This is a genomic window from Chryseobacterium sp. W4I1 (assembly GCF_030816115.1).
In the GTDB taxonomy this organism is placed as follows: domain Bacteria; phylum Bacteroidota; class Bacteroidia; order Flavobacteriales; family Weeksellaceae; genus Chryseobacterium.
Genome location: NZ_JAUSXQ010000001.1, coordinates 173,015 through 1,095,760, shown reverse-complemented (window position 1 = coordinate 1,095,760; position 922,746 = coordinate 173,015). Strand labels below are relative to the sequence as shown.

The 922,746-nt window shown below is 37.0% G+C and carries 792 protein-coding genes, 18 tRNA genes, 19 pseudogenes and 2 riboswitches (2 of these 831 only partly in view); of the genes and pseudogenes, 331 read left to right on the top strand and 498 right to left on the bottom strand.

The window, feature by feature from the left end; genetic code table 11:
- The 14 genes from QF044_RS05015 to QF044_RS04950 form a co-directional block, all read right to left on the bottom strand.
- Positions 1–425, bottom strand: the beginning of a protein-coding gene (locus tag QF044_RS05015; protein ID WP_307264406.1) for an alpha-hydroxy acid oxidase. Its footprint begins 727 nt before the window's first position; the window shows 425 of its 1,152 coding nt (coding positions 1–425); the start codon lies at positions 423–425; its stop codon lies beyond the left edge, outside the window.
- A gap of 3 nt (positions 426–428) precedes the next feature.
- Positions 429–1,817: an FGGY-family carbohydrate kinase gene (locus tag QF044_RS05010; RefSeq protein ID WP_307264403.1), complete on the bottom strand. Its 1,389-nt coding sequence runs from the start codon at positions 1,815–1,817 to the stop codon at positions 429–431.
- 438 nt (positions 1,818–2,255) lie between these two features.
- Entirely contained in the window at positions 2,256–3,536 is a 1,281-nt protein-coding gene (locus QF044_RS05005; protein WP_307264401.1) for a sugar isomerase, read from the bottom strand.
- Positions 3,537–3,719: 183 nt separating this feature from the next.
- Positions 3,720–5,822 (bottom strand): bifunctional aldolase/short-chain dehydrogenase, encoded by a 2,103-nt coding sequence (locus tag QF044_RS05000; protein WP_307264398.1) that lies wholly within the window; start codon positions 5,820–5,822, stop codon positions 3,720–3,722.
- Positions 5,823–6,084: 262 nt separating this feature from the next.
- Positions 6,085–8,163 carry a RagB/SusD family nutrient uptake outer membrane protein gene (locus QF044_RS04995; RefSeq protein WP_307264397.1) on the bottom strand — a complete coding sequence of 693 codons (2,079 nt, stop codon included), beginning with the start codon at positions 8,161–8,163 and terminating at the stop codon, positions 6,085–6,087.
- 13 nt (positions 8,164–8,176) lie between these two features.
- A complete protein-coding gene (locus QF044_RS04990; protein ID WP_307264394.1) occupies positions 8,177–9,205 on the bottom strand; it encodes a hypothetical protein in 1,029 nt (342 codons plus the stop codon).
- A gap of 16 nt (positions 9,206–9,221) precedes the next feature.
- Positions 9,222–11,216 (bottom strand): SusC/RagA family TonB-linked outer membrane protein, encoded by a 1,995-nt coding sequence (locus QF044_RS04985; protein ID WP_307264391.1) that lies wholly within the window; start codon positions 11,214–11,216, stop codon positions 9,222–9,224.
- 334 nt (positions 11,217–11,550) lie between these two features.
- On the bottom strand, positions 11,551–12,639 hold the full coding sequence (rhaT, locus tag QF044_RS04980; protein ID WP_307264388.1) for an L-rhamnose/proton symporter RhaT: 1,089 nt from the start codon (positions 12,637–12,639) through the stop codon (positions 11,551–11,553).
- Positions 12,640–12,961: 322 nt separating this feature from the next.
- The gene (locus QF044_RS04975) at positions 12,962–14,125 is read right to left on the bottom strand and encodes a glycoside hydrolase family 88 protein (protein ID WP_307264386.1); all 1,164 of its coding nucleotides are present in this window, start codon (positions 14,123–14,125) and stop codon (positions 12,962–12,964) included.
- 68 nt (positions 14,126–14,193) lie between these two features.
- Positions 14,194–16,068: a rhamnogalacturonan lyase gene (locus QF044_RS04970; protein WP_307264383.1), complete on the bottom strand. Its 1,875-nt coding sequence runs from the start codon at positions 16,066–16,068 to the stop codon at positions 14,194–14,196.
- A gap of 280 nt (positions 16,069–16,348) precedes the next feature.
- Positions 16,349–17,167, bottom strand: a complete 819-nt coding sequence (locus QF044_RS04965) for a DUF4350 domain-containing protein (RefSeq protein WP_307264381.1) — start codon at positions 17,165–17,167, stop codon at positions 16,349–16,351.
- An 11-nt stretch (positions 17,168–17,178) separates the two neighbouring features.
- Positions 17,179–19,956, bottom strand: a complete 2,778-nt coding sequence (locus tag QF044_RS04960) for a glycosyl hydrolase (RefSeq protein ID WP_307264378.1) — start codon at positions 19,954–19,956, stop codon at positions 17,179–17,181.
- 108 nt (positions 19,957–20,064) lie between these two features.
- On the bottom strand, positions 20,065–21,387 hold the full coding sequence (locus QF044_RS04955; protein ID WP_307264376.1) for a rhamnogalacturonan acetylesterase: 1,323 nt from the start codon (positions 21,385–21,387) through the stop codon (positions 20,065–20,067).
- 9 nt (positions 21,388–21,396) lie between these two features.
- On the bottom strand, positions 21,397–22,767 hold the full coding sequence (locus QF044_RS04950) for a glycoside hydrolase family 28 protein (protein ID WP_307264373.1): 1,371 nt from the start codon (positions 22,765–22,767) through the stop codon (positions 21,397–21,399).
- Between the two features lie 752 nt (positions 22,768–23,519).
- Between QF044_RS04950 and QF044_RS04945 the strand changes: the two genes are divergently transcribed.
- Positions 23,520–24,548: a LacI family DNA-binding transcriptional regulator gene (locus QF044_RS04945; protein ID WP_307264371.1), complete on the top strand. Its 1,029-nt coding sequence runs from the start codon at positions 23,520–23,522 to the stop codon at positions 24,546–24,548.
- A gap of 487 nt (positions 24,549–25,035) precedes the next feature.
- Here QF044_RS04945 and QF044_RS04940 read toward each other — a convergent pair whose 3' ends face one another.
- The 8 genes from QF044_RS04940 to kduI all read right to left on the bottom strand — a co-directional run bounded on the left by QF044_RS04940 (position 25,036) and on the right by kduI (position 35,119).
- Positions 25,036–26,649, bottom strand: a complete 1,614-nt coding sequence (locus QF044_RS04940; RefSeq protein ID WP_307271942.1) for a UxaA family hydrolase — start codon at positions 26,647–26,649, stop codon at positions 25,036–25,038.
- Between the two features lie 6 nt (positions 26,650–26,655).
- Positions 26,656–28,119 carry a tagaturonate reductase gene (locus QF044_RS04935; RefSeq protein ID WP_307264368.1) on the bottom strand — a complete coding sequence of 488 codons (1,464 nt, stop codon included), beginning with the start codon at positions 28,117–28,119 and terminating at the stop codon, positions 26,656–26,658.
- A gap of 183 nt (positions 28,120–28,302) precedes the next feature.
- Complete coding sequence (locus QF044_RS04930) at positions 28,303–29,832, bottom strand: MFS transporter (protein ID WP_307264365.1); 1,530 nt, start codon at positions 29,830–29,832, stop codon at positions 28,303–28,305.
- 15 nt (positions 29,833–29,847) lie between these two features.
- Entirely contained in the window at positions 29,848–30,513 is a 666-nt protein-coding gene (locus tag QF044_RS04925) for a bifunctional 4-hydroxy-2-oxoglutarate aldolase/2-dehydro-3-deoxy-phosphogluconate aldolase (protein WP_307264362.1), read from the bottom strand.
- A 165-nt stretch (positions 30,514–30,678) separates the two neighbouring features.
- Positions 30,679–31,686, bottom strand: coding sequence for a sugar kinase (locus QF044_RS04920; protein WP_307264359.1), 1,008 nt, complete (start codon positions 31,684–31,686; stop codon positions 30,679–30,681).
- Between the two features lie 389 nt (positions 31,687–32,075).
- Positions 32,076–33,473, bottom strand: a complete 1,398-nt coding sequence (uxaC, locus tag QF044_RS04915) for a glucuronate isomerase (RefSeq protein ID WP_307264356.1) — start codon at positions 33,471–33,473, stop codon at positions 32,076–32,078.
- Between the two features lie 18 nt (positions 33,474–33,491).
- Positions 33,492–34,274, bottom strand: a complete 783-nt coding sequence (locus QF044_RS04910) for a gluconate 5-dehydrogenase (protein ID WP_307264355.1) — start codon at positions 34,272–34,274, stop codon at positions 33,492–33,494.
- Between the two features lie 8 nt (positions 34,275–34,282).
- Positions 34,283–35,119 (bottom strand): 5-dehydro-4-deoxy-D-glucuronate isomerase, encoded by an 837-nt coding sequence (gene kduI / locus QF044_RS04905; RefSeq protein WP_307264352.1) that lies wholly within the window; start codon positions 35,117–35,119, stop codon positions 34,283–34,285.
- 883 nt (positions 35,120–36,002) lie between these two features.
- Between kduI and QF044_RS04900 the strand changes: the two genes are divergently transcribed.
- The 15 genes from QF044_RS04900 (at position 36,003) to QF044_RS04830 (ending at position 57,582) form a co-directional block, all read left to right on the top strand.
- Positions 36,003–39,023 carry a TonB-dependent receptor gene (locus QF044_RS04900; RefSeq protein ID WP_307264349.1) on the top strand — a complete coding sequence of 1,007 codons (3,021 nt, stop codon included), beginning with the start codon at positions 36,003–36,005 and terminating at the stop codon, positions 39,021–39,023.
- A 12-nt stretch (positions 39,024–39,035) separates the two neighbouring features.
- Complete coding sequence (locus QF044_RS04895) at positions 39,036–40,850, top strand: RagB/SusD family nutrient uptake outer membrane protein (protein ID WP_307264346.1); 1,815 nt, start codon at positions 39,036–39,038, stop codon at positions 40,848–40,850.
- An 83-nt stretch (positions 40,851–40,933) separates the two neighbouring features.
- A complete protein-coding gene (locus QF044_RS04890; protein ID WP_307264343.1) occupies positions 40,934–41,956 on the top strand; it encodes a pectinesterase family protein in 1,023 nt (340 codons plus the stop codon).
- Positions 41,957–41,996: 40 nt separating this feature from the next.
- A complete protein-coding gene (locus QF044_RS04885) occupies positions 41,997–43,409 on the top strand; it encodes a polysaccharide lyase family 1 protein (protein ID WP_307264341.1) in 1,413 nt (470 codons plus the stop codon).
- 59 nt (positions 43,410–43,468) lie between these two features.
- On the top strand, positions 43,469–44,725 hold the full coding sequence (locus QF044_RS04880; protein ID WP_307264339.1) for a glycoside hydrolase family 105 protein: 1,257 nt from the start codon (positions 43,469–43,471) through the stop codon (positions 44,723–44,725).
- A 131-nt stretch (positions 44,726–44,856) separates the two neighbouring features.
- The gene (locus QF044_RS04875; RefSeq protein WP_307264336.1) at positions 44,857–46,500 is read left to right on the top strand and encodes a glycoside hydrolase 43 family protein; all 1,644 of its coding nucleotides are present in this window, start codon (positions 44,857–44,859) and stop codon (positions 46,498–46,500) included.
- 125 nt (positions 46,501–46,625) lie between these two features.
- Positions 46,626–47,471, top strand: coding sequence for a rhamnogalacturonan acetylesterase (locus QF044_RS04870; protein ID WP_307264333.1), 846 nt, complete (start codon positions 46,626–46,628; stop codon positions 47,469–47,471).
- 1 nt (position 47,472) lies between these two features.
- Positions 47,473–49,140: a glycoside hydrolase family 28 protein gene (locus QF044_RS04865; protein WP_307264331.1), complete on the top strand. Its 1,668-nt coding sequence runs from the start codon at positions 47,473–47,475 to the stop codon at positions 49,138–49,140.
- 15 nt (positions 49,141–49,155) lie between these two features.
- Positions 49,156–50,076 (top strand): alpha/beta hydrolase, encoded by a 921-nt coding sequence (locus tag QF044_RS04860; RefSeq protein WP_307264328.1) that lies wholly within the window; start codon positions 49,156–49,158, stop codon positions 50,074–50,076.
- A 185-nt stretch (positions 50,077–50,261) separates the two neighbouring features.
- Positions 50,262–51,230 carry a pectinesterase family protein gene (locus tag QF044_RS04855; RefSeq protein ID WP_307264325.1) on the top strand — a complete coding sequence of 323 codons (969 nt, stop codon included), beginning with the start codon at positions 50,262–50,264 and terminating at the stop codon, positions 51,228–51,230.
- Positions 51,231–51,492: 262 nt separating this feature from the next.
- Entirely contained in the window at positions 51,493–52,227 is a 735-nt protein-coding gene (locus QF044_RS04850) for a rhamnogalacturonan acetylesterase (RefSeq protein WP_307264321.1), read from the top strand.
- A gap of 138 nt (positions 52,228–52,365) precedes the next feature.
- A complete protein-coding gene (locus tag QF044_RS04845; protein WP_307264319.1) occupies positions 52,366–52,707 on the top strand; it encodes a cupin domain-containing protein in 342 nt (113 codons plus the stop codon).
- Positions 52,708–52,805: 98 nt separating this feature from the next.
- Positions 52,806–53,708 carry an alpha/beta hydrolase gene (locus QF044_RS04840; protein WP_307264317.1) on the top strand — a complete coding sequence of 301 codons (903 nt, stop codon included), beginning with the start codon at positions 52,806–52,808 and terminating at the stop codon, positions 53,706–53,708.
- A gap of 29 nt (positions 53,709–53,737) precedes the next feature.
- Positions 53,738–56,212 carry a glycoside hydrolase family 95 protein gene (locus QF044_RS04835; protein WP_307264313.1) on the top strand — a complete coding sequence of 825 codons (2,475 nt, stop codon included), beginning with the start codon at positions 53,738–53,740 and terminating at the stop codon, positions 56,210–56,212.
- Between the two features lie 251 nt (positions 56,213–56,463).
- Entirely contained in the window at positions 56,464–57,582 is a 1,119-nt protein-coding gene (locus QF044_RS04830; protein WP_307264310.1) for a polysaccharide lyase family 1 protein, read from the top strand.
- A 505-nt stretch (positions 57,583–58,087) separates the two neighbouring features.
- Here QF044_RS04830 and pelA read toward each other — a convergent pair.
- The 4 genes from pelA to QF044_RS04810 all read right to left on the bottom strand — a co-directional run bounded on the left by pelA (position 58,088) and on the right by QF044_RS04810 (position 63,487).
- Positions 58,088–58,693, bottom strand: a complete 606-nt coding sequence (pelA, locus tag QF044_RS04825) for a pectate lyase (RefSeq protein WP_307264306.1) — start codon at positions 58,691–58,693, stop codon at positions 58,088–58,090.
- A gap of 7 nt (positions 58,694–58,700) precedes the next feature.
- Positions 58,701–59,111, bottom strand: a complete 411-nt coding sequence (locus tag QF044_RS04820; protein WP_307264303.1) for a pectate lyase — start codon at positions 59,109–59,111, stop codon at positions 58,701–58,703.
- Positions 59,112–59,118: 7 nt separating this feature from the next.
- Complete coding sequence (locus QF044_RS04815; RefSeq protein ID WP_307264301.1) at positions 59,119–60,300, bottom strand: DUF4861 domain-containing protein; 1,182 nt, start codon at positions 60,298–60,300, stop codon at positions 59,119–59,121.
- 181 nt (positions 60,301–60,481) lie between these two features.
- Entirely contained in the window at positions 60,482–63,487 is a 3,006-nt protein-coding gene (locus QF044_RS04810; protein WP_307264298.1) for a LamG-like jellyroll fold domain-containing protein, read from the bottom strand.
- A 397-nt stretch (positions 63,488–63,884) separates the two neighbouring features.
- On the opposite strand from QF044_RS04810, the gene QF044_RS04805 reads away from it, so the two are divergent.
- Together QF044_RS04805 and QF044_RS04800 are read left to right on the top strand one after the other, a co-directional pair.
- A complete protein-coding gene (locus QF044_RS04805) occupies positions 63,885–64,253 on the top strand; it encodes a hypothetical protein (protein ID WP_307264295.1) in 369 nt (122 codons plus the stop codon).
- Positions 64,254–64,383: 130 nt separating this feature from the next.
- A complete protein-coding gene (locus QF044_RS04800; RefSeq protein WP_307264293.1) occupies positions 64,384–64,797 on the top strand; it encodes a hypothetical protein in 414 nt (137 codons plus the stop codon).
- A gap of 706 nt (positions 64,798–65,503) precedes the next feature.
- Here the strand turns inward: QF044_RS04800 and QF044_RS04795 are convergent.
- The 11 genes from QF044_RS04795 to QF044_RS04745 all read right to left on the bottom strand — a co-directional run bounded on the left by QF044_RS04795 (position 65,504) and on the right by QF044_RS04745 (position 77,528).
- Entirely contained in the window at positions 65,504–66,298 is a 795-nt protein-coding gene (locus QF044_RS04795) for a YwqG family protein (RefSeq protein WP_307264291.1), read from the bottom strand.
- A 515-nt stretch (positions 66,299–66,813) separates the two neighbouring features.
- Positions 66,814–67,263 (bottom strand): GNAT family N-acetyltransferase, encoded by a 450-nt coding sequence (locus QF044_RS04790; RefSeq protein ID WP_307264289.1) that lies wholly within the window; start codon positions 67,261–67,263, stop codon positions 66,814–66,816.
- 41 nt (positions 67,264–67,304) lie between these two features.
- On the bottom strand, positions 67,305–68,255 hold the full coding sequence (locus tag QF044_RS04785) for a heavy metal-binding domain-containing protein (RefSeq protein ID WP_307264288.1): 951 nt from the start codon (positions 68,253–68,255) through the stop codon (positions 67,305–67,307).
- 9 nt (positions 68,256–68,264) lie between these two features.
- Complete coding sequence (locus tag QF044_RS04780) at positions 68,265–68,483, bottom strand: heavy-metal-associated domain-containing protein (protein ID WP_307264285.1); 219 nt, start codon at positions 68,481–68,483, stop codon at positions 68,265–68,267.
- Between the two features lie 140 nt (positions 68,484–68,623).
- A complete protein-coding gene (locus QF044_RS04775) occupies positions 68,624–69,190 on the bottom strand; it encodes a DUF2652 domain-containing protein (RefSeq protein ID WP_307264283.1) in 567 nt (188 codons plus the stop codon).
- Positions 69,191–69,215: 25 nt separating this feature from the next.
- Entirely contained in the window at positions 69,216–70,631 is a 1,416-nt protein-coding gene (locus QF044_RS04770) for an MFS transporter (protein WP_307264281.1), read from the bottom strand.
- Between the two features lie 33 nt (positions 70,632–70,664).
- A complete protein-coding gene (locus QF044_RS04765) occupies positions 70,665–72,014 on the bottom strand; it encodes a TolC family protein (protein WP_307264278.1) in 1,350 nt (449 codons plus the stop codon).
- Positions 72,015–72,038: 24 nt separating this feature from the next.
- The gene (locus QF044_RS04760; RefSeq protein WP_307264276.1) at positions 72,039–75,143 is read right to left on the bottom strand and encodes an efflux RND transporter permease subunit; all 3,105 of its coding nucleotides are present in this window, start codon (positions 75,141–75,143) and stop codon (positions 72,039–72,041) included.
- Positions 75,144–75,164: 21 nt separating this feature from the next.
- Positions 75,165–76,235, bottom strand: coding sequence for an efflux RND transporter periplasmic adaptor subunit (locus tag QF044_RS04755; RefSeq protein ID WP_307264273.1), 1,071 nt, complete (start codon positions 76,233–76,235; stop codon positions 75,165–75,167).
- A 296-nt stretch (positions 76,236–76,531) separates the two neighbouring features.
- Positions 76,532–77,101, bottom strand: coding sequence for an AraC family transcriptional regulator (locus QF044_RS04750; RefSeq protein WP_307264270.1), 570 nt, complete (start codon positions 77,099–77,101; stop codon positions 76,532–76,534).
- A gap of 178 nt (positions 77,102–77,279) precedes the next feature.
- On the bottom strand, positions 77,280–77,528 hold the full coding sequence (locus QF044_RS04745; protein WP_307264265.1) for a heavy-metal-associated domain-containing protein: 249 nt from the start codon (positions 77,526–77,528) through the stop codon (positions 77,280–77,282).
- 237 nt (positions 77,529–77,765) lie between these two features.
- Between QF044_RS04745 and QF044_RS04740 the strand changes: the two genes are divergently transcribed.
- The 3 genes from QF044_RS04740 (at position 77,766) to QF044_RS04730 (ending at position 79,228) form a co-directional block, all read left to right on the top strand.
- The gene (locus QF044_RS04740) at positions 77,766–77,990 is read left to right on the top strand and encodes a DUF2798 domain-containing protein (RefSeq protein WP_307264263.1); all 225 of its coding nucleotides are present in this window, start codon (positions 77,766–77,768) and stop codon (positions 77,988–77,990) included.
- Positions 77,991–78,036: 46 nt separating this feature from the next.
- Positions 78,037–78,606 carry a Crp/Fnr family transcriptional regulator gene (locus QF044_RS04735; protein ID WP_307264262.1) on the top strand — a complete coding sequence of 190 codons (570 nt, stop codon included), beginning with the start codon at positions 78,037–78,039 and terminating at the stop codon, positions 78,604–78,606.
- A 166-nt stretch (positions 78,607–78,772) separates the two neighbouring features.
- Positions 78,773–79,228, top strand: coding sequence for a hypothetical protein (locus tag QF044_RS04730; RefSeq protein WP_307264259.1), 456 nt, complete (start codon positions 78,773–78,775; stop codon positions 79,226–79,228).
- A 52-nt stretch (positions 79,229–79,280) separates the two neighbouring features.
- Here QF044_RS04730 and QF044_RS04725 read toward each other — a convergent pair.
- The 8 genes and pseudogenes from QF044_RS04725 to holA form a co-directional block, all read right to left on the bottom strand.
- Positions 79,281–80,508 (bottom strand): annotated as a pseudogene (locus QF044_RS04725) (IS3 family transposase).
- A 176-nt stretch (positions 80,509–80,684) separates the two neighbouring features.
- Positions 80,685–83,102 (bottom strand): heavy metal translocating P-type ATPase, encoded by a 2,418-nt coding sequence (locus QF044_RS04720; protein ID WP_307264257.1) that lies wholly within the window; start codon positions 83,100–83,102, stop codon positions 80,685–80,687.
- 88 nt (positions 83,103–83,190) lie between these two features.
- Positions 83,191–83,709, bottom strand: a complete 519-nt coding sequence (locus QF044_RS04715) for an AraC family transcriptional regulator (protein WP_307264254.1) — start codon at positions 83,707–83,709, stop codon at positions 83,191–83,193.
- Between the two features lie 335 nt (positions 83,710–84,044).
- Positions 84,045–84,486: pseudogene (locus tag QF044_RS04710) on the bottom strand (site-specific integrase); the annotation flags it as partial.
- Between the two features lie 286 nt (positions 84,487–84,772).
- Positions 84,773–84,857: transfer RNA gene (locus tag QF044_RS04705), tRNA-Ser, on the bottom strand.
- Between the two features lie 125 nt (positions 84,858–84,982).
- On the bottom strand, positions 84,983–85,210 hold the full coding sequence (locus QF044_RS04700) for a glyceraldehyde-3-phosphate dehydrogenase (RefSeq protein ID WP_307264252.1): 228 nt from the start codon (positions 85,208–85,210) through the stop codon (positions 84,983–84,985).
- A 270-nt stretch (positions 85,211–85,480) separates the two neighbouring features.
- Positions 85,481–86,422, bottom strand: coding sequence for a thioredoxin-disulfide reductase (gene trxB / locus QF044_RS04695; RefSeq protein WP_307264250.1), 942 nt, complete (start codon positions 86,420–86,422; stop codon positions 85,481–85,483).
- 246 nt (positions 86,423–86,668) lie between these two features.
- The gene (gene holA / locus QF044_RS04690) at positions 86,669–87,706 is read right to left on the bottom strand and encodes a DNA polymerase III subunit delta (RefSeq protein ID WP_307264247.1); all 1,038 of its coding nucleotides are present in this window, start codon (positions 87,704–87,706) and stop codon (positions 86,669–86,671) included.
- A gap of 8 nt (positions 87,707–87,714) precedes the next feature.
- Here holA and QF044_RS04685 point away from each other — a divergent pair, with 8 nt between their 5' ends.
- The 3 genes from QF044_RS04685 to QF044_RS04675 all read left to right on the top strand — a co-directional run bounded on the left by QF044_RS04685 (position 87,715) and on the right by QF044_RS04675 (position 89,884).
- Entirely contained in the window at positions 87,715–88,146 is a 432-nt protein-coding gene (locus QF044_RS04685; protein WP_307264244.1) for a type I restriction enzyme HsdR N-terminal domain-containing protein, read from the top strand.
- 203 nt (positions 88,147–88,349) lie between these two features.
- Positions 88,350–88,961, top strand: a complete 612-nt coding sequence (locus tag QF044_RS04680) for an HAD family phosphatase (RefSeq protein WP_307264242.1) — start codon at positions 88,350–88,352, stop codon at positions 88,959–88,961.
- Positions 88,962–89,140: 179 nt separating this feature from the next.
- Positions 89,141–89,884 carry a dienelactone hydrolase family protein gene (locus QF044_RS04675; protein ID WP_307264239.1) on the top strand — a complete coding sequence of 248 codons (744 nt, stop codon included), beginning with the start codon at positions 89,141–89,143 and terminating at the stop codon, positions 89,882–89,884.
- A gap of 137 nt (positions 89,885–90,021) precedes the next feature.
- Here the strand turns inward: QF044_RS04675 and QF044_RS04670 are convergent, their stop codons facing one another.
- The 7 genes from QF044_RS04670 to QF044_RS04640 form a co-directional block, all read right to left on the bottom strand.
- Positions 90,022–90,399, bottom strand: coding sequence for a PEGA domain-containing protein (locus tag QF044_RS04670; protein ID WP_307264237.1), 378 nt, complete (start codon positions 90,397–90,399; stop codon positions 90,022–90,024).
- Positions 90,400–90,479: 80 nt separating this feature from the next.
- On the bottom strand, positions 90,480–90,713 hold the full coding sequence (locus tag QF044_RS04665) for a hypothetical protein (RefSeq protein WP_307264235.1): 234 nt from the start codon (positions 90,711–90,713) through the stop codon (positions 90,480–90,482).
- A 14-nt stretch (positions 90,714–90,727) separates the two neighbouring features.
- Complete coding sequence (locus QF044_RS04660; RefSeq protein WP_307264233.1) at positions 90,728–91,087, bottom strand: cupin domain-containing protein; 360 nt, start codon at positions 91,085–91,087, stop codon at positions 90,728–90,730.
- Entirely contained in the window at positions 91,074–91,610 is a 537-nt protein-coding gene (locus QF044_RS04655; RefSeq protein WP_307264230.1) for a GNAT family N-acetyltransferase, read from the bottom strand. The genes QF044_RS04660 and QF044_RS04655 overlap by 14 nt, the downstream gene beginning before the upstream one ends.
- 2 nt (positions 91,611–91,612) lie before the next feature.
- Positions 91,613–92,218, bottom strand: a complete 606-nt coding sequence (locus tag QF044_RS04650) for a DUF2911 domain-containing protein (RefSeq protein WP_307264227.1) — start codon at positions 92,216–92,218, stop codon at positions 91,613–91,615.
- 221 nt (positions 92,219–92,439) lie between these two features.
- A complete protein-coding gene (locus QF044_RS04645; protein WP_307264225.1) occupies positions 92,440–92,988 on the bottom strand; it encodes a DinB family protein in 549 nt (182 codons plus the stop codon).
- A gap of 54 nt (positions 92,989–93,042) precedes the next feature.
- Positions 93,043–93,561 (bottom strand): Crp/Fnr family transcriptional regulator, encoded by a 519-nt coding sequence (locus QF044_RS04640; protein ID WP_307264223.1) that lies wholly within the window; start codon positions 93,559–93,561, stop codon positions 93,043–93,045.
- A 76-nt stretch (positions 93,562–93,637) separates the two neighbouring features.
- Here QF044_RS04640 and QF044_RS04635 point away from each other — a divergent pair, with 76 nt between their 5' ends.
- On the top strand, positions 93,638–94,492 hold the full coding sequence (locus tag QF044_RS04635) for a hypothetical protein (protein WP_307264221.1): 855 nt from the start codon (positions 93,638–93,640) through the stop codon (positions 94,490–94,492).
- A 54-nt stretch (positions 94,493–94,546) separates the two neighbouring features.
- Here the strand turns inward: QF044_RS04635 and QF044_RS04630 are convergent, their stop codons facing one another.
- The 8 genes from QF044_RS04630 to QF044_RS04595 form a co-directional block, all read right to left on the bottom strand.
- Positions 94,547–95,590: a bifunctional transcriptional activator/DNA repair enzyme AdaA gene (locus QF044_RS04630; protein WP_307264219.1), complete on the bottom strand. Its 1,044-nt coding sequence runs from the start codon at positions 95,588–95,590 to the stop codon at positions 94,547–94,549.
- On the bottom strand, positions 95,590–96,366 hold the full coding sequence (locus QF044_RS04625; RefSeq protein WP_307264217.1) for an isocitrate lyase/phosphoenolpyruvate mutase family protein: 777 nt from the start codon (positions 96,364–96,366) through the stop codon (positions 95,590–95,592). The genes QF044_RS04630 and QF044_RS04625 overlap by 1 nt, the downstream gene beginning before the upstream one ends.
- Positions 96,367–96,430: 64 nt before the next feature.
- Entirely contained in the window at positions 96,431–96,901 is a 471-nt protein-coding gene (locus QF044_RS04620; protein ID WP_307264214.1) for a DUF1203 domain-containing protein, read from the bottom strand.
- A 230-nt stretch (positions 96,902–97,131) separates the two neighbouring features.
- On the bottom strand, positions 97,132–97,671 hold the full coding sequence (locus QF044_RS21565; protein ID WP_373462678.1) for a rhomboid family intramembrane serine protease: 540 nt from the start codon (positions 97,669–97,671) through the stop codon (positions 97,132–97,134).
- 1,163 nt (positions 97,672–98,834) lie between these two features.
- Entirely contained in the window at positions 98,835–102,014 is a 3,180-nt protein-coding gene (gene carB, locus QF044_RS04610) for a carbamoyl-phosphate synthase large subunit (protein WP_307264208.1), read from the bottom strand.
- A gap of 45 nt (positions 102,015–102,059) precedes the next feature.
- Positions 102,060–102,422: a four helix bundle protein gene (locus QF044_RS04605; RefSeq protein ID WP_306845838.1), complete on the bottom strand. Its 363-nt coding sequence runs from the start codon at positions 102,420–102,422 to the stop codon at positions 102,060–102,062.
- Between the two features lie 10 nt (positions 102,423–102,432).
- Complete coding sequence (locus tag QF044_RS04600; RefSeq protein ID WP_307264205.1) at positions 102,433–103,515, bottom strand: carbamoyl phosphate synthase small subunit; 1,083 nt, start codon at positions 103,513–103,515, stop codon at positions 102,433–102,435.
- Positions 103,516–103,622: 107 nt separating this feature from the next.
- Positions 103,623–104,519 carry an aspartate carbamoyltransferase catalytic subunit gene (locus QF044_RS04595; RefSeq protein WP_307264202.1) on the bottom strand — a complete coding sequence of 299 codons (897 nt, stop codon included), beginning with the start codon at positions 104,517–104,519 and terminating at the stop codon, positions 103,623–103,625.
- 242 nt (positions 104,520–104,761) lie between these two features.
- Between QF044_RS04595 and QF044_RS04590 the strand changes: the two genes are divergently transcribed.
- Entirely contained in the window at positions 104,762–105,223 is a 462-nt protein-coding gene (locus QF044_RS04590) for an Lrp/AsnC family transcriptional regulator (protein WP_307264200.1), read from the top strand.
- 140 nt (positions 105,224–105,363) lie between these two features.
- On the opposite strand, the gene argH is transcribed toward QF044_RS04590, so the two are convergent.
- The 8 genes and pseudogenes from argH to QF044_RS04550 all read right to left on the bottom strand — a co-directional run bounded on the left by argH (position 105,364) and on the right by QF044_RS04550 (position 114,112).
- A complete protein-coding gene (gene argH, locus QF044_RS04585) occupies positions 105,364–106,668 on the bottom strand; it encodes an argininosuccinate lyase (RefSeq protein ID WP_307264197.1) in 1,305 nt (434 codons plus the stop codon).
- Positions 106,669–106,940: 272 nt separating this feature from the next.
- Positions 106,941–108,023 (bottom strand): M20 family metallo-hydrolase, encoded by a 1,083-nt coding sequence (locus QF044_RS04580; protein ID WP_307264194.1) that lies wholly within the window; start codon positions 108,021–108,023, stop codon positions 106,941–106,943.
- Positions 107,998–108,792: an acetylglutamate kinase gene (gene argB, locus QF044_RS04575; RefSeq protein ID WP_307264191.1), complete on the bottom strand. Its 795-nt coding sequence runs from the start codon at positions 108,790–108,792 to the stop codon at positions 107,998–108,000. The genes QF044_RS04580 and argB overlap by 26 nt, the downstream gene beginning before the upstream one ends.
- A gap of 72 nt (positions 108,793–108,864) precedes the next feature.
- Positions 108,865–109,825 (bottom strand): annotated as a pseudogene (locus QF044_RS04570) (acetylornithine carbamoyltransferase).
- Between the two features lie 46 nt (positions 109,826–109,871).
- The gene (locus QF044_RS04565; RefSeq protein WP_307264189.1) at positions 109,872–111,011 is read right to left on the bottom strand and encodes an aspartate aminotransferase family protein; all 1,140 of its coding nucleotides are present in this window, start codon (positions 111,009–111,011) and stop codon (positions 109,872–109,874) included.
- A gap of 307 nt (positions 111,012–111,318) precedes the next feature.
- Positions 111,319–112,281 (bottom strand): N-acetyl-gamma-glutamyl-phosphate reductase, encoded by a 963-nt coding sequence (gene argC, locus QF044_RS04560; protein ID WP_307264186.1) that lies wholly within the window; start codon positions 112,279–112,281, stop codon positions 111,319–111,321.
- A 63-nt stretch (positions 112,282–112,344) separates the two neighbouring features.
- Positions 112,345–113,538, bottom strand: a complete 1,194-nt coding sequence (gene argG / locus QF044_RS04555) for an argininosuccinate synthase (RefSeq protein ID WP_307264184.1) — start codon at positions 113,536–113,538, stop codon at positions 112,345–112,347.
- A complete protein-coding gene (locus QF044_RS04550; protein ID WP_307264181.1) occupies positions 113,507–114,112 on the bottom strand; it encodes a GNAT family N-acetyltransferase in 606 nt (201 codons plus the stop codon). Before QF044_RS04550 ends, argG begins: the two co-directional genes overlap by 32 nt.
- 159 nt (positions 114,113–114,271) lie before the next feature.
- Here QF044_RS04550 and QF044_RS04545 point away from each other — a divergent pair, with 159 nt between their 5' ends.
- From QF044_RS04545 to nhaA, 13 genes are all read left to right on the top strand, one after another.
- Positions 114,272–114,688 (top strand): helix-turn-helix domain-containing protein, encoded by a 417-nt coding sequence (locus QF044_RS04545; RefSeq protein ID WP_307264179.1) that lies wholly within the window; start codon positions 114,272–114,274, stop codon positions 114,686–114,688.
- A gap of 329 nt (positions 114,689–115,017) precedes the next feature.
- Positions 115,018–116,397, top strand: a complete 1,380-nt coding sequence (locus QF044_RS04540; RefSeq protein ID WP_307264177.1) for a porin — start codon at positions 115,018–115,020, stop codon at positions 116,395–116,397.
- Between the two features lie 50 nt (positions 116,398–116,447).
- On the top strand, positions 116,448–118,028 hold the full coding sequence (locus tag QF044_RS04535) for an MFS transporter (protein ID WP_307264175.1): 1,581 nt from the start codon (positions 116,448–116,450) through the stop codon (positions 118,026–118,028).
- Between the two features lie 44 nt (positions 118,029–118,072).
- On the top strand, positions 118,073–118,300 hold the full coding sequence (locus QF044_RS04530; RefSeq protein WP_111957580.1) for a DUF6814 family protein: 228 nt from the start codon (positions 118,073–118,075) through the stop codon (positions 118,298–118,300).
- Positions 118,301–118,405: 105 nt separating this feature from the next.
- Positions 118,406–118,864 (top strand): GNAT family N-acetyltransferase, encoded by a 459-nt coding sequence (locus QF044_RS04525; protein WP_307264170.1) that lies wholly within the window; start codon positions 118,406–118,408, stop codon positions 118,862–118,864.
- A gap of 2 nt (positions 118,865–118,866) precedes the next feature.
- The gene (locus QF044_RS04520) at positions 118,867–119,061 is read left to right on the top strand and encodes a hypothetical protein (RefSeq protein ID WP_307264169.1); all 195 of its coding nucleotides are present in this window, start codon (positions 118,867–118,869) and stop codon (positions 119,059–119,061) included.
- Positions 119,054–121,750 carry an ATP-binding protein gene (locus QF044_RS04515; protein WP_307271939.1) on the top strand — a complete coding sequence of 899 codons (2,697 nt, stop codon included), beginning with the start codon at positions 119,054–119,056 and terminating at the stop codon, positions 121,748–121,750. Before QF044_RS04520 ends, QF044_RS04515 begins: the two co-directional genes overlap by 8 nt.
- Before the next feature lie 6 nt (positions 121,751–121,756).
- Positions 121,757–122,119: a response regulator transcription factor gene (locus QF044_RS04510; RefSeq protein ID WP_307264166.1), complete on the top strand. Its 363-nt coding sequence runs from the start codon at positions 121,757–121,759 to the stop codon at positions 122,117–122,119.
- Between the two features lie 256 nt (positions 122,120–122,375).
- Positions 122,376–124,262 (top strand): AMP-binding protein, encoded by a 1,887-nt coding sequence (locus tag QF044_RS04505; RefSeq protein WP_307264164.1) that lies wholly within the window; start codon positions 122,376–122,378, stop codon positions 124,260–124,262.
- A gap of 29 nt (positions 124,263–124,291) precedes the next feature.
- A complete protein-coding gene (gene acs, locus QF044_RS04500; protein ID WP_307271938.1) occupies positions 124,292–126,229 on the top strand; it encodes an acetate--CoA ligase in 1,938 nt (645 codons plus the stop codon).
- 199 nt (positions 126,230–126,428) lie between these two features.
- A complete protein-coding gene (locus tag QF044_RS04495) occupies positions 126,429–126,794 on the top strand; it encodes a hypothetical protein (RefSeq protein WP_307264162.1) in 366 nt (121 codons plus the stop codon).
- A gap of 111 nt (positions 126,795–126,905) precedes the next feature.
- Positions 126,906–129,116, top strand: a complete 2,211-nt coding sequence (locus QF044_RS04490; RefSeq protein WP_307264159.1) for a bifunctional (p)ppGpp synthetase/guanosine-3',5'-bis(diphosphate) 3'-pyrophosphohydrolase — start codon at positions 126,906–126,908, stop codon at positions 129,114–129,116.
- Between the two features lie 2 nt (positions 129,117–129,118).
- Positions 129,119–130,297: a Na+/H+ antiporter NhaA gene (nhaA, locus tag QF044_RS04485; protein ID WP_307264157.1), complete on the top strand. Its 1,179-nt coding sequence runs from the start codon at positions 129,119–129,121 to the stop codon at positions 130,295–130,297.
- Here nhaA and QF044_RS04480 read toward each other — a convergent pair.
- Positions 130,294–131,307, bottom strand: a complete 1,014-nt coding sequence (locus QF044_RS04480) for a YihY/virulence factor BrkB family protein (RefSeq protein ID WP_307264154.1) — start codon at positions 131,305–131,307, stop codon at positions 130,294–130,296. The genes nhaA and QF044_RS04480 overlap by 4 nt on opposite strands.
- A gap of 316 nt (positions 131,308–131,623) precedes the next feature.
- On the opposite strand from QF044_RS04480, the gene QF044_RS04475 reads away from it, so the two are divergent.
- Positions 131,624–132,097: a 23S rRNA (pseudouridine(1915)-N(3))-methyltransferase RlmH gene (locus tag QF044_RS04475; protein ID WP_307264153.1), complete on the top strand. Its 474-nt coding sequence runs from the start codon at positions 131,624–131,626 to the stop codon at positions 132,095–132,097.
- Between the two features lie 23 nt (positions 132,098–132,120).
- On the opposite strand, the gene QF044_RS04470 is transcribed toward QF044_RS04475, so the two are convergent.
- From QF044_RS04470 to QF044_RS04450, 5 genes are all read right to left on the bottom strand, one after another.
- Positions 132,121–132,588, bottom strand: coding sequence for a tRNA (cytidine(34)-2'-O)-methyltransferase (locus tag QF044_RS04470; protein WP_307264151.1), 468 nt, complete (start codon positions 132,586–132,588; stop codon positions 132,121–132,123).
- A 156-nt stretch (positions 132,589–132,744) separates the two neighbouring features.
- Entirely contained in the window at positions 132,745–133,071 is a 327-nt protein-coding gene (locus QF044_RS04465; RefSeq protein ID WP_307264148.1) for a tetratricopeptide repeat protein, read from the bottom strand.
- 131 nt (positions 133,072–133,202) lie between these two features.
- A complete protein-coding gene (locus tag QF044_RS04460) occupies positions 133,203–133,562 on the bottom strand; it encodes a tetratricopeptide repeat protein (protein ID WP_307264145.1) in 360 nt (119 codons plus the stop codon).
- The gene (locus tag QF044_RS04455; protein ID WP_307264143.1) at positions 133,559–134,125 is read right to left on the bottom strand and encodes a phosphatase PAP2 family protein; all 567 of its coding nucleotides are present in this window, start codon (positions 134,123–134,125) and stop codon (positions 133,559–133,561) included. The genes QF044_RS04460 and QF044_RS04455 overlap by 4 nt, the downstream gene beginning before the upstream one ends.
- A 3-nt stretch (positions 134,126–134,128) precedes the next feature.
- Positions 134,129–134,467, bottom strand: coding sequence for a twin-arginine translocase TatA/TatE family subunit (locus tag QF044_RS04450; protein WP_307264141.1), 339 nt, complete (start codon positions 134,465–134,467; stop codon positions 134,129–134,131).
- 286 nt (positions 134,468–134,753) lie between these two features.
- Between QF044_RS04450 and QF044_RS04445 the strand changes: the two genes are divergently transcribed.
- Positions 134,754–135,698 (top strand): hypothetical protein, encoded by a 945-nt coding sequence (locus QF044_RS04445; RefSeq protein ID WP_307264138.1) that lies wholly within the window; start codon positions 134,754–134,756, stop codon positions 135,696–135,698.
- A 107-nt stretch (positions 135,699–135,805) separates the two neighbouring features.
- On the opposite strand, the gene QF044_RS04440 is transcribed toward QF044_RS04445, so the two are convergent.
- The 6 genes and pseudogenes from QF044_RS04440 to secD all read right to left on the bottom strand — a co-directional run bounded on the left by QF044_RS04440 (position 135,806) and on the right by secD (position 143,261).
- Complete coding sequence (locus QF044_RS04440; RefSeq protein WP_307264136.1) at positions 135,806–136,609, bottom strand: arylamine N-acetyltransferase; 804 nt, start codon at positions 136,607–136,609, stop codon at positions 135,806–135,808.
- Between the two features lie 15 nt (positions 136,610–136,624).
- On the bottom strand, positions 136,625–137,074 hold the full coding sequence (locus QF044_RS04435) for a DoxX family protein (RefSeq protein WP_307264134.1): 450 nt from the start codon (positions 137,072–137,074) through the stop codon (positions 136,625–136,627).
- 43 nt (positions 137,075–137,117) lie between these two features.
- Positions 137,118–137,774, bottom strand: coding sequence for a hypothetical protein (locus QF044_RS04430; protein ID WP_307264131.1), 657 nt, complete (start codon positions 137,772–137,774; stop codon positions 137,118–137,120).
- Between the two features lie 75 nt (positions 137,775–137,849).
- Positions 137,850–138,749 (bottom strand): AraC family transcriptional regulator, encoded by a 900-nt coding sequence (locus QF044_RS04425; protein ID WP_307264129.1) that lies wholly within the window; start codon positions 138,747–138,749, stop codon positions 137,850–137,852.
- 35 nt (positions 138,750–138,784) lie between these two features.
- Positions 138,785–140,020: a TCR/Tet family MFS transporter gene (locus tag QF044_RS04420; protein WP_307264127.1), complete on the bottom strand. Its 1,236-nt coding sequence runs from the start codon at positions 140,018–140,020 to the stop codon at positions 138,785–138,787.
- 329 nt (positions 140,021–140,349) lie between these two features.
- Positions 140,350–143,261 (bottom strand): annotated as a pseudogene (gene secD / locus QF044_RS04415) (protein translocase subunit SecD).
- Positions 143,262–143,479: 218 nt separating this feature from the next.
- Here secD and QF044_RS04410 point away from each other — a divergent pair.
- Entirely contained in the window at positions 143,480–144,754 is a 1,275-nt protein-coding gene (locus QF044_RS04410; RefSeq protein ID WP_307264125.1) for a sorbosone dehydrogenase family protein, read from the top strand.
- Positions 144,755–144,931: 177 nt separating this feature from the next.
- On the opposite strand, the gene hemN is transcribed toward QF044_RS04410, so the two are convergent.
- From hemN to QF044_RS04395, 3 genes are all read right to left on the bottom strand, one after another.
- A complete protein-coding gene (gene hemN / locus QF044_RS04405; protein ID WP_307264122.1) occupies positions 144,932–146,290 on the bottom strand; it encodes an oxygen-independent coproporphyrinogen III oxidase in 1,359 nt (452 codons plus the stop codon).
- Positions 146,291–146,500: 210 nt separating this feature from the next.
- On the bottom strand, positions 146,501–147,514 hold the full coding sequence (locus QF044_RS04400; RefSeq protein WP_307264119.1) for a glycosyl hydrolase: 1,014 nt from the start codon (positions 147,512–147,514) through the stop codon (positions 146,501–146,503).
- A 54-nt stretch (positions 147,515–147,568) separates the two neighbouring features.
- Positions 147,569–149,113, bottom strand: coding sequence for an APC family permease (locus QF044_RS04395; RefSeq protein WP_307264117.1), 1,545 nt, complete (start codon positions 149,111–149,113; stop codon positions 147,569–147,571).
- Positions 149,114–149,280: 167 nt separating this feature from the next.
- Here QF044_RS04395 and pnuC point away from each other — a divergent pair, with 167 nt between their 5' ends.
- The 5 genes from pnuC to QF044_RS04370 all read left to right on the top strand — a co-directional run bounded on the left by pnuC (position 149,281) and on the right by QF044_RS04370 (position 155,327).
- On the top strand, positions 149,281–149,958 hold the full coding sequence (gene pnuC / locus QF044_RS04390; protein WP_307264115.1) for a nicotinamide riboside transporter PnuC: 678 nt from the start codon (positions 149,281–149,283) through the stop codon (positions 149,956–149,958).
- On the top strand, positions 149,955–150,662 hold the full coding sequence (locus QF044_RS04385) for a hypothetical protein (protein WP_307264112.1): 708 nt from the start codon (positions 149,955–149,957) through the stop codon (positions 150,660–150,662). Before pnuC ends, QF044_RS04385 begins: the two co-directional genes overlap by 4 nt.
- Before the next feature lie 92 nt (positions 150,663–150,754).
- Positions 150,755–151,522, top strand: a complete 768-nt coding sequence (dapF, locus tag QF044_RS04380; RefSeq protein ID WP_307264109.1) for a diaminopimelate epimerase — start codon at positions 150,755–150,757, stop codon at positions 151,520–151,522.
- Positions 151,523–151,552: 30 nt separating this feature from the next.
- On the top strand, positions 151,553–152,578 hold the full coding sequence (gene mltG, locus QF044_RS04375; protein ID WP_307264106.1) for an endolytic transglycosylase MltG: 1,026 nt from the start codon (positions 151,553–151,555) through the stop codon (positions 152,576–152,578).
- A gap of 169 nt (positions 152,579–152,747) precedes the next feature.
- Complete coding sequence (locus tag QF044_RS04370) at positions 152,748–155,327, top strand: TonB-dependent receptor domain-containing protein (protein WP_307264102.1); 2,580 nt, start codon at positions 152,748–152,750, stop codon at positions 155,325–155,327.
- Between the two features lie 38 nt (positions 155,328–155,365).
- Here the strand turns inward: QF044_RS04370 and QF044_RS04365 are convergent, their stop codons facing one another.
- The 4 genes and pseudogenes from QF044_RS04365 to QF044_RS04350 all read right to left on the bottom strand — a co-directional run bounded on the left by QF044_RS04365 (position 155,366) and on the right by QF044_RS04350 (position 158,494).
- Complete coding sequence (locus QF044_RS04365; protein ID WP_307264099.1) at positions 155,366–155,818, bottom strand: adenylyltransferase/cytidyltransferase family protein; 453 nt, start codon at positions 155,816–155,818, stop codon at positions 155,366–155,368.
- 97 nt (positions 155,819–155,915) lie between these two features.
- Positions 155,916–156,936, bottom strand: a pseudogene (gene galE / locus QF044_RS04360) (UDP-glucose 4-epimerase GalE).
- A gap of 15 nt (positions 156,937–156,951) precedes the next feature.
- Positions 156,952–157,362, bottom strand: a complete 411-nt coding sequence (locus tag QF044_RS04355) for a hypothetical protein (RefSeq protein WP_307264097.1) — start codon at positions 157,360–157,362, stop codon at positions 156,952–156,954.
- Between the two features lie 6 nt (positions 157,363–157,368).
- Positions 157,369–158,494 (bottom strand): annotated as a pseudogene (locus tag QF044_RS04350) (DegT/DnrJ/EryC1/StrS family aminotransferase).
- Positions 158,495–158,580: 86 nt separating this feature from the next.
- On the opposite strand from QF044_RS04350, the gene QF044_RS04345 reads away from it, so the two are divergent.
- Positions 158,581–160,185: a S8/S53 family peptidase gene (locus tag QF044_RS04345; RefSeq protein ID WP_307264095.1), complete on the top strand. Its 1,605-nt coding sequence runs from the start codon at positions 158,581–158,583 to the stop codon at positions 160,183–160,185.
- 85 nt (positions 160,186–160,270) lie between these two features.
- Here QF044_RS04345 and QF044_RS04340 read toward each other — a convergent pair whose 3' ends face one another.
- Positions 160,271–162,805 (bottom strand): phosphoenolpyruvate carboxylase, encoded by a 2,535-nt coding sequence (locus QF044_RS04340; RefSeq protein WP_307264092.1) that lies wholly within the window; start codon positions 162,803–162,805, stop codon positions 160,271–160,273.
- A gap of 130 nt (positions 162,806–162,935) precedes the next feature.
- Here QF044_RS04340 and QF044_RS04335 point away from each other — a divergent pair, with 130 nt between their 5' ends.
- The 6 genes from QF044_RS04335 (at position 162,936) to QF044_RS04310 (ending at position 167,641) form a co-directional block, all read left to right on the top strand.
- The gene (locus QF044_RS04335) at positions 162,936–163,700 is read left to right on the top strand and encodes a hypothetical protein (RefSeq protein WP_307264089.1); all 765 of its coding nucleotides are present in this window, start codon (positions 162,936–162,938) and stop codon (positions 163,698–163,700) included.
- A gap of 101 nt (positions 163,701–163,801) precedes the next feature.
- A complete protein-coding gene (locus QF044_RS04330) occupies positions 163,802–164,206 on the top strand; it encodes a hypothetical protein (RefSeq protein ID WP_307264087.1) in 405 nt (134 codons plus the stop codon).
- A 33-nt stretch (positions 164,207–164,239) separates the two neighbouring features.
- The gene (locus tag QF044_RS04325) at positions 164,240–164,860 is read left to right on the top strand and encodes a hypothetical protein (protein ID WP_307264086.1); all 621 of its coding nucleotides are present in this window, start codon (positions 164,240–164,242) and stop codon (positions 164,858–164,860) included.
- Between the two features lie 149 nt (positions 164,861–165,009).
- Positions 165,010–166,173 carry an iron-containing alcohol dehydrogenase gene (locus QF044_RS04320; protein WP_307264085.1) on the top strand — a complete coding sequence of 388 codons (1,164 nt, stop codon included), beginning with the start codon at positions 165,010–165,012 and terminating at the stop codon, positions 166,171–166,173.
- Positions 166,174–166,430: 257 nt separating this feature from the next.
- Positions 166,431–166,898 carry a lipocalin family protein gene (locus QF044_RS04315; RefSeq protein ID WP_307264082.1) on the top strand — a complete coding sequence of 156 codons (468 nt, stop codon included), beginning with the start codon at positions 166,431–166,433 and terminating at the stop codon, positions 166,896–166,898.
- A gap of 86 nt (positions 166,899–166,984) precedes the next feature.
- Positions 166,985–167,641 (top strand): GDSL-type esterase/lipase family protein, encoded by a 657-nt coding sequence (locus tag QF044_RS04310; protein WP_307264079.1) that lies wholly within the window; start codon positions 166,985–166,987, stop codon positions 167,639–167,641.
- A gap of 52 nt (positions 167,642–167,693) precedes the next feature.
- Here the strand turns inward: QF044_RS04310 and QF044_RS04305 are convergent, their stop codons facing one another.
- From QF044_RS04305 to QF044_RS04290, 4 genes are all read right to left on the bottom strand, one after another.
- Complete coding sequence (locus QF044_RS04305; RefSeq protein ID WP_307264078.1) at positions 167,694–169,046, bottom strand: DEAD/DEAH box helicase; 1,353 nt, start codon at positions 169,044–169,046, stop codon at positions 167,694–167,696.
- Positions 169,047–169,201: 155 nt separating this feature from the next.
- Positions 169,202–169,711, bottom strand: a complete 510-nt coding sequence (locus tag QF044_RS04300) for a hypothetical protein (protein WP_307264075.1) — start codon at positions 169,709–169,711, stop codon at positions 169,202–169,204.
- A 67-nt stretch (positions 169,712–169,778) separates the two neighbouring features.
- Positions 169,779–171,428 carry an AarF/ABC1/UbiB kinase family protein gene (locus QF044_RS04295; RefSeq protein ID WP_307264072.1) on the bottom strand — a complete coding sequence of 550 codons (1,650 nt, stop codon included), beginning with the start codon at positions 171,426–171,428 and terminating at the stop codon, positions 169,779–169,781.
- 165 nt (positions 171,429–171,593) lie between these two features.
- Entirely contained in the window at positions 171,594–171,797 is a 204-nt protein-coding gene (locus QF044_RS04290) for a cold-shock protein (protein ID WP_307264070.1), read from the bottom strand.
- A gap of 158 nt (positions 171,798–171,955) precedes the next feature.
- Between QF044_RS04290 and QF044_RS04285 the strand changes: the two genes are divergently transcribed.
- Complete coding sequence (locus tag QF044_RS04285) at positions 171,956–172,114, top strand: hypothetical protein (RefSeq protein ID WP_307264068.1); 159 nt, start codon at positions 171,956–171,958, stop codon at positions 172,112–172,114.
- Positions 172,115–172,224: 110 nt separating this feature from the next.
- On the opposite strand, the gene QF044_RS04280 is transcribed toward QF044_RS04285, so the two are convergent.
- From QF044_RS04280 to QF044_RS04240, 9 genes are all read right to left on the bottom strand, one after another.
- On the bottom strand, positions 172,225–173,733 hold the full coding sequence (locus QF044_RS04280; RefSeq protein WP_307264066.1) for a carbon-nitrogen hydrolase family protein: 1,509 nt from the start codon (positions 173,731–173,733) through the stop codon (positions 172,225–172,227).
- 526 nt (positions 173,734–174,259) lie between these two features.
- Positions 174,260–175,789, bottom strand: coding sequence for a glutamine-hydrolyzing GMP synthase (gene guaA, locus QF044_RS04275; RefSeq protein WP_307264064.1), 1,530 nt, complete (start codon positions 175,787–175,789; stop codon positions 174,260–174,262).
- Between the two features lie 155 nt (positions 175,790–175,944).
- Entirely contained in the window at positions 175,945–177,183 is a 1,239-nt protein-coding gene (gene purD / locus QF044_RS04270) for a phosphoribosylamine--glycine ligase (RefSeq protein ID WP_307264062.1), read from the bottom strand.
- An 87-nt stretch (positions 177,184–177,270) separates the two neighbouring features.
- Positions 177,271–178,788 (bottom strand): bifunctional phosphoribosylaminoimidazolecarboxamide formyltransferase/IMP cyclohydrolase, encoded by a 1,518-nt coding sequence (gene purH / locus QF044_RS04265; RefSeq protein WP_307264059.1) that lies wholly within the window; start codon positions 178,786–178,788, stop codon positions 177,271–177,273.
- Between the two features lie 185 nt (positions 178,789–178,973).
- Positions 178,974–179,537, bottom strand: a complete 564-nt coding sequence (purN, locus tag QF044_RS04260; protein WP_307264057.1) for a phosphoribosylglycinamide formyltransferase — start codon at positions 179,535–179,537, stop codon at positions 178,974–178,976.
- Positions 179,538–179,613: 76 nt separating this feature from the next.
- Positions 179,614–180,606 carry a phosphoribosylformylglycinamidine cyclo-ligase gene (purM, locus tag QF044_RS04255; protein WP_307264054.1) on the bottom strand — a complete coding sequence of 331 codons (993 nt, stop codon included), beginning with the start codon at positions 180,604–180,606 and terminating at the stop codon, positions 179,614–179,616.
- 308 nt (positions 180,607–180,914) lie between these two features.
- On the bottom strand, positions 180,915–181,466 hold the full coding sequence (locus QF044_RS04250) for an NADPH-dependent FMN reductase (RefSeq protein WP_307264051.1): 552 nt from the start codon (positions 181,464–181,466) through the stop codon (positions 180,915–180,917).
- Between the two features lie 37 nt (positions 181,467–181,503).
- Entirely contained in the window at positions 181,504–182,232 is a 729-nt protein-coding gene (locus QF044_RS04245; RefSeq protein WP_307264048.1) for a pirin family protein, read from the bottom strand.
- A 240-nt stretch (positions 182,233–182,472) separates the two neighbouring features.
- A complete protein-coding gene (locus tag QF044_RS04240; RefSeq protein ID WP_307264046.1) occupies positions 182,473–182,853 on the bottom strand; it encodes a helix-turn-helix domain-containing protein in 381 nt (126 codons plus the stop codon).
- Between the two features lie 91 nt (positions 182,854–182,944).
- On the opposite strand from QF044_RS04240, the gene QF044_RS04235 reads away from it, so the two are divergent.
- Positions 182,945–183,544 carry an FMN-dependent NADH-azoreductase gene (locus tag QF044_RS04235; RefSeq protein ID WP_307264044.1) on the top strand — a complete coding sequence of 200 codons (600 nt, stop codon included), beginning with the start codon at positions 182,945–182,947 and terminating at the stop codon, positions 183,542–183,544.
- 231 nt (positions 183,545–183,775) lie between these two features.
- Here the strand turns inward: QF044_RS04235 and QF044_RS04230 are convergent, their stop codons facing one another.
- From QF044_RS04230 to QF044_RS04190, 9 genes are all read right to left on the bottom strand, one after another.
- Positions 183,776–184,942 carry a sugar MFS transporter gene (locus QF044_RS04230; protein ID WP_307264041.1) on the bottom strand — a complete coding sequence of 389 codons (1,167 nt, stop codon included), beginning with the start codon at positions 184,940–184,942 and terminating at the stop codon, positions 183,776–183,778.
- A complete protein-coding gene (locus tag QF044_RS04225) occupies positions 184,939–186,471 on the bottom strand; it encodes an FAD-dependent oxidoreductase (RefSeq protein ID WP_307264039.1) in 1,533 nt (510 codons plus the stop codon). The genes QF044_RS04230 and QF044_RS04225 overlap by 4 nt, the downstream gene beginning before the upstream one ends.
- A 465-nt stretch (positions 186,472–186,936) precedes the next feature.
- Positions 186,937–188,340 (bottom strand): MFS transporter, encoded by a 1,404-nt coding sequence (locus QF044_RS04220; RefSeq protein WP_307264038.1) that lies wholly within the window; start codon positions 188,338–188,340, stop codon positions 186,937–186,939.
- The gene (locus QF044_RS04215) at positions 188,341–188,838 is read right to left on the bottom strand and encodes a nuclear transport factor 2 family protein (protein WP_307264036.1); all 498 of its coding nucleotides are present in this window, start codon (positions 188,836–188,838) and stop codon (positions 188,341–188,343) included. It abuts the gene before it with no gap.
- Between the two features lie 40 nt (positions 188,839–188,878).
- Positions 188,879–190,732: a glycoside hydrolase family 13 protein gene (locus QF044_RS04210; RefSeq protein WP_307264034.1), complete on the bottom strand. Its 1,854-nt coding sequence runs from the start codon at positions 190,730–190,732 to the stop codon at positions 188,879–188,881.
- A 125-nt stretch (positions 190,733–190,857) separates the two neighbouring features.
- Positions 190,858–193,014 (bottom strand): glycoside hydrolase family 97 protein, encoded by a 2,157-nt coding sequence (locus tag QF044_RS04205; protein WP_307264032.1) that lies wholly within the window; start codon positions 193,012–193,014, stop codon positions 190,858–190,860.
- Positions 193,015–193,089: 75 nt separating this feature from the next.
- The gene (locus QF044_RS04200; protein WP_307264029.1) at positions 193,090–194,208 is read right to left on the bottom strand and encodes a SusE domain-containing protein; all 1,119 of its coding nucleotides are present in this window, start codon (positions 194,206–194,208) and stop codon (positions 193,090–193,092) included.
- Positions 194,209–194,224: 16 nt separating this feature from the next.
- Positions 194,225–195,805, bottom strand: coding sequence for a RagB/SusD family nutrient uptake outer membrane protein (locus tag QF044_RS04195; protein ID WP_307264026.1), 1,581 nt, complete (start codon positions 195,803–195,805; stop codon positions 194,225–194,227).
- A gap of 5 nt (positions 195,806–195,810) precedes the next feature.
- Complete coding sequence (locus QF044_RS04190; RefSeq protein ID WP_307264023.1) at positions 195,811–198,579, bottom strand: SusC/RagA family TonB-linked outer membrane protein; 2,769 nt, start codon at positions 198,577–198,579, stop codon at positions 195,811–195,813.
- 327 nt (positions 198,580–198,906) lie between these two features.
- Here QF044_RS04190 and metG point away from each other — a divergent pair, with 327 nt between their 5' ends.
- Complete coding sequence (gene metG / locus QF044_RS04185; protein ID WP_307264021.1) at positions 198,907–200,943, top strand: methionine--tRNA ligase; 2,037 nt, start codon at positions 198,907–198,909, stop codon at positions 200,941–200,943.
- Between the two features lie 207 nt (positions 200,944–201,150).
- On the opposite strand, the gene QF044_RS04180 is transcribed toward metG, so the two are convergent.
- The 7 genes from QF044_RS04180 to QF044_RS04150 all read right to left on the bottom strand — a co-directional run bounded on the left by QF044_RS04180 (position 201,151) and on the right by QF044_RS04150 (position 209,127).
- Positions 201,151–201,855, bottom strand: a complete 705-nt coding sequence (locus tag QF044_RS04180) for a bifunctional 2-polyprenyl-6-hydroxyphenol methylase/3-demethylubiquinol 3-O-methyltransferase UbiG (protein ID WP_307264019.1) — start codon at positions 201,853–201,855, stop codon at positions 201,151–201,153.
- Positions 201,856–202,111: 256 nt separating this feature from the next.
- The gene (locus QF044_RS04175; RefSeq protein WP_307264016.1) at positions 202,112–202,924 is read right to left on the bottom strand and encodes a siderophore-interacting protein; all 813 of its coding nucleotides are present in this window, start codon (positions 202,922–202,924) and stop codon (positions 202,112–202,114) included.
- 123 nt (positions 202,925–203,047) lie between these two features.
- Positions 203,048–204,640 carry an MFS transporter gene (locus QF044_RS04170; protein WP_307264013.1) on the bottom strand — a complete coding sequence of 531 codons (1,593 nt, stop codon included), beginning with the start codon at positions 204,638–204,640 and terminating at the stop codon, positions 203,048–203,050.
- Positions 204,640–205,752 carry an HlyD family secretion protein gene (locus tag QF044_RS04165; protein ID WP_307264010.1) on the bottom strand — a complete coding sequence of 371 codons (1,113 nt, stop codon included), beginning with the start codon at positions 205,750–205,752 and terminating at the stop codon, positions 204,640–204,642. The genes QF044_RS04170 and QF044_RS04165 overlap by 1 nt, the downstream gene beginning before the upstream one ends.
- A 24-nt stretch (positions 205,753–205,776) precedes the next feature.
- Complete coding sequence (locus tag QF044_RS04160; RefSeq protein WP_307264007.1) at positions 205,777–207,087, bottom strand: TolC family protein; 1,311 nt, start codon at positions 207,085–207,087, stop codon at positions 205,777–205,779.
- Positions 207,088–207,175: 88 nt separating this feature from the next.
- Positions 207,176–208,021, bottom strand: a complete 846-nt coding sequence (locus tag QF044_RS04155; RefSeq protein ID WP_307264004.1) for an AraC family transcriptional regulator — start codon at positions 208,019–208,021, stop codon at positions 207,176–207,178.
- A gap of 38 nt (positions 208,022–208,059) precedes the next feature.
- Positions 208,060–209,127, bottom strand: coding sequence for a DUF2891 domain-containing protein (locus QF044_RS04150; RefSeq protein WP_307264001.1), 1,068 nt, complete (start codon positions 209,125–209,127; stop codon positions 208,060–208,062).
- Between the two features lie 151 nt (positions 209,128–209,278).
- On the opposite strand from QF044_RS04150, the gene QF044_RS04145 reads away from it, so the two are divergent.
- Positions 209,279–210,184 (top strand): DUF4349 domain-containing protein, encoded by a 906-nt coding sequence (locus tag QF044_RS04145; RefSeq protein WP_307263998.1) that lies wholly within the window; start codon positions 209,279–209,281, stop codon positions 210,182–210,184.
- 67 nt (positions 210,185–210,251) lie between these two features.
- On the opposite strand, the gene QF044_RS04140 is transcribed toward QF044_RS04145, so the two are convergent.
- The 4 genes from QF044_RS04140 to dnaA all read right to left on the bottom strand — a co-directional run bounded on the left by QF044_RS04140 (position 210,252) and on the right by dnaA (position 213,624).
- The gene (locus QF044_RS04140) at positions 210,252–210,629 is read right to left on the bottom strand and encodes a hypothetical protein (RefSeq protein ID WP_073334938.1); all 378 of its coding nucleotides are present in this window, start codon (positions 210,627–210,629) and stop codon (positions 210,252–210,254) included.
- Between the two features lie 247 nt (positions 210,630–210,876).
- Entirely contained in the window at positions 210,877–211,575 is a 699-nt protein-coding gene (locus QF044_RS04135; RefSeq protein ID WP_307263992.1) for an SAM-dependent methyltransferase, read from the bottom strand.
- Between the two features lie 29 nt (positions 211,576–211,604).
- Positions 211,605–212,066 carry a low molecular weight protein-tyrosine-phosphatase gene (locus tag QF044_RS04130; RefSeq protein ID WP_307263989.1) on the bottom strand — a complete coding sequence of 154 codons (462 nt, stop codon included), beginning with the start codon at positions 212,064–212,066 and terminating at the stop codon, positions 211,605–211,607.
- Positions 212,067–212,169: 103 nt separating this feature from the next.
- Positions 212,170–213,624 (bottom strand): chromosomal replication initiator protein DnaA, encoded by a 1,455-nt coding sequence (gene dnaA / locus QF044_RS04125; protein ID WP_307263988.1) that lies wholly within the window; start codon positions 213,622–213,624, stop codon positions 212,170–212,172.
- 136 nt (positions 213,625–213,760) lie between these two features.
- Here dnaA and QF044_RS04120 point away from each other — a divergent pair, with 136 nt between their 5' ends.
- From QF044_RS04120 to QF044_RS04100, 5 genes are all read left to right on the top strand, one after another.
- Positions 213,761–214,171, top strand: coding sequence for a thioesterase family protein (locus QF044_RS04120; protein ID WP_307263985.1), 411 nt, complete (start codon positions 213,761–213,763; stop codon positions 214,169–214,171).
- Positions 214,172–214,340: 169 nt separating this feature from the next.
- Positions 214,341–215,189, top strand: coding sequence for a prephenate dehydratase (pheA, locus tag QF044_RS04115; protein WP_307263983.1), 849 nt, complete (start codon positions 214,341–214,343; stop codon positions 215,187–215,189).
- Between the two features lie 376 nt (positions 215,190–215,565).
- The gene (locus QF044_RS04110; protein WP_307263981.1) at positions 215,566–216,270 is read left to right on the top strand and encodes a hypothetical protein; all 705 of its coding nucleotides are present in this window, start codon (positions 215,566–215,568) and stop codon (positions 216,268–216,270) included.
- Between the two features lie 105 nt (positions 216,271–216,375).
- Complete coding sequence (locus QF044_RS04105; RefSeq protein ID WP_307263980.1) at positions 216,376–218,586, top strand: DUF2339 domain-containing protein; 2,211 nt, start codon at positions 216,376–216,378, stop codon at positions 218,584–218,586.
- A gap of 198 nt (positions 218,587–218,784) precedes the next feature.
- Positions 218,785–219,225, top strand: coding sequence for a hypothetical protein (locus QF044_RS04100; RefSeq protein WP_307263977.1), 441 nt, complete (start codon positions 218,785–218,787; stop codon positions 219,223–219,225).
- A 166-nt stretch (positions 219,226–219,391) separates the two neighbouring features.
- Here QF044_RS04100 and QF044_RS04095 read toward each other — a convergent pair whose 3' ends face one another.
- Positions 219,392–219,766 (bottom strand): hypothetical protein, encoded by a 375-nt coding sequence (locus QF044_RS04095; RefSeq protein ID WP_307263976.1) that lies wholly within the window; start codon positions 219,764–219,766, stop codon positions 219,392–219,394.
- A 154-nt stretch (positions 219,767–219,920) separates the two neighbouring features.
- Between QF044_RS04095 and QF044_RS04090 the strand changes: the two genes are divergently transcribed.
- From QF044_RS04090 to QF044_RS04080, 3 genes are all read left to right on the top strand, one after another.
- A complete protein-coding gene (locus QF044_RS04090; protein WP_307263973.1) occupies positions 219,921–220,673 on the top strand; it encodes an SDR family oxidoreductase in 753 nt (250 codons plus the stop codon).
- Between the two features lie 101 nt (positions 220,674–220,774).
- Positions 220,775–221,785, top strand: coding sequence for a bestrophin family protein (locus QF044_RS04085; protein ID WP_307263970.1), 1,011 nt, complete (start codon positions 220,775–220,777; stop codon positions 221,783–221,785).
- A gap of 11 nt (positions 221,786–221,796) precedes the next feature.
- On the top strand, positions 221,797–222,462 hold the full coding sequence (locus QF044_RS04080) for a succinate dehydrogenase cytochrome b subunit (protein WP_307263967.1): 666 nt from the start codon (positions 221,797–221,799) through the stop codon (positions 222,460–222,462).
- A gap of 37 nt (positions 222,463–222,499) precedes the next feature.
- Here the strand turns inward: QF044_RS04080 and QF044_RS04075 are convergent, their stop codons facing one another.
- A complete protein-coding gene (locus QF044_RS04075) occupies positions 222,500–223,777 on the bottom strand; it encodes a replication-associated recombination protein A (protein ID WP_307263963.1) in 1,278 nt (425 codons plus the stop codon).
- A gap of 100 nt (positions 223,778–223,877) precedes the next feature.
- On the opposite strand from QF044_RS04075, the gene yidD reads away from it, so the two are divergent.
- The gene (yidD, locus tag QF044_RS04070; protein WP_307263961.1) at positions 223,878–224,120 is read left to right on the top strand and encodes a membrane protein insertion efficiency factor YidD; all 243 of its coding nucleotides are present in this window, start codon (positions 223,878–223,880) and stop codon (positions 224,118–224,120) included.
- Between the two features lie 431 nt (positions 224,121–224,551).
- Positions 224,552–225,418, top strand: a complete 867-nt coding sequence (gene lgt / locus QF044_RS04065) for a prolipoprotein diacylglyceryl transferase (protein ID WP_373462677.1) — start codon at positions 224,552–224,554, stop codon at positions 225,416–225,418.
- 78 nt (positions 225,419–225,496) lie between these two features.
- Here lgt (QF044_RS04065) and QF044_RS04060 read toward each other — a convergent pair whose 3' ends face one another.
- A complete protein-coding gene (locus QF044_RS04060) occupies positions 225,497–227,014 on the bottom strand; it encodes an NAD(P)H-hydrate dehydratase (RefSeq protein ID WP_307263958.1) in 1,518 nt (505 codons plus the stop codon).
- Between the two features lie 245 nt (positions 227,015–227,259).
- Between QF044_RS04060 and mscL the strand changes: the two genes are divergently transcribed.
- A complete protein-coding gene (gene mscL / locus QF044_RS04055; RefSeq protein ID WP_259836287.1) occupies positions 227,260–227,640 on the top strand; it encodes a large conductance mechanosensitive channel protein MscL in 381 nt (126 codons plus the stop codon).
- Positions 227,641–227,687: 47 nt separating this feature from the next.
- On the opposite strand, the gene QF044_RS04050 is transcribed toward mscL, so the two are convergent.
- The 3 genes from QF044_RS04050 to QF044_RS04040 form a co-directional block, all read right to left on the bottom strand.
- Positions 227,688–228,647, bottom strand: coding sequence for a D-2-hydroxyacid dehydrogenase (locus QF044_RS04050; protein WP_307263954.1), 960 nt, complete (start codon positions 228,645–228,647; stop codon positions 227,688–227,690).
- 98 nt (positions 228,648–228,745) lie between these two features.
- Positions 228,746–229,150 carry a phosphoheptose isomerase gene (locus tag QF044_RS04045; RefSeq protein ID WP_307263952.1) on the bottom strand — a complete coding sequence of 135 codons (405 nt, stop codon included), beginning with the start codon at positions 229,148–229,150 and terminating at the stop codon, positions 228,746–228,748.
- A 203-nt stretch (positions 229,151–229,353) separates the two neighbouring features.
- Positions 229,354–229,770, bottom strand: coding sequence for a carboxymuconolactone decarboxylase family protein (locus tag QF044_RS04040; protein WP_307263949.1), 417 nt, complete (start codon positions 229,768–229,770; stop codon positions 229,354–229,356).
- A gap of 111 nt (positions 229,771–229,881) precedes the next feature.
- On the opposite strand from QF044_RS04040, the gene QF044_RS04035 reads away from it, so the two are divergent.
- The 4 genes from QF044_RS04035 (at position 229,882) to gcvT (ending at position 232,891) form a co-directional block, all read left to right on the top strand.
- Positions 229,882–230,727, top strand: a complete 846-nt coding sequence (locus tag QF044_RS04035; protein ID WP_307263948.1) for an AraC family transcriptional regulator — start codon at positions 229,882–229,884, stop codon at positions 230,725–230,727.
- Positions 230,728–230,821: 94 nt separating this feature from the next.
- Complete coding sequence (idi, locus tag QF044_RS04030; protein ID WP_307263945.1) at positions 230,822–231,331, top strand: isopentenyl-diphosphate Delta-isomerase; 510 nt, start codon at positions 230,822–230,824, stop codon at positions 231,329–231,331.
- Positions 231,332–231,334: 3 nt separating this feature from the next.
- A complete protein-coding gene (locus tag QF044_RS04025) occupies positions 231,335–231,805 on the top strand; it encodes a hypothetical protein (RefSeq protein WP_307263942.1) in 471 nt (156 codons plus the stop codon).
- Between the two features lie 9 nt (positions 231,806–231,814).
- On the top strand, positions 231,815–232,891 hold the full coding sequence (gcvT, locus tag QF044_RS04020; RefSeq protein ID WP_307263939.1) for a glycine cleavage system aminomethyltransferase GcvT: 1,077 nt from the start codon (positions 231,815–231,817) through the stop codon (positions 232,889–232,891).
- Between the two features lie 57 nt (positions 232,892–232,948).
- On the opposite strand, the gene QF044_RS04015 is transcribed toward gcvT, so the two are convergent.
- From QF044_RS04015 to QF044_RS04005, 3 genes are all read right to left on the bottom strand, one after another.
- On the bottom strand, positions 232,949–233,137 hold the full coding sequence (locus QF044_RS04015; RefSeq protein ID WP_307263936.1) for a hypothetical protein: 189 nt from the start codon (positions 233,135–233,137) through the stop codon (positions 232,949–232,951).
- 95 nt (positions 233,138–233,232) lie between these two features.
- Complete coding sequence (locus QF044_RS04010) at positions 233,233–233,571, bottom strand: hypothetical protein (protein ID WP_307263933.1); 339 nt, start codon at positions 233,569–233,571, stop codon at positions 233,233–233,235.
- On the bottom strand, positions 233,568–233,924 hold the full coding sequence (locus tag QF044_RS04005; protein WP_307263930.1) for an arsenate reductase family protein: 357 nt from the start codon (positions 233,922–233,924) through the stop codon (positions 233,568–233,570). The genes QF044_RS04010 and QF044_RS04005 overlap by 4 nt, the downstream gene beginning before the upstream one ends.
- A 120-nt stretch (positions 233,925–234,044) precedes the next feature.
- Here QF044_RS04005 and QF044_RS04000 point away from each other — a divergent pair, with 120 nt between their 5' ends.
- The 3 genes from QF044_RS04000 (at position 234,045) to QF044_RS03990 (ending at position 237,000) form a co-directional block, all read left to right on the top strand.
- Positions 234,045–234,515: an acyl-CoA thioesterase gene (locus QF044_RS04000; RefSeq protein ID WP_307263927.1), complete on the top strand. Its 471-nt coding sequence runs from the start codon at positions 234,045–234,047 to the stop codon at positions 234,513–234,515.
- Positions 234,516–234,572: 57 nt separating this feature from the next.
- Positions 234,573–234,640, top strand: a riboswitch (Fluoride riboswitch).
- Between the two features lie 31 nt (positions 234,641–234,671).
- Positions 234,672–235,976, top strand: a complete 1,305-nt coding sequence (locus QF044_RS03995; protein WP_307263926.1) for a voltage-gated chloride channel family protein — start codon at positions 234,672–234,674, stop codon at positions 235,974–235,976.
- Between the two features lie 145 nt (positions 235,977–236,121).
- Positions 236,122–237,000 carry a LysR family transcriptional regulator gene (locus QF044_RS03990; RefSeq protein ID WP_307263923.1) on the top strand — a complete coding sequence of 293 codons (879 nt, stop codon included), beginning with the start codon at positions 236,122–236,124 and terminating at the stop codon, positions 236,998–237,000.
- 203 nt (positions 237,001–237,203) lie between these two features.
- On the opposite strand, the gene QF044_RS03985 is transcribed toward QF044_RS03990, so the two are convergent.
- From QF044_RS03985 to QF044_RS03950, 8 genes are all read right to left on the bottom strand, one after another.
- Positions 237,204–238,016, bottom strand: coding sequence for a GLPGLI family protein (locus tag QF044_RS03985; RefSeq protein WP_307263920.1), 813 nt, complete (start codon positions 238,014–238,016; stop codon positions 237,204–237,206).
- 4 nt (positions 238,017–238,020) lie between these two features.
- Entirely contained in the window at positions 238,021–238,638 is a 618-nt protein-coding gene (locus QF044_RS03980; protein ID WP_307263917.1) for a thioredoxin domain-containing protein, read from the bottom strand.
- Positions 238,639–238,681: 43 nt separating this feature from the next.
- Positions 238,682–239,536: a vitamin K epoxide reductase family protein gene (locus tag QF044_RS03975; protein WP_307263914.1), complete on the bottom strand. Its 855-nt coding sequence runs from the start codon at positions 239,534–239,536 to the stop codon at positions 238,682–238,684.
- A 16-nt stretch (positions 239,537–239,552) separates the two neighbouring features.
- Positions 239,553–240,152: a hypothetical protein gene (locus tag QF044_RS03970; RefSeq protein WP_307263912.1), complete on the bottom strand. Its 600-nt coding sequence runs from the start codon at positions 240,150–240,152 to the stop codon at positions 239,553–239,555.
- A gap of 7 nt (positions 240,153–240,159) precedes the next feature.
- On the bottom strand, positions 240,160–241,158 hold the full coding sequence (locus tag QF044_RS03965; protein WP_307263909.1) for a hypothetical protein: 999 nt from the start codon (positions 241,156–241,158) through the stop codon (positions 240,160–240,162).
- Positions 241,133–241,333: a hypothetical protein gene (locus QF044_RS03960; protein ID WP_307263907.1), complete on the bottom strand. Its 201-nt coding sequence runs from the start codon at positions 241,331–241,333 to the stop codon at positions 241,133–241,135. The genes QF044_RS03965 and QF044_RS03960 overlap by 26 nt, the downstream gene beginning before the upstream one ends.
- Positions 241,330–242,295 (bottom strand): grasp-with-spasm system ATP-grasp peptide maturase, encoded by a 966-nt coding sequence (gene gwsG, locus QF044_RS03955; RefSeq protein WP_307263905.1) that lies wholly within the window; start codon positions 242,293–242,295, stop codon positions 241,330–241,332. The genes QF044_RS03960 and gwsG (QF044_RS03955) overlap by 4 nt, the downstream gene beginning before the upstream one ends.
- 80 nt (positions 242,296–242,375) lie before the next feature.
- The gene (locus QF044_RS03950; protein ID WP_307263903.1) at positions 242,376–242,564 is read right to left on the bottom strand and encodes a hypothetical protein; all 189 of its coding nucleotides are present in this window, start codon (positions 242,562–242,564) and stop codon (positions 242,376–242,378) included.
- 440 nt (positions 242,565–243,004) lie between these two features.
- Here QF044_RS03950 and QF044_RS03945 point away from each other — a divergent pair, with 440 nt between their 5' ends.
- A complete protein-coding gene (locus QF044_RS03945; protein WP_307263902.1) occupies positions 243,005–243,940 on the top strand; it encodes a YeiH family protein in 936 nt (311 codons plus the stop codon).
- 785 nt (positions 243,941–244,725) lie between these two features.
- On the opposite strand, the gene QF044_RS03940 is transcribed toward QF044_RS03945, so the two are convergent.
- From QF044_RS03940 to QF044_RS03905, 8 genes are all read right to left on the bottom strand, one after another.
- Positions 244,726–244,911: a hypothetical protein gene (locus tag QF044_RS03940; protein WP_307263900.1), complete on the bottom strand. Its 186-nt coding sequence runs from the start codon at positions 244,909–244,911 to the stop codon at positions 244,726–244,728.
- A gap of 144 nt (positions 244,912–245,055) precedes the next feature.
- Positions 245,056–246,297 carry an MFS transporter gene (locus QF044_RS03935; RefSeq protein ID WP_307263896.1) on the bottom strand — a complete coding sequence of 414 codons (1,242 nt, stop codon included), beginning with the start codon at positions 246,295–246,297 and terminating at the stop codon, positions 245,056–245,058.
- A 73-nt stretch (positions 246,298–246,370) separates the two neighbouring features.
- Positions 246,371–247,939 (bottom strand): ribonuclease Y, encoded by a 1,569-nt coding sequence (gene rny, locus QF044_RS03930; protein WP_307263894.1) that lies wholly within the window; start codon positions 247,937–247,939, stop codon positions 246,371–246,373.
- A 229-nt stretch (positions 247,940–248,168) separates the two neighbouring features.
- Positions 248,169–248,456, bottom strand: a complete 288-nt coding sequence (locus tag QF044_RS03925) for a cell division protein ZapA (RefSeq protein ID WP_184160709.1) — start codon at positions 248,454–248,456, stop codon at positions 248,169–248,171.
- Entirely contained in the window at positions 248,456–248,758 is a 303-nt protein-coding gene (locus QF044_RS03920) for a hypothetical protein (RefSeq protein WP_307263890.1), read from the bottom strand. Before QF044_RS03920 ends, QF044_RS03925 begins: the two co-directional genes overlap by 1 nt.
- Positions 248,759–248,897: 139 nt before the next feature.
- Positions 248,898–249,680, bottom strand: coding sequence for a porin family protein (locus QF044_RS03915; protein ID WP_307263888.1), 783 nt, complete (start codon positions 249,678–249,680; stop codon positions 248,898–248,900).
- A 3-nt stretch (positions 249,681–249,683) separates the two neighbouring features.
- Entirely contained in the window at positions 249,684–250,415 is a 732-nt protein-coding gene (ubiE, locus tag QF044_RS03910; RefSeq protein ID WP_307263885.1) for a bifunctional demethylmenaquinone methyltransferase/2-methoxy-6-polyprenyl-1,4-benzoquinol methylase UbiE, read from the bottom strand.
- A 4-nt stretch (positions 250,416–250,419) separates the two neighbouring features.
- Positions 250,420–250,989, bottom strand: a complete 570-nt coding sequence (locus tag QF044_RS03905; protein WP_307263883.1) for a hypothetical protein — start codon at positions 250,987–250,989, stop codon at positions 250,420–250,422.
- Positions 250,990–251,089: 100 nt separating this feature from the next.
- On the opposite strand from QF044_RS03905, the gene QF044_RS03900 reads away from it, so the two are divergent.
- Together QF044_RS03900 and QF044_RS03895 are read left to right on the top strand one after the other, a co-directional pair.
- Positions 251,090–252,157, top strand: a complete 1,068-nt coding sequence (locus tag QF044_RS03900) for a 3-oxoacyl-ACP synthase III family protein (RefSeq protein WP_307263878.1) — start codon at positions 251,090–251,092, stop codon at positions 252,155–252,157.
- Between the two features lie 66 nt (positions 252,158–252,223).
- Positions 252,224–253,429: a metallophosphoesterase gene (locus tag QF044_RS03895; protein ID WP_307263875.1), complete on the top strand. Its 1,206-nt coding sequence runs from the start codon at positions 252,224–252,226 to the stop codon at positions 253,427–253,429.
- A gap of 272 nt (positions 253,430–253,701) precedes the next feature.
- Here QF044_RS03895 and QF044_RS03890 read toward each other — a convergent pair whose 3' ends face one another.
- From QF044_RS03890 to QF044_RS03880, 3 genes are all read right to left on the bottom strand, one after another.
- A complete protein-coding gene (locus tag QF044_RS03890) occupies positions 253,702–254,454 on the bottom strand; it encodes a polysaccharide deacetylase family protein (RefSeq protein ID WP_307263873.1) in 753 nt (250 codons plus the stop codon).
- A gap of 85 nt (positions 254,455–254,539) precedes the next feature.
- Positions 254,540–255,505: an NAD-dependent epimerase/dehydratase family protein gene (locus QF044_RS03885; protein ID WP_307263870.1), complete on the bottom strand. Its 966-nt coding sequence runs from the start codon at positions 255,503–255,505 to the stop codon at positions 254,540–254,542.
- Positions 255,506–255,610: 105 nt separating this feature from the next.
- A complete protein-coding gene (locus tag QF044_RS03880; protein WP_307263868.1) occupies positions 255,611–258,517 on the bottom strand; it encodes a TonB-dependent siderophore receptor in 2,907 nt (968 codons plus the stop codon).
- 248 nt (positions 258,518–258,765) lie between these two features.
- On the opposite strand from QF044_RS03880, the pseudogene ggt reads away from it, so the two are divergent.
- Together ggt and QF044_RS03870 are read left to right on the top strand one after the other, a co-directional pair.
- Positions 258,766–260,455, top strand: a pseudogene (gene ggt, locus QF044_RS03875) (gamma-glutamyltransferase).
- 238 nt (positions 260,456–260,693) lie between these two features.
- Positions 260,694–261,974: a dicarboxylate/amino acid:cation symporter gene (locus tag QF044_RS03870; protein ID WP_307263866.1), complete on the top strand. Its 1,281-nt coding sequence runs from the start codon at positions 260,694–260,696 to the stop codon at positions 261,972–261,974.
- A 39-nt stretch (positions 261,975–262,013) separates the two neighbouring features.
- Here QF044_RS03870 and QF044_RS03865 read toward each other — a convergent pair whose 3' ends face one another.
- From QF044_RS03865 to gyrB, 6 genes are all read right to left on the bottom strand, one after another.
- Complete coding sequence (locus tag QF044_RS03865) at positions 262,014–262,865, bottom strand: diacylglycerol kinase family protein (protein WP_307271932.1); 852 nt, start codon at positions 262,863–262,865, stop codon at positions 262,014–262,016.
- Between the two features lie 43 nt (positions 262,866–262,908).
- Entirely contained in the window at positions 262,909–263,733 is an 825-nt protein-coding gene (locus QF044_RS03860) for an RsiV family protein (protein WP_307263864.1), read from the bottom strand.
- 95 nt (positions 263,734–263,828) lie between these two features.
- Complete coding sequence (locus QF044_RS03855) at positions 263,829–265,766, bottom strand: transglutaminase-like domain-containing protein (protein WP_307263862.1); 1,938 nt, start codon at positions 265,764–265,766, stop codon at positions 263,829–263,831.
- Positions 265,767–265,775: 9 nt separating this feature from the next.
- Entirely contained in the window at positions 265,776–267,668 is a 1,893-nt protein-coding gene (locus QF044_RS03850) for a DUF3857 domain-containing protein (protein ID WP_307263860.1), read from the bottom strand.
- Positions 267,669–267,899: 231 nt separating this feature from the next.
- On the bottom strand, positions 267,900–268,325 hold the full coding sequence (locus tag QF044_RS03845; RefSeq protein WP_307263857.1) for a DUF5684 domain-containing protein: 426 nt from the start codon (positions 268,323–268,325) through the stop codon (positions 267,900–267,902).
- A gap of 83 nt (positions 268,326–268,408) precedes the next feature.
- Positions 268,409–270,343, bottom strand: a complete 1,935-nt coding sequence (gene gyrB / locus QF044_RS03840) for a DNA topoisomerase (ATP-hydrolyzing) subunit B (RefSeq protein WP_307263855.1) — start codon at positions 270,341–270,343, stop codon at positions 268,409–268,411.
- A 230-nt stretch (positions 270,344–270,573) separates the two neighbouring features.
- On the opposite strand from gyrB, the gene QF044_RS03835 reads away from it, so the two are divergent.
- The 3 genes from QF044_RS03835 to QF044_RS03825 are packed head-to-tail and all read left to right on the top strand — an operon-like array spanning position 270,574 to position 273,440.
- Complete coding sequence (locus tag QF044_RS03835) at positions 270,574–271,917, top strand: cytochrome ubiquinol oxidase subunit I (protein ID WP_307263853.1); 1,344 nt, start codon at positions 270,574–270,576, stop codon at positions 271,915–271,917.
- Positions 271,914–272,918 (top strand): cytochrome d ubiquinol oxidase subunit II, encoded by a 1,005-nt coding sequence (locus QF044_RS03830; RefSeq protein WP_307263850.1) that lies wholly within the window; start codon positions 271,914–271,916, stop codon positions 272,916–272,918. Before QF044_RS03835 ends, QF044_RS03830 begins: the two co-directional genes overlap by 4 nt.
- Before the next feature lie 6 nt (positions 272,919–272,924).
- Positions 272,925–273,440: a ClbS/DfsB family four-helix bundle protein gene (locus QF044_RS03825; RefSeq protein WP_307263847.1), complete on the top strand. Its 516-nt coding sequence runs from the start codon at positions 272,925–272,927 to the stop codon at positions 273,438–273,440.
- A 45-nt stretch (positions 273,441–273,485) separates the two neighbouring features.
- Here QF044_RS03825 and QF044_RS03820 read toward each other — a convergent pair whose 3' ends face one another.
- The 5 genes from QF044_RS03820 to QF044_RS03800 all read right to left on the bottom strand — a co-directional run bounded on the left by QF044_RS03820 (position 273,486) and on the right by QF044_RS03800 (position 278,347).
- On the bottom strand, positions 273,486–274,820 hold the full coding sequence (locus QF044_RS03820; RefSeq protein WP_307263844.1) for a T9SS type A sorting domain-containing protein: 1,335 nt from the start codon (positions 274,818–274,820) through the stop codon (positions 273,486–273,488).
- A 77-nt stretch (positions 274,821–274,897) separates the two neighbouring features.
- On the bottom strand, positions 274,898–276,595 hold the full coding sequence (lysS, locus tag QF044_RS03815; RefSeq protein ID WP_307263842.1) for a lysine--tRNA ligase: 1,698 nt from the start codon (positions 276,593–276,595) through the stop codon (positions 274,898–274,900).
- A gap of 221 nt (positions 276,596–276,816) precedes the next feature.
- The gene (gene rlmF / locus QF044_RS03810) at positions 276,817–277,743 is read right to left on the bottom strand and encodes a 23S rRNA (adenine(1618)-N(6))-methyltransferase RlmF (RefSeq protein WP_307271929.1); all 927 of its coding nucleotides are present in this window, start codon (positions 277,741–277,743) and stop codon (positions 276,817–276,819) included.
- A 2-nt stretch (positions 277,744–277,745) separates the two neighbouring features.
- Positions 277,746–278,120: a c-type cytochrome gene (locus QF044_RS03805; RefSeq protein ID WP_307263840.1), complete on the bottom strand. Its 375-nt coding sequence runs from the start codon at positions 278,118–278,120 to the stop codon at positions 277,746–277,748.
- Complete coding sequence (locus QF044_RS03800; protein ID WP_307263838.1) at positions 278,120–278,347, bottom strand: hypothetical protein; 228 nt, start codon at positions 278,345–278,347, stop codon at positions 278,120–278,122. Before QF044_RS03800 ends, QF044_RS03805 begins: the two co-directional genes overlap by 1 nt.
- Positions 278,348–278,486: 139 nt before the next feature.
- On the opposite strand from QF044_RS03800, the gene QF044_RS03795 reads away from it, so the two are divergent.
- The 14 genes and pseudogenes from QF044_RS03795 to QF044_RS03730 all read left to right on the top strand — a co-directional run bounded on the left by QF044_RS03795 (position 278,487) and on the right by QF044_RS03730 (position 290,731).
- On the top strand, positions 278,487–279,131 hold the full coding sequence (locus tag QF044_RS03795; protein WP_307263836.1) for a hypothetical protein: 645 nt from the start codon (positions 278,487–278,489) through the stop codon (positions 279,129–279,131).
- Between the two features lie 252 nt (positions 279,132–279,383).
- Positions 279,384–280,808, top strand: coding sequence for an anthranilate synthase component I family protein (locus QF044_RS03790; protein ID WP_307263833.1), 1,425 nt, complete (start codon positions 279,384–279,386; stop codon positions 280,806–280,808).
- Between the two features lie 52 nt (positions 280,809–280,860).
- The gene (locus QF044_RS03785) at positions 280,861–281,469 is read left to right on the top strand and encodes an aminodeoxychorismate/anthranilate synthase component II (RefSeq protein ID WP_307263831.1); all 609 of its coding nucleotides are present in this window, start codon (positions 280,861–280,863) and stop codon (positions 281,467–281,469) included.
- A gap of 32 nt (positions 281,470–281,501) precedes the next feature.
- A complete protein-coding gene (gene trpD / locus QF044_RS03780; RefSeq protein WP_307263829.1) occupies positions 281,502–282,491 on the top strand; it encodes an anthranilate phosphoribosyltransferase in 990 nt (329 codons plus the stop codon).
- Between the two features lie 54 nt (positions 282,492–282,545).
- A complete protein-coding gene (gene trpC, locus QF044_RS03775) occupies positions 282,546–283,325 on the top strand; it encodes an indole-3-glycerol phosphate synthase TrpC (RefSeq protein WP_307263827.1) in 780 nt (259 codons plus the stop codon).
- A 10-nt stretch (positions 283,326–283,335) separates the two neighbouring features.
- Complete coding sequence (locus QF044_RS03770; RefSeq protein ID WP_307263825.1) at positions 283,336–283,995, top strand: phosphoribosylanthranilate isomerase; 660 nt, start codon at positions 283,336–283,338, stop codon at positions 283,993–283,995.
- A 29-nt stretch (positions 283,996–284,024) separates the two neighbouring features.
- A complete protein-coding gene (locus QF044_RS03765; RefSeq protein WP_307263823.1) occupies positions 284,025–284,543 on the top strand; it encodes a hypothetical protein in 519 nt (172 codons plus the stop codon).
- Positions 284,533–285,093: a hypothetical protein gene (locus QF044_RS03760; RefSeq protein ID WP_307263822.1), complete on the top strand. Its 561-nt coding sequence runs from the start codon at positions 284,533–284,535 to the stop codon at positions 285,091–285,093. Before QF044_RS03765 ends, QF044_RS03760 begins: the two co-directional genes overlap by 11 nt.
- Positions 285,083–286,265 (top strand): annotated as a pseudogene (gene trpB / locus QF044_RS03755) (tryptophan synthase subunit beta). Before QF044_RS03760 ends, trpB begins: the two are co-directional and overlap by 11 nt.
- A 98-nt stretch (positions 286,266–286,363) precedes the next feature.
- On the top strand, positions 286,364–287,098 hold the full coding sequence (gene trpA / locus QF044_RS03750) for a tryptophan synthase subunit alpha (protein ID WP_307263820.1): 735 nt from the start codon (positions 286,364–286,366) through the stop codon (positions 287,096–287,098).
- A 64-nt stretch (positions 287,099–287,162) separates the two neighbouring features.
- Positions 287,163–287,891, top strand: a complete 729-nt coding sequence (gene lipB, locus QF044_RS03745) for a lipoyl(octanoyl) transferase LipB (RefSeq protein WP_307263818.1) — start codon at positions 287,163–287,165, stop codon at positions 287,889–287,891.
- A gap of 177 nt (positions 287,892–288,068) precedes the next feature.
- Complete coding sequence (locus QF044_RS03740) at positions 288,069–289,118, top strand: serine hydrolase (protein ID WP_307263816.1); 1,050 nt, start codon at positions 288,069–288,071, stop codon at positions 289,116–289,118.
- 280 nt (positions 289,119–289,398) lie between these two features.
- Positions 289,399–290,352, top strand: coding sequence for a protein-glutamine glutaminase (locus QF044_RS03735; RefSeq protein ID WP_307263814.1), 954 nt, complete (start codon positions 289,399–289,401; stop codon positions 290,350–290,352).
- Positions 290,353–290,452: 100 nt separating this feature from the next.
- The gene (locus QF044_RS03730) at positions 290,453–290,731 is read left to right on the top strand and encodes a hypothetical protein (RefSeq protein WP_307263812.1); all 279 of its coding nucleotides are present in this window, start codon (positions 290,453–290,455) and stop codon (positions 290,729–290,731) included.
- A 102-nt stretch (positions 290,732–290,833) separates the two neighbouring features.
- Here the strand turns inward: QF044_RS03730 and QF044_RS03725 are convergent, their stop codons facing one another.
- Positions 290,834–291,586: an SDR family oxidoreductase gene (locus QF044_RS03725; protein WP_307263809.1), complete on the bottom strand. Its 753-nt coding sequence runs from the start codon at positions 291,584–291,586 to the stop codon at positions 290,834–290,836.
- 233 nt (positions 291,587–291,819) lie between these two features.
- Between QF044_RS03725 and QF044_RS03720 the strand changes: the two genes are divergently transcribed.
- The 5 genes from QF044_RS03720 to QF044_RS03700 all read left to right on the top strand — a co-directional run bounded on the left by QF044_RS03720 (position 291,820) and on the right by QF044_RS03700 (position 295,175).
- On the top strand, positions 291,820–292,452 hold the full coding sequence (locus QF044_RS03720) for an NAD(P)H-dependent oxidoreductase (protein WP_307263806.1): 633 nt from the start codon (positions 291,820–291,822) through the stop codon (positions 292,450–292,452).
- 29 nt (positions 292,453–292,481) lie between these two features.
- Positions 292,482–292,916: a MarR family winged helix-turn-helix transcriptional regulator gene (locus QF044_RS03715; RefSeq protein ID WP_307263804.1), complete on the top strand. Its 435-nt coding sequence runs from the start codon at positions 292,482–292,484 to the stop codon at positions 292,914–292,916.
- The gene (locus QF044_RS03710) at positions 292,917–293,339 is read left to right on the top strand and encodes an organic hydroperoxide resistance protein (protein ID WP_307263801.1); all 423 of its coding nucleotides are present in this window, start codon (positions 292,917–292,919) and stop codon (positions 293,337–293,339) included.
- A 199-nt stretch (positions 293,340–293,538) separates the two neighbouring features.
- Entirely contained in the window at positions 293,539–294,219 is a 681-nt protein-coding gene (locus QF044_RS03705; protein WP_307263799.1) for a hypothetical protein, read from the top strand.
- 233 nt (positions 294,220–294,452) lie between these two features.
- On the top strand, positions 294,453–295,175 hold the full coding sequence (locus QF044_RS03700; protein WP_307263798.1) for an NERD domain-containing protein: 723 nt from the start codon (positions 294,453–294,455) through the stop codon (positions 295,173–295,175).
- A gap of 60 nt (positions 295,176–295,235) precedes the next feature.
- Here QF044_RS03700 and QF044_RS03695 read toward each other — a convergent pair whose 3' ends face one another.
- The 10 genes from QF044_RS03695 to QF044_RS03650 all read right to left on the bottom strand — a co-directional run bounded on the left by QF044_RS03695 (position 295,236) and on the right by QF044_RS03650 (position 304,720).
- The gene (locus tag QF044_RS03695) at positions 295,236–295,865 is read right to left on the bottom strand and encodes a peptide deformylase (RefSeq protein WP_307263796.1); all 630 of its coding nucleotides are present in this window, start codon (positions 295,863–295,865) and stop codon (positions 295,236–295,238) included.
- Between the two features lie 113 nt (positions 295,866–295,978).
- Positions 295,979–296,221 (bottom strand): hypothetical protein, encoded by a 243-nt coding sequence (locus QF044_RS03690; protein WP_307263793.1) that lies wholly within the window; start codon positions 296,219–296,221, stop codon positions 295,979–295,981.
- Positions 296,214–296,852, bottom strand: a complete 639-nt coding sequence (locus tag QF044_RS03685; RefSeq protein WP_307263790.1) for a ChaN family lipoprotein — start codon at positions 296,850–296,852, stop codon at positions 296,214–296,216. Before QF044_RS03685 ends, QF044_RS03690 begins: the two co-directional genes overlap by 8 nt.
- A gap of 238 nt (positions 296,853–297,090) precedes the next feature.
- Positions 297,091–298,119 (bottom strand): hemin-degrading factor, encoded by a 1,029-nt coding sequence (locus QF044_RS03680; RefSeq protein WP_307263788.1) that lies wholly within the window; start codon positions 298,117–298,119, stop codon positions 297,091–297,093.
- 4 nt (positions 298,120–298,123) lie between these two features.
- Positions 298,124–298,774: a class I SAM-dependent methyltransferase gene (locus QF044_RS03675; RefSeq protein ID WP_307263786.1), complete on the bottom strand. Its 651-nt coding sequence runs from the start codon at positions 298,772–298,774 to the stop codon at positions 298,124–298,126.
- A gap of 2 nt (positions 298,775–298,776) precedes the next feature.
- Positions 298,777–299,550 (bottom strand): heme ABC transporter ATP-binding protein, encoded by a 774-nt coding sequence (locus QF044_RS03670; RefSeq protein WP_307263784.1) that lies wholly within the window; start codon positions 299,548–299,550, stop codon positions 298,777–298,779.
- On the bottom strand, positions 299,550–300,590 hold the full coding sequence (locus QF044_RS03665) for an iron ABC transporter permease (protein WP_307263782.1): 1,041 nt from the start codon (positions 300,588–300,590) through the stop codon (positions 299,550–299,552). The genes QF044_RS03670 and QF044_RS03665 overlap by 1 nt, the downstream gene beginning before the upstream one ends.
- Positions 300,574–301,452, bottom strand: coding sequence for a hemin ABC transporter substrate-binding protein (locus tag QF044_RS03660; RefSeq protein ID WP_307263780.1), 879 nt, complete (start codon positions 301,450–301,452; stop codon positions 300,574–300,576). Before QF044_RS03660 ends, QF044_RS03665 begins: the two co-directional genes overlap by 17 nt.
- Positions 301,453–301,473: 21 nt before the next feature.
- Positions 301,474–302,601 carry an HmuY family protein gene (locus QF044_RS03655; RefSeq protein ID WP_307263777.1) on the bottom strand — a complete coding sequence of 376 codons (1,128 nt, stop codon included), beginning with the start codon at positions 302,599–302,601 and terminating at the stop codon, positions 301,474–301,476.
- A gap of 13 nt (positions 302,602–302,614) precedes the next feature.
- Positions 302,615–304,720, bottom strand: a complete 2,106-nt coding sequence (locus tag QF044_RS03650) for a TonB-dependent siderophore receptor (protein ID WP_307263775.1) — start codon at positions 304,718–304,720, stop codon at positions 302,615–302,617.
- A 93-nt stretch (positions 304,721–304,813) separates the two neighbouring features.
- Here QF044_RS03650 and QF044_RS03645 point away from each other — a divergent pair, with 93 nt between their 5' ends.
- Positions 304,814–305,632: a T9SS-dependent choice-of-anchor J family protein gene (locus QF044_RS03645; RefSeq protein WP_307263773.1), complete on the top strand. Its 819-nt coding sequence runs from the start codon at positions 304,814–304,816 to the stop codon at positions 305,630–305,632.
- A gap of 193 nt (positions 305,633–305,825) precedes the next feature.
- Entirely contained in the window at positions 305,826–307,118 is a 1,293-nt protein-coding gene (locus QF044_RS03640) for a T9SS type A sorting domain-containing protein (RefSeq protein ID WP_307263772.1), read from the top strand.
- 144 nt (positions 307,119–307,262) lie between these two features.
- Here QF044_RS03640 and QF044_RS03635 read toward each other — a convergent pair whose 3' ends face one another.
- From QF044_RS03635 to QF044_RS03625, 3 genes are all read right to left on the bottom strand, one after another.
- Positions 307,263–307,553 carry a putative quinol monooxygenase gene (locus QF044_RS03635; protein WP_307263769.1) on the bottom strand — a complete coding sequence of 97 codons (291 nt, stop codon included), beginning with the start codon at positions 307,551–307,553 and terminating at the stop codon, positions 307,263–307,265.
- 88 nt (positions 307,554–307,641) lie between these two features.
- Entirely contained in the window at positions 307,642–308,529 is an 888-nt protein-coding gene (locus QF044_RS03630; RefSeq protein WP_307263766.1) for a sulfite exporter TauE/SafE family protein, read from the bottom strand.
- Between the two features lie 195 nt (positions 308,530–308,724).
- A complete protein-coding gene (locus QF044_RS03625; RefSeq protein WP_307263763.1) occupies positions 308,725–309,132 on the bottom strand; it encodes an Rrf2 family transcriptional regulator in 408 nt (135 codons plus the stop codon).
- Positions 309,133–309,251: 119 nt separating this feature from the next.
- On the opposite strand from QF044_RS03625, the gene QF044_RS03620 reads away from it, so the two are divergent.
- From QF044_RS03620 to QF044_RS03590, 7 genes are all read left to right on the top strand, one after another.
- On the top strand, positions 309,252–309,680 hold the full coding sequence (locus QF044_RS03620) for a DUF4268 domain-containing protein (RefSeq protein WP_307263760.1): 429 nt from the start codon (positions 309,252–309,254) through the stop codon (positions 309,678–309,680).
- Positions 309,681–310,266: 586 nt separating this feature from the next.
- A complete protein-coding gene (locus QF044_RS03615) occupies positions 310,267–310,908 on the top strand; it encodes a hypothetical protein (RefSeq protein WP_307263757.1) in 642 nt (213 codons plus the stop codon).
- A 152-nt stretch (positions 310,909–311,060) separates the two neighbouring features.
- Positions 311,061–311,879, top strand: a complete 819-nt coding sequence (locus QF044_RS03610) for a DUF2314 domain-containing protein (protein ID WP_307263754.1) — start codon at positions 311,061–311,063, stop codon at positions 311,877–311,879.
- A gap of 134 nt (positions 311,880–312,013) precedes the next feature.
- Positions 312,014–312,853, top strand: coding sequence for an SDR family NAD(P)-dependent oxidoreductase (locus tag QF044_RS03605; protein ID WP_307263751.1), 840 nt, complete (start codon positions 312,014–312,016; stop codon positions 312,851–312,853).
- A 202-nt stretch (positions 312,854–313,055) separates the two neighbouring features.
- Positions 313,056–313,970 carry an AraC family transcriptional regulator gene (locus tag QF044_RS03600; RefSeq protein WP_307263748.1) on the top strand — a complete coding sequence of 305 codons (915 nt, stop codon included), beginning with the start codon at positions 313,056–313,058 and terminating at the stop codon, positions 313,968–313,970.
- A gap of 80 nt (positions 313,971–314,050) precedes the next feature.
- Positions 314,051–314,626 (top strand): Crp/Fnr family transcriptional regulator, encoded by a 576-nt coding sequence (locus QF044_RS03595; protein ID WP_307263746.1) that lies wholly within the window; start codon positions 314,051–314,053, stop codon positions 314,624–314,626.
- A 228-nt stretch (positions 314,627–314,854) separates the two neighbouring features.
- A complete protein-coding gene (locus QF044_RS03590; RefSeq protein WP_307263743.1) occupies positions 314,855–315,592 on the top strand; it encodes an SDR family NAD(P)-dependent oxidoreductase in 738 nt (245 codons plus the stop codon).
- A gap of 173 nt (positions 315,593–315,765) precedes the next feature.
- Here QF044_RS03590 and gldG read toward each other — a convergent pair whose 3' ends face one another.
- The 5 genes from gldG to kbl form a co-directional block, all read right to left on the bottom strand.
- A complete protein-coding gene (gene gldG, locus QF044_RS03585) occupies positions 315,766–317,436 on the bottom strand; it encodes a gliding motility-associated ABC transporter substrate-binding protein GldG (protein WP_307263741.1) in 1,671 nt (556 codons plus the stop codon).
- A gap of 4 nt (positions 317,437–317,440) precedes the next feature.
- Positions 317,441–318,169 (bottom strand): ABC transporter permease, encoded by a 729-nt coding sequence (locus QF044_RS03580; RefSeq protein ID WP_307263739.1) that lies wholly within the window; start codon positions 318,167–318,169, stop codon positions 317,441–317,443.
- 80 nt (positions 318,170–318,249) lie between these two features.
- On the bottom strand, positions 318,250–318,801 hold the full coding sequence (locus QF044_RS03575) for a CopD family protein (protein ID WP_307263737.1): 552 nt from the start codon (positions 318,799–318,801) through the stop codon (positions 318,250–318,252).
- Positions 318,802–318,814: 13 nt separating this feature from the next.
- Positions 318,815–319,336, bottom strand: coding sequence for a hypothetical protein (locus QF044_RS03570; protein WP_307263735.1), 522 nt, complete (start codon positions 319,334–319,336; stop codon positions 318,815–318,817).
- Between the two features lie 31 nt (positions 319,337–319,367).
- Positions 319,368–320,564 (bottom strand): glycine C-acetyltransferase, encoded by a 1,197-nt coding sequence (gene kbl, locus QF044_RS03565; RefSeq protein WP_307263733.1) that lies wholly within the window; start codon positions 320,562–320,564, stop codon positions 319,368–319,370.
- Positions 320,565–320,726: 162 nt separating this feature from the next.
- Here kbl and QF044_RS03560 point away from each other — a divergent pair, with 162 nt between their 5' ends.
- On the top strand, positions 320,727–321,605 hold the full coding sequence (locus tag QF044_RS03560) for a cupin-like domain-containing protein (RefSeq protein ID WP_307263731.1): 879 nt from the start codon (positions 320,727–320,729) through the stop codon (positions 321,603–321,605).
- 170 nt (positions 321,606–321,775) lie between these two features.
- Here the strand turns inward: QF044_RS03560 and QF044_RS03555 are convergent, their stop codons facing one another.
- The 15 genes from QF044_RS03555 to QF044_RS03485 form a co-directional block, all read right to left on the bottom strand.
- Complete coding sequence (locus tag QF044_RS03555) at positions 321,776–323,701, bottom strand: M1 family aminopeptidase (RefSeq protein WP_307263728.1); 1,926 nt, start codon at positions 323,699–323,701, stop codon at positions 321,776–321,778.
- 253 nt (positions 323,702–323,954) lie between these two features.
- Positions 323,955–325,880 carry a M1 family aminopeptidase gene (locus QF044_RS03550; protein ID WP_307263725.1) on the bottom strand — a complete coding sequence of 642 codons (1,926 nt, stop codon included), beginning with the start codon at positions 325,878–325,880 and terminating at the stop codon, positions 323,955–323,957.
- An 88-nt stretch (positions 325,881–325,968) separates the two neighbouring features.
- Entirely contained in the window at positions 325,969–327,438 is a 1,470-nt protein-coding gene (dacB, locus tag QF044_RS03545) for a D-alanyl-D-alanine carboxypeptidase/D-alanyl-D-alanine-endopeptidase (protein WP_307263722.1), read from the bottom strand.
- Positions 327,439–327,598: 160 nt separating this feature from the next.
- On the bottom strand, positions 327,599–330,046 hold the full coding sequence (gene priA / locus QF044_RS03540; protein WP_307263720.1) for a primosomal protein N': 2,448 nt from the start codon (positions 330,044–330,046) through the stop codon (positions 327,599–327,601).
- Positions 330,047–330,606: 560 nt separating this feature from the next.
- Positions 330,607–331,515 (bottom strand): AEC family transporter, encoded by a 909-nt coding sequence (locus tag QF044_RS03535; protein ID WP_307263717.1) that lies wholly within the window; start codon positions 331,513–331,515, stop codon positions 330,607–330,609.
- 77 nt (positions 331,516–331,592) lie between these two features.
- Positions 331,593–334,076 carry a glycoside hydrolase family 2 protein gene (locus QF044_RS03530; RefSeq protein WP_307263714.1) on the bottom strand — a complete coding sequence of 828 codons (2,484 nt, stop codon included), beginning with the start codon at positions 334,074–334,076 and terminating at the stop codon, positions 331,593–331,595.
- Entirely contained in the window at positions 334,069–334,455 is a 387-nt protein-coding gene (locus QF044_RS03525) for a GxxExxY protein (RefSeq protein ID WP_307263712.1), read from the bottom strand. Before QF044_RS03525 ends, QF044_RS03530 begins: the two co-directional genes overlap by 8 nt.
- A gap of 357 nt (positions 334,456–334,812) precedes the next feature.
- Entirely contained in the window at positions 334,813–335,475 is a 663-nt protein-coding gene (locus QF044_RS03520) for a copper homeostasis protein CutC (RefSeq protein WP_307263710.1), read from the bottom strand.
- A 175-nt stretch (positions 335,476–335,650) separates the two neighbouring features.
- Entirely contained in the window at positions 335,651–336,643 is a 993-nt protein-coding gene (locus tag QF044_RS03515; protein WP_307263707.1) for an isoaspartyl peptidase/L-asparaginase family protein, read from the bottom strand.
- Positions 336,644–336,742: 99 nt separating this feature from the next.
- Entirely contained in the window at positions 336,743–337,231 is a 489-nt protein-coding gene (locus QF044_RS03510; protein WP_307263704.1) for a YeeE/YedE family protein, read from the bottom strand.
- A 25-nt stretch (positions 337,232–337,256) separates the two neighbouring features.
- Complete coding sequence (locus QF044_RS03505) at positions 337,257–337,820, bottom strand: YeeE/YedE family protein (protein WP_307263701.1); 564 nt, start codon at positions 337,818–337,820, stop codon at positions 337,257–337,259.
- Positions 337,821–337,836: 16 nt separating this feature from the next.
- A complete protein-coding gene (locus QF044_RS03500; protein WP_307263699.1) occupies positions 337,837–339,249 on the bottom strand; it encodes a rhodanese-like domain-containing protein in 1,413 nt (470 codons plus the stop codon).
- 80 nt (positions 339,250–339,329) lie between these two features.
- A complete protein-coding gene (locus QF044_RS03495; RefSeq protein ID WP_307263697.1) occupies positions 339,330–340,121 on the bottom strand; it encodes a sulfite exporter TauE/SafE family protein in 792 nt (263 codons plus the stop codon).
- A 186-nt stretch (positions 340,122–340,307) separates the two neighbouring features.
- Positions 340,308–340,931 (bottom strand): Crp/Fnr family transcriptional regulator, encoded by a 624-nt coding sequence (locus QF044_RS03490; protein WP_307263695.1) that lies wholly within the window; start codon positions 340,929–340,931, stop codon positions 340,308–340,310.
- Positions 340,932–340,951: 20 nt separating this feature from the next.
- Complete coding sequence (locus QF044_RS03485) at positions 340,952–343,219, bottom strand: family 20 glycosylhydrolase (protein ID WP_307263692.1); 2,268 nt, start codon at positions 343,217–343,219, stop codon at positions 340,952–340,954.
- Positions 343,220–343,321: 102 nt separating this feature from the next.
- Between QF044_RS03485 and QF044_RS03480 the strand changes: the two genes are divergently transcribed.
- Positions 343,322–344,137, top strand: a complete 816-nt coding sequence (locus tag QF044_RS03480) for a DUF4197 domain-containing protein (protein ID WP_307263690.1) — start codon at positions 343,322–343,324, stop codon at positions 344,135–344,137.
- A gap of 611 nt (positions 344,138–344,748) precedes the next feature.
- Here QF044_RS03480 and QF044_RS03475 read toward each other — a convergent pair.
- The 3 genes from QF044_RS03475 to QF044_RS03465 all read right to left on the bottom strand — a co-directional run bounded on the left by QF044_RS03475 (position 344,749) and on the right by QF044_RS03465 (position 346,790).
- The gene (locus tag QF044_RS03475) at positions 344,749–345,591 is read right to left on the bottom strand and encodes an IS3 family transposase (protein WP_307263688.1); all 843 of its coding nucleotides are present in this window, start codon (positions 345,589–345,591) and stop codon (positions 344,749–344,751) included.
- 23 nt (positions 345,592–345,614) lie between these two features.
- Positions 345,615–346,049: a helix-turn-helix domain-containing protein gene (locus QF044_RS03470; RefSeq protein ID WP_307263687.1), complete on the bottom strand. Its 435-nt coding sequence runs from the start codon at positions 346,047–346,049 to the stop codon at positions 345,615–345,617.
- Positions 346,050–346,136: 87 nt separating this feature from the next.
- A complete protein-coding gene (locus tag QF044_RS03465; protein WP_307263685.1) occupies positions 346,137–346,790 on the bottom strand; it encodes a CoA transferase subunit B in 654 nt (217 codons plus the stop codon).
- Between the two features lie 267 nt (positions 346,791–347,057).
- Between QF044_RS03465 and QF044_RS03460 the strand changes: the two genes are divergently transcribed.
- Entirely contained in the window at positions 347,058–348,860 is a 1,803-nt protein-coding gene (locus QF044_RS03460) for an ABC transporter ATP-binding protein (protein WP_307263682.1), read from the top strand.
- 68 nt (positions 348,861–348,928) lie between these two features.
- Here QF044_RS03460 and QF044_RS03455 read toward each other — a convergent pair whose 3' ends face one another.
- Positions 348,929–349,630, bottom strand: coding sequence for a CoA transferase subunit A (locus tag QF044_RS03455; RefSeq protein ID WP_307263680.1), 702 nt, complete (start codon positions 349,628–349,630; stop codon positions 348,929–348,931).
- A gap of 548 nt (positions 349,631–350,178) precedes the next feature.
- Here QF044_RS03455 and QF044_RS03450 point away from each other — a divergent pair.
- Positions 350,179–351,702, top strand: a complete 1,524-nt coding sequence (locus QF044_RS03450) for a membrane-binding protein (RefSeq protein ID WP_307263678.1) — start codon at positions 350,179–350,181, stop codon at positions 351,700–351,702.
- A gap of 71 nt (positions 351,703–351,773) precedes the next feature.
- On the opposite strand, the gene QF044_RS03445 is transcribed toward QF044_RS03450, so the two are convergent.
- Complete coding sequence (locus tag QF044_RS03445) at positions 351,774–354,512, bottom strand: fibronectin type III domain-containing protein (protein ID WP_307263676.1); 2,739 nt, start codon at positions 354,510–354,512, stop codon at positions 351,774–351,776.
- A 292-nt stretch (positions 354,513–354,804) separates the two neighbouring features.
- Between QF044_RS03445 and rplS the strand changes: the two genes are divergently transcribed.
- On the top strand, positions 354,805–355,161 hold the full coding sequence (gene rplS / locus QF044_RS03440) for a 50S ribosomal protein L19 (RefSeq protein WP_034704964.1): 357 nt from the start codon (positions 354,805–354,807) through the stop codon (positions 355,159–355,161).
- Positions 355,162–355,263: 102 nt separating this feature from the next.
- On the opposite strand, the gene QF044_RS03435 is transcribed toward rplS, so the two are convergent.
- The 7 genes from QF044_RS03435 to QF044_RS03405 all read right to left on the bottom strand — a co-directional run bounded on the left by QF044_RS03435 (position 355,264) and on the right by QF044_RS03405 (position 368,369).
- Entirely contained in the window at positions 355,264–356,256 is a 993-nt protein-coding gene (locus QF044_RS03435; RefSeq protein ID WP_307263674.1) for an alpha/beta fold hydrolase, read from the bottom strand.
- Between the two features lie 88 nt (positions 356,257–356,344).
- Entirely contained in the window at positions 356,345–357,325 is a 981-nt protein-coding gene (locus QF044_RS03430) for a DMT family transporter (RefSeq protein ID WP_307263673.1), read from the bottom strand.
- A 130-nt stretch (positions 357,326–357,455) separates the two neighbouring features.
- Positions 357,456–360,059 (bottom strand): T9SS-dependent M36 family metallopeptidase, encoded by a 2,604-nt coding sequence (locus tag QF044_RS03425; RefSeq protein ID WP_307263671.1) that lies wholly within the window; start codon positions 360,057–360,059, stop codon positions 357,456–357,458.
- Positions 360,060–360,330: 271 nt separating this feature from the next.
- Complete coding sequence (locus QF044_RS03420; protein WP_307263667.1) at positions 360,331–361,758, bottom strand: T9SS type A sorting domain-containing protein; 1,428 nt, start codon at positions 361,756–361,758, stop codon at positions 360,331–360,333.
- 208 nt (positions 361,759–361,966) lie between these two features.
- Complete coding sequence (rpsA, locus tag QF044_RS03415) at positions 361,967–363,763, bottom strand: 30S ribosomal protein S1 (RefSeq protein ID WP_307263664.1); 1,797 nt, start codon at positions 363,761–363,763, stop codon at positions 361,967–361,969.
- A gap of 161 nt (positions 363,764–363,924) precedes the next feature.
- Positions 363,925–366,477, bottom strand: a complete 2,553-nt coding sequence (locus QF044_RS03410) for a DEAD/DEAH box helicase family protein (RefSeq protein ID WP_307263661.1) — start codon at positions 366,475–366,477, stop codon at positions 363,925–363,927.
- Between the two features lie 2 nt (positions 366,478–366,479).
- Complete coding sequence (locus QF044_RS03405; RefSeq protein WP_307263658.1) at positions 366,480–368,369, bottom strand: site-specific DNA-methyltransferase; 1,890 nt, start codon at positions 368,367–368,369, stop codon at positions 366,480–366,482.
- A gap of 106 nt (positions 368,370–368,475) precedes the next feature.
- On the opposite strand from QF044_RS03405, the gene QF044_RS03400 reads away from it, so the two are divergent.
- Positions 368,476–369,783 carry a DEAD/DEAH box helicase gene (locus QF044_RS03400; RefSeq protein WP_307263655.1) on the top strand — a complete coding sequence of 436 codons (1,308 nt, stop codon included), beginning with the start codon at positions 368,476–368,478 and terminating at the stop codon, positions 369,781–369,783.
- Positions 369,784–369,865: 82 nt separating this feature from the next.
- Here the strand turns inward: QF044_RS03400 and QF044_RS03395 are convergent, their stop codons facing one another.
- Positions 369,866–370,759 (bottom strand): SMP-30/gluconolactonase/LRE family protein, encoded by an 894-nt coding sequence (locus QF044_RS03395; RefSeq protein ID WP_307263653.1) that lies wholly within the window; start codon positions 370,757–370,759, stop codon positions 369,866–369,868.
- A 266-nt stretch (positions 370,760–371,025) separates the two neighbouring features.
- Between QF044_RS03395 and ccoG the strand changes: the two genes are divergently transcribed.
- Entirely contained in the window at positions 371,026–372,468 is a 1,443-nt protein-coding gene (gene ccoG / locus QF044_RS03390) for a cytochrome c oxidase accessory protein CcoG (protein WP_307263650.1), read from the top strand.
- Positions 372,469–372,577: 109 nt separating this feature from the next.
- On the opposite strand, the gene QF044_RS03385 is transcribed toward ccoG, so the two are convergent.
- Positions 372,578–373,459, bottom strand: coding sequence for a helix-turn-helix transcriptional regulator (locus QF044_RS03385; protein WP_307263648.1), 882 nt, complete (start codon positions 373,457–373,459; stop codon positions 372,578–372,580).
- Positions 373,460–373,729: 270 nt separating this feature from the next.
- Here QF044_RS03385 and QF044_RS03380 point away from each other — a divergent pair, with 270 nt between their 5' ends.
- Entirely contained in the window at positions 373,730–374,074 is a 345-nt protein-coding gene (locus tag QF044_RS03380; protein WP_307263645.1) for a MerR family transcriptional regulator, read from the top strand.
- A gap of 196 nt (positions 374,075–374,270) precedes the next feature.
- The gene (locus QF044_RS03375; protein ID WP_307263643.1) at positions 374,271–375,545 is read left to right on the top strand and encodes a helix-hairpin-helix domain-containing protein; all 1,275 of its coding nucleotides are present in this window, start codon (positions 374,271–374,273) and stop codon (positions 375,543–375,545) included.
- Positions 375,546–375,619: 74 nt separating this feature from the next.
- On the opposite strand, the gene QF044_RS03370 is transcribed toward QF044_RS03375, so the two are convergent.
- The 7 genes from QF044_RS03370 to QF044_RS03340 all read right to left on the bottom strand — a co-directional run bounded on the left by QF044_RS03370 (position 375,620) and on the right by QF044_RS03340 (position 381,117).
- Positions 375,620–376,843, bottom strand: a complete 1,224-nt coding sequence (locus tag QF044_RS03370) for a hypothetical protein (RefSeq protein WP_307263640.1) — start codon at positions 376,841–376,843, stop codon at positions 375,620–375,622.
- A gap of 231 nt (positions 376,844–377,074) precedes the next feature.
- Positions 377,075–377,797 (bottom strand): 23S rRNA pseudouridine(2604) synthase RluF, encoded by a 723-nt coding sequence (rluF, locus tag QF044_RS03365; RefSeq protein WP_307263637.1) that lies wholly within the window; start codon positions 377,795–377,797, stop codon positions 377,075–377,077.
- A gap of 60 nt (positions 377,798–377,857) precedes the next feature.
- On the bottom strand, positions 377,858–378,556 hold the full coding sequence (gene truB / locus QF044_RS03360) for a tRNA pseudouridine(55) synthase TruB (protein WP_307263635.1): 699 nt from the start codon (positions 378,554–378,556) through the stop codon (positions 377,858–377,860).
- Positions 378,556–379,005, bottom strand: coding sequence for a hypothetical protein (locus QF044_RS03355; protein WP_307263633.1), 450 nt, complete (start codon positions 379,003–379,005; stop codon positions 378,556–378,558). Before QF044_RS03355 ends, truB begins: the two co-directional genes overlap by 1 nt.
- A gap of 4 nt (positions 379,006–379,009) precedes the next feature.
- A complete protein-coding gene (locus QF044_RS03350; protein ID WP_307263630.1) occupies positions 379,010–379,828 on the bottom strand; it encodes an undecaprenyl-diphosphate phosphatase in 819 nt (272 codons plus the stop codon).
- Between the two features lie 90 nt (positions 379,829–379,918).
- A complete protein-coding gene (locus tag QF044_RS03345; RefSeq protein WP_307263628.1) occupies positions 379,919–380,215 on the bottom strand; it encodes a DUF3098 domain-containing protein in 297 nt (98 codons plus the stop codon).
- A gap of 2 nt (positions 380,216–380,217) precedes the next feature.
- The gene (locus QF044_RS03340; protein ID WP_307263625.1) at positions 380,218–381,117 is read right to left on the bottom strand and encodes an ABC transporter permease; all 900 of its coding nucleotides are present in this window, start codon (positions 381,115–381,117) and stop codon (positions 380,218–380,220) included.
- Positions 381,118–381,208: 91 nt separating this feature from the next.
- Here QF044_RS03340 and rsmA point away from each other — a divergent pair, with 91 nt between their 5' ends.
- Positions 381,209–381,979 (top strand): 16S rRNA (adenine(1518)-N(6)/adenine(1519)-N(6))-dimethyltransferase RsmA, encoded by a 771-nt coding sequence (gene rsmA, locus QF044_RS03335; protein ID WP_307263623.1) that lies wholly within the window; start codon positions 381,209–381,211, stop codon positions 381,977–381,979.
- A gap of 70 nt (positions 381,980–382,049) precedes the next feature.
- Here rsmA and QF044_RS03330 read toward each other — a convergent pair whose 3' ends face one another.
- The 8 genes from QF044_RS03330 to QF044_RS03295 all read right to left on the bottom strand — a co-directional run bounded on the left by QF044_RS03330 (position 382,050) and on the right by QF044_RS03295 (position 394,692).
- On the bottom strand, positions 382,050–384,416 hold the full coding sequence (locus QF044_RS03330) for a choice-of-anchor L domain-containing protein (protein ID WP_307263620.1): 2,367 nt from the start codon (positions 384,414–384,416) through the stop codon (positions 382,050–382,052).
- A gap of 116 nt (positions 384,417–384,532) precedes the next feature.
- Positions 384,533–388,132 (bottom strand): choice-of-anchor L domain-containing protein, encoded by a 3,600-nt coding sequence (locus QF044_RS03325; RefSeq protein ID WP_307263618.1) that lies wholly within the window; start codon positions 388,130–388,132, stop codon positions 384,533–384,535.
- A gap of 172 nt (positions 388,133–388,304) precedes the next feature.
- A complete protein-coding gene (locus QF044_RS03320) occupies positions 388,305–390,662 on the bottom strand; it encodes a choice-of-anchor L domain-containing protein (protein WP_307263615.1) in 2,358 nt (785 codons plus the stop codon).
- A 203-nt stretch (positions 390,663–390,865) separates the two neighbouring features.
- Positions 390,866–391,399, bottom strand: coding sequence for a DUF1003 domain-containing protein (locus tag QF044_RS03315; RefSeq protein ID WP_307263613.1), 534 nt, complete (start codon positions 391,397–391,399; stop codon positions 390,866–390,868).
- Between the two features lie 13 nt (positions 391,400–391,412).
- The gene (locus tag QF044_RS03310; RefSeq protein ID WP_307263611.1) at positions 391,413–392,183 is read right to left on the bottom strand and encodes a TIGR02757 family protein; all 771 of its coding nucleotides are present in this window, start codon (positions 392,181–392,183) and stop codon (positions 391,413–391,415) included.
- Positions 392,184–392,190: 7 nt separating this feature from the next.
- Positions 392,191–393,105 carry a ribonuclease Z gene (locus QF044_RS03305; protein WP_307263609.1) on the bottom strand — a complete coding sequence of 305 codons (915 nt, stop codon included), beginning with the start codon at positions 393,103–393,105 and terminating at the stop codon, positions 392,191–392,193.
- Between the two features lie 106 nt (positions 393,106–393,211).
- The gene (gene rdgB, locus QF044_RS03300; protein WP_373462587.1) at positions 393,212–393,799 is read right to left on the bottom strand and encodes an RdgB/HAM1 family non-canonical purine NTP pyrophosphatase; all 588 of its coding nucleotides are present in this window, start codon (positions 393,797–393,799) and stop codon (positions 393,212–393,214) included.
- Between the two features lie 62 nt (positions 393,800–393,861).
- Complete coding sequence (locus QF044_RS03295; protein WP_307263607.1) at positions 393,862–394,692, bottom strand: CPBP family intramembrane glutamic endopeptidase; 831 nt, start codon at positions 394,690–394,692, stop codon at positions 393,862–393,864.
- A 108-nt stretch (positions 394,693–394,800) separates the two neighbouring features.
- Here QF044_RS03295 and QF044_RS03290 point away from each other — a divergent pair, with 108 nt between their 5' ends.
- The 3 genes from QF044_RS03290 to QF044_RS03280 all read left to right on the top strand — a co-directional run bounded on the left by QF044_RS03290 (position 394,801) and on the right by QF044_RS03280 (position 397,892).
- Positions 394,801–395,493: a hypothetical protein gene (locus QF044_RS03290; protein ID WP_307263606.1), complete on the top strand. Its 693-nt coding sequence runs from the start codon at positions 394,801–394,803 to the stop codon at positions 395,491–395,493.
- Positions 395,494–395,503: 10 nt separating this feature from the next.
- On the top strand, positions 395,504–396,106 hold the full coding sequence (locus QF044_RS03285) for a hypothetical protein (protein WP_307263604.1): 603 nt from the start codon (positions 395,504–395,506) through the stop codon (positions 396,104–396,106).
- A 190-nt stretch (positions 396,107–396,296) separates the two neighbouring features.
- Positions 396,297–397,892, top strand: a complete 1,596-nt coding sequence (locus tag QF044_RS03280) for a peptide chain release factor 3 (RefSeq protein ID WP_307263601.1) — start codon at positions 396,297–396,299, stop codon at positions 397,890–397,892.
- 62 nt (positions 397,893–397,954) lie between these two features.
- On the opposite strand, the gene QF044_RS03275 is transcribed toward QF044_RS03280, so the two are convergent.
- Positions 397,955–400,258: a reprolysin-like metallopeptidase gene (locus QF044_RS03275; RefSeq protein ID WP_307263600.1), complete on the bottom strand. Its 2,304-nt coding sequence runs from the start codon at positions 400,256–400,258 to the stop codon at positions 397,955–397,957.
- Between the two features lie 378 nt (positions 400,259–400,636).
- Between QF044_RS03275 and QF044_RS03270 the strand changes: the two genes are divergently transcribed.
- On the top strand, positions 400,637–401,587 hold the full coding sequence (locus tag QF044_RS03270; protein ID WP_307263597.1) for a DUF4349 domain-containing protein: 951 nt from the start codon (positions 400,637–400,639) through the stop codon (positions 401,585–401,587).
- 251 nt (positions 401,588–401,838) lie between these two features.
- On the opposite strand, the gene QF044_RS03265 is transcribed toward QF044_RS03270, so the two are convergent.
- Both QF044_RS03265 and QF044_RS03260 read right to left on the bottom strand, forming a co-directional pair.
- Complete coding sequence (locus QF044_RS03265) at positions 401,839–402,204, bottom strand: hypothetical protein (protein ID WP_307263594.1); 366 nt, start codon at positions 402,202–402,204, stop codon at positions 401,839–401,841.
- Positions 402,205–402,226: 22 nt separating this feature from the next.
- On the bottom strand, positions 402,227–403,366 hold the full coding sequence (locus QF044_RS03260) for an acyl-CoA dehydrogenase (RefSeq protein WP_307263592.1): 1,140 nt from the start codon (positions 403,364–403,366) through the stop codon (positions 402,227–402,229).
- A gap of 242 nt (positions 403,367–403,608) precedes the next feature.
- Here QF044_RS03260 and QF044_RS03255 point away from each other — a divergent pair, with 242 nt between their 5' ends.
- The gene (locus QF044_RS03255) at positions 403,609–405,387 is read left to right on the top strand and encodes a long-chain fatty acid--CoA ligase (protein WP_307263589.1); all 1,779 of its coding nucleotides are present in this window, start codon (positions 403,609–403,611) and stop codon (positions 405,385–405,387) included.
- Between the two features lie 193 nt (positions 405,388–405,580).
- Here QF044_RS03255 and QF044_RS03250 read toward each other — a convergent pair whose 3' ends face one another.
- Both QF044_RS03250 and QF044_RS03245 read right to left on the bottom strand, forming a co-directional pair.
- Positions 405,581–406,357 (bottom strand): zinc ribbon domain-containing protein, encoded by a 777-nt coding sequence (locus tag QF044_RS03250; protein ID WP_307263586.1) that lies wholly within the window; start codon positions 406,355–406,357, stop codon positions 405,581–405,583.
- A gap of 3 nt (positions 406,358–406,360) precedes the next feature.
- Entirely contained in the window at positions 406,361–407,458 is a 1,098-nt protein-coding gene (locus QF044_RS03245) for a Nif3-like dinuclear metal center hexameric protein (protein ID WP_307263583.1), read from the bottom strand.
- A 61-nt stretch (positions 407,459–407,519) separates the two neighbouring features.
- On the opposite strand from QF044_RS03245, the gene QF044_RS03240 reads away from it, so the two are divergent.
- On the top strand, positions 407,520–408,347 hold the full coding sequence (locus QF044_RS03240; RefSeq protein WP_307263580.1) for an ion transporter: 828 nt from the start codon (positions 407,520–407,522) through the stop codon (positions 408,345–408,347).
- 284 nt (positions 408,348–408,631) lie between these two features.
- Here QF044_RS03240 and QF044_RS03235 read toward each other — a convergent pair whose 3' ends face one another.
- From QF044_RS03235 to dnaE, 3 genes and pseudogenes are all read right to left on the bottom strand, one after another.
- Complete coding sequence (locus tag QF044_RS03235; protein WP_307263578.1) at positions 408,632–410,209, bottom strand: GEVED domain-containing protein; 1,578 nt, start codon at positions 410,207–410,209, stop codon at positions 408,632–408,634.
- Positions 410,210–410,440: 231 nt separating this feature from the next.
- Positions 410,441–413,272: a T9SS type A sorting domain-containing protein gene (locus tag QF044_RS03230; RefSeq protein ID WP_307263576.1), complete on the bottom strand. Its 2,832-nt coding sequence runs from the start codon at positions 413,270–413,272 to the stop codon at positions 410,441–410,443.
- A 358-nt stretch (positions 413,273–413,630) separates the two neighbouring features.
- A pseudogene (gene dnaE / locus QF044_RS03225) lies at positions 413,631–418,299 on the bottom strand (DNA polymerase III subunit alpha).
- Positions 418,300–418,585: 286 nt separating this feature from the next.
- Here dnaE and QF044_RS03220 point away from each other — a divergent pair.
- The 3 genes from QF044_RS03220 to QF044_RS03210 all read left to right on the top strand — a co-directional run bounded on the left by QF044_RS03220 (position 418,586) and on the right by QF044_RS03210 (position 424,010).
- A complete protein-coding gene (locus QF044_RS03220) occupies positions 418,586–420,700 on the top strand; it encodes a S8 family peptidase (protein WP_307263573.1) in 2,115 nt (704 codons plus the stop codon).
- A 75-nt stretch (positions 420,701–420,775) separates the two neighbouring features.
- Positions 420,776–422,848 (top strand): thiamine pyrophosphate-dependent enzyme, encoded by a 2,073-nt coding sequence (locus QF044_RS03215; protein WP_307263570.1) that lies wholly within the window; start codon positions 420,776–420,778, stop codon positions 422,846–422,848.
- Between the two features lie 127 nt (positions 422,849–422,975).
- Positions 422,976–424,010 carry a bestrophin family protein gene (locus QF044_RS03210; RefSeq protein WP_307263568.1) on the top strand — a complete coding sequence of 345 codons (1,035 nt, stop codon included), beginning with the start codon at positions 422,976–422,978 and terminating at the stop codon, positions 424,008–424,010.
- Between the two features lies 1 nt (position 424,011).
- Here QF044_RS03210 and QF044_RS03205 read toward each other — a convergent pair whose 3' ends face one another.
- Positions 424,012–424,470, bottom strand: coding sequence for an Lrp/AsnC family transcriptional regulator (locus tag QF044_RS03205; RefSeq protein ID WP_307263566.1), 459 nt, complete (start codon positions 424,468–424,470; stop codon positions 424,012–424,014).
- A gap of 157 nt (positions 424,471–424,627) precedes the next feature.
- On the opposite strand from QF044_RS03205, the gene QF044_RS03200 reads away from it, so the two are divergent.
- Positions 424,628–425,854 (top strand): aminotransferase class I/II-fold pyridoxal phosphate-dependent enzyme, encoded by a 1,227-nt coding sequence (locus QF044_RS03200; protein WP_307263564.1) that lies wholly within the window; start codon positions 424,628–424,630, stop codon positions 425,852–425,854.
- A 223-nt stretch (positions 425,855–426,077) separates the two neighbouring features.
- Here the strand turns inward: QF044_RS03200 and QF044_RS03195 are convergent, their stop codons facing one another.
- Entirely contained in the window at positions 426,078–427,082 is a 1,005-nt protein-coding gene (locus QF044_RS03195; protein ID WP_307263562.1) for a glycosyltransferase family 2 protein, read from the bottom strand.
- A 194-nt stretch (positions 427,083–427,276) separates the two neighbouring features.
- Between QF044_RS03195 and QF044_RS03190 the strand changes: the two genes are divergently transcribed.
- Positions 427,277–428,290, top strand: coding sequence for an SDR family NAD(P)-dependent oxidoreductase (locus QF044_RS03190; RefSeq protein ID WP_307263559.1), 1,014 nt, complete (start codon positions 427,277–427,279; stop codon positions 428,288–428,290).
- A gap of 36 nt (positions 428,291–428,326) precedes the next feature.
- On the top strand, positions 428,327–429,133 hold the full coding sequence (locus QF044_RS03185) for a helix-turn-helix domain-containing protein (RefSeq protein ID WP_307263557.1): 807 nt from the start codon (positions 428,327–428,329) through the stop codon (positions 429,131–429,133).
- A 279-nt stretch (positions 429,134–429,412) separates the two neighbouring features.
- Here QF044_RS03185 and QF044_RS03180 read toward each other — a convergent pair whose 3' ends face one another.
- On the bottom strand, positions 429,413–430,576 hold the full coding sequence (locus QF044_RS03180) for a class I SAM-dependent RNA methyltransferase (RefSeq protein WP_307263555.1): 1,164 nt from the start codon (positions 430,574–430,576) through the stop codon (positions 429,413–429,415).
- A gap of 135 nt (positions 430,577–430,711) precedes the next feature.
- Here QF044_RS03180 and QF044_RS03175 point away from each other — a divergent pair, with 135 nt between their 5' ends.
- Entirely contained in the window at positions 430,712–431,440 is a 729-nt protein-coding gene (locus QF044_RS03175; RefSeq protein WP_307263552.1) for a class I SAM-dependent methyltransferase, read from the top strand.
- Positions 431,437–432,162 (top strand): ZIP family metal transporter, encoded by a 726-nt coding sequence (locus QF044_RS03170; RefSeq protein ID WP_373462586.1) that lies wholly within the window; start codon positions 431,437–431,439, stop codon positions 432,160–432,162. Before QF044_RS03175 ends, QF044_RS03170 begins: the two co-directional genes overlap by 4 nt.
- 130 nt (positions 432,163–432,292) lie before the next feature.
- On the opposite strand, the gene QF044_RS03165 is transcribed toward QF044_RS03170, so the two are convergent.
- Entirely contained in the window at positions 432,293–433,696 is a 1,404-nt protein-coding gene (locus QF044_RS03165) for an OmpP1/FadL family transporter (RefSeq protein ID WP_307263550.1), read from the bottom strand.
- Between the two features lie 30 nt (positions 433,697–433,726).
- On the bottom strand, positions 433,727–434,791 hold the full coding sequence (locus QF044_RS03160; protein WP_307263548.1) for a prolyl-tRNA synthetase: 1,065 nt from the start codon (positions 434,789–434,791) through the stop codon (positions 433,727–433,729).
- Between the two features lie 144 nt (positions 434,792–434,935).
- Between QF044_RS03160 and proS the strand changes: the two genes are divergently transcribed.
- The 5 genes from proS to dnaJ all read left to right on the top strand — a co-directional run bounded on the left by proS (position 434,936) and on the right by dnaJ (position 441,476).
- On the top strand, positions 434,936–436,411 hold the full coding sequence (proS, locus tag QF044_RS03155; protein ID WP_307263546.1) for a proline--tRNA ligase: 1,476 nt from the start codon (positions 434,936–434,938) through the stop codon (positions 436,409–436,411).
- A 117-nt stretch (positions 436,412–436,528) separates the two neighbouring features.
- A complete protein-coding gene (locus QF044_RS03150; RefSeq protein WP_307263544.1) occupies positions 436,529–437,836 on the top strand; it encodes an OmpA family protein in 1,308 nt (435 codons plus the stop codon).
- A 111-nt stretch (positions 437,837–437,947) separates the two neighbouring features.
- Positions 437,948–439,279 (top strand): Nramp family divalent metal transporter, encoded by a 1,332-nt coding sequence (locus QF044_RS03145; protein WP_307263542.1) that lies wholly within the window; start codon positions 437,948–437,950, stop codon positions 439,277–439,279.
- A gap of 459 nt (positions 439,280–439,738) precedes the next feature.
- The gene (locus tag QF044_RS03140) at positions 439,739–440,275 is read left to right on the top strand and encodes a nucleotide exchange factor GrpE (protein ID WP_373462585.1); all 537 of its coding nucleotides are present in this window, start codon (positions 439,739–439,741) and stop codon (positions 440,273–440,275) included.
- A gap of 79 nt (positions 440,276–440,354) precedes the next feature.
- Positions 440,355–441,476 (top strand): molecular chaperone DnaJ, encoded by a 1,122-nt coding sequence (gene dnaJ, locus QF044_RS03135; RefSeq protein ID WP_307263539.1) that lies wholly within the window; start codon positions 440,355–440,357, stop codon positions 441,474–441,476.
- A 106-nt stretch (positions 441,477–441,582) separates the two neighbouring features.
- Here dnaJ and QF044_RS03130 read toward each other — a convergent pair whose 3' ends face one another.
- Positions 441,583–442,482, bottom strand: coding sequence for a DUF808 domain-containing protein (locus tag QF044_RS03130; RefSeq protein ID WP_307263537.1), 900 nt, complete (start codon positions 442,480–442,482; stop codon positions 441,583–441,585).
- 161 nt (positions 442,483–442,643) lie between these two features.
- On the opposite strand from QF044_RS03130, the gene QF044_RS03125 reads away from it, so the two are divergent.
- Positions 442,644–444,035 carry a serine hydrolase gene (locus tag QF044_RS03125; RefSeq protein ID WP_307263535.1) on the top strand — a complete coding sequence of 464 codons (1,392 nt, stop codon included), beginning with the start codon at positions 442,644–442,646 and terminating at the stop codon, positions 444,033–444,035.
- Between the two features lie 147 nt (positions 444,036–444,182).
- Positions 444,183–445,052 carry an alpha/beta hydrolase gene (locus QF044_RS03120; RefSeq protein WP_307263533.1) on the top strand — a complete coding sequence of 290 codons (870 nt, stop codon included), beginning with the start codon at positions 444,183–444,185 and terminating at the stop codon, positions 445,050–445,052.
- Between the two features lie 41 nt (positions 445,053–445,093).
- Here QF044_RS03120 and QF044_RS03115 read toward each other — a convergent pair whose 3' ends face one another.
- From QF044_RS03115 to QF044_RS03090, 6 genes are all read right to left on the bottom strand, one after another.
- Entirely contained in the window at positions 445,094–445,789 is a 696-nt protein-coding gene (locus tag QF044_RS03115) for a DedA family protein (protein ID WP_307263530.1), read from the bottom strand.
- Between the two features lie 87 nt (positions 445,790–445,876).
- Positions 445,877–446,989, bottom strand: a complete 1,113-nt coding sequence (prfB, locus tag QF044_RS03110; RefSeq protein ID WP_307263527.1) for a peptide chain release factor 2 — start codon at positions 446,987–446,989, stop codon at positions 445,877–445,879.
- A 114-nt stretch (positions 446,990–447,103) separates the two neighbouring features.
- Positions 447,104–447,586 (bottom strand): hypothetical protein, encoded by a 483-nt coding sequence (locus QF044_RS03105; protein WP_307263524.1) that lies wholly within the window; start codon positions 447,584–447,586, stop codon positions 447,104–447,106.
- Between the two features lie 15 nt (positions 447,587–447,601).
- A complete protein-coding gene (locus QF044_RS03100) occupies positions 447,602–448,708 on the bottom strand; it encodes an FAD-binding oxidoreductase (RefSeq protein WP_307263523.1) in 1,107 nt (368 codons plus the stop codon).
- A gap of 221 nt (positions 448,709–448,929) precedes the next feature.
- Entirely contained in the window at positions 448,930–450,291 is a 1,362-nt protein-coding gene (locus QF044_RS03095; protein ID WP_307263520.1) for an AAA family ATPase, read from the bottom strand.
- Between the two features lie 118 nt (positions 450,292–450,409).
- Positions 450,410–451,372 (bottom strand): alpha/beta fold hydrolase, encoded by a 963-nt coding sequence (locus QF044_RS03090; RefSeq protein ID WP_307263518.1) that lies wholly within the window; start codon positions 451,370–451,372, stop codon positions 450,410–450,412.
- 201 nt (positions 451,373–451,573) lie between these two features.
- On the opposite strand from QF044_RS03090, the gene QF044_RS03085 reads away from it, so the two are divergent.
- From QF044_RS03085 to QF044_RS03070, 4 genes are all read left to right on the top strand, one after another.
- A complete protein-coding gene (locus QF044_RS03085) occupies positions 451,574–452,485 on the top strand; it encodes an ABC transporter ATP-binding protein (RefSeq protein WP_307263515.1) in 912 nt (303 codons plus the stop codon).
- Positions 452,478–453,323, top strand: a complete 846-nt coding sequence (locus tag QF044_RS03080; protein WP_307263512.1) for an ABC transporter permease — start codon at positions 452,478–452,480, stop codon at positions 453,321–453,323. The genes QF044_RS03085 and QF044_RS03080 overlap by 8 nt, the downstream gene beginning before the upstream one ends.
- Before the next feature lie 182 nt (positions 453,324–453,505).
- The gene (locus QF044_RS03075) at positions 453,506–454,150 is read left to right on the top strand and encodes a hypothetical protein (protein WP_307263510.1); all 645 of its coding nucleotides are present in this window, start codon (positions 453,506–453,508) and stop codon (positions 454,148–454,150) included.
- Positions 454,147–454,782, top strand: a complete 636-nt coding sequence (locus tag QF044_RS03070; RefSeq protein ID WP_307263508.1) for a hypothetical protein — start codon at positions 454,147–454,149, stop codon at positions 454,780–454,782. Before QF044_RS03075 ends, QF044_RS03070 begins: the two co-directional genes overlap by 4 nt.
- A gap of 42 nt (positions 454,783–454,824) precedes the next feature.
- Here QF044_RS03070 and msrB (QF044_RS03065) read toward each other — a convergent pair whose 3' ends face one another.
- The 4 genes from msrB (QF044_RS03065) to QF044_RS03050 all read right to left on the bottom strand — a co-directional run bounded on the left by msrB (QF044_RS03065) (position 454,825) and on the right by QF044_RS03050 (position 457,298).
- Complete coding sequence (gene msrB, locus QF044_RS03065; RefSeq protein ID WP_373462584.1) at positions 454,825–455,916, bottom strand: peptide-methionine (R)-S-oxide reductase MsrB; 1,092 nt, start codon at positions 455,914–455,916, stop codon at positions 454,825–454,827.
- Between the two features lie 10 nt (positions 455,917–455,926).
- Positions 455,927–456,379, bottom strand: coding sequence for a DUF417 family protein (locus QF044_RS03060; RefSeq protein ID WP_307263506.1), 453 nt, complete (start codon positions 456,377–456,379; stop codon positions 455,927–455,929).
- 79 nt (positions 456,380–456,458) lie between these two features.
- Complete coding sequence (locus tag QF044_RS03055; RefSeq protein ID WP_307263503.1) at positions 456,459–456,731, bottom strand: hypothetical protein; 273 nt, start codon at positions 456,729–456,731, stop codon at positions 456,459–456,461.
- Between the two features lie 15 nt (positions 456,732–456,746).
- A complete protein-coding gene (locus tag QF044_RS03050) occupies positions 456,747–457,298 on the bottom strand; it encodes a sigma-70 family RNA polymerase sigma factor (protein ID WP_307263501.1) in 552 nt (183 codons plus the stop codon).
- A gap of 301 nt (positions 457,299–457,599) precedes the next feature.
- Here QF044_RS03050 and alaS point away from each other — a divergent pair.
- The 4 genes and pseudogenes from alaS to QF044_RS03030 all read left to right on the top strand — a co-directional run bounded on the left by alaS (position 457,600) and on the right by QF044_RS03030 (position 464,585).
- Positions 457,600–460,204, top strand: a pseudogene (alaS, locus tag QF044_RS03045) (alanine--tRNA ligase).
- Between the two features lie 155 nt (positions 460,205–460,359).
- Entirely contained in the window at positions 460,360–462,765 is a 2,406-nt protein-coding gene (locus tag QF044_RS03040; RefSeq protein WP_307263498.1) for a hypothetical protein, read from the top strand.
- 104 nt (positions 462,766–462,869) lie between these two features.
- Entirely contained in the window at positions 462,870–463,106 is a 237-nt protein-coding gene (locus tag QF044_RS03035; protein ID WP_307263495.1) for a hypothetical protein, read from the top strand.
- Positions 463,107–463,115: 9 nt separating this feature from the next.
- Positions 463,116–464,585, top strand: a complete 1,470-nt coding sequence (locus QF044_RS03030) for a M20/M25/M40 family metallo-hydrolase (RefSeq protein ID WP_307263491.1) — start codon at positions 463,116–463,118, stop codon at positions 464,583–464,585.
- 1,188 nt (positions 464,586–465,773) lie between these two features.
- Here QF044_RS03030 and ilvA read toward each other — a convergent pair.
- From ilvA to folP, 7 genes and pseudogenes are all read right to left on the bottom strand, one after another.
- Positions 465,774–467,036 carry a threonine ammonia-lyase IlvA gene (gene ilvA / locus QF044_RS03025; protein ID WP_307263489.1) on the bottom strand — a complete coding sequence of 421 codons (1,263 nt, stop codon included), beginning with the start codon at positions 467,034–467,036 and terminating at the stop codon, positions 465,774–465,776.
- A gap of 10 nt (positions 467,037–467,046) precedes the next feature.
- Complete coding sequence (ilvC, locus tag QF044_RS03020) at positions 467,047–468,093, bottom strand: ketol-acid reductoisomerase (RefSeq protein WP_307263488.1); 1,047 nt, start codon at positions 468,091–468,093, stop codon at positions 467,047–467,049.
- A 50-nt stretch (positions 468,094–468,143) separates the two neighbouring features.
- Positions 468,144–468,425 (bottom strand): ACT domain-containing protein, encoded by a 282-nt coding sequence (locus QF044_RS03015; protein ID WP_307263486.1) that lies wholly within the window; start codon positions 468,423–468,425, stop codon positions 468,144–468,146.
- A gap of 17 nt (positions 468,426–468,442) precedes the next feature.
- Positions 468,443–470,168 (bottom strand): annotated as a pseudogene (gene ilvB, locus QF044_RS03010) (biosynthetic-type acetolactate synthase large subunit).
- A gap of 9 nt (positions 470,169–470,177) precedes the next feature.
- Positions 470,178–471,857: a dihydroxy-acid dehydratase gene (ilvD, locus tag QF044_RS03005; protein WP_307263484.1), complete on the bottom strand. Its 1,680-nt coding sequence runs from the start codon at positions 471,855–471,857 to the stop codon at positions 470,178–470,180.
- Between the two features lie 212 nt (positions 471,858–472,069).
- Positions 472,070–472,942: a branched-chain-amino-acid transaminase gene (gene ilvE, locus QF044_RS03000; RefSeq protein ID WP_307263483.1), complete on the bottom strand. Its 873-nt coding sequence runs from the start codon at positions 472,940–472,942 to the stop codon at positions 472,070–472,072.
- Between the two features lie 337 nt (positions 472,943–473,279).
- On the bottom strand, positions 473,280–474,059 hold the full coding sequence (gene folP, locus QF044_RS02995) for a dihydropteroate synthase (RefSeq protein WP_307271912.1): 780 nt from the start codon (positions 474,057–474,059) through the stop codon (positions 473,280–473,282).
- Between the two features lie 441 nt (positions 474,060–474,500).
- On the opposite strand from folP, the gene QF044_RS02990 reads away from it, so the two are divergent.
- From QF044_RS02990 to tpiA, 6 genes are all read left to right on the top strand, one after another.
- Positions 474,501–475,064, top strand: coding sequence for a DUF1599 domain-containing protein (locus QF044_RS02990; protein WP_307263480.1), 564 nt, complete (start codon positions 474,501–474,503; stop codon positions 475,062–475,064).
- 6 nt (positions 475,065–475,070) lie between these two features.
- Positions 475,071–476,180 carry a BT_3928 family protein gene (locus tag QF044_RS02985; RefSeq protein WP_307263477.1) on the top strand — a complete coding sequence of 370 codons (1,110 nt, stop codon included), beginning with the start codon at positions 475,071–475,073 and terminating at the stop codon, positions 476,178–476,180.
- A gap of 200 nt (positions 476,181–476,380) precedes the next feature.
- Complete coding sequence (locus QF044_RS02980) at positions 476,381–476,731, top strand: TerB family tellurite resistance protein (RefSeq protein ID WP_307263475.1); 351 nt, start codon at positions 476,381–476,383, stop codon at positions 476,729–476,731.
- 28 nt (positions 476,732–476,759) lie between these two features.
- Positions 476,760–478,886 carry a S9 family peptidase gene (locus QF044_RS02975; protein ID WP_307263472.1) on the top strand — a complete coding sequence of 709 codons (2,127 nt, stop codon included), beginning with the start codon at positions 476,760–476,762 and terminating at the stop codon, positions 478,884–478,886.
- A 40-nt stretch (positions 478,887–478,926) separates the two neighbouring features.
- Positions 478,927–479,304, top strand: a complete 378-nt coding sequence (locus tag QF044_RS02970; protein WP_307263470.1) for a GxxExxY protein — start codon at positions 478,927–478,929, stop codon at positions 479,302–479,304.
- Between the two features lie 68 nt (positions 479,305–479,372).
- Positions 479,373–480,134, top strand: coding sequence for a triose-phosphate isomerase (gene tpiA, locus QF044_RS02965; RefSeq protein WP_307263467.1), 762 nt, complete (start codon positions 479,373–479,375; stop codon positions 480,132–480,134).
- A 90-nt stretch (positions 480,135–480,224) separates the two neighbouring features.
- Here the strand turns inward: tpiA and QF044_RS02960 are convergent, their stop codons facing one another.
- From QF044_RS02960 to dnaG, 3 genes are all read right to left on the bottom strand, one after another.
- Positions 480,225–481,487: an esterase-like activity of phytase family protein gene (locus tag QF044_RS02960; RefSeq protein ID WP_307263465.1), complete on the bottom strand. Its 1,263-nt coding sequence runs from the start codon at positions 481,485–481,487 to the stop codon at positions 480,225–480,227.
- 224 nt (positions 481,488–481,711) lie between these two features.
- Positions 481,712–482,398, bottom strand: coding sequence for an ATP-dependent Clp endopeptidase proteolytic subunit ClpP (gene clpP, locus QF044_RS02955; protein ID WP_307263462.1), 687 nt, complete (start codon positions 482,396–482,398; stop codon positions 481,712–481,714).
- Between the two features lie 118 nt (positions 482,399–482,516).
- A complete protein-coding gene (dnaG, locus tag QF044_RS02950; RefSeq protein ID WP_307263460.1) occupies positions 482,517–484,499 on the bottom strand; it encodes a DNA primase in 1,983 nt (660 codons plus the stop codon).
- Positions 484,500–484,718: 219 nt separating this feature from the next.
- Here dnaG and tsaE point away from each other — a divergent pair, with 219 nt between their 5' ends.
- From tsaE to QF044_RS02895, 11 genes are all read left to right on the top strand, one after another.
- Positions 484,719–485,126 (top strand): tRNA (adenosine(37)-N6)-threonylcarbamoyltransferase complex ATPase subunit type 1 TsaE, encoded by a 408-nt coding sequence (gene tsaE / locus QF044_RS02945; RefSeq protein WP_307263458.1) that lies wholly within the window; start codon positions 484,719–484,721, stop codon positions 485,124–485,126.
- A 69-nt stretch (positions 485,127–485,195) separates the two neighbouring features.
- Positions 485,196–486,389 carry an alanine dehydrogenase gene (locus tag QF044_RS02940; protein WP_307263455.1) on the top strand — a complete coding sequence of 398 codons (1,194 nt, stop codon included), beginning with the start codon at positions 485,196–485,198 and terminating at the stop codon, positions 486,387–486,389.
- Positions 486,389–486,760 (top strand): hypothetical protein, encoded by a 372-nt coding sequence (locus tag QF044_RS02935; RefSeq protein WP_307263452.1) that lies wholly within the window; start codon positions 486,389–486,391, stop codon positions 486,758–486,760. Before QF044_RS02940 ends, QF044_RS02935 begins: the two co-directional genes overlap by 1 nt.
- 225 nt (positions 486,761–486,985) lie before the next feature.
- On the top strand, positions 486,986–487,756 hold the full coding sequence (locus QF044_RS02930) for a histidine kinase (protein ID WP_307263449.1): 771 nt from the start codon (positions 486,986–486,988) through the stop codon (positions 487,754–487,756).
- The gene (locus QF044_RS02925; protein ID WP_307263446.1) at positions 487,734–488,444 is read left to right on the top strand and encodes a LytTR family DNA-binding domain-containing protein; all 711 of its coding nucleotides are present in this window, start codon (positions 487,734–487,736) and stop codon (positions 488,442–488,444) included. Before QF044_RS02930 ends, QF044_RS02925 begins: the two co-directional genes overlap by 23 nt.
- Positions 488,445–488,551: 107 nt before the next feature.
- The gene (locus QF044_RS02920; protein ID WP_307263443.1) at positions 488,552–488,704 is read left to right on the top strand and encodes a hypothetical protein; all 153 of its coding nucleotides are present in this window, start codon (positions 488,552–488,554) and stop codon (positions 488,702–488,704) included.
- A 152-nt stretch (positions 488,705–488,856) separates the two neighbouring features.
- Positions 488,857–491,139, top strand: coding sequence for a cation:proton antiporter (locus QF044_RS02915; protein ID WP_307271911.1), 2,283 nt, complete (start codon positions 488,857–488,859; stop codon positions 491,137–491,139).
- 200 nt (positions 491,140–491,339) lie between these two features.
- Complete coding sequence (locus QF044_RS02910; protein ID WP_307263440.1) at positions 491,340–492,182, top strand: prephenate dehydrogenase; 843 nt, start codon at positions 491,340–491,342, stop codon at positions 492,180–492,182.
- Positions 492,183–492,352: 170 nt separating this feature from the next.
- On the top strand, positions 492,353–492,625 hold the full coding sequence (locus QF044_RS02905) for a DUF2089 family protein (RefSeq protein WP_307263438.1): 273 nt from the start codon (positions 492,353–492,355) through the stop codon (positions 492,623–492,625).
- Positions 492,626–492,634: 9 nt separating this feature from the next.
- Positions 492,635–493,216 (top strand): YIP1 family protein, encoded by a 582-nt coding sequence (locus QF044_RS02900; protein WP_307263436.1) that lies wholly within the window; start codon positions 492,635–492,637, stop codon positions 493,214–493,216.
- Positions 493,217–493,221: 5 nt separating this feature from the next.
- Entirely contained in the window at positions 493,222–494,856 is a 1,635-nt protein-coding gene (locus QF044_RS02895; protein ID WP_307263433.1) for a serine hydrolase, read from the top strand.
- 185 nt (positions 494,857–495,041) lie between these two features.
- On the opposite strand, the gene QF044_RS02890 is transcribed toward QF044_RS02895, so the two are convergent.
- Positions 495,042–496,460: an L-serine ammonia-lyase gene (locus tag QF044_RS02890; protein WP_307263431.1), complete on the bottom strand. Its 1,419-nt coding sequence runs from the start codon at positions 496,458–496,460 to the stop codon at positions 495,042–495,044.
- A gap of 220 nt (positions 496,461–496,680) precedes the next feature.
- Between QF044_RS02890 and QF044_RS02885 the strand changes: the two genes are divergently transcribed.
- Complete coding sequence (locus QF044_RS02885) at positions 496,681–497,259, top strand: Crp/Fnr family transcriptional regulator (RefSeq protein WP_307263428.1); 579 nt, start codon at positions 496,681–496,683, stop codon at positions 497,257–497,259.
- A gap of 60 nt (positions 497,260–497,319) precedes the next feature.
- The gene (locus QF044_RS02880; protein ID WP_307263425.1) at positions 497,320–497,943 is read left to right on the top strand and encodes an FMN-dependent NADH-azoreductase; all 624 of its coding nucleotides are present in this window, start codon (positions 497,320–497,322) and stop codon (positions 497,941–497,943) included.
- Between the two features lie 18 nt (positions 497,944–497,961).
- Here QF044_RS02880 and QF044_RS02875 read toward each other — a convergent pair whose 3' ends face one another.
- From QF044_RS02875 to QF044_RS02850, 6 genes are all read right to left on the bottom strand, one after another.
- Positions 497,962–499,308: an ammonium transporter gene (locus tag QF044_RS02875; protein WP_307263422.1), complete on the bottom strand. Its 1,347-nt coding sequence runs from the start codon at positions 499,306–499,308 to the stop codon at positions 497,962–497,964.
- Between the two features lie 107 nt (positions 499,309–499,415).
- Positions 499,416–500,057: an alpha/beta hydrolase gene (locus tag QF044_RS02870; protein ID WP_307263420.1), complete on the bottom strand. Its 642-nt coding sequence runs from the start codon at positions 500,055–500,057 to the stop codon at positions 499,416–499,418.
- 179 nt (positions 500,058–500,236) lie between these two features.
- Positions 500,237–500,866 (bottom strand): YceI family protein, encoded by a 630-nt coding sequence (locus QF044_RS02865; RefSeq protein ID WP_307263418.1) that lies wholly within the window; start codon positions 500,864–500,866, stop codon positions 500,237–500,239.
- A 78-nt stretch (positions 500,867–500,944) separates the two neighbouring features.
- Complete coding sequence (locus QF044_RS02860; protein ID WP_307263416.1) at positions 500,945–501,511, bottom strand: YceI family protein; 567 nt, start codon at positions 501,509–501,511, stop codon at positions 500,945–500,947.
- A 146-nt stretch (positions 501,512–501,657) separates the two neighbouring features.
- Positions 501,658–502,707 carry a glucokinase gene (locus QF044_RS02855; protein WP_307263414.1) on the bottom strand — a complete coding sequence of 350 codons (1,050 nt, stop codon included), beginning with the start codon at positions 502,705–502,707 and terminating at the stop codon, positions 501,658–501,660.
- Between the two features lie 113 nt (positions 502,708–502,820).
- Positions 502,821–503,384, bottom strand: coding sequence for a hypothetical protein (locus QF044_RS02850; protein WP_307263411.1), 564 nt, complete (start codon positions 503,382–503,384; stop codon positions 502,821–502,823).
- Positions 503,385–503,621: 237 nt separating this feature from the next.
- Here QF044_RS02850 and QF044_RS02845 point away from each other — a divergent pair, with 237 nt between their 5' ends.
- On the top strand, positions 503,622–504,998 hold the full coding sequence (locus QF044_RS02845) for a DUF1800 family protein (RefSeq protein ID WP_307263409.1): 1,377 nt from the start codon (positions 503,622–503,624) through the stop codon (positions 504,996–504,998).
- Positions 504,999–505,022: 24 nt separating this feature from the next.
- Positions 505,023–506,207, top strand: a complete 1,185-nt coding sequence (locus tag QF044_RS02840; RefSeq protein WP_307263407.1) for a DUF1501 domain-containing protein — start codon at positions 505,023–505,025, stop codon at positions 506,205–506,207.
- 92 nt (positions 506,208–506,299) lie between these two features.
- Here QF044_RS02840 and QF044_RS02835 read toward each other — a convergent pair whose 3' ends face one another.
- The 3 genes and pseudogenes from QF044_RS02835 to QF044_RS02825 all read right to left on the bottom strand — a co-directional run bounded on the left by QF044_RS02835 (position 506,300) and on the right by QF044_RS02825 (position 508,003).
- The gene (locus QF044_RS02835) at positions 506,300–506,434 is read right to left on the bottom strand and encodes a hypothetical protein (protein WP_262483661.1); all 135 of its coding nucleotides are present in this window, start codon (positions 506,432–506,434) and stop codon (positions 506,300–506,302) included.
- 94 nt (positions 506,435–506,528) lie between these two features.
- Positions 506,529–507,548 carry a YafY family protein gene (locus QF044_RS02830; protein WP_307263402.1) on the bottom strand — a complete coding sequence of 340 codons (1,020 nt, stop codon included), beginning with the start codon at positions 507,546–507,548 and terminating at the stop codon, positions 506,529–506,531.
- 121 nt (positions 507,549–507,669) lie between these two features.
- A pseudogene (locus tag QF044_RS02825) lies at positions 507,670–508,003 on the bottom strand (HopJ type III effector protein).
- A 97-nt stretch (positions 508,004–508,100) separates the two neighbouring features.
- Here QF044_RS02825 and QF044_RS02820 point away from each other — a divergent pair.
- From QF044_RS02820 to QF044_RS02810, 3 genes are all read left to right on the top strand, one after another.
- Positions 508,101–509,483 (top strand): RtcB family protein, encoded by a 1,383-nt coding sequence (locus QF044_RS02820; protein ID WP_307263401.1) that lies wholly within the window; start codon positions 508,101–508,103, stop codon positions 509,481–509,483.
- 102 nt (positions 509,484–509,585) lie between these two features.
- A tRNA-OTHER gene (locus QF044_RS02815) sits at positions 509,586–509,693 on the top strand.
- 235 nt (positions 509,694–509,928) lie between these two features.
- Entirely contained in the window at positions 509,929–511,680 is a 1,752-nt protein-coding gene (locus QF044_RS02810; protein WP_307263398.1) for a hypothetical protein, read from the top strand.
- 430 nt (positions 511,681–512,110) lie between these two features.
- Here QF044_RS02810 and cobC read toward each other — a convergent pair whose 3' ends face one another.
- The 3 genes from cobC to cobT are packed head-to-tail and all read right to left on the bottom strand — an operon-like array spanning position 512,111 to position 514,440.
- A complete protein-coding gene (gene cobC, locus QF044_RS02805; RefSeq protein ID WP_307263396.1) occupies positions 512,111–512,668 on the bottom strand; it encodes an alpha-ribazole phosphatase family protein in 558 nt (185 codons plus the stop codon).
- On the bottom strand, positions 512,653–513,435 hold the full coding sequence (locus QF044_RS02800) for an adenosylcobinamide-GDP ribazoletransferase (RefSeq protein ID WP_307263393.1): 783 nt from the start codon (positions 513,433–513,435) through the stop codon (positions 512,653–512,655). Before QF044_RS02800 ends, cobC begins: the two co-directional genes overlap by 16 nt.
- On the bottom strand, positions 513,436–514,440 hold the full coding sequence (cobT, locus tag QF044_RS02795) for a nicotinate-nucleotide--dimethylbenzimidazole phosphoribosyltransferase (RefSeq protein ID WP_307263391.1): 1,005 nt from the start codon (positions 514,438–514,440) through the stop codon (positions 513,436–513,438).
- 1,423 nt (positions 514,441–515,863) lie between these two features.
- On the opposite strand from cobT, the gene QF044_RS02790 reads away from it, so the two are divergent.
- Positions 515,864–516,610 (top strand): nucleotidyltransferase domain-containing protein, encoded by a 747-nt coding sequence (locus QF044_RS02790; RefSeq protein WP_307263389.1) that lies wholly within the window; start codon positions 515,864–515,866, stop codon positions 516,608–516,610.
- 64 nt (positions 516,611–516,674) lie between these two features.
- Positions 516,675–517,736 carry a DNA polymerase beta superfamily protein gene (locus QF044_RS02785; protein WP_307263386.1) on the top strand — a complete coding sequence of 354 codons (1,062 nt, stop codon included), beginning with the start codon at positions 516,675–516,677 and terminating at the stop codon, positions 517,734–517,736.
- 53 nt (positions 517,737–517,789) lie between these two features.
- Here QF044_RS02785 and QF044_RS02780 read toward each other — a convergent pair whose 3' ends face one another.
- The 4 genes from QF044_RS02780 to QF044_RS02765 form a co-directional block, all read right to left on the bottom strand.
- Positions 517,790–518,143: a TfoX/Sxy family protein gene (locus QF044_RS02780; protein ID WP_307263384.1), complete on the bottom strand. Its 354-nt coding sequence runs from the start codon at positions 518,141–518,143 to the stop codon at positions 517,790–517,792.
- A 166-nt stretch (positions 518,144–518,309) separates the two neighbouring features.
- A complete protein-coding gene (locus tag QF044_RS02775) occupies positions 518,310–519,575 on the bottom strand; it encodes a PQQ-binding-like beta-propeller repeat protein (RefSeq protein ID WP_307263381.1) in 1,266 nt (421 codons plus the stop codon).
- 7 nt (positions 519,576–519,582) lie between these two features.
- Positions 519,583–520,314 (bottom strand): WG repeat-containing protein, encoded by a 732-nt coding sequence (locus QF044_RS02770; protein ID WP_307263379.1) that lies wholly within the window; start codon positions 520,312–520,314, stop codon positions 519,583–519,585.
- Positions 520,315–520,436: 122 nt separating this feature from the next.
- Positions 520,437–522,734 carry a polyribonucleotide nucleotidyltransferase gene (locus tag QF044_RS02765; protein ID WP_307263377.1) on the bottom strand — a complete coding sequence of 766 codons (2,298 nt, stop codon included), beginning with the start codon at positions 522,732–522,734 and terminating at the stop codon, positions 520,437–520,439.
- Between the two features lie 443 nt (positions 522,735–523,177).
- On the opposite strand from QF044_RS02765, the gene QF044_RS02760 reads away from it, so the two are divergent.
- Together QF044_RS02760 and QF044_RS02755 are read left to right on the top strand one after the other, a co-directional pair.
- Positions 523,178–524,599 (top strand): sugar MFS transporter, encoded by a 1,422-nt coding sequence (locus QF044_RS02760; RefSeq protein WP_307263374.1) that lies wholly within the window; start codon positions 523,178–523,180, stop codon positions 524,597–524,599.
- A 182-nt stretch (positions 524,600–524,781) separates the two neighbouring features.
- Positions 524,782–525,141, top strand: coding sequence for a DUF4260 domain-containing protein (locus QF044_RS02755; RefSeq protein ID WP_307263370.1), 360 nt, complete (start codon positions 524,782–524,784; stop codon positions 525,139–525,141).
- Between the two features lie 56 nt (positions 525,142–525,197).
- Here QF044_RS02755 and rpsO read toward each other — a convergent pair whose 3' ends face one another.
- Positions 525,198–525,467 (bottom strand): 30S ribosomal protein S15, encoded by a 270-nt coding sequence (rpsO, locus tag QF044_RS02750; RefSeq protein ID WP_073334059.1) that lies wholly within the window; start codon positions 525,465–525,467, stop codon positions 525,198–525,200.
- Positions 525,468–525,641: 174 nt separating this feature from the next.
- On the opposite strand from rpsO, the gene QF044_RS02745 reads away from it, so the two are divergent.
- The 5 genes from QF044_RS02745 (at position 525,642) to QF044_RS02725 (ending at position 529,700) form a co-directional block, all read left to right on the top strand.
- Entirely contained in the window at positions 525,642–526,193 is a 552-nt protein-coding gene (locus tag QF044_RS02745; RefSeq protein WP_307263367.1) for a pyruvate decarboxylase, read from the top strand.
- A 915-nt stretch (positions 526,194–527,108) separates the two neighbouring features.
- Positions 527,109–527,252, top strand: a complete 144-nt coding sequence (locus tag QF044_RS02740; protein WP_307263365.1) for a hypothetical protein — start codon at positions 527,109–527,111, stop codon at positions 527,250–527,252.
- A gap of 35 nt (positions 527,253–527,287) precedes the next feature.
- Entirely contained in the window at positions 527,288–527,452 is a 165-nt protein-coding gene (locus tag QF044_RS02735; RefSeq protein ID WP_307263362.1) for a hypothetical protein, read from the top strand.
- 165 nt (positions 527,453–527,617) lie between these two features.
- Positions 527,618–528,940, top strand: a complete 1,323-nt coding sequence (gene mgtE / locus QF044_RS02730) for a magnesium transporter (RefSeq protein ID WP_307263360.1) — start codon at positions 527,618–527,620, stop codon at positions 528,938–528,940.
- Positions 528,941–528,962: 22 nt separating this feature from the next.
- Complete coding sequence (locus QF044_RS02725) at positions 528,963–529,700, top strand: ABC transporter substrate-binding protein (RefSeq protein ID WP_307263358.1); 738 nt, start codon at positions 528,963–528,965, stop codon at positions 529,698–529,700.
- 323 nt (positions 529,701–530,023) lie between these two features.
- On the opposite strand, the gene QF044_RS02720 is transcribed toward QF044_RS02725, so the two are convergent.
- A complete protein-coding gene (locus QF044_RS02720; RefSeq protein ID WP_307263355.1) occupies positions 530,024–530,473 on the bottom strand; it encodes a GAF domain-containing protein in 450 nt (149 codons plus the stop codon).
- An 11-nt stretch (positions 530,474–530,484) separates the two neighbouring features.
- On the bottom strand, positions 530,485–531,912 hold the full coding sequence (locus QF044_RS02715; protein WP_307263352.1) for a TonB-dependent receptor: 1,428 nt from the start codon (positions 531,910–531,912) through the stop codon (positions 530,485–530,487).
- A gap of 54 nt (positions 531,913–531,966) precedes the next feature.
- Here QF044_RS02715 and QF044_RS02710 point away from each other — a divergent pair, with 54 nt between their 5' ends.
- On the top strand, positions 531,967–532,734 hold the full coding sequence (locus QF044_RS02710) for an MBL fold metallo-hydrolase (RefSeq protein WP_307263350.1): 768 nt from the start codon (positions 531,967–531,969) through the stop codon (positions 532,732–532,734).
- 68 nt (positions 532,735–532,802) lie between these two features.
- Positions 532,803–532,884: transfer RNA gene (locus tag QF044_RS02705), tRNA-Leu, on the top strand.
- 62 nt (positions 532,885–532,946) lie between these two features.
- Here QF044_RS02705 and QF044_RS02700 read toward each other — a convergent pair.
- The 5 genes from QF044_RS02700 to msrB (QF044_RS02680) all read right to left on the bottom strand — a co-directional run bounded on the left by QF044_RS02700 (position 532,947) and on the right by msrB (QF044_RS02680) (position 537,207).
- Complete coding sequence (locus tag QF044_RS02700) at positions 532,947–534,200, bottom strand: hypothetical protein (protein ID WP_307263347.1); 1,254 nt, start codon at positions 534,198–534,200, stop codon at positions 532,947–532,949.
- A 161-nt stretch (positions 534,201–534,361) separates the two neighbouring features.
- Positions 534,362–535,177: a ferritin-like domain-containing protein gene (locus QF044_RS02695; RefSeq protein ID WP_307263344.1), complete on the bottom strand. Its 816-nt coding sequence runs from the start codon at positions 535,175–535,177 to the stop codon at positions 534,362–534,364.
- A 24-nt stretch (positions 535,178–535,201) separates the two neighbouring features.
- Complete coding sequence (locus QF044_RS02690; protein ID WP_307263341.1) at positions 535,202–535,915, bottom strand: ferritin-like domain-containing protein; 714 nt, start codon at positions 535,913–535,915, stop codon at positions 535,202–535,204.
- A gap of 83 nt (positions 535,916–535,998) precedes the next feature.
- Complete coding sequence (locus tag QF044_RS02685; protein WP_307263339.1) at positions 535,999–536,568, bottom strand: fasciclin domain-containing protein; 570 nt, start codon at positions 536,566–536,568, stop codon at positions 535,999–536,001.
- A 120-nt stretch (positions 536,569–536,688) separates the two neighbouring features.
- Entirely contained in the window at positions 536,689–537,207 is a 519-nt protein-coding gene (gene msrB, locus QF044_RS02680) for a peptide-methionine (R)-S-oxide reductase MsrB (protein WP_307263337.1), read from the bottom strand.
- Between the two features lie 109 nt (positions 537,208–537,316).
- On the opposite strand from msrB (QF044_RS02680), the gene QF044_RS02675 reads away from it, so the two are divergent.
- On the top strand, positions 537,317–537,865 hold the full coding sequence (locus tag QF044_RS02675; RefSeq protein ID WP_373462676.1) for an RNA polymerase sigma factor: 549 nt from the start codon (positions 537,317–537,319) through the stop codon (positions 537,863–537,865).
- Between the two features lies 1 nt (position 537,866).
- Positions 537,867–538,676 carry an anti-sigma factor gene (locus QF044_RS02670; RefSeq protein ID WP_307263334.1) on the top strand — a complete coding sequence of 270 codons (810 nt, stop codon included), beginning with the start codon at positions 537,867–537,869 and terminating at the stop codon, positions 538,674–538,676.
- A 179-nt stretch (positions 538,677–538,855) separates the two neighbouring features.
- Here QF044_RS02670 and QF044_RS02665 read toward each other — a convergent pair whose 3' ends face one another.
- Positions 538,856–539,803, bottom strand: coding sequence for a beta-1,6-N-acetylglucosaminyltransferase (locus tag QF044_RS02665; RefSeq protein WP_307263331.1), 948 nt, complete (start codon positions 539,801–539,803; stop codon positions 538,856–538,858).
- A 499-nt stretch (positions 539,804–540,302) separates the two neighbouring features.
- On the opposite strand from QF044_RS02665, the gene QF044_RS02660 reads away from it, so the two are divergent.
- The 3 genes from QF044_RS02660 (at position 540,303) to lgt (QF044_RS02650) (ending at position 542,735) form a co-directional block, all read left to right on the top strand.
- On the top strand, positions 540,303–541,427 hold the full coding sequence (locus QF044_RS02660; RefSeq protein WP_307263328.1) for a DEAD/DEAH box helicase: 1,125 nt from the start codon (positions 540,303–540,305) through the stop codon (positions 541,425–541,427).
- Between the two features lie 78 nt (positions 541,428–541,505).
- A complete protein-coding gene (locus QF044_RS02655) occupies positions 541,506–541,700 on the top strand; it encodes a cold-shock protein (RefSeq protein ID WP_307263325.1) in 195 nt (64 codons plus the stop codon).
- A 198-nt stretch (positions 541,701–541,898) separates the two neighbouring features.
- Positions 541,899–542,735: a prolipoprotein diacylglyceryl transferase gene (lgt, locus tag QF044_RS02650; RefSeq protein ID WP_307263322.1), complete on the top strand. Its 837-nt coding sequence runs from the start codon at positions 541,899–541,901 to the stop codon at positions 542,733–542,735.
- 317 nt (positions 542,736–543,052) lie between these two features.
- On the opposite strand, the gene QF044_RS02645 is transcribed toward lgt (QF044_RS02650), so the two are convergent.
- From QF044_RS02645 to QF044_RS02630, 4 genes are all read right to left on the bottom strand, one after another.
- Positions 543,053–543,754 carry a LytTR family DNA-binding domain-containing protein gene (locus QF044_RS02645; RefSeq protein ID WP_307263319.1) on the bottom strand — a complete coding sequence of 234 codons (702 nt, stop codon included), beginning with the start codon at positions 543,752–543,754 and terminating at the stop codon, positions 543,053–543,055.
- Positions 543,735–544,805, bottom strand: coding sequence for a sensor histidine kinase (locus QF044_RS02640; RefSeq protein ID WP_307263316.1), 1,071 nt, complete (start codon positions 544,803–544,805; stop codon positions 543,735–543,737). Before QF044_RS02640 ends, QF044_RS02645 begins: the two co-directional genes overlap by 20 nt.
- An 82-nt stretch (positions 544,806–544,887) precedes the next feature.
- Positions 544,888–545,253, bottom strand: a complete 366-nt coding sequence (locus QF044_RS02635) for a DoxX family protein (protein ID WP_307263313.1) — start codon at positions 545,251–545,253, stop codon at positions 544,888–544,890.
- A gap of 199 nt (positions 545,254–545,452) precedes the next feature.
- On the bottom strand, positions 545,453–546,208 hold the full coding sequence (locus QF044_RS02630; RefSeq protein WP_307263310.1) for an SDR family oxidoreductase: 756 nt from the start codon (positions 546,206–546,208) through the stop codon (positions 545,453–545,455).
- A gap of 703 nt (positions 546,209–546,911) precedes the next feature.
- On the opposite strand from QF044_RS02630, the gene QF044_RS02625 reads away from it, so the two are divergent.
- Entirely contained in the window at positions 546,912–547,340 is a 429-nt protein-coding gene (locus QF044_RS02625; protein WP_307263308.1) for a cold-shock protein, read from the top strand.
- 397 nt (positions 547,341–547,737) lie between these two features.
- Here QF044_RS02625 and QF044_RS02620 read toward each other — a convergent pair whose 3' ends face one another.
- Positions 547,738–548,415: a TIGR02117 family protein gene (locus QF044_RS02620; protein WP_373462675.1), complete on the bottom strand. Its 678-nt coding sequence runs from the start codon at positions 548,413–548,415 to the stop codon at positions 547,738–547,740.
- A gap of 364 nt (positions 548,416–548,779) precedes the next feature.
- Positions 548,780–549,727 carry a tRNA epoxyqueuosine(34) reductase QueG gene (queG, locus tag QF044_RS02615; protein ID WP_307263304.1) on the bottom strand — a complete coding sequence of 316 codons (948 nt, stop codon included), beginning with the start codon at positions 549,725–549,727 and terminating at the stop codon, positions 548,780–548,782.
- A 166-nt stretch (positions 549,728–549,893) separates the two neighbouring features.
- Here queG and QF044_RS02610 point away from each other — a divergent pair, with 166 nt between their 5' ends.
- The gene (locus QF044_RS02610; RefSeq protein WP_307263302.1) at positions 549,894–550,193 is read left to right on the top strand and encodes a rhodanese-like domain-containing protein; all 300 of its coding nucleotides are present in this window, start codon (positions 549,894–549,896) and stop codon (positions 550,191–550,193) included.
- Between the two features lie 27 nt (positions 550,194–550,220).
- Positions 550,221–550,838, top strand: a complete 618-nt coding sequence (locus QF044_RS02605; protein ID WP_307263299.1) for a hypothetical protein — start codon at positions 550,221–550,223, stop codon at positions 550,836–550,838.
- Positions 550,839–551,451: 613 nt separating this feature from the next.
- Here QF044_RS02605 and QF044_RS02600 read toward each other — a convergent pair.
- The 10 genes from QF044_RS02600 to QF044_RS02555 form a co-directional block, all read right to left on the bottom strand.
- Positions 551,452–552,222: an alpha/beta fold hydrolase gene (locus QF044_RS02600; protein ID WP_307263298.1), complete on the bottom strand. Its 771-nt coding sequence runs from the start codon at positions 552,220–552,222 to the stop codon at positions 551,452–551,454.
- A 12-nt stretch (positions 552,223–552,234) separates the two neighbouring features.
- Entirely contained in the window at positions 552,235–553,224 is a 990-nt protein-coding gene (locus QF044_RS02595) for a nitronate monooxygenase family protein (protein WP_307263295.1), read from the bottom strand.
- Between the two features lie 62 nt (positions 553,225–553,286).
- Entirely contained in the window at positions 553,287–553,793 is a 507-nt protein-coding gene (locus QF044_RS02590) for a hypothetical protein (RefSeq protein ID WP_307263292.1), read from the bottom strand.
- An 86-nt stretch (positions 553,794–553,879) separates the two neighbouring features.
- Positions 553,880–555,244, bottom strand: coding sequence for a peptidylprolyl isomerase (locus QF044_RS02585; RefSeq protein WP_307263290.1), 1,365 nt, complete (start codon positions 555,242–555,244; stop codon positions 553,880–553,882).
- A gap of 87 nt (positions 555,245–555,331) precedes the next feature.
- The gene (locus QF044_RS02580) at positions 555,332–556,255 is read right to left on the bottom strand and encodes a PfkB family carbohydrate kinase (protein WP_307263287.1); all 924 of its coding nucleotides are present in this window, start codon (positions 556,253–556,255) and stop codon (positions 555,332–555,334) included.
- A gap of 28 nt (positions 556,256–556,283) precedes the next feature.
- Complete coding sequence (gene gldD / locus QF044_RS02575; protein WP_307263284.1) at positions 556,284–556,841, bottom strand: gliding motility lipoprotein GldD; 558 nt, start codon at positions 556,839–556,841, stop codon at positions 556,284–556,286.
- 44 nt (positions 556,842–556,885) lie between these two features.
- Positions 556,886–557,920: an A/G-specific adenine glycosylase gene (gene mutY / locus QF044_RS02570; RefSeq protein WP_307263282.1), complete on the bottom strand. Its 1,035-nt coding sequence runs from the start codon at positions 557,918–557,920 to the stop codon at positions 556,886–556,888.
- Between the two features lie 163 nt (positions 557,921–558,083).
- Positions 558,084–558,593 (bottom strand): hypothetical protein, encoded by a 510-nt coding sequence (locus QF044_RS02565; protein ID WP_307263280.1) that lies wholly within the window; start codon positions 558,591–558,593, stop codon positions 558,084–558,086.
- A 29-nt stretch (positions 558,594–558,622) separates the two neighbouring features.
- Complete coding sequence (locus tag QF044_RS02560; RefSeq protein WP_307263276.1) at positions 558,623–559,984, bottom strand: DUF5458 family protein; 1,362 nt, start codon at positions 559,982–559,984, stop codon at positions 558,623–558,625.
- 20 nt (positions 559,985–560,004) lie between these two features.
- A complete protein-coding gene (locus QF044_RS02555; protein WP_307263273.1) occupies positions 560,005–560,451 on the bottom strand; it encodes a type VI secretion system contractile sheath small subunit in 447 nt (148 codons plus the stop codon).
- Between the two features lie 356 nt (positions 560,452–560,807).
- Between QF044_RS02555 and QF044_RS02550 the strand changes: the two genes are divergently transcribed.
- Positions 560,808–561,854 carry a hypothetical protein gene (locus QF044_RS02550; RefSeq protein WP_307263271.1) on the top strand — a complete coding sequence of 349 codons (1,047 nt, stop codon included), beginning with the start codon at positions 560,808–560,810 and terminating at the stop codon, positions 561,852–561,854.
- Between the two features lie 63 nt (positions 561,855–561,917).
- Here the strand turns inward: QF044_RS02550 and QF044_RS02545 are convergent, their stop codons facing one another.
- The 4 genes from QF044_RS02545 to QF044_RS02530 form a co-directional block, all read right to left on the bottom strand.
- Positions 561,918–564,017: a M13 family metallopeptidase gene (locus QF044_RS02545; protein ID WP_307263268.1), complete on the bottom strand. Its 2,100-nt coding sequence runs from the start codon at positions 564,015–564,017 to the stop codon at positions 561,918–561,920.
- A gap of 326 nt (positions 564,018–564,343) precedes the next feature.
- The gene (locus QF044_RS02540) at positions 564,344–566,401 is read right to left on the bottom strand and encodes a M13 family metallopeptidase (RefSeq protein WP_307263265.1); all 2,058 of its coding nucleotides are present in this window, start codon (positions 566,399–566,401) and stop codon (positions 564,344–564,346) included.
- A 77-nt stretch (positions 566,402–566,478) separates the two neighbouring features.
- On the bottom strand, positions 566,479–569,877 hold the full coding sequence (locus tag QF044_RS02535; RefSeq protein WP_307263262.1) for a polysaccharide deacetylase family protein: 3,399 nt from the start codon (positions 569,875–569,877) through the stop codon (positions 566,479–566,481).
- Between the two features lie 86 nt (positions 569,878–569,963).
- A complete protein-coding gene (locus QF044_RS02530) occupies positions 569,964–571,214 on the bottom strand; it encodes a CinA family nicotinamide mononucleotide deamidase-related protein (RefSeq protein WP_307263259.1) in 1,251 nt (416 codons plus the stop codon).
- A 117-nt stretch (positions 571,215–571,331) separates the two neighbouring features.
- On the opposite strand from QF044_RS02530, the gene QF044_RS02525 reads away from it, so the two are divergent.
- Complete coding sequence (locus QF044_RS02525; RefSeq protein ID WP_307263256.1) at positions 571,332–571,805, top strand: hypothetical protein; 474 nt, start codon at positions 571,332–571,334, stop codon at positions 571,803–571,805.
- Positions 571,806–572,020: 215 nt separating this feature from the next.
- Here the strand turns inward: QF044_RS02525 and QF044_RS02520 are convergent, their stop codons facing one another.
- The 4 genes from QF044_RS02520 to QF044_RS02505 form a co-directional block, all read right to left on the bottom strand.
- On the bottom strand, positions 572,021–572,560 hold the full coding sequence (locus QF044_RS02520) for a lipocalin family protein (protein ID WP_307263254.1): 540 nt from the start codon (positions 572,558–572,560) through the stop codon (positions 572,021–572,023).
- Between the two features lie 71 nt (positions 572,561–572,631).
- Positions 572,632–573,366: a LytTR family DNA-binding domain-containing protein gene (locus QF044_RS02515; RefSeq protein WP_307263252.1), complete on the bottom strand. Its 735-nt coding sequence runs from the start codon at positions 573,364–573,366 to the stop codon at positions 572,632–572,634.
- Positions 573,367–573,405: 39 nt separating this feature from the next.
- On the bottom strand, positions 573,406–574,125 hold the full coding sequence (locus QF044_RS02510; RefSeq protein ID WP_307263250.1) for a hypothetical protein: 720 nt from the start codon (positions 574,123–574,125) through the stop codon (positions 573,406–573,408).
- An 11-nt stretch (positions 574,126–574,136) separates the two neighbouring features.
- Complete coding sequence (locus QF044_RS02505) at positions 574,137–575,918, bottom strand: histidine kinase (RefSeq protein WP_307263248.1); 1,782 nt, start codon at positions 575,916–575,918, stop codon at positions 574,137–574,139.
- A 278-nt stretch (positions 575,919–576,196) separates the two neighbouring features.
- On the opposite strand from QF044_RS02505, the gene QF044_RS02500 reads away from it, so the two are divergent.
- The 3 genes from QF044_RS02500 to QF044_RS02490 all read left to right on the top strand — a co-directional run bounded on the left by QF044_RS02500 (position 576,197) and on the right by QF044_RS02490 (position 579,843).
- Positions 576,197–576,871 (top strand): SIMPL domain-containing protein, encoded by a 675-nt coding sequence (locus QF044_RS02500; protein ID WP_307263246.1) that lies wholly within the window; start codon positions 576,197–576,199, stop codon positions 576,869–576,871.
- Between the two features lie 154 nt (positions 576,872–577,025).
- Complete coding sequence (locus tag QF044_RS02495) at positions 577,026–578,627, top strand: DUF4139 domain-containing protein (protein ID WP_307263244.1); 1,602 nt, start codon at positions 577,026–577,028, stop codon at positions 578,625–578,627.
- Positions 578,628–578,646: 19 nt separating this feature from the next.
- On the top strand, positions 578,647–579,843 hold the full coding sequence (locus tag QF044_RS02490) for a VWA domain-containing protein (protein WP_307263241.1): 1,197 nt from the start codon (positions 578,647–578,649) through the stop codon (positions 579,841–579,843).
- Between the two features lie 134 nt (positions 579,844–579,977).
- Here the strand turns inward: QF044_RS02490 and QF044_RS02485 are convergent, their stop codons facing one another.
- Entirely contained in the window at positions 579,978–581,183 is a 1,206-nt protein-coding gene (locus tag QF044_RS02485; protein ID WP_307263238.1) for an FAD-binding oxidoreductase, read from the bottom strand.
- Positions 581,184–581,300: 117 nt separating this feature from the next.
- Between QF044_RS02485 and QF044_RS02480 the strand changes: the two genes are divergently transcribed.
- Positions 581,301–581,681, top strand: a complete 381-nt coding sequence (locus tag QF044_RS02480) for an STAS/SEC14 domain-containing protein (protein WP_307263236.1) — start codon at positions 581,301–581,303, stop codon at positions 581,679–581,681.
- 120 nt (positions 581,682–581,801) lie between these two features.
- Here QF044_RS02480 and QF044_RS02475 read toward each other — a convergent pair whose 3' ends face one another.
- The gene (locus QF044_RS02475; RefSeq protein WP_307263233.1) at positions 581,802–582,998 is read right to left on the bottom strand and encodes an MFS transporter; all 1,197 of its coding nucleotides are present in this window, start codon (positions 582,996–582,998) and stop codon (positions 581,802–581,804) included.
- 193 nt (positions 582,999–583,191) lie between these two features.
- Between QF044_RS02475 and QF044_RS02470 the strand changes: the two genes are divergently transcribed.
- Positions 583,192–584,052 (top strand): AraC family transcriptional regulator, encoded by an 861-nt coding sequence (locus QF044_RS02470; RefSeq protein WP_307263230.1) that lies wholly within the window; start codon positions 583,192–583,194, stop codon positions 584,050–584,052.
- A gap of 302 nt (positions 584,053–584,354) precedes the next feature.
- Here QF044_RS02470 and lipA read toward each other — a convergent pair whose 3' ends face one another.
- Entirely contained in the window at positions 584,355–585,221 is an 867-nt protein-coding gene (gene lipA / locus QF044_RS02465) for a lipoyl synthase (RefSeq protein ID WP_307263227.1), read from the bottom strand.
- A 108-nt stretch (positions 585,222–585,329) separates the two neighbouring features.
- On the opposite strand from lipA, the gene QF044_RS02460 reads away from it, so the two are divergent.
- Positions 585,330–585,962: a hypothetical protein gene (locus QF044_RS02460; protein ID WP_307263225.1), complete on the top strand. Its 633-nt coding sequence runs from the start codon at positions 585,330–585,332 to the stop codon at positions 585,960–585,962.
- 106 nt (positions 585,963–586,068) lie between these two features.
- Here the strand turns inward: QF044_RS02460 and QF044_RS02455 are convergent, their stop codons facing one another.
- Positions 586,069–586,629 carry an RNA polymerase sigma factor gene (locus QF044_RS02455; RefSeq protein ID WP_307263223.1) on the bottom strand — a complete coding sequence of 187 codons (561 nt, stop codon included), beginning with the start codon at positions 586,627–586,629 and terminating at the stop codon, positions 586,069–586,071.
- A 144-nt stretch (positions 586,630–586,773) separates the two neighbouring features.
- Between QF044_RS02455 and tyrS the strand changes: the two genes are divergently transcribed.
- A complete protein-coding gene (tyrS, locus tag QF044_RS02450) occupies positions 586,774–588,069 on the top strand; it encodes a tyrosine--tRNA ligase (RefSeq protein WP_307263220.1) in 1,296 nt (431 codons plus the stop codon).
- A gap of 77 nt (positions 588,070–588,146) precedes the next feature.
- Here tyrS and QF044_RS02445 read toward each other — a convergent pair whose 3' ends face one another.
- Entirely contained in the window at positions 588,147–588,563 is a 417-nt protein-coding gene (locus QF044_RS02445; protein WP_307263218.1) for a hypothetical protein, read from the bottom strand.
- Positions 588,564–588,762: 199 nt separating this feature from the next.
- Here QF044_RS02445 and QF044_RS02440 point away from each other — a divergent pair, with 199 nt between their 5' ends.
- Together QF044_RS02440 and QF044_RS02435 are read left to right on the top strand one after the other, a co-directional pair.
- Positions 588,763–590,733, top strand: a complete 1,971-nt coding sequence (locus tag QF044_RS02440) for an ATP-binding protein (protein ID WP_307263216.1) — start codon at positions 588,763–588,765, stop codon at positions 590,731–590,733.
- Complete coding sequence (locus QF044_RS02435; protein WP_307263213.1) at positions 590,723–591,367, top strand: response regulator; 645 nt, start codon at positions 590,723–590,725, stop codon at positions 591,365–591,367. Before QF044_RS02440 ends, QF044_RS02435 begins: the two co-directional genes overlap by 11 nt.
- 49 nt (positions 591,368–591,416) lie before the next feature.
- Here the strand turns inward: QF044_RS02435 and QF044_RS02430 are convergent, their stop codons facing one another.
- Complete coding sequence (locus tag QF044_RS02430) at positions 591,417–591,839, bottom strand: hypothetical protein (protein WP_307263211.1); 423 nt, start codon at positions 591,837–591,839, stop codon at positions 591,417–591,419.
- A gap of 224 nt (positions 591,840–592,063) precedes the next feature.
- On the opposite strand from QF044_RS02430, the gene QF044_RS02425 reads away from it, so the two are divergent.
- The 3 genes from QF044_RS02425 (at position 592,064) to QF044_RS02415 (ending at position 594,677) form a co-directional block, all read left to right on the top strand.
- On the top strand, positions 592,064–592,708 hold the full coding sequence (locus tag QF044_RS02425; RefSeq protein WP_307263208.1) for an alpha/beta hydrolase: 645 nt from the start codon (positions 592,064–592,066) through the stop codon (positions 592,706–592,708).
- Positions 592,709–592,823: 115 nt separating this feature from the next.
- On the top strand, positions 592,824–594,146 hold the full coding sequence (locus tag QF044_RS02420) for a PDZ domain-containing protein (RefSeq protein WP_307263205.1): 1,323 nt from the start codon (positions 592,824–592,826) through the stop codon (positions 594,144–594,146).
- A gap of 3 nt (positions 594,147–594,149) precedes the next feature.
- Positions 594,150–594,677 (top strand): hypothetical protein, encoded by a 528-nt coding sequence (locus QF044_RS02415; protein ID WP_307263203.1) that lies wholly within the window; start codon positions 594,150–594,152, stop codon positions 594,675–594,677.
- On the opposite strand, the gene QF044_RS02410 is transcribed toward QF044_RS02415, so the two are convergent.
- Together QF044_RS02410 and QF044_RS02405 are read right to left on the bottom strand one after the other, a co-directional pair.
- Complete coding sequence (locus QF044_RS02410; RefSeq protein ID WP_307263201.1) at positions 594,670–595,707, bottom strand: L,D-transpeptidase; 1,038 nt, start codon at positions 595,705–595,707, stop codon at positions 594,670–594,672. The genes QF044_RS02415 and QF044_RS02410 overlap by 8 nt on opposite strands.
- Before the next feature lie 166 nt (positions 595,708–595,873).
- Positions 595,874–596,392: an N-acetyltransferase gene (locus tag QF044_RS02405; RefSeq protein ID WP_307263199.1), complete on the bottom strand. Its 519-nt coding sequence runs from the start codon at positions 596,390–596,392 to the stop codon at positions 595,874–595,876.
- A gap of 167 nt (positions 596,393–596,559) precedes the next feature.
- Here QF044_RS02405 and QF044_RS02400 point away from each other — a divergent pair, with 167 nt between their 5' ends.
- A complete protein-coding gene (locus QF044_RS02400; RefSeq protein WP_307263196.1) occupies positions 596,560–597,240 on the top strand; it encodes an aspartate/glutamate racemase family protein in 681 nt (226 codons plus the stop codon).
- Positions 597,241–597,314: 74 nt separating this feature from the next.
- Here the strand turns inward: QF044_RS02400 and QF044_RS02395 are convergent, their stop codons facing one another.
- The 23 genes from QF044_RS02395 to QF044_RS02285 form a co-directional block, all read right to left on the bottom strand.
- Entirely contained in the window at positions 597,315–598,160 is an 846-nt protein-coding gene (locus QF044_RS02395; RefSeq protein WP_307263191.1) for a hypothetical protein, read from the bottom strand.
- 42 nt (positions 598,161–598,202) lie between these two features.
- Positions 598,203–598,574 (bottom strand): hypothetical protein, encoded by a 372-nt coding sequence (locus tag QF044_RS02390; RefSeq protein WP_307263189.1) that lies wholly within the window; start codon positions 598,572–598,574, stop codon positions 598,203–598,205.
- A 405-nt stretch (positions 598,575–598,979) separates the two neighbouring features.
- Positions 598,980–599,053 (bottom strand) — tRNA-Asp (locus QF044_RS02385).
- A gap of 33 nt (positions 599,054–599,086) precedes the next feature.
- A tRNA-Asp gene (locus QF044_RS02380) sits at positions 599,087–599,160 on the bottom strand.
- A 33-nt stretch (positions 599,161–599,193) separates the two neighbouring features.
- A tRNA-Asp gene (locus QF044_RS02375) sits at positions 599,194–599,267 on the bottom strand.
- Positions 599,268–599,300: 33 nt separating this feature from the next.
- Positions 599,301–599,374, bottom strand: a tRNA-Asp gene (locus QF044_RS02370).
- Between the two features lie 133 nt (positions 599,375–599,507).
- A complete protein-coding gene (gene trxA / locus QF044_RS02365; RefSeq protein WP_034741495.1) occupies positions 599,508–599,825 on the bottom strand; it encodes a thioredoxin in 318 nt (105 codons plus the stop codon).
- A gap of 83 nt (positions 599,826–599,908) precedes the next feature.
- Positions 599,909–601,084 (bottom strand): cysteine desulfurase family protein, encoded by a 1,176-nt coding sequence (locus QF044_RS02360; protein ID WP_307263184.1) that lies wholly within the window; start codon positions 601,082–601,084, stop codon positions 599,909–599,911.
- 1 nt (position 601,085) lies between these two features.
- Positions 601,086–601,550: a hypothetical protein gene (locus tag QF044_RS02355; RefSeq protein WP_307263182.1), complete on the bottom strand. Its 465-nt coding sequence runs from the start codon at positions 601,548–601,550 to the stop codon at positions 601,086–601,088.
- A 22-nt stretch (positions 601,551–601,572) separates the two neighbouring features.
- On the bottom strand, positions 601,573–602,160 hold the full coding sequence (locus tag QF044_RS02350) for an HAD family hydrolase (RefSeq protein ID WP_307263179.1): 588 nt from the start codon (positions 602,158–602,160) through the stop codon (positions 601,573–601,575).
- Between the two features lie 5 nt (positions 602,161–602,165).
- A complete protein-coding gene (locus QF044_RS02345; RefSeq protein ID WP_307263177.1) occupies positions 602,166–602,891 on the bottom strand; it encodes an SDR family NAD(P)-dependent oxidoreductase in 726 nt (241 codons plus the stop codon).
- A complete protein-coding gene (locus QF044_RS02340) occupies positions 602,891–604,210 on the bottom strand; it encodes an FAD-binding oxidoreductase (RefSeq protein WP_307263175.1) in 1,320 nt (439 codons plus the stop codon). The genes QF044_RS02345 and QF044_RS02340 overlap by 1 nt, the downstream gene beginning before the upstream one ends.
- The gene (locus QF044_RS02335; protein WP_307263173.1) at positions 604,207–605,094 is read right to left on the bottom strand and encodes a decaprenyl-phosphate phosphoribosyltransferase; all 888 of its coding nucleotides are present in this window, start codon (positions 605,092–605,094) and stop codon (positions 604,207–604,209) included. The genes QF044_RS02340 and QF044_RS02335 overlap by 4 nt, the downstream gene beginning before the upstream one ends.
- Before the next feature lie 106 nt (positions 605,095–605,200).
- Positions 605,201–605,890, bottom strand: coding sequence for an OmpA family protein (locus QF044_RS02330; protein WP_307263170.1), 690 nt, complete (start codon positions 605,888–605,890; stop codon positions 605,201–605,203).
- 25 nt (positions 605,891–605,915) lie between these two features.
- Positions 605,916–606,407 carry a lipocalin family protein gene (locus tag QF044_RS02325; RefSeq protein ID WP_307263168.1) on the bottom strand — a complete coding sequence of 164 codons (492 nt, stop codon included), beginning with the start codon at positions 606,405–606,407 and terminating at the stop codon, positions 605,916–605,918.
- A gap of 124 nt (positions 606,408–606,531) precedes the next feature.
- A complete protein-coding gene (locus QF044_RS02320; RefSeq protein WP_307263166.1) occupies positions 606,532–608,217 on the bottom strand; it encodes a S8 family serine peptidase in 1,686 nt (561 codons plus the stop codon).
- Between the two features lie 88 nt (positions 608,218–608,305).
- Positions 608,306–608,920, bottom strand: a complete 615-nt coding sequence (locus tag QF044_RS02315; protein WP_307271907.1) for a WbqC family protein — start codon at positions 608,918–608,920, stop codon at positions 608,306–608,308.
- Positions 608,921–608,980: 60 nt separating this feature from the next.
- Positions 608,981–610,627: a signal peptidase I gene (lepB, locus tag QF044_RS02310; protein ID WP_307263164.1), complete on the bottom strand. Its 1,647-nt coding sequence runs from the start codon at positions 610,625–610,627 to the stop codon at positions 608,981–608,983.
- Positions 610,628–610,752: 125 nt separating this feature from the next.
- A complete protein-coding gene (gene dapB / locus QF044_RS02305) occupies positions 610,753–611,454 on the bottom strand; it encodes a 4-hydroxy-tetrahydrodipicolinate reductase (protein ID WP_307263161.1) in 702 nt (233 codons plus the stop codon).
- A gap of 67 nt (positions 611,455–611,521) precedes the next feature.
- Positions 611,522–612,178, bottom strand: coding sequence for a DUF5683 domain-containing protein (locus QF044_RS02300; RefSeq protein WP_307263158.1), 657 nt, complete (start codon positions 612,176–612,178; stop codon positions 611,522–611,524).
- Positions 612,178–613,068, bottom strand: a complete 891-nt coding sequence (locus tag QF044_RS02295) for a ParB/RepB/Spo0J family partition protein (RefSeq protein ID WP_307263155.1) — start codon at positions 613,066–613,068, stop codon at positions 612,178–612,180. The genes QF044_RS02300 and QF044_RS02295 overlap by 1 nt, the downstream gene beginning before the upstream one ends.
- Positions 613,069–613,135: 67 nt before the next feature.
- On the bottom strand, positions 613,136–613,909 hold the full coding sequence (locus QF044_RS02290; RefSeq protein ID WP_307263153.1) for a ParA family protein: 774 nt from the start codon (positions 613,907–613,909) through the stop codon (positions 613,136–613,138).
- 166 nt (positions 613,910–614,075) lie between these two features.
- A complete protein-coding gene (locus tag QF044_RS02285; protein ID WP_307263150.1) occupies positions 614,076–614,915 on the bottom strand; it encodes an energy transducer TonB in 840 nt (279 codons plus the stop codon).
- A 647-nt stretch (positions 614,916–615,562) separates the two neighbouring features.
- Here QF044_RS02285 and QF044_RS02280 point away from each other — a divergent pair.
- The gene (locus QF044_RS02280; protein ID WP_307263147.1) at positions 615,563–616,357 is read left to right on the top strand and encodes an FkbM family methyltransferase; all 795 of its coding nucleotides are present in this window, start codon (positions 615,563–615,565) and stop codon (positions 616,355–616,357) included.
- 9 nt (positions 616,358–616,366) lie between these two features.
- Positions 616,367–617,845 carry a lipopolysaccharide biosynthesis protein gene (locus QF044_RS02275; protein ID WP_307263145.1) on the top strand — a complete coding sequence of 493 codons (1,479 nt, stop codon included), beginning with the start codon at positions 616,367–616,369 and terminating at the stop codon, positions 617,843–617,845.
- Here the strand turns inward: QF044_RS02275 and QF044_RS02270 are convergent.
- The 4 genes from QF044_RS02270 to QF044_RS02255 all read right to left on the bottom strand — a co-directional run bounded on the left by QF044_RS02270 (position 617,838) and on the right by QF044_RS02255 (position 622,456).
- Complete coding sequence (locus tag QF044_RS02270) at positions 617,838–618,884, bottom strand: hypothetical protein (protein WP_307263143.1); 1,047 nt, start codon at positions 618,882–618,884, stop codon at positions 617,838–617,840. The two genes, QF044_RS02275 and QF044_RS02270, sit on opposite strands and share 8 nt — an antisense overlap.
- 109 nt (positions 618,885–618,993) lie before the next feature.
- On the bottom strand, positions 618,994–619,848 hold the full coding sequence (locus QF044_RS02265; protein WP_307263141.1) for a glycosyltransferase family 2 protein: 855 nt from the start codon (positions 619,846–619,848) through the stop codon (positions 618,994–618,996).
- 111 nt (positions 619,849–619,959) lie between these two features.
- Positions 619,960–621,360, bottom strand: coding sequence for an aspartate ammonia-lyase (gene aspA / locus QF044_RS02260; protein WP_307263139.1), 1,401 nt, complete (start codon positions 621,358–621,360; stop codon positions 619,960–619,962).
- A gap of 70 nt (positions 621,361–621,430) precedes the next feature.
- Positions 621,431–622,456 carry an N-acetylmuramoyl-L-alanine amidase gene (locus QF044_RS02255; RefSeq protein WP_307263137.1) on the bottom strand — a complete coding sequence of 342 codons (1,026 nt, stop codon included), beginning with the start codon at positions 622,454–622,456 and terminating at the stop codon, positions 621,431–621,433.
- A gap of 135 nt (positions 622,457–622,591) precedes the next feature.
- Between QF044_RS02255 and QF044_RS02250 the strand changes: the two genes are divergently transcribed.
- The 8 genes from QF044_RS02250 (at position 622,592) to QF044_RS02215 (ending at position 627,914) form a co-directional block, all read left to right on the top strand.
- Positions 622,592–622,676, top strand: a tRNA-Ser gene (locus QF044_RS02250).
- A gap of 27 nt (positions 622,677–622,703) precedes the next feature.
- A tRNA-Pro gene (locus QF044_RS02245) sits at positions 622,704–622,778 on the top strand.
- Positions 622,779–622,810: 32 nt separating this feature from the next.
- Positions 622,811–622,884 (top strand) — tRNA-Arg (locus QF044_RS02240).
- A 439-nt stretch (positions 622,885–623,323) separates the two neighbouring features.
- A complete protein-coding gene (locus QF044_RS02235; protein WP_307263135.1) occupies positions 623,324–624,130 on the top strand; it encodes a nucleotidyltransferase domain-containing protein in 807 nt (268 codons plus the stop codon).
- Between the two features lie 113 nt (positions 624,131–624,243).
- Positions 624,244–624,993 carry a hypothetical protein gene (locus QF044_RS02230; RefSeq protein ID WP_307263133.1) on the top strand — a complete coding sequence of 250 codons (750 nt, stop codon included), beginning with the start codon at positions 624,244–624,246 and terminating at the stop codon, positions 624,991–624,993.
- 247 nt (positions 624,994–625,240) lie between these two features.
- Positions 625,241–625,828 carry a hypothetical protein gene (locus tag QF044_RS02225; RefSeq protein ID WP_307263131.1) on the top strand — a complete coding sequence of 196 codons (588 nt, stop codon included), beginning with the start codon at positions 625,241–625,243 and terminating at the stop codon, positions 625,826–625,828.
- Positions 625,829–626,218: 390 nt separating this feature from the next.
- A complete protein-coding gene (locus tag QF044_RS02220; protein WP_307263128.1) occupies positions 626,219–626,602 on the top strand; it encodes a hypothetical protein in 384 nt (127 codons plus the stop codon).
- Positions 626,592–627,914 carry a hypothetical protein gene (locus tag QF044_RS02215; protein WP_307263126.1) on the top strand — a complete coding sequence of 441 codons (1,323 nt, stop codon included), beginning with the start codon at positions 626,592–626,594 and terminating at the stop codon, positions 627,912–627,914. The genes QF044_RS02220 and QF044_RS02215 overlap by 11 nt, the downstream gene beginning before the upstream one ends.
- A 173-nt stretch (positions 627,915–628,087) precedes the next feature.
- Here the strand turns inward: QF044_RS02215 and QF044_RS02210 are convergent, their stop codons facing one another.
- The 8 genes from QF044_RS02210 to QF044_RS02175 form a co-directional block, all read right to left on the bottom strand.
- Positions 628,088–628,936, bottom strand: a complete 849-nt coding sequence (locus QF044_RS02210) for a hypothetical protein (RefSeq protein WP_307263124.1) — start codon at positions 628,934–628,936, stop codon at positions 628,088–628,090.
- A complete protein-coding gene (locus QF044_RS02205; protein WP_307263121.1) occupies positions 628,926–629,417 on the bottom strand; it encodes a hypothetical protein in 492 nt (163 codons plus the stop codon). The genes QF044_RS02210 and QF044_RS02205 overlap by 11 nt, the downstream gene beginning before the upstream one ends.
- Positions 629,418–629,448: 31 nt before the next feature.
- Positions 629,449–629,820, bottom strand: a complete 372-nt coding sequence (locus QF044_RS02200) for a hypothetical protein (protein WP_307263118.1) — start codon at positions 629,818–629,820, stop codon at positions 629,449–629,451.
- A gap of 15 nt (positions 629,821–629,835) precedes the next feature.
- On the bottom strand, positions 629,836–630,225 hold the full coding sequence (locus tag QF044_RS02195; protein ID WP_307263117.1) for a hypothetical protein: 390 nt from the start codon (positions 630,223–630,225) through the stop codon (positions 629,836–629,838).
- Between the two features lie 418 nt (positions 630,226–630,643).
- Entirely contained in the window at positions 630,644–631,906 is a 1,263-nt protein-coding gene (locus tag QF044_RS02190) for a hypothetical protein (protein ID WP_307263113.1), read from the bottom strand.
- A gap of 194 nt (positions 631,907–632,100) precedes the next feature.
- Entirely contained in the window at positions 632,101–632,361 is a 261-nt protein-coding gene (locus tag QF044_RS02185; RefSeq protein ID WP_307263111.1) for a helix-turn-helix domain-containing protein, read from the bottom strand.
- Positions 632,362–632,463: 102 nt separating this feature from the next.
- Positions 632,464–633,591 carry a hypothetical protein gene (locus QF044_RS02180; RefSeq protein WP_307263108.1) on the bottom strand — a complete coding sequence of 376 codons (1,128 nt, stop codon included), beginning with the start codon at positions 633,589–633,591 and terminating at the stop codon, positions 632,464–632,466.
- A gap of 9 nt (positions 633,592–633,600) precedes the next feature.
- Complete coding sequence (locus QF044_RS02175) at positions 633,601–634,806, bottom strand: site-specific integrase (protein WP_307263105.1); 1,206 nt, start codon at positions 634,804–634,806, stop codon at positions 633,601–633,603.
- A 120-nt stretch (positions 634,807–634,926) separates the two neighbouring features.
- Here QF044_RS02175 and QF044_RS02170 point away from each other — a divergent pair.
- Positions 634,927–635,018: transfer RNA gene (locus QF044_RS02170), tRNA-Ser, on the top strand.
- Positions 635,019–635,240: 222 nt separating this feature from the next.
- Here the strand turns inward: QF044_RS02170 and QF044_RS02165 are convergent.
- The 3 genes from QF044_RS02165 to QF044_RS02155 form a co-directional block, all read right to left on the bottom strand.
- A complete protein-coding gene (locus QF044_RS02165) occupies positions 635,241–636,188 on the bottom strand; it encodes an alpha/beta fold hydrolase (protein ID WP_307263103.1) in 948 nt (315 codons plus the stop codon).
- Between the two features lie 340 nt (positions 636,189–636,528).
- Positions 636,529–637,365, bottom strand: a complete 837-nt coding sequence (locus QF044_RS02160) for a T9SS type A sorting domain-containing protein (RefSeq protein ID WP_307263100.1) — start codon at positions 637,363–637,365, stop codon at positions 636,529–636,531.
- A 395-nt stretch (positions 637,366–637,760) separates the two neighbouring features.
- Positions 637,761–638,123: a hypothetical protein gene (locus tag QF044_RS02155; RefSeq protein WP_307263098.1), complete on the bottom strand. Its 363-nt coding sequence runs from the start codon at positions 638,121–638,123 to the stop codon at positions 637,761–637,763.
- A 675-nt stretch (positions 638,124–638,798) separates the two neighbouring features.
- On the opposite strand from QF044_RS02155, the gene QF044_RS02150 reads away from it, so the two are divergent.
- Both QF044_RS02150 and QF044_RS02145 read left to right on the top strand, forming a co-directional pair.
- A tRNA-Pro gene (locus tag QF044_RS02150) sits at positions 638,799–638,873 on the top strand.
- Between the two features lie 32 nt (positions 638,874–638,905).
- Positions 638,906–638,979 (top strand) — tRNA-Arg (locus QF044_RS02145).
- A gap of 665 nt (positions 638,980–639,644) precedes the next feature.
- On the opposite strand, the gene QF044_RS02140 is transcribed toward QF044_RS02145, so the two are convergent.
- Together QF044_RS02140 and QF044_RS02135 are read right to left on the bottom strand one after the other, a co-directional pair.
- Positions 639,645–640,520 carry an AraC family transcriptional regulator gene (locus tag QF044_RS02140; protein WP_307263096.1) on the bottom strand — a complete coding sequence of 292 codons (876 nt, stop codon included), beginning with the start codon at positions 640,518–640,520 and terminating at the stop codon, positions 639,645–639,647.
- 560 nt (positions 640,521–641,080) lie between these two features.
- Positions 641,081–641,158: a hypothetical protein gene (locus QF044_RS02135; protein ID WP_307271904.1), complete on the bottom strand. Its 78-nt coding sequence runs from the start codon at positions 641,156–641,158 to the stop codon at positions 641,081–641,083.
- A gap of 673 nt (positions 641,159–641,831) precedes the next feature.
- Between QF044_RS02135 and QF044_RS02130 the strand changes: the two genes are divergently transcribed.
- On the top strand, positions 641,832–642,296 hold the full coding sequence (locus QF044_RS02130; protein WP_307263093.1) for a PA2169 family four-helix-bundle protein: 465 nt from the start codon (positions 641,832–641,834) through the stop codon (positions 642,294–642,296).
- Between the two features lie 33 nt (positions 642,297–642,329).
- Positions 642,330–643,331, top strand: a complete 1,002-nt coding sequence (locus tag QF044_RS02125; RefSeq protein WP_307263091.1) for an SDR family oxidoreductase — start codon at positions 642,330–642,332, stop codon at positions 643,329–643,331.
- A gap of 88 nt (positions 643,332–643,419) precedes the next feature.
- On the opposite strand, the gene QF044_RS02120 is transcribed toward QF044_RS02125, so the two are convergent.
- From QF044_RS02120 to QF044_RS02050, 16 genes and pseudogenes are all read right to left on the bottom strand, one after another.
- Positions 643,420–644,883, bottom strand: a complete 1,464-nt coding sequence (locus QF044_RS02120; protein ID WP_307263089.1) for an alpha-amylase — start codon at positions 644,881–644,883, stop codon at positions 643,420–643,422.
- A gap of 33 nt (positions 644,884–644,916) precedes the next feature.
- Positions 644,917–645,336, bottom strand: a complete 420-nt coding sequence (locus QF044_RS02115) for a low affinity iron permease family protein (protein WP_307263086.1) — start codon at positions 645,334–645,336, stop codon at positions 644,917–644,919.
- Between the two features lie 16 nt (positions 645,337–645,352).
- Entirely contained in the window at positions 645,353–645,967 is a 615-nt protein-coding gene (locus tag QF044_RS02110) for a hypothetical protein (RefSeq protein ID WP_307263085.1), read from the bottom strand.
- Between the two features lie 451 nt (positions 645,968–646,418).
- Entirely contained in the window at positions 646,419–647,930 is a 1,512-nt protein-coding gene (locus tag QF044_RS02105) for an FAD-dependent oxidoreductase (RefSeq protein ID WP_307263082.1), read from the bottom strand.
- A gap of 155 nt (positions 647,931–648,085) precedes the next feature.
- A complete protein-coding gene (locus QF044_RS02100; RefSeq protein WP_307263080.1) occupies positions 648,086–648,838 on the bottom strand; it encodes an SDR family oxidoreductase in 753 nt (250 codons plus the stop codon).
- 324 nt (positions 648,839–649,162) lie between these two features.
- On the bottom strand, positions 649,163–649,465 hold the full coding sequence (locus tag QF044_RS02095; RefSeq protein WP_307263077.1) for a hypothetical protein: 303 nt from the start codon (positions 649,463–649,465) through the stop codon (positions 649,163–649,165).
- Between the two features lie 72 nt (positions 649,466–649,537).
- Positions 649,538–650,155, bottom strand: a complete 618-nt coding sequence (locus QF044_RS02090; RefSeq protein WP_307263075.1) for a ferritin-like domain-containing protein — start codon at positions 650,153–650,155, stop codon at positions 649,538–649,540.
- Positions 650,156–650,227: 72 nt separating this feature from the next.
- Positions 650,228–650,998 (bottom strand): KGG domain-containing protein, encoded by a 771-nt coding sequence (locus tag QF044_RS02085; RefSeq protein WP_307263073.1) that lies wholly within the window; start codon positions 650,996–650,998, stop codon positions 650,228–650,230.
- Positions 650,999–651,216: 218 nt separating this feature from the next.
- Positions 651,217–651,813, bottom strand: a complete 597-nt coding sequence (locus tag QF044_RS02080) for a Crp/Fnr family transcriptional regulator (RefSeq protein ID WP_307263069.1) — start codon at positions 651,811–651,813, stop codon at positions 651,217–651,219.
- Positions 651,814–652,419: 606 nt separating this feature from the next.
- On the bottom strand, positions 652,420–652,710 hold the full coding sequence (locus QF044_RS02075) for a helix-turn-helix domain-containing protein (protein WP_307263067.1): 291 nt from the start codon (positions 652,708–652,710) through the stop codon (positions 652,420–652,422).
- A 58-nt stretch (positions 652,711–652,768) separates the two neighbouring features.
- A pseudogene (locus QF044_RS21560) lies at positions 652,769–652,837 on the bottom strand (Crp/Fnr family transcriptional regulator); the annotation flags it as partial.
- The gene (locus QF044_RS02070) at positions 652,837–653,010 is read right to left on the bottom strand and encodes a hypothetical protein (RefSeq protein ID WP_307263065.1); all 174 of its coding nucleotides are present in this window, start codon (positions 653,008–653,010) and stop codon (positions 652,837–652,839) included. The gene QF044_RS02070 and the pseudogene QF044_RS21560, both read right to left, overlap by 1 nt.
- A gap of 57 nt (positions 653,011–653,067) precedes the next feature.
- Entirely contained in the window at positions 653,068–653,475 is a 408-nt protein-coding gene (locus QF044_RS02065; protein ID WP_307263062.1) for a cytochrome C, read from the bottom strand.
- A gap of 225 nt (positions 653,476–653,700) precedes the next feature.
- A complete protein-coding gene (locus QF044_RS02060) occupies positions 653,701–654,753 on the bottom strand; it encodes a cbb3-type cytochrome c oxidase subunit II (protein WP_307263061.1) in 1,053 nt (350 codons plus the stop codon).
- A gap of 10 nt (positions 654,754–654,763) precedes the next feature.
- A complete protein-coding gene (locus tag QF044_RS02055; RefSeq protein ID WP_307263057.1) occupies positions 654,764–656,515 on the bottom strand; it encodes a cbb3-type cytochrome c oxidase subunit I in 1,752 nt (583 codons plus the stop codon).
- A gap of 117 nt (positions 656,516–656,632) precedes the next feature.
- Positions 656,633–656,845: a hypothetical protein gene (locus tag QF044_RS02050; RefSeq protein WP_307263055.1), complete on the bottom strand. Its 213-nt coding sequence runs from the start codon at positions 656,843–656,845 to the stop codon at positions 656,633–656,635.
- A gap of 977 nt (positions 656,846–657,822) precedes the next feature.
- On the opposite strand from QF044_RS02050, the gene QF044_RS02045 reads away from it, so the two are divergent.
- The gene (locus QF044_RS02045) at positions 657,823–658,206 is read left to right on the top strand and encodes a hypothetical protein (RefSeq protein WP_307263053.1); all 384 of its coding nucleotides are present in this window, start codon (positions 657,823–657,825) and stop codon (positions 658,204–658,206) included.
- Between the two features lie 117 nt (positions 658,207–658,323).
- Entirely contained in the window at positions 658,324–658,920 is a 597-nt protein-coding gene (locus tag QF044_RS02040; protein WP_307263051.1) for a Crp/Fnr family transcriptional regulator, read from the top strand.
- Between the two features lie 42 nt (positions 658,921–658,962).
- Here the strand turns inward: QF044_RS02040 and QF044_RS02035 are convergent, their stop codons facing one another.
- On the bottom strand, positions 658,963–659,559 hold the full coding sequence (locus QF044_RS02035; RefSeq protein WP_307263049.1) for a Crp/Fnr family transcriptional regulator: 597 nt from the start codon (positions 659,557–659,559) through the stop codon (positions 658,963–658,965).
- A 651-nt stretch (positions 659,560–660,210) separates the two neighbouring features.
- On the opposite strand from QF044_RS02035, the gene QF044_RS02030 reads away from it, so the two are divergent.
- A complete protein-coding gene (locus QF044_RS02030) occupies positions 660,211–660,774 on the top strand; it encodes a Crp/Fnr family transcriptional regulator (RefSeq protein ID WP_307263047.1) in 564 nt (187 codons plus the stop codon).
- Positions 660,775–661,200: 426 nt separating this feature from the next.
- The gene (locus tag QF044_RS02025; protein ID WP_307263043.1) at positions 661,201–661,695 is read left to right on the top strand and encodes a DUF421 domain-containing protein; all 495 of its coding nucleotides are present in this window, start codon (positions 661,201–661,203) and stop codon (positions 661,693–661,695) included.
- 41 nt (positions 661,696–661,736) lie between these two features.
- Here the strand turns inward: QF044_RS02025 and QF044_RS02020 are convergent, their stop codons facing one another.
- The 3 genes from QF044_RS02020 to QF044_RS02010 all read right to left on the bottom strand — a co-directional run bounded on the left by QF044_RS02020 (position 661,737) and on the right by QF044_RS02010 (position 663,889).
- On the bottom strand, positions 661,737–662,225 hold the full coding sequence (locus QF044_RS02020) for a DinB family protein (protein ID WP_307263040.1): 489 nt from the start codon (positions 662,223–662,225) through the stop codon (positions 661,737–661,739).
- Between the two features lie 331 nt (positions 662,226–662,556).
- Complete coding sequence (locus QF044_RS02015) at positions 662,557–663,246, bottom strand: MBL fold metallo-hydrolase (RefSeq protein ID WP_307263038.1); 690 nt, start codon at positions 663,244–663,246, stop codon at positions 662,557–662,559.
- A 55-nt stretch (positions 663,247–663,301) separates the two neighbouring features.
- On the bottom strand, positions 663,302–663,889 hold the full coding sequence (locus QF044_RS02010) for a Crp/Fnr family transcriptional regulator (RefSeq protein WP_307263037.1): 588 nt from the start codon (positions 663,887–663,889) through the stop codon (positions 663,302–663,304).
- A 275-nt stretch (positions 663,890–664,164) separates the two neighbouring features.
- On the opposite strand from QF044_RS02010, the gene QF044_RS02005 reads away from it, so the two are divergent.
- On the top strand, positions 664,165–664,497 hold the full coding sequence (locus tag QF044_RS02005) for a hypothetical protein (protein WP_307263034.1): 333 nt from the start codon (positions 664,165–664,167) through the stop codon (positions 664,495–664,497).
- A 172-nt stretch (positions 664,498–664,669) separates the two neighbouring features.
- Here QF044_RS02005 and QF044_RS02000 read toward each other — a convergent pair whose 3' ends face one another.
- From QF044_RS02000 to QF044_RS01965, 8 genes are all read right to left on the bottom strand, one after another.
- Entirely contained in the window at positions 664,670–665,530 is an 861-nt protein-coding gene (locus QF044_RS02000; RefSeq protein WP_307263033.1) for an SH3 domain-containing protein, read from the bottom strand.
- Complete coding sequence (prmA, locus tag QF044_RS01995; protein WP_307263031.1) at positions 665,530–666,357, bottom strand: 50S ribosomal protein L11 methyltransferase; 828 nt, start codon at positions 666,355–666,357, stop codon at positions 665,530–665,532. The genes QF044_RS02000 and prmA overlap by 1 nt, the downstream gene beginning before the upstream one ends.
- A 198-nt stretch (positions 666,358–666,555) precedes the next feature.
- Complete coding sequence (locus QF044_RS01990) at positions 666,556–667,269, bottom strand: 3-ketoacyl-ACP reductase (protein ID WP_307263029.1); 714 nt, start codon at positions 667,267–667,269, stop codon at positions 666,556–666,558.
- Between the two features lie 483 nt (positions 667,270–667,752).
- Positions 667,753–669,318, bottom strand: a complete 1,566-nt coding sequence (locus QF044_RS01985) for a calcineurin-like phosphoesterase C-terminal domain-containing protein (protein ID WP_307271902.1) — start codon at positions 669,316–669,318, stop codon at positions 667,753–667,755.
- A gap of 77 nt (positions 669,319–669,395) precedes the next feature.
- Positions 669,396–670,844: a SusD/RagB family nutrient-binding outer membrane lipoprotein gene (locus QF044_RS01980; protein WP_307263027.1), complete on the bottom strand. Its 1,449-nt coding sequence runs from the start codon at positions 670,842–670,844 to the stop codon at positions 669,396–669,398.
- 11 nt (positions 670,845–670,855) lie between these two features.
- Positions 670,856–673,816, bottom strand: a complete 2,961-nt coding sequence (locus QF044_RS01975; RefSeq protein WP_307263025.1) for a SusC/RagA family TonB-linked outer membrane protein — start codon at positions 673,814–673,816, stop codon at positions 670,856–670,858.
- 547 nt (positions 673,817–674,363) lie between these two features.
- Positions 674,364–675,110: a glycerophosphodiester phosphodiesterase family protein gene (locus tag QF044_RS01970; RefSeq protein ID WP_307263022.1), complete on the bottom strand. Its 747-nt coding sequence runs from the start codon at positions 675,108–675,110 to the stop codon at positions 674,364–674,366.
- Between the two features lie 62 nt (positions 675,111–675,172).
- The gene (locus tag QF044_RS01965; protein ID WP_307263019.1) at positions 675,173–678,259 is read right to left on the bottom strand and encodes a TonB-dependent receptor; all 3,087 of its coding nucleotides are present in this window, start codon (positions 678,257–678,259) and stop codon (positions 675,173–675,175) included.
- A gap of 317 nt (positions 678,260–678,576) precedes the next feature.
- Here QF044_RS01965 and ligA point away from each other — a divergent pair, with 317 nt between their 5' ends.
- The 3 genes from ligA to QF044_RS01950 all read left to right on the top strand — a co-directional run bounded on the left by ligA (position 678,577) and on the right by QF044_RS01950 (position 685,814).
- Positions 678,577–680,583 (top strand): NAD-dependent DNA ligase LigA, encoded by a 2,007-nt coding sequence (gene ligA / locus QF044_RS01960; protein ID WP_307263017.1) that lies wholly within the window; start codon positions 678,577–678,579, stop codon positions 680,581–680,583.
- A gap of 102 nt (positions 680,584–680,685) precedes the next feature.
- Positions 680,686–682,986, top strand: a complete 2,301-nt coding sequence (locus QF044_RS01955) for a T9SS type A sorting domain-containing protein (RefSeq protein ID WP_307263014.1) — start codon at positions 680,686–680,688, stop codon at positions 682,984–682,986.
- Between the two features lie 359 nt (positions 682,987–683,345).
- On the top strand, positions 683,346–685,814 hold the full coding sequence (locus QF044_RS01950; protein WP_307263012.1) for a T9SS type A sorting domain-containing protein: 2,469 nt from the start codon (positions 683,346–683,348) through the stop codon (positions 685,812–685,814).
- 10 nt (positions 685,815–685,824) lie between these two features.
- Here the strand turns inward: QF044_RS01950 and QF044_RS01945 are convergent, their stop codons facing one another.
- The 9 genes and pseudogenes from QF044_RS01945 to QF044_RS01905 all read right to left on the bottom strand — a co-directional run bounded on the left by QF044_RS01945 (position 685,825) and on the right by QF044_RS01905 (position 697,742).
- A complete protein-coding gene (locus tag QF044_RS01945; protein ID WP_307263009.1) occupies positions 685,825–685,986 on the bottom strand; it encodes a hypothetical protein in 162 nt (53 codons plus the stop codon).
- A 24-nt stretch (positions 685,987–686,010) separates the two neighbouring features.
- Complete coding sequence (locus QF044_RS01940; RefSeq protein ID WP_307263007.1) at positions 686,011–687,726, bottom strand: ATP-binding protein; 1,716 nt, start codon at positions 687,724–687,726, stop codon at positions 686,011–686,013.
- 5 nt (positions 687,727–687,731) lie between these two features.
- A pseudogene (locus QF044_RS01935) lies at positions 687,732–688,842 on the bottom strand (sensor protein KdpD).
- A gap of 414 nt (positions 688,843–689,256) precedes the next feature.
- A complete protein-coding gene (locus QF044_RS01930) occupies positions 689,257–690,342 on the bottom strand; it encodes a porin (protein WP_307263005.1) in 1,086 nt (361 codons plus the stop codon).
- A 237-nt stretch (positions 690,343–690,579) separates the two neighbouring features.
- Positions 690,580–691,137, bottom strand: a complete 558-nt coding sequence (gene kdpC / locus QF044_RS01925; RefSeq protein ID WP_307263003.1) for a K(+)-transporting ATPase subunit C — start codon at positions 691,135–691,137, stop codon at positions 690,580–690,582.
- A 10-nt stretch (positions 691,138–691,147) separates the two neighbouring features.
- A complete protein-coding gene (kdpB, locus tag QF044_RS01920; RefSeq protein WP_307263001.1) occupies positions 691,148–693,187 on the bottom strand; it encodes a potassium-transporting ATPase subunit KdpB in 2,040 nt (679 codons plus the stop codon).
- Between the two features lie 170 nt (positions 693,188–693,357).
- Positions 693,358–695,052, bottom strand: coding sequence for a potassium-transporting ATPase subunit KdpA (gene kdpA / locus QF044_RS01915; RefSeq protein ID WP_307262998.1), 1,695 nt, complete (start codon positions 695,050–695,052; stop codon positions 693,358–693,360).
- 778 nt (positions 695,053–695,830) lie between these two features.
- The gene (locus tag QF044_RS01910) at positions 695,831–697,156 is read right to left on the bottom strand and encodes a sigma-54 dependent transcriptional regulator (RefSeq protein ID WP_307262997.1); all 1,326 of its coding nucleotides are present in this window, start codon (positions 697,154–697,156) and stop codon (positions 695,831–695,833) included.
- 100 nt (positions 697,157–697,256) lie between these two features.
- Complete coding sequence (locus tag QF044_RS01905) at positions 697,257–697,742, bottom strand: GNAT family N-acetyltransferase (protein ID WP_307262995.1); 486 nt, start codon at positions 697,740–697,742, stop codon at positions 697,257–697,259.
- Positions 697,743–697,870: 128 nt separating this feature from the next.
- Between QF044_RS01905 and QF044_RS01900 the strand changes: the two genes are divergently transcribed.
- Entirely contained in the window at positions 697,871–700,738 is a 2,868-nt protein-coding gene (locus tag QF044_RS01900) for a pitrilysin family protein (protein WP_307262994.1), read from the top strand.
- A 125-nt stretch (positions 700,739–700,863) separates the two neighbouring features.
- Here QF044_RS01900 and QF044_RS01895 read toward each other — a convergent pair whose 3' ends face one another.
- The 4 genes from QF044_RS01895 to QF044_RS01880 all read right to left on the bottom strand — a co-directional run bounded on the left by QF044_RS01895 (position 700,864) and on the right by QF044_RS01880 (position 705,145).
- The gene (locus QF044_RS01895) at positions 700,864–701,169 is read right to left on the bottom strand and encodes a hypothetical protein (protein ID WP_307262992.1); all 306 of its coding nucleotides are present in this window, start codon (positions 701,167–701,169) and stop codon (positions 700,864–700,866) included.
- Positions 701,170–701,192: 23 nt separating this feature from the next.
- Complete coding sequence (locus QF044_RS01890; RefSeq protein WP_307262990.1) at positions 701,193–701,942, bottom strand: GNAT family N-acetyltransferase; 750 nt, start codon at positions 701,940–701,942, stop codon at positions 701,193–701,195.
- On the bottom strand, positions 701,939–702,937 hold the full coding sequence (locus QF044_RS01885) for a polysaccharide deacetylase family protein (RefSeq protein ID WP_307262988.1): 999 nt from the start codon (positions 702,935–702,937) through the stop codon (positions 701,939–701,941). The genes QF044_RS01890 and QF044_RS01885 overlap by 4 nt, the downstream gene beginning before the upstream one ends.
- 69 nt (positions 702,938–703,006) lie before the next feature.
- Positions 703,007–705,145 (bottom strand): S46 family peptidase, encoded by a 2,139-nt coding sequence (locus QF044_RS01880; protein ID WP_307262985.1) that lies wholly within the window; start codon positions 705,143–705,145, stop codon positions 703,007–703,009.
- Positions 705,146–705,563: 418 nt separating this feature from the next.
- Here QF044_RS01880 and QF044_RS01875 point away from each other — a divergent pair, with 418 nt between their 5' ends.
- Positions 705,564–706,052 carry a copper resistance protein NlpE gene (locus QF044_RS01875; RefSeq protein WP_307262983.1) on the top strand — a complete coding sequence of 163 codons (489 nt, stop codon included), beginning with the start codon at positions 705,564–705,566 and terminating at the stop codon, positions 706,050–706,052.
- Positions 706,053–706,083: 31 nt separating this feature from the next.
- Here the strand turns inward: QF044_RS01875 and QF044_RS01870 are convergent, their stop codons facing one another.
- Positions 706,084–706,731, bottom strand: coding sequence for an MgtC/SapB family protein (locus QF044_RS01870; protein WP_307262980.1), 648 nt, complete (start codon positions 706,729–706,731; stop codon positions 706,084–706,086).
- Between the two features lie 140 nt (positions 706,732–706,871).
- Here QF044_RS01870 and QF044_RS01865 point away from each other — a divergent pair, with 140 nt between their 5' ends.
- The 4 genes from QF044_RS01865 (at position 706,872) to QF044_RS01850 (ending at position 709,425) form a co-directional block, all read left to right on the top strand.
- Entirely contained in the window at positions 706,872–707,426 is a 555-nt protein-coding gene (locus QF044_RS01865; protein ID WP_307262979.1) for a YdeI family protein, read from the top strand.
- A gap of 28 nt (positions 707,427–707,454) precedes the next feature.
- On the top strand, positions 707,455–707,853 hold the full coding sequence (locus tag QF044_RS01860) for an immunity 22 family protein (RefSeq protein WP_307262976.1): 399 nt from the start codon (positions 707,455–707,457) through the stop codon (positions 707,851–707,853).
- A gap of 148 nt (positions 707,854–708,001) precedes the next feature.
- Positions 708,002–708,634 carry a hypothetical protein gene (locus QF044_RS01855; protein WP_307262973.1) on the top strand — a complete coding sequence of 211 codons (633 nt, stop codon included), beginning with the start codon at positions 708,002–708,004 and terminating at the stop codon, positions 708,632–708,634.
- A 53-nt stretch (positions 708,635–708,687) separates the two neighbouring features.
- A complete protein-coding gene (locus QF044_RS01850) occupies positions 708,688–709,425 on the top strand; it encodes a hypothetical protein (RefSeq protein ID WP_307262971.1) in 738 nt (245 codons plus the stop codon).
- A gap of 253 nt (positions 709,426–709,678) precedes the next feature.
- Here the strand turns inward: QF044_RS01850 and polA are convergent, their stop codons facing one another.
- From polA to tssO, 13 genes and pseudogenes are all read right to left on the bottom strand, one after another.
- Positions 709,679–712,537 (bottom strand): DNA polymerase I, encoded by a 2,859-nt coding sequence (polA, locus tag QF044_RS01845; RefSeq protein ID WP_373462580.1) that lies wholly within the window; start codon positions 712,535–712,537, stop codon positions 709,679–709,681.
- A gap of 302 nt (positions 712,538–712,839) precedes the next feature.
- The gene (gene tssD, locus QF044_RS01840) at positions 712,840–713,247 is read right to left on the bottom strand and encodes a type VI secretion system tube protein TssD (RefSeq protein WP_307262968.1); all 408 of its coding nucleotides are present in this window, start codon (positions 713,245–713,247) and stop codon (positions 712,840–712,842) included.
- A gap of 310 nt (positions 713,248–713,557) precedes the next feature.
- Positions 713,558–714,469 carry an ankyrin repeat domain-containing protein gene (locus QF044_RS01835; RefSeq protein WP_307262966.1) on the bottom strand — a complete coding sequence of 304 codons (912 nt, stop codon included), beginning with the start codon at positions 714,467–714,469 and terminating at the stop codon, positions 713,558–713,560.
- 1 nt (position 714,470) lies between these two features.
- Entirely contained in the window at positions 714,471–715,733 is a 1,263-nt protein-coding gene (locus tag QF044_RS01830; protein WP_307262964.1) for a PAAR-like protein, read from the bottom strand.
- Positions 715,730–716,593: a hypothetical protein gene (locus QF044_RS01825; protein ID WP_307262963.1), complete on the bottom strand. Its 864-nt coding sequence runs from the start codon at positions 716,591–716,593 to the stop codon at positions 715,730–715,732. Before QF044_RS01825 ends, QF044_RS01830 begins: the two co-directional genes overlap by 4 nt.
- A gap of 33 nt (positions 716,594–716,626) precedes the next feature.
- Positions 716,627–718,827, bottom strand: a pseudogene (locus QF044_RS01820) (type VI secretion system Vgr family protein).
- A gap of 218 nt (positions 718,828–719,045) precedes the next feature.
- The gene (gene tssD, locus QF044_RS01815) at positions 719,046–719,456 is read right to left on the bottom strand and encodes a type VI secretion system tube protein TssD (protein WP_307262960.1); all 411 of its coding nucleotides are present in this window, start codon (positions 719,454–719,456) and stop codon (positions 719,046–719,048) included.
- 374 nt (positions 719,457–719,830) lie between these two features.
- Entirely contained in the window at positions 719,831–720,700 is an 870-nt protein-coding gene (locus tag QF044_RS01810; RefSeq protein ID WP_307262957.1) for a lytic transglycosylase domain-containing protein, read from the bottom strand.
- A gap of 69 nt (positions 720,701–720,769) precedes the next feature.
- Entirely contained in the window at positions 720,770–723,265 is a 2,496-nt protein-coding gene (locus tag QF044_RS01805) for an ATP-dependent Clp protease ATP-binding subunit (protein WP_307262955.1), read from the bottom strand.
- Between the two features lie 690 nt (positions 723,266–723,955).
- Positions 723,956–726,355 carry a type VI secretion system protein TssR domain-containing protein gene (gene tssR / locus QF044_RS01800; RefSeq protein WP_307262952.1) on the bottom strand — a complete coding sequence of 800 codons (2,400 nt, stop codon included), beginning with the start codon at positions 726,353–726,355 and terminating at the stop codon, positions 723,956–723,958.
- 45 nt (positions 726,356–726,400) lie between these two features.
- The gene (locus QF044_RS01795) at positions 726,401–727,309 is read right to left on the bottom strand and encodes a PKD domain-containing protein (RefSeq protein WP_307262950.1); all 909 of its coding nucleotides are present in this window, start codon (positions 727,307–727,309) and stop codon (positions 726,401–726,403) included.
- A 48-nt stretch (positions 727,310–727,357) separates the two neighbouring features.
- The gene (locus tag QF044_RS01790) at positions 727,358–727,882 is read right to left on the bottom strand and encodes a type VI secretion system transmembrane protein TssO (RefSeq protein WP_307262948.1); all 525 of its coding nucleotides are present in this window, start codon (positions 727,880–727,882) and stop codon (positions 727,358–727,360) included.
- Between the two features lie 15 nt (positions 727,883–727,897).
- Positions 727,898–728,431, bottom strand: coding sequence for a type VI secretion system TssO (tssO, locus tag QF044_RS01785; RefSeq protein WP_307262946.1), 534 nt, complete (start codon positions 728,429–728,431; stop codon positions 727,898–727,900).
- A 180-nt stretch (positions 728,432–728,611) separates the two neighbouring features.
- On the opposite strand from tssO, the gene QF044_RS01780 reads away from it, so the two are divergent.
- The 6 genes from QF044_RS01780 to QF044_RS01755 all read left to right on the top strand — a co-directional run bounded on the left by QF044_RS01780 (position 728,612) and on the right by QF044_RS01755 (position 734,635).
- Entirely contained in the window at positions 728,612–729,283 is a 672-nt protein-coding gene (locus QF044_RS01780; RefSeq protein WP_307262944.1) for a response regulator transcription factor, read from the top strand.
- Positions 729,284–729,421: 138 nt separating this feature from the next.
- Entirely contained in the window at positions 729,422–729,712 is a 291-nt protein-coding gene (locus QF044_RS01775; protein WP_002984212.1) for an HU family DNA-binding protein, read from the top strand.
- A gap of 362 nt (positions 729,713–730,074) precedes the next feature.
- Positions 730,075–731,634, top strand: coding sequence for a ribonuclease E/G (locus tag QF044_RS01770; RefSeq protein ID WP_307262941.1), 1,560 nt, complete (start codon positions 730,075–730,077; stop codon positions 731,632–731,634).
- 112 nt (positions 731,635–731,746) lie between these two features.
- Complete coding sequence (locus tag QF044_RS01765; RefSeq protein ID WP_307262939.1) at positions 731,747–733,195, top strand: T9SS type A sorting domain-containing protein; 1,449 nt, start codon at positions 731,747–731,749, stop codon at positions 733,193–733,195.
- Positions 733,196–733,287: 92 nt separating this feature from the next.
- Positions 733,288–733,767 (top strand): OsmC family protein, encoded by a 480-nt coding sequence (locus tag QF044_RS01760; protein WP_307262937.1) that lies wholly within the window; start codon positions 733,288–733,290, stop codon positions 733,765–733,767.
- A 217-nt stretch (positions 733,768–733,984) separates the two neighbouring features.
- Entirely contained in the window at positions 733,985–734,635 is a 651-nt protein-coding gene (locus QF044_RS01755; RefSeq protein WP_307262935.1) for a response regulator transcription factor, read from the top strand.
- Positions 734,636–734,962: 327 nt separating this feature from the next.
- Here the strand turns inward: QF044_RS01755 and QF044_RS01750 are convergent, their stop codons facing one another.
- The 6 genes from QF044_RS01750 to QF044_RS01725 form a co-directional block, all read right to left on the bottom strand.
- On the bottom strand, positions 734,963–736,474 hold the full coding sequence (locus tag QF044_RS01750) for a carboxypeptidase-like regulatory domain-containing protein (RefSeq protein ID WP_307262933.1): 1,512 nt from the start codon (positions 736,472–736,474) through the stop codon (positions 734,963–734,965).
- An 11-nt stretch (positions 736,475–736,485) separates the two neighbouring features.
- Entirely contained in the window at positions 736,486–737,850 is a 1,365-nt protein-coding gene (locus QF044_RS01745) for a CsgG/HfaB family protein (protein ID WP_307262931.1), read from the bottom strand.
- Positions 737,851–737,876: 26 nt separating this feature from the next.
- Positions 737,877–738,290, bottom strand: a complete 414-nt coding sequence (locus QF044_RS01740) for a curli production assembly/transport component CsgF (protein ID WP_307262929.1) — start codon at positions 738,288–738,290, stop codon at positions 737,877–737,879.
- Between the two features lie 11 nt (positions 738,291–738,301).
- On the bottom strand, positions 738,302–739,033 hold the full coding sequence (locus QF044_RS01735; RefSeq protein WP_307262926.1) for a CsgE family curli-type amyloid fiber assembly protein: 732 nt from the start codon (positions 739,031–739,033) through the stop codon (positions 738,302–738,304).
- Between the two features lie 10 nt (positions 739,034–739,043).
- Positions 739,044–739,442, bottom strand: coding sequence for a hypothetical protein (locus QF044_RS01730; RefSeq protein WP_307262924.1), 399 nt, complete (start codon positions 739,440–739,442; stop codon positions 739,044–739,046).
- A 156-nt stretch (positions 739,443–739,598) separates the two neighbouring features.
- Positions 739,599–740,417, bottom strand: a complete 819-nt coding sequence (locus QF044_RS01725; RefSeq protein ID WP_307262922.1) for a hypothetical protein — start codon at positions 740,415–740,417, stop codon at positions 739,599–739,601.
- A gap of 351 nt (positions 740,418–740,768) precedes the next feature.
- On the opposite strand from QF044_RS01725, the gene QF044_RS01720 reads away from it, so the two are divergent.
- The 4 genes from QF044_RS01720 to murC are packed head-to-tail and all read left to right on the top strand — an operon-like array spanning position 740,769 to position 744,024.
- Positions 740,769–741,398, top strand: a complete 630-nt coding sequence (locus QF044_RS01720; RefSeq protein WP_307262919.1) for a CoA pyrophosphatase — start codon at positions 740,769–740,771, stop codon at positions 741,396–741,398.
- Positions 741,399–741,423: 25 nt separating this feature from the next.
- Positions 741,424–742,230: a 1-acyl-sn-glycerol-3-phosphate acyltransferase gene (locus QF044_RS01715; RefSeq protein ID WP_307262917.1), complete on the top strand. Its 807-nt coding sequence runs from the start codon at positions 741,424–741,426 to the stop codon at positions 742,228–742,230.
- A 13-nt stretch (positions 742,231–742,243) separates the two neighbouring features.
- A complete protein-coding gene (locus QF044_RS01710) occupies positions 742,244–742,684 on the top strand; it encodes a hypothetical protein (protein WP_307262915.1) in 441 nt (146 codons plus the stop codon).
- Positions 742,685–742,686: 2 nt separating this feature from the next.
- Positions 742,687–744,024, top strand: coding sequence for a UDP-N-acetylmuramate--L-alanine ligase (gene murC / locus QF044_RS01705; protein ID WP_307262913.1), 1,338 nt, complete (start codon positions 742,687–742,689; stop codon positions 744,022–744,024).
- Positions 744,025–744,099: 75 nt separating this feature from the next.
- Here murC and QF044_RS01700 read toward each other — a convergent pair whose 3' ends face one another.
- A complete protein-coding gene (locus QF044_RS01700; RefSeq protein WP_307262910.1) occupies positions 744,100–745,167 on the bottom strand; it encodes a nitronate monooxygenase family protein in 1,068 nt (355 codons plus the stop codon).
- Between the two features lie 179 nt (positions 745,168–745,346).
- Complete coding sequence (locus QF044_RS01695) at positions 745,347–746,222, bottom strand: aldo/keto reductase (RefSeq protein ID WP_307262906.1); 876 nt, start codon at positions 746,220–746,222, stop codon at positions 745,347–745,349.
- 257 nt (positions 746,223–746,479) lie between these two features.
- Here QF044_RS01695 and QF044_RS01690 point away from each other — a divergent pair, with 257 nt between their 5' ends.
- Together QF044_RS01690 and QF044_RS01685 are read left to right on the top strand one after the other, a co-directional pair.
- A complete protein-coding gene (locus tag QF044_RS01690; protein WP_307262904.1) occupies positions 746,480–746,911 on the top strand; it encodes a GNAT family N-acetyltransferase in 432 nt (143 codons plus the stop codon).
- A complete protein-coding gene (locus QF044_RS01685) occupies positions 746,912–747,379 on the top strand; it encodes an N-acetyltransferase (protein WP_307262901.1) in 468 nt (155 codons plus the stop codon).
- On the opposite strand, the gene QF044_RS01680 is transcribed toward QF044_RS01685, so the two are convergent.
- The gene (locus tag QF044_RS01680) at positions 747,332–748,252 is read right to left on the bottom strand and encodes a LysR family transcriptional regulator (protein ID WP_307262898.1); all 921 of its coding nucleotides are present in this window, start codon (positions 748,250–748,252) and stop codon (positions 747,332–747,334) included. The genes QF044_RS01685 and QF044_RS01680 overlap by 48 nt on opposite strands.
- A gap of 41 nt (positions 748,253–748,293) precedes the next feature.
- On the bottom strand, positions 748,294–749,040 hold the full coding sequence (locus QF044_RS01675; protein WP_307262894.1) for a metallophosphoesterase: 747 nt from the start codon (positions 749,038–749,040) through the stop codon (positions 748,294–748,296).
- Positions 749,041–749,228: 188 nt separating this feature from the next.
- Here QF044_RS01675 and QF044_RS01670 point away from each other — a divergent pair, with 188 nt between their 5' ends.
- From QF044_RS01670 to QF044_RS01650, 5 genes are all read left to right on the top strand, one after another.
- Entirely contained in the window at positions 749,229–749,846 is a 618-nt protein-coding gene (locus tag QF044_RS01670) for an NAD(P)H-dependent oxidoreductase (protein WP_307262892.1), read from the top strand.
- Complete coding sequence (locus QF044_RS01665) at positions 749,843–750,727, top strand: NAD-dependent epimerase/dehydratase family protein (RefSeq protein ID WP_307262890.1); 885 nt, start codon at positions 749,843–749,845, stop codon at positions 750,725–750,727. The genes QF044_RS01670 and QF044_RS01665 overlap by 4 nt, the downstream gene beginning before the upstream one ends.
- 9 nt (positions 750,728–750,736) lie before the next feature.
- Positions 750,737–751,024 carry a putative quinol monooxygenase gene (locus QF044_RS01660; protein WP_307262888.1) on the top strand — a complete coding sequence of 96 codons (288 nt, stop codon included), beginning with the start codon at positions 750,737–750,739 and terminating at the stop codon, positions 751,022–751,024.
- Between the two features lie 79 nt (positions 751,025–751,103).
- Complete coding sequence (locus QF044_RS01655) at positions 751,104–751,778, top strand: type 1 glutamine amidotransferase domain-containing protein (RefSeq protein WP_307262885.1); 675 nt, start codon at positions 751,104–751,106, stop codon at positions 751,776–751,778.
- A gap of 355 nt (positions 751,779–752,133) precedes the next feature.
- The gene (locus tag QF044_RS01650) at positions 752,134–753,117 is read left to right on the top strand and encodes an aldo/keto reductase (RefSeq protein WP_307262883.1); all 984 of its coding nucleotides are present in this window, start codon (positions 752,134–752,136) and stop codon (positions 753,115–753,117) included.
- A 283-nt stretch (positions 753,118–753,400) separates the two neighbouring features.
- On the opposite strand, the gene QF044_RS01645 is transcribed toward QF044_RS01650, so the two are convergent.
- The 3 genes from QF044_RS01645 to QF044_RS01635 form a co-directional block, all read right to left on the bottom strand.
- Positions 753,401–753,844 carry a carboxymuconolactone decarboxylase family protein gene (locus tag QF044_RS01645; RefSeq protein ID WP_307262880.1) on the bottom strand — a complete coding sequence of 148 codons (444 nt, stop codon included), beginning with the start codon at positions 753,842–753,844 and terminating at the stop codon, positions 753,401–753,403.
- A gap of 4 nt (positions 753,845–753,848) precedes the next feature.
- Positions 753,849–754,283 (bottom strand): DoxX family protein, encoded by a 435-nt coding sequence (locus QF044_RS01640; RefSeq protein ID WP_307262877.1) that lies wholly within the window; start codon positions 754,281–754,283, stop codon positions 753,849–753,851.
- Positions 754,284–754,346: 63 nt separating this feature from the next.
- Entirely contained in the window at positions 754,347–754,919 is a 573-nt protein-coding gene (locus tag QF044_RS01635; RefSeq protein ID WP_307262875.1) for a Crp/Fnr family transcriptional regulator, read from the bottom strand.
- Positions 754,920–754,984: 65 nt separating this feature from the next.
- Between QF044_RS01635 and QF044_RS01630 the strand changes: the two genes are divergently transcribed.
- Positions 754,985–755,350 carry a DUF1304 domain-containing protein gene (locus tag QF044_RS01630; protein WP_307262873.1) on the top strand — a complete coding sequence of 122 codons (366 nt, stop codon included), beginning with the start codon at positions 754,985–754,987 and terminating at the stop codon, positions 755,348–755,350.
- A 297-nt stretch (positions 755,351–755,647) separates the two neighbouring features.
- On the opposite strand, the gene QF044_RS01625 is transcribed toward QF044_RS01630, so the two are convergent.
- Positions 755,648–756,025, bottom strand: coding sequence for a helix-turn-helix domain-containing protein (locus QF044_RS01625; protein ID WP_307262870.1), 378 nt, complete (start codon positions 756,023–756,025; stop codon positions 755,648–755,650).
- A gap of 91 nt (positions 756,026–756,116) precedes the next feature.
- Here QF044_RS01625 and QF044_RS01620 point away from each other — a divergent pair, with 91 nt between their 5' ends.
- Together QF044_RS01620 and QF044_RS01615 are read left to right on the top strand one after the other, a co-directional pair.
- The gene (locus tag QF044_RS01620) at positions 756,117–757,106 is read left to right on the top strand and encodes an NADP-dependent oxidoreductase (protein ID WP_307262866.1); all 990 of its coding nucleotides are present in this window, start codon (positions 756,117–756,119) and stop codon (positions 757,104–757,106) included.
- A 3-nt stretch (positions 757,107–757,109) separates the two neighbouring features.
- Positions 757,110–757,580 carry a cupin domain-containing protein gene (locus QF044_RS01615; protein ID WP_307262864.1) on the top strand — a complete coding sequence of 157 codons (471 nt, stop codon included), beginning with the start codon at positions 757,110–757,112 and terminating at the stop codon, positions 757,578–757,580.
- 151 nt (positions 757,581–757,731) lie between these two features.
- Here the strand turns inward: QF044_RS01615 and QF044_RS01610 are convergent, their stop codons facing one another.
- Together QF044_RS01610 and QF044_RS01605 are read right to left on the bottom strand one after the other, a co-directional pair.
- Positions 757,732–758,193 carry a thioredoxin fold domain-containing protein gene (locus QF044_RS01610; protein WP_307262862.1) on the bottom strand — a complete coding sequence of 154 codons (462 nt, stop codon included), beginning with the start codon at positions 758,191–758,193 and terminating at the stop codon, positions 757,732–757,734.
- Positions 758,190–760,259, bottom strand: a complete 2,070-nt coding sequence (locus tag QF044_RS01605) for a TonB-dependent siderophore receptor (protein WP_307262859.1) — start codon at positions 760,257–760,259, stop codon at positions 758,190–758,192. The genes QF044_RS01610 and QF044_RS01605 overlap by 4 nt, the downstream gene beginning before the upstream one ends.
- A 121-nt stretch (positions 760,260–760,380) precedes the next feature.
- On the opposite strand from QF044_RS01605, the gene QF044_RS01600 reads away from it, so the two are divergent.
- From QF044_RS01600 to QF044_RS01570, 7 genes are all read left to right on the top strand, one after another.
- Positions 760,381–761,568: a homogentisate 1,2-dioxygenase gene (locus tag QF044_RS01600; RefSeq protein ID WP_307262856.1), complete on the top strand. Its 1,188-nt coding sequence runs from the start codon at positions 760,381–760,383 to the stop codon at positions 761,566–761,568.
- Between the two features lie 26 nt (positions 761,569–761,594).
- Positions 761,595–762,869, top strand: a complete 1,275-nt coding sequence (locus tag QF044_RS01595) for an acetyl-CoA hydrolase/transferase family protein (protein WP_307262853.1) — start codon at positions 761,595–761,597, stop codon at positions 762,867–762,869.
- A 133-nt stretch (positions 762,870–763,002) separates the two neighbouring features.
- Positions 763,003–763,785, top strand: coding sequence for a hypothetical protein (locus QF044_RS01590; RefSeq protein ID WP_307262850.1), 783 nt, complete (start codon positions 763,003–763,005; stop codon positions 763,783–763,785).
- Positions 763,786–764,025: 240 nt separating this feature from the next.
- Entirely contained in the window at positions 764,026–765,156 is a 1,131-nt protein-coding gene (hppD, locus tag QF044_RS01585) for a 4-hydroxyphenylpyruvate dioxygenase (RefSeq protein WP_307262848.1), read from the top strand.
- Between the two features lie 68 nt (positions 765,157–765,224).
- The gene (locus QF044_RS01580) at positions 765,225–765,683 is read left to right on the top strand and encodes a hypothetical protein (RefSeq protein WP_307262846.1); all 459 of its coding nucleotides are present in this window, start codon (positions 765,225–765,227) and stop codon (positions 765,681–765,683) included.
- A gap of 81 nt (positions 765,684–765,764) precedes the next feature.
- Positions 765,765–767,012, top strand: coding sequence for a fumarylacetoacetase (fahA, locus tag QF044_RS01575; RefSeq protein WP_307262843.1), 1,248 nt, complete (start codon positions 765,765–765,767; stop codon positions 767,010–767,012).
- A 138-nt stretch (positions 767,013–767,150) separates the two neighbouring features.
- Entirely contained in the window at positions 767,151–767,972 is an 822-nt protein-coding gene (locus QF044_RS01570; protein ID WP_307262841.1) for a flavin reductase family protein, read from the top strand.
- Positions 767,973–768,043: 71 nt separating this feature from the next.
- On the opposite strand, the gene QF044_RS01565 is transcribed toward QF044_RS01570, so the two are convergent.
- On the bottom strand, positions 768,044–768,550 hold the full coding sequence (locus QF044_RS01565) for a hypothetical protein (RefSeq protein ID WP_307262839.1): 507 nt from the start codon (positions 768,548–768,550) through the stop codon (positions 768,044–768,046).
- A 60-nt stretch (positions 768,551–768,610) separates the two neighbouring features.
- On the bottom strand, positions 768,611–769,453 hold the full coding sequence (locus QF044_RS01560; protein WP_307262837.1) for a S9 family peptidase: 843 nt from the start codon (positions 769,451–769,453) through the stop codon (positions 768,611–768,613).
- 187 nt (positions 769,454–769,640) lie between these two features.
- Between QF044_RS01560 and QF044_RS01555 the strand changes: the two genes are divergently transcribed.
- The 9 genes from QF044_RS01555 to tenA all read left to right on the top strand — a co-directional run bounded on the left by QF044_RS01555 (position 769,641) and on the right by tenA (position 776,989).
- Entirely contained in the window at positions 769,641–770,414 is a 774-nt protein-coding gene (locus tag QF044_RS01555; protein WP_307262835.1) for a HipA family kinase, read from the top strand.
- Complete coding sequence (locus tag QF044_RS01550; protein WP_307262833.1) at positions 770,401–770,784, top strand: DUF3037 domain-containing protein; 384 nt, start codon at positions 770,401–770,403, stop codon at positions 770,782–770,784. The genes QF044_RS01555 and QF044_RS01550 overlap by 14 nt, the downstream gene beginning before the upstream one ends.
- A gap of 23 nt (positions 770,785–770,807) precedes the next feature.
- Complete coding sequence (locus QF044_RS01545) at positions 770,808–771,278, top strand: alpha/beta hydrolase (RefSeq protein ID WP_307262830.1); 471 nt, start codon at positions 770,808–770,810, stop codon at positions 771,276–771,278.
- Between the two features lie 10 nt (positions 771,279–771,288).
- Complete coding sequence (locus tag QF044_RS01540) at positions 771,289–771,831, top strand: prolyl oligopeptidase family serine peptidase (protein ID WP_307271900.1); 543 nt, start codon at positions 771,289–771,291, stop codon at positions 771,829–771,831.
- Between the two features lie 208 nt (positions 771,832–772,039).
- The gene (locus tag QF044_RS01535) at positions 772,040–773,881 is read left to right on the top strand and encodes a carbon starvation protein A (RefSeq protein WP_307262828.1); all 1,842 of its coding nucleotides are present in this window, start codon (positions 772,040–772,042) and stop codon (positions 773,879–773,881) included.
- Positions 773,882–773,939: 58 nt separating this feature from the next.
- A riboswitch (TPP riboswitch) is annotated at positions 773,940–774,032 on the top strand.
- Positions 774,033–774,092: 60 nt separating this feature from the next.
- Positions 774,093–774,890, top strand: coding sequence for a hydroxyethylthiazole kinase (gene thiM / locus QF044_RS01530; RefSeq protein WP_307262824.1), 798 nt, complete (start codon positions 774,093–774,095; stop codon positions 774,888–774,890).
- Entirely contained in the window at positions 774,887–775,522 is a 636-nt protein-coding gene (gene thiE, locus QF044_RS01525; RefSeq protein WP_307262822.1) for a thiamine phosphate synthase, read from the top strand. The genes thiM and thiE overlap by 4 nt, the downstream gene beginning before the upstream one ends.
- Positions 775,519–776,352: a bifunctional hydroxymethylpyrimidine kinase/phosphomethylpyrimidine kinase gene (gene thiD, locus QF044_RS01520; protein WP_307262817.1), complete on the top strand. Its 834-nt coding sequence runs from the start codon at positions 775,519–775,521 to the stop codon at positions 776,350–776,352. Before thiE ends, thiD begins: the two co-directional genes overlap by 4 nt.
- The gene (gene tenA / locus QF044_RS01515; protein ID WP_307262816.1) at positions 776,339–776,989 is read left to right on the top strand and encodes a thiaminase II; all 651 of its coding nucleotides are present in this window, start codon (positions 776,339–776,341) and stop codon (positions 776,987–776,989) included. Before thiD ends, tenA begins: the two co-directional genes overlap by 14 nt.
- A 50-nt stretch (positions 776,990–777,039) precedes the next feature.
- On the opposite strand, the gene QF044_RS01510 is transcribed toward tenA, so the two are convergent.
- The 3 genes from QF044_RS01510 to QF044_RS21555 form a co-directional block, all read right to left on the bottom strand.
- Positions 777,040–779,784, bottom strand: a complete 2,745-nt coding sequence (locus QF044_RS01510) for a TonB-dependent siderophore receptor (protein WP_307262813.1) — start codon at positions 779,782–779,784, stop codon at positions 777,040–777,042.
- A 279-nt stretch (positions 779,785–780,063) separates the two neighbouring features.
- On the bottom strand, positions 780,064–782,394 hold the full coding sequence (locus QF044_RS01505; protein WP_307262809.1) for an ATP-dependent helicase: 2,331 nt from the start codon (positions 782,392–782,394) through the stop codon (positions 780,064–780,066).
- 107 nt (positions 782,395–782,501) lie between these two features.
- Positions 782,502–783,584 carry a thrombospondin type 3 repeat-containing protein gene (locus QF044_RS21555; protein WP_373462577.1) on the bottom strand — a complete coding sequence of 361 codons (1,083 nt, stop codon included), beginning with the start codon at positions 783,582–783,584 and terminating at the stop codon, positions 782,502–782,504.
- Between the two features lie 109 nt (positions 783,585–783,693).
- On the opposite strand from QF044_RS21555, the gene QF044_RS01495 reads away from it, so the two are divergent.
- The 3 genes from QF044_RS01495 to secG all read left to right on the top strand — a co-directional run bounded on the left by QF044_RS01495 (position 783,694) and on the right by secG (position 787,565).
- Complete coding sequence (locus QF044_RS01495) at positions 783,694–785,007, top strand: pitrilysin family protein (RefSeq protein ID WP_307262807.1); 1,314 nt, start codon at positions 783,694–783,696, stop codon at positions 785,005–785,007.
- A 50-nt stretch (positions 785,008–785,057) separates the two neighbouring features.
- Positions 785,058–787,088 carry a pitrilysin family protein gene (locus QF044_RS01490; protein ID WP_307262804.1) on the top strand — a complete coding sequence of 677 codons (2,031 nt, stop codon included), beginning with the start codon at positions 785,058–785,060 and terminating at the stop codon, positions 787,086–787,088.
- A 132-nt stretch (positions 787,089–787,220) separates the two neighbouring features.
- Positions 787,221–787,565, top strand: a complete 345-nt coding sequence (gene secG, locus QF044_RS01485; protein ID WP_307262802.1) for a preprotein translocase subunit SecG — start codon at positions 787,221–787,223, stop codon at positions 787,563–787,565.
- Positions 787,566–787,619: 54 nt separating this feature from the next.
- On the opposite strand, the gene QF044_RS01480 is transcribed toward secG, so the two are convergent.
- Positions 787,620–788,459, bottom strand: a complete 840-nt coding sequence (locus QF044_RS01480; RefSeq protein ID WP_307271899.1) for a glycosyltransferase family 2 protein — start codon at positions 788,457–788,459, stop codon at positions 787,620–787,622.
- On the bottom strand, positions 788,455–789,066 hold the full coding sequence (gene recR, locus QF044_RS01475) for a recombination mediator RecR (protein WP_307262800.1): 612 nt from the start codon (positions 789,064–789,066) through the stop codon (positions 788,455–788,457). The genes QF044_RS01480 and recR overlap by 5 nt, the downstream gene beginning before the upstream one ends.
- 458 nt (positions 789,067–789,524) lie before the next feature.
- On the opposite strand from recR, the gene QF044_RS01470 reads away from it, so the two are divergent.
- The 5 genes and pseudogenes from QF044_RS01470 (at position 789,525) to QF044_RS01450 (ending at position 795,048) form a co-directional block, all read left to right on the top strand.
- The gene (locus tag QF044_RS01470; protein ID WP_307262798.1) at positions 789,525–790,130 is read left to right on the top strand and encodes a hypothetical protein; all 606 of its coding nucleotides are present in this window, start codon (positions 789,525–789,527) and stop codon (positions 790,128–790,130) included.
- A 19-nt stretch (positions 790,131–790,149) separates the two neighbouring features.
- Positions 790,150–790,641 carry a hypothetical protein gene (locus QF044_RS01465; protein ID WP_307262796.1) on the top strand — a complete coding sequence of 164 codons (492 nt, stop codon included), beginning with the start codon at positions 790,150–790,152 and terminating at the stop codon, positions 790,639–790,641.
- 109 nt (positions 790,642–790,750) lie between these two features.
- Positions 790,751–792,193 carry an aminoacyl-histidine dipeptidase gene (locus tag QF044_RS01460; protein WP_307262794.1) on the top strand — a complete coding sequence of 481 codons (1,443 nt, stop codon included), beginning with the start codon at positions 790,751–790,753 and terminating at the stop codon, positions 792,191–792,193.
- 74 nt (positions 792,194–792,267) lie between these two features.
- A pseudogene (locus tag QF044_RS01455) lies at positions 792,268–792,850 on the top strand (TIGR00730 family Rossman fold protein).
- Between the two features lie 44 nt (positions 792,851–792,894).
- Positions 792,895–795,048 (top strand): prolyl oligopeptidase family serine peptidase, encoded by a 2,154-nt coding sequence (locus QF044_RS01450; RefSeq protein ID WP_307262791.1) that lies wholly within the window; start codon positions 792,895–792,897, stop codon positions 795,046–795,048.
- A gap of 61 nt (positions 795,049–795,109) precedes the next feature.
- On the opposite strand, the gene QF044_RS01445 is transcribed toward QF044_RS01450, so the two are convergent.
- Together QF044_RS01445 and QF044_RS01440 are read right to left on the bottom strand one after the other, a co-directional pair.
- On the bottom strand, positions 795,110–795,439 hold the full coding sequence (locus QF044_RS01445; protein WP_307262789.1) for a ferredoxin: 330 nt from the start codon (positions 795,437–795,439) through the stop codon (positions 795,110–795,112).
- 12 nt (positions 795,440–795,451) lie between these two features.
- Entirely contained in the window at positions 795,452–796,507 is a 1,056-nt protein-coding gene (locus QF044_RS01440; protein WP_307262786.1) for an NAD(P)/FAD-dependent oxidoreductase, read from the bottom strand.
- A gap of 158 nt (positions 796,508–796,665) precedes the next feature.
- Between QF044_RS01440 and QF044_RS01435 the strand changes: the two genes are divergently transcribed.
- The gene (locus QF044_RS01435) at positions 796,666–797,436 is read left to right on the top strand and encodes a DUF3108 domain-containing protein (RefSeq protein ID WP_307262783.1); all 771 of its coding nucleotides are present in this window, start codon (positions 796,666–796,668) and stop codon (positions 797,434–797,436) included.
- A 288-nt stretch (positions 797,437–797,724) separates the two neighbouring features.
- Here the strand turns inward: QF044_RS01435 and pheS are convergent, their stop codons facing one another.
- Both pheS and QF044_RS01425 read right to left on the bottom strand, forming a co-directional pair.
- Positions 797,725–798,735: a phenylalanine--tRNA ligase subunit alpha gene (pheS, locus tag QF044_RS01430; RefSeq protein WP_307262781.1), complete on the bottom strand. Its 1,011-nt coding sequence runs from the start codon at positions 798,733–798,735 to the stop codon at positions 797,725–797,727.
- A 126-nt stretch (positions 798,736–798,861) separates the two neighbouring features.
- Positions 798,862–799,521, bottom strand: coding sequence for a YceI family protein (locus QF044_RS01425; protein WP_307262778.1), 660 nt, complete (start codon positions 799,519–799,521; stop codon positions 798,862–798,864).
- A 75-nt stretch (positions 799,522–799,596) separates the two neighbouring features.
- On the opposite strand from QF044_RS01425, the gene QF044_RS01420 reads away from it, so the two are divergent.
- Positions 799,597–800,532, top strand: coding sequence for a sulfate/molybdate ABC transporter ATP-binding protein (locus QF044_RS01420; RefSeq protein ID WP_307262776.1), 936 nt, complete (start codon positions 799,597–799,599; stop codon positions 800,530–800,532).
- Between the two features lie 374 nt (positions 800,533–800,906).
- Here QF044_RS01420 and QF044_RS01415 read toward each other — a convergent pair whose 3' ends face one another.
- Positions 800,907–801,251 carry a zinc ribbon domain-containing protein YjdM gene (locus QF044_RS01415; RefSeq protein ID WP_307262774.1) on the bottom strand — a complete coding sequence of 115 codons (345 nt, stop codon included), beginning with the start codon at positions 801,249–801,251 and terminating at the stop codon, positions 800,907–800,909.
- 266 nt (positions 801,252–801,517) lie between these two features.
- Here QF044_RS01415 and QF044_RS01410 point away from each other — a divergent pair, with 266 nt between their 5' ends.
- From QF044_RS01410 to QF044_RS01330, 18 genes are all read left to right on the top strand, one after another.
- Complete coding sequence (locus tag QF044_RS01410; RefSeq protein ID WP_307262772.1) at positions 801,518–802,723, top strand: RsmB/NOP family class I SAM-dependent RNA methyltransferase; 1,206 nt, start codon at positions 801,518–801,520, stop codon at positions 802,721–802,723.
- 245 nt (positions 802,724–802,968) lie between these two features.
- The gene (locus QF044_RS21550; RefSeq protein WP_373462674.1) at positions 802,969–803,112 is read left to right on the top strand and encodes a peptide-N-glycosidase F-related protein; all 144 of its coding nucleotides are present in this window, start codon (positions 802,969–802,971) and stop codon (positions 803,110–803,112) included.
- 318 nt (positions 803,113–803,430) lie between these two features.
- On the top strand, positions 803,431–805,110 hold the full coding sequence (gene asnB / locus QF044_RS01405) for an asparagine synthase B (protein WP_307262770.1): 1,680 nt from the start codon (positions 803,431–803,433) through the stop codon (positions 805,108–805,110).
- 318 nt (positions 805,111–805,428) lie between these two features.
- Positions 805,429–806,271, top strand: a complete 843-nt coding sequence (locus tag QF044_RS01400; RefSeq protein WP_307262767.1) for a hypothetical protein — start codon at positions 805,429–805,431, stop codon at positions 806,269–806,271.
- A 139-nt stretch (positions 806,272–806,410) separates the two neighbouring features.
- A complete protein-coding gene (locus tag QF044_RS01395) occupies positions 806,411–807,814 on the top strand; it encodes an MFS transporter (RefSeq protein WP_307262764.1) in 1,404 nt (467 codons plus the stop codon).
- A 90-nt stretch (positions 807,815–807,904) separates the two neighbouring features.
- Entirely contained in the window at positions 807,905–808,780 is an 876-nt protein-coding gene (locus tag QF044_RS01390) for a pirin family protein (protein WP_307262762.1), read from the top strand.
- A 144-nt stretch (positions 808,781–808,924) separates the two neighbouring features.
- On the top strand, positions 808,925–809,236 hold the full coding sequence (locus tag QF044_RS01385) for a GNAT family N-acetyltransferase (protein ID WP_307262760.1): 312 nt from the start codon (positions 808,925–808,927) through the stop codon (positions 809,234–809,236).
- Between the two features lie 55 nt (positions 809,237–809,291).
- Complete coding sequence (locus tag QF044_RS01380) at positions 809,292–810,191, top strand: pirin family protein (RefSeq protein ID WP_307262758.1); 900 nt, start codon at positions 809,292–809,294, stop codon at positions 810,189–810,191.
- A 20-nt stretch (positions 810,192–810,211) separates the two neighbouring features.
- Positions 810,212–810,751 carry an NADPH-dependent FMN reductase gene (locus QF044_RS01375; protein WP_307262756.1) on the top strand — a complete coding sequence of 180 codons (540 nt, stop codon included), beginning with the start codon at positions 810,212–810,214 and terminating at the stop codon, positions 810,749–810,751.
- Positions 810,744–811,322, top strand: coding sequence for a TMEM175 family protein (locus tag QF044_RS01370; RefSeq protein ID WP_307262754.1), 579 nt, complete (start codon positions 810,744–810,746; stop codon positions 811,320–811,322). Before QF044_RS01375 ends, QF044_RS01370 begins: the two co-directional genes overlap by 8 nt.
- 1 nt (position 811,323) lies before the next feature.
- Complete coding sequence (locus QF044_RS01365; protein WP_307262752.1) at positions 811,324–811,542, top strand: (4Fe-4S)-binding protein; 219 nt, start codon at positions 811,324–811,326, stop codon at positions 811,540–811,542.
- Complete coding sequence (locus QF044_RS01360; RefSeq protein ID WP_307262750.1) at positions 811,542–811,937, top strand: OsmC family protein; 396 nt, start codon at positions 811,542–811,544, stop codon at positions 811,935–811,937. The genes QF044_RS01365 and QF044_RS01360 overlap by 1 nt, the downstream gene beginning before the upstream one ends.
- Position 811,938: 1 nt before the next feature.
- On the top strand, positions 811,939–812,226 hold the full coding sequence (locus tag QF044_RS01355; RefSeq protein ID WP_034741912.1) for a GNAT family N-acetyltransferase: 288 nt from the start codon (positions 811,939–811,941) through the stop codon (positions 812,224–812,226).
- Positions 812,227–812,341: 115 nt separating this feature from the next.
- On the top strand, positions 812,342–813,781 hold the full coding sequence (locus QF044_RS01350; RefSeq protein WP_307262746.1) for a sodium:solute symporter: 1,440 nt from the start codon (positions 812,342–812,344) through the stop codon (positions 813,779–813,781).
- 81 nt (positions 813,782–813,862) lie between these two features.
- Positions 813,863–814,552: an SGNH/GDSL hydrolase family protein gene (locus QF044_RS01345; RefSeq protein WP_307262744.1), complete on the top strand. Its 690-nt coding sequence runs from the start codon at positions 813,863–813,865 to the stop codon at positions 814,550–814,552.
- A gap of 32 nt (positions 814,553–814,584) precedes the next feature.
- A complete protein-coding gene (locus QF044_RS01340) occupies positions 814,585–815,103 on the top strand; it encodes a hypothetical protein (protein WP_307262742.1) in 519 nt (172 codons plus the stop codon).
- Positions 815,104–815,209: 106 nt separating this feature from the next.
- The gene (locus QF044_RS01335) at positions 815,210–816,064 is read left to right on the top strand and encodes a transketolase (RefSeq protein ID WP_307271897.1); all 855 of its coding nucleotides are present in this window, start codon (positions 815,210–815,212) and stop codon (positions 816,062–816,064) included.
- Between the two features lie 48 nt (positions 816,065–816,112).
- The gene (locus QF044_RS01330; RefSeq protein WP_307262740.1) at positions 816,113–817,060 is read left to right on the top strand and encodes a transketolase family protein; all 948 of its coding nucleotides are present in this window, start codon (positions 816,113–816,115) and stop codon (positions 817,058–817,060) included.
- A 158-nt stretch (positions 817,061–817,218) separates the two neighbouring features.
- On the opposite strand, the gene QF044_RS01325 is transcribed toward QF044_RS01330, so the two are convergent.
- The 3 genes from QF044_RS01325 to QF044_RS01315 all read right to left on the bottom strand — a co-directional run bounded on the left by QF044_RS01325 (position 817,219) and on the right by QF044_RS01315 (position 818,778).
- Positions 817,219–817,731, bottom strand: coding sequence for a hypothetical protein (locus QF044_RS01325; RefSeq protein WP_307262738.1), 513 nt, complete (start codon positions 817,729–817,731; stop codon positions 817,219–817,221).
- Positions 817,731–818,192: a hypothetical protein gene (locus QF044_RS01320; RefSeq protein ID WP_307262736.1), complete on the bottom strand. Its 462-nt coding sequence runs from the start codon at positions 818,190–818,192 to the stop codon at positions 817,731–817,733. Before QF044_RS01320 ends, QF044_RS01325 begins: the two co-directional genes overlap by 1 nt.
- A gap of 133 nt (positions 818,193–818,325) precedes the next feature.
- Positions 818,326–818,778 (bottom strand): hypothetical protein, encoded by a 453-nt coding sequence (locus tag QF044_RS01315; protein WP_307262734.1) that lies wholly within the window; start codon positions 818,776–818,778, stop codon positions 818,326–818,328.
- 471 nt (positions 818,779–819,249) lie between these two features.
- Between QF044_RS01315 and QF044_RS01310 the strand changes: the two genes are divergently transcribed.
- The 4 genes from QF044_RS01310 to gwsS all read left to right on the top strand — a co-directional run bounded on the left by QF044_RS01310 (position 819,250) and on the right by gwsS (position 822,591).
- Positions 819,250–819,435: a TIGR04139 family peptide modification target gene (locus tag QF044_RS01310; RefSeq protein WP_307262732.1), complete on the top strand. Its 186-nt coding sequence runs from the start codon at positions 819,250–819,252 to the stop codon at positions 819,433–819,435.
- Positions 819,436–819,552: 117 nt separating this feature from the next.
- A complete protein-coding gene (locus tag QF044_RS01305) occupies positions 819,553–820,434 on the top strand; it encodes a hypothetical protein (protein ID WP_307262731.1) in 882 nt (293 codons plus the stop codon).
- Complete coding sequence (gene gwsG, locus QF044_RS01300) at positions 820,431–821,336, top strand: grasp-with-spasm system ATP-grasp peptide maturase (RefSeq protein ID WP_307262728.1); 906 nt, start codon at positions 820,431–820,433, stop codon at positions 821,334–821,336. Before QF044_RS01305 ends, gwsG (QF044_RS01300) begins: the two co-directional genes overlap by 4 nt.
- A 172-nt stretch (positions 821,337–821,508) precedes the next feature.
- The gene (gwsS, locus tag QF044_RS01295; protein WP_307262726.1) at positions 821,509–822,591 is read left to right on the top strand and encodes a grasp-with-spasm system SPASM domain peptide maturase; all 1,083 of its coding nucleotides are present in this window, start codon (positions 821,509–821,511) and stop codon (positions 822,589–822,591) included.
- Between the two features lie 14 nt (positions 822,592–822,605).
- On the opposite strand, the gene QF044_RS01290 is transcribed toward gwsS, so the two are convergent.
- The 3 genes from QF044_RS01290 to QF044_RS01280 all read right to left on the bottom strand — a co-directional run bounded on the left by QF044_RS01290 (position 822,606) and on the right by QF044_RS01280 (position 828,449).
- The gene (locus tag QF044_RS01290) at positions 822,606–822,983 is read right to left on the bottom strand and encodes a hypothetical protein (RefSeq protein WP_307262723.1); all 378 of its coding nucleotides are present in this window, start codon (positions 822,981–822,983) and stop codon (positions 822,606–822,608) included.
- A gap of 70 nt (positions 822,984–823,053) precedes the next feature.
- Positions 823,054–823,524 (bottom strand): Lrp/AsnC family transcriptional regulator, encoded by a 471-nt coding sequence (locus tag QF044_RS01285; protein WP_034703315.1) that lies wholly within the window; start codon positions 823,522–823,524, stop codon positions 823,054–823,056.
- Between the two features lie 134 nt (positions 823,525–823,658).
- Positions 823,659–828,449: a translocation/assembly module TamB gene (locus QF044_RS01280; RefSeq protein ID WP_307262721.1), complete on the bottom strand. Its 4,791-nt coding sequence runs from the start codon at positions 828,447–828,449 to the stop codon at positions 823,659–823,661.
- Between the two features lie 4 nt (positions 828,450–828,453).
- On the opposite strand from QF044_RS01280, the gene tsaD reads away from it, so the two are divergent.
- The 3 genes from tsaD to QF044_RS01265 are packed head-to-tail and all read left to right on the top strand — an operon-like array spanning position 828,454 to position 830,624.
- Entirely contained in the window at positions 828,454–829,470 is a 1,017-nt protein-coding gene (gene tsaD / locus QF044_RS01275) for a tRNA (adenosine(37)-N6)-threonylcarbamoyltransferase complex transferase subunit TsaD (RefSeq protein WP_307262720.1), read from the top strand.
- Positions 829,467–829,877: a hypothetical protein gene (locus tag QF044_RS01270; protein WP_307262718.1), complete on the top strand. Its 411-nt coding sequence runs from the start codon at positions 829,467–829,469 to the stop codon at positions 829,875–829,877. Before tsaD ends, QF044_RS01270 begins: the two co-directional genes overlap by 4 nt.
- Positions 829,878–829,922: 45 nt before the next feature.
- Complete coding sequence (locus tag QF044_RS01265) at positions 829,923–830,624, top strand: 16S rRNA (uracil(1498)-N(3))-methyltransferase (protein ID WP_307262716.1); 702 nt, start codon at positions 829,923–829,925, stop codon at positions 830,622–830,624.
- A 17-nt stretch (positions 830,625–830,641) separates the two neighbouring features.
- On the opposite strand, the gene QF044_RS01260 is transcribed toward QF044_RS01265, so the two are convergent.
- Complete coding sequence (locus tag QF044_RS01260) at positions 830,642–831,313, bottom strand: RNA methyltransferase (protein ID WP_307262714.1); 672 nt, start codon at positions 831,311–831,313, stop codon at positions 830,642–830,644.
- 81 nt (positions 831,314–831,394) lie between these two features.
- Between QF044_RS01260 and QF044_RS01255 the strand changes: the two genes are divergently transcribed.
- Together QF044_RS01255 and QF044_RS01250 are read left to right on the top strand one after the other, a co-directional pair.
- Positions 831,395–832,411, top strand: coding sequence for an asparaginase (locus tag QF044_RS01255; RefSeq protein WP_307262712.1), 1,017 nt, complete (start codon positions 831,395–831,397; stop codon positions 832,409–832,411).
- A gap of 55 nt (positions 832,412–832,466) precedes the next feature.
- A tRNA-Ser gene (locus QF044_RS01250) sits at positions 832,467–832,553 on the top strand.
- A gap of 278 nt (positions 832,554–832,831) precedes the next feature.
- Here the strand turns inward: QF044_RS01250 and QF044_RS01245 are convergent.
- From QF044_RS01245 to QF044_RS01155, 19 genes and pseudogenes are all read right to left on the bottom strand, one after another.
- Entirely contained in the window at positions 832,832–833,710 is an 879-nt protein-coding gene (locus tag QF044_RS01245) for a C1 family peptidase (protein WP_307262710.1), read from the bottom strand.
- Between the two features lie 743 nt (positions 833,711–834,453).
- Positions 834,454–835,155, bottom strand: coding sequence for a hypothetical protein (locus QF044_RS01240; protein ID WP_307262708.1), 702 nt, complete (start codon positions 835,153–835,155; stop codon positions 834,454–834,456).
- A gap of 253 nt (positions 835,156–835,408) precedes the next feature.
- Complete coding sequence (locus tag QF044_RS01235) at positions 835,409–836,941, bottom strand: M20/M25/M40 family metallo-hydrolase (protein WP_307262706.1); 1,533 nt, start codon at positions 836,939–836,941, stop codon at positions 835,409–835,411.
- Between the two features lie 1,890 nt (positions 836,942–838,831).
- Positions 838,832–839,011 (bottom strand): annotated as a pseudogene (locus tag QF044_RS21545) (RHS repeat-associated core domain-containing protein); the annotation flags it as partial.
- Between the two features lie 24 nt (positions 839,012–839,035).
- A complete protein-coding gene (locus QF044_RS01225; RefSeq protein WP_307262704.1) occupies positions 839,036–839,524 on the bottom strand; it encodes a hypothetical protein in 489 nt (162 codons plus the stop codon).
- 581 nt (positions 839,525–840,105) lie between these two features.
- Positions 840,106–840,285 (bottom strand): annotated as a pseudogene (locus tag QF044_RS21540) (RHS repeat-associated core domain-containing protein); the annotation flags it as partial.
- A 34-nt stretch (positions 840,286–840,319) separates the two neighbouring features.
- Positions 840,320–840,826 (bottom strand): hypothetical protein, encoded by a 507-nt coding sequence (locus QF044_RS01215; protein ID WP_307262702.1) that lies wholly within the window; start codon positions 840,824–840,826, stop codon positions 840,320–840,322.
- A gap of 6 nt (positions 840,827–840,832) precedes the next feature.
- Positions 840,833–844,510 carry a DUF6443 domain-containing protein gene (locus QF044_RS01210; RefSeq protein ID WP_307262700.1) on the bottom strand — a complete coding sequence of 1,226 codons (3,678 nt, stop codon included), beginning with the start codon at positions 844,508–844,510 and terminating at the stop codon, positions 840,833–840,835.
- A 5-nt stretch (positions 844,511–844,515) separates the two neighbouring features.
- Positions 844,516–847,239 (bottom strand): hypothetical protein, encoded by a 2,724-nt coding sequence (locus QF044_RS01205; RefSeq protein WP_307262697.1) that lies wholly within the window; start codon positions 847,237–847,239, stop codon positions 844,516–844,518.
- Between the two features lie 7 nt (positions 847,240–847,246).
- Positions 847,247–847,615 (bottom strand): hypothetical protein, encoded by a 369-nt coding sequence (locus QF044_RS01200; RefSeq protein WP_307262695.1) that lies wholly within the window; start codon positions 847,613–847,615, stop codon positions 847,247–847,249.
- Position 847,616: 1 nt separating this feature from the next.
- Complete coding sequence (locus tag QF044_RS01195; RefSeq protein WP_307262692.1) at positions 847,617–849,173, bottom strand: T9SS type A sorting domain-containing protein; 1,557 nt, start codon at positions 849,171–849,173, stop codon at positions 847,617–847,619.
- Positions 849,174–849,765: 592 nt separating this feature from the next.
- Positions 849,766–850,212, bottom strand: coding sequence for a hypothetical protein (locus QF044_RS01190; RefSeq protein WP_307262690.1), 447 nt, complete (start codon positions 850,210–850,212; stop codon positions 849,766–849,768).
- Complete coding sequence (locus QF044_RS01185) at positions 850,209–853,841, bottom strand: DUF6443 domain-containing protein (protein WP_307262688.1); 3,633 nt, start codon at positions 853,839–853,841, stop codon at positions 850,209–850,211. The genes QF044_RS01190 and QF044_RS01185 overlap by 4 nt, the downstream gene beginning before the upstream one ends.
- 5 nt (positions 853,842–853,846) lie before the next feature.
- On the bottom strand, positions 853,847–856,954 hold the full coding sequence (locus tag QF044_RS01180; protein WP_307262685.1) for a hypothetical protein: 3,108 nt from the start codon (positions 856,952–856,954) through the stop codon (positions 853,847–853,849).
- 5 nt (positions 856,955–856,959) lie between these two features.
- Positions 856,960–858,516, bottom strand: a complete 1,557-nt coding sequence (locus QF044_RS01175) for a T9SS type A sorting domain-containing protein (protein WP_307262683.1) — start codon at positions 858,514–858,516, stop codon at positions 856,960–856,962.
- 252 nt (positions 858,517–858,768) lie between these two features.
- Entirely contained in the window at positions 858,769–860,211 is a 1,443-nt protein-coding gene (locus QF044_RS01170; RefSeq protein ID WP_307262680.1) for a TolC family protein, read from the bottom strand.
- Positions 860,198–863,392 carry an efflux RND transporter permease subunit gene (locus QF044_RS01165; protein WP_307262678.1) on the bottom strand — a complete coding sequence of 1,065 codons (3,195 nt, stop codon included), beginning with the start codon at positions 863,390–863,392 and terminating at the stop codon, positions 860,198–860,200. The genes QF044_RS01170 and QF044_RS01165 overlap by 14 nt, the downstream gene beginning before the upstream one ends.
- Before the next feature lie 22 nt (positions 863,393–863,414).
- Positions 863,415–864,497 carry an efflux RND transporter periplasmic adaptor subunit gene (locus QF044_RS01160; protein WP_373462673.1) on the bottom strand — a complete coding sequence of 361 codons (1,083 nt, stop codon included), beginning with the start codon at positions 864,495–864,497 and terminating at the stop codon, positions 863,415–863,417.
- Between the two features lie 151 nt (positions 864,498–864,648).
- A complete protein-coding gene (locus tag QF044_RS01155; RefSeq protein WP_307262674.1) occupies positions 864,649–865,014 on the bottom strand; it encodes a hypothetical protein in 366 nt (121 codons plus the stop codon).
- Positions 865,015–865,705: 691 nt separating this feature from the next.
- On the opposite strand from QF044_RS01155, the gene QF044_RS01150 reads away from it, so the two are divergent.
- Both QF044_RS01150 and QF044_RS01145 read left to right on the top strand, forming a co-directional pair.
- Positions 865,706–866,098, top strand: a complete 393-nt coding sequence (locus QF044_RS01150; RefSeq protein ID WP_307262672.1) for a hypothetical protein — start codon at positions 865,706–865,708, stop codon at positions 866,096–866,098.
- A 44-nt stretch (positions 866,099–866,142) separates the two neighbouring features.
- Complete coding sequence (locus tag QF044_RS01145; protein ID WP_307262669.1) at positions 866,143–866,577, top strand: META domain-containing protein; 435 nt, start codon at positions 866,143–866,145, stop codon at positions 866,575–866,577.
- A 71-nt stretch (positions 866,578–866,648) separates the two neighbouring features.
- On the opposite strand, the gene QF044_RS01140 is transcribed toward QF044_RS01145, so the two are convergent.
- The 9 genes from QF044_RS01140 to QF044_RS01100 form a co-directional block, all read right to left on the bottom strand.
- The gene (locus tag QF044_RS01140; RefSeq protein ID WP_307262668.1) at positions 866,649–866,906 is read right to left on the bottom strand and encodes a SemiSWEET transporter; all 258 of its coding nucleotides are present in this window, start codon (positions 866,904–866,906) and stop codon (positions 866,649–866,651) included.
- Positions 866,907–866,963: 57 nt separating this feature from the next.
- The gene (locus QF044_RS01135; RefSeq protein ID WP_307262666.1) at positions 866,964–867,998 is read right to left on the bottom strand and encodes an FAD-binding oxidoreductase; all 1,035 of its coding nucleotides are present in this window, start codon (positions 867,996–867,998) and stop codon (positions 866,964–866,966) included.
- Between the two features lie 56 nt (positions 867,999–868,054).
- Positions 868,055–868,993: a gliding motility protein GldN gene (gene gldN, locus QF044_RS01130; RefSeq protein WP_307262663.1), complete on the bottom strand. Its 939-nt coding sequence runs from the start codon at positions 868,991–868,993 to the stop codon at positions 868,055–868,057.
- A 20-nt stretch (positions 868,994–869,013) separates the two neighbouring features.
- Positions 869,014–870,606: a GldM family protein gene (locus QF044_RS01125; RefSeq protein ID WP_307262660.1), complete on the bottom strand. Its 1,593-nt coding sequence runs from the start codon at positions 870,604–870,606 to the stop codon at positions 869,014–869,016.
- A 54-nt stretch (positions 870,607–870,660) separates the two neighbouring features.
- Positions 870,661–871,353: a gliding motility protein GldL gene (gldL, locus tag QF044_RS01120; RefSeq protein ID WP_307262657.1), complete on the bottom strand. Its 693-nt coding sequence runs from the start codon at positions 871,351–871,353 to the stop codon at positions 870,661–870,663.
- A gap of 60 nt (positions 871,354–871,413) precedes the next feature.
- On the bottom strand, positions 871,414–872,835 hold the full coding sequence (gene gldK / locus QF044_RS01115; protein ID WP_307262654.1) for a gliding motility lipoprotein GldK: 1,422 nt from the start codon (positions 872,833–872,835) through the stop codon (positions 871,414–871,416).
- A gap of 108 nt (positions 872,836–872,943) precedes the next feature.
- On the bottom strand, positions 872,944–874,797 hold the full coding sequence (gene glmS, locus QF044_RS01110; protein ID WP_307262651.1) for a glutamine--fructose-6-phosphate transaminase (isomerizing): 1,854 nt from the start codon (positions 874,795–874,797) through the stop codon (positions 872,944–872,946).
- Between the two features lie 41 nt (positions 874,798–874,838).
- Positions 874,839–876,437 (bottom strand): DUF4270 family protein, encoded by a 1,599-nt coding sequence (locus QF044_RS01105; RefSeq protein ID WP_307262649.1) that lies wholly within the window; start codon positions 876,435–876,437, stop codon positions 874,839–874,841.
- Positions 876,438–876,448: 11 nt separating this feature from the next.
- A complete protein-coding gene (locus tag QF044_RS01100) occupies positions 876,449–877,219 on the bottom strand; it encodes a glycogen/starch synthase (protein WP_307262647.1) in 771 nt (256 codons plus the stop codon).
- A gap of 171 nt (positions 877,220–877,390) precedes the next feature.
- Between QF044_RS01100 and panC the strand changes: the two genes are divergently transcribed.
- A complete protein-coding gene (gene panC, locus QF044_RS01095; protein ID WP_307262645.1) occupies positions 877,391–878,239 on the top strand; it encodes a pantoate--beta-alanine ligase in 849 nt (282 codons plus the stop codon).
- 183 nt (positions 878,240–878,422) lie between these two features.
- Here the strand turns inward: panC and QF044_RS01090 are convergent.
- The 4 genes from QF044_RS01090 to QF044_RS01075 form a co-directional block, all read right to left on the bottom strand.
- Positions 878,423–878,495, bottom strand: a tRNA-Lys gene (locus QF044_RS01090).
- Between the two features lie 167 nt (positions 878,496–878,662).
- Positions 878,663–878,735: transfer RNA gene (locus QF044_RS01085), tRNA-Lys, on the bottom strand.
- A gap of 52 nt (positions 878,736–878,787) precedes the next feature.
- Positions 878,788–878,870 (bottom strand) — tRNA-Leu (locus QF044_RS01080).
- A gap of 37 nt (positions 878,871–878,907) precedes the next feature.
- Positions 878,908–878,980: transfer RNA gene (locus QF044_RS01075), tRNA-Lys, on the bottom strand.
- Positions 878,981–879,094: 114 nt separating this feature from the next.
- Between QF044_RS01075 and QF044_RS01070 the strand changes: the two genes are divergently transcribed.
- Positions 879,095–879,610 (top strand): shikimate kinase, encoded by a 516-nt coding sequence (locus QF044_RS01070; RefSeq protein WP_307262642.1) that lies wholly within the window; start codon positions 879,095–879,097, stop codon positions 879,608–879,610.
- A gap of 11 nt (positions 879,611–879,621) precedes the next feature.
- Here QF044_RS01070 and QF044_RS01065 read toward each other — a convergent pair.
- A pseudogene (locus QF044_RS01065) lies at positions 879,622–880,060 on the bottom strand (RNA-binding S4 domain-containing protein).
- 54 nt (positions 880,061–880,114) lie between these two features.
- On the opposite strand from QF044_RS01065, the gene QF044_RS01060 reads away from it, so the two are divergent.
- Complete coding sequence (locus QF044_RS01060) at positions 880,115–880,861, top strand: hypothetical protein (protein WP_307262639.1); 747 nt, start codon at positions 880,115–880,117, stop codon at positions 880,859–880,861.
- A gap of 66 nt (positions 880,862–880,927) precedes the next feature.
- Here QF044_RS01060 and QF044_RS01055 read toward each other — a convergent pair whose 3' ends face one another.
- The 3 genes from QF044_RS01055 to QF044_RS01045 all read right to left on the bottom strand — a co-directional run bounded on the left by QF044_RS01055 (position 880,928) and on the right by QF044_RS01045 (position 884,501).
- Positions 880,928–882,445 carry an FMN-binding glutamate synthase family protein gene (locus QF044_RS01055; RefSeq protein WP_307262636.1) on the bottom strand — a complete coding sequence of 506 codons (1,518 nt, stop codon included), beginning with the start codon at positions 882,443–882,445 and terminating at the stop codon, positions 880,928–880,930.
- Positions 882,446–882,497: 52 nt separating this feature from the next.
- On the bottom strand, positions 882,498–883,844 hold the full coding sequence (gene mtaB / locus QF044_RS01050) for a tRNA (N(6)-L-threonylcarbamoyladenosine(37)-C(2))-methylthiotransferase MtaB (protein WP_307262634.1): 1,347 nt from the start codon (positions 883,842–883,844) through the stop codon (positions 882,498–882,500).
- Between the two features lie 69 nt (positions 883,845–883,913).
- On the bottom strand, positions 883,914–884,501 hold the full coding sequence (locus tag QF044_RS01045) for a DUF1572 family protein (protein ID WP_307262633.1): 588 nt from the start codon (positions 884,499–884,501) through the stop codon (positions 883,914–883,916).
- Between the two features lie 57 nt (positions 884,502–884,558).
- Between QF044_RS01045 and QF044_RS01040 the strand changes: the two genes are divergently transcribed.
- Positions 884,559–884,918 carry a nuclear transport factor 2 family protein gene (locus QF044_RS01040; RefSeq protein ID WP_307262631.1) on the top strand — a complete coding sequence of 120 codons (360 nt, stop codon included), beginning with the start codon at positions 884,559–884,561 and terminating at the stop codon, positions 884,916–884,918.
- Between the two features lie 68 nt (positions 884,919–884,986).
- Here the strand turns inward: QF044_RS01040 and QF044_RS01035 are convergent, their stop codons facing one another.
- Positions 884,987–887,095, bottom strand: a complete 2,109-nt coding sequence (locus tag QF044_RS01035; RefSeq protein WP_307262630.1) for a T9SS type B sorting domain-containing protein — start codon at positions 887,093–887,095, stop codon at positions 884,987–884,989.
- 170 nt (positions 887,096–887,265) lie between these two features.
- Entirely contained in the window at positions 887,266–888,063 is a 798-nt protein-coding gene (locus QF044_RS01030; RefSeq protein WP_307262628.1) for a hypothetical protein, read from the bottom strand.
- Positions 888,064–888,267: 204 nt separating this feature from the next.
- On the opposite strand from QF044_RS01030, the gene glgP reads away from it, so the two are divergent.
- A complete protein-coding gene (gene glgP, locus QF044_RS01025) occupies positions 888,268–889,923 on the top strand; it encodes an alpha-glucan family phosphorylase (protein WP_307262625.1) in 1,656 nt (551 codons plus the stop codon).
- Positions 889,924–890,018: 95 nt separating this feature from the next.
- On the opposite strand, the gene QF044_RS01020 is transcribed toward glgP, so the two are convergent.
- Both QF044_RS01020 and QF044_RS01015 read right to left on the bottom strand, forming a co-directional pair.
- Entirely contained in the window at positions 890,019–890,204 is a 186-nt protein-coding gene (locus tag QF044_RS01020) for a DUF6496 domain-containing protein (protein WP_307262622.1), read from the bottom strand.
- An 11-nt stretch (positions 890,205–890,215) separates the two neighbouring features.
- Entirely contained in the window at positions 890,216–890,689 is a 474-nt protein-coding gene (locus tag QF044_RS01015) for a hypothetical protein (protein ID WP_307262620.1), read from the bottom strand.
- A 328-nt stretch (positions 890,690–891,017) separates the two neighbouring features.
- Here QF044_RS01015 and QF044_RS01010 point away from each other — a divergent pair, with 328 nt between their 5' ends.
- From QF044_RS01010 to recG, 8 genes are all read left to right on the top strand, one after another.
- A complete protein-coding gene (locus tag QF044_RS01010) occupies positions 891,018–893,147 on the top strand; it encodes a S9 family peptidase (RefSeq protein ID WP_307262618.1) in 2,130 nt (709 codons plus the stop codon).
- Positions 893,147–893,932: a hypothetical protein gene (locus tag QF044_RS01005; RefSeq protein ID WP_307262616.1), complete on the top strand. Its 786-nt coding sequence runs from the start codon at positions 893,147–893,149 to the stop codon at positions 893,930–893,932. Before QF044_RS01010 ends, QF044_RS01005 begins: the two co-directional genes overlap by 1 nt.
- Before the next feature lie 128 nt (positions 893,933–894,060).
- The gene (locus QF044_RS01000; RefSeq protein WP_307262614.1) at positions 894,061–895,716 is read left to right on the top strand and encodes a peptide MFS transporter; all 1,656 of its coding nucleotides are present in this window, start codon (positions 894,061–894,063) and stop codon (positions 895,714–895,716) included.
- Between the two features lie 131 nt (positions 895,717–895,847).
- Positions 895,848–897,602 (top strand): peptide MFS transporter, encoded by a 1,755-nt coding sequence (locus tag QF044_RS00995; protein ID WP_307262612.1) that lies wholly within the window; start codon positions 895,848–895,850, stop codon positions 897,600–897,602.
- A 58-nt stretch (positions 897,603–897,660) separates the two neighbouring features.
- Positions 897,661–898,656 carry a YhcG family protein gene (locus QF044_RS00990; RefSeq protein WP_307262610.1) on the top strand — a complete coding sequence of 332 codons (996 nt, stop codon included), beginning with the start codon at positions 897,661–897,663 and terminating at the stop codon, positions 898,654–898,656.
- A gap of 17 nt (positions 898,657–898,673) precedes the next feature.
- Entirely contained in the window at positions 898,674–900,185 is a 1,512-nt protein-coding gene (locus QF044_RS00985; RefSeq protein WP_307262608.1) for a peptide MFS transporter, read from the top strand.
- A gap of 41 nt (positions 900,186–900,226) precedes the next feature.
- The gene (locus tag QF044_RS00980) at positions 900,227–900,760 is read left to right on the top strand and encodes a thioredoxin fold domain-containing protein (protein ID WP_307262605.1); all 534 of its coding nucleotides are present in this window, start codon (positions 900,227–900,229) and stop codon (positions 900,758–900,760) included.
- A gap of 116 nt (positions 900,761–900,876) precedes the next feature.
- Positions 900,877–902,961, top strand: coding sequence for an ATP-dependent DNA helicase RecG (recG, locus tag QF044_RS00975; protein ID WP_307262602.1), 2,085 nt, complete (start codon positions 900,877–900,879; stop codon positions 902,959–902,961).
- Between the two features lie 603 nt (positions 902,962–903,564).
- Here the strand turns inward: recG and QF044_RS00970 are convergent.
- The 4 genes from QF044_RS00970 to dapA all read right to left on the bottom strand — a co-directional run bounded on the left by QF044_RS00970 (position 903,565) and on the right by dapA (position 906,401).
- Complete coding sequence (locus QF044_RS00970; RefSeq protein WP_307262599.1) at positions 903,565–904,011, bottom strand: response regulator; 447 nt, start codon at positions 904,009–904,011, stop codon at positions 903,565–903,567.
- Complete coding sequence (locus tag QF044_RS00965; RefSeq protein ID WP_307262597.1) at positions 904,004–904,585, bottom strand: AraC family transcriptional regulator; 582 nt, start codon at positions 904,583–904,585, stop codon at positions 904,004–904,006. Before QF044_RS00965 ends, QF044_RS00970 begins: the two co-directional genes overlap by 8 nt.
- 294 nt (positions 904,586–904,879) lie before the next feature.
- Complete coding sequence (locus tag QF044_RS00960) at positions 904,880–905,383, bottom strand: GNAT family N-acetyltransferase (RefSeq protein WP_307262595.1); 504 nt, start codon at positions 905,381–905,383, stop codon at positions 904,880–904,882.
- Positions 905,384–905,528: 145 nt separating this feature from the next.
- Positions 905,529–906,401, bottom strand: coding sequence for a 4-hydroxy-tetrahydrodipicolinate synthase (gene dapA, locus QF044_RS00955; protein ID WP_307262592.1), 873 nt, complete (start codon positions 906,399–906,401; stop codon positions 905,529–905,531).
- Positions 906,402–906,596: 195 nt separating this feature from the next.
- Here dapA and QF044_RS00950 point away from each other — a divergent pair, with 195 nt between their 5' ends.
- From QF044_RS00950 to recO, 4 genes are read left to right on the top strand one after another with little or no spacing between them, the layout of a single operon-like run.
- The gene (locus QF044_RS00950) at positions 906,597–907,355 is read left to right on the top strand and encodes a 5'-nucleotidase C-terminal domain-containing protein (RefSeq protein ID WP_307262589.1); all 759 of its coding nucleotides are present in this window, start codon (positions 906,597–906,599) and stop codon (positions 907,353–907,355) included.
- Positions 907,355–908,305 (top strand): bifunctional UDP-sugar hydrolase/5'-nucleotidase, encoded by a 951-nt coding sequence (locus QF044_RS00945; protein WP_307262588.1) that lies wholly within the window; start codon positions 907,355–907,357, stop codon positions 908,303–908,305. Before QF044_RS00950 ends, QF044_RS00945 begins: the two co-directional genes overlap by 1 nt.
- A 1-nt stretch (position 908,306) precedes the next feature.
- A complete protein-coding gene (locus QF044_RS00940) occupies positions 908,307–910,568 on the top strand; it encodes a T9SS type A sorting domain-containing protein (protein ID WP_307262585.1) in 2,262 nt (753 codons plus the stop codon).
- The gene (gene recO, locus QF044_RS00935) at positions 910,568–911,254 is read left to right on the top strand and encodes a DNA repair protein RecO (RefSeq protein ID WP_307262582.1); all 687 of its coding nucleotides are present in this window, start codon (positions 910,568–910,570) and stop codon (positions 911,252–911,254) included. Before QF044_RS00940 ends, recO begins: the two co-directional genes overlap by 1 nt.
- A gap of 68 nt (positions 911,255–911,322) precedes the next feature.
- On the opposite strand, the gene QF044_RS00930 is transcribed toward recO, so the two are convergent.
- The 4 genes from QF044_RS00930 to QF044_RS00915 all read right to left on the bottom strand — a co-directional run bounded on the left by QF044_RS00930 (position 911,323) and on the right by QF044_RS00915 (position 916,194).
- Positions 911,323–913,983: a glucosidase gene (locus QF044_RS00930; RefSeq protein ID WP_307262578.1), complete on the bottom strand. Its 2,661-nt coding sequence runs from the start codon at positions 913,981–913,983 to the stop codon at positions 911,323–911,325.
- Positions 913,984–914,215: 232 nt separating this feature from the next.
- Positions 914,216–915,025, bottom strand: coding sequence for a glucose 1-dehydrogenase (locus QF044_RS00925; RefSeq protein ID WP_307262575.1), 810 nt, complete (start codon positions 915,023–915,025; stop codon positions 914,216–914,218).
- 74 nt (positions 915,026–915,099) lie between these two features.
- A complete protein-coding gene (locus tag QF044_RS00920; protein ID WP_307262572.1) occupies positions 915,100–915,573 on the bottom strand; it encodes a GNAT family N-acetyltransferase in 474 nt (157 codons plus the stop codon).
- 3 nt (positions 915,574–915,576) lie between these two features.
- Positions 915,577–916,194 (bottom strand): DUF1684 domain-containing protein, encoded by a 618-nt coding sequence (locus QF044_RS00915; protein ID WP_307262569.1) that lies wholly within the window; start codon positions 916,192–916,194, stop codon positions 915,577–915,579.
- Between the two features lie 133 nt (positions 916,195–916,327).
- Here QF044_RS00915 and QF044_RS00910 point away from each other — a divergent pair, with 133 nt between their 5' ends.
- Complete coding sequence (locus QF044_RS00910; protein WP_307262566.1) at positions 916,328–917,911, top strand: GMC family oxidoreductase N-terminal domain-containing protein; 1,584 nt, start codon at positions 916,328–916,330, stop codon at positions 917,909–917,911.
- A 2-nt stretch (positions 917,912–917,913) separates the two neighbouring features.
- Here the strand turns inward: QF044_RS00910 and QF044_RS00905 are convergent, their stop codons facing one another.
- The 5 genes from QF044_RS00905 to QF044_RS00885 form a co-directional block, all read right to left on the bottom strand.
- A complete protein-coding gene (locus QF044_RS00905) occupies positions 917,914–918,777 on the bottom strand; it encodes an AadS family aminoglycoside 6-adenylyltransferase (protein WP_307262564.1) in 864 nt (287 codons plus the stop codon).
- Entirely contained in the window at positions 918,777–919,181 is a 405-nt protein-coding gene (locus tag QF044_RS00900) for a hypothetical protein (RefSeq protein ID WP_307262562.1), read from the bottom strand. The genes QF044_RS00905 and QF044_RS00900 overlap by 1 nt, the downstream gene beginning before the upstream one ends.
- Before the next feature lie 116 nt (positions 919,182–919,297).
- Positions 919,298–920,803: a malate dehydrogenase (quinone) gene (gene mqo, locus QF044_RS00895; protein WP_307262559.1), complete on the bottom strand. Its 1,506-nt coding sequence runs from the start codon at positions 920,801–920,803 to the stop codon at positions 919,298–919,300.
- 191 nt (positions 920,804–920,994) lie between these two features.
- A complete protein-coding gene (locus QF044_RS00890) occupies positions 920,995–922,083 on the bottom strand; it encodes an NAD(P)-binding domain-containing protein (RefSeq protein ID WP_307262556.1) in 1,089 nt (362 codons plus the stop codon).
- A 10-nt stretch (positions 922,084–922,093) separates the two neighbouring features.
- Positions 922,094–922,746, bottom strand: partial view of an LLM class flavin-dependent oxidoreductase gene (locus QF044_RS00885; protein WP_307262554.1) — the 3' portion only. 370 nt of this gene lie beyond the right edge of the window; 653 of the gene's 1,023 nt are visible here — the last part of the coding sequence; its start codon lies beyond the right edge, outside the window; it ends in the stop codon at positions 922,094–922,096.

The following is a 922,746-nucleotide window of genomic DNA, read 5'->3' as shown; positions in this document are numbered from 1 at the left end:
CATTCTTCTCTTGGATGGTACAATTGATACCAGGCTTTTCCTTCCGTTAATTCAGAAATCCGCTCAAGACTGCTTGTCGTAACCGTACTTAAAATGAAAGGAATATTATGTTTGAAAGCTGCTTTTGCTAAAATTTCGGGTGCATTGGGCCACATCAAACCTTGTAAACCAACCGGAGAAATTCCAAAAGGTGCGGAATATTTAACTCCAAACAATTCGGTTTCCATATTGGCTTCCGCATAATTATTATTCAGGTATCGCGGACGAAGCAAAACTTCCCGTAATTCGCTTGTATTCCTGTCCCGGTTGATGTTTTCATTACAACCTCCGTCCAGATATTCAAATGCAAAACGGGGCATTCTTTTTTTCGCTTTTTCAATCAACAATTCAAGCGAAGCATAACGGGTATCAAATGGAAATGACATGATTTATAAATTAAGAATTAACGGTTGAAGCACTTTCATCTGATAATGCTGCTGTAAAAAAGTTTCGTCTATTTTCTTGTTGGAAATCACCATGGAAGCTCCCAATGCAGAACCCAGCGGAGAATGTGTAGACATCACATTATAATGCTGAAAATGGTGAGACATCAGTTTCATAAATACGTCATTATCGGTGAATCCGCCATCGATATAAATGTTTGTAATTTCTGAATTGCCAATGGCATTTGTGATCGTATGAATCTGCAGATCCATCAGTTCGATCATCAACTGATGATAGGCTACTTCAAAGGTTGCAAATGAATTTAAATCTGTTGCGGTAATCATTTTTCGTTTTAAAATAATTCCTTCAAAGCGAAAATAGATATTTTTATTTTTCATTAAACGCAGATACAAATCCTGATCAAACTGCACTTCTCTGTGAAAACCATATTCTTTTCCGTAATAAGCACATAATTTTTCAACCTGAATTTTATATTCATTTCCCATGAAAAAACGGGATGCTTTTACGCGTTTTCCATCGATGCGCATATAATTCAGGCAATTGTTTTCTATATCTTCATCGGTAAGACTTTCATCATTAAATGGATTTAACGAAATACTCCATGTTCCTGTTGAAACTAATAAAAAAGGTTCTTTTTTGCTTAAAATATAAGGTAATAACGCTGAAGAACTGTCGTGAATTCCAACACCGATTTTAATTTTTTTGTTTCGGTAAGAAGTATTGATGCTCGCAGAAGTTGGTACAATTGGCGGCAATAAGGCATCTATTTCTTCCTCATACACCCAATCGTGGTAATCTGCTTTGTCGTAATCCCACAAATTCGTGTGGCAGCCTATTGAAGTAAATTCCGACACGCAAATCCCGGTAAACAAATACGATAAATATTGAGGTAAATGCAGACTGTAACGGATTTTTCTGAATATTTCCGGATGCTTATATTTCAACCAAAATAATTGCAGGCCTGAATTCAACATTCCTGCTTGAGGTGATGCTGTTTCGCGGGCAATTTTCAGCTTGCTTCCATGCTTTTCATAAAATAAATCAAGAATTTCATCATCCATTGGCTTGGTGTAATTGTACAAAGGTGTCAGAACATTTCCTTTCTGATCCAGATGCACAAAACTCGCTCCGTACGTTGAAAAATTGATGGCTTTTACTTCATAATTTTCATTATCAAGAATGGCATTAAAATTATCTTTTATCCAGTTTTGTAGCGCTGCAAGATCTTCCGTAGGATAACCATCTTCATCAGTTGTGAGCGGTAATTCTGTATATTCACGAACAACTTCTTTATAATTTTTATCAAATAAAAAGAACTTTTTATTGGTTTTTCCAATATCAAATACTATGGTTACCTTCTTTTTTTTAGACATTCTTGTGATGAAATTTATTTTTTGTCATTGCGAACAGACTGAAGGTCTGTGAACGTAGTTCATAAGCGACGAAGCAATCTCTTTATCTAAACACAAATTAGCGAATTTTTCACTAACAATAATCTGTTTTTTATAACGCAAAGTTCGCAAAGATTTTTTGACTACTATACGTTTTTAAGATCGCAAAGGCGTTTCACTTAGCAAAGTAATACAATTAATTGTAATTAGATTTTCATTTAAATATTATTTTTCAACCATTAAGGAGTGTTCAGATTGTAAGATGCAACAAGAAAAAATCCACTTATTTCTTAAAGCAGCAATGCCTAAAATCCTACTCATCTAAACACTTTCAACCTTAATGATAAAAATATAAGGATACATATAATAAAAACTTTCGATTGCACTCAAAAGCTGAATTATCAATTTTAAAACAGGATTTTATAATCCTGTTGCTTTGGTTTCTAATCCTCTTTCGGTAATTAAATTTTCTCTTACCTTTAGGCTTCTGTAAGCCGCAATTGGATCTAAAGCCGCACCAGTCTGCAATCTTGCAGCTCTTAATAACGGACGAACATCTGTTCTATACGCATTCTGCAAAATATCCTGCGCTGCAACGACATCATTGTTTAATTGCGCCGTTTTTAATGCTTTCTGGTCAACCAAAAGTGCCTGAGCATAAGCAATTAAAATAGCTTCCAGAGACTGTAACAAATCTTCCAGCGGATCTTTGATGTTATGACTTGCATCGATCATCCAGGCTGGATAAGGGTTGTTTGGATTATTTTCCATTCCGTATACCAATTCATTGAAAATCAAAAACAAAGCATAAGGCTTGATAGAGCCCACCGTTAAATCATCATCTCCATATTTGCTGTCGTTGAAGTGGAAACCACCCAATTTTCCTTTGTACATTAAAGTTGCAACGATTTGCTCAATATTGGTATTTGGTAAATGATGCCCTAAATCTACCAACGTGTATGCTCTTTCGCCACATGCATTGGCCAACATAAACGATGTTCCCCAATCCTGAATGGTTGTTGAATAGAAATTGGGTTCGTAAGGTTTATATTCAATGAAAAGCTTCCAGTCTTCCGGCATTCCTGCGTAGATTTCTTGTAAGCTTTTTTCAGTATTTGACAACGCGGTCTGGAAATTCAATTGTCCCGGAAAACTTGCTCCGTCTGCCAACCAGACGGTTAAGCTTTTTGAGCCTAATTCTTTTCCGATTCTGATTACTTCTTTGTTGTGTTCTACGGCATAAGCTCTTGAATCTTCATTCACAGCGTTCAAAGAACCGAATTTGTACGAATGTTTTGCTCCGGCCTGATCCTGGAATGTGTTGGAATTCATGGCATCAAAAACAAGTCCGTGAGAAGCAGCTTTTTCTTTAATGGCTTTCACATCACCCGGAATATCCCAAGGTATGTGCAAAGAAACAGCTCCCGCAGAATGTGTTAGTGCATGGATTAAGCCTACATCTTCTAATTTTTGTTCCAAAGAAGAAGGTTCGCCACCGTAAGAAAATCTTCCAAAACGGGTTCCTCCCGCTCCTAAAGCCCAACTCGGAATGGCTACCTGGAAATCAGCAATTTTGTTGACAATTTCAGCAACACTGGCTCCTGATTTTGTTAATTTATTTTGTAGAAAATCGAAATCTGTCGTAAAGTTTTCAATTTCTGTTTTATTGTATTGTTCAATGATATCTTTTCCTATAATCATGGTTTGATTTTTAAATTTATTTTACCACAAAGTCACAAAAGCTTTTATCTAATTTTTAAATACTACGTACAAAAGTTATAAAAAGAACTAGAAAAATAAAATATTACCTAAACTTTTTGGTCTTTTCTAAAATTCCTTTCAATTACTATAAACTTTTGTGATTTTTGTGGTTAAATTTTTATATTATCTTGGAAATGCGTTGGCCATTCCTCCATCTACATTGATGATATTTCCAGTTGTTTTATCTAGGATTGCGACACAGGCAAAAACTCCGTTGGCGATATCTTCAGGAAGAATAATTTCATTTAGCAAGTTTCTTTTTGCGTAAAATGCAGGGAGTTCTTCAACAGAAATTCCGTTTGCTTTTGCGCGGCCTTCTGCCCAGGCGCCTTCCCAGATTTTGCTTCCAACGATCACTCCGTCAGGATTTACAACATTCACACGGATTTTATCTGCTGCCAATTCTGCTGCCAATAATCTTGTCATGTGCTGTTGAGCTGCTTTTGCAGTTCCGTATGCCACATTGTTTGGTCCGGCAACCAATCCGTTTTTACTGGCAATATTAACGATGTCACCCCCTAAATTTTGCTTTTTCATGATTTCTACTCCATTTTTCGCCATCAAGAACTGACCTTTTACCAAAACATTTTCAAGTAATTCCCAGTCTTTAGTTGTGGTATCTTCCAATGATTTAGAAATCGCCAAACCCGCAGAATGAACCAGAATATCTACTCCACCAAATGCAAGAACAGCTTCTTTAAAGGCATTTGCAATCGCTTCTTCGCTTGTCACATCACAAGTAACTGCTACAGCCTGATCTTTATTGTATTTTGCAGTAACAGATTCTACTGCTTCCTGATTTAAGTCTGTGAAAACAACGACTGCTCCTTCCTGAACCATTTTGTCAGCAATTGCCTGCCCGATTCCACCTCCTGCTCCGGTTACGATCGCAATTTTCCTTGAAAGTGGTTTTTCTTTCGGCATTCTCTGCAGCTTTGCTTCTTCAAGCAGCCAATATTCGATATCAAATGCTTCTTGTCTTGGTAAAGATGTGTATTCAGAAATGGCTTCTGCTCCACGCATTACGTTGATTGCATTGACGTAAAATTCGCTGGCAACACGAGTCGTCTGCTTATCTTTTGAGAAACTGAACATTCCCACTCCCGGATAAATAATGATTACCGGATTCGGATCACGCATTGCTGGGCTGTTCGGATGTTTACAAGTTTCGTAATATTCTTTGTATTCCTGTCTGTACTGTTCGAAAAGAGGAGTTAATTTCTCTAAAATAGCTTTAGAATCACTTAAATCTTCATTTTTATCTAAAGTCAACACTAATGGCTGAATTTTCGTACGCAAAAAGTGATCAGGACAAGAAGTTCCTAGTGGCGCTAAACGCTCAAGATCATTACTGTTGATGTATTCCAACACAACATCGCTATCGGTAAAATGACCAACCATTCTGCTTTCAGAAGATGCTAAACCTCTCAACAAAGGCATCAATTGTGCTGCTTTGTTCTTACGTTCTTCAGCAGGAAGAGATTCTACTTTTTGACCTCCGAAAACCTGTCCGTTTTCTTCGATTTTTTTAGCAATATATTCAGAGGCTGTTTCGATAACTTCCAGACTGTTGATGTAACATTCGTAAGAAGTATCTCCCCAGGTGAATAGTCCGTGGCTTCCTAAAACAATTCCTCTGATCCCAGGATTATCGTTTAAACACTTTTCCAATTGTAATCCCAAATCAAAACCAGGACGCTGCCATGGAACCCACCCCATGGTGTCGCCCCAGATTTCTTTGGTAATTTTTTCGCTGTCTTTTGCAGCAGCTACTGCAATTAAGGCATCGGGATGAAGGTGATCGATATGTTTAAATGGAAGTAAACCATGTAGAGGCGTATCAATAGAAGGCGCTTTGCTGTCCAGATCAAAAATACAGTGATTGAATAAGCCTACCATTCTGTCTTCATCTGCTAAGCCTTGGTACACATTTTTCAGGTTTCTTAGTCTTTGTGTGTATAATCCGGCAATTCCTTTTCTGGTCAGAGTTCCGATGTCACCACCTGAACCTTTTACCCACATTACCTCAACTTCTTCGTTGGTTAGCGGATCTTTTTCGATGGTTTTGCAACTTGTGTTACCTCCTCCATAATTGGTTATTCTTAAATCTGCCCCTAATATATTTGAGCGGTATAGAAATAAAGCCACCTGGTCATTTCCTAAAGATGCCGCTTTGTTTTCGTCCCATAAATAGTCTACGTATTTGAATGTTTTAACTTTTTCCATTGGTTTACTTATATTTCTGAATTTCTATCCAAAATTAGACTGTAATATCTTTTACAGCATCCCGTACTATACTGGTAAATACTGTATTTAAAGATAAATTAACGTTGAGTTTTTACAGTTTAATTTATCCGGGATCAATCTAACTGAGGTTATTTAATTAATATTTTAGATGATGTGATTTAAAAAAATTATGTAACCATTAAGAAAGCTAATAGATTAAGATTTAATTATTCTTAATGGTTACAATTTTAATATGTATTGATTAGTATCCTGGAAGCTGACTTAAATTTGGATTATCTACTAAAGGATGACCTGCTGACTGCGCGGCAAATGGAAGTAATTCTGTTTTATTTGGAACAAATCCATAGAAAAGACCATCTCCCCCGCCTTCTATCCAATTCGGATACGTTCCTCCGTTTTCTGCTGAACCTGTTGGCTTGGTATAGATGATACTGCCGATCTGAAGCTGGCCTGCAGCACCTCCTACAAATCCAGCTGTCTTTTTCGCATTGCTGTTAAATGTACTGTTGTAAGCCTGGAACATATTCGCAGGATACCATTTGTCATCCGTTGTTGTGGTTTGTCCGTGTGCTACTGCAATAGCTTTTAATGCAATCTGATAATTGTCGAAATCTCCAGAACTCGTCGGAACATTAGTAATGACTGCAATTTCTGCAGGGCTCGTTATATCAATATATTTTAATGCCAAAAACGGATCACCATAGATCTGGGCATTTTTTTCGAGTTTATACAGTCGGTAAACAGGTGTATTTGCATAGGCTCCTGTTCTGTTTGACAAGTTTTTCATCGCCTGTTTTGTTGCCTCAATTTCACTTGCCAAACGATTCATTCTGATCAGATCTGTACGAAGGTTAAACTCTCCCGCAAATTCCCATTTACGCTCCTGAACAATAGCAGCTTCAAATGCCTGCTGGCCGGAAGGAACCGGTACACTTCCGATTCCGGCACGGTTTCTTACCTTCATAAAAGCAGAAGTTCCCGCAGCAGTAGGGCCTCCGTTTAAGTAGTTTTGAGTTTCTGCATACATTAATAAAACATCTGCATATCTTAAAACAGGAATATTTAAATTTCGTGCATCTGCCGCCTGAGGCGCAATACACCATCCCATCCTGAATTTACCTGACAGGATGCAGGAATAGGTAGTCCCGGCATTCACCCAGGTATCACCTGCATTACCATTATTTAAAAAATAGACACTGTAAGAAGTACAAGAAACGTCTCTACGGGTATCTCCCTGATTAAAAGATAAATAATAACTTGGAAGAATGAATTGTAATGTCTTTCTCGATCCATATGCTCCTCCACGGGAACCTTCATTGGCATATACTCCAAAAGATGAATTTGTATTTGCTCCGTATTCAGCAACCTGCCAAAGGATTTCTGAGTTTGTCACTGAAAATTTTCTCTGGCAGAAATTGAACCATAACGCTTCGAAACCACTTTTGCCGCCCTGAGCCTGTACCAAAGAGTTTGTTCCTCCGTTAATAATAGCAGCACAGGCATTGTCTGCAATCTGGTATAACTGCTGAATTCTGCTGTTATCACTGCGACGCGACATCATTGCCCCGCTTCCTGTATTCAGGTCCCAACGAAGGGAATACCCTGCCGCATAGAGTGCGATTCTCGCTAATAAGGCATTGACTCCCTGTTTTGTTAAACGCTCTGTTGTTGCATAGCCACTTTGACCAAAATTTGGAATATTTCCTACAGATTCCTGAAGATCAGCAATAATGCGATCGTAAATTTCATCTCTTGAAGTACGCTTTGGATATAATGTATTCGGATCATTAGGATCCATCTCATCCAGAGGTTTAAAAACGGAAGGAACATCTCCGTACACCCTAATTAGATTATAATAACAAAATGCACGAATAGCCTTAACCTCAGCCAGTAAAGCATCACGTTTTGTGCTGGCTTCCATTTTACTTAACCCGCTCACGGCAATATTTGTTCTTTCAATAACGGCATACATCGCAGCGTAAATCCCCGTTACCGTATTCGGTGTATAAGCATCATACTGATAGTTGGCAATATTATATTTGGAATTATTGGTAGAACCATCTTCTGAAGAGTGGGTTACAGTGTCTCCCGCTCCCAGCTGATAATACATTTCAGTTGGAACTATACCTCTGTAACAACCCAGAACAAACATCTCTGCAGTATCTATATTCTTAAATACAGATTCTGTATCCAATGAATTGTAAGCTGGCTGATCCAGAAAATCATCACTGCATGAATTCATCGCTAAAACGGCGACGAAAATTGAGGGAAGAATGACCAATTTTCTTAGCAATACGGGAGTTTTATGTATATTTTTCATGATTTAAATAGTATTAGAAAGTTAAGTTAAGACCAAGAACATAGCTTCGTGAACGAGGATACGTAGAGCTGTCATATCCAGGTGTAACAGTCACCCCGCTTGCCGCTGAAACTTCAGGATCATACCCTGAGTACCCTGTAATTGTCGCCAGGTTATTAACGGTAAAATAGATACGGGCATTGGTAAGCATCACTTTATTTAAAAATTCTCTAGGAAAAGAATATCCTAATGTTACCTGGGAAATTCTCAGATAAGAGCCGTCTTCTACATAATATGATGATGGATAGGCAATATTTGCAGTATTTGTATTGCTTAAGCTCCATAGTCTTGAACCTTCATCAGGATTCAGCTCTTTTAGCCTAACCAAATTTGTCGTTGCCTGTCCCGTATTGGGATCAATTAAATGATAATAATTGTTTCCGAATTCTGAAGGAGCATTCTGGAACATGGCGTATGGACTTAAACTTTGCTTGGTTGCGTTATAAATATCATTACCAACGCTGAATTTCATAAACACAGCCAGGTCAAAGCCTTTGTAGGAGAAGTTATTGCTGATTCCCCCGATAAAATCCGGAGTACCGTTTCCTATCTTCTGCATTTTTCTTGTAAACTGATCACCCGCCTCATTATCAGCAGCAAATTTCATGTCTCCCGGTTTAGGAGTTCCGGTGGCAGGCTTGACAACACCCGGGTTTAAGGTTAATGATCCATCCGGATTTTGGGTAAAATCATCAGTCGTGTAAACTCCCTGATAAACATATCCATACATATCACCCAATTCTTCTCCCACAGTTGCATAATAGGTTACCATTCCCGTTCTGCTTCCTCCGACACTGAACGTTTTATTCAGCTGTCCGTTTTCAAGAGAAAGGACTTTAGATTTATTGAAAGAAATATTAAGGTCTGTTGTCCATCTGAAATTTTCTGATTTTAAATTGATGGTATTTAATGTGAATTCCATTCCTCTGTTTCTCATAGAACCAATATTCTGATATTGTCTTGAATAGCCTGAGGAAACGGGAAGTATACTTTCAAAAAGCATTTTGCTTACGTTATTATTATACCATTCGGAGGTTAAATTTAATTCTGCTATTGAGAAAAGCCAGATCTACCCCGATATTGGTTGTTCTCAGCTCTTCCCACTGGAGATCACGATTTCCCCAGTTTGTACTTGTAACATAGGCCGGATGTCCCTGGGTATTGTTTATTGGATAATCTGTAAGTAGAACATTGGTTCTCCATAAGTTATTAGCGACTCCATTGTTACCTGTCACCCCATATTCAATTCTTAATTTAAAATCATTAACTATCTTATTGATACTATGATCCTGCCAGAAATTTTCCTGAGAAACACGCCACGCACCTGCTACAGATGGAAAATATCCCCAACGTGAACCTTCTGCAAATTTTGAAGAACCATCCGCACGTATTGTCCCTGTAATTAAGTAACGATTATCATAATTGTAATTCACACGGGCAAAATAAGAAAGTAAGCTGTTACTTGATCGGTCTGTATTTTTATCAGCTACCGTTGCGTTGGCAATATCATCCAACCCGAAATTAGGATACGGGAATTTTGTAAGTTTCATGCTGCTTCCTTCGGATTCTTCATACCAGATTTCGTTCCCGATTAAAGCACTTACTTTATGTTTTTCACCAAAAGTTTTATTATAATTTAAAGTATTGGTGATCTGATAACGGAATGTTTCTGCATTGGCGATATTTCCGTTGATTCCTGTGTTGATAGGGTCTGTAAGAAAGGCGCGTGAATTCTGATCTGAAAATGATGTTGATTTACTGTTTGTCCAGCTATATTGTCCGGCAGTTCGCCATGTAAAGTTTTTCAGGAAATCAAATTCGATCCCTGCATTGGCTACGAATGTTCTTGTACGTTTGTTGGAAGTAGATGCCTGAGTTTCTATAAATGGATTTTCTGTATCAAAACCCGAATCTAACGCTGAAAAATCCGAAAAAGTCTGATTGTTGAACAACTGATCCTGAGTAAACAATGTACCTCCGGTGATAGGCTGAAGAAGAATTTTTTTCATTCCGGAATAGGCTCCTCCCCCGTTTACAGAATTGTTCGTAAACATGGTGTTGAAATCTACTCTTACTCCTTTATACAATTCCGAAGTGATATTGGCACGTAATGAATTTCTTGTTTCGCTAAAATTTTGAAGCAAGCCCTCCTGCTTATTGTAATTATAACTAATAAACGCCTGTGTTTTATCGTTTCCAGCAGAAATATTTACGTTGTGGTTCTGAGTTAACCCCGTTCCTCCCAACATTTTCTCCTGCCAGTCTAATGCAGAAGCAGATCCGTAGCGATTGCCAATCCTCTGATAGGCTCCGGAATAAAACCCTGGTGAATCTGTCCCTAAATTACTGTCAAAAACATTACTCCACGCTGATGGCTTGGACTGAAGCATCCCCAATTCGTACTGATACTTTACATATTGTTCCGGATTTGAGAGCATATCCAGTTTTTTTGAAAGCATATCAAATGACATGAACGTATTGTAGTTGATAACCGTTCTTCCTTTTTTCCCACTTTTGGTTTTAATAACAATAATACCGTTGGAACCACGGGCTCCGTAAATAGCAATCGCAGAAGCTCCCTTCAGTACGTCGATACTTTCAATATCATTAGGATTAATCACATTCAAAGCGTTATCCAATTGGAAACCGTCTACAATATAAAGCGGATCGGAACTTTGAGTAATGGAAGAACCTCCCCTGATCGTAACATTGGCGTTAGCTCCCGGAGCACCACCTGCGGTCACAATATTCAGACCTGCAGCTCTTCCCTGTAATGCCTGCAAAGCATTCATTGCCGGTGTAGCTGCTAATTCTTTTGCAGAAACTGAAGAAACAGACCCCGTAAGATCGGATTTTTTAACTTTTCCGTAACCGATAACGACTACTTCTTCAATATCTTTTGTATTTTTCACACTATCATTTACCGCTTTTTGCCCCCAGACAAAACTTGTTGAAAGCATAAATGCCGGAAACACTATTCGCTTTATATTTTTATGTTTAACTATCAAAGACATATGTTAATTTTTATGTTACCAAAATACACCGTTACAAAAATTCGGGCATCCTGCAATATCCTGTATGGCAATATTCATGATTTATCATATTTAACTACAAATACTTAAATTATATTTTAAAATAAATAATAAAATAACGGAAAATCATCAAACATTCATCAAATTATTTAACTAAACCGTGAATTAAAAGCTCCTGTTTCAAATAGATATTCTTTTTTAGAGTTAAATTGTTTTTAATAAAAAGACACTGAAAAATCAGTGCCTTATTGAGTTATTTTTTAACTCTGAAACTATATAGATGATACTGTGAAATCGTAAATGAAACACGGAAAGGCTATCTTAAAGAATTTCCATACCCAACCATTAAAATGGAAATAAACATGACGATCATTCCAACAGCAATGGTAGTAATAGTTCTTTTGGAAACTCCTTTCCATTCTTTGATGATAATTCCCCACAAATTAGCAATGAAAATTATAAATGCCATATGTAAAATCCACGAGCTGGCGCCATTTCCCATTTTACTTTCGCCCATACCGTAAAAGAAAAACTGTAAAAACCACATGGTTCCGGCAAGGGCACAGAAAATGAGATTTTTCACAACAGGTACATTTCTCTTAGTATAATCGGTGTAAGATTTATTTTTAAAAGCCAAATACAGACAGCCGATCAGATTGACCGCCATCCCGCCCCAAAGGACAACCACATAGGTTACATTGTTTTGAAAAAGGAATTCTCCCTGTCCCGGATTGGCTAGTTTCCAGGCTTCATTGGCTACGATAGCCATTGGTTTCCCAGCTTCCAGTCCGAAATTGAAACATGCACTTAAAACGCCGGAAATGATGGAAACTATTATTCCCAACCCGAATTTATATTCCGTTTTTACTTCCGTACCATGCGGATCTATTGAAGTTTTTTGCAGTTCTTTTTCCTTCATCATTCCCGCTTTCCCGCTGATGATGATTCCAATGACACAAATCAGAAGTCCCAATAATACAAACTGTCCCCATTTGCTGGAAAACAATAAACCGATATTGTCTTTTCCTGTTTGCGGAGAAAATTCATAATAAATAGAAGGAACCAGCGAGCCAAACACCATACAAAGCCCCAAAATAATGCTGCTTCCAAGTGCTACCCCTAAATATCGGACTCCCAAACCATAAGTAAAACCACCAATTCCCCACAGGGCCCCGAACAGAAACGTCAGCCCCAATATGGAGGAACTTTCATTCTGAATGATTTCCCAAAAATCAGGAATGGTCATAAAGGCAGCCAATGGCGGAACAATGATCCAGGAAAAAACACCTCCTATTAACCAATACGTTTCCCATGACCAGCCTTTTACTTTTTTATAGGGCAAGTAAAAGCTCCCTGAAGAAAAACCTCCTAAGAAGTGAAAAAAAACTCCTAATAATGCATTCATAATTTATCTTATGGTTGAATTTGAAAATTAACACTATGAAATCGATTGCGCATCTTGTAGTGTCATGTTTGCAATAATAATTCTTTTGTCTTGAAACAAAAGAATCAAAAATTCAAGACTTGGAATCATCCGCTAAAAATTAATTCTGTTCTCTAAAAATTCTAAACTTGCGCGATTTCAATATAAGTTCTTCAATTCAATATTTGTGTCGCGCTTCAAACAGTAGAATTTTCTTAACGTTCACAGAATTAATTTTCTTAACGCTCCTGCTTCCTAAGTCGATAAGTACTCAGTGAGAATTAACCAATTCTTCAATATTAATTTACTTCAATTTATACACTTCACTTGCAGCAAGCAACAGGCAGCCTAAGCCATAGTCTTCAAAATCAGGTTCTTTATCAACAGCAAGTGGCTGACCGTCTTTAGGTTCTTTTCCAGTTCCCTGTACCCAACCTAAAAATCCATCAGGCTGAACGGAATCTTTTGCAATTGCATTCCAGGCTTTCACAATAACGGGTAAATACGTTTTTTTATCAATCAAACCTTTATTGATTCCATACGCCATTCCATATACAAACAGAGCAGTTCCCGTCATTTCCTTGCCTCCAAAATTGTTTGGGTCATGTAAACTTGCATTCCAGAAACCATCTTCTCTCTGAATCGGAACCAAAGCCGATAACAAATCTTTGTAATCCTGCAGATATTCCTGATAATGGGGATCGGATTTCGGCGTGTCCTCCAGCGTACGTGCCAGAGCAGCAACTACCCAACCATTTCCACGACTCCAGTAGCAATCTTCGCCGTTAGGTTCTTTGTAAGGCGGAACGAAACTCTTGTCTCGCCACCAAAGTTTATCTTTTGGGTTGTACAAACCATTTCCGCCGTGTTTGTATTTTGTGTAGGCATACATCTCATAGTTTCTGTCAAAATATTTTTTTTCGCCTGTCATTCTGCCCAGTTTTGTGAAAATAGGCATTCCCATTTGTAACGCATCAATCCACCACCAGTCGTCAACTTTACTGGTAGCCATCATACTGTCTATGGAAGCCTTAACGAATTTTATTCTCTCCGGATTTTTTTTACCATCGATTTCATAAAGATCCAAATACGTCTGACTACAAGCCTGATTATCTGCATTACGGGTATAAGTATCTCGCATCATATCCCAATTGTGCTTTTCTGACCATGACATGGCGTAATCGTAATATTCTTTTTTAGGATCTACTTTATAAAGCGCGATTAATCCCTCATAATAAACAGCTCTCGTCCATAGATTGCTGGGCCATACTTTCTTGCCCACGATTTCCTTTCCTGTATCGGACCATTTGTTCATGAAATATTGATTTGCTCTCTGTGAAACTTCCAACACTTCTTTTTTATCCGGAAGATTAACGTTCTTTGCACTCGTTTCTTTCTGAACTGAACAAGAAGATAAAACTCCAATAATCAACGCATAAAAAGCGCCTCTCATTAATACTTTCTTCATAATTATATATATTTTTTATTTTACAATGTATTAGTTTAAATAGTTTGAATTATAAGCATTACGACTGATTAAGGTTTAACTGTATGAATATTAGGTGCAGGAACCTTTGAAACAGATTCATCCAAATAATAATCGGTATGTGGAGGCTGGTTGTACCCTACATTTTGCCAGACGATGCTCAACCGGTATTGTGGATTATGCATTAAAGTGTACAATCTGTGTTTGGTTGGAATAGCCGTTGAAAAGATTCTCAATTCTTGGTTATCGGCTGTTCTGTACATCACTTCTTCCCGCCAGTCTCCAAATAGATCAGCAACCAAGGAAGGATTTTTCTTGGTGCCGTTGTTGGATTCACATTGAAAATCTTTAGCATCAAAAATCAGGTTTGATTTTTCATTTTTCCAATTCCATTTTGACACGGAAGTTCCGTCTAAAATTTCACTTAAAAAATCTCCGTCCCAATAAATCCCCATATTGCAGGCAGGACTTTTCTCACTGATCTTATTTCCTTTTGCATCGTAAAGTCCCTTGACTCCGGCCCCTGCAGCCCAACATTCTGAACCGTTATAACGAGGATCGATATTTAAAGACAATCCTCGTCCCGGACCCTGAAACTTTCCCTGTTTGCTATACACAGTAGAAGGTAATTTCCATAAAACTTTTCCGGTTTTGCCGTCTCTGAAATGTGCACCTGCATCATCAAATCTTTCTTGAATATCAAAAATTTCCAATCCGGGATTAGATGGGTCTAAATCTCCAACGTGCAGCGCATCACCATGGCCAAAGCCTGTACTGTTCAGCACTTTCCCATTGTCATCAACCGTCATGGCACCGAAGATAATTTCATCTTTTCCGTCATTATCAACATCCGCAATACTCAGATTATGATTTCCCTGACCACGGAATTTCTTATTTTCTTCCGAACTTTCGGTATCAAAAAGCCATCGCAAACTGAGTTTTTTATCTTTATAATCCCAGGCCGCAATCGCCGTTCTGGTATAATAACCTCTCGACATAATTACACTTGGTGTTTTACCGTCCAGATAAGCAATGGCTCCCAGAAATCTATCGATTCGGTTTCCTTTTGCATCGCCCCAGGTTTCGGTCATTTGTTCGTTGGTTGGATTCAGACTCCCTGCAAATCTTGGAACTTCATAATTCACGGTATGAATTTCTTCGCCGGTTTCACCATTAAAAACAGTCAGAAACTCCGGTCCGGAAAGGATCATTCCGTTTTCATTGACGTAATTTTTTGTTGCATCTCCGATAAATTTTCCTTTGCCGTCTTTGCTTCCGTCGGCGGTTTTCATTACGATTTCAGCTTTTCCGTCCTGATCAAGATCATAGACTAAAAATTGCGTGTAATGCGCTCCTTCTCTTATGTTTTTACCCAGATTAATTTCCCACAAAAGCTTTCCATTCATTTTGTAAGCCTGAATAATTGGTGGGTCGGTTTCTCCTTTCTGGCTGTTGTCTTTTGACCTTCCGGTTTGATGAAGGATGATTTCATATTCACTATCACCATCCAAATCTGCCACAGAAGCATCATTCGGGGTATACCCTTGTGGTGTTTTTAAGGGAATAGAAAAATAAGGTTTTTGATTGGCTACATATTTTGCAGAATCGTTGTCAACTGATTTATCCTGAGTATTTGACTTAACGAAATAGGTGTAATTCTTCGCTTTGTCAGCAGTTTTATCTAAGAAATTAGTTCCGCTTACCAATGGCTTTTCATTCAGCTTTTTGCTTTTGTTATTTTCAATACGGTATAAGTCAAACCGAATATTTTGAGGTTCCGTGCCCAGCAAACGCCAACTCACAAAAACGCCTGAATCTGAAGGTATGGCAACGATTCCTCTTTTCAGATATTCCATTTGCCTTTGGGCAGAAAACATCTGCGATAGGAAAATGGCGGATGTGATGAGTATATATTTGATCTTCATAAATCTTCTTTGTAAGTTTCGGCTAAAGCCAATCTATATTTTCATTATTCATAAACGGCTTCAGCCCGTTCCTATTGAATTTTATCCTTGTCAAGGTTTAGAACCTTGACAAGGATGTTACGTTGAATCACTTGCAGCCTGACCTGAGTGGAGCTCTTTTTGCCAGAGCAAAGCGGAGGCAAAAAGCAGGAACGCAGGGCACGATTGAGAAAAAAGCAAATGCTTTTAGCTAAATTTACGAACGAAGTTCAAAGCTGCCCAAATATTCCAATACTCAATTTCAATCGATTGCGCTATTGAAATTAGAAGTCTGCTTCAATAACCACTTTACCCACTCTTCAGTTCCCTGATAATTGGTAAAATCAGCGGGTAGCTTTTTGCCGTCAATGTACTCGTTATAACACCACGGGTCGCCCAATGCGAAAACTGTTCCTTTACCGAATTTTGCAATAGCTCCGATATTCCTCCCTTCTGCCTCCAAAATGGCTTTAGCAGGGGATTTCACATCGATGGAGCTTACTTCTTTCATATATAATTTCTGCTCAGAAAAAACTTCATTTCCTGCCGGAACCATCACTTTTCCCTGCTCAAATTCTCTTTTCTGAACACGGTTGTAACTGTCATCGTTAAAATGAATTCCAAATTCTCCCGCCAGTTTGTTGAAATGTTCAAATTCAGAATTACCTCTGTCGTTACTCATTAAAACCAACACACCACCATTGTTCACCCATTCCACCAAATTTTTGATGCTTGCTGCATCAATCAGATTTGCCTTTCCACCGTAAGCTTCTTTGTCAATATCCGCATCGACAATGATATAAATACCGGCATTTCTCAAATCTTTTTTGGTCGGAGCAGTTGTAAGCATACTGATTTCTGCGCCTTGTTTTGTGAAAATTTCTCCCAACAAAGAAAACCCGCCGTTGCTGGTGTCATTCCATGTATAATGCCAGGATTCCAGGACTTTGGTTTCTTTATTTTCCTTTTTTTCGTTGTTGAAAAAATTGTCCAAAACGACTTTTGGTTTCTGCTGAGCATTAGAAAAGCTGAATGTCAGCAAAGTTCCTACTGCGAATGTTTTTACTATTTTGTTATTCATTTCTTTTAATTTTATTTTGAATAATGTATTGGAATCAATTTAATTTCGCCATCCAGACCGGAAGGCTGCACTTTCCAGTTAGATGCATCAAAAGGCTTATAGTTGATATTCACAAAATTGATTTCGTGGTAATTCCGCCACTGAATTTTATTCTGATCCATGTAGCGGATTCTATTCGCCATTAAATTACAGACTTCAATCTGAATGGTATTTTTCCCTTTTTTCAGGTATTTTCCAATATTAATTTCAAAAGGAATGCTCCAGACAATTCCCGCTTCCTGACCGTTGACAATTACTTTTGCACTTTCATACAGCTTATCAAATTTTAAAAGATAATCGTCTGCATTTTTGTTTTTCAAGTTTAAAGTTGTTATATAAACACCAGTCCCTGAAAAGCTTTGTGTTGCAGGATCTTCTGAGAAATTGGTCCAGGGTTCCAATTTCTTTAATTTTCTTGATTTTGGAAGTTCGGGACCGCCTTCTTTGAAAGTTAATTGCCAGTTTTGATTTAAATTGATAGGAGAATCTGTCTTTTCAACATATTTCCATTTTGGAATTGAACTGTTTATGTTTTCAGAAGCTTTTATAATTAAAGATTCTCCTGATTTCAGTTGTACTCTAACCGAACTATCCTGAATTTCAGCAAGTCCAAAATCTCCGTTTTCAGGATTCATTAGAGCAACTTGTTTTCCGACAAAATTTAAAGGAATATTTTGATTAATTTCCTTTGAAGTGTGATTCACGATGTAATAATATTTTCCGCCGTCAAACTGTCTTCTCACGAATTTCAATCCGGTGTCAGCTAGTTTTTCTCTTTCTATTTTTAAATATTCCAACGCTTCCGCAATATCCGAACTTAAAATGATTTTACCTTTTCCAAAGCTCGCCGTTTTCAAATTTCCAGCCAGGTTTTGAAATGACATTTTACTCCACAAAGACTTTAATTGGGCCCTTCTTTTTTCGACTTCAAAATATCCGGGTATATCTTTTGGTTCGTTTTGAAAAATTATTGCAGCTCCGTTTTGAGCTAAATCCAAAATATTTTTTAAAGTAGATTCGGGCAGATAAGTTAATTTGGGAATAATCATAACCTGATATGTAGAACCATCTTCCGACACCTGAATCTTCTGGTTTTCCGACCTCGATTCGCCAATCATTTTATCCGAAACCATATCTAAGGAATACCCCCTTTTACTGAGTTTATTCAGATTTTCATACATCGGAGTAGGCTGTAACCATTTTTCAACATTATGAACTTTAAATGTCACATCCTTCCCTTTCGGATTGGCCCATTGGTCGTAAATAGGCCAGTACATCAGCAATTCGTTATCCGATTTTCCGCTCTGCAAAACAGATTGAGTACGTTCGATATAAGAATTTAAACCCTTTAAATGGGGCCACAAACTGTTTTCAGGAACAAAATTAACAGAAGCATAAAACAGCCATCCCGGGAAAGCAACATCGACCGGTGTATATGTTGTACCATGATAAAAAACGTGATTGATGCCTGATAAAAAAACCTGCTCAACTTCTGGTTTTGCCTGTGACCATGATGTCTTAAAATGTTCGGTAAGCCAGGTGAAAGTTTCGTTTGAAATTAATTGTTTACCGGTAACATTTGCAGCCGATGAAGCAAATTTCAGCATATTAATATCTGGAATATCAGATTTTTGCACATCTGCACTATCTCTTCTCAACCCCGGAATATCAAAAACCGTACTTCCGAAAGTTTCAGATTCTGGAATATCGACTGCTGCATACAAATCCAGCAAATTTCCCGGCGAACCGTGTGCCTGGTTGGTATTTTTGGAATTTTTAGAATGTGCCCAGTTGGTGAAATCTAGGGTAAAACGGTTCAGAATCAAATCACTTAAGGTTTTCCTGTAATCAGATTTTATTCTTCCCGATATTTCGTTTTCTTCGTTACTCACCAAATATTTGATGTATGGACTCACATCGTAACCTCTCCTTTTCTTAAATTCCTCTTTAAAATCGGGAGTCCAGTCGGCATTGTAAACTTCATAACTGTCATTGAAAAAAGAGCGGATTCCGTAATTTGAACTGCCAAATGCCTGATCAATATTTTTAAAATAATTCACCGTTGCTTCCGGTGAAAAATGGTCTATTGTATAGCCTTCCCCTCCTAGTGCTGCACGTTTTACTTTTTGTAAAGTTTTACCAACGAAAACTGCATAGATTATCCATTTTCCTGACGTTGGTTTCCAATTTAAAGCACCATCAGCATTAACTTTATCTGTTAAAACCACCGGTTCATTTTTTTCATTGTAAGCCGTTACAATATCCAGCTTTATAGTTTTTAAATTCTTTTGCTTCTCATCTCTAAGTACAATTTTTTCCGCTAATTTTTCACCTGATGAGATAGTATATGTCTGAACGATCATTTTTGTGGCAGCATCTTGTTCGCTTACTTGCGGTCCGCCGATTGGCCAGCCCGTCCCAACCGCCATGTCAACGCCCATATTCAGGCTTTTTGCTTTGTTGGTAGTGAACTGAAGCATTTTCATCCACTCCTGAGAAAGATAATTGATGTATTGTTTCTCGAAGCCTTTTGCACCGTAAATTGGGACAACTTCTACGCCTCCGAAACCTGCTTTATTTAAAGTGGTCAGCTGTTTGCCCAATCCTTTTTCATCCACTGCATTTCCCATCCACCACCATCGTGTCCACGGTTTTGCCGTTTCGGTGGTTTTTGGCCAGGGATTCTGCGCGGCAATATTTCCGAACGCAAAACAGATTAGACTGAGGCTGACTATGTTTTTAATTTTCATTTTTAACTTTTAAATTTAATCACAAAAGCTTTAAACACATTCGTTACTTAAGTGAGTAATCCGGCTTTTTAGAAGGACCTTAAATTATTTAAACTTCAAAACTTAGTTTTAATTTCCGTCGGGCTTTAAAGCTTCCATAAAAATGCTTTCAGGCCAATGGAATTTTTCGGGAGCATCGGGTTTGTTTAAATCAAAACCTTTATAATTTTTTGAAACCAATTTACTTAAAGGCAATTCTTGGTCAATAATACTTTTCACCACACATTTTGCCAGTTCATACGCTCCATATGCATTAAAATGCGTGTCATCCGCCAAGGCATTAGATTGATTTGGGTAGGAATTTGCGGGATAATAAACAAATGCTTTTTTAGAAATTTCCGGGCCCATTGCTTCAAACAGTTTTTTACTCATCGCATTCAAATCAATCAAAAATACATTTTCTTCTTTTGCAATTTCCCGCATTGCATCAGGAAAATCATCCAAAGTATTGACAATCTTGTTGTTTTCATCAAAAACCCGGCGGTTCATTGAAGTTACTAAAACAGACACTGCACCTAATTCACGAGCGTTGAGAATCCATTCTTTCAGTCTTTTTCTATATCCTGATTTCGTACTATTTCCTGATTTCTGGTCGTTATGCCCAAACTGAATAAACAAATAATCTCCGGGCTTTATTTTACTCCAGATTTTATCGATTCGGTGACGGTCTTCAAAGGCTTTTAATGTTTCGCCACTTTCAGCATAATTGGCAATCACAACGTCTTTCGGAGCAAAAAAATAAGGTAACATCTGTCCCCACGATGCCCACGGTTCATACTGCGCATCAACTACCGTTGAATCTCCTGTCAAATAAATGGTTTTCGCTGTTGGGTTGGGTTGAATGATTATTGCACAGACTTTTGGAACTTTACCATTAAATTCAATCGTCAATAAGTTATCCCAATGCAAATATTTTCTTTCTCTTGTCTTTAATTTTACGATTCCGATCTGAGCTCCGTTTTGGTTACGAATGATGCTGTCTTTAACGTGAACTGTAATTGATTGTTCAACAATTTCACCATCTTTTGTTTTCACATCGTTCAGCATCAGGCGGCGGTTTTCTACACGTACTGTTGTTTCAGAAAGTCCTTTAGAGTCGCCTAGATTTAACTTAATATCATAATTTCCTTCAGGAATAACTACCGAAAAATAAAAAGGGTTGTCGCTGGTAATATAATCTCCTGTCAAAGCACTTCCTCCTCTATCAAAGGATTTTAAGCTAGAAATATCCATAAATCCGTAGCCAATTTTCCTGTCGAATTTAGAATGTTCTGTGATAGGAATAAAGCCATTCTGCACTCTGTCTCCTCCAAAGTCAAATTTGAAGGTGGTTTGCTGAGCAAATGTTGATGAACAAATAAAAAATATTAAAAAAGCGATCCAGTTTTTCATTATGAATAATTATTTTTGGGCGGCGTCGGTATCGTCTTTTTTATCATAAGATGTATTGAGCGTGCTTTCTTTTGTGACTTCTACCTTTACTTTCTTAAGATTTTTAATCACGCTTAAATTCTGTTCTTCAGGCTTCAGTGCTTTTATCTTTAGGTTTTCAAAGGTAAAATCTTTCAGTTCATACAAGTCTGATTTTTCAATGTCAAAGCCTGTTTCACAACTGATATCTATATTTTTTAACACAATATTATTTGCCGATCTGGTTTTCGGTTTCTCCTCTCCTTTCAAATCAAAAAACTGATTCCAACCTTTTATATAGAGGAAGGTTTTTACATTTCCTTTGATGTTATCAAGGGTAATATATTCGTAATGTTGCGGCGTATCCGGTCTCATTTTTAAGTGCAATAATCTTGATGCATCTTTTACTGTTGAGTTTCTGAAAATGATATTGTAATTATGAATCGATTCACTTCCACAAGTTAATGCAGAATGGCAGAATCCAAAAGTATTGTCTTCAATGATGATATTCCTGTTTTCACCATTGTTGGGATCTTTATCTGCTTTCGGACCTTTTCCGCCTTTCAATGCAATGGCATCATCGTTTACTGACAGATAGCAGTTTTTAATTAGGAAATTGGTACATGCATCAATATCAACGGCGTCCGTACTCGGTGCTTTTACCGGTTCTTTCGGTGCTAAAATCGTTAAATTCAGCAATTTCACAAATTCACTCTTATAATAATGTGTGCTCCAGAAAGGCGAATTTTTCACAGTAATATCTTCAATCTGAACATTTTTTGAATTTGAAATATAGATGATCCGAGGCCTCATTTCGTCCATATTTGTACATTTAGGATTCCATTGGCGTCTTTTCCAGAATGCCTTCCAAAAGCGCAATCCATTTCCGTCCAACGTTCCTTTTCCTGATATGGTAAAGCCATCCAATCCGTTTGCGTTGATTAATGCCGGAAAATATTTCACCGTCTGGCCTTCCATCCTTGTTTCTACGACCGGGAAATCACTGATATCATCACTTCCTTTCAGCTTCGCGCCTTTCTCCAAATGCAAATGCGTTCCCTGCTTAAAGAAAACAGAGCTGATCAGGAATGTTCCTTTTGGAACGATGATTACCCCTCCGTTTTTAGCAGCCATATCAATAACGGCCTGAACTTCTTTTGTTTGAAGAATTGTACTGTCGTTTTTAACCCCGAAATCTGTAATAATGTACTTTTTTCCTAATTTATTAAGGTCTGTTGGCTTATTTTCTTTAAACCATTTCGGGATAGGTGTTCCATCGGGAAATTTATCCTGGCTTTTTACTCCTGATGAAAATAATAAGAAAAAAAACAGGGATAAGAGTGAGATATTTTGAAAATTCATAATTTATTTTTTACTGTAAATCCTGATTTTTATTAATTAATAATTAAGTATTTCAAAAAAGAATGACAAAATAAAGGAATATCATTTTAAATAAAATTTATTCAATCTTTTTTATGAAAAATCAGCAAATAACTTTCAACTGTATAATGAAATTATTATTTCGTTTCATTTTCATAAAAGTATACATTTTAGGACTTGACGGTATCCTGCTCTTTCATGTTGATTAATTTGCGATTTTTGTTCCCGATTGAATTCTCTTCAAAATTAAATTAATTATCCTTTTGTGCAATCGTTTGCTCAATATTAGATAATCAAAGCTGTTTTTAGTTAAAATCACGGATTATAAATCTTCGAAATTGGCTGGTTTTTAGCTTCAGTTTTATATTTAGAAGTCTTTGAAGAAAATAGTTTTATTAATTATCTTTTGTCTTAACAAAAAAAGATACGAAGTTCAGACTGGAATTTTCGGGTAAAAATGAATACTATTTCTCTAAAAAAACTTAAAAATGTGCGGATTTACTGCTATTCTTTCGATCCACTATTTTTCCTGCGCTTCAAACAGCAGAATTTTTTAACGTCCTCAGAATTATTATTTTTAATGCTTTTGCTTCCTAAGCCGATTGAAATAATCTTTAATTTTATTTTAAGTATAAATACATAATATTTCCTTTTTGATAGACATAATTTGATTAAATTTACGTCAATAATGTATGTCATTTTGGATATACGGAAAACTTACAGAAAAAGCATGTATGAATAAAAAAAATGCCACAATATATGACATCTCAAAGAAGCTAAACGTAAGTGTGGCAACTGTTTCCAGAGCATTGAACGATCATCCGAGAATAAGCGTGGCAACGAAAGATTTGGTCAGGAAAACGGCCAAAGAAATGAATTACAAGCAAAATAATCTTGCCAAAGCTCTGAAAAGCGGGGAAACCAAAAACGTAGGAATCATCGTTCCTTACATCAATACCAATTTCTTTTCATCGGTGATCCGGGGAATTGAGGAAGAGCTTTCTCCCCATGGTTATCATGTGATTATCTGCCAGAGTCATGAGGATGTGAATATTGAAAAAAGGCATCTAAACACGCTGCTTAACGCCCAGGTTGACGGGATTTTCATGTCGGTTTCCAAGACAACTCTTGATACCGATCATATCCAAAGTATTTTGGACACAACCAACACTCCCATTATATTTTTTGACCGTAAAAAAGACATTTCAGGAATCAGTACAGTGACCATCGACGATTATCGTGGCGGTTACATGGCGACGGAACACCTGATTAACGAAGGTTATAAAAATATCTGCCATTTTTCCGGTGATTTAAATCTTGAAATTTATCAGAATCGTCTGAATGGTTACAAACAGGCTTTAATTGATCATAATTTAAGTATAAAAGAGGAAAACATCATCACAACCGGAAGTTCAATTGATGAGGGAATTGATGCGGTTAAAAAACTTTGGGATGGAAAATCGGTTCCCGATGCTATTTTCTCATCAAGTGATTTTGCAGCGTTGGGCGCTTGCCAGGAATTAAAAAAGCGTAAGATTAAAATACCTCAGGAAGTAGCAGTTATTGGATTTTCCAACGAACCTTTTACCCAATTTATGGAGCTTCCAATGAGTTCTGTGGATCAGACTCCCGTTATCATGGGGAAAATGGCGGGGCAGGTTTTTATTGATAGTGTGAAGGAAAATGGTTCCGGGGTTTCTATCGAGAAAAAAGTGGTGTTGGCGCCGCAGCTTTATATCAGGAAATCTTCGAAAAGGAAGTAGCTTGTTTTATTAAATTTCTTTTGTCTTGAAATCGAAGATTCGACGTAGTCAAACAAAAGAAACAAAAATTGCCTCCATAAAGTCGGCGAATATTATTTCAAGACTTGGAAACATCCTTAAATTAGAATTTAATCCTAAAATCCCCAAAACTTACGCGAATTTGCTATTTGTTCTTCGTATCAAAATCTGTCTCGCGCTTCAAACAGTGGGAATTTTTTAACGGATTAATTTTTAATTTTCTTAACGCTCCATTTTCCTATGTCATTATAAAAACCATAGCTCATAGCTTTGTCACTCATCTAAACACTTAAGTTTTGGCTAAAGCCAATCTATTTATAAAGCGGACTAAAGTCCGCTCCTATTGATCCTGTTTCGTGTTTATTCGAGAAAAATATTGTGTCATTTGTGATTAAATTATCCAAAAGAAAATGCCTTCCACAAACGTAGAAAGCATTTTCAACCCCTAATAATTATATAATTAAAACAATTATAAACTTACTCCCCGTCTCCAGGGAATAAAATCGTTTTGATTTAAAATTGCGGCTTTTGTTTTTACCTCTCCGCTTGCGACTTCAATGATAAATTCTAAAAGCTCTTCTGCTTTTTCGTCGATTGTTTTTTCGCCTGTAATCACGTCTCCTGTGTTAAAGTCAATGATATCGGGCATTCTTTCTGATAAAGAAGTGTTTGACGAAATTTTTACTACAGGAACAACCGGATTTCCAGTTGGCGTTCCCAAACCTGTCGTAAATAAAACTACGTTTGAGCCGGAACCGACTAAAGCCGTTGTACATTCAACGTCATTTCCGGGGGTACATAATAAATTTAAGCCTGGTTCTTTGATGTATTCTGTAAAATCGAGAACGTCATTTATCGGAGATGAACCGCCTTTTTTAGCCGCTCCTGCAGACTTCATGGCATCGGTTATCAGTCCGTCTTTGATATTCCCCGGTGACGGGTTCATATCAAAACCTGAACCTGCAGCAACGACTGATTCTTCAAAATCTTTCATTAGCTGTAAAAATCTTTCGGCATCTTCTTCGTTCACACACCGGTTCACCAATTCCTGCTCTACTCCGCATAATTCGGGGAATTCTGAAAGGATGGTTGAACCACCGATTCCTGCCATTAAATCTGATAATTGTCCTAAAACCGGATTGGCAGAAATTCCTGAAAAACCGTCTGAGCCACCACATTCCAATCCTAAAACCAATTTTGAAATTGGCGCCGGCTTTCTTTCAATTTCATTGGCTTTTTTGATGGCTTCGTAAGAATCTTTGATGATTCCGTTGAGCATTTCATCAACGGTTCCAGACTTTTGTTGTTCGTAAACGATGATCGGTTTTTTATTATTCGGACTTATTTTTTGCAATGCATCTGTAAAAATCTGAACCTGTAAATTCTGACAACCCAAACTCAAAACCGTTGCTCCGGCTACGTTCGGATTATTCACATAACCTGCCAATAACCTTCCCAATGCTTCCGCATCCTGACGAATACCGCCACAACCGCCTTGGTGCGTGATGAATTTAACTTCAATATTTTTAAAAACCCTTGAGTCCTGATCTTCTTCAACAGCAGTTTCCGTTTCCGAATTATTAATTAACGATCTTAATAAAAGCTGATGCTTTGTCGCTTTTTCGAACAATAATTCTTTTTCAAAAACATCTTTTAAAATCTCAACATTTCTGTTTTCACAAAAAACCAATGGAAAAAATAACCAAACGTTTTCTGTTCCGACCTGTCCGTCTTCTCTGTGATAGCCCATGAAAGTCTTATCCTTCCATTTATCAACATTCGGAACAGTCCATGAAGTTGTTTCTGTTTTACCTTCTATTTTTGCGCTTTGATGCTTAACGTTCTCAGTCGTGATAACCTCTCCTTTCTGGATCGGCTGACTCGCTTTCCCGACTAAAACACCATACATAATAATCTCGTCTCCAATGGCAAGATCTTCGGTCACGAATTTATGTTTCGCCTTGGTGTCTTTTATAATTTCATACGTAAGATCGTCCAAAGTAACAGTTTCTCCCTGCGTCAGATCAACCAATGCCACTGTTACATTATCTTTGGGATTTACTTTCAGTACTTTCTTTTGCATCATTTTTTAAGAATAAAATTGTATAAAGTTGTGATATGCAGTTTCGATATCGTTGTGATCAATTTCCCACAATGCCTTTGCTACTGCAGACTTCAAGCCGATAACCTTGGTAAGGTCTGTGTCCCAGAAAGTGGTTTCGCTTAACGCCAATTCTGCGACTTTTTCATAATCTTCGTTTACCCAGATTTCCTTGAATCTAGCAACAATCGCTTCTTCATCATTTATCGGAAGAGATTTTTCACCAAAATTCCCTTGATAGAATCTGATTAAACTTGCCAATGAAAAGGTTAAATTAAGCGGTAATTTTTGGTTAATTTCAACATATTTTATCAGGCTCGGAAGAATTCTCACTTTAAATTTAGATACAAAATACAGTGCAATACTTGCCTGATAATGTTTGATAAAAGGATTTCTGAACCGGTCGAAAACTTCTTCAGCAAAATCCTTTAATTCATTTTCATCTAAACCTAACGTCGGGTTTACTTCATTGAATATTGTTTCACTTAAAAACTGACCTAAAAACTGATCATCAATAGATTCCTTTACCGTTTCTTTTCCTGATAAAATAGCCGGAGCCAACATCAACGTATGACCACCATTCAAAATTCTCACTTTTCTTAAACGATATGGCTGAATATCATCAACAACCAAAATCTGCTCGTCAATTTTATCGAAAGGAATTCTTTCTTTTAGATTTGCCAGATCCTCAATCACAAAAAGCAAAAAGACTTCCGAAACCACCATCATTTGATCTTCATAATCTAACTGATCTTCATAGGTTTCTGCATCATCTTTCGGATAACCCGGAACGATCCTGTCTACCAATGTATTGTGGAAATAATTACTATGTTCAATCCATTGCACAAAGTTAAAATCTAAATTCCAAAGTTGGGCATATTTTAAGATAATTTCTTTTAAAGCTAAAGCATTGTCTTCGATCAGTTCACAAGGAATAATTCTCAATCCTTTATCTTCTGCTCCATTGAAATGTTTGAATCTTTCGTATAATAAAACCGTTAGTTTCGCAGGAAAATTCTTGTGCGCACCCGCATAATTATTTTCTGATTCATCGTAAGCAATTCCCGTTTCTGTTGTATTGGAGAAGATAAATTCTAATTCTTCTTCTTTTGCCAATGCTAAGAATTCATCGTAATTTGTATAAGGATTGATCGATTTTTGAATCGCAGAAATCACTTGTTTTGTATCAATGATCTCCCTTTTTTTAATTCCTCTTGAGAAAAGAGTGTACAAATTATCCTGCTCTTCCAGTTTATGAACCGAACCGCCCGGAGTTGGCTGTACATTTACAATTCCTGCATTAAATCCTGCTTCTTTATTTAATTTATCAATTACACAATCTGTGAATCCTCTCATGAAATTTCCGCCTCCAAACTGTACAATTCTGATCGGAAGTTTTTCCTTAAAACCTATTAATTCACGATTTAATTTCTGTTTTGTCTGATTTTCCATCTTTTTTAACTCGATGATTTTATTTTTAACGCAAAGTTTTTTTTGACTACTAACTGTTTTTAAGTTCGCAAAGGCGTTTCACTTAACTAAGACTACTATAAAATCTTTGGATCTATTTTCGTTTAATCAAACCTGCAATATTTTTGAAACCTTGAAGGTTTAGACTGATCTATTTATCTAATATTATTTACTGATCACTTTATATTTTGGAACCAATGCTTTCATTACGGTCCATGCAATTAAATACGCCACTGCACAGATCGAAAAAATAATCATATACCCTTTATCGATTCCGTCTGAAATTACGGCTCCTGATTTTTCTAATTGTTCAAAAAAACCTTCCGGCAGACGTTCGTTGATATATTGCGGATATTTTTCCAACAATGGAATTCCGTCAACCGTTGTCCATGCTTTATGAGCATGATCAAACAATAAGCCAGAAGATTTATTGATTAAAAATGATCCGATTCCTCCTGCCATTCCGCCAATTCCAGTGATCGTTGCAATCGCTTTTTTAGGAAACATATCGCCAACCGTCGAGAAAATATTTGCCGACCAAGCCTGATGTGCTGCTCCTGCAATCCCGATAATTAATACAGGAATCCAATACGTAATCTTTCCTAAAGGCTGTGCTAAAAGTGCTAATAAAGGGAAAAATGCAAAAATTAACATCGCTTTCATTCTTCCTGTATAGGCGTTCATTCCTCTTTTTTCAACGAAATATTTTGGAAGCCAGCCGCCGATAATCGACAATAAAGTGATCATATAAAGGACGAATAATGGTAATGCACTTTGCGTGGAATCCATTTTGTAAACCGAACTTAAATAAGCAGGTGTCCAGAATAAAAAGAACCACCAAACTCCGTCTGTCATGAATTTCCCAAACGCAAACGCCCAAGTCTGTCTGTAGCTGAAACATTCTTTGAATGTAAATACTTTTTCAGGAACAGAAGTGTCTTCATTGGGAAGATCGTCCTGATCCTGATTGATATAGGTTAATTCATGTTCGTTAACTCTCTTATGTAAATGTGGTTTTTTGTAAACAAATACCCAAAGTCCCATCCATACAAATCCTAAAGCACCAATAATGATAAATGCCCATTCCCAACCCATTGATTTTGCAATAAAAGGGATAGTAAGTGGTGCTGCCAAAGCTCCAACTGTTGCTCCTGCATTCCAGATACTTGTAGAAAATGCTCTGTCTTTTTTAGGGAAATATTCCGCCGTAGTTTTAATAGCTGCCGGGAAATTTCCTGCTTCACCAATTGCCAATACGAAACGTGCAAAAATGAACAGCGTAACACTCGTACTGATGATGGCAGATGTATTGGAAACAGTAGAAATAAATTCTTTTGAACCATGAAAGCCAGCTAACCAGTTTCCGGTAAGAATCCCTGATGTGGCAATTCCGCAGAATGCATGTAAAACCGCACCAACAGACCAAATCCCGATTGCCCAAAGGAAACCTTTTTTAGTATCCATCCAATCCACAAACTTTCCTGCGAAAAGCATTCCTACCGCATAAAATATAGAAAACAATGCAGTGATGTTTCCGTAATCGTTGTTATTCCAGTGAAATTCTGGTGCGATAAAGTCTTTCCACGTTAATGACAACACCTGACGATCCAAATAATTGATCGTAGTAGCGAGAAATAACAGAAGACATATCGTCCATCTGTAGGTAGTCGGTTTAAGAGATTTAACTGAACTCATATTACTATTCAGAATTTAGTTATTGTTTAAAGTCTGAATAATTTCCAGCACTTTTTTAGTTTCATTTTCTAGCGTTGCATAGTCTTTAGCAAGCATTAATTCTTTACTTACCAATTTGCTCCCCATTCCTACGGCAGAAACACCGGCTTTGAACCAGCTTTCAATGCTTTCTTTTGTCGTATCAACACCACCGGTCGGCATGAATTTTAGATTTGGGAAAACATCTTTAATAGCGCTCATAAATCCGGTTCCTAAAGCATTTCCGGGAAATAATTTAATGAAAGTTACGCCTGAATTTTCAGCTTCGATAATTTCTGTCGGCGTCATACAACCCGGACTATATAACAAATCTTTTGGAATCAAAAATTCTGCAACTTCCGCCACAAAACCCGGACTGATAAAGAAATCGGCACCTGCTTTATAATATTCTTCAGCTTGTTGTACATTTTTTATTGTTCCGATTCCCAAAAGCATTTCCGGCATTTCTGCGTTACGAATTTCTACCATCTTCGTGAAATTACTCAACGCAGCTTCACCACGGCTTGTATATTCTACCGCACGGATTCCTGCTTTGTAAAGTGATCTCAATATTTCTAAAGTTACTGTCTCATCAGCATTATAATATAGAGGTAAAACTCCTTGGTTGATGATCGTATTTGTAACCGATTGAATTTTTGTCATTTTAGTTAATTATTTTGTTGAAAATAATCTTTGATGGAATTTAATCCATCCTTTAGTATGCTGTACCTTCAAGATTTTATCTTAATCTTTCATTTTTAACGCAAAGGGCACATATTCTAGTTTTAGCTGTAAGCGAGTTGCTAAAAGCCAATCATCAGAAGCAAATTATCTTTTTATTCTTCCTCCTGAATCTCCGTTCATCACTTCCAGAATATCTTCTGCGCTGCTGTAATTAATATCACCTAAAATGGTGTGTTTAATGGCGCAGGCTACGTTGGCAAATTTTAATGCTTTTTCGTCATCAAAATTGATTAAACCATAAATCAAACCTGCTGCAAAAGCATCCCCCGTCCCGATTCTATCAACCACAGGGTTAACTTCTAAAAGCTCAGTTTCAAAATAATTGTCTTCAACTAAAGCTCTTCCCTGCGTTTGCTGAGAACTTGCTGTAACACCGATTCTTATCTTGTCAAATATTTTATGAATGGAAGGAATTTGTTGTTTTAATTCTTTACAAGCTTCCATGAAACCATCTTTATCTGATGAAAACTGAGTTCCGAGAATTTCATTAATTTCATTCACGCCACCGATGAAAATCGTTGAATATGAAACCAATTCTTTCAAAACCTCATTCCCGTTTTTGCCATATTTCCAAAGGTTGGAGCGGTAAGCCGGGTCTGATGTAACTTCAATTCCCAATTCACGAGCTGTTTGTAAACCTTCTTTCAAACTTTCATAAGCCGATTCTGAAATTCCGGGACTGATACCTGTCCAGTGGAAATATTTGCAGCCTTCAAGCGCTTTTTTCCAGTCGATTTGTTCAGATTTAATGTTTGCAAAAGAACCGTTCAATCTGTTGTAAGCAATTCTGCTGGCGCGAACTGATGAACCCACTTCCAAAAAATACAAACCTAAAGGATGTTCATTTTTGTTGATGAAAGTTGTGTCAATTCCGAAACTTTTGATGAAAGAAACCGCCGATTCACCCACGAAATCATCAGAAACGCTGCTGATATGTCTCACGTCACAACCCATTGTTGCCAATGAAGATGCTACATTAAGCTCTGTTCCGCCGAAAAAGAATTCCATTTCGTGGCTTTGCTTCATGGTTCTGTTTCCGGGTGGCGAAAGTCGCATGATGACTTCTCCGAATGTGACTATTTTGTTGCTCATTGTTTTAATTAATGATCATTTAAGTTTTTAAAAGATCTGCTTTTATTTAACGCAAAGTGCGCAAAGTTTTTTTTAACTACTAACTGTTTTTAAGTTTGCAAAGGCGTTTCACTCAGCCAAGATCTCAAAGACTTTTTAAGTAGAAAAAATTACAGATTTTTTTAACCATTAAGATTTATTTAAGGAATTTAGAAAAGTTAAGGTTGACTTTGCCTTCAGATATTTAAATCAATTTGATTTTCTTAATTCACCTTAACCTCTTAAACTTCCTTAATGGTTTAAAATTTTATTTCTATCTCTCGCAGATTTAGCAAATTTTGCAGATGGTTATGTTTAAAAGATCTGCGGAATCAGCTAAATCTGCGAGAGTTTTTTATTTAATTTAAAATTTAAAAATCAAAATAATTTTTAGCATTATGATAACAAATGTCTGACACTGTTTTACCAATCAGCTCAATATCATCTGGTAATTCACCGTTTTTCATTTCTTCACCGAAAAGATTGCACAATACTCTTCTGAAATATTCGTGTCTCGGATAAGAAAGGAAACTTCTGGAATCCGTCAGCATTCCAACGAAACAGCTGATTAATCCCATGTTTGAAAGGGCGTTCATCTGCTTGATCATTCCGTCTTTCTGGTCAAGGAACCACCATCCTGAACCGAACTGTACTTTTCCTTTGATGCTGCCATCGTTGAAATTCCCGATCATTGTTGCGAAAACCTCATTATCGGCAGGATTTAAGTTATATAAAATGGTTTTCGTTAATTTATCTTTTCCGTCAAGTGTATTTAAAAATTTAGACAGCGTTTCAGCCTGAACGAAGTCACCGATGGAATCCCAACCCGTGTCCGGACCAAGAATTCTATGCATTCTTTCATTATTATTTCTCAGCGCTCCCAAGTGGAACTGCTGAACCCAACCGAACTTGTGATAAGCTTCGCCTAAGAACAATAAAATGGCTGTTTTGAACTGGTTAACCTGTTTTTCAGCAATCACTTTTCCTGAAATTTTATCATTGAAAATAGCACTAACTTCTGCTTCTGTAGCTTCTTCAAAAGAAATATTGTTCAATCCGTGGTCGCACAATCTGCATCCGTTTTCGTGGAAATATTCAATTCTTTTCAATAAAGCATCACACAATGTCTGATAAGAATTAATTTCAATTCCGGCCGATTCGCCCAATTTTGAAATATAATCTGCAAAGTTGTGGTTTTCAATCAAAATCGCTTTATCAGGACGGAAAGCAGTGCTCACTTTAATGCTGAAATCACTTTTTGCCAAATCCTGATGATAATTCAATAGATCTGTAGGATCTTCCGTTGTGCACAGAGATTCTACATTCATCATTTTCAATAAACCTCTTGTCGATTTTTCAGGCGTCTGAAGCTGAGCGGTGATGTTTTCGTAAATTTCTGACGCATTGTTTTCATTTAACAATTCATCGATTCCGAAATATCTTTTTAATTCTAAATGCGTCCAGTGATACAAAGGATTTCTCAATGTATAAGGAACCGTTTTAGCCCAAGCTTCAAATTTTTCTTTATCTGAAGAATCTCCGGTGATGAATTTTTCGTTCACCCCCATGGTACGCATCGCTCTCCATTTGTAATGGTCGCCTGCAATCCAAACCTTTGAAATATTTTCGAAAACGGTGTCTTCTGCAATATCTTTGGGAATCAAATGATTATGATAATCAATGATGGGTTGCTTTTCCGCGTATTTGAAGTACAATTCTTCAGCGTATTTATTTTGTAATAAAAATTGATCTGTAATAAAAGGTTTCATTCTAATCTAATTCTGTTGTTATTCATTAGCAGGTTTTCCGATGGTCGCTAAAATTCCGCCATCAACGTAAATAATCTGTCCGTTGATGAATCTGCTTGCGTCCGAAGCAAGGAAAATAGCCGTTCCAGCAAGGTCTTCAGGGTTTCCCCATCTTCCTTCCGGCGTTCTGCTGATGATAAAATCGTTGAAAGGATGTCCATCCACCCGAATTGGTTCTGTCTGAGAAGTTGCAAAATATCCGGGACCGATTCCGTTCACCTGAATATTATGTTTTGCCCATTCTGTTGCCAGATTTTTGGTAAGCATTTTCAGACCGCCCTTTGCAGAAGCATACGCCACTACATTGTCTCGTCCCAACTCACTCATCATCGAGCAGATATTGATGATCTTTCCGGATCTTCTTTTGATCATATGTTTGCCGACTAATTTCGACATGATAAAAGGTCCTGTAAGATCTACATCAATTACTTTTCTAAAGTCTTCAACTTCCATCTCAATTGCGGGAATACGTTTTATAATTCCTGCGTTGTTGACAAGGATGTCTATTTTTCCATGAGTGGCTTCCATAAGCGCTACTTTCTGAGCGGCTTCCAGCTCGTCCGTCACGTCAAAAAGATAACCGGTTGCTTTGTATCCTTTACCGTGATAATAGTTTAAAGCTTCCTCTAATTTTGACGGTGTCGTACTTGTAATAGCCAGTTCAGCACCTGCAGCGGCAAGACCTTCTGCCATTGCCATTCCTAATCCGTGAGTACCGCCTGTAACAACGGCTACTTTTCCGGATAAATCAAATAAATTCATTAGAAAGATTACTTTAGTTCGTTAGTCTTGATACCGTCCATATCACCGTAGTCCATATTTTCCCCGGCCATACCCCAGATAAAAGTATAATTAGAAGTCCCTACCCCTGAGTGGATTGACCATTCCGGAGACAGTACTGCTTGACGGTTCTGCATAAAAATATGACGCGTTTCCTGAGGCTGTCCTAAGAAATGACTGATCGTCTGACCTTCTTCCAAATCAAAATAGAAATATGCTTCCATTCTTCTTGTGTGGGTATGTGAAGGCATTGTATTCCAAACACTTCCCGGGTGAAGCTCTGTCATTCCCATTTGTAATTGACACGTTTCAAGGACAGAATTAACAATCAGTTTGTTGATCGTACGCTTATTAGCGTATTTTTCTTCTCCTAATTCTACAATTTCGGCTTCGTTTTTCGTGATCTTTTTTGTGGGATACGTATGATGCGCCGGAGCTGAATTGATGTAAAAATAAGGTTGTGCATCACCCGACTTTTCAAAAACCACTTCTTTTGCTCCTTTACCAATATATAAAGCTTCTTTGTTGGCAAGCTCATATACTTCGCCGTCTACAGTCACTTTTCCGGCACCACCGACGTTGATGATCCCCAGTTCTCTCCTGTCAAGGAAATTCTCGGCTTTCAAATCGTCTGTTGGTTCCAGTTTCAAAGCTTTTGCTGAAGGCATTACACCTCCTACAATCAGCCTATCATACATAGTATAGACTAATTTTATCTTATCTTCATTAAATAAATCATTGATTAGAAACTCCCTCCTAAGATCTTCAGTAGTATACTTTTTTGCATCTTCAGGATGGTGGGCGTAACGAAATTCTGATTGTGTCATACTGCTTAGTTTTTATACTTTCATTTTGCGGTTTTATCAAAACCTGTTAAACATTGTGTAATCGATTGCATAAAATTACACTAAAATTTTGTAGAAATACTTGTTGCTAAATATATAATTATTCTTCAATTAGTTAATAAAAAATTAATATTAAATTATAAAAACCTGAATTACAATTAAATAAAATTAAAATTGAGAAGATTTTGAGAAGCAATTAATGGAAATTATGCCGATCATATTAACCAAAATTAATACTAAAATGATGATTAATTATAAAATCATGCCAAAAAACAATAACAGAAAATTAATATTGATTTGGTAAAAATATATTAAAACTACTCTATATATTGTATACAATGATAATAATTAATATCAAGTTTAAAATTGAGTTAAAATATTATCCTTAAAATATGACAAAAATCAGCCAAAAAATCAGAAATATTGATCCTGACTGTCATTTTTGGGAAGTCTTTAAGAGCAAAAAAAGATAAATTTTAAGCAAATTTTAAGTTTTAAATTAATAAATTTTAAGGAAAAAAATTCTTTTTACAAAAAAAATCAAAGTATTTTTTAAATTATTAATTAACTAATTTCCAATATTTTAAATCAATAGAACAGTTCATATTTTGTAAATACATCCATTCCACAATAATCAAATTAATGAAAAAATAATATTTTTTTCTTTGCGTATTGAAAAATAATATTAGTTTAGAAGCCAAGATATTTATTATGAAAATTTACGCAATCGATTGCACTCTAAAATGTGTAAATCTTTCAGAAAATATTTACCACTAAAAAGACAGTAGAATACTTACAAATCCACACAAGACAAAACGATTGAAAAAAAAGCTTTCAACCAAAATTAAAACTATAAGGATACAAAATGGATAAAAAAGTACAATCAATAAAGTGGTTATATATAACTTTCTTTTTATTTCCTGTCCTGGCCATGGCTCAAGAAAAGGAGACACAAAAGGATAAAAATACCAATATCGATGAAGTGGTATTGGTAGGTTATTCCAAAGTTTCTAAAAAAGATGTTACCAATGCCGTTGGCTCAGTAAAAGCTGATGAAGTGAAAGATATGCCAGTAAACAGTGCTGCAGAGGCAATCCAAGGCAGAGTTGCGGGGGTGCAGATCATGGCAAGTGAAGGGTCTCCCGGCGCTGAGGTAGAAATAAAAGTGAGAGGGGGTACATCGATTACACAAAGTAATGCTCCGCTATACATTGTAGACGGAATTCAGATGGACAATGCACTTACTGTTATTTCTCCCAAAGAAATTGAATCAATCGAAGTATTAAAAGACGCCGCTTCTACCTCTATCTACGGATCGAGAGGAGCCAACGGAGTTGTTTTGATCACTACGAAAGGAGGCCGTAAAAAAGCGGCAACAACCATCAATTACAGCGGATATACCGGTGTACGAAAAATTACGAACACCATTCCTGTGCTTGATCCTTACCAATTTGTAATGTATCAGTATGAACTTTACAATAAAGGAGGAGATTTGGCTGACCAGACAACATTCAGCACAAGATACGGTACGTTTGATGAATTGGCTTCAAAATATGGAAATATCAAGAAAAGAGACTGGCAGGACGAGCTTTTCGGAAAAGAAGCTTTCAACTTTACGCATAACTTAAGCTTAACAGGAGGTTCAGACAAATCTGCATTCTCATTAACTCTGAATCATGTAGAAGAAGATGGAATTATGCTGAACTCTGGTTTCAGAAGAAGCATGGCCAATTTTAAGTATGATTTTGATATTTCTAAAAAATTAAAAGTCGGATTCAATGCAAGGTACAGCCGCCAGCTGATTTCCGGAGCAGGAACTTCCGCTTCAGGTTCTCAGGGAACAAACAGACTGAGAAATGCAGTACGATACCAGCCTTTTGAAGGAGGAAGCAATGTTCCGATCGATGATTTCGATCCTAATTATTCAACACTAACCAATCTCGTTAACCCACTTATTCTAAATGATAATGAGGTAAAAGAAAACAGAACCAACGATTTATTATTAAATGGATATTTGAATTATAATATCACAAAGGATTTAACATTCCGGAGCGTAATCGGTTACGTTCAAAGGGATAATGCTGTAAATCAGTTTTGGGGAACCGTAACGAGTGACGCGAGAGCCAACAACAATCAGCCGATCGTTCAATTAACAAGGTCTCAATCAAGAAGAATCACTAATACCAATACTTTAAATTATACCAAGAAATTCGGAAATCATAAACTTGATTTATTGGTTGGTGAAGAAACCGTACAGACAGACGGAGAAACTTCAAATACTTATACAAAATGGCTTCCCATTTCTATCAGTGCGAATGAAGCTTTTGCCAATATTCAATCTGCAATTCCACCATCAGGAATGATTCAGGATGCACCTAGAACGGCTGCCCTGCCACCAGACAGACTGCTTTCTTTCTTCGGCAGAGCCAACTATATTTTTGCCAACAAATATATTGTAACAGCTTCCCTGAGAGCCGATGCTTCCAATGTTTTCGGACCTGGAAACAGATGGGGAACCTTCCCTGCGGTATCGGTAGCATGGAAACTTAAAGAAGAAAACTTCCTTAAAAATAAAGAATGGCTGGAAGAGCTTAAACTCCGTTTTGGATATGGTCTGGCAGGAAACAACAGAATTCCGGCGTACCTGTATGATACCTATTTTACGACTTCTACAGATTTCGGTTATACTTTCGGAAGTGGTGTAACGCCGGGTGCAACTACAGGAAACACGCTGGCAAACAAAAATGTAACCTGGGAAGCTACAGTTTCCAAAAACTTAGGACTGGATTTCGGATTCTTCAACGGAAGATTATATGGAAGTGTAGATGGATATATTACAGATACAAAAGATCTTTTGGTATTGGCAAAAATCCCTCAGACATCAGGGTACGAATATCAGTATCAGAACTCAGGGAAAACACAGAACAAAGGGATCGAAGTTTCATTGGGAGGGATTATCGTAAACAAAGAAAATTTCACCTGGAAAACAGATTTCAACATATCAGCTAACAGAAATATTATCAAAAGCTTAGGATCAGGTGTTTCGGCAGGTAATGATTATTACCTTGTAGCTTCAGGATGGGTAAACAATTTATATGATTTCATTGCTAAAGTTGGTAATTCCGTAGGAACTTACTACGGATATGAAACAGAAGGAAGATATGAAATCGGTGATTTTGATTTTAACCCGACCACTCAGGCTTATACTTTAAAAGCCGGTGTACCCAATGCAAGTGCTGTTGCAAATGGTTCAAAGCCAATTCAGCCGGGAGATCTTAAATTAAGAGATTTAAATGGCGACGGACAGATCACAACAGCCGATCAGACAGAATTGGGAAGCGCCCAGCCGAAATTCTACGGAGGCTTCAACCAGACTTTCAGATACAAAAACTGGGATATGAGCTTATTCTTCAATTTCTCTGTCGGAAATAAAGTTTATAATGCCAATAAAATCGAATTTACCACCCAATATTTATACCGAGACAACAATATGGCTGCAGAAGTGGCAGACCGATGGAGATGGTTTGACAATAGCGGCATAAAAGTTACAGACCCTACTGCCCTCGCTGCATTGAACGCCAATACAACGATGTGGACACCGCCACAAGGAAGCTACATTCTGCATTCTTATGCGATTGAAGATGGTTCTTTCTTAAGGTTAAATAATGTAACAATAGGCTATAGCCTTCCAAAAGGCTCATTAGAAATGCTGGGCATCAAGAATTTCAGACTGTATGCAACCGTAAATAATTTATTTACAATCACCGGTTACGACGGGTACGATCCGGAAGCAAGTACGAGAAGAAACCCTTTGACTCCGGGAGTGGATTACGCTGCATATCCTAGAAGCAGATTTATTTTAACAGGTCTTGACATAACCTTTTAATTAAACTTAAACATGAAAAAAACAATAATTATATTAAGCTGCATCCTTTCGCTTACCACTATCAACTCATGCAGCGATTACCTGGATCCGGAAAATCTTTCAAGTGTCGCGGAAGCACAGCAATTCGACAGCACTTCAGATACTTTCACAGCATTGGTAGGGGTTTACAGCCAGTTAGCAGGTGATGACGGGTACGGACAGAGATTAGCTTTAATTTATCCTCATTCCAGCGACGACTTCAGGACTTCAGGAGACTACAACTGTAATGACAGAAGAGGACTCTCGACTTTCGGAGCCTGCCCTACCAATACAGAATTAAACAAACCTTTCTTAAAATTATATTCAGGAATCGAAAGAGCAAATCTTTGCATTAAAAACATTCCCCTTTCTCCGGTTTATAAGACGGGTTCCGATGCCGATAAGAAATTAATGGACCGTTATCTTGGTGAAGCATTAACATTAAGAGCACAGTTTTACTATGAATTAATAAGAAACTGGGGCGATATCCCTTTCCAGGACAAACCATCTGCGGATTACGACAATCTTTATCTTCCAAAAACGGACAGAGATGTTATTTATGAAAAAATCATTGCAGATTTGGCCCAGGCTTCAGCTTTAGTTCCATGGAGATCAGAAGGAAGCACTACAAATGCCCGGATTTCTAAAGGTTTTGTTAAAGGTTTAAGAGCCAGAATCGCATTGGCAAGAGCAGGATATTCATTAAGAAGAAGTCCACAGCAGATGGCAAAGGGCTCAAATCCTCAAACCTATTATCAGATTGCCTATGACGAATGTAAAGACATCATGAACCATTCCGGCGAACATAGCTTAAACCCAAGCTACGAAGCAGTTTTCAGAGCTTTACACACGAATACGCAGGACGCAACCAACGAAATCATTTTCTGTGTGGGAGCTTTCGGGGGTAATGCAAGAACTGACAGTAAAATCGGTTATTACAATGGTTTAAAGCACGATGACAATTCTAGCTGGAAAGGTGGCGGTGGGATCAATGCACTTCCTGTTTACTTCTATGAGTTTACTAAATATGATTTAAGAAGAGACATGAACGTAGGAATTTTTAAAGTAAACAACTCCAATCAGGCGGAAATTGTGAATGCCATTTCTTTCACAGATTCAAAATACAGAAAATCCTGGACGAATATTACGGGGCCTTCACAAAACCTTGCGGTTGACTGGCCATTGCTTCGTTTTTCTGATGTTTTACTGATGTTTGCAGAAGCCGATAATGAACTTCACTCCGCACCTTCTGCGGAAGCCATCAATGCCGTAAAACTTGTGAGAAATAGAGCTTACACCGGGAATTTAGGACAGGTTGGGACAATTCCTACAGATAAAGTAGGATTCTTCAATTATATTGTTCAGGAAAGATTATTGGAGCTGGGCTGTGAGGGTATCAGAAAATATGATCTGATCCGTTGGAATTTATTAGACTCAAAAATTACGGAAACAAGGCAAAAATTGACAGCTTTCGTCAACGGAACCGGGCAATATGCAAACGTACCATTGAATCTTTACTATAAAAAATCGGTTTACGATCCTACAAAATCTGCCCAGCAAAATGTCAACGATATTGATATTTTCTTCACCGGCGCCGACAAATCCCAGGTATTTTACATGCCTTCTCAGGATGCGACCCCGGTAGGTTATACGAAGATTGCATGGAGAGCAGCTGTTTTACCAACATACATCAGTGATCCAGTAAAAGGTTTTGCGCAATATTTCCAATCTAATAAAAGAGAATTATTGCCAATTTACAGTGATATCATCCAATCAAATTACAATCTTACACAAGATTACGGTTATTAGATAAAAAGTTTCATATTCATATCAAAGAAATACAGGCTTCCTCCCACAAAGAGAAGTCTGTATTTTAACTCAAAATTTATTTAATGAAAACTTCAACTTTTATTAAAAATTTTAAAATATTTTCAGTTTTTTCGATGGTATTATTAAACCTTCTTTCTTTTAAAACCAATGATAAAATAATCGTGGTTTCAAAAGACGGAAATGGCAACTTTACCACGGTACAGCAAGCTATTGATGCCGTTGAAAATGGTTCTTCCACAAGAACTAAAATTTTAATTAAAGCCGGAGTTTACAAAGAAAAAATCACCGTTCCCGAAACAAAAGGAGCCATTTTGATAGAAGGAGAACATCCTGAAAATACGATCATTACTTACGATGATTTTGCTTCAAAAAAGAATTCGGAAGGCAAAGATATCGGAACAACAGGTTCTTCAACTATTTTTATTTATTCAAATGATTTTACGGCAAAAAATATTTCGTTTGAAAACAGTTCAGGAAGAGTCGGACAAGCCGTTGCGGTTTTAACTTCCGGTGACAGAATTGCTTTTGAAAACTGCAGGTTCTTAGGAAATCAGGATACTTTATATTTAAAAGGAGCTCAGGATTTACAGGATAAAACAAAACCTTCAAGAAATTATTTTAAAAACTGCTACATCGAAGGCACAACCGATTACATTTTCGGAGCCGGAACCGCCGTTTTTGAAAACTGCACGATTTATTCTAAAGAAAGCGCAAGCTACATCACAGCCGCTTCTACTCCACAGGAAAGCGAATTTGGCTTTGTCTTTATCAATTCAAAAATCATTGGAAATGCGAAAGAAAATTCAGTCTATTTAGGAAGACCCTGGAGGCCTTTTGCAAAGACAGTGTACATCGATTGCGAAATGAATTCAAGCATAAAACAAGAAGGATGGCACAACTGGAGCAAACCTGATGCGGAAAAAACAACTTTTTATGGAGAATTTAATTCAAAAGGCACAGGAGCAAATGCTGCAAAAAGAGTTTTGTGGTCACATCAATTAACAAAGGAAGAAAGCAAAAAATATACAACACAAAATATCCTCAAAGGAAATGACAACTGGAATCCGAAAAAAAGTTTAAAATAAATTTTAAGATTAAAATCAACATCAAAAAGAATTTTAAATCATGATAAAACACTTCACAAAAATAATGACGATAGGGATTGTATGCGGAAGTCTGGCTTTTGTTGAAGCTCAAAATGTCCTAAGTTTTCCCGGTGCAGAAGGTTTCGGAAGATATACAACCGGCGGTCGTGGAGGAAAGGTTTATGTTGTTGATAAATTGACGGATGACGGCTCAGAAGGCACTTTAAGATATGCTCTAGATCAAAAAGGACCGAGATATATTGTTTTTAAAACCGGCGGAACAATTTACTTGGAATCACCGTTAAAAATAAAAGAAGGCAATGTCACCATTGCCGGACAAACCGCTCCAGGAGACGGAATTACCGTTGCCAATTACGAAACTTTTGTAGGTGCAGACAACGTGATTATTCGCTACATGAGATTCAGAATGGGTAATCAGAAAAAACATGAAGGTGATGCTTTGGGTGCCAGGTTTATAAAAAATTTAATTATTGATCATTGCTCGATGAGCTGGTCTACAGACGAGACAGTTTCCATTTATGTTAATGAAAACACAACGCTTCAATGGTGCGTAATTGCAGAAAGTTTGAGAAATTCTTTCCATAAGAAAGGTCCTCACGGTTACGGCGGAATTGCAGGCGGAAAATTTGCGTCTTTTCATCATAATATGTATGCTCACCATGACAGCAGAAATCCCAGATTAGGGGAATATGCAGGAAGTAAATTTGCATTAACTGATCTTACCGATTTCAGGAATAATGTGATTTATAATTGGGGAAACAATAATGTGTACGGCGGTGAAGGAATGAACGTGAATATCGTCAATAATTACTATAAACCCGGCCCCGCAACCACCACAAAACAGAGAATTGTTGCCATCGATAAAAACGGAAACCCGGAAGCTGAAGTGTATAACATTTGGGGGAAATATTACATCAACGGAAATGTTATAGAAGGAAACCCGGAAATCACGAAGGACAACTGGACGGAAGGTGTTTTCGGTCAGATGAAAGCTTATAATTTGACAGATAAGGATAAAAACTCCATAAAAATCAATCAGCCACATGATATTCAGAGCAATGTCATCACCCATTCTGCAAAAGAAGCGTATGAGAAAATTTTACAGATCGGCGGAGCAAGTTTAGTGAGAGATGCTGTTGATCTCCATGTGTTGAAAGATGTCAAAAACGGAAGTTTTACCTACAAAGGTTCAAAAGGAAGCACCAACGGCATCATCGATTCACAAAATGATGTCGGCGGATTTCCAAAATTGGACGAAGGAAAGGCACTACCCGACTCAGACAACGACGGAATGCCTGATGAATGGGAAATTAAGCATCAATTAAACCCAAAAGTGGCCAATGCCAACGGAAGAGATTTAGATAAAAACTACGATAATATTGAAGTGTATTTTAATGATATTGTTAAAAAAATAACCGAAAAACAATTCTAATAACCATGAAAACTCTTGTTAAATTCGGTAAAAAATAATCAACTTTAAAGTTTAAAATCATGAATTTCATTAACAAAAACATAAAAGCATATGCTGTTGCAATTTTAGGTTCAGGAATGTTCTTAGCATGTGCCCAAACAAAATCTGTAGCATCAAAACCTGCAACAGAAACTTTAAAATCCGGAAAAATTGTTCCAATCAATCTGAAATGGTCTGAAAGAATGTTACTTTCCGAAATGCACCGTTTCCCGGAATCATGGATGCTCGATTTCAGCAAGAGCCCGAAATGGACTTACCCATCAGCAATTGTACTGGATGGAGCAGAAAAACTATACGCAAAAACAGGCAAAAAAGAATATTACGACTACGTAAGCAGCTTTGGAGAGAAATTGGTACGGGAAGATGGCACCATTCTTACCTATGAATTGGACAAATACAACATCGACCTTCTAAACAGCGGAAATGTACTTCTTTATCTGTATGAAAAAGAGAAAAAAGAAAAATACTTAAAGGCTTTACAAACGCTTCGTTCGCAAATCGACGGGCAACCGAGAACTTCTGAAGGCGGTTTCTGGCATAAGAAAATCTATCCTAACCAAATGTGGCTGGATGGATTGTACATGGGACAGCCTTTTTACACCCATTACACCAAAGATTTTTCAAAAGGTGCCGATGCAGACAAGGCTTACGATGATATTATCAATCAATTTGACTTAATTCAAAAGCATCTTCTAGATAAAAAAACAGGATTACTATACCACGCCTGGGACGAAAGCAAAGAGCAGGCCTGGGCAAATAAAGAAACGGGACAATCCCCAAATTTCTGGGGAAGAGCGATGGGTTGGTACGGAATGGCGATGGTGGATGTGCTGGATTATTTACCGCAAAATCATCCGGGTAGAGCAAGATTAATTTCTTACCTAAAATCTTACGCCGATGCCATCATCAAGGTTCAGGACAAGAAAAGCGGACTTTGGTATCAAGTATTGGACAAGCCATTAGCAAATGGTAATTATGAAGAAGCAACTGCTTCAGCAATGTTTGTTTACACGATGATAAAGTCTGTCAACAACGGATATTTACCAAAATCTTATAAAGCGGCTGCCAAAAAAGGTTATGACGGGATCATTAAAAATTTAATTACCGTCGATGAAAATGGCGTAGTAAATTTAAATAAATGCTGTGCAGTGGCAGGTCTGGGCGGAAAACCTTACAGAGACGGTTCGTATGAATATTATGTGAATGAAGAAATTCGTTCCAACGATGCCAAAGGAACAGGACCTTTCATCTTAGCGAGTTTAGAATTTGAGAAATAATTAAAGCTAAGACATTCACCCTTTGCTGAGTGAAATGCCCTTGCGGACAAAAAATTTGCAGAATCAGTTAAAAAAGTCTTTGCGCCCTTTGCGTTAAAAATCTACTAAACAAAATAAATGAATCTGATTTAATGAAGACAAAAAATATTATAAATATACTTTCACTTACAGCCTTTTCGGTTGCATCAAATTATTTGAATGCACAGGAAAAAAATTATGTTTCTGAAGTCTGGACAGCCGATCAGGGAAAAAATTACAAAAATCCTGTTTTATACGCAGATTATTCCGATCCGGATGCCATTCGTGTCGGTGAAGATTATTATATGACCGCTTCAAGTTTCAATGAAGCTCCGGGATTGCCTATACTCCATTCAAAAGATATGGTTAATTGGAAATTAGTGAATTATGCACTTCCGGATGTTCTTCCACACGAACATTTTTCAACTCCCAAAAGAGGCGACGGCGTTTGGGCACCGAGTATCAGATTTCATAAAGGTGAATTTTACATTTATTGGAGCGATCCCGATTTCGGAATTTATATGGTGAAAACCAAAGATCCGTTGGGAACCTGGGAAAAGCCTGTTTTGGTGATGGAGGGAAAAGGATTGATCGATTCCTGTCCGTTCTGGGATGATGACGGAAACGCTTATTTAGTTCATGGTTGGGCAGGAAGTCGCGCAGGCGTGAAAAGTTTGCTTTCAGTAAATAAAATGAATCAGGAAGGAACAAAAGTTCTGGATAAAGGAGTTCATGTTTTCGACGGTCATGATGCACATCCAACCGTTGAAGGTCCTAAAATGTATAAAAGAAATGGCTATTACTACATTTTTGCACCTGCAGGCGGAGTCGCTACAGGATGGCAATTGGTGTTGAGATCAAAGAATATTTATGGTCCTTACGAAGAAAAAGTTGTACTCGAGCAAGGTTCGACGAAAATCAACGGACCTCACCAGGGAGCTTGGGTTGATACACCTTCCGGTGAAGATTGGTTTTATCATTTTCAGGATATTGATGCAGGCGGAAGAATCGTTCATTTACAACCGATGAAGTGGGAAAAAGACTGGCCAATTATCGGAATTGACAATAATAAAAACGGAATCGGTGAACCGGTTTTAAGCTATAAAAAACCAAACGTCGGACAATCCTACCCTATCGTAAATCCACCTGAAACGGATGAATTTGACGGTGAAAAATTAGGAGTCCAATGGCAATGGAGTGCGAATGAAAATATTGTCTGGTCATCCAAACTTCCCGGACAAAAATTTTTAAGATTATTCTCGATGAAAGTTCCTGAAGGCGAGAAAAATCTATGGAATGTCCCGAATTTATTAACTCAAAAATTCCCTGCTCCGAATTTTATAGCTTCCACAAAGGTTAAATTAATTCCTGAAGATGCCAAAGAAGGAAAAACAGCCGGACTTTTGGTGATGGGATTAGATCATGAATCCATCGTAATTACCAACAAGCCGGACGGATTTTATTTACAGTTAAGAAGAGCCGAAAAAGCGGATAAAGGCGGTGAAGAAAAGGTTTTATTTGAAACAAAATTAAAAGGCAACGAAGCTTATTTAAAAGTAAATGTGAACGAACCGAATGGTTTATGCCAGTTTAGCTACAGTGAAAACGGGAAAAATTTCACAAAAGTGGGTGATGTATTTCAGGCAAAACCCGGGAAATGGATCGGAGCTAAAGTCGGTTTATACAGCGTAAGCACAACCAAAGCTTCTCGCGGAGGATATGCGGATTTTGATTGGTTTAGAATTACTAAAAATTAATTGTTTCCCACAGATTTCACAGATTTTCACAGATGATTGTGCATAGTTTTTAAAACTTATAAATAAAAATATTATATAAACATCTGTGAAAATCTGTGTAATCTGTGGGAGAAAAAAATAAATCAATGACAAAAAAAATATACCATATCGTTTCATTTTTATTCATTGTTTTGCTGTTGATTGCATGTCAATCACAAAACAATGCTCAAAGGGGAACTACAAAACGTAATAAAAAAGCCACGCATATTTATCTTATCGGCGACTCTACGATGGCGGATTATACGGGAAATTATGAACCCGAAAAAGATTATATGAAAGTCCGGTATCCAATTACAGGATGGGGACAGGTTTTTCAGCCGTTTTTTGTAAAAGACAGTTTGGCTTCTTTAAAACCTGCAATTACAACAGATTCTGTTGCGGTTATCGACAGAGCGCATGGCGGAAGAAGTACCCGAACTTTTTTCCAGGAAGGAAGATGGAGGTATGTATATGAACATTTGCAGCCTAACGATTATGTTTTCATGCAGTTTGGTCATAATGACGGCTCTGAAAAACACACAGAACGTTATGTAAATATTGAAGGATATAAAGAATTTTTAAGATTATTTGTAACGCAGACAAGACAAAAAGGTGGAAATCCAATTATTTTGACACCTGTTGCCAGAAATTATCCATGGAAAGATGGAAAACTCGAAAATGTACACGGAGAATATGCGCAAGCTCCAATTGATATTGCTAAAGAAATGAATGTTCCGTACATCGATTTAAACAAATTGTCCATGGACTATTTTACGAACAAAGGACAGGATTTTACTACCAATCACTATTTCATGAATCTTCCTGAAAATGTGTATGAAGCCTATCCGAAAGGTCAAAAAGATAACACTCATTTCCAGCCGGAAGGAGCGAAAGTCGTGGCCTCAATTGTTTATCAGGAATTTAAAAAATTAATTAAAACTCAACAAAAATAAAATGAAGAAGTCTCTTAAAGTTATTGGTTTAGTCGCAGTTATGATGTTTTCAGGACACATACACGCTCAAAATCTGGATATTTATAAAAATATTGAGTTTAAAATGCCGCAGGTCGCAGAAACTTCTTTTCCTGCAAATACGGTTTCCATTACACAATTTGGCGGAGTTGCAGGCGGAAATGTAAAAAATACAGAAGCTTTCAAAAAAGCAATCGACGATCTTTCTAAAAAAGGAGGCGGAAAATTGGTTGTTCCCCGCGGAATGTGGTTAACAGGACCAATCGAGTTGAAAAGCAACATCAATCTTCATGTAGAGGAAGGTGCATTGATCATATTTAGCAAAGACAAAAACGATTATCCTTTGGTTGATGTGAGTTTTGAAGGATTAAATACAATCCGTTGTCAATCCCCTATTTCCGCAAGAAACGCAACCAATATCGCCATCACAGGGAAAGGGGTGATCGACGGAAGCGGTGATGCGTGGAGAGCCATCAAAAAAGGAAAAGTATCAGAATCTGAATGGAAAGAGATTGTAAAATCCGGCGGAATTTTATCTTCTGACGGTAAAACCTGGTACCCTTCCGAAAGTTATAAAAAAGGATTTGAAAGCAGCTCAAGTTTCAACGTTCCTGATAAAATTTCTAAGGAAGAGCTAAAATCGGTTAAAGATTTTCTTCGTCCCGTAATGGTAAGTTTGGTGGGTTGTGACAAAGTTTTGTTAGACGGTCCGACTTTCCAGAATTCTCCCGCCTGGAACCTTCATCCGTTGATGTGCTCAAATGTAATTTTAAGAAATCTTACGGTTAGAAATCCTTGGTTCTCTCAAAACGGTGACGGTGTAGATCTGGAATCCTGCAAAAATGTTTTAATCTACGATAACACGTTCGACGTTGGTGACGACGCGATCTGCATTAAATCAGGAAAAAATGAAGATGGAAGAAAGAGAAATATGCCGACAGAAAATGTGATCATTAAAAACAATGTTGTCTATCATGGTCACGGAGGTTTTGTCGTAGGAAGTGAAATGTCTGGTGGAGCGAGAAATATTCACGTTTCCGACTGTACTTTTATCGGAACAGACATTGGTTTACGTTTCAAAACTACCCGTGGAAGAGGTGGAATCGTGGAAAATATTTACATCAAAAACATTGATATGATTAATATTCCTACTCAGGTAATTGGCTTTAATATGTTTTATGAAGGCGCTTCCCCGGTTTTGGAAGACGGACAAAAAAGAGAAGGCAACAAAGCACCGGAAAAGGTTTATCCCATAACAGAGGAAACTCCGATTTTTAGAAATATTTTCTTTAAAAACATCAATGCAGTTAATTCTTATGAAGCCATCACATTATTCGGTTTAGCAGAAATGAACCTTAAAAATATTGTGATTGAAGATTCTCAGTTTGACACGAAAAAGGCTCTAACAATCGTAGATGCAGACGGAATTCAATTAAAAAATGTTACATTAAAATATGCTGAAGGAACCGGAGCAACGGTTTACAACAGCAAAAACATCAATCTTTCAACGGTGAAATTTGAATCTCAAAATAAGCCGTTTGTTAAGGTTTTAGGAAATAAATCGGGATCAATTTTGTTACCGAAGGAAGTTACAGATGATAAAGATGCAATTTCTCTTGCAACAGAAGTAGCTAAAAATTCAGTTAAATAAAAATTCCACAAGCGAATGATTTTTAACAAAAAACATACTTATATTTCTATTTTTTTAATGGGAGGAACATTAGCATTCGGCCAGATTCAACGGCCGAATGCAACTCCTTACACCAACGAAGCGACTTTCGAGAAATTGAAGAAAAAACATCCCTTTATCACCCCGATAGACCGACCGGTTCCGCAAAATATCGGAATTGATAAAGATGTAGAATATGCAAACATCAACGGAATATCTTTGAAAGCAGACCTCTATTATCCTCTTGATAAATCCAAAAAGTATCCCGGAATTGCAATGGTTCATGGCGGTGGCTGGATTTCCGGAAGCAAGGAAAATGAAAAATTCATGGCCATGGAATTGGCTTCAAAAGGTTATGTCGCTATCGCAGTCGGGTATCGGTTGGCTGATGTTGCAAAATATCCTGCCGGAGTTGAAGATATTGAGGAAGCTATTAATTGGTTAAAGAAAAACAGAAAAAAATATTCTTTAGATCAAAATAAAATGATGGTTTTAGGAGAATCTGCGGGTGCTCAGATCGCCACTTTGGTTGGCGTAAAATCAAAGAATAAAATAAAGGCAATCATCAATATTGACGGAATTGTTTCGTTTATTCATCCCGAAGCTGAAGAAAGTACTTATGCTTCCTACTGGTTGGGCGGCGACAGAAATGTCAATTTAAAAAACTGGAAAGAAGCTTCCCCTTTGGAATATGTAGATAAAAATACACCTCCTACCCTTTTCATTAACAGTTCGCAACCTCGTTTTCATGCGGGTCGGGACGATATGATGAAGAAATTAAAGAATTATAATATTCCGACTGAATTTCATGAAATTAAAGATTCTCCGCATTCATTTTGGAGCGCAGAACCTTGGTTTACAGAAACATTGAATTATACTGTTGATTTTTTAAATAAAGTTTTGAAAAAAAATAAATAGTGCTTTTAAACGCAAAGATTTATAATTAAAAATGTTAAACTTTAAGGAGCAAAGAAAGCGATAAATCGCTGATGAAGCTTATGGCTAAAACGACCGCTTAATCAAAATCAATAAATTGATTTCATCTTAGCTCACTAAAAATAAAGAAAAACAAAACTTTGCGTTAAAAAATAATAAATCAGTTTATGAAAAAATTATTCTTAATTATATTTATTTCGATTGCTAATTTTCTCTTAGCAGGAAATGATCCGTACGTTAGAATTACCGTTGCCAAAGACGAAAGCGGAGATTTCACATCAATTCAAAAAGCCATCAATTCTATACGAGATTTGGGACCTGCGGAAGCTTTGGTTTTTATTAAATCCGGAACTTATAACGAAAAAATTACAATCCCATCTTCAAAACATAAAATCACGTTAGAAGGTGAAAATAAAGACAATACCATCATCACCAACAATGATTTTTCAGGAAAACCGGATCCGTTTAATGAAAAAATGACAACATTCAATTCTTACACTTTACTGGTAATGGGTGATGAGATAAAAATTAGCAATATAACAATTCAAAATAGCTCGTGCAACGAAGGACAGGCAGTTTCTCTTCATGTGGAGGGTGACCGTTTTGTGATTAAAAATTCGAATATTCTGGGTTGTCAGGACACGATTTATTCTGCAACCAATCACAGCAGACAGTTTTTTGAAAACTGCTATATTGAAGGTACGACAGATTTTATTTTCGGTCAGGCAACGGTTGTTTTTAAGAATTGTACCATTAAAAGTTTAGCCGATTCTTACATCACCGCAGCCGCAACGGAAGCCGACAGACAGTACGGTTTCGTCTTTTTGGACTGTACATTAACCGCCAAAGAAGGCATCACAAAGGTCTATTTGGGAAGACCTTGGAGACCTTATGCAAAGACAGTTTTCATCAATACAGAAATGGGAAAACATATTCTTCCGGAAGGTTGGAATCCATGGAAAGGCGATAAAATGTTTCCTGATAAAGAAAAAACCGCTTATTACGCAGAATTCGAAAGCAAAGGTGAAGGCGGAAGTACTTCAAAACGTGTAAGCTGGTCGCATCAATTGACGAAAAAAGATTTAAAAAATTATACTTTGGAAAAGATTTTTGATGACTGGAATCCAAACAAGTAATAAGTAATCGGTGATAAGTAATTATAACCATAATAAAACCGACATAGGAAAATGGAGCGTTAAGAAAATTAGCTCTGTGAACGTTAAAAAAATTCTACTGTCTGAAGCGCGGGATAACTATTGAAATAAAACAGAAATATTCAATCCGCGCGAGTTTTAGAATTTTTAGAGAACAGAACTCATTTTTAGCGGAAGTTTCCAAGTCTTGAACTTTTGATTCTTTTGTTTTAAGACAAAAGAATTAACAAAAATCAAATTTACAATGAACAAAAAATTAACATTACTATTTTTATTTTTATCAATAATAGTATTCGCACAAAAACCAACATTGTTCTTAATCGGTGATTCTACCATGGCCAATAAGGACAATCCCGGTAAAAATCCTGAACACGGTTGGGGACAGGTTTTACCACAATTTTTAACAACAGGAATTGAAGTTCAGAATCATGCGATGAACGGAAGAAGCTCAAAAAGTTTCAGAACAGAAGGGAGATGGGATAAAGTGGAGAAACAGCTTAAAAAGGGAGATTTTGTGGTTATTCAATTCGGCCATAATGATCAGAAAATCAAGGATTCTACAAAATTCACCAATCCTTATACTCAATACAGAGCTAATTTAGAAAGATACGTCAATGAAACCAGAGCAAAAGGAGCAACTCCGATTCTGATGACTTCTATTGTGAGAAGAAATTTCAATGAAAAAGGCGTTTTAGTTGATACTCATAAAGAATATCCATTAGTGGTGAGAATGGTTGCAAATGATATGAAAGTTCCGTTTGTGGATATGCAATTGCTAACAGAACAAATGGAAATTTCTTACGGCCCTGAAAATTCAAAAAAACTGCATCTTCATTTCGCAGAGGGTGAAAACCCGTATTATCCGAAAGGAAAAGATGATGATACCCATTTATCAAAATTGGGCGCAGAAACTGTTGCAAAACTGGCTTTGAAAGATTTGAAGAGCTTGAAAATTAGCTTGGAAAAGTATATCAAATAATAATTCCCCACAGATTACACGGATTTTCACAGATTTAAGATCTGCATAATCTATGAAATCTGCGGGAGAAAAAAACACTTTTTTTTCTCTGATAAAGAAAGAATTCCATTCATTAAATGAAATAAAAGAACAGAAAATATGAAATTTAAAAAAGAACCATTCTTCGACGGTAATTCCGAGTGGGAAGATTTAGGAGGCGGAGTTTCCAGACAGTTTGTTGGGTACAATTCTCAAGTGATGATGGTGATCGTGAAATTTGAAAAAGATGCCATCGGAGCTTTACATCAGCATTTTCATTCACAAATCACTTATGTTGCTTCAGGGCAATTTGAAGTAAGTGTTGATGGAGAAATGAAAATTTTACAGAAAGGTGACGGTTTTTTTGCGCAGCCCAATATTTTCCATGGGGTAAAATGTCTGGAAGCAGGGCAATTGATTGATGCTTTTACACCGTTTAGAGAGGATTTTCTTAAAGATTAATTTTTACTATTAAAGCTTGCTATTCAAACATAACAGGTTTTTGAAACCTGCTAGGTTTAGCAAATATACGTTACAGCAATTAAAAAAATTAACAAGCAATGAAAAAATCTGTTTTCATCCTATTAATTATACTTTTTAATCAAATACCTGCACAGGAAAAAATTATGGTTTGGCCAAAAGGTCAGATGCCGAATTCCAAAGGATTACAATTAAAAACTGAAGAAAAAGACGGCAGAATTGTACAGATAAAAGAAACCGAACTTTTCGCGTTATTACCTCCCAAAGAAGATAGAAAACAGATGGCTGTCATCATCATTCCCGGCGGCGGATATTACAAACTTACCTACGATTTGAATGGCTTCCAAATTGCAAAATGGTTTAACACATTGGGAATTTCTGCTTTTGTTTTAAATTACAGATTACCCATTTCTCCCGATGTCAAGCAAAGAGAACTCGCACCGTTGCAGGATATTCAGGCAGCTATAAAATATCTTAGAAAAAATGCCGAACACTATGGTATTTCGCCAGATCAGGTTGGTGTGATAGGAACTTCTGCAGGTGGACATTTGGCTGCAATGGCAAGCAATATTTCTACAGATTATACAGAATTAAAAGGTGATTGGGAGAACATTCCCACCATTCCGAATTTTGCGGTTTTGGTTTCTCCGGTAATCGATTTGGGTGAATTTGCACACGTAGGAAGCCGAAACAGCTTGCTTGGTGAAAATGCTTCTCCGGAAAAAATCAGTGAATATTCTATGCAAAATCGTGTGACAGAAAAAACGCCGCCTACCATGTTGATTCATGCACAAAATGATAAAACAGTTCCTGTAACGAACAGCATCCTGTATTATCAGGCAATGATAAGAAATAAAGTGAAGGGTGCGTTGTTCATTTTTCCTGAAGGTGAACATAAAATCGGAATAATGAATAAAACTGAACTGACGGACAACTGGAAAAAATTATGTTCAGACTGGCTGAAAAATATGGGTAATAAGTAATTGGTAATGAGTAATTTTAATCTTAAATCATGCTAAAAATCATTCAACATAAAATATCTTTGCTTGCTTTTGGAACTTTTATTTCTATTTCTGTTCAGGCACAGCAGAATTTAAAGTTAACCTATAGCAAACCTGCAGAAAACTGGAACGAAGCACTTCCCATCGGAAACGGAAAATTGGGAGCAATGGTTTTTGGCGGTGTTTCACAGGAACATCTTCAGCTTAACGAAGAAACAATCTGGGCAGGAGAACCTGGAAATAATGTTCCGAAAAATACGTTTGACAGTATTCAAAAAATAAGGAAACTGTTAAATGAGGGTCAATTTGAAAAAGCACAAAATCTATCCAACAAAACCTATCCGAGAACTGCGCCAAAAGATCTGAATTACGGAATGCCTTATCAGACGATGGGCGATTTATTTTTGGATTTTAAAGGTCATGAAAATTTTAAAAATTATATCCGGACTTTAGACATTGAAAAAGCAATAAGCACTGTTTCTTATGAAGTAAACGGAGTGATTTTCAAGCGAGAGATTTTTTCTTCTTTTGTGGATAATGTGATCATGATTAAATTATCTTCAAACAAAAAAGGAAGTTTGAATTTTTCTCTTAACGCTTCTACTCCACATTTGAAAAAATCAATTTTTACAGAGAAAAATCAATTGGTGATCACAGGGACAAGCAGTTCGGCTGATAATAAAATCGGCAGGATTAATTTCAAAACAATTGCTGTTCCTGTTTTAAAAGGCGGGAAATTGACGTCAACTGAAAATCAATTACATATTTCCGGAGCAGATGAAGTGGTCATTTATGTTTCAATTGCAACTAATTTCAAAAAATACAATGATATTTCAGGAAATCCGGATCAGAGAGTTTCGGAATACTTAAAATCAGCTTTAAGCAAAAAATATGATGCTGAATTAAAAGCTCATATTCAAAAATATCAAAAATATTTTAATAGGGTAAGCTTAAATTTAGGAACTTCTGAACAAGCGAAAAAAACAACCGATGTAAGAATTAAAGAATTTGCCCATGCAAAAGACCCTGATTTGGTGGCTTTATATTTCCAGTTTGGCCGTTATCTTTTAATTTCATCTTCACAACCGGAAACTCAGCCCGCCAATTTACAGGGAATCTGGAATTATCAGTTAAATCCCTCCTGGGACAGCAAATACACAGTCAATATCAATACAGAAATGAATTACTGGCCTGCTGAAAACACTAATTTAAGTGAAATGCACGAACCGTTGTTTGATATGATTCAGGATTTGTCGGTGACCGGACAGGAATCTGCCAAAGAAATGTATCACGCCAGAGGCTGGAATATGCACCATAACACCGATTTATGGAGGATCACAGGAATTGTGGACGGTGGTTTCTATGGAATGTGGCCAATGGGTGGAGCTTGGCTCACCCAACATCTTTGGAATCACTATTTATACACCGGAGACAAAGAATTCTTAAAAAAATATTATCCTGCTTTAAAAGGTTCGGCTTTGTTTTATCTGGATGTTTTGCAACAGGATCCTTCCAAAAAATATCTGGTCGTTTCGCCTTCCATGTCGCCGGAAAATACCTATATGAAAAGTGTCGGAATTACTGCGGGAACAACGATGGATAATCAGTTGGTGTTTGATGTTTTTAATAATTTTATAAATGCTTCAAAAGTTCTTAATGAAGATAAGAATCTATCGGATGAAGTAAAAGCCGCCTTACATAAACTCCCGCCCATGCAGATCGGGCAACATGCCCAGTTGCAGGAATGGCTGAAAGATATGGACCGAACCGATGATAAACACAGGCATATTTCACATTTGTACGGACTATTTCCTTCGGGGCAGATTTCGCCTTTCAGAAATCCAGATTTAACAGAAGCTGCCAAAAATTCAATGATTTATCGTGGCGATAAATCTACAGGTTGGTCGATGGGCTGGAAAGTGAACTGGTGGGCAAGATTATTGGATGGAAATCGAGCTTTTAAACTCATTTCAGACCAATTATCTCCTGTTTCTATGGACTCAAAAGATCAGTCGGGAGGAACTTATCCGAATCTTCTGGATGCGCATCCGCCGTTTCAGATTGATGGAAATTTTGGCTGTACTTCGGGAATTGCAGAAATGTTGCTCCAAAGTTATGACGGTTATCTTTATATTTTACCGGCGCTTCCTGATGCTTTACCAAATGGTTCTGTTAAAGGTTTAAAAGCAAGAGGTGGTTTTGAAATTGATATCGAATGGAAAAATTCTAAGCTGACGAAATTAATTATTAAATCAACTTTAGGTGGAAATGCGAGAATTAGAATTGCTAAAAATATTAATCTGAAATCTAAGATTCAGTTAAAAGATTCAACAGGAGAAAACCCGAATGAATATTATCAGATTAATACTATTAAAACTCCTTTGGTTTCTGATCAAGCTGAATTAAAAGGCTTTCCCGTTCCTGAAACTCAGGTTTTTGACTTTAATACTGAGAAAGGTAAAGCCTATATTTTTGAAGTAAGATAGCATTCAATAATAATAAAATAAATCTCCCGTAAATCTCAAATTCACAGTAAATAATCTGTGTAGATTGAGATTTACGGGAATTTTATTTGTAAAAACAATTTGAATAAATTTATATTAATAATAAAATGCAACCGATTTAACAAATTAAATAAACAGCATTATAATTATATAAATATTAATACTACAATATATAAAACATTTAAATACCGAATATGTAATTTTAATTTCTAATCAAATACCAAAAAATTACTATGAAAACAACATGTAAGATTGCCTTTCTAACGGCGGCTCTATGCTCGGCTTTTACCCTGACGGGCTGCGGACAGGAAGACCTCAAAACAGATCTAACGGAAAACCCAAACGATCTTGCCCTGAAAAGCACCCTTATGACGAATGCAGTGGTGCCTTTGGCTGATTGTCTCGCTCCGGGATGGGCTTCTCAAAACGGCGGAACAACCGGTGGCGGAACCGCAGCTGAAACTACGGTTACGACTTACGCTCAATTAAAATCCGCTATCGAAAACACTGCCGTAAAAGTCATCAAAGTAACCGGAACAATTACGATTACTGCCCGTTTATCATTTCAGGATCAAACCGGGAAAACAATTTACGGAACGAGCGGTGCCAAATTGGTTTCAACGGATCAGACAAAAGACGGTTCGGGAATTATCAATATTAAAAGATGTAACAATATCGTCATCCGAAACCTGATTTTCGAAGGTCCCGGAGCTTATGATACAGACGGCTGGGATAACGCTATTGTAGATGATTGCCGAAATGTATGGATTGATCACTGTGAGTTTAGAGACGGCGTTGACGGAAATTTTGATATTAAAAACAAATCAGATTTCATTACGGTTTCCTACACGAAATTTCATTATTTAAAACCTCCAAAAGCCGGTGGTTCAGGTGGAACTGCTGATCACAGATTCTCCAACCTTATTGGTTCAAGTGACACTTCAACAACAGATGCCGGAAAACTGAACGTAACATTCGTCCGTTGCTGGTGGGCACCGGGCTGCAGGGAGCGTATGCCGAGAGTGAGATTTGGAAAAATCCATATCGTTAACAGCTATTTCAATAGTTCTGTGAGCAATAAATGTATTGCTGCAGGCGTTCAGGCAAATATCCGTGTAGACGGAAACGTGTTTGAAAATGTAAAAGAGCCCATCAATTTAATGACCGGATATACGGCTGTAACCGTTACCTCAAACAACACGTTCACGAATGTTACCGGAAATAGGGCAGGAAGCGGAACAGCTTTTACTCCGCCTTATACAATTCCAACGTTGTCTTTATCTTCCGTAAAATCCGATGTTACAGCGAATGCAGGCGCAACTTTAGGAGGCAATATTTGCAATACTTTATAAATAAAAATTAGAATGAGAAACGAAAATGACTGAGCGTAGTACTCAGTCATTTTCTATTGACAGTCATATTTTTCTTTTATTTTAGGAGCTTTTTCCCGCTTGAAGTTTATGCTGAGTTGAGTCGAAGTATTGCAATCTTTTTTTCAAAAAAGGATTTTCACTCAATCGGGGCCAGAGTATTAGGAATGGTTACTTCGAGAACCTCAGCCACCTGGTGCGCTCTGTCATTGCGAGGAGTGGAACGACGAAGCAATCTCATTATGTTATTTTTATATATGTTATTTCAAGTGTTGAGATCCTTCCAGGATGAAAACTTTATGGTTAAGCTCTTTTTTATGTTACTTATAAAATGTCTTTACTTCGAAAGACGATAGGTTCTACAAAGAGATTGCCTCGTCGTTTCGCTCCTCGCAATGACACCAAAAACACTACAACTCTCTACTCTCAAACACTCTCACTCTAAAACCCTAAAACTCTCCCATACTCAAACACTCTAACCTTCAAACTAAGGCATCACATTATTCTTCTGCACCCACTTTGGAAACTCTTTATTGATCAGTTTATCCGCAAAATCACCAAACCAGCTGTAGCCGTTTCTTCTTTCCTCAGAAACTTCGTTATAATCATATTTTACACTTCCGTCGCGGTCGCCGAAAAGAGGTTTGTTTGTATTTATATCATAAAATCTTGCCCAGATCACTGAATTTTTGTCTTCAGCCAATGTGCGGACTGCTTTTCCATTTACTTTTGAAACATTGTAACTGTAGCCTTCAATTTTATTCTGTTTAAACCAGTTGACGGCAGATTTTATCGACTTTTCAATTTCGGGAGTAACAGGTTGCTGCATCAAAAATCTTACAATTACCACGGATTCTGCAGTGGCCAGAGAAATAGGCTCAAAAGCTCTGGCTTTGTCGGGTTGAAGGGTAATTTCATTGTATTGATCTGCCCATATTGTTGGCATTCCTTTTTGTAAAACCTGAGTTTTTAAGATACATTCTATTCCTTTTTGAACAGCTGTTTTCGATTTTTCCTTTAATTTTGAATCAACCACATCGAAATCATTTTTTCCTTCCGCCACGTTATATAAAACCGTTAAAGCGTTGATCATTGCATTATCATTGTAAGTGATTTGCTTTCTGTAAATCGCCGAATTGGGGGTAATACTGAGGAAAGCCACCATTTTTATACTGCATCAAAAGAAGATATTGAATTCCCTTTTCGGCAGACTTTAAATATTCTGTATTTTTTGTGGATTTGTAGGCTTTTATTAATGCGTTAATTTCTCTTGATGTCGCATTATTATCGATTGTTGCGTGATCATCACCCGTTTCTTTGATCTTTTTTAAAAGATTTTTATCTAAAGGTGAATTATAGTTCACCACAGATTTATCATTAAGCTGTTTTCCCCAACCTCCGTTTGGAAGCTGATAAACAAGTATTTTTTCCGCCAATGTATCTTTAACCTGAGCAGAAAAACTCAAACTTATTAAAGAAAAAGCGGCTATAGAAAGTTTTAATTTTATCATTAAATTTTTATTTAACCTTAATAATTAATGGGTTGGCAATAATCTGAGATTGTTTTTGCAATACAGTTTCCCAGTCTTTTTGTGTTTGAATCTGTCCGCTTTTCTGCCATGCAAATCCGGCATAATAAGTGAGCTTATTTTGAGGTTTTGTCACAACCAATAGATTACTCTGGTCTGGAATTTCAGATGTAAAAGCGATAGATTTTTCAACAATTTTAGGATCTATAACAATACCTTCCCCTACAAAAGCGTCGTCAATTTTTTCCCAGTGGAGATAATATCCGTTTTTGTCGTTCAGTTTTGTTTCTCCTTCGTTTTTATGAAGAGTTATCCCGATTGTGTAGTTTGGAACTGGCTTTTCAGTCTGAAAATTCGACTCAAATTTTGAAAAATTGGAACCAAGATCTAAAGAAATCCGTTTTGTTTCTTTCACTCCAAATTCACTCCAGGAATTGTACGTTAATTCAAAAACCGTTCTCAACGGGCCTTCAGCAATGGTTTTGGAGCTAACAAAATTTTGTGACACCTGAAGTTTTTCATCCACCCAAATCCCAATTCCACCCGTTCCGCGACTATCGCCAACGTGGTAAGGATCGTAGCCTTCACCTCTTGTGTCTTTGTGGTAGTACAAAGGGTCGGTCAGGTATCCTTTATACCATTTGTTGATCACGGGTTGGTCGGTTCTTTTGAGCCAGATATCAACTCCGCTGGAAAGTGTGCTTCCTTTTATCCCTTCCAAGGCTTCTTTCTGACCTTTCGGGCCATAGACACGAAATGCTATTCTATCATTTTCCCAGGCATAATCATCTACTCTTTCGGGAACCAATCTTGAATACGTTGAAATTTTACTTTCAGGAATTGGAATTTTTGCGTCTGCAATAATGGTATAGGAATTTGTTTTTTCCGCTTCAATATTGGCCTGAAAAAGCAGTTCATCGTTTTTTCCGTCTCCATTATAATCGATCCATTGAATTGGCAGTATCTTATTACTGCCGTCTTTTATTCTGAGGTCAGATTCGCTGCTCGTTTTTAAAAAAGAAGCTAATTGAGAAACGGGTATTGAAACAACTTCATTCCTTGAAAAACTCAACGTATTTTTTATCTGAATAGAATTTTGTGCCTTCAGAGAAGAATCAATGCAAACGATTGCACAAATGAAGCCGGAAATTAAAAATTTTGTCCTAAGCATATTATTCATTTGAATTGTAAAAACTCAAAAATAATGATAACTTTCTTATGAACGTAAAAAAAAATAATAATTTTAAATCTAAAGGTTAGAAAAATTCAAAATAATGTTAAAAGAAGAAGTCCTTCCAAATGGTTTGAAAGGACTTCTTTTTAAATATGAACAAAATTAAGCTTTGATGATTTTATTTAATAATAATTTTAAAATTACTATTCAGATTTTCTCCTGAAACATTGAGGATATAATTGCCTGAGACTTTTTTGTCGCCCATATTTAATTTAAATATTCCGCTTCCATCGGTATTAATCTTCTCTTTAACAACGATTTTTCCTGTCAGGTCAATAATTGTTGCTGTTAAACTCGATTTTTTATACTCAGGAAGCTTAATGGAAATCTGGTCTTTTGCAGGATTTGGATATACTGTTCCTGTATTTTTGCTGATACTGAATTCATCATTGCTCAATACTGCCTGATTGTACAAAGCATATACTTCTGCCGGGGATAAAGCATAATTGTACATCTTAAGTTCGTCGAAAGCGCCTTTGTAAGAAGCCGGAGCATTGGCCGTTGATAAAAATTCAAGCTCCCCAATATTCCCAATAATAAGATCACTTGCTTCACCAATACCTGTAACCGCAGTTTCGTCTCCTTCAGTACTTAAAACACCATTGGTATAAATTCTCATTTTATGCGCAGTAATATCTCTCTGAATCACAACATGTACCCAGTTATCGGTAAAATAATTCGCAACAGGTGATGTGATTTCCTTTTTCGTAACATCATCATCAATAGCATATCGCAACTGACCTCCTTTGATTTCTACATTGAAACGTTTGCCGGTGGCTCCTGTTGTTGTATTTTTAGTGAAAGAACCTTTACACAACACATAAAGGCTTGTAGCCGAAGACGATGGAATCATGCTGGTTGGCGCTTTTATCCAGAAAGAAACGGTAAAAGAATGATTATCAAATAAAATATGGTTCTGGTGAGGAATACTGGCGATGTACATCGTATTCGATGAAGTTGCCAGATCAAGGGCGTTATTTTCTTTTCCGGGTACTCTTACATTGGCATTATCATAAGCTGTATCTAATATTCCATGATTGGCAAAAGATGTTACATCTGTAATTTGTGGCCCTGCGGAAGGAGCTTCAGCAAATGGCCAGTTTCCGACAAGCTCCGGCGTCAATGCCCGGAAACTCCATACATCTCCTGTAGTAACACCAAGGGTATTAGAAGCATCAATTCTCCAATAATAATTGGTTGCTGTATTTAAATTAGTAAGCTGATACGACGGTGTAGCAGAATAAGGTACGGTAGCAATATTGCTTAAATTTAAAGGATTTGTTCCAAAATAAACGGTATACGTTGTTGTATTTGAGCTGCCATTCCATTTTAAAAGCAGATTTCCACCGTTCAGATCAACATTATTATTACCGGTTGCCGGAACCGGATTGCTTGCTTTTGTGGGAGCTGACGGGACTGGTGGCGTGGTTACTGAGGTATTTGAGGTGTAAACCGAAGATTCTAAGGCATTCGTTGCTTTAATTCTATAATAATACTGGGTATTGGGCGTTAAACCGACTTCATTATAATTTGTTACATTAGCGGCCAATGTTGCAATGACAGTAAAATTAGTACCATCGGTAGAGCGTTCTACCACGTAATTAGTTTCGTTCGCAGCATTATCATTCCAATTCACGGTTAAGGAGCTTGAAGGTGAAGTTCCTGTTGTTGTCACTGCATTGGTAAAATTCACATTTGTTGGCGGAATAATAAAGTCCGGAGGAGTTGTATTGGGTAAACTGTTAATATAAACTTCAATATTCAGATACGGAGCATGGGTTGTACTTACTGCCAAAGCATCAAAAACGTTAGGATTCAGTCCATTGGCTGTTTCCCATGCATCCGGCATTCCATCATTATCCGTATCCATAAGCGCCGGTGCACCATAAACGTGTCCTGCACCGCCATTAGTAAAGCCAAATTGAGTCGTTAGATCTGTTTGTACATAAACATAAGTAGCCGTTGTCCCTTTTGACAGTAAATCTGAAATCATTAAACCATCTACCTGATCCCGTCTTGGATAGGATGCCCCCACACTGGTAACAATTTTATTGTATGCTTCCTGAGCGGTTAATGCCGGGGTTTTCATCGGATAATCGTAGGGACCAGCCATTATTGCTGCCGGATCTCCTACAGGGTATCCCGTTAAGTTTTGAGGGACCGCAGTGCCATCTAGTACTCCGTTTTTATTATTGTCAAAATAATTCCCCGAACCGTATAAATTGAAGTTGGCATTACCTACACTGAAAGGTGTTGTAACTGTAGTGCTTGTATTGGGTCCTCCAATGAAATAATTGTTGATGATATTGGCAAAAGAACTTCCTGCCGAATCTCCTCCCATGATGTATGCCTCCCCGGATTGGGTGTGATTGTAGGTATTTCCATAATTACCCCAATTGTAAACTACATTATTGACAAACTCGTTTATCCCTTTTATTTTATTGTTACGGGTTTTATTACAGATATATAAATTTCCGATTAAACTGATCTTACCTCCTGGCGGCGGCTGCATTAATCCTCCTGCAGAATGATTGTGGCGGTGCATTCCCTGTCCTATAATAGAATTCTGAATCGTTATATTGTCAGGACTCGTACCATTATTATCCCAGTTAACGGAAAATACTTCATCTGTCCCCCAGGTGAAAGTCATGTGGTCTAAAATAATATTGGCTCCGTTGGCTATTCCAGATGCATCCTGATTTTGAGATGTTCCGCCATAACGGATGCGAAGATATCGGGCAATCGTATTATTGGCTCCTGTAAATGATACTCTGGGCCCCAAAAATACGATTCCTTCTCCGGGAGCAGTTTGTCCGGCAATCGTTGTATTAGCAGCCACAGCAACAATCGACTGTAAATTAACAATACCTCCTACTTTAAAAATGACAAACCGCCCCGGCTGGCTCACGGCATCACGAAATGAACCGGGCCCACTGTCATTTAAATTTGTCACTAAATAAATCTGAGGGTTTGCAGCACCTCTTGCTCCCGTAGTATATCTTCCAAACCCGGTAGCTTCCGGAAATGCTAATGTCTGAGCACTGAAATCAATAGTGGATAATGCTAATCCACAAAAAAGTAAAGATTTAAGAGTTGGCTTAAACAGTAAAGATTTGTTTTTCATACATATTAATTTTGTGTTAACTAATCTATTCACAAAACCAATAATTAGTATCCTGTCCCGTCCTGCCGATCTATATATCAAGCAATTACAAAATCAGCTATAGTGATACATAGCACAAATAAAAAATGAGACGTTAAAAAATAACGTCTTCCTCAAGCAATATTCAGAGATTCCCATTTGTAGAAACATACACTAAATTATCAAGGAAAATAGTTTATACAAATTTTATTTAGAAATAGTAATTTCATTCATTAATGATATTTTATTTGAAATAAGTTCAAACATATTATATTTATAAAACACATAATTAAAAAATAAATCAAAAAAAATATTATTCAACACATTGTGTATTATTATTTTTATTATTTTTGAACATCACCAAATTAATTTATAAAATATGAGAAAAGTATTTTTTTTGACTTTTTTATCTTCCCTATCAATGATTTCTTGTTCATTAGAAGGTTCTGAAGAAAATAACCTGATGAAAGACCAATCAGAAGAAAGTATTAACAAATCAATTATTTCTAAGAATCAAGCAGTTGATGACTTCAAAAAGGCATTAGCTAATGCAAATAACCCAACACTTATTAAAGAAGAAATTAAAAGCAATTCAGGAAGCCAAGGATTTAGTCCTTCAAGAAAAAAAATTTTATTAGAACCAGCGAAAATAGTTTTATTGTCAACAGGAATGACTACAGATAAAATGAATGGTTTAGATGATGATGCAATTATTTCACAAGCCTTTATTTCAATTTCAAATAAATAAAAACAATAATACATCACATAAAAATATGAGAAAAATCCTTCCACTACTTTTAGTTTTTTTAGCTGTAATTATTAAAGCTCAGCAATACCCGTTGGTAGTTTATAATTTCAGCCCTGTTGCTGTTACTAAAATGAAGATTAGAGTCACGGATCCAACAACATGGCCATATGACTGCCATCCGATTGCTTATGGAGAGACATCAGGCCCAATGCAACCGGGCACCACTGTTACTTATGATCTTATGAATACCAGTGCGTCAAAAACTCCACCCATAAATCAATGGGATATTATGTCCCACTATATAGGTATTCCTGATGCAATATATAACGTAAGTGCCGGGGCATCCATACCAAATGCTATAACATCTATTATTAATTGGCAGAGTATTACAATAGAATTTGCCAATGGTGAATCAATTGATTTAGGAAGAGGCTGCACACAGCCTGGTACTCCTACATTCAATTCGGGACCCACTCCATCAGGTAGAACTGCTGCTACTAATACTTTGCTTTCACCTGCCCAACAAATTGTTACCATATTTTAAAAATATTTTATTCTAAATATTTTTAAAATGACCCTGCAATTGTTTTTTGTAGGGTTATTTTTTCTCCAGTAATGGGATAGACCAGATCCACTACCCTTTCCATATTACCGGTTTCAAATGGTAACAACACACTTACGTTTAGTCAACGATTCAAATTCCGCCGTTTGATTTGGCATTGGTTTATGCTGTTTACATTAATCTTTAAATCTATTTGTTATGGGAATTAAACCAGGTACAAAAAAGTTGCGGAATCTACAGGCAAGTTAGATCGGAGCGGTCTGGTTAAAGCCTGTAAGCGAGGAAGAATACAATCAAATTTTAAGCAATAATATGAACATAAAATAAAGCATTCTGTTGTTTTAGCAATCTTTTGTTTGACTGCCTTAAGTATCTTTCAAGCTGCAAAATCAACCACTTTGTCTTCGCTGGCATAATCTTCCGGCATGAATTTATAATCAATCCATTCGCTTTCCAATTTTACGAAAACATTTTCCGTAATATTTTCCAGTCCGATATAAGTTCCGTAAGGAAAACCTTTAGCTTCTGTTCAGGTAATATCTTTAGCAACATATTTTGCCATATTTTTGCCGTTCTCTTCCGAAGTTTTTCCTTCTGAGGTGCTTTTTACTATCTCAAGATTTCAAATAGTTCAATTGAAAAACTGCTATTGAACATTACACCTTCGTCCATCTTTCCTGAACCTGGGTTAGCAACAATCCCAATGAAACCAAGCCTTATCAAAATCCTTTTCTCTCAAGCTTTTCGGATTAATAAATAAATTTCCAACCCCAGAGTCACCAAACATAATCTCTTCATCGGTATCTATTTGCAATAATAAAATATCGTCTCTCTGTTTTTCATTATAATCTCTTGCATCAGATTGTGTGAAATAGGCATATCCGCCAATTTTATGTCCAATACCATCAAGAATATCATCCATTTCAGCTTTCTGCTCGCGAGTTAGCCTTTCTTGAAATTCATAATAACTTTCACCATGAAAATCCATATCAAATCTAAAATCTTGATACCCTCCGTATTCAACATTTTTTTTGAAAGTCAGTTTATGTTCACAATACACTGGACTTTCTTCATATAATTTTTCGGTTAAGAAAGAAAAATCTGTTTGATATTCATTTTCAATAGTTTTATGAAAAAGAATTTTATAATCAGACATATCATACCACTCTGTTGCAGAAACAAAAAATTGCAAAATGCCGTCAGTTGGATAATTTTCGAGCTGTGGAACTTCCTTAAAGTTGATTTGCGCCAAGAGTATCATAGGATTACCCAGTTTATCTTTTGGATATTCACGGGTAATCGGCAAATATGGTTTCCCTGAAAATTTACTTTGTGTAATAGTTAGGCTTTCATTATCGCTGATTGAGATTGCATTTATTTTAATGCTTTCAAGTTTGAACTTTTCAAGTTCATCTTTAAATTCATCTAAAAATTCTGGGATCATTCTGTTTAATGCTTTTATTGTTGTTACTACAGTTGGCATAAATTTACATCTTAAAATCCTTATGGTAACACCGTGAACAAAATCAGATTAAATAATTTGTTCATTAGTAGACTTAATTGCAAAAATCTCAGGAAGATTTGACTTTTTAATGCTCCGCTAGTAACATCACTAACAATCTTAATTCTGTTGTTTCAACGTACTTTTCAGGCTATTCTAGTAAAACAAGCAAATTCACAAACGGACCATTAAAGTCACTGACGATGGTCTTTAACTGAATGCATTCCAAAACAAATTTAGAGAATTTGTCAATAACAAATATTTAATAAAGGTGCAAACTTTGTCATTATTATTTAGTTCGTTGCCATCTTAAAAAATTGTTCGTTAGTGAGCGTATGCTTAGTTCCGGTTGCGGTTTTGTATGGATTTATAAAATCAGCAAAAGGACAAAAATTAGGATGATAAAACTTGATGCCATCATATTCGACCTCAAAACCTTTATGGTTTTTCGCTTAAAGAACGCAAGGTTGGTTGTCTAATTCATTCATCTCCATTTTTTACACTTCTATTTGATAAATTCGCGATTGCTCTTCCCAAGGATGATATCCTTGCCCGATGTAGGTAAATCCATATTTTTCATAATAACCTATGTGGTCTGTACATAAGTTCAAGTGTTTAAATCCAGCTAATTTTGTGTCTTCTTTTGCTTTTTCTAAAAGTAATGAACCATAAGAATTACCTCTGTGATTTTCATCAATGTAAATCGCACAAACCCAAGGATACAAATCCATTCTACTGATGAAATCATTTGTAATTAATCCTGCACAGCCAATGATTTCTCCCTCTTTTTCCAGTAGATACCATTGTGGTAAAGACTGTATTGCCTGAATGCTGTTTGAAATGCAATCTTCATAAATGATGGGAGAAATTTCTGACCAACTTTCTTGCAAGTACTTTATCGCTTTTTCTTTGTATTCCGGATTTTGCCTAACTGATATTATTCTCATTTAAAATGCTGTATTACTGTTCAACATCCAAAATTAAACTTTTAGTGTTGATGAGCGTGCGCCTTTTCTTCGTTTTCATCTTTTTTTCCTTCGGTTACATCAACGGTAAAATCTGCTGTATGCACTTTCCCATCTATTTTAAACTGTGCCCACATTCTGTAAACGCCCGCTTTTTCGATTTGTGTCTGTGCAAAAACTGGAAAACGGCTGTCAGATACCGGATGAATATGCAAAAATTCTTTACCCACCTTGCCAATCATTACGATATGGGCCGATGCGCCTAAATATTGTTGCAAATCCTTTTCGATTAACTTCTTTCCATCTTTTTCGATGGAAATTTCCAGGTGTTGAGTTTTGTTGGTTTTAAAATCACTTCCATTAAGAAGGGTTACAGTATATCCATCAACTTTTGAGATATATTTGGTTGAAATGTCATTATTAACCGGACTGCTTTTTCCTTGCACTTCGATTTCCTGCTTGTCCAACGTTTGTTCGCCACCGCTCGGTTTAAAATCAGAAAACAGCAGATATTTTCCACCAGTCGGGAAGGTTTCAGTAATCGCATACGCACCGTCAGTCTGCTCTTCCGGATGGATGTGGCGGAACCAGCTTAAATCTTCGCTTACCACCATTAAATGTAATTTCATCTCGTGTGAAATATCCAGGGGTACTATTTTTTCGTTTTGCTTTACGGTAAGTATCAATTGAGTTGGCTTTCCTGCTTCCACATTTTGTGGCGAAGTAGTTAATTGCACCCCATACGCAACTGCATTTTCAGAATTAACTGCTTTCAAATCCATTCCACATTTAGGGCATTTTTCACCCTGTTTTCCGGTTACTTCCGGGTGCATCGGGCAAGCGTAAACGCATTCTTTGTCTGTGTGCTCGTGAGTCATCATATCTTTATTTTTTTTATTTTCTACATTGTTACAGGCCGATAAAGTGACTAAGCAAACTGACAAGCCCAACAATGTATTGATTACCTTTTTCATCTTTATGAATTATTTTATCGGTTCAATTTTGAAACCAGCTTTTTGAACTGCTTCTATTACTTTTTGTTCAGTAATTCCTTCAGATTTTAAGGTGAGGATTTTTTCTCTATTGGCTGTGTCCACTTCCCATTGCCCGATACCTTCGGCATCATTTAAAAAAGGGGTTACTTTTGCCACACAGCTGCTGCAATTGATATTTGTCTTGAATTGCAAATTCGTTTTTTCCATTTTTATATATTTTAAATTATTTATTGATACAAAGTTGCGCCAAATAACACGATTTCTTTTGCGTTTTTTGGGGTATGATTTGTAAGATTTACTGATTGCAGATTTTGTATTGTTACCGATATTGAAGCTGTCGTCTCAAATTACAAGTAATGTATATATCCAATTTTAGCCAGATAAATACACTTGTCGCAGTTATCATATTCAATAGTAGATTGGGCAGGGTGTTCGAAATTAGCTTTTAAAAAGGCTTCGGAAAACAAAGCATACGGTGGAAACTTCGCTATATGGTTTTTGAGCATTTGATGCGCTTCTACAACTGTTGCTCCATAAAGTTTTTCAAACTTTCCAATTTTATATTGGGTAAAAGCTCCATAGTGCACGATAATTTTCAAGGATAGAGAGATTTCCATAGCAAGCTCCAATGACAGTCTGACTAACTCTTTTTTGAAATTCGTGTACATTACCACAATCTGGGCTATTGTATCGTCAAAGGAGGGAATTTTGCGGTATTTATAAAACAATACCGCATCTCCCTCAATCTCTGAAACTTTAAATGAAAGGTTGTTGCTGTCAATTATTGATTTCAGAAGACTTTCAGTTATGTATTTCCCAATAACCATATTGGTATTAATAACAAAATCTGTAAATCCGGATATATCCGGTATCATTAGCATTCCTGTTTCATTTTGGGAAATAATTTCTTCCATAATCTAAATTGATAAATGCAACGGGTTAATTTTTGAGCGTTTTTACAGAAAAAGCAGCAATAACTGCGGCAATTACACAGATAACTGCTGCCGAGAAAAAGGCGGTTTGAAAACCTGCATTCAGCGCTACCATATCAGCGGCTCCTTTTGTTCTAACCGCATTGGTTTTTGCAGCAGAAATGGCAACAATAATTGCCAGACCCAAAGCCGAACCCACTTGATAACTCGTATTGACCAATCCTGAAGCCAGTCCTGTTTCTTCGGGTCTAGCACCCGACATCGAGGCAATCGTACCCGGAATATAAGCCAACGACATACCCAGCGCTCCCAACAAAGATGCGGGCAATACATTGACCAGGAACGTTCCATCAGCCGGAATGGTGCTAAACAGAAAAAGTGAAGCGGCAAGTGTAATTAGCCCGGCTATAAGATTTGTTTTGAAACCGAATTTGGCTACCAGTTTGCCCGTAACACCTACCATCAAAAACATAATCGCTATCGTCATAGGCAACAATGCCAATCCACTATTGAAGGCAGAATAATTCAGCGTTTGCTGCAGGTACAGGTTGAGGAAAAACCATAAAGGTATCCAGGCCGCTGCCAGTAAAGCCATTACCAAATTACCTGATGAAAGATTGGGAACTTTGAAAATACTTAGCGGAACCAAGGGTTCATTTTTATGCTTTTGGATAACAAAGAAGATAATGAACAATACTAAGGACAGGACTAACAATCCGATGGTCTGAAGCGATTTCCACCCGGCGCCTTCAGCTGATACAATGCCATATACTGCTAACACCAACGCGGCTGTTGCCAAAATTGCGCCTGCTACATCCACTTTTCCTTTTTGGGTACTGCCTTTAAACAACAGCTTTTTGCTATAAAACAGCACTGCAAGTCCTATGGGAATATTAATGAGGAATACCCAATGCCAGGAAAGCCATTCGGTAATAGCCCCGCCAAGGAAAACGCCTGCAGAACCACCCGCTGCTGCCGAAGCGCCCCAAAAGCCTAGTGCTTTATTGATTTCTTTTGGGTCGGTAAATTTGGATAAGACTAAAGTAAGTGCTGCCGGAGCAATCAATGCAGAACCCAGGCCTTGCAAAGCTCTTCCGGCATTAAGTGCTGCTTCTGACCAAGCGACACCTGCCAGAAGTGATGCGGCAGAAAGAATGACAAAACCCCACATAAAAACCTTGCGGGCGCCAAACAAATCTGACAAACGTCCGCCGAGTAGTAAAAAGCCGCCAAATGCAATAACATAAGCATTAAAAATCCATTGTAAGCCGCTTTGGGAATACCCGAGATCTGCTTTTATTGCTGGTAAAGCTACCCCGATAATAGAGGTGTCCATAATTACTATAAACTGTGCAGTACAAAGTAAGAAAAGTGCCGACCAGCGTTTGCTGTATGGGGCAGGTTTGTCTATTGGTTGTTTCATTTTTTTTTATTTTTTTAAATTATTGACGAATAATTACAAGTTTAAAAGACCAAGCGCATTTTGCAGTTCTACGTGAAGCATTCGCAGGTTATATACAGCATTGAGATAGTTAATCTTGGCTTGTGTCAACGCCAATTCTGCATCCGTCAATTCAAGCCTTGAACCTAAGCCATTTTTGAAACGGTCTTCCATCATGTGGTGGTTCAGTTCTGCCGATTGCACGGTGGTTTCCTGAATGTCCATTTGTGTATTGGCTTCTTTCCATTTGCTTATAATAGTGGCCAGTTCTGTTTTAACCTTGTCTTTTAAATCGTTCAACCGTATGTCTTCTTGTTCTGCTTTAATTTTTGCCTGGCTGATTTGAGATTTGGTACGGTTGCCGTTAAAAATCGGTACGGTCAATTGCAAGCCTAGAAAGGAAGTTCTTGGTAAAGAATATTCCCCAAACTTCATATCATCTGCCTGTGCCTGTACCTGATATTGCCCAACCAGAGAAAGCTGTGGTAACAACATGGCTTGCGTAGCTTTTAATTTTTTTTGCTGAAGGTCAATCGATAATTTTTGAATATTCAAATCTTTTCGATTGACTTCTGCAATTTTGAATGCCTCATCAACTTGATAAAACTCGCTTTTGTTGGCTTCAAGACCCAGCTCAAGATTATCGGTCAATTCTAATTCAGATATATCTTGCAACCCAATCAATCTTTTTAATTCAATACCCGAAACCTCAACATTGTTCTTCAAATATGAAATAGAAGATTTTAAATTTTCTACCGCAATAAAACTCCTTAATGTATCCGCTTTTAAGCCTTTTCCCTGCGCTAATAATGCCCGCGAATCTTGCAGTGCCTTGATATTGCGTTGCAGACTTTGGTCGAGTAAACCCAATTGGCTGTTCATCATCAATATATCCAGATAGCGGGTTGAAACCTGAAGGGCAACCTGACTTTTCAAGTCGGCGGTCTTTTGATTTTCTATTTTTTCAGTGATTTTTGAGGCCTTTGTTAACTGATTTGCAGCCGGTGAAAAAATGGGTTGATAGAGTGATACAAACCCGTTGTAAATATTTTTTCCGCCAACGGCGATGTCCTGCACCGGCTTATTGGTGCCCGCAAACGAACCCGGCATAAATATAACCTGCCTGTCGAAATAATAGGAATAGCCAAGGTTTGCCGAAATAGTAGGCAGTAAGGCACCTTTGGTTTCACGGGTTTTTTCTTTGGCATTAATTTCTTCCAAAACCTGCACCTGCAATGCTTTGTTTCCTTGTTTTGCCATTTCCAAAGCATCGGTAAGAGACAGCGTTTTTTTCTGTGCGTACACTATATTTACGCTGCTTATCAATAGAAGCATTGTAACTATATATGAGATATTCTTTTTCATTTTTTTCTTAATTAAAATTTAAAATCATACTACTTCGGCTGGTCTGCTTTCTTCCTTGGTATCATCCTCTACAATTACTTTTTCCGCTTTTTTGCTTGATAAATAAGAATAAACTGCCGGGATAATGAACAAGGTTAATATTCCGGAGAAGGCTAATCCGCCTACAATCACAATCCCTAACGACTGACGGCTGTTAACCGTCAATGCAATCGGTAAGGCTCCGAAAATCATCGCCAAAGAGGTCATCAAAATAGGACGGAAACGTTGCTCGGCTGCCTGTATGGCTGCTTCCCGTTTTGAAAGTCCGGTGTTTTTAAGGTGGTTGGCAAATTCAACGATAAGAATACCGTTTTTGGTAATTAATCCTATCAGGGTAATTATTCCAATTTGGCTGAACACATTTAAACTCTGACCAAACCACGAGAGGCTGAGAATAGCACCGGTTATCGCCATTGGTACGGTAAGCATAATGGTCAACGGGTCACGTAAATTGCCAAACTGTGCGGCCAAAATCATATAAATAAGTACCAATGCCAGGATAAGCGTAAAGGTGATATTGCCCTGGCTTTCGGTATAATCTCTCGACTGGCCAGCTAAGGATGCTTTGAACGTTTCACCCAAAACTTCTTTCTTTATTTTTTCGATTTCCTGTATACCTTCGGCAAGGCTCACTCCAGGCGCCATTGCTGCCGATACGGTAGCAGAAGTGTATTGGTCGTATCGGTAAATAGCGGCAGGACTTACGGCTTCTTCTGTGGTGATGAGATTGCTTAATGGTATCATTTCGCCTGTTGCCGAACGGACGTAGATTGCACTCAGGTCACTTTTATCATTTCTATAGGTTCTATCTAATTGCCCAATTACTTCATATTGACGGTCGTTTCGCAAGAAATATCCGTAACGCTGCCCGGAGAAGGAGAGTTGCAAAGTGTGCGCTACTTCTTCCATTGAAACACCCATTAAGGCGGCTTTCTGACGGTCGATATTTATTTTTACTTCTGGTTTATTAATCTTTAAATCGGCATCAATAAACATCAGCTTTTTGCTTTGGCGTGCCGCAGCAAGGAATTTTGGAAGCACTGCTGTCAGACTGTCGAGGTTTTGCGATTGCAATACAAACTGTATCGGCATACCACCACCATATCGGCTTCCAATAGTTGGCGGCAGATAGGGAAACAGAAGAAATCCTCTGAATTGCCCTGACGCAGCGCCATATTGGTTATACAGGTCCTGAACGCTGTGTTTTCTTTCTTTAGGGTCTTTGAGATAGATACTTTGCACCGCAACATTCACAGGTGCCGGAGCAGGAATAAAGGAAATAGCGACCATCGAATAGGTTTGATATAAACCATCGGTAGAGTCGTTCACATATTTACCAACTTCGGTCATGTGCTTTTTCATATAATCGAAAGAAACACCTTCCGGGGCAACAGCGATGAGGTTCATGTTTGAACGGTCTTCAATAGGTGCCAATTCTGAAGGAAGTCCCTTGCCTACAAAATAAATGAGCGCAGTAGTACCCACTAAGAATACCCAGGCCAACCACCTCGCTTTCATAAATGTGGTAAGCAAACGGGCATATCCGTTATTTAAACGCACGAAAAACGGTTCAGTAACCCGGTAAAACCAACTCGGTCTTACTTTTTTCTTTAGAAAATAAGCACTCAACATCGGTGTCAATGTCAAAGCCACCAAAGCCGAAATCAGTACCGAACCCGATACTACGATGGCGAATTCCTTGAAAAGCTGTCCACTAATTCCGCCCATAAAAACAATGGGAAGAAAAACGGCTGCCAACGTAATGGTAGTGGAAATAACCGCAAAATAGATTTCTTTGGAACCTTTAAACGCAGCCTGAATGGGCGTCATGCCTTCTTCTATCTTTTTATAAATATTTTCCAGTACAACAATGGCATCATCTACCACCAATCCAATCGCAAGTACCAATCCCAACAGCGTTAAAATATTGATGGAAAAACCTGCCACATACATAATGAAAAATGCAGAAATGATGGATACCGGAATCGCCAATACCGGGATGATGGTTGAGCGCCAATCCCTCAGAAATAGAAAAATAATCAATACCACCAGTCCGAAAGCAATGAACAGGGTTTCTTCTACCTCTTTGATAGATTCGCGTACAGAACTGGTATAGTCGAAGCCGACAATTAAACGGTATTCAGAAGGAACTTCTTTGCGCAGCTGCTCTAACCGTTTGTAAAATTCATCTACCACTTCAATGGCATTCGCACCCCTTTGAATTTGAATAGCAACACCAATTCCAATACGGTTTAACCCACCAGTTTCGTTAATAATTGCGGTGCGTTCGTTTTCTTCGCCCAATTCGGCAGAGCCAATATCTTTGAGGCGAATGACCGTACTGCCCACTTGCTTGATAAGCATTTCTTCAAAATCATTTACCGAAGTAAGGCGGCCCATCGTACGGATGCTCAGCTCACTGTTGCTTCCTTCTATACGACCAGCAGGCAAGTCAATATTCTCTCTTGTCAAGGCTTTGCGAATGTCTGCAGGAGTCAATTGATAAGCGGCAAGTTTTGCCGGGTCAAAGCGAAGGCGCATGGCGTATTTGTGTTCGCCTACAATGGCTACATTGCTTATTCCCGGGATAGATTGCATTTTGTCTTTGATGACGGTGGATGCGAGATGACTTACTTCTTTGATGTCTTTGGTGTCACTTTCCACCTCGAGGAATGCCACCAGATTGTCTGGCGAAGATGCCTTTTGCACAATTGGCGGGTCTACATCGCCAGGAAGTTGTTTACGGGATTTGGCGACTTTGTCCCTTACATCGTTCAATGCATCTTCCAAATCCACTTCACGGTTAAATTCTACTGAAATAATACTTACCTGTTCTCTGGATTCAGAAGAGATAGTACGTATTCCGTTGGCCTCGGCAATAGATTCTTCCATTGGGCGGGTAAGCTTCGATGCAATCACATCAGGGCTTGCACCGGGATAGAACGTAATGACCGAAATAACGGGCGGTTCTGTTAGCGGAAATTCCCGAACGCCTAACTGTTTCCAACCCACAATTCCCAAAATAATAAGCAGGAGTGAAAATACACCGGCTAAAACCGGTTTTTTTATACTTAAAGATGATATACTCATAATGCTAAGATTTGAAATGAATTATTTGGACACAACGGCTTTTACAGGCATTCCATCTCCTAAGCGCAGCATGTTTGAAACAATAATGCTATCGCCGGTAGCGATGCCAGAAGTGATGACTGCATCTGTTTCTGTCCTTTTGCTAATGGTTACTTCCGCAGGTTTTGCTACGCCATTTTTAATGATGAAAACAGTGTAACCTTTTGCGCCAGGAGCCAGCGCTTCGGTTGGTACCAATATCCCTTTTGCACCTTTATCGGTAGCACTGAAATAGACTTTTGCAGAAAGTCCTGGCCTAAATTGGCCACCCGTATTATTTGCCAATGCCTGCACCTGCAAGCTCCTGCCTTGAGCGTCAAGTCCCGGTTCGGTGGCGTTGATGGTTGCTATATACTCCTCGCCAGATAACTCGGAAGTAAACCGTACTTTATCTCCCATTTTTATTAAAGGCAGGTATTTTTCCGGAACTGAGAAATTGATTTTGATACTGCTTTGGTCTTGCAACATCACCAGTACTGCACCAGGGGTAACATAAGCACCAAGATGTACTTTTGAAATTCCGATTTTCCCTGAAAATGGCGCCCGGATTACCGTTTTGGCAAGTTCGACACGAAGCAAATCCTGCTGTGCAACCAAGGAACGGAAACGCGTAAATGCTTCATCATATTCCTGCTGTCTTACGGTTTCGGTTTTCAAGAGATTACTCATCCGCTCTTTGTTGAGTTTTGCCAATTCCAGTTCAGCACCAACCTGTTTTAAACGGGATTTAATATCGGTGTCATTCAATGTGTACAATACAGCGCCTTGGGTAACGTAGCCGCCATCTTTAAAGGCTACTTTAGTTATCTTTTGAGGAATTTCGCTGACGATGGATACTTCTCGATTAGACATCATCGTACCCACAATAGCTTCTTCATGATTGAGCAATTTTTCCTGAGCAATGATAATATCTACCGGTAATTTGCTGGCATCTGCGTTAGTGGTTGCCGTTTTTTTCGACGTTTTTTCCGACTTGTTCTCACAGGCAATCAATAAGATGCCCATTAACGGTATTAAAATGCCTAACCTTAGTCTTGTAGATTTGTATAACATGGTCTTGTGTTTAATGATTTTGTATAACATGTTGCTATGCTTAGTGATGTAACAAATGATTAATTTTAAAGGACAAAGGTATTGGTGGAGGTTGCCGTATTTTTGATACTATTACGGGTAAGAGTTGTGATATTTACGCTTGCTATTTTTGGCTTTTAAGCAGTATATGCATATTATTAAATTACTTATAAAAGAATCCCTGTTCCTTTTGACGAACAGGGATTGGCAAGCTGATTTGTATTCCGGTAGTTTCAGAAAACCGGGCTGCAAAGAATTTTAGGCGTTATGAACGTTTTTTATATGATTTTTGTTGTAATAGCCATCTTATCACGTCTTATCTTTTTATAGTGGGAAGAGGTAAAGCCGGTGTACTTTTTTAACTGATTGGATAGGTAAGCCGGACTTCCGTAACCTAAGGCATAAGCAATATCAGACAGCGACTGATCCGTGTAGACTAAAAGCTCTATTACTTTTTCTATCTTCTTTGAGATAATAAATTTTTCGAGCGTTAGTCCTTCCAAAGATGAAAATAAGGCACTCAGCGAGTCATATTCTTTATACAATTCGTTGCTGATAAATGCCGAAAATTTAACAGGCTTGCCAGTATCCAATTGTTCATCAATCCCTTTTTCAACGGCAGTTTTAATCAATTCAATAATCTTTTGGTCCTTATTGTATAACAAATCGAATCCGTTCTTTTGAAGCATGGTTCTGATCACTTGATCATCAACGATGGTTGTATCGGTTTCTTTTAGAATTACAACCCCTAAGCGTATTTCGGAAATTTCCAAACCGAGCTTGGGAAATTCTTCAGACAGAAAATAAATACACCTGTTGCATACCATTCCTTTGATTAATAGTTTCATAGGTTAAAAAAAATATTTTATTATGCACTTATTTCGGATTCGTTAGTTCCTAACTTTTCTTGAATCATTTTCTACTTTAAAGATTGAGATTAAATTCTTCAGCAATATCATTCTGTATTTAAAATTTCAGGGATGCAATGTATTGTTGATACGGCATCCCTGAAATTAAATTAAAGTTTTAGTTAGTACAACATTCGCCTGAAGGGCTTGAATCTTTTTCGCTATCGTCACCGTCTACTTTGTAACCCGCTTTTTCAATGGTTTCTACCAGCTCTTTTCTTACTTCGTCGCTTTCAACAGCAACGGATAATTTTCCAGCCTCTAATTTTTCAATTTTTAAACCTTCAATAGCTGCGATTGCGCCATTTACTCTTGTCTGGCAATGTGCACTCTGCATATTTGGAATGCTCAATTCTACATTTTTCATTTTAAATAAATTTTTGTACTACAAATTTCCGCATTGTTCTGCGCTTATTTTTTACGCTATTACTTATTTGATTTGTGATATTTACTGATTGGCGTGATGGTATTTGAGGTTGGGTAAGGAATTTAGAAGGGATTTATTTTTTGACACCATCCGTTTTTTGACGTACATCAATCTTTATGTTTTTTTGTTTGGAGAATTTTGCACCATCAATTTAAATGTTAAACAAAAATTTAAAAAATGGACAAAAAGTATTTCAAGTACATCAACACATTGTTTGTTGTAATCCCAATGACACTAATTATGGCGTTTGTAGGACTGATGCGTAATTATGGTTTCGGAGAAGATTGGTTTTTAAAATTCCTGAAAGCCTGGAGCGTTATGTTGCCTGTCGCCTACATTTCGGCATTTATCATTATTCCAAATGCAAGAAAATTGGCAGAAAAATCAACCTCTAAATCATAACCTAAGAATTTGATTTTTGTAAATTTGAAGTTTACCAATTTCCACAATGCAAGAGCAACTTACTAATTATATCAAAGGAATTATAACGGTGACAGATGAGGAAATGGACAAAATTCTTTCCTGTTTCAAGCCGTTGGAAGTTGAAAAAAATGAACTTTTGGTTATTCACGGACAAACCAGCCAACGGACTTTTTTCGTTGGCAATGGTTGTTTACGTATATTTTTTATAACCGAAGACGGACAAGAGGCGACGCGATATCTGGCATTTGAAAATAACTTTGCCACGGCACTGTGTAGTTTTATCTCAAAGGAACCTTCATTAGAATTCATTCAGGCGTTAGAACCAACGTCGTTACTTTATATATCACACAAAGACTTCTATCACCTCTTAGAAATCGTTCCTTCGTGGGAGAAATTTTATCGGCATTATTTAGAAAACGCCTATGTAAATAATACCAACAGGCTTATGTCGTTTTTGACACTCGATGCAACGGAACGATATAAACAGTTGTTGGACATCAACCCAAAAATCGTTCAACGTTTGCCAAACAAAATCGTAGCGACTTATCTCAATATTTCGCAAGAGACCTTGAGTAGGCTGAAATCAAAACGTTAGATTTGTAGCGTAATGAAATTCTGCAGACAAAGGGATGGTGATTACTCGTTGCGCAACAATATAAAATTCATACTATTGTTTAAACTATTTAAAATACGCATTGCGTGTATTTTGAGTTGGTGGCAAGCGTAAAACTGACAGTGGAACAATAGAAAACAAGTAATATATGGCTTCAAATAATCGAAAATCTTTTCTTGAATTAAAATCTATTTGGAAAGACGATGATATGTTTGAATTGAAAGTTGTTGTATCAAATAATCTATTTACTGGACAAACAGAAGTTTATGACCAGTTTGAATGCATTTCTGACTTTGCAAACGAATTAGTTGGTTATCCCAAAGGCGACAAAATACTATTTTACGAAGCAGGAGAAAAAGACAGTTATGCCTACTTTTCTATGAAATATTATCCTATCGATAATAGCGGACATATTGGAGTAGAAATAAATATTGAAAGTAACGTATCAACTATTTATAGACCTGAAGAAAAGAACAAATTAAAAGTTGAAATAATTGTCGAACCAAGTGCAATTGATAACTTTCAAAATGAACTTTTTAACTTGGCGAAGAATGAAGACGGAACAGCAATATTATTTGGAAATGACAACCGACTTGACAATTAGGAGAACATTCACTGAGTCGTCCTAAAATAGATTGACAATAATTAAACAATATTTAACTAAATCCGGAGGAATATTTTTCTTCGGATTTTTTATGCACTTGCTCCGGTGTTTGCATCTTTAGGCTTAAGTGAGGTCTTTTATTGTTATAAAGATAAATACTTTCTTTTATCAATTCATTAAGATCATCTTTATTTTAGCTTTATTAAATAGAAATTCCTGCTTCAATATTCCATTAATTCTTTCTGCCAATGCATTTTGATAACAATCATATCCATCCGTCATGGAAGGTTGAATTTGATATTGATTAAGTACCTTTTGATAATATCCCGAACAATATTGCAATCCTCTATCCGAATGATGAATAAGAGAATTATGGGTAATTCTGTTCTTCACTGCCATTTTCAATGCTTTTGCAACGTTTTCAGAATTCATATTTTTGCTCACCGAGAACCCCATAATCTTTCTGCTGTAAGCATCCGTCACTAAAGATAAATAGCATACCGATTCCCTTGTTTTCAGATAAGTGATATCGCTTACAAAAACTTGTTCTGGCCGTTCTGCTTTAATGTTTTTTAATAAATTAGGATGCTTTCTGAGCCAATGTTTTGAAAAAGTGGTCTTTATATATTTCTTTTTAGGATAAATTAATAAATTTTCTCTTTTTAAATATTGAAATAAAGCATCTCTGCCTATTTTAATATCTTCTTTATCAAAACATTCTTTCAGCAAATAGTAAAGCTTTCGGGTTCCCAGCCTGGGAAGCTCCATTCGTATTGCTTTAACCATTTCCTTGATTCTCAAAAGTTCATCTTCCCGCTTGATATACCGCTTTTGAGTCTGATAAATATTTTGGCGGCTTATCCCAAACAATCTACATATTTTGGAGAGGCTTAATCCCTCTTTTTGGAGTCTGAGGATTGTTGGGATAAATACTTTTTTCTGATCTGAGTGCCATATTGCCCATCTGAAATCTCAATCATTGTATTGAGTACTTTATTTTTCAGCTTTTCATCGGAAAGTTCTTTCTCCAGACGTTTAATTTTCTGGGCCGGGGTTTCTTTGGATCTTGACATGGTATGGATACTTGGTTTTATCCAATCTAAGTTACCATATCTTCTCAACCAGACCAAAACCGTACTTCTTCTCTGAATTCCATAGTGTTTTTGAGCTTGTTTATAAGTAAGTTCGCCTTTTTCTACTTGAGAAACAACGCTCAATTTAAAGCATAATGTATAATCTTTTTGACTGCGCTTTTTTCTAAATAATTCTTCGTCTTCCATAAATAAATCGATTTTATGTCAACCTATTTTAGGACGGGACACACAAACGAAATAAAGCCAACCACAAGCACTTTGCAATAGCGGGACGAAACCGCAAAAGTTCAATCCCGAAGCTTCGGGATTGAACTTTTGCACAAAACTGAATATTTATACTTCTACTCCCACCACTTCCAATTTTATTTCTTCCATTTCAATCTTAAACTATTACTCACTACGCTTACGCTACTCAAAGCCATTGCCGCTCCGGCTATCATTGGGTTTAACAAGAAACCGTTAATAGGATACAATATTCCGGCAGCCAGGGGAATGCCAATCAGGTTGTAAATAAACGCCCAAAAGAGATTTTGCTTAATGGTGGCCACTGTTTGTTTTGATAAACGTATTGCCTGCGGTATTTTGGTAAGGTCTGATGAAATGATGGTCATTTTGGCTACATCCATGGCGATGTCGCTGCCTTTTCCCATGGCAATACTTACATCGGCCGTTGCCAGGGCAGTACTGTCGTTAATTCCGTCGCCTACCATAGCTACTACTTTTCCTTTGCTTTGCAATTCTTTTACAAAATCTGCTTTGTGTTGTGGCAATACTTCGGCTTTGTAATGCAGGATGCCTGTTTGCTCAGCAATCGCTTTGGCAGTAGCTTCATTGTCGCCTGTTAGCATATACAAGTCGATACCCATTTCCTGCATTGCTGCAATTGCCTGAACTGATGTTTCTTTGATTTTATCGGATATGGCGATAACGGAAAGTGCCTCTTTGCTGTTTGCAAACCAAATGACCGTTTTGGACTGTTTGCCCCATTCATCGGCTTGGTTTTGCAATTGTTCGGCAATCACAATGTTGTTTTCTGCCAGGAGTTTTTTATTTCCTACAAAATAGGTTTCGTTATTATGATTGGCTTTTGCACCTTTCCCTGTAATGCTGTCGAAGTTGGATAAGGGTGCGGTAGCAGCGCCTTCCAAATGTTTCACCACGGCTTCCGCTAACGGATGCTCTGATTGTTTTTCAATACTCAGCAAAATAGTCTTGGTTGTATCATCATTGTTCAGCCATTGGATACTTGTTACCTCAGGTCTTCCTTGTGTTATTGTTCCGGTTTTATCCAACACAATTGCATTCACTTTCTTAGCCAATTCAAGGCTTTCGGCATCTTTAATTAAAATACCATTTTCGGCACCTTTACCCACACCGACCATTATAGCCGTTGGCGTAGCCAGTCCTAAAGCACAAGGACAAGCAATAACTAATACCGTAACGGCGGCCAACAATCCCTGTACTACACCGTTATCACCGCCTAAAATAAACCACAAAACAAACGTAAGAATGGCAATACCAATTACCACCGGAACGAAAATCCCTGCAATTTTATCAACCAATTTTTGAACGGGAGCTTTACTGCCTTGTGCATCCTGCACCATTTTTATGATTTGAGCCAGCATGGTTTCCTTCCCTACTTTCACTGCTTTAAATTGGAAACTTCCTTTTTGATTAATGGTTCCCGCAAATACTTTTTCATTTTCTTGTTTCAATACCGGAACGGGTTCGCCACTCAGCATACTTTCGTCTACATACGAATTACCGGAAGTAACCATTCCATCGACCGCAATTTTTTCGCCGGGCTTTACCAGGATTATATCATCTACATTTACCTCTTCAATAGCAGTTTGTTTTTCTGTTCCATCGGGCGCTATTACCATCACGGTTTTTGGTTGCAGGCCCATCAGTTTTTTAATGGCAGTAGAGGTGTTTCCTTTGGCTTTTTCTTCCAATAATTTACCTAAAAGGATAAAGGCGATGACCACTGCAGCTGCTTCAAAATAGACGTGCGCGTGCAATCCTCTTTGGTGCCAGAAATCCATAAAAAACATATTAAATACACTGAATACATAGGCAATTCCTGTACTCAAGGCAACCAAAGTATCCATGTTGGCAGAGCGGTGTCTGGCCTGTTTCCACGCATTGATAAAAAAGTCTTTACCTAGCCAAAGTACCACAGGAGTGGAAAATGCCCACATGATTTCGTTTCCATAAGGCATATCCATAAAAAACATCCCGATGGTTACCACGGGTAACGATAATATAACGGCCCAAATAGTTTTGTTTTTTAGCTTTTTGAATTTTTCTGCATGGATGGTCTCCAGAGATTGCTGTTGCTTTGCTTCTTCAACAATGAGCAGGTCATAACCAACACTCTGAACGGCTTTTTGCAGTTTGGTAGCGTCCGTCATATTGGGAAGGTACTCAACGGTCAGATTTCCTGTTGCGTAGTTGACAGAAGCCTCAATCACACCTGACTCATACTTTACGATACTTTCTGCACTACCCGCACAAGAAGCACAAGTCATACCCAAAACCGGGAAGGAATTTTTTACGGTTGGTACACCATAGCCTAAGTCTTTAATAGCTGCAACGGCTTTGCCAACAGTTTCTGCATCTTTAACGGTAATGGCTGCCCTGTGGTTGTTGATTTCCACTTTCTGGGTTTCAACACCATCAACCTTTGCCAATCCTTTTTCAACGATTAATGAACAATGTTCGCTTTCTACATCTTCTAAAGGAATGTAAATCGTTTCTCTATTGTTATTTGTAGCCATAATTTCTATTGCTTTATTTGCAATACAAAATTGGCTGTAATACTGAGAATAGTTATTGTGGAATTATGGAATTGATTTGTAAGATTTACTAAACCTGGTCTAATGGTTTGCGTTTCTCCTCCTTTATTTGTTTGAAATGACTCGGTGTCAATCCGATAGTTTTTTTGAATTGATTGCTGAGATAAGCCACACTGGAATAATTGAGCTGAAAAGCAATTTCGCTCAGTGAAAGTTCATCATAAACCAATAGTTCTTTTACTCTTTCAATTTTCTGGGCAATAAAATATTTTTCAATCGTTGTGCCTTCCACTTCAGAGAAAAGGTTGGACAAATAATTGTAATCCTGGTGAAGTTTCTCACTTAAAATATCCGATAGGTTGCTTTTAGCGTCATTATCATCATGATGTACCAACTCGATGATGGTATTTTTTATCTTTTCAATGATCCTGCTTTTTTTATCATCTATTACTCCAAAACCCAAGATTGATAAGGCTTCTGCTAAATCCCGCTTCTTTTCTGTAGTCAGTGCTTTTTCAAAAATGATCTCGCCAAGCTTTATGCTTATGGCTGACAAACCAAGCTTATCCAATTCATTTTGAACCACCATTATACAACGGTTGCAAACCATATTTTTTATAAAAAAGTGTCGTCATATTTATATTCTTTAATCTATTATTATGGCAAATTTATGTCAAAGTTTATGATTTAACCCAAAGAGTTAAAGCTTGTTTAGCCAAGTCGTATTCGCGTGCGGAAGGTTGGGACGGAACCGAGGTAGCTAATTTACGTCAGATTTGCTGCTGAGAGGAGATTTATCGGATATTAGTGATTTGACCTCTTCTATGATTTCCTTCTGCAATTTATCATTAAAGCCGGCACTTACTTTCCTTGTATAGATCAATTTTTTTCTTTCATGAAGATATCATGGCGAAAAGAAAGAATTCAATTAGACTTTTGATCCTTAAGTTTCCTTCTTAAAGCTAACATATCATCACTCACTTTCTTATCTAGAATCTTCGCATAATGCTACGTAGTTTTGATATTTGTATGACCCAGCATTTTGCTAACGTTTTCAATTGGCACTCCGTTGGACAAAGTAACCGTAGTAGCAAATGTATGTCTCGCGATGTGAAATGTCAACTCTTTATTGATTCCACAGACACTCGCAATTTCTTTGAGATAGGAATTCATTTTCTGATTACTGAGAACAGGAAACATGACATTTGAATTTACACATTCCGGATGATTTTCATATTTTAAAATTAGCTTGTGGGCTAAAGGTAATAATGGAAACTCTTGTTGAGGTGTAGGTTTTCTGACGATGTGTGAATATCCATTGGTCGCCGTCTATGGAGCGGTTCTGTTGGTGCTGATTTATTCTTTTTATAAAGAATAAAAGGTTGAATGTTTTGTTCATTGTGTAGTAACTTTAATTGTTTAATAATTTACTTTTTATTACCACTTTTTGCAAGATGTACAATCGTTAGACTGCCTATTGGTCAGGTTCCTCTGAGTTTTTCGTGACCTATTTTCAAATTTTCAGGATAGGTCACGGAATAGGTCATATAAATCGTGACCTATTTTGATTTTTTTTGATTCTAACGCAAAACAAAAAACGCTGTAAACATTGATGTTTACAGCGTTTTAGCTTATTTTAGTTTCTCAACCAGCGGAGAGAGAGGGATTCGAACCCCCGGACCTGTTACAGTCAATAGTTTTCAAGACTATCGCAATCGACCACTCTGCCATCTCTCCTGAATCACGGGTATACCGTTGTTTTCAGTGGTGCAAATATAAAACGATTTTATTTTCCTTCAAAACTTTTCCCAAATAAATTTTAACGAAACTTAATAATGGGCTTAAAATCAGGAGAATTATTTTTACAAGACTTTAACCTCTTCCTTATTTACTATGGCAATGAAACTGTTTTTTAGAAGATCAGACGGATACACAAATTGATCTCCGTTTTCTCCCTTCACCACAATAGCGCCCTGTTCGTCGTTCAGGCATTTGTCTAGCTGGCTTTGCATTTCATTCAGCCTTCCGTCCGGAATATTAATGATGTAGGTTCCTGTAGTGTGGGTAATTTTTATGACTTTGCTTTCCATTATTATTTTTTAAAGATCGGAGCTAAATTTAGGTATTTTTACTTAAGTAGCAGGTGTTATTCACGATAATATTGATGACTATAAATTCTTTTCTCAGAAAATCATTCTTCTTACTTTAACAGATTAATACAAATAAAAAATCTGCTAAATCTCCTTGATCTGCAAGAGATAAATATGAACCATGATTGGTGCTAAAAAATATAGAGAAGATAATCAGAAAACAAAAAAGCGCACCCATCGGGTACGCTCTGTATTGTAAAAAGCTGAATATTAATGTAATTCAGCAAGATATTTCTCTGCATCCATCGCTGCCATACAACCGCTTCCCGCTGCTGTAATAGCTTGTCTGTAGATATGATCCTGAACATCTCCTGCAGCGAATACACCCGGAAGATTCGTTCTTGTAGATCCTTTTTCTGTAGCAATATATCCGTTCTCATCAAGATCAATCTGGCCGGCGAAAATATCAGTATTCGGTTTGTGACCGATAGCGATAAATATTCCGTGTACGTCCACCGTTGATTTCTCCTGGGTCTGGTTATTGATCACCACTGCTCTTTCCACCAAGTTGTTTTCTCCTTCGATACCAATCAGCTCATGGTGAAATTTCACTTCAATGTTCGGTGTATTTTCTACTCTGTGAATCATTGCTTTAGAAGCTCTGAATTCCCCTTTTCTCACCAACATGGTCACTTTATTTACCAGTTTCGCAAGATAAGTGGCTTCTTCAGCAGCTGTATCTCCTGCACCTACTACGACAACGTCTTTTCCTCTGTAGAAAAATCCGTCGCACGTTGCACATGCTGAAACTCCACCCCCATTATATTTTTTCTCGTCATCAAGACCAAGATATTTTGCAGTGGCACCTGTAGAGATAATTACCGATTTGGCCAAAATCTCCTTGTTTCCTGCATATAATTTGTGAACACCACCTACTTCTTTTGAGAACTCAGCTTTGGTGATCATTTCGTAATGAACTTTGGTATCAAATCTTTCTGCCTGCTTCTGCAGATCCATCATCATTTCAGGACCTGTAATCCCCGCCGGATATCCTGGGAAGTTATCCACTTCCGTAGTTGTTGTTAATTGTCCGCCCGGCTCCAAACCTGTATACAATTCAGGTTTCAGGTCTGCTCTTGCCGCATAAATAGCCGCTGTAAAGCCAGAAGGCCCGGATCCAACGATCACACAATCTAAAATGTTTTGCTCCATAATCTACTTGTTCAAAAAAGATTTAAATTAAGACTGCTAATTTCGTAAATTTTAATGTTTAATTAAAGTATTTTTAATGATACTTGTCAATATGAGATATGCGAATTGTCAATTGTAGGCTGTAGATACGGGACGTACGTTTCAGGGTATAGAATCCGGGGTTGACAATAGAAAATGAAAAAAATTAATTTCATATTTAACTTTGTACTCTTACTCTCCTACTCTCAAACACCTACACTTCAACTTCTACACCTTCATCTTAATTTTATCCACATGAATGATCTTGTATACCAGCTCCTTGATCAGCTCGGCTTCACCCATATTAACGGCTCCGAGACCTTTCCCTTTCATATCGAATTCTCTTAGGATAGAAATAACTCTGGTCGCATGTTTCAAAGGATACAGTCTGGCACTTTCCGCATAGTCTTTAATGAAATAAGGATTCACTCCCATTTGTGAGGCGATAGTCTGTGGCGGCTGCCCGGCCATGGTCTGATAAATAATTACATTTGAGAAATAGCTGTAAAGGCTGGCCAACATCATCACAAAAGGATTATTCTTTGGATTTTTACCCATAAAATGAGCAATTCTGAATGCTGCATCCGCATTTTTAGTTCCCAAAGCTTTCTGAAGTTCAAAAACATTATATTCTTTACTGATCCCGATATGATTTTCAACGATCGTTCCGTCCAGAATTTCTCCTTCCTTAAGAATGATCTTCAATTTGTTCAGTTCATTGGCAATTCTTGAAAGATCGTTTCCAAGATATTCTGCCAGGAGATGAGCAATATTTGGGGCCGTTTTTATCTTCAGCCGTGCACATTCATCAGCAATCCATTTGGGAAGGTTATTATCCCTTACAGATTCACTTAAGAAAAGAGCTTTTGCTTTATCTAAAGCTTTAGTAGCCTTTTTCCTGCTGTCCAGTTTCTTATGCTTATGGGCAAAAGCAAGGACGGTTGAAGGAACGGGATTTTCTACATAGGTTTCAAGAACACGGTTTTCTTCCTCATTAAACTTCAGATCCTGAGCTTCTTTTACGATGATCAGCTGCTTATCGCCCATCATCGGAAACTGTCTCGCCAGGGAAAGAATCTCCTGATAAGAAGTATCTTTTCCATATACTACAGTCTGGTTAAAAGCTTTTTCATCTTCCTCCAGAAAGTCGTGTTCAAGCACTTTTACGGCTGCATCAATAAAGTAAGGTTCTTCTCCGTGGAAAAAATAAATAGGTAAAACTTCTTTATTTTTAATATTTTTGAGGATTAAATCTAATTCTTTCATCTTAATAAATGGAACTTCCAAAACTGAATTTTCAGGACACTTTTGATTTTAAATTCAAGAAAGACAAAGATAAGTTTTTTATTTATGACTTGGTCCGCAAAACTTACCTGCTCCTTACTCCCGAAGAATGGGTGAGGCAGCATTGGGTGCACTATTATCTTACGGTAAAGGCCTATTCCCCATCTGCACTTATCACAGAGAAAAAGATCCTTCTGAACGGTCTTACGAAAAGAATTGACCTTCTGGTTACTGAAAAAACAGAGCCTATTATCCTGATCGAATGCAAAGCTCCACAGATAAAACTTACGGAGAAAACATTTGAACAGACAGCAAGGTATAACTCCATCATCGGAGCTAAAGAAATTATCCTGACCAATGGTCTGCAGCACATCAATGCCTATTACGAAAACGGGCAGTACCAGTTTTACAGACCTGAGTAAACTGCTACTTTTTTAACCAAAAAAAGAAACATCTGCGTTATTTGCTCAATCTCTGAAAGAAAAAATTTCACACCACAAAAGTTTTGATCCTTAATTTATTGTAAGTTTAAATATTGGAAAGTAATAAAGTGCTTTAAAGTGTTTAAAATTAAAAATTTTGCGACTTTTGTGGTTAAATAAAATTAAAAAGCTTAAAAACATATATGGAAATTAAGAACATTATCTTCGATTTCGGAGGGGTTTTAGTGGATTGGAATCCAAGATATTTTTTCAAAGATTATTTCAATGATGATGAAAAAATGGAATACTTTCTGGAGCACATCGCCCAGTCTGAATGGAATGAAGAACAGGACCGCGGAAGACTTTTATCTGAGGGAACGGATATTCAGGTGAAAAAGTTTCCGGAGTGGGAGAAGGAACTCAGAGCTTATTATGACAACTGGACGATAATGCTGAAAAGTGATATCCCGGAGAATGTAGAGGTCTTAAGACGTTTGGAAAATACGGATTATCATTTATTCGGGTTGACCAACTGGTCGGAGGAAACGTTTCCTTATGCCCTTGAAAATTATGATTTCTTTCAGATTTTTGATGGAAAGATCGTAGTTTCAGGAACAGAAAAGCTGATTAAGCCTGATCCAAAAATATGGCATGTTTTGATGGACAGATATGATATCAATGCAAGCGAATCCGTTTTCATTGATGATAATCCTAAAAATATCGAAATGGCTCATTCATTGGGGTTCAGTACAATTAAGGTGAATCCTGATACGAATCTGGAACAGGAATTGGCTATCTTGGGAGTAAAATTCTAAGCAATATTTGATTTCCTACCTGCTATTAATTCTCATCATAATTTATTTTCATTAATTTAGATGAGAATTTTTTATGAACAATAAGTTGACTTTATAATGGATGGGCAGATTGCTTCGTCATTTGCTTCTCCGAATGACCATAATAATGACCATCATTTTATACTATTAAAATTACAACTATGATACGCACTATTTTATTAACCGCATGCATCATGACTACAGGAACACTTTTCAGCCAAAAGCTCAAACCAATTGCTTACCAGGATGGTTCACAGAAACTCAATGGACTGGTAACCTCCAATGCAGGGAAAAAACTTCCGGGAGTTCTGATCCTTCCTGCCTGGAAAGGAATAGACGATGAAGCTAAAACTGCAGCTGCCGAACTTGAAAAGCAGGGATATATTGCTTTCATTGCCGACATTTACGGGGAAGGAAATATTCCCACAGACAATGCTTCTGCAGGTAAAACGGCAGGATATTATAAGCAGAATTATGATGCCTACCAGAAACGTATTTCTCTGGCTCTGGAACAGCTGAAGAAAAACGGGGCTGTTTCCAATAAAATTGCTGTGATCGGATATTGCTTCGGTGGTACGGGTGCTTTGGAATCTGCAAGAGGAAGTCTTCCTGTAGTGGGAGTAGTTTCCATTCATGGGAGTATCGGAAAAGATCAGACGAGAAAAAATGGACCTATTTCCACAAAGATATTGGTTGAAAATCCTGCGGATGATCAGGGAGTAACTCCGGAAGATTATAATAACCTGATCAAGGAAATGAATGAAGGCAATGCAGACTGGCAAATCATTACGTATGCTCATTCAAAACATACATTCACCGATCCGAAATCACCTGATTACAATGAAGTAATGGCTAAAAGAGCCTGGAATTATACGCTGATGTTTCTGAAAGAAATTTTGAAATAATTGAATCATATTTCTATATAAAATTTCTGCATATTAAAAAAGAAGCTTCGACTTCCTTCAGCATAACAATCATACATATATTTTTAATTGTCATGCTGAACGAAGTCGAAGCTTTTATTAATTATTCCGGAAAGAAATTATTTTGCTTCCAATTCAACGGTATATGCTTTCGGAGAATATTTAGTCAGAGAGCCTGTTGCAGCATCAATTCCGACACCTATAGCTCCACCAAGAAGAATATTTACTAATGTTACAGGATTAAAAGTTTTTGTCAACTTCACTTCTTTATCAGCAAAACCCTCTTTTTCAAATGTAACCGTTTGTTTGCTTAATCCTCTTGAAATTTCAGCGGTACACGGTGTCACACATTTTTCAACTCCTTTATGGAATACTTTGGCACCTTCCGGAGTCGAAGTAAAAGATATGGAATCTTTAGTCCCGGTAAAAATGGTTGCGCATGAAGTTGTAGAAAGGGTAATCCCTAACCATAGTACAATAGATAATTTGTTTTTCATATATTAATTTTTCAAAGCGGCGAACTTACAAATAATTTTTATATAAAAATGAAAAAATAACCTCATCATTGAGGTTATCTTTATTCTTGAGTGATTTTATTACAGCCAGAGCACCACCAATATTCTGTTTCAATATCTTTTAATCTGCTTCTCATCTTTTTACTACAATTGTCACAAAAAGATTCATCCTTTTCATTTTCCTTAGCCTGATATCCGCAACGGTAACAACTCCAGTCTGTAAGCCCTGAACGTTCATCATCAATATGCCAGGAAAAAGAATCTTTTTTACATTTTGGACAAATCTGTGTAGCCATATTTAATTGTCTTTCTATTCTTCCCTGTTCACCAGATCCATAGAACATGCAGGAAGGCAAATTGCGATATAGTCGCAGGGTTCTGAGAACGGGTTGCTGTAACGTACTCTTGCTCCTTTTTCTATAAGGATGCTCTGTCCTTTTTCCAGAATGATAATTTCACCATCGATCTCGAACTGCTTTTTCCCTGAGATAATGAGGGTAAATTCATCAAATTCAGGAGTCTGATGAGGCTCGCTCCAGTTTGGAGGGGCTACCATATGGGCAATAGAAATATTGGAATTTCCGGTAGAATTTCCCCAATGCTCCTCAATCAGCTTCCCGTCTGTGGTAGGAACAACGAATGGTGATTTCTGGATTTTATACTTTTTCATAATGGTCCTCTTTTTTTATCTCATACACAAAATTGGTTCTGGTAGGCTCTGCAAAATAAGCAACTTCCTCTTCTGCAATCTTCTTTCCGCCAATTCTTTGTAAGGCAGTCTGTGAACGAAAGTTCTCTTTACCAATATGAAAATGTACTTTATCTACAAACTGGAAAATATAATCGAGCATTATTTTCTTAATCTGTGGATTAATTCCTTTACCCCAGGATTTTATTCCATAGAAGGTGTAGCCTATGAAAATACGGTTTTCCTCTTCATCAAAGTTATAAAAACGGGTACTGCCTAAAACATCACCTGAAGATTTTTCAATAATCTTAAATGCTCCTTCGCTTTCCATAGCGCCCTTAAAAAAGGATTCAAAGACTTCTCTTTTATAACGGTCCGGATTTGGGTGCTGTTCCCAAACTTTAGGATCGGAAGCTACTTCATATAAAGATTCAAAATCCCCTTGCTGTAAGGGGATTAGTTGATATTCCTGATTTTCTAAAACAGTTTGTATTGAAAATTTCATGCTTAACTTTTTGTTTTTGCAGCGTCTGATTCTATTTTCTTAATTTCTTTAAGCTTATCTGAAATTTTGATCACGGCATCCGGTTTTGCAGGTTTCAAAGCAACTTCTGCCTGAGCCGTATCCCATTTGATGACTAAGTTTCCTGAGTTTTCATCTGTAGGATTCAATGTAATTTCAAACCATTCCTGCTTGTCAGCCAGTTTGTTTACAGGTACAGTAACATCTACCACATCCTGTTTAGGATCATAAGTATACGCTCCCCACTGCTGGAAATCTTTATTTAAAATCACTTTCCATTCTTTTTCTGTAGGAACGATAAACAACCCGTAAGTTCCTGCCGGAACCATTTTCCCTCCGAAATTCACAGACTGTCCGAATGTAATTTTGGTGGATGAGTTGGCGCCTGCTCTCCAAACCTGGCCGTAAGGAACAAGTTCTCCGAAAATTTTACGTCCTTTCACTCCCGGTCTTCCATAATCAATACTGATTTTGGACATTGAAAACTGCTGCTCTACCTTCTGGCGCGGACTTGCTGCCGGTACTGAATAATCCTGAGCAAAACTTAAAGCCGAAGCTGATATGCAAAGTGCTAATACTAACTTTTTCACGTGTAAATTTTTGCCTAAATTTACAAAAATCAAAATAAAATAGCCTTCTCCAATCCCAATAATTTTTGCTTTTCCAGATTCCTCCGCATAGCCTGACAAATCTTCGTTTGAATCAATTACACGGCGACAGAGGATCAGAATAGTGATTTTATCAATATCATTTGCCTTTTGACACAGAGATGAACTGTTTTCAAAATTCTTACGGTTGGTGAATTCAAAAATTAAAGGTTTATTAAAACTCTTTCGGCCTGTTGAAGGTGTCTTTTATTATGATAAATCACAAAACGGAAAGTATCGCCCAGCCTGAGCTTTATTGATTTTGAAATACTGATACTGGTTTTGACTTTATTAAGATTGATCTGATCTGCTCTCTGAAGTAATTCTATTAACTGGTTCTGCTGTTTTATAAATTCTTTCACTACATTTTTATCGAGCTGACTATTGATTGGATCCATGTTTTTGAAAGTTTTCATTTTGTTCATTTTTTCCTTGGGAAGCATAGATTTAGCAAAGTAATTCCCTAAATTTCCGGTTTCAAAAACAGGCGTGGAAGAAGTTTGTGAAGAAGAAATTCTTTTATTAATTTCAGGAATATAAAAGTTTCCATAACGGTTGAGATGTTCAAGGCATTCCAATATGCTCCAACTGTCATTGGAAACTCTGGAATTCAGTTTTTCATCCGGCTGCCCCAAAAGTTTTTCTGCATACTGCATATGATCCTGAGTCATTGTTCTTAATTCATTCAATAATTGTGATGTAGAAATTTTCATTGATGATTTTTATACAAATTTCGGGATCGTTTTTTTCATAAATCTTGACTGAACTCAAGATTTTTTTAGCCTGGACAAAGTTTCCGGGGACATTCTGAGATAATTGGCAATATATTTATTGGGGATTTCCTGAAACAGCTTCGGACTTCTTTTTAATACTCTTTCAAAACGTTCCCTAGGCAAGCTGGTCAGCAGGTCTTTCTCTCTTTCGAGCTGCTGCAAAACAAGATCTTCCAGAATACTGTTCCAAAACTTAAGATTCTCATCACTTGAATGAATAAATTCGTAAAAATCTCTTTTAGAAGCTATCCTTACGCTTGTTTTTTTGATCGCCTGAATATAAAAACAGGATGGTTTCCCTGACAAAAATGAATCCAGGGAAACAATAATATTTCCTGTATATCCGAAACGGATGATCCGTTCTTCATTTTCATCCATCATAAAGATCCTGACGCTGCCATTTTCAACAAAATAAATATCTGTATCTGTACTTCCTGAAATCTTTAGAAATTCATTTCTTTTGAATTCCTTTTTTTCCCAATGAAGGCCACTGTTAAGCAGTTCTTGAATCATATGACTTTAGTGTTTGCTATTCCAAAGATAATAGGTAATTTTAAAATTCCAGATTTTAATCACCAATCACTTGATCATGTTAAAAAAAATAAGCTTTGTTATCCTTTTGTCTGCAGGTCTTTTCAGCATACACGCACAGCAGACGATCCCTTTCAGAATCACTAAGCACAACAATATCATTGTAAAGACACTGGTCAATAAAAAGGATTCTCTGGATCTGATGTTTCAGATCGCAATGGAAGATGCTTCTATTTCCCCGGAAAGACAGCGCAAAGCAGATCATATTGTTTTCAATAAAGAGGAAATCAGTGAGAATAATACGGTACAGATTGGAAAATTAACCCTGAATAATATCCGCTTTTCCGACAACCAACTGGCTGGTCACGAAGCTGACGGAAAGATCGGAACCATTCTTTTTGGAGGCAAAGCATTTAAAATTGATTATGATAACAGTCAGTTTATTATTTATGATCAAAAACCTGATGTAAATGACTATCAGCCAATTGCTACGCTGTATGATCAGGAGGCTTTTTATATTGCAGCCGACAACGTTATTGATGGGGATAAACAACAGGAAGCCTACTTTTTACTTCAATCCGGATATTCAGGAGGGTTGCTGTATAGTAATGATTTTACAGCCGAAAAAGAACTGGACAAAAAACTAAAGATCACGGGAGAAAAAACATTAAAAAACTCCAGCGGGAAAAGTATCATCACCAAACAGGGTATACTCCCCTTTTTGAAAGTAGGAAATAGTGTTCTAAAAGATGTTTCAGCAGGTTTTTTTGTTGGTGACCTGAAAAAACAAACGGTTAATTATTTTGGTGCTGATCTCTTGCGAAGATTCAACTGGATCTTTGATGCGGACAGAAAAACAGCGTATATCAAGCCGAGCAAGTATTTTTCAGCCCCTTATTACAAGATCAACTAAAATTATCTATTTAAATTTAATCTTCGTCAAAAACAATAAGTTGGCGGAAGTGATTTAAAACAAAATGGCCCCTTCCAATTCCAGAAGCTTTTGTTTTCTCCATATTCCTCCGGCATAGCCCACCAGTTCACCATCTGAGCCTATTACCCTGTGACAGGGAATGATGATGGCGATTTTATTGATTCCATTAGCTGTTCCTACAGCACGTACGGCTTTTGGGTTGCCCAAAAATTCAGATTGTTGTTTGTAGGTACGGGTTTCTCCTTTGGGTATTTCCGTTAAAAGCTTCCAGACTTTCTTCTGAAAATCAGTTCCGATAATATAAAGAGGTACCTCAAACCTTGTCCTTTTTCGCTCAAAGTACTCATTCAGTTCTTCTTCCAACTGTTTGAAGTGTTTATTTTCTCCCTGGACGATTTCTGCACTCATCGCTTTTGAAAGCCGGGTAAGTTGCAGGTCTATATTTTTCCGGTCTGTAAATTCAAGCAGGCAGATTCCTTCTTCACATGCACAGGCAAACATCGGGCCTAATGGGGTTTCTATTCTTTTCAGGTCAATAATTTTCTGATGGCCGGTATTGTTAGGGGTAGTCCCAATGATATCTTTAAACCGCTCATTGAAGCCGCTTAAACTTTCGTAGCCTGATTCCAGTGCCACTTCTATGATATTTTCACCGTTTTTTATTTTCTTAAATGCTTTATTCATTCTGAATTGTCTTTGAAAAGCCTGGAATGTCATCCCATGATTCTTTAGGAACCAGCGTCTGATGGTCACCGGTTCAATATTCTTTTTCAGAAGGTCTGCATCTTTGATCTTTAATGATTCATTCTGTTGCAGCTCATCCAAAAGATTCTGGATATAGCGGGGTGTTTCATTCAGTTTTTCAAGCGGCCGGCATATTTTACAAGGTCTGTAGCCGTTTTCTATGGCTTTTTCTGTATTGATAAAGAATTCTACATTTTCTCTCTTTGGTTTCCGGGCAGTACAGGTGGGCCGGCAGAATATACCTGTCGTTTTTACAGCCATCCAGTAGATGCCTTCAAATAAGGAATCTTTTTCTAAAGATGCCTGGTACATTCTTTCTTCTGTAAGTTTCATTATATTTTAAAAATTGGAGAAAAACTTTCGGCCTCCCCAATGGCTTTTAATGCGGTTTCCAATTGCCCATAAATATAGCCATTTAAGAAATTTCCTGATGAAATTCTTTTAACGCCTAACCTTTTAAGGGTTTTAAAATCCGGAAGTTCGGGCATACACATGACACTGAAGGGAAGCTTTGAGCCATTTATAACGCATTCAATGTCTTGTACATCAGTAATGCAGGGAACAAAAATTCCGTCCGCTTCTGCTTTTTCAATGATTTTTATCCTTTGGATGGTTTCTTCTGTGGCATTTTCTACGCCTAATAGAAACGGATCTATTCTTACATTGACAAAAATTTCAATATCCTGCTCTTTAAGTTTGAGAATAACTGCATTTAATTTTTCATGGAAATCATGCGTACTCAATAGTTTTCTGGTTCCGTCAATGATAACACTGTCTTCGATATTGATTCCAACTACGCCTGCCTTTGCCAGTCTGGAAATGTTTAAAACAATTTCATCTGCAGTTTTCCCATAACCTCCCTCCAGGTCTACGGACAATGGAATGGATATGGATTTTAAAATTCTTTCAATGATATAAAAATATTCATCAAAGCTCATGTTCTCCCCATCTTCATATCCCAGGGTAAAGGCCACGGCCGAGCTTGAAGTGGCTACTGCCTGATAACCTAATTTTTCATACACCTTTGCACTCTGAACATCCCAAACATTTCCTATTAATAATGGATTATTCTGCTGATGCAGTTCTCTGAATTGCTGAATTGCTGTCATTTTATTTTTTTATCAAAAGTACTGGTGATCTTAGTTTTATGCAACCGAAAAACGGACAAGTATTTTATATTCTTTTTACCGTACAATTAAAACATCCCGGTTTTGCATTATGCAAATGTAGATATTCAATCTCTGGATTTTCCAGAATTTGCAAAAGTCTGTCTTTTAAAAACTGACCTTCAGAAACCTCAGCAAAAATCATCATTGCCTCTTTACTGTACCCCCGAATTGATAACAGTCTATGATTGAACATTACAGGAATTTTGTTTTGTGCATATGTTTTTGTTAATTGATTGGCCCGTACAAAAACCGGCCCGCCGGTCCGATACGGAGAACTGACATCATGAAAATCATAGTTGAGGAGAAAAACCGTTTCACCGATCCTGGCATCTTCCAAAGTGGTTCTGCAAGGAAAACCCGGGAATTGGTCTACTTTCATCTTTTTAATAGTATTCTCTGCCAGTTCAGCTTCTGATAAATCATTTAAATATTCAAAATCTAAATGATTTAATGCTTCAAATTTAAAATTATTCATTTTCTTTTTTTACAAATTTAAATTGACACCATTCATAGTACAACCGAAAAACGGACAAGTATTTTTTATCTCATTAAAAACAAAAACCCCGTAAGAAAACTCGCGGGGTTTAAAATTATATTATCTGAATCCGAAATTACATCGTCTCCATTTTGAAACTCATGCTTTCAATTACTTTCAGGATAGCTTCTACGGTGTCCATGGATGTTAAACAAGGAACGCCATTTTCACTACTCTTCGTTCTGCATATCAATTTTTAATTTAAGCTGTCTTGACATTACAATTCCAATGATAAATCCAATTAAGAGGCCTCCAATATGGGCAGCATTATCAACACCACCAGTAAGACCCATAAGTAAATTAAAGCCAACAAAAACAAGTGTGCTTAACAAAAATGCTTTTCCAAAATCAGGTGGGAATACTTTAAGTAATAACGCTGCTAGAAAGAAACCATAAAGTCCAAAAATTGCACCCGAAGCTCCAATACTTACTGTAGCAGGATACCACCATATACTGGTAGCACTTGCTAATATCCCTGTTATCAAATAAACAAGTAAATATCTGGTCTTTCCCAAAAGCGGTTCAAGGAAAACACCTACAAATAAAAGCCCAAATATATTGGCTGAAATGTGCATAAGCCCACCATGCATAAAAGTATTTGTCACAAGCCTCCACCATTGGCCGTCAGTCGTGACTGGTCTGTAATTAGCTCCCCAGCTTAATAAATCATCTCCTTTGAAAGATATAAGGCCAAAACCAGCAATAACCATTGCAATAAAAACGAGTACATTCAGGTTAATAATTATTGGGGTAATAAAAAAATCTTTTTTGGGGATGAAAAATTCAAATATTTCTTTCAGATCTGTATCTTTTTCAGTCCTCCCGCTTTTAAAATCTTCCAATCGCCTTTTATCAAACTTAGAAAATAATAAAAGTACAAAGTACACTAAGATTCCAATTCCCAGTGAACCAAAAATCCATTCTAACTTTTTACCATTTCTATTTTCAAAAGGCTCATTTTGAGCTTTAAAAATTATCTGATCATTCCCATTGATCATTCCTAAATTTGAAATGGCTTTATTAAATTCATCATGATCTTCAGTATTTCCCATTATTTCTAAATACTTGAATTTGCTAAAGTCAGTTTTTTCAAATTCTTTTTGTTTTTGTTCTGCAAATATTTTGTATTTAGTTTCTTTTTCCTGATCTGAAAGATTGTTGCTTATCCGTTCACTATATTGCTTTCCTAACCAAAATTTACTTTCTGCTTTTGCTGTGTCGGAAATGCTTTTTAAAATTGGCATCGCAACATAGATCAGCATATTAAAATTTGTATTATTTTTCCCGGTTACAGTTACTGTATTTTGCACAGCAATATGTCTCTTGTCGATGTAGTAATTCTTTAAAGAATAATATTTCGTTTTTTCACTCTTATCAATTTGTGATATATTTTCAACTTCTGTAAGCTTACCTATAGCTGTTACTAAATATTCCTGAGCAATTATGGTAGGAATTGCTATAGCGATACAAGCAATAAACTGGTATAAAAATGAAGTATTTTCATTTTTGAAATACAACAACTTTATTTTTGGTCTTAGCCAAATTAATATTGGAATAAAGGGAAGTCCAAAAGGCAACCAGAATCTTACAATCTGTTCTTTCAGTGGAATTTCCGCTTTGATAAATAATATCCAATGCAAAAAAGTATACCCTACAATAAAACAAATTGCAATAATCAAAAAGGGTTTAAAAATTAATTTTAGTTTGTCCGAAATTTCGTTCATGTTTTCCTGGTATTACTCTTTTATAAAATGCCATTAATCATTGCAGCCAGCATCTGTGCTGCATTTAAAGTTTGTAAAAATCCACAAAATTAAACAAAAACCCCGCAAGAAAACTCACGGGGTTTGAAATATATTAATTGAATCCGAAATTACATCGTCTCCATTTTGAAACTCATGCTTTCAATTACTTTCAGGATGGCTTCTACGGTGTCCATGGATGTTAAACAAGGAACGCCGTTTTCCACACTCATTCTTCTGATCTGGAATCCGTCTCTTTCTACCTGCTTCCCTTTGGTCATGGTATTTACTACGTACTGTACTTTTCCTTTCTGAATCAGGTCGATCAGGTTGACATCATCTTCTCCGATTTTGTATCCGATTTTACAAGGAATCCCTTTTTCTTCGAAGAATTTAGCAGTTCCTTCCGTTGCCCAGATTCTGAAGCCAACTTCATGGAATCTTGCTGCCAGATCTGCTGCTTCCTGCTTGTGCTTATCTGCAACCGTGAATAAAATGGAACCGTGCATCGGAACTTTTCTTCCTGCTGCGATCAGTCCTTTGTAAAGGGCTTTTTCCAGAGTGGTATCTTTCCCCATTACTTCTCCTGTAGACTTCATTTCTGGTCCCAGAGAGATATCAACTTTCGTTAGTTTTGAGAAAGAGAATACAGGAACTTTTACGAAAACTCCTTCTTTATTCGGAACTAATCCGTTTTTGTATCCTAAATCTTTCAGTTTCTGTCCTAAAATGGCTTTTGTTGCCAGGTTAGCCATCGGAACTTCTGTAATTTTAGACAGGAAAGGAACTGTTCTTGATGAACGTGGATTCACTTCGATCACATATACGTTCCCTTCAAAAAGGACGTACTGGATGTTCATTAAACCAATCACATTCAATCCTTTTGCCAGTCTCTGAGTATAATCTACCAAAGTATCGATTTCCTGCTGAGAAACATTTTGAGGTGGATACACGGCGATTGAGTCTCCGGAGTGAACTCCCGCTCTTTCGATATGTTCCATGATTCCAGGAATAATAACCGTTTCACCATCGCAGATCGCATCTACTTCCACTTCTTTTCCTGTAATATAACGGTCAACCAAAACCGGATGTTCCGGGCTTGCATCTACCGCAAATTCCATATAATGGGCCAATTCGCTTTCAGTGTAAACAATTTCCATTGCTCTCCCTCCCAGTACATAACTTGGACGAACTAAAACCGGATAACCGATCTCGTTAGCAATTGTAATCGCTTCTTCTTTTGACGTTGACGTTTTTCCTAACGGCTGTGGAATTCCCATTTCCTGAAGGGCCTTTTCAAATTTATCTCTGTTTTCAGCTCTGTCTAAGTCTTCCAGTGAAGTTCCCAGAATTTTCACTCCGTAACTGGCCAGTTTATCTGCTAGGTTAATTGCTGTCTGACCTCCGAACTGTACCACCACTCCCATTGGTTTTTCAAGATCGATGATGCTCATTACATCTTCTTCCGTTAAAGGTTCGAAGTATAATTTATCTGAGATCGAGAAGTCTGTAGAAACTGTTTCAGGGTTGTTATTGATGATAATAGCTTCGTAGCCCATTTCTTTGATGGCCCAAACTGAGTGAACTGTAGCATAGTCAAACTCTACTCCCTGCCCGATTCTGATAGGTCCAGAACCTAAAACAATCACTTTTTCTTTATCCGTAACTACAGATTCGTTTTCTTCTTCATAAGTTCCGTAGAAATAAGGGGTTTCGCTTTCAAATTCCGCCGCACATGTGTCTACCATTTTGTAAACAGGGATCACGCCATTTTCCTTTCTGAAATTGTAAACCTCTCTCTGGGAAGATTCCCATAAATGGGCAATATTCTGATCTGAGAAGCCTAATTTTTTAGCCTGAATCAAAGTTTCTTTGTCGAATTTATTGGCCACAATTACTTTTTCAAAATCAACAAGTTTTTTTAATTTCCAGATGAAGAATTTATCAATTTTGCTCCATTCCACAATTTGCTCCCAATCGTACCCTCTTCTTAGAGCGTCACAGATAATGAACAGTCTTTCATCGTCACAAACTCTGATTCTTCTTTCGATATCTTCGTCTGTTAATGCTGCTGCCTGTTTCGTTTTTAATCCTAAATGTCTTAATCCCGTTTCCAAAGAACGAACAGCTTTCTGCAATGATTCTTCGAAGTTTCTTCCGATCGCCATTACTTCTCCCGTCGCTTTCATCTGAGTAGAAAGTCTTCTGTCTGCCGTTTCAAATTTATCGAATGGGAATCTTGGGAATTTCGTTACAACATAGTCAAGAGCAGGCTCAAAACATGCGTATGTTTTTCCTGTTACCGGGTTCATGATCTCGTCAAGTGTCAATCCTACAGCAATCTTCGCTGCAATTTTCGCAATTGGATACCCTGTTGCTTTACTTGCCAATGCTGATGAACGGGAAACTCTAGGGTTTACCTCGATGATATAGTAGTTGAATGAATGCGGGTCTAATGCCAGCTGTACGTTACATCCTCCTTCAATTCCTAATGCTCTGATGATCTTTAGGGAAGCATTCCTCAGTAACTGATACTCTCTGTCAGAAAGCGTCTGAGAAGGCGCCACTACGATGGAATCCCCTGTGTGAACTCCTACCGGATCTATATTTTCCATGTTACAAACCACAATCGCATTGTCGTTGGCATCACGCATTACTTCGTATTCAATTTCTTTGAAACCTGCAATTGATCTTTCGATAAGACATTGCGTCACAGGACTGTATTTCAATCCCAGTTCAGCAATCTCTTTCAATTCAGCTTCTGTAGAGGCAATACCCCCACCTGTTCCTCCCATCGTAAAGGCAGGACGAACGATAACGGGATATCCGATCTCTTCAGCAAAACGGATCGCTCCTTCTACTGTAGTCACGATATCTGATTCTGGAACAGGCTCATTCAGTTCTCTCATCAATTCACGGAACAAATCTCTGTCCTCCGCTCTGTTGATCGCAGAAAGTTTAGTTCCTAAAACTTCTACTTTGCATTCTTCAAGAATTCCTGATTTTTCCAGTTCTACCGCCATATTCAGACCTGTCTGACCTCCCAGTGTTGGTAATAAAGCATCCGGGCGCTCTTTTCTGATGATATGACTTACAAACTGAAGTGAAATCGGCTCGATATATACTTTATCAGCGATTTCCACATCTGTCATAATAGTCGCAGGGTTTGAGTTGATCAAAATCACCTTGTAGCCTTCTTCTCTCAAAGACAGACAAGCCTGCGTTCCTGCGTAATCAAATTCAGCTGCCTGACCGATGATGATGGGCCCTGAACCGATTACTAGTATTGTTTTTATATCGTTTCTTTTCATAGGTTTAAAATGTAACAATTTATCAATCTAACAGTGTAACAATGTTTACAGTCCGTTTTCCTTTGATAAACTTGTGCTTAAAATTTTATAAATAATTTTTCCAATTTCTATAATCTGCGTTTCCAACTTATCATCAAAGGGATAATTTTTGGAGTGTTTACACAGATATAACCAATATTTTGTTTCTTCAAGTTCTTTGGCTGCAATTTTTATTTTATTCACAAAATCTTTTTTACTATAAGGATTCTGCGCTTCAAAAGAATTTGCACCAATACTTGTTCCTGAACGTAATAACTGTTTAGCAATGACAAATTTCTTATGTTGTTCCAATAATTCGCAAAACTCAATAATATCTAAAGAGAATTTTACTGTTTTTTCAATTAAAGGATTGTTTTCGAAATTGATCATTTAATTATTGTTAAACTGTTACATTTTTAAATTGGTACATTAAATGGATGAACTCATCAAACAAATAATTTGCATCTTCAGGACCTGGGCTTGCTTCCGGATGATATTGAACGGAGAAGCATGGGTGGATCTTGTGTTTAAGACCTTCGTTGGTTCTGTCATTCAATGCGATGTGGGTTTCAACTAAGTCTGTGTTTTTAAGACTTTCCTGATCTACTGCATATCCATGATTCTGAGAAGTAATGGATACTTTGTTTTTTTCAAGATCCAATACAGGGTGATTTCCTCCTCTGTGCCCGAATTTCAGTTTGAAAGTTTTTGCGCCACAGGCAAGACCGATCAGCTGATGTCCCAGACAGATTCCGAAGATCGGAACTTTTCCTAATAGTCCACGGATCATTTCTAAAGCCTGAGGGTTATCTTCCGGGTCACCAGGACCGTTTGAAAGCATGATTCCGTCCGGATCCATTAATAAGATCTCCTCAGCCGTTGTATCATGAGAAACTACGGTGATATCACAGTTTCTCTGAGACAATTCTCTGATGATTCCTAATTTGGAGCCAAAATCAACCAACACTACTTTTAATCCTCTTCCCGGATTGGCGTAAGACGTTTTTGTAGAAACTGTTTCCACCTGGTTGATAGGGAAAGTTGTAGATTTTAATTCTGCAACAACTTCGTTTTCATCAGCTTCAACGTTTACAATTTTACCTTTCACAACACCTGAATTACGTAGAATTCTGGTAAGCCTTCTGGTGTCGATTCCTGAAATTCCTGAAAGGTTCTTCCTTTTAAATAATTCATCTAAAGTGATCTGCGTACGGAAATTGGAAGGAAGATCGCAAAGCTCCTTTACAATCAATCCTTTAATAGCCGGCTCGATACTTTCATAATCATCACGGTTAATACCATAATTTCCGATAAGCGGATAGGTCATGCAAACAATCTGACCGCAGTATGACGGATCGGAGATCAGCTCCTGATACCCTGTCATTCCGGTATTGAAAACTACTTCTCCGGCAGTTTCCAATTCTGCTCCGAAACCTTCTCCATGAAATACTTCACCGGACTCCAGTATTAATTTTTTCTTCATTTTATTTATCTCTTTATTCTATTTTATTCTGTATAATTTCTTTTGTACAATGTATAATGTCGGTTGTATAATATATTTTATATTCATACTTTTTACATTATACTTTTTTACAATTCCTTAAAGGTATACCCTTCTTTTTCCAGTGCTTCTTTAAGGATAGCCATTCTTGCGAAGACTCCGTTCTGCATCTGCTTGAACACTCTTGAACGTTCGCACTCTACAAGGTCTGTATCTATTTCAACGCCTCTGTTGATGGGTGCAGGATGCATGATGATGGATCCATCTTTCATTGCCTTTTCCCTTCCTTTCGTCAGTCCGTATTTTCTGTGGTATTCGGAAGCAGAGAAACTTACCTGGGAATCATGTCTTTCATGCTGGATTCTTAGCAGCATCAGGACATCTACTTCAGCGATTAGCTGATCAACAGGCAGATATGTTCCATTAATTAAAGCTCCTTCATCAAACCAATCTTCAGGTCCTGAGAAATATACTTTAGCTCCTAATCTTCTTAATGCTTCAGCATTTGAATTGGCCACACGACTGTGTTTCACATCTCCTACAATCCCTATCTTTAGTCCTTCAAATTTTCCAAATTCCTGGAAGATCGTCATCAGATCCAGCATGCACTGGGAAGGATGGTTTCCTGTTCCGTCGCCTCCATTGATCACCGGAATATTAATGTTACTTAATTCTTCAAAATACCGGTCTTTTTTATCTCTGATAACAACTAGATTGACCCCCAGACTTTCGATTGTTTTTACGGTATCATAAAGACTTTCCCCTTTGTTTACTGAACTGTGTGAAGCATCGAAAGGAACAACCTGCAATCCCAATTTTCTTTCTGCAATATCAAAACTTGTCTTTGTTCTTGTACTGTCTTCAAAGAAAAGATTTGAGCAGAAAACTTCTCCTTCAATTTTTGCAGTTTTCCCGTTGGCAAAAGCCAGCGCTTCGGTCAGTATACTGTTGATTCTCTCGGCACTTAGTTCTGTGATCGTAAACATAATTCTTAATTTTTGGGCATAAAAAAAGCGAAGACAGGATCTTCGCTAATAATAATAAATATCGTAAAGGGCGCTTTCGCCCGGTAAATCTAATGATATAAATACTCTCTTATTCATTAGGTGCAAAGATATAAAAATTTCACGAATCTACAAAACCAAAGTTTCAAATAAATTAAAAGCTATAATCTTTTCCTTATTTTCATTTTTAATTGATATTTTTGTTTAAAACTCAAACCTACTCTATGGATTTAAAGGACAAAATGATTCTCAGTATTATTCAGGAAGACTCTACATTATCTGTAAAAGAAATTTCAGAAAGGATAGGTCTTACGTTTACTCCTACTTATGAAAGGATCAAACAATTGGAGAAGCAGGGCATTATTGAGAAATACGTTGGTCTTTTAAACCGTGAAAAACTGGGTCTGAATATTGTAGTCTACTGTAATGTCCGTCTAAAGGAGCAGTCCCAAAAAGTACTGGAAACCTTTGAGAAAAACATTATGAAACATGATGAAGTTCAGGAGATCATCAGTCTTTCCGGCGAATATGATTATATGTTGAAAATCATTGCCAAGGATATTAATTCTTACAATGAATTCGCAGTGAATGTGATTTCAAATATTCCTAATATTGGCCAGTACCACAGTTCTATTGTGCTCCACGAGGTAAAAAAATCGACTAAATTTAAGATTGACCTGGAATAATCATTTTTAAATGTATTAAACCATTAAGATTTCTTTAGGTGATTAAGGATAGTTAAGGATTCGCAAACGAATTTTGATAAGTTACCTGCATATAATTTCTTAACTCAACTTAAAAACTTCAATGATCTTAATGGTTCAAATCAACCCAATAATTTATTTTTCAGTTTGTTGAACTGATATTCTATTTTATCCAGACAAAGATTTCCTATGCTTCCCTGATGGGTATGATTTAAATTTCCAACTTCAAACTCAAATTCATTATTTTCAATCTCCTGCCCTACTTTTACATAAGCATCCCGGAATGAACTTCCTTTTTTCACTTCTTCATTGATCTTCTCTACGCTGAAAAGATATTGATATTTTTCATCTTCCAGGATTCCGTCTTTTACCTGAATATTGGGAAGGGTGTAACTCAATATCTCCAGACATTCTTTCAAAGAATCTATGGCTGGGAAAAGAATTTCCTTTGTCAACTGTACGTCTCTGTGGTAGCCTGACGGCAGATTATTCGTCAATAAAATAAGCTCATTTGGCAAAGATTGAATTCTGTTGCATCGCGCACGAACCAGTTCAAAAATATCCGGATTCTTTTTATGGGGCATAATACTGCTTCCTGTCGTGTATTCTTTCGGAAAGCTTATAAAATCGAAGTTCTGGCTTAAATACAGGCAGACATCGTAAGCAAATTTCCCAAGTGTTCCCGCCAAAGTAGCCATTGCCATAGACAGCATTTTCTCAGATTTTCCACGAGTCATCTGCGCGTATACAGAATTATAATTCATCGACTGAAAACCTAAGTTATAGGTTGTACTTTCACGATCAATAGGGAAAGAGGAACCGTAACCTGCGGCTGAACCCAGAGGATTTTTATTAATAATATTCTTCACCGAAAAGAACAGTTCAACATCATCCAGTAACGCTTCAGCATAGGCTCCGAACCATAATCCAAATGAAGACGGCATCGCAATCTGAAGATGGGTATAGCCTGGAAGTAATTTATTTTTGTGCTGATCGGCCAGTTTGATTAAAATCTGGAAAAACTCATCCGTCAACGCTGTAATTTCACGTATTTCATCCAGTAAATAAAGTTTGATATCCAATAAAACCTGATCATTACGGGATCTCGCGGTATGGATTTTCTTTCCGGTATCGCCTAATTTTTCAATTAAAATCGCTTCAACCTGAGAATGAATATCTTCTGCTTCTGTATCGATTTCAAAGTTGCCGTTCTCGATATTTTTTAAAATATCTGCCAAAACAGAAAGTATCTGTTCTGATTCTTCGCCGGAGATAATTCCGGTTTCTGCCAACATCTGGCAATGCGCCATAGAACCTTTAACATCATATTTTGCTAAACGCTCATCAAAGTCAAGATCTTTCCCGACTGTAAATTTGTTGACTAATATATTGGTGGCCAGGTCGTCCTTTTGCCATATTTTTTTCATATTCTATTTTTTACAATATTCAATTCGTTTCAACCTGCTCAGCAGAGCATCCTTATTATTAACTATAAAAAAACATCTCCACATTCAAAAGTCTTCGTCTTTAATTTTCTTTTTTGCATAAATCTTTATTAAAAACTGAACTTTATTGCCTGCTGAGCCTGGTTAAAACATTTTTTTTTTAGATATTAGATGTTAGAAACTAGATGTTAGTGATACGGTGTATGTATCAATTTCCGGTATCTAACTTCTAATTTCTAGCCTCTAACTTCTCTTTATAAAACTTTTTCTAAGATCTTTATATAAATCTCAATTCCTTCCTCAATCTCTTTGATATAGATGTATTCATCTGCGGTGTGGGAGCGCCTACTGTCGCCGGGACCTATCTTCACAGATGTACATGGAATAATGGCCTGATCGGATGATGTTGGTGAACCGTAAGTGGTCCTTCCGATCTCCAGACCTGCCTGTACAAAAGGATGATCCATTTCTATTTTTGAGGAATTTAACCTAAAAGATCTGGCCGTTAATGAAGATTTCATCTGCGACTGAATGATTTCAAAAGCTTCCTGATTGGAATATTCATCGGTAACCCTTACATCCAAAGTGAAAGCACAGGCTTCCGGAACCACGTTGTGCTGAACACCTGCGTGAATTTCTGAAAGGGTAACTTTAACTTCGCCTAGATAATCGGAAATCTTCGGAAATCTGAAGTTCAGAATATGCTGAAGATCCTCCATACACTTTACAATGGAGTTATCGTCATTGGGATGTGCCGCGTGAGAAGGGGTTCCTTTCATTTCCCCGTCTATTACCAACAGTCCTTTTTCTGCGATCGCCAGATTCATCTGTGTGGGTTCTCCTACAATTGCAAATTCGATCTCTGGAAGCAGTGGAAATAAGGCCTCAATTCCATCAAATCCAGAAATTTCCTCCTCAGCTGTCAAAGCAATCACTAAATTATATTTTAAATCTTCTTTCTCATAAAAATGTAAAAAAACCTGAGCCATAGAAACCAGAGAAGCACCGGCATCATTACTTCCCAAACCGTACAGTTTCCCATCCTGCTCAACGGGAAGAAACGGATCCAATGTGTATGCTTTGTTGGGTTTTACCGTATCATGGTGGGTATTCAGTAAAATGGACGGCTTCAATACATCAAAGTTTTTATTAACTGCCCATATGTTGTTTTTAAAACGTTTTGCAGGAATATGATGTTTCTTGAAAAAGTTCTCAATCTCTACGGACGTATGGTATTCATCTTTGCTGAATGAAGGAATGGCAATCAGTTTCTTAAGCAATTCAACTGCCTGACCCAATAGCTCTTCTTTACTATAAACAGATTTCAGTTCCTCCATGATGATTTTCTATATGATTTTTTAATTGGGTTTCTTTAATTAAGAATACCTTATTTACCTTATTTTTCACAGCCCCGAGGGCATTTTCAAGCTTGGGCAGAATCCCTTTATGAAGTTTTCCCGCTGCTTTTAAAACAGAAAATTCTTCCTCAGAAATATTTTCAATAACAGATTCAGGATCTTCAACATCTTCCAAAACGCCTTCCTTATCAAAACAATACAGTAATTCTACATCATACTTTGAAGATAATGCCTGAGCAATGACCGAAGCAATGGTGTCTGCGTTGGTATTGAAAAGATTTCCTTTTTTGTCATGGGTGATTGCTGAAAAAACAGGAACAAGCTTAAGTTTAATCAATTTTGAGATCAGTTTTCTGTTCACGCTTTTCTTCTCAATATCTCCTACAAATCCGAAATCTATTTCTGCATGTTCTCTTTTTTTGGCTTTAATTAAATTCGCATCAGCTCCGGAAAAGCCTATTGCTTTGCATTTTTTATACTGAAGCTTTGCCACAATATTTTTATTGATACCTCCTGCATACACCATCGCCACAATATCCAGCGTTTCTTTATCCGTAATTCTTCGTCCATTGATCATTTTTTGTTCAACGCCTAATTTATCTGCCAAAGTAGTTGCTAATTTTCCGCCTCCGTGAACCAAAATTTTCTTTTCCTTAATTTCAGAAAACTGCCCTAAAAATTCGTTCAATAATTCCTCATCATCAATTAGATTACCGCCGATTTTTATAATGTATAGTTTTTCTTTCATTGTAAATACTTTTTATTATCCTTGTCAAGGTTTAGAACCTTGACAAGGATCGAGGGACCAATGAATTTTCCGTTATTTAGAATTCAATTCATCCAAAATTTCTGAAAAAACAGCCTGGGCAGAGAAAATTCTGTTTTTGGCCTGCTGATAAATGATGGAGTTTTCTCCGTCCATTACCTCATCGCTTAATTCTACATTCCGACGGACCGGAAGGCAATGCATTACTTTTGCATGGTTGGTGTTTCCCAGTTTTTCTTCGGTCAGCATCCAATTCTCTTTTACTTCAGGCATTGCTGCGTATTCATCGAAAGAGGACCAGTTTTTTACATAGATAAAATCAGCATCCTGTAAAGCTTCGTCCTGATTATGGATCACTTTGATATCTTTTGTGAAATTTTTATCCAGATCATATCCTTCAGGATTGGCGATTACAAAATCTACGTCCATTTCCCTGCATCCATTCTGCAAAGGAATTCCCTACAGCCTGAGCAATCGGTTTGATGTGTGGCGCCCAAGTCAGAACCACTTTTGGTTTACGCTCTTCTTTCCAGCTTTCTGTAATGGTAATGCAGTCCGCCAGACTTTGAAGCGGGTGTCGTGTTGCGGATTCCAGAGAAATAACAGGCACTTTGGCGTGCTGCTCAAACTGACTCAGGATACTTTCATTCACGTCGTCTTTTTTAGACTTCATTCCTGCAAAACAACGAACCGCAATGATATCACAGTATTGGTTTAATACTTCGATTGCATCTTTGATATGTTCAACAGTATCGCCATTCATTATGGCTCCATTTGCAAATTCCAGATTCCAGGCTTCCTGAGCAGCGTTTAAGGTCAGAACATTTAACCCTAAATTCTGGGCGGCGATCTGGCTGCTTAAACGGGTTCTTAAGCTTGAATTTAAAAATACAAGGCCTATTGTTTTTCCCTTTCCTTTTTCCGGTTCGGAATTGGGATTTTCTTTAATTTCTAAAGCTTTCTTTATAATTTCCTGTAAGTTTTTTACGTCGCTTACAGAGGTGAATTTTTTCATTTGATGATTTTTAATTAATGGTGATAATCTTAACCCCATTTGTGGTTTAAACCTTATCTAAAACTACTTTTAAAGCACTGACAAAAAGATCTGTTTCTTCTTTGCCGATATTTAGAGCCGGAAGGATCCTCAATACATTTTTGTCATTGGAATTTCCTGTAAAAATTTGATGATCGTACAATAGGCTTTTCCTCACTTCTGAACAGTCCTGATCCAGCTCTACGCCAATCATTAATCCTTTCCTACGGATGGATTTAATATGTGGAAAATCTTTAATTTCATTTTCAATATAATCACCCATTTTCTGAGCATTTGCCATAAGATTTTCGTCCTTCATCACATCCAGAACTGCGATTGCCGCTGCACAGGCCAAGTGATTTCCTCCGAATGTTGTTCCCAGCAAACCATTGCTTGCCTGAAATTTCGGATGAATCAAAACACCTCCGATCGGGAAACCATTTCCCATTCCTTTTGCCGTAGTGATAATGTCCGGTTCAACTCCAAATTCCTGATGGGCAAAGAAATAACCGCTTCTTCCGTACCCTGACTGAACTTCATCAAGAATTAAGGCTGCATCATATTTTTCACACAATTCTTTAATTTTGGACAGGAATTCTGCTGTCGGAATCATAATTCCACCTACTCCTTGAATTCCCTCAATGATAACAGATGAAATTTCACTTCCTTGTGCTTCAAAGATTTCTTCAAGCTGTTGGATATTGTTCCATTCGGATTTAATAAACCGTTCAGAGAAATTAACCGGAGCGACAATTTTTGGATTATCGGTTACAGAAACCGCCGCAGAAGTTCTTCCGTGAAAAGATCCTGAGAAATAGAGCACTTTAGTTTTCCCGTTATGGAAAGACGCCAGCTTCAATGCATTTTCATTAGCTTCAGCTCCTGAATTGCACAGGAAAAGATTGTAATTTTCATACCCTGAAAGTTTTCCTAATTTCTCAGCCAGCTCAGTCTGTAATTCATTCTGAACCGAGTTTGAATAGAAAGAAATTTTCTCCAGCTGTTCTTTTAATTGAGTCTGATAATGCGGATGATTGTGTCCGATAGAAATCACTGCGTGACCTCCATAGAAATCAAGATATTTTTCACCTTTATCATCCCAAAGGAATGAACCCTGAGCTTTTACAGGATTTATGTTGAATAATGGATATACGTTGAATAAATTCATTTTTTTGTTTTAATTAATTTCTTTTGTCTTGAAATCGAAGATTCGACGTCGTCAAACAAAAGAAACAAAAGTTCAAGACCTGGAAACTTCCGCTAAAAATTATTTCTATTCTCTAAAAATTCTAAAACTTGCGCGAATTCGGCATTTGTTTTTCGGTTCAACATTTTTGTCGCGCTTCGAACAGTAGAATTTTCTTAACGTTCATAGAATTAATTTTCTTAACGCTCCATTTTCCTAAGTCGAATATTTCGGTTTTTCAATTCTCAATTGACTTATTGACTATTCACCTTATTAACCATTCGCCTTTTCAAAATGCTACCGGTTTTAAGTTCAGCCCCAGATTTTCTTCCCAGCCCATCGCTATATTCATGTTTTGTACCGCCTGTCCGGAGGCACCCTTCAACAAATTGTCAATCGCTGAGTGAATAACCGCTACATTCCCACTCTTTTCTATATGAATCACACAGCGATTGGTATTGACAACCTGCTTTAAATCAATTGCATTTTCACTTACCTTTACAAAAGGCTCCTCTTCATAAAACCCCTGATACAACTGAACGATATCTGAAAGTGCCAAATCTGTTTTCACTGTGGAACTTGTAAAAATTCCTCTTGCAAAATCTCCTCTCCATGGAACAAAATTTAGACTGATATCTTTATGAGTAAACGAAACTAACTGCTGTAAAATCTCATCCACATGCTGATGTGTCAGCGTTTTGTACGCCGAAATATTATCGTTCCTCCAGGTGAAATGGGTCGTTGCCTGTAAAGACTGCCCTGCACCTGTTGAACCTGTAATACCCGTTGTGTACACCTCATTCAACAAACCTTTTTCTGCTAATGGAAGAAGGGCCAATTGAATCGCCGTTGCAAAACATCCCGGATTGGCAATGCTTTTTGCTCCCTCCAGATTTTTTTTATTGATTTCAGGAAGTCCGTAGATAAAATTTCTTTTTCCAAAACTTCCATCCAGACGGAAATCATTCCCTAAATCAATGACTAAAGTTTCATCTTTTACAGGGTTTGCAGTAAGCCAGTTCTGACTTTCTTTATGAGGAAGACACAAAAATAAAATATCCACCTCTTTCGATTCATCCGTTAAAACCTGCTCACAGACTGCCGTTAAATCCGGGTACAAATCTGAAATTTTTGTCCCCGAATTGGAACGGCTATATAAAAAACTCAATGTCACATTAGGATGAAAAGCCAGCACACGGACTAATTCGCTTCCTGTGTAGCCGTTGGCGCCTACAATTCCTACTTTTTTCATTTTTATTTTTTTGGCTGACAGGATTTTATCCTCTCTCTGGTTAAATTGTTCCGTTGGAACTCTTTATTTTGAATTGATCTGGTGGTATATATTTAAGGAATTGCTTACAATTTTTGTATATCCTTTTACATCATCTCCTGTCCAGGCTCTGTTGGCTTCACCGTAGCTTCCGAATTTATCGGACATAAGATCATGTTTGGATTCAATTCCGTTTAAAATAAACCTATATGGATGAAGGGTTACAAATACTTTTCCGCTGACTGTTTCCTGAGAATCTATTAAGAAAGATTCAATATTTCTCATCACAGGATCCAGGAATAATGCTTCATGAAGCCAGTTTCCATACCAATCGGAAAGCTGGGACTTCATCATCTGCTGATATTTTGAAAGCGTATGTTTTTCCAATAAATGGTGCGCCTTGATAATCACGGATGCTGCCGCCGCTTCAAATCCTACTCTCCCTTTAATCCCCACAATGGTATCTCCAACGTGAATATCACGACCGATTCCGTAAGCGGAAGCCAGTTTTTCAATTTTTTGAATTGCCTTCACGGAATGTTCAAAACTTTCTCCGTTTACCGCTATAACCTCGCCATTTTTAAATTCAATTTCCAATTCTGAAGGCTGGGTTTCTTTAATTTGTGATGGAAAAGCTTCTTCGGGAAGAGAGTTTCTTGATGTCAACGTTTCTTTTCCTCCTACAGAGGTTCCCCACAGTCCTTTGTTCACAGAATATTGTGCTTTATGGAACTCCATTTCATACCCGTGGTTTTTCAGGAATTCAATTTCTTTTTCACGGGAAAGGTTCATATCACGGATTGGCGTGATAATCTCGACTTCCGGACACATTACCTGGAAAATCAAATCAAAACGGACTTGATCATTTCCGGCTCCTGTACTTCCGTGGGCAATAGCATCCGCACCGGTTTCAATAGCATATTTTGCAATTTCCTGTGCCTGAACCGTACGTTCTGCACTCACAGATAAAGGATAGGTATTGTTTTTCAGCACATTTCCGAAGATCAGATACTTTACACAAGAATTGTAATAATCTTCCTGAGCATCAACGCACCTGTATTCTTTCACCCCCAGATTGAAGGCTTTTTTCTCCAGTTCTTTTTCTTCTTCTTTAGAAAAACCTCCGGTATTTACAGTCACTGCATACACTTCATATCCTAGTGTTTCACTAAGATATTTAGCACAGTAAGAGGTATCTAAACCTCCGCTAAACGCTAAGACGACTTTCTTTTTCTCCATTGTACTCATCAATTTCGGACTGCTGAATTTCAGTCCCGTTTACTTTATTATTATTTTCAGGAACGAAAAGCATTGCTGTACACAGACAGTTTTTGCGTTCCTTTTTCATTAAAATTTCATAGTTCACACAGTTCTTACACCCGCTCCAAAACTCTTCATCCTGAGTCAGTTCAGAATAGATGACCGGTTTATAGCCAAGATCACTATTGATTTTCATCACGGCAAGTCCTGTAGTCAATCCAAATATTTTGGCATTCGGATATTTTTGTCTAGATAACTGGAAAACTTTATTCTTAATCAAAGTGGCTACTCCTCTATTCCTGTAATTCGGGGATACAATAAGTCCGGAATTGGCTACAAACTGACCGTGTGACCAGGTCTCAATATAACAGAATCCCACCCATTCGCCATTTTCAGTGGCAACCACAGCGTTACCTTCTGAAATCTTTTTCGTTAAATATTCAATGGATCGTTTTGCAATCCCCGTTCCCCTGCGCTGTGCTGAATCATACATTTCCTGCTGTATTTCATTTACATACATGAGATGTTCGCATGAGGAAATTTTTATTTCCATTTATTTACCTAATTTTTTGGCAAATTTAAAACATAATAACTTTAAAAACCAAATTAAAAAGATATTTTTTTTGATTTACAGAATTAAACAGGTAGTTTTATCTTTGTAATAAAATATAATTTTGCTAAATTATTATATATTTGCTAAAAACATATAGTTATGGAAAATAAGTGCCCGAAATGCAATGGAAGTACCATTGTAAAAAGCGGAATTATTAATGAAAAACAGCGTTTTCTCTGTAAAGACTGCAAGTATTATTTCACCGTCAAAAAAATAGGGAAACAGATCGATGATTATTATGTTACCAAAGCTCTTCAGCTGTATCTCGAAGGTTTAAGTTTCAGAGAAATAGAAAGAATTATCGGCGTTTCTCACGTTACCATCAGCTCCTGGATCAAGAAATATAACATCACAAGGCCGCCCCATTCTGAATTCCATCCAGTTTATAAAATCCTAAAACAGAATGAATTGATTGAATACATTGCCAAGGAAGACAACATCAAAAATTCAGGTCTTATCATTACTCAGTTTGCGGATAAGTATATGCTGATTAAATGGGAGAGATTTAAGAAGTAGAGAAGAGTCAAGAACCAAGAACCAAGAACCAAGATGCAAGATGCAAGACATCAGATATAGTTGTAGCTCAAGGACCTCAGCAACCAGATATTTCCCCCTTGTTAGCCAAGATCCAACTAGCAATCATCTTAGACTCATTTACTCTCTAACACTCAGACTCTCAGACTCTCAAGCCCTCCAACTCAACCTGTAACTCGAAACTCAAATCTAAAAACCAGTCAGTTACAATAAAACTATACTATTACCACTAATATATATTAAATTTTTGTAAATAAATTATTAATTACAATTTGGCTTTCACAAAAAATAACGCCAAAAATTGATAATTTATGAAGAAATTACTTTCATTTATTGGATTAGCCTTAATAAGCAGTTCTTTATATTCACAGGGTTCTCCTGATTACGGAGGCGGATTAAAAATAAATCTCAATCCGGAAGGAGATAAGTACATCAGATTCATATTATGGGACCAGTTCTGGCTCAGAAATACCCAAATGAATCCAGGAAGTATGGTTGGTGGAGAACCTTCCGACAACTCCTGGAGTCTGGGAAACAGAAGATTACGCGCCTTAGTATATGCACAGATCTCCAAAAGATATATGATCCTGGCTCATTTCGGGATCAATAACCAGACCTTTATTAATGGCGGAGCGACAGGCACCACAGGAACAGGAGGTTACGGAAACGGTAAGAAACCGCAGTTATTTTTTCATGATGCCTGGAATGAGTACGCAGTTATTTTACCTGGAGAAGCCGGAAAATTCAGTTTATCTTTAGGAGCAGGGCTTCATTACTACATGGGACTTTCCCGTATGACGATGGCTTCAACACTGAATTTCCTTACTGTAGACTCTCCTATTTTCTCATGGCCATTAATTGACAATTCAGATCAATTTGCAAGACAACTCGGGATGTTCGCTAAAGGAAAATATGGTAAATTGGAATACCGCTTCAGCTTAAACAAACCTTTTGCAACAGATCTGGTTCCTGTCAATGTTACAGATCCTTCAAGAGCTGCAGCCGTTGACAATAATGGAAATCCCAGCTTTTCAAAAGCAGGTTATGTTGAATACCAGTTTTTGGATGAAGAATCCAATACACTCCCCTTCAAAGTGGGCTCTTATTTGGGAACAAAGAAAGTATTCAATGTAGGTGCGGGTTTTTACCATCAGGCTGACGGGACCAGAACTTCTATCAATTCCAATATTGAAAAACATGATATCACGCTCGTAGCCGTGGATGCTTTTGCAGATATCCCATTGGGAAATGCGAAACATAAAATGGCCGTTTCTGCCTATGCCGGATATTACAACTATAACTTTGGGCCGAACTACGTCAGAAATCTGGGAACCATGAATATTGCAGCCAATGATCCTAATTTTGCAGGAAACAGAGCTATTGCAGGACCCGGGAATCTACAGCCAGTGATCGGAACGGGAAATATCGTTTATGCTCAGGCTGGCTTACTTCTTCCGAATCAGGCAGAAAAGCCAAAGATCAGAATACAGCCTTTCGCGGCGTATACCTACAAAAATTTTGAAGCATTCGACAAATCTTCTTCACAGTTTGATGTGGGCGCCAACTGGTTCATAGACGGACATCACGCAAAGATTACTACACAATATTCCACAAGACCGGTTTATACAAGTCCTACGGAAAGTCCTTCTTCAAAAGGCGAATTCATTGTACAGTTTCAAATTTATCTTTAAACACAGGATGAACTCAATATCTTAATCCATTAACATCAAAATCAATCAACATGAGTGAAAATCACCACGAAAACTACGAGAATATGACCGACCGGCAGAAAAACCGCACCATATGGAGTGTGATCACCGCCTCATCACTCGGTACTCTGATAGAATGGTATGACTTTTATATTTTTGGAAGTTTAGCCATCGTTCTAGCGACCAAATTTTTCCCAGCCGACAATCCTACTGCTGCATTCTTATCTACATTGGCTACTTTTGCGGCCGGATTTGTGGTAAGACCTTTCGGAGCTTTGTTCTTTGGGAGATTGGGGGATATTATCGGCAGAAAATACACATTCCTTGTTACTTTGCTGATTATGGGATTCTCCACTTTCCTGATCGGGTGTATTCCCGGATACGAAACCATTGGGTTTATGGCGCCGGTTTTAGTTTTAATTTTAAGACTTTTACAAGGTTTGGCATTGGGAGGAGAATACGGAGGCGCTGCGACCTATGTTGCAGAATATGCACAACCTCATAGAAGAGGCTACTGGACTTCATGGATTCAGACTACAGCCACTGCAGGACTTTTCATTTCATTAATTGTGATTTTAATTACTAAAAACACACTATCTGCAGCAGAATTTGATTCCTGGGGATGGAGAGTTCCGTTCTGGATTTCAATTTTAATGGTGGGAGTATCTTATTTCATCAGAAAAAACATGAAAGAATCTCCGCTTTTCGCAAAGGCTAAAAGTGAAGGAAAAACATCTAAAAACCCGTTGAAAGAAAGCTTCGGGAATAAATTCAATTTCAAATTTGTTTTATTGGCACTGTTCGGCGCTGCCATGGGACAGGGAGTTATCTGGTATACCGGACAGTTCTATGCGATGAGTTTCCTGCAAAAAGTAATGAGTATAGATTCGATGCAGGTCGATTATATGATGGCTACAGCATTGTTAATGGGAACACCGTTCTTCGTGTTCTTCGGCTGGCTTTCGGATAAAATAGGACGAAAAGCGATTATGATGACAGGTATGCTGGTGGCCATTTTAGCCTACAGGCCTATTTACGACAGCATGTATAAAAGTGTAAACATTGAAGCTAAAACCGTTGCAAACGACGGGATCAAAGAGACGAGAACTGCCGCCATTCATAAAGATATTGCATCGGACAGCTTGATTACATTTCACAAGGAAACTACGTTTACAGACGGAACTTTCATGAAAAAAGACAGTATTGTACACTGGTCTGCAGCCGGTCCTGTCATGAAAGACGGAAAAGCGGAAGAACCAAAAATAACAAAATCAATTACCTTAAGCAATGATACAAGATGGTATCTGGTATTCCTGGTGTTCATTCAGGTGATTTTTGTAACGATGGTTTACGGCCCTATCGCAGCATTCCTGGTTGAAATGTTCCCGGTAAGGATCCGATATACCTCGATGTCTTTACCGTATCATATTGGAAATGGCGTGTTCGGAGGATTACTTCCGGCTGTGGCAACCTACCTTGTTACTCAGGGAAAGGATGCAGGACATCCAACCTGGTATCTGGAAGGACTTTGGTACCCGATTGGAGTTGCTGCAGTCTGTTTAATCATCGGGTTGATTTATCTTAAAAATAAGAATAACAATATCCACGATTAATAGAGATAATCACTTAGAAATTTATTAATTTTAAATCTACTAAAATGAACGGATTAAAAAAAATATTAGGCATTGTATGGATTCTGGTGGCACTGGTTGTTGCATACTTCGGAATTACCGTGATGGGAATCCCTAAAATAACTTCAGGAAAACAGGAAGATCTGGTTTTCGGTATCATTATACTTTTTATACTGGTACCGATTGTATCCGGCGGAATGGCTATTTTCGGGTACTATTCGCTGATAGGAGAATATTCGGACGATAAAATTTAACAAATAGATCAAATAATAATGATGAGTGCTTTATAGAGCACTCATCAATTATTATTCTTAATTTTAGATAAATCCAAATTTTTACAATAATCACACTTTTAATAAATGAACATCACAATTGAAAGAGTAAGACACCCCAATGAAGATGAACGAGTTACCAGTCTAATCAATAAATTAAATCAATCTTTAATCAGTATTTCCGGCAATGATGGAACAAGAAATGCAAGCATTGATGACTTTACTCATGAAAAAGCTTTATTCATAATTGCTTTAAGTGGTGAAGATGCTGTCGCTTGTGGAGGTTTTCGCCCGCTCTTACCACAGATATGTGAGGTTAAACGAATGTTTTCTTTAAAAAAAGGCAAGGGACTAGGTCTGAAGATTCTCTCTACGCTGGAAATAGCTGCTAAGCAATTTGATTACCAACAGATCTATTTGGAAACTCGCAAGACCAATGAGAATGCCGTGGCATTTTACCTAAAAAATGGATATAAAATAATTGAAAACTATGGAATATATATAGGACGCGAAGAAGCCGTCTGCTTTAGTAAAAAACTATCATAGCTATGAAGAAAAGACACGAACAAAAACTGGTTATCCTGAGCATCGGACTGATGATGGCTTTCAGCATTCCTATTTCACTGCTTTTCAACAGTGAAAAAAATGTTTTCGGCTACCCGATGATCCTGATTTATTTGTTCGCGGTCTGGATGATCTCTATCATTATTTCTTTTGTAATCGTAAAAAAATATGATGAGTAGTCTTGCGTTATTTGCTGTTGTTTTAGTCTATCTGGCTCTTTTGTTCTTAGTTGCCCATCTGGCAGAGAAGAAGAGAAGCAAAAGGTGGGTCAACAATCCTTACATTTACGCATTGTCTCTGGCAGTGTACTGCACAGCATGGACGTATTATGGAAGCATCGGTGTTGCAGCCACAAGCGGACTGAATTATCTGCCGATCTACATTGGTCCCATCATGATTATTCCTGCATGGATCTACATCAATACAAGGATTGTAAGAATTTCCAGAATCAACAAAATCAGCAGCCTTGCCGATTTTATTTCTTTACGATATGGGAACAGCAGAAGCTTCAGTGCCATCATCACAGTGGTTTGCCTGCTTGCCATTGTTCCTTATATCGGGCTTCAGATCAAAGCTATTTCCGAGACTTTTCACCTGGTTACCGAAACTTCAATATCCAATAATATACTGACCGACAATGCAACGTTTGTGGTTATTTTAATCGCCCTATTCTCTTCCTATTATGGTACCAGATATGTGGATGCCTCAGAAAAAAGATTAGGAATTATTTCCGCCATCGCTCTGGAAAGTTTTTTAAAGCTTTTCTTTATTATTATTCTGGGTATATTCGTCATTTATTTTGTATTTGACGGCTTTTCAGACATCTATGAAAAGGCAAGTAAGTTTGAAGATTTTAAAGAAAAAAATACATTCAAGGGAATTGAAGATGCCATGAACTGGATGGTTCTGTGTATGATCTCTGCCACAGCCATCTGCATTCTACCAAGACAGTTTCACACCGCAATTATCGAAAACAGACAGGAAAAACATATTAAAACAGCGATCTGGTTTTTCCCTCTTTACTTACTGATTTTCACTGTGTTTATTTTTCCTATTGCCTGGGGAGGAAGGCTTATTTTTGACGGAGAAAAGGTAAATCCTGAGTTCTATTCTATTCTGATTCCGCAACATTTTGACAATACTTTAATTACGGTTTTTGTGTTTCTGGGCGGACTGAGCTCGTGTATTTCCATGATTATCATTTCAGCCATTACCCTCTCCATCATGCTTTCCAATAACCTCATTATTCCTTATGGTTTGCTGGGGAAATTCAAATCCGACAACGAGATCCAGAATACAAGAAATATTACCAATATCAGGAAATTCAGCATTTTCGCCCTGATCATTATGGCGTTTGTTTTCTATAAATTCTTTATTCTGAAAACATCGCTGGACTCTGTAGGCCTTATTTCTTTTGTTGTAATCGCACAGCTCGCCCCTTCATTTTTCGGAGCTATATTCTGGAGAAGAGGAAGTTATAAAGGCGCTGTAGCAGGACTTCTCGCTGGCTTGGCCATCTGCTATTTCGGATTGATCATTCCGCAGTATTATTTCTCGTACAATCAGGAATTCAAAGGAGTTGTCCGTGAAATATATGATGTTTTCGGATTTTTCAATATTTCTTTTTTAAGCAGAATTCCGGAAATCTTTTTCTGGTCAACTTTAGTTAACACCTCGCTTTTCACCATTATTTCTGTAAGCGTAAAGGGAAATTACAGGGAAAGAAATTTCGCAGAATTATATGTGGATATTGACAAGCATATTTTAAATCATGAAAATGCTTTTGTATGGCGCGGAACTGCTTATGTTTCGGATATTAAGAATATTCTGGAAAGATTTTTAGGCAAAAAAAAAACGGAGCAGGCTTTAAGGATCTTTAATTTGAAATATAACATCGATTCCAAAACAGAAACAGCAGATTCAAGATTTATCAAATTCTCTGAGAACCTCCTGGCAGGAAGAATAGGGACCGCATCGGCAAAAATCCTCATCGAGGGTGTGACCAAAGAAGATAAAATATCTTTAAAAGAAGTTTTAAATATTTTAGAGGAATCCAAAGAAAATATTACCCTTAACAAAAAACTCACCGAACAGTCGGAAGAATTACAGAAGCTTTCCAATGACCTGAGAAAAGCCAACGAAAACCTAATCGTTAAAGACCGTCAGAAAGACGATTTCCTGGATTCTGTCGCCCATGAATTACGAACTCCGATCACCGCCATCCGTTCGGCAGGGGAAATTCTAGCGGACGATGATGATATTCCAACGGACATTAAGCAAGAATTTTTAAACAACATCATTACGGAATCTGACAGACTGAGCGAAATCATCAATGATATTCTTTACCTTGATAAACTGGAACACGGCGAAATTGCTTTGAACATTAAAGAAAACAATATTCTTGAAACGTACAAAAAAGCCTTAAACCCACTACTCCATCTGATACAGCAGAAAAACATTCATTTAAGTGAAGTCAATCTCCTGAATCAAACCGTATTTGAATATGATGAAGCCAGAATGATTCAGCTTTTTCAGAATATCCTCGGAAACGCTTTAAAATTTACCGATGATCAGGGAACCATACAGACCAAACTCGCTGAAAAAGCAGATCACCTGATCATTACCATTTTCAATACCGGGCAGCATATTCCCGAAGAGGATCTGGAAATGATTTTCGATAAATTTTACCAGTCAAAAAATCAGAATATTTTAAAACCAACAGGAAGCGGACTCGGACTGGCTATTTCAAAAAAAATTGTACAGGCACACAGCGGAAATATTAAGGCAGAAAACAGCGGTCTGGGCGTAACTTTTACGATAAGCATTCCTTACAGCATAACAAAAAATGAAGTTGAACAAAACCAATAACCATCTATGAGAAAGATCATTATTGCCGATGACGAACACAAAATATTAATGTCACTTGAATACAGTTTTAAGAAAAACGGCTATGACGTTTACATTGCAAGAGACGGAACGGAAGTCCTGGATTTCCTGAAAACAATGGTTCCGGACGTTATTCTTCTGGATATCATGATGCCCAACCTGGACGGATACAGCACCCTGGAAGCCATGAAAGAAGATGAAAGAATGGAAGATACAAAAGTAATTTTCCTGAGTGCAAAAAATAATCCGAAAGACATTGAAAAAGGCCTGAAAATGGGCGCTGATGCGTATGTCACTAAACCTTATTCCATTAAGAAGCTGATGCAGCAGATTGAGGAAATGTTTGGGTAGGGAGATTTTAGATTTAAGATTTCAGACACGAGATGTGAGACTTGAGACTTAATACCGGATAATAGACAAATAACAGTACACCGTCATTGCGAGCAAAGTGAAGCAATTTCTTAATCATCTTAATTCTTAAATGATCCTTAATGGTTTGAATTTTAACCATCAATTTTATTAAGTTTTAAGAGCATTAGGTTTCAGCGTTGCTTTAGAGATTGCTTCGTCGCTTCGCTCCTCGCAATGACAAAAACACAAAATTAATATGGACACAGATCATCTGTTTAAACAAAGTATAGAAGACAAAGAAAATTTCTGGAAGGAACAGGCCAAAGAGATACAATGGTTTAAGTTTCCGGAACAGATTCTTTCCCAAGATAAAAATGGTTATCCGCAGTGGTATTCTGACGGAGAGCTCAATATGTGCTATCTGTGCATTGATAAACACATTGAAGACGGTTTTGGAGATCATACCGCCATTATTTACGATTCTCCCGTTACAAATCAAAAAATCACCTATACTTTTGATCAGGCCAAAGAAGAAATATCGAAATTCGCAGGAGGACTCGTTTCATTAGGTTTAAAAAAAGGCGATACAGCCGTTATTTACATGCCGATGATTCCTCAGACCTTGTTTGCGATGCTGGCCTGTGCAAGAATCGGGGTGATTCACAATGTGGTTTTCGGAGGTTTTGCACCGCATGAATTGGTGGTAAGAATTGATGACTGTAAGCCAAAAGCCCTGATCACCGCCACAGCAGGCATAGAAATAGCCAGAAGAATTCCTTACCTGCCGCTTGTTGAAAAAGCCATTGAACTGGCACAGGACAAAGTAGACAACATCATTGTTTACAACAGAAAATTAGTAGACAATCAAGACGAAATGTTTGACGGACTGATTGATTATGAAGAACTCGTTCAAAAATCAGAGCCTGCAGATTGTATTCCCGTAGAATCCACTCATCCGTTGTACCTGCTCTATACCTCTGGAACCACAGGAAAGCCGAAAGGAATTGTGCGGGATACAGGAGGCTATGCAACCGCTTTGAAATTTTCCATGAAATATGTCTATGGTGTTGAGCCCGGAGAAACCTATTGGGCAGCTTCAGATTTCGGCTGGGCAGTTGGACACAGTTTCAGTGTTTATGGACCACTTATCAACCGAAATACAACCATCATCTTTGAAGGAAAACCCATCATGACTCCCGATGCAGGAACTTTCTGGCGAATTATTTCGGAATATAAAGTTTCCACAATGTTTACAGCTCCTACCGCCATCAGGGCCATTAAAAAAGAAGATCCGAACGGAGAACTGGTGAAAAAATATGACCTGTCACATTTCAAAAAGCAGTTTTTAGCTGGCGAACGATGTGATGTAGCTACTTTAGACTGGTTTGCAGAACATATCGGAGTCCCTGCTATTGACCATTGGTGGCAGACAGAATCCGGCTGGCCGATGCTGGGTTTAATGACATTCGACGATAATTATCAAATTAAAAGAGCATCTGCCGGAAAGCCTATTCCCGGATATGACATTAAGATCTTTGATGAAAACGGATATGAGCTTGACGCGCATCAGGAAGGTTATTTAATCATCAAACTTCCGCTTCCACCTGGCGCCCTTCTCGGAATATGGAATGACAATGAGCGTTTTCAGAACAGCTATCTTTCGCAGTACAAAGGATATTATTTCTCTGGAGACGGTGCCATTCAGGATGAAGACGGCTATATTTTCATTACCGGAAGAGTGGATGATGTCATTAATGTTGCCGGACACCGGCTTTCTACCTCAGAAATGGAGGAAATTGTTTCGTCACATCCCGATGTTGCCGAATGCGCTGTCGTAGGCATCGATGATGAACTGAAAGGACAGGTTCCATTCGCTACAGTTGTTTTAAAAAATGGAACAATAATCTCTGAGGAAGAAATAGAAAAAGACATCATCAGAATGGTTCGTGAGAAGATTGGGGCTGTGGCTTTTTTAAAGAATGCAATGGTTGTTAAGCGTTTACCCAAAACACGCTCAGGAAAGATTTTAAGAAAACTGATCAGAACCTTGCTGGATAGGAAAGATTTCCAGATTCCATCTACGATAGACGATGAAAAAATCATTGGGGAAATTCAGGAAAAAATCAATGATTATAGGGCTTAGGCCATAAATTAAACCTATATTTAATATTAATAAAATTCAAATTTCAAAAACGAAGGGATATGAGAAATTACTTAATTGAAGATCTGCCGCATTATTTTGAAGAGTATAAAAAATCTATTAAAAATCCTAAAAAATTCTGGGACAAAATAGCTGATCAGAATTTCGTGTGGTACCAAAGATGGAGCAAGGTGGTTAAGTATGATATGAATGAAGCCAAAATCACCTGGTTTAAAAATGCTAAATTAAATATCACCAAAAACTGCATCGACAGGCATCTTGCCGTAAGAGGCGATAAAACAGCCATCATTTGGGAACCCAACGATCCAAAGGAAGAAGCGCAACACATCTCCTACACCGATCTATATACCCGTGTCAATAAAACCGCTAATGTTTTACGGGAAATGGGCATTGAAAAAGGCGACAGAGTCTGCATCTACCTTCCCATGATTCCGGAACTTGCGATCACTATGCTGGCATGTGCTAAACTGGGAGCCGTTCATTCTGTGATCTTTGCAGGATTTTCCGCTTCTGCAGTTGCTTCAAGAGTCAATGACTGTGGTGCCAAAATGGTGATCACATCAGACGGAAGTTACAGGGGAAACAAGGTTTTGGATCTGAAAAGCATCGTAGATGAAGCATTGGAAAAAACGCCAAGTATAGAATCTGTTCTAGTTGTAAAAAGAACATACAACGAGATCAAAATGAAAGAAGGCAGGGATTACCTGATGGCTGAGCTTTATGAAAAGGCATCTGCAGACTTCGTTACCGTGATCATGGATGCTGAAGACCCGCTTTTCATCCTTTACACTTCAGGCTCTACCGGAAAACCTAAAGGAATGCTTCATACCTGCGCCGGATACATGGTTTATACCGCCTATACCTTTAAAAATGTATTCAATTACAAAGAAAATGATATTTACTGGTGTACTGCGGATATCGGATGGATTACAGGACATTCCTACATTCTATACGGCCCTTTGCTTAACGGTGCAACCACTGTAATTTTTGAAGGTGTTCCTACGTATCCTCAGCCGGATCGTTTCTGGGAAGTGATTGAAAAGCATAAAATTACCCAATTCTACACCGCTCCAACCGCTATCCGTTCATTAGCAAAAGAAAGCGCAGAATGGGTTGACAAACATGATCTGAGCACTTTGAAAGTCATTGGTTCTGTAGGCGAGCCTATCAATGAAGAAGCATGGCACTGGTTCAACGATCATGTCGGAAAGAAAAAATGCCCGGTGGTAGATACCTGGTGGCAGACAGAAACCGGAGGAATTATGATCTCTCCTCTCCCATTTGTAACTCCTACAAAACCTACCTATGCTACCCTTCCACTTCCAGGAATCCAGCCTGTACTGATGGATGATAAACGAAATGAAATTACAGGAAACCAGGTAACAGGAAATCTATGCATTCGTTTTCCATGGCCAGGAATCGCCAGAACAATTTGGGGTGATCATCAACGATATAAGGAAACTTATTTCAGTGCTTTTCCAGGGAAATATTTCTCAGGTGATGGTGCTTTAAGAGATGAAGTCGGTTACTACAGGATTACCGGCCGTGTAGATGATGTAATTATTGTTTCAGGGCATAATTTAGGAACAGCTCCTATTGAAGACAGCATCAATGAGCATCCTGCTGTTGCAGAATCTGCCATTGTCGGTTATCCTCATGATATTAAAGGAAATGCCTTGTACGGCTTCGTGATACTAAAGGAAACCGGAGAAGGCCGTGATAAGGAGAATCTTAAAAAGGAGATCAATCAGCTTATCTCGGACCAGATAGGGCCTATTGCCAAGCTTGATAAGATTCAGTTTGTTTCCGGGCTTCCGAAAACACGTTCGGGAAAAATTATGCGTAGAATCCTGAGAAAAATTGCAGAAGGAGATTTCAGTAATTTCGGAGATATTTCTACTCTTTTAAATCCTGAAATTGTAGAAGAAATTAAAAATGAAAGGATTTAGGTGAAATTTCAACAATATTCACAAAACGGGCCAGGCCCGTTTTTTTTGTTTAAAAAATCAAACACCCGTTCAATAGACATTCTCAAATACTTTAACATTATATTATAGACAAAATATTAAAATGTAAATTTTATTGAATTTTTAATAAAAATATTAGAAAATAATTACTACCTTTAAGTAAACTTAAAAACCATTGCTTATGTCAAATATATTAGCTGGATTATTTGCACATCACAGCGATTACAAAAAGCTTGAAGCCGATCTGGAAAATTCGGGATTTGAAAATTCAGATTATATTGTATATCTTAATAACGGCTCTGATAACGCCCAGTATCTGGCGAGCGTTGCGGTAAAAGATAATAACCAAACTGATAACGCCAGAAATATTTTCGGCGAAAATTCAGTAATCAAAACCTATCTACTTGAGAACATGGGTATTGGGCAGGCAAACTACGATAACATTAAAAGATTTATCGATGCCAGAAACAGAGCCGAAATCCATAACAGCCTTGATGTGAAAATAAAGGCGTCAAGCAGCGGCATGGATTCAGAAGTTAAATTCTGACAAAAACATAAAATCTAATAACCGGAAATCCGCAGAGCGTTCTGCGGATTTTTTATGGCTGAAAAGTTTAAAAATTTTCGTATTTTCGTCTAATTATAGGCATTTACACAAATGAGTTACGACTTAGAACAGGAAAACAAAGAGATCCTTGCCCGCTATAAGGATCTGATTTCGAATACATACAGAACTCTGGATGAGGAAAATAACAAGCTCATCCGGAAGGCATTCGATATTGCATTGGATGCCCATAAGGATCAAAGGAGGAAATCCGGCGAGCCTTATATCTACCACCCTATTGCCGTTGCTAAAATTGTAGCAACGGAAATCGGTCTTGGAGCAACGTCTATTGCCTGTGCCCTTCTGCATGATGTGATAGAGGATTCGGACTACACATATGAAGACCTGAAAAAAATCTTCGGAGAAAAGATAGCGAACATTGTGAATGGGCTTACAAAGATTTCTATCATGAATCATCAGAACATTTCTGTACAGTCTGAAAACTACAGAAAGCTCCTGCTTACCCTTTCTGAAGATTTCAGAGTGATCCTGATCAAAATTGCCGACCGCCTTCACAATATGCGTACTTTGGAAAGCATGGCTCCGGACAAGCAAAAAAAGATCGCTTCAGAAACCGTTTATATTTATGCTCCCATGGCACACCGTCTTGGGCTGTATAATATTAAATCTGAGCTTGAAGATCTTTCATTAAAATACAACAATCCGGAAGTTTATAATGAGATCACGGAAAAACTGGAACTTGCGAAAGAAAGCCGTGAAAGGTATATTGAAGAATTTAAGACAGAAGTTTCCGAAAGATTAAAAGAAGAAGGCTTAAATTTCACCATAAAAGGCCGTGCAAAAGCAATCTCCTCTATCTACAGAAAGATGCTCAAACAGGGGGTTTCCTTTGAGGAAGTTTTTGACAACTATGCCATCAGGATTATTTATAAATCTGATGCTAAAAATGAAAAGTTCCTGGCCTGGAAGATTTACTCTATTGTAACGGATGTTTACCACAGTAACCCATCCAGAATGAGGGACTGGATCACACAACCGCGTTCTACAGGATACGAAAGTCTCCACTTAACGGTTCTCGGTCCGGACAGAAAATGGATCGAAGTACAGATCCGTTCGGAAAGAATGGACGAGATCGCAGAAAAAGGGGTGGCCGCTCACTATAAGTACAAAGAAGGGTATAAACAAAGTTCCGATGACCGGAATTTTGAAAAGTGGGTCACCGAGATCAGAGATGTGCTTGAACAGCAACAGAATCTTACTACCTCTGAGCTTTTAGATAACATTAAACTCAATTTATATTCTAAAGAAGTATTTGTATTTACTCCAAAAGGAGAAATAAAAATCTTGCCGACCAATGCAACCGCTCTGGATTTTGCTTTTGCCGTTCACTCAGACCTGGGAATGAAATGCCTTGGAGCTAAGATTAACGGGAAACTGGTTCCTATCTCTTATGTTCTTCAGAATGGCGACCAAATAGACATTCTTTCTTCTCAAAATCAGAAACCAAAATCTGACTGGCTGGAATTTGTAGTAACCTCCAAAGCCAAATCCAAGATCAAAAGTTACCTGAATTCCCAGAAGAATCAGCTGGTGGAAGATGGAAAAGAAATACTTCAGAGAAAACTGCGTCATGCCAAGATCAATTTTAATGATGAAGAAATAAACAAACTTCAGAAATTCTTTAATCTTAAAAGTTCGCAAGAACTGTTTCTTAAGTTCCAAAGCAATGAGCTGGATGTCAGCAGCCTGAGAAAATATATTGAAAGTAAAAACGTATTCAATAACTTACTTTCCAGATTCAGAAAATCTCCGTCTAAAAATGTTCATTTCGAGGAGCCTAAAGAGCAGAACCTTGACATGATTGTTTTCGGAAAAGATGAAGAAAAGCTGAATTACAGCTATGCCAAATGCTGTACCGTTATTCCCGGAGATAAAATTTTCGGATTTATAACAATTTCTGACGGAATAAAGGTTCACAGCGATAATTGCCCGAATGCGATCAACCTTAGAGCTCAATACGACTACCGTGTGATCCCAGCCAAATGGGTAAATGCAGAAAGCTTTAAAAACAGGGTAAAGATTGAAATTGAAGGTCTGGACAGAATGGGAATGATCAATGATATTACTACCGTGATCAGTTCAAGTATGGGAATGGATATGAAAAGCCTTTCCATAGAATCCAATAACGGCGTCTTTATGGGCAACATCATTCTTGAAGTTAAAAATAAAGGCCAGCTGGAAGAAACATTTAAAAAAATTAAAAATATTGACGGAGTTTCAAGAGTGAGACGATTACAATCCTAAACATGAATTTATCTTTATATTTCAAAAAATTTTTCAGCAGCAACCAGTCATCGGGAATTATCCTTATTTTCTGTGTGTTGATTTCATTATTAATTGCCAATTCATCTGCAGGTGCAGGTTTTCAGAACTTTCTGGATAAGGAAGTGGGTACACACTTATTTCACCTTACCTACCCTGTCAGCATCTGGATCAATGACGGACTGATGGCAGTTTTCTTTCTCCTGGTAGGACTTGAGATCAAAAGAGAACTGGTAGAAGGTGAACTTTCCTCTTTTAAAAACGCTTCGCTGCCTATTTTTGCAGCAGTAGGCGGAATGCTGGTTCCGGCCGTAATTTATAGTCTTTTTAATTCCGGAACGGAATATGGCAGCGGCTGGGGAATTCCCATGGCTACTGATATTGCATTTTCACTGGCTATCATTTCAATGCTTGGAAAAAAAATCCCGAATTCGATCAAAATATTCCTGGCGGCATTGGCTATTGTAGATGATCTTGGTGCCATTCTCGTCATTGCTGTTTTTTATACTGAACAGATCCATTGGACCTATCTTCTTTTATCTTTCGGGACAGCAGCCTTATTATTCCTTTTAAACTATCTAAAAGTTACAAAACTTATTTTCTATATCATTCCGGGATTATTTTTATGGTATTTCCTGCATCATTCCGGGATCCATGCTACCATAGCCGGGGTTCTGCTGGCATTCTCTATTCCAACAAATGCTTCAAATATAGAAATTTCTCCTCTTGAAAAGCTGGAGCATACCCTGCATATTCCGGTAAGCTTTTTTATTATGCCGATATTTGCATTAACAAATACCAATATTGCTTTTTCCAGCGAAATGGTTGCGGGAGTGACAAGTACGTTAGGCTTGGGAATTATCTGCGGACTGATTTTAGGAAAACTGATCGGAATTAACCTGTTTTCTTTTGTTGCCATTAAATTAAAACTTAGCTCGCTACCTCAAAACAGCACCTGGACACAAATGGCTGGTGTAGGATTACTGGCAGGAATAGGATTTACCATGTCTATTTTCATTGCCTTACTTTCCTTTAAGGATTACATCGATATTCAGGATGAAGCAAAATTTGCTATCCTGATCGCCTCTTTTCTGGCTGCCATTTTAGGATTTGTAATCTTGAGCATGAGTTCTAAAAAGGATATGAACGCTGAAGAAAATTAATTTTTGTTTCTTTCTTCCAGCTTTCTTATGTGCTCTTCATCACTTTCCAGATTTGGCTCTGTAACCGCCGACTGGTAATGCACTGATTCCTTTTTGATTTCATCAGACAGGAGCTTTTCGATTCTGAGCTTTCGGAGAGCCATATTCAGCTCGTTCCCGAACAGGAGAAGATATACATTCACATTCACCCAAACCATCAGCAGGATCATACTTCCAATGGATCCGTAAAGAACGTTATACCGGGCAATATCTTTCACATAGATTGCAAAGATAAAAGTGGTGAGCACAAACAGTACGGTCGTTAAAATCGCTCCCGGAACCGCCTGTCTGAATCTGGCGATCTTTACTGTTCCCAGCCAGTAGAAAAGGGTAAGAAGAATAAAGTAGAACAGTGGAAAAGATACAAATCCAATGATCTTGGAAAGGTTTTTTACAAGCCACGAAATATCATAAGCCGGCGTAAAAAGCTTCATAACAACTTCCACATAATAAACCCCAAAAAGGGCCAGAAAAACGATAGTTATAAAACCTATGGTTATAAAAAAGGAAAGAATAAATTCCTTTACATCAGTCAGTTTTTCATCCGAATTTTCATTGAATCCATTGATTAGCGAAAACGTTCCGTTGGTTGCAAAAACCAGTGCCAATATGATCGTAAGATTGCTGATCCCTTTCATATTAGGGATGATATTGGTTTCTATATAGCCCCTCACATCGCCTTCCATATTGGATGGAAAAACATTATGCATCAGAACTTCAAAAATATAAAACTGCAGCTTATCATAGTGTGGCATATACGGAAGAACGGAAAGCAGGAAAAGGAGAAACGGAAACAAACTGATGGTAAAGCTCCAGGAAATGGCAGCTGCTTTTCTGCCGATATTCCCTTTGAAAATCCCGGAAATATAGATCTGGAACATCTGCCAAAGGGATATCCCCAAAACAGGAATATGGATACCTTCAAAAAACTCTTGAATCTTCAAGATAAATCTGGGAACTTTTATACTCATCTATTTGGTGCTTTTTACTTAAAAAAACTTCAAAAATCAGCTGTTTTTAAATAGTCTTACTACAAATATAAACATTTTCCCCATGCAGATAAAATCCCATAGAAAGGAATAAATAGCAATTATTTAAGAGAATATTCGCTTTACCTTCATCCAATAACAGGAAAGATATAAAATGAAAGAATTTTAAAATGATATAACGGAAACATTAAAAATCATCAAAACAAATACTTTCTTTTAATTTAACATTTCAACTGTGTCACCCCTATTTTCAGCTACAAAAAATGGTATCTTTGCTTCTCGAAAATTTTCACGAACCATGCGAATCAGCTTACTTTGTATCGGCAAAACAGATGACAAAGAGATCACTTCTCTGATCAGTTATTATCTAACCCGCCTTCCCAAACACTGGAACTTTGAGATCACCGAAATTCCTGATGTAAAGAATGCAAAAAATCTTTCTCCCGATCTTTTGAAGAAGGAGGAAGCTAAGTTATTTCTAAGTCATATCGACAAGAATGACCTGGTAGTAATCCTGGACGAAAAAGGAAAACAATTTACCAGCCGCGAATTTGCCCAGAAAATTGATACCTGGATGAATTCTTCCGTAAAAAAAGTTCATATTCTGATTGGAGGTGCTTATGGTTTTTCTGAAGAAATCTATAGCAGAGCTAACGAAAAAATGTCATTATCTAAAATGACATTTACGCACCAGATGATCCGTTTATTTATTGTTGAACAGCTTTACCGTGCTGATCAGATCTTACAGGGTAAACCTTATCATAATGATTAAAAATTCCTTATTCAATATTACCATTAAATGACAGGCTGAGATTTTAGGTCTATTTGCCTTTTGGCTTCTCCAATCACAAAGGCAACGGAATTCGCAATATTAAAACTTCGGATAAGTTTTGACATAGGTATTGTTAAATGATTTTCAAACTGTTCCAGAACTTCTTTACTCAAACCCACACTTTCTTTACCAAAAACCAGCCAGTCACCGTCCTGAAAATCATTCTGCAAATATGATTTTTCAGCATGTGAGCTCATTAGAAAAACACGGGATGGATCGGGAATATTTTTGGACCACTCTTCAATATCTGCATACTCAGAAACATCCAGATGTACCCAGTAATCCAAACCGGACCGTTTAAGATTTTTATCATTGATAACAAATCCAAAGGGATGGATTAAGTGCAATCTGCTTTCCGTGCCTACACATAATCGTCCTATATTACCGGTATTGTTGGGTATTTCAGGTTCTACAAGAACAATATTTAACATCTATATATCTTTAATGAAGGTTTATAATTTCTGTTTTTACAGTTAATTTTTAATTAAAAAGACAGCTTGTTATATTTTAAACGGATCAAAATATTATCTACTACAAAATGATGTCATTGAGTAGTTTTCCCTATTTTACGGGAAAACTTTATTAGATTATTTCTTCACACATTTGGCATAATACTCCGCCAACACAGCTTTTTCATAGCCTAAGCTTACTGCTTTATCCAGATTCTCACAAGCTTCTTTAGGCTTTGCAGTATCAAATAAAACCTGCGCTTTAGTAACATAAGACTGTGCAAATTTCGGATCGATAGAAATGGCTTTGGCTATGTCGCTAAGCGCTTCTTTTGGCTTTTTCATCTTATAGTATACATCTGCTCTTCCATTGTAAAGCAGCGATTCCGGTTTTTCGGAGATAAGCTGATTATAATCTTGTAAGGCACCATTCAGATCCCCGTTATTCTTTTTGAGATTGGCCATTCCGGTTTTTGCAAAAATATTATCCGGCGCAAAGGTCAGGATCTGTTTGAGATCATTCAGGGCAAGATCTTTTTTTCCCTGGCTGTCATAGATCTTAGAGCGGGTAAGATAGAATTCCGGATTTTCAGCATCTACTGTAAGACCTTTGGAGATGTATTCCAGTGCTTTGGCTTTGCTTTGTTCCCTTTCTGGCTGTTCAGTGAGGCAAGGTTAGCATATACCGATCCGGACAAAGGATTGGATTTCAGAGCTGACTCGTAAGATTTCAATGCCAACGTAGTTTTCCCCAACCGTCTCTGGGCAGTACCCAGACTGTTATAATATTCAGATTGGTACTTCTGGATCTGTTCTTTTTCTGCGAGTTTGGAATATTGCTCTTCGGCGCATTTATAGTCTGCTTTTTTGAAGCATTCTTCGGCTGTTTTTTTATCTTGTGCGTACAGATGAAATGAAGAGCATACTAATGTTGTAAGTAATAAAGATTTTTTCATGAATTTATAGTTTGTTTGTTGATGACTTTTTTGGCGAGTACTCCAAATATCACTCCCAATAAAGATCCAACAAACGCCCCCACCAAAATATCTCCCGGGAAATGCACTCCTAAATATATTCGGCTATAAGAAACTACTACAGCCCATACAAATATAGCATATGGAAACCAATTGAGCTTCTTTTTCAATAAAATACTTAAATAAGCAGCAAGAAAAAAGGTATTGGAAGCATGGGCAGAATAAAACCCGTACTGTCCGCCACACTTCACAATCCTCATATAATGTTCCAAACTGGGATCATGACAAGGCCTCAGGCGGGCGACACCATATTTGAAAACACTGGCCAGCTGATCTGAAACTGTAGCGCCAAGTGCAATGAATATAAGGATGAAAACTAAAGATTTTAGTTTATAATTTTTGTATAAAAAGTAAAGAAATATAATATAAAGAGGCACCCAGATCCATGTGCTGGAAATGAGCATCCAAAGCTGGTCGAAGGAAGTATCGCCCAAATTGTTAAGGTATAGAAAAACCTTTTTATCTTCCTGAATGATTTCCTCCATGAATTATCTGCTTACAGGCCCTTCGTAGGTTTCGTCGTCGGCAGGCTTTGGTTTTGGAGGTTCATTATTGATTGAAGAAGGTTCTTTCACGATATCTTTTTCGATGTCCTTCATGGGATTGAAATCTTTTGCCGCATCTTTTACCTTCTCAATTTCTCTCTTGATCTCGGAAACCGGATTGTCAGTCTCTTTCATGATCTCGGTTTTGATGTCTTCCACTGCACCACGCATTTTTCTAACACCTGCTCCTAAATCACGTGCTATCTGAGGAAGTTTATCCGGACCGAATAATACAACAATCGCCACTGCGATCAGTGCCATTTCTCCAATGCTTAATTCCATGGCGTAAAATTACGAAAGTTTACACATTTATTTTACTGTAAACTAAAATTTTAAACAAATTTTAAGTTTTAGACCATAAACGAGTTTGAGAGCCTGAGTGTTTGAGAGTTTGGAGCGTTGGCTTCCAAGCTAAAATGAGTCATTTTGGCTCCCGGTTTTTGACTTTTGGCTCTAAATCCTCTCCCTTTCCCGTAATTTTCAGTTCACAAATATTTAATTCAAATAAATGGGAGTTATGATTAATTTTATTATATTTAATACACACAAAATCATTAAATATTTAACTATGAAAAAACTTGTAACTACTTTTAAGCTTTTTGCCGTCTTATCGGTAATGGCGCTTGCCGGGTGTCAGGATGAAAACAGTGAAGCTATACAGGAAACTCCTTCCAGTAAGGTTGCAGCAGCTGATCTTAAAAAGGAGATTAGTCCGGGATCAAATGCTGTTTCAGAAAATGTATTGAACCAGATCAGTGATTCCAAGAAGAACCTTGAAAAATATCTGAAAAATGATCTTCAGATCACAGGGATGAGTATTTTGGGAAAGCTTTCAACACAGAAAGGTATTGAGATCTCTCAGAATCTGGTTGCTGACAAGGAACAGTTTACAGCGGAAGGAAATATTCTTTCTTCTGAAACTGTAAAAGTAGGTAAAATCGGAACTTTATTTTCCGGAGATCAGCTAGCTGAAGCTCAAAAAGGCCTTAAGGAAGCCGCTTCTGAGCAGATAAAAATGGGTACTGAAATTCTTGAAATTTCCTGGAATTATAAAGGCGAAGCTTTCACTTCTCTTTGTTTTTACAATGAGTCCGGAATTATCTGGGACAATGTATTTGCCGGACTTGTAATGATAGATACAAGAGGAAATACGGAAGTTTCCTCTTCAGATGCTCAGGCAAAAGTTCTTTCAAAATGGTACAAACAATGGTGGACGGCAAACTGGCTTTGGGGTTCTAAAAGAGGTGAAATAGGATATCAAATCACGATCTATTACTCCGGTTCTACTGTTTCTAACGTAGATGTAAGCGACTGGGGGAATATCAGCCTGGGGAAAGCTAAAAGTGAAAGTAAAGTAACGAAAAGAACGGGTGCTTACGGTCAATGCAGATATGCACTTGGACTGTGTACGCCTGTAGGATCTTTAAGCTTTAATACAAGTAATTTCTCTGTATCTTTTTCAGGTTTGGGAAGTAATGTGGTAAGCAACGGGACTAAGTCACTTTATCCATAAAAAATAGAGAACTCATTATTAAATTTTTCAATAGAAATGGGGAAGCTGTAATGGCTTCCCTGTTTTATTTTTTATCCAAATGAGTTAAAACCATAAGCCTAACCCAATTAAATTTCATTCGTTTTCTGTCTCAAAAGAGCTGCTGCATTTTCCTTTAATCCGAAAGTATTGTCTAGTATTTCAAACAGCTGTTTGTCATTGTCAATATTTACCAACTCTTTTTCGCCATTATTATACCTTATACTTAAGATCCGATCACTGTAGGTGTATCGCTTATTTTCATCAACTTTGGAAAGAATCAGGTTCTTTTTAAAATTAGATTCCGGATGGGTAGAAAGATACCAATTGGCTATTTCCAGATCTGCAATTTCTACATTTCCCAAGACAAAACGATAAACAGGCAGCCATTTTTCTTTCCAGAACCAAAGGATATATGTGTCCTCTTTTTTCGAGATCTTGAACAAGCCGTTAGGAGTCTGCTGTGGTCTGTCGTCATTTAAAAGGATGGGAGCAGTAAGGGTAACAATTCCAAATCCACAATCAACAAGGTATTTCTGTCCGTCAAGATCTACAGTCTGAAGAAGATGTGTTCTTCCCGTTCTGCTGTTTTCATCTTTTCTCCATAATACACGGGCCAGCTGAAGTTCCGGATTAAACCCCAAGGTTTTCAAAACATCGTTCAGGAGCAGATTTTGCTCATAGCAATATCCACCTCTGAACTGAACGACCAGCTTTTCAAAAATATCATCCAGGTCCAAAGAAGGAACTTTTCCGGTGTACGGATCTATATTTTCAAATGGAATATACTTTGGATGACACTGATGGATCCGCCCAAGCATTTCAATTCCAGCCTGAATTTCACCCGAATAATGGATCCTTTCTAAATATTTTCCAAGTTTGATTTTGTCCATGATTGATCTTTTAATTTATTTTTTTCCTTTAAGTATCCATTCATCCGCCGAGAATTTTCCACTTCCTTCAATCAGAAGAGCAGCTGCAATTCCTATAACCAGAATGTCAAACTGGCATCCTTCCCCTTTCTGGGTTCCCAACCAGTTCATAAAAAAACCGTTCTGAAGATGGGCTGTCAGCATGATTCCCACCATTAGCCCAATAAATAATAAGGCCCAGAATCTGGTTCCCAACCCCACAAGCAGCAAAAATGAGCCCAAAAATTCTATCAGAATAACGGTTAATGCCACTATAAATGGAAGATGTAAACTCTGTGTGAAAAGTTCCAGAGTCTTATTAAAGCCCATTCCTCCAAACAGCCCAAATATTTTCTGAAGTCCGTGAGGGATAAAAATAATACTTAAAGTCCATCTGAGTAAGATTCCTGTCCAGGTATTATTTGTTTTAAAAATTAAATGTTTCATATTAAAGATTTAATGGTCTTGATAAATGTAATGCAGTATGTTTTTAGTTAAATAGTCTGGCAGAAGCAAATATTCCGTAATTCTGCTTACTTTCTTTAAAAGGTCCGTAACGGTCAAAGTTAGCACCTGCCCCAAAGGTTATTGACTTATAGGTGATCCCAAGTCTCAACATCAAATAGCTGCGGGCATGTTCCCCATCTTTCATGGTCTGAGAATAAAGCCCCTGGATCCTGGAATATCCGCGCCAGTTTTCTTTGATCTCAGGTTTGTATTCCATCATGGCAAAGCCTTCAGCAATACTACTTTTGGAAAACCCTATAAATCTGGGATTTACAGTGAATAGAAAATCATTGAAACTTACGGAATAAATAAACCCGGCCGTAGGTCTTAGTCCTGTCGTAGGCGTATAATGAGAACCTCCCAGCACCAGTAGATTTTTGATGATCTCAAAGGTAAGATTGGCCTGGATCATAGCGTCTTTGGAATTATTTTCAGACCATTTTGAAGAAATATTGGCTACACTGAAAAAGCCAAACTTGCCGCTTCCCTCAAATGCTTTATTGACCATCATCTGGGAAGCAAATCCCTTGTTTCCTACCAAAGCTTCAAATATTACCGGAGGATTTGCCACCTGTGTATGGGCCTGAGAAACAAACAGCATGGGAATGAAACCTACTGTGAAGAATACTATTTTTTTCATGTTTTAACCGTCTTTAATTATATTTACAAAATTCTGAAATACAATACAATAAGGCTAGAACAGATGAATCTGTTATTAGGACAAATCAATCCTTTTGCGATAATCTGAAGGGCTTATCCCGCTATGCTTTTTGAAAAAACGTGAAAAATAGGAAATGTCATCGATGCCAAGGGTAAAAGCAATTTCTGAAACGGAAAGACGGGGAAGGGAAAGCAGAGCCTTTGCCTCCATCAAGAGTGATTCACTGATAATTTCAGAAGCTGTTTTCCCGGTAGCCCTTTTAATAGATTTATTCAGGTGATTTGGGGAAACACCAAGCAGGTCTGCATACTCTTTTACTGAATGAATATTCTGGATCTGAGTGGTGATAAGTTTCCGAAACCGTAATACCAGTGTATCATTGGCAGAAAGAATTGAACGGGGAATCTTTTCTATAAAATGGCGAATCTCTCCCAACAAGGTAATAAGGTAAAGCCGGATAAGATCAAGGCTCTGATCTTGCTGATAAAGAATTTCCATCTGCCGGAGAATCATAAAGACCCTTTCCTGATGTTCCTGATCAAGAAATAAAGTAGGATTATAAATCAGATCGGCATGATTCAATATATCCTGAAGATATTTGAGGCCGGGCCCATCTGCAATAAATTCATTAGAAAAGTGGCAGTAAAATCCTTCGACGTCGGGTGTATGATGAATAAATGTCCTGATTTTATAAGGAGGGAGAAGCATAATCATACCTTCCTGTACTTCAAATAAGCTGGAACAAACCATCTTTTCTATACTGCCTTTCTTTATAAATACAAAGTCATTGACTGTTTTACGGTGTGGCTGGGAAGGTGTCTTAGTATCTTTAAGTTCCTGAAGCGGTTCTATGAAAAAATCATTAAGCTCTTTTTTCTCTGTACTTTTGGCATCCCAATCTATATCCAGGATAGGTTTGAAATCATCAGGTTTATATTGAGGAATGCGGCTCATACGATCTGTTTCATTAAACTCAGATACTAACCTGATTAGAGTTTTTTGATAAACTTTTTATTTTTCTTCTGAAAAGCATAATAGGTCATCACAACACTGATAGCCATTAAAATAAACGCAAGGAAGAACGGCGCCCCTGAAAATTCAAAGGGAGCTTCATCATGGGTAAAGAAGTAAAATAAATTGGTCATCAACGGTGGTCCTACAATGGACGTAGCACTCATTAAGCTGGTTAATGCTCCCTGAAGTTCACCCTGTTCATTGGACGGAACACTTTTTGTGATCACTGACTGAAGTGCAGGTCCGCAGATTCCTCCCAAACAGTAAGGAACTAAAAATGCAAACATCATCCACCCTTCTGTAGCAAAAGCAAAAAGCAACATCCCTAATGCGTAAAGAGCCAGCCCGTAATAGATACTTTTTTCCTCACCCAGTTTCGGCGTTGTCCAGCGGATAAGAACACCCTGAACCAAGCCTACCAGCAGCCCCACTACTCCAAGCGAAATCCCAACCATTCTTTCTGTCCAGTTGAATTTATACATGGTAAAAAAGCTCCAGTTGCTCTGTACGGCATGCCCAGCAATATAGATTAAAATAAGGGCAAAGATCAATCCTGAAATTTCCGGGTGTTTACCTAAAAATTTAAATGAACCAATAGGATTGGCGCGTTTCCAGTCGAATTCTCTTCTTTTATCTTTATCTAAACTTTCAGGAAGAACAAAGTAACCGTAAAGGAAATTTAAAAGGCACAAGCCTGCCGCAGCATAGAAAGGCACTCTGGCTCCATAATGTCCTAAAACACCGCCCAAAACAGGCCCTATAATAAACCCTAAACCAAATGCAGCTCCAATAAGACCAAAATTTTTAGCCCGATCTTCATCTGTGGAAATATCAGCAATATAAGCACTAGCCGTTGTGACACTGGCTCCCGTAATCCCGGCAATTATCCGTCCCAGGAACAGCCACCAAATGGTTGGGGCAAGTGCAAGAAAAATATAATCCACTGCAAACCCAAAAAGGGAGATCAGGATAATAGGTCTTCTTCCGTATTTGTCACTCAAATTCCCTACAACCGGAGAAAAAATAAACTGTGTAAATGCATAGGCAAAACCAAGCCAGCCACCATATTTCGCAGCCTCACTGATATCTGCATGAATAAGCTCCTCAATTAATTTGGGAACTACTGGAATAATAATCCCCCATCCTGTAATGTCGATGAGCAGAGTGATAAATATAAAGCCAATGGCTGCTTTTTTCCTTGAATTTTCCATAGTGCTGCAAAATTAATCAAATCTGAAATATAATGATTCTAAATTGTTGGTTTTGAAGAAAGAGAGTCAAAAAACTAAGATTCAAGAACCAAGAACCAAGAACCAAGATGACAGACATCAGATTTCAGATATTAAACTGGCAAATATAAATTTAAACCCTGAATATTAAATATTAATTTTTTAACGTGAACCCCAACCCTTCATACTCCCATACTCTAAAAACTCTCAAACCCTAAAACTCTAACACTCTCAAACCCAAAATCCCGTTTACTGTACAAAAAAAGACCGCTTCTTTCGAAACGGCCTTTACTTATTTATTGTAGTTTATCTTATTTGGAAGCAAGTACTTCTTTGGTAGTTGTCGTTTTACCGTGTACTTCGCCTTCTTTACCTGTCTTAAGGAAATCGTATGCGATTGCCGACGCAATAAAGATAGACGAGTAAGTACCGAATCCGATACCGATCAACATGGCAAACATAAATCCTCTAAGGTTATCTCCACCAAAAATGAAGATCGCCAAGATCACAAGGATCGTTGTGAATGAAGTGTTGAATGTTCTACCCAATGTGCTTGAAATAGAGTCATCAAATAATCCAGCCAGTGTTAAAGCTTTCTTCTCTCTTAAATACTCTCTAATTCTATCGAAGATAATAACGGTATCATTGATTGAGTACCCCAGTACCGTCAGGATTGCTGCAACGAAATCCTGGTTGATCTCCATATTGAAAGGCATAAATTTATGAAGCAATGAATAAGCTCCTAAAATAATCACCGCATCATGGAACAATGCTGCAACAGCTCCCAGTGAGAATTGCCATTTTCTAAATCTTAACAAGATATAGATAAAGATACCCGCCAAAGCAGCTGCTACTGCAAGCATACCATGAGTTTTAATATCATCTGCTACCGTAGGTCCTACTTTTTCAGAAGAGATAATTCCTGCGTGTTCTTTATCTGCAGATTTGAAATCATGCAAGGTCGTGTTAGCCGGTAAGCTTGTTTTTAACCCTTCAAATAGTTTTTGTTCTACAGTCTGGTCAGCTTTTAAAGATTCATCTTCAATAAGATAATCTGTAGAAATTTTCAACTGCTTATCGTTTCCGAAAGTTTTAGCTTCAACAGAAGAGTTTTTCCCATCTTCAGTTTTGAATACTTTAACTAAGTTCTGTTCGATATCTTCAGCATTTACATCTTTATCAAATCTTACCACATAGTTTCTACCTCCTGTAAAATCGATCCCGTATTTGAATCCGTTCATGGCTATAGATGCAACACAAACCAACGTTAAAATACCAGAAATGATATAAGCATATTTTCTCTTTCCGATAAAATCGATCCAGGTATTTCTGAAAAGGTTTTTGGTTGGAGGAGTCCATACAGAAAGGTGTTTTCCTTTATTCAGTCTTGAGAAGATCATTACTCTTGAAAGTAATACTGAAGTAAAGAACGTCATTAATATACCAATTCCTAATGTTAAGGCAAATCCTTTAATAGGTCCCGTTCCGAATAAGAAAAGTACACCTGCCGTCAGTAATGTCGTTAAGTGACCATCAACAATCGCGCTTAGTGCATGTTTGAAACCATCTTTATAAGCTTCTAAAATGCTTTTTCCTGCGAATAATTCTTCCTTCGTTCTTTCGTAGATGATTACGTTCGTATCCACGGCCATGGCCATTGTAAGAACGATACCTGCGATACCAGGAAGCGTTAATGTAAAGTCTCCGGAATCCATAATTCCGAAAATATAGAATAAGTTCACAATCATTGCAATTACAGCGTACACACCGGCACCACCGTAATAGAAAATGATATAAACAATAATGATTAAGAATGCGATAGCAAATGAAATAACCCCTGCATTAATAGACTCTTGTCCTAATGAAGGTCCTACTACAGTAGCCTGAACCACTTTTGCACCTGCAGGTAATTTACCCGCTCCCAGAACGTCAACCAATTCTTTAGCTTCTTCCTGAGAGAAGTTACCAGAGATCTGAGTTCTACCGTTAGGAATTGCGCCTACAACGTTTGGCGCAGTATACACTCTACCATCCAATGTTACAGCAACTGGTCTTCCAACGTTTTTCTCCGTTAATGTTTTCCATTCTTTAGCACCTTTAGAATCCATCTGCATGTCTACCACTACTCTGCTTAGCTCATCATAGCCAATGCTCGCAGTTTCAACAGCACCGTCTACAGGAGCTTTTTGGCTAATGTTACCTCTGATTGCATACAATACTAAACTTTCAGCATCCGTAGCTTCAGGCTTGTAACCCCACATGAACTGAGTATATTTAATGTTGGCCGGACGTAATGACTGACCTACTTTGCTGCTCAAAATTTTATTGATGGCCGCAGTATCTGAAAGTTTTACGCTTGCAACACCGTTTGCTCTTAATTTGTCAAGGTTGATAAGTTTCATGAAGTTGGTATTCTTCGCAACTCCCATAGAATCACCTTTAATACCCACCATTGTAGTCAATGTCTGGAAATAAGGGGCAATTTCAGGAACCTGTTGTACTTCCCAGAACTGAAGTTTTGCAGAAGTCTGAAGCATTTTCTTCACCTTATCGATATCTTTCATACCCGGCATTTCAACAGAAATTCTTGCCGTACCCGGTACTCTCTGAACGTTTGGCTGCACAGCACCCATTTTATCAATTCTGGTTCTGATTACCTCGAAAGCTGTTCCCACTGAAAGATCAATTCTTCTTTTGATGATACTTTTTAAACCTGATCATCAGTCGTATTGTACTTGATCTCCGATAAATTGGTATTCCCGAAAAGTTCAGGATCTGCAAGCTTAAGGTTCGTCCCTTTTGCTCTGTTGATCGCATCAAACTGATCAAAGAAATTGTCGATGTAAGATTTTGTAGAATTCTTCTGAGCTTCATCCGTTTTGTTTAAAGCCTCAATCAGAATAGGATTGGTAGAATAATTAGTTAAATCATTTACCAGGTCTCTTTGGTTGATTTCCAAAAGGACGTTGATCCCACCTTTCAAGTCAAGACCAAGCTTCATTTCCTTGTCTTTGGCTTTAGTGTAATAAAGTTTTGTGAATCCCAGGTTCAAAGTATCCTTAGAAAGTCTTGTAATTTCTTTCTGATACTTTTCCGGATTGTCTCCTGCAACAGCAGTCGCCTGCCTTTCAATTTTGCTGGCGTACCAAGTTGGTAATAGCTCATTTAAGCAAATTAACCCTAGTACAATAGCAACAATTGTAATAAGTCCTTTTCCTTGCATTTTGTTATAACTACGTTAAATTAAGTCGGCAAATATAATGATTTTATTATTATTTTATGAAGTTTTTAACAGCAGAAACGGTTTATTTTCAGATATATCGGGGTTTTAATTTCTATTTAAGATTTAATAATTTTTCTTCCTTATCGTAATGGAATTTTCAAATAATGATTGGTATAAAATTTTCATTCGTTTACCAATACACTAAATATCAAAATATTATGAAAAATCTATTTTTTACCTTAAGTATCTTTTCTTCTTTAATTGTTAATTCCCAAAGCATCAATTTAGTAGAATTTGCAACGGGGCTTACTGCCCCGGTAGAAATCACGAACGCCAATGACAGCCGGCTTTTCGTCGTCCAGCAGAACGGAATCATCAAGATCATCCAGCCTAATGGAACCATCAATGGTGCCGATTTTATGAATATCAGTTCCAAAGTTCTGTACGGAGGAGAAAGAGGTCTTCTGGGACTCGCATTTCATCCTCAATATTCTACCAATGGCTATTTTTTTGTCTATTACAACAACATTGCCAATGGAAATATCACAGTGGCCAGATATTCTGTAAATCCTACCAATCCTGACATTGCAGACCCTACTACTGAAAAAATACTGTTGAGTATTCCTAAACCGTTTGATAATCACAATGGTGGAAGCATTCATTTTGCTCCGGACGGAAATCTGTGGATCGTAACGGGTGATGGCGGAAGTGGCGGAGATCCTAATAATAATGCTCAAAACAAGAATTCCCTTTTAGGAAAAATGCTTCGTATAGATGTAAATGCTACAGGACCGTATAATATCCCTGCCGGAAATCCTTTTGCCGGAACGGGAGTTGACGGTGCTGATGAGATCTGGGCTTACGGACTTAGAAATGCATGGAAGTTTTCATTCGATACCGTTACTGGAAATGCAATGATTGCTGATGTAGGCCAGGGAGCGATTGAAGAAATTAACAAAATGCCCGTTACACAAGCTGGAATCAATTACGGATGGCGATGCTATGAAGGTAATAATGCTTACAATACAGCAGGATGTGCCGCCATGAGTACAATGACCTTTCCAATTGCAGTCTATGATCATTCCGGAGGGAAATGTTCCATCACCGGAGGTTATGTTTACCGGGGAACTCAATACCCTGCGCTTCAGGGGAAATATTTCTTTGCCGATTACTGTTCTACACAAATCGGAATTTTAAATACAGATAATTCTATTGTATGGACTCCTGCAAGTTCCGGAAATAATTTTTCTACTTTCGGGCAGAATTCCCAGAAAGAACTTTTTGTAGCAGCCGTGAACAGCGGAAAAATATTCAAAATCACAACAGGAACATTGGGAACAGAGGAGACTTCTGAGTTTAATCCTATCTACATTCATCCTAATCCAGCCTCTGAAAAGGTCTTCGTTGAAGGACTTACAGACGGAAACAGTACAGCAGACCTGATCAGTACAGAAGGGAAAATAGTTTTAGAGAAAGCAAAAATTGAAAAATGACGGCAGTGTAGATATTACAGGAATTCCCGCGGGAGCTTATTACCTGATCATAAAATCAAATGACATGAAGTCTTACAGCCAGAAATTAATCATTAAATAAAGTATATTCTACCCTGCATATTATGGCAAATTATTACTTTAAATAACAAAGGCGGTTCAAATTGAACCGCCTTTGTCTTATATCGTCATAGAGAAAATTCTCGTTTCCGGCTTATTTCTCATCATTCTGAGGTCAAATACCATTGCGACATTTCTCGTAAATGCTCTTCCTTTTTCAGTGATCTTAATCTGGTTATCATAAATTTCCACCAGTTCATCTTTCTCCATTTCCTCCAGCATTTCAAATGCGTTTTCCAGTTCAGGGAAAGAGTTCTTATCTGTAAAAGTGGTTTCAAGCTGGCACATCAGATTCAGAATATGTCTTCTCACGGTAAGATCTTCCTGATCGAGAATATGTCCTTTTACTACAGGAATTTTACCTTCTTCCACCATTTTTTGATATTCTTCCACCGTTTTTACATTCTGGGCAAAAGCATACCAGGAATCTGAAATGGCAGACATTCCAAGACCTACCATCAGTTGCGTATTGCTTGAAGTATAACCCATAAAATTTCTGTGAAGCTTTTTATGGATCAAAGACTGATACAGATCATCATGTTCAAGGGAGAAATGATCCATTCCTACCTCAATATATCCCAAATCCTCAAGCAGCTTTTTGCCATCTTCATATAGACGACGTTTTTCTTCACCGCTGGGCAGGTCATTTTCATCAAACCCTCTCTGACCTACTCCTTTTACCCATGGAACATGTGCATAAGAGTAGAAGGCAAGCCTATCCGGCTTCAGCTCCATTGTTTTTCTGATGGTGTATTCCATAGCCTCCCAGGATTGATGAGGAAGTCCGAATACTAAATCGTGGCTGATGCCTCTATATCCAATTTCTTTGGCCCACTCAGTTACATTCTTCACGTTCTCAAAAGGTTGAATTCTATTGATTGCTTTCTGAACTTTAGGATCATAATCCTGAACTCCAAAACTTACTCTTCTGAATCCAAGGTCATATAAAGTCTGAAGATGATCTCTTGTCGTATTATTCGGGTGTCCTTCAAAAGAGAACTCAGGATGTTCCGCTATCTCCACCGTTTCAAAAATACCTTCCAATAGGGTTTTTAGATTTTTTGGTGAAAAAAATGTAGGAGTACCGCCTCCAAGGTGAAGTTCTTTCAGTTTCGGTCTTTCTTCAAAAAGTTCAAGATAGAGCTTCCATTCCTTTAACACACTTTCCAGGTAAGGAATTTCAACGCTATGCTGTTTGGTGATACGCTTGTGACAGGCACAGAATGTACATAAGGCCTCACAGAAAGGCAGGTGAATATAAATAGAAATCCCCTCCTCTGCATTACTCTCATGAAACGACCTGATCACGGTATCCTTCCACTTTTCAGGCGAAAATGTAGATTCATCCCAGTAAGGAACGGTAGGATAAGACGTGTAACGTGGCCCGGGAATATTATACTTATCTATTAAAGAATTCATTTCAAAATTTAAAATATTATTGAATACTGAAATTAGGCTGGACCTATTTCATCTTGCAAAATTAACCATTAGTTATGAATTTTAAACCATGAAATATATTAGGCTGTATTTTATAATAAGTCTAAATATGATGGTTACTGGAAATTCTTCAAAAATGATAAATTCTATGAGTAAGATTTAAAATCCTGATGCAGTTATATTTCAATAGGGTTAAAACTTCAATTTCATCACAGAAATCCTGTCTTTTCCTGCAAAAACAATGGTATTTCCATTTATCCAACGGCAAACAAAAAATCCTTTCTCATCAGAAATTTTCTTCCATGTTTTACCGAAATCAGAAGAATAACTGATATGCTTATCACCTACAGAGATCATTTCTTTACCCTTAGAGCCTGGTTTAATTTTTACACAGGTCGAATAGCCCGCATTTTTTCCGGAAGCCTGTATCTGCCAGGTTCTCCCACCGTCGATACTTGTTGCGATATTGTTTATGTTTTCATCCTGCTTGGTATAGTCTCCACCTACCGCAACTCCGAAGTTATCCCCGTAAAAATCAATAGAATACATTCCTTGGGAAGATTCCCCCTGGATAAAAGGGGTTGAAAAAACATCAATATTTTCATTTTTCAGGTCTATTTTCAGGATTCTTGATGCTTTTCCTCCCGTTGCAATCCATAAAAAATTTTTAGAAGAAGCGATATTGGTATTGCTGGCTGCAAATGCGGCTTCACCGTCATTCAGTTTTGTGCTGTTTTTATACATGCTCCACTTTCGGCTCTTGTAAACAGCCAGTTTCAGTAGATTATCTGTATCGGCGTCACTAAAAGTATAAGCCAGCTGATCATTCGCAAAATGCAGTGCATCATAAAAAGCTGTTTTCACGGTATCTGTAAAAACAATTTCTGATTTCAGATCTTTTTTATCAATTTTAAAAAAGTAAGCCGGACTTTCAATATTAATCGCATAAAATGATTTTTTATCCTGCGCCAAGGTTCTGAACTGAAGTTTCTTATCCGACAAACTGATCTGCTTCTGGTTTTTACTGTTCTGAAGATCCACAAAGCCAAATTTTGAATCTGTTCCGGTGTACCACACTTTATTATCATAAATTTCAAGCGCTCTGATGCTTATCTTGTCATTCAGAATTGTCTTGAAACTTTCTATCTGCTGTGAAAACATCCATATTCCCAAGCTTAAAAATAAAATACAAAAAGTTCTTTTCATAGGTAGCAAAAATAAAAAATCCACAGAGTTCTGTGGATTTTAGTTTTATATTTTTTATAAATCGATATCAGGTTTTTCTAAAGGCTCCTGCTCAGCTTTGAAAGTTTCTCCGTAACCTCCATTTTGAAGCTTCGAGTGTTTCTTACTGTAAAGGAAGTACACAAAGAATCCGATGATCAGCCATGCAAAAGAATACATTTGCGCTTCTTTGCTCAGGTTAAAGATCAGATAAACATTAATGGCAATACCTAAACAAGCAATCAAAGGAAGTGCAGGTACTTTGAAGTTTCTCTGAAGGTTCGGCTCTTTTACTCTTAATACCCAAACTGCAACACATACCATAGTAAAGGCAAATAAAGTTCCGAAACTTGTCATATGTGCAAGATCATTAATTGGTGTAAGAGAGGCTATAGTAGCAATTACAACCCCCAAAATAAGAAGGTTTTTGGTAGGTACTCCTGTTTCAGGATTTACTTTCGAAAAAGTAGCAGGAATCAGTCCATCCTTAGACATTCCTAAGAAAATTCTTGACTGTCCCATGATCATTACCATTAATACGGAAATCAATCCTACCGTAGCTGCAATGGTAATAATATATCCTGCCCAAGCATATCCTGCAATATCAAATGCATAAGCGACAGGAGCTTTAATTGCATCCGGATATTTACCCAGAGGATTAAAGTCTGTATAATGCATCATTCCTGTTAATACTAAAGAAACAAGGATATATAAAAGGGTACAAATGATCAAAGAAGCGATGATTGCAAAGGGTACGTCTTTTTTAGGATTAATGGCTTCACCTGCCTGGGTAGAGACCGCATCAAAACCTACATAAGCAAAGAAAATGGCTGATGCTCCGGCCACTACTCCACTAATCCCATAAGCGGAATGCGAGACTCCGTTTTCTGTAATCGTGGTTGCTTCAGGAATAAAAGGAACCCAATTTTGGAAAGGATTAGCAGAACCGAAAATAATAAATGATCCGGCAATAATTACAAAGATAATCGCAGATACTTTAAGCACAACAATAAAATTGTTCGCCTTAGCAGCACCTTTTGTCCCTCTAACTAAAATAGAAATGACTAAGAAAACAATTAAAAATGCAGGTAAGTTCATTGAAAAACCGGAGTTTCCTGCAGCCATATAGGTCTGCGGATCCGTGGTAAGATAAGCAGGTAAATGCAGTCCAAACATTTTGAGGAGTTTTCCAAAATAGCCTGACCAGGACACGGCGACGGTCATAGACCCCATAGCGTATTCCAATATCAGACCCCATCCAATAATCCAGGCAAAAATTTCCCCTACGGTTCCATACGCATAAGCATATGCTGATCCTTCTACCGGAAGAATGGAAGCAAATTCTGCATAACAAAGTGCTGCAAATACACAGGCTATTCCGGCAATCACGAATGAAAGTGCCAGCGCAGGCCCTGCATTATAATAAGCACCCGTTCCCGTAAGTACAAAAATTCCTCCTCCGATAATTGCTCCGATCCCGATAGCAGTAAGGCTCCATTTTCCCAGAACACGCTTCAGCTGGCTTTTTTTGATATCCGCTTCATACGCACTCATTGGTTTCTTAACCCAAATTTTAGACATGTTTTTTTATTTAATTAAAGATTTACGAAAATATAAAAATTTTACAAACCTTAACGTTTATTGATAAACTTTCCGAATTTATTTTAAATAAAAAGGTTTAAAAAACTGATTTACACTTTATTTAATTTATTTTCAAAAAGTGTTAATTTTTGTTTATTTTTGATCGCATGAATTTATATGATCTTTTTGTAAAACCCTATGAAAACTACAGTGTAGTACAAATTCTACTGGAAGCCACAGGTGCATTTTTCGGAATTTTAAGCGTGTATTTTTCAATTAAAAAAAATATCTGGGTGTACCCTACGGGTATTATCTCTACAATGATTTATGTATACATTCTCTTTAATTTTGGGTTGCTTGGTGATTGCATGATCAATGTTTATTATACGGCAATGAGTATTTATGGCTGGATCCTGTGGTCTAAAAACTCCAAAGATCATGTTCATGTGGATGTTACTTGGGCTACACAAAGAGAAAGAATATTTGCAGGGCTTCTTTTTTTCATCAGCCTGGCGCTGGTCACTCTTATTTATTATTACAAACCTTATATTGACAATAAATTTTTAATGGATGGTATAAGCCTTGGATTGTACCACCTGGATTGGGCGAATTGGCTGGATGTTTTGACTACTTCAATATTTTTAGTCGGGATGTGGTTTATGGCCAGACAGCGCATTGAGAACTGGATCTTCTGGATCATCGGAGATTTTATATGCATCCCGATGATGATTTTTAAGGAGCTGGGAATCACTTCGGTTCAATATTTGGTATTTACTATAATGGCTATCTTAGGATACCTTAATTGGAAAAAAAGTTTAAAAGAAAAAAGTACAGTAAAGTCATGAAAAATTTATTTAAAATAGCATTCAGTATTGCAGCTATGGCCAGCCTAACTTCTTGTTTAGCTTATTCAGACGGATATGCTAATAATGGTGGTTATGGTGATCCATATTATAATAACGGAGCTTATTATGCACCTTCGGGATATTACGGAAACGGCGGCTATTACGGAAATGACGGTTATTATTATAGAAATGATGTGAATTATTATTATGATAACGGTATTCCATATTATTACTATAACACAGGGAATAACAGAAGAAAGGTATATGTAGAAAGAAAATCCACTGTAACCTCCCAAAGACCGAATAACGGATTCAGAGGTCAGCCGGTAGACGGTAGTAACAATAACGGAAATGGATTCAGAAATTCAAACGGCAGTTACAATAACAACAACCAAAGACCACAAAGTAACCAGAACAGCGGAGGCTTCAGAAATTCTAACAGCAATTCCAATAATAACCAGAGACCACAAAGCAATCGGAATAATGGGGGCTTCAGAGGTCAAAGCGGTAATTACCAGAATAATCAAGGAACTCAGAATAACCAAAACACTGGTGGTTTTAGAAATACGCAGCCACAGCAAAATCAGAATAGCACCAGAACGGAATCTTCCGGTGGGTTCAGAGGGAGTTCAAGCTCCCAGAGCAGCACTCCACAGAGCAGCGGTACAACGAGACAGCAATCGAGCGGAGGCGGATTTAGATAAAACAATTATAAATAAGAAAACGGACAGCTAACACTGTTCGTTTTTCATTTTAAATATATTAATTTTGCTCGTTAATTTTAGACTAAAAGAATATGGAATTTTATAAATATCAGGGAACCGGAAATGATTTTGTAATGATAGACAACCGTGATCTTCAGTTTCCTAAGGATAAAGACTATATAGAAAAACTTTGCGACAGACGTTTCGGGATAGGTGCTGATGGACTTATCTTACTGGAGAATGATGATACCTACGATTTCAAAATGGTTTATTATAATTCTGACGGTGGCGAAAGTACGATGTGCGGAAACGGCGGAAGATGTTTGGTAGCATTTGCTTTCTTTCTTGATATTTTTGAAGACAAATGTAAATTCATTGCGATTGATGGTGAACATGAAGCCGAGATCCATAACGGGATCATTAAATTAAAAATGATCGATGTAAATACGGTTTCCGGAGACGGTGAAGATACGGTGATGAATACCGGATCACCTCACTATGTAAAATATGTGGAGGATTTGGTGAATTACAATGTTTTTGCAGAAGGAAACGGCATCAGAAATTCTGAAAATTATAAAGAAAAAGGCATCAATGTGAATTTCGTAGAAAAAATTACGGATGATGAAATTTTCGTAAGAACCTATGAACGAGGTGTTGAGGATGAAACTTTCAGCTGCGGAACAGGAGTTACCGCTTCTGCTTTAACTTTTCTGCAAAAAAATAATCTAATCTCTGTAAAAGTTAAAACCTTAGGAGGCAATCTTAAAGTGTATGCTGAGAAAAATGGAAATTTTTTTCAGAATATTTGGCTGGAAGGTCCTGCGAAGCAAGTTTTTAAAGGTAAAACAGATCTTATTTAAAAGCAAAACTTTTAATCAACTTTTTTAATAATGAAAAAAACTGTTCTCATTATCGCTCTTGTTATTTTCGGAGCAGCCGGATTTTTTGGTTTGAGATTTTATAATAAATATTACGGAAACAACGTGGAAAAGGACGGCTATGTCCTGATTCCCCATAAGGCTGATTTCAAACAGATCCTTGACTCCGTAGCTCCATATGTGAAAGATAAGGAAGCGTTTGAGGCTGTGGCTAAAGATAAAGATCTTGACCAGTATTTTAAACCGGGACGTTACCACTTCCAGTCAGGGGCAGGAAACACTAACCTGGTGAATATGATCAAGGCAGGAAACCAGGCTGAGAACAGCTTCAGGATTGGAGATTTTGGAGATATGTACCAGATGATAGGAAAGGTGACGAAAAAGACAGAGCTGGATTCTTTACATTTCGTGAATGATCTGGATCAGCTAGCCATGGAAAAAGGGTATAAAAATGCGGAGGATCTTAAAAAATATTTCTTCATCGATACCTATAATTTTTTCTGGACGGTAAGCCCAAGAGAATTTTTCAAAAAATTTGATGAGCAGTATAATGATTTCTGGACCAGTGAAAGAAAAAGTAAGGAACAGCAGTCTGGCCTGACGAGAGATCAGATATATGCTCTGGCATCTATCGTTTATAAGGAATCGGGAGGTAAAAAAGATGAAATGAAAACGATTGCCGGATTATATCTGAACCGTTTCAGAAAAGGGATGAAACTTCAGTCTGATCCTACGGTGATCTATGCGATCAATAAGCAGACTAATTTTAAGGAACCAATCAAAAGAGTTTTATATAAACATCTTTCTATACCATCCCCATACAATACTTATGCTAATGCAGGTATTCCACCGGGCCCTATTTGTGTAGTTGATAAAAATTCTGTAGATGCAGTTTTAAATGCAGAAAACAATAATTATATATTCATGTGTGCCGATCCAGCAAGGTTTGGGTACCATAAATTTACAGACAGTCCAGAGCAACATGCCATCAATGCAAAAGCTTATCAGGACTGGCTGAATTCAAAAAATATAAAATAAAATTAATTTAACTTTTATTTAACAATACAATAATTAACATTTAACACTTACATACGACTTATACATCTATAAATAATACATAAGTTATAGTATTTTGAAAATCAGCCCAATTAACGATTTCATAATATTATAGGTTATACTCTTACGATTTTACACAAAAAAATACCTTATGAATCAGACGGAAATTGTCAATATTTTCACAAGAAAAACGTTAGCACTTACTTTTGTACTTTCAGCAGCTGCTATGGCATTTGCCCAGGAGAAAGCAGGTGTTACGGGAATGATTGTCAACAAAAACAATCAGCCGGTTCCTTATGCTTCTGTGACATTCAGCAATAAAGCGAATAAAACATTAAGCGATGCCGTATTGACCGATGAAAAGGGACAGTACAAACTGGAATTAGCTCCCGGAAATTATGACATCACAGTAGAAGCAATCGACTATAAGAAAAGTATAGTTAATAAAAACATTTCAGGTCCTGGAAATATTGGTGCACTATCCATCCAACCTGAGGCCACCACTACTTTAGACGGAAAAACCCAGGAAATACAAGGCGTTGTGATTACTGCAGCAGCGACGAAAGCCTATAAAGTTGAACTTGACAAAAAGACTTACGACCCTTCTCAGGATATTGTAAGTAAGGGAGGAAACCTTCAGGATGTCCTTTCCAACGTTCCTTCTGTTTCTGTAGATACTGATGGTACTGTTTCGATGAGAGGAAGCTCTAATGTGAAGTTCCTGATCAACGGGAAACCTTCTGCTCTGTTAGGAATTGATGATGGCGCCAATGCACTTCAAAGTATCCCGGCGGATCAAATTGAGAAAATTGAGGTGATTACCAATCCTTCTTCAAAATTTGAAGCAAGCGGAACCTCAGGTATTTTAAATATCATTCTTAAAAAAAATAAAAAAATAGGCTTTAACGGTAGTGTAATTGGTACTTTGGGTTATCTTCCGAGAACAGCTCTTAATACAAATCTAAGTTGGAGAAAAAATAACTGGACATGGTTTGTGAATGGTGGTGGTGGCTATTCTGAAAATAAAAGCAAAAATGATACGGAGACCACCTATCATAACATTGTCTTCCCAAGTATATTGCCTAATCAACAACCTAATGATGTTCCGACTTATCAATTACAAAATTCCATTAATAAAAGTTATAACAAAAATTATAATGCCAGCGCAGGATTTACCTATGATATTTCTGATAAAACATCATTAAATCTATCTGGAGTTGTAAGAACCTTTGAAGGAGATAGTAATGAATTATTGAGTACTTATAATCGTTTTTACAGATACAGCGATCAAAAAACATGGAATTTGATGGATTCCTACGGACAAAGAGATTCTGAAGGAAGAAACACCAATCTTGCATTTCAGGGAGATATCGGCCTGGACCATAAATTTGATGATAAGGGGCAAAATTTATCCGTATCACTTAGTTTACAGAGAAATAGAAGTAATAACAATTCTAATATTCTGGAAACTGAAGATTCCATCCCTGTTCAGCAAGATATTACCCAAAGACATTCTGTAAACAAGACCCTTATTGGAAAGGCAGACTATGAGCTACCTATCGGAGAGCAGTCCAAACTTGAAGCAGGATACAGAATAGATGTTAATAATAACAATTACGATAATTTTGTAAACAGTACTTCTAATAATCCGTTTATTCTGGATTATAATAACAAAACGGATTACAGAGAAATGTTTAATGCTTTCTATTTGCAGTTTAAAAGTAAAATAGGAGAAAAATTTGCTTATCAGCTGGGATTAAGAGATGAGCTTTCAAATGTTAAGATTGATTATGTTAATCAAAATCCTGACAAGGCCCCAATTAATAAAAATAAGAATTACAACAATTTATTTCCAAGTATATTCTTAAGTTATGATGTATCAAAGAACAACCAGATTCTAGTAAATTATTCCCGAAGAATAGACAGGCCTAGATCATTCTTTATGGTTCCTTTCCCTAATTACAGCAACAGCCAAAACGTTTTTGAAGGAAATATTGACCTGAACCCATCTTATGTAGACTCATATGAAGTAGGTTATAACATTACAAGAAAGAAATTTACAATCAACCCTACTCTTTATTACAGACATTCAACAGACGACACTAAAATGCTTGTTTACAGACCAGATGAAGGCCAGAGTATTTTTTATACAAAACCAATTAACCTAGGTAATGACGATCGTTATGGTTTGGATCTTAATTTTACTTATGACCCATTTGCCTGGTTAAAAATTATGGGTAGCTTAGACGTATTTGGTTATAAAACTACCGGTATTGCTTCTTACGAGACGAAAGATGCTTTAGGTAATGCTAAAATTGGCACAATGGATTTTACAGGTGACGGGTTCTCAACAAGAGCACGTTTAAATACAACCTTTAAACTTGATAAGACACTGAGCGTACAGCTACAAGGATTCTATAGAGGAGCACAGAAGTCAGCGAATCAGGATTCTCAAGATATGTATGCTTTAAATTTAGGAGCATCTAAAACGATATGGAAAGGCGATGGTACAATATCTTTCAATATTCAGGATATATTTAATACCAGAAGTAGAGAGGTATATAGCTACAATAGTGATTATACCCGCCGAAATTATATGCAATGGCAGCCAAGACAATTCTCAATTGCTTTAACGTATCGATTTAAGCAAGGCGAAAAAATAGAACAGCCTAAAAAGAAGAAAGACATCAATGCCAACGAAAGTGGTGACGACCAGCAAGCTCCAATGTAACAAACAAAAAATCCCGAAAATATATTTTCGGGATTTTTTTATTTTATAGATTCAGCCTTTTCATATTTTTCTTTTTCAGCTTCATAGATTCTTTTTCTCAGGTCGCTGGTGGAAAATCTGTGATCTCTTTTGTTGTAAAAGATCTCAATACCTTTCTCCTCACAATACTGCTTACCTGTAAAATCTTTGTCCATGTAATCATCACCAATGATCCTTACATCAATCACAAAGGACTTTAAAATATCCAGCAGATCTTCTTCCGTGTAATAAGGAATAATCTCATCAACGGCATTGACAGCTTTTAACTGGATATATCTTTCTACGATGGTCTGGCTCGGCTTATTTTTGTTCGGACGGTCGTGGGATGGATCAATCTGAAGTCCTACGATTAAGTAGTCACATATTGTTTTGGCTTCTTCCAACATTTTAATGTGTCCTGCATGCAGCAGATCGAATGAAGAAAATGTAATGCCTATTCTGTCTGTTTTCATATTAATAAAAATTTAAATTAAAACTCCACTGCAACAATCATTATAGATTGAGAGGAAGGTTATTTTGTGATTTATTTTATAACTGTTTTTATGTTTCTTAGACGGTTTGTGCAGCCAAATATTCCTGCCATTTCCAGACTGTTCTCAAAGATTCTTCCAGAGAAGTCTCAGACTTCCACTGAAGTTCTTTTTCAGCCTTATCAGCATTAGCATAAGCTATGGTAATATCACCTTCTCTGCGTGGGCAGATCTGGTAAGGAACTTTAACATCATTAGCTGTTTCAAAAGCTTTTACCACTTCCAATACGGACGAGCCTTTTCCTGTTCCCAGGTTAAATATATCGATCAACGTTCCTTCATTACTCTGCATTAGTTTTTGAAGCGCACTTACGTGAGCTTTAGCCAAATCTACAACATAAATATAATCACGAACCCGCAGTTCCATCTATTGTATCATAATCATCTCCCCAGATATTTAGTTTCTCACGGATTCCTGCTGCCGTTTGCGTAACGTAAGGAATGAGATTATTGGGAACTCCTATTGGAAGTTCGCCCAGTTTCCCTGATGGATGTGCCCCAATTGGATTAAAGTATCTTAAAAGAGAAATTTTCCGGTGATATGCTTTTGCGAAATCAATCAGAATTTCTTCTCCCATCTGTTTTGTTTTTCCGTAAACGCTTTCAGGCATTTTCAACGGAGTATTTTCATCGATAGGCATTTTCTCTGCCTGTCCATACACGGTGCAGGAAGAACTGAAAATGAAATTTGAAATTCCTCTTTCTTTAAATTCCTGAAGGATATTGATCAGGGTAAATAAATTATTTTCATAATAATCTACAGGTTTTACCTGGCTCTCTCCTACTGCTTTGGAAGCTGCAAAATTGATACATCCTTCGATCTTATGGGCATCAAAAACCTGAGTAAGAAGCTCTTTGCGTCTTAAATCAAAAGGATAAAAAGCAGGTTTCTTGCCTGTAATTTCCTCAATATTTTTTAAAATAAACCTTTCTGAGTTGGACAGATCATCTACAATAACCACTTCAAAGCCGTTATTGATAAGCTCTACCACTGTGTGGGAACCAATATATCCAAGTCCTCCCGTAACAAGTACTGCCATTTTCTAATATTTTTTTTAATCGTTGTGTTTTCCTATTTCTTCTATTTCGTTTTCTGATTTACCTTTTTTGACTTTATATTTATTAAAAATTATTAAAACTGCTATAAATAATAATGCATATCTACAGCTACCATAGCCACGAGAGAAACCATGAGCTAAAATCTCAGTTAATGCAGCCATTCCAGATAAAATAATAAATAAGCATAAACTAATATTAAGAAATAAAATAGCTCTGTTATATTTTTCTAATAAATTAATAAAAGCAAATAAATTAAGAATCAGTGATAAAGAAGTAAATAATAATTTAAGTACTGTAAAATTATTAAATGTAGAAATTACTGCAGTGAATGAAAACAGAAGTAGTAAAAAACTAACCACTACTGCTAAATAAAACACTACCTTCTTTTCAAAAAGTCTTTTATTCATCCGATTTTATCCCATAAACTCCAATACCGCATCCGTAATATACTTCAGCTGCTCTTCATCTAATTCTGTATGCATTGGAAGAGATACCACCTGATCAAGAAGCTTATCCGTATTTACAAAATCGGCATCATTGCTTTCCTGAAAATAAGCTTTCTGCTTTCTTAATGCTACCGGATAATAAATCATTGCCGGAATTTCTTTTTCCGTAAGGAATTTTTGAAGCTCGTTACGTTTTCCGTTCAGGATTCTCAAAGTATACTGATGAAATACGTGAGTGGAATTTTCAGACCTTTTTGGAGTTGCAATATCTGCAATACCTGCAAAAGCCTCATCATAATAATCCGCAGCTTTTCTTCTCGCTTCGTTATAAGAATCCAGGTGAGGAAGTTTTTTTTCTCAAAACCGCAGCCTGAATACTGTCTAATCTTGAATTCACGCCTACCTCATCATGATAATATCTTTCATACATCCCGTGATTCACAATTCCTCTTAGACGGTGTGCCAATTCATCATTATTGGTAAAAATAGCACCTCCATCACCATAGCATCCTAAATTTTTTGAAGGAAAAAATGACGTTGTTCCTACAGTTGCCATGGTTCCTGCATATTTCTCAGTTCCGTCAGAGAATGTATATTGTGCACCTATTGCCTGGGCATTATCTTCAATCACAAAAAGGTTATGCTCTTCAGCAATTTTTAAGATTTCTTCCATATTCGCACACTGTCCGAAAAGATGTACCGGAATAATGGCCTTTGTTTTAGGTGTAATTGCTTTTTTAATTTCTTCAGGAGAAATCGTGAATGTATCGTAATCTACATCTACCAAAACAGATTTTAGTTTAAGCAAATGAATAACTTCTACTGTCGCGGCAAAAGTGAAATCAGCTGTGATTACTTCGTCTCCTTCTTTCAGGTCCAAAGCCATCAGTGCGATTTGTAAAGCATCTGTACCGTTCGCACACGGGATCACATGTTTTACATCTAAATAAGATTCCAATTCATTCTGGAAAGACTTTACTTCAGGGCCATTGATAAAAGCCGCAGAATCCATTACATTTAAAACTGCATTATCTACATCATTCTTTATTTTGTAATACTGACTTTGCAAGTCAACCATCTGAATTTTTTTCATAAACAAATATTTGTGTAAAAATAAGGAATTTAAAATCCTATCAAAAATTTTATTGATTTTGTTTTATCTTTATATAAAATAACTTCATGAAAAAACTTTTACTCTTTTGTTTTCTAACGGGTTACTCTGCCGTCACAGCACAGACAGAACTTGTTTTTGTTTATTTTTCAGACAAGCCGAATAAAGCAGCCTTTTACGCCAATCCACTTTCTGAACTGACTCAAAAATCCCTGAACAGACGGATTTCTCTGGGTATTCCGCTAAACGATCAGGATGCTCCTATTGAACAGTCTTACATTCAGAATCTTCAAAATCTAGGTTTTACCGTTACCGATTATTCTAAATGGCTTAACGGAGCAGCTGTAAATGCAACACAAGCACAGATAGCAACTTTGCAGGCCTTGCCTTATGTATCTTCGGTGGGAAGTTTTGCCAGAAATGCTTCTTCAGTTCCTAAAAATGGCCATGAGAATAAATGGAACTTTTCTTCTGACACTCAAAAAACACAGACTATTTTTGATTATGGCTCAGGATCTGAACAGATCGATCAGATCAATCTGAGACCGCTTCATCTGGCAGGATTTACAGGAACAGGAATCTCCATTGCTGTTATTGATGCCGGCTTTCCTTATGTAAATACAGGATCAGCTTTTGAAAGGCTGCGCAACAATAATCACATTAAAGCGGTGTATGATTTTGTGACCAAGACAAATAATGTATACAATACTTCCATTAGTAATCATGGATCTGCAGTACTGGGAGCTATGGGAGGCTACATCGAAAATATTTTTGTAGGATCGGCTCCGGATGCCGATTTTTACCTGTACCGCAGTGAAAATTCTGTCGGTGAAATTCCGGAAGAAGAATTATACTGGATAGAAGCAGCTGAAGAAGCAGACAGAAAAGGTGTGGATATTATCACCTCTTCTCTTGGCTATAATATTTTTGATGATACAAGGTACAATTATACCTATTCCGATATGAACGGAAATACTTCATTCATTGCAAGAGCAGCTGGCATAGCTGCCGATAAAGGAATTTTTGTGCTGGCTGCAGCCGGCAATTCAGGACTTCAGACCTGGCATTATATTATGACTCCGGCAGATAATGCCAAAGTATTCAGCATAGGCTCTGTGGACTCAACGGGAAATTCTTCAGGATTTTCATCTTACGGACCAAATGCTTCGGGTGTGGTAAAACCTGACGGAAGCGCAAGAGGGACAGCCTCTGCAACGGTTATTAACAGTACATTAACTTCAGTAGGCGGAACTTCTATTGCCACCCCTATTGCTGCTGGCGGTGTTGCATGTTTCATGCAGGCTTTTCCTTCGATGAACAGGGAATTGATGAGAACAAAACTCAGACAGACCGCTTCCCTTTATCCGGGACATACAGACCAGATGGGTTATGGTATCCTCAATTTTGGAGGCCTTTACAATCAGGTATTGAATACTTCTGAGATCGTAAAAAAAGAAAAGTTTGCCATTTTCCCGAATCCTGTCCAAAACATTCTAAATATAGCTTCGGAAAGTGAAGTTCAACGGCTTGAAGTTTATGATAATTTAGGCAAGCTGATCAGAAAAAACACCGGTTTAAAATCAATAAATGTAGAAGATTTTCCAAAAGGCACCTATTATTTGAAAATCCAGGCGAAGAATCAGGTTTTTTATGAAAAATTCTTGAAAAAATAGTTTCTTATTGAAGCTGATTCATTAAACATTTGTGAACGTATTAAAAAATAAAAACGCCTTTCAATGAAAGGCGTTTTAAGTGTATTTAAGCTGAGTTTCTGCTCGCATTAATATTTCCGAATAAGGATCTGGTCACCAGTTTTTCATAAGCTTCTTTATTTCCTTCTCCTTTCTGAATCTTCATCAGCGCATATTGCTGGATGCTTAGCAATGGAAGTACTATTTTCTCACGGATCTTCACCGATTTTCTTGAAAGCGGATCTTCTTCCTGCAGCATTTTGAATCCGGTAAGTTCAAGCATAATATCTCTGGAAAGTGTAAATTCATCAAAAAGCACATTCCAGAACGCCCCGAATTTTGGATTATTCTTAATGTAATACGTCAATGGAAAATAAGATTTATTCATACTCATCATTGAATTCAGCACCAAAGTTTTAAAGAAATCCGAGCCTTTATACAGTTCTTTCACCTCTTCCATTCTTCCCTGCTCTTTCATCTGCTGCATAGCAAATCCAAACCCGAAAAATCCGGGAACATTCTGCTTCAGCTGAGACCATGAGCCTACAAACGGAATTGCTCTAAGATCTTCAAACTTCAGTTCGCTACCGTTTCCTCTTTTGGACGGTCGGCTTCCGATATTTGTTTTCCCATAGTATTCCAGTGTGCTCATCTCCTGAAGATATGGGACAAACATGGGGTGCGCTTTGAGGTCTGAATATTTTTTATAACTAATATCTGCCAACTCGGCAATCAGCTTTCTTTCTTTTTCTGTAAGGTCTTTCTTAGAATTTTTAAAAACATCATTTTCAACACCGGCAGTCAGCAACTGTTCAAAATTGTATTTGGCCTGTTCTTTATTTCCAAAAATGCTTGTGATCGTCTGTCCCTGAATGGTGAGCTCTATTTTATTATTGGCAATGGTATTTCCCTGTGAAGCATAGAAGTCATGTGTTTTTCCACCTCCTCTTGCCGGCGGACCACCTCTGCCGTCAAAAAATACGACTTTAATTCCATTCTGAACGGAAAGTTTAGTTAAGACCTCTTTAGCCTTATAAATCTCCCAGTTTGCTTTCAAATAGCCTCCATCTTTCGTTCCGTCTGAAAATCCAAGCATGATCGTCTGCTGGTTTCCTCTGCTTTGAAGATGCTTTTTGTAGACAGGATTCTGATACAGCTCGTTCATTACATTTTCTGAATTGGCCAAACCTTCCATCGTTTCAAAAAGCGGAACAATATCCATTTTGATCTCTTCATCCTGATAACCGCAGATTTTAAAGAATGCATATACATTCATGACATCTTTTACAGCATCGGAATTAGAAATAATGTAGCGGTTCATTCCTCTTTGTCCGTTCAGATCCTGAATTTCGGAAACCTGGCAGACAGTCAATAAAGTATCTTTTACAATATCTTCAAACTGATCTGCATCGACTTTTTCACCAATCTGGATCAGTTTATTGAATTTTTCTTCTTCACTGGCCTCAATGGCACCGTATACTTTTGTGAAAACCTCATCAATCACTTTTTGATGGATCCTGCTGTCCTGGCGGATATCCAATGTAGCAAAATGGGTCCCGAAAATTTTTACACGGTCTCTGAAATTAGACAGAAGATCTAAAAACAGAGAATTATGTTCATTAATCAGTATTTTTTCTGCTTCGTCTGCTTTTTTCAGGATATCTTCTGCTGTGATTATATTACCGTTGAAGATTGCACCATAAAGTTCATCACTTAATTGTGTCAGAACTTCAGAAACGCCCCTGAAGCTTAATCTTCTTCTGATGAATTTTAAATGACTGTAATAGGATTTCAGGATCGCTGAACGGAGTTCTTCAGCCACTCTTTTGGTAACATCAGCGGTTACAAACGGGTTTCCGTCTCTATCGCCGCCCGGCCAGAAACCAAGCTGGATAATATCTTCATGGAGGTGAAAATGACTGTTTCCAAAGGTTTTCTTGATCTTAGTAAACAGCTCTCCGATGGTATCGTAATAAACATATCTTAAATAAGAGATAATACTTAATGCTTCATCGATGGGAGTCGGCTTTTCTTTATTAACGAAAGGTGTTTTCCCCAACTGCTGCAGAAGCATATCGATCTGCGTCACAGAATCACCGGTAATAGCTCCTCTCAAATCCTGAATAATCCGTTGCACAGAACTTGGATAAAACTGCGTTGGGTGTGCTGTAAACACAACTTTCACCGTAAAATCTTTCAATTTCTCACGTACTTTTTCAAGTTTGTGATCCTGGTATGAACGCTCAAAAAGATTAGTCACTGTTCCGCTATCACTTTCGGAGTGGAGGTTCGGGAATGCAGCATCTTCAATACTGTCAAACAAAACCACCTGTCTTTCTATATACTGTATGATTTTAAAAAGCAGCTCTAATTTCTGCTCTTCAGTCTGAAGGTCTGTATGGTTTTTAAAAAAATCTTCGACAATTCCCTCAGGGGTCTTGCCTTCTTCATATCCGTTTCGGCTTTCCTCATAAAGGAAGGGAAGAAGCATCCCGATATTAGTCATTTTATCATAAGGCAGGCTCATAAATAATGAATTGTAGATCTGGAATTTATTCTCCACGATCTGCCTGAATTTTTCTGCTCGTTGGTCGTGTATCATATAACAAATGTAATGGATTTTGGCATTAAATTAATTGACAAATGACAAAAAAATAAAGTGCCATGAATAAAATTATTCTACTGTTTTTTAAGAAAATTAATTAGTTTTGGCGCTTAAGTTTTCTGTTTCCATGATCAAATTCAATTTCAAAGCCAATATCAATACAAACGGGGCTAACGTCGACAAGAAAGGTTTAAAAATTATCCTCATTGTTTTTTCGCTATTTATTTTGGTTGCTATAGCTATGTTTATGGGCTTCTGGTCCTTTGCTTTCAGTGGAATTAGTAACATACAAAACGCCAATCTGGAAAGGTACGAGCAGAAAAAAGCAATCGATGCTCTTCCTGTTTTGAAATGCGCAGTCTATACGGATCAAACGATAACTTCACCCGCATCCGGGGAAGAGGCGGCCCTTTATCTCTTGCGTGTTGGTAATGTAAAATCTTATCTAGCTTCAGATGAAGCCCAATACGGCAAGTATAAAACTTATGAAAATTTCGACTATAATATGGTTGCGGGATATCCAAAAGGAACAAAGCTTTCAGTCAACGGTAAATTGTATCCCATTGATTTTAAATTATGCATTATGGACAGCCTTGGTGGTGGAGAAACTCATTTCACCAAAGATATCTACAGTGCAAAGCCCAGTGAAATATATCATATAAGGGTTTATAAAACTTCAGAAAACCTAAAAATGGATGCACTGAGAAATGTTCATCCGTGGATCAAGAATTATTATCATTCTTATAAAGGTTTAAAAAATATTTTAGTGAAAGAATATGTCTTCAGAAATGGAGATTCGGTCTATATCAAAGGAAAAATTGAACATAATAAAATTGTTCCGTTTGCAGAACATATGCTGTATACTCCTTCAACAGCAAGTGACAATCGGTAAACTATTTCCCGGAACATTCGGGGTAATAACAACTCAGGCTTATTATAATTTTGCATAGAACCGTTTATTGACTAATTTTACTTTTCACAGAAACTGATCCAATGAAAAATATATTCATATTCATTTTAATGGCCTTTACCTTAACAGCTTGCGGCGAAGATTGCTATAATGCTCCTCAAACGATAGCGTTCAAATTTGTTAACTCTAATGATGAGAATCTGATCACCAATGGAACACTTACTATGTATTCAATTAAAGATGAAAATCAGGTGGGGATACAATTAACCAAAACATCCGAGGATATGGTTATTTTAGAAAATGTTGGTGCTTATAACGGGATAAAAAAATATACTTTCCAATCTAATGTTAAAAGTTTTGATTTTTCTATACAGTCGTCAGAATTTAAAGGAGGTTGTGATGGCTATCAGATCAATAAATTAACATTTACCGGCGTAGGTATTGATGTAACAGACGAAAAAGGATATTATAAAATTGTACTGCAATAGATAAAATTCTTAATGTTATTAAAAATAATAAGTATGAAAATTATTTCGATCATTTTTTTTCTAATTTCGGGTTTATTACTTTCCCAAAATACAGTTCCCGCCGATTTCAAAAAAATTCCGGATATTCTGGATAATGCTGAATATTTGTATCCGTTCATTGTTCCGGATAAAGAATATGGTTACTGGAGAGTCCTTACTAATGATCCAGATCCTGAAAAGGCTGTGATTTATGAAAGTCAGATGCCGGATTTTATGACCATCAACGAACCTCTTCCTGAGAAAGGCTTCTTCCAGCAATGTATGGGCAACCGATGTTTTTCCTATATTCTTGCCTGCAAAAAAGACCGGTCCGTCTATTTCTCCAACGAACAACAACTGAGAGATTTCATCGGAACAGTTGACAATCTTCCGGAAGCTATTTTATTGGCCCAAACTTATGGCTTTATAATAGATACCAGCAATAAACTGAGTGGCTCCTATAAGATTGAAGATAAGCATATTTATCTGTATGTCTCAAAGTCTAAAGGCTGTCCGGAAATGAAAGAATCTTACTTTATAAAAATCAACAGAAGAACCGGAAAACTGGAATCTACAAATAAGGGTGTCTATTTTAAAAGTGAAAATTGCAATCCAAGTGTTTCCCCAATACAATAAAGGGGTAAATAAAAATCAACAGTGTCCCCAAGCAAAAACAGGTATATTTTAAATTGTTATTATAAAAGACTCTGATAGTAATTTTAGAATTTCATTAACTCAATTTTCATAATGCAATGCGTAAATTTGAATCTAATAAATTTACAACAATGCTTAATTTCGAATTTAAAAATCCGACAAAAATACTTTTTGGAAAAGGTGAGATCGCTAAAATCTCCCGTGAGGTTCCAAAAGATGCCAAAATATTAATGATTTACGGTGGCGGAAGCATCAAGAACAACGGTGTTTACGATCAGGTAAAAGAAGCCTTGAAAGATCATGATCTGTATGAGTTCGGAGGTATTCCTGCCAATCCTGAATATGAAGTTCTGGTGAATGCTTTAAGCTTTATCAAAGAAAAAAATATTAATTATCTTCTTGCTGTTGGCGGAGGATCTGTAATCGACGGAACTAAATTCCTTTCAGCAGCTGCCAACTATGACGGTGAGCCTTGGGAAATTCTTAAAAATTCAGTAAGAACATTTGAAGGCAAGGGAATGCCTTTCGGAAGTATCCTGACATTGCCGGCAACTGGTTCTGAAATGAATTCAGGATATGTGATTTCGAGAAGAGAAACCAATGAAAAATTATCTTCAGGCGGACCAGGGCTTTTCCCACAGTTTTCAGTTTTAGATCCTGAAGTGATCAGAACAATTCCTAAAAACCAGATCGTGAACGGAATTACAGATGCTTACACTCATGTGCTGGAACAGTATATGACGGCACCTTCTTCTGCGGATCTTCAGGAAAGAATTGCAGAAAGCATCCTGATCAGCCTTCAGGAAACGGCTCCAAAAGTGCTGGCTGATGATTTTAATTATGACGCTGCCGGGAATTTTATGTGGTGCTGTACAATGGCGCTGAACGGGCTTATCCAGAAAGGAGTGATCACGGATTGGGCAGTTCATGCTATGGGACATGAGTTGACTGCTTATTTCGGAATTGACCACGCAAGAACTTTAGCCGTTATTGCTCCTTCCCACTACCGCTATAACTTTGAAACGAAGAAAGGAAAACTAGCTCAATATGCTGAAAGAGTTTGGGGAATCAAGGATGGAACGGTAGAGGAAAAAGCGGAACTTGGAATTAAAAAAATGGAGGAATTTTTCCACAGCCTTGACATTAAAACCAAACTTTCTGAATATACGGAAGATTATAAAGGGACCGCTGAAAGAGTAGAAAAAGCATTCACAGACAGAAACTGGTCTGGTCTTGGGGAGTATAAAAAATTAACGCCTCAGGATGCTTATAAGATTGTGGAAATGAGCTATTAAAAAGATCGGAGGAGGAGGTGGATGATGAATTATGAAATGTGAATGATAGGCTTATAATGTATGGGAATATTCACTTTTACTGGCGGAGCAAAGATTCACCATTGGCAATAATTCGTTAAAAAACAGATTATCCGCTTTCTCCTCCGGCTTGATAATGTAAAATTCTTTTATTTATAAACATTCGTTTAAAAAAGCATGATTTCATTATAGATATTTCAAATTTATTTATATTTTAGCATATTCTAAAATTTGTGATAATGAAAAAACAGCTACTTTTATTTGCCTTTTCTGCTCTTGCCCTAAATTCCTGTAAAGATGACAACATTGAAGCCTATGAGTTGGAAATGATGAGCGGGGATTGGAAGGTGATCAAAACAGAAATTATTTCCGGAAAAGACAATAAAACAGTAATTAGTACCGAGGTACCTTCCGGATGTTCGGCTAAAAATACACTGCACTTCAGATCTGACTATTTTACCAGCTATACCTCTTATTCAGGGACAGGCCTGGAATGTAATGAAAGCGGGAAAACCGAAGGAAAATATACTTATTCTGAAGAGACCAAGCTTTTAGGCATTAAATATGACAACGACAGCGAAAGAGCTTATAGAGTAGAAATTTTAACGAATCAGGATCTGAAAATAGCACAGCTGTTCGGTGCTTCTGACTTTAATGGTGATGAGATAGCTGACCTGACTTATATTACATATAAAAAAGATAAATAGAGATTTCTATTTTGAAGATAAACCAAAACTCTCGATTTTATCGGGAGTTTTTCATTAAATTTATACTTATTTTTAAATTGATTACAATGAAGAAGATTCTTTCAGCATTTATGCTGCTGTATTTTGCCCTATCCTTCTCACAGGAAAAAAAGCCTATGTTCTGGCAGGACATTCAGAATTTCAAAAAACTTGATCAAGAGAATGCACCGCCTAAAGATGCAATCCTTCTGATTGGAAGTTCCTCTTTTACAAAATGGACGGATGTTGCCAGCTATTTCCCTGATAAAACAATTATCAACAGGGGTTTTGGAGGATCAAGAATGACGGACCTGAATGATTTTGCTGATGACTTACTGAGCCCTTATCAGCCTAAACAGATTATTATCTACTGCGGCGATAATGATTTTGCAGACAACCATGATCTGAAAGCCAAAATAGTGGTTAACAGATTTAAAACCTTTTATCAAAAGATTCGTAAAAGATTTCCAAATATCGAGGTTGATTTTATTTCAATAAAATATTCTCCGAGCCGCGAAATTCTATGGCCGCAGATGAAAGAAACAAATAAAAAGATCGCCGCTTTCATGAAAAAGGAACCTCATGCAGCGTTCATTGATATTACTAAAGCCATGGAAGATTCTAATGGGAATGTAAGAAGAGATCTTTTTGTGGAAGATATGCTTCACCTGACTCCCGAAGGATATGAAGTTTGGGCGAAGGTCATGAAACCTTATATGAAATAGTACCACATACTGATACCAATAAAAAAGGTCTGGATTTCCAGACCTTTTTCTATTATTTTTTTCTTTTAGACTTTGAAATTGTTTTCTGTTGGGCTCTGTTGGCTCCAAACTTCTTGGGTGCTTTTCTTTTTGAAGGGCCTCCCCAGTTTTCTTTTTTATTTTTATCCTTTTTCTCGTGGAAAGCTCCACCTCCGTCATTCAGTTTTACCTGTGCCGGATTTTTCATCACGATCTGATCTTCTTCAGAGGCGATTTTTTTAGGATTTATTTTAACTTCTTCAGGGAAATCATTGAATTTTAAAGCTTTATCCATTAATAATTCAATGTCCAGAATCAGAGTTTCTTCTTTTTTGGTTACAAATGTCACCGCTTTACCATCTTTGTCTGCCCTACCCGTTCTTCCTATTCTATGAATATATTGTTCAGGAATATCTGGAGTTTCAAAATTGATTACATGGGTAATATTTGAAATATCAAGACCTCTAGCCATTACATCGGTGGTAATCAATCCTCTAACCTCTTCGTTTTCAAAACTTTTCATAGCTTTAAGCCTGTAGTTCTGAGATTTATTGGAGTGGATCACATCAAACTGCCCAGGGAAAAGTTCATCAATTTTAGCAAACAAAAGATCGGCATGTTTCTTATTGTTATTGAAAATCAACACCTTAGACATATCTTCGTTAGTTTTCAATAAATGCTCAAGAAGATTGATTTTGGTATTAAAATTTTCCACTTTATAAGCGGTCTGTTCAATTTTTTCAAGAGGTGTCCCGGATTTTGCCAGTGAAATTTCTATTGGATTGGCAAAGTACTGATCCAGCATTTCATCCACAGCTTCCGTCATGGTAGCTGAAAAAAGAATATTCTGTCTCTTCGGCTTCATCATTTCGAAAATATGGGTAAGCTGCGGTCTGAAACCTAAGTTCAGCATCTCATCAAACTCATCAATAATCAGCTTCTGTACTTCTTTTAATGAAATCGCATTGTCAATAGCAAGATCCATTACCCTTCCCGGAGTTCCTACCAAAATATCGCAACCATCATTAAATAACAGCTTTTGTGTATTGATATTTTTTCCTCCATATATTCCGATCACCCTTGCAGTGATATTTTCTGTCAGTTTCTCAACAATTTCAGCTACCTGTACTACCAGTTCTCTTGTAGGAACAAGAATCAAAACAGTAGGATTCCCTGCTTTGTTGTATTTCCATGTTTTAAGAACGGGTAAAAGATAGGCTAATGTTTTTCCGGTTCCGGTTTGTGCGATTCCCATGACATCTCTCCCTGAAAGTATAGGGCCAATGCTCTTCTCCTGGATAGGTGTAGGCTCGAATAATTCCAGATCCGCTAAAACATCAAGAATTTTAACCGGAAGGTCAAAATCTGCAAAAGTGAGTTTTTCCATGGTGCAAAGATAGGTATTTAGGTTTATTTACACAGAACAATATACAACTCATTCACGTGAAGCAAGTTATGAATCATACTTACATATCAGACGTAAGATTTCAGTTTCCAGACTCGAAACTTATAATCCAGCATCACAAAAATCCATATTAAAACTTAATTCACCTTTACACCTTCACTTTTAATTTTGATATCATCATCCTCCCACTTGCTTGATGTAATAATCACATAGCCTTTCTTTTTAGGGTCTTTTCTGATAGGAAATTTTTCTTCTTCCCATTGTGAACAGTGTGTGGAAATAGAAGGGACTAAAGGCTTCCAGCTGTTATTACTAAGCGTATATACATGAAAAGCGTGCCAGCAACTTGTACACCAGCCCGGATAAAAACCGATCTCATCTTTTCCGTCCCCGTTAAGATCTCCCAGGTTATATAATGCACCGCCATTGGCAGGTAAAATTATAAACGTTTTTATTTTTTTGTCACTGAAATAAATGGTTGTTTCACATTTCCCGTCACATCCGTCACTGCAGTCACTCACTTTTGTATAAGCATATTCTTTTGTGCCATTACCATCAAAATCTCCTAATACTCCTTCTTCGGATGTTTTCTGACCCATAAGTATTGAACTGCAGATGCTAAGGGCCATTAGAATAAGTTTTTTCATAGGTTGTCGTTTTTAGGTTTCGGAATGTGGATTTCATATTCAACAGCTAATTCTAGCCTCTAACTTCTTATTTTCTTGTTACCCTAAGTAAAAGTACTAAAACCAAAATTATAGAAAAGACAAACCCCAGCACCGCAACTAAAGACAGCTCTCCTATTCGCGGTCCGGATTCGGAAGCGAAAACAATAGAAGTAGCAATGATATTGGCTCCGAGGATCATCGCCAAAATTAAATTGATTATGCTTGATTTGATCAGCTGGTTTGTTTTCTCAATATTTTTGATCTCACTGGAAATCGTAAATTTATTGTCATCCAGTTTTTGAAGAACAGATCTGAGTTCTTTAGGAATTTCATCTACATTATCCGTGAAATTCATCATTCTGTCCATCCCTGTTTTCAAAAGATTCTTAGGACTGATCTTTTTGGTTAAAATCTTCCGGGTATATGGATGAAGGCTTTTCGCAATGTCCAGCTCGGGATTGATGGTTCTTCCAACGCCTTCTATCAGACTGATTCCTTTAAACAGAAGATAAAAATAATCCGGCATGTGCAGCCTGTTGTCCTTCAGAATATCTTTCATCTTATTGATGATCACCTGAACATTGATGTCCTGCAGCGAGGAGCTGTGAACAAAATTCAGAATATCTTCCACATCATTTTCAAATCGTCTTTCGTCCGGAATTTCATAGCTCACAGCCATTTTTTTAAGATACCTGACAATTTTATGGGGATTTTTTGCTACAAAACTTACGATCAGCTTTTCGAGGATTTCTTTATCATTAGGTTGAATCTTTCCTACGGCACCAAAGTCGATAAAAACAATTTTTCCATCCTTTTTCACTAAGATATTTCCGGCATGCGGATCTGCATGGAAAAAACCGTAATCAAGGATCTGAGAAACAAATAACCTCAATCCCACTTCGGAAACCTTTACCGGATCAATAGTATTGGCTAAAAGCTCAGCTTTATCAGTGACTTTAATGCCGTCAATAAACTCCATACAGAGGATATTATTATTCGAAAAATCTTCATAGATCTTCGGAACATAAGTTTCTTTATTCCCTTTAAAGTTACGGGCAAACTGAAGAATATTGTCTTTTTCGTTGATCAGGGAAACTTCCTCCAGTAAAGATTTTTCAAAGGTGGAAATGGCCTGTTTCAGATTGAGTTTTTCACCAATTTCCGAATAAGCAGAAATTAATTTTTCCAGGTCCTTTATAAGTAACAAATCGTCTTCTATAATGGCCTGAACATCAGGTTTTTTAAACTTCAGAATCACGGGACTTCCATCCTTGAGAATGGCTTTATAAACCTGTGCAATAGATGCAGTAGCCAAAGGTTTTTTCTGAATTTCCTGAAAGTGGTCTTTGACTGATATATTGAATTCATTTTCGAGAATTTCCTCTACATCCATATCTATCACATCTACTTTATCCTGAAGCTTCTGAAGCTCCTGGATCAGTTCGGGCGGAAGAAGATCTTCCCTGTTGCTGAATGTCTGACCAAGCTTTACAAAGGTAGGCCCAAGCTCTTCCAATACCAGTCTGATTCTCTCATATACTGTTCCTTTGGAAATGATCTCATCCGGATCGGTGGAGATCTGCTCCTGCTTATTTCCGGTATTCATTCTTGCCAGCATATCTTTAAAGCCGTATTTGCTCAGTACGGAGATAAGTCTGGCTGATCTTTTCAGTTTTCTTTGCTGCTTGTCAAACATATATTTGTAAATAGTTGGTGCAAATTACTCCAAAAATTGTTCCTATTGGTGTTTTTAATTTGGATACCTATAAATGCTACCGGTAAAAACATTATGCGTGATAACAAATCACAAAAAAACCGCCAAAATATGGCGGTTATACTTTAACAATATTTTAATAAGGGATTAACCTACTACTTTAACATTGTCTGCTTCAGGTCCTTTTTTACCTTCTTTGATATCAAACTCAACCGTCTGACCTTCTTTTAGAGATCTTAAGCCTGAAGCCTGAATGGCTGAATGATGGCAAAAAATATCGTTTCCGCCTCCGTCTGGTGTGATAAAACCAAAACCTTTTGTCTCGTTAAACCATTTTACTGTTCCTGTCATTATTATTTATTTAAATTGATTAGTGAAGATAGTAATTTCAGCGGAATATCAAAAAAAAATGATAAAAATATTAGGAAAAAAATTTAAAGCAGGCTATTAAAAATATTTTTTTATATTAGTAGCCAACAAATTACAAGCTAACCTAAAAATATTAGAAAATGAAAAATTTACGTAACAACAAATTATCAAGAGAACAATTAAAAGGAATTTCAGGAAGTGGCATCATTATCGGCAACTGTTCAAATGAATGCTGCCCTACTGACGGAAGGCCAAGATGTCCGAGACTGATTTGTCCGGCAGTTATATGCCCACAGTAATGAACTTAAATATAGAGCAGATTCTTATCTGCTCTTTTTTATTTTTAATCCAGATTAAACCATAAAAAAACCCTGCCCAACGGACAGGATATTCTATTTAAATATATTACTTACCTGAGATAGGTTTCATAAAGGTCTTTTCTACGGTCATTCATCACCTGTACAGAGCCATTATGGTGGAGATCTTTCAATAAATTAAGGTCAACATCTACAATGAGGGTCATTTCCGTATTAGGAGTTGCTTCTCCTTTTATCGCATTGGACGGGAAAGCAAAATCTGAAGGGGTAAATACAGCGGCCTGTCCAAACTGGATATCCATATTATTCACACCCGGCAGGTTTCCTACACATCCTGCAATCGCTACATAACATTCATTTTCAATTGCTCTTGCCGCTGCACAATGACGTACTCTGATGTAAGCATTTTGTGTGTCTGTAAGATAGGGTACAAAAAGAATTTTCATTCCCTGATCAGCGAGAATTCTCGGAAGTTCGGGGAATTCTACGTCATAGCAGATCACAAGACCTATTTTTCCACAATCGGTATCAAAAACTCTTATTTCGTTTCCGCCTTTCATTCCGTAATACTTTCTTTCGTTAGGTGTGATGTGAACTTTACGGTATTCGTCGATGCGGCCGTCTCTATGAAGCAGATAGCTTACATTATACAGATCATTCGTTTCACTCTCGAAAACAGGCATACTTCCTGAAATAATATTAACATTATAGCTGATCGCCAGTTCGGAAATTCTATTCTTGATTTCTTCACTAAGCTTAGCCAGCTCTATCATACTGTCTCTTTCCGAAAGCTTATTGAAAGGGGCCAGCAAAGGCGTGTTGAAGAGTTCAGGAAAGAGTACAAAATCTGATTTATAGTCGCCCATTACATTCACAAAAAATTCCACCTGTTCGTAGAAGGCATCAATATTTTTAAAATGTCTCATCTGCCACTGTACCAATCCCAGACGGATGATACTGTCCTGCATAGTATTAGGCTTTTTACTGTAATAAATATTATTCCATTGCAGCAAAACGGCGTTTTCCAGTGATGATTCATCTTCGGGAAGATATTTCTTCAGAATCTTTATGGGAAGGAAGTTATTGGAAAGCTGGAAAGACAGTACAGGATCGTAAATTTCCTTATCTCTTACTCTTCGGATGTATTCTCTTGGAGAAAGTTCGTCACTGTATTTATGGTAGTTCGGGATCCTTCCACCAAGAATAATGGACTTCAGATTAAGCAGTTCGCATAATTCTTTTCTGGCATCGTACAATCTTCTTCCCAGACGCAGCTCACGAAACTCGGGATCTACAAAAACTTCGATTCCATAAAGTACATTTCCGGTTGAAAGATGGGTATTGAAGGTATAATTTCCAGTAATATCCACATAAGTATGGTCATCCCCAAATTCATCATAGTTCACAATAATGGAAAGGGCTACGGCAGCCAATTTCCCGTCTACTGTAATGCATATCTGACCTTTAGGAAATATTTTAGTAAGTTTTTCGATGCTTTTTTTGGACCATATCGATTCTGACATTTGTGGATATGCACGCTTCATTGTTACTACCAGTTCATCATAATCCTGAACAGTCAGGGGTCTCGTTTCTATTTGCATTTGACGTAATTTTACCTAAATTTAGTGAAAAAATTTAACTTAAATCCTTACAGGAAAGTAGTTCACAATCATTTAAATTAATTTAACAGTGGATATTACTCAAAACATACAGGAAGCAATCAACTCAAATACAAATTGGAAGCACTCTGATTTCGAATCAGTAGTAAATGATTTGTCTTTGAATTATCATGTTGACATTGAAATAAATGCAGAAAAGTTCGGCGTTTTAAGTTCAGAAGAAAAAATCATAGGATATATTTGTTTAAATTATCCAATCATCTTCTTAGAAAACAAATTTTTACCAGAAATAAATTTTATTTTAAACAATTTTTGATGATATACAGTATATTATGGTCAATACAGTGCATGATCAATGCTTATCTGTAGATCCGGATATTTACAATACCTACTTTGATTATATGAATAATCTAGACGCTTTTTCCGCTGAAGACTTTTATTTTTATAATGTAAGTTAACAAAAAATCCCGCCAAAAGGCAGGATTTATATTTATAGTTAAAGTCAGAATTATTCCCACTCAATCGTTGCAGGTGGTTTGCTTGAAATATCGTAAGCTACTCTGTTGATTCCTCTTACTTCGTTGATGATTCGGCTTGAAACCGTATCTAAAAACTCGTAAGGAAGTCTGCTCCACGTTGCCGTCATAAAGTCGATGGTGTTGGCAGAACGAACGACTGCTGTGTATTCGTAAGTTCTTTCGTCTCCCATTACACCTACAGATTTTACAGGAAGTAATACAACAAAAGCCTGGGATACTTTTTCGTAAAGATCATTTTTGTATAATTCTTCGATGAAAATATCATCAGCTTCCTGAAGGATTTTCACTTTTTCGGCATCTACAGCGCCCAATACTCTGATTCCTAATCCAGGACCAGGGAAAGGGTGTCTGTGTACCAAATGATGTGGAATACCTAACTCCTCACCTACTTTTCTTACTTCGTCTTTGAAAAGTTCTCTTAACGGCTCTAATAATTCGAATTCCATATCTTCAGGAAGTCCTCCTACATTGTGGTGAGACTTGATTACTGCAGATGGGCCATTCACAGACTGGCTTTCGATCACGTCAGGATAAATGGTTCCCTGAGCTAAGAATTTAGCACCTTCAATTTTATGGGATTCTTCATCAAAAACGTGAATAAACTCGTTTCCGATGATCTTTCTTTTCTGTTCCGGATCGTCTACTCCTGCCAATTTTGAAAGGAATCTTTCTTTAGCATCAACCATTTTAATGTTCATATGGAAATGTTCTCCATAGTTATCCATTACTTTCTGGCCTTCTTCTTTTCTCAATAAACCTGTATCTACGAAGATACATGTTAGCTGATCACCGATCGCTTTATGGATTAAAACCGCAGCTACAGAAGAATCAACTCCTCCTGAAAGTCCAAGGATCACTCTGCTGTCTCCTACTTTTTCACGGATTTCTTCAACTGTTTTTTCGATATAATTCGTCAGTTTCCAGTTTTTTCCAGCATCACAAATGGCAAAAACAAAGTTTTCAAGCATTTTTCCGCCTTCTTCTGTATGAGAAACTTCCGGGTGGAACTGTACGCAGTAGATCTTTTTGTCTTCATTGGAAATGGAAGCCATTACTCCTGATTTTGCATTTAATTCAAAACCTGCAGGTAATTCTCCTACTTCGTCAAAGTGACTCATCCATACGATAGAATTTTGAGTAACTCCTTTGAGTAAAGAGCTTTCTTTAATGATGTCTAAATGAGCCTTTCCGTACTCTCCTTTTTCACCTTTGTTTACTTTTCCTCCTAAAAGGTGAGCCGTAAGCTGCATCCCATAACAAATTCCTAGGACAGGAATTCCCTGCTCATATAGTTCTTTTTCTACTAAGTGAGCATTTTCTGCGTTTACAGAGCTTGGTCCACCGGAAAGGATAATACCTTTTGGCTGTTTTGCTAAAATATCCTGTAAAGGGGTGTTGAAAGGAAGGATTTCAGAATATACACCCATCTCACGGATTCTTCTTCCGATAAGCTGGTTGTACTGTGATCCGAAATCTAATATGATAATACCGTTGTTCATTTTATAAATGATTTGTTTTTTAAATGATATCAGATGTCAGACATCAGCCATCAGATTTTAAGCCTGATATCTGAATCTTAGATCTGGTATCTAAATATTGACTGTTTTACAAAAAAAGACTTGGAAAGGTTCCAAATCTTTTTTCATGATTTATTTTAAAACTTTCCGATGTCTTCTCTGTAGAAGCCGTAATCGAAATGAATGTGGGCTGCATCTTCGTATACCTTTTTGCGCGCATCGTCATAAGTAGCTCCGGTAGCTACCACGTTCAGAACCCGTCCTCCGTTGGAAACCACTTTGTCGCCTTTTCTTACTGCACCTGCATAAAGAAGTTTTGAATGTTTCAGTTTGTCCTCGCCTACAATTTCGTATCCTGTTTCGATATTTCTAGGATAACCTCCTGAGCACATCACAAGACATACCGCTTTTTCGTCTTTAAACTTAAGCTCGATGTCTTTTCCATCCATACAGTCCTGAATCACATCAAGAAGATTGTTCTCCATTAATGCCAACAATACCTGAGTTTCAGGATCTCCGAATCTCATGTTGTATTCAAGAAGGTAAGTTCCGTTTTTAGTCACCATCAATCCGAAGAAAATCATTCCTTTGAAGCTGAATCCTTCTCCTTTAAGACCATTGATGGTAGTTTGTAAGATATTTTTTTCAAAATCAGCGTAGTGCTCCTGAGTAAACTCTGGGCTTGGGGCTACAGATCCCATACCACCGGTATTTGGTCCTGTATCACCGTTTCCGGCTTTTTTGTAATCTTTTGCAGCAACACAAGGGAAAATCTTTTCCCCGTTTGAGAATGCAATGATTGAAGCTTCAAAACCTTCTAAATATTCTTCAATAACCAGACGGATCCCGGCATCTCCATAAATTCTTCTGATCATGAAGTCGTGAATCGTAGCTTCGGCTTCTTCAAGGTTGTCACAGATGACAACACCTTTTCCACCTGCCAAACCGCTTGCCTTAACCACTAAAGGATACTGCTGTGTCTGAACATATTCTTTAGCATCATTGTATGAATCAAATACTACAGCTTTAGCCGTTTTGATATCATAGGTCTGCATAAATTTCTTAGAGAAAGCTTTACTTCCTTCCAGACTTGCTACTTTTTGGTTAGGACCGAAAACCTTAAGATCGTGTTTTTTAAATTCATCCTTCAACCCGGCTACAAGAGGTGCTTCAGGACCTACAATCGTAAGATCTATCTTTTCTTTGATAGCAAAATCTCTTAGTTCTTTAATCTCTGTTAAATGAACGTTTTTCCCTATTACATCGGTGGTAGCATTACCGTTAGCAAAAAACATTTTAGAAATTCTTGAGTCATTCTGAAGCTTTACTGCTAGAGCAGATTCTCTACCGCCTTCACCTATGATTAATATTCTCATACTTATTTATTATCTAGTCTATTTTACAAATATATAATTTTGAATGCTATAAATACAATCCTCAATTATTTTTTAATTCTATTTTAATTAATGTAGAAAATGTCTAACTCCGGTAAACATCATCGGGATACCATGCTCATTAGCAGCCTCAATGCTGTCTCCATCTTTTACACTTCCTCCTGGCTGGATGATTGCTTTGATTCCTTCCTTAGCGCAGAAATCTACCACATCACGGAAAGGGAAAAATGCATCAGAAGCTAAAACAAGATCTCCTGTGAATTTTTCTTTTGCTCTTTCGATGGCTTGTTCAGTAGCCCAGATTCTGTTCACCTGTCCGCCACCGATTCCAAAGGCCTGAATACCATTTGAAACAACAATAGCATTTGATTTTACATACTTCACAACTCTCTGGGAGAAAAGAAGGGCTTTTTTCTGCTCTTCTGAAGGCTGTACTTCTGTTACTACTTTGATATCGTCAGAGAAATGATTGTCATTATCCTGAACCAGGATACCACCATCGATCTTTACCCATGTTTGCTTGTCAGAAACAGGGTTAACGATTTTTATAATTCTTAGGTTTTTCTTTTTTCTTAAAACTTCAAGAGCTGCCTCATCAAAGTCCGGAGCCATTACAATTTCAAGGAAAGTTTTGTTCAGTTCTTCAGCTGTTGCTGCATCGATCTTGTAGTTCATTGCAACAATTCCGCCAAAAATAGAAACAGGGTCACATTCAAAAGTTTTCTGGTAGGTTTCCAATGCCGAAGTTCCGATCGCTACGCCACAAGGTGTAGAATGCTTCACTGCACAACATGCCATTTCTTCTTTAAACTCCGTTACTACTTTCCAGCAAAGGTCCATATCACGAAGGTTGTTGAAAGAAAGTTCTTTACCGCCCAGCTGTTGGAAATCTTTCATAGCCCCATTTTCAAATGTAGAAACGTAGTAAGCAGCGGTCTGGTGAGGGTTTTCACCGTATCTTAAATCTGATGCTTTTTTGTATGAAGCATTAAGATAGGTAGGATATTCTTCATCTAAAAGCATTCTTGAAATAGCACCGTCGTACGCTGAAGTAAGGTTGAATACTTTTCCTGCAAGCTTTTTACGGGTTTCGATGTACGTATCACCGTTCTGTTCCATTTCAAGCCTTACCGTTGCATAATCTTCCACATCAGTAATTACGGTAACCGAGTCGAAGTTTTTAGCGGCAGAACGAAGCATTGAAGGACCTCCGATGTCGATAAACTCTACTTTCTCATGTAAAGAAATGTCTTTGTTTACATTTTCAAAGAAAGGATAAAGATTCACGATTACCATATCGATCAGGTCTATTCCGTGTTCCTGAACGGTTTTCATATGCTCTTCATTGGAACGGACTGCTAAAAGACCTCCGTGCACTTTCGGGTGAAGGGTTTTCACTCTGCCGTCTAACATTTCAGGGAAATTGGTTACCTCATCGATCTGAATGGGATTTAAACCAGCGTCTTTCAAATGTTTGAACGTTCCTCCTGTAGAAATCAACTCATAATTCCGGGCTTCCAAGAACTGAGCGAACTCGATCAATCCGCTTTTGTCAGAAACACTGATTAAAACTCTCTTTTTACTCATTTTACTTTCAATTTTTTACTTTTTACAGCTATTTCAAACCGTAGCCCGGTCTTTCACCCCCGGTCTTACTTTTATTTACTTAGATTTCTTCTTTTTAATGTAACAATGGATCAATGTAACGGTCTAGCAATATTATAATGGGTATAATTGGTACATTGTTAAATTGTTATATGATACATTATTATTTAATTTCCCAAGACTTTATTGATCGCTTTTGGAAATATCTCATATTCAATATGGTGAACTTTCTCTGCTATTGTTTCGGGGGTATCTTCCGCTGTTACTTCAAATGATTTCTGAAGAATGGCTTCTCCTTCATCTATTCCCGGGGTTACAAAATGTACAGTAGCTCCGCTTTCTTTTTCCCCAGCTTCAATCACCGCATGATGAACATGATGTCCCCACATTCCTTTTCCTCCAAATTTTGGCAGTAAAGCAGGATGGATATTGATTATTTTTCCGCTCCAATTTTCACAGAATTCAGATTTTAAAATGGATAGAAATCCTGCCAATACAATAAGATCTGTATTTTTTGGAACCACATTCGCCAATTCACTGCTGAAATTCTTTCCTCTTGGGATCAGAATATTTTCTATATGATGTTTTTTTGCTCTTTCAAGACCGTAACATTCTCTGTCTGCCACTACCAGAGATACTCTTGCATTTTGGATCTCTCCACTTTCGATGGTATCTATGATTCTCTGCAGATTGGTTCCGGACCCTGAAACGAGTACAACGATGTTTTTCATATTATTAATGTAACAATGTATCAGTTTAACAATGTAACAATGGATTTAATTGGTACACCGGTACATTGATCAACTGTTATATTGCTAAATTTATTTTTTCGCTTCCCTCTGTGATCTCACCGATTTCGTAAGCATCATCTAAAAGGTGAGTAATTTTTTCGGCATGTTCTGCATCTACTACGATGATCATCCCCACTCCCATATTGAAGGTTCCGTACATTTCTTCACGGCTTACTTCTCCTCTTTTTTCCAGCTCAAGCATGATACTTGGAATCCTTACTTTTGAAGCATCAATAGAAGCACATAAACCTTCAGGAATAATTCTTGGAACGTTTTCGTAAAGACCTCCACCTGTAATATGGGCAATACCGGCCACTTTTACTTCTTCCAATACTTTATGGATGTCTTTGTAATATAATCTTGTAGGTACTAAAAGAGTCTCGTATAAAGGTTTTCCTTCAAATTCTTCTTCAAAATTCGGGAATACTTTTCTTACTAATGAAAATCCGTTAGAGTGAAATCCTGAGCTTGGTAATGCGATAATCTTATTTCCTGCCTTGATTGTAGAACCGTCAATGATCTGATCTTTTTCAACGATTCCTACGCAGAATCCGGCAACATCGTAATCTCCAGGCTTGTACATTCCCGGCATTTCAGCAGTTTCACCACCAATCAATGCACAGTTGTTGTCCTTACAAGCTTTCACCATTCCAAGAACGATCTCTGCAGCAATCTCTGAATCAAGCTTTCCGCAAGCCAGATAATCTAAGAAGAATAGAGGTTTTGCACCATGGCAAAGGATATCGTTGGCACACATTGCAAAACAGTCGATCCCGATAGAATCGTATTGTTTGGTATCCAAAGCTACTTTCAGCTTCGTTCCCACTCCGTCTGTTCCTGAAACAAGCACAGGATTTTTATATCCTCCGATCTCATAAAAAGCTCCAAAACTCCCTAAATGATTCAATACATTTGAGTTGTGGGTTTCGCCTACCGCTTTTTTGATCTTGTCAACCGTTTTGTATCCTTCTTCTTTGTCTACGCCTGCTGATTTGTAAGTGTTGCTCATGTTTAATAATTTTATTAATGTAGCAATGTATCAGTTTAACAATGTAACAATCATCTTGTTAGGAAAACCAAAAACTGGTATATTGATACATTCGTATATTGCTACATTTTATTTCTATAATTACTTTTTATATCGATTTTAGAAAATAAAAAAGCCGACAATCTTGGTAGATTATCGGCCGTTATTTTATCTCAGAATTTCAGAGCCCACAGTTTTCCCTTTTTCGGAGAAACATTCTTTAAAAGTGGTCTGAATTTTCATCTTTTTTCTTTTTGCAAAAATAGTAATTTTAAATTAATATCCAAACTCTATTTTTCAAGGATCGTTTCAATGGCTGCAATCTTTTTAATCTTGTCTTTTAATTCGTTATCTTTCTCTTCATTAGAAATCTTTTGTGCAGCTTTATCAAAGTTGTCATTAAAGAAAGGAAGAGAGAAAGTTTCCACAATATTTCCACCATGGAAAGGGAAACGCTTGGAAGCAGCTTCTAACACTCCTGCTCCGCCTCTTCCTCCCGGGGATGTGGACATCAGCAACATAGGTATTTCATTCCATACGGTTCTATCTTTGATTCTGGATACCCAGTCGAAGACATTTTTGAATGCTGTAGAGTACGTTCCGTTGTGTTCCGGTAATGAAACCAAAAGAAGACTGGCGCCGTCTATTTTTGCCGCAAAATCCTTTGCTTCCTGAGGAACTCCTCCTGCCAATTCTCTTTCATGCTTATAAATAGGCATTTCAAAAGGGTTCAGGTCTATTACTTCTATTTCTGCATTTTCAAAAAGTGATGAAGCATAGGCCACCAACTGTCTGTTCATTGAAGCTTCTGAATTGCTTCCTGCTATTGCTAAAACTTTCATTGTTCTTTATCTGTTTTTAATGTACAAATTTAAATTTTTATTTAAGATAAGCCGGTAATTCCATCGGTACTTCCATTAATAAGATCTCGGAGTCTTCCACAGCTTCGATGTTAAAGCTTTGGGTATCCCAGATGCCCAATCCGTCTCTTTCATTCAGAATTCTGTCTCCTACTTTTGCACTTCCTTTAAGAACAAAAGCATACACCCCATTTCCTTTTTTATTAAGCATATAATTTTTGCCGTTCCCTGCCTTGAAGTTTGCAATATTAAACCATGCATCCTGATGAATCCAGACTCCGTCATCATTTTTATTAGGAGATAAGATTTGTTGGAAACCATTAATTTTCTCACCTTCTTTGATGCTTTTCTGATCATATCTAGGCTCTACATTCTGTTCTTTAGGAAACACCCAGATCTGCAGAAATTTCACTGCTTCATCTTTATTTTTGTTGTATTCGCTGTGCATTACTCCGGTTCCCGCACTCATTACCTGGATCTCTCCTTTCTTGATAACAGCAGTGGTTCCCATTGAATCTTTATGTTCCAGGTCTCCTTCCAATGGGATAGAAATAATTTCCATATCCCTGTGTGGATGTGTCCCGAATCCCATTCCTTGTGAAACGGTATCGTCGTTCAATACTCTCAATACTCCAAAATTCATTCGGTCTTTATTCTGATAATTGGCAAAACTGAATGTGTGGTAGCTGTTTAGCCAACCATGGTCTGCGTGACCTCTTGAATCTGCTTTATGATATACTGTTTTCATTGTGATTTATTTATGGTACAAATGTAGGGGATATGGGTGTTTGAAAATGTTGATGTAGGGTAAGAAAGGATTTTAGGGTTGTTTTTGGTTAAACACAAGGCGCAAGATTATTACTCTTTGGATATTTTTAAGGCGCGAGGATTCATCAAAGATAAAATTTATGGGGATATTGATTTCTGGAATGCATTATTTTTTATCTCGTGCGGATTTTGCGGATTAAGCAGATTTGTTAATGAACATTTATTTAGCTTTTCCAGTTATTTCTGTCTCTATTGGGGTTCCGAAGATATGTTTGCGGTGGTTTTCGCCCCAATCTTTTAGAGATTCTACAACAGAATGTAAGGTATTGGTATATGGTGTAGGGTAATATTCTATGCTTACGGGATACGTGTCTTTAACGATTCTTTCGACAAGACCGTTTTGTTCCAATTCTTTTAATTCTTTGGCTAAAACTTTTGATGTAAGCTTTGGAATACTCCTTTCAATTTCTGTAAACCGCTTATTTCCTGCATTTAAAGAAATAATAATCTGGAGTTTCCATTTTCCATTAATAACATCTAAAGTGTCCCGGACAGGCTTTAATGCCTGCATACAATCTTTATGATTATGTTGCTTTTCCATTTTTCTCACTTTCCTTTAGGTAACTGCTATACTTTGGAAAGTAAATTTACAATAATTTTGGCATTAATAAAAACGAAAAAATTTAAACAAAATGGCAAACATTTTAAATATCCAAACCAGCATCAGCGGAGAAAACTCTGTCAGCAACAAGCTTTCTCAGGTAGTGATCAATCAATTATTGGATAAAAATCCTGAAAGTAAAGTTACTGTCCGTGATCTTGCTTTAAATCCTATTCCCCATCTGGAAATTCATCATTTCAGTGCCTCCAGGATTCCGGATGAAGAAAAGAACGATGAACAGAAGGAAGCTTCAAAATATTCTAAGGAAGCATTGAAGGAAATTCAGGAAGCTGATATTATCGTTATTGGTGTTCCTTTTTATAATTTCACATTTCCTTCCACTTTAAAATCATGGATCGACAGTATTGCAGTTGCCGGAAAAACATTTTCTTATGCTGACGGAACACCAAAAGGTCTTCTTGAAAACAAAAAATTATATTTAAATTTTGCTGTTGGCGGCATTTATGAAAACGGACTTATCGAGAATATGGAGCATTATTTAAGAACTTTATTTGGCTTCATTGGGATTACTGATGTAGAAGTTTTCAAATCCCAGGGAATGATGATTCCTCAATTGAAAGATGAAAATTTTTCTAAGACTGTTGCGGAAATTGAAACAGTTCTGGCGTAGATAGTGAATTGTCAATGGTGAATTTGTATCAAGCATCATTGACAGTTTTACTTTCTCTTAAGAATCAAGAGCCAAGAACCAAGAGCCAAGACTTCAGATATATTAGACAATACTCGTTAACTTAACTACTACGAACGAGCAACCAGCAACTAACAACACTTCTCAACTCATTTACTCTAAACCTCTCAAACACTCCAACTTTCAAACCCTATACCTCAATTTCTATTCACTTTAAAAGGCTTCTTTTATTTTGGAGTTTCTCTTTAAATAGAAAAGTAAAAGGCAGATAAGAATCATACAAACAATTAGAAATTGGAAAATAATGTTGGTTTGATTTGATAAACTTCCCAAAACATTGGTAATAATTCCTGTTCCCACTTGGTTGGCAGCCATCAGGTACCCGGAAACTACTACTGAGAGTGTAGGAAATTCTACTGTTCCCCAGCCAATAGATCCCGGAAATATACTTCCCATAAAAAATCCAATCAAAAACATCATTAATACAATACTATTTACATTTGGGTATAGCAGTAAGAATAAAAGCAATCCGGCTACGATTAAAGGTGAAAAAAGGAACAAATAAGAAAGATCTTTGTTTTTTGAAAAAATCCCAAAAAGCAAACGGTTTAAAGCCATTCCTCCCCAAAACAGGGATAATCCCAGACTGGCTTTGTTATTATCAAGTCCCTGATTTTTAAGAATGATGGCTCCAAAGCTGCCAAACGTTCCTTCAGTACAGCCATACAGAACAATTGTTACAAAAAACAGCCATAATTTTGGCGGAATCTTAAAATGCCCGGGAAGCTCGAAAAACGTTTCTTTCTCCAGTTTCAATAATAAAAAAGCCGTGAACGCCATGCTTACTAAAATAAATATGCATCCGGGAACATACATCCAGTTTCTTACATTTCCTATCAGATTCATCATCAGTGGAGCGGTAGATGTTCCTAAACCAACCAGAAACTGCAGGATCAGAATGGCTGAAGATTTATTATTTTCAAATAAACTTGCCGCCAGTGGATTCAAAGTGGTGATGCAAAGTCCAAAACCAGAACCCGTAAATGCTACCAAAATCATTAATACCGGAAATAACAAGGATGAATCATTGATGAAAAACTGAAGCGTCCACAAGACTCCGGTCGATATAATCATCAATAATAATCCAATAGCCAAAACAACTTTTGGGCCCCATTTATTAACCAAAAACGGAGCTCCAAGGCAAGAAATAATAATACAGATCACTTGGGGAATAAATAAATTTCCAAACTGTGAGGATAAAAGCCCAAAAAGGGAGGAATCTGTAAAAGCTGTCCCCAATGCCGGAAATACAACAAAATTAACTCCGGTAAAGAAAGCTAATAAAAAGACGATAATAATTTTGGCTAGTTTGGAATTCATGATGTCAAAATATGATTTTTAAGATGATCTCCTACCCTCAATGCCATTGCAATAATGGTAAGAGCTGGATTTACTGCACCACTGGAGACAAAAAATCCGCCATCAACGATGTATAAATTTTCAAGATCATGTGTTTTGCAGTAGGTGTCTACTACCGATGTTTTCGGATCTGTTCCCATCTTAGTCGTTCCGTTCTGGTGAGCGGGTGAGGCAATATCCATTCCTTTGCTGAAATAAATTCCTTTAAACAAAAAGCTTTCAAATTTTCCTGAAGCTTTCAATGCTTTGATGAGTTCGGATTTCAGGAACTGATGTCCTTCTTCATTATTGGAACTGTAGCTGATTTTAATCTGTCCGTTTTCTACCGTCACCCTGTTTTCAGGATCCGGAAGATCTTCTGAGGTAAGCCAGAAATCAACGGCGTGTTCAGCCATTAATTCAAAAGTAAAGCCAGGCGCTGCCACAGGACTATCTGCTTTAATCTGATGCTCATCTGATTTTCCCAGCATCTGAATATGCCCCAAAGGAAAGTCATATCCTCTATTGGCGTGATAAAAATCATTAATCCCAAAAGTTTTTCCGAACTTAGTAGGATTGGGTTTCGTATATAAAGCCACTAAAGCGGTATTCTGGTGAAACATGTAATTCCTTCCAACCTGATCTGAAGTATTGGCAAGGCCATTGGGAAATTTTTCATTTTTACTTTCCAAAAGCAATGCTGCTGAATTAATAGCACCGGCGGAAAGTATCACCAGATCTGCGCTCAATGTTGTAGTCTTTCCATTTTGTTCTGTTACAATTCCGGAAACCTTGGTTCCTGAATCATCGGTATTGATTTTTACTACCTTGGTATTGGTCATCAATTCTACATTGGAATATTGTAAAGCTTTCGCCAGCGAACAAAGATGAGCATCGCCTTTTCTCTCGGCGGCATCGGGAAATCCGTCAAAACGATCTAATGTATACGGCGCATTTGCTGCTTCATGAGTTTTAAAATTAACTCCAACCGGTAATTCAAAAGGATGTAAACCGTAATCAAGCAATTCATCAACGATTTCCTGAATTCTCGGCTCATGAGGTAAAGGCAGATGAGGATATGGTTCTGCATCAAAAGATTCTGTTGGATCTGAACCTCTTTTTCCATGAACATGGAACAGTTTTTCTGCTTCAAGGTAGTAATCTTTTAAATCCTGATATTGAATTGGCCAGGCTGGTGAAGTTCCGCCGTAATGTTTTATTTCTTTAAAATCTTCTTCTCTTAAACGAAACAAGGCCGCTCCGTAAAACTTGGTATTCCCGCCTACATTATAATGCATTCCGGGGCGAAATGGTTTTCCATGCTTATCCAGCCATAATTCTGTTGTCGTATATTTGTTTTTCTCAAAAACTTCTACAGAATCCCAGTTTTCTTTTTCTACCGGCACATAATCTCCTCTTTCTACAACCAAAATCTTTTTCCCGGTGTCTGCAAGCTGATACGCCATCGTTGCTCCACCCGCTCCGCTTCCTATAATGATAATGTCATACATTTTTTACTATTTTAATCTATCTCAAGGTAAAGAATTAAAGGATGGAGCAGCTTAATAAAAAATTAAATTTCAATTGATTGTATAAATAAAAGAGTGGTTAGTCATTGATGAATTTTTATTGCACGAATGTTTCTTAAGCTTTGATAAAGGTCTTCCATACTATTATATTTAAAGCGAATTTTTATTCAATTTTAGATTTGTTGGTAAGCGCAGAGGCGCAAGAGTTTATTCCAGTTGTATGTTTTAGGCGTAAGGATTATTTTCGATAAAATTGTTTGGGTACAGAATAAACAATCTTGAATTTGAAATTTTGGCTAAAGCCATTATTGAAGTGATTTATTAAAAAAAAGCGGGCTAAAGCCCGCTCCTATTGAATTTCTATCGTTATCTGCTAAGTTATAAGCGTATAAGTCATTTAGACTGCCATCATCTAAATTCTAACCTCTGATATCTAACTTCTATATTTTAAAAATGCACCTGTTTGATCTCCTCTTCTATTTCCTTAGGCGTTTCGTCTTCAGATTGTACGAAGATTATGGTAACAACCGCTCCAATGAGCATACAGACACCACCGACTACAATATAATCTATGGCATAATTTCCAAAGATATTGCTTACAATAGTTCCACCAAATAATCCGTTGATAATCTGCGGAATAACAATAAAGAAGTTAAAAATTCCCATATACACTCCCATTTTATGCTGTGGAATGACTTCAATAAGCATCGCATAAGGCATTGCAAGAATACTAGCCCAGGCAAAGCCCAAACCTATCATTGATATCCATAAAAGGTTGGTATCTTTAATAAAATACATAGAAATCAAACCTAGCCCACCACATAACAGTGCTAATGCATGAGTTTGTTTTTTTCCAATCTTTTTTGCAATTGGGGTGAGTAAGAATGCGAATGGAATAGCCCACAAGTTGTACATTCCGAATAGTTTTCCAGTGAGATCTCCTGCATTATTAAACGCTTTTGAATGGGTATCTTGAGGAGAAAGTCCAAAATGGTGTGTAGCCAAAGCACTTGTAGTAAATACCCACATGGTAAATAAGGCAAACCATGAGAAAAACTGCACTGCACCAAGCTTTTTCATTTGCGCCGGAATTCCTGCAAAATCTTTAAAAATATCAGTAAATTTTGAAGGTTCCTGAGGAGTATCTTTTGCATCTTCAAATGCTGCAAATTCCTCCGGAGAATATTCTTTAGTTGTAAAAATAGTATACAATATGGTCAGCAATAAAATGCCGGCTCCAACGTAAAATGAATAAATAACATTATCTGCCACAAAACCTGCAGGCGCTTCATTGGAAACTCCCAGGGAAGTCAGTATGCTTGGAATATATGATCCAACTACAGCTCCTATTCCGATCAGAATGGTCTGAACTGAAAACCCTAAGGTTCCCTGATGTTTTGGAAGCATATCTCCTACCAGCGCCCTGAACGGTTCCATCGCAATATTAACAGACGCATCCATCATCGCCAGAAATACAACAGCCAGCAGGAGTGCATTAGCGGCAAATAAATGGGTTACTGTAGCTGCATTGGGAAGAAGTACCAGCCCGAGAGCACATAAAACCGCTCCAATTAAAAAGTAGGGTTTTCTTCTTCCCAAGGGGCTCCAGGTATTGTCTCCCATATGTCCGATAATTGGCTGAACGATGAGTCCGGTGATGGGTGCAACCAGCCAGAACCATGAAAGCTCATGAACATCAGCCCCTAAATTGGCTAAAATTCTGCTCGCATTTCCATTCTGTAGGCCGAAAGCCATCTGGATTCCCAAAAAACCCATACTCATATTGATAATCTGAGGCATGGTAAGGTTGGGTTTTATTCTTCTTGATAAAGTACTGTGCGGTGGATTCATTTATTTTTGTGTCTTTAACTGTTGAATTAATACATCTTCGATTGGTGCTTTTTCCACAACAACTTTATCTACAACATCATTAGGAACGGTTACAGAAAGTACATACTGTTTTACCTTCCAGGCTCCGTTTATTTTTTCTACAACGCCTGAACCTCTGCAGATTTTCATCTGAGTGTCTAAAAGCTCGTCAAACCAAGCCAGTTTACCGTCTTTACTGAAGTAGATATTTCTTTTAAGGGAAGTAAAGTTCCAGGTTTTCTTTTTGTCGAAATGGGGTTTTGCCCAAACCATAAAAGCTTTTTTGTCCCAAACTTCCGTCGCATCGGTACCGATAAAGGTAGATTCATCTGCGAAATAATTGAAGTAGGTATTGAAGTCTGCTTTTGCTGCAGCTCCATTGAAACCGTCGAGCATCGTTTCTATTTCTGATTTATCTTTTTCAAATTTTGTACCGTTGGATTGAGCTTTGATTGCTGTAAAGCCGAATATTAAAAGCATCCAAGTGCAGATTAGTGTTATTCTTTTCATTGTATAATAATTATTTTTGGAGTTCAATAATCAATGAGGTTTTTGCGGGAACAGTCAAGCTGTTTTGTATAGAAAATTCTTTTCCGGAAATTACATCTTTTCCTTTTGTACTATCACTCAAAGATTCAGCAAAACGCTTTAAGCTAAGTGTCTGTTCTTTATCACTGTTATTTACAACTACCATTACACTTTCTTTTTCATTGTAGCGGAAATAAACGTATACATTATTTTCCGGTGCGTAATGTTTTGTTTTTCCGGTGTGGATAACGGTTTTATTTTTTCTCCAGTTCAACAGTTTTTTTGTAAAATCAAAATAGTCTTTCTGAATGGCAGTTCTGCCATTTTCGGTAAAGGCATTCTGCTTATCATCTTTCCATCCTCCGGGAAAATCCCTGCGAATGTCGCCGTCTCCCACTGTTTTACTGCCCTGCATTCCTATTTCGTCTCCATAATAAATTTGCGGAATTCCTCTCATTGTCATGATCATCGAAAGTACAAGCTTGTATTTTCCAACATCACCTTTAAAATCATCATTTATTCTGTTTACATCATGGTTTCCAACTAAAACCAGCAGATTGTTAATATCAGGATATAAAAAATCGTTGGTCAGTACATCATAAATTCTTACAACTCCTTTGTCCCACTCTTCTTTTGATTCATTAACTGCGGTGGCCATGATATCATGTAAGGGGAAATCCATGACAGAAGGTAAGTATGAATTAAATCCTTCAATTACTCCCACTTTACTGTCTTTCTGCCAATAGGCAATATGAGCAGGACTGTGCATTAAGGTCTCGCCTACGATATTAAAATCAGGATATTCATTCATCACCCGTTTTGTCCATTCTGTAACACCTTTTCGGTTATTATATGGGTAGGTATCTACACGGATTCCATCAAGGTTTGCAGATTCCGTCCACCAAATTGCATTTTGCACCATATAATTTACTACCAGGGGATTGCTGTCATTCATATCCGGCATTGTGGTATCAAACCAGCCGTTTACACAGCCTTCTATATCAGACTCCGAAGCATTTGTGTCAAAATGGGCAGCCTGGCGGTAATTGCTTCTTTTAAATCCTTTTTCGCCATCATTCCAATAGTGAATCCAGTCTTTAGAGGGTAAATCCTGGATCATCCAGTGATGTAACCCCCAATGGTTCGGAACAAAATCCATAATGAGTTTCATATCTCTCTTGTGAAGCTCATCAGAAAGGCGGTAAAAATCTTCATTAGTCCCAAAACGTGAGTCTATTTTATATAAATCACTTGAGGCATAACCGTGATAAGAGTAAGTTTTTTCATTATCCTCAGTCAAAGGAGTTGACCAAAATGTTGTGGCCCCAAGCTCTTTCAGATAATCTAAATTCTGAATAATACCCTGCAAATCTCCCCCATGTCTTCCTCCATCGAAATTTCTATTGGCTTTTTCAAAAACATCGGGCTGGCTGTCATTTTTGGGGTTTCCGTTGGCAAAACGATCCGGAACAACAAGATAAATTACATCCGAGCTGTTAAATCCTTTTCTGTTGGCAGAATTTGCACTTCTCTGTTTGAGTTCATATGAATAAGAATCGATGGTTTTATTCTTATTTTTAATATTGATTTTGAATTTCGGAACGCTGATTTCATTGGTATTTACCGTAAGAAAAACATAATTCGGATTTTCAACTTTCTGAATATTTTTTACTTTGATTCCATCTGAAAGCTCAATTTCATTATTGGCTATATTTTTTCCATAAATTAAAATCTGAAGTTCAGGATTTTTCATTCCCTTCCACCAAAAAGCAGGTTCTACCTTCTGTATCTGGGCAAAAGCTAAGGCAGCTGCTGACAGAGCAAAAATTGTATATATTTTTTTCATTTATAATTATATTTTGAGGTCAGTGTGTTTCATATTTTAGTCAGTGATTGGGTTTAAAAAGCTATGCCCCGGCCATTTTCCGAATGTATAATGAACCGGGGCATAACCAATTTATGAATTAAATTTTAATTGACTGGCTTAACAGAAACTGCGAAACCGCCGCTTCTTGCCATTTTGAAATTCAATTTAGATTTGCTGGTAATCTGTTTTTTGTAGATGTTATAGCTTTGAGGATTATCAATATAATCTGCATCTTTACCATCTTCATATACTGTTACCTCATATTTTTTCCCTTTATCCAGAAAAGAAAAATCTACGGTGTATTCACGTTTATTTTCATCGGTAATACCTCCTACAAACCAATTATCGGTACCTTTTGCTTTTCTGGCTGTGACTACATAATCTCCCGGCTCCGCAGATAAAATTTTGGTATCATCCCAATCTGCTGCAACATCTTTGATAAACTGGAATGCATCCATATGCTTTTTGTAGTTTTCAGGAAGATCCGCTGCCATTTGAAGCGGCATATACATCGTTACATATAAAGCAAGCTGTTTGACCAATGTAGTTTTTACAAAACGTTTATCTCCAGGGAAATAATAGTCTAATTTAGTCTGGAAAATTCCCGGTGTGTAGTCCATAGATCCACCCATCCATCTTGTGAACGGAAGAACCGTTTGGTGATCCGGTTTGTTTCCTCCGAATGCTTCATATTCTGTTCCTCTGGCTGCTTCTGCAGAAATATAGTTAGGATACGTACGGCTTTCTCCTGTAGGACGCACAGATTCGTGGGAATTGACCATAATTTTGTACTCGTTTGCTTTCTCTGCAATTCTGTAGAAATGGTTGATGGTCCATTGGGAATAATGGTGTTCTCCTCTTGGAATAATATCACCTACATATCCTGTTTTTACAGCATCGTAACCATATTTATTCATCAATTGGAAGGCTTTATCTGACCATCTTTCGTAATTCGTGGCAGAACCAGAAGTTTCGTGGTGCATAATCAGCTTAATTCCTTTTGAATGGGCATAGTCATTCAGCATTTTGATATCAAAATCCGGATATGGTGTAATGAAATCGAAAACAAATTCTTTGGAATGGCCAAACCAGTCTTCCCAACCTGTATTCCAACCTTCAATAAGCAATCCTTTGAAGCCGTTTTCAGCCGCAAAATCGATATATTCTTTGACTTTAGTATTGTTGGCGGCGTGTTTTCCGTTCGGTGTCAGTTTTGAGAAGTCGGTTTTGCCCAGGTGAACATTTTCTGCGGTAGAATAAGCCCACTGTGATTTTCCGATAATCATTTCCCACCATACTCCCATATATTTCGTTGGGTGAATATAGGAAGTATCAGTATATTTTGTAGGCTCATTCAGGTTGAAGATCATTTTAGAATCCATTACCTCTTCTGCTTTTGGCGAAACGACAATAGTTCTCCAGGGCGTTACAGAAGGTGTCTGAATATAACCTTTTGCTCCCTGTCTGTCTGCAGTAAGGTGTGTCTTGAATTTAAAATTCTGAGCATCCACTTCCAGATGAGAAGCAGGATAATCTAACACAGCAGCTTCTGCCACATTTACATATAAAGGATCTTTGCCTTCTTTTTTAAGCATTAATGGAGACTGAACTGCATTTTTAACTAAAGTCTGTGATGCATTGGCATCGAATGCTTTGTCCCATTGTGCAGGAATTTCAGAGATTTTTGTTTCCTGATATTGGTATTCCTGGGAATCATAATCTGCAACGATCCACCAAGCTTTCATATCGGTTGGAAAATCAATTTCAGAATCTTCTTCCCTGATGACAAAATAATTCAGATTTTTCTGTTGTGGAAATTCATATCTGAATCCAAGACCATCATTAAACAGTCTGAATTTCACCACAATGCTTCTGTCTGTAGAAGCCTGGTCCAGCGTAACCGCAAGTTCATTGTAATGATTGATATAGTTTTTCTTTTCACCTAAAACCGGCTGCCAGGTTTCGTTTTTAGCATCACGTTTTTCGTCTGTTTTCGTGAACCCATTGTTCAGATCAAATTTAGCATCTTCCGCTTTTGCAATTTCTGAAGCGAATTTGATAGCTGAGTCTTTAAATAATCGTAATCCCAGCTTAGAATCTTCCACCACAACGGCACCGTTATATTTAAGGTTGTAATAAGGTACTCCCTGTTTCAACTGAAAGTTCATTTCAAACTTTCCATCCGGCGATTTCAAAGACTGTGCATTAACACCTGCGAACATCATTGAGAGCAAAAGCGCTCCAACTGTAATTTTCTTCATAATGACTATTTATAATCTTAAAAATAAATAAAGTGCTGCGGTAAAGCAACACTTTATCTGCTTAATTGTTCTATTTTACAATTTTGTAACCGTTAACTTGTAATAGGCTGAATTATGAAGATCCAATTCTATTTTATAGTTTCCTGCCTGTGAAACTTTATATGCAGGATCTCCTGTTACTGTATTCTCTGAACTTAAATAAGACTGAACAGCAGTTCCTGAAGCCAAAGTCTGATCAGCATCTTTTGGTTGGAACTTCATTGCCCAATCATCATTGGCTCTGAATTTAAATACTCCGGTATTGGATAATACAATTGAATTGATCACAAAAGTTTTGGTAGCAGGGTTATATACCAAATCGGTATCTGATCCCCAACCTGTAGGTGTGGCATCTCCAATAATTCCAAAGTTTGCCAATACGGAAGAATAAGTATTTGTGGCCCAGTTTACTTTAACATAATAAGTTCCTGCAGCAGTAGCTTTTATATTGTCACCATCAGCTTTCAGTTTTCCTGTCTTGGTCCCATCATCCCCTTTATTTCCCGGCCAGTCCTGATTGATCGCAAACTTATATTTTCCATCTTCAGCACCTGCAACGGTATTGATCCATATAAATCCTCTGTATTCATCATTCTTTCCAGGAGAGAACAAATTAGGTGAGTTGGCCGGAGTCCAGTTTGCATAACCTGCTGCTCCTGCATAACTACCAGGAACATTTATCTTAGGATATACCAAATCCGGATTTGGAGTATAGGGAGTTACCTTAAGCACAATTACATTGGAGTAAAAAGCTGCTGATCCCACTGAGGTTTTCAATCTTGCCTCGATATCATTTACTGCATCAGGAACAGCTCCGATACTGAACATTGCAGCATTCATTGTCGCATGAGTAACAGAACCTGATGTTACGTCATTGGAGAAATCAACAGTAGCGCTTTTTTTAAAATTATTGCCTTTAATTCCAAATTCTATTTGCTGGGAAGAAACTACAGCAATATTAAAAGTTGGTTTTGTCCAGGTAAAATTAATCACAGCATCATTGGCAATAAGCTCATTAAGAACTATCGTGCTTTTATCAGAAGAAATTTTAGCAGTTGTTGTTTCGTTAATCACTGCCTGATCTTCATCTTTTTCGCAGGAAATAACCAGCAAACCAATAAAGGCTATGGTTAATAATCTAAATATATGTTTCATTTTATAGTGTTTTTAATTAATATCCAGGATTCTGAATCAGATTAGGATTGGCTATAATATCTTTTGCCGGAATTGGATAAAGGTTTCTATATTCTTCTACACTTTTCCCATCTTTTATCCCTCCTTTCCATGGCCATAAATACGAGCCGCCCGTAAATTTACCGTAACGGATAAGGTCGGTTCTTCTTGTCATTTCCCAGCCTAATTCTCTTCCTCGCTCATCTAATATATAATCCGTATTTATTGAAGCGACTGTTAATGCTCCTGCACGTGTTCTTAAGGCATTTACATATCCAAGTGCTGTAGCTGCGCTACCTCCACTTCCTCCTCTCAAAGTAGCTTCTGCATACATAAGATATACATCAGCTAATCTGAAGATTGGAATATCTGTATCACAGAAATTTCCTGAAGCATCAGACCCTGGAGCTCCACTACTTGTCAGATTTTTAAATTTAATAAATCCATAGCCGTCTGTAAACACTCCCAGATCATTAATTTCTAAATTCTGCCCTGCAGTATAAAAATTACCTCTCTGATCAGAAGTTGATGCTGCAAATAAATTTACATATGCTTTTGTAGTCCTTAAGCCACCCCATCCTCCACTAACACCAAAATCAGAAGCAGGCATACTTCCACCAATACCTGCATGAATCAGATATGTCGTACCTCCTGATGTCTGAATATGAACTCCATCAAAGGCAATAGGAAAAATAACTTCCGGATTGTTTTTATCATTATCAGCAAGGAACAAATCTCCATATTTTGGTTTTAAGGAGTATCCTGCCTGTATTATTTTATTGCAATAGGTAATACAATCTGTATAGTGGTTTGATCCATTATAAACGTTCGAATTCAGATATAAACGAGCTAACAGAGCCCACGCCGCTGCTTTATCTGCTCTGCCATATACGTTTGCTTTAGGATCTTTCAGTTCTCCTGCCACTGCAAGTAGCTCACTTTCAACAAAATTAAAAAGTTCTGCACGCGTAATTCTTTTAGGTGGGTTTATAGATCCGGGAAGATATGTTTCATCGACAAAAGGAACATTTCCAAAAAGATCTAATGCATAAAAATAGGATAAAGCACGTAAGTATCTTACTTCAGCCCTCATATATTTAGCTTCTGTAAGATTAGCACCTGTAATATTATTTGCAGTCAATTTTTCATCGGTTACATTTCTTAGGAATTCATTACTTGTAGCAATTTGTGTAAAAAGTCTGTAATAACCTCCTTCTACAAATTCACTTGAAGAATCCCAGGTCATTTTATGCATTGTTTGAAGCGTTCCATCATTCCATGCTATTACTGCTTCATCCGTAGGCAATGTTTGTAAGGAGTATAAGATCCTTGTATACTGTGAAAAGTTTCCGTCAATACCGTTGATATCTGAGCTACCTCCATTCGCAGATTGTCCACCATTCGCAAATCCTCCATAGATTTTAGCCAGAGCCATTGGATAATTCTCAAAATTAGTAAAAACACTTGCGGAAGTGACATCCGTAATTGGCACCTGTTCTAAATCGTTAACACAAGAAGTTACAGTTAAAATACTTACTAAGGCTGCAACTGTTATTATATTTGTTTTAAATCGTCTCATTTTAATTAAAATTGAAAGTTAAATCCTAGTGAATACACCTTTGGCATCTGATAATATCCGTTATCAATATTTCCAAATACCTCAGGATCCACTCCTGAATATTTCGTAATTACAAACACGTTTTGAAGCATTGCATAAACTCTGATATTACTTCCTTTATAAAATACGTCCTTAAAATTGTATCCGGCATTAACATTATCCAATCTTAGGAAAGAAGCATTTTCAACAAAAATGTCAGAGAAGTATTGTGGGCTTGAAAATCTATAATCAGCTGTAGAAGTGTATACATTCTGTAAATAGTTATTAGTTGTCAATGACTGGATAGAACTATTTGAAGCAGCATTATTATAGACATAATTTCCCAATACAGCTCTGGCGCTCAAACCAATATCCCAATTGTTATGAGAGAATTTGGTATTAAATCCAATAATAGCATCCGGCTGTGTTGATTTATAATAATATCTGTCATTAACATCAATTTTACCATCAGCATTTCTGTCTACATATGCCCCATCTACTGGTTTTCCATTAGTATCATATACCTGTTGAAATACATAAAAAGCATTAGGCTGACGCCCTACAGTATGGGCCTGAATAGTATTATTCACTCCACCATCAATTCCTCCTACAAGAATTCTATAATTTGAATCTGCACCATTAATCAGTTTTGTAATTTTAGATTTATAATGTGTAGCATTAAATGAGACCTCCCAAGTCGTATTTTCTTTTTTGATAGGGATTACTGTAATAGATCCTTCTATTCCTTTTGTCTGCATATTACCTACATTCAAAAGATTATGGTTACTCAAATCACCTGCCGCAATTGGGGAGTCTACAATCAAATCTTTAGTATCTTTTTGGTAAACATCAATGGAACCTGTAATTCTATTTTTTGCAAAACCAAAATCAAGACCTGCATTCTTTGTTGTAGTGATTTCCCAACTTAAATTTGGATTGTAAATTTCAGGTCTCATCATATAGAAAAACTGGTCTCCGAATTGATATTGTGCTCCATCAGAACTCAAATTATATGCAGCATAAGACGGATAGTTTCTTGGTTTATTAGTATCCAAGGTAGGCAGTTCCTGCTGACCTGTTTTTCCCCAACCTGCCCTTAATTTTAAAACATTAATACCAGTCTCTTTCAGAAAATTTTCCTCATTAATCTTCCAAGCAACAGAGACTCCTGGGAAATTTCCCCAAACATTACTTGTTGTCCCGTTATAAAACCTTGAAGATCCATCTCTTCTAAGAGAAGCTGATACAATATATTTATTAGCTATTGTAAAAATACCTCTTCCATAGAAGGATAATAAAACATAGTTTGTTTCAAAATTATTAGTAGATGTATTTTGTCCTCTTCCTTTAAATGTAGTTGATCCAGGAATATTCGTACGGAAATCTTGATATGCATATCCTGCTGTAAGATCCACAGAAGTAGAGATCGCATTTATTGTTTTTAAGTAATTAAAATACGTTTCTAACAATTTATTCTTCTTCTCCATAGTATATTCATTGAATGTTCCCAAATCACTCATTCCTGGTCTATAGAAAGGACTTACAGTCTTTGCTCCATTACTTTTAGAATAATCATAACCAGCATTAACGTTAAAATGTAAGTCCGGTAAAAAATGAAACTTATAATCCAACTGGATATTTCCTAATCCTCTCCATACTGAAGATACATCACGAATACCATATAGAAGGCCTAAAGGGTTGGAAGTTCCATTTACATTCAAGCCGGTCACTAAGTTATTAGGGTCTGTCCACTCGTAATATCCTCCATAATTTGAATTTCCTGAATATACAGGTTGTGTAGGATCAAAGTAAGTGGCCGCTCTAATAGCTCCGCCATCAGAAAATCTATTATCAGTAAAGGTTCCTTTTGCATTGATATTCACTGATAAATGATTGTCAAAAAACTTTGGATTTAAATTTAATCCAACTGAGGTTCTTCTGAATGAGTTGGTTTTAACAATACCGTTTTGATCATTGTATCCCAATGATAGACGGTAAGGTAACCATTTAACACCTCCTGAAAAGGCTAAATTATTATCAGTCCCCCAAGCTTTTTGATAGATCTGGTCCTGCCAGTTTGTATTTGCTGTTCCTAGTCGCGGAGCATTCACCGCAACTGCAGCACTGGTTTGTGCCATTTCATTTACAAATGATCTGTATTCGTCTGCATTCAGAACATCTACATTCCCCATTTTTGTTGAAACGGAAGCCACTGTTGAGAAATTAACTTTAAATTTTCCAGCAGTTCCTTTTTTGGTCGTAATTAAAATCACACCATTAGAAGCTCTGTTCCCATAAATAGCTGTGGCTGAAGCATCTTTTAAAATATCAAATGTTTCAATATCATTAGGATTAATTAATGATAATGGATCTGAAGCCCCATTAACCCCGGTAAAGTCCTGTGGAACTCCATCAATAACAATTAGTGGTGAATTTTCACCATTTAAAGAAGATGTTCCCCTGATTCTTATTTTGGTTCCCGATCCCGGAGCACCACTGTTATTAGTAATCTGTACTCCAGGTGTTTTACCCTGGATTAGCTGTCCTGCAGAAGTAGCACCTCCGTTGAAGTCTTTGGCACTAACTGAAGTAATGGACCCCGTAAGGTCAGACTTTTTCTGCTTTCCATATCCAATCAGTACCACCTCCTCGATCTTTTTCTCTTTAGTGAGAGAATCCTGGGTCTGTGCATGTATTATTGAGCTGGCCAGTAAAAAAGCCGGCGCAATTTTTAATACCGTTGTAAAATTTTTCACAATATCGTTTTTTTAGTTTCGTTTTTAATAAGACTGTCTAACCAGCTTTGCAATTTATAAAAAATTTAGAATTACCATAATATTATTGAAAATTTAGATAATTTTATGTAAATTGCTTGTCTATTCAAAAACCAAGGATCTGTTTTTCATAACATTACGTTAACATATGCATCACATAATATGTCTATTAAATTAACAATAAGTTAAACAATTGTTTAACTAAATATAATATTCCATCCTCCCGAATAGTCCAAAAAACTTATTATAACCGAATATTAGGCGGTTTCGTGAGATAATCATTATCTTTGCAGTTAAACTTTACTATAAATGTCAAACAGAAAGATGATTACGGCAGCTTTGCCTTATGCAAACGGACCGGTTCATATAGGACATTTGGCAGGTGTATATATTCCTGCGGATGTCTACGCAAGATTTCAGAGAAGATTAGGAAAAGATGTAGCGTTTATCTGCGGGTCAGATGAGCATGGGATTCCTATTACTATCAGAGCAAAAAAAGAAGGAGTGACGCCTCAGGATATCGTAGACAAGTATCACGGAATCATCAAAAAATCTTTTGCAGATCTGGGAATTTCTTTTGATGAATATTCCAGAACGACTTCTAAAAAGCATTACGAAACCAGCCAGGATTTCTTCAAAGTTCTTTATGAAAAAGGGAAATTTACAGAAGAGGTTTCTGAGCAATATTTTGATGAACAGGCCGGAGAATTCCTGGCAGACCGATATATTGTAGGAACATGCCCCAATTGTGGCAATGAGAATGCTTACGGAGATCAGTGTGAAAAGTGTGGTTCTACTCTTTCCCCTTCTGAGCTGATCAATCCTAAATCCATGTTAAGCGGAAATGTTCCGATTCTTAAAGACACCAAAAACTGGTACCTTCCTTTAAATGAATATGAAGATTTCTTAAACGAATGGATCATTGAAGGTCATAAAGACGATTGGAAGCCGAATGTTTACGGACAGGTAAAATCCTGGTTAAATGACGGTCTGAAACCTCGTGCCATGACCAGAGATCTGAACTGGGGTGTTCCGGTTCCACTTCCAAATGCGGAAGGAAAAGTGCTTTATGTTTGGTTTGATGCACCTATCGGATATATTTCTTTCACTCAGGAATGGGCAGAGAAAAACGGAAAAGACTGGAAAGATTACTGGCAAAGTGAAAACAGTGACCTGGTTCATTTCATCGGAAAGGATAATATTGTATTCCACTGTATTATTTTCCCAGCCATGATGAAGGCCCACGGCGATTATATCATGCCGAAAAATGTTCCTGCTTTTGAATTCTTAAACCTTGAGAACGATAAGATCTCAACGTCAAGAAACTGGGCAGTTTGGGCACATGAATATGTAGAAGAATTCCCGGGACAGCAGGATGTTTTAAGATATGCCCTTCTTTCATCAGCTCCTGAAACAAAGGATAATAATTTTACATGGAAGGATTTCCAGACTAAAAATAATTCGGAACTGGTAGGAATTTTCGGAAACTTTATCAATAGAGTAGCTGTTCTTATCCATAAATATTATGATGGAGTAATTCCTCAGGGAGATGTAAACAGCCCTGAATTGGAGGAAATCAACAAAGCTGCTAAAGAAATTTCTGGGTTTTTAGAAAATTATGAATTCAGAAATGCATTAACTGCATTGATGAATCTTGCCCGTTTCGGAAACCAGTATCTTCAGGCTGAAGAACCTTGGAAAACGATTAAGGACAATCCTGAAAAAGCGGCACAATCTCTATTTGTAGGCGCTCAGCTGGCGGTTGCTTTGGCTCAGTTATGTGAGCCGTTTATGCCTTTCAGCTCGGAAAAATTATTAACGATGTTCAATGCTGAGCAGGTAAGCTGGAGCGATGTTGAAACTCAATCTGTTTTAATAGAAACAGGTCATAAAATCAATGAAGCTTCTCTTCTTTTCTCAAAAATTGAAGACAGTGTCATTGAAGCGCAAATTCAAAAGCTAGAAGATACCAAACAAAACAATAAAAAAACAAACCCTAACGCCAATCCTATGAAAGAAGAAATTTCTTTTGATGATTTTACTAAAATAGATCTTAGAACAGCTACTATTTTGGAAGCTGAAAAAGTAGAAAAAGCTGATAAATTATTAAAGTTCAAAGTAGATACAGGCGTTGATATCAGAACTGTAGTTTCTGGTGTTGCAGAAAGCTTCACACCGGAAGAACTGATCGGAAAGCAAGTGATGATCTTACTGAATCTGGCTCCTAGAAAGATCAGAGGAATTGAATCTCAGGGAATGTTCTTGTTAACGACAAAACCAGACGGAAAACTGTCTTTCGTAACACCGGATGACACTAATGTAGAAAACGGTATTGAGATAGGATAACCTAATATTTCAGATAAAGCAAAAGACACATGGTTTTCATGTGTCTTTTTATTTTCTACTGTCACTGAATTAGCTTTTAAAAAGTTTAAGCTTAATGGTCTTAAACTTCTGATCTTAAAAGTTCAAAATAAAATCGTTAAGAAAGAGTCTAATCATTGAGAATATGAAGAGATTGTTTCGCTACGCTCGCAATGACGATGAACATATTTACTTCTTAGTTAGTTTTGCCAGGTAAGAATCTTCATCCTGCATTATTTTCGCTATGGTAAAGCCGTTATTTTCAGCTGCATTTTTCAGGGTTGTATAATCAAGATACAGCCATTTGATCGGGTCTTCAGATTCCCCTTTATAATGAACGATATAATCCAGTTCACCGTAATAGCCTCCTGCAGGAATATAAACTCCACCGTCTTCATCACGGTCAAACATATAGAGAATATCTGTACTATCGATTAGGATCTGTCCCTGATCACTCAATAAAGTATGAAGCTTTTGAAGGTAGGTATCAATTTTTTCAAGGCTTTCAAAAATCCCGGTTCCATTCATCAGAAGCAGAATCGTATCAAAAGTTTCTCCGGAAAAATCCAGCATATTTTTACTTACTGCTTTTCCGATTCCTCTCTGTTTGCAGACTTCAATAGATTTCGGTGAAATGTCCAGGGCCAAAACATCGAGTTCTCTTTTATCCTGAAGATACAAAGCGTGGGAACCCGCACCGGCACCAATGTCCAGTACTTTTCCGTGAGCCAGCTCAAGGGCTTTTTGCTCAATATCATTCATGTCTTCAAAATCTCTGAAAAGATACTCTACCGGAAGCTCATCCAGTTCCGAGATTGAAGTTTCTGTCTGCAGATCTTCAGGATTTTCGTTGTGAAAATAGTCCCAGACTGCCTTACCCATTAAATCTTTCATTGCTGTCTTAAAAGTGCAAAGATAGGAGTTTTTGGAGGAAAGGTCAAGAGTGAGAGGGTCTGAGAGTTTTCAGAGTAATAAGTTTAGATGGTTGCCTGTTACCAGTTGTTAGTTCTTAGTAGTTAAGCCCACGAGTCAACGTCTGCAATCTGATGCCTGAATCCCATACCTACCTCAAAATTCACCATTCATTTGCGAAGCAGAATTCACCATTGACTTTACTATTCTGACTTAAAGCCCCAAAACCCGCAAACACCTACTCCATCGAATCCTTCTCCTTATGTCTGTCTTTTTCCGATTCGTTCTCTGCAACGCCAGCTTTCCAGTAGGAATAGGCATTAAGCTCTTTTGAAGTCCAGTTCTTTTCTTTTCTGAGATAGGTGCGGATTTCTTTCACGCTTGAAAATTCGGCTGCAACATATCCGAATTTAGTAGTTTCAGGAATCGCAATATTTTTTACGGTGTCGGCCATTTCACTCTTGATATGGGGCTGTGCGTTATGAAGCCATTTAAATTCAATATCAGCTTTGGTTTTAAGGGGTTGCTCATCTTTTTTTCCATGAACTTCTATGATACAGACACCTTTTGCTGTTTCAGGAAGCGTTTCCAGTATAGCACTCAGTACCGGAATCGCAGTAGCATCGCCAACCAGAAGATACCATTCCGCTCCCGGACAAAGCTCCTTTTCTTCAGTTCTCATCATAATACCCAACTTTGAACCAGCTTTTGCCTCTCTTGCCCATTTTGAGGCAGGACCACCGTCACCATGGTCTACAAAATCAATGATCAGCTCATTCTTTTCAAGATCGATTCCTTTGTGGGTATAAGTTCTTATGAATGGAGCCACTTCTTTTGGAGGATACACCCACTGGCGGTTTTCATCCAGTGTAGGAAAGTGAACCTCATCTAAACCTGCTGGCGGTACAGCGATCTTATTATTGTCACCGATTGTGGTGTTTTTAAACAAATAAGCTTCCGAAGAATATAGATAAACTCTGATATAATGGTCTGTAATATATTCCTTTCTAGCCATTTCCGCAATAATGCGGCCTGTTGAAATTCTTGACATCTGTTCTAATTTTTATCTCTACAAATTTAATTTTATTTTGTCTAAATAAAAACAATTAATCATAAAAGGTAAAGCTCCACTATAAAATGTAGCAGAGCTTTACGCATGAAAAACAAGGTATCTTTAAACAGCAGGCCCTGCTGCGTCTTTTATCTCTTCTAATAATTTTTTTCTTTCACGGAGTCTCCTTCTTGTAATCACAGGTTTACCACCAAGAACCCTGATGAATCTCAGGTACTGGAATCTTTCTTTTCCGAAGTGATGCGTCATTACATAAAGCAACACTCCGAAACCTGTTAAAATGATATATCCGAAAATCTTTTTGCCGGATACAATGATAGCATTAAGCTGAAGTGTTTTCATATTGGCGGCCAAAGTCTGAGGACTGACTGTCATTCCATCAATATAAACGGCAAGATCCCCTACCGCTGTTATCTGAAAACGGTACTGGAACCATGAATAAAGGGCTGAAAAGAACCCTACAGCCAAAAATGTTCGCCATACCAGGACCAACCCGATTGCAGCCAGCATATCATCCATTTCAAGTTTATCCAAGGTATAAAACCATACTGAAATGAAGAGAGAACACATTCCGTAACCTTTCAAAAACATGGGAAGGTACCAGTTTTCATAATTGAATTCCAAAACCATTGAAAAGTACATGATCAATGAATATCCCATCATTGCTGAAAATCCTGAAAAAATGAACATTTTCAGCGGTATTTCTTTTTTAAACCAGAATACTGCAATCACTCCGGCCAGAATAATTCCGGGAATCATCAGTAAACTTAGTCTTGCGTTGGTAAGCTGATCGTAGCCCAGAACTCCTACAGCAAAAGTATTCTGCAATGAAGTTGTTCCTAAGAACATTCCCAGCCACAACAGCATAAACAAACCATGCTGAACGTTATTTTGGCTAAATATCTTGAAGGATAAATAAGGTCTTTTTAAAGTAAACTGACGAACCACCAGCAGCGCAAAGCTGACAAAAGCAGCAATACTTGCATTCATAATATTCTTTGAATTCCACCAGTCCTGTTGCTTCCCGAAAGAGAAAACATAAGCAGAAAACATAAATGTAGAAACGAAAAGTAAAATGCTCATCCAATCGATGTAATGCAGCGGAACTTTTAAAGCAAAATATTTATCATGCATAAAGATCCAGTGGATCAGAGCAAGGATAAAACATAACACGGCTGCGATTACATAGAAATGCTGCCAGTTATAATTAATGGATACCTCTGCGGCATAATAGGCGGTCACCTGGTTCATCGCCAAAACAAAGGTATAAAACAGGCCGTAGAACATTCCCCTGTTTCCAATCATCATCATCAACGGAAGAAAAAGTTCGATCGTCACCATCATTTTTAAAAATCCTATGAACAGGGCTGTAAATACAAAAACCATGGGCTGCATTGTAGTTCCGTTGATATAACTCAACAATCCTAAAAGCACAAGAAGCATCGTCATTTTATCTCTCACCTTGAATCTCATTTTCATTCTGAGAACGATCGGCATACAGGCTCCCATTCCAATAGTGGTAGCATAATTCGCCCACATAAAATATTCAGTCATCGCACCGGTACCACTCACCAAATAACTGATGTTTCCGGTATACACTCCGCCAAGCGGCATCACTACAGCCAATAGCAGTACGATGAGCAGCAGCTGTATGGGTTTGGGTACCCAGTCGTGATATAATCCTTTGTTGTACATTAGTTAATATTCACATTCATATTCATTCCCGCACTCAGCTTATCCAGATCTTCTTTTTTATTGGAAGTTGAAAATTCTATTCTTACCGGAATTCTTTGCTGTACTTTGATAAAATTCCCAGTGGAATTATCCGTTGGTACACTGGAGTATCTTGAACCTGTTGCAGCGGAAATGGCCGTTACAACCCCTTCAAATGTTTTTCCTCCCAAAGCATCGGCAGTCATCATCATCTTTTGTCCGATTTTAATATTCGGCATCTGTTTTTCCAGGAAGTTGGCAGTGACCCATTTCTGACCGTTCAGAACAATGGTTGCTACCTGCTGTCCAGGTTGAATCAGCTGTCCTTCAGAGATCGTTCTTCGTCCCATTACACCATCATAAGGAGCCGTAATTATGGTATAGGAAAGGTTGATTTTTGCCATATCCAGTGCAGCTTTTGTTCTTTTGATCTCTGCATCATTGATCCCTAATTTACTTTTAACTTCAGTTGTAGAAAGGTTCGCAGACTGTTTCTGATTCACCAACGTTTCATACGCTGCTTTCTGGGCATCATATTCTGTTTTGATCTGATCATACTGCTGTCTGGTAACGGCTTCTGCAGCAAGAAGGTTTTTATATCGGTTTAAATTCTGTTCAGCATTCCATAATCTGGCTTTAGCTCCTGCAATATTGGATTCCATTACGCTTACGTTATTGGAAACGGTATTTACGGATGAACTTGTTGCAGATCTCTGTGCCATTGCATTCTGGTAAGCAGCTTCCGCCTGACCTAATTGCGTCAATAATTCGTTTTTGTCTAAAATAACCAGTGTATCTCCTTTTTTAACCTTCTGGTGTTCAATGAATTTAATATCTTTAATGTAAGCCGAAACCCTGGTATTGATCGGGTTAATGAATTCCTCTACCTGAGCCGCTTCCGTATAAGTTTTGTCTCCGATATGAAAGTACTCACGTACTAACCAGAATAGCCCGAAGCCAATGACCAGAAATACAACCGTATTGGAAATGATGGCTCTGATTTTATTTTTTTTGTTCTGTTTCTTTTTAACTGCTGCTCCTGACTGTGCCGGAGCGGCCTGAGTATTTTGAGTGGTTTGTTCCTTGTTTTCCATTATCTTGATTTTCAGTTTTAAAAATTAAAGCGTTCCTGCAGCTTTCAGCAGGTTATAATATTGATACAGTACATTGATCTCAGCATTGGCATAATCCAGTTCCGATTGAAGTTTCTGGTTTTGCGCATCAATCATTTCAGCCTGCACTGCCAGTTGGTTCAGATATTTAGCTTCCGTAATCTTGTAGTTTTCTTCTGCCAGACTTTTCGAATCATTCAGGATGTCAGCCTGCTGGATAGATTCCTGATATTTTACATAGGCCGCATTCACTGCCATATCTACATTCTGCTGAACCAGGGTCACCGCATCGCCGGCCTGTGTTTTCTGCAGTTCACCAAGCTTTACTTTCTCTTTTGTCTTATATAGATTATCAATATTGTAGCTCAGTGAAACACCAGCCTGCCAGCCTCCGGAATACATATCCAGAACAGGATTTCTTGTGGTTACCGGACGTTGTAAAGTATAGCCTCCGAAACCGGAAATTGTAGGCATCTGATCCGTCTTAATGATTTCAATGTTTTTATCAGCAACATCAATATTTTTCTTTGCAGATTTCAGCTGAGGATTGCTATCGTGGGCCATATCTATATAATAATCTATACCGATTCCGGATTCTTTATCTGTTAAGCTCTCAACAGGAATAATTTCTGTTTCAGAAGGAAGTCCTAAGGCAATGTTTAAATTATAATTCAGGATCTTTTTATTATTCGTAAGGGTCAGAATTCCCTGGTCAAGATTTTTGATGGCAAGCTCACCACGAATTACTTCATTTCGGGTCACCATTCCCTGCTGATAGAATTTCTGGATATTTTTCAGACGTTCCTGAGCAAGCTTCTTGTTATTCTGAAAAACGGATTCCTGATTGATTATCTTATAAACATCCAGATAATTGGAGATCACAAGAAATTTCACATCAAGCTTATTTTTTTCAAGATCCAGCTCAGAAAGCTGTTCACGGAGCCCCGCCATTTCAACGGATTTATTTACCAAACCTCCTTTAAAGATAAGCTGAGTTGCCTGTACGGCATAAGAACTTCCGTAATGTGGCATCGGAATATTCGTAGAGTTTGAAAAATCTTTATCGATTGCAACAGCGTCCCCTAAATAGAACTGGCTGGTAGAAGCCGTAATGTTGGGAAGCTTCTGAAGTTTTGCAACATTTGTATTTTGTTTTGCAATGTCTATATTCTGAGCAGCCACTTTTAACTGCTGATGATTTTTCACAGCCATATCGGCGGCTTCATCTGCAGTCATCTGTTTGATCTGTTGAGAAAAAAACAGCGCAGGAAATAGAGCTATCACGAGTGATAGTGCTGTTTTTACATTATTTGTCATTTTACCTTGTTTTACAAAGGCAAAGTTACGGCAGCAACAAATTCAATCAAATGTTTGAATTTTGGAAAAAGATGTTCAAATGTAAGATTTAGTTTTCAAACTGATGCCTGTACTGTCTTGGACTTACTTCCAAATGTTTTTTAAAAAAATGGGAGAATGAGTATTGATCGCTGAAACCCAGGATTGAAGAAATCTCTGAGACAGGCTTACTGGAAGAGTTTAAAAGCACTTTCGCCTCATTCATTACAATTAAGGCTATAATTTGACTTGCAGATTTTCCGGTAATGGCTTTTACCACTGATGAAAGATGTCTGGTTGTAACCGATTGGCGTTCGGCATAGAATTCAACAGATTTCTCTGTCAGATGATGCTCTGCCAGATCCGTCAGAAATACAAATACAATCTCTTCCTGTCTGGACATCTGGTTCATAGAATTACTGTCTTCTTTAGAAATAATTCCAGCCACCTGATAGCAGAAAACAGAAAAAAGATGCTCTACCACTTCTTTTTTATACATCATCTCCGTTTCCGAATCCAGAATATATTTCAGGAAATTCACGCTTTTCCAGACCACTTCCATTTCATTTTCAGGAAAAGGTACGCCTTTATTCATCTGCTGCCGGAAGTAACGGTAAGTGATCAACCGATTAAATTTCAGCGATAATGCCGAAATAAATTCTCTTTTGTAGGAAACCATCCTGGACTGGAAATCATCGCTTACAGACACCATCTCGTACACTGTCTGCGGGTCCGTCACCATAAACATATTGGCAGAAAGCTCCAGATCGCTGAAATGCTGACGGAGCTTTATACTTCCAGATTTAATAAAGATAAAAGCAGGATTATCCGGACGGAAAGGTTTATCCGCAGAAATTCTCTCGAAAATATTGTGCTGGGTAAAAATTTCAACACCGAATTTTTCTAAAGCTGACATAAGACAAATGTAGCCAATATATTCTGCGTCGGCAATATTTAGTCTTCCAGAGAATAAACAGCGAAACTTGCAAGCCAGTGATCACCGCCGTAATTCCCTTGAAATAATAAAGGAAGCCCGTTAGCTAAAAATACATCAGCTGTTTTCTTAAAGTTCTTTTTCAGGGGATGCCCATCAGGAAGTGCCTTGGCTATTCCTTTCATACACCATGCTTTTGAAAAAGAAAGTCCTACAAGATGAACCGTTTGATAATCGCTCAGATCGCTTACAACCGGCATCTTTTCAATATTTTCCAGACTCCTCTTCTCATAGAAATTATTCAGCCACTGCACGAATTCTTTTTGAGGAAGTACTCTTCTCATCAGGTCTGCAATTTCGAGACTTGGCGAAAAGAAATCCGATCCATCCGGTTCCAGATAAGCTGGTGTCTTCTGATCTTTAGCGTAAAAATATTTTGCTTTTTCCTTCAGCTGACTCTCGAATTCCTGATCTTTATTTGCTTTTGCCCAATCAATTGCGAAAGCCAGACCAAATGCCGTATTGGGATGAACTCCGGTCCTGTTTGGATAGGTTTGTTTCGGAAGATAGGCTTTCCATGATTGTAAGATCTTATCTGTTAAAGGCTTTAAATTCTGATGCCAAATTTTAGCTTTAGGATGATCCCAGGTTGTCAGTTCTTCATCAAGTTTAAGCAACCATGCCCAGCCATACGTTCTTTCAAAAGTCGTGGTCAGCTGAAATTTTGTGAAATAATCAGCTTCAGTCTGGAGGTTTTCTTTACTTAACGAATTATCAAGAATTTTTTCAATCTCTTTTGCATTCGTCAGATTGGGTTTTGTTTTCAATAATCTTACCAGCATCCAATGTCCGTGAACAGAACTGTGCCAGTCGAAACAGCCATAGAAACTGGGATGAAGATCCTTTGGAGTTAATGTAACTTCTCCTGCATTATTGATAATATGTGCTGTTTTGTTAGGATATTCCTGATTGATACAGTGAAGCGGTTTTTCTAATAATTTTGCGGCCATTTCTTCAGTAAGTTTTGGAACTTCCTGAGCGTACATCAAAAATGGAGAAAACACGAATGCTAAAAGACTTTTTTTCATTCATTAAAAATAGAAAATAATTTAGATTCTAAATCATTTCCTGACAATATCAAAATAACATTACTTCAATCATTTTAATTAAACATTATTAATTTGAAATAAAATAAAGATTTAAGCATAATTTTTGATAAGCTAATTAAAAAAAATATCCATGATAAAATTATTTTTACCTTTATCTGTACTTCTTCTGATAAGTGGATGTAAGAAATCCGAACTGGAAGCGGTAAACTACTCACCGGCAGTACCTGCTGATAAAGTTGCCGTCGCTGAATACGATGTGGAGCCCCCTCCACCACCACAAGAAGTTTATCGAATGGCTCCTGCCGACGCTATTTCTGAAAAATCAGAAACAGTAAATAAATCTGCCCAACCTTCTATTGTTTCTAAAAAAACTGACACCATTTCTAAAAAAGTTATTAAAAATGGTAATATGAAAATCCAGGTTGGGGATATCAAAAAAGCCCAGAATCAGGTGGCTGATATTCTTAAAAAAAATAATGCTTATATTCAAACCGAACATTTTCAAAATACTGATGTAGATGATAACCTGGATCTGGTCATTCGTGTTCCTCACAAAAATTTCGATGCACTGATCAGTTCATTTTCAGATGGTGTGGGATCTGTTTTGTCGAAAAATATTTCTTCCGATGATGTCACTGAAGAATATACTGATGTTTCAATAAAACTTGCCAACAAGAAGATCTACCTGGAAAAGTATCGTGATATGTTGAGAAGCGCTTCTACCACAAAAGATATGATTGAAATTCAGGAAAAAATCCGTGAACTGGAGGATGAAATAGATGTGGCGGAAGGCAGATTGAGATTTATAGACGACCGGGTGAATTACAGTACACTTAATCTTGGTTTATATAAAGAAAAAGTGAGAAGTTCCGCAACATCAAAGATTGGTTTTGGAAGCCGTTTTGCAGATTCTGTAACGGAAGGCTGGAACAGTTTTATGAGTTTCCTTCTTGGAATTATCTCTCTATGGCCTTTTCTGCTTATCATTCCTATCATTATCTACTTATGGAGAAAATGGAAGTCCGGCAGAAAATAATGGCTCCTGTCATAAACAAAAATCCGGATGTCATTGACATCCGGATTTTCACTGCATTATCTATAATTTAAGCATTGAAATAATCTTTTACGGTTTCGAGTACCTGCTCGTCCGACATCTTTTGTGCTGTATCTAATGTTATGGTAAGATTTTTAAACTGAGCCGTATCATGAAGATACTTTTTCAGTTCTTCCTGAATGGTTCCCGGTCCTGTAATATAGACTTCCTGGGAATTGGTCAGGAGATGTTCTATTTCTTTAAAGAACTTGACACGGTTGGTACGTTCTGCATTATTGGCTGCATTTTCACTTGAATTCCCATGCTGTATTTCTGCTTTTACAGGGCTGCATAGAAAGAATTTAAATGCATTCTGGGCATCGTGATTTTTTACTACAATTGCTTTTTCTGTATCAATCCAAAGTCCTGCTAATTTCTTGTCTGACATAATTTATATTTTTTTGATGTTATAATATACTAAAGACAAGAATGGTGCAAAGGTCATGTTAACGGCTGTTAAATGTTTTTAATGACATAATACTATGATTTTGCTCTCGAAGATTGAGTGGATTGGACAGATATTTTATTAACACTATGAATCTGCAAATTTTATCAATCTGTGGGAGACCAATATAAATAACATTATTTTAAAATAAAGAATCCAATGAGATTGCTTCGCCTGCGGCTCGCAATGGCTATTTCCCTAATACAAATACAGCAGGAATCTTATGAAGTTCGGGCTTATTTTTTTTCCAGTCATTGATGGTTTTTGTCTGGATAAATTCATGCTCCGGATCGTTGATATTAGCGGCGATACAAAGTTTTGTATTCGGTGCAAGAAATTTCGTCAGGTCTTCAAAAAGCGGATTATTTCTGTAGGGAGTTTCCATGAATATTTGGGAATACCCTGTCTGCTGTACTAAACTTTCAAGGCGCTGGATTTGTTTTTTCTTCTCTCCTTTATCAATCGGAAGATAACCATGGAAAGTGAATTCCTGACCATTGAATCCGCTTGAAATTAGAGCAAGAATAATAGATGAGGGACCTGAAACAGGAACTACCCTGATATTTTTTTCATGACACCATTTCACGATTAAGTTTCCCGGATCTGCAATGCACGGAAGACCGGCCTCGGAAAGCAGTCCGAAATCCTGGCCTTGCAGCATCAGATTCTGAGCTTCTTTGATATCCGCATTTTCTGTGTATTTATCCAATACAAACAACTTTAGGTCTGACTGTTTTTTTTCAGGAGCGAAGAATTTAATGACCTTTCTGGCTGTCTTTTCATTTTCTACAAAAAAGTAATCCGTCTGCATGATATAGTCTTTCAGAACGGGCGAGAAATGGGTAATAGAAGTATTTTCAGATAGATAGGCTGGGAGTAGGAATAACATTTTATTATTTTTTAATTCTTTTGAATAAGTTAGAAAGTATTGGCTGACAGAATTTGGTTCTTTATTTCTTCACAGCCTCTATTCAGCAGTTGGAAAACGTCTTCAAAATCCTTCATATCTCCCCAGTAAGGATCGGGAACTTCAGCATTTTTATAATTTCCTGAAGCGGACAGAAATAATGATACTTTCTGATGCTGTTCTTCATTTTGAGCTTTTGAAATTACGTCTTCGTAGACCTCTATATCCATGCAGTAGATCTTGTCAAACGTATCAAAATCAGCCTTGGTGATCGGTCTTGATTTTTGGTTGGAAATATCAATATGATGATTGGCCGCAGTCTTTATTGCTCTTTTATCCGGATGTTCCCCTTCATGCATGGAAATGGTTCCTGCTGAATCTACAAAGAAATTTCCAGGAAGCATTGTCTTCATAATACCTTCTGCTAAAGGGCTTCTGCAAATATTGCCTAAGCAGACCATTAATATTTTCATATCACTTTTTAATTGAACGATTAAAAGATTTAGCAGCAAAACTAAATAAAAAATGAAGAATACAACTATTCTCCATTTCAATTTATTCAGATAAAATTATTTTCTATTTTTTGATTCTTTCTCCAAGATCTTTAACGTACTTCTTTACTTCTTTATCAATTTTTGAGACATCTTTGATGGTGTCACAAGCGTACATTACCGTTGAGTGGTCTTTTCCGCCCATTTCTTCACCGATTTTTGTAAAGGTGGCATTTGTTAACTCCTTAGAGAAGTACATTGCCAGCTGTCTTGGAAGAGCAATCTCTCTTTTTCTGGTTTTAGACAGAAGCTGCTCTTTTTTGATTCCAAAATAATCGCAAACCACTTCCTGGATATAAGGGATATTGATCACTTTCTTCTGGTTGGCAGCAATCTTATTGATGGTGTCTTTCAGTAATTCAAGACTTAAGTCTGTTTTATAAACGGTAGAGTAAGCAATAACAGAGTTGATCACCCCGATAAGCTCTCTAACATTGGTTTTAGCTTCTGCTGCAAGGAAATCAAGCATATCTCCCGGAAGAACAATTCCGTCTCTGCTTAATTTATCTACGATGATCTGTCTTCTTGTCGAAAGATCCGGAGATTTGATCTCAGCAGAAAGTCCCCATTTGAAACGGGAAACAATTCTTTCCTGAATATCCATAATATCTGCAGGCGCCTTATCTGAGGTAAGGATGATCTGCTTTCCATTTTGGTGAAGGTGGTCAAAGATATGGAAGAAACTGTCCTGAGTGGCAGATTTACCAGAAAGGAACTGAATATCATCAATGATCAAAACATCAACCATCTGGTAGAAGTTGGCAAACTCAGTCTGCTTATGAGCTTTAGCAGCAGAAATGAACTGTTGTATAAATTTTTCAGAAGACAGATAAAGAACAACTTTATCCGGAAACTGATTTTTCACTTCAAGGCCAACAGCCTGTCCAAGGTGGGTTTTTCCAACTCCGTATCCTCCGTGAAGGAACAATGGGTTGAAAGCGGTTGCTCCCGGTCTTTTAGCAATTGATCTTGCTACGGTAGCTGCAAATTTATTGCTTTCTCCTTCTATATAATTATCAAAAGAATAGTCTGACTTCAGGTTAGAGTCTATATTTACTTTTCTTATTCCCGGAACTACAAAAGGGTTTACGATATTGGCAGAGAATCCCTGCGGCATTGTTTCCTGCATTTTTGGTGTAGGAACGCTTTTCCCCTTCATATTCATCGTCACTGGCTTTTCCTCTCCGGTAGGCCTGTTTTCCATTACTGAGTACCATAATTTAACTCCTTTTCCAAGATTTTTCTTCAGGGCAGCAGAAAGCAGGGACAGGTAATTATCCTCAATATATTCCTTGTAAAAATCACTCGGCACTATCAGCGTAAGGTTATTGGCAACCAACGAAAGTGGCTGTACCTTGTCGAATAGCATGTCGAAGGATTTTTCAAGCTTCTTTAGGTCAGAATTGTCTTCAGCTGCGTTCAAATTATCACGCATGAACTGAAGGCATTTCTGCCATATCATCATTAAATTTTCATCCATATTTATGCCCCGATTAATTCTTTGTTAGTACTTTTTGTAGAAGGAAGACAAAGGTCGATTTTTTTCTTTTCAAAAAAAAATATTGCAGGTATTGATTATTTAAAAATATATTTGTATGCATAAATACGGACTAAAAATGATACACACAACACACTCAATAAGAGTACGTTACGGAGAAACAGACCCTATGAAATATGTGTACTACGGCAACTATGCACAGTACTTCGAAATTGGCAGAGTAGAGCTGTTCAGAAACATAGGAATCTCATACGATGAAATTGAAAACCAAGGAATTTGGCTTCCTGTTTCGGACTACAAAATTAAATATATCCGTCCGGCTTTATATGACCAAAAATTAGAAATCCATACGTACATAAAGAAAATTCCAGGAGTAAGAATAGAATTTGAGTATGAAATTTATAATGAAGATGGGGTTAAGATCACAGAAGCTTCCACTACCCTCTTCTTTCTGGATGCAAAAACGAATAAAATCATCAGATGTCCGGACTTTTTAATGAAGATGATAGAAGAGAATTGGAAAATATAGAAGATTTTAGGCAGCAGGGATTTATGGCGTAGTTTTAACAGCTATTCAGAATTTGTTTTTTGCTGACAGCCGACATTTGTGGTTTTGCCTGTCATTGACAACTCGGTTCACAACTCAAAAAACTACTATCTTTGTATTTCAAATATAATTTACTCTTATATTAATACATATGAAGATTGCATTTTTAGGACCTCATGCAAGTTTTACCCAGCTTGCGGCTACCCAGTTGTTTCCGGATGATGAACTTTTGCCGCAGGCTAATATTTTAGACTGTTTTAATGCTGTAAACCGCGGAGAAGCTGACAAGGCAGTAGTCCCTTTGGAAAATTCTATTGAAGGAACGGTTTCTATGACACTGGACTATTTATACAAAACACCGTCCATTAAAATAGAAGCAGAAGGCGTGATGCCTATCGCCCATCATCTGATGATACATCCCGAAAATAATATGGAGGACGTTGAAAAGATATTTTCACATCCACAGGCTCTGGCACAGAGCTTCCATTTTCTGGATACCGAATATAAAAACATTGCAAGACAGGATTTTTCATCCACAGCCGCAGCCGCAAAATATGTTTCTGAAAACAGAGATCTAAAAATTGCTGCTGTTGCCAATCAATTTGCTGCTAATTTGTATGGATTGAAGATTGTCAACAGGAATATTCAGGATTTTGAACAAAATCATACCCGGTTTATTGTTATTTCTAAGGAACAATCCAAATATAGTAATGATCACCTTGAGGTATTGGGTGAAAAATCGGGTATGCTGATCAATCTTCCTGAAGATCATCCGGGTGGACTTCATCAGGTTCTTTCTGTTTTTGCATGGCGTAAAATGAACCTCAGCAAAATAGAGTCTAGAACTTTAAAAACGGGTCTTGGCAATTATTTCTTTTTTATTAATGTACAAGGTAAATGGGAAGATGTCTTGCATGGAAATGCTCTTCTGGAGCTTCAATCGATCAATGCGGAAGTGGATTTTCTGGGTAACTATAAGGAATTCTTACTGGAAAGTTAAAAAAAAGATCATATTACTCAATTGGCACTGCTTATGGCAGTGCTTTTTTTTGTCTATTGAAACCTGCCAAAGCTACCACAGGAGGCCGAACAACTGACATAACAGCACTTTTTATGTCACAAATTCTGACAGCATTAAATATTTTAACATATTAATTAAATCATAATATTGTGATTTACAAAAATAATTATTTATTTTTACCTAAATTTATTATTTACAAATAACGACCCATAAACACATTACAAAACAGCAACCATGAAAACATAAACATATGTTTAAATTATTCATATAAATATCAATATATACTTAACAAAACCATAAAATAAGGCATGATTTTTGCATTATTTAAATTGAAAACTAATTAAAAAACTTACTTATGAAAACCAAAATTTACAGCTTACTTTTAGCTTTATCTGCAATTCCTGTTTTCTCACAAGTTGGGATTAACACCGCAACACCTGCCGCAACCTTGGATGTTAATGGAAATTTAAAAGTGAGGACTGTTCCAACCTCTCCAACATTACCTGGCTATCAGATTTTGGCAATTAATACCAGTACAACTGAAGTCACACAGGTAGATCCACAATTGATTTGGAATTCAGGTACTAATCCAACGCTTTATGCTGCAAAAAAATCATCAGGTATTTCTCTCCTTAGCTTATCGCTTTTTCCCTCGGGTTTCAGAGCGGTTAACTTTCTAGCAGCTGAAAGGTCTCTGGGTTCCGCAGCCTTGTTTTCTGATACAGACAACACGTATACAATCCCGAGTACCGGGGTATATGCAATAGGATTTTCTTTCCGTTACGGAACAGGTCTACAGGCTTCTATATTAGCCAACTCCCCTGGTATCGGTATTTTACGTAACAGGGCCGGAGTGGGAACGATTATCGACAGCCGTGCATTCAGTGGTGCAAACCTAATTCTTTTGAGTCTTACTATTTCAGAGACGAGTCTTAATTCCGTGTATTCGCTCCAGGCAGGAGATAAAATCTCATTCGGACTTACAGGATCTACTGCTCTTGATGCTGGGTTTTTAGGATCAAGTATAGGATCTTTCTTTATTTACAAAGTATCTAATTAACACACAATTTAATCACTCTGCACAGTTAATCCATCACATAGTCTGTGATGGATTAATTTTTATCCTATTAAAAACATTTATTTTATATTTGATAAAAAACTAAGGATGAATGAAATTCTTTTTCTCATATTAATCGTAGTCATTGCTGTTATTTTTAGTAACATGAATACTAAAATCAGAAGGCTTGAAAAAGAGATTTCAGATTTGAAATTCAAAATTAATCCGTCTTCGCAAGAAACAATTGCTTCTCAGAAGTCTGTAATTAAAGAAGAAACAGTTCCAAAAGAAGGTGATAATGTCACTTCTCAAAATACAATTCCTACTGCGCCATTTCCTGTAAAACCACAAAAAGACTGGCTGGAACCTGTTTTTGACTTCTTAAAACAAAACATCCTGACCATCATCGGGATTTTCACCCTTGTTCTCGGGATTGGTTATTTTGTAAAATATGCAATCGACAAAAACTGGATAGGAGAAACAGCAAGAGCAGGAGTAGGACTTTTAGCGGGAGCGACAATCATGGTCGCAGGGCATTTTCTAAGAAAGAATTATGCCGTTTTTGCTTCCATTATTACCGGAGGCGGAATTGCTGTTCTTTATTTTACAATCACCATTGCTTTTCGGGAATACCATCTGTTTACTCAGAATACAGCTTTTGCTATTACCATTCTGATCACCATTATTTCAATTGTTCTAGCCTACTATTACAAAAGTGAAGTATTAATTATTTTTGCAATGCTTGGCGGATTTTCTGCTCCACTGATGATCAGCACGGGACACAGCAATTATCTTTTTCTTTTTACTTATCTCAGTCTTTTAAATATCGGTATGCTGGCAGCTACATTCCTGAAACACTGGAAAAGTGTGGGATGGACAGCCTACATCTTCACGAGTATTTATTTATTTTACTGGACTGCAGAGCATCCTGACTTTCTCAGTATTGTATTTTATATCATCAATTATATTATTTTTTACATTTTTGCGCTTCAGGATTATATTAAGAAAAATACACTTTCATCATGGAATACTTTAATGCTTGTATTGATTAATTTTTCAAGTATTATAGGATTGGTCTATCTATTCAACACATTGCAGTATGAACCTGTCATTATTTTTCCTTTAGTTTTTGCAATAGTCAATGCCCTGCTTTTTTTCAGGGAGTACGGAAAGAAAGATCTCGGTTTCAGCTATTCTATTTTTGCAGCACTTACCATCAGTCTTATTACTATAGCTGCAGCCCTTCAGTTCAAAACACATCTTATTACCAGTGTCTGGGCTGTAGAGGCAACGCTCCTGCTGTATATCTGGAAAAAGAACCGCCATAATATCTTCAAAACATGCTTTTATGTTCTGTTTCCGCTTGTTATTGTTGCACAGATCATAACATGGGGCGAATATCTTAATGTGGATCATATGAGGATTGTCTTTAATCCCGTATTTTTAACAAGCCTTGTAACCATTGCTACCACTATTTTTAATTTGTTTCTATTAAAAGAAATAAAGGATCCGGAGAAGCAGGGAGACAGCTTTTTCGAGACTGTTTTCGCTGTCGCAGGCTATGGTATTATTTATTTTGCTCTTTTACTGGAGATTACCTATCATATTTCGGATATGCCATGGCCAGCCATTATCAGCATTGGGCTGCTGTTCAGTATTTACTATATTTTTGTATTACTGCTGTTGAGGAAAAAGCTTGACATTGACAGAAGCATTCAGACTGCACTTATCTATATTATACTGATCCTGATTATTTCCAATGCATCATTTGCAGCATCTGCAGTGGTTACGGCTGTTTTGCAGAAAAAGCTGACATTTGGCTTTTATACCATGCATCTTCTTCACTGGATACCGTTTGCTTATATTCTATGGAATACAGCTGCCACATCAGATTTTTACAAAACAAAAATTTCTTACTGGGCTATTTCATTGGCTCTTGTCATAACAATAAGTTGTGGATTTTATCATACCTATATTGTAAGCTCAGTACATGATATTTCACTTATATACGAGGCAAAAGAACATTTTACTATCCTTTATTTACCAATTATATGGACTGTTCTGGCCAGTATCTTTATTTATATTAGCCTAAAAAAGAATATCACAGAATACAGCAGGATTGGTTTTGTGCTCATTGGGATCATGGCTTTGAAACTGTATAGCTATGATGTCTGGCAGATGGATAATATTTCCAGGATAACTGCCTTTATTATCCTGGGTGTGATCTTATTACTGAGTTCTTTTACTTTCCAGAGACTTAAGAATATCATTAAAAATATAGTTGATAAAAAGGAGGAAAACAAGGATCATGAAAACTAAAAAACGTAAATCATTTATTCTGTTTACCCTATTCAGCTTCCTGTTTTAGTTGAATTTAGAAAAACGGGATTCGTAACCCAGAAATTTTCAATAAAAGCTTTTATATCGGAACATTATTTAAAATATCACAAAAATTCATTCACATTTTATAAAAATTAATTATATTTATCCCGTTTTTAACAGTTACATATTCTGGTTATGAAAAAAATACTCTATTCTTTTTTAATATTATCATCTGTAGCATTATCTGCACAGAAGAATCCTTCTGTAAAGTTTGCTGTCGCCAATGATATTGTAGGAACCGTAGGCATGTTCAATGCAAAAAAAACCATTGTTCAGAGTTCCAATGTTTATAAAAGTTCTGCAAGCCTGCCTCAAGGCTTAAAAAAATATAGCTTTATCGCTGACAATGGTCTTACAGAAGTTAAAATCAAAAACGGTCTTGAAGGGTTAGACAGAGTATCACTTGCTGAGCTGAATTCCCAGTACGGCGTGCCGGAAAATACTCCGGTATTCATCGAAGGTTATGAGTTCGCAGACAGCAGCACGAAGATCTATGGTGATATGATGGGCAATGTAGAAGTTAAAGATTATAACGGAAAGAAAACCGTTTTCCTAAGCACAAGTGCCATAAAATAAACGGCCCGTAAAATAAAATTACTTATAAAAGTATACTTTGAGTGACTGTTGTACAAATAACCTACTAAGTCACCAATAAATTTCATTCTAAATCAGGAAGGTTGATTTCTCAACCTTCCTTTTTCTTTTCCATACTGGCTTAAGAACAGGCTCTTGGAAAGCATGTTTAATTAAATGCAACACAAGATTCTTTAACCACCTGCCATCTTTCAGATGAGTATTCCCAGATCAGTGTAAAGAATTTAGGATCTGACTTTCCGTTTAATTCTAAATCGCGAGTCATCACTACCATTCCCATATTTCCATCACAAACAGCGTAATGAAATTCAGCTTTAGTGGAGAATGGTGCCGCTTTGGCATCGCTGTTTCCTTGAACAAAACCAACAAGTTGCTCTTTATTCATGGTATCTACTACTCCATTTTTATCAACTTTGACAATGAGTAAATTATCCGCATAAATTTGCTTTACATATGGGACATTAAAATGTGTTGCCTCATAAATAAGCTGTTTTGTCAGTTCAATTAATTTCTTGCTATCCATCTTTTAAATTTTAGAAAATGATTCAAATAGCCACGATGACTATTACCATACAAAGATGGATATAGTGTGTTTGCAAAAACTTAAACTGGTTTAAGTTTTTAAGATTTTTTTATTCTCAATTTTGCTTTATTAACAACTATAAACAAAAATCAAAATGAAAATCGTAATCATTGGAGGTACCGGACTTATCGGCAGCCAGGTAGTAAACCTGTTAAAAAATGAGCATGAGGTAATTGCTGCATCACCTAATACGGGCGTAAACACGATTACCGGAGAGGGACTTGAAGAGGCTCTTAAAGATGCAAATATTGTTATTGATGTTTCCAACTCACCATCATTTGATGATGAGCCAGTAATGAATTTTTTCAAAACCTCAAATCTAAATTTACTTCCGGCGGAAAAAAGAGCCGGTGTACAGCATCACATCGCCTTATCTGTTGTTGGGACTGATCAATTACAAGAAAGCGGATATTTTCGTGCCAAGCAAGTTCAGGAGAATTTAATTAAAGAATCAGGCATCCCTTTTACCATTGTACACGCTACTCAATTTTTTGAATTTGCGGGTGGTATTGTGGCAGCGAGTACATCAGAAGGAAAGGTAAAACTTTCGGATGCATTTATCCAGCCTATTGCGAGCGCTGATGTTGCAGCATTTCTTGCCAAGACAGCAACAGCAAAACCTGCCAATAAAATTCTTGAAATAGGCGGGCCTGAAAGATTCCAGATAGATGAGTGGATAAAACAATACATCCTGTCAACCCAAAAATCTCTGGAAGTTGAAACAGATGTTAATGCACCCTATTCAGGCGCAATACTGAAAAAGACAACACTTACTCCCGAAAATCCTGTGTATTTGGGAACTACGGAATATAAGACCTGGATTGTCAAACCTGAAAACAAACGTTGATATGGGCTACAGATGAAAATGTCTTTTGTATCAATCTAAAATAACCATTAAAATCGCAGGTTAAATTTTAAACCTGCGATTTTAGCAAATAGTAATAGAAAATGTATATTGGTAAATCATATACCCTCATTGAATTTGTAACATGGACTAAAGGAAGAATTTATACGCTGCTCCTGTTTGGTTTTATTCCAATATGCCTGTATCATTTATTCGGAATAAAATGGGTGGCAATTCCCTGGTCTGTCATTGCAATGCTGGGAACAGCTACGGCATTTATTTTAGGATTCAAAAACAATCTAAGTTATAGTCGGTCTTTAGAAGCTCAAAATGTATGGACTTCTATTGTATCAAATAGCCGTGCCTGGGGTTTGGTAAGTAAAGATTATTTACAGAATAATAGTGAAATTTCAAAATCTCTTATTTATACTCATATAGCCTGGGTGACTGCCTTACGTTATAGTATGAGGGAACCCAAAAGTTGGGAATCAACAAATAAAAAAAACAATGTAAAATATCGTAAACGCTTTACGATTCCTGAACAACAAACATGTCTTGAAGATGAGTTAGCTAAATATCTAGTGCCTGAAGAGCTACAGAAAGTTCTCAAAGCAAAAAATATTTCAACGTACATTTTGAGTTTGCAAGGTTTGACACTGAAATCTATTTATGAAAAACAGGAAATCAATGTGACACAATTTGTTGATATGGAAAAATCAATAAAAGAGTTTTACAATCTGCAGGGAAAAAGTGAGCAGATAAAAAATTCTCCATTTCCCCGCCAGTATAATATTATTAATAATCTGCTAATTCAATCGTTTTCATTCCTATTGCCGTATGGATTACTGATAGATTTCAACAAGCTAAATGAAAGTGTCAGTGGGTTTATGAAAGGGAATATGATCTGGCTGATCATTCCTTTCAGCTGCTTAATTTCCTGGTTATATTCTTCTATAGCGCAAGTGGGTGAAAATACTGAAAATCCATTTGAAGGAGGTGCCAATGATGTTCCCATATCTCAAATTAGCTTTCAATTAGAAGCCGAATTGAGAGAAATGCTGGGAGAAGTGAATTTAACGGATTTTGATACAAGTCAAAACAATATTATCTTATAAAATTGATCACTATGTTAAAAAATATATTTAAAAGCTCTATCGGCAGGAAAATCCTAATGGCATTAAGCGGCTTATTCCTGATAAGTTTTCTTATTGTACACGCCTCAGTCAATGCGCTCATTTTCTTTAACGACAAAGGTAAGACATTTACTATTGGAGCACATTTTATGGCTACAAACCCTATCATCAGAACTATTGAAATTATTCTGATCTTTGGCTTTATCATCCATATCGTTCAGGGGCTTATTCTTTGGAGAAAGAACAGAAAAGCCCGGTCGATTGGATATATCTATAAAGACAATGCACCAGGCGTTAAATGGTATAGCAAAAGTATGACTTTACTGGGCACTTTGATCCTGCTATTCTTAGTTATTCATACTCAAAATTTTTGGATTCCTAATCGAATTCATCAGTTTCAATATGGAGAAGAACTTCCGTTATATGAAATGCTTATTGAAAAATTTCAAAGTCCTGTTGAGGTAGTGATTTATCTGATAGGATGCTTCTCCCTTGGCTGGCATTTGTTGCATGGCTTTCAAAGCGCATTCCGTTCTCTAGGGCTTAGTCATGAAAAATACAACCCCTTGATTCTGAAATCATCCTATGGTTTTGCGATAATCATATCTTCAACTTTAGCCATAATGCCTGTTTCTATTTATTTAGGATGGATAACATAAGCACCCTTATATTGGGTACTGAGAGCTTTCTTGTTTTTTAATATCTGTCATTCCATTTTTTCTTAAGCTCTTCATAGATCTTTTTTTCTGTAGCATTGTTTCCCGGCTGGTAAAGTTTTATATTTTTAATTTCTTCAGGCAGAAAATCCTGATCTACAAAATTTCCCTCATAGGAATGAGCATATTTGTATTCTTTACCATAATCCAGATCTTTCATCAGTTTGGTTGGTGCATTTCTAAGGTGTAATGGCACAGGAAGGTTTCCGGTCTTTTTTACCAATGCAAGCGCTTCGTTGATCGCCATGTATGTAGAATTGCTTTTAGGGGAAACCGCGAGGTAAACTGCTGTTTCACTTAAGATAATCCTGGATTCGGGGTTTCCTATGACATTAACAGCCTGGAAACAGTTATTGGCAATCACCAGCGCATTGGGATTAGCCAGACCTATATCTTCAGCAGCAAGAATAAGCATTCTCCTTGCAATAAATTTAATATCCTCACCTCCAGCGATCATCCTCGCCAGCCAGTATACCGCACCGTTTGGGTCTCCTCCTCTCATAGATTTTATAAAGGCTGAAATAATATCATAATGCTGCTCTCCGTTTTTATCGTAGAGTGCCATGGTTTCCTGCAGTATATCCAGAACATCAGTATTGCTGATCTCTTTTTTATCTGAATTCATGTACTGGTTAAGGACAAGTTCAACAGAATTGATCAGTTTCCTTGCGTCACCGCCTGAGTACTGTATGAAAGCTTCCTTTTCTAAAATTTTAAAATCGGTTCCCTCATCTTTATTATATCTTTCCGAAGCAGTATCAATTAATTCTTCCAGTTTTTCATAGCTCAATGCCTTCAGGATATACACCTGACTTCTTGACAAAAGGGCAGACACTACTTCAAAACTAGGGTTTTCTGTGGTGGCACCAATTAAAACAATCCATCCTTTCTCTACAGCATGCAGCAATGAGTCCTGCTGGGATTTATTGAAGCGGTGAATTTCATCAATAAATAAAATAGGAGATTTCCCAGAGAACAAATTCTGTTTTTTGGCATCCTCTATTACATCACGTACATCTTTTACTCCTGAAGAAACGGCGGAAAGCTTGTAGAACTTCCGTCCAGATTTTTCAGAAATAATTTCGGCCAACGTGGTTTTTCCTGTACCTGGTGGACCCCAAAGGATGAGAGAATTCAGCGCATTATTTTCGATCATTTTTCTGATCGTGCCTTTTTCTCCGGTAAGATGTTCCTGCCCAAGAACTTCTTCCAGGGTTTTGGGTCTTAATTTTTCTGCTAGTGGAATATTTTGGCTCAAGATATTTTATTTTTTTGGTCAACGGAATCAGTTTTGATACTCTGAAACTTATAACAAAATTAAACTAATTTTAAATTTTTTACCCTATTTTTGCATAGTTTTGAAACTCACATTCAATAAAATCATTAGTTTTCCTTTGGTAATTTTGATCAGATTTTACCAGTGGTTCATCTCGCCTTTACTTCCCAAAAACTGCCGTTACGAACCCACATGCTCTCATTATATGGTGGAAGCATTACAGGTACACGGTATTTTCAAAGGATTGTGGATGGGGGTAAAAAGAATTTCAAAATGTCATCCCTGGGGAGGTAGCGGCTACGACCCTGTTCCACCTAAAAAATAAATCAGTAACAAACTATTAAATCAATAGAAATGAGTAATCTATTTTTCAGAATTTACCTCGTGGTATTTCTATTTATCACACAGTGTGCATTTGCCCAAGAATATCCCGGAGGTTTATCTGACGGAACTCTGAAAGTAAACGGAGGCAGTGTCCCGGTAAAGATCTATTCTACGACCGAAGTAAGCGACCTCAATGCTTTTCCGGATATGGATACGGACAAAAATGTTCTGGTAATCCTGAACGAATCTAATTTTGAACCGGCTTATTTCAATTTCAGTGTTTCAACATTGGATAAATTTAAAACCTCTCATTACCAGTTTTTCGATAAAAAATTTAAACTTATCGACAGTCCGGTAACGCAAGACAATATCACTGACTTCAAATATGCCGTAAAAACCGTAAAACCTATCAGCGGATCTGATGCTGTTGCATTGGAAACTCCGTTCAAGATCTGGGACCCTTCAAAAGGTATCCAGCTGGGACCGGTTACGCTGCATTTTTACAGTCTGATGTTTGTATTTGCCTTCGGTTTTGGTTATATTTTGATGTTGAAGATCTTCAAAATAGACAATGTAAACCAGAAGTATCTGGAACCGCTTTTCACATGGACACTGATCGGAACTATTTTAGGAGCTCGACTAGGTCACGTTATCTTTTACCAGCCGGAATTGTTTAAAGAAGACTTCTGGAGTGTATTTTTACCGATAAGCACCAAAAATGGCCTGAAATTCACAGGGTTTTCAGGACTGGCCAGTCATGGCGCTACCATCGCACTGATCTTCACTACTTTATATTATTCATTTAAAATTATTAAGAAAAATCCTTTCTGGGTTTATGATAGAATCGGAATTGTGGTTGCATTGGGTGGCGCATTTGTAAGAATAGGTAATTTTTTCAATTCTGAAATTCTTGGCAAAGCGGCTGATCCTAATTCTCCATTTGCCCTACTTTTCCCACAGCAGAGCAATGAATATGGTCCTACGGTTCCCCGTTATCCAGGACAGCTTTTTGAAGCTATTGGTTATTTATGTCTTTTTTTTCTATTATGGATCTTATATAGAAAAACAAATAAGAAATACCAGCAAGGGTGGCTTTTCGGCTTGTTCTTTATTATTCTTTGGGCGATCAGATTCTTTGTAGAATTCCTGAAAGAGCCTCAGGGAGACGAATTTATTCACATAGGAGGATTGAATACGGGGCAGGTGCTTTCTATTCCGTTTATGATTGCAGGAGTGGTTATAATGATTATTTCAAAGAAATTCAAGATCACGGAGGAAGAAAACGGGAAACCGGAATAATCAGTAATTAAAAATATATAGAAAGGGCAAATTAGCAGTTAAGCGAATTTGCCCTTTTTCTTTTAATAATTTACTTTATTACAATTTTACAGTCGTTCTTTTATTTAATTCTTCAAAGACATTCCCAAACTCATTGATTACATCTGTAGGAAGCATAGACTCTTTGGAATATTTTTCCGCAGCGAGATCAGCAGCTCTGCCATGCAGCCAAACTGCCAAAATACAAGCATTCTCTTCATAATAACCTTGGGCAAGCAACGAAGTAAGAATCCCTGTAAGGATATCTCCGCTTCCTCCCTTTGCTAATCCTGCATTTCCGGTAATATTGTAAAAGACTTTTCCCTGCGGTGTAATAACCTGAGTATGATGGTCTTTTAAAACGATATAAATAGTAAACTCTGCAGCCTTTTCACGGGCAAGCTTCAATCTTTCAAAAGAATTCTCTGTACTTCCGAACAACCTTTCAAATTCTTTAGGATGTGGAGTGATGACCGATTTTTTCGGAATCAAATCTAAATTTTTCTGATTTTTTGCAATAATATTCAGTGCATCGGCATCTAAAACTAAGGGGTTATGATATTCTTTTAGAAATTTTAAAAGTGCTTTTTCAGTTTGCTCATTGGTTCCCATTCCCGGACCGATTCCATATACCATATCTTCCTCAACGGGGAAATATTCCAGGCATTCTTCCCCTCCTTCTGTGAACATGGCTTCCGGACAGGAGATCTGCAGGATTTCATATCCGCATTTTGGAGCAAGTATGAAAGTAAGGCCGCATCCAATCTTCATGGCAGACCTTGTTGCCAATACTGCTGCTCCTATCTTTCCATAACTACCGCCTGCCATGGTCACTTTTCCGTAAGTGCCTTTGTGCGAAAATTCCTGTCTGGGTTTAAAAATACTGTCGACAACCTTTCCGTCAATGACAAAATCATGAGTAACCTGTGTCTGCAGGTATCCTTTATGCAGTCCTATATCGAGAATGATCACTTTCCCGGTATATTTTCCTGTTTCAGGATGGAGAAAGCTTTTTTTCCAACATTGAAAGCTGAGGGTATAATCAGCTTTAAAAATAACAGTATCATCTTCAAATATGTGGTCCGCAGGTAACCCGGAAGGAATATCAACAGAGATTCTGATACAGTTTTCTTCATTCAAAACCTCAACCAGCTCTTTGAAAACTCCCTTTAAAGGCCGTGATAAACCTGTACCGAATAGAGCATCAATAATGATCGTTTTTGTATCAAAGTTATAATGATCAGCTTCTTTGAATTCTCTGACAGAAATTCCGGAAAGATCCCGAAGCCTTTTTAAATTGACGGATGCATCGTCTGAGAATTTCCCTTTAGGGTTTTGAACAAAAACATCTGTATCAAAGCCTTTCGTGTAAAGAATTCTCGCTAATGCCAGTCCGTCGCCACCGTTATTTCCATTACCGCAGAATATTGCAATTTTTTTGTGGTTTTTACAGTTTTCAGAGATCCAGCCAGCCAATGCTTCCACCGCTCTTTCCATAAGTTGTATAGAAGAAACCGGCTCCCGGGAAATAGTAAAACTGTCCCACTGGCGTATTTGTTCTGCAGTAAAAATTTTCATAATTTGGGAATCTAACTTTTAACTAAATTACGAAGTTTTTAGTTTACTGCTATATTTATAGCCTTAAAATTAGGTTAAAGAATGATCCTAAAGATGTTCAGCTAAGCTATTAATTTCCGACAGAAAAAGTCTTTTAAACACAGCCGGTAATTCAATAATTATGGAATAAAAAACCTTGAAAAGTAACGTTTTTTACATTTTTTAATTCTATTTTTGTGTGTATACTAATTAAAAAAATATAAATTATGGGATTTGTTAAAGAATTTAGAGATTTTGCTTTTAAGGGCAATGTGCTTGACCTGGCTGTCGGTGTGATCATCGGTGGAGCTTTCGGAAAAATTGTTTCTTCACTGGTAGAAGATGTGATTACTCCTTTGTTGCTGAACCCGGCATTAAAGGCTGCGGGTGCAGAAAATATTTCTAAACTTTCCTGGAATGGTGTTACTTATGGTAACTTCCTTTCTGCTGTGATCAGCTTCCTATGTATTGCCATGGTTCTTTTCTGGATCATCAAAGGGGCAAATAAAGTGGTAAAAAGAGAGGATGCCGCTCCTGCCGGACCTACTGCAGACCAACAATTGCTGACAGAGATCAGAGATCTTCTTAAAAGCAAGAATAATATATAAAACAAAAGCACCTCAAATTGAGGTGCTTTTTTATCATCTTCAGCTGGTTACTGGATCTGTAAAATGCTTGAGATCTGCTCTGCCAGAGAAAGCCCGATCCTGTCCTGAGCTTCCATAGTAGATGCTCCTGTATGAGGAGTCAGGGAAATTTTTGAGTGGTTTAGAATTTCTTTAGAAGGTGTAGGTTCATTGATGAAAACATCTAATCCTGCAAATTTCACCTTCCCTGAATCCAACGCATCAATCAAAGCGGATTCATCGATAACACCACCTCTTGAGCAGTTTACTACCGCTACCCCGTCTTTCATGATGTCAAATTCGTTTTTCCCGATCATATAACCGTCTTTCTGAGCCGGAACGTGAAGGGTAATAAAGTCTGAATGCTTCAATACTTCCTGAAGTGGCTCCGTTTCAATATCTACGTTGATGAACTGGTTGTTGTAGAATTTCACTTTAATGCTTGCCTTTCCTACATTATTATCTGCTGCCACTACTCTCATACCAAGACCCAAAGCAATTCTGGCTACTTCCTGTCCTATTCTTCCCATCCCAACAATCCCGATGGTTTTACCTCTTAGCTCAATTCCTGCCGTATAGGCTTTTTTAAGGCTTGCAAATTCTGTATCTCCTACCAAAGGCATTTTTCTGTTTGAATCCTGAAGGAATCGCGCTCCTGAAAATAAGTGTGCGAAAACAAGTTCAGCCACAGATTCTGAAGAAGCAGAAGGAGTATTGATCACATGAATTCCTTTTTCTCTGGCATAGTCTACATCAATATTATCCATTCCTACTCCGCCACGTCCAATAATTTCGATGGATGGGCAGCCGTCAATAATATCTTTTCTTACCTGTGTAGCACTCCTTACCAGCAGGGCACGGATTTTATGCTCGTTAATGTAATCTACCAAAAACTCCTGCGGAACTTTTGCAGTGATCACTTCAAAACCTTTCTCAGCCAGTGCATCAATTCCAGATTGATCCAGACCGTCATTTGCTAAAACTTTCATAAATACAATTGATATTAAAAAGTGAAAAGATTTAAAAATTAAAGATTGTCAGTGCGTACACTTCATCGTTTAATTTTTAAATCTTCGTATATGTTTTCTTAATCTTCTTTGAAAACTTCAATAGTTACCTGCTTTTCTACAAGGTCTGTAAATTTACCTTTGTATCTTGTAGCTCTTACCAGGTGGTTGTCTATCCAGTGATAATTGCCTCCTCTTGGTTTTCCACAGAGGACGCTGTGGTATTTGAAGCCGTGCTTATCCAGCCATTCGATGGTAATCTGCTTCAGATTTTCTGTTCTTGAAGTGAAGAAACAGATCTGATGCCCTTCGTCATACCATTTATTGACTGTTTCGAGTGCATCCGGGTAAGGTTCACAGGTAACCATTCTTTCCGGTTCTTCGTTCGGAACATCGTCTGTAATGGTACCGTCTATATCGATTAAATAATTTTTTACCCCGTCCTTAAGGATTGGACTTAAATGCTCTTTGTATTCTAATTCCATCGTTAAAAATTCAAATGCAAAGCTACGGCTTTTACATTGAACACCATAATTAAAATTACTTTACATTAAAAACAAACTATAAAAACTATCATTTATAGAATAATATTAATAAAAATGAATCAATAATTTGGATATAGTTAATTTTTTTCTGTTTTATAAGAATTCAATTATTTGGCAATACAACTTAGATGGGAAATTCACTCCTAAAATGGATCTCCTAAACTGATTCTTAACCGATTTAAAGCATTCATTAAGGAAATACTGGACGTTAATTCCACAATTTCTTTTTCTGAAAACTCTTGCTTTAATTCCTGAAGCAAAGTTTCCATATCATTGGTTAGATGGGTCACTGCATCAGTCCATTGTAAGACCAAAATCTGTTTATGATCAAATGATCTGGAGTGTTTGTAACCCGGTATTTTATCAATTAATGAAGATTCCATTCCCATTTCTCTTAATTCATTAGCATGAAAGCTGCAGCAATAAGAGCATCCATTCAATTGGGAAATCCTCAATTCGGCCAATGCAATGAGTTTATTATCAACTTCAGAATTTCTGATGCTTGTATGTGCCTGATATAAGTGTCCTACTGTCTTTTTTGAAATCTCTTTGTAATCCATTTTCTTTTTTGGGCAAAGTTAGGCGTACGGGTTGTGCTGAAAAGAGTATATAAATAGGATAAATGAGTAAAAATAAAAGATTTATCTTTGTAAATATAGCCTGATAAAGTAATGGATCATATACGGGACCTTATTGAAATTGAACTTACAGAACTTACAGAGTGGAAAGACAGGTTCCGCAAAAACAGTTTTTTTGAATTGGTATTTATTCTTAACGGAAAAGGCATTCAAAGTATAGAATATAAGACCTGTACTTATCAAAAAGATGATTTTTTCCTTTTACCCTATTCCAAATGTCATGCCTACGAAATTACAGAACCTACTACTTTTCTTTTTATCCGGTTTACCGAACATTATTTCAAAAACCTTAAAAATACGGAGATAGATTATTTACATTGGTTCAGTAAGCTCAATTATATCATCGGTTTTTATGATTTCAACACGGGACTTTATATCAATAATAATAAAGATAAAAGCCAGGTGAAAAAGTTATTTGAAATTATATGGCTTGAAAAAGAACAGCCGACAGATTATTCAGAAACTATAATAGCCAATACTCTATCATCCATTCTAACGATCATAAGTTCGGGACTCATTGCACCCAACAATTTTCAGAAATCAAATGATGATAAATTCAATGACATCATTAAGTATATTAATCAGAATATTATTGATGAACACAAATTATCCATATTATATCTCTCCGATAAATTCAACATTTCTAAAAAGTATTTCAGTGAATATTTTAAAAGGAATTCTAATGAATCACTAAAGGAATATATTCAAAAAACAAAACTACAGATCGCAATCAACAGGATAAAATATACCCAATCTTCTTTACAGGAAATTGCCTGGAGCCTGGGTTTTACAGATGGAAGCCATTTAACAAAATCTCTGAAAAAACATTTTGGATTAAGCCCAGCTACCCTACGGAAAGAAAAAAAACAAATTCTCTGATGTAAGAAGAGCTTTCCTATCATCTTAATTCCTTAACAGATGATGTTTATCCAAAAATTTCCAAAATACATTTATTAGACTTACATTTGTAGGAATGGAAGAATTGGTAGTTTTAGTAAATCCTGAAGATGAAGTTCTGGGTCTGATGGAAAAGCAGCAGGCACACATCAACGGCCTTCTGCACCGTGCATTTTCTGTATTTCTGTTCAACAGCAAAGGCGAAATGCTTCTTCAAAAAAGGGCATCAGGAAAATACCATTCTCCTAACCAATGGACCAATGCGGTGTGCTCTCACCCAAGAAAAGATGAGACTTATCTGGAGGGTGCCACACGCAGGATAAAAGAAGAACTGGGAATTGAGGCTGAACTGTCGGAAAAATTTAGTTTTATCTATAAAGCAGAAGTAGGCGGCGGCCTTTGGGAACATGAACTGGACCACGTATTCATAGGAAATCACGAGTCTGATTTTAATTTAAATAAAGAGGAAGTGGAAGAAGTAAGATTTATCTCGATGGAAGATCTCGACCAGGAGATTACCGAAAATCCAGGAAATTTTACAGAATGGTTTAAAATTATCCTTGAAGAATATAAACACCATTTTTAATTGATGAAAAAAATATTATTTGTAACCGCTTTTTTATCGGGAAGTTTATTTTTTGCTCAAAAAGCAAAAGTATATGAAAATCCCGGCTACTCTATCAACGTTCCGGAAGGCTGGAAATCCACCAATGACAATGATATTGTCAATATTTTCCCGGCTAATGAAATTGGAGCAATTACCATTTCAGAATACCACGACCTGAATCTTCCGAAAGCGGATATGAAAAAATTTATCCTGGCACTTTATAAATCTAATGATCCGGAAGACAAAATAAAAGAAAACAAAGGCAGAAAAGGATATACCGAATATTATTATGAGTATTTTGATGAAAAAGAAAAATTGTTCTGGATCACCAAAGCTTTTCAAAAAGACAAAAATCTCTACCTTGTTTCCATCAACTGTGGCCAGAAGTTCTGGAACGGAAATTATATGAATGTATTCAACGAAACTTTCAACAGCTTTAAAATAAAGAAATAAAAATTAAAAATGAAGAAAACAGCCTTATACGATAAACACGTTTCTTTGGGCGCTAAAATCGTACCTTTTGCAGGTTTTGAAATGCCTGTACAATATTCCGGTGTTACTGATGAGCATTTTGCAGTAAGAGAAAAAGCAGGATTGTTTGATGTTTCACACATGGGACAGTTTTTTATTGAGGGACCGGGATCTAAAGATCTTTTACAATTCGTAACGACGAACAATGTAGATGCTCTGGAAAACGGAAAAGCTCAATATTCTTGCCTTCCTAATGAGAATGGAGGAATCGTGGATGACCTTATTGTTTACAAAATGGAAGACGAAAAATATTTCGTTGTAGTAAACGCATCAAATATCGAAAAAGACTGGGATCATATCTCAAAATACAATACGTTCGGTGCTAAAATGACCAATGCATCTGATGAGATGTCATTATTGGCTATTCAGGGTCCTAAAGCTACTGAAATCCTTCAGAAGCTAACGGAAACTAATCTGTCTGAGATTCCTTATTACCATTTTGCAGTGGGAAATGTTGCAGGAGTGAATAATGTGATTATTTCAAACACAGGATATACAGGAAGTGGAGGCTTTGAGATCTACTTCAACAATGAAAATGCTGTAGAACTTTGGGATGCGCTTATTAATGCTGGTGAGGCGGAAGGATTGATTCCGGCCGGACTTGCTGCCAGAGATACTTTAAGACTGGAAAAAGGATTCTGTCTTTACGGAAATGACATCGACGATACTACTTCACCTATCGAAGCAGGATTGGGATGGATTACAAAATTCGATAAGGATTTTGTTTCTAAAGATACATTCGCAAAGCAGAAAGAAGAAGGGGTTACCAGAAAGCTGGTCGCTTTTGAACTTACTGACAAAGGGGTTCCAAGACATGATTATCCGGTAGTAGATGCAGAAGGAAATGTGATTGGAAAGGTAACATCTGGTACCCAGTCTCCGATGAAAAAGATCGGTTTGGGACTTGCTTATGTAGACAAGCCTCATTTCAAACTGGGTTCTGAAATTTTCATTCAGGTAAGAAATAAGAACATTCCTGCAAAAGTGGTGAAAGCTCCTTTCGTATAATAGTTCTGAAAATATAAATAAAATAGGCTGTAATTCATTTTACAGCCTATTTTTGTTTTAGTAACAGATGCAGCAGATGGTTCTGTCCGGGTTGCAGGCATCTCCTATTCCCGGTCTGTTGGAAATTACACCGCCGCCTGGGCCGCAAAGTGTAAAGCAATTTACTGGCGGAATTTTACCACTTCCCGAGATCTGTTTTAATGCTGATCGGTTAAGATTCTTTGTTGTTAAAAGGTCTTTTGTCATGATATTATTTTTTAATGATTATAAATATAAGTATTTAATAATGAATTCATTAAAATAAATCACGAAATATTGACATTTTTTTTAAGCCTTATTCTTTAAGGTTCGTGTTGAAAACAATAATCATTTCCAATTCGAGTATGGTGCTTACATCTGGTTCCTCTTTTGGTCATTCCCAAACACTGATTTCCCTTATTCGTACCGTTTACTTTTTTAGGTTTGGAAATAAAACGATACGCTGCTGTTCCGGAGGGATTGCATATTTTACAGGGCTGAAGCCCAATTTCCATAGCTTTATTTACGTCAAGGCCAGCAGAAACATTTTTCACCATTCTGCATGATGGCAAATGGTATTTTGTTCCCGAAGGTGTTCTATAAACGGTCTGCCCACAGAGACTGAGTGAAATAAAAAGCAATATGGAAATTACATATTTCATTCATTTACTCCAAAGAATTCCTTTAATGCTTCTACATTATTTTTATCATTTCCTACAAAAATTTCATTATCTGTAAGAAAAACCGGACGTTTTAAAAAGGTATAGTGATCCAGAAGGAGATCCTTGAAATCTTTTTCCTGAAGATTCTTTACATCTAAGCCTCTTAATTTGATTTGTGTAGATTTTTTACTGAAGAGGGCCTCGTACGATTTTGTTTTTTTATACATAGCTTCCAGTTCTTCCTTGGTCACTGGTTCTTTTTTGATCTCACGGAGTTCCCAACCGGTAAGGTCAAACTGAGCCAGGATCTTTCGGCATGTATCGCATGTATTAAGGTGGAATACTTTCTTCATTATTATTTTAAATCTCTTGTTTGTTAAATTTCCTTCATTCCTGAAGTTTCGTCCTTCAAAAGTAGGATTTAATCCAAAATTCTGGAAATTTATAAATAACTTTATTCAAATTTTATAAAGATGCAGAACAAGCCTATTACTTTTCAGTTTATTTCGGAACCTTCGGATGTGAATTACGGGGGGAATGTACATGGAGGAAGCGTTATGAAATGGATCGATCAGGCAGGTTATGCGTGCGCCACTACCTGGAGCGGAAATTATTCCGTTACTGTGTATGTTGGAGGGATCCGTTTCTATGAACCTATTAAAATTGGGGAAGTCGTAAGAGTAGATGCACAGGTGATCTATACGGGATCATCAAGTATGCATATTTCAATCAATGTTTTTTCAAGAAACCTTAAACAACCTACTTTTGATAAAAAAACCCATTGCATTATTGTTTTTGTAGCAGTGGATGAAAACGGTAAAAAACTTCCTGTTCCGAAATGGGTTCCTGAAACTGAAGAGGAAAAACTTCAGGAGAAATATGCCAAACGTCTTATGGACCTCAGAACACAGATTGAAGATGAAATGAAGCCTTTTATTAAATAGATTCTTATGAATTTACCTTATTAAATTTTACAAATCCGCAGAGAATAATTAAATTTGCAGCAACAAGGAAATGGTGTTCTTCCTTACCCAACCGCTTTACAGAAGCTGATGACGCCTGATTAAGAGATTATTAACCAATAACTTATCAGGATTATTATGTCTAAAAAACAAAGAACACTTCGCAGAAAAACAACTTTTTACACTCATTTTTTCTTTAGAAAATTTCCTGCTCTACCCTATATTTTGAAATGGCTATGCATAAGCATCATCATCGGTTTGCTTGTGGGAACAGCGTCTGCAGGATTTCTTCAGTCTTTGGAATGGGCTACCACCTTCAGAGAAAATCATATCTGGCTGATTGCACTGCTTCCTGTAGCAGGTTTTCTTATCGGACTTTTATATCATTATTTTGGGAAAGAGGTAGAGGCTGGAAATAATTTACTGATCGACAGTATTCATGATCCGAAAGAGATTATTCCTTTCAAAATGGCTCCTTTTGTTTATTTGGGAACTATAATTACTCATTTCTTCGGAGGTTCTGCCGGGCGTGAAGGTACTGCTGTCCAGATGGCAGGAGCTATTTCAGACCAGCTGAGTAAACCTTTTAGACTTGACAGAAATGAAAGAAAAATTTTACTTACCGCTGCAATTGCTGCCGGTTTTGGATCTGTTTTCGGAACTCCGCTGGCGGGAGCTGTTTTTGGGCTTGAAGTTTTCCTGATCGGAAGGATACGTTATCATGCTATTTTCCCTGCCTTTGCAGCAGCAATTTTTGCAGACTTGACCACGAATCTTTGGAACGTAAAGCATACACATTATCATATAGATCTTATTCCAAAGTTGGAGTTTCTGCCTGTTGTATACAGTGTGCTGGCAGGAATCGTTTTCGGGATCTGTGCAGCAACTTTCAGCAGGGTTATTCATTGGGCAGGTTCAGTTTTCAAATCCAGGATCAAGTATCCCCCACTTCGTCCGGTGATTGGTGGGATCATTATTGCCTTGGCAGTTTTTGTAATGGGAACAACAAGATATATCGGGCTGGGAGTTCCTGTGATTCTGGAATCTTTTGAAAAGCAGCTTCCATTGTATGATTTTGCTTTAAAAATGATTTTTACGATTGTTACCCTTTCAGCAGGTTTTAAAGGCGGTGAGGTCACTCCTTTATTCTTTATCGGAGCTACTTTAGGAAGTGCCTTATCGCTGTTTATTCCTTTGCCGTTCGGGCTGCTTGCGGGAATGGGATTTGTAGCCGTATTTGCCGGAGCAACCAATACGCCTTTGGCTTGTATGCTTATGGGAATTGAACTGTTCGGAGCAGAATGTGGCGTCTATGTAGCGATTGCCTGTGTGGTTTCTTATCTGCTTTCCGGTCACAATAGCATTTATACAAGACAGAGAATCGGAGAAGCGAAAAACAGGAGGTATGAAAGTGAGCGGGATAGCGCTATTTCAGATTTGTGAGAGGGTTTTAGGGAAAATAAAACATTATAAAATATATTATATTATTTTTTAGTGACCAGTAAATTCTAATATTTCACTTTTAAAACTCTCCCACTATCAAACTTATATTTTCATTAAATTTGTTTTACCATAAATCTATAATACAATGTTTGACTACAGATTAAAGGTTTTCCATATAGCTGCATCGAGGCTGAGCTTTACAAAAGCTTCTGAGGAGCTGCATATTTCACAGCCTGCTGTGACCAAGCATATTAAAGAGATTGAAAGTCAGTTGGGCACGAAACTGTTTGACCGGAAAGGAACCTCTGTACAGCTTACCCAGAGCGGAAAAATTCTTTATGAATGTGCGGAGAAGATACGGAATATCTACCGTGACCTGGAATTTGAGATCAGCCAGATTAATGAATTGCATAAAGGAAAACTGATTATAGGAGCCAGCACAAGTGTTGCACAATATGTTTTACCCGAAATTCTGGCAAAATTCAATACCTATTATAAGGATATCAAGATCGAACTGATCACTCACAATACAGAAATGATTTCCGAGCTCCTGAAAGAGGGAAAGATAGATCTGGGCATCATTGAAGGGGAATCACAGTCGTCTTTTTTTGATTATAAAATTTTTAAAGCGGATGAGATTGTGCTTGCTTCGAAGGCAGATCACCCATTGGCTAATAAAATGTTAAGTTTAAAAGATCTTTATAACTTAAATCTGATTTTTCGGGAACAGGGCTCCGGAACTCTGGAATTTATCCAAAACCGATTAAAGGAAAAAGGCATTAATATCGCAGAACTCAATACCGTTATGCAGCTGGGAAGCAGCGAAAGCATTAAAAATTACCTTTTGCATTCGGACTGTATGGCATTTCTTTCTATCAGCAGTATCCTAAATGAACTAAAGAATAATACGCTGACCATTGTAGACATTAAAAATTTTAGCATAGAAAGGGATTTTCACTTTATTCTTCCGAAAGGCGAACAATCGGAAGTGATCAAGCTTTTCCTTAAGTTTGTGAGGAGCTAGGGAGTAGATCTTAGGTGGCGGAAATTGAGCTGCATGTTGAAAATGTGGCCGGTGGATTTTGATTTAGATGGTTTGTAGAGTGAATGGTGAATTGGCTTCGCAAGTGAATGGTGAATTAGGAAGTAGAGAATCAGGAGCCAAGATTTCAGATTTTTAAATTCATTTTACTCTTTTTAGCTCCAGATCCTAATTAATCATATGCATTACAATGATTTTGGATATTTAACAGCATTGGTAAGTTCAATCGGATTATTATTTTTTATTAGATCATCTTGCGTGTTTTTTGTCATTTCTTTGAAATTGGGTTCAATATCATTACCTTTCTCATCTTTAAACTTTGCTTTTACATTTCCGGATCTCATTTCTCTGTAAGGATCATTGAAGTAGTCTAAAAATACCTTATCCAATTTCTCTTTTGAAATTTCAATGGGTCTAGGCTGCATATTCTCGAACTCTAAAAGGTGATAGTTTTTCTTTAGTCCTGTAAAAGAAAATTCATAGGAATTGGTTGCATCTTTCATGTAAACTATTAATCCCGGCAAGCCTTTAAAAATATAAGGCCCCTCCTGAATGGGTATTTCTTGGGTAAACCAAGCTTCCCAACTTCTTCCTTTGTAATTGAGCGTTGCTTTCTGGCAAGTATAATTATTCTTTTTCGTGGTCTCCTTTTCTATTTTCCAGTTCAGTTTTTCAGATTCCGTTAATTTATAGTTATCTCTAAAAACGAAATAGTATTTTGAAGCGGAGTTCTGAGGTTTTTTAATCACCATAAAACTGTTATCACCTACCGCAAACCCCTTCAGTCCATTACTTCTGAGTGAGTCGACCTTATATTGTTTTTCGGTATAAAATTTTGATTCTTCTCCATGAATCAGCAGCACCATTTTTTTGGTAACCGATTCGCTGCTTAATGAATCTTCTTTATACGTCATATCATAATTGATCCTCATATTCTGGGAATACAGGTTTTGAATGATAAAGAAAAGCATGTTGAGTATTAATATCCTGTTGCGCATGTGTTTATTGTTTATTTTCTATAATCTGTTCTATATGGTAATATAAATCTTCTTTTTCAAATTCGTAGGGATAAACATATCCGTCTATAAAAACCGTAGGGGTGGAAATAATACCGTTTTGAGAAAACCATTCGTTTGAAGAGTTGAAGATGTCTCTGTTTTCTTCAGCATTATGATCGGCAATTTTCCATTTCTCCAGGTTCTTGTTTTTAAACCAAAAATTTAATGCCTGCAAAAACTCCTTTTCTCCCTGAAATAAAAAGATGCTGTGAAGTATATGCAAATGCTTGTTTTTCTCCTCAGCTGACTGGGGTTTAAAGAAAATATTTATTTTTATCTGATCTGAATAGGCAAAGATTATTTGATCAATGATCTTACCCATATCTCTGCACATTTCACAGTACAGGCTTGTAAATACCGTTAGCTCAAGGTCGGCATCCTTATTTCCCAGGACAAAGACAGGCTCCGGAAGATCCAATCTTTCCTGCTTGGCCAGGGTATTTGTAAAAACATCATGGTTTCTTACCACTCTGTTTTTTCTTATCAGCTGTTTTTTATGGTCTTCACTCTGCTTTAAAAACTTCTTGATGCCCAGCCATATGATAAAGGCGAGCACGTACATAAAGCCGTATAAAAACAAGGAAATAAAAGGCGTAACATTCATATCAAATCATCAAAATAGAGGTCTGCAAAAGCAAAATAATGATAATCCCTATACATAAGGGACAGATTTTTTTTATCTTAAATAACTGATAAAACAAGGAGTAAGCGATGACTGGAAGAATAACTACCAGCAATAATCTCTGGATGGTAAAAAAAACATCACTGTTCTGCATATTCGAGAGAAAGAGGATGCTGATCATATTGGTAAAAAAGTACACCAGGCTGTAATCTCCAAAACTGGAAATGAAATTGGCGTTTTTGGCATCCGAAAATGAACAATCTGTATAGGTTCCCGAACAGACTTTACTGACTATTGAATTTTCAATTCCGAACACTTTTCTTAACGAAAGAACGGATAGAATAAAACCGCAAAAAGACAGAACCAGATGGATGAAGGAACGCACATTGATGTAATAATATAGGCCAGCAAATAAAATAAGGATGGAAATTCCTACAAAATAGGGCTGATATTTCCAGATACTCTTCTTTTTAAGCTCCGATTGCGTTTCGTCGATCAAAACAACAATATTACTCCATTTTGAAAGCAGTTCTTTTGCGCTGATTCTATGTTTTCCATTAATCAGATAACCTTCCTTCGTTTTCTCAATATAGGCAAGCTCCTGTTCATTTTCACCGAGCTCAATAAAAGCCATAAAATCATCCGGAAGTTCATCTATTTCGGAGTCTTCTATTTCTATGACGTAATTGTATACGTGGTTCACATTTAGGGCGCTCACTATCGATAGCAGGCTCGGAAAGGATGGATGAGAATTGATCTGGAATGAAAACGCATTTCCGTCCAGATAAATATTTTTTTTCTCAAGGTACTTTAAAATATTGCTTATACTTTCAACCATATACTGTCTTTAAGCATTATTGAAAGTCTGAGGCATTCTTATCCCACAGGTTTTTGTTAAGATCAAAGAAAAGATTTTTAATCTCTAAATGAAATTTTTTGTTTTGAGGATCTTTTTCGTCCGGATTATTGATATTGATGAATCTCACCACTCCATGTTCAGATTTTCTATAAATATCCACCACATTGAATTTTCCGGAATTGTAACTATATACAATACCATTTCCTAAATCTATATCCGGTTTTTTATTGTAATCTTTCATGACTTCATCCAGTGATATGCCTTCATAATAAAACCCTAACATATTATTATAAATACTCATATTGGTATACATAAATAAAAATTGTTCACTGTAAGGTTTTTTTATATTGGCTTTAAGGATATGGGTGACGTCCTTTGTTTTAAAGAAAACATATTTTTCGTTTACTTTATTGGTGCGATAGTCTGAAAATGTAATAAACTGCAGGCTTTCATTGGCAAACTTTAAATTATGAACGCTGTTTCCATCCTCGTTATTCACGGCAGGTGTATGCTGCAAATAATAGTAATTTTTACAGCTTTGCATTATAAAGCTTACAATAAGCAACGTCCAGAATAGTATCAGTTTTTTTCTCATTTTCTATTTAGTTTAACTCAGCAGTGTGAGGATTGTAATTGCAGCTCACCGCATAACCATCATCCGTCTTAAAAGGTATGTGTGTTACCGTACAGCAATATCTGAACTCACAAATATTACACGGAGCAATATCTTCCTTTTTAATATCCCAAATCATGGATAATTTCTTGATGGTGCCGGTCGTGATTTCTTCAAAGGAATCCGTGATATTGCCATAGCTTGTTTTATCGGATATATTAAATTTAATCTTGCCCAATTCATCTACAAACACAGTCTTATATATCGATAAATTATAATTTTTCGCAATATTATAAGCGGTAGAATTGACATCTACGGTATTGATATTAAATTTAGGCAAAAACATCCTGGCATCGCTTACCGTTATAAAAAAGTTGGTCACTTCATTATTCGCTTCTACCTTTTCTTTGGGAGCATTAAACAGATATAAAGCTTTTAACCGATTGTTATTGTATAATTTTTTATCAATTTTCTGATAAGGCATTGAAAACGAAACATTCGTAACCCTGGAATGCTCCAACAAATGCAGGAGCTCATGTATTGCTCCCATACAGTCCTGGTCAGTTATATGGACATGCAATCTTTTCACTCCCAGGTCATTAATATTGCTGATAATACGATCTAAGTTATTACTAATAAATTCTGACAAGGTGATCGTCATAAACTGTATGACAGACGTGTCTTCATTGATACTTTTAGCTGATAATTCCGGAAATGAAACGGTATTGGAATAGAAGACAAATTCATTTTTTTCCAAAAAATCAAGATATTTTCCAGCCATTTTATCCAATTCAAATTCTTCCAGAACGGAACTTACTTTCCTGTTTTTTATATATTCTATAAAATCGATCATGGTATTGGGCACCAATTCAATTTCCTCTCTCTGAATATCGTATATGGCACCTCTTTCATGGCCTTTTACAGGTATACAGCATGAAAATACATGAATATATTTATCCTTATTATTCCGTAGATATGTTAATTCCATCCTTATAAATTCTTAAACAATATATTTCTGATTGGTGAATAGAGGTATCGACCATTCTAAATGGGCGGTCTCTTTTTATTTTTTTAACATCCATTGGACTTGTATGGGAGAAAATAACAGGAAGGAGTTCTTTCTTTTTTTCATAACCCAATTCTTTTAATAATGTTTTTTTCATGTATTCATTTTTTTGAGACATTGTGCCACTTCATAATGAAGCTCGTAATTACATGGCATTGCGGTCATCCTGAACTGGCCCGAAGGGTTTACTTCCAAAAAGTAATAGTCTCCGTCTTTACCTTTTATGATATCTAAAGAACCTGTATCAAGCTCAAGATCTTTCATCAGCCTGCATATTTTTTCGTCAATTTCTTCCGGCAGAGAATAAGGGATCATTCTGTTCGGTTTGCTGTAGTTGTAATGCCTGTAATCTACTCCCGTTTGGGTATCTCGCTGGGAAAAGATCGCCATAGGATAGTTTTTTCCATTTAGATGGAAAATCCTAAGTTCGTATTCCTTATCTATTTTTTCCTGGAATAAACTTGGAAAAAAATGACTGTACTGAGCCATTGTCTTGGAATTGACTTCCTTTGTAAGAAAAAAGAATGTTTTCTCCCCGACATCAATGACGGTACCGTCTTTTATGGATTTGGTAATGTATGATTCGTTCAGATCCAAAGAATCATTATGATTGGTTATATTGGTTTTTGGAATGCTTAATCCTATTTTCTGGGAAGCAATAAGGGTGCTTATTTTGTTTAATTTTTTAACGCTCACGTAGTTATTAAGCCATTTCTTATCTTTTAAAAAGTCAAAGAAAAGATCCAGTGTAGTGGTATATTCTAATTTTAGATATTCTAACATTTCGATATTCGTTTCTCCTCTGAATTTCTTTTTAAACTTATCAAAGAAGCCGAATTTCCTATACCATACACATTTAATGTCCGAGAGGTCCAGCTTTCCAAAAAAAACATTCTCCAGGAAAAGCCTTGGCTTAGGTGACAGCTCATAAGACATCTTTGTATTTCCATTAAACAGATCCAGATCATTTATTCTTATACACTTTTCGCCCAAAATAGCTAAGTGCTCCATTACCAGATTGGTATCATCATCATTGGGTGTTGATAAAATTAGAATCATTTTTTTTATGAATTAATGGATAAAGGAAGACTCTTTATATTATAAAGAGTCTTTAATTTTTTTCATGAAAAATCAAGTGACTAGTCACATCCGTCATTGGTACCACCTCCACCTTTGATCAGTGTAAGGGTTTCCAATACATGCGGATCGGTATCAGAACCCGTTCCTCCACATGGACCAGTCAGACCTAAATCTAATGATTTTTTACCAGCAATAATACTTTTCATGTTGCCTAATTTCTTCCCCTTAAGGTTTTCTAATTTTTTCATAGTTAATATTAATTTTTTTCTCCTACTCTTTTAGCTTTTCGGAAACCGCTTGTAACAAATATAGAATAAATATATTTCTCTACCATGAGATAAATAAATAAATTTATTATGTTAAATACACGAAATAAAGCAATTCATACTATATAAAATCAAAAATATATTACATTACTATAATTACTAAAAACAATATTGGTAAATTATCAATAATTCTTTTTTTAAGACATACGGCTTTCCGGAAAATATTCTAAAATATAATACTCATCTACTAAAGTCTTGATTTACCCTGATACCGTGATGTTTATTTCCATCTTAATCTACTTTCAAACTCTGCTTCCAGAAACTTCCATAATCATAACCAAAAGTTATCCACTATAATAAAATACGATTTACTTTGTAATACTATATTTCGGAATTTTGAAGTCTGATTTCAATACTTATTTATGAAAGATTTCATCCAAAACGAAACGGTACAAAAGGTTGTTTTTATTATACTGGCCGTTGTATGTCTCACTCCTATAATCTCTTCCCCTATCGCGTTGGCGTTGGGTTTTGGTTTAGCTATTTTTATGAGTAACCCTTTTGAGAAATATCTGCACAAATACATTCACTTATTGCTGCAAGTTTCTATCGTTGGCCTAGGTTTCGGGCTTAAACTTAACGAAGCTCTACAAGCAGGTAAAACGGGTTTCCTTTTAACGGTCATCAGTATTTTAACAGTCATGGTTCTTGGCTTTATTTTAGGGAAAGTTTTTAACCTGGAAAAAAAATTATCTTACCTGATCTCGGCGGGAACGGCAATTTGCGGAGGCAGTGCTATTGCTGCCGTCTCTCCTATCATAAAGCCAAGCACAAAGGAAATTTCTTTGGGACTTGCTATTATTTTCACATTGAATTCTGTGGCATTGTTTGTTTATCCTGCTATAGGTCATCTGCTGCATCTTTCTCAGGAACAGTTCGGGCTGTGGTGCGCAGTGGGAATTCATGATACGAGTTCTGTTGTTGGTGCAGCTGGCAAGTATGGAGATGAGGCTCTAAAAATAGCAACAACCGTGAAACTGGCGCGTGCTTTATGGATCATTCCGGTTTCTGTAATCACTATGTTTATTTTTAAAAGTAAAGGATCGAAGATTAAAATACCATGGTTTATTGGCTTGTTTGTTATCGCTATTCTTTTAAATACCTATTTTCCTGTATTTAATAGTTTGGGCAGTTCTGTAACTGCTGTAGCAAAAGCGGGCCTGAATCTTACCTTATTCTTGATTGGATCAACACTTTCTATCCAGACTTTAAAAACAATAGGAATTAAGCCTTTGGCCGTAGCTGTTATTTTATGGATTACGATCAGTGTGGGAAGTCTGCTTTATATTATCAGCTGACAATATTATTTAAGTTCTCTTTTGTTTTATATTTTTAACCGTAGATTTCCACAGATTTTTAATAGATTAATATACTTTATTCTTTTAATCTTATAATTTTAACTGATAAAGCTTATCCTGCTTTTTCGCCTTAAATCAAATTACAAGTTCAAAATTGCAAACTTTCGTTAAAAAGTAATCTTTTAAAAAATTTCGCTTAAATCTTAAAATGGCAAAAACCTTTTGGAAGGTCCAAAAGGCTTTTGCGTATTAAATGTGGAAATGTTTAATTTTTGACTTATAAACGTTAAATTTCAGTATTACAAGTATATACTTGCGGACATGCGATATACTGTACACAGTACCATGGACCTGTTACAGAACCTGAACAGCTGCATCCGCATTTAGATAAATCGACTGGCCCACTTATTCCTCCTACAATGTTTTTTAGATCTGCTTTTTTTAGTTTTTTAGCGTTTTTCATAGTGTTAAATAATTTGATTTGAGATTAAACAATATAGTTTTTGTTACTTTTCAAAGTTAAACAAATATTAATTATTCGCAACATAATTTAGTTAAAATTTTAATAATACCCTAATTTTATTAGCTTTATTGCAATATAAACAAAATGATGAACCACACCATTTATTAAACAGTTTATTATCTTCCACTTTTAAATTGTTATATAACCGTTGAGAGAATAAAAAATAGAATTTTTGAAAGATACCGGGAAGCCTTTCCAGAATTGTTAAGCTTAAAAAATAAAACCTTTCAATTAGAAAGGTTTTACTGAATAAAATGTTTTATCAACAGGTTATTACCTGGAGACATTTCTTATACTTAACACAATATGACGGGCCAGTCACTGCTCCTGTACAGCTACAGCCGCATTGTGAAAGATCCGGAGTAATTACTCCACCAACTCCGCCAATAATGTTTTTAAGGTCATCTTTTTTTAACTTTTTTGCTCTTTTTAAAATTTCCTGTGACATGATGTTTTGATTTTAATTAAACAATAGAATTAAATTCCTTTACTTTCAAAAGTAAACAATTAATGATTATTTAAAGCATAACAAAATGTTAAATTATTCATTTACTTACACTTAAAAATTATCAATCCCTTTCAAATAGCTTTATTATTCAGTAAATTCCAGGTCTTTGTCATGCGTTTCTGAAATGGTAAGTGAGGAATAAAAAGCCAGTCCGAAAACAACAAGCCCAACGACTGCTGCACTTATAATTACCGTGAAATTATTTTTCAGCAGATCAAATGCAAGGATCATCACTGGCACTAACCCTCTCACCATGTTGGGAACAGTAGTTGTTGCTGTATTTCTGATATTGGTTCCGAACTGTTCTGCAGCAAGCGTTACAAACATGGCCCAATAACCGGTACCTAAGCCCAGCCAGACGCAGAACATATAGTACTTTGTTTCTGTATTGGTATTCCCGAAAAGCATGATCGCCACACCCACTATAGTGAACAGGAGCATATAAAAAATAGCCATTTTCCGTGATTTGAGGGCATGGGAAATAAAACCGCTCATGAGATCACCAACAGAAATCCCCACGTAAGCCCACATAATTGCTTTTCCGGGGTTCAGGTCCTTTATTCCTAATTCCGGGGCAAACTGATTGGCTAAAACAGCCAGAATACCTATACAATACCATGTAGGCAATCCGACTGCGATACATTTAAGATATCTCGTAAGGCGTTCTTTATTGGTAAAAAAGGAAAGAAAATTTCCTTTGGAAACGCTTTTATGCTCTATATTTTTATAAATACCTGATTCAGAAACACTCACCCGAAGAATAAGGAGCATAATCCCCATAATTCCACCAATGATGTAGGAAATATTCCAGCCGCCGGCGAGTTCTACGGTTAACTGAGCTACTACAGCTCCCATTAATCCAAAACCAGCGACAACAGATGTCCCGATCGCTCTCAGATTCTTCGGCAGGCTTTCAGAAACAAGGGTAATTCCCGCTCCAAGCTCCCCGGCCAGCCCTAATCCGGCTATAAACCTCAAGCCGGCGTATTGATACACAAGATGCTCTTTTGGAAGATAGGGTAAAAAACCACAGGCTATATTGGCCAGAGAATACACTAAAATTGAGCCGAAAAGTACAGAAAGTCTTCCTTTTTTATCACCGAAGATTCCCCAGAACACCCCACCGATAAGAAGCCCTACCATCTGACAATTGAGGATAAAGGTTCCGTCGGCATCAGGATTAAGTCCTAATGCTTTCAAGCTGGGAATTCTTACGATACCAAATAAAAGCAGGTCATAAATATCCACGAAATAGCCCAGGGCCGAAATGATAACAGGGATTGAAAAGATGTACTTCATTTTTGAAGACAAAGACAGTTCTTGCATTTTTAAGTTTTGATAAAAGTAAAAAACCTTTCAATTTCTTGAAAGGTTTTTATAAAATATCTTTTTCCTGTTATTATCTTGCAATATTCACCGCTCTTGTTTCCCTGATTACGGTTACTTTTACCTGTCCCGGATACGTGAGTTCGTTCTGGATCTTTTCGGAAATGTCATAAGACAGCTGATTGGCTACCTCATCATTTACTTTTCCGCTTTCTACCATTACCCTCAGTTCTCTACCCGCCTGGATCGCATAAGCGCTGGAAACGCCATCGAAACTTAAAGCTGCAGCTTCAAGGTCTTTCAATCTCTGGATATAAGATTCAAGTACCTGTCTTCTTGCTCCCGGTCTTGCTCCTGAGATTGCATCGGCAACCTGGATGATCGGTGATAATAATGACTTCATTTCAATTTCGTCATGGTGAGCTCCGATTGCGTTCACAACTTCTGCATTTTCACCATATTTTTCAGCCCATTGCATTCCGAGTAAGGCGTGAGGAAGTTCTGACTCCTGCTCAGGAACTTTACCGATATCGTGTAAAAGACCTGCTCTCTTGGCTAATTTTACGTTTAATCCTAATTCTGCAGCCATTGTCGCAGCGATATTCGCTACTTCTCTTGAGTGCTGTAATAGGTTCTGTCCGTAAGAAGAACGGTATTTCATTCTCCCTACGATTTTGATCAGTTCCGGGTGTAATCCGTGGATACCAAGATCAATGATCGTTCTTTTTCCAACTTCAATAATCTCTTCTTCGATCTGTTTTTTTGTTTTTTCTACTACTTCTTCAATTCTTGCCGGGTGGATTCTTCCGTCTGTCACCAATCTGTGAAGGGATAATCTCGCGATTTCTCTTCTTACGGGATCAAAACATGAAAGAAGAATGGCTTCCGGAGTGTCATCAACAATGATTTCTACTCCTGTCATGGCTTCTAAAGCACGGATATTTCTACCTTCTCTACCGATGATTCTTCCTTTTACTTCATCCGATTCAATATTGAAAACTGATACTGAGTTTTCGATAGCCTGCTCTGTTCCTATTCTCTGAATGGTCTGAACAACAATTTTTCTAGCTTCGTTCTTAGCGTTCAACTGTGCTTCTTCCATGATTCCCTGAACGTGTGCCTGGGCTCTTGTTTTAGCCTCAGCCTTCATTGTTTCTACCAATTCAGCCTTAGCTTCTTCTGCAGTGTAATTGGCTATCTTTTCTAAAATCTCCACTTTCTTGGTGGTAGCAATGTCAAGTTCGTGCTGTTTTCTGTCTAAGATCTCATTTTTCTTAGCATAATCTGCAATCTGCTTGTCCAGATCCTTTTCAAGCTTTCCGGTTTTGCTCAATTCGTCATTAAGCTTGTGTTCCTTATCCTTGATTCTTTTCTCTATCTCCTGCATTTTTCTTTCACGGGACTGGATATCAGAATCATGCTGAGATTTCAGTTCCAGGAATTTTTCTTTGGCCTGTAGATTTTTTTCTTTCTTTATGGATTCAGCTTGAACATTTGCTTTTTCTATAAGGTTTTCGGCATTTTTCTTTGCATCATCTACAATAAATTTTGCCTTGGTATTAAGCGAGCTTTTAGAGAAAAGAATCCCTAACACTGCGCCTATCACTAAGCAAATAATGCCGACTATAATGGCTGTTGTCATAATATATATTGAGTTTAATTGTCTTACACTTATTTAAATAAAAAAAACCTACAACAATTCAGTGATATAGAGTAAACTCCTAATCAACACGATTTGAACTGATTTCCACTGTCTGTAATCCGGGAGACCCGGCACGCCATTCAGCGGACATTTGCTCGGTAATTGTTTAGCGTTGAGTTTACCTTTAATGTGTTAGAATTATTGTAGGCAGTCTGATGGGAAAAAAAATCTATTTCCCAATTTCATTCAACGACTGATTAATCTTCACTAATCTTTCGTTGGTAGAATTTATATTTTTTTCGTAGTTGAGAGAAACTACTTCTGCATTGGTTCCCAGTTTCAGGGCACACATTGCCAAAGCATCCTGTTTGTCTCTTACATCGAAGTTCTGTTCAAAATCTTTAATCATACTTTCGATCTGCTTTCCTACCTTACGCAGAGTTTCCTCTTCTGCGGCCGGTACGTTCAGCGGATACACCCTTCCTGCAATGTTGATGGTTATTCTTCTTACATCCATTATAATCCACTGTTTTGAAGCTGTGCAATACAGAAGTCAATTTCTTTTACCAATCTGTTGATATGGTTTTTCATTAACCTGTTGTGTTCAGGATTCCCTGATATTGCTGAATAAAGTTTTATATTTTTTTGTTCTTCTGCTAATACCTGATTTCTTCTTCTTTCCTCATCATATTTCGTTTTCAGATCTTCATGCTCAATACTTAGTTCTGATAATCTTTCAGTAAGACTTTTATAATTCTTTTGTAAAATCAAAATCTTTTTCTCTAATTCTGAAAAATTGTTTTCTAAATCTTGAAGCATTTCAGGTTTTCTATATTCTAACTAATAGCAAAAGTAAAAAAATAATAACAGTAACAAAAATAAAAGTCTCTATATTTTGATTTGGCACGAAAAAAGGAGATGCAAAAGCACCTCCTTTTATATTTTTTTGGATATTTTCTTATTCAAATTTCAGGACAAACATCACTGCTCTGGTCTGAAGTGTAGACATTGCAGTTGCCCAATATGGTGGTGTATTGGCATTATCCGCTACTTTCTCATTGTTCATGAAGAATGTTCCTCTAACTGCCGGAGTAAGTTTAAACTTATTGAAATAAAACTGAATTCCCAATTCGGCCGACCATGCAAAGTTATGCGTAGTAGATCTGAAAACCTGCTGCATGTTATCATCTTCGGAGTCTGAATTAGACTGAAGGTTGACAATATAATTCACCCCAGCCGCAACATACGGTCTTGAATTGTACCATCTCTGGCCATGAAGCTCAAGCAAAACAGGAACATCCACCAATGTAGACTTTATTTCTCTTACTTTATCTTTTTCCGTTAAAGGAATTGGCATAAAAGGTGGGTTCGTCAATGTTCCAGCAGCATACTGGTCATTAGACTGGGTATTGAAAGTCAACTGTCTTTGAGCAAATTGCAAGCCTGGTTCCATTCTTAAATCCAGATAGTCATTCAGTCTCCACTTGGCGATCAAACCTGCACCAAAACTGTAGCTTTCTCTGGATTTAACAAGATTCTGATTTCCTTCCGCACCATATCTTGGATGAAGGACGATGCGGTAGTCCAGCCTGTTTCCGTTCAAATAAAAACCCCAACTGAATTTTTGCTCGTCAAAGTCTTCCAACTTATCCATTCTGTTTCGGGTTCTGAACTGTGCATCTGCAAAAACTGCAATATTAACTGAGGCTAAAACCAGTGCTCTTAATAGAAATTTATTCATAGGTTACTTTGTTGCTTTATAAATTGTGGCTATACCTAAACTTAGCTTTTTATATTCTACTTTCTTAAATCCTGTATCTAAAAGAATTTGCTTCATCTTTTCCCCAAAAGGAAAAGCATTTACAGAATCCGGAAGGTATGTATATGCCCTATTATCTTTGGAAACCAATCTGCCGATGGCAGGTAATATATTTTTGAAATAAAACATATAAAATGGACCTAAGAACCCCTCAACCTTTGAAAACTCCAGTATATAAACACTCTTGTTATCTTTTACTACTCTTCTTAATTCTGCCAAACCTTTGGTAAGGTTTTCAAAATTCCTTACTCCAAATGCAACGGAAACAGCATCGAATCTATTGTCCTCGAAAGGTAAATTTTCTGCATCTCCTTTTTGCATGGAAATTTTGCCGTCTAAATTAAGTTTTTTTATTTTAATAACGCCAACATTCAGCATTTGTTGTGACAAATCCAAACCAATTACTTTCGCATCGGTTCCTTTTTGAATCGTGATTGCTAAATCTCCCGTTCCTGTAGCCACATCCAGCACTTCCTGCGGATCGTCTTTTTTCATCATTTTCACCAATGTATTTCTCCATAAAACATCAATTTTCATAGATAAAACATGATTCAGAAGGTCATACTTCGGTGCAATATTGTCGAACATATCCTCTACCTGGCTCTTTTTGGTAGCCTCAGAATTGTAGGGAGTAACTTTGGTAATATCTTTTGTCAAAACTTTAAAACTTGTAATATTCTTTGTAATAATTTAGGAAATCCTGCTTTCTGAAGATCTTTGATCTTGATTCTACCTGCTGAATGTTTTTGATCAGCTTGTCGTAATCTTCATCTACATTGTAGTAAAAATCTTCGGTATAAAGCTTGTTGAAGTGTCTAGCACCTCCGAAATAGCTTTTCCCGTCTATTGTGATTTTGTCCAGGGCCAAAAGTAATGAATCTTTTTTAAGATTGTACCCATAATATTGATCATTAATATAATAATCCTGATGGGCTATATTGATAAGGCCACGAATTTTATTCACTTCAAAGGCAGAATCATACAGCATTTTTTTATTCTGATCAAAAACTTTGATTGAATTTTTACCCTTTTTCACATCTACATGAACGTACTGTCCTGCGGAAATAATTCCTTCGGAACCGTTGTTGATCTTGAAATAATAGGTATTGGGCGTAGGATTATCTACAACAAAATAATTTTTTTTGGCTAAAAAAAAGAAGTAGACTCCAAAGGCAACGATAAACACCACAGCTGCAATAAGTAAGCCTTTTAAGGACGAGTTGTTTTTCATACGACTGTAAAGTACATTTTTTGCAAATTTAATAATATTTTTAATTCTCCGTTATTAATATTAATTATTAACTTTGCATCTCTAAAAATCATTTAAACGAATGCCGAATACGATCATTATTGGTTCCGGATCCTATATTCCTAACCGAGTTATTGGTAGAGATTATTTTATGGATTCTGAATTCTACACTGAAGACGGAGTAAAGATTGAAAAGCCTGCAGAAGAGACCATTGCGAAGTTTGTAGAAATTACAGAAATAGAGAACAGAAGATTCATTGAAGACGATCTTTCCAACTCAAAGATTGGATCTGAAGCTGCTAAAATTGCCCTTGAAGATGCTAATGTAAACGGCGAAGACCTGGATTATATAATTTATGCAAGCAACTTTGGAGAAGTTACTGTAGACGGATATGTGAATTTCATGCCCAATATGGCTGCCAGAGTAAAGAACCAGCTGGGAATAAAAAATAGAAAGTGCATTACTTACGATATGATCTTCGGATGTCCGGGATGGGTAGAAGCCATGATCCTTGCAGACAATCTGATCAAGGCAAAAGCTGCAAAAACCATCCTTGTAGTGGGAGCAGAAACTTTGAGCCGCGTTACCGATCCGCATGACAGAAACAGAATGATCTTTGCAGATGGAGCCGGCGCTGTTGTAGTAAAGGCTACGGATCAGGAAAATGTAGGTATTATTGCCCACAACACGATCTGTGACAACGGTCCGGAATTATCTTATCTCGAAAACGCCCCTTCCATCAATCAGGATGTAGACCAGAGACGTCTGTATGTAAGAATGCAGGGAAGAAAGATCTATGAGTATGCTCTTAAAAATGTTCCTTCGGCTATTAAGGAAACTATTGAGGATGCAGGACTTTCTATTGAAGATATCGACAAGATCCTGATTCACCAGGCCAATGCAAAGATGGATTACGCCATGATTGAAAGGCTTCACCGGCTTTATGATGTGAAAGATTATGATCATTCGGTCTCCCCTATGACGATCCAAAACCTTGGAAATACGTCTGTAGCAACCATTCCTACCATGTATGATTTAATAATTAAAGGAAAAATGGAGGGTCATACGTTTAAAGATAATGGTAACGTTGTGATGACTTCGGTAGGTGCCGGAATGAACATCAATGCTATCGTTTACAGATTTCCTTAAAATATTTAATTAACAAAAAAATATAAAGCACAGGGAAAACATTTTCTTTGTGCTTTTTTAGATCTTATGCAGAGAAATTTTTTGATCATTGCCGCCATCTTCTTATTTCTGGAAGTTTATATCTACCAGGCTGTAAGAACTTTAACTGATAATTTCTGGGTAAAGCTCGGATATTGGGCTGTATCTTTCGCCGTCTACGGAATTTTCGCTTATGAGCTGATGCACTTTCAAAAAACAGATAAAAGCTCAATCAGGGTCCAGATTATGATCTCACTGTTCCTGATCTTTATTCTGCCAAAAATATTTGTGGTGCTGTTTCTGTTGATTGATGATATCTTCAGAACCGGAGGCTACCTGATCGGGCTTACACAGCCAAAAGAAAACTTCTTTCCGGAAAGAAGAAAATTCCTGAGTATAATAGGGTTAGGGCTTGGAGGTGTTCTTTCTGCGCTTTTTATAGACGGAATCACTTTTGGAAAGTACCGGCACACAGTAAGAAAGATCAAAGTAAAGATTCCAGGTTTGGCCAAAAACTTTAAAGGCTATAAGGTCATCCAAATCTCCGATGTACACAGCGGCAGCTTTTCTAATCCGGACAAACTGCAGCATGCCATTGATCTGATTAATGAGCAGAAACCTGACCTTGTGCTCTTTACGGGAGACATGGTGAATAATGTTGCTGATGAATTCAGACCTTTTATTCCATTATTTTCAAAAATCAAGGCGAAAGACGGAAAATTGGCCGTTTTAGGAAACCACGATTATGGTGATTACGTAACCTGGTCTTCTCTTGATGCTAAAAAGAAGAATCTTGACACCCTTATCGACTATGAAAAACAGGCGGGTTTTGATATGTTGAGAAACGAAAACAGGGCAATAGAAAGAGAGGGTGAAAAGCTATACATCCTTGGTGTCGAAAACTGGGGACTGAAGCCTTTCCCTCAGTTCGGAAGAATCGATGATGCTTTAAAAGGTGTGCCGGAATCTGCTCCAAAAATTCTAATGAGCCATGACCCTACCCATTTTGATTATGTCGTTAAAAAGCACCCCGGAAACATCCATCTGACACTTTCGGGGCATACGCATGGGATGCAGTTTGGTTTAGATCTGAAAAATGTAAAATGGTCTCCTGTACAATACCGCTACCCAAAATGGGCTGACTTGTACGAAAGTGAAGGAAAGATGCTGTATGTCAACAGAGGCTTTGGAGTATTAGGCTACCCCGGAAGAGTTGGAGTTTTACCGGAAATTACGTTGTTTGAGCTGAGTTAATTACGTTGTGAGGGCGTTTGAGAGTCTGAGAGGTTTAGAGTAAATGAATTGAGAAGTGTTGTTAGTTGCTGGTTGCTAGTTCGTAGTAGTTAAGTTAACGAGTATCATCTAGTATATCTGAAGTCTTAGCTCTTGATTCTTGACTCTTTTCTACAATTCACTATTCACTTGCAAAGCAAATTCACCATTGACCCCCAAATACTCTGCCTAAACTTAATCAAAGACCAGAATTCAAAACTGCAACGCAACACCTAACCCCTACAATCTTCTCCCTAAAAAATATAATCTTTCATACGGGAAGTAGCCATATCATTCTCGTTGATAAAGGTAAGGAGGGCATCCAGTTTGTCCTCCATTTTTTTGCCTGAAAATAAGCTCCTGTAATAAGGGATATCAAACTTATACTTTTTAAAATCTGTGAATTGCCAGGAATTGAGATAAATCAGTACAAAATCATCATTCTTTAGCGTTTCGAAAACCATATTCTTGTAATACTTCATCGGCAAGATCTGAAAGACAAAATCATTATACGGCAGCTGACTGTATGGGGAGATACTTTCCGGCACAATACTCAATCCGTCTTCTTCATTGATCTCCGTATCTCTTTTTAATCTTTTGAATGGAAAAAGGATGTCTGCATTATCGATATTAGAAACATAATTAAACTCCAGCGATTTCAGATTTTCCTGAGCGAGTTTAAAATCTTTCTGCCTGATTCCCCTGATCTGTTTTTCCAAAAGATCCTGAATATTTTTCTTAACCTCTTCAATTTCCTCAAGATTGGAAGTCTTATTATAAAAAGCAATTTCATGCCCTTGGGATGAAATTGCTTTTATTAAATGATGCAGTTTTTGAGCGATAGAAATCTCAATAAAAAAACTTGCTTTTATATCATGAATATCTAAAATCCGAAGAACAGCTTTTGTATTGTCTTCTGTGATCTTCAACCTTTCTTCATCAGAAATCTGAAAGCCGTTTTTGGTTTCAGATTCAATGTTTAAGATGTTAAAAGTCAGTAAGATCATTTTAAATTAAATTTTAGATAGATTTTGTAATTAATTATAAATCAGATATTAAAATAACATCTATTTAAACTTTAGCTTTAGGTAATTAATTTTTATTTAATTTCACCTTAAGATTCTTGATCATGTCCTTAGTCATTTCTGAAATCCCAAAATCGTAGGTCAGTCCCCAGTCTTTTTTAGCTACAGAATCATCAATTGAAGCCGGCCATGAATCTGCAATTGCCTGTCTGAAATCCGGTTTATAATCAATTGAAAAACCTGGAATTTCTTTCTTGATTTCTTCAGCAAGTTCTTTAGGAGTAAATGACATTCCTCCTAAATTATAAGACGAACGAACGGTCAAACTTTCTTTTGGAGCTTCCATTAATTTTAACGTTGCATTGATCGCATCGTCCATGTAAAGCATCGGCATTCCTGTATCTTCAGAAATGAAACTTGTATATTTTCCCTCCTCTATTGCTTCATAAAAAATCTCTACAGCATAATCTGTTGTACCACCACCTGCCGGAGTCTTCCATGAAATAAGTCCTGGATATCTGATGCTTCTTACATCTACTCCGTATTTATCAAAATAATACTCACACCATTTCTCTCCAGCCATCTTAGAGATTCCATACACTGTGGTAGGATTTAAAACCACATCCTGCGCTACATCATGTTTCGGAATTCCTTTCCCGAATACTGCAATTGAGCTTGGCCAGAAGATCTTTTTAAGAAGCCCTTCCTTTGCCAGTTCACAAAAATGGAGAAGAGGTTCAAGATTCAGTTTCCAAGCGAAAATAGGCTGCTTTTCTGAAGTTCCTGACAAAAGGGAAGCCAGATGGTACACTGTTGTGATCTCATAATCTTTGATCACCTGTCTTACCAACTGCGTATTGGTCACATCCATTCTTTCATAATGTCCTGCAGCGGTAATTCCCTTCTGCCATCTGTCTAGTCCGGATGCTACTACATTGTCAGCTCCGTGGATTTCAACAAGTCTGTTTGTCAGTTCGGTGCCGATCTGTCCCAAAGCACCTGTAATCAATATTCTTTCCGTATAGGATTCCATTTTAGATATTTTTTTAGAGTTGTACAAAAGTAAAAAAATCAAATCAACCAAAATAAAAAAGGTATGCAAAAACATACCTTTTTCATAATATCTAAAGAGAAGCCGCTAAAAGCTCAAATTAACTCTCGCAAAAAGAAATCTTCCGTTCATTCCGAACTGGGATGTGTTTCTGGAATAAACGAACTGGTTTTGATTAGTAAGGTCTATAGGAGCAGCATTAACGTAAGTCAAATTACCGGAAGCATCCAGGGCAGGCACTTTTACTGCAGTTGGTCCATAATTTTTATCCGGATAAATATCAAATAAGTTATTAGCTCCGATAGTCAACCTAAAGCTACTGCTGAACTTGTAGCCTACTGACAAATCCGTAATTACTTTTCCACCCCATACAGGATGCTCTGTGGCAACCGCCTGCCCGTTAATAATCTCACCACTTACAATACCGTCCCCGTTGGCATCCATTACATTAGGATCTGTAACCTTTCCAAAATACACATTTCTCAAAAGCACATTAAATCTACTGATTTCCAAAGCGTTATTAAGGGAAGCTTTAAATCTCGGAATAGCTTCTTCAAGATAAATTCTACTCGATTCTGAGTAATAGCGGTTGATCTGCCCTGCTTTAATCAAAGCGTCAGAACCGTGGATCTCTCCTACTCTGTTGGTTTTGGACACCGTCACTGCCAAATCAGAATTTAGTGAAACTTTCTCAGAAAACTTTCCTCTGTGAGAAACCACCCCTTCTACTCCTTTAGTCTGGGTATCAATAGCATTAGCGAAAAATGTAGCTGCATTGGCATTGGCTTTATCAAAAAGATTCTGTAGATTTTTTTCAGGACTTCCATCAGCATAAGTCCCGGCTGGTCTTGAGAACTGATCGGTAAGAACCACTCTATTCTTAATCTTAATATAATAACCATCTACAGTAAAAGTAAGGTTAGCCTGTGGAATTTTTGCCGTAAAACCTGCAGAATAACTCGCTGACTCTTCCTGTTTCAACTGTGGAATACCCAAGAGTCTGGCAGCTTCTGAATCATTTGAAAATGTACCTACCTCAAACGCTGTACCGCCTACAAACTGAGTTGCTGTGGCATTAAAATAAATCTGCTGCAAGGAAGGAGCTCTAAATCCGGTTGAATGAGCTGCTCTTATATTAATCTGATCAGTTAACTTATATCGTGTTGCTATTTTGTAATTGAACGTGGATCCAAAATCTGAATAATGTTCATAACGTAAAGCAGCACTTACAAGCCATTTATCTGTAACATCTAATTCTGTATCTACATAAGCCGCCACAGACTGCCTTCCTTTATTTAAAGCATTTTCAGGCCTGAAACCAGGAAATACCTGCGAACCACCTGGTCTGGTGCTAGTCATACTTGCAGGCACAACAGGTTGACCTGGTAACGATTGCGAAGTATAGACTCCGAAAAAATCTGTAGGTTTTAAATTAGGATTTGTTGATGGAGTCTGGATTTTTCCATTGATATCATAAAGCGCCCAGGACGCCTCTTCTCCGTCTTTTATTTTATAGCGTTCAAATCTTGCTTCTCCTCCAAAGGCTACATTAAAACCTTTCAGCCAGTCAAATTTTGTATCAAAATCTGCATTAACCGTATTCTGCATAAAGCTCAATCCACCTGCATCAAATTCTGTTTTACCGGGATACAGCATGGATGCATTAGCAGTGTTTTTAATAGTATAATCAAAAGTATTCTGCCCAAAAGTATTACTGATGTCATAGTTGACATTTCCCAATTTTCCTTTAACCCCGCCTGCAAAAGAAAGATCAATAACATCAGAAGCTATTTCCGGTAAGAAACCGTTCGGATATAGGGCCGTAGACGTTCTGTTTTGATTGGGTCTTCTGAAAAAGCCTGCTGCATTACCATCTCTGTAAGAAATTCCTCCAAAAGCATATCCCTTCACAGATGATGAAAGATCAAATTCAGAATTCATAAAAAACTGCCCGGACGTTAATTTGGACTGTCCAACCCGCATATTAAAATCGTCTCTGGTTAATTTTCTATAAGCCAGTTCATTTTCAGTAGCATCAACTTTCAGTAAATTCTGCAACTGCGAAATAGTGCTGGCAGACTGAATAGCTGCTTGCTGCTGTGCTGTAAAATATCCAACTGATGGAGCATATTGATGAATGTAACCTATAATCTGCTGTGTATTCGGAGTATTGCTAATGTTTCCAAAAAGTGAAGAAATATTCACCCCTTGTTCCAGAGCTCTTTGTTCAATCGCATTATATGCATTGAAAATATCTCCGGTGGCCGCTTGTGCTCTTCTTGTATCATCCCTACTTAATAAACTTGCGGTGAAATTGACAAATCCGTTTGTCCCGATTTTAGTGCCATAATTAAGATCTACCTGATATTTTCCACCATCCCATCCTCCATGATGATCATTCGCTCCTTTTGAATTAAAAGCTCCTGCCGTAATGGCGGCTGTAAAAGAATTGGTATTTTTTTTCATGATGACATTGATAACTCCTGCAATAGCATCAGAGCCATATTGTGCAGAAGCACCATCTCTCAGCACTTCCAACCTCTCAATCGCAAATGCAGGAATGGCATTCAGATCAGTCCCTACCGAACCTCTGCCCGGCGAACCATTGATATTAACCAAAGCAGAGTTATGTCTTCTTTTTCCATTGAGAAGAACCAATACCTGATCAGGCCCAAGTCCTCTTAGCTGAGCCGGATCCACATGATCTGTTCCGTCTGCCACAGTTGTTGAATTAGATGTAAATGAGGGTGCTGCATAATTCAAAATCTGATTAAGATCCATCTGAGGACTTAAAACGGCCTGAGAACCAATATTAATAACATCTACCGGCACCGGAGTATCGGTAGCTACTCTGGCTTTGTTTCTTGAACCAATAGTGATCTTTACTTCATCCACCTGGTTGGTCTTTATCGAATCTTTAGTTTGGGCATTGGCATTTGCAGAAATAAAAAACAATACTCCAAGCAAAGCAATTTTCTGGTAATTTTTATTCATAAGCGTTTTTTTAATGTCAGTTCAATTTACAAAAAATAAATTAAAATCAATAAAATTGAGTTTTTAATAAAAATAAATAAACAAATGATAACATTTACTGATTATTTATTATTTTAACTTATTTTTTACATGCGAAATAGGTAATTTAACGAATGGTTTTATTTTTAATGACTATTATAGATACAAACCTCTATTGAAGATATTTAGTTTGCTTAAAAATTATCTACTTTTGCCTTAAACATAATCTTATGAAAAGAGTATTTCTGGCTGCCGTACTTGTGGCATTTAATTTTTCACCTGCACAGTTTACAGGCTTCAACATTATCAAAGAAGTAAAGGTTAAAAATAAAGGGGTCGTAGTTTCTGCCCACCCTCTGGCAAGTGAGGCAGGGTCAAAAATCATGAAGATGGGTGGAAATGCCTACGATGCTGTTGTAGCAACACAATATGCACTGGCTGTTGTATATCCTCAAGCCGGAAACATCGGAGGAGGAGGATTTCTGGTTGGTGTTAAAAATAATGGCGAAAAATTCACCCTGGATTACAGAGAAACTGCCCCGAGGAAAGCATCCAAGGATATGTATGTGGACAAAAACGGAAAAGCTAACACGGACCTGTCCCAATATGGAAGATTGGCTGTAGGTATACCGGGAAGTATTTCCGGATTTTTTGCAACTTTAAAATATTGCAAGCTTCCAATGGATAAAATTATCCAACCAGCGATTGATCTGGCCGAAAAAGGTTTTGCCATTACAGAAATGGAAGCTGAGATGCTAAATACACACAGAAAAAAATTCCTTGCCCATAATCAGTCTTCCATTGCCTTTGTGAAGGAAACTCCGTGGAAAGCCGGCGATATTTTAGTTCAGAAAGAACTGGCTGAGACCCTGAAATTAATTCAAAAGCTGGGCGCCAAAGGATTCTATGAAGGAAAAACTGCAGCAATGATCGTGTCTGAAATGAAAAAAGGCAATGGAATCATTACTTTGGAAGATCTAAAGAACTATAAAACGGCAGAAAGAAAACCGTTGGAGTTTGATTATAAAGGGAGCCGTGTCGTAACCATGCCACTTCCCTCAAGTGGTGGTGTACTGCTAGCTCAAATGCTAACGATGGCAGGATATGAAAATCTTGAAAAATACCAACAGAACTCTACGGAAGCCGTGCAGATCATGACGGAAGCAGAAAGACGAGCTTTTGCTGATAGAGCAGAATATATGGGCGATCCGGATATTTATTGAGGACAAAACCGCTTATCTGACCTCTGATGCCTATCTGAAGAACAGATGGAAAAGTTTCAGCTTTACAAAAGCCACTCCGAGTTCAGCAGTCGGAAAAATCATCAGCCAGCCTAATGAATCTACACAGACTACTCATATTTCTGTTATAGATAAGGATGGAAATACAGCATCTGTAACCACTACCCTCAACGGATATTACGGAAGCAAAGTGGTAGTTTCAGGAGCAGGATTCTTTTTAAACAATGAAATGGATGATTTCTCTATTAAGCCCGGCGTCCCGAATATGTTTGGAGCTGTGGGTGGAGAAGCCAACGCCATACAGCCTAATAAAAGAATGCTTTCTTCGATGACGCCAACGATCCTGCTTAAAAATGGGAAACCTTATATGGTGGTGGGAACGCCGGGTGGAACCACAATCCCTACTTCTGTTTACCAGTCTATTGTAAATGTTGTAGATTTTAAGCAGAATGCCAATATCTCAGTAAATGCACCGAAATTCCACCATCAGTGGCTTCCGGAAAAGATAACAGTGGAAAATAATTTCCCTGAGAGCACAATCACTGCACTGAAAAACAAAAATTATGTGATTGAAAAAATAAAATACATCGGAAAAACAGAACTGATCCTGATGGATGACAATGGAACCATTCACGCTGTGGCAGACGGCCGTGGAGATGATTCGGTTGCTGTAGAATAATCCAGATACAATTATATAATTCTTCGACTCCGATCAGCATGACAACTTTAATTTAGGTGTGTCATGCTAATCGAAGTCGAAGAATATGAAGGCTGAATCAACTTTAGCAGTATTGAAAAACTTCAGAACTTCTCTTTCTTTCCTATCTTCTTCAAAAATCATTATTTAACTGACGTTTGTCATGTTTTAAGATAAAAATTCTTAATTTTCCGCCTTCAAATCTAAAAAAAAGAATCTCTTGAAAGCGAAACAAATCCATCATCAGCTTTATTTCCAGGTTATTGTTGCCATAGCAGCAGGTATACTGTTAGGACGTTTTTTCCCGGAGCTGGGTGAAAAAATGAAACCTTTGGGTGACGGATTCATCAAACTGGTAAAAATGATCATCGCTCCTGTGATCTTCATTACCCTGACATTAGGAATTGCCCATATGACAGATCTTAAGAAAGTGGGACGTATTGCCGTAAAAGCTATGATTTATTTCTTTACGTTTTCTACACTGGCACTGATCATCGGTTTGATCGTGGGAAACATTTTGCAGCCTGGACACGGCCTAAATATTGACCCTGCTACCCTATCCGGTGATGTTGCACAATACCAGCAAAAGGCACACGAATCTACCCTGACAGGTTTTATCATGAATATTATTCCTGAAACACTTTTCAGTCCGTTAGTAGGTGAAAATATACTGCAGGTGCTTCTTGTAGCCGTATTAATGGGTGTAGCACTGGTTTTAACCAAAGAAAAAAGTCAGAAAGTAACTGATTTCCTCCAGGATCTTTCAACTCCAATTTTCAAAATTGTTCATATGCTGATGAAACTGGCACCAATCGGGGCTTTTGGAGCAATGGCATTTACGATTGGAAAATATGGTCTGCATTCCGTATTGAATCTTATATTTTTAGTAGGAACATTCTATATCACCTCTATTCTGTTTGTCGTCTTGGTTTTGGGAGCGGTAGCCTGGTACAACGGATTTAATATTTTCAAGCTGATGTTTTACCTGAAAGAGGAGCTTCTATTGGTTTTAGGAACCAGTTCTTCAGAATCTGCACTTCCGGGGATTATGGAAAAACTGGAAAAAGCAGGATGCTCAAAGGCAATTGTAGGACTTGTAGTTCCCACAGGTTATTCTTTCAATCTGGATGGAACCAATATTTATATGACGCTGGCTTCCCTGTTTATAGCTCAGGCTCTTAATATTGATCTGTCACTGGAAAAACAGCTGATGCTTCTTTTAGTTGCCATGTTAAGCTCAAAAGGGGCAGCAGGCGTTACGGGAGCAGGTTTTGTGACGTTAGCGGCAACATTAGCTGTAGTGCCGGAGATCCCAGTCGCAGGATTAACTTTAATCCTAGGCATCGACAAATTCATGAGTGAATGCAGGGCATTGACCAACGTAATTGGAAATTCTGTGGCTACGGTGGTTGTAGCAAATTGGGAAAAGCAATTAGATAAAAAGCAGTTACAGTATTCTTTGGACAATCCGGCTGAGATTGAGAAGAAGCTGGAGATGTAATTTTAAGATTTTATCACTTCACTATTTTAATGAAGGAATTTAAACGAGAATATTCAGACTAGCAGGTAAAACCTTAACATGGATTGGTGATTTTATCTTATTAAATTCACCGTCAAGATGCCAGTTTTTCGTATTTACTTTAAAAGAGATCTCTGAAACAGGAAGATAGGTGACATATTCGTCATCTTTGAGTCTTTTGGTAAACATTCGGAATGCGAAAAGAGCGGAATACGTCAGTGGAAATTTCTTCACAAGAACCATATCTACCAATCCGTCACTTTTGCTTGCATTCGGAGCAATGTAGGCATTATTTCCAAACTGTCGGGTGTTGGCAATATTCAGCATCAGGTATCTTCCATTATACTGCTGATAAGCTTCGTCTGTAAATTTGACTTTAATGGGTTTATAATTGAAGAATGTTTTCAGGGAAACTTTAATGTAGTTTTTGAATCCACGGCTTGTTTTTTCAAATTCCTTCACCACTTTTCCGTCAAATCCTGTTCCTGAAACATTGATGGAGAGTCTATCATTTACTAAAAACGTATCTATCTTTCTGGATTTTTCGGCCTTGATTTTATCTATAAGTTCATCCAGGTTTTTACTGAATTTAGTTTCATTGGAGAAACCGTTTCCTGATCCTGCAGGGAAAATAGCTAAGATTTTATCTGTATTGATGAGGTTTCTTGCCACCGTAGAAATAGTTCCGTCCCCGCCTATAGCCACAAAAATATCAACATTATCAAAATTTTCCCGGATAAAATCATCCGTTCCCGAAATAGATTCCGAGACATAATATAGCGGACTATCCACCTTTTTTTTGAGTTCGTCAAGAAATGGCTGATAATTTTTTTTGGCCGAAAAGGGATTAATGATAAAAGCTACTTTTTCCATTACCGCAAAAATAGAAAATGCTTCCTGATGTGGAAGCATTAATTTAGTTTATTTTCATTCTTTCTTTAAATTTTGTATTCAATGTTCCCTTCAGCTCTGTCCAGGAAACAGGAATTACAATGTCTCCGGCTGCAAACGCTGTAATTTCATACGGACTGTAGTGAAAGTACAGGTTCTTTTGGTCGAAGTAGAAATTATTGGTAGCAGGAATGGTCTCTACCAGCAGCATTTCTGAATTTTTCACCTGCCCTTCACCGTCTGTTGTTCCGCTGTTAATTCGATTAACATTCTTCATCAACATGACTTCAATCTTGGCTTTAGGCATTGAAGTAATATCCGAGAGTTCCAGTTTTCTATTGTTTGTAAGATCAAAAACTCTTTCCGAAAACCCGTAATTATCATGAGCTCCGCCTTCATAGGAGCTCCATACGTATTCAATATGCATATAACCGTTATCATTGGAAACTAAATTCATATGGGAACTTGTATACCATTTCTGTCCGGAAATATCGGAAAGCAAATCTTTGCTGTCATTTTTCACCGAGTTGAAATAATTATTTTTTCTATTATCGAGGTAAGCTTGGAGTCCTTTTTTAGAAAAATCTTTAATCCCTTCGTTATCAAAATAAATACTGTCAAGCAGTTTTTTATCTTTCAGGGTTGGGAAAACGAGCAGTTTATTGGTGAAGGCAATGGTAAGCGAATCTCCTATTTTTGAAGAATCACTTACTATCACGGAATCCACTACAAATTTCTCAGTCTCTGCAGTTCCAGTTTTATCTGAAGATACCACAGTATGATCACTTTTTTTACATGCAGAAAATGCAAGAAAGCTTGAAACAGCAAGAACGGCGAAGGTGTTTTTCATAATTATTTCTTTTTAGTGTGAATGCAAAAACCATTCAAATATGAATGGTTTTGCAAAAAAATATTTTATTTAATAAATATCTATGGAAACTTATCCTATGATTTTTTGATCAGACTTATCACCTGGTTTTCACTTTTTGAAGCTGTTTCCCAAATCTGCTTAAATGCAGGGTAATATTCTTTGGGATAATCAGGGCTTGCAATTTTCATGGTAGAAAGAATTTCCAGCTTGTTACCTTTTTGCTCTGTAACATAGCTGTACTCAATTTCTTTGTCCTGAGTAACGATCTTTTTACTTTTAGGCATTGCTTCTATAATGTAACCTTCAGGTATTTCCAGCGTCACTTTTTTCACTTTAGTAAATGCAGAAATAAAGTCGATAGGATACTTTCTTTCATCGGCCTGATCAAAATCATTGGTATTTCTGCTTAAAAAAAGCATTGGATTGATGATCATCTTTTTACCTACTTTATCAATCAGGTTATCTGATGAAAATTGCATAGTGCTTTCAAAATCTCCGTTTTCCAGAATTTTGGAATCAATTCCCGTGAAATCTATTGAATAATTTTCTTTATACTGTTTTTTATATTTTTCGGCATTTTCATCATAGCTTTCTTTAACAAACATGGCATAAGAACCGGTATCTTTATCGGAATAAGTCCCGGAAATACTTCCATCTTCATTGATCTTAGCTTCTGTCGTGAGGTAATTAAAACTGGACGTTGTATTTCCCATCTGCATCATCACAGCTTTATCTTTAGCTATGAGAATACCATATTGGTTCCAGTCTCTCGGAGGCAGATTATCCCTTGACGACTGTTTTGAGGTAGCATCATAGAGATTAAATCCTTCTTTCAATTTAACTGCTGCAATGACAAAATTAGCACCTACAATACTTGGAGAAACTACGTTGATCACCCCGTTATCCACTGTAGAAATAATAAGTGGTTCCGCTTTTAATCCGGCCTCTCTAAGCATCATGACAAGAAATAGATTGATTTCAGCAGCATTTCCTGTTTTGGTTTCTAGAAGTTTTTTTATACCATTCTCTGTATAGATTCCACGGTCTTTATTCCAGGTAAATGTATTTTTCACATAATTAAAAATAGCATCAGCTTTTTCCGTATCTGATTTGAGATCTGAAACAGAGGCAGGCATATTCTCTTTAGCTAATTTCGTTTTTTTCAGTTCAACCCCAAAGTCTTCATCTTTATACAGTTTTTCTTTGATTTCTTCCCAGGAAGAGGAATGCATTTTCAGTTGTCCGAAATTTGTTGAATGAAGCTCCGCACTCACTTTTGTACGGTAATTTCTATCGTTTTTTACAAATTTTTCAGTTTTGAAACCTTTTAGATTTTCATATCCGAATCTGTAAGTTTTAAATGGCATTCCAAACATTGTTTTTTCTTCTACCATCCTGTATTTTGGGGCTAAAGATCCCGTGTAATTCACATTGTAAGATATATAGGTGGGAGCATCCAGAATATATTCTGTATATAATGATGGTGTATCAGATTCTATAACGATCTGAGGCACCGAATATAAAAACGGAGACAAAACCTCATACTGGTATTCTATAACTGAACCGTTCTTAACATTGGGAAAAGCAAATTTCGTGATCGTGGTATACTTGCTTTCCTTACTCTTATATTTTGAGCTTTTATCTACTTTTGTAGTTATAGCAGACCCATTCTCGAGGTTATATACAAAAGCTTTCATTTTGTTTAAGCCCTCTTCATCACCATGAGAATTTTTATATAACGGAATTTCAAGATTCAGCCAGTCTTCTGCTTTATCTTTATCGTAAATCTTTACCCTGTAGAAGACCTGTTTCCGGAGATCTCCAGTGGAAGTGTCTACTCCAAAATGCACTGATTTATATAAAATCTCCGCAGGTGCATTTTCATCGAGTGCCGATCTTTCTTTAGACAGATCAGCATTATCAAATTTAGGAGGATTCAGAAATTCGTGCTTCTGGCCGTTTACACAAACCAGAATTCCTGTGCAGACTGCTGTTAATATAAGTTTTCTCATGTTATGTTTTTAAATTTTAGTTAATAGTATTTTAGAGTTATCCATATTTAAGGTCTTCTTTCTGAAGCTGACATAATCGTTGTATTTTTCTTTTGGAAATATGCCTTTATTTATTTTAATGAATCTGGTCACTTTAAGTGATTCACCATTTTTTACAAGAGTCAATTTATAGGTTCCGAACTCAGAGTTGATGGTTACATTTTCCGGAACTTCATCAATTTTATAGTTTTTGGGAATTGTAAAATCAATTTCATATTCATCCTGGAAAGACTGTCCTATTTCAAACGGAAGTTCCCGGTTCTCTTCTGCTTTATAATAATTATTGGTAAAGATTGGAACAGCTCTGAAGATCATATTTACACCCGTGGTTTTAGAATAATTACTGGCTTTAAAATCAACATTAAACTTTATAACAGCATTGTCTTTATCATTTGTGAAATCCTTCATCTCAACTTTCTCGAAATTCAGAACATCAAATCTTTTTTTCATGGCCTCAATTCTATCTTTTGGAGAGAGATAAGTATAGCCCAGATTATTATCGTACTGACTTCCTGTATAAGCAAAATGAATATCACCATTGATACTATTATCTTCATTAAGATTGATCTTTAAAGCTTGTTTCTCCTTGTTCTGTTCAGCAGTATATTCCGGTGTAGATATTAGTTCAATCCCTTTTTTGGTCACAGCAAGAACATTTCTGTCGGTAGTACTGTATCCTAAATGATTAAAAGCAGTTTGCTGGGAAGTATTTTCCAGCCAGATATTTCCGGTTTCTGTAGGAATCATCAGAATCGCATGATTTCCGCCCATTGATGGAAAATCAGGATCAAAAGAAATTTGTGACGAACTGGAATTGATCACACAGTAATGAGACGGAATACCCGCTTCGTTCAAAAGGGTTTTCATATAATTGGTAAGTCCCTTACAGTCTCCGTATCCCTTCTTTTGAACCTCGTCCGGAAGCATAGGCAACCATCCGCCAATTCCCAGTCCTACAAATATGTATCTGGTTTTGGACTGCATATACTGGTAAAGCTTTTTTACTTTTTCTTCTGTGGAGCCTGATAATTTCAGGGCAGCCACTTCAGCTTTAATGGCAGGAGTAGATACAGAAACCGGTTCTACCAGATTATTATAATACCAGGTTCCGAAATCTGTCCAGTTATTTAAGGTCCCTTGTTTTCCCTCCAGATTGAATTTTGTAAGGGCAAAACTCACTTTAGGTAAGATTTTTACTGGTTGAGGCAACATTAAAGCATCCTCTATGGCAGGAACATTTTTGTAAGAATAGGTCTTTTCAATGCCATTATCTGCTGTAATGACAGAAGCGTAATTATATTTGGAAGGATAAACTTTGGTTCTAAGATCGATCCCGGATTTATTAATGATCTTATATTGAGCCTCTTCTAAAGACGTATTAGGAGATAGAAAAGGTACAAAATCATGGATAAAAATAGTATTATCATCTGTAATCTCATAAGAGAAATCGATCGTATAAGGGTAATTAGCTGCTGTATATGAGAGTTCTAAAATCCTGCTGTCAGAATAAAATACGCCCTGACTGTTATTAGCAAAATCTCCAAAATCAGATTTTGAAAAACTTTTTACTTTTTTTCCTGCTTCATCATAAACAGTAACCTTTACTTCAGAAATACGGTCGCCTTTTTTATAGGGAATGTAAATCTGAGCTTTAGAATCACCATCCTTATTTAAAACAGTGGTTACAGTATTAAGCTGGTATTTGATTTCATCAATTTTATTGATCTGAACGGTAGTAAAGTCTTTCCTGATGACAATGTTTGCATTTTTCTTTAAGTTTTCAGGAATAGCAGACGCCGGATAGGTCTGTGCGAAATATACTGAGGCTGTAGACAGAGCTCCCAGAATTAGAATTTTCATCATGGTTATTAAAATTGGACAAAAATAGTAAAATCTTAATAAATGTTAATTTTTTATTTTGATATAAATGATAATATTAAAGAAAAGCTTTTACTGCTGGGTGTTAGAAGTTATTTGAACAGATTATGTCTCTAAATGAGGACTTTTATGATCTAGTCTAATTATTTCTAAAATTAAAAATGAGCTTATACAAAAAAAGGACTCCATTTCTGAAGTCCTATATTTTTTTATTATTTACTGATCATTTGGAATTCTGTTACTGTCATATTTATCACTGCTGAAAGCTAACACAGGAATAAATATAAATCCAAAGAAGAAGAGAAGAATAGTATATAGCGGAGTTTCTTTTCCAAAAGCCTTCGCCAATCTGTCATTGACGACCCATGAGGCATATAAGTTAACAAATGGAATGAAAAACAAAATAATCCACCAGATCGGCTTTTTAACAATATCAAGCAGAACGATAATGTTATAAATGGGAATAAAAGCTGCCCACGCATCTTCTCTTCCTGCTTTTTGAAATATTTTATACATACAGTATCCATAAAATATATAAATAAGCAAACTGAAGATCATAGTACCGATTCCCAATCCTGCAATGGCCGCACCAGAGACCACATCCGACCCTTCATAAGGGCCTGTTTGTAAAAGAGTTAACATAGTATTGTTTTTATTGGTTTTCACCAAATATAAAAAAAGCTTCTAATAAATAGAAGCTTTTTTCATTATATTTTTAATAACAGTTAGACATCGATTTTAGCATATTTTGCATTTTTCTCGATAAATTCTCTTCTTGGCGGAACTTCATCTCCCATCAACATTGAGAAAATACTGTCAGCCTCAACTGCATTATCAATTGTTACCTGTTTTAAGATTCTGTGTTCAGGATTTAGAGTCGTTTCCCAAAGCTGCTCCGGGTTCATTTCTCCAAGACCTTTATAACGCTGTACCTCAACACCCTTTCCGTCCGGAGACATTTCTAAAGTGAATTCTTCACGTTCTTTTTCGTTATAAGCATAAACCTTTTTGTTTCCTTTCTTCAACAAATATAAAGGCGGCTGAGCAATATAGATATATCCGTTCTCAATAAGCTCTTTCATAAATCTAAAGAAGAAAGTAAGGATCAGGGTAGAAATGTGAGATCCGTCAATATCCGCATCGGTCATGATCACTACTTTATGATATCTCAGTTTAGCCATATTCAGGGCTTTACTGTCTTCTTCGGTACCTACAGAAACTCCAAGAGCGGTATAGATGTTTTTTATTTCTTCGTTATCGTAAACCTTATGAAGCATAGACTTTTCAACATTCAGAATCTTACCTCTTAAGGGCAAAATAGCCTGAAAATGTCTGTCTCTACCTTGTTTAGCCGTTCCACCTGCGGAATCTCCCTCTACTAAGAATAGTTCAGATTCAGCCGGATCTTTGGATGAACAGTCGGATAATTTTCCTGGAAGTCCGGAACCTCCCATTGGAGATTTTCTCTGAACCATTTCCCTGGCTTTCTTAGCTGCCTGTCTTGCTTTTGCTGCTAAAACAACCTTCTGAACGATAATTTTCGCTTCATTCGGGTTTTCTTCTAAGAAATTGCTAAGCATTTCCCCAACAATTTTATCTACAGCACCTGAAACTTCAGAGTTTCCTAATTTTGTTTTGGTCTGTCCTTCAAACTGAGGTTCCATTACTTTTACAGAAATCACAGCAGTCAGTCCTTCACGGAAGTCATCACCGGTAATTTCCACTTTTTCTTTTTGCGGAATACCCAAATCATCAGCGTACTTCTTCAGCGTTCTCGTCAAAGCACGTCTGAAACCTGCCAGGTGAGTTCCACCTTCATGGGTATTGATGTTATTTACGTAAGAGTGCAGATTTTCGCTGAATGACGTATTATAACGCATAGCAACTTCTACAGGAATATCATCTTTTTCCGCCTCCATGAAGATTACGCTCTCCATAATAGACTCTCTGTTTCCGTCAATAAATTCTACAAACTCCTTTAAACCTCCTTCGGAATGAAAAATTTCAGATTTGAAAGAACCATCTTCCAATATTTCTCTTTCGTCAGTAAGGGTAATGGTAATTCCTTTATTAAGATAAGAAAGCTCTCTTAAACGGGTTGCCAAAGTATCATAGTTGTAAACCAGCTCTGAAAAAATAGTATCATCAGGCTGGAAAAACTGCTTAGTTCCTCTTTTATCACTGTTTCCTATCTCTTCAACTCCGGTCTGCGCTTTTCCTTTGGAATAAATCTGCTGATAAACATTTCCGTCTCTGTAAACGGTAGTGATCATTTCGTTGGAAAGTGCATTCACACAAGATACCCCAACTCCATGAAGACCTCCGGAAACTTTATAAGAATCTTTATCAAATTTACCTCCTGCCCCAATTTTGGTCATAACCACCTCAAGAGCTGACTTTTGTTCTTTTTCGTGGAAATCAACAGGAATACCTCTACCGTTATCGCTTACTTCGATTCCGTTTCCTTCTTTAATAGCAACGAATATCGTATCACAGTAGCCTGCCAACGCTTCGTCAATAGAGTTATCTACTACTTCATAAACCAAATGATGAAGACCTCTTAATCCTACATCACCAATGTACATTGAAGGACGCATACGTACGTGCTCCATACCTTCCAATGCCTGAATACTACTAGCTGTATATTGTTTTTGACTCATATAAATTATTAAATTCTGCTAAATGCAAAGACCTACAAATATCGTGATTTTTTTCGACGTATGAAAGTTAAAATATGTCAAAAAAACGAAGTGTTTTTAATACAAAATAAGAAGTCGTTTTATCTAAAAAAGCTTAAAGTTATAACCTATTTCCAAAACGTCAACTGCATTAAATCATATTATACATCCGTTATTTATGCTTAAATTTATTTACTCAAAAGTTGATTATTATGGATGATTTTATTGCAGCCCGAGCGCAGATGGCTTTGTCGTTGGGCTTTCATATCATTTTTGCCTGTGTGGGAATGGTAATGCCCTTTCTGATGGCCTTTGCCCATTGGAAATACCTTAAAACGAATAATGAGGTATACAAAGGACTAACGAAAGCCTGGAGCAAAGGAGTTGCCATCCTTTTTGCAACCGGAGCTGTTTCAGGAACCATGCTTTCTTTTGAACTTGGACTTCTATGGCCGGGATTTATGAAACACGCCGGACCGATCTTTGGGATGCCGTTTTCTCTTGAAGGAACTGCATTTTTTATTGAAGCGATTGCGATTGGTTTCTTTTTATATGGTTGGGAAAAATTCAATAAATGGTTTCACTGGTTTTGTGGATTTTTGGTAGGATTAAGCGGACTGGCTTCAGGCATTTTAGTGGTTGCAGCCAATGCCTGGATGAATTCTCCCGCAGGTTTTGATTACATCAACGGACAGTATTTAAATATAGACCCTATAAAAGCGATGTTCAACGATGCCTGGTTTCCGCAGGCTCTTCATATGACTGTGGCGGCATTCTGTGCTACGGGATTTGCTGTGGCAGGAGTTCATGCTTTTTTAATAATGAGAAGAAAAAATGTAGAATTCCATACAAAAGCGTTTAGAATTGCAGCTGGTTTTGCTTTGATCGGAGCGTTCGGAGCACCTTTAAGTGGCGATGTTGCGGCCAAGTCTGTTGCAGAAAGGCAGCCTATTAAGCTCGCTGCCATGGAAGCTCATTTTGAAACTGAAAAAGGAGCTCCTTTCGTTATTGGCGGAATTCCTGATGAAGAAAAAGGGGAAGTGAAATATGCCGTTAAAATTCCAAAAGTATTAAGCTTTCTGGTGAGCAATGATTTCAATCATGAAGTAAAGGGATTAAATGATTTCCCAAGAGATGAATGGCCTCCGGTAGCAGTTGTGCATTATGCTTTCCAGATTATGATTTTCTTTGGTGTTATCATGATCGGTATTGGTGCTGTTTATTTGTATGCATTCTTTTTTAAGAAGAAATGGCTGAGTAAAAACTGGCTTTTAAAAATATTTCTGATCGCTACCCCTTTTGGATATATTGCTTTGGAGGCAGGATGGACTGTTACTGAAGTAGGAAGACAACCCTGGATCATCTATGGAATCATGAGAACGGCAGATGCAGTAACACCGATGCCGGGAATACAGTATTCTTTTTACTTCTTTACCGCTATTTTCGTATCATTATCACTTATCATCATTTTTCTTTTGAAAAGACAGATTCAAATGGTACCGAAGCTTTACGACCCTACAGACGCTCAGTTTAACGAAAAAAACAAAAAATCATGATCTACGTTGTTATAGGTTTTCTTTGGCTTTCTATCTGCCTGTATATCATTTTGGGCGGTGCTGACTTTGGAGCCGGAATTGTAGAGCTTTTCACTCATAAAAAAGCCCGTCATAAGACGAAAGAAATCATGTATGAGTCTATTGCGCCCGTTTGGGAGGCTAATCATATGTGGTTGATCATTGCTATCGTTATTCTTTTTGTAGGATTTCCTGAGATTTATACAACGATGTCGACCTATCTTCACATTCCTTTGGTTCTGATGCTTTTGGGTATTATTGCAAGGGGAACAGCCTTTACATTCAGACATTATGATGCTGTAAAAGATAATATGCAGGTTTTATATACGCAGATATTTTATTATGCCAGTCTCTTAACTCCATTTTTCTTAGGACTGATTGCAGCTGCTACTGTTTCTCATTCTATCAATCCTGATGCTGTAGGATTTTTAGACTTATATATTTTCAGCTGGCTGAACTGGTTTGGGGTTTCTGTAGGACTGTTCACCGTAGCACTTTGTGCGTATCTGGCTTCTATCTTTTCATTAAGAGAGACCCGCGATAAGGCAGACCTTACTTTGATGATTAAAAAATCTAAACAAACTATGGTTTTTGTAGTAATTACAGGTGTATTGGTGTTTTTAACAGCTTATATCTCTGACATCCCTCTTGTGATGTGGGTATTTTCAAAACCGTTAGGCATCATGGCGATTTCTTTTGCTACAGTCGCTCTCCTGCTCATTCTCCGTGCAATGAATAAGCGGAAATTGCTTCCTGTACGGGCATTGGCAGGCTTTCAGATGGTGATGATTCTCGTTGCAGCTACGTATCAGCATAATCCTGATATTATTTTGCTTGGAAATGGACAGCATCTATCATTACTTGAACACATGGCTCCTCCAAAAACTATTAATGCTTTAGGTTGGGCATTAATGCTCGGCTCTTTGTTTATTCTTCCGTTTTTGTTTTATCTGATGGCTTCGTTCAGCAGACAGAGAAAATGATAAAAAATGATCCAATATAAAGATAAAACCGAACTGATTGAAGCAATAAAAAAGAACTACCTGCTTTACGACACTGAATTTGATGATGTTCCAGAACACGGAAAAGACCTTCTGAAACCGGGAGTTGATAAAAGCCCTTCACAAAACATTTCCTATCAGCTTGGCTGGACCAACCTTCTATTGCAATGGGAGTCGGATGAGAAGAAAGGAATCGAGGTACACACCCCAGCCCCGGGATATAAATGGAATAATTTAGGCGGATTATATGAATCTTTTTATAAAAAGTACGGAGCTTTAAGCCTTCACCAACAAAGAAAGATTCTGAAAAATAAGGTCAATGAAATCATAGAATGGATTGAAACCCTTGATCATGAAACATTATTTATTCCTGAACACAGAAAATGGGCTACGACAACAGCGAAATGGCCCGTCTGGAAATGGATACATATCAATACCGTAGCACCGTTTAAGAATTTCAGGACTCAGCTGCGGAAATGGAAAAAAGAAACCGGTACAGCGTGATTCTGTACCGGTTTTTTATTCAAACAGCTATGCTTAGCCATTATTTTAATTTTTAATTCCTTTTTTAGAAATTATTTTATTGGACTCGGTTGTTATTTTGATAAAATAAATTCCTTTTGCCAATAAAGATGTATTAAGCTTTGATGTATTTCCACTTAAAGCCAGTCTCCCACTTTCATCATAGATCTCCACACTTTTAATCTTCTCTTTCAGATGAAACCTCACTTCATTATTGAATGGATTATCAAAGGATAAATCATTAGTCTTTTTACTAATTTCATCTACCGATAAAGAGGAGGATGTCCTTTTATATTTTATAAAACCATGTGAAATGTTTAATCCATTTGATGAATTAGAACATAAAAATTCGTTATCATTAATAAATTTTAACCCTCCAATCCTACTTGTGTTATATCCGTCATAAAACATAGCACTACCATTATTAAAACTATTATCTAATTGTCCGGAAGGTGTAATTCTTACTAATGTATTACCATTAGGAACCATTCCATGTAAATCACTAATGCGCATACGATTAAGTATTACAATAATATTGCCAATAGAATCAAAATTGCTTACCCCTAAATACTCATAATCAAATTGCTGAGGAAACTGAGCAATTCCACTCACTCCAAAATTATTATCTAATATACCATTGTCAGTATATTTATAAACAAAATATGTAGAACCGTCTTTTCTTGTAAAGCTAAGCTCTTCGATATTATTTACAGCTAACAGCATAGGATATGGTAATATAATAACTCCATTATTTCCAAAGCTTGTGACTAGGTTTCCTTGAGAATCCAATTTTTTAACCATACTTAAAGAATTGAAAGAATAGGAAATATAAAAATAATTATTTTTGGATTTAGTAATGTTGTTCAAAGCAGCTATATCAACACCTAAGGGAAAATCATACTCAAGAATTCCATTTGCTGTATATTTTTCAATTTTGCTATTTCTTAATATAAAGAAACTATTATCTTCATTTATAAATATATATTGCTGTCCAAAGGGCCCTAATGCCCAATTTATCATTCCATTATTCCCAAATGAAACATCAAGTGTTCCTTCTAAAAAACGTCTTTTTAAATAAGTACCATCATTAATTAAAAGTTTATTATCAACAACTCTAAGGAGTTTGATTGGACCAATATTCAAATTTCCATAATTTGGATCAAGTCCACCAATGTTTTTAACTTTGTTAACATACCCTGATGAATTCTTCAAATATATTGTACCATCATCTTGAATCCAAAACAAAAATGGATTATTCGTTGTACTTGCATAAAAACCACTCAGGTATCCAGGATCTTTATACACTTGAGATTTACCTATAATTCCGCATAAAATAAACAGACTTAATAAATATTTTTTCATAATTAAATTTTTGCCCAATTTAGTAAAAATAAAAAAGCGAACTTTAAAAGTCCGCTTTTTTATTCTTTATTTGGTGATTAAACCAACTTTATCAAAAACTGATCATCAATCCTCTCCACCCTCACCAGATTATTTTTAGTCAAAGTTTTAGAAGCCTTATCCCACTTTTTACCGGATAACTGGCTTCTTTCTTTTACTTCAGCTAATGTGAACGGTTCTTCCTGAGAATTAAGGATCTCCAGAATTACTTTTTCATCTTCGCCCAATTCAATTTGAGGAACCGTTTTTTCAGGTCTCATCTGAGGGAAGAATAATACTTCCTGGATGGATGCGTTGTTTGTAAGGAACATGATCAGTCTGTCCATACCGATTCCTAATCCGGAAGTTGGAGGCATACCATATTCCAATGCTCTTAAGAAATCCTGATCGATGAACATTGCCTCATCATCTCCTCTTTCTGATAAAGCCATTTGGGATTCAAAACGCTCTCTTTGGTCAATAGGATCATTCAGCTCGGAATAAGCATTAGCGATTTCTTTTCCACAAACCATTAATTCAAAACGTTCTGTTAATCCTTCCTTGCTTCTATGTTTTTTAGTCAATGGAGACATTTCAATAGGATAATCGGTAATGAAAGTCGGCTGGATGAAGTTTCCTTCACACTTTTCACCGAAAATCTCATCAATTAATTTTCCTTTCCCCATCGTTTCATTTACCTCAATTCCGATAGACTTAGCAAAATCAAACAGTTCCTGTTCAGTTTTCCCGGTGATATCAAAACCTGTATATTTTTGGATTGCTTCTGTCATAGAAACCCTTGGATAAGGTGCTTTCCAGTTGATCGTATGCTCTCCAAAAGTAGATTCCGCACTTCCATTCACCTGATTGGCACAGAATTCCAACAGTTTTTCTGTGAAATCCATCATCCAGTTGTAGTCTTTATAAGCGACATAAATCTCCATCGCTGTAAATTCAGGGTTATGAGTTCTGTCCATTCCTTCATTTCTGAAGTTTTTAGAGAATTCATAAACACCATCAAAACCACCAACAATTAGTCTTTTCAGATATAATTCGTTTGCGATTCTTAAATATAATGGAATGTCTAAAGCATTGTGGTGTGTAATAAACGGTTTTGCTGCCGCTCCTCCCGGAATCGACTGTAGGATAGGTGTTTCGACCTCAAAATATCCGGCATCATTGAAGAAAGTTCTCATCGCATTGAACATCTTTGTTCTTTTCACGAAGATCTCTTTCACCTGCGGATTAACCGTTAAATCTACGTAACGCTGTCTGTATCTCAGTTCAGGATCCGTAAATCCGTCATGTACTACTCCATTTTCATCAGTTTTAGCCTGCGGAAGCGGACGAAGAGCTTTAGTAAGAAGCGTAAAGTTCTTTACCAAAATCGTCATCTCTCCTACCTGAGTAGTGAATAAAGTTCCTTCGATACCGATAATATCACCGATATCCAAAAGGTGCTTATAGACTTCATTATAAAGCTCTTTATCTTCACCCGGACAGATTTCGTCTCTATTGAAATAAACCTGGATCTTACCCTTAGAGTCCTGCAATTCAGCAAAAGAAGCCTTCCCCTGAATTCTGCGGGACATCAATCTACCAGCGATCTTCACCTGTTTATTCTCAGAAAAATCCTGTTTTATAGATTCTGTAGTATCTGTAATGGTATACTCCTCCGCAGGGAATGCATTAATTCCCATTTCAGTAAGCTTATTCAGCTTTTCTCTCCTAATGATTTCTTGTTCTGATAATTGCATTTCTTATTTTTCTAAAAGCGTACAAATTTAGGCATTTTTAGTGAGTTGTCAATGATGAATTTTGAATTTGCTTGGCAAGGAAATTTTGGACAAGAATTTCACCAGAATTGGGCACTCTGCGAATTGTCAATTGTGAATCTGCTTCGCTGTGAGTTTATTACTGCACTTCACATTGGGCTATTGACTTGTGCAACAAAATTGACCATTGAACGATTGACATTTTAACACCAATCTTTCCTGTCACTTTGAGGAATAAATGTCCAGGCCAGCATTCTGCTTACTTTTTGCCCCTGAGCCATATCGATGGTTTTGAAATCTAATGCTTTTACTTTCTTTAAAAGTGCTGTTAGTTTGTATAGATTATCTTTTTTAGATACTAAACATGTAAACCAAAGAATCTGTGAAGAATACCGAGCACTTTCTTCAATCATTTTTGAGATAAAAGCGAGTTCGCCGCCTTCGCACCACAATTCTGACTGTTGTCCTCCAAAATTAAGAAGAGCCTTTTTAGACTTTGATTTATTGATATTTTTTGTTTTTCTGAGGTTTCCTTTTAATGCAGATTCTTCAGAATCATGGAAAGGCGGATTACACATAGAAAATGTAAAACGGTCTTTAGCCCCAATGATATTTTTGAAGATATGATGAGAATCTGGTTGTTGTTTTAGCTGAATAGCGGGGGATAGATCCGGATTATGGTCTAAAATACGCTGTGCGTTTTCCAGAGAAGCCTGATTAATGTCTGTTCCCAGCATTTTCCAGCCGTAAGATCTGTGAGCCAGCAAAGGATAAACAAGATTAGCACCTGTTCCGATATCTAAACCATATATGGAAATTCCTGTCGGAATCTCAGCTTTTTGTTCAGTTAAAAGATCGGCAATATAATGGATATAATCGGCACGTCCGGGAATGGGAGGACAGAGATTGCCTTCAGGAATATCCCAGTTTTTTATATGGTAAAAATGTAAAAGTAATGCCTGATTAAGTAGCTTAACCGCTTTTGGAAGGCTGAAATTAATGGTCGGCGTCTGATACGCATTCACAAATACATAATGTTTCAGTTCTGGCACACAAGAAATTAGCTGATCAAAATCATAAGGATTTCGATGCAGATTTCTTGTGTGCAGACTGGATTTTTCGGTAGACATCATTATTTTTTCTGACTCAAAATATAGCCTACCATTTTTTTAGCATCTTCTTTAGACACTTGTGGATGGGCAGCCATCGGAACACCTCCCCAAACTCCGCTTCCGCCTTCTATGATCTTTGAAGCCAGCATTTCAACATCCTTTTCAGAATATTTTTCTGCAATCTCTTTGTAAGAAGGTCCTATCATTCTCTCATTCACGGCATGGCATCCAGAGCAGTCTAATGTTTCGATGATCTGGTCACCTGAAAGATCAGTCTTTACCGGCTCCGAAACAGCGGATGTTTCAGAGGGTACACTGGGTACCTCCGTATTTTCTTTTTTAGAACAGGAAAGGATTAAAAATCCCATAACTCCTGCCAAAAGGAATTTTTTCATTATTTTTTTGCTGCAGTAGAATCTGTTTTAGCGGCTTCTGTAGCTTTTGTTGCCGGAGCAGTTGTGGCAGCATTCGGATCTGTGATTTTAGCTGTAGAATCTACTACCGCTGGAGCATCCGGTTCCGGCAGCATAGTGTTACTGTCCTGTAATGTATGATCCGGCTTCTTAGAGCAGTTTACCACTAATAAACCTCCGATGAACGCAATTGCTAATACTTTTTTCATTATTTTTTCTATAAAATTTAGACAAAAATATAAAAAATAAGCGTTTAAACTCATGACAAATGTTCACCTTCTCTATATTTTTTCGGAAAATTAATGATTAGATAACGATTATTTGAATTGATAATTTTAAATTTAAACTATGATTTTTATTTCCAAAATCCTGTTTTTCACCAGCCATCATGGTTTTTATACTGTGATTATCCTTTTTGTATTCTTTGGATTACTTTCTTTTGTGACCAAAAAAGCATGGTTTCTGGCTCCTATCCTTCCGTTGGCCATTCTGAACGGTTTTGCCGGACAGTATCTGAATGCTTGGTTTTTAAATAAATACGGAGTCGAAAGTACCGCTATTATCACCTCTGATGTAGAGACAAATTCCACCTTGAATGATATGTACATTCATGATTATGAGGCCATTGTCAAGAAGCCGGACGGAAAATATAGCTCAACATTTTTCTCTACGACAAGTGCAACAATTTATCCCATTGAAAATGCGATCAGAATACCGCCAACGGAAATTCCCTTTCCGGTAAAATACATTCCGGGATATGAAAAAAATATCGTCATTCTTTATAACGAATCAGAAGAAGGAAAAGCAGTCCTTAAATACTCAAAATTGGCACCGGTAAACTCTGCCCGGATCAAATATGAAGCAGACAGAACTGATAAAGAATCTATTGCTGAATATATTATCGCTTTGGAAGCGTACACAGCTTCTTATGATGAGGAAAGTTATAAGATCAAGCTTGAGGAACTTAAAAAAGAACTTAAACAACTGAAATAAAGCAATTTAATCAGGAAGTTTGTTACTTTTTTTAATTTTTTGTTTTTAATATTAAAAAAATTTCTACATTTGTCCCATGTTTAATATGAGCAACAATAATTGGTGGTGGCTTTCAAACTCTTCGTCGGGTCTGGAGGTATTGTCATGTTGCTAATGGTATAGCAGATAATTAAAATACACAATATATAGGCTTTGACGGATTCCGTTAAAGCTTTTTTTTATTTAATTCAAAAACAAAAAAATACAGATCAGATGTCTATTCAAAAAATTAACATAAAGACCAGTTCAAAAAAAACATTGGGAGACCTTTATACTCCTATGAATATCTATCTTCAGATCAGGGACAGATTCCGGGATACCATCCTTTTGGAAAGTTCAGATTCTAAGAATATAGACAATAACTTTTCATTTATTGCAGTAAATGCCGTTGCCGGAATTGAAGTTAAAAACCTGACCGAGTTTGAAATCAAGCTTCCCGGTTCAGACCCGGTGAAACAGCTTATCGGAACGCGTAATATCACTGACATTTTTGATGAATTCCAAAGTGTCTTTGAATGTGAAACTACACATGATCCTATTGAACAGACAGCTCAAAGTCTTTTTGGGTATACCAGTTTTGAAGCCGTACAGTTTTTTGAAGACATCAGCTTAAAACCGCAAAGCCCTGAGGTAGAAATACCCATCATGCGTTACAGATTATACCAATATGTCATTGCGATTAATCATTACAACGACGAAATGCATATTATTGAAAATCAAATTCCTGGTTTAAAATCTGAACTTTACCTGCTTGAAAACCTCATCAAAAATCAGAACACTCCGGTCTATCCTTTCGAAAAAACAGATGATGAAACCTCTAATCTTACGGATGAAGAATATATTGAACTGGTAAAAACAGCCCAAAAACACTGTATGAGAGGCGATGTTTTCCAATTGGTGCTGAGCAGAAGGTTTGAACAAAAATTCAAAGGTGATGAATTCAACGTGTATCGTGCCCTTAGAAACATCAACCCGTCTCCTTATCTTTTCTTTTTCGATTATGGAAATTACAAATTATTCGGTTCCAGCCCGGAAAGCCAACTGATCATCAAAGACAACAAAGCGGTCATCCATCCTATTGCCGGAACTTTTAAAAGAACAGGGCATCTGGAAACTGATCTTCAATCCATTGAAGCTTTAAAAAATGACCCGAAAGAAAATGCAGAACATACCATGCTGGTAGATCTGGCAAGAAATGATCTTGGGAAACTGGGAAAAAATGTAACGGTTACCAAGCTTAAAGAAATCCAGCTTTTCTCCCACGTTATTCACATGGTAAGTGAAGTTACAGCTGATCTTCCCGAAAATATTAATCCACTTGAAATGGTTTCTGCAACCTTTCCGCAGGGAACCTTAAGCGGTGCACCAAAACATAAAGCATTACAGCTGATTGATCAGTACGAAAAAGATTCCCGTGGCTATTATGGAGGATGTATCGGAATGATCGGATTAAATGGCACCTGCAACCAGGCAATTATGATCCGTACTTTTTTAAGCAGAAATAATACACTCTACTATCAGGCCGGGGCCGGACTTGTAGCAAAATCTATCCCCGAAAACGAACTGCAGGAAGTAAACAATAAATTAAACGCCCTGAAAAAAGCAGTTGATAAGGCCAATAAATTATTGATGAATTAAAAATCATCAGTTATACAAACTATTAATTATCAACAATTAAAAAAACAAAAAAATGAGCAACAATATAAACCAGTCAGCAACTCAGGAACAACTTAAAGTTCTGGTTTTTGATAACTACGACAGCTTTACCTATAACCTCGTGCAGATTATTGAAAGGGTTTTGGATCAAAAGGTAGATGTGGTAAGAAACGACCAGATCACTTTGGAAGAAATCGGGAAATATGATAAAATTATCCTTTCCCCGGGACCTGGAATTCCGGAAGAAGCTGGAATTTTACTGGATCTGATCAAAGAATATGCTCCTACAAAAAGTATTCTGGGAGTATGTCTTGGACAGCAGGCTATTGCAGAGGCTTTTGGAGGAAACCTGATCAATCTTTCAGAAATTTTCCACGGTGTGGCAACTTCTGCTGAGCTGGTTAAAGAAAATACAAAAATTTTCAGAAATCTGACTTCAGGAATGGAAGTGGGAAGATACCACAGCTGGGCAGTAAATCCCGAAGGTTTCCCGGAAGAACTTGAAATTACCGCTGTAGATAAGGATGGAATGATCATGGCTCTTCAACATAAAACCTATGATGTGCATGGTGTACAGTTTCACCCTGAGAGTATTTTAACTCCTGATGGCGAAGTCATTATCAAAAACTTTCTTTTCAATTGAAAACAGGACCCAACATTATAAAAACTCCACAAATGAAAGAAATATTACAATATCTGTTCAATCATAATACTTTGTCCAAATCTGAGGCAAAGGCAACAATGATTGAGATCGCTCAGAATAAATTTAATGACGCGGAAGTTACCGCCTTCATCAGTATTTTTCTGATGCGGAATATTACCTTAAAAGAACTTGAAGGCTTCAGAGAAGCACTTTTAAAAATGGCAGTTGATGTTAATATTGACAGTCACGACGCAATGGATATCGTAGGAACCGGAGGCGACGGAAAAAATACGATCAATATATCAACCCTGGCAAGCTTTGTCGTTGCGGGCACAGGACAGAAAGTGACTAAACATGGAAATTACGGAGCTTCCGCTACCACAGGATCATCTAATGTAATGGAAGAGCTGGGCTATCAGTTTAAGAACAATTCAGATCAACTGAACGAAGAACTTGATAAAGCTAATATCTGTTTTCTCCATGCTCCTTATTTTCATCCCGCCCTGCAATCGGTTGGAGCTCTAAGGAAAGCGTTGGGGCTGAGAACATTTTTTAACCTTCTGGGACCTCTTGTCAATCCTGCCAAACCAAAATATTCGGTGATTGGAGTTTACAATCTTGAAATTGCAAGGATCTATCAATATCTTTTGCAGAAAGAAGCACATGAATTTATTCTCGTGCATGGTTTGGATGGATATGATGAGATAAGTCTTACCCAGGATAGCAAGATCATTACAAAAGCCGGTGAAGAGATCTATTCAGCAGAAGATCTGGGATTTGATTCTGTAAGTCCGGAAAGTATTAAAGGGGGCGAAACACCTCAGGAATCAGCAAAAATATTCAGAAATATCCTAGAGGGAAATGGATCAGTACAACAAAATTCGGTAATTCTTGCCAATGCATCAACAGCACTTTATCATACCCGAAAATTCGGAGCCTATGAAAACTGCTTACTGATGGCGAAAGAAAGTCTGGAAAGCGGAAAAGCATTGAGAAGCCTTGAATTATTAGTTAATGGTTGATAGTAGGATTACAAGTATTTAGTGATACTTCTAACTTCAACAAAAAACAAACACATGACCATACTGGATAAAATTATTGAAAGAAAAAAGGAAGAAATTGCAGTTTCAAAAGCAGGCATTTCAGTTGAGCGTCTGAAAAATTCAGAATTTTTTGGAAGAAAAAGTTACTCACTGAAAGAGTCTGTAAAAAACAAAAGTGGTATCATTGCTGAATTCAAAAGAAAATCTCCTTCAAAAGGAATTATTAATGACAGGGCTCAACCTTTAAGCGTGACTTCTGCCTATGAATATTTTGGAGCATCCGGAATTTCAATTCTTACCGATAAGGATTTTTTTGGAGGAAGTTTTGATGACATCCTGAACGTAAGAAACTATATCACTATTCCAATCTTAAGAAAGGATTTTATGGTGGATGAATACCAGTTTTATGAAGCCAAAAGTATTGGGGCTGATGCAGTTTTACTGATCGCAGCCTGTCTTTCGCCCTCTCAGGTTCAGGAATTCACCGAACTGGCTCATAGCCTTGATCTGGAAGTTCTTTTGGAAATTCATACAGATGAAGAACTGGAACATTTTAATCCTAAAATTGATCTTGTAGGGATCAATAACAGAAATTTAAAAGATTTCAAAGTGGATCTTCAGCATTCTGTGCAGCTAAAAGATCTGCTTCCGAAAAATGTTTTGTCTGTAGCCGAAAGTGGTATTTACAGTGAGGAAGATTTTAAATATTTAAAAAATAAAGGGTTCGACGGATTTCTGATGGGAGAATATTTCATGAAAAATGAAGATCCTGCAAACAAATTTGCTGAATTTGTTTCCAATATAGCAATGTAACTGTTTAATCATGAATCAAAACCAACAGCCGAAACTAAAAGTGTGTGGATTGACCAGAATAAATCAAATTCATGAACTGATTTCCTTGAAAACAGATTTCCTGGGTTTTATTTTTTATGAAAAATCGCCAAGATATGTGTTGAACCATTTGAGTTCGGAAGATATTTCACATATTGACCACAATGGGAAAACTGGTGTTTTTGTGAATGAAAGAATTGACACCATTATAGATATTACAGAAAAAGCTGGATTGAATCTGATACAGCTTCACGGTGATGAAAATGAAGATTTTGTTGAACAGTTAAGGCAAAATCTCAAACCGGAAATTAAAATTATAAAAGTGATCAGGATCGGCAATAATGATCAGAAAAAGAGAAAAAAAATTGAACAAATCATCAATTCTCATGTTTCAATGGTAGATTATTTCCTTTTCGATACGGACGGAACTGCATTCGGAGGAACAGGAAAACAGTTCGACTGGACGATTCTGAATGAATTTGAGATCTCACTTCCCTATTTTCTGAGCGGTGGGATTTCAGAAGAAAATGCAAAAAATATCAGACTACTGTACAAGCTGCCTTTTGTAATAGATATCAACTCAAAATTTGAACTGGAACCGGGAAATAAAGACCTGGACAAAATAAGAAAATTCATTTCGAAAGCGTTCTAAAGGAACAGCTAAAAAAAATACACACTAAGATGATGAACATCCATCTGTTAAAAAAAACATTTTACAAAACCTTATTTCCGCCAAAGTTCGGAAATAAAAAAATCCAGTCTCTGTATAATTTTGTGTCTCAAAATGACAACGATGCGGAATACTGGACCATTGATGGGCAATTGCAGGAATTTACAGAAATTATCAAAACTTTCGAGGGAATTGATATTCAGTATTTTTTTGAAAGAATCGGCTTATGGAACAGCTATTATCTTGTCATTATTTCAGACAAATTTTTAGACAGCCATGTCAGAGCGAATGTGAAATATGATCTCGGAAAAATTTATGCTAAAATATTTCTGCTTTACGAGGATTCAGATCCTTATTTCCTGATCGACAACCTGGAAATTGCCGTTACCATGTATGAATCAAAAATAGATGTCGCAACATTAATTGATCTCATCAGTAAGATTGAATTACTACATCATAAAAAGCTCATTACCAGACAGCAGCGCAATTATAACATTCAATTTATAAACAGTCTGACAGATGAATTATAAAATAAAAACGCCGGATGAGCTGTCGGATGATGAAATACAACATATTTTAATCCTTTGGAATATTTCTGAATGGAAAGAAATGAAGCTTACTCATTTCCGGAACCTTTTTGAAAATTCTGAATTTCATTTTCTGTTCAATTCAAATGATGAAATACTGGTGGTTATCCGGCTTAATTTTGATTTCGTTTTAGAGATCTCAGGAAAGCAGTATTCTCTTGCTGAGGCAGTCGGATTGGTTGCCGGTCAGGAAAAGAAAGGATACGGATCAAAGTTGGTTCAGCTATTTAAAAAAAATATGATGCAAAGAAATATTGAAACTGTTGGTTTCTGCTTTGCAGATCTGCGACCGTTTTATCAGCGGTGTGGTATTCAAATTTTAGAAAATAAAGCTAAAAGTATAGTAGAAAAGACTGAAATCGGCTGGATCACAGCGGAAGACGATGATATTTTAATTTTTAATATTTCTGAACAAAATAAAGAAATACTCTTGAATTTGAGTTCAGAAAATAATGCTTATTTAATAACAAAAGAACAATACAATGAATTATAAAAACCCTGATGAACACGGATATTATGGAGAATTTGGAGGTGCTTTTATCCCGGAAATGCTATATCCGAATGTAAAGGAATTACAGGAAAACTACCTTAAGATCATAGAATCTGACAGCTTTCAAACGGAGTATCAGGATCTTCTTAAAAATTATGTAGGACGTGCTACTCCACTCTATTTTGCTAAAAATTTAAGTAAGAAATACAATACCCGGATCTATTTAAAAAGGGAAGACCTCAACCATACCGGCGCCCATAAGATCAATAATGCGCTGGGACAGGTTCTTCTGGCTAAACGTTTAGGAAAAACAAGAATTATTGCCGAAACCGGAGCCGGCCAGCACGGTGTCGCTACAGCAACCGCTTGTGCTTTGCTTGGCCTGGAATGTATTGTTTACATGGGAGAAATAGATATCCAACGACAGGCTCCGAATGTAGCAAGAATGAAAATGCTGGGAGCAGAAGTTGTTCCGGCTGTTTCAGGCTCTAAAACCCTGAAAGATGCAGTGAATGAAGCTTTGAGAGACTGGATCAATAATCCTGTGACGACTCATTATGTGATCGGAAGTGTGGTAGGACCTCATCCTTTTCCGGATCTGGTAGCCAGATTTCAGAGCATCATTTCAAAGGAAATCAGAGAACAGTTAAAAGAAAAAAAAAATCGGAAGAGAAAATCCTGATTATGTGATTGCCTGTGTAGGTGGTGGAAGTAATGCTGCAGGGACTTTTTATCATTTTGTAGAAGAAAAAGAGGTGAAAATCATTGCGGCAGAAGCCGGCGGTTTCGGCATCCACTCAGGGAAATCTGCTGCCACTACTTTTCTGGGGACATTGGGCGTTCTTCACGGAAGCAAAAGTCTTGTAATGCAAACTGAAGACGGGCAGGTCATAGAGCCCCACTCCATTTCCGCAGGACTTGATTATCCGGGAATCGGGCCTTTCCATGCTCATCTGTTCAAAGAAAACCGTGCAGAATTTTTCAGTATCAATGATGATGAAGCTTTACAATCCGCTTTTGAATTAACGAAACTGGAAGGTATTATCCCGGCTTTGGAAAGCTCTCATGCACTGGCCGTTTTAGATAAAAAGAAATTCAATGAAGATGATGTTATTGTCATTTGCTTAAGCGGACGTGGGGATAAGGATATGGAAACGTATCTTAAAAATTTGTAAAATGTCGGATGTAAAATGTACAATGTATCTCTACGCCTTACTTTATACATTATACTTTTACCTTTTTGCCTTTTACCCATTACATTAAAACAATAAAAATGAAAAAACTAAACATATACTTTACAGCAGGAATTCCACAACTGGAAGATACTGCGGACATTATACAACTGATCCAGCAATCCGGCGCAGATATGATGGAAATCGGGATGCCCTATTCCGATCCTGTAGCTGACGGCCCTGTGATTCAGCAGGCTCATGAGCTGGCTTTAAAAAACGGAATGACCATTGAAAAACTGTTTTCCCAGCTGAAAACGGTAAAAGATGAGATACAGATCCCGATTATTCTGATGGGATACATCAATCCTGTGTTAAGTTTCGGATTTGAAGAATTCTGTAAAGAATGTTCGGAAAGCGGTGTTTCCGGATTGATTATTCCTGACCTTCCTCCTATTGAATTCGAAAAAAATTACCAGCAGGTCTTAAAAAAATATAACCTTAATTTTACGTTTCTCATCACTCCTGAAACTTCTGATGAAAGGATTTTATACCTGGATTCTTTAAGTTCAGGGTTTCTGTATGCAGTAAGTTCTTCATCTACCACCGGAAATGATACTGCTGTTCTGAAAAATGAAAGTTACCTGTCAAGGCTCGCTTCACTACCTATTAAAAATCCTCTGATGATCGGTTTTGGGATCAAATCAAAAGAAGATTTTGAAAATGTAACAGAAAAAGCAGATGGAGGAATCATAGGAACTGCCTTTGTGAATGTTCTGTTGAACCATAAAGACTGGAAGAATGCTGCCATAGATTTTATCCATTCCATAAAAGCTTAAAATTCACTAAATTTGTTGTTCAGAAAATAGTATGAAACTCCGATTTCATATAAAGAACAGACGTATGAATACAAATCAAAATAAATCAGTAGAATTTGAAGATCTGGGTATAAAAGAATATCAGCCTGCCTGGGATTATCAGGAAAGCCTGATGAAAAATATTATTGATACCAAAATAAAAAACCGTGATCTGCCTGCTGAAGAACACATTACCACGCCCAACCACCTTTTATTGGTAGAGCATCCTCATGTTTATACTTTGGGAAAAAGTGGTCATGAAGAAAATATGCTTGCCGGAATTGATAAGCTGAAAGAAATTGATGCTACGTTTGTCAAAGTAAATCGTGGTGGAGACATTACTTATCATGGTTTCGGACAGATCGTGGGCTACCCGATTTTAGATCTTGAAAACTTTTTTACAGATATTCATTTGTATATGAGGAATCTTGAAGAGGTGATCATCAGAGCGATTGGTGAGTTTGGTCTTAAAGGTGAGCGTTCACCGGGAGAAACCGGGGTTTGGCTGGACGTAGGAAAGCCTTATGCAAGAAAAATCTGTGCCATGGGTGTGAAAGCATCCCGATGGGTTACCCTTCATGGTTTTGCTTTAAATGTTAATACGGATATGCGTTATTTTGAATATATTATTCCTTGCGGGATCAAAGATAAGCAGGTAACTTCTGTAAAAAGAGAACTTGAAAGAGAATTGACAACCGAGGAAGTAGAACATCTGAAAGCCAGCATCAGAAAGCATTTTGCAGATGTTTTCGGAGCTGAGCTTGTTACTAAATAATAAAAATCTTAAAGAAATAAAAACCGACCGTAGCTTTACAGTCGGTTTCTTTATTTACAAATGAATCACGATTCTAAATTCTGCAGTTTTTTATTTCAAAGTTTTTTGATCCTGTATTATTTTAAAACTTAATTTTGGTCTCTTATAATATCACACCAACTCTAAACTTTTAAGCCAATGAAACCAGTTATCAGAATCTTCTGCGTTACAGCATTCCTTTTTTCAGCATCCGTATTTTATGGCCAAAGCAAAAATGATTATGCCAGACGCATTGACAGCTTAATACAGTCTCCTACCTCTCCCAGACATTTCAACGGTGTGGTCCTGATCACCCAAAACGGAAAAATGAAGTACTCGAAAGCTTATGGTTTCCAAGACAGCCGAACGAAAGTTCCTTTGAAAATGAACGATCAGTTTGAAATTATGTCCAATACCAAACAGATTACTTCCGTATTGGTATTAAAGCAATTTGAACAAGGAAAACTGGATCTGCAGGCGCCCATCAAAAAGTACCTTCCTTCCCTTACACAGCCCTGGGCAGATTCGGTTACTGTACATCAGCTCCTGAATCATACCCATGGCATTATTGATATTGAGAAACCTTTACTGTTTAAACCGGGTACAGAATTTAAGTATGGAAATCTGTCGAATATCCTTTTAGGAAAGATCATTGAAAAAACTTCCGGTATATCATATATCCGGCAGGCTACCGACCTGTTCAAAGAACTTCATCTGAAAAATACCTTCTGCTATTCTAAAGATAACCGCAGAAATCTTGTCTCGGGACATATGAATAAGGACAATAATTTTACTCCTGTTGAAAATTCATTTATCACTGATGAAAATATGCCTGCTGATGGCGTGATTAGTACAGCAGAAGATATGGCACTTTGGAATTCACTCCTTCATAAAGGGAAAATTCTGAGTTCTAAAAGTTATAAGTTCATGACTACCTCATCGGCTTTGTCGCAGCATGATGTATTTGGAAAAAAGGAATCAGGTTACGGTTATAATATACGTATTGTGAAATATAATAACATTCCATATTTAGGACACACAGGTCTGGGGGATGGTTTCGCATCTCTGAATGCATATGTTCCCGGTTCGGATGTAAGTATTATTGTCCTGGAAAACCAGATGGGCGAAGACAGTAATTTATATTATTATCAGGAAGCACTCATCAAAGATATTGTCTTGCAAAGCAGCCTGATGAAAAACAAGCCCTAATTCTTTGAAAATAAACCTATCCCGCCATTATCCTGAGCGGGATTTTTTATATATTCTATAGTATTAATTCATTCGTAATAAAAACGGCTTTCAGTTATTTAAAAAAGCAATTTCCATCCATATTTTTCAAGACAATTGAATTTTTATTAAAAAATAGTTTGTCGGTATTGTATTTTTATTTACTTTTAATATCACAATAAAGTGAACTATTTTTATTGTATTTTCAAAAAACGACACACCAAAACTTAATATTATTACAAACCACCAAACTATGAGAATTATGAAAAAATTAATGTTATCAATGATGGTATTTGTGGCAGCTCTGTCATTCAATGCCTGTAACGACTCTAACGCAGAGCAGCAAATGAGTCAGACTGAAACCATCAGCAAAAATCTTACGGACTTGGGAAAAACAGTACCGGTAGGGATAGAAGATGAAAACGGAACTCTGAAAGTTTCTTTCATTGTTACTGCACAGTTCTATACCATCTCGCCTACAAAAGAAAATGAAGAATACATCAGCCTGATCAGAGAAGCAGTAAAAAATGAAACGCCGATCCAGGTTTTCATCAAGCCTAACACCCACGAAATTGCAAAAGTAGAAAAAGGAAGCGCAGAGGATATCCGTTATTTTAAATCTGCTTTTACAAAAGAAGCTAAAAGTGAAACCAACAAGTTAACAAGTGTTCTTCCTAACGTAGCTACGCTGAACAGTATGTTTGCCCTGATCAAAAATCAGGCATGCGGAACATCTACTGCGTCTTCTCCATGCATTACATTCAGATATCCTGTAGATGGATGCTATGCAAGAGCTCATAAAATGAGACAAATCCTGAATAACAACGGCTACGACTGTGAAAAGCAGTTTGTGTATGGAAATCTAAGAGCATCTACAGGAACATGCTGCGTGTCATGGAGTTATCACGTTGCCATTCTGGTAAGCTATAAAAATGCATCCGGTGTTACCGAAAAAAGAATTATTGATCCTTCCCTGTTCTCCAGCGGACCTGTAACGGATACAGCCTGGAGAAATGCATGTATCAATACCACCTGCGGATCTGCATCAGTATCTACTTATGCCAACACATCAGGAAGTGTATACTACAGAAGCCCTAGTGCCTCTTATCTGTATGATGACAATTTAATCAATACCAACTGTGTATTGACTACATTCTCATCACTTTCAGGATGTTCTCCATCACCGGCTCCAAATGTTGGAGGCTGTGGATTTTAATTAACTTATATAGCTTCTGCAGATTAAAGATTAAATTGCAGAAGCTGTTTATAAATATTTCTCTATGAAACCCTGGACTTATATATTATTAATACTATTTATGATCACATCCTGTTCCGGCAGTTCAAGTTCACAGAACCTGACCTGGTATAAAAATTCAGTAATTACCAACCTTGCTGAAGATCCGGAAAAACCGGCAGAATTCATGCGTGTATCCATTGGAATAAGTCCTCAGGTCTTTTATCTTTCCAAAAAAAGTGATGGTTACAAAACACTTCTGGAAAGAGCTACTCAAAGTCACAAAAAAGGAAAAGCCTTTGATATCGGTATTGAGAATAATACCAATATCATCAAACAGGTCAATGAAGTTCATCAGTAACTTCTATTTCCAGACGAAATACTGCCTGAAGCAGCCTGATGAAGAAAATAATTGATTTCTTACAAAAATCCCCTGTCAAAAAAATGATGGGGTATTTTTAATTTATCTGATGATGGAAATTCCAGCATCCACTTTAATTTCTGTCCCGTGAATATAAGACGCCTCTTCTGAAGCAAGAAATAATACGGTATTGGCAATTTCTGCTGGCTCGCCCTGTCTTTTAAAAGGAATTGTTGGAATGATATCACGAACGGCATCTTCAATTTGTTCTGCATTCAAACCTGTATGACTAAAAATATTGGTTTTAACATGCCCCGGACTGACTCCGTTCACCCGTATTCCACGCTCTGTAAGTTCTACTGCAAATGTTTTGATAAAAGACTGTACCGCTGATTTTGCTGCAGAATAAACTGAAAAATTGGGCATGGCAATCTCTGTGGCCACAGAAGTATTGAATATTACAGAACTTCCTTTTTTCATCAACGGCAATATTTGCTGCACCGTAAAAAAAGGACCTTTCACAAGCACATTGAAAAGCTCATCAAAATGATTCTCATCCACACTTTCAATAGGAAAAAATTTCCCGAAACCGGCATTGGCAAAAAGTACATCAATGGTTTCCGTATATTTTCTTACCTCCTGCTGCAGATTCATAAGATCTTTCATACTTCCCGCATCAGAAACGATTCCTTGAGCCTGACTGCCCAATTTTTTTAAGGCATTGTTTACAGTTTCTTCGGTTCTTCCTGTAATGACTACATTTCCACCTTCGCTAATGAACTGTTGCGCTGTTGCGTATCCCATTCCATTGGTTCCCCCTGTGATCAGGGCTGTTTTGTTTTTAAATCGCTGCATTGTTTTTTTGTTTAAAATTCTACTGCAAAGTTTCAATTAAAAGACTTTTTAAAAAATCCGATTCCTGCTGAATTCTTTTTCTCCCTTCAGTTATTTCGTTTTTCTCTAAAATCACTATCAATTAAATCTATCAAAATTAAATTGTGCACAATTTAAATAGCTATACATTTGTACTGTGATTTTGATGTGCAGGTTTGAATCACATCAAGAAGTATAATTTTAAAATAAAATAAATGTCATTAATAGAAGATTTACAGTGGAGACATGCAGTAAAAGCATATGATCCTTCAAAAAAAGTATCAGAACAAGATCTTAACACCATTTTGGAAGCAGCCAGACTGGCCCCTACATCATCGGGCCTTCAGCCTTTCCGGATTATCGTGGTAGAAAACCAGGAATTAAAAGAAAAAATGGTAAAGGGAGCACTGAATCCTGAAGTGATGAGAGACAGTTCACATGTTTTGGTATTTGCTGCCTGGGACAGTTATTCGAATGAAAAAATTGATAAAGTATACGATCATCATACCGATGTAAGAGACTTACCAAGAGGACGCTTCAGCAGCTATACCGATAAGATCAAGGAAATGTATGGAGCTCAGACTCCTGAAGAACATTTTGCTCATACAGCACGTCAGACTTATATTGCATTAGGTTTAGCCATGGCACAGGCCGCAGAATTAAAAATTGACAGCACACCGGCGGAAGGATTCAGCAATGAAGTTGTGGATGAAATTCTTAATCTTAAAGAATTAGGATTAAAAAGTGTCAGCCTTCTATATCTTGGTTACAGAGATGCTGCCAACGACTGGCTTTCAACGATGAAAAAGGTAAGAGTTCCAATGGAGGAATTCATCATCAAAAAATAATATATTCAACAATCTTCATATCCGGCTTTATGGAAAATTCAAAATCTTTACAATTAGAAAATCAGATCTGCTTCCCGCTGTATGTGATTGCAAAAGAGATTACGGGACTTTACCGCCCGTTTCTTGATGAGATTGATATTACCTATCCACAATATCTCGTGATGATGGTATTATGGGAAAATGACGGTCTTGCAGTAAACCATATTGGCGAAAAGCTGTTCCTGGACAGCGGAACGTTAACGCCTCTTCTGAAAAGGCTGGAAAATAAAGGAATTATTGACAGAAAGCGAAAAAAAGAAGATGAAAGAGTGGTTGAAGTATTTTTAACGGAATCAGGGAAACAGCTGAAGCAGAAAGCCTGTGAAATTCCGGGAAAAATACAAAAAAAAATAGGTGTAGAGACGGAAGATCTACTTCATCTTAAAGAAACTGTTCAAAAAATATTAAACAAAATAGAAAAATAAATGAAAACGTTATATACAACAAAGGTAACCGCACAGGGTGGAAGAAACGGCCATGTAAAAAGTGAAAACGGTGTTTTGGATCTTGAAGTAAAAATGCCCAAAGCTTTAGGTGGTGGCAGTGATGATTTTGCGAATCCTGAAATGCTTTTTGCAGCAGGATACTCAGCCTGTTTTGACAGTGCCCTTAACAGAGTGATCAGTTTATCTAAAGTAAAAACCGGTGAGACAACAGTAACTGCCCAGATCAGCATAGGACAGATTGAAAATGGAGGTTTCGGTTTGGCTGCAGAGCTGGACGTGAATATTCCAGGAGTTTCTATTGAAGAAGCGCAGGAGCTGACTGAAAAAGCGCATCAGATCTGTCCGTATTCTAATGCGACAAGAGGTAATATTGAAGTGAAGCTTTCAGTGACGAATAACTAAGCTTAATTTCTTTAATTAAAATAAATCTGTTTCTTATGGGAGCAGATTTTTTCTGTTAAGCAGTTCTATTTTCAATTATCTTATATTTTAAATTGTTTTCAAGTCAAAATTATTTATTTTTATAGACTATATCATTTCAATTTACACAATCAGTAAAGTTAAGCGTTAGCATAAATTCTATAAACTAATTAAATAATCCATGAAAGCAATTAAAATTTTATCCTTTTTAATTCTAATTATTCTATCAGGCTGCAATAAGGTAGCAACAACATCTGAAGACAAAAAATCTGTTGAGGAAGTTCAGAAATTTTATGGCGGTTCAGTTGTAACGAATAAGGGTGTTGAGACTTTAAATACGCAAGCCAATGATTATTTTGAATTAATTATAAAGGATAGTAAATTAATAAACAAACAACCAAATAGGGCAATTTCCAATGCCGCCAATATTGCTTTTATCATTTTCCAAAACCAGAATCCGGATAATTACGATTTAATTAAGGCAAAAATAATATTGCCAGATGGTACTAGTATTTCTAAAACATTTTCTAAAAAAGAACTACAGGAAGTAAAAAGCATTTATCCTGAAATAGAAAAGTTTAATTCTTTTTTAACCAGTGAAAATTACAAAGGAATACTTGATATGTTTGATACAAAATTTAAACCTGAAGATCATCTTGTTTATGAAGCACTTTCTTCAATGAAATCCAAACTTGGGGCCATAAAAAGAATACAGTTTCAAGGATTTGAGTTTATAGATGACTCCAATTTGGGGCATACTATATTAATTAGAGAAGTATCTCAAAGGGATAACACTTTTCCTTTTATCAATGTAGCTTTTGACAGAAAAACAAAGAAACTTTTAAATATTGAATTTCCATAAGACCTGAGCTGTTAATAAATTTTAAAAAAAAGAGACGAACTAAAATTTAGAATTAAAGCCTATAGAATTGATTGCTTTTCTTACCGATTAAATATTTAATCCTTACTTTGTCACAGAATCACTTTTCTTATAAGCATCCAAAGGTTTGTAAGAATCATTTTCTCTTTTATCTGAAAATTAAGATCCCGAAAAGGTGGTCAATCTCAAAGAGCAGATAAATATATAAAAACAGCATGGATATTAGCTTTTTAATTATTTTTATTCTAGGCATCTTATTCCTGGTCATTAAATATTACACTCCAAAAATAAAGGGATATATTGGCGAGCGCAGGGTTTCTGAAACCCTTAAAAGATTAAATAATAAAGAATATATTGTCCTGAATAATATTGAATTAAAGATTAAAGGCTCTATTTCACAGATAGATCACATCATTGTTTCAGATTACGGAATATTTGTTATTGAAACCAAAAATTATAAAGGCTGGATTTTAGGCTATGAAAAAGACAGGTACTGGTATCAGGTTATTTATAAGTACAGACGTAAATTTTACAACCCTGTTTTACAAAACCAGGGTCATATTTATGCTTTAAAGCACGTCCTGAAAAATTATAAGTATTTGAGATATTACTCGATAATTGTATTTACAAAAAGAGCAACTCTTAAAACCAAAACATATACTGATGTGGTTTATACCAATAAGTTGGTCAAAACCATTAAAAAATATGATTCAGCTTATATTAACGAACGAACCAAGAACGAAATTGTCGCAACAATTCTCCATGCAAGAATAAACAACCGTACTGAAGATAAAAGAATAATAGCCAATTCTAATCTCAGCCGAAATATTTCATGCCCAAATTGTGGAGGAAACCTTATTAAAAGAAATGGCAAATATGGATTTTTCTGGGGCTGCGATAATTTTCCGAAATGTGAATATACAAGAAATATAAAGTAAAACCTATATCAAAACAGGATATGTAAAATGCAGGAAAAGAATGAATTCACCTAAAAAACATTATCTCGTTGTTGAATCACTCCTTTTAAAAGCATCCACTTTTTTATAAGAATCATTTTTCTCCTTCTCTTTTTTATCTGAAATGAGGATTCCAAAAAGATGGTCAATCTCATGTTGAAAAATAACTGCTGTAAATCCTTCCACAATCTCCGAATATTTCTGCCCTTTCAAATCAACATATTCTAACTGGATCACTTTGCTTCTGTAAAACTGGTCCCTGAATTCGGGAATGGAAAGATCACCTTCAGGACCGAGATTCTGTAGTTCAGATTTCCAGACAATCACAGGATTAATAAAATATTCCAGGGGATTTCCCTCTTTATCAAAACGCTGAACCCATATTACTTTTCTGTTGATTCCGACCTGTGGTGCTGCAATGCCTACTCCACCGTCTGTTGAAAGAAGAGATTCTTTCATTCTTTTCACCAAAGTTACAGTATTGGGATCAACCGGATCAATTTCTGTAGAAAGGCTTAATAAAGTTGTATGCTGATGAGAGTCTGTTGTCTGATAAATGGGTAATGCCGTGCTGACATTGCCTTCATTAATAATTGAAATTTCGTTTGATGTCAGTTTCTGGGCATTGATGAACCCTATAAAAAAGATGAACAGAAAAGATATTTTTTTCATTTTTATTATTTGTAGTATAAAGATAGAGATTGTATTTCAAATAGGTAATTGGGCTAAAGCCTATTTGAAGATTTACATAAAATAAACGGGCTAAAGCCCGTTTCTATTGATTTTTAAAATGTTTTCGTCATATCCGCCGGAATGATCAGGTTGAAATCCGTCGGGATGTAATCTTTTGCAGGCACTTTCAGTTCAGGATCTTCAGATTCAAAAACAGAAATCACGGCCATTTTAAGGTTTGGATTTTTCTGTTTGATGTACCAGTAAATTCCGCCAAATTCTTTGCTGTGATAGTTTCCGTTATAGTGAATAAACGTTTTTCCGGCCTGCATGCTTTTCAGGATAGATTCAGCCATGGTAGCATCTTTTGTTGCCTGTGCAGAAATAAAAGTTCATCACTTTTGTCCCTTCAGCATGATCACCCATCATTGCTTTCATTTCCTGATAACCCGGAGTATCCAGTGTAACTTTAATAGGAAGCTGAGCAATATACGTTTTCTCTTTTTCGCTTAATGCATTCAGAGATTCCAGGCCTTCTTTTGCTGTGTGGGAAGCATATTTCCTTGGAATATTGGTGGCAATGAAATTCAGTTTTTTAGCTTTGGCAAAATCTACCAATGGCTTGTAATCTGTCGCATAGTTGTTCCATAAACGGGCAGAATCCTTCAATGTTTTAGCATCAAATTTTCCTTCCAGATATTGGTTCAGCTGAGCCTGGTTATCTCTTTCAAACATTTCTGCACCCAGGATGATATGTCCGTTTTTCTTTTGAAACAGACCTTCCGTCACTTTCAGCTGAAGCCAGTGATTAATGGAGCTGTTATGATTTTCTCCAAAGAAAACTATATCATATTCAGCCAATTCTTTAATCAGCCTTTCTGTTTTTACTTCTTTTCCTTTTTTGTCATAAAACTGGTACGCTTTAAAATCCTGTGCGCTCAACGAACAGAAACCTGCCAGCAAAATGGCTATGAAAATATTTTTCATTATTATTTTATTTAAATACAAATTATACCAATGTTTTTACAGAGATATTACAAATTTGGACGTTTATTTTTAAACCACAAAGTCACAAAAGAGTTTTAGCGCTTTAGTTTTTAAGTTTAATAAATTACTGCTAAAGAAGATTAGATGTGTGCTTTATGATTTAAAATTAATGATTTCATAAAAAAAGACCGTCTTGAATTTAAAAAAACAAAACGGCCTAATAAAAATCATCTAATTATTATTGCTCTAATTCTGCAACAAGATCTTTCCACTCTTGAAGTTCAGGGATTCCGGGCTTTCTTTTTCCAAAGAACTGCACGATGAAATCTCCTTCTTTGTTGAATACTTCAATAGCCGTAACTTCTCCGTCTTCAGTAGGTTTTTTCACGATCCATGCTTCAGCGATTTTCGTAACATCCAGATGTAGATTGAAATCCGGATCCATTACATTGAACCACTGCTGGTGCCACAGTGTTTTCTTTATGTTTCCGGTGTGGATCTGGATAATTCCTCTGTTTCCAACGAATATCATGATAGGAAGGCCTTTTTCTGAAGCATCTTCCAAAACATTCACCACTTTAGCATTGTCAATCTTTTTAGCAAATCCTTCCGGCGCGAGTCTTAAAGCCTGTGTTCTGCTTACCCCGAATTTTCTGGTCATCATAAAGAAATCATGGGTATCTTTTAATTCAGTCCAGGCTTTTTTGAATCCTTCCGCATCAATTTCAGAATCTGCTTTTTCAGGAGCTTTTGGAGCTACTGGTTCAGCGGCAAACGCCTGGTTCTGATCTTCTTCTTTGAATTGTTCTACAATAGCATCGAAAGCTGCTTCATTACTGTCTTTTGTAAGGTAAATCTTATGAAGGGCAAGACCGTCTTTCCCGAAGAACTGAAGACTTTTCTTGTCTCCTTCCACTACTGCAAAAGCAAATTTCCAATGGTTAAGGAATATTCTAAGGTCAATATCTTCTCCTACGAAAAGCTGTGCATGGGGGCTGCTGAAATCACCGTTCTGGTAAATTCCTTTTCTTTCGTGTACACATTCGTCATTACGGGTAAGCGCCATTACTTTTCCTAACTTTTCAGCTTCGGTAAGGATAGCAGGAAATTCCGGGTTCAGAGCAGTTACTCCTTCTCCTATGCTTGTTGCCAGTAATTCAGCTTCGCTTACTTCTAGCTGTGCTGCAGCATTTCTTATTCTGATATGTGGATTTTCTGCTTTCAGAGCTTCCCATTTTTCCTTTAAATCATTTACTAACGTGCTCATTATTTTATTTTTTTATGGTTAAAATTGTATAAATTCTATGGATGGTTTCGTTTCCGGATTTGCTTTGTATATCTTCTTCTTTTTCAGAAATTTTCATTCTTTTGAAATAGCTTTGAGAAATCAGCTCTTCCATTTCGGAGTTGCTGTAGAGGTTAAAATCATACGCTGTGAAGGGCAGCGTTTCCATGAATTTTCTCTGTCCGAAGGCCATGACAAACGTTCCCTCATTCTTCAGAACTCTGTAGATCTCATTGAGAAATTCAACCGGGTTTTCCCAGAAATAGACGGTATTGACCGTGAATATTTTGTCAAAGGTTTTATCCTCAAAAGGAAGTTTTTTTCCTTCATACAATACAAAATCCGCCTGGTTTTCAAAGTCTTTGTTCAGCTTTTGGGCTTCATTGTACATGGTTTCGGAAATATCTACTCCTGTATATTTCAGGTTCTGGGCTCTGCTTAAAAGATTCTTCAGATGCCCTGCATTTCCATGTCCTATTTCAAGGACGTGTTCTTCATCTTCTATTAGGAGTGTTTTAACACTTTCTAATGTCATGCTGATATTGGTCGCATTCATCATCTCACCGATCTCTATTCCTTTTTCTCCCTGTGGATGGGCGAGATGGCAGGCAAGGATTTTTAATTCATCTTTTTCCATGGTTATCCAAAAATGATCATTGGGTTATTGGTAATTGGGTGTCCGCAGATGGTGCATGGGAAGTTGTAAGCCTGGCTTATTGTTTCGGCTGTAAATACTTCCTCCGGCGTTCCGTATGCGGAAACCTTTCCTGATTTCATTAATAAAATTTTGTCTGCAAACTGGGCTGCAAGATTCAGATCGTGCAAAACAACAATGGCGCTATTTACTTTTTTGGTGAATTTTTTAATAATCTCCAAAGCTTTATACTGATGTTTTATATCTAAATTATTCAGTGGTTCATCGAGAAAAACCAGTTTGTGGGCAATCTCGTTTTCCAGCTGAGCCATTACTCTTGAAAGGTGAACACGTTGTTTTTCTCCTCCGGAAAGGGTGTTGTATTCCCTGTCTTTTAAATGATAAACATCTGTTTCGTACATCAGTTTATTCATGGCTTCAAGGTCTTCTTTGTGCGGCTGGGAATCGAAGTAGGGATAACGCCCCATCATAACCACATCTTTTACCTCCAGGGGAATCTCGTTGGAATTGTGCTGTGAAAATTTAGATTTATGCTTAGATAATTCTTTCACTTCCCAGTCTTCAATGGATTTGTCTTTAAATAAAATTTTCTGTTTTTCCTGCTTTATTTCATTCGCCAAAACACTGAGAAGGCTTGATTTTCCGGCTCCGTTTGGCCCGACAATCGCTAAAAACTCTCCATAACCTAAAGAGACATCAACGCCTTCAAGAATGTGAAAATCCTTGTGAAGATAATTGATCTGATGTGCTTTTATCATTAGAGTGATTTTTTAAATTTAATTAAAATAGCGATAAAAATAGGGCCTCCAATTAATGAAGTTAAAATACCAATAGGCAATTCTGATGGTGCCACAATGCTTCTGCTGAATGTATCGGCTATCAGAAGTAAAACACTTCCTAAAACGGCTGACAATGGTAAAATAAAGACATAATTTGATTTAAATAAAAGTCTTAAAATATAGGGTACAATAAGCCCTACAAAACCTATGGTTCCTGAAAATGCAACACAGGTTCCCACCATTAAGGATGTGATGATGACAATCTGCTTCTTCAGTTTTTCCACATTGATTCCCAAGTGCTGGGCATCTCTTTCGCCTAGCATCATTGCGTTGAGTGCTTTTCCTTTTGGCAGTAAAACGGTATAGGAAATGATCAGAACAACTGCCAAAACGATATTTTTTGTCCAGGTTGCTGCGGCAAGGCTTCCCATATTCCAGAAGGTAAGATCTCTCAACTGTTCATCTTTTGAGATATAAATAAGAAATCCTGTAATGGAAAAACCGATGGACGTAATCGCCACACCGCTTAAAAGCATCATGACAACATTGGTTTTTCCTGCACTTGTAGAAATCCTGTAAACGAGCATCATAGCTAACAAGGCTCCTAAAAAAGCTGAAATACCCACGAGTGAAAACTGTACCACTTCAGGAAGATAATGCTTGAAATGTCCTCCTAAAATAATGGCAATTGCCGCAAGTAATGTAGCTCCGGACGTTAAGCCTATCGCTTCACCCGTCGCTAAGGGGTTTTTAAATAATCCCTGCAGACTGGTTCCCGAAACGGCAAGCATGCTTCCTATCAAAATCGCCATGATAATTCTTGAAGCTCTTACATCCCAGATCACATATTTATCGCTTAAAGATAAGCTTGGGTCACTTTTTATATACAGCCATAAAACCTTGAAGGGTGACGTTCCTCCAAAATCATAGACTCCTGTATTAAGTGCCAGTACTGCTATAATGGCAAGCAGTACGGCACCTATAGTCAGATAAAAGTATAGTTTACTTTGTGTTCTCAATTAAAAGTTTGTTTAATGCTACTGCTGCTTCTCCTAGTCTAGGTCCGAAACCTGAAACCAATCCTCCATCCATTGCGATGATCTTTTTATTTTTACCTGCGTTGGTCTGCACTACACCAGGCATTTTAAGAGCTCCTTCATTTCCTCCGGCTCCCTGAAGGCCTGTTTCAAATAAGAATAAAATATCCGGATTAGCTTTTACAACGGCTTCAGGTGTTAAAGGCTTGAAATCTTCAAAATCATTTACAGCATTTTCTCCCCCTGCGAGACCTATCAGTGCTGCCATTGGTGTATTTTTACCTGAAACCATGAGCATGTTTCCTCTGGCATAGATGAACAATACTTTTGGTTTTTTAGCGATGGGCTGAATTTGTTTTAAATCAGCATCAATTTTGTCGTTTAATCTCTGATAATCTGTGTTTCCAATAGCTTTTGCTACGTCGGCGATCAGTTTTTTAGTTCCGTCTACCGTAAATTCCTGTTTGAAAACCTCAGCCTGAATACCCGAAGATTTGATCTTGGTCAGCAATTCAGGGTTGATATCTTTTTCTGAAGCCAAGATTAAGGTAGGATTTACCGCCATGATTGGCTCAATGGTCATTGATCTTACGTGTCCCAGGTCCTTAGCTGTAGCTTTTAATGTGGCCGGATAAGTACTGGTAACGTCTGTTCCCACGATCTCTTTTTCGTGACCCAACGCACTTACGATTTCCGTAACTCCTCCACTTAGCGTAACGATCTTGTTATTGCTTTTTGGAGCTTCAGAAGATGTTTCTGTTGTATTTTCTTTTTTAGCGCCTTCTTCTTTTTTGCAAGAATATACGGCCATCAGAATGGAAGCTGCAAGAATGATTTTTTTCATGATATACTATTATTTGATTTATTATAAAGGTTCAAATTCAAAATTAGTGTTGCCTCGATGGCCATCTTTATCTTTCATGGTGTTGAATCTTAGTTTAAAGTAAAATCCTTCAGCATCCTTCAGAACAAAGAACCTGTTGGCATATACATGGGCCAATGGGTTATCCGTTGTTCCGGTCGTGGTTCTCCATTTATCACCAAGAGCTCTCTGGTCATTAAAAATAAATTTAGTCTGATCTATGTCATTTAGATTAAACGAATTATAAGCCTTATCAAGGTTTCCTGTGGGAGTTACCTGATATACGCCTACCCCATTAAGCGTATTGGTGACGATAAAATCTGCAAAAAAGTAGCTTCCTGCACTTACTCCGGTAGAAGGATCTACCACTTCATTGGTAAAAGTGGTGAAGCCCAGATCCCAATCTTTCTTTTTAGGCTGGATCTTTACCGGTGTACCTGTATTAAAGCTAAAAAAAGTGAAATTGTAGTCTGTGTCTTTTGTAATTAAATACTCCTTATATTCTTTGTCATCTATGTTGGCATAGCGTATTTTATATCCATTAAGTGCGCGGAAGATCTGAATTTTCTTCCACCCTCTTGCGGTTCCTGAAAGATTGACGGATCCCGGCCCCACATTGTCAGCAGACGGAACATCTCTTCCCAGATTTAGCAGATAAACCGGGTTTTCGGCATCATTCTCTTTAATAGGTTCTATTCCTGAAGTCTGGGTAAGAAAATTGCCATTGGGATTATCTATATACTGCAGGTTGGCTGGATTAAATGTTCCTACCATAGCCGTACTTTTAAGAGTTGCTACATCAGCTTCTGTTACCGATTTGATATCGGTCGCATTTGGAATTTTCGCCACAGTCATGGCAATAGATCCGTTAATCACAACATGAAATCCGTCTCCGGTATAAAATCCAAGATCCCAATTTGTTCTGTTATTGATGATCTGATTGACTTTTTTTGTTTGGGGATTTACATCACTTAAATCAATCCAAACCTGATTGGGCTCACTAGCACCTCCTATCGCAACATCTGCAACAGATCCAGTTATTGGTGGCGCAGGAACGGAATCTTCGTCAGCAGAAATACATGATTGTAAAGTAATGATTGAAAAAAGAGTAAATATTTTTAGGTACTTCATAATAGCAGCTTTTTTAAAATTGATAGATTAATCTTGCAAAATAACTTCTTCCGTAAAATAAATTAAGACGGTCTGCAGCTCCGTTGTGGGCAGTTCCCGGATTTGCTGTAGTATTTAAAGTAGTTACATCAAATATATTCTTCACTCCCACAGAAAGTTCCATGTGATCTTTCCAGAATGGCTGACTCACGATAAAGTCCATCATGTGGAAATCATCCACTTTTCCAATCCTGAAACCGGCAGCTTCACTTTCCAATACATAATTTCTTCCCGGGCCTGTGTATTTATAATATAAGGCAAAGCCTGTATTGACATTTTTCAACTTATAGGTTGCTGATGCTCCGGCCTGCACAAGATATTGATAATCTGTAGGTGATGTATGATTCAGGCTGTTCAGATTGACAGAAGTACCGCTTACAGAACCTCTAAGGGAAAACGCAAGCTGATCTTTTCTAAAGTCAATATTTGCGGACAACAACATATTCCTGTATTTGTCCATATTCATATATTTGTAAGTAGAAGGGTCTTTTATCAGTACCATTTCTATTCTATCCTGTACATTGAGGTATAATGCATTCACACTATATGCAATATTCCAATCTTTCGCTGTAAAATTCTGATCCCAGAAAGCACCTGCTGAAAAACCTTTTTCAGGATTTAAATCAGGATTACCCTGTACGTCATGGTTGATATTAACGAAGTATGTATAAAGCTCATCGTACGTTGGAAAACGGTTGGCAGTCCCGGCTACCATTCTTAGGTTGGAGGTTTCAGAGGTTTTATATCTTGCAGACAGAGAGTAATTAAACTGGTTATCAAAATTTTCACTGACTGAAAGTCTTGCTCCCGGCCTGACTGAAAATTTATCTGAAATATTCCATTCCGCAGAAAGAAAGTTGGAATAAGTAAAAATTTTCCTTTTCACGGCTTCACCAAAAAAGTCTCCCGCAATCAGGGCTGCATATCCATTGGTATAATCCAGTTCATAGCCAAGTTGAAAGTCAAAAGTTTTACTGTTAAGAAAATTACTGAACATTCCTCGTGAATAAATCACATCTGTTTTATAATAAGATTGGTCTTCTCTGTTGATTCTGACTTCCCTGTTGGGAATATCATAATTATATTCATGGTATTTTCTGTTCTGGTTCTGATAAGAGAAATCTCCTATATAACGAATATTTCCAATATTGGTCTGAATATTAAACTGGTGAGCCCACCGCTTGGTATTATATTCTCTGTCCATGCTTTCATAAAGTGCCCCACCCATTCCGTCATTTAGAGGAATTCTGCTAACTTCCGGGTTATAGAAATTAAACTTCTCGTACAGGTAAGAAAGTTTATAGAAAAAAGAAGTTTTATTTTTTGAATATCTGATCAATGCAGAAGTGTCGTATTGATCTTTAGGATTCCATTCATACCCTCTTTTATTGTCTCTTTCAAAATATTTATATCCTTTACTTTCTCCTTCATACCCCATAAACTGGTTGTGGTTGAAACTGATATTGGCAAACCAGTTGTCACTGATATTATAATCCAGGTTAATATTCTGGATGTGCCTTCCGTTTCCTTTTTTCTTCAGGTCATAGTTATTTCTTACTGTTTCTTCCTGGAGAGAAGCTCTAACGCTTATTTTTTTATTATTTGTTTTCTTTGTAATAATATTAATTACTCCTGCTACTGCGCCGTTACCATATTCTACCCCCATGCTTCCCTTTACAATCTCTATTCTTTCTACATTATTCAAAGAAAGCTTTGTAAGGTCAATATTACTGCCCAGGCCAGTATCTCCTACTACGGGAATATTATCAATCAAAATTTTCACATAATTGCCATTAAGTCCCATCATCGTAGCGGTAGAATTCCCTGAGCGGGTGTCAGGAGTAATCTGAATATTAAGAGTCTGATTTAAAACATCCGCCACATTGGTTGCAGCCATATTCTTGATCTGCTGGGCATCAATAACTTCAACTTTATATATTGATTTATTAATGGATTGCTGTGTATATTGTCCTGTAATAACAACTTCCTCTATTTTTTTATTTTTAAGAGAATCTTTTTCTTGTGCGTTCATCCAAAAGGCTATGGATAATGATAGAACGGAAAGCACTTTCTTCTTCATAGAGTAAAAATTTCCGCAAATATAATGCTTTATTTAGAATAGTTAAAAATAAATACTTATTTTTGTAGAACAATTCTAAATAAAAATAATGTTATGAAATTAAAACTACTTTTAGGGACATTGATGTTTACGGCTTTTACAGCGAATGCGCAAGTATCGACACTTAATGAGAATTTCAATAATTTTACGATCGGAACCACCACATTCCCGCAAAGTGGCTGGTCTGCAGTAGTTGCACCTATAACGGGAGCTTTCCCTCCTGCTCCGCCAAGAATGATTGTAGCAGCCCTTGATACGGACAACAGTCAGAGATTTATCCAGTCTTATGCCGGTAACAATGCTACCACACCTTCTTATCTTATTACGCCTCTGATTGATAACGTAACAGGAAATAAATCTTTAACATTCACCACTACATTGGTATCTCCGTCTCCGGGACCCGGAACCATCCAGATAGGATTAGCAACAAGCACGACTGATATGTCGACTTTTGTGGGTCTAGGAAATCCTATCAATGTAACTACTGTTGGAGTAATTCAGAACATAAGTGTTACTATTCCTTCGACTACAGGTTCTTACATTGTTTTTAAATTTACTCCAAGTGCTGCCCACGTCGCGATCCAAATTGATAATGTGGTGTATAATACCTCTACTACATTAGGAGTTAACGATATTGCTAAAGTAAAAGAAAACTTTAAGTTTGTTGTCAATGCAGACCATACTGCTTTAGAATTTATTTTTAAAGCGGAGCCTAAGAACATTGAAATCTATTCTGCCGGAGGACAGAAAGTAGCTGAAGGAAAACTGAAAGGACAGAAATTTGATATCAGCACACTTCATACAGGAGTTTACTATATGCTTGTTGAAACTGCTGAAGGTTCAGTAGTAAAATCTAAGTTCATCAAAAAATAAGGTTTATTAAACATAAGCTTTATAAAGCCGGCTGGAATTCTTCCAGCCGGCTCTTTTATTACTAAAAGTTGATCAGTATTTTTAATCTAATTCCGGCAAACACGACAAATGTCATGTTTTTATTTAGACTCATTAAAAATAATTATATAATTTTGTAGAATCATTCTAAATAAGAATTTAAAAAAAATCAGTTATGAAAACAAAACTATTATTGGCTTCGGTATTTGCTCTTTCTGTTCAACATACAGTTCTGGCACAAACTGATGCACTGGGATACACAACGGTGAATATGACGATGGGAAGTGGATATCAAAATCGTGTATTTTTTGACTTTAGTGCTAATAATATAGTGTCACAACCGGCTAACTCATGGGATGTCGCTTTTTACAGAGCATCTGCAACTAATTTTGGAACAAGAGTTAATGACGCATATGATATAAAAGTATATCAGGCCTCTTCTAATCCTGCCGACTGGAATACCATAACGAGTAACAGTATTGCTTCTTATGGAGCACCATTATTTAACCTTGACAATACTAATTATATACAGGAAGGTGCTTTTGAGCAAGGTTCTGCCAGCTATGGTTGGGGAGAATACAATCCCTTAAACCATCATATAGAAGGAAAAGTAATTTTTATTATGCAATATGCTTCAGGAGCATCTGTCAAATTTATGATTGACGATTATTTTGGTGGCTATACTTTTAAATATGCAAAATGGAATGCAGCTACCTCTTCCTGGGACGCTACACAGACAAAAACTGTTGCTAACGGATCTGATGATGCTTACTTCAATTATTTCTCTTTCAATACAGGTGAAAAAGTGAATAATCTTGAACCGGCAAAAGCCAACTGGGATATGATGTTTACGAGATACTACACAGATTACCCATATGTAGATCAGCAAGGAAATCCACAAACCATGAAATACAGAATGGCTGGGGTGATTCAAAACCCGAATATCACAGTAGCAAAAGTAAGACCTGAAATTCAGGAGACCGCAAATCCCGTTATCCCTACAGCATTTTCAAGCAATATCACTACTATCGGTCATTCCTGGAAACCCACTTCAGGAGCCTATACTGATGCTGTATATTATATAAAGCAAGGTTCGGATTATTACAGGTTATATTTTATTTCCAACGAAGGTACCCAAACCGGAAATATGTATTTCAAGTACAAAAAGATTACCGCTTCTTTAGGAGTAACGGAGGTAAGCAAAAAAGCTTCTTTCGGGATCTATCCAAATCCTACAACAGCTGACAAAAAAGTAACAGTTCTTTTTGATGTTAAAGAAAAAGCTAACAACAAAGGAAACATTGAGGTTTATGACCTTACCGGGAAAAAAGTATACACTGCAGAACTGACTAACCAGGCTGGCTTTTACAAGCAGGATCTTAATTTATCTCACCTTACTGCAGGAAATTATTTAGTGAAAATCAATTTCGGAGGCAGTACAGAAACAAAAAAACTTATCGTAAAATAACTCAAAATTTTAATACTTTCTATTTTTTCTAATCAAAAGGCGGTTTCAGGATTCTGAAACTGCCTTTTATGTGGTATTTTTTGAAAATTAAAAGCTTGAATAATCTTTTAAATCTTTTAATTTTTAAATTTTTAAATCCTAATCTCAATAAATCTTAAACCCTTTATACACTTCCACTGAGCTTACCATCATCTTTGAAGCATCTCTACGGAAGTCCAGAAGGTGATCCTGTCCATTATGTCTGTTGTGGTGATCTACGCTTTCCCAGAGTTCAACCATAAAGAATGTCCCTTTGTTATCCTTGTCCTCTATAAGATCATACTGAAGACATCCTTCTTCTTTTCTGGTTTCTTTTACAAGGTTTTGAAAAAGCTCTACGGCATCCATCAGATAGTTTTCATTAAACTTGAAAAGCGCTATTACATGTAAATTCATTTTCTATTATTTAGTAACGTAAAAGTAGAATATTTTTAAAACGGAAGCTCTTTTTAAGACTTTTATTTTTCCACAAGTAAGTGGGTTTTTAATTAAAAACTGATTTATAAATAGTTATGGAACTCATGACAATAACAAGAATTCCAATAATAAGAAACATCTTTTTCACAGGAAGCTTTGCCGTAAGCATTGCAGAAAAAGGAGCGGTAATAATTCCCCCTATCAGAAGACCGAGGATAATATTCCAGTGCTGGATCCCGAGAGTAAAGAAGAAAGTGACAGCCGCCGTTATGGTAAGTATAAATTTAGCTACCGTAGAACTTCCGACTGCAAATCTTGGTGTAAAAGCATTCTTAATCAGCGTTCCTGTTACAAGGGGTCCCCAGCCTCCTCCGGCAAAAGAATCAATAAACCCTCCGATCACACCAAGTCTGGTCAGGTTCGTTTTTCTTTTCATAGCTTTATTCTGTTTCTTTTTAAAAGCATTGGAAAGGATCTGAATTCCGAGGTATAATGTGTAAAAAGCAATGAGCGTTTTTGTAATTTTGGCATAATATTCACCCAGATAGGTCAGGCTTACCGCTCCGATGATAGCGCCAATAACTGCCGGAACTGCCAGTCTTTTAACCAAACTTTTACTTACGTTTTTAAGTTTAATATGACTCAAACTTCCTGCGGCCGTAGTGAAACTTTCTGCAGAATGGATGCTGGCGCTTACAATATGAGGCGGAATATTCAGCAGTAAAAGAGTCGTTGTACAAATCACTCCGTATCCCATCCCCATTGAACCTGCAACAATTTCAGCAAATACGCCAACAAGCAGCATCCAGTAAAAAATATAATGGTCTTTCGCTAAAATATTCTGCAACTCGTCCAGATATCCTAATCCATACATCGATGAAATAATAATCAGCAGTATAACAGCTGTAGCAAAAAATACATTGAGTCTTATCTGGATCTTTCTTGAAATTATCATAGCAATATCATTACAGCTTCCCTGAATCTTTACATCAATAAATCAGAACTGCTCCTGATCTTGTATTTGAAATATTCGAACCTCCATTCAGAGCTATTTTTATTTGTGACTGATTCATTTGGGCTATTGCAAATATCTAATAAAAATATTATCCTACCAAATAAGTAGACTAATTATTCAAAAAAAAGGACCGGGTCAATCGACCAGATCCATCAAAGTTTTACTCTCCAGAATATTCAGTGATGCATCCCGAACTTCTATCAGCACATCATGCAGGCCGCAATGGTCTTCATTGCAGTCATCACATTTTTCATAAAAGTTCAAACTTACGCATGGGAGCATGGCAATAGGGCCGTTTACCAGTCTTATAATCTTGGCAAGCTTCACATTTTCAGGATTTTCATGCAGGAAATAACCACCTCCTTTTCCTTTTTTACTGTCCAGGATATCCGCTTTTTTTAATTCCAGCAGAATATTTTCTAAAAACTTCAAAGGGATCTTTTTATGTTCCGCAATTTCGGAAATAAGGACCGGGCCATCATTCCTTTTCTCTACAAGGTATGAAAGCGCTTTAAAAGCATATTGGGATTTTTTTGAAAGCATTACAGCAAAAATAAGAAAATTGTTTGAATAATGTAAATGATAAGTTTATGGGTAAAATGGAATGAAGAATTTGATTGCTGCTTTTTGCCTTTTCGTCATTAATCCTTAATTTTGTTCATATGTTCAGTAAACAAGAAGCACAGCAACTAAAAAAGGAGTTTTGGACTGCTTTTGGAAAGTCTTTTCCTAGAAAATGGCTCCTGTATGATACCAAAGTCAAGGATTTTTCATTTAAATTCAATGCCGATAATAAGAAGGTGGAAGTGTCTCTGGATATAGAAATGAAAGATGAAGTTTTTCGAAATGCTTATTATGAAAAGATCTGGTCCCTGGAAGATATCCTGAAGGACTTTATAGGAGATTTTCAAAAAGACGAATATTTTACGCTTGATAATGGAAAGGTTATCAGCAAGATCTGGGTTGAAAAACACGGTGTTTCTATATTCAATAAAAATACATGGCAGGAAATTTTTGAGTTCTTCTGGGAGAAAATGGATGGTTTTGAAAGATTTTATTACGAATATGAAGATTTTATAAAAGATGTATAAATCCAATTTCTTTTTAAATCTGTAACAAAAACTGTTAAAAAAATTACCCCTCCCCTTTCTAAGCTTCTAATTAAAACTCACAATCATCTCATAATCATTATTTTGATGTATTTATGAGATGACTCATTTCGTTATGTCTGATCTAAATGTCTGAAATTAATACATCTAAAAGAGACAATAAAAAAATCAATATATAATTTCGTAATTCTCTGATTTTAAATATATTTGAGCTCACTAAAAACTAGCCCATGAAAATCAAATACAGAGATGCAAATTTTAAGCTTCCCGACAGCTTCTATGTTCGCCAAACCGGCAGAAAACCTATTTTTATCACCAGGAAAAAACAAAATACATGATAAACATTGCTCTGGTCATCAGTTGATATTACTTTCTCATTCAGATAAGGGAAAATAAACATGCCGCAGAAAATATAAAAAAACCGTTGATGAATCTCTTAACTAAAGTAAAATTATACCATCTAAGAAACGCGGAAACTTACATTACAAAAGGAACAGGATTTGATGATTAATCTCCGTTGCCTTTCAATACAATACCATGATAAAACATATTATTTAAACAACTAAACATGAAAAAAGTATATAAAAACATTTTTGGAGAAGTGATTTCAAAAGCTCAGGCTGAGAAATTGGACGATTATCACTTATATTATTACGAAAAAGATTCTGAGGTTCTCAAAGAGATCGAGTTTCTCACAGAAGATGAAATCTACAGCATCAATTATTTTATGAGTCAAGACGAAGATGAAGAACAGGTTGTAGACTATCTTAAAGAAAAGTCTGATTTCTTTGATATTGAAAAAAGAGAATCTGCCGGTGACTTCATTATTGCCACCAATAAAATGTACTCGCTGTCTGTGGATGAAAAGCCTCTGATATCAAAAACTGTATTTTATCACGATGATCCGGAAAATTTTATCTGCTCACAGATTATCGATAATGAGACCATGCAGCCAATACCGGAAAGAACCACAAAATGTTGGTATGCTTTTGATGAAAATGGTGACAAATATGCAGCTATAGAATTCAGTTACCAGGAAGACGGAAAACTTGAACTCGCTATAGACAGGACTCCCAATCCTGAAAATGGCCTGGATTGGCAACATTATGAATATTCTAATTTTAAGGATCTTCAAAGCCACATCCAAACAGATATAAGCTATTACAAAACAGCAGTTCTTCTTCCTAAAACTGCAGACCAGGAACATTAAATCATTAAAATTTTACTGAAAAAATTAAACTTGTGTTTATATTTTTCGTATTTTTAATTTAAATAAAAAATGCCGGGCTTAAGAGCGTTCCAGAACACTTTTAAGCCCGGCATCATTATCAATTGTAATTAATTATCAATCACTAAATTATTATGGAAGAGAACTCATTTATTTTTACGGACGGAAAAGACCCAAAAATGATTGCAGCCTATGAAAAAGCACGGGAGACGTTTAAATATTTCTGGCGCGAGCAGTCGTGGGAAAACAGGAGAATCATCCCCGGTCTCGATCTTGCCTTTGTAAAAGCAGTATTCAGGGAGGAAGATATGGAAACAGGAGAAGATACGGTGGAACATATGTGGATCAATGATATTGAATTCGATGGTGATACAGTAAGCGGTTTCCTGATCAATGAGCCTAATGAACTCACTAATATTCAGGCAGGAGATTATTTTGAAGTTCCGCTGAATGAGATCAGCGACTGGCTTTTTGCTATTACCCCTACTGTAAAAGCTCCCACAGACCTGGCCAAACTTCTTATTCCTGAAGAAGAACCTTTACCCAGAACTTACGGAGGATTTACAATCCATAAAATGAGAGCCGATATGTCAGAAGATGAAAGAAAAGAGCATGACGAGGCATGGCAGCTTGATTTTGGAGATTTTAATGAAATACTCGTCGTGAATGACCAAAAGGAAAAACCTGAAAATCTTGTGGAACATCCTATGAGTAAAAATATGGAAGAAGAATTTGTGAAATTTCTGCAGGAATATCCTAATGAAATTATTCACGCTGATGAAAATGGCCTGACGCTTCTTCATAAGGAAACTATTGCAGGCAATCTTACCTCTGTAAAAGTCATTCTGGCAGCAGGAGCTGATAAAAATATAAAATCAAATAAGGGAAAAACAGCCCTGGATTATGCGAAGCAGCTCAAATGGGAGCATATTATTCCTGTTTTGGAAGCTTAACTATAAAAAAAGAGAAACTTTCCAGTTTCTCTTTTTTATTTCCCATTCACGATCTGGTTACATGATTCGTTGATTGGGCTACATTTGCCGTCTCTGATTCTCAGATCTTTGTATCATTATTAAACCCAATAAAAATGGAAACAAAGAAAGTATGGTTCGTAACAGGAGCCTCAAAAGGTCTGGGACTGGCCTTAGTAAAGAAATTATTAGCAAAAAATTACCGTGTAGCAGCAGCGACAAGAAATGCACAATCATTGATTGCAGAAATCGGAGAGAAATCTGAAACATTTTTACCTCTTGAACTTAATTTAACGGATAACGAAGATGTACAATCAGCAGTTGTAAAAACAGTTGATCATTTCGGACAGCTTGATGTAGTAGTAAACAATGCAGGATACGGACAAATAGGAACCCTGGAAGAACTGACAGACAAGGAAGCGAGAGCGAATTTCGACATTAATGTTTTTGGTACGCTGAATGTGATCAGGAATACGATTCCGTATCTGCGTGAACAAAAATCAGGACATCTGTTCAATATTTCGTCTATTGGAGGCTATTTCGGAAATTTTCCCGGCTGGGGCATTTATTGTGCAACAAAATTTGCAGTAGCCGGGCTTACCGAATCACTTGCCGAGGAAATTAAAGAATTCGGAGTTCATGCGACTGTAGTGTATCCAGGCTATTTCCGTACAGATTTTTTAAGTAAAGATTCTGTAAAAACACCGGAAAATCCAATTCAGGTTTATGAGACTGCCAGAAGTTCGGAGCAGGCGCACCTTAATGAAATCAATGGAAATCAGCCCAATGATCCCGAAAAAGGAGCAGAAGCTTTAATTGCTATCAGTGAAGTACAGAACCCACCGGTTCATTTCCTTTTGGGAACTGGTACTTCTGAATTTCTGGATGCTAAAATTAAAACCATTACAGATGATGCAAAACAATGGGAAAATCTTACCATGTCTACGGTGATATAATGGTCCGTTTATCTGTGTTTTAAATAAAAATCCTTCGACTTCGCTCAGGATGACAATGGCAAATCTATCCCTATTTTCATTAAACTACAAGCCTGATGTAGAGAAGTCATGCCGAACGTAGTCGAAGGATTTAACAGTAAATAGATTAATACATTATAACATTATAACATTAATACTTTGTACATTTTACTAAATTAGCATTATGAAACCTCCATTCCGCTTCAATTCAATTTCTGAATTTCATGCTTTCTGTAACCTTCCCAATCCTGACCATCCCCTGATCAGCCTGATAGATTATAGCCAGGTCAACTATCCCACGGATGATACTGAACTGAAATGGATCCAGAATTTTTACTCCATCGGTCTGAAACGTAATGTGAATGCGAAATTTAATTACGGTCAGCAGGAATATGATTTTGATTCCGGAGTGCTGTGTTTTGTTTCACCACTGCAGTTCCTGAAACTTGAAATAAAGCCGGAAGTCGTAGCAGAACCCACAGGCTGGCTACTGGTGATTCATCCGGACTTTCTCTGGAATACTTCACTGGCAAAGAAGATAAAATCTTATGATTTTTTCAAGTATGACATCAATGAAGCTCTTTTCCTTTCGGATCGGGAAGAAAAAATTGTGGTTGATATTCTGAAAAATATAGAAAGGGAATATCAATCAAATATTGATAAGTTCTCTCAGGAATTGATTGCTGCACAGATTGAGCTGCTTCTTATCTATTCCGAAAGATTTTATGAACGTCAGTTTTTAACCCGTAAAAAATCGAGCCACGAACTTTTGGAAAGGTTTGATGAAATACTTTCCCAACATTTTGACAGCGGAAATCTAATTGAAAGTGGTATTCCTTCTGTAAAAACCATTGCTAACGAAATGAATATTTCTCCCAACTATCTTGGGTCTTTACTAAGGATCCATACGCAACAGAATACTCAACAGCATATTCAGAATAAGTTAATTGACAAAGCAAAAGAACATCTCAGCACCACTCATCTTTCCGTCAGTGAAATAGCTTATGAACTGGGATTTGAACATCCGCAGTCTTTTAGTAAGCTGTTTAAACAGAAAACCAATCAGTCTCCATTGGAATTCAGGAAGCTATTTAATTAAAAACAAAATATTTGTCTAATTATAGCCCCTTTTTGCCAAATGACAAATACAGCAAAAGTAACTTTCACTAACTTGCATCTATGAAAGAACTATTTGATTTTATCCTAAGATTTGGAAATCTGAACCAACAACAGCTAGACTTTGTAACCAGTAAGGCCAAGGAAATAGTTCTTTCAAAAGACGAATATTTTTCAGAGGCGGGGAAAATCGCAAAGCAGGTTGGTTTTGTTGTAGATGGCATTCTGCGGGTTTGCTATTACGATAACAAGGGAGAAGAAATCACAAAATATTTCATTGAAGAAAATAACCTGGTCGTAGATCTGGAAAGCTTTGATAATGAGATATGTTCCAGCAGTTACGTTCAGGCCGTTACCGATTGTAAACTTATTGTTTTCCAAAGAAAAGACTGGCTGGAGCTTCTGCAAACTATTGTTGGTTGGGAAATCATTGTTCATAAAATTATTTCAAGAGCACTGATCCAGAAAGTAGAAAGAAGAAGTCCGCTGGTTTCGGAAGATGCAACGACCCGTTATCTTAAATTTATGGAAATCTACCCTACTGTGGTTAACAGGATCCCACTTTCTTATATTGCGTCTTATCTTGGGATTACCCAATCTTCACTCAGTAGAATCAGAAAAAATATTGGTAAATATTAATATCCATCAACTTTTTTTCACTTTTATCTCTCGCAGATTTTCCTGATTTAACAGTTTTCTACACATCATGCATCTGGCTTCAAAAACTTTTGTTACTTTGAGTTTGGATCTCTTTTGAATCCAGTCAATATCTCCTCTTGACTTACATTTTTTTTACTTTTTGCCATATGGCAAACAACATCAAATTTAATTGATGGAATTTTACATCATTAATTAAACAAAGAAAAAATGAAATCAGTATTAATAACAGGAGCCAACAGAAGTATTGGTCTTGAAACAGCACAGCAGTTTTCAGCAAAAGGGTTATTCGTCTATTTAGGAAGCCGTGATCTTCAGAAAGGAGAAAGCATCGTAAAAGAGTTGAATGAAAAGGGTTTTCAAAATATAAAAGCCATTGAAATAGATGTCACCAATCCGGATTCAATTTCAGCAGCAAAAAATAGTATTGAAAAAGAACAGGGAAAACTGGATATTCTGATCAACAATGCTGGTATTCTTGGAGTCAATCCTCAGACAGCAGCAGAAACCTCTATTAAAGACATTCAGGAAGTTTTTGATACCAATTTTTTTGGGGTGATTAGTATAACCCAGTCGTTTTTAGAACTGCTTAAAAAATCAGAAAGCCCGAGAATCAGCAACATCACTTCAGGACTTGGATCTTTGACGCTCCACAGCGATCCGGCCTGGAAATATTACCATGTGAAAGGAGCAGCATACGGTCCGTCAAAATCAGCATTGAATGCCTATACCATTGTTTTAGCTTATGAACTGAAAGACCTTCCTTTTAAAGTAAATGTGATTGATCCCGGATATACCGCTACAGACTTCAATCACCACAGCGGCCCTGGTTCTGTGGAAAGTGCAGCCTCTTTCATCGTAAAACATACACTTACTGATGACAATGCACCAACGGGGCAATTCTACAGTAATGATATTGAGGATGAAACGGGAATAAGTCCATGGTAGGCTTTATTGTAAAGTTGATGAGCCTGGGAAATAATCTGGACAAAAGTAATTGATATCGTCCACTTCCCGTTTAAATATTTAAGTAATTAAAATTCAAGATCAAGTACAGTTGTTGTTTTGGTATAACCTGCTAGACAAAAAAGAGAAACCGAAAGGTTTCTCTTTTTTATATATTATCCAAATTTCCTCTTCCTCATCCAGAAAAACAATCCTCCTAATAAACCAATTACCACTAAAGGAAGCAGCAGATTCAGCCATTGCCAGTTTGCTTTTTCCTCCGTGATCCGGTTTCTGTCCAGCAGTCTTTCTTCGATATTTCTGTTTCTAAGCGCCATTAGGTTGCTGTCGTCCAGAAGATAATCCAGGGCATTTCTCAGGAACTGTTCGTTTCCGAATTCCTGATTCGTGAGACGGTCAATTCCCATTGGAAGCGGCTCGCCTTTATGCATTTTATTTCTGCCGACATCTCCGTCAGCAATAACGATCATTTTATTTTCAGGACTCTGGCTTTTGAAACCCGGATATCCTTTTCTTTCAATTCTTGAGGCATAGGCAGAATTAAATTTACCCTCTAAAGCAACTGCAAAAATCTTCGGTGTGCTTGGTTTTTCCATTTGCCCAAGACTGTCTACGCTTGCAATTTCTTTAAGATCAACATAATTGGGAACCTGCTTCAGAAGTGTTCTTTCACTGGATTCAAAAAGAACCTGGGTCTTAATATTTTTTCTTCCGCCCAATGTATCGATGGAAGTTGGAAATTCAAATTTTACCGGATTGATATTTTTAGTAATCGGATTATCATTCTCAGCAATTCCAAGTGGAAAATATGGCCACGGAAGACTTGTATACTGAGGATTCCCTCCTACTTCACCCGTTACCAGCTTTAATAATGCAAATTTCTTTACATCCTTCACCAAGGCCGGATTGATTCTGATTCCATAATTGAAAAAGAAATCTGTCATATTGATATCTACAGGGAAAGGCATTACCTTTTGAGATCTTGTCAGCGTATCCATCTCTGCATTTACTGCATCAATCATCCAAAGGGTTTTCCCACCATTCATAATAAACTGGTCAAGGATTACTTTTTCGTTATCTGTAAATGCTTTTCTCGGTTTTGCAATCACCAAAGCACTCATTTGCTTCAATAACGGAAGATCTTCAAGCGTAAGTTCTGTCTGGTTTTTTGGAACTACAGGACCTGCATCATAGTTTTCCAGCGCCAATTGCATAAAACCATGGAACTCTTCAGGACCAAGCTCATCCTGATTCACCAGAATTCCGACTTTCTTTCTCTTATCGGCTGCAATATTTTTGATATTTGAAACCAGGCTGTATTCAAGGCCTTCAATAGATCTCGTCAGCTGTTGGTCCGCATCTATTCCTGCCTGCTGTACCACCAATGGAATAGACACTCCCCTTTTGTCATACTTGATAACAGCATAAGGGAAAAGCGTGATCTGTGAAATCTTACCGTCTTTAACATCCGGGAGAACAGAAGGCTGCATACCCATCGCCATCAACGTATCCTGGGACATTTTTGTCTTGATAGGATCGATGAATTTGAAATCTATTTTTGGATTGATCTTCCTGAACTCTTCCAGCATAAATCTGGTTTCGCTCTGAAGCTGTTTGAAGCTCGCCGGAAAGTCACCTTCAAGATAAACATCTACGGTAAGCGGTTTCTTCACAGATTCCAGAACTTTTACCGTACTGTCTGAAAGGGTATATCTTTTTTCTTTCGTTAAATCTAATCTGATCCCGGAAAAGGTAAGCAGAATCACTAAGGGCACCACTACAATTAAGAAAATTCCTAATGGAGATTTAATATTGAACTTCTTCATAATGCTACTTCTTTTTAGTGATAAAATGGTTGGACAATAGTAACGTAGCACCAATGATCAGAATAAAATAGGCCACGTCCTTAAGATCAATAAGACCTCTTGTAAAGCCTAGGAAATGCTGATAAAAGCCTATATTCTGAAGAATAAAATCCGCTCCGCCCAAAAGTTTGTAGCTGGCCAGTTGCTCAATTCCAAAATACATAATGAAACACATGAAGACGCCTAAAAGGTACGCCATGATCTGATTCTGTGAAAGTGAAGAAGCCAATATCCCAACTCCTGCAAAAGCTGCAATTAAAACAATTAATCCAATATAGCTTCCAAAGGTCATTCCAAGATCAATATTTCCGGCAGGAACACCCAGAACATATACGGTATAGAGATAAATCAGTGATGGAATAAGGCATAAAACCCCGACGATCCACACTGAAAGAAATTTACCTGTTACGAGGTCTGAAACTTTTAAAGGCTGGGAAAACAGCCAGCTCAGTGTTCCCGTCTGCTGTTCCTCCGCAAAAGTTTTCATAGAAAGTGCAGGAATAATAAACATCAGCAGCCACGGAACAAGCACAAAATAGCTCTGCAGGGAGGCCATCCCAATATCGAAAATATTAGAATCATTCTCGAAAAAAAACAGGAAAAGAGCGGTTATCAAACTGAATGCGCCAATAATGACCCACGCACTCCAGTTTCCAAAGTAACTCCAGAGTTCCTTCTTTAAAATTGCAATCATAGTTTTTTGTACAATGCAGAAAAGATGTATATATGTATTCGTGTATTTTACGTATTCATGTATAGATCTTACTTCTACAGTTATTTGTTTTTTTTATTTTTATTAACGAGTTTCACCGTCATCATGATCAGAAATACAAGAACGAAAAATCCGGTGATTAATTGCCACCAATATTCAATCACTGAAGATTTCAGGATCACAGTAAACACCACAAGGAACAGAATGAAGGTAGCGATCTCATTGGCTTGTCTCAGTTTAATATTAGGTGTTTCTATAGTTTCTCCGTTCAGTTCTTTGAGTTTCAGGACTTTTTTCCAGCACCAATAATGATAAATGGCAAGCCCGATCAGAAAAGTCAGTTTCAAATGAAACCACGGCATTTTCATCAGCCCTGTATTCAGAAATATCATGACAATTCCACAGACTGCCATGATTATACCGGCCGGAACAGTGATAATATTCCATAGTCTTCTGGCCATGAATGTGTACTGTTCTCTAAGGATTTTCTTTTTTTCTTCAGCAAATTCGTCTGTATCTTTATAGTAGACGAAAATTCTTACGAGATAGAAAATTCCCGCAAAATAGCTTACCATAAAAATGATATGCAGCGCTTTGATTATTGTATAAAGCATCAGTAGATATAAATTATTGATCCGTAACGTCTGTAGGCTGCATTTCTTGTAGCTTTACTCTTTTTGCACCCAGATTGGTGTAGTATTTCTCCAGCTTATTAAGGTGATCTTCACTGGTTTCCTTTCCTTTCACATTCAGGCCGTAATCGCTCCAGATATTGATGCAGAACAGACCTTTTACTAAAATCCTGCTGTTGGATTGTTCAAAATTTCTGGCAAGAAATGCATCCAGGTCTTTTTTTGTTTTAAACTCATACACCATTACACCACCATCATCTTTTCTGGAATTATTATACGTAAAAGTGTAGAAATTTTTGATAGTAGCTGTTGTTTCCGGATCTTCTATTTTTGAAATAATATCGGGATTATCCGTTAAAAAAGGAATTTTTGTTATCCCGATACTTTTCATTTCTTCATCTATTGCAGCAGGTTTCATTCCCTGCAATTCTACATTTTTAAGATCGAAATCCATAATGCTCTGTGCAGAGAAACTTTGAAAATATACAAACCCGATGATCAGAAGTATTTTTTTCATAAACCTGTTTTTTAATGATTTAATATTTTAATTAAGAAATAACACCAAGCTCCTTGCCCACTTTCTCAAAACCGGCAATCGCTTTATCAAGATGTTCTTTTGTATGGGCTGCAGAAAGTTGTACTCTGATCCTTGCTTTTCCTTTCGGTACTACCGGATAGAAGAATCCGATCACGTAAATACCTTCATCCATAAGCTTTTCAGCCATTTTCTGAGCAAGAGGTGCATCATACAACATAACCGGGACAATCGCAGCATCGCCCTCAGGAATATCAAATCCTCTAGCCACCATTTCTTTTCTGAAATATTCAGCGTTTTCCATTACCTGATCACGAAGTGAAGTATCTTCAGAAATCATATCCAAAACTTTCAAGGCAGCCCCAACAATACCAGGTGCCAATGAATTGGAGAATAAATAAGGACGTGAACGCTGTCTCAGCATATCAATGATCTCTTTTTTACCGGAAGTAAACCCTCCTAAAGCACCCCCTAAAGCTTTTCCTAATGTAGAAGTAATGATATCCACTCTACCCATTACTTCATTAGCCTCATGAGTTCCACGGCCTGTTTTACCAATAAAACCTGTAGCATGGGAATCATCTACCATAACCAAAGCATTGTATTTGTCTGCAAGATCACATACCCCTTTCAGGTCTGCTACAATACCATCCATAGAGAAAACCCCGTCTGTAACGATGATTTTGAAACGGTGATCCTTTTCAGAAGCAGCAATTAGCTGAGCTTCCAGATCAGCCATATTATTGTTTTTGTAACGGTATCTTGCCGATTTACACAAACGTACACCATCAATAATGGAAGCATGGTTCAGTTCATCTGAAATAATTGCATCTTCTTCAGTAAATAAAGGCTCAAAAACACCTCCGTTCGCATCAAAACATGCCGCATATAAAATAGTGTCCTCAAGACCTAAGAAATCTGCAATCTTTTTCTCCAACTGCTTGTGAATATCCTGTGTACCACAGATGAAACGTACCGAAGACATACCGTAACCATGAGATTCTATCATGTCCTGGGAAGCTTTCATCACCTCCGGATTGTTGGATAAACCTAGATAATTGTTTGCACAGAAGTTCAGAAGTTTCTTTCCGTTGGCTTCAATTTCAGCACTCTGCTGCGAAGTGATGATTCTTTCTTTTTTGAAAAGACCGTCATTTTCAATGTTTTGCAGTTCGTTCTGTAAATGTTGAAGATATTTTTCAGAGATCATTTTTAGTAAATTTTTTAGATGCGCTAATTTAATAAAAAGGCAGTAATATATTAACGTTTATACGTTTTATTGTGAAAATATGACTGCATATTTACTTTTAACAATATTAGTCTACAAATTTAGTAGGATAATAAGTATATTTGTTTTTTAAAATTCAGGAATATGAGACTGACCCCAATAGAAAAAGTAAAGAAAATAAGTTCCGAAAGTTTTATAAATAATCATATGAAGCCCGGTTTTCCTGTTGTTATGGAAGATTTTGTAGATCCTGAAAGTCCAGCCTTTAAGAAATGGAATTATGCATACTTCAAGGAAATTGCAGGAGATCATGAGATTAATATTTATGGAAGTGAACTTGAATCTCTGGACAAAGTGGCCAGCAGCCCTGTCGGACAGACCTCTTTTTCAGAATATCTGGATATGATAAGTACAGCACCTACAGAAAACAGACTTTTTTTATTCAACTTGCTCAACATCAGGCCTGAACTCAAAAACGATATTCATTATAATGATGTTACGAACGGAAAAATATTAAAATGGCTGCCTTTTATGTTCTTCGGAGGTGAAGGATCTATTACCAGAAATCACATTGATATTGACATGTCCCATGTTTTTATTACTCAGTTTCAAGGAATTAAAAGAATCTGGCTTTTTCCATGGAAACAATCTGACCTGATGTATAAGCTACCTTACAATTTTCACAGCTTACCGAACATCAAAGATCCTGATTACAGAGAATTTCCAGCCTTGCTTTATTTAGATGGCTACGAAGCGGTTTTAAAACCCGGTGAAACCCTTTATATTCCGTCCGGATGGTGGCATTACATTCAATATGAAACCGAAGGGTATTCTGTTTCTGTAAGAGCTCTTCCTTCAAGCCTTCTCGAAAAATGGAGGGGTTTTAAAAATATGGTAGTTACCCGGAATTTTGACAATATCATGCGGAAAATCTTCAAAGAAAAATGGTTCAGATATAAAGTGAAAACTGCCAGAAAAAGGGCTGCTATCGCTGTCAAAAAACACAAAAGCTTTCTGATCTGAATATCCTTTATTATATGTTTAACCCATTAATTATTTTACAATGGAATTATTATATGCCATAACTTCTGCCGAACGATCACATTATTTTTATTATCCGCTTTTTTGAGATCTATGTCGTAAACAACAAAAACGGGTATAATGCCCGTTTTTGTTGTTATTATATAGCATTTTTAATGCTTTAAAAACTTGATATTCTTTTCCTGAACAGTGAAGATATAAGTGCCGGGAACAAGTTCTGCAATTCCTATTGATTTCCCTGGCTGATAGACATCCTTTCTGATCAGCTTTCCATCAACAGAATGAATTGAATAATCGGTTGATCGGTTAACCCCTTTTAAATACAATTCATTTTTTGCCGGATTTGGGTATAATGCAAAATCTTCTTTTTCCACGGAAGAAACACTTAATGTATTATCCTGAACCACGGTAGAGTTTCTTTCAAGGATCTGATTCTCATAATTAAACTGAACACTGGCAACAGGGAAAGGAACCGTTTCCAGAAAGCCCTGATTATTGGATGTATGATTGAGGACTAAATAAGCGGTCTGCCCTCCTGTTCCGTTCACCTTGATCGGTAAGGGCATTTCAAAAAAGCTTACAGAAGCATTACTTTGTGTCTGCCCGGCTTTAAATAGAATCTGATTTCCGGTCTGCTTCCATTTGATGGTATAAGTAGGATATCCCTGTCCGTACAGCCAGTCATTGAAAAATTCGGTAAGATCTTTTCCTGAAGACTGTAAAAATGAAGTTTTAAAATCTGCTGTACTTGCATACCCATACGCTAAATTCGGTCTTGCATGATAGTCTTTCAAAGCCTGATAAAATGCATCATCGCCTAATATCCATTTGATCATCCTTACGATATATCCTCCCTTTGCATAAGAAAGCCTGCCACTGAAAATACGGTCGGAGTTGAACAGTTCACTATCCAAAACATAAGTACTTCCTCCTGTTGTACCGGTAATATAATCTTTCTGCCCTGCCAAATAATTCATGAATTCAGCATTGGTCATCAGCAGTCTTTCATTGGCAACATGTTCCCCGAAGGTTGCAAAGCCTTCATTCAGCCATATATCGTTCCAGGTAGCGCAAGTCACTTTATCTCCGAACCACTGGTGAGCAAGCTCATGGGCAATAATATCCTTACTCCAGCTTCCCATAGAAGACATGGTCTGATGCTCCATTCCGCCTCCCCACTGAAATTCCATGTGCCCGTATTTTTCATTACGGAAAGGATAAGGCCCGAAATAGGTCTCGAAAGTAGTCATGATCTGCTTAGTCCATTCGATATTAGCCATTCTGGTCGCATTGGAATTGGTAGACGGAAATACATAATTCACGAATGGGAAAGGTGGATTTCCAATAGTGCTTGTCACTTTCGTAAAATTGGTAATTGAAAGGGCAATAAGATAAGCTGCCGTAGGATAAGCTGTTCTCCAGAAGGTAAGTTTTTTTGATCCCGGAAGTGAGGTTTCAGACATCAGTTTACCGTTTGCAGCAACATTATATTGTGAAGGGGTTGTAATCTTAAAATCAAATCTTTCAATTTTATCGTTCATGCTTTGTTTCGTTGGAAACCAGTCCTGGGCCCCATAAGGCTCACTTAATGTAGAAAGCACTGCAGTTCCACTTTGGGTGCCGTTAAAAAAAGCATCATTATCATTAGAGGGAGCTCCTGAATAGTTAATTGTAAGAGAATCCAGTGTATTGGCAGGAATAGAAGCCGGAAAATCTATTTTAAGTTCTTTGGTAGGAAGCTGCTGAAATGCCAGGTTGTTTCCGTGGTATTTCACTGTAGAAACTGTAAGAACATCTGTAAGATCAAAATAGATGCTGCTCATATTCTGAGTTGGTTTAAAATGGGAGGTTACAGAACCTGAAATATTATAAGCAGCAGGATCAATGGCAACATCCATTCTCTGGTACTGCAGATCGTAATTTAAAGTGTTGGGATTCGTATTGTAAGCGGTCATTTTTTTAGCAAAGGATTTCATTTCCCTTGCGACCAATCCTTTTCTTTCAAGATTATGATCATTTTGACCATAAAAGTTTTGTGAAAGCAAGATGCTTACAGTCAAGAAATAAAATAGTTTCATACCCAATAATTTATGCGGGTAAATATAAATAAAAACCTTCTAATCATGGATCAAAAGGTTTAAATTATATATAGTGAATTTTAATAAGAAAAATAATTACAATTTATTTGATATAACAGTTTTATTTTAATTAAAATATAAATTATAATTAATTTTTTAAATATGAAATTAAAAATATTAATGAATATATTTCATAATTATTAACATCAATCAATATATTATTAAATACAAAAATACATGTTATACTGTGTTTTTAATATTTAATAAACTTTATTTTTTGATTATTAACGGTAAAAATATAGGTCCCGGGAACCAGTTCAGAGATTCCGATAGTTCTTCCCGGCTGATATACACCTCTTCTTACCAGCTTTCCATCTGCAGCATGAATTGAATACGCTGCAGATTTATTCATTCCTTTCAGATACAACTCGTTTTGGGCAGGATTTGGATATAATGCAAAATCTTCCTTATCCACAGAAGATACGCTTAATGTATTATCCTGAAGAACCGTAGAGTTTTTCTCGAGAATCTGGTACTCATAATTGAATTCAACACTAGCCACAGGAAATGAAACATTTTCAAGAAAATATTGATTATCAGAAGTGTGATTCAAGACAAAATAAGCAGTTTCGCCTCCGGTTCCGTTCACTTTGATGGGCAGCAGCATTTCAAAAAAGCTTACAGAAGGATGACTCTGGGTCTGGGAAACTTTAAAAAGGATCTGATTTCCGGTCTGTTTCCATTTTGTAACATAGGAAGGATAACCTTCACCGTACAGCCAGTCATTGAAAAATCCTGTAAAGTCTTTTCCTGTGGATTGCAGCAGCGACACATTAAAATCTGAAGTTCTTGTGTAATTATAAGCTAAATTAGGTCTTGCATGATAATCTTTTAATGCCTGATAGAAGACAGTATCCCCAAGAATCCACTTGATCATTCTCAAAATATAAGCACCTTTAGCATATGTAAGCCTGTTGTTGAAGATCCTGCTTACATTGGAAAGTTCAGCATCCGGAACGTAGGTAGAACCATCGGAAGCAGAAGTAATATTATTGATCTCGCTCAACATAAAATCTTTGAATTCAGTATGGGTCATGAGCAATTTCTCATTGGCCAGAATAGCCCCAAAAGTAGCAAAACCTTCATTCAGCCAGATATCATTCCATGTCCCGCACGTCACTTTATCTCCGAACCACTGATGGGCAAGTTCGTGGGCAATAAGACCTTTACTCCAGCTTCCCACGGATGTCATCGTCTGGTGCTCCATCCCTCCCCCGAATTTAAACTGCATGTGGCCATATTTTTCATTACGGAATGGATAAGGACCAAAATAGGTCTCGAAAGTATTCATCACATCTTTAGTCCATTCTATATTAGCCATGCTTACCGGGTCAGCGTTAGTCGATGGATATATATAATTCACAAAGGGAAATGGCGGGCTTCCCATGGTATCATTGAGTTTTATAAAATTGGTAATAGCAACTGCAATCAGATAAGCGGCAGTGGGATAAGCCGTCCGCCAGAAGGTTAGTTTCTGACTGCCGGGAAGCAGGGTTTCAGACATCAGCTTTCCATTGGCCGCTACATTATATTGTGAAGGGGTGGTTATTTTAAAATCAAATCTTTCCATCTTATCATTCATACTTTGTTTTGTAGGGAACCATTCCTGCGCACCATAAGGTTCACTTAATGTACAAAGAATAGGAACTCCACTTTGAAGTGAGGTAGAAAAAGCATTTCCTGCTAACGGAGCACCTGAATAATGGATCGTTAATGAATCCAGCGTATTGGCAGCAATTGAAGCAGGAAAATCTATTTTAATCTCTTTTGTAGGAAGCTGCTGGAATGTGAGATCAGTGCCATGATACTGAACCTGGGAAACAACCAGAAGATCAGAAAGATCAAAATAAATGCTTGCCATATTTTGATTGGGCTTAAAATGGGAAGTCACCGAACCTGAAATATGATAGACCGCAGGATCCAGAGTAACATCCATTCTCTGATACTGCAGATTATAGTTCAGGGTATTGGGATTGATATTATAGGTGATCATTTTTTTCGTAAAAGCATTCATTTCTTTTGCAATGAGCCCCTTCATTTCAATATTTTCATCCGGTGTCTGACTGTAAAATTGCTGGGAGATCAGAAAGCCCAGCATTAAAAGATAAAATTTTCTCATACTCAGGTTATTTAGCTATAACCAAAGATAAAAAAAACCTTCTAATCATTGATTAAAAGGTTTTTATAAAGTTAAATTAAATATTTTCTTACAGATCCAGAGCTGGCTCAAGAATTTTTTCCATTCTTTTTTTCACCATATCTACAGATCCTGAATAATTGTTTACCATTAAAGAAAATACAAGCGTTTTTCCGGAATTGGTTTTCAGGTAACCCGCTAATGTTTTCACTTTGTTTAAAGTTCCTGTTTTAGCAAAAACCTGTCCGTTCCCGGCACCAATAAACATTCTTTTCAGGGTTCCGGACTGTCCGCCTACCGGCAGTGAAGTGAAATAGGTTTTGTAATATTTTTCATCCATCAAAGAAGTTAAAAACTTCACCTGAGAAATTGGGGTTACATTATTACTTCTTGAAAGTCCGCTTCCGTCTATATAATTAAGACCCATCATATCAAAACTTTCTTCTTTCAGGTGGTTAGTTACCACGATTCTTCCGGATTCCGAGGTCTGATCACCCATTTTCTGGAAACCTACCGTTTTCAGCAAGGCTTCTGCCAGGGAATTATCACTGTGCTGATTGGTGTAGAATATAATATCACCCAATGTAGGAGATTTATACGCTGCAACCAGTTTTCTGCTTTCCGGAGCTGCATCCGTCATTTTAGGAGTTACTTTTCCGGTAACGCCAATTCCGCTTTTTACCAAAGTTGTTCTGAAAGTATTGGCAAGATAAGCCGGAGCATCAGGAAGCTTGGTGGTTAAAATACCGTCTCCGTTGTATTTTTCAGCGTATACCATCTGATTGGCATAAGGAGAAACGTAGAAGTATTTTTTATCAGAAGCTGTTCCTGATTTTTTTACGATCAGCTTTTCGTTGGCAGGATCAATTTCGCGGGTAGTTCCTACAGGTAAGTAGTAATTATTATTTTCAAGCCATACAACATTTTCCGGAAGCCTTGTAATATTGCCTTTGAAAAGCGCTGTCTGAATGATAATATCACCATTTACCTTTCTGATACCTTCGCGGGAAAGTCCGCTCATGAAGTCTGAAATAATATCTCTGTAAGACCAGGCTCCCGCCTTATTGGTTCCCAGTGAAGGGTCGCCGCTGCCTACAACATATAAATTTCCGTTTAAAGTTCCATTCTCATCTATAGTCCCTGAATATTCCAGCTGGGTCATCCAACGGTAGTTTTCACCTAAAAGGTTCAATGCTGTTTCCGTTGTTAATAATTTTGTAGTGGAAGCGGGAACTAAGGGAGTATTTTCATTGTACGAAGAGATCACTTTCTTCGTTTTCGGGTCGTACACTACGAATCCCCAGGTTGCATTTTTCAGCACAGGATCCGCCATCATTGTGTTTACATTAATGTCTACTAGTTCTTTGGCCGACAACATCGTTTTCTCCGCCACCGAAGTAATGGGAGAAGGCAGATTCAAAGTGTTTTTTTGATTATCGTAAGCCTGTGAGTAAAGAACGGTAGAAACGGTAGATTGAGCAAGGAAAAACCCAGAAGCCAATACCGCTACGCTTGAAATATATTTTCTGTAATTTACCATCTATCTTTTTTTGTTTACCATAGTTGGACACTGTAAAAAATGATAAGTTAAATCATAAGTTAAAGAGCCAAACACTTAATCAACGACCAAAAGTAGAAATTATTGTGAGAAAAAGGGCTACGGAGGTCTTATAAAAGACCGTAAAGTTTGTTAAAAAAAGTTAAAAATCCACAAAAACGTCTTTTTTAATACTTTGATAAGCAGTGATTTCATCAAATTCATTCAAACTCAGCAAAACCATTTTCTTGAATTCATCATATTTTTTCCCGCGGGGAAGCTTGAGCATAATTTGAAACTGGTATAAATTATTCAGTCTTGCAATCTGAGCTCTTTCGGGTCCTAAAACACATTCTTCTGGAAGATATTTTCGTAAAATAGAGCCTAAAAACTGGGAAGCCCGGTTCACTTTATCTTCTTTCCTGTGTTTCAGCTCAATCATGATGAGTTTTGTGAACGGCGGATAGTGGAATTTCTGACGTTCGGTAAGAATATATTTATAAACCTTTGCAGGATTATTCATTTTAATAAGCTGGAAAACGGAATGTTCCGGATTATAGGTCTGAATGAGAATTTTCCCTTTCCCTGAAACTCTTCCCGCTCTCCCTGAAACCTGCGTGATCAGCTGATAAGCTCTTTCTTCGGCCCTGAAATCCTGTACATAGAGCAGAGAATCGGCTTTAGGAATGGTAACCAGTTCTATATGATCAAAATCAAGCCCTTTGGAGATCATCTGCGTTCCCACAATAATGTCTGTTTCCCGGTCTTCTATTTTTTCGTACAGTTTTTCATACGCAAATTTCTTACGCATAGAGTCTACATCCATCCTGTCTACTTCATGATCAGGAAACAATTTGGATACTTCTTCATGAATCTGCTCTACACCTACTCCTCTTTCATTGAGGTTTTCTGACTGGCATTTCGGGCAGCTTCTCGGTTTTGATGCCCGCTGGCCGCAATAGTGACATTTCATCTCATTGGCAGCCTTATGATACGTCATTACGACATCACAGTTTGAGCAGTAATTGACATAGCCACAGCTTTCGCATTCTATAACATTGGCATAACCCCGGCGGTTATGAAGCACAATGGCCTGATTTTTCTCGTCCAGTGTTTTTTTGATCTCATCAATTAAATGTAAAGAGAAGTTCCCTGAGACTTTCTTGGATTCCTGAGCCTCCTTAAAATTGATCAATTCGTATTCCGGCAGTTTCACATCCCCAAACCTTTCGTTCAGGAAAATATATTTTATTTTATCTTTTCTGGCGTTGTAATAGCTTTCCACAGAAGGGGTGGCGGATCCGAGAATCACTCCGGCTCCGTAAAAATTCCCCATGACCAAGGCGGCATCTTTTGCATTGAAATAAGGCGAAGCTTCTCTGGGCCTATAGGCAGAATCATGCTCTTCATCTACAATGATAAGTCCGAGATCCTGAAAAGGTAGAAACAGAGCATTACGTGTTCCTATGAGAACTTTAATATCATTCTGTTTGATCCTTCTCCAGACTTCCACTCTTTCAAAATCGGTTAATTTCTGATGATAGAAACCGAGCTGTCTGCCGTATTTTTTTTCTAATCTTTGGGTAATCTGCTTCGTCAGAGAAATTTCCGGAAGCAGGAACAGGACATTTTTCCCTTCCTGAATACATTCTTCAATTTTCTCTAAATAAATATGGGTCTTTCCCGAAGAGGTTACCCCGTGCAACAACACGTTCTTTCCTTCTTCAAAAGCTTCATCAATCTCTGTTTTAGCTTCCTTCTGCTGTTCGGAAAGTTCTTCAAGTTCTTCAATTTCGCCTTCATAGCTTTCGATCCTGTCTTTCTGCATGTGATATTCTTCGACAAGATTTTTATCTGCAAGTGCCTTAAAATGGGAGCTTCCAAAATATCCGTCTTCAAAAAGATCTGCTTTTTTAATGGGAGTTTCAGGATGTTCTGTCTGTTTTTCCAAAATGGCCAGGAAAAGGTCTTTTTGTTTTGAAGCCCTGTTCAATTTTATAAGAATATCGGCAAGGTTCTGATTTTTCAAAACCTCATCATTGATTTTTACATAGGCTACTTCCTTAGCTTTATATTTTTCAGCTATTTTTTCGTCTATTTCAATATACTGCAGATCGATCAGAGAATTGATTGTTTTGATGATATCCTTTTTAGGAATAAATGCCTCAATATCGGTAAGGTTGATCAGCTGGCGTACTTCCAATGCCTGAATAAGATACATTTCATTGACATCCAGATTCTCAAAATCAACCGTTATATTGGGTTTTAATTTCAGATAGGTTTCACTTTCCAGTTTTAAAGAAGAAGGAAATGCAAAACGGTAGATTTCTCCAAGTCCACAAAGGTAATATTCTGAAAGCCAGTTCCAGAAGCTGATCTGCTCTTCCGGAAGTATGGGTTTGTCATCCAAAATACTGATCACTTCTTTGGCTACAAAACTTTCCGGAGCATTATCATGAAGTTCAAAAACGATTCCCGTATAGATTTTCTTTCCCCCAAACGGCACCAAAACCCGCATTCCAATCTGAATTACAGATATCAGTTCTTCAGGAACTTTGTAAGTGAAAGATCCTTTTAAATTAAGGGGTAAAACAATTTGGGCGTACAGCAAGGGAAATTTTTAAAATGTAAAATTAGATTTTTCTTTAGAGAACTGCAATTTTTTGTTGAGATTGTCTTCTGTCATTACGAGGAGATGCAATGGCCGTTATACCGGATAAATTTAAATTTTGGCTAAAGCCATTTACCTATTATTCAAAGTCAAACGGGCTAAAGCCCGTTCCTATTGAATAGAATTTTTCATCCAGTAATCTGCATAGTACTGTTGACTAAAAATATCTCGTAGATTGAACTGATAAAGCATATAAAAAATAACGCAAACATCTGCCAGATCCGCCAATCTGCGAGAGATTATTCTCTGTATATAAATCATTTTTTTGTATCACTATAGTTTTTACACGCAAAGGTCTGATTTAGGATTTCTTGATTTAAGGAGGCAAGATGTGGCTACGCCATTATTAAGCTATATGGTTAAGGTGTTTGCTTCATCAGATCAATGTTAAAATATGGAGCTTTAAGATATAGCTTTGCATAAAAACTAGAATACAACTGCCTTTTTGAGATTCTTTCGCTTCGCTCTGAATGACAGTTCTAACTCTGAGAATAATAAATTTAGAAAAACCATTCGATAATCTGATACCAAACGGCAGAAGTGAGGAATCCAACAATAATACTGAGGCCAACTATCAGGTTGGTAAGTCTGGTGTTCAGTCTGAACTGTTCTGCAATAATACTTGAGGTAACAACAGTCGGCATTGCGGCTTCAAATATGGTAATTTTTGCAATATCTCCTTTTATATTGAGAAGCAAAGCCAATCCAAGAACAATTGCCGGAGCCAGGATCAGTTTATAAAACATGGAAGCTGACATCTGAGGAATCAATTTTTTCCATCCGTTGAATTTGAGCTGGAGACCTACAGAAAATAAAGCCAATGGGCTTACGGTTGCTGCGAGTTTATCAAAAAACGGTTCTGCAGCGGTAAAATCAATAAACTGAGATAATACTAAGGCTGCAATACAGCCAATTAGCGGTGGAAAACTGACTAATCTTTTAAGAATAAATACAGCACTTACTTTTCCGGATTTGCTTCCTCCTTTCACGGCTGCTATGATTCCCAATGTAGAAAGAGCAAAGAACATGGTCTGATCGCAGATAATGGCTATACTTAAAAGGCTTTCGCCATAAAAAGCACTGATCAGGGGAAACCCGATAAAAGATGTATTACTGTAACCGCTCGTGAGTTCTAATGTGCTTCTGGACCGTCTTGAATAGCCTTTACTTTTACTGTAAAACATCATAAAGAAAAAGCAGAAAACAGAAATCAGAAAGGTAGCGGCAATCGGGAACAGCATTTCTGCTGACCATTTTACTTTTGGCAGGTATTTAAAGGAAACCGCGGGCATGGCAAGGTAAAGAATCCAGGTATTGATGCCTTTGTGAGCATCGGGATGGATAGATTTTGTTGCTTTGAATACCATTCCTGCAATAATACACACCGCAATCAGAACAAAATTCACCATAATATTAAAAAAATAAAGTATAAAGTTACGGCTGATTTTTCAGTTATGATCTTAAAATTTTATAGATTCAACAGTTTTTAATTTTTCAATGTATCCCAAAGACTCATTACGTTAATATTTCCTAAGGGTTTTGAAAGCTTGATCTTTTTTGAGGTATTGGGAAGCAGGTCAAAGAAGTTATCATTGAACTGGGTATCTCCCATCAGATAAATATCTTTTGCCAAAACATCTGTAGAGATTTCAACCTCATCTGCTGAGATTTTTTTAATCTTAATATCAGGCTTTGGCAACTGAAGATCTTTAGGCTTTGAAAAGAAATGTTGATTGACAGCAATTATTTTCCCGCTGCCATCTTTAAGCGTAAGCTGTAGGAAGACTTTATTTTTATCAGAATCAGAAACTAAAGTAGCCATTTGTATGGGATCAAATTTCAAAATACTTTCCAATTTTTTTTCTTTTGAAACAGCCTTAAACTCTTTTAAAATCTGACCGTCAAAATTTATTGTCTGTAGCTCTAAATTAACATCACTGAATATGTTCAATCCGTCATTAACAGCGTAGAAGTTTAAAACACCTTCTTTTTCTTCTGTTAAAATAACCTGTTGCTCAAAGCTTCTTTTCATCTGGTAATGCAAAGCTTTCCAGTTTCCCAGATAATCAATGGATGACCAGGAAACAACCGGCCAGCAGTCGTTGAGCTGCCAGTATAAGGTTCCCATATTGTAGGGTTTTGAACGGCGGTGGGCTTCAACAGCGATTCTCATCCCACGGGACTGAAGCAGCTGGGAAATGTAATTATATTGTATAAAGTCTGTTGGGACTTTGTAATCTCTTTTCATGTATTCACTGATGATCTCCCAGCCTCTTGTATTCTTTTCATGGGCTTTTATGACAGGATTCTGAAGATTGAGATCGGGAGTCCCGGAAAACATAGATTTCACAGCTTCCAGGCTTGGCATACCCTGAAAACCATATTCTGACATGAAGCGGCCAACTTTTTCATTATATATTTCAAAGGGTTGTTCTCCCCACCAGACTCCCCAATAATGGGAATCTCCTTCTGTGAGACTTTCTTTGTGTCCCCAGCCGATAGATGGTGAGCTGGGCCAATAGATATTTTTATCGGAAGTAAGGCTTTCCCACAATGTATTTGGAATAAGTTCGTGGAAGAGTTTTTTATAGTCTTTCCAAACTTGGAGGGAATCTTCTTTTGAGTATTTGAACTGTTTCTGATAACCCCAGTTAACAATAGCTTCATCAATTTCGTTATTTCCACACCATAAAGCAATGGAAGGATGATTCTGAAGCCTGTTAATCTGATCTTTTACTTCTTCTTTTACGTTATTTAAAAAATCTTCATCAGCTGGATAAAAACTTCCTGCAAACATGAAATCCTGCCAGACCAAAATACCGTTTTCGTCACAGGCTTTGTAGAATTCATCATCTTCGTAGATGCCACCGCCCCAGACACGGATCATATTCATATTAGCATCTTTGGCGTCCTTGATCAACTTTTGATATTTTTCTTTAGCTATTCTGGGTGAAAAGCTGTCGGAAGGAATCCAGTTGGCTCCCTTTGCATAGAGTGGCTTTCCATTGACTTTAAAATAGAAGGATTTTCCTGCTGCATCTTTTTCCTGAACCAATTCCACAGTTCTGAGTCCGACTTTTATATTTTCCTGATCCAATGATCTCTTATCTTTAAATAGTTCAATTTTAAAATCATAAAGATGGGCATCTCCCCAGCCATTGGGCTGCCAAAGTTTTAATCCGTCTGTTCCGTATGGAATACTTATTCTATTGAGACCTTTTTTAAGGTAAACTTTTTTATTTAATTTATTAATATTCAGCACATAATCCCCAGGATTCTGTGTATCGATTTGTATCTCAAATTTAAGATTCAAACCATTCTCAGAAGAAATCTGATGATATTTAACGTTCTGGATTTTAGCCAAATTCCAGAGTTTTAATTGTATGTCTTTCCATATTCCGGCAGTCACCAATCTTGGTCCCCAATCCCATCCAAACTGATACTGGGCTTTTCTGACAAAACTTCTCGGTGATTCGGGAGTGGTAAAAGGAACTTTCTTTGCCAGTTCTTTCCCTTCATTTACTGCCGATCTGAATTTAATTTTTAATTCATTATTTCCTTCTTTCAAAAAGTCTTTTACAGGAATTTCCCATTTCCTGAACATATTGTCTATTTTTTTCAGCAGCTTTCCGTTCAGGTAAATTTCTGAAAAGGTATCAAGGCCGTTAAAAACAAGGTCTATCTGATCGTTTTCCAGTTCTTTTGATAATACTTGAAAAGTGGTTTGGTACTCCCAGTCTTCGTTTTCTATCCACTGTACTTTTTTCTCATTCTCATCTTTGAAAGGATCCGGAATCATTTTATTATTCATCAGATCAAGATGTACAGTACCAGGAATTCTTGCAGGCAGCCATTGCTGTTCTTTTGTATTTTTGAACTGCCATTTTTCCGAAGACAAACTTCGTTCCGTAATCTGTGCACCCATGATACTCTGAATAAAAAGGAAAGCAAAAAGGATAGATCTATTCATTAATAAGTTTGTTTACAATTCTGTGAATTCCGTATTTAATAAGTTCACTGTTAAAATTTATCAGTAGCCCTAAATTTAGGTTAGCTAGCTTCAGATAGGTTAAAACCTGGGAATAAAAAACAGGATTCAGCTCCAGAACAGATTTTACTTCAATAATAACCTTATTTTCTATAATTAAGTCAATTCTATAGGCGTTTTCTACTGTAATTTCTTTATACTTTAAAGGTAAGGAAACTTGTTGCTTCACATCCAATCCAAGTATTTTCAATTCATAAGCCAGCGCAGTTTCATAAGCATTTTCCAACAATCCGACTCCTAGATTTTTGTGAACTTCTATTGCTGCTCCTATTATCTTGTAGGATAGTTCGTTTTCTGTCATTCATTTGTGTTTTGTTATCTAAATTAATTAAGATACTAATACCATGTTATTTTTAACGCAAAGTTTTATTTTAGGACGTGTTGAGTTTTAAGGAAAGCAAAGGGAAGAATCAACAAGTTGATTCGATTAAGCGAACGTTTATCCATTCAGCTTCATAAACGACGCAGTCGAATTCTTTGCTCTCTCAAAATCGAGCGTTATCTAAAATAAAACTTTGCGTTAAAAAACTATTGACTTTCAAAGCGAAAATCTCAATTAAGCAAATGTTTTTATCCATACAGCTTCATAACAACGAAGGCGGATTCTTTGCTTTCTCAAATAAAACGTTATCTGAAATAAAGCTTTGCGTTAAAAGAACTATTTATTTTTCAAAGCGATAATTTCGTCAGCACTGGCTAAAGCTCCACCGTCTGTAATTGCTGAGGAATGAAAATAGCCCGCATTGGTATATTCTCTGATCTCTTCAATATTGGTTGAACGAAGTCCGCCACCGACCAGAATTTCAAGCCTTCCATCAGCCAGCTTAACCAACTTTTTAAGATTTTCCTTACCTTCTGAAACATTGGGCTTCTGACCTGATGTGAGAATTGTTTTAAAGCCGCAGTCAATGACTTTTTCCAAGGAATCTTCAAGACCTTTTGCCCGGTCAAAAGCACGGTGAAAAGTACAGGGAAGAGGATAAGCCATCTCAACCAAAATCGTATTGTGTTCTACATTTACCTGATTATTTTCGTCCAGGATTCCAAAAACAAAACCATCTACATTCAGGGATTTCAGCCTGATAAGATCTTTTTCCATATGCTCAAATTCAGCTTCCGAATAGGTAAAATCTCCGCCTCGGGGCCTGATCATTACAAAAATTGGAATGTTTATTTTTGCTCTGAGCTTTTTTGTTGTTTCAAAATCAGGCGTTGTTCCGCCTTCATTCAATCCGTCACATAATTCTATTCTATCGGCTCCATTTTCAAATGCAATCATTGCTGATTCCGGGTTGAAGCACGCTATTTCTATTTTTGACATTTTTTATTTACTTTATATTTTTAGATTACTCCTGAGATATTTTTACAATCAGAAAGAGTTATTTTCTAAAATCTGTTCATATTTCGAAATTTTAATTTCTTTCCAATCCTGAATGGTTATTAAAACCGCTGTTGATTCTTATTTTCCTGACATCAAGTTTAAACAGAACATCTAATTATTTCAAGGCAAATTCTGGTTTTTCCAGACGATTTCCTTTCTGGTCATAGACTGCGAAATTAAATCCATCCTGAATACAGTAAGAACCATACTCTCCTTTTTTATTCAGGGCAATGAAACCAACCTGGATATCTTTCAGGTTTTTATTTCTTCTCTGGGTAATTTTTACAATTCTCTCTACAGCTTCTTTGCATGCCTGTTGTGGGTTTCGGCCTTGCCTCATCAACTCAACCACCAGATGGGTTCCGACTGTACGGATTACTTCTTCACCGTGTCCGGTAGCGGTAGCAGCTCCCACTTCATTGTCAACAAATAAACCTGCCCCAATAATGGGAGAATCTCCTACCCTTCCATGCATTTTAAAAGCCATACCGCTGGTGGTACAGGCTCCGGAAAGGTTTCCCTGTGCATCAAGGGCGATCATTCCAATGGTATCATGGTTTTCAATATTGGCAACCGGCTTATATTCACTGGTTTTCAGCCATTCTTTCCATTCTTTTTCTGAATCGGGAGTAAGAAGATTTTCTTTTTTAAATCCCTGTGAAAGGGCAAACTGCAATGCTCCGTCTCCTACCAGCATTACATGAGGTGTTTTTTCCATAACTGCTCTTGCTACAGAAATTGGATTTTTAACGTGTTCTAAACAAGCTACTGAACCTATATTGTAGTTTTCGTCCATAATACAGGCATCAAGGGTTACTCTTCCGTCCCTGTCCGGACGTCCTCCATAGCCTACACTTCTTTCCGTAGGGTCCAATTCTACCAGACGAACTCCCTTTTCCACCGCATCCAGAGCTTTTCCGCCTTTTCCCAAAATGGTCCAGGCTTCTTCATTGGCTTTCAGACCGAAATTCCAGGTGGAAAGAACGATAGGCTTGCCTGTTATTTTATGGTTTTCCGGCAGGTCTTTAGCCATAAGATCCATTGGATTTACAGCAAGTGCCAGAGAAGCTGCAGCGGTTTTTTTTATGAAATTTCGTCTACTTTGCATGTGAGATGTATTTGCCTCCCAAATTAGCAATTTTCCCGCTAGCTGAAAAGAAAAAAGACCATAGCAAATTATCTACGGTCTTTTTTTTATTTTTTGGGATCAATGAGGCAGCTTGTCTCTGAAGTATCCATATACCCAAGTTCCGGCAATAGCACTCAGAAGTGTTATGGAGACGGCTAATGCCCCGGTCCCGATCTGGGCAAAAAGAGGTCCGGGACATGCTCCGGTAATAGCCCAACCAAAACCAAAGATCAATCCACCGTAAATCTGGCCTTTATTAAATTTTTTGGATGGTATAGAGATAGTCTCGCCATGAATTGTTTTGATATTGATTTTTTTGATCAGCCATACCGAAATCATTCCCACCATTACAGCACTGCCAATGATTCCGTACATATGAAAAGACTGGAGGCGAAACATTTCCTGTATTCTGAACCAGCTGATCACCTCAGCTTTCACAAAAATAATTCCAAAGATAATTCCTGCCACCAGATATTTCAGGTTATGATACCATGGATGTTTTAAGCTGCTTTCGTTGGTACAGGCAGTGTCCTGATGATGAATGCTTAATTTTTTATTGTCTGACATAATTGATTTCTGTTTAAATTTTTAGTTAAAGGGAAAGAATGATTGGTAAAATAAGGTTGGCCATAATAAAACCACCAATCATAAAGCAGACTGTAGCTACCAGAGACGGCCACTGCAGGTTGGAAAGTCCCATGATGGCATGACCACTTGTGCATCCGCCGGCATACCGGGTTCCAAATCCTACCAAAAAGCCACCGGCAACCATCATGATAAATCCTCTTAGAGTTAAGAGACTTTCAAAATTCATCAATTGTACAGGAACAAGATTGGAATAATCTGTAATGCCATAACCTGCCAACTCGGTTTTAAGTGCTGAACTCACTGTAATTGCGTCCGGATTAAACATAAAGTTGGCAGCAATCATCCCTCCAAAGAAAATTCCGAGTACAAAAAATAAGTTCCACGCTTCTTTTCTCCAGTCATATCTAAAGAAGCTGATTTTCGCAGGTATGCATGCTGCACAGATGTGTCTGAGTGAAGAACTGATTCCAAAAGATTTATTTCCCAAAATCAACAGGGCCGGAACAGTAAGCCCGATTAAAGGGCCAGCTATATACCAGGGCCAGGGTTCTTTAATAATATCTAACATCTATTTTTATCTTAATTTATTTTAAAATTTTGGTCTGACACACGAAATCACTTTTCGGAATATCAGTCTTTGCAATGGCATTAAAACCTCCTTCAATTTCCGTAAAATTCCTATACCCTCTTGCCATAAGAATACCTGCAGCCATCATACTTCTGTATCCTCCTGCACAATGTATATAGAAATGCTCTTCCTGGTTTATTTCATTGATCCATTCATTGATATAAGCTAAAGGCCTGCTGTATGCCCCTTCTATGTGTTCTGCATTGTATTCACTTTCTTTTCTCACGTCAAGGATCTTAGCATTTTTTCCTTTTATTTCCTTCTCAAAATACTGAGCAGAAATACGGTTTACAACATCTGTTTCTTTTCCACTTTTTTCCCAGGCTTCAAAACTGCCTTCCAGATATCCCAAAACATTGTCGAATCCTACCCGGCTGAGTCTGGTAACTGCTTCTTCTTCATATCCTTTATCAGTAACAAGCAGTAAAGGCTGATTCACGTCTATAACTAAAGCTCCTACCCATGGCGCAAAATCACCGTCCAACCCGATATTAACAGACTGTGGAATAAAGCCTTCTGCAAATTTCTTATTATTTCTTACGTCCAGTACCAAAGCTCCTGAATTTTTTGCTGTTTCTTCAAACTGGTCATGAGAAAGGGCATTCATTCCTTTTGATAGTACTTCTTCAAAACTATTATAACCATTTTTATTCATCGCAACATTCATCCCGAAATAAGGAGGAGGAGGCAGCAATCCATCTGTAATGGCCGTTATAAAGCTTGCCTTATCTTTCTGATTAAGGGCATAGTTTGTTTTTTTCTGATTTCCTAATGTATCCTCTGTTTCCTTCTGCATATTTTTACCACAGGCGGATCCGGAACCATGGGCAGGATATACTATAATATCATCTTTCAAAGGAAGGATTTTCTGATATAAACTGTCGTACAACAGTCCTGCTAATTCTTCACGGGTCATATCTGCAGTCTTCTGAGCCAGATCCGGACGCCCCACATCACCTAAAAATAAGGTATCACCACTAAAGAGGGCTTTTTCATTTCCATCTTCATCCATCAGCAGATAAGATGAACTCTCCAGAGTATGTCCAGGGGTATGAAGGATTTTTATAGCCACCTTTCCAAGTCTGAATATCTGCCCATCTTCTGCAATAAGGGCTTCAAATTCTGTTTGTGCAGTAGGTCCGTATACAATCGGAGCTCCTGTTTTTCTGCTTAAATCTATATGTCCGCTTACGAAATCAGCATGGAAATGAGTTTCAAAAATATATTTCAATTCTGCCCCATCCTTTTTCAGTTTTTCTATGTATGGTTGTGTTTCACGAAGTGGATCTATGATAGCAGCCTCTCCGTCTGACATGATGTAATAAGCTCCCTGAGCCAGACATCCTGTATAAATTTGTTCAATTTTCATACTGTTCAATTTTACTTTGTTTACTTATGCAAATTTGCTGCTTTCATCTTTTTACTACAGCTACTTTTGTTACATAAGGATTATAAAAAGATCTCTTTAAAAAAGATATACATTCCCATCGCCAGGATAAACCATCCGAAAGCAGGTTTTAGCTTTTCGCCGTCGATCTTTCTGGAAAACCTTGAGCCTATTACAATTCCTGCAACGGCAATAGCAGTAAAAGACCATAAAAAACGCCATTCTATTGCTGCATTTCCAGCGGATGAAGAAAAACCTATCAAAGAATTTAAAGAAATAATGACGAGTGAAGTTCCAACGGCATTTTTCATAGGCATTTTCAAGAGGTTAACTAAGGCGGGAATGATCATAAAACCACCGCCGGCTCCTACCAATCCGGTTAAAACACCTATAGCAGAACCTTCTCCTGCTGCCAGAAAGGACTGATATTTCCCATTTTGCCCCTTCGTTTTTATTGCTGCATTTTTTCTAATCATTTTATAGGAGGCAAGGATCATCAAACCAGCAAAAACCAAAAGAAGAAAAATATTTCTTGTCAGAATAAAATCACCTATCCTGAAAATATCTGACGGAATGAGCGGCACCAGGTAAAGTCTGGTAAGAAAAATAGATATAATGGAAGGAATGCCAAATATAAGTGCGGTTCTTAGATCTACAAGCCCTTTTTTAAAATATGAAAATGATCCCACAGCACTGCTGATTCCTACTATAAAAAGAGAATATTCTGTGGCAATAAAAGCGTCTAATCCAAAAAGATAAAAAAGCACGGGAACAGTGAGTATACTTCCGCCACCACCTATTAAGCCCAACGAAATCCCAATTAAAATTGCTGCTACGTATCCTATAATTTCCATTTGTTATTCAAATAATTCTGAGCAAAAATGAAAATATCCGGAGAAAGCTACAGCTACTTTTGTTACATAAGATGTTTTTAAACCAAAAAAGCCATATAAAATTCAAAAAATAAACGTTATTGGAATCCTGTTTTTTATATTATTTGAGGAATGAATACTATCTAGTTAATTATTAGCTAGTGTACTTTAAGAAAGCGTAAGTTTATTCCGGCCGAGCTTTACCCTTCCTGCTTCTTCCAGTTGTTTGAGCAGTCTGGACACTACCACTCTGGCGGTTCCCAGTTCATTGGCAAGCTGTTCATGAGTGATTACAATGGTTTTAGAATTTGTAAGCTCATATTTTTTATGAAGAAGGTCTAATAACCTTTCGTCTACTTTTTTAAAAGCAATGGCATTGATGATGTCCAGTAACTCTTCAAAACGTTTATGATAGAGTCTGAAAATATAATCCAGCCATTCGGGATGTTCCTTGATAAATAATGAAACTTTATCTACCGGCAGGAAAAGAATTTCAGCATCTTCTTCCACTTCAGCTTTTACTATACTTTTTTCCTGATGCATTCCGCCCAGGAAAGACATGATACAACTTTCTCCCGCCTGAATATAGTACAGCAGTATTTCTCTTCCATCTTCTTCCGTTCTGATCACTTTGATCATTCCTTTCATCACAATGGGAATAGAGCGTATGGAAGCGTTTTCATCTAAAATAATGTCTCCCTCGCTATAGCTTTTGGTGATGCCATATTGGTAGAGTTTTTCAACAAGTTCCGGTGAGGAGGAAAATTCAGAGGAAAGAATGGTGTCTTGCATTGTATAAGATTGTTTCATCTCTAATTTACACCAATTTCATCAACAAACAACCACGCTTTTGAATCTGCTCCGGGGTTTCCTGAAGGAATAATTCCTGCGTTTTCTATTTTTAGTTTGATGTATCTTGAATTCTGGGTTCCTACATTCAGCTTTATTTTTCCTTTTGAGTTCTGGATTTCGTCTTTCCCAATTTCTTTGATTATTTTGAAGTTCTTACCATCATCAGAAACAAAGATTTGTGCAGATTTTGCAAGATGAATCCAGCTTCCCTTATTTTCCAAGGTATTAAAATAAACTTCTGAAAATGATGTTTTCTGTCCAAGATCAATGGTTGCAATGACATCTTTCCCCTGAAAGCCCAGCCATGTTTTTCCTAACTGTCTTGTGTTTCCGATAATTCCATCTACCAAGGTAAAAGCTCCGCCGAAAGAATAGTTTTCACTTGGCTGTTGTTCTAACGTAATCTTTTTTCCAGTCGTTTTTGAAATGGTAAATTCCTGTGAAGAAACTGCACTTTTCAGTTTCCCATCTGCAAAATAAGCAGATTTAACGGTTAAAGATTTTGAAACAGCAATTGGTCCCTGATAAACCTGTGAATTTATTGAGGGTTCTGTTCCATCTGTTGTATATCGGATTCCCTTTGGATCTTGTGATACAGTCAGTTCGTAAGAAATACCATTATTAGCAGGAATTACTTTACTAGAAATGTTGTAAATGCTTTTTGCATAATTGACTTTCATTTGATCCAGAACTTTGAACTGATTGATTACCCTGTCTTCAAATTCTTTATAATTTTTAGGATCTGCCGTTCCCCATCCTACTTCGGAAAGTGCCATCAGTCTAGGGAATATCATATACTGCACTTGTTTAAAATCTGTGATATATTCTGTCCATAAATTGGCCTGAACGCCCATAATATATTTTGCCTGTTCTGCATTGAGTTCTGCAGGAACAGGATTGTAGGAATATACTTTATCTAAAGGGGTAAAACCTCCAAAAGCATTAGGTTCAGACTGTGGGTCGCCCTGATAATGATCGAAATAGCAATAAGCTCCCGGAGTCATTACAGCGAAGTGTCCTGATTTTGCGGCTTCTATTCCCCCATTCACACCCGTCCAGCTCATCACTGCAGCATTTGGGGCCAGGCCGCCTTCAAGAATTTCATCCCAACCGATGATTTTCCGGCCTTTGCTGTTGACATATTTTTCAATTCTTTGGATGAAATAGCTTTGTAAGCCATGTTCGTCTTTGAGATTATTTTTTTTAATCAGTTCCTGACAGTGGGCACATTCTTTCCATCTTGTTTTCGGACATTCGTCACCTCCGATATGGATATATTGTGATGGAAACAGCGCAATAACTTCATCAAGAACATTTTCAAGAAAAGTGAATGTCTCTTCTTTCGGGCAGAAAACATCATCAAAAACGCCCCATTTTGTAGCTGCTTCAAAAGGTCCTTTTGTACACGCGAGTTCCGGATAAGCAGATAATGCAGCTAAAGCATGACCCGGCATTTCTATTTCCGGAACAATAGTAATGTGTCTTTGCTGGGCATATTTAATGACCTCTTTAATCTGTTCCTGAGTATAAAAATAAGGGCCGTAAGGCTTTCCGTCAAAAGTATTATCAACATAAGCACCCATCATCGATTCTTTACGTTTTGAACCAATTTGGGTAAGTTTTGGATATTTTTTAATTTCAATTCTCCAGCCTTGATCATCTGTAAGATGCCAGTGAAAGGTATTCAGCTTATACATAGCTAAATAATCAATGTATTGTTTAACCTCATCAACATTAAAGAAATGGCGACAAACGTCCAGATGCATTCCGCGCCAGGCAAATTTCGGACTGTCGCTAATTTCCATAGTTGGTATTTCCCGGTCTTCTTTGTGCTCTTCAAACAGCTGAATCAATGTCTGAAGGGCCAGGAAATAACCTTGCTTAGTATAGGAACTGATAAAAATTCTTTTGGGAGAAATATCAATAGTATATTTTTCTTTATCACCTTCAGGATTAATGGGAACTTTCGGCTGCGGAACCAGCATGTGCATCACATGCACTTTTTCCGTACTGCTACTGGATTGAAATTTGACCATGGAACCGAGACGTTTTTTTAAATATTCTGTTTCTTCTTTTGGCAGCTTATCATTCAGGATCAATGTTTCTGGAATTACAAATTTCCCATTCTGCATGGTTACACTTTGGGGGTAAGGGATTAAATTCGGTCTCTTTTGAGCAGAAAAGGCAGTAGAAAAAAGAGCAGAAAATATAAAAAGAAAACGTCGCATTTAGGTTAGATTAAGGTTTTAGCTAATATAATTATTTTCTAAAACTCTTTGGTGATTTAACTTATTAAATAATAAAACATCTAAATTTGCAAAAAAGATACAATGAGAAAAAATATTTTATTCGCTGCTGCCCTGTTACTTTCAGTTTCCTCACAGGCACAGCTCTTAGACATTATCAAATCTACCGTTAAAACCAAAACCGGTGTTGACCTTGATAATCCATCAAAACCTAAAAGTTCTACAACAACCACTGCTACAACTAATACCACCACTACTACTAAAACCTCTCCTGTTAATCTGGGAAGTTTAACCTCAACGCAGATTTCTTCAGGATTAAAGGAAGCGTTAAGCCTTGGGGTAACTGATGGTGTGAAGAAACTGGCTTTGACAGACGGATTCTTAAAGAATGAAGCGGTAAAAATCTTAATGCCAGAAAAACTAAGAAAAATTGATACCACACTCCGCTCTCTGGGAATGGGAAGTCTTGCTGATGAAGGAGTAAAATTATTAAACAGAGCTGCTGAGGATGCGGTAACAGAAGCCGCTCCTATTTTTACCAAAGCCATTACTTCAATGACGATCACGGATGCTAAAAATATTTTATTAAGCAGTGATAATGCAGCGACCAATTATTTACAGACCAAAACACAAAGTCAGTTGTTTACAGCCTTCCAGCCAAAGGTAAAAGCTTCATTGGGAAAAGTGGGTGCAGATACGGTATGGAAAAACCTGATTTCAAAGTACAATACTTTTACAGGACAGTCTGTAACGACCGATCTTAATGAATATGTTACCACTGAAACTATTAACGGGGTATTCAAGATGGTAGCTGACAAGGAAAGCGGAATCCGAAATACTCCGGCAATGAGAACAACTTCTATTTTACAGAAGGTTTTTGGGGCGCAGGATGGGAAATAAATGAAGTTAGAACTTAATTTAATTTTATTCTTTTCTTTTGTCTTGAAACAAAAGAAACAAAAATTCAAGACTTGGAAACTTTCGCTAAAAATAAATCCTGTTCACTAAAAATTCTAAAACTTGCGCGAATTCTTTATTTGTTCTTCGGTTCAAAATTTATCTCGCGCTTCAAACAGTAGAATTTTCTTAACGTTCACAGGATATATTTTTTTAACGCTACATTTTCCTATGTCGGTTAAATAGTGTTTTTCATAACACTTTTTGAGAACATTTACAATGAGAAAAATCTGTATCATCTGCTAAATCTGCGAGGGGAAAATCTCTGATTACTATTTATTCTTTTCTTTTGTCTTGAAACAAAAGAAACAAAAATTCAAGACTTGGAAACTTTCGCTAAAAATAAATCCTGATCTCTAAAAATTCTAAAACTTGCGCGAATTCATTATTTGTTCTTCGGTTCAAAATTTGTCTCGCGCTTCAAACAGTAGAATTTTCTTAACGTTCACAGATTTTATTTTCTTAACGCTACATTTTCCTATGTCAGTTAGAATGGCTCAAAAATATGACTAGTCCTGAAAATCCGATACAGATTCAAGGACAAAAATAAATAATTAAACCAGAGCAAATTTGTTTTTGCTTTGGTTTTTGCTTTTATAAGTTTTCATTTTGACTTCTTTTTGTTTATGCATTTGATTTGGGGTTAAATAATGATTCGAAAAATGAGGTCGTAATTCATTATAAATTCCAATAGCTTCATTGACTATTGTTCTTCTAAGGGAAGTTTCAATATCATATTTATCGATATCAAATTCTTGTTTTAAAATACCATTCACTCTCTCTGCAACAGCATTTTCGTAAGGGTCGGAATTCTGTGTCATACTGCATTTTAATTGATGCTTTTTCAAAATCCTTTGATACTCATTTGAACAATATTGTAAGCCTCTGTCAGAATGATGGATCAGTGGTTCTTTTTCAATGTTATTGCTCTTTAATGCCTTTCTCAATGCTACAAGGCTGCTTTCTGTATTAAGGTTGTCTGCAACATGATATCCAACGATTTTCTTGGAATAAGCATCAGTTATCAGGCTTAGATAACTTGGCTTTTTTCTATTCCCGATATAGGTAATATCTGCTACCCAAACCTGATTGGGTTTGTTTATACTATAATCCAGAATCAGGTTTTTATGCTTTCTGAATCGATGATGAGAATTCGTTGTGATACAATAGCTTCTCTTGGGAATTATGAGTAGATGATTAGCTCTCAGAATATCAAAAAACTTATCCCTCTCTATTTTCAAAGACCTTAAAGGTTCCTTTAAAAGAAAATACAGCTTCCTGCCTCCTAATTTTGGCATTTTTACGCGAATATCTTCTACCAGTTTAATCACTTTCGAAGCTTTGCTTTGTGAGCTTTTATGCCGTTTGATACTTCTATAATAGACTTGTCTATTCAATCCGAACAATTCGCAGGTAAAGATTAGCGTTTCTTTTTCTTCACTGCGGAAGTGGCTGATTGTTCGGATGGTAAGTTTTTTCTGATATCAATATCATATTCTTTCTCAGCAAGATTAATCATCATATCGAAAAATATGACCTTTTTATCTGCAATGTAAGCCTGTTTCTCTAAAAATGCTTTCTGCTTTTCAAGCAGTTTAACTTCAGCTTCCAATTCCATAATACGCTGTTCCGGAGTCTTTTTCATGCTAAATGACGTTTGGTTTTCCCAATCAAAGGTACCATATTTTCTAAGCCAACTAACAATCGTAGAGCGTGATTGGATACCGTATTTTTTACCACACTCAGTGACTCCTGACTTTCCTGCTTCTATTTCTCTTACAATTTGAAGCTTCAAACTCAAATTGTAATCTCTCTGTGTACGTTTGATGTACGCCGTTTCTAAATGTTCTTCCATAACGAGTCTTTTTTTGTGTATCGATATTTCAGGACTAGACATTATTATTAATAAAAAAACCTTGTCGTTGACAAGGTTTTGTTTTATCTAAAATTGCATTTCAGGAATCTCACCTTCAATGATTAGATCTGCTTCTGTAGATTTTACGATGTGCTCGACTGAAACCCCTGGAGCTCTTTCAACCAGTTTGAATCCGGCTGGAGTTACATCCAATACTGCCAGTTCGGTTACTACTCTTTTCACGCAGTTAACACCCGTAAGCGGAAGGCTGCATTTTTTCAGGATCTTGCTTTCCCCAGCTTTATTCACGTGCATCATGGCAACGATAATATTCTCAGCAGAAGCCACAAGGTCCATTGCACCTCCCATTCCTTTTACCATTTTTCCAGGAATTTTCCAGTTGGCAATGTCTCCGTTTTCTGAAACTTCCATGGCTCCCAGGATGGTAAGATCTACTTTCTGACCGCGAATCATTCCGAAACTGAAAGCAGAATCGAAGAATGAACCCCCTTCCAAAATAGTAATGGTCTGTTTTCCGGCATTGATGATATCAGCATCTTCCTCTCCTTCAAAAGGAAAAGGTCCCATCCCTAAAACTCCGTTTTCACTCTGGAATTCTACGGAAATACCATCGGGAACATAGTTAGCGACCAATGTAGGGATACCTATTCCCAGGTTTACATAATAACGATCTTTCAGTTCTTTTGAAATTCTTTTGGCAATTTGTTCTTTTGTAAGCATAGTAAAAACTTAGACTGCAATTTAATTCTTTTCACTTGAATACAAAAGGGCTTTGCTGAAAGAAGGAAGTTACTGAGCGGAAAGCGTCACTAATTGACCATATTATCAAAATATTCTTATTAAAGTTTAAAGCCTTTACAAGGATATGTAGCATTTCAACCTTCTATTCCGGCATTCAGGCTTATCATATTATTTTTCTTAACCATCAATGAGGTTAATACTGTAAGTCAAAATAATATCTCTAATTTTACAGCATTATTTACTAAAATGAAAATACTTTTAAAATATCTTAGGCCTTATCAATGGCTGATTGCTCTTTCTTTGCTTTTAGCAACCATTAATCAGGTTTTTTCTTTATTTGCTCCAGCCATTACAGGTAATATCCTGGATAGATTGGTGACGCATCCTAATTTTTTTGATAAGGAAAAGCTTTTACCCAGAAACCTGAACCAATATTTATACGGTGAAGGAATTTATCATGGTGTATTTTATTTTTTGGGATTACTGATCGGAACTGCAATGATAAGCAGAATTGCTAAGGCTTTCCAGGATTATGCTGTAAGTGTGATCACTCAAAAGTTTGGTGCAAAAATATTTACTGATGGTTTACAGCATTCTATGGCACTGCCTTTTCAGGAATTTGAGGATCAGAGAAGTGGTGAAACTTTGTCTATTTTAACGAAAGTAAGGGAGGATTCTGTAAAATTTATTACCAGCTTTATTAATATTTTCTTCGGAATTTTAGTGAGTATTATTTTCGTTTCGGTATATGCAATCCGCCTTCACTGGTCGATTATGCCGGTATATATCTGCGGGATTTTCCTGATTGCCTTTATTACTAATTTACTGAGCAAAAGGATTAAAAGTATTCAGAAGAATATTGTTTCTGAAACTACCGCTTTAGCCGGAAGTACAACAGAAAGTTTGAGAAATATAGAAATTGTTAAAAGTTTAGGATTAACGAATCAGGAAGTGATCCGCTTAAATAATAATACCTACAAGATTCTTGGACTTGAGCTGAGAAAGGTAAAAAGCATCCGTTCTTTAAGTTTTATCCAGGGAACGATGGTGAATTTTCTTCAGCAGATGATTACAATGACCCTGTTGCTTTTAATTTTTAAAAATATTGTAACTCCGGGTCAATATCTCTCGCTGATGTTTTATGGTTTCTTTATTTTCGGGCCGATGCAGGAAATCGGGAATATTATTATTTCTTACCGTGAGGCTGAGGCTTCTCTTCAGAATTTTGATAACTTAATGAAGAAGGAGGTGGAAGAAAAACCTCTTCATCCAAAACAGATCGGTGCTATTGAAGAGCTGGAATTTAAACATGTTTCTTTTAAACATCAGTCTGCCCAGTATAAAGCTTTAAATAATATATCATTTGATGTTAAAAATGGGGAAACCATCGCTTTTGTGGGACCCAGTGGTTCAGGAAAAAGCACATTGGTAAAACTGTTGGTAGGACTTTACAGGCCTCAGGAAGGAAATATTTTTTACAATGGGATCAACGGAAAAGAGTTTGATTTTGATGAACTGAGAAATCAGATTGGTTTTGTCACCCAGGACACTCAGCTTTTTGCAGGAACCATCAAGGAAAATCTTCTTTTTGTAAATCCCCAGGCTACCGAATCTGATCTTCAGATTGCTCTGCAGAAATCAAGCTGTACCACATTGCTGGAAAGAGCTGAAAAGGGTATTGAAACAGTTATCGGTGAAGGTGGACTGAAGCTGAGTGGGGGAGAAAAACAAAGAATTGCCATTGCAAGAGCACTTTTAAGAAAACCTCATCTCTTGATTTTTGATGAAGCGACTTCTGCTCTTGACAGTATAACAGAAGAGGAAATAACATCTACCATTAAAAATATCTCGAAAGAAAAGGAACAGATTACGGTTCTTATTGCACACCGTTTGAGTACGATTATGCATGCAGACCGAATTTATGTACTTGAACGGGGACAAGTCATAGAAATGGGGTCGCATAATAATCTGATTGCAGAGAAAGGACTGTACTATGCGATGTGGAGACAACAGATCGGGGAAAGAAAAATGCCTGTTTCTGAAGCATAAAACAAACAAAGCGCTGAAATCTATTCAGCGCTTTGTTTTTATTGTGAAAAACTGTCTTTCCAAAAAAATTATTCTTTTGTTCTGACCGTTCTCTGTTCAATTCTTTTTTCAAAATGTTCACCCTGAAAGATTCTCTGGATCATAATTCCGGGAATATGAATCTGGTTGGGATCGAGCTCTCCCGGTGCTACCAATTCTTCTACTTCAGCAATAGTAATTTTTGCTGCCCCTGCCATAGGATGATTAAAGTTCCTGGCAGATCCTTTGAAAATCAGGTTTCCTGCATGATCACCTTTCCAGGCTTTCACGATAGAATAATCTGCTTCGTATGCATGTTCTAAAATGTGAGGCTTTCCGTGGAAATCTTTCACTTCCTTGCCTTCTGCTATTTCTGTTCCGTAACCTGCTGGTGTATAAAAAGCAGGAATTCCAGCCTGTGCTGCCCTGCATTTTTCTGCAAGCGTCCCCTGTGGAGTAAGCTCAACGTCTAATTCTCCGGAGAGCATCTGTCTTTCAAATTCAGCATTTTCCCCTACATAGGAAGAGATCATTTTCTTAATCTGTCTTTTATGAAGCAATAATCCCAATCCGAAATCATCAACCCCTGCATTGTTGGAGATACACGTTAAGTCTTTTACATCGCTTTCTACCAAGGCATTAATGGAGTTTTCAGGGATCCCGCAAAGACCAAATCCACCCAGCATTAAAGTCATTCCATCCTGAATACCTTCTATGGCTTCCTTTGCATTTTTTACTCTTTTATCTATCATGAAATATTAGATTTTTCTGTCCGCTAAATTTAATAAATTTTCTCATATTTATGGTACTTAGGAATTTATTTGAATTTTATGATGATTTTTCACTTATTCAGCAATTCCTGTTCACGGTATAATTCAAAGATCGGAACTCACCCGAGGGACAGCTACATGGCTGACCTACTTCTTTTCCTCTCACAGATATTGTTTATCATGCTGTTGGGAATGTTTTCTCTTTACGGATATAAAGTTTTCGGAATTGATAGGTTTATAAAAAGGTAGAAATGCATTTTATTCAAGATAAATTCCTTGATTCACTATTTTCTCGCAGTCTTAAAATATTAATCTCTACCAATGTTTTTCCGTGATTTTACGGGGTGAATTTTTATTTATTTCTCAGCAAATTGATTTATATTTGATACCACAAAAATGTTTATAAAATTAATTATTAATTGCCATTAGCGTTAAATAAATTCATACTTTATATTTTATTGATATTCACAGGCTTCCGTATAAACAAAACTCTACACTTAATTCAAATTATTTAAAACTATAATAAAAACATGAAAAGATTATTTACTTACGCAGTTCTTGCATTGGTACTAAGCATCAGTATTTGTGCTCAGGAAAAAATCTATTTTGATGAAAACTGGGAAAAAACGACTCAGGATAAAATGGAATTTTACCGGGAAACGGAAACTAAGGGTAAACTTACTCTAATAAAGGATTTCTATAAAAATGGTCAACTTCAGATGGAAGGTTTAGTCTCTGATGCTACACCCGGGAGTGAGGTTTATGATGGCAAGGTAACCTGGTACAGCCCAGAAGGTAAAGTGGTAAGTACAGGAACTTTTTCATGCGGAAAGCAGATAGGCCCATCCCAGACTTTTGATGATAAAGGAAGACCTTTGGAAGATCTTGTGTATAAGGCAGATGGTACTTTTAAGGGAAAAATGTACACTTATAAAGATCCGGAAGTTTCATCTCTGTATAACAGCATTACTGTTTATGAAAGCTCCGACTCTTTCAAAACCATAGTTTATGATGAGGATATCAAAGGAATCCGTTACGAAATAAATGCCGACAGTAAAGGTAAATACGAGACAAAATATTACGGTGAAAAAGGTAAATATATTGGAACGAATAATGCAGGAAGCTCTGACGGTAATGTTCTGGTAGAATATTATTATAATCCGATGAGGGTATCTAAAATTGAAAAGCAAAAGGGTGACGGAACGATAACGGAAAGCATCATTTACTCAAAAAACGGAAAGATCCTTCAGGAAGATAAGAAAAACAAAAAAGACGGCTATAAAACAACGTATGACGAAACAGGCCAGAAAATAGGGAATCTTATCTATGTTTATGATAAAGAATCCAATTATTACAAACCTCAGGATGGGGAGGATTATCAGTTTAATTATGATTTTTCCAGTTTTACCGCCATTGATGTTTATAAAAACGGTTCTACCATCCTGAATAAATATTTTGACGAAAATGGAAAGTTGTCTTCTGAAAGAGTACTAAAGGATAATATGACACAGGAGATCAAATATTATTTTCCGGACGGAAGGGTGAAAGGGACTTTAACCTACAAAGATGATATGCCTTACAATGGCACTTTATATGAAGAACCCAGCGAAAAGCTTTATAAAGATGGTATTCTGGTAGTTTCAAAATCATTCATGGAAGATGGAAAGGTGAAATATGAGAAAAAACTGAATGCGAAACAGACAGGATATGATTCTACTGTTTATGATGAAAAAGGGAATATTACTTACACCTATACCCAGCCTTTAGACGAAACAGAAGGTTTCACATCGCAGATTATACAGTATACGAAAGGCAAACCTGCTAATAAAGCAGTTGTAAAAGACGGAATACTTCAGAGCGGAAAAATTAAATATAAAACAGATTCCGGTTTAAAGGAACTGGAACGAAGCGGAAAATGGATCCTTTTAAAAGTATATAGTCCTGAAGGAAAGCTTATCCAGGATTCTAAAATCCTTGCAGAGGTTGAAGATCAGGATGTTTACAGTATTATGAGCACAACTATTCAGGAAGATGATCTTCTGTATGATTTTTAAAATATTTTCTAAATTTTAATGAAAATCGGCCATTTATAATGGCCGATTTTTTATTATTTATGTACTGTTATTTACTGTATCACAAGTTTTAAAGTAAACAGCTTTCTTGTGTGAACTTTCACGAAATAAACTCCTTTCGGAAGGTTTTCGTTAACCAGGGAAAAACGCTGGTTGTTGATGTTTTTGGATTCATACAACAACTGTCCGGTTGCAGATACCAGTTCAATTTTCTCGATGGGGTAATCACTTTTGATAAATGTAGGCTCACCGGGTTTCGTTGGATTCGGGTATAAAACTACATTTTTCTCGGTACTTTTTGTTTCTTCAGTTCCCAGAGTTCCGGAGGTCACTTGAAACTGTTTTCTGTTTGAAACTTCCGTATAAGAATCATTGGTGAACATCACCATATAATAATTACCCGGCGTTGTAGGCAGTGCTGTTCCCTGGATTGTTTTTGTTCCCTGGGTAACCCCATCGAAATAGGTATAAGAAACAAAGTTATCATCAGGAGTCTGAACACTCTGAGGATAGATTCCCAGCCAGTCTTTGATAATTCCCGGAGAATCCGTCCATGAAGCGGTAATATTCTCACCTAGTGTATAAACCGGTTTATTGATCCATAAATCGGTCACTATATCCCCTACTTTAAAAAATACTTTATCCCCTATTCCCGTATAGCCGTCTTCAAGAAGATATTGAGCATAATAATATCCTTTCGGGAGACCTGTAAAATTCAGCGTTCCTGACGGTGTCGTTACATAGCTCCATTTGATAGAATTATTAGTTCCCGGCGTCTGTCCCATTTTATAAATTCCTATCCAGTCTTTTACCAGATTGGGTCCGTTGCTATAATTAATGACAACCGTTCCACCCACCGGATAAGTATCTGCGGTCGTTTGCAGCTGAACTTTAGGCCCTACATAAAAGTTTTTTCTCCCTGTGATTTCTGTGTAACCTCCGTTCGCAAAGAAACCTGCAAAATATTGCCCTTTATTAGCTAAACCACTTGTAAAAACAGCGGTTCCTGCCGTCTGCCCATTGGTATAAAGGAAACTCTGAGAAGTAGTTGTAGCAGGGGTCTGTCCTTTTTTATAGATTCCTACCCAGTCCTGCTGGTTTCCTGGTCCTCCTGTATAAGTGGCCGTAATAGGTTCAGCCTGCGTATATTCAGTTTTATCTAATGCAAATGTAGGATTGGACACCACACTTCCGGTTACTACAAACTGTTTTACCTCACTCCAGTCACTCCATTCCAGATTTCTGTCTCTGTAACGAACTTTTACGTAATACGTTCCGTTGGAAATAGAATTGGCAGGGATTGTTGCTTTTGTAATATCAAGTCCGGCATTTAAGTTTTTCGTTTTGTCCGGCGTCCCATTGCCTTCTTTTCCAAACCAGTTTTCATAATCACGGTAAAATTCTTTTTCAATAACTGAAAAATTGGCTGCCTTACTGATCTGGAATTGGGTTGTATTCAAAAGTTCTCCATTAGTTGATGCAAAAGCACTTCCATCAAGAGTCAAAGGTAAAGTAACTGAAGTTGAGAAAGTATTGGTAATAGAAGGTTTTGAAGGTTTCGGCTGATTTTTATACCGGTGAAAAGTATCTACCAATTCATTGTACTTCCTATTATACACTCCTCCAATGGAGTAACATTCTATATCTACTTTTCCGGTCTGTACGTCTACTTCTACGATCTGGTATGTCCAGTCTGTAAGCGTTTTTTGTACATCATCAAAATCCTGCTCATTGGACATTCCCCAATACTGGTCCCATGCCGTTCCTCCGGAAATGATCTGGTAATTCGGGGTTTCTTTCAGCTGGCCTCTGTGGTATAAGTGATGGTGAGCTCCAACATGCATTAGATATTTACTGGAAGTCGTCAGCAACGGTACTGCATTGTTTCTTACCCAGGTAGAAATATCACCTACATACTGCTCTGCCTGATAGGGTCTGTGACTCAAAGAGATGATCCAGTCAACTGTTGGATCATTATTAGCTTCATTTAAAATCTGTGAAAGCCAGGTTTGCTGTTCAGTTCCCGTATGTTCAGAACTTAAGCTTACAAACAGAACATTTCCGGCTTGTTGGGCATAATAATTTTCATTTCCGGAAGCTATATTTTTATATTTAATTTCATCAATATAGAAATGGGCATAATAAGAATTCATGCCAAGAGTTCCGTACGTTTCATGGTTTCCTACGGTAGTCTGAATAGGAAGATAAGGTGATAATTGAATGTTCTTTTTAAAATGTACATTTTCATAATGATCCAGTGTTCCCACGTCAACCTGATCTCCTACCATAAAAGTAAGGGCAATATTATCTGAGGGATCAGAACTTGCTCCAAATTTCTGTTTTAATTTTTTGAATGCATTCAGAGTAAGGGTATCATACCTTGGTTCTGCCTTGATCTGGTTGTCTCCCATAATGAGGAAACGTATTTTTCCATCTGTAGTGGCGGGCTGTCCCGGCAGAGGAAGTGTTCTGAAATTATAAACCGCCGATTCGCTGGTTCCTGTCTTTATCTTATAATAGTATTTCGTATTTGGCTGCAGACCTGCTACTTTTGCCGTATGATAATAATAGTTGTTATTATAACCTGTATCAGAAAAAATATTTGTGGTTCCGGTAACCGTCACATTCAGACTGGTTGGAGACGTTCCGTAGATCACAGTTGTTTCGTTGTTGGATGATGTTTTCCAATTGACAATCATCGAATTGGGGGTCGGATTCTGCAGGTAAGGAAAAAGAGCCTGCCCGAATGCCATCTGGACGGCAAAACAGAAAAAGAAGAGATAATGTTTCATAGTGGTTTACTTTTTTTATAGTTTTATTTCATTTTGTAAATCAATCCGTTAAGAAAATAATTACTTAATTTTTTAATTTCGGGCAAAAGTAGAAATCCTATATAAACTGTACCTGATGGGAACTTGAAAGAACCGTTAACTTTCAGGCAGTTTGGGAGTAAAAAAATTATAGTTTTTAGTACATTAATTATTTGGTGGAATTAAAAACTATTTTGTATCTTTGCGACCTGTTATTCAACCTCTGACGAAGAACGTGTAAGTTGCTTAGCTTTAACATTTTATTTTATTAAAAATGGATTTATTAAAGTACGTACAAGATCAGTACATTACTAAAAAAGATTTCCCTGAATTCAAAGCAGGAGACACAATTACTGTGTATTACGAAATTAAAGAAGGACAAAAAACAAGAACTCAGTTCTTCAAAGGTACCGTTATTCAATTGAGAGGTACTGGAGCTACAAAAACTTTTACCATCAGAAAAATGAGTGGTGATGTAGGTGTAGAAAGAGTATTCCCTATCAATATGCCTGCACTTCAGAAAATTGAAGTTGACAGAAGAGGTAGAGTTAGAAGATCTAGAATCTATTACTTCAGAGACCTTAGAGGTAAGAAAGCTAGAATCAAAGACGCTGCTTACAAGAAAAAGTAATTCAGACAACAATACATACAAAAAGAGACTGTTCATATTTGAGCAGTCTCTTTTTATTATGCCTCATACTGTATGATTCACTAGCTATGAAACATTCAGGTTCTATTTTATAAAATCATACAGGGCAGTGAAAAATTTTGGATACACTTCTATGTGAGGAAGATGTCCTACATTTTCCAGTTCAACTAATTTGGATCCCGCAATTTCATGCTGCGCTTTTTTACCCAGTTCCTGATACTGTCCCATTTTAGGCTGGAGTTCCTTTGGAGCTCTGTCTTTTCCAATTGCCGTTCTGTCTCTCGTTCCTATAATAAGCAGTGTGGGAGTTTTAATGTTTTTAAATTCATAACAGACCGGCTGGTTATAGATCATATCAGAAGTCAGAGCAGCATCCCAGGCTACCTGCGGATAATCTTTATGCAGTGTCCATCCGACAATAAGATCCAGCCAGGGCTGATATTCATTTTTCCATTTATTATCGTAATAGAATTTCAACTGATAGTTTTTATAGGTTTCTGCCGTATTTTTAAGTTCCGACTGGTATGCCTGATCTACGGTCTGATAAGCAGCAAATGTTTTATAATCTTCAAGTCCAATCGGATTTTCGAGAATGAGCTTCTGCACTTTCTCAGGATAAAGAAGGGTAAATCGTGTTGCGACCATTCCTCCCATGGAATGCCCCAGAACTATTGTTTTATCTATATGAAGCTGATCTAATATAGCTTTGGTATTTTCGGCGAGTTGTGAAAATGAAAACTGGTAGCTTTTCGGTTTAGAAGATTTTCCAAATCCTATCTGATCGGGAATAATCACTCTGAATCCTTTACCCGAAAGATCTTTTGCTGTTTTCTCCCAATAAGCCCCATTAAAATTTTTTCCATGGAGAAGCATTATTGTTTTTCCGTTTGGCTTTTGGGGCTGTACATCCATATACGCCATTTTGAGATCATTGTTCTGAGACTTAAGATCTAAGTAATGAACTTCATATGGATATTGATATTCAGATAGCATTGCATCCAGAGGTTTTATCTGTGAAAATAATAACACCGGTACTGATAGGATTATTACTGATGCTGTCTTTACAAAATATTTCATTTTAAACTTTGTTTTAAATATTAAAATTAAAAAAACCGCTCCAAAAGGAACGGTTTCTAACTTATATTTTTAATTTAATTATCAATTTTTAAGACAATTCCACTGCACTAACTTCTGTTTTTGAAGGCAGATTCATGAGAACAATAGCAAAAAGGATCAGGATAATTCCTACCCACTGTAATAATATCACTTTTTCATCCAATAAAACAAAAGCCATAGTCACTGAAACAGGAAGTTCTAGCGAGGAAACAATACTTCCCAATCCAAGTCCCGCATTCGGGAAACCGATATTGAACAAGATAGGCGGAATAATGGTTCCAAACAAAGCTAAAACAAATCCGTACGTCCAGAATATTGAATAATTGAAGGAGTGAATATGCTGTGTATTTTCAGTAAAATTTAAATAAAATGATTTTAAACCATCAAAATACATCGGTCCGATCTGAGCAAAAAACAGGAATGCAAATATGACAATTGCTCCACCACAAAGCATGATGATACTTTTTCTGAATACAGGCAGATGCGTTGCCAGTGTATTGGATGTAAACATGGTCATGGTATAGGAAGCTGCAGCCATTAAACCCCAGAATATCCCGTGCCAGTCAAGTTCTATATCCATATTGATAAGGTTTGTAGCCAATATGGTTCCTACCAGTACAATGATCACAGAAACTACTTTTCTCGCATTCGGCAATTTCTTTGCTATGATACTTTCCACAACAACACTGAACCACACCGACTGCATCAACAGCACAATGGCTATGGAGACGTTGATATACTGAACTGCTATGTAGTAGAACAGACTGGTACAGCCTAATGATGTTCCTGCAAGCATCAGCATTCTTACTTCTTTGGCACTCGGTGAGGATAGCTTCTGCTTTGATGTGATGGTTTGGATAAAGTTAAGGAGCAGAAGTCCGATAAGCCCCATCAAAAACTGGGATGTGGTAACTTCTGAAGTGGTATAACCATCTATATAAGCTTTTTTGACAAATGTAGCCAGCATTCCGTATATACTAGCCCCAATTCCTACGAATAAAACTCCTTTGAGTATATTTTTCTTCTTCATAATTTTTTAACAGCCGGCAAAGTTACAATATATTAATTGAAATAACCTGAGACGTTAATATGATAGATAAATAAAATCGCCGCAAGCAGAGCTTGCGGCGATTTTCAAAAAAAATAAATATTTTAAGTGATTATTTCTTAACGATTACCTTTGATGAAGATTCAAAGCCTAGGCCTTTTACTTTCACCATATAGGTTCCGTTTACTAAATTATTTGTAGAAACAGCTTTCTTAGCCTCAGGAGAAATCTTATCCTCTGAAGAAACCAGCTTTCCTGACATATCATAAATCTCAAGGCTTACTTTACCCATCATACTGCCAGGGAAGTTGATGTAGAACTCATCCTTAGCAGGGTTTGGATAGATAGATATTTTATTTTTGACAGCCTTAACCTCGTCTGTAGATAATGCAGAACATCCTTCCGGAAGGGTAAGGCTTTCAGTCTGATCATTGATATTGGTCATAGATCCTGCTGTAGCCCCTGCTCCTAAACCTCTTTTTGCAAAAACTCTCCAGATCATACATTTATCTACTCCGCCTGTTGTTGCCAATTCAGCCTGCAGTATTGCATTTCTTCCGTCAATAAAAGTTGGGTTGCATGGCTGAAGCTTCAAAGCGTCTGTTACCAGCTGAAGCACTCTGGCGCTTCCACTATTGGCATTTGCAGTTACATCAGATGCATATCCGTATTTTTCAACATATTTCCAGTGTAGATCCCAAAGCATGGTTGCCCAGATAAAGCCGATAGAATGTGCATCTGCTACCAATTGAGTACCATCACTAAATTCCATTCCGTTAGTATCTCCATAAGTAAAATCATTAATAGCAAAATCAGGAGAATATTTAGCTGGCCTGATACCTCCGCCTGTAGTTGCTTGGCCGATAGGATATGTTCCCATACCTCTGGCTACTGAGGCATTGTCACCAGGTTTATTTGTTAACATCAAAGCAAAGAAATCTGACCACCCTTCACCCATCTGCTCTTTATCATTATATTTATTTAAACAGTTAGATCCCGTTCCTGTCAGTCTATTTGAAATACCGTGGCCATATTCATGGGTAACGATTCCATTATCAAAACTTCCGTCATATTTTGTATCTGCTCTCAAGCCAACAGTTACTGTAGTAGCTGCAGCTAGTTTGGTTTTGATAAACTCTCCTTCAGCATTGGTAATCAATATTGAAGGTATTATGATGGTAGGGTCATCACCTCCCATATTACCTAAAGTGGAACCGTTTGCTGTATTGTTATAAATAATAGCCCCGATTGCTCCTGCATTCTGTGCATTTTTTACTTTCACAGCAAAACCACAATTTGCACCACCTCCTCTTTCTATAAGTCCAATTTTACCTGTCATTTCACCGGCAGGTAATGCTGTACATCCGTCAATAATGCTTGCCAGCTTTACATCTCCGGTTATTCCAACATCATTTAAAGTAGCCCCGAACTGTGCCACTCCTGCATTAACAACTCTTGCAACAGCATCGGAAGGGGCACTGTAGAACAGTTTACGGTTTGAACCCAGCCATAAATACATTTGCATCACAGGGTTATAACTATCCTGATAAGGAGCAAAATTGGCATTATTGAACCCTCCGCCATCTTGTGACTGTGCAAAAACCTCATCATCGTCTAAACCGCCATTACCAAAATTATTACTTTGGAAGTTTCTTGCAGATTCGGTAAATCCGAATTTATAAAAAATATCGTGTACCATATTACTTATATAAAATAAGTTAGTTGTAGCTGCCGATAGATTTGAAGAGGTTAAAGCTGTTGGATTATATGGGAAATTGAAGTTTCTGGACGTCCCTCCATCTGGAGAAGTTCCAAAAGTAAGTTCATCATCATCTTTATCATCGTAAGCATATACATTATTTCCTCTTGTAGTAGTATAATGTGTAGTTACATTAGAATGCCATCCTTCGGGTGAGGAAGCAAGAATCCAGGGATTGGTTACCACTGCTCTGGAACCAAATGTAGGAGATTCTACCGGTAATGGAAAAACATTATATGAAGCATTATCCGGCGCCAAAGTGATAAGATTATTGCTGCTGGAACGGTATGCATTTTCTACTTGTGGAAAGGATGCCATCGTATTCTCATCATGAGCATATGCCTCACCATGGAAATTACATGAAAGATTTAGATTAATCTTATCTAGGATTTTCCCTGTATTAGCATCTACCAAAATATTCCAGTGATTTGTTGTTTTAGGTTCATGTAGTAGATATTCATAAGCTAGTCTCAGATTTTGATTCTGATCTATAGTATATACCAACCGCTGTTTTGCAGCAATGAGTTTATTAGTCCCTTTTTCAAAGAATGCCATAATCGGTAGAGCTGCAACCTTTGCAGAACCCAGATGGGCAGCTATTGCCTGTAATGCAGTTTCCTTGGTTATACCAGCAGTACTTGAAGTAGACAGGGTATAATCCTTTAGAAAGTTGTCTGAATAATAGACAATTTTATTATCCTTAACCAGCACTGTTCCTGCAGAGTTATAAACAGGAATACCATTATACATCTGTTGAAACTTGACTACATCTCCATTCATTGATTTTGAAGAATCAACATTCTCTATAACAAAATTAGTAAGATCATTTTTCTTATATTCTCTTATCTTGTTTTGAGAAATATAATCCTTAATCAGTTTTCCGTTATCTTGAGAAAACAATGAAGAAGGAAAAACTGCGAATGCAGCAAATAAAAGAGGTAGAGTTATCTTTTTCATTTTTACTATTAAAGGCGCTAATATACAAATAATTCACATCCAAAATTCCCATTAAATAAATTATTATAAAAAATAAACCGTTACATAAAATTAAATCCCATCATTTATAATTTATCAGATCGATAATAAGCAGGAATAGATATTCTGTTCAAAGAATAATTAATCAATTTCTTATCTTGTTAACCATTCCGATTAAATTCATTCATGCAAAATTCCAAAACAAAAAGCTGCCTTTTCAGACAGCCTTGCTTGTTATTTCTTTGCGTACTTATTATTTCTTGATAATTTTACCTGTAAAAATTTCGTTTTTATCTGAGGTCACTTTTACAATATATATTCCTTGTCGCTGAGTTTTTAGATCAGCATCAAAGATTTTCCCTTTTATCGTTTTGATAAATAATGTATTGCCGTTAAGGTCCAATATCTCCAACTTTCCAGATCCAATTTCTTTGTCCAATATAGCTTTAAATGCCCCATCTGTAGGATTAGGAGTAAGCTTAAGCGCGCCTTGCGATACTTCTGAGGCATTTCTTGTACAAAAACCGCTCAGATCCAGATCATAGGGAAAGAAAGGGTAATTATTCCAGCTTATAGCTTCCGTAGATCCTCCACCCGGTATACTATGCTGTATTGTCATTATAAATTTATATTTACTCGTCGACCCTGGAGGAATATTAATGTCTGAAGGATAAAAATGATAGTTAATATGATTGCCGGCAACAGACGCCGTTGTAGAAATTCCATAATCAATTCCTGTACTGATATCTCTGACAACTAATTTATTATTCAACAATGTAGATCCCGGAGGGAGAGTGAACTCGCCTTGAATATTAAAATCAAGTGGCATACTGCAGGCAGAAAATTCATAGAAAAATTTAAGAGTTCCTCCATATGACATTGGTCCGCTACAAATATTATTAACCAGCTCATTAAATTGAGGCATCTCTGAAACTGAATCAAAAATAAAAGAGTAATTCCTGGGATAATAAAGTCTTGGTAATATACCGTAATCAGGATCATTCGTATTATTCTCCACTACTCCAGTATAAGATCCTCCTACACTTGTAATAGAAGCTCCCGCAGCCGTAGATGAGCCATTGGGACTCATATGGATCATGGCAATTTTAGCTTGTCTATCGATTTTAAAATCTGTAACATTTTTAAAAGCCCCCGGATCATTCAATCCTGTGTCATAATAATTTACCAGGTAGGAGCCTGTAGAAAGATCACCGCTATTTCTGGCGCCATCTGTAATAACTACAACGACAAATTTGGAACTTCCATTTTTATGTAAAGAAGTCTGTGGACTTACAATTTCCGGGTTATAACTACCGTCTAGTGCATTTCCTATTAATCCTAAAGCCTCATGCAGATGCTGGCCATAATTAAGCCTTCTCGTAACATAGGGGTCTGGAAATGTAGAATTAGTAAAATCACTTTCAATATATATTCTAGGAATAAGCCCCAAGCTTGGCCCGCTATTAAAACCTGCACCATAATGAACCACAGCATATCTGTTCTTTGAATTACAAGCCATAAGACGTTCAATTAATTTAACAGCGGTAAGTTTCATTTCCTTAAAACGGCTATCACTGATGGTAGATCCGTTATCAATACAGATAACATAATCCGTCTGCCCTTTCATGGAACTCAATGACATAAGCAATACGGAGAAGAAAAATAAAAATGTTTTTTTCATAAGTTAATATTTAGATTTGATGAATTAAAAATAATATTAATCTTATTCATAATTGAATATTTTTAATCATTAACCTTTCATTAACCTTAATTGATTCTAAAAATCAATAAAAAAAACATTTAATTCCATCAAATAATTATTTCTTAATGATTAAAAACAAAAAAGCCGCTCAAATGAGCGGCTTCATATGATCAAATGGAGTTGAAGATTATTTACCTTCTTCCATTTTTCTTTTCAATTCTGCTAATGCATCGATATCTCCAAGAGTTGATCTTTCTTCGTTGTTTGAAGAAGATGTATTATTAGATCTGTTGTTAGAAGATTCTCTTACGTTTTTCTTCTCTTCGTCTCTAAAGATACCAGTATGAGATACTACTACTCTTTTGAACTCTTTGTTGAATTCGATTACTTTGAACTGAGCATCTTCACCTTTCTTGATTTTAGATCCATCTTCTTTCTCTAATAATCTTGATGGGCAGAAAGCTTCTACTTCTACGTCTTCAAACTGTACAGAAGCTCCTTTATCGTGAACCTCTACAGCTTTACCAGCGTGGATCGTACCTTCAGCATATTTAGTTTCGAATTTATCCCAAGGATTTTCCTGAAGTTGCTTGTGACCTAGAGATAATCTTCTAGCCTGGATGTCAAGTTCTAGAACAACAACATCTAATTTATCACCAACTGCACAGAATTCAGATGGGTGCTTGATTTTCTTAGTCCAAGAAAGGTCAGAGATGTAGATCAATCCGTCAATCCCTTCTTCTAACTCTACGAATACACCGAAGTTAGTGAAGTTTCTTACAGTTCCTACATGCTTAGATCCTAATGGATACTTAGTTTCGATATTTTCCCATGGATCTTTAGACAATTGCTTGATACCAAGAGAGATTTTTCTGTCTTCTCTATCTAAAGTTAATACTTCAGCTTCAACTTCATCACCTACTTTCACGAAATCACCTGCAGATCTTAAGTGAGTAGACCAAGACATTTCAGAAACGTGGATTAATCCTTCTACACCTGGAGCAATCTCTACGAATGCACCATAGTCAGCAAGAACTACTACTTTTCCTTTTACTTTATCACCAACTTTCATGTCAGCAGAAAGAGCATCCCAAGGATGAGCTTCTAATTGCTTCATACCTAACTGGATTCTTGTCTTCTCGTCATCAAAATCAAGGATAACCACTTTCACAGTTTGTCCGTCTTCCAGGATTTCAGATGGGTGGTTCACTCTAGACCAAGAAAGGTCTGTAATGTGGATCAATCCATCTACACCTCCTAAGTCAATGAATACACCGTAAGAAGTAATATTCTTAACAGTACCTTCAAGAACCTGACCTTTTTCAAGCTGAGCGATGATTTCTTTTTTCTGACCTTCGATATCTGCTTCGATCAATGCTTTGTGAGATACTACTACGTTTTTGAACTCAGGGTTGATTTTCACAACTTTGAACTCCATAGTTTTACCTACGAACTGATCGTAATCTTTAATTGGCTTAACATCAATTTGAGAACCCGGTAAGAATGCTTCGATTCCGTGAACGTCAACGATCATACCTCCTTTAGTTCTAGACTTAACAAAACCGTTAACGATTTCTCCAGTTTCGTGAAGCTCGTTTACTCTATCCCAAGCTTTAAGCGTTCTAGCTTTTCTGTGAGATAACTGTAATTGTCCAGTTTTGTCTTCTCTTCTGTCTACCATTACTTCAACATCATCACCTACTTTAAGGCCTGGGTTGTAACGGAATTCGTTAAGAGAAATAACACCTTCTGATTTAAAGTCGATGTCTACGATAGCTTCTTTATCAGTTAATCTTACAACTTTACCAGTGATAACGTCGTTATCATTTAAACTGCTTAAAGATCCGTTGTAGATTTCTTCTAAATCGCTCTTTTCTTTTCTTGCGTCTGCATCAAGACCTGATTCGAAAGAATCCCAATCAAATTGTTCCGGTGCTACGTTTTGGTTTAATAAAACCTCTGCTGAATTTGTCTCTTTTGACATTTTCTAATAAAATTTGTATTCCTTCTTTTTTAATGGTCTGAACAAATGTGGATCTAAAAAATACGGAAGTAATTAGTTTATAATAATTTACTCTTCAAACCTTTCACACAAAAAGTGGGTGCAAAGATATGAATTTTATTTTAAATTCAAGTGCGTGATTTTTAAATTTCGAAGGTACTTTCTAAAGCTCTTTTAAATTCATTTTCATTTCCATAATTATAGAATGGCACGGCTGTAATCTTGTAGGTATCTGTATAGATTTTAATAGATTTTTTTTCATTCCCGATTACTTTCAGAAAATCCTCTTTCCATTTGTCGTAGCCTATCAAATGAGTTCCTTTAGGTTCTATAAATACCTGAAACGTTAATTGCTCTTCCCTTTTTTGATTACAAAATAAAATAAAATCGGGTTCAAAAGCACGACCATATTTATCAAAGATTTTAATCTCTCTTTCATTTCGGATCAGATGAATATTTTCAAATTTCTGGCTGAACCCTTCAAAACGTCTGGAAAACAATTCTACAAATTTCTTTTCTTCAATGGTTCCGTAATTGGCATTGTATGCATACCAGGATTCATTTGAAACTAATTCTTCCTGCCCTTTTGCTCTTTCATTACCTTTAGCCACCCTGATTTCCTTATCCCTGAAAACCTGATGAATAGGTTGTGGATAATATTCTGAGCCTTCATATTCTGTAGAATTATTTTTAATATCTGCTTCCAGGTTTTGTAAAAGACCATTCAACGCCTGAAGATAATCAAAGTGTGAAAGTTCCTGAAGACGGTTATAACTTCCTGTGAATGTAATTTCCAAATCACCTAAATATTCTTTATCTTCAATAAAAACTGAAAGTGACGAAATGTTGGGAAAATAATGGGAAAGATTATCAAAATAATAAAACGGATTCTGGCCCAGGGCATGTCTGATAATATGTTTCGGGATATTCTTAAGTTCAACATCTCTAGTCTTTATAACCTCATCAAAAGAAACCGGATTTTCTAATTCAAAAAATACGCTGGAAACTCTTCCACCACCCGAAGAAAGCTGATGCCGGTAATTGGTTTTGTTAATATTGAAGTCAGTGAAAGAATTTACCTTATTAAAGTTTTTCGGTAATTTTTTATTGGAGAAAACATATCCTTTTTTATATAAGTCTGATTTTTTGAATATTGGTTTCAGTTTTAACTGTTTGGTTTCAAGATTCGCTTCATCTTCATAAATTCCTGTTTCTACCAAAGCTTTTTTCAGTTCCGAAATATAACGGCTGTCTTCTTTGGTGTGATAATATAGTTCTTCCAGTATTTTTAAATCATTTGAAATATCATCATCATATTTCCGAATAAATTTATCCTCTCCAACTTCCAGTGCAAAAGGATAATATCTTGCTCCACGACCGATCAGCTGTGCTTCCGAAAGTGTTGTTTTACCTGGATTTCCGTCTTTTCCGTCACGGTCTTCATATAATCTTACAATATCAAACAAATTGAGGACATCCCATCCTTCATTCAGCTTCTGAACAGCAAATACCGCACGAATCGGATTATTTTCATCTTCCAGCGTATTGAGTAAAATTTGATTTTTCTCTGCTTCAGAATCATTATTGGCACTCAGGCAGTTTTCTTCCCGGAAATTCGTTTGAATTCGTTTTACCATGTCATTCAATGAAATATTTTTGGCCTCAAAAAACTGAAAAGCCTTTTGAACAATGGGAACAGTAGACGTTTTTTTGATTTTTCCCAGCATTGTTTCTGAAAACTCTTCAATGAGCTGATGGAAATTTTCTTTATTCTGCTCAGATTCTTTGATCGTCTTTTTTGCTTTGAAAAGAATCACGGGTTTTAAATTGATATTATTAATCGTTGCCAGTTCCTGGCGGTACAAATTAAGAATCAAAGCCTGAATAACACGTTCTTTCTCGTCATACAAAGAACGGACAAGATTGATTTCTTTAGAAAACTTATCTGTCCTGAAGTGCGAAAGGTCATATTTATAAATAACTTTGTCCTTATATTTATTGATAATTTCCCGGCTTTCATAATCCAGAGTTGCCGTAAATTCCAAAAGGATATTGTCAAAACTCTGGTGAAGGATTTTCAAAACTGTTTCTTCCCAGCTTCCGAAGAGATTTCCGTTCTTGGTACCACTGCTTAAATGATGTGCTTCATCGGCAATCATCACTATTCTTTTATCTGTAAAATCTTCGTAGGTAACACTGTTTTCTTTGGTATTGTTTAAATCAGTGTGCAGCTGCTGAATGGTTGTAAATTTGATATTGATATTCTCATCATCGGCTTCATCAAAGTTATCAACCTGTTTCAGTAAAATTTCTTTCCCATTGATGACAATTTTATTGCTAAACAAATATTTAGATGTTTGAGGATTAAGAAAGTTGTCTTTGGTTTTCTGGATGATATTATTACTGTTGACAAAAAACAGGAAATTCCGGTATCCTTTTTCATACAAATAAAGCAGCAAACCTGCCATGACCAAAGTTTTCCCACTCCCTGTTGCCATATTATACAGCAGATGAAGCGGTTTATGCGGTTTGCCAGCAAAATTTTCTGAGTGGCAAAGAATAAAACGCTGAAATGCTTCCTGCTGATAAGGTCTTTGGCTGAATTTCAAATTATCCGAAATTTGTGTTGGAACCGGAACCTGAGAAATGGCTCTTTTTCCAAATTCCTGTAAAAGGGTATCGTATAGAAATGCCATTGTTAATTTTTAAGTTGGTAAAAATCTTTAGTTAGTTTCTTTTCTTCCGGCGTACACTCAAAATTTTCGTCATTAAGTGAAGACAGATTCACATACAGCTGATTTTTATTGAGCAGTTCGCAGAGATGCTGTTTTTGTTCATTCAGATGTAAAGCTTTAAAATCTTCCAAGTGTTCTTCTTGCTTTTTGATATCAATGTTGTAATTCAGAAAGGATTTGGTTTTCATTTCTTCCCAGATTTGCAGAAGACTTTCAGAATTTTCAGCTTCTTCAATTTTCTCGATGAAAGTTTGGTTGTATTTTTTGAGTTCGAGGTAAATGAATGAGCCGCCGCCTTGCCAGTTGACGGATTTGGAAATGCCGCCTTGTTCACCATCGATTACTTTTTTTAAACGCTCAATAGGTACGGTTTCTATATAATCCATTTGCTCAATCCCGATATATTGTCTATTCATTTTATGGGCTGTTGTTGCAGTTGTTCCGCTTCCGAGATGATAATCTAAAACAATATCATTTTCTAAAGTAGAAATTTCTATAATTTTTTCAATTAATTGCTCTGGTTTAGGATAGTCAAATACTTTTTTGTTAAATAAGTTCTGAAGAGTTTTAGCTCCTTGACCAGAAAAAGATTCTTCAATCCACGAATTAAAAACCACTTGTTTTGTTCCATCTCTTTCATATATTTTTTCATACAACTCCTTTCTGCCTTCTTTTTCAACAAATATCACTTCATTATTTTCAATTGCTTTTTTAAGTTTAACCTCACTCCATCTCCAACAACCATCTGTTCCATCTGGAAGAACAGGAAAAATAATTTCATCTCTAAAATTTATACCATAATATAAATTAGGTCTATCAATTCTTCTGCTATTACTTCCCCATTTTCTAATTAATTGAACTTTATACTTTCCTTTTTCATCTTGTAAGGAATATTTAGAATTATCTTCAATTGTAACTTTAAAAAGTTCCAATCTTGAAATATTCTTTGAAAAAGAAACAATTGTTTCATGAATTTGTGCTATAAACTTACTATCCTGTCTTCCTCCTCTTCCTTTCCAAACTATATTGCTGATAAAATTATCTCTGACAAAAATTTCATCCATTAAAATTTTAAGATAAGCCTGCTCATTATCATCACATTGAACAAAAATAACCCCATCATCACTTAACAAATCTTTTGCAGCATTTAATCTATTCCTCATAAAAGTCAACCAAGTCGAATGATTAAAACTATCATTATATTTAAATCCATCATTTCCAGTATTATAAGGCGGATCGATATAAATCAGTTTCACTTTTCCAGCAAATTCTTTCTTTAAGGAATGCAATGCGAGAAGATTATTTCCTTTAATAATCAAATTATCGGTAATGGTTCCGTTTTCGTTGCGATTGAATTGGTCAAAACTCTTTTCACCAGCCTGATCAAACTTTTTGGCATTTGTCAGAACTTTTGGATCAAGTAATTGAGTTATTTCATCCTGCGCCAAAGTTTCATTAAAGAAGATTTCTTCTCTTTTATCCTCTTCACGGCTTTGTCCGCCCTCCAAAATACAATCTTTGAACGGCCAGACCAAAGCCACTTCATTCCGTTGTTTCAGATATTTGCCATCAACTGACAAACCAACTTTATTCTTAAATTGAGTATAGCTGTCGTTGAGATAATTTTTCTGTTCAAGAAAATGTATAAAAAGATTTTGATTGAATATCAAGACATCTTTTATATTGATAAAAAATTTCTCTTTCAAATCTGAATCATCCAATAACAATCCAATGAGTTCTTCATCAAAATTCTGTGCTTTATTCAGTACCACCCATTTTTTAACTTCATCATTATCGGAGACGTAATTGGGTTCTTTTTTAAGCTGTGATTCTAAGGTTTGGTATAGTTTCATAGTGATTAATTTATGAGTTCAAATTTATCACCATGTGACATCAGTATATTACGGCTTTCCATAATTCGAATAAATAAAAATGAACAAAATCAATTATCTTTGCAACATGCAATTAGAACCCCTTTACGAAAAACTGCAGATTCAGGATATGAATCAGATGCAGAAATCTACCTATAAAACTACGGAAAACAATACTGATGTTGTTTTGCTCTCTCCTACCGGTTCAGGGAAAACACTGGCTTTTTTATTTCCGGTTCTTAGAAATCTGAAAAAAGAAGCTTCAGGAATTCAGGCATTGATTTTAGTTCCTGCAAGAGAATTGGCACTCCAGATTGAGCAGGTTTTCAAATCGATGGGAACCGATTTTAAAGTTTCTGTCTGCTATGGTGGGCATGATAAAAAAATTGAGGTCAATAATTTAATTGAAGCTCCGGCGGTTCTTATTGGAACGCCCGGAAGAGTGGTTTATCATTTAAGAAATAATAATTTCGATCCTAAAACAATTAAGACATTGGTTCTGGATGAATTTGACAAAGCTTTGGAACTGGGTTTTCATGAAGACATGGAATATATTTCCGGTTCATTAAGCGGTCTTTCCCAGAGGATTCTGACTTCTGCAACAGCCATGGATGAAATTCCGAAGTTTACAGGCTTAAAAAACGAAAAGATCATTGATTTTCTAAAATTAAGTGAGGTAAAGCCGGATATTCAGCTCAGAAAAGTAATGACCATTTCTGAAGAAAAGCTGGACACCCTGTTTCATTTAATCTGTAAAATAGGAAATAAGAGAACATTGATCTTTTGCAACCACCGGGAAGCGGTAGACCGTATTTCTGAGCTTTTAAAAGAAAAAGGAATCGATAGGGAAACATTCCATGGCGGGATGGAACAGGATGAAAGAGAACGTGCTTTGCTGAAATTCAGAAATGATTCAGCGAGGATTTTGATTACTACTGATCTGGCTTCACGAGGTCTGGATGTGCCTGAGGTGGAATCCATTGTTCATTACCAGCTTCCTCCAAAAGAAGATGCATTTATTCACAGAAACGGCCGTACTGCGAGAATGAATGCTAAAGGTTTTGCCTATCTGATTATGACGGAAGACGAAAATTTTCCGTTCATTAAAAAAGATACTCCCGAGGAAAATGTGAGTGGCTTTACTAAAGTACCGGCAAAAACTCCTTTCCAGACGATCTATATCAGTGCAGGAAAAAAAGATAAGGTCAATAAAGTGGATATTGTAGGCTATTTACTTAAAAAAGGTGATCTTCAAAAGGAAGAACTTGGCTTGATAGAAGTAAAAGATACGACTTCTTATGTTGCCGTTGCAAGAAACAGAGTGAATGATGTTTTAAAAAGATTGAGCCACGAAAAACTGAAAGGCAAAAAGGTAAAAATGGAGGTTGCTTATTAAGAATAGTAACTTTAAAGATAAAATATAAGCCCTGATCGGGCTTATATTTTATTTTATAATCATTGCAAATCTGCAAATAGTATTATTTTGTTCCTCTTACTCTGGTTGGCAAAATATAAACCGATTTCGAAGCTGTAATAAATAAAACATCATTATTCTCCCCCCCAAAAGTGACATTGGAAGTCCATTCTTCAGGAATTGGAATATGATATATTTTCTTTCCTTTCCGGTTGAAAACATGCACACCTTTGCCGGTTAAATAAAGGTTTCCATGTTTATCCAGCGTCATTCCGTCTGAGCCCATTTCACAGAACAGTCTTTTTTCGGACAGCTTTCCTTCACTCAGAATATCATAAACATAGGTTTTTCCTGCATCAATATCTGAAATATAAAGTTCTTTAAATTTTTCGCTTCCCACTATTCCGTTCGGTTGGGTAAAGGTTTCAAGCTTAATGATCTTTCCTTCTTTTGTTCTGTAATAAAGACTTTTGTGTGGAATTTCCTGTTTAAAGTCTACCCAGTAATCTCTTTCATACAAAGGATCTGTAAAATACATTCCCCCGGATGAATCATTCCAGACATCATTGGGACCATTCAGTCTTTTTCCTTCAAAACCTTTCAGGATGACTTCTACTTTCTTATCTTTTGAAATTTTCCAGATCTCTCCCTGATCGTCGGAACAGGTGATCAGGTTTCCGTCTTTATCAAAATGGGTCCCATTGGCCCGCCCTGTTTTTTCTAAAAACTCTATTACCTTATTCGTTTTCCAGTCCCAGTAGTAGATCTTATCATTAGGCTGGTCGGTGAAATAAACATTCCCCTGCTTATCCGAAGACGGTCCCTCTGTAAAACTGAACTGATCCGAAACCTTTTCCGGTTGTACATCTTCATAAAACATTTTGCTGTAATTTACTGATTGGCAGTTTACCAATGCTAAAACCAAACCAACCAGAGATATTTTAGAGATATTTTTCATTCCTCATTTTTTTAGTGAACGCAAGTTACAATATCAATTAAAAGATTCAAACATATATTCTCTTTTTGATACAATAAAAATTAAAACACAATATGTCTTAATTGTACTATTATGGAAGTAGATCATATTAGTTCTAAAAAAGTTTATTGCAGACCTTTGCAAAGGTAAGATCAGCTCTATTTTTTCTTTTTTAAACTGACTGAAAAGCAGCTTGATCCAGTCTCAAATATCACCTTAATACTTTTTAACTTAACAAAAGTACCGTAATGAGTGCAGAATCAGGCAGCAGCAAATTTGTAGAGATCGAAAATGATACGTTCAGAAATTCCGTGGGAACTATGGACGATTCCGGAAAAAGAAAATGGGTCTTTCCACGAAAACCAAAAGGAAAATACACAAACTACAGAAATTATGCGAGTTATATAATGCTTGCTATATTTTTCGGGCTTCCATTCGTTAAAATTAACGGTAATCCTTTTCTTCTGATTAATGTGATCGACAGAAAGTTTTTTATCCTCGGACAGCCTTTTTATCTTCAAGATTTCTTTATTCTTGCGTTGGGAGCAGTCACTTCTGTAATTTTCGTGATGCTTTTTACGGTGGTTTTCGGAAGGATATTCTGTGGTTGGTTTTGCCCGCAGACCCTTTTTATGGAAATGGTTTTCCGGAAAATTGAATACTGGATTGAAGGAGACCGGAATAAGCAAATGAAGCTGGACAGACAGGAATGGGATGCCGAAAAAATAAGAAAAAGACTATTGAAATGGTCTGTTTTTGCCTTAATTTCAATGATTATTGCTCATTTCATGTTTATGTATATCGTTGGCTATCAGGAGGTATTCCTGATTATGAGTGAAGGACCTCAGGAACATCCCCTGAAATTCATTACCATGATATTTTTCACTTTAGCCTTTTACTTTGTTTTTGCATGGCTTCGTGAGCAGGTGTGTACGTTGATATGCCCATACGGAAGGCTGCAGGGAGTATTGATCGATAAACAAACCATCAATGTTTATTATGATTTTAAAAGAGGAGAAAACCGCTCTAAATGGCGGAATAATGAAGACCGGAAAGCGTTAGGGAAAGGAGATTGTATTGACTGTCATCAGTGTGTAGTGGTGTGTCCTACAGGTATTGACATCAGAAACGGTCAGCAGCTGGAATGTGTGAACTGCACGGCCTGTATTGATGCCTGTGATGAAGTGATGGAGAAAGTAGGACTTCCAAAAGGACTGGTTCGCTATGCTACAGAAGCAGAAATTGAAAACCAGGAAACATTCAGATTTACCTCAAGAATGAAAGCGACAACGGTATTTCTTGCCCTGCTGATTGGCTTTTTAGGATTCTTAATGTATGACCGCGGATCTATGGAAGCCAAATTCATCAAGCCCGCCGGCTCTACATTCTTTATTAAAGACGGAAAAATCACCAATACTTTTATTTATACGCTGTTAAATAAATCCAACGAGAAAAAGATCCTGACGATTAAAGTAATGACTCCCGCCAATGCTGAGATCACTTATTTCGGTCCAAAAAAGATCATATTAAAAGGTGACGAGATTCTGAAAGGAAATATTAATATCACGTTCCCTGAAGAAGATATTAAGTTTTCCAAGCAGAACATGGTGATTGGCGTCTTTGATGAAAAAGGGGAGCTACTGGATTCATTTGATACGACGTTTGAAGGACCTTTTAAGCTTATGTTGTAAAGGAGAATCAAGAGACAAGAACCAAGAATCAAGATTTTAGATATCAGATGTGAGATGTGAGACAAGAGATATTGGGCTTCAATAACTTTCATCTTCTTTCTTTAAATTTTTAAACCTTATATTTTCTCATAAACTGAGTGGGAGTCATTCCGGAACTTTTCCGGAATACTCTTACAAAATAGGAATATTCTTCATACCCGAGCCTGAATGCAATTTCCACAAGACTTTCATCAAGGTACATCAGCATTCTTTTGGCTTCCAGTACTACTCTTTCGGTAATAACATCGGTTGCTGTTTTCTGAACAACGGTTTGAGCGATCCTGTTGAGGTGTTTTGGAGTCATTCCAAGCAAAGATGCGTAATACGAAATAGATTTTTGGGTGGTAAAATGCTGCTCGATCAGATTTTCAAAATCCTGGTAATGTTTAAAATAGGAAATACTGGCGGAAGAAGACCGGATATCGATATTTTTTGAAAATAACCTGGCAGTATTGATGAAAATCTGTGACATTAATGAAAGGATTAATCCTTCTTTCATCACATTCTGGATCTGATGCTCTTTACCAAGCTCCTGAAACAAACTGTTATTTTTTATGAACTCACCTGCATCCAGCTGCAATTTTCTGGGAAAAGAAACAGAACCGAAAAAAGGAAAATTCCGGAGCTTCTGACTTACATAATGCATTTCATAAAACTCCTGTGAACAGAAAAAAATATACCCATCAATATCGTGTGAAAGCTCCCAACTGTGAATCTGTCCGGGCGACAGAAAGAAAAGACTTCCCCTTGAAACTTCATATTTCTGAAAATCGATCTCATGGATACCTTTTCCTTTTGTGAAAAGAACAGCAGCATAAAAATCATGCCGGTGCGGTTTTTCTATATGACGGTGTCCTACAACCAAATGTTCTTTCATGGTATTGAAATAAAAATCTGAGGTGTTCCTGCCAGACTGGAAAAGTTCAATATGAAGAACAGAAATGGAATTCATTACTTGGGTAAAGAGATCGTAGTTATGGTATAAAAGTACTATAAAAAGAGAGAAAACGCAAACTTGCCTTTGTAAATAAGGTGTATCCCAAAAATAAAATTACAATAGGTAATCAAGAATTCTATGCCCTTATAATTTTTCGATGATGGATCCAAAAATCTAAAAAATCCAACAAATCTTCGTTATACAAAACATTTACAGAGATATTACCTTCACATATTTGCATCAGAGTTTAAAAAATTTTTATCTTTGGCTTTTAGGATTCATAAAATGAAGATAAATCTGCCCGATAAACTGTATTATTCAATAGGAGAAGTCGCCAAAGCATTTGACGTAAACACTTCACTAATACGTTATTGGGAACAGGAATTCCCAATCATTAAGCCTAAAAAGAATAAAAAAGGTAACCGCTATTTCACTCCTGAGGATATTAAAAACCTGCAGATGATCTACCATCTGGTAAAGGAAAAGGGATATACACTGGATGGAGCAAGGATTGCTTTAACCACCAACAGTAAAATTTCTGAAACAGTTACCATTATTGACCGTCTTGAATTTATCAAAGCTGAACTTCAGAAACTGAAATCTTCTCTTGCAGACAGGGATTCTGAATAATCATATTCCCATAAATAACGTCTTTAAAGAGATTTTTTATTTTAATAACAAATATTCACCGCTATTTCTTCAAATAATTCTATATAAACAGCATTTAAATGTAATTTAAAAATCATTTGAATGAATTTGTTGTATAAAAGGATCCATTCTGCTTTCCATCATTGCTTCGGTTTATTATTATTAATAAGTTTACCTTATGATGAGAAAAAACTATTACCAGAAACTGGCCTTTATGGGCATCTTATTGATTGGCCTATTGGCCTTTCAGAAGTATACAAGCCGGGGAAAAGAACGTTTCCCGGAAGTCAAATTTATTACGGAACATTCGGTTCCCATAAACCTGACTGATTTCGATCCTAATGTATTAGACAGTAAGCAATGGCAAAGCTTAGGATTTTCTGAAAAGCAAGCATCTACTATTCTTAATTATAAAAAAATGATCGGGGGACAGTTTATGTCCAAAGAGCAATTCAAAAAGTGTTATGCTGTTTCTCCAGAGAAATTCACAGCGCTTCAATCTTTTATAATGCTTCCGGAAGTCAGATCCAAATCCGGATTTGATAAATTTAAAAGCTATGAAAAGAAAGTGATTACGGTTTCCGGAAAATTTAACCCGGATCGGCTTTCTGCTGCTGAATGGATGAACATGGGTTTCACTGAAAAACAAGCGGAAGCTATTTTGAAATACAGGAATTATTTAGGCGGAAGCTTTGTCAGTAAGGAAAAGTTTAAAGAATGTTTTATTATTTCTTCGGAAACTTACAGCAGGCTTGAGCCTTATATCCTGCTCCCGGTAAAAACACCTGATAATTTTAGAAAGTCCGGCAATCAGTACGCCATAAAATCTACTGTTCAATACCATTCATTTGATCCCAATACTTTAGATCTGGATGGATGGAAAGGTTTAGGCTTTTCTGAAAAACAGGCGAATACAATTGTCAATTACAGAGATAGGAATCTCAGAGGAAGCTTCAAATCACTCGAAGATATAAAGAAATGTTTTGTTATTTCTCCTGAAAAGTTCCAAGAATTAAGTCCTTACATCAAACTTAATACGAGTACGAATCAGGTTCAAAAACAGGAAACTGATTTTTCAAAAATTGATTTAAATATGATCACATTCAAGCAGTTACTGGAATTTGGATTAGATGAGAAAAGTGCCGGATCGATGATCGGATTTAGAAAAAAACTGAGGGGTTTTGTCAATAAACAACAAATTCTAGACACCTACAATATTAATAAAGATTTGGTTCAAAAATTAATTTCTATTGCTCCGCTGGATGTTTCAAATGTTCCTAAATATACTTTGACAGACGCTCCTGAAGAATGGCTGAAAGATCATCCCTACTTCAAATATTCTGCTGATAAGATTATATTCTACCGGACTACCTACCATGATGATACGAAAATCCTGAAGCTTTTAAAATTAAAGCCTGAATATGAGGCAAGAATGAAATTATATTTAAAATAACAGAAAGTCATGCAGTAAAAACTACCCAAACATATATTTTGGATAATTTCTAATCTGAGACAGAGTTTCATATTTTAGTGATGCATGTAGCTGCTGGGACCATTGGTTCCTTCAATTGATTCAGGCAGTATTCCGTATTTGGCGCGTAAATCGATCGTACCTAACGTTTTCCCTGTCTCTATTTCAATGACACTAATGGTGCCGGAATTTAAGTTCGGAATATCCAACAGGTTATTTTGTACTGCTACCACTTCTTTTCCCTTTTTGGTTTTAAAGAAAACCATATGATGGGCGCCTTTATCTGCAGTAAGGGTTTTTAAAAGTTTTAATTGAGGAAGATTACTTATATCAAAGACCAAAACCTTTCCAGGATCTGCAAAACTTACATAGAGCCTGCTGTTGTCATCAATGTACATTTCGAGGGTCCAGCCTAATCCTTGTGTACTTCCGTCAAATATTTTACTAAAGGCATCATATTTTTTAGTTGTGGCATTGTATGGAGCAATCCAGATATCACCGCCTAGCATTGTTGTTGCAAGGGCATATTGCGGAAATTTACCGCGTAATAACAAAACCTCAACAGGACTGGACATGTCCGTTTGTGAGTCTGCTACCAGATAGGTCTCTTTTAATTCATAGGTATTTAGATCTAATAAAGTACAAGTGTTTCCCATGCCGGTAGTAAGATCCGGGTGAATGGTTGAGGTAACCATCATCAATCCTTTTTCCTCATTAACAGAAATGCCATGCGGGTACATAATAAATTGATTTGGATTGGTTTGAATCGGCGCTTTAATAGTTTTGATAAGCTGGTTGTTATTTGCATTAAAAACACCTATACTACCATCTTTTGGTCCTCCTGCCCCTCCCATAAAAGTCATAAAATATCTTCCGTCATTAGTAAAAAACAAATTTTCTCCTACCGTGTTCTCACCTGTATCAATAGGGGTTGCATTAACTAATACCGGCTGTCCGTTTTTGTCTTTTTCCGTTTTTATCTGATAAAGATAGCTTCCTCCCAAAGCAGTGGTGAATAGTTTGTTTGCGTTCTGATTATAATAAAGATGATGAGGCAGGACACCTACGCCTAATTCAAGTTTGCTGCTAATATGTCCAAAATTTGGGGCTTCAGGATCGAGTTCAATGACAGCTATCCCATCTGGGGATCCTTTCAGGCTTCTATAGTCAATGTAAAAAGAAGTATCGTGCGGGAGATCCGAATTATGATTATCGTTTTGGCAATTAGAAAATGCTATTAAAATAATAATAAAATAAAGTGGACTAAATTTTAAATTCATGGTTTTCAGGTTTTTAGTAGTTTCTATTATAAATATAATATATTTTCACTAATAAACCGAAAATATTACACCAATGTATGAATATTATAAAACAATATTTTAAATAATTTTTTATTACTTTATTCAGACGGATACTTGGAAATGGAAGTACTTATTTGTTTGATAAAGCAGATATAAAAAAGTAAGCAGGAAAATATTCCTGCTCAGTCTCTTATTATTAATTTTATAATCTTAATTGATTGTTTTGGTAGAATCAGAAAGGAGATGGTTAAGGGAGCTAAGTTCCTCTTCCGTAAGGTCACGCCATTTCCCAACCGGAATATCAAGCTTGATGTTCATGATACGGATACGTTTCAGTTTTTTTACTTCGTAGCCAAGATATTCACACATTCTGCGGATCTGTCTGTTTAGGCCCTGCGTAAGAATGATACGGAAAGTCATATCATCGATTCTTTCTACTTCACATTTCTTTGTAACGGTGTCCAGGATAGGAACTCCATTTCTCATTTTTTCAAGAAATTTGGGTGATAACGGTCTGTCAACACGTACAATATATTCCTTTTCATGGTTGTTTCTTGCCCGAAGGATCTTGTTTACAATATCACCATCGCTGGTCAGCAGGATCAGTCCTTCACTTGGCTTATCCAGCCTTCCGATTGGAAAAATTCTTTTTGGATGGCTGATATAGTCAATGATATTGTTTTTTTCGCGTTTGGTATCTGTGGTGCAGACAATCCCCAAAGGTTTATTAAAGGCGATATAAACAGGCTTTTCGTCCGTCTCACGGATTGGTTTTCCGTCTACTTCCACAACATCTTCATCGGAAACTTTTGTTCCCAGTTCAGGAATCTTTCCGTTAATCATTATTCTTCCTTCTTCCAAAAGTTTATCTGCGGCTCTCCTCGAACAGTAGCCTACTTCTGATAAATATTTATTGATACGTGTTTTTTCCATTAGTCTTCTCCGTAACCTGTATAATTTTCACTGCCAGTATCAGTAAAAATACGATTTTAATTATAAATTTTCAAATCTGTATTCATTCTCCAAAAAGTCAGCCGTTGCATTTTCAATAGTGTAATCACCAATCTTGGTACGTCTAAGCTGGGTCAGATAAGCTCCGACTCCCAGTTCCTGCCCAATGTCATGGGCCAGACTTCTGATGTATGTCCCTTTAGAACAGCCTACGGTAAAACTAACTAAAGGGAGCTCAATTTTAATATCCTGAAGATAGAAAATAGTGGTTTTTCTGGATTTCATTTCCACTTCCTCTCCGGCTCTTGCCAAATTATAAGCTCTTTGACCATCTATTTTTATGGCTGAATATACCGGTGGTTTCTGCTCTATTTCGCCAACGAATTTTTCAAGGGCTTCCCTGAGCTGATCGTCCGAAATGTGGGTAATGTCTTGTTGAAGGATTTCCGGCTTTTCGGTGTCATAGGATTCCGTCTGTACACCTATTTTAATCTCTGTCCAGTATTCTTTGGGAGCATCCTGAATCTCAGGAATTTTCTTGGTAAATTTTCCACAGCAGACAACAAGCAGTCCTGTTGCTCTTGGATCTAAAGTTCCGGCATGCCCTATTTTAAATTTCTTGGGAAGATTAAACTCTCTTTTGAGCTTATATTTCATTTTGTTGACCGCCTGGAAAGAAGTCCAGTCCAAAGGCTTATCCAATAAAAACACGTAGCCTGATTGCAGTTCTTCAGCTGTCATTATTCTAAAATTTCTGTGATACTTACTAAGCTTGGCAACTTATTGACTTTCTGTTTGCATTCAGGGCCATTTTCAACATTGATAAAACACTTTTTATCGCCTGTGAAATAATATATATTGTGAAATGGATATACAGAATTATTGGGTACAATGTTCACTGTGTAATGCTCAGGTAAATTAAATTTATAGCTGGTTTTACTAACGGCAGTAATTTTCTGCTGATAACATTTTCCTTCCTTATCATATTCTATAAATGCCTTATGATCCAGTTTTTCATCCGGTACCAGCTCTTTACAGATCACCAGGTCCCCGATTGGAACTTTTTCTTTTAATTCAACAAAAAACTCTATCCTTTCCTGTGTATTATTTTTTACAAACAATGTATGAGCAGGCGTACAGGAAATAATTAAGCTGGAAAAAGCTAATATAATTAAACTATTGATCTTCATATATTTATTTAAAGAAATAAAAATAGATCAACAGAGCAATACCAACAAAGATACGGTACCAACCCCAAGGTCTGAAACCATATTTATTGAGCACTCCGATGAATGCTTTGATCGCAATAAGCGCTACAATAAAGGCCACAATATTTCCCACTACAAAAATAATGATGTGATCCTGAGATGCCATGATCATTTCATATCCTTTCTGAGGATGAGCAGTTTCCTTACCCCATGTTTTCAGGAAAACAGAATATACTGTCACTGCCAGCATAGTAGGAACGGCCAGAAAGAATGAAAATTCTGCAGCCGCTTTTCTCGTAAGCCCTTGTGTCATTCCCCCGATAATGGAAGCTGCACTACGGCTCGTTCCCGGCATCATTGCCAGACACTGCCAAAAACCTATTGTAATGGCCTTTTTTATGGTAATTCCCTTTTCATCATCTATTCTTGGATTCTTGAACCATTGGTCTGCAAAAAGCAAAACTACCCCACCCAATACAAGAACTGAGGAAATAGCAATTTGATTCCCAAGAATGGCTTCTATCTTATCATCAAATAAATATCCTAAAACCAATGCAGGAACTACTGCAAAAGCAAGTTTATAATAAAACTGGAGATTTTTCAGATCAAAGAATTTTTTCCAGTACGCTACCACAACGGAAAGTATAGCTCCAAACTGGATGGATACCTGAAACATTTTCAGAAATTCATCATCCTGCATTCCCATCAGGCTTGCTGTGAAACCCATATGTGCTGTGGACGAAATAGGAAGGTACTCTGTAAGTCCTTCGATAATCGCAATAATGATTGCCTTAAATAGATCCATAATATATTGATGATTAAATGATGAAGAGATCGTGAAATTTAGAAAACGTCTAAATCCCTCAATCTCTTAATCTTTAAATAAAAGTTAGGTTTATTTTCTTTTTAAAATAGCATAAACTTCTATGACAAAGCCTATCACTACGAACAGAGGGGCAATTCTGATCCTGCGTACGGAAAAAATACCATCATTCCAGGAGTCGGGATCAAATTTACCATCTACTGTATTGGCATCCGGTCCCATCATCAGAAGAAATCCTACGATGATAAACGCAAGCCCTATCAGCATCCACTTAAAGTTCTGCTGTCCGAAATAAAAAGTGTTTTCCTGTTGTAATTCAGTGTCTTTTCCAAACTCTGAAGCGGAAAATTTATTTGTTTTTTTGCTCATTATTAAGAGTAATATAGATCGTCAACGTTTGATTTTAGGAATCTCCAAGTAGCGAAAATAGTACTTAAAACGGAAATAAAAATCCCCACTCCCAGCACTAAGATAACCAGCCAGAAATACTGATTGTTGTCCTGTACAAAGGCTGAACCTATCTGGTTTGTAAAGTAATACCATACTCCACCCAATGCCAGCAGACCCAATGCAGATCCAATAGCGCCTAAAACAATAGCTTCTATGATAAACGGCTTAAGGATAAATCTTCTTTTTGCCCCTACAAGCTGCATGGTTTTGATGATAAATCTTTTAGAGAATATTTTCAGCCTGATAGAGTTGTTGATAAGAACTACAGCCAATACAAGGAAAAGAATAGAAAACCCTAAGATCCATTTCAGAATTCTGCTCAGGTTATTATAAACATCCACCATCAAGGTACTGTCATTCTTAACGTCTACAATACCGGGAACGGATTTGATTATTTTAATCGCTCCATCTATTTTTGCAGGGTCTACATATTCCGGTTTTAAAGCCACTTCGATAGAGGAAGGGAAAATATTTTCTTCAAAAAGCGCATCACTATCTATCCCCATTGTTTTTTTGGCTTCTTTGGCAGCCATATCTCTTGAGATATAAGTCGCTTTTTTCACAGGAGCTAATGTCTGTACCTTTTTAAAAGTTTCTTCTTCTAGTTTTGCAATTTTTACGGAGTCTTTAGCATCATAATTTTCATCAAAATAAGCATTTACTACCAGTTGTTCTTTGATATAGTCAGAATATTTTTGGGCATTAATCAAAATAAGCCCCATTAGTCCTAACAAAAATAACACTAAGGCAATACTTATTACTACAGTAATATTGCTGGACCGAAGCCTTTTCTTATTAAATTCATCTACAGATTTAGCCATTAATATTAAAATTTTTGGCTAAAATAGAAAAAATCTTCCGAAATTTGGGACGAAATAAAGAAAATCATTGTTAATAAAATCATAAAAAACTTTGAGTGTAAAAGCAAAAAAACATCTTGGACAGCACTTTCTGACAGATGAAAACATCGCGAGAAAAATCGTGGAAGGTCTTAGCTATGAAGACTATAAAAATGTCATGGAAGTAGGTCCCGGAATGGGAGTCCTTACTAAATATCTGCTTGAAAAGGACCAAAACATCTACCTTGCAGAGATCGATACAGAATCTATTGAATACCTTAAAAAGAATTATTCAAAGGTCACAGAGGATACTTTTGTGGGAGATTTCCTGAAGCAGGATTTTAATTTTATCAATGGTGAACAAATCGCCATCATTGGTAACTTCCCATACAACATTTCTTCACAGATCCTTTTTAAGATCATTGATTACTATGGGCAGGTTCCTGAAATGGTGGGAATGTTTCAGAAAGAAGTTGCTGAAAGAACGGCAGCAGTACCAAGAACTAAAGATTACGGTATTCTTTCTGTGCTGATCCAGGCGTACTATGATGTCTTTTACCTGTTTACGGTTCATGAAAATGTGTTTAATCCACCTCCGAAGGTGAAATCCGGAGTGATCAGGCTAACCCGAAATCCGAAAGAAGGCCTTGCCGGAAACGAGGTTCTTTTTAAGCAGATCGTAAAGGCTGGATTTAACCAGAGAAGAAAAAAACTTTCAAATTCCCTGAAGGTTCTGGAAATTCCCGACGCGTTGAAAACACACGAATTTTTAGACAAAAGAGCGGAAGAGCTAAGCGTGCTGGATTTTATCAGTTTTGCGAATCTGTGGAAAGAAAATAAGTAATCTTCTGTTTTCAAAAAATAAAAAAGCCTTTCAATTTGACTTGAAAGGCTTTTTATGTAGACTTTATCTATTATTCTCGGTTCTTCAGCATGATCCAGCCGGACCAGTTCATCTGAACTTTAGACTTAGGATATTCAAAATTGAATTTATACCAATAAGTCGCTGTTGAAAGCTTCTTGCCTGCTACAGTTCCGTCCCAGATAGGTTTTTCTTTGGAGAATCTGAACATTTCCACACCATATCTGTCAAATACGGATCCTGTAAAGTTTTTGAATCCAATAAGAGCTTTCAGATCCAGAACATCATTCACTCCGTCATCATTAGGCGTAATGATATTGTTGATCTGAAGGGTATAAAAATCAAAGGTTCCCACGCAATGAGTTCCTACTCTTCTCACTATAACCGTATAATTGGTATTGTTTAAAAGATTAGTGAAAACATTTGACTCCTGCCATGTGATCCCATCATCTAAGGAATATTCTAAGGTGCTTGGGGTATTATTCATTAGAGGGTTTTCAGCAATGATCGTGATTGTTTTTTTTGAACTTTCGTAATTAGCTGCTGTAACGAACGGAGTGGCCGCCCCTCCTACTTTGGCTGAGAAGATCTTTTTACAGAATCCGTTATCTACCTCTACGGTATAAATGCCCCAGCTATCTACTGTGATCGTTTGTGTAGTGGCTCCGGTACTCCATAAGTATTTATAATTCGGGCCTGCTCCTGCATCTAAAACTACACGGTCACCCAGACACATTTCTACATCTTTTAAAGGTGAAGTGATCTCCGGCGTAACTTCTACTCTTATTGTAGCAGGATTTAACGAACGGCAGCCTTTTGCTCCTACAGCATACACTGTAAAGGTTGTAGTTTGGTATAAGGTTGCGGTTTGGGTATTTCCGGTACCCGAGAAGTTCATCCATTGATAAGTTACTCCTCCTTCAGCAGTAAGGGTTACAGATTCTCCCGGACATATTTTTATTCTGGAAGATTTCAGACCTGCTACCGGTGTAGTTTCTTTCAACAGCTTTAATTCTACGAGTTTGCTACAGAATCCTCCGTTTGAAATTACCGTATAGAGGATCTGGCCATCGGTTCCGTTATAATTTAAAATATTCTGGATATTATTATTGTTTTGAGCTATTGCATCAGCCTGATTGACATAGAACTTAAATACAGCTCCCGGTGTCGGGCTCAGTGAAGGCATCGCATTGGTAAGGTCGAAAGTGGTAATATCCGGTGTAGAACAAAGCAACAGCGTCGCATCCTGTGCCTGCGGAGTTGTTCCTCCATGAATTTGTATTGTTGCTTTACCCGGACATGGATTCCCCGGAACACTTACTTCAATGGTATACGTTCCAGGCTGCACAGCTGTAATGGTGTTCGTAGTAGCACCTGTTACTGGAACTCCATTAAGGAACCATTGGTATAATAAGTTAGGATCACTTACAGAAGCTGTGATCACCTGTGGTACGTTATCACATACATTAATGTCAGAAGGTAATGTGGCTCCGCTTGGATCCAGAAGCTCTACACCAATATTAAATGATCCACCTTCTAAAAACACTGCGGAATCATAAACATGATCGGGGAAAGTATAAGGTGTATAATCTGCAATAACCATCTTAAAATGATATTCCTGGCCAGCAACTACAGTAGCGGTCGCAGTCAGGGGAATAGTTCTTCCCTCAAAGTTTGTTTCGATATTGGTTGTATTGTATCCTGCAAAATACTGTTCATTAACGGCTCCACAGCTTCCAGGTACCGCAGGGTGAATGTTCGTTACACTTACAGGTCCCGCACCTCCCGGAAGAATTGCCATATTTTGGTAGGGACCTCCGGATGTAGGTTTAAGTAGAATGGCAAAGGCATCTGCATAGTTACAAGGAAAAGACCCATAGTATTCTTCAGAGGCCAATATATAGTTAAATTTAATCTGACTGGTGGTAGGTACAAAATCAAATTCCAAAAGAACAGCATCAGCAAGTGTTCCGGTAGCTCCGATAGCCTGGGCAAGATCAGAATCTGTTCCTCCGCCATTGTCATCACCTAAGTTACCTTCAGGGCCATTACCTGCTCTTGCGGCTTTCCCGGTAGAAAGTATAATACCATCTTTAAAAGGAAAATTGGTAGTTCCTTTATTAAAATACCCCCAGGATCTGTCCGCATTTCCTACTGCGTGGTTAGGGGTGATTTTCACATTGGTTACCGCTGGTGTCACACAGGTATTCGTTCCTGAAGAGATCAGTACATCCTTTACGAGCTGTGTAATGGAGTAGCCGGATTCTACATACGGAGGAACATTAACGTCAATAAAGGCTCCTGCTTTATTGGTTCCTGAAACCGTTTCTTTGTGGGGAATTCTTGGCTTACCATTTTGTGAATATAAAAAAGTCGAGGTGACTAAAAAAAATAAAAAAAACAGTAGATTTCTTCTCATAATACTTTTAATACTTAGTTTCAACAAATTTAATTTATTTTCAAATATATGACATATTTTTTATCTTTTTTATAACGTAAAAAAAAATAACCTCCCAAATATGGAAGGTTTATTTATTAGTTTCTATTTTTTAACAATATCCAGCCCGACCGCTGCTCCAGCTTTTTACTGGCCGGGTTTTCCCACTGTACTTTATACCAATAGGTGCCTGTAGGAAGATTCATCCCTTTTAAAGAACCTTTCCATATAGCATCAGTTTTGGTCGCTTTGAACAATTCCGCTCCATATCGGTCAAAAACTGAAGCTGCAAAATTGTTGTAACCTCTGATTCCTGAGAAGTCTATGGTGTCATTTATTCCATCCGAATTAGGTGTAATAGCATTACTGATCACAAATGTGAAGTAATCTATTGATGTTCCACATTTTGCATCTTTCACCCTGACCATCACATGATAATTTGTATTATCTAAAACACTGTAGAATAGATTGGATGCCTGCCACGTAATCCCTCCATCTATAGAATATTCCAAAACGCCTCCTGTAGGATTGCTTGCACTAAGGGTAAGAACATGGTTGTCATAGGCAATATTGGTAAACTGTGGAAGATCCGGATTCATTAAGCTTGCAGAGAAGACCTTAGAACATACACCATTGCTTATGGTAACATTATAGGTTCCGGGAACATTGGTAGAAATGGTCTGTGTAGTAGCACCCGTATTCCAGATATAAGTGTAATCAGTGCCTGCACCTGCATCTAAAACACCAGTATCTCCAGCACATACGTAAACATCTTCCAATGTAGAAACAATAGCAGGAACAACCTTTATTTCTACCGTAGCAGGAGTGACCGAGCTACATCCATTTCCTCCAAGAGCATATACAGAATATATGGTCGTCGCTGTAGGCGAAACTACCTGAGTGTTCCCATTTCCGGTAAGGCCTACCCAGTTATAGGTAAATCCTCCTGTAGCTGTAAGTGTGACAGATTCTCCGGCACATATTTTTACTTTAGAAGCTGTTACCCCTGCAATTGGTGGTCCAACTAAAACAGTTACTGTCGCTGGAGTTGCTGAAACACATCCGTTAGCTCCTACCGCAAACACAGTATAAACGGTATCAGAAGTAGGAGAAACTACCTGAGTACTTCCGTTTCCGGTAAGGCCTGGCCAGTTATAAGTTACCCCGCCTGAAGCTGTCAGCGTTACAGACTCACCTACGCATATTCTGGGTTGAGATGAAGTTAATGTTGCCGTTGGCAGTGACGTGTTTTGAGTGACAGTAACACTTGCTGTATAGGTACAGGTTAGATTTCCTGGTTGTGATACATTGGAAACAGTAAGGGTATACGTTCCTCCTGCATTGACTACAGGATTAAGTGTATTTGCTCCTGAAACAATATTGCCACCTCCTGCTGCAGTCCACGCAATTGTAGATCCGGCAGGGACTACAGATGCCGAGGCATTTAATGTAGTCTGAGGAGTTGTACAGGTAATTTCCTGCGGTGCTGCTATGGTAAGCGTTGTTTCGGCAGTTCTTAATAGCTGTAAAGAAACCACATAATGACATCCGCCGTTTTTCACCAAAACATAAATGGTTTGATTTCCCGGTGGAGCATACGATGTGGGTATTGTAATAAAGTTGGCATTACCTGCCTGAGCGTCAGCCTGATTGATATAATAGGTAAAGGTAACCGCTCCACCTGCTGTAGTAATCTGACTTTGGGCAGTGGTAAGATCATAGGTAAGCCCCGGTGCATAGCATTTGTGCAGTACAGCATTCTGTACTGTTATTGGCTGCGAAACTTCAATAGTGATAGTTGCAGGATTCTGAGATACACATCCATTGGCTCCTACAGCAGTCACTGTATAAGTAGTATTTGCAGTAGGTGTTACTGTCTGTGTATTTCCGGTTCCCGGAAGGCCGGTCCAGTTGTAAGTAACTCCTCCGGATGCTGTTAAAGTAACTGATTCACCATTACATATCTGTATTTTACTGGCTGTAAGTCCTGTAACGGGAGGTGCACTGTCTCCGGTAACTGTTACGTTCCCCACTGCGGTACAGATAACACTTCCAGGCTGATAGGTATTGGATATCGTTAAAGTATAGGTTCCCGGTGCATTGATTACAGGATTTAATGTATTTCCTCCTGAAACAATATTTCCACCAGCAGTAGTCCAGTTGAATACAGATCCTGTAGGATATACAGAAGCTGAAGCATTTAATGTGGTCTGTGAGCTTACACATGTTAATGCTGCCGGTGGCGCAATAGTCACAGTCATTTGAGGCGCTTTTACCAGCTGAAGCTGAGCTACTTTCGAACAGAACCCGTTTTTCACCAAAACATAAACGGTTTGTCCTCCCGGGCTTGAGTAGGTAGCAGGGCTTGGAATTGTATTTCCATTTCCAGCAATGGCATCTGCCTGATTCACATAATAGGCAAAAGTTGCACCAACAGTTGTACTTATAGATGCTTGTGCTGAAGGTAAATTAAAGGTGGCATTCCCTGGTGCATAACACGCGGTAAGGGTGGCATTCTGTACGGTAGGGGAAGTTCCTCCTACTACGGTAATACTGGCTGTTCCCGGACAGCTGTTTCCCTGAATAAATACCTGAACACTGTATACTCCAGGCTGCGTAGCCGTATAGCTTGGCCCAGTTTGTCCGGGAATAGGGTTATTATTTAAAAACCATTGATACGTAACATTGGGAGCCTGCACGGAAGCGGTAAATGTCTGCGGTGTATTATCACACATATTGACAGAAGCTGGAAGCTGTACTCCAGCCGGATCCAGGATTTTCACCCCAATATCAAATGACCCTGCTTCAAGAAAAACGGCAGAATCAAAATTAGGATCTGAATAATCTGCCAAAACCATTTTGAAATGATAAGTCTGTCCAGGAGTCACCGTCGCTTTTGCTGTTAACGGAATCGTACGTCCGTCAAAATTTGTTTCAACCATTGGATTATTAGCCCCTGCAAAATAGGCTTCATTAGCAGGACCACATCCTGAACCTCCCGGAATCAGTGGGTGAATATTGGTCACACTCACGGGACCTGCTCCTCCCGGCAGTACTGCGAGATTAGTATAAGTAGGATCTGTTGATTTTTTCAGCAATAAAGCAAATCCATCTGAAATAGTACAAGCAAACTGATGGGAAGTATCATATTCTTTGGAGGCAAATAAGTATCTGAATGTTATTTCAGTAGAAGTGGGAACAAAATCAAATTCAATATAAGTAGCATCTCTTAATGACGCATTGTTGACATTTAAAGCAGTAGCCAGATCAACATCTCCCATTGACGGAAGGACATCACTCAGTGTACCCTGAAGATTGTTTCCGGCTTTCCGGGCATATCCGGTTGTAAGAACAATACCTTTGGCAAACGGGAAAGCGGTGGTTCCTTTATTGAAAAAACCCCAGCTTCGGTTGGCATCATTCACTGATAAATTGGGAGAAACATTGACGTTGCTTACATTGGAAGTGGAACACGCTCCACCGGATATCAATACATCTTTTACCAGCTGGGTAATGCTGAAATTAGACTCCGGATAGTTGGGTGTATTTACATCTATAAAAGCGCCTGCCTTCATAGAAGTTGGACTCGCTTTTTTTGCAGGTATTGCAGATCTGTCTATATTTTGAGCAAAAACAAAACTGCCTGTGAGTACAAAAAATAAAGCCAAAAATAAACTTCCAATCCTCCTATTTAACATTTTATAGTATTTTAAACAAAAATACTATTTTTTTTGATTAAAATTTAAATTAACATAATTTACATTATCATTAATACAAGTTTATTTATCTTAACATATAAACTCACTTTATACAAAAACAATAAAAAAGACTGGCAAAAATGCCAGTCTTTATACATATTAGATAAATAAATTATTCTAAGTTTTTAAGAAGGATCCATCCGGTTTTTACTGCCGGCTGTTTACTTGCCGGATCCTGATAGGTTACCTGATACCAATAAGATGCTGTAGGAAGGCGTTTCCCCTGGAAATACCCATCCCAGTAAGGCCTGGTTTTTCCAGCTTTGAAAACTTCTCTTCCATAGCGGTCAAAAACAAGTCCTTTAAAGTCTTTATAGCTGCTTACCCCGCTGAAATCAATAATATCATTAACGTTGTCTCCGTTAGGTGTGATCACATTCTTCATCACAAATGTAAAATATTCCAGGAATCCTACACAGCTGGTATTTTTCACTTTTACACGGATGGATATTACTGTATTTTTTGGAACATTAGAAAATACATTGGAAGCCTGCCATGTAAATCCGTTGTCTACTGAATACTCTAAAGTTCCATTACTTGGATTGCTGGCTGTAAGAACCATGGTTCCGTTATCGTTATACTCTACTTTTATAATCTCGGGAACTACTGCACGGATGACCTGGGTTCTGAATTCTTTGATACAAACTCCATTACTGATGATTACTATATATTCTCCCGGTGTGTCTACGCTAATAGCCTGGGTAGTTTCTCCTGTACTCCATTCATAAGTATATCCCGGTCCTGATCCGGCATCCAGAAGAATTGAATCTCCTTCACAGATCTGTCCGCCTTTCAATGAAGAAACAATGGCTGGAATAACATCAATGGTAATAGTAGCAGGCTGGAGAGATTTACATCCCTGCGCACCAATTGCATATACTGTATAAGTAGTAGTCTGAGTTGGACTTACGGTTCTCACCCCTCCTGTAGAAGAAGTATCTCCCCACTGATAAGTTACCCCACCGGATGCTGTTATTACAAGAGATTCTCCTTCGCAGATCCTCATTCTCGGTGCACTTAGTTGAGCTATTGGTGTTTCTTCTCTTTTCAACGTCAGAGTCACAATTTTACTACAGAACGCTCCATTTGAGACCAAAACATAGATAACTTGTCCGTCTGTACCATTGTAATTTGTCAGACCAGTAATAAAATTATTATTTTGAGCCTGCGCATCAGCCTGATTGGCATAGAAACGAAAAACCGCTCCCGGAGTTGTGCTTATCTGGGGTTTTGAATCTTCAAGATTAAAAGTACTGTTGGTTGGGGTGGCACAAAGCTTCAATGTTGCGTTTTGTGCCGCCGGTGAAGTTCCTCCAATAATGGTAATACTTGCTTTCTGGCATTCTGTACCGCCCACAAAGGTCTTTACCTCATATACGCCTGGTGAAGTAGCAATATATACTGCACTGGTTGCATTAGGAATTACCACTCCGTTTTTATACCATTTGTAGGTCATTCCCGGAACTGTGGTCACCATTGCTTTTAAAGTCTGTGGTGTATTATCACACATATTTAATGTATCCCCAAGAGGATTCCCGTTGCCATCCACGATCGTCATCCCGATATCAAAAGATCCTCCCTGCAGAAATACAGCAGAATCATAACCGTTATCTGAAGCATCCGCCAAAACCATTTTAAAATGATAAGTCTGGCCTGGAATTACGGTAGCAACCGCTGTCAGCGGTATGGTTCTTCCTATGAAATTAGTTTCTACATTCAATGTATTCAATCCCGCGAAGTACTGTTCATTATGAGTTTCCCCGTCACATCCTACTCCAAGCGGAATAATATTGGTAACACTTACAGGTCCGTCTCCGTTGGGCAGGACTGCTAAATTTTCATAGGTAGGATCGCCTACTTTTTTAAGCAGGAGCGCAAAACTATCAGCAAAATCACCACAAGGATATCCGCTGGTATATTCTTCTGAAGCAAATAAATAATTAAATTTCACCTGATTGCTGTTCGGAACAAAATCAAACTCTAAAGCCACCACATCTTTAAGGGTCACTGGCGGATTAACAGCTGCCACGAGATCAGGATCATTTATTCCCGCTCCGGGAACAACATCGCCTAAGGTGCCTTCCAATCCGTTTCCTGCTCTTCTTGCTTTACCGGAAACAAGAACCACTCCATCGGTAAAAGGAAAATTGGTCGTTCCCTTATGGAAGTATCCCCATGCTCTTTCTGTATCTGTTGCCAGCTGATTCGGGGAAATCGTTACATTGCTCACATTGGGGGCCGCACAGACCGATCCTCCTGAGATCAGCACATTTTTCACAATCTGCTCTATGGTAAAACTTGAAGGGGCATAAGTAGGTACATTAACGTCTATAAATGCTCCTGCCTTTTTACTCTGGGCAGTAAATTTTTCAGGCTGCAGCTTTCTGCCCGTTTTTTGAGAAAATACGGACATGGAAGCCAATAGAAACACGGTAACTAAAAAGTAATTATTCAGTCTATAATTGAACATTTTATTATTGTTTGTTCAAATGTAACAAAAATATCTATAAAAAACATTCCTTTTGAGCACTTAACCTTATTTTACCATTTACATTCATAAAAAATATATTTTATAATTACATATTCCATAAAATTAGTAGGATTTTAATTCAGGTATAGAAAAGCAAAAGACCGGCTTATGCCGGTCTGGTTATATTTTTTAATTAAGGATGCTTATTCGTCTTTTTTTAGAAGGTCTATTTCATTCTGAAGCTGGCTGATAATGTCTTTCAAAGCTTTGATCTCGTTTTTGTTGGAGCTTACGTTACTTTTCAGAATCACATTTTTAGCTCTCTCATTATGATCTTCATCATCTTCATCTTCATTGATCTCTTCAATATCTTCCTGGATGTCTTCAATGTCTTCATTGATCTCTTCAATATCCTCGCTAATCTCTTCAATATCTTCACTGATCTCCTCGATATCTTCCTGGATGTCTTCTATATCTTCCTGGATATCTTCAATTTTCTCATGGCTTTTATTAACGGACATTTGAATAAAAATAGCCAGATAAATAGCTTCCAGTGAAACTACTGTAGTAAGAATGAGAAGCATTTTATCAAACTCAACTATATGGAGCATCGGCAGAAGAAATGAAGTAATAAAAAATAAGGTATGAACAATAAGTGACGGAATAGAACCTACCCACCACGTAATACCGTTCGCTATTTTTTCTAAAACCTCTGTTTTTTCATTTTCTTTTTTCATCTTTTCCTGTTTTTTATAAGAGTTCTTTGGTGACTCCGAGACCAAATAAGGCAAAATCATATTTAGCCGGATCATCTTCATCAAATTTTCTAATTGCCAGATCAAGCTCTTCCACTGTCTTCCAGTCATTCTGTGTCCTTGAAACCAAACCAAGTTTTCTCGATATATTTCCTGTATGTACATCCAATGGAATAGATAGGTGTTTCTGATCTATATTTCCCCAAATACCAAAATCTACGCCATGTTTATCTTTCCGTACCATCCAGCGCAGGAACATAATAATCCGTTTGGAAGAAGAGTTCTTGTATGGTGAGCTTATATGCTTATGGCTTCTGTGTTTTTCGGTTTCCAGAAAGCTGTTTCTGAATCTTTCAATGGCATGCTGAAAATTGGTTTCCTGATCTTTTATCATAAATAAATTTTCAAGACTTTCATTTTCTTTATAGATCTTACTGAACTGCCTGATAAAATAAGCAAAATCCTCACCGTTAAAAGTTCGGTGTATACTTTTATTCTGAAGGATTTCCAGATCTTTTTCAGAATGGTTCAATACAAAATCATAAGGAGAGTTTCCCATGATATCAAGCATTTTGTCCGCTGATCTGATGATAGATTTCCGGTTTCCCCATGAGATTGTTGCCGCCAGAAATCCTGCAATCTCTATATCCTGCTTTAAGGTAAAACGGTGTGGGATCTGGATAGGATCATCCTGAATAAAATCCGGACTGTTGTACTGATCTGCTTTTTCGTTCAAAAAGCTTTTTAATTCTTCAAAATTAAGCATGCAAAGTTTAAAATTTTACGCTTTCCAGCGCTTTGGGAAGGAAGCTGTTGGGAAAAACATTCCTGGCTTCATCCGTAAATACGGTAAGATCTCCATATCTGTTTGAAAAATGTCCTAAAATCAGTTTTCCGACCTGGGCTTTCTGGGCTATTTGTGCTGCTTCCAGTGCTGTGGAATGCCCGGTATAATCAGCCATTTCTTTAAGGTCGTGCAGAAAAGTGGACTCATGATAGAGTACAGTCACGTTTTTAATGATCGGGATTACACTTTCGAGGTAGCGGGTATCACTGCAGAAAGCGTAGGAAACCGGAGGCGCAGGATCAAGGGTCAGTATTTCATTTTTTAGAACGTAGCCATCACTCAGCACCACATCTTTTCCTGCTTTTATATTATGATAATCGCAGGTTTCTATTTCGCTGTATTTGGCAATTTCCTGCATATTGAGATGCCTGTCTTTTGGTTTTTCTTTAAAAAGATAACCGTTACAGTATATTCTGTGATCAAGAGGAATAGTGTATACCTCTACCCTGCTGTCTTCGTAAATCTTTTCGGAATAATCTTTATCCAGCTCGTGGTAGATAACATCAAATCCACGGTGAGTTTCTGTGATCTTGAAAATGGTTTCGAGCATTTTCTTGATGCCTTTCGGGCCGTAAACATGGAGAGGATTGTCCCTTCCAAGAAGACGGAATGAAGCGATAAGTCCCGGTAGACCGAAACAATGGTCACCGTGTAAATGTGAAATAAAGATATGATTGATCTTTGAAAATCTCGCTTTTGCCTTTCTCAGCTGTACCTGGGTTCCTTCTCCACAATCAATAAGAAAATGTCTTTCTTCTATTTCCAGCAATTGGGCTGTAGGCGAAGAATTGATCGTCGGAATAGCTGAATTAAAGCCTAATATCGTTAAATAAGTACTCAAATCAATAGTTTATTATAACAAAGGTACGACAGAAAATCTAAACATATATTTTAGATTCAAATTTAAATTTGAAAAGTATCAACAGTATTTCTAACCTTTCCTGAGATTAATCTTTGACTTTCAGAAAATCTAAGAAAAGATCTAAAGCCTGTTTACGGTGGCTGATCTTGTTTTTATCTTCAGGATTCATTTCTGCAAAGGTTCTGTCATATCCTTGAGGAACGAAGATAGGATCATAGCCGAAACCTTTATGTCCTTTATTTTCAGTCAAAATGTTTCCGTGAGCTCTTCCTTCAAAATATCTCGGTCCATTTTGGTCATAATAGCATAAAACGGTAATAAAATAGGCTTTCCTGTTTTCTTCTTCTTTCAGTTCACCTAAAACTTTTTCTATGTTTTTAGCAAAATCATGATCTCCTGCATAGCGTGCGGAAAAAATTCCGGGTCTGCCATCCAAAGCTTCAACGACAAGGCCGCTATCGTCTCCTAAACTTGGAATTCCTGTTTTTTCAAAACAGTATTTTGCTTTGATCAGGGCATTGGCATTAAAAGAATCGCCATCTTCCACGATTTCTTCATGGATATTATAATCTGTAAGGCTTTTTACCGTAAACTCATTTCCCAGAATCTGCTGGATCTCTTCTTTTTTGTGAACGTTGTGTGTGGCAACCAATAATTCCATATCTATATTCATTTTTGCTCAATTGTTTTATCCGTATCTTTTGTTACGGTTAATTTTATTTCTGTCTGCTTTTTTTAAATTTCAGCGTAATGTACTTTATACTTTTTCATAAAAAGATAGTAGAACAAAGAAAAAAGTACAACTCCAATGGCCAGAATAATCCATTCCGAAATTTTGAACGCATCTGCGAAACTTTCGCTTTTGGTATAAGTAACCAGCATAGAAGAACAGAGGTTATTAAACCCATGCAACAGCATTGGCAACAGCAGCGATTTCGTTTTATAATATACCAGTCCCAATACACATCCCAGCAATACTGCTCCTACAAACTGCCATGGATTCCCATGTACAAGCCCGAAGATAATGGATGCATAAAAAATGGCTCTTTTTGGATCTACTCCTTTATTGATCAATCCTTTCTGGATAATTCCTCTGAAAATTATTTCCTCAAAAATAGGTGCTATGATTACGGTCATGATGATCATAATCACGGGTTCAAAGGTCAGCTGCTCCATAAGCTGTGAAAAAAATTCATAGTATTTCCCCCAAAATGGCCCTGTAGTTGGGATAAGAGAGGTGATAAATTCTGAAATAAACATCATCCCGATCATCAGGGGAAATATCAGGAGATAAGTATAAAAATTTGTTGTAGAAAAGTTGAAATTCAGTTTTTTTCCGGTAGTAGGTCTTACGATAAAAAAATCGAAAAAGGCAATAGCAGTGAGAAATCCTGCAGCATTCGTTACCATTAAAAACCAATCTTTAAGCTCAAGGTTTTCTTTAAAAGCAATTTTCCAGAAACTACCGAAAAAATGAACAGCCACTGTTCCTATAAATAATCCTGCCAGTAAAACAAGACCGCCGATCCATGTGAATGTAAACCTCGGATACCTGCTATTTTCCATACTTTTCCTCTAAAATTTTATAGAAACAAAGATAATTTTTTTGGAAGCCTTGGGCAACTAAAAAAGGAAATACTTATTTTCGCCTATCCATCCGAATCACTGTAAAAAATGAACTCTGAAAAGTCTTTCCCAAGTATAGAATCTAAAATCAGCCTGTTTCCAACGTTGATGCTCCAGGGATTGCTGTACGGTGTAATGCTTATGGGGTTTGGATTTCTCATTCTTCTTCCCGCTTATGGAATCTACAAAAGAGGAATTGAAGTGATGCTTATTCCGGTACTGATCTGTTTTCCGATAGGATTTGGTATTCTTATTCCTTCTGTAAAACATTATATTATCAAAAGAAATCCTGTAGCAAGCAAAATCATTATTAATGAAACGGGACTTCTTTACTGTAATTCAAAAGGTGAAATTGCAAGTAAAATCCTTTATTCCGATCTTATTGCTTCAGGCAAAGAGTTTGATGTTTTATCAGTTCTTCCACCGAGCAGTGGAGTTATGCCAATGCTTGAGGTTTTTACGGCATCAGAAAAAGAAGGCAGAGCAGCTTTACGGATTGAAATGAATCTTCCTCTGCATGTAGTCAGCGACCGTCTTATTTTATATGCTCATTTTCTTCAGGGGATCAGTATTTTCCGACCGGATCTGAAGATTGCCCCTCAGGTTTTTCAGAATTATTTTATTGATCCAAAAACATGGAAAGTAAACCGGAAAAGTGCCGGGTATCTATTTTTAATTCTTGTATCGGGTGTGCTACTTATCTGTGGACTTATATTATGGATAGTGATGACTTTTGCTTAAAATAATGGGGATGAAAGAGAAGTTTAACGTTGTGGAATCTGAAATTAACTGGCCGTTAACTTATTTAGGTGTCAGTCTGATATGGCTGGTAACAGTTTCAGTATTGGTAACGGTATTTTTTCTTTTTTATGAAATTCTTGACTACGGTTTTGCAGACTATCTGAATGATAAACCATCAGACTTCTTTATTCTTCTTTTTGCAGGGGTTTCGCTTATTGTATGCTGTGCTTTTTTAATTTTTCTGATGCTCAATTATAAAAAGAAGTATTTCCGTAAAACGATCATTAATGAGAAAGGAGCATCTGTTTACAATATAAAAAATGAAATCGTTGCTCAGACGTTATATGCTCAACTCTGTCATTCTAATGATGTCTACTTTCCGGACATCAGCCATACCATTCATAATCAGCCTAATTTCAGGATCGTTTTGAGGGTCTTTAAAAAGGATGAAAATAATACGGTTACGGAACAAAGTGTTGATTTTAATTACAACTATTTGAGCGTTAAAAATAAACGTGAGCTGTACCGTCATTTTCTGATTGGCATCCAAACTTTCCGCCCTGAACTTAAAATAGGACAACGTACGATGGAAAACTATCATCTGAAATCTTAAGTACAGCAAAAAATATCCGGCTAACTGAGTTCAGATCAAATAAGGCTGTTTATTTTCACCCTCAATCACTTCTTTACTGCAGGCTACAGCCTTGCCTCTTCTATATTAAACCAAACTATCATCTATTTATTCCTTCAATAAATTTGAAACCTCATAAAAAATCCCGATTTTTGCAACTTCAAAATACACTATGTCAGACTTAATCAAAGAAATACAAAAAAGAAAGACTTTCGGGATCATTTCCCACCCGGATGCCGGAAAAACCACCCTTACGGAAAAATTACTTCTTTTCGGGGGCGCTATCCAGGAAGCTGGTGCAGTAAAGTCGAACAAAATAAAAAAAGGAGCTACCTCCGACTTTATGGAAATCGAAAGACAGAGAGGGATCTCTGTAGCGACTTCCGTATTGGCTTTTGAATATAAAGACCACAAAATCAATATTCTGGACACTCCAGGTCACAAAGATTTTGCTGAAGATACTTACCGAACTTTAACTGCTGTAGACTCCGTGATCGTTGTGATCGACGTTGCAAAAGGAGTTGAGGAACAGACTGAAAAACTGGTGAAGGTCTGCAGAATGAGAAATATCCCAATGCTTGTTTTCATTAATAAGCTTGACCGTGAGGGTAAGGATGCTTTCGACCTGTTGGATGAAGTGGAACAAAAATTGGGATTAAGAGTTGTTCCGTTATCTATTCCAATCGGTATGGGAAGTGACTTTCAGGGTATTTATAATATCTGGGAAAACAATATTCAGCTGTTCCTTGAAGAAAAGAAACAGAAGGTGGGTGAAACTATTAAGTTTGATGACATCAATGATCCTTCCATAGATGAGGTGATCGGCGAAAAGGCTGCCCAGAGTCTTAGGGATGAGCTTGAACTTGTACAGTCTGTGTATCCTGAATTCAGCCGTGAGGAGTATATGAATGGAGATTTGCAGCCTGTTTTCTTTGGATCGGCTTTAAATAATTTTGGGGTACGTGAGCTGCTGGATGCATTTATTGAAATTGCACCAATGCCTCAGCCTAAAGAAAGCGATACCCGCCTTGTAAAACCTGAGGAAAATAATTTTACAGGTTTTGTTTTCAAGATTCACGCTAATATGGATCCTAAACACAGAGACCGACTTGCCTTTGTAAAAATTGTTTCGGGAACATTCAAAAGAAATGAAAATTACCTGTTGGTAAGAGAAAACAAAAAGATGAAATTCTCTTCTCCGAATGCTTTCTTTGCTGATAAAAAGGAGGTTGTAGACGAGAGTTTCCCGGGAGATATTGTAGGTCTTCACGATACGGGAAGTTTCAGAATCGGAGATACATTAACGGGTGGTGAGAAATTAAGCTTTAAAGGTGTTCCTAGTTTCTCTCCGGAACATTTCCGTTATATTAACAACAACGATCCGCTTAAAGCCAAGCAATTGGCCAAAGGTATTGATCAGCTGATGGATGAAGGGGTTGCCCAGTTATTTACCCTGGAAATGAACAACAGAAAGATCATCGGTACTGTGGGAGCACTTCAGTATGAGGTTATTCAGTATCGTCTGGAGCATGAATATGGTGCAAAATGTACATATGAGCCACTTTCTATGCATAAGGCATGTTGGGTGGAGGCTGACGAAAAATCTGAGGAGTTTAAAGAATTTGCAAGATTGAAACAGCGTTTCCTTGCAAGAGACAAATATAATCAGCTGGTATTCCTGGCAGATTCTTCATTCACTATTCATATGACTCAGGAGAAGTTCCCGAATGTGAAACTGCATTTCATCAGTGAATTTCAACAAGATTAAATTTGATAAAAATAAAAAACCGTTCAGATGAACGGTTTTTTTATGGAATCTATTTGGATAATTTACCTAGGTATCATCATTAATTTCTTAACAATTTTCTCTCCGTCTACCGTAACATGAATCATATAGGATTCGGTAGGCAAATGTTTTAAGTTAATCTGTTCAACAAGTTGATCAAATATATATTTGGTCTTTTTAGGAACAATCAGCTTTCCATCCATTGAAAATAATTCATAAGTAACCACGTAAGGACGAAGTGGTACTTGTCTAGGGAAATCTGCTTTGATATACACATACCCATCATTGGAAGGCACAGGATATATCATTAGCCCCTGGTATATTCTTGTAGGTATTACCGGATCTCTTGGATTTGGTGGTGGGTTTACTACCACTGATGAATTAATTGTAAAGTTCTGTAAATTGACATTAAAGAATATATTATTAACAGCTTTCACCATAATTCTGGCATTATTGGAAATTGTACCAAGACCGCCTGGAACAGTATAATTATAAGAACCGGTATTAGGAGTGCTTGCCACCAAAACAGTTGAGAAAGTGATACCGCCGTCTTTTGACAAAAGAATTGTTACATTAGGTGTGCTTACAGGAGCAGCTGTTGTATTGGCAACACTCCATGTAATTGGGTATGACTGACCTTCAGTCCAGACAACCCCTGCAGTATTTTGTGAAGTTACTGTAAACGGACCTGCAGTTGCATTCACTGTAACGACCATATCATCAGAATTGTTTCCAGAGCCTCCCGCTCTATTGTCACGAGTTGTAAACCTGAAGTCATAGGTTCTGGCAACATTTGATAAAGCTTCTACAGGAATTGCCGAGCCTTGAGTGGTGGTTGCTCCAGTTAATACTGAAGTCATTGTTGGAAAATATCTAATAGGAGTAGTTTGTGGAGTCCAAGATCTGAAAGTAGGACCAGAAGCTTTTGTTGCAGTTGCCGCAGAATTTGCTCCGGTTTGTCCGGCAACAGCTTTATCCATTTGCTCCCAAATATAGGTTAGAGCATCTCCATCTCCGTCAGTGCCCGTTCCTGTAAGCATAAATGGAGTGCCCTTCGGAATGGTATAATCTAATCCTGCATTAGCTGTAGGAATAGTATTTCCGGTATTTGTAATTACCGGACAGGTTTTTGTTTTAATATTATTGGTAATCTGCTGAATACTTATAGCATGAAAAAATGGATCTGAATGCTGTTGCACGTCCTGGTTGGTAATCCCTGCATACCCCATAATCGTAGATCCTGAACCGGGCTCCATATTTACCCCTGCTGATTCAATATTATGAGAAAATGTATGATTCCCTCCAAACTGATGTCCCATTTCATGGGCTACATAATCAATATCAAAACTATCACCCGATGGAATAGCATTTGCCGGGGAAGTATATCCACTTCCTTTTGATCCATTTGTACAGACGCAACCAATACAACCAGCATTTCCACCACCACCAGTTGCTCCAAATAAATGGCCGATATCGTAGTTTGCTTCTCCAATTGTCGCAGTTAAAGTATTCTGTAGCTGAGCATTCCAGTTATTCATTTGGGCTGAAGGAGAATAAGGGTCTGTAGCTGCGTTAGTATAAATTACAGCATTATTGTTTGCAATAATGATCATTCTTGCGGAGAAATCTTTTTCAAAAACCCCATTTACACGAGTCATTGTATTGTTCATTGCTGCCAATGCACCCGCTATTGTTCCTCCGAAATAGGTTGTATATTCACCTGTACAAGATAAGGCTAATCTGAAAGTTCTTAATTTTCCATCATCAGCATTTGGTCTTGCGACAAGATTAGAATTATCCAGACCTTTTTGAGCAACATCCAGCACAGTACATTCAAACTTATCTAAACTCTCTTTTTTATCTGATTTTTTATAAACAACATAAGTTGAAAGATCTTTTGTATATGGCTCGATAAAAACCGCTGATTTGTTTCCATAAATCTCCATTGAAGATAATCCCAATGGTGAAATACTGAAATAAATAGTAGAACTAGGGTCATCTTCACTTACACCAACGTAAGATTTAATATCCGGATATTTTGCGGCTAATTCTGGATCGAAATTTGAGTTCTCTCTTACTTTGAAACTTTCAAGGTTGCCATTAGAATTTGGGAAAGAAACAATAACATCAGATTTTCCTTTAACAGCAAATCTTTTGGGTGCTTTCGCTAAAACATTCTTTAAATTATCAAAATCAAGATTATAAATTTTGGGGTGAAGAATGCTGGTCTTATTTTCAAAGATTTCCGAAGTATTTTTTTGAGACACTTCCTTCCAGAGCCGGTTTGTTTGTGCTAAAAAGACATTGGAAATAAGAAATATCCCCATCAAAAATAATTGTTTTTTCATATAGTTTTTTCTTTATTTAATATTAAGAGGTATAAAATTACTTTTCTTTTTTTAAACTTATTATTACTGTACTTATCTTTTAATTAATAATAATCTCATCATCAACAAATGTTAATGACCGTACTATTAAAAATAAGAACAAAAATACACTCCTTTCATTATAAAAATCTTAAAAAGCAAAGGTAAATATTATTATATTTCTAATGAATATTTTCTTTTAACATTTTTAACATTTAATTGTTTTTTTTGTAAAACTCTTATAATAAATTTACAATTGATTGACTTTCAACACAATAACAATTTACCAAAATCATACATTTCTTTTACAAGCATTACAAGAACTTCCCCGCTAATTTTACTTCATCAAAAATTAATCTTATGAAAAAGTTTATATTACTTGCAGCGCTATCAAGCACTTTTATTATGTGCAAAAAAGGGGGAAAAGCAGAATCTACAATTGAAGAAACTGTACATGCTGCGGACAGTGCAGCTACCTCTGTTTCTGAAACCGTAAATTCCCTCAGTAATACCGCTGATAAGGTTTTCGATTCTGCTAATATCAAAATACGGGATCTGGAAGGAACTACAGGCGAAATAAAGGAGAAGATAGAAAATACATCGAAAATTGTAGATTCACTGACGGATAAGATTGCTTCTACGAAGTTAGAATCCAAAATTGAGAAAAAAGATTCTGCAGAGAAAAAAAGTGAAAAAATCGTGGTGAATGTTCCGGCACCAAAAATAATCAAGGAAACGAAGATTATCTACAAGGATAAACCTAAGAATGATAGTTATGAGCTTAAAAACAGAATGATAAAAACAGGATTGCTTTCTTTAAAAGCCGGCAATGCGGAAACGGTAAAAGAACTCATAAAAGAAGAAACCGTGAAAAACAGCGGTTATGTAAAAAGCGAAGAACTTTCCTATATCAGCGCAGAAGCAGCTGACAGAACATCTTCATACACCGAAAATAACCAGAAAGTATATTATATGGACATCAAAGTTCCAATCCGGAATTTCGACAGCTTAATGAATGATCTGAGTAACATTGGTGACATAGAAAGTAAAAGCATCCAGGTTTCCGGAAACAGCTATGCAGATAATACGATATGCAGCATCACAGTAACGCTTATTGACCAATCAGATGATGTGAAAGAGCCTAAAACTTTCGGTGAAAAATCACTGGCAGCTATTTCATCAGGTTGGGGCGTAATTACTTCTATCTTTCTTTTCCTTCTTCCGTTATGGCCTTTATTCCTGATTGCAGGGGCAATATATTATTTTTACAAAAAGAGGAATAAAAAAACGAATGACAACAGCCCTGATTAAAAACAGAATATACAACGACGGATTTTTTAATATTTTTTTAAGGTAATTTAAATCACTGTTGCCAGTCTTCTTTTTATATTTAGCTACTCTAAAACTATTTGAGTGTCTGGAAATTTAAAAATCAACGGATATTCTCAGTTTTGAATATCGTTTTTAATCAGGAATATTACACGTTTGGATATAATTTGTCAAAAGTCAATATATTATAAAGTGGTTTGTAAATGAAAGGCTCCCAAATTGGGAGCCTTTCTCTATTTCATATTCACTACTTTGTCTACTATAAATTTTGTGTTTCCTCTCCACGGAAGCGCTCCGTTGTATTCTTTGTAATGAAGGTCAAAAACTTTACCACTGTTGGTTTCCAACTGTTTAAAAATCTCAGGGTCTTCTACAGAAAATTCAAACTCATAGCTTGTTATAGTTCCGGTCTTTCCTTTCCCAAAACCTTCCTGGATTATTTTTCCTTCATAGGTTTTGAAAACATAGCCTTTTTTGATGGCGTAATTGAGATAGCCAGACTTCACGCCTTCTCCAAAAACGAAAAAGTACTTATACCATACCAATACGCTTAACAGGAGAAGAACTACTCCCAGACTGATCCACAAAGTTTTTTTCATAAGTAGTGTGTTTTATATTAATTTATTTTGCGATGCTTCTTGAGATCACAATTTTCTGAATCTCGGAAGTACCTTCATAAATCTGAGTGATCTTAGCATCTCTCATCATTCTTTCTACGTGATATTCTTTTACGTATCCGTAACCTCCGTGGATCTGTACCGCTTCAATAGTAGTATCCATTGCCACCTGAGAAGCATATAATTTGGCCATTGCACCACTTTCAGAGATATCTTTTCCTGCATCTTTTTCAACAGCAGCCTTGAAGCATAACATTCTTGCAGCAGTGATCTGAGTCGCCATATCTGCTAATTTAAATGCGATAGCCTGGTGGTTGATGATCTCTGTTTTGAAAGCTTTTCTTGTTTTAGCATATTTTAAAGCTAATTCATAGGCTCCTGAAGCAATACCTAAAGCCTGAGAAGCAATCCCTATTCTTCCTCCGTTCAATACGGCCATTGCAAAATTGAATCCGAAACCGTCTTCCCCGATTCTGTTTTCCTTCGGTACTTTTACATTATTGAAGATCAAAGAGTGTGTATCACTTCCTCTGATTCCCAATTTGTCTTCTTTCACCCCGATCTCAAAGCCTTCCCATCCTCTTTCTACAATGAAAGCGTTAATTCCTTTATGTTTTTTCTCAGGATCTGTCTGTGCAATTACGATATAGTAAGAAGCAGTTCCACCGTTCGTTATCCAGTTTTTGATCCCGTTTAAAAGATAATAATCTCCTTTATCTTCTGCTGTTGTTTTCTGAGAAGTAGCATCAGAACCTGCTTCAGGCTCAGATAATGCAAAAGCCCCGATTACTTTTCCACTTGCAAGAGGCGTAAGATATTTCACTTTTTGCTCTTCGGATGCAAATTTTTCAAGACCTGCGCATACCAATGAATTGTTTACGGACATTACAACAGCTGCAGAAGCATCTATTTTTGCGATCTCTTCCATTGCCAGAACGTAAGAAACGCTATCCATCCCAGCACCACCGTACTGAGGATCCACCATCATTCCCAAAAGTCCCATTTCACCCATTTTCTTCACCTGCTCAGTAGGGAACTTCTGCTCGCGGTCTCTCTCGATAACTTCGGGCAATAGTTCGTTTTGTGCAAAATCTCTTGCGGCCTGCTGAATCATCAGCTGTTCTTCCGATAAATTAAAGTCCATAAAAAATAATAATTAGATAGCCGTAAATTTACACTTTTTAACGAAATCTGAAAATAGAATTAGAAGTTAGAGACGAGAAGCTAAAAGTTAGGGGTGGACCTTTCAAAATTTTGAAAGAAAAATGCCCAAAATACTCGGATATTATGGCAGGCATTCAATTAATTTCCGATTGAGCACTTCAGATCATTACAATTAAAAAAAATGCTTATATTTAAAATTCTTTAAAAATTGCTTAAAAAATCATGACAATCAAAAGATTATTCGATATTCCACACTACGCTTTAGAAAAGTTTCCTAAAACAGATATGTTTGTGACCAAATATCAGGGCGAATGGAAAAAAACCTCTACTTTAGAGTTTGTCAATCAGGGGAATAAAATATCCAGAGGACTTCTGAAACTGGGTATAAAACCTGGAGACAAAATTGCTTTGATCACTACCAATTCCCGTACGGAATGGGCAGTCATGGATTTTGGATTATCTCAGATCGGTGTAGTTTCCGTACCTGTATATCCGAGTATTTCTGCTGAAGATTATGAATTTATTTTTAATAATGCTGAAATACAGTACTGTTTCGTATCGGATAAAGAGCTTTTAGCCAAAGTGATGAAGGTAAAGCATAACATTCCTACTTTACAGGGGATATTTACCTTCGACAATATAAGCGGAGCCGCAAACTGGAAAGAAATTATGGATCTTGGTGAGGACGATTCTACGCAGATTGAAGTGGAAGACCTTTCCAAAGCGATCAATTCAGAAGATCTGGCAACTATTATTTATACTTCCGGAACTACGGGAAGACCCAAAGGTGTTATGCTTACCCATCATAATATCGTTTCCAATGTATTGGGCTCACTTCCTAGAATTCCTAAGAAAAAAAGCCTCGATTATAAAGATACAAGAGTATTGAGCTTTCTTCCCATCTGTCATATTTTTGAAAGAATGCTTTTTTACCTTTTCCAGTACAACGGTTTTTCTGTTTATTTCGCTGAAAGCATCGATAAAATGGGGGAAAATGTAAAAGAAGTAAAGCCTCATTATATGAGTGTTGTACCGAGATTAGTGGAAAAGGTGTATGATAAAATTTACAACACCGGTTCTTCAGCCGGCGGACTTAAATCAAAAATATTTTTCTGGGCTTTAAATTTAATCAGTAAGAAGAAAGAAATCTCCAAACCTTCGGGACTACAGGGGATCATTGCAGATAAACTGGTCTTCTCTAAATGGAGAGAAGGTCTGGGAGGAGAAATCATCACCTTGGTTTCTGGTTCTGCAGCATTGTCCACCAGATTAAATCTGATGTTCCAGAATGCTGGCATTCCTATTCTGGAAGGGTATGGACTGACAGAGACCTCACCGGTAATTTCTGTAAACAGTTTTGAGAAAATGAAAATCGGTACCGTTGGAAGACCACTGGATAATTTACAGGTGAAAATTCAGGAAGATGGTGAAATAACGGTAAAAGGCCCGTCTATTTTTCTGGGATATTTCAAAAATGATGAAATGACCAAGGAAGCTTTTACTGATGACGGATATTTTAAAACAGGAGATATCGGGCATATTGACAGTGACGGATTTTTGCAGATTACGGATCGTAAAAAAGAAATGTTTAAAACCTCAGGTGGAAAATATATTGCACCACAAACCATTGAAAATCTGGCTAAAGCATCCAAGTTCATTGAACAGATCATGGTGGTAGGAGACGGCGAAAAAATGCCATGTGCTCTGGTACAGCCTGATTTTGAATTCGCAAAAAGCTGGGCAATGAGAAATAATATAAATATTGGATCTACACCAGCAGAAATTGCAAAAAGTCCGGAATTAAAGGAAAGAATTGAAAAAGAAATGGAGGGCATCAATGAGCATCTAGGAAATTGGGAAAAAATCAAAAGGATTGAACTAACACCTGAAGTATGGGCGATTGATACGGGGCTTCTAACGCCTACCTTAAAGCTTAAAAGAAAGGCTATCAAAGAGAAATTTATAGATCTGTACAATAAAATGTACGAGCATCACGATTAAAATACATGAGCTGTTTCAGAAATGAGACAGCTTTTTTTATGGCTTTATGGATTAAAATTTCGTAAACGATTAATTATATATAAAAAAAGTTTTAGTCTGTTTAATTGAAAGATAGAATTTAAAACTTATCTGTATGCTAAACAAAAAAGTGCTTCATTTCTGAAGCACTTTTCTTATAATATTGGAATTGTAATTAAAATTTAATTACAGATTTCATTCTGTCATTTTCTTCCATTACCAATTCATCATCCACAAGGATTTTTCCTGAATGTTCATCGATAATGATTTTCTTTCTCTGAGCAATCTCCATCTGCTTCTGAGGAGGAATTGTGAAGAATGAACCTTTCGGAGCTCCTCTTTCTAATCCTACAACAGCAAGTCCGTTGATAGAGCTTTTTCTGATTCTGTTATAAGAAGCCAGTAATCTTTCGTCAATCTTACCTGCATACTCTTTAGACTGCTCTATTAAATATTCTTCTTCTTTTTGAGTTTCAGAAACAAGACCATCCAATTCTTCTTTTTTGAATTTTAAATGGTTCTTCAGATCACTGATTTTTTCGTTAAGTTCACTTAAAGTTTCATTTTTGTGAGCAATTTTAACTCCGAATTCTTTAATTCTTTTATCAGCAAGCTGAATTTCCAGATCCTGGAATTCCATTTCTTTTCCTAATGCTTCAAACTCTTTATTGTTTCTTACATTATCCTGCTGAGATTTGTATTTTTCAATTAAAGTTTTTGCATGGTTAATCACTTCCTGCTTTGTTTTGATCTGATCTTCCTGCTCTTTGATATCTGCATGAAATTTTTCAGCTCTTTTTTCAAGACCTTCGATCTCAATTTCAAGATCTTCAACTTCAATTGGCAATTCTCCTCTGGTATTTCGGATTTCATCCAATCTTGAATCAATGATCTGTAAATCGTATAAAGCTCTTAATTTTTCTTCAACTGAAATATCGTTGGTTTTTGCCATATCTTAAATGAAATAATTTACTGGGTTGGTTTTCTCAATAGATTTTGAAATTGCAAATGTACTAAATTTTTGTGACAAAATTTCAAATAATTGTTGAGTTACAAATTGTTCAGATTCATAATGGCCTATGTCACAGATCAGCATTTTAGATTCTGCCATAAAATAATCGTGGTATTTTATATCTCCCGTGAGGTAGGCATCACATTTCTGAGCTAAAGCAGATTTGATTCCGCTGGCTCCGGATCCTCCAAGAACTCCTACTCTTTTGATTTTCTTATGAAGAAAATCAGAATGCTTAATTACTTCAATGCCAAATTTTTGCTTCACTAATCTTAAAAAATCTTCTTCATCCATTTCTTCTTCAAACTCTCCGTACATTCCCAGTCCTGAATGTTGGTTGTCATTATCCAGATTATAAACCTGATGGGCCACTTCTTCATAAGGATGAGCAGTTTTCATTGCTGAAATGATCCGGCCCTGTTTATAATCTTCAAAAATAACAGAAATCATATCTTCATCAGCATTTTCACGGATATTCTGTTGGCCCGAAAAAGGGTTTGAGCCTTCTACCGGTCTGAATGTTCCTTTCCCGTTGAGGGTGAAACTGCATTCGTCATAAAAACCTATATTTCCTGCTCCTGCAGAAAAAAGAGCTTCTTTTACCTGCTCGGAATGGTCTTTCGGAACAAAAACTGTTAGCTGTTTTAAATTATTTTTCTTAGGCTGAAGAATTTTCATATTTTTCAATCCCAACTGGCTGCAGATGCCGTGGTTCACTCCAAATAAATCATTATCAAAGGCTGTATGGATGGCATAAATGGCTATTTTATTTTCTATAGCTCTCAAGACTGCTTTTTCAACATAATTTTTTCCGGTAAGAGATTTTAATCCCGAAAAGATAATGGGATGAAAACATACGATAAGATTGCAGTTTTTTTGTATAGCCTCATTTACAACATTCTCTAGCGCATCATGGCAGACGAGTATCCCGCTAACGTTACGGTCGGGAACTCCGCAAAGCAGTCCTACATTATCAAAAGCTTCTGCCTGCTGCAGGGGAATACGGGTTTCTATTTTTGAAATTACTTCGCTTATTGTCATTTTATTCTGTATGTTTGCTACGAAAATAACGATAATTTGTTAATTTTAAAAAACATTAAAAATGGAAAGAGAACATAATCTTGTTCCTGAAGACAAGCTTTGGAAAAGATTTCTGTACAGGGTCATCTACCGTGCCGACACCAGACTCGGAAAGCTATTTGATATTACCCTGTTATCTCTGATTCTTATAAGTACCGCCATTATTATGATGGAAAGTGTACCTCAACTTGACAAAAGGTTCCATTATACATTTCTAATACTGGAATGGATTATTTCTATTTTTTTCACGGTTGAATATTGGATGCGTATCAGTGTTTTAAAGAATAAGAAGAGCTATATTTTCAGTTTTTTCGGGATTATAGATTTCCTGGCGCTTGTTCCGTTTTATCTGAGCTTTTTCTTCCCTGTGACGAAATATTTTTTGATCTTCAGGATGCTGAGAATGCTGAGAATCTTCAGAATCTTCAATCTGTTGGATTTTATGAATGATGGGTACCTTATTGTCCGTGCTTTAAAGAACAGCTCGAGAAAAATTTATATTTTCCTATTGTTTCTCATCATTTTTTCTGTAATCGTAGGCTCGCTGATGTTTATGGTGGAAGGGGGAAGGCCAGGTTTTGAAACAATTCCACAGGCTATTTACTGGGCAGTTGTTACCGTGACAACTGTTGGATACGGCGATGTATCCCCTATTACTCCGATGGGTAAATTTTTTGCCGTTATTCTTATGCTTGCAGGTTATTCTATTATTGCTGTTCCCACAGGAATTGTAACAGCAGAAATGCGGAATAAGAGACAGAATCTGGAAAAGATCTGTGACCAGTGCGGGAATGAGGATATTGATGATGATGCAAGGTATTGCAAGCAGTGTGGCAAGAAATTAGCTTAGTATCTGATATTAATATTAATCTATTAACCAAATACCACAAGATCATGGAACCAACCAAGAAAAACAAGCCGAATAATTTAGTAAAAATACTCTTTGCCTTAATTATCCTGATGATCATTATTTATTTTATACTCGTAATGTTTTTCCCTACAGTATTCGAACATATGAGTACGGGAGATATACAACCGGTACCCAATAAATGATGAATGAATAAATAAAAAACAGTGAATAATATAGAAAAAGACGGCATATGCCGTCTTTTTTTATCAATGGAATTATACTAATTATTTTTTAATCGCTTTAATACTCTGCTTGGAACCGTCTTTCATATTTAAACTAATAAAATAAAGCCCTTGTTTCAGATCTCCTAAATGCAGCGCTGAAGACGGCTGATCAATAGTTTTCACCAATCTTCCGGAAACATCAGAAACTGATATAGATTTTACGCGGTCTGCATTTGAAATATTCAGCACATCAGTAAAAGGATTTGGATAGGCCTTAATATTTTCTTTGTCTTTGGAAGCTTCCAATGTTGCAAGTGTTGCAGATTCTACTTTAAAATTATCAATAAAGAATTCGTAATCTTCAGAATCATTTACAGATCCGTCGGAAGCATAAAATGCAAAGACTGTATTTGCTCCCGTATAAGAGGTTAAATTATAGGAATAAGGCGTTGAGGTGTTAGATGGTGCATTAGCTCCATCCCATGTCTGCAGAACCGTCCATGTAGCTCCTCCATCACCGGATACTAAGAACTGGACTACATCATCAGATCCCATAGCGGAAGAATTGGTTCCGAAAAATTCTGTCACCCCGTAATCAAAACTCACCTTATATCCTCCGGCCGAAAGATCAAAAGGAACGGTCTTAAGCCACCCTGCATTACCATCAGAAAATAAATTTACTACTGCGGAATCATCACCTGCATTCAGGAAATCTCCCTGATACCACAATTCGTCTGTATCTGTAGGCCCTGTAGTGGCATCTCCACCGGAAGCCTGTTCCCAGCAATCTCCAGGGAATGTAGAGAAATCATTGGTGTAAGCGGTTGTAGGCACTATAACAGCACAGTCAGTTGTAAATGTTGTTCCCACAGACCATCCACTTCTGTCTGCAGCACTGCATACGGATCTTATCCATATGTAATAAGTAGTGGCAGGCGTTAAAGTATTTAACGGGGCTGATAAAGCAGAGGCGCCAACACTTCCTGTAGCAGCAGTAGTACTTAACGGTGTTGTGTTGGTTGTAGAATAATAATATTCATAACCGACTCCAACAGTGCTTGTTGGGGCTGCCCAGGAAATAGAAGCTGAGTTTGATGTAACAGTACCAGAAGTTAAATTATTTGGTGCCAGACAGCTTGGAGCAGCTCCTATCACAACTGTATAATCATGAGCCTCCCCATAACCACCTGTATTACAAGGTTCAGGTTGGCTGGAATACCGGTCTCCCACTCTCATTCTGTAAGTTCCGGGAGTAACTGAGGAAGGAATTGCTATGACACCATTGGTAAATAATTCGTTCCCGCTTGAAGCTTCAGCCACCAATTCCGGGGCAGCATCATCAAAGGTTCCGTTACTATCAAAATCGATCCAGATCCGTACATTCTGATCTTCAAAATCATGGGTAATATTGAAAGCATAATTAACACCTGCATTCATATTAATGATCTGGGCAGTATAATCTTCATAGGATGCCTGGGAGCATCCGGTGTCAAGATGGCTAAATCCAGCCGAGGCAATGGTAAAACTATCTATCATATCTCCTCCGTCACATCCATAGAAAAACTCCGGTGTACAATAAGTCTGTGCAAAGGAACATGCACTAATCATTATTAAATTCGCAAGTAAAAACTTTTTCATATAATATTATTTCAGGGTTTGAACAAATTTAATAAAAAAAATACAACAAAATTTTAAGTAAACAGAAAAAAATAGTTTTTTTTAAATCTCTAAATTGATATTTTAAACTTTAAATCTCCAAGAGATAACTGAAATGAATTTTTTATATCCTGCAACATTAACAGAGTATAATATGTATAAAAAATAGCAGCCTTGTGGGCTGCTATTACAATATAAATATAATGAAGATGATTATTTTTTAATAGCTTTGATCGTTTGTTTAGATCCGTCTTTCATGTTTAGCGTTACAAGATACATTCCTTGTTTCAAGTCTCCTAATTGAAGAGCTGAAGAAGGGTTGTCTATTGTTTTTACTAGTCTTCCTGCAAGATCAACAACTGATACTGATTTTACTTTAGAGATATCGGAAATGTTCAAGACATCTGCAAAAGGATTCGGATAGGCCTTAAGTTCGTTTTTCGCTGCTGAAACTTCTGAAGTTGCTAATAATGATGAGTCATAAGCAGAAATCTTAAACGTACCATCTGTACCTCCTCCTGCATTAGAATATCTCCACACACTCACATATAATGTCGCACCTGGTGTCTGACCTGTTAAAACAACTTTAGAGAAGTTACCATTACCAGTATCATCATCACAAGTAACAGAAGTAGTACTAGTACAATCTGCAAAGACTGACATTACGGTATCATCTAATGCTGTACCCGTATCTGTATCTGTTTCAATAGTAACACTACCCGAAGCAGGAACCACAATTTTATACCATACATTTCCTGCAACATTTGTTGGTGCTGTAAGACAGCTGGCCGTTAATGCTGGTGTATTCGTAGCACCTACAGTAGTTCCTGTTACTGCATTCTGAGCAAACGCACCACCCACTGTCAAGTTTACCGCAGAAGAGCAGTTGTCATTTGCAGGCGGCGGCGGAGGAGGAGGAGGAGTTCCTACACAAATATCAAATGTAGCAGTGGTGGATACTGTTGAAGTGTAAGTCCATACTCTTACTTTGTATTCCTCACCAACAGTTAGGCCTGTTAAGTTCATTGTATTAGGATCACTACACAGAACATGCACCAAGCTTCCGCAACTGCCACTATACGCAGCCATTGCCATATCTGTTGATCCAGATACATTAGAAAGGGTAACTCTGTGCGCAGTATTTGTAGCGGTAAATTTATACCATACATCATCATTTGTACCGGATGCAGCACACGTTGGTGCAGTTTCTGTAGATGCTGTCGCACTAACCGTTGTTCCTGAAGTAATAGCCCCACATGCATAGTCTGGATTTACTGTCAAGTTTACCGCAGAAGAGCAGTTGTCATTTACAGGAGGAGTTGCCAATGTTGTGAAAGTTCCAGATACCCAAGCACTTTGTGTACCTGCACACATAGATCTTACCCAATAGTAGTAAATAGTTTGTGGCAATAGGGAAATAAGATTCTGAGAAACAGCTGTAGTAGCAGTTCCGGATGCGGGAGCACTATTAGTTGTAGAATAATAATACTCATATCCATTTGCAGGAGCTGTACCAAGAGCTGCCCAAGAAATAGTGGCAGAATTATGAGTAATTAATGAGCTGGTTAGACCTGTTGGGGTATCACAAGCAGGAATAGACTCTACTACAAAGTTATCTACAAAGAACTCATAATCTTGGGCATCATCTACTGTACCATCACTTCCATATATCGCAAATATCGTATTATTTCCTATGAAGTTAGATAAATCAAAAACATAGGTATTTAAAGTATTACTAGGTGTGTTGGACGCATCCCATGTTTGTAATACCATCCAAGTAGTTCCACCATCTGTAGAAACAACAAACTGAACAACATCATCAGAACCCATAGTGCTAGATGTTGTAGCTGCATAGGAAGTTAAACCATAATCAAACTTGACTCTATAACCACCTGCAGATAAATTAAAAGCAGGAGATTTCAACCATCCTTGTCTGCCAGTTGTATAAAGATTGATTTTGGCTGCTCCTGTAGTTCCTGAGTTCAAGAAACCATCAGCAGCCCAGTAGTTACTAGTACCTGTACCAGGTCCTGTAGCTGGTGTTCCGCCGTTAGCCAGAGACCAACATCCTCCAGGAAATGTAGCAAAATCATTAGTATAATTAGGGGATATTGCAGCAGGAGGGCCTGATACTGAAATAGGACCTGAATTTGTTGTTATACCAGAGCCTGAGCATGTAACAGCACAATAGAAAGAATCAGCAGCACTTATCGTTGTAGTATATATTGAGCTTGTTGCTCCTGCAATTGCCCCTGCATTGTTATACCATTGATAAGAAACACCTGTTCCTGTTGTAGAGTTTTGTAAACTTAATGTAGTTGAATAAGGAGTAGAACACGTTCCACTTGTGGCACTTGCAAGCGCATTTCCAGGATTAGGAGCTCCAGAACATGCTATTGCAGTATAGGTCAGTTGTGTTTGATATCTTCTGGTCTGAGTAGTATAAGAAGTATTTGTTCCAGCAATAGCTGCCGAATTACTTGTACCCATAGCCTGAGCAGATGTAGTAGTGTCATATTTCCATTGGAACGCTCCACCGGTATAAGGACTTGTAAGAGTTCCTGAAGGAACCCAGTCAATGTATACTTCAATAGCACCTCCTGTATAGCTGAAAGTGTTTGCTGTATTATTTGTAAAGGTCACCCAGTCTGCAGCTGCGGGGAAGTTGTTAGTATTATTAATCGTAGCACTGTAAAACAAGGTAGCACCGCTAATCATTGTATCCCAAGCTGTTCCACTAACTAATCCAGTTGCAGAACTATTTTTAAGATACACATTTAAAGTCCAAGCATTAGAACCAGATACATTAAAGGCTGTTGTCTTATAGTATCCAATGCTATTTATTGATGCTCCTGAAACAACAGATGCAGTCGTTAAATCAGCAGCAGTGAGCAGTTGTACCGATTTCGAATAATGATATGCACTGGCACCACTCGAACGGTAAATAGGGTCACCATTAGTACCGGCAGAAGCTATAGTAGCTCCTGTACCTATGGTTACAGTAGTTTGTGCCTTTATTCCCATAGTGAGAAAGACTAAGCACATTAGTAAAAGTTTTTTCATATGTAGTAAAAATAAAATTAGGGGGTAAAATTAAACAAATATTTCATCAAAAATCAAAAATTATCATAAAATAATAAATACAAAATCATAAAACATTAATTATATTATTTAAAATTAAATAAACGTTTGATTTTAATGTTAAATAAGCAAGCAACAACTGATACATAAAAAACTGAATTTCAAAAAGTTACTATATTATTAAAAATCACAAACAATGGATAAATTTCGATTTAACATAAAATAATTTTTCTGAATTTATGTTGATAATTTTCTCAAATTTTAGCACAAAAAACAAAAAAGCGGCAAAATGCCGCTTAAATAACTCTACTTTTTACAATTACTAATTGAGATAAAATTCATATTTATTTAGCAATTGAATTTCTTTAATCAAATCTCCATTCAGATCTACAGAATGTTTCATAGACTGAACTTCAATCTGTGAATCATCTTCAATATTTTTAATGAAGAATTTAAGTTTTTGATTTCCTTTATTCCGATCCAGAACAGTTTTAAAAAAATCTAGATCTTCGGTGCGTACATCCATCACATCCATCACGAGAGAGATACTTTTTGCAAATCTTTCAAATGCTTCCTGAAGTTCAATAACATCATTTACATTTACGAACACCCTCCCATCTTTAACCTGAGCAAATTTTATTTTAAAAATGACAAATCTCTGAACTTCCAGTTTCTCCTTCAAACGCATATAATCCCTATCTCCAAGCCTGAAAGAATAGGATCCGGAATAATCTTCCAAAGTAACAAAGGCTACTTTTTCGCCGCTTCTGAAGCCATCCTGAACTCTATATTCAGTAATAAGCCCGGCCACAGTATATTCTTTTCCACCGCCACCGTTCTCTCTTTCTTTCTGCATGGTTTTCCAGTCTTTCTTTTTTTCTTCAAAAAGTTCTTCCTGTTTATTGGCAAAAGCCTGTTCCTTGTATGCATCTACCTCATCCAGATTTAAAAACATAAAGTTTCCTTTTGGCTCGGCTTTTTTGGTTACTTCTTCTATAATCTCTTCCTCCCCTACAGAAAGATCATCGGAGACAATTTCAATAAGATCTACCGTTTCATCCCGTGAATCCGGTTCCAGAACCGGAGCTTCATCCGTTACTAATTTCACTTCTTCATCTTTTTCCAGTACCGCTTTTTTAGAAAGCCTTCCCTGCATAAACTGGAACTGATATTTAAATTCATCCAGCGGATGGGCAGAAAGATAAAATCCTATAATCTCTTTTTCTTTGTTTAATTTATGCATATTCGGCCATTCAGGACACGGCAGCAGCTTTGGCTGTTCTATTTGAACTTCATCGGCAAAATCAGCAAAAAGAGAATGTTCCATTTCGTTTTTGCTCTCCTGGAAGCTTTGCCCGTAACGGATGAGTCTTTCAAGATTGGTTTTTCCAGCCATATCAATATCAAAATACTGGCCTCTGTGATAGGAATCCAATTCATCAAAAGCTCCTGCAAGAACTAAACTTTCCGCAACTCTTTTATTCATTTGAGAAGGCATGATCCTTTCAAAGAAATCGTAAATATTTTTAAATCTTCCGTTGGCTCTTTCTCTTGTAATCCCTTCACTTGGGCCTTCTCCAATTCCTTTTATGGCTCCCAAACCAAAACGGATCTGTCCTTTTTCATTTACAGAGAATTTATAGTGAGATTCATTTACATCCGGCCCTAAAACATCAACCCCAATACTTTTACAATCTTCCATAAACATGGTAATAGATTCTGTATTGTTAATGTTATTACTCATCACACTCGCCATATATTCTGCCGGATAATTGGCTTTCAGATACGCTGTCTGATAAGCAATTAGCGCATAACATGTTGAGTGAGACTTGTTGAAGGCATATTCTGCAAAGGCTTTCCAGTCATTCCAGATTTTCTCCAGCCTTTCTTCATTAAGATTGTTTTTACGGCCTCCTTCAATAAATTTAGGATACATTTTATTCAGAACATCAATCTGCTTTTTACCCATTGCTTTTCTCAGCGTATCAGCTTCACCTTTGGTAAAATTGGCCAACTTCTGGGACAAAAGCATTACCTGCTCCTGATAAACAGTAATACCGTAAGTTTCTTTTAAATATTCTTCTGTTTCCGGTAAATCGTAGACAATTTCTTCAATTCCGTGTTTCCTGTTGATGAAATTTGGGATATATTTGATAGGTCCCGGACGGTACAGGGCATTCATAGCAATAAGATCGGCAAAAACCGTAGGCTTCAGCTCTCTCATATACTTCTGCATTCCCGGACTTTCATACTGGAAAATCCCTATCGTTCTTCCTTCTTTAAATAACTGATATGTTTTGGCATCATCAAGGGGAATTAAATCCGGATCAATATCGACTCCATGTCTTGCTTTAACTAATTTTAAAGCATCTTTAATAATCGTCAAAGTTCTGAGACCCAAAAAGTCCATCTTCAGAAGTCCTGCACTTTCCGCCACCGAGTTATCGAACTGGGAAACCAGGATATCTGCATCTTTCGCTGCAATGGTCACAGGTACGAGATTACTTACATCTTCAGGTGTAATAATAACCCCACAGGCATGAATCCCGGTATTTCTGATACAGCCTTCCATTTTTTTGGCACTTGCCAAAACATTATGACGCTGATCATCGGGAGTATTTAAAACATATCTCATTTCATCAACGAGCATCTGTTCTTCCGGTTTTAGCTTATCATATTTTGCTAAAGCTTTCGCAATATTCATCCCCGGACTTGGAGGTATCAGTTTAGTAATATTAATGGTATCCGGAATTGGTAAATCCAAAACTCTTCCAGCATCTTTAATAGCAGATTTCCCTCCTAAAACTGAGTAAGTAATAATCTGGGCAACCTGGTTTTTGCCATATTTATCAACCACCCATTTGATAACTTTATCTCTTCCTTCGTCATCAAAATCAATATCAATATCAGGCATAGAAACCCTTTCCGGATTCAGGAATCTCTCAAAAAGGAGATCATATTTAATAGGATCCACATTGGTAATTCCAATAGCATAAGCCACTGCAGAACCAGCCGCAGAACCTCTTCCAGGTCCCACCCAAACGCCCATTTTCCGGGCTTCATTGCAAAAATCCTGCACGATAAGGAAGTACCCTGGGTAACCGGTATTGGCAATAACGTCAAGCTCAAAGTCAAGACGTTCTTTAATTTCGTCAGTGATGCCGGTTTCAACATATCTTTTTCGGGCCCCTTCATAGGTAAGGTGAGTCAGATAAGCCATCTCCCCTCTTTTCCCTCCATCAGCTTCGTCATCTGCATGAATAAATTCTTCGGGAATATCAAATTTTGGAAGAAGAACATCCCTTTTTAAGGTATACGGACTGAATTTTGCGAGAAACTCTTCATAGGCTTCAAAAGCATCGGGATAAGCCAGAAAAGCTTCTTTAATTTCGTCGCTGCTTTTTATATAATATTCCCCCGTGGTAAGCCCTCTTCGCTTTCCGAATCCTTTTCCTATTGGCGTCGTTAATTTCTCACCATCTTTGATACAGCTTACAATATCCTGAATGTTGGCATCATCTTTATGGGTATAAAAAGTTTCATTCTGAGCCAATATTTTTGTATTGTATTTATCGGCAAGGTATAATAAAACTTCGTTCAAATGCTCTTCTTCGGGCAGTTTATGGTTTTGAAGCTGTACATAAAAATCATCTCCAAAAGTTTCTTTCCACCACTTAAAAAGCTCCTCTCCTTTCTGCTCCCCCGTGTTAAGAATGGCATCCGGAATATCTCCCAAAATCCCTGAGGTTACAGCGATGAGTCCTTCTTTATATTCGGCAATTAATTCTCTGCTTATCCTCGGCACACCAAAATAGAACCCTTTTAAAAATCCTATGCTGGAAAGTTTTGCCAGGTTTTTATATCCGTTAAAATCTTTCGCCAAAAGAACCATTTGGGTTCTTCTGTCTGGATCATCTTTAGTAAACTGCTTCTGCTCATACCGGTCTGAAATATAAAATTCACATCCTACAACTGGAATAAGCGGATCAGCAACCGGTTCCGGATCAGCAAATTCGGTTCCGTTTTCTTCGGCTTCCTGCTTTTTGGCAAGAAATTCCTTATATTTTTTTGCACGGTCGGAATTGGCAGATTCTACAGCGGAAACAAATTTAAAAGCGCCCATCATATTTCCGATATCCACCATTCCTACAGCAGGGAAATTTTCATCAGAAGCTTTTGTAATCAGATCATTAATACTGGAAGTAGCCATCAGTGTGGAAAAGACACTGTGACTGTTGAAGTTGAAATATTTTCCGATATCGATTTCGTCAATATTCCCAAAATCGGACTGCTTTTTCTTATTATTAAAATCAGCAACCTGTCTTCTGATAACAATATTAAACGGCTTTATCGGGTCGGGATAAAGTGTTTTAAAATAACTCAGCTGATCTTCAGAAATCTTCAGAACTTCGGCAGGAATCACTCCTATCCTCATCATTTCAAAAAAATACTCTTGCAGTTGCATTTACGTCAGCTGCTGCATTGTGAGCTTCGTCAAACTTGTGCCCGTAAAGTTTTTCATACAATTCTTCCAGTTTTGGAGATTTGTATCTTCCCCCTCTTCCACCGCCTAGTTTACAATAGTCTGTTCCTAAAACCATGGTATCGGCTTTAGGCTTATCTTGAAGATTGTCCTTTAAATTTTTTCTGTAAAGCTCTGCGCCTACAATATTATAATCAAATTCTACATTATGTCCGGAAACGACCCTCACCCTGTTCAGTACTTCAGAAAATTCCTCTAAAATCTTTTGCAGATCATGGCCTTCTTCATTGGCTATTTTTGTAGTAATCCCGTGAATTCTGGCAGCATTGAAGGGAATATCATACCCTTCAGGTTTTATTATATAATCCTGGTTTTCAATTAAATTACCATTATCATCATGTACCTGCCAAGCAATCTGAACCATTCTTGGCCAGTTGTCTGAATCTGAAAGCGGTGCATTGAAATTTTTAGGTAAACCGGTTGTTTCTGTGTCAAAAATTAAATACATATAAGTTTCTAACTTTTTTAAAAAAGAGAATGTAAAGTTACTGCATTTTTTCTAATAATGGACATCATAATTCCGGTTCAAATGGTATGAAAATACGTTTTGAAATACATATTCCCAAATTCACAAAACTAAGAACAAATCAAAAGAAATAAATATACATCAAAAAACCACTAAAAATATATTAATCACAAAAAAAATAACAAAATAACACATACTATAAACAATGAAATTAAAGATTTTAGCATATATTTGCTAACCTATAAATTTTAATATTTTACTAACTAGCATGAAGAAACATTTACTTTTGGTCAGCACTTTGGCAATTACATTAATAAGTGCGCAAAACAATGAAGGATTAAAAAGAGAGTTTGAAATACAAAACAAAGAGAATTCTGCAAAGTTTGACTCTTATGTTTCAAAGCATTACGGAGCAAACAAATCTCCGGAGGCTTTAAAAGAAATTGAAGAACAAAGAAGTAATTTAGCTGGATTTACTCCAAATGGTAAGCCTTATTTTTATAAAAACGAGGATAACAGACAAGTTTTGAATGCTAATGCTGATAATCTTAATACAGCAGGTGGTGTAGTAGGCTTAACTAACGCTTATAATGGTGAAGGTATTAAATATACTATTTTCGACGGAGGCAGAGTATATGCTGCTCATGCAGCTTTCAACAATCTGCCAGGAAGAATTACCAATAAAGAAGCTACAACCCAAAATTATAGTGCGCACTCAACAGGTGTAGCCAGTTTTATCGGTGGTAAAAGTATAAATGTAAGTGGTGGTGGCCTTAGTGGAAACACAAAAGGAATAGCTATTAACTCTACAATGGATTCTTATAGATTTGCAACAACGACATTACCCGGCAATACCACAACAAGTACTGTATTTCAAAAAATACTTGTAGCTCAGCCTAACCTATCTAACCACTCTTACGGAAGCAATGTTGGATGGGATATAAAAACGGTTAGTGGTGCCAATGCATGGGTATGGAACGGTGCTTTTGACACTCCTTCTACTGCTATGGATTTACAGGGAACGTATTTCAGTAATGATCAGAATTATGATCAGATTGTATATAATAATCCTTCTTATATTATTGTAAAATCTTCTGGTAATTATTTTGGTTACGGACCTGATTATCCAGGAACATCTGCTTTTCTTAAATATTATACCGATGATAATGGTGTCCCAGTTCAGTTTGCTGCAACAGATACACTTCCTACAACAAACTGTAGCAATGGAGCTGATTGTATCGGACCTGGATCTTTAGCCAAAAACATTATCGTTGTTGGAGCTACCGATGTAATTTCTACCAATAACTTTAAATATACTACTGCTTCTGATGTTGTTCATTCTGACTACAGTAGTGCAGGACCAAGAGATGATGGAGGAATCAAACCAGATATTTCAACTACAGGTACTGATGTTTTCTCAGCCGCTACAGCAGAAGATACTGTTGGCAGTACAACATATAGCTACGGAAGTGGTACTTCTTATTCCGCACCGGTAGTAACAGGAGTTATCGGATTGTGGACACAAGTAAATAAAGAACTTTTCTCAAATCAGGTATTAAATGCGGCAAGTGCAAAAACTTTAATGATTCATTCAGCTTCTGAAGCAGGAAATGTAGGTCCAGATCCATGGTTTGGATGGGGATATATCAATGCTAAAAAAGGTGCTGAATTATTAGTAGGAAAAGCTAACAATACGGTTATCTTTAATAATGAAACATTAACCAGCGGTACTCCAAACACAAAGAATATTGTAGCATCAGGCACGGAGCCTTTGAAAGTTACAATTTCATGGATTGATCCTGAATACGTACTTCCTGCAAATCTAACATGGGCTGCTGCATATAACAACAGATCATCAAGATTGGTGAACGATTTAGATCTAAGAATTGTTGATACGACAACAGGCACAATTTATCAACCGTGGAAACTAAACCCATTAGCGCCAATGACTCCGGCTACAAAAGGAGATAATACAGTAGATAATGTAGAACAAGTGGTGATAGATAGTCCGGTTACTGGCAGAACTTACCGAATTGAAATTACTAATAAAGGAACCTTAAAAAACAATGCTGGTGCCAATGCTCCGCAAAATTACTCTATTATAGCTACTGGCCAGATACAAGCTGTTTTAGGAACCAGTGAAGCCAACGCATTAAGCGGTCTCGCAATTGCTCCAACGATTACAAAAGATATTATAAACATACTGAAAGCCCCTAAAAAATCTACTTTCATAATTTATGATCTTTCTGGCAAGAAACTACAGAACGGAGTAATCAACAGCGAAAAAGAATCTGTAGATCTATCTACATACACTAAGGGTATTTACATCATTGAAGTGAGAACAGATAAAGATGTTATCTCTAAAAAAGTAATCAAGGAATAATCTTATATTACATAAATTTCACACAAAATACTAACACTTGTTAGTATTTTGTTTTTTTGTGTATATTTGCTTTCTATGGAAAATACACTTCACGAAAAGGTTTCTCAGGATATTTTGCTTAAAGCGTATAATCATATGATGCTGGCCAAAGCAATGGCAGATATCTATGAAGAAAACAGAAATATCTGTAAATATGTTCATAGTACTTCAAGAGGTCACGAAGCTATTCAACTGGCAACAGCTTATCAGCTAAAAAAAGAAGACTGGGTTTCTCCTTATTATCGTGATGAAAGTATTTTATTGGGAATTGGTTTTGAGCCATACGAATTAATGCTTCAGTTGCTGGCAAAAGCTGATGACCCTTTTTCAGGAGGAAGATCTTATTATTCTCACCCTTCAAGCCGTGATGAAAACAAGCCGAAGATTATTCACCAGAGCTCTGCTACAGGAATGCAGACGATCCCAACTACAGGAGTAGCTCAGGGAATAAAATATATTCAGGATTTTAATTTACAGACCTTCGAAAACAATCCGGTGGTTGTTTGCAGTCTGGGAGACAATTCTGTAACGGAAGGTGAAGTAAGTGAAGCCTTACAATTTGCAGCGCTGCACCAGCTTCCTATTATATTCCTTGTACAGGATAATGAATGGGGAATCTCTGTAACAAAAGATGAAGCAAGAACTTGTGACGCTTACGATTTTGTAGCCGGATTTACCGGCCTTAACAGAATGCGTGTAGACGGAACTGATTTTGTAGAAAGTTTTGAAGCGATGAAAAAAGCTGTAGACTTTGTAAGAAACGAAAGAAAGCCTATAGTCGTTTGTGCTAAAACTGTACTGATCGGTCATCACACATCGGGTGTAAGAAGAGAATTCTATAGAGATGAGGAAGATTTAACAAAACATAGAGCTAAAGATCCAGGTGAGATTCTTAGAAAGCAACTATTAGAATCAGGAACAGACGAAGATCTTTTAAAGCAGATCACTAAAAAAGCCCGTCTGGAAGCTGAAGAGGCTTTTGAAAGAGCTAAAAATGCAGAAGATCCAAAACCTGAAACGGTTATGCAGCACGTTTTCGCTCCTACTCCAATTACAGAGGAAACGGGAACCCGTGAGCCTGCCGGCGGTGAAAAGATCGTTATGGTAGACGCAGCCATTCATGCAGTACAGGAACTGATGTGGAAACATCCCGAAGCGCTTCTTTACGGACAGGATGTAGGAGAGAGAATCGGAGGAGTTTTCAGAGAGACGGTGACTTTAGGAAAAAAATTCGGAAGCAAAAGAGTTTTCAATACGGCCATCCAGGAGGCATATATCATTGGATCAACAGCAGGAATGAGTGCTGTAGGACTGAAACCTATCGTAGAAGTTCAGTTTGCCGATTATATTTATCCGGGAATCAACCAGTTGATCACCGAAATTTCAAAATCAAGTTATTTAAGTCAGGGAAAATTCCCTGTGAGCAATATTATCCGTGTACCAATCGGTGCATATGGTGGCGGCGGACCTTACCACAGTGGAAGTGTTGAAAGTATTTTAGCCAATATCAAAGGAATCAAAATTGCTTATCCAAGCAACGCAGCTGATTTCAAAGGTTTATTAAAAGCGGCTTACTACGATCCGAACCCTGTTATCATGCTAGAGCATAAAGGTTTGTACTGGAGTAAAGTTCCGGGAACTGAAGATGCCAAAACCATTGAGCCAGCAGAGGATTATATCCTTCCTTTCGGGAAAGGTAAAGTGATCATTGAAGCAGATCAAAATGAAACCGAAAAAGGCAGAACGTTATTGGTGGTAACTTATGGAATGGGAGTTTACTGGGCAAAAGAGGCCGTAAAAAACTTTAATGGAAGAGTTGAAGTCATTGACTTGAGAACGATTATTCCTCTGGATGAAGAGCTTGTTTTTGAAAGGGTGAAAGCTCATGGAAAATGTATCGTTCTGACGGAAGAGCAATTGAATAATTCGTTTGCAGAAGCTTTTGCACACCGCATCTCGAAAAACTGTTTTAAGTATCTGGATGCTCCTGTAGAAACAATGGGATCTCTCGATACGCCAGCTGTTCCTATCAACCTGATATTGGAAAAAGAAATGCTTCCCAATGCCGAAAAGCTTACCAAAAAGATCGAAGAAATGCTGCAATATTAAACAGCAATATTAAATATATAAAACCTCTAATTTTTTTAGAGGTTTTTTTATTACATTTAATAAGCATTAGGATAACCCAATTTGGTATTTCTTTTGTTTATACCCACACCAAATTTCACACAGCATTATGATCACCACAAAATATGTCAATTACAAACAGGTTTTAAACTTATCCGGTATTCATCTGATCTGGATCTCAATTTGGTGTACATTGATTACAGCTCTGTTTTATTTTTTCAATTGGCACTGGATGATTATTCCCTGGGTTCCGGTGGCTTTGATTGGTACTGCAGAGGCATTTTTGGTGGGTTTTAAAAACAATCAGGCTTACGACAGATTATGGGAAGCAAGGAAAATATGGGGCGGAATTGTCAATTCAAGCCGATCTTTCGCATCCATGATGTACGCTTTTGATACTGAGAATGAGGAAGTCGGAACTTTTGATCTGGAAGACCGCAGAAAAAGAATTATTCACCGTCATATTGCATGGCTGTACACCTTCCGGGAGCAGCTTTTGGTTCCTGCAGAATGGGAGCACATCAGTGACGAGGGTGACAAATTCACAAACATCGATCTTAAACGTCACAGGCTGATCAAAGCAGGTTTTCCCGATTACGGAAGAACCCCGATCTTTTTGCATAAATATCTTTCAGAAGAAGAATTTGAACTGCAGTCTGAGTATAAAAATTTTGCAACTTATCTGATGTCTCAGCAGGCCAGGGAAATTAATGAACTGAAAAACAAAAAAATCATTTCAGAATTTAATCAGGTTCAGCTGCAAAACTGCATCAATGAGTTCTACAATTATCAGGGACAAGCCGAAAGAATTAAAAAATTCCCTTCACCAAGGCAGTTTGCAAGTACGGCATTTGTATTTAATATCCTTTTTATTCTCTTGCTTCCGCTAGGTTTGGTGAATGAATTTGCTAAATTGGGCGACTGGGGAATCTGGACTTCCATTCCTTTCTGTATCATTATCGGATGGATTTATATTATTATGGAACTGGTGGGTGATTATTCTGAAAACCCTTTCGCCGGATTAATGTTTGATGTTCCCATGCTTTCTATTTGCAGAGCTATCGAAATTGATCTTCTACAAATGGGTGGCGAACATGAAGATCTTCCGGAAGCTATTACTTCTAAAAATGGAGTCCTCATCTAAATTACAGAACAATTGCTGTTGTATTTTTCACTTCAGAGATCATAAAAGAACTGTGGGTACTTGCGATGTGCTGTAAAGCCGTTAGTTTCGTTAGCATAAAATTTCTGTAATCCTCCATGTCCTTCACTCCTATTTTAAGAATGTAGTCGTAATCACCACTCACATGGAAACATTCTGTGACTTCTTGTAAATTCAGGACTTCCCTTTCAAACTGGAGAACAAATTCCTTTTTGTGCTGTGTCAGTTTTATATGACAAAGCACAATAAAATCCCGGTTAATCCTATGACGATCCAACAATGCCACATATTTTGAGATCACCCCTTGATTTTCAAGCTTTTTGATACGCTCGTAAACTGCGGTTACAGATAAACCAAGCTTATAAGACAATTCTTTGGTGGTCTGCTTGCAATCTTCCTGAAGGTATAAGAGCAGTTTTTTATCAGTTTCATCAAAATTCATAGACAATTTTTTGGATAAAGTTTAACATTTTCAAATATAATAAACATATTTTCTAAATAAAATAATAATTATAGATTTATATTCTACATATTTAAATATATCTTGTAATTATTATGAAAACAAAGCATATTAGCCGTGTAAATAAAACTTTAAGCTTATGGAAAATTTTAATGCGGCTAATGAGATCCAGGATCTGCAATATTTTGGCGAATTTGGAGGGGTAAATCCATCAATTTCTGACAGCTCTACCTATACTTTTCTTTCTGCAAAAACGATGTTCGATACCTTTGAGGGAAATGCCGAAGGATGTTATCTGTATTCCAGACATTCATCCCCAATGAATCTCTATCTTGCCCAGGCATTGGCAAAAATGGAAAACACAGAGGCTGCCAACGTTACGGCATCCGGAATGGGCGCTATTACTTCTGTGTTGATGCAGGTTTGTAAAAGCGGTGACCATATTATTTCCAGCAGAACCATCTATGGCGGAACTTATGCTTTTCTTAAAAATTTCCTGCCGCCTTTTCATATTGACACCACTTTCGTAGATATCAGCAATTTTGAGTCTATAGAAAATGCTATAACCCCTAATACAAAAGTGATTTACTGCGAAAGTGTAAGCAACCCGCTCCTTGAAGTGGCAGACCTTAGAAAGCTTTCAGAGATCTGTAAAAAACACAATCTGAAACTCATCGTAGACAATACGTTCTCTCCTCTTTCTGTTTCACCTACGTTATTAGGTGCTGACATCGTAATTCATAGTTTAACAAAGTTCATCAACGGAAGCAGTGATACGGTGGGTGGTGTATACTGCGGAAGTCAGGAATTCATCAATGATACTAAAAATGTAAATAACGGAGCTTGCATGCTCTTGGGACCTACCATGGACAGTTTCCGTTCTGCAAGTATCCTTAAAAACCTGAGAACGCTTCATATCAGAATGAAACAGCACAGTCACAACGCGATGTATCTTGCTGAAAGATTTGAAAAAGATGGATTGAAAGTATCCTATCCAGGACTGAAATCACACAAGGACCATGAACTGATGAAAAGCATGATGTACGAGGAATACGGATTCGGAGGACTGCTGACAATAGATGCAGGCACCACTGACAAAGCCAATGAGCTGATGGAAATGATGCAGCAGGAAAATCTGGGCTACCTGGCAGTGAGCTTAGGCTTTTACAAAACTTTATTTTCATGCTCGGGAAGTTCGACTTCATCGGAGATCCCGGAAGAAGAGCGTGAAGCAATGGGCATATCGGACGGACTGATTAGATTTTCAATCGGGCTAGATCACGATATTGCAAGAACTTATGAAAAAATGCGGGAATGCATGCTAAAAACAGGCGTTCTCAACCATGAAACTCTACTCATATCCTAATTTATTGTTATAAAAGCTGTTAGAATTTCTGGCAGCTTTTATTTTTTTAATGCTACAGCTTCCGAGACTGCTATGACAGTGCAGTACAGAAAATATTTTTCTATTTAAGTAATCAGACACGCATTTATCCGGCAGCTTAATCGAATCAATCAAAGATTGATTCTCATCTTTGCATTTCTTAGATTCAGCACTATGAAATAATCTTTGCGTGAAAAAACATCATCTATTTTATATGGAAATGTTTCGGGAAAGCTTCCTCGGGCTTCATTCTGAAAATATTCAGGAGTACCCATGATTTCAGGAAACCATATCCGTAAGAGAACATCTGAATATAGGTTGAGATCACCGCCATGCCGGCAATGCTCACATTTTTGGTTACAATCATTGCATGAAACAATACCATGAACGTATACAGCCCGTAAAAGGCCAGAATAATCCCTCTTCCTAAAATAAAATATTCTATAAACCCTAAGATATATCCTAACATAAAAAGGGTAGGAAATGCAAATGAGATTTTTACATAATTGGGATGTCTCTGGTTAAGAATAGGCCTTGCACATCCGAACTGGTAAACCTGTTTAGAGAATTTACCAAAATCAACTCTCCGCTTATGATACACCGCAATATCATCAAAAAAGGCAGTTGTATAACCATTTTCCCAAAGTGTCATGGATAGATCCGGATCTTCGCCGATTCTCATTTCGGAAAAACCACCTACTTTTTCAAAAACCTCTTTTTTCACACCCATATTGAAACTTCTCGGCTGAAATCTGGAAACTGCTTTTTTGCTTCCTCTGATTCCACCCGTTGTAAAAACAGAGGTCATAGAGTATGAAATAGCTTTCTGCATGAGATTAAAACCTTTATGAGCTTTATCAGCACCTCCAAAAGCATCACATGGAATAGTGTCTGTATCTTTTTTAATGTTTTCAATATAATCCTTTTCCACAATCACATCACTGTCCACAAAAAGAAGCCATTCGTTCTGAGCTCTTTTCGCACCATAGTTTCTGCTAAGTCCGGGACCGGAATTGTCTTTTCTGAAGTATTTAATATCTAATATCCCGTCGAAATTATGGATGGTTGGTTTAAGATCAATAAGAGAACCATCGTCCACAATAATGACTTCAAACTCTTTATCTGTTTGCATAGTTAAAGAATTCAAAAGCTCAAAAAGTTCATCCTTTCGGTTGAAAATAGCAACGACAATGGAAATGGTAGGTCTCAAATTGAAAATTTGTCAAAATTACTTATTCGTGGAAGATCCTACAAACAGTTTAACAGCTTATTCAAAGAAATTAACTTTTAAACAGACAGGTAAAAGCATGCCATTGAAACTTTCAACACAATAATTTGACATTTTAAACAAAATCCGTACGAACAGCATCTTATACCTTTGTTATAGAATTTAAAACTAAAAAAATGATACAGAATACCCAACCATTACAGCATCCTGTCCAGTCAGGATTTAATGCAGAATCTACAGCACAGGAAGTCATTAAAGGAATAGATCTTACCGGAAAAACAGTAATCATCACAGGCGGCTATGCAGGAATCGGCCTCGAAACTACTAAAGCACTTGCATCTGCGGGAGCCAAGCTAATTGTTCCTGCAAGAGATATTGAAAAAGCAGGAAAGAATCTTGCAGGTATTAAGAATATTGAACTTGAAAAAATGGATCTGATAGACCCCGCGTCTATTGATGACTTTAGCCAAAGATTCCTGACATCCGGAAGAAAACTTGATTTGCTGATCAATAATGCCGGAATTATGTGGGTCCCTCTACGGAGAGACAGCAGGGGTATCGAGTCACAGCTGGCAACCAATTATCTTGGCCAGTTTCATCTTACAGCCAGACTTTGGCCCGCTTTGAAAAGATCAGGTAACGCAAGGGTTATCAGCGTTTCCTCATACGGCCACCAGATGTCCGAATTTAATTTTGAAGATCCCAACTTTCAACAAAGAGAATACCAGACCCTTCTGGGATACGGACAGTCGAAGACAGCCTGTAATTTATTTGCTGCAGCACTGGATGAAAGAGGAAAAAAGTTCAATATCAGAGCCTATTCCTTACATCCCGGGTCTATTTACGGAACTGATCTTGGAAGAGAAGAACCGATAGACCTTTTTATCCAGATAGGAACTCATGATAAAAATGGAAAAATAAAACCTGAAGTTGAAGCCAAATTAAAAACAATTCCACAAGGTGCTGCTACCACAGTTTGGTGTGCAACGAGCCCCGCTCTTCAAAATATTGGAGGAATTTATTGTGAAAACTGTGATATTGCCGAAATAGACCTCGGACATATAGAGCATAGATTTGACGAACCTGCAACAATACGCGGCGTACAGCCCTACTCAATTGATAGAGATAATGCAGAAAGATTATGGACGTTAAGCGAAGAAATGCTTGGTTTCAAATTCGATACGGAATAATCTCATTTTATACATTTGCATCTATAAACTAAAATCATGGATTTCAACATACAGTATATCACTCCGGACATCAAGCTCTCTACCTATGACGACAGGCTTTTCAAAACTGAAACAGTTTTTGAATTTCATATGCTGGTTTGGTTTATATCAGGGGAAACAAAGATTATCCAGGCTGATAAAACATATGTATTCAAGGCCGGGGATATTTTCCTGATTCCGAGAAATCATCTGGCCACAATCATCAATTATCCCAAAGACGGACTTCCCCATAAGGCTGTAGTAATGCACCTTACCACAGAACGGCTGAAACAGTTTTATGCTTCCATTGAAATGAAGCACAAAACCTTTAGCCGGGAGTCTAAAATCCATAGCTTTCAAGGCCATCCTTTACTGAAAAGCTGCCTGGCCTCCCTGATCCCATATTTTGAAATGAAAGGGCCTTTCCCGGAAAATATCGCTTCGTTAAAAATCATTGAAGCTATAAGTATTCTCAGGGAAATTGATAAAGATATAGACAATGTCCTGACCGACTTTGAAGAACCCGGAAAAATTGATCTGGTTGGATTTATGGAAAAGAACTATATGTTCAATATGTCTCTGGAAAAGTTTGGATACCTGACGGGAAGAAGTCTTTCAACATTCAACAGGGATTTCAGAAAGGTTTTTCAGACTACGCCGCAGCGGTGGCTTACCCGAAAACGCCTTGAGCTGGCTTATTATTATTTAAAGGAAAAACAAAAAAGACCTTCGGATGTATTTCTGGAGGTTGGTTTTGAAGATCTCTCACACTTCTCATATGCCTTTAAAAAACAATTTGGGCATGTACCTTCTGCTTTAAGCTGATTAACTTAACGATGATCCGCAGGCATAGATTTATACAAACATCATGAGTATTACTTGGACTTGAGATGGCAAGAGATCTGCGCAATCTGCTAAATCTGCGAGCAAAAAAATTAGCGCAAAGATCATTAACATTACTTCAGGTTTGAGACAGCAAAGAGGAAATCAACTTTATTGATTTGATGAAGGTGATGTTTTAAGAAAATGATAAAGTAAAAGCAATCACGAATTATTAAATAACAAAAAACCTTCCGTAGCGGGAAGGTTTCTATTTGCTATTGATTATTCTTTTTCAATTTTATGAAGCTTTTTCGTGCCCTCATACATTTCATACTGCAGGAATCTGGTTTCCAGTTTTCCGTTGAAAAGTTTGATCTTTCTTGAAGGGCGAAGCCCGATTTTCTTCACGGCTTCCAGATCAGAAGAAATCAGCCAGGCCAGTGTATTAGGATAATTGGTCTTAAATGTATCCCCTATTTTTTTATAAAAATCATCATCATTGATGGATATTCTCTCGTCATAAGGTGGATTGAAAACCATTAATAACGGGAAAAGTTCTTTTTTGGACTCAAAGAAATCCTGGGTTTTCACCTGGATCACATCATCCATTTCTGCCGCTTCAATATTGGTTCTGGCAGCATGCAACATTCTGTTATCAATATCATAGCCAACAATTTTCCCATTAAATTCTCTCACCCTGTTAACTCTAACTTCCTTGATTTTTGCAAAAAGATCAGCATCGTAATTCTTCCAGTTCTGAAATGCAAATCCTCTTCTGAATATCTGTGCAGGAAGATCCATTGCGATCATGGCAGCTTCCACAAGAAGAGTCCCCGAGCCACACATAGGATCCAGGAAATTTCCTTTTCCGTCCCAGCCTGCCAGCTGAAGCATTCCGCTTGCGAGCACTTCATTAATTGGGGCTTCACCCTGCTCTTTTCTATATCCTCTTTTAAACAGTGGATCTCCAGACGAATCAAGAGAAATAGTAACCAATTCCCTGTCTATATGAAGATGGAATTTGATATCAGGACTTCTCGTCTCTACATTAGGCCGTCTTTTAAATTTATCCTGAAAATAATCCACAATAGCATCCTTCATTTTAAGAGTCACAAACTGTGAGTGTTTGAACGTTTCAGAATTTACGGTGGAATCAATAGCAAAAGACTGATCTACATCCATATATTCCTCCCATGCAATGCCCGAAAGTTTATTATAAAACTGGTGCTGATTGAATGCCTTAAATTCAAAAACGGGAATTAAAATTTTTAATGCTGTTCTTGCAGAGTAATTAATTTTATAAAGAAAACCGAGGTCGCCTTCACAATTGACTGCCCGGTTTTTAATTTCAACGTTTTTTCCGCCCAATTTTTTGATCTCTTCAGCAAGGATCTGCTCCAGTCCGAAGAATGTCTTTATCTGAATTTTTAGATTTTCTGTGTCCATAAATATTAATTAAAAGATTTAATGCTTTAATAATGAAAAGATTACAGTTTCAATTTTGTTGTAAATTGAATTTTTCGCTCTTTCAATATTTAAATACTTTGCTTTTAACCGCACAAATTTAGTTATTTTTGCATTATGGAATGGTTTGAATCTTGGTTTGATACACCTTATTATCATCTTCTTTATAGTAACAGAGACTATACGGAAGCCGAAAATTTCATTACGAAGCTTACTGAAGACCTTCAGTTACCGCCTTCATCCAAGATCATTGATCTGGCCTGTGGAAAAGGAAGACATTCTGTTTTTCTGAATAAACTGGGCTATGATGTACTGGGACTGGATCTTTCCAGACAGAGTATAGAATTCGACAAACAGTTTGAAACTCAAACCTTGCTCTTCGGTGTTCATGACATGCGAAACCCGATTGATGCTGATCCTATGGATGCCGTATTCAATTTATTTACGAGTTTCGGATATTTTGATAATGAAAATGATGATAAAAAAGTTTTCCAGTCGGTTTACAATGTTTTAAAACCGGGAGGTTATTTTGTTCTGGATTATCTAAATGAAGAATATGTAAGAAGAAATATAACTCCTGAATCCACAATAACCCGTGGTACTATTGATTTTAAAATCCTGAAAAAGATTGAGGGAAGACATATCGTTAAGGACATCCGTTTTGAAGCGGACGGAAAACCTTTTCATTTCTTTGAAAAAGTGAAGCTTCACACTTTGGAGGCCATTAATTCTTATGCATCAGAATGCGGTTTTGAAAGGGTAAAGATCTGGGGTGATTATCAGCTGAATGAATTTAACAGGGAAGTTTCACCACGCTGCATCAATTTATTTAAGAAAAAAGCATGATAACAGTTGTTTTACTGATATTAAGCGTTATTACAGGAGTTTTCCTCGGCAAGCATTTCGGAAAAAAAGAAAAGCTGGCTAAAAATCTTTTGGTTCTGAGTGCAGGATTTCTGATCACCATCTGTTTGAACGAGGTTTTTCCGCAGGTTTATACTTCAGAAGCAGGAAGCAGCCTTGGAATTTTCGTTATCGCAGGAGTTCTGCTTCAGATGATCCTTGAAGCTTTAACAAAGGGTTTTGAGCACGGACATTTCCATCATCATAGTGAGCATAATATTCTTCCTGTTGCATTAATGGTAGGGTTGTTTATTCATGCTTTTATTGAAGGTATTCCCTTAGCCAACGAAGAGCAGCAACTGTCCCCTTATCTTCTGGGCATTGTATTTCATAATCTTCCGATTTCATTTATACTCGGTGCATTTTTATTTAACAGAAAGAATGAGTCTAAGACTTCGCCTTATCCGTCTTTATTGATTGTGGCCTTATTTGCGCTGGCTTCACCGATGGGAATGCTATTGGGAAATTATTTTAATCCTGATCTGCAACCCTATTTTCTGGCTATTGTAGGAGGGATTTTTCTCCACATTTCATCCGTGATCATTTTTGAAAGTAATAAAAACCACAATATCGACTGGATAAAAATTGGTCTTGTCATCCTTGGTGTTTCTTTAGCATTGATTATGCATCTCTTCCATCATCATCCTACAGGACATTCTCATTAAGAGTCTAAGGATGAAGTATAGAACAGATATTCTTAAGTAACAAGTTCACCATTTAATTCAACGAAAAATAAGAAGCTCCGGATCTTACGATCCGGAGCCTCAATTTAATCACTCATTACACAATCTGGAATTAGAACTTCCAGCCGAATGTAATAAAGAAGTTATTTCTGTTATTTTTCACTTCTGAGACTACAAAATAATCTGATGACAGAATACTGTTATCTGAATAATAGGCAGTATCAGTACTCGGGTTTCCTGTTTCAATACCTCGTAAGAAAGGATTACTGTATTTAGAGGTCACATACTGGTATGATGCATCTATGTAAAAAGATTTGAAATCATATCCCAAACCGAATGAAGCAAGGTTTCTGCTGTTAAGCATCATATTGCTGTATGACTGGTCTGAAGTGGAAGCATCAGGATTTACCTGACTTACCGTCAAAGCATCAAAAGGATTAGATACATAAGAATAACCTCCTCTTAATCTAAACTGTTTTAATCTGTATTCTGCTCCTATCCTTACTTCAGATAAGTTTTTATAATTATCTTTGAAGAAACTGTTGAGTTCAGTTTCTGTACCTGTAACGACTTTGTATTTAGGTTTTGTCAGACCCAGCGTATAATCTACATTTAATGAGAAGTTTTTGCTGGCAACAAATGCGGCACTTACTGTAGCCTTAAGCGGTGTTGTAAGATCACGGCTTTCACTATCCGTTCCATCTCCGAAATTCGGATCATTATAGAACCTGTAATCTCTGTCTATACGCCAGAATGTAGGTGTTTCTATAGCACCTCCGATTCTGAAATTAGGACTAAGTTTACCGATCACCCCTACAGAAGCTGAAAAACCTGAAGACCTTTCAAGAAAAGGAGTACTCTGTCTGTCAAAATATTCTAAAGAGCCATTTGATAAGGATTGGAAAGCTGCAGTATCATATTGATCAATTGATGCATTGAAAAAATTCAATCCTGCACCGATATATACATTATGATTATAATTGGCTCCTACCCCAAAGCTTGTTTTTGATAGGTTTCCATATCTGTTATAAGCATGCCCCGCAAATGATGCACTCTTATCAGTAAAATCCTTGATAACATCACTGCTTCCAGGAGATTCCACATAATTATCCAATGACTGATTGGAGTAATTAATCCCGATATTGATAAATTTCCATCCTGATGCACTCATCAGAGGGAAAGACATTACTGCTCCTATGTTTCCAAGATCGGTATTTGTTTTACTATAATCGATGGTAGATCCTGCCCAGGTACTTTTATTTTTATTGGCTGCAATAGACAGCGTTCCTGAAACTTCTCCCGAAATGGCAACCCCTAAACCTGCGGGGTTCGTCAGCAGTGAATTGGCATCTCCTCCTAATGCTCCGTTAGCTCCTGCCATTGCATTAAACTTTGACGAACCCACCATAGGAGTGCTGGAATAAACATCTACAGTATTTCTTAATATAGAAACATCCTGAGCCTGCGCAAAAAATGCTGCGGCAACGCCCATTAATACTAAAGATTTTTTTAACATTATTTTTTTTAATAGTTATTAAGTTTGAAATTATCTGCCGCCTCTGAAGCCGCCACCTCCGCCGCCGGATCTCATACCGCCACCGGAAGAACCACCGCTTCTGAAACCGCCGGAAGAACTTCCGCCTGATCTGAAGCCGCCACCATCATTGGATCGGAAACCACCATTATTATAATTAGGTTGAGTGTTATAATTTTGTCTCGGTTGAGAACCTGAATTACGGAATCCACCTGATTGTTGCTGATTTCTATAGCCTCCGTTCGAATTCCCTTGTCGGAATCCTCCGTTGTTATATGAGCCATTGTTTCTGTAACTGCCATTGGAACCATTTCTGAAACCTCCGCTGGTGCTTCCGTTTCTGAAACCGCTATTGTTATTCTGGAAACCGTTTCCACTGTTTCTGAAACCGCCTCTGGACGTATTGGTTCTATACACAGCATTCGTTAAACCAGGATTACTGAAACCGCCGCCACCGCTTCTTCTGCTATAAATTGGTCTGTAACTGTTACCCCAGTAACCGCCACCGTAATATGGATAACCGTAGTATCCACCCCAGAATGGATCATAATATCCGCCCCAGTAAGGATTTCCCCAGCCCATAGAGCCTCCCCAGCCCCAGCCGAAAGATCCGCCCCAGCCCCAGGATAAGCCCATACCCCAGCCCCAACCGCGGTTCATACCCCAATAAGGGCTATAACCACCATACCATCCCCAAGGAGATCCCCAGGAATTGTCATAATAGTTGGTCTGAGCACCGGCAAATGCACCCCAGTCTGAATCTGTAGCATTGGTATTCCAGTTGTTATCACTCCAAGTATTGTATCTGTTATCTTGTTCTCTGGAATTAGCCTGCGCATTTTGAATCACATTAGAGTCCTGGTAATAATCGTAATTTTCACCTACTCTGTTTCCGCCATCATTGATGATCACTCCTTCTGGCAGCGTATCTTTATTAGGGTCATAGTATACCCCATCGGTCTCTGTATAACCGCCCATTTGAGCGCCACAGGACACAAGTAGTAATCCGCCTGATATTGCCAGAATCCCTTTGGATTTTAGCAGACCAAGCAAATTTTTATGTATATTTCTTTTCATGATAACGTAAAGATTTTTAATTTAAATTATATTTGCAACCTGTACCAAAAATGTACCAAAACACTGGTAAAAAAATCTATCAAAAATAGATTTTTATTTTTAGATTACAATAATGTACAAAAGTTAAAAAAATTTTAAAAAATAATGGCAAAATTAACCTCAAGAAGCGAAGATTACAGCAAATGGTATAATGAGTTGGTGGTAAAAGCTGACTTAGCTGAAAACTCTGGAGTGCGAGGATGCATGGTGATTAAACCATACGGCTATGCAATCTGGGAAAAAATGCGTGATGAAATGGATAAAAGATTCAAGGAAACAGGTCACGTTAATGCTTATTTTCCGCTTTTTGTGCCCAAAAGCCTATTTGAAGCCGAGGAAAAAAATGCAGAAGGTTTTGCTAAAGAATGTGCAGTAGTTACCCACTATAGACTAAAAACAGATCCGGACAATCCACACAAACTTATTGTAGATCCGGATGCAAAATTAGAAGAAGAACTTATCGTGCGTCCTACTTCTGAAGCCATTATCTGGAATACTTACAAAAACTGGATCCAGTCTTACAGAGACCTTCCTATATTAATCAACCAGTGGGCCAATGTTGTCCGTTGGGAAATGAGAACCCGTCTCTTCCTGAGAACGGCAGAATTTTTATGGCAGGAAGGCCACACAGCACATGCTACCAAAGACGAAGCAATAGAAGAAGCTGAAAAAATGAATGATGTCTATGCGGATTTTGCTGAGAAATTCATGGCGATGCCTGTTGTTAAAGGAATAAAGACTCCGTCTGAAAGATTTGCCGGAGCTGATGAAACTTATTGTATTGAAGCATTGATGCAGGACGGAAAAGCCCTTCAGGCAGGTACATCACACTTCCTTGGACAGAACTTCGCAAAAGCTTTCGATGTAAAGTTTACCAATAAAGAAGGTAAGATAGAACATGCCTGGGCAACATCATGGGGAACTTCCACACGTCTTATGGGCGCCCTGATCATGACCCATTCTGATGATTTCGGATTGGTACTTCCTCCAACTTTGGCACCCATTCAGGTGGTTATTGTTCCGATCTTTAAAGGAGATGAACAGTTGGCGCAGATCAGCGAAGTGGCACATGATATTCAGTCTAAATTGAAAGCCAAAGGAATTTCCGTAAAATTTGATGACGATACGCATAACAAACCGGGATGGAAATTTGCAGAATATGAATTAAAAGGTGTTCCTGTAAGAATAGCTTTAGGACCTAAAGACCTGGAAAATAAATCTGTAGAGATCGCAAGAAGAGATAACCTTACAAAAGAAGTTCGTTCCATTGAAGGTATTGATACTTATATCGAAGAATTACTGCAGACCATCCAGAAAGACCTTTATGAAAATGCTTTAAACTTCAGAAAGGATAATATTACACGAGCAGATAATTACGAAGAATTCAAGAAAGTGCTGGAAGAAAAAGGAGGCTTTATCTATGCACATTGGGATGGAACTGCTGAAGAAGAAGAGCAGATCAAGGATGAAACGAAAGCTACTATCAGATGTATACCTCTAGATGATGATACCGAAGAAGGTATTTCTCTCATCAGTGGAAAGCCTTCTAAAAGACGTGTATTATTCGCAAAAGCATATTAATTTTTTTTGATGATTTTCAAAAACTTAGCTGAAAATTAAATAAATATTCAAAAAAAAATAACATTGGACAGATTTTTGTTTAAATTTATGCAACATTAATCTAAAAAATAATTTATTATGTCTTTAAATGTCATTGATTTAATTAAAGGACAGCTAGGTCCCGCTTTGGTTTCACAAGCAGCTTCACAATTTGGAGAAAGTGAATCAGGTATTTCAAAAGCAATTGGAGGTATGCTTCCTGCAGTGTTAGGAGGATTAGCAAATAATTCTAATAATCCGGGAGTTTTGGATGCAATTACCAATGCCTCGTCGAGTGGTATTTTAGGAAATTTAATTGGAGGTACTTCTGGTAGCCCTGTAATTTCCAATCTGTTGACTTCTATCTTTGGAGACAAGATCAGCGGAATAGTAAATGCTATTGCTACTTATGCAGGAATTAGTAATAATTCTTCCAGTTCGCTGCTGAACTTAGTGACAGGAGCTACGGTAGGTACTATCGGAAAATATGCTGCTGATAATAATTTGGATAAATCTGGTATTTCAAACCTATTAGGAGAACAAAAGGGAATTATTTCTTCACTTCTGCCAGCAGGACTTTCTCTTGCTTCTCTGAATATCGGAGACTGGGCAAAAGGGTATAAGTTTGATAACGATAACGATACGATTAGACCAGCTGCCAGCGAAGAGCCTAAAATAGAAGTTACAAGAAGTACAACAGCTGCAGGAACCAATCCTGACAGAAATAATAATGATGGCGGAGGATCTATCTGGAAATGGTTGCTTCCGCTTTTACTTTTAATTGCTGCAGGTTATTTCTTGTGGAAACAGTGTGAAAAGAAACAAACCACTACCACTACAACAACAACTGATTCTACGGCATCTACAACGGATACAGCTGCAACTGTTACCACTACAGATACATCAGCTACGACAACTGCTCCGGCAGCTAAAACTGATGAAAACATTGATCTTAACGGTGTGATGCTGAAAGGTTATAAAGGAGGAATGGAAGATCAAATGATCACCTTCCTGAAATCTGGAGATTATAAAAATGCTGCAGACGATGCCGCATTAAAAGATAAATGGTATGATTTTGACCATGTGAATTTCAAAATGGGAAGTTCTACAGAATTGGAAGCAGGTTCTCAGGGGCAGCTTGATAATTTAGTAGCAATTTTAAAAGCATTCCCGGATGCAAAGATCAAAATCGGAGGTTATACTGATAAAACAGGTAACGAAGCAAACAATGTAAAACTATCTAAAGCAAGAGCTGAATTTATTAAGTCTGCTTTAGTTAAAGCTGGAGTTGGTGCTCAGGTTTTAGAAGCAGAAGGTTACGGAAGCAAATTTGCTAAAGTAGATGCTAAAGCTTCTGATGCTGAAAGAGCTGCAGACAGAAAAATGGCGGTAAGATTTGCAAAATAAATCTTAAATCGATAAAACAGAATCCCGGAAAGTAATTTTCCGGGATTTTTTTTGTTCTGAATTTTGTATTTATATTTATTTAATTAAATTTGTTAGTCATTTCTAACATTTATGAATCTTAAATTAAATAACGCCTGGCGTAAAGATAAAACTTCCCACTCCCTCTCGGAGGTATATTCCTCTATAAAAGTTCCACGAAATGCTCCGTTCTGGCGAAAGTATCTGGCTTTTGCAGGCCCGGGACTGATGATTGCTGTTGGATATATGGACCCTGGTAACTGGGCTACGGATATTGCAGGTGGTGCACAGTTCGGGTATACACTTCTATCGGTCATTCTTATTTCCAATATTTTCGCTATGGTTTTACAACATTTATCTGTAAAATTAGGTGTTGTCGCTGAAAGAGATCTGGCTCAGGCATGCCGGGATCATTTTAGTCCCACAACCAATTTTATCCTTTGGATATTCTGTGAAATAGCTATTGCCGCCTGTGATCTCGCCGAGGTGATAGGCTCAGCTATTGCCCTTAACCTTCTCTTTCACATTCCACTCACCTGGGGAATTGTGATCACTACAGTAGATGTTCTGGTCATTCTTTTACTTCAGGCTAAGGGTTTCAGATGGATAGAAAGTATTGTTGGTGGACTTATTTTTATCATTCTAGCCTGTTTTATATATGAAATTGTAATTTCACAACCGGCATTTAATGAAATTCTGGGTGGGCTGGTTCCTCAAAAAGAGATCATTCAAAATCCAGCGATGCTTTATATTGCTATCGGAATTTTGGGAGCTACCGTCATGCCACACAACTTATATCTTCACAGCAGCATCGTCCAGACAAGAGATTATGAACGTAACCGTGAAGGAAAAAAAGAAGCGATAAAATTTGCCACTTTAGACAGCACAGTTTCCCTGATGCTCGCGTTTTTCATCAATGCGGCAATCCTGATCCTGGCTGCTGCAACATTCCATACAACAGGAAATGAACATGTGGCAGATATTCATGATGCTTACAAAATGCTTACTCCGATTTTAGGGGCTTCTATGGCAAGTATTGCATTTGCAATTGCGCTGCTGGCATCAGGTCAGAATTCTACACTTACCGGAACCCTTGCGGGTCAAATCGTCATGGAAGGCTTTTTAAATATCAGATTAAAACCATGGCTCAGAAGACTGATCACCAGACTGATCGCTGTAATTCCAGCTTTAATTGTCGCCATTCTTTATGGTGAAAAAGGAACAACCGATCTGCTGGTTTTAAGTCAGGTCATCTTATCAATGCAGCTGAGTTTCGCCGTAGTGCCACTGGTAATGTTTACCAATGATAAAGCTAAAATGGGAGAATTTGTAAACAAACCTTTTCTAAAAATCTGCGTCTGGATTATCTCAGTTGTCATTATTGTTTTAAACCTATATCTGCTCTATCAAACGTTTACAGGATAGAGAATTGTGAATCGTTAGATCAATAATTCACAACTTACTTGCGAAGCAAAATTGACCATTCACAGAAATATTCAACCATGTGAATACTGAATTATCAATGGTGAATTGTTACAGCAACGAATAATTCACAGCTCACTTTGCGAAGCAAAATTGACCATTCACAGAAATATTCAACGAATGTGAATACTGAATTGTCAATGGTGAGTCGTTACAACAACCAATAATTCACAAACTCACTTGCGAAGCAAAATTGACCATTCACAAAAAAAATCCAACAATTTTGAATAGTGAAAGATTAATTACAAATCATACTACCTACAATAATCTGCTCACTTGCAAAGCAAAATTGGCAAATTCATCCTTCTTATTCACGATTAAGGCAGTCATATTCTGCCTTAATGTCCATATTTTATATTTGGCAGACTCTTTGTGAAACAATCTTTAAATAAATATTGGATTATGGAAAATAAGGATATTAACGAAGAAAGCATCAATAATCAGGAAGAAAACAAAATTCAGAACGAAGCGGCATCTGAAGACAATGTGACAGCTACACCTACTCCGGAGGAACTTTTGGCAGAGGAAAAAGACCGTTACATCAGATTGTATGCAGAGTTCGAAAACTATAAAAAAAGAACGGCAAAAGAGAAGATGGAATTCTTCCAGTATGCCAATCAGGATATGATGATTTCCATGCTTGGAATTCTGGATGATTTCGAGAGAGCTTTAAAAGAAATTGCTAAAAACGGGAATTCATCTGACCTTCAGGGTGTAGAACTCATTTATCAGAAATTTAAAAACAGACTTACCGAAAAAGGCTTAAAAGCGATGGAAGTAAATGCAGGAGACACCTTCAATGTAGACTTCCATGAGGCAATTACACAGATTCCTGCACCATCGGAAGATCTAAAAGGCAAAATCGTAGATGTTATTGAAACAGGATATACTTTAAGTGATAAGGTGATCCGTTTTGCAAAAGTAGTAACAGGAAACTAAAAATATTAATGATAAATGATGAGTGATCAATGATGGATATACATTGTTTATCACTCATCAACAATCAATTATAAGCATTATGTCAAAAAGAGATTATTACGAAGTTCTTGAGATCAGTAAATCTGCATCAGCTGAAGAGATAAAGAAATCATACCGAAAAATGGCGATCAAATTTCACCCGGATAAGAATCCCGGTGATAAAGAAGCTGAAGAAAAATTTAAAGAAGCGGCTGAGGCTTATGAAGTCCTTAGCGACGATCAGAAACGTGCCAGATACGATCAGTTCGGGCATTCCGGAATGAGCGGCAATGGTGGTTTCGGAGGCGGAGGCTTCGGAGGCGGTATGAATATGGAAGATATTTTCAGCCAGTTTGGAGATATTTTCGGAGGAGGAGGCTTCGGTGGTTTTGGCGGTGGCGGCGGAGGTCGTCAGCAGGTGAAGGGTTCCAATTTAAGGATCAGAATCAAACTGAATCTTGAAGAAATGGTGAACGGCACACAGAAAACCATCAAAGTCAAAAAAATGAAGATGGCAGAAGGTGCTACTTCAAAAGTATGCCCTACCTGTAACGGTTCCGGTGTTCAGCTTAAAGTGATGAACACGATGTTCGGACAGATGCAGACGCAGACTACCTGTGGTACCTGTCAGGGAATCGGTAAAGTAGCCGATAAAATTCCTGCAGGAGCCAATGCGCAGGGACTGATCAAAGATGAAGAGGAAATTTCAATTAATATTCCGGCGGGTGCAAGAGACGGTATTCAGCTTAATGTAAGAGGAAAAGGAAATGATGCTCCATTCGGTGGAATTCCGGGTGATTTATTGGTGATCATTGAAGAGGAAGTAGATAAAACGATCAAGAGAGAAGGCGATAACCTTCACCAGGAATTATATATCTCGTATGCGGAAGCTGCGTTGGGCGCTAAGAAAGAAGTACCTACTGTAGGTGGTAAAGTGAAAATTACTATTGATCCGGGGACACAGTCAGGAAAGATCCTGAGACTGGCAGGAAAAGGTCTTCCAAGCATTGACAGCTATGGTAAAGGCGATATGTTCATCCATATCAATGTATGGACACCACAGAAGCTAACAAAGGAGCAGAAAGATTTCTTTGAAAAGCAGATGTCCAGCGGAGAAATGATTGCAGAACCTTCCGGAAAAGAAAAAACTTTTTTTGATAAAGTAAAAGATTTATTCAATTAAATATTTAAAAGAGACTTTTTAGCAAGTCTCTTTTATTTTTTTGATTTTAAAACGACTCGGAGCGGCTTCTACGAAGCCGCTCCGAGTCGTTTATTATATATCAGTCCTATTTCTTCTTTACCAAAGAAACAACACTCTTTCCCATTGTAAAAAGCGCAACAGCAGCTAATCCTCCTGTAAGTCCGAGAATAATTTCTTTTAAAATAGTAAGAAACTTATCAGAAGACCAGGAAGGCAAAAAGTGGTGAAGAAATTCCACTCTGTGGGCAAAAATACCGCCGGCAACCATAATCAAAGCAACCGTACCAATAATCCCTAAAGCTTTAATAACAATAGGTAAGGCTTTCACCAATAAATGCCCAAGCTTTCCAAAGAAGCCTTTATCATTACTTTTTTTGATTAATTTGAATCCTGCATCATCCATCCTTACAATTAAAGCAACAATTCCGTAAACTCCCACTGTCGCTATAAATGCAACCAGGCTTGTCACCAAAATCTGTGTAATAAAAGGGTGACTTTCTTCTAAAACCGTTCCTAAAGCAATGATGACAATCTCAATAGATAAAATAAAATCCGTGGTAATGGCCGATTTTACCTTTGTTTTTTCTATTTCTTCATCACTTCTTTCATCTTCTACAATTTCTTCCACAACTTCATGGCCTTTTTTATCTCGATGAAAAAGAAATTCTATGATTTTTTCAACTCCTTCAAAAGCAAGGTACAAACCTCCCAGAATCAGCACATAATTAATTGCCGGAGCATAAAGCCAGTTTAGAAGGAATACAACAGGAAGAATAATCAACTTGTTAATAAAAGAACCTTTTGTAATTGCCCACAAAACCGGAATTTCCCTTGAAGAAAGAAAACCAGTGGCTTTCTCTGCATTCACAGCCAGGTCATCACCTAAGATACCGGCTGTTTTCTGTGTAGCTATTTTACTTGTAACGGCTACATCATCCATCAACGCTGCAATATCATCTAAAATTGCAAAAAAACCAGACGCCATATTGTTTTAATATTATTTTAATATATGTTAAGTTCAACAAAAATAATTATTAAAATCTATTTTTATTTGTTTCTGAATATTAATTTTAAATATTTTCTATGATGGATTGCTTATTTAACAAAAGTCTGCTTAATTTTAAATCGTTTTAAAACGATTATACCATGCGCCATAAACATACTGTTTTTTTCTTAGGATGTATCACTTTCTTCCTAAGTGCATTTCTTTCCCCATTAAAAGCTCAAAAAAAAGCTGACAATCCCGAAGAAAACATCGAACGAAAAAAGCAGGCTATAGATAGTGTCATACAATCTTATGCTGGTATCAACAAATTTAACGGAACTGCACTGATCCATTATCAGCATAAAACATTTTTCGAAAAATCCTACGGATGGCAGGATGCGGAAAAGAAGATTCTTAATCAGGATAAAAGTATTTACCAGATTGCTTCTTTAACCAAATCTTTTACTGCATTGGTCATTATAAAACTTAGCGAAGAAGGAAAACTTTCGGTGAAAGATCCGCTCTCTAAATTTATACCGGATTACCCCAGAGGAAATGAAATTACTGTTGAGAATCTGCTAAACCACACATCAGGAATTTATGAAGCGTTGCGAAACAAGGAGTATTTCCGCCTTATCCACACGGGAGAAAAGATTCCAAAAAGTAGGGAAACTTCATTTTTTAAAGATGAACCGTTGGATTTTGACCCGGGTACCCAGTTTTCCTACACCAATTCCGGATATATCCTGCTGGGAATAATCATTGAAAAAATAACAGGGTTGTCTTATGAAGAGGCTGTAACAAAATTTATTCTTGAACCTCTGGAAATGAATCACACCGGATTCGATTACCCTGCATTGAAAAGTCCTGACAAAACAGTTCCCTATTCTTATATATCAAAAACAAAACAGGTAAAAACCGAAATATGGAATCCGGATTTAACCGGCTCTGCGGGACAAATTTACAGTACTGCGGAAGACCTGTACAAATATTATACGGGTTTAAGGGATTATAAAATTGTATCCAAAGAAGCATTCAAAAAAGCGACAACACCTTACCTGAGTGGCTACGGCTACGGTTGGTTCATTGATGATCTGTATGGGAAAAAACTGATCAATCACGGAGGAAATATTGAAGGAGCAACAAGCTATTTTGCCATGCTTCCTGAAGAGGATATTTGCATTATCCTGCTCAATAATATCACGAGCAAAAAATTGGAAAAAGCCGGCAATACTATTCTGGCCGTCCTTTTAGACCAACCTTATGATCTTCCAAAGCCTAAAAAAGAGATAACCCTGGATCCTGTGATAGTCAAAAAATATGCGGGTAATTATGTACTTTCGAAAGATGAAACCATTCATATTATTGATAAAAACGGTCAGCTTTTTATTCAAAATAATACCGGTCCAAAAGTACGAATACTGGCTGAGAAAGAAGATGCTTTTTTCCTTCAGGATGGTGATACAGAAATTACTTTCGTCTTCAAAAAAGGTGAAAAGGATGTTGTGATGATTAAAAAAGGACTTTCCTCAAAAACGGCTGAAAAGCAGTAAAAAGTGGTGAAGGAAAATTTTTAGTAAGTTCATTCTGTTTCAAAATAACATTTCCTTTTCTGAAATAACCTTTGAATCTTTGATTGAAACGTTAAAAATCATCTTTTCTGAAGATTCTTTACGGTAATTTTTCTGTAAATTTAATTAATGAAAAAGCTCGTTCTCAGGTACCATTTTTTTGTTGTAGGCTGTCTCAGTTTCCTGCTACAGTCATGTAACACGAAATTCAGGGTTTGGGTAGGGACAGGCGGTCAGCAGAAAATTTATAATCTGAAATACGGTGAGCATAAAAGACAGAAGATGGATGTTTTCCTACCGTTGAACTATGCTGAAGATTCCCCTGTCATTCTTATTGTGCATGGAGGAGCCTGGACTCTTGGAAAAAAGGAGCACATGATCAAGATTCAGAAAATGCTTTTTGAACATAAGATCCCAAGTATCAATATGAATTACAGACTGGTTTCTAAAGGCAAAAAAATTACGTATAAACAACAACTCGAAGATATTGGTCTGGCTATAGAAAAATTCAATTCTCTTGCTGAAAAGGCAGAACTTCAGCCGAATAATTACATTTTATTGGGAGAAAGCGCCGGCGGGCATCTTGCCCTGCTCTACGGCTATAGGCATCCGGAACAGATCAAAAAGATCATTTCACTGAGCGGACCAACAGATTTTTACAGCCCTGAATATCTGAATTCATTTTACTCAAAATATTCTTCTCCTACTTTCCAGAAGGTGGTAGGAACAAAATTTGACCGTAAAAATATATCTGAAGCCTTCAAGAAAGCCAGCCCGATTGCCAATATATCCAACGTTCCTACACTCCTTTTTCAGGGAAATAACGACTTCTTAGTAAATCAACATCAGGGACTTTCTATGGATTCTGCCCTTACAAAGCAGAATGTTCCTCACAAACTGATCTTTATGGAAAGAACAGGCCATGTACCGAGGTTTTTCAGCAAAATAAAAAGAGACAGCATTATCTATCCCAACATTGTGGAATGGATAAAAAAATAACCCGCTGAAAAGCAGGTTATCTATTATATTTTATTGTATTTTTATTCAGAATCTTTGTTTTCGTATTTAGAAAAATCTTCTTTTTTACCAAAAACAAATTTAATGATCACCGGAAGTGTTGTTACCAAAACAATGACAATAATAATGTACTCCAGTTTTTCTTTTAAATTGATTCCAAACTGTTCCATAAACAATTTGTCAAGATAATGTCCTGCAAAAATCAAGATAAATGACCATAATACCGCACCGATAATATTATCTCTTAAGAACTCTTTTTTATCCATCTTCACAATTCCTGCAACAATGGGAGTAAAAGTTCTCACAACCGGTAAGAATCTTGCCATAATAATAGCTAGTGCCCCATGTTTTTCAAAGAAATCATGAGCTTGGTAAAGATACTTTTTCTTGAAAAGCATTGAGTCCGGTCTTTTATATAAAGCAGGGCCTGCTTTTCTTCCGAAATAATACCCAACTTCATTTCCTATGATAGCAGCTAGAGCTACTCCTGAAGCTAAAATAGTGGTATCTAAGAAATCGCTTCCTGTAGAACCAAACGTCTCTTTGATGATTTCAACGGCATAAATTCCTGACACAAACAGTAATGAATCTCCAGGCAGGAAAAATCCTACAAAAAGACCTGTTTCAGCAAAAACAATAAATAAAATAAGCCAGAACCCACCCATTTTTATATAAAACTCGGGGTTCAGTAAATCTCTCCAGCTATTGAAATCTTCCATATATAACGATTAACAACAAAAGTAAGCGTAAAATGTCTTAAACAAAAATTAATTATAAGTTTTTAACTAAAATACAGGCATGATATTTTACAAGTCCATATCATCGTCTGAAACTGCCGTACCATCGGCCATCAGGAAGGCTTTCAGGAATGGAGTAAGATTACCGTTCATCACAGAATCCACATCTGAAGTTTCATGACCGGAACGGACATCTTTTACCAGTTTGTAAGGATGCATTACGTAGTTTCTAATCTGGCTTCCCCACTCTATTTTCATTTTGTTGGCTTCGATCTCGGTTCTAGCCTTCAAACGTTCTTCAAGCTCCATTTCATATAGTCTTGAACGAAGAAGCTGCATGGCTTTTTCTTTATTCTGAAGCTGTGAACGGGACTCAGAGTTTTCAATGATGATTCCTGTTGGTGCGTGACGAAGACGTACGGCAGTTTCTACCTTGTTGACGTTCTGCCCTCCCGCCCCGGAAGACCTCATGGTTTCAAATGAAATATCCGCAGGATTGATGTTGATCTCAATCGTATCATCCACCAACGGATAGACATATACAGATACGAAACTTGTATGACGTTTTGCATTGCTGTCAAAAGGGGAAATCCTTACCAGTCTGTGGACGCCATTTTCACCCTTCAGATACCCGAAAGCATATTCACCATCAATTTCAAGGGTAACGGTTTTCACTCCGGCTACCTCTCCTTCCTGATAGTTGAGTTCACGCATTTTGTAACCTTGTTTCTCAGCCCACATTGTATACATTCTCATCAGCATGGCAGCCCAATCACAACTTTCTGTACCTCCTGCTCCCGCAGTGATCTGAAGAACAGCTGAAAGCTCGTCTCCTTCGTTGGAAAGCATATTTTTAAATTCCAGATCTTCGATCTTTTCTACAAGCTTAGGAAATGTTTCATCCAGCTCTTTTTCAGATTCCGGATCTTCTTTGGCAAATTCCAACAGCACCTGCAGATCTTCAAACTGGGTTCTGATCTCTTCATAATCCTCTACCCATCTCTTTTTGGAACGGAGTTGTTTCAGAAAGGTTTCTGCTTCTTTTGGAGCATCCCAAAATTCGGGAGCAGCTGTTTTTTCATCATCATTCGCTATTTCGATCTTCTTTTTTTCGATCTGAAGATATTTGTGTAGGTCTTCAATTCTGGATTGAACTTCTTTTATATGGTCGTTGTTGATCACGAAATTTTTATTTTAAGCAAAAATACGGAATTCTTTTGTGAGTTGGAATGCGGATTGGGGTTTCGGTATTCGAGTTTGCAGGTTTGCAGAGATGATAAAATGATTAATATGTATTTATTCAAATATTATTTCTGCTTCAAAGCTCTTCCTCAGGAATTCTTTTGATTTTTTACTTTCAATTTTGAAACCAAACATTGTTAAAGTATACACAAATAAGAGCATAGCCATAGGAGCAAAAAAAAGTAGAGATATTTTTTCCTGCGCTATACATATGCCTATTAAAAAGAATAAAACGAACCCACACCACATTATTAAAAAAAGAAATACAAACACTTGTAATCTCATAGTAACTTCAATTTGAGTTCCGTAGTTATTTTTTTGAATTATCCCTTTTATTTGGGGAAGAAAAGAATTTCTGTTATTTATAATTCTATTGATTTCAAAACTGTTATTATTTATAAATCCCTCATACTCTTTTACTGATGTTTTACCAAAACGGAATTTTTTGGGTTCAACAAAACCTGAAAGCTTTGTCATTATTTCCTCTTCAGACAAATTGGTTCTATAAACAATACGTTCATAAGGTAAATATTTCATTTGTATACAATGTATTTAAATCAGCTCAGCCACCATCTCTCCAATCTTCGGAGCCAGTGCCACTCCCATTCCTGAAAGTCTTACGGCACAGAATTGTCTTTCTGAAAGCTGTTTCACAATCGGCGTTTTTTCGGAACCCATTGCCATAATTCCTGACCATCGAAGTTCGATTTTAAATTTCTGATCCGGCAGAATCACTTCTTTTAAAAAGTTTTCTAAATGATTTTGTAAAAATGCTGTGGTTTCAAAATCTGTTGTTTCTTCATTTTTAAAATCCTGATTTCTTCCGCCACCAAACAAGACTCTGTTTCCGAGATTTCGGAAATAGTAAAAACCCTCATCATAATGAAAGGTTCCTTTAAGCTTTAAATCTTTAATAGGCTCTGTCAGGAGGATCTGTCCACGGGCAGGAATAATTTCCTCTTTTTCAAGGAATTTTGAACTGAAAGCATTGGTACAGTAAATTATTTGTTCGGCCTTCACAGAAAGTGATTCCGAAAGACAAACCTCTACTCCATCCGTTTTCTCATTGATATTATTCACTTCAGTTCCGAAGAGAAATTCTACTTTCAATTCACTACATTTCTCAAGGAGCTTCTGTACTAGCTTTCCGGAATGCAGGCTTCCTTCGCAGGGATTTTCAACCAAAAATTCAGATTTTCCCAGCCCGAACTCTTTAATCTTCGCCTGATTCAGAAAATAAGTTTTATCAAGATCAGTTATCGTTTTCAACTTTTCATTAACAGCATCTAAATGTTTTAAAGGTTCATCATTATTCAGAATTTCATATCCTCCGTTCAGTTCAAAATCTATCTCATGAGTATTAAAATAACTTTTGATTTTCTGGAGCCCTTCAAACCTCATCTTAACCAGTTCCAAGGTCTTTCCCCAGCCCATTTTCTGGGAATCAGCTATCACCTCGGTAAGGCTTCCAAAACAGGCAAATCCGGCATTTCGGGTTGAAGCTCCCAACGGAATTGTATTTCTTTCAATTATTAAAACAGATTTTTCGGGATATTTTTCTTTAATAGATATAGCCGTCCAGAAACCGGAAAACCCGGCACCAATAATGATGATATCTCTTTTTCTGTAAAAGGTTTCAATTTCCCAGATGCTGTTCATTTTTGTAAAATGTATTAATGTCGAGATCAATTTCTAGAGGCAGAAGTCAAGAACCAAGAACCAAGAACCGAGAATCAAGAACCAAGAACCAAGAACCAAGATGCTAGATTTCAGACATCAGATCTTAGATGATGTGATTAATTATAACTTCTTTTTTAGTCTAATATTTACTCATACTCTCCCACATTCAAACTCTAAAGCTCTCTAACACCAAACCCAACTTATCCCTGTGCGTCGTCCTTTTTTTCCCCATTGTGATGAAAACCAATGGCTGTTCTCGGTTCTTCAACCACTTTGTAAGTTTCAAGTTCTTTTTTCAGAGCCTGGATTCTGAATTTAAAATCATCGAAATTATTGATAATTGCATCGGCCAAAAACCGGGCAACCTGGTCAAGGTATTCTTCAGTAAGTTTTCCTGCGGCATCTCTCAGGGCAGCATTTAACAAATTCTGATCAATCTTAAGATTTTCATTTTTGGTTTTTTGATATTGATTTTTAAGTCGTTTTTTAAGGCTCTGTGTAAAATCAATCAGCATGGTATTGCTGAAAGCTTTCATTTTGGATGAAATCTCATGCCAGAACGGAACTTTGTCTGCCTTATTCTTTTTAAGAATCTTATAGAGAAGCGAATCTTCTTCAAGCTCCCTGGTCATTGCATAAAGAATGATTTCCGAACGTTCCGTTGCATTGGGTGGAAATATGGGAATCATCACATCAAATCTCCCGGGAGCAAGAATTTCTTCATCGATCTCGGATACGGAATTGGCAGATCCCACCATCAGCAGTTCTTCTTTTTCAAATTTACTTATGTAATGAAGAATTAATTCCTGGGTTTCAAGATTACAGGAAGCAAGATTAGTTTCTGCCTTTCTTTCCATCATGATCTCGTCGAAATCATCCAGGAAAAGCAATACTTTTTCTTCTTTCATCATGGTGAGCAGAAAATCATTGAAATTGGTCTGGTTTCCATCAATAAAAGATGTTCCGAGATAATGTTTTTTAACTTCCTTGAACTTATACCCAATAATTTCAGCAATTTTGGTTGCCCAGAATATTTTTCCACTTCCCGGAGGTCCGTACAGAACAATTCCTGCAGGCTTATGAATTCCCCAATCCTTGATCTGCTGAGGGTTGAGGAAAGGTTCTAAAACAGCTGAAATATAAAAAAACAAATCTCTGTATCCAATAAAATCCCTGTGCTGCAGGCTTGTTTTATGCCCGAAATAGTCATAAACGAACTGGTAGTTACCACCCAGCTTATTATCAATCCCATAACTTGAGATGGACGAGCGGAAAAAACCGTTGTCAAAAATGTTGGGATTGGTCTCTTTAATGGCTTCCTCAACTTTTTCCTTGGGTTGATTGATCACTTCAGCGATCTGCTCCAGTGTTTTATTTTTATCAAGATCTTTTTCGTATAGTTTTAAAAAGTCCAGGTTTTCACGGGCAAACTTTTCGAAATCTTTTTTTACTTCAAAGTTGGTACTGATGCATACGCCCAACTCGAGATCAAAATCCTGAATAAACTGTTTAATGGCTTCTGCAGAAACATTAAGCTCTTTGGCTAAATCAATTAACTTCATAAATTACCTATTAATTCTATCAAATTTAATATTTTAATCTTAAAAATCTATTGAAATCTTCTAAAATAAAACATGTGTTCAACTTATGTTTGATAAGAACAGGACAAAGAACATGGTTCTATTTGGTAGTGACCTTAAGATACATTTCATTTACAGCATCTTCAATGATTTTCGGCTGATCCTGGTTGATATAATGTCCGGCTCCCGGCACTGTAATCTGCCTGCTGTCTGTGGATAGATGCAGGAAATCTTTCTGCATTTTAGCCCATGCATCAAGCATTTCGTTTTTCAGTTTCCGGTCTTTAATAAGGCTGTCATATCTTGTTGTATCACCTGCTGTGATTACAAATAGAGGAATGGAACCAAAAGAATTTATCTTTGCGGCGTCCTCCTTTATTGTTTTCATATGGTCCTGTTCTTCCAGGGTAGCATCAGCACTTTTGTAAAGCAATGCAGGCATGATAGAATTCTGGTAAGTGTATTGTGTACCTGCAGGAAACATATTTTTAAACATGAGTCTTGCAGCGCCGAACGTATTGGCAAACTGCAACAAACCACCCGGCAGACCCTGAGTAACCATTTTGTACAATTCCGGAGACAGGTATTTTTTATCATCGGGACATTGGCTTTCTACCAGAATGACTCCGGCAACGTCCTGTGGATATTTTTTAACAAAAAACCTGGTAAGCATACCTCCGAAAGAATGCCCAACCAGAATGTAAGGCTTTGTCACTTTCGCTTTTTCAAGTAACAGATGGAGCTCTTCAGCCATTTTATCGCCTGTTTTAGGGTTTTTACCGCGCTCACTCCATAAAATTCCGGACCTGTCATAAGAAAATGAAGTATATGTTTCAGGAAGTTGCTGCTGGATGTGGTACCATTGCAGGTGGCCTGCAGGATCGAAGGCTGTTTCAAAAACTACGGTCGGGCCACCGTTTCCTTTTTGAAGATAATGCATTTTATGATTTTCAACTTCTGCGAACTGGCCGTCAGGTTTAATTTTTTCAGCTTTTGAACGGGATATTTTTTCGAAAATAAATCCGGCAATTAATAAAAGAATAAGAATTAAAAAAAGTGCCATGAGCAATCTTTTTATCCATTTAATGGTTTTCATAGTTATATTTTTTGGTGACGTTTTCCAATGGGTCTTCATTCTGTAAAAATAGTTACACCGATAAAACAATGATACTGTAAGTCTTGTTACATTAAATTCTGAAAATATTAAAATTAAATTGTAACAATCTCTTGATTACATAGACTACTACTATGTAAAACAAATTACATGGAAAAAATTTTGTCAGTAAAGAATTTAACCAAAAAATTCAAAAGAACGGTAGTCAACAATATCTCGTTTGATGTAGAAAAAGGAAATGTGTACGGTTTGCTGGGTCCTAATGGAAGTGGAAAATCCACCACATTTGGAATGCTGCTGTCTACCATCAATCCTACCAGCGGCGATTGGTATTGGTTTGGGCAAAAGGGAACATCCCCTGATACGCTGAAAAAAATAGGTGCTATTATTGAGCAGCCCAATTTTTATCCATATCTGGATGCTGAAACGAATCTTAAGATTGTGGCCGAGATCAAAGGAACTTCTCAAACAAGAATTGATGAAGTTTTGAAAACCGTAGGTCTTCTGGATAGAAAAAAAGACCCATTTAAAACCTATTCTCTAGGGATGAAGCAGCGTCTGGCAATTGCTTCTGCTATCCTGAACAATCCGGAAGTTCTTATTTTGGATGAGCCTACGAATGGTTTTGATCCTGAAGGAATTATCCAGATCAGGGATATTATCAGTACGATTGCCAGGCAAGGAATTACCATTATTATTGCAAGCCATCTTCTTGATGAGATCGAAAAGATCTGCAGCCATGTCATTGTATTGAAGGAAGGAAACTCAATCTACTGTGGAAGAGTGGATGAAATGACTGCCAACAATGGTTATTTTGAACTGAAAGCTGACAATAACACGCTGCTTTTAAGCGCATTGGAAGAGCTGCAGTGGTTTAATATTGTAAAAATAGATGGTGAGATCATCAAAGCACAGATCCGGGAAGATGCTTCTATTTCAGCATCATCTCTTAATCAGAAGCTGGCTGAAAAGGGAATTTTCCTGTCTCATTTAACAAAGAAGAAACTGTCTCTTGAAACCCAATTCCTTGAACTTGTAAAAAACACGAATACCCATGCTTAAACTATTAAAACTAGAATATTATAAAAACCTGAATTACAGACCATTTAAGGTTTTTACGATCATGTATTTTGCAATTCTGATCGCACTTCTTTTTATTGGTCTGGTAGATCTGAATATCTTTGGAGGAACGATCAATTTAAAGGAACAGGGAATCTACAATTTCCCTGAGATCTGGAATTTCACCACATGGATTGTTGCTTTACTTAAAATTTTTCTGGGACTGATTATTGTTTTTTCAATTTCCCAGGAGTTTACAAACAGGATGTTTAAGCAGAATACAATTGACGGGCTGAGCAGAAAGGAATTTATAGGATCAAAGCTTTTAACTATTACAATCTTTACAGCTGTTTCTACACTGATTGTGTTTATTATTACTATGTTTTTGGGTCATCAATATTCCAAGGTGACTGATGCTTCAAAAGTTTATGAGGAAATCTATTACATTGGAAATTATTTTGTGAAGCTGTTTACATTCTTCTGTTTCCTGATGTTTCTTTCGGTATTGCTTAGAAAATCTATGTTCGTCTTTCTTGGTTTCTTTGCCTATTGGATTGCTGAAAAGGTTTTAGCAGGAATAGAAGCCTATCAGAAATTAACCGGAATGCAAGGGGAACAAAGAAAAGCAGTGCTTGAGAATGATTTCTTCATCACGAATCTTTTACCATTGGAAAGCATGTCAAATCTAATTCCCAATCCTTTAATGCGATTGAATATGGTCAAAATCATGGGTGTAAAATACGATGCGCATTATCCTACAGAAAGTATGATTGCGTGTATCATCTGGTCGGTAATTTTTATTTACGGTTCCTACTGGATCCTGAGAAAAAGAGATTGGTAAAAATCTAATATTTAATGATTTAAAAATTGAATAATTTAAAGATAGAATGATTTTAATTGATTTAAATAATAAAGTGGTCCTTTGGATCACTTTTTTTTGTTTTTACTACATACGGAAATGTTAAAAATAATGGCTGTTCATTTAGGTGTTGAATTTTTTGTTAATTTTATGAAAACGAGTGGATGAAAAAAATATACTATTTACCGGGACTGATCAGCGCTGTATTAATTCCAGTGTTGTTCTGGTATTATGGAAACCAGAGGGTACAGCCCCAATATACAGTTGTAGATTTAGGACTTCCTGCCAAACATGTATTCAATCCTGAAATCGACAATACATTTGAGCCCTATAGAAACTGGAAGTATAAACAAATTGTTGTAAAACCCAATACGGCTCTTCAAAACCAAAAATACTATATTTCAGAGCTGAAAAAACTTCAGGAAAGAAATGAAAAAGAGACGGGGATTGAGTTTGTCATTGATGACCACAATAATTATCAGGATTTTATAGCCTTAATGGATGCTATGCAACTTTCAGGTCAGGATGAATATGGGGTAGATATGGAAAAAACCAATCACTTTTTTGCGATCCACTCTTATAAAGATCCGAATATAGCTGAAACAAAATATACACCCTTTTGTGGAACCGAGACTGCTACCATTTCTTACAAAGTGGGTGATGATTATAAAGAAATGGATAAACTTAAATATCTACTCGACTTACCAAAACAAGCTTATTACATCATTTTCGGTTTTTTAGTGTTTCTGAATATCTCCATGTTCAGCATTAAAGAAAATCTTCAGATCCAAAGAAAAACATTTGCATGAAAAAGATTTATTATTTTCCGGGACTGATCAGTGCTGTTATGATCCCATTGCTGTTTTGGTATTATGGAAATCAAAAATTTGAGGAAGTCAATATTTCTGTTATGGATATTGGACTTCCCGCAAAACTATCAAAGGATAAAAGCAACCTTACTTTTACTTTTGAACCTTTGAGAAACTGGGATTATAAAAGAATAAAAATTGAACCTGGTAAAGCAAAAGAAAATTCAAATTTTTATGTTTCAGAAGTCAAAAATCTTCAAAAAAGGAATAAAAAAAATACAGGGATTGAATTTATTTTAGATAAGAACAACACCTATGGAGATTTTGCATCTTTATTAAATGATATGACAATCGCTCAGCAAGGGACCTATGCATATGATTTAGAAAAAACAGGACATTTCTTTGCAACTGTTAATTACATCGATCCAAATATCGAAGAATTTAAATATGACTGTTTTCTTTGTCATGATGTTATTTCTGTAAATGAAGTTTATAAGGTGAATATATTTGATGAAGTCCAGCAGTTTTTAATCCGACTTCCTAAAGAAGCATATTATATTATCTTCGGGTTTCTACTGTTATTAAATATTTCCATGTTCAGCATTAAAGAAAGATTTCAAATATCCCACTAAATATATAAAAAAAAGACCGCCTTTCAGCGGTCTTCCCTCATATTACTTTTTATCCAGCAGAGAAATATATTCTCCGTAGCCTTTTTTCTCCATTTCAGCTTTTGGAATAAACTTCAGGGAAGCACTGTTGATACAGTAGCGAAGACCTCCTTTATCTGCAGGACCATCTGTGAAAACGTGTCCCAGGTGGGCGTCTCCGGTTTTACTTCTTACCTCCACTCTTGTCATTCCGGCAGATCTGTCCATTTTCTCATCAATCAGCTTTTTGGTAATCGGTTTTGAAAAGCTTGGCCATCCGCAACCTGATTCAAATTTATCTGTTGAAATAAACAGGGGTTCTCCTGTTGTAATATCTACATAGATTCCCTCACGGGTCTCGTCCCAATATTCATTTTGGAAAGGTCTTTCTGTTCCGTTTTCCTGAGTTACATTATACTGTTCAGCGGTAAGCTCTTTTTTCAAAGCTGCTTTATCTTGCTTCTGGTATTTTGCTTTAGGAAGCGGGTTTGCATTTTTAGCCATTTCAAAAAGTCCCGGCTCGATATGGCAGTAACCTCCTGGGTTTTTATCCAGATAATCCTGATGATAATCTTCCGCTTTATAGAAATTTTTCAAAGGAATGATTTCTACCAAAACAGGACTGCTATAGTTCTTAGATAATTTTTGGACCTCTTCTTTTACAATGGTTTCCGTAGCTTTATCTGTTGAATAAATTCCCGTTCTATATTGATCCCCTCTATCGTTCCCTTGTTTATTTAAACTTGTCGGATCAATCGTTTTAAAATACAGATCAATCAGCAGTTTAAGATCAACCTGTTCCGGATCATATTTTACCTTTACCGTTTCTGCAAAACCTGTCGTATGACTTACAACCTGCTCATACGTCGGGTTTTTAACGTTTCCGTTGGCATATCCAACTTCAGTTCCAACAACGCCACGTATTTGTTGAAAAAAGTGCTCTGTTCCCCAGAAACATCCCCCTGCAAAATAAACTTCTTTTACATTTTTACTATCCATAATGGTCTCATTTTCTCTTTTAGTTTTAGTGGATTTCATTTTTTTTGAATCTCCACAACTCATTGCAAATACTCCTATTCCCAGAATCATTCCGAGTAATATTAATATATTTTTCATTTTTATCTTTTTATTTGTATTCATTTTTTTGAAATATCATTAATCCAAATCCCAAAAGCATTACATCTTTCAGAATAAAAAAATCTGTGACAGGAATTCCATCCACTATTTTCCAGATTCCGGGAGTTGTGAAAAGGTAACTCAACGTTACCAGAAATGTCATGATCATCCCGATTCCGGCATACTTCCTTAGAAATGCAAATTTCACACTAAATATCAGTAATAATGCAATGATAATTTCTATCACTCCGATAGTATTTGACACCGTTTGGACACCTGCTATTTTATATACGAAAAAAGTAAGAAAATGGTTTTCCACCAAAGGTTTGATGGCTGCAGCCTCGGTAGGTGTAAATTTGAATATCCCGATCCAGAGCAAGATCAATGCAGCTCCGAAAAGTGAAATGTAATATCCTGATTGGTACGTCCCCGATTCGACGTTAAGTTTTAATGTTCCGTTCATGTCTTTAAGATTTTGATTAATACTTTATCATTTTCAAAAGTATAGTCGGAACCATTTCAAAATCCTGACATCATTTTATTTAAATGTCCAGCTTTTCTAAAACTTTATTTTTAAAACTCTGAATATCAACATCATTAATTTCAGTCTTTCCATTTTGAAAAAGTTTTCTTTTTAAAATATCATCTAAAATCCTGAGTTTTTCCTCATAAGAACGGCACCACTTACAAATTTTCAGGTGCATAGAAAGCTGCCAATCTTCTTTTCGGGAGATGGCTTGGGCATTCCTTTTTTCCATCAGCATGGTAGCTTTGCTGCATGGCAGGAACAGAATATGGATAAATTTTCTCAACATGTTTTTATGATATGGTTATAAGTTAGCAAACCAGTTGATATCCAGGCATTCCCTCAGCTGCATTCTGCTTCTCTGAAGGATCTTCCACAGATTAGTCGCAGATATCTGCAATTCCTGACTCACTTCCGGTGCTTTTTTCTCTTGAAGATAATACATTTTCAGTGGAATCTTCCATCTGGAAGGCAAATCCTCAATACAGTCTTCCAGCGTTTTATTAAAATCATGATTGTCTAAAAGTTCCGTTTCTTCCGAAACATTCCAGTCGTTCAAAACATCATTATTTTTCCAGGATCCCGTCTCATCAAAAAAATGATCAAGTTTGATCTCCGGCTCAGATTTATACTTCTTCCGGTAAAAATCAGCAGCTTTTCTGTTTAAAATAGCCGTAAGCCAGGTCAATGGCTGGCTTTTCCCTTCGAAAGAATCATAGGACGAAAATGCGGCTAAAAAAACATCCTGCACCATATCTTCTGCTTCTGTTTTATCTGAAAGCAGATAGGCTGCTCTTTTAAGAAGAGGCCCGGAATATTGCTCTACCCAGCTTTTCAGCACTTCGTTTTTTGTCATTTCTTATTCTTTAATATTATCAAAAACCACACATCTGTTAATCCGGCAGACTAATAATTGCAGAAAGTTTTTATCTAATATTAAAACGAATATAAAAAGTTAAATGATACCATGCAAAATTTATCACCAATGGAATTCTAAACTACAGGCTAAGTAAGCTTTTTCACTTTTTACTTTTTGCTTTTCATTAACTGCGATCCGGCACCATTCAAAACATAGCATAAAATGATTTACAAATCGCTTAAAAACATTAAATTTGCATCTTATCAAAATTTGATAGTTTTAAAAGCAAAGCAATACTATGACATCACAAGAGATACGTCAAAAATTTTTAGATTATTTTAAAAGTAAAGACCACCTTATCGTTCCTTCAGCTCCGATTGTGCTGAAAGACGATCCTACCCTTATGTTTTCCAACTCAGGAATGACTCAGTTCAAAGATTTTTTCTTAGGCTACAAAACACCTACTGCCCCAAGAATTGCCGATACACAGAAATGTCTGAGAGTTTCCGGGAAACATAACGATTTGGATGATGTAGGCAGAGATACTTACCACCATACCATGTTTGAAATGTTGGGAAACTGGTCTTTTGGTGATTATTTCAAAAAAGATGCTATTGCTTTTGCCTGGGAATTACTGACTGAAGTATTCGGAATTCCAAAAGAGAATTTATATGTAACGATTTTTGAAGGGGATGCTTCTGAAAATCTTAAAAGAGATCAGGATGCTTACGATTTCTGGAAATCCCATATTTCTGAAGACAGAATTATCAACGGAAATAAAAAGGATAATTTCTGGGAAATGGGAGAAAGCGGACCTTGCGGACCTTGCTCAGAGATCCATGTTGACTTGAGAACTCCTGAAGAGAAAGCTAAAGTTTCAGGACTTGACCTGGTAAATAATGACCACCCGCAAGTGGTTGAAGTATGGAACCTGGTTTTCATGGAATTCAACAGAAAGGCAGATAAGTCTCTTGAAAAACTTCCTGCACAGCATGTGGACACAGGAATGGGTTTTGAGCGTCTTTGTATGGCACTTCAGGGTAAGTCTTCCAACTATGATACAGATGTTTTCACTCCGCTTATTGCTAAAGTGGAAGAACTTTCAGGTAAAAAATACACCGGAATTTTAGAAGACGAAAAAGATATTGCCATCCGTGTTGTGGTAGACCACATCAGAGCGGTTGCTTTTGCTATTGCAGATGGGCAGTTGCCTTCAAACGGAGGTGCTGGTTACGTGATCAGAAGGATCTTAAGAAGAGCAATTTCTTATTCTTACCGATTCCTGGATATGAAGGAGCCTTTCCTTTATAAATTGGTTGCTGTACTCCAGGAACAGATGGGGACTTTCTTTCCTGAATTGGAAAAACAGGGAAAACTGGTTTCTGAAGTAATCAAAAGTGAGGAAGATTCGTTCTTGAAAACTATTGAAAACGGGCTGATCAGAGTTGAAAAAATTAATTCAGCAGACGATTGCCGATGGTTCAAAAGTATTACCTAGTGAAGAAGTATTTGAATTATATGATACCTATGGTTTTCCGGACGATTTGACGAGGATTATTGCAGAGGAAAAAGGTCTTACGATCGATGAAACAGGATTTAAGGCAGAAATGGAAAAGCAGAAGCTTCGTTCAAAGGCTGATTCTGCACAGAAGGTTTACGATTGGGTAACATTAGAGGAAAGGGATGAAAATTTCGTTGGCTATGACCAGATAGAATCTGAAACCTACATTACAAGATATAGAAAAGTAGAGAATAAAGACGGTGAATTTTACCAGGTAGTATTGAGCAGTTCCCCCTTCTATCCTGAAGGCGGTGGCCAGGTTGGAGACAAAGGAGTTCTGGAAAATGCCGTGGAAAGCTTTGAAGTTTTAGAAACTAAAAAAGAAAACGGACTTATCATTTCTCTGATCAATGGTCTTCCGAAAGATGCCGGAGCTGTTTTCTATGCTAAAGCCAATGCAACTGATAGAAAAAACTCTCAGGCTAACCACTCTGTAACACACCTTTTACACGAAGCATTAAGAGAAGTTTTAGGAACTCACGTTGAGCAGAAAGGTTCTTATGTAGGTCCTGACTATCTTCGTTTTGATTTCTCTCATTTCAATAAAATGACGGAGGAAGAATTGGCTTTGGTAGAAGAAAAAGTAAACCACAAGATCAAAGAAAGTATTGCATTGCAGGAATTCAGAAGCATTCCTATTCAGGAAGCATTAGATAAAGGCGCAATGGCTTTGTTTGGTGAAAAATATGGTGACAATGTGAGAATGATCCAGTTTGGAAGTTCAAAAGAACTTTGCGGTGGAACTCACGTAAAAAATACAATCGAAATCGGTCACTTCAAAATTGTTTCAGAAGGTTCTGCAGCTGCAGGGATCAGAAGAATTGAAGCAATTTCAGGAGATAAGTCTGAAGAATATTTCAAAAATTTAGAAAATCAAATTCATGAACTTTCTCAATTACTGAAATCTAAAGACGTGGTAAGATCTATTGAGAAATTAATGGAGGAAAATGCTTCTTTAAAATCTGAAGTGGAAGCCCTTAAAAAGGAAAAAGCAAAAGGCGAGATCGGCGAATGGAAAAATGCTTACGAACAGAAAGGAAACAAACAGCTGTTGGTAAAGAAAACTTCTCTTGACGCAGGTTCCGTTAAAGACATTGTATTCCAGCTGAAAAAAGAAACCCCGAATTCTGTAACAATCATTCTCTCTGATGCAGATGGGAAACCAATGATTACTGTAGGAGTTTCTGATGATCTGTCAGCAGATTATCAAGCCGGAGCTATCGTAAAGGACCTGGCAAAAGAGATCCAGGGCGGCGGCGGCGGAAATCCGGGCTTTGCAACTGCTGGAGGTAAAAACCTTGACGGTTTAGAAAATGCTTATCAAAAAGCTCTGAATATTTAATACTCAGCATCGATAAAAACAAAACATTAAACTCCTGATATTCTCAGGAGTTTTTCTATATTTTCTAGTCAAGAATTAAGATTAAATTATTGTATTAACAAATCATAAAAGCTTTCCCAGCACAAGAAATATTACTACTTTTGAACTAGTTTTACATGAAAAGGTTTTTACTCTTACTGTTTTTCTTAATACATTTCTTTGGTTACAGCCAATCAAAGATCAGGGTTATTGACGAAACTGACCAAAAACCTATATCCAATGCAAAAATATCCTGTGATGGAAAAATTCTGGGTTATACAGACATACAGGGTGCTTTGGAATTTAGGGCTTCCTGCAGCACCATTGAAATCCAGGCGGAACGTTACCAGAAAGAAACCGCTGATATAGAGGCTGACATGGAAGTTTCCTTACTAAAGAATACCTCAAAAACAACTGACATTGAAGCCGTGATCATTGAAGACCGAAGCGACCCAAGAGCTTTGGAGATCCTTAAAAAGGTCAACAAGCTGTTTAGAGAAAATTCACCAAAAAGTTTAGCGTCCTATTCTTTTAAATCTTACGAAAAAGTGTCTCTGGATATTGATCAGGACAGTATTACCCAGTTCAATAGGTTTTTAAATGATAATAATCTTTTTAAGAAACAAAGAGAAAAAGATTCATTAAGTAATATATCTGCAAAACAAATCTTTTCAAAAAGTAAACTCTTCCTCTGGGAAAGAGCACAGGAATTTTTATATTCTGAACAATATGGTGAAAAGATCAATATTCTGGACAACAGGATTTCCGGCCTTAAACAGCCTATCTATGAAATGATCGCTGTTCAGCAGAGCAACAGGGATAAAATTCCAAACCAGATCAAACAGGAAAACAGAGGACTTTACCGTTTTTTCCTTTCGGATACCATCGCAGTAAACGGAAGAAAAACTTTCGTGATCCGCTTCCGTGAGGTGAATTATAAAAAATCTGACAAAAAAAGGAAGTACAACGGCGCCATCTATATTGATGCGGAAACGTATGGAATTCAAAAGATTGAAAATTTCAGCAAGAATAAAAACGACGGTATTATAACAAGTACCTGGGTTTTCTATAACAACAAATGGTTTCTGGCACAGGAAAAGGTAAAACTCAGAATGAGCAGAGTAGCTATGGAAGAAGAGAAAACGGAGGAGCATACTGAAAAAAAGGATAGGACCAGCTTCGGAACCTATGCTTTTCTCACTTCTACTTATTTTGATTTCAAATCTCCTGTTGAAGAGAAACGTAATGATTTTAAAGGTTATACTTTTTCGGTCAAAAATGCAGACGGCCGTTTGCTGGATCGGTACAGAACTGAGCCTTTGACAGAAAGGGAAAGCAATACCTACACAACAATCGACAGCCTGGGTAAAAAATATAACATCGACAATAAAGCTAAAATTCTGACAGGGCTTATCAATGGGCAGATCCGGACAGGTATTGTAGATTTTGCCGTGGATGAAATTGTAAACTATAACTTGTATGAAGGCTTCAGATTGGGCTTAAAAGCAAAACTGAACGAAACTTTCAATCCGTATTTCTCACCAGACTATTATTTTGCCTACGGTTTTAAGGATGATAAATGGAAGTACGGAATCGGGCTTGATATGAAGACAACACTGGACAAAAATTCATTCTTCAGAATTGAATATTATAATGATGTAACGGCATCGGGAGAATTTTACAGAAGACTCTGGAATTTCAAGATGAGAACAATGAATTACGGAAATAACATTAACAATGATAAATACTATCATTTCAGAGGAGCTTCATTATCTTACCTCAATGACGTTACAAACGGACTTACCCTTGTTTTTGCAGCCAAAAGAAATATTGAAGAGGCTAAGTTTGATTACGAGTTCAGGGGAAAAGGTGGGGAATTTGATAATTTCAATACCCTGTTCACCTTAAAATATTCCCCTAATTCTACGAATATCATGACGCCTCAGGGAAAGTCTATTATTGATCAGAAATATCCTGAATTGTATTTCAATTATGAGCAGAGTTATAAGGTTTTGGGTGGGGATTTTAATTACACCCGTTTTGACGCTCTATTTGTCCACAACTTTAAAACAATGCTCGGCACTACCGGATTCAGACTTTATGGCGGAATAGTATTGGGAGAAGCCCCTATCTGGAAACATTTTACAATGAACGGACTGGCTTCTCCCAGGAAGGATTTCAATTTCAACTTAACCTCCTATCTGGGTTTTGCGACGCTGGAAGGCGGAAAGTATTACAATGATAAATTCGTTGCCTATTATTTCACCCATAAGCTTCCCTTCTATTTTAAGAGTTTCGGGCAGAATATTTCCAGCTTTGACTTTGTGTTGAGAGGAACCATCGGAGATATGAAGCATCCGGAATATCACGAGTTCAGATTCAAAAAACTGGATCACCTGTATCAGGAAGTCGGCCTTGAGTGGAATAATTTCTTGTCAAGCTACTTCAATCTGGGATTATTCTACAGGGTTGGGTACTACACTACTCCCAATTTCAAGCAAAATTTTGCCATTCAGTTTAAACTGAAATTATTGGAATTTTAAAATTAAAGCTCTTTAAAAGCTTCAATACTTACTCAAAATACATTATACATTATACATTATACATTATACATTATACATTATACATTATACATAAAAAACGAAATATGCAGAGAATAGAAATAAAAGCGGAACAGTTTTTTGAATTATTAAGATTAAAAGACACTTCAATGTGGGCCATTTTCTCACAGATGATCGACGGCAATGAAAAGGAGATTATTTTCCTGGATAATGAAGACAAGGTTCTTTTTAATTATATTCTGCCTTCCGAGCAGGAAAAATTGGAAGAAGACAGGAAGGAATTTTCAAAACAGTTCTCAGATAAATTGGCTAACTTCAATTAAAATTTTTAAATGAATAAAAGTTATATATTCTCTATTCTGGGGTTTCTTTTATTTAGCTTCGGGACTGCTCAAAGCTATAAAAAACCTCTGGTATCTGCCATCAAAGAATCTGACTTGAAAAAGGATATGTATGAATTGGCTGCCGACCAGTTCTTGGGCCGTGAAGCAGGAACTCTGGATGAACTAAAAGTCTCCATGTGGCTGGCTGATAAAGCTAAGGAAGCAGGAATGAAACCTGCAGGTGATAACGGTACTTTCTTTCAGTTTTTTGATATGTACAGACATCAGGTGATTCCTCAGAGCAGTTTAAAAGTTGGCGATACTAATCTTAAGCTCTGGAAAGATTTTCTGGTTGCAGAACCTGTCAATGCTTCTATTGATGCAGAGATTGTTTACGCAGGAAATACTGAACCTGAAGGACTTTCTAAATTGAATATCAAAGGAAAAGTTCTTGCCGTTAATGCTTCCGATAAAAATATAGAGAAAGAAATGACTCTTTTTGTAAGAAGATATCCTGGGTTTGTAAGAACAAAATATTATAATAAAGCCGTTGAACTCGGAGCAAAAGCCATTATTTTTATCACAGATGATATTTCTGAAAAAAGCTGGGTGGAAATACTTCCCCAAATGACAAGAGGAACCTATGGCGTTGAGGGGTTAAGGGAAAAAATAACGAATAATATTCCTGTTCTATGGATCAAAAGAGAAAATACAAACTGGGTAAAAAACAATCCTAAAGTTTCACTTAACCTGATCACAGAAACCTATAAATATCCTTCAGTCAATATCATTGGAAAGATTGAAGGTACAGATCCTACCCTTAAAGACGAATATGTTTTACTAAGCGGACATCAGGATCATGACGGAATCAGACATCCTGTAAAAAACGATACCATCTACAACGGTGCTGATGATAACGCCAGTACCTGTGTCGCTATGCTTGCCATGGCGAGAGCCTACAAAAAGCAACCCGGGAAAAGAAGTATCCTCTTTGTCTTTCATGGAGCTGAGGAAAGAGGATTGCTGGGTTCCAGATGGCATGCTTCCCATCCTGTAGTTCCTAAAGAAAAGATTGTAGCTGTTCTTAACGGTGATATGATCGGAAGAAATGATAATAATGAAGCTGCTCTCCTTGGAGGAAATTCACCCCACAAAAATTCTGAAGAACTGGTAAAAATGGCTGAGGATGCCAATAATGAAAGTACAAAATTCAAGTACCTGAAAGACTGGGATTCTCCGAATCATGCAGAATATTTCTATTTCAGAAGCGATCATTTGCCGTATGCAAAAATGGGTATTCCCGCTATATTTTTTACCAGTGTACTGCACGATCAGTATCATACGCCTCAGGACGAATCTGAGAATATCAACTACAAAAAGTTGTATAAAATGACGGAATGGATGTACAGGACTTCCTGGAAAGTGGCCAATGAAGCGGAACGTCCGACGGTTATTCCGGATTTTACGCTTGAAAGATAAAATCAAAAGAATCGGCGGCCCTTCGGGCCGCCGATTCTACTTTCTGTCATTGCGAGGAGCAAAGCGACGAAGCAATCTCTTTATTCTTTATACTTTATTCTTAAGATTACTTGGTCACTGCTTCGCAATACATTTTGCCAAATATTCTCTATTATTCTTTTGTCTTGAAACAAAAGAACCAAAAGTTCAAGACTGGGAAACTTCCGCTAAAAATAAATCCTGTTCTCTAAAAACTCTAAAACTTGCACGGTAGCATCTATGTTGAAAATCTGATTTTGTCCCGCGCTTCGGACAGTAGAATTTTCTTAACGTTCACAGGATTGATTTTCTTAACGCTCCATTTTCCAAAGTCAGGTATTTCAAATTCCTTCAAACTTTACAACAAAGCAATCGTGTTAAACTTAGTCTTCTTTGTCATTGCGAGGAGCATAGCGCCGAAGCAATCTCTTTATTCTTTATTCTTCAGATCACTTGATCACTGCTTCGCAATACATTTTGCCAAATATTCTCTATTATTCTTTTGTCTTGAAACAAAAGAACCAAAAGTTCAAGACTGGGAAACTTCCGCTAAAAATAAATCCTGTTCTCTAAAAATTCTAAAACTTGTGCGGTAGCATTCTATGTTGAGAATCTGATTTTGTCCCGCGCTTCGGACAGTAGAATTTTCTTAACGTTCACAGAATTGATTTTCTTAACGCTCCATTTTCCGAAGTCAGATATTTAGGTTGTAAATTCAATTTCCTTCAAACTTTACAAAGTAATTGTTTTAAACTTAGTCTTCTTTGTCATTGCGAGGAGCATAGCGCCGAAGCAATCTCTTTATTCTTTATTCTTTATTCTTTATTCTTTATTCTTTATTCTTTATTCTTTATTCTTCAGATTACTTTATCACTGCTTCGCAATACATTTTGCCAAATATTCTCTATATTCTTTTGTCTTGAAACAAAAGAACCAAAAGTTCAAGACTGGGAAACTTCCGCTAAAAATAAATCCTGTTCTCTAAAAATTCTAAAACTTGTGCGGTAGCATTCTATGTTGAGAATCTGATTTTGTCCCGCGCTTCGGACAGTATAATTTTCTTAAGGTTCACAGAATTGATTTTCTTAACGCTCCACTTTCCAAAGTCAGTTTTGGACGATTAAAGATCTGCCTCATCTGAAAAATTTGCGAGAGTTTTAATTCATTCCTTTAAATAAGCAGATTCATTAAAGACGGATCATTATTCAGATAATTAACGAAAAAATCATATTTCTTCATGTTGTTAAGCAGTGGAGTAAAATCTTCACTATGCCTCAGTCCAATTCCCAAAACAGCAATTCCTTTTTCCTTTGAATTTTTCTGAGTGTATTCAAAAAAAGTAATATCATCATTCGGTCCAAGCACATTCATCACAAAATTTTTCAAGGCTCCGGGGCGTTGTGCGAATCTGACGAGAAAATAATGTTTTAAGCCTGCATGGAGAAGTGCCTTTTCTTTGATCTCTTCCATCCGGGTGATGTCATTATTGCTTCCACTAATGATGCATACTATGTTTTTCCCTTTGATCTCTTCTTTATATTTCTCCAGCGCTGCTACCGAAAGGGCTCCGGCTGGTTCTACCACCACCGCATCTTTATTGTAGAGTGAAAGAATGGTTTCACATACCATTCCGTCATCAACAACAGCCATATCATGCAGGCCTTTTCTGCAAAGCTCAAAATTAAGGTCACCAACTTTCTGAACGGCAGCTCCATCCACAAAACGGCTTATTTTTTCAAGAAGCACTGGTTTTCCTTTTTCCAGTGCTTTTTTCATACTAGCCGCAGCAGAAGGCTCCACTCCTATGATCTTCGTTTGTGGAGACAATTCCTGAAACACCGTACAGACTCCTGCAGCCAAGCCGCCCCCGCCTATGGGAACAAAAAGATAATCAATAGGTTCCTCCGACTGCTCCAGAATTTCCAGTGCTGCTGTAGCCTGGCCATCAATAATATCCTGATCATCAAAGGGATGAATGAATATTCCCTGATTATCTTTACAGAATTTCACTGCGGCATCTTTTGCTTCATCAAAAGTATCTCCGTAAAGCACCACATCGATATAATTTCCCCCGAACATTTTCACCTGTTCCAGCTTTTGTCCAGGAGTGGGTAAAGGCATAAAGATAGTTCCTTTCACCTTCATCGTGCTGCATGCAAAAGCAACTCCCTGGGCATGGTTTCCGGCGCTGGCACAGACCACTCCTTTAGCCAGATTTTCCGGAGACATCACAGCCATTTTATTGTAAGCTCCTCTGATCTTATATGATCTTACACGCTGAAGGTCCTCTCTTTTAAAACTCACTTTCGCATCATAAACCGTTGACAGGTTATTGTTGATAGCCAAAGGTGTCCGTACAATAACGTTTTTAAGTCTCCGGGCTGCTTTAAAGACATTATCCAAAACAGAAGGATATGTTTCTTGTTTTATCATTTTGACGAGATTAATTGTTCTCAGGTCTGAGACTACGGACGGTTTTGCCCGCTCTCCACATCTCGCTTTCTCTAAGCTCAGTCAGTTCTACCTCCAACTTTTCTCTGTAGTCAGGTTTGCTGTTGCTATCTATGGAACGCTGCGCTTCATCTCCTTTTGCAACACTGTCATAGAGTTCCTCAAACAAAGGAGAAGTAGCATCTCTGAATCTCTTCCACCAATCCAGTGCGCCTCTTTGCGCTGTGGTGCTGCAGTTCGCATACATCCAATCCATGCCGTTTTCTGCCACCAATGGCATTAATGACTGTGTTAGTTCCTCTACTGTTTCATTGAAAGCTTCAGACGGGCTATGTCCGTTTTTTCTCAAAACATCATATTGTGCAGCAAATATTCCCTGTACAGCTCCCATCAGTGTTCCCCGTTCTCCTGCAAGATCACTGAATACTTCTTTCTTAAAATCGGTTTCAAATAAATAACCGCTTCCAATTGCTATTCCCAATGCTGCCACTCTTTCTCTTGCTTTTCCTGTGGCATCCTGATATACGGCAAAACTGCTGTTCAGGCCTCTGTTCTGCAGGAACATTCTCCTTAGTGAGGTTCCTGATCCTTTAGGCGCAACCAGAAATACATCTACATCTGCCGGAGGAACAATTCCCGTACGTTCATTGAAGGTAATTCCAAAACCATGAGAGAAATACAGTGCTTTTCCAGGAGTAAGATGCTGTTTTACTTTAGGCCAGTATTCGATCTGTGCGGCATCGCTTAAAAGATAACAGATAACAGTTCCTTTCTGCAATGCTTCTTCTATTTCAAAAAGAGTTTCTCCAGGTACAAAACCATCTGCTATGGCCTTATCCCAGGATTTGGAGTTCTTTCTCTGACCTACGATTACATTAATTCCGTTATCTTTTTGATTTAAAGCCTGTCCCGGTCCCTGTACTCCATAACCGATCACAGCTACCACCTCATCTTTTAATACTTCCTGAGCTTTCTGCAATGGAAACTCCTCTCTTGTCACAACATTTTCTTCTACTCCGCCAAAATTCAATTTTGCCATTTTTTGATTTTTTATTTATTGTTATTTATTATTTTTGATTTCATTTAACATCAGCTCGCATGCAATACTGCGGTGAGGCATGGATTTTTATGATAATGAACTTCCAGGACATCTACCTGTTTTTCCATCTGCCTGGTGATCTTTTGCACAGATTCTTCCGTTTCTCTGACGATGATCACAAATTTTTTAACTCTTTCCATTTCGGACGGACCTACATTTAAATTGACAATAGAAATTCGTCTTCTTGAAAAAATAGCGTTAATCCGGCCAATGAGACCTAAATAATCTTCTGTATAAGCCGTGATGGTATATTCTTTATTTTCTGATTTCATTTTTACCTATTTTTATTTTAAACTTTATTATGCGTCAATACGATTTCTGAAACACTTTTCCCTTGAGGAATCATTGGAAATACATTGTGTTCTTTTCCCGTCATCACTTCCAGAAGGAAAGCCCCTTTATAATGAAGCATTTCACTGAGACCAGCTTCCAGTTCTTCTCTCTGTACAATCTTTCTTCCCGGAATACTGTATCCTTTGGCAACCTGTACAAAATCCGGACTCTGAATATCTACCGAAGAATACCGTTCTTCATGAAACAATTCCTGCCACTGCCTTACCATTCCCAGGTAGCAATTATTAAGGATCAAAATCTTGATGTCCGGCTGATACTGCATCAATGTTCCCAGCTCCTGAATGTTCATCTGAGCACCACCATCTCCCATTACCGCAACAACAGGACGGTCGGTCCCATAAGCAGCCCCTATGGCAGCAGGAAGACAAAATCCCATCGTGCCCAGTCCACCGCTTGTTATATTGCTTCTGTTATGTTTAAACTCCGAGTATCTGCAGGTAGCCATCTGATGCTGTCCAACATCACTGACAATCACGGCTTCTCCCTGAGTCATCTCGTTCAGATTTCGGATTACTTCTCCCATTGTAATTTCTCCTTCAGTAGGAAAGAGTTCGTGGCTTATCAGTTTAAGAGTCTCAATTTCATGGCAGTCTTTAAACTTCTGATGCCAGTCAGAATGTTGTCTTGGTACTATCAACTGGGTAAGAAGCGGTAAGGTATCTTTGCAGTTTCCAAGAACCGGAACCTCAACTTTTACATTTTTATTGATTTCTGCTTTGTCAATATCCAGATGAATAATTTTTTGCCTGTTTTGCATACTGATCCAGTCTCCCGGTCACACGGTCATCAAAACGCATTCCCACCGCAATCAGAACATCACATTCATTGGTAAGGATATTGGGTCCATAATTTCCATGCATTCCTACCATTCCTACAGCCTGTGGATGATCTGTAGGAATGGTACTCATTCCTAAAACTGTCCATGCTACCGGAATTCCTGACTTTTCAGCAAACTGCAGGAACTCTTTCTCTGCTCTTCCCAACATAATTCCCTGTCCGGCAATGATAAACGGCCGTTTTGCATCATTAATGAGTACAGCTGCTTTTTCAATACTATCCATATCAGGAACAGGATTGGGTCTGTAACTTCTTAAAGAATCACAAGGATGATAACCTTTATAGAGAACTTTTTGCAGCTGAGCATTTTTAGTAACATCTATCAGTACCGGACCTGGACGACCCGATCTTGCAATAAAGAATGCTTTTGCCAATACTTCGGAAAGTTCATCAGCATCAGTTACCTGATAATTCCATTTGGTAACGGGGCTGGTCACGTTCATCACATCTATTTCCTGAAAAGCATCCGTTCCCAAAAGGTGATCGAAGACCTGTCCTGTGATGCATACGATAGGGGTATTATCCAGTAAGGCATCTGCCAATCCGGTCACAAGATTGGTTGCGCCAGGTCCGCTGGTGGCCAAAACTACTCCTACTTCTCCTGATACTCTGGCAAGTCCCTGTGCTGCATGCACTGCTCCCTGCTCGTGGCGGACCAGAATATGCTCAAGTTTATCTTTATAGTCGTAAAGGGCATCATAAATAGGAATAATAGCTCCTCCCGGATACCCGAAAATTGTTTTTACTCCTTCCTGAAGAAATGCTTCAAGGATGATCCGGCTACCGCTTATCTCTGTTTCGGCGGATATATGTAGATTCTTCATTATATTTTATTAAGTGATTTCGTCTGTTACGCAGCCTTCAGCAGCTGATGATACAGTCAGTGCATATTTATACAGCAGTCCTTTTTTTACTTTAAGCTCTGGTTTTTGCCACCCTTTTTTCCGCTGTTTAATTTCTTCTTCGGAAACTTTCAGTTGTATGGTGTTGTTTACTGCATCTATTTCGATAAGGTCATTGTCTTTCACAAAGGCAATCAGGCCTCCCTCATAGGCTTCGGGAGTAATATGTCCTACCACAAAGCCATGGGTCCCGCCACTGAATCTTCCATCGGTAATTAAAGCTACGCTTCCTCCAAGTCCAGCTCCGATCAGGGCACTGGTAGGTTTCAGCATTTCCGGCATTCCGGGAGCTCCTTTGGGTCCTTCATGGCGGATGACAATGACGTCTCCATGCTGAACCCTTCCGTTTTGAATTCCTTTGATCAGATCTTTTTCTCCATCAAATACTCGGGCTTTTCCTGAAAACTTTTCGCCTTCTTTTCCGGTGATCTTCGCTACGCTTCCTTTCTCGGCCAGGTTGCCATACAGTATTCTCAGATGTCCTGTTTCTTTGATAGGATTGGATAATGGCCTGATGATCTTTTGTTTTGAAAAATCAAGGCTGGGAACATTTTTGAGATTTTCTGCGACTGTTTTTCCGGTAACAGTAAGACAATCACCATGCAGTAATCCTTCTTCCAATAGATATTTCATTACTGCAGGTGTTCCTCCATGTTCGTGTAAATCCTGCATCAGGTATTTCCCGCTTGGTTTAAGATCTGCCAATACCGGTGTGATATCACTCATTTTCTGGAAATCATCCTGAGTTACAGAAATGCCAACACTTTTAGCCATCGCAATAAAATGCAGAACGGCATTGGTACTACCGCCAAGGATCACGATGAGACGAAGTGCATTTTCAAAAGCTTTACGGGTCATGATATCCGATGGTTTGATATCTTTCTCCAGTAATATTTTAATGTATTTGCCTGCTTCAAGACATTCTTCCTGTTTTTCCCTGCTCAATGCGGGATTTGAGGATGAATACGGAAGACTCATTCCTAACGCTTCAATAGCTGAAGACATGGTATTGGCAGTATACATTCCACCACAGGCTCCTGCTCCGGGACAGGAGTTTTTTATAACTCCATTGAAATCTTCTTCTGAGATTTCTCCGGCAATTTTTTGTCCTAAGGCTTCAAAAGCCGAAACAATATTAAGCGGCTCGTTTTTGTAACATCCGGGAGCAATGGTTCCTCCATAAACCATTATCGAAGGTCTATCCAATCTTCCCATGGCAATAATGGTTCCCGGCATATTTTTATCACATCCCGGCAGTGCAATGATGCCGTCATAATACTGTGCTCCACAGATCGCTTCAATACTGTCTGCTATAACATCCCGGCTTACCAGAGAATACCGCATGCCGTCTGTGCCATTGCTCATCCCGTCACTTACTCCTATTGTATTGAATATCAATCCGGCAAGTCCATGCTCCCAGGTTCCTTTCTTTACCACTTTAGCAAGATCGTTGAGATGCATATTGCAGGTATTCCCGTCATATCCCATGCTCGCAATCCCTATCTGGGCTTTACTCATATCCTCATCAGTAAAACCTATCCCGTAAAGCATTGCTTTTGCGGCTGGCTGTTCTCTATTTTGTGTGAATGTTTTTGAATATTTATTTAACATACTATTATTTGCATTTGCTGTACTTGTTATTTCTCAATGTGTCAGAGATTTGAATTTTTTCGGAATTTATCAACGAAGCTTTTACTTAATTTTGGTTCAAAACTACAGCTTGTCATATCTTTTTTATTTTCACTTTTATGAAAATTACAATATCCAATCGTTTGAGAAATAGAATTATTAATTTGAAAACCAACAGTTTAGGCTCCATAAATTTACAACGACAGAACTCTTACGAGTTTCTGATAGGCCTGTTGTACTTTTTCACTTGCTGTACCTGCCCAGCTTTTGGTGAAAGGAACATCATCCAAAGAATCCAATGCTACAATTTCAGCTGCGGTACCACAGAAAAAAGCAGCATCAGCTCCTCTCATTTCTTCTGGTTTAAAGAAGGTTTCCTGAACGGGAATATTAAGTTCACTGCATATTTCAAAAACGGTCTGTCTTGTGATACCGGGAAGTATATTTCCTAGTGCCGGAGTATACAAAATTCCTTCTTTTTCGTAGAAAACATTGGCGCCTGAGCTTTCGGCAACATTCCCGTTTTCATCCAGTAACAATGCTTCATCGTAACCTTTATCTCTGGCATCCTGGCAAGCAAGGATGGAGTTGACGTAATGTCCCCCTGCTTTAGCTTCTATTCTAAAAGCTTTAGGATTGGGGCGCTGAAAATTTGAGGTCATCACCTTCACTTTGTCTGTGAGGTATCCATTGTTCCATTCCCAGGCCAGCAGAGACAGATAAGATTCTTTCCCTTTTGAGAGTGACATATTGGGAGAACAGGTGATTAACGGGCGTATATAAGCATCAGTAAACCCATTTTGTTCTAAAAGCTGATAGGTAAGATCGGTGAGTTTACTGACGGAATAATCAAATGGGATATGCATCAGTTCTGCTGATCTTTTAAGTCTTTCATAGTGTTTTTCTGCCTTAAAGATCCTGGTTCCGTGAGTAGTACCGTAGGATTTTATGCCTTCAAAGACGGAATAGCCATAATGAAGTGACTGTCCGTAAAGATTCATTCCTGCATCTTTTGCCTTAAGAAAATTTCCATTAAAATAAACGATAGTTTGGTCGCTGTAATACATTATTTAGGGTTTAAAATTAACAAATGGGAATAAAAAAAGCCCTCTCACGATGTGAGAGGGCTCAAATATGCATAGTCATACTCTATCCGTCTCACAAACGCAAGGGAATAATAATGACGATAATAATTACGGTTAATAACTGATACATAATTTTTGAAATAAAAAAAGCCGTTTCAAATATGAAACGGCTTATATAATTTAAATTAAAATATTTTACAATGCCGTTTCTTTACTGTTGTTAATGACAACAATAGTATTAGAAATGACAATAATATTTTTCTGATTCGTAAAATTCATACTGCAAATGTATTAATTTTTTAATACTGAGCAAGATTTTTTAACATTTTTTATTTTTTTGCAAAAATTCGCTGATGGTTACTGCTGTTTCGGCAACATCATGAACTCTTAAAATTTTAGCTCCCTGCTCCAAAACTTTCATGTGAAGTTTCTGTGTTTCTTCTTTGATATCCAGGGCTGATTTCCCAAGAGGTTTATAGATAAATGATTTTCTGGAAATACCTATGAGCAAAGGAAATCTTCCAAAGCCTAAATGTTCTGTTTCGGTAATCATTTTCATCTGATCATCAACCGATTTTCCAAATCCAAAGCCGGGATCAAGAATGATATCTTTTACTCCTTTTTCAAGAAGTTCACTGTTTTTTTTGGAGAAATACCGATTGACTTCAAGTGTAATGTCAGCAAACTTTATTTTATCGTGCATGGTCTCATAAGATGGGTTCACATGCATCAGGATATACGGAAGCTTCGTTTCAGCTGCAGTTTCAAACATTTTTTCATCGTACTGCCCGCCTGAAATATCATTGATGATGTCAATTCCTTCGTTAAAGCCAAATTTCACCGTCTCTGAATAGAAAGTATCGAGTGATATAAGTGCCTCCGGAAATTCCTTTTTGATCTGAAAAATTATACTCCCGATTCTCTTTATTTCTTCCTGGCTGCTCAGAAATTCAGCATTGGGACGTGTCGATTGCGGGCCAATATCAATGATCTCTGCACCGTCTTTTACTAGCTTTTCTGTATGTTCCAAAGCAGATTTTTCATCATTAAACTTTCCGCCATCGGAAAAGGAATCCGGGGTAAGATTAAGGATACCCATGATCTTTGGAGTCTCCAGCTGCACTAGACGGCCATTGCAGTTTAGAGAGTGGAATGGCTTTTGGGTGGGAGCATTAGAGAGTTTGAGAGTCTGGGAGTCTGAGAGCATTTTTATAAGTGATAAGTGATTTGTTTTTTGCAAAATTACTATTTTATTAAGTATTGGGAATTGCTGGTTTTGTTTGCTGCTAGTTTTTCGTTGAACGTCAACAAGACTTGGATATAAATAATTTCTCGCAGGGATCTTTAAGCTTCAAATATTGAACATTTAATCCTGTTTCTTTAAAAACGCCCGAACCAGCAACTGACAACCAATAACCAATCTAATATTCTCTTACACTAAAACTCTGGATTCTCTCAAAACTGAAACTCTGACAAAAATCAATTCCCAATTCCTGCTACCTAAAACCTAATTCGTATATTTGGGAGATTAAGAGAATTTATGTCAAAAACATCAGTACAGTTCGGGAAAGTTATCAGTGAGTGCCGTGATCTTTTCAGCAAAAAATTACAGGATTACGGGGCAGCATGGAGGGTTTTGAGACCCAGTTCGATTACAGATCAGATCTATATCAAAGTGAACAGAATTCGCACCCTGCAGATGACGGATATAAAAATGGTAGATGAAAGTGAAGAAGGTGAATTTATTGCCATCGTGAACTACTCTATCATTGGGCTTATCCAGCTTGAAAAAGGACTTTCTAACGATTTTAACGAAGACAAGGAAGAAATTCTAAGCCTTTATGATCAGTATTCTGCTGAAGCCCAAGCATTGATGGAAAGAAAAAACCACGATTACGGTGAAGCATGGAGGGATATGAGAATTTCTTCCATCACTGATCTAATTTACCAAAAAGTACTGAGAACGAAACAAATTGAAGACAACCAGGGAAAAACCATTGTTTCTGAAGGTCTGGATGCGAACTATTTCGATATGCTGAACTATGCTGTTTTCTGCCTGATTAAGTTCTCTGAAAAAGAAAATACTTCCGAAACTCAAAAATAAATTCATATGATCAAAGGTTTATTACGCTTTATTATTGCTGTTATCTTTATTCTTTCAGGCTTTGTAAAGGCTGTGGATCTGGTAGGGTTTTCTTTCAAAATGGAGGAATATTTTGCCCCCCCGGTTTTCAATATGCCGTTCCTGGAAAAATTTGCGCTTCTGTTTTCGATTATTGTAGTCGTACTGGAGCTTTTCTTAGGATTTATGCTGCTCTTAAAACTGAAGCTTAAATTTACTCTTTCAGCGTTAATTGCCCTTTGTATCTTTTTTGGATTCCTTACTTTTTATTCTGCTTATTTCAATGTGGTAACGGACTGCGGATGTTTTGGAGATGCGGTGAAATTTACGCCGTGGCAGAGCTTTATTAAAGATATTGTACTTCTTATTGGCCTCATCATTTTGTTTATTCTCTATAGAAAAGAGTTCCGTAAAAAAGATGATTATGGATTTGATGTTAAAAAATCTTCCGGCAAGCTAAGATATGCTGTCTTAGGACTGTTCTCTGTGATTATGATTTACATTATGGCTCAGGGAATTATGCACGAGCCACTGATTGATTTCCGTGACTATAAAATTGGAACCAACATAAAGGCTGAGAAGGAAAAAATTAATAAAAACCCTTCTGAATACAAAACTTTTTATTCACTTAAAAACCAAAAGACCGGAGAAGCTTTAAAGATAAATCAGGACGATTATATTAAAGAAACAAAATACTGGGCGGAAGGTTCTCCGTGGAAAATTGAAGAAGGAAAAAATGAATCTGTTCTGACAAAAGAGGGATATAAATCTGAGATTGTAAAATTCAAAATTGAAGATCCTACAGGGATGGATCTCACGGACAAAATCATCAATGCACCGAAAGCTGTTCTTATTTTTTCTTATCACCCGAAAGAGGTTCCTGCTGATCTGTTCCAGAAAGTTGAAGCTAAAGTAAATGCTCAAAAAGGAGCTCTTATTTATGGAATTTCTACGGATCAAAATACATTTAAAACGATTAAAAATGCAATGATGGACGGAACTGCTATCAAAACTATTGCAAGAAGCAACCCGTTTATTTTGGTATTAGAAAAAGGAAAAATTGTTGATAAGCAACCTGCAAAAGACTATGTGAAATAGATATGAATCTGTGAATGGTCAATGAGTGAATAGTGAATTTACCGACAACTAGAACTAGTAACCTGTTACTGACAACCAAACACTATCAAATTTAAGCTATCAACTATCAACTATCAACTATCAACTATCAACTATCAACTATCAACTATCAACTATCAACTATCAAATTTAAACACTAAACTTAAAACATACATTAACAAATGCAAAAATCAAATAAATCAATCGCTGGATACCACCTTTTAATGATCCTTTCTTCTGTAGACGGGGAATTTGCTCCTGAAGAAGGAATGCTGGTTCAGCAATATATGGCGGACGAATTTCCGTTCAGAATGAACCTTGACAATGAGCTGGAAACTTTGGCTCTTTTAAAGCCTGAGGAATGGAAAGATCATTTTGAATTCCATGCAAGATGTTTCCATGATGACTCTACGGAAGATGAGCGTGTGAAATTTGCACAGTTTGCCAAAACGCTGATCAAAGCAGATAATAAGGTAACTGACGAAGAGCATACTTTCTACAAGCTTCTAAAAAACCTGTGGAATCTGGCCTAATATCCTGATAAAAAAACCAAATCATATCATGAAAAAATTTTATCTTGGAATATTAATTATGAGTGCATCTACGATACAATCTCAAAAATTTCCTGCCCTGAAAGCTCCTATTGCCGAAAAGCAGGAACATATCAGGGAAATCCATGGTGATAAGGTGAATGATCCCTATTACTGGATGATCGATTATTTTAAAAAAGGAAAAGATTCTACAAAGGTCGTTGACTATCTGAAAGCCGAAAATACCTATTGGGAAAGCATGATGAAGGATACGGAATCTTTCAGGGAAAATCTTTTTCAGGAAATGAAAGCCAGGATTAAGGAAAAGGATGAATCTGTCCCTGTTTTTGAAAACGGATACTATTATTATACCCGTACAGAAGCCGGAAAACAATACTTTAAATACTGCAGAAAGAAAGGCAGTCTGACTGCTCCTGAAGAGATCCTTCTGGACATAGACCAACTTGCGGAAGGCCATGCTTATTATGCGGCTTCCGGTTTCAGCGTCAGTCCGGACAACAGTAAACTGGTATATGGAGTTGATGATGTTTCGAGGAGACAGTATACTTTATTTTTAAAGGATCTGAAAACAGGAAAAACAACCGATCTGGGTATTAAAAACACGGAGGGTTCTTCGGAATGGGGAAATGACAATAAAACAATTTTTTACACGGAGAAAAATCCGGTTACTCTTTTATCTGAAAAGATTAAGAGACATACACTGGGAACTGATCCCGGAAAAGATGTAACGGTTTATGAGGAAAAAGATCACTCGAATTATATTTCAGTTTATAAATCTAAAAACCATAAGTTTCTTCTGATCTACTCCGGAGCTACCACTTCTTCTGAAACAAGATACCTGGATGCGAATGATCCGAACGGAACTTTCAAAGTTTTCCAGCCGAGAATAAAGAATGTTCTGTATACGATCACACCTTTGGAAGACAAATTCCTGATCAGAACGAATAAGGATGCACTGAACTTTAAAATAGCGGAAACCCCTTTGGATAAAACAGGTGTTGAGAATTGGAAAGATTTCATTCCGCACAGAAATGATGTTTTGATGCAGGGCGTAAGTGCATTTAAAAATTACCTGGTTTTCAGTGAAAGACAGAACGGACTTACCCAGCTGGTTATTTATGACAGAAAGACAGCAAAAAAGGAATCATTAACATTTGACGAACCTACGTACACCATTTCATCGATGGAAAATCCTGAATACAATACGGATAATTTCCGTTTCGGATATACTTCAATGATTACACCAAGCTCTCAGTTTGAGCAGGATCTGAAAACAGGAAAAAGAGTTTTATTAAAACAACAGGAGGTTCTTGGCGGCTATTCTAAAGATAATTACACCACTGAAAGACTTTTTGCCACCGCAAAAGATGGTACAAAAATTCCAATTTCCCTTGTTTATAAAAAAGGATTCAAGAAAGATGGAAACAGTCCGGTGTTGCTTTACGCATACGGCTCTTACGGAAGTTCTATGGATGCCTCTTTCAGCAGCACAAGACTAAGTCTTCTGAACAGAGGTTTTGCTTTTGCTATCGCTCACATCCGTGGCGGCCAGGAAATGGGAAGACAATGGTATGAAGATGGAAAAATGATGAAAAAGAAGAATACATTCACCGATTTCATCGATGCCGGGGAATATCTGGTTAAAGAAAAATACACTTCACCGAAACACCTTTATGCGCAGGGCGGAAGTGCCGGAGGTCTTTTGATGGGTGCTGTAGTGAATATGAGTCCAAGTTTATGGAATGGTGTTATCTCACAGGTTCCGTTCGTAGATGTTGTGAATACGATGCTTGATGAAAGTATTCCCTTAACGACCAACGAATATGACGAGTGGGGAAACCCAAACAACAAGGAAGCGTATTTCTACATGAAATCGTATTCTCCATACGAAAATATCGAAAAGAAAAATTATCCTAATCTTTTGGTCACTACAGGACTTCATGATTCTCAGGTACAGTACTTTGAGCCTGCAAAATGGGTAGCGAAACTTAGGGATATGAAAACAGATAAAAACGTACTATTATTAAAAACGGATATGGATTATGGCCACGGCGGTGCTTCGGGCAGGTTTGACTACCTGAAGGATATTGCTTTGGTGTATGCTTTTATGTTTAAATTAGAAGGAATTAATAAATAATTAATCATCACGCAGATTTTGCAAATTATGCAGATTGACAATGACAGAAAATGAAATTTCATACATTGTTCGAAAATGTATTTTTAATGTTTACAATCAATTAGGTCCTGGTTTGCTTGAGTCTATATATCAGAATATATTAATATATGAGCTAGAGCAAAATGGATTAAATATAAAATCAGAAGTTATACTTCCGGTTTATTATGACAATAAAAAATTTGATTTAAACTTTAAAATTGACATTTTGGTAGAAGATAAGGTGATCTTGGAACTAAAATCAATAAAGGAATTAGAAGCCATCCACTACAAACAACTCTACACCTATCTAAAACTATCTGATAAAAAATTAGGAATGCTAATTAATTTTAATACAACAAATATTATGGATAGTATAAAAAGAGTAGTTAACAATCTTTAAATCTGCTAAATCATTACAATCTGCGCGAAATAAAATAATAATAACAATCTACATAATTATATAAAACTATGAGAAGAAAAATAGTTGCAGGAAACTGGAAAATGAATAAAAATGTCATTGACGCACAACAGTTAATGATTCAATTACTGAGCTATAAAAATAATAACACCACCAACTGCGAGATATGGATTGCGCCGCCTTCTTTATACCTGATGATGGCCAAAGACATCTTCGAAAAAGATGAGATCGGTGTATTTTCTCAGGATATGAGCGAGCATGAGAGCGGTGCTTATACCGGTGAACTTTCTGCTGATATGCTGGAATCTATTGATGCAACCGGTTCATTGATCGGGCACTCTGAAAGAAGACAGTATCACGGGGAAACGGATTCTCACTGTAACAGAAAGATCAAATTGGCTCTTGACAAAGGGCTGATCCCTGTTTACTGTAACGGTGAAACACTAGAGCAGAGAAAAGCAGGACAACATTTTGAAGTGGTAAAAAACCAGACTGAAGTTGCTCTTTTCACGCTTTCTGCTGAAGAGATCAAAAAAGTGGTGATCGCTTACGAACCTGTTTGGGCCATCGGAACAGGTGAAACAGCTTCTCCGGCTCAAGCTCAGGAGATTCATGCACACATCAGAAGCATCATCGCTGCAAAATACGGACAGGAGGTTGCTGACGAAGTTTCTATCCTTTACGGAGGTTCTGTAAAGCCGGATAATGCAAAGGAAATCTTCTCTCAGCCTGATATTGACGGTGGACTAATCGGAGGTGCAGCTTTAAAGCTGGAAGATTTTTCTAAGATTATTGAGGGGTTTAATTCATAGGTTTCGGCTTAATTCCTATTGAATTTAAATGATATTCGAATCAAAAACGGCGGCATCTTCGATGCCGCCGTTTTCTTAAAAAAAATCTAATTATTGAATATCGACTACATACATTGTTCCTTTGTCTACTTTTCCGGTTTTGGGAAGGATCTTGGCTTTTGGATTTCCGTTTCCGTCATCTGAAATTCCGAAGTCATCATCATTGAAAACCGCTATTTTATTATTTCCTAAATAAACAATCCCTTCAAATTTATCATGTTCATACCCTAATTTAGCAACCAGATCTACAGCTAAAATTTTGGAAACAGGTTTGATTCCTGCGGTCGTAATTTCATCCCATGTAGACTGTTCTAGGGCTTTGTTATTGATCTTCATTCCGTCAACAGCAGTAATATCAGCTCCGTTCACATCTGAAGCTCCGGCTATATTGATTCTGTATACTTTTTTGGTCCCGCCTTGTGAACCGAAGTTTCCGTCTCTTTCTATCACAAGAAATTCTGTACTGCTGATCGCGGTGATATCACATACAGAATCTGATCCGCCTCCATTTTGCTTGTACAGATACTGTTTGGTCTGTCCAGTTGCAATATCGAAAGTGACAATTCTTGTTAAAGTAGTATTGGTAGCCAGTGCTTTTGTAGGCACATACATTGTAGACTGAATGGTTCCTACCAATGTTTTTCCGTCTGGAGTGATGCATAGTCCTTCCATTCCTCTGTTGGCTCTTCTTTTAGCTAAAACAGCTGGTAACTTTCTTGCTCCGGTATTGACACCTATCGGGCTTATTCTTTCCAGTTCTACACCGTCTGCATTATAGTGAACGATATGTGGGCCGTACTCATCAGAAACCCAAAACGTTCCGTCTGCTGCCGCAACAATGCTTTCGCTATCCAGACCGTAATTATCTGTTCCTAAAACATTTCCTGATGAATCATAAGCAGTCTCCCCAGTACTTCCCATTCCTGCAGGGTTTGGAAGACCTGTAATTGGTTGTCCGGAAGGATTTTTCAGTTTAATATATTTAATGACCTCAATGTTTCCTTCCGCATTGATCTTAAAATGCATAATGGTTGGAGTAAAATTCGGAGCCGGAAATTTTTTTCCATTCAGATAGTCTGTATTCGGACCACGGTCGGTAATCACATAAAACTCACCTTTCCTGGTAGGATGGGCGGCAGCACCTGAACCGAATCCACCATTGATAATATCTATCCCATTCACTGTTGCCAGTTTGGAAAAAGGAAATTCCTGAGGAAGTTTGGCATAATTGATATCCTGGTTGTTCATTTTGTCGTCATCTTTACATGATACGAGCGCAGTGAATACAACAGCGGATAACAGAAGTTTTTTCATTATTTACTTTTATGCCGCGAAAATATACATTGATTATAAACTGATCTTGAATATAATGATAATTATGCTTTAACAATAAGATCGCTAGATGAATTAATTTTAAACAAAAGCATTAATCCCAGTATGATTAAAGGAAATGGTAGAATTAGGGCTTTAAAAAATAAAAATTAAACAAAAAAACGCACCTAAAATTAGGTGCGTTTTCAATATATTTCAAAAAGAAATTATTTTTTTTCTGTATTTCTCTGTAGAACCTCGTCTACCATTCCGTAGCCTTTTGCTTCTTCAGAAGTCATCCAATAGTCTCTGTCTGAAGACTTTTCTACCCATTCGTAAGTCTGTCCTGAGTGATGACCGATAATTTCATAAAGCTCCTGCTTTAATTTAAGCATTTCTCTTAAATTGATCTCCATATCTGAAGCTACTCCTTGAGCACCTCCTGAAGGCTGGTGGATCATCACTCTTGAATGCTTAAGTGCCGAACGCTTTCCTTTTTCACCTGCTACAAGCAAGACCGCTCCCATGGAAGCTGCCATTCCTGTACAGATTGTTGCCACATCAGGCTTGATGATTTGCATGGTGTCATAAATTCCTAAACCTGCATAAACGCTTCCTCCCGGAGAGTTGATGTAGATCTGGATATCTTTGGAAGAATCTGAGCTTTCCAGGAACAGAAGCTGAGCCGTTACAATATTCGCAACCTGATCGTCAATACCGGTTCCAAGGAAGATAATTCTATCCATCATCAGACGTGAAAATACATCCATTTGAGCAACGTTTAGTCTTCTTTCTTCCATGATATACGGCGTAAGATTCGTTGGGCCGTACATTCCCATATACTGATCGGTAACCAAACCGCTGTTTCCTAAGTGTTTTACAGAGAAATCTCTGAAGTCTTTTTTAATGTCCATATTTCTATTATGTATTATTAACTATTTTCGAAGTTTAAATTACAACTTTTATTCCTAAAATTTTATAGGACTTTTTGTCACAGAATAGTTCATTGTATACTCGGCAGTTGTCTTTAATCTATCTTTTTCTGTCTACGTAAATACCTTTAATCGGTGAATATTCTATAATATCACTCAACCGGATTGAGGCTTGCTTCAGCAGCGTGATCTTTTTGATCAGCTCGTAGTATTTTCCTTCATCCGTTCCGCGGTACTGATCCAGCTGTTTTGCTGTTTCTTTGATCAGATAATCAATATACCTGTATTTATGAAGCAGTACGTCTCCCTGTACCTGTTCCGCTATTTTGTCACCATAATTGGGCGGATAGATATTCCGGGAACCCCAGTTTTCCAGTTCATCCAGAGGAATGAGAGCATCTACCACCTTGGAGGTGATTTCTTCGTCCATAAAAGTTACAAAAAAATTCCCGCTTCTCAGCTCATCCTTTTGAATCCCTTCCTTTACCTGGTTGATGATAATTTCATTTCCTTTTACTAAAAAGCTATACTGTTCTTCTTCAAAATGCAGGAGAATTTCTTCAATAACCGTTATTTGATATTCCTCGTTTTTTTCATTGGTTCTTTTAAGAACAATATCTCCGAACATCAGCATATGATCTACAAGTTTGCTCTCCATAAACAGAACGTCATAAAGATAGGGATCTTCTTTTTCCTCATCCAACGGCACTACTTCCAATTTTACAGGAGCTTTTTCCTTTTGCTGCTGAACATGCTGGGTTTGGTTTTGTGTGATCTGCTTCTGGACATTAAGCTCATTGAAAAGACTCTGCTCCGAAAGCCCGAACTTATTGGAAACCTCCTTCAGATACACTTCTCTTTTCAGAGCATTCTGTACGAAAGAAACAGATTTTACAATATTCTGGATGGCTTCCGCTTTTTTTATAGGATCATTTCCGGCATCTTTTAAAAGGATTTCAGCTTTAAAATCAATAAAATCCATCGCTTCATTTTCGATGAACTTTTCCACGTAATCCTGCGGATGTTTTCTGGCAAATGAATCCGGGTCATCACCTTCCGGAAAAAGCAGGACACGGATGTTCATCCCTTCCGTCAAAAGCATATCGATACTTCTGAAACTTGCTTTGATACCGGCATTATCACCATCAAAAAGGATCGTTACATTTTCTGTCAGCCTTTTGATAAGCTTGATTTGCTCAATAGTTAAAGACGTTCCCGAACTGGCCACAACATTCTCGATTCCGGACATATGAAGGGCAATTACGTCCATATAACCCTCCACAAGCAGGCAGTTATTTTTTCTGGAAATTGCCTGCTTACTTTGGTTTAAACCATAAAGAACATTGGATTTATGATAAATTTCCGTTTCCGGTGAGTTGAGATATTTCGCAGTCTTGACGTTATTTTTAAGGATCCTGGCTCCGAAACCTAACACCCTGCCCGAGAAACTGTGAATAGGGAAAATAACTCTTTCACGAAACCGGTCGATTCCGGATGGTGTATTTTCAGGAAATATAGAAAGTCCGGATTTCTCAAGAATATCTTTCGTGTAGCCTTTTTCTTCCGCATAAACGGTGAAGGCATTTTTCTTTTCAACGGAATATCCCAGCTGGAATTTCTTAATGATGTCATCCTTCAGCTCACGTTCTCTGAAATAAGCCAGACCAATACTTTTTCCCTCTTCCGAATCCCAGAGAATTTCCTGAAAATAAGAGTTTGCAACCTCATGAATTTTATACAGCTGATCTTTTTCGGTCTGCGCGTGCTTAGCCTCTTCGGAAAATTCACGCTGATCTTCTTCAATTTCAATTCCGTATTTTTTGGCAGCATGACGAAGTGCTTCAGGATAAGTGAAATTTTCGATCTCCATCAGAAAAGAAATGGCAGTTCCTCCTTTTCCTGTGGAGAAATCCTTCCAGATCTGCTTACTTGGTGAAACGACAAAACTTGGTGATTTTTCATCATGAAAGGGACTGAGCCCTTTGAAATTAGACCCGGCCCTCTTCAACTGCACATATTCACCCACAATCTCTTCAACTCTAATTGTGGAGAATATTTTATCAATGGTCTGCTTAGAAATCATGATGTAAAAATAAGTAAATTTATACAGATGGGGAAAGTGTTTTTGACTGATGAAATTGTAAGGTGGTAGGGTTGAGAGTTCGGGCTTAGGATGTAAAAGAGCTGCTGGTTGCTTGCTATCAGTTGTTGATTACATTAAACTCTAAAACTCTCCCATTCTATAACTCCCAAACCCTACTACTCTCAAACAAAATTCCTTACTTTTGCACAAATTACTTTTATGCAGTTCATCATCAATAAGCTGGCAGACTGGCAGGGGGTTGTCGATAAGATCATTCCTGACCTTCAGCATAATATTTTTCTTTTAAAAGGAAATCTTGGTGCAGGAAAAACCACTTTTACTCAGTTTTTGCTTAAAAAACTGGGCAGTACAGACGAAGTGAACTCCCCTACCTACTCTATTGTTAATGAATACAATACTCCGAAAGGCAAAATATATCATTTTGATCTTTACCGTTTAAAAAACATGGAAGAAGTGTATGACATTGGCATTGAAGAATATCTGGACAATGCTTTTCTATGCATTATAGAATGGCCCGAAGTCTATGAAGAAGAGCTGTATGGGCTCAAATACCACACTATGAGCATCGTGAATAATGGGGATGAAAGAGAAGTCTCATTCGAGTAAATATTATGTATCTTTGCTTCCTAATTCAATGGTAAAATAATAATCTGTAAGACGTAATTTAATTTAAGGATGAGTACTACAAACATTTTTACTCCTTTCACCGAAGAAGAATTGATGCCGAAGGAAGAAAAGTTGGAGGTTATAAAGAAAGGAAAGCAATTCAGTATTGGAATTCCTAAAGAAACCTGTCTGAATGAGAGGAGAACCTGCATTACTCCTGATGCGGTACAGGTACTGGTAGAACACGGTCACGAGCTTATTATAGAATCAGGGGCCGGAGAAGGTTCTTTTTTTACAGATCTGCAGTATTCTGAATCTGGAGCAAAAATCACCAATGATCCTAAAGAGGCTTTCGGACAGGATCTTATCTTAAAGATCAATCCTCCTACAGAAGATGAGATTGATTATATGAAACCTAATACTTATCTGGTTTCAGCGCTTCAGATCAACCTCAGAGACAAAGCTTATTTCCTGAAGCTGGCGGAAAGAAAGATCAATGCCATTGCTTTTGAATTTATCGTTGACGAATATAAGCAGCTTGCTTTGGTAAGACTGGTTGGCGAAATTGCAGGAACCGTTTCTGTTTTATATGCATCAGAGCTTCTTGCCCTGTCAAACGGTCTAATGTTGGGTGGTATCACAGGAGTAAGACCTGCAGAAGTGGTTATTTTAGGAGCCGGAATCGTAGGAGAATTTGCTACGAAAGCTGCCATTGGACTTGGAGCAAGCGTAAGGGTTTTTGATAATTCTTTATCTAAACTAAGAAGACTTCACACCTTGGTTGACAGCCGCGTTCCTACTTCAATCATTGATCCCAAGGAATTAAGCAAAGCCTTAAGACGTGCAGATGTAGTGATCGGTGCTCTTCCGAGATTAAATATGACCCCTATCGTTACAGAAGAAATGGTAGTGAAAATGAAGAAAGGCAGTGTCATCATCGATATTACCATTGATAATGGAAAAGTAATTGAAACTTCCGAGCTAACGACTATGGAAGATCCTTATATTATTAAACATGGTGTGATCCATTGCGGACTTCCGAATCTTACATCAAGGATGCCAAGAACTACCACCAAAGCGATCTCTAATTTCTTTCTTTCTTACATCCTGAACTATGATGAAGAAGGAGGTTTTGAAAATATGCTGATTCGCAAAAATGAAATGAAACAGAGTCTTTACATGTACAAAGGAAGACATACTAAAAAAGTGATCTGTGACCGTTTCGGACTTACTTACCATGATATCAATCTTTTAATTTTCTAATGAAAAAAATTAAATTCTTTTTAATAGGCCTTATTCCGGGGCTGATTATTGTATTCTTTATATTGAACAAAAAAGGCGCAAGCTGCAGCGGATATCTTCCAAACAGCCGTGTAATCGCAGAATCCCTGTCTAAAGAGTTTAAGTATTCTGATACCTTTAAAAATGAAATGAATACTTACCAGATTGATGAAAAGTTTGTAAAAGATAGCATCATTACTAAAGGAAAAATAGATTTCGACAGAAGTCATGCGCAGAAAAAACCTTGTCCTGACTATGTTCTTACCTATCCGGAGAAGAACCCTACTTACGAGATCACTTATGAAAAATGTGAGGAAACAGTGACGCTAAATTCTCTGAAAAAGTTGAATTAAATAAAAATTTATTTTAAATATTAAGAAGATCATAGGCTTACTGAAAAAGAACATTTAAGACTTTGAACGTCAAATAATAAGCAACCACTTTATAAAATATCTTTGATTTTTCTTTCATCAATCTTAACAATTTAAAGGTCTTAATGGTTAAATTAAACTGTTTCAAAGGTGTTCAGCATGATCTTATTCATATTAACTGTTAAAAGCACTAAATAATTTTTTTTTATGGAAGGCAATTACTACATGATCCACGATTATCTGATATTCACGGGAGTTTTTGCTATATTCTTCCTGCTTACGGTCAGTATTTACCTTTTTAATCAGAACAGCAGGATCAGACAGAGAAACACCAGACTTTCTGAAGCCAATAAGATCATCGAACAGAAACTGAACGAAGTCCAGCTGGAACATATCGGCACAAAACTAAATCCTCATCTGTTTAAAAATATCCTGAATTCCGTACAGTCACATGCCTACCAGACCTATATGTCCCTGGATAAGCTCGCCAATGTTCTGGATTATATTCTATACGAAAGCAACAATAAATTTGTAAGCCCGAAAGAAGAACTGAATTTTGCATTAAGCCTTATCGAGATCAATAAAATAAAGATCAATCCTCTTTTTGATTTCAGGATAAAATCTAAAGTCAATAAATCGGATGTACTGTATGAAGAAAAAGTCTTTGCCCCGCTGATCTCTGTAGATCTTATCGAAAATGCCTTTAAACACACTGATTTCCTCGCACAGGATTCTTTCATCGCAATCAATCTGGAACTTGAAAACAGGATCTTCACAATGAAAGTCAGCAACAAAGCTTCTTTGAAGAATGTTCTTGAAAAGGAAAACAGCGGTTTCGGGAGCCAATCACTGGATCAGAGGCTTAAAATGATTTACGGCAATCATTATCAGCTAGAGAAAAGCTCAAGAAATGGTATTTTCACGGCAGAATTAAAAATAAATTTAGGAGATTTCTATGATAAAATGCGTTATTCTTGATGATGAGCTGCTGGCGATCAGCTATCTGAAACTTCTGTGTGAACAAATCGACAATGTGGAAGTCGTAAAGGCATTCAATGATCCTAAAATCTTTCTGAGTGAAATAGATCACATTGACTGTAATCTATGCATCCTTGATATTGAAATGCCGGGCATGAACGGACTTCAGGTAGCCGAACTCATTTCCGGTTCCAAAAAAATCATCTTCACAACTGCCTACAAAGAATATGCAGCAGAAGCTTTTGACCTGAATGTTGTAGACTATGTCAGAAAACCGATTAAGAAAGAAAGACTCATCCAGGCCTTCGAAAAAGCAAAAGAGCTGGTAGACGTTCCCCACAAAAAAGATCTCATCGAATGGAATACCAATATCGGCAGAACCGTCATTTTCACAGAACAGATCGCCTACATCAAAACATCGGAAATCGACAGTCGCGACAAAGATATTATCCTGAATGACGGAACCACGATTGTTCTTAAAAACCTAAGTTTTAAAAGCCTTCTTGATATGCTTCCTTCAAAGGATTTTGCCCAGGTGAACAAAAAAGAGATCATTGCTCTCTCTTCTATCAAAGTATTTTCCACCAACGAAATTATTACAACCATTCATTCGGAAGGAGATCAATTTCTTAAACTTCAGATCGGGGAAGCGTATAAACATTCTTTAATGGAGCTCTTCGGAAAGTAAATCCTTCAAACATTTCCGGTTTCACTGCAGAATCCGGCCGCTTCATTACATCAACCTCTTTTAAACACTTTATAGAGCTTATTTTTGCTGCTGATTAAATGATTATAATGAAAAATTATATGTATGCAGTAGGAATTCTCATACCCGGACTCTGTTTTTCCCAGAAAAATGGTTCAAAGGTTAAGACCTCCTTTTTTCGAATTGTAGTGGCCGGATATGTAGATTATGGAGCTTACATCAACCTCACAGGCCAAAGATAAACTTCACCCATAAAGACCTGAAACTGATTGGATATTATTTCAAATAGGCTTTTATTACATTTTTTAAAACATTTATTACATTTTAAAAAGAATAGTATTTAACATCAATATATTCTTTAGAAATTTATACTAAAATTAACGGACTTATGAATTTGAGGAAATACAAAAATATTATCTTCTATGTCAGTACAATTGCATTCTTTTCATGCCTTATGTATTGGTTTTTCATTGAAGGTAAGACATTGGAGGCAGGAGAAAATATTGCTCCCGGCAAAGCAACGGGCGCTGGTATGTGGGAAAATTTCTCAGATTCATTTCTGACGAACCTTCATCATCCATTAGCCCTTCTTTTAGCTCAGATCGTTACCATTATCATGGTTGCCAAACTATTCGGGTGGGTCTGTATCAAGCTGAAACAGCCCTCTGTAATTGGAGAAATGATTGCTGGTATTGTATTGGGGCCATCCCTTTTTGGACTCTATTTTCCGGAACTTTCGGCTTTTATTTTCCCTAAGGAATCACTGCCGAACTTGCAGTTTCTTAGTCAGATTGGTCTGATCCTGTTTATGTATATTGTAGGAATGGAGCTTGATTTGAGCGTCCTGAGAAAAAAAGCACATGATGCGGTGGTCATCAGCCATGCAAGCATCATCATTCCTTTCGCATTGGGAGTTGGACTTTCTTACCTGATTTATAAGGAATTTGCACCGGAAGGTATTCAGTTCAGTTCTTTTGCCTTATTTATAGCCATTGCCATGAGCATTACTGCATTTCCGGTTCTCGCAAGAATTGTTCAGGAGCGGAACCTTCATAAAACAAAAATAGGAACAGTAGTTATTACCTGTGCAGCAGCAGATGATATTACTGCCTGGTGTATTTTGGCTGCAGTGATTGCCATTGTGAAAGCAGGATCTTTTTCAGGATCAGTTTTTGTTATTTTAATGGCTGTTTTGTATGTCTTTGTGATGATTAAAGCAGTGAGGCCTTTCCTTCACAGAATTGCCGAATCACAAAAAGGAAAAGGTTTTATCAGCAAATCACTGGTTGCCGTATTTTTCCTGATACTGATTATCTCATCTTATGCAACAGAAGTTATTGGAATCCATGCGCTGTTCGGAGCATTTATGGCCGGTGCTATTATGCCTGAAAATATAAAATTCAGAAATCTTTTCATAGAAAAAATAGAAGATATTGCTTTGGTTTTATTACTTCCGCTCTTCTTCGTATTTACTGGGTTGAGAACACAGATCGGACTACTGAATGACATTCATCTCTGGAAAATAGGCGGTCTGATTATTCTAACGGCAGTCATCGGAAAATTTGTAGGAAGCGCCCTTACCGCAAAATTCCTGAACCTGAGCTGGAAAGACAGTCTTACAATAGGTGCCTTAATGAATACCCGGGGACTTACCGAACTTATTGTTCTGAATATCGGTTATGATTTGGGAGTATTAGGTCCGGAACTGTTTGCTATGCTTGTGATTATGGCTCTTTTTACCACTTTTATGACAGGCCCTTGTCTTGACCTGATCAATTATCTTTTTAAAGGTAAAAAATCTATGATTGAAGATGATCAAGAAGAGGAAGATGACACCAAATACAGGGTTCTTCTATCTTTTGAAACAATTAAATCCGGAAGTACACTCCTGCATCTTGCAGACAATCTTACACGTAGAATGAATGGCAATAAAAGTGTGACAGCTATGCATATTGCTCCTGTAGATGAACTTCATGCATTTGATATCAATCATTACGAAAAAGAGCAATTTAAAGAGGTTATTGAGACTTCAAATGAATTAGACCTCGAAGTCACCACGCTTTTCAAAGCCTCTACAGATATTGAAAACGATCTTACCGCTATTTCAAATAAGGGAAATTATGACCTTCTTCTGATCATGCTGGGTAAATCTATGTACGAAGGAAGCTTACTCGGAAGACTGCTTGGATTCACTACAAAGATTATTAATCCTGAAAAGCTTCTGAACACGGTAAAAGGCAAAGGAAATATTTTCAATAATTCTCCTTTTGACGATTTTACACTTCAGATCCTTGATAAAACGAATATTCCGGTAGGCGTTCTGGTAGAAAAGAATTTCAAATCCGCAGATAAAGTATTTGTACCCATTTTCAACCTCAGCGATTTTTACCTCCTTGAATATGCCAAAAGGCTGATCAATAATAACAATTCGCAAATTATTATTCTGGATGCTGCGGGACAGATCCGCAATAATATTGAGGTGAAAGAACTGATCAGAAGCATTGAACAGGTAGCTCCTAATCACATCACATTATACAACGAGAAAAAGATCGAGAAAGAATTCCTGAACTCCCAGGATCTGATGCTGGTAAGCAGCAAAAGCTGGAAAAGCCTGATTGATACTAAGAGTCTTTGGCTTTCTGATATTCCTTCGACTTTGATTATCTCTAATCCATAAATTAGGTCATCTTTCCAAAAAAATAATTTGACCCCGGAATATCCTGAGTTTAAAAAATATTTTATACCTTCGCTTTGTGAATTTCAATAACGCAACATATTATTATAGAATTATTAACTCAAATCTGGGCTAGGATTCTTATGAACATAACTTAAACCTCGTCCCAGGACGGGGTTTTTTTATTTTAAAAATTTAGAAAGATGAAAATAAGTATTATTGGTGCAGGTTTAATCGGGGGATCGATGGCTTTAAAATTAAGGGAAAAAGGCATGGCGGATTTCATCTATGGGATCGATAACAACCAGCAGCACATCAATGAAGCACTGAAACTCAGCATTATTGATGCCGGCACAGACCTTGAATATGGAGTGAAAAATGCTGATTTTATAATCGTAGCCATTCCTGTAGATGCTGCCAGAAAGCTTCTGCCCAAAGTGCTCGATCTTGTGTCTGACAAACAGACTGTGATGGATGCCGGATCCACAAAAGCAGGCATTGTAAATGCCGTGAGAAACCACCCGAACCGTTCCAGATTCGTAGCTTTTCACCCAATGTGGGGTACCGAAAATAATGGTCCTACTTCTGCAGTTGCTGAAAGTTTTTCAGGAAAAGCCGGAGTAATCTGCAATAAAGAAGAGTCTGCAGCCGATGCTCTGCAGCTGGTAGAAAAAGTTGCCGAAAATCTTGATATGCACCTGATCTACATGGATGCAGAAGACCATGATATTCATACAGCCTATATCTCACATATTTCACATATCACCTCTTATGCTCTTGCCAATACAGTTCTGGAAAAAGAACGTGAAGAAGAGACCATTTTTCAGCTTGCCAGTTCCGGTTTTTCCAGTACGGTACGTCTTGCCAAGTCCCATCCTGAAATGTGGGTGCCCATCTTTAAACAAAACAAAGAAAATGTCCTGGACGTTCTGAATGAGCATATAACCCAGCTCAGAAAATTCAAGGCGGCACTGGAAAAAGAAAATTATGAATACCTTGAAGAACTGATTACTAATGCGAACCGGATCAGAGGTATATTGAGGTAAATGAAAGTATATTGAAAGGAGAATCGGCTCATAGCCGATTCTCCTTTTTCGCGATTCAGATGGATACTTGTTTTTTTAAGCAACTTATACTTTTTGATAAAAATTTAAATAAAATTAAAAAATATTTTAACTTTATTAAAAAATAAATTACATTTGTAAAAAAACAATCAATGAAACTTCCTACAGTTTGTCCGAGCTGTGACAATACTTTAAATGTAAGCCAAATGAAATGCCCAAACTGTAGCACAGAAGTCAGCGGCGACTACGAACTTCCCGTTTTGCTTAAACTAAACCGTGAAGAACAGGAATTTGTACTCAACTTTTTTCTTTCCAGCGGGAGCATTAAGGAAATGGCCAAGCAGGCCGGACTATCCTATCCTACCATGAGAAACAAAATGGATGACCTCATTACTAAGGTTGATCAGTTAAAAACGAATTTATAAACTACCGTGATGAACTGGAAAACAATTTTTAATCCTTTTGAAAGATTTGATGATAAACTACTGCTTGTTGTAGGGCTTTTTACTGTAGCTGCTGCCATTCTAACAGGATATTGGACGGGTACTTGTTTTAGCAGTATTTATAAGATAAGCAGCTTAGAACAGGTAACTCTTCAAGCTGTAGCTATACCTACTTTGGTCAGTTTTGCTTTTGCTATCGTTGTTCTCTTTATATTGGGAAAGATCCTGAATACCAAAACAAGGTTCATTGATATTGTCAACACTGTATTAATTTCCCAGTTGTTTCTGATTATTTTACAGTCTACAGAGAAGATATCCATTATCAAAGAAGCTCCGAAAAGAGTAATGAGTCATCAGGCAGATCCTTCCACACCACTGCCTGTCTTAGATATTGCAGTAATGTTGACAATGGCATTCTTTACTATTATTATTCTGATTTACAGTATAACCATCTATTACAACGGTTTCAAAACAGCTACCAATATTAAAAAATGGCAGCATATTGTTCTTTTTACGGCTGTATCGCTGATCATGACTTTAATATGCCAAATTTTAACATCTAAATACTTTTAAATAACATGAAAATCAAATTATTATTTGTGCTGGTTTTTCTGGCACATATTTGTCACGCCCAAATCGAAGGAACCTGGAACGGGGAACTTGATATCCAGAATATGAAACTTCCAATAATTCTTAAGGTCAAAAAAGATACTAAAGGATATACTTCTCTGCTTAACAGTCCTAAACAAAGTGACAAAAATATTGAGGTAGATAAAACGGAATTCAGCAATAATGAACTGAGTTTTGACATAAAAAAAATAAATGCGAGCTATAAGGGTATTTTAAGAGATGATCACTTTGAAGGCAACCTAATCCAAAACGGAAAAATTCTTCCTTTAAATCTTTTCAGACATCTTCCTGCTTCTGAAAATCCAGATGTTCAATACCTTAATGGAAAAGCCATTAATAAAGATAAAATAGATAATTTTCTGGATTATATTGGACAGGAAAACCAGAGTATCGGAAGTGTATCTGTTTTCAGGAACGGAATTCAGGAATACCATAAAGATTTTGGCCAGCAGCAGATAAAAGATCTTACGTATAATAAGAATACACAATATCATATAGGTTCTATCAGTAAGATGATCACAGCTGTAATGTTGATGCAGCTTGTTGAAAATGGAAAACTAAACCTGAATGAAAAACTTTCAAAGTTTTATCCCGGAATCCCAAATGCACAAAAGATCACCATTCATCAGATGTTGAATCACACTAGCGGACTTGGTGATTATGTAGGTGAACCGAAGGATAATTGGCTTTTTGGGAAAACGGTAGGTGATAAAGCTATTATTGCCACAATCAAAAAACAGGGTACAAGCTTTGAGCCGGGAAAGAAAATGATGTACTCTAATTCAGCCTACTTTCTTTTAAGCAGGATCCTTGAAAAACTTTACGCCCAGCCTTATAATATAATTTTAAAAGAACACATTACTGAAAAAGCAGGAATGAAATACACATTTTCTGTATTGGATAATCCTAAAAATGTTTTTAAATCCTATAAATTCACTGATAGCAGCTGGAAAGAGGTTCCCGATTTCAATTTCCATAATTGCATAGGACTGGGTGATATTGTCTCTACTACAGAGGATATGAATATTTTTATGAACGCTCTATTCAATGGCAGTTTCATTAAAAAAGAAACCCTTGAAATGATGACCTCTAACAAGGAGGAGAAGTTTTTCGGACCCGGAATTGTGAAGGTGCCTTTCTATAACATTATTGCTTATGGCCACGGCGGTGATACTGCCGGCTCACACTCTATACTAACTTATGAACCAAAAGACAAACTTGCTTTTGCGGTAACAATAAATGGAGAAAACCTTCATCATAATGATCTTTACATTGGAATTCAAAATCTTCTTTATGGAAGAGATTACAAATATCCATCATCTGTTGAAGGAAAACAAGATTCCGGATTGGAAAAATATGCTGGAGAATATGAATCTAAAGACATTCCGGTTCCATTGAATGTATTTTCTAAAAACGGAGTGTTATTTGCACAAGGAAAGGGACAGCCGGAATTTCCATTGAAAAATATTGAGAAAAATAAATTCAGTTTCGAAGGAGGTATTACGATTCTATTTATCACTGAAAACAATCAGATGCAACTGACTCAGAACGGAAAAACTTATGTATTCAATAAAAAACAGTAGTGCTTCTAACCATACTAAAGATGATTTTGAGGAAGCTGGAATTACTGTTGACTAATTTTAACTTTACCGTAGAATTTGCATAAATCATAGTAATAACATCCTTTTCAAGCTTTCAGACATCATCTATTCCCATAAAAAAACCTTAGATTCTTATCTAAGGTTTTTTATAAATTAATGATTTTCTTTTAACATTCAGGAACATTTACCGCAATGGCAAGTCCACCTTCTGAAGTTTCTTTAAAACGGTCATTCATGGATAAAGCTGTTTCCCACATCGTCTGGATCACTTCATCCAGCGTTACTTTGGCTTTCGCAGGATCGCTTTCCAATGCGATATTAGCAGCTGTGATCGCTTTCATGGCACCCATTGTATTTCTTTCGATGCATGGGATCTGCACCAGTCCTTTGATCGGGTCGCAGGTCAGTCCAAGGTGATGTTCCATTGCAATTTCTGCTGCCATCAATACCTGTCCAATGCTTCCTCCTAAAATTTCTGTAAGTCCGGCCGCAGCCATAGCAGATGAAACTCCAATTTCTGCCTGACATCCGCCCATCGCAGCAGAAATCGTTGCATTTTTCTTAAACAGGGTTCCTATTTCTCCGGCTACGAGTATAAATCTTACAATATCATCTTCACTTACTGACTCTGTAAAAGCCTGAGAATACATTAAAACGGCAGGAATTACACCACTGGCTCCATTGGTAGGTGCTGTGATAATTCTTCCGAAACTGGCATTTTCTTCATTCACTGCCAAAGCAAAACAGGCGATCCATTTATTAATATTGGTGAAGTTTTCTTCTGCATCGACTACCAACTGGAACCATTCGTCGATATTTTTATAGATTTTGTCTCCTAAAAGCTTTCTGTTGATTCCTGCAGCCCTTCTGGTTACATTTAAACCTCCGGGAAGGATACCTTCTTTATTGACTCCTTTGTAGATGCATTCTTTAATATTCTTCCAGATATTCAAAGCTTCCTGTCTGGTTTCTTCCTGGGATCTCCAGCTTTCCTCATTGATAAGGATTAAGTCTGAAAATTTTTTGAATCCTAATTTTTCAGAGTATTTTATAATGTCAGAACCGTGATGGCAAGGATAAAGGGTGCGTACACATTGTTTTTCTATGGAATTCTTTTCCTGACTGGCAATAAAACCGCCCCCTACAGAATAAAAATCCTGAACAAGTTCTGTTCCATCTTCAAAAACCGCTTTAAAGATCATTCCGTTAGGATGAAAATCAAGGGACTTCTGCATATTTAAAACCAGGTGATATCCGTAGATAAAAGGAATTTCTTTTTCTCCACCCAGATTAATGATTTGGTCTGTTTTTATCTTCTCAATTTTTTCATCAATTTTTGAAGTATTGATGGTGGTGAAATCTTCACCATTTAATCCAAGCATTCCGGCAATATCGGTCCCGTGACCAATCCCCGTTTTTGCTAAAGAACCGAAAAATTCAAGAAAAACCTCCTTCACTTCCGCAATAGATCTTTCCCTTTTTATAATTCTGATAAATGCAGACGCCGCATTCCATGGGCCCATCGTGTGCGAACTGGATGGTCCTATTCCTACTTTAATAATCTCAAATACTGATATTGATTCCATACAAGATTCATCATTTTTCCTCTTAACAAAGATACGTGATAAATCCAATAAAAAACACTGTCAGGCTTAGTATTACAAACTATTCATCCGAAAATAAGAACAAAGCCTGCAATTAATATTTTTGTAAATTAGCTGATAACGAAACATCTCTCTTTCTTAATCTTGGATTGGAATACAGCCTCTGCATTTAATCTAAAATTCTTTAGTCTTATTATCGGAAATGGAAACATTAATTAAGAATATCTCAAAGCATGTAAAGCTAAGTCCGGAGGAAATTTCAGTTTTTAAAGGATTCTGGACAGAAAAAACATTGGAAAAAGGCGAGCTTCTTTTAAGGAACGGTGAGATCTGCCGTTATGACAACTACATTATTTCAGGTGCCTTAAAAGCTTTCTGCATCAATCCTGAAAATGGAAATGAAGAAATTCTTTTTTTAGCAATTGATGATTGGTGGGCGACTGACATCCATAGTTTTTCCAGGCAAAAAGTATCGATCTACAACATACAGGCTATAGAGAAAACGCATCTTCTGCAGATCAGTCATCAGTCTTTTCAAAAACTGCTGCAGGAAATTCCCTCTTTGGAAAAATATTTCAGAATTATTTTAGAGGGTTATCTTGGAACGCTGGAAAAGCGAGTGGTATTTAATCATATGCACAAGGCCGAACAGAAATACCTTGACTTTCTGGAAACTTATCCTGATATCGTCTCCAAAATTCCTCAATATCTGATCGCCTCTTATCTGGGGATCTCTGCAGAATTTATAAGCCGTATCCGGAAAAAAAATAAATACTCTTGAACCAGATCAATTTTTGTGAAATTAATTATCAAGAATTTTGTCTCTATAAATGTATAGCAAATGAAACTATTGATTATTAATGCAAGCGTAAGGAATACCAAATCTTACAGCCGCAAGCTCACTTCTCTTTTTGTAGAAAACTGGAAAAAGAAGCATCCTCTTGATGTATTTACTTACAGGGAAACCGGAATTGATATTATTCCCAACATTGATGAACACTGGATTGCAAGTGCTTTTATAAAGCCTTCGCAAAGAACGGAAGAAAATCAAAAAGCTTTAAAACTAAGCAACGAACTGATTCAAGAACTTAAAGAAAATGACATCTACGTCATAGGAACACCTATGTATAACTGGTCTATTCCGGGCGGTTTAAAGGCTTATATCGATCAGGTAATGCGCATCAATGAAACCTGGAAATTCAGATCAGGAGTTCCTGACGGAGATTATGTCGGTCTCCTTGAATATAAGAAAGTTTTTATCTTATCGAGCAGAGGTGACACGGGTTATGGTGAAAATGAAAAAAATGGACATATGAACTTCCAGACCACTTATCTGAAACATATATTTGGCATCATGGGAGTAAAAGATATTAGTGTTTTCTCATTGGATAATGAAGAATTCGGAGGTGAAATATTCGAAAATTCTAAGACTGAAATCTTTAATACCATCAATTCAATCAATTAGGAGAATTTCCAGCAAAAATCACCACTTTAAGCTTTCTTCATGTTGCGAAATATCCAGACCTTTATTTTCTGATTCTTCGGAAACCCTTAAAGTGATGATTCGGTTCGTTATTTTATACAAAATCAAAGACCCGAAGAAAGCAAACGCAGAAACCAATATAAGAGCTACCATATGATGGGCAAAAACGTTAACACCACCATGAAGAAGACTGGCATTTTCACCATGGGCGAAAATAGCGGTTAATATCATTCCCATGATCCCGCCTACTCCATGACATGCAAAAACATCCAGTGTATCATCAATCTTTTTGAGCTTCTTCCAATTCATCATGAGATTGGAAACAATGGCTGAAATAAATCCTATAAAAAGACTTTCAGGAATAGAAACAAAACCGCATCCGGGAGTAATGGCAACCAAGCCTACCACTGCACCAATGCAGGCTCCCAATGCGGATACACTTCTGCCGTTTATTCTGTCAAAAAAGATCCATGTCATCATGGCAGAAGCAGACGCAATGGTTGTAGTTCCAAATGCTATTGCAGCAGTAGCATTAGCGCTCAGGGCAGATCCCGCATTGAATCCGAACCATCCGAACCACAACATACCGGTTCCTAAAAGAACATAAGGAATATTGGAAGGCTCATGATGTGGGTTTTTCCTTTTCCCAAGAACCAAAGCTCCTGCCAGAGCTGCAAAACCGGCACTCATATGGACTACGGTTCCGCCAGCAAAATCTTTTAACCCAAAGTATTTATTCAAAAGTCCATCCGGATGCCATACCATATGACAAAGCGGCGTGTAGATGAAAAGGCTGAAAAGTACCATGAAAAGGAGGTAAGAGATGAAACGTACACGTTCAGCAAAGGAGCCTGTAATAAGAGCGGGAGTGATGACTGCAAATTTCATCTGAAAAAGAGCAAAAAGCACAAAGGGAATGGTAGAGGCCATCATTTTATGAGGCAATACACCTACCCTGCTGAAAAACGGATAACTTAGGGGATTTCCAATAATTCCGTAATGCACACCATTAATTTCAAAGCCTAAGGAATCTCCGAAGGACAGGGAAAAACCAACGACTACCCACAACATAGAAATAACACCGAGTGCTATAAAACTCTGGAGCATGGTAGAGATCACATTTTTTTTCCCAACCATTCCTCCATAAAAGAATGAAAGTCCGGGTGTCATCAGCAGAACAAGTCCGGCTGCTGCAAGAATCCAGGCTACATCAGCGCCTACGATCTTATCTTCACTCAGAAATTCGCCTGTATTGGGAAAATCAACAATAGGGCTCCAGAATAATCCTCCGAAAGCTACAAGACAAATAATTGAAAATGAAACAATCCACTTTAAACCAATTTTCATAAAATTTACATTTAACCCTATCAAAATTAAACATAAATTTTATAAAAACATATATTTTAAAAACAAATACCCCATTAAAATTTAATGAATACCTAAAGTAAATTATTTTAAGCAAACACTTCTTTCAATATTTTTGAAACTTCTTTGGATTTTGTGGCCGGAAAAAGATGGGTTCCGCCTTTAATAACATAATCCGGTTTTGAATATTTAATTGGAAAAACAATATCCTTATCGCCCAATATCTGGATGACCTCTGGAATTTCTTCAAATTTCCATTCTGAAACCTTCTCTACAGACCATTTGAGGTAGTAAGGATCTCTGACTCTGAAATACTCAAGGATCTTTGGATTTTTAGGATCAAAAAGTTTCCGGATCACAGAATAGACATTTGCTGCTTTATCATTAAACATGCCTACAGGAAGAATTCTTGGAAGTTTTGTAATTTCTCCGGTTCTTATAAATCTGGATTTTTCTTTATCAGATTTAATGCTTCCCATAATGACTACTTTTTGGGCAGGCTTCAGTTTATTAATCTCCTGTACCATTATTCCTCCAAAGGAATATCCCAACAGGCAGAACGGCTCTGAATCGTCTATTTTCTCCGCCATTCTCGCAACATAGGAATGAAAGGACTCATTTTTCTCGGGAATAAGCCAGTCTATAAAAATCACTTCACAGTTCTCGGGAAATTCCAGTCTTTCCAATACTTTAAAATCTGCTCCGAGGCCACTTACTACATAAATTTTCATAATACTAATTTAGGAAAAACATGGTAAATGATGTAGATTTAATTTTGATTGTATATATTTTTGAACCGTTAGATTAAAAAGGCTTTAAGAATATTAAGATGCACTTTATTTCAAATGAAAACATAAAAAATGGGCAGTTCATATAAACCGCCCATTATCATATTGATTGTATATTTTACCTATTTCTTTTTCTTCACAGGAACTCTGTTTTCATTATCCAGTTTTTCTGTAGAAACTTTAAACTGGAAATCCATTTCGTCCTTGATGAAATAATCTTTCAGTGAAGACTGGTAGAATACTTTGAAGTCTCTTCTGTTCAGTGAGAATTTAGCAGACTCTATCACTACTGTAAACTGGGTTACATAGGCATTCGCCGGGAAAGAGATGGTTTTTCTTACGCCTTTGATGGTAATATCACCATATATTGTAGAATTGTACTCACTGTTTGCTAAAGGAATAATTTTGGTCAAGTGGAATTTTGCAATCGGGAACTTTTTAACTTCAAAGAAATTGGTGCTTTTCAGTTCATTGGTAAGCTTGATCTGATCTTCTTCAGAAACATCTCCAGCCATCATGCTCCTCATATCGATGATAAATTCTCCGTCTACAAGAACCGTTTTGTCAAAATTGAATTTTCCGCTTTTCAGCTTTACTGTTCCTGAATGTGAAGAGGCTTCAGTTTTTACAACTTTATATCCCCACCACCTGATCTCCGATGAAGTTACTTTTGAAACCTTATCAAACTTCTTCTGTGCAGAAACAAATGATATGCTCACACACATCATAGCAAACAATAGTAATCTTTTCATTCTTTTTTATTTACAATTCAACAAAAATAAAAAAAAGTGTAGAACTTCTACACTTTTAATAATCTTTTTTTGATTAAATTATTTAGCAGTTACCTTTACAAGCATTTCAATGTCATCTTTCACAAAAACATCCTGCATGGTAGACTTGTAAGCAACGTCAAATTTCTGTCTGTCAAAAGCGAATTTATCAGAAACCAAACTTACCACTCCTTTGCTGTAAGCAATTTTTGCAGGGAAAGTAACAGGGTTTGTTTTTCCTTTAACAGTAAGATTTCCCGTTACCAATGAGTTATAAATCTTATCATTATTTTTCTTTACAGAAGTGATTTTGAAAGAAGCAGTAGGGAATTTTTCAACTTCAAAGAAATCACCGTTCTTAAGGTGTCCGTTCAGTTTCTGCTGATATTCTCCTGAAAGGTCAGTTGAGCTGATAGAAGTCATATCCAATACAAAGCTTCCTCCTATAAGACTATTTCCTTTCATGATCATGTCTCCTGACTTTACTTTTACAGTACCATCGTGAGAACTTGCTTCAGATTTTGCTACTTTGTATCCCCACCAATGTACATCAGATGCTACTACTTTTTTAGATTGTCCGAATACAAGACCACTGGCTAAAACTGCCAATAAGAATATTTTTTTCATTTGAATAAAGTTATATACTTGTTTAATGCTGCAAATGTAGCCAACTAATCCGATAGATTTCATTGATGTATATCAATAAAATTAATTATTTTTATGAATAATATCATCCCATAAAAAAACTCCGAAAAAGCTTCGGAGTTTGTATTTTAATTTTGGTAGTAGGCGGTATACAGTGCGGCACCTTTGAGTGCCGTATGATTCTGCTTGATCAAATAGAGCGGTGTGTTTTTCAACATTTCCTCCATTTTATCACTGATCTTGAATTTCTCATAGAATTTTCCTTTGTCAATGTATTCCCTGATCGCCTGCGGGATATCTCCTGCAATCAACAATCCTCCGGTCGCTTTAAGCTTCAGCACAAGGTTGTTCGCTTCTCTGGCAAGGAATTCCAGGAAGGTATCTAAGGCAATCTTACAGATCATTACCTCTTCTTCTACTGCAGCTTTATATAGCTCCTGTACAAAATCTGGTCCGGCAAGACGTTCTGCAAGCCACTCCGGTTCAGGATGTCTTTTTACATCTCTTAAGAATCTGTAGATATTAAAAAGACCCGTTTTGGAAAGTACATTTTCCCAGCTTACAATACCATAGATATTATTTAAGAACTGGTAAAATTCAACTTCAACATTCGTTCTCGGTGAGAATTCTGAATGTCCTCCTTCGGTAGCGAAAGGTCTCAGGAATTGTCCGTCAAAGAAATATCCGGCTTCTCCGAGTCCGTTTCCTGGAGCAAGGATGGCTACATTTCCTTTTTCAAGATGTCCGCTGGTGTAGATCGGATCCAGATCGCTGTCTTCAAGAAGCCCCATTCCGTAAGCGGAAGCTTCAAGGTCGTTCAGCATATCTCCTTTTTCAAATCCGAAATCTCTGGTGTACTCTTCAATATTCAGGTTCCAGCCCAATCTTGCGGGGCTGCTTTTACCATCAATTACAGGTCCCGGTACCGCCATAGCCAGACGTTTTACATTCTCTAACTGATTGTCCTGAATGAATTTTTTCAGGATATCAGAAAATGATGCGTAGTCTTTGGTACTGTACTCATTCTGAACCTTTATCTCAAGGCCTCCGTTAACGGACACAAAATGGCCTAAGATGGTTATATCTTCACGGAGACTTGCCCCAATGATAGAAACATTATCATTGTTCGAGTTTTCTACTCCCGGTAAATAAAGTGGAAATTTTGGATTCAATATCATAACCTCAAATTTTATCAAATATAATAATAGTTTTCGTAATTCCTGCAGGGAAGAAAAAAACCTTTTCATTTTCATAAAAAGGTTTGGCTAATAATTGTTTATATTAAATCTAACTACTTTCCTAATGGGATATTGTACCCGAATCCTACTCCGATATTCCCCACATTATAGTTCTGTCCGGCAATATCGCCTTTATCTCCTACAAAAACTTTCTGGTATTGTACGAAGAAATTCCAGTCTCTGTTGTGGTATCCGATCTCCGGCTTGATGTAGAAACCTCCGTCTGGTCTGTCTGCAGAACTGTTGGAAGCCACTTTCTCATCACCTACAAGGAAACCGTATCCTAAGTCTGTTCCGAAATAGAAACCAGTTTGCTTCGGATAGATTCTGATTAAAGCCCCTACAGGAATTACCCCTACATCATTGTTATCATAACCATTGTTACTTTTCCCAAAATAATGAGTATATCCTGTTGCAATACCTAATCCAAATCCAGGAGTGATAAGGTTCTGGTAAGATACATCTACACCTGCTGCTGCAGAAAGATTATCTGCGGGAACTGCTAAACCAACATTTGCGCCAACTTTGATCATATTGTTCATGCTTGAGCTCTGCGCACTTGCGATACCTGCTGTTAAGATTCCAGCCAGTAGTATTGTTTGTTTTAACATTTTCATAACTCTAATTTTAAATTTTACTACTGCAGTAAACTGTAAAAATCGTGCCAAGGGAGGCTATTTATCTGACTTTAACATTCAAACCTATCACAAAACCATGATTATCAATATGTTAATTTATACTAAAATTAAATGATTGTTTAAGTTAAATCTTAAAAATAATACGATTAATGATTCTTAACCGTTATCATTTTAACTTCTTTCTTGTTATTGCATCAAAAAATAAAATCTCTCAATATGGCGGATTCACTTTTACATAACAAACATCTTCTTTGGCGTGCTGGTTTCGGAGCAGGAATCAATGAAATGGAAGACCTGAAAAATAAAAACACAAAGACCTTATTAAATGAATTATTTAAAGAAGAACCGTTTGTGGAAATCAACTATGATACTCCGGATGTGGAAATCATCGATTATATGAATGATAAAACGCCTGCAGAAAAGAAAAAAGAAATCCAGAAGATCAACAGGGAGCAGAATAACGAAATTAATCTTAACTTTCTTAACCAAATTGTCAACAGCAAAGAACAGATGCGGGAAAAGATGGCTTTTTTCTGGCACGGTCATTTTGCATCCAGAGTGGTTAATCCAAGATTCAGCAAACAGATTTTAAATACAATCAGGAAGAATGCACTGGGAAATTTCAAAGATCTGCTTTTTGAAGTAAGCCAGGCTCCTGCTATGCTGAATTTCCTCAATAATCAACAAAATAAAAAAGACCATCCTAATGAAAATTTTGCCCGTGAAGTCATGGAATTATTTACTATGGGAAGGGGAAACTACACTGAAAAAGACATTCGCGAAGGCGCCCGTGCCTTCACCGGATGGGGATATGATAAGGAAGGGAATTTTAAGGAGCGAAAAAATCTGCATGATGAAGGCGTGAAAACCTTTCTTGGAAAAACCGGAAATTTCACCGGGACAGATGCTTTAGAGATCATTCTCGAACAAAAAGCCACCGCACGATTCATTACCACTAAAATCTATAAGTTTTTTGTGAATGAAAATATTGATCAGAACATCATCAATGCATTAAGCGAGAACTTTTATCACTCCAATTATGACATTAAAAAACTAATGACTGATATATTTTCAAGCCCATGGTTTTATGACAAAAAAAACATTGGAAACAGGATAAAATCGCCTATTGAATTGATGGCAGGAATGATGAGAACGTTGCCCATGACTATTCAAAATCCTGAAAACCTCATCGTGTACCAGAAATTACTGGGACAGATGCTCCTCTACCCTCCTAATGTTTCCGGGTGGCCGAACGGGAAGTCATGGATCGACAGTTCTACCCTGATGGTCCGGCTTCAAATTCCGCAGATATGGTCTGGATTGAGACCGCTGGAATACAGTCCGCGTCAGGATGATGATATTGATATGGGAAACAAATCCCGTGAAACCGCCGTTAACAAGAGCTTTAAAAATCCGAACATCACCATCGACTGGGCGCGGGTTGAAAAAATATTTGCCGGTAAAAACTGTGCAGAGTATATTATCCAGAATACAAAGACACTGGATTTAGATTCCGTAAAAAATTTCTCGGATAACAGCGTTAAAATGAACATCATTAATCTCATGTCAACGCCTGAATATCAACTGATGTAATGGTTTTATTAAAAAATTTGCAGTATGTTAATTAAAAGAAGAGAATTCCTAAAAATAAGTTCATTGGCGGCGACTTCGCTCATGATGCCCAGCTTCCTTAAATCAATGACTTTGGACGATGCCCTGGAACCCGGGCAAAAGATTCTGGTTGTCCTTCAGTTCACAGGCGGAAATGATGGGCTAAACACTATTATACCGACAAAAAATGATATTTATTTCAGGGAGAGGAATAATATTGCAGTAAAAAATTCTTTAGTTTTAAATGATGAAGCAGGAATTAATCCGGCACTCTCCTATTTCAAAGAGTTATTTGACAATGGAGAACTTTCTGTTCTGAATAATGTGGGCTATCCCAATCCCGACAAATCCCATTTCAGAAGTATGGATATCTGGCAATCCGCAAGTAAAAGCGATGAATATCTCGAAACAGGATGGCTTGGGAGATTCCTGGATGAAGAATGCTACCGATGTGAACATCCGACTCAGGCTCTTGAAGTAGATGATATGCTGAGTTTAGCTTTGAAAGGACAAAATAATAAAGCTTTTGCTTTTAAAGATCCTAAAAGACTGTATCAAACCAGTCAGGAGAAATATTTCAAGTCGCTTTATGACCATCATCACGATGATGAAACGGTTTCTTACCTCTATCAAACTTTGGGCTCTACCATTAATAATGCAGGGTATATTTTTGAGAAAAGCAAAGCAAAAAAAACTGATCAGACCTATCCGAATTCACAGCTGGGAAAAGATTTCAAAACAGTATCTTCTTTGATAAAATCTGATATCAACACGCAGGTATATTACCTTTCCATCGGCAGTTTTGATACCCACGTCAATCAAAATGACAGACAGCAAAAACTTTTCAGCGACATTAATGAAGCTGTGAAATCTTTTGTGGCAGATATGAAAAGTAATGGATTATTCGACAATATTCTTCTGATGACATTTTCAGAATTCGGACGCAGGGTAGCTCAAAATGCCAGCAATGGAACCGATCATGGAACGGCCAATCAGATGTTTTTCATCAGTGGCGGATTAAAGAAAAAGGGATTATTGAACAGTCTTCCCGATCTTCAGAATTTAAATGAAGGAGATCTAATTTACACCGAAGATTTCAGAAAAGTATATGCTACCATTCTTAAAAACTGGCTTAAAGCAGATTCTTCTAAAGTATTGGGCTGGAAAAACGGAGTGTATGATTTTATATAACTGAAAGGACTTAACAGAATATTACGGTCTTACAATAGAAGAGGCGGCCTTTCGGCCGCCTCTTCATCATCTTAAATTAAACTACTTTGCTTTTAAGCAGTAATTTGCTTTTTATCGTCTTGCTTTTCAGACTTTTCAGATAATTTTTCAGCAACCTTTTTCACAACATAATCGATTACTAAAGGGGCTAAAATGGCTACTAATGTTTTTAATATACGTGACTTCATAGTGTAATTTTTTTAATGGTTAAGCTAATACAATTTCCAAGCCATAAAAATACAATAAGCCTACAGAAGCCTTTACAACGCGATTGTCGGTGTATTATTCTTCTTCGGGAATAATTAAATTTTTGTAATTATTACTTCCTGTATTAAATTTTTCTTCCATTTTCAGCCTCAGTTTTCTTGGCTTATGAACAATGAGAGAATCTCCGAATCCCAGCAGCAATCTTTCCAGCTCATAGTTGATCTGTACACAGATTTTAAACAGGGTTCCTTTTTCTGTTTCACTGATGATTTCCTGGCTTTTATGCAGGGGTTTAGTTTTTACATAGGGTGCATTCGAGGAGTCAACGAAAAAAACTACCTTTTTAGGCATCATGGTTTGCGAAACGGTAACGCCTACAATATCTTTGAAATACTCATCGCCATCAAGATTCTGATCAATATACTGGATATTGTCTATAGTTTCAATACTTTCCATCCTATCTAAAGCCAGATTATACATTTTCCCTTTATGAAGACAGATGAGAAACCATCGGTTATTAAATTCTTTCAGCAGCTGAGGATGAACGATATAATGGTCCGGTTCTTTTGCTTTAAAGCTTTTATAGAGAACTTTCAGTACTTTTTTATTCAGAATTCCTTCATAAAGCACATCGATATGCTCCAACCCTTTCAACTGCTCATTTTTATCCAGATGAATAATGGATTTCTGGTTGGTCGCATGAATAGAATCTTCCAGTTTCTGGATGACGCCGTTCATCTCTTTAAACATCGAAAAATCCTTGAACTGCTTGAGGATCTGTACCGCATTATTCATGGCTTTCAGATCACTTTCATTCACCGAAATATTATGAATACTGTATTCCGGATCACTGTATCGGTAATATTTTCTTTCATACACCTCAATAGGAGCCTCATACCCAAATTTTTCACTGCGCATATTCTGCAGATCCAATTGTACAGTACGCTTGCTGACAAATGATTCTTTTCCTTCAAATTCAAACAAAGCTTCAGAACATTCATCAATTAAATCTTCTAAAGTATATTGCTTATATTTATTTTTAAGGCATTTATCTAAGGTTTTGTAGCGGATAAGAGCGTTTTTGTTGGATGACATGGTGTTTTATTTTGTGTTTTTTGCGTCATTTAGGAGAAACAAAGCGACGAAGCAATCTGATTATTATAAATGAGATTGCTTCACCTTCGGTTTGCCTGACAGATTGAAATAAAATGAACAATTACTTCTTCGTTAAAGCATCTCCTTCAAAAGAAATTCCATCCCAACCGAACGTCATGAAGTTTCTGATATTCTGATGATCCCGTTCCTTCAGGGTTTTTCAATACATCCTCTCTGTAAAAATCTCCGAAAAGGCTCAATACTTCTTCTTTGGACAAATGATTCAGCTTTGCAAAACTAAATACTTTACACGAACCATTATTCTGATCTGCTTCATTGACCGTATTTCCGTTGGTAAATTTTGTTGGGGTAAAATCGTAATTCTCATCGATATACGCAATTACTTCTTTGAATTGAATCGTCCCGGGAGAAGTTTTTAATTGTTCTGTTAGCATTTTAAAAATTTTATCAAAAATAATTAAAATATTTTTATCTACGCAAAAACATTGCACACTTGTGTTATTACTTTGCATCAACAAAATGAGAGAACACATGGAATTTAATGGAAACCATATTATAGAATTAGGATATAGATCAGCAAAATGGTTTAAAGAAGCGATTGCGCATATCAACGAAAATCAATTAGACGAGACTCAAATCAAGGAATATCTGGAACAATTCAGACAACCGGATCCGATTCCGCTGCATGAACATCCAAAAGATTTCATCATCAATATCAGAGCTGAACACGAAAGTGAAAATGATAACGTGGAAAAAGTAATCAATACCATGAACGTTTTGATGAAAACTCCAACTTTAGTTAATGGTGCAATTATGCCCGATGCCTGTCCTACAGGTCCGGAAGGTCAGATTCCTGTTGGCGGAGTGGTGGTGGCCAGAAATGCGATTCATCCGGGATTCCATAGTGCAGATATCTGTTGTTCCGTGATGCTTACGGATTTTGGAAAAGCTGATCCTAAAGAAGTTTTGGATGCAGCGCATTCTGTCACGCATTTCGGATACGGAGGAAGACCAAGAGGAGAGCAAATGGAGATGTCTCAGGAATTGATGGAGGCCTTCAGAGAAAATGATTTCCTGAATGATGAAAAATTAATCAGTATTTCACGTTCACATATGGGAACTCAAGGCGATGGAAACCACTTCCTGTTTGTAGGAATTTCTAAAAACACAGGAAATACAATGCTGGTAACGCATCACGGATCGAGAGCTCCGGGAGCCGCTTTGTATGATAAAGGAATGAAAGTAGCTAATAGATTCAGACAGGATATTTCCCCTGAAACGTTGAAAGAAAACGCCTGGATTCCTTATGAAACAGAAGAAGGAAAATCCTATTGGGAAGCATTACAGCTGATAAGACAATGGACTAAAGAAAACCATACTTCTATTCACGATGCCGTTTTAAACAAAATGGAAATCGAAAAAGAAAACAGGTATTGGAACGAACATAATTTCGTCTTCAAAGATGGTGACTTGTTTTACCATGCAAAAGGAGCGACTCCGCTGGATGATAAATTCATGCCGGATATCACGGGACCAAGATTGATCCCCTTGAATATGGCAGAACCCGTTTTGATCGTTCAGGGAAAAACCAATGAGAGAAATTTAGGGTTTGCACCGCATGGAGCAGGAAGAAATTTCAGCAGAACTCAGCATAAAAAATCATTGGCTCATAAAATCATTGAAGAAGTTTTTGAAGAAGAAACCAAAGGATTGGATATCCGTTTCTTCTCTAATGAGATTGATATTTCTGAACTTCCGACGGCTTATAAAAGCGCCAAAAACGTAAGAGCTCAAATTGAAGAATACGGACTTTGTGAAGTTCTGGATGAAGTGATGCCTTACGGATGTATTATGGCGGGTGATGTTCAGAAGAATGCACCTTGGAAGAAAAAGAAGAAATATAGAAAAGTATAAATGCTAACTTAATATTTAAACCTTATAGGTTATCAAAAAAAACTAATAACCAGCCTTACAGGTATAAAATCTGTAAGGTTATGAAAACTTTTCATAAAGGTAGGAGTAGTAGCTCAGATGGTAGAGCAACAAGAGTACTTTTCGCTGCCGGCACATAAAGTTCCTATGAATTCCAGTTGTGGGTCGCAGGTTCGAGCCCTGCCTACTCCTCAAAAGAAAATAAGTATATTTACGATTAATTATTTTCATTGGTTAAAAAAATAAGGCAAAGAAAGTTCCTATTGATTTCCCATATTTTACTTTCCGCTTTTTTACAAATTACAGGGCAAAGGGAGTTCCTATAATAGGACATTACTCCCCGCCTTTTATAAACCATAGGTAAAAGGAGTTCCTATACACTTCATTTAAAAGAATTACTCCTCACTTATTTTTTAAAATTAAAACAATGAAAACACTACAATTATTCAATGCTGTATTAGCCAGAAAATCTAATGAAAAGCCATTTATTTCAAATGATGGTTTTATCATTGAGTCTGATGCACTTTGGGCAAAAAAAGAAATTATTTCTTATTATGCAAAGGAGAAACTGAATGGAAATGACCTCAACAAAACCTTTCATAAATCATGGCAGAAAATCAAAGAAAGTTCAAGAATTGAATTGTTAATGGAACAAATCAACCACTATCTTTCAACGTATGGAAGTGATTTTCAGAATGAGATTTATATTCCTAATGAAGTGTTGAATGTTCCGGATTCTAAGTTAACTTTTAAAGTGATTAAAGCGTATACTCAAGCGGAAATGCAGGAAAAATGCCTTTCTCTTTTGAAATCAGGTATCGCTTTGAAGGAGGAAACTATTAATGATCTGCTTTATATTTTGCATACTGAACTGGAATATGATTTTACAGGAAAAGAAAATATCAGAAATAAGGAAGCCATTATAAAAATTGCAGATTTATATGATATCTACCCTGAAAACCCGGTTGAATTTTTCCGGTATGTGATTTATAAAACCACGGCTACCACGCTTTTAATTAAAAACGATGAATTGATTGGTTTAATTAAAGAAAGCAGATTTGATCCGACGTATTTGTTTGAAAGATTCGGATTGGAAAAAATGGCAGAGATTTTTAACCGGTTTAAGCCTTTATTTTTAGCCTATAAAAAAAGAGCGCCAAAAACGATTAATAAAATTTCAAAGTTATCTAAGGTCTATCATCAGCCGTTAATTTCAAATCCATTAAATAACGCCACGAATACATTACTGGAAAACAGTGATTTACATTGGCTGGAAAATGCTACTCCTTTTGCTTTGTTTAAAGCTTTGTCGGCTTGTTATTCAAGAATGTATGGTCAGGATACTTTTGTGTACAGGATCAGAAACGGAAAATCCTGGACTAAGAAAGGGACTTCTACTTCTGTGAATGAATTAAATTATGATTTTATCTTAACCTTTTTACAGTCAAAATATAATCTTTCCGGAAAAAAATTCTATTTCCCTACCGATGTAGAATTCTGTTTACCTACTTCTGAGAAAATGTTAATTGGAAATATTCCGACCGGAACGAGATTCTATGGAGAAAGGCTGGCTATCGGAATTTATTGGGAAAATGCCTGGGGAGCTTATGACCTCGACCTTTCCGGATTGAATATCGCAGGAAAAATCGGTTGGAATGCCGCGTATAATCAGGATAACGGACAATTGATGTATTCGGGAGATATGACTTCTGCCCCTAAAGGTGCGGTAGAATATCTTTACGCCAACAAATATTTAAGTACTCCAACGCTTGTGATGAACAGCGTGTTCTCCGGAGATGCCAATTGTGGCTATAAAATCGTCATCGGAAAAGGAGATGATATTTCCTACGATTATATGATGAATGCTAACAATCTCTTTGCTGAAGCTAAGTGTAATTCTGTTCAGAAGCAGACGATTTTAGGAATGTTGCTTCCGAAAGATGGAAAGCAATGTTTTATTATCTTGAATTTTGGAGCGGGAAATGCGCATGTTTCGGGAACTTCTGAGGTTTCTACCATGGCAACCAATGCGCTATATCAGCAATGGTACGAACCGATTTCTTTTAATCATCTTGTGACAGAATTGGGAGCAGTGATCACCTCAGAAAGAGAAGATGCAGATTTTGATTTCTCGTTGGAAACTTTGGAAAAAGATAGTTTTACTAAGATTTTCAAATAATATTTTAGCTGTCATTTTTGAGTAAAATCTCGGAATGGCAGCTTTTGTTTTTAACGCAAAGATTTATTTTCTTCTGCTTACTATTAAGAGCAAAGATTTTAATCAATTTCATTGATTCTTATTAAGCTAGCTTCATGGGATTCTTTCTTTTGTATTTTCTCTCACTGATGAAGCGGATTTTGCAGATCATTGTATTTTCAATCTGCTTAATTTGCTCAATCTGCGAGAAATTTCAAACTAAACATTTGTTGTTTCTTCTCTCACTGATGAAGCGGATTTTGCAGATCATTGTGCTATTCAATCTGCTTAATTTGCTTAATCTGCGAGAAATTTCAAACAAAATATTTGGTATTTCCTCTCACTGATGAAGCGGATTTTGCAGATCATTGTATTTTCAATCTGCTTAATTTGCTCAATCTGCGAGAGATATTCAACTAATATTTACACCTTTAACCGAGATCAAACCATTCTTCACTTCAATAACCGTTTTCTGCCCGTAATCAATCTGAATGTTAAACATATTTTCCAAAGGAAACTGTAAAATAGATTGTAGGATTAATCGAATCACTCCGGCATGAGTGACTATTAAAACTTTGTTGGTATTTTCTTTAGAAATCAATTCATTCCAAAATTCAGAAACGCGGCTTTGCATTTCTAACAAGTTTTCTCCGTTGGTTGCCTTTACCCTGATAAAATCCTTATACCAGGGGTTGATTTCTTCTTCTGGAATATCAGTCCATTTTTTCAGTTCCCAGTCTCCGAAATTCATTTCTTTAATCCGTTCATCGGTTGTAAAATCCTGTTGAAAATGCTTTGCCAATAACTGACAGCGCTGTGACGGACTGGAAATGATAAGATCAACATCTTTATCCACTGGGATTAATTTAAAATCCTCTTTATAATCCTTCCTTAAAGACACTTCCGCAAACCCATAACACAAATGATTGGGATTTTCTACAGCAGTATGGCGGATCAGATGAATTTCCATACGATAATTGTTCCTAAATAAAACAGTACTTCACACACTTGCTGTACGGTTCCCAGACAGTCTCCGGTGTACCCGCCAATGTGTTTTTTAAAATACCAGCCCAGATAGATTTTGCCTATATAAGCGAACCCAAACACCGGAATCAGTCTCCAGTCTTGGATGATAATCATTGGTATGATGACGCTTAAAAATCCTATCATCAAAGATGTTCCGTCCAATGGTTTATTGGCCAGCGGTTTTGATTTGCTCGCGTCAATATCCGTAACATATTGATGGGTATAGATCATAGTTCCTGAAATAAAGCGGCTGGATGAATGAGCGAGAACAATTACCCATAAGGTTTCCAGTAAGTTTATATGCCCCAACACCTGAATACTGAAAAATTTCAACGCCAGCAGCAATACAATTCCTATTGCTCCGTAAGCACCTACCCTACTATCTTTCATGATCGTAAGGATCTTTTCTTTTCCGTATCCGCCTCCAAAACTGTCACAGACATCGGTAAAACCGTCTTCATGAAATGCTCCGGTGAGTAAAACACTGGAAGCCATCATCAATACTATGGCTATTTCCAATCCAAATAGCTGAAAAGAAAGGTATAGGATTACCGCATTAATAAGTCCAACCACCAGTCCAACCCATGAAAAATACTTCTGCGACCGGTTCATAATGTCACTGGAATATGGAATCTTAAACGGGACCGGTATTCTAGTAAAAAACATTAAAGCAGTCGCAAAATAAACCAGTTCATTTTTTAGCGCTTTCATTTAATCTTTATTTGAGATATTGGCATCTTCGAAACTCGACATTTCGTTCAAGAAATTAACGGCACTCTGGATAATCGGATAGGCCAGTGCACAGCCTGTTCCTTCCCCTACGCGAAGACCAAGATTCAGCAATGCTTTCTGTCCCATTGTATCCAACATTTTTAAGTGCGCAGTTTCATCGCTTACATGACAGAAAACACAACTGTTGAGGATCTCGGGATTTTTCTTCCATGCAACCGCAATTGCTGCCGTTGCAATAAATCCATCCACTAAAATCAACATTTTTTGAAGATAAGCCTCCTCCATCGCGCCAATCATCTGAGCAATTTCTAATCCGCCAAAAGTTTGTGCAATTTCATCCGGACTAGCAATTTGTGCATGTTTTTCAGCCGCCTGAATTAATATGCCGATCTTCTGCTGTAATTGTATATCATTGAGTCCTGTTCCACGTCCTACACAATCTGCCACAGGTATCTTGAACAGTCTGCTCATCATCAGCGATGAAGCGGAAGTATTTCCTATTCCCATCTCACCAAAACCTATTACATTGCATCCGGTTGCCGCAATGTCTTCCACCACAGCCTTTCCGTTTTCTAACGCCTGCTGATATTCTTCTGCCGTCATGGCGGCTTCTTCGAGTATATTCCGGCTTGATTTCCTTACTTTTTTATCAATAAGCGCAAGATGTGGTGGAAAATCAAAATTAACCCCGGCATCCACAATCTTAATTTTCATCCCACTCTGTCTGCAAAATACATTGATCGCCGCACCGCCACCTAAAAAATTCATCACCATCTGATAGGTCACTTCCTGCGGATAGGCACTCACTCCAGCCCTCGCAATTCCGTGGTCAGCAGCAAATACCACCATATGAGGATTGATTAATTGAGGTGAGGCAGTCTGCTGAAGCATTCCGATTTTGCGAGCCAGTTGTTCCAGAGAACCCAATGCACCTAAAGGTTTTGTTTTGAAATCAATCTTGTGTTGTAAGTCGTGTGCTAACATTGAGGTAGTATATATTTTAAGAATAAGCATCTCATTATTATGTTAAATAAGGGCGGTGCAATATTAATGATTTTAAAATAATTTCCTTTTGCCTTGATGGAAAAGAAATAAGATTGAGAATTGAGAATTGGGCTAAAAATAAAATTTCCTTCAAAAACCTAATTTAAAATAATTTCTTTTGTCTTAACACAAAAGAAACAAAAAGTCAAGACTTGGAAACTTCCGCTAAAAATAGCCTATACTCTCTAAAAATTCTAAAACTTGCGCGAGATCTATCGTTGTTCTTCGAGTCGAAATTCGTCTCGCGCTTCAAACAGTAGAATTTTCTTAACGTTCATATGGACTATTTTATTAACGCTCCATTTTTCCTATGTCGAAATTCCGTGCTTGTTAAGCAAATAGGTTCCAAAATAATCAACAATCTGCAATCATCAAACACTAAGAATTGGGCTAAAAATAAATTTCTCCTTCAAAAACCTAATTTAAATAATTTCTTTTGTCTTAACACAAAAGAAACAAAAAGTCAAGACTTGGAAACTTTCGCTAAAAATAGCCCATACTCTCTAAAAATTCTAAAACTTGCGCGAGATCTATCGTTGTTCTTCGAGTCGAAATTCGTCTCGCACTTCAAACAGTAGAATTTTCTTAACGTTCATATGGACTATTTTATTAACGCTCCATTTTCCTATGTCGAAATTCAGTGCTTGTTAAGCAAATAGGTTCCAAAATAGTCAACAATCTGCAATCATCAAACACTAAGAATTGGGCTAAAAATAAATTTGCCCTTCAAAAACCTAATTAAATAATTTCTTTTGTCTTAACACAAAAGAAACAAAAAGTCAAGACCTGGAAACTTCCGCTAAAATAGCCTATACTCTAAAAATTCTAAAACTTGTGCGAGATCTATCGTTGTCCTTCGAGTCGAAATTCGTCTCGCACTTCAAACGGTAGAATTTTCTTAACGTTCATATGGACTATTTTATTAACGCTCCATTTTTTCCTATGTCGAAATTCAGCCGCGATTAATTAACTAAACTCAAATACTATATTCCTCAAATCCTAAAAATTTGATATTTAAAAGATTTCCTTTTGTCTTGATACAAAAGAAAGAAAAAATCAAGACTTGGAAACTTCCACTAAAAATTAAAATTTAATCCTAAAATTCCCAAAACTTGCGCGAATTCAAAATTTGTTTTTCAACTCTAAATCACCTCGCGCTTCGAACAGTGGGAATTTTTTAACGGATTAAACTTTAATTTTCTTAACGCTCCATTTTCCTATGTCAAAATTCAGTACAATTGATCAAGCAAGATCTAAATATTAATATTCTACAACCCTAAAACTCTTAAACTCTCCCACTCAAATACATTACGTAAAAAGGTTGCGCAGATCATCTTTTATTTTGCATTATAAATTAAAAGTAATGACACCTAAAATACTAGAAAAATTAAAAGAAATAGAGGCAAAAAGGAATATAGAAATACTTCTTGCCGTAGAATCCGGAAGCAGAGCTTGGGGATTTGCCTCACCCGACAGCGATTACGATATCTGCTTTATTTACCGGCATGAAAAAGACTGGTATCTTTCTCCCTGGGACAAAGATGAAACCATAGAATTCATGACTGAAGATGACCTGGACGGTTCCGGATGGGATCTTCGGAAAACATTTCATCTTTTACTGAAGTCCAATGCTGCTTTACTGAGCTGGTTTTACTCCCCTATCGTTTATGTAAAAAATGAAAAGTTTTATGAACTTTTTAAACCTTTGGCGGATGCCTGTTTTTCTCCGATAGCGGTTTCTTATCACTATCTGAGCATGAGCAAAAAGTATCTGGAAGCCTGCAGAAGTGATAAAGTGAAACTGAAAAGCTATTTTTATTGTTTAAGAACTGCACTGACCGGAAAATGGATCATAGAAAAAGGAACAGTTCCACCTGTTTTGTTCAGTGAATTGCTGGTTTTAGTTGATGATGTTACCAGAACCAAAATAGAAAATCTTGTTGCTTTAAAAGCTACTAAAGGGGAATCTTATTATCATGAGAATGATTGGGAATTGTTTGGGTTTCTGGAAAGTATGGTTAAGGATAATGAGGAAAAAGCTAAGAGTTTGGTGGGAGGAAAAACGGATAAAGGTGAGATGGAGAGGGTTTTTAGGGAAATATTAAAATAAATATCTTTATAAATTGTAACGTTACATGCAAAATTAGCTGCATGAAAAATATAAACTTGTAATCATGACGATTGAAGATCTAAAAACCCAAAACCTCATCCTCTTCGAAGCCATCTCCGGAAGCCGCTCTTTTGGGCTGGCCACTGAAAGCTCTGATACAGATATCCGTGGCGTATATTATCTACCAAAAGAAGATTTTTTTGGTCTGAATTATATTCCGCAGATTTCCAATGAGACGAATGATATTACGTATTATGAAATCGGGAGATTTGTAGAATTATTACAGAAAAATAACCCGAATATTCTGGAAGTGCTGGCCAGTCCGGAAGATTGTATTCTTCAGAAACATCCGTTGATGGATCTTTTGAAAGCTGAAGATTTTCTTTCCAAACTATGTAAAGATAAGTTTGCAGGCTACGCTGTTTCACAGATTAAAAAAGCAAAAGGACTTAACAAAAAGATTCTTAATCCTGTAGAAAAGGAAAGAAAATCGATTCTTGATTTCTGTTATATTCTCCATCATCAAGGTTCTGTTCCACTCAGAAAATGGCTTTCAGAAACCGGAAAGATTCAGGAGCATTGCGGATTGGCTAGCATTGATAATACAAAAGGAATGTATGCTCTTTTTTACGATGAATCCGGGATCTTACGCTATAAAGGAATTATGCAGGATGCAGAAGCCAACCAGGTTTCCGTTTCCTCTATTCCCAAAGGTGAAGATTCTGTGGCATATCTGTTTTGTAATCTGGATGCCTACTCTACGTACTGTAAAGATTACCGGGAGTACTGGAAATGGGTTTCGGAGCGCAACGAAGACCGCTATAATGTCAACCAGCAACACGGGCAAAACTATGACAGCAAAAATATGATGCATACTATCCGGCTGCTGCAGTCGTGTGAACATATCTTCAAAACGGGATCGATGCAGATCCGGGTAGATAATCGCGAAGAATTACTGGATATTAAAGCTGGAAACCAGTCTTATGAAGCGATCATGAAGAAAGCAGAAGATTTGATAGAATCAATTGAACTTTATCATACAACTTCCAATCTTCCTGATTTTCCTGATCTGGAAAAAACAACCAAGATTTTAGTAGAGATAAGAGAGAGACTTTACTTAAAATGAATTGATTACGAATAGTTATAATTTGAACCATTATTACTCACAAACCCTCTTACTCATTTACTCTTTCTTTTTTTCGAGGCTTTAGCCATTGGATTATAATCAAGACAAATCTTTATCCAGTACTCAAAATCGTCAGGTTTCTGGAAGCCAACGGGTTCTACATAGCAATAGCCTTTGAGCTGTTTTCCTCTCATCATCATTGGGAGGAAACCTGTTTTTTCTGAAACCTCATCCTCCAGTTCAGGGTTATAGCGACACATCAGATTATCATGGCTGATATTGATACACATCTTCCCATTGACAAGAAATGACAGACCGCTAAACATTTTCTTTTCTTCCACTTCAATCTCATGAACTTTTGAAAGCCGCTCACGAACCCTGTCTGCCAATTCAATATTATAAGCCATGATTTCAATTTTTTATTATTTAAAATTAAATGAAAATGGTATTCGGCACCAAATATTTAAGACGATTCAAAAAACAATAAATTAGCTGGTAAAAACAGTATTAAATAATAGCCTGTCTTCTTTTTAATAATGAAATTAAAGATCATTCAGTATATAGATCTAAGGTTTATTTATTGAAGTACTTAATTTGATTTAAAGGAATAGAACTTGGATAGAAGGTGTGGGCAATCAGCAGCTCAGCTTTCTTGAAGTCTCTGTCAATGGATACAATTCCTTTTCCGGTCATATAGAGCAATTGCTTCTTTGCATTTACTTCAATATTAGAAACCGGATATAATGAGAGATCAATAGGAATTTCCAGGGTTGTTTTCCCTTTGAGGTCTACTACAAAAATTTTGTTTTTAGTATAACCCACTACTTCGTTTTGGTTGACCACCTGCCAGTTTTTGATCATATCCTGAGGCTCGAACAGCCATTTTTCCTTTCCTGACCGGGCGTCCAGAGCAATTAAGGCCATTTTACTTTCGTCTTCCGATTTTTTACAAACAATAAATAAATCATTCGTTAAAGAAGTTTGGTCATCTCCTAAGCGCGGATATTTTTTGGATTGATAGGTCCATTCAAAAATATCTTTCCTGTCTATAAAATTATTCTTGGGATTGGTAATATCTCCGCCTTTTGCCAATCCTTTTTTATCTATGGCCAATGCATGGAAAACTCCGTAATCATCGCCTACAAACAAATATTTTTTCGAGGTCTGCATCTGAGTATAAAGAGGGTTTTCAAAGGCCGCACCTTCATACATCCCGTTACTGGCAAAAGTACCTTCTTTGTAATGTAAATCGAGGTAAACGGCAGAATTAAGATAGATATTATCCGAGTTTTCAACCGGCTGATAGTAGTTATAATTGGTAGAATTTTCAGAGGTAGAACTGGTATTTCCATTTTTAGCATTGATCACATAAAAACGGGATGTAAATTCACCAGGCCGGCCGGCAGAAGCAATATACACATTGTTGTTATACAGCAAAGGTCTGGACATGAAAATAGGCCCAAAATCACTTCCTGAATTCTCCGTAACTATTGAACCATCTTCTGCAACTGTTGCTGCAACAGCCTGATCGGGAGCATCTTTATAATTATGGTTCCAATTGATTTTTCCCGAAACAATTTGCGCTGAAATGAATCTTCCGCTTTCAAAAGGCAGGTAAATTGAGTTTTCATCATAGCTAAACCGGTTGCGGTTCATCAGGGTATCTTCTTTTGAAACATACTTCCATGTCAATTGTTTCGTTTCCAGATTAAAATTGAATAATTTACCTTTTGATGAGACAATCAGGGTTTCATTAGGTACTATCACTTCTGCTTCTGTTTTTTCAGAATTACAGCTCATCAAAACGGCTACAATACTTATGGCTATTATTTTTTTCATCATCATATTATTTTTTAACTACATTACCATTTGTATACACCACATAGTTTTGACCATCCTTTTTTTGCACCACTGTTTTTCCATTCACAAATTCTCCTGTATTGGTAAATTCCGGCTGAACAACTACTTCTTCTTTAAAGTTTTTCACTCCCCATTGTGCCGGCGCTTTCATAAAAAAGAATAATCCTTCTCCCGCATAGGATACGGATTCATAGGTTGGTGGAACCAGGATTTTCCCTGTTTTATCGGCAAAACCATATTTATCGTCCTTTGAAATTCTGAAAATGCCATCTTTCTCAGCATGAATATCGCTGTAAACCGGCGGCAGAATCTCTTTTCCCTTATCATCTACGATTCCCCAGTTCTGGCCTAGACCTACCTGGCAAAAACCGTTGGTAAAACCTATTGAAATCCCTTCATACCTGGTAGCAACTGCTATTTTACCTTGTTTATCAATCAATCCCATATTGGGTTCATCTTCATTATCCACCAAGCGGCGAACGCTTTCAAAATCAGAGCCATTAAAATACACACTTTCATAAAAAGGATCTTCACTGATCCAGGCATCTTCTTTCTTATCATAATGCCCTTTCACCTGTTTCCCATAATCATTTACCTCTTTCTGTGCTGTTTTGGCACTTTCTGCGGTAGTTGTTTTGGGCGCGTTTCCTTCTTCTTTATTTTTGGATTGACATGACAGTAATGCGATGGCCATGCAGCTTAATAGGAGTATTTTCATTTTTATCTGTTTAGATAAAGATAAACAAAATAGGCTAAGATCATCTTTAGCCTTCTTTATTTAACATTAACGACAAAAAAAATCCCTCAAATTGAGGGATTCTATATAAATAAGAAATAATCTTAAGCTTCAGTTGAAGGATTTTCATTTTCACTTGGTGCCTGATCAGCTGGCCTTCTGTCTCCTTCCGGCCTTCTGTCACCTTGTGGTCTTCTATCTCCGTCCGGTCTTCTGTCTCCTTGCGGTCTTCTATCACCTTGTGGTCTGTCTTGACCTTCTGGTCTTGGCTTAGACTCAGGTCTTTCTGGTCTTGGCAACAAAACTTTTCTTGAAAGTTTCATTTTCTTACGATCATCGTAACCCATGAACTTCACCTCTACTTCGTCACCTTCGTTATAAGGTACTTTATCAAGACGGGCCCATTCGATTTCAGAAATGTGTAGTAATCCTTCCGTTCCTTTTGCAATGGCTACAAAAGCTCCGAAATCCATTACTTTTACCACCTTTCCTTGATACACTTCACCTACTACAGGTACAAATGTAATCTCGTTGATTCTTGCAATCGCTGCATTGATTTTCTCTCTGCTTACACCAGAAATTTCGATTCTTCCGATTTCTCCTACTTCTTCAATAGCAATAACAGTATCTGTATCTTTCTGAAGTTGTTGAATGATTTTCCCACCAGGTCCGATAACAGCACCGATGAAATCTTTAGAGATCTCCAGCATTACCATTTTCGGAGCGTGAGGTTTCACGTCTTCTCTTGGAGCAGCAATTGTTTCATTTAATTTATCTAAGATATGCAGCCTTCCGTTTCTTGCTTGTAGAAGAGCTTTCTCCATGATATCCATAGATAATCCCTGGATTTTGATGTCCATCTGACAAGCGGTGATTCCGTCTGCAGTTCCCGTTACTTTAAAGTCCATATCTCCCAGGTGATCTTCATCCCCTAAGATATCAGAAAGAACGGTGAATTTTCCGGTTTTAACGTCTGTTACCAATCCCATTGCAATTCCGGAAACCGGTTTTGTAATCTGAATACCTGCATCCATCAATGCTAAAGTTCCTGCACAAACAGTTGCCATAGAAGATGAACCGTTTGATTCTAAAATATCAGAAACGATACGGATCGTGTAAGGGTTTTCTTCAGGAATCATATTTGCCAACGCTCTTTGAGCCAGGTTTCCATGTCCTACTTCTCTTCTTGAAGTTCCTCTTAAAGGTCTTGCTTCACCTGTTGAGAATGGCGGGAAGTTATAATGTAAGAAAAATCTTTCGTCATAATTTACCATAACGCTGTCTACCATGTTCGCATCTTTCACTGAACCTAATGTTACAGCTGTTAAAGACTGAGTTTCACCTCTTGTGAAGATCGCAGAACCGTGAGCTCCCGGTAAATAATCGATTTCGCTCCAGATTGGACGAATTGTTTCAGGATCACGGCCATCAAGACGGATTTTATCATTCAAAATCATCTGACGCATCGCTTCTTTCTCTACATCGTGGTAATATACTTTAGCGAAAGGCGTTACTCTTTCTAATTCTTCAGCATTATCAACATACTGTGCTAAAAATTCATCTAAAACAGCTTTGAATTTTTCACCTCTTTCTTCTTTTCCTGAAGGAGTTTTTGCTACTTCATATACTTTATCGTATGTTTCTTTCCACACTTTCTCACGAATAGCTTCGTCGTGATTTTCGTGGCTGTATTCTCTTTTTGGAAGTGATTTTCCTACTTTTTCAGCTAATCTTTCCTGAGCTTCAACTTGCTTTTTGATTTCTACGTGAGCAAACTGGATCGCTTCAAGCATTTCCTGCTCAGAGATTTCTTTCATTTCCCCTTCTACCATTACAATAGAATCTTTAGTTGCTCCCACCATGATATCAAGGTCAGCAATTTTAAGATCTTCAAATTTAGGGTTGATAGAAAGCTCACCGTTGATTCTTACTACTCTTACTTCAGACATTGGTCCGTTGAAAGGAATATCTGTAATAGCAATGGCTGCAGATGCTGCAAGACCTGCTAAATCATCAGGAATTGACTGTCCGTCATAAGAAATTAATGAAATCATTACCTGAACTTCAGCGTGGAAATCTTCAGGGAATAATGGTCTAAGAACTCTGTCTACCAAACGCATGGTCAGGATCTCCTGATCTGATGGTCTGGCCTCTCTTCTAAAAAAGTTTCCAGGAATCTTACCTCCTGCGTAGAATTTCTCTCTGTAATCTACCGTTAAGGGTAGAAAATCTACTCCGTCTTTTGCTTCTTTGCTGGCTACAACAGTTGCTAAAAGCATTGTTCCACCCATTTTTACGACTACAGAACCATCAGCCTGTTTTGCTAATTTTCCTGTTTCAATTGTAATTTCTCTGCCGTCTGCTAGAGTAATCGTTTCTGTAATTGCTTGAGGTATACTCATAAATTGTTTTGTGTTGCACTCCGTATTGAGTGCTTTAATTATTGATAGTTCGTCTAAATTTTCGTGTGCAAATATACCATATAATAATGAGATATTAAATTTTCGGCATCACAAATACTATTCATAATCGTAAGATTTCCCCTACTTTTTTGTCAAAGATGTAAAAATTGACGGCATGTTAAATTTTCCATTATTCAAAATGATAAAAAATGATTTTTCCAAAGAAAATTGATTATTAAATCCTGTTGTTTTCGTATTATTGTCTCAAAAAGTGTAAATAATGTTTTCACATCGGAAATGTTGACTTATTTATATGAAAAATACTGGAAAAGTTGCAGAAAAACAAGTACTGCCTTATATTTGTCCTGCTTCTCACAATATAAATGTACGAGGAAATCAAACTGATAGAATTTAATTATTCTTTTCAAATTAAATAAATGTTTATGATCAATAAAGAAGTAAAAACACAGGGCAGGAATTACACAGTTCCGTTGATAACAATTACGCTGCTATTTTTTATGTGGGGATTCATTACGTGTATGAATGATATTCTTATCCCTTATCTGAAACAGCTTTTCAAACTCACCTTTTTCGAATCGATGCTCGTACAGTTTTGTTTCTTTGGAGCATACTTTATCGGTTCACTCATCTATTTCCTCATCTCTATTACAAAAGGAGATCCCATCAATAAAGCAGGTTATAAAAAAGGAATTATGTTTGGAATCTTTCTGGCGGCCTTTGGCTGCATCCTGTTTTATCCGGCAGCAACCTTCTCTTATTATCCTTTATTTCTTGGGGCTTTGTTTATTCTGGGACTTGGGTTTACAGTTCTTCAGATCACAGCCAATGCGTATGTTTCATTACTGGGCAGTGAAGAATCAGCTTCCAGCCGCCTGAATATGACGCAGGCTTTCAATGCATTCGGAACAACAATTGCGCCTGTACTGGGCGGACATCTAATTTTTGAATTCTTCTCAGCTCCGGACGGTTCTTTCAGTGCAGTAGCTACCAGAATTCCTTACCTGATTTTTGCGGGTATCCTTCTCCTGGTTGCATTATTGATCTCAAGAGTAAAGTTACCTTCATTCCAGACTCAGGAAGAAGAGATTGTAAAAGGCTGGGGAGCACTGGAGTTCAAGCATTTGAAATTCGGAGTTTTTGCCATGTTTTGCTATGTAGGCGGAGAAGTGGCGGTAGGAAGTTTTATCATCAGTTTTCTGGAACAGCCTCAAATTATGGGCTTCGACGAGATTATCAGTAAAAATTATCTGGCTCTTTATTGGGGCGGAGCCATGATCGGGCGTTTTCTTGGTGCCATTTCTTTAAACCAGGGATTAAGTCAAAGTAAGAAAGCAATATACATGTTGGGTGCAGCAGCTGCTGTTTTCCTTGTCATTTTCAGTATCGTAAACCTTAGCTTTGCGCAGATCAGCTTTTTCTTAGTATTTATTGTCCTTAATTTTGTAGCGTTTTTCATTGGTAAAGCGGCTCCGGCAAGAACACTCTCTATTTTCGCAGCGATCAATGTTATTCTTTTAATCTCTGCAATGGTAAATCATGGCGAACTGGCGATGTACAGTATTTTAGGTATTGGGATCTTCAATTCTATTATGTTCTCCAATATCTATACGTTAGCAATTTCAGGATTGGGCAAATACACCAGCCAGGGATCTTCTTTAGTGGTAATGGCCATTTTAGGAGGCGCTATCGTTCCTATTTTCCAGGGTTATCTGGCAGATCAGTTTGGAGTGCAGCATTCATTTATCATCCCGGTATTCTGTTATCTTATCATCCTGGTTTTTGGAGCTTATTGCACCAAATATTTAGGACATGTAGAAAGTACCGAATCAAAATCAGGACATTAGAATACTCTTCAGGTTTTGTAATATCACAAAGCAAGATGCTGATGTTTAGTAAGACAATATATAATCAATACTATAAAGTGGGATATTTTTAAAGCATCTCACTTTTTATTTTTAGTTGTATATAAGATGTAACTTTTAGATTGAACAACATACTTATCAGATAATCAATATCTTTTATTCTTATGAAAATTCAATTAAAACTTGAATATTTTGCTTTCTTATTACTGGGAGTTTTTGCTTTTGGACAAACAGAGCTCTCCTGGTGGTGGTTTGTGGGGCTGTTTTTAGCACCGGACATTTCTATGCTTGGATATGTCGCTAATAATAAAACCGGAGCTTTTTTGTATAATCTTTTTCATCACTTTGGAATTGCTGTGATTATTTATCTTGCCGGAACAGCATTTTCACTTCCCTATCTTCAGATGGCGGGAGCTATTCTTTTTGCCCATTCCGCATTCGACAGGATACTTGGCTACGGATTAAAATACCCGGATAGCTTTCAAAATACACATTTGGGAAAAATCGGAAATGATAAAAAGTAACGGTATAAAAAAAGCAACCTCTTTCGAAGTTGCTTTTATTTTGAAATCTTTGTAGATTATTTTCTTAAACCTAGTTCAGCAATAATTGCTCTATATCTTGCGATATCTTTGTTTTTAAGGTAATCTAGTAAACTTTTTCTCTTACCTACCAATTTCACTAGAGATCTCTCTGTATTGAAATCGTGACGGTTAGCTTTTAAGTGCTGAGATAAGTGGTTGATTCTGAAAGTGAAAAGAGCTACTTGTCCTTCAGCACTTCCTGTGTCTGTTGCAGATTTTCCATGTTTTGAGAAAATTTCCTGCTTTTTTTCTGTTGTTAAGTACATTCCAATATTGTTTAATGATTATTATGTAACGGCTGCAAAATTACAACTATTTTTTAATTCAGCAAAACATTATTGATTTCATATATCAAAATTGATAGAAAAAAATGTTAAATATTTCTTAATAAAATGTACGCAATCCAATGAAAAGGCAGTAATTTTGCATACGAATTACAAATGAGAAAAATTATATTCTTTACAGCAGTCAGCTCTTTTTTATTGATAGGCATTACTTCAGTGAAAGCACAGAAAAATGCAGACAATAAAATAAAAAAAATCCTATACTTCAATCCTGAGGTAGAACCTGATATTGAAGAGATTAAGGAGCCTACCAACCATGCCTTCTTCAGTGCTGTTTCTGATAATTTCAGCGGAAGAAAAAATAAAATACTCAGAGCCGAGGTTCAGATTCCTTTTGACAGTATAGAAAAGCAGACCATCACCGATTACTGTGTTAATAATGATGCTGATTTTGCCATCGTTCCCAAAGTAAGATATTTCAAGGTAGGAATTGGAAAATATGTATTTTCTAATCAGGTTGTCGTAAGCATGAAACTTTTCGACGCTGCAGGAAACCTGGTCACCGAAACAGATTATGATACGTACCGCAAAAATATGCGTCTTTTGGGTTCTACAGAAAATTCCATTAAAATAGGGACAGACGGTGCGATAAAGGGCATCTTGAAAAAACTACGGAAGCTTAAGCATTCGGTGGGTGTAGAGCTTTAAATGTGAAATGTCAATTTTGCTTCGCAAGTGAATTGTCAATAATCAACGGCATTAAAATTCACAATTGACCATTCACAATTTACAATCATTCCAAATTCTGTTGTGAAATATCAATTTTGCTTCGCAAGTCAAAAGTTAATGATTGGCAGCATTAAATTCACAATTGACCATTTACAATTCACATCATCCCAATTGCTGTTGTGAAATGTCAATTTTGCTCCGCAAGTGAATTGTCAATAATCGGCGGTATTAAAATTCACAATTGACCATTTACAATTCACATCATCCCAATTGCTGTTGTGAAATGTCAATTTTGCTCCGCAAGTGAATTGTCAATAATCAGCGGCATTAAAATTCACAATTGGCCATTCACAATTCACATCATCCCAATTGCTGCTGTGAAATGTCAATTTTGCTCTGCAAGTCAAGAGTCAATGATTGGCGGCATTAAAATTCACAATTGACCATTCACAATTCACATCATTCCAATTGCTGTTGTGAAATATCAATTTTGCTCTGCAAGTCAAGAGTCAATGATTGGCGGCATTAAAATTCACAATTGACCATTCACAATTCACAATATTAAATCTTATCAATCTATAATTATTTTTTGGCAATACAATTTACAAACCTCCAAACCCACTGATTACTAGTTAAATATTTTCATCATGTAGTGAATAATTAAATAAATTTTATTAATTTTAGTCGACAAACTAAAACTTATTCCATATGAAAAATTTAAAAAAGCTCAACAGAGAGCAACAGAGACAAATTAATGGCGGAGCTATTGCCAGATGTAATAACACTACAAGACCTTGTACCATTGGATGGTGCTGTAACGGAATTTGCTCACCAATAGCGTGCATTGACCCTGAGTTATAATCCTTTTATTTTTAATTATTAAAATTATTTAACATGAAAAATTTAAAGAAACTCAACAGAAAGCAACAGAAACAGATTAACGGAGGGGCTATTATTAAATGTAGCGCATCCCAACCGTGCTTCATTGGTTTTTGCTGCTGGGGAGCCTGCATGGAATATGCCTGTATTGAAGAATAAGGACAAATTTTCATTTAACTGTAGAATTACTGAATATGAAAAATCTCAAAAAGCTGACCAGAAAAGAGCAGCAGAGGATCAGTGGTGGCAATCCTGCCAGAAAATGCCTGATCCATGAACAATGCAGGTTTGGAGAATGCTGTGAAGGGGGAACCTGTATGCCTTCCCAATATCCTTTATGCGGACCTATTCTTGAATAATATAGGTATTTACAAATTTAATTTTTAACATCTGCTCCGGCGGATGTTTTTTTGTTTAAAAATTTATTATCTACTCTCTTCACTTTAAAAAAACCTTAATTTTCCCCGTTTCTTTCTTAGTCTTAAAATTTTAAATTATTTTTGCATATCCTAAAATCTCACGTTTTGAATTCCAGAGACGAACTTATCTTTAATCCTGCCGACATTGCCGAAACTCTTAGCAACCTTCATGCTGATGAGAGGCTTCTCGCGTTTTTGAAGGTTCCGAAGGAATATAAAGCGGAAGTTTTTTCCCATCTTGATCCTGATTTTCAGGAGGAAACTATCAGAGGTATTGCAAGTGAGGAAGTTTCTGAGATCCTGAACGGAATGACTCCGGATGACAGAACTGCTCTTTTTGAGGATTTTCCGGATGAGCTGATCAAATATTCTATCAACCATCTTAATCCACAGGAAAGAAGAATTGCTTTGAAACTTCTGGGCTACAATTCAGATTCTATTGCCCGTCTGATGACGCCTTATTATATCCAGATCCGTAAGGAATGGACGGTAAAAAGGTGCCTCCAGCAGATTAAAAAAGTAGGAAAAAGGGTGGAAACGATGAACCACCTTTATGTAGTGGACGAAAGAAACCGTCTGATCGATGATATTGCTTTGGGAAGTCTTCTTTTAGCTGAAGAAGACACCCTGATCTCCGAGATGACGGATAATCATTTTGTTGCCATAACGACAACGACCTCAAAGGAGGATGCGGTGACGTATTTTGAAAAATATGACCGGACTGCCCTTCCTATCATAACGGAAGCTGGTGTTTTGGTGGGAATTGTAACGATAGATGACATCCTCGACCAGATCGAGCAGCAAAATACGGAAGATATTCAGAAATTCGGGGGTCTTGAAGCACTGGATGATCCTTACACACAGACTTCCTTGATGGAGATGATCAAAAAAAGAGGGACCTGGCTGATCATTCTTTTCTTTTCAGAAATGCTGACTGCTTCTGCGATGGGCTATTTTGAAGATGAAATCCAAAAAGCGGTTGTTCTGGCTTTATTTGTCCCGCTTATTATTTCCAGTGGAGGAAACTCCGGTTCTCAGGCCGCCACCCTTATTATCAGGGCTATGGCTCTTCAGGAAATCGGTCTTAAAGACTGGTGGTATGTTATGAAAAAAGAGATCTTTACCGGGCTGGCACTTGGAAGCATCCTGGGAGCTATCGGCTTTTTAAGGATCATGATCTGGCATGAAATAGGGCTTTTCAATTATGGAATTTACTGGCCTTATGTAGGCTTAAGTGTAGCCGTTTCTCTTGTCTTAATTGTTTTATGGGGAACACTTTCAGGTTCTATGGTTCCTTTTATCCTGAAAAAATTAAAGCTTGACCCTGCCACTTCTTCAGCACCCTTTGTAGCTACTTTGGTAGATGTTACGGGACTTATTATTTATTTTTCGGTTGCGGGACTTTTCCTGACAGGAAAACTTTTGTAATTTAGGCAGACAAAGTCTGAATATGAAAGTTGTTTCTCTCGTACCCTCTATCACAGAGGCATTATTTGATTTAGGTCTTACTGAAAATGAAGTGATTGGCAGGACAAAATTCTGCATCCATCCAGAAGATAGAGTAAAAAATGTATCGATAATTGGTGGAACAAAAAACATTAATATTGATAAAATAAAGGCATTAAAACCGGATCTTATCCTGGCTAATAAAGAGGAAAACATTAAGGAGCAAGTGGAAGCTTTAATGGACGATTTCAAAGTTCTGGTGACGAATGTGGAAACCATTGAAGACAATTATTACCTTCTTAAAACCCTTGGGAATACTTTTAATAAAGAAGAAAAAGCACAACATTTTAACTTAAAAATTTACGATGTCCTGCAACAGGCTAAACTTGACTCAACAGTAAAAACTGCTTATCTTATCTGGAAAAATCCTTATATGACTGTTGGCTCCGATACTTTTATTCATAAGATTTTAGCAGAAATCGGATTTGAAAATATTTTTAAAGATAAAACCCGTTATCCTGAAATTCAAATGGAAGATCTTGCTGATGCGGAAGTGATTATGCTTTCTTCGGAGCCTTTCCCTTTTAAGGAGAAACATATTGAGGAAATGAAGGCATTTTATCCTGATAAAAAGATTATGATCGTGGATGGAGAAGCATTTTCCTGGTATGGAACCCATATTGCGAAGTGTGGGCAATACTTCACTGAATTTCTGACGGAAATTCATGCAATGCAGCGTTGATTTTTTTTATTACAAAAGGGACAAAAGTTTTTTATACACGTTTGTTATTTTTTAAGTTTAAATACTTTCAAAATATAAGACCACTTTAGTTTCTTGAAAATCAAAAAATTTCATCACACAAAAATTCGTCGGATCAAAATTACCCTCCTTCGGAGGGGTGGCAAAAATTCAAGGAATTTTTGACGGGGTGGCTAACAATAAGATAACTCAACAATAAGCTCTAATAAACATTATTGCCTTCAAGTATCTCTCCCTCAACTTTCAACAAAAAAGCTCCGATATACAATCGGAGCTGGTATTATTATTTCGTACTGAAATTTAAATTACAAAATCTTGGAAACCTCGTTACAAAGCCATTCCAATAATTCACGGTCCTCAGCTGTAAATGGATCCACTTTGTGGGAATCAATATCAATCTGACCTACATTCTGCCCATCCTTGAAAATAGGAACTACAATTTCAGCTTTGGTATCAATAGAGCAGCTTAAATAATTGCTTTCCTGATTAACATCCGGAACTACGAATGTTTCATTGGAAACCGCAACCTGCCCGCAGATTCCTTTTCCATAAGGAATAATGGTGTGATCTGTAGGAGCTCCTACATAAGGGCCTAAGATCAGTTCATCTTTGTCTCCGTTTTTAAAGTAAAACCCTGTCCAGTTGAAGTATGAAATTTCCTGATCCAGCAGATGACATACTTTCTCAAGTTTCTCCTCTGTATTATGTTTTGGACTTTCAAGAATGGAAGAAAGTCTTTTCTTTAGTTCTGACATTTTATTTATTTTTAAGAGAATTGTTTTAAAGAAAGTTCGTCTTTATAACCGAACATTCCGCGCTCTTTTATCATTTCTGCAACGCCTTCAGGAACTTGGTTTTCCCAGCCTTTGACACAGCATGCTATTTTTCTTAAGATCTCTCTGGAATAAATTTCCAGGAACTCCGGATTGTGGTTCGTAATGTCTACAATACGATTATTGTGTTTGAAATATTTGTAAAGCTCTTTAAGGTTTTCTTCTACTTTAAGGTTTGAAGAATCCAATAATTCATGAGTTTCAGGATCTTTATAAGGATAAAGATACACCCTCATTCCGTTTCTGAAGAACTTTCCGAATGCTTCCAGAATTCCTCCTGAAAGATCTTTGTAATATTTCTCATCAAATACCATCAGAAGATTGTTTACTCCCATAGCAACACCAATATCTCCGGATGTATATGAAGCAAAATAATCAATCAGCCTATAATATTCAGAGAAATTTGAAATAATAACGGTATAGCCTAATTTGCCAAGAATATCTACCCTGTCCATAAAGTCTCTTTCGTCAATATCCCCATCTGCCCTAAGGTTTGAAATGGTAATCTCAATCAGAACTTCTGTTTCTTCATGGGTACAGATCGCATCTTTCTGGAACATCTCGAGGCCGTTTTTAAGCATATCGATATTCACTTTCGTTACAGGTCTGAAACTTCCTCTTACCGCAAAGATATTTTTCTTGTACAGAACATCTGCAGGAAGCATATTATTCCCCTGAGAATTGAAGATCACCGCATCTGTCATTCCGTGCTTTACCAGTTGCAGTGACATCAAGCGGTTATCAACATAATCAAAAGCAGGACCGCTGAAATCAATCATATCAATATCAAGACCGTCTTTTGCAATGTCATCGTATAAAGATTCGATTAACGTTCTGGGATTGTCGTAATAGTTGAAAGCTCCGAAGATAAGGTTTACCCCAAGGTTTCCTAAGGTTTCCTGCTGTAAGGTGGCATCATTTTCATTGAATTTTACATGGATCACGATCTCATTATAGTCTTCATTTTCTTTGGTCTGAAAACGGATTCCTACCCAGCCGTGGCCTTTGAGTGTTTTGTCGAAATTAATTGTTGTAACCGTGTTTGCATAAGAGAAAAACTTTCTGTTCGGATTATTTTCCCTTGAAATCCTTTCTTCAATTAATGCTACTTCATAACGGAGCATTTTTCGAAGTCGGTTCTGGGTAACATACCTGTTTTTGACCTCTTTTCCGTAAATGGCATCACTGAAATCTTTGTCGTAAGCAGACATTGCCTTAGCAATTGTACCGGAAGCCCCTCCCGCTCTAAAAAAGTGTCGAACAGTCTCCTGCCCTGCTCCAATCTCTGCGAAAGTCCCATAAATACTGGGATCTAGATTAATTGTTAATGCTTTTTGCTTAGGAGTTAGTTTCTGATACATTAGCCCGTAAAATTTTTCGTAAATTTACCAAAATTAAACCAACCTCAAAAGAAAATGAAGTTGAAATTTTTAGGAACTGGTACTTCCCAAGGTGTACCCGTTATAGGCTGTACATGTGAAGTATGTACCTCCAAAAATCCCAAAGACAAGCGTTTCCGCTCTTCAGTAATGATTACTACTGAGGAAAGTAGAAAAATACTCATCGATTGCGGACCGGATTTCAGGGAACAAATGCTTCTTAACCATGAAAACAATGTAGACATTGCTCTTCTTACGCACGAGCATAATGATCATGTGATCGGGCTTGATGATATGCGTCCATTGATCTTTAAAAGTGGAAAAGATATGCCCATTTACTGCTACCAAAGAGTCGGGCATGAGATCAAAAAACGTTTTCCTTATGCTTTCGCTGATGTAAGATACCCGGGAGCTCCGGCCTTCGACCTTCACGAAATTGAAAATAAATCTTTTCATGTTCTGGATACGGAAATCACCCCTATTGAAGTGATTCATTATAAAATTACAGTGTTTGGATACAAGTTTAAAAATCTTGCCTATATCACAGATGCCAATTTTATTTCTGATACCGAAAAGAAAAAATTACAGAATCTGGATGTATTGGTATTGAACTGCATCAGGAAATTTGATCCGCACCCTGCCCATTTTATTCTTCCCGATGTAATTGCCCTGTTTAAAGAGCTTAAGCCTAAAAAATTATTTTTAACGCACATCAGTCATCATCTGGGACTGCATGATATTGAAGATAAGGATCTTCCGGAAGGAATACACCTGGCCTATGACGGTCTGGAGATAGAATTTTAAAATTTTTCCCTGAAAAAGCTTTTGAACATTAAAAAAAGTTTTTATATTTGCACACCGATTTAACACATGCCCAGTTGGCGGAATTGGTAGACGCGCTAGACTCAAACTCTAGTATCGAAAGATGTACCAGTTCGATTCTGGTACTGGGTACTAAATCCTCTGAAATCAATGATTTCAGAGGATTTTATATTTAAAAGACAATTTTCAAGCAGCTACCATTTGATTCTTGGCAATACTTTTTTAATTTCTTTTCCGATATTATTTCCGGCTTTGCCTAATTCATTGCCTACATTCCTGATAATTTTTACGGCTTCGTGATTCTGTCCCGGCCCATATTGAATATCATGAACAGAAGCATTCCAGGTTTTTACAATATCATTAGTAGGACCAAATTGATTTTGTAATTCTGAACCGATTTTATTTAAGCCTTTAACGATATCATTATTCTTACCAAAACATCCCGAATCTCCCCCCACACCAATGGTAAGACATTTATCAAGCTCCCTGGCCATGAGCTGACCACCTGCACAACCTGCAAAAACATAAGGCTGACCACCTGAGGTTACCGCACACTGTACCACAATCTGCGCTTCTGTATTTAAATTAAGCTTACCTGCTCCATAACACATCGCTGTATTCATGAAATTCACCTGCCCATACTGACCCTGCTGCTGTACACAGGAAAGCAGTTTCTGAAGTTCGGGATCAGAAGATTCTCCTGCAAGACACAAAGGATATTTACTGTAATCGTTCCCATACTGCTGATAACATTTCAGTAAGGACTGGGAGATCTTTCTTTCATTAGCACCACCCATTGTTCCTACAAGACATAATGCCTGTTCTTCAGCTGTTGAAGCATTTTTAACACATTTATAAATTTCATTTTCCTTTTTTCCTGCCATATTTTCAACCATACAGTCTCCAAACTTTTGCTGATCTAATGCTCCATTAAAGCCCATAGACTGATTATAACAATTCGCAGCCGTCTGCTCATTCGTGATCATCAGGTTACCATATGGATTATTAACATCTACTATCTGGCTGGGTAAAGGCTGAAATCCGTTGGCAGTCTGAATACCCACATTCGGACTGTATTGTGGCGGTGTATAATTCATCACTGGTTGTGCCGGCGGCTGAATATCTGAATAACCGATCACCCTTGCTCCTTGTACATAATCAATTTCAATCACATTCCTGCTGTAATCCAGGAAAAAAGCTTTCTGTTGCGGATTGGCAGCCGGCAGCCTTAAATACATCATCCCGGAAGGGTCGCGTTGGGCTAAACCTCTGTTCATAGGGTTACCATCCTGTATCATCATTCCGTCGCTGTATAAGGCAAAAGACTGCTGATGAGCCTGATCATATATCCGGCCAAGCAAAACTGGCTGTGAATAGAGATTGGAAAAAAAAGAAAGAAGAAGCAGGCATACAAACAGCTTCATAAGGCGTAAGTGTAGTGTTTCCATGATATTTAGTTTTAAATCACAATGATAATTACTGCTGTAAAATTGATGATAAAAACGATGCGATACCATTACACTTTCGGGTACTATTTGTACTCAAAAAATCCTACCCTCTTATTTTACAAGGATAGGATCACACCTAAAATAATATTAAAAAAATCGCGTCAGACAATAAATAAGGAAGCAATGGCTGTAGCCTCACTTCCACTTAAAACTTCATCATAAGCTGCAGATCCCGCCGCAGCTCCAAAAGCAGTTGAGGTATTGAATCCAGCCTGATTTACATTGTCTTCTCCGGCATATACAGCATTGGTGGCCGTAGGCATACTTCCGCCGTTTGCCAGCTCTATCCAGCCTTTATTGGCTCTCATTCTTCTCACCTGTGAAGCATGTCTTGCCTCTACAGAGTGTATTTGCAGTGCTGCCTGTAAAACAGCTTTGTTAGACATTACATTTCCGGCTTGTCCTTTGTAAGCACGAACACCCGTATCTTCAAAGGCCTGAGCCAGAATAAGAAACTGATTGTAATCTGTAAAAGGCATAAAATTCCCTCCTGCTGTAAAGTCAAAAACAGGCTTTGGTTTTGGAGTTTCACCTAGGGATGTCAATGTACTTTTCAGAAATCCCACATGGGCCGATTCATGTTTTGAGATCTGCATAAAAACAGGACGGTCTGCATTTGGAATTAATCCAACTGCTGCCAGACCTAATGCATAATATTCATTTTCAAGATATTCCAGCGTTAATGCTAACTGTAAAGCATCTGTCAGGGCACTTTTAAAAAAACTTCCGGAAACAGTACTGTCCACAGTTTCTGCTTTAACCGGAGTTGCCATTAATGCTCCTAATCCCAGTGGAACTGCTGCTACCGCTGCTTTTTTACCGAATGTTGAGACATGGGTAAGAGTTTCTAATCTTGTAGCTTCCGTAGTAAAAAATTTATCATTAGAAAGCTTATCTAGTAATTTAAGAATGTTCATAATAGTAGATTTTGAAGTGATTAATTAACTGATTCCCATTTCTTTCCACGTAAAAGGAGTTTTTATGAATCCTCCTGCTGCCATTACAATGTCTTTAGGTTCTTTCGCAAGATCAAGACCATTGGCATCAATCACGTCATCACCTGAAAAATCAGTAGATCCGGGATTGATAATATTCCTGATCGCCGAAGCGTGTCTGGCCTCCACCGAAACTATTTTTCCTGCAATCACCAGGTAAGCCGGATTGGTAATGTACTTCCCAGCCCCGTTATAAGCCGCCACTCCTGTATCTTCCAGTGCTTTCGCTGTTGCCAGAACAGAATTCCTGTCATTAAAATTCACATTGGTATATTTAAATTCAAGCGTAGGCAACACATTGGTTGTTGCCCCTGTGATGGCTGCTTTAAAAAAGTCGCGGTGGATCACTTCATGATGATAAAGATCTGTGAAGAGTTCTTTTTCAATACTTGAAATTCCTGAATAAAAATTATTCACCACTTTGGTATAAAAATCAGCTTCCAGCTGTTCCAATGCATAAGCGTAGTTCAGAATTCCCACGTCACCACTACCCAGATCAAAAACCCTGGTATTGTCTGTGAATTCAAAATTGTCGTCGTCGGTACAACCGATAAGTGTAAGTCCGGCCATCGCCAGTCCTATACCGCCCAGTTTCAAAAAATTTCTTCTGCCTGTATCCAGAGTAGCACCCTGGCTAGAAACATTAATAGTTTTTTTCATAATATTATTTGTTTATGGGTTAGAATATTCTCAAAAAGGGAGAAAAAACAGCATAAAGAATTATGCTGTTCAACAACTAAACACTACGGCATTAGCACCGTATCGATCACGTGAATCACTCCATTTGACTGGTTCACGTCAGCTATGGTTATTTTTGCATCATTTCCTTTAGAATCTCTTACATAAAGGTTTTTACCTTTTGTCCAGAAGGTAAGTTCTTCACCTTCTACAGTTTTCATCATACTTTTACCGTTTCCGGCTTTTACAGTTGCCCAGATCTCTTTAGCACTGTATTTTCCGGCCAAAACGTGATAGGTTAAAATCTTGGTAAGGGTTGCTTTATTTTCAGGTTTTACCAGAGTTTCAACGGTTCCTTTTGGAAGCTTGGCGAAAGCTGCATCTGTAGGAGCCAGTACCGTGAAAGGACCTGCCCCCTGAAGAGTCTCTACCAAACCTGCCGCTTTTACTGCTGCTACCAAAGTCTTATGATCTTTGGAGTTGACCGCATTTTCAATAATATTTTTAGATGGATACATTGGCGCACCGCCTACCATTACTGTTTTTTCTTTCATCATCTGTGCAGTTACCTTCCCACTGAAAGCGAATGATAAAGTGATCATTGCTAAAACTGCGATTTTTAATCTTGTGTTCATTTTTTGATTTTTTAAGTTAAATATCTATTTGAATTGTGTTCTTAACTTCATTTACGAGGATGGTTTGATTTTAGATTTAAAAAAATGACACTTTTAATCAAACGACTGAATATCAGATTATTAATTTTTATAATTAGGTTCAAAATCCAGACAAACGGAGTTCATACAGAATCGTTTTCCGGTAGGTTTAGGCCCGTCATCAAACCTATGTCCGAGATGAGAATCGCATCTCCCACATAAAACCTCAGTTCTTTCCATATTGTAAGAACTATCTTTTCTGTATTTCACGCTGTTCTTACGAAGTGGCTGATAAAATGAAGGCCATCCGCAGGTCGTGGCAAATTTTGAAGTTGAAAAGAACAGTGGATTGCCGCAGACTGCACAGAAATAAGTTCCTTTTTCATCAAATTCATCATACTTTCCGGTGAAAGCAGTTTCTGTAGCTCCTTCTCTGGCAACCTGGTAAAGTTCCGGACTGAGGATCTTTTTCCATTCTGCATTGCTTACTTTTAAAGGAGTAGTTACGGTTCTGGAATAGTAAGGATTTTTTGTTTTGAATTTCCCTGACTGGGCAAAACCTTTTCCTGCTGTGACCGCCAGAAAGCAGGTAAAAACTGTTTTTATAATGCTGTTTTTCATTTTGATAATTATAAATGATTACTTAAAATCATTTACGATGTAAAAGAATTTCTGGTTTTTGTATGTAATGTGTTTTATTTTATTACATTTGGAATGAAAATTATACACCATTAAAACAAACTATTCGGAAGAGCAGCTTATCGTTTTACTCAAAGAAAAAAACGAAACAGGCTTTCATTATTTATATGACCATTATGCAGGGGCACTGTATGGGGTGGTATTCCGAATCGTTCAGTCAAAAGATTATACAGAAGAGATCATTCAGGATGTTTTTGTTAAAATCTGGAATTCTATTCACCAATATGATGTCTCAAAAGGAAGATTTTATACGTGGATGATCAATATTGCAAGAAATACAGCAATAGATTATTTAAAATCAAAAGGTTTTCAAAACGAACTTAAAAACCAACCGCTTCCGGATTTCGTATATAACTCTGCAGAACTTTCAACGACTAACAATTCATCCGATTTTATTGGATTTAACAACGTGCTTGAAGGTCTGGAAGTTGATAAACAAGAACTTATCAACCTGGCTTATTACCAGGGCTATACTCAGAATGAAATATCTGAAAAACTGAAGATACCCCTTGGAACGGTGAAAACCAAAATGCGGAATGCACTGATGAAATTAAAGGATTTGCTAAAAGATTATCAATAAATTGAACACAAAAGAATACATATCATCCGGAATCATAGAATCTTATATTCTTGGTCTTGCTTCTCCAGAGGAGGCAGGGATTTTGGAGTGTGTGATGAAAAACAATGCTGAAGTAAAAACTGCTTTTGAAGAAGCACAGAAAACTTTGGAAGATTTGGCTATTAAACAGGCGGTAACTCCCCCAGCCGATTTAAAATCTAAGATCTGGAATAAGATCCAGCAGGAACAGATCACTGAGGAAGTGAAACCTATTGTTTCTACTGATATTCCAGTGATAAGGCCTCAGCAAGCGATCAGACCTGAACAAAAAAGCAGCTGGAAAACTTATGCTGTTGCAGCTTCTGTACTATTCCTGATAAGTGCAGCCGGAAATCTTTTCTGGATGAACGACCAGTCTAAAACAAAGGAAGAAATTGCAAAAATACAGACCGAGAAAAAAGCTCAGGATCTGGCAATGCAAAAGATGAATCAGAAAATGGATATGTTTTCCAACCCGGATATGCAGATGGTGATACTGAAGGGTGTAGAAAAGCACACCGACTCAAAGGCCATGGTTTTCTGGGACAAAAAAACAAAAGAAGTCTACCTGAATGCTGAAAGCTTACCCAAAGCTCCGGAAGGAATGCAGTATCAGCTGTGGGCCATTGCCGATGGAAAACCAGTAAGTGCAGGTATGTATACCGAAGAAAAAGACAGCAAAACAGCTCTTGCGAATATTCCTAATGCACAGGCATTTGCCATAACGCTCGAAAAACAGGGAGGAAGCGCTGTTCCTACTATGGAGAATATGTATGTAATGGGTGAAATCTAATCTGATTGATATTCTATTTTAACTAACAAAATTAATTATCTCCGTGTTTCTTATTAATAGCACGAAGCTTTATTTAAAGGGATTGACCAAGTATGATTGATAATGATGGAGAATATTTCATTGAGTCAACAATGATAAACAGGTCGTTTTGGATGATAAATTTTAATGTCCTTACTAAATTAATTGTCGCGCCACTTATTTATTTTTAGCTCTCTTTCTACTTCATTCACTTCTGCCAGAGGAGACTCATAGGTTTCGGCAATGTATTTCAGTACATCCTCATCTGTTTTCTCATTTATTTTCCTGATGAAAAGCTGATTGCTGGATTTCAGATGAATAATAAGATCATCTGTGGTTTTCTTCTTTCCTAATATGTTTTTTTCAATGATGGCTCTTTTATCATCATTTACAATAAGATCATTGAAGGAGGTATTCATAAGAACAGTCTGAAAAAATGATTCTGCCGGCAGTAAAGTATGCAGGTAATAATCCTTAAAATTCATCACTTTCTCATTATTAACCAAAAAAGCGCAGGTATCCCTGGTAAGAATTATCCATTTCCCTCCTATATAAGGGGTAACATCTTTCATAAATTCTCTTTTATACATAAGCGAAGAAATCTTATAAGAAAGCTCGGTAAAATGATTTTGTATTCTCTGGAGGGTATCAGGCCGATAAAATTTCTGGTCATAAAAGAAAAGGTAATTCCTCCCGTTGTTTACTGTAAGAAAATTCCGGATAATATTTTGTGATTTAAGGGGATAATCTTCACCGCTTAGATTGACAAAGTAATCCCATTCCTGGCTAACGTTAAGCAGAAATTCCATGGCATCAAGCTCGGCCTGAATCATACTGAATCCACCGGGGACAATATTGATGCTTTCTAAAATATAAACGTTGGGAAACCGAACCAGAAACATCTGTATCTCATCCGTAACCTCCTCTTTAGCTTTCCGGTCGATATGAATAAGGTAAAATTGGTCCCGGGTATAAATCTTCTGAAACATGGCTTTGAATACTTCCGGTTTATGATGAACCATAATAAAATAAGCAATTCTCACATGCTGATCGGAGTGGGACTCTAAAGTTTGGTGATTGGGACTGGTTGAAGGAGCGGAAGTCTGCATAAGAACGGATTTAAATCAACCGCTTTGCGCAAACAATTCAGTTAACACACGGAAGCTACAAATAAATTTATGATAATCAATCATTTAAAGTGACTATTATTCCTTTTCTTTATTGTATCTTTGCAAAGCACTTATAAAAACAGGTCCCTGGCTTTTGTTATTCTGTAATAGTTTAAAATTCATTTTCTCTTTCAGTTTTACTTTTTCAGTTACCAATTAAAACTTATTCTTAAATATTTTTTAATGCTGTTTCCTTGGTTTTCAGGTTAGAAAAACAGTTATAAAATGCAAGACAGCAAGAGAAAACGCTGTTTTAAGAATGATACGATATTGCAAAGCTCAGCAAATATATTCCAACTGAATTTATGGTCAAGTTAATGCAAAGTAAATAATAATTAGAGATAAGCGATCAGAACTGATCATCCTTATTTTTATACAAGACAACAATTCAGATCTTAACCGATTTGGCCACTCAGAACCGGATGTCCGGTAGATTACAATGAGTTTTAAAAATTTAAATTTAATAAATCCAATAGTTCGCGCCGTTACAGAAGCCGGATATTCCAAGCCTACAGAAATACAGTACATAGCTGTTCCGCATATTTTAGCAGGAAAGGATGTTATAGGATATTCTCAAACCGGTACCGGAAAAACTGCAGCATTTGCCATGCCTATCCTGCAGCTACTAAAAAGAAATACACCAGATCATAAAGAAATACGTACCTTAATACTAACACCAACCCGGGATTTGGTCCTGCAACTGGAAGAAAGTTTTAAAATGTACAGCAAATATTTACCATTATCTCAGCTTTCAATTTTTGGAGGCGTTTTATCTGGCAGTCAGCTGGCCGCACTGAGAAAAAGAGTAGATATCCTTATAGCAACCCCGGAAAGATTACTGAATTTGGTAAGTCAACGACATATTGATCTTTCTAAAATTGAAATATTGGTTCTGGATGAAGCTGACAGAATTGTTGATATGAAATTTGCAGACGATGTAAAAAAGATATTGCAATTAATTCCTCAAAAGAGACAGACCTTATTCTTCTCTGCAACAATGTCTTCAGAGGTTCAAAAGTTTGCGGACACTATGATGAAAAGTCCGGTTCACATTACTGTAGATCAGATTTCATCTTCCATGCAATCTGTAAACCAGTCTGTTTATTTCGTTGAAAAGACCAAGAAAACAGATCTGCTCATCAATATCCTTCAGGATGTATCTATTTTGCGTTCACTAGTTTTTACAGGAAGTAAACAAGGCGCAGATAAGCTGGTTAAACAGCTGGAACGGACAGGAATTTTTGCAGCCGCTATTCATGGGAATAAATCTCAGACAGCAAGACAACAGGCAATAGAAGATTTCAAAAGCAGTAAGATACGAGTTCTGGTAGCCACCGATATTGCAGCAAGAGGGATTGAGATGGAAGAACTTCCTTATATAGTTAATTATGAACTTCCCGATGTTCCTGAAACTTATGTTAACCGTATTGAAAAAACCGGACGAGCAGGAACTAAAGGAACAGCTGTTTCTTTTTGTGATGAAAAGGAGCGTTCTGATTTAACCAATATTCAAAAGCTGCTAGGGTTTATAATGCCTGTCGCAAAACTCCAATACATTCATTAAGATCACAACAAAATAGATGAACTTTCTTAAAATAAGTCATCAAAACAATTATAACAACAATTTTTAATAATAATTACAATGCAAGAAGGCACAGTAAAATTTTTCAATGAAGCAAAAGGCTTCGGATTCATTTCTCCAGCAGACGGAGGTAAAGACATTTTTGTACACTCTTCAGGATTAGATACAAGATCTATCCGTGAAAACGATAAAGTAGTTTTTGACGTACAAAAAAGCGACAAAGGTTTAAATGCAGTTAGCGTTAAGTTAGCATAATTTGAATATAAAGTTTAAACGATATTCATTTAGATGATGTCCGTTAAGCCTCTTGCTTTATGTAAGAGGTTTTTTCGTGTCATATAAAGAATATGATATTTTCCCAGAAAATTCCCTAAAGTTTAAATTTTCTACCTTAAAAACGGCTTTATCTGCTATATTTGCCCACACAAAAAATTTCTTCTACAATTATTATCAATGAGTTTATTATACGTTAACTGGGATGTAAGTCCCGAAATTTTCAATATTTCCGGATTCCCGCTAAAATATTACGGCGTTTTATTTCTTGCCGGACTTGTTTTATGCTACACGATCTTAAAAAGTATCTATAAAAAAGAAAACCTGAGCTACCAGGCACATGATGCACTTTTCTCCTATGCATTTATCGGAATCTTGGTGGGGGCAAGATTAGGACATTGTCTCTTTTATGATTTTGAATATTATTCGCAGCACCCGATCGAGATATTTCTGCCAATTCAGAAAGGACCTGACGGTGCTTATCATTTTTCAGGATATGCAGGACTGGCAAGCCATGGCGGAGGAATCGGGCTTATTATCATGCTTCTGATTTATGCCAGAAAATTTTCTATCAAATTTATGACCGTTCTTGATGTGATCGCCATTGCAACTCCTTTAGCAGGAGCTTTTATCAGATTAGGTAATCTGATGAATTCCGAGATCATAGGAACACCTTCCCAGGCACCATGGGCATTTATATTCAGACAGGTAGATGATGTTCCTAGACATCCTGCACAGCTTTATGAGGCAATTTGCTATTTTCTGATCTTCTTTCTGGTGTATTTTATTTATAAGAAAAATATGTTTAAGGTTGGAAAAGGCTTTTACTTTGGGATCACTACCCTGCTAATCTTTATTGTCCGCTTTTTTGTTGAATTCATAAAAGTAGATCAGGTGGATTTTGAAAAGGGAATGAGCCTGAATATGGGACAGATATTAAGTATCCCGTTTTTGTTTTTGGGAATATTCTTTATTGTCAAAAGTATCCGCGACAGAAAAGAAACGGAGGTTTCATAAGTCTTTCCGTACGATTGATATATATGATAATCAGCGCCAAAATCTATAGATTTTGGCGCTGATTCAGTTTAATTCATTCAAATAAAAAATTGGCTTAAGGTCATTAAGCCAATCCGCATTCTTCATTGAGAATACTAACATCCACATCTATTCTAATTATTGCAATCGGTAATTTTCTTCTTCAAATCCTTATTGACAACTTTTATTTAACAGTTCAAATATGCTCAAAATAAACTTAGTCGGAAAGGAATAGCTATCAATCAACTCTTATGGTCTATGAAAGTTTTCACAAGCCTAAAATACATAATACCAACAGATTAAAATTCTATAGACGGCTTATAAGTTCTGCCGATCGGAAGTTTTTTACCATTGACCTGTATCATGCTGGCTGACCGAATTTCAATTTTCGGCTTAGAAATAATATAGGATTTGTGAATCCTGACAAACATTTTAGGATCCAGGCTTTCTTCTATTCTGCTGATTGGCATCTTTACGGTGAGCGTTCCCGATTTGGTATGAATGTGAATATATTCGCGTAAACTCTCAATAAAGAAAATGTCTTGCAACACAATCCTGATCTGTTTTTTTCCGCTGCTGATAAAAATATGTTCGCGGTCTGCAGCTTCCAGCAAAGCTTCTTCAGCATTCATCAAATATTTGAATTTTTCTACGGCTTTTGTAAACCTGTCGTAGGGAATTGGCTTCATCAGGTAATCTACAATATCAAGTTCATAGCCTTCTACTGCATACTGATGGTAAGCTGTAGTGACAATGACAAGAGGTGGATTTTTCAGTTTTTTAAGAAAATCAAAACCTTTTACCACGGGAAGATGAAGATCAAGAAACATCAGATCAATATCATGCCTGTTCAGAAGACTTCCTGCATAGACGGCATCAGAGCATTTTACCACAAGATTAAGTTCTTCATCCCTTAAAACAAAATTCTCAAGAATCTCAGCAGCGATTGGCTCATCTTCTACGATGATGCAGTTGTATTTTTTATAGTCTGGTTGTGTCATTTAAATCCATCATTAAGTTTACAATATACCGGTCTGTTTTATCTTCCACAGTGAGAATATGCTTCGGATATAGCAGTTCAAGCTGTCTCCGGATATTTTTCAAGCCTATTTTTGTAGAATTTCCGTGGGGTCTTTCTTCTTTTGAATTTTCTATCTGATAATGGAGAACACCGCTATTCAATGTAAGATCAATTTTAATAAAGCTCTGCCCTAAAGTTTCAGAAACGCCATGTTTAAAAGCATTTTCAACAAACTGAATGAGGATAAGCGGTGAAATTCCCTGGGACGGATTGTCTATTTCCTCATTAAAATTAATAAGAAGATCGTGGTGTCGTATTTGCTGAATCTGGAGAAAATCCTTAATATTTTCCACATCTTTATCAATAGAGATATACCTTTCAGTGGCTTCGTAAATATTATATCTCATGACCTTGGACAATTGTAAGATGGCATCTGGTGTTTCATCTGCTTTTTTTAGGGCCATACCATAGATATTATTAAGGGTATTGAACAGAAAATGAGGATTGATCTGGGCTTTCAGCATGGTAAGTTCCTGATCCAGCTTTTCTGATCTCAACTGTGAAATCTGTTCTTTAAGGATATTCTTCTGCCTTGTAATTTCTACACCAAAGATGAGACCTGCCATAAAAATAAGATCCATAAAGGAGTTAAAAGCCACCAACCCATTGATAAATCCCGAAGGTTGTTTACCGTCCAGCGTTTCCACAGCTTTATAAATGTAAGGATAAATGACATAATGGGTAAAAAACCTGTGAGCCAGAACTGCTACGATAATAATAATTCCGTAGAAAATATAGGTGAAAAATTTCCTGATTCCTGTTTTTTCATAAATATAAAGCAGTGAATAAGCCAGGGGCATCTTAATCAATAAATAGCCGAGTTCCAGGATCAGTGTATTCTGAAGCCGTGTCTGCCATTCTGCATCGGGAAACTGATATCTCGACCAATAGAAGTCCAGATAAACCTCAAGGATATAATACAGTATCCAAAAAAGCAGATGGACATAAAGTTTTGATTTTCTGCCGGACATCAGGTGTGATAGAATTTACTATGCAAAATACTATCTTTCGGTGGAAAATAAAAGTACAAACCTTCCAATCTAAAGCAATGATCTACAAACGGCAATTTTCTTTCTGCCGTAATGGACATTCAGTAAAATATAGTTGTAAAAAACAGCATATCAACAGAACATTAAATTCAATACCATTTGTACCGCCACCTACTACATACCAGCCATTCTGCCAGTGGACAAAATAAATTCCCAAAAGAAGAATAACTATATTACAAATAGAAACCAATTTTACATACCGGTCTGACCAGATTATAAAAACCGAAAAAAGATGGATCAGCTTTACTATCCAGGCCAGATAAAGTCCGAAAGGACTGAAACCTAGGGTATCAAGATAAAGAAGTCCAAAATTATTGACATCTCCACTAAAAATAGACGCCACGCTGTGCATCAGTAAAATAACCGACACAAAGCTGAACGGAGATAGAAATTCTTTTCCATGAAACTAAATTAATACATTACAGAAAAGAATCATTTTTCCCCTGCATCAACAGCTTCAAAGTGTATATAAAAGGAAATGAAAAGAGAAGTTAAAAAAACACTTCAAGAAATTGACCGTGTAATAATAACTTCCCTCTTCCATCTCCTCATCTTCAAACTTAATTCAACTATCTCGTTGTATATCCTCCGTTTGCAAAGATGGTCTGCCCGGTGATCCACCATCCATCCGTTACCAGAAATTCAACGAGTGGAGCAATATCCTTAATATCGGTAAGTCCTCCCAAAGCAGATGCTGATTTGTGATAGGCCACTGCCTCTGCCGTTTCCTGTCCGTAAAAGAAAGGAGTGTCCATTGGTCCCGGTGCTACTGCTGTAACGGAAATTCCTCTTTCGCCAAATTCTTTAGATGCTGCTCTTGTAAAATGCTCTACCGGAGCTTTTGCCCCTGCATAAGTAGAATACAATCCTGTATAAGCTGCAAGAAGAGAAGTCACGATCGTACAGATCTTACCATTGTTATTCAGTTTTTTGCCTGCTTCCTGAAGAAAAAAGTAAGCTGATTTTGAATTTACGTTGAACATGGTATCATATTCTTCTTCTGTAGTTTCTGCAAAAGGTTTCTTTAATACCATTCCTACCGTATTGATTGCAATATCTACTCCTCCGAATCTGGAAATCGTTTCATCAAAGAATCTGGTGAGATTATCTATTTTCGTAAGATCTCCCTGGAACAAAAACGCTTCTGCTCCCAGTGCCTGAACTTCCGCTAAAGTTTTTTCACTTTCTGCCCTGGAGCTTTCACTGTTATAATGAATAGCCAGCTTCGCACCCTTCGATGCAAAACTCCTGCTCAATAGCCCACCCAAATTTTTGCCACCACCGGCAATTAATACTACTTTTCCTTTGACATCTTGTGTTGACATATATTTTCTTTTAAATGTTATTGAAACAAAGATGAACAATACCTGACACTTCAACGTGGTGAATTTTTCGGAAGTTGTGATAAATTCCGAATTTCCTACAAAGCAATCTAATTATTAAACAGATTAAAAAATTGATGTTTTTTAATCTACCACAATAAAAATATATCACACTACCTCTCAACCAAATACCATTCAAAACCATTATAAATTCTAGATTTTTTTAATTAAAATCAAAAATCAGTGAGTTTTAGGCACAGCATTTGCTGATCTATCCGCATATTATACACCACTTCATTTTATAATATATTATTTTTCATAATCCTCAGTCTACTGGGGATTTTTTCTTGTTAAGTAACTATATGGAACGAGATGGATACCGTTATTTTTAAGACGGAAAGTACATTTTGATAATCAATGATTTAAAATAGGATTATTCATTAAATTGTCGTATATTTGTATATTAATTAATAGGCCGCTGCCTTTGCCCTCTGTTATAGTTTAGAAAATCTTTCTTTTCAGTTCCCGCTTTTTCAGACGCCCATTTTTTAATCACTTCTTTTTACTGATGAATGTCCGGAAACAAACTGCTTTCTACATTTCATTTCATAAAGAAGATCAGACGGATGACTGGCAGGCTCTACAAGGTGTATGGCAGATCAAGTAAACAAAAATTACAATTTAAAATTAAATACTAAAATTATTTATGGCAGACTCTTTTTCTAAAAAAGAAAATTTCAAGAAAAAAATTCAAAAGCAAAAAGAAAAAGCGCTAAGACGCGAAGATCGTAAAACGAACAACAACAAAGGATCAGAAGATGTTTTCATGTATGTAGATGAATTCGGAAGACTTACGTCTACACCTCCTGAAGACAGAGAAAGACAAGAAGTAAACATTGATGAGATCCAGCTTGGTGCTGCTCCGATTATGGAGGAAGACATCAGAAAGACAGGAATCATCACTTTCCACAGTGAAAAAGGATATGGCTTCATTACTGAAGACAATTCAAAAGAAAACGTTTTCTTCCACAACAACAGCTGTGCACATCCCGTGAAAAAAGGAAACAAGGTTTCTTTTGAGAAAGAAAAATCTCCTAAAGGATTCTCTGCTGTTAATATTCAGTTGGTTAAATAAACAACAGATCTGCTGAACACCGCAGATTTATAAAATAAAATTAAGAAAGCTATCCCCTTAGGGATGGCTTTTTTGTGATAAAACCACTTCCATTCCGGTGAAAAGAAGCCCTAGAAACGACTGATTAGCCACATGGCCAACAAAATATTTTAACCACCGAATCTGCTTTAAAATCCAAAAAAATCTTTTATTCCGGAATGAAGACTCATATAAAAAATATATCTTGAGCTTTGAAACACAAAAATTTCAGGGCTTTTCAGGTCTTTCTTTAATTTCAGAAAGATTTACTTCAGGCCATTTACTTCACTAACAACAGAATTTGCGACAATGAAGATTTATTTTAGGCTGTTTATTATAAGGTGAACAGCCAAAACAGAACAATATACTTCATTGAAAATTACTTATAATGTCTGAAAATCCCAAAATCAGAAGGGGTCCACAGAGCGGCTTTCTGTCCCGCAGCCTTCAGCGCATCGTTTGCCCAGGTATTGCAGGTATTCAGGAAGCTGTATTTTCCTTTGGCATCATAAAATGCATCGTTCACATCATAAACAGCATTGGTAGGAATCAATATGAAGTTACCGTTTTGATCTTTATCAAATTTATCTTCAACAAATTTCACCAAATTTTTATACTGATTTTTGCTGATCATGATCATTTTGCAGTCTTCACCTTCTTTCATGGTCTTATAATAAGAACAGTGCATTGCAGAATCGCTGAGCCAGAATGCAGCCTTAAAAGCTGTTGAAAACTTTAGATCTGCCCATGTAGGAGTATCCAGATAAAAGCCTTTATCGCCCCAGCCTATTCCTATATAATTGTAATCTGTTCTCTTAGATTTGGTATTGGAGAACGGAACTTTTGAGCCCCAGTCGTAGAGATCGGTTTTCACTGGCATTACAATGTCGGTGTGTACACCGTTGGTATAAATATAAATGGGAACTTCTTTCGGCTGCCCGTCATCTTCTGCAGAGACTTCTATCATGGGAAGCAAAAGCCCCAGAGTCACATACAGAATGACAATTCCTAAAATAATTCCCACGATTTTCAGGAGATACAATAATGCAATTTTCACAGTCATGTTTTAATAAAATTTAATCTTTAAATTTCTGTAAAAGTATTTGTTTTAATCGAAAAAATGATTAAATTTAGTTACGAAATATTCACAAATATGCGTAAAAATACAAAATCACAAAAAAGATTGAAAGTAAGAGTAAAAACAGCTCCAAAAAGAGTACAAAAAAAACGTTGATTTTCTGTGGGACATCTGTCTCCTGAAGATCAATTTTCTTTTTAGGGAAAAGTTTTTATAAAGATTTTACTTAATCAGATCTTATCCTCCTTAAGGCCTTTAACTTAAGGGATGGGCGACTAACCTCCTGAGTTTTGGAACATACAAATTCTAAACAAGGATTCGTCACCAAAAATTTATCCTGCATCTAGTCCGAAGAACGTTCCAAAAACTCAATATTTCTTTTCAACCCGGCAAATTTGGTTCTTTTTACGGGAGATTTTCTGAAAATCTCAGAGAATATTTCCTGGGTAATCTCCTTCCATTCATCTTTTTTAAAATTTCTCAATGATTCATTGGGAGCAAACCTGGTTTGTTTATTGGGTGTAGAAAATCGGTTCCATGGGCATACATCCTGGCAGATATCACAACCGAACATCCAGTCTTCCATTCTGTTTTTAAAGTGATCGGGAATGTCATTTTTAAGTTCTATTGTTGCATAAGATATACAGCGGCTGCCATCAATGATCTTTTCAGAAACTATAGCATCTGTAGGACAAGCATCGATACATTTCCTGCAGGTTCCGCAATGATCTGTGGTCGCATGGTCAACAGCCAGTTCTAGATCGCAGATAATTTCTGCCAGAAAATAGAAAGAGCCGTTCTGCCTGGTAATAAGATTGGCGTTTTTACCTACCCAGCCTATTCCTGATTTTTTGGCCCAGCTCCGTTCCAGAACAGGCGCAGAATCTACAAACACACGGAATCCGAACTCTCCTATTTCTTGTTGAAGTTCTGAAACCATATCGCGGAGAATTTCTTTGACTACTTCATGATAATCTTCTGCATAAGCGTATTTAGAGATCTTATAATTTTCCAATGCAGAGATTTTTTCTTCCGGAAAATAATTATAAGAAAGGGAAATTACAGATTTAGACCCTTCCACCAACAGCCTGGGATCAAGCCTTTTGTCAAAATGGTTTTCCATGTATTTCATTTCGCCATGAAAGTTATTTTTAAGCCATTTTTCCAGATTTGGAGCTTCTTCTTCTAAAAAGTCCGCCTTAGATATTCCACAACTCTGAAATCCAAAACGTTCTGCTTTGGACTTGATCAGCTGGGCATATTTTTCGGCACCGGAATTTAAAACTTTCACACTGCAAAATTAAGATTAATTTATCAATCTTCCACTTTCCTGTATTGGAGTCGTGAAGTCTGAATTTTTAAGAGTTTTTTGTAAAAATTTAAGTTTTGATAAAGCATTTTTTAAGGAAAAAAATACGTATTTTCGTTCTTATTTTTTAATCTAAAATTAAACAGTTATGTCTTTAATAGAAGTTATACAGTCAGGAAATTATGAGTTAATTGATGTCCGTGAGCCAATGGAGCTTGAAATGGACGGAAATATAGATGGCGCTAAAAACATCCCTCTGGGTGAAGTGGAAGACAGAAAAGAGGAAATTCTATCTATTGAAAAACCTGTGATCTTATTCTGCAGAAGCGGCAACAGAAGTGGTAAAGCTTTGGAATACCTGAACGGACAAGGCTTGAAGGATGGCTATAACGGCGGAGGCTGGGCTGATCTGAAAGCAGTATTGGAATCAAATCAAGGAACTTTTTAAAAGTTCCTTTTTTTATCTTCATGTACCATGAATCTGAATGCAAAATTTACTGAGCTCTGTTTTCCTTTCTCAAAAGATAATGATCTCATCAACAGCTTATGGCTGGAGATTGAAAAAAAATATTCTGAAAAAGGAAGACACTATCACGGTCTTCTGCATCTTGAGAATATGTTTCTGGAACTGGAGGCTGTAAAAAGCAATATCAAGGACTTCCCTGCCATCTCTTTTTCTGTGTTTTATCACGATATTGTTTATGATGCTTCTTCAAAATCCAATGAGGAAAAAAGTGCATCATGGGCTGAGGAAAGTCTTAGAAAACTGGGTCTGAATAAAAGCGGGATTTCAAAAATTACAGCACAGATCATCGCCACAAAATTGCATCAAAAATCTGATGATATGGATACTGATTATCTTCTGGACGCAGATCTTTCCATCCTGGGAAAAGATAAGACAGTGTATCTGGAATATACAAAAAAAATAAGAAAGGAGTATTCTATTTATCCTGATTTTTTGTATAAACCGGGAAGGAAAAAAGTGCTCAGGCATTTCCTGGAGCTCGGGAGTATATTTAAAACAGCAGAATTTATAGATCGATACGAACTGAAAGCAAAGGAAAATATTGCTGCCGAACTGCAAACCTTATAATCTCTATATAAAAAGAGATGCAGATTAACTGCATCTCACACATAAACATCCATCTCCAAACACTAAACCATATTTATCCCCAATCAAATTAAAAACTTATGTAATCTTTACTAATTTCACTGCGTTTTTTTCGTGAACTATTATCTTTAATGAATACCTGAAAATTAAAAAATAAAACATCACATGTAAGTGATTTTTAGTGTATGTATTATGTAATTTTTCTTTAGATAAATCCTGAAATACAGTAGTACTATTCATAAATTCTGTAAGCTGTAAGGAGTTGATAATTTTTAGAAGTTCTCTAAATTCTTTTTAAAATTTACTTAAATCTAAATAATCAGTTTTTTGATTTTCTTTAAAAACGACAACATTGCGAAATAGAAAAATATTCAAAATTCAGCTGGAAAAAATTAAGAAATAAACAGATTCTTTAGTAATCTGAATTATTGTACAAATATGTACAAACGAAAATTAAATTTTAGTGGTCAGAAGACTTATAAAAGCATCAAATCAAAAAGAAAAACAGCATTATAATTTATAAGACTATTTTGGAAATAAAAAAGCACCTTGCTTTATCAAGATGCTTTGTGCAGTACAAACTGACTTTAAATAATCAACTGTATTTTTCTATAAACTCCGCTGTTCTCTTTAAAACCAGTTCAGGAGCTTCTTTATGAGGAGTGTGTCCTATTCCGGGAATGATAAACTTTTCTGCTGTTCCGCTTACCTGTGAAACGGTCTTTTCAACCTGATCTAAAGTTCCGTATTCGTCAGCTTCTCCCTGAATGAAAAGGAGCGGACAATGGATATCTTTTAAAAGGTATTCGATATTCCAGCTTCTGTAGTCTTCACGGGTCCATGTTTCTGTCCATGCTCTGAAGAGCATATCTACTTTATCGCCGTGGTATTTCTGCAGGCGTTCTGCAAGATTGGTGGTTTTATAAGCATCCCAGGCATCGCAGACTCCTTTTAAGGTAACTTCTTCTACAAAAATATGTCCTGCTTCACAGATCACAGAATGTATTTTTTGCGGATATTTGGCAGCGGTAATCAGGGCAATCGTTCCTCCATCGCTGTGTCCGAATAGAATTGCATTGCTGATATTAAGCTCAGTAAGGAGATCGTTCAGCAGATCAGCTTCAAGTTCCATATAATTGACCGGCCTTTCGTAAGTCGCCATCGGATCTGATTTTCCATATCCTAATCTGTCATACACCAAGACATTACATTCTGCAGCCACAGACAGTTTTGCCGGGAGCTCTCTCCAAAGCTGGGTACAGCCTAAAGAATCGTGTAGAAAAACAATGACAGGTTTTCCTTCAAATGAGTTTGTATATGCGGTATAAAGTTTCTGACCTCTTACTTCAATAATTCTCTCTTCCATTCATTCAGATCCTTATAAACTTGGTATTTTGGTGTCGTGAAATTCATTTAACAGGTTACTGAAAACAGTTTCTACAGGAAGTATATCATGTATTAAAGCCGAAACCTGCCCTATTTCGAGTTCGCCATCTTCCATATCTCCCTCAAACATTCCCCGCTTGGCTCTTGCTCTACCCAATGAGGCGATCAAGGCTTCTTTATCTCTTCCGGACTGGTAGATTTCCTCCAGCTCACCAAAGAATTTGTTTTTCACCATCCTTACGGGTGCGAGTTCTTTTAAAGTGAGGTGAGTGTCACCTTCATTCAGTTCTGTAATTTTCTTTTTCCAGTTTTCATGGGCACTTGCTTCAACGGTAGCAGCAAATCGGGATCCGATCTGTACACCATCTGCGCCTAAGATCATAGCAGCTTTTATCTGGGAGCCCAGGGCAATTCCTCCGGCAGCAATAAGCGGCTTGGAAATATGTTTTTTGACATTCGGAATAAGACAGAATGTTGTGGTCTCATCTCTTCCGTTATGCCCTCCGGCTTCAAAACCTTCAGCCACAACGGCATCCACACCGGCTTCTTCGCATTTCACGGCAAATTTGGTAGACGAAACTACATGAGCTACTTTAATTCCTTCTTTCTGAAGTGTTTCTGTATAGGTTTTTGGATTTCCGGCTGAAGTAAAAACGATTTTTACTCCTTCTTCAAGAATAATCTGGATAATTTCTTCAAGATTGGGATAAAGCATGGGAACATTAACGCCGAAAGGTTTGTCTGTCGCCATTTTGCATTTTCGGATATTTTCTCTGAGGATATCGGGGTACATACTTCCTGCCCCTATGATTCCCAAACCACCACAGTTGGAAACTGCCGAAGCTAATTTCCATCCTGAATGCCAGATCATTCCGGCCTGAATAATTGGATATTGTATATTAAAAAGCTCTTTAATTTTATTCTGACCTGTCGCCATTTCCTGAAGTTTTTTTGCTGAATTGAAATCTATAAAATTGCTCATGCGTAAAAATACTAAAAACAACGGTTTTTAAATCATTAAAATCGGGAGAAAATCGCCTGAAATTACCGGGGTTTTGATCGATAATTATCCAACAGATGATCTATTACCGGACTTAGTTTTAAAAATTTATGAGCCAGGTTTTGAAGATCGCTCTTTACCTGATCCGGTTTCAGTTCAATCCAGCCTTCCATAAGGGTCAGGGGACCGTATTCTGTGCTTACATTCTCCCAGTCCTTCTGATCATCCGTAAATTGTTTTCTGAACTCTTCTGCAAAGTGTCTGGCTTGTATTTTATAAGCTTTAAGATCTTTGAGTTTTAATGCATGAATATTATAGTACAATTTTCCTTCCTTGCCCGTTTTTTCATTAACCCAGGCCGAAAAAAAAATTCTGCCCGTGGCATCCAGCGGAGCATCGGGATTACTTGACCATTCAGGCTTATATATTTTCAAAGCAACGGATTCAAGAATAAAATGTACAGACAACCGGAGACCGGCATTTTCAAATTCTTTCCGGGAAAGTGTATCAACAGCTTCCTGAAATTTCTGTTTATAAAAATGTTCATCCATTTCTTAAGGTTAAGTTTTTAAATATAAATTGGAAAGGTTACACAAGGGGACATAAAAAAACCTTCAGAATTCTGAAGGTTTATTATTTATTTTTTGATTGATTCTTTTTTCCAGTTGGCTTTAAATTTACAGTTGTCGTAACGGCCATCAATGGATATGAATGTAGTTGGCAGCTTTGAATTAACAAATTTCTCAACCATCTCGTTACGCTTTTTATTAAGCGCCATCTGCTTAATTCTGTTATAATCTGTTTCCAGTGTGATCTGGTGTGCAGGAATAACGTCTTCTAATTTGATAATTTTCACCACTTTTCTTTTGTTTTCTTCTTCGTCAAAAGCTGCAGTAATATCTCCTTTGTTCAGACCCGCCAACTCATAAGTAATGGATCCCGGAATACTTTCTCTTTCAATTTTGTCAGAACCGTCAGCACCTGAAATAACTCCTGCGTTGAATTTTGTCTTTTTATCGTCAGAAAATTTGAATGCAGCATCTTTGAATGAGATTTTACCGTCTATAATCAGACCTTTGATACTGTCTAATTTTGCTTTGGCCATTTTGAGCTCTTCATCTGTAGGCGTAGCTTTCAGTAAAATATGTCTCGCATCGTATACTTTACCGGATTTCTTGATCAGCTGTATAATATGATATCCAAATTCTGATTCAATAGGATCTGAGATCTCATTATCCTGAAGATTCAGTGCAGCAGCTTCAAAAGGTTTTACCATCTGCCCTTTGTAGATGTTTTTATACAGTCCTCCGTTAGCAGCAGATCCTTCGTCTTCAGAATAGATCCTTGCCTGGCTTTCAAAAGTTTCTCCGGCAGCAATATCTGCTTTGATCTTTTTCAGTCTTTTAATCAGGTCTTCTTTATGTGCTTCAGTCAGTTTAGGATACATCACGATCTGGGATACAGAAATTTCGTCCTTCACTTCAGGAAGCTGCATTTTATACAAATTATAGAAATCTGTTACTTCATTTGGCGTTACATCTGCTTTTTCAGTTACACGCTGATATTTTGCCTGTCCGTAATACTGATCGATGTCTATTTTCTCGATCGCATTTTTCATTTCAAATCCGTTTCTGAATTTATAGGCCGCAAGCATTGTTTTTTCGTCCGGGAACTGGGAAAGCAACTGGCGGTATTTTGCGTTGGCCTGATCTTTAATGGCAGCCGAACGGTTTTCAATTAATGTATCTTTTTTTGCTTCATATACAAGAAGCTTATTGCTGATCAGGTTTTCAAGGAACTCACATTTGTCAGTATCCGAGGCTCCCTGCTGTTTTGCATAGTTCATCTGCTCATTCACGTCAGATTCCAATACAATTTCATCACCGATAACAGCAGCAATACCATCCACTAATTCTCCGGGTTTTAGCTGAGCATTCATGTTTGAAGAGAATATCATCATGAAAATCCCAAGAAGAAAAGTGATTTTTAGTTTATTTGTCATTTTACTATTTTAAACAAGTTGCAAATTTAGAGTTCTTAACGAATTAGTCTAAATTTTTTATTATAAATATTTCTTAAAAAGACTTATTTATTGCAGTTCGATATCGAATGTGGTTAATTCTTTGAATTGTCTCAATCTCTCGAACATATCAGATTCGTTTACTTCCTGGATTCTTTCTGTTCCGAATTTCTCAACAGTGAAAGAAGCCATTGCAGAACCTACGATCAAAGCAGATTTCATAGTTTCGAAATCAACCTTTCCTTTTTTAGCAAGATAAGCTGCAAAACCTCCTGCAAAAGTATCGCCGGCCCCGGTAGGATCAAAAACCTCTTCCAGTGGAAGCGCAGGGATAGCAAATACTTTATTGTCGTGGAAAAGTAAAGCTCCATGCTCTCCTTTTTTGATGATCACATAGTCCGGACCCATAGTATGAATCTTTTTAGCTGCTTTTACCAGGGAATATTCTCCGGAAAGCTGTCTTGCCTCTTCATCATTGATAGTGATCACATCTGTTTTAGCAATCATCTCCATTAAAATATCCCATGCAGAATCCATCCAGAAGTTCATGGTATCAAGAATAACAAGTTTAGGGCGCTGGTTCATTTTCTCCAATACGGAAAGCTGAACGCCAGGATGTAGGTTTCCAAGCAAAAGAATCTCCGCATCCTGCATAGAGTCTGGAATTTTAGGGTCAAAATTCTCTAAAACATTCACTTCAGTAGCCAAAGTATCTCTTGTATTAAGATCATTATGGTATTTTCCTGACCAAAAGAATGTTTTTCCATCTTTTACGATTTCAATTCCTTCAATATTTACATCTCTGTCTGTGAACATATCAAGATGTTGCTGTGGGAAATCTCCTCCTACAACAGAAACAATACCAGATTTAACGCCTAAAACAGATGAAGTGATGCAGATATAAGTAGCTGCACCTCCTAAAATTTTATCGGTTTTACCAAACGGCGTTTCTATTGCATCAAATGCAACACTTCCTACAACTAAAAGTTTCATATATTTTTCAATGTATTTTAAAAGTAAATTATTTTTTCCATTCAAAGGTATCCAGCAGGTGCTTCATATCGTTTTTGATATAGTTTACTGCGGGAGCCAAAGAGTCCGGTTTCGGTCTTGTATTAAAGTATAAGTAAGCAGTCACAAAGTGTTTTGTGCTGTCTGTAATGTAAAATTGAAGATTGGAAGCGCTCTGTCCTTTCAGCTCATAGAAATTTCCGTATACCTTTTTTTCAGGGTACTCAAAGGATTTGGTATCTATGGAACTGGCTTTAACGGTATGTTCGTAGACCATCTTCTCAGTTTCTTTGATATGGTCTGCAAAATCATTCTCTATCGGATAATACGTCACGAAAATTTTCGCTTTCATTTTGGGGTAGTTGATGTAATACCAGCAGGGCTTTTTGGCATCGGCAATGGAAGCAAGATCTGAATATTCAAAAGTATAAGCACAGTTGTTTTCAAACTTCTGATATTGGGGTGCCGGATATTCCAGACGAAGCTCTCCATAAGGTTTGGGAGTATAATCTTTTCCACAGGAAATTAAAAGCAGTGATATAAAAATAAAAATGACGTTTTTTATCATTTTGCAAAAGTACAAATTAGATTTTAGATTTGAGGAGACAAATTTCAGTCTTTCAGTGAGTTTTGAATGTAGTTTTCCAAAGGTTTGGGAAAAGATTTATCATCAGAGGCTTTAAGGTCTGTAATGATGTATTGGTTTTCCATTATAAAGCTGTTCCAGACTGCCTCTGAATGAACCTCAACGTTAGAAATTTCAATGGTTAAATTCTTATGGGTAAGTTTATGGTTCACCGTTTTTACATTCTTTACAAATGGTTCAAGTTCTGTAGAAATACGATCCGGAAACTCAAATAATTTCTTCCAGATGAAGTCATCTTCCCTCTGTTTTATCAAAAACTGGCCGTTTCTGTGTACGAAATAATATTTCAGAGCAAGATCTGATGTTTTTACTTTTTTTGTTTTTACAGGATAATCTGATGTTTTTTCCAAAGAAAAAGCAAGACATTCATCATTTACCGGACATTCTCCACAGAGAGGATTTTTAGGTTTACAAATTTCTGAACCGAGATCCATCATGGCCTGGTTAAAATCTCCCACATTTTCCGGCATCACCAATTCAGCAAGCTGAGAGAAATAAGAAAAGGCTCTGGAACTGGAAATATCAAAATCATCCGCAAAAATACGGCTTAAAACTCTGTAAAAGTTTCCATCCACAGCCGGCATTCTGCCACCAAAGCAGATGCTTGATACTGCAGCAGCAGTGTATTTTCCTACGCCTTTTAATTTTAAAATCTCTTCGTATTCAGAGGGAAATATACCCTGATAATCATTGATAATCTGTTGTGATGCCTTATGGATATTGATAGCTCTTGAATAGTATCCAAGCCCTTTCCAGTAAAGCAAAACTTCATTTTCATCTGCTTCAGCCAGAGTTTTTACATCCGGAAATCTTTTAATGAAATTGTTATAATGATTGAGTCCCTGACTGATCCTGGTCTGCTGAAATACAATTTCACAGATCCATATCTTATAAGGGTCTTTTGTCTGTCTGAAAGGCAGATCTCTTGCATTTTTTCCGTACCAGTTCAGTAATTTATTTCCAATATGGAGAAATGCTGAACTTTTATTATCTCTTTCCAAAAACGTTTATCTGTTTAAAAAATTATTTGGGAAGCTATTACCTGCAATTTTAATGATTTGATTCCACTTAGCATGATTGAAATTGTCATGATGAGCGAAGTTGGAATCTTTATACTTTCTGATTAATGTAGCAGATATAACTTCCTGTTCTGCAAAGATAAAATTATTTATCCTTTTTCACAGGGTATACCGGGGCTGCTTTCAGCCACTGATATTTAAGGTTTCTTTCAGCTGCGATGAAGCGGAAACCTTCCAGTTTTTTAAGATAAAGATAAATGGAGTCATTTCTCAGCTTAAGCTTTTGATCTGAAAGGAACATAAAGGGATAATTTTCTACTGAATCTCTTATGGTTTTGAGGATTTTTCCGGATTTTACTTTGTACAGAAAGAATGCTTTTCCTCGTCCTTTTGAGCTGTCAGCGAGCTTTACGTTTGAACTTGCAATAACGAGCTCACTTCCGTCAAAGCATTCTTCTTCATTCATGATATATGCTTTTCCTTCTTTGCGTTCATCTTTAAAAAGATCCACGGCATAATGATCGGGTTCCTGGTATTTTTTTTCACATCCTGACAATACAATCAGCAGGAGTACAGGCATGAAGAAGCTGAAACTTTTTTTGATCACATTAATTTTCATATGAATTGGCAGTAAAAAACCGATGTAAGAATGCATCGGTTTTATTATTAAAATTTGGTTTTTTATTATTCCTGAGTATATTGTGCATCCCATTCGTTGCCATCATCTCCTTTATGTCCGTCCAATTTGATAACGAAACTTTTTGTAGGGAAATAAGGGGTCATACGGATATCAAGCCATACTCTGTCTTTGTTTACTCTGTCCTGCTCGAAACGAACAATTTTGAACTTTTCAATCAATTTGTCCGGTCCTTTGATATTATCAAGGAAGGTAACGATTTGTCTTCTTAAGTCGTCCTCATTTTTAGCATTCCAGTTTTCGAAGGCTCTTCTGTTCAGGAAGTCCAGTAAAACTTTAGTTACATAGTCGAATACACGTACAACAGAATAAGTCTGAAGGCCGATATTATCTCCTGTAAATAATGTTTTAGCAGAGAATGCCATGATCTTTCCATATTCGTTTACCATTGGAACAAGACCCATTTTTTCTAACTGAGAAATTTCACTTTTCTTCAATTCGAATTTTACGGCATCTACTTCATTGATGTTACCATGTTTTTTACCTGCTGCTACCTGAGACATCAAAGTTTTGTGAATTTTTCCTGCCAATGAAGTGGAAGGTGGAAGCTCTACGTTTTCTTCTTCACCTACTTCCTCAGCTCTTCCTCTTCCTACTAACCAGTTACAGGTCATAATAACGTTACTTCTGTGAAGCTCACCACCGGTAAGGTTTGCGGAGTGGAATAAATCCACTACGTCATCCGGCTTATCAAGGTTGGCGAAGTCGGTCACCATCATTACTTTATTCTCGTTACAGATCTTTGCCCATTTTTCAATGACTTTGTTTGACCCTAAATATCCAGGGATGGCCAGGATAGAATAGTTGTCTCTAAGATCCAAACGGTCGTAATAGTTTTTGAATTCTTCAGAAATAGCTTCAATGAATAAAGGATTATCAAGATCCGAAACCTGTTCAAGGCTGGCATTGACAATGCTTACGTTATCCACTTTATCCAGTTCTGTATTTTTGTAGAATTGGGCTACCGTTCTGTAGTTGGTTTCCATCAAACGGACTGCATCCAATGTATTTTTCAGATTGGTTTTTAAATTCTGATCGGCTGCCTGTGCTTTATTTTTACAGGTTTCTGCCATTTTATCAGCAGATTCATTTCCTTCCAGAAGGCTTACCCAAAGGTTGATCTTTTGGAGAAGTTCTTTTCTTTCCTCAGTTTTATTATTATCAGTCAGGAAAATTTCTTTCCTGGCTTTTCTTGTTGGGTTCATATTGGCGATACCGTCTACAACGGATTCAACAAAGCCAAAACCTCCCATTTTATTAAGCTCTGCAAGCGGATTACCTTTCGGTTGTCCTGAGTGTTGCTGCTGACCCTGCTGTTGGCTTTCTTGTGCCTGTAATTTGCTATCCATGATTGATTTAGTGTAAATAATTATTTTTCAAGTTCTTGTGCTACGTCTTTCAGTACTTCAATGAATGCAGCTCTGGTCTGTTCATTTTCCAGCATATTACGCAGAATCTTATTGGTTTTCAGCTGACGTACGATCTTGTTGTACTGCTCCTGCTCTACGCTAAGCTGCTGAAGGTAGTTTGATTTCTGAGTAAGATTTTTGGGTGTGAAGTCTGCAAGATTCTGAAAACGGAATTCTTCCTCTACTACACCTCCATCTTCTGTTTCGTGCTGTACAGCTACGGAAGGCTGAAAATGTCTGAAGACGTCATCTACCGTTTTCAATCCTGTCACAATTTCAGGGGTATAAGATTCTTCTGTAGTAAGCTGGCTTACGATCAGCGATTTGTTTTCCTGTATTTCCTGAATAGCTTCATTAGCGTCTACTTTAACTTCGTTACCGCCAACACCATAATTAAACATTGCCATATTATTATTATTTTGAGATTTCTGATTTTGGTTTGGATCTGTCTTTGAGTAATTTACCGATGAATCAAATAAATTACCAATCCAATGTTTAAATTTAAAAAAAAACTGTAACATACAAAATTTTGTAAAGATTTTTCTTGAAATATTTAAATTAGCCCATATTATATATGTCGTAAAATCATTACTTTACGATATCACTAAACTATGAAAAAATAAATAAAACGAACAATAAGAAGGTAAAATAAAATTCCGGTGCATTTTACCTTGATAGGAAAATAATCAAACACGTGTTAAAATAGGAATTCCCCGGGGCATGAGGAAAAAAATCTTTATATTTAAGTAAAGTAAACAGAATCATGAAAGATGTAAAGATTGCATTTAAAAAACCAATATTTCCTGTTTCGGAAGCACTAGAGCAGTATCTGGAAAAACATAACAGAACGACCCAAATTCAGTTTCTGTATGAAGACCTGCTAAGGTTCAGCGACAGTGTGAATATTCTGGACAAGGAAGGCAAAGATACTTTGTGGCTAGGTGTATTGTATCCGGAATATGAGTTTAAAGAAATAGAGGCTAATTTAAATAAGATTTACACCCTCCTTCATTCCGACGGAGATGAGGCTACTTTACCTTATCTCAAAGTGGATACCATTGACTTTTGTACTTTTGGGAACTCTAAACCCTTTCGCATTCGGGTAAGAAATATTCTAAACGACAATTATACTAATTTCTATATTAAACAGGCTGATGCTTCACGTATATACGGACTGGAAATAGAAGACCTGCTTTCTCCCAACCGGATCAACTTTCTGATTTACAAAAATACCCTGATAGAAGAGCATATCTTAGGAATTCCGGGAGATGTTTTTATTCAGAAACATTTAAATAATTGTACAGAACCGGAAAAGGCACAAATTTCCAAGGAATTTGTAAAGTTCAATGAGCGTTGCCTGATTGGATTGCTTGGTGACATGCGCTCCTATAATTATGTTATCATTCCTATACACGATTTTGATCAGGTAATCTACAGAATCCGTCCCATCGATTTTGATCAGCAAAGTTATGAAGGGAATTTGAAAGTTTATCTCCCCCAGTATTTCAAAGAAAACAACCTGATGGTTAATATGGTCATGGAAAAGCTGAAGCCTAATTCTATAGAACAGTATCGTAAAGAAGTGCGTTCACAAATTGTAAAAAGAGTGACCAGCAGCCAAAACAGATTTGATGAACTGATTGCTATTATGAAAAAAGAGAATATTGCACCTGAAGCCAATGTTACGGAACTAAAAACAGCGTTACAAAAGCTTACTTATGATGTAAATTTCAAGTATTGTAAAACCATGGGCGACATTATAGAAACCGGAATAAAGTTTGTTCTCCGGAATTACAAAAAAGCCTATTAAAAAGAGAATCCATCTCACACTGAGTGGAGATGGATTCTTTCTTTTCTAACAATTTTTGGCTTTCTACCAAATTTTTATCCTGTCCTGAGGCGCTTTATACATTTTGTCTTCAGGCTTTATATCAAATGCTTTGTTGAATGCATCCTGATTAACCAGCGGACCAAATGCCCTGAACGTTCCAGGAGAATGCGGGTCGGTCTTTACCTGATTGATCATATACTGATCGGTAGATTTTGTTCTCCAAACGGTGGCCCAGCTCATAAAGAATCTCTGGTCCTGTGTAAATCCACTGATCTTTCCAGGATTTCCTTTATCTTTCAGGTACATCTGAAGAGCATCATAAGCTACTGCTACCCCACCAAGGTCACCGATGTTTTCACCGCTTGTAAATTTACCGTTTACAAAGCTTCCCTTTACCGGTTCGTAAGTGCTGTACTGGGCAGCCAGCTGTCCTACCTTGGCATCAAAGTTCTTACGGTCTTCATCCGTCCACCAGTTGTTAAGATTTCCGTCACCGTCAAAACGAGAACCGCTGTCATCAAATCCGTGAGAGATCTCGTGGCCGATAACGGCTCCGATACCTCCGAAGTTGACAGCTGCATCCGCTTTGGGGTTATAGAAAGGGGGCTGAAGAATTGCGGCAGGGAAAACAATTTCATTGTTTGATCCGTTGTAATAAGCATTTACAGTTTGTGGAGACATTCCCCATTCTGTTTTGTCCACCGGTTTTCCAACTTTATCAAGATTTCTCTGATACTGCCACGCTGATACATGCTGAAGATTGGAATATAATGTAGCTCCCTGTTTAGGAGATTCTACTTTTAATCGGGAATAATCTTTCCATTTGTCCGGATAGGCAATCTTTACAGTGAATTTAGAAAGTTTTTCCTGAGCTTTCACTTTTGTGGCAGGGGACATCCAGTCTATATCGTTGATATGTGTTTTGAATGATTTTAAAATATAATCAATATACATCTCCATCTGAGCTTTTGCTTCAGGAGTGAAATATTTTTCAACATATAATTTTCCGAAAGCTTCACCCAGAACACCATTTACAAGGCTAAGGCCTCTTTTGTTCATAGGTCGCTGCTCTTTTTGTCCCTGAAGATATTTTGAATAGAAATCAAACCTGATCTGTTCCAGTTTATCATCAAGATTGCTGGCATTTCCGTTAATTAAATGATATTTCAGGTAGTCTTTCAGAAGCGGAAGGTTCTTTTCAGTAATAAACTGATCCATATTCTGGTAGTACTTCAGTTCTCCGATAATTACTTTATCTGTGTTTACACCTGCATCTTTAAGGTATTTTGCAAGGTTAACATTTTTAACCAGCCCTGAAAGTTCAGTTACAGTTTTAGGATTATATCTCAGGTTGGCATCTCTGTTCTGTTCCAGAGTCAACAGATAGTTGGCAAGCTGTTTTTCAAATGTCACTACATTCTGTGCCGCCTGGTCAGCATTTTTATTTCCTAAAACATCAAACAGTTTTCCTACATAGGTCTGATATTCTGCTAAGGTTTTAGTATTAGCCTCATTTACTTTCTGATAATAATCTCTCCCTAATCCAAGATCCGGACCGCCAAGATATACGGCATTCATTTTAGAATTCTTCATATCTGCGCTCACCCTCCAGCCGTAGAAAGAATTGTCGCCTAACTTTGTAGCTTCAAGAAGGTATTTCTGCAGATCATTAAGGTTTTTGATTGCTTCAATTTTTGCTAAATCTCCTTTGATAGGAGCCAACCCGTCTGCATTTCTTTTATTTACATCCATAAAAGAGGCATACAGATTCTGGATCTTCTGTCCTTCGGATCCTTCAGAATAGCTTTCTGATAAGATTTTGTTCAAAATATCGAGTGAAGCATCATCTACATTTTCTCTCAAAGCATTGAAAGATCCCCAACTTGCTTTGTCTGAAGGGATCTGGGTAGTTTTTACCCAATTTCCATTGACGAAGCTAAAAAAATCATCCTGCGGACGAACGCTCTTATCCATATAAGATAAATTGATTCCCTCTTCTTTCATCTCTTCTTTTTTTACTGGTTCTGCAACGGTTACTGTAGTTTCAGTCTTTGTTTCTGTACCGGCAGTTTTAGCTGTTCCGCATGAGTTTAAAAATACGATGCCGGAAAGGGCAAGTATTCCAATATTTAGCTTTTTCATTTAAAAAAAAATTTTGATTGTATACAAACTTATCAAATATACAAACTTTAGGAATAAGTGATTAATGATAATTGAGAAATGATGAAGACTTTGTATTGATATGGGGTTTCGGGGTGAAAGAGTATGAGAGTTCTAGGCTTTGAGATTTTAAGGCAAAAAGATATTCATTTAAAAAATCAGAATGAATTAACTACTGGCTGTTGGCTACTTGCAACCTGGAACTTAATATCCCGGAACTTCATAACCTGAAACCTGACATCTGCTACCTCCCCTAAAAAAACAAAAACCGCTCATTTCTGAACGGTTTTACTATTTTTTGGTAATTATTACCAGATTTTGATTCTGTCTGCAGGAGCTTTGTATAATTTATCTCCTTGTTTTACGTCGAACGCTTTGTAGAAAGCATCAACGTTGATTACCGGACCGAAGCTTCTGAAATATCCCGGAGAATGCGGGTCAGTTTTTACCTGGTTCACCATATATTTTTCGCTGGATAAAGTTCTCCAAACGGTTGCCCAGCTCAGGAAGAATCTCTGATCCTGGCTGAATCCGCTGATCTTTCCTGGATTTCCTTTATCTTTCAGGTACATCTGAAGAGCATCGTAAGCGATATTTACTCCACCTAAGTCAGCGATATTTTCACCGTTTGTGAAAGTACCGTTCACAAAAGTTCCTTTTACCGGCTCGTATTTGTCATACTGAGCTGCAAGGGCTTTTGTTGCTTTCTCGAAGTTTGCTTTGTCTTCCGGAGTCCACCAGTCTACCAGGTTTCCGTCTGCATCAAACTGAGCTCCTGAATCATCAAATCCGTGGCTCATTTCGTGACCGATCACCGCTCCGATACCTCCGAAATTCACGGCAGCATCAGCTTTAGGATTGAAGAACGGCGGCTGAAGGATTGCAGCAGGGAATACGATTTCGTTGTTTACCGGATTATAGTAAGCATTCACTGTTTGTGGTGTCATACCCCATTCTGTTTTGTCAACGGCTTTACCGATTTTTGCTAAATCTTTATTGTACTGCCATTCAGTGATACCCTGAAGGTTATTATATAAAGTTCCACCTTTAGATTCAGGAACGATCTCTAATTTTGAATAGTCTTTCCATTTGTCCGGGTAAGCAACTTTTACTGTAAACTTGTTCAGTTTATTCATTGCTTTTTCCTTCGTTGTAGAAGACATCCATGCTAAATTGTTGATATGAACTGCAAAGCTTTTCTTTAAATAGTCGATCAGTTCCACCATCTGAGCTTTTGCTTCAGCAGGGAAATATTTTTCAACGTATAATTTTCCGAAAGCTTCACCAAGAGTTCCGTTGATCAATTCGAAACCTCTTTTGTTCAAAGCTCTCTGCTCCTGCTGACCTCTCAGGTATTTACCATAGAAATCAAATCTCATGTTACCCAATTTTTCACTTAAATAAGATGCACTTCCGTGAATCATATGGAATTTTAAATAATCCTTGATTACAGGAAGGTTCTGAGCAGACACCAATTTATCGAATTCTTTGTAATATCCAATTTCTCCGATGATTACTTTATCTGTAGTTACTCCAACTTTTTTAAGGTAGGCAGGAATATCAACACCTTTTACCAATGTTGAAAGCTCAGCCATTGTTTTAGGGTTGTACTGAAGGGTATTATCACGGCTCTGCTCGTTGGTAAGGTAAGTCTTTGCGATGCTTTTTTCGTAATCTACAATTCCTTTTGCAGCGGCATCAGCATTTTTATATCCTAATTCTTTAAGCATAGAAGCTACATACTTCTGATACTCAGCAAGAGCTTCCGTATTTTTTTCGTTTACTTTCTGATAGTAATCTCTTCCTAATCCCAGAGAAGCATTCCCTAAGTACACGGCATTCATTTTAGAATCTTTAAGATCTGCATCAACACCCCATCCGTACAAAGTATTTTCTCCGTCTTTTGTTACAGAGATCAGATAATTCTGAAGATCTGCCAGATTTTTAATGGCATCAATTTTATTAATGTTCTCCTGGATTGGCTTGATCCCGTCTGCATTTCTCTTCTGCATATTCATGTATGTAGCGTACAGATCCTGGATCTTTTTACCTTCGCTTCCGTCTGCAAATTTATCTTTCAGAAGGGAGTTCAGGATAGTCATTGAGTTGTTGTCTGTATCTTCAGCCAGTTTGTTGAAACTTCCCCAAGTCGGCTTATCGGAAGGGATCTTGGCTGTTTTCATCCAGGTTCCGCTTACGTAGTTATAAAAATCATCCTGAGGACGTACAGAAGTGTCCATCAGGCTAAGGTCTAGGCCTTTGTCTGTGCTGTTAACTGCTGTTTTTACAGCTTTAGCCTGTCCGTTCACGGTATTCAGTGAGCAAACACCTGCAAGTAAAAACAAAGAAAGCGTTAGTTTTTTCATTATGATAGCAAATTTATTGTATATGTCTATTGTTTTAACAATTTGTTACTTTTTCTGTAAACAAATTTAAACAAAAATTAAGACGTCGCTATTTCTTTTACATTACCGGTTCTTTTTAAAAATCCCCAGGACTGCATTTCCCCTTTCAGGGCCTTTCTTAGGCTTCTGAAAAGTACGATATACATAAGCCATCTGTACCCGAACCGCTGTGGAATTACATAAAGCAGATTCGTTAATTTCTCCCGCTGCATAATAAAAGCTGCAAGAGCGAGAGATGCATCTACTAAAAGAAAGATCAGATAATAAGTAAATATTTTTCCGCCATTTCCTGATAAAATTCCAAAGAACATGATGAGATCTGCCAAAGGTGAAAAGAATGGAATAATGTATTGAAAAAGTAAGATATTCGGCATTGCCCAAAGTCCAAGTCCTTTATATTTTGGATTGAGGAATGTCTGGTGCTGTTTCCAGAACATCTGCATAATTCCATACGTCCAGCGGAATCGTTGTTTTAAAAACTGTTTTATACTTTCCGGAGCTTCGGTCACAGCAACTGCCCTGTTTTCATTGGCAACGGTGTATCCTGCTTTTAAAATCTTTACTGTAATATCACAGTCTTCTGCCAATGTATCGGTGGAATATCCTCCTTCTTCGATGATCACTGATTTTTTAAATGCCCCAATCGCACCCGGAATCACAGTGATCGCATTGATATGGGCATACGCTAACCTGTCGAAATTCTGACTGGTGGTATATTCTATAGACTGCCATCTGGTGATCCAGTTTACAGTGTTTCCTACTTTTACATTGCCTGCCACTGCTGCTATTTTTTCTTCGGGATCTGCATTTAAAAACCTTGCGATAAGATATTTTACGGCATCATGCTGAAGCTGGGTATCTGCGTCAATACAGACTACATATTCTGCATCGGTTTGGGATATCCCAAAGTTCAGGGCTGTTGCTTTTCCACCGTTTGATTTCGTGAAGATTTTCAGCTTCGGATGGTTTGGAAATTCTTCTTTTGCTTTTTCAAAGGTTGAATCCTTACTTCCATCATCCACCATGATGATATCAAAATTCGGATAGGTTTGTTTCAATAAATTACTCAGGGAAGAAATAATATTCACTTCTTCGTTATAAGCAGGAACAATGATGGATACTTTGGGATAAGATTCCAAAACAGGGAAATTCCCTAATGTTTTTTCTTTTTTTCTTTCTTTAAAAGCCCAATACATCATAAACAGCAGTCTTATGAGGCCCAGCCCAATAAATATGGAGAAAAGTGCGACTAAAAAATGACTTATTCCATAAACTACGGTTGCCAGAACCAGATTGAGCTGCATAATATAATAGGATCTTGTTTTAGGCACTTCCGGCATCAGCACGTTTTTGCTTTTATGCAGAATACTGGCAAGATTCGTGAAATGATAGCCTTGTTTCTGCAGTGTTGGTATCAGGATTTTAAGAGCTTTTACAGTTTCTTCTCTGGTATCTCCGCCTGCATCATGCAGAAGTATGATATTTCCACGCTCCTGTTTGATTCCTGCCATGACGCGTTTTATGATTTCATCTGCTTTTATTCCGGGCTGCCAGTCTTCAGGATCTATACTTTCTCCTATGTCCAGATAATTCTGCTGTCTTGCCAATGCTACGGGAATGATCTCCTCAGAAGTGGTAGGTTCAGAGTCTGCGTTATAAGGTGCTCTGAACAGAATGGTACTATGCCCTGTAACGCATTCTATGAGAAGCCTTGTCAGCTTCATTTCCAGCAATGCTCTTTCCGGGCTTACTTTAGCTACATTTTCATGGGTGAAAGTATGATTCCCGATTTCATGGCCTTCCCGGTAAATTCTTTTAACCAGCGGAAGATTTCTTTCAGCATTGAGTCCGACAAGGAAAAAGGCAGCAGGGACATGGTATTTTGACAGAACATCTAAAATCTGTGGTGTGTACGTTTCGTCCGGACCATCATCAAAAGTCAGAACCAGATTTTTTTGAGGAGCCTCACCGTATTTTTTCACTTCATAAGAACTTGGATACGTGATATAATTTTCGTCCGTAATTATTTTTTCTTTAGAATCTATTTCCAATGCAATCTTTCCGTCATGCGGGGTATTTAACACATCCAAAACCTCTCCGTCTCCAATATAATCTACCATGGTCTGGCCTTTTACATTTTCTAGTATTTTTAAGTTAAGCTTAGACATACCGGCAGAGGTCAGGTCTTTATCATAGAAATTCCAGATTCTGCTGTCTTCACTTCCCAGCCTCCAAACGGCAGTTCCTGCCAGCGGATATTCAGAGGAAAAACGCATGGTATTGAAAATGGATGCCGCATCGTTGAAAAATACCGTATGGGTATTTTTTTTAGAGTCAGTGTAGGAATAATTTAAATTGAATGTATTATCATCGAAATTAATCACGGCCTTACTTGCACTGGCTTTTGTAATGGCTTGCATATAGGTAACAGAACTATTGTCATCTTTATTTGTGCTCCAGTCGTAGCCGTACGCCCCCAGTCCGAGAATGATTTTTTCAGGAGTGGTTTTCTGAAGAATTTTTTCAGTTTGTGCTTCGATCCATTTTTGTGAAGAAACGGGTCCCGCATCACTGTCTGCAGCATATTCATCATAAGCCATCAGGATGAAGTAATTTACATAGGGATTCAGTTTCTGGATATTATAGTCATCATTATCTGTCATGATATCCATGGTAACCAGCAGTTTGTTCTGTTTGAAAGTTTCCGAAAGCTCCTTCATAAAGGCAATAAGATATTCATCAGAATCCAGGTTCATATCTTCAAAGTCAATATTGATTCCTTTAAAATGAAATTTCTTGCATTGCTGTGTCAGTTTTTGAATAAGTTTCGTTCTTTTCTGAGGATCTTTGAGGACTTTCCCCAGTCCTTCAGAACGGAACTCCCGGTCGGAATTATTACTTAAAATCGGCATGGCAGCCACTCCTGTTCTTTTGATTATTTTATAACCTTCCGGATCTATATTGGTCTTCAGATCTCCTGTTTTGGGATCGAGGAAAAACCATTCCGGAAAAACAAGGTTGATGTGTCTGATATTTCTTTTCAGAGACATCAGGGATTGCGGATCCCAGGCTACATAGAATGCGGAGCGGATTCCGCCGGGAAACTGGGACCAGTTTTTGTTTTGATTTTTGAGTCTTTCTGCTCTTGCCTGCTGAATTTTAGCAAGACTGGTGTGCATTGTTTTTTCAGAAATAAAACTCCTGAAGCCTTTATATTCTTTAGATATTTTATTCTCCTGAAGATAAGGTTTGTTAGCGGTAATTACTGCTTTATAGTCTTCTTTGAAAGGAATTTTTGGGCTTTTTTCCATTTTCATCATCAGCCCTAAAGCCAGGATCAGCAATACGGCAACGAAAATGAAAATACGGCTTCCCCACTGTACGCTTCTCCAGCGTTTTTTATTGTTGGTTTGAAAAATCTGTTTTGAACTTTCCACTTTATGAAATTTATAGGATGATCTCAAAAAGTGTGAAAAACAACACCAATTTTAATTAAAATAAAATTAAAAAAACAAGCTGGTAATTAATTGTTTATAAGAAGTCCTATCAGATCCTGAATTATTTTCTGGGAAACAAAATTCATGAAATCCAGTCTGTCCAGATGTGGCAGGTATAGTTTTGAAGTCACCGCCTGGTCCTTGATGCGAATGCTATAGAAAACAGTTCCTACATCATGGCCATCCTCTCCTCTTCCCGGCCCAGCAACACCTGTTGTAGAGAGCGAAATGTCTGTACCAAATAATTTCTGACAGCCTTCTGCCATTTCACTTGCCACCTGCTCACTTACTACAGTAAACTCGTCTACCGTTTCTTTTGAAATCTTTAAAATCTCTATTTTCTTTTCTGTGGCATAAGGTACAATACCTCCTATAAAATATTTTGAGCTTCCGGCAGTGGATGTGATCATTTTTGCAAGCTCTCCTCCAGTACAGCTTTCTGCTGTTGAAATCGTCAGGTTTCTTTCCGTAAGGATCTCTGATAAGATCTTTTCTATTTTGTCTTCTGAAACAGCAATAACGTGATCACCTACTATAGGAAGGAGTTTCTGGATCTCTTCTTCTGCCTGCAGCTTCAGGGCAGCTTCATTATCTCCTGAAGCCGTTAATCTCAATTTAACCCGTGTTCCCACCGGAAGATAAGAAAGCGCCAGGTTTTCCGGAAGCGCCAACTCCCAGTCTTCAATCATATCTGCAAGAATACTTTCAGGAATTCCCACCACAGAAACAATTCTGGTATAGATATAATACAGATTGAATTTTTCTTTTAGATAAGGAACAATCTGGTCTCTGATGAGCGGTTTTACTTCGTAGGGAACGCCGGGAAGACTGAAACTCAATTTTCCGTCCTGCTCCATCATCATGCATGGCGCGGTTCCGAAATGATTCTGAAAAACAACAGATTTTGTAGGAACAAAGGCCTGTTCTCTATTTCTTTCAAGAATATCAGCCCTTCCCCTTTTCTCCATATAATTTTTAAGATGATTAAAAGTCACCTCATCCAATGCAATTTCATCATTGAAGTATTCTGCCAGTGCTTTTTTGGTTTTATCATCCCTTGTCGGACCCAATCCGCCTGTTGTTATGATGAGGTCTCCAAGCTCAAAAGCAGCTTTTAAGGTATTTTTAATGGTATCAATTTCGTCTGAAATGGTGAAAATCTGGGTAACCTGTATGCCTATATTCTTAAGTTCTGTGGCAATAAAATTAGAATTGGTATCAACGGTGTTTCCGGAAAGGATTTCATCACCGATAGTAATCAGAACAGCTTTTTCCATATATAAATTCTTAAAAGAAAATCTCCTGCAAATGACGGGAAAATCTGCGGCTGCGACAACATAAAATGATTTTTTCTATCTTTGGCTGATACTGTTTAAAACTATAATTATTAGGCGATGGCAAAATATGATGATGCTTCCTGGCACTATGGCGGAGAATATCCGGAAAATTTACCTGATGAAAATGCAGCAACCCATATCGGAATGTTTCTGGCATGGTGTATCAACAATGATCTGATTTCGGATGAATTAATGGAAGATTCTACAGATGAAATCCAAAGGGTGAAAAGACGCGAGATGACAGGAGGTGAATTCCTAATAGAAGTGTGTGATGAAAAGTTCAGTGAGCATGATCTTAATGATCTCAGTAACGGCTTTGCACAGGCTTATTACAACGATGATACTGCATTTGGAAAAAAATTCAAATCGTTTGCAGATGATTATTCTGAAACTTTCGACAGGAAAGCAGAAGAAAATGATTTTGAATACGAATCTTTCTACCATGTAGAAGATACCTATGAAAACTATGACCTGATAAAACTGCTAATTGATCAGCGTTTTGAGGAATGGAAGGAGTTTGCCAGAGTTTAAGTATCGGAAATCTGGAGGGGTTTAAGTATATGTGTGAAAGAAAAATTGCTTGTTGGCAGTAGCTAAGAATCATATTATAGTCAAAAACCTGACATGGAAATATGCACTAATGGGCAATATCCGGTGGCTGAAGCTTCCGAAGCCACCAGTAATAATTGCCTGATATCTGATATCTTACATCTAAAATCTTGATTATTGGCTCTTGACCGTCAACTCTAATTATGTTTCACCCAGATCAATTCATCTGTATTATAACCTATTTTTTTTGCTTTTTCAATGAATCGCTGCTTAATACTATCCGGAATAGATGGCGTTCTTGATAGAATCCATAAATATTTTAAGCTGCTTCCTGCAACCAACGCATACTGATAGTCTTCATCGATATCAATAACATTGTAGCCGGCCCAGATTGGTTTGAAAAATGAAACTTTGAGACGGGCTTCTGTTTTGTCTTTTACAAATCTGGCTTCTCCAATAGATTCTTTGTGCTCTTTTTTTATATAATCATAGCCTTTATTATCTACCCGAATGGTACCATCAGGGTTTTCAGAATATTCGGCAGTGACATTGTCCATATTTTTCTCGAATCTATAATCGAAACGGGCAATTTCATACCATCTTCCAAGGTATTTTTTAACATCAAAATTGTTGACGGCTACTGCTCCTTTCGGAATTCCCGTTGAGCAGGAATTAAATATCATAAAACCTAAAACACCTAATGTGACGGGGATAGCAATTTTCTGAAGAGTTTTCATAAGTAAATATTTTGTGATTGCCCTGAAAACTTCAAAAATGGTGCCTTTTAGTTATTAATGAACAATAAATTCTAAGAAAAGACTTTCAGGAAATTATCTTTAAAACTACCTGAAACCTCAATTTCCGTATCATCGGAAAGCATAATGGTTCCGCTTTTATGGTAAGATTTTACAAACCCTGAATTGATGATATGGGAACGGTGAACCCGTACAAAAGGATTTTCCAGCAGGTCATCAAAATGCTTCAGAAAACGGCACACCATCTTTTTTGAACCGTCTGTAAGATAAACCTGTGTAAAATTTCCGTCTGCCTGCAATCTTAGGATATCTTCAGTTTTTACCACGTCAAATCCCTGTAGTGTAGGCAGGATAAGCTGTTGTTTTTCAGATTTTAACTTTAAATTTTCGAGGAGAATTTTATTACGGTTGAGTTCTTCTTTCTTTTCCAGGCTTTCTGCTACTTTATTGACCGCCAGAATAAGCTCCTGGATATCAATGGGTTTTAAAATATAATAACTTGCTGATTTATTAAGCGCCTGCAGTGAATATTGAGAAAAAGCCGTGATAAAGATTGTTTCATAGGAAAATTCTTTGGTCGCCTCCAATACATCAAAGGCATTTCCGAAAGGCATTTCCACATCCAGGAAAACAAGTTGCGGCTGCTTTTCAGCGATCAAAGGAACAGCTTCTTTGATATTTTCTGCTTCGCCCACTATTTCTACCTGAGGACAGTATTTGGTGATGTAATTTCTGAGAACTTCTCTAGCAATAAGCTCATCGTCTACGATTACAGATTTTATTTTCATGAGATTGGGATTAGGTAATAGGTTAGATCGAGCCCGGTTTTACTGGTATTTTCCGTTTTTAAATTTTAAAATCCTATAGGAGGTTTTTGAAGTTTTATTTTCTTTACAATCTCCGTTTACTTCTTTGCTTTCTGTTTCTTCAGATATGGTTTTTATTTTCAGGTCTGTGAAATTGCTGGTTTTTGTTTTATCCATTATAATCACGGAATGATCATCTCGGAATTCACCTGTACACCGGGTATCCCATTCACCGCCATGAGTATTTAATTCAAACATATTTAAAACCTTTTTAAGCGTTTTTCCTGTTGGATAATACAAAGAGACCGTTTCTGAAGAATATGGATTGGGCTGGCTGCCGTTGGCAACACTTATGTTGATACCAAAAGCCCGGGTATCACTGCTGATATTATATAGACCTGTGTCTATGCTTACACTTCTCAGCATCACAGCATCGGAAGTGATTTCCACAGGATCAAAATATTGGTTTTTGATCACACCATTTTCGTCGGTAATGACAATATAATTCCGGACCACAAAAAAATCCTCTTCTTCCTTGCCCTGCAGGATTGGCAGTACAGCAATATAAGAATCTTCGGCATTCGGCATTTTCTTTTCTGCGCAGAATTCTTCTTTGATTTTGGTTTTATCAAGCTTCAGGCTTTTTATTATATTTTCAAAACGGAGACTGTTAATTTCCTGTCCGTGTAGTATTCCAATTAATGAAAATATGAATACCGATATGAATAAACGTTTCTTCATTTTCTATCTATTTATGACAGGTTTATTTTTATGGTCACTAAAACTCCACTGCCGTTTTCCTTATCTTTTATAGAACTGGTGATGTCTTTTTTGTAAAGATCATTCAGCAGTTTAATCCTTTCCAGTGTATTTTTCATGCCACGGCCTTCCCGGGTCTTTTGATGCTGGGTCTTCTGTTTTTTGCTTTCTTCAATGCCTATTCCGTTGTCTTCAATGGTGATCTTTAAATGCTGGGCTTCTTTTTCAAAATTCAGTTTCAAAAATCCTTTTTCACTTCTGTAACGGAGTCCGTGCCAGACTGCATTTTCCAGGAAGGGCTGAACAAGCATTCCGGGAACTTTCAGGCTCTGCATATTCAGCCTTTCATCCACCTCAACTTTATAATCGAATTTATCAGCAAAACGGGTCTTTTCTAAAGCAAGATAATTCTGGAGTAAATCCAGCTCCTGTTGGAATGGAATAAAATCTTCAGTTGAATTTTCCATGACACCCCGCATCAGCTTTGAGAATTTTGTTAGATACTGATTCGCTTCCAGCTCATTATTAGTTGCTATAAAATGATTGACACTGTTTAAACTGTTAAAGATAAAGTGCGGATTCATTTCTCTTCTCAGCGACTGCAGGGCAATTTTTTTATTTTTGATCTGAACTTTTTTCAGTGTTCTGAAAATAAAGATTATCAGCCCGGTCAAAAGGATCAGAACACCAATCAGGCTGTAATTAAATACATTCTTCCTACGGATCAAAGCGTCTTTTAACTCCCGTTCTTTTTCCAGCTGAGAAATTCTCTGTTCTGTATCTTCCAGTACTTTATTATCAACCAGACTTCTGTCCTTAGAAACAAGATCAGGGAGTTTCCCCAGAAAATCTCTGTACAGCAACATAGAAGCATCGGTATTTCCTGACCTATTATAAAGGCTGTCCAGTCTTTTTACACTTTTCTGAGCTTCCAGTGTATGTCCTTTTTCCAGGGCAATTCCGTAAGCATTTTTTAATAGTACGACAGCTTCTTCCGGATCATTTTTTTTAATATAAATATCGGCCAGTTCCTGGATCTGGTTGACTTTTTCCTGTGAATTTTCTTTTACAAAATCTTCTTTCAGGACTTTCTTTTTGGCTTCAATAGCTTTTTCAAAATTCCTGTTCTCAACGTAGAAATTCGTCAGTTTCTGATTAATCTCTAAAGCCTGCTGAGGCGCTTCTTTTTTAGAAATAGCATAGGCACTGTTCAGGTTTTCTTCTGCTCTGGGAATATCTTTCTGTTGAATATTCACATCGGCCATCTGGCTGTAGCTTGCGGCAAGATCGCCTTTATCTTTTCCTTTTAAACTTATATTAATATTATCCTGTATTGCTTCTGCTTTCTGTTCGACTGTTGGAGAAGAAAGTCTCGCCACATCATTAGCATTTACCGCTCTGCTTTTTTCCGTATAGCTCATTTCAGCAGCCATACTGTAATTGCTGATGGCCGGGGTTATTTTATTCTGTTTTTCCTGTGACTGGGCAATTTTCCGGGTTACGATTTCCAGATTCTTTTTATCATTGAGGTTTTTGTAAATGTTTCTGGCTTTGACCAAAAACTCTTCACTTTTAGCATAATTCCCTTGGTCAAAATAATCATTGGCAATACCTACATAGGTGTCTGCAACACCTTTATTATCATTATTATCAACTGCTTTTTTTAATCTTGCAGCAGATTTATAAGCTTTAGTAACCCGCGCAGAATCCTGTGCTATACAGAAATTTCCTGCAGCAAGAATGAATATGAAGAATATTTTAAAAACTAATTTCACGGATTTCGGATCTTTAATGCAAAGTAAGTAAAACTTTATGTATCCTATTCTATTCTTTACCAAGTCAAAGCCTCATTTCACCCAGTTTTCCAGATTAAAAATGAGAATATTAGACTGCCTTATTTTTACCATTAAAATATCCTAATAGTTTTAAAAGCCTCATTTCAAAAATTCCCTGTTTTGAGCAATCCACCAAGTGAAAACCACAATTCACCAAGTCTCCCGATTTCCGGTTTCTTATCGCAGTAATTTTACTTCAGAATTTAAAACAAGAAATTATGAAATTAAGACATTTTTTATTGATCGGAATCTTTAGCCTGGGGAGTTTTGTACATGCACAGGAAGTAAAGAAAAATGCCATTGAAGTAACTGGTATTGCGGAAATGGAAGTAGAACCGGATGAGATCATCTTCAACATCGGCATTAAAGCAGATAATAAGAACGAGCTTGCGGACAATGAGAAGAAATTGTTTGAAACTTTGAAGAATGCTGGTATAAAGAACGATGACATCAAGTTCAAATCTATGTACCAAAATATCTATGCTAAAAATGGAAAATTTACAAAAAGCTATACATTCAAAGCCAACACAAAAGCCAATATCAGCAAAGTATTTGAAGACCTGAACCAAAAATGGGTAAGCAACCTGAATATTGCAGAAGTAAAGAATACTAAAATTGCAGACTTCCGAAAAGCAGTAAAAATAAATGCTTTAAAAGCAGCAAAGGAAAAGGCAGACTATCTCCTGGAAAGTATGGGCAAAAAAACGGGTGCCCCGCTGGAGATTATCGAAATTGAAGATTATACAAGCGATACTGTAATGCCTATAGCCTATAAAAGTGGCATGAGAAATATACAACTGGAAGCAGCAGATGCTTCTGCAGACATTTCTTTTGAAAATATAGAGAATATCAAGATCAAATACAGCATCAAAACGAGATACGAAATACTTTAGAATAACAGATTTAAGAGACAGTCCGAAAGGGCTGTTTTTTCTTTTTGCAGACTGGCGGTTAAGCTTACCAAGTGAAAGTATGGTTTCACCAAGTTTCCCAATTTTCAGCCTTGAATCCAGGTAATTTTACTTCAGGAATTTAAAATAATATACTATGAAACACTATTTAATACTACTCATTTCATTTTCTGTTTCATTTTTGGAAGCACAGGAAATCAAAAAAGAAATTGAGGTAAAGCAGGCCACCGTATTCCTGCAGGGTGCTAAAGTTTTCGGAAGCACCAATGTGAGCCTTCAGAAAGGAAGAAACAGGGTACGAATTATCAATCTTCCCAATAACCTGGATGAGAATACGTATAAAATCAATCTTGAAAAGAATACCACTCTGCTTTCCATAACGCCACAAAATAATTTTCTAAAAGATGATGAGTTATCAGACAGTGAAAAGAAGCCTGATGATGAAAGAAAGAAATTACAGAGACAGGCCAATTTACTGAATATTCAGATCAAGAACCTGACTGGCGAACAAAATATCATTAACGACAATTTAAAAGTTTCCACCAATGATAAATCTACTCCACAAGAACAGCTGATGAAACTGACAGAATTTTACAGAAAAAGGATGCTGGAAATTGATAACCAGATTTTTGTTTTAGACGAGCAGAAATTGGTTCTGGATGAAGGCATTGCCAAAATCAATAAACAATCAGGAGAAGAGCAAACCAATAAGAACACGAACAGAAAAGAGCTTCTTCTGGAAATTCTCGCAGAGAATGAAACCAATCTGAATTTAGGAGTCAGCTATATTGTTTCCGATGCAGGCTGGATCCCGTCTTACGATCTGCGAGCCGAATCGGTAAAGAAACCTCTCGAAATGGTGTATAAAGGAAAGATCTACCAGAAAACGGGACAGGACTGGAAAAATGTAAAGCTCTTTGTTTCTACTTACAGACCTTCTTATAACCAGGACAGACCCATTCTTTCTCCTTTGTATGTTGCGGAATATACTGCTTATAATGCTCAGGCTGAAACAGCAGGCTATCAACTGAAAGCAGCTGCAAAAGAGGTAAACTCTTATCAGATAAGAGCTGAAGTTGCTGCTAAACCAAGCCAGATTCCGGTAGCAACCGTTTCAGACAGCCAATTGAACGTGATTTATGAGCTTAATTATAACCAGACCATTCTGAGCCAGGAAAAAGAACAGTATGTGATTCTTGATAAAAAACAGATTGATGCTACTTATAAATACCATACGGTTCCAAAACTGAACAATCAGGTATTCATGATGGCTTTCATTAAAAACTGGCAGAATCTTAACCTGATCTCCGGAGAAGCCAATATCTATTTTGAAGATAATTATATCGGGAAAACTAGTATTACCAGCAATTATGTAAAAGATGAATTCCCAATCTCATTAGGCGTAGATGAAAGAATTACGGTAAAAAGAATCAAACTGGAAGATAAAACTGCCCAGAAAAACTTTAACAGCAATAAATGGGATACAGAATCTTACCAGATCAGCATCAGGAACAATACAAAAGAAAGCATCGAACTGGAAATCCTGGATCAGCTTCCCATCAGTGAAAATTCTAAGATCCTGGTTAAGGCATTAGAAATCGGAAACGGAAGTCTCGATGAGAAGACAGGAAGTATTCTTTGGAACAGAAACATCAGCAGCGGAAGCTCGGACAAAATCAATTTCTCTTATGAGGTGAAGTATCCAAAAGAGATGCAGGTTCAATATTACAGCAGATAACCAATAAAAAAATAGTATTATGACTACTTTAAAAATCTTAGCATTGACAGCATGCACGGCTTTTTTAAGCTCCGGCAGTTTTTCAGACAGCCGCTGTTCAAACAGCACTACAGCAGACAGAGCAGCATTGATTCAAAGCGCTTCCTTAACACCAACAGTACTAACAGCAAAAGGCAATAAAATTCAGGTTGCGCTTCTGCTGGACACTTCCAACAGTATGGACGGACTCATCGATCAGGCTAAATCCAGGCTCTGGAATATTGTAAATACTTTAACCACATTGAAGTACAACGGACAGGCATCACAAATAGAAATTGCTCTTTATGAGTATGGAAACGACGGTATCCGTGATGAAAATTACATCCACCAGGTGACTCCGCTGACTCAGGATCTTGATCTGGTTTCAGAGAAATTATTTGCCCTGAGAACCAATGGCGGCAGCGAATACTGTGGGGCGGTAATCAGAGATGCCTCAAACAATCTGAACTGGGATGGCAATGAAAAAAGTATGAAGCTAATCTATATTGCCGGAAATGAGGCTTTTGACCAAGGAAAAATAAATTACAAGGAAGTGATTTCCAACACGAAAAGTAAAAATATCTACACGAACACAATTTTCTGCGGAAGCAGAGAGGAAGGGATTCAAACTTTCTGGCAGAACGGTGCTACGTTAGGTGGCGGTAAATATTTCAATATCGACAGTGATAAAAGGGTAATTTACATAGAAACGCCGTATGACGTAAGGATTTCAGAATGTAATACAAAGCTGAATGACACCTACATCTATTACGGAAGCCATGGTTCTGAATACAAACTGAAACAGGCCGCCCAGGACAGAAATGCAGAAGTACAGTCGGTATCCAATTATGTGGAAAGAACCGTCGCCAAGTCCAGGAAGAATGCTTACAACAATGATCACTGGGATCTTGTGGATAAGGCTGAAAAAGACGCAAGTTTTATTTCCACAGTGAAAGATGATGCACTTCCTTCTGAATTGAAAGGTAAAAGTAAGGAAGAGATCAAAAAAGCAGTTGCTATAAAATCTGCAGAGCGTGGGAAGATTCAGAAAGAAATCGAAGAACTGTCAAGAAAGCGCCAGGAATACATTGATACCGAAATGAAAAAGCGTGGGAATCCGGATTCAGATGACTTGGGAAAAGCAATTGAAAAATCAATTCTGGAGCAGGCAAAAGCCAGCGGATACACATCTAAATAATAGAAATGGTGGCTGCAATTGTCTCAGCCACCATATTTTTTCAATAATAATTTTGTTTCAGTATTTAAATTAATTAGTCTTAATTTCAATGTTAATCTGTACCTGGTCGTTGAGGTTTCCAAAGCGGCCAGGTTTTATCTGCCAAATTTAAAATAGGGTGAAAGCAGATGTTTTTTATTTTTCATAAACCGGGAAGCCATTTCCATTCCTGTTACGGAGAAAGTGATTCCATTGCCCCCGAATCCCAGTACAAAATAGGAATTCTTAAACTTTTTGTGCTCCCCAATATAAGGCAACCCGTCTTTGGTTTCGCCAAAAGTTCCGGCCCAGACGAAGTCTGTATAAAAATGATAATCCGGTTTTATTTTTTTCAGATTTTTGAGGATGTCTTTTTCTTTTTTATTCAGCAGAGCATCTCTTTTTTCAGCATCATAAAAATCTTCATCGCCACCACCAATCAGAAGTCTGCCGTCGTCCGTTGTACGCATGTAGATATAGGGATCATCCGTATTCCAGACCAAAGTGCTGCTGATATTTTTGAATTTATCATGATCAATTTCTGAAACAATGGCATAGGTACTTTTGAGATTTACAAAGTTTTCTTTAATCATATTTTTACTTTCGTAGCCAATGCAGTAGATCACTTTTTTAGCCTTGATCTGAAAACCGCTGTCTACTGTCACCAGATTAAAACCTTTGTGATATTCCACCTTCGTCATTTCAGTTTTATCAAATATTTCCAAGCCTTTTCTTATGTTATGTTTGAATAATTCATGGGCAAACTTAAAAGCATCAATACTGGCTCCCTGCCTGGAAACAATTCCCCCATATGTATTTTCAAGGCCAAACTGTTCTACAATTTGGTCTGCTTCCAGCCATTTTACTTCAAATCCTGCATCTTTCCTTGCAGCATATTCATCTTTAAGCCATCTGACATCTTTCTTTTTTGATGCAAAATACAGGGATTTCTTTCGTTTAAAACCTGCATCAGACCGGATCCTTTTTGAAAGTTTTTCCAGAATATCTATCGCATCAGAACAGGCCTTGTAACTCTCCACTGCGCCTTTTTTACCAATCAGCTCTTCCAGTTCAAAAAGTGGAACATCTATTTCATACTGCAGCATGGAAGTGGTTGCTGATGTACTTCCGTTGCAGAGTTCGCGTTTATCAATCAGGATCGTTTTATAGCCGTCACTGACCATTTGATGGGCAATAAGACTTCCGGTAATGCCCCCTCCTATAATTAAGACATCACATTCTTCATTTGATTTCAGGGACGGATAAGAAGCTGTTAATCCGTTTTTCAAAAGCCAGAAAGGTTCATTCGATTTTAGATCCATAATTGAATATCAGATTAAAAATATTAATATTTATAAGTATTTTAACGATTTATAATCAATCTGTGGTGCAATTATTGTACCCAGTTTAAAAATCCAACCACATTAAAAAATTTAATTATGATAACGATTATTCCAGAAGCTCCGGAAAATGTTGCGGCTTTCAATGCAACGGGAGAAGTTACGAAAGAAGATTTTGAAAACCTGGTCATTCCTCATGTAAAAGAAAAAGTAGACCAGTTCGGTGAACTGAATTACTTACTGTACCTTGATACAGATCTTGATCAGTTCACTATGGGTGCATGGTTTCAGGATATGCTGCTGGGATTGAAGAATCTTGCCAGGTGGAACCGTGCAGCAATCGTGACAGACAAAGAAGGTGTTCAGAATTTTACAGAAATTTTCAGTGTCCTGATGCCGGGAGAGTTTAAGTCTTTCCCAAAAGAGAATTTATACAATGCGCTTTATTGGTGTAAGAATGGGAATGAGGTAGAAGCGTAAATTTATTTATAACTAAAAAGAGACTCTGTTTGTTTATTTAAACAGAGTCTCTTTTTATATCAAGTACTAAAGACAAAAACTTTATAGGTTTAAACTTTATATTAAAAATATTTTCAATATTTATTTATCACAAGGTGCACATTCTACAAGGGCATTGTCGGGAGTTTCTCTGCCATATAAATATCTGTATCTCAAGCTTATTGCCAGACCAATGAATGTCATTCCCACTCCTACCAGTGAAGGATACTTAAATGAAAAGCCATATTCCAAAGGAATTCCGCCTAAAAAAGCACCCATTGCATTGGCGATATTAAAAGCAGCCTGCATAAATGCAGCAGCCATCATTTCACTTTTAGGAGCCGCCTTCATCATCATAATATTAATAGGTGCGGCAACAGACATCGACAGTGCTCCGCAGACGAACGTCAGTACAAGCGCTATATTCTGATTCTCTGCAAAGAAAAATACACCTGCCAGAGAAATCATCATCAGGAAGATGAGTAATACACATGTCTTTTCCGGTCCAAGTCTGTCAGAGATAAACCCTCCGGCAAGGTTCCCAACAACCATTCCGGCACCGGCCAATATCATTACGTAAGCCATCTGGTTGCTTTGGATTCCTGCAACGATTGTCATTAATGGTGTTATATAGCTGAACCATGTGAAAAGTCCTCCAAATCCGATCGCTGTGATTCCCAATACAAGCCATGACTGCTTATTTTTAAGAAATTTCAGCTCTTCCAGAAAATGGGTATCCTGGTTGGATTCTATAGCCGGAAGCCATAATTTCAGGAATAATATTGCAAAAAGCCCGATCAGTGCTACAATGGCAAAATACAGCTTCCAATGATAAGCATGCCCTATATAAGTAACCAGTGGAACCATGACCAGATTGGCCACCGTAAGCCCGGTAAACATTAAGGATATATAAAATGCCTCCTTTCCTTTTCCTGCCATTCGTGATGCAACTACCGTTCCTACTCCGAAGAACGCTCCATGGGGAAGCCCGGATAAAAACCTGATGATCAGCATGCTCGTATAATCCGGTGCAATAGCTGAAAGTCCGTTAAATAGTGTAAAAAGGATCATTAAAACCATCAGCACTTTTTTAGGTGGAAATTTCACCGAATACCCGATAAGAATCGGCGCTCCCACCACTACTCCCATTGCATAGGCCGAAATCAGGTGTCCTGCTTCAGGAATAGTAATTTTTAGGGTATTGGCAATATCCGGCAGCAGTCCCATAACGGTAAATTCCGTTGTTCCTATTCCCAGACCTCCTATAGCCAGCGGTATTATTCTTTTATCAATCTTCATTAGTAAGCTTCTTTTTCGAATTAATTTTTAAATGTTTTTTTGCTGAAAATTAAAAATGACTGTCAATCTTCATTTTGAAAGTGCAAAATTCGCAAGAAATATTGGCATTTACTTCTCTTAAAATGATAAAAATTTGCTCTATATTAACCTTTTTATTTAATTTTAAAATCAGAAACAATCAAATGAGAACAAGATGAAAATTCAGAAGGAAGTCATAGAGTTTGAAAAAGGAAAGTCTTTCAAGCTTTTTTCACCGTCTTTAAAAAACTGTTTTTTCTGGCATCATCACCCGGAAATAGAGCTGGTATATGTAGAAGCCGTCAATGGGATCCGCCATGTGGGAAGGGATATTTCCGGTTTTACAGAAAGTGATCTGCTGCTGATTGGATCTAATGTTCCCCATTTGAATTTCGACTATGGAATCCAGACAGAATGCAGACAGCTGGTGCTTCAGATGAGAGAGAATTTTCTCCATGATATTATTTTTCCTGTTCCGGAATTTGAAAATATTAAAAAACTTCTGGAAAGGTCGTATCTGGGACTTTCATTCTCCGGAGAAACAAAAAAAACGGTTGTTGAAAAACTTCTTGAGATCAAGGAGAAAAGTACTTTTGATTCATTGATCGGACTGATTGAAATTCTGCAAACTCTCTCATCTTCAGACGAAGTAAAAGAATTGAATAACGAGGATACAAGGATTAAATGGTTCCTAAATGACAAGATAAGAATGGGAACAATCTATGACTACATCCACGAAAATTATGATAAAAAACCTAACGTCAACGAAATTGCGAAGATCGTCAGTCTAAGCACTCCCGCTTTCTGCCGTTATTTTAAAAAGCAGACCAATATGACATTCACCGATTTTGTCAATAACTACAGGATCAATCTGGCTAAAATATTTTTGCTGAAAGATTATTCTGTGACGGAAGTCTGCTTCCAGGTTGGTTTTGAGAGCCTGTCTTATTTTAATAAACTATTCAGGCAACATACCGGTGAAACGCCGACAGAGTTTAGGAAAAAGCATCTGAAAAATATTGAGGTGAGGGATTAAATTTCTTTGATCATTTTCGTCACCCATCCAGCGGAAGGGAATCTGGATCAACGAAGTGTTGTTAAGATAGAGTCCTTGGATTTAGATAAACTTGAAATGTTTTTTTGGGTTTTGAAGATTTTTGTCTCACGCAAATTATGCAGATAATGCAGATTTTTAACAGCAAAATCTTTTATCTTTTATCTTTTATCTTTTATCTTTTATCTTTTATCTTTTATCTTTTATCTTTTATCTTTTATCTTTTATCTTTATCTTTTATCTATAAATAAAAAAACCGCCTCATTTCTGAAGCGGCTATATTTTTAGTGGATATGCTTTTCAGCGTGGTAGGAACTTCTTACCAATGGTGAGCTTTCCACATGTCTGAAACCTAAGCTTCTTGCAAAATCTCCCAATTCGTCAAACTCTTCCGGTGTAATGAATCTTTTTACCGGCAGATGTTTTTTGGTAGGCTGAAGATATTGTCCAAGCGTAATCACATCTACATTGGCATTTCTAATGTCTTCAATAGTTTGGAAAACCTCATCTTTAGTTTCACCCAAGCCAAGCATTACCCCCGTTTTGGTTCTTCTCTGACCAGCCTCTTTAAGATATCTCAAAACTTCTAAGCTTCGCTCATATTTCGCCTGAATCCTAACTTCTCTTGTGAGGCGTTTTACAGTTTCCATATTGTGAGAGATCACTTCAGGGGCCACATCTACCAATCTGTCCAGATGCTTGGTGAGTCCCTGGAAGTCTGGAATAAGTGTTTCCATCGTTGTTCCCGGAGAAATTCTTCTCACGGCATTTACAGTTTCTCCCCAAAGAATGGAACCCATATCTTTTAAGTCATCACGGTCCACAGAGGTAAGAACAGCATGCTTGATCTTCATTAATTTGATAGAACGGGCCACTTTTTCCGGCTCATCCCAGTTGACATCAAGCGGTTTTCCTGTTTTTACACCGCAGAACCCGCAGCTTCTGGTACAGATATTTCCTAAGATCATGAACGTAGCCGTTCCTTCACCCCAGCATTCACCCATATTCGGACAGCTTCCGCTCTGGCATATGGTATTTAATTTATATTTGTCGACCAAAGTCCTCAATTCCCTGTAATTTTTTCCGGTAGGAAGTTTTACACGGATCCACTTTGGTTTTTGAACGGTAGTATCTTGAACTAAATTCTCCATTTATTTCTCAAATTGAGCTTCAAAGTTAGTGATTTTTTTATCGAAACAATCAAAGACAAACATTGATGAAACATATAATTTCGTAATTTAAACCATCAAAATTAAATTATGAAGAAGATCCTATTTACCCTATCCCTTATTATCAGTACCTTTTGTTTTGCCCAGAAAGAACTTCAGCCGGCAGGTTCGGAAATTATTGAAACAGTGGAAGGAGACCTGGACGGAGATAAAGTTCCGGAAAGAGTGGTCATTTATAATACAATAGATGAGGGCGAGCTGGGCAAGATCCGTGAGATTCAGATTCTTAAAAAAAGTGGCGGATCGTGGATGATTCTTTCCAAATCAAGGGATGCTATTCTGGAAAGTGCCGGTGGAGGTATGATGGGCGACCCCTATCAGAGTATGGCAATTTCAAAAGGAATTTTAAGTATTACTCAGGCCGGTGGAAGCAGCTGGAAATGGGGCTATACTGATAAATACAGGTTTCAGAACGGGCATTTTGAGCTGATAGGCTATTCATCAGAGTTCGGCAGACCTGGAGATTATTGGGCAGAAGTAGATTTTAATCTTTCTACCGGACAGCTTAATTATAAAAAAGAGGTAGAAAACACTAAAGAATATGGCCACTCCGAGCAGGAAACTTATATAAAAAAAGGAATGAAGATCGACCTGAACAATAGAAACCAAAAAGAACCCAGAAAAATTATTCTTCCTAAAACGAAAGAAGAAGTCTACCTGTGAAAATTTTGAACTATTAAAATTGTATTAAGCTCTTAAGATTAAACTGATTAGAGTTGTTGGTAATAGTTGCTGGATTGAACCACGAAACCCACAACCCGAAGTCAGACTAATTATCATCAAACTCATTGTTTTTCAGCAGTTCTGCAAGGACTTTTTTGGCCCGCATGACCCTTACTTTGGTATTGGCAATTGAAATACCCAGTTCTTCAGCAATTTCTTTAATGCTTTTTTCTTCAAAAAATCTTAGTTTGATAATATCCTGATAATTGGCATCCAGCGATTCAATGGTTTTGATGATCTTTTTCTGCTCTTCATTAGAAATCATCAGTTCTTCAGGGGATTTTGCAAACTGGTTTTTAACTTCATCAAGATTTTCGGTAGGATCCTGGTTTTCACGGCTTCTTTTTCTCCAGAAATCAATAACCGTGTTTTGGGCAATAGTAAGTATCCAGGTTTTAAACTGGAAATGGGGATCGTACATATCCAGTTTGGACAGTACTTTTGAAAAGACATTCACCGTAATTTCATCTGCATCATTTTCATCCTTTACTTTCTTCATGACAAATGAGAAAACATCCACCCAAAAAACATTAATGAGTTTGGTCTGGGCTTTCTGATCTTTTTCTTTTGCCTTTTGAATAAGCAGGAATAGCTGTTCGTCGTTCATTATAAACAAATATAATTTTTTTAAATGGAAAAGCAAGGGGGCAAATATGCCTTTTTAACCTTTCGTTTTTTTGCCTTTGACCTCTACACTCTATACTCCTGAATTTACTATCTTTGCACCATAAAATTTTAAAGAAAAGTATAGATGAATTCCTTTATAGAAGAACTAAAATGGCGTGGTCTTTTTGCCGATATGATGCCAGGAACCGATGAACAACTGAATAAAGAGGTAACTACTGCATATATTGGTTTCGACCCGACTGCTGATTCTTTGCATATCGGAAGTCTTATCCAGATCAAGATTTTAGCACATTTCCAACAACACGGTCATAAGCCGATTGCCTTGGTGGGAGGTGCTACAGGAATGATTGGAGATCCTTCAGGGAAATCTGCAGAAAGGAACCTGCTGGATGAAGCTACTCTTCTTCACTATGTAGACTGTTTAAAGAATCAGCTTTCAAGATTTTTGGATTTTGAAGGTGCAGGTCCCAATAAAGCAGAACTGGTGAATAATTATGACTGGATGAAGAATATCTCTTTCCTTGATTTTGCTAAAAATGTCGGAAAGAATATCACAGTAAATTATATGATGGCGAAAGACTCTGTAAAGAAAAGGTTTTCGGGAGAAAGCGGTGCAGATGGAATGAGTTTCACAGAATTTACATACCAGCTGATCCAGGGATATGATTTCCTTCATTTATATCAGAATAATAATGTGAAGCTTCAAATGGGAGGTTCAGATCAGTGGGGAAATATCACTACAGGTACCGAACTGATCCGAAGAAAGGCACAAGGAGAAGCATTTGCATTAACGGTTCCTTTGATCACCAAAGCTGACGGTTCAAAATTCGGAAAGTCTGAAAGCGGTGAAAATTACTGGCTTGACAAAAAGAAAACCTCACCCTATAAATTCTATCAGTTCTGGCTGAATGCTACGGATGATGATGCAGAAAGATTTATTAAATTTTATACTTTCATAGCAAAAGAAGAAATTGAAGCTTTGATCGCAGAGCATAAAACAGCTCCTCACGAAAGAAAACTTCAGAAGAGACTTGCCGAAGAAGTAACGGTTTGGGTACATGGCAGAGAAGAATATGAAAAGGCTTTAAAGGCTTCAGAAATTCTTTTCGGACGTTCTACAGCAGAGGATCTGGTAAGTCTTGACGAGGAGATTTTCCTTGAAGTTTTTGATGGTGTTCCTCAGAAAGAGATAGCAAAAGCTGACGTTTTGGGAGTGAACATTATTGATCTTCTGTCTGAAAAATCAGGTTTCCTGAAATCTAAAAGTGAAGCACAAAGAGAAATTAAAGGCAATGCAATTTCCGTAAATAAGGAAAAAGTAAACGATACTTATACCGCTAATGAAAGCGATCTTATTGACGGGAAATTCCTGCTGCTTCAAAAGGGTAAGAAAAGTTACTTTATTGTAAAGGTTATTTAATTTATAGTACCATATAAAAAAGTCGGCGCTGAGATTAAATCTCAGCGCCGCTTTTTATTCATGAAAGTTATTTAGTTTTAGAATACATAACTTGCAGAAGCTGCTAAATACTGCCCGCTGGAAGTTCCTTCTTTTTTCAATTCCCCATCTACCCAGATTTGAACCTTCAATGTAGAAGAATTATCTGCCCCGATTGCATTTACAGCAACATTAGCATTATAAGCTCCTGCTTCTGATGTTACTTCAGGACTTGTCCATGTAGTTCCGCTAAGACTTGAAGCTGTGGTCGGGTTCCCATCAATTCCATATACCGCTACATCAATATTACTTCCTGAAGAAGCAATAGCTTTAAAAACGACTTTATGGCTGTTTTTTGCAGGACCATTGTTATCGTCATCATCATTACTACAAGATGTTGCAAACCCAATAAACATAGTTGTCAGCAATACGACAAACGTACCTTTAAGCAGCTGGCTCATTTTCATTCTTTTCATAATCTTTTGTTTAAATTTTTAATTATTTATTTAATATTCTATGATCAGTGATTTGATACCTGCAAAGCTATTAGAGTCGACAAACTTTATCAATCCTGAAAAAGGTGTAATTTTTTCTACCTAAAATCAGGTATTTTATTTGCTGAAATTTTTAATTAAATTGAGCATTTTTAAAAAAATTATACAGATCCAAAATCCAATGAAGAGATTACTTATTCTATTAAGCCTACTAATGTCTTTTACTTTACAGGCACAGGTTATCCCTCTTGATGAAAAAACTTATGTAGACAGCTTACAGAATATTACAAAAACTACGGCAGCAAATACTTCAAAAGCAACAGCATTTTTTCTTCTATCAAATTATTACAGAAATAGTGATTCTCTTTTAAGTAAAAAATACTTGGAAAGCGGCAAAACATTCATTAAAAATGATGCCTTTCTTAAAGCTAAATATGATTATTACGAAGGCCAGTACAGCCTTGACCGAAATAAAGAAAAAGCTGCCCGCTCCTATCAAAAGGCTATTAAAACATTATCAAAGTTAAAAACCAAGGAATCTGATTTCTACCAGTCGTTAGCATGGTACAGTTATGCAATTACACAAAAAGATAAGGAAGGATATCCTTTTTTAGTAAAAACCATCGTTGAAAAATGCATTCCACTGATCAAAAAATATGGAAGCAGCAGAAATCTGGGATTTTCATATACTCAGCTGGCGATTATTCTTACCTATAATGCTCAGTTTGAAAAGGCTGGAAACTACAATCATAAAGCTTTGGAAATTCTTGAAAAAGCTTATCCGGATTCCGCTGAATTATTTTATGCCTATCTGAATTCCGCCAGCAATTTCTGCTATCAGGCAAAAGGAAATGAAGCCAAAAAATTTCTGGATAAAGCTGAAAAATTGATTAAGCCTTATCCTGAATCTTCATCCAACTCACCTTATTATTACGCGAAAACACTTTATTTTATTACCAAACAGGAAAACTCAGCGGCATTACCTGTTATTGAAAAAGGACTTTATTATACAAAAAAATTCAATCAGAACCTCCAGGCACAAATGTTCTATTTCAACAAGTATGATATTTTAAAGAAACTCAAAAGATACAGTGAAGCTAAGGAGGTTCTGGAAAACGTTTTAGCAGAAAAATCACTGGCTATCGACCTTAATAATAGAAAAACATTTTATAAACAGCTTTCTGCACTGAACGAAGAAATGGGAAATGCGCAGGAAGCTTTGGCGTGGGAACAAAGGTATTCCAAGCTTAATGACAGCCTGAACACTGAAAATGTAAAACTTGAGATCAACAAAATTGAGGCGAAGTTCAATGCTGCTGAAAAAGAAAGAAAAATAGCAGCCTTAAATGCTGAAAAGAACCAGAAAGATTTAGAGGTGAATAAGAAAAACTCGTATTTGTGGGGCCTTAGCCTTATTTTACTATTGGTTTTAATTCTTTTAATCTTCCTTTTTATCCTGTTTAGAAAAAATAAAAAAATCTCCGAACAAAAAATAAATGATATTAAACAAAAGGAAGAGCTGTCTCTTACCCGAGCAATTCTTGATGGTGAAGAAAGAGAAAGGGAACGCATTGCAAGAGACCTCCACGATGGTTTGGGCGGAATGCTTGCCGGACTTAAAATCAATTTTTCCACATGGTCTTCCCAACATTTACATCCTGAAAAAGATAAAGAGTTTTATACTATTTTGGGACAGCTGGATCATTCCGTGAGTGAGCTACGTCACATAGCAAGAAATTTAATGCCTGAATCTCTTCTCAATTTCGGCTTGGAGACAGCTTTAAATGATCTTTGTGAGTTTTATACCAGGAAAGATTTGGACATTGACTTTCAAGCCATTAATATTAAAAAAAATCTACCTTTAAACATTCAGCTTAATTTGTACAGAATTGTACAGGAGTTATTAGCGAATGCCATAAAACATGCTGAAGCCAGCAGTATTTTGCTCCAATGCTCCCAGTCCGATGAGGCTTTTATGATTACCATTGAAGACAACGGAAAGGGATTTGATAAAAATATTGTGCAGACTACCAAAGGTATGGGACTGCACAACTTAAAAAACAGGATCAGCTATCTTAAAGGGAAAATGGAGATCAGTTCTGATATGCAGGGTACAACTATTACTATTGAATTTAATATTGATGGAGAATAAGAAAATAAATATAATCATTGTAGACGATCATCCCATCGTTATAGAGGGGTTAAAAATGATGCTCAGCAGCCAGCTTGGGTTCACCGTTTCCCAAAGTTTCACCTCCGGTTCAGAGATCATAGATTTTATCAAAAGCCATCAAGTAGATATTATTCTTTTGGATATTACTTTGCCTGATGCCAATGGTATAGAGCTTTGCAGGGAAATTAAAAAAATTTCACCGGCAACCTCAGTGATTATGTTCAGCAACCGCTCTGAAAGAAGTATTATCATGCAGTCCATACAGAATGGTGCCAGCGGCTACCTTCTTAAAAACACTTCCATAGATGAATTGGTGGTATGTATTCAGGGTGCTTATTCCGGGAATATTGTCTTCTGCAATGAAACCGGGAAAATTCTCAGCAAACCTTCTCAGAATGATTTGCCGGTTCCCAGGCTGACAAAAAGGGAAAAACAGATTCTTCAAATGCTGGCAGAAGGAAAAACCAGCATTATGATTGCGGATGAACTTTTTCTAAGCCCGCTTACCGTAGATACACATCGCAAAAATTTGCTACAGAAATTCCAGGCAAAAAACTCTATCGAACTTATTAAACTTGCTGCTCAGCATCATATGATAGAAGGTAATACGTAAAAAACCGCCTTAAAAAAGCGGTTCTCATTTATAATAAGTAAATATTTTTTTACAATTCTAAGAAGCTGTAATCAATTGAGGCTACTAAAGGACCTGCCCCTACCATCTTTTTGGTTTTTACAATTTCTCCGTCTATCCAAAGGTTAATAACCAGTTCTGAATCTGCATCCGGAAGATCTGCTTTAGCATCCAGATTTAACTGTGCCTGGCTGGAATTCACAAAAAATTCACCGCTTGTCCAGGTAGTTCCTACAGGATCGAAAATATCAGTTTTAACAGTTCCTACCTGTGTTACAATTGCTCTGATAACTCCTCCAGTAGTTGTTTTTACTTCAAATTGAACAACGTGATCTGTAAACTCATCGTCATCGTTATCCTTTTTGCAGGAATTCACCACAGTAATTACAGAAAATAATAAAACGAATAAAAAAGAAAGTCTTAGTAAACTTTTTGATTTGTAAAATTGCTTCATTTCTCCAAATAGATTTTTAATGTTTCAAATATAAGTTTTTTATTAATATAAAAATAACTTTTATGAAAAATTTCCAATAAAAAATTCCAATTAATATCAAATCAGCAAAAAGCATATTTTCAGTGTAGGTCACTATTCGGAAGCATAATCGTCAATTGTAAAAGATAAAAACACTCACGCTGTGTTTTGATTATATAATATGATTTATTAATTATATTTGCTGTATGAATTTAGATTATCTAGTAAGAGAACCGGAACATATTACCCCAAATACTCCTGTTATTTTTATGCTTCACGGCTATGGAAGCAATGAGCAGGATCTTTTCAGTTTCAGGGAAACCCTTCCCGCCGATTGGCTTATCGTAAGTTTCAGAGCACCAAAAGATACCCAGTTTGAAGGGTATTCGTGGTTTGACATTGACGTCAATAATGCCGAAAATTTCATCGATATTCCCCAGGCTAAAGAATCTCTGAACGCAGTACTGGAAAATATATTAAAAATTATCAATCATTATGGGCTTACTGAAAGTAGGGCTCACTTGTGTGGCTTCAGCCAGGGTGGGATATTGTGCTACGCTTTAGCTTTAAAATATCCGGATATGTTTAGTTATGTTGCCTGCCTGAGCACCTATCCTGAGGAAAAACTTCTTGACGGTATTGTGAAAGACAAAAAGAAACTGGAAAAGCTCCGCTTTTTTGTATCACATGGAACAGATGATGCTGTAATTCCTATGGAATGGGGAAGAAAAGCGGCAGATCTGCTTTATGATTTAAGTTGTTATTTTACTTTCAGAGAATATATGAGCGGTCATGGAGTGAATCAGAAAAACTATATGGATCTGATGGAGTTCTTCTCTAAATCATCTTAATATTCTTTAAAATAAATTCAACTGATTCAGCTGTATCTTTGCAGTTTATACAAACATTCCTGCTTTTGGAATGTTTTTTTATTGACAATAGGGATAATTTCACTAAATTCAGTAAATGAAACTTAAGTTTTTTTTACTGGCATTATTCTTTAGCATTTTTATAGATGCACAGAACAATTTTGAGCTTGTCAATGTAAAAAAAGCAGTCATTCCATTTAAGCTTATTAACAATCTTATTTTTATTCCGATCAATGTCAATGGTGCAGAGCTTACCTTTATGCTTGATACCGGAGTTGCCGAAACCATACTTTTCAGTTTGGACAATAAGGAGATTAAACTGGAAAATATTGAAAAGATAAAATTTTCCGGCCTCGGTGGAAATCTAAGTATTGACGGTCTTAAATCTGACCGTAATATAGCCAAAATAGGTGATCACATTATTAATTCTTCTATGCTTCTGTATATTATCTTAGATGAAGAATTTAATATTTCGCCGCATATAGGAATCCCAGTCAATGGAGTTATAGGGTATCATTTTTTTAAGAACCACCCTATCGTAATAGACTATACCGCAAAAAAGATAACCGTTTATGAGGATTCTGCCTTACTTAAAAAGAAAATCAGAAAATTTACTGAGCTTCCCTTGTCTGTAGAAAAAGATAAACCTTATCTCAATGCAGATGTAGAAATGACCAACGAAAAGAAAGAGTCCAAACTGCTGATAGATCTCGGCAACAGTGATGCTATATGGCTTTTCCCTACTCTCATCAAAGATTTTGTCTACAACAGACCTAATATTGATGATTACCTGGGCAGAGGATTCAACGGTGATATTTATGGTAAAAGAAGCAGGATCCATAATTTCTATCTCGACAATTTCAAATTTGAGATGCCCCTTACCGCAATGCCTGATGAATATTCTATCCAGCACGTAAATCTTGTAAAAGACAGAAAAGGATCTGTAGGTGCAGAAATAATGCGCCGTTTTTCAGTGATTTTCGATTATGCAGGAGGAAAGTTATATCTGAAAAAAAACAGAAATTTTGATGATCCTTTTCATTTCAATATGAGCGGAATAGATTTTAAACAGGACGGTCTAGAATGGAAGGAAGACCGGGTCAAGATCGAACCTAAAAAAACCTCCGAAGCAGGTAATGAAGTTTCAGTGATCAATAATTTCCAATATAAATTTATATTAAAACCCATATTTTCCATAGCTGGCATAAGAAAAGATTCTCCTGCTTTTAAGGCCGGATTGAAAAAAGATGACCGTGTAATCGCGATCAACGGAAGCCAGACTTCTGATATGACCATGGAAAAAATCAATGAGCTGATGAAATCTGAGGAAGGCAGGAATATTAACATGGTTGTTAAAAGAAAAAATCAGGATCTAACCTTTACCTTTGTATTAGAAGATCCAATCCCATATCAAGAATAAATTATGAAGACTGAAGAAAGCACAATAGATAAAATAAGAACCCGCCCGAGATTCAAGATGTTTACACATCTTACAAAAGAAGAATATGCAGAGAACTTAAAAAAATACCTTGCTGATCACAAAGATGAATTTGCCGGGAATATCAATAAGGAAGTAGCTACAATCTGGGTAGAAACTCAGTATGACAATTACTGGAAACCGAGGCTGTCTTTAAGGATAGAAGAGGAAGAGGAAGACATTGCCATACGGGGAGTATTTGGTCCCAGTTCGGCTGTGTGGACATTCTTTATGTTCCTTTACTTTTCATTCTCTATTCTCTGGATGACCTTTTTCACCATGTACTATGTAACAAAACAGATAAAAAGCGCTGAGTTCCCGTGGGCCCTGAACGCTTCTTTTGTAATGTTATTATTTATTCTTCTTACATATGCAGCAGCCAGATTCGGGCAGCATAAGGGCAAAGAGGAAATGCTTAAGCTAAGAAGATTTGCTGAAGAATCTACTTCACAGTTTGAAAAGAAAACTAATTAGCAGAAGCTTCTTCCGGTTTTTCATTCTGAGCCGGAACCGCCATTGCTTTAGCAGCCTTGATGGAATCAGATACTTTATCCCGGTTATCCTGTTCTTTCAGCATTTTTGAAATGTTAGGTTCTAAGAGCTTAGTCATTTCTTCGACTGAAATATTATTGGCATTCGGGTCTTCCAGAAGTTTTCTCCATGGTTTTCTTCCGCCCCAATTATAATCACCGAATACCATTACAGGTGTCCCTTTTGCTTTTGTAGTAGCTCCTCCCGGATTCAGTATCCAGGTATCTGCATAAGAATACAGCCACTGGGCATCTTTCATTAGCAGACGAAGACAGGAATGAGACGCCGGATAACCCGGAAGATCATACTGGTGCCATCCTATTCCTCCAGTATTATGGATATTAAAATTATAGGGTAGCTTCCATTCTGTGCTGACCGTAGAGATTGACAGTTTCTTCTTCCAGTTGGCGAAGGTAAGTCCTCTTGTGGTCTGAGCAGCCTTCTTTCCCATACTCGTTGGGCCCCATTTTACAAGGCTACCATTGGAATAAACTCCGTAAGCCTGTATAGGATAAGAAAAAATGACAAACTTTTTCACACCGCTCAATATATCCAGTTGCATCGGAAAAGGTGAATAAGACATTAAGGTGGTATCTATTTTTGCAGGAACGACCAATGTGTCGGAATTCCATTTATTTTTAGAATCAAGCCTGTTCAGTGCCAGAATTGCATATCTTTCTTTTTCATTGTATTTTTTGCTGAATTCTGCATAAATAGAATCCCTCATTTTTTTATCCTTGGGAAGTACAAGCGCGTTATAAAAACCTGTTTCCTGCATTGCTGGCGGTACGGATTCTTTTTTTACTACCGGATCTTTCTTAATGGAATCTTTTTCAATTTCGGAACCTTGTGAAGAGGATACCGTATCTTTAAAAGTATCGTTTATTTTTTCAATTTCTTTTTTACATGAAACCAGGAATGCAGCACAGAGAAATGCATATAAAAAGGATTTTTTCACAGATATGTTTTTCATAAATAAAATAGGCCGTTTAGTTTGGCTATCTTGTGCAAATATCAGACCTAAAATTGAATCATGAAAGACCTTATCACAAATACCGTAAAAAAACGGTATTTGTGTATATTATTGGTTTATGGATTATAACTAAAGTAATGATAAACTTCGGATGTATAAAAGTGTACTAATTTGTACCTGATAAATCAATTTCAAACAAACTGACTTCAGCGTTATGGTAATGTCCGGGAAGTTCGTCAGTATTTTGGAGCTTGGTAAGTCCCAGAAAATCAAACCCACATTTTTTATAATAATTAATCAAAGGGGTATTTTCTCCCACTGTATCCATTCTGATGAACCGTTTGTGGTTTTCCGATGCATATTTTTTTGCCCAGTCTACTATTTCAGCCACCAGATTCTGACCTCTAAATTCCGGACTGGTAGCAATACGATGAATATACACGGCCGGGGCAGCATTTTTTTCACCCCAAATCTGTGGATCACTGAAAGCAACTGCCCAAATACAGGCTATTTCATTATTTATTACAATCTTCCATTGTCTCTTTTTATCAATTTCAGTTTCTATCAGGCTTCTTTCAAATTCCGGCCACAGAACAATATTTTTTGTTTTTTGGAAATCGGTTGCCAAACGATATAGTCTGAAAATCTCTTCAATATCCTGATGGTTACTGTTCTCTATGATCATATTTTGGGATTGGTAGTTATATCAACAAAAATAGGGATAAAATAACTCATTCACTCCCTCTACCCTCAGAATACTTTAGTACAAAAGAATTCAGATGCCAATCTGTTTTTTGTCTGATTTGGAAACTTTTATTTAGATTTGTTTTCAATAGTAAACAACAGAATTTCATGAAAAAAATAGGATTGGTAGGCGGAATAAGCTGGGTATCTACATTAGATTATTATAAGTTCATTAATGAAGGAGTCAATGCCAGTCTGGGAGGTCTGAATGCCGCTGAATGCATGGTATATTCTTTAAATTTCGGAGATATCCAGGCCAAAGGATGGGTCAATTCCTTTGAGTTATTACTGAAAGCCTGTAAACACCTTAAAAGTGCTGGAGCAGACGGAATTGTTCTATGTGCAAATACAGCCCATTTATTTGCAGACGAGCTGCAGGATACCGTACAACTGCCCATTCTCCATATCGGGACAGAAACCGCAAAAGCAATACGTAAAGCCGGATTTACAAAGGTTGGACTGCTGGGAACAAAATTTACCATGGAAATGGATTTTTATAAAAATAAACTCCAGGAATACGGACTTGAAGTACTGATCCCGGAAAAACAGGAAACGAGAGATTATATTCAGCATACGGTTAAGGAAGAACTGGGAGTAGGATTTATTAATTCTGAAACCAAAACCAATTATATTTCCATTGTGGAAAACCTTATCAGCAGTGGTGCAGAATGTATTATTCTGGGCTGCACAGAAATTCCGCTGCTGATCAGTCAGGATGATTTTACAATTCCTGTTTTTGATACCACAAAAATACACTGTGAAGCTATTGTAAAGTATATTGTTTCGTAAATGGAAGAGCGTTTTGTTAGGTCTATAAATTCATATAACTTCTGAAATAAAAATTTAGAAAAAATATGCTGTTCTTATTCTCCGTTATGTTCTTCTGAAGAATCCCATTTGAGAATCCCATTTTTATCAAAACTGTAAGAATCCTGATGCCAGGCAGCGCCACCTCTACAGCCTGTTTGGAGTATTTTTTTTTCATTATTAACAGATACATCACACAGACACGAGCAGCTGGACTTTGAATAGTCCGGTTCCTGCAGCTTTTCAAAACGTTTCTTTTTGGGATTATAGAGGTAAATGGTAAACATGCTATAAACGCCCATTCCTGCATCAGGAATTGTGAATGCCAGATCATCATATCCGTCAAAATTATAATCTTCTATGATACTCTGCATAGCTGCATCTGGATTATCCGGAAAAGGAAGTACTGCAGTCATCTTTTTTCCGTCAGGATACTCAATCAGCAGATTGCTGTTATAAAAATGATTAAAAGATATCAATGCTCCATGTAACAGGTATTTATCATTGCCATCCGGTTTTTCATCATCGTCATCTGCCAGTTCAAGGGTGAATTTTTTCCAATCCTTTATTCTCCTGTACGAGGCATCAGCAATAATATTCTGGATCTGCAGCATTTTATAGGTGCCGCTTACTTTTCCATCTATTATTTCATCCCACTCAAAATAATGGTGGTCAGGCTGATTATTTTTTCTTCCGATTGTATCTAATATGTAGCTTTTAACTATAAGCGGAATTATGTCCTTCTTTCCTTCATACTGTACAAAAGCACCTTTTCCGCCGTTTCCGTAACACAGCATCAGCCGGAATTCTTTAACTTCATCTACCGATTTTAAAGTGATGGGCTGGGAATAAAGAATTGCAGCATGCATTACAGTTGCAAGAAACAGAAACAGTTTTTTCATTTTTTGATGATTCGATTTTATATTTTTATCATTTTATTCATTTTATTCATTAAATTTAAATAAGGAATTAAACCTATAAAAATAAAATCCCCACAAAAGAAACCATGGCAGATTGGCAATCAAGAAAAATGCAAGCCCTTCCCCATCAATCTTCCCGTCAGAAATTTCCATAAAAAAATAACCTGCAGTTATTGTCGGGAGCAAAAACCAGCACAGCCATCTTTGTCCTTTTCCCTGAAAAACTTTTAATAAAGAAAAAAGACTGCTGAAAGAAATTACACCCAAAGACAGAATCCAAAAGATCAAAAGACCATAAGCCAAACCACTCATATCACAGTTTCTGGGATGTTCACTCGGAACTTCTGTGATCATCATATAAATAACCAGGATCACCGTCGAAATTACCGTAGCCATGAGCCAAGTTTTAAGGATGGAGAACAGAATAAATTTTCTTTGTAGCATTGAGCTTATATTGGTTTACTAATGTAGAATAAACTGTAGATGTACACAAGAAGCAATTTAACCAACATCATATAGATCGATTTCACAGAAGGGGACTTCAGCAGTGCGATAGTTTACGGAAGTTGTCAGTATCATTAAGTTTTGTAATGGTGTACTTTCATCTACCGTATCCATTCTGATATACTGTTTGTGGCTTTATTTCAAAAATTTACCCATTCCGCAATTTCAGCAAACAGATTTTGACCTCTGAATTTTGGCTTGCCTGCCCCATACGGTGAATATAGACATTAGGATTATTATTTATTTCATACACAAACAAAAACCCCTTCAAATAATTGAAGGGGTTTAAAGATCTTGCGATCCGGACGGGACTCGAACCCGCGACCTCCGCCGTGACAGGGCGGCATTCTAACCAGCTGAACTACCGGATCAATTTTTTTAAAAGTAAATTGATAAAACTTCTGCGATCCGGACGGGACTCGAACCCGCGACCTCCGCCGTGACAGGGCGGCATTCTAACCAGCTGAACTACCGGATCAATTTTTTTTAAAAGAAATTGACAAAACTTTTGCGATCCGGACGGGACTCGAACCCGCGACCTCCGCCGTGACAGGGCGGCATTCTAACCAGCTGAACTACCGGATCTAATTTTTTTAAAAGTAAATTGAAAAACTTTTGCGATCCGGACGGGACTCGAACCCGCGACCTCCGCCGTGACAGGGCGGCATTCTAACCAGCTGAACTACCGGATCATTTTCTGTTGTTGTAAAGAACGTCGTTTCTTTTTTGTGATTGCAAAATTACACCTTTTTTCATCACCTGCAAATTATTTCAATAAAAAACACCTTCCAAAAATGAAAGGCGTTCATTATCAAACTTATTTTTTTATAAGTGAGCGCTTAATTTCTCAGCAATTACCTCTTTTGGGGTTACGCCTACCAATTTATCAACCACTTCACCATTCTTAAAAATCAGAACTGTAGGGATATTTCTGATGCCATACTGCATTGAAATTTCCTGATTGTTGTCTACATCAACTTTTCCTACTACCGCTTTTCCTTCAAAATCTGATGCTACTTCTTCGATGATTGGTCCTAAAGTTCTGCATGGTCCACACCATACTGCCCAGAAGTCAACCAATACCGGCTTATCTGATTTTAAAACCGTTTCCTGAAATGAGCTGTCCGTAATTTCTAAAGCCATTTTGTTTCTTTTATTTAAATTAATATTATATTCTATTTAATCCTTAATTGGATATTCAAAATTACGACTTTTAAGCAATAAGACTATCTATGCTCAACATTTGTTTTTTCTATAGCAAAGCCTTTAGAAATTTCTGCTAAGGCTTCTGCCAGAACGTCTATTTCTGCTTTTGTCGTCATATGGCTGAATGATATACGCAATGGAGTACAATTGTCCATTTCATCTTCAGAAAGTACCATCATCATCACCATTGAAGGTTTTGATGCTCCTGAAGAACATGCACTCCCCTGAGAGATTGCAATCCCTTTCATATCCAGCTGAAGCCCGATCAAAGGATCTTTGTAGGGAAGTAATGCACTTAAAACGCTGTCTACACTATTTTCCATCTCACCGCTTCGTCCATTGAATTTAATATTCGGAACCTCTGCAGATAATTTTTCAATAGCATATTTTTTAATTTCTTTTATATGACCGGCATAAGCCTCCATATTGTTGATGCAAAGCTCTAAAGCCTTACCTAAACCAACAATACCGGCAACATTTTCAGTCCCAGCTCTCAGACTTCTTTCCTGAGGCCCTCCGGTAATAATTCCTCTCAAACCAGTTGCTTTTCTGATAAAAGCAAAACCTACTCCTTTCGGACCATGGAATTTATGGGCACTGCAAGAAGCAAAATCTACAGGGATATCTGAAAAATCAAACTCCATGTGAGCCATGGTTTTCACCGTATCTGAATGATAAAGAGCATTATTCGCTTTGCATAATGCTGCTATTCTTTTAATATCTACAATATTTCCAATCTCATTATTAGCATGCATCAAGCTTACTAAAGTCTTTTTGTCTGAAGCTTTTAAAAGCTCTTCCAGCTTATTAAGATCAATATCTCCTTTTTCATTAGGGCGAATATAGACTACTTCTACTCCCTTTCTATTCTTCATATCTAAAATGCTCTCCGAAACACACTTGTGTTCCAGCGGAGAACTGATGATTCTTTCTACTCCAAGGTGTTCTACACTGGACTTGATAATCATATTGTTTGATTCTGTTCCACACGAAGTAAAGATGATCTCCGCAGGAGTTACATGAAGATAATCTGCAACCTGTCTTCTTACATTTTCAATAAGGATCTTTGCTTCCTGGCCAAAGCTGTGGGTAGAGGAAGGATTTCCGAAATTCATCTTCATGGTACTCACCATTGCATCTATGACTTCTTCAGCAAGAGGTGTTGTGGCAGCGTTATCTAAATATATTTTGTTCATTTTATTTTGAATATTTTAATTCTACGGAAGTAAACTGATAGTCTGAAGGAACAGCAAAGATAAACCAGGGGTTGGAAAGCACCTGAATTTCCATTCCGCCAGATTCTACAGCAGGAACTTCTATGTACAGTATATTATTTTTTACCGATACGTTTTTAATCCTGTCAATTCTATGGCTGCCCGACCTGAAACTTCCCATATGATATAAAATCACTTTTTTATCTTTTGGAAATTTGGGATAGTTGACATCCGGTTCTTTTTTCACTTCAACAAGACCAAAACTTCCTTTAATGGAGTTTCGGAATTCCTGTTCATTCTTAATAATGGTAAATCCAGCCACATCTGTACCACCCTGTGACTCAGAAACAAGTAGCTCTGCACCGTTCTGGCCGGCTGATGGTGGCTGAGACGATGGGGTTGCACAGCTCATTAAGATTGCAGTACTTGCAAGAAGCAGTCTTTTCATGTTTAATTTTTACCTTTCAAAATTAGTGAAAAAATTGGTAATGACCTTCATTTGCCCATTTAAGCATCTGGCGGTCACCGGAAGTATCCCCGAAAGCAATTATTTTGTCATATTTAGTATCACTTATTTCCGCCTTTATCCTTAGAAGTTTTTCTTTTCCGTTACAGTTTTTACCAATGAAATTTCCTGTAAAAATGCCGTTTTTAAACTCTGCACGGGTAGATACCAGCTCCATTTTAAGCTCTTCAGCGAATGGTTTTACCCAGATGTCTAAGGAAGCGGTAACCAATAAACTCTGTGTATTATCTCTATCGATATTTTTAATAAAGTCTAAGGCATTTTCCCGTACTATTTTGGGATAATGATGTTCAAAAAACTGTTTGGACTTCAATTCTATTTTTTCCTGCGTTTGTCCTTTAAGAATAGATCCGATGAAGCTTTTCTTCACTTTTTCGGTTTCAGCAAGCTTCATTTTCAGGAGAATGAAAAGAGGAACATGTCTTAAAAATTGTATCCGGAATTTGGTAGAATCGTAGAATTTAAGATACATAAACATAGTATCCTTATACGTCAGGGTTCCGTCAAAATCAAAACAATACAATTTTTTCATTTTTATTAAAGCTTTAACTTTTTAAATATAAATTCAGGTACATTCCTGATAATCATCATAATAATACCCCAAACTGGCAAAACGTACGCCACATTCTTTTGCTTTTTAAACGCTTTATAAATACAAGCAGCAGCCTGTTTCGGTGTTGCTGTCAGTTTAGGATTCAAAGGCAGTCCTTCCGTCATTTTCGTAGCCATGAAGCCAGGTTTTATGGTAAGCACATGTACTTTTTTATCAAAAAGGTAATTTCTAAGACCGCTCAAATAGGCCGTAAAAGCTGCTTTTGCACTGCCATAAATAAAATTACTCTGTCTTCCCCTGTCTCCTGCTACCGATGAAAGTCCAATGATGGTTCCTGATCTCCTGCTTTCAAACTTCTGCGCAAAATAGTTCATTACCGGAACCAGCTTTGAATAATTGATGTTGATAATCTTTTCTGTGTTCCTGTTGTCATAAAGACCTTCCTCGGTTCCGTCGCCCAAATATCCTGCTGCACAAAATAATACATTTGAACTGACATGATCAAATTTATTATAATCAATCTCTTTCATAAGATCAATTTCGATAACTTCGGACTGCTGCAGAAATTTGACATCAATATGCCTTGCAAATCTTTCGGTAGTTTCTTTATTTGAAGTGAAAAGGTATATTTTTTCAAACTTTTCTCCTTCCTGAAGAGCCTTTTCCACAAAAGCCTGTGCCACTTCAGACGTACTTCCCAGAACTATCATTATGAATTGTTGTTTATGATTCTTTTGTGCTGTAAAGACACAAATTTTGAACTTTGAATATTTTTAAGGTAATTTGTCAATGACGACCTGCTCATGCTGTCTTTTGTAAGATAGATCCTTCCTCCGAACTGCTGCACGATATCATCTAATTTCCCGACCAGTTTTTTCAGTTTTGAATTGACTTTAAAATCGAGAGCAAGGGTATACCCTTCAAACGGAAATGAATTGTAAGCATCAGGATTATTTTTCCCAAAAAGCTTTAAAACGGCCAGAAAAGAACCGTTTCCGCTTGCTGCAATCGTTTCAAGGATCATTTTCATGCCTTCTTTTCCTGCTTCTTTCGGAATCACCATTTGATACTGGATGAAACCTGATTTTCCGTAGATTTTATTCCAATCGGTGATGGCGTCCAGAGGATAGAAAAAAGTTTCATAATCTATAAAACTTTTAACTTCTTTTTTTGCCTGTTTTTTATAATACAAAAGATTAAAGATCTTTACCGTTAAGGCATTCAGGACAAAGTTTGGAAAATAAAACGGAACAATGGGCTGCAGTTTTTTCTTCAGTCTTAAAGGCTGTTTGGTGAGATTATGGGGCAGTTCATGCTGAAAAGCGTGTTCTCCTCTCATTAAAATACTTCTGCCAAGATTCTTTCCTTTCTGAAGACAATCAATCCATGCTACGGTGTACGTCCAGCTTTCACTTTCTTCAAAAAGTCTGAAAATTTCATCCAGATTCTCTGCTTTGATGCTTTCCTGACGAATATAGGCAGATTGTATGTTCTTAAGTTTAAATTTCGCTGTAAGAATAATTCCGGTAAGTCCCATTCCTCCAATGGAAGCCCAGAATTTATCCTGGTTTTCTTCTCTGGAGCATGTGATGATCTCTCCTTTTTCTGTCATCAACTTAAATTCAATGACATATTCTGAAAAGCAACCTTCTGCATGGTGATTTTTACCATGAACATCGGAAGCAATTGCTCCTCCTACAGAAATAAATTTCGTACCGGGAGTTACGTAAAGGAAATATCCCTGTGGCACAGCAATTTCCAGTATATCCGAAAGCAAAACTCCTGATTCACATTCTATAATTCCATTCAGACGGTCGAAACTGATGAATTTATTAAGTTTTTTGGTAGAAAATATAGTTTCTCCCAAGGAAGCATCACCGTAACATCTTCCGTTTCCTCTTGCAATAACTTCGTTATGACTGAGTACAAACTCCTTTATTTTTTTGAAGCTGTCCTCAGATCTCATTTCTTTTTCTACTACCGGGAAATTGCCCCAGTTGGTAATTTTTTGTGTGAAATTCGGCTTCATTTCTTAAAGTAAATCTGGATTAAAAATGTGGCCACCCAAAGTACTAAGGTTACCTGAATATACCGGTCTCTGTAGACAATTTTTGTGGGAGATTCCGTTCTGTTGTAGACCAGCGTTTGCTGCAGGTATCTCAGAAAAGCGAAAACTACAAATATGACGGTATAAAACACCCGTTCATGGAACCTTCCCTGAACTTCAGGTGAAAGGGTAAACATGAGATAACAGACGATCGCCAGGGTAACGGAAATGGAAAGTGCAATATCTGCAAACTGTACATTATATCCGTCTAAAGCTTTTCTTGTTTTCCCGGAAACCTGCGCATTAATAAGTTCTCCTCTTCTTTTCCCGATCGCAAGAACAAGTGCCAGTACAAAAGTCAGCAAGATGGCCCATTGGGAAATATTGATGCCTGTAATATAACCGCCTGCAAGTACTCGAAGTACAAATCCTGTGGCAATAATGAAAATATCAATGATGGGAACATGTTTCAATTTCAACGTATAAGCGATATTCATTACAAAATACATCGCGATGATCGCCCCAAACTTCCACAAAAACTCATGGAAATAAAGCTGCGCAAAAAATACAAGTGCTACATCTGCGATAATAAGTCCTGCAAGAATTGCTATTGCCGTGGATTTTGAGATGGCTCCACTTGCCAGAGGTCTTCTTCTTTTTTCGGGGTGCTTGCTGTCTGCTTCTATATCATTATAATCATTCAGGATATATACAGCGCTTGCTGCGAACGAAAAAATAATAAACGCAAAGATGCTTTTGGTAAGTAGGTCTAAATTTGTAATGTTTCCTGAAAAAAACAGAGGGACAAAAACAAACAGGTTTTTCACCCATTGTTCCACCCGGAGGAGTTTAAGATATTTCTTCATTTATGCTAATTCAGTTACAAAAATAATGAATTCAAAATTTATAGGATAAAAATACAAAAAAAAACCGCCGAGGCGGTCTTTTACGAAAATATTTATATAAAATTAATTATTGCCCTTGTTTGGCATCATTAATCATTTTTTCATTTGCTGTAATAGCAAATTCTACTCTTCTGTTTTTAGCTCTTCCTTCGTCTGTATCGTTGGTAGCAACCGGCATAGCTTCACCTTCACCTTTTGTAAACATTCTGCTTGATGCAATTCCTTTTCCTGATAGGTATGCTTTTACCGCATCAGCTCTTCTTTGGGAAAGAGATAAGTTGTAAGCATCTGCACCTTTACTGTCTGTATGACCGTAGATATTAATATTTGTATCCGGGTTATCAGCAAGTACCTGAGCTAATTTATCCAGGTTGGTCTGAGCAATTGAAGTTAGATTAGAAGAGTCAAAAGCAAAGTTTACAATGCTTTCATTCATAGTAATTTTGATACCATCTCCTACTCTTTCTACTTCAGCTCCAGGTAAAGTTTCTTTAATTTGTTTAGCCTGCTTATCCATTTTGTTACCGATAACATTACCTGCAACTCCACCGATAATTCCTCCTAACACAGCTCCTAAAGCTGAGTTTTTACCACTCCCTACATTATTTCCTAAAATACCCCCAATCACAGCTCCTGATGCAACACCTACTGCTGTACCTCTCTGCTGGTGGTTAGAATTCTGAACGGCTTCACAGCTTGTTAATAATAATGCTGATGATAAGAATAATGCTCCTATATATGTTTTAGTAAATTTCATTTTTTTGATCTTTTATATTGATAAATTATTTCATTCCTGCTCTCTGGAAGTTGTAAACAACCTGTACTGTGCTTCCATCGAAAGGAACACTCTGTACAAGTGAGAACTGATCTGTAGACTGGTTGGTAATCGTTAGGGAATATCCTACAGTATTCTGCTTGGCTTTAGTTCCTTCAGCTATTTTTTTGAATAAGAATGTATTGCCATCTTTTACTTCAAATTTGATAGGGCGAGTAAGGCTTGGGCAAGCTCCACCACCATTTAAAGTATAGGCACCGGTATAATTATTTGGAATTAATCTCCAATGGCTTCCTACGAAACACTGAGCATCCGCTCCTTCATCAAAAGGTTTAATTTTGAATCCTTTTTCATAATCGACGCTTACAATTTCCCAATCTCCTTTTAATTTCAAATATTCGACTCTTTGGTTTTGAGACGTTTCAGCTTTTTTTACTGAGGAACAAGACACTGCAAAAAGTGATGTTCCAATCATCCCTGCAAGTAGTAACTTTTTCATTTTGTTGTTTATTATTTTGTTACTATAAAGTTACAAAAAACCGTGCCAAATTGAAAGATAAAAATAAAAAAAGTCCGAAAAATTCGGACTTTTTATGGTTTTACCTTATGTACAGGCAGATATATTATTTTTTAACAGCCTTTTTTATGGATTTCGCAGGCTTCTTATTAGCTGATGTTTTATTACCATTGTAGAAATTAGTATAAGCATATTCTGCAGCTTTCTGAAGATCTATTACGCCTCCAGCCTGAGAAAATTCAGGAAATTTGTTCTCTGCGCTTGGGTTGCTGCTTTTTACAAGGGCTTCAATGATCTGATCTGGTTTAAGATTGGGCATATAAGCTAATAATACGGCTGCTGCTCCTGCCACGACAGGTGATGCCATAGAAGTTCCCTGAAGGTATTTGTATTCGTTTTTAGGAACTGTAGAATAAATCTCTTCACCCGGCGCAAAAACGTTGACCATTTTCTTGTTAAAGTTCGAGAAGTCTGCTCTCAGTTGATTATTTCTGTTGGTGCTTGCTCCTACAACCAATACATTGTTTACAAATGGTTTTTCATCTGTCGTATTTTTAAAATTCGTAGGGAAAGCAAGGTGTTCAGCAACGTCTTCATTTTCGTTACCTGCTGCTTTTACCAGAAGAACTCCTTTATCTTCAGCATATTTGAAAGCATCCCAAACTACATTCTTCCCTGGAGATACCGGTTTACCGAAGCTCATATTTAAAATTTTGGCTCCATTATCAACAGCATATCTGATGGCATTAGCTACATCTTTATCTCTTTCATCACCATTCGGAACTGTTCTTACGGACATGATCTTAGCCACTTTTGAAGCTACTCCATACTGTATCTCTTTACCCTGAGGAAGACCTGCAATAATTCCGGCAACGTGTGTTCCGTGTTCTGCATCTGCTCCTTCATAATGGTTGTTTCCGTAAGATTTTTCAGAATAATCATCATAGTTATCACCTACGATTTCTTTTCTTGGATCATAGCTCAAATCATACTGCTTGGCTGCGGGTGCATAGTGATCTATTGCTTCTTTCATCTGCTCTTTCATTAGCTTTTCGAATTCAGCAGAAGACTTACCTTTAAATTCCGGGCTTTGGGAAACCTGACCTAAAACCTGAAGCGCAATGGCATCTTTTTGATCTGTAGGGGCTTTTATGGCAGCTAAAGTTTCTTCAGTAACAGGCTTTCCTCCTAAGAGTTTTATCATATTAGGAATGAGACTGTTGATCATTGTGTAAGTCTGTAGGTTTTGCTTTGCTTCAATACTTTTCTTGCCGAAAAGGTCTTTAGCTTTCATGTACATGGCAAACTCTTCCGGCATCTTAGCCTGATTCGCCTTGTTTTTTGTAGAGTCATCTCCTTCGAAAACAGGCTTATACTTAGCAACAACTCTTGTCACTTCCATATTATCGATATCAATGTCGCCATTTTTACCGCCTATAAAGTTCCAACCGTGTACATCATCAATATATCCGTTTCCATCATCATCTTTTCCATTTCCGGGAACTTCATTTGGATTGGACCATATATTTTTCACAAGACCTGGGTGATCAATCTGAACACCACTGTCTAAAACTCCTACTACAACCGTTTTAGGCTTAAGACCTTTAGATTCTAAATATTTATATGCATTTGCCGTATTTATTCCATATACTTTTGTTGCTGAAAAGTCTTTATGATACCAAGTCATCAGATCTTTATCTTCCTTTGGATCAATACTCTTTGCCTGGGATTCCTGTGCATAAGAGAAACTAAAGCCTGCCAGAAAAACAGCAGCTAATAATACCTTTTTCATATGTTGATAATTATTTTATTTGAGTCATATGCAAGCACCATGTTCATCTTTTGATTCCTGAGAATTTTTACTAATGGTACCTTCTATATTATTTAATACTTTTTATATAAGTCAGAGATTCAGGACCTTTGTTACAGATAAGGTCGAGAATCGATAAATCTTTTAAAAATCCCAATTTATCAGAGAAGGTCTGGTAATACTCTTCCACTATAAATTCAGAAGGAAGTTTTGCAGAAAATTTTTCTCTGAAATTGATACCTTCCGGATTTTTGATATATTCTTCATTCAAAGACTGTGCCTTTTCTGTTTTAAGGATCTGCTGAATGATTTCCAACCCTTTAAGATTAAAATCAAGAAGAAATTTCTCTTTCAGATCATATATTTTCACCAACTTATCTTCGTAGTATTCAAAGTAAGGAGAACTCTGATAGGCGGTTTTTATAGATTTCCAATGAAGGCTTCTCCAGTCTTCCCTGTAGGAAATCTCAGTATCTTTAAACTCTCTTTTCCCGTTATGGCTGATAGGAATAATCAAAGAAAGCTTCCCATTGGCACCATAGATATTGGTTCTGTTTCTATAGGTCTGCTTTGGAAAATTTTCAAACTGTTCAAATATAATCTCATTCTCAGGGTTTAAAAACACTGAAAACCATGAAATCGGGGGCATATAAAATACCGGCAATAATACATTCGTCATATTCATGATGCAAAAATGAAGCATTTTTTCAAATACTTCATTCTATTTTTTAAGTTTTAATCTAAATTATATTTCGTCTTCTGCTTTTTTCTTTCCGAATAACTTCATGAAATACTCCCAACCGAAGAAGAGGATAAGGATCATGGCTGCAATCCACCAGTATGAGGTTTTATTGGCCTCTCCTGTATTGGTTGCTTTGAACATCCTATCCCAACGAACCTTGAACGGAGCCTGATAAGTAGAGCTGCTGTCAGAGAAAGCTCCCTGAAGGCTCATCCATGTAAACATCGGCTTTCCTACAATATTTTCTTCCGGAACGAAACCGAAGAATCTTGCATCCAATGAAGCATCTCTGTTATCTCCTACCATCATATAGTAATCCTGTTGGATGGTATACTGATTAGCTTCTTTTCCATTGATCAATACCTTTCCATCTTTTTTCTCAAGCCTGTTGTGCTCATACTGAGAAATAATCCATTGATACATAGGAAGTGTTTCAGTATTGATAGCCACTACATCTCCTTTTTTAGGAATCCTTACCGGTCCGTACCAATCCTGGTTCCAAGGTTTGTTGATCGGGAAGATGGACTGAGTGGTGTCTATTTTTGTTTTGGCTTCGTCTCTGTAATATACTGCAGCTTCACCTTTAGGAGTGATATCCTCTTTCATATCAATGACCTGAGGAAGTGTTTTGATTTCTTTAGCTGTCTTATCAGTCAATCCCTGGAAGGCATAAATATATCCCTTTTCACCCTGAATTTCCTGTACCGGAAGGAATCCGTATGTATTATACAATGCAGGAATATCAAGCTGACTACCCGTATTTACTATATATCTGTGCTGTACTTCCTGATCGCCTAAAACTGTTTCCGGTTTTCCGTTGACGAAAAGTCTTCCGGCTCTCATTTCAAATGTATCTCCAGCTGTTGCTACACATCTTTTAACATAAGGATCTTTTCTGTCGATCGCTGTATGCACGGAATCACGAGGATAGTTGAATACTACCACATCATTTTTCTGTGGTTTACTGAACTGAAAAATTCTGGTATATGGAAGCTTCACGCCGTCTACATATGATTTAGGATCATCTTTTGGATTTCCTTTCTGTCCTGTATCCATGATAGTTCCCTGAAGGAATGGGATAGCGACCGGACGCATCGGCATTCTGTATCCGTAGCTCCATTTGTTCACGAAAAGGAAGTCACCCACAAGAAGTGTTCTTTCCATGGATCCTGTAGGAATTCCGAACGGCTGTGTTACAAAAACGTGAATAATCGTTGCAAAAACCACTGCAAAAGTAATGGACCCAATGAATGTATCTTTCTTTTTTAAGCTTTTCTCTTCGTCTGTCAGGAATAAGTCATCCGCATTTTCATCTTCCAATTCCACATCTTTAGAATAATTCACAGTTGCCATGTAAATAAAGGGCAGTATTACTGTAAGAAGCTGGTTCTGGAAAAGGTTTTTTCCAAATTTCTTCATTAAGTAAATATGGAAAACAGACATCATGATAGGTCCCACTATTGGAAAATAAGACAGGATTGCCCACCATTTCGGATGCTTGGTTTCCTTTAAAATAATAAAGTAATTATAGAAAGGTATAAATGCAAATAAGGGACTGTACCCCATTTTTTTAAACAACTTCCAAGTGGAAATCCCCATCAATACTGATAAAATGAGAACGTATACTGTATAAGTTAAAAAATAATTCATAGTTTTCTGTGCCTATCTGGTAATATAAATGATAAGTGATGATTTATAAATGATATTATCTGTTATCTACGCTTATAAATCATCATTTTTACTATTAGTTTATGGTTTGGTGCAATTGTTACAAACTAAAGTCCTAAAACATCGTTCATGGTAAAGTTTCCTTTTTTGTCTTTGATCCATTCTGCAGCCACTACTGCTCCAAGTGCAAAGCCGTCTCTGTTGAAAGCAGTGTGTTTTATTTCAATTTCGTCGACTTCACTTTTGTAATAAACGCTGTGGGTACCTGGAACTTCGTCTTCACGTATAGCAAAAATACCGAGTTCCTGGCCCTGGGTTTCCTCCAGTTTCCACGCATTAAATTTAGGATTATTTTTAATGATTCCTTCGGCGATAGAAATAGCGGTTCCGCTGGGTGCATCTTTTTTATGGATATGGTGAATTTCTTCAAGCTGGCATGAGTATTCATCCACATTTTTCATGATCTCGGCTACTTTTTCGTTAAGAGCAAAGAATAAATTGACGCCTAAACTGAAATTTGAACCGTATAAGAAGGCTGTATCATTATCTACAGCAATTGTTTCAATTTCATATTTTTTATCCAGCCAGCCTGTTGTACCACAGATGACCGGAACTTTATTTTCAAGACAGGCTTTAATATTGTCGTAAGCGACTTCCGGCAGTGAAAATTCAATAGCAACGTCCGGATTATTCAGATTTTCGGTTGTTGGAGTTTCTTTGAGACGTGCCACGATCTCGTGACCTCTTTTCTGTGCGATCTCATCTATGATCTTCCCCATTTTTCCGTATCCAACTAATGCTATTCTCATGTGATATCTATATTTATTTTGGTATCATGAATCTTACGGATTCTGATGATCTTTATTAAATGTTGTTTTAAAATCTATAACTTAAACTCAGGCCAGTTTTCGGAGCTGCATATCCGTACTGATCCTGTATAACCGTTGGATTGAAGGTAAGATCAGGGTCATGGCGGCTTTCATAAAGATGGGCATCTACTACGGCATCTACAATATTAAGAATGTAAATAAGACTGGTAATGGCAATAGCATAATCTCTTTGCCTTTTGTACCTGTCCTGAGCATTCCCAAAAGCTTTTTTATCAAGCCACGGATGACTGTCTACAAATTCATTGGGTGTACCGTTAAGCTTTGCTACGTAATATTCACGGTATTTTTTGTACTGGTTATTGCTCCAGATCGTGTATCCAATACCGGCTCCTACCGCTCCCCAGACAATAGGGATTTTGATGTATCTCTTGTTATAATACTGTCCCAGACCCGGAAATACTGCAGAATACAGCCCGGCTCTTGTAGGATTCAGCTTGATGGTTTTCTTTGTGGGGCCATTTGCATTTTCAAGATCTTCTACGATCTTAGCTTCTGTTTTTACAGATTTTGTAGGTTTTACCGTATTAATAACAGCAACACTGTCCTTCGGAAGAGGACCAATACGAATGGTGTCGCCCGGGGTTACCTGCGAATAAGCGAAAGCAAAAGTGCACAAAAGAAAAGTGAAAAATATTTTCTTCATTATTTAATATGGGATAAAATATATTCCAGCTCTTCTTCATTTTTGAAGTCCAGGACAATTTTACCTTTTTTACCGTTTCCGGAAGTTTTGATCTCTACTTTTACGTCTAAAATATCAGCGATTGTTTTTTGAGCTCTTTTATAGTTGTTATTGAGCTCAGTAGTTACTTTTTTCGCTGCTGGTGATTTAGGGTTCTTCAATGCTGTTGCCGCTTGTTCAGCCTGGCGTACATTGAGTTTTTCTTTGATAATCAGATCAAATAAGATTTGCTGATACTCTTCATTCTCAAGGCTGATAATTGCCCTTCCGTGTCCTGCAGAGATTTCACCGCTTCTGATGGCATTCTGAATATCAGGATTCAGTCTTAGTAATCTGATAGAATTGGTAATAGTACTCCTATCTTTTCCTACTCTTTGGCTCAGATTTTCCTGGGTAAGGCCGATCTCATCCAAAAGCCTCTGGTAGGTAAGAGCGATTTCAATTGCATCAAGATCTTCTCTCTGAATATTTTCAACAAGAGCCATCTCAAGAAGCTCCTGGTCATTTACTAAACGGATATAAGCAGGAATGGTAGGAAGTCCGGCAATTTTACTTGCACGGTAACGTCTTTCTCCTGATATGATCTCGAATTTCTCACCATCTTTTCTTAAGGTAACCGGCTGGATCACGCCTAAGTTTTTGATGGAAAGGGCAAGCTCGTTCAGTGCTTTCTCGTCAAAATAAGTTCTCGGCTGGGTAGGATTGGGATAGATATCTTCAAGGGCTACCTCTACGATATTCCCTACAAACTTATCTGCACCCTCATCGGTAGCGGAGTTGATGCTCGCCTTGGATTCAGCACTTAAAATAGCGCCTAAACCTCGTCCCATAGCTCTTTTTTTGTCCTTCATAGATATAATTGATAAATGCTGATTGATAAGTGATGCTTTACACCACTATCCACCATTTATTATTAAATTAATTTTTTACTAAATTTTCGTTTTTCAACAGAACTTCTTCTGCCAGCTGAATATACTGTATAGCTCCTTTACTTTCTGCATCATAATTAAGAATACTTTCTCCGAAACTTGGAGCTTCACTTAGTCTGACGTTTCTGCTGATGATGGTTTCAAAAACCATGTCGGGGAAATGAGAATTCACTTCTTCCACAACCTGGTTAGACAATCTTAATCTGCTGTCGTACATGGTAAGAAGAAGACCTTCAATCCCTAAATCTTTATTATGAATCTTCTGTACATTTTTCACAGTGTTCAAAAGCTTGCCTAATCCTTCCAATGCAAAATACTCACACTGAATCGGGATAATCACAGAATCTGCCGCAGTAAGTGCATTCACTGTTATAAGTCCTAAACTGGGTGCGCAGTCAATAATAATATAATCATAATCATCTCTCACCTCTGCCAATGCTTTCTTCAGCATATACTCACGGTTTTCTTTATCCACGAGCTCAATTTCCGCTGCTACCAGATCAATATGTGAAGGGATGATATCCAGATTGGGAGAAGCAGTTCTTTTGATACAAGATCTTGTCTCTGCACTGTGCTCCAATAGATTATACGTTGAGTACTGAACATCTTCCACTCCAAGACCGGAAGTAGCATTTGCCTGTGGATCAGCATCAATAATCAGTATTTTTTTTTCCAATACCCCTAATGCTGCCGCCAGATTTACTGCTGTGGTTGTTTTTCCAACTCCTCCTTTTTGATTAGCGATACCTATGATTTTTGCCATTATTAGAACTTTAGGTTTCAAAAATACACTTTTTTCTTTGCTATCCATGAGTGGAGAAATCCAAAATCAAGTTAAAATATTGTTAATAAGCAATTTAAGAATTAAAAAAATTATCCACAAAAAAAATTCTTTGTGGATAACTATCAAGATTTGTTTTTTATCTTACTTATTCAAAGTTCATCGTGATTGGAAATTTGAAATAACTTCTTACGTTTTCACCCTGTTTGTTTTTAGCTGGTTTCCATGTTCCGCCAATGCTTTTAATGGCTCTCATAGCTTCTTTATTAAATTCAGCATCTGCCCCGTTCGCTTTGATTCCGGAAATAGTTCCATCTTTTTCTACTACAAAAGTAATCACGGTTCTCATAGTATCTCCCTGCCCTTCAAAACCTGATGAATCAAATTTATTGATCATTTTATTTCTGAATGAATCAATTCCTCCAGAAAATGCAGCCTCAGCGCTTAATTCTCCGGCAGCTGCAATGTGATTATCAGGAACCGGAGCTGGTGGGGTTGGTGGAACATAAGGAACGGCAGGACCCGGGCCAGCTTGAGGCGGAGCTGAATGATAGCTAGTTTTCGCAATTAATCCATCATTATTATTTTCTGTTCCAGCTACTGCCCCTTCAATTTTCTCTACCACTTTCTCATGAGTTACTTCTGCCTTAGGCTCTGGCAGCCTTTTATCAATAGTTTTAACCTTTTCAGGTAGGACAACAGTCTTTTCAATCTGCAAAGGCGGTTTTTCTATTTGATCGACCTTTTTTAGCTTAATAACTAGTGGAGGTCCATCTACAGGTACATGTACAGAGGGTTCAGTTCTGAATGCTGAAATGATAAGCGGCGTTATTGAAACAGCGGCCAATAGACTCACGCCCACAAACAATGCTTTGGTTAATATTCTATCCGATTCATTTCTTAATGCATAGGCACCGTATTCTTTGTTTCGGTGCTCAAAAAGGATTTCGTTGAAACGAAATTCCTGATTTTGGTTTAGGTGTTTCATCACTATTAAATATTTAAACTGTTAAAATAGGTGATTATTAGTTTTATGTGTCCTTATCGATAAGTAATGATTGGATATCAAAATATCTGCCAAAATTTTATTAAAATGTTAACATTTTGAAATTAATGATGATAATATTAAAATTTTAACATTATTACACCTTACAAATCTTCAAAATGAAGCATCTATTCATTTCGATTTTCGCAAAAAAGCTGATAGTATTTATAAAATAGGTACCATAAAATAAAAAGAAATGAAAATTACATTTTAAAATGGATGAATATTTATAAATTTGTATTTTACAATTATGATAAACCACCCCGTCAAAAATTCTTTGAATTTTCGCCACCCTCCAACGGAGAGGGAATATCGAACCGACGAATATTTGGCGAATGCTTTTTAATTGCGGGATTTTTGTTTAAGCAAATTTAAACACAGTCTTTTATTATCATTAATGGGGCTAAATTGAAGAAGAATTCAACTGCGAGAATTGCAGTTTTTTGGCAAAAGAGCAACATTTTAAAAGTCAATTTCTTATAAAATAATACTTAAAATTTACTTCCTGACAATCAATACGTTATATTTATTATTTTTTAACATTAGTTTAACATTTTTGCTTATCTTTGCTTTTCGTCAAACAATTAAGGATGTCTTTATACCAAAAAATTGCAGAAAAACTACAATATATAAGTCCGAGTTTTTATAAGAAAAGATATTTTAAGAATTTAAACAATCTTACTCAAGATAATTTTTCGGGCCGGAATGTAGAACCGGAACTGGTATGGATCAAGGAGTACCTTCCCAACAGTGCTGTAATTCTGGACATCGGAGCCAATGTTGGAACTTTTCTTTATCAGCTGGAGAACAAGCTGAATCATGAAAATATTTATGGTTTTGAACCGAACAAAAAGCTCTATCATCGTTTGAAAAGACTTTTTCCAAGAATGAGGGTATTACCCTTAGCGCTTTCTGATGAAAACACGACAGCTGAATTTAAGATCCCGATGATCAACGGCAGACTGATTGCTTCCCGCGGTACCTTGAATACTTCCTATAAAGAAAAAGGAGAAGAAAAGAGCTACACAGAAAAGGTAAAGGTGATCAAACTGGATGACTGGGCCGCCATAGAACATTTCAGCAGGCTGGATTTCATCAAAATAGATGTGGAAGGAAACGAAATGAAAACACTGTACGGCGCCAAGAAGATCATCAAGCAATTTCTTCCGACACTGATGGTTGAAATGGAACAAAGACACCACGAAAATCCTATATGGAACGACATTTCTGAAGTGAAAAGCTGGGGATACGACGCCCGATATCTTAACCGTGAAAGTTTTAAGCTGGAACTTCTGACTGAAGAGATCCTGATACGCAATACAAACGATGAAAAAAATAAGACGAGCTATATCAACAATATTATTTTCACGCCAAAAAACCATTAAAAGAACATTATGAGTGTAGTAGCGAGACAAGGCTTCAAATATTCCATCATAGGTTATATTGGTTTTCTGCTGGGTACCATATCCGCCATTTTTATTTTTCCTTACAATTTTGAGTTTTATGGAAAGCTGCGCTATATTCTTCCTGCAGCAGAAATGCTGGTACCTGCAGTGGTACTGGGTATCTCCTACTCGAACGTAAAGTTTTTTCAGAGGGTAGAAAGGGATGGTAAAAACCAGAACATGCTGTCATTATCTCTGCTTACGATCTTTATTAATTTTATCATTTTTACAGGTATCTTTTTTATCCTTCCTTATATTTTTCCAAAATTCAAACACACGGAAGCATGGAAGCTGAAAGAAATGATTCTTCCACTGATCCTTATTCTTTCGCTCTGTGCCATTTTCAACAAGTATACATCTAATTACAAACGAATTGTAGTCTCTAATATTTTTGACAACCTTTTCCCTAAAATAGCTAATCTTGGAGCTTTTTGTCTCTATGCCTATTTTTTACTGTCCCAAAAAATTGCTTTTGCTTTCTTCTTCGGTATTTTTGCTTTAATGCTTTTCGGATATATTTATTATACTAATAAGCTTGAAAAGATTCAGCTGGATTTTAATACGGATTACTTTAAGAAAGATAAGTTCTGGAAAGAGTTTTTCAATTACAGTTTTTTTGGATTTTTGGGAACTTTTGGAAATTATTTAGCGATCAACAGTTTTATGATCGGTGAATTCCTGGGAATGGAGGAAGTAGGAATTTACTCTGTTCTTTATGCATTAATCTCATTGATTTCTATTCCTCAGCTTGGGCTGTTTAATATTTCTGCGCCGATCATCAATAAGACATTGGCTGACGGTGATATGGAGGAGCTGGACCGGTTTCACAAGAAGACTTCTTTATCTTTATATTTTCTGGGTGCTGTTCTTTTTTCATGTATCATGGTAGGATTTCCTTATCTGACGCAATTCATGCCTAAGAACGGAACTATGCTCCGGGAATATGAGCCTGTGGTATGGATCTGGGGTTCTGCCGTTCTGATCGATCTGGCGACAGGTTTTAATGGAAATATTATTTCGCTTTCCAAATATTACAGATTTAATATTCTGATCATGCTTCTCCTGGCAGGTCTTACAGTGGGACTGAATTATTATTTTATTAAAAATACAGATCTAAAACTAATCGGAATCGCTTTATCTACGGCAATTTCATTAACCACTTATAATGTTATTAAGATCGCTTTCAACTACTTTGTTTTCAAGGTTTCTCCTTTGAGCATCGAAATGATCTTTGTTTCTATTATCTGTACTTTAGCGATTACTGTAGCCATTGTACTCCCTAATTTCAACAATAACCTGATCAACCTGATTTACAAACCGGCTGTTGTTTTATTACTGATCTATATTGGTAATTATTTCACAAAAGTATTTCCACTTGAGGATTATCTGAACGCAAAATTTATCAAGAGTATTTTTAAATTTAAATAGAAGTTAAGCGCTCAAGAAGTTCTTCCAGTTTTCTAAGAACTGTATTTTTGCTGTAATTTTTCTGGAAATCAAAACGGTTTTTTTTAAGCGTTTTAAACTGTTCTATGATATGTTCTTTCTCAGGGACAATAAATTCTAATTTTGAAGGATAATTCTTCGGAAAAACAGCTGTTTTACCATATTTGATGGCATCCCCCAGGTTTCCGGTCATTTTGGTTACCCCATATATTTCTTCCCTGCTGAAGAATTGCGCTTTATTCCGGACAGGGCACCACAGAACATCAGCTTTCTGCATTTCTTTTTCAAAATCAGCATTTGAAACCCTTTCTGAAAAATACCGCACAGAAATATTTTCAGGAAGCTTCTGTGAAAGCTTTTCCAAATGTTTCAACTCATCATCTTTTGCTTTTCCGAGAAATATAAATTCACATTTTTCTTCAGTTTTTAAATTTTCAATGGTTTTAAAAACATACTGATAATCTCTTCTTTTTTGAGAAACCCCACCAGGAATAACAATAACAAGGTTTTTATTCTCCGGCTGTTCAAAATTTTCACTGTAAAATAAAGGCAAAAATTGATAAGGCACCGACGCGAGTTCTTCATCCAGCACCAAAAGACTTTTAGCATTCCGGTAAGCCTTTGATGTATAAAACAATCCTTCTTTCCACCAAAGCTTCAGCCGGTAAATAATGTCGCCCTTAAAAATACTCCTCATCAAAGCACCCTTTGAAGCTACAGAAAAATTGATATTGTGAACAATTACGGCTGTAGTATACTTTTGAGTCAACGCATGAAAAGTATTAAAATACCGGTGAACGGTCCCGATAATGATGAGATCATAGGTCTTCAATTTCAGCTGCTCCAGAATCATGGAGCTGTCAGATAAAAACACCGTTTCTCCATTCTCACTTACCAAATCTTTAATCTTTTTGGAAAAATAATAATCTACGGTAAAACCCGAGGAGTCGTTCATAATATCCATGAAAGCCTGCGCAATTTCGGCGTGGGTATCTATTTCTATGTAGGCTATTTTTTTCAATTAGAGATTAGAGATTAGAGATTAGAGATTAGAGATTAGAGATTAGAGATTAGAGATTAGAGATTAGAGATTAGAGATTAGCAAAGGTAAAATGTAACTGATTCTTTTTTTACATTTTCAGCCACTTCTTCTTCAGCATTTCCCAACGTTTGTTATTGATCGATTTCTGTTCGTCTTTTGAAATCTTGAGTTCAAGCTTTTCTGATCTACAAGTCTCGTAAGCTTTGATAATGTTGAAGAAAAAAGACACAGACTTGATTTTTGCAGCTTCTTTTGAAGAGGCAATATAAGCTAGAAACCTGTTCAATCCTAAAAAGTAAAAATACCTGCCGTAATAATCTGCCGGCCTGATGGTATAATCGGCACCTTTCACTTTGATCAGCTTTACCTGGAGTTCAGGAAGGACAATTTCTTTCCATCCTAAATCTTCCAGCAATATAGAATCAATATTATCCCAACCCAATGTTTCTCTTAAACCTCCTATCTGCAGAAAACATTCTTTGCGATAAGCTTTCATAGGGCCTCTCACGTGATGTTTATTTGAATTCCCTTCATACACCCAGTTGCTCTCCTTTTCTACATACAGCAATCCGCCAACAAGTCCAAATTCAGGGTTATTTTTAAAAGCACTTTCCACTGTTTCCAAATAGTTTTCAGGAAGAATAATATCAGCATCAAATTTACAGATGATATCAAATTCATCAATATCCTGGATTTTCAATCCGTTTTTGAATGCATTCACCACTTTAGAACCCGGCTGATGGGCAGATTTCTGAAGATCTACTGTTTGAAAACGTGAATCACGATCTGTATATTTCCTGATCACTTCTGCAGTTCTGTCTGTGGAACCGTCATTAACAACTACAGTCTTGAAATCTTTGAAGCTCTGCTGCTGTAAAGAATCCAGTGTGAATGGAAGATTTTCCTCTTCGTTATGGGCAGGAATGATGATTAAGAACCTCAAGCGATTGAATTATGAGTTATGATAGGTAATGAGTAATTAGCAATAAAAATAGGCGATCATTAATCCTGAATGAAATCATCACCCATTATTGATCAATGATCGCCTATGTTTTTATTTGTTGTGTGGCTTCAGCATGTTTTTAGGATCAAGAATTTCATCTAATTTTTCCTGGGAAAGAATTCCTTTTTCCAAAACAAGATTATAAACACTGTTTCCGGTTTCTAAAGCTTCTTTTGCAATCTCCGTCGATTTCTTGTACCCGATATACGGGTTAAGAGCTGTTACGATACCGATGCTGTGTTTTACCATATTCAGGCAGATTTCTTTATTTGCTGTAATTCCTACGATACATTTATCACGAAGCGTATCCAGGGCGTTACAAAGGAAATTAATATTTTCCATGATGGCGTGTGAAAGGACAGGTTCCATGACATTAAGCTGCAGCTGGCCTGCTTCCGCAGCAAAGGTTACAGTAAGATCATTTCCAAATACTTTAAAGCATACCTGATTCACGACTTCCGGAATAACAGGATTTACTTTTCCAGGCATAATAGATGACCCCGGCTGCATTGGAGGAAGGTTGATCTCAAACAATCCGGCTCTGGGACCTGAAGAAAGCAGTCTCAAATCATTACAGATTTTTGAAAGCTTCACTGCAAGACGTTTTGTAGCCGAAGAATAGATGACATATGAGCCTGTATCCGGTGTGGCCTCAACAAGATTCGGTGCAGAAACAACCGAAAAACCTGTGATCTGAGCAAGATTTTTAGCACAAAGTGTAGCATATCCTATCGGAGCATTGATTCCTGTTCCGATGGCAGTAGCTCCCATATTGACTTCAACAAAAAGATTCGCGTTGTTGTTTAATTTGGAAATATCCTCTTCCAAAGTAGCAGCATACGCTTCAAATTCCTGTCCTAATGTCATTGGAACAGCATCCTGAAGCTGGGTACGCCCCATTTTGATCACATCGTGAAATTCGCCGCCTTTTGCACGGAAAGCTTCAACAATTTTCTCAAGTCTTTCAACAAGACCGATATTCATGTGCAGCAATCCCATTTTAATGGCTGTAGGATAGGCATCGTTGGTCGATTGAGAAAGATTGACATGATCATTGGGTGAACAGAATTCGTACTCTCCTTTATTTTTTCCTAATTTTTCTAAAACGATATTAGCGATCACCTCGTTCGCATTCATATTGATTGAGGTTCCGGCTCCTCCCTGGATCATATCCACAGGAAACTGATCGTGATACTTCCCTCCTGCTATTTCATCACATGCTTCTGCTATTTTGAAGTAAAGAGTCTCCTCTAGTAAACCTAATTCATAATTCGTTTTTGCTGCTGCTTTTTTTACGAAAGCCAGACCTTTGATAAAGTCCGGGTAGGAAGACAGAAGCTGTCCCGAAATTTTGAAGTTATCGATCGCTCTCTGCGTCTGTACTCCGTAATAAGCATCTATAGGTACATTTAACTCTCCTAAAAGATCACTCTCTTTTCTGAAATTTTCCATTACAGATATTTTAACTGTTTTTATTTTTTAAATATAGCAAAAACGCATCTGAACCGATGCGTTTTAATTCTTATTTCGCTGGATATTTTTGATTTAAAGCCTGAAGGACCGCCCAAGTTTCAGCATCCATAATCCCGTCATAATTCTGTGGACGGAAATGGTACTGAAAGGCCTCGATTGTTTTTTTCGTTGCATCATCCCATTTACCGCTCAGATCCAGATAATATCCGAATTTCTGCAATGCAGTCTGGATTAAGAAGATAAAGGAAGGATCATTATACCTGATAGGGACATCTTCCTGTGCTACAGCAAAGAAATTCTGCTTGGTAGTTTCATCATACCACATTCCAAGCTGGTATTCATCATAGAGCTTTTTCCATGGAAACATGGGTCCCGGATCCTGCTTTCTTGTAGGTGCAATATCGGAATGGGCAAGAACATTGGTGGCCGGAATCTGATATCGGGTTGCAATATCTTTAGCAAGCGCAGCCACTTTTTTTACCTGATCCTCACTGAAAGGGGCAAATATTCTTTTTCCGGTAGCATCTGCTGTATATCCTGCATTAACGATCTCAATACCGATAGAGTTATCATTAAGGTTTTTATCATTTCTCCAGGCACTTACTCCGGCATGATAGGAACGTTTATTCTCGTCCACCAGCTGGTAGATCTCATTATCTCCGGTATTATTGACCAGATAATGTGCACTTACACCCTGCTGGGTAAGAACCGTAATGGATTTATCATCAGGAAGTGCAGTATAATGCAGTATAAGATATCGCTGTCTGAAGTTCTGTGCAATGGCTGGAAAATAAGTCTTTACGACTTTATATCCCGGCACTTTTGCAGAAACAATAGATCCATAGCTTGCAGTATTGTCATTTTTTGCCGGATCAGCAAGATTGGTTGTAAAAAACTCCACTCCATGTTCGTTGGTAATTTTTGGTTTCGGAGTTTCGGCAACCGGAGTTTTAACTGCGGGTTTGGCCTGTGATACCGGGGCTTTCGGCTTGTATGTATTTTTTTTTACATTTTGTTGGGAAGTACATGAAAAAACAAAAGTACTTAATCCGATGATATATAATGTCTTACGCATCAGTTTAATTTTTTAATCATTTATCACCTCAAAAATACACAAATTTTTCTTGAATTTTATTTGGTAAATAAAGAAATCTATTCTATATTTGCACTCGCAATAACGGAACAACGATCATTAAAAAATAAGATAAAAGGAGGGTTGCCAGAGTGGTTAATGGAGCAGTTTGCTAAACTGTCGACGTGCAAGCGTCGCAAGGGTTCGAATCCCTTACCCTCCGCATTTCTTTTTCTTACAATATATTCTTCGGGGCGTAGCGTAGTCCGGTCATCGCGCCTGGTTTGGGACCAGGAGGTCGCAGGTTCGAATCCTGCCGCCCCGACAGTTTTATTAATTTTCTCAAAATTATTTAATGGGTGCGTAGCTCAGCTGGATAGAGCATCTGCCTTCTAAGCAGACGGTCAAAGGTTCGAATCCTTTCGCGCTCACTACCTGAAAATCAAGTCTTTACAGCAATGTAGAGACTTTTTTATTTTTACTAAGGTCAGGTCTAGGGTCAGGTATTTTAGTAAACAGTAGTAAAAAGAATCTAAAATTATCTTAATAAAAATTAAACTCTTCCTACCCTTTCAACAACACATCAAGCAAAATTTACTTCTATAGAATTCCCTAAAAAATCAAATTATTTTTTTTCTTCCATAGACCATAGAAAATCTTAAAAATTCTAATGGGGGGATTACCAAAAACTAAAAATGAAGGGGGAGTTGTATTCCATATAGGTAACTTTGTGGGATATTTAATTTTGAAATCCATTAAAATACAAGCACTATTTTTTAAGAATTTTAAATATAGTATTTTTACCTATTGCATCACTTAAATAATTAACTTACAATTGCTCTATAAAAAATAACAAATCACTTACTTCTAATGGCAACATCTTTAAATTATTATTTAAAACAATTATCATCTAATTATTACTTAAAAAATGATTCAGAAGAGTTAAAAAGAATCAATAGTTCAATTGAAAATCTTTTTAAGAACCTTGATAAAGATTTAGAATATCTGATGAAAAAACGCTTTATTTTCGGTTCTTTTGATAGAGATACTATCTTACCTAGAAAATATGATTCAAATTCAGATATTGATATAATGGTTGTTTTTAATCATACAGAATATGAGAGAACACCAGAAACATATAGAAATTGGTTAAAACATTTTGCTGATAAATATTATAAAGACAGATATGGTTCAGAAGTAATAAAAACGTTTCCGACTGTAACATTAAAGTTGAATAATATAAAATATGATTTGGTTCCAGCAAAAGAAGAAATAACATTTTACTCATCACAATTATATATTCCAGGAGAATATGGTTGGGTTTCTACAAATCCAAACGATGTGAAAGATAATTTAATAAATGTCAACAAAAAGTATGATTATATAGTAAGACCTATTATTAGATTATTAAAAGCTTGGAATAGTAAAGTAGGAAATCCATTAAGTTCATATGATTTAGAATTACAAATAACTCAAATGAATTTTTTTAATGATGATATAGAAAAGGGGTTTTTTTGGGCTGGAAGAAGATTAAACATCCCTTATGGAGCAGCAAAATGGAAAAAAGATGAACTTAATAAATTATCATCAATAATATCTCAAATTGAAACTTATTTAGAAAACGATAATTCTTTGCAAGCAATAATTGAAATACATAAAATTTTACCATATTCTTAACTTCCTAATACAGGACTTTTGTCATATCTTAGGGAGCAGGCATATAAATTGACTATCAAAGAAACAATTATGACATGAACCAGAAGCACACGAAGATTTCGAAAAATTAGATTATGAATAGAATAGTTCCTCACAAAATTAATTATGATACAACAAGCTTAATAACTAAATTTCAATTTTGGTTAATGATATTAGGAACAGTTGCATCTTTAGTTACAATTGTATTAATTTTGCCCGAATGCATTAAAGCGTTTGTGGATATAATTATTTGTATTATTTCAATAATATATTTTATTTTAGAAATAATTTTCAGTAGCTTTTTTATTAAAGCTGAACAATCACGTATAGATGATTATATAGACAATGCTCTCAATTCTCAGCTATCTGATGAAAATTCAGAAAATTATTATACTAATGAAGAAATACAAAAAAGTATTTATAAACTAGGTGTTAACGGATATGAAAATGCTTTTTTTTCAAAAAATGTTGTAAAAGCAATGATAAAAAAGCAATTACCATTGTTTATATGCGTACTTATAATATATTTAGCTTCCATTTTTTTTATAGAAAAGGAATTACTAATAAAAATTTTTCAACTAATACTACCCATTTACATTATCAAAGAATTTATAAAGATATACTCATTTAATTCTAGATTACAAATTGTTTTAGATTTTTATAAGAAAATATTTACTACTGTGAAACTAGAAGATAGAGACCCTTTAATAATTAATAATATAATTTCGTATGAAAAATTAATATCCTCTTATAATATGCAGCTTGATTCAAAAATATTCCATAAACTAAACGATGATTCATCACAAAAATGGATTAATTTAAAAAACCGTTATAACATCAAGTAAATATTAATTAAACCCATTACAGCATTACATAATAGCAATATATTCGTAAAGGTTGGATGTATCTTAGAAACAATACTATTGCTCATAAAAATACCAGTTCTTTAGAGTTGTATGAACATATTTATAATATAGAACATGAAAAAATATATAATCTGTCCATGGAGCTGAAAATTTTATACACAGAATTTAATAATTTAACTACTCAAATAATCTATTCGATTATAGATTTTATTAAGAAGAAATAACGATGATGCAAGAATTAATAAATCACTATGATAAATTAATTTTAGGGATAGATAAAAATATTAAAGGTTTAAAAATTTATCCTGAAATATTAAATGAAGAAAGAAATCATAAATTTCACTTTATTCTTAATAAAATATTGCATAACTCACTTGTAGTTAGTGACATCCTATTGGGTTTAAAGTACTTAGATTTAAGTAATGTTTTAAATAACGGTATTGAAAGAGCTTACTTTGCAAGGATTGTTGCCCTTAATTCATATGAAATACTAATTAACTCTGGTAGGCTCACTGGGAATAAAGATGTTAAAGAAATTCTGAAACAAATAAATGATAATGAAATAGATGAAGAACTTAAACAACTTAAAATTAAAATACAAGCCCTGAAAGATGAGGAAAGATATTTGAAAGAAATCAGGACAAATATTATTGCTCACAAAGATGAAAACCCATTTACACAAATACAAGTTTTTCAGGATTTAGACCCTAAGAGAATATTTATAACTGGAAATAGTATTTTTAATTTACATCTGGAATTAAATAATTTCTTTTTGAAAATCCTTAATGAAATTCCGAATTTAGATAAAACATAATTTCTTCAATAGAAAAAAAAGAAAGTTCTCAACATATAATTTTTATAATAACTTTAAATTGTGTTTTAATGTGACAAGTTTTGTCGTTACCCTATTATACATTTGGAGAAAATTAATTGAGTATGAACAATAAATTAAAATGGAAAACCTTAATTTATGAGAATAAAGAAAAAGGCCTTAAGCTTAATTTTTAAAGCTTTAACAAAAGCATAATTGAATCTGCCATTTAATTAGTAATTGAGCAAATAACAGAAATTAAATATTTTTTTATCGTAATAATTATTTGAGGTTTTACTCTTATCTTAGCTTATAAATGAATATCATTTTAATATATCAAATGATTAAAATGTATATTTGTGAAAAAGTGATATATAATTTATAGAATTATTGATGGATTTGCTACACCAAGAACATATTAATAAAATAGAAAATTGTCCTCTTCAGAGTCAAATTGGAGAATTAAAACTTTATAGATGGGTTAACAAAGACAAGTTACTTGATTCATTTATTCCTATTGGAATTAGACCTAAACATAGTACTACTTGTTTAGCTTGGGGGCTTTCAACTTTCAATAGTAAAGATTCAGCAATTCAGGAACTTAATAACTTATCAAAGAGCATACGAAGAAAGTATAATGCAATTGCTTGGTGCAGTATAAAAGATGATGATGGTATAAAGCATCAGTCAGGCAATAAAAGACATCATTATACTTTTTACCCTAAAAGTAATTTTGATTTAATTAATAACTTTCAAGTTATAGAAGATGAAAACTAATTCTCACATTGATTTATCAATATTTGAAAAAATAGAAGATATTATCTTTTTAGATGAACCAATTCTTTCCCATTTAAAATTGAATGGAAAAGACTATCTTTTATATCTTGTAGAGAATTTAGATAATTCTGATATTTTTATTCTTTTTGATATAGATGAAGATGACATTTTCAAATACCTTACAAAAGGAATCTCTTTAAGAGAGATAATAATTAGAAAAAATATTCTTTTACTCCTTGAAAGGGATTTTGAAGGAGATGTTATTGATAATTGGTCAATAATGACTACATCTGTCTCTGAAGACTACTTACCTGACACTGATTCTTTTTTAGAGTACGAACCATTGGAAAACTCCTATTATTATGAAAAAATAAACGCATATAATCAAAAGCTATACTTACATGATTTAAGGAAAAATGCTTTTTATATAAAATTCTCAACTAATGATAGAAAGTATGGAGATACAATAGGGCTAAGAGAGTTAACAAATACATTATTGAAAAATTTATCAATATCATACAAGAATTTTGTTACGATAGATTTTGAAAAGAAATTTAGCAATATAATACCTGAAGAGAGGAAAAGGAATAGTGTGCTAAAATCGGTGTTTGAAGATACTGATTTGAGAATGGTTGACTTAAAATATGGTAGTTTTGAGATTGGTTTATCTACGGATAAATTGATGAAATCTCATATTGAGTTTAAAGAAGTAAAAGAATGGGCTAATGAGGTTGGAGATAACTATAAAAAAATAGTCTTAGATGACAATATTGATAGTACAGAAATAAAATCTTTATTAGATACATACTCTGATGAAGAACGAAACAGAATTTTTGACCCAGTTTTAAAGATTATCAAGAATCATAAATATGATTTAAAAGTAAAAGGTGCTAGAGAACAAAAATATAGTAACTTAGGCATTAATAAAATTAATGTTAGAGAACAGCTTGTTACGAAAAATATCTTAATGCAAGTAATGGAGGATGTTCCAAAACATTTGGAATTAATAACTGTCACTACAATAATTGATAAAAATAGTAAGAGAAAAACTATAAATCTTGAAGACACACTCTTTAGCTCAGTAAATTCTAGTGAATATGAATTAACCTATAACGATTTCAAAAAGTATGGATACGATAGTCTTTCTTTAGATGTACACATCCCTATTTCAATTGAGAATAATGATAGTCATATTTTATTGAAAGCAATCTATAATGAACAAACTTTTAATGTCACAGTTGACAATGATAAAATTGAAGAAGGCATAAGAAAATTAATTGATAAGATATACGAATATATTATTAATTTATAGCAGAAATTCCAATCTTCCTTTTGGATTAAATAAAACACTAAAAATCAATGATTTAATATTCAAACCATTAACTCTCTGTCATTACACTAATGTACATAACAAAAATTCCCTCTGAAATTGGAGGGAATTTCTCTTTTTAAAAACATAGTAAAGGTCTATGCTTGTTTTTTGATTTATAAAGAACTTCTTTCAGTAGTAACAGCTTTGTAATTTGGATAGATTTTGGTAAACTTTACTAACTCCTCAAAATACCTGTCATACCTCCTGTTCAACGAAACCATTTTTACAAGGTCTTTCATTTCACCATTAATCAACTCATCAAACCATTTTTCCACAGTGTTCCCCAAAAATCCCCCTAAGAGTTCCTTTAGATGAGGATTTATGAAATAATTAATACTGAATTGCCCTAATGTATTACAATTTAATTGTATCCTTGTAAAAGGAGTAACAAATTCCTCAACTCTCGAACAGTTACCCCAATGTCCAGTTTCAGTAAAATTACTCTCAATTCTTACTCTCAAATCCTCACCCTCTAAAAAGCCTTGAATTTGTATTAAAAACTCTTTTATGGTATTGAAGTATTGCTTTGTATTTTTATTTGATTTTTGAGCTTCTAAAGAAGCAAATCTAACAAGCCTTACATTATGGTATATATCTTCGTAAAAATTAGCAAACATTACTGGATTCAAATCAGGAATGTTAACTTTCATTTCCAAAAACTCAGAAACTATCAGTTTTTCAATATACTCACCGTTTGCAAAACCACATTTTCCAAGTGCTGTTTGGTTTTCCTGAATTTCAATACTAGTTGGATAAGCCTTTTTACGGTTTACATTTCCCTTTTTATCAACTCCGTTCCAAGCCAAATAATCTATTATCAGCATTTGAAAAGGTGAAGGACTGTAATAATGATACGATGAAACTGGTAAAATATCCCTTTCCTGTTCATCTATCGGAAACAGCCAGCTAAGAAATTTTAAATAGCTCTGTGTAAACATTCCGAAAACATTATTAATATTCATTTTCAGAAGAATTTATTGACAAAATACTTTCCCTTGCTTTACTTGCATCAGAGTAAGAATTAAACGTTTTAATCTCTCTTCCAATTATTTTTTTATAAATACTCTCCTTGCTAAGTCTTAGCTTTTTCTCTGCTTCATCTAATATTTTATATTTTTCATCCTCATTCATATCAGATGAAGTTTCAAATATATCAGTAGTCAAAACATATTCATTTGATGAACCACCAATAGTACTAACCACATCAAACCGTACAAAACTGTATGTAGCTGTTTGTGATTCATATTCTATTGGTTTTTCTTCATAAGTAGGTTGCTGGACATTAAGCTGCTGAGAATCAATCTGAGTACTATCATTAATCGTAGAATAATCAATTGTATCAATACTATTTGTATTTTGATTAGTATTTTCAATCTTTTCCAATTTGCCTTGACATGCCAATACTGTGGTAAATAAAATAATAGGGATAGTTTTTTTAATCATGGGTAACTTTTTAGATGTGATGAAGTTTGTTTTAGTGAATTGTTACTAAATTATTGTACATTGAATAATTGCCATAATAGCCCCGCTCTACCACCATAATTGTTTTTGATTTTGATTTACTTTCAAATTGAACTTTGTTTAGCTCATTTTTGTCTTTAAAGTAAATAATATAAAAAGTTGGTGATGACTTAAAGGGGTGTTCAATTTTAGAGATTTTAAAGATTGATTTATTTTCTATAAATAATTTATTATCAATATCAATTATTATTTTAATATTCTCATTTTTATCTCCAATGTATTTACCTTTTCTATATTCTGATGACTTTGAAGATGAGTAAATGAATTTTTGTGAGCTATACTTTATAAAAAACAAGCTAAACATGAGGAATAAATATTTTTTCATTACCTGTAGTTTTAATTATTCTTTATCTAAGGTTATATTACCCCACTGAATCTGTGTAGAACTTATTTTGTGAAATTTATAAGTTCCACCTGAAGTACCAGCAGTGATTGTGAAATTATAGTCTGTATCACTTATCACTTCATCTACTTTAGCTGTCTGATTTGAAGCAGCAGTTTGTGTTAGAATTGCTTTGTAACTTGTTCCATTCATTACATAAATAAAATCATCATTTGTAAATTTATAATAAGATGTATTACCTACTTTCCAAGAACCCTGAACCCATATAGGTGGATGGAAGTATTGAGTTGTTACTGGATTGTTCTGTTGTAATGAAGAGTCATCATCGTTATTAGAACAGCTAACGAAAAAAATAGCCACTATAACTACTAGAAATAAATGTTTCATATCAAATAATTTTTAATTGTTTTTAAAATTAATCTTAAATAACCCTAAACAATTATGGGTTACCATAAAGGCACAAAAAAAAGCAAGTGGGTTCTCACATGCTCTAGTCTTGTTGGCTCGGCAAAGCCATATCACATAAAACAGGATAGCCACTTGCCATATGACATGACAAGCGTGCTAAACTATTTGCATTTTGTGATAAGGTTGAATTTTGCCGATTCACAAGACAAAAGCAAAAGTTTACACTTTTATTTTTTCGTTGAAGTAGTGAGCAAAGATATTAATTCATTCTGAATGTTTAAAATCTATTTCTTGTAAAACATCCTTTTATATAGTTTCAGAATGAGAAAACTCCTTTTTATAGGAATTTCTTAATACTGGAACCCAACAAGGATAATTCCTTAGAATTTGCACAATCCTAAGCAGGAACAGTCACTAACTTTTGTATTTGTTTCTTAGCATTGAAAAACTGTTGAATGCCTTCAATTTCATTTCTATACTCTTCTATTAAAATTATGGGTAAATATTTATTTATGGTAGTTGGTGAAACTTTGGTCTCTTCCAAAATATCTTTTATTTTAAATTTTCTGCACTCACTCAATAAATCAGAAAAAGCATGACTAATCAATTGTTTTTTTTCTTCCCCTCTGCATTTGTTCAGGTAAGTTATAGCCAGTTTTTGCTTTTCTCCTTTCTGGAATTGTTTTTGTGGGTCAAATAAAAATCTCCTAGCTGCATTATTATAAGGTATAAATTCACTTCTTTTACCCAGAACAGTACTGCAAATAGTTTGTATTTCATCATTCTTCATTGGAACTATACAACAGGAACTATTTATTTTACTGATAAATCCAAAAAGCCTGTTATCTTGTAACTCTGGATTTAAAGCAATGATTTTAATAGCAATATTTGAAAGAATATGATTTCTTTGCCCTTCCTTGATAGTTTTAGGAATAACAACACTTGAATAATATAGTTTACCATCTTTTAAATCGCAGACTCCGTTTTCATCATAAACCCTGTCCTTTTCTGCTATTTTTTCCTGTAAATTATCATATCTGATTGGGGTATTTTCTCCATTCCATATATAACTATTAAATAATATATCTTTACTAATGGAATGGTGATTTTTTTTAACATCAGCATTATCAACACTAGAATAACAAGTACAATCAAAAGTATGTGCATTGGGATTATAGTAAACATTGGGGTCATAAGATAAAATATTTGCCCTAACCATATCACCAGCCTTATAATCAAAAGGGATATTCAATTGTCCTGCAATATCCGTAAATGCTTCCTTAAAGTTGTTTTTATTAACTCCCGAGACCTTAACAAGACAACCGTAGCCAGTACTACTTACACTTTTCCAGTATGCAGTAAAGTAATTTTTATTAAACTGAAAATCTAAATTATTATCAATATCATAGTAAATATAGCCTGTTGATTGAATAATATTTTTAATCCTTCGTTTACCATCGGTGGTAAAATTCCACAAAATGAGAGGCAACTGTTTTTTTATTGAATTAAACTCTGGTGTCCCTTTTTGTAAGGCTCTGAGTTTTTTAATTTCTTTTACTTCAGGTCTGGAACTATCTTTTATATAGTCAACTACTTGCTGAATTTTTTCAATGGTTTTTGTAGAATTTTTAGTAAAAAGGTTTGTGAAGATTTTGAACATTGTTTTATAGGTTTTAAAACAACGAACCATAGAAAGGCTGAGGTTTGAACATTTATATGTTCCGAATCTGGATTTACTCCTTGTAGCACCGTGCCCGAAGATCGGTTGCTGTTACTTTGGTTTAACTAAAGTACTTCTATGGATTCGTATTGGTTAAAATTTAATTTCTGAAAGATTTGTTTACGGAATTTATTTTAGGAACCTCTAAATTTCTTTTCTAAGTCATTTACTGAAAGCTTACCCCCTTTTATCCACTCATCAAGTTCCTGTTTTGAATACAGCACTTTCCCTTTTGTAGGATTATAAAACGGAATTTTACCCTCTGAATTCATTTTATAGAGGGTAGAAACTTTGTAGCCTAAATATTTTGCAGCTTCCTGAATAGTTAGAAAAGTCTTTCTAATAGATTGAGAATAATAGTGAGAATTTGATTTGTAATAGTTCATTTGTTGCATTTGCCCCATTTTGTTTTAATTTTTATTGTTATTATGGTGCAAGTATCCTAAAATTTTAAATCCTTAAAAATGCCTAAGCACAAAATAGGCAGAAAACAGGTATTAAAAATTTAGTTCTATTACATGTTTTGGAGGCTTTTCATCTCTGAAAAGAGTTTTTTGTACAGTATTGGCTGTAAAATCTTTAATACTTCCCTTGTATGTATATAAAAAGTTTTCTATTAGCCAGTTTTGAACTGTAGTTTTTGAATTAGAAATAATAATTTGCCTATTATAAAGCTCTTTTAAAAAGTAGGTCAGACAGATACCAGACTGATTAAATACAATTTTGCTTCTTGTACTGGTGCTTTCAGAATCCAATAGCTTTTTTAATAAAGACTGAGAATTCTCAGTAAAATAAGGCTTTAACGCGATAAATACTTTTTCTCTGAACTCCTCTTTAAAGCTCAGATTCAAGTTAAAATCCTTCAAAACTTCCTTTGTGAAATTTTCCTCTAATACAAATGCAGTAGAAGCAATATTTTCAGCATTAGATTCAGTTTTCTGAATTTCGTTTATATATGAATAATAGTTGAGTGTATTCTCACTTTTCAGGAATTCCAGCCTTTTAAGTAAAGATTGGTTAGCTAATGTAAGTTTTTGTTTTAATACAGAATTAGAATCCTCTAAATTGAGGCTTCCAATATTCTGAAACTTGACCGTTCCTAACACTGAATAATAAAGATATTTTATAAAAATTTCCTTTTCTACTTTCCTCAAATAATCCTCATATCTGGAAATTTTAAATTCAATACTATGTATAGGATACTTACTATTTAAGACCTTTTCAGAATAAAGTACCATTGGCAAAGAAAAAATTTCACCTTTCTTATTTCTAAAATTTAATTTTAGAAACAGTAGAATGTTTATAATAGAAAATGTTATTTCTTTTTCGAAATTTTTCAGTTCTAAATTTATAGAATTATTATTAAAATGGGTGATTTTCGGAGCAAATGGAAAACTTAACTTCCAGTTACTATAACTCTTTAACCCCCATTTTGAAAGGCTTAAAAGCACTTCAAAAAGCCTTTGTTTCTTTGATTTCAGGAATAGATTATACAATTCCTGATTAAGTCTTTCTGAAATATTATCAGTTTTGAAATTTTCAAAAAAATCTGCAAATTCTTTTTCAGTTTTTAATTTCGTTACTTCAAATGAAGCATTAAAGATTCTATGTATATCACTTAACATATTACGAAATTACAGAATTCCTTTAATAATTTCCTGTGTTTGTGAAGTTTGAAGTGATTTTATATATCCCTCTGTTGTTTTAACACTGTCATGCCCCAATAAATCTTTTATCACTTCAATAGGTACTTTAGTGTTATACAGCTTATTTGAGGCTGAATGTCTTGCAACATACGTGGTTAGATTACTCTCTATCTTAGCTAAAGTGGCTATTTTCTTTAAGTTATTGTTAAAAACTGTTATAAGCTTATTACCTCTATTAAAGATTCTATTATCTGTATCATGTCTTTTTAAAAGGTAAGGAAAAACATAATCATTGTTTTCCTTTGGATAATTATTAATCAGCTCTAAATAAGGTTCTATTTCTGGAAGTCTGGGAATTTCAATTAATTTACCCGTTTTGCTTCTGATGTACGAAATCTTATCCCTTTTAATATTAGAATATTTCAGCTTTATAACATCTTTAAAATTAATTCCCAGAGCATAATACGAAAACATAAAAGTAATATAAGACAGCTTCAAATCAGGGTATTTGTTATACTCAAACCCCTTTAGCTTTTCAATTTCATCATTTGATAAAGCTATAAGGCTCTGAGTCCTTTTTTGCTTGATTTTGATTGATGTAAAAGGGTTTCTGTCAGTAGCCAAACCCAATTCTTTTAATTCGTTGAATCTTGCTTTAAAACTCCTCATTCTGGTGCTACCATCGGAAGTACTTGTTTTCTTAACAAAATCGTGGAACTCTTTTACAAAGTCACCATCAATCTTATAAACAGGTAACCTCTTTCCTGAAAACCTGATTAAGAAATTCTTTGTATCACGAGTAACCTTACCATTGCCTGGGCTTTGTCTTTTTATGCATCCATCCAAAAACTCTATAAAATCTACATTCTCATTGACAGCTATTTTTTTCTCAGATTCAATCAATCTGGAATACTCATTTTTCACATCAATTGCCCAATATTCTTTGCCAGTAGCTTCGAGCTTGTTAATAATATCATTTAACTCTCCTTGAATTTTATTCAGGAAACTATTAATGTTTTTGTAATTGCTGTTATTTCTTTTAACAATGTTATTGGAAGTATCCCAGTCATTCTTATCAATATAGATTTTAGAGTATATTTCAGCAGATTTACCATCGTGGTACACTCTAAAAACAATAGGATAAAAACCCTCATTGTTAGGCTTTGTTTTTAATGCTCTTTTGATTGTTGCCATATCTTTTTATATTTAGGTCAGGTAAAGGTAAGGTCAGTTTTCAGGTCAGCTTTACAGTGCAAAAATAGTAAAAAGAATAGATATAAAAAATACAAAATAGATATATAATATACTATTTAAGAGATTTTTAGAATAACAAATCTAACTATATAAAAATTACAGCAGTCTGCCTTCTAAGCAGACGGTCTCAGGTTCGAATCCTGACGCGCTCACTTAATCACAATCAAGTCTTTACAGTAATGTAAGGACTTTTTTATTTTTACTTGGATACAATTGTTTGCTACGAAAAAAAACACAAATAATTCTTAATAACTGGTGTTTTTCTGCTATCAGACCTATTTTATGTAGTGAAGGCATCGAAAAAAAATGAAAATGGCAGATCATTTTAAAATGATCTGCCAACTGCTGTATGATCAGTACTATTTATACCCGATCTATTGCTCTAAAAATTCCAGTGCTTTATTCAGGAATACCTCATGGTTCTGATAGAAAGCAGCGTGTCCAGAGTCGGAGAATTCCAGGAGTACAGAATTTTCTAAGTTTTGCTTCATATTATAAGCATTTTGGATGGATATAGGCAGGTCTTTATCACCATGAATGATGAGAACAGGCTTTTTTATCATTTTTATCTCTTCCAGCGCACCTGCATCAGGTTGAGCCCATGCCAAAACAGCAGTAAACTGTGCAGCGGATGTAGCGTCGCTCAGAAGAAGATCTCTGTCGGTCGTACGTAAATACACCCTTGCAAAGGACGCTTTTCCCGCAGCAATGCTTTTATCTGAATCAGTAAAACCAAATTTTAAGTAAGATTCTTCCGAACTAAGCCCAGCTGTTCCAGCAATGATGCTGGGCAGGTTGGACAGACCAATTGCCCCTTTAGGCCCACTATCCGCTAAAATAATCTTGTTAATAAGCTCAGGTTCCGTCAAAACGATTCGCTGCGCTACAAAGCCTCCCATTGAAAATCCCATGATATTAACCTTTCCCAGCTTCAGTGCCTTAATGAAATCAATAGCATCGTTCGCCATTGCCTGCACAGTATTGGGAGTAGTTCCTTTTGAACTCGCAACCCCTTTATTATCGAATATGATGATTTTATATTGCTTTGCAAAGCCATCTGTGACTGCCGGATCCCAATCATCCATTGATCCTCCTGTTCCCGGCAATAATACTAAGGGGATGCCACCTTCCTTACCCCAACTACGGTAAGCAAAATAAGTTCCTTTGACATTGATAAACCTTGTTTTTGCATTGTTATGATTTACTGCCGGTGTTTCTTGCCCTGTTGGAAAATCATTATCTTCACTACAGGAGATTGTTACTGCTGAAAAAAGACTTGCACATATTGCACTTGCGATCGTAAATTTTCTGATTGCATTCATGATATTTTTTTTAATAATTATGAAGCAAACATATCGCATACTGCATTAGCATATAACCACAAAATGGTTCAACCGGACATTTCCAGTTATAAACCAGACATTTTATAGTTTGAAAAAAATAAGGGACTTTAAATTTCATTAGGAACAATTTCAAAATATATTATATTTATCAACAATTGATAAATTAACATACGTTTCATCATGTGACGGTTCTGGACTTGAGTCTTCAAAAATAAAAAACTGTTTCCAGCACGTATTTTATTTGTGACTATTAAAAATTTAAAAGCACCTCTAAGAGATGCTTTCTACTAATAAAATTCAGTATTGTAATACGATCTTTCTATTTTTTTATCATTTTAAATGGTTCTGTATTTCCCTTCTCAGTTTTACCCGAAATGATATACATTCCATTACTCAAACGTGATACATTGATATTTCCGTTATCCGCATCTACTCTATTCGTCAGTACTTTTTTTCCGGCTGCATCGTAAATATTGATTTCCTCCATTCTTTCATCACTTGTAAAATTCAGAACCTCTTTAGCTGGATTTGGATAATATTTAATTAATATTTTCGCCAGTTTTGAAATATCATGGGTACTTAAATCATCATTGCTTATTGTAACGCCATCTATTAATGTTGAATATCCCTGAGCATTTTCACATTCTATAGCTACCTGATAAATATTAGGAGGCATGCCGATATTTGCAAAATGAAACCAGGAAGCAAAAGGAGGCTGAAATCCCAACAATGTTATCCAGGGATCTGTAGCTGACATTCTGTAATAAATTCTAACCCAGTTTGCATTCCCATTCAGCTGTGGGTTAATAAGGTAAAAACTAATTTTTGGAGAAGTAAGACCAGCCGTATTAAATGGTGGACTCACCAGTTTTGTTTTATCTGCAGAAGAAGTATTGGCCGGAAAATTAGCAAATTTGGTTCCTTCAAAAGCGGTTACTCCTACACTTCCTGTAGTTGCAGTGGCAACAAAAGTCCAGTTTACATTGTTTGTTTCGTGTATTTGTGTCCAGCTAACTCTTGTTGGTGAACTATCTTCAAAAGTTTCCGTCCATGGAAATGCAGAAATCTGAGCATTAAAACCAATTGACGAAAACATCAATAAAAACACAAAAAACTGACGATTCATCATAATTTTAAAAAATAAATTTGTTCTCATTATTAAATAATTAAATATTAAATTCGCAACAAATATACCAATTAACAATAAAATAATCATAGTAATTAACAATTTATTAATATATATTGAAATTTTAAATAAATATCCAATAAAAAAACCACTATAAAAAATAGTGGTTATCATAATTTTAAATAAATCTTATCTTTATATTATTTTGAATTCTTCAATCGACTTATTGGTTATATTACCCTGCTTATTGAGGCCTCAATCCTTGTGGAATTAATTTTTTAAGCTTCAGTTTTTACTCAATCTACCTTTCAACATTTGAGTTATCATTATTTTCGTTTGTGGGTTATCTTCTTTTTACCCTTTTGATGACCTATTATTTTCTTATTAAAAACCATCTACTAACGAAAGTTCTTTTTGGGAAGTTCCTATTTTATATCTGTTTCTTTTACCAGAAGCTGATACAGATTTTCCAATTCTTTCGGAGGTATACCTGAATCAAAAGTTGAGGACTGGTAAACCTTACCGTTGACTGTAATGGATACAACAGAAGATAAAGCCCTATCAGTAAACCGTCCTTCTGAAGGAGCCTTTAATGAAGCTATTTTATCCAGATCAATAAGGTCTGTTTGATGTATGATGCTTGCCCAATCTTCATCTGATACTATAGAATTTGATACATTCCCATTTACGGATACGATTTTAGAACCGGGAGTAAACGTCATTTTCCTGTTTGTCCCTCTGGTTTGTTCTGTAACCTCTACCTTTTCAATCTTATCCTTTTTTTGCAAGCTATCCTGAGTGCTTTGATGTGGGATATTTTTTTGCTGTGATATACAATTTATGCATAAAAGCAGAGTAATTAACGTAATAAAAAATCTAAAACTCATTTTGTTTATTTATTGAATGCAGATCAAAAATCATGACAAAAAGAAACATACCTGTGAAATTAATTAAAATATAACCCCGTGATAGGTAAAACTACTTTAAATTACCGATAAAATAAGAACTGCTTTGAACCTTTGATTGCATGCTGTTGGTCAGACTGTAAAATCCGAAGCTCTTGAAGATCATAAAATCTATGTAGCTGAACAAAGGGATATATTTTATTGCGTTCAAAAATAATAAGAAAACAGAAAGCGCAAAATTTATAAAAAAAATAAATTAAATTTTATCCCGCATTTTTTGCGACAATAATTAATTCTCTGGAAAATTCCGGGAATTTTTTTTTATTTATAACACAACCCCGAAAAAATTAAAAACTTAGAAGGCCTTAATTATAAAACACTGATATTTAATGTACAATATTATTAGTTCTGAAAAATCTACTATTTCCCATCACCATTACCATTAGATTCAGATTATTTTAATTAATCTTTTCTGCAGAAATATTTTTATTATTCAAAAAAAGATTCTATCTTTGCACTCGCAAAAACGAAGTAAAATTTGTTTAGATGACCACCAATCGGGGCGTAGCGTAGTCCGGTCATCGCGCCTGGTTTGGGACCAGGAGGTCGCAGGTTCGAATCCTGCCGCCCCGACAGTTTTAGTAATTTTTTCAAAATTATTTAATGGGTGCGTAGCTCAGCTGGATAGAGCATCTGCCTTCTAAGCAGACGGTCTCAGGTTCGAATCCTGACGCGCTCACTAACTAAGATAAAGTCCTTACAGCAATGTAAGGACTTTTTTATTTTTGCTCAGGTATGGGTTAGGGACAGGTATTAAGATGTTCTTACATTCAACAGATGCAAAGGTCAACACAAAATCGCGGGCACACGAACAAATATTTATTCATTTTCCGAAATTATTCTACCAAATTTCCGAAAAACAACAAAGTAATCTTCAGAAACAGCAATAGTCTAATTGTAGATTAAAATGTGAAATTTAAATAAGGCACCTATGAGTTTTTGCTATTTTTATTGAAATAGCTAACCTATATCTCAATGCGGAATATGACTATTCAAACAATAAATTGATCATTTTTATGCGCCTTTTTATCAATACCTGTGATTGAAAAAGACCTAATTTTGTACTAATTAAAAAATAAATTCAGTTTAGACGAAGCTGTTGATTTATTTTTTTAAAAATAATTTTTTTTCATCATTTGTGTTTTAGCCACACCTAATATAGATGGTGTGGCTTACTTTATTTCAAAAATATCAAAGACAATTTCCTCAAGAAAATTAAGTCTATTGTACGCTATCAGAAAATTCCGCTGAAATTATGTTACACTAAATTAGCTTAATAATTTAGTTAACTATTAATACATTTTTAAAGCCTTCTAAGTTAATTGATGTAAAGTGTATCATGAATTATTTTCTGGATGAAAGGGATCTAAATTGCGATGGAGTGAAACCTGTCTTTGATTTAAAAAACTTAGTAAAATTAGTTACCTCTTTAAAGCCTAGCTTGTATGCAATTTCACTTATACTTTTTTCATGGTAACAAAGATTCCTTTTGATCTCCAGAATCATTCTGTTTATCAACCATTGTTTTGGTGTTTGGTTTTCTTCCTCTAGAAAAGCAATTTGAAGTGTTCTCAAAGTCACATTTAAGTTTTCTACATAAAATTCTAGGGTATATCTTTGATGGATATTTCTATTAACCATAGACTTGAATTTTGACAGTAAAAGCCTGTTCTTGGAAACAGCGAGTTCGCTATTTCTATATTCCGATAAGTTTTCTCCGATTAGAAGGATATTAAACAGATAGTTATTTAAGATGGTGGGTTGTGCTTCGTAATAGGGCCTGTTGAGCTCATCACTTATAAATCCAAACAACGAGGAAATCTCATCAAATCTTTCCCCTACATTAAAATAAGGCAAGTTCAATGGATCATTAAACAACACCGTTTGTCCAAAAAATTGGGTCTGAAATAGATTATTTCTGCAAAAAAAATCTTCAGTAAAAATCAACACCTTACCCTTGAAATGACTAAGCTCATGGAACTGGGTAACTTGATTTTGAGTAACAAAAAGCATACACTTTTGCTCTATATCAATTGTGTTAAAATCTATTGTATGCTTTCCCCCGCCTTCTTCGAAAAGATAAACGACATTAAATTCCGTTCTATGCGGCTGAAATAGTTCCGTAGGCCGTAGTAACAACAACTCTGATATGCTTTTAGTGTTGATATAAGAAATACCATTATCGGCATTGAGAAATGGCTCAATTAGAAATGCTTCCATTAGTATATTTTTATATAAATGAAACGGTTAAAGCAGTAATATATTTATACAATTTTTATTTCTTTTTTGAAATTATAATAAGTCTACAAAATGCTACTAAAGCGTGCTTATATTTCAAATAATAAAATTTGCTATAGAAATTCCGCTAACATTGCCACATACATCAAAAAAAACTGCATCTATACCGATGCAGTTTATACACAAATGATAAAAAAATATCTAGGGTCTCTTATGTCCCCAATCATGAGTATATTTAACTCATTTGATTGCTGCTACAAAAATAAATCCTACAAATGAATTCATTTTATAAAAAAGCGCATATAAAAGGTAAAAAGACGAAATAAAGAAGATTATCAATTTTATCCTTTCCGTTTTGAATCACACACACAATGTTCTTATGCTTCCACAGTTTGCCATAATACCAAGATTAAGCATTCTCAAGTAAATCTATAATACTAATTCTGATTGTAATAAACCTATAATTTTATTTTGCAAAAAAATTAGCTATTCGCAAATAGAGCTTTTTTTAAGCGCTAATGCTCCTTGCTTTAATAAAAACTTCACAGCTTCAATAGATCATAATCATGAATAAATCCATTATAAGTCTTGATAGATGTTGGAACACCAGCTTCATCCAGCTTTCTTGCATACGCTAAGCCTTCATCGAACAGGATATCATTTTAGGCCAACTGTACTAAAGCAGAGGAAGCCCTTTAAGTTTTTCTAATGGTGGATTGAATGGGGTAGCATAATATTCCTTGCGTTTTTCAGTGTCAGGAAGATAAGCAGATTGTTATATTTACAATAATTCACAAGCCATTCCCACTAGCTGCATTGGAAATATCTTTTCACAGCCTGTTCATCTGTACTGACTCGTATGTACAGAAAACGGCAGGCATGACGTGGTTGTATTATAAAATTCGTTATAATTTAAAATGTAGAAACTATATAATATTTATTAGATCAGAATGTGAGTTTAGATCTTTTAAATCTTTTTAAAAAAGCTAATAGCATATGATCCAAATTATAAAATAAGTTCTAAGCGTTTATTAATTTTAAATATTGACTATCTCGAAAAAAGAATAGCAGAAATTTTACTTTTTCGGAGGTCAGAAAAAGCTCATCAACCGCATTCATTAATATATTTTAACCGAATATAATAGTCTATTTTAAATGCTATGTGAGTAGATAATAGAACAATTACCAATATTAATTAACATGAAAAAGCATATCGTTATTGTTGGTGGCGGATTTGCCGGAATCAATCTTAATTAATAACAGCAAAATAAAACCATTACAAAAAATTATATTATGAAAACAGAACAAACCATATCCGTACTTAATGATTTGCTGCAAATCACGAACGACAGAATAGAAGGATTTGAAAAAGTGGAAGGAAAAATATGGGAAATGTATCCTGATATCAAAGATGAATATGACCGGATGATCTCTCAGTCAAAAATCATGAAAAATGAGCTGATGAATCTGATCATTGAAAAAAATGGAGATCCTAAAGATTCAGCTTCACTTGCTGGAGCAGTCCACAGAACATGGATTGATATCAAAAACTCATTTACGTTAGGTACTATCGAAGAATCTACCCTTGAGAACGTGGTATTTGGAGAAAGAGCTGCGATAGAAGCTTATCAGGCGGCCCTTGACAGTGGAGATCTCTGTGAAAAAAGTAAAAAAATTGTTTCAGAACAATTGCAGAAGCTGAAGGAATCCTACCATCAGTTTAAAAAAATTGAAGAATATAAAAAGAGAGAAAATTAAATTTTAAAATATCATTCACTAAATCTTAATAGTATGGAAAAGGAAATCACACGAAGAAATGCTATAGGAAAAATAGCAGCAACGATTGCTGTAGCAGCTGTCGCCCCGGGATCTTTTGCCCAGACTCAAAAAAATATTAAAAGTACTACGGGACCGGACCTTACAGATCCTACAACAAAGTATCCTAAACCTCCATTCAAAAGACAGTTCCAGCCCTTTCCCGGCTTGGCAGGAAAAATGACCCCTGTACCTGACCATGGTGAAGAAAGTTATATAGGATCTGGAAGACTGACCGGCAGAAAGGCATTAATTACAGGAGGAGATTCAGGAATCGGCCGTGCTGCAGCAATTGCCTATGCGAGAGAAGGAGCAGATGTAGCCATTAATTATCTCCCGGAAGAAGAGCCGGATGCCATACAGGTTATCGAATTGATTAAAAAAGTGGGACGAAAAGCGGTAGCCATTCCCGGGGATTTACGGGAAGAGTCATTTTGCAATAAGCTGGTATCACAGGCTGTACAGCAATTAGGAGGATTGGATATTCTGGTTAATAATGCAGGACATCAGAAAACCCATGAATCTATTCTTGACATCAGCACGGAAGAATTTGAAAGAACGATGAAAACCAATCTTTATGCACCCTTTTGGATTATTAAAGCGGCTTTACCTCACTTGAAACCAGGCTCTTCTATTATTGGTTTATCTTCGGTACAGGCTTACGATCCATCTGCCGACCTGTATGATTATGCGCAAACAAAAGCTGCAACCACAAATTATGTGAAATCGTTGGCTAAACAGCTGGGACCAAAAGGAATCCGGGTGAATGGTGTTGCCCCGGGACCAATTTGGACCGCTTTGCAGATCAGTGGTGGTCAAACCCAGGAAAAGATTGAAAAGTTTGGTGGTGATACCCCGTTGGGAAGACCCGGGCAACCGGCTGAGCTCGCCTCTATATTTGTTCAGCTTGCAGCCAATGATGCAAGCTTTGCCACCGGACAGATTTATGGGGCTGCAGGAGGAAGCGGCCAGCCTTAATTAACCTTTACATCTGAATAGTAAAAGCCACCTTGTTGAAGAGTGGCTTTTACTATATAGCAATACAATTCAATTTTCAGCACTAACGTTATATCTTAATCCACACACTTACAGATTGGGAATTGACTGTAAATCTGGCTTTTCCGTTTTCATCCGTTTTGATTTCGCCGTCTCTTTGTTCCATAAAATCTTTGTATACAGCATTTTCTTTTCCCAGATCAATGTCTTTATAGCCCGCTTCACTGTTAGATATGATCACCACACAGCCTGCATGGCCTGAATCTCCTTTTCTCACCCAGGCAATACAATTGGGATGGTCAAAATAGCTGATCTGCTCTCCATAGGCAAATTTCTGACGGGCTTCAAGGAGTTTAGGGAGAATTTCTACCTTTGGCATTATAATTTCCACCTGTTTATTATCTTTTATATCCGTATACTGAGCACCGAAAAGATCGGGATAGAATACACAGGGATAAGCTTCTTCCATGAGTAAAATAACAGCATAAGCCAACGGCTTGAACCAATCCTGTACTGTTGATTCCAAAGACTGTAATTGCTGTGTATCGTGGTTTTCTACAAATGAAACGGAGAAAACAGGTTTTTTTTCAAGAAAGCTGCCCTTTAAAATCTGGCTGAGATCATAATCCTTTCCTTTTTCTGACGCTGTAAAAAAATTGTAATGCAGAGGTACATCAAAACAGGAAATCATTTCTTTTATCTGATCCGAAAAATGAGATATCTTTTCTGCTTCGTCTTTCCAGAATTCTCCTAATATATAACAATCCGGCTTCAGTTCTGTTTTTACATAGGTGATCCATTCCTGCAGGAAATCAACAGAAATATGCTTTACGGCATCCAAACGCAGCCCATCTGCATGGGTGGTTTCCAGGTACCATTTGATCCAGTTTTTCATTTCACTGACAACATAAGGATTGCGATACTCTACATTGGCTCCCATCAGGTAATCATAATTTCCAAATTCCCTGCTTACGGTCTGGTTCCAATCTTTGCCATATTGATTATGGATCCTGAAAATCCCTTTCTGCTCTGTGTTGTCTTTTTGAATACTATCTATTCCGTTAAAACAAGTATAATCCCATATGAATTGTGAATATTTCCCATTCCTTCCCGGAAAAGTAAATTTCGTAAAAGCATTTGCGGTGAAAGGTTCACCAATCTGTTCATTTCGGTTCTCTTCCTTTACCTGATGTACCGTAATAAGTTCCATTTCATCTCCTCCCATCCGGTGATTCATGACTATATCGGCATACACAGACATTCCAACTTCGTGGGCTTTGTCAATGGCATGCAGATATTCTTTTTTAGTACCATACCGTGTCGGAATGCCTCCTTTCTGGTGAAATTCTCCAAGATCATAAGAGTCATAAACATCATATCCTCTACCCTCTTTTCCCAATACGCACTTTGTGGCGGGCGGGAACCACACTGCGGTAAATCCCAGGCTTTTCAGGTAGCTGCATTTTTCTGTGAATTCATTCCAGAGATTTCCTTCATGATACCAATGGAAAAATTGAATAATAACTCCATTCATATTGTCGTCTAGTTTTCAGTTAAAGATTATGTTTTATTTGTATCGGTAATTACAGACCTGATCGCTGGGATGAGGTTGTTTTTGCTCCCGCTTTTTCCTGAAACGACCATTTTTTTCATAAAGCTTATGAATCTTATCCAGTTCATCTTCTGTCAGGTCTTCTATATCTACCAGACGGTTATTTGCTTTTTCATGCGCTTTAATCAATTCGTTTAATTTAATCTGAATAGCTTTGGAATCTTTATTTTGTGCTTTCTGAATTAAAAAAACCATTAGAAAAGTGATGATGGTGGTCCCGGTATTAATGACAATCTGCCATGGTTCAGAAAAATTGAATAAAGGCCCGGTGGCTGCCCAGATAATAACCAGCAAGGCAGCGATAATAAAGGCTGAGGCACTTCCTGTAAAGCAAACAGCCTTATCTGCGAATCTGTCAAAAAAATTATTTTTCATAAGAACACTTTTACTTTTAAAAATCTAACAGAGCATCGGTAAGTCTCTTCCACTGAATTTTGGAAATCCCTATCATTCCTCCCAGAGCAATCACCAGATTTCTTATGGAGTCCAAAAAATTAGCATCCAGATTAGCTGTTTCGTTCCTTCCATAAACTGCAGCTTTGATATAAGTATTTCCTCTCGAAATCATGAAAGTTGAAGTGGCACCGGAGGAATAAAAATGGGCGGTATACTTATTCTTACTGGAATTACCCGGTTCTTTTGAAGGACTGCAGATAATCGATATATTTTCAAATTCATCTTCTTTTGTATGCCGATCACTGATATCTGTAATTTTAACCCAGTCAAAACCGGCCTCCAGCGTGCCCGGCCCCGGAATGTCAATCCTTATAAAATCCCCTTTCACCGGAATACGGTCGACATGGTTCCCTGATGAATCATAAAGCTTAAAACCTGCGAAGCCTTCCCCGCAAAAATCTTTCCATTCATTTACTGAATAGAGCCTGTTTTTAAGTATGATAAACTCCTGAACAGCCATTTCAGAATCATCAAATTTCTTTATACTTTCTGTATTATGAAAACCACCTTTTCTCTGCTGTGGAATTCCTGGAATTTCTTTGATTTTCATGTTTTCTGGTATTGTTAGAATTGCATCAAAAACTTACATGGATCTTTTAAAATACGGCAGGTAAAAAAACCAGTATATAGAAAATATCATTTCCAAAGCAAAATCAATCAGATAAACCCAACTGATGACATTTTTGAGGTAATAATAGAGATCTACCCCTGCCAATCCCAAACAGCACATGATATTAACTGTAGCAATTGCAGTATTTCTTTTAGTATTAAATATTGCATAAAAACACAAGATACTATATGGTAAAATCAATATACCTACGGTTTTCACAAGCCATATATCAGTTTTATAACCGGTTATGTACAGAAAACTTTCAATATGAACAAGCGGCCAGATCCCTGTTATTATAAAATACAGTCCCTGCAGAAAAGGTATGATATGCTTTTTTTTCATATTCTTTGGGTTGTCATTGCCGTATTCACTGGCTTTAGCTCTAAGATTTTTACAGCTCGATCCTCTGAAGATTTTTGACTGTAGGACCGGTAAGCATTTTACCGTTCACATTAAATCTTGATCCATGACACGGGCAGTCCCAGCTTATTTCTGCACTGTTCCAGCGGACTTCACATTTTGCATGCGGACATGTACTTTTAAGAAGATGTAATTTCCCTCCTTTTTCTTTATATACGGCATAAGACTCTCCTTCATACTTCGCCACTTTTGCTTCTCCTTCAGAAAGTTCGGCCAGCGAATTCACTTTTTCTGCAAATACTTTATCCTTCACAAAATCTAAAACTACAGCGGTCTGCTCTTTTACAAAATTGGCAAAACCTGTTATTGGCCTTATTCTTTCAGGATTGAAAAGGTCCTTATACTTATTGGAACCTTTTAAAATTAAATCGCCAAGAATTTGCGATGTAATCGTCCCGAAGATCATCCCATTCCCGCGAAATCCTGTTGCGGTATATACTTTTCCTTTACTGCCGGGCAATACTCCGATATAAGGAAGACCATCCACAGGCTCGTAGTATTGGCTGGACCAACTATAAACTGCTGTATCAACGTCAAAATGTTCTCTTACGTAATTCTCCAGTCTTGAAAAACATTCACCGGTATCATCGGCATGCCCTGTTTTGTGGTCTTCACCTCCGGCAATCAGCAGGTCTTCACCATTTATCTGCTGTGTTCTGTAATAGTGATAAGGCTCAGCAAGGTCATAGCCCAGCTCTTTGGGATGATAATCACCCTTCAGCCTGAAAGCAATAGCATAACTGCGGTACGGAGCATTCATAAAATGAAGCATATTAATACCTGGTGGAATATGGGTAGCATAAATAACAGACTTTGCAGTAATGTTTCCTATTGTAGATTGTAATACGACAAAGTCTCCATTCTCATCATGGCTCTCACATAAACAGTCTTCCACCAGAACACCACCAAGGCGAATAAAGGCTTCTGCGAGACTTCTGATATATTTTATGGGATGAAATTGTGCCTGATCAGGAATAACAGCAGCTTTTTTAAAGGCAAAAGGGAAAGGAGTATCAGCGGTTTGCACCATCGGATGTCCTACCTGAAAGGCTCCTTTGAGAATAGCATCCAGTCTTTTTTCCTGTTCATCATCTAAAGCAAACAAATAGCCCGGCTTACTTTGAAAATCACAGGAAATATTAAATTCGCGGATGTTGTTGCGAATGATATTTTTTGCTTCTATTCCTACATATTTCAGGAGCTTGGCGTTATGCAGGCCAAAATCCTTAATCGCCTGGGCATAGGTTGTATCAAAGAAATCATTCAAGTGAGCGGTTGTTCCCCCGGTTGTTCCAAAGCCTATATTGGAAGCTTCAAGAACAATACACTTCTGTCCCTCTTTCTGCAGTCTTACCGCAGTAGACATGCCTGTAATACCAGCCCCAACGATGGCAACATCATACCATTCTTCCAGGGTCTGGCCTGGAGAAAACTTTTTGATCTCTTCCTGCCATATGCTTTTTCTGGCTCCATCCCTGTTCATATTATTTGATTTTTAGGTATCACTCACTGTTTTCGTTTCGCTTTTCTTTGGGTCTTCATCATCAGGTAAATCACAACGGCAGGCCGTAAGACTCACTGTGCATATTGCTAATAAAATAATTGTTTTCATACTATTTCTTAATAATGTTATATTTATTATCCATTGACTATGAGTCCTCCGTTTGGATGAAGAACCTGTCCTGTTATCTGAGCAGATCCGCTGCCCGCCAGAAACAAAAAGCTGTCAGCTATTTCTTCCGGGCTGGCATTTCTTTCAAAAGGAGGTTTGCTCATATCTTCTTCTTTTTCTCCAAAAGTTTTTTCAGTAAGGGGTGTTGCTACAGGTCCCGGAGCCACAGCGTTGACACGGATACCTTTCGGTTTTGCCTGAAGGGCCAGAGATCTGGTAAAAGAAACGATTGCTCCTTTGGTTGCCGAATAATCTAAAAGCTCTTCATGCCCCAGATAGGCGACTGCAGAGGTTGTATTAATGATGCTTGCGCCCTTCTTCAGGTATGGAAAAACAACTTTTGTCAGCAAAATCATCCCGATAATATTGGAATCAAATGTTTTCCTGATATTTTTTTCTTCCAGCCTTTCAATGTTATCGGAGGGAAACTGTACGCCGGCATTATTCACCAGAACATCTATTTTTCCGAATTTGGCAATGACTTTTTTAACTATATCTTCACAGAATTCATAATCATTAATATCTCCCGGGAAAATAATGCACTTTCTGCCCAACGCCAATATTTCATTTTTCGTTTTTTCCGCATCCTGATCTTCATGGTGATAAATAATAGCAATATGGGCTCCTTCTTCAGCAAAAAGCAGCGCTACAGCTTTACCGATACCACTGTCTGCACCAGTGATTAAAACATATTTATTCTTTAATTGCAGCCTTCTCATCAATTACTTTCAGTTATTGTTTTTGTATTTCTCCCATCCTGTGGGTGGCCATATCGTCCGTTGACAGATTGATTATGGCTACAGTAAGTTTATTTTTGAATCTGGAATTATTTTATCCTTACCATTCATCAGAGCATTAAAAGTCAGTATCATTAGGTCCTGGAGGAAGAGCCGTTACTAACGTTTATTCAGATTGCGGAACAGATCTATTTTTCTGTTACAGGATCGCATATTCTACATCTCAATCGTAAATTTTATGATGACTGTAATTTATCGTAGCAGAGTATAAGCACTAATGAACTGTGAATTTCTCTGTAAAATAAATTAACGTTTGGAGGTTCCTATGAGTTTCTCAAGGCAATGGAAATCTTTATTTTCATTCATCTGCAGGTAAAACATAGTCCGCAACGGTTCACCTTTTCCGATACTGCTGAAATCATCGAATTCAGCAATTAAAGCCTGGATATTTTCCGATTTCGGAGTGTTTAAGAAAATAAACAATAAAAAGATGTTTATTTTAATTTCCTTGGCATAAATTAAAGCTTCCTCTTCAATCCACTCTCCTTTATTCTCAATCTTGCTGAAATGTCCGGACCGCAGTACTTTTATAAATTCCTGTTGATTCATATCTTACTTCATGGTTAAAGATGCCATATAGACCACCATGGCGGTCTATATGGCATGATGAATTAATGGAATCTAATCTTCCTGTTCTGCATCAAAATTGATAAATGTTTCTGCAATTTCGGTAAGATTATAATCTGTATCTTCTTCTTCCTGAAGTGTTTTTTCAAGCAGATCTGCAGCTTTATCATGCCCCATGGTAATAGCCAGCTGGGCAAGGCCTCCATAGGTGGCAATTTCATAATGCTCCACTTTCTGTGCAGCAATAATCAAGGCTGCATCTCTGGTCATAGATCCTTCCTCGGTAGATTTTATAATTTCTTCTCCTTCTTTTATAATTCCTTTTATAGCTTCACATTCCTTTTTCTCAGGTTCCTCATCGATCAGTCTGAATACTTTCTCAAGGCGGCTCACGTGTTTTTTGGTCTGAAGCTGATGGTCCTCAAAAGCATCTTTGAGCTCTTCCGTTGTTGCTGCTTGCTGCATTTTCTCCAAAGCCTCTATAATGGCATTTTCAGCGAAATAAATGTCTTTAAGAGCACTTACAAAAAATTTATGCAGGGAAGAGTTTTCCATTTCTCCTTTGTTTACCGAAGCATTATCTGCTTTCATTTTTTTATCTGCTGTTGATGCAGCTCCAGAAGCTGAAGCAGATGCAGTTGTGTTGCTATTTTCTGTTGTTTTTGTTGCCATGATATGATGTGGTGTTTGAATTGAGTTAAAAGATTACCTCTTTAAAAAGTATAAAGAGGTAATCTGAAAAAATTATGAATTATTACGTCTTCCGCCACCATGAGAGGCCTGGCCTCCCATACGGGCAATTCTGGTACGCTCTGCTTTACTCATTGATGCAAAACCTCTTCTTGAAGTTCCATTTCCTGAGCTGGAGCCACGGCCTGAACCTGAATTACCGTTATTTCCGGATCTTGAGCCTGAGCCTCTTGATCCGCTATTGGAGCCTGATCTTCCTGAATTTGAGTTGGAAGATCTTCCGCCACCGTGAGAAGCTTCACCTCCCATACGGGCAATCCTCGTACGTTCTGCCTTACTCATGGAAGCAAAACCTCTTCTCGAAGTTCCATTTCCGGAACCTGAAGAAGACCTTCCTCTTCCTGATGAGCCAGATCTGGAGCCTGAACCAGACCTAGATCCTGAACCGGATCTGGATCCTCCTCTTCCTCCTGAAGTGAATCTTCCCTGACTGTCTCTTTGCTGGTTACCACCACGGGAACCTCCTCTGCCACCAGAGTTTCTTCCCCTATTATCGTCGTCGTCATCATAGTCTTCATCATCATCGTAGTCTTCGTCATCATAATCTTCATCATCATCATAGTCTTCATCGTCATCATCATAACTATTATCATAGTCATCATAATAATCCTCATAATCAGAGAAATCATCGTCATAATCTTCATCTTCAGATGCATCGTTATAACCATGGTCATAACCTAATTGATAAACTTCTTCTAAAGTAGATCTTTCACTGTTTGAAGAATTACTTCTTGAGCTACGATTGCTTGAATTTCTAGTGTTCATAACTAAATGTTTTAAAAATTAATATATAAGTGATGTATTGCCAATCTTAACTAGTATCAGAAAAGCAATGGTTTGGTTTTTTGGTGATAATTTTCATTAAGCTGAACAGCTTATGTAACTTCCATAAAAGGAAGACTGTAGATCTTTAATCAGATTGTTAGGCCAAATTTACAACAGGATCATCCGGTCTTTTATGACTGGCATCATATTGACACCTATTAGTATAAAATTTTTCTGTTAATGATTTTCACAATTTTTTGTTTCTCCATACGTTTAATGGTTTTAATCGCAGTTTCTACACGAATTCCTGTAAGGCTGGCCAGTTGCTGCCTGGTAAGGGGTATCTGGAAAGAGAATATACATTGTTTTTTTTGAGAGCTTTTCAGATAATCCATGACGCCAATAAGCCTTTCCTCAGGACTTTCCAGAGAATTTTTCTGAAGCATAATGTACTTATAGTAAAGTCGGTCTGCCAGCACCTTACAAAAATCAAAAAACAGGTGAGGATGCTCTTTCATCATGCTTAAGAAATCTTCTTTACATAATTTAAGAATAGTGCACGGAGAAATAGCAACAGCATTCATTGGATATAGTTTATCACCAAATAGCAATGACTCTCCAAAACTTTGTCCGTCAACTAAAATATTCTGTATAAATTCTTTTCCTTCTGCGTTACAATTATTCAGTTTGACTTCACCATTTACTATTTGATAATAATATAATGGGGTATCTCCTTCGTGAAAAATAGTTTCTTCAGGGTTGTATTTTTTTAACCCAGCGCCAGCTGAGCTTAAAATTTCTTCGTTAATAACCATAATTTTTTTTACTGTTAATAAATTTTAAACATTCTCTTAGTAAAAATTTATTAGTTTGATAAAATGTATAAAATGCTTCATCAGGGATCATCCGCTATCAGCATTTTATTAAATTGGTGTGGTTGAAATATGATTTTACAGCATTTTTAAATTCGCAATTACGAATTCATTACTTTGTCGGAAGATAATCTGCTGTTAAAATTACATCAGTAACTTCAGCTGCAATGGCATAAAGTGCTGCTCCGGAGATCCCGGTTTAGGTGTGAATCTGCAACGTCTGAGAATTCTCGGAATATGATATCTTTTCTAGGCCGACAATGAGATAAATATCTACCTGTGACGACAAAAACATCTGCATAATATGGGAATAATGTAATAGGTTTCATAATATTATTTTTGGTGTGTATTTGAAATATTCTTTAAAATAAATTAATTATGATAAATAATTAATAATAAAATTAAATAAAAGATATTAATTAAAGTATGATACAGATCATATAATTCCCTTTTAGCATAAAATTAACAATCATTAATACGTATGCTTCACTTCTGTCTCATTTTCCTTTTGACAGCATACTTTTCCGGAACCTGCTTAAAGCGGGCATCCTAAAAATAAATTTTCCTATCCTTAATCATCACTACTTTTTTCCTTTCCATATCTTTAATAACCCTGATGGCTGTTTCAACACACAGCCCCGTAAGGCTTGCCAGCTGTTGTCTGGTAAATGGTATTTTAAAAGAAAATGGAGCCTGATCCTTTTTTGAGGCTTTAAGATAATCCAATACACCCATTATCCTCTCTGAAGGATTCTGTGATGAGTTGAAGCATGATATACTGATAATAAAGGCAATCTGATAATTCTTTGCAGAGATCAAGATACAACTGAGGATATACATTGAGCATACTGAAAAAGTTATTCCGGCATAATTTTATAATTGAACAGGGCTCCAAAGCAACAGCATCCATAGGATATGGTTTACCAATGAACAGGAGAGACTCACCTATACTTTCTCCTTCTGTAATTATTTTCTGGATAAGTTCTTTTCCTTCTTTATTATAATTATTGATTTTACTTTACCCTTGATAATCTGATAATAATAATGAGGAGTTGCTCCGTCATGAAAAATAATATCACCGGAATTATATTCTTTTACTTCAGCACCTGCTGAAAGCAAAAATTTTTCATTAATAACCATAATTTTTAATTTATATATTTTGTTTCGTTGAATGTCAGTCTTTAGGGTAACTGACTTCTATTGCACCGCTGAGCTCGTTATTTCATAATAAGCAGCCCATCCTGCAAACAGAATAATAATAACCCATATCCAGAAAGGTATCGTTTGCGGGGTCTCGCTACCGGTGATGAGGAAACTTTTCTGGTTTCCTTTATCATAAGCATTAATCATTAATGATAATGTCCCATCTACGACGTCTTTATTTTTAAGACCTTCAATTTTAATAGCAGGACCGTTGGAAATGGTAAAATTTATTTTTTTGATTCCCTCTTTTCCTGATGGAGACCGGCTGACGATTTTCAGAACATGGTCACCATCAGGAAGCTTTTGGGTATCCAGATCGAAAACAATAGGAGTTTCCAGCTCTGCAATAGGATGCGGATCATTATCTATAAAGAGAAACACTTTACTTCTGTCTTTTGTCATAACGTGATATTTTCATCTGAGAAAACCGAATACTTAATATGTTTTTCATCTTTTTCACCCGGTTTTACCAGATATTTAACTGAAAATATAAAAGCTAAAACCGTTATCAGGATAACAATCCCTACAATAAACCAATCCCAGTTGCTCTCTGGACCGGCCCCATGTGTGAGATCCTTAGTAATTTCGGGCTGACGCAGCTGGCATGCATCACATGCCAATGCATAGCTACTCCATAAAATCAAAATTACATTCAGTGCATTTACTATTAATTTTTTCAGATTGTTGCTTTATTTTATCATAGATTACTTTTACTTCTTCCAGGGTCACTTTTTTCGCATTATTTCCCCAGCTCGTTCTTTCATGGTTCATGATAGCGGTAACATCTTCAGCGGTAAAATTGGCATTGGTCCCCACCGGCGGCATTGTCGCGAATTCAGGCCTCGGATCATATCCTTTCATAATAATTGTTACATAGAGTTCCAGGTCACCACCTGTCACTACCGGACTGCCTTTCAGCGGAGGAAATGCCCCGGGAACTCCTTCTCCGTTTGCCTGATGACAGGAAGCACAGTTTGCGGTAAAAAGCTCTCCTCCATCAGGAAGATTGGATGAACCGGCAGCTCCCCCACCCTCTTTTTTTACCTGCTTGTAAAGAAATGGCGGAACAATAGATTTATCGGTGTAATCGGTCTGTTTAAGTGATTTCAGATAGGCCACCAGCTGAAGAGCCTTTTGTGTAGCTACTATTTTCTTTCTTTTATTTTTAATAAATTTCTCCGGTACTTTAACTTCAACGTCACCAGGCTGCAGGTAATCTCTTTCTATAAAAAGAAATTCATAGGAAGGCATAATGGACGCTTCTACAGCAGCTCTTGGCTGGTAAAGATGAATCAGATGCCATTCAGCACTTGGCTGCCGCTCTCCTACGCTGGTAAGATCGGGACCGGCTCTCTGTGTTCCCATCAGATTGGCTGTATTTCTCCAAAAATCCGTTCTTCTGTTGACAGCAAAATCAGCAGGAATACTCGGTCTTTTGCCAAAAACATTATCCATCTCAACATTTCTTACCTGCTGGGTGTGGCATGCGACACATCCATTTTCAATATATACCATTTTACCGGCTCTTTGCTCTTTTGTCAGTATTTTTGCCTGCCGGGGTAAAGGCTTATTAATCCTTTGGTTATCAAGAGCAGGAAGAACCGCTATATAAAGTGTAAGAAATATAAAGAGACAAAGTGCCGAGCCGAAAAGTATTTTATGGTTATTTAGCAATATCATAATTTTCTTTTTAAGGGTTAAACTCTGTACGGCTATGCTGCCTCTTTGCTGCCAGTATTTCAGCAGGGGTCTGCGGAATCCTCACATTGCTGTCTTTGGTAACCATTTTGTAAAAATTGTATGCAAAAATAAGATGGGACACCCACATCATAGTTCCCCCTATTGCTCTCCACAGCCAGAAAGGAAACATATTGATAACGCCATCTATGAACGGCTTTTTCTTCATCCACATCAACCCTGTTTGTGTTCCGCCAATCATTAATGCTATTACATAAAAAAGTAAACCGATTAGAGCCAGCCAAAAATGTATGCCTACCAGCAGTTTCGGTGGCTCATTGCCGGTGAGACGAGGAATTAAGGTATATGAAAACGCCCAAAGCATAAAAGTGATAATCCCATACATGGTGAGGTGAGAATGGGAAACTGTAAAATCTGTAAAATGCCAGAGCAGGTTGGTATATCTGAAAGCTTCTACGGTACCCTGAAAAGATCCCGTAAAATAAAAAATAATCGCCATGAAATAAAAAGGAAGGGTATAGCTGTTTTTAAGCTGGTACCATGCACCTCTAAATGTCAAAAGAAAATTAGTTGTGCCTGCCGCCACCGGAATCAGCATGCCGACGCTGGCAACAATTGCTGTGGTCTGCAGCCTCCAGGGAATAGCACTGAAAATAAAATGATGGGTTCCGATCAGGGTATAAAATAATATGTGGGTCCAGAAAGCCAGGGCACCCAGGCTGTAGGAATAAATGGGTTTATTAAGCTGCTGTGGCAAAAAGTAATACATAAGCCCGAGGTTAATCATCATAAACCACATTCCAATCGCCTGATGCATATAATATCCCTGGGTAATTGTTTCTCCTACTCCGTCCTGCCATATAGGGATATAGCCTACTATAATGACAATAACAATAAACATAAATCCCGAAATAATATACCAGTTTGAGATATAGATTTCTTTAACAATTCTTTTGACAACAGGCTTAAACAGATTATGTGAGGAAAGTGCCACCCCTGCTCCGAACGTAATCATAATAGGCCATATATACTCCCTGTATTCTCCACCTCCGTTATTCACTCCGGCCAATAACGATATCGTTCCGGCCAGCACTGCAATATTGATCAGAATTAAAGAAATATACCCCTGCCTGATATTGTAATTTTCAACGTTACTTACCCTTGTAACAACATAGTATGAAAGCCCCACCATGGCTAAAGATGCCCATCCCCAAAATACAGCATTGGTATGGGCTGGCCTCAACCTGCCAAAACTCAGCCAGCTGGTATGCTCAACATCGGGTGCAACGTATTTGATACCCGCATAAAGCCCAAAAGTTGTCCCTATGATCAGCCACAGGATGGCGGTTCCTAAAAAGTAAAGAATAAGTCTGCTGAGCTCCGGGCTTATATATTGTAAAAATGATGATGTTCTTCTTTTCGTTGGAAATACCCGCAATTCTTCGACAGAATTGATATTCTGAATAATTCCCTTTTCATCAGAAGGTGGCAGACTGCCCGAAAGCTGGTTTTCTTCAGGCTGAAAATTAAATTCTCTTTCTTTCTGTTCGTATTCTTTAAGCTCCTCTGCGGACATATTTTCAATCTTTTTCTGAACTTCCAGAAGCTCCCTATGCCTTAATATCCTTGCATAAATGGATAAAAACTTGAAAATAAGAACCACCAGCACGGCAATAATAACGATCAACATCAGTAATAATGTTATCTGAATACCCGTCTGATTAAATAATGACGATTCTCCCATAATAAAAATTTAGGGTTTTATATAGCGTAAAAGGTTCCAGTGAAATACAATGGAAATGATCAGTATAGAAATCTCCAGAGTTTGATTCTGTGGGTGGAAAAGTAGCTTACAGTGAGGTTACTTACTATTTTTAATAGAATCTACATCGTAAGCTGTACTGTCCATAGGAAGCGTAGTATCACCGGAATCCGGTGTCACCTGTGCTGTACCGGTAACCATACTGTCTCCGGTATTGATACTGTCAATAGATCTCGGTTGAGGCTGAGCCTCCTTCTTACAACTCATAGCAGAGCAGCCTAAAATTAAGGCTATTAATACGAATGACTTCATAATATTATATTTTGTGGTGTGTGTACTACAAAAGTATGAAGACTGATAATGAACATTTTATGATTGATATCATAAAAATAAAATTTTATCATATTATTATAAAATACTATTTATATTTTTTAAAAAATAGATTTAAACTATTAATAATGAATTATAATTCATCATTTACAGTTTATAATGGTAGTACTAATAAAATTATGGCTTGTATCATAAATTACTATTCACAGTTCTCTATTGTTAGAAACCTTTTCTGCAATTCAGAAGGGATCACAACAATAAGCATTAGATTTAAATATTAATCATGAATTTTATACACAGCCTGCTTATAATCAATAATTCATAAAAGACCCCCCCCTGAAAACAGGAAGGCCAAGAATATATGGAGTCTAAAAAAAGTGTTAGCGTGTTATGGAATCGTTCTGTTTTTTCGATTGTTGCAATGTATCTGGGCCACTTCGGTAAGCGGCTGTATCTGTTGGGGGATTTGAAGGTGTGGCAGGAGCCACATTTGCTGAGTCAAAAGTGTCGGGGTTTACTGTGGAGTCAGCCCGTGTCTCGTTCTCAATGTTTTGTTTTTTACAGCTGAACATACATACAGATATACCAAGCATAAATAGCAATAAATTTTTCATATCAATATAATTTGGTTTGAATAATAATGATTGCAGATATCAATTATACAGTCAAAATTATCCATTTACTTTACTTCTGTTTATGAGTGAGATCACAAACAGATTTTATAACCTGCCATTTTAATTAAAAAAATATTGTAACCAATTAAGACACCATCAATTACAAGATATATGATCTGGATCATATAGTATAACTAACAATCTTTATAAATTTAATATGAATAGCTTGAGTAAGAATGGCGAACCTTTTCTGCATCTATACAAATACTTGCTTTTCTCTTACCCTGGATTCATCTGACAGGCGACAATGAGCTTAATGGAGTACAACCAAAACCACCGAATATCATGAAAATCACAGAATTAAAAATACAGAATCTCGTTAGATATAAAAACCAGATATATTCGCTTACGGAGGTATTCCAGCATGAAGATGAAGAATACTGGGTTAAAATAAAAAATTCAGAAACCTGTTTATGCGTACCTGCCAAATTGATAAAACCTTTAAAAATAGATGAATCGTGGCTTATAAAATTTGGCTTTATTAAAACCTACGATTCACAGTATATTGTACGATTTGAAAGAGGTCAGGAGTTTTTAAAATATGATATTGATCTCCGTGATATGCATTCTATGACGGGACTGAAGCTTTACGGAAATAATATAAATTGTATGTATGTACACCAGTTCCAGAATCTTTTTTCCTTTTTATTCGGGAAAGAGCTGATGTGAATATGACTACCGGAATCACTTCATAAAAAAAATCTGATAATGAAAACAAAATACTTAAAAAACCTTATGGTATCGTTTGTAACGTAACCGGACGATGCCATAGCTTAATAATTTGCTATGCTTATTGATATTGATTTACTGTCACAATACGGTGGATTTACTGAAACTTACGGTCCATCTGATGTTATTTTTGAAGAAGGAGATCTACCTAAGTTCTACTATCAGATCATTACCGGCACCGTAAAGCTGAGCCATACCAACGAAGAAGGTAAAGAACTCATTCAAAGCCTCTTATCCGACGGACAAAGTGTCTGCGAGCTGTTATCTTTCATTAAAGAAACATATCCGGTAAACGCCATAGCCATTTCGGAATGCAGCATTATAATGGTTCCTAAAACTGATTTTCTGCAGCTTTTAGATGATCATCATCAGGCTGCATTAGATGTCCGGCAGTTTATTGCGGAGCGGCTTTATCAAAAGTTTATTCTGATGCAGAATAATGCCTCTAAATATTCCAATGTAAGAATTAAAGGTATTCTAGCCTATTTTAAGAGTTTGAGTGAGGATCAGAGCCCTTATTCTTATGAGCTTCCTCTTACAAGAAAACAGTTAGCATCCATAACCGGACTACGAGTTGAAACAGTGATAAGAACTGTAAAAAAAATGGAAGCAGACAAAGTGCTAAAAATTAAAAACCGCAAGATCTACTTTTAACTTTTAGTTGACATTATATATTCAACCAGCTATATAAGAATATTAATAGAATATCTTTCCGTTCTTTATTACAAGAATTTCATTTTTCTCCATTCTCTTTATTACCCTGATTGTGGTTTCCAGAGAAAGTCCTGTAAGTGAAGCCAGCTGCTGTCTGGTATAGGGGATTTCGAATGAGTATTTATCTTTATTTTCTTTGGCCTCTTTCATTTGGTTCATCAGCTCCAGTAATCGTTCTTCAGCATTTTGACCTGAAATTTTCTGCATCAATACCAGTTTTTCAGAGGTTCTTTCCGACAAAGTCGTATACATATCCAGAAAAATAGCAGGATTGTCCTGCAGTAACCGGAAGAACTGATCTCTTCCTATTTTTAGGACATTGCACTTTGTAAGCGCAACCGCATTTACAGTGTATGGCTTTCCCAAAATAAGCATTGATTCTCCGAAGCAAGAATTATCTGAAAGAATTTCCTGTATAAATTCTTTTCCGTCTTCCTTATAGCTGTTAAGCTTCACTTCACCCGTCACAATTTGATAATAAAACTGCGGTATAGCCTCTTCACGAAATATATAATCACCAGCAGTATACTGCTCTTCAATTGCCTGTACTGAATGCAAAAGACTTTTTTGGATAGACATAATGTAATTTTTAATGTTTGCTTTGTTGTGTAGAAGACTGATATGGTATAAAGTTTTGAATTTATTTGCCTCTTAGTTTTCAAACGTATTATAGTATGAACAAACGCTTGTTTTTTTGAGGCTCAAAAGCAAAAATCTTCCTTCCGTCTGCCATTGCATATGGCTAAAGATTTACAAGATGCTTGCTTTATAAGGAAATTTCAAATTCAAAACTATAGATTTCACAACTTGCCCAAGTATTGCATTCATATTTTTCTTAAATGATATATTTCAAAGGTAGCCTATCAGCAAAGCATATATTATGACATAGGTCATATTTTAAACCTTTTAAAAACATAGGATTCTTACAATGCCATTACAAGTTATCACCTGGTTTTCAATAATTTAAAGGTACATATAAAAAAAATAGTATCTTTATCAGCTTATCTCCTAAAAAATAAATGGCGCTTATACTGATCAGCCACCACTATTTCAGCAATTCTATGAAGTATGAAAAGCTTATTTGAAAATATAATTTAAAAGCCTTTTTGATCTGAATCACATTCAAAGAAATATTAAATTAATATATTTGTAATAAATATTCACAATCAAGCTATGTGAAAGTTGTTTAATTAGGAGTTATGGTCATACAAGAAGACTTGCTCATTACTTTTGGAGCAGATATTATTCAATTACAAAAATCTCAGCTGCTCTTTTGAAGAGGATAATGCTCCCGTATATTATTTTCAGATTAAAACAGGTAAAATAAAGCTTACCAATTTTCAGACTAAAAAAAAGGAGTTTATTCAGAGTATTCATGAAGAGGGCGATTCTATTGGTGAGATTTTTTTATTCTCTAAATATAAATATCCCGTTAATGCTGTTTTAATGGAGGACTGTACTATATTTAGATTAGAGCACTCCAAACTTTTGAAATTGCTAGCTTCAGATTTTGAAATTCAAATGAAATTCCTCCACTATCTAGCAGAAAGATCATACTACAGCTGTATTTTTTTAAACAGCTTAACATCCGAAGATTCTACCCATCAATTACTTACAGTACTCAACAATTTAAAAGGCAGCCAAAATAAAGAACGTTATTCCTATAAAATACCCTACACCAGAAAAGAACTTGCTTTTCTAACAGGTTTAAGAATTGAAACCGTCATCAGGACTTTTAAGAGAATGGAAAGTGAAAACCTCATTAAAATCATTAAGGGCAGAGTTTACTATTAATAAGCCTTTTAAACTTATTAGAAATTTAGTCAGAAAAGCTGAGTGAAACGCTATAAATACTTTAGTTTATTTTAAGTTTAAAATGATTGAAATATCAACCACTACTACACGCAGTTCATAAAAAAGCCTCCCGGTTATGAGAGGCTAAATAGCATTGTAGATGGAATTATGCTTGCATTAATCATATACAAATCTAGGAAGACTTCCTGATGAAGATCATGATTGGGATCATAAAGATAAAAAACCGGCCTGTATTTACAGTTCTTATTGGATGTACAGCTAGGCAGAAATTATTTTTCTCAATACAATTCTTTACGTGATCAAAGTTTTTTGCTATCAATCGCACAAGAGTCATTTTCAGATGGAATTTTCCTTACAGCCATTCAGATTCTGACGGATTTTATATTTTTGTTTAAAATGAAACTTATGGATTCTTTAATAGAACTCTGGGGAAACGGAACATCATTAAATACGCTCCAAATGTCATGTCGTGGTGTCACGGTTTTTGTACTCGCTCTAATCCTGATCCGTATTTCAGGCAGGCGGTCATTCGGTATCGGATCACCTCTCGATAACATTATTGTAATGCTGTTGGGTGCCATTCTGAGCCGTGCAGTAGTGGGAGCCTCCCCTTTTATTCCAGTTACCATAACATGTACAGCAATTGTCCTGTTACACAGATTTTTCAGCTGGTATAAAGGGAAAAGCAGCCGCTTCATTCATCTGGTTGAGGGAGATAAAATTATGGTATTTCAGGACGGTAAGTTTATACAGGCCAATATGGAAAGGGCACAGCTGCATAAAGAAGATATTATGCAGGAACTGAGAAAAAGAGCGATGACTGATGATCTAAACCAGGTCAAAGTCATCTATATTGAGCGAAACGGTGAGATCAGCATCATCATAAAAAAGGCATATTAATCAGGTTCGTTAACTATCCGGTATAAAGAGTAAACATGAAATTACTTTTTTAAAAATTTAATGGTAATACCGATTTGTCCGAGATGGTAAAAATCGTGGTGGATAAGTCCTGTAACCAGATACTGGAAATTATGCGGGAAAGACGGTTGGGCAAATAGATAAGGACTATACAGATAGTCGTCATCTTTTTCTTCCAGAAATGATATAATCTGTTGCTGGCTGGTATAAAATTCCTTTAACAGATTTTCCCAGCCCTTTACTTTGAGATCCTCATTACTTCGCCAATTAGCGGCATCCGTCATTTCAAGACCTCTTGGATTTCCTTTAAGTCTGCTAAAAGCCTCTTTACGCCATTCCGTTAAATGTGAGATAATTTCCGCAACACTGTGTATATCCGGAATGGGGCGCTCAAAAGCCGTTTGTTCATCAACCTTCAAAAGCTTTTTTTCGAAGTTTTCGTCAATCCACAAGTCAGCATTTTCAATATCTTTCAATTGCTGAATTAAATCTTTAATCAAAATATTTGTCATTTTTTCAATGTTTAAAGGGTATGATTTATAATTCTGAATTTTCAATTTATAACAATTCACCATAAAACCGCCGTCCACATTCTGATTATGTTATTTCTATCTTTTTATCCTTTCCAAAGATCTCAATCCTAAGGATTCGAGTCGTCCAAATAACTTACAATAAAATGATAATCAATATCTAACACCAAAATTCAATCCAATCTTGTATTTAAACGGTTTAATAATAGTCGTCCTTCCAAGTTCACTTAAAGAGACACTATTTAATAATTGTCTCCTTTTTATACATAACAACCGGTGTTCCAAACTTTAGTATTAGCACATTTAGCAATATCTATATTCTGACAGCTGTACTGCATTTAGCCACAAATTGCTCAAACTTCCGATTTGTATTTCGCATGACCGGTCCATGACCGAAGCAGATAATGTCAGGTTTCAGTTCTGCTAACTTCTGGAGTGATCTGATGTTGCTCTGTTGATCTGAAGTGAATATGTTTGGCGGAAGCCTCAGACCGGTTGCTGTTGTAAGCAGGTTCATATTTGTCGCCACATCACCGATTATCAGTACACCGTCTCGCTCCCGAAATAAAGAAATGTGACCTGGCGAGTGTCCGGGCGTCTCTATTACCTGAAAGTTGCCGATCCTGTCATTTTCAACAATGGTTCGCTCAACTTTATGTCCCTGACCCGCCCAGTATTTTTGCTGAAGCTTTGCTATCCAGTGTTGCGGAGCTGGATAGTCGTTGGTTACGATACCTGTTTCGGTCCTAAAAACTTCGTCGGGATGACAAAGTAAGGGTATCGCGAACTCATCACATATCTGGTCGCTACAGCCTTGGTGGTCAGCATGCGCATGCGTCAGTATATGTTGATAAACGAAGATTTTCTGGAGAGCTTTCTTTACTGTGGTATATGAACTCCGTATTCCGGAGTCTACCAATACACCTTCGATAATATAGCAATTAATGCTGTTTCGTGGCATCAGTGAAATCTGAAACACTTCGGGAGCAATTTGATGTAGCATATTTTTTTTTGCGCAAATCTACATCAGTGATCAGGCCTGCATAAGGACATTTGTCCTATAAAACGTTGAGTCTATGTATTTGTCCCTTTGCACGTGTAAGCGATCGCTGTGTGATGCCCAGATAGGATGCCAGATCCTGTGTAGCTACACGCTGGATGAGGATCGGCTCGCCAGACAGAACAAAACTGTATTTATCCACAGCCGACCTGTTATTGTAATTCAGCAGATAACTTTCCTTCTGTTTATACTCCTGCTCCATCACCGATTTTATGACTCCGTTCCAAGCGGTTACCTGACCAAGGAGATAATGATAGTCCGGATAGCTTATTCTATAGATTATGCTATCTTCTATAGCCCTGATACTCCTTCTGGATTTTTTCTGCGTGACAAACTCCGGAAACGAGGTGACAAATTCATTTTCAAACTTGAAACAGGTTATATTTTCCTTTCCTTCTTTGTCGGTAGCGTATGCTTTTACAGCGCCACTAGCGATAAACCCAATATAACGGCAGGATTCATCCTCACGAATAAAAAAATCACCTTTCTTTAAGCGGATCGGTTTGAAAAACTGTGCAGAAAAGCTAATTTCCTCAGCTGATAGTTCTCCTGTTGAGGATAGATAATTTTCAAATATGTCAGTCATTTCGCAATTTTGTTGTCCTTTTATTCTTTCTAACAGTCTATGGATTACATGCCAAATCCAATATCCAAATCTAACAATTATTATACATCCAAAAAAGTTCATTTTGTTTGTCCAGGCATAAACTTTCCAATTGCTGATAGTTACTTCATAGCTATTTTGCAAATTGCTGTCCGTATATTGGTTATAGAAATCTGTCACTCCCTTATTTTAAATTTCCCTAAAGATTAAATTGTACTAGTATATCTAATACTTTTTACTATTTTTAATAAAAAAATATGCGAATCTTTTTAACTCAAACAGTGTATGTAATTCTGATTTCAGCATTTTTAACTTCTTGTTCATCAAGGAGTAAATTCACTTCCGAATCATTAAGTATTGGAATGACCAAGGAACAGGTTATATCAAAATTTGGAAAACCCTATAAATCTGCATTTACAGAAAATAAACAGACCGGAGAAATGGAAGAATCTTTATTTTACAAAGAGAATTTCATAATGGGAAACAGTTCAATAACCAATATTTTAACTTTCAAAGACGGAAAATTTGTATCCCTTGAACAAGGGCCGGAGTCTGAGAGTAATCCACCCACCATTGTAACTCATCATTAATCTGCAATCTTTTCATTCCGTTGGATTAAAAGCTTAAATTAGATTTTAAAAGAGATTGATGTTTTCAGTCTTATTCACATAAAAAACTCACAATATAAATTGTGAGTTTTTATTTAAAAGAGTACTAACCATTAGAATACATTTAGCAAATGCTATTGGGAATAGTATCAATTTATTTGAGTTTATAAGAATTTCCGTTCCAAAGATATGTTTTAGAGGAACGTTTTTTCTTTTCCCTGTCTTTATCGTCTCTTTCCATTTCTTCTATCTTAAAGATAAAGGCATCAGGAATACCTCCTTTATCATTGGGAAAAATGTATTCTTCAGAATGGTAATACACATCGGCATCCCCTACATTCATCAGCTGAGGCAGGGCAACCAGTTTTTTATCTCTGAAAAGTACATACTGATTATAACTTGCAATACCGCATGCTTCACCGGAAACCAGAGCTTTAAGGGTCAGTTCCACATTCTGAAGTTTATGACTGCTTTCAATGGTAAATGAGGCATAACTCAACTCTTCTCCCCTTCCGGTATCAAAATATACCTCATCAATTAAATTAGTTCCCTCTATGACTTTTATTCCGGCAATATTCTGTTTGATGGTTTCATTGTATTCTTTATTTTTCCGGTCTACTGTTTTTGACAGTCCGAAAAGGAAGTCATAGCCATTTTTATTACGGTAACCTACACATAGATTTCCGCCCCAGATATATCCTTCGGAAACAGCATCTCCCTTCTGATAGGAAACCTTATACCAGTTGGCCCCTCTTTCGCCTAACTTCAGGATAGCATCTTCTTTTTTAAGAATCATCACCTGTTGGTTGGCCAGTAAAGAGTCGGTGATCTGGGCTTTTACATCCGGCTCTTTTCTTACTCTGGTCCAGTCTGTAAAAATTTTCTGGATTTTATTTTCCTCAAAGCTAAAAATGCCGTCCGCATACGTCACATTTTCTTCCTGAGCCGAAAATAGTTGGAGGAACAAGAGGCATAAAACCGTTAGTAGGGATTTCATCATATTATTTTGTTTCATTATTTTTCCAGCAATAAGCTTACCCACTCTTCGCGCTGCAGTTTCTTTTTAAGCTCAAGCCCGCTTTCTTTGCAAACTTCAAGAATATCATCCACATCGAAGAAACATAATCCTGAAAGCAATAGTTTTCCACCTTCATTCATTACTGAAACATAGGTCGGAATATCAGAGATCAGAATATTCCTGTTGATATTAGCCAGAATGATATCATAATTCTCTTTTCCAAGGTTTTCTGCAGTTCCCAGTTCAATATCAAGCTCAACACCGTTTCTGGCAGCATTTTCTTTTGAATTTTCTACAGACCATTCATCAATGTCGATAGCTTTTGTATCTGCTGCACCGATCTGTTTTGCATAAATTGCCAAAACTGAGGTTCCACAGCCCATATCAAGCACTTTCTTACCATTGAAATCAATATCCATCATCTGCTGAATCATCAGGTGAGTTGTTGGATGATGCCCTGTTCCGAAAGACATTTTAGGCTGGATGATAATTTCATGCATTCCCGGTACCGATTCATGGAATTCTGCCCTGATCAGGACTTTATCATCAATATTGATTGGCGAAAAGTTCTTTTCCCACTCTTCATTCCAGTTGATATTCGGCATTTCCTCGAAAGAATAAGTGATCTGTACATTTTCGTTTTCAAAAAGCGGAAGTGCCTTAAGTTCTTCTTCTTTAAACAGTTCTTTCTGAATATATCCTAAAATTCCGTCGATTTCTTCTGTAAAGCTGTCAAAACCTATTTCGATAAGCTCTGCCATTAATATCTCATTCCATGGCTGTAATGGAGTAATCTTGAAATTGAATTCTAAATAATTTTGCATGTGCGTAAGTAATTTAATGCAAAAATAGGGATGTTATCACTGTTAAAAAAATGGAAGTGTTGTTAGTCATCGTTTTTTCATGATTATTTTCTTGTTTAGGCTAAAGCCCAATGTTTCCGTAAAAATGAAAAGCGGGCTAAAGCCCGCTCCTATTGAATATTCTTATTGTTAAGAAAGTTATTCAGCAACTATTACTGATTATGGGTTGGTAGAGAAGATTGAAGCGTTGGCAATTAATGCGCGTCTGTTCATTTTTAAAATATCTCTTACCCATTCTGCAAAGTCCTCAGGCTGAAGGACTTTATCCGGATTTCCGTCGGTAAGCCCTCCCTGAATGCTCATATCGGAAGCAATTGTACTTGGTGTCAGGGTGATTACACGGATATTCTGCTTTCTCCATTCCGCCATCATCGATTGGGATAGAGATACTACCGCAGCCTTTGATGCAGCATAAGCGGACATATTAGGACCACCTTTTAAACCTGCTGTAGAAGCTACATTAACGATGTCACCTTCTCCTCTAGCTTTCATAAACGGATGAACTGCTTTTGCAGCATAATATACCCCGAACAGGTTGGTTTTAATCACCTGCTCCCAGGTTTCTGAAGGCATTTCTTCGATTGTTCCGAAGTCTCCGATTCCAGCATTGTTTACCAGAATATCTATACCGCCCAATTGTTCTGCCAAAGATTCTATTCCAGCTTTTACCTGAATTTCATTATCTACAGAAAAAACTGCATAGGTTGAGTTCACTCCCAGCCTTTTGATTTCTTCAACCGTCATTTTAAGATTTTCTTCATTTCTTCCGGTGATAGCAACATTTACTCCTTCATTCGCCAGTGCCAGGGCCACCGCTTTTCCAAGCCCTCTTCCACCACCTGTTACGATGGCATTTTTTCCATTTATATTCATAATACTAATGTTTCTGATGCAAATTTACGAAAGAACATTTTTACAGGGCCTGTGAAATCTGGATTTAATAGAATTTTAATAACGTAGTCAAATACAAAGTCTTTTTAATCACAAAAATTTTGACACCTTAATTAAATGCATTGTGATTCATTTTTATCTCTCGCAGATTTGCAGATGAAGCAAATCTTTTTAATGAGAAAAATTTCTAACTTTTAAGGTCATATGTGAACTTCTTTACGCAAAACATTTAAACTCCAATAACTTAATTATCAAAGCTTTTATGACTTTTGTGATCGTTTTTTTAACCACAGATTACACGGATTTTCACAGATGTATATGCATATTATTCAGAATAAAGATCTTGTTTTTTCATAAAACTTATATGGTCTACTGTGTACATTATCCGACGCTGTGAGAACAAAATAAAAAACAAAACCGACTTTAAAGCCGGTTCTGAATTTGAAAGTATAGTAAAATGAAAATTTATGGGATAAGAACCGGATTTTGAACGTCGAATTCCTCGGCAACTGTAAACTGGTTTCCGTACATATCTGAAGCTCTCACCTCCAGCTTATGTTTTCCTAAATCAAGTTTTTTAGGAAATCCTACTGTCCAGATATGTTTTGACATTTCAGGATTAGAGGGTCTTCTGCCTGGGAAAAGTTTCTGTGTAGAGTCCCATTTGAAAACTGAAAGGGCAAAGTTGGGATCCACCGTTTCGTCATATTCCATTTCCTCCCAGTTCCCGTTATCTATCCTGTACTCCACCTTATCTTTCTTGCTTCCAATAAAGAAGTTAGCCAGAATTTTTGCAGATGTTTTTGACGGATGAGGAATGGCTTTCGGAATATATAACTGAATCTGGTAATCTTCCGGTTTTCCGGCGGTTTTATATTTAACTTTGTATTGATTGTCATTAAAACTGATGAAAGAATATCCTTTTGCTGTTCCGTCTCTCATGGTTGAAGTTGGCAAACCGATGTCATCGGTTGTTCCTGACCACCAGTCACCGCAGGTTGTTCCTACATTGTATTCGTGAAGGTCTTTTGAACCGTTCCAGCCTGCCTGTTTTCCGTAGAAAATCTGTTGCTGGATATGGGTGTGAGCCGATAAAATCAATGCATTCTGGAAAGGGGTCAGGTAATCAAATAATTTCTGGCGGTCTGAATTTCTGAAATTGTCTTCGTTTTTATGCTCTAAAGGAATGTGAAAGGAAACAACGATCAGTTTGCTTTTATCAACCAGTTTCAAATCATTTTCAACAAATTTCAGCTGGTCTTCACGGAAACCTCCCCAATAGCCTTTTCCGTCTCTTGGATCGGGATAAAGGATATCATCCAAAATAATGAAATGAACATTTCCGTAATTGAATGAATAATTGGCAGGCCCGAAATTGGATTCAAAGGTTTCATCTGAGAAACGGTCTTCTTTGGCATCATAATTCATGTCATGATTTCCCATTACGTTGTACCACGGAAGGCCGATTTCCTTCATCACATCAGCATAAGGCTTCTGAAGGCTCAGATTATCTCCTACCAAATCTCCTAAACTTATTCCGAGCACTGCATTTTTTTTGGTGCTTTTCACTTCGTTTACGATGGCTCTTTTGAAATAATCAAGCTCTTTTTCTGTGTAAGGCTGCGGATCTCCAAAGACAAGAATATCAAAATTTTTGCTTTCGTCTTTTTTGTAAAGTGGGAAATTCAGTTCTTTTGGAAGCTCTCCCGTGGGTGCGGATCCTTTGTATTTAAAATCGGCAGGCGAGCCTTTTGGCTTATGATGGTAATAAAACTGTGGCAGGTTATTGCTGTTCACAGCAGTCTGGTACCCTGAAGGTTTAATGACAAACACTGTCTGATCTTCCTGAACCGGCAGGCTATACCTTCCGTTTTTATCTGTAAGAACAACCTGAACACCATTGGAAACCGCTACGCCTTCAATTCCTTTCTCCCGGTTTTCTTTTTTTTGATTTTTATTGCCGTCTTCAAATACATATCCCGAAACTGAATCCTGGGAAAATGCCATCGCAGAAGTCAATACACAAGGCATTAAAAGTTTTATACTGATACTCATATCTTTATTCTTTATTCTTTATTCTTTATTCTTTATTCTTTATTCAATCTTATTTACTTATTCCACCACATTTTCACATTGATATTGTCTCCACCCATGGATTGTACTGCCGCATTATAATTGTCAGTATTCATCACTTTTGTCGTAGTTGGATACATGAATCTTACAGGCATCACACCTCCATTCTGCAGTCCTCCGTTATTAGGAAGTACAGGAAGTTTGGTACGTCTGAATTCATACCACTGCTGATGGTCTACAAAAAACAGGGAGATATATTTCTGAAGCATGATCCTCTGCAGTGAGCCGTCGTAAGCCACTTTATCATTATTGAAATACCCGGCAGGAACTACAGCTCCCCATTGCTCAATGATGGACCTCACTCCTGTTTCATAAAATGTTTGCTGACTTCCGGCAATAATTCCTCTATTAACAAGCTCTGCTAAAATAAACTGCACTTCGGAATAGGTCATGATCAAAACTTTTAACGGTGCTTTTGCCAGATTTTGATTCAAATTAGAAGGCTGGTAATCGAATATAGTACCTAAAGTATATCCGGATGGAGCTCCTTTGTAACCCAGATCTGCGCCTGCTGTATTTTTCGCTTTGGTGAAGAACATGCTCAGTCTAGGATCATTGTTATTTTTCAATGTTTCCACGAAGAATTCACCGGCCGCTCTGGACGTTGTAAAATCCTGCGGACGGGCTATTGGAGGTAAATACGGAGATATTCCGGAAAGGGACAGGACAGCGCTGTCATTATTATTTTGAAAAATGGGATATTGTGTGGGATTATTAACGATCTCCTGAATTCTTTCGTGCACATTCACTTCACCGTTTTTGCTTAAAATTCTTGTCAAAAGTCTTAAAGAAAGTGAATTACAGAATTTTTTCCATCCCAAAATTCCGGTCTGGCTGTTGGTATTGGCATTATAAAAAAGATCAGTTTCTGTAAGTGCTTTTGTAGCGTCAAAAAGAGAATTCGCTGTTTTTAAATCGTTTAAAAGCTGAATATAGATATCTTTCTGCTTATCATATTTAGGTTTCAGAATACCTTCTTCAATTTTTCCGGCTTCAGAAAAAGGAACATCTCCAAAAGCATCTGTAAGATTAGCCGTAATCCAGGCATTCAGAACCATGGATATAGCCAGATAGTTATTATTTTCTTCTTTGGCGGCATATTTTCTAAGGTCATTCACCTGCTTCAGCCATTTGTAGGAATTGTCCCAATAGCCTGCCCCGCTTTTTTCATTAAAATAATATCTGCTGAATGTATTTCCTTCGTTGGGAAAATCCAGAGCATCCTGCATGATATCAAATGTAAAGTCATCTGCCCTGTTATAGCCATAGCTTCCCATTTCATATTGGATAGGAGCCAGGAGGCTTCCTACGGACGGGTCTTTTATTCTGCTGGTATCGGTATTAATCTCTTCAAAGGTTCTGTCACAAGAATGAAGGGTAAAAACAGAAACGGCCAACGCCAGATTTATGATTATTTTTTTCATTTTTTTTAAATTTAGAATTTAAGATTTAACTGGAAGCCAACGGTTCTGGCAGTAGGAAGCTGACCCATCTCAACACCGGGGGTAATCGTGGCATTATCCAGAGTAGCGACTTCAGGATCAAACATTGGGAATTTGGTCCACATCCAGAGATTTTTTCCAAAAATAGCAAGCGTGACATCTTCAAGCCCGAGAGGCTGTATAATATCTTTTGAGAAGGAATAGGATATTCTTGCGTCTCTAAGTTTGATAAAATCTGTGCTGAAACTGTTGGTTTCTACATTTGCTCTTCTGTAATAATCTCCATAGTATGAAGAAAGTGTTACCGCTTTCGTATTTGGACTGTAGCTGCCGTCAGGATTCTGAACGACACCATCTCCCACGATCGTCCCGCCTGGATTTTCTCTTCCCGGAAGGGTGGATTTAAGCTTTCCTTGTTCAGACATTTTATGATGGGACTGGGAATACGCTATACCACCGTACTGCCCGTCAAATGAAAAGCTGATGGTAAAGTTTTTAATTTTAAAATCATTCTGAAGCCCGGCTCTCCATTTCGGGAATGCATTTCCTACTTTTTCTATTCCTGCAGGAATTTCCGTCAATCCGTCTCTGTAAACTACTTTTCCGTCAGGCGAACGAAGCAGTTTGTATCCGTACATATCTCCAAGTGAGCCACCAACTTCCATTTTATAGAAAACTACTCCCCCTACATTGGAAACAATTCCGTCAAATCCTTCGGGAACGGTCATCACTCTGTTTTCGTTGGTAGACCAGTTTCCACCGATCTTCCATGAGAAATCTTTTGTCTTTACAGGATAGGCATCCATTGAAAGTTCCAGACCTCTGTTTCGGATCTTTCCTGCATTGATAATTCTTTTGGAGAATCCACTTTCGTAAGGCAATGACACGGGAATGATCTGGTTTTCGCTGACGTTCTGATAGGCTGTGAAATTAATGTTTAACCTGCTTTTGAAAAGGCTGAAATCCATCCCGGCTTCAATATTGGTATTTTTTTCGGGCTTCAGGGAAGGATTGTTAAAAACAGTTGGAATGATTACACTTCCTGTGATATTGCTCGCTGTATAATAATTATCCAGCAGGTAAGGATCACTGTCTATTCCCACTTTAGCCCATGAACCCCTAAGCTTCCAGAAATTCAGGCTGTTACTTTTCAGGTTAAAAATATCTGATAAAATAAAGCTGGTACTCACTGAAGGATAGAAGAAAGATCTGTTCTGCTTCGGAAGTGTGGAACTCCAGTCATTTCTTCCTGTGACATCCACAAAAATCTTATTGTCATATCCTGCGGTAAACAATCCGTATACACTTTCTACCTGCTTGTCACGTGGAACAGGATATTTTACAGGAATTGAAAGTGCGTTGGTAAGACTGTATTCTCCGGCCGTCTTTAAACCTATTGCCTGGTAATCATTCATTACATATTCATTGTAACGCATACTTCCCCCGACTGAGGCGGAAAGGCTGAATTTGTTCAGATCTTTTTTATAGGAGAACAAGACATCGTTATTGTATTCATGATCTTTGATGAACTGTTCTCTGTAATACCCTTTTAAATAATTGGCAGAGCTCCACGGTCTTCTTGTGGTTCTCTTTTCATTCAGAATTTCAATGCCGGATCTGAGCATTAAACTGAAATTATTATTGAACTGATAATCAGCTGTGATATTTCCTGTGATATTTTTCTTCTTTACCCCATTCAGCATTTCGTAGGCGATAAGATAAGGATTGTCTATATAAGAGCTGAACGGATGGATCTGGTCCACCTGCTCCTGGCCATATTTCCAGATGGGCTGATACCAGCTAAGATCTACATTCGGATTCTGGAAAATCATGAAGTATGAGATCGACTGGTTATTATATCCTGTAGCAGGCAGGTTATCGCTGCTGGTTGTGTTATAGGCAAATTTGGTTGATATCTTTAATTTTTTGGTAAGCTGATGAGCAAAAGACAGGGCAAAATTAAACCTGTCAAAGCCTGTATTAGGCATCATCCATTCATTGTTCAGGTAGGTAAGAGAGGTCCTGAAGCTGGTTTTGTCATTTGAGCTTTCTACTGAGATGCTGTTTGAGTAGGTAGAGCCTGTTCTCCAGAAGCCTTTGATATTATCTTCATAAGGTCTCCAAAGCTTTCTCTCGAGACTCTGTCCCTGTACGGTAGGATCGTATTGAAAATAGTATTGCCCGGCAAATTTGGGTCCGAATGCACTACTTGTTCCGCCAGTGCTTACGCCATCCGCAGAAAGGCCATAAGAATAGTAAAACTGGCCTGCAGAGTTTTTAGCTAAAGTTCCCTGACCGTATTCGTACTGCCAGTCAGGCCATTTAAGTACGGTATCGAAACTTGAATAGGAATTGAAGGTCACCTTCAGCTTCCCGTCTTTGGTCTTTCCTGATTTTGTGGTGATCATTAAAGCTCCGTTGGCAGCACGTGAACCGTATAAAGCGGCTGCAGAAGCACCTTTCAGCACGGTTACCGATTCAATATCATCAGGATTGATACTATTAAGACCGTTCCCCATATCGATAGGAACATCTCCGCCTGAACCCGCTCCATAAGCGGATGTGCCTGAACCTGTGGTGGAATTTCCCATGGGAACACCGTCTACAACGATCAGGGCATAGTTGTGATCCATCATAATGGATTTTTCTCCCCTAAGGGTAATTCTGGAAGTTCCCAGCGGTCCGGCTCCTGCTGTCTGAACTTTAAGCCCGGCCACTTTTCCTTCCATGGATTGTGCCCAGTTGTTGTTCTGGGTTTCTTCAAATGTTGCGGAGCCTACTTTTTCTGCAACATATCCTAAAGCTTTGTCGTGCCTTTTGATTCCAAGAGCAGTTACCACTACTTCATCAATGCCTTTAACAGTATCTTTTTTTACTTTCTGCTGAGCCGCCAGATTGACACTTACTAATCCTAGCAGCGACAAAACCAGCAGTTTTTGGGTCTCTTTACGCATATCCTTTTTGTTTGCGCAAAATTAAAGCGACATTACGAGCATGGCTTTAATACAATTTTAACATTTATTAAAAAAATATTAAACAAAATATGAATTTAGTTTTAACAACAGTTATATATCATTGATTAATAAACACTTATACAATTAAGTATTATTAATGCTGTTTTGAATCTACATTACTGTAACTTTATTGTCTTTCTGAGAAAATATAGACCAACTGCTTATCTTAGGATCAGAGCTATTCTGTATTTTGATTTATTGCTGAAATCACCTTATTTTTTGACGCAAAGTTTTACTTTGGTACTCTTTATTTTGAGGTGAGCAAAGGTGATGGCTCCGCCATTGATTAAGCTACCGGATATTACGCACGCTTAATGGAATCAACGCTGTTATAAATCTTTGCGTTAAAAAAAAACAATCAGTTTAAACAGTACATTTCTATATGAGAGTTTTATCACGTATAAATCCAAACACAAAAAAACCTGCCTCCAAAAGAGACAGGCTGTGGATTTTCAATATCCGGCTTTATTTTTTTAAGCCAAATCTGTTATTTATTTTTTAACTGATCCGGAATGTTGGTTGTGACAAAACCAATTCCCTGATTTTTCAGCTCCTGATAAACCGCGGCATCATTCACTGTCCATGAATTGGTAATCAGGCCTAAAGCTTTTGCATCAGCAATCCAAGTAGGATTTTTCTGGAAAACGCTGTAATGGTAATCCATTCCGTCAAGACCTTCGCTTTTGATCTGTTCCGGAGAAAGTTCACCGTTCAGGTATTGTACTTTGAATGTCGGCTCCAGTTTTTTGACCTGCTTACAGATATTCAGGCTGAAAGAAATATATTCGGTCTGTCCTTCCAGCTTCATATCTTTGATCATTTTAAGGGTTTTCCGAGTAATCTCGTTTTCCAGTTCTGGAGTCTTGGCAGGCTTGATCTCAACGATCAGCTTTAAAGAGGAATCTTTTTTACCCTGTTTCAGATAATCTTTCAGTGTTGGAAACTTTTCGCCGTTAGACAGCTTCAATGCTTCAAGATCTTTGAAAGAGGTTTCGGAAATCTCCATTTGTCCGTGATGCTCGTCATGATTAATCACAAGAACACCGTCTTTGGTCATCCTTACGTCAAATTCCGATCCGTATATCTTTAATTTCTGGGCATTCTCTAAAGATTGAAGAGAGTTTTCCGTGGTAGGCGGCTGTGCCTGGAAGTAGCCTCTGTGTGCAATAATCTGGGTTTGTGCCTTCATTATGACTGTGCTTAAAACTGCTAACCCTAAGATAATTTTTTTCATAATACAATTTAGCTAATTAAATAAAAATCTTAAAAACGTTTGATAAAGATAGTGTTTAAATGTTAAAAGCTATATTTAGCACCAATCTGGATCTGGTAAGGATTCCCAGAAAGTGGGGCTAAACCGCTGGTATTTTTAACGTATTCAAACTGTTTTGTCTCCTGGTTGAATTTTGTCACTTTGTACAATGCTACATTTCCGTAAGATTTATTCACGCCCCATTCTTTATTCAGAAGGTTGGCTAAGTTGAAAATATCTACTGAAAGCTCAAAGGCCCCAATTTTGTCAAATTTGATTTTTTTGGCGACACGAACGTCCCATACTCCGAAGAAACCGTTTTTACCACCGTTACGCTCTGCAATTGCATTGTTATATTTTTCTACATAATCTTTCAATGCCTGTCCTACTTCAGGATCATTAAGAAGCGGCTGGGTAATGATTTCCGGGAAGATATACGCAAGGTCATTTGAATCTACGAAATCTCCGTTGACATTTCCACCTGCCGTAACTGAGAAACGTGTACCTCCAATTCCTGAATATCGTACTCCCAAAGTAAATCCAGCAATGGTAGGTGAGTTACCATACACCACAATTTTATTCCTGAACTGGTTATCAGAATAGCTCATTCTCAGGTCTCTTGGATCGCTCTGAACCGGAGTGGAAAGTGTGGCAGAATTCGCTACGTTGCCGTTGTATGAGGTATTGTCTTTAATATCAGACCATGTGTAACTTGCTGTGATCTCTCCGTCTTTCCAATAACGGTAGCTGGTATCTACCACGAATGAAAACTGGTTGACTTTACCATCGCTTACAAGCTCAAGTACTCTTCCAAATTTGTTATTGATCCTTCCTTCTTTCCAGTCAATACTCACACTTTTATTATCATTATTGATAATGGTACCAGCAGGCACATATACACCTCTTCCTCCTTCATTAGCTAAAGTGAAAGCTGGGTTGACTTTCATGTTTCTGTCGTAATAGAAGTAATTGTTTCTTCCCAACGCCATATATCCCGCAATTCCGGCTCTGAATCTTTCATTAAAGAAGTGATTGTAGGAGATATTGGCTTTATAAACGATTGGAATTTTTGCATCTTTCCCTGTATAATTGATGGTAGGCATTTGATTCTGTGAAAGTGTAGGAACAGTGCCGTAGTCGTTTCTATATGCTGGAAAATCAGGAGTCAGACCAACAGTAGCGGGATTCACATCTACCGTTGCCAAATGTTTTCCATCAAAAACAAGGTTATTGATTACCATATAATTATTGATATCAGAAGAGAAGATTCCTGCACCAAATTTTAAGAAATCTTTACTGTTCTCGTTGATATTCCATTCAAACTGAAATCTCGGCTGAATAACAAAGGATTTGATTTGGTTATCTGTAGTGATTCCCATTTCGTCAAAAAGCTTTTGATTAAATTCGGCTTTCGGATATCCACCATAATCCAATCTTAATCCTGCCATAAAATCAAGACCTGTTGCTATTTTGGTCTGAATCTGTCCATATATTCCTGCATTCCAGATACTGGATTTTACAGACGGATCATCCATTAAAGGCACTTCTCTGTAGAATCTATAAGGCGTAAGATTGGCAAAATTCGTCATTCCCTGGAACTGGAATCTTCCGTTCACCTCACTTCCGTAGATAGATTTTGATCTGGTATACATTAAATCTGCCCCAAAAGTATATTTAATTTTATCTGTGTTGTAGTATAAATTATCTACAATCTGGATTACATTATTCCTGAAACCCTCCTGGCCAAAACGATGTCCTCCAATCTGGATATTGGTAGATCCAACACTTGAAGAAACTCCTTCTACAACAGCTCTTGGAACCGGATGCCCCAACTCATTGTTCTGGTAGCTATCCTGGAAAGTATATAAATACTGTGCTTTTAATTCATTCGTGATATTCGGCTTAACGTTTGTTCTTAAAGTCAAGAGTAAGCTGTTATCAAGATTTTTATCATTCCCGAAAGATTCAAAAAAATTGATCGCGGTATTATCCCCCAATCCGTTTTTGTTCAGATCGTATGTAAAATTATTTCTTAGAGTTAATAAGTTTTTTTCGTTGATCTGCCAGTCCAAACGAAGAAATCCCGCATCTGAATTTCTTACTTTATCAAAACTTCCGAACTGTGGTGTATTTCCTACCCCGTATTTTGATCTTGCAATATCCAGGAACTGATTCAGTGTCTGCGTTGTTGTATTAAATCTTTTCTCATCATCCGTAGATTTGATATCTGCGATAATCAACGGTCTGGAATCCAGCTGGTGATCCCAGGCTACGAAGAAATGTAATTTATTTTTAATAATGGGGCCTCCCAATGAAAAACCAAACTGAGAAGTAGAGAAATCATTTTCTCTTTTGTTCCCCCTGATATCATAAGGGCTGGAAAGCCAGTTTGTTCTTAAATATTCCCATGCGCTTCCTGAAAATTTATTGGTTCCGGATTTGGTAACGGCACTTACCGTTCCTCCACCACTTCTTCCTAAGGTTACATCGTATTGGTTGGTGGTTATTTTAAATTCACGGACGGCTTCTATTGAAATAGAAAATGGCGCACCGCTTCGGCTGGTGGTAGAACCTGCAGAAGTAGGATTTTTTGCTGTCATCCCATCGATGGTAAAGTTCGTGGAAGATCCCAGCTGGCCAGAAAGGTTTCCCCCCTTTCCACTGAGCGGAGACAGCTCCGTAAGATTAGTGAAATTTCGCCCGTTCACAGGCAGCATACTGATATTTTTAGCTGAAATGGCAGTAGCTGCACCCAGGTTTCCGATCTTGTTTTTTAAGTTTCCGGTAACAATTACTTCTTCTATCTGCTTTTCTGCACCTCCCAGGCTCATGTTGACCGTCACCTGATCTCCGAAATTGACATTATAGCCTTCTTTCTTCTCTTCATTCACGATAATTGTGTAAGGTCCGCCAAGAGGAATTTCTTTAAAGATATATTCTCCCTTGGAGTTAGTCTCTGTTTCCGTCCTGAATCCTGTAGACTCGTTCACGATCGTTACTTTCACTTTTTCCTGAGCAGCACTGCCCAGCCCGGTCACTTTTCCTACAATAGAAGCCTGCGTGGTCTGCGCATAAGCCAGTGTTCCAAATCCCAAAAACAATAATCCTAGTACAATCTTTACTTTTCTCATTTCTTCCTTTTGTTTAATTTTTATAATCTTCAGGAACCTGCATGATTTTTATATGATCAGATATTTTGATGATACAGGCTTCTTCAAATCAGATGTGCAAAGGTATTTTGACTTTCCGGATCGTCTGTTTAAGGGAGTTTTAACAAATTCTCAATTAAATCATAACGTTATGTTAAATTAATTTAAACAAGTGTTTTAAAACATTTATAATCAGCAGATTAATATATATTACATCTATTTAATGTTTGTATAATATTTAAATCTGCTATTTTTTAGTGAGATTAGTTTAGCTATTTTTGCTCAAAAGATAGAAAGCAATGTCTGAAAACATACAGCAAAAAATAGAACAGCTACGCAAAGAGCTCCATCAGCATAATGAAAATTATTACCTTCTGGATGCGGCTACAGTCTCTGATTATGAGTTTGATATGCTGCTGGAAGAGCTTCGGGATCTGGAAGCAAAACACCCGGAATTTTATGATGAAAACTCACCTACAGTTCGTGTAGGAGGCGGAATCACTAAGGTGTTCCCCACCATTCAACATAAATTCAGAATGTACTCTTTGGATAATTCTTACGATTCTGATGATCTTGAAGATTGGGAAAAAAGAATCATTAAAACCATCAATGATCCGGTGGAATTTGTGGCAGAGCTAAAGTATGACGGTGCTTCTATCTCTATTCTGTATGAAAACGGAAAACTGGTTCAGGCTGTCACCCGTGGCGATGGTTTTCAGGGAGACGAAATTACGGCAAATGTCCGTACAATTTCGGATATTCCGCTCACGCTGAAAGGTGATTTTCCTGCTCATTTTTTTATGAGAGGTGAAATTTATCTGACGAGAAAAAACTTCGACAAGATCAATAAACTGCGTGGAGAGGAAGGCCTGGATCCTTTTATGAATCCAAGAAACACAGCCAGCGGAAGTTTAAAAATGCAGGACAGCGGCGAGGTGAGAAAACGAAGCCTGTCTTCTGTATTATACCAGTACATTTCTGAGGAAACACCTGCAGAAACTCACTGGGAACTGCTTCAGAAAGCTCAAAGCTGGGGCTTTAAGACGTCTCAGCAGGCAAAACTCTGCAAAACGCTGGATGAGGTGAAGGAATTTATCAGTTTCTGGGATACGGAACGGCACAATCTTCCTTTTGAAATAGACGGAATTGTTCTTAAAGTGAATTCTTTACAGCAGCAGAGACAGCTTGGCTACACCGCAAAATCTCCGCGATGGGCAATGGCTTATAAATTTAAAGCTGAAAAAGTAGAAACGGAACTTCAGAGTGTGTCTTACCAGGTGGGAAGAACAGGAGCAATCACTCCGGTAGCTAATTTAAAACCTGTTTTACTGGCGGGAACCATCGTTAAAAGAGCTTCTCTTCATAATGAGGATATTATTAAGAAGCTTGATCTGCATGAGCATGACTTTGTATATGTAGAAAAAGGTGGTGAAATTATTCCTAAAATCGTTGGCGTAAACACAGAAAAAAGAACTTCAGAAAGCAAGGAAATTGAATATATAAAAAACTGTCCTGAATGTGGGACTGAATTGGTGAAAATCATTGATCAGGCCATCCACTTCTGTCCGAATGAACTTCACTGTCCGCCTCAGGTGGTGGGTAGAATGATCCACTATGTTTCCAGAAAGGCGTTGAATATAGATAATCTGGGAAGTGAAACGATCGAACAGCTTTACAGGGAAAAATTAATTGAAAATCCCGCAGATTTTTATGCATTAACGAAGGAACAGATCCTTCCCCTGGAAAGAATGGCAGAGAAATCTGCACAGAATATTATCTCAGGGATTGAAAAATCAAAAGAAATTCCGTTTGAAAAGGTTCTTTACGGAATCGGAATAAAACACGTTGGGGAAACAGTTGCTAAAAAGCTGGTAAAAAACTTTGCTACGATTGATGAACTGAAGGCTGCTACTGTGGAAGAGCTTTGCCAGGTGGAAGATATTGGAGCTAAGATCGCTGTAAGCATCGTGGAATTCTTCAACAATCCAGAAAATATCCTGATGATTGAAAGATTAAAGTCCTACGGTGTACAGCTTGAAAAGGGCGAAAGTACAAATGAAGTTTTGTCCAATGTTCTGGAAGGAAAGACATTCCTCTTCACTGGAAAATTATCTTTGTTTACAAGAGAATCTGCTGAGGAAATGGTAGAAAAGCACGGTGGAAAAAATATATCTGCTGTATCTAAAAACCTTAACTTTCTTGTAGTCGGTGAAAAGGCCGGAAGCAAGCTTAAAAAGGCTCAGGATATCGGTACAATTACAATTCTGGATGAACAGGAATTTTTGAATCTGATAGAGAAACAGTAAAATCTTTAACAAATTACAATTAAACCATTGAGATTAGATTTCAATGGTTTATTTTTGTTCTTTTTCACTAAGAAAAGAATAATAAACTAATAAGATTAATCCATGAAAAAAATCTACTTCATCATTTGTATAATGATCCTTTCTTTATTTCAGGCACAGATTGTGAATATTCCTGATGCGAATTTTAAAAGCTTACTGGTCGCTAATATGCCTTATCTGGCCAAAGACCTCATTGGTAATAATACGATTATTGACACCAACCATGATGGCGAAATTCAATTATCTGAAGCTGCCAATATCAGTAAACTACGTTTTGATTTATATGATATGCCCAATTATTCCTCCAATTTTAATAATGTAGTTTCAATATCGGGTATAAAAAGTTTCACCAATCTTACGGACCTTTATATTGATAGTTTCCCTTTATTACAGACTATCGACCTGAGTAATAGTACAGCCTTGTATAAACTTGATCTCAGCAGATGCTATGTTTTATCATCCGTAAATCTTCAGGGTTGCAGCCAGTTATATGATCTGGATATCTTTTTCAGCAATATACCGTCCATTGATCTATCGGGGCTGACCAATTTATATGAAGTGGATATGACGCAGTGTCAACTTGCTAATTTATCTTTAAATAATAATACGAATCTCAGCAACCTGGCTTTAACGTCCAATAAGCTGCAAACCCTGCCTTTAGGACAGACACCTAATCTAAAATTTCTGAGTATTGCAGGTAATCAATTTATAACACTCAATTTCAGTTCTTTTCCAAAACTTGAAACACTGAACTGTACTTACAACAAGTTTATAAGTATCGATTTATCCCAGAATACAGATTTGAAAACTTTTGGCTGTGACGTGAATCCTAATCTTAAGTCGTTGTTTATTAAAAACGGCATCAATAACTTTACACAAAATAATAATTCTACTTTTTCAAGCACACCCAATCTTGTATATATCTGTGCAGATGATTCCGAAATTTCCAACGTCAATGCTTTACTGACTTCTACCACTTCATGTGTTGTGAATTCATACTGTTCGTTTACTCCGGGTGGAACTTTTTATACGATCTCAGGAAACACAAAATTTGACAGTAACAGTAATGGTTGTGATGTGAATGATCTCAACAAGGCATTCCAAAAATTCAATATTACCAGCGGAAGTATTTCAGGAAGTATAACGGCTAACAGTTCAGGAAATTACTCAATTCCAGTACAAGCCGGAGCCCATACCATCAGCCCGGTTCTTGAAAATCCGACTTATTTTAATATCTCGCCAACAAGTTTAACTGCTAATTTTCCTGCGCAAACAAGTCCGCTAACACAGAATTTCTGTATGACAGCCAATGGCAATCATCCGGATCTTGAGATTGTAATCATCCCGACAGATATTGCTGTTCCGGGGTTTGATGCAGATTATAAAATTGTTTTCAAAAATAAAGGAACTGGAGCGCAGTCAGGAAATGTGGTATTCAGTTTCAATGATGACCTGATGAATTTTGTAAGTGCAACTACAGTTCCCAATTCTCAATCTACGGGAGTTTTAAACTGGAATTTCACGAATCTTCTTCCTTTTGAATCGAGAGAAATCAAAGCTAAGTTTACTTTGAATACATCAACGCAGAACCCTTCATTAAATATGGGTGATGTGCTTCACTACACAACCCAGATCAACGGGGTTGTGGATGAAACTCCTGCAGATAACACGTTTACCTTGAATCAAACGGTTGTAAATTCTTTTGATCCGAATGATAAAACCTGTCTGGAAGGCGTATCCATTGCACAGGCTCAGGTTGGAGATTATGTTCATTATCTGATCAGATTCGAAAACAACGGTACTGCCAATGCAAAAAATATTGTTGTAAAAGATGATATTGATACATCCAAATTTGATTTATCTACGTTGATTCCATTAAGCGGAAGTCATAGCTTTGTTACCAAAATTTCGGGAACCAATACGGCAGAATTTATTTTTGAAAACATTCAGCTTCCTTTTGATGATGCCAACAACGATGGCTATATTTCATTCAAAATAAAGACGAAATCTACTTTAGCAGCTGGAAACAGCTTCAGCAATACAGCCAGAATTTATTTTGACTATAATGCTCCGATCGTCACCAATACGTATACCACTTCAGTACAAACCGTACTGGCAACATCTGAAATGAATACCAGTAAAAATGATTTCAATATTTATCCTAATCCTGTAAAAGATATTCTTTATATCCAATCAAAGGATGAAATCATTAAAGCTGAAATTTACGATGCAGCCGGAAGACTCTTGAATACGACCGGAGTAAAAAACAATGCTGTGAATGTTTCTGATTTGGCGAAAGGAAATTACATCATCAAAGTTTCTACAAAAAACAAAACACTGACGCTTAAATTTATTAAAGCATAAAAATAATTGACCTTATTATACTTTAAAAGCTGTGAGATTCTCACAGCTTTTTTTGTAGGAAATCAATCTGTTTGTAAACCATTCCACGTGAAAGAGTAGTTTTTGGCTAAAGCCGATTACATTGACTTTATCATCAAGCGGGCTAAAGCCCGCTCCTATTCACCCTCTCAAAATCCTTTATTTACTCAATAATCAAAGAAAAATATTTAAAATAAAATTAACACAAATAATTAATTCAAAGAATATAATTAAATAAAAACCAACAAAAACAACATTATATAATTAATTAAAAACTAAAAAGTAATTATTTTTCGTAATATAATTTTTTATATATTTATAAAAACAAATATCACGTAACTATGAAAAAACTCTACTTTTTTGTGCTATTTCTGGCACACTTATCTGTCATAGCACAGATTGTCAACATTCCGGATCCGGTTTTTAAGACTAATCTGCTTTCTGGAAATGCGAGCAATGAAATTACACAGAACCTTGCCGGACAATGGGTAAATATAGATACCAATAATGATGGCGAAATACAGCTTTCCGAAGCTGCCAATATCCGGAGCATTAAGATTTACAGCTCAAATGCCAGCCCTTATCAGATTTCCTCCATAGAAGGTGTAAAATCATTTATCAATCTGGAATATCTGGATGTATCAGACTCCCCAAACATTCTGTCTGTTGACATTAGCGGCATGCTGAAAATCAGACTGGTAAGCTTTGAAAACAACACCAATATGTCTGCGGCTAATTTTACAGGCTGTCCATTACTGGAAAATATTAATGTATCAAATGCCAACATTGTTAATCTTGATATTTCCAATCTTCCGAAAATGAATATCCTAACCTGTACCGGAGGAAAAGTTCAGTCTATTAATTATTCAGGAAGTACAACAATGAAATTTTTGCTCTGTAGTTTTAATGAAATATCCAATATTGATGTAAGTTCACTATCAGAACTCTATCGATTTAATATTTCCGGAAACTCTCTTACAAATCTCGATGTCAGTAACTTAACGAAACTTGAAGACCTGGTATGTTCAAGCAATCAGCTGACATCGATCAATCTTCAGAATACGCCTAAATTAAAATCACTTGAAACCAGTTACAATAATCTGTCTACCATCAATTTAAGTCAAAGTCCGATCTTAAATTATCTGAGAATGTTCAACAATCAGCTCACCACCATTGATCTCTCGGCTGTTCCTTTACTACAGACGCTTTTTCTGAATAACAACCAACTTACTTCTCTTGATATAAGCCATAATACTATCCTGAATTCAATCAATGTTCCTAATAATAATTTACAGAGTCTGTTCATAAAAAACGGCAGACTCACGATTGGAAATTATCAAAACAACCCCAATTTAAGCTATATTTGTTGTGATGATTCAGAAATAAATAGTATCATCAGCCAAAATGCGACATACGGATATAATAATGTAACGGTGAATTCTTATTGTTCATTCACTCCTGGCGGTACTTTTTATACTATCAAAGGCCATACGAAATTTGATATTAATGGAAACGGCTGCGATCCGGCAGATTTAAATAAAGCATTCCAGAAATTTAATATTGCCGGAGGCGGAACTACCGGAAGTATTATTGGGGATCACTCCGGGGACTACTCTATTCCGGTACCGGCTGGATTGCATACTCTGACGCCAGTTCTTGAAAACCCAGCCTACTTCAGTATTTCACCAACATCTTCAACAGCCAATTTCCCGGCACAGGCAAGCCCTTTAATCGGGAATTTCTGTATATCAAGCAATGGTTCACATCCTGATCTTGAAATGGTAATCATTCCGTTGAATTCTGCGGTACCAGGGTTTAATTCAGATTATAAAATCGTTTTCAAAAATAAGGGCACAACCATGCAGTCCGGAACAGTTGTATTTAATTTTAATGATAGTTTAATGGATTTTATTAATGCTTCAACATCTCCTTCTTCACAATCAACGGGCGTTTTAAGCTGGAATTTCACCAACCTTCTTCCATTTGAAACAAGAGAGATCAAAGCTAAGTTTGAATTGAATACTCCGACCGATATCCCACCTGTAAACGATGGTGATATTCTGCATTATACTGCCCAGATCAATGGGTCTCCTGATGATACACCAGCCGATAATATCTTTACCCTGAACCAAACAGTGATAAATTCTCTGGACCCGAATGATAAAACCTGTCTTGAAGGCACAATGATCGCACAGGGCCAAGTGGGAGATTACATTCATTACCTTATCCGGTTTGAAAATAACGGTACGGCCAATGCAAGGAATATTGTTATAAAAGATGAGATAGATGCTGAGAAATTTGACATTTCTACCTTGATTCCATTAAGTGGAAGCCACAGTTTTATAACAAGAATGACCGGAACGAACAAGGTCGAATTTATTTTCGAAAATATACAGCTTCCGTTTGATGATGCCAACAATGACGGATATATTTCTTTCAAGATCAAAACAAAATCTACTTTGACCATAGGTGATGTGTTCAGTAATACCGCAAACATCTATTTTGATTATAATGCACCAATTATCACAAATACTTATACCACTACTGTTCGTGGCGTATTGGCTACAGCAGAAATCAAAACAGGCAAAGAAAATGTAAGTATTTACCCGAATCCGGTACAGGATGTTCTTTACATCAAATCCAATGATGAAATTGTGAAAGCCGAGGTGTATGATGCTGCAGGAAGAATTTTGATCACGACAAGTGTAAAAGGTAATACTATAAATGTTTCTGAACTGGCGAAAGGAAATTATATTATTAAACTGTTTACCAAAGACAAAACGATGGTTCAGAAGTTTATCAAAATTTAAACTAATAATCTTATCTATATCTGCAGGGCTGTGAAAATTTTTTCGCAGCCCTTTTTGTTATTTTAAAAACAATAATTATATAATTATCCTGTGCAGTTTTAGACTGAATGATTCTGATCTGTGATTTATCTTTGAAATAATCAATATAAGCTTCTCCGGTAAGGATTTTCACTTTTTCGATTTGTTTATAACCTGTTTAAACCACCGGCAGCCTGAAATAAAAAGTACTTCCCTGATTGGGAGCACTCTTCACTCCTATTTCGCCGTTTTGCTTTTCTATAAAATTCTTAGAGATGGCAAGACCCAGCCCAGTACCGTTCTGCTGTTCTCCCGGCACCTGGAAATAACGGTCAAAAATCTGGCGGTGGTACTTTTCATCAATACCGCTTCCCGTATCGGCAATACTGAACTGAATCATTGAGTCCGTTTTTTCTATCCTAATACTAATATTTTCGTCCTGGAAAGAATGCTTTACCGCATTGGTGAGGAAATTATTCATTACCCAGACTGTTTTATCGAAATCGGCAGTAATGAAATCATTGTCGTCAATCAAATATTCGGTATTGATCAGAATATTTTTCTGTTCAGCCAATTTTTCAACATTTTTAACGGCAGTCTGCACCACTTCTTTAGGTGAACATTTTTCCACGGTAAGGCTAATATTTCCGGTTTCTACCTGAGAGAGATTCAGCAGTTCTCCGGTGATATTCAATAGCCTTTGGCCATCATCATTGATACTTTTTAGCAGTTCTTTCTGCTGGTCATTCAGCGCTCCAAATTTTTGGTTTCCGAGCAGCTGTACGCCCATTTTTATAGCGGATATCGGGGTTTTCAGTTCATGGGAAATGGTAGCAATGAAATTGGTTTTAGCAAAATCAAGCTCCTTGAAAGGCGTAATATTCCTTAAAAGGATCACCTTTCCAATATATTTCATTTCCTTTTCACCGGTTTTTACAATATTAATAGGAACAATATCCTGTTCAAAATAATTTTCTTTATGATCACACACAATCTTGATCGGCTCTTTTACCGGATGATCAATATTTTTAAGTAGTTCACGCATCAGATCGTTATTAACCGCTACTTCATGAGCTGTTTTGCCGATAATTTCTTCTTTATGAAGACTGGTGATCTTCAGAGCTTCATCATTGATCATGTAGATAAAGTGATTTTCGTCTAATCCGATCACTGCATCATGCATATTATTCACCAGCGTTTCAATCCTTTTTTTATCCATCAATTGTTTGGAAAGGCTGCTGCTTTCGTATTCCTGAAGCTTTTCTGCCATGGTATTAAAGGAATCCGCCAGGCTGTTAAATTCTTCACTGCCTTTAAAATGAACTCTTTCATTGTAATTTTTAGCGGCAATCTGCCTGATACTGAAGGTTAGCTGATTGATAGGTTCCGCAATGGTCTGCGGCAGGTTAAAAAGTAAAATAAAAGCGATCAGGAAACATACGGTTCCCAGACTTACAATCCAGAAAGTCGCATTTTCAGCAGTAATGATGGCAATATCACTTTTCCTCTCAATACCTTTCATATTCAGGGACATGATCTTGGCCAGGTCTTCACGGATAAGCTTCTCCTTTTCTGGAGAAGGCTGTTTCAGATAGCTGTTGAAATGAAGGTTCAGGCTTTGAGTGGCTTCTTTTTCTCCAAATTCGGTAAGATTTTTCTCCTGCAGCTTATTATTTTTCTGAAAATCATTTACTGCAACAGCACTGTCGATGCTTATTTTGTCCAATGCCAGAAGCATATTCTTGGAAAACTCCAGACTGTTATAATTGGCGGTCAAAATCTTTTCAGTGTCGGATTTCAGCTTATTGATATACACCGATCCGATCACTGACAAGAGAACGATCAGTAAAAATAAAAGACCTACGCCTAAGGTGAGTTTTGTTTTAAGTTTCATTACTTCTAAGATAAAATAATAATATCTATCTGCTTTTCATTCAGTCTGTTCATCAGTGTGTAGATCCAGCTATAGCCGGAAAGGCGCTGCCAGAGCTTTGCATGAGGCTTTCCGATGCATACTGTCGTGATATTATGGGTAATTACATACTCCAAAATTCCATTGTGAACACTGCTTTCTTTTACGCGGACCACTTTCGCTCCCAATTCCTGTGCTAAATTAAAATTATTAATCAAATACCGTTGTTTGTCGAGGGCTATTTTTTCAGGATTTTCTGATGGCTTTTGAACATACAAGACCGTCCACTGACTGTTGTAATAACTTGCCAAACGGGCTGTTTTCCGAATGATGTTCTTAGCAATCTTTTCATTACTGCTGATGCACGCCAGAAATTTTATCGGTTTAAAATTCTCTGTTTTGATTTCCGTTTCCACCTTTCTTTCTACATGGGCAGCCACTTCTTTTAAGGCAAGCTCCCTGAGTTGCAAAATATGTCCGCTTTGAAAAAAATTGGTAAGCGCGGTCTGGATCTTCTCTTTTTTATAAATTTTTCCTTCTTTCAGACGGGTCAGCAGTTCATCTGCGGTAAGGTCTATATTGACTACCTCATCAGCAAGACTTAAAATTTTATCCGGAACACGTTCTGTCACTTCTATTCCTGTAATATTTTTCACTTCTTCATTTAAGCTTTCGATATGCTGGATATTCATGGCACTGATGACATTGATTCCGCTATCAAGGATTTCCAGTACATCCTGCCATCTTTTTTTATTTTTTGAACCTTCTACATTGGTATGCGCTAATTCATCCACGAGAACGACCTCCGGATGTTCATTGATGATGGTCTGAAGATCCATTTCTTCCAGATTTTTACCTTTATAAAAAACGGATCGTCTTGGTATTTCGGGAATTCCATTGGTAAGGGCTACGGTTTCTTCCCGGTTGTGGGTTTCTATATATCCAATCTTTACGTCAATGCCGTTACGCAGAAGAGATTGTGCCTCCTGAAGCATCCGGAAAGTTTTTCCCCACGCCTGCGCTCATCCCGATATAGATCTTGAATTTTCCTTTCCGGGATTTCTGGATCAATTCTAAAAAATGTTTTGCTGATGACATTGATTTTTTGCTTAATTAATTTCTAAAACACAAAAGGCACAAAAGTTTTTTGTTTTTGAATACCTTGCAAGGCATAAGTAAGTTACGGCTATTCTGGATATTTTTTCTTGAACCACCCCGTCAAAAATTCTTTGAATTTTCGCCACCCCTCCAAGGGAGGGGAATTTTTAGCGGCTCATAATTATTATTCATCAGTATAAGAAACCTTTGATTTTTTAAAAACTTATATGATCTCTTATTCACAAAACATTTAACTTCAAATAACTTAAATGTTATAATCTTTTGTGACTTTTGTGGTTGTTCTTCTCACCACAGATGGCACAGATTTTCACAGCTGTTTATGCCCGGAATTCAGTATATAAATTAAGTGTTAAAAGCTTTTGTGACTTTTGTGATTAATTATTTTTTTACTTTCTAAAACCAGGCAGCCAAACTTGTTGTGATAAAGAAATTTCCCTGCTTCATCTCACCATTCTTCACGAAAATGGCATCTTTAGAGGTAAATCCTCTGGCTTCTGTACGGAAAACCACGTTTTTAAGAATGGCATAATCCACATTCAGGGAATATCCGAAGGTTTGGAAACCATTAGGCGTTTTAGTGCTGATGATGACACCGTTTTTATCGTTGTAATATTCAACTCTTCCTGCCAGGGCCCACTTGCTGTCCAGCTGGTATTTCATTAACACATTTGGAGTGTACCAGATGTTATAACTGCTGCTTCCTTTCTCTTTCTGCTCTGCCCCAATATCGAACCCAAGCAAAGCTGAGAATTGGTCTGTCAACTGAAAATTCCCGTAAAGATCATGGAAATACCGCATTCTTTTTTCAGCTTTCGATTTGTCGTTTCCGATGAAAGAACTGCTGTTCAGTGTAATTTTATCTGTCGGTTTGTAGATCACCTGGTGTCCGAAAGAAATGCTTTGGTTTCCTTCCGGTTTTGCAATACGCTGCCAACCATTAAGTACAAGGCCACTTAAAAACCATTTTCCGTTGTCTGAAGTATAAGAAACCTTTGCTCCCGTTTCAAAATAAGGAGAATTTTCAGCCGCAAAACTTCTGGTCAGATTGATATTATCTTTTCCTATAGCACTTTCCCAACCGATGTGGGAAGGCATAATCCCGGCATCAATCCACAAATTTTTGTTTCTTGAAATCTTAATCCCAATATTTGCTTCGTTGACGTATCGCAATGCATCCTGCTCGGCAGCCATATTGTCCTGCGCATACGTTCCGGCCATTAAAGCTACGTTGGCACGAAGGTTTTCACTCTGATAATTTGCTTTTACCAAGCCTAAATTCAGATTAAGCTCATTATGTCTGTTGTAGGAATATAAAAAATTCTGACGGAGATGATTGGCAGGTTCATTAAAATCATAGGTGTAGAAAAGTTCTGCATAGGCAGAAAAAGTCACTTTATTTTCTGTTTTTAATGAATCTGATGATTGTGCTTTTGGGAAAAAGATCCCCAGTATAATTCCTAGAATACTATATTTTTTCATAAAAGTTCTAAAATTGTATCTTGTTCTGACCTGGGAAATGGAGGCGTTAAAAAAAATAATTGATGTGAACGTTAAAAAAATTCTTGTGTTTGAGTGCGGGAAAAAATATAACCCAATGATAAATAATCTTCCCGCACGAGTTTAGAATTTTTAGAGAACATCATTTATTTTTAGCCGGAATTTCCAAGTCTTGAATTTTTGTTTCTTTTGTTTCAAGACAAAAGAAAATAAAGTTTATTATTTTAATTGATCCAAAGCAATATTAAGTTTCAGCACATTTACTTTTGATGGTCCTAAAAGTCCTAAAAACGGTTTCTCTGTCTGATTTTTCACTAAATCTTTTACTTTTTCCTCCGAAAGATTTCTTACTTCTGCAATTTTCTTTACCTGATACAAGGCTCCTTCTTCAGAAATATCAGGATCCAAGCCGCTTCCACTGGCTGTAACCAGTTCTACAGGAATTTTTGCATTTCCCATTCCCGGATGTCCCATTTTTAAAGTGTCTATTCTTTTTTGGACGGTTTCCAGATATTCGTCGTTACTTGGACCTTTATTGCTTCCACCGCTTCCTGCTGCATTATAATTAACAGATGATGGACGTCCGTGAAAATATTTTTCAGATTTGAATTCCTGCCCGATATTCGCGTAAAACTTCTGTCCGTTCCGGGTAATGATCTCTGCATTTCCCTTCGTAGGCAATATTTTTGAGCCTCCATATACGATAAGCAGATAAATTCCTACGACAGCCAGCATTACAATAGTCAGTCTGAATGCTGCAACAATATGATTTTTCATTTTTTAAATTTTAATAGAATAAACTGATCACTAAATCGATGATTTTGATGCCAATGAATGGAACAATAACACCACCCAAACCATAGATTAAAAGGTTTCTTCTTAGCAGTGCACTGGCACCAATAGGTTTATAAGCTACACCTTTTAACGCTAATGGAATAAGGAAAGGAATGATCACGGCATTGAAAATAACGGCTGATAATATCGCTGTTTCCGGGCTGTGAAGATTCATAATATTCAATTTCTGAAGCGAAGGAATGAAAGTGATAAATAATGCCGGAATAATGGCAAAATATTTAGCAACGTCATTCGCAATACTGAAAGTCGTCAGTGTTCCACGGGTCATTAGCAACTGTTTTCCGATCTCTACAATCTCGATCAGTTTCGTAGGGTCATTGTCAAGGTCCACCATATTACCGGCTTCTTTTGCAGCCTGTGTTCCGCTGTTCATCGCTACCCCCACATCAGCCTGAGCTAGGGCCGGAGCGTCATTCGTTCCGTCTCCCATCATGGCAACCAGCTTGCCTTCCTGCTGTTCTTTTTTGATGTAGTTCATTTTGTCTTCGGGCTTAGCTTCGGCAATGAAATCATCTACGCCTGCTTTTTCAGCAATGAATTTTGCGGTCAGAGGATTATCTCCGGTTACCATCACCGTTTTCACCCCCATTTTTCTCAGTCTCTGGAAACGTTCCTGAATTCCTGTTTTAATAATATCCTGAAGTTCGATGACGCCCCAGACTTTTTCATTAACGCTTACCACAAGAGGCGTTCCCCCGTTTTCGGAAATTTTGGTAACGGCATCCTGGGTTTCTTTCGGGAAGATATTCCCGGCTTTTTCAGTCAGTTTTTTTATCGTGTCATACGCTCCTTTTCTGATCCTTGTGTCTTCAAAATCAATCCCTGAGGTTCTTGTTTCCGCTGAGAAATCTATATAGACCGGGTTGGGAACAAGAAGATCTTCTGATTTCAGCTGGCTTAATTCTATGATGGATTTTCCTTCCGGTGTTTCATCTGCCACAGAACTTAAGGCAGAAGCCTTAATGAAATCTGACAATCTGATTCCGTCAGCAGGGTGAAATTCCGTCGCTTTACGATTTCCGATGGTAATGGTTCCTGTTTTATCAAGCAGCAGTACATCAATATCTCCGGCAGTTTCTACTGCTTTACCACTTTTAGTAATTACATTCGCTCTCAAAGCTCTGTCCATTCCGGCAATCCCGATTGCAGAAAGCAGACCTCCAATGGTTGTGGGAATCAAACAAACGAAAAGTGATATAAATGCCGCAATGGTAATGGGAGTCTGCGCGTAATTTGCAAAAGGTTTTAAAGTGAGTGTTACGATAATAAAGGTCAGGGTAAATCCTGCCAAAAGTATAGTTAATGCGATTTCATTAGGTGTTTTCTGTCTTGACGCTCCTTCTACAAGGGCAATCATTTTATCTAAAAAGGATTCTCCGGGTTTGGTTGTCACTTTTACTTTTATTCTGTCGGAAAGAACCTTTGTACCTCCCGTTACAGAACTTTTATCACCACCGGATTCACGGATCACAGGAGCACTTTCTCCGGTGATTGCCGATTCATCAATAGTAGCAAGTCCTTCAATAATCTCCCCGTCCATAGGGATCTGATCCCCGGTTTCACAAAGGAAAATATCGCCCAGTTTCATTTCGGCAGACATCCTGAGAACAGTTTCTACCTGAAAGCCGGGTTTGTTGTCCACCACCACTTTAGCGGGAGTTTCTTCACGGGTTTTTCTGAGGGTATCTGCCTGTGCTTTTCCTCTGGCTTCTGCAATGGCTTCTGCAAAATTGGCGAAAAGAACGGTGAAAAATAAGATAATAAATACGGTAAAGTTATAAGCAAAGCTCCCCTGTGATTGATCTCCTGTAAGACTGAAAAGACTTACGATAAACATCACAACCGTTCCGACTTCTACCAGGAACATCACGGGATTTTTAAACATGATTTTCGGATTCAGCTTGACGAAGGACTGTTTGATCGCTTCGTTCACCAAATCTTTTTGAAACAATGTCTGTGATTGATTTTTCATTTTTTTGAAAGAGTTATATAATTGTAATCAACGGTAACCATTAAGACAGATTAAAACGAAAAGGAGTGAAAATGGATAATATATTCAGGTGAATGTTTAGATGAGTTTAGACTGGTTCCCTGATATTTCAATCTTCCTAATGGTTGACTATTGATTTTAATCTTTAATATTTATTTAGAGAAATACTGGATCTGTTCTGCAATAGGTCCTAATGTAAGGGCCGGGAAGAAAGACAACGCCGCAATAAGAAGGATCACCGCCAGCGTCATAAAGCCGAAAGTGGCCGTATCCGTTTTTAGCGTTCCTGAACTTTCCGGGATGAATTTTTTCTGTGCCAATAATCCTGCAATCGCTATCGGTCCGATGATCGGAATAAATCTGGATAACAGCAACACGATTCCTGTTAAGATATTCCACCATGGGGTATTGTCACCAAGCCCTTCAAATCCGGAACCGTTGTTCGCAGAAGAAGAAGTAAACTCGTACAACATTTCACTGAACCCGTGGAAGCCCGGATTATTCAATGTTTTGGCTCCAAATTCCGGCAGATAAGCCGTTAATGCAGTTCCTACCAATATTAAGAACGGATGGAACAGCGCAACGATCATGGCGATTTTCATTTCTTTGGCTTCGATCTTTTTACCCATGAATTCCGGCGTCCTTCCTACCATCAAACCACTGATGAATACAGCGAGAATGATAAAGATGAAATAATTGAGAATTCCGACACCGCAGCCTCCGTAGAAGCAGTTGATCATCATGGCCAGCAGTTCGTTCATTCCGGAAAGCGGCATTGTGCTGTCATGCATTGAGTTCACGGAACCTGTTGAGATCACTGTCGTTGCGATACTCCAATATCCTGAAGATGCACTTCCGAAACGGATTTCTTTGCCTTCCATAGCTCCAAGACTGCTGTCGGCACCCATTTGTGTGATCAGTGGATTACCGTTTGTTTCATTGACAATATTTGGAACGGCAAGGGCCAGAAAACCAACCGTCATTACGGTAAATATTACCCATGACAGTTTTCTCTTTTTCAGGTAAAATCCCAAGGCAAAAACCAATGCAAACGGAATGATCATCTGAGTGACCATTTCAGTCATATTCGTTACATAATTAGGATTCTCAAGCGGATGTGCTGAGTTGGCTCCGAAGAAACCTCCTCCATTGGTTCCCAAATGCTTGATTGCCACAAAAGCGGCTACAGGACCTCTTGAAACATCAATTTTCTGTCCTTCCAGCGTTGTGATATGATCTTTCCCTTCGAAAGTCATCGGGCTTCCGTTGGCAGAAAGGATCATGGCAACAAGGATACTCACCGGAACGAGTATTCTGATCACAGATTTAGTAAAAAAATCATAGAAATTCCCTAATTCTGTAGTTGTTTTATCTTTAAAAGCTTTGAAAAGAACAGCCATAGCCGCCATTCCGGTAGCTGCGGTCACAAACTGCAGGAACATCAGATAAAGCTGGCTTAAATAACTGACTCCCGTTTCTCCTGAATAATGCTGAAGGTTACAGTTCACCAAAAAGGAAATAGCTGTATTAAAAGCGAGATCAGGTGACATATTCGGGTTTCCGTCTGGATTTAAAGGAAGCCACGCCTGGGTCATCAGGATCAGGAATCCTATAACGAACCAAACCAGGTTGATCGTCAGCATGGCATACATATTCTGTTTCCAGGTCATCTGACGGGCCGGGTTAATTCCTGATATTTTATAAATTAATTTTTCAACAGGTTCAAAAACAGGATCCAAAAAGGTCTTTTTGTACCCGTACACATTAGCAATGTATTTCCCAAGAAATATTCCAATAACTAATGTAATGACAAACATGGCAATAACGCCTAAAATTTCTGTATTCATGACCGGTTAAAATTTTTCAGGTTTTACCAAAACATAGCAGATGTACACAAAGGCCAGAATTGAAAGGAAAAATAAACTCCACATAGCTTTATATTTTATCAAAAAATTCAACGGATTTGTAAAGAAGCCAGAACATCACTGCAAAAAGCAGGATTAAACTTATCAGCATCATATCGAAATCATTAGGATTAAAAGAGTAAGAACTACATACGCTACTACCAGCTGACTGAAGCTGGTGTGCTCACGTTTTTTGAACGTTTTTCTTGAAATTGTCATTTTTAAAATATTTTATTCACATCCTATAGGCCAAAAGAAGGTCCATTTCAAAAATAAAACACCCAAACAACTAATAACCAAATATTTAAATAAAATAACTCAACCATACCAAAACACGAAAGCCTATCATTTTGATAGGTTCGTTTATTGAAATGATAAGGGTTAGATGTGAGACATCAGATTTCAGACGGAAACTGTCAAGGGTGAATTTTGCTTCGCAAGTGAAGAGTGAATTCAAGATTCAAGAAACAAGAGCCAAGAGCCAAGATTTCAGATACCAGACCTCAGACCTCAGATTTCAGACATTACCACTGGTGGCTTCGGGAGACTCAGCCACCAGATATTGGTCTTTTATTCAATATTTCCGGATTCATGGCTTTTGGTCCGTATTTCATTTTTATAACTCTCGGACGCTCAAACTCTCCGACCCTGCATCCCGAAACGCTAAAACACTCAAACCCTAAAACTCTCCGGCGCTCAAACCCCGAAACCCGGAACCCGTCTACCTCCATCCATACTCCTCCAGCTTACGGTACAGCGTTGCAATACCGATTTCCAGCAGTCTGGCAGCTTCGGCTTTATTGCCTTTTGTGTATTGAAGGACTTTTTGGATATGAATTTTTTCAAGGGATCTCATGCTTAATGAGTCGCTTTCAGGAATGATTTTATCTGAATAATGGGGTAAACTTTCCGCATCGAGGATGTTGTTTTCCATCAGAATAAGGCTTCTTTCTACCGCATTTCTCAATTCGCGGATATTTCCTTTCCAGTCGTTTTTTTCAAGGGTTTTATAGTAATCAGGGTTCACCTGAAGATTTGAAAGGTGAAGTTTGCGGGAGAACATATCGATGAAGTTTTTGGCCAGCATTTTCAGATCTTCTTTTCTTTCACGCAATGGCGGAAGATGGATTTCGAAAACATTCAGTCGGAAATAGAGATCTTCCCGGAACTGGCCCTGCTTAATTTCGTCTTCCAGGTTTCTGTTGGTGGCGGCAATCAGTCTGAAATCGGACCTGGATAATTTGGTCTCACCCATTTTGATGAATTCTCCGGTTTCGAGAACACGCAGTAGTTTGGCTTGAAGTTCTATAGGCATCTCTCCTATTTCGTCCAAAAATAAAGTTCCTCCGTTCGCTTCTTCTATCAGACCTTTTTTATCTTTTACAGCACCTGTAAATGCTCCCTGCTTGTGTCCGAAAAGCTCACTCTCCAGTATTTCTTTGCTGAATGCTGAACAGTTGATGGCTACAAAATTGTTTTTCTTTCTGTCACTTCCTTCGTGAATGGCATTGGCGAAAACTTCTTTTCCAGTTCCTGTTTCTCCGGTAAGAAGAACAGCAGCATCCGTTAAAGCTACTTTCTCAGCCAGCTTTTTAGACTGAAGGATTAAAGGAGAAGTTCCGATAATCTGTCCGAATCCTTTTGACACGATGGTTTTCTGACCAATTTTGGAACGATTGTCTTTTACTTTTTCCAGGGCTTTATACACCAGCGGAATGATTTTCTCGTTATCGTCTCCTTTTACCAAATAATCATACGCCCCATTTTTCATAGCCTGAACAGCATCGGTAATATTTCCGAAAGCAGTCATCAGAATGATTTCAAGGTGAGGATATTTGGTTTTGATGGATCTTACCAGCTCTACCCCAAAAGCATCGGGAAGGCGGACATCACATAAAACGACATCGAATTCATGCTGCTCAAGCATTGTCATTGCGGAACGTGCTGTTGAGGCTTCTTTTACGTTAAAATCTTCTTGGGAAAGAATCATTCCTAATAATTTCAGGAGCTTGATCTCGTCATCGATGATCAGAATGTTTCCGTGCATGGTGTGGTTTTTTGGAAAACTACTGCAAACTTATTGAATTTATTTTGGAAAGACGCATAGAAAGTAAAGAAGACTGATTAGGGTACTTTCCCGGGTATTGTTATGAATGAGAATATTTCATCATTATATTTGAATCCATTTCGTCCTGTTCAGACTTATCAACTTCTACAAAACCTGCCTTTTCATAAAGTTTAAATGCTTTAAAATTATCATTTTTAACTTCAAGGTAGATTTCAATGTTCTTAAACTGGTTATACGCTTCTTTTATAACCTTCTGAATCAGATTTAAACCTATATTGTTACCCTGATATTCTTCTTTAACGTACATCTGGTAAATATTTCCTCTGCCATATTCATCTTTAACAAAAGTGCAGATCCCAATTAACTGGCCATCATTAAAAGCTCCCACGACAAACCTTTCTGCCAACTCATTCTCAATATCATATTCTATTCTGAACTTTTCAGTTTTTAATGCTTCATTATAATCGGCTCCGAAAGATTCAGGGAATTTTTTCAGGCTTTCCAGTCTGATTGATCTATAGATTTTGCTTTCTCCGGGTAAAAGCTTGCGGTAATGAATATTCATTGCAATCTTGGTTTGTTCTGTATAAATTAAAAGTATAGATGCAATAATAAGGAAATTCTGATTTGTTCCTTCCCGATTCCTTACATTTGTAATGCATTCTGATTTTTAGGAATGAAATGAGTTAGCTTATGATTGATAGAAGATACAAAGAAACGGTTCATAAAGATAAAAACAACTACGAATATATCACGATTCCCAATGATGAAAATAAGGTAAGAATTTACACGTTAAAAAACGGCTTAAAAGTTTTTCTGGCCCAAAATTTTGATGCTCCAAGAATTCAGACGTATATTCCTGTGAGAACAGGAAGTAATAATGATCCGGCTGATAATACCGGTTTGGCGCATTATCTGGAACACATGATGTTTAAAGGTACGTCAAAAATTGGGACACAGAACTGGAAAAAGGAAAAGGAACTTCTTGACCAGATCTCCGCATTATATGAGGAACATAAAGCGGAACAGGATTCTGAAAAGAAGAAGGAAATCTATAAAAAAATTGACGAAGTATCCCAGGAAGCCAGCCAATACGCGATCGCCAATGAGTATGATAAAGTGATTTCTTCCCTTGGAGCCAGCGGAACGAATGCCCATACATGGTTTGATGAGACAGTATATAAAAATAATGTTCCGAATAATGAACTTGAAAAATGGCTTAAAATAGAAAAGGAAAGATTTTCAGAAATTGTTCTCCGTCTTTTCCATACAGAGCTGGAATCGGTATATGAGGAATTCAACAGGGCTCAGGATAACGATTCCAGACTTGTGAATTATGAACTTATGTCCGCTCTTTTTCCGACCCATCCAAACGGACAGCAAACGACACTTGGAAAGCCCGAACACCTGAAGAACCCTTCTATGAAGGCTATTCATAAGTATTTTGATGAGTATTACGTTCCGAATAATTACGCAATGGTTTTGGTTGGCGATCTGGATTTTGAGCAAACGATTCAGCTTGTTGATCAGTATTTTGGAACGATTCCTTACAGAGAGCTGCCAAAAAAGACGCCTGTCATTGAACAGCCATTAACGGAAATTGTAAAGAGAACGGTAAAAAGTCCAACGACACCAAGGGTGCAGCTGGCGTGGAGAACAGACAGCTACGGAACCAGAGAAGCCATGCTGGCAGATATTACAGCTAATATTCTCAGCAACAGAGGTGAAGCGGGATTGCTTGACCTTAATATTAACCAGACGCAAAGAATGCTTTGGGCTCAGGCCTTTTCTGTAGGTCTGAAGCAGTATGGATATTTTTCCATCGTAGCCGTTCCGAAGGAAACACAGACTCTGGATGAAGCGAAAGATATGGTTCTGGAGCAGATAGAGCTTATTAAAAAAGGAGATTTTCCGGACTGGATTCTTCCTGCGATCATTAATGATTTCAAAATTCAAAGGATGAAAGGCCTTGAAACGGCAGATGGACTGGCTACCAATCTTTATGACACCTATATCAAAGGCAGAACCTGGGAGCAGGAACTGAATGAAATGGATGAGTATGAAACCTTCACCAAGGAAGATGTTATAGATTTCGCCAATACTTTTTTTAAGGACAATTATGTTATTGTGTACAAGGAAAAAGGCATTAATGATCAATTGGTAAGAGTTGAAAACCCCGGAATTACCCCGATTAAAATAAACCGGGATGCACAGTCTGATTTTTTAAAGGAAATTATTGCAGAAAAAACGGAAGATATACAGCCGGAATTCATTGATTATGAAAAGGAAATCCTTACAGACACGGTTAAAGATAAAAAACTGAGCTTCGTCCGTAATAAATACAATGATATTGCGCAGGCACATTTTATTTTTCCTTTCGGGAGTGATCACGACAGGGATCTTGGAATTTCTACTCAGCTGCTGCAATATCTTGGAACCGAAGATCTTTCGCCTGAAGATCTGAAGAAAGAGTTCTTTAAAATAGGAATCAGCAATGATTTTAAAACAACAAACGACCAGCTTCTGATCTCACTGAGCGGACTGGAAGAAAATATAGAAAAAGGGATTGCGCTCCTCCAGCACTGGATGTATGGCGTGAAACCGGATCAGGAAATCTACAGACAGTTTGTAGAAACCGTTCTGGAAAACCGCCAGGCCACGAAAAAAGATAAAAACCGCATCATGACGGCTCTGACCAATTATACAAAGCTGGGCAGCTTCTCCCGTTACACGGATATTATTTCTAAAGAAGAACTTGAAAGCAGCAGCGCGGAGGTATTTGCTGACCGTATGAAAAAGCTTTTTAAATTTCCTTATCAGCTGTTTTTCTATGGAAAAGATCTTGAAAAGTTCAAACAATATATTGGCAATTACGTAGAAAATGTAAGCTATCAGATTCCTGAGCCTAAGCAATATCCTGAACCGGAAACGAGCGGAAATGTTTATTTCACAAATTATGATATGGTACAGATGGAAATGAGCAAAGTGGGAAGAGGACATCTTGCCGATACCTCGATATACGGAAAGGTAAATGTATTTAATGAATACTTTGGGAGAGGGCTTTCATCTATCGTTTTCCAGGAGATCCGTGAAAGTAAAAGCTTAGCATATTCTGCCTATGTTTCTTATGCTGCGAATTCTGAACTGGGGCATCCTGACTATATTACAACATACATTGGGACACAGCCTGATAAGCTTCAGATCGCTGTAGATACGATGGATGAGCTTATGAACGAGCTTCCTGAAGTACCAATCCAGTTTGAAAATGCCAAAAACGCTGCCCTGAAACAGATTGCTTCTACAAGAATAACCCGAAACAATATATTTTTCAATACGTTAAGGCTGAAAAAAATCGGAATCTATCATGATTTCAGAAAAGATATTTATGAGCAGATTGAACAGCTGAATTTTGAAGATCTGAAGCAGTTCTATCAGACAGAAATCAAACCGATCCATTTTAATACAGCCATTATCGGTAAAAAAGAAAACCTGAATATGGATGCGGTGAACCAGATGGGATCCTTTAAAGAACTTAAGCTGGAAGAGATCTTCGGACATTAATCTTACAGTTGATCATAAAAAAATTCGAGGACTTGTTCTCGAATTTTTTCATGTATCTTGATATAGGATTCTTATAATCATTCAAGAGAAAACCTATATCTGTATTTAAAAATCTCCATTACAATTTACGTCATCATACAATCCCCGTCTCCATCCTGATAGGCTGGATCAAATCCTTCCGGAAGATGCTCTATCAAAAGTTTGTGGAATAAATATTTCCTTTCGAAATCACGCTCATAGATCTTTGGAAATATCTTTGAATTGTCAATCTCTTCATTCAATTCTTTTTGGTAGCTAGTTAAGGCTTTTACTTTATTTTTGACAATAAAATAACTCAGAACCTGAATAAAACGGTCAAAATCTGATGCTGAAAAAAGATAAGGAATTTTAAGATACCCATCCCGAAGCTGCAGCAGCGAGCAGGTTATCAAAACATTGTGATTATCATAAACTTTTACCCAGAAATATTTAAAAGTATCTGCATAACTTGAAAAGAGGTATTTCTCATCTTTTTTTTTCCTTCCAAAACCCAGGGATTTTTAATGAACACATTGATTTCATCAGCATTCCGTCTGCTTTCAAACGTTGACATAAACACTGAACTCTCAGTGTCAATATGATTCAGGATTTCAAATTTAAACTTAGGCTTCTTTAATGGGCTGTTTTTTAAAGCAATTAAAGAATTAGCTGCTATATCTGTTATTTGAAAAAGAGGCGTCAAAACCTTTATTCCAGGCTTTTTCTCTGGAATCATTTTAGCAGCATCCGTCCGGAAATAGTAACGTTTACCCGCTTTTGGGAAAACATACTCGAAGACACCCAACATATTGTAAAGGGCTTCTGCTTCTTTGGTAAATTCCGTCGCAATGATATTACCATTGTATTCTTCAAACATTTTGTTCAGGAGCGCTTTTGCAATCCTTTTTCCACGGAATTCTTCACTTACATACAATGTGCTAAGCCACGCATAATGGAAAATTTCTCCATTAATATTATAACTATCAGGAAAACAACCTACATATCCGGCGAGTTTTCCATCATAAAAAGCCAAAACCAAAAGTGTCTGGTCATCTAAAGCTTTCAGGTTTCTGATGTGGGATTTTGCACGGTGTTCTGAAATGGGAAGAAAATCAAAACTGCGGAAATCTCCGGATGAAATAAAATCGTCAAGTTCTTTTCTGTTAAATGTCTTCAGCTCTGTCATCTTCTCACAATTTTATTTTTGTTGATCATTTTTTTCAGCCTGAAATAAGCAGCTTCTTTTTTCAGTATTCTTTCCGCACTTTCACCCATTTCCATCGGAACTCTGTGAAAATGCCTTTCTATACTGTCTAATTTAGTTCCTGCACTTCCAAAAGAGCAGAATATCTCTTCATTTTTAAACAGCTCATCAAAGAATTCTTTTTTCACTCCAAAGTCTGTAAATGGAAAAGCAAAACTTTCATACAGAAATCCATTTTCTTTCAAATAATTAAAGGTTCTGGCTGTACTTTTCATCTGCTCTACCAATGATAATTCTCCGTATTTGGGATGATCCCAGCTGTGAGAGGAAATTCCAAATCCTTTTTTAGCCAGTATTTTTAACTGGTCTGTAGTCAGATAAGGTTTGTATTCCTTTAAATAATCTTCCCAACTGATCTCCAATTTTCCGGCGAGTGTGTCCAGAATATCTTTTTTTTGGTAATTAATATGTAAAACCTGCTGTTTTAAAGCTTCTTTTGTCTGATTTTCAAGTGCTAACAACTGATACACTTCAGGATCTATTGTTCTTCTTTTTTCAAGAGTATCAATGATCAAACTGGCCTTGCACCGGAACATCAGTTCATGGTTATCTATAAACGCAGGGTTTATAAAATTATAGGCATAGATTCCTTTCCTTTCCAGAACAGGAAGCACGGTATCATAAAATTCCCTGAAACCATCATCAAAAGTAAGCAAAGCGATCTTTTTCCCAGGCTTAAAATGTCCTTTGACAAAATCTTTGAATTCTGACCAGTTGACGAACTGAAAATGTTTTAAAAGGCAGTCCAGGTCTTCTTCAAACTGTTTCGTATTTTTATATTGAATGATGTGTTTTACATGGGGCAAATTTTCATCAGAGACACAGTGATAAACAGCCAGACAGTAATCCAGCGGAAAAGAGTTTCCGAGATTTTCCTTTTCAAAAGCAGCAAGTATATTGATGATCTTATCTTTCATCTCTGTTAAATAAAAAGAATCTATTCAAATTGGATTTAAATAGATTCTTAAAGGTATGACTTTTATGTATTATTTTATCACCTTCATCTCATCGATAAGCCATTTGGAGTCGGCATATTTATCGATAATGAAGAGAATATATTTGGTATCTACCATAATGTTTCGGCTGAAACGAGGGTCATAATTAATGTCACTCATCGTTCCCTCCCATTGTCTGTCAAAATTAAGACCTACAAGGTTTCCATTGGCATCCAGGGCAGGGCTTCCTGAGTTTCCTCCCGTAGTATGGTTCGTAGCAGTAAATCCTACCGGAACATCACCTGTTTTATCTTTATAGAAGCCGTAATCTTTTTTGTTGTAAAGATCAATCAGCTTTTTAGGAACATCAAATTCATAATCCCCTGGAACATATTTCTCGATAACTCCTGCAAGGTGGGTCTGGTATCCGTACGAAACAGCATCTCTAGGGGTAGAACCTTTTACCTTTCCGTAGGTCACACGAAGGGTAGAATTGGCATCCGGGAAGAATTTTCTGTCTTTATCCGTTGTCATCTGCTGCGCCATGAATTTTTTCTGCTGATCATCAATCTTCGCCTGAAGAGCCATAAACTGAGGGTCGGCCGTTTTCATATAGGTTTCCTTCATAGAAGCATACAGCTGATAAATAGGGTCTTTTTTCAAAGTTTTGATCAGCTTTTCCTGGTTAGAAAATGCCTTTTCAATATCAGCAGTTAGCCCAGCTCCATTGACCTGGGCTCTTCCTGTGATGATTGAATTTTTAGACATTTCTTCAATGACAGGAATATTCTGATTTTCATCTTTATACTTGCTGAAACCTGTTGGAAGAAACTGAGGGGCCGTTTTGTTGGCATATAAGGCCAATAATTTTGCTGTTACTTTGGCATCAAGCTCTGCACTGTAATCTTTGTAGAAAGAGCTTATTTTTGTTTTTAACTTAGCAACTTCTTTATCGTCCATTCTTCCTGCCTCAACTGATGCAATGTAGTCGTAATAATCTCCAGCGAGCTTAAGAGTTTCAGCATTTCTTATCACTTCTGTATAATAAGCATTGTTCAGTGCGTAAGGAGCCTGGTCATTGTATAGTTTATTCAATTGATCTAAAGTTCCTTTTATCTCAGAATTTTTAGCAACAAGAGAGCCTTCATACATTACTTTCTTTTCAACAGCATTGGATTTTTTCAATCCTTCCACTTCTCCGATCCATTTTTTCCAGTAGTTGGCTACTGAAGCATATTTTGAAGCATATTTGATCCTTGTTTCGCTGTCTGTACGCATTTTCTCGTCCAGTGTTTTCAAAGCCACCTCACGTACAGCGATTCTTGCAGGATCAATATCTGTCATGATCTTTTCTACAGCTACTGCCGGAAGGTATTCCGTTGTTTTTCCAGGGAATCCGAATACGAATGTAAAATCGTTTTCGGCTTTATCTTTTATAGAAACCGGAAGGTAATGTTTCGGAACGTAAGGTACATTGTCTTTTGAATATTCAGCAGGCTTATTATCTTTTCCTGCATAAATTCTGAACATGGAAAAATCTCCGGTATGTCTTGGCCAAACCCAGTTATCTGTATCACTTCCGAATTTCCCTATGCTTTGAGGCGGTGCCCCAACCAGACGGATATCTTTATAGGTTTCTGTAGTGAAAGCGTAATATTTGTTACCATAATACATTGGTTTTACAATGATAGACTGATAAGATTCTATTTTCTGAGCGTTTTTATAAACCTCAATATTTTTATTGATCTTTTTGGTAAGTTCCGGCTCCACAAGGTTATCCGTACCTTCCAAAATCTGATCAGTCGCTTCTTTGATATCTACGATAAAGTCTACTTTTACACCCGGATTCGGAAGTTCTCCGTCTGGATTTTTAGCCCAGAAACCGTTGGAAAGAAGATCATTCTGAACGGTAGAATGTGCCTGGATCTGTCCGTATCCACAATGGTGGTTGGTGAGCAATAATCCTTTAGGCGAAATAATCTCCGCTGTACATCCGCCGTTGAACTGTACTACTGCATCCTTTATACTCGGCTTCTGAGTATTGAAAATGTCTTTGGCAGAAATCTTCATTCCCAGATCCTTCATTTCCTTCTCATTCAACTCTGTAGGAATCCACATTCCTCCATACTGTTGTGCAAATGCCATTGCTGCCGGCAAAAGAAATACAGATAAAAGTATCTTTTTTGTCATAATCAAAATTTTGCCCCAATTTACAAAGAATATTGTACATATGCCTTACGTGGATGGTGAAATATGGGATTGAGGAAAAAAAGCAGAAATTCAAATAGGAGACTTTTGGGTTAAGGTTGAAATTGAGATGGGAAAATGTGAATGGTGAATTTTGCTTCGCAAGTGAAATGTGAATTTTAGAAGGAAGAATCAAGAGCAAAGATTAAAGATTAAAGACATCAGAATCCAGATCCAGATGTCAAAAATTAAATGTTAGATATAAAATTTTAGAACAAATAATTAGACTAAAATCTAGTAACCCATAACCTCAAACCATTTCCACGTCTTAAAACTCTCTTACCCAAACCACACTGCCGCTGGCTCAGTTTTTGTTTCAAAAAAAGGACTTAAGTATTAATGTATCTAAAATTATTTCATCATGATGAATAGCAAAATGTTCATTCTCGGAATTGCATCGGCTGCTTTTTTAGCGTCGTGTAATCAAAAAGAAAAAACCACTGAAACCACTGACGCTGTCAGTGATTCAGCTACTGTACAGACCGTAACTTCTGACAGCATTACAAAAGCTACTCCTACCGCTGCCGGTGATACCTCAGAAAATGCTCTGGACTGGCCAGGTACCTATGAAGCAGTTATTCCGTGTGCTGACTGCCCGGGAATCAAAACTTCCCTTACACTGAACAATGACAAAACATTCAGTATTACAGAGGAATATGTGGACAGAAATTCTAAAAACCAGGATAAAGGAACTTTTCAGTGGGATGCTGCAGGAAGTGTCATCACATTAAAAGGAAAAACGGCCAATTATAAATATAAAGTGGGCGAAAATATTCTGATACAGCTGGATATGGACGGTCAGGAAATTACCGGACCGAACAAGGATCTGTATGTTTTCAAGAAAAAATAAAGGCTCAGGCCTTTATTTTTTTGCTTTTACTTTAAAACTGATATGCGGCCACTTTAGGATCATTAATCAATCTTCTTACCACCTCATCATGTTTTGTATGCTTGCCGGTAAGCCTCCAGGTTATGGAAAGGTTTCCCTGAGCATACTGCAATTTGATCATCAGGTGTTTCAGATGATGATCTTCAAATATTTTTTCGCAGTATTGGATGTCTTCCGAACCAGCCACGGTTATTCTATATTCCCGGATCTTATGACTGCTGTCTATAAAATTCTGAAGATAGATCAGTGCACTGAGTATTAAAAGTACCAGTGCGGTTCCCAAAAGTGAAAGATAAACATATCCCGAGCCTACCGCCATTCCTATGGAAGCAGTTGCCCAAATAGTGGTGGCCGTTGTAATACCGTCTATTTTATTGTCGCCCTTAAAAATAACACCTGCACCCAGAAAACCAATCCCGGTAATAATGTTAGCGGCCAGCCGGTCGGGATTCTGCACCCCTATTTTGATAGAAAGTATAGTAAACAAGCAGGATCCGAAGCAAACCAGGATAAAGGTCCGCAGTCCGGCAGATTTATTGCGGTATTCCCTTTCTGCACCGATCAGCAGACCAAGAAAGACGGAAATAAGAATCAGCAGCAGTTCATTTTGGATCGTATAATGATCCTGAAGAAATTCCATTGTTTAGCATTTTACCATACTAAAATTACGATAAAAAAGTTAATCAGAATATTTTTTAAGGTATGGACTTTATCCTGTAAATTTCTGATTTAAAAGAAAACTTTTGTAATATTACATTTTAATACTAATAAAGACTCACCATGGTTCCTCTATTTTTTGCAACAAAGGAAGAATTCAGAAAGTGGCTGGAGGAAAATCACACGAAAGAAAAGGAAGTTCTGGTTGGCTTCTACAAAAAAGGCAGCGAAAAAGCTTCTCTGAACTGGTCTGAATCTGTGGATCAGGCATTGTGTTTCGGGTGGATAGACGGCGTAAGAAAATCATTAGATGCGGAAAGTTATTATAACCGTTTTACGCCCAGAAAACCAAACAGTACCTGGAGCATTATCAACATTAAAAAAGTGGAAGAGCTGACGAAAGCCGGATTAATGACTCCGGAAGGTCAGAAAGCATTTGAGGCAAGAAAAGAAGACAAAACAGGAATCTATTCACACGAAACAGAGCAGATTCTGGATTCTGTATATGAAAAACAGTTTAAAATGAACCGTATTGCCTGGGAGTTTTTTGAAAAGCAGTCTCCTTCCTATAAGAGAATAACCATCCACTGGCTGATGAGTGCGAAACAGGAAAAAACAAGGCTTTCAAGACTGGAAAAAGTCATTAGCGAAAGCGAACAATTAAGGAGATTAAAATAAATAAACGATATACTTAAAAAAATAATTTATGGAGAAAGAGACTTCACACTTTTGGCTGGGATATTTTAAAAATGAAGAGGATTTTTATCATTTTATAGAAGAAGATGAGACGTATTACACGGAAGAAGAAGATGAGGACCAATATGTTTCAAAGTTTGCAGAAACTCAAAATATCCATTGGTTTGACGATGATTTTCTGGAATATGGCTTTGAGGATGAAAGTTTAGGAATCTATGAAAAATTCACGGATTATTCTTATGCTGATCAATGGCTTCTGGCTGTTGAACAGAAGATCAACGAACTGGGTCTGGAAACTCCTGTAAATGCTATTATTTTAGCAAAGAAATACGCCATTCCCAATCCTGTTTCAGTGGATGATGAAGAATATGCACTGTATTATATCGGTGAGATTGAATACAATATCTAACCCCTTATGAAAAGGGCTTCAATAAAGGATCACGAGAGTCTGCTGAAGGTTTTTGTGATCCTTTATTTACATCAACCCTTGTAAGTATCCCGGAATGAATTTGATTATCTGCAGAATTTTTATTTTTAAATAAGAAAGAGCTTTTGATATGAAAAAAATTATTGCCATTAATTTAACTGTTATACTTCTTCTCATTACAGTGTACATTGTAGGGTATTATTTCCTTAATTATCCTATGCAGTTTGATTTGTGGTATATTGTTAAAGAATGTCAGCTCCAATACCTTCCTGCCGTTTTTGCTATTACAGCTTTAGTTTCTTATCCGATCAGCAGTTTAAATTTCAAAAATCTGAGTTTTAAAAGTAAATTTCTTAGGGTATTTCCTCTTTTAAATTCTCTGGCATTATTGTTTTTTGTTTATATGGCTGCAAATGAATTCATAAAAAACAAAAGTGAACTCACTAAGCAAGAAAACTACTATATCCGTGAGGCAGAAAAAGATATAAAAAAGGACCAAATTGTAGTAAGATATGCAGGTGGATTTTTTATCCCGGCCTATGATAAACAAACAAGCATCCGAATAGACAGTATCACTGAAAAATACGGCATCATTTCAAAGAATACTGGCTGTACGTTTGATCCGATAGATATAAAAGCTCAGGAAAAATACAATGAACTGACTGATCATTATCTGGAAAAAAGGAATGGGAAAGGTTGGAAAGAAAGAATGAAAAGAGAGATCGGCGATCTGAAAAAGATTAAATACTCAGAAACCGAATAGGGTCAATTTATAAAAGATCTCTACATTTAAACAAATCACAAAATTAAAAACCATTGAAAAAAATTATTCCTTCGCTGGCTTTTTGTCTTTTGACCTTTTATTCCTGCAAAAAAGATAAAGCATCAGAAACAAAGCAAAAAGATGATACTACCGCTAACAAAACTGTACAAAAAGATTCTGCAAACGGTCAAAACGCTGGAAAGCCGACCGAATCTTTTAAAACCGGGAAAAAACTATCCGATCTGGTACCCGACGGATATGAAATTCAGTATGATGCGGAAGGAGATCTTAACCAGGACGGGCTGGATGATGCAGCTTTGGTCATTAGAAAAAAGGAAGATACATTGGATGGCAGGAAAATATTAATCCTGCTCAGAAATCCTGATAAAACTTATCGACTGGACAAGGTTTCGGAAACTGCTTTACCAGATGAATACAATGAAGCAGGCTATAAAATGTATAATCCTGAAGATATTGCTATCAATAAAGGAGAACTTTCAATCAATCTTTATGATATTGGCCCTAATGGAAATCAGTTTAGTAAATTTAAATACCTGAACGGTGACCTTATCCTTTCCTATATTGAAACCTATAATATGGGAGCGGGTTCCCATTCTGCATTGTACTACGAGCCAATGAAAGGAAAACTAACCCATGAAACCATCAATACCATGGAAGAGGAAATGCCCTCGCAATCTAAAACAATATCTCTAAAAAAAGAACGCTATTTATTTGAGAAAACATCTCCTGATGATGCTATACATAAAGCTTATGATGCCATTCATGATTAAATATTCTGCTTTCCTTTAGCGGTGAAACTACCACAAAAGTAGTATTTCGCAGGAAATTTATACTTACTATCTTTATCAAGTTCACTGGGATCAATATTATCCTTTGGGACGAGCCTTAAAAACCACAGACGAAGGTAAAATCAATGAGGTGAAAAATGATTACAACAATTTTCTGCATAATACAGAAAGTTCAGAAGGCTAAATTTTTTAGTCTTCTTTTTATATCAAAAAAAGGTGAGCTTAAAAACCCACCTTATTTTTTATTATTACCCTTTATTAATGCGCTTCCAGCCAGTTCTTCCCGACTCCCACCTCTACCAATAATGGCACCCTGCGTTTCTAATGCGCTTTCCATTTCAGTTTTAATCAGTTTTGAAGCTGTTTCAATCTCATCAATTGGCGATTCAAATAAAAGTTCGTCATGTACCTGAAGAAGCATTTTGGTTTGCAGATTCTGGGCATCCAGTTCTTTATCAATTCTGATCATTGCCAGTTTCACCACATCAGCTGCACTTCCCTGAACGGGAGCATTTACAGCATTTCTTTCTGCATGGCCTCTTACTACAAAATTATTGGAATTGATATCTTTCAGATGACGTTTTCTGCCTAAAATGGTTTCAACGTATCCCATCTGGCGGGCTTTGCTTACCTGCTCAGCCATGTATTCTTTTAATTTCGGATAGGTCTCAAAATAGGCTTCGATCATCTGCTTGGCTTCAGACCTAGAAAGCCCGGTCTGTTCTGCCAATGCAAAGGCCCCCTGCCCGTAAATAATTCCAAAATTCACGGTCTTTGCTTGGCTTCTCTGTGTTTTGGAAACCTCTTCCAAAGGTATTTTAAAAAGTTTTGCAGCGGTTGAGGCGTGAATATCTTCTCCATCCTGAAATGCTTTGATCATATTGTCTTCTCCCGAGATCTCAGCAATCAGACGAAGCTCGATCTGCGAGTAATCGGCAGAGATGATCTTTTTACCTTCTCCTGAAACGAAAGCTCCTCTTATCTGCTGTCCGCGAAGTGTTCTGATCGGGATATTCTGAAGGTTCGGATTGACACTCGCCAGACGGCCTGTAGCAGCAGTGGTCTGGGAGAAATTGGTATGCACTCTGTTATCCTTTTTATCGATCTGCGAAGGCAAAGCATCTACATAGGTAGATTTTAATTTCTGATAGGTTCTGTATTCCAGAATATGCTTGATAATTTCATGCTTTGAAGAAAGTTTCTGAAGCACATCTTCGGAAGTGGCGTATTGCCCTGTTTTTGTTTTTTTGGCTTTAGGATCAAGCTGCATTTTCTCAAAAAGGATTTCTCCAAGCTGTTTCGGGGAATTCATATTGAATTCTTCTCCTGAAAATTCAAAAATTTTGCTTTCCAGCTGTCTGAGATCATTTTCAAGATCAATGCTTTCCTGTGCAAGCCATTTTTCATCAAGTGAAATTCCGGCCAGCTCCATTTTAGCCAATACCTCCATGAGAGGCATTTCTATGTTGAAGAACAGGTCTTCTAAGTTTTCTTTTTTCAGTTGTGGAGCAAACAATTCGTACAACTGGAAAGTTATATCGGCATCTTCCGCAGCATAATCAGTCTGTGTTCTAAGATCTGCATCTCTGAAAGTTCCCTGATTTTTTCCTTTCTTTCCGATAATGGTTTCTATGGAAACGGGTTTGTAGTTCAGATAAACTTCGGAAAGGTAATCCATTCCGTGTCTTCCATCGGGATTCAGTAGATAATGAGCGATCATGGTGTCAAACATGGCACCCTTCACGGTAATATCGTACTGTTTTAATATTTTATAATCGAATTTTAAATTGTGTGCGATTTTGAGCAGATCTTCTTTTTCAAAGAATGGTCTGAATATTTCGAGTGTCTGAAGCACTTCTCCTTTGTCTTCAGATAAGGGAATATAATAAGCCAATCCTTTTTTGTAGGAAAAACTCATTCCCACAAGCTCGGCTTCCAATTCGTTTAGTGAAGTGGTTTCTGTATCAAAACAGACCACTTTCTGCTTCAACAGGTTATTAACAAGTACTTTTTGTGCCTTTGGATTGTCCACGAACTGATAAAGGTGATCATTCTGCTCAATATTTGATTTGGTCGAAGTTGCCTGATCCAGCTCTTCAAAATTGGCAAACAGATCCAGCTGCATGACCTGTCCCTTTACCTGTGTTCCTTCGGCTGTCTGCTTAACTTCTACTTCACTTACGATCACCGTTTCTACAGGCGCAGAAGCAAAGGCTCTGTAAAGGTTTTCATATAGTCTTCTGAATTCAATTTCATCAAAAACTTCTTTTACTTTTTCGAAATCGGGAGTATCAAGATCGTATTGTTCCTGATGGAATTCTACAGGGGCATCACAGATGATAGTGGCTAGTTTTTTTGACAAAATTCCACGTTCTGCAGAGGCTTCTACTTTCTCTTTTAGTTTTCCTTTCAGTTTATCTGTATTGGCCAGAAGGGTTTCAATATTGCCGAATTCTTTAAGGAATTTCATAGCAGTTTTCTCGCCCACTCCATCCAGACCGGGGATATTATCTACTGCATCTCCCATCATGGCAAGAAAATCAATGACCTGTTTAGGGTCTTCGATCTCGTATTTTGCTTTTACTTCTTCTACTCCAAGGATCTCGATATCACCACCTTTTAACCCGGGTTTATAGATTTTAATATGATCGGTAACCAGCTGGGCAAAATCTTTATCAGGCGTTACCATGAATGTGGTATAACCTTCTTTTTCTGCTTTACAGGCGATAGTTCCTATAACATCATCCGCTTCATAGCCTTCTACCCCTAAGATGGGAATATGCATTGCCTGCAGAATTCTGTGAATATATGGAATAGCAATTTTGATCGCTTCAGGAGTTTCGCTCCTGTTGGCTTTGTAGTCTGAATAATCATCAGTCCTTACGCTTGCCTGCCCAACATCAAAAACAACTGCCAGATGGGTCGGCTTTTCTCTTCTGATAAGTTCTATCAAAGAATTGGTAAAGCCAAAAATAGCAGAAGTATCCAATCCGGTGCTGGTCAGTCTCGGATTCCTGATGAGTGCGTAATATCCTCTAAATATCATTGCATAAGCATCGATGAGAAAGAGTCTTTTATCTTGTGTTGCGTCCATAGTATCAATAATGAACAAATATAAGAAAATAGGAATATTTCTTTGAGTTATCAGTGATGAATTATGGGGTATAAGTTTTGTGGCGAGGAATACCGGTTGAGTGTTTGAATGTCTTAGAGTTTCGGGGGCTGTTTCCGTAGTTAAGAGGTAGACAGTACGTCATCATCTGATGTCTGATGTTTGATCTGATGTCTAACATCCTAACTTTATGCACGTTATTTTTTACAGATCATTTAAAAAAAACAGAACAGCATTGCTGCTGTTCTATCGGATGTTATTTTTACTAAAAAGACTTGGGTCTATTAATTGCCTCCCGGCCACATTCCACGGTACTCAGAGTTACCTTGGGTAATGACTTCTGCGCTTACTACAAAACTGATCAGCATACTGTTGCTGTCAATAGCATCGAAGTCAACTTCGTGTTGGATCACATATCCGTTTTCCCACTTTAAAGTAGTCAGTGTACCTTCTTCGTGAGATTTATTGAAGGTAACTTCACCTGTTGTAGGTTTGTATTTTCCGTTCAATAAGCTTTCTAAGATATCAGATTTTTCAGTTGCTTCTACCGTAATTTTGATAAGGGCGTTGGAAGGGTCTGATGCTACACGCCCTGAAACGTCTGTAGATCTTGATACGCTGTAGTTCAGCTTTAATAATTTCTGACCTTCTCCCCCGTTAAATTTTAAAATTCCTCTTGAATTTGCTGCCATAATTTGTGAATTAATTGTTATATATTTTGTGAATAGTGATTGATTACAGAGCAAAGATAGCCTTGGTGCAGGTAAGGAAAAAGTTTTTGAATGTAAATCTGAAATATTGTAGTAGTTCTACGATTTGATGTAGTAATACTACGACTTTTGATTTAACATAATGCTGTAAATGTCTGTTTTAAAGTAGAAGGAATGCTTTTAGGAAGGTTCGATTTCTTTATGTTTTACTCTATTATAGGAAATATAAAAACAAAATCAGACCTCATCCGGTCTGATTTTATATTTATTAAAGTATTGTTTCCAGTGGTCTCTATTTTCCCTTTACAATAGCCAAATCTTCCTGATAGCGGTTTTCACCATAATTATTCTCAAAATTTATTGATATTTTATCTTTAGGGCCTAAATTTTCATAAAGCTTTATTCTAAGTTTCGCCTCTTCTACAAGGTCTTTCTCGTATGGAAATGTTACATTATACTTTTCAATTAATTGTTTTTTTATTCCAAATAACTTTTGGTAATAAGGAGAATCTGGTAAATTTCGTTCATTTTTCTGCTTTTCCTTATATTGAATATAGTCAGCCATTGGACAAAGATTGGTCCCTTTTATTTTAGGCTGCCCTCCTTTTTCCAGAAAATAACTGGCTAGATCAAGATCATCTCTTGTAGCATCTTCCATAATATTGCCTCCATTGTAAGAGATGTTATTAATATCTGCACCGTGCTCCAGCAAATAATTTATCATTTTTCTTTCAGTATTTTCGTCTCCTAACATCATTGCATCACTAAGCGGGCTGATTCCAATTGCAGGATTAAGCATCGCATGATATTTTAGCAACATATTCAACATATCATAATGATTAAGTGCTACAGCATGCCTGACTGGTAAGCCTTGCGGTGTGATGATATTAGGATCAGCGCCATTTTGTAATAAAGTTTCCATTGCTTTCATATTTTCAAGCAATGCGGCATAGTGCAGCAATGTATATCCCTTATTTTCCTTCTCACTTAGTTTGTTGATTACTTCAGGATGAGACTTAATGGTATTTATGAATTCAACATTGTTTTCATCAAAAATATTTTGTGCAGCCTGACGCTGTGCTCCATCAAACAATTTCCCGGGTGGAAGATTTTTTCTATTTGCATTTTTACGTGACCTAAAAACAGAATCTGAACAATTGGTAAGTGTCATAATGGATAGAAGTATTAAAATAATTGTTTTCATATTATATATTATTAGCTACAACATCTGTGTTGATAGTGTCCATCATCGCCTGAAATGCATCTGCATAAGCACTATGCCCGCTTCCTAAAGTTTTAATACCAAGCCCTTCATTATCTTCGATATATCCAAAGATTTCATTTTGTTCTCCTAAAGCTCTTGGTGCAGCTCCAGTAAGACCTCCAAATCCAGCAAGTAGATTTAGGCCAGGGATTCCTGAAAATGCTAAAGTGGATAGTAATCCTTCTCTATTATTTTGTAATCCATTAAGAATATCATTACTTGTACTATAATTGATAATATTTGAAGTTGATTTGACAGCTCCTTTTTTATCGAGATAATTTAAAGTATTTTGATGAACTCCTCTTGCATTAAAGGTATATCCAGGAAGTCCCGTATAATAGGAAGCCATGGCACTGTTTCCTCCGCCTAATGAATGTCCTGTAAATTTCACTTTTCCTTTGGTTGCATTATCCATTTTCTCTGCAAGGCTTCTTGTTTTTTCTATTTGGGGAGTATCAAACCCAAAGGCTTGTCCTCCATCTTCAATAAACCAGTCATGGTAAAATTGCATGCCTTTAGGTTCGGAACCCCTGAATGCTACGAAGTAATCACCTGTATCTTCATTATAATATAAAGATGCAAAGAAACCATTATCACTATTTGTATTAAAATCTTCTTTTTTCAATGCTCCGGGTCCAAACAGTTGGTCTAATTTACTTTGATCATCAGTATTGATACGGGTATAACCATCTATTTCTATATCATTCCCTTCCTTATCTTGGTAGCCATCATCATAGGAATCCTTTGCCATTTCACTGGCAGTGCTGGCTTCCTGCAACTGCATAATTGGTAAGTGAAAGGTAACTTCTCCTCCTATAAAGCAATGTAAGCTGGAGTTTTGCAGTAAAGGTTTTTTATTTTCAATTTTTACTTTTGGATGTGTATTTTTCCAATCACTTCCTTTGCATAAAAATGAGCATATATTAAGACAATCATCGATTAACGCACTGCCAGCCCAAGCAGCTGCTGCCAGAACAAAAAGTCCTCCTGAAAAAGCCGCCGCAACGGCCACTCCGGCTAAAGCTCCCGCCATCATCATTTCAGGACAAATGAAATTGTCTTTAAAGCGGTCATCTTCTGTAGCCATCAGCTTACCTCCCTTCTTCAATTTTACTGAAGACTGAGAACTGACTCTAATTCCTATAAGCCTTCTCCCCTTACTACACATAAGAGGGGTATCCTGTGCTATATATAATTGACTCATACTGATACTTTTTTATTTAGTTTTATATGATATCTGCAGACATAAAACATGTTTTCATTCAGTTCCTCTTTCACATGGAACATCACTTCAGATAATACTGAATCTTCGTTGTACACATACTCTCCTTCTACTGAATAGGCATATGCTAAAGCACTGCCCAACGTCCTTTGATACTTATCTTTATACACATTTTCAAATTGTGACTGGTCATCTTTATTCTTAGCTTCCAGTTTCACTATATAGCCCCCTTCATCTCTTTTAGAAATTTTATAATGGGAGCTGTATCTTAATTTTTCGCCCGGAAAAAGAGTAGATAAAGCAGTTCTAACCGGAATTTCATCTATGAAACCTCCTCCTCTAAAAGCAGGCAACGGATAAAACATAATCTGGTATAAAAAATTCAGTTTAATATTATCATCTATATTATTAAACTCCTTATCATAGATATGTATAAAAGTTTTATAGCTCTCTTTTACCAATTCAAAAAAGTGTAAATCTTTTTTTATCTCGCTCCATTTATTTAAAACTTCATTTTTATTGGTGACCTCATCAATGCTTTTATCCGTATGTAAAGATATTTCCAATACCTCTGTTGCCTTATTTATTTTTTCAAGGATCTCGTAAAAAGGCTGCATTTGTCCGTCAGACTGAATATATCTTTGAGGAGAAGAGTTGATTGCGATATGGTTATATTCTCCCGGTGAGATGATCCAGTCTTCTTCTATTTCTGTTTGATTGGCTTTTCCTTTTCCTAAAGTAAGATAAGATTTAATATTAATATTATATTCTGCCATTTTATACCAGGCGTATTTAAATCCTGATAAATCATCTATTTTTTCATTGGTCAGTTCTATTGGCATATTCTAACAGATTTTAAGAGCATCATTACATCCTTAATTGATATCTACAATGCTTCCGGTAATAAATAGATCTCCCGTCGCATTAATTGATGTTTTCGATTGACTATGAATACTTAAATTATCCTGTGTTACCAACAGAGCATTTTGTAATGAATTCATATCCAGCATACCTTCTTTAGCAGAAACACTAATCCCTTCTTTGGTAATCGTAATGGTATTTTCGCCTACTTTTAACTCAATCTTTGTTTTTCCTTCTAATGATATATTTCCGGCAGCATCCATCTTCAGAAAAGCATTTGCACCCTCTCCTTCTTTACCTCCTACATTAATAGCGCTTGTACTTCCTGCATTAACGGTATTGTTATTTCCTACATTGACTGTTTTATTATTATTGGCATTTGTCTGTGCATTTCCCGCTCCGTCAAATTTCATATTGGCACCACCTTGATCGGTCAGGAAAACAGAACCTTCACCATCATTTAATTCCAATTTATTTCCGCTTCTACTGCTTAAACTTTTTATGTTATTATCAGTTCCGCCTCCGCCTCCGATTCCACCATGGAACATTCCTCCCATTACAAACGGACGGTCTGGGTGCTGGTGCACAAAGTTTACAATGACCTGATCTCCAACCTCCGGAACAGCCATAAAGCCTCTGTTTTTTGCTTACTTTGTCACTGCTTCCTGCGTCTGGTGTCATTACACGTACAAATTCAGTACTATCCTGTCCGCCCTGCCAGTCAAATTGTACCTGCACTCTCCCTTGGTTTAAGGGATCTGTATTTGAAATTACTTTGGCAAATTGTGGCTCTGCTTTTGGGTTTTCAAATTCAGGACGTGGAATAAATCCCGTATCGGCTGCAATAGCTTCAAAAGTTCCGTCATAATAGCCTCTTGCATTTACTTCATGGGTAACTCCAATGATCATTAGTTTGGTAAAATAAGCGGTATCATTGCTCTCTGTCTTACGCATTTCAATATCTGCGGTACATCCCGGATACAAGAACGGCACTGTTGTAGAACCTGAGGTGATGAAAACTTCAGATGCTTTACTTCCTGCTGTTCCTTTTTGGGATGCATCAATATCCATAAAAGAGGTGGCCTTGATTGGGGCTACTCTTAATGAAGGTGTTTTGAAGGTTTTTTCTGATATTTCGTAAGCACGTTTGGCAATATCTGAAGTATGGCTGATCTTTGAGGCTCCGGTAATCAGTTTTTCATTTTTACTGCTGTTGTAGCCATAAAAACTAGGACTTACATGCTGTGCTTTCATTTTGATCGTAATATCGCTCACACTGCTGCCATAAGTAAGTTTAACCGGTTTTTCCTGTGGCGGAAGTTTTCCAAAATGCAGTACTTCACCATCATAATAAAACTGTTCACCATATGCTTCTGCAATTCTGGCCAGATAATTATAATGGGTTTCTTCATATTGGGAGCTGTACGGAACATTTCCATGCTGGGCATCTACCCTGAAATCAAATCTGTTCTGTCCAAGACCTTCTTTTATCACATGATCTGCAATACTGTTCAGGCTTACTTCCTGTTTTCCTCCGAAACTCTGAATATGGGGTGCCGCATCCAGTAAAATGGTTGGACTGTAACCTTTAAGAACAATGTTTCCAAGGCTTCCTTTTTCCTGGCTGAAACCTACTTCCGTAATAACGCCCACGAAATTACGTTCGGGTCCCTGCTCAATATCTTTATATTTAAATACAACTGTAATTCTTTTTCCTAAAAAGTTCTGTGCCTGCTGCAAATTATGATTTTCCGGGCCTCCTAAAGTATCATGGGCAAGGGTCAGACTAAATTCATGATGCCTTGAAGCACTCTGAACCAGCTTAAAATGTTTGAAATGTTTGATAAGTTGTCCCTCAATCACTACATCAAGTTTTATAACCCGGTTGATGCCTGCAATATAGCTTTCAGGAAGGGCTGCTGCATTGTGTATTTTTGAGGTGGGCTGTTTAGACCACACTCTATTTTCGGTGACGGATGGGTTATTGGGCACAAGAGTCTGATTCATGAACATTTTAGAATTCTGGGCAGTACCGGCGTATATTTCCTGTGCTTTTTTTGCAGATTTTTTAACTGCTTCGTCGGCTTTCTGAAGCTTATCATCTACTTTTTGTACCGCAATATCTTTAGCTTTTTTAAGCTGTTTCTTCTCCTGCGATATCTTTAACATTGCTTGTCGGGCTTTGTGGCTTTATCGATTGGTCATCTTTAAACATAGGGTGTGTTTTTAGTTAAATTATTTATAAATTTAAATAGCTTCCACATGCTTACAGCAATACAGAGGCAGCTTCTTCATCCCTATTGCCGGAGCTATAAGGACTTCAGTAGGTTCAGCATTTTGGTTCTGATGGCTTAGAATGAGAAAAACAGAACAGTATATTCTTGCGAATATACTATCCTGTACCAATTTATTTTTACTAAGAGATTGTTCGGATTATTTCCCTTCCAAAGGCCAAAGTCCGTCGAACTTAGAGTTACCATAATCAATAGTTTCAGCGCTTACGACAAAACTGATCAGCATGCTGTTTTCGTCTATTGCGTTGAATTCTACCTGGTGCTGGATCACATATCCGTTGTTCCAGTTTAGAGTGATTAAGGTTCCTTCTTCGTGAGATTTGTTAAAAGTAACTTCTCCTGTTGTAGGCTTATACTTTCCGTTCAATAAGCTTTCAAGGATGTCAGATTTTTCAGTAGCTTCTACTGTAAGTTTAATAAGAGCATTGGAAGGATCTGATGCTACACGTCCTGAAACGTCTGTAGATCTTGATACGCTGTAGTTCAGCTTTAATAATTTCTGACCTTCTCCTCCGTTGAATTTTAAGATTCCTCTTGAATTTGCTGCCATGATTTGTAAATTTTAATCGTTAATATTTTGTGATTTGGTGATTGATTACATAGCAAATATAAAACGTCATTTTACAAAAAAAAAGTTTTTAAATATAAATTTCAATATTTGTAGTAATTCTACGATTTCATGTAGTAATTCTACGATCATAGATTTAAAACAAGACAACAATCAACTGATTTAAAATTAATTACAAAAATATAATTCTATATAATTTTATTGACACTTTTCCACATATACGGGAAATACAAAGAGTTTTTTAAGAGGAATCAGTATGTTTTTACCAACAAAATATTATGTATTGAAATGATATTAATGCATAAAAAAAACCGTCACAAGAGTACGGCTTTAATTATTTTATAATAATGTAATTTTTATTGCTGAACACGGACTCCTTCTTTTATAGATCTGGAAAGAATCTTATTTTTCCTCAAAAGAAAATCCGGCATAAGATCTGTGGGGAGATATAACTGGCTTTCTCCTTTTTTCTGCAATTCTTCTACAATTCCAGGATTCCAGGCAAGGATCTCATTGACTTCCACATCAAGCTCATCTGCAATGACATCGAGGTTAAATCCTGCATTAATTTCAGTTTCCTGAAGGGATACACCGCTATTTCTGCCACGTCCCCCTTCTGTAAAGAAAATTTTATTCAGTCTTGAAGAGTTATAATTGTTCAAAACACTTTCCAGTTCACCGGTTGCATAGCATGCGTTCAGGTATTTCTTCACATGGTTGATGGTTTCTCCCGGAAGATATCTGGAAAATACATGATATTGCGTAGAACCTGCAGCCTGCATGGCTTTGGCAATATTCCCTTCTCCACAGTTGTAAGCAGCTACCACCGTGATCCAGTCACCATATTTTCTGTAAAGGTTTCCCAATGACACAACGGCTATCTTGGTACTTTTATATACATCTGTACGGTTCTGCTCGGTAAGACCATACTGATTGGCGTGGGCAGTCATGAACTGCCATATTCCTACTGCCCCGGCCCCGGAGGTAATATTCCTGTTAAAATGTGACTCTATCAGGGCAAGATTTCTTAAATGCTTAGGCAGCCCTTTTTCCGCTAAAGAATATTCTATAAATTCTACAATTTCCTTATTGGCATTAATGATATTATTGTATTTTTTCACGCTGCTTTCCGAAGTATCTGAGGCAGCAAGAAACTGTCCGTTCATCATCAGAGAGGTCCCGGCCAACATTATTCCTGTAAAGATATTTTTGAATAGGGTTTTCATTTTTATATTATTTATAACAAAGCGAAAGAGCAATTTGTAATTGTACAAATGAGCTCTTTCGGTATATCATTAATCTACTTTCCAGCTTAGCTTTTCCTCTTCTTTATCCCAATCTGCATAGATGGTCTGCCCGGACTTCACTTCTTCTCTCACGATCATTTTAGAGATCGGTCTTGCAAGCTGCGCACGGATAACTCCTGAGATCTGTCTTGCTCCATACTTGCTGCTGAATCCACCTAATGCAAGGTTCTTCACGGCTTCATCGGTGATCTTTAAGGTCATTCCCAGTCGCATCAATGAATTATGAAGTGATTTAAGCTGAATATTGAAAATTCTTTCCGCAATGGATTCTGTAATAGGTGCAAAAGGAATGATCTCTGTAATTCTTGCTAAAAACTCAGGTCTGAATCTTCCTGAACCGGACATGATCTGCATCAGCGAGGATGATTCTGGAATTTTTCCTTCTTCAAACTGTTTTACAATCTCTTCACTTCCGATATTGGAGGTAAATAAGATCAGGGCATTGCTGAAATCACCTTCTTTCCCTAATTTATCATGAACTTTCCCTTCATCCATGATCTGAAGAAACACATCAAATACGGAATGGTGGGCTTTTTCAATTTCATCAAATAAAACAACGGTATAAGGCTGCTGTCTGATCTTATTGACCAGCATACCTCCTTCTTCATAACCAACATATCCCGGAGGCGCTCCGTATAATAAGGCGGCCGAGTGTTCTTCTTTAAATTCTGACATATCAAAACGTACCATGGCCTTTTCGTCATTGAAAAGTAGTTCTGCCATAGATTTTGCCAGCTCGGTCTTTCCTGTTCCGGTAGGTCCAAGAAGGAAGAATGACCCGATAGGCTGTCCGGGCTTGTTCAATCCGCTTCGGTTCTCTACGATAGCGTCTGAAAGAATCTTTAGAGCATGATCCTGACCGACCACTCTATTTAAAAGAAGGGATTCCATGTTCAGGAGCTTTTCTTTTTCCTGAGCCTGGATTTTACCGATAGGAATATTGGTCTTTGCGGCCATCACTGCTGCAAGTTCTAGGCGGTCTACTTTTTCTCTTTTCACAGCCGCATGCTGCAAAAGTTCAGCATAGGTATCGTCAATGATCTTATGGATCTGATCAACGGGCATGGAATTGTCAATGGCAGGCTGCTCATTTAATGATCCCCAAAGAATCGGGCTTATTTTATCTCTGAGAAGATTATAATTCCATATCAGTTCATTAGCCTGGTCTTTGGTATCGGTAAATTCTTCTTTTAATATCGTTTCGTAGGTTTCTTTCCAGCTTGCAAGCTCTTTTTCTGAAAGTTCATCCAGCATTTTGATCGCGGCCATAGTCCGGTCTAATAAATCAATGGCTGCATCGGGCAATTTTTTGCCTTTTGCATATCTTTTTGCTAAACGGACACATTCAGGAATAGCTGTTTTTTCTACTTCAATTCCGTGGTGTTTTTTGTACCCATCAAGAAGTACATCGATCATTTTGACACAAGTCTGTTCGTCAGGTTCATTTACTGTCAATACTTCAAAACGACGGTTGAAAGCCTGTTCCGGTTCAATGATCTTTCTATACTCTTCCTGAGTTGTAGCTCCGATCACTGTAATTTCACCTCTTGCCAGTTCCGGTTTAAGAAGGTTGGCTACATTTCCGATGCTTCCTTTTGAATCTAAAAGGGTGTGGATTTCGTCGATGAAAAGTACGGCTTTTTCAATTTTCTTGCATTCATTGATGACTTTTTTCAGACGGTCCTCAATTTCGCCTTTGTATGATGTACCGGCCAATAATGCGCCAGTGTCCAGCTCAAGAAGGGTGGCATTTTTCAGCATTTCAGGAACATTTCCTTTGGTAATTTCAGTGGCGAATCCTTCTACTAAAGCTGTTTTTCCTACTCCGGGCTCACCGATGATAATCACATTCGGTTTGCTTCTACGGCAAAGGATTTCAACAAGCATTCTCAGTTCTTTATCTCTACCTATAATGTTTTCCAGGTCGCCTTTTCTGGCCTGTGCAGTTCTGTCTACACAGTAACTTTTAATGGAAGGAAATGATGAATCTGTAAAATCTGATCCGTTTGAAAAAAGTGAAGAAAAGTCACCGTCTTCAGATACGGCAAAAGGGGTATCTTTCCTGTATAGATTGAAAATTTCATGCTCTCTTAGCGGAAGTGATTTAAGCTGCTGCAGCGAAAAGACAACTTCGGGCTTTACAATAGCTGTCAGGATACAGATAGGAGTGATCTCATCCAATCCCAGTTTTAAGCGGATGTCATCTGCCTCTTCTACAAGGGTATCTACCGGTTCATCCTGGCGTACCTCATCGGGAATATGGGCAGTCTTTGGATAATCTTCAATACGGACATCTGCCCATTCGTAAAAATATCCAGGATCTTTATCAATACTTTTCAGGAATTCATTGAGTCCGATATCTTTATGCATTAAGGCCTGTAAAATATGTGGCCCTCCATAGGTAGCGTTATAATTTTCCTTCGCTATCGACTGAGCAATATGAAATAGCTGTTTTACGGTTTCGTTGGTTACTAGTACTCCCATTTATAGTTTTTCTAATATTAATATGTTTGTGTTCTTGTATTTTTAACAGACTATTTGGTCTGATCTGTTAAAAAGATGCATTTTACAAATATATCTTTTTTATGCAAAATGTAGGTGTGATAAAGATAGTTAATTCTTTGATTAGAGAGGTAATAAGTTTTTGTGATGTTTGTTATTTAGGCTGATAAATCTTAAAAAACAAGCGACAATATTTTTTGGCAAAAAAGACTATCTTTTAAAGGACAGTCTTTTTCTATGAATGTTGATGTGTAATAGTGTCTTTTAGTTAATCGGCCATTGAATTTCCCGGCTTGAATGTAAATTTTAATCGTTAATAATATTTTGTGATGTGATGATTGTGTAACAAATATAGAACCCTTATTTCGTTCCCGAAAACTTTTAAATATAAATTTCAAAAATTGTAGTAATTCTACGACTTTTCAGAGTAATTCTAAGTCTATAGATTTAAGAATCTCTTATAAGTATTATTGACAGAGACTTTACAACATATCACTTGTACGGCACCAGAAGGCTATTTTACACTTAAATGAGAAATAATTTGAACTTAAATGAACCATGAAGGATTTTTAATCTAAAGTCTGACATCTTGTCTTTTGCCATCTAACTTCCATTTCAAACAAAAAAAGCAGAAGTAAAAACCTCTGCTTTTGATATGATTTAATTGAATAATTAATGTTTTGTGTATTCCGGTTCCTCAACGATCTGAGTGGTTGGCATAAAGTATTCATTAAGCCAATAGAATGTCTGTCCGTTTTGCTGGATCTTCACCGCAGGATTGTTTCTGTGGGTAAGCATTCTTTCTGCCAGGTCTTTATAGTCCTTGAAATACTTTCTTACTCTTTCTTTTAAAACGATCTTGGATTTTTTCCATCCTTTAAGCTTGTATTTGGACATGATTTCATCTTCAGAATTGTCGAAGCCGGTACTCATTCCTACTGCGTAAGACATTGGTTTTTCATACAATTCAGATTTATCCAGGAATTTCAGCGTAGGATTGTATTTTTTCAGAAGCTTTATGTATTCTTTAATTGCTCTTGATTGGTTGAAATCTGCTCTTTCAGGCTGAGTTTTTAAATGAACCTCAGTATAGAAATTCTTCAGATTATCATATTCCGTTTCAGAGATCAGGATTCCTTTTTCTATACCCGGTTTGAAGTCTTTAAGCTCTTTTGGGATATATCCTTTCACAAGAAACGGGTTTCCATAATTGATCAGCTGTGCCGCAATTCCTGCAGAAACAGGGTTGGTAAGACCTGGAAATAAATATTTATATTTCAGATCCACATCTGTTCTTCCCGCTCCTACTGAGGAATGGAAATACTTATTAAGCGAGTTATCAATGGTTTGATTGTCTAAAGTAACCTGAGCAATAAGGCTGTCTACAGATTTCTTCAGATAACCTGGAGTTGCCACATCACCTTTTTTAGGGAAAATAACAAACCCCTGAGACATGCTCTGTTTTGGATAATCTAAAGAGAAGAATCCAGCATCACCTTCTACAAGGTTGAAATTATTTTTAGTAAGAACATCATATTGATTGATGATCTTCTGCTTCTTAAGCTCGGCAATGTTTTTTGCAGTGTTGGTGACTACATTTTCAGCCATCAGTACAAAATCATTGTAGGTATCAGATGATCTTGCGCTGGTCTGGAACATAATTACCCTAGCCTGCGCCTGGGTAAGAGAACTGATTACACTGTACATATTCCCGCTCTGGTTGGCAGAGGTACCTACAGTCACTACAATATTGGTTTCATCCGGAACGTTTGAAAGAAGGTTTCCCGCAGCAGTAAGAGCCTCACCTACCGGCTGGTATCCACTGTTGCTTGTACAGTTCATCTCATTGGTCTTTTCGTCAATGAAAGTGGTAATCTTGCTATAATCTTTATTTAAGCTGGAAACCAGAACATTTTCTCCACACGGGTTATTTTTATATAAAACAACACCATATTTTACGTCACTGAAGTAAGAAGGTTTTTCAAATCTAAGCTGCAGATCCTGAAGAAGAGATTTTACAATCGGAGCATATGGTGCATTAGGTGCACTTACATCCAATGCAAAAACAATATTGATGTTTTTATCTCTTTCCGTAATTTCTCGGTAACGGTCAAAAAGAATTTTATCCCCTAAAACATTGAATACGTAATTTTTGCTGTAGTCTAAAATATTAGTGAAATATTTTGTTTTGGAATCTGGTGCCGGAGCTTCATCTAATGCTAAACTTACCGGATATATATTTTCAAGGGGTGTTCTTTTATTGGTATCAGTAAGAAGAACAGCTGTTCTGCTGTCTGAATCTGCAGCTCCCGGGTATCCTTCATGTATGCCCAAAGAAGTTTCATTAACCTGAGTATCATTTTTCAGCTTGATTGCCGAGCGCTCACCCCATGTGGAGATCACATTGGCGCTGACCCACCCATAAAGATTGGTGTTGATGCTGTCTATATCAATCGTAGGTTTTTTACCTACCAGGAAACGTTTATTATTTTCTGCCTGTTTGTAGACATAGACCATCTGTCCATTTGGAATTTTGACATTGGCTTCTTCTATAAGGCTTGGTGAATTGAACACCATGATAGAGTCATTCTTATAATATCTTTCTGCGCTTCTGATAACTTCGCTGTTATTCGGAAGTACGGCTACTCTTACAGGATAACCTGTCTTTTCGCTTTTTAAGGAATTATTCCATAGAAGAAGGTCTGATTCCGGAATCCACCCGTAGGTTTTAATAGATTTGGAAGAAACTTTTTTCATTAAAGCATCCGGAATATATTCCGCTACTTTTACCATTCCGTCTCTATTTTTCAGAACCATTAGAGGTTCCAGGAATTTAACTTCTTTATAAGATTTCTCGTCACTTTTGTCGAGGTAGGCCGTATTCCTTGATCTGTCTGAAATAACGATCCATGGAACAGATTTTTTAGGATATCCGTTCACTACCGGTGAGTTGTCTACCTGTCCGTACTGTGACGGTTCAGGTGTTCTTTTAGACGGCAGCTTGACCTGACAGGCTGTTAACAATACTGATAGTCCGATGTAATATGCTGCTAGAGGAAATTTATTTTTCATCCTATTTTATTTTTATGATTGGTGTATCCGAAATTCCGGATCATATTATTTGCTTTGGTTGATGTCTACTTTGGTCACACAGTTTTGTGTATCATCTAAGTTTACTTTTACGCTCTGGATCACAACATTTTTATCAAACTGGAGTCCTGCACAGTACATATAAAAATTATTCGCTTTGCTGTCGCTCACTTTTACCACCGTGTTTTCGTTGTTACACAGATAAGTTCTCAGCAGGTAGTTATAATGCATATTAAAGCTGTTTCCGTTGGCAATCTGCTGAAGATGATATTTGAAATCATCATCCACCTTTTTATAAGCATCTTCTACCGGTACTTCATCCTGCTCCAGAGAATTGTAAGCCGGAAGGATCTTGATAAGGTGATAAATAGGCTCCTGGCTTTCTTCTGTAAATAAGGCAACACGGTAATCACCGGGCTTTTTATAAGAATAAATTGCCATTTTTTCTTTGGCATCTGTATTTCCTGTTTCACCAAATTCCCACGCAAACCTTGTAGCATCTGAAATGGCACGGAACTGCACATTTTCATTCTGCATAGCCTGGGAAGGAGCTTCTATAATGGTAGTAATTTTAGCACTGTCTTTAGGCTTTTCAGATCTGGCAGAAACCATTACAGGAAAAGTTTTGGTGTACTTGTTGTCAATAATCAAACTTACCGAATAGTATCCCGGTCTATTGTAAAAGTGTATACCTCTGCTTTGGTCAGAAGTTGACCCATCTCCAAAATTCCATCTTCTGGTTTTAGCGAATTGCGTCATATCCTCGAATACAAGTGTATCTCCTACGGATACTGAGGACGGAGAAACTACCCCTACAATATCATCGGCAGAATGGATCACCTTTTTCTGCAGCCATAACGCAACGAGTGCCGCAATAAGCAACGTTGCGATAACACCAATAATAATGTTCTTTTTGTTTTTTTGAAAATAATTCATAGTTAAGTGATTGTGATGTGTTTATTCCTTATAATGTTTATTTCTTAGTTACTGGGTCCTTTCCCTCATTGCATTATTTCTTTCATAAAGGCGGTCCTGTGTATTTTTAAAACCAATTCTGCAGTCGTCTACATCTTTTTGGAATTTTTTTACATCTTCAGTAGTGGTAGAAATGATTTTCTTGTCTTCAAAATACATTTTGTAATATTTGGCAATTTGCGGATAGGCATCCTTGCGGATATCCACAACCTCATTGCCGTGAAAATAACTCGCCAGCCCATTAATTCCATTGAAAATATTATTTTCTACAAAAGGTTCCGGTGATTTGTCTCCAATCTTGCTGATCCTGATATAGGTACTGTCCATTTCAGGCTGTAATATTTTCTGGTGACCTTCAAATGCCGCTTTTTGTTCCAGACTCTGTATTCCTCGTACATCTTCTTCTGAAAAAGGGGAATCATATCCTTTTAAAAAAATGATTCCAAGGAATATCATGGCAGCCAACAACATCAGTATTAGGTAAAGGAACTGATAATGTCTTTCTTTTTTAGATAATGTAATATGTCCCTGCATAATTTTTCTTTTTTATTATCTTCTTCTTCCTCCCGTGAAATTTCTTGTAGGATCTTTTTTAAGCTGATTGTTTGCACGGTCTACTTTTCCGATACATTCTGCAAGATCCCGGAGAACCATCTTTTTTTTGTATTCTACTTCTATAATATCATCTTTTAATTTCAGCATCGGGCCTATCTGTTTCATCAGAACAGCATAATGCTTGAAATTATCAGCACTGTCTTTACCCATGATATTTTTCACTTCGTTGACATCATCCATGATTCTGGTCCTAAGAAAAACACCATTCTGTACCTTATCCAGATTAAGCTGGTTCATCTGATCATAGATTTTATCTACCTGAACCCTCAGAACATCACCCCGGATCATAAGTTCTTTGTAAGCATCAGATTCTCTGACGATCCCTTCTCTCTGTATACTGTAGCTTTTAAAAAATAGAAATAAACACAGAAAAGAGACTACCGACAAAACGGCAAAAGCCAGAATGAACTTCCAAATGCCCACTCTGACGTCAGATCTGTTCAATTTTTTTTCTCTGTTAGAAGACATATTTTTGTAATTTGTTTGGCCAGTGAAAATATAAAAAAAAATTTTTATGCACAATACGTATTTTCCCTAATACTATTTCGTGAAAACCCTAATTAAACTAAGATTAATTTTCTCTTTCATAAGTTTTTTATAAATTAGGCCTCTGAATTTTAAATATCATACACCAAATCGATATTATAAGTGAATAAATTATTATCAAACACAGTGCGATTTTCTGTAGCTGACAGCGATTTCTACTTTAAGAAGATCCTGATCAAAACACTTATGGAAAATCCATTCTATATGCTTCTGAATGACTGTAACAACGGGCATGAGCTTGTGAACAGGATTTACAGGAGGCAGGAAGATGTGTTTATCATAGAGCTTTTCATGCCGGTGTTAAGCGGAATTGAAGCAATCAAATACATCCGGAAAAATAATACGGAAACTCCTATCGTTACTTATTCCAGCACATATCAGGAAGATATGGCAGAAATCCTTTCCAAGATTCCAAATATCTATTACTGCCAGAAAAAGAGCACCATCATCAAAGATATTATTAAAGGAAGCATTGCCTCTGATAGCTTCGATTACGGGGCTTATTCAAAGGAATGGGAGCAACAGCCACTCGCCGTACAAAACTACATGGAAAGGCAGAAAAAAGGCCAGGAAGAGCTTTCTCCTACTGAGATCCAGCTTATGAAATTCTGCTACGAAGGCTTTAGCAATAAGGAAATTGCAGAAAAACTGAATCTCAGCACCCGCACCATTGATACCTATATCAACAGACTTACAGAAAAACTGGGGCTGAAAACAAAGCTGCATCTTATCCGTTTCTGTGTAGAAAATGGGTACTACAATTCCAGCATGTAAGCATATTTAATGTAATATTAATATAGGTGAAACATTAAAACTCCAACTCTTTAAACAAAAATAATTTGCCACTAATTTGCTAGTATTCAATTTTTTTAACTAAATTTGCACACCTAAAATTTAAAATTAAAAAAGGAAATGACAAAGGCAGAATTGGTAAACACCATCTCAAATAAGTTGGGAACAGAAAAGAATGAAACACAGAAAGTTGTAGAAGCTTTTATGCAGGAGATCAGGACTTCTATGTATAATGGGGATAACGTTTATCTGAGAGGTTTTGGATCTTTTATCATTAAAACAAGAGCTGCTAAAACAGGAAGAAATATTTCTAAGAACACTGCAATTGAGATTCCTGCTCACAATATTCCTGCTTTCAAACCTTCAAAATCTTTTGTAGAGAAAGTAAAAACTAAAGTCGCAGTAAAATAACATTAACTGAATATTAACTAGTTACTAAAAAATTTAAAATTATGCCAAGCGGAAAGAAAAGAAAAAGACACAAGGTTGCAACTCACAAGAGAAAGAAAAGAAGAAGAGCAAACAGACATAAGAAAAAATAATCTCTTTTTCTCGAGATTTACAATATAATAATATAGTTGGTGGTTTTAATTTTTTAAAGTTCACCGACTATATTTTTGTTTGCAACTATAAGATTCCCTGGAAAACGGCCTTTGCAGATATTTTAAAAAAAACATAGCAATTTCAAAGTAAATTCTTATATTTAAGATTATTTATTTGCTAAAAAATACGCCATTTTCCTATAATCTTAATAATTTTTATCTTATAACAAAATGAAGAAAGAACTAATAGTTTCGCATGAAGATAATCTTACAAAGATTGCACTACTAGAAGACGGAAGACTATGTGAACTTCATGAGCAAGAGGACAAAAGTGATTTTATAGTTGGAGATCTGTTTGTAGGAAGAGTAAAAAAACTGGCACCCAATCTGAATGCCGCATTCGTAAACATTGGATACGATAAGGATGCATTTCTGCATTACCAGGATCTGGGACCACAATATCTTACTTATAAAAAGTTTTTAAAAGATACTATTTCCAAAAAACAGAGCACTTCAAGCTTAAAAAATTTCGAAATTCAGCCCGAAATAGACAAAAACGGAACCGTAGAAAAAGTCATTGCCAAAGATGATGTGGTTCTGCTGCAGATCACCAAGGAACCTATTTCCACAAAAGGTCCGAGGATTTCTACCCAGATTTCTCTGACGGGGCGTTTTCTGGTTCTGATTCCTTTCGATAACAAAGTTTCCATTTCTAAAAAAATCAGGACAACTGAGGAAAAAGAAAGACTGAAAACTCTTATTGACAGCATCAAGCCTGAAGGCTTCGGAGTAATCATCAGAACTGTAGCAGAAGGAAAAAAAGTAGCAGATCTTCACAATGATATGAATCAGCTGATTCAGAAATGGGAAAACACTTTCAAGAACATTCAGAAAAGTAAAATTCCGGCCAGAGTTTTAAGTGAAGAAGACAAAGCTTCAGCTATTTTGAGGGACAATTTTAACCAGGATTTCGTGAGCATTATCTGTGACGATGAGCAGATGGTAGATGAAATGACTAATTACGTGGAAGTAATCGCTCCGGAAAAAAAGAATATTGTCCAGTTTTATAATTCCCACATTCCTCTTCTCGAATATTACAACGTTGAGAAACAACTTAAACAGAGTTTCGGAAAGCACGTTAATATTCCAAGTTCAAAAGGTGCTTATCTCGTTATTGAGCATACAGAAGCACTTCACGTCGTTGATGTAAACTCCGGGAATAATATTACCACCGGAAATTCAGCCAACAAAGAACATGCACTCAACGTAAACAAAATGGCAGCGACAGAAATTGCCAGACAGTTGCGTCTCCGTGACATGGGCGGCATCATTGTAATCGACTTTATCGACATGCAGAATCCCGAACACAGAAGGGATCTGTTCGAACATCTGAAGGAAGAAATGAAACGCGACAAAGCACGCCACAAAATTCTTCCGCCGAGCAAATTTGGATTGATCCAGATTACCAGACAAAGGAACCGCCCGGAAAAACAGATCGAAACCAAAGAAGAAAACCCGAACAAAGACGGAGAAATCGTAGCTCCGATTGTGATCGTGGAAAGGTTGGAAGAAACCATCCGAAATATTATACAGAAGGAGAAAGGAAAGATTTTCCTGCATGTACATCCTTTCGTGGAAGCCTACCTTACCAAAGGCATCAAAAGTATCCAGATGAAATGGTTTATCAAATACAAAAAATGGGTAACCATCATTCCAAGGGATTCTTTTAAATATTTAGAATATAAAATTTACAATTCGAAAAAAGAAGAATTGATAGAATTTTCTAATTAAAACAAAATTTAAACCTCTAGTTTGTACTGGAGGTTTTTTTATATATTTGCCAAAATTTTACGCAACTAATCCCTATTTTTTAGCGTAATCATTAACACAAAACATAAACACAATGACAAAAAATTTATTTCTTGTGCTGCTCTTTGCAGTGCAAACTGCTTTTGCGCAAATTATTTCTAAAGATCCAACTTTTGCTTCGAGTGGAGAATATTTAATCCCTTTTAACATCAGCAGTACTGGCTATTATAACTACCCTGATTCTTGGTCAATGGTTCAGGACACTGATAACAGTATCTATGTGACTTATAGTACTGGTGATGTGTCTCTTACTACAGTACCTCGTGAATCTTTTATATCAAAACTTACACCTAGTGGAATTGTAAATCAATCTTTTGGGAACAATGGAAGAATTCAATTACCTCACCATATAAACCTAAACAAGATAAAAAGACTGGCAGATGGTAAATTACTGATTTTTGGCTTCAATGAAACGGGAGGAGCGACAGTATACAGAATGCTTCCAAACGGACAATTAGACCCTACTTTTGGAACTGGTGGGATTTCGGTAATTCCCCAAATTAATAGTGGTCAAAACTATAACGCTTTTGGATTCCTTTTACAGAATGAAAAAATAATTATTCATGGGATCGATGGCAATAGTATGTCTGGACAATTTCAATACCATATAATTTACAGGTTAAATGCTAATGGGAGTATTGATACCACTTTCGGAAACAATGGGATTGTACCTACACAAGGAAGCACCTTTTCCAGAATGGATTTATTTATTGATAATCAATCTAATATAAACTGTTTCAACAATAACTTCATTCAAAAATTTGATTCAAACGGACATCCAATGACTAGTTTCGGAAATAATGGAGTTGTATCATTAACTGATGCTAACGGTTTTGGTCAGTATGCGACAGCCGATCGTGTATTTATGGACAGCAATAATAAATTTATTTACGTAGAGAGTTTGAATAGCACTGGAGTTTTAAAAATAAATCCAGATGGAACGGTTGATAATACTTTTACTAATAACCTAAATGCAAGCTTTGGTACTGATACATTGATTTTAAATATGATTGAAAAAAATGGATATTATTATATTGTTGGATATAGTCCTGTAATCACAGCAAATGGTTCGTATTTTATTTCAAAAATAACCCAAAATGGTTTAGTAGATTCCAGTTTTGGCTATTATTTGGATGTAAACATTTATGATTCATTCTATCCCGAGATGTTTGTTAACAGCGATAATATCATTACAAACACAGGAGTTATCGTTAAATATCTTTTAAACAGCCCCACATTATCAACAACAGATATTAAAAAAATTAATAATGATATTTCTTTCGAAAATCCTGTTAAGCAAAACTTAGTTTACCAAACAAAAGAAAAAATAAATAAGATTGAAATTTATTCTCTTGAAGGAAAGCTTGTAAAAACTGTACAAGAAAATAATTCAGATATTTCTGAAATTTCAAAAGGAATATATGTAGCAAAAGTAACATTTGAGAATGGAAAAATATCAACGAAAAAACTTATTCGGAACTAAAAAAATAAAACTCCATACATTTGATTTGAAAAGTATTTGCTTAATTTTAGCAGATACTTTTTTTATTTTAAATCTAAACTATTGCAGTAAAAATGAGCAAAGAACATCACTACAAAGCCACGATCCATTGGACAGGCAATAAAGGAACTGGTACCAGCAGCTACAGGAACTACGAAAGAAGCTACACAGTCAACATCGAAAATAAAGCTAATATTGAAGGCTCTTCTGATCCGGCATTTCGTGGAGACAAAACAAAACATAATCCGGAAGATATGCTGCTTTCTTCACTTTCTTCCTGTCACATGCTTTGGTACCTTCATTTCTGCTCTGAGGAAGGGATCATTGTAACCGATTATACAGATAAAGCTATAGGGATAATGACTGAAACAGCAGAAGGAAGCGGACAATTTACCTCCGTAACCTTACAGCCGTCCGTTACAGTAACAGAAGAATCTATGGTTGACAAAGCAAAAGAACTCCATCATAAAGCTAACGAATTTTGTTTCATTGCCAGGTCGGTGAATTTTCCTGTAAAACATATCCCTACTCTGTTAATTAAAAAACAACAATGAGAAGCATAACACATCTAAAAACCACCACAATTACAACGCTTTAGCCAAAATAACTCTAAAATTAATGTTTAAAGATCCACAACAAGAGAATTATTTATCAAATAATCAATAAAATTTTCATTTTATAAGTATTATTTGCATAAAAAATTACAAATAATTGTTATTTTTATTCAAAATCTGAAGTTTTTTTTATATTTTTATATAAACAAAACTAACCATGATGAAACCAAGATTAACCTTTTTTGATGAACCCTTGTTGTATACAGAAGGTTTATCAAAACTGCTTTCACAGAGCAAAATATTTAATACGATTGACATTTGTAATTCTTATGAACCCTTATTTGAACAACTAAAAGAAGACCCTCCGGAAATACTGGTTATAAGCTCCAATATGCTTATGCTAACTGATATTTTCAAACTTGTAGAAGACATTACCTCCACAAACAAAAAAATCAAGATTATTGTCATAGGCAATAGTTATGATATGATTGACATCCGGAAGCTTTTTAACAAAGGAATAAAGAGCTATCTTGACAAAAACAGCAGATACGATGAGTTTATGAGATCTATCAACGCGCTGCTCCTGAACGAAATCTACATCTGCGACCACGCAAAAGAAAGAATGATCAACTTTATCAGCAGTGAGGAGGGAAAACCAAACCCACACATCAAAGAACCGCTGACCCGCAGAGAAATGGAGATCCTGAAACTGATATGCGACGGCTTCAGCAGTAAAGATATTTCTGAAAAACTCTTCATCAGCATCAATACAGTAGAAACCCACCGCAAAAGAATACTCTTAAAATTAAACGCAAAAAATTCCGTAGGAATTGTAAAATATGCCTTAGAAAACCACATTATCGACTGATGAAAAACAATTTCACTAATTTTCCAAAAAAATTCCAAACCTGATGGTTTGGAATTTTTTTGGAAAATTAGTGAGTCAATGGTGAGTTTTGCTTTGCAAGTGAATGGAATAATGGAGTGAAAAAAAAGAATTAAGATAACTATTCAGAAAAATCACTCTTATATACTTCTCCAATTCACTTTTAATGTATTTTATATTTTCAAACTTTAGAACTGTCAAACCTAGTCTCGCATACTGCATTCTAAAACACCAACAAAGTAAAATGGTCAACTACCATTATTGATAATTGACCATTCCCTGTTCACAATTCAATACTCAATATTTTTTCTACTCATAGTCGGGCATTTCACCGTTACTAAATACAGAGGCTCTTGATAAATCGGTCATTGTACTATTGAGGTCAATCACCATTACATTTTTCTGCGAAATATTATCATTGGAAGTATTCGTAAAGATCACCTGTGCATTATTCGGTGAGAATCTTGGATCAAGATCATTAGTTCCCAGCGGTTTTTCGCTTTCTGTGGAAATGTCATAAATTGTATTATTGGTTAAATTATAGATGAAAATATTAGAATTAAGCTGGCGGTAATTTCCGCTTCCGTCCTGATATCCTGAAACATCTCTCGTAAACAAAAGCATTTGGCCGTCTACAGAAAAATTCAGTCCGCCTGCAGCACCGGAAATTCCTGAGATAATGGTTTTCAAGACGGTTCCTGTTATATCAACAATGTAGATTTTCGTATTATAACCGTTGAAATCATTTGTTTTTAACGCGATTTTGCTTCCGTCGTAGCTCCAGTCACATTCAGAAATCATGCTTCCGTCTGGAGTGGTATAAACCAGCGTAAGCCCGCTTCCGTCTTTATTGATCCTGTACAATTTATTAAAATTTGAATAAAGGATTTCCTGGCCGTTTGTACTCCATGCAAAATCTATTTCATAATTATTAAAGCCTGCTGTGGGAACCGTAGTTACTTTAAAAGGATTGGATCCGTCAGGATTTGCAGTATAAATATGGGTATTTCCACCTTCGGTCCGCAGAAAAGCAATTTGTCCTGCATTGTTATTTTTCCTTGGCCTCCAGCTGTTGTAGGATGAATTGGTCAACTGAAAATTATTTCCCTGCGCATCACTGGATATAATTACAAAATTTCCGTTTTGCTTCTGTACGTAATGATAGCGGTTGGCAGGAACCGTATTGGTGGTAAATTTACTGGAGGTACTTAAAACTGGCGGGTGAATGCCGTCCGAAACAGACACCTGCCAGAAGTAACTAACACCAAACTTCAAATTTGAAAGCGAATAGTGATTCACAGTCAAATCATTAACCTGAATTGCATTGGTATCCAGATTATTTTTAATTGTTAAACTATATTTTAAAACATCAGCCGTATCAGGATCCGTAGCGGTCCATGTCAGTTCTACGTTTAAAGGCTGATTCACCGCATTGTCTACCGGACTTAGCAGCTGCGGTGCGGAAGGAGGAGAATTGAGCGATTCGTCATCGTCCATTTCAAAAACCACGGTAACAACCTGGTTTTGATTTTGTATATTAACACCCTGAAAAGTGGTGAGATAACCGGAAAGTTCGGCTTTCACAGAATAATTTCCTATCGGCAAGGCAGCAATTTCAAATGTGCCGTCTGTTCCGCTGAAAACGGTCTGTGTAGTAGGTGCTGTAAAAATTTTAACGTTAGAGATAGGTACGTTAGTTCCTCTTTTTACCACTTTCCCTTTCAATATTCCTGTCTGAACCTGTTCTACAAGTTCTTCATCGCATGAAAACAGACAAAAAGTAAGAATGAGTATGCTGAGTATTTTAATTAAAGTTTTCATAGTTCATGTTTTTATTTGTTTCCAAGGTAAAAATTGATTCCCAGGGCAAACCGGAGTGCCTGATCTTTTCTTTTCCCGTTCACCATTCCTTCCCAGTTATCTTTAAAACCGATATCATACTGGGATGAAGCCCGGATCGCCGTATTATTACTGATCATATATTCCAATCCACCGCCAACCTGGCCTTTGTACTCAGGTTTATATTTTGAAAACATGGCTCCCAGCCCTCCGTAGACGTATGGACTGAATCTGTATTTCGGAAACAGGAGATATTCGAGGTTAAACTCCGGAACAACATAGTTTCTTTTAATGATATTTTTATTTTCCAAAGTGAAATAGCTTCCACTTGCCTCTATATTAAAATTGGGACTGATAAAATATTTAATTCCCAATTTTCCGCCTGCATTCATTTTAGGATTTACATAATCATCTTTGATCTTCTGGGCTTCCACATTGGCAAAAACAGAAATTTTCTGTCTGTAATTCTCAGGAAATTTATTACCGACAGTTCTACCTACATTTTCTTCCTGCTCTTTATTATAATCATTAATGAGAGCCTGATAACCGGTTAGGTTTTCGGATGCTTTTCCCCAAATTTTATCCCTGATGCCTTCGATGATCAGAGATCTTACGGCATTCTCAATAGATTCAGTCACGGCCAGTTGTATGGGCTCGTTTTGGGTAAGCCCTACTTCAGCTTCCAAAAGTCTTTCCGTATCAATATATCTGAAAAAACTTCCGTTAACGCTTGTAGAGAGGATAGTTTTGGAGGTGTAAACCGTTTTGAGGATTTCGCCGTTAAGGGTAGAAACAGCACGCAGATAAATTGTAATCCTGTCTTGCCGGTATTGTGTGGAAGCGCCAATTCCAAAGTATCTCGCTCCCAAACCACCGGTCATGACATTGCTGTCATAAGAGATCACACCGCCTTCCAGAAGGATTCCCGCATAAAGAAGCGGAGGAAGTGCCTGACTGTTTTTATCGGCATCTTTCATGTATTCTTGTCTGGTAGACCGGATGATCTGCCTTTCGTTTAAAAGGTTGGCGATATTTTCTCTTTCAATCGGGATAAACCACCGGCTGTCTTCCAGTGCTTTTATAAGAATAGTGGTAGTCCCCTGCGGAACGGCGGTACTCCAGTTATTTCCGTTTTCAGACGGTTTATACTGACCGGTCTGGTCCCGGAATTTGTATACACCTATTACAATTTTCTCCTGGGGAAGTGGAAGATTTCTCAATTCCGCAGTAGAAGGTGTGAGTTCTCCCATGGTGGATCTCTCAGGATCGGAAGGAAGACCCAGAATGGAGCTGCAGGCCTGCAATAGGCACAGCAGGAACGTACAGAAAAAAATTCTGGTGTAAATGTAAGTTCTCATGGTAAAGTTTGGTTTTTAGTTATTTTTTATTTTGGAATCACGATCTCGGACTGATCGCCTGAACTGGTATCCAAAATATTAATCAAAAGTCCCTGAGCTGTGGTAGTGATCTGAAGATAAAGGGACCCGAAGAGATAATTTCCGGGCTTTAAACTGCCTTCTCCGAACTGATCTTCAAAAAGTTTCCGGGAAAGTTCACTCAGGATCTGCCTGTTGAGGCTCTGGCTGAAGCTGTCTAGAGAATTGACATTGTCCAGCAGACTGCTGAAATCATTGTTTTTTTCGTCAAACTGGTTTTGGGCATTGGCTGAGCTTAAAAGCCACTGATAGTTAAAAGTATCGCCTCCGAATGCGGGATTAATGGGCTTATAGATGAGCTGCTGGGACTTCCCGGAGAAAATACCCGCAATAAAGGTCAAAATAATGATAAAAGTTTTCATGGCGGACGTTTTTAGTAGATGAATTCATTTTTAATAAGGTTTTTCCTGGTATTAAACTCTTTGATATATTTTAAGCTGGCTGCCAGCTGTTCTTTTAAATAATCTTCGTTTGGATTGGTCATAAAGCTGTAAATCAGCTTATCATCGATCTGGATATTGATCTGGCCACTGGTTCCACGGAGGGGAAGTTCGGAAACGGTAACTGCACTGCTGCCTTTATCAGGGAGCTGGCTGTACTGCATATAAAAAAGATCATAAAAGTCTTTTCCAACTTTTGTTTTGGTATCGTCAATGGTGAGGCCTTTCAATTCAAAGACGGCATCTTCTTCCACTTTGGCTGTTTTCTTTTTGAACAGATCGGTATTAATTTCCAGGCTGTCTTTGGCGACCAGCTTCTGGGTTTCTTCATCTCTCAGATAAAGGAAGGCTTTCAGGGCGTCTTTCTGCTCAAGATTGACATTGATCTCCGATAAAACTTTCACTTCATTGGGACTGATAGAAAATTTTCCACTTTGCTGATTGTTGGAGAGGTTTCCGCTGCTCCCTTTTTTAATGGAAACCAAAAGGTAATTCAATTCTTTGTAAACCGGGGTATTATTAACAGCAACAGCTTTGACCCTGATCTGGTTTTCGAGGATGCTGCTTTCTATTCTGGCATTCACTTTTTTATCTTCCTGCCCATCAACCATTGCAGACAGGAAGATAAATAAAGTGCACATACCTAAGGAATATAAAAGTTTCATCACTTGTGTTTTAATAGTTTCTCATGAAAATGGTTTTGTTGTCCCCTTTTACATTGATATGCATTCCGTCTGAAATACTGTTACTTCCGGTAATATCAATGATATTGTTATTTCCTTCAGCAGTAATGGCAGTTTTGGTTTCAGTGTCGGTAAATGAGTTAATAAAATAAAGGGTATTGTAGTCGCCAAGCTGCTGTACTGCAATATTTGTTTTGGCATTGAGGGAAAGTTCTGCATCATTATGATCGCCTATCTGAATAATATTGGAGCCGTAAAGCCCTTGTTCTGTCTGTTGTCTTGCAATGAGATCAATAACTGTACTGCTGTTGACCTTATCCCAGTCTATCTGCTGTGCCTGTACGCACAGTACTGTGCAAAGTGTAAAGGCACCCCAACCCAGTTTCAACATGATATTAATTTTTAATAAAGGTACATGAATAGAGTATCGGGAAAAACACACCCAGCAGGTAGATATAAAAAATCACGGTTTCCGGGTATGTTTATCATGAAAGCTTAAAAAGGAGAAAACCGTGGTTTCTCCTTTTTAGATTACAATTCATCAAGATTAATTGGATTGGTTAATTACCATTGAATTTCCGTTACCCATCTGGGTTCCTACATGAATGTGAGAATCTCCACTTTGAGCTACCCAGGTAAAGTTATTATTACCCATTTGAACGTCAACTGCTGTATTAGAATCTCCTGATTGAAGTTGGTATAGCTGATTACTGTTTCCAGCTTGTACTCCGACAGTCATATTATTGTCACCAATCTGTACAGAAGCAGCAATATTGTTATTCCCTGCCTGGTCGTGAGTAGCACTATTATCATTACCAGCCTGATACTGTACCAAGAAGTTATTATTTCCTACTTGAAGTCCGTTGGCTTCGTTTCTTCTTCCAAGCTGGATCTGATAAGCATCATTTCCGTTACCCAGCTGAATCGCTGAAGCATCATTTCTTCTGCCATCCTGATATTGTACAACCGCGTTTCCTATACCCAACTGTAGAGAAGAGGTTTCGTTTCTTCTTCCGATCTGAGTCTGTTCTGTAGAGTTAAAAGCTCCCAGCTGCCATGTAACTGCGGAGTTTCTGTTTCCCATCTGGCTTACATCATTTGTATTTCCAAGACCTATTTGGTCTACATCAATAGAGTTTCTGTTTCCGATACTTTCGGCAGTATTAATGTTTAAAACTCCTACCTGATCTATGTCTGCCGTATTACGGTTTCCATCTTGAGTCAGAGAGTTGATGTTCAAAAGACCGGTTTGGTCTACAGTAGCTACGTTCAAGTTTCCGATCTGGGCAGTCACATCAATATTGGATTGTGCGAAGCCGAAACTCATGGCCATTAGTGTAAATACACCTGTGATAAAGTTTTTCATCTTAGTAAAAATTAATTGGTTAATAGTATGACAAAGGTATAGGCTAGACCCGAATGAGAAACCACTGCAAAAGTGTAAATTTTAAAAATCATGGTTTACAGTTCCGGATGTCACTGTTTACCCTTTCCCCGAAATCACGTGTTTCAGTTACGTAAAAATACGGTACACTATTGCTGTAAATTCCTTAAAAAAATAAGAATAAGTCTAAATTTTCAATCAAAAAATGCCAAACACCTGAATTCCCTGGCCTCTTCGATCTTTTGAATATTTTCCTCTTTAAATTCCTTTGTCAATGGTTAATTAATGTTAATGCCTGTTCTTTTCTTCAGTATATATTCTTAAATTTGAGCTATGGAAAGTTTTGGAAAAGATTTATTGAGGAAAATTACTAATGTGGAACTGCCCGGGATCAATGCCCACGGGGTATTCTCACCACCTTCCCGACCTGTATTTACGTATGATGAAGTGCTGGCAAAAAATCCAAAATTTGCAGCCGTCAACATCGTATTATACCTTAAAAACAATGAATGGTATTTTCCTTTGATCCAGAGAACGATTAATGAGCATGACAGGCACAGCGGACAGATCTCACTGCCTGGCGGAAAACGCGAGGAAATGGACAGGGATTTTGCTGAAACAGCTGTACGTGAAACTTCGGAAGAGATTGGAATAGAAAAACATTACATAAGGGTAATCAGAGAGATGTCCCCTATCTATATCCCGCCGAGTAATTTCTACGTATATCCCTACATTTCGTATACGAAGAAGAATCCGCTTTTCATTCTTCAGCAAAGCGAAGCGGTGGAAACCATAGAATTCCCTATTACTTCTTTCCTCAGTCTTCCTGATAATCCTGAAATGATGGAACTGCCGGGTGCTTCCGGACATGAAGTTCCGGTCATTAATTTCAACGGATATATTATTTGGGGAGCTACAGCAATGATATTGAGCGAGTTTAGCCAGTTACTGAAAAAAATGTAACTTTGCACTACCGTGTTTAATTGAGATGGCGAAGAAAAATATATTCACCGATGCATTCGGAACACCTTATTTTTTAAAAAGGTTAATCATTTTTATTTTAGGAGTTGTGTCCTATAGAAGGTTCAATGGCTTTAATAAACTAAAGATAACCGGTACTGAACACCTTGTGGATCTTCCGGATTCCAATGTGCTTTTCGTATCCAACCATCAGACCTATTTTGCAGATGTGGCAGCAATGTATCATGCATTCTGTGCTGTAAACAACGGATATCTGGACACGATCAAAAACCCGATCTATCTGCTCAATCCGAAGATCGATTTTTACTATGTGGCAGCAGAGGAAACCATGAATAAAGGGATCCTTCCAAAGATCTTCAAGATTGCGGGTGCTGTAACGGTAAAAAGAACCTGGAGGGCAGAAGGGAAAAATGTCAACAGAATGGTAGATCTAACAGAAGTTGACAATATTATGAAAGCCTTGGACAACGGCTGGGTAGCTACTTTCCCTCAGGGTACTACTTCTGCTTTTGCACAGGGACGAAGAGGTACCGCCAAACTGGTCAAAAACCAGCGCCCAATTGTAATTCCTATCAAGATCAATGGATTCAGAAGGGCATTTGACAAAAAAGGACTCCGTGTAAAGGTTACAGGTGTAAAACCTACCATGGAATTCAAAGCACCTCTGGATATAGATTACGACAACGAAAAAGCGCCTGAAATCTTATTGAAGATCATGACTGCCATTGAGCAGACAGAAGACTTCAATTTACTGCACAATTATGATGAAGAACTTAAAGCTAAAAAATTAGATCAAAAGGATTCAAATAATTAAAGTAAGTAAAATTATGAACAAAATATTAGGGATCATATTCACGGTCATAGTATTAGTTTCGTGCAACAGTCAGAAAGTATATTCAGATTTTGATATAAGTTATTCGAGAAGCGGAGGCTATGCTCCAATCTATGAGAACCTGCTAGTCAAAGGCAACAATGCTCATTATTCTTTTGACGGCCAGGGAAAAAAATATAAACAGGATTTCAAAATTTCTGATGAAGATCTGAAGAAACTGGACCAGGTTCTTTCCCAGAACAATTTCAGAAGGATACAGGAAGACCATAAGAAGTTGTATGATCATGTGACTACTTCCATCAATGTAAAGAAAGGTGCGAATGAAGGCAGTAAGACAGATGCCAGTACAATCATGCCGAATTATGCAACGAACTGGAACAATATTCTGAATGCTTTTCAGGAAATCATTAATAACAATGTAAAAAAAAGTAAATAAAGTTGAAAACCCACTTCATTGCTATCGGCGGAAGCGCCATGCATAATCTTGCTATCGCATTAAAAGATAAAGGATATCAGGTAACAGGTTCGGATGATGCTATTTTTGAACCTTCAAAATCCAGACTTGCAAAGAGAGGAATTCTGCCTCAGGAAATGGGCTGGTTTCCGGAAAAGATTACATCGGATATTGATGCTGTTATCCTTGGAATGCATGCCCATCAGGACAATCCTGAACTGGCAAAAGTAAAAGAACTGGGCTTGAAAATTTATTCATATCCTGAATTCCTTTACGAGCAGTCTAAAAACAAAACAAGAGTGGTTATTGCCGGATCTCACGGTAAAACAACGATTACCTCTATGATTCTTCACGTCCTGAACTTCCACCAAAAGGATGTAGATTTTATGGTGGGTGCCCAGCTGGAAGGTTTTGACTGTATGGTAAAACTCACTCAGGACAACGATTTTATGGTATTGGAAGGTGATGAATACCTTTCCTCTCCTATCGATCTTCGCTCCAAGTTTCTTCTTTACCAGCCTAATATTGCTTTAATGAGCGGTATAGCATGGGATCATATCAATGTATTCAAAACGTTTGATGATTATATTGACCAGTTCAGAAAATTTGTAGCAAGCATTACTGCAGGCGGTGTTCTGGTATACAATGAGGAAGATGCTGAGGTGGTAAAAGTAGTGGAAGCCGCTGAAAATTATTTCAGAAAAATCCCTTATAAAACTCCTGAATATGAGATCAACAACGGAAAAGTCTATCTAAAGACTGAAATGGGCGATGTTCCTCTTTCGGTTTTTGGCGCCCATAACCTTCTCAATATGGAAGGTGCGAGACATATCTGCCGACAGCTGGGGATTATGGATGAGGATTTCTATGAAGCCATCATGAGCTTCAAAGGAGCTTCCAAACGTCTTGAAAAAGTGGAAAGAGAAGATAAAGGAACGCTTTATAAGGATTTTGCCCATGCACCGAGCAAGGTGAAAGCTGCAGTAAAGGCTTTCTGTGAACAGTTCAAACAGGAAAAAAAATACGGATTTCTTGAACTTCATACCTATTCAAGCTTAAATCCATTGTTCTTAGAGCAGTACGATCATGCAATGGACGGATTGGATGAGGCAGTTGTTTTTTATTCTGAAGATGCCTTAAAGATCAAAAGAATGGAACCTATTTCCCCGGAATTCATTAAAGAAAAATTCAAAAATGATAAGTTGAGAGTATTCACCAATGCTGAAGATCTTCATGCATACTGGGAAACTCTGGATAAAACAGACGGTGTTTTCCTGATGATGAGTTCAGGTAATTTCGGTGGACTGGATCTGACTAAGTAAATTATTTATTTTATATAACAAAGAAATCCTTTCATGCTTATGAAAGGATTTTGTTTTTTTTCATTTCTTAGAAATCTATATTGATCTGATTTCAACACTTTGAATCAAATTTTTCAGGATATCCTCTGTAGAAAGTTCACTGTAATCGTGAATTGACTGCCCTGTCCAAATACCTACAAAATCAGGATTATTCAATGTTTTTGAGACCCTGCGCAATTCATTCGTCAGTTTATTCTGATAAGGATAAGGCAGAATATAGGATGAGTTTTCAAGAGTTTCGATATATTTATTTTTAATTCCTCTCGCATACCTTCCCGAAAAGCTTTTTGTGAGGACAATATCCTTTTCTGTTACATTTTTCAGTCTTTCTTTTTCAAACGGCTGTAAAGCGCTTTCCTGTGATGCCAGTAACATACTTCCGACCTGGAATCCCTGTGCTCCAAGCTCTTTTGCCGCTCTTAGAGTTTTTCCATTGTAAATACCGCCTGCATAAATCAGCGGAACTTTAAGATGATCATAAACGTTAGAAAATAGGGATATCCCCCCGATCTCAGGAATAACATCGGCGTCAAAAGTTCCTCTGTGACCTCCGGCTTCAATTCCCTGCACGCAGATGATATCAATTCCCGATTTCTCCAGGATTAATGCTTCTTCTAGAGAAGTACAGGTTCCGATAAGTGTTATTCCGTTCTCTTTTAGCTTCTGAATGCTTTTATCATCTAGGTTTCCGAAAGTAAAACTCAGAATTTTACAACCTTCTTCAATAATTGTATCTAACTGATCATGGTAACCGTTCACCTTGATCTCTTCTAGATCAGGAAGCTGAACTTCTATGTTATTTTCTTTTGCAAGTTGGGTAATAAACTGTTTGGTTTTAGCAAATTTTTCTTTCAAAGAATCTGTTTGCTCATGAATACGATGAACAAAAATATTGACAGCAAATGGCTGATCTGTGAGTTTTCTGGTCTCTCTGATGAGCTCTGCAGATTGAGCTGCCGAAAGGTCTGCTAATGCCAGTGACCCGAGACATCCGGCTTTTGCAGCGGCAGCAGTCATCTGCGGTGTACTTACCCCAAACATCGGGGCCTGAATTACAGGGTATCTGATATTTAATCTTTTACTGATTGTGTCCGGCCAAAACATAGGAATTATTTTATTTAAAATTTACAAAAATCTGGTCATCCATTCGTTTTATACAACATGATATTATTCACAGCCATTAATTGTTATAAAAAAATCCCACAGATTAAACTGATTCAGCAGACCGTTATATTTAATCTGTGACCGGTTTGATCTGCGGGAGAAATAGGGAAATATTTATATTAAATATCCGCTACGGATTTCAGCATCTTTTCTTCCCACTCAGGATCTTTCGGATCAAAGAACAGTCTTTTTCCTGTATCTAAAGAACGGACAATATTCATTTCATCTTCAGTCAGTTCAAAATCAAAAACATTAAAGTTTTCTTCAATTCTGGAAGGAGTTATAGACTTTGGAATCACTACAAACCCTTCCTGAAGGTGCCATCTTAGAATAACCTGAGCCACTGTTTTCTTATATTTTCCGGCAATAGCTTTTAATTCAGAATTGTTTAAAAGGTCTGCATTTCCGTTTCCAAGCGGACTCCATGGTTGGGTAATGATATTATTTTCCCTGTCATACACCTGAAGTTCTTTCTGCTGGAAAACCGGGTGAAGCTCGATCTGATTGATCACCGGAAGAACCGTTGAATTAGCTTTTAATTCTTCAAGTTTTTCTACAGTAAAGTTGCAGACACCAATTGCTTTGATCTTTCCTTCACTATACAAATCTTCTAAAGCCTTCCAGGTCCCTAAGAAATCACCGTAAGGCCAGTGAACAAGATACATATCCAGATAATCCATCTGAAGCCTGTCCAGTGTTCTTTGAAATGCACTTTTTGTCTTCTCATAGCCGTGATCCTGCACCCATACCTTAGAAGTGATAAAAAGCTCATCTCTGTTTACACCACTATCTTTTACGCCTTGGCCTACTGCCGTTTCGTTTTGGTAAATTGCCGCTGTATCAATCATTCTGTATCCTGTTTGGATAGCTTTCACAACTGCCTCCTCACATTCTGTCAGATTCTCCATTTGCCAGACTCCAAAGCCTAAGGCAGGGATATCTATTCCATTATTTAAGGTCACTACAGGTTGCCCTGCGTAGGTTTTCTTTTGCATAATTCTTTAATTTAATTTTTAATATTAATGTAAAGTCTAACAAATTTGCAATAAAAATTCGGTATTTCTGCCTACCATTTTTACTGTTTTTAAACTATTTTTGAGAGTGTTTATCAATATCTTCTCCACTCTATCTTGTTGTATAAAAATATACTCCTTAAAGAAATGGAGTCCAAAATCTCTAATATATCATGATTCCTAATTTGGAATTTCTAAATCTAGCTTCTATTACTTACTTTTGCATTAAATCAAAAATAATGCAATCAATCAGACTGGCAGAAGCAGGAGACTATCCGAGGATTATGGAGATATGGAAATCTGCTGTGAAAGCTACCCATTATTTTCTTACCGAAGAAGATTTTAATTATTTCCAAGAAGTAATTCCCAGGGATTATCTCCCTCATCTGGAAGTTTATCTGATTACAGAAAATGATCAGGCAGAAGGTTTTGCAGCCGTAGCAGAAGGCAATCTGGAAATGCTTTTTATCCACAATGATGTCCGTGGAAAAGGTTTTGGGAGAACTTTATATGAGTTTATGAAGGAGAAAACGGGACTGACAAAAGTAGATGTGAACGAACAGAATCCTCAGGCTATTGGGTTTTATGAGAAAATGGGTTTCAGACAGACTGGAAGATCAGAAAAAGACGGTTCGGGAAAAGACTATCCAATCATTCATATGACTTTATAAATGGAGAAATTTAATTTCAATAAAATAAATTCCGGATCAGAGATTCCCTATGATTTGCTGCTGCTTGCTGACGAAACTGTGGAAGCTATCGACAAATATATTTTTAACTGTGATATCTATCTTTTGCAGGATAAACTCTTGGATATAGCAGTAATGGCACTTTACCCAAACAGCAGCACAGAACTGGAGATCAAAAACATAGCAGTTCTTGAAAACTACAGGAGCCAGGGAATTGGTGGTCTTCTGATTGATAAAGCAAAACAGATAGCCAAAGAAGGTGGTTTTAAAACCTTAACTGTAGGAACATCAGACACCGGATTCCAGCAGATTAAATTCTATGAAAAGAACGGTTTCTTAAAAAAAGGAATGCGTAAAGATTTTTTTATAGACAACTACCCATTCCCTATTTACGAAAACGGTTTACAGATGCACGACATGCTCATTTTGGCCCATGACCTTTCTGAATAATCCTTTAATATGATCGATTTCAGACTGATAACTTGTTTTTTTTCTGCATCCGAAATACAGGATATTTTCCAGCTTTTTTTCACCCTCCCAGATCAGCTTGATCTCTCCGTTTTCTATTTCATTTTTGCATAGAAAATGGGGAACCACAGCCAGTCCGGTTCCGCCTTTCAGGCAACGGATAATTGAATTTAAATTGGGAACAATATAATTCGGGCGGAAATTCGGTTTATGCCCGAAATTCATGATCCAGAACTGAAAGAGATGTTCCATATCACCTGTTGTTCCGTACCATTTTTCCTGCTTCAACCAATTTTCAGCGTGTTCAACACCTTTGATTTTAAGGGTTTCCTGAAAGCTATCGGTGTCGATATCTTTTCCGCCTACCAGAATAATCTGTTCAGAAGAAAATGCTTCGTGTTCAATATTGGGCGAAATTCCTTTTTTGGGAGTAATAATCAGGTCTAAAATACCTTTATCCAGCTGATCCAGCATTTCCGGATATTCTCCGAAACTGATGATCAGGTTAAAAGGTAAAGTAGAAACGTACTGTTCCAACGTGGTCTGAAAGGTTTCAAAACACATGCCCACACTAATTGTTGGAGTCAGTTTTTCTGTAGATTTCTGGAAGTTTTTCTCTACATCTTCCAATCTTGCAATAGGTTCAGAAACAGCATTGAATAAGACTTTTCCTCTTTCTGTCGGCATCATTTTCCTGCCGGTCCTGTCAAATAATTTATAGCCTACATAAGCTTCCAATGAACTTAAATGCAGACTTACGCCCGGTTGGGAAATAAACAGGGAATCTGCTGCGCCCGTGAGGGTTCCGGTTTTGTATATCGCTTTAAAAGTGCGGTACCATTCTAGATTGACCATAACTTTAATTATAAATATTCTGATATAAAATTACAAAATAATTATAATACTGATATTTTTTCATTTTTTAGAAAAGCAGCATAATAATCCGGAATTCCGCTTTCTTCAATCCCCCGGACAGTTTCTTCAAGTGGATAAGGTATTTGTATAATTTCAGGAATAACCTGATCTTCATTCATCGTAATGATCAGATAAGAGGCCAGACGATTCTCTTCCTTGGAACGTCCTACCGAACCACAATTAACAGCCCAACTAGTATGGTCAAAGCATTTTTTAAATGACAAATGAGTGTGCCCCATTACCATAATATCAGATTGGGATTCTTTCAGCATTTCAGCAAAAACCTCATCATTTTCAGACTCATAAAGGTAGGTGTCATTACTGGACAAACTTGAATGAACAAGCTGAATATTCCAATGCCTCTTCCCTATTTTATAATTTAATTTTAAATGAAAAGGAAGTGCTGATAAAAATCTCTTATTCTCTTGTGTAATATGTTTTTTGGAATGATCAATAGCTATAAATCTGGCATTAGTTTCTTCTTCTGAATGCTTGGCTAAAGGAGCAACGGAAATATCAAAAGCTACTCTTTCATCATGATTTCCCATCAGACAAGGGATATTGAGAGTTTTTATCTTTTCAATTACTCCATTTCCCCATGGAGCAAAATCTATGAGATCTCCAAGGCAGAATTTCTGCTGAATTCCCTTTCTTTCTATATCATCAAGCACGGCATCTAAGGCAGGAAGGTTTCCATGGATATCACTAAAAACTGCAATCTGGATCATTATATTCAATTTAGTAAACAAATGTACATGAGAGATCCAACAATCTGATGCATTCATCATATGACATTTCACATAAATACTAAAATTCAAACTATTATAAAAATAATAGCTAGCTATAATTTATACTATTTTTATTATACAATACAGCACGCTAACTTTGCATCATAAAATTTAAACAATCATAAAAAATGAAAAAAATACTGATCATCAACGGAGGACAAAATTTCGGACATTCCGGAGGAAAATATAATGATACTATTGCTGCAAACACTTTAGAAGTGTTGAAAAAATTTGAAAATGTAGAAGTAAAAACAACACAGGTTTCAGAAGGTTTTGATAAGGATGAAGAGGTAAAGAAATTTGTTTGGGCAGATTTGATTATCTACCATACTCCAATCTGGTGGTTTCAGCTTCCGAACGGTTTTAAAAAGTACATCGACGAAGTTTTCACAGCCGGTCATGCCAAAGGAATTTATATGAGTGACGGGCGAACTTCAGAAAATCCGGAGATCAATTATGGAACCGGAGGGATGCTGGGCGGAAGAAAATATATGGTAACTACAAGCTGGAATGCTCCTGAAACTGCTTTTACGCTTCCCGGAGAATTTTTCAATGAAACGAGTGTGGATAATGGACCATTATTTGGATTCCATAAAATGAACGCCTTTGTTTCTTTAGAAAAAATAGAAGGTTTTCATTTCCATGATGTGGAGAAAAATGCCAATATCGAACGTGATATGAAGCTTTACAGAGCGCATCTTGAACATGTTTTTGCACAGGAACTAAAACCTCAACTGGCATCATGAAAAAAATATTAATCACAGGAATTACCGGCTATATCGGGGGTACCATTGCAGAAAAATTACTTAAAAAGAATTATAAAGTAATGGGGCTGATCCGTAATGACCGCCATGCCGAAGAGCTAAGATCGTGGGGTATTGAGCCCATTATCGGGAACATTCATGATGAGACTGTTTTAAGAGCAGCGGTTTCTGAAGCTGATGCAGTGATACACAATGCAGATTCTGCCGATGATGCTTATGCGGCAGATAGTTTCGTCACTATAATGGAAGGCAGTGGCAAGACCCTGATTTTCACTTCCGGTTCTGCCATATTTGGCGGTAAGGAAAACGGCGAAGGAAACAGCTTTGTATTTACAGAAGATATTCCGTTGAATCCGAGGTTGGAAATGGCCTCAAGGGTTCTCATCAACGACTATATCCTTCAGGCGGCCCAAAAGAATATAAGAAGCATTGTTATTGTACCCACAATGGTATACGGAGAAGGCTTAGGCCTAAAAAAAGAAAGTATCCAGCTTCCTGCCCTGATCGGTTTTTCAAAAGAAAAGGGTCATGGCATATTTTTCGGAAAAGGGGAAAATATCTGGTCGAATGTGCATATTGAAGATATTGCAGAGCTCTACATTCTGGCCTTGGAGAAAGCGGAAGCAGGCTCAATTTATTATGCAGAAAACGGTTCCTCAACCATAAAAAACATTGCAGAAAACATCAGTAAAAAATATGCATTACAGCCAGCTATTTCTGTCAATATACAGGAAGCAGTCAACAGATTTGGTCCTGCAGGCGGATATTTTGGATTTGCATCAAACAGTTTATGTAATGCTGACAAAGCAAGGACAGAACTGGGATGGAAACCTCAATACAATTCAATCGAAACATTTATTTAGTTAATTAATATGAAAATTTATCTTACAGCAATTATAAAAGCGAAGGAAGAACACAGATCAGAAGTACTGGAGGTTCTTCAGAATATGGTAACAGAAACCAGAAAAGAAGACGCATGTGAACTTTACAGTCTTCATCAGGGAATTGAAGACAAAAACCAGTTTGTTTTCTACGAAATATGGAAAAATGAAGAGGGACTTTCACAGCATAACCAGCAACCTTATATTCAGGCTTTCGGAACCATCATTGATGAAAAATTGCAGGAAAAACCACAAATTTATACAACCCATATTCTTTAACATGAAAAAATTAGCATTTTTATTTATAGTTCTGCTGACTGCAGGATTTGTTCAGGCACAACAACAAAAATCGAAACATATGAAAAAGAAAATTTTATTTGTCGTGACCAGTCACGATAAAAAAGGAAACACCGGTGAAGACACCGGATATTATCTGGGCGAAGTTTCCCATCCGTGGGAAGTGCTTCACAAAGCAGGTTATGAAATTGATTTTGTAAGTCCCAAAGGCGGAACTCCGCCAGTAGACGGATTTGATTTAAAAGATCCAGTAAATAAAGAGTTCTGGGAGAATAAAGAATATAAAAATAAAATTGACCATTCTTTGCAGCCTTCTCAGGTAGATACCAACAATTATGCTGCTATTTTCTATGCAGGAGGCCACGGTGCGATGTGGGATTTTGCAGACAATACAGAATTAGCAGCCATCGCTTCAAAAATTTATGAGAACGGCGGAATTGTAGCCGCAGTATGTCACGGTCCGGCAGGCCTTGTTAATATTAAGTTGAATAACGGAAAATATCTGGTAGACGGCAAAAAGATCAACGCTTTTACTAATGAGGAAGAAGCTGAAGTAAAATTAACGAATGTAGTTCCTTTCCTTCTGGAAGATAAGCTGAAAGAAAGAGGTGCAAAATTTGAAAAATCAGGAACTTGGCAGAACCATGTGGTATCGGATCAGAGAGTGATTACAGGACAAAATCCTCAGTCTGCAAAAAGCGTGGGTGAAGCGATTTTAAAGGAACTTAATCAATAGTCAATAAAGCGGTATTCAATTTTATCGTAGATAAAATCTTGGCACCTTAAAGTATTCGAATTAGAAAAAAACTTGCGTCTTTGCGATGACTCAACAAAAATGAGTAAACATCTGTGAAATCTGTGGTTAACAAGCTCCACATAAAAATCACAAAAGATTTAATTCTGAGCATAAAATCTGCATGATCTGAGAAATCTGCGAGAGATAAAATACAAAAAACAAGGTTTTTTATTATGATTGAACCGAGGAGAATTCCCCTCCCACCGAAGATAGCTAAAATTCAAGAAATTTTGGCGGGATGGTTTAAAGAACAACGAAAACTTATGTGATTTTAAGTTTAAATATAAATCAAAAAATGGAATACAGAAAATTAGGAAATACGGAACTGGAACTGTCTGCAATTACTCACGGAGCCTTTGCTATCGGAGGAAATATGTGGGGCGGCAATGAAAAACAAGATTCCATCAATTCAATTCATGCCTCTTTGGATCATGGCGTAACTTCTATCGACACGGCACCTTTTTATGGTTTCGGACTCAGTGAAGAGATGATCGGAGAAGCAATTAAAGGAAAAGACCGTTCAAAAATTCAGTTATTAACCAAATTCGGTTTGGTATGGGACGGCAGCAACAATGGGAAAGGTGAGTTTTTCTTCGATGCTGATGATGAAGGCAAAACACTTCCGGTTTACAAATATGCATCAAAGGCTAATGTGATCAAAGAAGTGGAAGAAAGTTTAAAAAGACTCGGAACAGATTATATCGACCTTTTACAACTTCACTGGCCGGACAACACCACACCGATCTGCGAAACAATGGAAGCCATGGAACTTCTGATCCAACAGGGAAAAGTCCGTGCAGCAGGAGTCAGCAACTATACCGTTCCACAGATGCAGGAGGGTAACAGAACGCTGCATTTAGCGAGCAACCAGGTGTCTTACAGCATGCTGAACCGTGCTATTGAAAATGATCTTGTTCCTTATTCTTTGGAGCAAAATTCAGGAATTATCGTTTACAGCCCGATGGAAAGAGGTCTATTGACTGGTAAGTATTTCAAGCAGGATCAATTAAAAGAAAATGACCACAGAAACGGCTATTTCTCTCAGTTTGATTTAAATAAAGTAAAAGCTTTTCTGGAAAAAATTGAGCCTATTGCTCAGGAAAAAAAAGCTTCCCTTTCACAGCTGGTATTAAGATGGACTACAATTCAACCTGCTATTACCGTAGTTCTTGCAGGAGCCAGAAATGCACAGCAGGCTGTTGATAATGCCAAAGCAATGGAAATAGATTTTTCTGAGGATGAATTAAACTTTATCAATACAGCGCTAAGCGAAATTTAATCTAATATCATCAGTAAACTTCTCCTATGAGACGGTTTACTGATTTTCAGTTTATGCTGATAAAAAAGGAATTTACAATCTGGAACTGATTGACAGCCATCCATTGGTGAAAGATAAAGTTTGGGAATTCTCATTTGTTTTGGGCAGCCTTTATATGTAGAATTTTTACTCAGGTAAATATCAATCCGGTTGCTATTTATTAAAATATTTCTTCTAATTTTTATAAACAGAAAGAGCCTTCAGTTTGGAGGCTCTTTTTTTAGTCAATAACTTTAGTCAGAAACTATTTTGCAACAGGTAAATGAGTACTTATTGCAATCCTGTTCCATGCATTGATGGTTACAATCGCCATAATGATCTGCGCAATCTGTGCATCATCAAAATACTGCTTTGCCTTTTGGAAAGTCTCTTCTGAAAGCCCGTTCTGGCTAATCAGGGTAATTTCTTCCGTCATTGCCAAAAGCACTTGTTCTTCTTCTGTGAAAAGATCTTTCGCTTCTCTCCATCCTTCAAGAATGAAGATCCTCTGTGTCGTCTCTCCATATTTCAAAGCATCTTTTGTATGCATATCAAGACAGAAAGCACATTTATTGATCTGCGAAGCTCTGATCTTAATTAATTCCTTTTGAATGTGGTTTAATGAAATGGTCTGAAGATATCCTTCCAATCCCATCATTGCTTTGTAAGCAGCTGAATCTACTGTGGCAATATTTAATCTTGCGCTCATAATATTATTTATTTTTGTTGGTTAAATGATCTATACTAAAAGAATACTTTGACTGAACTGCCAATAAAAAGGCTCCAGCGCTACCTATCCAGACAGAGTAATCCAAAGGAGCTTTAAATCCTAATGCCAGAGACATTGACAAGGCAAATACAAGCAGCAGAAAACCTGTTCCGTAAGCTGCAATTCTGGTTTTCCACCCAAAAAGCAGCATCAAGGGAAAAAGTATTTCAAAAAAAGTTGCGGTATAAGCAGAAAATACACTTAAGCCTTCAGGAAGAAAAAAGGTTAGTTTTCTGGTATAAGACTCAAAGTTAGACCAGTTTCCCCATGCAGAATCCTTACCCCAAAACCCGAATCTGTCTGCCACTGCTGAAAGCATGGTCACAGAAATGGCTATCCTTAAAAACAACTGCGGAAACTGAACATTTTTGTCTGTCATGATATTGGCTTTTAATAACATGACAAATCTCCGACTTATAATCTGTAAAAATCTTAAACTGGTTTAAGAACGTAATTTTGCTCTGATCTCACTGAGGTATTCCGGAGTAAAATTTAAAAAAGAAGCAATAAGATATTGTGGAATCCGTTGGATAAACCAGGGATACAGCGTACTGAAATGAACATACAGCTCTTCTCTGGACATCTCATACAGGTAACGGATCCGTCTTTCTGAAGCTGCATAAGCTCTTTGGTAAATCATTCTGAAATACCGCTCCATAACCGGATGTTTCTGCAGCAAAAGTTCCTGCTGCTGAAGATCAATAGCAATAATGGTAGAACGCTCCACGGCCTGAATACAGAAATCTGTTTTCATCTGTCTTTCATAGGCAAAAGTATCCGTCATCCACCAGTTTTCTATAGCGAATTCTGTAGTCTGCTCCGTTCCTTTTTCATTCACAAAAAACTTTCTCAGACAGCCCACTGAGACAAAATACATGGATCTGCAGATTTCACCGCTAAACATCAGATTCTGCTTTTTTTTCACTTCTATTTCCTTAAAAAAAGAAAATATGGAAGCATATTCTTCATCAGTGACTGTAATAAATTTATTTAAATGTGCTTTGAAAGTATCCATCTTTGCAATTGAGTAACCAAACTTAACTTTATTTTTTTAGTTTTACAATTACAAAATAGTAAATCATGGAACTCGTTGCTAAAATTCTCATCGCCATCGTTGCATTGGAACATATTTATATCCTCTGGATGGAAATGTTCGCCTGGGAAACCAAAGGAAAAGAAGTATTTAAAGCTGCATTGCCGGCAGAAATGTTTAAACCTACAAAAGGCCTGGCTGCCAATCAAGGACTTTACAACGGTTTTCTTGCGGCGGGACTCATCTGGTCATTCCTGATTGAAGATCCAAAATGGCAAGTTAATATTTCCCTGTTTTTCCTGAGCTGTGTAGCTATTGCCGGAATTTATGGCGCTGTTTCAGCAACAAAGAAAATATTTTTTGTACAAGCATTGCCTGCTATATTGGCTATAATAGCAGTTCTTTTGAAATAATGTTTAATTATTTCAAACCAATATTGTTGGTGCTCGCAAAGACATAGGCTTTTTAATTTTCGTTTTAAGGCGCAAGGATTTTTATCTCCAATAAAATTGATTATTGATAGTCATTGCGAGGACCGAAGAGACGAAGCAATCTCAGAAAAAGGACAGATTTGAGATTGCTTCACCTAAAGGTTCGCAATGACAGACAGTTTTCAGCTGATCACAGATTTTTCTTTTTGGAGAAATATTTAAACTGCCGAAAAATCTTTAAATTTTTAAATTCTTCAATATTTAAATCTTTTAAATAACCTACTCCATCGATTCTTTGATCTTCTCCCGATGAATAATCCCCCAATTCACCAGAGTTTCCGTTACCGGAAAAACTGATTTCCCGTATTCTGTAACCGCATAAGTTACTGTAATAGGTTTAGTATCCTGAATCGTTCTTGTGATAAGAAGATTCATTTCCAGTTCTTTCAGTTCTTTGCTGAGCATTTTAGCAGAGATCCCCGTAATACCCCGTTGCAGTTTTTTGAAATGGATATGTTGATCCGTTCTATTGGTCAGATACCGGATGATCATCAGCTTCCATTTTCCACCCAAAACATCCAGACTGTCGCGCATTGCAAATAATTCTTCCGTGCAGCTGGCCTCTCTTTCTATTCCGTTTTCTAAGATTTTTGCCATAATAGTTTCATTAAGGTAACTAGTTACCAATAGTTAACTAGTAGCAAATATAAACTATTCTCTTTTTACATTTGTGAATCAAATTACTCATATGAAAGCCATTATATTAAATGAAAATTTCCAGCTTAAAGAAGCTGAGATAGAAAAACCTAAGCCGAAAAGTCATGAAGTTCTCATCCAGATCAAAGCCAGCGGTTTTAATCCTATCGATTATCAGATGATTGAGAACGAACTGGAACGGAAACTACTCAAATCACCCATTTTAGGCCGTGAACTCTCTGGAATTGTTGTTGAAAAAGGTACGGACGCCCATCAGTTTAACATTGGAGACGAAGTATTCTGCGGAAGCGGATCGATGGGAAGTAACGGTTCTTACGCTGAATACATTGCCGTTCCTGAAGCTATTGTTGCGTTTAAACCTAAAAGTATTTCTTTCGAACAGGCGGCGGCTATTCCTTCAGCAGGGCTCACAGGACTGCAGACTGTCAACCGTTTAAAACTAAATGATAATGATACTGTTCTGGTAACCGGAGCAACAGGCGGAGTCGGTTCTTTTGTTATCAAGTTTTTAATCGCCAATCGGTTCGAAAAAATTACAGCCACTGTCGGAAGTGAAGAAAACAGACAGATCCTCCTTGGACTGGGTCTTAAGAATCATCAGATCATTAATTATAAAGACGAAAACCTTGCCGCTAATCTTTTAGAAGCAAATAACAGCCAGCTTTTCGATTTCGGAATTGACTTGGTGGGAAATTATATGTCTGAAATCACTGCCGATGTTTTGAAAATCAATGGTACTTACGTGGATGTAACCGCACTGATCTCCAAGAATGCTCACGAAACCCTTTTCAACAAAGGAACTGTGATCATGAATATTTCCAATTATTCCTACAGTATAAATAAAGAATATGAATACTACAAAGGAAACTTAGAGGAAATTTCGAAACTAATTGAAAATGGAATTATCAGTCCGCCCAATTACAAAACAGTAGGAGATCTTTCGCTGGATACGGTTTTAAAAGCCCATTCCCTTCTTAAAAACAATCAGACCCAAGGTCATAAACTGATCATGAAACATTAATATATGAACAAAATACCCAGGCGTATAGTCACAGGAATTAAAAACGGAAAATCTGTCATTATTGAGGATCAGCAAACGGAAAATTTCGTTGAACATCTTCCGGGCCTTATTATTTCAGATATCTGGAATACCCAGAAAATGCCGGCAGGATTAGATCCTGAAACCCGAATTCCCAACACAGGATTTCCACAAACTCCCAAAAATGGAACCTATTTCCGTTACGTAGTCATTCCACCGGATAAAGACCTGGGAGTAGAATTTAAAGCCGGAGAGCCTCATCCCATGATGCATCAGACCCAGACCCTAGACTATATTATTATTCTTTCAGGAACTCTTTATCTGATTATGGAAGAAGGAGAAACCCTCCTCAAACCCGGAGATATTGTCGTTCAGAGAGGAACCAATCATGCATGGAGCAACAGATCGGATGAGCCTTGTATTCAGCTGGCTGTTTTGATTGACGCGGAAATTTAGATTTAAAAATTGAAGAATTTAAAAATTTAAAAATTTTACGGCAGTTTAAGTCTTTCACATAATGAAAAATCTGTGTCATCTGTGCAATCTGCGGGAGATACTTTTTATGAGATTGCTTCGTCCCTTCGGTCCTCGCAATGACCGTAAGCCATTACAAAGCAGAAATTTCCAAAAGTTTCTGCTTCATGGTTTCAGGGGTCAATACCCCTTCATGATAATATACCAATTTTTGGTTCTTATCCAGAACAATCCATAAAGGATAAACAGGCTGATTCTTATTTTTAGACAAAGCCAGAGCCAATTCATGAATTCCAGCACTTCCATTGGGAAGATAACCGAATTCCCTGCCTAGGAACCTGATTTTTTCTTTTGTTTTTTCAGTTTCAAAATTCACCATATAAAAATGATCATTGATCAGATCAACAATTTCCTGGTCTTTATTCAAGGCATATTTTTCCATTTTACAAACCGAACACCAATCTGTATATAAATGAATTACAACAGGCTTTGGTTCTTTTTTCATTGATGTTTCAAGATCAGAAAAAGTGCCTGTCTTCATCTGAGACAGATAAAAACAGGGCACTAACATTAAAAATAAAATAAAAGTTTTCATTTCAAAGTATATTTTACCCCCAGAAAGCCTCTGATTCTCTGCATCGGCGCATAGCCATAAGCAGTATCAAAAGTATAATGGTTCGGGTTGCTTATCGGATCATCTGCATATTTATCAAACGGATCAAACGGCCTCATCAAAGGATCTTTTGGGGTAAAATTGAACAGGTTTTTAATTCCGCAATACACCTCAAAACCGGATTTGAAACTTTTTGAAACCTGAATATTGGCTAAAGAATAGAACGGCGAATATTCCGGGCGGTAATCATTAGGCAGTACGGGGAGCCTCATCGGTCCGTAGAATTGTCCAGTGAAATCTACAGTCAGATCATTTGCAAATTTATATGAAAGATTATAAGTTCCACTCCATTTCGGAGCATGCAGTTGCTGTGATTTTTTGTTATCTCCGTTAAATTTTTGATAAACATCAAGATAAGTCAGTCCTAAATTGACGCTCAAAGGAAAACTGAAACTAAAATCCACATTCATAGAAGCACCTCTTGAAATTCCATATCCATGAAGGTTATCATAAATAATTTTATCCGGATCCGTATCAAAATCTCCTACAATCTTATTACTGAAATAAGTATAAAATGCAGATGCATCCAACTGTAACAAACGGTTTCCCATCGGGATTTTCCAGATATAATTTAGATTTCCATTGACCGATCTTTCCGGTTTCAGATCAGATTTGATTAATACTTCCCGCGAACCGGTCAATGCCGCATGATCTTCCGTAAACAGATTCACCACTCTGAATCCTGTTCCGAAATTAAACCTTAATGTATGATAAGGATTCGGTGAAAATTTCCATGCCAACCTCGGCGAATGCACTTCATGATGAATCTTGTCATAATCAAAACGATACCCTAACAACAAAGTATGCTTATCGTTAATTTCCCACTGATCCTGAACAAAAGCTCCCCAGATCGGCGATTTCATCGGTGCATTGGTGATGCCGTCACCGGATAGAGTGCCCGGTGTATTATCATCATAAAATGTCCTTTTAAAAGTAATACCACTCGTCAGATCATGTTTTCCCAGTTTTTTACTCCAATACGTTTGAACAAAAGCCACTTTTTGAAGTGCATTATACGGGTTACTGCCATAAAAAGAATTCTGATCATGATAATTATAAGAAAACTGAGTGACAATATATTCTTTTAAGGGCCATTGGTACAGTCCAAAAACTTCCGCCCTGTTGGTATAGATACTTTCACCGTACACATCGCCACTTCCCCGGTGTGATCTGTTCCACTGCATTTCTCCGCCAAAACGGTCTTCGTATAAATATCTCATCGCAAAACTTGCCTGACGGTTTTCCTTTCTCTGAAAATTCCATTTGTTAAAAACAGAAACCCTGCTCTGCAAAGCGGCATCAGTGAAATTATCTTTATTCTGGTCTATCTTTTCCTTAAAACTGAAATAATTTAAGCTTAATAAAGAAGCCGCATTTTTACCAACGTTAAATTTCGTCGAAACATCAAGGTTATTTTCGCTCCAGGTACTTGTCATCATATCGATGCTCAGTTTGGGAGCGGTCAATGCATTTTTAGTGATAATGTTAATCACTCCACCCATCGCTTCAGAACCGTAGATAGAAGAAGCCGGGCCTTTGACCACTTCAATTCTGTCCACCAGACTGTTGGGAATTCCACTTAAACCATATACTGTGGAAAGTGAGCTCACAATAGGCATTCCATCGATCAGAATCATAGTATAAGGTCCTTCTAAACCATTGATATGGATATCACCAGTGTTACACACCGAACAGTTCAGCTGAGGCTTTACCCCGTTCACCATTGCAATAGCTTCAAAAATACTGGGTGTAGGGTTTTTCTGAAAAAATTTCTGGCTGTAAACTTCTACAGCTACAGGGCTTTTCGACCTGCTGAAAGGTTTAATAGTCCCGGTAATGACTACATCTTCAATAGTACTCGTTTTGATTTTTGATTTAGGAATGGTTACAGTATCGCTTTCTATAGATTGCTGTAAGTTCAAACTATCTGTTTCCTGGGAAAAACAAAAAGAAGATAAAAGAGTAAAAGAAAATAGTATTCGTTTCATGAAATTAAAATTGTTAGACAAATCTAACAATTATTTTTCAATTACAAAACACTATGATAAATGTTGTTAGAATGGATTCACGAAAAATGATTAAATTTGAGAAACTAGATATAAAAGTACTATGAGATATCATCAGGCGGGAAACATCCCACAAAAAAGACATACGATTTTCAAATCACCGGAAGATAAATTTTACTATGAACAGCTTTTCGGAACGGAAGGTTTTCACGGAATTTCATCGCTACTTTATCATACTCATCGCCCTACACAGATCAAATCTATCGGGGAACCTAAAGATGTAACACCAAAGATCGCGGTAGAAAAGAATATTGCTCCGAGAATGTTTAAGGGAATGAATGTAACACCGGAAGATGATTTCATGGACAGCAGAAAGATCCTTCTGATGAATAACGATCTGAAAATGGGATTGTCAAAACCCAGAAAATCTATGGAGTATTTCTATAAAAATGCTGAATGTGACGAACTTTTATACGTTCACAACGGAACCGGAGTTCTGAAAACCTTTGTAGGAGACCTTGAATTTGTAACAGGCGATTATCTTATTATTCCAAGAGGAACCATTTATCAGGTTGAACTGAAATCAGAGGACACCGTATTTTTTGTGCTTGAAAGCCACTCTCCTATTTATACACCGAAACGCTACAGAAATGAGTTCGGACAGCTTCTTGAACATTCTCCGTTCTGCGAAAGAGATATGATAGCGCCGGTTTTTAAAGAACCTAAAGACGAAAAAGGGGAATTTCTAATTAAAGTAAAAAAAGAAAACCAGATCACGGATTTCATCTACGCAACCCACCCGTTTGATGTCGTAGGATGGGACGGATATTTTTATCCTTATAAATTCAATATCAAAAACTTTGAGCCAATCACTGGTAGAATTCACCAACCGCCACCGGTACACCAGAATTTTGAAGGTCACAATTTTGTAGTCTGCTCATTCTGCGCAAGAATGTATGATTACCATCCAATGGCTATTCCGGCACCGTACAACCATTCAAACATTGATTCTGATGAGGTTCTGTTCTATACGGAAGGCGACTTTATGAGCCGTAACCACATCGATCTGATGGACTTCACCCTGCATCCGGGAGGAATTGTACACGGGCCGCATCCTGGTGCTATGGAAAGAAGTATCGGTAAAAAATTCACTGAGGAATATGCGGTCATGGTAGACCCATTCCGTCCGTTGAAAATTACCGAGGAAGCTTTAAAGGTAGAAGATCCTTCTTACAAAACTTCCTGGCTGGAAGAATCAGACAAAACCATGGAAGACCGTTCCCAGGAATAAAAAATCAATCATAAAAAATTTTCATTATGTACAATTATATTAGTGCAGAAGAAGCGATATATACCGTAAAAAGCGGAAACCGAGTATTTTTTCACGGAAGTGCATGTACTCCGAATTATCTTATTGACGAGCTGGCAAGACAGTCCCACCGTTTGGAAAATGTAGAAATGGTTTCCATTACCCAACAAGGAAATGTAGAAATTGCGAAGCCTGAATACAAAAAAAGCTTTTTTGTTAATTCCTTATTCGTATCAACTCCTGTACGGGATGCGGTAAACTCTGAGCGGGGCGATTTTGTTCCTGTTTTCTTAAGTGAGATCCCAATTTTGTTCAGAAAAAACATACTGCCGCTGGATGTGGCTTTAGTAACCGTTTCTCCACCAGATAAACATGGATTTTGCACGTTGGGAACATCAGTAGATGTCGCAAGAGCAGCTGTTGATACCGCCAAAATTATTGTAGCTATCGTAAATCCATTAATGCCGAGAACTCACGGAGACGGAATGATCCACATCAGCAGGATTCATAAGCTGGTATGGCATGAAGAGGAACTTCCAACGGTAGATTACGGAGCAAAAGTAGGTGAAGTAGAAATGCTTGTCGGCAAAAATGTAGCTGAACTGATTGATGACAGATCTACCCTTCAAATGGGTATCGGAACTATTCCTGATGCCGTTTTGAAATGCTTGACGAATCACAAAGATCTCGGCGTACACACCGAAATGTTAAGTGACGGAGTAATTGACCTGATTCAAAATGATGTCATCAACAATAAATATAAAGGTTACCACGATAATAAAACCATCACAAGCTTCTGTTTCGGAACCAGAAAACTCTATGATTACGTAGATGACAATACGGTTTTCGATTTTAAAGATGTAAGCGATGTCAATTTCCCGATTAATATCATGAGGAACAAAAAAATGGTCGCGATCAACTCTGCCATTGAAATTGACCTCACGGGACAGGTCTGTGCTGATTCTATAGGAACTTTACAATACAGCGGAATTGGTGGTCAGATGGATTTTATGAGAGGAGCGGCACTAAGTGAAGATGGGAAACCAATCATTGCCATCACATCAAGAACCAAGAAAGGAATTTCAAGGATTGTACCTTTTCTTAAACAGGGAGCCGGCGTAGTTACTACAAGAGGTCACATCCATTATGTAGTAACAGAATATGGTACCGCTTATTTATATGGTAAAAATCTACGCCAGAGAGCTCAGGAGCTGATTAGCATTGCACATCCTGATGACAGGGAAATGCTGGAAAAAGCAGCCTACGAAAGATTTAAACATTAAAAATATTGCTTTAAAGTTTATATAGAATATTCTTATAAACGAAAGCATAATATCATTAACAAAACAATAGTAGCCTTAAAAAAGCTTTAACATTTGGCAGCGTTTTTGATAAACTCATTCAAAACCAAGGAAGTTGAAGACTATATACAATTCAATACGAGAAGAAATTGAAAAGCATTCGAAAGTAAAGAATTCTGTTTTGGGGAATGTGAATGAATGGAAGAGAAGCCATTATATTATACTATCTGAAATTATAAAAGATGAATTATCGGAAGCAGAAGAACTAAAAGGAGGAAAAAAATTCGAAATAGGAAATACCATATCCCATGTGACCTTGCAGCGTTTTTTTGAAAATGACTATCAGGACAAGACTCATAATGATCTTAGATTCCTGAAAACACTGGATAAAATATGTATTTTCCTGGGATATAAAGACTTAAATCACTATATACATTCTGTAAGGGTAAAAAGCCAGGCTAAAGAAATAGATGACGATCTTGAGTTTCTTACAAGAATCGTGTATAATTATTGTGCTACCACTTTTGAATTTTATAAACTTTTTCCCGAGCACAAAACAGAAATTTTCAAGGAACTGGTATTTGATGGTTCGCCTTTTCTGGAAAGAACTTCACAGTTCAGCAGAGAATTATGTGAAAGAGATTTTCAGCTGGTGACCAAGAACAATCGTTCAAATTATGAAGTTTTTGATATTCACCTTGTTACGGACGAACCTGAGAAAAAAATACTGGAAACCCAGGAATTCTGGAATCTCCTCTTTAAAGTAGGGGAAACCGGTGAGGAGCATTTCGTAAACCAGCTCAATACACAAATTTATTTTATCCGTAAAATAGACAACGTCTGGAAGATCTGGGACAACTATAACCCCGATGCAGGAAGACTGAATAGAAAAGCATAACAACATAAGAAAGCCGTAGATGAATCTACGGCTTTCCTGTTTCGAAAATATTCTTTTTACATTTGGTTTTGTAAGACAAATATAATGATCGCATTTTTATTATAATGAAACTTAAATATACTTAAATAAACTCTTCTTTAACTTTATGTTAACTATAAATAAGGAATACGCTTTAATGTTTTCGCTATTTATAAGATTTTTGTAATTTGCATTCCATTAAAATAAAAAGTAAAAAGAAATATGTCAACACTTACATTTGCCGAAAAAATTGCTCAAGCTGAGAATTTTTTACCGATTAACGGTACAGATTACATTGAGTTTTATGTAGGAAATGCTAAACAGGCTGCCCATTATTACAAAACCGCTTTCGGTTTTCAGTCTGTAGCATATGCGGGTCCTGAAACAGGAGTAAGAGACCGTGCTTCTTATGTTCTTCAGCAGGGGAAAATAAGACTGGTATTAACAACAGGCCTTAAATCTGACTCTCCTATCAGCGAACATGTGAAAAAACATGGTGATGGGGTGAAAATTTTGGCACTTTGGGTAGATGATGCCTACGAAGCTTTTGAAGAAACTACTAAAAGAGGAGGAAAACCATACCTGGAGCCTGTCACTTTAACCGATGAGCAAGGTGAGGTGAGAATGTCCGGAATCTATACATACGGGGAAACCATTCACATGTTTATTGAAAGAAAAAATTATAAAGGAGCTTTCATGCCTGGATATGAGAAATGGGAAAGTGCCTACAATCCTGAAGACGCAGGTTTATTATACGTAGACCACTGTGTAGGAAATGTAGACTGGAACAGAATGATCCCTACTGTAGAATGGTACGAAAAAGTAATGGGATTTGTAAATATCCTGTCGTTTGACGACAAGCAGATCAATACAGAATATTCTGCCCTGATGTCTAAAGTAATGTCTAACGGAAACGGGTTTGCAAAATTCCCGATCAATGAACCTGCAGAAGGTAAAAAGAAATCTCAGGTAGAAGAATACCTTGACTTCTATGAAGGTGAAGGTGTACAGCATATTGCTGTGGCTACCAAGGATATCATCCACACTGTAACCGAGTTGAAGAAGCGTGGCGTAGAATTCCTTTCCGCTCCACCGGAAGCTTATTATGATATGGTTCCTGAAAGAGTTGGCCATATTGATGAAGATCTTAAAAAATTACAAGACTTAGGCATCCTTATTGATCATGATGAAGAAGGATACTTACTTCAGATCTTTACGAAGCCTGTAGAAGACCGTCCTACCCTATTCTTCGAAATCATTGAAAGACACGGTGCACAGAGTTTTGGTGCCGGAAATTTCAAAGCTTTGTTCGAAGCATTGGAAAAAGAGCAAGACAGAAGAGGAAATCTTTAATTTATAACACAGTACAAGTTTTGTCAGGATCAAAAGTCTTGACAAAACTTTTTTTTAAAACACATATTATGAGAAAAATTTTGATCGGGATTTTATTTTTCGGGACACTAGGGCTTCACGCTCAGTATGGAACCCTTAATGAGATCCTTAACCGCCTGGAAGAAAGAAAAGGCGTCAACCAGCATCTTGAAAATGAAAATATTGACAACAAGAAATTTGTTTTCATCAAAGATGCAGAAGATCATACAGAAAGGGACTTTATTGTCATCAAAGGAAATGAAGCCACCTATGTGGAAGTTTTTGATGATAAGGCAACAGGAGAAAGCAGTTCCAACGTTTTTACCGGCGATATCGTCAGAAGAAAAAATATTGTTTCCCTGAGGGCAGATAAACTTGAAAATAAAAAAGTTCCGATGCCTGTGACCAAAACGTTACTGCTTACCAAGCAGGATGATATTCTGTATCTTATTGATGTCAATACCAGAGACAGATGGATAGACGAAGCCTCTTATTCCAAAAAGAAATAAGTTCCGCTCTGAAAGCAGAAAGGGATAGTAAATTTTGATATAATTACCCTATCTTACACCTTAATTTAATTCCAAAAAATTATGAAATCATTTGTAGAATATTCTTCGGATTCAGACTTTTCTATACATAATATTCCTTTCGGAGTAGCCGTTTTTAACAAAGAATATATCGGATGCTGTACAAGAATCGGAGATCAGGTAGTGGATCTTGCGACCCTATACGATCTTGGATATTTTGAAGATATTGAAGGATTAATCGACAATGTTTTTGAAGCTTATACCATCAACGAATTTATTGAACTGGGAAAACCGGTGACCAATGTGGTTCGTACCAGGATCCAGGAAATGCTGCAGGAAGGTTCTATTTTATCAAAAGATGAAAAAACCATTGCAGATGCATTCTATGACCTGGACCAGGTAAGAATGATCATGCCTGTACACATCCCCAATTATACAGATTTTTACAGCAGCATCGAGCATGCTACAAACGTGGGAAAAATGTTCCGTGATCCGGAAAACGCATTGCTTCCCAACTGGAAACATCTTCCGGTAGGTTACCACGGGAGAGCATCTTCAATTGTAATTTCAGGCACAGACATCAACCGCCCGAAAGGTCAGACAAAACCTGCAGATGCAGAAAAGCCACTTTTCGGACCTAGTAAGCAGCTGGATTTTGAGCTGGAGATGGCTTTTATTCTTAACAGGAACTCAGAAATGGGTGAAAGCATTTCCACCAAAGACGCTGAAGATGCTATCTTCGGAATGGTGATATTCAATGACTGGTCTGCGAGAGATATCCAAGCCTGGGAATATGTTCCACTGGGACCATTCTTAGGGAAAAACTTTGGTTCATCCATTTCTCCATGGGTGGTAACTATGGAAGCTCTTGAACCGTTCAGAACCGCTTCTCCAAAACAGGATCCTGAAGTTCTGGAATACTTACAGTTTGAAGGTGATAAAAATTACGATATCAATCTTGAAGTCTATCTACAGCCTGAAAACGGCGAAGAAAATCTAATTTCAGAAAGTAACTATAAATTCATGTACTGGAACATGACTCAGCAACTGGCACACCACACCGTAAACGGATGTAACGTAGAAGTAGGTGATCTATATGCCAGCGGAACCATTTCAGGAAGCGATCCAAAATCTTTCGGATCTATGCTGGAACTGACATGGCGAGGACAAAACCCTTTACAATTGAAAGACGGTCAGGAAAGAAAATTCATTGAAGATAACGACACGGTTACCATGAAAGCCTGGGCTGAAAAAGATGGCGTAAGAGTAGGTTTTGGTGAAGTTTCCGGTAAAATTATTCCAACGGTTTAATAATTAAATCTTTAAATTAAGCACTTAAGTTTATTAAGCTAAATGAAAAATAAAACTTGATAAACCAATACATCATAAACCTCATAGGCTTTTAAACCTATGAGGTTTTAAAACGAAAATTAAGTGTTAAACAAAACAATGAAAACAGTTATCCCCTCCGAATTATCCCCCGTACAGCTTCAGACCATCATGCAGACCGCCGTGTCACCGCGCCCGATTGCTTTGGCATCTACGGTAGATAAAAACGGTACCATCAATTTATCACCATTCAGTTTCTTTAATATGTTCAGTACGGTTCCGCCAATTCTGATTTTTTCACCATCGAGGAGAGTACGGGACAATACCACCAAACATACACTGGAAAATATTCTGGAAGTGCCTGAAGTGGTAATAGGAACCGTAAATTTCCCTATTGTACAGCAGATCTCTTTAGCCTCAACAGAATACGAAACCGGAGTGAATGAATTTATCAAATCCGGCCTGACAATGAAAGATGCAGATCTTATACAGCCTAAACTGATTGAAGAATGCCCAGTGAACTTTGAGTGTAAAGTATTAGAAGTAAAATCTCTTGGTGATCAGGGTGGCGCAGGAAATCTGGTGATCTGTGAGGTGCAGAAAATCCATATCAGGGAAGAATACCTTAATGAAGCCGGCAATTTGGATCAGCAAAAACTGGACATGGTAGCACGTCTGGGAGGCAACTTCTATTCCAGAAGCAACGAGAACAGCCTTTTTGAAGTTCCGAAACCACTGGTCACAAAAGGAATCGGGTTTGATCTTCTTCCCGACTCCATTAAATACAGTAAGATATTTACAGGGAATGATCTTGGAATGCTTGCCAACGTAGAAATACTCCCGGCAGGAGATTTTCATGCAGATGAAAACTTCCATCTGGAAGCTCAGAAATTACTGTTGGAAAGTAAGATCGAAGAAGCCTGGAAGCTTTTAACAATATAATCAATTCCACAAAACAAAACCAGCCTGATTACAGGCTGGTTTTTTATTTCTTTTCTGCAGATGTGAACTGCTTACATAGACTTGAGAACATCAGTAACCGTAATCTTATCTTTCTCTGCAAAATCTGTTATTTTTCCATTTTTGTCAACAGATACATTTAGATTATCATTCTTGGCATCATAGAAAATGGATGTTGAATATCCGGGACAGTCGTGCTGCTTACACCCTGTTACTTTATAGATTTCGTTTTCAGATACAATTTGAGATTCCACATTGAAATTTTTAAATATTTCATCATATTGTGCTCCTGTAATTTTCTTAACTCTATCTGCAAAATTTTTATTTTCAAACAGTTTGATATCATGAGGATACTTTCCTACATTTTTAGTGATGATGTTACGGGTAGAAGATGATATGGAAGAAGTAGAGGCTGAGTCTGTTTTTATTTTTACAGAATCTTTAGGCAGTGTTGTTGCTAAAGAATCTGTGCTAGAAGAGGTATCAATTTTTGTTTCCTTTTTACAAGAAAATACTGTCAATAACGAAAGCGTGCATGCGCTTAAGATCAATTTTTTCATAATGTATATATCATTAATATGTGAAAACCTGATATTCAAATTTTATGCCATATATTAATGTTATTTTATATTTTCATTAACAAAATCAATACATTTTTCTGTTATGGTATTAAGGTTTTCAGGAAGTCTATTTTCCGTCCAGGGTTCTTTTGCCCCAAAAGTATGATCTGCACCCTCAACTAAGAACAATTCTGAATTGGGATTCAGGATATGAAGATGTTCCGCATTTTTCACACTTACACTTTCATCATTTGTTCCGTGAATGATCAGCACATATGCCTTAGCCATTTCTGCAGCTCTTTCCACATCAAAACGGTGCACATTATTTTCAAAATCTTCATAAAACTGATAGTAATGCGGCATTTCTTGTTTTGTCCGCCCGTTCAGCACATAATATACACCTTCTTTTTTCCAGCTTTCAAGGGCTTCATCTTTCGGGAAACGTTCCAGGCTATCCACACTTGCCAGCATGATCAGTCCGTTAATCCTTTCATCTTCGCATGTTTTGATGATGGAAATCCCTCCTCCTCTGCTGTGCCCGATCAGGATAATTTTTTGATCGTCCACTTTAGGATTTTTTACAAAATGATCAATGACAATACCAAGATCAGAAAGTTCTTTTGAATAATTATTGTTTCCGAAAGCCTCCAGATCAGCAAAATTATGAGGATCTTCCACTGTGGTACCGTTATGGGAAGCATTATATTTCACAAAGAAAAAATCAGCTTCGGCGAACTTTTCCGCCATCAGATTCCAGGCGCCCCAGTCTTTATAGCCTTTATAGCCGTGGACAAAAATCACTAAGGGCAGTTTTTCACCAGCTTTGGGATACAATGCATCAGCCAGAAAATCTCGTGTATCTGGGTTCTGGAGCTTTATATTCATTTCTTTTATCAATTCCATAAGATAAAACGTTTTATTTACTGTTTGAAATCATTCACATTCACCTAAATATATGAAAAATTCGTTAGCTGATTGCTTTAAATCTCATTTTTACTTTTCTTAAAATGTAAGAAAGTTTATTTTGGAACATAAAACCTTGGAAAAGAATTCTATTAAAAAATGATCAAAAATAACCTAATTTTGCAGTATGCTGGATTTAAGAACGGTAACCGTCATGCGTTACATCCTGCCCCTGAGGGAAGGTGGATCTCTTCCTGCTTTGGCAGAAGCTGATGATGATTTTAAATATGTACTGAAATTTCGAGGCGCAGGTCACGGAGTAAAAATGCTGATCTCCGAACTTTTGGGAGGTAAGATTACGGAGGCACTGGGACTTCAGATTCCTGAGCTAGTGTTCATCAATCTTGATGTTGACTTTGGAAGAACAGAAGCCGATGAAGAAATCCAGGAATTGCTGAAATTTTCGGAAGGACTGAATCTTGGGCTTCATTATCTTTCAGGCTCTATTACCTATGATCCGGGAGTAACAGTTGATCCGCTTCTGGCCTCAAAGATCGTCTGGCTGGATGCATTCATTACCAATATAGACCGCACGTTCAGGAATACGAATCTTCTGATGTGGCATAAAGAACTTTGGGTGATCGACAACGGAGCATCATTTTATTTCCACCATTCGTGGCAGAATTTTGATGCGGCGGCCAAAACGCCTTTCAAATATGTGAAAGATCACGTTCTGCTTCCGAAAGCAAATAAGCTGGATGAAGCCGATCAATTCGCCCATGAAGTACTGAATGACACATTATTCAGAGAGATCGTCAATTTAATTCCTGAAGACTGGCTCCAATGGAAGGATGCGGACGAAACACCGGAAGAGATCCGTGAAATCTATTTCCAGTTCATGAAAACGAGGTTAGAAAATTCTCAAATCTTTGTAAACGAAGCGAAAAATGCAAGAGGATAAAATATACGAATATGCCGTGATCCGCCTGGTGCCTAAGGTTGAAAGAGAAGAGTTTTTCAACATCGGACTTGTCATGTTTTCGAAAAAAGAAAAATTTATCCGTGTAGAATTTTATCTGTGTCCGGATAAATTTAAGCTGATGCACAGCAAAATTGATTACGAAGACATTATCAGGAATCTGGAAAGTTTTCAGAAAATTGCGAACGGCGATAAAGAAGGAGGTCCTATCGCCCTGATGGATATTCCTGAACGTTTCCGTTGGCTGACGGCTGTAAGAAGCTCCGTAGTTCAAACCTCAAGACCGCATCCGGGAAAATCAAAAGACCTGGAAAAGACGTTTGGTAAACTTTTTGAGGAGTTAGTAAAATAATACACTACCTTAAAAAATAGCCTATGAAATCATCAACGAATAACATATCAATCTACAGGTTTTCTATAAACCTGTTTTTTGTTTTATTTTTAACTTTATTTAATGTAAGTTATTCGCAAAACCTCATCGAACCAGCCGCGAAGAAAAGCATCCTGCTCTCTGATAAAGCTACTGTTTCAGAAAATATCGTCTATAAAACCAATAGAAAAGGGAATCCTCTTTCACTGGATCTTTATACCCCGAAAAGCAGTTCAGAAAGCAAAATACCTGTGCTGATTTATGTACACGGCGGCGCATGGGTAAAAGGCGACAAAATGGTGAGGGATGGAAGTTATATAGAAACATTCATCTCTAAGCTGCTGGATAAAAAATTTGCAGTGATCAGCATTGATTATACTCTTCTGAATGATAGCATTCACTTTCCGCTTCCCTTGGAAGACACAAAAGACGTGGTACGATGGGTAAGAAAAAAATGCAGCAGAATATCATTTTGATCCTGAAAACATTGGATTTTTTGGAGCTTCATCAGGAGCGCATCTTTCAATGCTTGCGGCCTACACTCCGGATAATGAATTTCCCGGAAGCCCTGAACTATCTTCCTATTCCGCAAAGGTAAATTATGTAATAGACCATTATGGACCTTCGGATATGAATAAGCTTCTGCATACACGACTGGGAAAAGTACCGGTATTCTTTTTTGGACTGGCAGCGCAAAAAATTGTGGATCTCCGGACCAATCTTGTGAGAGGATTGTCCGGGTACGATATTAAAACGGAAAAAAGAAAAACAATTGACTACTTTAAAACAATTTCTCCTCTGACCTACGTTTCAGGCGGTGTTCCTACTTTGATTATGCAGGGAAATAAAGACAAAGTTGTTCCGATGCAACAGTCTAAAAAACTGCACAGAAAACTGAAGAGAAAAAACATTCAAAACAGCCTGATCATTGTGGAAAACGGTACTCACGGTTTTGGGACAACGGATAAAATGTACCTGGATCAACTGACCAACCAGATGGTGGATTTCGCTGTTTCACAAAAGAAATAATACGAACTATACTTCCAGAAGTTTTATTTAATCAAATAATTAATAATCAAACACATAAATTTATAAATAATCTGTACAAACATTAATTTGCTAGATTAGTATACATATCATCAATTTTTATATTAGAATTAATTAACTTGGCTTTTGTTTAAATTATTCCTAACAAAAGATTCAAAATTTTTAATTATTCATTCTAAAAACAGATGATATGGATTTTCTGAATAACACCAATGCTTTAACCCTGATCTTTGTATCAGTGCTTATATTTGCGATCGCCTATCGTTTTTATGGTATTTTCCTTGCCAATAAAGTACTTCGGCTGAATGATAAAAATACAACGCCCGCAGTAGAATTTGCAGACGGGAAAGATTATGTAGCGACCAATAAAAATGTGCTTTTTGGGCATCATTTTGCTGCAATTGCTGCTGCAGGACCTCTGGTAGGACCAGTTCTGGCAGCCCAGTTCGGATATCTTCCCGGTGCATTGTGGATATTAATCGGATGTGTACTTGGAGGCGGCGTTCATGATATGGTGGTTTTATTCGCTTCCGTTAGGCATAAAGGACAAAGTCTCGCTACAATTGCTTCCAAAGAGATAGGCAAAGCAACAGGAACCGTTGCCGGATTTGCCATTTTATTCATTCTGATTCTTACACTTGCAGGTTTATCATTAGCCTGTATCAATGCAATGCATGAAGCTTCATGGTCTCTTTTTACCGTATTGATTACCATGCCTATTGCCGTGATTATGGGACTGATTATGAGATACCGAAAAAACAGTGTGCTTTTTGCCAGTATTTTAGGCGGTATCCTCTTAATAGCAGGAATTATTGGGGGACACAGCCTGATGCAGAATGAGACGATGAACAATCTTTTTTCATGGGATATAAAAACCATTTCGATTGCTATTCCGCTGTATGGTTTTCTGGCTTCTGTGCTTCCGGTTTGGCTACTTTTGGTACCCAGAGATTACCTTTCCACTTACTTAAAAATAGGAACTATTATTATGCTGGCTGTGGGTGTAATTGTGATTCATCCTACAATACAGATGCCTGCACTTACAGAATTTGTAAATGGTGGTGGCCCTGTAATCGGTGGTCCTGTCCTTCCTTTCATTTTCATTGTGATCGCCTGTGGAGCTATTTCCGGTTTCCATGCGGTGATTGCAACGGGAACAACGCCTAAAATGCTTAACAAGGAAAAAGAAATTCTTTTTGTAGGGTACGGAGCCATGCTGGTAGAAGGTTTTGTAGCTTTAATGGCTCTGATCGCAGCATGCACATTAATGCCCGGTGATTATTTTGCTATCAACACACCGAAGGAATCCTATGATGCTTTCCTTGCTGCTCATCCTGCCCTTCATGGGGTGGATATTGATTATTATTCACAAAAAATAGGCATTGAGCTTCACGGCAGAACAGGTGGAGCGGTATCATTAGCCGTTGGAATGGCACATATTTTCAATAAAATCCCGTACATGGATCAGCTGACTGCTTACTGGTATAATTTTGCCATCATGTTTGAAGCCGTATTTATCCTTACCGCCATTGATGCTGGAACGAGAGTCGGCCGTTTCTTTTTACAGGAAATGTTGGGATCTGTTATTCCTAAATTCAATGATAAAAACTGGATTCCGGGAATTATCATCAGCAGTCTCTTATTTACTTTCGCCTGGGGATATCTGGTGTTTACAGGAAATGTAAGCAGTATCTGGCCACTCTTTGGAATCAGCAACCAGCTATTGGCAGCCTGCGGCCTCATTGTCTGTACCACGATGCTGATCCGGATGAACAGGGGGAAATATGCCTTATGTTCAGCCATTCCGGGAGTTTTTATGGCTGGAATTACTTTCTGGGCGGGTTACATCCAGGTAACCGCAATCTATCTTCCAAAAGAACAGTACCTGCTGGCAGCTTTAGCAGTAACGGCAATGGTTCTGATGCTAATCGTATTTATAGGAGCTTTTATCAAATGGTATCAGCTGCTGAAGATCAGGACCACGGTGACAGATTATTATGGAGAACCTGTAAAAGAGCTGGTAGAAAGGTAACTTCTGTCTCAAATTCCATTATTTGCGTTTTGCCTGCTCTGATAATTTTTATACATTTGTTTTGCTTTAGGGGTATTCTGAAAAGAATTGAGAGAGTCCCTTTGAACCTGATACGGCTAACACCGACGTAGGGAAAAGCAAAATTACATTGCTGACAGTGTACTTTTTGTTTTGGATTTTTCCTGAAGCTATTTTTATTTAAATAATAACAATGGAAAAAATTCTTTGGGAACAGGTACAGCTTGTCAGACAACAGTCTCCTCTGGTTCATAATATCACCAATTATGTGGTGATGAACAATACCGCTAATGCCCTTTTGGCTGTAGGAGCCTCTCCTATCATGGCGCACGCAAAATCTGAAATTCAGGAAATGATCGGTATCGCTCATTCGGTGGTCATCAATATCGGAACCCTGGATGAATATTGGTCGGAATCTATGATCCTGGCAGCTGAAACAGCCCATTCAACCGGGAAGCCCTGGGTTCTAGATCCTGTTGGTGCTGGAGCTACTTCTTTTCGGGATGAAGTTTTAAATCAATTACTGCAATACAAACCCACCGTCATCAGAGGGAATGCTTCTGAAATCATTGCATTGGCTAAAGCCCATACAATCGTCACCAAGGGAGTAGACAGTACAGCACAGAGCAACGAAGCAGTTGATGCTGCACAAAGTCTTGTCAGTCAAAACGGTACCATTGTCTGCATTTCCGGTGAAACTGATATTATTCTGGATACCCAACAGGAAGTTTTCATTAAAAACGGAGATCCTCTTATGACTAAAGTAACGGGTCTTGGATGTTCTGCCACCGCTTTAATCGGTGCATTCATAGGAGTTGCAGAAGATAAAGTATTAGCTGTAGCGGCTGCCATGGCATTAATTGGGATCGCTGGAGAACTGGCTGCTGAGGAAAGTAAAGGTCCCGGAAGTCTCCAGATTCATCTGATTGATAAACTATACACTATTACTGAGCAGGAATTTGTCAACCGTTTAAAGATAGAGCGAAAATGAGCTTAAATTCTTTTCCCTATCAGCTTTATCTGGTGATTTCTGAGGCAGATTGTATGGGAAGAAATTTCCTACAGGTTGCCGAACAGGCAATTCTTGGCGGAGTTGATGTGATCCAGCTGAGAGAAAAAAACAGCAGTACAGATTCGTTTCTGACAAAAGCTTTACAACTTATTGAAATTACGGATAAATATTCTATTCCACTGATCATTAATGATAATATAGAAGTTGCAGAAAAGGTAAATGCAGCAGGCATTCATGTGGGTAACAGTGATGATCCGCCCGTTTATTTAAGACAACGCCCTCTTCTTACCAAAAAAATGATCGGCTATTCTATTGAATATCTTTCTCAGCTAAACAATGAAGAAACCGCCGTTTCAGATTATCTGGGAATCAGCCCTGTGTTTAGAACGGATACGAAAACGGATACGATAACAGAATGGGGACTTGAAGGAATTAAGACGATCAGGCAGCTTACGGAAAAACCTTTAGTAGCCATCGGCAATATTTATTTGGGAAACGCAAAGGAAGTGATGAATGCTGGGGCAGACTGTCTTGCTGTGGTTTCTGCTATTTGTCATGCTTCTGACCCTCAAAAAGCAGCCTATCAATTAAAAAATGAAATTTTAAAATGAAAAAATATACCTATCCATCGGTTTTAACGATTGCAGGATTTGACGGAAGTGGTGGCGCAGGCATCCAGGCTGATATTAAAACAGCTTCTGCTCTGGGATGTTTCTCAACATCGGTTTTGACTGCTTTACCTGTACAGAATACTCAGGGTGTAAGGAAAATATATCCCATTCCGGTAGAAGCGGTAGCGGATCAGATTGAAGCTATTCTGGATGATATTTTTCCCGATGCTATAAAAATTGGAATGGTGCATACGCCTAAGCTGGTAGAAACCATTGTTTCAACACTGGCTAAATACAAAAAAATCCCAATTGTATTCGACCCCGTAATGGTAGCAACAAGTGGCCACCGACTGATTGAGGAGGACACGATAGCAGCTATCACAGAAAAGCTTTTCCCGATCGCAGATGTAATTACTCCAAATATGGATGAAGCCGCTATTTTAGCACAGATGAAAGTTGAAACCCTGGAAGATCTTTATGCTGCCGGAAAAGAAATAAAAAAACTGGGCTGTAGAAGTATTCTCCTGAAAGGCGGGCATCAGGAAACCTCAACCATTACTTCTCTATTCTACGATGAGCATGAGAAATACCATGCTTTTGAATCTAAAAAATTTAAGACCAACAATACCCACGGTTCCGGTTGTACACTTTCTTCTGCTATTGCAGCTTATCTGGCTCAGGGCAAGTCTTTATATGACTCAGTTTCTTTGGGACAGCACTATGTTTATCAGGCCATAGACAACGGAAAAGATGTACAAACAGGACATGGAAACGGTCCGCTTAATCACTTTTTTAACCCTCAAAAACTAATCAAAAATGAAATGGTCTGAATACACCTGGCAAGCTATAGAAGAACGCTACAAATCTATTTTGGAAATGCCATTTATTAAAGAACTATCAGGCGGCACTTTGCCACAGGAAAAATTCCGGTTTTATATGGCTCAGGATTCTTTATATCTTGAACACTTTGGAAGAACGCTTTCACTGATCGCTGCCAAAATTCAGGATCTTCAGGATGTGCTTACCTTTATGCGCTTTGCAGAAAATGCCATTGTCGTGGAAAATGCTTTGCATGAATCTTATTTTGTAGATTTTGGCGTTACAGATAAAGGAATATTAGAACCGGCCTGTCATCATTATATTCACTTCCTGAGAAGTACCGCAGCTTTAGAATCTGTAGAAGTTGCCGTGGCGGCAGTGCTTCCCTGCTTCTGGATTTACAGAGAAGTGGGAGATTATATTTACAACAATCAAAATGCGATCAATAATCCTTATCAAAAGTGGATTGATACGTATGGCGGGGATGAATTTTCTGTTGCCGTAGATCAGGCTATTGCGATCTGCGACCGGTTGGCTGAGAACAGTACGGAAGAGACCCGAAAAAAAATGACCGAAGCATTTATAATGTCAACGAGAATGGAATTTCATTTCTGGGAAGGCGCTTATGAGTTGAAAACATGGGAATAGATTAAAAATAAAAAGCGGATTCAAAAATTTGAATCCGCTTTTTATATCACTTAAAAATTAAAATTAAGTCTTGAGAATACATATCTCCCGTTCTGTCCAAACTGTGATGTAGAACGGGAATAAATAAACTGGTCATTATTGGTAGATGCCGGAAGGTTCTTATCCGGATAGATATCGAACAGATTATTCACCCCAATGGTTAATCCTATATTTTTTGTAAACTGGTACGCCAGAGAAAGATCGGTAATAATTTTGTCTCCGATCTGCTGATGCTCATTGAATCCGATGATTCCGTCACCGTTAACATCAATCACATCAGCACCTGTAACTTTTCCAAAGTACGTGTTTCTCAGATAGAAACTTGCATTTTTCCATGAAAGCGTATGAGACAGGCTTGCTTTTACCCTAGGAACCGCTTCTTCCAGATACACTCTTGACTTTTCAGAAAAATAAATTTTCTCAAGATTTGGAGACTGCAATAACCCTGAAGAGTGAGTAGCACCCACTTTTCTGGTCTCACTGATATTTGCGGCTAAACTATTATCCAGTTTGAATCCTGAAAATCTTACGTTATGTGAAATCACCAAATCAAGTCCTTTTGTTTCCGTATCAATAGCATTGGTGAAAAATTGTGCTGCGTTAACTCTTTCGGCATCAAAAGCGGCCTTTGCGTCAGCTGGAACATCTGATCTTAAGAACTGGTCGGTCAAAATAATTCGGTTGTTGATCCTGGTAAAATATCCGTCTGCTGTAAAAGTCAGACTTGCAGAAGGAATTCTGTACGTAAATCCAACGCTGGCAGATTTGGAGGTCTCTTGTTTTAGTTTAGGGATTTCTAGCAGCTCCGCAATCTTTGAATCATTACTAAAGGTTCCCACATCCAAAAGCTCGCCTGTTGGAAATTGAGGAGAGGTAACAAACAGAGTAGATGTTACATTATAATAGATCTGATGGATAGAAGGTGCTCTGAATCCTGTAGAACCCGCTAATCTCACATTAAAATTAGGAGCTACTTTGATTCTTGAAGCCAGCTTATAATTAAAGGTAGATCCGAAATCTGAATAATTTTCATATCTCGCCGCTGCATCTACTAATAGCCAGTTGGTAAAATTAAATTCAACATCTGCATAAGCTGCCACTGCCTGTCTGTTTTTATCGATAGCATTAGCAGGCTTGAAACCTCCGAAAACCTGTGATCCTCCGGGAAGTGTATTCCCAAAGAAATCCGTAGCTCTCGGACTGCTATTATTCCACACATTTCCTGCCGCGTCATAAGTCGTGTATGAAGCTTCATCACCCTGCGTTATTTTAAAATTCTCATACCGGTGTTCCGCTCCGAAAGCCACATTAATTCCGCTCCATACATCATATTTTTTAGAGAAATCTAAATTGATCGTGTTTTGAGAGAATCTTAAACCTCCTGCATCAAACTCATTTGGAGATGCAAAACGTAAAGATGTATTTCCTGTGTCCTGAATATTATAATTGAATGAGTTCTGTCCGAATGTATTGCTAAAATCAATATTCCATCCATTCCAGTTGCCTTTAATTCCCGCGGAAAGCGACAAATCCTGGATATCAGTTCCGATCTGTGGAAGATATCCATCTGGATACAATCCTGTAAAAGTTCTGCTCTGGTTAGGTTTTCTGTAAAATCCTCCGGAAGTTCCGTGTCTGAAGCTATATCCTCCGAAAGAATATACTTTCCAGTCATCATTAATGGGAACTTCAATATTAGCAAAAAGCTGATGATTATTCAGTTTTGACTGTCCCACCTGCATATTGAAATCTTTTCTGCTCAGTCCTCTGTAAGCCAGTTCCTGATCGGTAACATCTCCTTTTAAAAATCCCTGCAAAGCACTGATGGTATTTGCTCCCTGGATTTGATTCTGAAGTTCCGGAGAAAAATAGCTTACGCCCTGAGCGTACTGATGAATATAATTAATAAGCTGCTGGGAATTCGGTATACTATTAATATTCGAAAAAAGGGAAGATAAATTGACACCATCATTTTGAGCTCTTTTTTCAATGGCATTATAAGCATTATAAATGGATCCACTTTCGGCTCCGGCTCTTGACGTAGGATTTCTGAACTGTGAAGACCAGGTAATGTTGTAGAAACCTCCTTTATTCCCGATTTTATTTCCGTAATTAAGGTCTACCTGAATATTCTGGCCATCAAAATTCCCGGTATGGTCATTGGCTGTGGGAGTCAGATTTCCACCGTAACTTATCTGTCCGGTAAGTTTTCCGATGTCTTTTTTCAGTTCAAGGTTGATCACTCCGGCAATTGCATCAGATCCGTATTGGGCCGAAGCACCGTCACGTAATACTTCAATTCTGTTTAATGCAAATGAAGGAATCGAGTTTAAATCCGTTCCTACCGTTCCTCTTCCGGGAGTTCCGTTCACATTAACCAATGCTGAAGTATGTCTTCTCTTTCCGTTAACCAAAACCAGCACCTGATCCGGACCTAACCCTCTCAGCTGAGCAGGATCCAAATGGTCTGTTCCGTCTGAATTTGTCTGAATGGTGGAAGTAAAAGATGGGGCTATTGCATTTAGGATCTGTCCTATAGTTGATTGAGGGAGAACTACCGACGTTTCTTTGATATTAAAGACATCCACCGGAACCGGGCTGTCTGTTTTTGATCTGGCACCAGCTCTTGAGCCCAGCACCACGACTTCTTCTACATTATTGGTTTTCACGCTGTCTTTTTCTTTTTCCTGCCCAAAAGCGTAGGTTCCGAGGAAGAAAAGAACAGAAGCTGATAAAATAGTCTTTTTATTTTTCATACCCTTACATCAATTTATAGTTCATGTTTTTTTGAGTGGCAAATGTAAAGCAAATTCATTAGTCTACAAAATCAATAGACTTTAATTTTATGAAAATTTAAGATAGTTTTGGTCTATTACTTCTTTTAAACAAACATTACACAAATTCATAAACAGCACTAAGGACGACAAGGGTTTATTTATGGATAACATTTGGGTCATTTGTATTTAATAAAAAACGGATCCCAAAATGGAATCCGTTCTGAATAGTATATCAGCTTCTATGCTGAAAATGTATTATTATATTTTCGTCAGCTTGGCATATTTCAGAATGAGGTTTTTCTCACCCTCATGAATGAAAATCACTTTGGCTTTGATGTTCTGCGGATCAGTACCATCCAGGAAAGAAACTTCTCCGATTCCGAAACGGTCGTGTCTCACTTTGTCTCCTACTTCAATGTCCTGTGAAGAGGCTCCGCTTGGATTAATAATTTTTGCGGTACTTACAGGTTTCAGTTTTCTTACTTCCGATGCAGGTTTTGAACTGTCACCCTTATCAATGGTTTTCTTTTCAACTCTTCTGAATGCTTTTTGCTCTGAAGGATGTTCATCAAAAATATTGGATTTGATTCCGGTATTATTAATAAATCTCTTTTCCAGAGCAGGATTTAAGAATTCAATATACTGGTCGTCAATTTCACTTAAAAATCTTGAAGGCTCCGCATCTGTAATTTTCCCCCATTGAAAACGGGAAACAGCATAAGAGAAAAATACCTGCTTTTCAGCTCTCGTTAATGCAACATAAAACAGACGTCTTTCTTCCTCCAGATCTTCCCTTGTCGCAGAACTCATAAAGCTCGGGAAAAGGTTTTCTTCAAGTCCCACCAGGTGCACCACCGGAAATTCCAGGCCTTTAGAAAGGTGAATGGTCATTAATGAAACCATATCTTCATCGGTATTTTTATCCTGAGTATCTGCTGAAAGAGCAATATTCTCAAGGAAATTCGGAAGGCTCGGGTCACCGTCTTCAAGCTGCATTTGCTCTTCAATAAACCCCTGCATTGAATTCATTAATTCCTGAACGTTCTCTACACGGGAAATTCCCTCCGGAGTCTGATCGTCTTTTAAGAATTTGATCAGGCCGCTGCGTTTGGCAACTTCCATAGCAACACTGTAAGCAGTATCTGTTTTCAGCAATACCTGAAAAGCCTTGATCATAGACCAGAAATCATTCAACTTGGTCAAAACTCCATTATTTAAGCCTAATTGAGGCGCATACATCGGTAGATTGCTTAAAACCTGAGAAATGGAAATATTATTGGAATCTGCAAAAACAATCAGTTTATTCTGGGTGGTTTCTCCAATTCCTCTCGTAGGATAATTAATAATCCTCATCAGTGCTTCTGAATCATTTTCATTGACCAGAAGACGCAGATAAGCAATAAGGTCTTTCACCTCCTTCCTTTGATAGAAAGAAAGTCCTCCATAAACCTTATAAGGAATATTTTTACGTCTCAGCGCATCTTCAAATGCTCTGGTCTGTGAATTTGTTCTGTATAGAATTGAGAAATCGCTGTATTTTCTCTGATCAGTATTTCTCAGCTCCCATATATTTCCGGCAACGAAGTTGGCCTCATCAGCATCGGAAAGGGAACGGTATATTTTAATCTTATCTCCTTCTTCGTTATCACTGAAAACGTTTTTCTTGAACTGCTGAAGGTTTTTTGCAATAACCACGTTGGCTGCATTCACAATATTCTGGGTTGAACGGTAATTCTGCTCCAGAGAAACCGTGATCGCATCCGGATAATCCTTTTTAAAGTTTAAGATGTTATATATATTCGCACCACGGAAGGAGTAAATGGACTGCGCATCATCTCCTACCACGCAGATATTTTCAAACTTTGAAGCCAGCGCTTTTACAATAAGATACTGGGAATGGTTGGTATCCTGGTACTCATCTACCATGATATACCTGAACCTGTCCTGGTATTTTGCCAGCACTTCAGGAAAACGGGTTAATAGTTCATTGGTTTTTAATAGTAAATCATCAAAATCCATCGCTCCGTTTTTGAAGCAGGCTTCTACATATTTCTGGTAAATTTTTCCAATGAATTTCATATTTGCTTTTTCATCAGCTTCCATCAGTTCCTGATTATTGAAATAAGCTTTTACCGTGATCAGGTTATTCTTATAGGTAGAAATTCTTGCCTGAACTTTTTTAGGTTTATAAAGATCGGCATCAATATTCATGTCTTTGATTACTTTTCTGATAACATTCAAGGCATCCTGCTGGTCATAGATGGTAAAATTGGACGGATAGCCCAGGTAATGGCCTTCAATTCGTAGAATTCTTGCAAACACTGAGTGAAAAGTTCCCATCCATAAGCTTCTTGCATTGCTGTCCCCTACCACTTTTGCGATACGGTCTTTCATTTCACGGGCCGCTTTATTGGTAAACGTCAGTGCCAGAATATTGAAAGGGTCAATTCCGTTGTGGATCAGGTGGGCAATACGCATGGTAAGCACACGTGTTTTTCCGGAACCGGCACCCGCAAGCACCATCAAAGGTCCTTGTAGTGAGGTAACGGCTTCATATTGTGATTCATTGAGTCCTTTCAGATAATCCATGCTGCAAAAAATTTTGGGAACACAAAATTAATGTATTCAAAGGACAATTCAAATTATGAGTTTAATTTATAGAAAGTAAAACATTGAGATGTCTATTCCGGCAAGGTTTAGTCGTTAAAATTTTTCGTCACCGTCCATTTTCCGTTTTTGTATTGGTAGTATTTAGTCGGTTGCGAGAAATAGCCTGATTTGGGAGCTGAAAAACTTAATCTTATCAGGAAACCTAAGTTTGAATCTTCATTATACTTCGGCATCATAGAAATTCCGAAACTTACCTCCTGTAAATCAACAAATTTATTATCTTTTCTAGTTATAAATAAGTCTTTGGACGGTTTTTGAGGGGATACGTAATAAAAATTATTTTCTTTTCCGTCATCATTAATTTTTCCTTTGTAAAAAGGCGTATTTCCTGTAGTGACGAAAAAATTACTTTCATCATTTTCCCAGCCAAAAAAAAGTTCTCCACTTCCAAACAAATTCGATACAGGAATAATAATCCCGTTTCCAGTTTTCTTTCTGAATTTGGCAAAATTACTTTTACTCCAGAGTTTATTAAAAATCTCAGACCCGATGTTCTTTTCATAATGTTTACAGTCATAGTAGGCATCATTTCCACATTCAGGGCCACCACCTATGGTAGAATTTCTTAGAAAAAGAACTTTTTTAGGTTGCAAAAAGAATGTTTTAAAATCCGGATCTGCAGATATGAGATCAAAAAGATTGCTGAAATTCATGTTTTTAAGCTGCTCAATATCTTTCTCGTAGCGTTCTTTTTCCCGTTCGTATAAATTCCCGCAGTCTCTTTTTCGTGGCGGGCAACCCAGATTTTCAGCCATTCCCGGTTGTGTAGGACACGCATCATCTTTATCCAGAATTCCGTCTCCGTCTGTATCCAGCCACGGACAGCCATTATTTTCAATGGGTCCTGCTACATCCTGACATTGATCATCCTTATCAAGAACTCCATCCTTATCTTCATCCGGCCATGGACAGCCTTTATTCTCGGTTGAACCCTGTTCTTTAGGGCAATGGTCGAGATAAAAAGGAATTTCATCTCCGTCTTCATCGGACAGGCAAGTCTTTTTATTGAATTCTTTTCTGCATTTCTTCAACGCATCCTGATCGATGATATCCTGTGCCTGCATCAGAAAAAAGGGAAAAAGAAAAAGTAAAGTATAATAAATTCTCATAATAGAGTTAATAGTTTTACAAATAAACAAAAATCAAAAAAATTGCAGAGTAATTATGTAACAAATACGGTGTTTTCCCTACTAATTTATACAAAACAATTTCTACTTTATGAAAAAGCGACTTCTTTCTGTGGCAGCTGCATCTTTCTTCGGAATGGTACTGAATGCACAGCAAATCAAATTTGAAGAGTATGATCTTCCCAACGGTCTTCACGTAATTCTGCACCAGGATAATTCTGCTCCGGTAGTCACTACAGGAGTAATGTATCATGTAGGTGCGAAGGATGAAGTAAAGGGAAGGACAGGTTTTGCCCACTTCTTCGAACATCTTTTATTTGAAGGAACACCCAATATCAAAAGAGGTGAATGGTTCAAGATCGTTTCTTCAAACGGAGGTCAAAACAACGCTAACACAACAAATGACCGAACGTATTATTATGAAACGTTCCCGTCTAACAACGAGCAGCTTGGTCTTTGGATGGAATCTGAAAGAATGCGTCATGCTTTAATCAACCAGATAGGAGTAGATACTCAAAGAGAGGTTGTAAAGGAGGAAAAAAGATTAAGAATGGACAACCAGCCTTATGGAAATCTTTTCCCAACTATTCAGAAAAATTTATTTACCAATCACCCATACAACTGGCCTACGATAGGTTCTATGGAAGATCTCAACTCTGCAAAACTTGAGGAGTTCCAGGCTTTCTACAAGAAATACTACGTTCCAAACAATGCTACATTAGTAGTTGCAGGAGACATCAAACCTGAGCAGACCAAGAAATGGATTCAGGAATATTATGGCGGAATTCAAAAAGGAACGCTTTACCCAAAAGACTTCCCGAAAGACGCACCAATCACACAGGAAAAAGAAGTAACGGCTACAGACCCGAACATTCAGCTTCCTGCTTACATTTTTGCGTACAGAACTCCTGCCAACAAAGAGAAAGACGCTTATGTTCTTGACATGCTTTCATCTTATCTGAGCAACGGTAAGTCTTCAGTTTTATATAAAAAATTAGTTGATCAGGATAAAAAAGCGCTTGCTGTACAGGCTTTCAACCAGGGGCTTGAAGATTACAGTATTTTCGCATTCTTTGCCATCCCGATGGGACAGACTACGAAACAGACTTTACAGGCTGATATTGATACGGAAATCAAAAAACTCCAGACAACTCTGATTTCTGAAGAAGATTACCAGAAACTTCAAAACCAGTATGAGAATCAGTTTGTGAATGCCAATTCAAGTATTCAGGGAATTGCGGCTTCATTGGCAACAAATCATGTATTGATGGGGAATACCAATCTGATCAATAAGGAAATCGACATCTACAGATCGATTACAAGACAGGATCTGCAGAATGCGGCTAAAAAGTATCTTAATTCCAATCAAAGAGTCATTATTAATTACGTTCCTGAAAAAAAGTAATCGTTAAGACTTCCAGGTTTAATGATTATTAAAAATTAAATTTTTTACAAATGAAAAAGCAATTAACATATATAGCTGCAGCGTTTTTTTTCGCAGGAACGATTTCAGCACAAAAAATTGATCTTAACGCAATGCCGAAACCGGGACCTACTCCTGCTATCAACATTGCGAAACCAAAGACTTTCCAACTAAGCAACGGTCTTACAGTAATGGTTGTGGAAAACAACAAATTACCAAGAGTAAATACGACACTTTCTATGGACAGACCTCCGTTCAATGAAGGAAGTGTGACGGGTGTAAGCTCTATCATGGCTGAACAGCTGGAAAACGGAACGACCAACTTAAGTAAAGAGGATTTTAACAAAAAAGTAGATTATCTGGGAGCCAGCTTAAACTTCTCTTCCAATGGTGCTTTTGCCAACTCTCTTTCAAAATATTTCCCTGAAGTATTGGGTTTAATGGCCGATGCGATTATTAATCCTAAGTTTTCTGCGGAAGAAATTCAGAATTCAAAAGAAAGAGCTATTGAAGGTCTGAAGTCTGAAGAAAAGAATGCTTCTGCTATCGCTTCAAAGGTTTCTAATGCCCTAATGTATGGTAAAAATACAGCAAGAGGTGAATTTGAAACCGTGGAATCTATTAATAAGATCCAGCTGGCTGACGTACAAAACGTTTACAAAAAATACTACGCTCCAGATAATGCTTATTTAGTGATTGTGGGAGATGTGAAATTTGAACAGATCAAACCGTTGGTTGAAAAAGCTTTCAGCGGATGGAAAAAAGCGAATACGCCTGCAACTCCTCTGGAACCAGCTTCCAATGTTGCCAAAACAGAGATCAATGTAGTAGATATTCCTTCAGCGGTACAGTCTGTAGTTTCGGTGAGCAACCTGAACAATCTTAAAATGAAGGACCCTAACTATTTCGCTGCTACAATGGCCAATTATATCCTTGGCGGAGGTGGGGAAGCAAGACTATTCATGAATCTTCGTGAGAAGAATGGATTCACTTATGGAGCTTATTCCAGCATGAGTGCTGATAAATATTCTTCTGATTTCTCAGCTGATGCGAGTGTAAGAAATGAGGTTACAGATAAGGCGGTTAAGGAATTCATGAATGAACTTAACGCTATTTCTACCGTAAAACCTGAAGAACTGGAAAACGCAAAGGCAAAACTGAAGGGCTCTTTCATCATGTCTTTAGAAAAGCCAGAAACCATCGCAAGATTCGCTTTGAATCAAAAAGTTCAGGATTTGCCATCTGATTTCTACACCAATTATCTAAAATCTATTGATAAAGTAACTGCTACAGATATTTCCAATGCTGTAAAAACGACTATCTTACCAAATCAAAGCAGAATTTTCATCGCCGGTAAAGCGTCTGATATTTCTGAAGGATTGGAAAAATTGGGTTATCCTGTAAAGTACTACGATAAAGAAGCTAATCCGGTGGCAAAAACCACAGCACAGAAAGTGGATGCCAGCGTAACAATAGGATCTGTTGCAGATAAATATATCAATGCAATCGGAGGTCTGGCTGCCGTACAGAAAATCACTTCTATCTCTACAGATGCTAGTACGAAAGTACAGGGCATGGAAATGAATATGAAGCTGGTACAGGCTAAAGGCGGAAAAATGCTGCTGGAGATGAAAATGATGGGCAATACGATCCAGAAAATTGCTTTTGACGGTAAGGACGGCTATATGGAAGCTCAGGGTAAGAAGGTTGCTTTAAATGACAAACAGAAAGCTGATATGGCTGATCCGGAACTTTTCCCGGAACTTACTTTTGCAAAATCTCCGGAATACAAACTGGCAGGAATCGAAAAGTACAATAACGAAGATTCTTATGTGATAAAAGGAGCAAAAGCAACTTACTACTACAGTGTAAAGACTGGACTTAAGACCGGCGAAACAAAATCCAGCGAAGCAGGATCTATTCCTACAAGCTATGCAGATTACAAAGAGGTTTCAGGAGTAAAATTCCCATTCACAATCATCCAGAATATGGGCGGAATGGATATCAATCTTGCAGTACAGTCACGCCAGGTGAACCAGGCTAAAGATTCTGACTTTAAATAAAACAGACTTTTTTATAATAAAAACGGCAGCGTCTGCTGCCGTTTTTATTTTTAATAACATTTAGCGGGTTCTTTTTTTTGTCATTCGGTAAAAAAAGATTAAATTTGCCCATTCAAAAAGATATCAGAATTAATGGATACTATATTTACACTATTGATGGTTCTTGTTATGATCGCCAGCGTTTTATTGGTGATCATCGTTATGGCTCAAAATCCAAAAGGAGGAGGTCTTTCCAGTACTTTCGGAGGAGCATCATCTGCACAGTTTGGCGTACAGAGAACCAATGATTTCATGGAAAAAGCAACATGGACTCTTGGCTCAGTAATCATCGTTCTTATCCTGATAAGCGTTGTGATCACAGGTAAACCTTCTGCAGCAGTTCCTGCACAGCAGCAACCAGTGAAGAAAGAAGTTCCTGCACAAAAGCAGTCAGCTCCAGCCTCCACTACAACAACACCGGTAGCTCCGGCTAAGTAATACAAGACTTATCTTACATAAAACAAAAGCAGTTCAATAATTTGAACTGCTTTTTTATTTTAACTTGATCTTCTCTATTTTATGGCGAAGCTTCAAACCTGCTTTTAAAAACGAATACTGCATGGGTTTGGATTCCTTGTAATATTTATCTATAAAGATCTGCATGGCCCCATAAAACCGATCGAGATACACTTCATCTTTAATGGAACTTTCTCCTTTGTGGTGAAGAATGGATGCTTTTCCGTAATAATAGTTTTTATAGCCATTCTTCAACAATGTATAGCACAGATCAATATCTTCCCCGTACATAAAGTAAGCTTCATCAAGGCCACCCACTTTCTCGTACCTTTCTTTTTTAACCAATAAAAATGCTCCGGTAACGACATCTACTTCTGCCACTGCATTTTCATCAATATCGCTACGGTAATAGGATTTTGAATTGCTTCTTTTAAAATTGGTAAATAGCTTTTCAAACGAATTGAACATATCCGGTACAGAACGTTTGCTTTCCGGTAAAAAATGACCATCTGCATCATGCATTCTCACCCCAAGACATCCAAAATCTACTTTGGAATCAGCAAAATCCAGAAGTTCTTTCATATAAGATCCTTCCAGCTCCGTATCCGGATTGAGAAGCAGCACATATTCTCCGGCTGCGGTTTTTACAGCTTTGTTGTTAGCAACTGCAAAACCTTCGTTCTTTTCAGAAGATATAAAATGTACTGTAGGAAATTCAGGAATAAGATCGTTCCAGGAAGCATCTGTAGAGGCATTATCTATAACAATTACCTCATAATATCCTCCTTCCATATATTTCTGAATAGACAGAAGACAGCTTCTCAACAGCCTGGTCACATTATAATTAACGATAATTATGGACAGCTTCATATTAATCTCTTTCGTTGTATGGCAACCTGTTGATAATTGATCTTCCCAGGGACACCTCATCTGCATATTCCAGCTCATCCCCTACCGATATTCCTCTGGCAATGCTTGAAAAATTTACATTCAGATTTTTAAATTTTTTGTAAATATAATAAGCTGTTGTATCTCCTTCCATTGTAGCACTCAATGCAAAAATGAATTCTTTTACAGTGCCCTCATTCAGTTTTTTTTCAATGCTTGGAATATTAAGCTGATTAGGTCCTATTCCTTCCATTGGTGATATCTTTCCTCCCAAGATCAGATATTTCCCTGTAAATTTTCCTGTGTTTTCAATAGCGATTACATCACGTACATCTTCCACAATACAGATCACCTCGCCATTTCTTTTTTCATTACTGCAGATTTCACAGACTTCAAAATCAGAAAAATTATGACAGTCTTTGCAGTATTTTATTTCATTGACAAGGTTGATCACTGAGTTTCCAAGACTTACAGCTCTGGAGCTGGGTTGTTTTAGCAGATGTAAGGCCAATCTCAAAGCTGTTTTCCTGCCAATTCCGGGCAGCCCTGAAATTTCATCGACGGCTTTTGCCAAAACTTTACTAGGGTAATCCATAAGTACAAAAATAAGGAATATTGTTGAGAGATACGAGTTTGAGTGTCGGAGAGTTTGAGTGTTTAGGAGTTTAAAAAAGGGCATGAAAAATGTTCAGAAAAGTTAAAATGTAAAAAGTAAGTCCTTGTCCGAAATCTAACATCTTATCTCTTTATTCTTTATTCTTTATTCTTTATTCTTTATTCTTTTCTTTATTCTTTATTCTTTATTCTTTATTCTTTATTCTTTATTCTTTATTATTTATTCTTTATTATTTATTCTTTATTCTATCTCATATTTCCTCATTCTAAAATTCACCATTCACTGTGAAACAAATTCACCATTCACATTTCCCTCCCTAATCTCAACCTCAGTCTAAAGTCTTATATCTTGTGTCTCAAATCTGATGCCTAAATTCTTACTCCTTCATTCTAAAAAAACCTCTATCTTTGGGGTTCTAATATGAAAAAAATAAACTAATGGTACTTAAAAATCTAAACTATCCCCTGGATTTCAAATTCAAGATCTCCACTTTGGCAAGTGACTTTAATATAACTGACAAAAATGGGAGTTATGTAGCGTATGTCCGCCAGAAAATGTTTAAACTGAAGGAGGATGTTATTGTTTTCAATGACGAAAGTAAATCCCAGGAGCTTTTCAGGATTAAAGCCAATCAATGGATCGATTTCAATGCGTCTTATTCTTTAAATGACCTTACCGATAACAAAAATTATGGAAGACTGGCCAGAAAAGGAATGCGTTCTATCTGGAAATCCAGTTATGATATCCTTGACTCAAACGATCAGCAAAAATTCACAGTTACAGAAGATAATGCGTGGACAAAGTTCTTTGATGGAATGGTAAGCGAGATTCCAATTATAGGTATGTTTACCGGATATTTTCTTAATCCGGCTTATACTGTAAGAGGTATGGACGGAAAAGAATATTTTAAACTAAAAAAAATGCCGTCGTTCTTCGGAAGAAGGTTTCAACTTGACAGAATGATTGATATTAATGACGAAGACGAAAGTTTAGTAATCTTATCCTTACTGATGATGGTTCTTCTGGAAAGAGCAAGAGGCTAATAAATAAAAACCACAGACAATGAAATATTTAATCATTTTCTTTTCAGCGTTACTTTTGACCGCCTGTAAAAAAGATAAAGAAACCGTTCAGAATTCTACTACTACAGATTCTTTACATCTGGTGAAAGATTCTGCTAAAACAGAAACTGCTTCAGGGAAGATACTGGTAGACATTATTCCCTTCCCGAAAGAAATCAAGGAATGCTCATGTTATTTTGCAAAAAATAAGGCTGATTTTGAAGCAGAGAAATACATTTATGCCGATGATGCAGGAAAAACGGCTTATATGAAGCTCGATGGCAAAAGACTGGCAATGAATCTTATTTCATCAAGTGATATGGAAGTGGACGAGGAGCTGACGAAAGAAATTGAAAGCGATAACTATAAAATTTCCATAAAAGGCAAAAAAATAAAAAAGGAAGAAGCTTTATTATTTGAAGGTACACTGACGATTGAAAAACCTGATGGTACCGTAGAAACTCTTCCTATTTACGGAGAATGTGGATGTTAGGAAAAACAAGAAAATAATCCTGCTTTTTACCCACATATGAACTATAAAAAATGCTTCTGAATTCACGGAAGCATTTTTTATTTTGTAATTTTGATAAAAATAAAAGTTCATGGAATTATCTAATATAGAACCGCAGATTATCTGGAAAAATTTCTCCAGATTAAATGCAGTTCCAAGGCCGTCTAAAAAAGAAGAAAGAGTCATTGCTTTCATCAAAGAATTTGGTGAAAATTTAGGATTGGAAACTACTGTAGATGAAGTAGGAAACGTTATCATCAAAAAACCGGCTACTGCGGGGATGGAAAACCGTAAGTCTATTGTGCTTCAGTCGCACCTGGATATGGTATGCCAGAAGAACAATGATGTTAATTTTGATTTCGACACAGAAGGAATCAAAATGGAGATTGACGGGGACTGGGTAAAGGCTAAAGGAACTACTTTAGGTGCCGACAATGGTCTAGGTGTAGCTACAATTATGTCTATTCTTGAAAGTTCAGATATTCCGCATCCTGATCTGGAAGCCCTTTTCACCATTGATGAAGAAACGGGAATGACAGGTGCCATAGGCTTAAAACCGGGGCAATTAACGGGAAAAATTTTGCTAAATTTAGATACAGAAGAGGATGATGAGATCGATATCGGCTGTGCAGGCGGTGTTGATGTTACCATTACTCAAAATTATACAACAGAAGCCGCAAAAGGGCAGATTGTAAGGATTGAAGTGAAGGGACTTCAGGGAGGACATTCAGGAATGGATATCCACAAAGGTTTCGGAAACTCCAATATTATTCTTGGAAGACTTCTTTATAAAGGTTTGGAACAGCAGAACATCCAGCTGATCTCTGTAGACGGAGGCGGATTGAGAAATGCAATTCCGAGAGAAGGTGCGGCATTGGTTTCTGTGAGAAATGCTCAGGAGTTTATCGAAACAGCAACGGTTCTTAAAAAAGAAATTTTAGAAGAATTTGCTAACGTTGAACCTGGCATCCAGATCAATATTGAAAATTCTACAACTTCTGATAAAGCGATTTCTGAAGAAGATTCAAAAAAGATTATTCTGACTTTAAAATCTCTTCACAACGGGGTTTACAGAATGAGCCCGGACGTAAAGGATCTTGTAGAAGCATCCAACAACGTTGCAAGAGTGGAATTAAAAGGCGGAGAGCTTAAAATTTTAAACCTTACCAGGTCTTCTGTAGATTCATCTAAATATTCTGTGGCAGAGCAATTAAAATCTGTTGCAGAATTAGCCGGCATGAAGGTAGAATTCAGCGGTTCTTATCCGGGATGGAAACCAAAACCAGGTTCTGAGATTGTACAGATTATGGAAAAGATCTATACAGAAAAGTTTGGTAAAAAACCACACGTAGTTGCTTGCCACGCAGGCTTGGAGTGTGGTATCATTGGAGCCAATTACCCTGAAATGGAAATGGTAAGTTTCGGACCCACGATCAGAGGAGCGCATTCTCCGGATGAGAAAGCGAATATCCCTTCAGCACAAAAGTTCTGGAGCTTCACTAAAGATATTTTAGCGAATATTCCTTTAAAATAAATTTGTAAAATTGCTATATTGAATATCCAAAGTCGTATGATTTTGGATATTTTTAATTTAAATATTATTCAAATATGAAAAATATAACCGTATTCTGCGGATCAAGTTTCGGTACAGACGATATTTATAAAAACCAGGCCTTCCTGCTTGGGCAAACCTTTGCTAAACAACAAATTCAGCTGATCTATGGCGGTGCAGATGTAGGTTTGATGGGAACAGTGGCAGATGGAGTTTTAAGCGAGGGAGGAAAAGCAATAGGCGTTCTGCCTCAATTCCTGCAGTCTAAAGAAATTGCCCATAAAAATCTTACGGAATTGATCATCGTAGAAACCATGCACGAAAGGAAAATGAAAATGAATGATCTCTGTGACGGTGTGATCGTTCTCCCCGGAGGTTATGGAACCCTGGAAGAGTTTTTTGAAATGATCACCTGGGCCCAGCTTGGACTTCATAAAAAACCGATCGGGATTCTGAATATTGACGGGTTTTATGATGATTTAATAAGATTAGTTCAAACCATGGTTAATAAAGGATTTTTAAAGCAAGTGAATCGTGATATGCTTTTTGATAAGTAACAGTATTGATGAGCTTTTGGAAAAAATGAAAAATTATCAGGCTCCCAATGTGGGGAAATGGATTTCGAAGGATGAAGTTTAGTACATTTGCAGTATTAAATTTATCACACTTACAAGAAATAAACAATGAAAAAATTTTTTCTGTCTACGGGATTATTTTTAAGCCAGGTAATTCCTGCACAATATAATTATCCGTCAACTCCCGAGAAAGCTGTTGTTGACAATTATTTCGGAACTAAAATCACCGATAATTACAGATGGCTGGAAGATCTTAAAAGTCCAGATGTACAGTCCTGGTTTAAGGCACAGTCCGAGTTCAGCAATACCATTATTGATAAAATTCCAAACCGGGAAGAGCTTTTCAACCGGATGAAAGAAGTACAGGAAATGAATGGAGATTCTTTCGGAGTGATAAAGCAAAGGAAAAATCTATATTTTTACGCCAAAACTAAAAAGCACGAAAGCCTTTCAAAGCTTTATTCTAGGGATCTGTCTACAGGAAAAGAAACTTTGATATTCGATCCGGAAACCCTTGGTAAGAATACACAGATCACAAACTTCACCCTCGATTTAAAAGCTGAGAAAATAGCTATATTACTGTCAAAGTCAGGTGGCGAGATTTGTAATCTTAAAATCTTAGATATTGCTACCAAAAAACTGTTAAAAGATGAGATAGGCCCTATCTGGAGCGAATTCTCTTTTGAGTTTACACCAGACGGTAAATCTGTCATTTATACCAAAATGAGTACCGGTGATCCAAACAGCAACATGCTTTTGAAGGATATGAAAGCGATGATCCACGAGATAGGAACTGATTCAAAAACAGATAAAATACTGGCTTCAAGAGAAGATTATCCCGAACTGGATGCTTTAACAGAGCAGTTCACTAGTATTGGTTTTACGGACGATTTTCAATACATCATCCTTAGATTAAGTTCCGTAAAATCCGAAAGTCCCATTTTTGTAGCTCCTTATTCAGAATTAAAAAATAAGAAGATAAAATGGAGACAGATTGTAAAACCTACAGACGATATTACGGACATCCATATTTCAGGAGATAAACTTTTCCTCCTTACTCATAAGGATGCTCCCAATTATAAGATTACGCTGACCAGTCTCTCAAATCCAGACATTAATAATGCAAAAACTGTTATTCCGGAGAGCAAAGATGCAGTGATCATAGCAATCCACAGTACTAAAAATTATCTTTTCTATTCATTAGGAAATGGTATTACAAGAGATAAATATCAGATAAATATCAATACTTTAGAACCCAAAAAAGTTCAGCTTCCACCGGGTGTTAATAGTTCACTACCCCTAAATGCCCATGAAAATGACAATATCTATTGTAACAATGTAAACTGGCTGACTCCACTGACAACTTATGAGTATAATCCGGAAAAAGGCAACGCAGTAAAGAGTAAATACCTTAATTCTGAAACATCCTACCCTGATTATAATAAACTTTATGAAGTAAAAGAAGTAGAAGTAAAAAGTCATGACGGAGTAATGGTTCCTCTTTCTATTATTTATCCTAAGAATATAAAAATGGATGGCAGTACTCCGGCTTACATTACAGGTTATGGCGGCTATGGAATATCTTATGAACCTCGTTTTTCTACCAGACTATCTGTATTACTGGAACAAGGTACTATAGTTGCTATCGCCCATGTAAGAGGCGGAGGCGAGAAAGGTGAAAACTGGCATAAAACAGGTATGAAAGCCAATAAACCGAATACCTGGAAAGATTTCATCGCATGTTCGGAATATTTGGTAAATCAAAAATACACATCTCCTTCTAAGTTGATCGGAAATGGAGTAAGCATGGGAGGGGTTCTTATTGGAAGAGCGATCACTGAAAGACCGGACCTATTTGCCGTAGCCATTGCTGAAGTGGGAATGACTAACGCTCTGCGCTCAGAAACTACAGCAAACGGACCTAATCAGATTCCGGAAATAGGATCTATTGAAAATAAGGAAGATGCAAAGCACCTTCTGGAAATGGACGCCCAGAGTAAAGTGAAAAAAGGAGTTAAATATCCTGCCGTAATCATTCGTACCGGAATGAACGACTCCAGGATTGTACCTTGGGAACCTGGAAAATTTGCGGCCATATTGCAGAAAAATTCAGGCTCAGGAAAACCCGTTTTATTGTATGTAAATTATGAAAACGGACATTTCACCAGTGATATGGATGTAGTTTTCAAGGAATATGCAGATATCTTTTCATTTGCTTTATGGCAGGTGGGACATCCAAAGTTTCAGCCTTCTAAGAATTAAAACAAAAAACTCCTGAAAATTTACTTTTCAGGAGTTTTTAATATTTAAATTAAAATATAGTCTAAGGATAAGGAGCAATCGCCACCTCAAGACCTTCCATTTCATCCATCATATGCAGCTGGCAGCCCAGTCTGCTGTTCTCTTTCACATGGAAAGCTTCTCCCAGCATGGCATCTTCTTCATCACCCATCGGCTCCAGGCCCGGATCATTGATCACATATACCTGACATGAGGCGCACATCGCCATTCCTCCGCATACTCCGATAGTTCCCTCTTCCGCCAATTCATAAGAACGGATGATCTCCATCAGGTTCATAGACATATCTGTAGGGGCTACAACATCATGGGTTACCCCTTCCCGATCCGTGATCTTTATATTAATATCTGACATAATAGGGCAAAATTAGTCAATTTTTTTCACAACTGCCTTTTCTGCTTCCTTACGGCTACCGTCAAATCCGTCTACACCACTTACGGTCGTATATTTTAGTACAAATTTCTTACCCGGATTCAGCCTGTTGTAAACACTCTGACACATCAAAGTAGCTTCGTGGAATCCACAAAGGATCAGCTTTAGTTTCCCTGGATAAGTATTGATGTCACCAATTGCGTAAATACCGTCGATGTTCGTTTGATAATCAAGTGCATTGTTGACTACAATTGCATTCTTCTCAATATTTAATCCCCAGTTTCCGATCTCTCCTAATTTTGGAGTCAGTCCGAATAAAGGAATGAAATAATCTGTTTCAATATCGAAAGCTTCCTGCCCATCAATCTGTACTGTGATCGCTTCTACTTTTCCATTGCCTTTGATTCCGGTAACTTCAGCCGGTGTAATCAACTTGATTTTCCCTTCGTTTTTAAGATCCTGAACTTTTTCCACTGAATCCAAAGCACCTCTGAATTCATTTCTTCTGTGGATCAAAGTCACCTCACTTGCAACATTTGAAAGGAAGACACTCCAGTCCAAAGCAGAATCTCCACCTCCGGCGATCACTACTTTTTTGTTTCTGAAATGCTCAGGCTCTTTCACGAAATATTCAAGACCTTTTTCTTCATAGTCAGCTACATTTTCAAAAGTAGGTTTTCTAGGCTCAAAAGTTCCCAAACCACCGGCAATAGCAATAGCTTTACACCTGTGAACAGTCCCTTTGTTGGTGATCACTTCAAACCATTCATCATCTACCTTTGTATAAGAAACGGCAGTTTCCCCCAAAGTGAATCCCGGCTGGAACTGCTTGATCTGCTCCATCAAATTATCTACTAATTCTCCTGCATTCACAGAAGGATATCCAGGAATATCGAAAATAGGTTTCTTTGGATAAAGCTCTGCTAGCTGTCCTCCTGGCTGTGGAAGCGCATCAATAATATGACACTTCATTTTTAGTAAACCTGCTTCAAAAACAGCAAAAAGCCCGGTAGGTCCGGCTCCTATGATCAATATATCAGTGGTTATCATAATAAAAAGATAATTTAATTATACATGTAACTGCAAATTTACTAATTTTAATGCGAAGCATATTTAATTGATTCTAAATAAAAACCTGAGATTTATCAAACCCAGCTAACTCTGTAAGAATCATTAAATTTGGCAGTGTTTTTGTTAAATGACATATTATGAAGAAAATTTTAAGTCTTTTTGCAATATTAATGTTCATAATGAGTTATGCTCAGATCGACAATATTGCTGATGGTGAATCCATTACATTCAGAATCCATTACGGAATCCTGAATGCCGGAACCGCCAATCTTACCACGAAGAAAACAACATATATGGGCGAACCTCATCTGTATGTTAAAGGCACAGGAAAGACCACCGGCGCCGTAAAAGCTTTCTTTAAAGTAGAAGATTTATATGAAAGTTTCATTAATACAGAGACCGGTTTGCCAAGTTTCTATGTGAGAAATGTACGGGAAGGTGGCTATCGTCAGCATTTTGAAACAGTTTTCAATCATGACAATCATACGCTGATATTGACGGACAAAAAAACGCCTGCGAACGGTTCCAAGGTAATTAAATCTGTAAAAGGAGTTCAGGACATGCTTTCCTGCTTTTATTACCTGAGAAGCAAAAGTACAAGCGAGCTGAAAGTGGGAACCGTAATCAATATGAATGTATGGATTGATGATGAAATGTTTCCGTTCCAGCTGAAAGTAACAGGCACTGAAGATCTTAAAACAAAATTCGGAACCATCAACTGTCTGAAGATTATCCCGTCTGTAAAAAGTGGAAGGGTTTTTAAGGAAAAAGAAGGCGTAACGATGTGGGTAACGAACGATGCCAACCATATTCCTATGCTGTTGCAGGCTGAACTGGCTGTAGGTTCCCTGAAAGCAAGTATTGAAGATCTGAAAAACGTAAAATACCCTTTAAAATATATTAAGTAAAAAATATAACAGTCTTTCAACAATAAAAAATGCCGGCGAAATCATTTTCCCGGCATTTTTTATTGTTATGATGTAATGAATTTCAGTTTCCGGTTGTCTTATTAATAACAGCAAGGATGAAAAACTTCTACTCCGGACAGTATTTTGGTATATTAACAAAAAATAATATAGCCAATGGATAAGATCATATACGTTGTAAATTTTCAATACAATCGTTTTTAATTACGTTTTGTTTCTTAGGTCAGTAATTAAAAACAAAACCTCCGGAAATTCCGGAGGTTTAATTTTTTATAGTGTTTTAAACTGTTCTAAAGTTCTGATATCATTTTCAAAGAACATTCTGATGTCACTCATTTGGTAAAGAAGCATCGTAATTCTTTCAATACCCATTCCGAATGCATATCCTGAATATTTCTCGGCATCAATATTCACATTTTTCAGTACAGCAGGATCTACCATTCCACATCCCATGATCTCCAGCCAGCCTGTTCCTTTAGTAATTCTGTAATCGGTTTCAGAGTTTAATCCCCAATATACATCGATTTCAGCACTAGGTTCTGTAAACGGGAAGTAAGAAGGTCTCATTCTGATTTTGGATTTTCCGAAAAGCTCTGTCGTAAAGAATTGGATCGTCTGTTTAAGATCTGCAAAGCTTACATTCTCATCAATATACAAACCTTCAATCTGATGGAAAATACAGTGTGAACGTGAAGAAATAGCCTCATTTCTGAATACTCTTCCCGGGGAAAGGATTCGGATTGGCGGCTGGTTTTCTTCCATATAACGGATCTGTACGGAAGAAGTATGCGTTCTTAAAAGGATATCCGGATTTTGTTCTATAAAGAAAGTATCCTGCATATCTCTTGCCGGGTGGTATTCAGGAAGGTTAAGTGCCGTAAAGTTGTGCCAGTCGTCCTCTATTTCAGGACCGTCGGCTACAGCAAAACCAATGGATTTGAAAATTTCAATGATCCTGTTTTTTACCAGATTGATTGGGTGTCTTGATCCCAGATCCAATGGAAAAGCAGGTCTTGTAAGGTCTTCTTTTTCTGTAACCACAGCAGATCCGGAAGCATCTTTCAGATTCTCCAGTTTTCCTGCAACAGCCTGCTTCAAAGAATTGATCTTCTGCCCGAATTCTTTTTTCTGGTCGTTTGGAACTTCTTTAAATTTTTCAAAAAAATCATTCAGAACACCTTTTTTACCATTATACTTAATCCGGAAGTTTTCAATTTCCTCTTTAGATGTAGCATTGAAGCTGTTTACTTCGGTAAGTAGTTCTTCTATCTTTTCTATCATTGTTTTACCCTTTCAAAATGTTTTGCAAAAATACGTTTTTTAAGTTTAATAATGAATCTGTAATAAAAAAATCTGCCCCTTTTTCGGAGGCAGACTTCAATCACTTATTTCACTTAAATAAAAAAATTATTTCTTTTCTAATGCTTTAACGTTGATCTGAAGCGTTACCTCATCCTTGATCACCCCGTTTGCAGCAGGAGCCTGGAACTTCACGCCAAACTCTTCTCTTTTAATATCTTTAGGCTCTGTAGCCACACTTACTTCTCCATTTTTAACAGAAACATTGGCTTTAAACTGAACCGGTTTTGAAATGCCTTTAATCGTTAAATTACCATCAAGAAGCGTATTATAATCTCCTTCTGTAGTTGGTGTCACTTTTGTGATTTCAAACGAAGCTGTCGGGAATTTTTCCACTTCAAAGAAGTCTCCGCTCTTAAGGTGGCCATTCAGTTTCCCCAGCTGGTCAGCATCATTTTTAAGGTCTTCAGACGTCAGGGAATTCATATCAGCAACAAATTTTCCGCTTTCAAGTTTTCCTTCTTTTACCGTTACATCCCCACTCTCAAATTTGATGGTTCCAAAATGGCTTGTACTTTCAGACTTGAATACTTTATATCCCTTCCACTCCACTTTACTGTTCAATGTATCCAGTGTGTACTGGTTTCCTTCTTTAGTAGTCGTCACTTCATTGCTTTCACTGGTGACAGGTTTATCTTTTTTACAAGAAACCATCGCAGCTGCAACAAATAAAGCAGGAATAGCTAACGAAAACAGTTTTTTTCTCATTTTTGATATATTTTTATTACTTCCGCTAATATAATAAAAAATTTTATTTTTTCATAAAAACCTTACATTTGTATTATGCTATTAGAAATAAACAATTTATATTTTTCCCATACCAAAGATAAACCCCTGTTTCAGAACCTTAACCTCGGTTTTGAAGAAGGAAGGATCATTGCGCTGGCAGGAGAAAGCGGCTGTGGAAAATCTACTATGCTTAACCTTATTTATGGTCTTTTGGACTGGGAAAGCGGCGAGATTGTTTTTAACGGAACCAAGCTTCTGGGCCCCAAAGGAAATCTTGTTCCCGGAGAAGCTGAAATGAAGCTGGTCGCTCAGAATTTTGACCTGATGCCTTACGCAACTGTTGCCGAAAATGTAGGTAAATTTATTTCTAATATCAATTTAGCTCAAAAAAAAGAGACTGTAATGGAGCTTCTGGAAGTGGTAGGACTTCAGGATTTTGCCCATATTCTTCCTAAATATCTAAGTGGAGGCCAACAGCAAAGAGTGGCCATCGCCAGAGCACTTTCTGTACTTCCAAAACTTCTTATTTTGGATGAGCCTTTTAGTAACCTGGATTTTTCAAGAAAAATAGAACTTCGTGAAAGACTGTTTAAATATGTGAAACAGCATCAGATCTCTCTGATCATTTCAACGCATGAGCTTCAGGAGATCATGCCATGGCTTGACCAGATCGTTATCCTGAAAGACGGAAGACTGATCCAGAACGACAGCCCGGAAGAAACGTATAGAAACCCTTACAATTCTTATGTAGCGAGACTTTTTGGAGAGGTGAATATTTTCAGTGAAGAGGAAAAAGCTGAATTCCAGATTTCTAAATTCTCATATTATCCTAAGGAAATAAAAATTTCTGAAAACGGAACTGAAGCCGAACTTCTGGAAAGCAGATTTGCCGGAAACCATTACTGGAATAAGGTCAGACTTCACCACAAAGAACTTATTGTTTATACAGATGAAAAGATAGAAGGAATGATCAAAATTTCGTTTATTTAAGCACAGAAATAGCTGGCAAATGGAAGGATTATAAATTCTATATAAATAAGTTTTTATTATTCTTAACAAACTCACAATGCATTGTTAAAATTTCATAACTCTTAGATTTCCTTATAGTTATTGTTAATATGTGGATAAAAAAAGTACAAATGTGAGAAGCGGTTTTAAAACTTTTTCTTACATTTGTACTTCCACAGCATAAGGAAATTTTTGGTTAATTCTCTTTCTGCCCTGAGACGGACATTAGCATCTCCCTGCAATTAAGTCTTTGAAAGATTACACTGTCCAATTCTTTCCTTTTTTTTATGTCTTATGGTCATCAAATTGCTTCAAGCGAAAATTTAGACCAACTCAACAGTTAAAAAAGTATTGTTTTAAGCCTTCTTTACAAATTCTGATTTCAGGGCCATAGATCCGAAACCATCAATTTTACAGTCGATATTATGATCACTGTCCGGTCTCAAACGGATATTCTTAACTTTAGTACCAGCTTTTACCGGTTTGGGAGCTCCTTTCACAGGAAGGTCTTTAATTACAACTACAGAATCACCGTCCAAAAGCTCATTTCCATTTGAATCCAGGATTTTTCCATCGTTCGATGTTTCAGAAGCGGTTTCTTCAGGATTCCATTCGTAGAAACACTGAGAACAGGTCATCATGTTATCGGTTGGATAAGTAAATTCAGAGCCGCATTTCGGACAAAGTACAGTATCACTCATATTTTTGATTTTTGCAAAGGTAGAATTTTTTGTACAATGTATTGATGTAAAATGTATTCACGACCGGTAGAGACAATAACCGGAGCGTTAGATAAAAGGGGTTAAGATAACTCAAATACCTAGCAACCAAGAATCAGCATCAGGAACCTCAAAACTACTCACCACTTCCTACCCCCTAAACTCTCTCACTTTCTAACTCCAAAACTCAGTCCGCAACTCTCAACTATAATTCGTACTTTTGCAGATTCAAACAGCGTAGCAAATTTATGGAACTTATTCACAGAAACTTAGCCATCGGGATTCACGATGCTTTACAGGAAACCTTTTTCGAGAAAAATAAATACGCCGATAAGGTTATCGAAAGACTTTTAAAAGCCCATAAAAAATGGGGAAGCCAGGACAGAGCCGTTGTTTCTGAGATTTTCTATAATATTATCCGCTGGAAAAAACGTCTTGAATACTATATGGGTGAAGGCGTAAAACCCAACAATATTTATAAACTGATCATTGCGTACCTGCTTTGGAGCAAGACCAATTATAAAAAGTTTGAAGAATTTGACGGAATTAAGATTGCAGATATTCTTACCAAGCTTAAAAAGAATACAGTTCCCACGAAAGCTATTGAACATTCTATCCCTGAGTGGCTGGCTGAAACTTTGGAAAAGGAATTAGGTCCAGGCTGGGAAAAAGAAATGCATGCCTTAAATGAGCAGGCTCCTACCGTTTTGAGAGCAAACAGCCTGAAAACAACTCCAAAAGAACTTATTTCTGATCTTGCTGATGAAAATGTAGTTGCTTATACGGTAAGAAATTATCCGGACGCTGTACAACTTGAGGAAAAAAAGAATGTCTTTCTTACAACAGCTTTCAAAGAAGGTTTATTTGAGGTTCAGGATGCTTCTTCACAGAAGATCGGATATTTTCTTGACGTGAAAGAAGGCCAGAGAGTTGTGGATGCATGCGCAGGTGCAGGCGGGAAAACGCTTCACTTAGCTGCCCTGATGGGAAATAAAGGGCAGATTGTAGCTTTAGATATTTTCGAATGGAAACTTGCCGAGCTGAAACGCCGTGCAAAAAGAGCGGGAGCTCACAATATTGAAACCCGTATGATTTCTGACAATAAAGTAATCAAACGTCTTTATGATAAAGTAGACCGACTTCTGATTGATGCTCCTTGCTCAGGTCTTGGTGTTTTAAAGAGAAACCCGGATAGTAAGTGGAAAATTGACCAGGATTTTATTGACAGAATTAAAAAAGAACAGCAACAGATCCTTCAGGACTATTCCAAAATGGTTAAAGTAGGTGGTAAAATGGTATATGCAACCTGTTCTATTTTACCGTCAGAAAATAATTTACAGGTGGAAGAATTCCTGAAAAACAATGCCGGATTTAAATTGGTTAAAGATGACAAAGTAATGCCAAGTCAGGGCTATGATGGATTCTACATGGCACTGATTGAAAGAGTTTCTTAATTAACTCAATTATAAAAATATACAGCTGCTCTATCTCAGAGCAGCTTTTTTATTGGCTTAATGTAAATATTTGAGTAATATGTAACATATCTCTTGTAATCCCTACTTATTTATATATTATAAGTCATTTTAAAACTAAAATCAACCCTTTATTAAATTGATCTTCGCAAAAACTGTCTAAAAATTCAATCATGTCTAATTGAAAGAAAAGGCTGGCAGACAATAAGTCAAATTGGTGTCCCTAAATAGTCACCAAGTCCAATTTCATCCCTCTCGGAGATCTGAAAGCCGGAAAGCATACGATACAGGTAAAAATCCCTCAGGGAGCTTCAGAAGGCAGAAGTTTCAGTTCATGGAATATTACAGTTGTTATGTCAGGATCCCAATAAAACAAAACCTTCTTGCAAAGAGAATTGCAAGAAGGTAAAAACACAAATGATGAAAAAAAATTATTTCGAGCCACAAAGTAAGGGCTAAAATTTGTATAATAAATTACCATACATTATTAATTATTTCATTTTTATTTTGTATAGGATATAAGCTAAATTTACCTGAACGAAAAAAATTAATTAAAAACACGCCAAATCATTCAAATAAAGAATATTTTTCTCAAAAAAAATTAAATAAGTTAAAAATATTAACTTTTATCAATTTTTTATTGTTATTTTTAAACATCAACGCTAATTTCGCTTCAAATAAGTAACAATATGTGTGGAATCGTATGTTTGTTTGATGCCAAACAAAAGACCGAAATATTAAGACCTCAGGTTTTAGAAATGTCAAAAAAAATCCGTCACCGTGGTCCGGACTGGAGCGGTGTATTTCAGGATGACAACGTAGTATTTTCTCATGAGAGGCTGGCTATTGTAGATCCTACTTCAGGAAAGCAGCCTTTATTTACTAAAGACGAAAAAGTGGTTCTTGCGGTGAACGGTGAGATCTATAACCATAGAGAATTAAAAGAGGAATTTCCTGATTATGAATTCCAGACCCAATCAGATTGTGAAGTAATTCTGGCGCTGTACAGAAAATATGGAAAAGATTTTCTTGAAAAGCTTAACGGTATTTTTGCATTCGCTCTTTACGATATAGAGAATGGAATTTATCTGATCGCCCGTGACCATATAGGAATCTGCCCTCTTTATCAGGGATGGGATAAAAGCGGAAACTATTACGTTGCTTCCGAACTAAAAGCACTGGAAGGCATTTGCAAAACAATTGAAACATTCCTTCCGGGACATCTTTTATACAGTCCCGAAGGATCAGAGCTTCAGCAATGGTACAAAAGAGACTGGGAAAACTATGACAGCGTAAAAGACAACGAAACCGATATCTCCAAAATAAGAAAAGGCCTTGAAGATGCTGTTCACAGACAGCTGATGAGTGACGTTCCTTATGGAGTTCTACTTTCCGGCGGATTAGATTCATCTGTGATTTCAGCTGTTACTGCAAAATATGCAAGACAGAGAATTGAAAGTGGTGACACACAGGAAGCCTGGTATCCGAGACTTCACAGTTTCGCAGTAGGATTGGTAGGATCTCCTGATCTCGCAGCAGCAAGAAAAGCGGCAGACCACATCGGATCTGTCCATCATGAAGTTAATTTTACTGTTCAGGAAGGGCTGGATGCAGTACGTGATGTGATATACCATCTGGAAACCTATGATGTAACGACGATCAGAGCATCTACCCCAATGTACCTTCTGGCAAGAGTAATCAAATCTATGGGAATCAAAATGGTTCTTTCAGGAGAAGGTTCTGATGAATTATTTGGCGGATATTTATATTTCCACAAAGCTCCGAATGCTAAAGAATTTCACGATGAGACTGTTAGAAAATTAAGCAAGCTTCATCTATATGACTGTTTAAGAGCAAACAAAGCACTGATGAGCTGGGGAATTGAAGGTCGTGTTCCTTTCCTTGATAAAGAATTCATGGACATTGCAATGACTGTAAATCCTAAAGACAAAATGATCAGTGTTGCAGATGGAAAAATCGAGAAATGGGTATTAAGAAAAGCATTTGAAGATATGCTGCCGGAATCTATTGTCTGGAGACAGAAAGAACAGTTTTCAGATGGTGTAGGTTATTCATGGATCGACACATTAAAAGAAGTCGCAGAAAAAGAAGTGACTGATGAAATGATGACCAACGCAAGATTCAGATTTCCGCTGAACACACCTCAAAACAAAGAAGAATACCGTTACAGAACAATTTTCGAAGCACATTTTCCGAGTGAAACGGCAGCAGCGACAGTGCCTTCAGTTCCTTCGGTGGCCTGTTCCACACCTGTCGCCTTAGAGTGGGATGAAGCTTTCAAAAAAATGAACGATCCAAGCGGAAGAGCAGTAAAAGTGCACGAAACTTCGTATGGAACTGAGGTATAGGTTTTGGGTTTGAGTGTTTGCGAGGGTTAGAGTTTCAGGATATGTTTCAGGGTCGAAGGGTGTATAAAGTAAAATTAAGCTTTGTGTAATTCTTGACTTCAAACATTCATAATACATTGGCGAAACAAAATTCACAATTGAAACTTTACCGTCTAAGATCTGAGGTCTTGCATCTAACTTCTAACCTCTAATTTCTAACTTCTATTTATAAAAATTTTATCAATCCTGTAGCAATACAGGATTTTCTTTTGAATAAACGTTAATAATATTATATAATTTAACTGACAATCAAAAATAATATCTAAGAAATAATTATATTTGGACAACGAAAATATCAATTATAAAGAAATGAGAAGAAACCTTACTGTTTTATTTGCCTTACTATCCATCAGTTTTGCTTTCGGACAGGGAAAATACGGCAAATACTTAAATTCAAAAAAGCTTGCTTTATCTTATAAGACCGTAAAAGATCAGGATAAGGATGATTATTATCAGCAGTTTTACTGGCTGGTAAAAGCAGAGCAGCTTAAAACGTATCCTCACCTTAAAGATGTAAAGCCTGTTGTTTTATATGAGTTTGTGAAAAAAGTAAACCCTCAGAACCCCACCAAAAAACTGGACGACAGAGGAAAAGAACTCAGAGCGACTGCAGAATTATCTTTAAATCAATATTTTAAGAATAAAAAATTCGAGAACAATTCAGTTTTGATGTACAATCTTGAAACGTATGTTGATCCATCTAAAGGACAGTTTTACACCAAAGTAGATCCTGAGAAGATCAAAGAACTGGTTCCTAAAGAACTTTTTGCCTTCAACTCTTTAAACAGAAATTTAGGCGAGGAAAAAACGTATTATCTTTGGATTGATAAGAAAAAAGATGATTTCAATATCGTAGATATCATTCCTGAGGAAAAAGAAAACAAAGCATTCTACGCAAGATTGAAACAGTATCTTCCAGGATACAAATTTTCCAAATATGTTCCAACCGTGAAAAAAGGGAACAAATCAGACAAAACAGATGTTGACTATTATTACATTATGCCGTTTGAACAGAACACGGATAACATTGAATACAAAACAAAAGATTTCAAAACTTACATCCTGAGCCAGTACCGAAAAGCAGGCGACGAATGGAAAGGAGTAGAAAAACCTAGAAAATAAATTGAAAAGTCTTGTGAAAATTCACAGGACTTTTTTAATTTTATATGAAATTCTTCATCTAAGGATCAGACTGTTTTAGAACAGTGTTTTTTCCAATATAAATAAATCTGGAATTCATTTGATTTCCAGTCCATACCGAATGACAGAAACAAGCCCGCAACCAACTTCAGTAAAGAAAATACTTCCCCTTATCCTGGCCACTGCTATTTTCATGCAGATGCTGGATTCTACTATCCTGAACACCTCTCTGCCGTCCATTGCAAGAGATCTTCATGAATCTCCGCTCAATATGCAGAACGCCATCATCAGTTATGTTTTGACATTGGCTGTTTTTATGCCTGCAAGCGGCTTCCTGGCAGACCGGTTTGGAACCAAGAAAGTATTTATTTTTTCATTGATTCTTTTTAGTTTAGGTTCGCTCTTGTGTTCCATGTCACAGAATCTTACCCACCTTGTTATTTCAAGAGTCATTCAGGGTGTGGGAGGAAGTTTAATGACGCCTGTTGGAAAACTGGCACTCATCAAAACTTTTGATAAAAGTGAATTGCTGAAAGCGATGAACTTTGCGATTATTCCAGCCCTGATTGGTCCCGTACTCGGTCCGTTGGTAGGAGGTTATATGGTAGACTACCTATCCTGGCACTGGATTTTTCTCATCAATATTCCGATTGGAGTGTTAGGAATTATTTTAGGCTTGAAATATATGCCCAATTATAAATCCACCGATGTTGATTTCGATTTAAAAGGCTTTTTAATATTTGCAGCAGCATCACTTCTGCTCTCCATTTCACTGGAGCTCTTCGGTGATATGCAGAATATAAGTCCTGTCCTTTTGGTATTCATTCTGGGCTTTTTATTCCTATATTATTATTACAGACACGCCAGACGAGGCGGAAACCCTATTTTCCCATTAGACCTTTTTCAGGTAAGAACTTTTCGTGTAGGAATTGTAGGAAACCTTGCCACCAGATTAGGGATCAGCTCTGTGCCTTTATTGCTTCCTTTAATGATCCAGATTGCTTACAAACAGTCTGCAGTAACTTCAGGGTGGATCATTGCTCCGATGGCACTCACTGCCATATTCGGAAAATCATCGGTTATAAAAATTTTAGATAAATACGGCTATCGGCAGACTTTAATGGTGAATACCTTTATCATTGGAACTCTGATCTGCCTGCTGGCTATTCCGGATATCCATACTTCTTTGTATTGGTTTGTCCCGATTATTGCGATATTAGGTTTTTTCAATTCTATTCAGTTCACTTCCATGAATACCATTTCCATTGCAGACCTTAGAAATTTCCAGACCAGCAGCGGAAATTCATTGATATCTGTCAATCAGCAGCTGGCTATCGGCTTTGGAATTGCTTTCGGATTGATTGTTTTAAAGTTATTTGAGAATTCTGATCTTATTCAGGGTGAAACTCATAATGCATTCCGGTACACTTTCCTTACTGTAGGAATATTGACCATTATCTCAGGGTTTGTTTTCCGAAGACTTCACATTTCAGATGGAAAAAATATGAAATCAAAGGAAGATTAACCTGAATCTTCTTTCCTTTTACGAACTTAACACAGATCAATGCATCTGATTCTTCGCTGCTGTACTTTTGTTATATAAATTCACAATATTATGACAACAAAAAAAGTAGAGATCGTTGTATCTCCCAAACCTGCCCATTTTGTAGGAGATGGTTTTAGAGTTCATAATTTTATACCGGGGGCACAGGGATTGGACATGAAAAGAATGGACCCGTTTATTATGCTTGATTACAATTCAAAATTTTATTTCAATGGTTCGGAAAGACCAAGAGGTGTAGGAGTACATCCTCACAGAGGCTTTGAAACTGTTACTATAGCTTACCAGGGAAAAGTGGAACATCATGACAGTGCCGGGGGCGGCGGAATTATAGGTGAAGGAGACGTACAATGGATGACAGCAGCAAAAGGAGTTCTTCACAAAGAATATCATGAAACCGAATGGTCTAAAAAAGGAGGCATTTTTCAAATGGTTCAGCTATGGGTGAATCTTCCGGCTAAAGATAAAATGAGCTGTCCGAAATACCAGGCTATAGAAAATACAGCCATGGAACGTGTTACTCTGGGCGAAAACGGCCTTGTAGAAATCATCGCAGGTGAATATAATGGTCACAAAGGCCCAGCAGATACTTTCACCCCATTGAATATGATGAATGCTAAATTAAAAGCAGGAGGAAAAGCTGAGTTTAGCTTTCCGGCTAATTTTAATACCGCAGCATTGGTCATTGAAGGCAGCATAACGGTAAATGGAGAAGAAAAAGCAGCAGCAGATCATTTTGTTTTATTTAAGAATGAAGGCGAAACATTCAGTATTGAAGCTCAGGAAGATGCAATAGTTTTGATTATCAGTGGAGAACCGATTAATGAGCCGATCTACCCTCATGGACCTTTCGTAATGAATTCCAGAGAGGAGATCATGCAGGCATTTGAAGATTTCAATACCGGAAAGTTCGGTTATCTGGAAGACTAAGAAAATTAAATTTATCTTAATCTTAAATTATTCCTTTTTTATTAACTTTATAGAATGGTGTTTGGTGAAACGCAAAGACGCAGAGTTCAAACTCACTTGTGTTTTTGTGATCCGCCTATTCATTTTTTTCAATACAAAAAATTTATGAAACCAGAGTTTGAGAATATCCCTCTTGTAAAAGCAGGAACAAGATTTGAAATAGAGATTGACGGACATTTTGCATTCATCGATTACCGTGAAATGGGTCACCAGATCGCTTTGGTGCATACGGAAGCAGAGCCTGAACTTGCAGGAACCGGTGCAGCCACTGCCGTCGTTGAAAAAACATTAGCATATATTGAAGAAAACGAGAAAAAACTTCTTCCCTTCTGTCCTTATGTTTTTGCATATATCAAAAAGCATCCGGAGTGGAAACGTATCGTTGATGAAAGATTTGAAGGATATGACAAACTGTAGCCGCAGCTAAAGATCTATTTTCATTAACCTAAATTTAAAAAACATTTTATTTATCATGTCAAATATCGGACTTATCATAGAAGAAAAGGCAGCGGATATAGGAAATTTCCTGGTGGGAAGACTTCTTCCTTTCCGTGAAAAAAGAGCAGTTGGACCTTTTGTCTTCATAGACCACATGGGACCTTCTGAACTGAAGGATTACCAGAATCTTGATGTTCCTCCGCATCCTCATATTGGATTATCAACCTTAACCTACCTTTTGGAAGGATCTATTTTTCACAGAGACAGTATCGGAAGTGCAGTTGAAATAAAACCTGGAGCGGTTAACTGGATGACTGCCGGAAAAGGTGTAGTACATTCCGAAAGAACTCCTGAATATTTAAGACACAGCGATAAAAGACTTCATGGATTCCAGATCTGGGTAGGTCTTCCGAAACATCTGGAACAGTCGGAACCTACATTCCACCATATTGAAGCAGATGAAATTCCGGTATGGGAAGAAGACGGGATTCAGTATAAACTGATTGCCGGTGAAGCATTCGGAAGAAAATCTGCAGTCCCTGTTCACAGCAAACTGTTCTTTATCGAGATCAAAACAAAAGAAGCGAAGAAAATCAGCATCGGAAAGGATCTTTACGGCGAAGCAGCAATGTATGTGCTGGACGGAACAGTTTCCACAGAAGGAAATACGTACGGTTCAAAACAGTTAATGATCGCTAAAGACACTAAACTGTGTGAATTCGATATGAGTGAAAATGGAACGGTCTATCTTTTCGGTGGTGAACCTTTTGATGAGGAACGGTTTATATTCTGGAATTTCGTGAATTCGGATAAAGAATTGATTGATCAGGCGAAAGTGAACTGGAATGACCAGAACCACGATGCATTTCCTTTGGTTCCCGGTGACGAAAATGAATTTGTTCCGCTACCTAAAGCAGTTTTAAACAGAAAATAACATCCGTAGAGAAGCATACCATGAAAATTTTAGCATTTGCAGGAAGTACATCTTCTACATCCATCAACAGGGAACTGGTAAAATTTGTTCTGAAAGATTTTCAGGATGAAGAGATCAACCTGATCGACCTCAACGATTTTACAATGCCTGTTTTCTCTGTAGATCTTGAAAAGAAGGGATTTCCGGATGAAGCGCACAACTTTTTAAAGGAAATTGAAGAATGTGATGTGATCATCTGCTCTCTGGCAGAGCATAACAGATCTTACAGCTCGGCTTTTAAAAATGTCTTCGACTGGTCTTCAAGGATCAATGTCAAGGTATTTCAAAACAAACCGATGCTTCTGATGAGTACTTCTCCGGGAGGCTACGGCGGCGGAAATGTGATGAATACGGCAAAGACATTCTTTCCGCAGTTTGCAGCAGATATCAAGGATACGTTTTCACTTCCAAAGTTTTATGAAAATTTTGATCTGGAAAGCGGCGTGATCAACCCTGATATGCTTAAAGAGCTTAAGGACAAGATAGAAAACTTCAAAAACATAATTAAAGCCAATGACTAAAGGAAGACTGGAAGCTTTCAGTGATGGGGTTATGGCCATCATTATTACTATTATGGTGCTTGAGCTGAAGGTTCCGGAAGGGAGTAACTGGGCGAGTCTAAAGCCTCTTCTACCTAAGTTAATTGCCTATATTTTCAGTTTTATTTATGTAGGGATTTACTGGAATAATCACCATCATTTATTTCAGGCTGTAAAAAAAGTGAACGGAAGTATTCTATGGGCCAATCTTCACCTGCTGTTCTGGCTTTCATTAATGCCAATCGCTACGGAATGGATTGGGGCAACCCATTTTGCAAAGAATCCTGTGGCTATGTATGGTATTTGCCTCATCATGTCAGCAGTGGCGTACACTATTTTAGAAAATCTGATTATCAGGTCTGAAGGCGAAAATTCCAGATTAAAAGAAGCTATACATTCAAAATTTAAAGAATATATCTCGATTATATTTTATGTTCTTGGCATAGTGGTTTCGTTTTTTTATCCTTATATTGCCATAGGTTTTTATTATATCGTGGCTTTCATATGGCTGATTCCCGACCGAAGAATCGAAAAATCATTAAAAGAAAATTAATATGGACACACACGAATATCCCAACGGCAGTATCACTGTCCTCTGGCAACCCCAGAAATGTATTCACTCGGCTGTTTGCGTAAAAATGCTTCCCAAAGTCTACAATCCAAAAGACAGACCCTGGATAAAAGCTGAAAATGCAAGTCCGGAAGAGCTTAAAAACCAAATTGACCAATGTCCTTCAGGTGCATTAAGTTATAAATTCAATACAGAACAATAATGGCGGTAACCGTAAAAGCAAGTTTAGGAAAAACAAAATATTATACTGAGGTGACAGCCGGTGAAAACCAAATCATTACTGATGAGCCTATAGATAAAGGCGGTCAGAATAAAGGTTTCAATCCGCTGGAAATCTTAGCGACATCCCTGGCAAGCTGTACTGCAGCTACTTTAAGAATGTACATCGAAAGAAAGGAATGGGATGTGGAAAACATCAACGTAGAAGTAGAACTTGAAAATTTCCCTTTAACAAAAAGAGCGGTCTTTAAAAGAGATATCACTTTTGAAGGTATATTGGATGATGAGCAGCTGAAAAGACTACATACTATTGCTGATGCCTGCCCTGTACACAAAATATTAACAAACGACATAGAAATACTAACCAAATTTTCATAATATGACCGAAGTAAAACAAAACAACGACGAAAAACACGGAAGTTTTGAAGCTTTCATAGACGGAAAACGCGCAGGAATGATGACCTATACCTGGGCTGGAGAGGAAAGATTCATCATAGACCACACAGAGGTGGAAGAAGCCTACAACGGAAAAGGAGTAGGAAAAGAAATGCTTCTGGCAGCAGTAGATTTTGCCAGGAAAAACAATAAAAAAATCATCCCTCTCTGTCCTTTTGCCAAAGCTAGCTTTCAGAAAAGTGAAGAGTTGCAGGATGTTTTAGTCAATTAATATTAATTTTTGCCCTTAAAATACAGGCCTTTCGGAGTTTAACATCTGAAAGGCTTTTTCTTTTTTAACAGAAGAGAAAAAAACTATATTTGCTAAAATTTTAATTGAAAAAACTATGTCTCCAATTATATTACTGTCTATTATTATCATTTACTTCGCATTGCTGCTTTGGGTAGCCTACAAAACAGGAAAAGGAAGCGATAATGAGAGTTTCTTTATTGGAAACCGTAAGAGTAATTGGATGCTTGTAGCATTCGGAATGATCGGAACATCCCTTTCCGGGGTCACATTTGTGAGTGTTCCGGGAGCGGTAGGAAATGATAAATTTGCATATCTGCAGATCACTCTTGGCTATCTTATCGGGTATATTGTGGTGGCATACGTTCTTCTTCCTTTATATTACCGTCTGAAACTGACCTCTATTTATGGCTATCTGCAGCAGAGAATGGGCCAGCTCTCCTACAAATCGGGTGCATGGATCTTCATTGTTTCCAGATTGGTGGGCGCAACAGCAAGGCTTTATCTGGTAGTCAATATTCTTCAGATTTCCATTCTTGACAATTTGGGAGTTCCGTTTATTGTGACCACTCTTATCATTTTAGCAATGATTATTCTTTATACTTATGAAGGCGGCGTGAAAACGATTGTCTGGACAGATACGTTACAGACCTCCTGTATGCTTTTGGGTCTCATCATCTGTACGGTTTACATGCTGAATCATTTAGGTTTAAGCTTCGGAGAAAGTTTTACGGCAATGCAGGACAAAGGCTATACCAAGATTTTTGAATTTGACCCGAACCAAAAAAGCTTCTTCATTAAACAAATTCTGGCTGGAGCCTTCATTACCATTACAATGACCGGAATTGATCAGGAAATGATGCAGAAAAGTTTATCTGTAACAAGGCTGAAAGATTCGCAAAAAAATATGGTGACTTTAGGGTTTATCCTTCTGGGAGTGATCTCTCTGTTCCTTTATATGGGTGGACTTCTTCATCTTTACGGAGCTCAGGAACATGTAACAAGCTCGGGAGACCAGCTTTTTCCTGATGTAGCATTGAACCATATGCCTGGTTTTATTTCAATCATCTTTATTGTTGCATTAATTTCAGCATTATTTCCTAGTGCAGACGGAGCTATGACAGCCCTTACCTCTTCCTTGTGTATCGATATTTTCGGGATGAAAGAGAAAAAAGACTGGGATGAGTCTAAAAAAGAAAAATTCAGAAAAAGAATCCACCTCATCGTGGCACTTTCATTCCTTATCATGGTGGTGATCTTTAAGGTAATTAATGATAATTCTATGATCGGGCTGATCCTGAAACTGGCCGGGTTTACTTATGGTCCGTTACTGGGACTGTTTGCCTTTGGAATTTTCACTAAATACAAGGTTAATGACAAACTGGTTCCTTACGTATGTATTGCTGCACCGGTGATCTCATTCTTTATCGATAAATATCAGGAAAACATATTCGGTGATTTTAAGATCGGGCTGGAACTTTTGATCATCAATGGTTTATTGACTTTCATAGGACTTTGGCTGATCAGAAAAAAATAATGGCTTATTTATTTTAAATCATTGATATCATTTAATTTCCAACAACTGCATATATTATCTTTCACAGCTATAAAAAAATTTATGAAATTATCCATGTTTCTTGCCTTAGGCTTGCTTTTAGGTGAATTTGTAAACGCACAAAGCGCGGTTGATTTTGCCAATCTTGCCAGATATAAAGATGATAATGCAGCAATTGTAGCCGCAAAGAAAAAAGTAGACGTGGTCTTTATAGGCAATTCTATCACTGAAGGTTGGGTAAAAAGTCATCCGGAGTTTTTTTCTGAAAATAATTATACCGGAAGAGGTATCAGCGGACAAACTACTTCACAGATGCTGCTTCGGTTTCAGCAAGATGTTGTGGCTTTAAAACCAAAACTGGTCGTTATTAATGGCGGAACTAATGATATTGCCCAAAATACAGGAGCGTATGATCCTGATTTTAGTTTTAACAATATTAAAGCAATGGCTGATATTGCACAAAGTAACGGAATTAAAGTAATGATTGCTTCCGTACTCCCTGCCGCATCTTTTCCATGGCGTAAAGAAGTAACTGATGTTCCCCAAAAAGTGGATGCTTTAAACAACAGATTAAAACAATATGCATACATCAATAAAATCACCTTCATCGATTACAATACAGCTATGCGTGATGAAAAAGGAGGTATGCGTGAAAGCCTTGCCAAAGATGGCATCCACCCTACCCCTGCAGGATATACCATTATGGAACCGATTGTTAAGAAGGCTATTAATAAAGCATTAGGCAAAAAATAAAATAAAATAAACAGAAGCACATTATTATAAGTATGAAAAAAATGATTTCTCTTTTCGTATTGTTATTAACCTTTGGCTTCATGTCCGCTCAGGATTTTGAAGTTTCTACTTTAAGAATAGGACCTTATAAGGTTTTTATGGAAAAAACGGAAGCTGAAAAGCTTTCAGGCACAAAATTGAAAGTAACGGACGGACAGATCAAAAACAATGTAAAATACAACGGTGAGCTGATTCTTATCGATCTTTATGAGAACTATATCAGTGAATCCAAACCGAGTGTTCCCAGTGTTATGGGAATAACAACAACCAGTAAGAAATTCAAAACAAAAAGTGGAATCGGCATTGGAAATACCAAGGACGATTTGATCAATGCTTATAGAAATTACCCAAGTTTTACAGTACATCCGGCATGGGATGACAGAGGCGAAAAACGCTTGAAAGATACGGGATATTTCACTTTAGAAGATCTGGATGCTGGAACACAGCTTTCTTTTAAATTTGTAAATAACATCATTACGGAAATTTCAGTATACCTGAACGAGGGCTGTTAAAATCAGTATTTCCCTGAAATAATTTTAAATCCGGATCCGAAGTCTGGATTTTTACATTTCCGTAAGCCGTTAAAAAATTGTAAATTCGCGTGCAAATAAATCAGATATAATGAGTAAAAGTATTGAAGAGCTGAAATCTCTTACTACACAGATCAGAAGAGACATTTTAAGAATGGTTCATGCTGTAAATTCAGGACACCCGGGCGGAAGTTTAGGCTGTACGGAATATTTCACAGCGCTTTACGGAAAGGTGATGAACTATAATCTTCCTTTCACAATGGAGGGGAAAAATGAGGATCATTTTTATCTTTCAAACGGACATATTTCACCGGTTTACTATTCTACTTTGGCGAGATTTAACTTTTTCCCGGTAGAGGAACTGAAAACTTTCAGAAAACTAGATTCAAGACTTCAGGGACATCCTACGACTCATGAGGGTCTTCCGGGTATCAGAATTGCTTCCGGATCTCTTGGTCAGGGACTTTCTGTAGCACTTGGTGTAGCGCAAGGTAAAAAACTGGACGGAGATAATTCTCTTGTTTACACACTTCACGGAGATGGAGAACTTCAGGAAGGTCAGGTTTGGGAAGCTTTAATGTATGCTGCAGGTAAAAAAGTTGATAATATCATTTCAACAATTGATTATAACGGACGCCAGATTGATGGTGATACTGATGATGTATTGAGCTTAGGAAATCTTCATGCTAAACTTGAAGCATTCGGATGGACTGTTTTGGAAGAAAAAAACGGAAACGACCTTGAAGCGGTAATTGCCATCCTTGAGAAAGCAAAAACTGAAACAGGAAAAGGAAAACCGGTTGTTATCATTCTTCATACAGAGATGGGTGCTGGTGTAGATTTCATGATGGGATCTCACGCATGGCATGGAAAAGCTCCTAATGACGATCAGCTTGATACTGCTTTCAAACAATTATATCTAGAAGCTCCTGCTGATTACTAATTATAGGTAATGAGTAAATAGTAATCAAAATAAATAATCAGTAAAAAAATGAAATATACATATACAGAAAAAAAAGATACGCGTTCAGGATTCGGAGCCGGATTAGCAGAACTTGCCGACAAAAATCCTAATGTAGTGGCACTTTGTGCAGACCTTATCGGTTCTTTGAAAATGGAAAAATTCATTGAAAAAGCACCGGAAAGATTCTTTCAGATTGGTATCGCAGAAGCAAACATGATGGGAATTGCTGCAGGTTTAAGCATTACAGGAAAAATTCCTTTTACAGGAACTTTTGCCAATTTCTCTACTTCAAGAGTATATGACCAGATCCGTCAGTCTATCGCTTATTCAGGAAAGAATGTAAAGATCTGTGCTTCTCATGCTGGTCTTACTTTAGGTGAAGACGGTGCTACCCACCAGGTTTTGGAGGATATCGGTATGATGAAAATGCTTCCGGGCATGACGGTGATCAACCCTTGTGACTACAACCAGACTAAGGCGGCCACCCTTGCTATTGCTGACCATGAAGGTCCTGTATATTTAAGATTCGGAAGACCTACCGTTCCTGTATTTATCCCGGAAGACATGCCTTTCGAGATCGGAAAAGGAATCCTGCTTCAGGAAGGTACTGATGTAACGATTGTTGCCACTGGACACCTGGTTTGGGAATCTCTTGTAGCAGCTGATGAGCTTGAAAAAGAAGGTATTTCATGTGAGGTGATCAATATCCACACGATCAAACCTTTGGATGAAGAAATCATTATTAAATCTGTTGAGAAAACAGGAAAGATTGTTACTGCTGAAGAGCACAACTATCTAGGCGGTTTAGGAGAGTCTGTTGCGGGAATGCTTGCAAGAAAAAGACCTACAAGACAAGAGTTTGTTGCCGTAAATGATTCTTTCGGAGAATCTGCTACGCCAGCTGAGCTGATGAAGAAGTATAAGATTGATTCTGAGGCTGTGAAAGAGGCTGTGAAGAGGATTTTAGCTAATTAAGATACATTATATCATATAAAATCGGGCTGTTTCTTTGAAACAGCCCGATTTTTTTACCACTCCGTCAGATCTATGATCTGCCACCTCTTCGAAGGAAGGGAATTGTTGCAGTACTAATAATGATGGTATAGTAGATTGTAGTCTTTATACAGAATTCATTATTGTGGCCTGTTTATGGGGATATCTATTGCATCCAGTACTGGATATAATATATTTTCAAGATATTCTTCCTCTCTTACCCGGGATTTTTTTGAACCTGAAAAATAATTGCTGATCCTGTGATTTTTCACAAACTGGTTTCTTTTCTTTCCAATGACATAATAATATCCGCCAGTTTCATCATTAATGAAATAAGTCATTTCATCAAAGCTCATAATTTTTTGGGTGAGAAATTGTTTTCTGTAAATACATTTTTCCTGCTTGTTAAAAATATATTTTACAGGAACTCTGAAGATCAGGTCAATCAGAAAGTATCCCATATATAATACCCAAAGAATTGAGGCTATTGTAAAAGCCCCTTCAGAGAGCACATTTCTGAAATAAAAGAATACAGGTACTACAAGGATCCCTATACCCAGCGCCCATTTTATATTAGGCAGGAAATAGTAATTAGGCATAAAGCTTATTTCACTGCCGCTATCCTCAAATTTATATTTCTCTTTCGTATTCATCAAACGTTTTGATTTAAGCCCATGATATCTTCAGTTTCATTCACCATTTTCTGTATACCTTTATGGGTAAGCGCCTGCCCTACCGCAAATTTCGAGTCTTTTCCATTCACCTCAAAATGAGCATTCAGGAATACGTTGGTAGTAATGAAGCCCAGGTATTTCATTGCCAACACTTCAAAATTGGTAAAATCCTGAAAAGAATAGGTCTTTGTAGCAACAAAAACACTGGGTTTACAGGTAATGGTCTGCTGCCGAGGATCAATAACAAACTTTTTTGCAAAGAAATTAGCGATAATCAGTACGGCTAGGGCCACTAAAAACCAACCCAGCAAAGGAAAATTATACTTGTAAGACAGTCCGGCAATGATGAATATAATAATAACCATTACGGACATAAATATCGGCTGGTTCTTGAAAATAAATACGTTTCCGTCTTTTTTGTAAAATTGATAATTGTTCATGATAAATTGTGATGTATTTTAATATTTATTTATTTTTTGGTTGTATAACGTTCTGCGATTTCATCGTCATTTATGGTTTTAAAAGTGTTCAGATCCGTTTTAAAATAGGTATCATGAACTGAAAAATAAGCATCTACTCTACTCTCCGTCTGTGCTGACGCTTCTTTCCAGCAGTCAAAAAACCAGAATTCAAACAGTTTATATTTTTCTCTTCATATTCTTCCCAGACATCATCCCAGTCTTCATATTCCTCGTGTTTTTCCTGAAAATCTATTGCTACTTTCCATATTGTCTCAGGCAAAAAAGAATCCCAGCTTTCTGTTTCATTAATATGATTTTCCTTTTGTTTATGGAGTATAGCTGTATCTGTAATAATCTTTCCATTTTTATCCGTAGCCCAGGCCGCAATATCCAGATAATCGTACTCGTACTCAAAATACAGAGCTCCAATATCCGTTTTTGTCTTTCCGTCAAGATAATTTACATTTTCTCCTTTGAGCAGTTGCACAAGATCCGCAACAACCTGTCCCTTAGTTTCTTCTAAATATTTTTTCAACTTAATATTAAGATATCCCAGGTTTTTCATGCTTTAATTTTGTAATTTCAGCTTTGATTTACTATTAAAATACAAAAATAGAGGAAAAAATAAATGTTTCCGCATCTTCTGATGCATTCTATACACTATTTTTTTTGTATGCACACCGGATTATAATTGTGTACAATAGAAATTATCAACCATTCAGCTAATCATTCCGTTTTATAATAATAGCCTACCGGTTACCTATTTCTAATTAATAAAATTTAGATTCATTAATATTTTAAAGATTTATTTACGCCTGTACAAAGGTACATTAAGCAATTTTTAAAAATACAAAAAAATGACATAAAAAATCCCTTAAAAGGGATATAAATATTAATAGTTTTGAAAATATCAACGTTGATCAGCCATTCAATATTTCGCCTTTAAGTGTACAGTATCGGATGAGATAGAGAATAGCAAGACCCATGTCAGGGTTTATATGGCAACACAAATATTAATTTAAAAATTATTTCAATTATGAAAAAATTACAAGGAATGAAGAACGGTTTTTCTTCATTGGAAAACAAGAAACTGAAAAACCTGCAAATCATTCAAGGAGGTGGAGGTACAGCAATCAACTATGTGGCAACGAACAACGGGGATTGCTATGATAAAGAAACATGGAGAGATCACAAGCTTGAATCTACTTTAGAGGTTTGTTAAAATCTTATTTAATCTATCACTTATAGTGGTTGGAGAGGGAGGAATTAAATTATTCCTCCTTTTACAAATAGAAACATCAAGATTTTTTACTTGAATTAATAACAAATGATAAACATAATGAATCGAAATCTGATTTTAATATATATAAGATACTTATTTGTCATTATACTTATATTTCTTTCCTGTAAAAGTAAAACCAATAATTATATTGTTTACTATAACAAGGTAAATGAAATTGACAGTCTTTACCGCATTGCCAATCAACCGAAAGAAGCTCTTAAACAGTACAGGAAATTGTTCAGGAAATACACTCCTAAAAATCAGGATCGCATTGAAGAATATGAAACCTATATTCAACTGGCGGATCAGCAACAAAAAAATTTCGGAGGAAAAAAAAGTCTGTATCACCTCATTTCATTGATTGCTCCTTATGAAGGTTCTTATAAAAATTATTTTGCCCTATTCCAAAAATATGGCATAGATAGTACAGAAGTCAAACAGAGAATTGCAGACTGGAAAAAAGGATTAAACAAACAGCTTGTGGATTCTTTCAGTATTGCCTTTGTTCGGGATCAGGCTGAAGGACGAAAAAATCCCCAGATTATGGAAAAGAATGATAAAAGAAATGCAAAGCTACTAAAATGGGCTTTTGAAAATTATGGCTATCCCTCGATACAAAAAATCGGGCTTATAGGAAATAATGATGTCTTTATGCCTATGCATCCATTATTCAGTCATATGATTGATTCGGAAGAATATTCTTATTTCAAAACGAAAATGTTGGAATATATAAAATCCGGAGACTGTATTCCAAAAGATTATGCAAATATGGTCGACAGGCATGATTTGCAAATTACCAAAAAAGAAATGCCTTATGGTTCCTATCCCAGTTATACAGCTGTTATTGATACGGCGAAAGTAAACCGTAATAGAAAAACGATAGGCTTACCAGCTCTAAAACGTGCTTTAAAAAATAAAAAAGAGCATTCAAAGCCATGATTCTTATTATTTCCAATAACAACGAAAGGACAACTATTAAAATCATACAATGGCTGCTTGAAATGCAAAAGAAATTCATCCGTATCCATGAGGACGAAATTTTTGAAATTAAAATTGAGAACAAGAAAATCTTTCTGGAAAGCAATAGAAATTCTTTTTTTCTGGAAGATATCACCAGTGTATGGTATAGAAGAGGCAGACTGAAGATCAAACATCTGAAGTATGACAATCCAGCCGTTAATGCCCATATGAATGAAGTACAGCACTGGCTGAAAGATTACGTAAGGGTTACGCTGGAATCTAAAAAACATATCAATAAGGAAAGCAATAGTGATATTAATAAGCTATTAGTGTTGGAACAGGCAAGAAAAGCAGGTTTAGAGGTTCCAGAATATTTTCTAGCAGACAATACAGATCAAGTCCCTTTACATACAACTATTATAAAAACAATTGGCGGAAATCCTATATTAGATGATATTGATGTAGATTTAAATGGAATCATGTATACTACCACTATACACCAAAAGGAGAAAACAGATTTCTTTATTACTTTTTTTCAGAATCAAATTGATAAAGAATTTGAAATCAGAACTTTCTACCTCAACGGAAAATGCTATTCAATGGCTATTTTCTCTCAAAATGATGAACAGACTAAAACAGATTTCCGGAAATATAATTTAGAAAAGCCGAATAGAAATGTTCCTTATAAGCTGTCTCATCAGATTGAAAAAAGGATTCATTTCCTGATGAAGGCATTAAATCTTAATTGTGGTTCATTAGATTTTATAAAAGGAAGAGACGGAAAGTTTTATTTTTTGGAAGTTAATACCATTGGACAATTTTTAGGCCTTTCCAATATATGCAACTATTCACTAGATAAAGAAATAGCAGATTATTTATGAAAATTAAAATTGAAGAAAAAAATAAATTACCACTTACTTTCAAGCACATTGAAACCTTCCGCCATCAAAAGTTAAAAAAGCTCAATGATATTATTTACGTTTTAGATTGTGAAAAGTATCAAACCAATTTTCACATAAGAGAAAAACCTACAAAAGCCTTAACTCGATTAATATGAGATATTTCAATTTGTTTTCAAATATATTAGTTACAAAAGGAATACGTAGAATTCTGATATCTGATCTTCAGAGGAATATATCGGAGCTATACCCTCTAGAATTATATGAAATGATAGAAGAACTGAAAAAAAAATCTATAGAAAATCTCATAAGTGATTATGATGATGAATCTAAAGAAACTGTTCAGGAGTATCTGAATATACTGTTGGAAAAGGAATACGGCTTTATTACGGACAAAGATTGGGATAGAAACTTTCCACCTCTTTCATTTGGATATCATGAACCCAGTGTGATTACAGATATTTTTTTAGAAATAGAAAATATTGATGTGATAAAAAAAATAAGTTCATCAATAGAAAACCTGGGAGGAAAACATCTTACCATTTACAGTACAACCTCATTAACTACAGAAGATTTCATAAAAATTGATAAAATTTTTAAAACTTCCGTTTTGTCAGGAATAGAGATTTTTTCCCTATTTCATGAAGATGTAGACAAGCTTTTTATAGATACAGTTCATAAGAATACGAAAAGAATTTACCAAGTCACTTTTTATAGCTGCAAGAGGAAACCTTTCAAAGTAAAAGATGAATTCAGATTCAGCTTATATTTTACTGAGGAAGAGGTTAAAATTTCCTCTTGCGGAAAAGTAGATCTGAAATACTTTAATACTAATATCTCAAAAGTATCAGAAGCGATCCATCACAACTCTTGTCTTCATAAAAAAATAGGAATAGACATTCATGGTAATATCAAAAACTGTCCTTTAATGTCTGAAAGCTTTGGGAACATCAATAATTCCAGCCTTGAAGAAGCTGTGTTAAAGACGGGTTTCAAAAAATACTGGAACATCACAAAAGACCATATTGAAGTATGCCGGGACTGTGAATTCCGCTATATATGTACTGACTGCAGAGCCTATACAGAACGTACCCATAAAAACAATGATGGTCTGGACGTTTCCAAACCTCTTAAATGCGGTTACGACCCTTATACAGGGAACTGGGAAGCCTGGAGTAAAAATCCTTTAAAACAAACAGCTATACACTATTATGAACAGAATAACTCAAAAGCATAACATCCGGATCAGATCTATCTGAAAAACTTCCATTTTGGAATAATGGCCAGCATTCCAAAACCTGTAAACAGGAAAAGATTGGTGACATCCGTATACAGGAATGTAGAAAGATAATAGTTGTGCATAAAGAAGTGCAGAACCAGCAGTGCAGGAAATGTAAAGATCCCTATTTTTCTATAAAAAAACATCAGTACAAGCCCGATCATCATCAGAAAGTCTATAGAAAAGATCACGTAAAAATACCATCTCGGAATCTGAAGATATTCATGCTGAAGGTATTCATCCACATCAATTCCCAATCCCATAATTGTAAACAGCATTAGTGCTGCAAAAGCTAAAATAAAGCCCCATCCCTTCTTCGGATCTTCGTCAAAGTAACTGTATTCTTCCATAGATACAAAAATAAAGAACTTATGAATAATTTCATAAGTTCTTCGGTATATTATTCGTTTAAAATTTGAATTATATAGAAATAGCGTTGATCAATCTGTTTTTGTCGCTCAAGTACTCTTCCATAGAGATCATACTTTCGGTTCTCATTACATCCTGAATGTCATCTATCTGATAGATAATTCTTTTCGCATCTTCCGTATTCTTAGCTCTTACTTTACAGAAAATATTATATTTTCCTGAGATAACACTAGCTTCAATTACGTTAGGAAGTACTGATAATTCTTTCAATACCTCTTGCGTACGGTTTGATTTTGTCAAAAGTATACCGATAAAAGCTGTAAAATGATAGTCCAGCTTACCATAATCGATATTAAGAGATGATCCCAAAATAATACCCGCATCTTCCATTTTTTTCACTCTTACGTGAATTGTTCCAGCAGAAACATCCATCTGCTTTGCAATTTCGGTAAAAGGCATTCTTGTGTTTTCTACTAAGAAATCAAGAATTTTCTTGTCTATTTCGTCCAGTTGATAGTTCATATTAGTTAAATTACAATTTTCTTAAAAAATCTATGTATTTGTTGCAAATTTATAAAAAATAATTTAACTAAAAAAATTATATTAAATATTAACAATAATTAACACGGATGATAAAAATCATTAAAATATTCAGATTATTTAGCACTTGATTTTGTAGAATCTGTTTTTATTTGTGTTGTAGGCTCCGGCTGTTTTTTGTCTTTTTTCCTCTTTTTAAACAGAGAATTGAAGCTTTTGCTCCACACTACACCCCCACCATAAGCCTGATTAGCAGAGCCATTCGTGCTTACCATTCCTATATTTGTAGGCTTGGAATAGCCCCTTAAGATGAGACTTCCATCATTTTTTTTAGAAATATCATATTCAATAGAACCTTCACCGGACAGATAATTGGTTTGCGTTCCTTCTGTTTTCGTCAGTGGAATTCCAAGCCCTGTTTTAATATTTATCCTAGGCGAAACCGCTACACTCACTCCGGCATTTGCACGGTCACCAGTATTGGAGTTTTGATCACCTTTTACATAATTCAAATCGATCTGGAATTCATTACTCATTGTATTAAGGACTGATCCCAGCTGTTTCAGAAGCATATTATATCCTGAAGATTCTGCCACTCCTGCCACATCAAAGTCTACCCCACCACTGTTGGACACGTTGAAAGTACTTAATAATAAGACAGAACCAAACTGGAGAACCTTCTCACCTTCCTGGCTCATTTTAGCTGCCAGTGTCTCTTTTACCTGGCTGGATACATCAAGGGCAGTAACGTTCAGGTCTATTTTTGGATTAATTAATGACTGGGTAATATTTGCCTGCAACAATACACTGATGGGCTGAAGTTTTCCCATACTCAGATATTCACCTGCATTAGAAACCATTCTTACATAGTTGGCCGTAATATCCAAAGCCGGTTTCATGGCATCCCCGTCCCATCTGATACTACTGTTTTTTTCGATCTGGAAGGTTTTGTTCAGAATCGCCTTAGAAACGAATGTTCCGTTATCTACTTTATAAGTACCATTCATGGCAATAGCTCCCTGTCTGCCCATCTGGAACCTCAGCTTCTCAGCAGTTCCTTTTACTGTAATATTTCCCACATCATCACCGACAAGAACGTTCACAGTGGTTCCTTTATCCACATCAAGACTGAAATCGATATACATATTGGCTCCTGTCTTTTTCTTTTCTTCCAGAGTAATAAGCCCATCCTTTCCTTCTTTCAAGAACCTCAGCATTTTAAATTCTTCAACATTGGATGTTGAGCTTGAATTAAAGGTAAAATTACTTCCGTTCAGCGCTTTCATATTAGGAGTGGTAATACTCAACCTTGAAACAGGTCCGTCTACGTATAAATCTCCCTGTCCGTAAACCCTTCCCCAGAACAGGTCATAATCTTTCTGTGTTGTATTCAGCATGAGGAGATTATCTGCCCTCATGATGAGATTGACTCCCAATGAAGAAATGGTTTCAAACTGGATAGCACCGGAAATTGTTCCTTTTGAGTTTGATCTTCCGTCATGCACTTCAATATTATTGAGAATCGCAAGCCCACGGGAAAGTGGAACCACAGTATCATCAAATGAATAATCTACTCCGGTAAACAAAAGTTTCAGACCAAAACCTTTCAACGCAATATCGCCACTATAATCAAGATCACTTAATTTCCCGTTGATCTTCAGATCACCAGTCGCTTTTCCTCTGATATTTCCAAAAACAGTCTGTACAAATTGCTGAGTAAATGCAAGATCAAAATCACGCATTTCCGCAGTAAGATCAAGAGTAGGTGAAGCGGTGTTATTATTAACAGTACCCGTTAAATGCAGGTTATTATTACCCAGCACTCCTGCTGAAGTCACTTTTACATCTACATCATATACATTCAGAGAGAAACCGTTGGTTGCAGAAATAGTAAGGTCACCCATTTTATTTCCGTTCATCATAATATTATCAACGGTAAGATCTACAATCGGCTGCAGTGTACTCTTATCCATTTTAATCTTCACGCTTCCGTTAGCCAGACCTTTAATTCCCATCGGGTTTCCACCGGACTGCATTTCTAGAAGCTTTTCAATAGCAAACTCTTCAATATCTGCATCTACATAAAAATCTTTTGCAGATTTGAACTCGGCTTCTTTAATAAACAAAGCACTTTTCTCTGAATATATCCGAAGGTTTCTTATATCAAAATCCCCGTTCTTTTTCCTGTAGGTAATGGAATGATCCAGCTCGGGACTTGTATCGATAGCCCAGGTAACATCATTAAATTTAACTTCAGTAGGTTCAAATCTGAAAACAAAATCTCCCGCAGCATTGGTAGACTGATCTACATTAATGGCATAGGCCTTAAGATTATCATTCAGGTCATCTTCCGGGCTTCCATGCTTAAATGTTGTAGCCAAATGAAGGGCCGTATTATTTTCATTCTTCCCTTTCAGTTCAAAATCTTTGATAATATTCTTATTATATTCCAGTTTACTGATTCTTGCATACAGCTGTTCATTAAGATTCGCTGTATTGATCCTCACCATAACACTGTCGATCATGGCACTGTCCCTGGATATATTATTCCGGTTGTTGATTTTATATTCAGGATTAGCAGCTGCTAGGGCCTTATCGGCATCCGTGATCTCCTGCTCCTTTGTCATCATATATTTCAGAGAAGCCGCGTCCAAATTGACGATCAGATTGTTTGAGTCCCCATCATACTCTCCTTCTACCACAGCTCCTTTTGGAAGTTTCAGATCAGGCAGAAAATAATTTACAATACCTTGCTGAACATCAAAATTCATTTTAAAATTCTGACCTCTGTATAGTTTTCTTGGTGGAGGTCCCACCAGTATTCGCCCTATACCATTTTCTACCATTCCGACCAGATCTGCAAGGTTATATCTTCCCGATATTTTCCCGCTTGCAGCACCTGGTGCATCAACGTCTATCACTCGTCCTCCAGCTTCTATAAATGTTTTCAGCTTCGCATTAGGAATTAAATATTTTTGGGTGGCTGTCGCAAAATTAATATTATTGGCATCGACATCCAGCGTCAGATCATTGATAGAAGACATGGACATTTTACCTTCCACCTGGCCGCTTACAATCTGGCTTCCCGGTTTATTGGTAAAATAATTCATATTCAGGTGGTTCACATCAGCATTCACATTCATTGTGATCCTTGATGTACTGAAATCAATAAGTCCTTTAATTGTGGCTTTCGCCTGTTCATCATTTACGGTGATGAGACCGTTATATTTTTTATGATCCAATAATCCGTCAAGATAAACATTATTGATCTGCTTATCCATTACCTCGATGCTGGTGATCTGGGATTTTGTGGTCAGACGCATCGTATTGACGTCAAAACTCTGTCCGTTAAGATCAAATTTACCGGAGATTAAGCCGACTGCTTTATTTTTAGTGATAACAGAGGTATTGAGATCTTTCACTTCCAGGTATCCTGAGTATTTGGGCAATGCTGTGCTGTATCCAGTTAGCGAAAGATTAGAGATCTTAGCCTGTCCTATTCCTGTCATCAGATTCCCATTGGCAACGTAAACCTGTTCGGGATTTACTCTCGCAGTTCCATTGTACTTCAGTTTACCAAAATCATCAGCAAAATTCTTCATTTTTTTTGAAATAAATGAAGGCATCATAGCTTTGAGATCTTTGTAAGTAAAATCCACCGAAAGGTCTTTGGTTTCTATAGAAAAATTTCCTTTGAGGAGCCTGTCGACTTTCATTGTTTTAGTCGCAATATTCACATCAGGGTTACTAATCAGGAAGTTTTCCAGATGGAACTTGTTCAAAGGACCCGTCATTTTCCCAGCCAGATTGAATGGTTTAAAATTATCCCAATTGGTTACAAAATAGCTGATATCATATCCACTTAGTTGGCTTCCCTGCTGGATCTCCATATCCCAACGTACACGGTCTGCAAAATCAGACCATGAACCGTCATGAAGATTAAATCTGATATTGCCCTGAAGCAAAGAATGATCTGTATTCAGAGTAAGGTCTTTTAATGATAAAAATTGGTGTGTTAAGGAAAGTTCTGTAGAAAATGTATCTACAAAATGGGATTTTCCCCATCTGGAAGTGACGAAGGACATATTATTGATCAATGCCGAAACATTGGCTCCATTTACTTTTACATTCGGAGCTTTTAAATTAAACTTCGTTGCCGTAAGCCATTTTCCAGGTTCTCCCGGAGAATTTTGGCTGATGATCGAAACTTTTGAATCTATGATCTGTACCCGGGAATCCAGCTGAAAAGGCGGTTTGTTAGGATCTCTTTTTTTACCACTGTCAAAGAGCTGTGTAAACCTGATAAAATTGGAGATACTGTCACCTTTGTACGTGATCACCTTTATATCTGCATTCACTAATGTAAGGGAATTAAAACTGAGGGAATTGCTATTCCCGGAAATGGCATTATAGGCAAGCGACATCCAATCTGAATTGGCCCGGAATTCTCTGGCTTTGATAAAATCCAGACCTTTATAATCTTTGATTTTTAATCCTTTAATCGTTACATCGCCGAAATAATCTACTTCTACACTTTCTGTAGTCATTCCAGCTTTAAAATCTTTGTTGACGATCTGAAGTGCCTGATCTGCTGCCCATTGTTTGGTTGCCGGAAGATTAATGGCTGTAAGAACTCCTCCAACCAGAATAACTCCCAACCAAAAAAGGATGAGAAGAAGTTTGGCCCACCATGAATAACTGGTCACATCTTTTACAGCTTGTTTACCAAATTCCCCAGCAGTTTCCACAGGGTGATTGATAGCATCTGATGCCAGCTCAGAGGCTTCCTTAACTGTTTCCTTTACAGCACCTTCTACATTCTCAACAGTCTTCTGTACCTGATCACTTAGGTTCTCAGCTACTGATTTTTTATTCTCATTCTCGTTATTATTCTCTAACTTTGCCATTATTATGAGCGACTCTATAATTTTAGGTATTGAATCGTCCTGCGACGACACCTCAGCAGCTATCATCAAGGGAAACTGTATTCTGTCGAACATTGCTGCGACTCAGGCCATCCATAAAGAATATGGAGGTGTGGTCCCTGAACTGGCATCGCGAGCGCATCAGCAAAATATAATCCCCGTTGTTGAAAAATCTATTACCAAAGCAAATATACAACAAAATGCTATTTCAGCTATAGGATTTACACGAGGTCCGGGACTTTTAGGATCTCTTCTTGTAGGAACATCATTTGCTAAGTCTTTGGCTATGAGCTTAAATGTTCCGTTGATTGAAGTAAACCATCTCCAGGCCCACATTTTAGCCCATTTTATTGACGATGCAAATCCTATGCCGCCTCAATTCCCTTTCCTGTGTCTTACGGTAAGTGGCGGGCATACCATGATCGTATTGGTAAAGGATTATTTTGATATGGAAATTATTGGAAAAACAATTGATGATGCTGCAGGAGAAGCTTTTGACAAAATCGGAAAGATTTTTGACCTGGACTACCCTGCCGGACCTATTATAGACCGGTTGGCAAAAGAAGGAAATCCTGATGCTTTCACATTCAATAAACCTAAAATGGAGAGCTACGATTATTCTTTCAGTGGCATTAAAACTTCTGTTCTGTATTTTATTCAGAAAGAGGTGAGAAAAAACCCGGATTTTATTAAAGAAAACCTGAATGATCTGTGTGCTTCTGTTCAGAGAACGATCATTGAAATTTTAATGAATAAGTTTGAAAAAGCAGCGAAAGAATTAAATATCAAAGAAGCAGCCATTGCTGGTGGTGTTTCTGCCAATTCTGCTTTAAGAAAGGCCATGGAAGATAACAAGGAAAAACTGGGCTGGAATATTTACATTCCGAAATTTGAATATACAACCGATAATGCGGCTATGATCGCAATGGTTGCCCAACTGAAATACGAACGAGGTGAATTTACGGATCTGAGAACTTCCGCAACTGCAAAATATGATTTATGAAAATACTTTTAGAAGAAAAAGTACTGGGAACGCATTCTAAGAAGAACTCAAAATATTATTGGGTTTTAGAAACCGTAATAGGAAAAAATGAAGTGACAGAAAAATCTGAAGACGAAGATTATTTAATGATCAGTTCAGAAATTGGATATGTTCAAAATATAAAGGAAGAGATCGTAGAAAAAATCAATTCAGAGAATGTATTCAGTTTTACTTACGAACCCAAAGAAGGAGATTATTTATCTATTAAAAATAATTTAAGAAAAAACGAATATTTGAATTTAATTTTTATGAATAATAAGTGGATTGAAGAAATTTACGCATGTTCATATAGAGACTGTGAGGGTGATATTTATACTACGATAAAAACCGGTGTGGCATTTTTAAGTGATAATGAAATTACCTTTTAATCATCACTTATCAATAAAATTCAGGCAGATTCTAAATATCAATATATGAAACTTTTTTTTGGTGAAATCAATAACGGAAAAGCAATAATCAATGACGAGGAACAACAGCATATGGTGAAGGTTCTGCGGATGAAAGATGGCGAAGAGATTCATGTAACAGATGGCAAAGGAAATGTTGCTTCCGGAAAATTAATTATCGAAGGAAAACGGGCTAGTCTGGACATTTCTGAAATTAAAACAAATATGCCTGACTTTAATCCTAAGCTTCATATTGCTATTGCTCCTACAAAAAATATTGACAGGATTGAGTTTTTTGTAGAAAAGGCTGTGGAGATGGGTATTTCAGAGATCAGTATTTTGCAGACTGAAAAAACAGAACGTAAAAATATTAATATTGATAAGATCAGAAAACAGGCTGTTGCTGCATCAAAGCAGAGCTTAAGGTTTCATTTCCCGATCATCAATGATGCAGTGAAACTTACTGATTTTCTAAAAAATATTGATCCGGAACATACTTTTGTGGCGCACTGTCATGAAAATCTGGACCGAATTGCACTAAAAGATATTCCTTCATTGGAGCAGATTACTTTTCTTATTGGTCCGGAAGGAGATTTCTCTGAAAAGGAAATCCAGTTTCTATCCGACCATAAAATTAAAGCAGTTTCACTTGGTAATCAGAGATTGAGAACAGAAACAGCGGGTGTATTTGTGGCAGCGTGGAATTATTTCAATATGATGAAAAGTTAGAAAATAGAAATATCGGCTTACAGTTCCAGATTATGATCTTTAAGATATTTTTGGAGAATCTGCTTTCCGCTCTTTATGGAGTTTACAGCCCAACGCATCTTCATTCTCATCAGCTTTTCTTCGCTTAATTTATAATCAATTCCTGATTTAATAAGCTTTTGTTTTAGTTCGTACATACAGATTCCTGCTGCTACGGAAACATTATAGCTTCTCGTCAGACCATACATTGGGATGGCCAAAGTTTCATCCGCAAAATCTATTACTTCTTGTGATACTCCTTCCATTTCAGTTCCGAATACAAGAGCAATAGGTTCCGTGATCTGATAATCAGGAAGCATCACTGCATTTTTTTCCAGTGATACAGCCAGAATTTTATAGCCTCTATCTTTAATATTTTGTAGGGATGCTATATTTTTAGGCATTTTTTCCACTTCTACCCATGTTTCAGCACCTTTTGTTACGGTAAGGTTAGGATCGAAAACATTTTCCTCTTCCATAGCTATGACTTTATGAAAAGCAGAGGCTTCCACGGATCTTATAATGGCAGCAGCATTTCTAAACTGGTAAACATCATCCATCACAGGAAGAATAAAATCAGAACTTTCCTGAGAGAAATGTTCGATTTTTGAGAGCCTTTCCTCTGTTAAAAACTGCTTTAAATATTCAAAAGTTTGCGCTAAATCTTCCATTCATTTTCAAATCTTTGCAAATTAACGTAATTTTGGGCTATGAACCTGAACGAGGCTCAATTTCTTAGAAAAAAGTAATTCATGAAACGAAAAGTCCTGCTCATCTATACCGGAGGAACCATCGGTATGGAAAAAGATTACGAAACCGGAAGCCTGCGTGCATTTGATTTTGGAAATATCTTTGAAAAAATGCCCGAGATGAAATTAATGGAATGCGAAGTATTCGTTCATCCATTTGCAAAACCGCTAGACTCTTCGGATATGGGACCCGAGGAATGGAAGGTGATCGCCAATTATATTCTCAAAAATTATGAACTGTATGACGGTTTTCTGATTCTTCACGGAACTGATACAATGTCTTATACGGCTTCTGCTTTAAGTTTCATGCTAAAAGGATTGAGAAAACCTGTAATCATGACAGGCTCACAGCTTCCCATCGGTGATCTGAGAACGGATGCCAAAGAAAATCTTCTGACCAGTCTTTATTATGCCAGTCTTTATGAAAATGACGAGGCTGTTATCCAGGAAGTGGCCGTTTATTTTGAATATAAATTATTAAGAGGAAACAGAACCCTGAAATATTCTGCAGAATATTTTGATGCCTATTCAAGTCCGAATTATCCTATTTTAGGACAGTCCGGTGTACATTTAAATATTGTTAAGGACAACCTTTACCGTTGTGATCCAGAAGTGGAATTTCATGTAGACGAACATATTTCTGAAGATATTTTATTCTGGCGTATTTTTCCAGGTATGCATCTGAGTCATTTCAAAGAAATCCCTAAAATGAAGGTTTTAATTCTTCAGGTTTTCGGTTCGGGCACTATTTTCAGCAGTGAAAAGACACAGGAAACGCTTGAGGAAATCAGAAACAACGGGACTGAAATCGTGGTGGTAAGTCAATGTATATCAGGGGGTATATCATTTGGAAAATACGAGAACAGTAACATCTTTTCTAGAATCGGAGCAATTAGCGGAAGAGATATGACCGCTGAAACAGCAATCACTAAAGCGATGCACCTGATAGACAACCCCAATTACACAGGAACTTTTGCAGACAACTTCACGAGAAGTCTTTGTGGAGAAATTACTGAGTAATTTTAAATAATAATTTGCAGATTCCAGAAAATACTCTATTTTTGCAATCTCAAATAGAGAGGTGTCCGAGTGGTTGAAGGAGCTACCCTGGAAAGGTAGTATACGGGTAACTGTATCGAGGGTTCGAATCCCTTCCTCTCTGCAAAATAAAGCGCTGAATTCAGCGCTTTATTTTTTCAATAAGGCGGAATGCTTTATTCTTCTATTTTATTTTCTTAGTTTATTAATATAAATCAGGTACAGAATGATTTATTTCTACCTATTCCCTAACTGAAAGACAGATCAATTAATAATTTTTTACTGATACAATCGTTTACGGATTTGAAGGCACGGAAATAAAGTCATTACATAAACAGCTGTTATACAATTAAGATAACCCTCTCGACTTGAGAGGGTTATTTCATATAAAACAGTGATGTATTACTGAACGTAAGCTACATAAGATTCGTTAATAGCTCCATTACTTGATTGAGAAAAGAATGAGTATTTGATCCAGAAGTATCCATTATCTCCCCAACCATTCCCCCAAGAGTTTTGCACTTTGAAAGCTTGCTTAGCATCATCATAACCTATAACAGTTATGGCATGTCCACCATAATTTTGACCATAATGTGACGTCCATATTGCACTGCCAGAAGAGTCTAAATCGTAAAAACTATCATCTACTGTTACCGCTATCACTATTGGTAAATTCATGCTTAAAAGCGTTTTTACATTGCTGATGTTTGTTTTATTTACCGTTGCCCAGGAAGTAAGCTTATGTGTACTTGCCGCATTTTTCTGTGAAGCATTAGGTTGAGTAGAGCAACCGCCATCGGTGTATGGCATTTCGGACCAGCTGGAAACCCCTTGGTTTTTAATAAGATTTAACCCCGCACTCACATACGCTCCCTGACAGTTCCCCAACTGTATTTGATTGAAGACATATTCAGGACTCCTTTTCGCAGTTACTCCTTTAAAATTATACTCAAGGGCACTAGTTGCCGCATAGGCAGTTGCCCACGCCACACAAGAGCCCTCACCACCCTGATCACCAATAGCGGGTGTGTTTGGAATTACATAGCTGGATGGCAATGCTTTTGCAACCTCTGATTCACTCTTCCCTTTCAATTTCAGAGTAAGTTCACTGATGTCGACCTTTGCGTAATTATTGTAGGTAGCCTGATCAACAAGCCTGGCTCCTAGTGCATAACGCTTTTGTGGTTCTGAAGATGCATTGCTTAATTCTTCATCTCTTTTTTCACAAGAAGTAATGGCAAGCATTCCAAATGCCAGCATTACGAATTTAAAATTTTTCATTTATTAATTTATTTGGTTCTGTGAATATATAATTAATTCGCATATATAATTAATTTATTATCATTAAAAAGCATATTTTAATTAATTAAATTTAACAATAAATATAATTTAACTAATTAATGATATTTTATTAATTTTTTTTCTCATTTTAATCAATTTTTAAGATTAATTTTAATATTTACTATACATACCATAATATCTCGTCATTTATATTAATATTTTGTATATTATAAAATGATTTAATTAAAAATATCTTTACAATTACATTGTATTGTTAAATATATTTTTGATATTTTTCACCAAGTAATGACATGGGTCAACTATTTCCATCTCGGAAAGTGAAAAAAATAACCTTCAACTTGCTATTTTTGAAATATTTTCAATGTTCCTATTAAATTAATCGTGTTTTGATGTTTAGGCATCCCATGTTTAGATTGACTATTAAATAGAAGAATATTGTCTAAAACGATTTATATCTACCACCTTAAAAACAGATGGATAGAAGCCAACACCTACATATAATAGGTTCCCATGCATTCTGGTGGATGAAGTCTTTCAAAGTCAGGCGGGACGCTCCAAATAGTACAACTGTGGTGAATCTTCCCGCTAAAGACTACGAAATAATACCAAATAACAGGATCTATCCATCCAAAACAACAAAATCCTGACAGAACTGTCAGGATTTATCTGGAGCCCATTAAGGATTCCTGTCAATATATTTAGATATGAATGTTTGGTAGAATTTAATTACAGATCGTCAGAAACTGATGGCTCATCTGGACTTTAAACTTAGCCTCTGATTTTAATTTAATGTACACGGTATGTTCAAAAGCCTGTACAGCTCTAAGTTTTCTGTCAATATATTCTGCAATCTGCGCTACAGAAAAAATAAAATCCCGGTAAACCGCAATATTTACAGTCTGTCCGTAATGCGGAAGATAAGCTTTCAGGAAAGGAACCGCTGACTGATGTTGATTGTAGTTAACACAATACCCTGCCCCTTCTCTTGATGTAATGATCTCACGCTCATTGATGTAATCAAGAAGAGTCTTATTAGTGTCAAGTGAGCTGCTGTTTATTAATAAATACCTGTTGACCTTATCCAGGATATGTTGTGCATATTCCATCATAGTAATGGTTTTCCATTCAAAAATATGATTCATGCCTTTGGCTGTTTTAGCATGCTTTCCGTTTTCACAGCTTGTACAGAAAGGGATTCCTATCTTTTCATGATAAGGAAAAAAGCATTCTTTGATCTCCATTGATGCATCAGCAAGAAGTCTGTCATCTGTAAAGCTGTAGTATAGATAAGGACTGTAAAGATCTGCAAGAGCCTTAAGATAATCGATCTCGCTGGCATTATTATATTCTTCAAACCATTTTTCAAGGGTATCGTAATAATGGCTTTCAAATTCTTTAAATGTTAAGTAAAACGGCAATTCCATAGCTCTGTAATTTTGATAAGACAAAGCTATTGCTGTAATGCGACAAAACTTGACGTGTTATTTTTTTTGTACAATGTAAAACGTAAAATGTATTAATGAGAAAGTTGAGGCCGGATATCAGATGCTAGACATCAGATTTCAGACTTTAAACTATATTAAACTGGTATTCTATATATGTTACCTCTAAAACTTCTAACTATTTCATCACTCAAACTCTCCAACCCTAAAACTCTCTAACGCTCATACAGTATCATTATTTATCATAATTCGTCATCACATATTCAAAGTAATGAATCATTTTAAGATAGTTCTCAATACTGATATACTCGTTGGTGCTGTGAATACTTTGCTGTTCTGAGCTGTTGATTCTGATGGGCATGAATCTGTAGATATTTTTACTTACAATCTGGTATTTGTAGGCATCAGTACCCGCCATGGTGAGATATGGGGTAACAATTGCACCCGGATTAATTTCTTTGATTCCGGCTTCTATTAATTGATAAGCTTTTGTATTAGCAGGAGAAACTGCAGACGCCTCCCTTGTATTGTCGATCTCTTCAACTTCAACATCGAAACCCTCTGTTACTTTTGCGATATGCTCACGAACTTCTTTCGCTGTATCACCAGGAAGAAGTCTGAAATTAACAACAAATTCCACTTCCGGAGAAAGGACGTTGGTTCCGTCACTTCCTTTCATCATAGTCAGAGCAGTTGTCGTACGAACCAGTGCATTGGTTGTATTATTTTTGGTAAGCTGAGATAAAAGAAGAGGCTTCAACAGCCATTGGTTTGAAATAGCGAGCCTGCTCGAGAATGGCATAGCTCCTCCAATATTATCAAAAAAATTCTTAATCAGCGGGGTTATGGTGGGTTTCATCTGATGATCTTCGAGACGCTGCATAATAACGGCAGCTTTTCCTATAGCACTTTCCATAGGTGGCATTGAAGAATGTCCACCAAGACCTTTCACCTTAATTTTTGCCGACAAGAAGCCTTTTTCTGCACAGCCTACTACGGCTACATCAGAATCTATTCCTGCGACGTTTCCCTTCTGCATGATGAGTCCGCCTTCATCGTATACTGCATCGAACTTTAATCCTTTTTTCTTAAAATAATCTGCAATCTGCATCGCTCCTTTTTGCCCTCCTACTTCTTCATCGAAACCGAAAGCCAGGTAGATATCACGTTTCGGAACGGTTTTATTTTTAATTATGGTATTCATGGATTCCATCAGGGAGAACAGCATTCCTTTCATGTCGATGGCTCCTCTTCCGTATATCCTTCCGTTCGCAACGTTTCCTGAAAAAGGTTCAAAATCCCAGTCTTCTGCTACTTTGGAAACGGGAGGCAACGGCTTATCATCGGGTCTGAAAATATTCTGCTCCTTACTTTTAACGTCGGCGTCTCCGGGTGGCACCACATCTATATGGGAAAGAAAAAGAATAGGTTCCAGTGAAGATTCACTTCCTTTAAGTCTGAACACCAATGCATGGGTATTGACCTCATTATTTTCGGTATTTTGATATACTAAAGGATAAGAGGTCTTTAGGCATTCTTTAAAATTATCAAACGGAGCATAATTAAATTCTCCTAAGCTGCCTGTAGAAACTGTAGGGATTTTAATACCTCCTGACAGACGCATTAATGCAGAATCATTTTTAACAGGCTTCCATCCTTCAGAAGTTCCTGCTGTATTCTTTTTAAAGGGATAGGTATATGTTTTAACTAAAAGTACAGCAACTACAATAATAAGAATGCCGAGAATGGCTAAAAGGAGTTTTTTCATGGTGGTAAGATTTTGTGTGGTGTGATGGTCTAACAAATATACCAAAGAAAGCTGCTATAATCGCAGTAAAACCCAAGTATTTCCCGGGAGCTGGATATAAATTACTATGCTATTTCCAAAGTCCGGAATTGATATCAAAAAATACTTATTGTTTTCCAGCCTGAATTTGTTGGTAGCTTGTTTTGAAGAATTATTAACTGAAATAAAACGGATTACGCATTTTTCTGTTTTCTGTAGAATTCCATAATGTAATAACCTTTGTATTCATAGATGTATAAAGGGCCATTTTGCATTCTTTTTCCGTCGTTTAATAAAGAAATTATTCTTTATATCGGTAAGACTTTTAACAGCATAATAGAATCCCAACATATTGTTGTAGATACTGGATTTAGTATAGGTGAAAAGAAACTGTGAGGAAGGTTTAAATTTAAGATTATTAAGAATGCCATTGATGTCCTTATTAGTAAAAAAGATAAATTTCTTGTCTACTTTGTCAAATATATAATCTCCTTAGAAATTGACATCCAACGTTTCATTCTGAAGAAATAATTTTCTTGTTATATTTTCGGAGTCGGACACTGCTTCTGTATGAATGGGGTTTTATGTAGGTAGTGTAGGAAAATGTGATGAAAAGAAGGATGATGGTGGAGATGCGGGAGACTGTTTTTTTATGGATATTCTTTGATGTAAATTTAGTTTTTTTATTTTTACGGGTATTCAGGTTATGAAGCATTCCCCGGTTCACTATCCGTCTGAAGGTATTATATCAAGCGTCACCAGAGTCTTAAGTAAGTATCTTTTTTAAGTGTCAACATCAGTGAAGCCTACCTAAATGATGAGTAAATTGGAAAAATTGCTTGCTAAATAAAACCTCGCAAATTGCGAGGTTTTATTTATTATCTGTCACACGATAAAATCGTGCGGCAGCGAAGGCTTCTCCCACCTCAGGTTTTACCATCCACAACTCTAACATAAATCAATGCTGCATATTCACGTTTCTGTAAGATAGATTTGCCGTTATATTATTGTCCAAAATTTACAGCAGCATTTTCTCTGGTATTAAATAAAACATGAGACTCTAATCCTTCTAGTTCCCTCGCATCAATAACTCTGTTACCACTAAATGTATATGGCGACCAAGTATTATATTTTTCTGTAAGCGGATCTATATTAAAAAATCTTCCCACATCAGGCATATATTGCCGCCACTTAAAGCATAAAATCCAGTCTCTTGCAACTCTTGTTGAAATTGGCTGCTTCTCCATTTGTAACTAAATCATCAAAATCTTGATCATTAGTAGAACCAAAGCCAGGAACGTAATCTCCTTTTCCTGGATCCCAGTTATATGTGTCAAAATAGCTAACGTCTATATTCCCAGAAACAGTATATCCATTAAGCCCCGAAGTATTCCCTCTTGTTACTTTTAAAGAAACATTGGTAGAAATTATATATCCACCACTTCCGTATAATAAATCAGGTTCACTTACTGACGCATAGTATGAATCCTTCCACGTACCATTTAATGTGATCGTTTCACCTAATTTCATGTTTTCAATTTGTTGATTAAATTTCTTGTTAAATATTTTAGCAATATTTAAAGCGGTACCATGCCTAACACTTGAATTACTTTTTAGAAATTTGGGTGAAATTTTCTTATTATTAGACCATGTATCTTTTCCATTTAAAAAATACTCTAAATTATCTGCTGCAAAATTTAATCCTTTAGATCTTCCAGAAGAAATCATGCCTCTAGCTTGTTGTTTAGTTTGTTTGCATTTAGGGCAATCATTACTATTTGCATTTAAACCATATGAATTCATCGCTTTTTCAAAAGAAACTTCCTGATCCCCATCCATATATTTTCCAGTATTCCAATTATATTCAGGATTCATTCCCGATGGATCGATAAATTTAATAGGATTATTTAATGTGTAGTTATAGGGAGACCATTTTGTATAAACCTCCGCCAACGGATCCACAACACCCCATCTGCCGATATCCGGCATGTACATCCTTGCTCCATAATCATACATCCCAGTCTCCTGAAGCTCCTTACCGTTGTACTTGTAATTTTTGTATGTAGCAGAATAATTTTACCATATTTTTATTATACCTTTCTGATTTGTAACCCCTTCAATCTTTATTCTAATGGTATCTTGTAAATATGGTTGCTTTAAATACCCCCAATTTACATCTGAACTATCTAATTTCACTCTATTCTCTGGAAAAATATTTAATACAATAGAATCTTTTTTATTTCTTTCATAACTCAAATTGTATGGATATTTAGTATAAGTATCAATTCTTGTTTCGTCCATAGAATGATAGCCATATCTAAATCCTTTTTCAATATATGGTCTAAAATGAAATCCTTTTAAATTACTTGAATCAACAATTTGATAATTCAGGTGTTTCACAAAAATTTTTCTATTTTTTGACTCTAAAATGCTCGTAGTTCCAACTCTATATTTCCATTTTTTGTAGCCATACCATCCAACAGAAGAAGAGAATAAGCCGAATAAATAATATAATAGGATACCAATCAGGCATAGCCCCGTAAAAACAATTGCTATTTTTTTCATTTTTTTATTTCTTTTCCATTTGCATCGATAGGCACTAAAGGTCCAACAGTTATTATTGGTTGTTTACGAGGTTCTATTTTATTTTCAGAAGAGATAAAAAAACGATTATAATAATTCATTCCACGTTCAAAGTTATCTATAATTGCATTGGGAGCGGGGTTTACTTGTTTTGGTACATACCATGCATTATCTGTTCTGATCTCTATAATTTTATTGAATGCATTTAACATTACATTTGCACATGACTGACCAATAACACAATATTTTTCTGCTTTGGCAGCTTCTGCCGTTTTACTTTTTATTTTTTCATCTTCTTCCTTAGTGGTTTTAATGGTAACATATTTATCATAATGATGTTGCTCTTTTGGATTGATAACACGTGCTTTTAACACTGCCTGTTTTGGGCTTAATCCTTTTCCTAAAAAAGTACCAACATCCGCATTTTTTGCGTCACCATATGGACTACTCCCTTCTCCTGTTCCATTCATTGAATAATAGAACCAACCATCTCGTGAGTTTCCAACAATTACAGCCCCATGCCCTGCTACAGGAACAGCCTTAGAATCCGCAAGAAATATTACATCTCTTCCATCGGGATCAAAACCATTAATAGGGTCATTGACAACATAATTATATGGACTATGACGACTAAATTTCTCCGCAAGTTCATCAACCACACCCCACCGTCCGATATCCGGCATGTAAAAACGCGCACCATAATCATATATTCCGGTCTCCTGAAGTTCCTTGCTGTTGTACTTACACTAATAACCTCGCAAGTTTGCGAGGTTTATTTTACTGTATTATTTTACCTTCTTTATCAAAGAAAAAGGTTTTTACTTTAAGTTTTTTCTTTTTAACAAAATCATAAATATAGTAAGGTTTATTCATTTCAGAACTACTAAAAGAATCATGCAGAGACAATAAATATTCTTCTTTGCCATTAATATAGTTTTCTAAAATATATATCAGTTCCCTAAATTTTATGTCAGAATTATCTTTTGACTGCACTATCATTTCTGAATTTTCAGTAGTACTAAACATTTTTTTTTCTCCACTTTGTGCGTTATATATTACTGCATCATAATGAAGTTTTCCGTCTTTTGTTAATATATTTTTATCCCAAGAAATAGCTAGAATAAATGGCTCTTTCTCTTTTAATAGAAGTGGCTTTATCAAAAGAAGTTGTTCGGAATAAGATTTATTTTTTTGCAAGTCCACATTTAAATTTTGATATTGTTTATAAAATGGATTACAACTAAATAGCAACAATAGAATAAATATAAAAAATATTTTTCTCATGGTATATTATTTTTTACTGTTCATAATTTTATTATAAATAACCTGAACACTATTAGGCATTGTAAATATTCTATAGTTGAAGTTTGCCTTCATATCTCCTGGGCTATTCCCTTGAATAATTCTAGGTTGCCATCTGATACTTTCTACAAGAGTAGATGATTTACTAGCATCTGGACTATAGCTCGTTCGGATGGGTAAGCCTTGTTCAGATCGAAGGATATTTTCAATATAAGAGGCTACAATTTCAGATTGTGAAATATCTGATGTTAAATCATTGGCTTCACCATTTACCCAAGTTTTACCTAATTCGGATCTTGAAGCGACTTGATCTATAAAAGAGTGTCCCAATTCATGAAATAAAGAAACATAAAATGGACTTTTAGTTTGTTTAGATTTTTCACCATTCATAGAGGTATATGGCTTAACTTCTTGATCAAATGCAGTTACTATCCCTGAACCATCCGTATAAGTTCCATTACGTCCCTCAAATGTTGTTCCTTTACTAGATTGTATGGTGGTATTCATATCATCATTCGCAAATAAACCTAAAAATTTACTTCCAAAAGAATCTTTATCTCCTCCTGTCATTGAACTCAATGAAGATAAAATCTGCCCTGCGTAACTATCACTTTTTACAGTTGCTTCAATATCCCATTTTTTCGTTTCTGCATTTTGAGTATAAAGCTTCCCATTGTTATAACGATAAGTCGTATCTCCATCTTTTATATCAATCCACATTCCTGTAGGATCAATGAATTTAATTGGGTTATTTACAACGTAATTATAAGGGCTATAGCTATAATACATTTCGCTTAAAGCGTCTTGAGTTCCGAATCTTCCAATATCCGCCATATACATTCTTGCACCATAATCATACATCCCAGTCTCTTGAAGTTCCTTGCCGTTGTACTTGTAATTCTGATACTTTCCAGCGCCAAAAATAGCATTTCCTGTCTTTAAATGATTCATTCCAAATGGATAGTAATCATTGGCATCTGTAATTTCAAGCAATCCTGTGGTATTACTTCTTGCATAGCTTACCCGCACATTACCTAAATGATCTTTATACTGGTAAATATACATTTTTCTTTGATAATCATAAAATCCTTCTGCTGTTGGAAAGAATTGCAATTCAGGGTTATGAGGATTTACAATAATCGGATCTATAGGAGTTGGGTCAATATCAATAGGAGGATTAATTCTAAATGCCTGCATTTCTAATGCTTGCTTTGTTTCCATCGGAACTCTAGAGAACATTTCAATAGCTCCACCATCCGAAGATGTTTTGTTTAGATATTGAAAACCATCAAGATAATCTGTCGTTTCTTTAGTCCAGGTTGTACTTGCCACTCCTACAGAAGTTTTTACATTTTCTTTTCTTAGTTTTATTCCATCAGCACGATAATTTGTTTTTATTTGGGTTGTTATCTGGCCAAAGTCAATATCCAAAACATCAGGAAGGTTTAAGTAATTATAGTTTATTCCTGTAATCTGCTTATCTATCATACTTTTCATATTCCCATTCAAATCGTAATCAATAGGATAACCTGCGGTGCCTTCATATCCCGTTTTGTTATTACTGTTATCCTTGATCTTTACAGCTTGATTTCCCACATAGGTATAGGCGAGTTTGTCAATTACAGTAGCAGTAGTATTACCGTTCTCCATAACAGATGTTCTATAGAGATTTGTAATATTCCCATTTAAATCATAATCTAATGATTCTGTATTTTCTTTACTTCCTGAATTATTGGGATTCTGATAATATCCTGCCGTTAATCTGTTTAAACTATCATAGGCATAACCATATCTTTTGGGTTCTGTAGGTGGGTTTGCTCCCAGAGATTCGACAGATCTCCAATCTATTTCTGCGATATTTCCGTTATACTTTGGTTTTACGTCTTTTCCTGCAAATAAAACAGGATCAGGATTGGTGAGACCATTCTTCTGATTGTACTTAATTTTATAAGAAAATAATTTCCCCCCTAAATTTGGAACAGCCATCTGGTCTTTGTTAATATCCGTCATCCAGCCCCTGATATTGTAGGCGTAGTCTATGCTTTGCAGTGGGACTCCTGCGCTTACAGAACCCACTTTTTTATTGGATAACTGGGATAGCTCGTTATAGGAATTATCTGCTAACAGCTGTTCTGTCCAGTTGTCAACCTGATGGTAATGTTTTAATAATCTATTCTGATTATCATAAACAAATCTTTCTTTGATGGATATACCTTCTTCATTTGGCCTTCTTAAATGGGTGGTAAAAGTCTCTTGCGGAACTCCTGAAAAATCAAGCTTAGCTTCTGTTTGAGTATATCCTCCCAAATGATTAATGGAATAGCTTCCAACAGGCCTGCCTTTGGTGTCATAATACGTATAATTCTTTGTCCAGCTGTCATCTTCGATATTCTTAACCAAACTCATTACTGGTAATCCTTTGGTGCTTCTCCCATCAGCTGAAGGGGTTTGAGTCAAAACGGGCTCTCCCTGAATTGTGGAAGGAAAAGCCGGATTGAAGCCGTAAGCAGGGTAGGTGTCGTAATAGTTGACACTTAACAATTTAGTGACAGAACTTGGATAACTGGCAGAACCATTATCATAATATACATCCAATCCACTGTTGGTGAATCCTGCAGTAGAGGCTCTGGTTACATTGTTACTGCCTTTTGCATCTGCTAAGGCCTGTTCTGCTGCTCTTCCTGCTACACCATAAGCCTGGGAACTGGTATATATTCCTGTATAGGCTACTCTTCCAAACTGGTCATATTTGGTAAACAGCCACTGTTTTGAGGCTCCCATTACAACGTCCTGGGTCATGATCAGGCGGTCCTGTTTATCATAAACCATATATTCCCAGCCTTTTCCCGGAAGTTTTTTAAGCACCAGCCTGTTTCTTCCGTCATACCGGTACATATAGCACAAGCTCCCGAGTACCGTGCTGAGATCTGTAACAGCAGAGGCCTTAGGTGGAATTACAAAAGCCAGTTGGTTGTATTCATTGTATACATAGTAAGTGTCTGCATTTTCTGTACTGCTTATCACTTTCCTCACCAATAATACCTGTCCCTGTCCGTTTTTAAATTCTATGCTTTTATTGCCGTCTTCATCAGTTATGGTATTTTTATACAGCTGGCTGGCTCCGTAGGTCCCTGATAATGTTACACCGGAAGAAGTGGCACCCGCAGAAGTAGCGATATATTTCTTTACTTCACCAGCTATATTGGTATCATAATCAAATTTTACGGGCTTTCCCGTCCAGTCGTTACCTACCTGGATCTGTTGTTGAATTCTATCCAGTGGTGAACTTTCCAAGATCTTTTCTGAATAGATCTTTTCTGATCCGTAAATCCCAGGCTGGGTAGCATTGGCAAGGGGAGTAGGGGTAATGGCACCATTCAGGGTTCCTGCCTGCGGAACGGGTAAGTAGTCATTGACCTGTCTCCCAAACTGGTCATATTCAATATGGGTAACGACGTCTCTTCCAAGAGGTGATGCTTTTACGTTGACTATTTGTTTTGGTCTCCCGAGTCCATCAAAATATTGAACGGTTTCGGAGGTTTTAGTAGGTATGGTTCCGTTATAATCTAAATAGGTTTTGGATTGGATATAGTTTTCTGTATTGGATACCTGTGCTTGTAGAGTACTCATGACCAAGAAACCTATAGGAATAATTATCTTTTTCATCGTTTTTAGTTTTTGTAATTGTATTTGTATTCTTTCACAATTTTGTATACTAGATTTCCTGCAGCATCTTTATCCATTTGTTTAACTTCTTTCAGTCGATTAGCGGTATCATAAATATAAATCTCTCTGATGCCCGATGGTGGAGTGATGCTTCTTACTCCAATTAGCGGATCATAAGTATAAGTTGTGATAGAATAGTCTGATAACCCGGAATAGGTTCGGAATATATCTAACTTATTGATAAGTTGTGTTTCAGCCTCTTCCGGCTGTAGGTTATACAATGCAGGATTAGCATCCTTTTCAGAAGCAGTAACAATATCCGAGATCAAACTTTCCACCTGGCTATAAGTTGCTCCTGCTATTTTTGCAATAGGCTGGGTGTTATTGTAACCCCAGATAATTGACACAGGAATTCCATCTTTTGTTGTGTATTGCTGTAAATTACCTTTGGAATCGTACTTATTATAAGTTACTTCTGTGGAAGCAGAATTAGTTTGAAGATCATAAGATTGCACAGACAAAGGAAGGACTAGGTTCCCAGATTGTGCAGTGGGAAGCGAAGCCGGATATACAGTTTCCGTTTTAACAATAGTTTTATTGTTTTTTTTGACCTCTGTTATTACTGGAATTCCAGTAATATTCTTAGAAATCATTAGATTATTATTCACATTGACATCTTGAGCGTATGAATAATTTTGGGATATAATAGTATTATCGGCAGTCGTAATGTTTTCCTTGGTACGGTTTAAATGTTTGCTGCTATCATGAAAATAATCTGTTATTGTTTGGACAGGAACATCATTTAAAAAATCTGTTACCACTTTTTTCTTTATTGCTGAAGAATTCAGATACTTTTTATATCCCTGTACCCATGCTCCTGATAGATGATTAAAACTCACATAATTATTATTGTCCTTCGTATTATTAGGATTATAGTCTATATTATCATTATAAGTGAATTCAGTCATACTCAATGGATTTGTTGAACCTTCCGAATAAATAGTTTTGGTTTTCAACTTACCCCTTAAGATAGTTCGATCTGTTCCATATAAGTTTTTAAAATTTTTGTATAAATTCAATGGTGAAGGAGAAGCCATATTGTTATATTCTCTAAGATTACCCGCATCAGGGGTTATAATATCCGGATAATCCACATAACTTGTAAAGTTGTATTCTGTAATACCCTTTCCTACATTGATTTCATAAACTTTTTGATATCCTACATTATAACTGTCTAGTGAATTTTGCTGTACATTGGAGCTTGACCTGATCATTAACTTTTGATAAGCCGTAGGAGTATTAAATTCAATATAGTAAATATATCTAGGCCAGTTCATAAGTATTCCGGATGATGTTGTACCATTTAAAGTAGTTGTATACCGATATTCCTTGTTATTGATTATTCCACCATTTTCTGAATAATCATATTGCTTTTTAATTCTTGCTCCTCCTATTGCTCCTCCATTATTCATCAGAGTAGGAAGAAATGAACTTACTGATGTTCTTTCTACCCTTTGTCCATAATAAGGCGCCTCATACTCGAAGATGGAATATCCTTTGGTTGGATAAATTATTTTGCTCAGTAAGCCTACATTATATTTTTGAACATTAGGATCTCTAAATGTGTTATTTAGTGTATAATCTCCAGTACTGGCATTATAAGTATCATACGGTGCCAAGTTCTGGTTGTTATCATTTCCATTCCAGTATCCCCAATGATCAATTCCCTTGGTAACGTATTTGGGTAAATTATCCGTATTGTAATATTCAAAACCATATACTTTATTACTTACAGGATCCGTGATATTCTTAAGAAAAGGTCTTTTATTAGCACCACCCAGGTCCTCATAAGTAAACACATTATTTTGTATTAGATGGCTATTATCAAAAAGCTGAATATTGTCTATTACATATTCATTAAACAGGAGCACTGCTGAACCGCCTTCATAATGCCTGATGGGATATCCAGTATCTTTATAATTGACCTTTACCTGATGAGTTCCATAAGTAATACTTTCTAAAAGTGAGCGTTTTGTCAGCACAAAATTTTCACTGAGGATTGAAGTACTGCTTAGCGCTGAACCACAGCCCGTCAAACCGCTTGGGCAATTCTGCCAGTCATCAATTCGTGCTCCATCCTGATAGTATCCTTCAAAATTCATCAATTTAGCATTGGCTACTACATTGGACGACGAAGTAGTAAGACTGCAAAAAGTACTGTTTAATGTATCCTGAACATATCCAAAAGTAACAGTCTGTCCATTAGTAAACTCAACCTTTGAAAGACTGAAAGAACTGATATAAGGAAAACCCTTAAACCAATTGTTCTTACTCATACCCGGCTGTGGTAGCGAGTAACTGATTTCATACTTTGAAAAATCACCTCCGAAGTAATACTTATTACCCTGTCCATCAGTAATAATGATAGTCTGATTGGGTGGTTTACAAAATTCTTTACCACCATAAGATACCATACCCGACAAATCTACTTTAATATTAGGATCCTCCGATTCCACCAATACATTCCCATCGTTACCAATAACAAACTTTCCGCTTAGCCCCATTGCATTAAAGTTAAAAATATCAGGTTCTCCTTCATAACCGTTATCAACCGTTCCAAGTCGCCAGTCTAATCCTGTGATACCACCGGCACCGCTATTCAGGTCGTAGACCTGTGCATTGGTATAAGCATTCAAACGTACACCAGTAAGGAAACCATGAAAATCCACCCCCGAATCAAAAGGGTTTTGCCCCGGTCCAAGTTGGATTTCCCTGATATTCGTCGGGGAATCTGTTTAATGTCCGGGTAATTCTCCCCCCGGCAAGCATGGACCAACCCATTCCTGCAAAATCAGACTTCTTATGCGGTAAAAACCCAGAGGAATCATATGAAACAAAAACATCAATATTCTTTCCTTCACTGGTAGGAATAGAATAGATTGGAATCTTTAAATCTAAAGTTCCTGTGTATAAATTAATCGGGACATTGCCGTATTTCTCAAACGCATAGGATTGAGGAGATTTAATCTGTACCTTGTCCAAGTATTGTTGTGAGAAAGCTATTGAAAATTGAATTAGTGTTAATGATATGTATATTTTTCTCATGCTATTTCTTTATTAATTTGGCATTAGCCGTTTTGTTAGTATCCGTCTTTATCGTCACCAGATAAGCTCCCTGAATCAAATTCTGGGTATTAATCTTCGTCACGTTATTCTTAGTTTTCAAAGCCAGAAGCTGTCTTCCACCCATATCATACAGCATAATATCAGCCTCTTTAAAATCAAAACCTATTTCTACATAAGCATAATCTGAGACCGGGTTTGGATAGATTTTAATATCCTGTTTTTCGATCAACTGATCAAGTTGTTTATCTCCAAGCTTCACAATCTTCCAGTTTTCTTTCCCGAGTTCTTCGGCGCTGGTTCCTGCCAGAATAATAGAACCATCTCTGTTTAGCTTAATATCGGAAAGTCTTTCTTCTCTTTTTCTAGATTCTCCCTTAACATGCTTTCTCCACTGTTCATTGCCATCTTGATTTAAATAAAGCATCCAGAAGGTTTCATCATCAGTCTCAATTCTTCCTTCTGCCTGGGTATAACCTCCCAATAAAATTCCTTTGGTCACATCTTGGTTCTTGGCTCCCCGATCCTGGCTCTGAATAACACTTGTCCCCATCAGAATATCCCGGCTCCCAAAATTGTGGGATTTCTGCCAGATTTCTTCCCCTCTTTCGTTCAATGAAATCAGCCATAGATCTGTTCCTTCTTCAATGCCTGCTGTTTTATTTCCTGATCTTTCAGACCTGGATTCGCCACCAATCAAATAGCCTGCTGATGTCAATGCCAGTGTTCTGATATGATCATCTCCTTTTCCGCCAAAATTCTTTTCCCATTCTACTTTTCCTTCTTTACCCAGCTTGATGATATAGTAATCTCCTTCACCATAATTTTCGGTCTTTTTTGATCCTCCAATATTGCTTCTGGAATAAATTCCCAACAAAGCTCCTCCATCTTTCGTAGGAATCATTTTCTCTACTTCATCCAAGCCTTTTCCACCTAAAACAGATTGAGAAAGTTCTTTCCCGTTTTTATCGAGTTTTACTATCAAAACATCTTTGGAGCCATACCCTTTAGCTGAGTTCTGGATGTTTCCGGCTACAAAGAATCCAAGATCAGTTGTTTGAATAACAGATCTTGCTTCTTCATCGGAAGAGGTTCCGAGTGTTTTCTGCCATAATTCATCCCCGAATTCATTAAGTCGAATCAACCAAATGTCCGATCCACCTTTGGAATCTTCTTTTTTATCTAACCCTTTTCCGGAATAGGAAGTTCCGGCGAGAAGAAATCCTCCTTCCTGGGTAGCTACTGAAGCTGACAGGTAATCATGGTTCTGTCCTGAAAAGTATTTTTCCCAGACTTCTTCTCCTTGTTGGTTGAGTTTTACCACATGGAAGTCATAGCCGTTATTCTGTTTATTTCCTTCCTGAATCTTAGAAGACTGGATTGAGCTTCCGGTAATTAAATATTGCTGATCGATTGTTGTCGTAATCTGGCTTAGAAAATCCTGTGTAGAGGATTTGATATCTTTCTGCCATAAAACTTCCTGGGCAGACAGCCCCAGAACCGTGCATAGAATATATGCAACGGAGTAGAATTTCTTCATATGTTCGTGTATTTGAGTTAATTTTAGTTTTATAATGGCTTGCGAATTTAACATTTTTTAACACACAAACAAATCTCTTTAATGAGATTTAATATAAATTTTATCACTAATTAGTGTTTTTTTATCACTTGCTTTTTTTATAATGCGAAAATATTGTTGTAAAGCGACAGAATACGTCGTGTTATAAATTGTTTTTTTGATTTTAATATTTTTCTTGGCTTGAAGCACAAAACCTATTTTAAAATCTACTGAAGGCACTGTGTTGCTTGAGATATACAGATAGTCAATGCCGAAAGATACCATGGACAACATGATTTCCCTATCCCTAATGCTCTCCTAAAACAAACTAAACTGCAACCGATTATGTAAAATTCAAGCCACTCAATGAGTGGCTTGAATTATTTAATTCTCAGTTATCCGGAACCGGTTCTGGTACATATGTATTTCTATATTGGAATAAGTGATTCTCATCTTCTTTATTAACAATTCCAGTCTCCTGTAGTTTCTTGCTCTTATACTTGTTGTTTTTGGTATCTGCCACACAATTTAATCGTACGGGAGCATAGGATACTCTTGTCTACTTTTAATGTAATTATCTTAGTGAATCAATAAGAATCAATTTATCATCTTTTACATTATATTTATAAACAGGATAAATTACATCAATATTGGGTGGGAGACCTTTTAAAATATAGTTTTCTATATTATCTCTTTTATAAAGCTTTATAAATTTTTTTCCTAAACCTTGGTTGTCAATCACATAAGATGGTTTAAGAGTTTTGTTCTTATAAATACCATAACTATTTTTTGATTGAATTCCTGTAGGATTCACTGTTATTGTAAGTATTGTATCTTTTTGTTTCGAAAAAGAAATTTCGTATATAAATAGTTTATATAAACTTTTGGTTGGAATTTGATTTTTTTTCTGATATCTTAATATCTCTCTTGTCAAGTTTTCATTGAAAAAAGAATTTTTATTTTCTTTTTTACAATTTATCAATAACAAAAGAAAAATCAAGCACGTAAAAATTGTTTTCATTTTTTTAAATTTTTACTATTGTTATTAATTTTTTGTATAAAATAAACTCCTGTTTTAGTCACATTATAAAGATTAGTTGATTTTGGGAAAAACACATAATTTGGGTAACTTGTTTTATACTTAACCGCATTTCCATAATCTCCACCACTCCCATAGTACTGACCATTCTCTCTTACCCCCATTGCATTTTTTTCTGTATAACTTTCACTATATTTTGATGAAAAGGGATGGTTATGATAAAAGGCATTTACTCCTTTATCAACCCCAATTTGTGATGGTCCAGGAGACTGTCCCGTATCATTATATGTTTGTAAGGCCATATATCTCTTATCACCTAAATTAAAATCTATAAGTGAGAATTCAACATTTTTTGCATTATTAGCTGTATAATTAAATAAGTTAAACATATCATCTTCCACTTGAGAATTATATTCTTTTATAGATTGATGGTATCCTTCATAGCCATACTTATCATCATCTTTATTACCATCTCTGTAATATTGCAACTGTCCAACCAAACCTTTAGTTTTTATTCTTATCCCATCCTTATAGTCTCCTTTTTTATCTCCATTATTATCATTGAGTTTTCCGGTTTTACTATCGTAGCCATAAACTAAGTCATCTCCTGCTTGTTTTTTTGCAAGTATAAATTTTCCATTTTCATTTAATAAATAAACATCCATTCCATCTTTATCGACAAATTTTGTTGGATTATTTAGAACATAGTTGTAATTACTAAAATCAAAGAATTTCTCCGCCAGCGGATCTACCACACCCCATCTTCCAATATCCGCCATATACATTCTTGCACCATAATCATACATCCCAGTCTCTTGAAGTTCCTTGCCGTTGTACTTGTAATTCTGATACTTTCCAGCGCCAAAAATAGCATTTCCTGTCTTTAAATGATTCATTCCAAATGGATAGTAATCATTGGCATCTGTAATTTCAAGCAATCCTGTGGTATTACTTCTTGCATAGCTTACCCGCACATTACCTAAATGATCTTTATACTGGTAAATATACATTTTTCTTTGATAATCATAAAATCCTTCTGCTGTTGGAAAGAATTGCAATTCAGGGTTATGAGGATTTACAATAATCGGATCTATAGGAGTTGGGTCAATATCAATAGGAGGATTAATTCTAAATGCCTGCATTTCTAATGCTTGCTTTGTTTCCATCGGAACTCTAGAGAACATTTCAATAGCTCCACCATCCGAAGATGTTTTGTTTAGATATTGAAAACCATCAAGATAATCTGTCGTTTCTTTAGTCCAGGTTGTACTTGCCACTCCTACAGAAGTTTTTACATTTTCTTTTCTTAGTTTTATTCCATCAGCACGATAATTTGTTTTTATTTGGGTTGTTATCTGGCCAAAGTCAATATCCAAAACATCAGGAAGGTTTAAGTAATTATAGTTTATTCCTGTAATCTGCTTATCTATCATACTTTTCATATTCCCATTCAAATCGTAATCAATAGGATAACCTGCGGTGCCTTCATATCCCGTTTTGTTATTACTGTTATCCTTGATCTTTACAGCTTGATTTCCCACATAGGTATAGGCGAGTTTGTCAATTACAGTAGCAGTAGTATTACCGTTCTCCATAACAGATGTTCTATAGAGATTTGTAATATTCCCATTTAAATCATAATCTAATGATTCTGTATTTTCTTTACTTCCTGAATTATTGGGATTCTGATAATATCCTGCCGTTAATCTGTTTAAACTATCATAGGCATAACCATATCTTTTGGGTTCTGTAGGTGGGTTTGCTCCCAGAGATTCGACAGATCTCCAATCTATTTCTGCGATATTTCCGTTATACTTTGGTTTTACGTCTTTTCCTGCAAATAAAACAGGATCAGGATTGGTGAGACCATTCTTCTGATTGTACTTAATTTTATAAGAAAATAATTTCCCCCCTAAATTTGGAACAGCCATCTGGTCTTTGTTAATATCCGTCATCCAGCCCCTGATATTGTAGGCGTAGTCTATGCTTTGCAGTGGGACTCCTGCGCTTACAGAACCCACTTTTTTATTGGATAACTGGGATAGCTCGTTATAGGAATTATCTGCTAACAGCTGTTCTGTCCAGTTGTCAACCTGATGGTAATGTTTTAATAATCTATTCTGATTATCATAAACAAATCTTTCTTTGATGGATATACCTTCTTCATTTGGCCTTCTTAAATGGGTGGTAAAAGTCTCTTGCGGAACTCCTGAAAAATCAAGCTTAGCTTCTGTTTGAGTATATCCTCCCAAATGATTAATGGAATAGCTTCCAACAGGCCTGCCTTTGGTGTCATAATACGTATAATTCTTTGTCCAGCTGTCATCTTCGATATTCTTAACCAAACTCATTACTGGTAATCCTTTGGTGCTTCTCCCATCAGCTGAAGGGGTTTGAGTCAAAACGGGCTCTCCCTGAATTGTGGAAGGAAAAGCCGGATTGAAGCCGTAAGCAGGGTAGGTGTCGTAATAGTTGACACTTAACAATTTAGTGACAGAACTTGGATAACTGGCAGAACCATTATCATAATATACATCCAATCCACTGTTGGTGAATCCTGCAGTAGAGGCTCTGGTTACATTGTTACTGCCTTTTGCATCTGCTAAGGCCTGTTCTGCTGCTCTTCCTGCTACACCATAAGCCTGGGAACTGGTATATATTCCTGTATAGGCTACTCTTCCAAACTGGTCATATTTGGTAAACAGCCACTGTTTTGAGGCTCCCATTACAACGTCCTGGGTCATGATCAGGCGGTCCTGTTTATCATAAACCATATATTCCCAGCCTTTTCCCGGAAGTTTTTTAAGCACCAGCCTGTTTCTTCCGTCATACCGGTACATATAGCACAAGCTCCCGAGTACCGTGCTGAGATCTGTAACAGCAGAGGCCTTAGGTGGAATTACAAAAGCCAGTTGGTTGTATTCATTGTATACATAGTAAGTGTCTGCATTTTCTGTACTGCTTATCACTTTCCTCACCAATAATACCTGTCCCTGTCCGTTTTTAAATTCTATGCTTTTATTGCCGTCTTCATCAGTTATGGTATTTTTATACAGCTGGCTGGCTCCGTAGGTCCCTGATAATGTTACACCGGAAGAAGTGGCACCCGCAGAAGTAGCGATATATTTCTTTACTTCACCAGCTATATTGGTATCATAATCAAATTTTACGGGCTTTCCCGTCCAGTCGTTACCTACCTGGATCTGTTGTTGAATTCTATCCAGTGGTGAACTTTCCAAGATCTTTTCTGCATAGATCTTTTCTGATCCATAAATTCCGGGCTGGGTAGCATTGGCCAGAGGGGTAGGAACAATCGCTCCATTCAAAGTTTGAGATTGCGGAACGGGTAAGTAGTCATTTACCTGTCTCCCAAACTGGTCATATTCAATATGGGTAACGACGTCTCTTCCAAGAGGTGATGCTTTTACGTTGACTATTTGTTTTGGTCTCCCGAGTCCATCAAAATATTGAACGGTTTCGGAGGTTTTAGTAGGTATGGTTCCGTTATAATCTAAATAGGTTTTGGATTGGATATAGTTTTCTGTATTGGATACCTGTGCTTGTAGAGTACTCATGACCAAGAAGCCTATAGGAATAATTATCTTTTTCATCGTTTTTAGTTTTTGTAATTGTATTTGTATTCTTTCACAATTTTGTATACTAGATTTCCTGCAGCATCTTTATCCATTTGTTTAACTTCTTTCAGTCGATTAGCGGTATCATAAATATAAATCTCTCTGATGCCCGATGGTGGAGTGATGCTTCTTACTCCAATTAGCGGATCATAAGTATAAGTCGTAATCTGATAATTAGACAAAGCGCTTCTGAACGTATTAAAAACTGATAAAAACGAGGTCTCATCATTATTAGCTGCTGCAGGAGCGTCAGTATTGGAAGCATCTACAATAGAGTCTATTAATGATTGTGAAATATCTATTAATTTCGCTCCTTCTATTTTTGCAATCGGCTGAGTCTGGCCATAACCCCAGATAATTGACACAGGAATTCCATCTTTTGTGGTATATTGCTGTAAATTACCTTTACTATCGTATTTATCATATGTAACTTCAGTAGAAATATTATTTTGTAAATCAGTAGACAATACAGAATAAGGTAATACCAACCCAGAAGTTTTCTGATCTGCTTCTGATTGATTGAATGGATATAATGTTTCTGTTTTGGATAGTATCTTACTTACAGGACCAATTGTTTTATTTGTTACTGTTTGCAAAGGAATTCCCACCATATTTTTAGAAATCATCAATTGGTTATCTTTTTCGTAAGCATAGCTATAATTTGTTTCTTTAACAATTCCATCTGACATTGTTGTTCTCTGATTTAACAACTGATGATGATTTGTTGTTCCATACGTATATTGAGATAATGATGTAACAGGATTATTATTAAAATACTCAATATTCGTTGTAGAAACAAGAGGAATATGGTGAGAATATATAGTATAGGCTGACATTTTAGAAACAATATGCATTTGGGCAATCATATCATACATCGTCATATCTACAGGCTTACCATATACATCCGCTATATAACTAATGGATCGTATTTTGTCTGTTAACCTTGACGGATTTGTATTATAGTTATATTGAATTTCTCTGAGTAAATTTTTATTGCTATCATAATATTTTTCATTCAAAGGTTTACCGCGCTCTACCTCCAAATTATTATAGCCAAGTTTATCTAAAGCATTCTTTACAATACTTATATTTGCCGGCTCAAATGTATTTACATATCCGATATTTCCCTGAATAAGTTGATAGTTATTCGATTTCAAATCCTTAAAACCATTGTCCTGATTAGAAAAAGCATGTTCTGTAATCGCTCCGTTTTCTAATTTTTCATAGACTTTAGAATAGGTAACATAATTTCCATTTGTATAATTCAGAGGAATATATGATGAGGAGGATAGTTTCCAGAACTCTAAATTTCCATTATTAATATTAGCCTCATCATAATAATTAGGCATTCCTCCCAATACTCCTGAAGAAGAGGTGGAGCCATTAAGGTAGTCATCAACATAGAAAAAGGACTTACTGTAACTATTTATATTATCGTTGATAGTCATCTTTTTAACTCTTGCACCTCCAGCAATTTTATTTCCCGTAATATTCACATCAAAACCATTAATAGTTTTGTTTAAAAGTTTAGAATAAGTGTGAGGTTCATATTCAATTAAAGTGTATCCCTTAGTTGGATAAATAATTTTCTGCAATAATTCTGCTGTTCCATAAGTAAAGTCAGGTTCTCTATACTGAGGATAGGTAAGCATCTGTGCTTTTGAATAGGTATAATTTGGGCCTTGAGGAACACTTGTTTCAAAATTTTTGTTATTATAATTTCCCCAATGGTCTGTTTTATTGACATTAAACTCAGGTAATCTTAAAGGATTATACTCAAAAGAATATTGCTGCTTCGTTTGTTGACTTTTACCAATAGAAACATTTAATAGTCTCAATCTATAACTTGGTGTATTCTCATAATTAAATACGACCGCATTATTTCTTACATTATTTGATTTTACTACAATACTATCCAGCTTATACCAATGTTTCCTGCTGTTATAATTACCTGGGTAATGAATCATTTCATAGTTTGTATTGAGCTGTCCCCAAGGTACATTTACAGTATTATAATCCAGTGCACTGGAGTATGATTTATAAAAACTGATTTCATTATTATCAAATTTTATTTTGCTTAAATACTTATAAAAGCTTCTATCAAGGGTGAGTAAATTAAAATTCCCTGAAGTATTACTTTGTGATACTGAGGATGACTGGGTTTTGTAGGTAGAATAATATGCTGAACTATGTACAACATAGGTTGCTCTATTATCACTAGAGTATTCAAAAGAAATACTTTTTCCACTTGGGTATTCTATTTTAGTCAAGTACCAACTTTTTACATACATTGCAGGATTATATGCTGTATCTACAGTTTCTATACCATTGATTTCAAGAGCTTTTGGATCTTTACCAAAGGTATATTTTGTTCCAATCTGATCGGTCAATACAAATCCGTAAATAATTCTTTTAAGAAACCAATTCACCTGGTTCGTAGTACCTCCATTTTCAAGAAAACTAAAATCAGACTTAAGCTCCTCTTTGACATCTATATCCAAGTTTTGATTAGCCTTTACGATCCATTTTCCTTCATGATTTTTAAAAAAACTTCCATTTAACCCATTTACATTGAAGGCAAACTCATCCGGTGAAGGATAGGCTTCATCATACGCTGGAAAAAGTGGCGTCATGAACTGATAATATTGAGTTAATTTCGCATCACTATACCAATCTGATGTATTTAACCTTGAATAATGATCATAATAGGAAAATACTGTTGGGTCTGTATAATTACTCAAGTAACATTCATCAATTCCTCCATTAACTAGTCTGGTAATAGCTCCTCCTACAGAAAGATTCCAACCTAATCCAACCCAGGAAGTTTGAAAATCTGGCTTTACAGAAGAAATATTATAATTCAGATTAATATCAGCATCATTTCCGTAACTGCTATTTGAAAATAATGATATTCCAATATTAGGCTGCCCTGTTGCAAGATTCATTGGATACATTCCAAAAGATCCCAATGAAGAAATGTTAGGACTTGGTGGATAATATTTTGGAACAAAAGAAGACCCTTCAATAACTTGAGCATTTATAAATAAAAAGACATTCAGTATTAATGTCAGTAAAGCTATTTTTTTCATCGTTTTTATTTCTTAATTAATTTGGCATTCGCCGTTTTATTATTATCCGTTTTTATCGTCACCAGATAAGCTCCCTGAATTAGATTCTGTGTATTAATCTTCGTCACCTTATTCTTAGTCTTCAAACTCTGAAGCTGTCTTCCACCCATATCATACAGCATAATATCCGCTTCTTTAAAATCAAACCCTATTTCTACATAAGCATAGTCTGAGACCGGGTTTGGATAGATTTTAATGTTTTGTTTCTCAATCAGCTGGTCAAGCTGTTTATCTCCAAGCTTTATAATTTTCCAATTTTCTTTTCCAAGTTCTTCTGCGCTGGTTCCTGCTAAAATGATTGAACCGTCTTTGTTCAGTTTTAGATCTGAAAGTCTTTCTTCTTTTTTCCTGGATTCTCCTTTTACATGTTTTCTCCATTGTTCGTTGCCATTCCCATCCAAGTACAGCATCCAGAATGTTTCGTCTTCTGCTTGAATTCTACCTTCTGCCTGGGTATAACCACCCAATAGAATTCCTTTGGTTACATCTTGGTTCTTGGCTCCCCGATCCTGGCTCTGAATAACACTTGTTCCCATCAGAATATCTCTGTTCCCAAAATTGTAGGATTTCTGCCAGATTTCTTCCCCTCTTTCGTTCAATGAAATCAACCACAAATCTGTCCCTTCTTCAATGCCTGCAGTTTTATTTCCTGATCTCTCGGACCTGGATTCGCCACCAATCAAATAGCCTGCTGATGTCAATGACAGTGTTCTGATGTGATCATCTCCTTTTCCACCAAAATTCTTTTCCCATTCTGTTTTTCCCGTTTTATCAAGCTTGATCACCCAATAATCTCCTTCTCCAAAGTTTTCGGTTTTCTTTGATCCGCCTGTATTGCTCCTTGAATAGATCCCCAACAAGGCACCACCGTCTTTGGTAGGAATCATTTTCTCTACTTCATCTAGACCTTTTCCTCCTACAATAGACTGAGATAATTCTTTCCCGTTTTTATCAAGTTTTACAATCAAAACATCTTTTGATCCATACCCTTTAGCTGAATTTTGCACGTTACCAGCTACAAAGAATCCGAGATCGGTTGTTTGAATAACAGATCTGGCTTCTTCATCGGAAGAGGTTCCGAGTGTTTTCTGCCATAATTCATCCCCGAATTCATTGATACGGATTAACCAGATATCAGATCCGCATTTGGAATCTTCTTTTTTATCTAACCCTTTTCCGGAATAGGAAGTTCCAGCGAGAAGAAATCCTCCTTCCTGGGTGGCTACTGAAGCTGACAGGTAATCATGGTTCTGTCCTGAGAAATATTTTCCCCAGACTTCTTCTCCTTGTTGGTTGAGTTTTACCACATGGAAGTCATAGCCGTTATTCTTTTTATTTCCTTCCTGAATTTTGGAAGACTGGATTGAGCTTCCGGTAATTAAATATTGCTGATCAATTGTTGTGGTAATCTGGCTTAGAAAATCCTGGGTTGAGGATTTGATATCTTTCTGCCATAAAACTTCCTGGGCAGACAGCCCTAGAACCATGCATAGAATACATGCACCGGAGTAGAATTTCTTCATATGTTCGTGTATTTGAGTTAATTTTAGTTTTATAATCGCTTGCGAATTTAACATTTTTTAACACACAAACAAATCTCTTTAATGAGATTTAATATAAATTTTATCACTGGTCTGTGTCTCTAATGTTAACGTTATTAAAACAAAGGTATTTTAAGGTAGCGACAAAACTCGTCGCATAAAAACAAAAAGAGCCAACCCCCGAAAGGATCAGCCCAAAACATTAACTGTTTTTATTGATAGAATTATGATTTCTTATTTCCAGCCACCACCCAAACTCTTGTAAATATCTACAACCGTACTCAGCTGTTTCTGTTTGGCTTCAATCAGCTCCATTTTAGCATCCAGAGCGTCTCTTTGATTCAAAAGAACCTCAAGATAATCAGCTCTGGAATTCCTGAATAATTGATTGGCAATATCGATCGACTGATCCAGGGCTTTTGTTTCCTGGGATTTCATTTGATAATATTGATCGATATTTTTGACCTTTGACATTAGATTCGCTACATCCAGATAAGCACGAAGAATGGTCTTGTCATACTCATACAGCGATTGGATCTGTCTTGCATCAGCAGTCTGGAAGTTTGCTTTGATCGCACTTTTATTAATAAGCGGTCCTGCCAGTTCACCTGCTAAACTGGAAGCTATGGATTCCGGCAATTTAACCAGATAAGAAGGTTTAAAGGCTTCCAATCCTAACGTTGCAGAAATTTCCAGTGATGGATAAAACTCTTTTCTCGCAACCTGTACATCTAATTTCGCTGCTTTTAATTCTAATTCTGCCTGTTTGATATCCGGACGGTTAGCCAATAACTGGGAAGGTATTCCGGTGTAAACAGTCTGTGGCATTGTAGACATGAAGCTTTCCTTAGTTCTCACGATAGACTGCGGATATCTTCCCAAGAGTGCATTAATCTGATTTTCCTTTTCTGTAATATCCTGACGGATTGTATATTCTGCAGCTTTGGATTTTGCCAGTTCAGCTTCAAATTTCTTCACAGCAAGTTCTGTTGCAGCGGCAGCTTCTTTCTGAATTTTAGAAATTTCCAGAGCCCTTTCCTGTAGCTTTATATACTGTTGAATAATGTCTAACTGATTATCCAGCGCCAATAATTCATAATAATTATCAGCTACTTCTTCAATAAGATTGGATAGGACAAAGTTTTTACCTTCAACAGTAGAAAGATAGTGTGCAACAGCAGCTTCTTTTTCGGTTCTGAGTTTTTTCCATATATCGATCTCCCAGTTTGCCATCAGTCCACCTTCAAAATTGCCAAGCGGATCCGGCATTTCTCTTCCGGGTTCTATCTCTGTAGTAGCATCACCTGCTCCTTCGCTGGTATAGCGACCGGCTTTTTTTACACCGGCGCCTATTCCTGCTGAAACAGTTGGAGTCAGCTTACCTTTTTTAGCTAAAACACCACTTTTTGCAATTTCAATTTCCTGAAGGGTGATCAGCAATTCCTGATTATTCTTTAAGGAAGTTTCGATTAAGCTTACCAGGTTCGGATCCGTAAAAAACTGTCTCCACGGAGTTGTTCCACTGTTGGCATTGGCATCCTGCTGCTCTTCCTGACTGAAATTCTGAGGCAGGTTCTCTTTTACTTCATCTTTTATAACAGTGGCCATTGGAGCCCTACAGCCTGTGAGTATAATGGATAAAGCAATGACTGCTATATATTTATTATAAATCTTCATGTTTGTTATCGTGTTGATAAGGTTCAGTTTGTTCTGTTAATGGATTTTCTTCTTCATATTTTGCAAGTTTCGATTTCTCTGCAATGGTTCCGAAAATATAATAGAGCCCCGGAATAATCATCAGCCCGAAAATAGTTCCTATCAGCATTCCTCCTGCCGCTGCTGTACCGATGGTCCTGTTCCCAACAGCTCCCGGTCCGGTTGCCATGACTAACGGAATAAGACCGGCAACGAATGCAAATGAGGTCATCAGGATCGGACGGAAACGTATTGCTGCCCCTTCAATAGCTGCTTTCGCTACAGGAATCCCTTCTTCTGCTTTCTTCTGAACGGCAAATTCTACAATCAATACAGCATTTTTACCTAAAAGACCGATCAACATCACCATTGCCACCTGAGCATAGATGTTATTTTCAAGTCCTAATAATTTTAAGCATAAGAATGCTCCGAAAATACCCGTAGGAAGTGATAAAATCACCGGCAACGGTAAAATAAAGCTCTCATACTGCGCTGCAAGAATCAGATAGACAAATCCCAGACAGACAAGGAAGATAAATACAGCTTCATTTCCTCTGCTTACTTCATCCTTGGAAATACCTGCCCAGTCGATACCGAAGCCTCTCGGAAGTGTCTTATCTGCAACTTCCTGAATGGCTTGAATCGCCTGTCCGCTACTGTATCCGGGTGCCGGAGTTCCGCTCACCTCTGAAGAATTATACATATTATGTCTTGTGATCTCTGATAGTCCATATACTTTTTCCAGCTTCATAAAGTCTGAATACGGCACCATCTGTTCTTTATCATTTTTCACATACAGTTTCAGAAGGTCTGTAGGTAATGCCCTATATTGCGGTCCGGCCTGTACAATTACTTTATAAGGCCTGTCAAAACGGATGAAACTGGTTTCATAGTTGGATCCAATCAATGTAGACAGGTTACCCATTGCATTGTCTATTGTTACTCCTTTCTGTTCCGCAAGATCATTGTCTACCTTCAGCATATACTGTGGGAAACTGGCAGAATAAAAAGTGAATGCCGACCCAAGTTCAGGACGTTTCTTTAATTCTTTTACAAAATCATTACTTACCTGCTCCATCTTATGATAGTCTCCACTTCCTGCTTTATCGAGCAGACGGAGTTCAAAACCTCCTGCTGCACCATAGCCCGGAATGGATGGCGGCTGGAAGAATTCTATATTGGCGCCGGGAATATTCTTGGCTTTTTCTTCGAGTTTTTCAATAATCTCGGCAGCAGATTCTTTACGTTCTTCCCAGCTTTTAAGGTTGATCAGACAAGTTCCAGAGTTGGATCCCGTACCTTCTGTCAGGATTTCATACCCTGCCAGTGAAGAAACGGACTGAACACCATCAATATCTTCAGATTCTCTTAATAATTCTTTAGCAATCTGGTTGGTTCTTTCCAGAGTAGATCCGGGAGGAGTCTGGATAATGGCATAGATCATCCCCTGGTCTTCCGCCGGAATAAATCCTGAAGGAAGTGAATTACTCAGGAAGAATGTACAGGCACAAAATGCCAGTAATAAAGGAAGAGTGATGGATTTTTTCGTCACTGTCTTATTCAGCATTTTCTCATATCTCCCCGCTCCTTTTGTGAATATATTGTTGAATTTATCCAGGAAAATGGTAATCGGAGTTTTCTTTTTCGCTTTTCCGTGGTTGTTTCTTAAGATCAATGCACATAAAGCCGGAGTCAATGTCAAAGCCACAACTCCTGAAAGGATAATTGCAGAAGCCATTGTAATAGAGAACTGACGGTAAAATACCCCAACCGGTCCTGACATAAATGCAATCGGGATGAATACGGAAGCCATTACCAAAGTAATCGCGATAATCGCACCACTGATCTCGTGCATCGCTTCTTCCGTAGCTTTTAACGGAGAAAGTCCTTTTTCTTCCATTTTGGCGTGGACAGCTTCAATTACCACAATGGCATCATCGACGACGACCCCGATGGCCATTACCAATGCAAAGAGTGAAATCATGTTTAACGTAATTCCAAATGCGGACATGACTGCAAATGTTCCAACCAGTGAAACCGGAACAGCCAAGGCAGGAATCAAGGTGGAACGCCAGTCTCCAAGGAAAAGGAATACCACAATTGCCACCAGAATAAAGGCTTCAAACAGGGTATGAATTACTTTTTCCATAGAAGCATCCAGGAATCTGGAAACGTCATAACTGATGTCATAATGCATTCCTTTCGGGAAGTTATTTTTCTCAAGATCTTTCATCAATGTTTTAACATTTTTGATAACGTCACTTGCATTGGAACCGTAGGATTGTTTTACAGTAATTGCCGCAGACGGCTTTCCGTTCAATGTAGAATAGATGTCATACATTGAGGAACCGAATTCTATATCGGCAACGTCTTTTAATCTTACAAATTCCCCGCCCGGCTTGGCTTTTAAGATGATATTTCCATAATCTTTTTCGGTATTGAAACGTCCGGAATATTTCAGGATATATTCAAATGATTGGGAACGTTTTCCTGAGCTTTCCCCTGTTTTACCCGGAGAAGCTTCTAAACTCTGCTGGTTAAGGGATTCCATTACTTCGTCTGCGGAGATATTGTAAGCGGTAAGCCTGTCTGGTTTCAGCCAGATACGCATGGCATACTCACGGGTTCCCAGGATGTCTGCGAAGCCTACTCCACTTACCCTTCTCAGCTCGGACATCACATTGATATCAGCATAGTTGAAAAGGAATTTCTGGTCGGCTTTAGGATCGTCACTGTACAGGTTAATGTACATCAACATGTTAGGCTCTTCACGGGTAATTTTTACCCCTTCACGTACTACTAAAGGAGGTAATTTATTAACAACGGAAGATACACGGTTCTGAACGTTAACTGCCGCTACATTGGGATCTGTCCCAAGATCAAATACAATCTGAATGGAAGCTTCCCCATCATTACCGGCATCAGAAGTCATATATTTCATGCCAGGAACACCATTTAAACCTCTTTCGAGGGGAATAACCACTGATTTGATCAATAGTTCATTGTTGGCTCCCGGATATTCTGCGGTGATATTTACTTTAGGTGGTGAAATGGAGGGAAACTGGGTCACCGGTAGCTTTACCAGCGACAAAACTCCCATAAATACGATGATCAAAGAGATCACGATAGACAGAACGGGTCTGCGGATGAATTTCTTAAACATACTGCTTCGTTTTACGAGTAGACTACTCTGCTTTTAGTTTCAATGACTGAAGAACTTTCTTAGGATCCTGGAATTTGGTCTGAATTTTCTGGTCATCTTTTACCTTCTGTACCCCTTCCAAAAGGATCTTATCTCCTTCTGCAAGCCCTGAACCTACTACATAAAGATCGGGCAGTTCGTAAGCTATTTTTATATTTCTGGATTTTGCAGTTCCGTTTTTATCGATGATGAATACATATTTCTGATCCTGAATTTCATAGGTCGCTTTCTGAGGAATGATGAGTGCATTGTGAACCGGAAGAGTCATCTGAACTTTTCCTGTTTCACCGTTTCTAAGCAGCTTATCAGGGTTTGGGAATTTTGCTCTGAAGGCAATATTTCCGGTCTCATTGTCAAATTCCCCTTCTATGGTTTGTATCTCTCCTTTTTGAGAAAGCATTTCTCCGTTGGCCATAATTAAAGATACTTCTTTGCTTCCCCTGTCGGCAGCATGAGTCTGGTAAGTTATATATTCAGGTTCTGAAACGTTAAAATAACTGTAGACATTGGTATTGTCTGATAAAGAGGTCAGCAAATCTCCTTCGTCTACAAGGCTTCCCAGTTTTAAAGGTAGTCTGTTGATAACACCGGAAAACGGTGCTTTGATATCTGTAAATGATAAATGAATCTGAGCTAATTTCATTTCTGCATTGGCAGCGTCCAATTTAGCTTTAGCCATTGCTCTTTCATTTTTAGAAACAATATTATTGCTGGCAAGGGTACTGGCATTTTTTAATTCTATGGAAGCCTGCTCCACTTCTGCTCTGGCTTTTAATAATTCGGCCTGATAAAGCTGGGGCATAATTCTAAATAGGGTCTGTCCTGCCTGTACATACTGACCCTCGTCCACATAAATTTTTTCAAGAAATCCTTTTTCCTGTGCACGAACTTCGATGTTTTTCACAGACCGAATCTGGGCTACATATTCTTTGTTGATCACCGTATCCATTTTTACTGGGCTGGTGACGGGGAAAACCGTAGCTTCTTCTTTTTCTTCTTTTTTCTTATTGCAGCTAACAGCCAAGAAAAGGACGCTTAGCGCAATGCCTGAGGCAACTCTTTTGATCATAATTCTAGAGTTTAATATAAATCGTTAATGTTTTGAATGGAAATAAACGGTAATAGGAATCCCGCGCCGTAATGATTACCGACATTTGCAACGCAGTAGATCTCCCGCCCGAAATTGGGGCAGAAAACAGATCACGGAAAATGAAATTTTAAATTCTGATAGAACGGATCAGAATGAATGTTTTAACATTGGAATAAAGCGAAAGAAAACCATTAACACCTGGTTTCTTGCTTTTGAAGGAACGAAGCCCAAAAATATAGACAAGGCTGAATACACCTGCAAATACTGCAATAAACTGGATGGCATCAGACAACTGAAAGTCATCTTCAGTAAGTTCTAAGGTAGAATTCTCGATGTTGTCTGCCATCTGCTGTACCGAAATTTTTTCAAAAGTCTGGTTCAGGCGGTTGGCTTTTTTGGGTAGATTGTGAGAAACAAGACCTGAATAGTCAGTATTAAGTATTTTAACATGTAGCCTGCTTTCTACTACGAAAAGCAGAAAAAGGACTGTCAAAAAATATATAATTAGGTTTCTCATTTTGAAGTGGCAAATGTACACTTAGAAAAGCATACGGTCATAGCAGATTAACAAAATTTAACTCTTCTTTAAATAAGCTGAATAATTCATACGGAGCCATACAGTTGTTGGATGACCATTTTTATTAATTATACTAACCTGAAGCATGAATGTAATGTTAATTTTTTAACAGAGCGGACACTAAAAACCCAGGTAATTTTAATATTTATATGCAAAAAAGCGGAAAGAAAAAAGAATCACGCATTGCTTTTTACAGCAGTATCCGATGTTTCAGCAGGAAGGGTCTGAATGAACTCAATTTAAACAAACTAAAGAAGCGCTTCGGAAATTCACATCGGCATGATTTAAATCATTTTTAACTGTGTATCAGCGTCATATAATTTCAATACTTTTGCACCAAATTTAAAACAACAAATGTACCCATGGAAAAAACTGTATTTTCTTATTCTTAACACTGTCTGTTCAAAGCAGTAAACCAATAAATCTTTATTGTATCCCATTCATTTTTTATAATCTATAAAAATAATGCAATAAATCTGTAAAGATTTTAAAATAGAAACATCAGATTAATTTATGTAAAATTAACATATATTTATTAAAAATATTTGTAAATTTATATAGTATTAATATCGAAATTTCATGACACACTTCCAAATCACCTATCATTATGAAAAAATTAGTTACATCAGTTCTCATAGGGCTGGCAGTCCTTTCCTCAACAGCGTGTAAGCATCCGGGTAAAGAGGCTGAAACAATTACTGAAGCTGTTCCCGAAAACAAAGATGAGACCTCTAAGGATGTTTTTACTGACAGTTACGGGGAAAAAATTGAGGTTACCATCAACCATACAAAAAATACAGCCACCATCCATCTCGAAGGTAAAACTTATGACCTGAAAAAAAGCGATGCTCTTCCTGAATATACTGCAAGCAACGAAGAATACCAGTATTCTAATATTAAGGGAAACATTACTTTATTGAAAAAAAATGTAGATATGGTTCTGTTCCATGCCAAGAGTGACCCAAAGGGATCCGGTTCTGCAAAGATGGCTTCTTATTAATTTAGGTAAGCTTAACGATATGAATTAAACACCAAATAAAAACTATGAAAAACTTATATTATTATTTATCTGCGTTTTTTTTCCTTGTATTGCTTACGGCGTGTAAAACACCGGCTACAGCACAAAAGTCAACAGATATTACAGGAAAAACATGGAAACTGACGGAGCTGAACGGGCAGCCAATCCAGCTTAAAAATCCAAAAAACAATCCTTACTTCAAGCTCAATACGGAAGGGATGAGATATGAAGGTCATGCAGGATGCAACGGATTTGGAGGAACTTTTGAGATCAAACCTGAAATTATGAGAATTAAATTTAACCAGGGAATGTCTACAATGATGGCCTGCGAGGATCTTGAAACTGAACAGCTATTTACAAAAGCAGTGCTTGCTGCAGATAATTATTCTGTAAACGGTAATACACTGACATTAAACAAAGCAAGAATGGCTCCTTTGGCTAAATTTGTTCTTCAGCCCTAAGAGAATCTATATTTTACAATACAAAAGAGACGCTTTACGATTGGTAAAGCGTCTCTTTTTGTATGGATTTTTTAAGATTTCCTGTACATCATATAACAAGTCAGAAGGCTTAAATTAACCAAAACTGCAAATGCATTAGACAAAATAATAGGGAGCTCATCTTTCATAAAGCCATACCAGACCCATAAAGAAAGTCCGGAAATAAGCACCAGAAGCATGACGAGGGAAATATCTTCTACATTCTTTTCTTTGATTACTTTTATCAGTTGAGGAATCATGGATATTGAAGTCAGAACACCGGCTATTATACCTAATACATTTTCATTCATCGCTTAAATTTTCTTTTCTGAATATATGAATTTCTATTTTATCTTGATTATTTTGAATTACTTAAACCTTTGAACAGCCACTTCCTGATGCAGCGGAATATTTTCTTCAATAAAGTGATACAGATCGCGTGCGAAATAACAGCCATTTAAAATCCCTCTTGCCCCAAGGCCATTGAAGACATATAGGTTCTCAAAAGTTTCGTGTCTCCCAATGATTGGCCTTCTGTCTTTCACAGTCGGTCTGAAGCCAAAATTGACTTCTTCCACTTCAAAATCGAACGGATAAATTTCAGAAAGTCCGTTAATGAGCTGCGTAACTGCAGTTTCATCGATGTGATGATGGAGTTGCTCTCTGTCATAGGTTCCGCCATAGAAATGAAGTCCGTTATCGGTTGGGAATAAGAAGTGTTTCTTTTTAATTGTAATATTCTCAGGAATTGTTTGGGAAAGTTTTACTTTAATATGATGCCCCTTGTTGGGAACCACAGCAATCTCTGAAAAGAATGGATTTTCTTTTACACCCATTCCTTCGCAGAATACAATATTTTTAAACTGAAGATCTTTATAAGTACCTGAAGAAGCTTCTAATTTTTCATAATCGAATTTTTCTTTAATTAAAAGTGTATTTTTTTCAAGAAAACCAAATAGATCTGTGAAAAATCCACTTACTTGTAATCTGGCAGACTGATTGACCTTTCCTGTATTAAAATCGTTTTTTACTACCTCTAAATGATCGAATTTTGCATCAAGAAAGTTGGAAAGCTCTTCGTTTCCGGATTTTTTAAGCCAAAGATTTTGTTCATTCTCATCATGAAAGATTCTGTGGATGGGTGCCTCTATCATGTAATTTGTTCCGGTATAGGATTCAATTTCATTCAAGGTAACTTTTAAAAAGTCAATCTGCTCCTGTGCTTTCCAAAATGTGGTGAATTTCTTAAGAACAACAGGATTGATGATTCCTGCAGAAACCTGGGAAGCGCTTTTCCGTTCTTCTGAATAGATGACAAAGGATTTGTTGTTCTTAATAAGCTGATGGGCAAAGAATAATCCTGCATATCCGTCACCTACGATGATATAGTCTATATGTTTCATAATAAAAAAAACCTGAGTAAAAGTACTCAGGTTTTGTATAAATATCAAGTGAAATCTTAGTAATTCCACATATCGTTCTCCATATTAAGGATCTGCGCCTTGATTCTTTCGCTTTCTTCCAGCTGATCGTCAGCATCTTTAGGAATATAGTCCTTGATTGTACCGTCACCTAAACCGGCAGACGATTTGTAAATCACTGAAGAGAATCTTCTCGCATTAATGATGTCATCGAAAGACAGGTCAGCTGAAGAGTTTTTTCTGTTGTAAACGTAGTTGTTTGCCAACACATCTCTTGCATTAGGGTAGAAGATCCAGAATAAGTCAATAAGCTCGTCATTACCAGCAATCGGCTTACCGTCTGGTCCTATAACTCCCTGTACAGCAGGATCTGGTCCCATGGCCGCAATACCAAGAGGTCTGTATTTCATTTGTCCGTCTCTCTTATCGATAAACCACATACCCATGATCTTAAGAACTTTTACTTTATCAGTAGTTGTTTTGAAAACATCGGTATATTCTTTTTTCTCCTGTTCAGTTAACTGTCTTCCAGAGTTTAAGATATCAATCGCAGCATCATTGATGATTACCTTCTCCAGTCTTTTCTGAATACCTTCCGGTGAAAGTTTCACCGTAAAGTTTTCATCATCATAAACCTGCTCAATCTTTCCTGTTAAAGCAGCATCTAATAATAACTGGTACAGAGATCTTGTAGGTGTAGCAAGAAGTCCATCCGGATTGTCATAATAGAAAGGTTGGTTGATCTTATCATTCATGTCGATAATCTCCCAGACAAACATACTTTTAAAGATATCTTTATCTTCTACAAAACCATATTCAAGAGGCTTTACTGTCTTATCAATAATAGTATCACCAACTTTTTGTTTGTTTTCCTCTCTCATCTGTCTGAACTCTTCCGGAGAAGCTGCGTTCAGAATAGTTTGGGAAAATGCGAATCCCGAAACTAATACTAAAAGGGTGCTAATATATTTTTTCATAATAAATTACAATTTTAGTCCTATGGAATATTAATGATTATAGGAGTAATATTTTTGATCACCTGGCCATCTAGTCCCTGAGCAGTAACTTTAATATCAAAGATAGAAACTACATCTCCGGATCTAAGATTTTTCACTAATCCAGCGGCATCATTTAATGAATTTCCGTGAACTAATAGTGCTGCTCTTCCAGGTACTCTTACCATAAACTGAGTTACAGTAAATGAAACAGGGAAGTCGAAATCAGGAATCGCTGCCTGTACTGTCTGATTTTGGATAGACGTTGGAGGCATTGCCACAATACTCTGCCCTCTGATCTGACCTTGTGGTGGCGGTACGTTCTTAATTCTATATTCAAATACCTGTGATACAGATTTTCCGTAAGGGTCAATTCCTGATAATGTCAGTTTGACTGTATTACCTGAAGTAGGCTTCACGCTCCATTTTCCTGGGCCTGTATTTCTTACTGATGCTCCCGGAGCAGATAATGAAAGTTTAGAATTGTCAGCACCTAAGATTGATCCTGAAACAGGGTTCTCAAGTCCTCTATACATTACATTCATTTTATCAGCAGAAAGTAATAATCCTTTTTCAAGTTTTACTTCTCTTGGTCCTGCGATTACATTATACGTATGCGTCCATGGGAAACTTTGAGGTTTTCCTGAAGCATCTGTTAAAGTAATTGTTCCTCCCAATTTGTGCTCGCCGATACCAGAACCTGAAATAGAGGTAATCCCTTTTCCGTTCTCTACTCTACCTACGCCTGAGATACTAATCTTGTTGCTTGTAGAATAAGTACCTAACATTACTTTTACTTCAGCCTGTTTTCCTGCCTGGATATCTACCGGGCCAGAAACGATAGGCTCGTAACTTGAGAATTTGATATTGGCATCCACTTTCTCCTGAAGCAATAATGCCAATGCATCAGACTGTACGTTTCTTGCATCATTCTGGATGATCTCAAGATTTGAGATCGCTGCAATTAACGGCTGGTGATAGAATTTATTCTGAAACCAGGTCTTGTCATTCGGAGATTTTCCTTTTGGGTATTCAGCGATCAAAGATTTGTTGGCTCTGTCTACTAAATCTTTCAACTGAGGATTATTTCCAAAAGTAGCATTGATATAATTTCTTACATCGTCAATTTTTGCTTTTAAATCTAAAGCTCCTTTTGAGGGTGTATTTTCTTCTCCTTCTTTGAAGAAAAATTCTGTAGTCGCCTCGTTGTTATTCAATGCAGCAAAATTTTCGCTTACATCAATATCTTTTCCTGTTTTCGGATCTTTATCATGAAAATCCGACTGCTTTTTAAGATTAACTTTAATGTCCTGAGCAGAAGCTACAAGAGCATCAATTTTACCTTTTAAAACTTTATAGCTTTCCCAAGGCTGAGCGTAGGTATCCGGAACCTGCTGTGCTTTAGCCTCAAGTGTTTTTTCGAAAATCTTTTCGTTTTTATTCTCTGTTAGAGTTCTTGTTTCATTCAAAGCTCTGGTAGAGTCGTAGTATGATCTGATGATCTCAGCATCAATATTTAGGGCCATCATCGCGATGAACACCAAATACATCAGGTTGATCATCTTCTGACGAGGGGTCTGTTTTCCTTGTGCCATTCTCTTTTCTTTTAGTTTTTGATTAAATAGTTAAATTTTAGAAATGGTTAGGAATTAAGACTTCATAGCAGTAAGCATACCGCCATAAACTCTGTTTAAGCTATTAAGATTAGTTGTTAAACCTTGTAATTCTTGATTAAATTTTTCAGACTGCTCGGCAGATTTCTGCATATCTGCTACATATTTGTTGGCAAATTCTGATTGTTTTTTACCGCTTTCCAACTGCATTGCATATAAAGCATTCATACTTTCCATATGCTGAGCAGCTTTGTTAAGCTGATCATTATATTTATGAGTAGAAGCAGAAACATCAACAGTCTGGTTGATTTGGTCCACTGAGTTGGAGAACTTATCGATCCCTGTTCTCAGTCTGTCAAATAACTGAACGTCTAGTTTTGCGTCCTGAAGCATTTTATCTAATTTATTGGAAAGAGAATTTTCTAATTCTGCAAACTGCTGTGCATTGTTTCTGGATGACACATTAGAATGTAAAGGATTTGGGTTGGCATGTTTATCTAATAGTTCAGGATAAACATTTTCCCAAGCATAAGATTCTTCTGATTTAGGAGGGTCAAATGCGAAAATGATAAAGATAATAGCCTCTGTAATAAGTCCCACAGTAAGAGCGATATTACCATTAATAGGTCCCAAGGTAATGTGAGTAATTTTAAGCCAAGCTCCAAGAATTACAATTGCAGCACCGAATGAATAAAAGAAATTCATCCAAGCATCTTTAGTCTTAAACATATTAAGTTAGTTTTTTTAATGTTAAATAAAATTGTTATTGAAAAATAGTTGTCCGGTTAATTATCTGTTAACTCTTCTTGGCTTCACTGCTGCTTCAGGAATGTCCTGTACAGTTCTGAATCCGATATAGCTTCTTGCGGAATCTTTTCTTTCCCAATCTCTAGCACCTGTCATCAGGGCATATCCTATATCTTTCCAAGATCCACCTCTTACTGATCTCTTTGTATCTACTTTATCTTTCGTAGAAGGATTTAAAGTAGATGAGAACCCGTAAGAAGAATTGTTATACGCAGATTCTGTCCATTCAGAAACGTTTCCAGCCATATCAAATAACCCAAATCCATTTTTCTTAAATTTCTTTACTGGAGCTGTATATGTGTAAGTACCTTTTTTATCGTCTTCCATGTAGTTACCTCTCTTTGGTTTGAAGTTGGCAAGGTAGCAACCTCTGTCATCCATTAAATATGGACCACCCCAAGGGTAAGTAGCATTTTGCATTCCGCCTTTAGCAGCATATTCCCACTCGATTTCTGTAGGCAGACGGAATATCATTGGTCTTTGTTTTTTTCTTTTCAAGCTTTCGTTGTAGTCTGTTTTCAGTTTAGTTCTGAAGTTACAGTAAGCTCTTGCCTGATCCCAGGTTACTCCTACTACAGGGTAATCTTTGTAAGCTTTGTGCCAGAAATACTGTTCGAACAATGGTTCGTTGTAAGTAAAGTGGAAATCATTTATCCAAACCGTAGTGTCGGGATAGATGGCAATGCTGGAACTTTTAAGGTAATTGGCACCTCTTTCGTTGTCAGCAAGTGCTGCATCCATATCTCCCCACTGATAATTGTATTTTAATTTACTAACGTCTAAAATTCTTTCGTTTCCGATTCTAGAAGAAGCAGGCAGATACATAGACTCTAAAACTTCCGCATATTCTACATCCGGATACTTTCCGCTGCTCCAATGTAATGGGATTTTCCAGTCTAATCTTTTAGAAGCATCATAACCTCCATCTTCTCTTCCTCCCTGGCCTTCTAAATATTCTTGATAAGGTGTTAAATTTTCTTCTTTTTTAGCAAGGTATGCATAATCACCTATGCTTGCCCCTCTACGTCCACCTTCTTCACCGCCTTCCCCAGCAGCTTCGGCTAGTAGAGTTCTAGCAATAGAATCTCTTACATAATTAATAAATACCCTGTACTCTGCATTAGTAGTTTCTGCTTCATCCATGAAGAAAGAAGAAACGGTAACCGTTTTCAATGAAGCTTTTTCAGGAGTATTTGTTGGATCCTGATCAGCAAGACCAGCAACAAATGAACCTGCAGGAATTGCAACCATTCCAAATGGTCTTTCCGCAACAAATGATTTCGTTTTTTCTCTTGGTATCAATTCTCCTTTCGTTCCAGGCTTCCCTACAGAAGAACTGCCACCACCTGAACAAGATACTGATGCTACCGACGCAGACAATAATAAAAGAAATATCCTTTTCATGTTAATTTTTATAATTAAGCCGTAAATATATAATTTTTTTAAGAAACTTTTAAGATTTTTTTTGAAATAACGGAAGAAATCTACATTTATTTTATTTACAACTACATTTTATTCTACAGTTACCGATTTAGCTAGGTTTCTTGGCTGATCTACATTAGCACCTCGGTATACTGCAATGTAATAAGCCAATAGCTGTAAAGGCACTGAAGCTACGATCGGCGAGAAGCATTCTGAGGTCTCGGGAATTTCAATAACATAATCTGCCATTGCACTTACCTGCTTATCTCCTTTATTCACTACAGCAATCACTTTTCCTTTTCTTGCTTTAATTTCCTGAACATTACTCACAATTTTATCATAATGTCCTTTTTTAGGGGCAATGATAACAATTGGCATGTTTTCATCGATAAGGGCGATAGGACCATGCTTCATTTCAGCGGCAGGATATCCCTCTGCGTGAATATAAGAGATTTCTTTCAGTTTCAGAGCCCCTTCCAGTGCCGCCGGATAGTTATACCCTCTTCCTAAATAAAGGAAATTAGTGGTATTGATAAAGTCTTTTGCTATAGTTTGAGTCAGCTCGTGAGTAGTACTTAATACTTCTTCGATTTTTTTAGGAAGAGCATCCAATTCAGAAATTAAACTCATGAATTCTGCATTACCTAAATTACCATTATGTTTTCCTAATTTTAAAGCAATTAAAGAAAGAATGGTAAGCTGTGCTGTAAATGCTTTTGTAGAAGCTACCCCGATTTCAGGACCGGCATGGGTATATGAACCGGCATCCGTAATTCTTGCAATAGACGAATCCACTACATTACAAATACCATATATAAATGCTCCTTTTTCTTTTGCTAATTTTAATGCAGCCATTGTATCTGCAGTTTCTCCCGACTGAGAGATCGCAATAACAACGTCTTTATCTGTAATAATAGGATTTCTATATCTGAATTCTGATGCATATTCTACCTCTACAGGAATTCTTGCATACTCTTCAATAAGATATTCTCCGATAAGTCCCGCATGCCATGAAGTACCACAAGCAATAATAATAATCCTGTTTGCATTTTTGAATTTTTCAACATGATCCCAGATCCCCGCCATTTTGATAATACCTTCGTCTACAAGAAGTCTTCCTCTCATAGTGTCATGGATAGACTTTGGCTGTTCAAAGATTTCTTTAAGCATAAAATGCTCATAACCTCCCTTTTCAATTTGCTCTAAGCTTAATTTAAGTTCCTGAATTTCAGGCTCAATCCTAGAGTTCTCATTAATGGTTCTGATATCTACTCCATTTTCCAATGAAATAGTAGCCATATGTCCTTCTTCAAGGTAGATCGCTTCTTTTGTAAATTCTACAAAAGGAGAGGCATCAGAAGCAATAAAATATTCTTTTTCACCAATTCCGATAGCCAATGGAGAACCTAATCTTGCTACAACCAACAAACCTGGATAATCTTCATGAAGTACAGTGATAGCATAAGCTCCATAAACTTCATTTAAAGCAAATCTTACAGCAGTTGGGAAATCCGTTTCCGGCTTCAGATCCATGAAATACTGAATAAGGTTCACGAGTATTTCTGTATCCGTTTCAGATTTAAAAGTAAATCCTTTTTCTGAAAGCATTGTTTTAATAGTATCATAGTTTTCTATGATACCATTATGTACTACCGCAATTTTCCCATTATTTGATAAATGCGGGTGTGAGTTTCTGTCACTTGGAACACCATGGGTAGCCCATCTGGTGTGCCCCATTCCAATTTTGGCCGTTCCTTTCAACTGTGCTGAAATATTGACTAAATCATCTACTTTTCCCTTTGTTTTTTCTACTTCAAATTTATTATTTGAGCCTTCCAAAACAATTCCTGCACTGTCATACCCCCTATATTCTAATCTTCTAAGACCGTTGATCACAATGTCATACGCATCCTGAAATCCTGTATATCCTACAATTCCGCACATATTTTTATTTTGTCTAGTGTTTGTTTATTTTTTTATCTGTATTATTTTTTAGTCCCGTAAGTGATTTTTAACTGAATTCTATTAGGATTATTTTTATTCGTCCCAACATAAACGCCTCTTTCTGTAGCAAATGCTCTGGTTGTATTTTTATACCCAACATATTTTTGTGTATCACTCGTTAAAAATTTACCCATATTAATAAGTAATATTTTATTGGCTTCAGCCCCCTCTACAATATCTTTTACTGTTTTTGTAACTGTAAAATCATAAGAAGAAGGATTTTTGTCTAAATCATTTGATTTTAACCAAACAAAACCTGCAGAAAGATCTGAAATAAATCCTGAAGACGTAAGTAATTGATCTGAACCTTTAATCACAGGAAGAATGGTAAAATTATCTGCCTTTTTCCTATAATTATTTTTCCAAGATGAATCATCTGTATAGATTCTGATCTTAGCGCTTACAATAGCGGCTTTATCTTTATTATATAATGTCTTAAGTTTACTGATTGTTTCATCAGGAATCTTAATTCCTACTGAAGGACCACCCATTCCTTGTAAATAAAGTTTAGGATCACCATCCGTTGTGTTGATAGCATCAGATGCATCTTTCCATGCAGAACCAAGTCTATTGTACTCGTACTGACCATAACGTCCTCCACTTACCAGTAACTTAAAAGTAGTCTGTGGTCTTGTTATAGTACCATTGTCATTTTTCTCATTGGTATAGTACATTACTATTTCCATATTATCCGGAGAAAACTCGAAAAGATAGCCATCTGTTTCTTCTACAGAAAGTCTGATTCCTTTAAAGTATCTGGTAAAGTTAGCCGCATCCATAAGTTCCGGCTTCTTACTTTTATCAAGGATCTTCGTCTGGAAAAAGTTTTTATTTAAAGGAATCCTAAATCCAGCGTCTGATGTAAACACAGAAGAATTATCTGATTTTTTAGTGATTGTTACAGCCCTTACTTTCCCATCAAATACAGAATTTCCTAATGATTCTCCTGTAGATACTGTTACATTTGATCTTTTGAAAGCATCAGAGTTTCCGTCCAGGAACGTCGTTACTTCATCTACTTTCACATGCATGAGAGTATTAGTTCCGCCAGTTCCCAATTTTGTTTTACCATATTTTACCTGATAATTAACTGGATAAGTTTTTATATCTGTTGAAACAGGAACTGTTTCAGTACCAATTAATAAATTTTCATCTTTTGCTCCCGGTGCAGTTACTGAATCTGCAACCGCTGCAGGTCTCATCACAAGCACTACAGAGTCAATTTTTGGATTAGTTCCAAAATCAAAATTATCTGTGGACATTCTCAGCTGAGTAAGAAGTGATGCCTTCTGCATTCCGAACTGCCCCTCAGAAAATGCTCCCAAAACAGAAGTATAGGTAGCAGCTCCTGTTGTTGAATTGATTAAACTTACAAGTTTTCCTGCGTCACTTCTTATGGTATCATGATTATTGATATTATAAGCAATAAGGTCATAAGAAGTTACATTGCCTTCTGCAGCCCCGTCAATAAATAGCTGTTCGCCGAGGGAATCCGGCTCTGGTTCGCAATTGTAAAGAAGGGCACTCCCGAAAACCGCCACAAAAAGCATGGCTAAAGTCCTTTTAACAGTATGAGTCATTAAAAATGTGTTTAATAAAGTTGGTTTATAGAATCTACGTCTACGTATTCTGATTTTGAAGTGGTTGTTTCCTTGAAGCCTTTATCCAGGTCTTCATCCAGAAACTCATCTCCTTTCACAACCATGTCTACGTAATTCATACTTTCAATAACAAAGTTTTTGATCGTTGGATTATCTAACGCTTTTAATCCTGAAATATTATCGAATGTTAGTTTTTCAGCAATGTTTTTATCAAGAGCAGCATCTTTCTCATTGTATAAAGAAAGAACGATTTTGGCATCTTTGAAATAAGTATCGGATTCGTAATATGTTTTAAGGTAAATTGGAACAAAAGAAGACATCCATCCGTTCAGGTGGATCACATCCGGTACCCAGTTTAGTTTTTTGATGGTTTCAATAACACCTCTTGCAAAGAAAATTGCTCTTTCATCATTATCATCAAAAGCTTTTCCTTCATCATCTACATAGTACTGCTTTCTTTTGAAGTATTCTTCGTTGTCTATAAAGTAAACCTGAAGTCTTTCTCCCGGAAGAGAGGCTACTTTAATAATTAAGGGCTGATCAAGATCATTGATAATAATATTCATTCCTGAAAGGCGGATCACCTCATGAAGCTGGAATTTTCTTTCACTTATCTGTCCAAATCTTGGCATAAAAACTCTTACATCATTGCCTTCATTGTGCATCTTAAGTGCCATTTTGTTTACCACTGCAGCCATATTAGTATCTTCCTGATATGGATACATCTCTGTAGTAATGTACAGTATTTTTTGATTCGGCATAAATTTCTATCTATATTTTTGTAAAAATGCTTTAATGTGCAAAATTACAAAAAAACATCCAACATTATTTTAATTAACATTATTTTACGATAATTCCCATTTTGAAATTATTAAAAACACATATTATTCTCTGATATTTTTAGTATTTTTGAATTAGTATTAAAATAAACTATGGAAGTTATAAAAAACAAGAAAACCCTTCAGGATTTCATTGAAAGACAGAAAGAAATGGGAAAACGGATTGGCTTTGCTCCTACCATGGGAGCGCTTCATAAAGGCCATCTTTCCCTATATGAAGAAGCCAGAAAAGATAATGACCTCGTAATTTCTTCAGTTTTTGTAAACCCTACCCAATTTAATAATCCGGAAGATCTGGAAAAGTATCCTAGAGACATCAATAGAGATATACTTATACTAGAAAACTCTGGATTAGTAGATGCCGTTTATACCCCGGAAGTCTCTGATATCTATCCTGAAAAAACTGAAAGTCAGCACTATGATTTTGATGGTCTGGAAAATGAAATGGAAGGCAAATCAAGACCGGGTCATTTTGACGGCGTAGGAACTGTAGTAGAAGAGCTTTTCAGACAGGTACGACCTGACCATGCCTATTTTGGAGAAAAAGACTTCCAGCAGCTCGCCATTATCAAAAAAATGGTTGAAAAGAAACATCTGCCTGTAAAAATAACAGGAGTCCCCATTTACAGAGCTGAAAACGGATTGGCATTAAGCTCAAGAAATCAAAGGTTACATGAAGACCGTAAGGAAACTTCGAAAATCATTTACAATACATTAAACAAAGTAAACGACTGGTTCAGGACGGTTAGTATTCCTGAAATAAAAAAGAGAGTAACAGATATTTTTGATCAGGAACACGGAATGAAATTAGAGTATTTCCTGATTGCTGATGAGGAGACCTTAAAAGAAACCGATTTCTTCTATAAAGATAGAAATTACCGTGCATTCATAGTAGTTGTAGTAGATGGAGTAAGGCTAATTGATAATATGCATTTGGATTAAAATTAAACATTAGTTTAACAAACAGAAATGTACTTTCCATAAAAACAGAGCTCTTATCAATATATAAGAGCTCTGTTTTTATTTAGATCCATATAAAAAAATCAAAGGTCTCTTGAGGAAACCTTTGATACACCAAATCACAAAATATTAATATGAAAAAAATTTACTTTTCAGTAAATCTTGTGACCCGGCTGGGATTCGAACCCAGGACCCATACATTAAAAGTGTATTGCTCTACCAGCTGAGCTACCGAGTCGGTCACTTTGTCAACGAATAATTTCCGTTTTAGGAGGTGCAAAGATACAACTTTTTTTCACTCTCACAATAGTTTATATAAAAAAATCAAAGGTCTCTTGCGGAGACCTTTGAAACACCAAATCACAAAATATTAATATGAAAAAAATTTACTTTTCAGTAAACTTGTGACCCGGCTGGGATTCGAACCCAGGACCCATACATTAAAAGTGTATTGCTCTACCAGCTGAGCTACCGAGTCGGCCACAATTAAAGATAAAAATTTATCAGTAATTATTAAATATTCTTTGCAGTGCCTGCGACTGGACTCGAACCAGCACATCCGTAGGAAACCACCCCCTCAAGATGGCGTGTCTACCAATTTCACCACGCAGGCTAAAAAATTACAAAAATCTAGTAATTTATTTCGCTTGTGACCCGGCTGGGATTCGAACCCAGGACCCATACATTAAAAGTGTATTGCTCTACCAGCTGAGCTACCGAGTCGGTCACTTTATCAACGATTTACATTTGAATAATGTCCCTCGTTTTCAGTGGTGCAAAGATATGAGTTTTTTCGTTATCTCAAAACTTTTTTGCAAATTTGTTCAAAAAAAATTCATGGTTATTTCACTGATCGGATACATGGGATGTGGCAAATCTCACATTTCCAAAATATTAAGCGATAAAATAAATTTCAAACTGATAGACCTCGATAAAGAGATTTCCAGAAGAAATAAACTGACCATTCCTGAGATTTTCGAAAAAAAGGGGGAAATTCACTTTAGGAAGCTGGAAAGAGAGGCTCTGGAAGAAATTTTAGCTTCGGAAGAAAATGTGGTTTTAAGCCTTGGAGGGGGTACTCCTGTGTACTATAATAATATTGAAATTATTAACAGTCACTCTAAAAGTGTATTCCTGAGGGCTTCCGTAGGAACTTTAGTAGAAAGGCTTTCAAAACAAAAAGAAAAAAGGCCTCTGATTGCCAATATTTCTGAGGAAGACCTTCCCGAGTTTATTGCCAAACATTTATTTGAAAGAAATGCATTTTACAGCAAAGCACAGTTCAGTATCAATACGGATGGCAGAGATCCTGATGATATTGTAAAAGAAATAATAGAAAAGCTCTATCTCTAGAGCTTTTCATTTTATTCTTCGCTTTCGGTTCCGTCTGCTGTTTCTCCAAAGAAATCATCCCAGTCTGTAAAGTCTGAGGCGATGTCGTTTCCTACATAATCATCCATCTCTCTTCTGTCTTTTTTGGTAGGTCTTCCTTCGCCTATTATTCCTGTAATAATCCTGTGACATTTTGCGAAGTTTCAGTAATTCATACTGCTCCTTATCGGTTACATCCTGTATATGAAGGGGTACCAACTTGGCTCCTATCCTGCTTTTAGGGATTTGGAGAACCTTTATTTTATAGTCGATCTGATTTTTGCGGATCTTAATAACATCTCCTTCTTTTACCTCTTTAGATGACTTTATGGCAGACGTCCCTATAGAAACTCTGTTCTTCTTAATTTCCTCTGTTGCAATACTTCTCGTCTTATAAAAACGAATACACCATAAAAATTTATCTATTCTCATAATTTTTTATACTTTTGCCGTTATATTATTTGTAAAGTAATTAAAGTTTTTGAAATGAAAAAAATATTTTTATATATCCTTGCGGGATCTTTATGTTTTTCTGCATGTAAGAAAGATGATGAAGTTGAAACTTATAAAGAACCGGGAGATATCTCAGTTCAGAACAGTTATGACGATCAGGCCATTAAGAAGTTTATGAACGAAAATTATCTGGATGCTCAGGGAAATATAAAGGCTTTCAGTACAACAGATGCCAGTGATGATAATGAAAAGAAATTAATCGATCTGCCATATCAAACACTTCCATCCGGAACGATTTACATTATGAGAGATGGAGCACAGCCTTCTGCAGCCACCGGTAAAACTATTGCTCCAAAAGATATTCTAACGGTAATGATTAGAGCCAATGGTTATTTAGCAGGTGAAACTGATGGAAATGTTTCTTTCATCTCTACACTGCCTATCACCAATACAATTAATGGTAGTGGACTTCCATTAGTAGATCCAATGTTTTATTATGTAAAGCAGTCTGTATTGGATGCAGCGACTACCGACGCTACTAAACAGAGAAGTTATTATGAAATAGAAGGTTTTCAGGAAGCTATTCAGAAATTTAAGGCTTTTGATGATTATCCGAGCGGATCGCCTTACAATCTTCAAGGGGTAATTATAGTACCATCCAGAGCTGCTTTTGCCAGAGATCCTCATTACCCTTATGCCTCAACGTATTCTTTAAGAAATAATACCATTATTTTCAATTTTCAGGTATATAAAAGAGCAGACAGGCCTGCAAATCAGTAATAAATCAAAATCATATATAAAGAACCGCCTTCTTATCGAAGGCGGTTCTTATCTTTCCAGGCGTTTCTAAAATCTTGTCTTCTGTTTTACATTTCCTAAGATATCCGGGAAATAGAGATCTGCCAGGTGATCAAATTCGTCTCCTCTCATAAACATACTGGCATCCACTTCTTCATAAGAACTCTTTCCTGCTGCTGCAATCAGTTCATTACAGGTATGCAGTGTATTTTTATGGAAATGGTATACTCTTTCACTTTTATCGGTAACATCAAGTCCTTTGATAAGCATTTTATCCTGAGTGGCTACTCCTGTCGGACAATTATTATTATTACATCTCAACGCTTGAATACATCCTAATGAGAACATAAATCCTCTCGCATTATTACACATATCTGCTCCCATTGCCACAGCTCTTAGAATATCCAGACTTGTCAGTACTTTTCCGCTGGCAATAACCCTTAATTTATTTCTTAAATTATAATTATTCAGTGTTCTGTTCACAAAAATAAGAGCCGGCTCCAGAGGCATCCCCACTCCATCCGAAAATTCCGGCGGTGCAGCACCCGTTCCTCCTTCTGCTCCATCTATGGTAATAAAGTCCGGATAGATCTTCATCACATTCATTTGTACGCAGATATCTTCAAATTCTTTGGTGTCTCCGATACAAAGCTTAAAACCAATAGGCTTACCTCCCGATAATTCTCTCAACTGCTGTACAAACCTCAGCAGACCTGAAGCATCAGAAAATGAACTGTGGGAAGGCGGCGAAATAATAGTCATTCCCGGAGTGACGTGACGGATTTTTGCGATTTCAGGTGTATTTTTCACGCCTGGAAGCACCCCTCCATGCCCTGGTTTTGCTCCCTGAGAAAGCTTAATTTCGATCATTTTTACATTAGGGAGATTGGAGTATTTCGTAAACAATTCAGGGTTAAATTTTCCTTCTTCGTCACGGCATCCAAAATATCCGGTTCCTATCTGCCAGCAAAGATCTCCTCCTTCCATGTGGTGCGGAGAAATTCCTCCTTCACCGGTATTATGGTAGAAATTTCCTTTTTTAGCACCTCTGTTCAATGATATTTGAGCCCTATCGCTTAATGCTCCAAAACTCATTGCCGAAATATTAAATAAAGAAGCATGGTAAGGCTGGGTACACTGTTCGCCTCCAACCCACACTCTTGGAAGTTCTTCTACGGGTGATTTTGCATAAATAGAATGCTTGATCCCTTCATATTTTCTATGATTAACTTCTAACTGTGTTCCAAAAGGAACGGTATCACTTAAGTTTTTAGCCCGTCTGTATACTGCAGAACGCTGGTTTCTGGGAAATGGCTTGCCATCTGTCTCCCTTTCGATGAAATACTGCTGCATTTCAGGCGAAATACTTTCGAAAAAGTACCTGAAGTAGCCCAAGACCGGAAAGTTCCTCAGAATAGCGTGTTTCGACTGGTAGGCATTGTAAACACCCAATGCATAAATGGCAGATAACAGGATGGGTATCCAGTAATGTGCTCTGATCAGTAATGCCACTACCCAGGTAGCGGTTACTAATACAATTCCCCAAGATAAAAACTTATCTCTCATGAATGTAGTTATTTAAAGTTAAAATAAATTTAGTAGAAATTTTGCAAAGAGACTACGCTTTTGCTAAAAAACTTTCGAAGGATGACTGCACAGAAACCGTGCCATCTGACAGGATTTTTTCTAAATTTAGAAATTCAATCTGATTGACGAATGCGGAATCAAAATCTTTCTGGACTCTCACATAGTTTTCGGTGAAGCCAAACATTTTTCCGTCTTTATTTTCATGCTCCCAAAGAACAGGAAGCGTTTTTCCAAGCTGAGTTTCATAGAATGCCATTTTCTTCTTTTCAGAAAGAATTCTCAGCATTTTATTACGTTTTTTTCTTTCCGGAATCGGAACGACACCGTCCATATCTGCAGCTTCAGTATTTTCTCTTTCAGAATAAGTAAATACATGCAGGTAAGTGATCGGAAGTTGGTTCAGGAAGTTATACGTTTCCATGAATTTTTCTTCTGTTTCACCAGGAAATCCTACGATCACATCTACACCGATAGCCGCATCGGGCATCACTTCACGGATCTTATTGACTCTGTCATTATAAAGTTTCGTAAGGTAACGGCGCTTCATTTTTTTCAGCAGATCATCGGAACCGGATTGTAACGGGATATGGAAATGGGGAACAAAACTTTTACTTTTGGAAACCAGCTCTATGCTTTCGTCTTTTAAAAGATTCGGTTCTATGGAAGAAATACGTATTCTTTCAATACCGTCTACTTTATCCAACTCTGAAATTAAATCTAAGAAAGTATGTTCATGTCTTTTATTTCCGAATTCTCCTTTACCATAATCACCAATATTAACGCCCGTAAGAACAATTTCTTTAATGTCTCTTCCTACAATTTCTTTAGCATTCTGAAGTACGTTTTCGATGGTGTCCGAACGTGAGATTCCTCTTGCCAGCGGAATGGTACAGTAGGTGCATTTATAATCACATCCATCCTGCACTTTCAGGAAAGCTCTTGTTCTGTCACCAATTGAATAGCTTCCGATAAAGAAATCGGTTTCTTCAATTTCGCATGAATGAACAGTTCCTTCACTATCCGATTTCTCAAGATCGTCAAGGTAGCTTAAGATATTGAATTTTTCCTTAGCTCCCAGGACAAGGTCTACTCCCTCGATCTGTGAAATTTCTTCGGGTTTCAGCTGTGCATAACATCCGACAATAACAACCAGTCCTTCCGGATTGGCTTTCATTGCTCGCTTCACGTGAAGTTTACATTCACGGTCAGCATTTTCAGTGACTGAACAGGTATTGATCACATAGACATCTGCTTTATCATCAAAGCTTACCTTATTATAACCTGCATCTGTCAATTGGCGGGCAATAGTAGATGTTTCTGCAAAATTTAATTTGCAGCCGAGGGTATGAAATGCGGCAGTTCCGTGAAAAGTAGACATTGATTACTCCTGAATTTTCTGGGTGCAAAGATAGTAATTTTAATAAGAATTCTGAATTGATTCAGTCTATTATTTATATTCATCCCTTACTTCAGGACTGTTTTGAAAACATACCGGTGATGAATTAGCATCTGCATTTTCACTGGAAAATTTGTCCTTCATTTCATTATTAAATTGCTGAGACTTATTTCTTTCAATGGAAAGTGTTTTCCATTCCTCATTCTTCATCATTTTGGCAATAGAAACAATCTGTCCTATATGATAAGGATAATGAGCCACCTGGCGCACAATTGCATCCAAAACGGTATGGGCTTCTCCTCTGATATATACCGTAGAATTCAAATTTTCATCATTTACCTGATCCATGGCATGAAAAAGACATGCCCAGCCCTTTTCCCAGAAATCCAGAACTTCCTGTTTTGTTTTAAATGTATTGACAAATTCATCATCACGTTTCCGCCATGATTTTTCCCCATCTTCCGTTAGAAAATTGGTCCATCTTGAAAGCATATTTCCGGCAATGTGCTTTACAATTACGGCAATAGAATTACTTTCATCATTATACTGCCAAAAGATCTGATTGTCAGAAAGCTGTAGGAATGATTTATCACCAAGGGATTTGTAATATTGAAAACGTTTTATAAAAAGCTCTTTCATGATATTTAAATAAAAACCAAGTTAGCATTTTTCACGTATATAAAGGTAAATTAAAATATGCTTTGCAGGATCAATGACTTTATGAAAGATCTGAATTCATTAAATATTGAACATCTTGAAAAATGGTTCACCGATGAAAGTACGATCTGGATACCTCCTTCCAAAGAAATTTCGGGTAAGAACAGAATCTTGGCCTTATTCAGAGCTATATTCAGACGGTATGAATCGATTGAATGGCAGGTTTTTGAAATATTTCCATTAGGAAATCAAAAATATTTCTACCAGACTGCTTCTTATGGGACCATGATCAATAAAGGAATTTATGAAAATAATATATGTACGGTTGTTCACTTTTCAGAGGACGGTAAAATCATTTATCTTTCTGATTATTTTAAAGATACAAAAGCATTTAATTAAGATTTAACCAAAAATAAAACCACTTCTTTCGAAATGGTTTTATATGAATAGCTATTATTAAAATAAGATTAATCTCTGTTTTTAACCACGATCCATCCCGAATACTTAATCGGTGTGCTCAGTTTATCATTTTCATTCCATGAAACAGAATACCAGTAGTTTCCTGTTGGAACTCTTAATCCTGCACTAACGGTGCCATCCCATTTGTAGCCATTAGATTTATCCATTTTGAAGATCATATTTCCATAACGGTCGAAAATATTCATAACCAGATTTTTCTTTGTTGCCAGTGCAGAATAATCAATCACATCATTATAACCATCACCGTTTGGAGTAATCACATTCACAAGATTAGGAACTACAATTCCAATATGGATAGGATCACAATTGTAAGAATCTTTTACATAAATTGTAGCATCTCCTCTTTTCATATTGTTAAATACATTGGAATCCTGCCAGATAATATTATCTAAAGAGTATTTATAAGGTGCAGTGCCTCCAATAACAAATACAGTGACCGTAGTATTTGAAATATCAATACTTGAAACCACAGGCTGCTCAGACGGATATATTTTTACATTCTGCAGTACGGTGCAATCTCCTGTTTTAAGTTTTACCCAATAGGTGCCAACTCCCGCATTCGTAATGGTTTGGGTAGTTGCTCCTGTACTCCATTCGTAGCTGTTGAAGCCTGGCCCGGCATCCAGAGTCGTTTTATCTTCTACACAGATAATTTTGTCCTTAAGAATGCTGGAATAAACCGGCGGAATAACCACTAAAGTTATTTTAGCAATAGCATAACAGCCCTGTGCATTGGAAATCCTTACATACACGACACCACTTGGAGCGATATAGGTTGAAGACAGTAAAATTTCATTCGTCTGATTGACAGCATCCGTTACTGAAGGGTAATATTTTTTAACAGCTCCATTTAGATTAGTCACAGCTGTTCCGGTGAGATTAAAAGAGGCTGTAGAAGGATTAGTCTCTATAGAACAAGACCTGATAGTTGCATCATTTACCACAACTACCGGATGGAATTTCAATATGATCTGTGCAATAGAGGAACACCCGAATGACGAGGTTACCTTAACATAGATTGTTCCTTCTGCAGAAATAAAAGCTGTTGGATTTGTAATTTCATTGATACCTGCGTTCAGGTCAGAAATGGTATTGTAGTATTTCTTGGTAACATTGGGATCTGCAATAACAGCGGCACTTGTCAGATCATATACTGCAGTTCCTGCATTATTGTTATTACATTGAGTGAGTGTCACATTATTGGCAGTGATCTTACCGTCTCTGAACTTAAACAGTCCTATTTGTTTACATTTATTGAGCGGGCTATTGGGATTGGCAGGATCTGTATAACCTATGCTGTAGTAGTAAACAGTAGTTGTATTAACAATAGTAGGAACCGTAATCGCATTACTTCCGGTCAAAGCATCATTCTGACTTGTATGATAACTTACGCTGAAATTAGGATTCCCGTTCAGGATTCCTGTAGAAAGAGTAAAAAAGTCAAATAAAGCCGGGTTCTCACATACAATCACTTCTCTTGGATCTGCCGGATTAGCAGCCGGTATTCCAGGAGGATTGAAAGGATGAGGCTGTAAGTTGGGATCCGTGAAAGGCGAGGCCAATGTTGCCGTACCTCCCCAGGTCAGGGAAAACGGAGCTGTGGTACTGCTGGTACTGCTCACCCAGTTATCAATAAACAGATAATAGGTCTGACCCGGCAAAACATCCAAATATTTACAATAAGGAGTGAGTGAACCTCCCAAAGCATTAGTAATGGTACTGGTCATGTTCAGCCCTGTAGCTGGTCCGGGTCCAATAACAGTTGCAGCATTACAGCGTATAGGTGCTCCCAAAGCTCCACAAGTTACATTCGGTCCAAAAATCGCCCAGTCGTAATCGGCATCCGGATTATTAGGAACCAGATCAAAGGTGAGTGTTCCTCCTGTCGCTATTGTAATTTTGTACCAAATCGAATTATGCTCTCCGGTAGCATCCAGACAAGTCCCTGAGTTTACCAATTCCTTGATATTGCCATATCCCGTCGGACTATAGGTAATGTTTGAGTTTCCACAGACTGCAAGAGCTGTCGCACAATCTGCCTGACCAAAGAATGCCTGTGAAATTCCGAAAAAAATAATGAGTAAAAGTTTTTTCATAGATATATTGTTTTTAGTTAAAAATGATTGAAAATCAAATCATAATATTGATTTAGAACACATATACCAAATATACCTATATTTTAATCACAAACAATGGATTTTTAAAAATCTTAAATTATTTTAAATAAAAATGCCAAATGATTACGATATAACATAATAAACAGCAACTATTTTATGCTTGTAATATTTCCGCAAAGATTTTCAAGATGGAATATTTTATGGAAAGGGCTTTTTACTTCCTTAAGATGTTCTTTATCCTGGATGAAAGTATATCTTGAGGCAATAGAATTCATATCGGAAACGATCACCAGCCAACATTCGTCAACAGAAGTATCATAATAAGGGAATTTTTCATTTTTTTTATCAATAAGTTCCAAGATCTTTTCAGAACACAGCTCATCAAAAAGATTCATGCTGTATTCATGGGTGATAAAAACATTTCTACGGTGAAAAGATTTCCTTATTGCTTTTACACAGCCTACTGCTTTATTTTTTTTAATACTTCGGTAAATATTAATGATATTTTCCTGCTGATCTTCCAGATTGTCAAACTTAACGTTGGGGTGAAATTCTAAAAAATAAACACCACGATATTTCGAGGTGTCTTCTTGTTCTAATAGTATTTCTGCCTGACGGAACATCTTATTTAAGGTACTTTCAACCTTTTTCATTTCCAGATGATTGATCACTTCGGTCAATTCTATTCCAATCTTCTTATCGTTAAGCTTTGCGATAAAGTCAGGACTTTCGCAGGTAAGATCTTCAAATTTAACTTCGGGGAAGTGATGCATAAAAGAATTAAGCAGGAGAATTTCTGATTTCTTTCTGTACTTTTCACGGTCGTGAAGCAGAGATTCATCTATTTTACGGTGATATTTCTCCATCGGCTTTTTTTTCAAATGCCGGTTCATGTAGTATAGACTTAGATTCTTTATTAAATCTTCATCAGAAAATGTCTTTTTCATAGGTGACTTTTTTATTTGACCAGAGAATCTATTTTCTTTGGTTCTCACCGTTAGAAGTTTTTGATTTTCAAAAATTTACATAATAAAGGTAAGTAAAAAAACTATTCACAGGATACTTTTACATTAATTTATCAGATAATTAATGTAAAGTTTATTTTCATAATCAATACCTTTATCCATCTAACATATAAAAACTGTCGATTTATGGATTTTAAAAATTTTAAAATACCTTATAGCATTAATCCACAATATTCTAAAAAAGCCGCCTATTTCTCAATGGAATTTGCCATTGAACAGGTTTTAAAAATATATTCAGGAGGTCTGGGATTCCTGGCAGGTTCCCACATGAGAAGTGCATACAACCTGAAACAGGATCTTATCGGAATCGGAATTCTCTGGAAATTCGGATATTATGACCAGGCACGAAACCATGACCAGACGCTTCAGCCGGTTTGGACAAGAAAAATGTACAGTTTCCTTGAAGACACCGGAATAAAGTTCCAGATTGAGATCCACAGCGCACCGGTATGGGTAAAGGTGTGGTATCTTGATCCTGAGATCTTCAATACTGCACCCATGTTTTTCCTTTCCACGGATGTTCCTGAAAATGATCATGTTTCTAAAACCATCTGTCACAAATTATATGACGCCAACGAGTCTACAAAGCTTGCCCAGTATATTTTATTAGGAAAAGGAGGAGCCAAATTACTGGATGAAATAAATGCAGAAAGAGAAGTTTATCACCTGAATGAAGCCCACGGACTTCCCGCTGCCTTCTATCTTCTGAAAAAATATAATGGAGATTTGAACAGGGTAAAAGAAAAATTGGTTTTCACTACGCATACTCCTGAAGAGGCAGGAAATGAAAAACACAATCTGAAACTGTGTTATGATATGTCTTATTTTTCAGGTTTCAGCATGGAAGATGTAAAAAGCATTGAAGGGGCTGATGATGACCGTTTCAATCATTCTTTATGTGCTTTAAAAATGGCAAGAATGGCCAATGGTGTTTCTCAGCTTCATGGTGTAGTTTCCAGAGCAATGTGGAGTAAATATCCAGGTATCTGCGAAATCACCTCCATTACCAATGCACAGGAATTTAAATACTGGGCAGACAAACCGCTTTATAATGCCAAAGATGAAAACGATGAAACCGTATTTGATTACCGTAAAAAGCATTTAAAGAAAAGCCTCTTCAAAATCGTTGCAGATCAGACGGGAAATCTTTTCAATCCTGATATCTTCACTATTGTCTGGGCAAGAAGATTTGCAGGTTACAAACGTGCAGATTTACTGCTCCATGATAAAGAGCGATTCTACAAACTATTAAATAATCCAAAATATCCGGTACAGATCATTTGGTCAGGGAAACCTTACCCAATGGATTATTCTGCAATTTCAACTTTTAATACACTGGTGGAAGAAAGCAAGAATCACAAAAACATGGCTGTTCTTACTGGTTATGAACTTTCTTTAAGTAAATCTATGAAACAGGGTTCTGATCTGTGGCTGAATAACCCAAGGGTACCGAGAGAAGCTTCGGGAACCTCCGGCATGTCAGCGGCAATGAACGGATCGGTCAATCTGTCCACTGATGATGGATGGATTCCTGAATTTGCCAAGCCGGGAGAAAATTCATTTGTTGTACCAAAAGCAGATTATCTGAACATGAGCATTTACGAGCAGGATACCTACGATCTGAATAAATTATATGAGATCCTGGAAAACGAAATTCTTCCCACTTACTATGACCATCATGAGAAATGGCGGAAAATTCAGTATAATGCCATGAATGATGTCCAAAATCAGTTCAACAGTGATAGAATGGCGGATGAATATTATAAGGTATTATATCAATAAAACAAGTAAGCGCAAAAGATTAATAGTTAATTTACATTTATCTTTAAGCTTAAATAAAAGAATTCCGTGAATATTTTTCACGGAATTCTTTTTTATCATTCTTTTTTCTTTTTAGGTACTTTTAAGCCTTTTTCTCTGGCTTCGGAAATACCTATAGCCACAGCCTGTTTTTTGCTGGTCACTTTTTTTCCAGAAGAGGATTTTAATTTTCCTTCCTTGAATTCGTGCATTACCTCTCCTACTTTGTCCTGAGCTTTTTCTGAATATTTTGTCTTGCTCATGATAAAAAATTTTAAGATTTTGGCAGGGATACCCCTAGTTCATAAACTTTAGCATGCTTCAGATATTTGGAGCGTTCTCTGGAAGTTACCGATTCAAAATGATCATTCTTGATCACAATGATTGGGTCTTCTGCGTTTTCAATTTCGAAATTGGCAAGATATCTTTCGTCTGGTGCATCCTGACGCATTTTCGCTTTTATTTTCTGCAGCTCATCTGCATATTTTCTAAATCCCGGATCGGATGAATGGATAAATTTATATTCATCGCCTGCATACACATAATAATGAAGCTTCTTTTCAATTAATCCAGCCTCATCTGTGATCTGCGGATTATCATTTCCATCTTTAAAACTTACTTCTACCAAAGTTCCGCCTTTTTTGTTTGCACATTCTTCAGCATCTTTAAAGCTTGAAAAACCTGTATAAACTACCTGATCGGCTAAAACATAGCGATTCAGTTTCTGATTGTATGCATTCGTTTCCATAATTATTATTTTAAATTGATTCTATAATAGTATATTCAATTCTTTTGCCAAATTATCATTTTTAGCAAAATCACTGCTGAGGAATTCTATTATTTTCAGGATTGCTTATCCGGAATAAAAAGATGTTAGATACAGTAACATATGAATCAAGAGTTTGGTATATTACAATTGCATGGGACAGCCACAGACTCCGGGCGTTACCATCTGCTTTACAGAATTATAATGACACCTACAAATATCATTAAAAACAGGATCTGAAGTTCTGTTTTACTGTTTTATATGGTTATTTGGGTAAGAATTATTACATTTGGAATCATTAAAATTAGAAATGAAAAAAATACTCTTAACTCTTACTGTGGCTGCTTTATTCCATAATGTATCAGCACAGGAAATCACTTTAGATAAAATATATTCAGGATATTACCGTGGAAAAGGTATTGCTGGTATTGCATCCATGAAAGACGGAGAAAACTATTTAGTTATTGAGCCGACAGGTATTGCCAAATATTCTTATAAAACTTCACAAAAGGAAGGTAATGTTGTTGACGGGAAATTTGACAGCTATGAATTTTCTGATGATGAATCTAAGATTCTTTTGCTGAAAGAAAGTGAGCAGATCTACAGGCATTCTTTTCTTGGAAAGTTTGATGTTAAAGATTTGAAATCAGGTAAAACAATCAGCTTAAATGATGGCAAAGCAGTTCAGGAACCAAGATTCTCTCCTGATGCTACTAAAGTTGCATTTATTGCAGAAAACAATTTATTTTATCAGGATCTGAGCTCCGGAAAGATTACCCAAATTACCAATGACGGTAAGAAAAATGCAATTATCAACGGACTTGCAGACTGGGTTTATGAAGAGGAATTCGGGCACGCACGACAATATGAGTGGACAAAAAATTCTGACGCTGTTGTATTCGTAAAATCAGATGAAAGCCAGGTTCCTGAAATCTATATTCCAATTTATGGAAAAAGTCTGTATCCATCAGAAATGCGTTATAAATATCCTAAAGCAGGTGAGAAAAATTCTATGGTTTCTGCACAGCTATACCGACTTGACACAGGAAAGACCATACCATTGAATCTAAGCTCTTTCAAAAATTATTATATCCCGAATGTTATCCAGACCGCAAAACCTGACGAGATCGTTTTGCTTACTTCTGAAAGAATTCAGAATGCTTCAGATATTTTAAAAGTAAATACCAAAACCGGATCCGTTCAGAAATTATTCACAGAAACAGATGATAAATGGATCGATACGGATAGCCCTACTCTTGAATTCCTTGAGGATGATTCTTTCCTGTGGGCTTCTGAAAGAGACGGAAACCGCCATCTGTATTGGTATGATAAAGATGGAAAGCTTAAAAAGCAGGTGACAAAAGGAAACTGGGAAGTAACAGATTATTACGGATTCAATCCAAAATCTAAAGAAATTTACGTCCAGACTACTGAAAAAGGAAGCATCAACAAAGTAGTTTCAAAAGTAAATATTGAAAACGGAAAATCCCAGCTGATCTCTAATGCGGAAGGAAACAACTCTGCCAACTTCAGTAAGAATTACAGCTATTTCATTGAAACCTCTTCCACTGCTTCAAAACCATATACTTTTGTTTTAAAAGACGGAAACGGTAAAACGGTAAAAGAGCTTCAGAATAATAACGAACAGCTTCAGAAATTAAAAGCAGATAACTTTACAGAAAAAGAATTCATTACTATTCCTAACGATGCAGGAGATCAGATGAATGCATGGATTATCAAGCCTAAGAATTTTGATCCTAATAAAAAGTATCCTTTATTTATGTTCCAGTATTCAGGACCGGGTTCTCAGCAGGTTGCCAATTCATGGGACAATGGAAATGCATTATGGTTTAATCATTTGGTACAGAAAGGTTATATCGTTGCCTGTGTAGACGGCCGTGGAACGGGATACAAAGGAACTAAATTCAAAAAAGTGACTTATATGAATTTAGGAAAATATGAAATTGAAGATCAGATCACTGCTGCAAAATGGTTCGGAAAACAATCTTACATCGACAAAACAAGAATCGGAATGTTCGGATGGAGTTTCGGTGGTTATATGACCAGTTTGGCAATGACGAAAGGCGCGGATGTTTTCAAAGCAGGAATTGCAGTAGCACCGGTTACGAACTGGAGATATTATGATTCTGTTTATACGGAAAGATTCATGAGGACACCTCAGGAAAATCCGGACGGGTATGATAAAAACTCCCCGACAGAATACGCCAATTTATTAAAAGGTAAATTCCTGTTAATTCACGGAACCGCTGATGACAATGTACATTTTCAGAATTCTATGGAATTTTCCGAAGCTTTGATCCAAAATAAGAAACAGTTCGATTTCATGGCTTATCCGGACAAAAACCACGGAATTTATGGTGGGCAGACAAGGCCACATCTGTATCAGAAAATGACTGATTTTATAATAGAAAATCTGTAATGAGGTATCTATTTGTTTTGCCAATGCTCCTGGGTTATTCTTTTGCAGAATCACAGGCGTTGGCAGTGACAAAGGAGAAAATGGAGGTGGCTGTTTTTTCTGAAGGAAATTGGGAAATCAGAAAAATCAATGATGAATTCAATCTTTCACAAACAACTGCCATTACTGAAAACGGAGCAAAACTTATTCTTTATAAAGATAAAACGTGGAAATACGCCGATAATAAAGATCGGGAGGCTTTTGAAAATATTTCCGTAAATCATCAAAAACTTTCAAAAGCAGCATCTGCAGACTCTTTGGTAAGAAGTCAACGGGCTGATGGTGGTGTATATATAGACAAAAAGAAATGGGATATTTATGAAAATGAACATCTTGATTTTCCTGAATATACATTTGTAAGATATGATGAATTAAATGTTTACGGTTCTTTTTTTTGTATAAATTCAAAAAAAGAGAATATTGAAGCCATTAAAAATGAAGCTATAGGATCTATTTTAAACTTTCCTAATCATTCTACTTTAAAGAAGACAGAATATAGAAATGTGAATAATTTACCTATGTTTCATATTGACTATTCAAAAAAAATAGACGGTAATCATTTTGACTATCTGGAAAATTATTTTCTTACGAGCTACGGCTATTGCCGTATTACTGGATCTACTTATAGTAATCAGTTTAAAAAAAATAAGGAAGAGATTGAAAAACTAATCAATGGACTTTCAAAAGCTGAGCAGTGGAAAAGAAATGAACAAGTTCCGGTACCCCCTCCTCAAATTTATAATTAAGTAAAAATATAATCCCTTTCAAGTCTGAAGGGGATTTTTATTTATTTCATTAATCATTTCCAGCTGTATTATTTATTTTATCAATTGAAATTAAAAACTTATTTTTGGGAAATTTGAAAATTGATTATATGAAGACTAAACATCCTAAAGGCCTGCCCTTCCTCTTTTTCACAGAAATGTGGGAGCGTTTCGGGTACTATCTGATTCTTGGAATCTTTGTGCTTTACGTCATCGAGCCTACCGGAATGAAAGGTGGTCTTGGACTTCCGGACAAAACTGCTGATGACATTTTCGGAACATATATCGCTTTGACCTATTTAACACCTTTCCTTGGAGGATTTTTGGCTGACAGGGTTTTAGGATATATCAAATCTATTTATCTGGGCGGAATCCTGATGGCCGCAGGGTATATCGGGATGGGAGTTTTCAAGGATCTTCCACTTTTTTATGGTTCATTGGCACTGATCATTATTGGAAACGGTTTTTTTAAGCCTACCATTTCTACATTGTTAGGAAACCTCTATTCTGAAGAGCCTTACAAAGCTAATAAAGACTCCGGATATAATATTTTCTATATGGGAATCAATATCGGGGCATTTATCTGTAATATTATTGCCGCTTTCATGCGTAATAAATTCGGATGGGGTGAAGCCTTCATTACTGCAGGAGTTGGGATGCTGATTGGGATGGTCATTTTTACCATCGGAAGAAAACATTACATCCACGCTGCACAGATGAAGCCTGTACAGGAAGGTGACACAAAACTTTCTGAAATTTTAATTAAAGTTTTCCTCCCTGCCATTGCCGTTGGAGCTATAGGATGGTTTATCCCGGGAAATATTTTCGGAAGCGACAGTACGGATGCCTTTATTTTCGCCTGTGTTCCTGTGATTTACTTTTATGCTTCGCTTTACTTTAAAGCAAAACCGGAAGAAAAGCCTTCTATCGGAGCCTTGCTTTCAGTATTCCTGATCAGTATGTTCTTTTGGGCAGTTTTCAAACAGAATGGTACGGCACTTACAAGATGGGCCAATTATTATACGGACAGAAGTGTTCCCGCTTCTTTGGAAAAGCCACTTGAAGATATTTATATGGTGGAAGGAAAAAGTTATGAAGACAAAGAAGTTCCGGTATATGACAATCAGTTCCAGTCTCAAAAAGATAAAGATGGAAAGAGCATTAAAGAAAACGGAAAAGATATTTATTTCAAAAATATTACGCCAGAGCAGCGTGCAGCTTTAGAGAAAAATCCTGAGTCTAAAGTTTATTTATACAATACAGAATTATTTCAGTCTATCAATCCGTTTTGGGTAATTGCCCTTACACCGTTAGTTGTAGGATTCTGGGCTTTATTAAGAAGAAAAGGAAAAGAACCGTTAACGCCTACAAAAATTGTTTTGGGATTATTTATATCCGGATTATCATGTCTTGTAATGGTTCTTGCGGTTATGGCTGGAGACAACGGTGCTGTAAAAGTATCTCCATTATGGCTGGTTGCCGGTTATGGGGTAATTACGGTCGGAGAATTATGTCTTTCACCAATGGGACTCTCCTTTGTATCTAAACTTTCACCGGCTAGAATTACAGCATTGATGATGGGAGGATTTTTCCTGGCCAACTCTGTAGGAAACAAGCTTTCAGGAATTCTGGCAAGTACCTGGTACAGCTACGATAACAAGATGAATTACTTCCTTGTCAACTTTGCATTGTTAATATTTGCAACACTTTTAGGACTTTCTATGTTAAAAAGGCTAAACAAAATTATGAAGGAAAAGGGACACTAATCCTGATTATCATAAAGAATATCAAGCTACAGAATCACTCTGTAGCTTTTTTATTTAAATATAAAATTAAAACCTTGCCAAAAACTCAAAAAAAACTATATTTGTCAGTCTTAACAAAAATTAACAATAGAATGGATAATATTGAAGCATTAAGTCCGAAACCGGATGAATTTGTAGAGAATAAGAATTCAAGGCATCCAAAGGGGCTGTGGGTTCTTTTCGGAACAGAAATGTGGGAGCGTTTCAACTTTTATGGGATGAGAGCCCTTCTGACGCTCTTCATGGTAAATTCCTTATTAATAAAAGAAGCTGATGCGGCAATCATTTACGGTGGATTTTTAGCTTTATGTTATTTAACTCCTCTTTTGGGAGGTTTCATTGCAGATAAATATATCGGAAATAGGAATGCCATCCTAATTGGTGGATCTTTAATGGCTATCGGCCAGTTTCTACTGTTTATCAGCGCCTCTACTTTCTCTGCCGATCTTGGCAGTTCTAAAATGATCATGTGGCTGGCTTTATTCGTTATCATTTTTGGTAATGGATTTTTTAAGCCTAATATTTCCTCAATGGTGGGTAGCCTTTATCCTAAGCAGGAGAAATCCAAACTGGACTCTGCTTTTACCATTTTCTATATGGGGATCAACATTGGAGCATTCCTTGGACAGTTTATCTGCCCTTATGTAGGAGATGTGAAAGATGCCACTACAGGAGTAAGAGATATTTTTGCTTTCAAATGGGGATTTTTAGCAGCTTCAATTGCAATGGTCGTTGGAACAATAACATTCTTTATTCTTAAAAATAAATATGTGGTAACGCCGGAAGGAAGACCTATCGGTGGATTACCAAAAAACAATACCAGTGCAGACTTTGAAGAAGGTGAAACTCAGACCGCAAAATTTTCAGGAACATCATTAGGGATTACCGGATTAATTTTTATCGTTCTATTTTTCGCTTTCAGATATTTGCTCGTAGGAGAATTCGGGTTTAAAGCGGTAGAAATGGGTCAGCTGATTAAAGGAATTATTTATCCTTTCATTTATGCAGCCGGTATTGCCTTAGCCTTCCTGATCATGAGTTCTGCGGAGAACAAGATTGAAAGACAGAGAATCTGGGTAATCTATATAGTATCCTTCTTTATTATTTTCTTCTGGGCAGCTTTCGAGCAGGCAGGATCTTCATTAACGTTTATTGCAGATAACCAGACAGACAGAAACATTTTTGGGTGGAATATGCCCCCTTCAATGGTTCAGATCTTCAACGGTATTTTCGTTGTTCTGTTAGCGGTTCCATTCAGTTTAACATGGGATAAATTGAGAGCAAAAGGAAAAGAACCGGTATCTCCTTTCAAACAGGCCATGGGATTAGCATTGATCGCTCTTTCTTACTTTATCATTGCACACAACGTAAAAGATCTTGGAAATTCAGGATTACTAGCTATCAAATGGTTAATGCTTCTTTATTTTATCCAGACTTGTGGTGAACTTTGTTTATCTCCGATTGGTTTATCATTGGTAGGTAAATTGGCTCCAAAAAGATTCGCTTCTTTATTATATGGTGTATTCTTTATTTCCAATGCTGCAGGTTATGCGTTGGCAGGTTCGTTGGGAGCTCTTATCCCGGCTACAGGTGATAAATTTACTAAAGCACAGGAAATTGGAGTAAATCTTCAGGACGTTTTAGATAAAAAAGTAACACTGACTGCTGATCAGGCGGCAGCGTTTGAGAAAGCTCAGTTACCAATACAAAATCCTACATTTGCAGGATTTGAGATCCACAACTTATTCGAATTCTTTATGGTATTCGTAGTACTTTGTGGTATCGCAGCAGTTATTCTGGCGCTAATTTCTCCAATTTTAAAGAAAATGATGCACGGTGTAAAATAACCGCATCAATAAAATACAACAAAACCTCTGCTAAGTCGGAGGTTTTTTTTATTTTCGTATGATGGAAATTTCCGAAGATTCTTTATTTCAATCCGTAAAGGAAATTATTAGGCAGTCGCGCGAAAAAGTGTTTCGGATAGCGAATTCTACTTTACTGCTCACCTACTGGCAGATTGGAAAACTGATCGTAGAAGATGAGCAGCAGGGAAAAGAACGTGCTGAATATGGAAAGCAAACCTTAAAAAATCTTTCTAAAAAACTTTCTCTGGAGTTTGGAAAGGGCTTTGATGAAAGCAACCTTCGAAATATGCGCTCTTTTTATAAGGTATTTCCAATATGTGACGCAGTGCGTCACGAATTGAGTTGGACACATTACAGATTGCTGATAAGGCTTGATCATATTGATAAAACAAACTATTACATCAATGAAGCCATTCAGAATAACTGGAATTACAGGGATCTAAAAAGACAGATCAATTCACTTGCCTACGAAAGAGTTTTAGAACACAAAAAATCTCCAGTAGAAAATATTCACAGTGTTTTAAAAGACCCTTATATTTTTGAATTCTTAGGATTAACACCGGATCAAAAATTTTCTGAAAAAGAAATTGAAACCGCCATTATCGATCATATTCAGAAGTTTCTTTTGGAATTTGGAAAAGGATTTGCTTTTGTGGCCAGGCAGCAGCATATTTCTACCGATACTTCAGACTTTTATATCGACCTTGTTTTTTACAATTATATACTTAAATGCTTTGTCATTATTGATCTTAAAACAGGCGAACTTTCCCATCAGGACATCGGACAGATTGATATGTATGTACGAATGTATGATGATCTGAAACGTGGCGAAGGCGATAATCCTACCATTGGAATTCTACTCTGTTCAGAAAAAGACGAGACCATTGTAAAATATTCCGTTCTGAACGACAAAAACAATCTGTTTGCCAGCAAATATCTGCTATACCTTCCAAAAGAAGAAGAATTAAAAGAAATCATTGATCAGGACAGAATCCGTTTCGAGCTGGATCAAAACAATAAAAACCCTAATTAAAATTATCATATACAATTATGAGCTTAACTCTAGATGAAATACAAAATTTCAAAGGAAAATATCCCAGACAGATCTGGAGCCTGTTTTTCTCTGAAATGTGGGAACGTTTCTGTTTCTACGGAATGCGCGGAATGCTGGTTTTCTTTATGATCTCCCAGCTTAATTTCCATGAAAAAGAAGCCAATCTCCAATATGGAGCCACCCAGGCATTTGTTTATGCCTTCACCTTTATCGGTGGGCTTTTTGCCGATAAAATTCTTGGATTTAGAAAATCTCTCTTTTGGGGTGGACTTTTAATGATTGTGGGAAGTTTAATTCTGGCCACCGATCCCCATAAATTCTTTTTCCTTGGAATTGCATTTACCGTAGTGGGAACAGGTTTCTTTAAACCCAATATCTCATCTATGGTAGGACAGCTTTACAAGCCGAACGACTCAAGGGCAGATGCCGGTTTTTCTCTATTTTATGCAGGGATCAATCTGGGAGCTTTACTAGGTGGTTATCTATGTATTGCTATTGGAAAAGGAGAAGTGTTAGGTAATATTATTCCAGAAGCAATGCGATGGAATGTTGCTTTCGGACTAGCTGCAATAGTAATGGTCATTAGCCTTATCAATTTTGTATTTACTCAAAGAAGCCTGGGGACAATAGGTCTTCAGCCAGGACATCCTTTAGCAGAAGTAAAAGCTGCTCCTATTTCAAAATGGAAAGAATATGGAGTGTATGTTTTATCACTGGTTTTTGTTCCGATTATCATGAAGATGGTAGCCAAAACGGAATATACAGATTATTTTATGTGGGTTATCGGCCCTTTGACGCTGATCTATCTGTTTTATGAGATGTCTAAAGTAACTGCCTCAGAGCGTAAAAAACTTTGGGCGGCCCTGGTTTTCATTATTTTCTCTATTATATTCTGGGGAATTTATGAACAAAGCGGTGGTTCTTTAAGTATTTTCGCTGCTAAAAACTTAAATAAAGACCTTCTGGGATTAGATCCAAATGGGGTAAACAACTCAGGAGGTGCATTTTTCATTATTTTCCTTGCCCCTCTGATCGGTCTTCTTTGGATATGGCTGAACAAAAGAAAAATTGAACCAAATACCATCGTTAAATTCGGTTTAGGATTTATTTTCCTTGGAATTGGGTACTATGTTTTATTTGCAACCAGGCTCTTTGCTGACCTTCAGGGCGTAACATCGTTGAACTTCTTCACATTGGCATTATTGATTATCACCCTTGGAGAACTATGTCTGTCACCGATTGGGCTATCGATTATGACAAAGCTTTCCACGAAGAATCTTCAGGGAATGATGATGGGAATGTGGTTCCTGGCCTCAGCTTACGGACAGTATGTTGCCGGAATTATTGGAGCCGGACTAGCCACCGCAAAAGAAGGCTCTACAAACTATGATGCTTTAATCACTTATACTGATGGATATAAACAATTGGGATTATATGCGGTAATTGCCGGTGTGGTATTAATTTTGATATCTCCGTTTGTGAAAAAATTAATGCAGGAGGTAAAATAAAGTAAGCAAGATTATGCTTATTTTTACGTAAATATCAAATTATGAAGAAAATTATAAGCATATTCCTTCTACTTTTAGTCACATTTAGTTTTGCCCAGGTCAAGTGGATGACGATTGAAGAAGCCTTAAAAGCTCAAAAAGAAAATCCAAAAAAGATCCTGATCGATTTTTATGCAGATTGGTGTGGCCCATGCAAGATCATGGATAAAAAAACATATGGCCACGATGTGATTGCCCAGATCTTAAATGAAAATTTTTATCCTGTAAAGTTTAATGCTGAAGAAAAAAAGACAATAGATGTTTTTGGAAGAACCTTTTCCAATGAAAATACTGAACATAAAAAGGGCAAAAATTCGCTCCACGAATTTACTCAGTATATGAATGTAGGTGCAGTTCCCAGCACTGTTTTTTTAGATGAAAAAGGAGGTCCAATCACTATCCTGCAAGGAGAATTGTCTGCAAAGGAACTTGAGCCTTATTTAGAATTTATCTCTAAAGACCTCTTTAAAAAGATCCGTTCAAGGGAACAATGGGAAGATTATCAGAAAAAGTTCAAATCTAAGATCAAAGATTAAAACGATACAGCAGCTTTCAAAATTGAAAGCTGCTTTTTGCTTCTTAGGATCAATATTTTTAAAAAAAATTTTAATCTTCAGTCTATTTTCCCGAAATTAGGGCTCATTTTTAAAAAGTGACTTTAGAAACTTCTATAGAATACGTAAAAGGAATTGGTCCTGATAGAGCCAAACTCATCAAAAATGTGTTGGGTCTTTCAACCGTTGACGACCTTCTGAACTTCTACCCTATCCGTTATCTGGATAAGAGTAAGGTATTTAAAATTTCTCAGCTCGAGGAAAGCAGTGTTGAAATACAGCTGAAAGGAAGAATCACACAAGTACAGGAAATCCAAACCGGGAAAACGAAAAGACTTTCGGCAAAGTTCAATGATGATACCGGATCGATGGATCTCGTGTGGTTCCAGTATTCAAAATGGCTTAAGGAACAGATACCGATTAACCGTGAAGTTTATATTTTCGGTAAGATCAATGTTTTTAACCGTCAGTTTTCTATGCCGCACCCCGAAATAGAAGGAGAGGAAAACAAAGAGGGTGACAACCGTTTGAAACCCATCTATCCAAGTTCGGAAAAGCTAACTAAAAGAGGACTGAATCAAAGGTTTTTTCAAATTGTTTTAAGAAATATATGTAAAGAAATTCCGAATCTTATTGAAGAAAATTTTCCGGATTATCTGATGAAAGCATTTAAGTTTTTATCGAGGCAACATACTTTTTTAAACATTCATTTCCCAAAGGATATGATGCATTATGAAAAAGCCGACAACAGGCTGAAGTTTGAAGAATCATTCTTTTTTCAGCTGGGATATGCCCTGAAAAAACTTCATCACAAAACCCATTCACCAGGAAATCCATTTCCAATTGTGGGTCATCATTTCAATGATTTTTATAATCATCATATTCCTTTTGATCTTACCGGTGCCCAGAAGCGGGTTTTAAAAGAGATCCGTATTGACATGAAGAGACCTATTCAGATGAACAGGCTTCTACAGGGCGATGTAGGATCCGGAAAAACAATGGTGGCTCTACTTACCATGCTGATTGCAATGGATAACGGTTTTCAGAGCTGTATAATGGCGCCTACAGAAATTCTTGCCCAACAGCATTTTAACGGTATAAAAGATCTTTTAGCTGCAACAGATATCAATGTGCGTCTTTTAACGGGTTCAAGCAAAACTTCAGAAAGAAAGATCATTCATGAAGAACTGGAAAATGGGACACTTTCTATATTGATAGGGACACACGCAGTTCTTGAAGATAAGGTAAAGTTTAAAAATCTTGGACTAGCCATTATTGATGAGCAGCATAGATTTGGGGTTGCACAGAGGGCCAAATTATGGGCAAAGAATAAAATTCCTCCACATATTCTGGTGATGACCGCTACTCCTATTCCAAGGACGCTGGCAATGAGCTTTTATTCGGATCTTGATGTTTCTGTTATTGATGAAATGCCTGTAGGAAGAAAACCTATCGTCACTGCTCACAGACGGGAAAAAGACAGAACTTATGTCTATAATTTCTGCAGGAATGAGATTAAAAAAGGGAGGCAGGTTTACTTTGTATATCCCCTGATCGAGGAATCTGAAACTTTAGATTACAAAAACCTGATGGAAGGTCTCGAGCATGTCATGAATGCATTTTCAGACTACAATGTCTCTATGCTTCACGGGAAAATGAAACCTGCAGAAAAAGATATTGCTATGAATTATTTTGCATCAGGAGAAGCAGAGATCATGGTAGCTACTACTGTAATTGAAGTAGGTGTAAATGTACCCAATGCTTCTGTCATGGTAATAGAAAGTTCGGAAAGGTTCGGGCTTTCCCAGCTTCACCAGCTGCGTGGCCGTGTAGGAAGAGGTGCAGAGCAGAGTTACTGTATTCTTATGACTTCTGATAAATTATCGAAGGAGAGCAGAATCCGCATCAGAACAATGACGGAAACCAATGATGGCTTTAAAATTTCTGAGGTGGATATGCAGCTCAGAGGCCCGGGAGATATTCTGGGAACGCAACAGAGCGGAGTGGTAGATTTTAAAAGGCTGGATCTTGTGAATGATTCTGCCATTATCAAAACCACAAAAAATACGGTTGATAAAATCCTGGAAACAGATCCGCATCTTCTAAATCCGGATAATCTGATCATCAAAAATTATTATCTGAGGTACTACAAGGGAAAAAATAAATGGAGCAAAATCTCATAAAAAAACCGCGAAAAGAAAAATCTTTCCGCGGCCCCCTTATAAAACTGTTATTTAGAAGAAATTACTTTTGGTCTGTTTAAAATAATTTATTTTAATAGCAAGAACTAATATCTTGTGATTTGGTGTGAAAATATTTATATACTATTTGAATTTTTCAGCCCTGACTATTAAAATAAATTATAAAAACAAAATGAATTATTTTTCCAACTTGCTTATTATAAAAACTAACTGTTAAAGTTGAAGGGAGTGGGAATGAAACGAATAAATGCCCTTCACCTTTTTTAAGTTTTCATGATTGTACCGTTTTGTTTAAAGATCTTCTATGCTTTATAATTGGAAATAAACATAATTCATTTTGTTAAAACTAACATTGTGATTTATATACTTAATTTCTGTTGAAATAATCTATTCTCTTATCATCCATTGCTTTTTTATATAACGAATTTGTGTTGCAATGTTTCGTTTACAAAATTGCTGATATTACATGGATCTTTCCTTATATGATTTTAATTATTAGTTATACAATTTTCACCTTTAAGTGAATAGTATGTATTGAATATCAGTGCTCTTTTAAAATATAAAAACTCTAATAACCTTTATTCATCACACTTTCATGATGAAATTATCTTTATTGAATCCGGAGGTATGATACTGCCAGTTTATTGTAATAATTTCTGTAAGTGACTTTTTCAGTCCTTCATACGTCTCAGGTTTTTTCATAAAAATATGAGCTCCATTCACCAGGATTTCCTCTATTTCATTTTCAGAAATCTGATCAGCATATACTGCAATTACCATATTACTGAATCTGGGATCAGCTTTTATTTCGTTCAATAAATCCGCAGAGCTTTTTCCGTGAATATTATAATTAATTAAAATCAATTCCGGAATAATAGCTTCATTGCTGTCCAGATATTCTATAAGTTCTTTGCCATTTAAGAAACACTGGGATTTTACCCCTATTTTTAAGCTCTTGAATATGCTTTTAAAGAAAATGATAGTCCCTTCATCATCATCTGCCACTATTACATTCAGGTATTCCTTATTCATACAGCATTTCAGAATTAATAAGCATACTTTGGATCTTCCTTCTTTTGGTAATGATCTTCAGAAACTGAGAAGGTGTGATCCCGGTTGTATTTTTAAATTGAGTACTCAAATGGGCTACACTTGAATAATTCAGCTTATGAGCAATCTCTGTAAGGCTCTGCTTATTGTTGATGATCAGCTCTTTTGCATATTCAATCTTCTGCAGAATAATAAAGTTTTCTATAGAGGTAAAAGCAACCTCTGAAAAAAGGTTGGAAAGATACCCGTAACTGTGATTCAGCTTTTCTGCAATATAAATAGATGCTTTTACGGGAACAGCATTTTCAGAAAAAACAAGTTCTACGATAGCATCCTTTATTTTCTGCACTAAAGCCGTTTTCTGGCTTTCAATAATCTCTATGCCATAATCTTCAAGATTCTTCTTAAAAAGACTATGCTGCTCTTGGGTTATAGGTTCAAAGAATTCCACTTCCCCGAAGTTCAGCAGGCGGTATTTCAGTCCATGCTCTTTGAGTTTTTCATCCAATACTTTCTTACAGAGCGCATTGAAATCAAATTTTACATACATTTTCATCCTAATATAAGTGTGTCAAAATTTGAAGTAAATATAATAATTTATTTCATTTAAAAGTGAAATAGTATATATTTTTTTAACATAATATAAAAAAAACAAAAAACTCCTGCATTATTGAATACAGGAATTAAACACTAAGGATGAAAAAAATATACTGATAAAAAGCTGCAATAGCTCTAAACCAAGCATATGAATGTATTATTGAAAGTGATTTGGTTCTGACACAAAGATGGATCAAAAAGAAACATCCCATGTTATAGAATTATAATATATTGTTACAGAATTTTAAGTCAATTATTCGTGAATTAAGAATTCCATAAGAAAATCATCCATTACATATCCCTGGCCTATATCAAAAACACCCTCTCCATAAACGGTATATCCTTGGGATTCATAAAAGTTTCTGGCAGCATTATACTTATTAACATTCAAAATGATCCTGTTGTTACCATTTTCAGTGACTTTCTGATTCAGGAACCGAAGTGCTTCTTTTCCAAAACCTTTTCCTTTACTTTCCGGAACTAAATAAATCCGGTGAAGCTTGGTTGTTCCCTCTTCATAATTACATTCATATCCAATAAATCCTTCATAGGAACCATTTCCTTCGTCCTGAATCAGATAATAATGATAATTTTTATTCTGAAGATGGTTGCCAATCTCCGCTTCGGAATACATTTCTGAAAGCATATACTCCATCTGTTCTGCAGAAAGTATTTCAGCATACGCATTTTCCCATGATCTTTTCGCCAGATCCTGGATAAGAGGAATGTCTTTTTCTGTTGCTTTTATTAATTTCATGATTTTTATGATTAAAAAAAGTGAAAAGCCAGAACTTTTCACCTTTGTTATTGTTATTTCAATTGTGAATTGTTATTAGTGAGTTTTAAATTAATATAAAAAATTCACTATTCACTTGCGAAGTGAAAACTTGCAATTCACATTTTTAAATATTCGCCATTTCAGCTTTTATCTTAGCATGCAGCCCTTCTGAAGCTTTAACTAAAGGAAGTCTCAGGTAATTTTTAATGATTCCTTTTTCAGCCAGGATTACCTTAATTCCGCAAGGGTTACCTTCTGCAAAAATAAGTCTTGTGATCTCTACTAACTTATTGTGAATTTCGTAGGCTTCTTTTACTTTTCCATCAAAAGCCAATTGAACCATGGTAGAAAACTCTTTTGGATATCCTTGTCCAATCACAGAAATTACTCCGTTTCCACCTGCTAAAGTTACAGGAAGTGTATATTCATCATCTCCGGAAACCAATGAAAAACCTTCAGGTTTCTTTCTTAAGATATCGAAATACTGAAGAATGTTCGGAGCTGCTTCTTTAATCATGAATAGGTTTGGAAATTCATTGGCCAGACGGATGGTAGTATCTGCCTCAACGTTCTGCCCTGTTCTGGATGGAACGTTGTAAATAATGATTTTTTTTCCTGTAGAAGCCAGCATTTTATAGTGCTGATAAAGTCCTTCCTGATTAGGCTTATTATAATATGGAGATACGGAAAGTACTGCATCGAACGCAGAAAGATCTGCTTCTTCTATCTGTTTCTTGACTTCAAGAGTATTATTGCCACCTATTCCCAAAACTAAAGGAAGACGTTTATTATTAACCTTAATGATATGCTCAATTACCTGTTTCTTTTCCTCATCAGAAAGCGTTGCAGCTTCTGCTGTAGTTCCCAAAACAACTAAATAATTGGTTCCGTTTTCGATATTATATTCAACAAGTTTTGTTAAACTCTCGAAATCTACGGATAAATCTTCATTAAAGGGCGTTACTAACGCAACACCTACTCCTTTTAAAATGCTCATCTGTTAGAATTATTTTTGTCAAATTTAATAATTTACAGTAAGAATTTATAATAAATAATAATGTTTTATTATACATATAATTATATTTGCATATACTAAAAGATATTATGACATCGCCATGACCTTAGTTATTATAAAATTACCATAAGTACCAGCGATTACATATGACCTTTAAAAAAAATTAATTTGCAACATATGAAAAATAAATTCTTGTTACTAGGAATTGCTCTGGCTACACTTACTGCCTGCAAAACAGCTTCAACGCTGCAGCTGGCGGATGTAAAGACGCAGAAAAATATTTCTATTAATAACGAGCTAAAGAATGATGAGGCGTTTGTAAAAGTTATTGAACCTTATAAGCAGAAACTGGACAAGGAGATGAATCAGAAGATCTCACATACCAGCATAGATCTTACAAAGCAAGGAGATAACAGCAATCTGGGTAATCTTTTGGCTGACTACACCTTTGAAGGAGCTGATGTGTGGACGAAAAAGAATCTTCAGAAAAATGTAGATGCTGCTCTGATCAATATCGGAGGAATCCGTACTACGATCGGAAGTGGAGATATTCTTTTGAAAAGTGTCTTTGAAGTAATGCCTTTTGAAAATGAAGTAATCATTGTAAAAATGAAAGGAGCAGATCTTCAGGGGCTTTTTGATTATTATGCAAAAACACAGGTAAACAACCCGGTCTCTCATTTATATATTGAAACGAATAACGGGCAGCTTACCCAATCCCTGATTAATGGAAAGCCTGTAGTTCCAACTCAGGATTATTATATTGCTACTTCAGATTATCTGGCGCTGGGCGGAGATAATATGAAGTTCTTTTCCAAAGGAGAATCAATCTCTACAGGAATAAGATTAAGAGATCTTTTCATAGAATATTTCAAGAAAACTTCAGAAGTAGTTCCCAGTACAGACATTCGTTTAAATTTTATCGGTAAGAAATAATGGATAGAAAAAGTTTTTTAAAAGTAATAGGTGGTGGGTCTTTAGCAGCAGCTTTAGCTCCCAATATGATGATGGCGGAAGAATTGAAATTCAATCCTTTTAAATCCGCAAATAAACTGACGATCCTTCATACCAATGATCAGCATAGCAGAATTGAGCCTTTTGATGCCAGCTACACCAAAAATCCCAATCAGGGCGGTTTTGCAAGAAGGGCAAGTTTAATTCAACAGATAAGAAATCAGGAAAGCAATGTTCTGCTTCTTGATTCCGGTGATATCTTCCAGGGAACTCCTTATTTCAACTTTTTTGGAGGTGAACTGGAGTTTAAATTAATGTCCATGATGAAATATGATGCTTCAACGATGGGAAACCACGATTTTGATAACAGCCTGGACGGGTTCTTAAAGGTACTACCGAATGCGAAGTTCCCTTTTATCTGCTCAAATTACGATTTCAAAAATACAGTACTGGACGGAAAAACGTCACAGTATAAGATTTTTAACAAAAACGGAATAAAAGTAGGAATTTTTGGAGTGGGTATCCAGCTGGACGGTCTTGTCGGTAAAAAACAATACGGAGAAACTGTATACTCAGATCCTGTAGATGTGGCACAGCATTATTCCAATTTCCTGAAAAACGAACAAAAATGTGATCTTGTGATCTGCCTTTCTCATATCGGCTACGATTACAAAGACGAACCTAATAAAATAAGTGATAAAATTCTGGCTGCCAAAACGGAAAATATTGATATTATCTTAGGTGGGCATACCCATACTTTCTTACCTGAACCTCAAACCTTCACCAACAGACAGGGTAAAAATGTTCTGGTAAATCAAGTCGGATGGGCGGGTCTTCTTCTGGGCAGAATAGATTTTTACTTCGACGCAAATAAAAACGTAAAGCATATTTCCTGGAATAACCAGGCAATAGACAGCAGTATAACCGCATAATATGAAAAAACTCTCTTTAATTTCTCTTGGTATTTTAGCATCCCTGCAGTTCACGAATGCGCAGGTCATTTCATCAAAAAAATGGACGGATCTTTTTTCCTACAATAATGTCTTAGCCATGAAGGAAGACAATGGGAAAATAATCGCTGCCACAGAAAACGGGATATTCTACTATACAATCTCAACAGGAGAGATTACAAAGCTGTCAAAAGCCAACGGTCTCCATGATATCAGCATATCTGCCTTCGATTATGATCCACAGACCAAAATAGCTGTGATAGGTTATGAGAATGGTTCTATGGATGTCGTGACCCCACAGGAGATCAAATATATTGTTGATATTCCTATTGCAACGGGTTATAATGGAAGTAAAAAAATTAATCATATTTCCATTACAGGGAATCAGGCTGTAATTTCTGTAGGTTATGGAGTTTCCATATTTAATTTAAATAAAAAAGAATTCGGAGATTCTGCATTCTTTACTACGGGCGGAGTATACGAAGCAAGTAATGAAGCGACTATTTTAGGTAATAAGGTGTATTCTGTAACCAATACCGGTCTGAAAACCCACGAAATGAACACTACATTTCCTGTATTCTCTACATGGACAACAGAAATACCCGGATCTTTCAAACATATTGATTCAGAAGCTTCATCTCTTATTTATTCTTCTGCAACCTCTGCATTCATCTACAACAATGGAACAGGAACACCGCTTCCTGCAGCTTTTGGGAACATTCAGGATATTGTTTTAACACCAAACAGTATCGTAGTAACAGACAACAGAATCTATACATTTGGTTTAAACGGAATATCTACAGGGGCAGTAAGTTTAGGAGAAGACTGCAACACTGCGATTACCGTTAGTGGAAAAATATATGGAGGAACCATATTATCCGGAATAAAAGAAGAAAGTGGTACTACTTACAAGCCATCAGGTCCCTATTCAAATTCTTCCAGTAGTATTAATCTGTATGATAATAATCAGATGCTGGTTTCAGCAGGGTCAAGAGAAAACAGATATAATCAACCTGCTCAAAATCCTAAAAAACCAGGTTTCTATTATTTTAATGGCACTGAATGGATGCGTCCTTCTTTCTTTTCAACAACTACCGCTCCAATCAATGTAATGGATGCCGTGTTTAATCCGGCAGACAACAGCGAGTTATTTTTCACAAATTATACGATAACTGCTCAAGGAGTCTATAAAATGAAATACAATTCAGGCACTAAAGATTTTGATTTCGTTAAGAGTTATAATTTAGGATCTCCCGGTGATTATTCACACCGTCCGGTAGGTTTTGCAAGTGATCCTCAGAATAATCTGTTTGTTTCTTTCGGTTTCAACTACGGAAGTCCTTCAATAGGTATTTATGACAGAGCAGCTGATGATTTTGTCATCAAAAAGTTTGGGATAACAAGTGATGGTATTCAAAAACCAATCTATCATGAAAATATGCTTTGGATTCCTACTCCAAGAACCAATAATTTTGTCACATACGATTATAAAAATGCCACAAACCTTTCTGACGACACAGACTATATATTAAGTGACGCTAATGGGCTTGCAGGAAATTCAAGAGGAACACTTTCTGTAGCTTTTGATAAATCCGGAGATGCTTGGATAGGTACAGACAGCGGCCTAAGGATAATGACCAATGCAGCTGCTACAATCAAAGATCCAGATCCAAAAGTGGAGCCAATCATTATAGAACAAGGCGGAATTGGAGAGGAGCTTTTCAGGGATGCTCAGGTTCTGCAAATAGAAGTAGATGCAGGAGACTATAAATGGCTATCTATAGATGGCGGCGGCGTATATTACCTTTCCTCTGATGGCCAGAAGACCATCAAGCACTTTACGAAAGAAAATTCACCTCTTCCAACCAATTCCGTCACCGATATTAAAGTAGATAGAAAAACAGGGAAAGTTTACTTTGTCACATTTAATGGCATTGTAGCTTACCAGGGAGATGTTGGAGATGTCAATGCCAACTTCGGAAACGTAGTGGCCTATCCTAATCCTGTAGTTTATTCCAACTTTAAAGGAAAAGTGACCATTAAAGGACTTGCGGAAAAAACAAATATCAGAATCACTGATGCAGCAGGAAATGTAATACACTCTGCTGTAGCCAGAGGTGGTTATTATGAATGGGACCTTAATAATATGAAAGGTAACAGAGTGGCTTCAGGTATTTATTTCGTATTGATGACTAATGAAGACGGATCAGATAAGGCTACCGCAAAAATAGCTGTGGTTAATTAATGAATTTACAAAACGGATTTTTATTATCATTCATAAAATATGGCGAAAATGATGCAGTTTTGCATTGTTTTACAGAAGAGGAAGGCTTTCAGACCTATTTCGTAAAGGGTATCTATTCTAAAAGAAATAAAAAGAAAGCTCTGCTTCAGCCTTTAAGCATGCTCAGTTTTACCATTAATCCCACAAGAGGTAACGGAATACCTTCAGTATCAAAATTTGAGCTGGTAAAAAGTCATGATACCTATATGGATATCAAAGCGAATACTGTGATATTCTTTATTTCAGATTTCCTGAACCAGGTTTTGAGGCATGAAAACAAAAACCCGGTTCTCTTCTACAGTATTGATGAGTTTGTCAATGAACTGACAAGCAAAAACTACCAATGTCACCTGCTTTTTTTAATTACAGTATTAAAAATTCAGGGAGTTGCTCCATTGGTCAATGACGGAAAATATTTAGATCCAGAAACAGGAATGTTCTCTTCTCTTCCAGCACACCAATTGTTCACGGAAGATATATCTGCTCTATGGAAAACAGCTGTTTCTTCGCAAGATCTTTATACAACAAAAATTCACTCTTCACAGCGTAAGGATTTCCTGGACAGCCTTCTCGTATACTATCATTATCATATTACAGATTTTAAAATACCTGCCTCGTTGGAAGTGATTCAGCAGATTTTTGAGTAATTGTTATAATAATTGAGAGAAATTATTCGGTTCAAAACTAACTCCCAACACCTCCTCTGGCTGCCAGCTTATTTATGCTTCGCTTCTCCTGGCATTTCCGTTTCGGATTCTGCAATTTCTTTTTTTGAAAATCTTGGTTGTAAAATTTTTGCGATCAGACCTGTCCATCCTGTTTGGTGTGAAGCTCCTACCCCTCTCCCGTTGTCGCCGTGAAAGTATTCATAGAATAAAATATAATCCTTAAAATCAGGATCGGTTTGAAATCTCTCGTATTGCCCATTTACAGGACGTCTCCCTTTTTCGTCCTTTAAAAAGATTGTGGATAATCTTTTGCTTAAAGCATCTGCAATCTGATCCAGATTAGAAAAGTTTCCGCTTCCGGTAGGATATTCTACTAAAAAATCGGGACTGTAGTAGAAGAAAAACCGCTGAAGGCTTTCAATGATAAGAAAGTTGATGGGAAACCAGATCGGTCCGCGCCAGTTGCTGTTTCCTCCAAAAAGTCCGCTGTCACTTTCTGCCGGTGTATACTTTACATTGTAATCTATTCCGTTTAAGTTTAAAGTATAAGGATTCTTTTCATATTCTTTAGATAATGCCCGAATTCCGTAGTCGCTTAAAAATTCTTCAGGATTCAGCATTCTTTTTAAAAGTCTTTTCAAACGATGCCCGCGAAGCAGTGAAAGGAGATGTTTAGAATCCTGCCCTTTCACTTCCCATCTTGATACAAGAGAGGCTAATTCAGGTTTATTTTCAAGAACCCATTTCATTCTTTTCTTAAAATTAGGCAGCTTTTCGATCATTTCATCATCAATAACCTCAACGGCAAACATTGGGATCAGTCCCACAATGGTTCTTAATCTTAAATACATATGATTTCCGTCATTGGAATTAATCGCATCATAGAAAAATTCATCTTCCTCATCCCAAAGACTGAAGTTCTCATCTCCCATATTATCCAGTGAGTTCGCTATGGAAAGAAAATGTTCAAAGAATTTCATCGCCATTTCCTCATAAACATTGTTATAAAGCGCCAGTTCTAGAGCTATTCTCATCATATTCAGGGCAAACATGGCCATCCAGCTTGTTCCATCAGACTGTTCCAGCTGTTCTCCGTTCGGAAGTGTGGTATTTCGGTCAAAAACGCCAATATTATCAAGCCCTAAAAAGCCTCCTTCAAAAATATTATTGCCATTACTGTCTTTTTTATTTACCCACCAGGTAAAATTCATGAGCAACTTTTGAAAAGCACTTTCTAAAAACTGAATATCCGGTTTTCCTTTAATATACTCATCAATCTTAAAGACTCTGAATACAGCCCATGCATGAACAGGAGGATTTACATCACTGAAATTCCATTCATAAGCAGGAAGCTGCCCGTTGGGATGCATATACCACTCAAACAGGAAAAGTTTTAGCTGATATTTTGCAAAATCAGGGTCTATGAGTGAAAAACTGATGGTATGAAATGCTAAATCCCATGTCGCATACCAGGGATATTCCCATTTATCAGGCATTGAAATGATATGCTCATTGTTGAGATGTTTCCAGTCGTAATTTCTGATATTTTCCCGGGATTTCGGAGGTGGCATTTCGGCAGGATCACCTTTGAGCCATTTTTCTACATTGTAATGGTAAAACATTTTATTCCAAAGCATTCCCGCAAACGCTTGCCGCTGAACCATTTTTTCATCTTCTGATTTTATCCCATTTTGAATTTCAGCATAAAAATCATCCGCTTCCTTTTTTCTCAGTACAAAAGTCTCATCAAAATCAGCAAACGGGCCTTTCAGATCTTTGTCTGTAATTCTGAATTCAAAAATTTTTGATTCTCCTGCTTTTAAGGTTTCATCAATAAAAAAAGAAGCTTTGGTTCCGGTTCCTTTAGGATTTACGGCTTGTGAGTTGCCATTAATAACAAAATCATTGATCCCATTTTTACAATATCTTGATTCATTAGCTGATTGATAGAGCTTTTCAGTATTAGTTTCGTTATTACAGAACAGTGTTTTTAGAGACTGTTTTGCATATATATTTTTAATTTCAAGATCTTTATGCCTTACCGTGATGTGCTCTGCGTCTTCACTGTCCAGTTCAGGCTTATAGTCATCATAGCCCCAATTCCAGGTATTTCTGAACCATACAGTCGGAAGTATGACAAGAGGAGCCTCTTTTTCAGATTTATTGATAATTGTTAATTTAACCAGAATATCATGTTCGCTTTTTTTGGCATATTCTATAAAGATGTCAAAATATTCATTTTGGTCAAAGATTCCGGTATCGATAAGCTCATATTCAGCTTCATTCTTGCTTCTTTGGGCATTGGTTTTTAAAAGTTCCTCGTAAGGAAAAGCATTCTGCGGATATTTATACAGCATCTTCATGTAAGAATGCGTAGGTGTGGAATCCAGATAGTAAAAATATTCCTTGACATCTTCGCCGTGGTTTCCCTGTCCGTTGGTGAGACCAAAGAACCGCTCTTTCACCATCTTATCTTTTCTGTTCCAGAATCCTATAGAAAAAACGAGCTTCTGGAGATCATCGCAAATCCCACAAATGCCTTCTTCACCCCAACGGTAAGCTTTGGCTTCAGCGGTGTCATGGGTGGTGTAATTCCAAGCATCTCCATTTTCGCTATAATCTTCACGGACAAGCCCCCATTCCCGGTTGCTGACATATGGACCCCATTTTTTCCATGAAATATCTGAAAGTCGTTCTTTTTCGGACATGTGTTCTTTGATGTATAATGTATTAATGTACAATGTATTAATGATATCGAATCTCAGATGTTCGGGAGGTTGCCAGTAATGGCTTCGGAAACCTCAACCATCAGGTATTTGTCATTCGTTTAATTATTTCCGGATACAGCTTTCAGCTCTACAACTCTCCAACCTTATAACACTCCAACTCTACATACCGAAACTCAACATTAACTTGGAAGCCTTAAAACCCGCACACCACTTATCCTCCTGTAGAGAAGCTTTCAAAAGTGGTCATTCCGCCATCCACAAAAATGCTGGTTCCTGTAATGTAGTCTGCAAGATCACTGGCCAGAAAAACTGCTAAGTTTCCGATATCCTGTGGCTGCCCAATCCTATTATACGGAATCAGGGTAAGCAATGAATTCAAAGCTTCAGGAGTACTCCAGGCGTCTTTATTGATTGGTGTCTGGATAGCACCCGGACAAATGGAATTGACACGAATTTTATTAGCTCCATATTCCTGAGCCAGCGTCTGCATCAGCATTCTGATAGCGCCTTTGCTGGATGCATAATTGGCATGTCCGGCCCATGGAATAATTTCGTGTACAGAACTGATATGGATAATCTTTCCACAGGCAATGGAACGTGTTGTGTCGATCCCTCTTCGTAAAAATTCTTTAATGGCTTCTCTTGCGCAGAGAAACTGTCCGGTAAGATTCACTCCTATCACAGCGTTCCACTGATCGATGGTCATTTCAGTAAATTTTGAATCTTTTTGGATCCCGGCATTATTGATCAGGATATCTACAGTTCCAAACTGTGACACGGTATCCTGAAACATTTTGATGACCTGATCTTCTTTGGAAACATCACATTGATAGGTAATACCTTTTCCTCCGGAATCTGTAATTTCTTTTAAAACGGCCTGTGCCTCATCTGTAGACCTTTCTGAGGAGTGATTGACAATAACTGTTGCTCCTGCAGCAGCAAGACATTTTGCAATTCCCGAACCTATTCCACTGGAGGCTCCTGTAACTACAGCTACCTGATTACGAAGTGATATTTCCATATTTTATTATTTGATGTTAACTCAAAGTTATGGAAAGAATTCAGCAGGAAGGAAATTTTAAATTTAAATTTTTCTTAAAATTTTTTACTCATCACATACTGAGGACCGCTTCTCCCTATTATTGTCTTCTCATGCTTGATATATCCTGTTTTCAGGTAAACATGATAAGCGGAATGATTCTTATGGTTGACGGCAAGAACAATTTCATCACATTGCGGAAAATTTAGCTTCACAAAATCATCTGCTTTCTGCATGGCCGCTTTTCCAATTCCTTTTCCCTGTAATTCAGGATTTACAGATAAAGATCTCAACAGAACTGAGTTTTTATTATCTGTAAGCTCAAATTTGTCATCACCAAAATCAAGCACAAAAAATCCGGCAGGCTTTTTATCCTCAAAAACGGTAACCGCAAAAGCTTTGGAATCATTTTTGTCTTTGATCCTCTGAAGCGCCTTTTCAGCAGTTGAAGTATACTGTTTCTGTTCTTCATCCAGAGTATAATTAACCCCGAAAAAGTCTTCCTTCTTAAAAAATGCTAAGGAAATCATATGTTAATGATGGTAAATATCCTGATACATTACCCCTGCCCTGATCTCAATAGGGAGTTTATTTTCCTCGGGAACTACGGGACAGTTGTAGTCGTAAGCATTATACGCACAGTAAGGCTGATATGATTTGTTGAAATCCAGAATAATGGTATTTCCTTTTGGAGTTTTCAAATCCATATATTTTCCACCGCCATAGGTTTCATTTCCATTGGTAGCGTCACGGAAAGGAAGAAAAAGATGGTCTCTGTATTTTTTCTGTTTGATCAGATCAAGACTTTGATATAAAGTAAGGGTATAAGGTTTACCATTCAACTCAAATGTCGCCTTACCATATTCCCGATAAGATTTTGTTTTTCCGGAAGAGGTAGGAAGTTCAAAAGGTTGGGCATTTTTAGTTTTAACCAGTTTTGCAGTGACCTTATATTTTAAATCAAGTGGAAAGAAAGGATGTTCTTTAAAATTCTTGAAATTTTCTCCCCGTAAAGGAGTTTCCTTTGGATTCAGATACTCAGCATTCAGTTCTTCCTGAAACTTTTTAACTTCCATTACTTCGGGAGAAACCATTTTTTGGGTAAAAGCAAAAAAAGGGAACAGCAGAAGTATGATGATATATTTTTTCATTTATGATTCAAATTATAAGTAAAACTAAGGATTTTCAATGGTTTGAAAAGTTAAAATTGTAATAAAAAGCACAATGTATTTTAAATAATCAGGATAGCTGCTTATTTAGCATATTTTTTGACTACCAGAACACATGGATAGAAAAAAATTCATTAAAACGGGTATTCTTGCAATATCAGGTTTTTATTTTCTTAGCACTGATCTGTTTCAGGCAATGCAGCTCAAAAATGACAGACATGAAGAAAAAATAATTGATGCTCCCATCATTATTATTGGTAGCGGATATGGTGGAGCAGTTTCTGCTCTTCGGCTTTGTGAAGCGGGAAAGAAAGTGATTATGCTGGAAATGGGTCTTAACTGGGAAAAATCGGGACTTCCTTTCTCCAGTATGCTGAAGCCAGGTAAAAGTGCTGCATGGCTGAAAAAGAAGACAATCGCTCCGTTTATGAATATTTTCTCTCTGACTCCTTTTACGGGAACGCTGGACAGGATAGATTTTGAAAACATCAATATCTGGATGGGTAGAGGTGTAGGCGGAGGTTCTCTGGTCAATGGCGGAATGGCTGTTACACCAAAAGAAAGCTATTTTAAGGAAATTTTTCCCGATCTGAATGCTGATCAATTTTATGATCGTTATTTTCCTCTGGTACACAAAGAATTGAAGGTAAACGTTATTGATGAGCAGTTTTTAAAAGACTGTCCCTATTATAAATTTACGCAGGTAGGCGAAGCGGAAGCTCATAAAGCAGGATTTAAAACAATTAGGGTCCCGAACGTTTATGATTTCCAGTACATGGAGAAAGAGTACAAAAATGAAGTTCCCCGCTCTGCCCTTAATACGGAAGTAATCTACGGAAATAATCATGGCAAAAACAGTCTTGATAAAACGTATCTCAAAAAAGCTTTGAAAACAGGGAATCTTGAGATCCTTGATCTCCACTCTGTTGAAAATATTAAGCTTAACGATGACAAAACGTATACTTTAAATGTCCGGCAGATCGACACTACCGGAGCAACAGTTTCCGATAAGATATTCAATTGTAAAAAACTGATCCTTGCTGCCGGAACTATGGGAACATTACAATTGCTGCTGCATTCTAATGCGGTTAATAATTTGCCGGTTCACGAGCAGATAGGGAAAAACTGGGGGAACAACGGTAATTTCATGACCGGCAGAAACTGGGTGAAACCTTTATCAGGCGGGACAGGCGCCAAACAATCTACCATTCCTGTAGGCGGTATCGATAACTGGGATGATCAGGAGCATCCTTTTTTCACAGAGATCGCTCCGCTTCCTATGGGAATGGATGTAGCAACAGCACTGTATTTGCTGATCAACAGGGTTGATAAAAAGGGTGAAGTGGCATATGACGTGAATGCCCAAAAGCTCAGGCTGGACTGGGATGAAAGCAATACTTCAAAAATGAGGGAAAATGCAGACTATTTTATAAAAAAGATGAACAGGGCGAATGGCGGTACAAGAAGCCATTTCTTATTTAACAACGGGTTTGGAGCGGATGTCTGCTATCATCCTCTCGGAGGCTGTGTTCTGGGTAAAGCAACCAATGAATATGGGAAATTAAACGATCATGACAATCTCTATGTTCTGGATGGTTCTTTAATTCCGGGAACTATTGGTGTAAATCCATTTGTTACAATCACAGCCATTGCAGAATACTGCATTGAAAATCTGATCAGGCAGAACGAATTTGCTTAGTTTTAATACATTGCTCTTACCTCATCCAGATATTTGCGGATATCATTTTCATGTTTCTGAGGATATTTAAATGTGAGTTTATCCGCTAACGCTGTTCCAAGCTCATGTACAAGATCCGCAGAAGCATACAAAGCATTCCAATTGTCTTCAATATTACTTCCTGAGAAAGTAGCTTCTGCCTTTATCCAAAGTTCCGGAGAAAGGTATTTCTTGAAAAGGCGGCCATGCTTATTGGTTGTGATATTTTTCCAATCATGAAGACTGGCAATATACCATTCGATGAGAGGCACAAGATAATCTGTTTTCATATTTTCGGACATGAATTTAGCATAAAACAGGTCTTCGCGTTTAAGGCACTTTACAACATAAGTTGTGTCCCACCAGAAATCGTTCATCAATTGCTGAAATTTCTTTTCTGATGGCTTTTGGATCATAATGGACTGGTAGGACGGTGGTTTCAGATCTTTAGTAAGATTGTCTTTATCAATCAGAACTTTATAGCCGACATCCCAATCTTCAGGAAGTATTTCTTCCTGAGTTTCTTTCAGAAATTCTTCTTTTTGATAGAGTTTAAAATCAACTTTGACGTGATCGGAATACAATACCATTTTCATGGCGTTTTTTCCATCGAAACTACGGTCGTCCTCTTCTATCATTGAAATGGGGTCGCCAAAAAGATCGATCCATGTCTTGTCAGCTACATACTTATGCATGTTTTCAAAGACCAGTTCTATATCAAGGTCGCTGAAATCATCTACGGGAGCATAAGGATTAACAAGTGAGCTGGTGAGCAGCACCGTACGGATATCCGGATTGTTTTCTGCCCATGCTATAATAAGTTCCAGCTTTTGTTCTCTGGCTTTCATTAATAATAAGATTCTGAGATTTTCACACGATACACATCTAAAGAATTTCTTTTAATAGATTCGACAAAGAAACCTCCTTCTTCAGGAATCACTTCTTTAAGGTCGAAGCTTTTACAGTCTCTTGGAAGTCCTGAAAATATAAGGGTAAACCAAAAATCCTTCATAAACGGAATAGGTGTCCAGTTGGGATAGATCGTAATATTTTCAGCATGGATGAGACTGCTTTTATGCTCAGACTGATTATCGATAAGGTAAGTGGAATTCCAGATCCTGATCAGGTTCCCCAGAAATGGTGATGCCGGAAAACAGCAGTGTACAATCACCTGTTTTTCCTCTTCTACTTTGGTTTGAAGAGATTCCAGGAGTTCTTTTACAATAATGGGTTTTACAACTGTTTCTTCCAACTTTTATAATGTCAATTGTGAATGGTGAATAATCAATTGTGGATTTGCTTCGCAAGTGAATAGTGAGTTTTAAATCCTGTTTAGAGATTGCCAATTGACTATTCACCATTCATTTTTTAATATTCTAATTCTAGTTTTTCTTTGGTATAATTTCTTACTTTCTCTGTAAGCTCAGGATTATGGGCTAATTTCTGGCCGTAAGAAGGAATCATTTCCAAAACTTTATCTTTCCATTCACCATTTAATTTTTCAGGGAAGCATTTTTCAAGAACATTCAGCATTGCATACACTGCAGTGGAGGCACCTGGGGAGGCACCCAATAAGGAAGCAATAGTTCCGCTTTTATTTACCACCACTTCGGTTCCGAATTCCAGTTTTCCGCCATCTTTCTCATCCTTCTTGATGATCTGTACTCTCTGTCCGGCTACTTTCAGTTCCCAGTCTTCTTCATTGGCATCTTTGATAAATTCTCTAAGGTGCTGTATTCTTTGGGATTTGGTCATAGCTACCTGCTGAATCAGATACTTGGTCAGAGGAATATTATGCCACCAGGCTCCGAATAAGGATTTCAGGTTTTTTGTATTCACACTTTCAGGCAGGTCAAGATAACTTCCTTCTCTCAGGAATTTTGTAGAAAATCCGGCAAAAGGTCCGAAAAGAAGCGCTTTTTTACCATCAATAATTCTAAGGTCCAGGTGAGGAACAGACATAGGCGGAGCATCCACTGTTGCCTGGGTGTACACTTTTGCATGATGCTTTTCAACCAGTTCCTGGTTATGGCTTACCAACCATTGTCCGGAAACAGGAAAGCCTCCGTAACCTTCACTTTCTTTAATGTCTGAGCTGTCCAGCAATGGAAGTGCATATCCTCCGGCGCCAATGAATACAAAATCAGCAACGACTTCCTGTTTATGGTTGTGGATCCTGTCTTTTACTTTCATTTCCCATTTACCGTCTTCCCTTGGATCAATATCCTTTACCTCATGGTACAGGAACACTTCTACATTGGAATCTTCCAGCAGGTGTCTTCCCATTTTTCTGGTTAAAGTTCCGAAGTTAACGTCTGTCCCAAGATCCATTTTGGTCGCTGCCATCACTTCAGACTGATTTCTTTTGCTCATCACCAAAGGAATCCATTCTTTAAGCTTTTCATGGTCTGTAGAATATTCCATACCGGAAAACAGAACAGAATCTGCCATTTTCTCATGACGCTTTCTAAGAAACTCGGCATCTTTTTCACCAAATACCAGGCTCATGTGCGGACAGGAATTGATAAATTCTTTAGGATCTTTAACATATCCTTTGGTCACAAGATAGGACCAGAACTGTTTTGACATTTCAAACTGTTCTGCAATACTTTCCGCTTTGGTGATATCAATGGTTCCATCCGGTTTTTCAGGGGTATAATTAAGTTCACAAAAAGCAGAATGCCCCGTTCCCGCATTGTTCCAGGCTGCAGTACTTTCCTTTGCAAACCTGCCAAGCCTTTCAAATATAGCGATCTCAAGGTTGGGATCAAATTCGTGAAGCAGTGTTGCTAAAGTGGCGCTCATGATTCCGCCGCCTATCAGTACAACGTCATATTTTGGTTTCGGTGTTCTGCTTATAAGCGATTGTGGCATAATTCTAAATTTTATTTCAAATTTCGGGAAAAGTTTTATAAGTAAGGTTGGGTTTAACGATTTTAACACGTTATTTTTTAGATTAAAAAAAGTTTCGGATTTGACAAAAAAATACAATCGAAAGTATCAATCTAAACCAATCAGTTTTAGCCATTAAAATGAGATTTGATAGATTCATATGTAGATGTAATCTATTTTATAATCCCTAGAGTTCTAACCAATTCCCTTACTGCTGCACTTCCAGCTCTGTTTGCTCCAATAGTGGAAGCAGAGGGTCCATAACCTACCAAATGAATTCTCGGTTCTTTTAAAACTTCGGTTGCCAGTCTTCCAGACATGATGATACCACCTCCTTCTTCCTTAGGTAAAACAGCATCTAAATGGGACATAGACCATCGAAAACCCGTATTCCAAAGAATGACATCAGCTTTTTCCTGCTTTCCATCTTCCCATTTAACACCTTCTTCAGTGATTTCGCTAAACATCGGAAATCGTTTAAGAACACCTCTTTTTTCCATACTTTTAATTTCATCAGTAACAGGTAATCCTGTTACCGAAACAACTGACGTTGGCAATAATCCATTTCTCACTCGTTCGTCAACCATAGCAACAGCCAAACTCCCTGCCATATCATCAAACGGTCCTTCACGAAAGCTCGGAGGTCTTCGTGTGACCCAGGTAGTGGTGGTTATTTTTGAAATTTGATCAAGCAATTGAATAGCAGAAATGCCACCACCAACAATGATTACATGCTTTCCTTTGAAATATTCAGCATTTTTAAAATTTCGGGTATGTAGTTGTTCACCCTTAAAAAGTTCAGCACCTGGATACTCCGGAATGTAAGGATTTTCCCAAGTTCCTGTAGCATTGATAATCCCTAATGCAGAAAATGAAACAGACGATGTATCAATATAGAACCTTTCTCCATCCAAGCTCACTTTCTCAACTTTCACGGGTCGATAGACCTGCAATCCAAAGTTTTTCTCGTACAAATCATAATAATGCGGAACAGCAACATTAGCCCGGACTTCAGTTTCATCTCCTTGAATAGTTTCTTCGAAAGACATTCCTGGCAAATCATGAATGCGATTTACTGTACTCAAGGTCAATGAATCCCAACGGGATTGCCATGCACCACCTGCAGAAGGTGCATCATCTAAAATAATAAAATCTTGACCGATTTCCAATCCCATTTTCTTGAGATGATATGCGGTAGAAAGTCCGGCTTGCCCAGCTCCAATAACGGCAATTTTTGTTTTATACCAAATTTTTCCTGCCATTTCACCTTTTTTAACGCCAGCCCAATTCAGGAGCAACATATTTAAAAATGGATTCAAGTACATGTACATTGTAATCAACTCCCAATGTATTGGGAATTGTCAACAATACAGTATCTGCTTCCTGAATCGCTTCGTCTTGTGCCAATTCTTGAATTAGTTGTTCTGGTTCAGCAGCATAACTTCTTCCGAAAACAGCACGTTGATTCCCTTCTAAAATACCTATTTTATCCGTTCTATCTGCTTCCTGTCCGAAATAATATCTGTCTTGATCATTGACTATGGCAAAAATGGATCGGCTCACAGAAACTCTTGGTTTTCGGGTATGTCCCGCTTTTTTATAAGCTTCTTTATATAAGCGAATTTGTTCGGCTTGCTGAATATGGAAAGGCTTTCCACTTTCGTCAAATTTTAAGGTGGAACTTTGTAGATTCATACCAATTTCCCCTGCCCAGATTGCGGTAGCATCCGAAGCAGAACCCCACCAAATGCGGTCACGTAATCCTTCAGAATGGGGCTCTATCCTCAATAATCCGGGTGGATTAGGAAACATCGGATTGGGGCTGGGCTGGGCAAAACCTTCTCCTCTTAACAAATCAAAAAACTCTAAACCTTTAAGACGCCCCATATCTATATCCGTTTGACCTTCTTCCAAATCATATCCGA

Excerpts from the sequence above, each read along its gene's own strand:
- QF044_RS05010 (WP_307264403.1), bottom strand. The coding sequence starts at position 1,817 with ATGTCTAAAAAAAAGAAGGTAACCATAGTATTTGATATTGGAAAAACC.
- QF044_RS05005 (WP_307264401.1), bottom strand. The coding sequence starts at position 3,536 with ATGATTATAGGAAAAGATATCATTGAACAATACAATAAAACAGAAATT.
- QF044_RS05000 (WP_307264398.1), bottom strand. The coding sequence starts at position 5,822 with ATGGAAAAAGTTAAAACATTCAAATACGTAGACTATTTATGGGACGAA.
- QF044_RS04995 (WP_307264397.1), bottom strand. The coding sequence starts at position 8,163 with ATGAAAAATATACATAAAACTCCCGTATTGCTAAGAAAATTGGTCATT.
- QF044_RS04990 (WP_307264394.1), bottom strand. The coding sequence starts at position 9,205 with ATGCTTTTTGAAAGTATACTTCCCGTTTCCTCAGGCTATTCAAGACAA.
- QF044_RS04985 (WP_307264391.1), bottom strand. The coding sequence starts at position 11,216 with ATGTCTTTGATAGTTAAACATAAAAATATAAAGCGAATAGTGTTTCCG.
- rhaT (WP_307264388.1), bottom strand. The coding sequence starts at position 12,639 with ATGAATGCATTATTAGGAGTTTTTTTTCACTTCTTAGGAGGTTTTTCT.
- QF044_RS04975 (WP_307264386.1), bottom strand. The coding sequence starts at position 14,125 with ATGAAGAAAGTATTAATGAGAGGCGCTTTTTATGCGTTGATTATTGGA.
- QF044_RS04970 (WP_307264383.1), bottom strand. The coding sequence starts at position 16,068 with ATGAAGATCAAATATATACTCATCACATCCGCCATTTTCCTATCGCAG.
- QF044_RS04965 (WP_307264381.1), bottom strand. The coding sequence starts at position 17,167 with ATGAATAACAAAATAGTAAAAACATTCGCAGTAGGAACTTTGCTGACA.
- QF044_RS04960 (WP_307264378.1), bottom strand. The coding sequence starts at position 19,956 with ATGAAAATTAAAAACATAGTCAGCCTCAGTCTAATCTGTTTTGCGTTC.
- QF044_RS04955 (WP_307264376.1), bottom strand. The coding sequence starts at position 21,387 with ATGAAAAACTGGATCGCTTTTTTAATATTTTTTATTTGTTCATCAACA.
- QF044_RS04950 (WP_307264373.1), bottom strand. The coding sequence starts at position 22,767 with ATGAATTTTCAAAATATCTCACTCTTATCCCTGTTTTTTTTCTTATTA.
- QF044_RS04945 (WP_307264371.1), top strand. The coding sequence starts at position 23,520 with ATGAATAAAAAAAATGCCACAATATATGACATCTCAAAGAAGCTAAAC.
- QF044_RS04940 (WP_307271942.1), bottom strand. The coding sequence starts at position 26,649 with ATGCAAAAGAAAGTACTGAAAGTAAATCCCAAAGATAATGTAACAGTG.
- QF044_RS04935 (WP_307264368.1), bottom strand. The coding sequence starts at position 28,119 with ATGGAAAATCAGACAAAACAGAAATTAAATCGTGAATTAATAGGTTTT.
- QF044_RS04930 (WP_307264365.1), bottom strand. The coding sequence starts at position 29,832 with ATGAGTTCAGTTAAATCTCTTAAACCGACTACCTACAGATGGACGATA.
- QF044_RS04925 (WP_307264362.1), bottom strand. The coding sequence starts at position 30,513 with ATGACAAAAATTCAATCGGTTACAAATACGATCATCAACCAAGGAGTT.
- QF044_RS04920 (WP_307264359.1), bottom strand. The coding sequence starts at position 31,686 with ATGAGCAACAAAATAGTCACATTCGGAGAAGTCATCATGCGACTTTCG.
- uxaC (WP_307264356.1), bottom strand. The coding sequence starts at position 33,473 with ATGAAACCTTTTATTACAGATCAATTTTTATTACAAAATAAATACGCT.
- QF044_RS04910 (WP_307264355.1), bottom strand. The coding sequence starts at position 34,274 with ATGAATTTATTTGATTTATCCGGAAAAGTAGCCGTTGTTACAGGCGGT.
- kduI (WP_307264352.1), bottom strand. The coding sequence starts at position 35,119 with ATGACACAATCAGAATTTCGTTACGCCCACCATCCTGAAGATGCAAAA.
- QF044_RS04900 (WP_307264349.1), top strand. The coding sequence starts at position 36,003 with ATGGATAAAAAAGTACAATCAATAAAGTGGTTATATATAACTTTCTTT.
- QF044_RS04895 (WP_307264346.1), top strand. The coding sequence starts at position 39,036 with ATGAAAAAAACAATAATTATATTAAGCTGCATCCTTTCGCTTACCACT.
- QF044_RS04890 (WP_307264343.1), top strand. The coding sequence starts at position 40,934 with ATGAAAACTTCAACTTTTATTAAAAATTTTAAAATATTTTCAGTTTTT.
- QF044_RS04885 (WP_307264341.1), top strand. The coding sequence starts at position 41,997 with ATGATAAAACACTTCACAAAAATAATGACGATAGGGATTGTATGCGGA.
- QF044_RS04880 (WP_307264339.1), top strand. The coding sequence starts at position 43,469 with ATGAATTTCATTAACAAAAACATAAAAGCATATGCTGTTGCAATTTTA.
- QF044_RS04875 (WP_307264336.1), top strand. The coding sequence starts at position 44,857 with ATGAAGACAAAAAATATTATAAATATACTTTCACTTACAGCCTTTTCG.
- QF044_RS04870 (WP_307264333.1), top strand. The coding sequence starts at position 46,626 with ATGACAAAAAAAATATACCATATCGTTTCATTTTTATTCATTGTTTTG.
- QF044_RS04865 (WP_307264331.1), top strand. The coding sequence starts at position 47,473 with ATGAAGAAGTCTCTTAAAGTTATTGGTTTAGTCGCAGTTATGATGTTT.
- QF044_RS04860 (WP_307264328.1), top strand. The coding sequence starts at position 49,156 with ATGATTTTTAACAAAAAACATACTTATATTTCTATTTTTTTAATGGGA.
- QF044_RS04855 (WP_307264325.1), top strand. The coding sequence starts at position 50,262 with ATGAAAAAATTATTCTTAATTATATTTATTTCGATTGCTAATTTTCTC.
- QF044_RS04850 (WP_307264321.1), top strand. The coding sequence starts at position 51,493 with ATGAACAAAAAATTAACATTACTATTTTTATTTTTATCAATAATAGTA.
- QF044_RS04845 (WP_307264319.1), top strand. The coding sequence starts at position 52,366 with ATGAAATTTAAAAAAGAACCATTCTTCGACGGTAATTCCGAGTGGGAA.
- QF044_RS04840 (WP_307264317.1), top strand. The coding sequence starts at position 52,806 with ATGAAAAAATCTGTTTTCATCCTATTAATTATACTTTTTAATCAAATA.
- QF044_RS04835 (WP_307264313.1), top strand. The coding sequence starts at position 53,738 with ATGCTAAAAATCATTCAACATAAAATATCTTTGCTTGCTTTTGGAACT.
- QF044_RS04830 (WP_307264310.1), top strand. The coding sequence starts at position 56,464 with ATGAAAACAACATGTAAGATTGCCTTTCTAACGGCGGCTCTATGCTCG.
- pelA (WP_307264306.1), bottom strand. The coding sequence starts at position 58,693 with ATGATCAACGCTTTAACGGTTTTATATAACGTGGCGGAAGGAAAAAAT.
- QF044_RS04820 (WP_307264303.1), bottom strand. The coding sequence starts at position 59,111 with ATGATAAAATTAAAACTTTCTATAGCCGCTTTTTCTTTAATAAGTTTG.
- QF044_RS04815 (WP_307264301.1), bottom strand. The coding sequence starts at position 60,300 with ATGCTTAGGACAAAATTTTTAATTTCCGGCTTCATTTGTGCAATCGTT.
- QF044_RS04810 (WP_307264298.1), bottom strand. The coding sequence starts at position 63,487 with ATGAAAAACAAATCTTTACTGTTTAAGCCAACTCTTAAATCTTTACTT.
- QF044_RS04805 (WP_307264295.1), top strand. The coding sequence starts at position 63,885 with ATGAGAAAAGTATTTTTTTTGACTTTTTTATCTTCCCTATCAATGATT.
- QF044_RS04800 (WP_307264293.1), top strand. The coding sequence starts at position 64,384 with ATGAAGATTAGAGTCACGGATCCAACAACATGGCCATATGACTGCCAT.
- QF044_RS04795 (WP_307264291.1), bottom strand. The coding sequence starts at position 66,298 with ATGCCAACTGTAGTAACAACAATAAAAGCATTAAACAGAATGATCCCA.
- QF044_RS04790 (WP_307264289.1), bottom strand. The coding sequence starts at position 67,263 with ATGAGAATAATATCAGTTAGGCAAAATCCGGAATACAAAGAAAAAGCG.
- QF044_RS04785 (WP_307264288.1), bottom strand. The coding sequence starts at position 68,255 with ATGAAAAAGGTAATCAATACATTGTTGGGCTTGTCAGTTTGCTTAGTC.
- QF044_RS04780 (WP_307264285.1), bottom strand. The coding sequence starts at position 68,483 with ATGGAAAAAACGAATTTGCAATTCAAGACAAATATCAATTGCAGCAGC.
- QF044_RS04775 (WP_307264283.1), bottom strand. The coding sequence starts at position 69,190 with ATGGAAGAAATTATTTCCCAAAATGAAACAGGAATGCTAATGATACCG.
- QF044_RS04770 (WP_307264281.1), bottom strand. The coding sequence starts at position 70,631 with ATGAAACAACCAATAGACAAACCTGCCCCATACAGCAAACGCTGGTCG.
- QF044_RS04765 (WP_307264278.1), bottom strand. The coding sequence starts at position 72,014 with ATGAAAAAGAATATCTCATATATAGTTACAATGCTTCTATTGATAAGC.
- QF044_RS04760 (WP_307264276.1), bottom strand. The coding sequence starts at position 75,143 with ATGAGTATATCATCTTTAAGTATAAAAAAACCGGTTTTAGCCGGTGTA.
- QF044_RS04755 (WP_307264273.1), bottom strand. The coding sequence starts at position 76,235 with ATGTTATACAAATCTACAAGACTAAGGTTAGGCATTTTAATACCGTTA.
- QF044_RS04750 (WP_307264270.1), bottom strand. The coding sequence starts at position 77,101 with ATGAAACTATTAATCAAAGGAATGGTATGCAACAGGTGTATTTATTTT.
- QF044_RS04745 (WP_307264265.1), bottom strand. The coding sequence starts at position 77,528 with ATGAAAAATGTAGAATTGAGCATTCCAAATATGCAGAGTGCACATTGC.
- QF044_RS04740 (WP_307264263.1), top strand. The coding sequence starts at position 77,766 with ATGGACAAAAAGTATTTCAAGTACATCAACACATTGTTTGTTGTAATC.
- QF044_RS04735 (WP_307264262.1), top strand. The coding sequence starts at position 78,037 with ATGCAAGAGCAACTTACTAATTATATCAAAGGAATTATAACGGTGACA.
- QF044_RS04730 (WP_307264259.1), top strand. The coding sequence starts at position 78,773 with ATGGCTTCAAATAATCGAAAATCTTTTCTTGAATTAAAATCTATTTGG.
- QF044_RS04720 (WP_307264257.1), bottom strand. The coding sequence starts at position 83,102 with ATGGCTACAAATAACAATAGAGAAACGATTTACATTCCTTTAGAAGAT.
- QF044_RS04715 (WP_307264254.1), bottom strand. The coding sequence starts at position 83,709 with ATGGTGGTTCAAAATGAATTGGATAAGCTTGGTTTGTCAGCCATAAGC.
- QF044_RS04700 (WP_307264252.1), bottom strand. The coding sequence starts at position 85,210 with ATGGAAAGCAAAGTCATAAAAATTACCCACACTACAGGAACCTACATC.
- trxB (WP_307264250.1), bottom strand. The coding sequence starts at position 86,422 with ATGGAGCAAAACATTTTAGATTGTGTGATCGTTGGATCCGGGCCTTCT.
- holA (WP_307264247.1), bottom strand. The coding sequence starts at position 87,706 with ATGAAAGAATTAGATTTAATCCTCAAAAATATTAAAAATAAAGAAGTT.
- QF044_RS04685 (WP_307264244.1), top strand. The coding sequence starts at position 87,715 with ATGGAACTTCCAAAACTGAATTTTCAGGACACTTTTGATTTTAAATTC.
- QF044_RS04680 (WP_307264242.1), top strand. The coding sequence starts at position 88,350 with ATGGAAATTAAGAACATTATCTTCGATTTCGGAGGGGTTTTAGTGGAT.
- QF044_RS04675 (WP_307264239.1), top strand. The coding sequence starts at position 89,141 with ATGATACGCACTATTTTATTAACCGCATGCATCATGACTACAGGAACA.
- QF044_RS04670 (WP_307264237.1), bottom strand. The coding sequence starts at position 90,399 with ATGAAAAACAAATTATCTATTGTACTATGGTTAGGGATTACCCTTTCT.
- QF044_RS04665 (WP_307264235.1), bottom strand. The coding sequence starts at position 90,713 with ATGGCTACACAGATTTGTCCAAAATGTAAAAAAGATTCTTTTTCCTGG.
- QF044_RS04660 (WP_307264233.1), bottom strand. The coding sequence starts at position 91,087 with ATGAAAAAGTATAAAATCCAGAAATCACCATTCGTTGTTCCTACCACA.
- QF044_RS04655 (WP_307264230.1), bottom strand. The coding sequence starts at position 91,610 with ATGAAATTTTCAATACAAACTGTTTTAGAAAATCAGGAATATCAACTA.
- QF044_RS04645 (WP_307264225.1), bottom strand. The coding sequence starts at position 92,988 with ATGAAAATTTCTACATCACAATTATTGAATGAATTAAGAACAATGACT.
- QF044_RS04640 (WP_307264223.1), bottom strand. The coding sequence starts at position 93,561 with ATGATTCAAGAACTGCTTAACAGTGGCCTTCATTGGGAAAAAAAGGAA.
- QF044_RS04635 (WP_307264221.1), top strand. The coding sequence starts at position 93,638 with ATGTTAAAAAAAATAAGCTTTGTTATCCTTTTGTCTGCAGGTCTTTTC.
- QF044_RS04630 (WP_307264219.1), bottom strand. The coding sequence starts at position 95,590 with ATGAAACTTACAGAAGAAAGAATGTACCAGGCATCTTTAGAAAAAGAT.
- QF044_RS04625 (WP_307264217.1), bottom strand. The coding sequence starts at position 96,366 with ATGACAGCAATTCAGCAATTCAGAGAACTGCATCAGCAGAATAATCCA.
- QF044_RS04620 (WP_307264214.1), bottom strand. The coding sequence starts at position 96,901 with ATGAATAATTTTAAATTTGAAGCATTAAATCATTTAGATTTTGAATAT.
- QF044_RS21565 (WP_373462678.1), bottom strand. The coding sequence starts at position 97,671 with ATGGTTATTGCTGGTTTTGGCCTTATATCTTTCAAAGGAGATGATTTA.
- carB (WP_307264208.1), bottom strand. The coding sequence starts at position 102,014 with ATGAAAAGAAACGATATAAAAACAATACTAGTAATCGGTTCAGGGCCC.
- QF044_RS04605 (WP_306845838.1), bottom strand. The coding sequence starts at position 102,422 with ATGATCAATTTCGAAAACAATCCTTTAATTGAAAAAACAGTAAAATTC.
- QF044_RS04600 (WP_307264205.1), bottom strand. The coding sequence starts at position 103,515 with ATGAAGAAAAAATTAATACTGGAGTCCGGTGAAGTATTTCATGGAGAA.
- QF044_RS04595 (WP_307264202.1), bottom strand. The coding sequence starts at position 104,519 with ATGTTTACGATCACAGAACTAAGTGCCGAGAGAATCAACAGTATACTG.
- QF044_RS04590 (WP_307264200.1), top strand. The coding sequence starts at position 104,762 with ATGGATTTAAAGGACAAAATGATTCTCAGTATTATTCAGGAAGACTCT.
- argH (WP_307264197.1), bottom strand. The coding sequence starts at position 106,668 with ATGAAAAAAATATGGCAAAAGGACGACCTGGCCACCAATATATTAGTC.
- QF044_RS04580 (WP_307264194.1), bottom strand. The coding sequence starts at position 108,023 with ATGGAGGAACTGAAATCTGTTTATAGTAAAGAAGAGCTATTGGGTCAG.
- argB (WP_307264191.1), bottom strand. The coding sequence starts at position 108,792 with ATGAAAGAAAAACTATACATTATAAAAATCGGCGGTAATCTAATTGAT.
- QF044_RS04565 (WP_307264189.1), bottom strand. The coding sequence starts at position 111,011 with ATGAATTTATTCAACGTATATCCATTATTCAACATAAATCCTGTAAAA.
- argC (WP_307264186.1), bottom strand. The coding sequence starts at position 112,281 with ATGAAAAAAGTAGGAATTGTAGGCGCCAACGGCTACACAGGAAGCGAA.
- argG (WP_307264184.1), bottom strand. The coding sequence starts at position 113,538 with ATGGAGAAAAAGAAAGTCGTCTTAGCGTTTAGCGGAGGTTTAGATACC.
- QF044_RS04550 (WP_307264181.1), bottom strand. The coding sequence starts at position 114,112 with ATGGAAATAAAAATTTCCTCATGCGAACATCTCATGTATGTAAATGAA.
- QF044_RS04545 (WP_307264179.1), top strand. The coding sequence starts at position 114,272 with ATGGAAAATAAGTGCCCGAAATGCAATGGAAGTACCATTGTAAAAAGC.
- QF044_RS04540 (WP_307264177.1), top strand. The coding sequence starts at position 115,018 with ATGAAGAAATTACTTTCATTTATTGGATTAGCCTTAATAAGCAGTTCT.
- QF044_RS04535 (WP_307264175.1), top strand. The coding sequence starts at position 116,448 with ATGAGTGAAAATCACCACGAAAACTACGAGAATATGACCGACCGGCAG.
- QF044_RS04530 (WP_111957580.1), top strand. The coding sequence starts at position 118,073 with ATGAACGGATTAAAAAAAATATTAGGCATTGTATGGATTCTGGTGGCA.
- QF044_RS04525 (WP_307264170.1), top strand. The coding sequence starts at position 118,406 with ATGAACATCACAATTGAAAGAGTAAGACACCCCAATGAAGATGAACGA.
- QF044_RS04520 (WP_307264169.1), top strand. The coding sequence starts at position 118,867 with ATGAAGAAAAGACACGAACAAAAACTGGTTATCCTGAGCATCGGACTG.
- QF044_RS04515 (WP_307271939.1), top strand. The coding sequence starts at position 119,054 with ATGAGTAGTCTTGCGTTATTTGCTGTTGTTTTAGTCTATCTGGCTCTT.
- QF044_RS04510 (WP_307264166.1), top strand. The coding sequence starts at position 121,757 with ATGAGAAAGATCATTATTGCCGATGACGAACACAAAATATTAATGTCA.
- QF044_RS04505 (WP_307264164.1), top strand. The coding sequence starts at position 122,376 with ATGGACACAGATCATCTGTTTAAACAAAGTATAGAAGACAAAGAAAAT.
- QF044_RS04495 (WP_307264162.1), top strand. The coding sequence starts at position 126,429 with ATGTCAAATATATTAGCTGGATTATTTGCACATCACAGCGATTACAAA.
- QF044_RS04490 (WP_307264159.1), top strand. The coding sequence starts at position 126,906 with ATGAGTTACGACTTAGAACAGGAAAACAAAGAGATCCTTGCCCGCTAT.
- nhaA (WP_307264157.1), top strand. The coding sequence starts at position 129,119 with ATGAATTTATCTTTATATTTCAAAAAATTTTTCAGCAGCAACCAGTCA.
- QF044_RS04480 (WP_307264154.1), bottom strand. The coding sequence starts at position 131,307 with ATGAGTATAAAAGTTCCCAGATTTATCTTGAAGATTCAAGAGTTTTTT.
- QF044_RS04475 (WP_307264153.1), top strand. The coding sequence starts at position 131,624 with ATGCGAATCAGCTTACTTTGTATCGGCAAAACAGATGACAAAGAGATC.
- QF044_RS04470 (WP_307264151.1), bottom strand. The coding sequence starts at position 132,588 with ATGTTAAATATTGTTCTTGTAGAACCTGAAATACCCAACAATACCGGT.
- QF044_RS04465 (WP_307264148.1), bottom strand. The coding sequence starts at position 133,071 with ATGGCCAATCTCAAAAAGAATAACGGGGATCTGAATGGTGCCTTACAA.
- QF044_RS04460 (WP_307264145.1), bottom strand. The coding sequence starts at position 133,562 with ATGAAAAAATCTTTATTACTTACAACATTAGTATGCTCTTCATTTCAT.
- QF044_RS04455 (WP_307264143.1), bottom strand. The coding sequence starts at position 134,125 with ATGGAGGAAATCATTCAGGAAGATAAAAAGGTTTTTCTATACCTTAAC.
- QF044_RS04450 (WP_307264141.1), bottom strand. The coding sequence starts at position 134,467 with ATGGAATTAAGCATTGGAGAAATGGCACTGATCGCAGTGGCGATTGTT.
- QF044_RS04445 (WP_307264138.1), top strand. The coding sequence starts at position 134,754 with ATGAAAAAACTTGTAACTACTTTTAAGCTTTTTGCCGTCTTATCGGTA.
- QF044_RS04440 (WP_307264136.1), bottom strand. The coding sequence starts at position 136,609 with ATGGACAAAATCAAACTTGGAAAATATTTAGAAAGGATCCATTATTCG.
- QF044_RS04435 (WP_307264134.1), bottom strand. The coding sequence starts at position 137,074 with ATGAAACATTTAATTTTTAAAACAAATAATACCTGGACAGGAATCTTA.
- QF044_RS04430 (WP_307264131.1), bottom strand. The coding sequence starts at position 137,774 with ATGAAAAAAATAGTATTCTTCACAGTAGGTTTCATTCCCATGCTGTTT.
- QF044_RS04425 (WP_307264129.1), bottom strand. The coding sequence starts at position 138,749 with ATGAGCCGCATTCCTCAATATAAACCTGATGATTTCAAACCTATCCTG.
- QF044_RS04420 (WP_307264127.1), bottom strand. The coding sequence starts at position 140,020 with ATGGAAAATTCAAGGAAAAAAGCAGCCATTGGCTTTATATTTATCACT.
- QF044_RS04410 (WP_307264125.1), top strand. The coding sequence starts at position 143,480 with ATGAAAAATCTATTTTTTACCTTAAGTATCTTTTCTTCTTTAATTGTT.
- hemN (WP_307264122.1), bottom strand. The coding sequence starts at position 146,290 with ATGAATTCTTTAATAGATAAGTATAATATTCCCGGGCCACGTTACACG.
- QF044_RS04400 (WP_307264119.1), bottom strand. The coding sequence starts at position 147,514 with ATGAAAAGAACTTTTTGTATTTTATTTTTAAGCTTGGGAATATGGATG.
- QF044_RS04395 (WP_307264117.1), bottom strand. The coding sequence starts at position 149,113 with ATGTCTAAAATTTGGGTTAAGAAACCAATGAGTGCGTATGAAGCGGAT.
- pnuC (WP_307264115.1), top strand. The coding sequence starts at position 149,281 with ATGAATTTATATGATCTTTTTGTAAAACCCTATGAAAACTACAGTGTA.
- QF044_RS04385 (WP_307264112.1), top strand. The coding sequence starts at position 149,955 with ATGAAAAATTTATTTAAAATAGCATTCAGTATTGCAGCTATGGCCAGC.
- dapF (WP_307264109.1), top strand. The coding sequence starts at position 150,755 with ATGGAATTTTATAAATATCAGGGAACCGGAAATGATTTTGTAATGATA.
- mltG (WP_307264106.1), top strand. The coding sequence starts at position 151,553 with ATGAAAAAAACTGTTCTCATTATCGCTCTTGTTATTTTCGGAGCAGCC.
- QF044_RS04370 (WP_307264102.1), top strand. The coding sequence starts at position 152,748 with ATGAATCAGACGGAAATTGTCAATATTTTCACAAGAAAAACGTTAGCA.
- QF044_RS04365 (WP_307264099.1), bottom strand. The coding sequence starts at position 155,818 with ATGAAAACAGACAGAATAGGCATTACATTTTCTTCATTCGATCTGCTG.
- QF044_RS04355 (WP_307264097.1), bottom strand. The coding sequence starts at position 157,362 with ATGAATAAAAGACTTTTTGAAAAGAAGGTAGTGTTTTATTTAGCAGTA.
- QF044_RS04345 (WP_307264095.1), top strand. The coding sequence starts at position 158,581 with ATGAAAAAACTTTTACTCTTTTGTTTTCTAACGGGTTACTCTGCCGTC.
- QF044_RS04340 (WP_307264092.1), bottom strand. The coding sequence starts at position 162,805 with ATGATACACGACCAACGAGCAGAAAAATTCAGGCAGATCGTGGAGAAT.
- QF044_RS04335 (WP_307264089.1), top strand. The coding sequence starts at position 162,936 with ATGATCAAATTCAATTTCAAAGCCAATATCAATACAAACGGGGCTAAC.
- QF044_RS04330 (WP_307264087.1), top strand. The coding sequence starts at position 163,802 with ATGAAAAATATATTCATATTCATTTTAATGGCCTTTACCTTAACAGCT.
- QF044_RS04325 (WP_307264086.1), top strand. The coding sequence starts at position 164,240 with ATGAAAATTATTTCGATCATTTTTTTTCTAATTTCGGGTTTATTACTT.
- QF044_RS04320 (WP_307264085.1), top strand. The coding sequence starts at position 165,010 with ATGCTTAATTTCGAATTTAAAAATCCGACAAAAATACTTTTTGGAAAA.
- QF044_RS04315 (WP_307264082.1), top strand. The coding sequence starts at position 166,431 with ATGAAAAAACAGCTACTTTTATTTGCCTTTTCTGCTCTTGCCCTAAAT.
- QF044_RS04310 (WP_307264079.1), top strand. The coding sequence starts at position 166,985 with ATGAAGAAGATTCTTTCAGCATTTATGCTGCTGTATTTTGCCCTATCC.
- QF044_RS04305 (WP_307264078.1), bottom strand. The coding sequence starts at position 169,046 with ATGGAAAAACTCACTTTTGCAGATTTTGACCTTCCGGTTAAAATTCTT.
- QF044_RS04300 (WP_307264075.1), bottom strand. The coding sequence starts at position 169,711 with ATGAAAAAACTTATTCTAATGGCCCTTAGCATCTGCAGTTCAATACTT.
- QF044_RS04295 (WP_307264072.1), bottom strand. The coding sequence starts at position 171,428 with ATGTTTGACAAGCAGCAAAGAAAACTGAAAAGATCAGCCAGACTTATC.
- QF044_RS04290 (WP_307264070.1), bottom strand. The coding sequence starts at position 171,797 with ATGACAGGAACAGTAAAATGGTTTAACGAGACAAAAGGTTTTGGTTTT.
- QF044_RS04285 (WP_307264068.1), top strand. The coding sequence starts at position 171,956 with ATGAAAAATTTACGTAACAACAAATTATCAAGAGAACAATTAAAAGGA.
- QF044_RS04280 (WP_307264066.1), bottom strand. The coding sequence starts at position 173,733 with ATGCAAATAGAAACGAGACCCCTGACTGTTCAGGATTATGATGAACTG.
- guaA (WP_307264064.1), bottom strand. The coding sequence starts at position 175,789 with ATGAACAACGGTATTATCATATTAGATTTCGGATCACAGTACAACCAG.
- purD (WP_307264062.1), bottom strand. The coding sequence starts at position 177,183 with ATGAGAATATTAATCATAGGTGAAGGCGGTAGAGAATCTGCTCTAGCA.
- purH (WP_307264059.1), bottom strand. The coding sequence starts at position 178,788 with ATGAGTAAAAAGAGAGTTTTAATCAGTGTTTCTGACAAAAGCGGATTG.
- purN (WP_307264057.1), bottom strand. The coding sequence starts at position 179,537 with ATGAAAAACATCGTTGTACTCGTTTCAGGGTCCGGAACCAATCTGCAG.
- purM (WP_307264054.1), bottom strand. The coding sequence starts at position 180,606 with ATGAGCAACACTTACAAATCAGCAGGCGTAGACAAAGAAGAAGGATAC.
- QF044_RS04250 (WP_307264051.1), bottom strand. The coding sequence starts at position 181,466 with ATGAAAGTTTTAGCAATAGCAGGAAGCAATTCAGAAGCTTCAATGAAC.
- QF044_RS04245 (WP_307264048.1), bottom strand. The coding sequence starts at position 182,232 with ATGAAAACAGTATATCATAAAGCAGATTCAAGAGGTCACGCAGACCAT.
- QF044_RS04240 (WP_307264046.1), bottom strand. The coding sequence starts at position 182,853 with ATGGAAAAGCAACATAATCATAAAGATTGTATGCAGGCATTAAAGCCT.
- QF044_RS04235 (WP_307264044.1), top strand. The coding sequence starts at position 182,945 with ATGGCAAACATTTTAAATATCCAAACCAGCATCAGCGGAGAAAACTCT.
- QF044_RS04230 (WP_307264041.1), bottom strand. The coding sequence starts at position 184,942 with ATGAATTCCAAACTAGCCAAAATTATTATCGTCTTTTTATTAGCTTTC.
- QF044_RS04225 (WP_307264039.1), bottom strand. The coding sequence starts at position 186,471 with ATGTATGACATTATCATTATAGGAAGCGGAGCGGGTGGAGCAACGATG.
- QF044_RS04220 (WP_307264038.1), bottom strand. The coding sequence starts at position 188,340 with ATGAATCCACCGCACAGTACTTTATCAAGAAGAATAAAACCCAACCTT.
- QF044_RS04215 (WP_307264036.1), bottom strand. The coding sequence starts at position 188,838 with ATGCTTTTAATATTCGGCTTTACAGCAATCAAAGCTCAATCCAACGGT.
- QF044_RS04210 (WP_307264034.1), bottom strand. The coding sequence starts at position 190,732 with ATGAAAAAAATATATACAATTTTTGCTCTGTCAGCAGCTGCCTTAGCT.
- QF044_RS04205 (WP_307264032.1), bottom strand. The coding sequence starts at position 193,014 with ATGAAGAAAATTACAGTTGGAGCGCTTTTGCTCTCAATGATGTTCGCA.
- QF044_RS04200 (WP_307264029.1), bottom strand. The coding sequence starts at position 194,208 with ATGAAACATATATTTAGATTATTAACCATAGCCTTTATTGGTTTGCTG.
- QF044_RS04195 (WP_307264026.1), bottom strand. The coding sequence starts at position 195,805 with ATGAGACGATTTAAAACAAATATAATAACAGTTGCAGCCTTAGTAAGT.
- metG (WP_307264021.1), top strand. The coding sequence starts at position 198,907 with ATGTCAAACAGAAAGATGATTACGGCAGCTTTGCCTTATGCAAACGGA.
- QF044_RS04180 (WP_307264019.1), bottom strand. The coding sequence starts at position 201,855 with ATGAAAGATTTAATGGGTAAGGCAGTCTGGGACTATTTTCACAACGAA.
- QF044_RS04175 (WP_307264016.1), bottom strand. The coding sequence starts at position 202,924 with ATGTCAAGAATTTCAACAGGCCGCATTATTGCGGAAATGGCTAGAAAG.
- QF044_RS04170 (WP_307264013.1), bottom strand. The coding sequence starts at position 204,640 with ATGTACAACAAAGGATTATATCACGACTGGGTACCCAAACCCATACAG.
- QF044_RS04165 (WP_307264010.1), bottom strand. The coding sequence starts at position 205,752 with ATGGAAAACAAGGAACAAACCACTCAAAATACTCAGGCCGCTCCGGCA.
- QF044_RS04160 (WP_307264007.1), bottom strand. The coding sequence starts at position 207,087 with ATGACAAATAATGTAAAAACAGCACTATCACTCGTGATAGCTCTATTT.
- QF044_RS04155 (WP_307264004.1), bottom strand. The coding sequence starts at position 208,021 with ATGTCAGCTTTAGAAAAATTCGGTGTTGAAATTTTTACCCAGCACAAT.
- QF044_RS04150 (WP_307264001.1), bottom strand. The coding sequence starts at position 209,127 with ATGAAAAAAAGTCTTTTAGCATTCGTGTTTTCTCCATTTTTGATGTAC.
- QF044_RS04145 (WP_307263998.1), top strand. The coding sequence starts at position 209,279 with ATGATAAAATTATTTTTACCTTTATCTGTACTTCTTCTGATAAGTGGA.
- QF044_RS04140 (WP_073334938.1), bottom strand. The coding sequence starts at position 210,629 with ATGTCAGACAAGAAATTAGCAGGACTTTGGATTGATACAGAAAAAGCA.
- QF044_RS04135 (WP_307263992.1), bottom strand. The coding sequence starts at position 211,575 with ATGTTATTCCTACTCCCAGCCTATCTATCTGAAAATACTTCTATTACC.
- QF044_RS04130 (WP_307263989.1), bottom strand. The coding sequence starts at position 212,066 with ATGAAAATATTAATGGTCTGCTTAGGCAATATTTGCAGAAGCCCTTTA.
- dnaA (WP_307263988.1), bottom strand. The coding sequence starts at position 213,624 with ATGGATGAAAATTTAATGATGATATGGCAGAAATGCCTTCAGTTCATG.
- QF044_RS04120 (WP_307263985.1), top strand. The coding sequence starts at position 213,761 with ATGATACACACAACACACTCAATAAGAGTACGTTACGGAGAAACAGAC.
- pheA (WP_307263983.1), top strand. The coding sequence starts at position 214,341 with ATGAAGATTGCATTTTTAGGACCTCATGCAAGTTTTACCCAGCTTGCG.
- QF044_RS04110 (WP_307263981.1), top strand. The coding sequence starts at position 215,566 with ATGAAAACCAAAATTTACAGCTTACTTTTAGCTTTATCTGCAATTCCT.
- QF044_RS04105 (WP_307263980.1), top strand. The coding sequence starts at position 216,376 with ATGAATGAAATTCTTTTTCTCATATTAATCGTAGTCATTGCTGTTATT.
- QF044_RS04100 (WP_307263977.1), top strand. The coding sequence starts at position 218,785 with ATGAAAAAAATACTCTATTCTTTTTTAATATTATCATCTGTAGCATTA.
- QF044_RS04095 (WP_307263976.1), bottom strand. The coding sequence starts at position 219,766 with ATGGATAGCAAGAAATTAATTGAACTGACAAAACAGCTTATTTATGAG.
- QF044_RS04090 (WP_307263973.1), top strand. The coding sequence starts at position 219,921 with ATGAAAATCGTAATCATTGGAGGTACCGGACTTATCGGCAGCCAGGTA.
- QF044_RS04085 (WP_307263970.1), top strand. The coding sequence starts at position 220,775 with ATGTATATTGGTAAATCATATACCCTCATTGAATTTGTAACATGGACT.
- QF044_RS04080 (WP_307263967.1), top strand. The coding sequence starts at position 221,797 with ATGTTAAAAAATATATTTAAAAGCTCTATCGGCAGGAAAATCCTAATG.
- QF044_RS04060 (WP_307263958.1), bottom strand. The coding sequence starts at position 227,014 with ATGAAAATTTTTACTGCAGAACAAATACGCCAGTGGGACAGTTTTACT.
- mscL (WP_259836287.1), top strand. The coding sequence starts at position 227,260 with ATGGGATTTGTTAAAGAATTTAGAGATTTTGCTTTTAAGGGCAATGTG.
- QF044_RS04050 (WP_307263954.1), bottom strand. The coding sequence starts at position 228,647 with ATGAAAGTTTTAGCAAATGACGGTCTGGATCAATCTGGAATTGATGCA.
- QF044_RS04045 (WP_307263952.1), bottom strand. The coding sequence starts at position 229,150 with ATGGAATTAGAATACAAAGAGCATTTAAGTCCAATCCTTAAGGACGGG.
- QF044_RS04040 (WP_307263949.1), bottom strand. The coding sequence starts at position 229,770 with ATGGATTACAAAGAGATTTCAAAAAAGACAGTAGGACACTTATATCAG.
- QF044_RS04035 (WP_307263948.1), top strand. The coding sequence starts at position 229,882 with ATGGATCATATACGGGACCTTATTGAAATTGAACTTACAGAACTTACA.
- idi (WP_307263945.1), top strand. The coding sequence starts at position 230,822 with ATGGAAGAATTGGTAGTTTTAGTAAATCCTGAAGATGAAGTTCTGGGT.
- QF044_RS04025 (WP_307263942.1), top strand. The coding sequence starts at position 231,335 with ATGAAAAAAATATTATTTGTAACCGCTTTTTTATCGGGAAGTTTATTT.
- gcvT (WP_307263939.1), top strand. The coding sequence starts at position 231,815 with ATGAAGAAAACAGCCTTATACGATAAACACGTTTCTTTGGGCGCTAAA.
- QF044_RS04015 (WP_307263936.1), bottom strand. The coding sequence starts at position 233,137 with ATGACAAAAGACCTTTTAACAACAAAGAATCTTAACCGATCAGCATTA.
- QF044_RS04010 (WP_307263933.1), bottom strand. The coding sequence starts at position 233,571 with ATGAAATATGTAATTTCCATATTGCTTTTTATTTCACTCAGTCTCTGT.
- QF044_RS04005 (WP_307263930.1), bottom strand. The coding sequence starts at position 233,924 with ATGAAGAAAGTATTCCACCTTAATACATGCGATACATGCCGAAAGATC.
- QF044_RS04000 (WP_307263927.1), top strand. The coding sequence starts at position 234,045 with ATGCAGAACAAGCCTATTACTTTTCAGTTTATTTCGGAACCTTCGGAT.
- QF044_RS03995 (WP_307263926.1), top strand. The coding sequence starts at position 234,672 with ATGTCTAAAAAACAAAGAACACTTCGCAGAAAAACAACTTTTTACACT.
- QF044_RS03990 (WP_307263923.1), top strand. The coding sequence starts at position 236,122 with ATGTTTGACTACAGATTAAAGGTTTTCCATATAGCTGCATCGAGGCTG.
- QF044_RS03985 (WP_307263920.1), bottom strand. The coding sequence starts at position 238,016 with ATGCGCAACAGGATATTAATACTCAACATGCTTTTCTTTATCATTCAA.
- QF044_RS03980 (WP_307263917.1), bottom strand. The coding sequence starts at position 238,638 with ATGTACGTGCTCGCCTTTATCATATGGCTGGGCATCAAGAAGTTTTTA.
- QF044_RS03975 (WP_307263914.1), bottom strand. The coding sequence starts at position 239,536 with ATGGTTGAAAGTATAAGCAATATTTTAAAGTACCTTGAGAAAAAAAAT.
- QF044_RS03970 (WP_307263912.1), bottom strand. The coding sequence starts at position 240,152 with ATGAGAAAAAAACTGATACTATTCTGGACGTTGCTTATTGTAAGCTTT.
- QF044_RS03965 (WP_307263909.1), bottom strand. The coding sequence starts at position 241,158 with ATGGAATTAACATATCTACGGAATAATAAGGATAAATATATTCATGTA.
- QF044_RS03960 (WP_307263907.1), bottom strand. The coding sequence starts at position 241,333 with ATGAAAAAAACATTATTAAAAGAATTGGGTTATGAAAAAAAGAAAGAA.
- gwsG (WP_307263905.1), bottom strand. The coding sequence starts at position 242,295 with ATGATTCTAATTTTATCAACACCCAATGATGATGATACCAATCTGGTA.
- QF044_RS03950 (WP_307263903.1), bottom strand. The coding sequence starts at position 242,564 with ATGAAAAAATTAGAAAACCTTAAGGGGAAGAAATTAGGCAACATGAAA.
- QF044_RS03945 (WP_307263902.1), top strand. The coding sequence starts at position 243,005 with ATGAAAGATTTCATCCAAAACGAAACGGTACAAAAGGTTGTTTTTATT.
- QF044_RS03940 (WP_307263900.1), bottom strand. The coding sequence starts at position 244,911 with ATGTCACAGGAAATTTTAAAAAGAGCAAAAAAGTTAAAAAAAGATGAC.
- QF044_RS03935 (WP_307263896.1), bottom strand. The coding sequence starts at position 246,297 with ATGCAAGAACTGTCTTTGTCTTCAAAAATGAAGTACATCTTTTCAATC.
- rny (WP_307263894.1), bottom strand. The coding sequence starts at position 247,939 with ATGACAACAGCCATTATAGTCGGCATTATTTGCTTAGTGATAGGCGCA.
- QF044_RS03925 (WP_184160709.1), bottom strand. The coding sequence starts at position 248,456 with ATGGATGTAAGAAGAATAACCATCAACATTGCAGGAAGGGTGTATCCG.
- QF044_RS03920 (WP_307263890.1), bottom strand. The coding sequence starts at position 248,758 with ATGCTTCAAGATTTAGAAAACAATTTTTCAGAATTAGAGAAAAAGATT.
- QF044_RS03915 (WP_307263888.1), bottom strand. The coding sequence starts at position 249,680 with ATGAATAAATTTCTATTAAGAGCACTGGTTTTAGCCTCAGTTAATATT.
- QF044_RS03905 (WP_307263883.1), bottom strand. The coding sequence starts at position 250,989 with ATGAAAAACAACTCGTCCTTAAAAGGCTTACTTATTGCAGCTGTGGTG.
- QF044_RS03900 (WP_307263878.1), top strand. The coding sequence starts at position 251,090 with ATGCCGAATACGATCATTATTGGTTCCGGATCCTATATTCCTAACCGA.
- QF044_RS03895 (WP_307263875.1), top strand. The coding sequence starts at position 252,224 with ATGCAGAGAAATTTTTTGATCATTGCCGCCATCTTCTTATTTCTGGAA.
- QF044_RS03890 (WP_307263873.1), bottom strand. The coding sequence starts at position 254,454 with ATGATCTTACTGACTTTTAACATCTTAAACATTGAATCTGAAACCAAA.
- QF044_RS03885 (WP_307263870.1), bottom strand. The coding sequence starts at position 255,505 with ATGGAATCCTATACGGAAAGAATATTGATTACAGGTGCTTTGGGACAG.
- QF044_RS03880 (WP_307263868.1), bottom strand. The coding sequence starts at position 258,517 with ATGAATAAAAATTACCAGAAAATTGCTTTGCTTGGAGTATTGTTTTTT.
- QF044_RS03865 (WP_307271932.1), bottom strand. The coding sequence starts at position 262,865 with ATGGAAAAAGTAGCTTTTATCATTAATCCCTTTTCGGCCAAAAAAAAT.
- QF044_RS03860 (WP_307263864.1), bottom strand. The coding sequence starts at position 263,733 with ATGAAAAACACCTTCGCCGTTCTTGCTGTTTCAAGCTTTCTTGCATTT.
- QF044_RS03855 (WP_307263862.1), bottom strand. The coding sequence starts at position 265,766 with ATGAGAAAACTTATATTAACAGCAGTCTGCACAGGAATTCTGGTTTGT.
- QF044_RS03850 (WP_307263860.1), bottom strand. The coding sequence starts at position 267,668 with ATGATGAAAATTCTAATTCTGGGAGCTCTGTCTACAGCCTCAGTATAT.
- QF044_RS03845 (WP_307263857.1), bottom strand. The coding sequence starts at position 268,325 with ATGTTAACTCTTTTACAAACAGGCCCTTATGAAGGGTCGGATGTGGTC.
- gyrB (WP_307263855.1), bottom strand. The coding sequence starts at position 270,343 with ATGAGTCAAAAACAATATACAGCTAGTAGTATTCAGGCATTGGAAGGT.
- QF044_RS03835 (WP_307263853.1), top strand. The coding sequence starts at position 270,574 with ATGGATGATTTTATTGCAGCCCGAGCGCAGATGGCTTTGTCGTTGGGC.
- QF044_RS03830 (WP_307263850.1), top strand. The coding sequence starts at position 271,914 with ATGATCTACGTTGTTATAGGTTTTCTTTGGCTTTCTATCTGCCTGTAT.
- QF044_RS03825 (WP_307263847.1), top strand. The coding sequence starts at position 272,925 with ATGATCCAATATAAAGATAAAACCGAACTGATTGAAGCAATAAAAAAG.
- QF044_RS03820 (WP_307263844.1), bottom strand. The coding sequence starts at position 274,820 with ATGAAAAAATATTTATTAAGTCTGTTTATTTTATGCGGAATTATAGGT.
- lysS (WP_307263842.1), bottom strand. The coding sequence starts at position 276,595 with ATGCAATTATCAGAACAAGAAATCATTAGGAGAGAAAAGCTGAATAAG.
- rlmF (WP_307271929.1), bottom strand. The coding sequence starts at position 277,743 with ATGTCTACCGAAAAATCCAGTCTGCACACAAGAAATCTGCATCGAAAT.
- QF044_RS03805 (WP_307263840.1), bottom strand. The coding sequence starts at position 278,120 with ATGAAAAAATTCCTTTTGGCAGGAGTTATGGGATTTTTAATCCTTTCC.
- QF044_RS03800 (WP_307263838.1), bottom strand. The coding sequence starts at position 278,347 with ATGAAAAAAGTATTAGCAATTGCGTTCATCGGAGGTTTATTAGTGGTA.
- QF044_RS03795 (WP_307263836.1), top strand. The coding sequence starts at position 278,487 with ATGATTTTTATTTCCAAAATCCTGTTTTTCACCAGCCATCATGGTTTT.
- QF044_RS03790 (WP_307263833.1), top strand. The coding sequence starts at position 279,384 with ATGTCTATTCAAAAAATTAACATAAAGACCAGTTCAAAAAAAACATTG.
- QF044_RS03785 (WP_307263831.1), top strand. The coding sequence starts at position 280,861 with ATGAGCAACAATATAAACCAGTCAGCAACTCAGGAACAACTTAAAGTT.
- trpD (WP_307263829.1), top strand. The coding sequence starts at position 281,502 with ATGAAAGAAATATTACAATATCTGTTCAATCATAATACTTTGTCCAAA.
- trpC (WP_307263827.1), top strand. The coding sequence starts at position 282,546 with ATGACCATACTGGATAAAATTATTGAAAGAAAAAAGGAAGAAATTGCA.
- QF044_RS03770 (WP_307263825.1), top strand. The coding sequence starts at position 283,336 with ATGAATCAAAACCAACAGCCGAAACTAAAAGTGTGTGGATTGACCAGA.
- QF044_RS03765 (WP_307263823.1), top strand. The coding sequence starts at position 284,025 with ATGATGAACATCCATCTGTTAAAAAAAACATTTTACAAAACCTTATTT.
- QF044_RS03760 (WP_307263822.1), top strand. The coding sequence starts at position 284,533 with ATGAATTATAAAATAAAAACGCCGGATGAGCTGTCGGATGATGAAATA.
- trpA (WP_307263820.1), top strand. The coding sequence starts at position 286,364 with ATGAAAAAACTAAACATATACTTTACAGCAGGAATTCCACAACTGGAA.
- lipB (WP_307263818.1), top strand. The coding sequence starts at position 287,163 with ATGAATACAAATCAAAATAAATCAGTAGAATTTGAAGATCTGGGTATA.
- QF044_RS03740 (WP_307263816.1), top strand. The coding sequence starts at position 288,069 with ATGAAACCAGTTATCAGAATCTTCTGCGTTACAGCATTCCTTTTTTCA.
- QF044_RS03735 (WP_307263814.1), top strand. The coding sequence starts at position 289,399 with ATGAAAAAATTAATGTTATCAATGATGGTATTTGTGGCAGCTCTGTCA.
- QF044_RS03730 (WP_307263812.1), top strand. The coding sequence starts at position 290,453 with ATGATCACATCCTGTTCCGGCAGTTCAAGTTCACAGAACCTGACCTGG.
- QF044_RS03725 (WP_307263809.1), bottom strand. The coding sequence starts at position 291,586 with ATGCAGCGATTTAAAAACAAAACAGCCCTGATCACAGGGGGAACCAAT.
- QF044_RS03720 (WP_307263806.1), top strand. The coding sequence starts at position 291,820 with ATGTCATTAATAGAAGATTTACAGTGGAGACATGCAGTAAAAGCATAT.
- QF044_RS03715 (WP_307263804.1), top strand. The coding sequence starts at position 292,482 with ATGGAAAATTCAAAATCTTTACAATTAGAAAATCAGATCTGCTTCCCG.
- QF044_RS03710 (WP_307263801.1), top strand. The coding sequence starts at position 292,917 with ATGAAAACGTTATATACAACAAAGGTAACCGCACAGGGTGGAAGAAAC.
- QF044_RS03705 (WP_307263799.1), top strand. The coding sequence starts at position 293,539 with ATGAAAGCAATTAAAATTTTATCCTTTTTAATTCTAATTATTCTATCA.
- QF044_RS03700 (WP_307263798.1), top strand. The coding sequence starts at position 294,453 with ATGGATATTAGCTTTTTAATTATTTTTATTCTAGGCATCTTATTCCTG.
- QF044_RS03695 (WP_307263796.1), bottom strand. The coding sequence starts at position 295,865 with ATGAAAAAAATATCTTTTCTGTTCATCTTTTTTATAGGGTTCATCAAT.
- QF044_RS03690 (WP_307263793.1), bottom strand. The coding sequence starts at position 296,221 with ATGGCTGAATCTATCCTGAAAAGCATGCAGGCCGGAAAAACGTTTATT.
- QF044_RS03685 (WP_307263790.1), bottom strand. The coding sequence starts at position 296,852 with ATGAAAAATATTTTCATAGCCATTTTGCTGGCAGGTTTCTGTTCGTTG.
- QF044_RS03680 (WP_307263788.1), bottom strand. The coding sequence starts at position 298,119 with ATGAGCACGTTAGTAAATGATTTAAAGGAAAAATGGGAAGCTCTGAAA.
- QF044_RS03675 (WP_307263786.1), bottom strand. The coding sequence starts at position 298,774 with ATGGAAAAAGATGAATTAAAAATCCTTGCCTGCCATCTCGCCCATCCA.
- QF044_RS03670 (WP_307263784.1), bottom strand. The coding sequence starts at position 299,550 with ATGATAAAAGCACATCAGATCAATTATCTTCACAAGGATTTTCACATT.
- QF044_RS03660 (WP_307263780.1), bottom strand. The coding sequence starts at position 301,452 with ATGAAAAAAATCATTCTTGCAGCTTCCATTCTGATGGCCGTATATTCT.
- QF044_RS03655 (WP_307263777.1), bottom strand. The coding sequence starts at position 302,601 with ATGAAGTACCTAAAAATATTTACTCTTTTTTCAATCATTACTTTACAA.
- QF044_RS03650 (WP_307263775.1), bottom strand. The coding sequence starts at position 304,720 with ATGAAGAAGAAAGTGCTTTCCGTTCTATCATTATCCATAGCCTTTTGG.
- QF044_RS03645 (WP_307263773.1), top strand. The coding sequence starts at position 304,814 with ATGAAATTAAAACTACTTTTAGGGACATTGATGTTTACGGCTTTTACA.
- QF044_RS03640 (WP_307263772.1), top strand. The coding sequence starts at position 305,826 with ATGAAAACAAAACTATTATTGGCTTCGGTATTTGCTCTTTCTGTTCAA.
- QF044_RS03635 (WP_307263769.1), bottom strand. The coding sequence starts at position 307,553 with ATGAATTTACATGTAATAGCGCTTTTCAAGTTTAATGAAAACTATCTG.
- QF044_RS03630 (WP_307263766.1), bottom strand. The coding sequence starts at position 308,529 with ATGATAATTTCAAGAAAGATCCAGATAAGACTCAATGTATTTTTTGCT.
- QF044_RS03625 (WP_307263763.1), bottom strand. The coding sequence starts at position 309,132 with ATGCTTTCAAAAAAATCCCAATATGCTTTTAAAGCGCTTTCATACCTT.
- QF044_RS03620 (WP_307263760.1), top strand. The coding sequence starts at position 309,252 with ATGTTCAGTAAACAAGAAGCACAGCAACTAAAAAAGGAGTTTTGGACT.
- QF044_RS03615 (WP_307263757.1), top strand. The coding sequence starts at position 310,267 with ATGAAAAAAGTATATAAAAACATTTTTGGAGAAGTGATTTCAAAAGCT.
- QF044_RS03610 (WP_307263754.1), top strand. The coding sequence starts at position 311,061 with ATGGAAGAGAACTCATTTATTTTTACGGACGGAAAAGACCCAAAAATG.
- QF044_RS03605 (WP_307263751.1), top strand. The coding sequence starts at position 312,014 with ATGGAAACAAAGAAAGTATGGTTCGTAACAGGAGCCTCAAAAGGTCTG.
- QF044_RS03600 (WP_307263748.1), top strand. The coding sequence starts at position 313,056 with ATGAAACCTCCATTCCGCTTCAATTCAATTTCTGAATTTCATGCTTTC.
- QF044_RS03595 (WP_307263746.1), top strand. The coding sequence starts at position 314,051 with ATGAAAGAACTATTTGATTTTATCCTAAGATTTGGAAATCTGAACCAA.
- QF044_RS03590 (WP_307263743.1), top strand. The coding sequence starts at position 314,855 with ATGAAATCAGTATTAATAACAGGAGCCAACAGAAGTATTGGTCTTGAA.
- gldG (WP_307263741.1), bottom strand. The coding sequence starts at position 317,436 with ATGAAGAAGTTCAATATTAAATCTCCATTAGGAATTTTCTTAATTGTA.
- QF044_RS03580 (WP_307263739.1), bottom strand. The coding sequence starts at position 318,169 with ATGATTGCAATTTTAAAGAAGGAACTCTGGAGTTACTTTGGAAACTGG.
- QF044_RS03575 (WP_307263737.1), bottom strand. The coding sequence starts at position 318,801 with ATGCTTTATACAATAATCAAAGCGCTGCATATCATTTTTATGGTAAGC.
- QF044_RS03570 (WP_307263735.1), bottom strand. The coding sequence starts at position 319,336 with ATGAAAAAAATACTTCTGATCATCGGGTTTGTATATTTTCAAAGTTTC.
- kbl (WP_307263733.1), bottom strand. The coding sequence starts at position 320,564 with ATGATCTCTGAAAAATATCTTCAACATTTACAGAACGAACTGCAAAAC.
- QF044_RS03560 (WP_307263731.1), top strand. The coding sequence starts at position 320,727 with ATGAGACTGACCCCAATAGAAAAAGTAAAGAAAATAAGTTCCGAAAGT.
- QF044_RS03555 (WP_307263728.1), bottom strand. The coding sequence starts at position 323,701 with ATGAAACTATTTTATTTCTTGACTGTAAGCATCTTGCTTTCACAAAAC.
- QF044_RS03550 (WP_307263725.1), bottom strand. The coding sequence starts at position 325,880 with ATGAGAAAATTTTATCTTTTAATGCTGGGCTTTCTGATCTCCCAGCAA.
- dacB (WP_307263722.1), bottom strand. The coding sequence starts at position 327,438 with ATGGTAAATTACAGAAAATATATTTCAAGCGTAGCGGTATTGGCTTCT.
- QF044_RS03535 (WP_307263717.1), bottom strand. The coding sequence starts at position 331,515 with ATGGTGAATTTTGTTCTGATTGCGGTGTGTATTATTGCAGGAATGGTA.
- QF044_RS03530 (WP_307263714.1), bottom strand. The coding sequence starts at position 334,076 with ATGAATAGATCTATCCTTTTTGCTTTCCTTTTTATTCAGAGTATCATG.
- QF044_RS03525 (WP_307263712.1), bottom strand. The coding sequence starts at position 334,455 with ATGACAGAAAACGAACTATCCTACAAGATAATAGGAGCAGCAATAGAA.
- QF044_RS03520 (WP_307263710.1), bottom strand. The coding sequence starts at position 335,475 with ATGTCAAAAATAGAAATAGCGTGCTTCAACCCGGAATCAGCAATGATT.
- QF044_RS03515 (WP_307263707.1), bottom strand. The coding sequence starts at position 336,643 with ATGCAAAGTAGACGAAATTTCATAAAAAAAACCGCTGCAGCTTCTCTG.
- QF044_RS03510 (WP_307263704.1), bottom strand. The coding sequence starts at position 337,231 with ATGTCAGACAATAAAAAATTAAGCATTCATCATCAGGACACTGCCTGT.
- QF044_RS03505 (WP_307263701.1), bottom strand. The coding sequence starts at position 337,820 with ATGTTAGATATTATTAAAGAACCCTGGCCCTGGTATATAGCTGGCCCT.
- QF044_RS03500 (WP_307263699.1), bottom strand. The coding sequence starts at position 339,249 with ATGAAAATTGAACAAATTTATACAGGATGTCTGGCTCAGGGAGCTTAT.
- QF044_RS03495 (WP_307263697.1), bottom strand. The coding sequence starts at position 340,121 with ATGGAAATTATAGGATACGTAGCAGCAATTTTAATTGGGATTTCGTTG.
- QF044_RS03490 (WP_307263695.1), bottom strand. The coding sequence starts at position 340,931 with ATGCAAGACACCATTCTTTCCTCTGAATTTTCCTCCTCACCGGAACTT.
- QF044_RS03485 (WP_307263692.1), bottom strand. The coding sequence starts at position 343,219 with ATGCGACGTTTTCTTTTTATATTTTCTGCTCTTTTTTCTACTGCCTTT.
- QF044_RS03480 (WP_307263690.1), top strand. The coding sequence starts at position 343,322 with ATGAGAAAAAATATTTTATTCGCTGCTGCCCTGTTACTTTCAGTTTCC.
- QF044_RS03470 (WP_307263687.1), bottom strand. The coding sequence starts at position 346,049 with ATGGAAGAACATTTAGAAACGGCGTACATCAAACGTACACAGAGAGAT.
- QF044_RS03465 (WP_307263685.1), bottom strand. The coding sequence starts at position 346,790 with ATGCTTACAAAAGAACAAATTGCCAAAAGAATTTCAAAAGAACTGAAA.
- QF044_RS03460 (WP_307263682.1), top strand. The coding sequence starts at position 347,058 with ATGAAAATACTTTTAAAATATCTTAGGCCTTATCAATGGCTGATTGCT.
- QF044_RS03455 (WP_307263680.1), bottom strand. The coding sequence starts at position 349,630 with ATGATAGATAAAAGAGTAAAAAATGCAAAGGAAGCCATAGAAGGTATT.
- QF044_RS03450 (WP_307263678.1), top strand. The coding sequence starts at position 350,179 with ATGAAAAGATTATTTACTTACGCAGTTCTTGCATTGGTACTAAGCATC.
- QF044_RS03445 (WP_307263676.1), bottom strand. The coding sequence starts at position 354,512 with ATGAAACATTATCTCTTCTTTTTCTGTTTTGCCGTCCAGATGGCATTC.
- rplS (WP_034704964.1), top strand. The coding sequence starts at position 354,805 with ATGGATTTATTAAAGTACGTACAAGATCAGTACATTACTAAAAAAGAT.
- QF044_RS03435 (WP_307263674.1), bottom strand. The coding sequence starts at position 356,256 with ATGAAATATTTTGTAAAGACAGCATCAGTAATAATCCTATCAGTACCG.
- QF044_RS03430 (WP_307263673.1), bottom strand. The coding sequence starts at position 357,325 with ATGAAGAAGAAAAATATACTCAAAGGAGTTTTATTCGTAGGAATTGGG.
- QF044_RS03425 (WP_307263671.1), bottom strand. The coding sequence starts at position 360,059 with ATGAAAAAGATAACTCTACCTCTTTTATTTGCTGCATTCGCAGTTTTT.
- QF044_RS03420 (WP_307263667.1), bottom strand. The coding sequence starts at position 361,758 with ATGAAAAAAACATTTTTATTTTTCTTCTCCGTATTGCTTATGTCATTG.
- rpsA (WP_307263664.1), bottom strand. The coding sequence starts at position 363,763 with ATGTCAAAAGAGACAAATTCAGCAGAGGTTTTATTAAACCAAAACGTA.
- QF044_RS03410 (WP_307263661.1), bottom strand. The coding sequence starts at position 366,477 with ATGGCATTTCTATACGATACCCTTTTACAGGAATTTGGAAAAAGAGCC.
- QF044_RS03405 (WP_307263658.1), bottom strand. The coding sequence starts at position 368,369 with ATGAAACTATACCAAACCTTAGAATCACAGCTTAAAAAAGAACCCAAT.
- QF044_RS03400 (WP_307263655.1), top strand. The coding sequence starts at position 368,476 with ATGCAATTAGAACCCCTTTACGAAAAACTGCAGATTCAGGATATGAAT.
- QF044_RS03395 (WP_307263653.1), bottom strand. The coding sequence starts at position 370,759 with ATGAAAAATATCTCTAAAATATCTCTGGTTGGTTTGGTTTTAGCATTG.
- ccoG (WP_307263650.1), top strand. The coding sequence starts at position 371,026 with ATGAGTGCAGAATCAGGCAGCAGCAAATTTGTAGAGATCGAAAATGAT.
- QF044_RS03385 (WP_307263648.1), bottom strand. The coding sequence starts at position 373,459 with ATGAATTCCATTTCTGTTCTTCATATTGAACTTTTCCAGTCTGGCAGG.
- QF044_RS03380 (WP_307263645.1), top strand. The coding sequence starts at position 373,730 with ATGAAGATAAATCTGCCCGATAAACTGTATTATTCAATAGGAGAAGTC.
- QF044_RS03375 (WP_307263643.1), top strand. The coding sequence starts at position 374,271 with ATGATGAGAAAAAACTATTACCAGAAACTGGCCTTTATGGGCATCTTA.
- QF044_RS03370 (WP_307263640.1), bottom strand. The coding sequence starts at position 376,843 with ATGAATTTAAAATTTAGTCCACTTTATTTTATTATTATTTTAATAGCA.
- rluF (WP_307263637.1), bottom strand. The coding sequence starts at position 377,797 with ATGGAAAAAACACGTATCAATAAATATTTATCAGAAGTAGGCTACTGT.
- truB (WP_307263635.1), bottom strand. The coding sequence starts at position 378,556 with ATGACAGCTGAAGAACTGCAATCAGGCTACGTGTTTTTATTGGATAAG.
- QF044_RS03355 (WP_307263633.1), bottom strand. The coding sequence starts at position 379,005 with ATGAAGATCAATAGTTTAATTATATTAGCTTTTTCCAGCTTAATTATT.
- QF044_RS03350 (WP_307263630.1), bottom strand. The coding sequence starts at position 379,828 with ATGGATCTATTTAAGGCAATCATTATTGCGATTATCGAAGGACTTACA.
- QF044_RS03345 (WP_307263628.1), bottom strand. The coding sequence starts at position 380,215 with ATGAGCAAAAAAACAAATAAATTTTCCGCTTCAGAGTTTGGAAAAGAC.
- QF044_RS03340 (WP_307263625.1), bottom strand. The coding sequence starts at position 381,117 with ATGGCTAAATCTGTAGATGAATTTAATAAGAAAAGGCTTCGGTCCAGC.
- QF044_RS03330 (WP_307263620.1), bottom strand. The coding sequence starts at position 384,416 with ATGAGAAGAAATCTACTGTTTTTTTTATTTTTTTTAGTCACCTCGACT.
- QF044_RS03325 (WP_307263618.1), bottom strand. The coding sequence starts at position 388,132 with ATGTTAAATAGGAGGATTGGAAGTTTATTTTTGGCTTTATTTTTTGTA.
- QF044_RS03320 (WP_307263615.1), bottom strand. The coding sequence starts at position 390,662 with ATGTTCAATTATAGACTGAATAATTACTTTTTAGTTACCGTGTTTCTA.
- QF044_RS03315 (WP_307263613.1), bottom strand. The coding sequence starts at position 391,399 with ATGAAAAAAGAAAATGAAAAAACAGAGGTTTTAGAAAAAATAGCGAAC.
- QF044_RS03310 (WP_307263611.1), bottom strand. The coding sequence starts at position 392,183 with ATGCTTAATTTTGAAGAATTAAAAAGCTTTTTGAACGAAAAAGCAGAT.
- rdgB (WP_373462587.1), bottom strand. The coding sequence starts at position 393,799 with ATGAATATAGATATGGAATTATTGGTTGCCACACACAACGTTCACAAA.
- QF044_RS03295 (WP_307263607.1), bottom strand. The coding sequence starts at position 394,692 with ATGGAAAATAGCAGGTATCCGAGGTTTACATTCACATGGATCGGCGGT.
- QF044_RS03290 (WP_307263606.1), top strand. The coding sequence starts at position 394,801 with ATGAACTCTGAAAAGTCTTTCCCAAGTATAGAATCTAAAATCAGCCTG.
- QF044_RS03285 (WP_307263604.1), top strand. The coding sequence starts at position 395,504 with ATGAAAGAGAAGTTTAACGTTGTGGAATCTGAAATTAACTGGCCGTTA.
- QF044_RS03280 (WP_307263601.1), top strand. The coding sequence starts at position 396,297 with ATGTCAGACTTAATCAAAGAAATACAAAAAAGAAAGACTTTCGGGATC.
- QF044_RS03275 (WP_307263600.1), bottom strand. The coding sequence starts at position 400,258 with ATGAAAAAACAATTATTTTTGATGGGGATATTTCTTATTTCCAATGTC.
- QF044_RS03270 (WP_307263597.1), top strand. The coding sequence starts at position 400,637 with ATGAAAAAGTTTATATTACTTGCAGCGCTATCAAGCACTTTTATTATG.
- QF044_RS03265 (WP_307263594.1), bottom strand. The coding sequence starts at position 402,204 with ATGAAAAAAACTTTGTGGATCAGTCTGGGAGTAGTTCTTCTCCTGTTA.
- QF044_RS03260 (WP_307263592.1), bottom strand. The coding sequence starts at position 403,366 with ATGGACTTTAATTTATCGGAAGAACAGCTGATGATTCAGCAGGCCGCA.
- QF044_RS03255 (WP_307263589.1), top strand. The coding sequence starts at position 403,609 with ATGACAATCAAAAGATTATTCGATATTCCACACTACGCTTTAGAAAAG.
- QF044_RS03250 (WP_307263586.1), bottom strand. The coding sequence starts at position 406,357 with ATGGCAAAAACCAACGATATTTCAGTTGAAGAAAAATTAAGAGCTTTA.
- QF044_RS03245 (WP_307263583.1), bottom strand. The coding sequence starts at position 407,458 with ATGACAATAAGCGAAGTAATTTCAAAAATAGAAACCCGTATTCCCCTG.
- QF044_RS03240 (WP_307263580.1), top strand. The coding sequence starts at position 407,520 with ATGGAAAGAGAACATAATCTTGTTCCTGAAGACAAGCTTTGGAAAAGA.
- QF044_RS03235 (WP_307263578.1), bottom strand. The coding sequence starts at position 410,209 with ATGAAAAAGTTTTTACTTGCGAATTTAATAATGATTAGTGCATGTTCC.
- QF044_RS03230 (WP_307263576.1), bottom strand. The coding sequence starts at position 413,272 with ATGTGCTTAGTCTTTCTCACTATGGGAATAAAGGCACAAACTACTGTA.
- QF044_RS03220 (WP_307263573.1), top strand. The coding sequence starts at position 418,586 with ATGAAGAAACATTTACTTTTGGTCAGCACTTTGGCAATTACATTAATA.
- QF044_RS03215 (WP_307263570.1), top strand. The coding sequence starts at position 420,776 with ATGGAAAATACACTTCACGAAAAGGTTTCTCAGGATATTTTGCTTAAA.
- QF044_RS03210 (WP_307263568.1), top strand. The coding sequence starts at position 422,976 with ATGATCACCACAAAATATGTCAATTACAAACAGGTTTTAAACTTATCC.
- QF044_RS03205 (WP_307263566.1), bottom strand. The coding sequence starts at position 424,470 with ATGAATTTTGATGAAACTGATAAAAAACTGCTCTTATACCTTCAGGAA.
- QF044_RS03200 (WP_307263564.1), top strand. The coding sequence starts at position 424,628 with ATGGAAAATTTTAATGCGGCTAATGAGATCCAGGATCTGCAATATTTT.
- QF044_RS03190 (WP_307263559.1), top strand. The coding sequence starts at position 427,277 with ATGATACAGAATACCCAACCATTACAGCATCCTGTCCAGTCAGGATTT.
- QF044_RS03185 (WP_307263557.1), top strand. The coding sequence starts at position 428,327 with ATGGATTTCAACATACAGTATATCACTCCGGACATCAAGCTCTCTACC.
- QF044_RS03180 (WP_307263555.1), bottom strand. The coding sequence starts at position 430,576 with ATGGACACAGAAAATCTAAAAATTCAGATAAAGACATTCTTCGGACTG.
- QF044_RS03175 (WP_307263552.1), top strand. The coding sequence starts at position 430,712 with ATGGAATGGTTTGAATCTTGGTTTGATACACCTTATTATCATCTTCTT.
- QF044_RS03170 (WP_373462586.1), top strand. The coding sequence starts at position 431,437 with ATGATAACAGTTGTTTTACTGATATTAAGCGTTATTACAGGAGTTTTC.
- QF044_RS03165 (WP_307263550.1), bottom strand. The coding sequence starts at position 433,696 with ATGTTAAAAAAATCTTTAGTATTAATGGGCGTTGCCGCAGCATTTTTT.
- QF044_RS03160 (WP_307263548.1), bottom strand. The coding sequence starts at position 434,791 with ATGAAAAGAAATATACATAAAAATTTGCTTGGTCTGCTAAAATCCAAA.
- proS (WP_307263546.1), top strand. The coding sequence starts at position 434,936 with ATGGCAAAATTAACCTCAAGAAGCGAAGATTACAGCAAATGGTATAAT.
- QF044_RS03150 (WP_307263544.1), top strand. The coding sequence starts at position 436,529 with ATGTCTTTAAATGTCATTGATTTAATTAAAGGACAGCTAGGTCCCGCT.
- QF044_RS03145 (WP_307263542.1), top strand. The coding sequence starts at position 437,948 with ATGAATCTTAAATTAAATAACGCCTGGCGTAAAGATAAAACTTCCCAC.
- QF044_RS03140 (WP_373462585.1), top strand. The coding sequence starts at position 439,739 with ATGGAAAATAAGGATATTAACGAAGAAAGCATCAATAATCAGGAAGAA.
- dnaJ (WP_307263539.1), top strand. The coding sequence starts at position 440,355 with ATGTCAAAAAGAGATTATTACGAAGTTCTTGAGATCAGTAAATCTGCA.
- QF044_RS03130 (WP_307263537.1), bottom strand. The coding sequence starts at position 442,482 with ATGGCGTCTGGTTTTTTTGCAATTTTAGATGATATTGCAGCGTTGATG.
- QF044_RS03125 (WP_307263535.1), top strand. The coding sequence starts at position 442,644 with ATGCGCCATAAACATACTGTTTTTTTCTTAGGATGTATCACTTTCTTC.
- QF044_RS03120 (WP_307263533.1), top strand. The coding sequence starts at position 444,183 with ATGAAAAAGCTCGTTCTCAGGTACCATTTTTTTGTTGTAGGCTGTCTC.
- QF044_RS03115 (WP_307263530.1), bottom strand. The coding sequence starts at position 445,789 with ATGGAAGATTTCAATAGCTGGAGAGATTTACTGAACCCCGAGTTTTAT.
- QF044_RS03105 (WP_307263524.1), bottom strand. The coding sequence starts at position 447,586 with ATGAAATATTTACCTTATGAACGTATTGTTTATAGAACCAATTTGTCT.
- QF044_RS03100 (WP_307263523.1), bottom strand. The coding sequence starts at position 448,708 with ATGAACAGCATCTGGGAAATTGAAACCTTTTACAGAAAAAGAGATATC.
- QF044_RS03095 (WP_307263520.1), bottom strand. The coding sequence starts at position 450,291 with ATGAAGTTAATTGATTTAGCCAAAGAGCTTAATGTTTCTGCAGAAGCC.
- QF044_RS03090 (WP_307263518.1), bottom strand. The coding sequence starts at position 451,372 with ATGGCACTTTTTTTAATTCTTATTCTTTTATTAATTGCCGGATTTATT.
- QF044_RS03085 (WP_307263515.1), top strand. The coding sequence starts at position 451,574 with ATGGAAAAAATTTTGTCAGTAAAGAATTTAACCAAAAAATTCAAAAGA.
- QF044_RS03080 (WP_307263512.1), top strand. The coding sequence starts at position 452,478 with ATGCTTAAACTATTAAAACTAGAATATTATAAAAACCTGAATTACAGA.
- QF044_RS03075 (WP_307263510.1), top strand. The coding sequence starts at position 453,506 with ATGAAAAAAATATACTATTTACCGGGACTGATCAGCGCTGTATTAATT.
- QF044_RS03070 (WP_307263508.1), top strand. The coding sequence starts at position 454,147 with ATGAAAAAGATTTATTATTTTCCGGGACTGATCAGTGCTGTTATGATC.
- msrB (WP_373462584.1), bottom strand. The coding sequence starts at position 455,916 with ATGAAAAATATATTAATATTACTCGGAATGATTCTGGGAATAGGAGTA.
- QF044_RS03060 (WP_307263506.1), bottom strand. The coding sequence starts at position 456,379 with ATGAACGGAACATTAAAACTTAACGTCGAATCGGGGACGTACCAATCA.
- QF044_RS03055 (WP_307263503.1), bottom strand. The coding sequence starts at position 456,731 with ATGTTGAGAAAATTTATCCATATTCTGTTCCTGCCATGCAGCAAAGCT.
- QF044_RS03050 (WP_307263501.1), bottom strand. The coding sequence starts at position 457,298 with ATGACAAAAAACGAAGTGCTGAAAAGCTGGGTAGAGCAATATTCCGGG.
- QF044_RS03040 (WP_307263498.1), top strand. The coding sequence starts at position 460,360 with ATGAAAAGGTTTTTACTCTTACTGTTTTTCTTAATACATTTCTTTGGT.
- QF044_RS03035 (WP_307263495.1), top strand. The coding sequence starts at position 462,870 with ATGCAGAGAATAGAAATAAAAGCGGAACAGTTTTTTGAATTATTAAGA.
- QF044_RS03030 (WP_307263491.1), top strand. The coding sequence starts at position 463,116 with ATGAATAAAAGTTATATATTCTCTATTCTGGGGTTTCTTTTATTTAGC.
- ilvA (WP_307263489.1), bottom strand. The coding sequence starts at position 467,036 with ATGATAAAACAAGAAACATATCCTTCTGTTTTGGATAATGTCTTTAAA.
- ilvC (WP_307263488.1), bottom strand. The coding sequence starts at position 468,093 with ATGGCAAAATTGAATTTTGGCGGAGTAGAAGAAAATGTTGTGACAAGA.
- QF044_RS03015 (WP_307263486.1), bottom strand. The coding sequence starts at position 468,425 with ATGAAATCAGAAAATAAAGAATATACCATCACGGCTTATACAGAAGAT.
- ilvD (WP_307263484.1), bottom strand. The coding sequence starts at position 471,857 with ATGTTAAATAAATATTCAAAAACATTCACACAAAATAGAGAACAGCCA.
- ilvE (WP_307263483.1), bottom strand. The coding sequence starts at position 472,942 with ATGTATTACAGCGACCAAACTATCGTTTATTTTAATGGAAATTTTCTT.
- folP (WP_307271912.1), bottom strand. The coding sequence starts at position 474,059 with ATGGGTATCCTTAATCTTACCCCGGATTCCTTTTCCGATGGCGGAAAG.
- QF044_RS02990 (WP_307263480.1), top strand. The coding sequence starts at position 474,501 with ATGTCAAAAACATCAGTACAGTTCGGGAAAGTTATCAGTGAGTGCCGT.
- QF044_RS02985 (WP_307263477.1), top strand. The coding sequence starts at position 475,071 with ATGATCAAAGGTTTATTACGCTTTATTATTGCTGTTATCTTTATTCTT.
- QF044_RS02980 (WP_307263475.1), top strand. The coding sequence starts at position 476,381 with ATGCAAAAATCAAATAAATCAATCGCTGGATACCACCTTTTAATGATC.
- QF044_RS02975 (WP_307263472.1), top strand. The coding sequence starts at position 476,760 with ATGAAAAAATTTTATCTTGGAATATTAATTATGAGTGCATCTACGATA.
- QF044_RS02970 (WP_307263470.1), top strand. The coding sequence starts at position 478,927 with ATGACAGAAAATGAAATTTCATACATTGTTCGAAAATGTATTTTTAAT.
- tpiA (WP_307263467.1), top strand. The coding sequence starts at position 479,373 with ATGAGAAGAAAAATAGTTGCAGGAAACTGGAAAATGAATAAAAATGTC.
- QF044_RS02960 (WP_307263465.1), bottom strand. The coding sequence starts at position 481,487 with ATGAAAAAACTTCTGTTATCCGCTGTTGTATTCACTGCGCTCGTATCA.
- clpP (WP_307263462.1), bottom strand. The coding sequence starts at position 482,398 with ATGGACATTAAAAAAGACTTCAGAGATTTCTCTGTAAAACACTTAGGA.
- dnaG (WP_307263460.1), bottom strand. The coding sequence starts at position 484,499 with ATGATTTCTAAGCAGACCATTGATAAAATATTCTCCACAATTAGAGTT.
- tsaE (WP_307263458.1), top strand. The coding sequence starts at position 484,719 with ATGCAGTTCATCATCAATAAGCTGGCAGACTGGCAGGGGGTTGTCGAT.
- QF044_RS02940 (WP_307263455.1), top strand. The coding sequence starts at position 485,196 with ATGAGTACTACAAACATTTTTACTCCTTTCACCGAAGAAGAATTGATG.
- QF044_RS02935 (WP_307263452.1), top strand. The coding sequence starts at position 486,389 with ATGAAAAAAATTAAATTCTTTTTAATAGGCCTTATTCCGGGGCTGATT.
- QF044_RS02930 (WP_307263449.1), top strand. The coding sequence starts at position 486,986 with ATGGAAGGCAATTACTACATGATCCACGATTATCTGATATTCACGGGA.
- QF044_RS02925 (WP_307263446.1), top strand. The coding sequence starts at position 487,734 with ATGATAAAATGCGTTATTCTTGATGATGAGCTGCTGGCGATCAGCTAT.
- QF044_RS02920 (WP_307263443.1), top strand. The coding sequence starts at position 488,552 with ATGAAAAATTATATGTATGCAGTAGGAATTCTCATACCCGGACTCTGT.
- QF044_RS02910 (WP_307263440.1), top strand. The coding sequence starts at position 491,340 with ATGAAAATAAGTATTATTGGTGCAGGTTTAATCGGGGGATCGATGGCT.
- QF044_RS02905 (WP_307263438.1), top strand. The coding sequence starts at position 492,353 with ATGAAACTTCCTACAGTTTGTCCGAGCTGTGACAATACTTTAAATGTA.
- QF044_RS02900 (WP_307263436.1), top strand. The coding sequence starts at position 492,635 with ATGAACTGGAAAACAATTTTTAATCCTTTTGAAAGATTTGATGATAAA.
- QF044_RS02895 (WP_307263433.1), top strand. The coding sequence starts at position 493,222 with ATGAAAATCAAATTATTATTTGTGCTGGTTTTTCTGGCACATATTTGT.
- QF044_RS02890 (WP_307263431.1), bottom strand. The coding sequence starts at position 496,460 with ATGGAATCAATATCAGTATTTGAGATTATTAAAGTAGGAATAGGACCA.
- QF044_RS02885 (WP_307263428.1), top strand. The coding sequence starts at position 496,681 with ATGGAAACATTAATTAAGAATATCTCAAAGCATGTAAAGCTAAGTCCG.
- QF044_RS02880 (WP_307263425.1), top strand. The coding sequence starts at position 497,320 with ATGAAACTATTGATTATTAATGCAAGCGTAAGGAATACCAAATCTTAC.
- QF044_RS02875 (WP_307263422.1), bottom strand. The coding sequence starts at position 499,308 with ATGAAAATTGGTTTAAAGTGGATTGTTTCATTTTCAATTATTTGTCTT.
- QF044_RS02870 (WP_307263420.1), bottom strand. The coding sequence starts at position 500,057 with ATGAAAATTTATGTAGTAAGTGGCCTCGGAGCAGATTTTAAAGTATTG.
- QF044_RS02865 (WP_307263418.1), bottom strand. The coding sequence starts at position 500,866 with ATGAAAAGATTACTATTGTTTGCTATGATGTGTGTGAGCATATCATTT.
- QF044_RS02860 (WP_307263416.1), bottom strand. The coding sequence starts at position 501,511 with ATGAAAAAAATATTCTTATTGGCAGTTTTAGCCAGTGGTCTTGTATTC.
- QF044_RS02855 (WP_307263414.1), bottom strand. The coding sequence starts at position 502,707 with ATGATATTGAATCCAAAATTTCCACTTTATTTACCGGGAGTAGAAAAC.
- QF044_RS02850 (WP_307263411.1), bottom strand. The coding sequence starts at position 503,384 with ATGAAAATGTTAAAACAAACAATACTACTGGCTGGAATCTTAACAGCA.
- QF044_RS02845 (WP_307263409.1), top strand. The coding sequence starts at position 503,622 with ATGGCGGATTCACTTTTACATAACAAACATCTTCTTTGGCGTGCTGGT.
- QF044_RS02840 (WP_307263407.1), top strand. The coding sequence starts at position 505,023 with ATGTTAATTAAAAGAAGAGAATTCCTAAAAATAAGTTCATTGGCGGCG.
- QF044_RS02835 (WP_262483661.1), bottom strand. The coding sequence starts at position 506,434 with ATGAAGTCACGTATATTAAAAACATTAGTAGCCATTTTAGCCCCTTTA.
- QF044_RS02830 (WP_307263402.1), bottom strand. The coding sequence starts at position 507,548 with ATGTCATCCAACAAAAACGCTCTTATCCGCTACAAAACCTTAGATAAA.
- QF044_RS02820 (WP_307263401.1), top strand. The coding sequence starts at position 508,101 with ATGGAATTTAATGGAAACCATATTATAGAATTAGGATATAGATCAGCA.
- QF044_RS02810 (WP_307263398.1), top strand. The coding sequence starts at position 509,929 with ATGAAAACACTACAATTATTCAATGCTGTATTAGCCAGAAAATCTAAT.
- cobC (WP_307263396.1), bottom strand. The coding sequence starts at position 512,668 with ATGGAAATTCATCTGATCCGCCATACTGCTGTAGAAAATCCCAATCAT.
- QF044_RS02800 (WP_307263393.1), bottom strand. The coding sequence starts at position 513,435 with ATGAAAGCGCTAAAAAATGAACTGGTTTATTTTGCGACTGCTTTAATG.
- cobT (WP_307263391.1), bottom strand. The coding sequence starts at position 514,440 with ATGTTAGCACACGACTTACAACACAAGATTGATTTCAAAACAAAACCT.
- QF044_RS02790 (WP_307263389.1), top strand. The coding sequence starts at position 515,864 with ATGACACCTAAAATACTAGAAAAATTAAAAGAAATAGAGGCAAAAAGG.
- QF044_RS02785 (WP_307263386.1), top strand. The coding sequence starts at position 516,675 with ATGACGATTGAAGATCTAAAAACCCAAAACCTCATCCTCTTCGAAGCC.
- QF044_RS02780 (WP_307263384.1), bottom strand. The coding sequence starts at position 518,143 with ATGGCTTATAATATTGAATTGGCAGACAGGGTTCGTGAGCGGCTTTCA.
- QF044_RS02775 (WP_307263381.1), bottom strand. The coding sequence starts at position 519,575 with ATGAAAAAAATAATAGCCATAAGTATTGTAGCCGTTTTGATGAGCTGT.
- QF044_RS02770 (WP_307263379.1), bottom strand. The coding sequence starts at position 520,314 with ATGAAAATACTCCTATTAAGCTGCATGGCCATCGCATTACTGTCATGT.
- QF044_RS02765 (WP_307263377.1), bottom strand. The coding sequence starts at position 522,734 with ATGAGTATACCTCAAGCAATTACAGAAACGATTACTCTAGCAGACGGC.
- QF044_RS02760 (WP_307263374.1), top strand. The coding sequence starts at position 523,178 with ATGATCAATAAAGAAGTAAAAACACAGGGCAGGAATTACACAGTTCCG.
- QF044_RS02755 (WP_307263370.1), top strand. The coding sequence starts at position 524,782 with ATGAAAATTCAATTAAAACTTGAATATTTTGCTTTCTTATTACTGGGA.
- rpsO (WP_073334059.1), bottom strand. The coding sequence starts at position 525,467 with ATGTACTTAACAACAGAAAAAAAGCAGGAAATTTTCTCAAAACATGGA.
- QF044_RS02745 (WP_307263367.1), top strand. The coding sequence starts at position 525,642 with ATGAGAAAAATTATATTCTTTACAGCAGTCAGCTCTTTTTTATTGATA.
- QF044_RS02740 (WP_307263365.1), top strand. The coding sequence starts at position 527,109 with ATGAAAAATTTAAAGAAACTCAACAGAAAGCAACAGAAACAGATTAAC.
- QF044_RS02735 (WP_307263362.1), top strand. The coding sequence starts at position 527,288 with ATGAAAAATCTCAAAAAGCTGACCAGAAAAGAGCAGCAGAGGATCAGT.
- QF044_RS02725 (WP_307263358.1), top strand. The coding sequence starts at position 528,963 with ATGAAAGTTGTTTCTCTCGTACCCTCTATCACAGAGGCATTATTTGAT.
- QF044_RS02720 (WP_307263355.1), bottom strand. The coding sequence starts at position 530,473 with ATGTCAGAACTAAAGAAAAGACTTTCTTCCATTCTTGAAAGTCCAAAA.
- QF044_RS02715 (WP_307263352.1), bottom strand. The coding sequence starts at position 531,912 with ATGTATCAGAAACTAACTCCTAAGCAAAAAGCATTAACAATTAATCTA.
- QF044_RS02710 (WP_307263350.1), top strand. The coding sequence starts at position 531,967 with ATGAAGTTGAAATTTTTAGGAACTGGTACTTCCCAAGGTGTACCCGTT.
- QF044_RS02700 (WP_307263347.1), bottom strand. The coding sequence starts at position 534,200 with ATGGAAACACTACACTTACGCCTTATGAAGCTGTTTGTATGCCTGCTT.
- QF044_RS02695 (WP_307263344.1), bottom strand. The coding sequence starts at position 535,177 with ATGAACATTCTTAAATTACTAGATAAGCTTTCTAATGATAAATTTTTT.
- QF044_RS02690 (WP_307263341.1), bottom strand. The coding sequence starts at position 535,915 with ATGAAAAAAACTATTAATGTTTCTAGCCAGGGTGCTACTCTGGATACA.
- QF044_RS02685 (WP_307263339.1), bottom strand. The coding sequence starts at position 536,568 with ATGAACACAAGATTAAAAATCGCAGTTTTAGCAATGATCACTTTATCA.
- msrB (WP_307263337.1), bottom strand. The coding sequence starts at position 537,207 with ATGAAAAACAGCATTATAAAAACAGTTTTTACCTGCTTTCTGGCGGTC.
- QF044_RS02665 (WP_307263331.1), bottom strand. The coding sequence starts at position 539,803 with ATGCAGACTTCCGCTCCTTCAACCAGTCCCAATCACCAAACTTTAGAG.
- QF044_RS02660 (WP_307263328.1), top strand. The coding sequence starts at position 540,303 with ATGAGTTTTAAAAATTTAAATTTAATAAATCCAATAGTTCGCGCCGTT.
- QF044_RS02655 (WP_307263325.1), top strand. The coding sequence starts at position 541,506 with ATGCAAGAAGGCACAGTAAAATTTTTCAATGAAGCAAAAGGCTTCGGA.
- lgt (WP_307263322.1), top strand. The coding sequence starts at position 541,899 with ATGAGTTTATTATACGTTAACTGGGATGTAAGTCCCGAAATTTTCAAT.
- QF044_RS02645 (WP_307263319.1), bottom strand. The coding sequence starts at position 543,754 with ATGACACAACCAGACTATAAAAAATACAACTGCATCATCGTAGAAGAT.
- QF044_RS02640 (WP_307263316.1), bottom strand. The coding sequence starts at position 544,805 with ATGTCCGGCAGAAAATCAAAACTTTATGTCCATCTGCTTTTTTGGATA.
- QF044_RS02630 (WP_307263310.1), bottom strand. The coding sequence starts at position 546,208 with ATGTCAACACAAGATGTCAAAGGAAAAGTAGTATTAATTGCCGGTGGT.
- QF044_RS02625 (WP_307263308.1), top strand. The coding sequence starts at position 546,912 with ATGGCAGACTCTTTTTCTAAAAAAGAAAATTTCAAGAAAAAAATTCAA.
- QF044_RS02610 (WP_307263302.1), top strand. The coding sequence starts at position 549,894 with ATGTCTTTAATAGAAGTTATACAGTCAGGAAATTATGAGTTAATTGAT.
- QF044_RS02605 (WP_307263299.1), top strand. The coding sequence starts at position 550,221 with ATGAATCTGAATGCAAAATTTACTGAGCTCTGTTTTCCTTTCTCAAAA.
- QF044_RS02600 (WP_307263298.1), bottom strand. The coding sequence starts at position 552,222 with ATGGAAGAGAGAATTATTGAAGTAAGAGGTCAGAAACTTTATACCGCA.
- QF044_RS02595 (WP_307263295.1), bottom strand. The coding sequence starts at position 553,224 with ATGAGCAATTTTATAGATTTCAATTCAGCAAAAAAACTTCAGGAAATG.
- QF044_RS02590 (WP_307263292.1), bottom strand. The coding sequence starts at position 553,793 with ATGGATGAACATTTTTATAAACAGAAATTTCAGGAAGCTGTTGATACA.
- QF044_RS02585 (WP_307263290.1), bottom strand. The coding sequence starts at position 555,244 with ATGACAAATAAACTAAAAATCACTTTTCTTCTTGGGATTTTCATGATG.
- QF044_RS02580 (WP_307263287.1), bottom strand. The coding sequence starts at position 556,255 with ATGAAACTTTTAGTTGTAGGAAGTGTTGCATTTGATGCAATAGAAACG.
- gldD (WP_307263284.1), bottom strand. The coding sequence starts at position 556,841 with ATGATAAAAAACGTCATTTTTATTTTTATATCACTGCTTTTAATTTCC.
- QF044_RS02565 (WP_307263280.1), bottom strand. The coding sequence starts at position 558,593 with ATGCATTCTTACATCGGTTTTTTACTGCCAATTCATATGAAAATTAAT.
- QF044_RS02560 (WP_307263276.1), bottom strand. The coding sequence starts at position 559,984 with ATGGATAGCAAATTACAGGCACAAGAAAGCCAACAGCAGGGTCAGCAG.
- QF044_RS02555 (WP_307263273.1), bottom strand. The coding sequence starts at position 560,451 with ATGGCAATGTTTAATTATGGTGTTGGCGGTAACGAAGTTAAAGTAGAC.
- QF044_RS02550 (WP_307263271.1), top strand. The coding sequence starts at position 560,808 with ATGAAAGATGTAAAGATTGCATTTAAAAAACCAATATTTCCTGTTTCG.
- QF044_RS02545 (WP_307263268.1), bottom strand. The coding sequence starts at position 564,017 with ATGAAAAAGCTAAATATTGGAATACTTGCCCTTTCCGGCATCGTATTT.
- QF044_RS02540 (WP_307263265.1), bottom strand. The coding sequence starts at position 566,401 with ATGAAAAAACTAACGCTTTCTTTGTTTTTACTTGCAGGTGTTTGCTCA.
- QF044_RS02530 (WP_307263259.1), bottom strand. The coding sequence starts at position 571,214 with ATGGAAAAAGCTGTTCTGATTACTATCGGTGATGAAATCCTTTCCGGA.
- QF044_RS02525 (WP_307263256.1), top strand. The coding sequence starts at position 571,332 with ATGGCAAAATATGATGATGCTTCCTGGCACTATGGCGGAGAATATCCG.
- QF044_RS02520 (WP_307263254.1), bottom strand. The coding sequence starts at position 572,560 with ATGAAAACTCTTCAGAAAATTGCTATCCCCGTCACATTAGGTGTTTTA.
- QF044_RS02515 (WP_307263252.1), bottom strand. The coding sequence starts at position 573,366 with ATGAAAATAAAATCTGTAATCGTAGACGATGAGCTTATTGCTAGAGAA.
- QF044_RS02510 (WP_307263250.1), bottom strand. The coding sequence starts at position 574,125 with ATGAAGAAACGTTTATTCATATCGGTATTCATATTTTCATTAATTGGA.
- QF044_RS02500 (WP_307263246.1), top strand. The coding sequence starts at position 576,197 with ATGAAATTAAGACATTTTTTATTGATCGGAATCTTTAGCCTGGGGAGT.
- QF044_RS02495 (WP_307263244.1), top strand. The coding sequence starts at position 577,026 with ATGAAACACTATTTAATACTACTCATTTCATTTTCTGTTTCATTTTTG.
- QF044_RS02490 (WP_307263241.1), top strand. The coding sequence starts at position 578,647 with ATGACTACTTTAAAAATCTTAGCATTGACAGCATGCACGGCTTTTTTA.
- QF044_RS02485 (WP_307263238.1), bottom strand. The coding sequence starts at position 581,183 with ATGGATCTAAAATCGAATGAACCTTTCTGGCTTTTGAAAAACGGATTA.
- QF044_RS02480 (WP_307263236.1), top strand. The coding sequence starts at position 581,301 with ATGATAACGATTATTCCAGAAGCTCCGGAAAATGTTGCGGCTTTCAAT.
- QF044_RS02475 (WP_307263233.1), bottom strand. The coding sequence starts at position 582,998 with ATGAAGATTGATAAAAGAATAATACCGCTGGCTATAGGAGGTCTGGGA.
- QF044_RS02470 (WP_307263230.1), top strand. The coding sequence starts at position 583,192 with ATGAAAATTCAGAAGGAAGTCATAGAGTTTGAAAAAGGAAAGTCTTTC.
- lipA (WP_307263227.1), bottom strand. The coding sequence starts at position 585,221 with ATGGAGAATTTAGTTCAAGATACTACCGTTCAAAAACCAAAGTGGATC.
- QF044_RS02460 (WP_307263225.1), top strand. The coding sequence starts at position 585,330 with ATGAAGAAGATCCTATTTACCCTATCCCTTATTATCAGTACCTTTTGT.
- QF044_RS02455 (WP_307263223.1), bottom strand. The coding sequence starts at position 586,629 with ATGAACGACGAACAGCTATTCCTGCTTATTCAAAAGGCAAAAGAAAAA.
- tyrS (WP_307263220.1), top strand. The coding sequence starts at position 586,774 with ATGAATTCCTTTATAGAAGAACTAAAATGGCGTGGTCTTTTTGCCGAT.
- QF044_RS02445 (WP_307263218.1), bottom strand. The coding sequence starts at position 588,563 with ATGAAAAGAATGAAAATGAGCCAGCTGCTTAAAGGTACGTTTGTCGTA.
- QF044_RS02440 (WP_307263216.1), top strand. The coding sequence starts at position 588,763 with ATGAAGAGATTACTTATTCTATTAAGCCTACTAATGTCTTTTACTTTA.
- QF044_RS02435 (WP_307263213.1), top strand. The coding sequence starts at position 590,723 with ATGGAGAATAAGAAAATAAATATAATCATTGTAGACGATCATCCCATC.
- QF044_RS02430 (WP_307263211.1), bottom strand. The coding sequence starts at position 591,839 with ATGAAGCAATTTTACAAATCAAAAAGTTTACTAAGACTTTCTTTTTTA.
- QF044_RS02425 (WP_307263208.1), top strand. The coding sequence starts at position 592,064 with ATGAATTTAGATTATCTAGTAAGAGAACCGGAACATATTACCCCAAAT.
- QF044_RS02420 (WP_307263205.1), top strand. The coding sequence starts at position 592,824 with ATGAAACTTAAGTTTTTTTTACTGGCATTATTCTTTAGCATTTTTATA.
- QF044_RS02415 (WP_307263203.1), top strand. The coding sequence starts at position 594,150 with ATGAAGACTGAAGAAAGCACAATAGATAAAATAAGAACCCGCCCGAGA.
- QF044_RS02410 (WP_307263201.1), bottom strand. The coding sequence starts at position 595,707 with ATGAAAAACATATCTGTGAAAAAATCCTTTTTATATGCATTTCTCTGT.
- QF044_RS02405 (WP_307263199.1), bottom strand. The coding sequence starts at position 596,392 with ATGATCATAGAGAACAGTAACCATCAGGATATTGAAGAGATTTTCAGA.
- QF044_RS02400 (WP_307263196.1), top strand. The coding sequence starts at position 596,560 with ATGAAAAAAATAGGATTGGTAGGCGGAATAAGCTGGGTATCTACATTA.
- QF044_RS02395 (WP_307263191.1), bottom strand. The coding sequence starts at position 598,160 with ATGAAAAAACTGTTTCTGTTTCTTGCAACTGTAATGCATGCTGCAATT.
- QF044_RS02390 (WP_307263189.1), bottom strand. The coding sequence starts at position 598,574 with ATGGCTACGGTAATTTCGACGGTGATCCTGGTTATTTATATGATGATC.
- trxA (WP_034741495.1), bottom strand. The coding sequence starts at position 599,825 with ATGGCTTTAGAAATTACGGACAGCTCATTTCAGGAAACGGTTTTAAAA.
- QF044_RS02360 (WP_307263184.1), bottom strand. The coding sequence starts at position 601,084 with ATGAACAAAATATATTTAGATAACGCTGCCACAACACCTCTTGCTGAA.
- QF044_RS02355 (WP_307263182.1), bottom strand. The coding sequence starts at position 601,550 with ATGAAAAGACTGCTTCTTGCAAGTACTGCAATCTTAATGAGCTGTGCA.
- QF044_RS02350 (WP_307263179.1), bottom strand. The coding sequence starts at position 602,160 with ATGAAAAAATTGTATTGTTTTGATTTTGACGGAACCCTGACGTATAAG.
- QF044_RS02345 (WP_307263177.1), bottom strand. The coding sequence starts at position 602,891 with ATGATAGTTCTGGGAAGTACGTCTGAAGTGGCACAGGCTTTTGTGGAA.
- QF044_RS02340 (WP_307263175.1), bottom strand. The coding sequence starts at position 604,210 with ATGAAGCCGAATTTCACACAAAAAATTACCAACTGGGGCAATTTCCCG.
- QF044_RS02335 (WP_307263173.1), bottom strand. The coding sequence starts at position 605,094 with ATGAAGAAATATCTTAAACTCCTCCGGGTGGAACAATGGGTGAAAAAC.
- QF044_RS02330 (WP_307263170.1), bottom strand. The coding sequence starts at position 605,890 with ATGAAATTTACTAAAACATATATAGGAGCATTATTCTTATCATCAGCA.
- QF044_RS02325 (WP_307263168.1), bottom strand. The coding sequence starts at position 606,407 with ATGAAAAAGTTACTACTTGCAGGGATGATTGGAACATCACTTTTTGCA.
- QF044_RS02320 (WP_307263166.1), bottom strand. The coding sequence starts at position 608,217 with ATGAAAAAGGTATTATTAGCTGCTGTTTTTCTGGCAGGCTTTAGTTTC.
- QF044_RS02315 (WP_307271907.1), bottom strand. The coding sequence starts at position 608,920 with ATGAATATGACGAATGTATTATTGCCGGTATTTTATATGCCCCCGATT.
- lepB (WP_307263164.1), bottom strand. The coding sequence starts at position 610,627 with ATGAATTATTTTTTAACTTATACAGTATACGTTCTCATTTTATCAGTA.
- dapB (WP_307263161.1), bottom strand. The coding sequence starts at position 611,454 with ATGAGAATAGCATTAGTTGGATACGGAAAAATGGGGAAGATCATAGAT.
- QF044_RS02300 (WP_307263158.1), bottom strand. The coding sequence starts at position 612,178 with ATGAAGAAAATATTTTTCACTTTTCTTTTGTGCACTTTTGCTTTCGCT.
- QF044_RS02295 (WP_307263155.1), bottom strand. The coding sequence starts at position 613,068 with ATGAAGGACAAAAAAAGAGCTATGGGACGAGGTTTAGGCGCTATTTTA.
- QF044_RS02290 (WP_307263153.1), bottom strand. The coding sequence starts at position 613,909 with ATGGCAAAAATCATAGGTATCGCTAATCAAAAAGGAGGAGTTGGAAAA.
- QF044_RS02285 (WP_307263150.1), bottom strand. The coding sequence starts at position 614,915 with ATGAAACACCTAAACCAAAATCAGGAATTTCGTTTCAACGAAATCCTT.
- QF044_RS02280 (WP_307263147.1), top strand. The coding sequence starts at position 615,563 with ATGTCTTTATACCAAAAAATTGCAGAAAAACTACAATATATAAGTCCG.
- QF044_RS02275 (WP_307263145.1), top strand. The coding sequence starts at position 616,367 with ATGAGTGTAGTAGCGAGACAAGGCTTCAAATATTCCATCATAGGTTAT.
- aspA (WP_307263139.1), bottom strand. The coding sequence starts at position 621,360 with ATGGAAAATTTCAGAAAAGAGAGTGATCTTTTAGGAGAGTTAAATGTA.
- QF044_RS02255 (WP_307263137.1), bottom strand. The coding sequence starts at position 622,456 with ATGCGTAAGACATTATATATCATCGGATTAAGTACTTTTGTTTTTTCA.
- QF044_RS02235 (WP_307263135.1), top strand. The coding sequence starts at position 623,324 with ATGGCAACATCTTTAAATTATTATTTAAAACAATTATCATCTAATTAT.
- QF044_RS02230 (WP_307263133.1), top strand. The coding sequence starts at position 624,244 with ATGAATAGAATAGTTCCTCACAAAATTAATTATGATACAACAAGCTTA.
- QF044_RS02225 (WP_307263131.1), top strand. The coding sequence starts at position 625,241 with ATGATGCAAGAATTAATAAATCACTATGATAAATTAATTTTAGGGATA.
- QF044_RS02220 (WP_307263128.1), top strand. The coding sequence starts at position 626,219 with ATGGATTTGCTACACCAAGAACATATTAATAAAATAGAAAATTGTCCT.
- QF044_RS02215 (WP_307263126.1), top strand. The coding sequence starts at position 626,592 with ATGAAAACTAATTCTCACATTGATTTATCAATATTTGAAAAAATAGAA.
- QF044_RS02210 (WP_307263124.1), bottom strand. The coding sequence starts at position 628,936 with ATGAATATTAATAATGTTTTCGGAATGTTTACACAGAGCTATTTAAAA.
- QF044_RS02205 (WP_307263121.1), bottom strand. The coding sequence starts at position 629,417 with ATGATTAAAAAAACTATCCCTATTATTTTATTTACCACAGTATTGGCA.
- QF044_RS02200 (WP_307263118.1), bottom strand. The coding sequence starts at position 629,820 with ATGAAAAAATATTTATTCCTCATGTTTAGCTTGTTTTTTATAAAGTAT.
- QF044_RS02195 (WP_307263117.1), bottom strand. The coding sequence starts at position 630,225 with ATGAAACATTTATTTCTAGTAGTTATAGTGGCTATTTTTTTCGTTAGC.
- QF044_RS02190 (WP_307263113.1), bottom strand. The coding sequence starts at position 631,906 with ATGTTCAAAATCTTCACAAACCTTTTTACTAAAAATTCTACAAAAACC.
- QF044_RS02185 (WP_307263111.1), bottom strand. The coding sequence starts at position 632,361 with ATGCAACAAATGAACTATTACAAATCAAATTCTCACTATTATTCTCAA.
- QF044_RS02180 (WP_307263108.1), bottom strand. The coding sequence starts at position 633,591 with ATGTTAAGTGATATACATAGAATCTTTAATGCTTCATTTGAAGTAACG.
- QF044_RS02175 (WP_307263105.1), bottom strand. The coding sequence starts at position 634,806 with ATGGCAACAATCAAAAGAGCATTAAAAACAAAGCCTAACAATGAGGGT.
- QF044_RS02165 (WP_307263103.1), bottom strand. The coding sequence starts at position 636,188 with ATGAATGCAATCAGAAAATTTACGATCGCAAGTGCAATATGTGCAAGT.
- QF044_RS02160 (WP_307263100.1), bottom strand. The coding sequence starts at position 637,365 with ATGAGAACAAATTTATTTTTTAAAATTATGATGAATCGTCAGTTTTTT.
- QF044_RS02140 (WP_307263096.1), bottom strand. The coding sequence starts at position 640,520 with ATGGAAGCATTTCTAATTGAGCCATTTCTCAATGCCGATAATGGTATT.
- QF044_RS02130 (WP_307263093.1), top strand. The coding sequence starts at position 641,832 with ATGAAAACAGAACAAACCATATCCGTACTTAATGATTTGCTGCAAATC.
- QF044_RS02125 (WP_307263091.1), top strand. The coding sequence starts at position 642,330 with ATGGAAAAGGAAATCACACGAAGAAATGCTATAGGAAAAATAGCAGCA.
- QF044_RS02120 (WP_307263089.1), bottom strand. The coding sequence starts at position 644,883 with ATGAATGGAGTTATTATTCAATTTTTCCATTGGTATCATGAAGGAAAT.
- QF044_RS02115 (WP_307263086.1), bottom strand. The coding sequence starts at position 645,336 with ATGAAAAATAATTTTTTTGACAGATTCGCAGATAAGGCTGTTTGCTTT.
- QF044_RS02110 (WP_307263085.1), bottom strand. The coding sequence starts at position 645,967 with ATGAAAATCAAAGAAATTCCAGGAATTCCACAGCAGAGAAAAGGTGGT.
- QF044_RS02105 (WP_307263082.1), bottom strand. The coding sequence starts at position 647,930 with ATGAACAGGGATGGAGCCAGAAAAAGCATATGGCAGGAAGAGATCAAA.
- QF044_RS02100 (WP_307263080.1), bottom strand. The coding sequence starts at position 648,838 with ATGAGAAGGCTGCAATTAAAGAATAAATATGTTTTAATCACTGGTGCA.
- QF044_RS02095 (WP_307263077.1), bottom strand. The coding sequence starts at position 649,465 with ATGAATCAACAGGAATTTATAAAAGTACTGCGGTCCGGACATTTCAGC.
- QF044_RS02090 (WP_307263075.1), bottom strand. The coding sequence starts at position 650,155 with ATGGCAACAAAAACAACAGAAAATAGCAACACAACTGCATCTGCTTCA.
- QF044_RS02085 (WP_307263073.1), bottom strand. The coding sequence starts at position 650,998 with ATGAACACTAGAAATTCAAGCAATCGTAGCTCAAGAAGTAATTCTTCA.
- QF044_RS02080 (WP_307263069.1), bottom strand. The coding sequence starts at position 651,813 with ATGGTTATTAACGAAGAAATTTTAAGCTCAGCTGGCGCTGGGTTAAAA.
- QF044_RS02075 (WP_307263067.1), bottom strand. The coding sequence starts at position 652,710 with ATGTATATCCTCAGTTGTATCTTGATCTCTGCAAAGAATTATCAGATT.
- QF044_RS02070 (WP_307263065.1), bottom strand. The coding sequence starts at position 653,010 with ATGGTTATTAATGAAAAATTTTTGCTTTCAGCAGGTGCTGAAGTAAAA.
- QF044_RS02065 (WP_307263062.1), bottom strand. The coding sequence starts at position 653,475 with ATGACAAAAGACAGAAGTAAAGTGTTTCTCTTTATAGATAATGATCCG.
- QF044_RS02060 (WP_307263061.1), bottom strand. The coding sequence starts at position 654,753 with ATGATATTGCTAAATAACCATAAAATACTTTTCGGCTCGGCACTTTGT.
- QF044_RS02055 (WP_307263057.1), bottom strand. The coding sequence starts at position 656,515 with ATGGGAGAATCGTCATTATTTAATCAGACGGGTATTCAGATAACATTA.
- QF044_RS02050 (WP_307263055.1), bottom strand. The coding sequence starts at position 656,845 with ATGAAGTCATTCGTATTAATAGCCTTAATTTTAGGCTGCTCTGCTATG.
- QF044_RS02045 (WP_307263053.1), top strand. The coding sequence starts at position 657,823 with ATGAAAATCACAGAATTAAAAATACAGAATCTCGTTAGATATAAAAAC.
- QF044_RS02040 (WP_307263051.1), top strand. The coding sequence starts at position 658,324 with ATGCTTATTGATATTGATTTACTGTCACAATACGGTGGATTTACTGAA.
- QF044_RS02035 (WP_307263049.1), bottom strand. The coding sequence starts at position 659,559 with ATGTCTATCCAAAAAAGTCTTTTGCATTCAGTACAGGCAATTGAAGAG.
- QF044_RS02025 (WP_307263043.1), top strand. The coding sequence starts at position 661,201 with ATGGATTCTTTAATAGAACTCTGGGGAAACGGAACATCATTAAATACG.
- QF044_RS02020 (WP_307263040.1), bottom strand. The coding sequence starts at position 662,225 with ATGACAAATATTTTGATTAAAGATTTAATTCAGCAATTGAAAGATATT.
- QF044_RS02015 (WP_307263038.1), bottom strand. The coding sequence starts at position 663,246 with ATGCTACATCAAATTGCTCCCGAAGTGTTTCAGATTTCACTGATGCCA.
- QF044_RS02010 (WP_307263037.1), bottom strand. The coding sequence starts at position 663,889 with ATGACTGACATATTTGAAAATTATCTATCCTCAACAGGAGAACTATCA.
- QF044_RS02005 (WP_307263034.1), top strand. The coding sequence starts at position 664,165 with ATGCGAATCTTTTTAACTCAAACAGTGTATGTAATTCTGATTTCAGCA.
- QF044_RS02000 (WP_307263033.1), bottom strand. The coding sequence starts at position 665,530 with ATGAAACAAAATAATATGATGAAATCCCTACTAACGGTTTTATGCCTC.
- prmA (WP_307263031.1), bottom strand. The coding sequence starts at position 666,357 with ATGCAAAATTATTTAGAATTCAATTTCAAGATTACTCCATTACAGCCA.
- QF044_RS01990 (WP_307263029.1), bottom strand. The coding sequence starts at position 667,269 with ATGAATATAAATGGAAAAAATGCCATCGTAACAGGTGGTGGAAGAGGG.
- QF044_RS01985 (WP_307271902.1), bottom strand. The coding sequence starts at position 669,318 with ATGCCTTGTGTATTGACTTCTGCGATGGCATTTTCCCAGGATTCAGTT.
- QF044_RS01980 (WP_307263027.1), bottom strand. The coding sequence starts at position 670,844 with ATGAAAAAAATAATCATAAATCTGGCGTTGGCCGTTTCTGTTTTTACC.
- QF044_RS01975 (WP_307263025.1), bottom strand. The coding sequence starts at position 673,816 with ATGCGTAAAGAGACCCAAAAACTGCTGGTTTTGTCGCTGCTAGGATTA.
- QF044_RS01970 (WP_307263022.1), bottom strand. The coding sequence starts at position 675,110 with ATGAAAAAAATTATCTTAGGGTTAGCAGTTTTAAGCACAGTCATAATG.
- QF044_RS01965 (WP_307263019.1), bottom strand. The coding sequence starts at position 678,259 with ATGAGAAAAGTAAAGATTGTACTAGGATTATTGTTTTTGGGATTTGGA.
- ligA (WP_307263017.1), top strand. The coding sequence starts at position 678,577 with ATGTCTGAAAACATACAGCAAAAAATAGAACAGCTACGCAAAGAGCTC.
- QF044_RS01955 (WP_307263014.1), top strand. The coding sequence starts at position 680,686 with ATGAAAAAAATCTACTTCATCATTTGTATAATGATCCTTTCTTTATTT.
- QF044_RS01950 (WP_307263012.1), top strand. The coding sequence starts at position 683,346 with ATGAAAAAACTCTACTTTTTTGTGCTATTTCTGGCACACTTATCTGTC.
- QF044_RS01940 (WP_307263007.1), bottom strand. The coding sequence starts at position 687,726 with ATGAAACTTAAAACAAAACTCACCTTAGGCGTAGGTCTTTTATTTTTA.
- QF044_RS01930 (WP_307263005.1), bottom strand. The coding sequence starts at position 690,342 with ATGAAAAAATATAGTATTCTAGGAATTATACTGGGGATCTTTTTCCCA.
- kdpC (WP_307263003.1), bottom strand. The coding sequence starts at position 691,137 with ATGAAAAATCATATTGTTGCAGCATTCAGACTGACTATTGTAATGCTG.
- kdpB (WP_307263001.1), bottom strand. The coding sequence starts at position 693,187 with ATGAAAAATCAATCACAGACATTGTTTCAAAAAGATTTGGTGAACGAA.
- kdpA (WP_307262998.1), bottom strand. The coding sequence starts at position 695,052 with ATGAATACAGAAATTTTAGGCGTTATTGCCATGTTTGTCATTACATTA.
- QF044_RS01910 (WP_307262997.1), bottom strand. The coding sequence starts at position 697,156 with ATGCACGGAAACATTCTGATCATCGATGACGAGATCAAGCTCCTGAAA.
- QF044_RS01905 (WP_307262995.1), bottom strand. The coding sequence starts at position 697,742 with ATGAATATTCATTACCGCAAGCTTTTACCCGGAGAAAGCAAAATCTAT.
- QF044_RS01900 (WP_307262994.1), top strand. The coding sequence starts at position 697,871 with ATGATTGATAGAAGATACAAAGAAACGGTTCATAAAGATAAAAACAAC.
- QF044_RS01890 (WP_307262990.1), bottom strand. The coding sequence starts at position 701,942 with ATGACAGAGCTGAAGACATTTAACAGAAAAGAACTTGACGATTTTATT.
- QF044_RS01885 (WP_307262988.1), bottom strand. The coding sequence starts at position 702,937 with ATGAAAGATAAGATCATCAATATACTTGCTGCTTTTGAAAAGGAAAAT.
- QF044_RS01880 (WP_307262985.1), bottom strand. The coding sequence starts at position 705,145 with ATGACAAAAAAGATACTTTTATCTGTATTTCTTTTGCCGGCAGCAATG.
- QF044_RS01875 (WP_307262983.1), top strand. The coding sequence starts at position 705,564 with ATGATGAATAGCAAAATGTTCATTCTCGGAATTGCATCGGCTGCTTTT.
- QF044_RS01870 (WP_307262980.1), bottom strand. The coding sequence starts at position 706,731 with ATGGAATTTCTTCAGGATCATTATACGATCCAAAATGAACTGCTGCTG.
- QF044_RS01865 (WP_307262979.1), top strand. The coding sequence starts at position 706,872 with ATGGTTCCTCTATTTTTTGCAACAAAGGAAGAATTCAGAAAGTGGCTG.
- QF044_RS01860 (WP_307262976.1), top strand. The coding sequence starts at position 707,455 with ATGGAGAAAGAGACTTCACACTTTTGGCTGGGATATTTTAAAAATGAA.
- QF044_RS01855 (WP_307262973.1), top strand. The coding sequence starts at position 708,002 with ATGAAAAAAATTATTGCCATTAATTTAACTGTTATACTTCTTCTCATT.
- polA (WP_373462580.1), bottom strand. The coding sequence starts at position 712,537 with ATGGACGCAACACAAGATAAAAGACTCTTTCTCATCGATGCTTATGCA.
- tssD (WP_307262968.1), bottom strand. The coding sequence starts at position 713,247 with ATGGCAGCAAATTCAAGAGGAATTTTAAAATTTAACGGGGGAGAAGGT.
- QF044_RS01835 (WP_307262966.1), bottom strand. The coding sequence starts at position 714,469 with ATGAAAACAATTATTTTAATACTTCTATCCATTATGACACTTACCAAT.
- QF044_RS01830 (WP_307262964.1), bottom strand. The coding sequence starts at position 715,733 with ATGAGTCAATTATATATAGCACAGGATACCCCTCTTATGTGTAGTAAG.
- QF044_RS01825 (WP_307262963.1), bottom strand. The coding sequence starts at position 716,593 with ATGCCAATAGAACTGACCAATGAAAAAATAGATGATTTATCAGGATTT.
- tssD (WP_307262960.1), bottom strand. The coding sequence starts at position 719,456 with ATGGCAGCAAATTCAAGAGGAATCTTAAAATTCAACGGAGGAGAAGGT.
- QF044_RS01810 (WP_307262957.1), bottom strand. The coding sequence starts at position 720,700 with ATGAAAACCCTATTCAAAAATATCTTTACAGGAATAATGTTGGCCGGG.
- QF044_RS01805 (WP_307262955.1), bottom strand. The coding sequence starts at position 723,265 with ATGGGAGTACTAGTAACCAACGAAACCGTAAAACAGCTATTTCATATT.
- tssR (WP_307262952.1), bottom strand. The coding sequence starts at position 726,355 with ATGAAAAATAAATTTCCTCTAGCAGCATATTACATCGGACTATCAGTA.
- QF044_RS01795 (WP_307262950.1), bottom strand. The coding sequence starts at position 727,309 with ATGAATTATTTTCAAAAAAACAAAAAGAACATTATTATTGGTGTTATC.
- QF044_RS01790 (WP_307262948.1), bottom strand. The coding sequence starts at position 727,882 with ATGCAGGGACATATTACATTATCTAAAAAAGAAAGACATTATCAGTTC.
- tssO (WP_307262946.1), bottom strand. The coding sequence starts at position 728,431 with ATGTCTTCTAACAGAGAAAAAAAATTGAACAGATCTGACGTCAGAGTG.
- QF044_RS01775 (WP_002984212.1), top strand. The coding sequence starts at position 729,422 with ATGACAAAGGCAGAATTGGTAAACACCATCTCAAATAAGTTGGGAACA.
- QF044_RS01770 (WP_307262941.1), top strand. The coding sequence starts at position 730,075 with ATGAAGAAAGAACTAATAGTTTCGCATGAAGATAATCTTACAAAGATT.
- QF044_RS01765 (WP_307262939.1), top strand. The coding sequence starts at position 731,747 with ATGACAAAAAATTTATTTCTTGTGCTGCTCTTTGCAGTGCAAACTGCT.
- QF044_RS01760 (WP_307262937.1), top strand. The coding sequence starts at position 733,288 with ATGAGCAAAGAACATCACTACAAAGCCACGATCCATTGGACAGGCAAT.
- QF044_RS01755 (WP_307262935.1), top strand. The coding sequence starts at position 733,985 with ATGATGAAACCAAGATTAACCTTTTTTGATGAACCCTTGTTGTATACA.
- QF044_RS01750 (WP_307262933.1), bottom strand. The coding sequence starts at position 736,474 with ATGAAAACTTTAATTAAAATACTCAGCATACTCATTCTTACTTTTTGT.
- QF044_RS01745 (WP_307262931.1), bottom strand. The coding sequence starts at position 737,850 with ATGAGAACTTACATTTACACCAGAATTTTTTTCTGTACGTTCCTGCTG.
- QF044_RS01740 (WP_307262929.1), bottom strand. The coding sequence starts at position 738,290 with ATGAAAACTTTTATCATTATTTTGACCTTTATTGCGGGTATTTTCTCC.
- QF044_RS01735 (WP_307262926.1), bottom strand. The coding sequence starts at position 739,033 with ATGAAACTTTTATATTCCTTAGGTATGTGCACTTTATTTATCTTCCTG.
- QF044_RS01730 (WP_307262924.1), bottom strand. The coding sequence starts at position 739,442 with ATGTTGAAACTGGGTTGGGGTGCCTTTACACTTTGCACAGTACTGTGC.
- QF044_RS01725 (WP_307262922.1), bottom strand. The coding sequence starts at position 740,417 with ATGAAAAACTTTATCACAGGTGTATTTACACTAATGGCCATGAGTTTC.
- QF044_RS01720 (WP_307262919.1), top strand. The coding sequence starts at position 740,769 with ATGGAAAGTTTTGGAAAAGATTTATTGAGGAAAATTACTAATGTGGAA.
- QF044_RS01715 (WP_307262917.1), top strand. The coding sequence starts at position 741,424 with ATGGCGAAGAAAAATATATTCACCGATGCATTCGGAACACCTTATTTT.
- QF044_RS01710 (WP_307262915.1), top strand. The coding sequence starts at position 742,244 with ATGAACAAAATATTAGGGATCATATTCACGGTCATAGTATTAGTTTCG.
- QF044_RS01700 (WP_307262910.1), bottom strand. The coding sequence starts at position 745,167 with ATGTTTTGGCCGGACACAATCAGTAAAAGATTAAATATCAGATACCCT.
- QF044_RS01695 (WP_307262906.1), bottom strand. The coding sequence starts at position 746,222 with ATGCAAAAGAAAACCTACGCAGGGCAACCTGTAGTGACCTTAAATAAT.
- QF044_RS01690 (WP_307262904.1), top strand. The coding sequence starts at position 746,480 with ATGCAATCAATCAGACTGGCAGAAGCAGGAGACTATCCGAGGATTATG.
- QF044_RS01685 (WP_307262901.1), top strand. The coding sequence starts at position 746,912 with ATGGAGAAATTTAATTTCAATAAAATAAATTCCGGATCAGAGATTCCC.
- QF044_RS01680 (WP_307262898.1), bottom strand. The coding sequence starts at position 748,252 with ATGGTCAATCTAGAATGGTACCGCACTTTTAAAGCGATATACAAAACC.
- QF044_RS01675 (WP_307262894.1), bottom strand. The coding sequence starts at position 749,040 with ATGATCCAGATTGCAGTTTTTAGTGATATCCATGGAAACCTTCCTGCC.
- QF044_RS01670 (WP_307262892.1), top strand. The coding sequence starts at position 749,229 with ATGAAAAAAATACTGATCATCAACGGAGGACAAAATTTCGGACATTCC.
- QF044_RS01665 (WP_307262890.1), top strand. The coding sequence starts at position 749,843 with ATGAAAAAAATATTAATCACAGGAATTACCGGCTATATCGGGGGTACC.
- QF044_RS01660 (WP_307262888.1), top strand. The coding sequence starts at position 750,737 with ATGAAAATTTATCTTACAGCAATTATAAAAGCGAAGGAAGAACACAGA.
- QF044_RS01655 (WP_307262885.1), top strand. The coding sequence starts at position 751,104 with ATGAAAAAGAAAATTTTATTTGTCGTGACCAGTCACGATAAAAAAGGA.
- QF044_RS01650 (WP_307262883.1), top strand. The coding sequence starts at position 752,134 with ATGGAATACAGAAAATTAGGAAATACGGAACTGGAACTGTCTGCAATT.
- QF044_RS01645 (WP_307262880.1), bottom strand. The coding sequence starts at position 753,844 with ATGAGCGCAAGATTAAATATTGCCACAGTAGATTCAGCTGCTTACAAA.
- QF044_RS01640 (WP_307262877.1), bottom strand. The coding sequence starts at position 754,283 with ATGACAGACAAAAATGTTCAGTTTCCGCAGTTGTTTTTAAGGATAGCC.
- QF044_RS01635 (WP_307262875.1), bottom strand. The coding sequence starts at position 754,919 with ATGGATACTTTCAAAGCACATTTAAATAAATTTATTACAGTCACTGAT.
- QF044_RS01630 (WP_307262873.1), top strand. The coding sequence starts at position 754,985 with ATGGAACTCGTTGCTAAAATTCTCATCGCCATCGTTGCATTGGAACAT.
- QF044_RS01625 (WP_307262870.1), bottom strand. The coding sequence starts at position 756,025 with ATGGCAAAAATCTTAGAAAACGGAATAGAAAGAGAGGCCAGCTGCACG.
- QF044_RS01620 (WP_307262866.1), top strand. The coding sequence starts at position 756,117 with ATGAAAGCCATTATATTAAATGAAAATTTCCAGCTTAAAGAAGCTGAG.
- QF044_RS01615 (WP_307262864.1), top strand. The coding sequence starts at position 757,110 with ATGAACAAAATACCCAGGCGTATAGTCACAGGAATTAAAAACGGAAAA.
- QF044_RS01610 (WP_307262862.1), bottom strand. The coding sequence starts at position 758,193 with ATGAAAACTTTTATTTTATTTTTAATGTTAGTGCCCTGTTTTTATCTG.
- QF044_RS01605 (WP_307262859.1), bottom strand. The coding sequence starts at position 760,259 with ATGAAACGAATACTATTTTCTTTTACTCTTTTATCTTCTTTTTGTTTT.
- QF044_RS01600 (WP_307262856.1), top strand. The coding sequence starts at position 760,381 with ATGAGATATCATCAGGCGGGAAACATCCCACAAAAAAGACATACGATT.
- QF044_RS01595 (WP_307262853.1), top strand. The coding sequence starts at position 761,595 with ATGTACAATTATATTAGTGCAGAAGAAGCGATATATACCGTAAAAAGC.
- hppD (WP_307262848.1), top strand. The coding sequence starts at position 764,026 with ATGTCAACACTTACATTTGCCGAAAAAATTGCTCAAGCTGAGAATTTT.
- QF044_RS01580 (WP_307262846.1), top strand. The coding sequence starts at position 765,225 with ATGAGAAAAATTTTGATCGGGATTTTATTTTTCGGGACACTAGGGCTT.
- fahA (WP_307262843.1), top strand. The coding sequence starts at position 765,765 with ATGAAATCATTTGTAGAATATTCTTCGGATTCAGACTTTTCTATACAT.
- QF044_RS01570 (WP_307262841.1), top strand. The coding sequence starts at position 767,151 with ATGAAAACAGTTATCCCCTCCGAATTATCCCCCGTACAGCTTCAGACC.
- QF044_RS01565 (WP_307262839.1), bottom strand. The coding sequence starts at position 768,550 with ATGAAAAAATTGATCTTAAGCGCATGCACGCTTTCGTTATTGACAGTA.
- QF044_RS01560 (WP_307262837.1), bottom strand. The coding sequence starts at position 769,453 with ATGGAATTGATAAAAGAAATGAATATAAAGCTCCAGAACCCAGATACA.
- QF044_RS01555 (WP_307262835.1), top strand. The coding sequence starts at position 769,641 with ATGCTGGATTTAAGAACGGTAACCGTCATGCGTTACATCCTGCCCCTG.
- QF044_RS01550 (WP_307262833.1), top strand. The coding sequence starts at position 770,401 with ATGCAAGAGGATAAAATATACGAATATGCCGTGATCCGCCTGGTGCCT.
- QF044_RS01545 (WP_307262830.1), top strand. The coding sequence starts at position 770,808 with ATGAAATCATCAACGAATAACATATCAATCTACAGGTTTTCTATAAAC.
- QF044_RS01535 (WP_307262828.1), top strand. The coding sequence starts at position 772,040 with ATGGATTTTCTGAATAACACCAATGCTTTAACCCTGATCTTTGTATCA.
- thiM (WP_307262824.1), top strand. The coding sequence starts at position 774,093 with ATGGAAAAAATTCTTTGGGAACAGGTACAGCTTGTCAGACAACAGTCT.
- thiE (WP_307262822.1), top strand. The coding sequence starts at position 774,887 with ATGAGCTTAAATTCTTTTCCCTATCAGCTTTATCTGGTGATTTCTGAG.
- thiD (WP_307262817.1), top strand. The coding sequence starts at position 775,519 with ATGAAAAAATATACCTATCCATCGGTTTTAACGATTGCAGGATTTGAC.
- tenA (WP_307262816.1), top strand. The coding sequence starts at position 776,339 with ATGAAATGGTCTGAATACACCTGGCAAGCTATAGAAGAACGCTACAAA.
- QF044_RS01510 (WP_307262813.1), bottom strand. The coding sequence starts at position 779,784 with ATGAAAAATAAAAAGACTATTTTATCAGCTTCTGTTCTTTTCTTCCTC.
- QF044_RS01505 (WP_307262809.1), bottom strand. The coding sequence starts at position 782,394 with ATGGATTATCTGAAAGGACTCAATGAATCACAATATGAAGCCGTTACC.
- QF044_RS21555 (WP_373462577.1), bottom strand. The coding sequence starts at position 783,584 with ATGAGAATTTATTATACTTTACTTTTTCTTTTTCCCTTTTTTCTGATG.
- QF044_RS01495 (WP_307262807.1), top strand. The coding sequence starts at position 783,694 with ATGAAAAAGCGACTTCTTTCTGTGGCAGCTGCATCTTTCTTCGGAATG.
- QF044_RS01490 (WP_307262804.1), top strand. The coding sequence starts at position 785,058 with ATGAAAAAGCAATTAACATATATAGCTGCAGCGTTTTTTTTCGCAGGA.
- secG (WP_307262802.1), top strand. The coding sequence starts at position 787,221 with ATGGATACTATATTTACACTATTGATGGTTCTTGTTATGATCGCCAGC.
- recR (WP_307262800.1), bottom strand. The coding sequence starts at position 789,066 with ATGGATTACCCTAGTAAAGTTTTGGCAAAAGCCGTCGATGAAATTTCA.
- QF044_RS01470 (WP_307262798.1), top strand. The coding sequence starts at position 789,525 with ATGGTACTTAAAAATCTAAACTATCCCCTGGATTTCAAATTCAAGATC.
- QF044_RS01465 (WP_307262796.1), top strand. The coding sequence starts at position 790,150 with ATGAAATATTTAATCATTTTCTTTTCAGCGTTACTTTTGACCGCCTGT.
- QF044_RS01460 (WP_307262794.1), top strand. The coding sequence starts at position 790,751 with ATGGAATTATCTAATATAGAACCGCAGATTATCTGGAAAAATTTCTCC.
- QF044_RS01450 (WP_307262791.1), top strand. The coding sequence starts at position 792,895 with ATGAAAAAATTTTTTCTGTCTACGGGATTATTTTTAAGCCAGGTAATT.
- QF044_RS01445 (WP_307262789.1), bottom strand. The coding sequence starts at position 795,439 with ATGTCAGATATTAATATAAAGATCACGGATCGGGAAGGGGTAACCCAT.
- QF044_RS01440 (WP_307262786.1), bottom strand. The coding sequence starts at position 796,507 with ATGATAACCACTGATATATTGATCATAGGAGCCGGACCTACCGGGCTT.
- QF044_RS01435 (WP_307262783.1), top strand. The coding sequence starts at position 796,666 with ATGAAGAAAATTTTAAGTCTTTTTGCAATATTAATGTTCATAATGAGT.
- pheS (WP_307262781.1), bottom strand. The coding sequence starts at position 798,735 with ATGATAGAAAAGATAGAAGAACTACTTACCGAAGTAAACAGCTTCAAT.
- QF044_RS01425 (WP_307262778.1), bottom strand. The coding sequence starts at position 799,521 with ATGAGAAAAAAACTGTTTTCGTTAGCTATTCCTGCTTTATTTGTTGCA.
- QF044_RS01420 (WP_307262776.1), top strand. The coding sequence starts at position 799,597 with ATGCTATTAGAAATAAACAATTTATATTTTTCCCATACCAAAGATAAA.
- QF044_RS01415 (WP_307262774.1), bottom strand. The coding sequence starts at position 801,251 with ATGAGTGATACTGTACTTTGTCCGAAATGCGGCTCTGAATTTACTTAT.
- QF044_RS01410 (WP_307262772.1), top strand. The coding sequence starts at position 801,518 with ATGGAACTTATTCACAGAAACTTAGCCATCGGGATTCACGATGCTTTA.
- asnB (WP_307262770.1), top strand. The coding sequence starts at position 803,431 with ATGTGTGGAATCGTATGTTTGTTTGATGCCAAACAAAAGACCGAAATA.
- QF044_RS01395 (WP_307262764.1), top strand. The coding sequence starts at position 806,411 with ATGACAGAAACAAGCCCGCAACCAACTTCAGTAAAGAAAATACTTCCC.
- QF044_RS01390 (WP_307262762.1), top strand. The coding sequence starts at position 807,905 with ATGACAACAAAAAAAGTAGAGATCGTTGTATCTCCCAAACCTGCCCAT.
- QF044_RS01385 (WP_307262760.1), top strand. The coding sequence starts at position 808,925 with ATGAAACCAGAGTTTGAGAATATCCCTCTTGTAAAAGCAGGAACAAGA.
- QF044_RS01380 (WP_307262758.1), top strand. The coding sequence starts at position 809,292 with ATGTCAAATATCGGACTTATCATAGAAGAAAAGGCAGCGGATATAGGA.
- QF044_RS01375 (WP_307262756.1), top strand. The coding sequence starts at position 810,212 with ATGAAAATTTTAGCATTTGCAGGAAGTACATCTTCTACATCCATCAAC.
- QF044_RS01370 (WP_307262754.1), top strand. The coding sequence starts at position 810,744 with ATGACTAAAGGAAGACTGGAAGCTTTCAGTGATGGGGTTATGGCCATC.
- QF044_RS01365 (WP_307262752.1), top strand. The coding sequence starts at position 811,324 with ATGGACACACACGAATATCCCAACGGCAGTATCACTGTCCTCTGGCAA.
- QF044_RS01360 (WP_307262750.1), top strand. The coding sequence starts at position 811,542 with ATGGCGGTAACCGTAAAAGCAAGTTTAGGAAAAACAAAATATTATACT.
- QF044_RS01355 (WP_034741912.1), top strand. The coding sequence starts at position 811,939 with ATGACCGAAGTAAAACAAAACAACGACGAAAAACACGGAAGTTTTGAA.
- QF044_RS01350 (WP_307262746.1), top strand. The coding sequence starts at position 812,342 with ATGTCTCCAATTATATTACTGTCTATTATTATCATTTACTTCGCATTG.
- QF044_RS01345 (WP_307262744.1), top strand. The coding sequence starts at position 813,863 with ATGAAATTATCCATGTTTCTTGCCTTAGGCTTGCTTTTAGGTGAATTT.
- QF044_RS01340 (WP_307262742.1), top strand. The coding sequence starts at position 814,585 with ATGAAAAAAATGATTTCTCTTTTCGTATTGTTATTAACCTTTGGCTTC.
- QF044_RS01330 (WP_307262740.1), top strand. The coding sequence starts at position 816,113 with ATGAAATATACATATACAGAAAAAAAAGATACGCGTTCAGGATTCGGA.
- QF044_RS01325 (WP_307262738.1), bottom strand. The coding sequence starts at position 817,731 with ATGAATACGAAAGAGAAATATAAATTTGAGGATAGCGGCAGTGAAATA.
- QF044_RS01320 (WP_307262736.1), bottom strand. The coding sequence starts at position 818,192 with ATGAACAATTATCAATTTTACAAAAAAGACGGAAACGTATTTATTTTC.
- QF044_RS01315 (WP_307262734.1), bottom strand. The coding sequence starts at position 818,778 with ATGAAAAACCTGGGATATCTTAATATTAAGTTGAAAAAATATTTAGAA.
- QF044_RS01310 (WP_307262732.1), top strand. The coding sequence starts at position 819,250 with ATGAAAAAATTACAAGGAATGAAGAACGGTTTTTCTTCATTGGAAAAC.
- QF044_RS01305 (WP_307262731.1), top strand. The coding sequence starts at position 819,553 with ATGAATCGAAATCTGATTTTAATATATATAAGATACTTATTTGTCATT.
- gwsG (WP_307262728.1), top strand. The coding sequence starts at position 820,431 with ATGATTCTTATTATTTCCAATAACAACGAAAGGACAACTATTAAAATC.
- gwsS (WP_307262726.1), top strand. The coding sequence starts at position 821,509 with ATGAGATATTTCAATTTGTTTTCAAATATATTAGTTACAAAAGGAATA.
- QF044_RS01290 (WP_307262723.1), bottom strand. The coding sequence starts at position 822,983 with ATGGAAGAATACAGTTACTTTGACGAAGATCCGAAGAAGGGATGGGGC.
- QF044_RS01285 (WP_034703315.1), bottom strand. The coding sequence starts at position 823,524 with ATGAACTATCAACTGGACGAAATAGACAAGAAAATTCTTGATTTCTTA.
- QF044_RS01280 (WP_307262721.1), bottom strand. The coding sequence starts at position 828,449 with ATGGCAAAGTTAGAGAATAATAACGAGAATGAGAATAAAAAATCAGTA.
- tsaD (WP_307262720.1), top strand. The coding sequence starts at position 828,454 with ATGAGCGACTCTATAATTTTAGGTATTGAATCGTCCTGCGACGACACC.
- QF044_RS01270 (WP_307262718.1), top strand. The coding sequence starts at position 829,467 with ATGAAAATACTTTTAGAAGAAAAAGTACTGGGAACGCATTCTAAGAAG.
- QF044_RS01265 (WP_307262716.1), top strand. The coding sequence starts at position 829,923 with ATGAAACTTTTTTTTGGTGAAATCAATAACGGAAAAGCAATAATCAAT.
- QF044_RS01260 (WP_307262714.1), bottom strand. The coding sequence starts at position 831,313 with ATGGAAGATTTAGCGCAAACTTTTGAATATTTAAAGCAGTTTTTAACA.
- QF044_RS01255 (WP_307262712.1), top strand. The coding sequence starts at position 831,395 with ATGAAACGAAAAGTCCTGCTCATCTATACCGGAGGAACCATCGGTATG.
- QF044_RS01245 (WP_307262710.1), bottom strand. The coding sequence starts at position 833,710 with ATGAAAAATTTTAAATTCGTAATGCTGGCATTTGGAATGCTTGCCATT.
- QF044_RS01240 (WP_307262708.1), bottom strand. The coding sequence starts at position 835,155 with ATGGAATTGCCGTTTTACTTAACATTTAAAGAATTTGAAAGCCATTAT.
- QF044_RS01235 (WP_307262706.1), bottom strand. The coding sequence starts at position 836,941 with ATGAAAAAACTCCTTTTAGCCATTCTCGGCATTCTTATTATTGTAGTT.
- QF044_RS01225 (WP_307262704.1), bottom strand. The coding sequence starts at position 839,524 with ATGAAAAAAATAGCAATTGTTTTTACGGGGCTATGCCTGATTGGTATC.
- QF044_RS01215 (WP_307262702.1), bottom strand. The coding sequence starts at position 840,826 with ATGAGAAAAATATTTTTTATATTTATTCTATTGTTGCTATTTAGTTGT.
- QF044_RS01210 (WP_307262700.1), bottom strand. The coding sequence starts at position 844,510 with ATGAAAAAGATAATTATTCCTATAGGTTTCTTGGTCATGAGTACTCTA.
- QF044_RS01200 (WP_307262695.1), bottom strand. The coding sequence starts at position 847,615 with ATGAGAAAAATATACATATCATTAACACTAATTCAATTTTCAATAGCT.
- QF044_RS01195 (WP_307262692.1), bottom strand. The coding sequence starts at position 849,173 with ATGAAGAAATTCTACTCCGTTGCATATATTCTATGCACGGTTCTGGGG.
- QF044_RS01190 (WP_307262690.1), bottom strand. The coding sequence starts at position 850,212 with ATGAAAACAATTTTTACGTGCTTGATTTTTCTTTTGTTATTGATAAAT.
- QF044_RS01185 (WP_307262688.1), bottom strand. The coding sequence starts at position 853,841 with ATGAAAAAGATAATTATTCCTATAGGCTTCTTGGTCATGAGTACTCTA.
- QF044_RS01180 (WP_307262685.1), bottom strand. The coding sequence starts at position 856,954 with ATGAAAAAAATAGCTTTACTGACATTAATACTGAATGTCTTTTTATTT.
- QF044_RS01175 (WP_307262683.1), bottom strand. The coding sequence starts at position 858,516 with ATGAAGAAATTCTACTCCGGTGCATGTATTCTATGCATGGTTCTAGGG.
- QF044_RS01170 (WP_307262680.1), bottom strand. The coding sequence starts at position 860,211 with ATGAAGATTTATAATAAATATATAGCAGTCATTGCTTTATCCATTATA.
- QF044_RS01165 (WP_307262678.1), bottom strand. The coding sequence starts at position 863,392 with ATGTTTAAGAAATTCATCCGCAGACCCGTTCTGTCTATCGTGATCTCT.
- QF044_RS01150 (WP_307262672.1), top strand. The coding sequence starts at position 865,706 with ATGAAAAAATTAGTTACATCAGTTCTCATAGGGCTGGCAGTCCTTTCC.
- QF044_RS01145 (WP_307262669.1), top strand. The coding sequence starts at position 866,143 with ATGAAAAACTTATATTATTATTTATCTGCGTTTTTTTTCCTTGTATTG.
- QF044_RS01140 (WP_307262668.1), bottom strand. The coding sequence starts at position 866,906 with ATGAATGAAAATGTATTAGGTATAATAGCCGGTGTTCTGACTTCAATA.
- QF044_RS01135 (WP_307262666.1), bottom strand. The coding sequence starts at position 867,998 with ATGAAACATATAGACTATATCATCGTAGGTGACGGATATGCAGGATTA.
- gldN (WP_307262663.1), bottom strand. The coding sequence starts at position 868,993 with ATGAAAAAATATATTAGCACCCTTTTAGTATTAGTTTCGGGATTCGCA.
- QF044_RS01125 (WP_307262660.1), bottom strand. The coding sequence starts at position 870,606 with ATGGCACAAGGAAAACAGACCCCTCGTCAGAAGATGATCAACCTGATG.
- gldL (WP_307262657.1), bottom strand. The coding sequence starts at position 871,353 with ATGTTTAAGACTAAAGATGCTTGGATGAATTTCTTTTATTCATTCGGT.
- gldK (WP_307262654.1), bottom strand. The coding sequence starts at position 872,835 with ATGAAAAGGATATTTCTTTTATTATTGTCTGCGTCGGTAGCATCAGTA.
- glmS (WP_307262651.1), bottom strand. The coding sequence starts at position 874,797 with ATGTGCGGAATTGTAGGATATACAGGATTTCAGGATGCGTATGACATT.
- QF044_RS01105 (WP_307262649.1), bottom strand. The coding sequence starts at position 876,437 with ATGACTCATACTGTTAAAAGGACTTTAGCCATGCTTTTTGTGGCGGTT.
- QF044_RS01100 (WP_307262647.1), bottom strand. The coding sequence starts at position 877,219 with ATGCCGAATCAAAAAATACTGTACATTACTACAGAGATGTATCCATAT.
- panC (WP_307262645.1), top strand. The coding sequence starts at position 877,391 with ATGGAAGTTATAAAAAACAAGAAAACCCTTCAGGATTTCATTGAAAGA.
- QF044_RS01070 (WP_307262642.1), top strand. The coding sequence starts at position 879,095 with ATGGTTATTTCACTGATCGGATACATGGGATGTGGCAAATCTCACATT.
- QF044_RS01060 (WP_307262639.1), top strand. The coding sequence starts at position 880,115 with ATGAAAAAAATATTTTTATATATCCTTGCGGGATCTTTATGTTTTTCT.
- QF044_RS01055 (WP_307262636.1), bottom strand. The coding sequence starts at position 882,445 with ATGAGAGATAAGTTTTTATCTTGGGGAATTGTATTAGTAACCGCTACC.
- mtaB (WP_307262634.1), bottom strand. The coding sequence starts at position 883,844 with ATGTCTACTTTTCACGGAACTGCCGCATTTCATACCCTCGGCTGCAAA.
- QF044_RS01045 (WP_307262633.1), bottom strand. The coding sequence starts at position 884,501 with ATGAAAGAGCTTTTTATAAAACGTTTTCAATATTACAAATCCCTTGGT.
- QF044_RS01040 (WP_307262631.1), top strand. The coding sequence starts at position 884,559 with ATGCTTTGCAGGATCAATGACTTTATGAAAGATCTGAATTCATTAAAT.
- QF044_RS01035 (WP_307262630.1), bottom strand. The coding sequence starts at position 887,095 with ATGAAAAAACTTTTACTCATTATTTTTTTCGGAATTTCACAGGCATTC.
- QF044_RS01030 (WP_307262628.1), bottom strand. The coding sequence starts at position 888,063 with ATGAAAAAGACATTTTCTGATGAAGATTTAATAAAGAATCTAAGTCTA.
- glgP (WP_307262625.1), top strand. The coding sequence starts at position 888,268 with ATGGATTTTAAAAATTTTAAAATACCTTATAGCATTAATCCACAATAT.
- QF044_RS01020 (WP_307262622.1), bottom strand. The coding sequence starts at position 890,204 with ATGAGCAAGACAAAATATTCAGAAAAAGCTCAGGACAAAGTAGGAGAG.
- QF044_RS01015 (WP_307262620.1), bottom strand. The coding sequence starts at position 890,689 with ATGGAAACGAATGCATACAATCAGAAACTGAATCGCTATGTTTTAGCC.
- QF044_RS01010 (WP_307262618.1), top strand. The coding sequence starts at position 891,018 with ATGAAAAAAATACTCTTAACTCTTACTGTGGCTGCTTTATTCCATAAT.
- QF044_RS01005 (WP_307262616.1), top strand. The coding sequence starts at position 893,147 with ATGAGGTATCTATTTGTTTTGCCAATGCTCCTGGGTTATTCTTTTGCA.
- QF044_RS01000 (WP_307262614.1), top strand. The coding sequence starts at position 894,061 with ATGAAGACTAAACATCCTAAAGGCCTGCCCTTCCTCTTTTTCACAGAA.
- QF044_RS00995 (WP_307262612.1), top strand. The coding sequence starts at position 895,848 with ATGGATAATATTGAAGCATTAAGTCCGAAACCGGATGAATTTGTAGAG.
- QF044_RS00990 (WP_307262610.1), top strand. The coding sequence starts at position 897,661 with ATGATGGAAATTTCCGAAGATTCTTTATTTCAATCCGTAAAGGAAATT.
- QF044_RS00985 (WP_307262608.1), top strand. The coding sequence starts at position 898,674 with ATGAGCTTAACTCTAGATGAAATACAAAATTTCAAAGGAAAATATCCC.
- QF044_RS00980 (WP_307262605.1), top strand. The coding sequence starts at position 900,227 with ATGAAGAAAATTATAAGCATATTCCTTCTACTTTTAGTCACATTTAGT.
- QF044_RS00970 (WP_307262599.1), bottom strand. The coding sequence starts at position 904,011 with ATGAATAAGGAATACCTGAATGTAATAGTGGCAGATGATGATGAAGGG.
- QF044_RS00965 (WP_307262597.1), bottom strand. The coding sequence starts at position 904,585 with ATGAAAATGTATGTAAAATTTGATTTCAATGCGCTCTGTAAGAAAGTA.
- QF044_RS00960 (WP_307262595.1), bottom strand. The coding sequence starts at position 905,383 with ATGAAATTAATAAAAGCAACAGAAAAAGACATTCCTCTTATCCAGGAT.
- dapA (WP_307262592.1), bottom strand. The coding sequence starts at position 906,401 with ATGAGCATTTTAAAAGGAGTAGGTGTTGCGTTAGTAACGCCCTTTAAT.
- QF044_RS00950 (WP_307262589.1), top strand. The coding sequence starts at position 906,597 with ATGAAAAATAAATTCTTGTTACTAGGAATTGCTCTGGCTACACTTACT.
- QF044_RS00945 (WP_307262588.1), top strand. The coding sequence starts at position 907,355 with ATGGATAGAAAAAGTTTTTTAAAAGTAATAGGTGGTGGGTCTTTAGCA.
- QF044_RS00940 (WP_307262585.1), top strand. The coding sequence starts at position 908,307 with ATGAAAAAACTCTCTTTAATTTCTCTTGGTATTTTAGCATCCCTGCAG.
- recO (WP_307262582.1), top strand. The coding sequence starts at position 910,568 with ATGAATTTACAAAACGGATTTTTATTATCATTCATAAAATATGGCGAA.
- QF044_RS00930 (WP_307262578.1), bottom strand. The coding sequence starts at position 913,983 with ATGTCCGAAAAAGAACGACTTTCAGATATTTCATGGAAAAAATGGGGT.
- QF044_RS00925 (WP_307262575.1), bottom strand. The coding sequence starts at position 915,025 with ATGGAAATATCACTTCGTAATCAGGTAGCTGTAGTTACAGGAGCCTCC.
- QF044_RS00920 (WP_307262572.1), bottom strand. The coding sequence starts at position 915,573 with ATGATTTCCTTAGCATTTTTTAAGAAGGAAGACTTTTTCGGGGTTAAT.
- QF044_RS00915 (WP_307262569.1), bottom strand. The coding sequence starts at position 916,194 with ATGAAAAAATATATCATCATACTTCTGCTGTTCCCTTTTTTTGCTTTT.
- QF044_RS00910 (WP_307262566.1), top strand. The coding sequence starts at position 916,328 with ATGGATAGAAAAAAATTCATTAAAACGGGTATTCTTGCAATATCAGGT.
- QF044_RS00905 (WP_307262564.1), bottom strand. The coding sequence starts at position 918,777 with ATGAAAGCCAGAGAACAAAAGCTGGAACTTATTATAGCATGGGCAGAA.
- mqo (WP_307262559.1), bottom strand. The coding sequence starts at position 920,803 with ATGCCACAATCGCTTATAAGCAGAACACCGAAACCAAAATATGACGTT.
- QF044_RS00890 (WP_307262556.1), bottom strand. The coding sequence starts at position 922,083 with ATGGCAGGAAAAATTTGGTATAAAACAAAAATTGCCGTTATTGGAGCT.